At 45.7% G+C, this 922746-nt stretch carries 777 protein-coding genes, 11 tRNA genes, 3 rRNA genes, 1 other RNA gene, 6 pseudogenes, 2 riboswitches and 2 other annotated features (1 of these 802 only partly in view); of the genes and pseudogenes, 133 read left to right on the forward strand and 665 right to left on the reverse strand.

Annotated elements, in window-relative coordinates; genetic code table 11:
* Positions 1-538: 538 nt before the first annotated feature.
* The 6 genes from BN1938_RS07595 to dapF form a co-directional block, all read right to left on the reverse strand.
* Positions 539-1126, reverse strand: coding sequence for a DUF1349 domain-containing protein (locus tag BN1938_RS07595; RefSeq protein WP_050640040.1), 588 nt, complete (start codon positions 1124-1126; stop codon positions 539-541).
* Positions 1127-1194: 68 nt separating this feature from the next.
* Positions 1195-2547 carry a DNA repair protein RadA gene (gene radA, locus BN1938_RS07600; RefSeq protein WP_050640041.1) on the reverse strand — a complete coding sequence of 451 codons (1353 nt, stop codon included), beginning with the start codon at positions 2545-2547 and terminating at the stop codon, positions 1195-1197.
* 140 nt (positions 2548-2687) lie between these two features.
* Positions 2688-3101, reverse strand: a complete 414-nt coding sequence (locus BN1938_RS07605) for a hypothetical protein (protein ID WP_050640042.1) — start codon at positions 3099-3101, stop codon at positions 2688-2690.
* A 73-nt stretch (positions 3102-3174) separates the two neighbouring features.
* A complete protein-coding gene (locus BN1938_RS07610) occupies positions 3175-5619 on the reverse strand; it encodes an ATP-dependent Clp protease ATP-binding subunit (protein ID WP_050640043.1) in 2445 nt (814 codons plus the stop codon).
* An 84-nt stretch (positions 5620-5703) separates the two neighbouring features.
* Complete coding sequence (locus BN1938_RS07615) at positions 5704-6081, reverse strand: GntR family transcriptional regulator (protein WP_050640044.1); 378 nt, start codon at positions 6079-6081, stop codon at positions 5704-5706.
* A 342-nt stretch (positions 6082-6423) separates the two neighbouring features.
* Positions 6424-7281: a diaminopimelate epimerase gene (dapF, locus tag BN1938_RS07620; protein ID WP_050640045.1), complete on the reverse strand. Its 858-nt coding sequence runs from the start codon at positions 7279-7281 to the stop codon at positions 6424-6426.
* Between the two features lie 213 nt (positions 7282-7494).
* Here dapF and BN1938_RS07625 point away from each other — a divergent pair, with 213 nt between their 5' ends.
* Positions 7495-8334, forward strand: coding sequence for an AraC family transcriptional regulator (locus BN1938_RS07625; RefSeq protein ID WP_050640046.1), 840 nt, complete (start codon positions 7495-7497; stop codon positions 8332-8334).
* Here the strand turns inward: BN1938_RS07625 and BN1938_RS07630 are convergent.
* The 11 genes from BN1938_RS07630 to BN1938_RS07680 form a co-directional block, all read right to left on the reverse strand.
* Positions 8286-8762 carry a threonine/serine exporter family protein gene (locus tag BN1938_RS07630; RefSeq protein ID WP_050640047.1) on the reverse strand — a complete coding sequence of 159 codons (477 nt, stop codon included), beginning with the start codon at positions 8760-8762 and terminating at the stop codon, positions 8286-8288. The two genes, BN1938_RS07625 and BN1938_RS07630, sit on opposite strands and share 49 nt — an antisense overlap.
* Positions 8759-9691: a threonine/serine exporter family protein gene (locus BN1938_RS07635; protein WP_082202888.1), complete on the reverse strand. Its 933-nt coding sequence runs from the start codon at positions 9689-9691 to the stop codon at positions 8759-8761. The genes BN1938_RS07630 and BN1938_RS07635 overlap by 4 nt, the downstream gene beginning before the upstream one ends.
* 279 nt (positions 9692-9970) lie before the next feature.
* The gene (locus BN1938_RS07640) at positions 9971-11713 is read right to left on the reverse strand and encodes a carbon starvation CstA family protein (RefSeq protein WP_050640048.1); all 1743 of its coding nucleotides are present in this window, start codon (positions 11711-11713) and stop codon (positions 9971-9973) included.
* Between the two features lie 44 nt (positions 11714-11757).
* Positions 11758-12276: a DUF8052 family protein gene (locus tag BN1938_RS07645; RefSeq protein WP_050640049.1), complete on the reverse strand. Its 519-nt coding sequence runs from the start codon at positions 12274-12276 to the stop codon at positions 11758-11760.
* Positions 12277-12401: 125 nt separating this feature from the next.
* Positions 12402-13712 (reverse strand): sensor histidine kinase, encoded by a 1311-nt coding sequence (locus BN1938_RS07650; protein ID WP_050640050.1) that lies wholly within the window; start codon positions 13710-13712, stop codon positions 12402-12404.
* Positions 13702-14382 (reverse strand): winged helix-turn-helix domain-containing protein, encoded by a 681-nt coding sequence (locus tag BN1938_RS07655; protein WP_025656583.1) that lies wholly within the window; start codon positions 14380-14382, stop codon positions 13702-13704. Before BN1938_RS07655 ends, BN1938_RS07650 begins: the two co-directional genes overlap by 11 nt.
* Before the next feature lie 4 nt (positions 14383-14386).
* Positions 14387-15064 carry a phosphate signaling complex protein PhoU gene (gene phoU / locus BN1938_RS07660; RefSeq protein ID WP_050640051.1) on the reverse strand — a complete coding sequence of 226 codons (678 nt, stop codon included), beginning with the start codon at positions 15062-15064 and terminating at the stop codon, positions 14387-14389.
* Between the two features lie 3 nt (positions 15065-15067).
* Positions 15068-15817: a phosphate ABC transporter ATP-binding protein PstB gene (gene pstB, locus BN1938_RS07665; protein WP_050640052.1), complete on the reverse strand. Its 750-nt coding sequence runs from the start codon at positions 15815-15817 to the stop codon at positions 15068-15070.
* A gap of 15 nt (positions 15818-15832) precedes the next feature.
* A complete protein-coding gene (gene pstA, locus BN1938_RS07670) occupies positions 15833-16693 on the reverse strand; it encodes a phosphate ABC transporter permease PstA (protein ID WP_050640053.1) in 861 nt (286 codons plus the stop codon).
* A complete protein-coding gene (gene pstC / locus BN1938_RS07675; RefSeq protein ID WP_050640836.1) occupies positions 16686-17579 on the reverse strand; it encodes a phosphate ABC transporter permease subunit PstC in 894 nt (297 codons plus the stop codon). The genes pstA and pstC overlap by 8 nt, the downstream gene beginning before the upstream one ends.
* A 37-nt stretch (positions 17580-17616) precedes the next feature.
* Complete coding sequence (locus BN1938_RS07680) at positions 17617-18543, reverse strand: substrate-binding domain-containing protein (protein ID WP_369794763.1); 927 nt, start codon at positions 18541-18543, stop codon at positions 17617-17619.
* Positions 18544-18853: 310 nt separating this feature from the next.
* Between BN1938_RS07680 and BN1938_RS07685 the strand changes: the two genes are divergently transcribed.
* On the forward strand, positions 18854-19267 hold the full coding sequence (locus BN1938_RS07685) for a hypothetical protein (RefSeq protein ID WP_050640055.1): 414 nt from the start codon (positions 18854-18856) through the stop codon (positions 19265-19267).
* Positions 19268-19325: 58 nt separating this feature from the next.
* Here the strand turns inward: BN1938_RS07685 and BN1938_RS07690 are convergent, their stop codons facing one another.
* Positions 19326-20222: an AraC family transcriptional regulator gene (locus BN1938_RS07690; RefSeq protein ID WP_050640056.1), complete on the reverse strand. Its 897-nt coding sequence runs from the start codon at positions 20220-20222 to the stop codon at positions 19326-19328.
* Between the two features lie 198 nt (positions 20223-20420).
* Between BN1938_RS07690 and BN1938_RS07695 the strand changes: the two genes are divergently transcribed.
* Positions 20421-21458 (forward strand): uroporphyrinogen decarboxylase family protein, encoded by a 1038-nt coding sequence (locus BN1938_RS07695; protein ID WP_050640057.1) that lies wholly within the window; start codon positions 20421-20423, stop codon positions 21456-21458.
* A 139-nt stretch (positions 21459-21597) separates the two neighbouring features.
* Here the strand turns inward: BN1938_RS07695 and BN1938_RS07700 are convergent, their stop codons facing one another.
* From BN1938_RS07700 to BN1938_RS07710, 3 genes are all read right to left on the reverse strand, one after another.
* Positions 21598-23238 (reverse strand): Na/Pi cotransporter family protein, encoded by a 1641-nt coding sequence (locus tag BN1938_RS07700; protein WP_050640058.1) that lies wholly within the window; start codon positions 23236-23238, stop codon positions 21598-21600.
* 107 nt (positions 23239-23345) lie between these two features.
* Positions 23346-23702 (reverse strand): stage V sporulation protein AE, encoded by a 357-nt coding sequence (spoVAE, locus tag BN1938_RS07705; RefSeq protein ID WP_050640059.1) that lies wholly within the window; start codon positions 23700-23702, stop codon positions 23346-23348.
* Positions 23703-23756: 54 nt separating this feature from the next.
* Positions 23757-24767: a stage V sporulation protein AD gene (locus tag BN1938_RS07710; protein WP_025656573.1), complete on the reverse strand. Its 1011-nt coding sequence runs from the start codon at positions 24765-24767 to the stop codon at positions 23757-23759.
* Between the two features lie 613 nt (positions 24768-25380).
* On the opposite strand from BN1938_RS07710, the gene BN1938_RS07715 reads away from it, so the two are divergent.
* The 4 genes from BN1938_RS07715 (at position 25381) to spoVAC (ending at position 27929) form a co-directional block, all read left to right on the forward strand.
* Positions 25381-25755: a GntR family transcriptional regulator gene (locus BN1938_RS07715; protein ID WP_050640060.1), complete on the forward strand. Its 375-nt coding sequence runs from the start codon at positions 25381-25383 to the stop codon at positions 25753-25755.
* A 3-nt stretch (positions 25756-25758) separates the two neighbouring features.
* Complete coding sequence (locus BN1938_RS07720) at positions 25759-26640, forward strand: ABC transporter ATP-binding protein (protein ID WP_050640061.1); 882 nt, start codon at positions 25759-25761, stop codon at positions 26638-26640.
* Positions 26628-27290, forward strand: a complete 663-nt coding sequence (locus BN1938_RS07725) for an ABC-2 transporter permease (protein ID WP_050640062.1) — start codon at positions 26628-26630, stop codon at positions 27288-27290. Before BN1938_RS07720 ends, BN1938_RS07725 begins: the two co-directional genes overlap by 13 nt.
* A gap of 180 nt (positions 27291-27470) precedes the next feature.
* Positions 27471-27929: a stage V sporulation protein AC gene (spoVAC, locus tag BN1938_RS07730; RefSeq protein WP_025656569.1), complete on the forward strand. Its 459-nt coding sequence runs from the start codon at positions 27471-27473 to the stop codon at positions 27927-27929.
* A gap of 490 nt (positions 27930-28419) precedes the next feature.
* Here spoVAC and BN1938_RS07735 read toward each other — a convergent pair whose 3' ends face one another.
* The 18 genes from BN1938_RS07735 to BN1938_RS07815 all read right to left on the reverse strand — a co-directional run bounded on the left by BN1938_RS07735 (position 28420) and on the right by BN1938_RS07815 (position 49239).
* Complete coding sequence (locus BN1938_RS07735) at positions 28420-29412, reverse strand: ABC transporter permease (protein WP_050640063.1); 993 nt, start codon at positions 29410-29412, stop codon at positions 28420-28422.
* Positions 29405-30502 carry an ABC transporter permease gene (locus BN1938_RS07740; protein WP_025656561.1) on the reverse strand — a complete coding sequence of 366 codons (1098 nt, stop codon included), beginning with the start codon at positions 30500-30502 and terminating at the stop codon, positions 29405-29407. The genes BN1938_RS07735 and BN1938_RS07740 overlap by 8 nt, the downstream gene beginning before the upstream one ends.
* Positions 30499-32100 carry an ABC transporter ATP-binding protein gene (locus BN1938_RS07745; protein WP_050640837.1) on the reverse strand — a complete coding sequence of 534 codons (1602 nt, stop codon included), beginning with the start codon at positions 32098-32100 and terminating at the stop codon, positions 30499-30501. The genes BN1938_RS07740 and BN1938_RS07745 overlap by 4 nt, the downstream gene beginning before the upstream one ends.
* A 255-nt stretch (positions 32101-32355) precedes the next feature.
* The gene (locus tag BN1938_RS07750; protein ID WP_050640064.1) at positions 32356-33531 is read right to left on the reverse strand and encodes a BMP family ABC transporter substrate-binding protein; all 1176 of its coding nucleotides are present in this window, start codon (positions 33529-33531) and stop codon (positions 32356-32358) included.
* Positions 33532-33714: 183 nt separating this feature from the next.
* The gene (locus BN1938_RS07755) at positions 33715-34131 is read right to left on the reverse strand and encodes a stage V sporulation protein AB (RefSeq protein WP_025656558.1); all 417 of its coding nucleotides are present in this window, start codon (positions 34129-34131) and stop codon (positions 33715-33717) included.
* Positions 34091-34756, reverse strand: coding sequence for a stage V sporulation protein AA (locus BN1938_RS07760; protein WP_050640065.1), 666 nt, complete (start codon positions 34754-34756; stop codon positions 34091-34093). Before BN1938_RS07760 ends, BN1938_RS07755 begins: the two co-directional genes overlap by 41 nt.
* Positions 34746-34907 carry a hypothetical protein gene (locus BN1938_RS23670; protein WP_167702493.1) on the reverse strand — a complete coding sequence of 54 codons (162 nt, stop codon included), beginning with the start codon at positions 34905-34907 and terminating at the stop codon, positions 34746-34748. The genes BN1938_RS07760 and BN1938_RS23670 overlap by 11 nt, the downstream gene beginning before the upstream one ends.
* A 946-nt stretch (positions 34908-35853) precedes the next feature.
* Positions 35854-36570, reverse strand: a complete 717-nt coding sequence (gene sigF, locus BN1938_RS07770; RefSeq protein ID WP_050640067.1) for an RNA polymerase sporulation sigma factor SigF — start codon at positions 36568-36570, stop codon at positions 35854-35856.
* Positions 36549-37004 (reverse strand): anti-sigma F factor, encoded by a 456-nt coding sequence (gene spoIIAB, locus BN1938_RS07775; protein ID WP_025656555.1) that lies wholly within the window; start codon positions 37002-37004, stop codon positions 36549-36551. The genes sigF and spoIIAB overlap by 22 nt, the downstream gene beginning before the upstream one ends.
* Complete coding sequence (locus BN1938_RS07780) at positions 37001-37315, reverse strand: STAS domain-containing protein (RefSeq protein WP_025656554.1); 315 nt, start codon at positions 37313-37315, stop codon at positions 37001-37003. The genes spoIIAB and BN1938_RS07780 overlap by 4 nt, the downstream gene beginning before the upstream one ends.
* Positions 37316-37585: 270 nt before the next feature.
* The gene (locus tag BN1938_RS07785; RefSeq protein WP_050640068.1) at positions 37586-39022 is read right to left on the reverse strand and encodes a tetratricopeptide repeat protein; all 1437 of its coding nucleotides are present in this window, start codon (positions 39020-39022) and stop codon (positions 37586-37588) included.
* Between the two features lie 21 nt (positions 39023-39043).
* Positions 39044-39178 (reverse strand): hypothetical protein, encoded by a 135-nt coding sequence (locus BN1938_RS24070; protein ID WP_255350410.1) that lies wholly within the window; start codon positions 39176-39178, stop codon positions 39044-39046.
* A 17-nt stretch (positions 39179-39195) separates the two neighbouring features.
* Entirely contained in the window at positions 39196-40515 is a 1320-nt protein-coding gene (locus BN1938_RS07790; RefSeq protein ID WP_050640069.1) for a bifunctional folylpolyglutamate synthase/dihydrofolate synthase, read from the reverse strand.
* Complete coding sequence (locus tag BN1938_RS07795; protein WP_050640070.1) at positions 40512-42731, reverse strand: LTA synthase family protein; 2220 nt, start codon at positions 42729-42731, stop codon at positions 40512-40514. The genes BN1938_RS07790 and BN1938_RS07795 overlap by 4 nt, the downstream gene beginning before the upstream one ends.
* A 15-nt stretch (positions 42732-42746) precedes the next feature.
* Positions 42747-45395, reverse strand: a complete 2649-nt coding sequence (locus BN1938_RS07800; RefSeq protein ID WP_050640071.1) for a valine--tRNA ligase — start codon at positions 45393-45395, stop codon at positions 42747-42749.
* Between the two features lie 208 nt (positions 45396-45603).
* Positions 45604-45884 (reverse strand) — a binding site (T-box leader).
* A 164-nt stretch (positions 45885-46048) separates the two neighbouring features.
* Positions 46049-46708, reverse strand: coding sequence for an RloB family protein (locus tag BN1938_RS07805; RefSeq protein WP_050640072.1), 660 nt, complete (start codon positions 46706-46708; stop codon positions 46049-46051).
* A gap of 2 nt (positions 46709-46710) precedes the next feature.
* Entirely contained in the window at positions 46711-48051 is a 1341-nt protein-coding gene (locus tag BN1938_RS07810) for an AAA family ATPase (RefSeq protein ID WP_050640073.1), read from the reverse strand.
* Positions 48052-48204: 153 nt separating this feature from the next.
* Positions 48205-49239: a glycoside hydrolase family 28 protein gene (locus tag BN1938_RS07815; protein WP_082202893.1), complete on the reverse strand. Its 1035-nt coding sequence runs from the start codon at positions 49237-49239 to the stop codon at positions 48205-48207.
* A 20-nt stretch (positions 49240-49259) separates the two neighbouring features.
* Between BN1938_RS07815 and BN1938_RS07820 the strand changes: the two genes are divergently transcribed.
* From BN1938_RS07820 to BN1938_RS07840, 5 genes are all read left to right on the forward strand, one after another.
* On the forward strand, positions 49260-49829 hold the full coding sequence (locus tag BN1938_RS07820; RefSeq protein WP_255350413.1) for a LacI family DNA-binding transcriptional regulator: 570 nt from the start codon (positions 49260-49262) through the stop codon (positions 49827-49829).
* A gap of 129 nt (positions 49830-49958) precedes the next feature.
* A tRNA-Ala gene (locus BN1938_RS07825) sits at positions 49959-50031 on the forward strand.
* Positions 50032-50348: 317 nt separating this feature from the next.
* Positions 50349-50681, forward strand: coding sequence for a nucleotidyltransferase domain-containing protein (locus BN1938_RS07830; RefSeq protein WP_050640076.1), 333 nt, complete (start codon positions 50349-50351; stop codon positions 50679-50681).
* Positions 50674-51069: a HEPN domain-containing protein gene (locus BN1938_RS07835; RefSeq protein WP_050640077.1), complete on the forward strand. Its 396-nt coding sequence runs from the start codon at positions 50674-50676 to the stop codon at positions 51067-51069. The genes BN1938_RS07830 and BN1938_RS07835 overlap by 8 nt, the downstream gene beginning before the upstream one ends.
* A gap of 260 nt (positions 51070-51329) precedes the next feature.
* A complete protein-coding gene (locus BN1938_RS07840; protein WP_025656549.1) occupies positions 51330-51533 on the forward strand; it encodes a cold-shock protein in 204 nt (67 codons plus the stop codon).
* A gap of 259 nt (positions 51534-51792) precedes the next feature.
* Here BN1938_RS07840 and BN1938_RS07845 read toward each other — a convergent pair whose 3' ends face one another.
* From BN1938_RS07845 to BN1938_RS07875, 7 genes are all read right to left on the reverse strand, one after another.
* Entirely contained in the window at positions 51793-52653 is an 861-nt protein-coding gene (locus BN1938_RS07845; RefSeq protein WP_050640078.1) for a glucosaminidase domain-containing protein, read from the reverse strand.
* Positions 52654-52884: 231 nt separating this feature from the next.
* Positions 52885-54288 carry a glycoside hydrolase family 32 protein gene (locus BN1938_RS07850; RefSeq protein ID WP_050640079.1) on the reverse strand — a complete coding sequence of 468 codons (1404 nt, stop codon included), beginning with the start codon at positions 54286-54288 and terminating at the stop codon, positions 52885-52887.
* 19 nt (positions 54289-54307) lie between these two features.
* The gene (locus BN1938_RS07855; protein ID WP_050640838.1) at positions 54308-56179 is read right to left on the reverse strand and encodes a PTS sucrose transporter subunit IIABC; all 1872 of its coding nucleotides are present in this window, start codon (positions 56177-56179) and stop codon (positions 54308-54310) included.
* A 650-nt stretch (positions 56180-56829) separates the two neighbouring features.
* Positions 56830-57810 carry a LacI family DNA-binding transcriptional regulator gene (locus tag BN1938_RS07860; RefSeq protein WP_050640080.1) on the reverse strand — a complete coding sequence of 327 codons (981 nt, stop codon included), beginning with the start codon at positions 57808-57810 and terminating at the stop codon, positions 56830-56832.
* A 518-nt stretch (positions 57811-58328) separates the two neighbouring features.
* Positions 58329-58769 (reverse strand): RbsD/FucU family protein, encoded by a 441-nt coding sequence (locus tag BN1938_RS07865; protein ID WP_050640081.1) that lies wholly within the window; start codon positions 58767-58769, stop codon positions 58329-58331.
* Between the two features lie 280 nt (positions 58770-59049).
* The gene (locus BN1938_RS07870; RefSeq protein WP_050640082.1) at positions 59050-60855 is read right to left on the reverse strand and encodes an L-fucose isomerase; all 1806 of its coding nucleotides are present in this window, start codon (positions 60853-60855) and stop codon (positions 59050-59052) included.
* 69 nt (positions 60856-60924) lie between these two features.
* On the reverse strand, positions 60925-62412 hold the full coding sequence (locus BN1938_RS07875; protein WP_050640083.1) for a rhamnulokinase: 1488 nt from the start codon (positions 62410-62412) through the stop codon (positions 60925-60927).
* A gap of 151 nt (positions 62413-62563) precedes the next feature.
* On the opposite strand from BN1938_RS07875, the gene BN1938_RS07880 reads away from it, so the two are divergent.
* Positions 62564-63409: an AraC family transcriptional regulator gene (locus tag BN1938_RS07880; RefSeq protein WP_050640084.1), complete on the forward strand. Its 846-nt coding sequence runs from the start codon at positions 62564-62566 to the stop codon at positions 63407-63409.
* A 136-nt stretch (positions 63410-63545) separates the two neighbouring features.
* Here the strand turns inward: BN1938_RS07880 and BN1938_RS07885 are convergent, their stop codons facing one another.
* The 6 genes from BN1938_RS07885 to BN1938_RS07910 all read right to left on the reverse strand — a co-directional run bounded on the left by BN1938_RS07885 (position 63546) and on the right by BN1938_RS07910 (position 69905).
* Positions 63546-64724, reverse strand: a complete 1179-nt coding sequence (locus tag BN1938_RS07885; RefSeq protein ID WP_369794750.1) for a DUF977 family protein — start codon at positions 64722-64724, stop codon at positions 63546-63548.
* 232 nt (positions 64725-64956) lie between these two features.
* Positions 64957-65304, reverse strand: coding sequence for an L-rhamnose mutarotase (locus BN1938_RS07890; protein ID WP_050640086.1), 348 nt, complete (start codon positions 65302-65304; stop codon positions 64957-64959).
* A 13-nt stretch (positions 65305-65317) separates the two neighbouring features.
* Complete coding sequence (locus tag BN1938_RS07895; protein WP_082202901.1) at positions 65318-66421, reverse strand: uroporphyrinogen decarboxylase family protein; 1104 nt, start codon at positions 66419-66421, stop codon at positions 65318-65320.
* Positions 66422-66444: 23 nt separating this feature from the next.
* Positions 66445-67398 carry an ABC transporter permease gene (locus tag BN1938_RS07900; RefSeq protein ID WP_050640088.1) on the reverse strand — a complete coding sequence of 318 codons (954 nt, stop codon included), beginning with the start codon at positions 67396-67398 and terminating at the stop codon, positions 66445-66447.
* A 1-nt stretch (position 67399) separates the two neighbouring features.
* Positions 67400-68893, reverse strand: coding sequence for a sugar ABC transporter ATP-binding protein (locus tag BN1938_RS07905; protein WP_050640089.1), 1494 nt, complete (start codon positions 68891-68893; stop codon positions 67400-67402).
* A gap of 19 nt (positions 68894-68912) precedes the next feature.
* Positions 68913-69905: a sugar ABC transporter substrate-binding protein gene (locus BN1938_RS07910; RefSeq protein WP_050640090.1), complete on the reverse strand. Its 993-nt coding sequence runs from the start codon at positions 69903-69905 to the stop codon at positions 68913-68915.
* Between the two features lie 225 nt (positions 69906-70130).
* Here BN1938_RS07910 and BN1938_RS07915 point away from each other — a divergent pair, with 225 nt between their 5' ends.
* Positions 70131-71000, forward strand: coding sequence for an AraC family transcriptional regulator (locus BN1938_RS07915; protein WP_050640091.1), 870 nt, complete (start codon positions 70131-70133; stop codon positions 70998-71000).
* A 144-nt stretch (positions 71001-71144) separates the two neighbouring features.
* Here the strand turns inward: BN1938_RS07915 and BN1938_RS07920 are convergent, their stop codons facing one another.
* The 11 genes and pseudogenes from BN1938_RS07920 to BN1938_RS07970 all read right to left on the reverse strand — a co-directional run bounded on the left by BN1938_RS07920 (position 71145) and on the right by BN1938_RS07970 (position 80812).
* Entirely contained in the window at positions 71145-71849 is a 705-nt protein-coding gene (locus BN1938_RS07920) for a GH39 family glycosyl hydrolase (RefSeq protein WP_255350411.1), read from the reverse strand.
* Positions 71782-72075, reverse strand: a pseudogene (locus tag BN1938_RS24190) (hypothetical protein); the annotation flags it as partial. The pseudogene BN1938_RS24190 and the gene BN1938_RS07920, both read right to left, overlap by 68 nt.
* Positions 72076-72298: 223 nt before the next feature.
* The gene (locus BN1938_RS07925) at positions 72299-72637 is read right to left on the reverse strand and encodes a hypothetical protein (RefSeq protein ID WP_050640093.1); all 339 of its coding nucleotides are present in this window, start codon (positions 72635-72637) and stop codon (positions 72299-72301) included.
* 58 nt (positions 72638-72695) lie between these two features.
* Entirely contained in the window at positions 72696-73484 is a 789-nt protein-coding gene (locus BN1938_RS07930) for an alpha/beta hydrolase (protein WP_050640094.1), read from the reverse strand.
* A gap of 6 nt (positions 73485-73490) precedes the next feature.
* On the reverse strand, positions 73491-73832 hold the full coding sequence (locus BN1938_RS07935; RefSeq protein WP_082202903.1) for a carbohydrate ABC transporter permease: 342 nt from the start codon (positions 73830-73832) through the stop codon (positions 73491-73493).
* Positions 73833-74215: 383 nt separating this feature from the next.
* Complete coding sequence (locus BN1938_RS07940; protein WP_050640096.1) at positions 74216-75070, reverse strand: C39 family peptidase; 855 nt, start codon at positions 75068-75070, stop codon at positions 74216-74218.
* Between the two features lie 310 nt (positions 75071-75380).
* The gene (locus BN1938_RS07950; protein ID WP_050640098.1) at positions 75381-75821 is read right to left on the reverse strand and encodes a hypothetical protein; all 441 of its coding nucleotides are present in this window, start codon (positions 75819-75821) and stop codon (positions 75381-75383) included.
* A gap of 139 nt (positions 75822-75960) precedes the next feature.
* Positions 75961-77106 (reverse strand): substrate-binding domain-containing protein, encoded by a 1146-nt coding sequence (locus tag BN1938_RS07955; protein WP_050640099.1) that lies wholly within the window; start codon positions 77104-77106, stop codon positions 75961-75963.
* 163 nt (positions 77107-77269) lie between these two features.
* Complete coding sequence (locus BN1938_RS07960; protein ID WP_050640100.1) at positions 77270-78274, reverse strand: ABC transporter permease; 1005 nt, start codon at positions 78272-78274, stop codon at positions 77270-77272.
* 13 nt (positions 78275-78287) lie between these two features.
* Positions 78288-79784: a sugar ABC transporter ATP-binding protein gene (locus tag BN1938_RS07965; RefSeq protein WP_050640101.1), complete on the reverse strand. Its 1497-nt coding sequence runs from the start codon at positions 79782-79784 to the stop codon at positions 78288-78290.
* 53 nt (positions 79785-79837) lie between these two features.
* On the reverse strand, positions 79838-80812 hold the full coding sequence (locus tag BN1938_RS07970; RefSeq protein ID WP_050640102.1) for an ABC transporter permease: 975 nt from the start codon (positions 80810-80812) through the stop codon (positions 79838-79840).
* Positions 80813-81027: 215 nt separating this feature from the next.
* Here BN1938_RS07970 and BN1938_RS07975 point away from each other — a divergent pair, with 215 nt between their 5' ends.
* Entirely contained in the window at positions 81028-81549 is a 522-nt protein-coding gene (locus BN1938_RS07975; RefSeq protein WP_050640103.1) for a hypothetical protein, read from the forward strand.
* Between the two features lie 259 nt (positions 81550-81808).
* On the opposite strand, the gene BN1938_RS07980 is transcribed toward BN1938_RS07975, so the two are convergent.
* From BN1938_RS07980 to BN1938_RS08045, 14 genes are all read right to left on the reverse strand, one after another.
* Positions 81809-82810, reverse strand: a complete 1002-nt coding sequence (locus BN1938_RS07980; RefSeq protein ID WP_082202904.1) for a substrate-binding domain-containing protein — start codon at positions 82808-82810, stop codon at positions 81809-81811.
* The gene (locus BN1938_RS07985) at positions 82788-84593 is read right to left on the reverse strand and encodes a cache domain-containing sensor histidine kinase (RefSeq protein ID WP_050640105.1); all 1806 of its coding nucleotides are present in this window, start codon (positions 84591-84593) and stop codon (positions 82788-82790) included. Before BN1938_RS07985 ends, BN1938_RS07980 begins: the two co-directional genes overlap by 23 nt.
* 3 nt (positions 84594-84596) lie before the next feature.
* On the reverse strand, positions 84597-86201 hold the full coding sequence (locus BN1938_RS07990) for a response regulator (protein ID WP_050640839.1): 1605 nt from the start codon (positions 86199-86201) through the stop codon (positions 84597-84599).
* 464 nt (positions 86202-86665) lie between these two features.
* Positions 86666-87676 (reverse strand): aldo/keto reductase, encoded by a 1011-nt coding sequence (locus BN1938_RS07995; RefSeq protein WP_050640106.1) that lies wholly within the window; start codon positions 87674-87676, stop codon positions 86666-86668.
* A gap of 53 nt (positions 87677-87729) precedes the next feature.
* Entirely contained in the window at positions 87730-88662 is a 933-nt protein-coding gene (gene pfkB / locus BN1938_RS08000) for a 1-phosphofructokinase (protein ID WP_050640107.1), read from the reverse strand.
* A gap of 218 nt (positions 88663-88880) precedes the next feature.
* Entirely contained in the window at positions 88881-89924 is a 1044-nt protein-coding gene (locus tag BN1938_RS08005; protein ID WP_050640108.1) for a galactitol-1-phosphate 5-dehydrogenase, read from the reverse strand.
* Position 89925: 1 nt separating this feature from the next.
* On the reverse strand, positions 89926-91446 hold the full coding sequence (xylB, locus tag BN1938_RS08010) for a xylulokinase (RefSeq protein WP_050640109.1): 1521 nt from the start codon (positions 91444-91446) through the stop codon (positions 89926-89928).
* A 93-nt stretch (positions 91447-91539) separates the two neighbouring features.
* Complete coding sequence (locus BN1938_RS08015; RefSeq protein WP_050640110.1) at positions 91540-92538, reverse strand: LacI family DNA-binding transcriptional regulator; 999 nt, start codon at positions 92536-92538, stop codon at positions 91540-91542.
* A gap of 100 nt (positions 92539-92638) precedes the next feature.
* Positions 92639-93490, reverse strand: coding sequence for a class II fructose-bisphosphate aldolase (gene gatY, locus BN1938_RS08020; RefSeq protein ID WP_050640111.1), 852 nt, complete (start codon positions 93488-93490; stop codon positions 92639-92641).
* Positions 93491-93719: 229 nt separating this feature from the next.
* Positions 93720-94034, reverse strand: a complete 315-nt coding sequence (gene rhaM / locus BN1938_RS08025) for an L-rhamnose mutarotase (RefSeq protein WP_050640112.1) — start codon at positions 94032-94034, stop codon at positions 93720-93722.
* A gap of 218 nt (positions 94035-94252) precedes the next feature.
* Positions 94253-95338 carry a rhamnose ABC transporter substrate-binding protein gene (locus BN1938_RS08030; protein ID WP_050640113.1) on the reverse strand — a complete coding sequence of 362 codons (1086 nt, stop codon included), beginning with the start codon at positions 95336-95338 and terminating at the stop codon, positions 94253-94255.
* A 220-nt stretch (positions 95339-95558) separates the two neighbouring features.
* On the reverse strand, positions 95559-96569 hold the full coding sequence (locus BN1938_RS08035; RefSeq protein WP_050640114.1) for an ABC transporter permease: 1011 nt from the start codon (positions 96567-96569) through the stop codon (positions 95559-95561).
* Between the two features lie 2 nt (positions 96570-96571).
* On the reverse strand, positions 96572-97564 hold the full coding sequence (locus BN1938_RS08040; RefSeq protein WP_050640840.1) for an ABC transporter permease: 993 nt from the start codon (positions 97562-97564) through the stop codon (positions 96572-96574).
* 15 nt (positions 97565-97579) lie between these two features.
* Complete coding sequence (locus BN1938_RS08045) at positions 97580-99070, reverse strand: sugar ABC transporter ATP-binding protein (RefSeq protein WP_050640115.1); 1491 nt, start codon at positions 99068-99070, stop codon at positions 97580-97582.
* Between the two features lie 305 nt (positions 99071-99375).
* Here BN1938_RS08045 and BN1938_RS08050 point away from each other — a divergent pair, with 305 nt between their 5' ends.
* Together BN1938_RS08050 and BN1938_RS08055 are read left to right on the forward strand one after the other, a co-directional pair.
* A complete protein-coding gene (locus BN1938_RS08050) occupies positions 99376-100947 on the forward strand; it encodes a response regulator transcription factor (RefSeq protein ID WP_050640116.1) in 1572 nt (523 codons plus the stop codon).
* Positions 100944-102974 carry a histidine kinase gene (locus BN1938_RS08055; RefSeq protein WP_050640117.1) on the forward strand — a complete coding sequence of 677 codons (2031 nt, stop codon included), beginning with the start codon at positions 100944-100946 and terminating at the stop codon, positions 102972-102974. Before BN1938_RS08050 ends, BN1938_RS08055 begins: the two co-directional genes overlap by 4 nt.
* A 55-nt stretch (positions 102975-103029) precedes the next feature.
* Here BN1938_RS08055 and BN1938_RS08060 read toward each other — a convergent pair whose 3' ends face one another.
* The gene (locus BN1938_RS08060; protein WP_050640118.1) at positions 103030-104532 is read right to left on the reverse strand and encodes an L-fucose/L-arabinose isomerase family protein; all 1503 of its coding nucleotides are present in this window, start codon (positions 104530-104532) and stop codon (positions 103030-103032) included.
* Between the two features lie 140 nt (positions 104533-104672).
* On the opposite strand from BN1938_RS08060, the gene BN1938_RS08065 reads away from it, so the two are divergent.
* Positions 104673-105551 carry a helix-turn-helix domain-containing protein gene (locus BN1938_RS08065; protein WP_050640119.1) on the forward strand — a complete coding sequence of 293 codons (879 nt, stop codon included), beginning with the start codon at positions 104673-104675 and terminating at the stop codon, positions 105549-105551.
* A 34-nt stretch (positions 105552-105585) separates the two neighbouring features.
* On the opposite strand, the gene BN1938_RS08070 is transcribed toward BN1938_RS08065, so the two are convergent.
* The 19 genes from BN1938_RS08070 to BN1938_RS08165 form a co-directional block, all read right to left on the reverse strand.
* Positions 105586-107862, reverse strand: coding sequence for a bifunctional diguanylate cyclase/phosphodiesterase (locus tag BN1938_RS08070; RefSeq protein ID WP_050640120.1), 2277 nt, complete (start codon positions 107860-107862; stop codon positions 105586-105588).
* An 864-nt stretch (positions 107863-108726) separates the two neighbouring features.
* Positions 108727-109872, reverse strand: coding sequence for a 1-propanol dehydrogenase PduQ (locus BN1938_RS08080; RefSeq protein ID WP_050640122.1), 1146 nt, complete (start codon positions 109870-109872; stop codon positions 108727-108729).
* 11 nt (positions 109873-109883) lie between these two features.
* Entirely contained in the window at positions 109884-110648 is a 765-nt protein-coding gene (locus tag BN1938_RS08085) for a DeoR/GlpR family DNA-binding transcription regulator (RefSeq protein WP_050640123.1), read from the reverse strand.
* Positions 110649-110782: 134 nt separating this feature from the next.
* Entirely contained in the window at positions 110783-111331 is a 549-nt protein-coding gene (locus tag BN1938_RS08090; RefSeq protein ID WP_050640124.1) for a BMC domain-containing protein, read from the reverse strand.
* The gene (locus BN1938_RS08095; protein WP_330581551.1) at positions 111324-112727 is read right to left on the reverse strand and encodes a 4Fe-4S dicluster domain-containing protein; all 1404 of its coding nucleotides are present in this window, start codon (positions 112725-112727) and stop codon (positions 111324-111326) included. The genes BN1938_RS08090 and BN1938_RS08095 overlap by 8 nt, the downstream gene beginning before the upstream one ends.
* Positions 112681-112947, reverse strand: a complete 267-nt coding sequence (locus tag BN1938_RS08100; protein ID WP_025656506.1) for a EutN/CcmL family microcompartment protein — start codon at positions 112945-112947, stop codon at positions 112681-112683. The genes BN1938_RS08095 and BN1938_RS08100 overlap by 47 nt, the downstream gene beginning before the upstream one ends.
* A gap of 345 nt (positions 112948-113292) precedes the next feature.
* Positions 113293-113940 (reverse strand): phosphate propanoyltransferase, encoded by a 648-nt coding sequence (pduL, locus tag BN1938_RS08105; protein ID WP_025656505.1) that lies wholly within the window; start codon positions 113938-113940, stop codon positions 113293-113295.
* Positions 113941-114025: 85 nt separating this feature from the next.
* A complete protein-coding gene (locus BN1938_RS23340) occupies positions 114026-114304 on the reverse strand; it encodes a BMC domain-containing protein (protein WP_025656504.1) in 279 nt (92 codons plus the stop codon).
* Positions 114305-114576: 272 nt separating this feature from the next.
* Positions 114577-114861 (reverse strand): BMC domain-containing protein, encoded by a 285-nt coding sequence (locus BN1938_RS08115; protein ID WP_025656503.1) that lies wholly within the window; start codon positions 114859-114861, stop codon positions 114577-114579.
* A 75-nt stretch (positions 114862-114936) separates the two neighbouring features.
* A complete protein-coding gene (locus tag BN1938_RS08120; RefSeq protein ID WP_009003872.1) occupies positions 114937-115212 on the reverse strand; it encodes a BMC domain-containing protein in 276 nt (91 codons plus the stop codon).
* A gap of 12 nt (positions 115213-115224) precedes the next feature.
* Complete coding sequence (locus tag BN1938_RS08125; protein ID WP_025656502.1) at positions 115225-115569, reverse strand: BMC domain-containing protein; 345 nt, start codon at positions 115567-115569, stop codon at positions 115225-115227.
* Positions 115570-115595: 26 nt separating this feature from the next.
* Positions 115596-116807 carry a zinc-dependent alcohol dehydrogenase gene (locus tag BN1938_RS08130; RefSeq protein ID WP_050640125.1) on the reverse strand — a complete coding sequence of 404 codons (1212 nt, stop codon included), beginning with the start codon at positions 116805-116807 and terminating at the stop codon, positions 115596-115598.
* A 16-nt stretch (positions 116808-116823) separates the two neighbouring features.
* A complete protein-coding gene (locus BN1938_RS08135) occupies positions 116824-118212 on the reverse strand; it encodes an aldehyde dehydrogenase family protein (protein WP_050640126.1) in 1389 nt (462 codons plus the stop codon).
* On the reverse strand, positions 118203-118724 hold the full coding sequence (locus BN1938_RS08140) for a GlcG/HbpS family heme-binding protein (RefSeq protein ID WP_025656500.1): 522 nt from the start codon (positions 118722-118724) through the stop codon (positions 118203-118205). Before BN1938_RS08140 ends, BN1938_RS08135 begins: the two co-directional genes overlap by 10 nt.
* 72 nt (positions 118725-118796) lie before the next feature.
* Positions 118797-119606, reverse strand: coding sequence for a class II aldolase/adducin family protein (locus BN1938_RS08145; protein ID WP_025656499.1), 810 nt, complete (start codon positions 119604-119606; stop codon positions 118797-118799).
* Positions 119607-119704: 98 nt separating this feature from the next.
* Positions 119705-120202 carry a EutP/PduV family microcompartment system protein gene (locus BN1938_RS08150; RefSeq protein ID WP_050640127.1) on the reverse strand — a complete coding sequence of 166 codons (498 nt, stop codon included), beginning with the start codon at positions 120200-120202 and terminating at the stop codon, positions 119705-119707.
* A 5-nt stretch (positions 120203-120207) separates the two neighbouring features.
* A complete protein-coding gene (locus BN1938_RS08155) occupies positions 120208-120570 on the reverse strand; it encodes a BMC domain-containing protein (RefSeq protein ID WP_025656497.1) in 363 nt (120 codons plus the stop codon).
* A 5-nt stretch (positions 120571-120575) separates the two neighbouring features.
* Positions 120576-121370: a glycyl-radical enzyme activating protein gene (locus tag BN1938_RS08160; protein ID WP_050640842.1), complete on the reverse strand. Its 795-nt coding sequence runs from the start codon at positions 121368-121370 to the stop codon at positions 120576-120578.
* 20 nt (positions 121371-121390) lie between these two features.
* The gene (locus tag BN1938_RS08165) at positions 121391-123922 is read right to left on the reverse strand and encodes a glycyl radical protein (RefSeq protein WP_050640129.1); all 2532 of its coding nucleotides are present in this window, start codon (positions 123920-123922) and stop codon (positions 121391-121393) included.
* A 396-nt stretch (positions 123923-124318) separates the two neighbouring features.
* Between BN1938_RS08165 and BN1938_RS08170 the strand changes: the two genes are divergently transcribed.
* The gene (locus BN1938_RS08170; RefSeq protein ID WP_050640843.1) at positions 124319-125050 is read left to right on the forward strand and encodes a phosphatase; all 732 of its coding nucleotides are present in this window, start codon (positions 124319-124321) and stop codon (positions 125048-125050) included.
* 79 nt (positions 125051-125129) lie between these two features.
* Here the strand turns inward: BN1938_RS08170 and BN1938_RS08175 are convergent, their stop codons facing one another.
* A complete protein-coding gene (locus tag BN1938_RS08175; protein WP_050640130.1) occupies positions 125130-125507 on the reverse strand; it encodes a helix-turn-helix domain-containing protein in 378 nt (125 codons plus the stop codon).
* A gap of 157 nt (positions 125508-125664) precedes the next feature.
* On the opposite strand from BN1938_RS08175, the gene BN1938_RS08180 reads away from it, so the two are divergent.
* The gene (locus BN1938_RS08180) at positions 125665-126312 is read left to right on the forward strand and encodes a Uma2 family endonuclease (RefSeq protein ID WP_050640131.1); all 648 of its coding nucleotides are present in this window, start codon (positions 125665-125667) and stop codon (positions 126310-126312) included.
* 494 nt (positions 126313-126806) lie between these two features.
* Here BN1938_RS08180 and BN1938_RS08185 read toward each other — a convergent pair whose 3' ends face one another.
* The 11 genes from BN1938_RS08185 to BN1938_RS08235 form a co-directional block, all read right to left on the reverse strand.
* Positions 126807-128060 (reverse strand): L-rhamnose isomerase, encoded by a 1254-nt coding sequence (locus BN1938_RS08185; RefSeq protein WP_050640132.1) that lies wholly within the window; start codon positions 128058-128060, stop codon positions 126807-126809.
* 52 nt (positions 128061-128112) lie between these two features.
* On the reverse strand, positions 128113-129528 hold the full coding sequence (gene rhaB, locus BN1938_RS08190; RefSeq protein WP_050640133.1) for a rhamnulokinase: 1416 nt from the start codon (positions 129526-129528) through the stop codon (positions 128113-128115).
* Between the two features lie 208 nt (positions 129529-129736).
* A complete protein-coding gene (locus BN1938_RS08195) occupies positions 129737-130030 on the reverse strand; it encodes a DUF6506 family protein (protein WP_050640134.1) in 294 nt (97 codons plus the stop codon).
* Positions 130031-130204: 174 nt separating this feature from the next.
* Positions 130205-131713, reverse strand: a complete 1509-nt coding sequence (locus tag BN1938_RS08200; RefSeq protein WP_082202908.1) for a glycoside hydrolase family 43 protein — start codon at positions 131711-131713, stop codon at positions 130205-130207.
* 12 nt (positions 131714-131725) lie between these two features.
* Positions 131726-133669 carry a glycoside hydrolase family 127 protein gene (locus tag BN1938_RS08205; protein ID WP_050640135.1) on the reverse strand — a complete coding sequence of 648 codons (1944 nt, stop codon included), beginning with the start codon at positions 133667-133669 and terminating at the stop codon, positions 131726-131728.
* A gap of 151 nt (positions 133670-133820) precedes the next feature.
* Complete coding sequence (locus BN1938_RS08210) at positions 133821-136277, reverse strand: glycosyl hydrolase family 95 catalytic domain-containing protein (RefSeq protein WP_050640136.1); 2457 nt, start codon at positions 136275-136277, stop codon at positions 133821-133823.
* A gap of 214 nt (positions 136278-136491) precedes the next feature.
* A complete protein-coding gene (locus BN1938_RS08215) occupies positions 136492-138012 on the reverse strand; it encodes a response regulator transcription factor (RefSeq protein WP_050640137.1) in 1521 nt (506 codons plus the stop codon).
* A gap of 75 nt (positions 138013-138087) precedes the next feature.
* On the reverse strand, positions 138088-139893 hold the full coding sequence (locus BN1938_RS08220; RefSeq protein ID WP_050640138.1) for a cache domain-containing sensor histidine kinase: 1806 nt from the start codon (positions 139891-139893) through the stop codon (positions 138088-138090).
* Positions 139894-139939: 46 nt separating this feature from the next.
* On the reverse strand, positions 139940-140773 hold the full coding sequence (locus tag BN1938_RS08225) for a carbohydrate ABC transporter permease (RefSeq protein ID WP_050640139.1): 834 nt from the start codon (positions 140771-140773) through the stop codon (positions 139940-139942).
* Positions 140773-141645 carry a carbohydrate ABC transporter permease gene (locus BN1938_RS08230; RefSeq protein ID WP_050640140.1) on the reverse strand — a complete coding sequence of 291 codons (873 nt, stop codon included), beginning with the start codon at positions 141643-141645 and terminating at the stop codon, positions 140773-140775. Before BN1938_RS08230 ends, BN1938_RS08225 begins: the two co-directional genes overlap by 1 nt.
* A 133-nt stretch (positions 141646-141778) precedes the next feature.
* Complete coding sequence (locus tag BN1938_RS08235; protein ID WP_050640141.1) at positions 141779-143110, reverse strand: ABC transporter substrate-binding protein; 1332 nt, start codon at positions 143108-143110, stop codon at positions 141779-141781.
* 377 nt (positions 143111-143487) lie between these two features.
* On the opposite strand from BN1938_RS08235, the gene BN1938_RS08240 reads away from it, so the two are divergent.
* From BN1938_RS08240 to BN1938_RS08255, 4 genes are all read left to right on the forward strand, one after another.
* Positions 143488-144399 (forward strand): glycyl-radical enzyme activating protein, encoded by a 912-nt coding sequence (locus BN1938_RS08240; RefSeq protein WP_050640142.1) that lies wholly within the window; start codon positions 143488-143490, stop codon positions 144397-144399.
* Between the two features lie 100 nt (positions 144400-144499).
* Positions 144500-146932: a pyruvate formate lyase family protein gene (locus tag BN1938_RS08245; protein ID WP_050640143.1), complete on the forward strand. Its 2433-nt coding sequence runs from the start codon at positions 144500-144502 to the stop codon at positions 146930-146932.
* Between the two features lie 365 nt (positions 146933-147297).
* Positions 147298-147966, forward strand: a complete 669-nt coding sequence (locus tag BN1938_RS08250) for a Crp/Fnr family transcriptional regulator (protein ID WP_050640144.1) — start codon at positions 147298-147300, stop codon at positions 147964-147966.
* Positions 147963-148706 (forward strand): YczE/YyaS/YitT family protein, encoded by a 744-nt coding sequence (locus tag BN1938_RS08255; protein WP_050640145.1) that lies wholly within the window; start codon positions 147963-147965, stop codon positions 148704-148706. The genes BN1938_RS08250 and BN1938_RS08255 overlap by 4 nt, the downstream gene beginning before the upstream one ends.
* A 69-nt stretch (positions 148707-148775) precedes the next feature.
* Here BN1938_RS08255 and BN1938_RS24075 read toward each other — a convergent pair whose 3' ends face one another.
* The 7 genes from BN1938_RS24075 to BN1938_RS08290 form a co-directional block, all read right to left on the reverse strand.
* Entirely contained in the window at positions 148776-148955 is a 180-nt protein-coding gene (locus tag BN1938_RS24075) for a Txe/YoeB family addiction module toxin (protein WP_082202910.1), read from the reverse strand.
* Positions 148956-148987: 32 nt separating this feature from the next.
* Positions 148988-149941 (reverse strand): PHP domain-containing protein, encoded by a 954-nt coding sequence (locus BN1938_RS08265; RefSeq protein ID WP_050640845.1) that lies wholly within the window; start codon positions 149939-149941, stop codon positions 148988-148990.
* A gap of 89 nt (positions 149942-150030) precedes the next feature.
* Positions 150031-151062 (reverse strand): AraC family transcriptional regulator, encoded by a 1032-nt coding sequence (locus tag BN1938_RS08270; RefSeq protein ID WP_330581552.1) that lies wholly within the window; start codon positions 151060-151062, stop codon positions 150031-150033.
* On the reverse strand, positions 151046-151831 hold the full coding sequence (locus tag BN1938_RS08275; RefSeq protein ID WP_050640146.1) for a ParA family protein: 786 nt from the start codon (positions 151829-151831) through the stop codon (positions 151046-151048). The genes BN1938_RS08270 and BN1938_RS08275 overlap by 17 nt, the downstream gene beginning before the upstream one ends.
* A 15-nt stretch (positions 151832-151846) precedes the next feature.
* Entirely contained in the window at positions 151847-152878 is a 1032-nt protein-coding gene (locus tag BN1938_RS08280) for an asparaginase (protein ID WP_050640147.1), read from the reverse strand.
* A 19-nt stretch (positions 152879-152897) separates the two neighbouring features.
* On the reverse strand, positions 152898-153458 hold the full coding sequence (locus tag BN1938_RS08285; RefSeq protein ID WP_025656473.1) for an HD domain-containing protein: 561 nt from the start codon (positions 153456-153458) through the stop codon (positions 152898-152900).
* Positions 153455-157282: an efflux RND transporter permease subunit gene (locus BN1938_RS08290; protein WP_050640148.1), complete on the reverse strand. Its 3828-nt coding sequence runs from the start codon at positions 157280-157282 to the stop codon at positions 153455-153457. Before BN1938_RS08290 ends, BN1938_RS08285 begins: the two co-directional genes overlap by 4 nt.
* A 316-nt stretch (positions 157283-157598) precedes the next feature.
* On the opposite strand from BN1938_RS08290, the gene fabG reads away from it, so the two are divergent.
* Positions 157599-158327, forward strand: coding sequence for a 3-oxoacyl-ACP reductase FabG (gene fabG / locus BN1938_RS08295; protein WP_050640149.1), 729 nt, complete (start codon positions 157599-157601; stop codon positions 158325-158327).
* Between the two features lie 69 nt (positions 158328-158396).
* Positions 158397-159125 (forward strand): microcompartment protein PduB, encoded by a 729-nt coding sequence (pduB, locus tag BN1938_RS08300; RefSeq protein ID WP_050640150.1) that lies wholly within the window; start codon positions 158397-158399, stop codon positions 159123-159125.
* Positions 159126-159139: 14 nt separating this feature from the next.
* Here pduB and BN1938_RS08305 read toward each other — a convergent pair whose 3' ends face one another.
* From BN1938_RS08305 to BN1938_RS08385, 17 genes are all read right to left on the reverse strand, one after another.
* Positions 159140-160561, reverse strand: coding sequence for an MATE family efflux transporter (locus BN1938_RS08305; protein WP_050640151.1), 1422 nt, complete (start codon positions 160559-160561; stop codon positions 159140-159142).
* Positions 160548-161789 carry a GTPase HflX gene (hflX, locus tag BN1938_RS08310; protein ID WP_050640152.1) on the reverse strand — a complete coding sequence of 414 codons (1242 nt, stop codon included), beginning with the start codon at positions 161787-161789 and terminating at the stop codon, positions 160548-160550. Before hflX ends, BN1938_RS08305 begins: the two co-directional genes overlap by 14 nt.
* 55 nt (positions 161790-161844) lie before the next feature.
* Positions 161845-162276 (reverse strand): RrF2 family transcriptional regulator, encoded by a 432-nt coding sequence (locus tag BN1938_RS08315; RefSeq protein ID WP_330377640.1) that lies wholly within the window; start codon positions 162274-162276, stop codon positions 161845-161847.
* A gap of 77 nt (positions 162277-162353) precedes the next feature.
* Complete coding sequence (locus BN1938_RS08320) at positions 162354-162920, reverse strand: tRNA 5-(aminomethyl)-2-thiouridylate-methyltransferase MnmM (protein WP_050640154.1); 567 nt, start codon at positions 162918-162920, stop codon at positions 162354-162356.
* A gap of 25 nt (positions 162921-162945) precedes the next feature.
* On the reverse strand, positions 162946-163599 hold the full coding sequence (locus tag BN1938_RS08325) for a tetratricopeptide repeat protein (RefSeq protein ID WP_050640155.1): 654 nt from the start codon (positions 163597-163599) through the stop codon (positions 162946-162948).
* 11 nt (positions 163600-163610) lie between these two features.
* On the reverse strand, positions 163611-165470 hold the full coding sequence (locus BN1938_RS08330) for a heavy metal translocating P-type ATPase (RefSeq protein ID WP_050640156.1): 1860 nt from the start codon (positions 165468-165470) through the stop codon (positions 163611-163613).
* Between the two features lie 32 nt (positions 165471-165502).
* On the reverse strand, positions 165503-165862 hold the full coding sequence (locus tag BN1938_RS08335) for an ArsR/SmtB family transcription factor (protein WP_050640157.1): 360 nt from the start codon (positions 165860-165862) through the stop codon (positions 165503-165505).
* Positions 165863-166060: 198 nt separating this feature from the next.
* The gene (locus tag BN1938_RS08340) at positions 166061-168484 is read right to left on the reverse strand and encodes a heavy metal translocating P-type ATPase (RefSeq protein WP_082202911.1); all 2424 of its coding nucleotides are present in this window, start codon (positions 168482-168484) and stop codon (positions 166061-166063) included.
* Between the two features lie 272 nt (positions 168485-168756).
* The gene (locus tag BN1938_RS08345) at positions 168757-169488 is read right to left on the reverse strand and encodes a GTP pyrophosphokinase (RefSeq protein ID WP_050640158.1); all 732 of its coding nucleotides are present in this window, start codon (positions 169486-169488) and stop codon (positions 168757-168759) included.
* A 440-nt stretch (positions 169489-169928) separates the two neighbouring features.
* Positions 169929-170984, reverse strand: a complete 1056-nt coding sequence (locus BN1938_RS08350; RefSeq protein WP_050640159.1) for a PTS sugar transporter subunit IIC — start codon at positions 170982-170984, stop codon at positions 169929-169931.
* 401 nt (positions 170985-171385) lie between these two features.
* Positions 171386-171970 (reverse strand): helix-turn-helix domain-containing protein, encoded by a 585-nt coding sequence (locus BN1938_RS08355; protein ID WP_050640160.1) that lies wholly within the window; start codon positions 171968-171970, stop codon positions 171386-171388.
* Positions 171971-172256: 286 nt separating this feature from the next.
* Positions 172257-172985 carry an amino acid ABC transporter ATP-binding protein gene (locus BN1938_RS08360; protein WP_050640848.1) on the reverse strand — a complete coding sequence of 243 codons (729 nt, stop codon included), beginning with the start codon at positions 172983-172985 and terminating at the stop codon, positions 172257-172259.
* 45 nt (positions 172986-173030) lie between these two features.
* Entirely contained in the window at positions 173031-173696 is a 666-nt protein-coding gene (locus BN1938_RS08365) for an amino acid ABC transporter permease (protein ID WP_050640161.1), read from the reverse strand.
* 12 nt (positions 173697-173708) lie between these two features.
* Positions 173709-174368, reverse strand: coding sequence for an amino acid ABC transporter permease (locus tag BN1938_RS08370; protein WP_050640162.1), 660 nt, complete (start codon positions 174366-174368; stop codon positions 173709-173711).
* A gap of 83 nt (positions 174369-174451) precedes the next feature.
* On the reverse strand, positions 174452-175318 hold the full coding sequence (locus BN1938_RS08375; RefSeq protein ID WP_050640163.1) for an ABC transporter substrate-binding protein: 867 nt from the start codon (positions 175316-175318) through the stop codon (positions 174452-174454).
* A gap of 45 nt (positions 175319-175363) precedes the next feature.
* The gene (locus BN1938_RS08380) at positions 175364-176536 is read right to left on the reverse strand and encodes a M24 family metallopeptidase (RefSeq protein WP_050640164.1); all 1173 of its coding nucleotides are present in this window, start codon (positions 176534-176536) and stop codon (positions 175364-175366) included.
* A gap of 46 nt (positions 176537-176582) precedes the next feature.
* Positions 176583-177587 carry an asparaginase gene (locus tag BN1938_RS08385; RefSeq protein WP_050640165.1) on the reverse strand — a complete coding sequence of 335 codons (1005 nt, stop codon included), beginning with the start codon at positions 177585-177587 and terminating at the stop codon, positions 176583-176585.
* 245 nt (positions 177588-177832) lie between these two features.
* Here BN1938_RS08385 and BN1938_RS08390 point away from each other — a divergent pair, with 245 nt between their 5' ends.
* Positions 177833-178801, forward strand: a complete 969-nt coding sequence (locus BN1938_RS08390; RefSeq protein ID WP_050640166.1) for an AraC family transcriptional regulator — start codon at positions 177833-177835, stop codon at positions 178799-178801.
* Between the two features lie 192 nt (positions 178802-178993).
* On the opposite strand, the gene BN1938_RS08395 is transcribed toward BN1938_RS08390, so the two are convergent.
* The gene (locus tag BN1938_RS08395) at positions 178994-179953 is read right to left on the reverse strand and encodes an aminopeptidase (RefSeq protein WP_242843829.1); all 960 of its coding nucleotides are present in this window, start codon (positions 179951-179953) and stop codon (positions 178994-178996) included.
* 103 nt (positions 179954-180056) lie between these two features.
* Positions 180057-181001, reverse strand: a complete 945-nt coding sequence (locus tag BN1938_RS08400; RefSeq protein ID WP_050640167.1) for a DUF1177 domain-containing protein — start codon at positions 180999-181001, stop codon at positions 180057-180059.
* Between the two features lie 97 nt (positions 181002-181098).
* On the opposite strand from BN1938_RS08400, the gene BN1938_RS08405 reads away from it, so the two are divergent.
* Positions 181099-182250, forward strand: a complete 1152-nt coding sequence (locus BN1938_RS08405; RefSeq protein WP_050640168.1) for a PucR family transcriptional regulator — start codon at positions 181099-181101, stop codon at positions 182248-182250.
* Between the two features lie 10 nt (positions 182251-182260).
* Here the strand turns inward: BN1938_RS08405 and BN1938_RS08410 are convergent, their stop codons facing one another.
* On the reverse strand, positions 182261-183946 hold the full coding sequence (locus tag BN1938_RS08410; protein ID WP_050640169.1) for an OPT/YSL family transporter: 1686 nt from the start codon (positions 183944-183946) through the stop codon (positions 182261-182263).
* 263 nt (positions 183947-184209) lie between these two features.
* On the opposite strand from BN1938_RS08410, the gene BN1938_RS08415 reads away from it, so the two are divergent.
* Positions 184210-185265, forward strand: a complete 1056-nt coding sequence (locus BN1938_RS08415; protein WP_050640170.1) for an S-methyl thiohydantoin desulfurase domain-containing protein — start codon at positions 184210-184212, stop codon at positions 185263-185265.
* Between the two features lie 866 nt (positions 185266-186131).
* On the opposite strand, the gene rd is transcribed toward BN1938_RS08415, so the two are convergent.
* Positions 186132-186293 carry a rubredoxin gene (rd, locus tag BN1938_RS08420; RefSeq protein WP_025656450.1) on the reverse strand — a complete coding sequence of 54 codons (162 nt, stop codon included), beginning with the start codon at positions 186291-186293 and terminating at the stop codon, positions 186132-186134.
* A 240-nt stretch (positions 186294-186533) separates the two neighbouring features.
* Here rd and BN1938_RS08425 point away from each other — a divergent pair, with 240 nt between their 5' ends.
* Entirely contained in the window at positions 186534-186800 is a 267-nt protein-coding gene (locus BN1938_RS08425; protein ID WP_025656449.1) for a hypothetical protein, read from the forward strand.
* 429 nt (positions 186801-187229) lie between these two features.
* Here the strand turns inward: BN1938_RS08425 and BN1938_RS08430 are convergent, their stop codons facing one another.
* The 4 genes from BN1938_RS08430 to BN1938_RS08445 form a co-directional block, all read right to left on the reverse strand.
* Positions 187230-188651: an ABC transporter permease gene (locus BN1938_RS08430; protein ID WP_050640171.1), complete on the reverse strand. Its 1422-nt coding sequence runs from the start codon at positions 188649-188651 to the stop codon at positions 187230-187232.
* Positions 188620-190146 carry a COG1361 S-layer family protein gene (locus BN1938_RS08435; RefSeq protein ID WP_050640172.1) on the reverse strand — a complete coding sequence of 509 codons (1527 nt, stop codon included), beginning with the start codon at positions 190144-190146 and terminating at the stop codon, positions 188620-188622. Before BN1938_RS08435 ends, BN1938_RS08430 begins: the two co-directional genes overlap by 32 nt.
* Positions 190133-190855, reverse strand: a complete 723-nt coding sequence (locus BN1938_RS08440; RefSeq protein ID WP_050640173.1) for an ABC transporter ATP-binding protein — start codon at positions 190853-190855, stop codon at positions 190133-190135. The genes BN1938_RS08435 and BN1938_RS08440 overlap by 14 nt, the downstream gene beginning before the upstream one ends.
* A 250-nt stretch (positions 190856-191105) precedes the next feature.
* Positions 191106-191360, reverse strand: a complete 255-nt coding sequence (locus BN1938_RS08445; RefSeq protein WP_050640174.1) for a hypothetical protein — start codon at positions 191358-191360, stop codon at positions 191106-191108.
* A 107-nt stretch (positions 191361-191467) separates the two neighbouring features.
* On the opposite strand from BN1938_RS08445, the gene BN1938_RS08450 reads away from it, so the two are divergent.
* Positions 191468-191686, forward strand: coding sequence for a helix-turn-helix domain-containing protein (locus tag BN1938_RS08450; RefSeq protein ID WP_050640175.1), 219 nt, complete (start codon positions 191468-191470; stop codon positions 191684-191686).
* A gap of 250 nt (positions 191687-191936) precedes the next feature.
* Here BN1938_RS08450 and ung read toward each other — a convergent pair whose 3' ends face one another.
* The 10 genes from ung to BN1938_RS08500 form a co-directional block, all read right to left on the reverse strand.
* Positions 191937-192605 carry a uracil-DNA glycosylase gene (ung, locus tag BN1938_RS08455; RefSeq protein ID WP_050640176.1) on the reverse strand — a complete coding sequence of 223 codons (669 nt, stop codon included), beginning with the start codon at positions 192603-192605 and terminating at the stop codon, positions 191937-191939.
* Positions 192606-192731: 126 nt separating this feature from the next.
* Positions 192732-193493: an imidazole glycerol phosphate synthase subunit HisF gene (hisF, locus tag BN1938_RS08460; RefSeq protein WP_050640177.1), complete on the reverse strand. Its 762-nt coding sequence runs from the start codon at positions 193491-193493 to the stop codon at positions 192732-192734.
* Complete coding sequence (hisH, locus tag BN1938_RS08465) at positions 193493-194113, reverse strand: imidazole glycerol phosphate synthase subunit HisH (protein WP_050640178.1); 621 nt, start codon at positions 194111-194113, stop codon at positions 193493-193495. The genes hisF and hisH overlap by 1 nt, the downstream gene beginning before the upstream one ends.
* Before the next feature lie 15 nt (positions 194114-194128).
* Positions 194129-195541, reverse strand: a complete 1413-nt coding sequence (locus tag BN1938_RS08470; protein WP_050640179.1) for an alanine/glycine:cation symporter family protein — start codon at positions 195539-195541, stop codon at positions 194129-194131.
* A 275-nt stretch (positions 195542-195816) separates the two neighbouring features.
* Positions 195817-197361, reverse strand: a complete 1545-nt coding sequence (locus tag BN1938_RS08475; protein ID WP_050640180.1) for a sensor histidine kinase — start codon at positions 197359-197361, stop codon at positions 195817-195819.
* Complete coding sequence (locus tag BN1938_RS08480; protein WP_050640181.1) at positions 197358-198038, reverse strand: response regulator transcription factor; 681 nt, start codon at positions 198036-198038, stop codon at positions 197358-197360. The genes BN1938_RS08475 and BN1938_RS08480 overlap by 4 nt, the downstream gene beginning before the upstream one ends.
* Before the next feature lie 120 nt (positions 198039-198158).
* Complete coding sequence (locus BN1938_RS08485; protein WP_050640850.1) at positions 198159-201245, reverse strand: ABC transporter permease; 3087 nt, start codon at positions 201243-201245, stop codon at positions 198159-198161.
* A gap of 9 nt (positions 201246-201254) precedes the next feature.
* Complete coding sequence (locus BN1938_RS08490) at positions 201255-201959, reverse strand: ABC transporter ATP-binding protein (protein WP_050640182.1); 705 nt, start codon at positions 201957-201959, stop codon at positions 201255-201257.
* A 234-nt stretch (positions 201960-202193) separates the two neighbouring features.
* Positions 202194-203438: an MFS transporter gene (locus BN1938_RS08495; protein ID WP_050640183.1), complete on the reverse strand. Its 1245-nt coding sequence runs from the start codon at positions 203436-203438 to the stop codon at positions 202194-202196.
* Positions 203439-203515: 77 nt separating this feature from the next.
* The gene (locus BN1938_RS08500; RefSeq protein WP_050640184.1) at positions 203516-204337 is read right to left on the reverse strand and encodes a zinc dependent phospholipase C family protein; all 822 of its coding nucleotides are present in this window, start codon (positions 204335-204337) and stop codon (positions 203516-203518) included.
* A 978-nt stretch (positions 204338-205315) separates the two neighbouring features.
* Here BN1938_RS08500 and ssrA point away from each other — a divergent pair.
* Positions 205316-205660: a transfer-messenger RNA gene (gene ssrA / locus BN1938_RS23040) on the forward strand.
* 200 nt (positions 205661-205860) lie between these two features.
* Positions 205861-206058, forward strand: coding sequence for a Fic family protein (locus BN1938_RS24195; protein ID WP_082202913.1), 198 nt, complete (start codon positions 205861-205863; stop codon positions 206056-206058).
* Here BN1938_RS24195 and BN1938_RS08505 read toward each other — a convergent pair.
* The 13 genes from BN1938_RS08505 to BN1938_RS08565 all read right to left on the reverse strand — a co-directional run bounded on the left by BN1938_RS08505 (position 205989) and on the right by BN1938_RS08565 (position 221965).
* A complete protein-coding gene (locus BN1938_RS08505) occupies positions 205989-207158 on the reverse strand; it encodes an S-layer homology domain-containing protein (protein ID WP_050640185.1) in 1170 nt (389 codons plus the stop codon). The two genes, BN1938_RS24195 and BN1938_RS08505, sit on opposite strands and share 70 nt — an antisense overlap.
* Positions 207159-207274: 116 nt before the next feature.
* Positions 207275-208237, reverse strand: coding sequence for a Gfo/Idh/MocA family protein (locus BN1938_RS08510; RefSeq protein WP_050640186.1), 963 nt, complete (start codon positions 208235-208237; stop codon positions 207275-207277).
* Positions 208238-208269: 32 nt separating this feature from the next.
* Positions 208270-209142 (reverse strand): alpha/beta hydrolase, encoded by an 873-nt coding sequence (locus tag BN1938_RS08515; protein WP_050640187.1) that lies wholly within the window; start codon positions 209140-209142, stop codon positions 208270-208272.
* Positions 209143-209157: 15 nt separating this feature from the next.
* The gene (locus BN1938_RS08520; RefSeq protein WP_050640188.1) at positions 209158-210849 is read right to left on the reverse strand and encodes an alpha-amylase family protein; all 1692 of its coding nucleotides are present in this window, start codon (positions 210847-210849) and stop codon (positions 209158-209160) included.
* Positions 210846-211787, reverse strand: coding sequence for a nucleoside/nucleotide kinase family protein (locus BN1938_RS08525; RefSeq protein ID WP_330581553.1), 942 nt, complete (start codon positions 211785-211787; stop codon positions 210846-210848). Before BN1938_RS08525 ends, BN1938_RS08520 begins: the two co-directional genes overlap by 4 nt.
* 89 nt (positions 211788-211876) lie before the next feature.
* The gene (locus BN1938_RS08530) at positions 211877-212488 is read right to left on the reverse strand and encodes a DUF624 domain-containing protein (RefSeq protein ID WP_050640189.1); all 612 of its coding nucleotides are present in this window, start codon (positions 212486-212488) and stop codon (positions 211877-211879) included.
* Between the two features lie 108 nt (positions 212489-212596).
* Positions 212597-213478 (reverse strand): polysaccharide deacetylase family protein, encoded by an 882-nt coding sequence (locus tag BN1938_RS08535; protein ID WP_050640190.1) that lies wholly within the window; start codon positions 213476-213478, stop codon positions 212597-212599.
* 68 nt (positions 213479-213546) lie between these two features.
* Entirely contained in the window at positions 213547-215025 is a 1479-nt protein-coding gene (locus BN1938_RS08540; protein ID WP_050640191.1) for a PHB depolymerase family esterase, read from the reverse strand.
* Between the two features lie 159 nt (positions 215026-215184).
* Positions 215185-216045 carry an alpha/beta hydrolase gene (locus BN1938_RS08545; RefSeq protein ID WP_050640192.1) on the reverse strand — a complete coding sequence of 287 codons (861 nt, stop codon included), beginning with the start codon at positions 216043-216045 and terminating at the stop codon, positions 215185-215187.
* A gap of 121 nt (positions 216046-216166) precedes the next feature.
* The gene (locus BN1938_RS08550) at positions 216167-217522 is read right to left on the reverse strand and encodes an MATE family efflux transporter (RefSeq protein WP_050640193.1); all 1356 of its coding nucleotides are present in this window, start codon (positions 217520-217522) and stop codon (positions 216167-216169) included.
* Positions 217519-219039 (reverse strand): serine hydrolase domain-containing protein, encoded by a 1521-nt coding sequence (locus tag BN1938_RS08555; RefSeq protein ID WP_050640194.1) that lies wholly within the window; start codon positions 219037-219039, stop codon positions 217519-217521. The genes BN1938_RS08550 and BN1938_RS08555 overlap by 4 nt, the downstream gene beginning before the upstream one ends.
* Positions 219026-220228 carry an MFS transporter gene (locus tag BN1938_RS08560; RefSeq protein WP_050640195.1) on the reverse strand — a complete coding sequence of 401 codons (1203 nt, stop codon included), beginning with the start codon at positions 220226-220228 and terminating at the stop codon, positions 219026-219028. Before BN1938_RS08560 ends, BN1938_RS08555 begins: the two co-directional genes overlap by 14 nt.
* Positions 220229-220435: 207 nt before the next feature.
* Positions 220436-221965 (reverse strand): ABC transporter substrate-binding protein, encoded by a 1530-nt coding sequence (locus BN1938_RS08565; protein WP_050640196.1) that lies wholly within the window; start codon positions 221963-221965, stop codon positions 220436-220438.
* A gap of 421 nt (positions 221966-222386) precedes the next feature.
* Here BN1938_RS08565 and BN1938_RS08570 point away from each other — a divergent pair, with 421 nt between their 5' ends.
* The 4 genes from BN1938_RS08570 to BN1938_RS08585 are packed head-to-tail and all read left to right on the forward strand — an operon-like array spanning position 222387 to position 226578.
* On the forward strand, positions 222387-223334 hold the full coding sequence (locus tag BN1938_RS08570) for an ABC transporter permease (protein WP_050640197.1): 948 nt from the start codon (positions 222387-222389) through the stop codon (positions 223332-223334).
* An 18-nt stretch (positions 223335-223352) separates the two neighbouring features.
* On the forward strand, positions 223353-224234 hold the full coding sequence (locus BN1938_RS08575) for a carbohydrate ABC transporter permease (protein ID WP_050640198.1): 882 nt from the start codon (positions 223353-223355) through the stop codon (positions 224232-224234).
* 13 nt (positions 224235-224247) lie between these two features.
* Positions 224248-225708, forward strand: a complete 1461-nt coding sequence (gene gtfA / locus BN1938_RS08580) for a sucrose phosphorylase (RefSeq protein WP_050640199.1) — start codon at positions 224248-224250, stop codon at positions 225706-225708.
* A gap of 30 nt (positions 225709-225738) precedes the next feature.
* The gene (locus BN1938_RS08585) at positions 225739-226578 is read left to right on the forward strand and encodes an alpha/beta hydrolase (protein ID WP_050640200.1); all 840 of its coding nucleotides are present in this window, start codon (positions 225739-225741) and stop codon (positions 226576-226578) included.
* An 801-nt stretch (positions 226579-227379) separates the two neighbouring features.
* Here BN1938_RS08585 and BN1938_RS08590 read toward each other — a convergent pair.
* The 10 genes from BN1938_RS08590 to BN1938_RS08635 form a co-directional block, all read right to left on the reverse strand.
* Complete coding sequence (locus BN1938_RS08590) at positions 227380-228510, reverse strand: DUF362 domain-containing protein (protein ID WP_050640201.1); 1131 nt, start codon at positions 228508-228510, stop codon at positions 227380-227382.
* A 203-nt stretch (positions 228511-228713) separates the two neighbouring features.
* Positions 228714-229436 (reverse strand): hypothetical protein, encoded by a 723-nt coding sequence (locus tag BN1938_RS08595; protein WP_050640202.1) that lies wholly within the window; start codon positions 229434-229436, stop codon positions 228714-228716.
* Positions 229433-230617, reverse strand: a complete 1185-nt coding sequence (locus BN1938_RS08600; protein WP_050640203.1) for an AAA family ATPase — start codon at positions 230615-230617, stop codon at positions 229433-229435. Before BN1938_RS08600 ends, BN1938_RS08595 begins: the two co-directional genes overlap by 4 nt.
* Before the next feature lie 231 nt (positions 230618-230848).
* Positions 230849-233035 (reverse strand): serine hydrolase, encoded by a 2187-nt coding sequence (locus BN1938_RS08605; protein ID WP_050640204.1) that lies wholly within the window; start codon positions 233033-233035, stop codon positions 230849-230851.
* Positions 233036-233240: 205 nt separating this feature from the next.
* Positions 233241-234347 carry a carboxylesterase family protein gene (locus tag BN1938_RS08610; protein ID WP_187376293.1) on the reverse strand — a complete coding sequence of 369 codons (1107 nt, stop codon included), beginning with the start codon at positions 234345-234347 and terminating at the stop codon, positions 233241-233243.
* Between the two features lie 91 nt (positions 234348-234438).
* Positions 234439-235938: a CE1 family esterase gene (locus tag BN1938_RS08615; protein WP_050640206.1), complete on the reverse strand. Its 1500-nt coding sequence runs from the start codon at positions 235936-235938 to the stop codon at positions 234439-234441.
* Between the two features lie 66 nt (positions 235939-236004).
* Positions 236005-237498, reverse strand: coding sequence for a CE1 family esterase (locus BN1938_RS08620; RefSeq protein ID WP_050640207.1), 1494 nt, complete (start codon positions 237496-237498; stop codon positions 236005-236007).
* An 88-nt stretch (positions 237499-237586) separates the two neighbouring features.
* Positions 237587-239104 (reverse strand): stalk domain-containing protein, encoded by a 1518-nt coding sequence (locus tag BN1938_RS08625; RefSeq protein ID WP_050640208.1) that lies wholly within the window; start codon positions 239102-239104, stop codon positions 237587-237589.
* Between the two features lie 75 nt (positions 239105-239179).
* Complete coding sequence (locus BN1938_RS08630) at positions 239180-239989, reverse strand: alpha/beta hydrolase (RefSeq protein WP_050640209.1); 810 nt, start codon at positions 239987-239989, stop codon at positions 239180-239182.
* A 76-nt stretch (positions 239990-240065) separates the two neighbouring features.
* Positions 240066-240833: an alpha/beta hydrolase-fold protein gene (locus BN1938_RS08635; RefSeq protein WP_050640210.1), complete on the reverse strand. Its 768-nt coding sequence runs from the start codon at positions 240831-240833 to the stop codon at positions 240066-240068.
* 175 nt (positions 240834-241008) lie between these two features.
* On the opposite strand from BN1938_RS08635, the gene BN1938_RS08640 reads away from it, so the two are divergent.
* The 3 genes from BN1938_RS08640 (at position 241009) to BN1938_RS08650 (ending at position 245075) form a co-directional block, all read left to right on the forward strand.
* Positions 241009-242736, forward strand: a complete 1728-nt coding sequence (locus tag BN1938_RS08640) for a sensor histidine kinase (RefSeq protein WP_050640211.1) — start codon at positions 241009-241011, stop codon at positions 242734-242736.
* A gap of 96 nt (positions 242737-242832) precedes the next feature.
* Positions 242833-244398, forward strand: a complete 1566-nt coding sequence (locus BN1938_RS08645; protein WP_050640212.1) for a response regulator transcription factor — start codon at positions 242833-242835, stop codon at positions 244396-244398.
* Between the two features lie 83 nt (positions 244399-244481).
* On the forward strand, positions 244482-245075 hold the full coding sequence (locus tag BN1938_RS08650) for an HAD family hydrolase (protein ID WP_050640213.1): 594 nt from the start codon (positions 244482-244484) through the stop codon (positions 245073-245075).
* 37 nt (positions 245076-245112) lie between these two features.
* Here the strand turns inward: BN1938_RS08650 and aroD are convergent, their stop codons facing one another.
* The 27 genes from aroD to eno form a co-directional block, all read right to left on the reverse strand.
* Positions 245113-245874 carry a type I 3-dehydroquinate dehydratase gene (gene aroD / locus BN1938_RS08655; RefSeq protein WP_050640214.1) on the reverse strand — a complete coding sequence of 254 codons (762 nt, stop codon included), beginning with the start codon at positions 245872-245874 and terminating at the stop codon, positions 245113-245115.
* Positions 245875-246260: 386 nt separating this feature from the next.
* A complete protein-coding gene (locus BN1938_RS08660; RefSeq protein ID WP_050640215.1) occupies positions 246261-248249 on the reverse strand; it encodes a glycoside hydrolase family 31 protein in 1989 nt (662 codons plus the stop codon).
* A 70-nt stretch (positions 248250-248319) separates the two neighbouring features.
* Positions 248320-249120 carry a response regulator transcription factor gene (locus tag BN1938_RS08665; RefSeq protein WP_050640216.1) on the reverse strand — a complete coding sequence of 267 codons (801 nt, stop codon included), beginning with the start codon at positions 249118-249120 and terminating at the stop codon, positions 248320-248322.
* Between the two features lie 16 nt (positions 249121-249136).
* Entirely contained in the window at positions 249137-250804 is a 1668-nt protein-coding gene (locus BN1938_RS08670; protein WP_050640217.1) for a sensor histidine kinase, read from the reverse strand.
* 68 nt (positions 250805-250872) lie between these two features.
* The gene (locus tag BN1938_RS08675) at positions 250873-252162 is read right to left on the reverse strand and encodes a uroporphyrinogen decarboxylase/cobalamine-independent methonine synthase family protein (protein ID WP_050640218.1); all 1290 of its coding nucleotides are present in this window, start codon (positions 252160-252162) and stop codon (positions 250873-250875) included.
* Complete coding sequence (locus BN1938_RS08680) at positions 252163-252990, reverse strand: carbohydrate ABC transporter permease (RefSeq protein WP_050640219.1); 828 nt, start codon at positions 252988-252990, stop codon at positions 252163-252165.
* Positions 252990-253898, reverse strand: a complete 909-nt coding sequence (locus BN1938_RS08685; protein WP_050640220.1) for a carbohydrate ABC transporter permease — start codon at positions 253896-253898, stop codon at positions 252990-252992. The genes BN1938_RS08680 and BN1938_RS08685 overlap by 1 nt, the downstream gene beginning before the upstream one ends.
* Entirely contained in the window at positions 253895-255172 is a 1278-nt protein-coding gene (locus BN1938_RS08690) for a sugar ABC transporter substrate-binding protein (RefSeq protein WP_050640221.1), read from the reverse strand. The genes BN1938_RS08685 and BN1938_RS08690 overlap by 4 nt, the downstream gene beginning before the upstream one ends.
* 347 nt (positions 255173-255519) lie before the next feature.
* Positions 255520-257700, reverse strand: a complete 2181-nt coding sequence (locus BN1938_RS08695) for a YhgE/Pip domain-containing protein (RefSeq protein WP_050640222.1) — start codon at positions 257698-257700, stop codon at positions 255520-255522.
* A complete protein-coding gene (locus BN1938_RS08700; RefSeq protein WP_050640223.1) occupies positions 257700-260231 on the reverse strand; it encodes a YhgE/Pip family protein in 2532 nt (843 codons plus the stop codon). Before BN1938_RS08700 ends, BN1938_RS08695 begins: the two co-directional genes overlap by 1 nt.
* Positions 260232-260480: 249 nt before the next feature.
* Complete coding sequence (locus BN1938_RS23345) at positions 260481-260627, reverse strand: hypothetical protein (protein WP_156320697.1); 147 nt, start codon at positions 260625-260627, stop codon at positions 260481-260483.
* 25 nt (positions 260628-260652) lie between these two features.
* Entirely contained in the window at positions 260653-261117 is a 465-nt protein-coding gene (gene smpB / locus BN1938_RS08705; RefSeq protein WP_050640224.1) for an SsrA-binding protein SmpB, read from the reverse strand.
* Positions 261118-261133: 16 nt separating this feature from the next.
* Entirely contained in the window at positions 261134-263296 is a 2163-nt protein-coding gene (gene rnr / locus BN1938_RS08710) for a ribonuclease R (RefSeq protein ID WP_050640225.1), read from the reverse strand.
* Positions 263297-263426: 130 nt separating this feature from the next.
* Positions 263427-263669: a preprotein translocase subunit SecG gene (gene secG / locus BN1938_RS08715; RefSeq protein ID WP_025656397.1), complete on the reverse strand. Its 243-nt coding sequence runs from the start codon at positions 263667-263669 to the stop codon at positions 263427-263429.
* Between the two features lie 126 nt (positions 263670-263795).
* Positions 263796-264872, reverse strand: coding sequence for a PucR family transcriptional regulator (locus BN1938_RS08720; RefSeq protein WP_050640226.1), 1077 nt, complete (start codon positions 264870-264872; stop codon positions 263796-263798).
* Positions 264873-265040: 168 nt separating this feature from the next.
* Entirely contained in the window at positions 265041-266498 is a 1458-nt protein-coding gene (locus tag BN1938_RS08725) for a PTS transporter subunit IIC (protein ID WP_167702504.1), read from the reverse strand.
* Positions 266499-266538: 40 nt separating this feature from the next.
* The gene (locus tag BN1938_RS08730) at positions 266539-266841 is read right to left on the reverse strand and encodes a PTS sugar transporter subunit IIB (protein ID WP_070102466.1); all 303 of its coding nucleotides are present in this window, start codon (positions 266839-266841) and stop codon (positions 266539-266541) included.
* 18 nt (positions 266842-266859) lie between these two features.
* Positions 266860-267336 carry a PTS sugar transporter subunit IIA gene (locus BN1938_RS08735; protein ID WP_050640228.1) on the reverse strand — a complete coding sequence of 159 codons (477 nt, stop codon included), beginning with the start codon at positions 267334-267336 and terminating at the stop codon, positions 266860-266862.
* Between the two features lie 14 nt (positions 267337-267350).
* Complete coding sequence (locus BN1938_RS08740) at positions 267351-267629, reverse strand: HPr family phosphocarrier protein (protein WP_050640229.1); 279 nt, start codon at positions 267627-267629, stop codon at positions 267351-267353.
* A 22-nt stretch (positions 267630-267651) separates the two neighbouring features.
* Positions 267652-269364, reverse strand: coding sequence for a phosphoenolpyruvate--protein phosphotransferase (gene ptsP, locus BN1938_RS08745; RefSeq protein ID WP_082202917.1), 1713 nt, complete (start codon positions 269362-269364; stop codon positions 267652-267654).
* A 19-nt stretch (positions 269365-269383) separates the two neighbouring features.
* The gene (locus BN1938_RS08750; RefSeq protein ID WP_050640230.1) at positions 269384-270187 is read right to left on the reverse strand and encodes a Cof-type HAD-IIB family hydrolase; all 804 of its coding nucleotides are present in this window, start codon (positions 270185-270187) and stop codon (positions 269384-269386) included.
* A 69-nt stretch (positions 270188-270256) separates the two neighbouring features.
* Positions 270257-271573 (reverse strand): RuBisCO large subunit C-terminal-like domain-containing protein, encoded by a 1317-nt coding sequence (locus BN1938_RS08755; RefSeq protein WP_050640231.1) that lies wholly within the window; start codon positions 271571-271573, stop codon positions 270257-270259.
* Positions 271574-271593: 20 nt separating this feature from the next.
* Entirely contained in the window at positions 271594-272643 is a 1050-nt protein-coding gene (locus BN1938_RS08760) for a (Fe-S)-binding protein (RefSeq protein ID WP_050640232.1), read from the reverse strand.
* Positions 272643-273950 (reverse strand): FAD-binding protein, encoded by a 1308-nt coding sequence (locus tag BN1938_RS08765; protein WP_050640233.1) that lies wholly within the window; start codon positions 273948-273950, stop codon positions 272643-272645. Before BN1938_RS08765 ends, BN1938_RS08760 begins: the two co-directional genes overlap by 1 nt.
* Complete coding sequence (gene glpA, locus BN1938_RS08770; RefSeq protein ID WP_050640234.1) at positions 273943-275595, reverse strand: anaerobic glycerol-3-phosphate dehydrogenase subunit A; 1653 nt, start codon at positions 275593-275595, stop codon at positions 273943-273945. The genes BN1938_RS08765 and glpA overlap by 8 nt, the downstream gene beginning before the upstream one ends.
* Positions 275596-275972: 377 nt before the next feature.
* Positions 275973-276389 (reverse strand): secondary thiamine-phosphate synthase enzyme YjbQ, encoded by a 417-nt coding sequence (locus BN1938_RS08775; RefSeq protein WP_050640235.1) that lies wholly within the window; start codon positions 276387-276389, stop codon positions 275973-275975.
* A 299-nt stretch (positions 276390-276688) separates the two neighbouring features.
* A complete protein-coding gene (gene eno, locus BN1938_RS08780) occupies positions 276689-277960 on the reverse strand; it encodes a phosphopyruvate hydratase (RefSeq protein WP_050640236.1) in 1272 nt (423 codons plus the stop codon).
* A gap of 142 nt (positions 277961-278102) precedes the next feature.
* Between eno and BN1938_RS08785 the strand changes: the two genes are divergently transcribed.
* Both BN1938_RS08785 and BN1938_RS08790 read left to right on the forward strand, forming a co-directional pair.
* A complete protein-coding gene (locus tag BN1938_RS08785; RefSeq protein ID WP_050640237.1) occupies positions 278103-278945 on the forward strand; it encodes a YitT family protein in 843 nt (280 codons plus the stop codon).
* A gap of 21 nt (positions 278946-278966) precedes the next feature.
* Positions 278967-281162, forward strand: a complete 2196-nt coding sequence (locus tag BN1938_RS08790; RefSeq protein WP_050640238.1) for a DNA topoisomerase III — start codon at positions 278967-278969, stop codon at positions 281160-281162.
* Between the two features lie 236 nt (positions 281163-281398).
* Here BN1938_RS08790 and BN1938_RS08795 read toward each other — a convergent pair whose 3' ends face one another.
* The 4 genes from BN1938_RS08795 to BN1938_RS08820 all read right to left on the reverse strand — a co-directional run bounded on the left by BN1938_RS08795 (position 281399) and on the right by BN1938_RS08820 (position 285666).
* Positions 281399-282115, reverse strand: a complete 717-nt coding sequence (locus tag BN1938_RS08795) for a cell wall hydrolase (protein WP_050640239.1) — start codon at positions 282113-282115, stop codon at positions 281399-281401.
* 955 nt (positions 282116-283070) lie between these two features.
* On the reverse strand, positions 283071-283880 hold the full coding sequence (gene phnX / locus BN1938_RS08810) for a phosphonoacetaldehyde hydrolase (RefSeq protein WP_050640242.1): 810 nt from the start codon (positions 283878-283880) through the stop codon (positions 283071-283073).
* Positions 283873-284973, reverse strand: a complete 1101-nt coding sequence (locus tag BN1938_RS08815) for a 2-aminoethylphosphonate--pyruvate transaminase (protein ID WP_050640243.1) — start codon at positions 284971-284973, stop codon at positions 283873-283875. Before BN1938_RS08815 ends, phnX begins: the two co-directional genes overlap by 8 nt.
* Before the next feature lie 216 nt (positions 284974-285189).
* Complete coding sequence (locus tag BN1938_RS08820) at positions 285190-285666, reverse strand: pyridoxamine 5'-phosphate oxidase family protein (RefSeq protein WP_082202918.1); 477 nt, start codon at positions 285664-285666, stop codon at positions 285190-285192.
* 239 nt (positions 285667-285905) lie between these two features.
* Between BN1938_RS08820 and BN1938_RS08825 the strand changes: the two genes are divergently transcribed.
* Positions 285906-287234, forward strand: a complete 1329-nt coding sequence (locus tag BN1938_RS08825) for an MATE family efflux transporter (RefSeq protein ID WP_330581554.1) — start codon at positions 285906-285908, stop codon at positions 287232-287234.
* Positions 287235-287422: 188 nt separating this feature from the next.
* On the opposite strand, the gene BN1938_RS08830 is transcribed toward BN1938_RS08825, so the two are convergent.
* The 24 genes from BN1938_RS08830 to BN1938_RS08945 all read right to left on the reverse strand — a co-directional run bounded on the left by BN1938_RS08830 (position 287423) and on the right by BN1938_RS08945 (position 320310).
* Complete coding sequence (locus tag BN1938_RS08830) at positions 287423-288034, reverse strand: response regulator transcription factor (RefSeq protein WP_050640246.1); 612 nt, start codon at positions 288032-288034, stop codon at positions 287423-287425.
* Positions 288015-289574: a sensor histidine kinase gene (locus tag BN1938_RS08835; protein ID WP_050640247.1), complete on the reverse strand. Its 1560-nt coding sequence runs from the start codon at positions 289572-289574 to the stop codon at positions 288015-288017. Before BN1938_RS08835 ends, BN1938_RS08830 begins: the two co-directional genes overlap by 20 nt.
* A 259-nt stretch (positions 289575-289833) precedes the next feature.
* The gene (locus BN1938_RS08840; RefSeq protein WP_050640248.1) at positions 289834-291843 is read right to left on the reverse strand and encodes an FtsX-like permease family protein; all 2010 of its coding nucleotides are present in this window, start codon (positions 291841-291843) and stop codon (positions 289834-289836) included.
* Positions 291840-292601, reverse strand: a complete 762-nt coding sequence (locus BN1938_RS08845) for an ABC transporter ATP-binding protein (protein WP_050640249.1) — start codon at positions 292599-292601, stop codon at positions 291840-291842. The genes BN1938_RS08840 and BN1938_RS08845 overlap by 4 nt, the downstream gene beginning before the upstream one ends.
* Positions 292602-292807: 206 nt before the next feature.
* Positions 292808-294169: an ATP-binding protein gene (locus BN1938_RS08850; RefSeq protein ID WP_050640250.1), complete on the reverse strand. Its 1362-nt coding sequence runs from the start codon at positions 294167-294169 to the stop codon at positions 292808-292810.
* A 183-nt stretch (positions 294170-294352) separates the two neighbouring features.
* Positions 294353-294994 (reverse strand): DUF4318 domain-containing protein, encoded by a 642-nt coding sequence (locus BN1938_RS08855; RefSeq protein WP_050640251.1) that lies wholly within the window; start codon positions 294992-294994, stop codon positions 294353-294355.
* Positions 294991-295443: a LytTR family DNA-binding domain-containing protein gene (locus tag BN1938_RS08860; protein WP_050640252.1), complete on the reverse strand. Its 453-nt coding sequence runs from the start codon at positions 295441-295443 to the stop codon at positions 294991-294993. The genes BN1938_RS08855 and BN1938_RS08860 overlap by 4 nt, the downstream gene beginning before the upstream one ends.
* Before the next feature lie 207 nt (positions 295444-295650).
* Positions 295651-296277, reverse strand: a complete 627-nt coding sequence (locus BN1938_RS08865; RefSeq protein ID WP_050640253.1) for an ECF transporter S component — start codon at positions 296275-296277, stop codon at positions 295651-295653.
* A 132-nt stretch (positions 296278-296409) separates the two neighbouring features.
* Positions 296410-296536, reverse strand: a riboswitch (FMN riboswitch).
* Positions 296537-296731: 195 nt separating this feature from the next.
* Positions 296732-297967 (reverse strand): site-specific integrase, encoded by a 1236-nt coding sequence (locus tag BN1938_RS08870; RefSeq protein WP_050640254.1) that lies wholly within the window; start codon positions 297965-297967, stop codon positions 296732-296734.
* Positions 297968-298058: 91 nt separating this feature from the next.
* Positions 298059-298259, reverse strand: coding sequence for an excisionase (locus BN1938_RS08875; RefSeq protein WP_009003757.1), 201 nt, complete (start codon positions 298257-298259; stop codon positions 298059-298061).
* A 35-nt stretch (positions 298260-298294) separates the two neighbouring features.
* Positions 298295-298663: a type II toxin-antitoxin system PemK/MazF family toxin gene (locus BN1938_RS08880; RefSeq protein WP_050640255.1), complete on the reverse strand. Its 369-nt coding sequence runs from the start codon at positions 298661-298663 to the stop codon at positions 298295-298297.
* Positions 298664-299150: 487 nt separating this feature from the next.
* A complete protein-coding gene (locus BN1938_RS08885) occupies positions 299151-300002 on the reverse strand; it encodes an RNA polymerase sigma factor (RefSeq protein ID WP_187376294.1) in 852 nt (283 codons plus the stop codon).
* A gap of 426 nt (positions 300003-300428) precedes the next feature.
* Positions 300429-302789, reverse strand: coding sequence for an alpha-L-fucosidase (locus BN1938_RS08890; RefSeq protein ID WP_050640257.1), 2361 nt, complete (start codon positions 302787-302789; stop codon positions 300429-300431).
* Positions 302771-303427: a hypothetical protein gene (locus tag BN1938_RS08895; RefSeq protein WP_050640258.1), complete on the reverse strand. Its 657-nt coding sequence runs from the start codon at positions 303425-303427 to the stop codon at positions 302771-302773. The genes BN1938_RS08890 and BN1938_RS08895 overlap by 19 nt, the downstream gene beginning before the upstream one ends.
* Positions 303428-303670: 243 nt before the next feature.
* Positions 303671-303973: a hypothetical protein gene (locus tag BN1938_RS08900; protein ID WP_050640259.1), complete on the reverse strand. Its 303-nt coding sequence runs from the start codon at positions 303971-303973 to the stop codon at positions 303671-303673.
* A gap of 113 nt (positions 303974-304086) precedes the next feature.
* Complete coding sequence (locus BN1938_RS08905; RefSeq protein ID WP_050640260.1) at positions 304087-306756, reverse strand: glycosyl hydrolase; 2670 nt, start codon at positions 306754-306756, stop codon at positions 304087-304089.
* A 46-nt stretch (positions 306757-306802) separates the two neighbouring features.
* Positions 306803-307627 carry a rhodanese-like domain-containing protein gene (locus BN1938_RS08910; RefSeq protein ID WP_050640261.1) on the reverse strand — a complete coding sequence of 275 codons (825 nt, stop codon included), beginning with the start codon at positions 307625-307627 and terminating at the stop codon, positions 306803-306805.
* Entirely contained in the window at positions 307624-310269 is a 2646-nt protein-coding gene (locus tag BN1938_RS08915) for a glycoside hydrolase family 3 C-terminal domain-containing protein (RefSeq protein ID WP_050640262.1), read from the reverse strand. The genes BN1938_RS08910 and BN1938_RS08915 overlap by 4 nt, the downstream gene beginning before the upstream one ends.
* On the reverse strand, positions 310256-311641 hold the full coding sequence (locus BN1938_RS08920) for an MFS transporter (protein WP_050640263.1): 1386 nt from the start codon (positions 311639-311641) through the stop codon (positions 310256-310258). The genes BN1938_RS08915 and BN1938_RS08920 overlap by 14 nt, the downstream gene beginning before the upstream one ends.
* Before the next feature lie 46 nt (positions 311642-311687).
* Positions 311688-313184 carry a sulfatase gene (locus BN1938_RS08925; protein ID WP_050640264.1) on the reverse strand — a complete coding sequence of 499 codons (1497 nt, stop codon included), beginning with the start codon at positions 313182-313184 and terminating at the stop codon, positions 311688-311690.
* A gap of 62 nt (positions 313185-313246) precedes the next feature.
* Positions 313247-314365, reverse strand: a complete 1119-nt coding sequence (locus tag BN1938_RS08930) for an anaerobic sulfatase maturase (RefSeq protein WP_330581555.1) — start codon at positions 314363-314365, stop codon at positions 313247-313249.
* An 8-nt stretch (positions 314366-314373) separates the two neighbouring features.
* Positions 314374-315162 (reverse strand): sulfite exporter TauE/SafE family protein, encoded by a 789-nt coding sequence (locus BN1938_RS08935; RefSeq protein WP_050640266.1) that lies wholly within the window; start codon positions 315160-315162, stop codon positions 314374-314376.
* A 283-nt stretch (positions 315163-315445) separates the two neighbouring features.
* Positions 315446-317824 (reverse strand): beta-glucosidase, encoded by a 2379-nt coding sequence (locus tag BN1938_RS08940; protein ID WP_050640267.1) that lies wholly within the window; start codon positions 317822-317824, stop codon positions 315446-315448.
* Positions 317825-317862: 38 nt separating this feature from the next.
* Positions 317863-320310 carry a glycoside hydrolase family 2 protein gene (locus tag BN1938_RS08945; RefSeq protein WP_050640268.1) on the reverse strand — a complete coding sequence of 816 codons (2448 nt, stop codon included), beginning with the start codon at positions 320308-320310 and terminating at the stop codon, positions 317863-317865.
* Positions 320311-320497: 187 nt separating this feature from the next.
* Between BN1938_RS08945 and BN1938_RS08950 the strand changes: the two genes are divergently transcribed.
* Positions 320498-321703 (forward strand): helix-turn-helix transcriptional regulator, encoded by a 1206-nt coding sequence (locus BN1938_RS08950; RefSeq protein ID WP_050640269.1) that lies wholly within the window; start codon positions 320498-320500, stop codon positions 321701-321703.
* A gap of 205 nt (positions 321704-321908) precedes the next feature.
* The gene (locus BN1938_RS08955; RefSeq protein ID WP_050640270.1) at positions 321909-322508 is read left to right on the forward strand and encodes a TetR/AcrR family transcriptional regulator; all 600 of its coding nucleotides are present in this window, start codon (positions 321909-321911) and stop codon (positions 322506-322508) included.
* 22 nt (positions 322509-322530) lie between these two features.
* On the opposite strand, the gene BN1938_RS08960 is transcribed toward BN1938_RS08955, so the two are convergent.
* Genes BN1938_RS08960 through BN1938_RS08975 form a run of 4 tightly spaced genes read right to left on the reverse strand, consistent with a single transcriptional unit; the run spans position 322531 to position 328079 of the window.
* Positions 322531-323433, reverse strand: coding sequence for an AEC family transporter (locus BN1938_RS08960; protein ID WP_050640271.1), 903 nt, complete (start codon positions 323431-323433; stop codon positions 322531-322533).
* A gap of 34 nt (positions 323434-323467) precedes the next feature.
* Complete coding sequence (locus tag BN1938_RS08965) at positions 323468-324169, reverse strand: GDSL-type esterase/lipase family protein (protein ID WP_242843830.1); 702 nt, start codon at positions 324167-324169, stop codon at positions 323468-323470.
* 56 nt (positions 324170-324225) lie between these two features.
* Positions 324226-325692: an MFS transporter gene (locus BN1938_RS08970; protein ID WP_148487152.1), complete on the reverse strand. Its 1467-nt coding sequence runs from the start codon at positions 325690-325692 to the stop codon at positions 324226-324228.
* Between the two features lie 17 nt (positions 325693-325709).
* The gene (locus tag BN1938_RS08975) at positions 325710-328079 is read right to left on the reverse strand and encodes a glycoside hydrolase family 3 N-terminal domain-containing protein (protein ID WP_050640273.1); all 2370 of its coding nucleotides are present in this window, start codon (positions 328077-328079) and stop codon (positions 325710-325712) included.
* Between the two features lie 694 nt (positions 328080-328773).
* Here BN1938_RS08975 and BN1938_RS23890 point away from each other — a divergent pair.
* Complete coding sequence (locus tag BN1938_RS23890) at positions 328774-329295, forward strand: AAA family ATPase (protein ID WP_242843831.1); 522 nt, start codon at positions 328774-328776, stop codon at positions 329293-329295.
* Positions 329296-330000: 705 nt separating this feature from the next.
* On the opposite strand, the pseudogene BN1938_RS08990 reads toward BN1938_RS23890, so the two are convergent.
* From BN1938_RS08990 to BN1938_RS09020, 8 genes and pseudogenes are all read right to left on the reverse strand, one after another.
* A pseudogene (locus BN1938_RS08990) lies at positions 330001-331214 on the reverse strand (IS256 family transposase).
* A 416-nt stretch (positions 331215-331630) separates the two neighbouring features.
* Complete coding sequence (locus BN1938_RS08995; RefSeq protein ID WP_050640275.1) at positions 331631-331951, reverse strand: type II toxin-antitoxin system RelE/ParE family toxin; 321 nt, start codon at positions 331949-331951, stop codon at positions 331631-331633.
* The gene (locus BN1938_RS23350; RefSeq protein WP_156320698.1) at positions 331944-332102 is read right to left on the reverse strand and encodes a hypothetical protein; all 159 of its coding nucleotides are present in this window, start codon (positions 332100-332102) and stop codon (positions 331944-331946) included. The genes BN1938_RS08995 and BN1938_RS23350 overlap by 8 nt, the downstream gene beginning before the upstream one ends.
* 331 nt (positions 332103-332433) lie before the next feature.
* Positions 332434-332887, reverse strand: a pseudogene (locus BN1938_RS09000) (class II fructose-bisphosphate aldolase); the annotation flags it as partial.
* The gene (locus tag BN1938_RS24200) at positions 332874-334634 is read right to left on the reverse strand and encodes a lysozyme family protein (RefSeq protein WP_050640277.1); all 1761 of its coding nucleotides are present in this window, start codon (positions 334632-334634) and stop codon (positions 332874-332876) included. The pseudogene BN1938_RS09000 and the gene BN1938_RS24200, both read right to left, overlap by 14 nt.
* Positions 334635-334672: 38 nt before the next feature.
* Entirely contained in the window at positions 334673-335077 is a 405-nt protein-coding gene (locus BN1938_RS09010; RefSeq protein ID WP_050640278.1) for a DUF6075 family protein, read from the reverse strand.
* Positions 335078-335880: 803 nt separating this feature from the next.
* The gene (locus BN1938_RS09015) at positions 335881-338202 is read right to left on the reverse strand and encodes a VirB4-like conjugal transfer ATPase, CD1110 family (protein ID WP_050640279.1); all 2322 of its coding nucleotides are present in this window, start codon (positions 338200-338202) and stop codon (positions 335881-335883) included.
* Positions 338102-338560, reverse strand: coding sequence for a PrgI family protein (locus tag BN1938_RS09020; protein WP_050640280.1), 459 nt, complete (start codon positions 338558-338560; stop codon positions 338102-338104). The genes BN1938_RS09015 and BN1938_RS09020 overlap by 101 nt, the downstream gene beginning before the upstream one ends.
* A 142-nt stretch (positions 338561-338702) precedes the next feature.
* On the opposite strand from BN1938_RS09020, the gene BN1938_RS09025 reads away from it, so the two are divergent.
* Entirely contained in the window at positions 338703-339083 is a 381-nt protein-coding gene (locus BN1938_RS09025; protein ID WP_050640281.1) for a hypothetical protein, read from the forward strand.
* A 43-nt stretch (positions 339084-339126) separates the two neighbouring features.
* On the opposite strand, the gene BN1938_RS09030 is transcribed toward BN1938_RS09025, so the two are convergent.
* The 26 genes from BN1938_RS09030 to BN1938_RS09155 all read right to left on the reverse strand — a co-directional run bounded on the left by BN1938_RS09030 (position 339127) and on the right by BN1938_RS09155 (position 370752).
* A complete protein-coding gene (locus tag BN1938_RS09030; protein ID WP_050640282.1) occupies positions 339127-339966 on the reverse strand; it encodes a VirB6/TrbL-like conjugal transfer protein, CD1112 family in 840 nt (279 codons plus the stop codon).
* Positions 339967-340024: 58 nt separating this feature from the next.
* A complete protein-coding gene (locus tag BN1938_RS09035; protein ID WP_242843854.1) occupies positions 340025-340297 on the reverse strand; it encodes a glutamyl-tRNA amidotransferase in 273 nt (90 codons plus the stop codon).
* Between the two features lie 103 nt (positions 340298-340400).
* Positions 340401-342209 (reverse strand): VirD4-like conjugal transfer protein, CD1115 family, encoded by a 1809-nt coding sequence (locus BN1938_RS09040; RefSeq protein WP_050640283.1) that lies wholly within the window; start codon positions 342207-342209, stop codon positions 340401-340403.
* Between the two features lie 87 nt (positions 342210-342296).
* Complete coding sequence (locus BN1938_RS09045; RefSeq protein ID WP_050640284.1) at positions 342297-343055, reverse strand: PcfB family protein; 759 nt, start codon at positions 343053-343055, stop codon at positions 342297-342299.
* Positions 343039-344436, reverse strand: a complete 1398-nt coding sequence (locus tag BN1938_RS09050; RefSeq protein ID WP_050640285.1) for a relaxase/mobilization nuclease domain-containing protein — start codon at positions 344434-344436, stop codon at positions 343039-343041. The genes BN1938_RS09045 and BN1938_RS09050 overlap by 17 nt, the downstream gene beginning before the upstream one ends.
* A 6-nt stretch (positions 344437-344442) precedes the next feature.
* Positions 344443-344769 (reverse strand): plasmid mobilization protein, encoded by a 327-nt coding sequence (locus BN1938_RS09055; RefSeq protein ID WP_050640286.1) that lies wholly within the window; start codon positions 344767-344769, stop codon positions 344443-344445.
* Positions 344766-345737 (reverse strand): DUF5688 family protein, encoded by a 972-nt coding sequence (locus BN1938_RS09060; protein WP_050640287.1) that lies wholly within the window; start codon positions 345735-345737, stop codon positions 344766-344768. The genes BN1938_RS09055 and BN1938_RS09060 overlap by 4 nt, the downstream gene beginning before the upstream one ends.
* A 93-nt stretch (positions 345738-345830) precedes the next feature.
* On the reverse strand, positions 345831-345956 hold the full coding sequence (locus tag BN1938_RS24205; RefSeq protein WP_148487156.1) for a DUF3789 domain-containing protein: 126 nt from the start codon (positions 345954-345956) through the stop codon (positions 345831-345833).
* A gap of 155 nt (positions 345957-346111) precedes the next feature.
* Positions 346112-347086, reverse strand: coding sequence for a DUF3991 and TOPRIM domain-containing protein (locus BN1938_RS09065; protein WP_050640288.1), 975 nt, complete (start codon positions 347084-347086; stop codon positions 346112-346114).
* Positions 347087-347192: 106 nt separating this feature from the next.
* Positions 347193-347525, reverse strand: a complete 333-nt coding sequence (locus BN1938_RS09070) for a hypothetical protein (RefSeq protein WP_148487158.1) — start codon at positions 347523-347525, stop codon at positions 347193-347195.
* A gap of 168 nt (positions 347526-347693) precedes the next feature.
* Positions 347694-348209: a JAB domain-containing protein gene (locus BN1938_RS09075; protein WP_082202922.1), complete on the reverse strand. Its 516-nt coding sequence runs from the start codon at positions 348207-348209 to the stop codon at positions 347694-347696.
* Positions 348210-348286: 77 nt separating this feature from the next.
* Positions 348287-348634 carry a hypothetical protein gene (locus BN1938_RS23900; RefSeq protein ID WP_242843832.1) on the reverse strand — a complete coding sequence of 116 codons (348 nt, stop codon included), beginning with the start codon at positions 348632-348634 and terminating at the stop codon, positions 348287-348289.
* Positions 348597-352979 carry a SpaA isopeptide-forming pilin-related protein gene (locus BN1938_RS09085; RefSeq protein ID WP_050640290.1) on the reverse strand — a complete coding sequence of 1461 codons (4383 nt, stop codon included), beginning with the start codon at positions 352977-352979 and terminating at the stop codon, positions 348597-348599. The genes BN1938_RS23900 and BN1938_RS09085 overlap by 38 nt, the downstream gene beginning before the upstream one ends.
* Positions 352980-353255: 276 nt before the next feature.
* Positions 353256-354197 carry a ParB/RepB/Spo0J family partition protein gene (locus tag BN1938_RS09090; RefSeq protein ID WP_050640291.1) on the reverse strand — a complete coding sequence of 314 codons (942 nt, stop codon included), beginning with the start codon at positions 354195-354197 and terminating at the stop codon, positions 353256-353258.
* Positions 354151-354978, reverse strand: a complete 828-nt coding sequence (locus tag BN1938_RS09095; RefSeq protein ID WP_050640292.1) for a ParA family protein — start codon at positions 354976-354978, stop codon at positions 354151-354153. Before BN1938_RS09095 ends, BN1938_RS09090 begins: the two co-directional genes overlap by 47 nt.
* Positions 354979-355321: 343 nt before the next feature.
* Positions 355322-356734, reverse strand: a complete 1413-nt coding sequence (locus BN1938_RS09100) for a hypothetical protein (RefSeq protein WP_050640293.1) — start codon at positions 356732-356734, stop codon at positions 355322-355324.
* A 645-nt stretch (positions 356735-357379) separates the two neighbouring features.
* Positions 357380-359743, reverse strand: a complete 2364-nt coding sequence (gene yicI, locus BN1938_RS09105) for an alpha-xylosidase (protein WP_050640294.1) — start codon at positions 359741-359743, stop codon at positions 357380-357382.
* Positions 359740-362169, reverse strand: a complete 2430-nt coding sequence (locus tag BN1938_RS09110) for a beta-glucosidase family protein (protein WP_050640295.1) — start codon at positions 362167-362169, stop codon at positions 359740-359742. The genes yicI and BN1938_RS09110 overlap by 4 nt, the downstream gene beginning before the upstream one ends.
* 53 nt (positions 362170-362222) lie before the next feature.
* Positions 362223-363191 (reverse strand): sugar ABC transporter substrate-binding protein, encoded by a 969-nt coding sequence (locus tag BN1938_RS09115; RefSeq protein WP_050640296.1) that lies wholly within the window; start codon positions 363189-363191, stop codon positions 362223-362225.
* A gap of 24 nt (positions 363192-363215) precedes the next feature.
* Positions 363216-364172: an ABC transporter permease gene (locus BN1938_RS09120; RefSeq protein WP_050640297.1), complete on the reverse strand. Its 957-nt coding sequence runs from the start codon at positions 364170-364172 to the stop codon at positions 363216-363218.
* Positions 364162-365661: a sugar ABC transporter ATP-binding protein gene (locus tag BN1938_RS09125; RefSeq protein WP_050640856.1), complete on the reverse strand. Its 1500-nt coding sequence runs from the start codon at positions 365659-365661 to the stop codon at positions 364162-364164. The genes BN1938_RS09120 and BN1938_RS09125 overlap by 11 nt, the downstream gene beginning before the upstream one ends.
* Before the next feature lie 260 nt (positions 365662-365921).
* Positions 365922-366941: a LacI family DNA-binding transcriptional regulator gene (locus tag BN1938_RS09130; protein ID WP_050640298.1), complete on the reverse strand. Its 1020-nt coding sequence runs from the start codon at positions 366939-366941 to the stop codon at positions 365922-365924.
* A gap of 244 nt (positions 366942-367185) precedes the next feature.
* Entirely contained in the window at positions 367186-367836 is a 651-nt protein-coding gene (locus tag BN1938_RS09140) for an aspartate/glutamate racemase family protein (protein WP_050640300.1), read from the reverse strand.
* A gap of 49 nt (positions 367837-367885) precedes the next feature.
* On the reverse strand, positions 367886-368557 hold the full coding sequence (locus BN1938_RS09145; RefSeq protein WP_050640301.1) for an AroM family protein: 672 nt from the start codon (positions 368555-368557) through the stop codon (positions 367886-367888).
* Between the two features lie 72 nt (positions 368558-368629).
* The gene (locus BN1938_RS09150) at positions 368630-369418 is read right to left on the reverse strand and encodes a carbon-nitrogen hydrolase family protein (RefSeq protein WP_050640302.1); all 789 of its coding nucleotides are present in this window, start codon (positions 369416-369418) and stop codon (positions 368630-368632) included.
* Positions 369419-369462: 44 nt separating this feature from the next.
* A complete protein-coding gene (locus BN1938_RS09155; RefSeq protein ID WP_050640303.1) occupies positions 369463-370752 on the reverse strand; it encodes a cytosine permease in 1290 nt (429 codons plus the stop codon).
* A gap of 209 nt (positions 370753-370961) precedes the next feature.
* On the opposite strand from BN1938_RS09155, the gene BN1938_RS09160 reads away from it, so the two are divergent.
* Complete coding sequence (locus BN1938_RS09160) at positions 370962-372560, forward strand: PucR family transcriptional regulator (protein WP_050640304.1); 1599 nt, start codon at positions 370962-370964, stop codon at positions 372558-372560.
* A 91-nt stretch (positions 372561-372651) separates the two neighbouring features.
* On the opposite strand, the gene BN1938_RS09165 is transcribed toward BN1938_RS09160, so the two are convergent.
* The 3 genes from BN1938_RS09165 to BN1938_RS09175 all read right to left on the reverse strand — a co-directional run bounded on the left by BN1938_RS09165 (position 372652) and on the right by BN1938_RS09175 (position 375863).
* Positions 372652-373599 carry a class II fructose-bisphosphate aldolase gene (locus tag BN1938_RS09165; RefSeq protein WP_050640305.1) on the reverse strand — a complete coding sequence of 316 codons (948 nt, stop codon included), beginning with the start codon at positions 373597-373599 and terminating at the stop codon, positions 372652-372654.
* Positions 373600-373630: 31 nt separating this feature from the next.
* Entirely contained in the window at positions 373631-374755 is a 1125-nt protein-coding gene (locus BN1938_RS09170) for a carbohydrate kinase family protein (protein ID WP_050640306.1), read from the reverse strand.
* 73 nt (positions 374756-374828) lie between these two features.
* Positions 374829-375863 (reverse strand): TIM barrel protein, encoded by a 1035-nt coding sequence (locus tag BN1938_RS09175; RefSeq protein ID WP_050640307.1) that lies wholly within the window; start codon positions 375861-375863, stop codon positions 374829-374831.
* A gap of 295 nt (positions 375864-376158) precedes the next feature.
* Here BN1938_RS09175 and BN1938_RS09180 point away from each other — a divergent pair, with 295 nt between their 5' ends.
* Entirely contained in the window at positions 376159-377094 is a 936-nt protein-coding gene (locus BN1938_RS09180) for an AraC family transcriptional regulator (protein WP_050640308.1), read from the forward strand.
* A 47-nt stretch (positions 377095-377141) separates the two neighbouring features.
* Here the strand turns inward: BN1938_RS09180 and BN1938_RS09185 are convergent, their stop codons facing one another.
* From BN1938_RS09185 to BN1938_RS09195, 3 genes are all read right to left on the reverse strand, one after another.
* Positions 377142-379493, reverse strand: a complete 2352-nt coding sequence (locus BN1938_RS09185; protein ID WP_187376296.1) for a beta-glucosidase — start codon at positions 379491-379493, stop codon at positions 377142-377144.
* A 99-nt stretch (positions 379494-379592) separates the two neighbouring features.
* Entirely contained in the window at positions 379593-380948 is a 1356-nt protein-coding gene (locus BN1938_RS09190; protein ID WP_050640310.1) for an MFS transporter, read from the reverse strand.
* A 130-nt stretch (positions 380949-381078) separates the two neighbouring features.
* Entirely contained in the window at positions 381079-383523 is a 2445-nt protein-coding gene (locus BN1938_RS09195) for a glycoside hydrolase family 2 TIM barrel-domain containing protein (protein WP_050640311.1), read from the reverse strand.
* 294 nt (positions 383524-383817) lie between these two features.
* On the opposite strand from BN1938_RS09195, the gene BN1938_RS09200 reads away from it, so the two are divergent.
* Positions 383818-384900 carry an AraC family transcriptional regulator gene (locus BN1938_RS09200; RefSeq protein WP_050640312.1) on the forward strand — a complete coding sequence of 361 codons (1083 nt, stop codon included), beginning with the start codon at positions 383818-383820 and terminating at the stop codon, positions 384898-384900.
* 108 nt (positions 384901-385008) lie between these two features.
* Here the strand turns inward: BN1938_RS09200 and BN1938_RS09205 are convergent, their stop codons facing one another.
* Together BN1938_RS09205 and BN1938_RS23360 are read right to left on the reverse strand one after the other, a co-directional pair.
* Positions 385009-387060: a beta-galactosidase gene (locus tag BN1938_RS09205; protein ID WP_050640313.1), complete on the reverse strand. Its 2052-nt coding sequence runs from the start codon at positions 387058-387060 to the stop codon at positions 385009-385011.
* Positions 387061-387312: 252 nt separating this feature from the next.
* A complete protein-coding gene (locus BN1938_RS23360; RefSeq protein ID WP_050640314.1) occupies positions 387313-387591 on the reverse strand; it encodes a uroporphyrinogen decarboxylase/cobalamine-independent methonine synthase family protein in 279 nt (92 codons plus the stop codon).
* Here BN1938_RS23360 and BN1938_RS24210 point away from each other — a divergent pair.
* Positions 387567-387737 (forward strand): AraC family transcriptional regulator, encoded by a 171-nt coding sequence (locus tag BN1938_RS24210; RefSeq protein WP_082202926.1) that lies wholly within the window; start codon positions 387567-387569, stop codon positions 387735-387737. The two genes, BN1938_RS23360 and BN1938_RS24210, sit on opposite strands and share 25 nt — an antisense overlap.
* A gap of 89 nt (positions 387738-387826) precedes the next feature.
* Here BN1938_RS24210 and BN1938_RS09215 read toward each other — a convergent pair whose 3' ends face one another.
* The 3 genes from BN1938_RS09215 to BN1938_RS09225 all read right to left on the reverse strand — a co-directional run bounded on the left by BN1938_RS09215 (position 387827) and on the right by BN1938_RS09225 (position 389185).
* Positions 387827-388180: a nucleotide pyrophosphohydrolase gene (locus BN1938_RS09215; protein ID WP_050640315.1), complete on the reverse strand. Its 354-nt coding sequence runs from the start codon at positions 388178-388180 to the stop codon at positions 387827-387829.
* 88 nt (positions 388181-388268) lie between these two features.
* Positions 388269-388724 carry a hypothetical protein gene (locus BN1938_RS09220; RefSeq protein ID WP_050640316.1) on the reverse strand — a complete coding sequence of 152 codons (456 nt, stop codon included), beginning with the start codon at positions 388722-388724 and terminating at the stop codon, positions 388269-388271.
* A complete protein-coding gene (locus BN1938_RS09225; protein ID WP_050640317.1) occupies positions 388721-389185 on the reverse strand; it encodes a DUF3990 domain-containing protein in 465 nt (154 codons plus the stop codon). Before BN1938_RS09225 ends, BN1938_RS09220 begins: the two co-directional genes overlap by 4 nt.
* Before the next feature lie 208 nt (positions 389186-389393).
* Between BN1938_RS09225 and dnaK the strand changes: the two genes are divergently transcribed.
* Positions 389394-391160, forward strand: coding sequence for a molecular chaperone DnaK (dnaK, locus tag BN1938_RS09230; protein WP_050640318.1), 1767 nt, complete (start codon positions 389394-389396; stop codon positions 391158-391160).
* A gap of 501 nt (positions 391161-391661) precedes the next feature.
* Here dnaK and BN1938_RS09235 read toward each other — a convergent pair.
* Together BN1938_RS09235 and BN1938_RS09240 are read right to left on the reverse strand one after the other, a co-directional pair.
* Positions 391662-392873, reverse strand: coding sequence for a hypothetical protein (locus BN1938_RS09235; protein ID WP_050640319.1), 1212 nt, complete (start codon positions 392871-392873; stop codon positions 391662-391664).
* A 195-nt stretch (positions 392874-393068) separates the two neighbouring features.
* Positions 393069-394097: a LacI family DNA-binding transcriptional regulator gene (locus BN1938_RS09240; RefSeq protein ID WP_050640320.1), complete on the reverse strand. Its 1029-nt coding sequence runs from the start codon at positions 394095-394097 to the stop codon at positions 393069-393071.
* A gap of 221 nt (positions 394098-394318) precedes the next feature.
* On the opposite strand from BN1938_RS09240, the gene BN1938_RS09245 reads away from it, so the two are divergent.
* A complete protein-coding gene (locus BN1938_RS09245) occupies positions 394319-395242 on the forward strand; it encodes an AraC family transcriptional regulator (protein ID WP_050640321.1) in 924 nt (307 codons plus the stop codon).
* Between the two features lie 110 nt (positions 395243-395352).
* On the forward strand, positions 395353-395592 hold the full coding sequence (locus BN1938_RS09250; protein WP_050640322.1) for a hypothetical protein: 240 nt from the start codon (positions 395353-395355) through the stop codon (positions 395590-395592).
* Here BN1938_RS09250 and BN1938_RS09255 read toward each other — a convergent pair.
* The 24 genes from BN1938_RS09255 to BN1938_RS09370 form a co-directional block, all read right to left on the reverse strand.
* Positions 395569-396543: a glycyl-radical enzyme activating protein gene (locus tag BN1938_RS09255; protein WP_050640323.1), complete on the reverse strand. Its 975-nt coding sequence runs from the start codon at positions 396541-396543 to the stop codon at positions 395569-395571. The genes BN1938_RS09250 and BN1938_RS09255 overlap by 24 nt on opposite strands.
* 12 nt (positions 396544-396555) lie before the next feature.
* Positions 396556-398820 carry a pyruvate formate lyase family protein gene (locus tag BN1938_RS09260; RefSeq protein WP_050640324.1) on the reverse strand — a complete coding sequence of 755 codons (2265 nt, stop codon included), beginning with the start codon at positions 398818-398820 and terminating at the stop codon, positions 396556-396558.
* 127 nt (positions 398821-398947) lie between these two features.
* A complete protein-coding gene (locus BN1938_RS09265; RefSeq protein ID WP_050640325.1) occupies positions 398948-401488 on the reverse strand; it encodes an ABC transporter permease in 2541 nt (846 codons plus the stop codon).
* The gene (locus BN1938_RS09270; protein WP_050640326.1) at positions 401485-402174 is read right to left on the reverse strand and encodes an ABC transporter ATP-binding protein; all 690 of its coding nucleotides are present in this window, start codon (positions 402172-402174) and stop codon (positions 401485-401487) included. The genes BN1938_RS09265 and BN1938_RS09270 overlap by 4 nt, the downstream gene beginning before the upstream one ends.
* Positions 402175-402255: 81 nt before the next feature.
* Complete coding sequence (locus BN1938_RS09275) at positions 402256-403245, reverse strand: sensor histidine kinase (RefSeq protein WP_050640327.1); 990 nt, start codon at positions 403243-403245, stop codon at positions 402256-402258.
* A complete protein-coding gene (locus BN1938_RS09280; RefSeq protein ID WP_050640328.1) occupies positions 403232-403918 on the reverse strand; it encodes a response regulator transcription factor in 687 nt (228 codons plus the stop codon). Before BN1938_RS09280 ends, BN1938_RS09275 begins: the two co-directional genes overlap by 14 nt.
* A 157-nt stretch (positions 403919-404075) precedes the next feature.
* Complete coding sequence (locus tag BN1938_RS09285) at positions 404076-405815, reverse strand: PP2C family protein-serine/threonine phosphatase (RefSeq protein WP_050640329.1); 1740 nt, start codon at positions 405813-405815, stop codon at positions 404076-404078.
* Between the two features lie 22 nt (positions 405816-405837).
* Positions 405838-406380 carry a hypothetical protein gene (locus tag BN1938_RS09290; protein ID WP_050640330.1) on the reverse strand — a complete coding sequence of 181 codons (543 nt, stop codon included), beginning with the start codon at positions 406378-406380 and terminating at the stop codon, positions 405838-405840.
* Positions 406367-408505, reverse strand: coding sequence for an MFS transporter (locus BN1938_RS09295; RefSeq protein WP_050640331.1), 2139 nt, complete (start codon positions 408503-408505; stop codon positions 406367-406369). Before BN1938_RS09295 ends, BN1938_RS09290 begins: the two co-directional genes overlap by 14 nt.
* Positions 408502-409647, reverse strand: a complete 1146-nt coding sequence (locus BN1938_RS09300; RefSeq protein ID WP_050640332.1) for an ABC transporter substrate binding protein — start codon at positions 409645-409647, stop codon at positions 408502-408504. Before BN1938_RS09300 ends, BN1938_RS09295 begins: the two co-directional genes overlap by 4 nt.
* Positions 409648-409771: 124 nt before the next feature.
* The gene (locus BN1938_RS09305; protein ID WP_050640333.1) at positions 409772-410677 is read right to left on the reverse strand and encodes a GGDEF domain-containing protein; all 906 of its coding nucleotides are present in this window, start codon (positions 410675-410677) and stop codon (positions 409772-409774) included.
* A 28-nt stretch (positions 410678-410705) separates the two neighbouring features.
* Positions 410706-411002 carry an STAS domain-containing protein gene (locus BN1938_RS09310; protein ID WP_050640334.1) on the reverse strand — a complete coding sequence of 99 codons (297 nt, stop codon included), beginning with the start codon at positions 411000-411002 and terminating at the stop codon, positions 410706-410708.
* A 78-nt stretch (positions 411003-411080) separates the two neighbouring features.
* On the reverse strand, positions 411081-411488 hold the full coding sequence (locus BN1938_RS09315; RefSeq protein ID WP_050640335.1) for an ATP-binding protein: 408 nt from the start codon (positions 411486-411488) through the stop codon (positions 411081-411083).
* Positions 411489-411521: 33 nt separating this feature from the next.
* Complete coding sequence (locus tag BN1938_RS09320; protein WP_050640336.1) at positions 411522-412256, reverse strand: LytR/AlgR family response regulator transcription factor; 735 nt, start codon at positions 412254-412256, stop codon at positions 411522-411524.
* A 181-nt stretch (positions 412257-412437) separates the two neighbouring features.
* Positions 412438-413229, reverse strand: coding sequence for an ATP-binding protein (locus tag BN1938_RS09325; protein ID WP_050640337.1), 792 nt, complete (start codon positions 413227-413229; stop codon positions 412438-412440).
* Positions 413230-413243: 14 nt separating this feature from the next.
* Positions 413244-413969, reverse strand: coding sequence for a LytR/AlgR family response regulator transcription factor (locus tag BN1938_RS09330; protein ID WP_050640338.1), 726 nt, complete (start codon positions 413967-413969; stop codon positions 413244-413246).
* A gap of 140 nt (positions 413970-414109) precedes the next feature.
* The gene (locus BN1938_RS09335; protein ID WP_050640339.1) at positions 414110-414334 is read right to left on the reverse strand and encodes a hypothetical protein; all 225 of its coding nucleotides are present in this window, start codon (positions 414332-414334) and stop codon (positions 414110-414112) included.
* A 12-nt stretch (positions 414335-414346) separates the two neighbouring features.
* Complete coding sequence (locus BN1938_RS09340) at positions 414347-414886, reverse strand: RNA polymerase sigma factor (RefSeq protein WP_050640340.1); 540 nt, start codon at positions 414884-414886, stop codon at positions 414347-414349.
* Positions 414887-414977: 91 nt separating this feature from the next.
* Positions 414978-415193 (reverse strand): hypothetical protein, encoded by a 216-nt coding sequence (locus BN1938_RS09345; RefSeq protein ID WP_050640341.1) that lies wholly within the window; start codon positions 415191-415193, stop codon positions 414978-414980.
* 64 nt (positions 415194-415257) lie between these two features.
* Positions 415258-415503: a hypothetical protein gene (locus BN1938_RS09350; protein ID WP_050640342.1), complete on the reverse strand. Its 246-nt coding sequence runs from the start codon at positions 415501-415503 to the stop codon at positions 415258-415260.
* Positions 415504-415678: 175 nt separating this feature from the next.
* Positions 415679-417853 (reverse strand): NHLP bacteriocin export ABC transporter permease/ATPase subunit, encoded by a 2175-nt coding sequence (locus BN1938_RS09355; protein ID WP_050640343.1) that lies wholly within the window; start codon positions 417851-417853, stop codon positions 415679-415681.
* Positions 417854-417864: 11 nt separating this feature from the next.
* A complete protein-coding gene (locus tag BN1938_RS09360) occupies positions 417865-420009 on the reverse strand; it encodes an NHLP family bacteriocin export ABC transporter peptidase/permease/ATPase subunit (RefSeq protein ID WP_050640344.1) in 2145 nt (714 codons plus the stop codon).
* Between the two features lie 11 nt (positions 420010-420020).
* A complete protein-coding gene (locus BN1938_RS09365) occupies positions 420021-420620 on the reverse strand; it encodes a hypothetical protein (RefSeq protein WP_050640345.1) in 600 nt (199 codons plus the stop codon).
* Positions 420621-421188: 568 nt separating this feature from the next.
* The gene (locus tag BN1938_RS09370) at positions 421189-422136 is read right to left on the reverse strand and encodes an AraC family transcriptional regulator (RefSeq protein WP_050640346.1); all 948 of its coding nucleotides are present in this window, start codon (positions 422134-422136) and stop codon (positions 421189-421191) included.
* Positions 422137-422360: 224 nt separating this feature from the next.
* Here BN1938_RS09370 and gnpA point away from each other — a divergent pair, with 224 nt between their 5' ends.
* Positions 422361-424514 (forward strand): 1,3-beta-galactosyl-N-acetylhexosamine phosphorylase, encoded by a 2154-nt coding sequence (gene gnpA, locus BN1938_RS09375; RefSeq protein WP_050640347.1) that lies wholly within the window; start codon positions 422361-422363, stop codon positions 424512-424514.
* Between the two features lie 190 nt (positions 424515-424704).
* Here gnpA and BN1938_RS09380 read toward each other — a convergent pair whose 3' ends face one another.
* The 7 genes from BN1938_RS09380 to hypB form a co-directional block, all read right to left on the reverse strand.
* A complete protein-coding gene (locus BN1938_RS09380) occupies positions 424705-425829 on the reverse strand; it encodes an aldo/keto reductase (protein WP_050640348.1) in 1125 nt (374 codons plus the stop codon).
* A gap of 90 nt (positions 425830-425919) precedes the next feature.
* Positions 425920-426300, reverse strand: a complete 381-nt coding sequence (locus BN1938_RS09385) for a hypothetical protein (RefSeq protein WP_050640349.1) — start codon at positions 426298-426300, stop codon at positions 425920-425922.
* 347 nt (positions 426301-426647) lie between these two features.
* Positions 426648-427487 (reverse strand): tyrosine-type recombinase/integrase, encoded by an 840-nt coding sequence (locus BN1938_RS09390; protein ID WP_050640350.1) that lies wholly within the window; start codon positions 427485-427487, stop codon positions 426648-426650.
* A 111-nt stretch (positions 427488-427598) separates the two neighbouring features.
* Positions 427599-428651, reverse strand: a complete 1053-nt coding sequence (locus tag BN1938_RS09395; RefSeq protein WP_050640351.1) for a DUF5692 family protein — start codon at positions 428649-428651, stop codon at positions 427599-427601.
* Positions 428652-428678: 27 nt separating this feature from the next.
* Positions 428679-429023: a hydrogenase maturation nickel metallochaperone HypA gene (locus tag BN1938_RS09400; RefSeq protein ID WP_050640352.1), complete on the reverse strand. Its 345-nt coding sequence runs from the start codon at positions 429021-429023 to the stop codon at positions 428679-428681.
* A gap of 28 nt (positions 429024-429051) precedes the next feature.
* Positions 429052-431751: an FAD-dependent oxidoreductase gene (locus tag BN1938_RS09405; RefSeq protein ID WP_050640857.1), complete on the reverse strand. Its 2700-nt coding sequence runs from the start codon at positions 431749-431751 to the stop codon at positions 429052-429054.
* A gap of 2 nt (positions 431752-431753) precedes the next feature.
* Positions 431754-432434 (reverse strand): hydrogenase nickel incorporation protein HypB, encoded by a 681-nt coding sequence (gene hypB / locus BN1938_RS09410; protein ID WP_050640353.1) that lies wholly within the window; start codon positions 432432-432434, stop codon positions 431754-431756.
* A gap of 323 nt (positions 432435-432757) precedes the next feature.
* Between hypB and BN1938_RS09415 the strand changes: the two genes are divergently transcribed.
* The 3 genes from BN1938_RS09415 to BN1938_RS09425 are packed head-to-tail and all read left to right on the forward strand — an operon-like array spanning position 432758 to position 434724.
* Entirely contained in the window at positions 432758-433150 is a 393-nt protein-coding gene (locus BN1938_RS09415; protein WP_369794754.1) for a GntR family transcriptional regulator, read from the forward strand.
* Positions 433131-433991, forward strand: coding sequence for an ABC transporter ATP-binding protein (locus tag BN1938_RS09420; protein ID WP_050640355.1), 861 nt, complete (start codon positions 433131-433133; stop codon positions 433989-433991). Before BN1938_RS09415 ends, BN1938_RS09420 begins: the two co-directional genes overlap by 20 nt.
* Before the next feature lies 1 nt (position 433992).
* Positions 433993-434724 (forward strand): hypothetical protein, encoded by a 732-nt coding sequence (locus BN1938_RS09425; RefSeq protein ID WP_050640356.1) that lies wholly within the window; start codon positions 433993-433995, stop codon positions 434722-434724.
* Positions 434725-434835: 111 nt separating this feature from the next.
* Here BN1938_RS09425 and BN1938_RS09430 read toward each other — a convergent pair whose 3' ends face one another.
* From BN1938_RS09430 to BN1938_RS24115, 5 genes are all read right to left on the reverse strand, one after another.
* Positions 434836-435873 carry a uroporphyrinogen decarboxylase family protein gene (locus tag BN1938_RS09430; protein WP_050640357.1) on the reverse strand — a complete coding sequence of 346 codons (1038 nt, stop codon included), beginning with the start codon at positions 435871-435873 and terminating at the stop codon, positions 434836-434838.
* Between the two features lie 348 nt (positions 435874-436221).
* Positions 436222-436848, reverse strand: coding sequence for a flavin reductase (locus BN1938_RS09435; RefSeq protein WP_050640358.1), 627 nt, complete (start codon positions 436846-436848; stop codon positions 436222-436224).
* 380 nt (positions 436849-437228) lie between these two features.
* Positions 437229-438824: a hydroxylamine reductase gene (gene hcp, locus BN1938_RS09440; RefSeq protein WP_187376297.1), complete on the reverse strand. Its 1596-nt coding sequence runs from the start codon at positions 438822-438824 to the stop codon at positions 437229-437231.
* Positions 438825-438993: 169 nt separating this feature from the next.
* On the reverse strand, positions 438994-442467 hold the full coding sequence (locus tag BN1938_RS23905; protein WP_242843833.1) for an ABC transporter ATP-binding protein: 3474 nt from the start codon (positions 442465-442467) through the stop codon (positions 438994-438996).
* Positions 442468-442933: 466 nt separating this feature from the next.
* Positions 442934-444415: a thioester domain-containing protein gene (locus BN1938_RS24115; protein WP_050640359.1), complete on the reverse strand. Its 1482-nt coding sequence runs from the start codon at positions 444413-444415 to the stop codon at positions 442934-442936.
* Positions 444416-444585: 170 nt separating this feature from the next.
* On the opposite strand from BN1938_RS24115, the gene BN1938_RS23070 reads away from it, so the two are divergent.
* Positions 444586-445143, forward strand: a complete 558-nt coding sequence (locus BN1938_RS23070; RefSeq protein WP_082202928.1) for a biotin transporter BioY — start codon at positions 444586-444588, stop codon at positions 445141-445143.
* Between the two features lie 485 nt (positions 445144-445628).
* Here the strand turns inward: BN1938_RS23070 and BN1938_RS09460 are convergent, their stop codons facing one another.
* Positions 445629-447782: a Tex family protein gene (locus BN1938_RS09460; RefSeq protein WP_050640361.1), complete on the reverse strand. Its 2154-nt coding sequence runs from the start codon at positions 447780-447782 to the stop codon at positions 445629-445631.
* Between the two features lie 254 nt (positions 447783-448036).
* Here BN1938_RS09460 and BN1938_RS09465 point away from each other — a divergent pair, with 254 nt between their 5' ends.
* The gene (locus tag BN1938_RS09465; RefSeq protein ID WP_050640362.1) at positions 448037-449872 is read left to right on the forward strand and encodes a GBS Bsp-like repeat-containing protein; all 1836 of its coding nucleotides are present in this window, start codon (positions 448037-448039) and stop codon (positions 449870-449872) included.
* 101 nt (positions 449873-449973) lie between these two features.
* Here the strand turns inward: BN1938_RS09465 and BN1938_RS09470 are convergent, their stop codons facing one another.
* Positions 449974-450333: a YccF domain-containing protein gene (locus BN1938_RS09470; protein ID WP_050640363.1), complete on the reverse strand. Its 360-nt coding sequence runs from the start codon at positions 450331-450333 to the stop codon at positions 449974-449976.
* Entirely contained in the window at positions 450333-450791 is a 459-nt protein-coding gene (locus BN1938_RS09475) for a hypothetical protein (RefSeq protein WP_050640364.1), read from the reverse strand. Before BN1938_RS09475 ends, BN1938_RS09470 begins: the two co-directional genes overlap by 1 nt.
* Positions 450792-451930: 1139 nt before the next feature.
* On the opposite strand from BN1938_RS09475, the gene BN1938_RS09480 reads away from it, so the two are divergent.
* Positions 451931-452821 carry an RluA family pseudouridine synthase gene (locus BN1938_RS09480; RefSeq protein WP_050640365.1) on the forward strand — a complete coding sequence of 297 codons (891 nt, stop codon included), beginning with the start codon at positions 451931-451933 and terminating at the stop codon, positions 452819-452821.
* 29 nt (positions 452822-452850) lie between these two features.
* Here BN1938_RS09480 and BN1938_RS09485 read toward each other — a convergent pair whose 3' ends face one another.
* The 4 genes from BN1938_RS09485 to BN1938_RS09500 form a co-directional block, all read right to left on the reverse strand.
* On the reverse strand, positions 452851-455238 hold the full coding sequence (locus tag BN1938_RS09485) for an ABC transporter permease (RefSeq protein WP_050640366.1): 2388 nt from the start codon (positions 455236-455238) through the stop codon (positions 452851-452853).
* Position 455239: 1 nt separating this feature from the next.
* Entirely contained in the window at positions 455240-455941 is a 702-nt protein-coding gene (locus BN1938_RS09490) for an ABC transporter ATP-binding protein (RefSeq protein WP_050640367.1), read from the reverse strand.
* A 128-nt stretch (positions 455942-456069) separates the two neighbouring features.
* Positions 456070-456681, reverse strand: coding sequence for a TetR/AcrR family transcriptional regulator (locus BN1938_RS09495; protein ID WP_050640368.1), 612 nt, complete (start codon positions 456679-456681; stop codon positions 456070-456072).
* Positions 456682-456802: 121 nt separating this feature from the next.
* On the reverse strand, positions 456803-457693 hold the full coding sequence (locus tag BN1938_RS09500; protein WP_050640369.1) for an AraC family transcriptional regulator: 891 nt from the start codon (positions 457691-457693) through the stop codon (positions 456803-456805).
* Between the two features lie 147 nt (positions 457694-457840).
* Here BN1938_RS09500 and BN1938_RS09505 point away from each other — a divergent pair, with 147 nt between their 5' ends.
* Entirely contained in the window at positions 457841-458845 is a 1005-nt protein-coding gene (locus BN1938_RS09505) for a uroporphyrinogen decarboxylase family protein (protein ID WP_050640370.1), read from the forward strand.
* A 282-nt stretch (positions 458846-459127) separates the two neighbouring features.
* Here BN1938_RS09505 and BN1938_RS09510 read toward each other — a convergent pair whose 3' ends face one another.
* The 25 genes from BN1938_RS09510 to BN1938_RS09625 all read right to left on the reverse strand — a co-directional run bounded on the left by BN1938_RS09510 (position 459128) and on the right by BN1938_RS09625 (position 479542).
* The gene (locus tag BN1938_RS09510; protein ID WP_330581556.1) at positions 459128-460144 is read right to left on the reverse strand and encodes an ABC transporter permease; all 1017 of its coding nucleotides are present in this window, start codon (positions 460142-460144) and stop codon (positions 459128-459130) included.
* Complete coding sequence (locus tag BN1938_RS09515; RefSeq protein ID WP_330581557.1) at positions 460144-461136, reverse strand: ABC transporter permease; 993 nt, start codon at positions 461134-461136, stop codon at positions 460144-460146. The genes BN1938_RS09510 and BN1938_RS09515 overlap by 1 nt, the downstream gene beginning before the upstream one ends.
* The gene (locus tag BN1938_RS09520) at positions 461136-461984 is read right to left on the reverse strand and encodes an ABC transporter ATP-binding protein (protein WP_050640372.1); all 849 of its coding nucleotides are present in this window, start codon (positions 461982-461984) and stop codon (positions 461136-461138) included. The genes BN1938_RS09515 and BN1938_RS09520 overlap by 1 nt, the downstream gene beginning before the upstream one ends.
* On the reverse strand, positions 461981-462136 hold the full coding sequence (locus BN1938_RS23675) for a hypothetical protein (RefSeq protein WP_187376298.1): 156 nt from the start codon (positions 462134-462136) through the stop codon (positions 461981-461983). The genes BN1938_RS09520 and BN1938_RS23675 overlap by 4 nt, the downstream gene beginning before the upstream one ends.
* Positions 462137-462294: 158 nt before the next feature.
* The gene (locus tag BN1938_RS09525) at positions 462295-463371 is read right to left on the reverse strand and encodes a HAMP domain-containing sensor histidine kinase (protein ID WP_050640373.1); all 1077 of its coding nucleotides are present in this window, start codon (positions 463369-463371) and stop codon (positions 462295-462297) included.
* On the reverse strand, positions 463368-464036 hold the full coding sequence (locus tag BN1938_RS09530) for a response regulator transcription factor (RefSeq protein ID WP_050640374.1): 669 nt from the start codon (positions 464034-464036) through the stop codon (positions 463368-463370). Before BN1938_RS09530 ends, BN1938_RS09525 begins: the two co-directional genes overlap by 4 nt.
* Before the next feature lie 155 nt (positions 464037-464191).
* On the reverse strand, positions 464192-464992 hold the full coding sequence (locus tag BN1938_RS09535; protein WP_197278213.1) for a helix-turn-helix transcriptional regulator: 801 nt from the start codon (positions 464990-464992) through the stop codon (positions 464192-464194).
* A complete protein-coding gene (locus BN1938_RS09540) occupies positions 464943-467429 on the reverse strand; it encodes a hypothetical protein (RefSeq protein WP_187376299.1) in 2487 nt (828 codons plus the stop codon). The genes BN1938_RS09535 and BN1938_RS09540 overlap by 50 nt, the downstream gene beginning before the upstream one ends.
* Before the next feature lie 340 nt (positions 467430-467769).
* Positions 467770-467855 (reverse strand) — tRNA-Leu (locus tag BN1938_RS09545).
* 8 nt (positions 467856-467863) lie between these two features.
* A tRNA-Val gene (locus BN1938_RS09550) sits at positions 467864-467936 on the reverse strand.
* Between the two features lie 56 nt (positions 467937-467992).
* Positions 467993-468066, reverse strand: a tRNA-Asp gene (locus BN1938_RS09555).
* 21 nt (positions 468067-468087) lie between these two features.
* A tRNA-Ile gene (locus BN1938_RS09560) sits at positions 468088-468161 on the reverse strand.
* Between the two features lie 28 nt (positions 468162-468189).
* A tRNA-Thr gene (locus BN1938_RS09565) sits at positions 468190-468262 on the reverse strand.
* 6 nt (positions 468263-468268) lie between these two features.
* Positions 468269-468340: transfer RNA gene (locus BN1938_RS09570), tRNA-Glu, on the reverse strand.
* 56 nt (positions 468341-468396) lie between these two features.
* Positions 468397-468468, reverse strand: a tRNA-Asn gene (locus BN1938_RS09575).
* A gap of 73 nt (positions 468469-468541) precedes the next feature.
* Positions 468542-471438: ribosomal RNA gene (locus BN1938_RS09580) — 23S ribosomal RNA — on the reverse strand.
* Between the two features lie 530 nt (positions 471439-471968).
* Positions 471969-472086 (reverse strand): 5S ribosomal RNA (rrf, locus tag BN1938_RS09585).
* 88 nt (positions 472087-472174) lie between these two features.
* A 16S ribosomal RNA gene (locus BN1938_RS09590) occupies positions 472175-473707 on the reverse strand.
* Together the 16S, 23S and 5S rRNA genes with 8 tRNA genes alongside form the textbook arrangement of a ribosomal RNA operon.
* A 423-nt stretch (positions 473708-474130) precedes the next feature.
* Positions 474131-474220, reverse strand: a tRNA-Ser gene (locus BN1938_RS09595).
* A gap of 302 nt (positions 474221-474522) precedes the next feature.
* The gene (gene idi, locus BN1938_RS09600; protein ID WP_082202931.1) at positions 474523-475125 is read right to left on the reverse strand and encodes an isopentenyl-diphosphate Delta-isomerase; all 603 of its coding nucleotides are present in this window, start codon (positions 475123-475125) and stop codon (positions 474523-474525) included.
* Between the two features lie 96 nt (positions 475126-475221).
* On the reverse strand, positions 475222-475605 hold the full coding sequence (locus BN1938_RS09605) for a prenylated flavin chaperone LpdD (RefSeq protein WP_050640376.1): 384 nt from the start codon (positions 475603-475605) through the stop codon (positions 475222-475224).
* Positions 475598-476176 (reverse strand): UbiX family flavin prenyltransferase, encoded by a 579-nt coding sequence (locus tag BN1938_RS09610; RefSeq protein ID WP_050640377.1) that lies wholly within the window; start codon positions 476174-476176, stop codon positions 475598-475600. Before BN1938_RS09610 ends, BN1938_RS09605 begins: the two co-directional genes overlap by 8 nt.
* Before the next feature lie 153 nt (positions 476177-476329).
* Positions 476330-477712 (reverse strand): SLC13 family permease, encoded by a 1383-nt coding sequence (locus tag BN1938_RS09615; protein ID WP_050640378.1) that lies wholly within the window; start codon positions 477710-477712, stop codon positions 476330-476332.
* Between the two features lie 135 nt (positions 477713-477847).
* Complete coding sequence (locus BN1938_RS09620; RefSeq protein WP_275891926.1) at positions 477848-478081, reverse strand: non-oxidative hydroxyarylic acid decarboxylases subunit D; 234 nt, start codon at positions 478079-478081, stop codon at positions 477848-477850.
* Between the two features lie 33 nt (positions 478082-478114).
* Positions 478115-479542 (reverse strand): non-oxidative hydroxyarylic acid decarboxylases subunit C, encoded by a 1428-nt coding sequence (locus BN1938_RS09625; RefSeq protein ID WP_050640379.1) that lies wholly within the window; start codon positions 479540-479542, stop codon positions 478115-478117.
* Between the two features lie 320 nt (positions 479543-479862).
* Here BN1938_RS09625 and BN1938_RS23915 point away from each other — a divergent pair.
* Positions 479863-479970: pseudogene (locus BN1938_RS23915) on the forward strand (LysR family transcriptional regulator); the annotation flags it as partial.
* 66 nt (positions 479971-480036) lie between these two features.
* Entirely contained in the window at positions 480037-480759 is a 723-nt protein-coding gene (locus BN1938_RS09630) for a LysR family transcriptional regulator substrate-binding protein (RefSeq protein WP_242843855.1), read from the forward strand.
* Positions 480760-480931: 172 nt separating this feature from the next.
* Here the strand turns inward: BN1938_RS09630 and BN1938_RS09635 are convergent.
* From BN1938_RS09635 to BN1938_RS09705, 15 genes are all read right to left on the reverse strand, one after another.
* Positions 480932-481017 (reverse strand) — tRNA-Ser (locus BN1938_RS09635).
* Positions 481018-481118: 101 nt separating this feature from the next.
* On the reverse strand, positions 481119-481829 hold the full coding sequence (ispD, locus tag BN1938_RS09640; RefSeq protein WP_050640381.1) for a 2-C-methyl-D-erythritol 4-phosphate cytidylyltransferase: 711 nt from the start codon (positions 481827-481829) through the stop codon (positions 481119-481121).
* Positions 481830-481885: 56 nt separating this feature from the next.
* Positions 481886-482914 (reverse strand): tRNA (adenosine(37)-N6)-threonylcarbamoyltransferase complex transferase subunit TsaD, encoded by a 1029-nt coding sequence (gene tsaD, locus BN1938_RS09645; RefSeq protein WP_050640382.1) that lies wholly within the window; start codon positions 482912-482914, stop codon positions 481886-481888.
* A 22-nt stretch (positions 482915-482936) separates the two neighbouring features.
* Entirely contained in the window at positions 482937-483854 is a 918-nt protein-coding gene (locus tag BN1938_RS09650) for a ribonuclease Z (RefSeq protein ID WP_050640383.1), read from the reverse strand.
* A gap of 1 nt (position 483855) precedes the next feature.
* Positions 483856-484089 (reverse strand): hypothetical protein, encoded by a 234-nt coding sequence (locus BN1938_RS09655; RefSeq protein WP_025656175.1) that lies wholly within the window; start codon positions 484087-484089, stop codon positions 483856-483858.
* Between the two features lie 143 nt (positions 484090-484232).
* A complete protein-coding gene (locus BN1938_RS09660; protein WP_050640384.1) occupies positions 484233-485417 on the reverse strand; it encodes a bifunctional tRNA (adenosine(37)-N6)-threonylcarbamoyltransferase complex dimerization subunit type 1 TsaB/ribosomal protein alanine acetyltransferase RimI in 1185 nt (394 codons plus the stop codon).
* A 93-nt stretch (positions 485418-485510) separates the two neighbouring features.
* Positions 485511-485936 carry a tRNA (adenosine(37)-N6)-threonylcarbamoyltransferase complex ATPase subunit type 1 TsaE gene (gene tsaE, locus BN1938_RS09665; RefSeq protein WP_050640385.1) on the reverse strand — a complete coding sequence of 142 codons (426 nt, stop codon included), beginning with the start codon at positions 485934-485936 and terminating at the stop codon, positions 485511-485513.
* A 19-nt stretch (positions 485937-485955) separates the two neighbouring features.
* Positions 485956-486462 (reverse strand): YcxB family protein, encoded by a 507-nt coding sequence (locus BN1938_RS09670; protein ID WP_050640386.1) that lies wholly within the window; start codon positions 486460-486462, stop codon positions 485956-485958.
* A gap of 21 nt (positions 486463-486483) precedes the next feature.
* Positions 486484-487662 carry a phosphoribosylaminoimidazolecarboxamide formyltransferase gene (locus BN1938_RS09675; protein WP_050640387.1) on the reverse strand — a complete coding sequence of 393 codons (1179 nt, stop codon included), beginning with the start codon at positions 487660-487662 and terminating at the stop codon, positions 486484-486486.
* Positions 487663-487677: 15 nt separating this feature from the next.
* A complete protein-coding gene (locus tag BN1938_RS09680; RefSeq protein WP_050640388.1) occupies positions 487678-488391 on the reverse strand; it encodes an IMP cyclohydrolase in 714 nt (237 codons plus the stop codon).
* Between the two features lie 81 nt (positions 488392-488472).
* Positions 488473-489789 carry a hemolysin family protein gene (locus BN1938_RS09685; protein ID WP_050640389.1) on the reverse strand — a complete coding sequence of 439 codons (1317 nt, stop codon included), beginning with the start codon at positions 489787-489789 and terminating at the stop codon, positions 488473-488475.
* A 917-nt stretch (positions 489790-490706) separates the two neighbouring features.
* Positions 490707-492107 (reverse strand): hypothetical protein, encoded by a 1401-nt coding sequence (locus BN1938_RS09690; RefSeq protein ID WP_050640390.1) that lies wholly within the window; start codon positions 492105-492107, stop codon positions 490707-490709.
* 21 nt (positions 492108-492128) lie between these two features.
* On the reverse strand, positions 492129-492530 hold the full coding sequence (locus tag BN1938_RS09695; protein WP_050640391.1) for a GntR family transcriptional regulator: 402 nt from the start codon (positions 492528-492530) through the stop codon (positions 492129-492131).
* A 259-nt stretch (positions 492531-492789) separates the two neighbouring features.
* Complete coding sequence (locus tag BN1938_RS09700) at positions 492790-493287, reverse strand: CarD family transcriptional regulator (RefSeq protein WP_050640392.1); 498 nt, start codon at positions 493285-493287, stop codon at positions 492790-492792.
* Between the two features lie 257 nt (positions 493288-493544).
* Positions 493545-494534 (reverse strand): AraC family transcriptional regulator, encoded by a 990-nt coding sequence (locus tag BN1938_RS09705; protein ID WP_050640393.1) that lies wholly within the window; start codon positions 494532-494534, stop codon positions 493545-493547.
* 160 nt (positions 494535-494694) lie between these two features.
* Here BN1938_RS09705 and BN1938_RS09710 point away from each other — a divergent pair, with 160 nt between their 5' ends.
* Complete coding sequence (locus BN1938_RS09710) at positions 494695-494955, forward strand: hypothetical protein (RefSeq protein ID WP_050640394.1); 261 nt, start codon at positions 494695-494697, stop codon at positions 494953-494955.
* A 371-nt stretch (positions 494956-495326) separates the two neighbouring features.
* Here the strand turns inward: BN1938_RS09710 and rpsI are convergent, their stop codons facing one another.
* Together rpsI and rplM are read right to left on the reverse strand one after the other, a co-directional pair.
* Positions 495327-495719, reverse strand: coding sequence for a 30S ribosomal protein S9 (rpsI, locus tag BN1938_RS09715; protein ID WP_025656163.1), 393 nt, complete (start codon positions 495717-495719; stop codon positions 495327-495329).
* A 26-nt stretch (positions 495720-495745) separates the two neighbouring features.
* Complete coding sequence (gene rplM / locus BN1938_RS09720) at positions 495746-496174, reverse strand: 50S ribosomal protein L13 (protein WP_025656162.1); 429 nt, start codon at positions 496172-496174, stop codon at positions 495746-495748.
* Between the two features lie 262 nt (positions 496175-496436).
* On the opposite strand from rplM, the gene BN1938_RS09725 reads away from it, so the two are divergent.
* The gene (locus tag BN1938_RS09725) at positions 496437-497747 is read left to right on the forward strand and encodes an alpha-amylase family glycosyl hydrolase (protein WP_050640395.1); all 1311 of its coding nucleotides are present in this window, start codon (positions 496437-496439) and stop codon (positions 497745-497747) included.
* Positions 497748-497878: 131 nt separating this feature from the next.
* Here the strand turns inward: BN1938_RS09725 and BN1938_RS09730 are convergent, their stop codons facing one another.
* The 16 genes from BN1938_RS09730 to BN1938_RS09805 form a co-directional block, all read right to left on the reverse strand.
* Entirely contained in the window at positions 497879-498388 is a 510-nt protein-coding gene (locus BN1938_RS09730; protein ID WP_050640861.1) for a flavin reductase family protein, read from the reverse strand.
* A 50-nt stretch (positions 498389-498438) separates the two neighbouring features.
* Positions 498439-499662, reverse strand: a complete 1224-nt coding sequence (gene tyrS / locus BN1938_RS09735; RefSeq protein ID WP_050640396.1) for a tyrosine--tRNA ligase — start codon at positions 499660-499662, stop codon at positions 498439-498441.
* Positions 499663-499767: 105 nt separating this feature from the next.
* Positions 499768-500091: a binding site (T-box leader), on the reverse strand.
* A 219-nt stretch (positions 500092-500310) separates the two neighbouring features.
* Positions 500311-501459, reverse strand: a complete 1149-nt coding sequence (locus tag BN1938_RS09740; RefSeq protein ID WP_050640397.1) for a double-cubane-cluster-containing anaerobic reductase — start codon at positions 501457-501459, stop codon at positions 500311-500313.
* A gap of 18 nt (positions 501460-501477) precedes the next feature.
* The gene (locus BN1938_RS09745) at positions 501478-502245 is read right to left on the reverse strand and encodes an acyl-CoA dehydratase activase (RefSeq protein WP_050640398.1); all 768 of its coding nucleotides are present in this window, start codon (positions 502243-502245) and stop codon (positions 501478-501480) included.
* 951 nt (positions 502246-503196) lie between these two features.
* Positions 503197-504636 carry an N-acetylglucosamine-specific PTS transporter subunit IIBC gene (gene nagE, locus BN1938_RS09750; protein ID WP_050640399.1) on the reverse strand — a complete coding sequence of 480 codons (1440 nt, stop codon included), beginning with the start codon at positions 504634-504636 and terminating at the stop codon, positions 503197-503199.
* Between the two features lie 92 nt (positions 504637-504728).
* Complete coding sequence (locus tag BN1938_RS09755; RefSeq protein WP_050640400.1) at positions 504729-505214, reverse strand: PTS sugar transporter subunit IIA; 486 nt, start codon at positions 505212-505214, stop codon at positions 504729-504731.
* Positions 505215-505228: 14 nt separating this feature from the next.
* Positions 505229-506065 carry a BglG family transcription antiterminator LicT gene (licT, locus tag BN1938_RS09760; RefSeq protein WP_050640401.1) on the reverse strand — a complete coding sequence of 279 codons (837 nt, stop codon included), beginning with the start codon at positions 506063-506065 and terminating at the stop codon, positions 505229-505231.
* A gap of 371 nt (positions 506066-506436) precedes the next feature.
* The gene (locus BN1938_RS09765; RefSeq protein ID WP_050640402.1) at positions 506437-507477 is read right to left on the reverse strand and encodes a hypothetical protein; all 1041 of its coding nucleotides are present in this window, start codon (positions 507475-507477) and stop codon (positions 506437-506439) included.
* The gene (gene nagA / locus BN1938_RS09770; protein WP_050640403.1) at positions 507474-508592 is read right to left on the reverse strand and encodes an N-acetylglucosamine-6-phosphate deacetylase; all 1119 of its coding nucleotides are present in this window, start codon (positions 508590-508592) and stop codon (positions 507474-507476) included. Before nagA ends, BN1938_RS09765 begins: the two co-directional genes overlap by 4 nt.
* Before the next feature lie 91 nt (positions 508593-508683).
* Positions 508684-509415: a glucosamine-6-phosphate deaminase gene (gene nagB / locus BN1938_RS09775; RefSeq protein WP_050640404.1), complete on the reverse strand. Its 732-nt coding sequence runs from the start codon at positions 509413-509415 to the stop codon at positions 508684-508686.
* Positions 509416-509863: 448 nt separating this feature from the next.
* The gene (locus BN1938_RS09780; RefSeq protein ID WP_050640405.1) at positions 509864-510757 is read right to left on the reverse strand and encodes an ROK family protein; all 894 of its coding nucleotides are present in this window, start codon (positions 510755-510757) and stop codon (positions 509864-509866) included.
* 58 nt (positions 510758-510815) lie between these two features.
* Positions 510816-511511 carry an N-acetylmannosamine-6-phosphate 2-epimerase gene (locus BN1938_RS09785; RefSeq protein WP_330581559.1) on the reverse strand — a complete coding sequence of 232 codons (696 nt, stop codon included), beginning with the start codon at positions 511509-511511 and terminating at the stop codon, positions 510816-510818.
* Positions 511508-512137: an SGNH/GDSL hydrolase family protein gene (locus BN1938_RS09790; protein WP_050640407.1), complete on the reverse strand. Its 630-nt coding sequence runs from the start codon at positions 512135-512137 to the stop codon at positions 511508-511510. The genes BN1938_RS09785 and BN1938_RS09790 overlap by 4 nt, the downstream gene beginning before the upstream one ends.
* Positions 512138-512158: 21 nt before the next feature.
* Positions 512159-513034 carry a carbohydrate ABC transporter permease gene (locus BN1938_RS09795; protein ID WP_025656143.1) on the reverse strand — a complete coding sequence of 292 codons (876 nt, stop codon included), beginning with the start codon at positions 513032-513034 and terminating at the stop codon, positions 512159-512161.
* Complete coding sequence (locus BN1938_RS09800) at positions 513034-513948, reverse strand: carbohydrate ABC transporter permease (RefSeq protein WP_050640408.1); 915 nt, start codon at positions 513946-513948, stop codon at positions 513034-513036. The genes BN1938_RS09795 and BN1938_RS09800 overlap by 1 nt, the downstream gene beginning before the upstream one ends.
* Positions 513949-514040: 92 nt before the next feature.
* Positions 514041-515354 (reverse strand): ABC transporter substrate-binding protein, encoded by a 1314-nt coding sequence (locus BN1938_RS09805; RefSeq protein ID WP_050640409.1) that lies wholly within the window; start codon positions 515352-515354, stop codon positions 514041-514043.
* A 564-nt stretch (positions 515355-515918) separates the two neighbouring features.
* On the opposite strand from BN1938_RS09805, the gene BN1938_RS09810 reads away from it, so the two are divergent.
* A complete protein-coding gene (locus BN1938_RS09810) occupies positions 515919-516776 on the forward strand; it encodes a MurR/RpiR family transcriptional regulator (RefSeq protein ID WP_025656140.1) in 858 nt (285 codons plus the stop codon).
* A 35-nt stretch (positions 516777-516811) separates the two neighbouring features.
* Here BN1938_RS09810 and truA read toward each other — a convergent pair whose 3' ends face one another.
* The 4 genes from truA to BN1938_RS09830 form a co-directional block, all read right to left on the reverse strand.
* Positions 516812-517588 (reverse strand): tRNA pseudouridine(38-40) synthase TruA, encoded by a 777-nt coding sequence (gene truA, locus BN1938_RS09815; protein ID WP_050640410.1) that lies wholly within the window; start codon positions 517586-517588, stop codon positions 516812-516814.
* 136 nt (positions 517589-517724) lie between these two features.
* Entirely contained in the window at positions 517725-518549 is an 825-nt protein-coding gene (locus tag BN1938_RS09820) for an energy-coupling factor transporter transmembrane component T family protein (RefSeq protein WP_050640411.1), read from the reverse strand.
* Positions 518542-519390: an energy-coupling factor transporter ATPase gene (locus tag BN1938_RS09825; RefSeq protein ID WP_050640412.1), complete on the reverse strand. Its 849-nt coding sequence runs from the start codon at positions 519388-519390 to the stop codon at positions 518542-518544. Before BN1938_RS09825 ends, BN1938_RS09820 begins: the two co-directional genes overlap by 8 nt.
* Positions 519375-520226: an energy-coupling factor transporter ATPase gene (locus BN1938_RS09830; protein WP_050640413.1), complete on the reverse strand. Its 852-nt coding sequence runs from the start codon at positions 520224-520226 to the stop codon at positions 519375-519377. Before BN1938_RS09830 ends, BN1938_RS09825 begins: the two co-directional genes overlap by 16 nt.
* Positions 520227-520528: 302 nt before the next feature.
* On the opposite strand from BN1938_RS09830, the gene BN1938_RS09835 reads away from it, so the two are divergent.
* Positions 520529-521236, forward strand: coding sequence for a FadR/GntR family transcriptional regulator (locus BN1938_RS09835; RefSeq protein WP_050640414.1), 708 nt, complete (start codon positions 520529-520531; stop codon positions 521234-521236).
* Here BN1938_RS09835 and BN1938_RS09840 read toward each other — a convergent pair.
* The 4 genes from BN1938_RS09840 to BN1938_RS09855 form a co-directional block, all read right to left on the reverse strand.
* Positions 521193-522158 (reverse strand): DMT family transporter, encoded by a 966-nt coding sequence (locus tag BN1938_RS09840; protein WP_050640415.1) that lies wholly within the window; start codon positions 522156-522158, stop codon positions 521193-521195. The genes BN1938_RS09835 and BN1938_RS09840 overlap by 44 nt on opposite strands.
* Positions 522159-522164: 6 nt before the next feature.
* Positions 522165-522683, reverse strand: coding sequence for a peptidylprolyl isomerase (locus BN1938_RS09845; RefSeq protein WP_050640416.1), 519 nt, complete (start codon positions 522681-522683; stop codon positions 522165-522167).
* A gap of 83 nt (positions 522684-522766) precedes the next feature.
* A complete protein-coding gene (locus BN1938_RS09850; protein WP_050640417.1) occupies positions 522767-523366 on the reverse strand; it encodes a hypothetical protein in 600 nt (199 codons plus the stop codon).
* Positions 523367-523412: 46 nt separating this feature from the next.
* Positions 523413-524285, reverse strand: coding sequence for a DMT family transporter (locus tag BN1938_RS09855; protein ID WP_174518418.1), 873 nt, complete (start codon positions 524283-524285; stop codon positions 523413-523415).
* Positions 524286-524499: 214 nt separating this feature from the next.
* Between BN1938_RS09855 and BN1938_RS09860 the strand changes: the two genes are divergently transcribed.
* From BN1938_RS09860 to BN1938_RS09880, 5 genes are all read left to right on the forward strand, one after another.
* The gene (locus tag BN1938_RS09860) at positions 524500-525384 is read left to right on the forward strand and encodes a hypothetical protein (protein ID WP_050640418.1); all 885 of its coding nucleotides are present in this window, start codon (positions 524500-524502) and stop codon (positions 525382-525384) included.
* 36 nt (positions 525385-525420) lie between these two features.
* The gene (locus BN1938_RS09865) at positions 525421-525681 is read left to right on the forward strand and encodes a helix-turn-helix domain-containing protein (protein ID WP_050640419.1); all 261 of its coding nucleotides are present in this window, start codon (positions 525421-525423) and stop codon (positions 525679-525681) included.
* Positions 525682-525835: 154 nt separating this feature from the next.
* Positions 525836-526948 carry an ABC transporter ATP-binding protein gene (locus tag BN1938_RS09870; protein ID WP_050640420.1) on the forward strand — a complete coding sequence of 371 codons (1113 nt, stop codon included), beginning with the start codon at positions 525836-525838 and terminating at the stop codon, positions 526946-526948.
* 87 nt (positions 526949-527035) lie between these two features.
* Positions 527036-527944, forward strand: a complete 909-nt coding sequence (locus tag BN1938_RS09875) for a PucR family transcriptional regulator (protein ID WP_050640421.1) — start codon at positions 527036-527038, stop codon at positions 527942-527944.
* A 1-nt stretch (position 527945) separates the two neighbouring features.
* Positions 527946-528446, forward strand: coding sequence for a DUF6106 family protein (locus BN1938_RS09880; RefSeq protein WP_050640422.1), 501 nt, complete (start codon positions 527946-527948; stop codon positions 528444-528446).
* Between the two features lie 520 nt (positions 528447-528966).
* Here BN1938_RS09880 and trxB read toward each other — a convergent pair.
* The 9 genes from trxB to BN1938_RS09930 form a co-directional block, all read right to left on the reverse strand.
* A complete protein-coding gene (trxB, locus tag BN1938_RS09890) occupies positions 528967-529869 on the reverse strand; it encodes a thioredoxin-disulfide reductase (RefSeq protein ID WP_050640424.1) in 903 nt (300 codons plus the stop codon).
* A 304-nt stretch (positions 529870-530173) separates the two neighbouring features.
* Positions 530174-532540, reverse strand: a complete 2367-nt coding sequence (locus BN1938_RS09895; protein ID WP_050640425.1) for a ribonucleoside triphosphate reductase — start codon at positions 532538-532540, stop codon at positions 530174-530176.
* 253 nt (positions 532541-532793) lie between these two features.
* Positions 532794-533489 carry an anaerobic ribonucleoside-triphosphate reductase activating protein gene (locus BN1938_RS09900; RefSeq protein ID WP_050640426.1) on the reverse strand — a complete coding sequence of 232 codons (696 nt, stop codon included), beginning with the start codon at positions 533487-533489 and terminating at the stop codon, positions 532794-532796.
* Positions 533490-533500: 11 nt separating this feature from the next.
* Positions 533501-534088, reverse strand: a complete 588-nt coding sequence (locus tag BN1938_RS09905) for a TetR/AcrR family transcriptional regulator (protein WP_050640427.1) — start codon at positions 534086-534088, stop codon at positions 533501-533503.
* Positions 534089-534748: 660 nt separating this feature from the next.
* A complete protein-coding gene (gene proC / locus BN1938_RS09910) occupies positions 534749-535543 on the reverse strand; it encodes a pyrroline-5-carboxylate reductase (RefSeq protein ID WP_050640428.1) in 795 nt (264 codons plus the stop codon).
* A gap of 60 nt (positions 535544-535603) precedes the next feature.
* Positions 535604-535873, reverse strand: coding sequence for an acylphosphatase (locus BN1938_RS09915; RefSeq protein WP_050640429.1), 270 nt, complete (start codon positions 535871-535873; stop codon positions 535604-535606).
* 120 nt (positions 535874-535993) lie between these two features.
* Positions 535994-536476, reverse strand: coding sequence for an ureidoglycolate lyase (locus tag BN1938_RS09920; RefSeq protein WP_050640430.1), 483 nt, complete (start codon positions 536474-536476; stop codon positions 535994-535996).
* Between the two features lie 81 nt (positions 536477-536557).
* Positions 536558-538933: a trans-4-hydroxy-L-proline dehydratase gene (gene hypD, locus BN1938_RS09925; protein WP_050640431.1), complete on the reverse strand. Its 2376-nt coding sequence runs from the start codon at positions 538931-538933 to the stop codon at positions 536558-536560.
* A 2-nt stretch (positions 538934-538935) separates the two neighbouring features.
* Positions 538936-539844, reverse strand: coding sequence for a trans-4-hydroxy-L-proline dehydratase activase (locus BN1938_RS09930; protein ID WP_050640432.1), 909 nt, complete (start codon positions 539842-539844; stop codon positions 538936-538938).
* 384 nt (positions 539845-540228) lie between these two features.
* Here BN1938_RS09930 and BN1938_RS09935 point away from each other — a divergent pair, with 384 nt between their 5' ends.
* The 4 genes from BN1938_RS09935 to hydF all read left to right on the forward strand — a co-directional run bounded on the left by BN1938_RS09935 (position 540229) and on the right by hydF (position 544446).
* On the forward strand, positions 540229-540477 hold the full coding sequence (locus tag BN1938_RS09935; RefSeq protein WP_025656119.1) for a TM1266 family iron-only hydrogenase system putative regulator: 249 nt from the start codon (positions 540229-540231) through the stop codon (positions 540475-540477).
* 172 nt (positions 540478-540649) lie between these two features.
* Complete coding sequence (gene hydE, locus BN1938_RS09940; protein WP_050640433.1) at positions 540650-541732, forward strand: [FeFe] hydrogenase H-cluster radical SAM maturase HydE; 1083 nt, start codon at positions 540650-540652, stop codon at positions 541730-541732.
* A 57-nt stretch (positions 541733-541789) separates the two neighbouring features.
* Positions 541790-543211: a [FeFe] hydrogenase H-cluster radical SAM maturase HydG gene (hydG, locus tag BN1938_RS09945; RefSeq protein WP_050640434.1), complete on the forward strand. Its 1422-nt coding sequence runs from the start codon at positions 541790-541792 to the stop codon at positions 543209-543211.
* A 23-nt stretch (positions 543212-543234) separates the two neighbouring features.
* Positions 543235-544446: a [FeFe] hydrogenase H-cluster maturation GTPase HydF gene (hydF, locus tag BN1938_RS09950; RefSeq protein ID WP_050640435.1), complete on the forward strand. Its 1212-nt coding sequence runs from the start codon at positions 543235-543237 to the stop codon at positions 544444-544446.
* A gap of 75 nt (positions 544447-544521) precedes the next feature.
* Here the strand turns inward: hydF and BN1938_RS09955 are convergent, their stop codons facing one another.
* From BN1938_RS09955 to BN1938_RS10020, 15 genes are all read right to left on the reverse strand, one after another.
* Entirely contained in the window at positions 544522-545454 is a 933-nt protein-coding gene (locus tag BN1938_RS09955; RefSeq protein ID WP_050640436.1) for a type II CAAX endopeptidase family protein, read from the reverse strand.
* A 123-nt stretch (positions 545455-545577) separates the two neighbouring features.
* A complete protein-coding gene (locus tag BN1938_RS09960) occupies positions 545578-547782 on the reverse strand; it encodes a sensor histidine kinase (RefSeq protein ID WP_050640437.1) in 2205 nt (734 codons plus the stop codon).
* Positions 547754-548452 carry a response regulator transcription factor gene (locus tag BN1938_RS09965; protein ID WP_050640438.1) on the reverse strand — a complete coding sequence of 233 codons (699 nt, stop codon included), beginning with the start codon at positions 548450-548452 and terminating at the stop codon, positions 547754-547756. Before BN1938_RS09965 ends, BN1938_RS09960 begins: the two co-directional genes overlap by 29 nt.
* 60 nt (positions 548453-548512) lie before the next feature.
* Complete coding sequence (locus BN1938_RS09970) at positions 548513-549139, reverse strand: lysophospholipid acyltransferase family protein (protein ID WP_173020112.1); 627 nt, start codon at positions 549137-549139, stop codon at positions 548513-548515.
* Positions 549072-550382 (reverse strand): glycosyltransferase, encoded by a 1311-nt coding sequence (locus tag BN1938_RS09975; RefSeq protein ID WP_050640439.1) that lies wholly within the window; start codon positions 550380-550382, stop codon positions 549072-549074. Before BN1938_RS09975 ends, BN1938_RS09970 begins: the two co-directional genes overlap by 68 nt.
* A 62-nt stretch (positions 550383-550444) precedes the next feature.
* On the reverse strand, positions 550445-550954 hold the full coding sequence (locus tag BN1938_RS09980) for a DedA family protein (RefSeq protein WP_050640440.1): 510 nt from the start codon (positions 550952-550954) through the stop codon (positions 550445-550447).
* A 95-nt stretch (positions 550955-551049) separates the two neighbouring features.
* Positions 551050-551616 carry a CDP-alcohol phosphatidyltransferase family protein gene (locus BN1938_RS09985; RefSeq protein ID WP_050640441.1) on the reverse strand — a complete coding sequence of 189 codons (567 nt, stop codon included), beginning with the start codon at positions 551614-551616 and terminating at the stop codon, positions 551050-551052.
* A 67-nt stretch (positions 551617-551683) separates the two neighbouring features.
* Complete coding sequence (locus BN1938_RS09990; RefSeq protein ID WP_050640442.1) at positions 551684-553090, reverse strand: glutamate synthase-related protein; 1407 nt, start codon at positions 553088-553090, stop codon at positions 551684-551686.
* 187 nt (positions 553091-553277) lie between these two features.
* Positions 553278-553979, reverse strand: coding sequence for a 3'-5' exonuclease (locus BN1938_RS09995; RefSeq protein ID WP_050640443.1), 702 nt, complete (start codon positions 553977-553979; stop codon positions 553278-553280).
* Between the two features lie 16 nt (positions 553980-553995).
* Complete coding sequence (locus BN1938_RS10000; RefSeq protein ID WP_082202960.1) at positions 553996-554667, reverse strand: HAD family hydrolase; 672 nt, start codon at positions 554665-554667, stop codon at positions 553996-553998.
* On the reverse strand, positions 554660-554833 hold the full coding sequence (locus tag BN1938_RS23680; RefSeq protein ID WP_167702498.1) for a hypothetical protein: 174 nt from the start codon (positions 554831-554833) through the stop codon (positions 554660-554662). Before BN1938_RS23680 ends, BN1938_RS10000 begins: the two co-directional genes overlap by 8 nt.
* Before the next feature lie 76 nt (positions 554834-554909).
* Positions 554910-555491, reverse strand: a complete 582-nt coding sequence (locus tag BN1938_RS10005) for a xanthine phosphoribosyltransferase (RefSeq protein ID WP_050640445.1) — start codon at positions 555489-555491, stop codon at positions 554910-554912.
* 52 nt (positions 555492-555543) lie between these two features.
* Positions 555544-556167 (reverse strand): YesL family protein, encoded by a 624-nt coding sequence (locus BN1938_RS10010; RefSeq protein WP_050640446.1) that lies wholly within the window; start codon positions 556165-556167, stop codon positions 555544-555546.
* Positions 556168-556415: 248 nt separating this feature from the next.
* Positions 556416-556486: transfer RNA gene (locus BN1938_RS10015), tRNA-Gly, on the reverse strand.
* A gap of 144 nt (positions 556487-556630) precedes the next feature.
* Positions 556631-558787 (reverse strand): EAL domain-containing protein, encoded by a 2157-nt coding sequence (locus BN1938_RS10020; protein WP_050640447.1) that lies wholly within the window; start codon positions 558785-558787, stop codon positions 556631-556633.
* A gap of 353 nt (positions 558788-559140) precedes the next feature.
* Between BN1938_RS10020 and BN1938_RS10025 the strand changes: the two genes are divergently transcribed.
* Positions 559141-559704: an NAD(P)H-dependent oxidoreductase gene (locus BN1938_RS10025; protein ID WP_050640448.1), complete on the forward strand. Its 564-nt coding sequence runs from the start codon at positions 559141-559143 to the stop codon at positions 559702-559704.
* 85 nt (positions 559705-559789) lie between these two features.
* Complete coding sequence (locus tag BN1938_RS10030; RefSeq protein ID WP_050640449.1) at positions 559790-560053, forward strand: DUF6465 family protein; 264 nt, start codon at positions 559790-559792, stop codon at positions 560051-560053.
* A gap of 43 nt (positions 560054-560096) precedes the next feature.
* Here the strand turns inward: BN1938_RS10030 and BN1938_RS10035 are convergent, their stop codons facing one another.
* Positions 560097-561011 carry an AraC family transcriptional regulator gene (locus BN1938_RS10035; RefSeq protein ID WP_050640450.1) on the reverse strand — a complete coding sequence of 305 codons (915 nt, stop codon included), beginning with the start codon at positions 561009-561011 and terminating at the stop codon, positions 560097-560099.
* 200 nt (positions 561012-561211) lie between these two features.
* On the opposite strand from BN1938_RS10035, the gene BN1938_RS10040 reads away from it, so the two are divergent.
* Positions 561212-562351, forward strand: a complete 1140-nt coding sequence (locus BN1938_RS10040; protein ID WP_050640451.1) for a PTS sugar transporter subunit IIC — start codon at positions 561212-561214, stop codon at positions 562349-562351.
* 170 nt (positions 562352-562521) lie between these two features.
* Here BN1938_RS10040 and BN1938_RS10045 read toward each other — a convergent pair whose 3' ends face one another.
* From BN1938_RS10045 to BN1938_RS10055, 3 genes are all read right to left on the reverse strand, one after another.
* Positions 562522-563931, reverse strand: coding sequence for an amidophosphoribosyltransferase (locus BN1938_RS10045; protein WP_050640452.1), 1410 nt, complete (start codon positions 563929-563931; stop codon positions 562522-562524).
* 127 nt (positions 563932-564058) lie between these two features.
* Positions 564059-564850: a tyrosine-protein phosphatase gene (locus tag BN1938_RS10050; RefSeq protein WP_050640453.1), complete on the reverse strand. Its 792-nt coding sequence runs from the start codon at positions 564848-564850 to the stop codon at positions 564059-564061.
* A gap of 102 nt (positions 564851-564952) precedes the next feature.
* Complete coding sequence (locus tag BN1938_RS10055; protein WP_050640454.1) at positions 564953-565615, reverse strand: Crp/Fnr family transcriptional regulator; 663 nt, start codon at positions 565613-565615, stop codon at positions 564953-564955.
* Between the two features lie 132 nt (positions 565616-565747).
* Here BN1938_RS10055 and BN1938_RS10060 point away from each other — a divergent pair, with 132 nt between their 5' ends.
* Positions 565748-566449, forward strand: coding sequence for an ATP-binding protein (locus BN1938_RS10060; RefSeq protein ID WP_050640455.1), 702 nt, complete (start codon positions 565748-565750; stop codon positions 566447-566449).
* Positions 566450-566533: 84 nt separating this feature from the next.
* On the opposite strand, the gene BN1938_RS10065 is transcribed toward BN1938_RS10060, so the two are convergent.
* The 5 genes from BN1938_RS10065 to dctP all read right to left on the reverse strand — a co-directional run bounded on the left by BN1938_RS10065 (position 566534) and on the right by dctP (position 571910).
* A complete protein-coding gene (locus BN1938_RS10065; protein WP_050640456.1) occupies positions 566534-567556 on the reverse strand; it encodes a zinc-dependent alcohol dehydrogenase family protein in 1023 nt (340 codons plus the stop codon).
* A gap of 61 nt (positions 567557-567617) precedes the next feature.
* Positions 567618-568814, reverse strand: coding sequence for an FAD-dependent oxidoreductase (locus tag BN1938_RS10070; protein WP_050640457.1), 1197 nt, complete (start codon positions 568812-568814; stop codon positions 567618-567620).
* Between the two features lie 10 nt (positions 568815-568824).
* Entirely contained in the window at positions 568825-570111 is a 1287-nt protein-coding gene (locus BN1938_RS10075; RefSeq protein WP_050640458.1) for a TRAP transporter large permease, read from the reverse strand.
* A gap of 15 nt (positions 570112-570126) precedes the next feature.
* Entirely contained in the window at positions 570127-570660 is a 534-nt protein-coding gene (locus BN1938_RS10080; RefSeq protein ID WP_050640459.1) for a TRAP transporter small permease, read from the reverse strand.
* A 182-nt stretch (positions 570661-570842) separates the two neighbouring features.
* On the reverse strand, positions 570843-571910 hold the full coding sequence (gene dctP, locus BN1938_RS10085; protein ID WP_050640460.1) for a TRAP transporter substrate-binding protein DctP: 1068 nt from the start codon (positions 571908-571910) through the stop codon (positions 570843-570845).
* Between the two features lie 272 nt (positions 571911-572182).
* Between dctP and BN1938_RS10090 the strand changes: the two genes are divergently transcribed.
* A complete protein-coding gene (locus BN1938_RS10090; RefSeq protein ID WP_187376300.1) occupies positions 572183-573325 on the forward strand; it encodes an ROK family transcriptional regulator in 1143 nt (380 codons plus the stop codon).
* Between the two features lie 134 nt (positions 573326-573459).
* Here the strand turns inward: BN1938_RS10090 and BN1938_RS10095 are convergent, their stop codons facing one another.
* Together BN1938_RS10095 and BN1938_RS10100 are read right to left on the reverse strand one after the other, a co-directional pair.
* Complete coding sequence (locus BN1938_RS10095; RefSeq protein ID WP_050640462.1) at positions 573460-574224, reverse strand: MerR family transcriptional regulator; 765 nt, start codon at positions 574222-574224, stop codon at positions 573460-573462.
* A gap of 135 nt (positions 574225-574359) precedes the next feature.
* Positions 574360-574545, reverse strand: coding sequence for a hypothetical protein (locus BN1938_RS10100; protein ID WP_050640463.1), 186 nt, complete (start codon positions 574543-574545; stop codon positions 574360-574362).
* 180 nt (positions 574546-574725) lie between these two features.
* On the opposite strand from BN1938_RS10100, the gene carB reads away from it, so the two are divergent.
* Positions 574726-577944: a carbamoyl-phosphate synthase large subunit gene (carB, locus tag BN1938_RS10105; RefSeq protein WP_050640464.1), complete on the forward strand. Its 3219-nt coding sequence runs from the start codon at positions 574726-574728 to the stop codon at positions 577942-577944.
* A gap of 125 nt (positions 577945-578069) precedes the next feature.
* Here the strand turns inward: carB and BN1938_RS10110 are convergent, their stop codons facing one another.
* The 17 genes from BN1938_RS10110 to BN1938_RS10190 all read right to left on the reverse strand — a co-directional run bounded on the left by BN1938_RS10110 (position 578070) and on the right by BN1938_RS10190 (position 590647).
* Positions 578070-578990: an aldo/keto reductase gene (locus tag BN1938_RS10110; protein WP_050640465.1), complete on the reverse strand. Its 921-nt coding sequence runs from the start codon at positions 578988-578990 to the stop codon at positions 578070-578072.
* Positions 578956-579129 (reverse strand): hypothetical protein, encoded by a 174-nt coding sequence (locus tag BN1938_RS23685; protein ID WP_173020059.1) that lies wholly within the window; start codon positions 579127-579129, stop codon positions 578956-578958. The genes BN1938_RS10110 and BN1938_RS23685 overlap by 35 nt, the downstream gene beginning before the upstream one ends.
* 198 nt (positions 579130-579327) lie before the next feature.
* Complete coding sequence (locus BN1938_RS10115) at positions 579328-579759, reverse strand: hypothetical protein (RefSeq protein WP_050640466.1); 432 nt, start codon at positions 579757-579759, stop codon at positions 579328-579330.
* A 90-nt stretch (positions 579760-579849) separates the two neighbouring features.
* Positions 579850-580341 (reverse strand): hypothetical protein, encoded by a 492-nt coding sequence (locus tag BN1938_RS10120; RefSeq protein WP_050640467.1) that lies wholly within the window; start codon positions 580339-580341, stop codon positions 579850-579852.
* A 179-nt stretch (positions 580342-580520) separates the two neighbouring features.
* Entirely contained in the window at positions 580521-581027 is a 507-nt protein-coding gene (locus BN1938_RS10125; protein WP_050640468.1) for a GNAT family N-acetyltransferase, read from the reverse strand.
* A gap of 2 nt (positions 581028-581029) precedes the next feature.
* Complete coding sequence (locus BN1938_RS10130) at positions 581030-581602, reverse strand: TetR/AcrR family transcriptional regulator (RefSeq protein ID WP_050640469.1); 573 nt, start codon at positions 581600-581602, stop codon at positions 581030-581032.
* A gap of 292 nt (positions 581603-581894) precedes the next feature.
* Positions 581895-582500, reverse strand: coding sequence for a thiamine phosphate synthase (locus BN1938_RS10135; RefSeq protein ID WP_050640470.1), 606 nt, complete (start codon positions 582498-582500; stop codon positions 581895-581897).
* A 34-nt stretch (positions 582501-582534) separates the two neighbouring features.
* Entirely contained in the window at positions 582535-583671 is a 1137-nt protein-coding gene (gene thiH / locus BN1938_RS10140; RefSeq protein ID WP_347561920.1) for a 2-iminoacetate synthase ThiH, read from the reverse strand.
* Between the two features lie 90 nt (positions 583672-583761).
* Positions 583762-584541 carry a thiazole synthase gene (locus BN1938_RS10145; protein WP_050640472.1) on the reverse strand — a complete coding sequence of 260 codons (780 nt, stop codon included), beginning with the start codon at positions 584539-584541 and terminating at the stop codon, positions 583762-583764.
* A gap of 48 nt (positions 584542-584589) precedes the next feature.
* Positions 584590-585210 carry a thiamine biosynthesis protein ThiF gene (gene thiF, locus BN1938_RS10150; RefSeq protein ID WP_050640473.1) on the reverse strand — a complete coding sequence of 207 codons (621 nt, stop codon included), beginning with the start codon at positions 585208-585210 and terminating at the stop codon, positions 584590-584592.
* Between the two features lie 7 nt (positions 585211-585217).
* Entirely contained in the window at positions 585218-585415 is a 198-nt protein-coding gene (gene thiS / locus BN1938_RS10155) for a sulfur carrier protein ThiS (RefSeq protein WP_050640474.1), read from the reverse strand.
* Positions 585416-585664: 249 nt separating this feature from the next.
* Positions 585665-585768, reverse strand: a riboswitch (TPP riboswitch).
* A 113-nt stretch (positions 585769-585881) separates the two neighbouring features.
* Positions 585882-586190, reverse strand: coding sequence for a PadR family transcriptional regulator (locus BN1938_RS10160; protein WP_050640475.1), 309 nt, complete (start codon positions 586188-586190; stop codon positions 585882-585884).
* A gap of 24 nt (positions 586191-586214) precedes the next feature.
* Positions 586215-586595: a hypothetical protein gene (locus tag BN1938_RS10165; RefSeq protein WP_148487160.1), complete on the reverse strand. Its 381-nt coding sequence runs from the start codon at positions 586593-586595 to the stop codon at positions 586215-586217.
* A 43-nt stretch (positions 586596-586638) separates the two neighbouring features.
* On the reverse strand, positions 586639-587511 hold the full coding sequence (locus BN1938_RS10170) for a DUF2812 domain-containing protein (protein ID WP_082202932.1): 873 nt from the start codon (positions 587509-587511) through the stop codon (positions 586639-586641).
* 459 nt (positions 587512-587970) lie between these two features.
* Positions 587971-589050, reverse strand: coding sequence for a helix-turn-helix domain-containing protein (locus BN1938_RS10180; RefSeq protein ID WP_050640479.1), 1080 nt, complete (start codon positions 589048-589050; stop codon positions 587971-587973).
* A 305-nt stretch (positions 589051-589355) separates the two neighbouring features.
* The gene (locus BN1938_RS10185; RefSeq protein WP_050640480.1) at positions 589356-590231 is read right to left on the reverse strand and encodes a D-psicose 3-epimerase; all 876 of its coding nucleotides are present in this window, start codon (positions 590229-590231) and stop codon (positions 589356-589358) included.
* Between the two features lie 53 nt (positions 590232-590284).
* A complete protein-coding gene (locus BN1938_RS10190) occupies positions 590285-590647 on the reverse strand; it encodes a hypothetical protein (protein WP_148487162.1) in 363 nt (120 codons plus the stop codon).
* Between the two features lie 432 nt (positions 590648-591079).
* Between BN1938_RS10190 and BN1938_RS10195 the strand changes: the two genes are divergently transcribed.
* The 3 genes from BN1938_RS10195 to BN1938_RS10205 are packed head-to-tail and all read left to right on the forward strand — an operon-like array spanning position 591080 to position 593201.
* Positions 591080-591946 (forward strand): hypothetical protein, encoded by an 867-nt coding sequence (locus BN1938_RS10195; protein ID WP_055153690.1) that lies wholly within the window; start codon positions 591080-591082, stop codon positions 591944-591946.
* A complete protein-coding gene (locus BN1938_RS10200) occupies positions 591943-592578 on the forward strand; it encodes a hypothetical protein (RefSeq protein ID WP_050640483.1) in 636 nt (211 codons plus the stop codon). The genes BN1938_RS10195 and BN1938_RS10200 overlap by 4 nt, the downstream gene beginning before the upstream one ends.
* On the forward strand, positions 592566-593201 hold the full coding sequence (locus BN1938_RS10205) for a PrsW family glutamic-type intramembrane protease (protein WP_050640484.1): 636 nt from the start codon (positions 592566-592568) through the stop codon (positions 593199-593201). The genes BN1938_RS10200 and BN1938_RS10205 overlap by 13 nt, the downstream gene beginning before the upstream one ends.
* 171 nt (positions 593202-593372) lie before the next feature.
* On the opposite strand, the gene BN1938_RS10210 is transcribed toward BN1938_RS10205, so the two are convergent.
* Genes BN1938_RS10210 through BN1938_RS10220 form a run of 3 tightly spaced genes read right to left on the reverse strand, consistent with a single transcriptional unit; the run spans position 593373 to position 598907 of the window.
* On the reverse strand, positions 593373-594908 hold the full coding sequence (locus BN1938_RS10210) for an asparagine synthetase B family protein (protein ID WP_050640485.1): 1536 nt from the start codon (positions 594906-594908) through the stop codon (positions 593373-593375).
* A 35-nt stretch (positions 594909-594943) separates the two neighbouring features.
* Entirely contained in the window at positions 594944-597601 is a 2658-nt protein-coding gene (locus BN1938_RS10215; RefSeq protein ID WP_242843834.1) for a hybrid sensor histidine kinase/response regulator, read from the reverse strand.
* A gap of 55 nt (positions 597602-597656) precedes the next feature.
* The gene (locus BN1938_RS10220) at positions 597657-598907 is read right to left on the reverse strand and encodes an ABC transporter substrate-binding protein (protein ID WP_050640486.1); all 1251 of its coding nucleotides are present in this window, start codon (positions 598905-598907) and stop codon (positions 597657-597659) included.
* A 306-nt stretch (positions 598908-599213) separates the two neighbouring features.
* Between BN1938_RS10220 and BN1938_RS10225 the strand changes: the two genes are divergently transcribed.
* From BN1938_RS10225 to BN1938_RS10235, 3 genes are all read left to right on the forward strand, one after another.
* Positions 599214-600092, forward strand: coding sequence for a carbohydrate ABC transporter permease (locus tag BN1938_RS10225; RefSeq protein WP_050640487.1), 879 nt, complete (start codon positions 599214-599216; stop codon positions 600090-600092).
* Between the two features lie 89 nt (positions 600093-600181).
* Complete coding sequence (locus BN1938_RS10230) at positions 600182-601015, forward strand: carbohydrate ABC transporter permease (protein ID WP_050640488.1); 834 nt, start codon at positions 600182-600184, stop codon at positions 601013-601015.
* A gap of 13 nt (positions 601016-601028) precedes the next feature.
* Positions 601029-602321, forward strand: a complete 1293-nt coding sequence (locus BN1938_RS10235; RefSeq protein ID WP_050640489.1) for an ABC transporter substrate-binding protein — start codon at positions 601029-601031, stop codon at positions 602319-602321.
* A 46-nt stretch (positions 602322-602367) separates the two neighbouring features.
* Here BN1938_RS10235 and BN1938_RS10240 read toward each other — a convergent pair whose 3' ends face one another.
* On the reverse strand, positions 602368-603090 hold the full coding sequence (locus BN1938_RS10240; protein ID WP_050640490.1) for a GntR family transcriptional regulator: 723 nt from the start codon (positions 603088-603090) through the stop codon (positions 602368-602370).
* 234 nt (positions 603091-603324) lie between these two features.
* Between BN1938_RS10240 and BN1938_RS10245 the strand changes: the two genes are divergently transcribed.
* From BN1938_RS10245 to BN1938_RS10260, 4 genes are all read left to right on the forward strand, one after another.
* A complete protein-coding gene (locus tag BN1938_RS10245; RefSeq protein WP_050640491.1) occupies positions 603325-604929 on the forward strand; it encodes an amidohydrolase in 1605 nt (534 codons plus the stop codon).
* 22 nt (positions 604930-604951) lie between these two features.
* Complete coding sequence (locus BN1938_RS10250) at positions 604952-606205, forward strand: MFS transporter (protein ID WP_050640492.1); 1254 nt, start codon at positions 604952-604954, stop codon at positions 606203-606205.
* Positions 606206-606232: 27 nt separating this feature from the next.
* The gene (locus tag BN1938_RS10255; RefSeq protein ID WP_050640493.1) at positions 606233-607216 is read left to right on the forward strand and encodes a sugar isomerase; all 984 of its coding nucleotides are present in this window, start codon (positions 606233-606235) and stop codon (positions 607214-607216) included.
* Positions 607217-607315: 99 nt separating this feature from the next.
* Entirely contained in the window at positions 607316-608188 is an 873-nt protein-coding gene (locus tag BN1938_RS10260) for a PfkB family carbohydrate kinase (protein ID WP_050640494.1), read from the forward strand.
* Between the two features lie 127 nt (positions 608189-608315).
* Here the strand turns inward: BN1938_RS10260 and BN1938_RS10265 are convergent, their stop codons facing one another.
* The 15 genes from BN1938_RS10265 to BN1938_RS10335 form a co-directional block, all read right to left on the reverse strand.
* Entirely contained in the window at positions 608316-609125 is an 810-nt protein-coding gene (locus BN1938_RS10265; RefSeq protein WP_050640495.1) for an SDR family NAD(P)-dependent oxidoreductase, read from the reverse strand.
* Positions 609122-610045 carry a 2-hydroxy-3-oxopropionate reductase gene (gene garR / locus BN1938_RS10270; protein ID WP_148487165.1) on the reverse strand — a complete coding sequence of 308 codons (924 nt, stop codon included), beginning with the start codon at positions 610043-610045 and terminating at the stop codon, positions 609122-609124. The genes BN1938_RS10265 and garR overlap by 4 nt, the downstream gene beginning before the upstream one ends.
* Positions 610046-610073: 28 nt before the next feature.
* The gene (locus BN1938_RS10275) at positions 610074-611012 is read right to left on the reverse strand and encodes a transketolase family protein (protein WP_050640497.1); all 939 of its coding nucleotides are present in this window, start codon (positions 611010-611012) and stop codon (positions 610074-610076) included.
* Positions 611013-611024: 12 nt separating this feature from the next.
* Positions 611025-611849, reverse strand: coding sequence for a transketolase (locus tag BN1938_RS10280; protein WP_050640498.1), 825 nt, complete (start codon positions 611847-611849; stop codon positions 611025-611027).
* 87 nt (positions 611850-611936) lie between these two features.
* On the reverse strand, positions 611937-613187 hold the full coding sequence (locus tag BN1938_RS10285) for an alpha-L-fucosidase (protein ID WP_050640499.1): 1251 nt from the start codon (positions 613185-613187) through the stop codon (positions 611937-611939).
* Between the two features lie 15 nt (positions 613188-613202).
* Complete coding sequence (locus tag BN1938_RS10290; protein ID WP_050640865.1) at positions 613203-614033, reverse strand: carbohydrate ABC transporter permease; 831 nt, start codon at positions 614031-614033, stop codon at positions 613203-613205.
* A 14-nt stretch (positions 614034-614047) separates the two neighbouring features.
* Positions 614048-614923: a carbohydrate ABC transporter permease gene (locus tag BN1938_RS10295; protein WP_050640500.1), complete on the reverse strand. Its 876-nt coding sequence runs from the start codon at positions 614921-614923 to the stop codon at positions 614048-614050.
* A 128-nt stretch (positions 614924-615051) separates the two neighbouring features.
* Complete coding sequence (locus tag BN1938_RS10300) at positions 615052-616416, reverse strand: ABC transporter substrate-binding protein (protein ID WP_050640501.1); 1365 nt, start codon at positions 616414-616416, stop codon at positions 615052-615054.
* A gap of 345 nt (positions 616417-616761) precedes the next feature.
* Positions 616762-617448 carry a FadR/GntR family transcriptional regulator gene (locus tag BN1938_RS10305; protein ID WP_050640502.1) on the reverse strand — a complete coding sequence of 229 codons (687 nt, stop codon included), beginning with the start codon at positions 617446-617448 and terminating at the stop codon, positions 616762-616764.
* Between the two features lie 400 nt (positions 617449-617848).
* Complete coding sequence (locus tag BN1938_RS10310; protein WP_050640503.1) at positions 617849-623848, reverse strand: DUF4011 domain-containing protein; 6000 nt, start codon at positions 623846-623848, stop codon at positions 617849-617851.
* 994 nt (positions 623849-624842) lie between these two features.
* Positions 624843-627677, reverse strand: coding sequence for an ABC transporter permease (locus tag BN1938_RS10315; protein WP_050640504.1), 2835 nt, complete (start codon positions 627675-627677; stop codon positions 624843-624845).
* A gap of 3 nt (positions 627678-627680) precedes the next feature.
* Complete coding sequence (locus tag BN1938_RS10320; RefSeq protein ID WP_050640505.1) at positions 627681-628442, reverse strand: ABC transporter ATP-binding protein; 762 nt, start codon at positions 628440-628442, stop codon at positions 627681-627683.
* Between the two features lie 96 nt (positions 628443-628538).
* On the reverse strand, positions 628539-629525 hold the full coding sequence (locus BN1938_RS10325) for a sensor histidine kinase (protein WP_242843835.1): 987 nt from the start codon (positions 629523-629525) through the stop codon (positions 628539-628541).
* A 1-nt stretch (position 629526) separates the two neighbouring features.
* Positions 629527-630192: a response regulator transcription factor gene (locus tag BN1938_RS10330; protein WP_050640506.1), complete on the reverse strand. Its 666-nt coding sequence runs from the start codon at positions 630190-630192 to the stop codon at positions 629527-629529.
* Positions 630193-630314: 122 nt separating this feature from the next.
* Positions 630315-631472 (reverse strand): uroporphyrinogen decarboxylase family protein, encoded by a 1158-nt coding sequence (locus BN1938_RS10335; protein ID WP_050640507.1) that lies wholly within the window; start codon positions 631470-631472, stop codon positions 630315-630317.
* A gap of 384 nt (positions 631473-631856) precedes the next feature.
* Between BN1938_RS10335 and BN1938_RS10340 the strand changes: the two genes are divergently transcribed.
* Positions 631857-632720 carry an AraC family transcriptional regulator gene (locus tag BN1938_RS10340; protein WP_050640508.1) on the forward strand — a complete coding sequence of 288 codons (864 nt, stop codon included), beginning with the start codon at positions 631857-631859 and terminating at the stop codon, positions 632718-632720.
* A gap of 170 nt (positions 632721-632890) precedes the next feature.
* Here the strand turns inward: BN1938_RS10340 and BN1938_RS10345 are convergent, their stop codons facing one another.
* The 17 genes from BN1938_RS10345 to BN1938_RS10420 all read right to left on the reverse strand — a co-directional run bounded on the left by BN1938_RS10345 (position 632891) and on the right by BN1938_RS10420 (position 650177).
* Positions 632891-633352 carry a hypothetical protein gene (locus tag BN1938_RS10345; protein WP_050640509.1) on the reverse strand — a complete coding sequence of 154 codons (462 nt, stop codon included), beginning with the start codon at positions 633350-633352 and terminating at the stop codon, positions 632891-632893.
* Positions 633353-633386: 34 nt separating this feature from the next.
* Positions 633387-633839, reverse strand: coding sequence for a DUF3795 domain-containing protein (locus BN1938_RS10350; protein WP_050640510.1), 453 nt, complete (start codon positions 633837-633839; stop codon positions 633387-633389).
* Complete coding sequence (locus tag BN1938_RS23370; RefSeq protein WP_156320699.1) at positions 633836-633991, reverse strand: hypothetical protein; 156 nt, start codon at positions 633989-633991, stop codon at positions 633836-633838. Before BN1938_RS23370 ends, BN1938_RS10350 begins: the two co-directional genes overlap by 4 nt.
* 364 nt (positions 633992-634355) lie before the next feature.
* A complete protein-coding gene (locus BN1938_RS10355; protein WP_050640511.1) occupies positions 634356-635066 on the reverse strand; it encodes an aspartate/glutamate racemase family protein in 711 nt (236 codons plus the stop codon).
* An 89-nt stretch (positions 635067-635155) separates the two neighbouring features.
* Entirely contained in the window at positions 635156-636712 is a 1557-nt protein-coding gene (locus tag BN1938_RS10360) for a hydantoinase/oxoprolinase family protein (RefSeq protein ID WP_050640512.1), read from the reverse strand.
* Positions 636712-637806, reverse strand: coding sequence for a DUF917 domain-containing protein (locus tag BN1938_RS10365; protein WP_050640513.1), 1095 nt, complete (start codon positions 637804-637806; stop codon positions 636712-636714). The genes BN1938_RS10360 and BN1938_RS10365 overlap by 1 nt, the downstream gene beginning before the upstream one ends.
* A 30-nt stretch (positions 637807-637836) precedes the next feature.
* Positions 637837-639153, reverse strand: a complete 1317-nt coding sequence (locus BN1938_RS10370; RefSeq protein ID WP_050640514.1) for a cytosine permease — start codon at positions 639151-639153, stop codon at positions 637837-637839.
* Between the two features lie 218 nt (positions 639154-639371).
* Entirely contained in the window at positions 639372-640967 is a 1596-nt protein-coding gene (locus tag BN1938_RS10375) for a PucR family transcriptional regulator (RefSeq protein ID WP_050640515.1), read from the reverse strand.
* 88 nt (positions 640968-641055) lie between these two features.
* Complete coding sequence (locus tag BN1938_RS10380) at positions 641056-642705, reverse strand: RNA-binding domain-containing protein (RefSeq protein WP_050640516.1); 1650 nt, start codon at positions 642703-642705, stop codon at positions 641056-641058.
* A gap of 294 nt (positions 642706-642999) precedes the next feature.
* Positions 643000-644112 carry an aminotransferase class V-fold PLP-dependent enzyme gene (locus tag BN1938_RS10385; protein WP_050640517.1) on the reverse strand — a complete coding sequence of 371 codons (1113 nt, stop codon included), beginning with the start codon at positions 644110-644112 and terminating at the stop codon, positions 643000-643002.
* The gene (locus tag BN1938_RS10390; protein WP_050640518.1) at positions 644096-645394 is read right to left on the reverse strand and encodes a M20 family metallopeptidase; all 1299 of its coding nucleotides are present in this window, start codon (positions 645392-645394) and stop codon (positions 644096-644098) included. The genes BN1938_RS10385 and BN1938_RS10390 overlap by 17 nt, the downstream gene beginning before the upstream one ends.
* Before the next feature lie 11 nt (positions 645395-645405).
* Positions 645406-646134, reverse strand: coding sequence for an MBL fold metallo-hydrolase (locus BN1938_RS10395; protein WP_050640519.1), 729 nt, complete (start codon positions 646132-646134; stop codon positions 645406-645408).
* A gap of 8 nt (positions 646135-646142) precedes the next feature.
* Positions 646143-647147 carry a Gfo/Idh/MocA family protein gene (locus BN1938_RS10400; RefSeq protein WP_050640520.1) on the reverse strand — a complete coding sequence of 335 codons (1005 nt, stop codon included), beginning with the start codon at positions 647145-647147 and terminating at the stop codon, positions 646143-646145.
* 60 nt (positions 647148-647207) lie between these two features.
* On the reverse strand, positions 647208-648683 hold the full coding sequence (locus tag BN1938_RS10405) for an SLC5 family protein (RefSeq protein ID WP_050640521.1): 1476 nt from the start codon (positions 648681-648683) through the stop codon (positions 647208-647210).
* Positions 648684-648694: 11 nt separating this feature from the next.
* On the reverse strand, positions 648695-649006 hold the full coding sequence (locus BN1938_RS10410; RefSeq protein ID WP_050640522.1) for a hypothetical protein: 312 nt from the start codon (positions 649004-649006) through the stop codon (positions 648695-648697).
* Between the two features lie 25 nt (positions 649007-649031).
* Positions 649032-649490 carry a RidA family protein gene (locus BN1938_RS10415; protein ID WP_050640523.1) on the reverse strand — a complete coding sequence of 153 codons (459 nt, stop codon included), beginning with the start codon at positions 649488-649490 and terminating at the stop codon, positions 649032-649034.
* 15 nt (positions 649491-649505) lie between these two features.
* The gene (locus BN1938_RS10420) at positions 649506-650177 is read right to left on the reverse strand and encodes a helix-turn-helix transcriptional regulator (protein ID WP_050640524.1); all 672 of its coding nucleotides are present in this window, start codon (positions 650175-650177) and stop codon (positions 649506-649508) included.
* 210 nt (positions 650178-650387) lie between these two features.
* On the opposite strand from BN1938_RS10420, the gene BN1938_RS10425 reads away from it, so the two are divergent.
* Positions 650388-651335: a sugar kinase gene (locus tag BN1938_RS10425; protein WP_050640525.1), complete on the forward strand. Its 948-nt coding sequence runs from the start codon at positions 650388-650390 to the stop codon at positions 651333-651335.
* A 38-nt stretch (positions 651336-651373) separates the two neighbouring features.
* Positions 651374-652015, forward strand: coding sequence for a bifunctional 4-hydroxy-2-oxoglutarate aldolase/2-dehydro-3-deoxy-phosphogluconate aldolase (locus tag BN1938_RS10430; RefSeq protein ID WP_050640526.1), 642 nt, complete (start codon positions 651374-651376; stop codon positions 652013-652015).
* Between the two features lie 221 nt (positions 652016-652236).
* Here the strand turns inward: BN1938_RS10430 and BN1938_RS10435 are convergent, their stop codons facing one another.
* The 13 genes and pseudogenes from BN1938_RS10435 to guaA (BN1938_RS10490) form a co-directional block, all read right to left on the reverse strand.
* Positions 652237-654861 (reverse strand): FtsX-like permease family protein, encoded by a 2625-nt coding sequence (locus tag BN1938_RS10435; RefSeq protein WP_050640527.1) that lies wholly within the window; start codon positions 654859-654861, stop codon positions 652237-652239.
* The gene (locus BN1938_RS10440; RefSeq protein ID WP_050640528.1) at positions 654854-655540 is read right to left on the reverse strand and encodes an ABC transporter ATP-binding protein; all 687 of its coding nucleotides are present in this window, start codon (positions 655538-655540) and stop codon (positions 654854-654856) included. The genes BN1938_RS10435 and BN1938_RS10440 overlap by 8 nt, the downstream gene beginning before the upstream one ends.
* Before the next feature lie 222 nt (positions 655541-655762).
* Positions 655763-656611, reverse strand: coding sequence for a sensor histidine kinase (locus BN1938_RS10445; protein WP_050640867.1), 849 nt, complete (start codon positions 656609-656611; stop codon positions 655763-655765).
* 3 nt (positions 656612-656614) lie between these two features.
* Positions 656615-657295 (reverse strand): response regulator transcription factor, encoded by a 681-nt coding sequence (locus tag BN1938_RS10450; RefSeq protein WP_050640868.1) that lies wholly within the window; start codon positions 657293-657295, stop codon positions 656615-656617.
* Between the two features lie 165 nt (positions 657296-657460).
* Positions 657461-657568, reverse strand: a pseudogene (locus BN1938_RS23075) (type II toxin-antitoxin system antitoxin, RelB/DinJ family); the annotation flags it as partial.
* 211 nt (positions 657569-657779) lie between these two features.
* Complete coding sequence (locus BN1938_RS10455; protein ID WP_050640529.1) at positions 657780-658247, reverse strand: NanQ anomerase/TabA/YiaL family protein; 468 nt, start codon at positions 658245-658247, stop codon at positions 657780-657782.
* Between the two features lie 22 nt (positions 658248-658269).
* Positions 658270-659766 carry a tripartite tricarboxylate transporter permease gene (locus BN1938_RS10460; RefSeq protein ID WP_050640530.1) on the reverse strand — a complete coding sequence of 499 codons (1497 nt, stop codon included), beginning with the start codon at positions 659764-659766 and terminating at the stop codon, positions 658270-658272.
* Positions 659767-659778: 12 nt separating this feature from the next.
* Positions 659779-660249, reverse strand: coding sequence for a tripartite tricarboxylate transporter TctB family protein (locus tag BN1938_RS10465; protein WP_050640531.1), 471 nt, complete (start codon positions 660247-660249; stop codon positions 659779-659781).
* A gap of 57 nt (positions 660250-660306) precedes the next feature.
* Positions 660307-661296 (reverse strand): Bug family tripartite tricarboxylate transporter substrate binding protein, encoded by a 990-nt coding sequence (locus BN1938_RS10470; protein ID WP_050640532.1) that lies wholly within the window; start codon positions 661294-661296, stop codon positions 660307-660309.
* Positions 661297-661310: 14 nt separating this feature from the next.
* On the reverse strand, positions 661311-662231 hold the full coding sequence (locus tag BN1938_RS10475; protein ID WP_050640533.1) for a dihydrodipicolinate synthase family protein: 921 nt from the start codon (positions 662229-662231) through the stop codon (positions 661311-661313).
* Between the two features lie 24 nt (positions 662232-662255).
* Positions 662256-663254, reverse strand: a complete 999-nt coding sequence (locus tag BN1938_RS10480; protein ID WP_050640534.1) for a sialidase family protein — start codon at positions 663252-663254, stop codon at positions 662256-662258.
* A gap of 114 nt (positions 663255-663368) precedes the next feature.
* The gene (locus tag BN1938_RS10485; protein ID WP_050640535.1) at positions 663369-664124 is read right to left on the reverse strand and encodes an IclR family transcriptional regulator; all 756 of its coding nucleotides are present in this window, start codon (positions 664122-664124) and stop codon (positions 663369-663371) included.
* Between the two features lie 356 nt (positions 664125-664480).
* Complete coding sequence (gene guaA, locus BN1938_RS10490; protein WP_050640536.1) at positions 664481-665773, reverse strand: glutamine-hydrolyzing GMP synthase; 1293 nt, start codon at positions 665771-665773, stop codon at positions 664481-664483.
* Between the two features lie 437 nt (positions 665774-666210).
* Between guaA (BN1938_RS10490) and BN1938_RS10495 the strand changes: the two genes are divergently transcribed.
* From BN1938_RS10495 to asnB, 3 genes are all read left to right on the forward strand, one after another.
* Entirely contained in the window at positions 666211-667137 is a 927-nt protein-coding gene (locus BN1938_RS10495) for a dipicolinate synthase subunit DpsA (protein ID WP_050640537.1), read from the forward strand.
* A gap of 38 nt (positions 667138-667175) precedes the next feature.
* Positions 667176-667754, forward strand: a complete 579-nt coding sequence (locus tag BN1938_RS10500; RefSeq protein ID WP_050640538.1) for a dipicolinate synthase subunit B — start codon at positions 667176-667178, stop codon at positions 667752-667754.
* Positions 667755-667829: 75 nt separating this feature from the next.
* Positions 667830-669677: an asparagine synthase (glutamine-hydrolyzing) gene (gene asnB, locus BN1938_RS10505; RefSeq protein ID WP_050640539.1), complete on the forward strand. Its 1848-nt coding sequence runs from the start codon at positions 667830-667832 to the stop codon at positions 669675-669677.
* Between the two features lie 120 nt (positions 669678-669797).
* Here the strand turns inward: asnB and BN1938_RS10510 are convergent, their stop codons facing one another.
* The 6 genes from BN1938_RS10510 to BN1938_RS10535 all read right to left on the reverse strand — a co-directional run bounded on the left by BN1938_RS10510 (position 669798) and on the right by BN1938_RS10535 (position 679695).
* Entirely contained in the window at positions 669798-670466 is a 669-nt protein-coding gene (locus BN1938_RS10510) for a YoaK family protein (protein WP_050640540.1), read from the reverse strand.
* 1008 nt (positions 670467-671474) lie between these two features.
* Entirely contained in the window at positions 671475-674135 is a 2661-nt protein-coding gene (locus tag BN1938_RS10515; RefSeq protein ID WP_050640541.1) for an FtsX-like permease family protein, read from the reverse strand.
* The gene (locus tag BN1938_RS10520) at positions 674132-674839 is read right to left on the reverse strand and encodes an ABC transporter ATP-binding protein (RefSeq protein WP_050640542.1); all 708 of its coding nucleotides are present in this window, start codon (positions 674837-674839) and stop codon (positions 674132-674134) included. Before BN1938_RS10520 ends, BN1938_RS10515 begins: the two co-directional genes overlap by 4 nt.
* 95 nt (positions 674840-674934) lie before the next feature.
* Positions 674935-675858, reverse strand: a complete 924-nt coding sequence (locus tag BN1938_RS10525; protein ID WP_330581561.1) for a sensor histidine kinase — start codon at positions 675856-675858, stop codon at positions 674935-674937.
* Between the two features lie 65 nt (positions 675859-675923).
* The gene (locus BN1938_RS10530; RefSeq protein ID WP_050640543.1) at positions 675924-676595 is read right to left on the reverse strand and encodes a response regulator transcription factor; all 672 of its coding nucleotides are present in this window, start codon (positions 676593-676595) and stop codon (positions 675924-675926) included.
* Positions 676596-677163: 568 nt separating this feature from the next.
* The gene (locus BN1938_RS10535) at positions 677164-679695 is read right to left on the reverse strand and encodes an FAD-dependent oxidoreductase (RefSeq protein ID WP_050640544.1); all 2532 of its coding nucleotides are present in this window, start codon (positions 679693-679695) and stop codon (positions 677164-677166) included.
* Positions 679696-679848: 153 nt separating this feature from the next.
* Here BN1938_RS10535 and BN1938_RS10540 point away from each other — a divergent pair, with 153 nt between their 5' ends.
* Positions 679849-681258 (forward strand): MATE family efflux transporter, encoded by a 1410-nt coding sequence (locus BN1938_RS10540; protein WP_148487169.1) that lies wholly within the window; start codon positions 679849-679851, stop codon positions 681256-681258.
* 42 nt (positions 681259-681300) lie between these two features.
* On the opposite strand, the gene BN1938_RS10545 is transcribed toward BN1938_RS10540, so the two are convergent.
* The 7 genes from BN1938_RS10545 to BN1938_RS10575 form a co-directional block, all read right to left on the reverse strand.
* A complete protein-coding gene (locus BN1938_RS10545) occupies positions 681301-682608 on the reverse strand; it encodes a putative ABC transporter permease (RefSeq protein ID WP_050640546.1) in 1308 nt (435 codons plus the stop codon).
* A gap of 111 nt (positions 682609-682719) precedes the next feature.
* Complete coding sequence (locus tag BN1938_RS10550) at positions 682720-683967, reverse strand: MFS transporter (RefSeq protein ID WP_050640547.1); 1248 nt, start codon at positions 683965-683967, stop codon at positions 682720-682722.
* Between the two features lies 1 nt (position 683968).
* Positions 683969-684856, reverse strand: a complete 888-nt coding sequence (locus tag BN1938_RS10555) for an ABC transporter ATP-binding protein (protein ID WP_050640548.1) — start codon at positions 684854-684856, stop codon at positions 683969-683971.
* A gap of 82 nt (positions 684857-684938) precedes the next feature.
* Positions 684939-685736: a hypothetical protein gene (locus BN1938_RS10560; RefSeq protein ID WP_050640549.1), complete on the reverse strand. Its 798-nt coding sequence runs from the start codon at positions 685734-685736 to the stop codon at positions 684939-684941.
* The gene (locus BN1938_RS10565) at positions 685720-686301 is read right to left on the reverse strand and encodes an RNA polymerase sigma factor (protein WP_242843836.1); all 582 of its coding nucleotides are present in this window, start codon (positions 686299-686301) and stop codon (positions 685720-685722) included. The genes BN1938_RS10560 and BN1938_RS10565 overlap by 17 nt, the downstream gene beginning before the upstream one ends.
* A gap of 404 nt (positions 686302-686705) precedes the next feature.
* Positions 686706-688826, reverse strand: coding sequence for a DNA helicase RecQ (recQ, locus tag BN1938_RS10570; RefSeq protein ID WP_050640550.1), 2121 nt, complete (start codon positions 688824-688826; stop codon positions 686706-686708).
* 48 nt (positions 688827-688874) lie between these two features.
* Positions 688875-689240, reverse strand: coding sequence for an MGMT family protein (locus BN1938_RS10575; protein ID WP_050640551.1), 366 nt, complete (start codon positions 689238-689240; stop codon positions 688875-688877).
* Between the two features lie 790 nt (positions 689241-690030).
* Between BN1938_RS10575 and BN1938_RS10580 the strand changes: the two genes are divergently transcribed.
* Positions 690031-691404, forward strand: coding sequence for an MATE family efflux transporter (locus BN1938_RS10580; RefSeq protein ID WP_330581562.1), 1374 nt, complete (start codon positions 690031-690033; stop codon positions 691402-691404).
* 278 nt (positions 691405-691682) lie between these two features.
* Positions 691683-692978, forward strand: a complete 1296-nt coding sequence (locus BN1938_RS10585; RefSeq protein ID WP_050640552.1) for an MFS transporter — start codon at positions 691683-691685, stop codon at positions 692976-692978.
* Between the two features lie 134 nt (positions 692979-693112).
* Here the strand turns inward: BN1938_RS10585 and BN1938_RS10590 are convergent, their stop codons facing one another.
* From BN1938_RS10590 to BN1938_RS10610, 5 genes are all read right to left on the reverse strand, one after another.
* A complete protein-coding gene (locus BN1938_RS10590) occupies positions 693113-693304 on the reverse strand; it encodes a hypothetical protein (protein WP_025655996.1) in 192 nt (63 codons plus the stop codon).
* A 224-nt stretch (positions 693305-693528) separates the two neighbouring features.
* A complete protein-coding gene (locus tag BN1938_RS10595; RefSeq protein WP_050640553.1) occupies positions 693529-694215 on the reverse strand; it encodes a DUF2461 domain-containing protein in 687 nt (228 codons plus the stop codon).
* Between the two features lie 10 nt (positions 694216-694225).
* Positions 694226-695074 carry an RNA polymerase sigma factor gene (locus tag BN1938_RS10600; RefSeq protein ID WP_050640554.1) on the reverse strand — a complete coding sequence of 283 codons (849 nt, stop codon included), beginning with the start codon at positions 695072-695074 and terminating at the stop codon, positions 694226-694228.
* A 125-nt stretch (positions 695075-695199) separates the two neighbouring features.
* Positions 695200-695418, reverse strand: a complete 219-nt coding sequence (locus BN1938_RS10605; protein ID WP_050640555.1) for a hypothetical protein — start codon at positions 695416-695418, stop codon at positions 695200-695202.
* Between the two features lie 195 nt (positions 695419-695613).
* Entirely contained in the window at positions 695614-696027 is a 414-nt protein-coding gene (locus BN1938_RS10610) for a hypothetical protein (RefSeq protein ID WP_050640556.1), read from the reverse strand.
* Between the two features lie 536 nt (positions 696028-696563).
* On the opposite strand from BN1938_RS10610, the gene thrS reads away from it, so the two are divergent.
* Entirely contained in the window at positions 696564-698525 is a 1962-nt protein-coding gene (thrS, locus tag BN1938_RS10615) for a threonine--tRNA ligase (RefSeq protein ID WP_050640557.1), read from the forward strand.
* A gap of 221 nt (positions 698526-698746) precedes the next feature.
* Here thrS and BN1938_RS10620 read toward each other — a convergent pair whose 3' ends face one another.
* Entirely contained in the window at positions 698747-699238 is a 492-nt protein-coding gene (locus BN1938_RS10620; RefSeq protein WP_050640558.1) for a cysteine hydrolase family protein, read from the reverse strand.
* A 154-nt stretch (positions 699239-699392) separates the two neighbouring features.
* Here BN1938_RS10620 and BN1938_RS10625 point away from each other — a divergent pair, with 154 nt between their 5' ends.
* Positions 699393-700325 (forward strand): helix-turn-helix transcriptional regulator, encoded by a 933-nt coding sequence (locus BN1938_RS10625; protein ID WP_050640559.1) that lies wholly within the window; start codon positions 699393-699395, stop codon positions 700323-700325.
* Between the two features lie 99 nt (positions 700326-700424).
* Here BN1938_RS10625 and BN1938_RS10630 read toward each other — a convergent pair whose 3' ends face one another.
* The 11 genes from BN1938_RS10630 to BN1938_RS10680 all read right to left on the reverse strand — a co-directional run bounded on the left by BN1938_RS10630 (position 700425) and on the right by BN1938_RS10680 (position 712128).
* A complete protein-coding gene (locus tag BN1938_RS10630; protein ID WP_050640560.1) occupies positions 700425-700682 on the reverse strand; it encodes a TfoX/Sxy family protein in 258 nt (85 codons plus the stop codon).
* Positions 700683-700984: 302 nt separating this feature from the next.
* On the reverse strand, positions 700985-701677 hold the full coding sequence (locus BN1938_RS10635; protein WP_050640561.1) for an ABC transporter permease: 693 nt from the start codon (positions 701675-701677) through the stop codon (positions 700985-700987).
* 77 nt (positions 701678-701754) lie between these two features.
* Positions 701755-702606, reverse strand: a complete 852-nt coding sequence (locus tag BN1938_RS10640) for an ABC transporter ATP-binding protein (RefSeq protein ID WP_050640562.1) — start codon at positions 702604-702606, stop codon at positions 701755-701757.
* Positions 702590-703087 carry a hypothetical protein gene (locus BN1938_RS10645; RefSeq protein ID WP_050640563.1) on the reverse strand — a complete coding sequence of 166 codons (498 nt, stop codon included), beginning with the start codon at positions 703085-703087 and terminating at the stop codon, positions 702590-702592. Before BN1938_RS10645 ends, BN1938_RS10640 begins: the two co-directional genes overlap by 17 nt.
* Positions 703088-703528: a LytTR family DNA-binding domain-containing protein gene (locus BN1938_RS10650; protein ID WP_050640564.1), complete on the reverse strand. Its 441-nt coding sequence runs from the start codon at positions 703526-703528 to the stop codon at positions 703088-703090.
* A gap of 345 nt (positions 703529-703873) precedes the next feature.
* On the reverse strand, positions 703874-704869 hold the full coding sequence (locus tag BN1938_RS10655) for an N-acetylmuramoyl-L-alanine amidase family protein (protein WP_050640565.1): 996 nt from the start codon (positions 704867-704869) through the stop codon (positions 703874-703876).
* A 129-nt stretch (positions 704870-704998) separates the two neighbouring features.
* Positions 704999-708280: a UvrD-helicase domain-containing protein gene (locus tag BN1938_RS10660; RefSeq protein WP_050640566.1), complete on the reverse strand. Its 3282-nt coding sequence runs from the start codon at positions 708278-708280 to the stop codon at positions 704999-705001.
* A 25-nt stretch (positions 708281-708305) separates the two neighbouring features.
* Complete coding sequence (locus BN1938_RS10665) at positions 708306-709013, reverse strand: hypothetical protein (RefSeq protein WP_050640567.1); 708 nt, start codon at positions 709011-709013, stop codon at positions 708306-708308.
* Positions 709014-709077: 64 nt separating this feature from the next.
* The gene (locus tag BN1938_RS10670) at positions 709078-709542 is read right to left on the reverse strand and encodes a low molecular weight protein-tyrosine-phosphatase (protein WP_050640568.1); all 465 of its coding nucleotides are present in this window, start codon (positions 709540-709542) and stop codon (positions 709078-709080) included.
* Positions 709543-709722: 180 nt separating this feature from the next.
* A complete protein-coding gene (gene rhuM / locus BN1938_RS23080; RefSeq protein WP_242843837.1) occupies positions 709723-710547 on the reverse strand; it encodes a type II toxin-antitoxin system death-on-curing family toxin in 825 nt (274 codons plus the stop codon).
* A gap of 930 nt (positions 710548-711477) precedes the next feature.
* Positions 711478-712128, reverse strand: a complete 651-nt coding sequence (locus BN1938_RS10680; RefSeq protein ID WP_050640570.1) for a hypothetical protein — start codon at positions 712126-712128, stop codon at positions 711478-711480.
* Between the two features lie 71 nt (positions 712129-712199).
* On the opposite strand from BN1938_RS10680, the gene BN1938_RS10685 reads away from it, so the two are divergent.
* The 4 genes and pseudogenes from BN1938_RS10685 to BN1938_RS10700 all read left to right on the forward strand — a co-directional run bounded on the left by BN1938_RS10685 (position 712200) and on the right by BN1938_RS10700 (position 713777).
* Positions 712200-712631, forward strand: coding sequence for an ATP-binding protein (locus BN1938_RS10685; protein ID WP_255350415.1), 432 nt, complete (start codon positions 712200-712202; stop codon positions 712629-712631).
* Positions 712624-712821, forward strand: a complete 198-nt coding sequence (locus tag BN1938_RS10690; protein ID WP_050640572.1) for a mobility-associated LCxxNW protein — start codon at positions 712624-712626, stop codon at positions 712819-712821. The genes BN1938_RS10685 and BN1938_RS10690 overlap by 8 nt, the downstream gene beginning before the upstream one ends.
* 262 nt (positions 712822-713083) lie before the next feature.
* A pseudogene (locus tag BN1938_RS23920) lies at positions 713084-713179 on the forward strand (hypothetical protein); the annotation flags it as partial.
* A 121-nt stretch (positions 713180-713300) separates the two neighbouring features.
* The gene (locus BN1938_RS10700; RefSeq protein WP_255350416.1) at positions 713301-713777 is read left to right on the forward strand and encodes a WYL domain-containing protein; all 477 of its coding nucleotides are present in this window, start codon (positions 713301-713303) and stop codon (positions 713775-713777) included.
* Positions 713778-713956: 179 nt separating this feature from the next.
* Here the strand turns inward: BN1938_RS10700 and BN1938_RS10705 are convergent, their stop codons facing one another.
* The 15 genes from BN1938_RS10705 to BN1938_RS10770 form a co-directional block, all read right to left on the reverse strand.
* A complete protein-coding gene (locus BN1938_RS10705; RefSeq protein WP_050640575.1) occupies positions 713957-718198 on the reverse strand; it encodes a hypothetical protein in 4242 nt (1413 codons plus the stop codon).
* Between the two features lie 13 nt (positions 718199-718211).
* Positions 718212-719033: a hypothetical protein gene (locus BN1938_RS10710; protein ID WP_050640576.1), complete on the reverse strand. Its 822-nt coding sequence runs from the start codon at positions 719031-719033 to the stop codon at positions 718212-718214.
* A gap of 1 nt (position 719034) precedes the next feature.
* The gene (locus BN1938_RS10715; RefSeq protein WP_050640577.1) at positions 719035-724365 is read right to left on the reverse strand and encodes an ATP-binding protein; all 5331 of its coding nucleotides are present in this window, start codon (positions 724363-724365) and stop codon (positions 719035-719037) included.
* On the reverse strand, positions 724362-725867 hold the full coding sequence (locus BN1938_RS10720) for a hypothetical protein (RefSeq protein WP_050640578.1): 1506 nt from the start codon (positions 725865-725867) through the stop codon (positions 724362-724364). The genes BN1938_RS10715 and BN1938_RS10720 overlap by 4 nt, the downstream gene beginning before the upstream one ends.
* Positions 725868-725878: 11 nt before the next feature.
* On the reverse strand, positions 725879-727582 hold the full coding sequence (locus BN1938_RS10725) for a hypothetical protein (protein WP_050640579.1): 1704 nt from the start codon (positions 727580-727582) through the stop codon (positions 725879-725881).
* A 22-nt stretch (positions 727583-727604) separates the two neighbouring features.
* Complete coding sequence (locus tag BN1938_RS10730) at positions 727605-728738, reverse strand: aminotransferase class V-fold PLP-dependent enzyme (protein WP_050640580.1); 1134 nt, start codon at positions 728736-728738, stop codon at positions 727605-727607.
* A gap of 2 nt (positions 728739-728740) precedes the next feature.
* Entirely contained in the window at positions 728741-732325 is a 3585-nt protein-coding gene (locus BN1938_RS10735) for a hypothetical protein (protein ID WP_050640581.1), read from the reverse strand.
* Positions 732326-732339: 14 nt separating this feature from the next.
* Positions 732340-733200, reverse strand: coding sequence for a DUF4007 family protein (locus BN1938_RS10740; RefSeq protein ID WP_050640582.1), 861 nt, complete (start codon positions 733198-733200; stop codon positions 732340-732342).
* A 1-nt stretch (position 733201) separates the two neighbouring features.
* Complete coding sequence (locus tag BN1938_RS10745; RefSeq protein ID WP_242843838.1) at positions 733202-734953, reverse strand: phosphoadenosine phosphosulfate reductase domain-containing protein; 1752 nt, start codon at positions 734951-734953, stop codon at positions 733202-733204.
* Positions 734954-734970: 17 nt separating this feature from the next.
* Positions 734971-735186, reverse strand: coding sequence for a helix-turn-helix domain-containing protein (locus BN1938_RS10750; RefSeq protein WP_050640583.1), 216 nt, complete (start codon positions 735184-735186; stop codon positions 734971-734973).
* A 310-nt stretch (positions 735187-735496) separates the two neighbouring features.
* The gene (locus BN1938_RS10755; protein WP_050640584.1) at positions 735497-735889 is read right to left on the reverse strand and encodes a hypothetical protein; all 393 of its coding nucleotides are present in this window, start codon (positions 735887-735889) and stop codon (positions 735497-735499) included.
* Positions 735890-735915: 26 nt separating this feature from the next.
* Positions 735916-736089 carry a hypothetical protein gene (locus tag BN1938_RS23925; protein WP_242843839.1) on the reverse strand — a complete coding sequence of 58 codons (174 nt, stop codon included), beginning with the start codon at positions 736087-736089 and terminating at the stop codon, positions 735916-735918.
* A gap of 335 nt (positions 736090-736424) precedes the next feature.
* The gene (locus BN1938_RS10760) at positions 736425-737216 is read right to left on the reverse strand and encodes a ParB N-terminal domain-containing protein (protein WP_242843840.1); all 792 of its coding nucleotides are present in this window, start codon (positions 737214-737216) and stop codon (positions 736425-736427) included.
* 94 nt (positions 737217-737310) lie between these two features.
* Positions 737311-738096 (reverse strand): ParA family protein, encoded by a 786-nt coding sequence (locus BN1938_RS10765; protein WP_050640585.1) that lies wholly within the window; start codon positions 738094-738096, stop codon positions 737311-737313.
* Complete coding sequence (locus BN1938_RS10770; protein ID WP_242843841.1) at positions 738089-738379, reverse strand: SymE family type I addiction module toxin; 291 nt, start codon at positions 738377-738379, stop codon at positions 738089-738091. Before BN1938_RS10770 ends, BN1938_RS10765 begins: the two co-directional genes overlap by 8 nt.
* 217 nt (positions 738380-738596) lie before the next feature.
* Between BN1938_RS10770 and BN1938_RS10775 the strand changes: the two genes are divergently transcribed.
* The gene (locus BN1938_RS10775) at positions 738597-738821 is read left to right on the forward strand and encodes a hypothetical protein (RefSeq protein WP_050640873.1); all 225 of its coding nucleotides are present in this window, start codon (positions 738597-738599) and stop codon (positions 738819-738821) included.
* 510 nt (positions 738822-739331) lie between these two features.
* Here BN1938_RS10775 and BN1938_RS10780 read toward each other — a convergent pair.
* The 24 genes from BN1938_RS10780 to BN1938_RS10895 form a co-directional block, all read right to left on the reverse strand.
* Complete coding sequence (locus BN1938_RS10780; protein ID WP_050640587.1) at positions 739332-739544, reverse strand: DUF3791 domain-containing protein; 213 nt, start codon at positions 739542-739544, stop codon at positions 739332-739334.
* On the reverse strand, positions 739541-740011 hold the full coding sequence (locus BN1938_RS10785; RefSeq protein WP_050640588.1) for a DUF3990 domain-containing protein: 471 nt from the start codon (positions 740009-740011) through the stop codon (positions 739541-739543). The genes BN1938_RS10780 and BN1938_RS10785 overlap by 4 nt, the downstream gene beginning before the upstream one ends.
* Positions 740008-740244 (reverse strand): DUF3791 domain-containing protein, encoded by a 237-nt coding sequence (locus BN1938_RS10790; protein ID WP_050640589.1) that lies wholly within the window; start codon positions 740242-740244, stop codon positions 740008-740010. Before BN1938_RS10790 ends, BN1938_RS10785 begins: the two co-directional genes overlap by 4 nt.
* Before the next feature lie 296 nt (positions 740245-740540).
* Positions 740541-743531, reverse strand: a complete 2991-nt coding sequence (locus tag BN1938_RS10795) for a TOTE conflict system archaeo-eukaryotic primase domain-containing protein (RefSeq protein WP_050640590.1) — start codon at positions 743529-743531, stop codon at positions 740541-740543.
* Positions 743532-743738: 207 nt separating this feature from the next.
* Positions 743739-744116 (reverse strand): hypothetical protein, encoded by a 378-nt coding sequence (locus BN1938_RS23695; protein WP_050640591.1) that lies wholly within the window; start codon positions 744114-744116, stop codon positions 743739-743741.
* A 251-nt stretch (positions 744117-744367) separates the two neighbouring features.
* The gene (locus BN1938_RS10805) at positions 744368-744667 is read right to left on the reverse strand and encodes a hypothetical protein (RefSeq protein WP_148487175.1); all 300 of its coding nucleotides are present in this window, start codon (positions 744665-744667) and stop codon (positions 744368-744370) included.
* A gap of 109 nt (positions 744668-744776) precedes the next feature.
* Positions 744777-746030 carry an ATP-binding protein gene (locus BN1938_RS10810; RefSeq protein ID WP_050640592.1) on the reverse strand — a complete coding sequence of 418 codons (1254 nt, stop codon included), beginning with the start codon at positions 746028-746030 and terminating at the stop codon, positions 744777-744779.
* Positions 746031-746187: 157 nt separating this feature from the next.
* Positions 746188-747054 (reverse strand): DUF6615 family protein, encoded by an 867-nt coding sequence (locus tag BN1938_RS10815; protein WP_050640593.1) that lies wholly within the window; start codon positions 747052-747054, stop codon positions 746188-746190.
* Between the two features lie 230 nt (positions 747055-747284).
* A complete protein-coding gene (locus tag BN1938_RS10820; protein ID WP_050640594.1) occupies positions 747285-747533 on the reverse strand; it encodes a hypothetical protein in 249 nt (82 codons plus the stop codon).
* 49 nt (positions 747534-747582) lie between these two features.
* Positions 747583-748323 (reverse strand): hypothetical protein, encoded by a 741-nt coding sequence (locus BN1938_RS10825; RefSeq protein ID WP_050640595.1) that lies wholly within the window; start codon positions 748321-748323, stop codon positions 747583-747585.
* A 189-nt stretch (positions 748324-748512) separates the two neighbouring features.
* Positions 748513-749115, reverse strand: coding sequence for a class I SAM-dependent methyltransferase (locus tag BN1938_RS10830; RefSeq protein WP_050640596.1), 603 nt, complete (start codon positions 749113-749115; stop codon positions 748513-748515).
* 57 nt (positions 749116-749172) lie between these two features.
* Complete coding sequence (locus BN1938_RS10835) at positions 749173-750342, reverse strand: HNH endonuclease domain-containing protein (RefSeq protein WP_050640597.1); 1170 nt, start codon at positions 750340-750342, stop codon at positions 749173-749175.
* Positions 750343-750427: 85 nt separating this feature from the next.
* Positions 750428-751246, reverse strand: a complete 819-nt coding sequence (locus tag BN1938_RS10840; protein ID WP_330581563.1) for a DNA-3-methyladenine glycosylase family protein — start codon at positions 751244-751246, stop codon at positions 750428-750430.
* Between the two features lie 11 nt (positions 751247-751257).
* Positions 751258-751896, reverse strand: a complete 639-nt coding sequence (gene nth, locus BN1938_RS10845) for an endonuclease III domain-containing protein (protein ID WP_050640598.1) — start codon at positions 751894-751896, stop codon at positions 751258-751260.
* A gap of 385 nt (positions 751897-752281) precedes the next feature.
* Positions 752282-753397 (reverse strand): hypothetical protein, encoded by a 1116-nt coding sequence (locus tag BN1938_RS10850; protein WP_050640599.1) that lies wholly within the window; start codon positions 753395-753397, stop codon positions 752282-752284.
* Positions 753398-753469: 72 nt separating this feature from the next.
* Positions 753470-753982 (reverse strand): SWIM zinc finger family protein, encoded by a 513-nt coding sequence (locus tag BN1938_RS10855; protein WP_050640600.1) that lies wholly within the window; start codon positions 753980-753982, stop codon positions 753470-753472.
* A gap of 86 nt (positions 753983-754068) precedes the next feature.
* The gene (locus BN1938_RS10860; protein WP_050640601.1) at positions 754069-755334 is read right to left on the reverse strand and encodes an MFS transporter; all 1266 of its coding nucleotides are present in this window, start codon (positions 755332-755334) and stop codon (positions 754069-754071) included.
* Between the two features lie 97 nt (positions 755335-755431).
* Positions 755432-756091: a TetR/AcrR family transcriptional regulator gene (locus tag BN1938_RS10865; RefSeq protein WP_050640602.1), complete on the reverse strand. Its 660-nt coding sequence runs from the start codon at positions 756089-756091 to the stop codon at positions 755432-755434.
* Between the two features lie 126 nt (positions 756092-756217).
* Positions 756218-757132, reverse strand: a complete 915-nt coding sequence (locus BN1938_RS10870; protein ID WP_050640603.1) for a DUF4097 family beta strand repeat-containing protein — start codon at positions 757130-757132, stop codon at positions 756218-756220.
* 104 nt (positions 757133-757236) lie between these two features.
* Positions 757237-757902, reverse strand: a complete 666-nt coding sequence (locus BN1938_RS10875) for a TetR/AcrR family transcriptional regulator (RefSeq protein WP_050640604.1) — start codon at positions 757900-757902, stop codon at positions 757237-757239.
* 266 nt (positions 757903-758168) lie between these two features.
* On the reverse strand, positions 758169-758531 hold the full coding sequence (locus BN1938_RS10880) for a nucleotide pyrophosphohydrolase (protein WP_050640605.1): 363 nt from the start codon (positions 758529-758531) through the stop codon (positions 758169-758171).
* Between the two features lies 1 nt (position 758532).
* Positions 758533-760398 (reverse strand): DUF2075 domain-containing protein, encoded by a 1866-nt coding sequence (locus BN1938_RS10885; RefSeq protein ID WP_050640606.1) that lies wholly within the window; start codon positions 760396-760398, stop codon positions 758533-758535.
* Positions 760395-762293 carry a DUF2075 domain-containing protein gene (locus BN1938_RS10890; RefSeq protein WP_050640607.1) on the reverse strand — a complete coding sequence of 633 codons (1899 nt, stop codon included), beginning with the start codon at positions 762291-762293 and terminating at the stop codon, positions 760395-760397. The genes BN1938_RS10885 and BN1938_RS10890 overlap by 4 nt, the downstream gene beginning before the upstream one ends.
* Positions 762294-762430: 137 nt before the next feature.
* Positions 762431-762724, reverse strand: a complete 294-nt coding sequence (locus BN1938_RS10895; protein WP_050640608.1) for a hypothetical protein — start codon at positions 762722-762724, stop codon at positions 762431-762433.
* Positions 762725-762840: 116 nt separating this feature from the next.
* Between BN1938_RS10895 and BN1938_RS10900 the strand changes: the two genes are divergently transcribed.
* A complete protein-coding gene (locus BN1938_RS10900) occupies positions 762841-764040 on the forward strand; it encodes an AIPR family protein (RefSeq protein WP_050640609.1) in 1200 nt (399 codons plus the stop codon).
* A 63-nt stretch (positions 764041-764103) separates the two neighbouring features.
* On the opposite strand, the gene BN1938_RS10905 is transcribed toward BN1938_RS10900, so the two are convergent.
* From BN1938_RS10905 to BN1938_RS11035, 27 genes are all read right to left on the reverse strand, one after another.
* Positions 764104-764583, reverse strand: a complete 480-nt coding sequence (locus tag BN1938_RS10905; protein ID WP_050640610.1) for a hypothetical protein — start codon at positions 764581-764583, stop codon at positions 764104-764106.
* Positions 764584-764597: 14 nt separating this feature from the next.
* A complete protein-coding gene (locus BN1938_RS10910; protein WP_050640611.1) occupies positions 764598-765458 on the reverse strand; it encodes an AraC family transcriptional regulator in 861 nt (286 codons plus the stop codon).
* 199 nt (positions 765459-765657) lie between these two features.
* Complete coding sequence (locus tag BN1938_RS23935) at positions 765658-766167, reverse strand: TM2 domain-containing protein (RefSeq protein ID WP_242843842.1); 510 nt, start codon at positions 766165-766167, stop codon at positions 765658-765660.
* Between the two features lie 307 nt (positions 766168-766474).
* Entirely contained in the window at positions 766475-767113 is a 639-nt protein-coding gene (locus BN1938_RS10920; RefSeq protein WP_050640612.1) for a DUF1847 domain-containing protein, read from the reverse strand.
* 35 nt (positions 767114-767148) lie between these two features.
* Entirely contained in the window at positions 767149-767565 is a 417-nt protein-coding gene (locus tag BN1938_RS10925; protein WP_050640613.1) for a YjdF family protein, read from the reverse strand.
* 334 nt (positions 767566-767899) lie between these two features.
* Positions 767900-768310 carry a C-GCAxxG-C-C family protein gene (locus BN1938_RS10930; protein ID WP_050640614.1) on the reverse strand — a complete coding sequence of 137 codons (411 nt, stop codon included), beginning with the start codon at positions 768308-768310 and terminating at the stop codon, positions 767900-767902.
* Positions 768311-768314: 4 nt separating this feature from the next.
* Positions 768315-769199, reverse strand: coding sequence for a response regulator (locus tag BN1938_RS10935; protein ID WP_187376302.1), 885 nt, complete (start codon positions 769197-769199; stop codon positions 768315-768317).
* Between the two features lie 17 nt (positions 769200-769216).
* Positions 769217-771244, reverse strand: a complete 2028-nt coding sequence (locus BN1938_RS10940) for a sensor histidine kinase (protein ID WP_050640616.1) — start codon at positions 771242-771244, stop codon at positions 769217-769219.
* 3 nt (positions 771245-771247) lie between these two features.
* On the reverse strand, positions 771248-771964 hold the full coding sequence (locus tag BN1938_RS24120; RefSeq protein WP_050640617.1) for a LuxR family transcriptional regulator: 717 nt from the start codon (positions 771962-771964) through the stop codon (positions 771248-771250).
* A gap of 121 nt (positions 771965-772085) precedes the next feature.
* Positions 772086-773051, reverse strand: coding sequence for a 4-hydroxyphenylacetate decarboxylase activase (gene hpdA, locus BN1938_RS10950; protein WP_050640618.1), 966 nt, complete (start codon positions 773049-773051; stop codon positions 772086-772088).
* Positions 773052-773237: 186 nt separating this feature from the next.
* Positions 773238-774518 carry an MFS transporter gene (locus BN1938_RS10955; protein ID WP_050640619.1) on the reverse strand — a complete coding sequence of 427 codons (1281 nt, stop codon included), beginning with the start codon at positions 774516-774518 and terminating at the stop codon, positions 773238-773240.
* Positions 774519-774582: 64 nt separating this feature from the next.
* A complete protein-coding gene (hpdC, locus tag BN1938_RS10960; RefSeq protein ID WP_050640620.1) occupies positions 774583-774837 on the reverse strand; it encodes a 4-hydroxyphenylacetate decarboxylase small subunit in 255 nt (84 codons plus the stop codon).
* Position 774838: 1 nt separating this feature from the next.
* On the reverse strand, positions 774839-777571 hold the full coding sequence (gene hpdB / locus BN1938_RS10965) for a 4-hydroxyphenylacetate decarboxylase large subunit (protein WP_187376303.1): 2733 nt from the start codon (positions 777569-777571) through the stop codon (positions 774839-774841).
* 410 nt (positions 777572-777981) lie between these two features.
* Complete coding sequence (locus tag BN1938_RS10970) at positions 777982-778254, reverse strand: hypothetical protein (protein WP_148487177.1); 273 nt, start codon at positions 778252-778254, stop codon at positions 777982-777984.
* Between the two features lie 29 nt (positions 778255-778283).
* Positions 778284-778859: a hypothetical protein gene (locus BN1938_RS10975; protein WP_050640622.1), complete on the reverse strand. Its 576-nt coding sequence runs from the start codon at positions 778857-778859 to the stop codon at positions 778284-778286.
* A complete protein-coding gene (locus BN1938_RS10980) occupies positions 778860-779633 on the reverse strand; it encodes a hypothetical protein (RefSeq protein WP_050640623.1) in 774 nt (257 codons plus the stop codon).
* Positions 779634-779677: 44 nt separating this feature from the next.
* Positions 779678-780349: a hypothetical protein gene (locus tag BN1938_RS10985; RefSeq protein ID WP_050640624.1), complete on the reverse strand. Its 672-nt coding sequence runs from the start codon at positions 780347-780349 to the stop codon at positions 779678-779680.
* A gap of 242 nt (positions 780350-780591) precedes the next feature.
* The gene (locus tag BN1938_RS10990) at positions 780592-781131 is read right to left on the reverse strand and encodes a hypothetical protein (RefSeq protein WP_050640625.1); all 540 of its coding nucleotides are present in this window, start codon (positions 781129-781131) and stop codon (positions 780592-780594) included.
* The gene (locus BN1938_RS10995) at positions 781118-781429 is read right to left on the reverse strand and encodes a hypothetical protein (RefSeq protein ID WP_050640626.1); all 312 of its coding nucleotides are present in this window, start codon (positions 781427-781429) and stop codon (positions 781118-781120) included. Before BN1938_RS10995 ends, BN1938_RS10990 begins: the two co-directional genes overlap by 14 nt.
* 14 nt (positions 781430-781443) lie before the next feature.
* The gene (locus BN1938_RS11000) at positions 781444-785166 is read right to left on the reverse strand and encodes a hypothetical protein (RefSeq protein WP_050640627.1); all 3723 of its coding nucleotides are present in this window, start codon (positions 785164-785166) and stop codon (positions 781444-781446) included.
* 286 nt (positions 785167-785452) lie between these two features.
* Entirely contained in the window at positions 785453-786313 is an 861-nt protein-coding gene (locus BN1938_RS11005) for a tyrosine-type recombinase/integrase (RefSeq protein ID WP_050640877.1), read from the reverse strand.
* A 243-nt stretch (positions 786314-786556) separates the two neighbouring features.
* On the reverse strand, positions 786557-787744 hold the full coding sequence (locus tag BN1938_RS11010; protein ID WP_050640628.1) for a Gfo/Idh/MocA family protein: 1188 nt from the start codon (positions 787742-787744) through the stop codon (positions 786557-786559).
* A gap of 13 nt (positions 787745-787757) precedes the next feature.
* A complete protein-coding gene (locus BN1938_RS11015) occupies positions 787758-788948 on the reverse strand; it encodes a glycoside hydrolase family 172 protein (RefSeq protein ID WP_050640629.1) in 1191 nt (396 codons plus the stop codon).
* Positions 788949-788967: 19 nt separating this feature from the next.
* Positions 788968-789786, reverse strand: coding sequence for a carbohydrate ABC transporter permease (locus tag BN1938_RS11020; RefSeq protein ID WP_050640630.1), 819 nt, complete (start codon positions 789784-789786; stop codon positions 788968-788970).
* A gap of 8 nt (positions 789787-789794) precedes the next feature.
* Positions 789795-790679 carry a carbohydrate ABC transporter permease gene (locus BN1938_RS11025; RefSeq protein WP_050640631.1) on the reverse strand — a complete coding sequence of 295 codons (885 nt, stop codon included), beginning with the start codon at positions 790677-790679 and terminating at the stop codon, positions 789795-789797.
* Positions 790680-790718: 39 nt separating this feature from the next.
* Positions 790719-792038, reverse strand: coding sequence for an ABC transporter substrate-binding protein (locus tag BN1938_RS11030; RefSeq protein ID WP_050640632.1), 1320 nt, complete (start codon positions 792036-792038; stop codon positions 790719-790721).
* 105 nt (positions 792039-792143) lie between these two features.
* The gene (locus BN1938_RS11035; protein WP_148487179.1) at positions 792144-794063 is read right to left on the reverse strand and encodes a glycoside hydrolase family 127 protein; all 1920 of its coding nucleotides are present in this window, start codon (positions 794061-794063) and stop codon (positions 792144-792146) included.
* A gap of 174 nt (positions 794064-794237) precedes the next feature.
* Between BN1938_RS11035 and BN1938_RS11040 the strand changes: the two genes are divergently transcribed.
* Positions 794238-795986, forward strand: a complete 1749-nt coding sequence (locus BN1938_RS11040; protein WP_050640634.1) for a cache domain-containing sensor histidine kinase — start codon at positions 794238-794240, stop codon at positions 795984-795986.
* 9 nt (positions 795987-795995) lie between these two features.
* Entirely contained in the window at positions 795996-797525 is a 1530-nt protein-coding gene (locus BN1938_RS11045; protein ID WP_050640635.1) for a response regulator transcription factor, read from the forward strand.
* A 68-nt stretch (positions 797526-797593) separates the two neighbouring features.
* Here the strand turns inward: BN1938_RS11045 and guaA (BN1938_RS11050) are convergent, their stop codons facing one another.
* The 24 genes from guaA (BN1938_RS11050) to BN1938_RS11165 all read right to left on the reverse strand — a co-directional run bounded on the left by guaA (BN1938_RS11050) (position 797594) and on the right by BN1938_RS11165 (position 825695).
* On the reverse strand, positions 797594-799141 hold the full coding sequence (guaA, locus tag BN1938_RS11050) for a glutamine-hydrolyzing GMP synthase (protein WP_050640636.1): 1548 nt from the start codon (positions 799139-799141) through the stop codon (positions 797594-797596).
* A gap of 203 nt (positions 799142-799344) precedes the next feature.
* Positions 799345-800700: an MATE family efflux transporter gene (locus tag BN1938_RS11055; protein ID WP_050640637.1), complete on the reverse strand. Its 1356-nt coding sequence runs from the start codon at positions 800698-800700 to the stop codon at positions 799345-799347.
* A gap of 389 nt (positions 800701-801089) precedes the next feature.
* Complete coding sequence (locus BN1938_RS11060) at positions 801090-801320, reverse strand: HPr family phosphocarrier protein (protein WP_025655937.1); 231 nt, start codon at positions 801318-801320, stop codon at positions 801090-801092.
* A gap of 125 nt (positions 801321-801445) precedes the next feature.
* A complete protein-coding gene (locus BN1938_RS11065; RefSeq protein WP_050640638.1) occupies positions 801446-802975 on the reverse strand; it encodes a response regulator in 1530 nt (509 codons plus the stop codon).
* Positions 802972-804666 (reverse strand): sensor histidine kinase, encoded by a 1695-nt coding sequence (locus tag BN1938_RS11070; RefSeq protein ID WP_050640639.1) that lies wholly within the window; start codon positions 804664-804666, stop codon positions 802972-802974. The genes BN1938_RS11065 and BN1938_RS11070 overlap by 4 nt, the downstream gene beginning before the upstream one ends.
* Positions 804663-805898: an extracellular solute-binding protein gene (locus tag BN1938_RS11075; RefSeq protein ID WP_050640640.1), complete on the reverse strand. Its 1236-nt coding sequence runs from the start codon at positions 805896-805898 to the stop codon at positions 804663-804665. The genes BN1938_RS11070 and BN1938_RS11075 overlap by 4 nt, the downstream gene beginning before the upstream one ends.
* A gap of 562 nt (positions 805899-806460) precedes the next feature.
* On the reverse strand, positions 806461-806712 hold the full coding sequence (gene spoIIID / locus BN1938_RS11080; protein WP_025655933.1) for a sporulation transcriptional regulator SpoIIID: 252 nt from the start codon (positions 806710-806712) through the stop codon (positions 806461-806463).
* Between the two features lie 182 nt (positions 806713-806894).
* Positions 806895-807341, reverse strand: coding sequence for a hypothetical protein (locus BN1938_RS11085; RefSeq protein WP_050640641.1), 447 nt, complete (start codon positions 807339-807341; stop codon positions 806895-806897).
* 202 nt (positions 807342-807543) lie between these two features.
* On the reverse strand, positions 807544-807933 hold the full coding sequence (locus BN1938_RS11090) for an HI0074 family nucleotidyltransferase substrate-binding subunit (RefSeq protein ID WP_050640642.1): 390 nt from the start codon (positions 807931-807933) through the stop codon (positions 807544-807546).
* Complete coding sequence (locus tag BN1938_RS11095; RefSeq protein ID WP_050640643.1) at positions 807920-808213, reverse strand: nucleotidyltransferase family protein; 294 nt, start codon at positions 808211-808213, stop codon at positions 807920-807922. Before BN1938_RS11095 ends, BN1938_RS11090 begins: the two co-directional genes overlap by 14 nt.
* 178 nt (positions 808214-808391) lie before the next feature.
* Positions 808392-809357 (reverse strand): biotin synthase BioB, encoded by a 966-nt coding sequence (gene bioB, locus BN1938_RS11100; RefSeq protein WP_050640644.1) that lies wholly within the window; start codon positions 809355-809357, stop codon positions 808392-808394.
* A 1037-nt stretch (positions 809358-810394) separates the two neighbouring features.
* Complete coding sequence (gene dgt, locus BN1938_RS11105; protein ID WP_050640645.1) at positions 810395-811795, reverse strand: dGTP triphosphohydrolase; 1401 nt, start codon at positions 811793-811795, stop codon at positions 810395-810397.
* 126 nt (positions 811796-811921) lie between these two features.
* On the reverse strand, positions 811922-812302 hold the full coding sequence (locus BN1938_RS23950) for a metal-sensing transcriptional repressor (RefSeq protein ID WP_369794764.1): 381 nt from the start codon (positions 812300-812302) through the stop codon (positions 811922-811924).
* Positions 812303-812482: 180 nt separating this feature from the next.
* Positions 812483-813088, reverse strand: a complete 606-nt coding sequence (locus BN1938_RS11115) for an ABC transporter ATP-binding protein (RefSeq protein WP_050640879.1) — start codon at positions 813086-813088, stop codon at positions 812483-812485.
* 83 nt (positions 813089-813171) lie between these two features.
* The gene (locus BN1938_RS11120) at positions 813172-814125 is read right to left on the reverse strand and encodes an ABC transporter ATP-binding protein (RefSeq protein WP_050640646.1); all 954 of its coding nucleotides are present in this window, start codon (positions 814123-814125) and stop codon (positions 813172-813174) included.
* Positions 814126-814146: 21 nt separating this feature from the next.
* Positions 814147-814962: an ABC transporter permease gene (locus BN1938_RS11125; protein ID WP_050640647.1), complete on the reverse strand. Its 816-nt coding sequence runs from the start codon at positions 814960-814962 to the stop codon at positions 814147-814149.
* Entirely contained in the window at positions 814959-815954 is a 996-nt protein-coding gene (locus tag BN1938_RS11130) for an ABC transporter permease (protein WP_050640648.1), read from the reverse strand. The genes BN1938_RS11125 and BN1938_RS11130 overlap by 4 nt, the downstream gene beginning before the upstream one ends.
* A gap of 84 nt (positions 815955-816038) precedes the next feature.
* The gene (locus BN1938_RS11135) at positions 816039-817649 is read right to left on the reverse strand and encodes an ABC transporter substrate-binding protein (RefSeq protein WP_050640649.1); all 1611 of its coding nucleotides are present in this window, start codon (positions 817647-817649) and stop codon (positions 816039-816041) included.
* 136 nt (positions 817650-817785) lie between these two features.
* Entirely contained in the window at positions 817786-818655 is an 870-nt protein-coding gene (locus BN1938_RS11140) for an aldose 1-epimerase family protein (protein WP_050640650.1), read from the reverse strand.
* An 87-nt stretch (positions 818656-818742) separates the two neighbouring features.
* On the reverse strand, positions 818743-820017 hold the full coding sequence (locus BN1938_RS11145; RefSeq protein WP_050640651.1) for an L-cysteine desulfidase family protein: 1275 nt from the start codon (positions 820015-820017) through the stop codon (positions 818743-818745).
* A 271-nt stretch (positions 820018-820288) separates the two neighbouring features.
* Complete coding sequence (locus tag BN1938_RS11150; protein WP_050640652.1) at positions 820289-820531, reverse strand: HPr family phosphocarrier protein; 243 nt, start codon at positions 820529-820531, stop codon at positions 820289-820291.
* A 625-nt stretch (positions 820532-821156) separates the two neighbouring features.
* On the reverse strand, positions 821157-822239 hold the full coding sequence (gene tig, locus BN1938_RS11155; RefSeq protein ID WP_050640653.1) for a trigger factor: 1083 nt from the start codon (positions 822237-822239) through the stop codon (positions 821157-821159).
* 113 nt (positions 822240-822352) lie between these two features.
* The gene (cls, locus tag BN1938_RS11160; protein ID WP_050640654.1) at positions 822353-823831 is read right to left on the reverse strand and encodes a cardiolipin synthase; all 1479 of its coding nucleotides are present in this window, start codon (positions 823829-823831) and stop codon (positions 822353-822355) included.
* A 184-nt stretch (positions 823832-824015) separates the two neighbouring features.
* Positions 824016-825695: a S8 family peptidase gene (locus BN1938_RS11165; RefSeq protein WP_050640655.1), complete on the reverse strand. Its 1680-nt coding sequence runs from the start codon at positions 825693-825695 to the stop codon at positions 824016-824018.
* A 142-nt stretch (positions 825696-825837) separates the two neighbouring features.
* Here BN1938_RS11165 and BN1938_RS11170 point away from each other — a divergent pair, with 142 nt between their 5' ends.
* Positions 825838-826284, forward strand: a complete 447-nt coding sequence (locus BN1938_RS11170; RefSeq protein WP_025655919.1) for a hypothetical protein — start codon at positions 825838-825840, stop codon at positions 826282-826284.
* Between the two features lie 91 nt (positions 826285-826375).
* Here the strand turns inward: BN1938_RS11170 and BN1938_RS11175 are convergent, their stop codons facing one another.
* The 13 genes from BN1938_RS11175 to BN1938_RS11235 all read right to left on the reverse strand — a co-directional run bounded on the left by BN1938_RS11175 (position 826376) and on the right by BN1938_RS11235 (position 841194).
* Positions 826376-826834 (reverse strand): YwiB family protein, encoded by a 459-nt coding sequence (locus tag BN1938_RS11175; RefSeq protein ID WP_050640656.1) that lies wholly within the window; start codon positions 826832-826834, stop codon positions 826376-826378.
* A 9-nt stretch (positions 826835-826843) separates the two neighbouring features.
* On the reverse strand, positions 826844-827677 hold the full coding sequence (gene murI, locus BN1938_RS11180) for a glutamate racemase (protein ID WP_369794757.1): 834 nt from the start codon (positions 827675-827677) through the stop codon (positions 826844-826846).
* A 7-nt stretch (positions 827678-827684) separates the two neighbouring features.
* Positions 827685-828704 carry a 6-phosphofructokinase gene (gene pfkA / locus BN1938_RS11185; RefSeq protein WP_025655916.1) on the reverse strand — a complete coding sequence of 340 codons (1020 nt, stop codon included), beginning with the start codon at positions 828702-828704 and terminating at the stop codon, positions 827685-827687.
* A gap of 145 nt (positions 828705-828849) precedes the next feature.
* A complete protein-coding gene (locus BN1938_RS11190) occupies positions 828850-832323 on the reverse strand; it encodes a DNA polymerase III subunit alpha (RefSeq protein ID WP_050640658.1) in 3474 nt (1157 codons plus the stop codon).
* Between the two features lie 279 nt (positions 832324-832602).
* A complete protein-coding gene (locus tag BN1938_RS11195; RefSeq protein ID WP_025655915.1) occupies positions 832603-832842 on the reverse strand; it encodes a hypothetical protein in 240 nt (79 codons plus the stop codon).
* 76 nt (positions 832843-832918) lie between these two features.
* Positions 832919-833740, reverse strand: a complete 822-nt coding sequence (locus BN1938_RS11200) for a CvfB family protein (protein WP_050640659.1) — start codon at positions 833738-833740, stop codon at positions 832919-832921.
* Between the two features lie 1097 nt (positions 833741-834837).
* On the reverse strand, positions 834838-835569 hold the full coding sequence (locus BN1938_RS11205; RefSeq protein WP_050640660.1) for an acyl-[acyl-carrier-protein] thioesterase: 732 nt from the start codon (positions 835567-835569) through the stop codon (positions 834838-834840).
* Positions 835570-835615: 46 nt separating this feature from the next.
* A complete protein-coding gene (locus tag BN1938_RS11210) occupies positions 835616-836800 on the reverse strand; it encodes a cation diffusion facilitator family transporter (protein ID WP_050640661.1) in 1185 nt (394 codons plus the stop codon).
* A gap of 78 nt (positions 836801-836878) precedes the next feature.
* Positions 836879-837523, reverse strand: coding sequence for a stage II sporulation protein R (spoIIR, locus tag BN1938_RS11215; protein ID WP_050640662.1), 645 nt, complete (start codon positions 837521-837523; stop codon positions 836879-836881).
* 105 nt (positions 837524-837628) lie between these two features.
* A complete protein-coding gene (locus BN1938_RS11220; protein ID WP_050640663.1) occupies positions 837629-838300 on the reverse strand; it encodes a GntR family transcriptional regulator in 672 nt (223 codons plus the stop codon).
* Positions 838290-839177 carry a 4-(cytidine 5'-diphospho)-2-C-methyl-D-erythritol kinase gene (gene ispE, locus BN1938_RS11225; RefSeq protein WP_050640664.1) on the reverse strand — a complete coding sequence of 296 codons (888 nt, stop codon included), beginning with the start codon at positions 839175-839177 and terminating at the stop codon, positions 838290-838292. Before ispE ends, BN1938_RS11220 begins: the two co-directional genes overlap by 11 nt.
* Before the next feature lie 37 nt (positions 839178-839214).
* Positions 839215-840774, reverse strand: a complete 1560-nt coding sequence (locus BN1938_RS11230) for a DUF3794 and LysM peptidoglycan-binding domain-containing protein (protein ID WP_025655907.1) — start codon at positions 840772-840774, stop codon at positions 839215-839217.
* A 12-nt stretch (positions 840775-840786) separates the two neighbouring features.
* Positions 840787-841194 (reverse strand): protease complex subunit PrcB family protein, encoded by a 408-nt coding sequence (locus BN1938_RS11235; RefSeq protein WP_025655906.1) that lies wholly within the window; start codon positions 841192-841194, stop codon positions 840787-840789.
* Positions 841195-841685: 491 nt separating this feature from the next.
* Here BN1938_RS11235 and BN1938_RS11240 point away from each other — a divergent pair, with 491 nt between their 5' ends.
* On the forward strand, positions 841686-842423 hold the full coding sequence (locus BN1938_RS11240; RefSeq protein WP_050640665.1) for a lysophospholipid acyltransferase family protein: 738 nt from the start codon (positions 841686-841688) through the stop codon (positions 842421-842423).
* A gap of 89 nt (positions 842424-842512) precedes the next feature.
* Here the strand turns inward: BN1938_RS11240 and BN1938_RS11245 are convergent, their stop codons facing one another.
* From BN1938_RS11245 to BN1938_RS11275, 7 genes are all read right to left on the reverse strand, one after another.
* Positions 842513-843166 (reverse strand): aspartate/glutamate racemase family protein, encoded by a 654-nt coding sequence (locus BN1938_RS11245; RefSeq protein ID WP_050640666.1) that lies wholly within the window; start codon positions 843164-843166, stop codon positions 842513-842515.
* Between the two features lie 90 nt (positions 843167-843256).
* Positions 843257-844207: an aminopeptidase gene (locus tag BN1938_RS11250; protein ID WP_050640667.1), complete on the reverse strand. Its 951-nt coding sequence runs from the start codon at positions 844205-844207 to the stop codon at positions 843257-843259.
* A 27-nt stretch (positions 844208-844234) separates the two neighbouring features.
* Complete coding sequence (locus tag BN1938_RS11255; protein ID WP_050640668.1) at positions 844235-844915, reverse strand: AroM family protein; 681 nt, start codon at positions 844913-844915, stop codon at positions 844235-844237.
* Between the two features lie 88 nt (positions 844916-845003).
* The gene (locus tag BN1938_RS11260; RefSeq protein ID WP_050640669.1) at positions 845004-845942 is read right to left on the reverse strand and encodes a DUF1177 domain-containing protein; all 939 of its coding nucleotides are present in this window, start codon (positions 845940-845942) and stop codon (positions 845004-845006) included.
* Positions 845943-845989: 47 nt separating this feature from the next.
* Positions 845990-847069 (reverse strand): DUF917 domain-containing protein, encoded by a 1080-nt coding sequence (locus BN1938_RS11265; RefSeq protein WP_050640880.1) that lies wholly within the window; start codon positions 847067-847069, stop codon positions 845990-845992.
* Positions 847070-847209: 140 nt separating this feature from the next.
* A complete protein-coding gene (locus tag BN1938_RS11270) occupies positions 847210-848418 on the reverse strand; it encodes a PucR family transcriptional regulator (RefSeq protein ID WP_187376304.1) in 1209 nt (402 codons plus the stop codon).
* Between the two features lie 160 nt (positions 848419-848578).
* Positions 848579-849511, reverse strand: coding sequence for an AEC family transporter (locus BN1938_RS11275; RefSeq protein WP_050640671.1), 933 nt, complete (start codon positions 849509-849511; stop codon positions 848579-848581).
* A gap of 200 nt (positions 849512-849711) precedes the next feature.
* Here BN1938_RS11275 and BN1938_RS11280 point away from each other — a divergent pair, with 200 nt between their 5' ends.
* From BN1938_RS11280 to BN1938_RS11305, 6 genes are read left to right on the forward strand one after another with little or no spacing between them, the layout of a single operon-like run.
* Complete coding sequence (locus BN1938_RS11280; protein WP_050640672.1) at positions 849712-851160, forward strand: nicotinate phosphoribosyltransferase; 1449 nt, start codon at positions 849712-849714, stop codon at positions 851158-851160.
* 52 nt (positions 851161-851212) lie between these two features.
* Positions 851213-852268, forward strand: a complete 1056-nt coding sequence (locus BN1938_RS11285; RefSeq protein WP_050640673.1) for a D-alanine--D-alanine ligase — start codon at positions 851213-851215, stop codon at positions 852266-852268.
* A 15-nt stretch (positions 852269-852283) separates the two neighbouring features.
* Entirely contained in the window at positions 852284-853654 is a 1371-nt protein-coding gene (gene murF / locus BN1938_RS11290) for a UDP-N-acetylmuramoyl-tripeptide--D-alanyl-D-alanine ligase (RefSeq protein WP_050640674.1), read from the forward strand.
* Positions 853655-853656: 2 nt separating this feature from the next.
* Complete coding sequence (locus tag BN1938_RS11295) at positions 853657-854472, forward strand: Cof-type HAD-IIB family hydrolase (protein WP_050640675.1); 816 nt, start codon at positions 853657-853659, stop codon at positions 854470-854472.
* Between the two features lie 10 nt (positions 854473-854482).
* Positions 854483-854842, forward strand: coding sequence for an Hpt domain-containing protein (locus BN1938_RS11300; protein WP_050640676.1), 360 nt, complete (start codon positions 854483-854485; stop codon positions 854840-854842).
* Between the two features lie 20 nt (positions 854843-854862).
* A complete protein-coding gene (locus BN1938_RS11305; RefSeq protein ID WP_050640677.1) occupies positions 854863-856935 on the forward strand; it encodes a GGDEF/HDGYP domain-containing response regulator in 2073 nt (690 codons plus the stop codon).
* Here the strand turns inward: BN1938_RS11305 and BN1938_RS11310 are convergent.
* Positions 856874-857803 carry a DMT family transporter gene (locus BN1938_RS11310; protein WP_050640678.1) on the reverse strand — a complete coding sequence of 310 codons (930 nt, stop codon included), beginning with the start codon at positions 857801-857803 and terminating at the stop codon, positions 856874-856876. The genes BN1938_RS11305 and BN1938_RS11310 overlap by 62 nt on opposite strands.
* A 956-nt stretch (positions 857804-858759) precedes the next feature.
* Entirely contained in the window at positions 858760-859791 is a 1032-nt protein-coding gene (locus BN1938_RS11320) for an ArsR/SmtB family transcription factor (RefSeq protein ID WP_050640680.1), read from the reverse strand.
* A gap of 248 nt (positions 859792-860039) precedes the next feature.
* On the opposite strand from BN1938_RS11320, the gene BN1938_RS11325 reads away from it, so the two are divergent.
* Both BN1938_RS11325 and BN1938_RS11330 read left to right on the forward strand, forming a co-directional pair.
* Positions 860040-860474 (forward strand): PIN domain-containing protein, encoded by a 435-nt coding sequence (locus BN1938_RS11325; protein ID WP_197278214.1) that lies wholly within the window; start codon positions 860040-860042, stop codon positions 860472-860474.
* Positions 860475-860476: 2 nt separating this feature from the next.
* Positions 860477-860683 (forward strand): hypothetical protein, encoded by a 207-nt coding sequence (locus BN1938_RS11330; RefSeq protein WP_050640682.1) that lies wholly within the window; start codon positions 860477-860479, stop codon positions 860681-860683.
* A 102-nt stretch (positions 860684-860785) separates the two neighbouring features.
* Here the strand turns inward: BN1938_RS11330 and xylB (BN1938_RS11335) are convergent, their stop codons facing one another.
* The 3 genes from xylB (BN1938_RS11335) to BN1938_RS11345 all read right to left on the reverse strand — a co-directional run bounded on the left by xylB (BN1938_RS11335) (position 860786) and on the right by BN1938_RS11345 (position 863852).
* Positions 860786-862264, reverse strand: coding sequence for a xylulokinase (xylB, locus tag BN1938_RS11335; RefSeq protein WP_050640683.1), 1479 nt, complete (start codon positions 862262-862264; stop codon positions 860786-860788).
* A 21-nt stretch (positions 862265-862285) separates the two neighbouring features.
* Positions 862286-862957 carry a fructose-6-phosphate aldolase gene (locus tag BN1938_RS11340; RefSeq protein ID WP_050640684.1) on the reverse strand — a complete coding sequence of 224 codons (672 nt, stop codon included), beginning with the start codon at positions 862955-862957 and terminating at the stop codon, positions 862286-862288.
* A 133-nt stretch (positions 862958-863090) separates the two neighbouring features.
* Positions 863091-863852, reverse strand: a complete 762-nt coding sequence (locus BN1938_RS11345; protein ID WP_025655880.1) for a DeoR/GlpR family DNA-binding transcription regulator — start codon at positions 863850-863852, stop codon at positions 863091-863093.
* A 205-nt stretch (positions 863853-864057) separates the two neighbouring features.
* Here BN1938_RS11345 and BN1938_RS11350 point away from each other — a divergent pair, with 205 nt between their 5' ends.
* The gene (locus tag BN1938_RS11350; protein ID WP_050640685.1) at positions 864058-865743 is read left to right on the forward strand and encodes an ABC transporter ATP-binding protein; all 1686 of its coding nucleotides are present in this window, start codon (positions 864058-864060) and stop codon (positions 865741-865743) included.
* Positions 865744-865849: 106 nt separating this feature from the next.
* Here the strand turns inward: BN1938_RS11350 and BN1938_RS11355 are convergent, their stop codons facing one another.
* From BN1938_RS11355 to BN1938_RS11375, 5 genes are all read right to left on the reverse strand, one after another.
* On the reverse strand, positions 865850-871738 hold the full coding sequence (locus BN1938_RS11355) for a LamG-like jellyroll fold domain-containing protein (RefSeq protein ID WP_187376305.1): 5889 nt from the start codon (positions 871736-871738) through the stop codon (positions 865850-865852).
* A gap of 79 nt (positions 871739-871817) precedes the next feature.
* The gene (locus tag BN1938_RS11360; protein ID WP_050640687.1) at positions 871818-873944 is read right to left on the reverse strand and encodes a glycoside hydrolase family 36 protein; all 2127 of its coding nucleotides are present in this window, start codon (positions 873942-873944) and stop codon (positions 871818-871820) included.
* A gap of 34 nt (positions 873945-873978) precedes the next feature.
* Positions 873979-874809 carry a carbohydrate ABC transporter permease gene (locus BN1938_RS11365; RefSeq protein WP_025655876.1) on the reverse strand — a complete coding sequence of 277 codons (831 nt, stop codon included), beginning with the start codon at positions 874807-874809 and terminating at the stop codon, positions 873979-873981.
* The gene (locus tag BN1938_RS11370) at positions 874802-875677 is read right to left on the reverse strand and encodes a carbohydrate ABC transporter permease (protein WP_050640688.1); all 876 of its coding nucleotides are present in this window, start codon (positions 875675-875677) and stop codon (positions 874802-874804) included. Before BN1938_RS11370 ends, BN1938_RS11365 begins: the two co-directional genes overlap by 8 nt.
* A 294-nt stretch (positions 875678-875971) precedes the next feature.
* Entirely contained in the window at positions 875972-877276 is a 1305-nt protein-coding gene (locus BN1938_RS11375) for an ABC transporter substrate-binding protein (protein ID WP_050640689.1), read from the reverse strand.
* Positions 877277-877471: 195 nt separating this feature from the next.
* Between BN1938_RS11375 and BN1938_RS11380 the strand changes: the two genes are divergently transcribed.
* Together BN1938_RS11380 and BN1938_RS11385 are read left to right on the forward strand one after the other, a co-directional pair.
* Positions 877472-879298: a sensor histidine kinase gene (locus tag BN1938_RS11380; RefSeq protein ID WP_050640690.1), complete on the forward strand. Its 1827-nt coding sequence runs from the start codon at positions 877472-877474 to the stop codon at positions 879296-879298.
* Positions 879276-880832 carry a response regulator gene (locus tag BN1938_RS11385; protein WP_082202943.1) on the forward strand — a complete coding sequence of 519 codons (1557 nt, stop codon included), beginning with the start codon at positions 879276-879278 and terminating at the stop codon, positions 880830-880832. Before BN1938_RS11380 ends, BN1938_RS11385 begins: the two co-directional genes overlap by 23 nt.
* Before the next feature lie 120 nt (positions 880833-880952).
* Here BN1938_RS11385 and BN1938_RS11390 read toward each other — a convergent pair whose 3' ends face one another.
* The 6 genes from BN1938_RS11390 to BN1938_RS11415 form a co-directional block, all read right to left on the reverse strand.
* Positions 880953-881714 carry a creatininase family protein gene (locus BN1938_RS11390; RefSeq protein ID WP_050640692.1) on the reverse strand — a complete coding sequence of 254 codons (762 nt, stop codon included), beginning with the start codon at positions 881712-881714 and terminating at the stop codon, positions 880953-880955.
* 130 nt (positions 881715-881844) lie between these two features.
* Positions 881845-883263 (reverse strand): purine-cytosine permease family protein, encoded by a 1419-nt coding sequence (locus tag BN1938_RS11395; RefSeq protein WP_050640693.1) that lies wholly within the window; start codon positions 883261-883263, stop codon positions 881845-881847.
* Between the two features lie 33 nt (positions 883264-883296).
* The gene (locus BN1938_RS11400) at positions 883297-884307 is read right to left on the reverse strand and encodes an asparaginase (RefSeq protein ID WP_050640694.1); all 1011 of its coding nucleotides are present in this window, start codon (positions 884305-884307) and stop codon (positions 883297-883299) included.
* Between the two features lie 40 nt (positions 884308-884347).
* Positions 884348-885325, reverse strand: coding sequence for a threonine ammonia-lyase (locus BN1938_RS11405; RefSeq protein ID WP_050640695.1), 978 nt, complete (start codon positions 885323-885325; stop codon positions 884348-884350).
* 24 nt (positions 885326-885349) lie between these two features.
* A complete protein-coding gene (locus BN1938_RS11410; RefSeq protein ID WP_242843844.1) occupies positions 885350-886693 on the reverse strand; it encodes a polysaccharide deacetylase family protein in 1344 nt (447 codons plus the stop codon).
* Between the two features lie 24 nt (positions 886694-886717).
* Entirely contained in the window at positions 886718-887365 is a 648-nt protein-coding gene (locus BN1938_RS11415; protein WP_242843845.1) for a GntR family transcriptional regulator, read from the reverse strand.
* Positions 887366-887620: 255 nt separating this feature from the next.
* Here BN1938_RS11415 and BN1938_RS11420 point away from each other — a divergent pair, with 255 nt between their 5' ends.
* A complete protein-coding gene (locus BN1938_RS11420; protein WP_050640698.1) occupies positions 887621-889723 on the forward strand; it encodes a PTS sugar transporter subunit IIC/EAL domain-containing protein in 2103 nt (700 codons plus the stop codon).
* Between the two features lie 174 nt (positions 889724-889897).
* Here BN1938_RS11420 and BN1938_RS11425 read toward each other — a convergent pair whose 3' ends face one another.
* From BN1938_RS11425 to BN1938_RS11470, 10 genes are all read right to left on the reverse strand, one after another.
* Positions 889898-890647: a class I SAM-dependent methyltransferase gene (locus BN1938_RS11425; RefSeq protein ID WP_050640699.1), complete on the reverse strand. Its 750-nt coding sequence runs from the start codon at positions 890645-890647 to the stop codon at positions 889898-889900.
* 143 nt (positions 890648-890790) lie between these two features.
* Positions 890791-893184 carry an ATP-binding protein gene (locus tag BN1938_RS11430; protein ID WP_050640700.1) on the reverse strand — a complete coding sequence of 798 codons (2394 nt, stop codon included), beginning with the start codon at positions 893182-893184 and terminating at the stop codon, positions 890791-890793.
* A 51-nt stretch (positions 893185-893235) separates the two neighbouring features.
* Positions 893236-896025, reverse strand: coding sequence for a PAS domain-containing hybrid sensor histidine kinase/response regulator (locus tag BN1938_RS11435; protein ID WP_050640701.1), 2790 nt, complete (start codon positions 896023-896025; stop codon positions 893236-893238).
* Between the two features lie 149 nt (positions 896026-896174).
* Positions 896175-896762 carry a zf-HC2 domain-containing protein gene (locus BN1938_RS11440; RefSeq protein WP_050640702.1) on the reverse strand — a complete coding sequence of 196 codons (588 nt, stop codon included), beginning with the start codon at positions 896760-896762 and terminating at the stop codon, positions 896175-896177.
* Positions 896752-897240, reverse strand: a complete 489-nt coding sequence (locus tag BN1938_RS11445) for an RNA polymerase sigma factor (protein ID WP_050640703.1) — start codon at positions 897238-897240, stop codon at positions 896752-896754. The genes BN1938_RS11440 and BN1938_RS11445 overlap by 11 nt, the downstream gene beginning before the upstream one ends.
* 152 nt (positions 897241-897392) lie before the next feature.
* Positions 897393-897866, reverse strand: coding sequence for a helix-turn-helix domain-containing protein (locus BN1938_RS11450; protein WP_050640881.1), 474 nt, complete (start codon positions 897864-897866; stop codon positions 897393-897395).
* Positions 897867-897997: 131 nt separating this feature from the next.
* Entirely contained in the window at positions 897998-898363 is a 366-nt protein-coding gene (locus BN1938_RS11455; RefSeq protein ID WP_050640704.1) for an MmcQ/YjbR family DNA-binding protein, read from the reverse strand.
* Positions 898364-898372: 9 nt separating this feature from the next.
* On the reverse strand, positions 898373-899383 hold the full coding sequence (locus tag BN1938_RS11460) for an HNH endonuclease (protein ID WP_050640705.1): 1011 nt from the start codon (positions 899381-899383) through the stop codon (positions 898373-898375).
* Positions 899380-899805 carry a (deoxy)nucleoside triphosphate pyrophosphohydrolase gene (locus tag BN1938_RS11465; RefSeq protein WP_082202945.1) on the reverse strand — a complete coding sequence of 142 codons (426 nt, stop codon included), beginning with the start codon at positions 899803-899805 and terminating at the stop codon, positions 899380-899382. Before BN1938_RS11465 ends, BN1938_RS11460 begins: the two co-directional genes overlap by 4 nt.
* A gap of 32 nt (positions 899806-899837) precedes the next feature.
* Entirely contained in the window at positions 899838-900524 is a 687-nt protein-coding gene (locus BN1938_RS11470) for a flavodoxin family protein (RefSeq protein ID WP_050640706.1), read from the reverse strand.
* A gap of 423 nt (positions 900525-900947) precedes the next feature.
* Between BN1938_RS11470 and BN1938_RS11475 the strand changes: the two genes are divergently transcribed.
* Positions 900948-901529: a uracil-DNA glycosylase family protein gene (locus BN1938_RS11475; protein WP_050640707.1), complete on the forward strand. Its 582-nt coding sequence runs from the start codon at positions 900948-900950 to the stop codon at positions 901527-901529.
* Positions 901530-901677: 148 nt separating this feature from the next.
* On the opposite strand, the gene eis is transcribed toward BN1938_RS11475, so the two are convergent.
* From eis to BN1938_RS11500, 5 genes are all read right to left on the reverse strand, one after another.
* On the reverse strand, positions 901678-902886 hold the full coding sequence (gene eis, locus BN1938_RS11480; protein ID WP_050640708.1) for a GNAT family N-acetyltransferase: 1209 nt from the start codon (positions 902884-902886) through the stop codon (positions 901678-901680).
* A 289-nt stretch (positions 902887-903175) separates the two neighbouring features.
* Positions 903176-904192, reverse strand: coding sequence for a PDDEXK nuclease domain-containing protein (locus BN1938_RS11485; RefSeq protein WP_050640883.1), 1017 nt, complete (start codon positions 904190-904192; stop codon positions 903176-903178).
* Positions 904193-904662: 470 nt separating this feature from the next.
* Positions 904663-906183, reverse strand: a complete 1521-nt coding sequence (gene rlmD, locus BN1938_RS11490) for a 23S rRNA (uracil(1939)-C(5))-methyltransferase RlmD (RefSeq protein ID WP_242843846.1) — start codon at positions 906181-906183, stop codon at positions 904663-904665.
* Between the two features lie 238 nt (positions 906184-906421).
* A complete protein-coding gene (locus tag BN1938_RS11495; protein ID WP_050640709.1) occupies positions 906422-907363 on the reverse strand; it encodes a 3'-5' exoribonuclease YhaM family protein in 942 nt (313 codons plus the stop codon).
* Positions 907364-907427: 64 nt separating this feature from the next.
* Positions 907428-908717, reverse strand: coding sequence for a S1C family serine protease (locus BN1938_RS11500; RefSeq protein ID WP_050640710.1), 1290 nt, complete (start codon positions 908715-908717; stop codon positions 907428-907430).
* Between the two features lie 165 nt (positions 908718-908882).
* Between BN1938_RS11500 and BN1938_RS11505 the strand changes: the two genes are divergently transcribed.
* From BN1938_RS11505 to BN1938_RS11515, 3 genes are read left to right on the forward strand one after another with little or no spacing between them, the layout of a single operon-like run.
* Positions 908883-911258 (forward strand): endonuclease MutS2, encoded by a 2376-nt coding sequence (locus tag BN1938_RS11505; RefSeq protein WP_050640711.1) that lies wholly within the window; start codon positions 908883-908885, stop codon positions 911256-911258.
* 14 nt (positions 911259-911272) lie between these two features.
* Positions 911273-911974 (forward strand): response regulator transcription factor, encoded by a 702-nt coding sequence (locus BN1938_RS11510; protein ID WP_050640712.1) that lies wholly within the window; start codon positions 911273-911275, stop codon positions 911972-911974.
* Positions 911975-912014: 40 nt separating this feature from the next.
* Positions 912015-913430 (forward strand): sensor histidine kinase, encoded by a 1416-nt coding sequence (locus BN1938_RS11515; protein WP_050640713.1) that lies wholly within the window; start codon positions 912015-912017, stop codon positions 913428-913430.
* Positions 913431-913507: 77 nt separating this feature from the next.
* On the opposite strand, the gene BN1938_RS11520 is transcribed toward BN1938_RS11515, so the two are convergent.
* Positions 913508-914761 (reverse strand): substrate-binding domain-containing protein, encoded by a 1254-nt coding sequence (locus BN1938_RS11520; protein WP_050640714.1) that lies wholly within the window; start codon positions 914759-914761, stop codon positions 913508-913510.
* Between the two features lie 292 nt (positions 914762-915053).
* Between BN1938_RS11520 and BN1938_RS11525 the strand changes: the two genes are divergently transcribed.
* From BN1938_RS11525 to BN1938_RS11535, 3 genes are all read left to right on the forward strand, one after another.
* Entirely contained in the window at positions 915054-915224 is a 171-nt protein-coding gene (locus BN1938_RS11525) for a DUF362 domain-containing protein (protein WP_025655834.1), read from the forward strand.
* Positions 915225-915480: 256 nt separating this feature from the next.
* Positions 915481-916245 carry a helix-turn-helix domain-containing protein gene (locus BN1938_RS11530; protein ID WP_050640715.1) on the forward strand — a complete coding sequence of 255 codons (765 nt, stop codon included), beginning with the start codon at positions 915481-915483 and terminating at the stop codon, positions 916243-916245.
* 256 nt (positions 916246-916501) lie between these two features.
* The gene (locus BN1938_RS11535) at positions 916502-918532 is read left to right on the forward strand and encodes a methyl-accepting chemotaxis protein (RefSeq protein WP_050640716.1); all 2031 of its coding nucleotides are present in this window, start codon (positions 916502-916504) and stop codon (positions 918530-918532) included.
* Positions 918533-919223: 691 nt separating this feature from the next.
* Here the strand turns inward: BN1938_RS11535 and dnaB are convergent.
* The 3 genes in view from dnaB to BN1938_RS11555 are tightly spaced (at most 13 nt apart) and all read right to left on the reverse strand, a layout consistent with a single transcriptional unit that may run on beyond the window.
* Complete coding sequence (gene dnaB / locus BN1938_RS11545) at positions 919224-920567, reverse strand: replicative DNA helicase (protein ID WP_025655816.1); 1344 nt, start codon at positions 920565-920567, stop codon at positions 919224-919226.
* 13 nt (positions 920568-920580) lie between these two features.
* Positions 920581-921030 carry a 50S ribosomal protein L9 gene (gene rplI / locus BN1938_RS11550; RefSeq protein WP_050640718.1) on the reverse strand — a complete coding sequence of 150 codons (450 nt, stop codon included), beginning with the start codon at positions 921028-921030 and terminating at the stop codon, positions 920581-920583.
* Positions 921031-922746, reverse strand: partial view of a DHH family phosphoesterase gene (locus BN1938_RS11555; protein ID WP_050640719.1) — the 3' portion only. Its footprint extends 330 nt past the window's final position; the window shows 1716 of its 2046 coding nt (coding positions 331-2046); its start codon lies beyond the right edge, outside the window; the stop codon is at positions 921031-921033. It lies immediately after the preceding gene.

Below are 922746 nucleotides of genomic sequence, written 5' to 3' on the forward strand. Positions count from 1 at the left end.
TCCCTTTTACTGTTCTTACCACCGAGATTAATCTCAGTGATGGGTGCATCATTATGATGCTGTTCTTAAAAATTTTCTCTATAAGAAATTTTCAAGGGTTTGTTGTCTATTGTTTAATTATCAAGGTTCTTTGTTGTTTTTGCTGTCGTTCTTTGTCGTCAGCAGCAACTTTTATATAATACCATGTTCGTTGCCGTCTGTCAAGAACTTTTTTATTTTCCTCTTCTGTATTGAGTTTCCAATAATTTCCAGTCCCTCATGCGACAGCTTTAATAGCTTACCACATCACGTTGCTATTTGTCAAGCATTTTTCGACATTTTTCAACTTGATCTACCAGTTGATTGAACTCCTGCATAACTCCTGTCTGGCTCAGAAGCTTCCGCTCTGCCAGTCTCGCTTGCAACAGGTATGTCATCCGCGATGGAACTTAATATTATCATTCCAGTTCATAATTGTCAATAATTTTCTTATTTTTTATTTTATTCGTATAATTTAGACAACTTATTATTGGATTTGACAGCGCTGTTATGCATTTTTTTACTGATGCGGTTTCCAAAGACATTCTGAAAATACTGCTTCTGAGAACACAGCTTGGAAAGAAGATTTTTCTGGGCTGCATGCGTATACCCCAACATTAATATGTCCTTCCCCTTCGAAAAGATGTGCAATTCTCATCTGCTTAAAATGAATCCCATCGTAAGAATTCTCCACCAGATAATCACTCTTACGCCTGCTCAGTCTGTAAAACATACTCTTCTGATCTGCCGGAATATCCGTAGTCGCCCAGTCTGAATATCCAAAATTGGTGACTACGCTTCCCAGACGCTGAAAATACTCATTCTCGTATTCTATAGATGCTTTCAGCCAGTTATCGCTATCCTGATATACCATAATGCCGCACTGATCAAACCTGTGGGTACTTTCAAATTCAGTTTTAACTGTAAATGAAAAATAGGGCTCGTTAGTTTTTATCAGCAGCGCAGGTGCATTATCATTGCGGAAACCATAGTAGGTACGCTGCCAAAAATCCGTTTCCGGTTCTGTTATAATAGATAGCTTCCCCTCTTCAAAGTTATACAGGGCGGGTTCATGTATCCAAAATGTATTATTTTTTGTAAACTCCATTACCATTTCTCCTTTTTCTTGGACTGATATCATTACTCTTCTTACTTCTATACTTAATATAAAACGTTTTACAAAAGATTCATTGCGTCATTAATTGTCTTAACCCCCACTATTTTAATTCCTTTCATATCTTTTACCATATCTCTTGATACAGCTGGCAGTACACAGGTCTCAAACCCCAGTTTTTTTGCTTCCGACACTCTCTGCTCAGGCATATTAACTGCCCGGACCTCACCGCTCAGTCCCACTTCCCCAAATACGATCATTTTCTCATCTATCGGCCGGTTTTTATAGCTGGAGACCAAAGCCATTATAATTCCCAAGTCGATTGCGGGCTCATTCATCTTGATCCCTCCCGCTATATTTACATAGGCATCATAATTGGAAAGCGGCAGCCCGATTCTTTTTTCCAGGACAGCCATCAGCAGATTAACTCTGTTATAATCCGTGCCTGCTGCTGTCCTTCTTGGAAGCCCAAAATTACTCTGGCAGACAAGCGCCTGTATTTCAATCAGAATCGGCCTTGTGCCCTCCATCGAACATGCTACCACAGAACCGGATGCATTTTCCGGTTTACCGCTCAGCATATATTCAGAAGGATTTTCCACTTCTGTGAGCCCTGCCTGTCTCATCTCAAAGACGCCAATCTCATTGGTAGAGCCAAAACGGTTCTTTACCCCCCTCAAGATCCGGTAGGACGCATGCCTGTCACCCTCAAAATACAATACAGTATCCACCATATGCTCCAGAACTCTTGGCCCTGCAACCGTTCCTTCTTTTGTCACATGTCCCACGATGAATATGGAAATTCCCAGGCCTTTTGCAAGCTGCATAAAAACATTCGTTGATTCCCTTACCTGGGATACACTGCCCGGTGCAGAAGATACCTCTTCACTGTACATCGTTTGAATGGAATCGATGATCACCAGTTCCGGGCGCCGGCCCTCGATAATATTCTTAATTGTCTCCAGGTTTGTTTCGCACAATAGCTTGAGATTTTCCTTAAATTCCCCCATACGGTTCGCCCGAAGCTTGATTTGTGCCAGAGATTCTTCACCTGATATATATAGAATGTTCTTTTCTTGTGACAGCCGCTGACATACCTGGAGCAGAAGTGTTGATTTTCCGATTCCGGGATCGCCGCCCACCAGAACCAGGGACCCCGGTACTATACCTCCCCCCAGAACCCTGTCCAATTCCTGTATCCCCGTCAGAATCCTTGTGTGATCGTCCGCACTGACCTCCGAAAGCGATACAACCTCCGCTTCCCTTGCAGTCTTAACCACTGCTGTCTTAGCAGTACTTACCTTCTCCTCAACAAAAGTATTCCATTCCTTGCAGGCCGGGCACTGCCCCAGCCATTTTGATTCCTCATGCCCGCAGTTCTGGCAGAAAAATACGCTTTTTTTTGCCTTAGCCATAATGCTCCTTCCTCGCAGGTACCTCATAGGGGTCTGCTCTTTTGCAAAAGGGTCAGACCCCTATGAGACACCTATGAAAAAGAGACAGGTTTATGTTTCCCTGTCTCCTTTTTTATTGCTTTATGCAGATGATTCCAGTACTAACACTTTGATACACTGACAGTCACGCTGTCTCCTTCGCTTACTTCTGTGCTGACGCTTAACTTGCCGCTTAAGTTTGTCATCATCTTGCCAGCTGTTGTACCATTGATAAATACTTCATACTCACTGTCTGGTTCCAGCTCTAATGTGAACTGTACGTCTTCAGGTGCGGATACTGTGAATGTCACTTCTGCATCAGTAGCCTTGAAGTTCTCTACTGTGCTTCCCGGTACGGATTCGTATACGAACATTCCGTTCTTCTCCAGCTTCGTGATCTCTTTAAATGTCTTCACTTTATAGATATCGCCTTCAAATTCGAAATTGTCCATTTTTGTCTTGGATGCTAATGTATAGTCTCCAAAACTGAGTGTTCCGTCATCTTCTGCGCGTAGTAGTTCTTTTACTGTTGCCATTTTTATTATCCTCCTAGGTATTTCAGATTGATGGTTATCCTGTTTGTATTATATAATACTTCGTTTTTATTTTCTACTCATTTATGGACTTTGGGTAAAATTTAATTTCTTTTTTAGATACTCCTGCCTCCACACGGTCCCCTTCTTTTACTTCACCGTTTAAGATCGCCTCAGCCAGCTTATCCTCCAGTTCTGTCTGCATGGCTCTCCTGAGGGGACGGGCACCATATTTTGCGTCGGTCCCTTTCTCGACAATGAATTTCTTCGCAGATTCCCTGAGCGTAAGTGTTATATTCATCTGTTCTTTCACGCGTTTTGTGAATTCTCTGCACAGCAGAGTTACAATCTGCTTCATATGGGTATTGTTCAGCGCATGGAATACTATAATTTCATCAATCCGATTCAGAAACTCCGGACGGAAGATCGTTTTCACCTCATCCATCACGTTCTGCTTCATCCGCTTATAATCCCCTGCCGGGTCTTCTTTGGCGGCAAATCCCAGTTTCTTAGGCTCTACGATTGCTTTTGCACCCGCATTGGATGTCATAATGATTACCGTATTGCAGAAATCTACTTTCCGCCCCTGGGAATCTGTAATATGGCCGTCATCCAGCACCTGGAGAAGTATGTTAAATACATCCGGATGCGCTTTCTCCACTTCATCAAATAGTATAACCGAATAGGGATGCGTACGCACCTGATCACTGAGCTGTCCGCCTTCTTCATGCCCAACATACCCCGGAGGAGACCCTATCATCTTAGATACAGAGTGCTTCTCCATATACTCTGACATATCGACCCGGATCATAGAATCCTCATTTCCGAACATCGCCTCCGCAAGCGCTTTTGAGAGTTCCGTCTTACCTACACCCGTGGGGCCCAGGAACAGAAAAGAACCAATCGGACGTTTTGGGTCTTTTAATCCAACACGCCCCCTCTTAACGGCTCTGGCCACGGCACTGACTGCTTCCTCCTGGCCCACGACCCTTTTATGAAGAACCTGTTCCAGCTTTTTCAGTCTGTCCGTATCGCTCTCAGCAAGCTTCTGCACCGGCACTTTTGTCCACGCAGATACCACGTCTGCAATATCGTCTTCTTTCACTTCCGGATGGTGGGATGCCGTCTTTTTCTGAAAACGCTTTTTCAGGTTTTCCAGCTTATCCTCAACCGCTTTCTGTTCCGTGTGAACAAGAGATGCCTTCGTAAAGTCGCCGGATTTAATGAGCTCCTCTTTCTGCTTGAGCAGTTCTTTCAGGGAATCTTCCAGACTTTTAAGATTCTCCGGCACTTTATAACCCCGCATACTGACCCTGGAACACGCTTCGTCCAGGACATCAATTGCTTTATCCGGAAGATTTCTGTCTGTAATATATCTTTCCGACAGCTGTACCGCTGCTTCAAGGGCCTCCTCCCGTACAGATACCTTGTGGTGGGCTTCGTATTTGCCGCTCAGTCCATGCAGGATCTCAAGGCATTGTTCTTTGGTCGGCTCCTCTACCGTAATCGGCTGGAACCGGCGCTCCAGAGCCGCATCTTTTTCGATATATTTTCGATACTCCGCAATCGTCGTTGCGCCGATCAGCTGCATCTCTCCGCGGGCAAGGGATGGTTTTAGGATACTGGAAGCGTCAATCGCTCCTTCCGCTCCGCCTGCTCCGATCATTGTATGCAGCTCATCCAGGAAAAGAATAATATTGCCGCTGGCCTTTACATCGCCAATCAGCCCTTTCATACGCTCCTCAAACTCCCCGCGGTACTTGGAGCCCGCAATCAGCCCCGGCAGATCCAGGGTGTAAATCTTTTTGCCTTTCATATTATCCGGTACCACACCCATAGCAATCCTGGAAGCGAGCCCCTCTATAATGGCAGTTTTCCCAACACCGGGTTCCCCTACCAGACAGGGATTGTTCTTTGTCCTTCTGCTCAGTACCTGCATCAGTCGGTAGATCTCCTGCTCCCGGCCTACAACAGGATCCAGCCGGCCCTCTTCCGCCTCGGCAGTCAGATCTGTACAGAACTGCTCCACCACGGCGCTTTTTCCGTGGGTTTCATCCTGCAGTTCCTCCTGATACTCTTTCGGATCCACTCCTGCCGCATTCAATACATCCTGTAAAATCTTCTGCAGACTGATATTGAGCGTAGTCAATATTCTGGTTGCAACACAGTCCACATCGTGGACCATCGCCAAAAGCAGATGCTCCGTACCCACGCTTTTTGTATGAAGGCACCGCGCCTCCCTGTTGCTGTTCTCCAGCAGATACTGCAGCCGCGGGCTCTCCTCCGGATGCTCCACACTCAGCACATCCCCTGCCGGTGTAATCAGCTCATCCATCAGATGGAGGATGCGCTCTTCATCCACGCCGTTCGACGCCAGAATCTGTCCGGCCACCCCTGTAAACTCCTTGCGCAGCCCCAGCAGCAAATGCTCCGTACCAATATACGGATGCTTCAGCTTCTTTGCCATCGATGCCGCATATTTAATGGCGCATTCGGCCTGATTTGTATAATTTATCTGCATATTTTCCTCCTGTCACTATTCAATCAATTTTAAAATTATATCGCCTTTATCCCATCATAAATCGAGACTCCTTCCAGAAGTCTCTTAAAAGGCTCCATCATACACATCAAATATTTCATCCACCAGATTATGCACTTCTTCCCTGGAAATATTCTTACAACAGCCCTTTGCCAGTAAAATTGTAAGCTGCTCCCTCATCTCGTCCAGCGCTTTCATCTTATCCACATCCAGGGCAATAACCGCGCCCCGTCTTCTGTCCAGCTGAATAAACCCTTCCTGCTTCAGAACGCTGTATGCCTTATTTACCGTATGCATATTCACCCCGACCGTGTCAGCAAGCTGACGCACAGACGGAAGCGAATCCCCTTCATGAATCGTAGAAGTAGCAATCCCCATAATAATCTGATTGCGCAGCTGAATATAAATCGCCTCTTCACTGTTAAAATCTATCTCAATCAGCATATCATCACCTGCCTTTAATTGTTATACCTATGTTAGCACAAACACCCCAGTCCCCGCAAGTGAAAATTGTAGGTGTTATTCATATACCGGAGCTATGCTGTGCCGCCAAACGTATCAGTACGCTGCCCCCGTTAAGGAGCCTCCCCGGTTAACGGCCTTACCTACCGATTGGATGCACCCAGCGAAAGGAAGGGATGGCCGCAAGCCGTCCAAGTGCACCTATGCCGCCTCGAAATGCTAAAGCGGGCCTTAGAATTTCTTAGGTTCGCGTCCGCATTTCGAGGCGGCATAGGTGCACTTGGGCGGCTTGCGGCCATCCCTTCCTTTTGCGGCTCCCTGCCGTCAAACCGCCCGCAGTTTCTCCACAAACTCATTAGAAAGAGAGATTTTTGCCACATAGAATACTTCTCCGGTCATGTAAACCTCCCAGTTATCATCGATCTCTACCTGCAGTTCCCCGCCCGGCATGTGTACGATTACTTTATTTCCGGTCAGGCCCAGTTTGTGGGCCACTCCTGCTGCTGCACACGCTCCTGTGCCTGTTGCCATCGTGTAACCGGCTCCTCTTTCATATGTTTCTATGGCAATATTATTGTTGTCGATCACTTTCATAATCTCTGTATTTATTCTGTCCGGAAAATACCTTGCAACCTCGGAATAATTACCGATCTTGCATACAAGCGGCTGCGAGATCTCACGCATTGGGATAACGCAGTGAGGATTGCCCACGGATACACAGGTTACCGGATACAATGTCCTGCCGAATACCATGTCTTCATTGATGACCTCGCGGCGCTCTCCTGTCACCGGAATCTCATCGCTCCAGAAGGACAGACGCCCCATGGAAATACGCAGCCTGCTGCCGTCTTCGTTCAGATACGTGATTTCCACCAGTCCTCCGTCTGTCACAAGTTTGTAATTCTTCTTCTGCACATAGCCGGCATCCTTCAGGTATTTGGCAAAAATACGCACTCCGTTTCCGCTCTTTTCGGCAACGCTTCCGTCCGGATTCCATATGCGAAGGGACATGTGTTTTTCCCCGATAAACGGACCTTCCAGTATCCCGTCAGAGCCCAGCCCCATATTGCGGTTGCAGAGCATCTCCACATTTGCTTTATTTAATTCTAATTCATTCTTATTCGGATCAAAAACCAGATAATCATTTCCAAGACCATGATAACGTTCCAATGTAATTTTCATAATAACGCACCTCCTGTTTCTATCATTATATCAGGCATTTTTTTCATATAATACTTATTAAATGCTTTTCACATTGCAGATAATGCTCTATACTATATTTGACGGCATTTACGCGGGGCCGGCCGGAGCAGTCAGGCACTTGCAGGGAATGCCCGGAGGCACACGGATTCATGTGTCTTCATCCCTGACAATCATAACGAAAAGGAGACGCTTATGCAGCAATACAATAAAAGAGGTTATCTAAACAGCGATTTCCGTATATTCCATCTAAAGGACAGTATCTCCAAAGAGTTTGAATTTCACTACCACGACTTTCATAAAATTACTATATTTATAAAGGGTAAAGTACAATACATCATAGAAGGCAAATCCTATGAACTTGAACCTTACGACATTGTACTGGTGAACCGCAACGATATCCACCGCGTACAGGTGGACAATTCTCTGCCCTATGAGAGAATCATCGTCTATATTTCTCCCGGTTTTATGGAGGATTATCAGACGCCGGAATATGATCTGAATTACTGCTTTGAGAAAGCAAAAAAGGAACGCTCCAGTGTACTTCGAATCCATTCACTAGAGAAAAGTTCTCTTTTCCGGATTACAAACCGCCTGGAGCGTTCCTTTGAGGATCAGGAGTATGCCAGCTCTCTTTACCGCCAATTGCTGTTTTTGGAATTCATGATACACCTGAACCGCGCCGCCATCAAAAACCGCGTGGAGTTTCTGGATACAGAATTGTATAATTCTAAGATTGTTGATATCATGCATTATATTAACGGACATCTTACGGATCATCTGGACATCGATACTCTTGCAGGCATCTTCTACATCAGTAAATACTATATGATGCGGCTGTTCAAGGCAGAGACCGGTTATACCATCGGCAGCTATATCACCTACCGGCGCCTGCTCTTTGCCCGGGAGCTAATCCTGGACGGCATGCCCATTACAGAGGCCTGTTTTGCCAGCGGATTCCGGGATTATTCCACCTTTTCCAGAGCCTACAAATCGGAATTTTCTGAGGCGCCGCGCAGCCTCCTTCGCCAGTAGCTGAGGCTGAACCACTGCTTCGGTATGGTGACAATAAACACAATGCCAAGCACAATCGCAAAAGCAATCTTCAGCGCTTCAATGCCTCTGACTGCCGCCTCCCGCAGGCTGCCCTGCACAAGGTTATATACCGTATAGTAGACTCCCGCCCCGGGAATCAACGGGAATATACCCGGTACAAGGAATACGGTAATCGGACACTTCATCCACACAGCCAGCATCCTGGACATCAGCACCACCAGCACAGTTCCCAGAAATGTAGAAGTTGCTATAGAAGCGATATTCTCACTTGCCAGATAGCAGAGCCATCCCGCCATCCCCGTCAGCCCGCAGCAGAAGTAAAATCTCCGCGGCACATTGAATAAAACAGAGAATGCGATTGTCCCCAGAAAAGAGCAGAACATATTAACCAGCACAAATCCTGTCATGGTATCATACCTCCCGTGAGCTTATTGAAACATCCCAGCACGAACCCGACTCCGATGGCGATATAGACAAAGACGAGAAGGGCATCCACGATCCTTACGATCCCTGAGATAAAATCGCTGTTTGCAATATCCCGGATCGAATTGACAAATGCCAGCCCCGGAACCAACGGCAGTATGGAGCCTATGATCAGCTTGTCTATCCTCACCGGGAAGGGCCACGGAATCTGAAGAGCAAACAGCGCCATAATCGTAATAAGCCCTCCGCCCACAATATGAATGATAATCTTTGACAGCCTGTGGTTCTCCGCAAAGATCACAAATATATACAGTAGGCACCCAATCACGACTGCCAGCATGCTTTCCCATAGGTTGGCCTGCAGCAGATAGCAAAAACAGCCGCTTCCAATGCCTGCGGCAAATACCCGGAACCGTCCCCTCTTGGGCGGCATCGCCTCGATCCGCCGCAGCCGCTCCTTTGCCTCCTCCAGCCCCACCTTTCCAGCCGCAATCTCTCTTGACAGATCATTCACTTCGGTAACAATCCCTAAATGGAAGCCGGAAATCGGAATATGCTTCACCTTGGCATACACTTCCTCCGCCTCATCCCTGGCAGTCATAAAAATACCGTTGCTCATGACAAAAGATTCCACATCCTTAATGTGAAATCTCCTGCAGACATGTTCAATGGTCTCCTCCACCCTGAAAATCTCCGCCCCGTTCTTCAGCAGTACCCGCCCCATATTCATTGCCAGATCCAGCACATCCCGCATAGCTTCCTGTTCTCTGCCCGTAAAGCCTGCCGGACTGCAGACTGCCTCGCCTCCGCCCGTTCTTTCTCCATCGTCCCTGTCAGAAGCGGGATTCGCTGCGTTTATATTTTTTATCACGATCTGTTCTGCATCTTTTCTCATGCTAACCCTTTCATCCATGTAAAAACCCCCAAAACATCTATGGGATAGTATTTACAAATTGCCGAAACAATTGCAGATATCCCTATTAAATTACTTTTTGATCCTAAGTAATTTATTTTAGCATGCTTTGAGGGTAAAGTCATCTCACTTTATATAGTTATTCATTTAACAAAAGGACAAAAAGTAACAGTTCCGACAGGTCTGCGAGGACCCTACGAAAACTTGATGGTTACAGACATACAGACCTTCGACGCAGACGAATTTAAATGGCCTGAATTGTCAACCAAAATTCTTCTGTTATGCCTTTGCTTTTTTCTTTGACTGGCCTGTCAGAGTCTTGATTCCGTCCACGGCAAGCACTGCTGCCAGTACAATCAGAAGTACGCTGATCACAAGCCGGATATAGCACCAGCCAACTCCGTCCGCACCGGCAAGAATTCCGGCAAAGTTGGACTTAATTGTGAGGCACAGCGAAGTAATGGTTACAATCAGCATAAAAGCCATCGGAACCAGGAACATTTTATTGTTCTTGCCCACCTTGCCAAGCCATGTCGCAACCGCGAGGAGGCCCAGGGCAGCCAGCAGCTGGTTTGCAGCTCCGAACAGCGGCCATACATTTGCATATCCGGTCATACCAAGCGCAATGCCAAGAACAACAGTAATAATCGTTGCCACGTATGGATTAGTCAGAACCTTCTTATAACCGGTCACCGATTTGACCTCTTCGCCCGGTTCCAGCCAGAATTCCTGGAACATATAGCGGGCAAGCCGTGTAGCCGTATCCAGGGAAGTCAGGCAGAATGCGGAGACTGCAAGCACCAGCATAGAGAATATCACACTTTCAGCTCCCTTTAAGAACGGGATCGTGGACGTCATCTTGGAAATACCGGTTGCAAATACATTCGTAGGCACTACCAGTTCCCCTGCGGAGTAAAACTTCCATACATATCCGACAGCACAAAGAGAAATAATTGCCAGCGCGCACTCGATCAGCATACCGCCGTATGCGATCGGGCGGGCATCTTTCTCACTGTTCAGCTGCTTGGCAGTGGTACCGGAACCAACCAGTGAATGAAAACCTGAAATCGCGCCGCAGGCGATGGTGATAAACAATGCAGGGAACATATATCCCAAAGAGGTTCCTGTAGGCATCAGCGTATCCTTAAATCCGGTAAATGCAGGAATATCCAGACTTGCATTTCCTGTTATCCCCGCGCCGATCACACCGATCACCGCAACCGCCATCATAAAATAAAGCAAAAAAGAGCTCAGATAGTCACGCGGCTGTAACAGGATCCAAACCGGTGTTACGGATGCAATTAAAATATAAATTCCCACAATAACCATCCACGTCTTATTATTCAGGTACAGAGGATGCCAGTTCAGTCCGATTACCATACAGAGAATAATGGCAATCACGCCAATGACGGTAGACACGCCCAGTGATGCGTTTTTGCGGTAAACCAGGAATCCGAATATCACAGAAATCACGATAAACAAAATCGATATCATCGCCGTTGATGAATTCGCTGCAGATGCAGCGTAGTCCACCGCTCCGGACTCCGTATAGGTTGCCATAAATGTATTTGCAACAATAGATGCAAATGCGGCAACAACAAGGAGTAGTGTCAGGTAAGAGAAGATAATGAATATCTTCTTAGCCTTTGTCCCCATAGAGTCAGCGATTACTTCACCGATGGACTGCCCTTTGTGGCGGATCGATGCAAATAATGCGCCGAAATCATGGACTGCTCCGAAGAAGATACCTCCGATCAATACCCATAGCAATACCGGCACCCATCCGAATACGGCCGCCTGTATCGGGCCGTTAATCGGGCCTGCCCCTGCAATCGAAGAGAAATGATGTCCCATCAATACAGGCGCCTTGGCCGGACAATAATCCATCCCGTCTTCAAGCTCATGTGCCGGAGTCTTTCTCCCCGGATCCACACCCCACTGTCCTGCAAGCCATTTGCCGTATGTAACATACGCAATGACCAGAATCAGAATACCTGCAAGTAAAATTACTACTGCGTTCATTGTTCACACTCCTTTTTTCGTAATTATAGCTTTATATAAAAAGGTCAGAAGACCTTCTCATATCCTTTGACCAGCTCCCTCGCCGCCCGGTTGCCGGACACCCTGCGGTTCTCCATATCAAAAACGAGCACCCTGGCCTCTGCATATCCCCGCAGGCCAAGCCGGTAATTCTTAAAAAACTTAAAGTCTCTGACGGCCTTTTCCGCCTCCTTTGTCAAACCTCTCTCGCTGATAAACACCGCCGTGATATATGTATACATATGATTCTCGCAGGTACAGGCTTCTCCATTCCTCACCAGTTCAGGCTCAATGAATGAAACAATGTGCCCGCGGAAGCGCTGGATATTCTCTGCTTTCAGTCTGTCTATGCACGAAAAAAACGTATGCTCAAAACAATCTGCCCGCCACAATTCAGCCTTCTTCACAAGGACATACTTTGCGCTGGTCACATTAAAAGCCGCATACGCTTCGTATCTGTCCCCTTCGACATCATATGGACGGGTAATATCAAAAGCCGCCTGATAAGACTGCAGCAGTTTTTCTAAAAGTTCATGCCCTTTCATTGTCTGTTTCTCCTTTAGGCTTTCTTGCTTTGATGCTCTGAAGCGGCAAAAAACCGCATGGTCTAGTTTACACCAGCCCAAACGGTTTTTCAATGATATATTTTATACTTTTTTAATAAATTATATCAAAATTTAATATCTATGCGTGTCCCCTTTCCCGGCTCGCTGTCCACGGCCACCCTGGCTCCGTGCAGAAGCGCCCCATGTTTTACAATAGAAAGGCCCAGCCCGGTGCCGCCGCTCTCTTTGGAGTGGCTTTTGTCCACACGGTAAAAACGCTCAAATATCCGTTCGTGGTGCTCTTTCGGTATTCCGATCCCGGTATCTGCAACGCATACCTTTGGCCCCTGAAGCGTATTGCCGGCCCAGACGGACACCTGACCGTCCGCTGTGTTGTATTTGATCGCATTTTCACAGACATTATAGATCATTTCATCTAAAATCTGGCGGATACCGTGATACACGACAGGCTCTCCCTCCACCACGATGTGCACTTTTTTCGCGTTTGCCTGCGGGGAAAGACGGCTCACGATCTCCCGGCAGAGGGCATAGAGGTCCACATCCTCTTTCTCAAGCTCCACAGACTCCTCATCCAGCTTGGAGAGCCTGATAATATCTTCCACAAGCGTAATCAGACGCCGTGCCTCTTTGTATATCCTGTCAGAGAATTTGGGAACGTCCTCGGGCCTCACCATTCCATTTTTCATGATCTCCGCATACCCCGATATAGAAGTCAGCGGCGTCTTTAGTTCATGGGAGACATTGGCGGAAAATTCCTTGCGCATATTGGAAACGGCATCCTTCTCCTTATTCTGCCGGTCCATCGCCTCCAAAAGAGGGGTCATCTCCTCGTACACAGCATTGTCCAGCGGATGCTCCAGATCCAGTTCATTGATGGGCTTGATCAGCCGGGCGGTCTGCCATTTTGCCATCAGCCAGGCCATAACCAGCATAACAGCGGCCAGAATACATATCACCGGCAGCATTCTCAGAGCCGTACTCACCAGTCCGTCCATCAGCTTAGATACGCGCAGTACTGTCCCGTCATCCAGAAGAAGGGCGTAATAATACATCTCTTTTCCCAGCGTGCCGGATACCCGGATATCCTCACCACTGCCGCTCTCCAGGGCGCTTTCCACCTCCTGCCTGAATCTATGGTTGTCCAGCGTGGATTCGTCCCGCCTGGAATCATACGCCACGGTTCCGTCTGTATCAATCCGGGTCACCCGGGTCCTCACATCCACTTCATCCATCTGTTCCAGGTAGGCCGGGCCCGAAATATTAATCGCAGTCTTGATATATCTGGCCTCCTGCCGCACCTCTGTCTTCAATAAAGTCAGGTTCTGCCGGTATATCACAACGGTCAGAACCAAATAAGAGATCAGCAGCGTTATAGACAGCACAAACACCATGCTTCTCTGGATTCTAGCTCTCATTCGCTCCTCCTACGCGGTATCCAACGCCCCTCACAGTCTCGATAATCTCGCCCTTCTCTCCCAGTTTCTGCCGCAGCGTCCGTACATGTACATCTACCGTTCTGGTCTCACCGTCAAAATCATAGCCCCAGATATCCTCCAGCAGCTGATCCCTCGTGAGTACAATATTCTGATTCCTCATCAGTCTTTCCAGCAGTTCGAACTCCTTAAGTGTCAGTGTAACGGCTTTTCCGTCCACGGTCACCTCGTGCTTTTTTACATTCACACAGACGCCGCCCACGCTCATATCATCTTTGTCCGGCGCTCTGCCCGTACGCCGCATGACGGCTTTTACCCTGGACACGAGTTCCATCATTCCAAACGGCTTTGTCACATAGTCATCCGCCCCTGAATCCAGGCCGATTACCTTATCGTACTCCGCGCCCTTGGCCGTTACCATAATCACAGGAATGTCCTTCGTCTTGGAAGAACTCTTCAGCTTACGGAGCAGGGAAAGCCCGTCTTCTCCCGGCAGCATAATATCAAGCAAAATAAGCTCTGGCGTATCGAACGCCAAAGCCTCCATAAAAGAGCCGCCTTCCGCGAAGCCCTGTGCCTTGAGCCCTGTTGTCTCCAGTGTGTAAATCACCAGCTCCCGGATGTTGTCGTCATCTTCTACGCAATATATCATGTTGTCACTCCTTTATCAATTTTTCTCCCAGAGCCGTTCCATTTCTGTGGACCCCTGTGATAGAAAATTCGACCCATTCGGCGATATTGGTAGCATGGTCGCCAATACGCTCCAGATACTTTGTCACCATAATCAGGTCAAAGATTCTCTTTCCATTTTCGCCTCTTTCTTTCCGGATATAGTCCACAAGTTCGTCACGGATCGTGTCAAACAAATGGTCTACGGCATCGTCGGCCTCCACAACGTTCTTGGCCAGTTCCAGGTCCTTTGTTACATAGGCCGTTACGCTGTCCCGCACCATCCTGCTCGCTGCTGCCGCCATGATGCCGATTTCCTTGATATCAGCCGCGGTATTATGCCTGGAGGATATCACAATCTCCGCAATATCTGCCGTCTGGTCGCCGATGCGCTCCATATCCGTGATCATCTTCAGCGCCGCCGAGATCCTGCGCAGATCCTTTGCCACAGGCTGCTGCTGTAAAAGAAGCTTCAGGCACAGTCTTTCAATATCCTTCTCCATCTGGTCGATCTCTTCATCGGCCTCCATGATCGCTCTGGCCTGTTCCATATCGCATTCCTCCAGCGCTTTCGTCGCCTTTGCAATGGCCGTCTCGCACAGCTCTCCCATATGAGTGAGCTGCTCATCCAGTAACTGTAGCTGCATGTCAAATCTATTCCGCATTTTTTAACCAAACCTCCCTGTAATATAATCTTCTGTCCGCTTATCCGCGGGTATGGAGAACAATCTCTCCGTATCATTGTATTCTACCACCTCGCCAAGAAGGAAAAATGCCGTATTGTCCGACACGCGCACCGCCTGCTGCATGTTATGCGTTACCATGACTATAGTATAATCTTTTTTCAGTTCCATCGCAAGGTCTTCTATCTTCGATGTGGAAATCGGATCCAGCGCGGATGTGGGTTCATCCATCAGGAGAACCTCCGGCTCCACCGCCAGCGCCCTGGCTATACACAGACGCTGCTGCTGCCCGCCGGACATCCCCAGTGCACTTTTCCTTAGCCGGTCTTTGCATTCTTCCCAGATCGCCGCGCTGCGCAGGGACTTTTCCACAATATCATCCAGCCGGGATTTGGAATGAATTCCGTGGGTCCTCGGCCCAAATGCAATGTTGTCGTATATGCTCATCGGAAACGGATTCGGCTTCTGAAACACCATACCCACACGTTTACGCAGCAGGTTCACATCCATTCCCCGGAATATATTTTCACCGTCCAGCAGGATCTCCCCTTCAATACGGCAGCCCTCAACCAGATCGTTCATCCGGTTAATGGACTTTAACAACGTCGATTTACCGCAGCCGCTGGGCCCGATAAATGCTGTGATTTTATTCGCTTCTATCTCCAGGTTTACATCCTTCAGGGCTTTGAAATCTTCGTAATACAAATCCAGATTTTTGATACTTATTTTTCCCATATCTGATTCCTTTCTTTATGCTTTTGTTAAACGCCTGGCTATCACACTGGATAATGCATTGATACCCACGACCAGAAGCAGCAGAACCACTGCTGTGGCGTAAGCCTGATCCATATAAAGCCCCTCGCTTGCCAGGTTATACATATGCACGGCCAGGGTCCTTCCGGACCCCATCACGCTGGATGGTATATTTGCCACGGTTCCTGCCGTATACATCAGCGCCGCTGTCTCTCCGACAATTCTGCCGATTGCAAGGATCACACCTGCAAGGATGCCCGGTATGGCGGACGGAAGCACGATCCGGAACACGGTTCTGAGCTTTCCTGCCCCAAGGCCGAAGCTCCCCTCGCGGAAAGTATCCGGCACTGCTTTCAGGGCCTCTTCCGTCGTGCGCATGATCAGCGGGAGAATCATAATGGCCAGAGTAAATGCACCTGCCAGTAGGGAAAAGCCCCAGTCCAGCGTATTTACAAAGAACAGCATTCCAAACAGTCCGTATACGATTGACGGAATGCCGGATAATGTCTCTGTTGTGAGGCGGATGATTCCCATAAATTTGTTGCCTCTTTTCGCATACTCTACCAGGAAGATTGCAGCGAAAATCCCCAGGGGAACGGCTACAACCAGTGACAGCAGCGTCATGGTCACCGTATTCACCAGCGCCGGCATCAAAGATGCATTGTCCGAAGTGTAGGTAAAGGAAAATAAAGAAGGCTTAATATAGGGAACACCGTGCACCAATATATAAATGATCAGGAAGATAAGTACTGTAAAAGTAACGACGGCACCCAGCAAAACCAGAAGCATCATGATAAAGGAACCCGGATGATGCAGATAGGTTTTCATTTTTTGTCGAAATGTTGTTTGATTACTCACGGCCGGACCTCCTATTTAATAATGCTACACTGAAGTTGATAATCAGGATAAATACAAACAGAACCACACCCGTTGCAATCAGCGCTTCTCTGTGTAACTCTGCGGCATACCCCATCTCAATCACGATATTGGCTGTCAGAGTCCTGACACCCTTCAGGAGGCCTGCAGGCATTCTGGCCTGATTACCTGCCACCATGATCACGGCCATTGTCTCTCCGATCGCACGGCCGATTCCCAGGACAATTCCTGCAATTACCCCGGATTTTGCCGCCGGCATGATCACCCGGAATATGCTTCTTTCATGGGTGGCCCCCAGCGCCAGCGCGCCTTCATAATACTGCTGCGGCACGGAACGGATGGCAGACTCTGTCACACCGATAATCGTAGGCAGAATCATCATTCCCAGAAGGATAGAAGCTGTTAAAATACCGCTGCCGTTTCCGCTGCTTTTTGTCAGTCCCATATCACGCCATGTTCTTCCAAGTTCTCTTACCCAGGGAACCAGGACAACCAGCCCGAAAAATCCATATACAACAGAAGGGATACCAGCCAGAAGTTCTGTTGCCGCCTTCAGCGGCCGGTAAATCTTTTTCGGACAGTACATTGCCATAAATACGGAGGTCAGAATCCCTATGGGCACGCCCACAATGATTGCTCCTGCCGTCACATAAATACTGCCGACGATCATGGGAAGGATGCCGTATATATCATTGTTCGGCTTCCACATTTCCCCGGTGATAAATTTTACAAATCCGATCTCTTTCATCGCAGGGACTCCATTTGCAAATAAAAAGACACAAATGAGAGCTACCGCCAGCACCGAAGCACAGGCGGCAATGAAGAATACTCCCTGCATGAATTTCTCATTCCATGCTTTTGATTTCATCGATTCAATTCCCTCTTCCTGGTCAGGTTTCTGAGCTTTATTCAATCACGTCATCCCAGGTGACTGCCTCACCGGTATAGATTGCTTTTACCTGGTCACTGCTCAGCTCATCTACTGTGCTGTTTTTGTTCACAATCACTGCAATTCCGTCTGTTGCAATCACAGTCGCCTGAAGCCCCTCTGACAGTTCCGTATCTTTCAGCTCTCTCGATGCCATTCCGATATCGTAGCTTCCGTCAATCGCAGATGTCATTCCTGTCGTAGAATCCGTTGTCTGAAGTTCGATTTCGGCATTTGCATTGACAGCCTTGTATGCCTCGATCAGCTTTTCCATTACCGGAGAGATGGAAGATGAACCGCCGACTACCGCCTTTCCTGACGGACTTGTACCCTCAAAAGGTTTTACATCATCCACTGCAATATAGTGATTTTCTTCTACAACGGCCTGCCCTTCCTCGCTCATAATGAAGTTAACAAAATCTTTTGCCACTTCGTTGTCCAGGTTTTCCTTGGTTGCAATGTTAAACGGTCTGGATACTTTATATGTACCAGATTTTACATTTTCAGCGGTTGCCTCTGCACCGTCGATTTTTAAGGCCTTCACACTGTCGTCCAGTGATCCGAGTGAAATATATCCGATCGCGTACTCGTCGCCTGCTACTGTCGTCATCATAACGGAAGTGCTGTTTGTAATCTGCGCCTCCTCCGTTGTCATATCAACCTTTTCATCGCCATTTTTTTCTTCGATCCCGAATAGCTCGATAAACGCGCCTCTTGTACCAGAACCATCCTCACGGGATACAATTGTAATATCATAGGAGCTGTCCCAGGAAGCACTCTCCTGCTCCGTCTTTGTATCTGCATTTGCCTCGGCAGTATCTCCCGCCTTGCTGTCGCTGCCGCATCCTGTTGCCGCAACTGCCAGCATACTAACCATAGATAAAACTGCAATAAACTTTTTCATTCTCATTTCACAATTCTCCTTTACATCTTAAATTAATCTTCGGGCGAATACCCGACATTTACTTGAACCATTTTCTTCACAATGCAATCATATAAAATCAATGTAAAATTTGAAATCATCATAATGTTAAATCCTTGTTAAGTGCATGACAGTAAAAAAATTATTCAGTGAACGAATTGCGCTGACATATAGCGCGTTGTATTATATAATAAAGAAAATCAAAAAACAAAACATTTGAGAAATAACAATTGGAGATACTCAAATAACGGGCAGCGGTCTTTCTCAATTGAACTTTAAGGAGGAAAATATTATGGGATTATTCAGCAGCAGCAATAAAGATCCAGAGGCAGATTTTATTATGTTAGATGGAATACCGTCAGTCAGCAGGGGAACAACAGTGACACTGGGTATATCCGGACAAGTTCTGACAGTAAAAGACAGGGGCAGTGATACACTAACATATACGCTGCCAGCATGCAGAATTAAAAATATCTACATCGGTTCGGAAGCCCAGATTATAAATAAAAAAATAAATGTTCACGGTGAAATAGTGGTCAATGGGATAGTAATAGAAGCCCTCCGGGATCTGATTGGTGATGGTGATAAACACCGTTACTTTATGATAATCTTTTACGATTTCAAACAGACAATTCTTTTGGAGATTACAAACGAAGCCAAGACCTTACGGCTATATAACAAATTAAACCCCATGATATCCAATTAAACCATAGAATTGCAAAATCGGACGCCCACATGGGTAGAATCTGCTTCCGAAGCAGATTCTACCCAATCCGATAAGCCCCCCTGTACTGCGCCGGAGTCATTTTTTCTTTTTCTCTGAAGCGGCGTATGAAATGGCTTGTATTGCAAAAGCCCAGCATTTCCGAGATTTCGTCGACCGGCAGTCCAGTCTGCATCAGCATCTGTCTGCCTTTCCTCAGCCTTCTGTTCATAACGAATTCCTGGGGTGTCATCCGGTAAATGGCTTTGAACTGTTTGATAAAATAGGGAAGGCTGATCCCACAGACATCCGCCAGTTGGCTGTTTGTAATCCCATCCCTTAGATGGGCGTCTATGTAAGCCTCTACGCGGGAGAAGTTGGCTTTTACATCCTGGGAAATCTCGACCATTGCGTAGCGTCTCTCATTTTTTAATATTTCCAGCAGCAGGCTGTAGATCTCCAGGGAGACATTCTGCCGCTCATCAATCATTAGTTTCTGCTGTAATATTCCCAATGCTGCGGACGCATCTGAAAATATCATTCCTTCGATCACAGGGCCCTGTGTGTCTACGATATGGCGCGTCAGCCTTCTGCTGTCGCCCCCATAGAATTCTACCCATGACATTCCAAGCGGCTCCGCCTCATCACTTCCATAAGAATGTTCTTCCCCAGCAGGAAGTACAATCACTTGGTTTTTACCCAACTCGTAAGTATTGCCCCGGAAAGTCAGCTTTCCCTTTCCAGAAAAAATGCAGAACACCTCGCAGCAGCTCATGGTACTGTCCCGTTCTACAAAGAACAGACTGGGTACCCGGGATTCAATTCCCGTTCTGTTGACACAATAATAAATGCTGTCCTCGATCTCCTTAAATGGCGATATATAATAATAGTCATGAAAATCTATATCGCCGTTACATACAAATATATTTGCAAAAGGGGCATCTTTTATATATTCCACAGCCTCATCTCCTGTCTTTGGCTCATTTTAATTTTTGTACTATCTTATTATAAATAATAATGGAAATCACGTCAATTTCTTACCGAGAAATAATACTCTCATACTATTTCAATATTTTCCAGTGTCTTGTATACAGCCTGGATTTTTTTTAATATTAGTTTAAAGGAGTTCCGTACTCTAACGAAAGGAGATTTAAAAATGACAGGAAAAGAACGTTTTCTTGCTGCCGCAGCAAGGCAGCCTTTAGACAGACCCCCCATATGGATGAGTGCACCGATCGGAGAGGAAATGAATATCCTATGCCGGTATTTCGGCGTATCCAACTGGCACGAGCTGCAGGTCAAAGCAGGCGATGATGTGTATGCTTTTGATATTCCTTATGATTCAGGTTACGCTACCAGCATAGCAGCCGCTTTCGACTGGTACAGAAATGGCTCGAACGTAGATCCGGACCACCGGACCCTGACGGCCGACGGCTGCTTTAAAACTGCGCAGGAGATATCGGATCTGGATTTTTTCGACTGGCCGGACCCAAGAAAGTATATTGATGCGGAGGAAGTAAGACGCCGCTGTGCAATGGCTCCGGATGGCCGCGCCACCCTAGCACAGGTATGGAGCGCACATTTTCAGGATACATGCGCCGCATTCGGCATGGAGACTGCGCTGATGAATATGGTCAGCAATCCGGAGATTTACATGGCTGTGGACGATAAAATTGTGGATTTCTACTTGAAAGCTAATGAAGTGGTTTTTGAGTCCACAAAGGGAATGCTGGATGCCATTATTATTGCCAATGACTTTGGAAGCCAGCAGGGGCTTATGCTCTCCCGGGAAATGATTCATGATTTTGTTATGCCGGGAGCTAAAAAGATTATTGAGCAGGCCCACAGCTATGGAGTCAAAGTCATCTATCACTCCTGCGGAGCCATATTCGACGCTATGCCGGAACTCATTGAAGCGGGAGCCGATTTTATCCATCCGCTGCAGGCTACAGCCGTTGGAATGGATCCAAGCCGGATTAAAGATACCTATGGGGAAAGCGTCTCTTTCTGCGGTGGAATAGATATACAGGAACTGCTTCCTAACGGCACCCCCGAGGAAGTCAGGGCTAAGGTACGACAACTTCGTGAAATCTTTCCAACCGGACTGGTTCTCTCACCGAGCCAGGGAACGATTCTCGATGATGTTCCGCCGGAAAATATAGCGGCAATGCTGGACGAAGCACTGAAACCTTAAACGCAGATAACAGAAGACCCGGCGTAGTTTTGCCGGGCCTTTTTGATAGAAAGAGTAACAGGTCAGACATGCCTGAACTGTTACTCTAAAGGACTGCCGACTCACCGCATTCAGCGGTTCGTGCAGCCGTCCCTGTAGATTAATTTGCTACTGTAAGTACTTCTTCTGCAATGTTTCTGGAGTGGTCAGAGATACGTTCCAGACACACAAGTGCATCCAGATATACAATTCCCGCATCCGTATTGCACTGGTTCGTGGCCAGACGTTTCATATGCTCGCTGCGCAGGCGGATCTCCAGATCATCAGCCTGGCTCTCTTTCTCTATCACCTTCATAGCCTTCTCTTTGCTGTTTTCCTCAAATGCCTCGATTGCATACACGTAGCTGTCGATACAGACATTGATCATCTCTCTGAGCTCGGCAGTACCGATTTCGGAAAATTCTGCCTTTCTTTCCTGCAGTGTCTCAGCAAATTCCGAAATATTTTCGCAGTAATCACTGATTCTCTCAATATCTGACAGGGTCTGCAGGATACTCGCAATGTGCTGGTGCTCTTTCTCATTAATGGACAGTGCGCTGATCTTGATGACATAATCAGTGATGCCGCTGCACAGCCTGTCCACCACATTTTCTTCCTCTTTAATATCCAGAATCTCCTGATAGTCTTTTGTAAACATAACATTCCTGGACTTTTCCAATGTCCCCTTTACGATGGTTCCCATACGGACAACCTCGCTGACTGCTGACTGCAGTGCAATCCCAGGTGTCTCCAGGATTCTGTCGTCCAAAAGTACACGGCTCTGGTCCACCTCTCTGTCGTCTTCCTTTTCCATCTTCTTGGCCAGTTTAATGATCCAGTCAGAAACCGGGAAGAGAAGGACAGTTGTCCCAATATTAAAGATTGTATGCACCGTACTGATCTCTGTCTGTGTGATAATGCCGCCTCCCGCATTCGGGTAGATGACCTTGAAAAATACGATCGCAACAACACTAAAGAGCACGGTTCCTATAATATTAAATAAAAGGTGCATAACCGCTGCTGTCTTCGCCGTCTTTTTTGCACCGATACTGGACATGATAGCTGTTACACAGGTACCGATGTTCTGTCCCATAATAATGTAAACCGCAGCATTGAACGGAACCAGCCCCGCCGCCGCAAGGCTCTGCAGAATACCGACAGATGCAGAAGAACTTTGAATAATGGCCGTGACCACCGCTCCTGCAATAATCCCAAGAAACGGATTGTGTCCAAGTGTCACAAAGATATTGCGGAATCCTTCTGATTCCTGCAGCGGAGAGACTGCCGATGACATCGTCGTAATACCGACAAACAACAGACCAAATCCTATGATAATGCTGGAGACATCCTTTGTCGAACGCCTGGTCCCTGTCAGCATTACGATCACACCAAGCATAATGGCGATCGGAGCCAGATTGCCGGGGCTTAAAAACTTCGCCCACTCCACACTGGATACAAGCCAGCCGGTAACGGTTGTACCGATATTGGCCCCCATAATCACTCCCATTGCCTGGGTCAGGTTCATAATCCCCGCATTCACAAAACCGACAACCATAACCGTCGTCGCCGAAGAGCTCTGAATAACGGCCGTAATAAAAGCACCGAGCAGAACACCAAAAAACTTATTCTTTGTCAGTGCTTCCAATAATGTCTTCATCTTACTGCCGGCGGCATTTTCAAGCCCCTGGGCCATAATCTGCATTCCATATATGAACATGCCAAGGCCCCCGACAAAAGGGATAATAATGCTTACGTAATTCATACGTTTCCTCCTAAAAATATACTGCTATTTGAAATTTTCCCGCATTATTACGATAACATTATCATTTACAAAAAACAACATAATTTTACATATATTTTATATGGATTTTATTTTTTCATCCGCGGCTCGAAAATAAAGGATGCAATATACCCAAAAATCAAGGCTGCCGAGATTCCAACGGCGCTTGCCTTGAAACCGCCCATAAATATTCCCAGAAATCCATTTTTATCTACCGCTTCCTTCACGCCCTGCCAGAGAACATTGCCAAAACCAAGCAGCGGAACGCTTGCCCCTGCACCTGCAAATTTCTGGAATGGCTCGTATATATTAAGGAACCCCAGAACAGCACCGCTGCATACAAGAAGTACCATGATCCTTCCCGGCATAAGTTTTGTACGGTCCAACAGAATCTGCACCACTGCACAGATGATACCGCCTATTAAAAATGCTTTTAAATAATCCATAAGAACCTCCTTTGAGGGCGTAATTTTTAAATTTACAACCCTGCTTCTTTTAAACTAACAATGTTCCAGCACAATGGCATGTGCAATACCGGGCACGCTGGCTCCCTCGTTAAAACTGACGGTGGACATCAGTGCACCTGTAGGAACAAACAGAATCCGCTTCCACTCCCCTTTTTTCACCTTCGGCAGAATATAGGCCGCCAGAGTGACTGCCGCACACCCGCACCCGCTTCCCCCTGCATGGGTATCCTGGGCCTGCTGGTCATAGATTGTCATGCCGCAGTCCATATGTTTTGTCTTAATATCATAGCCTTTTCCCTGCATCAGGTCGAACAGAATATCCTGCCCCACGTACCCCAGGTCTCCGGTAATAATTCTGTCGTAATCTTCCACTTTTCTCCCAAAATCCTGCAGGTTCTGTGCAATGGTGTCCGCCGCGGCCGGCGCCATACATGCTCCCATATTCTGGGAATCTTTTAGCCCATAATCCACAATTTTACCTACGGTTACCCCGCTGATGCGGATATGGCTTTTTTCGGTACCCACCAGAAATGCACCGCTCCCTGTCACAGTCCAATGCGCAGATAATGGCCGTTGGTTCGCATACCCCAAAGGAAAACGGAATTCTTTTTCTGCGCTCCCGAAATGGCTGGATGTGACAGCCAGCATATAGTCCCCATACCCTGCTGCTACGCTCATCGCGCTGAGTGCCAGCGCTTCTCCTGAAGTGGAACATGCTCCGTACAGTCCGAACATAGGAATCTGCAGCGCCTCAACCCCCATAGAAGTTGCAATCCCCTGACGCAGAAGGTCGCCTCCAAACAGATACCGCACATTTTCCGGCGGTACATGTGCTTTACCCAATGCCAGTACGCACGCCTCTTTCTGCATATTGCTCTCTGCCTCTTCCCAGGTCTTTGCCCCGAAAAGATCATCCTGGTTTGTCATATCAAATAATTTTGCAAGCGGCCCTTCCGCTTCCTTACTTCCGACTACGGAGCCGCTGCTGATAAGATAAGGAGATTCTCCAAAGCCGATGCTCTGGCTGCCTTTTACCTGATTCATCTCTTTCCCTCGTTTCCATTTATAATTTGCTTGGATTTTTATGATTAGTATGCCAGGGTTTTTCCATATTATTCATTGGGACGCTTACCGTGAGCCGGGAGATGCTGCGGGAAGTGCCTGTCCTGTTGGAAATACAGCCCGCTGTGCTAAGCAGCAGTAAGAGGAAATCCGCAGAATCAGCCGGAACCAAACACATTCACCGCTTAATCTGATGATTAAGCGCCTCAGGTGTTCTAAAAAGCTGCTTCGGGAGCAGCTTTTTTCCGGCTGATTCTGCGGATTTCCTCTAACTGCTGCTAAGCTCGCTCATATGCATTTCCAACAGGACAGGCACTTCCCGCAGCATCTCCCGGCTCACGGTAAGCTGGTGCATCCGGTCGGAAGGGATGCACTCGGATTTTGGCGGTGCTGACCGGAACTGCGGATGGGATAGGGATGGGGGCTTTTTTAGCTGTGGGTAGTTTTTAAAATAAATTATTGACAAAATTATACTTTTTGTATATATTGTACTTATACAGTAAGTACAGTTGAGTACATGTTTGGCTGCGCAATGTTTCTAAAATAAATAGTTGTTAATGATTATACGATGTTCTACGGGAAGGAGGGATTACATTTGGATATTATTCTCAGCAGCAGCGGGGGGAAGCCTATCTATGAGCAGATTACATCCCAGATTAAAGGGATGATTATGAGCGGACAGCTCAAGGCCGGGGATGCCCTTCCTTCTATGCGTATGCTTGCTAAGAGCCTGCACATCAGCGTTATCACCGCTCAGCATGCTTACGAAGATCTTCAGAGGGATGGATTTATAGAAACAATTCCCGGGAAAGGAACCTTCGTCTCTGCCCGGAACAAAGATTTTATTAGAGAAGAACAGCTGCGGATTGCGGAAGAAAAGCTCAAAGAAGCTGCCGGGATAGCAAGGTGCAACGGTATCCCGCTGTCACAGCTCATTCATATTCTTGAATTATTTTACAAGGAGGACTGATTTATGGAATATTTTACGGATCATATATTAAGCGTAAGCCATCTAACGAAAACATATAAGGATTTCAAACTGGATGATGTGTCTTTTACGATTCCCAAGGGGATGATCGTCGGCCTGATCGGGGAGAACGGCGCCGGCAAATCAACTACAATTTCCGCCATCTTGAATATGATCTCCATTGAAAGCGGTGATATACGTGTATTGGATATGGATTTTAGAAAACAGGAGCGTGAGATTAAACAGAAGGTCGGAGCCGTCCTGGATGAGCTGCACCAGGTTCCGCACCTTTACTGCGGCGATATTGACGCCATTATGAAGCGTTCTTATACACACTGGGACAGCAGTCTTTTTAAAGAATACCTGGACAGATTCCACCTTCCCGCAGACAAAAAAATAAAGGAATTATCAAAGGGTATGAACGTAAAGCTGAACTTCGCAATTGCTTTATCCCACAATCCCGAGTTTTTGATTCTTGATGAGGCAACATCCGGGCTGGATCCGGTGATGAGAGACGAAATCCTGGATCTTCTTCAGGATTTTGTTCTGGATGAAAATCATTCTGTCCTGATCTCATCCCATATCACGAGTGACCTGGATAAAATCGCGGATTATATCATCTTCATGCATGAAGGCAGGATTCGGTTCATGAAGTCAAAAGAGGAAATTGATAACCAATACGGGGTGTTGAACTGCAGCAGCAGCTTTTTCGAAGCGCTTTCGCCGGATGATTATCAGGCTTATATAAAGGGCGATTACTCCGTACAGGTCCTGGTCCGCAGCAAACAGGAGCTGCTATCCCATTTTTCGGATCTGGTCATCGAACGCGCAACCATTGAAGACATTATGCTTTTCTATATTAAGGGGGTTATCACATGTCAGGATTAGTTTACAGAGATCTGCTTACGTTTTATAGAAAGAATACAAAAGTAACCTATATTATGGAAGCCGTATACTTTTTATTTTTCCTGCTCGTGCTGAGAAATATTTACGGCGCCATTACTTTCCTGGTGATTGCCTCGCCCATCAGCATGTCAGGGTTACCGGCAACGATGAAGGATCTGGATACCAATTACAAGGGAATGATGTCTGCAAGGCTCATGCCTTATACACAGAGGGATATCGTTACAGCGCGGTTTCAGGCCGCATTTTCCTGCCATCTCCTGTACCTGGCCGAAATGCTCCTGTTCTGTATCCTGCATCACGCTATCACAGACAGCATCTCCTGGAAGACTTACGCTCTTTTATTTTTAGGCGGCTGGCTGAGCGCCGTATTTATCACCAGTGTCAATCTATTATCCAGCTTCATCACTGGTCTGAACGCAGCCTCCATCATTTATCTGCTCACGGTGATTCTCCCGGTCGGACTTTTTCTGATCATCACACTGACCGATTTGTATGATATTATAATACCGTTTTTAACCGGTAAGCATCCATTTATCTTCTGGATTATTGCTGTTTTGCTTGATATCATAATGGTTGCAGTAAGTTATCTGGTTTCCGTAAAAAGATTTACAAAGCAAAGAGAAAAACTATAAAAAATAGTAAGGCGCGAAAAAACCTAGCCGACTATTTTTTATGCATCACACATAAGTGGCCAAAAAATCGGCCACTAAGTGCTCATAGTTATAAAAAATAAACAGAACCAATTTTGCTGGTATATTCTATCTTATTTTCCAAATACTAATCTCAATCTAGTGTTTAAAGGAGAAACAGATATGGATAAAGTAGAAAAAATGAAGCAGGAAAAGCAGTACCAGGATTATGTAAAACAAAAAACTCCTGTTCACAATGTTTATGTTAATATGGCAAAAGCTTTTGTTACGGGAGGAATCATCTGCACGGTCGGGCAGTTCATCTACAATTACTGTGAACTTCAGAGCTTATCCAAGGACGAATGCGGCAGCTGGACTTCCCTGCTCCTGGTTCTGCTCAGCGTTATACTTACCGGAATCAATATCTATCCTAAAATCGCAAAATGGGGCGGAGCCGGAGCCCTGGTTCCTATCACAGGATTCGCCAACTCTGTTGCATCACCTGCTATTGAATATAAAAAAGAAGGGCAAGTCTTCGGGATTGGGTGTAAGATCTTTACCATCGCGGGGCCGGTGATACTTTATGGGATATTCACGAGCTGGGCTTTGGGGATTATTTATTGGCTGTTTAAGGTTATTTAGAGTGTCGGGCGCCTGCGCGGAGAGGGAATGAAGAAGCGAATTTGGCTTATGATGGTTAAGATTCTTTATATACTTATCCTCCCCAATCTTATCGTAAGTTCAATTCCATCCACCTCCCCCATCAGAGCCTCGCTAAGTGCCGTTCATTTCCGCCCGGATGCACCCAGCTGTGAAAAACCGCGGAGAAGCGGATGCTGCCGGAAACGGGGACAGGGGGGCTGGAAGCGTCTTTACGGCGATTAGCTGGAGTTAAGTAAAAAGGAAGGAAAACTAGGGTGAGATATGTGATCACAAATCACATATCTCCCTGGCCCCAGCGCCTAAAGCCATCAAGGCTTTAGGTGATGTGGCCAGGTTTGCCCTGGTTTTCCTTCCTTTTTGCTTTACTCCAGCTTACCGCCGTATACCGTTTCCAGCCCCCCTGTTCCCGTTTCCGGCAGCAGCCGCTTCTCCGCGGTTTTTCACAGCGTCCCCACCGCGATCACCGTCACTACCGCTCCTCCCGGAAGTAATTTAGGCCGCAGCTCTTCGGCTGTGCATGCTCTTTGCTCTGGCGCATGCTTGTGACTACCAGAACCACGATTGTTGCCACATATGGCAGCATGTCATAGATCTGTGCCGGGAGTCCCGGGATATTTACGTACATACGCATGATTGTCAGGCCCCCGAATATCAGTGCAACTAATATTCCTTTTGCAGGTCTCCATGTCGCAAAAATTACAAGGGCAACAGCGAGCCAGCCGTAGCCGCTGACACATCCGTGTACCCAGACGCCGGATGTGGTAACCATGCTCATGTACATACCGCCGATTCCACAAATTCCACCGCCCACTACGGTTGCAATATACTTGTATTTTGTAATATTGATTCCCGCCGCATCGGCTGTGGCCGGATCTTCCCCAATTGCTCTGAGGTTCAGGCCCACACGGGATTTGTTAAAGAACCATGCCATAAATATGGCCAGGATCACTGCAAAATATACCAGCCAGTTATATTCGAATAACAGCTTGCCTATAATCGGGATATCAGACAGCACCGGTATATGCAGCCTTGAAAAAGCTGCTTTTGTGGTACCGCTTACTGCTACATATCCACCGGCCTTTTGTCCGATGTATTCCCCAAAAAAGTTGCCGAAACCTGTACCGAAGATGGTCAGCGTCAGACCGGTTACGTTCTGGTTCGCACGCAGAGAAATGGTGAGGAACGCGTAGATCAGCGCTCCAAAGGCTCCCGCTATAAATGACACCAAAAGCGCAATCAATGCAGATACCGTCCCGCTGACACTGCCGCCGGATTTTGCCACGGCCTGCTCGTAATAGTAAGAGCCTGCCAGACCGGTAATCGCCCCCATGAACATCATGCCTTCCACACCGAGGTTCATGTTTCCTGATTTTTCAGTCAGGATTTCCCCCAGCGCCCCCAGCAGCAGCGGTGTACCTGCCAGTACTGCCGCAATGAATAAACTGTTTAATGTACTAAGCATGCTGTTCCTCCTTTCCTCTGAATATCAGACGGTATGTAATAAAGAACTCGCATCCAAGCATGAAGAAAAGGATGATTCCGATCAACAGATCCGAAGCTGAAGCCGGTATCTTAAAATTCGTCTGAATGGTATTGGATCCCCTCTCAAGCATGGCGATAAATACGGAAACCACAAGCATTCCAAAGGGGTTCATCTTTGCCAGCCATGCCACCGTGATCGCAGTGAATCCGACACCGCCTGCGGTTCCTTCCGTTATCGTGTAATCTGCGCCCGCAAACTGGAGCATTCCTACGAGGCCGCACATTGCACCGGATAAAAACATAGTGCGGATAAAAACTTTGCTGACGTTGATTCCCGCATATCTCGCCGTGTTATTGCTCTGTCCCACAACAGCAATCTCATAGCCCTGCTTCGTCTTATTGAAATAGATGAATGCCAGGACAACCAGAACCAGTGCCAGAATCCAGCCCCAGTGGACGCCCAGTACCTTTTTCAGCCTTGCGCCCTGCACCAGCATGGCAATCTTCGGAAAACTGCTTCCCGGCGCTTTCCACGGGCCATTCATCAGATATTTAATAAATGCAAGTGCGATATAGTTCAGCATCAGGGTAAACAGTGTCTCATTGGTTCCCCATTTTGCCTTACAGACTGCCGGAAGCAGACCGTAAAGGCCGCCAGCTGCCATACCTGCCAGAAGCATCAGAATCACAAGCGGAATCTTTGGGAAGATATGCGCGGTGAACAATCCAAACGCACCCGCTGCAACTGCCCCCACAAGGATCTGCCCCTCTGCCCCGATATTCCAGAACTTCATTTTAAACGCAAAGGAAATACCGATTGCCGTGATCAGAAGCGGAACCGCAAGTTTTACGGTCTCATGGATTACAGTTCTGGAACCCCAGGATCCGATTACCATTGCCTTATATACAGCAAGCGGGTTATGTCCGAGAACCAGGATTAAAAGCCCCCCGGTCACAAGCGACAGAAGAAAAGCGGCCGCACGGATTCCCCAGGCCTTCTGCTGTGAAATAGAACCTCTTTTCACCATACGGATCAGTGGTTCTTTTACCTGTGTCTGCTTACTGCTCATACCCCTGCCTCCTCTTTTGTAGTCTCATCCTTATTTTCACCGGCTGGATGTCCGCCGGCACTTTCCTCGTCACTGCTCTTCGGGCCGTTTTTCTCTTCCCCCACATGGATCATCATCAGGCCGATATCTTCCTTCGTCACTGTGCGCGGATCTACAATACCGCTCACCTTTCCTCCGCAGAGAACCATAATGCGGTCGGAGAGTTCCATCAGCACGTCCAGATCTTCTCCGATAAATATAACAGCCACACCCTTTTTCTTCTGTTCGTTCAGCAGGTCATAGATCCGATAGGAAGAGTTGATGTCCAGCCCCCGCACCGGATATGCCACAATCAATACGGACGGGCTCAGGGCAATCTCTCTGCCCAGCAGTACCTTCTGGACGTTCCCCCCGGAAAGCCTTCCCACAGGCGTCTCTACTCCGGGCGTTACAATCTCCAGCTCCTCAATGAGCTGTTCAGCCACTGCCTTTGGTGTTTTCCGATCTACAAAAAGGCCTTTTTTATCTTTGTAGCTTCGAAGCATTACGTTGTCTGTCATATCCATTCCGGCAACCAGCCCCATACCAAGCCTGTCTTCAGGAACGAAGGCCATAGAGATGCCCTTTTTTACAATCTCGTCGGGCTTGAGCCCCAGAATGCGCTCTTTGATCGGCTCTCCGTTATGTTCTCCCGCGTAGAGCACCGAGCCGCCGATGGCAGGATACAGGCCGGCAATCGCCTCACAGAGTTCTTTTTGGCCGCTGCCAGCAATTCCGGCAACACCCAGTATCTCACCTCCATACGCCGAGAAAGAGACATTGTCCAGCGCCTTGACGCCCTCACCATTCAGGCAGGTCAGGTCAATGACCTGAAGACGCTCAATGCCCCGCTCCTGCTTCGGTCTGTCGATCTCCAGACTGACCGGACGCCCTACCATCATCTCCGTCAGCTCCGCCTGGTTTGTCTTTGCTGTCTCAACAGCACCTATGTATTCCCCCTTGCGAAGTATCGCCACACGGTCGGATATCGCCAGCACCTCATGCAGCTTATGCGTAATAATGATGATGGATTTGCCATCCTTTTTCATGTTACGCAGCACCGCGAAAAGCTTCTCCGTCTCCTGCGGCGTCAGTACTGCCGTAGGCTCATCCAGAATCAGGATATCTGCCCCTCTGTACAAAACCTTCAGAATTTCAACCGTCTGTTTCTCTGAGACGGCCATGTTATAAATCTTCTTGGCAGGATCGATCTCAAACCCATATCTGGATGCAATCTCCGCCACCTTTTTATTTACTTCTTTCCGGTTCAGCACCGCCTTCCCGTCAAGTCCCAGCACGATGTTTTCCGCGGCCGTCAGAACATCTACCAGTTTAAAATGCTGGTGGATCATTCCGATTCCCAGTCCAAACGCATCCCTCGGCGAACGGATTGTCACCTGTGTGCCGTGGATACTGATTTCCCCATGATCCGGGAAATAAATCCCTGAAAGCATATTCATCAGCGTCGTTTTACCGCTCCCATTTTCACCAAGGAGCGCCAGTATCTCTCCGTTCTTCAGCTCCAGGTCAACATCCTTGTTGGCAACGACCTTTCCAAATGTTTTGGTGACGTGATGCATTTTCACAGCATACTCTGTAGTCTCGCCCAAGTCTTCACCCTCCTTTTACTCTTCCTGTCTTTCTTCTCTTCCTTTTCTGTCCCCCGTTCGGGTACACCGCAATACACGTCCCTGCAATGACATGCATTACGGAATGCCCGAAAAGGCCTCTCTCCAAAAACAGAGCCGTCATACAACGGCTCTGTCAATGAACTTATCCCTGGATGAATCGATAATGCTGCTTTTCACACCAATCGGGTGCTCCCGGCAACTCGATTATTCAACCACATTGCATCCTTCGATGATGTAACACCAGGATGGTGCGGAAGCTTCTTCCTGCTCGTGATAGTAATCGCCTTCAGCAACTTCTATTGTTTCGCCATCCGGGCTTGTCCCTTTCAGAGGACCATCGAATACGTGGATCTCGCCTGCCTCAAGTGCCTTAGTCGCCTTGTCGATTGCTTCCTGAGTTCCCTCTGCTGCAATGTCAGTATTCAGTGGTGACAGATAAACTGCGCCATCTTTCAGACCTTTACACCAGTCAACCGGGATCTCCTTGCCGTCAATCATTGCCTGTACTGCATCCGTTACATAGATACCCCAGTCAATACGTGCGGAAATCAGGGAAGCCTTCGGTGCTGCTTCAATCATATCATTGTTATATCCAACCTGGAAAGCGCCGTACTCCTCAGCCGTCGTTGCCGGTGCCGTAGAGTCTGAATGCTGGGAAACCACATCGCAGCCTCTCTCGATCAGAGCTTTTGCAACCTGTGATTCAACCGTTGGGTCGTTCCATGAATTCGTATACATGATATCCATGGTCACATCCGGATTCACGCTCTTAGCCCCCAGGTAGAATGCTGTATATCCACTGATAACCTCAGCAAACGGGAACGCTGCTACATAACCCAGCTTATTAGACTCTGTCTTCATACCTGCTGCGATACCTGCCAGGTAACGGGCTTCAAAAATAGATGCAAAATAATTATGCATGTTGCTCAATCCGGAATCTTTTGCCTGGAATCCTGTAGCGTGGCAGAACTGGATATCCGGGTACTCCGCTGCTACTTCTTTTACGTAGTCTTCAAATCCAAAACTTGTTGCGAAAATAATGTTGCAGCCGGCGTCAACCAATTCTCTCAGCGCGGTATCACATTCAGCACCCTCAGGAACATTGAACTTATTGATAATCTGATCATCGCTTAATCCCAATGCTTCCTGCATCTCCTTGGTTCCCAGATCATGGTTGTATGTATACCCCATATCACTGGCATCAGAAACATGTACAAAGCCGACTTTCAGATCTTCCTTTGCAATGCCTGATGTGCTCTCTGTCTTCTTGTCGTCTGAATCTGAAGTGTCTGCCTCTGCAGCCGGTTTGGCACCGCAGCCTGCAACCAGGCCGATAACCAACGTTGCGCACAGCAGTGCGCTCAAGATTTTCTTTTTCATACCTTCTCCTCCTAAATAAAAACTGGCTACCCTAATTAAGAAACATATTCCTTGATTGGATAGCCTTATACTACTTCTAAATTTTACACCGGCATAAGAAATAAGTCAAGTTTTCTGACTCGTTCTTTGAAAACTTCTTAACAAACTTTAGGCTTACGGCTGACTCTTCATTTTACCTTCCTGCTACCACCGCTGCAAAAAGAACACAAAAGACCCGATCCCTTTTCCAAGCGCCATGCTGATGATAAACGCAGATATATACCGTACAATTTTCAGCCTGCGTACAAAAATCGGGAATACATTCAATATCTCAGCCAAAGCCATTGACCAGCAGCCCACAAAGATACCGGCCAGAATCCCAAATACCGGGATCAGCCAGTTTCCGTGAGAGATATGGATCTCAAATACGGAAAAAAGATTACCTGCAATACCTCCCAGGGCGACACAGTCTTCATAAAGCAGAATTCTGTCGCCGGTATGTGTCCGGTCTGCAAAATCTGCTACCACTCCCAGCTCTATAATAAAAGAAAACAGCCCGCCTGCGACGACAAGCCCGCCGCTAAGTCCGATGACTGCTAATATGATTTGATTTACCCACATCCAGCTCCTGCTCCCTTCTTGATGCATCCTCGACCAGAGTTGTCTGGATATCATTTTCGTAAAGGCGCATCTGCACCTCCATAGGCGTCGGATCTACTGTAAAGCGCTTCTTTCCGAAGTGATTGAAAAATACAAGGATACCTACCGTAATTCCTACAGAATAGGACACCTCAAGTATTGTGAATCCATCGGAAACGTCGCCTGTCACATACTCGTAAATCTGTGAAAATAATCTTGACGTAGAAACGTCATTATTAAAAGCCATAATCGAAAAAGCAGCGCCGCAGAAAGTAATCAGCACTACAATGACCGTTTTTATTACATGCCATACCATACCGGGCGTCTTCTGCTCTTCATAAGTGATAATTATATCCTGTTCTCCAAGATTTTGTACTTCAAGTCCGGGATATTTCTCATGGATACAGGCAATAATTTTTAAGATAGAGATTACCATACGCTGTTTTTTCTTATCCGGTATCTTCAGGATCTTCAGGGTTTTCAGTTTTGGAATCATCTCCTTATTGCTGCACTCCATAGCAACAATATCACCTAAGGTGACATCTTTTTTCTGTACCTCAACGTTCCGGTCACCCTTGAGATACACTGTATCATGATTAACAGCCATAGTATTCCACCTTCGGTCCCTGAATCAGAGTTCCCTCACTGGCAGAGGGCTGCCCGCTTCCATTAAAATAATAATAAAAAATACCCACAACCACCGCCGCAAGCACAATGCCGAAGAGGCAGATACGAATTTTCCTTCTTCCATTTTCCATAGAGGCCACCTAACCTTTCCAAAAATATAGTAGTGATAGTATTTGAAAAAAATGCGAAAGTATACGTTCGCGTCGTAAAAGGTGAGGCGGCTTCCGGCGGACTGTGTATGCCATTTCCGGAACCGGCCGTTTGCGGAGAATCCGTAAGAGAAAAAACAGGAAATATTGAGGGTGCTTGCCGCAGTTGGCCCGAATGCCGATGCATTCGCGCCGCCGGCGGCAACAGAATTTGTTTTTGTAAAACAAATTCTGCCCTCAATATTTCCTGTTTTTTCTCTAACGGATTCTAACCGCGCACTTTGAGGCTCCGGAAATGGCATACACAGTCCGCCGGAAGCCGCCTCACCTTTTACGACGCTGGGTGCATCTGGGCGGGAGGCCTTTTTTTCTGGCTGGAACTATGGCGGGGGCAGCGGATGGTGGATGGTGGATGCTGCACGTTTTTTTGTTTAAAATAGTATGTTTGTAATTGCCCCTTTTAAGGCATATCTTAACCAGCTAATCTATTTTCTAATAAACTGTTTAACAGAATCCCAATCGCCATTCTCTCTGTCCCACCAATCCACTCCCATCCGCCGCCCCCGCTCAGATTCCCCTATAGGAATCTGCTCTACCGGTTTGATGAAGCCCAGCCGGCCCGGAGCGGGACTTCTGCGGCGGGCCGGGAAACTTTCGTGCCCCTTTTATCCCGCATAGAGTGCGCTTTAGTGCCACTTGATAAAAACCACATCGGATTGGAAGGCTGAATGCTGCTTCCGAAGCAGCATTCAAGGCGGCCTGAGCCGTGCAATTCATCAGAATTGCGCGGTGAATGCCGCTGGTGCCTTCCAATCCGATGTGGTTTTTATCTAGTGGCACTTAGCAAACGGACAGCAGAATAAAAGGGGCACGAAAGTTTCCCGGACTGCCGCAGAAGTCCCGCTCCGGGCCGGCGTCCCCTCCCCATCTAACTCCCCAGCCGCCGCAGATTCTCAATAATCCGCTTCTCCATACGTGAGACCTGTACTTGGGAGATCCCAAGTTTTTTCCCCACCTGGGACTGTGTTTCATCCGCAAAGTACCGCAGATATATAAGCTGTCTTTCTTCTTTATCCAAAGTCTCCAGCAGTTGTGCCAGGAGCATATGGTCCAGAATTTTTTCCTCCTTTCTTTCTTTTTCTTCCAACTTGTCCACAAGACGGATCTCGTTTCCCTCCTTCTGGTGGATCGGTTTATACAGTGACTCTACTTCTCCGCCGGCTTCCATGGCCTGTACTATTTCTTCTTTGTCTACATCCATTGTAACGGACAGCTCCTCGAGTGTCGGCTCGCGGCCCAGGCTTGCGGTCAGTGCTTCCCTGGCCTGAAAGATCTTGTAAGACAGCTCTTTTAAGGAACGGCTTACCTTTATCATACCGTCATCCCGCAGGAAACGCTTGATTTCTCCGGATATCATTGGGACTGCATAGGTAGAGAATTTTACTTCATAGGACAGGTCGAACTTGTCGATGGCTTTTAATAGCCCGATGCTGCCAATCTGGAACAGATCCTCTGCATCCGTCCCCCGTCCATAGAAGCGCTTTACTACACACCATACCAGCCCCACATTTTCTTCTACTAATCGTTCTCTCGCTTCTTTATCTCCATCGTGTGATTTTTTGATTAAAGCGATTGTGTGGTCCATAGCTCCCTTCCTTTTCCGATGGTTTTCTTCATCCGAACCGTAGTTCCTTCACCTGGCTCGGATTCCACTTCTACATGATCCATAAAGGCTTCCATGAAAGCAAATCCCATCCCGGAACGTTCCAGCTCTGGTTTGCTGGTATACAGAGGAGTCATGGCCTGTTCTATATTTTCAATCCCGACTCCATGATCTCTTACTTCCACGGTCATCTGCTGCCCTTCAATCCTGCAGCGGATGGAAACTTTATGTATCTCGTTCTCATATCCATGGATAATGGCGTTGGTTACCGCCTCAGATATGGCTGTCTTCACATCCGAGACTTCTTCTACAGTCGGGTTCAGCTGCGTCAGAAATGATGCCACTGCCACTCTCGCAAATCCCTCGTTCGATGAATGGCTGTCAAAAATTATCTCCATTTCATTTGTGTTTTTCATGCCTCGTCCTCCTCATATATCTGCATTATTTTTGTCATTCCCGACATCGTCAGGATCTTTTTTATTCTCGCATTGGCGTGTACCGCCCAGACTTCGCCTCCCACCAGGCGGATGATCTTATACCTTCCCATTATAACTCCAATTCCCGAACTGTCCATAAAATCCGTCATCTCAAAGTCGAAAATAACAAACTTAATATGGTTCCTTTCAATCAATGCATCTGCATTTTTACGCATTTCCTCCGCATTGTGATGATCCACCTCGCTGGGCAGGTAAATTGTCAGGCAGTTCTCCTGCACCTGATACTTCATAGTACTCCTCCTCTATGCTATTCATATTCTTCCGGACTTTTTTATGCGCTCCCCGCAGTCCTGTTCTCTCTTTCATGTATCCTGCGCTTCTTTTCTTTCCCGCTGCCGTTTTTTCGTTACTGCGCACGCCCCAAAGGTCTTAGCAGCAACGTTTTTCCCATCAGAAAAAGGATATGCAGCTTTCTACATATCCTTATCTTTCGTGTATCAGAACCGCCTGAGCCGCGTATCACCGCGCTGCAGTCCTCTTATGTATCTCTTCTTCTGCCTCTATTGTCCGTCTGTATTCTGTCCTTCGTTGTCTGCACTGCCGGTCTGATCCGCATTGCCATCCTGCTGATCCGTACTCTGCTGATCGGCATTCTGCCCGCCGTCAGACTGTGTATCTCCCCCCTGGGAAATACTGTCCAGGCTGTTCTGAGCCTCCTGGGCGCGTTCCGTATCCGGGTACAGCTCGGTCACGCGTTTCAGATACTTCACCGCATTATCGTTGTCGCCGTTGCGCATATAGGCAACTCCCAGATTCAGAAGTGCTCCTCCGCTGTCATATCCCTCGTCCATACGCACTACCTTGCTGAGGGAATCAATCGCCGTATCATAGTTAGCCACTTCGAGGGATGCTGTCCCTCCGGAATACAAAGACTGGCAGGCAGACGGGAAAATGCTTTGGGCCAGTTCATCATACATCGCCTGACCGCCTTCTCCCAGTGCATCCTTATTTACATTCAGCAGTGTCTCCGCCATGGCATCGTCTGTATAACTGTTGGAGTAGAATTGGTTGGACACTGTCATCAGATTTTCATAACTCTCAGCCGTGCTGGCCGCATTCTGCGCAGCCTGCTCGGAATTCTCGTCGTTTTCCCGGTATTGGTTCAGCGTCCTTGTCTGGGCGCTGATCTGTGCTTCCATTGCATTGATACGCTCGCTGTACTCTATAATCTGCTTATTGACGCTGTCAGCTTTCGCCTCATTCACTGCCGGCACGATCAGAAACCAAACAATGGCTGCCCCGATCACCGCCCCTACGACAATATTCATCACCGTAAACTTACTGGCCAGCACCTTGAGTCCAGCGTGCCTTGGCTGGATGATCGTCTCATTCCCCAGGCTGTATTCTACCGTTTCCTCTTTGCCTTTTTTTCCATCTTTTACTTTTTTACCGCGCAAATTAGCCATCTCATGCATATAACGCAAAGTCATGTCATTCGTCGTATCCAGCTTTCTGGCAATGCGAAGAATCTGCCTCGCCTTGGCATACTGCTCGGTACGCAGGTATAAGAGCGCCAGAAGCTGATAGGCCTTCAAAAATGTCGGATGAGATGCAACCACTTTCTTCAGTTGGATGATTGCCAGATCCTCACCATTCTGGCTGCAATACACAAGACACTGATTGTAGCGCTTCACGGCCTGGTTGATTATTTCCAGCTCACTGGCCGATTGCTGTACTTCACTGATAAAATAATCAGCCACATTATCCCTGGGTTTCAGATTCTTACTGATAATCCACTCGACCAGGCCTTCCGCCACTTCTCCGCGGCCATAGTATACAAGGCCTAAAAGATTTCTGGCGGCAATATTTTCTCTATTATATTGTAAACTCCGCCGAAGTGAGGTAACCGCACCGGACATGTCACGTATCTGCGCTTTCCTCAGGCCATCATTATACCAGTAATTGGACTGGTATAAGATTTTCTTCGTATAGTCCATCTATGCTCACCATTATCTTTCTTATTTCGTCTGATCCATTACTTCTCTCAGAAGGTCCGTCATATCTGACAAATCTTCCTGATATACTGCATCTTCAATGTCTTCTACTTCCAGGCTAGGTTTAAACTTCTTCAGTTCTTCTTCAAAATCCAGCATTACACGGCCTCCTTTTCTCAGGTATTCTTGTCACCCTGCTTTCTCACAGCGTTCTCCCTTCTGGCCGGAATGAGCGCTTTTATCATTCCAGTCAGATAAAGAGACCCCAGACAGTATATCGTCCTGTCCTGCTGATGACCCATCACGTAACGGAGCGCTTCTTCTAAGGACTCCCGCGCGAAAACAGGTTTCTCCGTATATTTTTCAAAAATACGCTGCAGCTCTTCTATACGTGCAGCACGCCCGTCATCAATCAAGGTAATCATGTAGAAATCCGTATCCAGATTTCTGCACAGACAGGCAATCATCTCTTCATAATCTTTATCCCGTACCGCAGAGAACAGAATAATATTCCCTTTTTCCTTATCCTGAACGCTCTGTACAAAGCTCTCAACTGCACTGACATTATGTGCACCGTCTACATAGACATCCGGGAGTATCTCTTCCATGCGGCCTTCCCATCTTACACCGGCAAGGGCCTCCCGCCACCGGCATATCTTCCCTTCGTTTCCGAAGATCTGCCTCATAGCCTCCAGGGCCAGAATGGCATTGCCCGGCTGATAAAGCCCAATGTTATCAAGAGTCCATGTAGTATCTCCATAATACGCATTTACGCAGGAAAATGCAATATGTTTGTCCCGGATTCCCAGAATTTCGTACGCGTCTTTCCCTATTTTTTTACAGGGCGCCCCAAGTTCTGCGGCTCTCTTCTCGATTACGCGGCTGCTGGCCTCCTGGGTGTCTGCATAGAACACCGGCACGCCCTTTTTGATAATCCCCGCTTTTTCAAATGCAATTTGTTCCAGCGTATCCCCAAGAATCGCCGTATGGTCCAGTCCGATAGAAGTAATCACGGATACCAACGGTTTCCCGATGGCATTCGTGGCGTCCAAACGCCCCCCCAGACCGGTTTCAAGCACAACGTACTCCACGCCGGCTTTGGCGAAAGCTGTCATTGCCATCCCGAAAAGGAATTCAAAAAAGGTCGGATGGGGCAGATTTTCCGCCTCCATCTCCTCCACTTTTTCCATTACATACCCGAAAACATCCAGAAAATCTTCGTCTGCAATCTGGCAGCCGTTGATCACAATTCGCTCATTCATCTTTACCAGGTGGGGTGAGACAAACATTCCTGCCGTCTTTCCCTGGGCAAGCAGCATGGCGTTCAAATATGCACACACCGACCCTTTTCCGTTCGTACCTGCCACGTGGATCACCCTGCGGCCTTCCTGTGGATTTCCCAGAAACTGAAGAAACCGGATCGTATGCCCCGTCTTATTTTTTGCCGTAAACTTCGGAATATTTAAAATATACTCTGCGGCCTCTGTGTACGTCACTTCTCTTCACCTGTTTCCTGCTCTGCAAATGCTTCGCGGCCCGGTTCCACACCGCCGATGGTCAACGGCAGCTCCGTCAGCTTTCCGCCTTCATACTTATATTCCCTGGATGAGCGGAATATGGTATTGCTGGAACCTACCTGGCACACCTGCAGAATATCCCCGTCCTCAAGGGACGCTTCTTTTAAATCGATTCTGGTATTATTCAGGAACGTACTGCTCTGTTTTTCACCATTTATATAGACTTTACTCTGTTTCGTAAAGTTTTCTCCGTAGATACTATAAGTTCCGTCCAACTGGGAAACCAGTTCGGTTACCGCGGCGTCATTCACTCCCATCACCATATGGCCTTCTGTAATCGGCTGTCCGCTGTCTTTGTAGACATACTGCTTTCCATATAAAATGTCGTACTGCAGAAGTTCCAGGTCCGCCAGATAATTCTTGGTCTGCCGCCTCTGCTGATGGTAATTGAATATCGTGCCGGAATGGATATCCAGACGCTCAAATACATCCGCCATGATCTGGTACGCCGGGATATTTCTATCCTCTTTCTCAAGCCCGATATTATCCCAGATTACATAATTCGTATTATACAGGTATCTGCTCTTGAGATCCTTTGCTTCCAGTCCCATCGTAGGCAGGTGGTCTCCATAAAATACAATGACTGACGGCTCGTTCCGCTGTTCCACCGCCTTCACAAGATCACCGGCAAACTTATCCATTTCATACACTTCGTTCACATAATATTCCCAGGAATTGCGTTTTCCCTCGTCTTCCACCCCGCTCACCACAATCTCCGGGTTCTCAATCATCTTCTCCGTCGGATAATCCCCATGGCCCTGCACACTGATGGTAAACACAAAGTCCTGCTGTTCTGTTGTATCCATGGAATCCATGATATTCGGGATCAGGATATCATCCGTAGCCCATCCCTTGGGCGTAGTCTGGAGAATGTTCATAAACTCTTTGCTCGTATAATGGTCAAACCCCATGTGGTTGAACACCTGGGCGCGGCTGTAGAAGTTACCGCCGTTATTGTGAAGCGCCTCTGCACCATATCCAAACTTACCCAGTGCGGTGGCTGCACTTTCCAGTACTTTGGTCTTTGCGTATGTTTTATAGGGATATTCCCCCGGGCCGAAGAAACGCATACTCATCCCCGTCAGCACCTCAAACTCTGTATTCGCCGTTCCGGCGCCAACGGAAGGGACCTTAAAGTAACCCGTCGAATGCTCCTGATACATCTTTCTCAGATTCGGGATCGGATCTTCCGAAAATTGGAGCCACTCTACCTCTGTAGGGTCAAAGTAGGATTCCAGCTGCACAAAAATAATATTCGGAAGCGTTTCTTCAGTCCTCCCGGTTGTACTTTCTGTAATACTGCCGTTGTTGCTTATCTTAGCCATCGTCTCTTCACTGTAGCCTGCAGGCTCTGAGATACCGGTATTGAATATACTTGCAGTAAAGCAGTACGGGAAACCATAGTCCTCATAGGCAAATGCAATGTTTCCAAAATAGTTGGAGACAACCCGCTTGTCAATCGCCACATCCGTCAGAAAAACATAGGCCCCAAGCCAGAATACAACTCCTGCCAGCGCAAGAATGCGATGCATTTTCCCCGCGTACTGTCCGCCCCTTCGCCACATGGAGATCACCCAGAGAATCACTGCGGCGATACCCACGATCAGCAGGATCAGTTCAAATGTGTTAAAGTAATTGCCTGTCAGGGCCAGCGCGTCCGAAAGTACCTTCAGGTCCTGGGCATTAAAAGGCGTCACCCTTTTCAGAAGCAGATACCCATTGCAAGTTCCCAGAAACAGCCAGAATACACTGAGCAGTATTCTGGCAAACAGTCTCCGCCTGACAAGATAGACAACGGAAAATGTGGCAAATATCAGGAATGCATTGAACAAAAATACTTTTGGCGATCCCACCATGTAGTCCCATGCCTCAAACAGAGAATGACGGGAGATCACCTCAATCAGCAGGTTCAGCACACATGCCAGCAGGAAATGCAGAATCAGTGAGATCCTGTCCATAAACCTGTATACCGGCTGCATCTTCTTCGCAAACTTACTGTTGCGGCGCTGTTCCAGAATCTGCTGCCGCCGCTCCCTTCTCTCTTTCCAGTGCGCTTTGACATCTTCCTTTTTTAAGTTTTTTATTTTATGAAAAAAGCCTTTTATATCAGGTTTCCTGATTTGAATGTGTTTCATTTATGACCTCTCTTACTATTTCTTCAAGCCTTCCATTCTCTCCTGTACCTGTTTTAACATCTGCGTGTATTTCTCCAGCTTTTCACGCTCTTCCTGAACCTTTGCCTCCGGCGCTTTACTGATAAACTTTTCGTTTGACAGCATCCCTTTGGCTCTCGCGATTTCTTTTGTCAGTTTCTGCTCTTCCTTCTTCAGTCGCTCCATTTCCTGTTCAAAATCAACCAGATCTTCTAACGGAAGATAGACGGATGCGCCGGGTACTACAATGGATACTGCATCTTCGCCAACGCCCTGCTTTTCTGCGCTGATATAGAGCTCTGCGGCATTCATCAGAGGCTTAACCGAATCAGACAATGCGGTAAAGCCGTCGCACAGCGCTTTTTCCCCGCTTACAATAAATACCTTTGTTTTGCGGCTGTTCTCCACGTTCATCTCCGCACGGATATTGCGGATTCCCCGGATTACCTCTTTCATATGGTCCAGAACAATCTCGGATGCGTCAAAACTCCACTCTTCCTTATAAACAGGCCAGTCAGACATCATCAGAGATTCCTCTTCCGGCACGAGCGCCTTATAGATCTCCTCTGTTACGAACGGCATAAACGGATGAAGCATCTTAAGCGCCTGCCCGAGAACGGTCTTTAACGTCCACAGTGCACAATTGGCAGCCTGCGGATTCTCCTCCTTATGGTAAATACGGAATTTTGCCATTTCGATATACCAGTCACAGAATTCATCCCATATAAAATCATAAACTTTCTGTACGGCGATTCCAAGCTCGAATTTATCCATATTTTCTGTCACATCTTTTGCCAGGGTGTTGACTTTGGACAAGATCCATTTGTCCTCCTCTGCCAATTCCGCAGTCCCCGGCTGTGTCAGCGTTTCATTTTCAATGTTCATCAGAATAAAGCGGGAAGCGTTCCATACCTTATTGGCAAAGTTTCTGCTTGCCTCCACTCTTTCATTATAAAATCTCATGTCATTCCCAGGCGCATTACCGGTTACCAGCGTCAGGCGGAGTGCATCCGCACCGTACTGGTCGATGATCTCCAGCGGGTCAATCCCATTGCCCAGTGATTTGCTCATCTTGCGCCCCTGAGAATCTCTCACAAGACCATGGATCAGCACTGTATGGAAGGGGGACCTGCCTGTATGCTCGAATCCGGAAAATACCATACGTATTACCCAGAAGAAAATGATGTCGTATCCTGTTACCAGTACGTCTGTCGGATAAAAGTAGTCCAGATCTTCTGTCTTCTCCGGCCATCCCAGTGTGGAGAACGGCCACAGCGCTGAACTGAACCATGTATCCAGGGTATCTTCATCCTGTGTAAAATGGCTGCAGCCGCAGTGCGGACAGGTCTGCGGAACTTCTTTTGCGACAACGAACTCTCCGCATTGATCACAGTAATAAGCCGGAATTCTATGGCCCCACCAGATCTGTCTGGAGATACACCAGTCTTTGATGTTCTCAAGCCAATGCAGGTAGATCTTATCAAAACGTTCCGGCACAAACTTCAGCTCGCCTGTCTTCAAGGCATTGATCGCCGGTTTTGCCAGTTCTTCCATCTTGACGAACCACTGCTGTTTGATCAGCGGTTCCACCGTTGTGCTGCATCTGTCATGGGTTCCGACATTATGAGAATGAGGCTCAATCTTCACAAGATATCCCTGTGCTTCCAGATCCGCAACGATAGCCTTTCTCGCCTCATAGCGCTCCATCCCCGCGTACTTTCCGCCTTTTTCATTGATCGTGGCGTCATCATTCATGATATTGATTTCTTCCAGATTATGACGCTTTCCTACCTCAAAGTCATTCGGGTCATGAGCCGGTGTAATCTTTACCGCACCGGTACCAAATTCCTTGTCAACGTAGTAGTCGGCCACAATCGGTATCTCCCGGTTTACAAGCGGAAGCACTGCCGTCTTTCCCACAATATCGCTGTACCGCTCATCATCCGGATGTACCGCAATTGCAGTATCACCAAGCATAGTCTCGGGACGTGTCGTCGCAATCTCCAGGAATCTGTCCGTTCCTGCGATCGGATACTTGATATGCCAGAAGAAACCGTCCTGCTCCTCATGCTCTACTTCCGCATCGGACAGAGAAGTCTTGCATACCGGACACCAGTTGATGATTCTGGAGCCTTTATAAATATATCCCTTTTCATACAGTTTGATAAAGACGTCTTCAACAGCCTTGGAACAACCTTCATCCATGGTGAAACGTTCTCTGTCCCAGTCACAGGAAATCCCCAGCTTTTTCAGCTGGTTTTCAATCGTTCCGGCATATTCTTCCTTCCACTGCCAGGTTCTCTCAAGAAAGCCTTCTCTTCCCAGCTCTTTCTTGTCGATTCCCTCTTCTTTCAGCTGATTCGTTACCTTGACTTCCGTAGAGATCGCAGCATGGTCTGTTCCCGGAATCCACAAGGCATTGTAGCCCTCCATCCTTTTATAGCGGATCAGGATATCCTGCAGCGTATTATCCAGTGCGTGTCCCATGTGGAGTTTCCCCGTAATATTCGGAGGCGGCATCACCGTAGTAAACGGCTTTCTGCTCCTGTCAATTTCCGCATGAAAATACTTGTTTTCGCACCATTTCTCATAAGTCTTGTCTTCAATTTCTTTCGGATTATAAGTCTTTGCCAATTCTTTGCTCATAGTTTCCTCCTTGTTCTCCCTCATAAATATCGTACTCTTATCTCTGTACCAGCCAAAAGTCTTATGTACAGTTTTCTCTGATCAGGTGTCCGCCCCATCACTTTAGTGACTCGAATGCCATGCAGCATGGTGCACTGCCCGTGAATAGCAACCCGCTTTTTCACGGATTTTTCACAGTTTTTTGAATTTAAAAAGCCCTTTACTATAAGTAAAGGGCGTTATATACGCGGTACCACCTTAATTTTATGTCCTTTTTGTTCTTCGAACCTGCTGCTTCTGCCTGCAGTCTGTCACTGACAAAACAGTATACGGACATCTCTAAAGTCCTGTAACGCGGACAACTCCGGGATATCCTACTGAATGTGCTCTTGTTCAGATATCCGGTTCAGAAGCTACCTTCCACGATCCTCACCTGAAACCACCTTACAGCCAACGGATGGTTCTCTCTGCCAGAAGCGATCATGTACTCCTCTTCCTCAACACCTTTGTATATGATTACCGGACGTCTGTTACGGCCGATAAGATATTAATAAAATGTTAACTTTATATTAACTACAAACTATCATATCTTTCGGACGTTAATTTGTCAAGGTTGTTTAACGAATATTAAGAATTCTGTATTGCCAAACAAACGTATTATACAATATCTATTTTCACAATAATTTGCAGTCACTCAAAATCTTTTCTATTGCCTCCCACGCAGAAAGAGATGGATTTTCTTTATAATATTTGTATCCCCTATATTCAAGCAATCTATATCCATTCTCATTGTTTTTCTGCATGATTTTTCTTGCACGTTCAATAGCGTCAATTACATTAGAAAGATTCATTTTACTCAAACATCGTTTAAAATTATCCTCATGTTTATATTCATCCATGTTCTCAAATTTCTCACCAAAGGCTTTATTAATTGGTGTAATGTACTGCTTTCTATGAGTGAATGAAGCATTACAATTTGCCATGTGCAATATAATCCATAAATCGAAAGTAGAATTACTATATCCTGATTTATACTTTATCTGCTTGCCTATTTGCTCTGCTTTCTTCATATTGTCCATAGCATCTTGGAATCCTTGAACATGATTAGGCTCATCGCTTTCATAATCAAAGAAATGATATACCTTAATCTCTCTTGTGACTGTCAAAGATTTTGCGTGTTTTAGTGGATTCTTTTTCACCGGACAATCAATCGAAACTTTACAAACAGATTCTTCCGTATTGTTAATAAGGTCTTGCAACCATTTCAAATACCATTGCTCTGTTTCTCCCTCGACACTAAAATAGTATTTATTGGTCGGCTTTCTCTTTGCCATCGCTACACCTCACCTTCTCGATCCAAAATCTCCTCAAAGATTGGTGTAAAATCAATATCCTTAATCGCACCATACTGGCTTATAAAGTATTTGCCCATATAATCTTCATGTTTACGGACACCCTTGTCACCCGTTGTTCCAAAATCAGACAACGCATACAAGATACTCTGGTGGCTGTCATCATCACGTTCGACGAATTTAATCTCATCTCTCCTGAAGAGATTGGAGTTTAAAAAAATGGGATTATGTGTATTAAAAATCAACTGTGCATGGTGAATATTAATATCATCATTATGAAAAACATTGATAATACTCATCAATGCCATTGGGTGAATAGACGCATCAAATTCATCAACTACCAGCGTTCCTCCGGTCTGAATTGCTTTTATAACTAGCGGAAACATATTGATAAATCGGATTGTCCCATAAGATTCAAAAATCTCCGCTGCAATAGCCGCATTCTTTTTATTCTTCATATCCCGAAAAACAGAATACAGTTTTGCGTCCGGCTCATCCTCACTTATAACATACCCTACTGCATTTGAGTTAATTCCAAATAGTTTTGCCGCTTTATCAGTTGTCTTTTCCACATAAACTGCCTTTTTCTTAGGATCAGCAAATCTTTTAATTAACTGCATAGAATCGGCACGATAGATTACCATAAACTTATTTGTAAACCAATCTACAATCAATTTTGTAAATTTCTGTGAGAAAACAAGCTTAAATCCATTTGTTAAAAACAGTTCTTCCTTACTTATACTGTTCTTCGCAATCTCGCTTACGCTTTCTATATTTTGCGCTGTTACATCAGAAAGGTACTCTTTAATAACTTTCATATTTCCAATATACAAATCATTGGCACGCTGAAAAATTGGTTCTCCATTTACAAAAAGCTTTTCTGATACGATTTTTCTCGGATATTCCTCATCAAGGAACACTCCTAAATCAATCTCCAATTCATATAAAATTCTAAATTTATCTCCTGCATCTTCCTCATAAAACTCGACGGAAAAACAAACTGGCATTCCTTCTGTTTCATTATTGTTTGGTATCAGCTCTAATGCTGCCGCTGCCGGATTTGGCGAAGATTTCTCCTCGGAATTTCTAATATTTCCTCGTAATACAATCGCACGAAGGACATCCATTGCACCTATAATATTTGTTTTTCCGGCGGCATTCGGTCCATAAATTACGGAGGAACTCAAACCACGGATTTCTTTTCCTTTTACCTTCGTTTTCATCAAACTGTAATCTAAGCCTTTCTGCTTTGGTGCAGCTACCATAGAAAAACTAGATTCTTCCACAAATGATTTATAATTCTTTGTCTTGAATTCAAGAAGCATATAACCCCCCCATTCCGCTAAATACTTGCAAAATCTTATAACGATTATATGCTAATTATTATAATTATTCAATACTTTTATTCTGATTTTGCATTCTTCCCGCAAAATCGCATCTTTTTATTTCGATCAATCCCATAATTTTCCACATGTGCCCTACTCCCCGGCCATAACCACATCTTCAAATATGATAGGTTCTCTTAAGTCATCCTGTTCTAAATCATAAAAGAAACGGTTCATTTCCAATTTTGCTACGTGTCGTGCATACAATACGGAAGACGGACTCACATCCAGTTCATAATATTCCGGTCTCTTTCCCGTCAATTCGGGAATCTCTTTTTTGGTGTATCCGCCTCCACCCAAAACATGATATCTGATATCAGTCAAACTAACATCACGAATTTTCCTTTCCGGTGTTCCCACAACAAAAATCCCATCCATAGAACCCGGCTTTTCCTGTGATGTATTGTCTATAATAATATTCTTAAAATAAAGGCCGTCTATCCCCTTGCTGCTGTCTCGGGCACTCTCTTCCAAGACCCCCATTTTACAAAAATTGGAAGTAACAAATATGAGTCTGGTTACATTTCTCATAATAATATTGCTCATAAGCACATCATGGATCCTCCCGCTCTCCGCCGCCTGAATTTTAAATCCACTGCAAAGAGTATCATGAAAAATGCAATCGGAAATAACCACATCTTCAATATCCCCGCTGTTTAATAACCCGATTCGGACTGCCGCCCACCTGCTCTTCATAACACAGTTCCTGACTATGATATTGCGGCTTACCCTTCCCGCCACGGAATTTTGGATGCACAGACAGTCATCACTGGTATCCATATTACAATCTGAGACAAAAACATTCCTGCAGCTGTCAAAATCCAGACCGTCACCATTATAATGGCGGCTGCTAATATCTATTCCTCTGATATGTATATCTTCACATTCTATAAACGCTGTGCTCCAACCTGCAGGCATCGTTATATTTACATCTTCCATCCAAATATTTTTACATCTAAGGAACCGGAAAAGCATGGGATGGATTATGTCCGGTTTCCCATCCTCATAGAATTCTGCTCCATTTCCATTGATCGTGCCTCCATATATTTGTATATTTACGCAATCTTCTGCATAAATCAGACACTTGTCCAGGAAGTGTTCGTCAGCATATCTATTATTATGACGAATTTAAAAATGACCGAATTTCCATAAATTTTGAACGTGCATCCTATTTACTTGTGGACAGAATGATCCAGCTCGGACATAAAAATATTGCATTTCTCGGTGATACTGCGGGTTTTACTGAAGGGCGGATAAATTTATTCGATTATGAAGGGCGTTTTCGAGGATATGTCATGGCCCTCCTTGCCAACCAGATTAGCCTCTCCCCCGAGTTTATCATCAATATCAACTGGGAGATGGAAAAAGCATATACAGAAACCAAAAAACTGTTAGCATCGCAGGATAATATAACTGCCATTTTCGCAGCAAATGACAAAGTTGCTATTGGGGCAATGCGTGCCATCCAAGAGCACGGTTATTCTATCCCGGAAGATATTTCCGTAACAGGATGTGATAACATTGAGTTTTCCCAATATGTCACTCCTCCTCTTACAACAATTGCTTATCCGAGAAGCGAGTTGGGGCGGGAGGCTGTACGCATATTGCTGGAAAAAATCCATTCATCAGATCCTATTACTAAGTCCTGCACAAGAAATATACAGTTTGCAGCTCAAATAATAGAAAGGAAGTCTGTATCCGTTTGTCCAAGCAATTAGAGGAAATCATTGCATCATTTCCAGAGACGCAAAAGAACTCTCTGAATTCAGAGTTCTTTTTGAATAAATTTTATGTTTTCTGAATTTTCTGTATTGCCATTTCTGTAGAAAATGCTATAATTCTCGTATGGGGTATTAGCGCAGTTGGGAGCGCGCAACATTCGCATTGTTGAGGCCACGGGTTCGAATCCCGTATACTCCATAGCATGAGGCATAACTTATATAATCAGGAAGTTATGCCTATTTCTATGCCGCATAAGCTCTAGTACATCGTAAAATAAGTAACTGACTCATAAGCTGAGATAAATTTTCGAGAGTGCTGCTCCACAAACGTAGGCGTAGTGGGGCTACGCTGAGGCTTTTGCGTCTGTGCTATCGGAAAATTAGGCCAGCGAAACAGTAAGGGATTTAGATTGGCTTATACTAGGCCGCGTGTTATAATAAAGTATATAAAAACAATGTGAATTGAATGAATCGGGTAGCGTCATGGTTAAAATCATAAATAAAGGAGTGATTGTAATGAAAGACATACATGACATACTTATGGAATTTTCCCAGGAAATAAAGCAGGTTTTAGGGGACAAACTAACTAAAATTATTCTTTACGGTTCATATGCCCGTGGTGAACAAAAAGAAAATTCAGATATAGATATTATGGTATTGACGACATATACAGATGAAGAAATTGAAAAGATAGAAACAAAAATTTTTGATATTGCATTTGATTTCGAAATGAAATACTTTTTGGATATCAGTGTTATTATTAAGAATGAGAAGCACTTTAACTACTGGTTGGGATCATTACCTTTTTATGATAACGTAGAGAGGGAGGGCGTTGTACTAGATGGATGACAGACAAAAAGAATTAAGTAATTACAGATTGCAGGAAGCGAAAGACAGTTTAAGCGTGGCAAAACATTGCTTAGAGAATTCCTTATATAAGGATTCAATTAACAGGTCTTATTACTCTGCTTTCTACGCGATTAAAGCAGTCCTTGCAATGGGAACGGTAGATTTTAAACGGCACAAAGATGTAGTTGCATATTTTAATCAGCATTATGTTGCTAAAACAATTTTTTCAAAAGAATTGGGAAGAAAACTTGCAACTTTGAAACGTTTGAGAGAAAAAAGTGATTATGATGACTTTTATTTTGCATCCAGAGAACAGGCGCAAACTCAACTAGAGACTGCAGAGTTAATTGTAGAATCTATTATAGAGTATTTAAATGCACAAAAGTAAGTAGAGTATTCAGCGAGACGGATGCCGTGCAGCGAGGTGCACGGCACGGTCTGAACAGTAACTGAATAGTAACAGGAACACAGAAAATATAAAACTTTTCGCTTGACATTTGATATTTTTAATGTTATGATACAAAAAGTATTTTAAATAAAGTCTTGATTTCGCATATATTCGGTAGTCATTTTTTTATTAATGATTACGTATATATGCTTTTTTTAGTTTTATAGAAAATGCACAAAAAAAATTAGGAGGTACCTACTATGAATAACGGTACAGTAAAATGGTTTAACGCACAAAAAGGATTTGGATTTATCACAAACAACGAAAACGGAGAAGATGTATTCGTACATTTTTCAGGGCTGGCAATGGACGGCTTTAAGTCTTTAGAAGACGGACAGAACGTTACATTTGACATTGCTCAGGGCAATCGCGGCCTCCAGGCTGTCAATGTCTGTGTTGCATAATCCAGGTTTAACCGAACGGATGCATAACAGTTCAGGCCTGCCCGAACTGTTTTACACGGATTATAATTTCCGGCTAAAAATGCCAGGAGAGCTGAGTTGCTGACCGCACCTCGCTTTCCTGGCATTTTTTGTTGACTGATCCGATTCAGAAGCATTAACATACTCAAAGGACATCCCCTATACAGGCCCCCAAAGGGCAGCACTGTAATATAACTTCAGAGCAATCTATCCGCTTCCAAAAAGTCAATTGACGGGGAGTTTACTCTCCCAGCTGTTTCAGTTTAGAAATCATATCCACGATGGAATAGCCATAGTTATCTGCCGTAGCCCAGCCATACCCTTCCGGGTTCTCCTGCTGCCCCAGCCATTCCACATAGGGCGCTGACCCCTTGGTCACATATTCATAACGTTCATCCACGCACTCCTGGGTCAGGGCGTCTGCAGTGGCATAAGCTTTCAGGTGCTGGATCTGCGCACGGATTCCGGTCCGTACATCTGGATAAGAATTCCCTGCAACCCCGCCTCCGGTAGTACCCAGCCCTGCAAAATTAAACTGTTCAATGGAAGCATCCCCTCCATACTGCAGCCACCCGGTTTCCTTCATGGTCTGCACAAAAGGCACCTCCGGCCTGATTCCTTCAGCTACCGCCTCATCGTAATACATCTGGCAGAATGTCTCTATGCTGTCTGCACCGCCCTTGCTCAACTCCTCCGCCGGATACTTTTCCTGGCTGGATTTAAAATATTCCACCATCTGTTCCACAGTAACCGTACTCTTTCCCATAATTGGATACTGCCCCTCGGCAATAACCTCCTCCGTCTCCTTGCTTTCTTCCTTATTCTGCACTGGCTGATCCTGCGCTGTTTTATCCGTATCCTTTTTTCCGTCTGCCTCTGAGGCGCTGTCATTCTTCCCGGACTTAGCCGCCTCATTTTCTTTCACTGCCTTATTCAGCGTTTCTTCCTTCGCACTCTTTTCCTGGCCTGCCTTTGCCTCTTTCTTAGTAAATGCCCCATTGTGCCCGGCTACCCCAATCACAATAACAAGCAAAAGCGCCAATCCTGCTTCAAGCCAGATCTTTATCTTATTCTTATTCAAGCCTTTCCAATCCATCATCATCACCCTTGTCCAAAAACTGTGTTGCTTATACTTTACAATATATGCACAGTAAAATGCAATATGCAAAAACAATTATAAAGGTGGACGTCTTAGTAACGGTGACAGTTCAGACAAGTCTGAACTGTTACTGCAACGAGTCTTATCCGCTTTCATGATAAAACAACTGGCCAGAAGACGTCCATGCACCATAGCCGTCTTCTGGCCAGCGTCCCATCACTCGCCGTACCGCCTTTACAATTTAACCTTCATTGGTTCCATCACCCAATATTTTATCTCCATGTCTCCCTTTTCTGCCCGGAAACTGCTCATACCATCTTCCGTATAAAATCTTGTGGTAAATACTTCTTCTCCCCCATTTAAATATACCTCCAAACAGGTAGTATCCGCCAGGATCCGGACAGACCGGCACTCATCCAGATACACGGCCCTGCTTTTTCTTCCATACCCCAGGTTCTGTTCCTCAAGAAAAGTAACGGTAAACATTTTGTCACTTCTGCTATAGCACAAAGTAATTCCATCACTTATTACAAGGGTCATGTCCGTGTTTTCAAGCATTGTAATTTCTATATCATAACACTGCATCTTGTCTGAAGCCTTACCAGGCTCCAGCGTCTGCTCCTCTTTCCGAAGCGACAGCAGTTCCTCCGCCGGATACTGCATCACCTTTTCATCCTTCAGAAACACCTCCCTGGGAACAGTAAGTGCATTCTGCCAGCCGTCCTTTACCGTCGGGTTGCACTGTTCCTGGTCATCCGGCATACCGATCCATCCGATCAGGAGCCGCCTGCCCTGTTCATCCAAAAATGTCTGTGGGGCATAAAAATCAAAGCCTCTGTCCCATTCCCGGAAGTTCTTCAACCGATACGTTCCGTCAAAGCTTCCATCCAATTCAAAATATCCGGACTGATATACATTCTGATAGTCAATTCCTCTCGTTTCTACCCCCTGGGGAGAAACACTCAGTATCTTTTTCTCTCCCAGCATAAATGCATCAGGACACTCCCACATATATCCGAATCTTTTTTCTCCTGTCAGTATATTCGTATGCTCCCAGCTTTCCAGATCAGGGCTTTTATACACAAGAACCACTCCCCTGTCATCTTTGGTCCTTGCCCCCAGAAACATATAAAAGTTATCATCTTCTATTCCAATGCTTTTTCCCGTTACAACTTTCGGATCCCGTATATGGCAGGTCAGATGATCCGGATAGTCTTCATTTGTCATCAGGCATTTCTTTTCGCCAAAGTTGAGGCCGTCCTCACTGCCGGTAAGAACCGTATTGCTCTGCCGCCCATCTGTAATATAGTTATAGTCCCCCTCAAGCTTTACATTGCCTGTGTAAAATAGATACATTTCTCCTTCCGAAACAACGGCAGAACCCGAATAGACGCCATTACGGTCGAATTCGGCATCCGGTGACAGTGCAATCCCTGCATACTGCCACTCCAGAAGATCCGTGCTGGTATAATGCCCCCAGCACTTGCACCCTCCCTCCGGATTATCCGGAGAATACTGAAAAAACACATGATATACTCCCTGAAACTGACACAACCCGTTAGGATCATTGAGCCAGCCCGTGGGCGGCATCAGGTGCAGCCCCAGCCGCCATTTGTCGCTCCAATTCATTTCTAACATATATATTCCCCCTTGTCATTTATGATTGTCTGCCGGTGATTTTGATGCTCTTATACTTCCCTGGATTCGTAACGATAACCGGTGTTACCGTATCAAGTCCTGCCGCTTTGATCTTATCCATATCAAATTCCACAAGGAGCCCTCCGGCCTTTACCGTCTCTCCAGCCTCCACATATACCGTAAAGGGTTCCCCGTTCAGCTTAACAGTATCCATCCCAATATGGATCAGCAGTTCCACTCCATCCGACGTTTCCAATCCGATCGCGTGCTTCGTGTCAAATACCGCCGCCACAGTACAGTCAAAGGGCGCATATACTTTTCCTTCTGCCGGCTGTATACCGACACCATCCCCCAACACGCCGGACGCAAACGTCTCATCAGGCACCTCAGAAAGAGGGATAACCCGGCCTTTTAAAGGGCTGGCCAATATCAATTCTCCGTTATTTCCGTCTTCTGTTTCCTGCGCTTCTTCCATAACAGTTTCCACCTGACCGCTTGTTACAGACGCCGGTTCCTCTTTGAAGCCCAGAATTCCTGTCAATACAAATGCAACACCAAATGCAATTGCCATGGCTATGACATAATGCAGCGGACTGTGCAGATGCAGAAGGATTCCAAAGATTCCTGTCACGCCTGTACCTGTTGCCCCCAAATGGACAAGAGACGCATACAACGCCCCGCAGGCACCACCGATAGATGCCGCGATAAATGGCTTTCCGAGACGCAGGTTTACACCAAAAATCGCCGGTTCCGTGATTCCCATACAGGCACTCAGTGCGGAAGGCAGAGCCACAGATTTCATTTTCTTATTTTTGCTCTTTAATGCTACTGCAAATGCAGCACCACCCTGTGCCACATTTGCGGCTGATGCCAGAGGCAGCCAGAATGTAAGTCCGTATTGTGCCAGCTGGCCGATGTCAATCACCGTGTACATATGGTGTATTCCCGATACTACCGTGGTCGCGTATGCCCCGCCCATGATAAAGCTTCCGATTCCAAAGGGAAGGGTCAGAAGACTCTGGATCCCGTTCAGCAGCCCATTTTCTATGAATACAAAGACCGGTCCGATCGCTGCCAGTGTCAGATACCCCGTCACAAAAACGCTGACAAGTGGCGTTACAAACAAATCAAACATCGGTGGAACAATCTTATGAAGTCTCTTTTCTATAATGCTGAGAACAAAAACAGCAATAATAACCGGAATGACATGCCCCTGATAGCCCACCATATCTACCCGCCATAGTCCGAAGAACACTTCCTGTGTTTTCTGCACACCTTCCGTTGCAACCGTCCACGCATTCTGCAGATCGGGATGGATCATGATCATACCGATCACCGCACCCAGAAATGGATTGGCGCCAAACACCTTTGCCGCGCTAAATGCAATTAGAATAGGCAGGAATACATATGCAACGTTGCTAAACAGCACCGCAAACTGATAAATTGAGCCGTTCGTATTAATATTCACGTATCCGTTATTTACCATAAAGTTCAGGGCTTCCATGATTCCCATCAAAAATCCGCTTGCCACGATAGCCGGAATAATCGGTACAAAAATATCACCGATCGTCTTAATCAGCCGCTTAAATGGGTTCTGCCTCTTTGCAGCTTCTCTTTTCACATCGTCTTTACTGGCCTCGCTGATTCCCGCAATTTTAATAAATTCGTCATAGACTTTATTAACAGTTCCTGTCCCCAGAATAATCTGCATCTGCCCCGATGCGAAAAATACCCCCTTTACAGCATCCACATTCTCAACAGCCGCACTGTCACACTTCTCGTTATCCGCAATCACAAGCCGAAGCCTGGTTGCACAGTGTGCAGCAGATATCAGGTTTTCTTTTCCCCCGGTATACTTTAGAATCTGTTCCGCTATCGCATGATAATCCATAATGCCCTCCTCCATGATATCGTTATCACTTATTTTTTTTATCATCACATAAATTCTCGTATTTTACGCGAATTTTAATGTGATATCGTTTTCATATTTCTCTTATATTTTATCACCTTTTCACAATCTGTAAATAGGTAGATAGAACAAAAATGCATGCCATTTTTTGTCTATATTTCACAATTCGAGTACGCCTTGGCGTATTTGCGGCGAGGAGCAGATGCCCCGAGACCATCACTTCATTGCCTCTGATGCCGTGCAGCGAGGTGCACGGCACGGTCTGAACAGTAACTGATTTGTCTCCCATCAAGACGAACTTGTTACTTATTCACACTTATAGGACAGGTGCCTTATCTGCTTTCAAGATAAACATTATTCCCTGAAATTACCACAATTATGTAAAAACACATACTGAGAGCCCGTTCTTTAAAGATTGCGCATTTACGCAAAAAGACCGGAGTTTATGGATGACTTTTGATTCGTAATATCAAATGTCATAGAAGGCCGCGTTGCCGTCGGACAACACAGCGAATCCTTCTTGTACCATAAAATCCGGTTATTTATTATATAGCTTTACTTAGGAATGGACAGACATCACAGCCATAATACTTTCCACTCCGGCTCCTTACACCAGAGTCCTTCTCTCACTCTTATACACTCTCTGCCCTGACCACCTCATATCCAAGCTTTGTCTGCCTGTATATGTTCGCTTCATTCTCGATCATCTCAAGCAGCATATTTGCGGCTTCTATTCCGCTGGTTCTATAGAACAGATGAGCCGTTGTTATTCTGGGTGTCACCACCCTGGACAAGCGATTATGCCCGATCCCCGCCACTGCTGTTTCCCCAGGTATCTTTCTGCCCATATCTTTGAGACATGTTACAGCCCCCACCGCGAGTGTATCTGTGGCACAGAATACAGCATCCAATTCCGGGCATCTGTTCACTAGCCTTTTCATACTTTCATACCCTGCATCCATATTGAAACCTGCCGTTATAATCATCTTTTCCGGTACTTCCAGTCCATACTCTTTCATCGCGTCCTTATAACCTTCGGTCCGGCTTTTCCCTGCGGCCTCATCCTTCTGTGATACGGCAATATGTGCAACCTTCTTTTTCCCGCTCTCCAGAAGCAGTTCTGTCATGGCTCTGGCCGCGCCGTAATCGTCATGATAGACACAGGCGCAATCGTCAAACCTCTGACTGATAATAACAATTGGGATCCCCAGTTTTTTCAATGCTTCCTGATGCGCCCGGTCATAAACAGAAGCCGAAAACAGGATTCCGTCGACCGGGTTATTCTTCAACAGATTAAGATATTCAATTTCCTTTTTGGGATTATTCTCCGTACTGGCAAGCAGCATCTGATACCCTTTTTCCGATAGAACAGAACTGATACCGTCAGCCACCCTTGCAATAGATTCCGAACTGATCTTAGGCAGAATCACCCCAATCACCTTTGACCTTTTTGTCCTGAGAATCTGCGCCTGTTTGGACGGTCTGTATCCCGTCTTATCAATGACAGCCTTAATCTTCTGCCTCTTCTCCTCGCTGATATATCCGTCATTCAAATATCTCGAAACAGCAGATACCGAAACCCCTGCCATCTTCGCGATTTCTGTAATCGTCATTGTCGTTCCTCTCAATCCATGCTCCCTAAACGAAGCAATTTATACTCAAAAAATCATGCAATCCATGCTCCTCCAAAAAGGAGCAACTATAATCATAGAATAATTGTAGCATCCTGCTTAAAGCAATTCAAGCTGGATTTTGCAATTCAGTATATTGGCAAAATTTCCCACCCATTTCCCTAATTCCATCCGTCTCACTTTAGAGTACTTCCCAGAGTATAGCGTCTCCCGCCCTATAGCGCCAGCCGCAGGAACCGGACATAGAGGCCGCCGGAAGCGTCAGCACGGCTGTTAGCCGGAGTTAAGGAAAAAAGAAGGAAAGCAGGGGTAAAAATTGTAATTACCAAATTACAATTTTTCCTGCCCCCAGCGCGTGAAGTCATCCGGACTTCACGTGATGTGGGCAGGGTGCCCCTGCTTTCCTTCTTTTTTGCTTTACTCCGGCTTACAGCCGTATCCCGTTTCCGGCGGCCTCTATGTCCGGTTCCTGCGGCGTCCCCATACCAGGTCCAACTGCTTTACTCCACAACGACCCCTTTTTGAAGCATAATATTCGCATAAAGCGCCTTCTCACTTGTAGCGATGATTGCATAAGCTGTCTTTGCCTCATCATAAAATGCAAAACGCTCAATATTCCCCACTGCGTCCCCGCCTCTTTCATCATGCTTTGCAATGATTTCTTTATATGTATCCCAGATCGGCGTCTCTACATCGTCACCATCCATAACCTGCATCAGGTTCGCCGGCTTTTCTACATATGTATCCAGAGGGAATACCTGAAGGATAGCATCCAGGATCTCCGGAACCCCGTGACCGTCACAGCGGATCACGATTGCATCCTTTCCCATGGATTCTGCCGGAAAGTTGCCGTCAGAGATAACCAGTCTGTCGCTGTGTCCCATTTCGCATAATACTTTTAATAATTCTGGTGATAAAATCTGTGGAATTCCTTTTAACATTATTCATGTCCTCCTGTGTTTTAGTTGGGCTGACGATTCCTGGTACTCCCCCCTTAAGCTCTGCTGCAGATAGCATGTGTCACAAGCACTGAAACTTTGGTGATGAAGTATTCAGACATCAATGCCCATAAATGTCAATACAAAGAGCACCTGGTTGGCACAGGCACTCTTTGTTTGGTTAGTTAGGTATTGGTGTTTGGTGTTTTACAGCAGCGCAGACAAATCTGAGCTATTGTAGTATATAGGCAAAATATATGTGCCTGTAATTGATTTATGGCAATTATCTGATTGACTTGTACATTGGTCCATAAGCCTGGCATGCTCTGAAATCCTGGCCCTCTTTGTCCTGTCCGAACGCATTCCATGATGCAGGTCTGAAGATCTTCTCCTCAGGAACGTTATGCATTGCTACCGGAATTCTCAGGATTGAGCAGAGTGTGATCAGGTCAGCACCAATGTGTCCATAGCTGATTGCACCGTGGTTAGCTCCCCAGTTGTTCATTACATCATAAGCAGTTGCGAAGTTGCCTTCTCCTGTTACTCTTGGTGCAAACCATGTACATGGCCATGTATAGTCTGTTCTCTTCCACAGCACATCTGTTACTTCATCCGGAAGTTTTACGGTCCATCCCTCAGCGATCTGAAGCATTGGTCCTAAGTTCTTCACAAGGTTCAGACGGATCATGGTTACAGGCATCTCTGCTTCTGTTACGAATCTGGAGGAGAATCCGCCGCCTCTGAAGTATCCGAAGTCAGCATAGTTCCATGTCGTTGCATTAAGCATTGCTTCCTGGTCTTCTTCTGTTACATCATACCATGGCTTCATGCATCCGTTTCCATCAGCGTCTTTAGATTGTCCGTTCGCATCCAGGCATGCTGCGCCTGAGTTAATCAGATGGATAAATCCGCCTGCTTCTTTTGCGTGTCCTTCCAGTTCATATCCGCCTGTAGCTCTCTTAACAGCCTCAGGGCTCCAGTAGGTACGTACATCTGCAAAAATCTGTGCTGAGTTTGTAAGCAGTTTGCTGAACAGCATTCCAAGTCCGTTCAGTACATCATTCTCTGTTGCAAGGATGTATGGTTCTCTTGCTCCGTTCCAGTCGAAGGAGGAATTCAGCATAGCCTCCGGGAAGTCACAGTTCGGATAGAAGTCTGTCCACTGTCTCTGTCCCTGGAATCCAGCTGCCAGAGCGTTGTGTCCAACCCTCTCTTCTTCTCTTCCTTCCGGCAGGTTTTCGTTGCCGTTCATCAGGTCTTTGATGATGCACATCATTTTTACAACGAATTCCCAATCAGCTTCCTTTTCCTCGCTGTTTCTCTGGAGATCTTCACGGTTCTTATCAAAACCTTCTTTGCATTTTTCCTTTGTCCATGCAAGGGCTTTCTGGAATTCAGCTTCATCATAGATGCCCTCTGTCATACGGCGGATGATTTCCACCTCATCAACAGATTCAACACGCATGCCAAGGTATTCCTCGATAAATGCCGGATCAATGATTGATCCGCCGATTCCCATACAGATAGAACCGATCTGCAGGTAAGATTTGCCTCTCATGGTTGCTGCAGCAACGGAAGCGCGTCCGAATCTCAGTAATTTTTCTTTTACATCACATGGAATCTCAGTATCATCAGCTTCCTGAACGTCATGTCCATAGATGCCGAATGCCGGAAGGCCTTTCTGTGCATGTGTAGCCAATACAGATGCAAGATAAACAGCTCCTGGTCTCTCTGTTCCGTTGAATCCCCATACAGCCTTGATTGTCTGTGGATCCATATCCATTGTCTCTGCACCGTAGCACCAGCAAGGTGTTACCGTCAGTGTAATATCAACGCCTTCTTTTTTGAATTTATCTGCACATGCAGCAGCCTCTGCCACACGTCCGATTGTGGTGTCAGCAATTACAACCTTAACCGGCTCGCCGTTTGAATACTTCAGGTTCTCTGTAAACAGTTTTGCAGCTGATTTCGCCATATTCATTGTCTGTTCTTCCAAAGATTCACGTACCTTCAGAACCCCTCTTCTTCCGTCGATCGTAGGTCTGATTCCTATTACTGGGTAGTCTCCGATAAGTCTTGATTTTGCCATGATTTGTTTCCTCCTTAATCTTGTTTTTAGTGATTCATCTCTCCACCTGCAGGGGTGGGAAAATCCATACTAATCTTGTTGAATAAAAGTTTTAAATTTCTCATATGCCGCATTCCACTTTTCTTCATCCTGCGGAATGTACTCATATGTTTCTTCTGAATCTGCAATAATCTGTCTTGCCTCATTCACGTCTTTGATCTCGCCAAGAGACATGAGCTGTACGGCAATATTGCCAAGCGCCGTAGCCTCTACCGGTCCAGCAATCACCTTGCGTCCGTTCGCCCCGGCAGTCATCTGGCAGAGCAGTTTGCTCTGGATTCCGCCGCCGATCATATGGATGGTCGGATAGTGCTTTCCTGTACATGATTCAATCTGCTCCAGAGCATATCTGTATTTCAGCGCAAGGCTCTGGTTGATGCAGCACATGATCTCACCGATTGTCTCCGGTACCTTCTGTCCCGTCTTACGGCAGAACTCACGGATACGTTCCGGGATATTGCCGGCCGGTACAAATTCCGGCGCATCGGGATCAATAAAACTCTGGAACGGCTCTGCTTCCCTGGCCATCTGTTCCAGCTCCCCGAAGGAGTATTCCTGACCTTCGCGGATCCACTGTCTTCTGCTCTCCTGAGCAAGCCACAGTCCGATTATATTCTTAAGCAGTGTGGTGGTATCACCGTAACCGCCCTCATTACTCACATTGCATGCAAGAGATTTTTCTCCGATAACCGGAGCTTTCAGTTCAGTTCCAAACAGGCTCCATGTTCCACAGCTGATAAACATGAAGTCATCTTCCTGTGTCGGTACAGCTACCACGGCGCTCTGTGTATCATGGCTGGCAACCGCGATTACCTTTGCCGGCTGGATTCCAAGTTCATCGCAGATGTCATCACTCAGAGTCCCTACGACCGTCCCGCTTGGCACAATCTCCGGGAAAATATCCTTCGGAATACGGAGTGCATCCATAATCTTATCTGACCACGCCTTGTTCCTTGCATCCATGAGCTGTGTAGTTGTAGCCATCGTATACTCCGCTTTCGTCTCCCCTGTCAGGAAGTAGTTAAAAAGATCCGGAGTCAGTAACAGCTTGTCAGCCCTTTCCAGAATCCAGGGCCGCTTTTCCACTAAGGAATAGAGCTGGAATACAGTATTAAAGTTTTCAAACTGATTCCCTGTCATATCATAAAGTTCATCTTTTGGAATTGCCTTAAACACTTCCTCCTGCATGCCAAGCGTCCTGTCATCTCTGTAATGCACAGCACTCTCAAGCAGTACCCCATGCTCGTCCAGAAGGCCAAAATCAACCCCCCACGTATCAATTCCGATACTGTCAAAGCCGCCTTTTTGTTTTGCTTTGATAATACCCTGTTTTATCTCGAAAAATTGTCTCAATGTGTCCCAGTACATGGTCTTGCCTATGATAACGGGATCATTGGAAAAACGGTATACTTCTTCCATATGTATCTTCCCGTTCTCCAGGGTCCCAAGGATTGCACGTCCGCTGGACGCCCCGAAGTCAAATGCAAGAACCTGCTTCTTTTCACTGCTCACACACATTCCTCCTTTCAAAGATCATTAACCGTAACAGTTTCGACAAGTCTGGACTGTTACCATGAACCTGTCATTAGCTACATTTTAACATTGTCCATGACAAGATACTTGTGCTATAATGGTAAAAAATATAACAATATTCACATAAAGGAGTATCATGCAGTATATCAATTACCGTGAAAGCTGGCAGAGGGGTACTGTCGACTTTCCCGTAGAATACCACCATATTACCCCCGCGCATCCCCAATATGTCATGTCGCTCCACTGGCATGTGGAATTTGAAATTATGCGTATAATAAAAGGCACTTTCCTGTTGTCCATCGATGAAGAGGAATTCACAGTTGACGCGGGTTCTTCCATCATCGTTCCGGCAGGCGCCCTGCACGCTGGAACTCCCCAGGACTGCACCTATGAATGTATCGTTTTTGACATGAACATGCTGATGAATAAAAACGATTCCTGCCGCAAGTTCATCCGAAAGATCATTGATCACGAGGTGGAGCTTACCTTTGTATTTCCGGATTCCTGTAACGATATCCACCAGATCGTCTGGTCCATGTTCGATGCAATGGCTTCAAAAAAAGAAGGCTATCAGCTGATCGTGCTGGGAGCCCTTTATCAGCTGACAGGCTCTGTTTTCTCAGAAAAATATTATAACCCTACGCCCGCGCAGCCTCCCAGAAACCACCGGCGTATCGTTCAGCTCAAGACTGCACTGGAGTTTATGGAATCGGCCTACAATACCCCGCTCACTCTGGAGGAGATGTCTAGCAGTGTCAATATGTCGCCGAAATATTTCTGCCGCTTTTTCCAGGAGATGACACACCGCACGCCAGTCGATTATCTCAACTACTACCGCATAGAACGTGCCTGCTATCAGCTGCTTACCACCGATCAGTCCATCACCGAGGTTGCTTATAATTCGGGCTTCAATGATCTGAGCTACTTTATCAAAACCTTCAAAAAATATAAGGGGACTACACCGAAAAAGTATCTCTGCTAATGGAGGGGAGGACGCAGATGACGAGGGGGCAGCGGATGTGGGCTGGTTATGAATTGCGGTTTATTTGACAGCAGAAAATTTACTTTTACTAAGACGGCTGTTTTTAGATTGTTATGCTTATATATTTCACCTCCTGTCAGTGCGGCAGGATGTATTTTGTGTTTTTCCCTTTGCCTTCCCGCAGTAACAGGCCGTTTTGCAGCATTTGTTTTAGGTAGCGGCCCGTGGTGGTTTGGCTTACATTTAATAAAGTTTCTACATCCTGTCGTGTTACTGCTCCCTGTGCTTTAATAAGCTGAATAATTTGTTCTGTATTTTTATCTTTGCTTGTATTTTGAAGATTGGGGTTAGGTGCAGCATCGGCGTTGAGATTGGGCAGAACTATTTTAAACGCATTATCTGTTGTTTCAATCTGCGGTATTTTTCCGGTACCCTGGTAAGCTCCCATGATTTTCCTCATACCTGTGCCATAAGCCTCAATCAATTGAAGGCGGTAGAATACATTCGCCAGTTTAGCATTACGGCATACGGACAGGCCCAACATCACATCATCTAATGTAACACCGGTCATCAGGCCGCCAATGGAAACAAATTCAATGCGGTCGATATATACGCTAATCATCGTACTGGCACGGAAGGAATAATCCCGATGTACCAATGAATTCAGCAACGCCTCACGCACGGCCACCTCTGGATAATCCCGTGTGTCGATTCGCCGCAGCTTATCGAAAATGGCATGCGTCTGATTCCGCAAGTCAATATACTCATATACCGCGCCCATCTGCGCCAGCAGGGAACCGGAAAATTCACGGCGGTCTTTAAATACATTTTGATCGGACCCCTCGAAGGTAGCCGCCTTGATGGTGTAGGCGCATTGGTCGGACAGTAGCAGGCCTAAATTGGTGTAAATCCCATCGGTATTCAAAATCCCCAGCGTTTTCATCTGCATCGGGCCAAATTCCAGTTTCCGCCCGGCAAATTCTGCCCTGGCCGCTTTAAAGGTCAGCTCCTGTTCTAAAGTACGCATCTCTTCAAAACTATCGCCGTCCGTCTCTTTGATCATCCGGCGTATGTTTTTGTGTGTAGCAGGCACTGATGATGTACCCTTCCGCACATAGACGCCCTCTGGCCGCAGACCTTTGCGCGCCAGATAATAAGGCCGGCCAGTGCCTCGCTGAACACGAACGGCCACAAGCTGCTTCCCCTCGGTTTCCATGGTATCATAACTAATGAACAGCGTCACATCCGGCTTGATGGAATCGCGCACCATATTGGTGAGCTGCTGAATAGTTTCATCAGGGTTTTCAAGCCCCACAACGCTGCCGTCGTCCGGGTGGGATCCTGGACCAGGGCAGCGGATGTGGATTGGCTATGCGTGTCTTTTTATCTTCAAGATGTGTATTGAATTATTTTGATACTGGAACCGTATCCCTTTGCTTATGTACACCTACTGGGTTCAGGGCTGTTTCCCGCCTAGAATTTCTTAGGTCCGCGGCCGCGTTTTTGAAAGGACATGGATGTTCTCCGGGAGGTTTTCGGCTATCCCTTTATGGAGCGTCCCCATCCGCGCCGAGGCTAAAGCTCGTCGCTAAATCCCGATTTAATTCGAAGATCTTCCCAGGCATTACCCCCTCCCCCGCAAACCAAGCCCCTACCGTCAGATCCCACTTTTTACACACTTCCGTGGCCCTCAGTCTCTCATTTGCCGCCTCATAATCTCCGTCCTCACATTCAAAGTAGATAATCGACTGATCCTCAAAGTACCAGATCAGTTCATTAATGAATCCTGCATCCCTGATTGCTTTCAGCATTTCAGGCCATGGATTTTGGTGGATTGCAATATATGCATTTCGCATTTCAGGTTTCACCTTTATCACCATCAGAAGCCGTTCCATACTCCGTTCCTCCTTATTTATATCTGCCATATTGTTTTGCTTTTTCTATAAAGAACTTCACTCGCTCAGGCGTAACATCGACCTGTATAATATGGGCCGGCGAGATGACATATCCTCCGTTTCTTCCCAGCACCTCACACTTTTCTTTGATATCTGCCTCAACCTCTTCATCTGTACCATTAGGCAATAGATACTGCTGGTCGATTGCCCCCCAGAAGCAGAGCAGATCTTCAAATTCATCTTTCAGCTCTTTCGGGGAATGTCCCGGTACTCCGGGCTGTACCGGATTAAATACATCAAATCCAATATCCTTGATATCATGCAGAAGCAGTTTTACGGCACCGTCACAGTGAAGGATGCAGAGGATATCTTCTCTCTCTTTTTTCAGTTCTTTTATCATCTGCACATAATACGGTTTCAACATATTTCTGAACATATCAGGAGAAAACAGAAGGCTGGTCTGGGAACCAAAGTCATCTCCCACCCAGATGGCATCGACTCCACGGCGTATTAGTTCTTTTCCTATCTCGGTCTGGAACTCTGCGCATTTTTCAAACAGGTATTCCACATATTCCTCTTCCATGGCCATATCCACAAGAAGCTTCTCCATACCGACCAACTGCTGTGCCAGGGACAGAATTGTGACCTCAATATCCCCGATCACCAAATACTCGTCTTTATATTTCTTCACATAGTATTCGGCGTCAATATATCTGCTTGGGTCGTGTGGGTCAGGCCACTCAAATGCGTCGATGTCCTCTCTTGTCTCGGCTTCCGCAAGGGGGAATTCTACCGTTTCTACGTAAAGAGGGCCCTGCTTCAGCTTTTGATGGTATTCATTGTACCAGGTTCCGTCTGCTTCAATTACTTTTTGGAACTCTGCGGCCTCACTCGCTCCGACAATCACCAGGTCGCTTCCCATGGCCAGCCGTACTTCATTGCCGCTGATCCGATAGGTCACGTCTTCAAATATGTTATCCGTATACCTGGACTCCACTCCCAGCTCCTGTGCAAAGTGATCCTGAAGGCTCCTGCATAAATCAAATTGTATCGGAATCCTGTCCGGCATTCCTTCCTTCAGCTTCCATGCGCGCATTACTCTTTCTCTTGAATTCATATCGTTTTCCTCGCCTTCTTCTATTAGTCTTTCTTCCGTTCTTTCATCATGTCAAAAATCACTGCCATAATCAGTACAACACCTCTGATTACCTCCTGGTAGAAGGATGGCACGGAGAGCAGGTTCAGGCCATTTGATAATGTAGCCAGTATCAATACCCCCATCACGGTTCCGATCAGTTTGCCTTTTCCTCCCGACAAGCTGGTCCCGCCCAGTATGACGGCTGATATGGTCTCCATGTTGATCTCTGCCGCCGCGCTGGGAATTCCTGCGCCCGACTGTGCGGACAGCATAATTCCTGATATGCCTGCACAGAATCCCATGATAATATAGATCCACAGGTAGGTAGGAACTACTTTAATTCCGGACAGATATGCCGATTTTTCATTCCCACCTATGGAATAGACCTGACGGCCGAACTTTGTATATTTCAGAATAAACCAAAACAGGATAAATACCACGATCATAATCAATACGGGCAGCGGCAGAATTCCCAATATATACTTTCTGCCAATTGCATTGTATGTAGTATTCTGGATCAGGATTGTCTTTCCTCCCGAAAATATCTGTGCCAGACCGCGTATAATTGTCATCGTGCCCAATGTCGTTATAAACGCATTCACATGTCCTTTTGTAATAATCATCCCGTTCGCCAGCCCGCAGACACCTCCTGCAAGAATCCCGGCTGCCACTGCAAGGAACGTATTGCCTCCCGACTGCATGATGAGGCCCGCTATGATTCCGACCAGCGCCATCACCGATCCCACGGATACGTCGATCCCGCCTGAGAGCAGAACCAGCGTCATCCCTCCTGCCATAACTCCCATCTGGGCCGTATAAAGCCCCACCTTCATGAAGTTGGACAGAGAAAAGAAATAGGGAGACAATATACTGAACACAATAAGCATAATTACCAGGACAATTAAGAGGGCTACCTCTGTCGTCAATTTCTTTTTCACTTTCGTCTGTTTCAACACCCTATTTCCCTCCTACTACTAATTCCATTAATTTTTCCTGTGTTACTTCCTGCCTGGACAGTTCCCCGCAGATTCTTCCTTCCGACATGGCAGCCACCCGGTCTGACATGGACAGCAATTCCGACATATCCGAAGAGATCATGATGATTGCCGTTCCTGCCCTGCACAGCTCGTCAATGATTTTATAAATTTCGGATTTGGCTCCCACATCTACGCCCCTTGTGGGGTCATTCAGAATCAGAAGTCGGGGCTTCATTTCCATCCAACGCCCCATGACCACCTTCTGCTGGTTGCCTCCGCTTAAGTTTTCTATGACGGTCTCCCCTGTAGGTGTCTTGATCCCGAACTTTTCAATCCATTTCTTCGTAATCCGGCTTTCTTCTGACCGGCTGATGATTCCTTTTTTTGTAATCTTGTCCAGTGATGCCATTGTCGTATTCTCCCGAACCGTCTGTATCAGAATCAGAGAGTCGCTCTTTCTTTCCGCCGGCACATAGGCGATTCCACGTGCAATTGCCTCTCTGGGATGATCCACTTTAATTTGGTTTCCTTCCATAAACAGGCTCCCTGATGTAATATGGTGCAGACCGAAAAATGTTTCCGCCATCTCTTCTCTTCCCGCGCCCATCAGTCCATAGATTCCAAGGATTTCTCCTGATTTCACATGCAGGGTAATATCTGTGACTGCTTTTGTTGTAATTCCCTTCGCCTCAAAGACAATTTCTCCCGGTTTGGCCGCTTCCTTTACAAACATATCCTTCATTTCCCGGCCTACCATCATCCGGATCAGCTGCTCTCTTGAAACACTTTTCATATCCTCTGTGCCTATATACTGGCCGTCTCTCATAATGGTGATCCTGTCCGCCACCAGATACAGTTCTTCCAGCCTGTGGGATATAAAGATTACGCCGATCCCTTTTGCCGCAATCTCCCTGACCAGCTTCACAAGGCTGGTTACTTCCTTTTCATTCAGAGAAGAAGTAGGTTCGTCCATGATCAGAATTTTCATTTCCGTGCTGAGCGCCTTTGCCACCTCGATCAACTGCTTTTCCATAACCGACAGTTCCCCGATGGGACGGGTCACGTCAATATGCAGCCCCACTTTTTCCAGTAGTTTCCCGGCTTCTGCATTTGTTTTCTTCCAGTCCACGAAATGGAACTTATTATAGAAAAGATTACCCTGGAAAATGTTTTCTGCCACGGAAAGGTCCGGAATATAGTTTAATTCCTGATAAATAATCCGGATTCCCAGGTTGTACGCATCCGAAGGGTTGTCTATCGTGCACCTCTGCCCCTCAATGAAGATCTCTCCTTCGTCTTTTTGGTAGGCGCCGGACAATATCTTCAGGAGAGTGGACTTCCCTGCTCCGTTTTCACCGAGCAGGGCCAGTACCTCACCTTTTTTCACTTCCAGATCCACGTTATCCAATGCTTTCACGCCGGGGAATACCTTTATAATGCCTTTCATCTCTAATAAGGTCTGCTCCTTGTCCATATTCCCACCTCCCCGGGCCTTAGTAATACTCGTCAATGTTGGATTTATCAATAAATACATGGTCCGGAAAGCTCTCTTCCGGAATCTCTTTGCCATGAAGCAGATCATCCATCAGAGGTACAAGATATTCGCCGTAACGTTCCGGAAAATATGCAACACTTCCAATCCAGCAGTTCTCTTCTTTGTTTTTCAGGTTTTCAATCGCCGGAGCGTCACACCCATGGCTTCCTATGTATACGTCGGATTCCCGTCCCGCTGCTTCTACCGCATTATATGCACCAAGTGCACTCTGGTCATTCAGGCATCCGATCAGGATATGTTTCTTATCCGGGTTGGCTGTCAGCACATCCGCTATGACCTTCTGGGATGTCTCAATCTCACTCTTTCCATCCAGTTCAAGGACTTCAATATCCTCATCTTTTAATGTTTCCTTGATACCTATGGCAATTCCCTGCATCCTAAGATCTACCACCTCCCCGGAACCCGGGGCGCCGCAGAGGACGATCAGATCAGCCTTGCCTTCCCATGTATCCGCCGCTTTTTCTCCCAGTGCATTTCCGACGATCAGCCCTGCTTCCTTATTGTTTGCTCCGAAAAACGGGATACCGGGGTGCGGGCAGTCAACGGTAATCATCGGAAGTTCTGCCTCTGTCGCCATATCGGCAATTGTCTGTGCAACCCCTGCATCTACCTGGAAATTGACAAAGCCATCGCACTCCTGGGTCAGTACTGTATCCATATTTTGAATTGCCGTGGCTCCGTCATAATTGTTATTCAGAACAACCAGCTCCCAGCCCATGGCCTCGGCTTCCTTCACAAAGCTCTCTTTTGATGAAATTCCAAAATCATTATCCTCACACAGGCTGGCAAACGCCACCTTAAACTTCTCTTTTTCTCCGGCAGGCTCCTTACCCTTATCTTCTGTCCCTGCATCCTTTGCTCCACAGGCTGCCAGACCGGCGATCATCGCTGCACTGCATATAACCGACATCCACTTTTTCATGTTCTTCATTTGATTTCCTCCTGTTTTTTTGGAAAACTGTTTACAATCGATTGTCCGTTTTCTAGTTTATATCCAGATGTTATCACACATTTCACCTCAAATCATCGCTGTTTTTTGACTTCACGGCTTCATTTTTTGACTTATTGTATAGTTCTGCTTTCTTTTTGCTTGTTTTTCGTATCATTTTGCACATAATTGTGCTAGACTCAAAAAAAGAGAACAGGAGGATCTACTATGAATGTTAAAGAAGCAAACAGAGAATATAATCTGGATATTGGCGAAGATTCTTACAGCACAATCTTCTATTTTTCTGAGAAAACAGAGAGTATGCCTTTCTTCTCTTACTGCTCCGGACACTTTTTCTGCAACCGGAATTATTATACTGTGAACCGTGTTTTAGAAGGTTATCTTATTATCTACACAATCAGGGGTTGTGGAATTTTGGATATCAATAATAAAACTTATACCCTGGATACCAATTCTGTTGTCCTCATCGACTGTGATATCCCCCACTCTTACCGGACAAAAGAGGATACGTGGGAGCTTTATTATCTGCGTTTTGCAGGCAGGGCGGCAGAAACCTACTATACCATGATATCCGCACCGGAATTCCGCGTACTGCATTTTAAAAGCACAGACAATATCCGTACGTGTATCGAACACAACATTAATATTTCCTTTATCGCCGGTATCCGTTCCAGTTTTATTCAAAACAAGATTATTACGGATCTACTGACTGACATTTTGTTAAATTGCAATGCTTCGGAAAAAAGGATAGATGAATCCACGAAAGAAACCCTGAAAGCAGTAGACAATTATATTACTATAAATTACCAGAATGCGATCTCTCTTGATGATATCGCGGAACATGTGCATTTAAATGTGAACTACCTTTCCAGGCTTTATAAGACAAATACCGGAACAACAATCCATGAGACACTGCTGACGTTCCGGATTAACAAAGCAAAAGACCTGCTGATCAACACCGATATGAAAATTGCGGATATTGCAGAGCAGGTTGGCTTTCAGTCTGCCAATACCTTTATACGGTGCTTCAAAAAACAAGTGCAGATGAATCCGCTCGCTTACAGGCAGTGCATGTGAGCCGAGCCCTAAAACGCAGTATTGCTGCTTTTGCTGTACCCTCTTTACATATGGAAATACGCTCTGCAATTTCCTATATCATGAAAAAAATAGCGTTTTCGTTCCACTCCGAATAATAGACCGGACGTCCGTTAGCCTGTTCTCTCACAATTGCAACATTTTGACGGAACCCTGTATTAGGTATTTCCATAATTTCAGATTTGTCCGGCATAAGACAGCGAATTCCATCAAGCAGATTACCGCTTCAGGCCCGTCAAATAAGTTGGTAATCCCATTTAAGCCGATTGCAACAGCCTCCGCATTTTCTTCCGCTTCTAAGTCTGAGGAGGCGTTCACACCGCCGATCGGATCTCCTGCATATTGATGGCTGGAGATAAAGTCAACAGGCACTTGTTGCTCTTCACAGTATCTTATAAAACATCCTACCAACTTACTGCCTGATGCCGCCGGTCCCCCTACCTGGATTCTGCTGTCTACAGCCTTGACTGCCTTTGCCGTAATTTCATATAATCGGTAATACTGCTCTTTAGCCCCTGCCCAAAACACAAAAACATCCGGCTCGTTCCATATCTCGAAGGGCCAGCTTTCCACATCTTTTTCGCCATAGCGGTTCAGAAGGTACTTTACAAACAATAAAATAAAGTCTGTCCATTCTTTTTCATCTTTTGGCGGTGCAATACAGCCGCCATAATAAAACCCGCATTTCGCATCTGATGAAGCCAGATGCTTTGGCATAAATGACAATTCAACATATGGTTTCATGCCACAGGCAAGAATATTATCATACACCATACCTATCTTCCGAAAAAAGATTTGTTTCAGATTCTCGGCCCCCGGAATGACTGTCAAAAAAATTCAGTGCCAGCGGGCACTGGAAAAAAAGCCTTGGGTATGCTTTATAAATATAGCTTCTCCTCATATTCATATTAATAACAATGCTGTTAGTCTCTGCACTAACTGCATAGGCATCCCCCGGTGCATGAAAGAAAAAATCACCGGGCTTTAATTGAAACTTTTTATCTAACAGCCAAAATTCCGCACTCCCCTGAAATACATAAACACACTCAAAGCAAGAACCTTCATGAAGCGATTGACATGAAAATTAAACTGCTTCACTATATTTATATCCAAATCGGTCTCCGTACATATCATACTGATCTTCCTCAGATACTTCTGGATCGCACTCCTCACAGAATGTAACCGCCCGTATGCTGGCCTCACCAGTTTTCACCCCGGGAATATATGCAAAATGAACCGCACATCTGGGACATCTGCCTGTCTTTTCATCTGGCTGACAGCTATAATAACAGTGATCTATCTATATAAATACTTGGAAAACACTCGATGCATCCAGCGTGCACTGATATCTTCACATTTCCAGGCCCGCAGGTAATCATCTTGCCAAATGGATCTTTCTTTTCTCCTACCAAAATAAAACCAATCGCCTTTGAATATACGGTGAATGCCGTCTCTCTCTTAAGCGAATATGTACGTCGAAATACCACTCTGTTCCTAAATCCTTCGCTCTTCCAGAATGCCGGCCATCCTAGTCCTCTTTCCACACGGCTAAAATTCTGTTTCATTGCATGATAGAGCTCAAAATCAGCTGGATACCAGATCCAATATGTTGTTTTCATTTTTCCTCCTTGCACACTCTTTTCTGGCGTAAATATTATCAATCATTTAATACTTTTTTTAAAAAGCAATCATTTTATTTGCATTATCCCTAGAATATACAGTATCAATGCATTCAAATCCATGAGAAATTTCCGGATTGTTTCCAGAATAAATGTTCAACATTGCCATAACACCAACAGTATTTAATTTACTATAAAATCTTCTAGCCTGTTCCGAAAATGAATTTACACCGGCATCTGATATATAAGCTGGAGGGAAGAGTTCGGAAACATTGTCTGTAACAGCTGCCATTTTAATAGAAGTCATTTTTTTTGTTCCGATCCACAAATTGCCTGCCAGCACTTTCGTAATGAGAAAACTATCCTCATTAAGGTTATCGCCTTTTTCATACTCCTGTTCTTTATTTGTAAGACCAGTAAACGCTGCCAGATAAGCTCCGGCGGATTCTCCCATGATTACAATATGATCTGTATTAATATTATACATACCTGCATGGGCTCTTAAATACCGGATTGCACTTTTCACTTCAGTTTCGCGTTCAGGAAAACGAGTTTCGTCTTTTATACTGTAGCTGATGCATGCAACTGCAAAATCTCTCTTAGCAAAATATACTAATTCCGGCACCCACACATTATGGTCAACACCTGCAAATCCCCCGCCGCATATCCATACTAATAAAGGATATGTGGCGCTACAGTCATAATTAAAATAATTTCTTGGACGAATTAGCGATAATTTCAAAGGCCGCACTGTCGCATTACACCAGTCTAACTTTTGTTCATATACTATATCTGATGCCAAAGTTAGGATATCGTCCTTAATTTCTACTTCTAAGATTTTCTTCATATAATTTTATCCCTTAATTGCTCCGGCTGTCATACCTGCAACAATCTTCTTCTGAGCCAAAATAAAGAAGATAACAATAGGTAGCATTGATATGACAGCTGCTGCAAATGCCATATTATAATTTGATGCATGCTCACCAAAGAATACATACTGTTGCAGCGGAATTGTCTTAACTACATTTTTTTGTAAAATCAGGAGTGATATATTGAATTCATTCCATGTCCATAGTGCATCTAAAATCGCTACAGTTGCCAGTATTGGCTTAAGAAGGGGAACCACAATCTTCCCTAAAAGCTTAAATCTTCCACATCCTTCAAGCAGCACGGCCTCTTCAAGTTCAATTGGTATCGTGTTAGCACAATTATGAACCCGTTTCGCAACATAACATTTCTGTGGCCTGTCTACTTGACCGGCGACATATCATTTATACCCGATGCCTTGTGTTCCTGTTGTTTGACAATTTCTTCTCTGATCGGAACAAAGTGGGCAAGCCCACCTCAACTCCCTATCCCCTCATTCATGAGGGGCTTGCACACTTTGGCGCCGCCGCGATGCCGCCTTGCGGCTATATACCTTATGGCGGCGTGTGCATTCCCCGGAGGGTTTTTATGATATAGAAAATTCCAGAGGAATTTCCTATATCATAAAAAAGAAAGTGTAATCCTGCCTTGATTTACACTTTCATTAATTCTAATCTTATATTTCAACTGAAAACCTATATTCTGCCAAAATTAATTTACCGAATAGACCCACATTGCTTTAATCTGATCTGCAATCTCTCCAAACACCCATTCTTTTTCCGTTCTGGTTATACTGAAAGGATCATTTATACTGACATATCCGTCATGATAACCTGTCATGACTATAAAATGGCCATTCTGGGTGAAGTCCCCCGGCCCCATACTGCAGATAATCGGATGTCCTGCTTCAAGCTCCGCTTTCAGCTGCTCTTCATCCAGCATTCCGCCATAACAGTTCACGTTCCAATCATTACCCGCATTTTCCATAAATGTCCAATATGTATCATTCGCCTCGTCCACATAATTGTGTTCCATGGAATATTGAGCCAGCTTCACAGGTGTAACAGAGGAATCCTGCGTAAGCCCTGCCACAACCATCGCCATACAGGTCGGACCGCATCCGCTGACTGCGAGAATGCTTGTGCCGTAAGAAGCATATCCCCAGCGTTCATCCCATTGAAGCAGATGCGGAATCTCTCCTGGCGTCAAATCTTTTTCTATATTATCCGCATATGCCTGATTTTTTTTCGTCCCGTAGTTATCTACAAATGTTAGTGTTTCTTCATTTTTATCCAATAACCCAATTACATCAGCAGGATACCCCTTCTCTTCAGCATCTTTTTTCACCTGTTCAAGGGTCCGCTTTTTCGTAATAGTTTTCGTAGTATTCTTAACTTCTTTACTTTCTTTTGCCTGGACAGTATTATTAACAATTTCCTTAGTCTCTGGTTTAAGAGCTGCTGATACTATAAATACGATCATAAGCAGCAGTGCCGCTAATATTTGCTTTTGCCTGCGAACCTGCTTCTTACGCCTCGCCTTTCTCTCCTGCTTCCAGTTTTCCATGTTATCTTTTCTCCAATTGTATGTCACTCTTTTTGATTTCAATTCTATGTTATTGGTTCTATCTTAACATAAAAGCCATCATAATTTAACATTTTCTTAAATATTTAATAATTTGTTAAAATTTTCTCTCTGCTATTCACAACTTCATCAGTGAAAAGCAGCAAAATAAAAGGAACACCGAATGCATCGGCGTTCCTTATTCTATCTACATTCCTCTGATGTCCGCACAACCTCTTTGATACATACCACACCTTTATGCCGAAAACTGACAGAGGCAGGCCTCCCGTCTCTGTCTGACGCATCGGGCCGCTTAGAAAATACCAAAAATCTTTTCCCGGAAAGACTGATATAATGAGTCATAATCCGTATACTGAATATTACTCTCTTTAAAACTCTTTCCCCATACCTTGCAGATCCCCTCTGCAATCAGGTTTGAGTCATCCCCTTCCAGCCCCAGAACTGACGGAAAAACGTAGTAGATCATAAAGAAATTCAAATCTACCTGCGTACGGGAGTCAATCTTTCCCTTCTTATTAGAAAAGTGATCATTCACTGCCTTCACCAGGCATTCCCCAATTTCCCTGGCGGCAGCTTCTTTGTCCTCTGCCTGAGCGACATACTCTGCCATTTCCTGAAAATAATGTCCGTTCCTTTCAAGAAATTCAGCCGTGTTCTTTTCATAGGACTTCTTTTTCAGATGTCCCAGCATCTTTTCCTTATTATCAAAGACAGTTTCTATCCCCTGAAGCATATCTCTCCTCCTGCGCCTTTTCTTTCTGATCTCAATCTACTTTCATTTCCTTAAACGGGATGTCTTTTAGAAAGGAGGAACCGGGACACCCCCGGTTCCTCCTGAATCACTACAGTTTATTCGACTGTACCTCTATGAATTAGTCATAAAGGTTTGGAGCGATGTCTGCTTCTTCCATATTTGTGGAATCATACCAGTAACCATCTGTCTCGATATCTTCTACTGTTTCGCCTTCGCAGATCTTATACAGTGTTTCGATAGATAATTTACCCTGCATCAGAGGAGACTGTGTAACAGCGCCAAGTAATGTTCCGTCTTTAACTGCTGCTTTGATTGTAGAACCAGCATCGAATCCAGCTGCGATAATGTTTTTCTCAGGATCGCTTCCTAATACGCTCAGGTTCTGGTTTGCTGTCAGAACACCCTCTGCAGATACCTGGTTTGAACCGAACATAGCGATTGTGTCGTCTTTGTTCATGATGTTAGAAGCCTCTGTAGCACACAGTTCAACTGTTGTCTGAGCCGGTACTGCAACTTCGATGATGACATCTGCTGATTTCTCATCGCCATTGTTTTCTACTTTACCTACAAAGTAGTCATTTCCTACAACTGCAACTTTCTTTCCGTCTGCTTCAGCCAGTTCTTTGAATCTGTTGATAAATCCAAGACCACGCTCTGTGATGTTGGCAGATGTTGCATCCTGGTTAACTTCACCGACTCTGACTGGTTTTTTAGCATCTGCAATTTTGTCTTTTACTGCTTCATAAATCTTATCAGCTGCAATAGCGCCTGCTGCGCCGTTGTTTGTTACAACTGTAGCGTATACAGATCCTTCCGGAGCATCCGGCACACCTGAATCGAAGCAAACTACCGGGATCTTTTTATCAAGTGCTGTCTGCAGAGCGTCCAGAACTGAATTCTGGTCACAAGCTGCAAGAGCGATACCATCCGGGTTTTTATTGATTGCGCTGGTCAGCATGTTTACCTGGTCAGCGATATCAGACTCCGCGTTTGGTCCTGTTGTATTGGTCTTAACACCCAGTTCTTCTTCTGCCTGTTTGATTCCCTGTACGGCTGCCTGCCAGTATGATGACTGGAAGCTCTTAACGATAACTTCGAAGCTGTAATCTCCGCCGCCTTTGTCGGAACCTTCGCTTGTATCCTCAGTCTTTGTGTCGGTGCCGGCTGCTTTGTCGCCTGCTTCCTCTTTCTTTCCGCCGCAGCCTGCAAGCAGTCCTGCTACCATGCATCCACTAAGTAATACTGCTAAAACTTTCTTTTTCATATTTTTGTCCTCCTGACATAAAATGGTTTTTTATAGTAACAGCTCCCCTGCCGTCTCCAGTCCCCAACCGGAACCGGCACTGGCTGCTATCTATCATTGATAGGTTTACTGCTAAAACTTTGATTATTGAAACTTTGTATTGCTGAGACTTTCATTGCTGCGGTTATGCCTGGTCTTTTTTCCTCTTGAGCATATCTACAAGTACAGCCGCAATCAGAACGAGACCTGTAATAATCTGCTGCCAATTTGCCGTCAGCCCGATGAACGGAAGACCTGTCTTCAAGAGACAGATAACGAATACACCAGCCAGCGTTCCTGTGATGCTTCCTGCACCACCAGACATGGATACTCCGCCGATGATCGCTCCGCCGATAGCCTCCAGCTCAAATCCGGCGCCTGTTCCCGGCTGAACCGTTGCAAAAATAGCGGAATAGGAAATCGCTGCAAGTCCTGCGAAGAATCCGGAAATCACATAGGCAAGTATGTGATAGAATTTAACATTAACCCCAGATAATCTGGTTGCTTCTTTGTTGCTTCCGATTGCCAGTGTATAGCGTCCGATCTTTGTATGATTCAGGACAAAAGTCATGATGATTACGATGATGATGATCCACAGGAAACCAATCGGAATGTTCATATCGTTCACCTGTATCTTGAAGATGCTTCTGAACCATCCTCCCTCAGCAGCTGCTGCCGGCCAGGAGATTCCGACTCTTCCAACGATAATGGAACCAAGTCCTCTTGTGATCATACAGGTACAGAGCGTCGCCAGAAACGGCGGTAAATCCATCAATGCTACGAGGCATCCGTTCAGAACGCCGATTGCCATACCGAATACGATACTTGCAAGGATTCCTGCCCAAGTCGGCCAGCCCTGGAATGTAATCAGGTAGCCGCCTACCAGTGAGTAACAGATAAGTCCGGTACCAATGGAAAGGTCAACACCTGCCGTCATCAGCGGGAACGCAACCCCTATTGCCATCAAAGTGATATAATATGAATAATCCAGTATACTAAGAAAAGTGGTATACTTTCTAAAATTCGGGCTGAGTGCGCAGAAGAAGATGAATAAAGCAATTACAACCAGAAGAACGATGAATTTCTGCCCTCCCAATCTGTCAATTACCGACCTGTTTCTGCCAGCCGTTTTTGTTGTATTATTAGCCATTTTATTATCCTCCCTACTCTATCTCTCGTGTAGCCAGATTCATGATGTTTTCCTGAGTTGCCTCGGAAATATCCAGCTCACCTGTCTTCCTGCCTTCACACATTACGACGATTCTGTCACTCATTCGTAATATTTCCGTCATCTCAGAAGAAATCATTATAATGGCTTTTCCATCTGCTGCCAGCTTATTCATCAGCTTATAAATCTCATTCTTGGCACCAACGTCGATCCCTCTGGTAGGCTCATCAAATATCAGGATATCACAGTTTCTTGTCAGCCATTTTGCAATAACGACTTTCTGCTGATTACCGCCTGACAGGTTTACTACAAGCTGATCTACATCCGGTGTCTTGGTTGCCAGTGACTCTACGTATTTTTCCGCAACCTCTTTCTCTTTCTTCTTATCTATAAAGATACCACTCATGTAGTTTTCCAGTGTCGCCATTGTCGTATTCTCGGCAACAGTCTTCTGTACTACGATTCCGTATCTCTTTCTGTCCTCTGACAGATAACCGATACCATTTTTAACCGCATCCTGCGGAGTGTTGATTGTTACTTTCTTGCCGTTAATATAGATGTTACCGCTGTCAATCGGATCCGCACCGAACAGCGCACGCGCCGTCTCCGTACGTCCGGCTCCCATAAGCCCTGAGAATCCAAGGATCTCTCCCTTATGGAGTTCGAAGCTCACATCCTGTACCATCTTTCCGGCATTCAGATTTTCTACCTTCAGCACTACCGGCGCATCCTTCGGCACCATGCTCTGGGTCTTCGGATCTTCATAAATAACACGGCCCACCATCATGTTGATGATATCGTCTTTTGTACTGTCCTTTGTGATCAGAGTTCCTACATAGGCGCCATCTCTCATGACGGTAACTCTGTCGGTGATCACTTTGATCTCATCCATACGGTGAGAGATATACACAATACCCATGTTCTTTTCTCTCAGGTCACGGATGATCTTGAACAGTTCCTGAATCTCAGTCTCTGTCAGCGCCGCGGACGGCTCATCGAATACGATCACCTTTGCATCATGGGATATTGCCTTTGCAATCTCACACATCTGCTGCTTTCCTACGGTCAGCCTGCTCATCGTCTCTCTTGGATCAATATCAATATTCAGTCTTTGGAAAAGCTTTCTGGCCTCATCATTCATCCTCTTGTCATCGATGCGGATGCCCTTTTTGAACTCTCTTCCGATGAAGATGTTCTGTGCAACCGTCAGATGGCCCAGCATGTTCAGCTCCTGATGCACAATAACTATCCCTGCATCCTGTGCCTCTCTTGTACTTGAAAACTCTACTTCTTTTCCTTCATATGTAATTGTACCGGAATCTTTTTTGTAGATACCTGTCAACACCTTCATCAGTGTAGACTTACCGGCACCGTTCTCTCCCATCAGCGCAAGGACTTCACCTTTTCTGACTTCCAGGTCTACGTGGTCCAGCGCATGAACACCTGGGAAAGATTTATCAATATCTTTCATCGTTAATATAACTTCGCCCATTCTTTTACCCTTGCCTTTCTATTTCTTCATTCTCAGATTTCCATGTATCATTATTAGTTCTTTCTGCGTCTTGCGACAACATCACTGAATACTGCGACTATAACAATAATACCTGTAATAATAAGCTGATAATCTTTTGAAAAGCCAAGAGCCAGAATCCCTTCCTGCAGCAGAGCGATAATGAACACACCGATTACTGTTCCGCTGATAGAAGCAAGCCCGCCTGCCATGGAAGTTCCTCCCATTACGCATCCTGCAATTGCTTCGTTGTTGTACTGATCGCCATATCCCGGCTGAACTGTTGTATACGCAGATACATAGAAGAGTGCTCCGATTCCAACCAAAACTCCACAGATTATGTATGCTGTCATTTCCCATTTCTTAACGTTAACTCCGGAAAGCCTTACTGCTTCTTTATTGCTTCCCAGTGATAAGATATAACGTCCCATTTTGGTCTTATTCAGAATGATCGCACAGATAATTGCCACTATAAGGAAGATAATCAGGCCTGTCGGGATGTCCCCCATCTTGACCAGATATCTGTACCATCCGCCCTCTGCGGAAGACTGCGGCCAGCTTACAGACTGTGTCTTTGTAAATACAGATGCGAGGCCTTTTGCGATATTCATACTCGCCATGGATGTAATGAATGACGGTACGGACCAGTATGCTACCAGGTAGCCGTTGAAGATACCGAAGAGAAGGCCGACCAGAATACTGATCACCATGACTAACGGCATCGGAACTCCATATGTAATGAGGCTGAATCCGGAAACGAGCGCACAGCAGAACATAACCGGCCCGATGGAGAAATCAATCCCCCCTGTTGCAATTACAAAAGTAACCCCCAATGATAAAAATCCAAGAAAATATGCATAGTTAAGGGCACTCAGAATACGGCTGATTCCTGCAAAATCTCCCTGCGTCATCGCGCAGAAGAATCCGTACAGAAGAATCAAAACAAAGCATAACACAACCCTGTTAAACCCCACCTTTTTCACAAAAGGATTTTGTTTAATCTTTTCCACTTTTCTTCCTCCTACTTCTTTAATCTTGCTGCTTTCAGAGATGCTGCATCAATTCTCTCATCCTGTTTCAAATGCTGTCTCGTACGTATCTGCATGTCCCCGCTTCTCCCCGTCTTATATGTCATTTCGTGAAAACTGCACTTGCAATTCCGGAAAAACATGATTATAATACGTTTATCTTGCCGCTCAGGATGAGCAACAAAAAGGAGGTTCACATGAAACACTTACGTACATTTTTTTCTGTATCACTGATTTTCGTTCTTGCCGTAACCGCTCTTACAGGATGTAAGAAACAGCCGCAGGCTGTCAAATCTCCATTTACGGAGATGACCTGGGAGAACTCTGTTGAAGATGTGATCGCCGAGGAAGGCGATGACTATACAACCTATGAATCCATATATAACGGAACCACTTATGAGTTCGCCAAGAACTATCTTGATCAGGACGGAACCGTAAAATACATGTTCGACGACAACGACAAACTGATGTGTGTTGCCTGGGCCTTCGGTACAGACGATGAAGAAACACTGAAGGATACCTATAATAAAATCCATCAGGATGTGGAAGATACCTACGGCGAAAGCGGTTATGATTCGGAGAATCCTACCAACTACGGCGATGTCTGGTATCTTGAAAACGGTAATATCCTTTTAATGGTTGTTACTACCGACACCCAGCAGGCTCTTCAGTATTCTTATCTCAATCCGGAGGTATCCACCAAAGAAACAGAAAACTGAGTCAACAAACATTTACAATCAAGATTTATCCTTAGTATAGTATTTATGAACTTTTTATTAAATTGAAAATTTTACTGAAAAAGGTTAAAAAATTACAGCCTGTAAAAATACCGACCGTAATTTTTTAACCTTTTCTTCTTTATTTTATATCTTTATTTTTCGACTTCACTGAAAACCAACTTCAGGGCATGTGCTGCAAAAACGTCCCCGGGTATCCATTATTGATCCGCTGCATTATGCTTTATACAGGCTGCAGATCTCACTGCTGGCCGGTAAATGGATAGAGCAGGCGCTGGTTTTCTTCTTCATACATATTTTCTTTTGTAATCATCTTACAGCCTGAATCCAGATTTTTCTCGTACTTTTTACCATCCAGGATATGGATCACCTGCTCAACGCCCAAATACCCCATATTAAACGGCTTTTGTATAATAATCCCCTGGAATACCCCCTCCTCTAACAGCTGAATCTCCTTAATAGAGTTATCGAAGCCGACTACCTTGACTTTTCCCTTAAGCCCCAGATCCTTTACCGCCTCCGCTGCCCCTACTGCCGAGTATTCATTCGTGCCCATTATAACTTCCATCTGTGGATACTTCTCCAGCATTTCCACGGTCAGTTTATACGCTCTGTCGTAGGAAGAACCGCAGAACACGACATCCATGATCTGATTTTCATAATCTCCCAGGCCATCTCTCATACCGCTTTCTCGCTCTATAGCGGTCGATGAGCCCTTTACATGGGCCACAATCCCGATCTGCGATTGGCTGGTCAGCAGTCCCCGGGTGAACTCTCCCAGCTCCCTGCCCGCCAGATAATTATCCGTGGCTACAATTCCCTGTGCAATATCCCTGTCTATCACAGAATCAATCAGCACCAGTTTGATCCCATGATCCACAACCTTCTGAAGTGCCTCCGACATCTCGGAATAGCTGCAGGGGGAGACAAGTATTGCATCCGGCTGCTTTTCAATGCTCTCCTGGATACACTTGATCTGCCCCTCCACATCGGTTTCTGACTTTCCTCCTACGATCTCTAAATCCGCCTTAAACTCTTCCGCACCCAACTCCGCTCCGGCAATCAAAGATGTCCAGAACCCATTTGTCTCATCAATGGTTTTGGGGATTAATATCATCTTATACACTTTCTGATCCTGGCTCTGCATGCTCAGCAGGTTAAAAATAATCAGGAAAAGTGCAGTGAGAATACAACATAAAAACATTCCTGTTACAAGTCTTTTACCTGTGAGTTTCTTCATCATCTGCCTGCTCTTCCAGCGGCACCGTAACGGTTGCCACTGTTCCTACCCCCTTCCTGCTGATATAAGAAATCCCATATTCCTGCCCATAGTAGAGCTTCAGCCTCTTCTGAACATTTGGAACCCCCACGCCGTTTGATTTATGTTCTTTTTTTGTTTCGTCAAAAATATGTTCCAGGGCGGCTTCCTCCATCCCCACTCCGTCATCCGCAATCGTGATATAGGCCTTCTTTCCCCGCACATATCCCCGTATGCTCAGATTCCCCTTTGTTTCTTTATACTTCAGTCCATGGTAGATCGCGTTCTCTACAAGCGGCTGCAGGGCAAATTTAATAATCATGACATGATTGATCTCGGGAGAGACATCAATGGAATATTCCAGCTTATCTTTGTAGCGCATCTTCTGAATCGTCAGATAGCTGCGCACATACTCGATCTCCTCGGCGATCGTGACCTGCTCCTTGTCATTACTGATGCTCTGTCTGAACAGACGGGCCAGAGCTGAAGTCATCAGTACCACCTCGTCATTTCTTCCCGCCTCGGACATCCAGATGATAGAATCCAGCGTATTATAAAGAAAGTGCGGGTTGATCTGCGCCTGCAGCGCCTTCAGTTCGTTTTTCCTTTTCTGTTTCTGCTCGTACACATTCTGTTCCATCAGCGTATGGATGCGTTCTGTCATCACATTAAAGGATTTGCTCAGGCTTCCCACCTCATTTGATGCGGTGACCGGCACATTTGCCTTATCGAACCGCCCTTCTTCCACCATGCTCATGGAATCTCTGAGCTGGCGGATCGGCTTCGTAATCTCTCTGGATATAATACTGGATATCGCAATAACCCCCAGCAGGAGCACTCCCGCCACCAGAAGGTACATCATCTGCGCCTGCTTGTTATTTTTTAACAGCTCCGAAGTGTAGGCCGCCCCTACAACGGTCCATCCTGTCATATCAGATTTGGATATTGTATAAAGCTTATCGCCCTCTTCCGACTGAAAATGGTCTTTCGTACTGGACATGATCTCATCGATATTTTCCGTCTTCAGACCGCCGTACATCAACTGCTGCTGGGGATGGTAAATAATATTTCCATTCTCATCCAGGATAAAGATGTAGCCGCTGCCTCCGATATTATTGTTACTGCACAGTGAGCTGATGGCATTATAATTGAGGTCTATAAAAAACACCCCGTCGTTTTCACCTGTCTTGTAGTTTACGAGCGGCCTGCTCAGAGTAATCACCCATTTATAACTGCTCTTAATGGCATTCTGCACATGGGAAGAAGAGATTGCGATCAGATTCTTCGTCGACAATGCCGCCTGGTACCAGCTCTGCTCCCGTACGTCAATATATTCGGTAAACTGATCCTCTCCTTCATTTAAAATACTGCGCCCATTATCGGCTACCACCGCGATATTGTAAATATCATTCCGGCTGTTGCGAATGGTTTTAAACTGGCTTAGAATACGTTCCTTCTCTTCCTTCAATTCCTCTTCCGGCTGCTGCGTATTATACAGATAGTAGGAAACATCACTGTTTGCCGCAATGATCGATGATATATTCAGCATATAATCCATGTAAGAATCGATATCATAATTCACCTGTTTGATAATCTGGGAGGTATAATTGATCGAATTTTCATAGATCGTATTCTTTGTAAAGTTCAATGCAATGAAAAGGAAGATCAGCACTGCAATCACCATCAGCACAGAAAATGAAACCATAATCGTGCTCTGAATGCTCTTGAATCTGCCGAATATCGTCCTGGGTTCTTGTTCTTTCTTCATTTATTAACTCTCCCTGGCATACTCCTTCGGAGTTTTCCCTGTCATTTTCTTAAATGCGATGCTGAAATAATGGGGATCACTGAATCCCACTTTCTCCGCGATCTCATAATTTTTAAGGCTTGTCTGCCGGAGGAGCTGCTTTGCCCGCTCCATACGGACTCCGGTAAGCACTTCCGTGAAGGTCCTGCCTGTGGCCTCCTTGAAGATGCTGCTGAAACGGCTGGTACTGATGTTCAGATAGTCACAGATATGATTCAATCCCAGATCCTGATTGCTGTAATTTTCTCTGATATAGTCCATCGCCTGACCCGCCAGGCGTTCCGCGCTCGTCTGCCCGGCAGCGTTAACCGCATCCATCCCCCTGGCCGCATATTCCCGGATCAGCTTCATCGCCTTGTCCAGGTTCCTTGCATCTGTTATACCGGATATATCTGAATCCTTCAGCAAAAACTCCTCGTCTGTCTCCTGCACCGTCTGGCAGATAATCCTGAGTACCTGATGAAGATAAGCCACAGCCTTATTTCTGCTCACATAACCGGACCGCATCCAGTCCTCCACGTGATCCAGGATCTCATAAAGTACCGTCTCCTCTTTCCCTTTCACGGCAGCGGCAATGTCTTTAAAATCCTGTTCCAGCTCCATGGGATTCCCCGACGGCAATGCCTCCTCACAGTCAAATATAACACCTGTTCCCTTCGTATAACGGAACTTGAGAATCGCTGTGGCAGAATCGTAGGACTTGTAAAGCTCCTCCAGAGAGGTAACATAGCTGCCGATCCCCATAGAAACACTCAGCTTCATTGCGTCATAAACGGTAGACTTAATCTCCCTGCAGATAGCATTCACCTGCCCTGCATACTCTTTTGGCTTATTTGTCCGAAACAAAATACAGACCCTGTTGTCGGAATCCCGGTATGCCAGCCCTGCATTATGATTGTTCACAATCTCATTGCTGATGTTCTCCACAACGAAGGACATCAGTGCGCTTTCCTTCTTCAGGTCGTCGTCAGTCTCATACAAATCGGAATACACATCAATATCAACGGCCGCCACCCGGTAAGATCCCCCTTTGATCGTGATGCCGAACTCCTCCAGCTCACGCAGGCTTGTCTCCACGTCCTGCGTCCCCCTGACCAGACGCGACAGCGCCCTGGATATGATCAGTGCCTCATTCTTCGTATAGCTCTGATATACCTTCGTCAGCTCATCCAGCTTCTGCTCCTGCTGTCTCTCGCCGTCCAGCTTCTCCCTGATTCTGTTCAGCACCTCGGACAATTCCTTGGCAGTAACCGGCTTCAGAATATATTCGGCCACTTTATACTGGATCGCCTGCTTTGCATATTCAAAATCGCTGTATCCACTGAAAATAATGGTCGTAGTCTGAGGCAGGTTCTCATGGATATACTTACTCAGCCCCATGCCGTCTATGTATGGCATGCAGATATCCGTAAGCACAACGTCGACCGGCGTCTCCTTTAGAAATTCGATCGCATCCTTGCCGTTTTCGCAGTCGCCGACCAGCTCAAACCCCAGCTGTCCCCATTCGATCTTTGCGCCAATCGCCTCGCGCACCAGGATTTCATCATCTACCAGTAAAACTTTATACACTGTTTTATCCTCCCGTATGAGCATATTTTTCCTCCGCATACTTAGAATTAGTATACAACAAGTTTCTCTCCAGGGGAAGAGGGGCGGCACTGGAAAATTGCAGTATCTTAAAGTATATGAAAATAAAGTTTGTGCTCCCCTCCCGATCGGATGCAGCCCAGCCTGCCGTGAGACTGACGGGGGAGGGAGCGCAGGACACATCCGGGCATTTCGGATACGTAGAATGCGCGTTAGAACCACTTATAGCAAAATGGCGCCATCACATGGATTGAATCTGCTTCTGAAGCAGATTCAAAGCCGGCCTGAGCCGCGGAATTCATCAGAATTCCACGGTGAATACCGGTGGTTCCATGTGATGGCGCCATTTTGCTATTAGTGGTTCTTCGCAAATGGGCCGCATCCGAAATGCCCGGATGTGTCCTGCGATCCCTCCCCCGTCAGTCTCACGGCAGGCGGACCATCCCTTACAAAGTTACAATAACCCCATCTTCATCCCAGAGGTCATGCCAGTCTTTTGCGCCTTCCCACAAGAATACCTGCCCCTTTACAAGGCGGTTGTTTCTCTCAAGAGTTGCAATTTTTGCCATTTCCTCGTCAGTAAGCGGATCATCTAACATGCTCTTTAAGTTGCTTACATACTCAACCTCATGTACAGAGAACGGAATCGGTATCTGTCCTCTCTGATGCGCCCATTTCAGTGCGATCAGAGCCGGATGCACTCCGTGAGCTTTTGCGATCTCCTGCATTTCCGGTGTCTGCAGGTCAGCCACGTCCTCCGGACACATATCTCTCTCCGGTCTCTGGGGGGAGCCTAACGGCATGAAACCGATTGGCTGGATGTTGTGAGCCACAAGATAATCGAATAATTCCTGCTGCTGGAAGCATACATGAAGCTCGAGTTCGCATGCTGCCGGCATAATTTTCATAAGAGGCAGTACAGCTTCCAATTTCGGGATTGTCATATTGGAGATACCAATATGGCGGACCAGCCCTTTTTCTACCAATGCCTCGCACTGTCTGTAAGTGCTCATAAACTCTTCCACGCTGAATGGTTTGGAGTCCGGATTTCTGGAGTCCACATCGCATCCTGGTGCATGATAGTTCGGGAACGGCCAGTGGATAAAGAACATGTCGATATAATCACACTGCAGGTCTGCAATGCTCTTTCTGCAGGACTCCTCCACTCTTTCGTGCATATCGTTCCAAACTTTTGTCATGATATAAAGCTCTTTACGCTCTGCCACGCCTTCGTCAAATGCAGCTTTGAAGACCTCCCCGATCTGGTCCTCATTTCCATAGCATGCCGCACAGTCGAACATGCGGTATCCGCATCGGATTGCGCCTGCGACCGCGTCTGACACCTGCTGTGCTGTAAATCTGTCGGAACCAAACGTTCCCATTCCTACACATGGTACTTCTTCACCTGTATAAAGCTTCACTTTTGGCACATCTGCCGGATTAATAAATTCTCCCATCTTTTTATCTCCTTCTTTCTTTTCTTATTTTCACCGTATAAATACGGGAATTTTTATTTCATTTTTACGATCCGGATTTCCGGGAAAATACGCTCCATATCTTCTTTTACATAGAAACCGGTCTCTTCTCTCAGGGCTGCCGCCGCGGAAATCGCACTTGCTTTTCTCAATACCCCTTCCATGGAAAGCCCCTCGCTCATCCCCAAAGCGAATCCGGCTATCATGGAATCGCCGCATCCCACAGTATTCACTGCATCAATTTTCGGAACCTCTGCCCGGTATATCCCTTCACTGCACACAACGAATGATCCTTCTCCGCCTAGTGAAACGGCTACAATCTCCACGCCATCGTTGTGGATTCTTTTCGCAGCCTCTATCATATCGTTGATACTCTCGCATTCTTGCCCCGTCAGCATCCTGATCTCATCCAGATTTGGCTTAATCATCGTCGGTTTCGCTTCTATTCCCATCTCCAGCAGCCTTCCGCTTGTATCCAGAATCACTTTTTTCCCGGCATCCCTGCAGACCTTAACCAGCCTCTGGTATGCAGTTCCGTCCAGACCTTTGGGTACGCTTCCCGACATTGCCACGACATCGGCCTTAGCCGCCAGCCCCTGGAATTTTTCCAGAAATCCGTTGAAATCCTGCTCGGATACGGTAAAACCAGGTTCCAGAAATTCTGTCTGCACATGGTTCACCTCATCCCATATGTTAATACAGGATCGGCTCTCCGCCTCCATATGATAAAATGCACTTTCAATCCCGAATGGTTTCAGGGAATCTTCTATATAAGCGCCCGCATGCCCGCCGACAAATCCCGTGGCAACCACTTCAGCACCCGCAATTGCCGCAGGCTTGGAAACATTGAGCCCTTTTCCGCCCGGCGTATAAGCGCATTCTCTGACCCGGTTCACTTCTCCGGTTTGAAAGCCCTCCACTACATATCTCTTGTCGATCGCCGCATTTAACGTGACTGTAAGTATCATGAATTCAGCCCTCCCAAGCTTTAGTTAATCATATCTGTCCACGACCAGATGTACTAGTACAGCCGTGCATGAATCTTTCAGTAATAAGTGCCTGATATCTGCGTCAGAGGTGTGCCTGCTTTCGCGACGGCGTAGTGGTTCCTACGTCTAGCGAAAGCAGGTGCAGCTATGGCGTAGAGAGCAGGTGCTTATTGCTGAATTATTAGTGCGCTGCTGTACTAGTTCATCAACAGAACCTTTCCTTTTACAAGCCCCGGTGTCTTAAACATCTGGAATGCTTCCTGGGCCTGGCTCATGGGCATCTTTTTATATATGAATCCCGGATCAAATTTGAGCTGTCCGGTTGCAAAATAATGCGCCGTCAGTTCCCACTCTTTTCCGGGGAACGGAGAGCTGTAGGACATCCAGGAACCTGTCAGTTTGAACTCTTTGCGGTTCATGTTCTCCCACATGGCCGGCGTAAATGTAAGGTCTACATGGGGAGTCCCAATAAAACATACATGCGCTTTATTTGCCGCCAGCTCGAAGGCCATATACATCGTAGGCGCCTGTCCTGCAGTCTCGTATACGTATGCATACCCCTTGCCGTCCGTGACAGCCATAGCCTCCTCCATATAATCTTCTTTTGTTGTATTGATCACTACATCTGCTCCGAGACGTTTTGCAAGCTCCAGCCTTTCATCGCTGATATCAAAAACAACCACCTTTTTGGAACCGAAGATCTTCGCCCATTGCATCGTAAACATCCCAATGGTTCCGCCGCCCAGAATCGCAACATACTGTCCCCCCTGGTAGTCGTTCTGCAGAAGGCCGTGCAGTGCGACCGTGGAAGGTTCGAACATGGCTCCCTGCTCATAGGAAATACTCGGGTCAAAAACAACCGCATTCTGCTCCGGTACGACTACATACTCCGCATTGCTGCCCTGCTGTCTGGATCCGATAAAGCTGTAATGCTTACAGAGGGAGAAGTTGCCGTTCTGGCAGTCGTCGCATTTCATACAGGGAAGAAGCGGCGCCCCGGATACCCGGTCCCCCACTTTTACTTTCGTAACGCCTTCCCCCACTTCCACGACATCACCCGAGAACTCGTGTCCCAGTACGATGGGATAGAAATGCACGCCGTTATGAAGCACCCTGGGAATATCAGAGCCGCAGATTCCGGAAGCCTTCACTTTCACCTTGACTTCGCCCGGCCCTGCCTGGGGCTCCTCGTAATCCAGATATTGTACATCCTCATTTGCGCATACTACTGCTGCTTTCATTTTACCTGCCTCCTGTTTTTTTCATGGTTTCTTTTAAATTATGATATAGTTCCAGATAAATCTGATAGTTCTTTTCGTAAACGGCAGCATTGTCCGGATTCGGTTCATGGGACCGTCTGTTCTCCACCGTCAGGGCAACTGCCTCCTCAAAACTCTCATACATGCCCACACCCACGCCTGCAAGTATGACAGCGCCCAGTGTTGTAGCTGTATCAGAGGAAGGAACGAGGATCGGTTTTCCCGTAATATCGGACTTGATCTGTGTCCAGAGCAGTGAATTGGCTGAACCGCCCATGGCACGCAGTACGCTGACCTTTGCCCCCGCCTCTTCCGCCACATCGAGATTATGTTTCAGGGCATATGCCACGCCTTCCATGGCAGACCGGATAAAGTGCGCCTTTGTCTTGCTGAAATCCAGGCCGTAAAATACGCCCTTTGCATCCGGATCCCAGATAGGAGAACGCTCGCCGGACATGTAGGGCAGAAATACGGTTCCGCCGCTTCCCGGAGATACCTTTTCCGCCATCTCATTAAATAATTCCAGAGAGCTTTTTCCCTGTCTCTTCCCTTCTTCCCTCTCGTAGTCTCCAAACTGCTGTTCCAGCCACCTCATAACACCCCCGCCGCCGGTGGTGCCGCCCTGAAGCAGCCATTGGCCCGGAACCACATGGTATCCCAGAATTAATCTTGGGTCCGCCTGATATGTATCTGTGCAGATGCTCATGCCGCCCGCCTGGCCGCCCTGTTCCTGAGTCTCTCCCGGATGGATGACCCCCGCGCCTAAGGTTCCGCACGCCGCGTCCAGACCTCCTGCCACCACCGGTGTTCCAACGGCCAGACCGCTTTCTGCGGCAGCCTTCTCCGTAACCTTACCGATCACCTCATGGCAGGGATGGATTTCCGGCAGAAACTCCGCCGGGATCCCAAGCCTCTCACACATTTTTATATCCCACGTTCCTGTGTGCATGTCAAAGCAATGCAGCCCATATCCCTGGGAAAGATCCTGAGTCATCTCCCCCGTCAGCTTATAGGCAATATAGCTGTTGGACTGCAGAATCTTATAAGTTTGCGCATATATCTCCGGCAGATTTCTCTGGTACCAGATAATCTTGGCCGTTGTGTAAGAGGGCTGCAGAGAATTACCGGAAAGTTCGAATATCTCGTCCGCCCCGATCTTCTTATTGAGTTCATCGCAGATATCCGCAGCCCTTGTATCCATCCAAATCGGTGTATTCGTAAGCACACTGCCCTCCCGGTCAACCGCAATTGCCGACCAGCTCTGCCCGTCAATTCCGACGCCGGCAATCTGCTCCGGCCGGATACTGCCGTGGGACAGTACTTCTTTAACCGCAGAACATATGGCATCCCACCATTCTTCCGGATTCTGTTCTGCCCATCCCGGATGAGGATAATACACCGGATAACTGCCATTTGCCGTGGCTATTACCTTACCGCCCCGGTCAAATACAGCAATCTTACAGGCACTGGTTCCTATATCAATTCCCAGTAAATATTGTTCCATCTCTACCTCCCATACCATCCGCTGTTTATATAAACGGAAATATCAAATCGCTCTCTATCGAAACGTTTCGGTTCTCCTTAAAAGAAAATTCTGTCATCTGACAGATTTTCCTTCCACAAAGGTCGTCTTTAGCTTCACCGTCTCTTTCTCTTCCTGCGCTCCCGCATCGTCCAGCCTCCTAAGCATCAGTTCCGACACGCAGCTGCCAATCTCTTTTGTGGGCTGGGCCACAATACTCAGCCTGGGAATGCTTGCCTTGGCAAACTCCACATTATCAAACCCAATAAAGGAAAGCTGCCCGGGGATCTCAATCCCCAGCTCGTTAACCTCTATGATCGCACCCATGGTCATCTCGTAATTGGAAACGAATACTGCCGTCATATCCGGATTTTTCCTGAACAGTTCCTTCATGGCTGCCGCGCCGCCCTTAATCGTATAGTCGCCGCGGACCACCAGCCCTTCTCCAAAGGCAGCGCCTGCCTTCTCCATAGCCATACAATAGCCCCGGTACCGCTCTTCTGCGGTATAGATTTCTTCCGGTCCGGCAATCATGCCGATCTTCCTGTGTCCTGCCTTGAGCAGCCGTTCCACAGCATCCCTTGCCGCACCTTCATTGTCTACCAGAACACAGTCGCATTCTATGTCTTTGAGTTTCCGGTCAATCAACACCACCGGCTTTCCGGCCCGAAGGAACTTCTGCAGATATACGCCCCTTTTTCCTGAGGGCATAATGATCAATCCATCCACTCGCCTGTGAAGCAGAAACTCGACAGCCTCCTCTTCCCGTTTTTCGTCCGTACGGCAGTCGCAGATCATGGTTGCATATCCATGGCTTCTGAGCTGGTCCTCCACTTCCGTGATAATCTCAGCACAGAAAATATTGTTCAGCTCCGGTATGATAATTCCGATTGTTTTCGTCTTATTTGTCTTCAGGCCTCTTGCCACCTCGTTGACTTCAAAGTGAAGCTCCTCTATCGCTTCCTCTATCTTGATCCGGTTCTTCTCTCTTACATTGCCTCCATTTAAATAGGAAGAAATAGTTGCCAGGCCAAGTCCGGTTTTTTTCGCAATATCCTTGATCGTAGCTGCCATGGTTATCCCTGCCTTATCTGCCCCTGTGCCGTGCACAGAAAGACTATTTTACGTTACTGTTCAAACCGTGCCGTATACGCCCAAAGGGTGTGAACAGGAACTAATTCACTTTATGGTCGCATCCGCATACCTTCATGCGCTCCATCACCAGATTCTTCACTGCTTCCATACCCACAATGCCAAGTTTCTTAGGATCAAAGGTATCTGGTTTCTCCTTAAGAAGTTTTTTGCCTGCGTCTGTATAAGCAACCCGCAGCTCTGTGGCAAAGTTCACTTTGCACATCCCGCGCTCCACACACTCTTTGACATCATCATCGCTGAGGCCTGAAGCCCCGTGAAGAACAAGCGGTACAGAGACCACCTTTCTGATCTCGGACACTCTTTCTTTATCCAGCACCGGAGTGCCTGCATAGAATCCGTGAGCCGTCCCGATTGCAATTGCCAGGGAGGAAACCCCGGTTCTCTCCACAAATTCCTTTGCTTCTGCAGGATCTGTATTGGTATCCGCTTCTGCTTCCAGATCGTCTTCCTTACCGCCGACCTTACCCAGCTCTGCTTCCACCGGTATGCCACATGCTTTGGCTGCATCTACCACCTTTTTGCTGACAGCAATATTATCTTCAAAGCTCTCATGTGAGCCATCGATCATGACCGAGGTATACCCCGCCTTGATTGCCTGTACCGCCAGATCAAAGCTGCTGCCATGGTCCAGATGTAAGCATACAGGAACCGAAGCCTTTTTTGCTTCCGCAGCAACGATCCCAAAATAGGTGTCCAGTGAACCGTACTTCACTGTGGAAGGGGTCGTCTGCAGCATAACAGGCGCACGCAGCTCCTCCGCAGCCGCAATCACGGCCTTCACCATCTCCATATTCTCCACATTAAAGGCACCTACAGCATAACCGCCCTTCTGCGCATCCAATAACATTTGTTCTGATGTAACTAATGGCATATGTATTATCCTCCTTAGGGTTAACCGAAACGTTTCGGTTTGTTTATATTTATATAATAATCCGGTTTTGTCAGAATGTCAATCCCCAGTTTTCAAAACATTATAATAGAAACAACTTAAAATCTTAACCGGATAGAGGCTCATGTGTTTCTTAACATAGAGAAGGGGAGCCGTCTGTTTCCCGACAGTCCCCTTATTGCAGATCCAATACATATGCACGATGTTTATATCAATCCAAATGAAATACAGGATAAAGATCGGTAGATACAGGACTATTATCCGGATTGGTCTCCATGATATCCGCCATGAAGTCCCACCATTTACGGCAGATCTCTGTGTCCGCGCTCTTGTCCCATTTTTCTGCGTCTTCGAGTTCTATATAGCCGTACAGAATATCGGTCTCCTTATCGAGGAAGATCGAATAGTTGGATCCGCCGTATTCATGGATCATATCTCTCATCTCCGGCCACAATTGATTATGGCGCTTTTCATACTCTTTTTCCATTCCCGGGTATAATTTCATTTTAAAACTTTTTCTGATCATGTTGTCTCCTTTCATGTCTCGGCATTCTTATGTACATGCCCTTTGTGCTGTTTCCAGAATATCACTTACCACGGCTTCTGTCCAGTGAGATATCCTGCATTTATCCGGAATCTTTTCACCCGGATTTCTTGTGCAAGCAGCGTCTTTTTGGAATCATAAGTAATATAAGCGAGCCATTTTGGCCCGCTTATATTACTTATTTATGGGTTTGTAAAATTTTAGTAAACGTCTTTCCACTCGTCGATGTTAGAAGGATCGAATTTGAACGGTGCGCCGAGGATGACTTCTGTTCCGCCGTCTGATGCTTCTACTACTGTGTAGTCGCCCATGTCGCCGGCTGTGAATGTGTCGTCTACTGCTCCTGTGATTGTTCCGTCAACTAATGCGATTGATGTGTAAGCCCCAAGGCGTCCAACATCGATCGGATTCCACAGATACATATACGGGCAGGAATGAGCGTCGTCATCACCGATGTATTCAGCCATTTCTGAAGGCAGTCCAAGTCCTGTCAGTTTTACAGATGATTTCTCGTCCTGAAGTACCTTAGCTGCTGCATTGATACCAACAGTTGTAGGTGCGCAGATAACTTTCAGATCCGGGTATTTGGATAACAGAGCCTGTGTCTGGTCTGTTGATTTCTGCGGCTCGTCATCTCCGTATGCAACTTCTACAAGTTCCAGTTTGGAGTATTTGTCTTCTTTCATGATCTCTTTCATAGCGTCGATCCATGCATTCTGGTTTGTTGCCTGTGATGTAGCTGAAAGAATTGCCCACTGTCCTTCTCCGCCTGTGATGTCCAGAACTGCGTCCATCAGAGCCTGGCCGATCTCAGTTGTTCCAGCCTGATTTACGAATGTCTGACGGCTGTCAGGGTTCGCTTTAGAGTCAAGGCAGGATACTTTGATTCCTGCATCCATTGCTTCTTCCAGTGCTGCCTGAAGTGCATTCTCATCGTTTGCAGCGATACAGATAGAATCTACTCCCTGGGAAATCAGTGACTGGATAACAGATACCTGTGCATCCGCTGTAGCAGCCTCAGGATGTTTTACGATGCATTCTCCGCCTTCTGCCTCGATTACTTCCTGGAATCCTTCTGCCTCTTTTTCATTGTAAGGATTTCCTGCTGATTTTGTGACAATTGCATAAGTCTTCTTTCCAGAATCACTGCTGTCATCTTTTGCAGTGTCCTCTGTCTTTGCGTCAGAACCGCCGTCTGTAGTGCCCTCATCCTTTGAGCCGCATCCTACAGCCAGTGTTGCCGCCATTGCTACACATAACAGTACGCTTAAAACTTTTTTCTTCATGCTTTCTTTCCTCCCTATGGAATTTTATTATATACAAAGCGCCTTTCCCGGCGCCCGGTATCAGATTAATAAGAATAGAGTTTCGCTTGCGAAACTCGCGCCTGCGGCGGTCGCACCGCGACATCTACATCTTACGCCGCAGTGCGCAACCCGCCTGGAAGGCTTTTTTATCTTATAGGTGAACTTTCCTATAAGATAAAAACAAGTTATCAGAAACAGACTACTTAACTGCTGCCGTTTTTTTCTTTAACTTTAACTCGCCTCCGATATTTGGCAGTAATACCGCCAGAATCAGCAGAGCGCCTAATATAATCAGAATTAACTGCGGGTTCATGTTGATCTGTCCAAGACCGATTCTCAGGCAGATGATGATGAATGCGGATATGATTCCGCCCTGTAACTTACCCTTGCCCCCGGCGGTTGAGATTCCTCCGAATACCGCCATTGCAATGGCATCAAGCTCAAAACCGTTTCCTGTCGTGGTGTTGGCTCCATAAAGTACGGATGTAAGGAAGAGCGCTGCAAGCCCGGCCATGAATCCCATTGCCATATAGATGATCAGGCGGATCTTCTGTACATGAATTCCTGAATAGTAAGCTGCCAGCCTGTTGGAGCCTATGGCATATACACTCCTTCCGAATGTCGTCTTGCTGAGTACAACGGTAAAGATGACTGCAAATATAATCACTACGAAGAGAATATAAGGGATCATCCCCACTTTTCCTGCGATCATGCGGAACCCGTCAGCGTTGCTTAAGGATATGGATCCGCCGCTTCCAAGAGCGATCTCCGCAATTCCTCTGAATACGATCTGCGTTCCCAGCGTTACAATCATAGGAGGCAGTTCGGTAAACTTTGTAAGGATCAGCCCGTTCACCAGTCCGCAGACCGTGCCGACCACAAGCGCGGTCAGAACGACTAAGATAAACGGCATATCTTTGTTGCATACCATGCATGTCATCGTGGCTGACAGGCAGACCGTAGCGCCTACGGAAATATCAATTTCTCCAAGTATCAGGATGTATGCCATGGGAAGCATCAGAAACACTTCTGTCAGATATTTGGGCATCTCTCTGAGTACATTGGATACCTGATAGCTCTGGGAGATACTTGCACAAAAAACGTTGATTAAGATAAACAATACTACCAGCATGCCTTCCCAGCTGAGAACCGTCTTTTTCCATGACTTCTCTGGCACATTGGCTATGGTTCTTCCGGATTTTCCTGCCATGATTACATCTCCCTTCCCTTCAGATTATTTTTATCCATTACACGCTGTGTTACGACGTTCAGGATTACAACGACTAATATGATAACACCCTTTACTGTATTCTGTGCAATCGAGTCGATTCCTACGAGAGGAAGTGCCTTTGCGATAATCGCCAGGATCAGAGAGCCAAGGAATGCTCCTACAACGCTTCCGCGCCCGCCAGTCATGCTGACACCGCCGATTACACAGGCTGCGATAACATCCATCTCTTTTCCGTACAGCATATTGGGCTGTGCGGAAGAGTAAACCGCTACGGCCAGGGCTCCGCACAGTCCGGCGAGAATTCCCATTACCGTATAAACCATCAGTTCCACATTGGACGTATTGATACCGGATATTGCAGCCGCCTCACGGTTGCTTCCTACCGCATATACTTTTCTTCCCACCTTCGTCCATTTCATAACAATGAAGAATATAATATAACATGCAAACATGATTAATACAACATTATTAATTCCCAGTACCTTGCCCAGGGCAAAGTTTTTGAATTCACCCAGGTTCTCTGCACTTGCCCACTGGCTGTTTCCGATCATGTAGGCCATGCCCCGGTATATGTACATGAATCCCATCGTTGCAATGATCGGGAGTACCTTTCCCTTTGCGATGACAAGTCCGATTACCAGCCCGCACAGCGCTCCGATTCCGATTGCAATCACAAAGAGCAGAAACGCATTTTCTACGATGTTATATTTCAGCAGCATACCGACTGTCATTCCGGAAAATGCAAGCGTGGATGCGATTGAGATATCGATGCCGCCAAGCAGCAGCACTCCCAGCATTCCCAGCGTCATGATCATGATAACCGCGTTATTTTTCAGCATATCTGATATAGATTTTAGCGTCATGAACGAAGGGCTTCTGAATGAAATGACCACACAGAGGATAATCAAAACGATCAGAAGGCTTGCTTCACGGGAGCCGGTGATTTTTTTCCAGATAGATTTATTTTCTTTCATCTTTCCCATTTCCTCCTATTTTGATTTTTCCATTGCCAGCTCAAGAATTCCTTCCTGGGTCGCCTCATCACGGTTCAGTTCACCAGTTACTTTTCCGCCGCACATCACGACGATTCTGTCGCTCATGCCAAGGATCTCCGGCATTTCGGAGGAGATCAGGATAATCGCGTATCCCAGTTTTGCCAGGTCGCCCATGATCTGATAGATCTCTGCCTTGGCTCCCACGTCCACACCTTTTGTCGGCTCATCCATGATGACAACCTTCATCTCCTGGCCGAGCGCCTTTGCTACTACGACCTTCTGCTGATTACCTCCTGAGAGTGATGTCGCAGGATCGAAAATCGTAACTGCTTTTGTATCCACATCTTCGAGGAGCTTCTTCGCAATTTCGCGTTCTTTCTTCTCGTTATTAAAACCATGCTTTGCATATTTGCCCATGGTCGGAAGTGTGACGTTTCTGCCCAGGCCCCAGCTCATGATCAGTCCCTCTTTCTGACGGTCTTCGGGAAGAAGGATGATCCCCTGCTTCATCGCATCGGACGGCTGTTTGATATGCGTTTCCTTGCCTTCCAGAAATACCTTTCCGGCATCCGGCTTTGTGATGCCGCAGACACTTTCCACGACCTCGGTCCGCCCTGCTCCAACCAGTCCTGTCAGACCTACGATCTCACCTGCATGCACGCTGAAGGAAACATTCTTGAAATATCCAAGTCTGGAGAGTCCTTCCACACGCAGTACTTCGGGTCCGATCTGCACTTCCGGCTTTGGAAACAAATCCTTGATCTCACGTCCGACCATTGCTTTTATCAGATCCGCATTGGTGATTCCGTCCACATCATAAGTGCCGATATACTGTGAATCCCGGAACACGGTAACCGTGCTTGCCAGGCGGTACATATCCTCAAAACGGTGGGAAATAAAGATGACGGAAACACCGCTTTCTTTCAGCTTATCAACAATCCGGTACAGTTCCTCAGACTCATTCTTGGTCAGCGCTGCGGTAGGCTCATCCAGAATAATGATTCTGGCATTTGTTGAAAGCGCCTTCGCAATCTCCACCATCTGCTGCTGTGCCACGCTCAAAGCTCCCATCTCATCGGTAGGCTTAAAGTCGGCGTTCAGCTGCGCCAAGAGCTTGCCTGCCTCCTCATTCATCTTCTTCCACTGGATCATGCCTTTGCTGATGATCTCGTGGCCCATGAAGATATTTTCTGCTACTGTCAGATCCGGATAAGATGTCGGATGCTGGTAAACCGCTGCAATGCCGGCTGCCTGCGCATCCCTGGGGCCTTTGAAGTCAACCTTCCTGCCGTCCAGGAACATCTCGCCTTCTTCTGCTTTATGTACTCCGGTTATGACTTTGATGAATGTAGACTTACCGGCTCCGTTCTCGCCCATCAATGCATGGACCTCACCCTTTTTGAGCTGGAAATGCACATTGTCCAAAGCCTTAACGCCAGGAAATATTTTTGTGATACCTTTTAATTCCAAAACATATTCAGACACCGTGTTTCCCTCCTTTTCCTTTCTAAAATAAGTGTAACAGTTCTAATTTTTTTCTAAAACAGCAAAATTTTTCGATTAAGGGTAAATTTTTTTTGTGTTAACCTTCAGGCGGGTCTGCAGCAGAGCTGCAGAATAAAGTCTAGATTTCACAGATGGATTTTGTTAGAATGATAGCATATAGTATGAATATGATGAAACTTCTATTTTTGAGGGGGCCTGTTCAGAAGCCCCTGCCAGCATGCGGATTCTCCATGCCCAGCACATCAGGGCAAAGGACGATCTGATTACGAAGGAGAAACGATACGATGAAATTATTGATTGTGGATGATGAAGAGTTAACCCGTGAAGGACTGATTGCGTCTCTTGACTGGAGCGCACTGGGAATCGAGCAGATCTTTCAGGCCGATGACGGAGTGAACGCGCTGGATATTGCCCGCGCGCAGAAACCGGATATTATTCTGTGTGATATCCGCATGCCGCGCATGAACGGGATTCAGCTGGTCGAACGTCTGGAAGAGTTTCTTCCGGATACCAGCGTCATTTTTATGAGCGGTTATTCGGACAAAGAGTATCTGAAGGCGGCCATCAAACTGAAAGCGATCAATTATGTAGAAAAGCCTCTAAATCCGGAGGAAATCAAAGAGGCCGTGCTGGAAGCCATCGAACGCCGTGAAAAGAATCTGCGCACCAGACAGAACGAAAACCTGTATTCTATGGAGACTGCCTCCCAGCTTGCACTGCTTCTGACCAAACCCTATAAGGAGAATACCGGACAGATCAACAGCCTGGCCGGGGAGCTTTCCCTTCGCCTGATGCCGGGAAGCAGTTTTACAACCTATATCGTCAGGCTGAACCCCGCCGAACCTGACAGCACACTTCTGCGCAACATCCGGGATGACCTGACCGATTATCTTACGCATTATCACCTGCATGTATTTTACATACAGATCCACGCCGTATATCATGTGTTCCATATTATGGGAAACAGCGCGCCCTCCCCAATTGCACTGTCTGCTGTTGAGAACTTTCTGAAAGAGCAGTTTCTTCCCCTCGGTGATTTTTTTATCGGGCGGGGAGACACGGTGAGCGGAATCAGCCGGGTCTATCACTCTTATACGACCGCGGTGGTTATGCTCCAGAGCAGTTTCTTTTTCAGCCCGGGTACGCTTCTTGCTGCATCGGACATGGAAACCGCACCGGGAATGGAACCAGGTGCACAGGAACAGACGGAAAAGATTGCGGTAGATTTTAAGGATGCGCTTCTTGCCAAAGATCAGGCTGCCTGCATCGAACTTCTGAGCCGGCTCTATCGGTGTTATTCTGAAAACAGGGTGTTTCTGCCCAACCAGGTCAAGGATATCTACTACAAGCTTTTTATCAGTATCAATGACTGCCGCCAGACGCTGAAGCTGAGCCATGATCCTTCGGAGACCAGTACAGAGGAAAGTATCATTGACCATCTGGAACGCTGTTTTACTTACCAGGAGCTTCACCAGCTGCTGGTCACCAGGACGGAGCAGTTTTTTGCAGGCATCAGCGCCCATGTTCCGGAAGATTCCACGATTTTTCTGATCAAGGATTATATCAGCCGGAATTATGCCAGCGATGCGCTCTCCATCAAGGAGATCAGCGATCATGTATATCTGTCTGCCTCTTATGTCTGTACCTATTTTAAGAGCCAGACAGGACAGACCCTCAATCAGTATCTGACAGAATACCGCATGGAAAAGGCGATGCAGCTGCTAAGCGACGCCCGCTATCAGATTACAGATATATCCTCTAAGGTGGGCTACAGCAATGGCAATTATTTTAGCAAAAGCTTTAAAAAATTCACGGGGCTGACCCCGTCCAAATACAGGGAGAAGATGCTGGGATGAAATTACATACAAAGAAGAGCGGCAGTTTGTATAAGAACCTGAAGCTTCAGACCAAGTTTACGATTACGCATCTGGTGATCGCAACGATCCCCATGATTGTGCTTGCAGTCTTTTTCTATACGAAACTTTACGACATGATCATTGCAGACACCATCCGTACGGAACAGAATGCATCCACGCAGACGGCCCCGATGATTGAGGATGCGGTTTCCAGCATCCTCCGTTTACACGACCAGATTACGGGGGAAGAGTTCTACCACCAGATTGTCAGCTCCGCCCGGACAGAAACACTGAGCAGCCTTGCAGATACAGATTCTGCAGACAGCTTTATGGAAACAATCAAAGAAGCCACTGATGACTCTCTGATCACAGATGTTAAACTGTATATAGATATTCCACGGACAGATCGTATCTTTTCAAATTATCCGATGTGCAATACCATCCTTCCGATCAATAATGCCTGGGGAACCTACTGGTATGGGATATTTAACGGGGCTCCATCACTGCGCGCGCTCTTCTGTCCGTCCTTCTATCTTGGCTCCTATGAGATCAGGCATAACGGGGAGATGGCATACATAACAAAATCAAGTATTATTTATGAGGGCGAGCGGGTCCCCTGCTACCTGGCGATCTATTTTTCCCAGGATTATTTCGACAGCCTGTTAAAAGACAACCTCTCTTCCAGCAGCAACGTGGCTTACATCATTAATGACAGAGACAGTCTTGTGGCCACATCGGATCCGGCATTATCCGGCGCCTATCATTTCGGATATGATGAGGTGCAGGAACATTTTATGTCCTCCAATAACTTTATCTTAAAGCGGGTTCTGGGGGAGGACGTATACGCCGGCTTTTACAGCATAAAAAATACGGACTGGTACATGGTCGTCGCCATGCCGTCCCAGCCCATGATTACGAAAAGCATTACAATTATGGCGGGCTTTATTCTGGTTTATGTGGCGTGTATCCTGATCGCATTCCTCATTGCCACGCTGCTCTCCCATTCCATTACAAACAGGCTGTCCGCCGTCATCAATCAGATGGCAAAGTCGCGGATCGGGCCGCCCGTGGCACTGCCTGACGCAGACACTTACGATGAGATCGGGGATCTGATCTCCACCTATAATTATATGACCCGCGTGATTAACCAGCTTATGGATGAGCAGGCCAAGGCCGCCGAGGATCTGCGGGTAGCGGAATTTAATTCTCTGCAGGCCCAGATCAATCCACATTTTCTCTATAATACAATGGACATGATCAACTGGCTGTCCCAGCAGGGCCGCTCCCAGGATGTAACCTCGGCGGTCCAGAAGCTGTCCCGTTTTTATAAGCTGACGCTGAGCAGAAAGCAGAGCCTCAGCACCATAGCAGATGAACTGGAGCATGTTTCTATCTACGTCCAGCTGCAGAATATGCGTTTTCATGACACCATAGATTTTCTGATCGATATTCCGGATAATCTGCTCGAGTACTCGATCCCAAAACTGACCTTCCAGCCGGTCATTGAGAACTGTGTCCTGCACGGCATTCTGGAAAAGGACTCCAAACAGGGAACTATCGTCCTTACCGGATGGCTGGAGGAGGAGGATATTGTGATTCTGATTTCCGATGACGGAGTAGGCATCTCCGAAGAAAAGCTGGATGACATACTGACCGGACACGGCTCCTCCGGCGGAAAAGGTTCGAAGATTGCGGTCTATAACACACACCGCCGGCTGCAGCTGATGTACGGTCCAGGGTATGGGCTGACTTATTCCAGTACCCGCGGCAGCGGCACCGAGGTGGAGATACGTCTGCCTGCACGCTATCCCAAGGATGGAATCGCAGACGCCAAAGAAGAAAGCAGTCCGGAGGATCTGCTGAAAGAAAGCCATTTTATCCAGGCTATGACCCTGCTGTCCCGCCCGGAAATAAATATATACGAGATTGCAGCGGAATGCGGATACAGCGACACGCAGCAGTTCTTTGCCGAATTTAAAGAACGGTTCGGTTATACACCAGAAGAATACAGGCGCCAGGTGCTTTAACCCACAATCATGAGTTAATATGCCGGCCCCGCGCCTGTTGAACTTTCATATACTTTTATTTATCCAGTACCACTGCCGGTATCTCCAGCAGATCTGCCACTTTCTCATAAAGGGATGCATTGTGCCCGATGCTCATTGCAAAATGATGTGTCGGCGCCTCTGCAAACCATTCATCCATATAGGAATCCGGATCCTTTTTGAACTTAACAGGGGTCTGGGTGTTTCCTATGGTCATGATATCGCCGTCCGTCGACTCAGCCTCCGTTATGATAAACTTGAGCTTTCCGTCCACCGTCTGGGTACATCCCAGGTTAGTAATGTCACCGGTGCGCACTTTGGCTTCCACAGATACGCCGGTCCCCTGTTTTCCATGGTACAGCCCCATCCCTCTTAAGATTGGCTTACCTTTCGCGATCTCCAGGTGGAACGGGCCGTCATGCCCCAGTAGAATGGTGCCGTCCTCATAATCTGCCGTGACAATTTCACAGAAGCTCCCACCCTTGCCAAGAATGTCGCATATCTTCATCGCAAGGCAGGTTTTCAGGTCTCCCTCACCGGCGCACGGAATTCCCCTGGCCGTTAAAAGAGAATGCCCGACTATAAAGCCTCCCTGCACCTCTTCGTAATGTCCTCCGGGCGCCCCATGATAATAATAGGTTAATGCATCCAGACCGAACTCTTCCACCAGTTTCTCCTGTGCCACAGCCACTCTGGCCGACCAGTTCATCTGCTCATCCGTCGGTTTCTGGGCAAGAGGGTCTGCCGCCGCATCTTCACTTATCGTAAAAAACGCCTCGATCTCCTTTCTTTTTGCCGCTGTCTCTTCTTCTGTCACACTTTGCAGGTGCCTGTCCAGATCACACATTTCCAATACCTGCAGATGGGCGCCGGTCTGTGCCTGAAACATGGTGAAATCGCTGTACATATCCAGCATACCGCTGTAGGTATTGCCAAGGAACCCGAATCTAGCACCCCTGAGGCCGCATTTTACTTTGGCGGCCTGTACCCACTCTTCAATCTGCCTCCACGCCCGCTTCGCCTCCGGGCGCTGTGCGGTATCTTCATCGGCGAGAGATATCTCCGGAGTATAGTCCAGTCCCAACAGGCCGTTTACAACCCGGTATTTGATTCCTGCACGGTGGAAGGCATTGGAAAGCTCAGGCACCGGGCACGCACCGCAGTGTGCCAGCCATTCCCCGGTGGTCGTCTTCTCATAATTAATCTTTGCCGCAGGCTGCAGGTTCAGAATCACGACCGGTGCGCTGCAGATCTGATGCAGAGGGAGCACCGATGCACTCGTAACATAAGTCGCGGAATGAGCCAGTATCAGGTCCACATGGTTCTCATTGAAATACTCTCCCGCTTTTATCCCTTCCTGTTCACAGTCCACCAACCCATAGAAGCAGGTATCTGCCCCGAATTCCTGTACTTTACCTGCGATAAATTCCCCATATTCTATCAGACGTTCCCGCAGACCCGGAAACTGCCCCCAGTAATGCTTCAGTCCCATAGAATAAATTCCGATTCTTGGTTTTTTTACTTGTTTTCTTGTATTCATCGTCTTTCCTCCTGTTTTCATGATAAAAATAATATATTAGTATTGTTTCTATTCGTGTTTACAAACCCATTATATTCCTGTAAAATAGAGATTGCATCCAAGCAAATTGTTTAAAAATAACAGAAAATTGTGGTGACATTATGAGGCAGAACACAAAGGTTTTGGAGCGCGGCTCCCACACCTGGAGTGAAGACTCCATCCGGATGATACTCACGCCCAGCAGTACGGCACGATCCACCTATTTCTATACGCAGGAGGTAGGTTATTTTAAAACGTTCCACCCCTATTTTTCAGAACGGGAGAATCTGGACTCCTTCCTGATCGTTTACACGGTATCGGGCAAAGGATATCTGGAATATGAAGGGCAGACTTATCCAATTACAAAGGGGCAGTGTTTTTATATCAACTGCGAACAGCACCATCTCTACCGCACGGACCAGGAGGATGACTGGGAGATCCTGTGGATTCATTTTAACGGAAACAGTGCGTTGGGTTATTACAAGGAATTTACCAGAAACGGGTTTCAGATATTGAGCGTGCGCGATGAATTTTTCATGGAGCGCACACTCTGGCGCATTATTGCGCTCAATCAAAAAAAGGATCTGACCACCGAGCTGGTCACATCCAATTTAATCAACGGTATGCTGACAGAACTGCTGCTGCAAACAGCTACAAATAATGCAGATACCTTTCTGATCCCCGATTATATCAGGCAAATCGTGCGGGAAATAGATAAAAATTTTAAATCCGGCCTCCCGCTGTCATATTTTGAAGAATTTACCCACCGCAGCCGCTATCATATCTTAAAAGAATTCAAAAAATATATCGGCGTCACGATCCACGAATATATTATCACTGCCCGCATTTCCTATGCAAAAGAGCTGCTGAAGTATTCCGATCTTCCGGTCAGTGAGATTGCCTTTGAAGCCGGAATGAACAATGTGACGCATTTTATCAATCTTTTTAAGGCCAGGGAAGGCACCACCCCACTGGCATACAGAAAGGCATGGAGGGATTAAAGCTTCCATGCACATCGCAGGAATACGAACGTTTCTAAAATTCATACTTTTTTTGAGGTGATTTCAAAATACAAGCATACTGATCTGCCGACATTGGCCTGGCGCAATAATAACCCTGTATGTCATCTATCTTCATACTTTTTAATATCTCATACTGTGCTTTATTTTCTACGCCCTCCGCGGTTACGCTGATATGAAGCGACTGTGCGAGCCTGATAATACTGCTCAGGATCAGCCTTACTTTTTCATTGTCTTCCACGGAATCAACCATGCTCTTATCAATCTTCAGGATATCAATCGGCATAGACTTGAGCATCGTAACCGATGAATATCCGGAGCCAAAATCATCCATTAATATCCGGATTCCCCTGCTGCGGAGTTCTTCCAGGCTTTCGGAAAGAATGTCTTCATTGGAGAACAGCGCCGTCTCGGTCATTTCCAGCTGTATCAGCTCATGCGGGATCTGATGACGGTCAATGATTTCCAGATACCGTTCCACAAAATTCAGCCTGTATAAATGCAGCTGCGATACATTAACCGAGACAGGCAGAACCTCAATCCCTTCCTGAAGCCACCGGTGTATCTGGCTGCAAGCCATCTCAAGCACGAACTCATCCAGTTCCACGATGCTGCCGCTGTGTTCCAGAACAGGAATAAACTCCGCCGGGCTGATAGCCCCTGTTTTAGGATCTTCCCATCTGACCAGGGCTTCGGCGCCGCAGAACCGCTGTACTTCCACCTGGAATTTGGGCTGGTAACACAGGTAGAACTCCTGGTTTTTAAGCGCTTCCGAAAAGCGATCCTCTATCTCTCGATTCCGCAGCATACGGCGGCGGATGGTCTCGCTGTAAAAATTACACGAATTAATCTCCGGGTTATATTCCGACCGCGCCGCCATAGCCGCCCGGTCCAACATGGATTCCAGCATTTCCTCCCGCTGCTGCACCATATAGACCCCGGCCTGCACTTTCAGCACATAAGGGGTACCCCCCACGCGGTTATCGGCCTCACATTCGATTTTTTCCAGAATCATATCCAGCCGCTCCTGCAATTGATTCTGATCCTCGTAAACCAGTAATACGGCATAATGATCGGACTGCATTCTTGCCGCGCACTCATAGGTTCCGACCGCCTCCCTCAGCGCCTTCATCACGCGTTTCAGCGCCCGGTCTCCCTCTTCATAACCATACAGGTCATTGATGTACTGGAACCTCTTTATATTCAATACAGCAAGGGCATACTTTTTGTCCGTATATGTATGCAAAAGTTTCTGGGCGTCCAGCATGAATTTAGCGTACGAAGCATCTCCGGTAACTTCATCTACATACGCCGCCCGCTCCAGCATCTTCCTGCCCGCCTTCTGGATCAGGTACACCCTGCATGCCAGATACAGGATTCCAAGCAGACACACCAGCAGGATTGCATAGGCCGTAGCCATAGGACCATTGATATGAGTCTCAACTACCGCCTCCGGTATCACGCTCATCAGATACCAGTCATTGATCTCCAGAGGCTGATAATATACATAGCGGCTGCCTTTTTCCGTCTGAAAAGTCACGAATCCGTCCCGGAAGGCATCTATATCTTCCTGAAGCCGCCGTATGCCCTCTCTGTTCCCCTCCGATTCCTCTATAATATGATCATAATAATTCTCAAATGAGTTCCCATTTTTGTTTTTAGAGTCAATGACACAGTCCCCATTTTTTCGAATAATGTAACTGTACCCTTCCCCTCCGAATGTCGATACGGACAAAATCTCCTTATAATACTCGATCCCATATGTACCGAACAACACATACCTTGTACCATCCGGCCAATTAATCGGAGTGCTGTAAAGAGTAACGTCTTTCCCGTCATCCAAGTCCTTGAGACGGTCCGAAACCACCGTTTTCCCTTCCATAGCAGCCTGGAACCGCTCCTGAATACTCTCCCGATCCGGAACAAATCCCCTGCCATCGGTAGCCTTTCCAAAATAATCATCCCGGATAATCCCCATCCGCTTAAACCCGTTCATCTTATCCACATTCACAAGCCGCTCAATCAGCACATCAATATCCTTCGTATCCCCCTCACTAATATAAATAGCCAGATTCGTCAAAAGCGTCTTATTCTTTTCAACCTCCTCCTGAATCACATTCACGCTCTGACAAGATATCTCAGAAAGAGTATTCAAAACCTTCCTCTCCGAAGACTGCTGAAACTTCCACGTAAAAAAGACTGCCAGCAAAACAGTCACGGCAATAACGGCAATAATATCAATATACAATTTCCTTTGTCTTCTGCCTTCTCTTTTCATATCCCAATTATACACACTCCCCATCCCCCCGTCAAATGGGATTAGTGAGCAGATTTTGCGAGCGGAAGATGGGGGACGCCTGAGTGAAGCGGGAGGGGACGGAGGCGGATTGGGGTATGCTGATTTTGGAAACCGGCCGCTTACCTTAGAAGTGCTAACTGCGAAAAAGCCGCATCTTATGGCACCGAGCGTATTCACTTAGAAAGCCGATGCTTTCTAAGCTCAGACGCTCTGGAAAACTGATTCGGAAATCAGTTTTCCTCCATAAGATGCGGCTTTTTCGCAGTAAGCACTTCTACAGCACGCTAAAGGCTTCCAAAATCAGCATACCCCAATCCGCCTCCGTCCCCTCCCGCTCCACTCAGGCTACGTTCATCAAGTCGGCACAAAACCTACCCGGGAGAAGAATCCCTGCCAGGGCAGTGGATCAATCCGCCTACACATAATAAGCTCTCCCCAGCCCATCAAACCACGCCATCGTCGATTCCATCCGCCGCTCCCATACAAGGCCTTCCGGGAAGGAGGGGCTTTGCCACCCGGATGCGCATAGCTGAGTAAGAGCGGCGTCTGCCGCCTGCTGTGGGTTTCCATGCCGTTGCTGCGGACATATAGTGACGCTTAGAATATCTTACAGAAAAAATAAGGAAAAGTGAGGGCAGCATTTGATTCACAAAATCAAATGCTGTTGCCGCCGGCGGTGTGAATGCATCGGCATTCACACCAACTGCGGCATGTCCCTCACTTTTCCTTATTTTTTCTGTTAGATATTCTTAGCCTCACGGCCAGTCGGCAGCAACGGTATGGAAACCCACAGCAGGCGGCAGACGCCGCTCTTACTCAGCGCCCCCATACCAGCCAAATCCCCTCCGTCCCCACCCGTTACCAGAGGTTTTTGTATATTTGTACTACATCTGCCTTCCGTGGCACGCGCGGATTTGTATCCGTACACCCATCCGCCATTGCCCCATCTGCCATGTGGTCTATGGCATTGAAGTACTCTTCTTCGGAGATTGTCCCCATCTGTGATATGGAGAGCGGTATATCCATCTCTTTCAACATGAACTGTACCCAGTTCACGAGTGATCTTACCGTCATGATCTTGTTATAACTGCTCAGTCCCAGCAGCTGTGCCACTGTGGAGTATCTTTTCACAGCCGGCAGGTACTCCGTACGGCTCTTGCTGTGCTTGTTGATATCACTGTTGAACTCAATGATATGGGGAAGCAGCATTGCGTTTGCCCGTCCGTGGGGGATGTGGAATGTTGCGCCAAGCTGATGCGCCATTCCATGGTTCAGTCCCAATGACGCGGAATTGAATGCCAGCCCTGCCAGGCAGGATGCGGAATGCATCTTCTGGCGCGCATGGGTATCATTTCCGTCCAGGTATGCACGGAGCAGGAATACGCCGCAGATTTCGATTGCTTTCTCTGCAAGCGCCGTTGAAAAATCGTTTCTGTTTGTGCTTACACAAGCCTCAAGCGCATGCGTAAATACATCCATACCGGTGTCCGCTGTAATTGACGGCGGCACACTCTTAACAAGCTCGGCATCCAGAATTGCCTCATCCGGTGTCAGATCTCTGGAAACCAGAGGGTATTTCATCTGTTCTTTCGGATCGGATACAACCGCGAAGGATGTAACTTCTGAACCAGTTCCGCTTGTTGTCGGGATTGCGATCAGTCCGACTTCCCCGTAATTGTCCACACGAAGTGCAAACTCACGGATTGATTTGGAGGAATCAATGGCAGATCCCCCGCCGACTGCGACAATCGCATCCGGCTTATATTCCAGCATCTTTTTGACACCTTCACTGATTTTTTCGATCGGAGGATCCGGCACAACATCCTTGAAAATGTCAAACTCTATCTTTCCCTTTTTAAGAGGATCGGTAATCAGATTAATCATACTGCTCTGAGCCATAAACGGGTCAGTGATTACCAGTACCTTGCTGTATGGAATTTCTGCCAGACGATCCAGCGCCTGATCGCCAAAATATACTTTAGTCTTAATCTCAAAGCTTTTCATAGTGTTTTTCCTTATTCCGGGTAGATGCACTCTATCCCTAACTCTTCAAATGCCTGAAGCCATTTGGCCTCGGGTTTTTCATCAGTAACAACGGTCGTGATATCTTCCAGCATTCCGATCGCTGTAAACGCAATTTGATCAAATTTACTGCTGTCTATTGCCAGAATCTTCTGTTTTCCTGATTCCAGCATGGTTTTCTTGTTGTTCGCGTGAAGCTCATCCGAATCTGTAAGACCGGAAGCAAGGTCAACCCCTTTGCAGGAAATAATCGACTTATCCACGTGATAAGAACGAAGCATCTTATCCGTCTGCGGCCCCACGAGCGCAAACGAACCTTCCCTGGATACGCCGCCGGTCGACAGCACGCTCCAGTCAGGCACATCAAACAATTCAATGATAATCTCAATTGAATTTGTGATCAGCGTCAGGTTTTTTTTCTCTTTTAATGCCTTTGCGATATAAACTGCTGTTGAGCTGCCGTCCAGCATAATGCTGTCGCCATCGTGGACCATTTTGTTTACAAGATCCGCAATCCGCTGTTTTCCGACAACGTTGCGGTTCTTTCGGATATTAAATGGAAGATCGATGTTCACATTTTCATTGATAACAGCTCCGCCATAGCTTTTTATGGCATAGCCGTCATTCACCAATTTTTCCAGATCCCTCCGGATTGTCTCTTCAGACACATCATATATCTGGCTCAGCTCACTTACCACTACACGCCGTTCAGCCTGAAGCTTTTCTAATATTTCATTCCGTCTCTCTATTGCGAGCATCACATTGCCTCCCGGTCATATTGCCCTTCAGTGTCCTTCTCTACACACTGCAGCGGGCTATACAGCAAATCTTTGTTTCGAATCATGCAGCTGTGCAGTAAATGTACAATCCTGTGCTGAACAATTGCGAATGATTATAATATCGCTTCGCGGATCTGAGCATCCGGATGCGCGATCACAGAAGAGTCCAGGTACATTCCCTGGTCTGCCACTGCAGCCTTTGCCCTCTCGATAGCAGCTTCTACGGCTGCCACATCGCCTGTCAGCATCAGATAAGATTTCCCGCACATTCCTCTGGCAATTCTAAGTTCAATCAGATCAACAATCGCTGTCTTCGCAGCCTCATCTGCAGCCACAATGATAGAGGTTGCATCGTAAGTCTCCATAATACCGAGAGCTGATACATCATCGATCTTAGTAGCCCCATAGATTGCCGGGAAAATAGATTTATGCGGGTTGCCGAGTACAAAACTGTTGATCAGATGTTTCCCATGCAGTGCTTTGGAAGTCTCAACCGCAGCGTTTACCGCGCTCAAATCTCCTGAGATAATTACGATATACTTCCCCGGACATACTGTCTGGGCCTCAATGATACTAACTTCAGAAGTCTTTACCATAGCATCTGCTGCTACAACACCTGCTGAAACAGTCTTATATTCTACCATTCCAATTGCCTTACTCATTGCCTGCACGTCCTTCCTGCGTTTCTATGATTATATATTTCTCATTTACTTCACGAACCGTACCGTCTATGCTCGCATGTATTCCCACGCTCAAGCCTTTGCCCGGTTCGGCTATCATCTGTCCCTGCGTTACTTTATCACCACGTTTTACAATTGCAGATGCAGGTGCGCCTATGTGCTGGCTTAACAGAATCTTCACTTTTCTTACAGGAACTGCAGTCTCATCAAGAGGCGCCTCCCTGTCATATTTTGTAAGGTCCAGTCTTGCCATAAGGCGTTCCATCGGCACCTTCCGGTACTCTCTCTCTTCCCCCACCGGTTTGGGTATGACGCCCTGCGGAGGTTTGAGCCCGTTGGCACGCAGGCCCGCTTTATATTCTGCCATTAATGATCTCGGTGACAATCCCTGCATACAGGAATACATTTCGCACAGACCACAGGAAGAACAAAACATGGTATTTATAAATATGTTTGGTTCCTGTAAATCTTTACAGGTTGCCGCACGCATGAACAAATGCGGCTCTATCGGATGTCCAAGCCGGTTTCTCGGACACAAATCCGTACACATCGTACACTGGCAGCAGCAAGCCGCTGCACGTTTTAAATCGATGGATGATTTTCTTCTTTTCTTTTGGATAATCAGGTGTTCCTCCGGCAGTACCAGCACGGCATTTGTCGTCTTGGTAACCGGCTGTGAGCCGCTGCCGATAAATCCCATCATCGGGCCTCCGATAAAATATACCGGATCCCTTGCAGTGACATTGCCTGCCAGCCTGACGGTCTCTTCGATCGTCGTTCCGATCGGCACCCGCACCGTTACCGGGCGCTCTACCTCAGCCACGACAGATACCAGCTTATCTGTTACCGGAGCCTGCTGGTTAAGCGCTCTGTATACGTTGTATACAGTTTCCACATTGAATACGGCTACACCGCTCTCGATTGGGAGCCCTCCCGGCCTTACTACTTTACCAGTCACTTCATAGATCAAAACAACTTCGTCTCCGGCCGGATATACTTCATCCAGCAGCCCAAGCCTGACCTCGGGATACTCACCAATGACTTCCTCCAGAGCTTCAATTGTCTTTTTATAAGCCTTTTTAATTCCAATGACTACTTCTTTTGCACCTACAACCTGCCCCATCATATGGAAGGTCTCAACGATTTCCTGTGCATACTTCTCAAGCAGCTGCCTGTGCAGCCGAAGAAGCGGTTCACACTCTGCACAATTCAGGATGATTGTTTCAGCACGTTCATCTAGCTTTGCATATGTAGGAAAACCTGCACCACCTGCACCAACTATACCGTTTAACTGCAATATGCTGCTCAATTCTTTCATATCCATCATTTCATTACTCCAGTCCTGTTCCATCGTCAATAATTCCAACAATTGCTGCATCAATAGGTGCATCCGGCATTCCGGAACCAATTCTGGCTGCGCTGCCCTGTGCTACCAACACATACTCACCTATACCCGCACCAATCTTATCAATCGCAATCAGCTGATTCGCACCATTCTGCATATGCTCTAAGACATCCACAATCATAAACTTATTGCCGACCAGATTCTCACATTTGCGTGTTGAAACAACACTTCCTTTTACTTTTCCTATCAGCATAACTCCTCCTCATGCGTTACTGTTCACACCCTTCGGGAGTGCACAGTAACGGCATCTGCCCATTTAAAGTCGCCTTCGGCGAAGGGTGCTATGCGCCAGTGGCGCATGTTAAGCACGGACCGAAGCGAAGCGGAGACAGATGCCCGATGGCCATCACTTTATCGGCTCCGATGCCGTGCAGCAAGGTGCACGGCACGGTCTGAACAGTAACCCTCCTGCAACTATAATCTTCAGTGTTTGATACTAGTACAATTACCCCGCACAGACGGCGCGCCAGTGCCGGAACTGTCCGGCACCGTAAAAAAGCCTGTGGGATGAATCCCCCTTCGTCTGCTGCGGGGTATTTTACTTAATGATTCTTACGGTATCTCCTGTCGCAATTTTCGCTGCGTTCGCTTCATCTGTATCGATATGCATCTCAAGAGTAAAGCTGTCGTCAACACGGATCTGAACATGGTTGAATACGGTTCCTCTCTCGTTGTCTGCCTTCACAGATACAATGTCCCCATCATGAACACCGGCTGCCATTGCATCTTTCGGTGACATATGAATATGCCTTTTTGCAATAATGCATCCTTCATCCAGATAAATAGCCCCTTTTGGCCCAACGACTGCAATCGCTGCTGAGCCAGCAGTGTTGCCGGATTCGCGGATCGGCGCCTTTACTCCGAGACGGATGGAATCTGTTGCAGACACCTCCACCTGGGATTTGCTTCTTACAGGTCCTAAGATCCTTACATTCTCTATCGCTCTAAGCTTCAGGCCGACAATTGTCACCAGTTCGTTTGATGCAAACTGACCGCCCATCAGCTCTTTTTTCTTCGTCAACTGATATCCCGGACCAAACAGGGCTTCAACGTGCTCCTGTGTGAGGTGGATATGTCTTGCGGATACTCCGATTGGCACAAGATATCCCGTATCTCCGGAAGCTTTCTGCTTCTCAACTGCTTCCAGTACCATTTTGGTAATCAATGCTACATTGTTATTGTCCATATCAATTCTCCTCATTAAGTATTCACAGGCCTTACGCATCTGCCTGAGGAAGAGACGTAAGGCCGTAAATCTTTAGCTGAACTTATTATTTCACTGCCGGAAGAATTTTTTCTACATCGCTGTGTGGTCTTGGGATTACGTGTGTTGCCACTAATTCGCCAAGTCTTCCTGCTGCCTCTGCTCCTGATTCAACTGCAGATTTAACAGCTCCAACATCTCCACGAACCATTACTGTTACCAGTCCGGAACCGATCTTCTCTGTTCCTACTAATACTACATTAGCAGCTTTGAGCATGGTATCTGCTGCTTCGATTGATGCTACTAAACCTCTTGTTTCGACCATTCCTAATGCTTCCTGTGACATTCTTTTTTCCTCCTTTAATTGAATCTTTTCTTCTACCTGTTCTGCCTGCTGCGCCGACTGTTTCACCCGCTGGATGGTTTTGGCCGGTGCCTTCGCAGTCGTCGTTTTTCTGGTGGATGCAGCTTTCGCAGCGCCTGTTGTCTTTTTCGCCGTACTCTTTGCAGTACCGGCCGACCTGGCTGTGCTTTTTTTGGCTGCACCTTCCGGCTTGGAAGTGTCTGGTGCCTTCTCCTCGCCGCTTGGTTTATTATCTTCTGCCATTTAACTGCCTCCTAACTTACCCGGTTCGCGCTGTTATTGATCAGCTTCAGTATCTCCCCGTGAGGATTTGCAATCACCACATGCGCTACTGGTTCTTTAATTCCGTTTGCAGCAGCAGTTTCAATGGCTTGCGATACAGCTGATACGTCTCCGCGGATAATGATGGTTACAAGTCTTCCACCTAACTTTTTTTCCCAGGTGACAAGCTGCACTTCTGCTGTCTTGCACATGATATCAATGGCAACCACCGCTGCCGTCACACTTGGGATTTCAAAAAATCCATACGCCTGTCCCATGAGACTGCTCCTTTACTCATTCTTCTTGCTGCTCCCTGTTTCAGTGACAGGAAGAACTGCAGTCATCTCCGGTTCCTATACAGTAGGAAGAATTTTCTCTACGTCGTTGTGTGGTCTCGGGATTACGTGTGTTGCTACTAATTCGCCAAGTCTTCCTGCAGCGTCAGCGCCGGTTTCAACTGCAGCCTTAACAGCTCCTACGTCTCCGCGAACCATAACTGTTACCAGTCCGGAACCGATCTTCTCTGTTCCTACCAATGTAACCTCAGCAGCCTTTGTCATTGCATCTGCAGCCTCGATTGCTGCTGTAAGTCCTCTTGTTTCTACCATTCCTAATGCTAATTGTGCCATTTTCATTTCCTCCTAAACTTCTTTTACATAGATTTTATTTGGTTTGCCTTTATCTAAACCGCTCAGCTTCAGCATCTTTTCCGTATCCTCTGTCGGTCTTGCAATTTCGTATTCAGCTACAACTCCTGCAAGTTCTTCTGCTTTCATTTTCGCTGCGTCTAATGCTGCCTGAACATCGGATACGCTTCCGCGAAACTTGATCATAACAATCAGCGGTACGGGTAATTCATCTGCATTTGCCGGTTTATTCTTGTCAAAAGTCTCCAGACTCACATCGCCCGCTTTACATCCGGCATCCGCCGCTGCAAACGCTGTTGCCAGTCCGAATACTTCCAACATGCCTACTGCTTCTCCCATGTCAATTCTCCTTTTTGGGATTGCTGCTATTTATTTACAATAGCGATCTTCAGACCTTCCATCTTCAGGTTCGTCTGATGAGCCTCGTTGATCTGATCCAGCGGGAATTCATGTGTGATCAGGTCGTCCATCGGAAGTCCGATTCCTTTTGCTCTCTTCAGGAAATCGAATGTTGTCGCATAATCTCTTAATGTATATACCCAGGAACCAACTAATGTGATTTCCTTAGAGCACAGGTCAAAGTGCGGGTTGATTGTAGCGTCTCCGCCGTTGATGAAGAATCCCAGCTCGCAAAGTCCGCCGCCGTTGCGGATGAACTTATAAATGTTGGCATGTGCAACCGGTGATCCTGTACACTGGAATGCGAAGTCTGCCGGATGTCCGTCAAACGCTGCCTTAACGCCGTCTGCCAGAGCCTCAATTCCCTTGAAATCCTTGAAGTTTACAGAGCGCTCAGCTCCCATCTTCTTGGCAAAATCAAGTCTCTTCTGCTCTCCGTCTACAGCTACGATGTTCTCGATGCCCATTGTGCGGAGAACTGCGATACAGATCAGACCGATCGGTCCGCATCCCTGTACGACAACTCTGCTGTTGAATCTCAGGATTCCTGTTGTCTTAGCTCTCTCTACAGCATGAATCAGTACTGCACATGGTTCGATCAGAATTCTGGACTTCAGGTCCAGGTCGCTTACGTTGAATACAGTAGAACCCTCGCGAACCACAATGTAATCGGAGAACCATCCGTTCAGATGAATATCATCATCCGGGAGAAGTCCGTATACATCAGCGCCGCCTACGTTCTGCTTGTTCAGATCGTACATTGTGATGTCCGGATCATCCTTGAAGATCATACAGGTAACAACCTTATCACCGACCTTCAGTTCTTTTCCTGCGCTGTCGATCTTTACGTTTTTGCCCATCTTTACGATCTCTCCGGTTCCTTCATGTCCAAGGACAACCGGGATCAGGCCGAACGGGTCTCTCTTGAATTCATGGGCGTCAGTACCGCATACGCCGCATCCTTCAACCTTTACAAGAATGTCTCCGTCTCCCAGTTCAGGGATCGGGAATTCTTTAATGTCATAGTGTTCCAGTGCTGTCAGCATAGCCACACGAGCAGTTTTTGGAACTGCCTGGCTTCCTGCTGTTGTATTTGCTGCAGGAGCAGCCTTTTCGCCCAGCATACTTTCCAGTACCTGTTTCACGACTGCTTCTACATTTGCAGAATTCATTTCCATTTTATTTCCTCCTGTCTTAACGAATGCATAAACTGTCTGACATGACGCAGCGTCTTCTCTTTGTGAATGTGCTTGCGCTTGTAAGACCCTCCCCTGTCCTGCTGGCGATTGTGAATGTACAGAAGCCTTCGCCTCCGAATCCAAGTGCCGCATAGGACGGGCCGTTCTTTACAAGAATCGCAGTGTCAATGGCTTTTGCATACTTCGTGATGTTGTCTACGTTCTTGGAATGTATGTGTGCGGAATGTCTGTTGCCGTGTTCCAGCCATACAGCCTGTTCAACCGCATCATCAAAATCTTTTGCTCTGACTACGCCAAGGATCGGCATCATAAGTTCTTCTGCAATCAATGGATGCTCTTTCGGGCCTTCAAATGTGATACATCTGATATTGTCCGGAACGCTTACACCGATCATTCCCAAAAGGGTCTTTGCATCCCTTCCCACACACTTTCTGTTCAGTCTGCCGTCTTTCAGGACAACTGCTGTCAGGGCATCCTGCTCTTCCTTAGAAGCCAGGTAACATCCCTGCTCGCTGACCATGTAGTGCATCAATTCGTCAATGACAGAATCCACAGCTACGATTTCCTTCTCAGCGATACATGGCAGGTTATTGTCGAATGTACATCCGTTTACAATATCTTCTGCAGCTTTCCGGATATCCGCTGTCTCGTCTACAAGCGCCGGCGGGTTGCCTGCCCCTGCTCCGATCCCCCTCTTGCCTGAGGAAAGAACCGCTGTTACAACTCCCGGGCCGCCTGTTGCTGCGATCAGATGAATCTCTTTGTGCTTCATCATGATGCTGCTTGATTCCAGTGTCGGCTTCTCTACCGTGCATGCGATGTTGTCCGGGCCGCCTGCCTCAAGAGAAGCTTCATTGATCATGTTGATCGCATAGATCGATGTCTTGATTGCTCCCGGATGAGGGTTAAATACGACTGTATTGCCGCCGGCCAGCATGCCGATTGTATTACAGAGTACGGTCTCACTGGGGTTGGTACATGGAGTAATCGCACCGATCACACCAAACGGCCCCATTTCTATCAGTGTCAGGCCTCTGTCCCCTGACCATGCAGTTGTTGTGATGTCTTCCGTTCCCGGCGTCTTCTCAGCAACTAACTGATGTTTTAAAATCTTATGTCCGACATTTCCCATGCCTGTCTCTTGTACACCCATGCGTGCAAGTATCTCGGCATTCTCAACTGTCTTCTTTCTGATGTTGGATATGATTTTCTCTCTTTGATCCATGGACATTCTGCCCACGATCTTCTGCGCTTTTTTCGCAGCTTCAATCGCTTCATTCATATCAGCAAATACGCCGTGGTTTCCTGATACTTCGGAAGCAATCTGCATCTTTGCCATGACTTCTGAAACGATGTCCTGGATCATCTGTTCATTTACAGACACGCTAATACCTCCTCGAAAACTTCTCTGCCATAAGCGGCTATTGCGGTATCTTCTTCAGCGGTACCGCCGCTCACACCCAAGGCCCCGATTATTTTTCCATCTGCTTCCAGCGGCTCCCCGCCGCCAAATATAACGATCTTCCCTTCATTCGTAAATTGGATTCCGTACAAAGGCTGTCCCGGCTGGCTTAGATGGCTAAGCGCCTCCGTGGACATCTTGAGGCTCGCTGAAGTAAATGTTTTATTGATCGCAATATCAAAGCTTGCTATGTAGGCCCCATCCATACTCTGAACCGCAACAGGCCTGCCCGCCTGGTCTGACACGGCGGCCACCACATTGACACCCATGCTGGCAGCCTTTGCAGTCACTTTTTCGATCAGTGCATTGGCAGCCTTCAATGTCATCTTATGCTTGTGGCACCTGCATACATGTCCTTTTTCGTGATGAGAACCACTTTCCTTCATCTGGCCCAATACCGCTTTTACGGCATTGGTAATATCCTGTTCGTTCATAGCAGTCTCCTAAATATATTTTGATTCCGCCCGCGGGGCGTTCTTTTGGGAATCCCCTTTGGGTAAGCTTTCTTACAGTCCCAGCTGATCCATCACTTTCTTTGTGATAGATGCAACTAAATCAGCATCTGCAGTGGAAGCTTCCGGTGCAGCAGCACTGCATGATCCTCCGCAGCTGTGGCAGCTTGGCTTGCCGGCTTTTGCGTTCGGGCATACGTTTGCAGGATGTTTTCCTGGCAGTCCCATTTTTCTTCTGATTTCATACAGCTTGTCCATCTGCTCTTTGTTGAACTCCTGTGGCTCGCCGAGCATCTTTGACTGATACAGAAGCTGTGCGTAGAATTCCAGGGATTCCATCTTGTGGTATGCGCTCAGAAGGCTGTCTGAGTATGCAAGCGCTCCGTGGTTCTCAAGCAGAACTGCATCGAAGTACTGTAAGTGCTCAGAAACAGCGTCCGGAATCTCCATTGTAGAAGGTGTGCCGTATTTTGCGATCGGTACGCATCCCAGAGCGATAACAGCTTCCGGCATGATCGGCTGTGTCAGCGGAATACCGCAGATAGCAAATGTTGTAGCGTACAGCGGGTGAGCATGTACTACGGAGTTTACGTCCGGTCTTTCTTTATATACACGCATGTGCATCTTTATCTCTGAAGAAGGTCTGAACCCCTTGTTTGCCTGCAGTACATTACCTTCAGCGTCTACTTTGCAGATATATTCCGGTGTCATGAATCCTTTGCTGACACCTGTTGGCGTACATAAGAATTCATTGTCATTCAATTTAACAGAGAAGTTTCCATCATTTGCAGCAACCATCCCGCGGTTGTACACTCTTTTACCGATTTCACACATTTCTTTTTTGATTTCGTATTCGTTTTGCATCCTTTTTTTCCTCCTTGGATTCTTAAAACAAAACTAAACATTTGTTTTTTGTTGTTTCTAACTCGATATTACCACACAATCCCACAGTAGTCAACTTATTATTGTGTTGGATTTGTTGTTTTCTCCATCTTTTTTTCAGCCTCTTCCAGCTCCCACGGAAGCACATCTCCTTCTTCTTTTAAGTATTCCAGAATTTCCGGAATTCCCTCATAATTTTTCGAGTCAACGAAGAAGATTTTCTTGCAGCCTGTCAGCCTGAGCCACCTCTCGGCGCGCTCTACATTTGCATTCTTATCATGGATCTTGGTTACAATGCCGATGACTTCCCGGTTGCACATGGCTGTACAGCATGGCGGATAAAGGGAATACGGCTCTGTAGCCGATATCAGAAGCCCGACAACATCCGCCTCATAGGAGTATAACGCAAGGGCGTATCCCAGATGCTTGGTCTGGGCGTATTCCCCCGGGGTATCTATGATAACATCGAAGTTATTCACATACTGTGTTTTGTGATACTGGATTTTTTCACCTTTTAGTGCCTGGGTCAATGTGGTTTTCCCACATTCACTCCTGCCCATCAATACGATTTTCTTCATATTTATTAAGTCCTTGTTATCTCACATACAGAGAAGCCCATCTTATCCCTCACATAATCCAGTACTGCGCGGATCGCGGCCTCTGTTTCTGAAATCGTGCCGGTTACTATCAAAGTACCGCTGAAGCGGTCTACGAAGCCCAGTTCGATTCCCGCCGCTTTAATTGCAATATCTGCCGCAATAATAGCGGTTTCTGCGGGACTGATTGTCAGTACGCCGATTGCCGACTTACTGTATTCCACCCTTGGGTCCAGTCCCAGCTTTTCATACAGTGTGATATCCGGACTTGCAATCAAATGGGCGATTGTTATTTCCTTACCGGGAACCAGTTCCTGTACGATTCTTTCCGGCATTTGTTCATAACTCATGTTTCTTAGCCTCCTATCTGACATTCAATTCCGGATGCCAGTTCTGCAGTTTTGAGCAGCATTTCCATCGTTTCGTTTGACGGCGGCTCTGCATTCCCCATCAGGTATTCTCTTCCCAGTCCTTCGTACTTGTCCTGGCCAAGTCTGTGGTAGGGAAGCAGGTGAAGCCTTTTTACGCTGCCCAGCGCTTTTGTATACTCTGCGATATCCCGGATCTCTTCTTTTGTATCGTTAAACCCTGGAATAACAGGTACCCGGATGCTCAGTTCCGTCATGCCTGATTTTGCAATCTTCATCGCATTTTCCACCATCAGTTCATTGGAGCGCCCGGTGAATGCTTTATGTTTTGCCGGATTCATATGTTTGATATCCAGCAGGTACTGATCCAGATACGGGAGCAGGCCCTCGATTACTTTGTAATCGGCGCATCCCATGCTTTCCATCGCCGTGCTGATTCCGGCTTCAGATGCCGCCCTCAAAAGTGCAGCGGCAAATTCGGGCTGGCACAGGCTCTCGCCTCCCGACAGCGTCAGGCCGCCTCCGGTCCTGCGGTAATAGGTGCGGTCTTTCTCGACCGTCTCCATCACTTCTTTTACGGTGACGTCCTCTCCGATTACCTTTGGCTCCCCTTGTACCATCATGGTCTCGATCTCGTACTTCTGTGACTCCGGATTACAGCACCACCGGCATCTCAGAACACAGCCCTTCAAAAATACAATCGTCCGTATTCCGTTGCCGTCGTGGATCGAATATCTCTGTATATCGAAAATGCGGCCTTTTGTATTTAAATAATCTTCCATGCTGCGATTCCTCTCTTCCATCAGAAGCCCTGCTCCGTTCTCCGGATGATATCATCCTGAAGCGACTTGGAAAGCGTGGTGAACAAAGCGCTGTATCCGGCTACCCGGACAACCAGATGCTTGTACTGCTCCGGATTCTTTTGTGCATCCAGCAGTGTTTCGCGGCTGACTACATTAAACTGCATATGGCTTCCCTTCTGGTCAAAGTAGGAACGGATCAGGCCTACGAAGTTCTCAAGCCCTCTCCTGCCGCTCAATGCGGATGGGTGGAACTTCTGGTTAAACAGTGTCCCGTTGGATGCAATATAGTGATCCAGCCTGGAGACAGAATTTGCTGCCGCCGTCGGGCCGCTTATATCTTTCCCTGCGGACGGTGAAACGCCGTCGGCAACCGGTGTATGTGCAAGACGCCCATCCGGCGTGGCCCCTGTCTGTGCCCCCAGCGGAACATTGGCAGATACCGGGTATAAGCCCGCCTGGAATATGCCGCCCCTTGGATTCTTATAATTCTGCAGAGGCTTTGTATATGTATAGGCCACATCTCTTGCAAAAGCATCCACTTCCGGAATATCATTGCCGAACTTCGGAACTTCCTCGATCAATTTGAGGATACGTTCTCCGTTTGCTTTTACTTCCGGAGCCTCTGAAGCGGCTACTACCGTCTTCAGAATTGCTGCAACCTCCCGCTCAGTGACAGCCTGTCCGGACGCTTTCATGCCGCCTGCAATCTCTGCAGTCATGGACGCAACATCCTCACCGCTTAAGCCTTTGCCGTAGTTTGTAGCCAGGGCCTCTTTGAGTTCCTTCATGGTAACTTTCTTTTCATCGTAAACCAGCTTTTTCACTGCATACAGGGAATCCGCCATGTTCGCGACTCCGAATCCCTGAGGGCCGGTAAAGTTATAGACTGCTCCGCCTTCCTGCACCGTTCTCCCTTTCTTCATACAATCATCGACCATAGAAGAAAGGAACGGAAGGGGGCATCTCTCTGCATGGGCAACGTCAATGGCATTGTCCGCATTCACCAAAAGTTTGATCGCGTAATCCATCTGGATCTTATATGCATGGTAGAATTCTCCGAAGGTCTTCATATCTTCTACCCGCCCGGTTTGCGGTCCTACCTGCACCCCTTTATCCTTACCGTTGTTAAAAACCAGCTCCAGCGGACGGCACATATTAAAGAATGCCGCATCATGCCAGCCCTCTGTCTTACCTGCCTTCTGCGGCTCAACACAGCCAATAATATTGTAATCCCTTGCATCCTCCAGCGTCAGGCCTCTGCTCACCAGGGAGGGAATAATCACTTCGTCATTGTAATACGCCGGAAGGCCGATACCCGTACGGGTCAGCTCCGCCGCTTTAATAAGGAATTCATGAGGCGAACCGTTCCATACTCTCACGGACAGGGAAGGCTGCGGAAGGTAAACATGCATGGATGCCTCAATGCTCATAAATGATAGATCATTCGTCACATCAATCCCTTCCTCATTCTGACCGCCTGCGATCAGATTCTGGAAAAGGCTGTATCCTGCAAACCCTTCTGCTGAGACAGCATCACGGCACTTATTCAGGTCATTTAACTTCACCCAGATGCAGTCCATCAGTTCCTGTGCAAATTCTCTTGTTATCTTTCCACTGTCCAAATCCTTCTTATAATAAGGATACATATACTGGTCAAATCTTCCCGGAGAGATTGAATGTCCACTGGATTCTATCTGAAGCAGCTGCTGTACGAACCAGAATGACTGGCATGCCTCATAAAATCCCGATGCCCCTTTTTCCGGAACATTTGCGCAATTCTGGGCGATCTGAAGCAGCTCTTTTTTGCGTGTCATATCCGAACACTTTTCCGCCTCCTCCAGAGCCAGCTTCGCATAACGCCTGGCATATGTAACGGCAGCATCACAGCTGATCATAACTGCTTCCAGAAATCTCGACTTCTGCTGATAATCACCATCGGCCAGGCACAGCTTTGCCATCTCGGCTTCCGCTTTCGCCTTTATACCGGAAAATCCAATTTCCAGGACTTCGCCATACTTCACCGTAACATGGCCTACGCCGTTATAAAAATAATTGCCCGGTGTGAAAATGTTATGTTCCATAGCAAGCAGTGTCTCAGGCTCCATATAGGAGGTGGCCAGCTCACTTGTTGTCTTTCCCTTCCAATATGCATTGGCCTGCTTCAGCTCCGCCTTGGTCTGGTCTGATATATAGAACGGATCTGCGCTTCTGTTCTCAACGGTTTCAAATTCCTCTTCCAGCCACTCATACGAAAATTCCGGATATGTCTGACAGCCTCTTGGCGCAAGCGTTGTGCTGCCTGCAATCAGCTCCAGGTCACGGATGATAATCGGAATGTTTTCCAAAATATGCTGAAATGCCTTTGCACGGCGGATAATCACCGGCTCGCTCTCTGTCTGCTTATAGGATTCCGTCAAAAGAACGGCTCTGGCTGATTCTATCTCCGGCATCTTGGCATACAGGTTCTCCACAAGCTTTGGAATACGATCTGACTTTGGTATGTCCGTACTGTCATAGGTATATAGTCCCATTTGCTTTGTTACTCCTTTCCTTATGTATAAATACAGTCTGCATCTACACATAGAATATTAACCTTCCGAAGATAAATCAAAGTTCCGCCTGCGGCGGCCGCACTGCAGCATCTGCTTAAGCCGCAATATGCATCCCCCGCCGGGTTTTAATGAATCTCCACCCAGTCTTAATTATTATACTTGAACAATACTCAGAAGTCAACACGAAGCAACATGATTTTAACGATTTTTATATGTGAATCCAACCAATCCCAACACTAATTTTGTTGTTTTTATTGGTATTTTCATTTTTTATTTTAGTTTTTTATTGACAAACCAAAGAGCATCGCGCATACTATATATTAGGATTTTTTTGATGAAAGTGTTCATTAATTATAGATAGAAAGGCTAATGATTATGTCTTCTTTCCAATTTGATATACATACGCACACAATAGCAAGCGGACATGCCTCTACTGCAACCATCACAGACATGGCAAAAGCCGCTGCTTCCAGGAATCTGAAAATGCTCGGAATATCCGACCACGGCCCTGCCACCTGCGGCGGCGGAAAGCCATCTTATTTTCGCAGCCTGTTCTATGCCCAAAAGGAGCGTCTGGGAGTGGAGATGCTTTATGGTGCGGAAGCAAATATTTTAAATAATGAAGGAAAGCTGGATCTGGAGGATTCCATACTTGCAAAACTGGATTATGTAATCGCCAGCATTCACAAACCGGTTAAAAAACCCGGCACCATGGAGGAGAATACAGCCGCATACATTGCCGCCATGAAAAATCCCTATGTCCGTATTATCGGACACTGTGATGATGTAAAGTATCCGGTTGATTATCTGGAAATTGTAAAGGCGGCCATGAAATATGATGTTCTTCTGGAGATAAACAACAGTTCCTTAAGCCCTGACGGCTACCGGGGAGATACCCGGTTTAACGATCTGATGATCTTAAATCTATGCAGACATTATCATTACCCGGTTATATTCGCAAGTGACAGCCACGGCACAAAGCATGTCGGAGACTTTACCTTTTCGCTGGAACTGGCGCGGCTTGCCGGGATGCCTGATTCTCTGATCATGAATTATTCTTTGAAGGCTTTCAAATGTTTTCTGGAGAGATCCCGTCAGGATGTCTGATGAATTATGTGATCGGCTGAGTGTTCCATCTTGAACTCTTTATGGAACATTCAGCCGGTCACATCAGTTATCTTGCATACTAAAGCTTCAGGCGGTATGACAGGATTCTTATGCCGGCCTTCCCCACCCTTTTGCAAAACCCTCCGGGCAGCTGCTCATCCCAGTTTATGATGAGCTCATCGAGGGGCATGTGCAGCATCTGGCTTAACGTGTAGAAGTTATCCAGAGATGGCAATGTTCTCCCTCCAAACCAGCCATAGACCGACTGGGGGCATCCCAGGCCAAGGCATTCGCAGATCTTTTTCACGGGTATGTTCTGAATCTTGCAGACGAAACGCAGCCACTTTCCTGTTCTTGCCATCTGAATCCCGGGGTAACGGCTTATCTTGGATAGATCTTCTTTTTTTCGTTCCCCCTCCGCCGAACCGCCTCCCGCTTTATTCTGTTTTTCTTTCATCCGTCCTCACTTCCTTCCCTTTCCATCATAACACAGGCGGCACAAATTTAGCTACTGCTTAGTATGTCAAGCAGTTTGTAACTGCATGACTCTGCCTGCCTTTGCATGTAAAATGGATCTATATCAAGAGTACTCTCAACTGTAAAGGAGGCGCTCCATGAGTAATTTTAAAGATCTTTCCCAGGACAGCCAGACAAATGATAATGCTAGGAAGCCTGTGTTAAATGGCGCACAATCGGAAAGCTGTTTACCTGACTGGATTGCCCAAAAGCAGGGGCAGTGCTCCCGCCAGGATTATGAACTGCTGCCTTCTTCTCTTCATGCCCAGCTAATGAACGGATATATTCTAACCCGTCCTCCTGTTTCATTTATGCATCAGGCTGTCATCACGGAATTACTCTGCCAGATTGTATCATATGGCAAAGAATCTTTTTCTCCCTGCAAAGCTGTTACCTTTCCCATTCGTTTTTACCTTAATGGAGGAAATACTATACTGATTCCCGATATTGCCATAATTCTGCATCCCGGCAGAATCATTGGATATAAGATTACAGAAGTTCCTGTTTTCGCTGCGGAAGTCGTCTCACCTGACAGTAAAGAGCTGGATTGTTCTGAAAAGGTTCATTTGTACAGAAAGCTGGGAGTCCGCGAGTACTGGATTATTGACGGACAGAAACATACGGTAACAGTCTGCCTGTTTCGTTTGAATGAAACAGAGGCAATGGAGGAATACGGCTTTTCTGACAGAATACGTGTGCATACGGTAGAAGGACTTTATCTGGATTTGAAGCGGCTTAAGGAATAGATCAGCCGGGCAGTCCTGAATAACCCCATCAAAAATAGTATACTTACCCAGGCAGCCGGGAGGGCGGATCCATCCGTTTCGGAGTATAACGAAAGGGGTGGTGCTTATGTATGTTACATACGATAACTTATTTACATTTGTATTGATGATTATTGCTATCATTACGCTTGTGAAAAGTTTCTATGATAAGCAAAAAAAGTAATCGCCCCGTCTTGGTAGGATAGGCGATTACTCTTTGAAATAACATCTTACCCGGTACGGATAGACTTCATCTATCAATCCCGGCTGTCTTGTTAAGTATATTATAACAAATTTGCTTTAAATGTCAATTTTAGATTTCTTCTTATACCGAACCGCTGTCGTTACTGTTCACGGCACAGGGGCCGCGCATAGTAACGGTATCTGAGCCATTTCTTTGGTAAGGTATTTATTTTTGATTCTAAGTGGAGGAAAATCTCTACAAAAGCAACAGTTTTGCTAAAGATCATCTAAGGTTAGGCTCTTTTAGAAAGTACTTCCGCCTCATAGTTCTGAACTTCTTTAAACCAGTCTTCTCTCTCCGGAACATTGTTGATTTCGCAGAAATAATTCCATACATCGCCAAACGGATAGCATTTCAGTTCTTCCTGCATTGCCATCAGCTCTGTAAACTGCTGTGTATCCTGCAGTTCTTTCAGCCGTGCATTGGGGCTTAACATCGCACACATCAGAGCCTTCTGCATATTTCTCATTCCCACTACCCATGCGGAGATTCTGTTGATACTTGCATCAAAGAAGTCAAGGCCGATGATCACTCTGTTTAGAGCATCATTTCTTACAATCTCTTTTGCAATCTCTTTTGTCTCATCATCCAGCAGTACTACATGGTCACTGTCCCAGCGGATTGGTCTTGTTACATGAAGGGCAATCTTATCATTGAAGAGAAGCATAGATGAAATCTTATCAGAAACTACTTCTGTCGGATGATAATGTCCATTGTCCATCAGAGGCACAATCCCCTTGTTCATCACGTAATTCATCGTAAACTCTGCTGAACCTGCTGTGTAAGCTTCCAGGCCAATACCAAACACCTTAGACTCCAGGCATACCAGCACTTTTTCTTTATCATAGTCAATTCCCAGAATCTGATCCAGAGAATCTTTATATCTCGCTCTCGGTCCAAGCCTGTCAGCCGGAATATCCTTAAAACCATCCGGAATCCAGATGTTCATCAGACAAGGCGTCCCCAGTTCTTCAGCAAAATACTGAGAGATGCGGATGCAGGCTTTTCCATGCTCGATCCAGAACTTACGGATCTCTTCATCCGGGCTTGTCAGAGTATATTCATCGGCCTTCGGGTGTGAGAAGTAGGTCGGGTTGAAGTCCAGTCCAAGACCTCTTTCCTTAGCAAACTCCACCCATTTAGCAAAATGCTTTGGCTCCAGCTTATCTCGGTCTACCCATTCACCTTCTTCAAAAATAGCATAACTTGCATGAACATTGATTCTGTGTGTTCCCGGTATCAGGCTCAGAGCCTTGTCAATATCAGCCATCAGTTCTTCCGGTGTTCTTGCTTTACCAGGATAATTTCCTGTAGCCTGGATACCGCCTGTAAGTGCCCCCTCACTGTCAAACCCGCCAACATCATCCCCCTGCCAGCAGTGCATAGAAATCGGAACAGACTTTAATGTTTCCAGAACCTTATCAGTATCCACACCAATTTTCCCATAGATCTCTTTCGCTGATTCATATCTTTCCTTCGTTGTCATCGTAAATCCTCCTTCATTTTTCAAAGGGGTCTGACCCCTTTGCATCTCATTGTCAGAATTGTTTTCCATTTTCATCGTACTTCTTTATATCAAATGACCGATCGATACATATCCGCGCCTCTGGAAGGCTTGCAAACACGCCATCATGCATCATCTGAACGGTTACATTGCCGATTGCAGTTGCCTCGGTGGGGCCTGCTGAAACTTTCTTTCCGGTATATTTTGCAGTCAACTCATTCAAATATCCGGCATTGGCGCCACCGCCCACTACGTAGATCGTGTCGTATGTATTGCCTGTGATTGCTTCGATCTCCTTCACGGTATCGCCATAGCATTTTGCAAGGCTGTTGTATATGACTGCCGCAATCTCTCCAATGGTCAGCGGAACCTGCTGTCCTGTTCTGCTGCAGAAATCCTGCACTGCCTTTATCATGCTCTCAGGTGCCAGGAAACAGTCGTCATTACAGTCTACTATGGATGGAATCGTTTCTTTGGACGCCCTGTCGCAGATTTCTGCAAAGGACAGATCCTCCGCAAACTCTTTTTTTACTGACTGGATCATCCATAATCCCATAATGTTCTTTAGAAAGCGGAATCTGTGGTCATAGCCGCCTTCGTTTGTAAAGTTGGCTTGCATGCTTTCCATAGAGCAGTCTGCTTCTTTTCTTTCGATCCCCATCAGTGACCAGGTACCCGAGCTTATGTAGATTGCATTATCATCGTTGGTCGGAACGGCCAGTACTGCTGAGCCGGTGTCATGAGTGGCAGGAAGTACGACTTTACAGTCAAAGCCAACTTCTTCCTGGATTTCTTTTGTGAAATTGCCAACCACAGTGCCGGGCATAGATACCGGACGGAACATTTTTGTATGATATCCCAGCATATCGATCATCTCGTAATCCCAGTCGTTTGTCGTAGGATTAATCAGCTGCCCTGTTGTGGCATTGGTGTATTCATTCTTCTTAACACCGGTCAGCAGGAAATGGAAATAATCCGGAATCATAAGGATTGCCTCCGCCTGCTCCAGATGTTCCGGATGACTCTCCTTCACCGCCATCAGCTGGTAAATGGTATTGAAGACCTGCTTTTGGATTCCTGTTCTTGCATACAAATCCTCCGGAGTGATCTTCTCGTATACCTTCTTGTCTATCCCATTGGTACGGCTGTCACGGTATCCTACGGTATCTCCCAGAATCTTATCTTCTTTATCAAGCAGCACATAATCAACGCCCCAGGTATCAATCCCCATCGAAACCGGGATCTTTCCGAGCTCTTTACACTTTTTCAGCCCGTTTTTGATCTCATTGAATAAACGCTCTACGTCCCAGCACAAGGTACCGTCCTTATTATCCATGCCATTCGGAAAGCGGTACACTTCCTCGAGCCGCATCCTGCCTTCGGCCATATATGCAAGCATATGGCGTCCGCTGGATGCCCCGATATCAACGGCCAAATAACATTTCTCCATGTTGTGCCTCCTTATATTTTCTTCATACTTTTTCAATTGTAAGTCTATTATAGTTGGTAACGGGGTACAAAAAAAGGACGCTATTTATTTATCACAGCGTCCTTATTTGCACTCCTTAAATTATTCTAATATACTCATTCTAAATCTATTAAATACCTTCTTCTGCAGCATTGCCGAAGAGCATGAGTTATGGGCTGCACCTTGGTTATCATAACATTCCGCTGAACACCTTTTCAAAAATCTCATCCTGTTCCCGCAGATGAGTCACATATCCGACCGGAATCTTATTCTCTGTAACATCAATAATTGATTTAGCTCCCGCTTCTCCAAAAGCACCGCAGAGTTCAATGCAATCTATCCCTTCTTCATATAGCTTTTTTGATACTTCGCATGCTTCTTCCACACTTGATACGCCTATTGTCTGCACCGCTCCCTCGTGTATACTGGCACAATCTCTCTGTGAATCAAAATCCTCTCCCATAATGATAAATGCAAATCTCATAAGAATCCTCCTCTATACTACTGACTTTAATATTTTTTTCAACTAATTATACCATATTATGGAAAGAAAATATATGAATAGGGGCTAGTTGATTTTCATATCATGGGCGGGGTGGTTTATTTGTAACTTTGTACGGGCTATAGGCCGTGCATAGCAATGCTTTTCCCCCATCCTCTATATCGGACGGTATTGAAACCGCTCAAACCAAGCGTCTGTTTTTTCAGCAAACATTCCCAAATAGCATCCGGTGAAGGTCATGGGCATGCACTCTGTTGATAAAAGCTGTGTCCTCCCGCTGCCTGCCGCTTGCAGATGATTCTCATCTCTTCCCGCAAGAAAACGATACTCCAGTGCATCAGACTCAATCCTCAGAAGCACTTTTCCCGAACCGTCCAAAAATAAGGGCTGACTCTCAGTCTGCATATCGCCTACCCTTTTATACAGAATTACACACCGTTTTTCCTCCCTGCATGATACAGCAAGATCATAATGGTGCTCATTCGTATGATAAACCGTTAATCCCGCACGCGCCTGCGGGCTCTGCGGTTCGGCATCCAGCCATACCTCAGCCCGCATACAGAAATGCTGCTGCCTCCGCCCCACAAATGCCGGCGAACACAGTTCATCCAATGTCCCATCCCCACCAGCCAGCTTAAGGCTTCCCTTCCTGTCAGTAAGGCTGTACCGGCTCAGATCCGGGTTCCTCAAATAATTCCACACCTTAGGCAAGACAGAACCATAAAAGGAATCCGGAGCCTCCAATCTGATCTCATAATCTTCCTCCGGAAGCCGCATGACCTCCATGTTTTTTAGAATCTTTTCCCCCTGATTCACCACAGGCCATCCGTTTTCGTCCCATGTAACAGGGGCAAGCATGGTTTCCCGGCCCAGATGATGGAGCATATACTGGCTTGTCCGAATCCCATGGAATACCATCCAGAAGTCCCCTTCTTTTGTATCGGTTACGTCCCCGTGCCCGATTGCCTGAAAATGATGCAGCATCGTATCACGGTGGGTCAGTATCGGGTTATGCGGACAGCTTTCAAATGGTCCCCATGGGGAGGTTCCTCTTGAAATCGTAACCATATGACCGTACTCCGTTCCACCTTCCGCTGCCAGCAGGTAGTACCATCCCTCCCGCTTAAACATGTGGGGGCCCTCGGGATATTTGCCTCCGCTCCCTTCCCAGATGATCTTCGTATCGGAAAGCCTCTTCCCGGTATCGATGTCCATCCGGCACTGCCCAATCGCCTGGCTGTCCGGCAGGTCATAGGTGCTTGTTAAATATACGCATTCGTCAGAGTCAAAGAACAGGGAAGGATCGATCCCGCCCTGCTCCATCCACATTGGGTCAGACCACTCCCCATAAATATCGTCTGTCCAGACAAAGAAATTTCCGCCATGGCTGAAGTTCGTGGCTGACACATAGAATCTGCCTTTATGGTGACGTATTGAAGGCGCCCATATGCCTCCGGAAGCCGGACACTTTTCCAGCAATGCCTGCGTTTTTCTGGTCAGAACATGCCCAATCTGTTCCCAGTGAACCAGATCCCGGCTGTGGAACAGAGGGATTCCTGGAAAGTATTCAAAGGAACTGGTCACCAGAAAGTAGTCTTCTTTCACCCGGCAAATGCTCGGGTCAGGGTAAAATCCCGGGATGATTGGATTCCGATAATGTATCATTGGCTTCCTCCTTTACACGCGCACCCACACCAGCATTTCGCCCGGCTCTCTGTTCCCCCAGAGGAAATAGGGTACCGCTTTTACTGTCACTTCGTTCTCCTGCCGTATATATGGCCGGTAGAGCCCCGCCGCCCATCCGTCTTCTTCCGTACGATATCCCTTTGCCGTAATTGCTGGTATGCCGCCGGGCAGTACAGTTTCAGCAATCTGCAGTCCACAGTCCGTATCTAACCGAATCGCCGAAAGATTGCTTCCGTTGTCTTCCTCTTCCAGACAGTACACAACCGGCCCTCTTTGAATTGCAGCCTTTCCGGCATCTGCCCGAACCTTTGGATTTGCCTGGATCAGCTCTGCGGCCATAATGAACAGCAGATGTATCTCATCTCCCGCCCGGATGCCATTTTCAAGATATGCATACCCCTTTTCCACCCGGCATTCTGCCTTTTTTCCATTCTGCCGTATTTCAAACTCACGGCACCATCCCGGGATCCGCACCGCAATCCTGCTGTCCGCATCCGGCACTGAACACAACGTAAGCCGGATATCACCGTCCCACGGATAATTGCCGTTCTGCCGTACGAAGAATTCACCATGGCCTGTTTTTATCCTTGCTTCCCCGGCTATATAGAGATGGACGTACAGCGTATGTTTTCCATAGGAATACACGTATTTTCCCAGAGAAGAGAGCAGTCTTGCGATATTAGGCGGACAGCACGCACAGCCAAACCATTTCTGGCGTTTTGTTTGCACATGCCTCCGGTCCGGATTCTTTTCATTAGCCAGAGGCCAGACTTCCTGCGGATTCACATAGAAGAAATGTCTTCCGTCACGCGACATGGAGCTTAGAACTACATTATATAATGCCTTTTCCATAACATCCCCATATATCCCGTCTGCCTCTATCATCTGCATTCGATGCGCAAAAAAGATCAATCCGATGGAGGCGCACGTCTCCGCATATGCTGTCTCATTGGGCAGGTCATAATCCGCGGTGAAAGCCTCTCCTGTCCGCGTGGAGCCTATCGCCCCGGTAATATACATCTGCCGTTCCACCACATTTTCCCAGAGCCGTCTGCATGACTGGTACATTTCCCTGCTGCCTGCAGCCCTTGCCACATCCGCCATTGCCGCATACATATACATTGCCCTGACTGCATGGCCTGCTGCCGAAGTCTGGTCATGCACAGGCAAATGTGACTGGTTATAAACCAGATCAGGACTCTCCACCGGCAGGTTTGTCTTAAAGGAACATTTTTGGCGTAAATTCTCCCATTCCCATACGAAATAATTCGGTTCCCTGCCACGCTCCTCCAAAAAATAACAGCTTAGCTCCAGATACTCCCTGTTATCCGTCGCTTCATATAGTTTAACCAGCGCAAGTTCTATCTCCTGATGGCCCGGATACCCCTTCTGTCCCCCTTTTCTGAAATGTTCCGCAATATGATCCGCACATCTGCACATCACGTCCAACAGCTTTCTCTTTCCTGTCGCTCTGTAATAGGCAGCCGCCGCCTCCATCATATGTCCGGCGCAATACATCTCATGGCATTCATACAGATTGGTCCATTCCTTCTCCTGATTCCCTATCGAAAAATAGGTATCCAGATACCCATTCTCCTGCTGGGCCGCGGCTATAAGATCAATCACCTCATCCATGACGGCTTCCAGCTCAGGCTCCGGAGCGCTCTCCAGACAGTATGACGCAGCCTCCAGCCATTTTGCCAGGTCGCTGTCCTGGAACACCTCCCCATAAAAACAGCCTTTGTCCATGCCTGCTGCAATTTTAAAATTCCGAACCGCATGGCTTCGCTCAACATCCGGCACCCGGTCGTTCAGAATCTCCCACTGATAGGGAATCACCGTATCCCTTACTAATTCCATATACTGTGACCAGAAAGTATCCTGAATCTGTACCTCTTTTATTTCTGCCGGTCTGCATATTTCCAGCCGTTCCATATTCCGCCTCCTTTTTCATACATTAATTTGCAGCTTGCTGCAAACCCGCCCCACAGGGGCATGCATTACGGGGTGCCCTTTGGGTATACATTAATTTGCAGCTTGCTGCAAACCCGCCCCGCAGGGGCATGCATTACGGGGTGCCCTTTGCTCAGAATAAATATTCTAAATGAACCACTGCATTCTTTTTGAATTCTATATCGGCTCCATTTTCGTCTTTATCATACAGCTTCCCGTCAACCCGCATCTCCTTGTAGCCCACCGGGAAAGAAACATAAATCACCTGGTCTTCCATACTAAATATTTCAACCTCCGCTTTTCCGGCATCCATATCCCAGCTCATCTTCTCAATCTTAGCAAATGTATAAAGCCACATTCCTTCCAGATTTCCTTTGCTTAAATCCCCGGGAACTGCAGGCAGCAGCTTTATAAAACCTTCATCGGAATATACCAGCATTTCCAGGACAATTGCCGGCATAGCCCCCAGCAGGTCCGGACAGAATACCCGGTATGGATAGTGCACAGTGTTCAATGTACGTGTTACGTAGCCGTGCTCCATCAGGGTACGGAGGTTATGCATGGCATCCGGCAGATCGCCCAGCCTTACCGCCGTAAAATACCGATGGATAACGCCATGGGCAGAATCATCCTGATGCCCCCGTTTCCGGTTGGAAAGGATAAACGGCTTTACAAGCTCCGGCGTTTTCTCCGGTGAGACAGCCCTCCCCGGCCAGATATCATAATGGTGGGAGACGTGCCTGTGATCATAGTTTTCCCCTGAATACTTGAAGGACCACTCCTTAATCGCCCCGTCCTCATCCATCAGATAGTCCGGCAGCCTGCCCCTGAGCGCTTTCCATTTCGGAAGATCCGGTTCGTCCAGGCCAAGAACCTCACACGCCTCCATCAGATTATCCAATACCTCTCTGCATACCATTACATCCATCAGCGAATTCACATTCATTGCATAGACATCCTTCGGGAAGGGTACGTGATAATCATTCATAGAAGGATCTTCCGGCGAATAACTCGGATAGAACATTACCTTTCCATTTTCATCCACATCTGAGAGATAGTCTTCATAAAATAATGCGATTTCCTTCAGTCCCGGGACAATACGTTCACGCAGGAATTCTTTGTCACCTGTCACCAGATAGTGCCCCCAGAACTCGTTATATATCCATCCCAGACATGCGGTCCAGCAGTAATGTGGATATACAATTGAAAACTGATAGAACTTACCTGAATTATAATCACAGTGAATGTTTCCAAGTACGCCCCTCGCTCCATAAAAACGCTCTGCATTCAGGCGGAAGTCGTCGAATTTGTCCTCGTAGAATTTGAAATATGTATCCATGATTTCAGGCAGCCCTGTCATGTTCCCGGAACACACCTGCAGGTTGGTATTAATATTATGCTGGAACAGGGACGGCGGATCATCTCCGGTGTCCGTTATCATAAAGAAACGTCCCATATCGTACAGCTTTTCCAGCATCATAGCACTTAACTCACCGCCGCCGTGCTGTTCGTTGAGCAGTTCCTCTGCCGCCATAGCCCAATCCCCGTCAAGCCGTATCACGGAGCGTTCCATCAAAGGCTCCAGATATGCCCGGTTTGCCGCCAGCATATCTTCATAGGAATCCTGGATTTGGTTCACTTCCTCCAGCACCTGCTCTGCCAGAGAATGGCGGTATGCTTCTTCATATTTTACGGTCCGGGAAATAATGGTGATCTCCTTTGCTCCCTCCACCTGCAGATAACCGCCCTCTCTGCAGGACACCTTTCCATCCGTGCGGATCACAGAACAGCAGCAGTACCCACGTTCACCGAACTGCGGGTCATATGCCAATGATACCGTGCAGCTTTCGGGCGTTGTCTTGATTTCCACATCGCTGCCTTCTATCCGATACATATCGTTATAGGTAACAAGCACAAACTGGTCGAAATGGTCGGGAAGATCGTACCCCCCCGGTGCAACAAAGCGTATGTTCATATCAAACTGCTCTTTATTCAGGCGCTCTGTTTTTTGCACAACCGCCTCTTTATCAAAGGAGACGAAAGACCTGCGGAGAACGCCTCCTTTTTCGTCCTGTATGCGCACCACTGCTTCTCCCGACATCATATCAAGATACCGCAGATAATCGCAGCGCTCCTTTCCTTCTTCGATTTCGGTCAGCAGCTCAATCACCGAATGGAGACGCGGATGCAGGCGCGGAAATTCAACGCCAAACGGGCGGCTGTCTATCCACTGGTCATACCCCGCCGCTTTCGTTGCTTCGTCCATCACCCTTGCAGCCTCTTCAAACTTCCCCTGTTTCAGAAAACTTCTTGCTTCCGGGATCGCATAAGCCACATCCGGCGGTTCGGGCGTGTCCTTCCAGCGCATATCCATGATCCTTTCACGGCGGTAGATTACGCGTTCATGATAAGGGTCCCCCACAATATCAATTCTCTGCCTCCCGTTTGCAGTCACCAGAACATCTTCATCCGCCTTAGCCGGATACAGGCTGCTCACACTTTTATAAGGGAGAAGCTCTCGTCTTTTTTCAATTCCCATGGGTGGATATTTCAGGGCAAATTCCACTGCTTTCATACCATAACTGCTCATAAAATCCTCCTTGTCCTCTCTTCATATGATTCAGAATTTCCTCTCGTGCCTGCCGGCGTCCGATGCCGGATGGATCGCTAGGTTTTATGAACAGATTATACGTCCCGCAGGGCTGATGGTAAATGGAATATCATAGACTGAGGGAGGGAATATTTTGAACGTATCGGCCCACTGCGCTAAAGCCCACTTTTTCCGGCAGTCTCAAGCTTTATCTTCAGCCGTCCGTTTCGTCCGCAATATCCTTTTGCATCTGCGACTTATACACGATTGGACTGACTCCATACTGCTGTTTAAACACTTTACTGAAGTAATACTGATCACTGAACCCCAGCATCTCTGCAATATCCTTCACCCGTATGTTCTCGTATTCCTCCAGCATCTTTTTTGCTTCATTGATTTTAAGCCTGTTATAATAACTGATCGGGGTATCACTGTAATATACTTTAAACAGCCTGCAGATATAGGACGGCGAGATATCAAAATAATCCGCTATTTCCTGCAGAGATAAGTTCTTATACAGATTCGCCTGCATATATTCGGCCAATTTGTACGCAGCCTCCATCGATACTCCGCTTTTGTCCTCTTTTGAGGCCGACATAAATTCGCCGTACCCCTGCAGGCATTCTTCCAGTTCCCCGTACCTTCTGCAGTCATTCAGTATCTGATCCGCCAACGTACCCGGCTCATCCGCCAGTTCTCCATTCCCGCCTGCTGCCGCGAACATTTCATCCAGCAGCGCCAAAAGGAATTTCCGCAGTACCACCACGGTATAATGCTTTTCTTCCCAGGAAAGAATATTCTTATGGATTTCTTTGTGGTAATCATCTGCAGCCTTATTTTTCAAAATCCATTCAATTTTCCTGCGGAATACTTCGATCTCCTCTTTCTGCCGGATATAGCGCTCCCTCACCTCCGTATACTTCTCATCCTCAAAGACTTTGCTGCAGTCCAGCATCACCATTCTTCCCAGCCGGTTAGAGAGATGCGTATACTGCATATGAAGCTGGGTAATATTCGTAAGACAGCCCGAACAGATAATATTAACGCGTGTATACTTCTTCCGCAGTTCCGATAAAAGTAAATTATTTAACAGCATAATCCTCTTTGGGGAACTCCTTTCCAGATTAAACATCAAGATTTTTTCACTGTTCAGTCTGGTGTTTGCTGTCCGAACATCCGGCCCCGCCTTGTTCTCTGTCATGATTTCTTTGACCAGTTCCTTTGATAAGGGCGCCGCATACTGCTGAAAAAGCCCTACCCGTACCAAAGAGAGCATGTAACGTCCCGGGAATCCGCTCTCCTCTGCTCCAATGCCTTCCTGAATCATCTTTTGCAGGGCGGATTCTTCCTCCTCTACCTTTTTGCTGTCCGCCTTCATGGTCAGCTTCTTTAAAATCTCTGCAAACTCCCCTGCATCCACAGGCTTCATGATATAGTCGTCTACCTGCAGCATCAGAGCCTCGTGGGTAAAGGTAAAGTCTGCATATCCACTGATAATAACGCTTTTAACCCCCGGATAAAGCGCCTTGGCCTTCTGGATGAGTGTCAGCCCGTCTATGACCGGCATTTTGATGTCCGTAAAGATGATATCCGGCTCAAAGTCTTTTAAAAGCTCCAGAGCAGTTTCCCCGTCATATGCCGTTTTAATAACGGAATCATAGCCCGCTTCATTTATGAGATGGACAATGTCTCTTAAGATGACTTTGCTGTCCTCCGCAACAAGAAACTTATACATGTTTCATCCCTCCCCCTGTGCAAAGGGGTCAGACCCCTTTTGTTAGTATTTGCGTTTTCCATAACTTATTAGACACTACTCATCCTCAGATATGAATCTGCCGCCCAGACAGACTGCAGCGCCTTCTGCGGGAGAATTATTCTTGATACTGAATTCAAAATCTCCCGCAAAAAAGATTCTCAGCCGAAGGAGTGTGTTCAGAATCCCCAATCCTCCCATGCCTGGTTCCCCCTCAGGGCTGTCTTCCATATTGATGACCAGGCTTTCTTCTTTCATCCTGTTTTCTATCTCTTTTATTTTATCCCTTGAAAATCCTCTCCCATTGTCTCTGACCTCAACTCTCCATTTCCCGTCGCTGGCGATTGCCGTTACACAGATATGATAGGGCGGCTTTTGTCCCTCAAAAGCATGCTGTATGGCATTTTCTACAAATGGAAGGATACAAAGCCTGGGGATCAGAATGGAACGCGCCTCCTCCTGTACCTCAATCTGATATTGCAGAAAATCTTCATAGTACTGCTTCTGAAGTGCAAGATAATTTGTAATGTATTGTATCTCCTCTCCAAGTGTTACCGTATGTGCATTGGAATTCACCGTATAGCGCAGCATGTCCGAAAGCTGTTTGCACATGGCCTGTGCGTCCTCTGTGCGGCCTTCTCTTGCAGAGATGCTGATCGAATACAGAACATTATGGATAAAATGCGGGGAAATCTGCGCCTGCAGGGCAGAAAGCCTCGCCCCTGCCTCCGCCTTATTGGACTCGATTTCTCTGAAAGCCGCTAATTTCAGATCATCCAATATCTTCTGGAACGCATCTTTAAGCTCGATAATTTCATTATTAGAGACATCCTCCAGATTCAGCCCCATATTCTCATAGGTAACCTTCAATACGCTGTTGCGCAGTTCCTGGAGAGGCTTTACCAGCATCCGCGAAAATACAACTACCATCAGAATTGCAGCAGCCGTCACGCACACAAAAAAGATAATTGTAGTATGCTGCAGTAATTTCATTGAGGAATATATCGTATCTTTTGGATACTGTATATAAGTCGTGATCCCCGAATAATCTGATGAGGCATAAAAGTACATATGGTTTTCCATGCTAAATACACCGCTTTTATTCTTTTGTGCCATATTTCTTTTTAATAAACCGCTCTCCTCTGCAGAAACGGAACTGGACGGATATACGATATCGCCTTTATCATTCAAAAGAAATACATTGCCTATATGGTTAATGTTGCAGATTTCATCCAGCTTCTTATAATCTGACTGCACCTCAATATAACCATATCTGTTGGCGCTTACATCAAAGACCGCACGGATAAATGATATCGTTGCACCCTGTTCATCCGGGGCGCCGCTGTCATGATCCGCATAGATAACAAGCTCCTTCCTCCCCAGTTTTTCTCCATTATCCTCCATTGTAAGGGCGGATTCAAAATTGCTTTTGTGCTGGTTGTATATATAAGAAAAAGAACCATCCTGACTGTAAAGATATACATTGACATGAGGAAAAGAGGTCAGCGTAATCGCATTGGAAACAATGGCTGCGATTTCTCGGTTCCTCTTTAATTCCTCATAGTCCGACAGTGCTTTGGTATTGTTTTTCACCTCCCGCATGATCTGCAGAAGTCCCGGATTTGAGATCAGTTTTTTCGTAATATCATCCATTTTTTCGATATAGGTGTCTACATTTTCGGATATTTTTATGCATAGCTGCATATCATTATGGGCTGACTCTTCTTCCATCTGTTTAAAGATGTGCATTCGGATAAACAGGCTGAAAGATGCTGCTGCAAATAAGATAATAACAGAAAATACGACATATAGTTTTGTCCTGAACTTAAAATTCATACTGATCTCTCTCCTCCTGGTCTGCATGACTGTTCCTCCTTTATTATCCCAAATAACACTGAAAAGTCAAACATCAGCCTTTTACCGCTCCTTCTGTCAGACCGCTGATAAATTGCTTCTGCATAAACAAAAACAGCAGGATCACCGGCAGCGCTGCTAGTGTCAGGTCTGCAAACACCAGATTCCAGTTACTCCCCCCATACATTCCGAAAAACTGATACACAGAAAGGGGCAGCGTCCTCTTTGCCGGGTCGTTTAAGAAGTAAAGCGGAATATTGATTTCATTCCATATTCCTGTGAACAGAAGAATCAATACGGTGATATTACATGATTTCAGGAGCGGAAGTATGATATAGAAATACGTCTGCAGTGTGGATGCCCCCTCGATAAATGCGGATTCATCCAGCACCCCCGGAATCCCCCGTATAAATCCGGTGTACAGAAAACAGCTGAAGGGGATGTTGATCGCCGTATATAAAATGATAACATTCAGATAACCGCCATAGATATCCAGCACCGTAAATAAACGAATCGTAGGCATAATCTGCATCGGGATAATCGTGCCGATAAAGAAAAAATAATACAAGAATCTGGAAAACCTGGTCTTTCGCCGGGCAAGAATAAAGGATGCCAGTGAGCTTGTGAATATTGTGATCACGGTGGAAGCTATGGTGATCAGAATACTGTTCTTAAATGCCAGCAGCAATTTCCCCTGTTCAAAGACGGTTTTAAAATTTTCCACCAGCCATTGCTCCGGAAGTGTCAGATCAAACGCTGTTACTTCTGCCGAATTCTTAAAAGCCCCCAGCAGCATAATCAGAAGCGGAATCACAATAACCAAAGAAATCAGAATCAGCACGATCTGCAGAAGTACCTTCGTTATTTTCTCTTTATTTCTGCCATACATTATTCCTCCACCTCCCTTTTCCGCATATTATATAGCACCGGAATACAGATAATCGAGACGAAAACCGCCAGCGTAACATTCAATGCGGTGCCCAGCCCCCATTGGCCTCTTCCAAACTTAGAGAACACTTCCAGTGCAATTACCTGAGACGCATTTCCGGGTCCCCCGTTCGTAAGTGCATAAGGCTCGCTGAATACCTTAAGCCCCCCGATCAGGCTTAACAGCATATTAATATTAAATGCAGGGGCCAGCATCGGAAACGTAATATTCGTAAACCTCTGCAGGGCGCTGGCCCCGTCTATCTTCGCCGCGTCATAATAAGACGCCGGTATTGCCTGCAGGCCGGCGAGATAAACAACCATATGATACCCGCTCCACTGCCAGATTGACACCCCCGCTATGGAGACCATCACGATCCTGGTATCCACCAGCCATTCCTGCTGCAGGGCCTGAAGGCCCACATGCCCCAGAAATTCATTCAGAATTCCGTTAGGATGTAAAATGGGCACAAACACAAGCCCAATGATGATCGTAGAGATCACGCATGGCAGAAAGAAAATCACCCGGAAATACCCGCGCAGTTTTGTCTTTGTGTTTACCGCCAGCGCCAGCAGAAGCCCATTGACATTTTTCCCGATCACCACAATAATGGCGTATACGAAGGTATTATATATGGCATGTTTCAGTTCACCGCTTTGAAAAATCGTCTTATAATTCTCAAGCCCCACAAAACTGATGGTATCCTTCCCTATCGTCCAGTCTGTCAGGGAATAATATATTCCGTAGATGCTGGGTACCACAAAAAAGATTCCAAATATCAGCAGTGCCGGCAGGATTAGCAGATATGTATATAAGTGTCTGGTCCGTCGCATTGTGATGCACCTTGCCTTTCTATCATGATTATATCGAAGGAAATTAAGAAGAAAGGCACCGCCCAGTCTGACAGAAGCCCGCCTTTCATACGCTCCTTCCGGACTGTCCGGTGCCTTATATTCGTTTTTCGGTTTAGAAATTTTCTATGCCTTTTGACTTCATCAGTTCTTCAAAAGTAGCATCCCAGGAAGAAAGCACTTCTTCCGGTGTCTTCGCTCCCGCAAACATATCCTGGAAATATACCCAGAGATCGTTTAAGTCAACCTTCATATAGGCATTCATTTCCAATACTGTCTTCCCTGTCTTATTGTATTCTTCATATAAACGTCCTTCAAATTCGTCAAATTCTGGTTCCTTGGCACCTTTTACGTTCGGAACAAAAGAGGCTGCCTTCTGAGCCGTATCGCATTGCTGGGGCTGTGCCATGAAGTTCAGAAACTTCTTTGCCTCCTCGATATGCTTTGCATCTTTTGGAATAAAGAACTCTGCATCCAGCTGGCTGATGGTAAGATATTCGTCCTCCCCCTCATATACAGGATAGGGGAACATATCAAACTGAATATCCGGATAAGCATTCAGTAAATCCCTTACCGTGGTATTTGAGCCTACTGTCATGGCATAATCGCCGCTGCTCATTGCAGCCGGTATGCTGTTGTAATCGTCGGAAAGTACCGTGCTCTGCATATATCCGTCTTTATACAGATCATATGCTTTCTCCAGGCTCTCCCTGAATGCGGGTACCTCGTCCCAGCCAATCTCGTTAGCATTCAGGCGGTCCCACAGATCCGGCTCAGATTTGGCTGCATAATAACCCCAGGTTGAGGTCGTCCACATCTGGAATGTCCACACATCTTTAAATGGCCCGTAAAACGGCGTAATTCCCTGTTTTTTTAAATTTTCGCAGACTGCCAGAAATTCCTCATATGTCTTCGGAATCTCCAGCCCCTTCTCCTCAAACAGATCTCTATTATATACAACGCCCATGCCGCCGGTCTTTACTGCAAACGCAAAGCCATAAATCTTACCGTCCGGGGCTGTCAGGATTTCTTTGTCTGCAAGGTTCTCTACGAACGGCTCGTCTGATAAATCAACACAGTTTTTCGCAACTTCCAGCTCATTCTCTGCGGAAACCTTATTGTAACAAACTAAATCTGACGGCTGTCCTGAGGCCAGTTTTGTCTGAATGATCGACGTGTTCTGTGCATCCGGGTTCAGCACCAGTTCCACCTTGATCTCCGGATATTGTTCCTCAAAAGCCGCTATATTTTCTTCGCTGAAGGCATAAGGAATATTATTCACGATCTCCTGGCTTGCTTCCACGGTTAAGGTAACACTCTCTGCCTTCTTATTCCCACCGCTCTCTTTGCCCTCATCCGAAGAACTGCCGGCCGAAGAACCGCAGCCTGCGGTTATAAGGGACACTGCCAGAAGTATTCCGGCAACCTTCATTAACTTTTTCTTCATAACTCTTTCCTCCTTATAAAAAATCTGTTTTTTCGAAGTACATTCATATTCCGCGGAACTTTCATTTACATTATGTTTATTTTAGCTTTCGTTTGTAAATAAGTAAATGGAATTAAATGAACGGCAGGATTAATAATATTGAACAATTGACCGAAAAAAAATTTTTAAAAAATACAGAACGACGCAGTTTGCACTTCTTATTTTTGTTTAAATCTTATAGAATACACCTAATATCCTGAAACACATAAGGCACTTTGACCATAAAAAATTTTGATGCTGCCATACATACAAATCAATTGCAGCAGTTAATTAAACTTAAAAACAGCATAATTACGTAAATAAAATAGAAATAAATTTTAAGAGAAAGGAGGTGTGACATGAGTACGATATATAACGCAGAACTCGTCGGGCAGGTTTTTAATATTCAGAGGTATTCTACACATGACGGCCCGGGGGTACGTACAACAGTTTTCTTAAAGGGATGTCCCCTTCGCTGTTATTGGTGTCAGAATCCGGAATCGCAGAGCCTGAAACCAGTGCTAATGGTCAAAAAGGACCGGTGCACGGGATGCGGCCGATGTGTGCAGGCCTGTCCGCAGAAAGCAGTCTATTTTACAGATGGCGCTGTCGTAACAGACCGTTCACTCTGTACTGTATGCGGAAGTTGTGTCGATGCATGTTTCAACAAAGCCCGCTCAGTAGCAGGCGAACCAATGACCGTGAAACAGGTCATCGATAAGGTCAGGAGAGATTACAACTTATTTTGTAATTCCGGGGGCGGCATGACAATTTCAGGCGGAGCCTGTGAAATGCAGCCGGATTTTACAATCAATCTTTTAAAGGCCGCTCATGATGAAGGCATACGTACTGCTGTAGAAATGGAAGGGGCGTTCCCCTGGGAAACGGTAAGGGCGATTGCAGAACATTGTGATTTTATCATGTATGATTTGAAACATATGGACAAGGATCAACACATGATGGGGACGAGAGTTTCAAACGAAAGAATCTTAGAAAATGCAAAGCGTCTTGTAAAGATGGGAAAAAAGCTGAAATTCCGTACACCGCTGATCCCCGGCTTCAATGATTCTCCGGAATCAGTTGCAGCAATTGCCCATTTCATTAGGGATGAGCTTGGACTTAGCCCGGGAGAATGCCATGAACTCTTAGGATATAACAATCTTGGCGAAGACAAATATGACCGTCTTGATATGCCGGGAATCTGTCCGAAAAATAAACGTCAGTCAGAGGAATATCTGGCCGAATTAAATGCAATACTTGAATCTATTTAAACGCGTGATTCCATTCAGTTTCTATTTGCCAGATCGAAAGGGCCCTTGGTCAGGTAAGAATATAGATATTAATGTTCAATATGAGAAAGGTGGAAATGAAATGACAAAAGTTACCTATAAGCAATATCATGAAAAAACTCGTGGTGAAACTATTTGGGAAAGATTAAATCCTCTGCGCTATACACAGACAATGTCTATGGCACGCGCCCAGCTTCTTGCAGACGCCTATGAAGAATACGCCGGATATTCATTTTATCGTAAACGTGGATATTCCATTGCAAAAATACTGAAAGAAATCCCAATTTATATTGATGATGAGCAGTTATTAGTTGGTGATTTCAGTGCTAAGCCAATGGGGCCTGAGTGGTTCCCGGACCTGGCTGCCACATGGGTCAGTGATTATGTCGATAAATATGGGTGGAAGGGAAGCGGAAAATTCTTTGCATTCGAAAGCCCTGAACAGGCGCAGCAGGCAAAAGACATCGCCCATAAGTTCCAAAATGCGGGCGGTAAAGAAATGTGGTATAAGTATCTTGGTGAAGAGGAGGTCGCTTTTGCAGAGAGTGTCGGTGAGCAGGGTGCGTGGGTCTGCAACTTCCTATCAGAGGTGTATGCTGAAAAGGCATGGAATGTACCGGATATATCAAGAATCGTATCAAAGGGTGTTAAAGGACTAATTGCCGATATTGATGAGCAGCTTGAAAAACTTGTGATCTTAACAGATGAGGATTACCGTGCTCATGAGTTCTGGCTAGGACTTAAGTTAATGCTGGAAGGAAGTATTGAATATGCACATCGTTATGCAGCACTTGCTTCAGAAAAAGCGGCAGCGGAGAAAGATCCGATTCGTAAGGCAGAACTTGAGGAAATTGCAAGGGTGTGCATGCGGGTTCCGGAGTATCCGGCAGAAACATTCCAGGAGGCTCTTCAGTCATTCTATTTTGGAATCCTGATGATCTTCTATGATACCCGTACATATGGAATGGGCTTTGGCCGTGTTGACCAGTTCTTATATCCCTGCTTCCAATCAGATATTGAAACAGGCTACATCGATGAAGAATATGCCACACAGCTTCTCGAATGCTTCCGGTGCAAGGTCATGGGCAAGCGCCAGTTTTGGCCGGATCTCATGACACCAAACTTAAGTTCAGAGTCACATTTCCATAATTGTATCCTTGGTGGTGTTGATCCGATCACAGGACGCGACGCAACAAACCGTTTATCTTATCTGTGGCTTGATGCTGCTGAGCGCGTTCATACACCGCACCCAACCCTTTCCGTCCGCTACCATGCAAACATTGACAGAAAATTCATGGAACGTGCGCTGGAAATTGTAGCACTTGGCATGGGATTCCCGGCATTTATGGGTGATGATAACAGCATTCAGTATCTGCTCAGCCGTGGGTACACGGTACAGGAAGCCCGCGATTATGCCATCGGCGGATGTGTGCTTCATGGGGTTCCCGGTAAGACCAGCTCTGTATGGCCAATTGTAATCAACTGTGGCAAGATGCTTGAATATGCACTCCGTAACGGTTATGATGTCCGCATGAATAAGCAGCTCGGGCCTAAAACAGGTGATTTCTTTCAGATGAAGACATATGAAGAGTTTATTGAAGCATACAAGGCACAGTGGGCATACTGGGGGGATTATTCTGCAAGCAGTAACCGCCAATGCCGTATCCAGCATGTAGAATCCTTCCCGGATATTATGATGTCTGCATTTACAGATGACTGTATCAAACGTGGTAAAGTAACCAGCCTGGGCGGTGCGGTTCATAATGATAATACACAGTATATCGTTCCGGTAGGCGTTCAGGACTTCGGCAATGTGGCTTATGTTCTTAAAAATTATATCTTCTGTGAGGATCCTATCTGCAGCAAAGAAGAATTAATGGCAGCTATTGATGCAAACTGGGAAGGTTATGAAGAGCTTCATACAAAATTGTCTGCTCTTCCTAAATATGGCAATGATATCGCTGAAGTTGACGACCTTGTAGATGAAGGTTACAGAATCATTGAAGATGTATGGTATCAGATTCCTTCCGCATTTGGGCACCATTTTGAAGTCGCGCCTCATTCCCTTGGATTCCATGCAGGAACGGGAGCTAAGACTGGAGCTCTTCCGGATGGACGCTGCGCATGGGAAGCTATGTCAGATGGTGCTGTATCTCCCAAACAGGGAACGGATTGCGAAGGCCCGGCGGCTGTTATTGCATCAGCGGGCCGCGTAGACCATACCGAGTTATATGGTGTGCTGTTCAATATGAGGTTTACTCCTGAGTCTCTAAAGACTAAGGAAGGCCGTGAACAACTGCATGCTCTGATTCGAACTTACTTACATGACCTAGGCGGTAAGCACATTCAGTTCAATGTGATCAGCAATGAAATTATGAAGGACGCCAAACAGCATCCGGAAAATTATACAGATCTGATCGTTCGTGTAGCAGGTTACAGTGCGTACTGGACAGACCTTACCGATACAATTCACGATGAATTGATTCTTCGATCAGAACAGGAATTCTCCTTATAGGCTGCCATTTAAATAAACCGAAAAAATCAACAGCCAGTGCCTTTCGGCGTATATATGCCGGCAGGTACTGGGCTTCAAAAAGTCTGGCTGTTGGTGTAAAATATAAGTATACAGTTCCCTTACAAATATTATATACCCAATGTGCACCCCCGTATTGCATACCCCTGCAGGGCGGGTTCGCAGCAAGCTGCAAAATAATGGGCGCAGAAGTTTGTGAGGGGTATGGTTGTATAGGAAAATGAACTTCATTTTCCTAAAGTGAAACTATTTATTGTATTCGAGTTGAAAATGACCCGAAAAACAGATAGCTTTGCAGTACTTCATAAGGGTTCGTTTTTATACTTGTATGAGAGTGAGGTTTAAGTATGAGCACGGGGAATATATTAGAGGAAATTATACCCAGGCATATTTTAGAAATGCTGACAGTTGTTGAGTTAAAAAAGAAAGTTGTTTTTATTCCTTTAGAGGAGCAGAAAGATATTGAATTGTATTATATATTAGAGGGTAAAGTTTCGTGCTTTACTGTGGACTTTAACGGACGGGAATTCTTAGTCGATTCATTAGGGCCCGGAGAATTTATAGGAAAATTCTCCCAAATGCGCAATATGAATTTTAACTGCGGCGTCCGGACAGCCACCGACTGTAAGCTGCTGAGGCTTACCCCCTGCAAAAAGGAGCTGTTAAGTGACAAGAACTTTTCCCTGTATTTCTATTTGAAGACATCGGACCGTGTGTACGAAATGTACAAGCTGGCGATGCTCCGTATGCTGTTCCCTTCGAATGAGGTACTGGCCTACTGGATTTTAAAACTAGCGAAAGATGGAACTAATATTGAAGAAAAAGCTGAGAGTATCTGCCTGCAGACGAATATCAGCAAGCGGCAGTTCTTCTATTGTATTAAAAATTTTTGTGATGAAGGGCTGATTGAAAAATCCGGAAAACAAATTAATATTTTAGACAAAGAAGGCTTAAAGGAAATCGCGGGTAATGTGTATTTATTTATGAATGAAAATATAAAGGAGGATCCGGTATGATAAAATCCAAACCGGTTAATTTAGTAAAACAATTTGTTTGTTATATATTTGGCTTATTTCTAATCTCTATAGGCGTAAATTTTTCCAAGATGTCAAATCTGGGAATTACTCCGGTAAGTTCCATTCCCCGGGCATGTGAACAGATCTGGGGATTTACCCTTGGTGTTACAACAATGATTATTTATATATTGTTAGTTGTTCTGCAGCTCATTATCCTGCGGAAACGCTTTAAAGTAACAAACGCACTGGGTATTATTGTTACATTCATTTTTAGCTGGCTGATAGACTTTACAGGCACTGACCCAAATGCCTTCGGCCATCTGCTGCTCAACTTCCCACACCCTCAGAATTACCCCATGCAGCTTTTGTATCTGGCAATCAGCCTGGTCATCAGCGCCCTTGGTGTTTTTATATACCTGCGTCCCCAGTGGCCTCCTATGCCGGCGGAGGGCTTTGCCGGAGCCATAGCAACGGTTACAGGAAAACCTTTTGGAAACTGTAAGTCTATCGCAGACACTTCTATGGTTGTGATCGCTATCATCCTGCAGATCGCATTTTTAGGAGGCCTTAGCTCTTTTATCGGCGACGGAGTCGTTGTACGTGAAGGGACGGTCATTGCGGCCATTGCTATCGGACAGATTGTGAAACTTCTGACCAAGCCTTTTGGGAAACCGCTTACCGACTGGCTACATAAAGGCGACGATGAAATAGAAACAAAAGCTGTGGCTGCCAGCAAATAACTGAATACAGCCGTTGGCTTTTCCACTGTAAAAGGCCCGGCAGATTCATTTCCTGTTCCAACTAGCTGATTAGTTCTCACCATAATGATAGCGGCAGGCTAATATATATACATTTTCTTCATCTATCTTATATATTAGCCTGTTTTTGTCATTCATACGTCTGCTCCAAAATTCTGTCAAATTTCCTGTCAATGGCTCTGGTTTCCCGACGCCTTCTTTTTCATTACGAGATCTAGCTTCTATTATCAGTTAACTGCGGATCTTCCCGAAGGGCCAATGCTTTATATATTACGTTGTAATAGCGCAGCCAGCGTCCGGTTCCCATAAAAATATTCCTCCGTAACCCCGCATTCTCCAAGTTCCCTCGGATGCGCCGCTCCTTTTTTCTGATCCGCATGGTAATCCGATCCGCCTGACATAATGGCTACCCGATCCGCATAATTCTCCCGGATATAAGCCTCCGCCTCGCCCTTGGTCAGAACGCCTTCATAGCTGGTCTTGTCATAGGTATAACAGGCCTCAATTCCATCCAGTCCTGCCTCTACGAGCCGGTCGATATACGCTTTCCTTGTCATGATAGTTCCGTCTGTTTCGGGCTGTTCCGCAATGAGCAGTGGGTGTGCCAATATCGCAATCCCACCCGCACGATGCACCTCCCGGATCAATGCAGCAGGATCCGGCTTCTTCCTCTTTATCTGGTATCCCGGCGTATTTCTTACCATAAGCTTAGCCTGCTTCCAGTCCTTTGCATAGCCTTTCCTTGCCATCTGTTCAAATATCATCTTCTTCAGGACATGCGCCTCACTCACCGGGTGCCCTCCGTTATCGAGAACTTCCTCCCAGGTAATATGCATCCCGTCCTCCCGGAGACGTTTCAGCAGTTTCTGATATCCCTCGCTTCTGGATCTGGAAAGTTCCCGCTCTAGCTCTGCAAACCATGCATCCTCCCATCTGCAGCCAAGACAGACTATATGCACGTCCTCCACATCTGTCTCGCAGGAAATCTCGGTGCCCAACAGCAGCTTTACTCCTAACGTTTCGGCAAGTTCCAGGAGATCAGTTTGATGTCCATCCTCATCCATATATCTCTGCTCCGGAACGGCATCGTGGTCTGTCAGGGCCAGCACCCGGACTCCCAGGGCGGCAGCGCGTAAGATCACCTCCGGCGGGGTATCTGCTCCATCTGAACGTGTCGTATGCGTATGAAGATCGCAGGCATAATTACATTTTTCCATAGCGGCCTCTTTTCCTTTCTTACAATAAATATATTCTTTCATAAAAACAGCTTTTTACCATTAAGAAAAGCAGGGACCTTCATCCCCGCCTATAGTCTCTCGCGGTATTCCTTAGGGCTCATACCGTACTTTTCCTTAAATTTCCGGTAAAAATAACTGGTATTGTCATAGCCTACAGACTCTATAATATCAGCAACCGGCAGTGTCGTACTGGACAGCAGGTAGGCGGCCTGGCTCATGCGCCGCGCCTGCAGGAGTTCTTTATAGTTTCTGCCTGTGCGCCTCTTGATCTCCCGGCTCAGCCAATACACATCGTAACCAAGCATTTCCGCCAGCTCAGACAGTGTTCCGTTCCGGTAGTGCTCCTCCACATAGTTCAGCACAACTCCGGTCAGTTCCTTGTCAAACTGCCTGCTGCCCGTCTCCATCTTATCCATGTAATTCAGAAGCTGAAGAAATAACAGTCCCATGGTAATCTGGTTGCAGCTGCGTTTATTTGACAGGTCATAGAAAATGGTCCACACCATGTTCTCCACCAGATTCTGGATAGGAAGCACGTCCGCCACATGAAAATACAGATAAGAGGTTTTCTCATTTTTACCACAGAGCGTCCCCACCAGAAACTCCTTCAGCATATTGTCCTCTTCTTCCATCATGGAAAACGCCATATTAAAAAATTCAGGAAGAATGATAAAATTAACTGCAATATCTTCTTTTCCCGCCGGCAGTATCTCCTGCACTGCGTTCTGATTGAGGAACAGCAGGTCACCCTGCTCAAGAACCACCCGGTTTCCATCCACAATATGCGTGGTAGTCCCCTGGCACATATAGATCACTTCCACATAATTATGCCTGTGTTTTGGGAAATTTACAAAACGGGTGTGCGGTCTGACCTGGATCAGCTTCCCCTTTTTCAAAAGCTTCTCACAGTCCACGATCAGTTCCTTCTTCTCCGTATAAAGGTGCTGGTCGATTCCCTCTCTTCCGTCCAATATCATCTGTTCTTCTTCCGTGATCACAGACAATTCTCTGATCAATTCCGGATGCATACACTCACCTTTTCCATTTCTGTACGCTGACTTCTGTACTCTTTTTGCCGTACTCCTATTGCTGTTCTGCAATCTCTGCCGCCAGTTCCATGTATTCTGCGGCGCTCCGGCTGCTTTTCTTGTATGCCATGATCGGCGCATTGTTATCCTGTGACCACTCGATTGCGCTGTCCACACGGATATATGTATCAAAAACCTTTACCTGTTCCAGTTCCCTGAGTGTCTCCAGGGTTTGCTTAAAATAATTTTTCCTTGTATCAACCTTTGTAATCACAATGCCGCCCAGCTGCAGATCCGGGGCGATCTGCTTTACCTCTTCCAGAAACTCAAACATATTGCCAAGTCCGAAGAGCCCCCACGGTGTTGATTCCACCGGAATGATTACCTGGTCAGAAGCACAGAGTATATTCATCACCCAGCCGCCCAGTGTCGGCGGCGCATCGATCAGTATATAATCGTACACGTCAGTCTCCCTGACAGACGCCAAACATTTTCTCAGGATATACTCTCTCTGCCACTTTGTAAACAGTTCATACTCAATGGAACTCATCAGCGTAGAAGACGGAATAAGATCCAGTCCTTCATAGGGGGAATGCACGATATAGCTGCACAGATCATCCTGCCGCCTGATTCCCTCATACAAATTCTTTTCCCCCTGGGCAAATTCCAATACCTGCTCCTCATCAAACAGGGAGAGTGACAGGTTCAGCTGCATATCCCCATCGATCAGCAGCACCTTCTTTCCCAGCTGGGTGAGCCCGTATCCTACATTGGAACAGGTCGTGGATTTTCCGCTGCCCCCTTTATTATTTGCAAAACATATGACTTTTGTCTTTCCCATCTTTGCGCCTCCGTATCATTGGCCCGAAACCGAACCCTGCCTCTTTCTGTAGCCCAGTATATCATAGTTTACGGTTCTGTAAAACTCTGATTTCATATCCTCATAACTCATATCCTGCCTCGCCATGAGCCACATGGCCTTCGTGATGGTCGCCTCTAGGGTCATGTCATAGGTCTCCAGCAGGTCCAGATCCTGTTTCACTTTTTTCCCTACTTCATACACCATCATATCGCTGCCCTCTTTTACAACCTGTGTTGCAACAATGGCCAGCTTCCCCTGTGTCCCGCAGTCCCTCATAACTTTGTAAAATTTATCCACCAGGTACTCCGGTATGCCGCCAACGCCGAAACTTTCGATTACAATACACCGGTACCGGGCAAACAGACAGTCCAGAATCTCCGGATCTATACCGGGGATCAGCTTCAGCACATAGATGCTGTCCTCCATCTCATGAAAGAACTTTACCCCGCCATGATATTCCAGCGGCGGTATATAACGGATCACTTCCTGTTCCCGGATCACTGCGGGATAGGGAAAGTTAATGCTGGAAAAAGCATTGTAGCTCTTTGCCCGTTCCTTTTTGGCCCTGGTTCCTACGATCACTTTTCCGTCAAAAACGATATTAACATCTCTCGAGCCCTCATCTGCTGCATAGATAAAACTGTCCAGAAGATTGTTTCTGGCATCCGTGTTTTCCTCGTCAATCGGTTTCTGCGCCCCGGTAATTACAACCGGCTTTTCGGAATTCTGGATCATATACGACAGCGCAGCCGCAGTGTAAGCCAGCGTATCCGTTCCATGGCATATCACAAACCCGTCATAATCTTTATAATGCTCTTCTACCGCCCGGCTCATCATTTTCCAGTGTGCAGGGGTTACATTGGTGCTGTCCACATTGCATACCTGATGCGTATACACTTCGCATACATCCTTTACATCAGGAATAAACCCGACCAGTTCCTCAGGCGTTATCGCAGGCGTCAGTCCGCCCTCCGTATGTTTGCACGCAATGGTGCCGCCGGTCCCCAGCATTAAAATCCGTTTCAATACACAGCCCCCAGTTCTATTACCACTCCAGCGAAGCCGGCTCGCTGCCGAAATTCTTCTCCACCAGAGTGCAGTATTCTTCATAGGCTTCCGAGCCTTCGAACTCTGCCTTCAGGGCGTCCCTGATCCCCTTGTAATACCAGCCTATCGCAGCCTTACTCTGCATGCGGAACCTTTTCCAGAGTTCATCCCCCAACACCGGATAATCCCTGTCGATGTCCCTCATATTGGAAAGCTTATCCGCCAATCCGATCATCTTCACAGGCAGCGGAGCCATCCCAAGGTGCTGGATCGTGGCGCCCTTTCTCTCTTCCCAGCTCAGAGACTTATCCTCGCTCTCCTGCGCCACAATAGACGCTACGCGCTCCCCGAATCTTAGTTTGAGGATCTCTTCCGTCACCTCTTTGCAGTCCTCAATCGTGTCATGCAGGACTGCCGCGCATATAATTTCTTCATCCGCAGTCATCGTGGCCACAATCTCCGCCACCTCCACAGGATGTACAATATAAGGTCTTCTTGTCCCTTTCCGAAATTGCCCCTCATGCGCCTTTGAGGCAAATTCTATGGCTTCATCAATCATTCAAACGGCTCCTCCTCGATGCCTTCCCGCAATCTTGCCTTTTCCTTTTTGTGGAATAAAGCATAGATACACGGTACCACAAACAGTGTTAATGCAGTTCCATATATAAGACCGCCGATCGTCACCACCGCCATCGGCTGTACCATATCTGCACCGGAACCAAAACCAATTGCCATTGTGGACAGGCCCAGAATCGTCGTGAGCGCCGTCATGATAATCGGCCGCAGCCTTGTCCTTCCGGCTTCCACCAGCGCTTCCTTCTGATCCATCCCCTGGGAGATCAGCTGATTCGTATAATCAATGAACACAATACCATTATTGACAATAATTCCAGATAACATAACAAATCCGACCATAGCAATTACACTTACCGGACTTCCTGTGAGCCAGAGCCCCAGCAGACCGCCTGTAAATGCAAGCGGAATTGTAAACATGACGATAAACGGCGATCTTAATGACTGGAACTGTGCGACCATGATTAAATACATGAAAACCACTGCCAATGCCAGCATCTTGAGCAGTTCCACCATGGTCTCCCGGATCGTTTCATCCTCTCCCTGCATTTCTGCCGTATAACCGTCCGGCAGTTCATAAGTCTTCATCGCCTTTTCCACACGGCTGCTCACAAGTCCGATATTATCGTCCTCGGCAACCTCGGCCGTCACATTGATATATCTGCTCTGAGCGTTTCTGGAAATGGACTGAAGCCCATATCCGGTCTCAAAAGATGCGATATCCTTCAACGCAATCTGTTCTGTCGACCCGTCCTGTTTTTTTACATCCAATTTCATATCCCGGATTTCATCACGGGTCAACTCCTGATTCTTCTGATCCGCCACTACGATGCCGATCGAAGCCGTATCCATATCCAGCTTTGTCGTGGAAGCAGGCTCTTTCAGTTTCTTAGCCAGTTCCTGATAAACCTGGGCAACAGTCAGATTATAGGAAACTGCCTTGTCCTTATCTACGATCACCCGCAGTTCTTCGGTTGTCTCCTCCATTCCGTCGGACACGTTCTTCGTTCCTTTAACACCTTCCAGTATCCCTGCTATATCCTTTGCAATTTTCTGAAGTTTATCTAGTTCCCGCCCTTTTATCTGAACGGATATCCCCGATGCACCGAGGGAACTCATATCCATGTTGGACATGCTCAGGGAAAGCTCAACATTTTCTTCCCGGGCCAGCTTTTCTATGGCTTTCTGGATGGCATTGTCCGACATGGACCGTTTTTCTTTCAGCAGTGCATAGAATTCCACCTGATTCGTCACCGTGCCGCCGCTGCCCATCATGCCGCCGCTCATGGCCATACCACCCACATCACCGATATCTTTGATCTTCCTGAGCTTCTCCGTAAAACGGTCAGCAATCTCTGCCGTATCCTGCAGCGGCGTTCCGTCCGGCGTCTCGATGGACATGCTGATCTCCGTGCTCTGCATTGCAGGCATAAATGCGGTTCCTCTTGAAAGAGAAAGCACACCGCTCGCCACAAACAAAACAAGGGCGCCGATCAGTACGAGGGGTTTAAAGCGCAGCGCGCCCCGAAGTAACTTTTCATATATGTCTTTCAGATGTACGAAGAACCTGGATTCTTTTTGATCTGTCTTTCTCAGCAGCCCCGCGGACATCATTGGCACAAGTGTAAGCGCCACAATCAGGCTGGCGAGGAGCGAGTAAGCGATCGTCAGTCCCATGTCTACAAAAAGCTGTCTTGCCATTCCCTCCGTAAATACAATCGGCAGGAATACGCATACCGTTGTCAGCGTAGAGGCCATGATAGCCCCGGCAACCTGGCGGGCTCCCTGAATGGCCGCTTCCTTTGCCGATGCATGTTCTTCATTGCGCATACGGTAGATATTTTCAATCACGACAATCGAATTGTCTACCAGCATTCCGACACCGAGCGCCAGACCGGATAGCGAAATAACGTTCATTGTCACTCCGCTGAAATACATCAGGACAATGGCCGTCAGAATACTGATCGGGATGGAGCATGCGATTACAAAAGTCGGACGGATGTCCTTTAAGAACAACATCAGAATCAGTATAGCCAGGATTGCCCCAAACAGCAGATTCTGCAGCACGGAGCCGATTACCATGTCTATGTAGACTCCCTGGTTCATCAGAACAACTACCTGGATGTCTTTGTTCTCTTTTTTTATCTGTTCAAAACGTTCCAGAATACGATCCGTTACTTCCCCCGTGGAATATCCGGTCTGCTTCTGCACCTGAAGCAGGATCCCGTTTTCCCCATTCAGTTTGGCATAGGTTTCATCTGCATTATCTATCCGTTCTACTTCTGCGATATCGGACAGTTTAATCGGGTTGATCCCCTCCATATCCACCAGAACCAGATTTTTAAGTTCTTCTATAGACTCAAACTTATCCCCCACACGGATTAAGTAGTCGATCCCTTCTTCATTGACATAGCCGGCAGGCATATTAAAATTCTGGGCCGCCAGAACGGTCTGGATCGTCTCGGCGGTCAGCATGGATTTTACGTTTGCTGCTGCCTTTGCTTCTTCCTTGGCTGACTTGAGTTCCGCCTCTTTGCTCTTTAACTCTGCCTCACCAACTGCCAGCTGGGCAGACGCCTCGCTCATCTGCATGGCTGCCTCCAGCTGTGCCGCGGAGAGCTGGGCCCTCGCCTGCGCCAGCGTGATGGTTCCCTCGCTAAGCTGAGCCTGTACCTGTGTCAGCATGGACTTTCCTTCTGCAAGCTCAGCCCGCTTCTGGGTGATCGTCTCCCTGCTCTGTGCCGCCTGGGCAAGTCCCTGCTCAATCGCGGCCATGGATTCATCGAAACGCTCTAAAACAGCCAGCTGTGCGGTCAGTGTTCCCTTTGCTATCAGCAGCTCCGGGGTCTCACCACTCTCTTTAATTGCCTGTTCAACCTGTTGGTATTGGGATTCTATCTCCGCACGCTGCCCGTTCAGCTCCTCCAGTTCCTGTTTTTGCTGCAGCAGCGCCTGCTCACTGGCATCAATCTGCGCCACAGACTGCTCCAGCGCAGCCTCTGCCAGCTGGATCTCGCTGAGTTTCTCATTGACCTCCATCTGTCCCTGGGTCAGTTCCGCATCGCTCTGTGCAAGCTGCGCCTCTGCATCGGCCATCTGCCCCGATGCCTGGCTCTTGCCTGACTCCAGCTGTGCCTTGCCGTTCTCCACCTGTGCCTTTGCCTCGTTCAGCGCGTCCGAGGCTTCATTGAACTTATTGTCCAGCTGATTCTGCACGGAACCGTCCACACTGCTGACCTTGTCTTCCTTTACCGTGATCCGGATGGTCTCCTCGATATCTCCGAACGTATTTACCGAGGCCACGCCTTCCAGACTCTCAATCTCCGGGAGCACCTCTTCCTCTATGATCTTCGTGCTCTCTGCCGGCTCTTTGCCGTCTACGCTGATTGCGGGAATCATGACGGGCATCATGGTGGGATTCAGCTTCATGATGATCGGGTTGCCCACCGTATCCGGCCAGTATGAACTGATCTGATCCAGACTCTCCCGCATCTCAATGGTCGCAGAATCCATATTGGCGGTCTGCTCAAACTCCAGAATGACTGTGGATGCATTTTCTCTTGATGAAGAACTGACGGTTTTGATATTGCTGATGGTTGCCATTGCCTGCTCTACCGGCTTTGTCACGGTAGTTTCCACTTCCTCCGGGCTTGCTCCTGCGTACGTAGTCATAACGACCGCGTAGGGGAGATTCATATCCGGCAGCAGATCTACTGTCATTTTATCAAAGGATACAAACCCCAGAATTAATATCAGTACCACGGCTACTACAACGGTGTACGGTTTCTTCACACTGAACTTGGATAACATGTGTCTACCTCTTTCTCTTTTTCGCTTTATGCTTCACCCGGTTCGCCTGAGAATCGAAGTGGAGGAAGGATCTGTTAAATCCCATTTATATAGAAATCATATCATATGAGCAACCCAATCACAACCAGAAAATGCGGGAGTTTTACAGGGAGAGAACACGGCGCCGGGTCCCAAAACATCAGGGGGGCAGGGCAGCGGATTTTGCCGGGCCAGAGATTGTTTTTTGTTTGTGGAATGGATTCTGTGAATGGTTGTGGTGTACTTTTTGTGGTACATAGAGTATAATAGCAGAAGAATTATTGAAGTGAGGTTTTTTATGGGACGGAAGTGTGTTCTTATTACAGGGGCGTCCAGAGGGATTGGACGGGCCTGTGCCGCCGCTTTTGGGCGGCTGGGGTATTATGTTTTTGTGAATAGCAGGCATTCCGATGATCTGGCAGGTGTGTGTGACGAGATTCGTTCGGCAGGGGGAATCTGCCGGGCTGTACCCGGGGATGTGGGATCCGCATTGGATGTCCGGCGTATCTTTCAGGAGATAGAGGCGGAGGTTCCCGGGCTGGATGTATTGGTGAATAATGCGGGGACTGCATTTATCGGGCTTCTGACGGATATGACGGATTCGGACTGGGAAAGGATTCTGCAGACCAATCTTTCTTCGGTGTTTTATTGTTCCCGTGCGGCGGTTCCGTATATGGTGTCGCAAAAGGCGGGGAAGATTATTAATATTTCCTCTATGTGGGGCACTTCGGGGGCTTCCTGTGAGGCAGCTTACTCGGCTTCCAAGGCGGGGGTTAACGGACTGACCAGGGCGCTGGCCAAGGAGCTGGCTCCGAGTAATATTCAGGTCAATGCGATTGCCTGCGGTGTGATTGACACCGTGATGAATGCCCAACTTTCTGAGGAAGAGCGGCAGCTGCTGATGGAAGAAGTTCCGGCGGGACGGTTTGGGACCCCGGAGGAAGTGGCTGATCTGGTTCTGGATCTGGCACAGGGACATGCATATCTGACCGGCCAGGTAATCGGACTGGATGGCGGATTTCTGTAGAAGGCGCTTCAATTTTGAAGTATTTTATGCTAAATAGGTTATATTAAGATAGATAAAAGGAGTTGTTTTATGTTAAAGGTAAAAGGAATTGAGAATATACCAATGGACTGTTCTATGGCAGAGTTTGTGGGCACGACGGTCCTGGATACGATTGGGCTTGTGATTCCGGGCGTCACACCGGCTTTGCTGGAGCAGATGCAGCTGCCCAAACCTTACCGCAGCCTCGGGCTGCTCAGTTCACGGACAGGCGCGGCCGGACAGATTAATGCCGTGGATGAAGCAGTGAAGTCTACCAACACAGAAGTCGTGTCCATTGAGCTGCCCAGGGACACTAAGGGCTGGGGCGGCCATGGTAACTATATTATCCTTGGCGGAGACAATGTTTCCGATGTCCGCAGAGCCGTTGAAATTGCAGTGGAATATACGAAAAAATATGCAGGAGAGCTCTACATCAGCGATGCCGGACACCTGGAGTTTACCTATTCCGCAAATGCAGACCAGGCGCTGAATATGGCATTCGGCGCTCCCATTGGGAAACCTTTTGGTTTCTTCTGCGGGTCGCCCGCTGCGATTGGGCTTGTTATGGCCGATCTGGCAGTCAAGTCCTCCCCTGTTGAGATTATCAGATACATGACTCCTGACAGAGGAACCAGCCATTCGAATGAAGTTATCGTGGCTGTGACCGGCGATGCCAGCGCTGTTAAGAACTCGGTACTGACTGCCCGCGAGGCTGGGCTGCAGCTGCTGGTATCTATGGGAAGTTATCCGGAGACCCCCTCCGCACCCTACCTGTTTTAAAATGAATTATCCGCCTAATCGGCAGATTTATTCTCCGGCATTTCTGACAGAAGAGCCGGAGATTTCATTTTCTTCAATTGTCTGTAGGCAAATACAATTGCTATGACAGCCGCCGCGGCATCCGCTATCGGTCCCGCATACATTACGCCGTCTATCCCCAGAAACAGCGGGAATATCAGGATCAGCGGAAGCAGAAAGAGTACCTGTCTGGTCAGTGATATGACAATTCCTAATTTTGCCTTGCCGATAGACGTAAAGAATCCGGACGACATAGGCTGAATACCGTTTGCAAACGTCATGAACATGAAGATCTCCAGGTATCTGTCTGCAAAATGGAAGTACCGCTCACTGCCGCTCCCAAATATGCTGACTATTTGCCGCGGGAATATCTGAAAACTTAAAAAGAATAATGTGGCGATTGTGGTACATAAAATGGCTGCTTTTTTGTATGTACTTCTGACTCTCTCATAGTTCCCGGCCCCATAATTGAATCCCCAGATCGGCTGACAGCCCTGAGAGATTCCGATGCAGATTGCCAGAAACACACTGTTCACTTTCGAAATTACCCCTACACAGGCCAGCGGGATGTCGCTTCCATATGAGGAGGCCGCCCCATAATAGCGGAGAGTATTATTCATGGCAATCTGTACGACAGTCATCGCAAGCTGGTTGATACAGGATGCCATTCCCAGGGCTGCAACCGCCTTCAGATAGGCTGCCCTCGGGCGCAAAGCGGAGACTTTCAGATCCATTTTCTTATACTTCACAAAATAAAGTATAACAAGAAGGCCGGAAACCACCTGACCAATAACTGTAGCGGCAGCGGCACCCTTAATCCCCCAGTGGAATACAAAGATAAAGAGGGGATCCAGGATTGTATTCAGGATTGCTCCTGTCAACATACTCACCATTGAATAGGTCGGGCTTCTGTCCGCCCGGATCAAATGATTTCCTCCGGTTGTTAATATAAAAAAGGGAATTCCAAGTGCGGTTATCCCTGTATAGTCCACGGCGTAAGGCAGGACTTCGCTTGTCGCTCCGAAGGCATGCAGCAGCGGCTCTAAAAACAGGAGAACAATAGCGGCGATTACCACGCCGCTAATAACAAGTGTTGACAGGCCGGTGCCTGCAATTTCACTCGCTCTTTTCTCTTTTCCAGCCCCCATTTCCAGATTATAGTTCGAAGCGCTTCCTATTCCAAGCAGAAGCGCTGTGGCTGTCGCAATTGTTGTGACAGGAAATGCAATATTTGTTGCGGCATTTCCCAGCATACCGACTCCCTGGCCGATAAAGATCTGATCTACTATATTATATAGTGCACTTACCAGCATACTGATGACTGCCGGTACGGCAAACTTTCCAATCAGTCTGCCAATAGGTTCTGTACCCAGCGGATTTTGGTTTTTGTCCGCGGCGCTCTTCTCATATTTTTCCATAAATCTCCTTTGTAACGTAGGCCTTTACCGAAATTCCCTCCGCCGCATATTCTTCCTCCAGAAGCTGGCCGTGCCTGCGGATCAGCTGTATTTTCCCGGCTTCTTCAAAAGGATACATTTTTTCGATATAAATTTGGCCGCTGCGTATGATTTCTAAAAGTGCTGTTTTCAGTTCCTCAAGCCCCTGCCCGGTCTTTGCGGATGTCCTGATCGAATACTGTGCCTGGAAATCCCTGAAACTGCCGGCTTCCTCTAATTTGTCCTGCTTGTTAAACAGTGTGATCACCGGTTTGCCCTCCACGCCCAGCTGGCGGAGCGTCTCATATACCACGTACATCTGACTGTCCATCTGTGGGTTGGAGGCATCCACCACATGTATGATAATGTCTGCATATTTTGCTTCCTCAAGCGTGCTCTTAAACGCCTCTATCAAATGGTGGGGCAGCTTACGGATAAAACCAACCGTATCCGTCAGCAGAATCTCCTGCTTTCCCTCCAGCTCCAGAACCCGGGTTGTCGTATCCAGTGTCGAGAAAAGCATTGCATCCGCCAGGATTCCGGCCCCGGTCAGCGCATTTTCTATACTGCTCTTTCCGGCGGATGTATAGCCCACCAGAGCGGCGATCTTCTTCTGCGACGCCTTCCGCTGGGTGCGTATCAATTCTCTGTGCTGTTCCACTTCACGGAGCTCTTTCTTTAGCCGGCTGATCCGCTCCCGAATCAGACGCCTGTCCATCTCCAGCTTCTTTTCCCCGGGACCGCGTGTTCCAATCCCCCCGCCAAGCCGGGACAGGGAATCTCTGAGGCCAACCAGACGCGCAGCCCGATATTTCAGCTGTGCCAGCTCCACCTGGATCTTCCCCTCGCTGCTGACTGCCCTGGCTGCAAAGATATCCAAGATAAGAAGCGTCCGGTCAATCACCTTGCACTCCAGCTCCCGTTCCAAATTGTGGAGCTGCACGGATGTGAGTTCGTCATCACATACAATGCCGGTTGCTTCGGTCTCCCACAGAATTTCCTTCAATTCCAGAAGCTTTCCCTTCCCCACATATGTGACCGGATGCACTGCCTCGCGTTTTTGGATCACACGCCCGGCCACCTCCGCCCCCGCGGTCTTCGCCAGTTCTGCCAGTTCATCCAACGATTCCTCCGTCCGCTCATTCTCATAGAGCTGAATGCCTACAAGAATCATGGATTCCTTTTGTTCCTCAATTTCATATAACGCCATATTGTAATCCCATCAAAGGGGTCTGACCCCTTTGCCCTTCATTTTCAGAATATTCTCAAGTTTTAAAGATCTGTTTGTCCAGATCCGCTATTGTAATCTGCCGCAGACGCCTGCGGCACTGCTGGTCTAGGTCTTTATATACATCTTCCATGACACCCGCCATACCGGAAGCTATCAGACATTTCATCTCCGAGCTGCCGCTCTTCCATCCGGATGTCACAAAGGAAAACTCCAGCGCATCTGCAATTGTACAAAGGTCTGTTTCCTCACTGTTTTTCACAAAAAGGTATCCACCGTCTATTCCTTCTTTTGTCTCCACCAGTCCGGCTTTTTTTAGTTTTACCATAATCTTTCGTATCCTTGCGGCATTCGTACAAATATTTTCTGCCAGCCCTTCACTCGAATATACAGTTCCTTTATGGTTTAAAAAAACAAGTGCATGCACTGCAATTGAAAATTCACTGGTCATCTCTCTCTCCTGTTTCACTGATGATTTCTGCTGATTTTCATATTATAAATCTTTTCCCTGTATATTTCACCTATTTTTATAACAAAGATATGAATTTATTTCAGCCTGATGAGAAATACAGGGATCGGCGGGTCGTTCTCCCTGTTGTAAAACTGATGTACGATTACAAGCCACTTTCTTGGATCCACGCCTTTCAAGTAAGTGAGAACTGCTTCTTTCTCCTCATAACCCGAATCCTTCCCGCTGTATATGCAGAGGCTCATCACTCCCTCTACTTTCAGAAGCTTCATTCCCTCCTCGACTGCAAGTATGCTTGTCTCTGCTTTTGTGGAGATCCGGTGATCCCCGCCAGGAAGATATCCCAAATTAAAAACGATGGCAGATACGTCTTCTTTCACGTACTCTCCCATCTTTTCATGTCCGTCCCGGATCACGCAGGCCCTGGATCCCAATCCCAGCCTTTTCAGTCTCTCTGCTGTATGTGCCACTGCCTCCTGCTGGATATCAAACGCATACACCTTTCCTGTGTTTCCTGCCAGCCGGCACAGAAACTCTGTGTCGTTTCCATTCCCGGCCGTCGCATCGACACAAACATCTCCCGGTTCAATATACATCTCCAGAAACCGATGGCAGTACTCCGTAATCTGATAACTATATTTCATACGCTTCTCCTGTTATTCATACTCTCTATCTGGTGCTGAGAAAAGCCGCCTCTTTCTGTGCATCCTGGTCATCAGGATACTCGCTGACATACTCCTGTATTTTAGTCTTCGCATTCTCCCAGTCAAGTAACTTTTCATAACATACGACTTCATTAAACTTCATTTCCCGGATCACCTCTGCATCGTCCGTCTCTTCCGCCCCCGCAGTATCCCCGGCCAGCTTAATTCCCTCACCGAATGCGTCCAATGCCCCCTGCGGGTCATTCAAATGCATAGAGCAGACCCCTATAAAATTATAGAGAACCGCTGTTGCTTTTCCGTCATGATTCAACACCTGCTGAAATGCATCCCTGGCCTTCTCATAATCCTGAAGTTCATAACAGGCCATCCCAAGTCCACGGTAGGCTTCTGCCACATCTATTTTTTCCGCTTCCTCCTTCTTTGCAGAACCGCCGGTATCTCCAGAAGAACCGGACGCCTCCTCTGAAGAACCGCCTGTATTTCCTGAAGAAGCGGAAGCTTCCTCTGATATACGGATTGCCTCCTCAAAAGAACTGACAGCCTCCTCATACTGATGTTCCTGCAAATATGCGGTGCCCTCGGACACATAGTCCGTACCGCTGCTGCACCCTGTCAGCAAAAAAACAGCCAGCACAGCGTATATTATAACTTTTCTCATATATGCTCCTTTTATTCCGGATACTTTAATACCCAGAATGAATTCAATATATTAATCAACATCACAGCCATATCCGCAATAATGGCATTCTGCATTGTCACATAGCCAAGCGCCGCCAGGAATAAAAGAATAACCTTCATGCCTATGGCAAACACCAGGTTCTGTTTTACTGCCCGGATCGTGCCCTTCGAAATCTTAATCGCATTCACAATCCTGGAAGGCTCATCTTCCATAAGGATAATATCTGCAGCCTCCAATGCGGCATCCGCTCCCAAACCGCCCATAGCAATCCCGATATCTGCCAGTGCCAGCCCCGGCGCATCGTTAATGCCATCGCCGACAAATGCGAGTTTTTCCGATTCCATCTGGCTATCCATAAACTCTTTTACCTGCTCTACCTTATCTTCCGGCATCAGGTTCGCATACACATACTCAATCCCCAGTTGTTTTGCTGCATCGTCCGCCACTCTCTGGTTATCTCCGGTGAGCATGACTGACTCAATCTGGTGTTTCTGCAGCCAGCGGATCGTCCATTTTGCATCCGGACGGATCACATCTGCAATCAGAATATATCCTTCATATTCCCCGTCCACAGCCACATGCACTGCTGTGCCAATCTCCTGTACCGGCTGATAGAAGAAGCCCTGCTGGTTCATAAACTTGGAATTCCCAATATATACCTGCCTGCCGTCAATCTGTGCACAGACGCCAAAACCGGAGGACTCCTGGATAGACTCCACACGGCTGCTGTCGATTGACTTGCCGTATGCGGCTCTCAGAGACACCGCAATCGGATGATTGGAATAGGACTCCCCGTAGGCGGTAATTTCCAACAGTTCAGCGTCCTCCATATGCTTCGGACAGATAGCCTTCACATGAAAAATGCCTTCCGTCAGCGTACCAGTCTTATCAAAAACAAACGTCTCTGTTTTCGAAAGCGCCTCCAGATAGTTGCTCCCTTTGATCAGCACTCCCTGACGGGATGCGGCGCCGATTCCTCCGAGAAATGCAAGAGGTACCGAGACAAGCAGACCGCATGGGCAGGCCGCTACCAGGAAAATGAGCCCCCGGTAAAGCCAGGTCTCCTGATCTGCCCCCTGTAACATCATGGGCGGAAGAATCATAACAAGTACACCGATCAGCGTAACCACCGGCGTATAAAAACGAGAAAATTTGTCTGCAAAGTTTTCACTCTGTGCCTTATTATTGTTGGCATTCTCCACCAGTTCCAGAATCCTGGATGCGGTAGAATCTGCATATACCTTGGATACTCTGGCCTCCAGCACACCGCTGATATTAATGCTGCCGCTGTAAAGCCGGTCCCCAATCTTCACTTCTCTTGGTTCCGACTCCCCCGTAAGGGCCTTTGTATCTACCATACTCATCCCCTGCGTGATGACCGCATCCACCGGGATCCGTTCTCCCGGCTTAATTACAATAATTTGTCTGGGCTGCAGTTCCCGGGGATGTACCTTTTCCTCTCTGCCGCGCATCTTACGGTTCGCATATTCCGGACGGATATCCATAAACTTCGCAATAGACTTCTTCGTTGCGGACAGAGAAATGACTTCTATTGTCCTGCCAAACTGGAAGAATAGGATTGCTCCCACTGCTTCCGTGTATTTGCCGATTGCTAAAGCGCCGACAGTCGCAAGGATCATCAGCAGATTCTCATCAAAAATATGTAATCTTTTTACATTTTTCAGTATGTCCCAGAATATTCCCAGTGACATAACCAGATATGGGAGCAGGAACAAAAGCAATTCTGTCCTCCCCGTCATATCCCAGTGCCTGACCGAAAACAATGCATTGATGTATAATAGCAGGCCGATTCCAATTTCAATGCATTTCTTTCTAACTTCCCTTGCCATCTTGGCCCCCTTATTTACCTTTCACCGTGATTCTATTCTCTAATATGTTCCAGCCCCTGGTTCATAATAGTCTTGATATGACCGTCAGCAAGAGAATAAAACACCGTCTTCCCTTCCCTGCGGTTCGTAACCAGCTTCATCTGCTTCAATACCCTGAGCTGGTGAGAGATCGCTGACTGCGTCATACTCAGCGACTGTGCAAGATCGCACACACACATCTCCGACTGCCACAGCATACATAAAATTTTAATCCTGGTAGAGTCCCCAAACACTTTAAAAAAATCTGCCAGATCCTGAAGCTCCTCAGGTTCCGGCATGTTCTCCTGAACCTTCTTTACAATATCTTCGTGTACATGCATGAAATCACAATGTTCCACTTCCAGTTTTCCCATATACCGAATCTCCCTTCATATGAACAACCGTTCAGTTATTATTATACGAAAAATACGCTGCCGGGTCAAGCAATGCAGGCCCGTCTGTCCTTTATATCATTCCCATTTTTCTGGGTACTTATAAAAAAAGGAACGCATACTCAACGGTCTGCGTTCCTTTCTTAAGATTTTTTTAATTTATTTCCCGGAACGATCGTGTTACAGCTTCTTATAAAGCACTCTCATAGAATTCAAAATGCAAAGCACCGCCACTCCCGTGTCCGTAAAAACTGCCATCCACATGTTGGCAAGGCCTGCAAGGCCCAGTACCATTACCAGGATTTTGACAGCCAGGGCAAATACTACGTTCTGCCGCGCTATAGATCCTGTTGTCCTTGCAATCTGAAGTGACTGGGGAATTGCCTCCATAGATGACGTCATAAATACCACGTCCGCTGCCTCTATGGCCGCATCTGCCCCGCTACCCATTGCGGCGCCTACGTCAGCCCCCGCAAGAACCGGCGCATCGTTAATCCCGTCACCCACAAACATGACGCTGCCATGGGCCTCGCGAATACGTTTCAATTCCTCCACCTTATTCTCAGGAAGCAGTTTTGCATGAATTTCATCGATTCCGATTTCTTTACCCACCGTCTCAGCGCTCTTTCTGGCGTCTCCCGTCAGCATAGCGGTAAGAATACCCATCCGTTTCATAGCAGCCACCGCCGGTTTCGCGTCTGCTTTAATCGTATCTGCAATCACAAGCTGTCCGGCATACACTCCATTCAACGCCAGCAGTACTTCCGTACCGTATGAAGCATCTGAATACTGGCTTAACTCTACCTCATATGCTTCCAGCAATTTTCTGTTGCCGCACAGTACAATCCCTTCGTTTAACTGCGCTTTCACACCTTTCCCCGAAATCTCTTCCACGGATAAGGGACGCTGCAGGCCGATTGTTTTCTCCTCGGCCGCAGTAACGATACTCACGGCAATCGGATGTGTGGATGTCATCTCACAGCTGCCCGCAAGAGCCAGCAGCCTTTCTTCGTCAAATCCTGCCGCCGGCACCACATTCTGAAGGACAAAGTTTCCTTCCGTAATGGTTCCGGTTTTATCCATAACAATGGACTTTACACCCTGCAGAGCCTCGATGGCGACACCGCCTTTAAAAAGAATGCCTTTTCTGGAACCTGCACCGATTCCTGAAAAGAATGCCAGCGGTACACTAAGCACAAGGGCACAGGGACAGCTGATCATAAGAAATGTAAGCGCTGTATATACCCAGTAGTTCCAGTCCCCCGTTATCAGGGAAGGAATCACTGCTGTTGCAGTTGCAAGAGCCACTACAAAAGGAGTATACACTCTTGAGAATCTGGTAATAAACCGGTCAATCTTCGGTTTGCTTGCCGCCGCATTTTCCACAGAGTCCAAAATCCTGGTAACCATGGAGTCTTCCAATATCTTATCAGCACGTATTTTCAAAAGCCCCGATGTATTTACACAACCGGATGTAACAGCATCCCCGGCCTTGGCCGCCACAGGGACTGGCTCTCCTGTCACCGGTGACGTATCAATACGGCTTTCCCCTTCTACGATCGTACCATCCAGGGGAATCCTGTCGCCGGGCCGCACAAGAAGTATATCACCTATACGCGCTTCCTCCGCAGGAATCACCAGAGTCTCTTTCCCAACCACCTTGTTGACTACCTCCGGCCGCATGTCAATTGCATCCATAATCTGGCTCCGGCTTCTGGAGACTGCGATTTCCTCAAACAGTTCCCCGACGCGGTAGAAAAGCATAACTCCCACAGCCTCCAGGTATTCGCCAATCAGAAATGCCCCCAGGGTTGCAATGCTCATAAGGAAATTTTCATCAAACACATGACCTTTGCACAGGTTCTTTGCCGCAGTAAGCAGCCCGGCCCTTCCCAGTACGAGATACCCGATTAGAAACAGGATCAGCGAGAGATTTCCACTCACCCTTTCTGTCAGTATCCCTCCTGCCATAAACACAGCCCCAATGCCGATCTCCCAGAAATCCTTCTTGTTCTCACTGAATTTCCCTTTAGATGCGGTTTGCTGACGGGCCGGTTTTCTATCTCTCTTAGAGACAGTAACTTCACTCTCTATGGAAGAACAGATTTCCTCGAATACCGGAAGCAGTTCTTCCTCCGTATTGGTTACCACCTGCAGCTGCTTTGTCGCAAAAATAATGTTTGCAAAATCAACCTGGGGCAGCTCCTGTATTTTCCTTTCCATTTTGGCTGCACAATTTGCACATCCCAGGTTTTCCAGAATATAAACCTGCTTCTGTACATGGTCAAATGCATGATTCATCTCACGCTGCTCCACCGCCTCATGATTATGTCCGTCACTGCTATGACTGTGCCCGCCGCTTCCATGGTTGTGTCCACAGCTGCAGGTTTCGCCATGATGATCATCATCATGTCCATGGCTGCCGTGGTGATCATGATGACTGCCGCATGTCTCCCCATGTCCATGTTTATGCTCATGTGCTTCCTCATGCTTCTGTCCAGTGTGAACCTCATAATAATGTTCTTTTCCGGAATTGTGATCATGCCCGCATCCGCAAGCCGTACTCTCTGGATTTATCTTTTTATTCAAAGCCTGTTGTGCCATACTCGTACCTCCAATGCTTATACATATGAATAACTGTTCATATGTTCATATAAACACATCCAGCATAAATTGTCAATACCTATCTATAAAAATTCAAAAAATTTACCCATCGAATACCTTAAACGCTCCATTTATACGTTACAATGCTCATACCAGCGGGAAGCCTTATTAATTAATAAAAAAGCCAACATATTGAACAATGCCGGCAAACACAGCAGTGCAGCCTGCACTCCCGTATATGTCGGCATTGTTCAACATGTTGGCTTTCATTATTATCGTCCAATGATCTCATTACTTCGTTCACTTCTTCTGCCCCCAATGACATTAGCCGTAATGTCATCGAGCCGCTCTTTCTCATGCTCACTGCTTTCTTCTACAAGGCATGCCTGAATAGCCTCATTCAGAGAGAGCATCTTATCATCAAGTTCAGCAACCATCTGTGCACATTCCCGGAGATCCCGGCTAATATAGTCCGGCGCATTCCCTTCGAACTTATAATAAATCTTATGCTCCAGACTTGCCCAGAAATCCATGGCAATTGTCCGGATCTGTATCTCAACTTTGGTATCCACGACACTGTCGGATAAGAAAATGGGCACTGAAACCAGCATATGATAGCTCTTATAGCCGCTTTCCTTCGGGTTCTTTATATAATCTTTAATAGAAAGAACCTTCAGATCGCTTTGATTCCCGATCATCTCGGCCAGACGGTAAATATCAGATGTAAAAGAACAAATCAGACGGACACCCGCAATATCATTAATATACTTAACCATATTCTCAATTGATGTCTCATGCCCGTACCGTTTCAGCTTCTTTACGATACTTTCCGGAGTTTTAATACGTGTCTTAATATGTTCAATCGGATTATACTGATGTACATGCTGAAATTCATCGTTCAGAATCTCCAGCTTTGTCCCAACTTCTTTCAGCGCAGCATTATATAAAAAAATAACCGTTTTCCAGCTATCTACATCTTCATAATTTTTGATAGCATCGTGCATCTGCAGTTCTCCTCTCAATTTGGAAAATCCCCCTTTCCCAATCCTTTCTAGTATATCATAAAACAGACTTCATGTCAGCCAGTTCATTTTTTTTTAACAAATCGGGAGTTAGTGACGCGCTTTAGTCGCGGCACGGATGGGGACGCTCCATGAAGGGATAGCCGAAAACCTCCCGGAGAACATCCATGTCCTTTCAAAAACGCGGCCGCGGACCTAAGAAATTCTAGGCGGGAAACAGCCCTGAAAATGGAGCACCACTCAGATTTCCCGTGATGTGTTCAGCGTACCCGCCTATCCGGCAGCGGCTGTTCTAGAAACACTTAGCAGCACGGGTGCATATCGCAACGGCATATACAGCCCCAGCGCCTCCCCGGCCTCCCTGTCATGAAGCGTCCCCATCCGTCGACAAGTCTAAAGCTAGCCAACTAAATCCCGATTTCTTATAGTTCCAGCTTCATATCCCCAAATTTGATCCATTTTCGTTTCCGCATGAATTCGGATATGCCCAGCGTCACAAATGCCGGAAGCAGGATCTGTATTACAAGTATTTTAATCAATACCATCATGGGGGGTTCCGTCTGTGCCATCACCTGCCAAGTCATGATCTGTCCCACAAGCCCTGCTGTTCCCATTCCCGATCCGGTTGCGTTGTTCGTCATATGCAGTACCATAGTCCCCACCGGCCCGAGCACCGCGCTGGATAATATGGCCGGCAGCCAGATAATTGGCTTCCTGACGATATTAGGTACTTGCAGCATAGAGGTTCCAATGCCCTGTGCGAGGAGTCCGCCGATCTTATTCTCCCTGTAGCTTGCTACGGCAAAACCAACCATGTTGCAGCAGCAGCCTATCGTAGCTGCACCTGCTGCCAAGCCCGAAAGATTCAGTATAATTCCTAATGCTGCAGAGCTGATCGGCAGAGTCAGGATCATCCCCATAAGCACGGATACTACGATGCCCATAAGAAATGGCTGCTGCTCAGTCCCCCAGTTAATCAGTGATCCCAGCCAGTTCATAAACCTGGATATCGGGGGTCCCAGAAACAGTCCCACTGCCGAACCTGTCCCAATACAAACCAGCGGGGTCAGTATAATATCCAGTTTGGTCTTTCCGGAAACCAGAATCCCAAATTCAATCGCTATGTAAGCCGCAACAAAAGCTCCCAGAGGCTCGCCCGGTCCTGCAAAGACCATGGCGCCGTCCTGTATCACTTGCCCGGCCAGAAGTTTTCCTGCAAAAGCGCCCGCCATACCAGCTGTAGCAGCCGATACCGTCACCAGCTGGCCGGCTTCCAGTTTCCTGGCCACACCAACGCCAATCCCGGCTCCCGTCAAAGCAGCCGCCACCTTCCCTACCGCATAAACCAGGTCTCCCGCAGTCCCGCCCATAAAAGTGCCGATCTGCTGGATAATTGTTCCAATAATTAAAGTAGCAAACAGCCCCTGAGCCATCCCGCTGAGCCCGTCTATGAAAATCCTGTCAAGCAGCTTCTTCATCCTATAATCCCTCCTGCACATACACTTGTCTTGTCACTCCCCGCTATTCTACCACAGATCCCCCCTCTCGTCCAGAACCTCTGCCAATACAACTTAACACATCTTAGCCGTGTCATTCTCTGTTGTAACAGTTCAGACAGGCCTGAACTGTTACACATCCAGTCAATTGTAATTCACCTGCGGCGAAGGGATGCTGTACTCCAGCAGCGCAGATTTAGCACGGTTCGAAATAAAGACAGAATGAGGGGCATATCGTTTAATAGACGGTATGCCTGTTTTGTTAGCTTGTATTCTAATGTTCGACACAACTTGGGGGTTAATAATTATTTTGATAGTAAAACTGTTCTCCACGTTTCCATGTTGTTAAATCAAGCAGTGTAAATCTTATTTCTTTCCCAGCGTTATATCTCCATATAAAACAATCCGTGTTGATTGCAGTACCAAAGCAATCTCCCGTGTGCGAAAATAGGAATACGCACTTGTAGCCCCCATTCAGGGTATTGCTTTTTAATCATGATACTGTCTCCTGTCAGCAGAGCTACAAATGCAATATGGTGTTCCCGTTCCATTGCATGGCTGGAAGTGATATAAAAATCATTTTCAACCATTTCTACATTTAACTTATCATCATCATTTGCTTTTTGGGGCTGTAATGATTTCATTTTCTTCCCGCAGCAAGATATGTTGGTATCTGTCATTGCGGTAATCATGTTCCCGCAGGCAGGACAGATATAAAAGTGCATTTTTTTCATATTACCTCCCAGAATCTCGTTAGCATTTAGTTCACCGGATAGCAGTTTTTCTAAATCAACATTAAAGATTTTTGATAACGAGGGCAGTAAGGACAATTCTGGGCAGCCTAATCCTCTTTCCCATTTACTAACTGCTTTATCGCTTATATTCATCTGATCAGCTAATTGTAATTGAGTCATATGATTTTCTTTTCTTAGCTGATAAATCAATTTTCCGATTTTCACATTGTCCATTGTTATATCCTCCCCTGTATACAAGTATAAAACTTTCCAATCTATTTACAATAAACGCTCCGTTGAGTTTATCATATTTTCTCTTATATTGTACTACTTTGAGGCTTTCGGGCAAACTAAATAATATAGGAAGCGGGGGATTTTGCGCCCTAAGATAAGAAGGATTAGAAAAAGCAAAAGAAATCCTATGGTAAATCAGATGCTAAAAACACTGAATTCCATAGGATTTGCTTATTCTTTGATAAGGAGCTTAAAAATCGGTATTATCCGACACCCCCTCATGAACTCATTCTCCGATAAACTGAAGAAATTTGGCGATCCGTTCATTTTCTTTTCTCACTACGGAAAAGAAGTTTTCTGCAGTTTCATCTGCAGCCGCGATTCCTTTATCCATGAAGATGATTCTGCTTGCAACATGTCTGGCAAACTGCATTTCATGCGTGACACATAACATGCATACCCCTTCCCCCGCAAGCGTCTCGAGTATCTTGAGCACCTCGCTGGTCATCTCCGGATCCAGTGCGGACGTTACTTCATCCAGAAGAAGCGCCTTTGGATTCATCATCAGCGCCCTTGCTATAGCAATTCTTTGCTGTTCACCGCCGGAAAGTTCATTGTGCATGGCTTGTGCTTTAGATTCCAGGCCTACCTTTTTCAGGTAAAAATTGGCTTTCTCCTCTGCTTCCTTTTTGTTCATCTTCAAGAGTTTCACCGGACTCATGGTCAGGTTCTGCATGACATTTAAATGTGGAAACAGCACAGTTTTCTGGAAGACCATTCCGCAGTCCAGACGTATCTGCCGCAGATTCTTTTTTTCTTTTACCGACAGTCCGTTTACAATGATGTCCCCGCTGTCAATCGTCTCTAAAGCGTTAATGCACCTCAAAAGTGTGCTTTTGCCCGTGCCGCTGGGACCGAGCAGGACGGTTACGCCCTCCTGGTTAAAATCAACGCTAAAGTCTTTTAAGACGGTCAGGTCACCAAAACTTTTGGTAACATTCTTTACTTCAATCATAGACATCTTTTCTGTCACCTCTCTTATCCTGATAGCAATACTGTTCTAATAGTGGAACGATAATTTCTTCTCCAGACTCTTTGCCAGTCTGGACAGCGGACTGGATATCACGTAATAGATCAGAAATACAATTCCATAGATCAGGAACGGCTTTAACGTACGAAGAGCCAGATTCTGTCCCAGTTTTGTAAGATCCATGATTCCTATCAGTGCAACTAATGAAGAACACTGTAATTGTGATATATAAAGTGTTATAGCCTGAGGCACAAGAAGTCTCAGCGCCTGTCTGGATATCACGCTTATAAAAGTTGATGTTCTGCTGTGCCCCAGAGCCAGGCCTGCCTCCCACTGTCCCTCCGGAATTGCAGACACACTGTTGTGAACCAGAACGGCCATAAACGCGGCCGTATTCAAAGACAACGCCAGAATTGCGGCCGGAAACGGATCCAGCATGATCCCTCCGATCATCGGCAGACCATAAAAAATAAGAAACAGCTGTGTAACCAGAGGTGAATTCCGCAGAGGCTCAATCACAATCAACGGCAAGGCCTTTACTACTTTATTCTTGGAGCACCGGATCAATCCAAGAATCACTCCCACGATGGTTCCGATCAGCAGGGACATTAATGTGATATATAAGGTAACTCCCGCAGCCCGAAGGAACTGCATGGCATCATTGCCGGTCAGATTTGCATAATCATAAAATGACATTTCAGTCCCTCCTTATAATACAATACGGATTTTTTTGTCGATGAACTTCGCAATAAAGGAGATGATATATGTAAAAACACAATAACATAGCAATATCATCAGATAAATCTCGAAGGGTCTCGAGGTCCTGCCAACAATAATTTTGGCCGCTCCCATAGTCTCTACTACCGTAATGGAGAAGCAGACTGAAGAAGTCAGAACCAGATTAATAAAGTTATTCACAAGTGACTTAAAGGCGAGCCTGAAAGAAATTGGAAGCACAAAATACCAGAGTGTCTGCATTTTTGTATACCCAAGAGCCTCGGAACATTCGAAGTATTCTTTCTTAACAGCCAAAAGACCGGCCCTGATGATTTCGCAATTCTGGGCACTTGTGTTGATCCCCAGAGCAATGATAGCCGTGACCATCGCATCCGTCTGGATTCCAAGCGCCGGAAGTCCATAGAAAAAGAAGAAGAGCTGAACCAGAAACGGCGTATTCCGGAGAATATCTACATATACCGTTGCAAAGATACGCAAAATACGGCTCTTTGACTGTTTAAACAGTGCCATTACCGTTCCCAGCACGAGCCCGATCACAAGGCACCAGGCCACGATAATCACCGTCATCTTCATCCCGTCCAGCAGCATATCCCCATATACATTGAGAAAATTAAAGTTTAACTTATACATTTTAAGCACCCTCACCTCCTCATCCTATTGATGAAAGGATGCCCGCCCTGTCAAGACGGGCATTCGACATATATCTTATGTTATTACCACAGATAATTTAACTCTGCCGGTTTGGTTCCCCACCAATTCTCATAAGTATCAGCCTGCCATCCAGAACTGATCTGCCATGATACAAACATGTCCAGATAGCGGGCAAATTCTATATCACCTTTTCTGCATGCTGCGCAGATAGGATCTGATGTATACATTTTCTCCTGTGCCTCCAGCTTATCGTTCTGGGATGCCGCATATTCTACTACCGTATTATCTTCGAAAGCCGCATCCGCTTTTCCCTGTTCAACCTGAAGTACAGAATCTGTAAAATTATCTACATAAAGAATGTTCGCCTCGGGAGCATTCTCTGTCACCAGTGCCTCACCGGTAGAGCCTCTGTTTACTGATACCGTTACATCCGGGCTGTTCAGATCTTCCAGTGTGTGCAGATCTGATCCTGCCGCTGTCAGCATCTTTATTCCGGCACGGAGATATGGGATAGAGAAATCGACAGACTGTGCGCGTTCCAGATTGCCCGTTACATTCGCAAACAGGACGTCTACACGTCCGGATGTTAATGCCGGAAGCCTGGTTTCTGCATCTACATTTACAATCTCCACTTCGACCCCAAGCACCTCTCCAAGGCGGTTGGCCCAATCAACGTCATATCCCATTTCTTTTCCGCTGTCATCAGTGAAGCCGATTGGCGCTCCGTTTAAAGAACATCCTACAACGATTTTCCCTTTTTCTAAAATAGAATCCAGAGTTGCGCTTCCGCTGCCGCCTGCTTCCCCTGCTGCCGCCGGATCATTGGATTTTCCAGATTCTTTTTTAGATGAGCTGCATCCGGCAGCCAAACCAGCGATTAATCCAATTGTTAACATCACTGCTATAACCTTTTTTGTTCTCTTTTTCATGACTTCTCCTCCATTCTTTTGCGGTCTTTGGTTTCACTAAATCTTTTACTTTTGAATCCACTGAGGACTATCGGTCAGCTTTCTGGCTCCTGCCTCCGTGATCAGATACCCGTCTTCCATCCTCATTCCTGATACATCCGCCTCGAAAAGCGGGATGTCGATCGAAATCACCATATCCTTTTCGATGACAGTGCTGCTGGATGGACCGAAAATAGGTGGTTCAAACTCAATCACGCCAACACTGTGAAGCCCGGAGTACATAAAGTTTTTCTCATATCCCGCCTCCTTCATCACCTGTCTTCCCATCTCCTCAACACGGCTTCCAATGTTTCCCGGAACCAGATTCTCTGCGCACAGGTTCTGCGCCCTGATCATCGCCTTTACTGCTTTCTCAGCCTTTTCCCCCGGGTTCCCCACCAGCACAGTTCTTCCGCAGGCTCCGTGATATCCCTCATATCTGGGAGCGAGTGTAATCACCACAATATCATTTTCTTCGATCACCCTCGTTGTCGTCCGGGCGAGAACATGAGCCGCATTGGGGCCTGATGAGACAATCGGGTCGATTCCATAACCCTCACAGCCCATTTTCCGCATAACATACTCCGCTTCCGCTGCAATCTTCCTTTCTGTTATTCCCGGCCTCACCGCTGCAATCGCTGCCTGCATTCCAGCGTTGGCTATCTCATATGCCCTGCATATGACAGCGATTTCGCTTTGAGATTTTATGCCTCTTAAAGGTGCCAGAAGCTGGTCCGTGTCCACCAGTTCTGCATCAGGATAAGCCCGCAGTAAGGCTTCATATAATTCTGCCCCCATATATACCTTTGCTGCCAATCCAATCCTTTCAGGTTCTTTTCCTGCATACTGCCGGATAATCTCCTTCAGCGTTTCTACCTTTGAAAACGGATAATCCTCATCCTCCGCCGCCAATTCGGCCAGCACCTTGATCTCCCTGACAGCTGCTCTCTCTCCTGCATATCCGTCAGTCTCCGGCCCGGTTAAGATAAGGGGCTCTCTGTCTGGCACAAACATGACCAGTACCGGCTCAAAATGTGTCTGAAAATCTGTATAGTATCTTGCATATGCATTGCCATAGGTAGCTCTGTCATCACTGTATGCCAGAATAATATCCAATTTCCGTTCCCGCATAACAGCCTGTACTTTTTCCCATCTTTGCGGATATTCTGTCCTCGGAATCCTGATTAACTCATCCTGCATGTTGCATCTCCTTTTCGCTTTCTCTTTGTACTGTATTATTCTCTACTTATTCCTTAAACAGCTTAAAAACTGCTTTCCGATACCCCACCATTTCCTTATTATCATTGACGACCGCTGCCGGATACAGCTCCTTAAGCTGCTCCGCCACCTCCTGATTGTCATAGTCAAGCTCTTCAAACACCCTCAGAACCGCGGCTGCAAATTCATCATGGCTGCCATCCATGATCTTCACAACGACTCCTACGCCAAGCGAACGGATTCCCAGTGCGTATACTCCCATCGCGCCGCTTTTTCCCAGCAGGTCGCCGCTGGATGCCAGTACCGAACATACAATGTCTTTTCCCGCGATCATATGGGGATATTGATGAATCATATTTATGTTTTTGATCACTGCCGTCTGCAGTACCAGATCCTGAATCAGTTCCGGACATACAAGCCGCAGATAGGAGGTCGCTATTGAGTGGAAAGGCACGGCATATACCGGAACACCGCAGCCATCGACGCCTGTCCTTATGTCTTTTGCTGCCACATCCGTAATCATGGATATAATCCTCAGGATTTCCTGCTGAGTACGGCTGTCCCGTCTCCAGTAACCGGATACCTCCTCCCCCAGCTCTCTCGCCAGCAGCATCATGCCCAAATGCTTTCCGGAACAATTGTGGTATACTTTACGGGGCGGCATATGATTCTCAATCAGACGGTTTCTCTCTGAGAGCCGGTTTGGATATGTTGGCAGCATAATCATCTGCTCTTCCTTCAGTCCGGTCTTTTGCATGATTGATTCCAATACTCTTACATGCTCTTCATCGCCCCAGTGAGATCCTGAGAACAGTGCTGTCTCTTCCTCTGTAAGGCCATACTTCTGATCCAGTCCATGAATCAAAACCGGCAGTGACTGAATCGGTTTTGAAGCACTCCTGTAAAAACAGGTCCAGTCAGTATCCCCCACTGCTGCCGTAATTCCGTCTTTGTCTACCACACAGGCAGCTCCGTAATGGACACACTCTAAAATATCCTCCCTGTATTCTTCAAACAGTACTTTCGTATTCACTTTTCACTCCTTTCGATATTATCATTTTCTCTTTTTTTACATTTTTAAATTTAAAGTCAAATAAAAGTATGATACAATGGATAACACCAATAGGTCTGAGAAAAAACTGTTAATTGTGCACAATATTCATTCTTTTTTTTAATTTTTTTTATCCATTTCCTTTAATTATACTCATATTGCCCGGGATGTCATTATTTTATCTTGTACAAAAATATCACTATCTTGGCTTAGAGGAGGAATTTTGAATGATTAACAAGACAAATCAAAAAGCGCAGAATCTCGTTGACTTTCCGCAGTATCAGGCTACTTTGGCTGAAACACAGACCGGAGCTCCCTTTATTCAGTACAATCTTGATGTCACCCCCGATTCACAATGGTTCATAGCACACACAAACCCGAAAGCCAGGGCGCGACTGCCTTACGTGCAGGAGGTCGGGGAATTCGTAACGGGAAAAAATTACATGACAACCCGGCAGGGCTTACAATCTTATCTTCTAAAAATCACGCTGGATGGACAAGGCTATATCAACTTCGACGGGAAGCATTATACACTTTCCCCCGGACAATTTTTCTGGATCGACTGCCGAAAGCTGAACTATTATGCCATCGATCCGGACATCCCGCACTGGAATGTGATCTGGATGCATTTCTGGGGAAACTCGACGCATGACTATTACGATAGTTTCATGGAGCTGAATAACAACAGCCCTATCGGAACCATGAGAAACAGCGATGCCGTTCAGCTGCTTCGGAAATTAATCGGATACTACAGCACATACATCTACAGTGATTACCAGACCGACATTAAAGCCGCGTCCATCATCACCACGCTAATGACCTGCTGCATGGAATCTGCCATACACGACAAAACAATGTCGCTCAAGAAGCAGCCTCCCAAATTTGTTCCGCGGGCTCAGGAGTATATTACAGAACATTTTAACGAACGGATTACCCTGGACTCTCTTGCAGAAGAATTTTACGTCAACAAATTTTATCTGCAGAAACAGTTCCGGCTCTATGTCGGAAGCACCCCGGGTGAATTCCAGCGCAGTATCCGGATCGACAAGGCCAAAGAGCTGCTGCGTGTCACCACAATGTCCATCAATGACATATCGGAACACTTAGGCTTCGAAAGCGTCGGATATTTTATCCGCTGCTTTAAGAAAGAAGACGGGAAGACGCCGCTGCAATACCGGCGGGAGTGGGGAGTATAAAAAAGAATCCGGCAGGAGCACACTGCCTCATAAGCAGAAAACATGCCGCCACGTCTGTGGCCGGACGCCGAATTACCTTTTTTGTTTCCGGTATCGGTATTACCGCTCAAACGCAAAAGAGGCTGACGCACTAAATAGTGCTTCAGCCTCTTTTTCATCCACATATTGCGGCAATGCATTTTCAAACATATTCTAGCGCAGGAACACGCCTTTTTTCATGATTAGTTCATCGTCCAGGTACAAATCGGGTTCCAGGATGATTCCATCCATATGGCAGTCCGCCTTATTGGTTCCGCCAAATGAAGTATTGCTTCCGAAAGCAATATGAACAGTTCCATACACTTTCTCATCCTCCAAAATATTTCCGCAGAGGACGGCGGCATGATTTGTTCCTATCCCCAGTTCCGCTGTTATGCCGTTTTCAGGTTTTGCAAACAGGATCTGCAATGTCCCGCTGTCTCCTTCCAGACTTTTCAGCCGGCCCTTTTCGATGGTTACGGTCAATGGCTCCTCAAGTATTCCCATTGCTTCCATTGAGCCGTCGATGACCATGCTTCCGTTCACACCGTCTTCCAACGGGGCGATGTATGCCTCTCCTGAGGGAAGATTGCCCGCCTCGCCGGGATTGCGGTAAACCCCTGTACTGGGTACACCGTTTCTTCCCTTCAGATTTAGTGTCAGAACATGTCCGTCCTTTTCGATCCTGGCCATGGATGCCTCTGTCAGCATCTGGGCATACCGCTTCGTATCAGCCTCTACCTTCCGAAAATCCGCAGTCATCGCCCCTTTTGAAAACATTTCCTCTGTGATCCCCGGCATAGTGCCGATTCTCGCACCGGCTTTTGCCGCGCCGATCCTGGCATTGGTGTGTGTCATGGAATGCTCTGTAATGCAGATTACCACATCCGATGCACACATGGCCGCTGCTATGGCTGCAGGCGGCTCTTCTCCGGAAACGCTCCGATTCTTCATGCACATAAAAAGTGCTTCGCAGTTCATACCTAAAGCGGTCTCATACACCTGGTATCCCAGATCATACTTATCCAGATCCGCGACCACCAGCACCTGCTCGCCCTCTTTTACATCCATACAGGCCATAAGGAGATTCTCTGCGCTTTCCCTGATATCCATCTCCGTTTTTCCCGTCTTCATTTCAGTTTCCTTCTTTCTGCTGCATTTTTTAACAGTTATTCTGCTTGCTTCAATCCACGCTGGATAATTTCAAAGTGTACGGCTGCAGCTTACTTATTCATGTTTATTCCCGGCCGTCTCCCAAAGTCTGCAGTTTCTTCATAGATCCGTATAGTTTCTGAATACGCGCAAATTCCTCATCATCATAAAATCTGCACTGTTTTCTGCCATATGACTTCGCTGCCTCAATTACAAACCGGGTCGTCATTTCCACATCCGCACCATGGGTGGCTCCAGTACCGCATCCCGGTACCGCGGTCTCCGTCGTAATTGCAACACCAACCACAGGAACATCCGTGGCAACAGCCGGCTGAAGCACGCTGTTGAGGTGATAGAGGTCATTTCCGTAAGGTGTGATGTCCTGTGTGGTAATTGGAAATACATAAGGTGCTTTTCCCGTCGTTATCTCCACAATGTCCAGCAGATCCTCGCTGATTCTAAGGATATACCCCTCCTTAACGGTCGGAGATATTGCAAATCCCTTATGGTTAATCACTCGGTTTCCCTTGGTCGTGTCGACTGTCAGAATCGCATCCATATCCTCTGTAATCTCTTCGTCATTGCACTGCTGCATGCTGACCGGTGAATCCATGAAGTCCACCGGTTCATGCGGTTCCGTCGGTGCATCCGCACATACGTGTGTCACGAGAACCACATCTCCCTCCAGCGTATCCCCCTTTTTCTGCATATCCAGAAGCTTGGCTGCCGCGGTAAGTACGGTCAGTGCGCCGTCACCGTCAGACACGAAACCAATCCGTTCGGGACGCGCGCCAAGGCCGCCCAGCCTGCCGATAATTCCCAGAGTCGGCGCATCGCCGCCGCTTCTTTTTCCATTGCTTCCATGGACACATACCTTTACCACATCCGTTTTCCCCTTGTCTCCGTAAATTGGATATGCCTCCACATCCGCATCCTTCTGGATGCTTCTTAAGTATTCCTCTACTCTCCTGCCGTCGGCATTGATATCATCCAGAATATCATAGAGTTCCAGCATCTGCTTAAAAACCATTTTCTCATCCTCGCAATTTCTTATATTGTTTCTTCACATTGATTTGTGAAATCTTCTGTTATATAATTTGTTAAAACACACCCGGAGGTTTCTCATTATGAGCGTTATTACTGTGTCTGACGTTCTGCACCTGCCCTCTCTGTCCGGCGCCAGGATTAAAGCCGGTACGGACGGCCTGGACAGGCAGGTAGAATATGTCAGTGTTTTTGATAATTACATCAGCGAACTGGACTTTGCATCGCTTGACACCAAATCCAGGAATTCCTTTTTTATGACAGCTTTCTATCACGGCAAGGACGATCCCCAGTACATCCTCTATGCCCTGAAGTATTTTCATGCCATTCATACCGCAGCGCTCTGCATTATTGACGAAAATATGGACGAACTGCCCGAAGAAGCTTATGCCTATGCCAATCAGTGCGGACTGCCTATATTATTTATCGACAAGGATGTCCCTTATTCCATTATTATTTCCGAGATAACGGAACAGCTGCTCTTTTACAAAAACCTGAACAGCCAGGAGGAGATTCTTGCCCAGCTGGCTGACAGGGAGCTGTCTGACAATAGAAAAGCGATGCTTATCCAGCGTCTGAATCCTTACTTTGCCAAAAATGTATTATGTTTTTACTGCCGCGTGGAAGCAGGCATGCCCCTGCCCCGTCCGGCCCTGGCCGAAAAATTCAGCCGGGACGTTTTGTTTTTTGCCGCGGGATACCGGGGAGGCATTTTGATTATCCGCTCTTTTAAGGATAATTCGCCCCATGCGATTGATAAATATATCTCACAGACTGCGGCCGCCATCTTTGAAAGCTATCCCGAATGTATGGCTGGTATCAGCAGCTGCTGTCCTCTTTACAGCCTGGGGGATGCCATTTCACAGGCGTACCATGCCGCTTCCTCCTGCCCGTACCAGCCAGGCAAAGTCATATATTTCCGGGCTCTTGGAGTACTGCGCCTCTTTTTAAAGCTGGAAGGCCACCCTGCCATAGATGAATTTTATCTGGAGACAGCGCAGCCTATTTTAGAGTATGATGAAAGATACCATTCTCATCTGATGCATACCATTCACGATTTTATTGAGAACGATATGGACTATACCAAAACAAGCAAGGCGCTCTTTGTCCATGAAAACACCATACGCTATCGGATCAACAAAGTAAAAAATATGATTCCCTACGGGCAGAGCGATACCGATTTTCTCCAGACTCTTTACATACTGTATATCATACGTAAGTTAAAGGATTATTAACGCAGCTGCGCTATTTGGACTTGAATGCCCCCAGCATGGAGTTGGCAAAATCATGCAGCGCACATCCAACCAGGGAGCCCGCGCCAAGAATCATCAGGATATCATCGTTTTTCGGATTCTTCTTAATTACAATAATACGGATGATAGTGGCAATGATGACGGTCAATCCATATATGGTTCCGCCCACCAGGATACCGGTGGCAAACAGGATTCCAACCTGGTGGTTTCCTCCTGCGATCTGAATGACGGCCCCCGGAATTGCCCAGATCGCCAGCCATTTCAATACCTCAATTGATGAACCCGCTTCAATCGTGGAGGCATATGTAGCGTTAATCGGCGGGAACAGCCCCTGTGAGAAGTATGTTTTTGCAAAGATAGCAACAATGACAAATGCCACTGCAAAACCAAGCAGCTCTGAAAAATACTGCTGTTTTCTGCCTGCCTTCTCAAACTCCGGATTCTTTCCGCTTCCTCTCAGTATATAGCCCGCTTTCAGGTCATTACCCATATCAGAGAAACACGGTCCTGTTGCCGCGGTAAAACCTGCCAGTACGGCCAGAGGGAGCTTCGGAAAACCGATCAGCATACCCAGAATTAAAAAGATGAGGGCCGTGGCAAATCCGGGAAACCATCCGGAATACATGGCGGAAACCCCTACGATCAGCTCGGATACAAGCGCCGCTACCGCTGCAAATAGTATCCATAAGATAAACATGCCCGGCTTCATCTCATACCACAGCCCCGATACAATTGCCAGTCCCAGGGCAATTACCAGATATGCGATAAATCCTTTTCCAAGAGCACTCCGCATATCTTTGATCGAAGTTCCGAACTGGCCTGCCGCCGAAGTTTCTTTATCCACTTTCTTAAACAGCATTCTGCCGCACTGGACCAGGGATATGATACCTGCCCCAATCATGATTCCATGCCCCATATAATTCAAAGCAACATGATCTGCCGCAACAAACCCTTTTCCAAAAATATCCTGTGCAATGACAAAATCATGTCCGAACACGGTAAATGCAAACGCATTGCTTTCAATAATTCCCACGATCAGGGCGCCTACACCGAATGCTCCGATAGCCAGTACGCTTCCCACCCATGCAACGCCGAATAAATCCATGGGTATTCCGGCCATAGCCCCTGCCCATCCGGCAACAGCGCCGATCACAAGCAGCCCGGCACGTTTTCCCTTTCTGACAGTCGCAAGAATCGTCTCAGCCGTGGCGATTCCAGGAGGCCACGGTGCATCGGCAGGAAACATCGGCGATCCGAATGACTTGTATAAAATTGTAGCATCTACAATCGTTGCAAGTGTAACACCGATCAGCATCGGATACATGAATTCCGTGTATCCCATAATATAAGGAACACCGATCGTCAGCAGCATACAGTTTGCCGCCGAGAATGTTGCCCCTGATGTCGATGTCTGCACCAGATTCTGGCAATGGATATTCTTAAATTTTTTCAAAAACCGGATGGGTATCTGACTGATCAGAACTGCAAGCAGCGCTCCCACCACAGAAGTATCCGGGGCCACCCCCGTATGTGTCAATACCTGCATCCCTACGATAGCTCCCAGCACACTGGCTATGACGGCTATTATAAAAATGCCCGGTTCCATTAATTTTGGCATTTCTTTGGAGTACTGTTCCAGTATCTCTTCGGAGCTGCCATTTTCTCTGTTGTCACTCATTATTCTCTCCTTTCCCTTTTGCACGATTTACACCAGATAGCGTGTAAACATAGTAATAATTATACAATTTTTCTTATTTTTATGCTTTGTTGATTTCTACAATAATTTGATATTTATTTTTGTAGGATTCAGGAATTGACGATTTTTTCATACGGCTTATGATGTAAGTATACCCAAAGGGCACCCCGTAACACATGCCCTGCGGGCGGTTACGCAGCGTTTGGCTGTCCAAAATACAAATTAAAATAAAAGGAGCAACACCTATGATATTTGACAAAGAATCCATACAGGATCTGCTGATCGGCAGCCTTCTGCTCGGAGGCGGTGGCGGAGGCTGCCCCAAAGAGGGGGCGGAACGCGCACTATCTGCACTGAAACTTGGAAACGTAGAATTGATTACTATTGAAGAATTAAAAGAGCGAAGCAGTGACGGCTGTATCGTCACGATTTCCGGAGTTGGTTCTCCTGCTTCGGACACTGCATATTATTCAGACGATGTATATCCCAGGATTCTGGAGCTGCTGGGCACACAGTCCGAAACCCCGATTGCAGGATTTATTTCCTGTGAACTGGGGGCTTCCTCCTCGTTTGAACCATTTATCCCCGCCGCGCTCTCAGGGCTTCCCATCATCGACGCGCCCTGTGACGGCCGCGCACACCCGCTCGGAGTCATGGGCTCTCTTGGCCTGGAGAACTCCGGACAGACCGTCATCCAGGCTGCAGCAGGCGGAAGACCGGAAAATAAGACATATACCGAATTAACAGTAAAAGGTACTGTCGAGAATACAGCCTCACTGGTTAGAAATGCGGCTCATCTGGCAGGAGGAGCAGTCGCCGTAGCGCGCAACCCCGTTTCCATCCCCTACCTGGAAACCCACGCCGCAGCCGGCGCGTACGCCCAGGCTATAAAGCTGGGCCGCGCGTACCGCACCGCTGCTTCACCCGCCCTGGCCATAGAAGCCGCCCTTTGCCAGTTAAACGGCAGAATCCTCTGTACCGGAACCGTAGAAAACTGTTCCCTCGAAACCCGCAATGCCCTGGATTACGGAACCTTCCGTATCTCCACTGCTTCTATTCCTTGCCAGATTGGTTTCTGCAACGAATATATGTACGCAGCCATCGGTGGGGAACGGCTTGCCGTCTTCCCCGACCTCATCACAACAATTGAAACCAACACAGGCAGAATCATCGCCTCCGCAGACATACAAGAGGGAATGGAACTGACCGTAATCAGCGCACCCAGAAGTGAGCTGAAGCTTGGTGCGGGACTGTTAAACAAACAGAACTATCTTCCATTAGAGGGGGTTTTGGGGGAGTGAGTTTTGTTTAGAAGGGGGGGCGCTGTACGGAAGTGGAAGATGCCTCTCCTGGATGCGGTATTAGGGCATAAGCGCCGCTAATCAAAATCGGAACCGGCATGGTGAACACCGCGGACACTTGCGAGAATTCTGATGAATTCTCACTGCGGGTCTGCTTGCTTCCAGGCCTTGTGGGCCTGGAAGCAGTTCACATGCCGGTTCCGATTTTGATGAAGCGGCGCTAATGCCCTAAAAGACGCATCCAGGAGAGGCATCTTCCACTTCCGCACAGCTGGTCTCATCCAAACTGTAGTAAAACCACGCTCCACGGGGGAACATTGGCGGGAGCAGCGGATTGAATCGAACTGGTGATACGTTGATTGTGCCAGGAAATTTTTGTATATATGGAACAGTTATCATAATTTGAATGTAAACTGTGACAATATGAGTTTTGTATTGTAGCCGAGATCCACACAAGACTTTATTACTACACCTTAATATTATGATCCGCAATTTACATCTTACCTTTCCGATTTTATCCCCTCCCGTACAGCGTTCTCCTGCCGCCGGCCGCAGCGTAGCCTGAGGAAATCGGGATGTTTTGATGCTGTCCGGGGAGGCTTATGCTGATTTTGGAAGCCTCTAGCGGGTCGTAGAATTGCTTACTGCGAAAAAGCCGCATCTTATGGAGGATAATTGATCTCCAAATCAATTATCCAGAGCGTCTGAGCTTAGAAAGCATCGGCTTTCTAAGTGAATACGCTCGGTTCCATAAGATGCGGCTTTTTCGCAGTTAGCAATTCTAGACTAAGCGGCCGGTTTCCAAAATCAGCATAAGCCTCCCCGGACAGCATCAAAACATCCCGATTTTCTCAGGCGGACCCCCCTTAAGCCTCTACCACAAAGACATCTTTGCCAAGTCCGCACCAGGGGCACACCCAGTCGTCCGGCAGGTCTTCGAATGCTGTTCCTGGCTCGATCCCGCTATCCGGGTCTCCCTCCTCCGGATCATATACGTAGCCGCATGGTTCACACACATATCTTTTCATCTGAAATTCCTCCTCTATTTATTTAACATCATAGTATCATAATACTTCTATAAGTATTTTCTTCCAGCACCAGTTTTATACCCCGATTCATTACCCTTTCCAAAAACCCCCGTAAAATAAAGCAAAATGTTAATATTTACGGCCTATGAGCTGTGCATAGTAACAGTAAAATCTTAACATTTACATCCCATCTTCCAAATGCTATACTAATAGTTATCCAAAAAAGAAAGAGGTCAAACTATGTTCCGTCTATGGGGAAAAGAAATTAAAGACAATAAAATGCTCCGCGACACTGTCATCTGCGACGAGACAGATGACACCCGCACCCACAAAATTTTCAACGCGCTCGATGCTATCTGCTACGAATTCGATCTAAGCAAGCCCATCTGGCTGGACACCACAATAGCCGAATTCAAACGCCACGCCAAAGCCCGCTTCTACCAGGACAACTTCGTAGACTCCATAGATTTCGACTACCTCGAAATCCAAATCATCGAAGAAGATTAGTTCTGTTTAACAGCAAGTTAATTATTATTCGAGGTAACTAGATTCTCCCCTCTAGCCACTCCGCCTCAAAAGAATCCCCTCCGCCCTCCCGTCACCCGCCAGGATGCAGGATGCACCCAGCGGTATGTTCCCGCCAGGCGGCAGAAGCAGCGTGAAACGGATATAAGAGGTTCTGGCAACATTGGATCCGCTGTTAGCAGGAGTTAAGGAAAAAAGAAGGAAAAACGGGGTAAAACTTGTAATTCCGAATTACAAGTTTTCCTGGCCCCAGCGCGTGAAGCCATCAAGGCTTCACGTGATGTGGCCGGGTCGCCCCGGTTTTCCTTCTTTTTTCATTTACTCCTGTTTACAGCCGCTCCTGTTGCAAGAACCTCTTATATCCGTTTCACGCTGCTTCTGGCACCTGGCGGGGACATACCGCGCCCCCTTCTACTCATTGCGGATAGCCGCCAGGGGACTCAGCCTCATTGCTCTCAGCGCCGGGAAGTATCCTGCCGCCATCCCCACGAACACCGCGAACACCAGAGAAGCCATTACCAGCCACAGCGGGATATAAGAAATATTTCCGTCAAGTCCCATGGCGCTTCCATTACCCGTAAGGAAGTTTATAACAAAAGACATAATAAAGCTGAGTATATTACCTGCTACACCTCCGATAAAGCCGATAAATGCAGCCTCCAGCAAGAACATCTGCTTAATATTCCTGAGTCCGCATCCCAGAACTTTTATAACACCAATTTCTTTTGTCCTCTCATAAATGGACATCATCATTGTATTAGCAATTCCGATGGCAGCAACCAGAAGGGAAACTGCACCGATTCCTCCAAGCACTGCCTGAACCATAGCAAACTGTTTTTTCATGCTTTCCATATATTCTGCATTCGTTGTTACCTGGAATCCCATGTTTCTGATAACGGATGACAATGCATCCACATCGTCGATATCTTCCGCCTGCACTGCCGCAGAGGAATACACGAACTGTTTATACGGCTTGCCTGACTTGGTACTTGGCTGTCCGGGTATCACGCGTCCCCTGAATTCACGTTTGAGCAGATCTTCCAGCTTATTGATGTCGCAGTAGACATAGTAATAATTAGCATTGTAACTTTCCATATCTCCCGCCACAACACCGCTTGCCTTTACCACATGCTTTTTCGGAGGAAGCTTGGAAGTCTGGGAACCGCTTCCGCCATTTTCTCCCCCGCCGGATGCGCCCATACTGTTGTTCTGGCTCTGAAAATATCCGTCCTGATCCAGAATCAGGAACATCTGGTCATTTGCCAGGTCAACGTCCGGTACTTTTCCTGTTTCCCAGTACCCCTTCCCGGTTGACTTTTCATAGAATGAGGTCAGCACACCATTTCCAAATACCAGTTCCAGACTGGAACTGTTTGGGTCCGGAAGCCTTCCGCCCTCAGCAAGTTCGATATTCTGCTTTTCCAGAGCTTCAGGGGTCATTCCCTTCAGCTGCAGGTAACCCATATACTTTCCCTTCAGCGCAATTGCGCTGAGTTCCAGTACTGGATCTGCACTCTTTACATGTTCCAGCTGCCTCAGCTGCTGGATTACATCGTCAGTTATATACTTATTAGGTTCCTCCTGATCGCCAGAGCTTCCCCCCATGCTGACATACATCCCGCCTTCGCTCTGTTTTCCGGTTACAGTCAGGCTCGTCATGCCTCCCGACTGCTCCACCTCACGGTACATCGACTCCTGCATTCCGAGCCCAAGCGATATCATAACTACGATGGATGCTGTTCCGATCACGACTCCCAGGATGGTCAGAAAAGTACGCAGTTTTCTGCGTTTGAGGTTGCCACTACTCATCCTCAGTAAATCGATCCACCTCATCCACCAAGTCCTCCTCTTCTACAGACTCCTTCTTTTTCTTTCTTTTCTTCATGACTATGATAATAACTATGACCGCTGCAACGACCACTACAGCGATTATGGCAGGTACCAGCGGAAACCCTTTCTCTTCCGGCATCTCTGCCATTGTTGTTATATCCATCGGCGCCTGTTCCGGGGTGATCTGCAGTGAAAATTCCTTTTCGACTGTAGAGGCCTTTCCCGCATCATCTTCGTAGGAAACAATCATCTTGAACTTCTGGTTACCCGCTGTTTCCTGCATGGCGGTCACGATTCCGTCTATTGAGCCGGTTGCTCCGGAATCTACATTTCCTACGAATACTTCTTTTGCTTCAATTCCTTCCCCTTCAAACTTCACTTTTACATTGTACAGCTTAATTCGTCCTGTATTATAAAGGCTGCATGTAATATTGGCCTCTTCTCCAACTGCCACTGCCTCCGGTGCAATTTCCAGCTCACTGAATTCAAATCTTGCCGCCTGTTTCACTGGAATAGCCAGACTGGAAGAGCTTTCATACTGTGTTGCGCTGCTGTCCTCGTATTTCATGGACATGGATATACTGTACGGTTTTTGTACCAGATCTGCCCTGGCGTTCAGGTCAATAGAAATGTCCTGGGTTCCGCCTGCCGGAATACTGTCCAGATAAATCGTGCTGGATCCGGAGGATGGCAGAAATGCCGGCGCCTCCGCGGCCCCTTCCGTCCCTGAGGACGGCGCCTGCAGGTCAAACAGCATATTGGATACCGCTGTTCTTGTAGATGTATTTTTCAGATGTACAATCAGCTTGAAATCGCTTCCGGCATTTACAGCGCCTGGATCTGTATTAAAACCTGTTACAATAACACGCGGAACGGAATTATTTCCGGAAGGTGCTTCACCACCGCCTCCTCCGCTTGTAATCACAGGTTCATTATTAGAAATACCACCGTTGTCCTGAGGCTCCTCCGGGGTATTCGGCTCTTCCGGGGTATTCGGTTCCTCCGGAGTATTCGGATCCTCCGCCGGTTTCTTCTTTTCCAGTGTTTTTACGTAAACATACTTTGTTGTCTCATACTGCTGTTTTCCATCATTGCAGGTAATCTGAAACGTAAGTTTGTAATTCTTTTCGCCGGCATCTGCACGTACGGTCAGATTATCCAGTTTTGTTTCCACGGTCTCCCCCACTGGGATATCTACTGGAGGAAATTCATTATTCAAATTTTTTATCTCAAAAGGCCATGCAGAAGCATCATCAATAATGGGCGCTATTTTAACATTCTTCGCATCCGCTGTGCCCTCGTTCTTAAGTTGTATCAGCAGTTCCTGCTTTTTGTCCCCTTCCGTATAAACCGGGGTTTCCTGTGATTTACCAATTGACAATACTATATCCGGTATCGGTCCGGTCTCATCTGCCGCCCGTACCCCAACCGGCAGTATCATAGCAGCCATCAGCGCAAGACTCATTGCGATTCCTGCAGTTTTCTTAAACAGTTTCATGTTCCTTGTCCTCCCTCTTTTTACGGTTGTCTTCTATTTTTACGATCTTCCCATCGATTATATGGAAAATTCTGTCTGCATATGTAGCCAGATGGTTGTCATGCGTTACCATAACCAGCGTTTTCTTCTGCTCCCTGACTACCCTCTGCATTAAGGTCATAACCTCTTCCGACGTATGCGAATCCAGATTGCCGGTTGGCTCGTCGGCAAAGATTATCTTTGGATCCACAACCAGCGCGCGGGCGACGCCAACTCTCTGCTGCTGACCTCCTGACATCTGGTTCGGCAGATGCCTCTTATGCTTTTTCAGATTCACCAGGTCCAGCATCTTGTCAGCCTTCTTCAGGCGGCTCGCCCGTCCCTCTCCACGGAAGCTCAGCGGTAATGCAACATTCTCAAGTGCATTCATCGTTCCGATCAGATGGAATGACTGGAAAATGAATCCGACGTTTTCACGCCTGAACTTTACAAGGCCGTCCTCATTCAGCGTCTCCATGTGCTGTCCACCGATTATAACTTCACCTTTGGTTGGCTTTTCCAGTCCGGCAAGCATATTCAGAAGAGTGGATTTGCCTGAGCCGGAGGTCCCTACAATCGCGCAGAATTCACCTTCATATATCTCAAAGTCCACACCGTTGAGAGCACGTACCACAGAATCGCCTACACGGTACAGTTTGTATAAGTTTTTAATCTCGATGACCTTATCCACAGTGCCCCTCCTTTATCCCAATATTTTCAACTTACATCATACTTATGAAATCAAAATATTTCTATATAGAATTTGTTAATATTTTCTTAATATTATCCGCATTAAATTCTTTTCAATAAATGATGGATTTTAGCAGCATTTTATACAAAACCGCGTAAGTTTTAATGCTTTCATTTGTTTAATTAATGAAGGAGCTAATCTCCTCACCTTTTTAGCTCCTTTCCCACCACATACGTTAAGCCCGGATCCACTAGGTATCCGGGCTGTTTTTCTCAATAATGTTAATTTTTTCTTTTATCTTCTGATATATCTCATCTTCGTCTAAGTTTATTTTCCCCTCTGTATTGATATACTCAGAAAAAAAATCGGGTGTTATCCTGAAAAATTCGTTCTGTGATTCCGGTGGCAGATCGGATATGAACCTGTCGTAAAATTCGAAATCATCCATCATAATAAAATCCCAAAACCGTTTCTGCTGCTCTTCTGTCATAGTGTGTTTATCCATCTTGACCTCCCCCCATCCCTCTCTTGTGGTTTTATTATATTCGTAATTGCGAAGATATTCAAGTATAAGAATTTGAATTATGCTTATCCTAAAAAAGAGGTGGTGCCATGATTGATTACTCTCCATTCTGGGAAACTCTGGACAATTCTAAAGAAAATTGGTATACACTGACTACGAAATACCATTTATCCAGCAGCACTCTATACCGTTTAAAACACGGCCAGGACATAAGCATGAAAACAATAAACGACCTTTGCCGAATACTCAACTGCAATATTCAGGACATAGCGAGGTATCTTCCCTCAGAAACCGATCAGGAGCTCTAATAAAGTATCCGCCGAAAGCGTAGTGAAGCATCCACTTCCATTCCGGGGGTATTCGTGTGCGTATGAGTCCCACAAAACAAAAACCACATCGGATTGGATGGCTAAAGCTCTGCTTTGAAAAACAGAGCTCAGCCTTCCAATCCAATGTGGTTTTTATCTTGTGAGACTTCATAAACAGCCGGGCTCTGGCCGGGGACAAGGACGTTCCCCTACATACAGCAATAGTCCTGCCCTGATCCCGGGTTCCCCCTTACTCTATCTGCCAGTCGACAGGTTCCACTCCATGGCTGCGCAGAAATTCATTGGTCTGGCTAAAAGGCCGGCTTCCGAAGAATCCTCTGAACGCAGAAAGGGGACTTGGATGCGGCGCCTGCAGGATCAGATGCTGCGGATTATTCAGCATGCTCTTCTTACGCTGTGCCGGGCTTCCCCACAGGATGAATACGATCGGTCTGTCCTGGCCGTTCAGGGCCATGATTGCTGCATCCGTGAATTCTTCCCAGCCGATACCGCGATGGGAATTTGCCTGATGGGCTCGAACCGTAAGTACGGTATTCAGCATCAGAACTCCCTGCTGCGCCCACTTTGTCAGACAGCCATGGCTGGGTATGGTACATCCCAGGTCTTCATGCAGTTCCTGGTATATGTTGACCAGGGACGGCGGGACTTCCACACCCTTTTTTACGGAAAAGCAGAGGCCGTGGGCCTGTCCGTCATTGTGGTAGGGATCCTGCCCCAGAATTACCACTTTGACATCCTTCAGCGGAGTCAGGTGAAATGCATTAAAAATGTCATTTGCAGGCGGAAATATCTTCCGGGTCCTGTACTCCTGATTCACGGTCTCAAATAATTTTTTATAGTAAGGTTTTTTAAATTCCCCCGCTAAAGCTTCATACCAATCGCCATTCAATCCAGACATATTTATTCACTCCTAAGCTTACATTTTTATCCAGAGCGTGTTTGAAAATTCATTGCAGCAATATTCAAACACGCTCAATCGTACAGTTTTAATCCACCCGGTTCTTTCACAGAGTGCGGCTGCGTCTTAAAGCCGTACTGAAACGCCCTCTTTCCGCAGGTATTCTTTTACTTCTTTTATCTCCAGCTCTTTATAATGGAAGAGGGACGCCGCCAGCGCCGCATCGGCTTTTCCGTCCGTGAGAGCTTCCTTGAAATGTTCCAGCGTCCCCGCTCCGCCGGAGGCGATCACAGGAATGGATACCTGCTCCGCCACGGCACGCGTAAGTTCCAGATCATAACCGGCTTTTGTACCATCGCAGTCCATACTGGTCAGAAGAATCTCACCGGCACCCAGGCCGTCTGCTTTTTTTGCCCACTCCAGAGCATCCATTCCGGTGTCAATCCGGCCGCCGTTTTTATAGATGTTCCAGCCGCTGCCGTCTGCACGCCGTTTCGCGTCAATCGCCACGACCACACACTGGCTGCCGAACTTTACGGCCGCATCATGTATCAGCTGCGGATTATTGATAGCAGAAGAATTGATAGAGATCTTATCTGCTCCTTCTCTGAGCAGCGCCCGAAAATCCTCCACAGTACGGATTCCTCCGCCTACGGTGAACGGGATAAACACACACTGAGCCACCTTACGTACCATGTCCACCACGGTTTCCCTCGCGTCAGAAGAAGCCGTAATATCCAGAAATACGAGTTCATCCGCACCTGCTTTATCGTAGGCCTTTGCAATCTCCACCGGATCACCGGCATCGCGCAGATCCACAAAATTGACGCCCTTCACTACTCTGCCGGCGTTGACATCCAGACAGGGAATAATTCTTTTTGTAAACATTACACTTCCTCCCGGTTGAGTTCTACAAAGTTTTTCAGTATCTTCAGACCCACTTCACTGCTCTTTTCCGGATGAAACTGGCAGCCAAATATATTGTCTTTTTCAACCGAAGCATGGATATGGGTGCTGTATTCTGTGGACGCTTTCACAATCGACTCCTCTTTCGCCTTCAAATAGTATGAATGTACAAAATAGACATAAGACTGTTCCTCTATACCGCGAAACAGTCTTCCGCCGTGCTCAAGGTGCAGAGAATTCCATCCCATATGCGGTATCTTCAGGCCTTCCTGATCCGGGATCTTTAATATCTCGCCTTCCAGCAGGCCGAGACCCTCGGCTCCCGGCGCTTCATCACTTCTCTCGAACAAAAGCTGCAGCCCGAGGCAGATCCCCAGAAAAGGAGTCCTCTTTGCCGCAACCTGGCGGATCACCTCATCCAGCCCTGCACGCTTCAGATTCTCCATGGCATCGCCAAATGCCCCTACGCCGGGAAGAATCACCTTTTCTGCCTTTAGAATCCGCTCCGGATCACCGGTAACTTCGACTTCGTGTCCCAGTAACAATAGCGCCTTCTCTACGCTTTTGATGTTTCCCGCATCATAATCAATCATTGCTATCATAATATGTAAACTCCTCTACTCTTTCCCTGTCTTTTTGCTTTTCCCGGTCTTCACTACAGGCACCTGCGTTTTATCCACCGCATCCAGGTTGTTTATATACTTTTTTGTCTCTTTTACGATCACCGGTGACAGTAATAGGACTGCAATCAGGTTCGGTATGGCCATCAGCGCATTCAGTGTATCCGCAATCAGCCAGACCAAATTCAGAGATACAACCGGCGCGATTGCCGCTACGATTATATAGAGGAGCCGGTAAGGAATTAATCCCTTTTTACCCGCAAAATACTCTACGCAGCGCTCTCCATAATAAGCCCAGCCCAGGATCGTGGAATATGCAAATGAAATAATCCCGACTACCAGAATAATCGGCCCTACATAAGGAATCTGGGCAAACGCTTTGGATGTCAGTATCCCGCCATTGGCAATTTCATTTGCATTGATTGCCGGATTCTTCATAATCGTTGATACCAGTACCAGCCCAGTCATCAGACAGACTACTACCGTATCCCAGAATGTACCGGTGGAAGATACCAGTGCCTGGCGCACAGGGTTTCTCGTCTGAGCCGCTGCTGCTGCTATCGGTGCAGACCCCATACCGGATTCATTGGAAAACAACCCTCTGGCCACTCCATACTGCATGGCAAGGCGGATTCCGCCGCCCACCAGTCCGCCGGCAGCCGCCCCGGGTGTAAATGCAAGTTTGCAGATGGTTGTTACGGCCGGAATGATATAGTCATAATTAATCCCCAGAATAATCAGACAGCCAATCACATAAAACACCGCCATAAAAGGAACCAGCTTTTCGCATACTCTTGCAATACTTTTAATTCCGCCGAATATAACAATTGCAGTCATAAATGCGGTAATAAGCCCGATAATCCATGGCTGGATCCCCAGGTTTTCCTCACAGATCGCAGCGATGGCGTTGACCTGTGTCGCGCATCCGATCCCAAAGGATGCAAAGCCTGCCAGAAAAGCAAAAATTAATCCCAGCCAGCGCATGTTCAGCCCACGCTCCAGAGCATACATTGCGCCACCCTGCATTCTTCCATCTTCCGTTTTGACACGGTATTTCACCGCAATCAGGGATTCCCCATACTTTGTGGCTATACCGAACACTCCGGTCAGCCAGCACCAGAGAACTGCACCAGGGCCCCCAAGCGCCACGGCAGTTCCCACGCCAATGATATTTCCCGTACCGATTGTAGAAGCAAGCGCTGTCGTCAATGCCCCAAACTGACTGACCTCACCTTCTGCATTCGGGTCTTTTGTAACCGATAATTTAATCCCTTTCGAAATCGTCTTTCTTTGAATAAAGCCTGTACGGATCGTTAAAAATAAGTGGGTACCAAACAGCAGGGCGATCATCCCCCAGCCCCACACTTTGGAATTCACATATTGGACCGCTTCGTTTACTACATCAAACATGATTTTCTCCTCTCTCATCCTCTCAATGACATTCCGGAATGAAAAAAAGAAAACACACCCGGCCTTATGTCCCCGCCGGCGGGACCGCTGTAAACAGCGGTATATGTAACGAGTAAGGCATACATAATACCGACCGTTGCCAGTTGGCACAATGTATGCCTTAATAGTAGCTATTTTACAGCATTTTGCATCGCTTTTCAAGTTTTTCAGCTATGGAGCCGATTAAATCCCCTCTATACGCAGTAACAGCTCAGGCAAGCCTGAACTGTTACTGATCATGATTGATCATGTTTTTCAGGCGCGGCCAATAAAGACATCGTCTCCGAATCCGGCGAGTTTGTGCTCTCTGCGCACTCCATATCCAGCTCAAACCAGAATTCGACGCCGTTTTCAAAATTATTCACGCCGTAGTCCTGGTGGAAGGACTCCATTATCGCTTTTACGATAGACAGGCCAATTCCATTCCCGCCGTATTCCCGGGTATGAGCCTTGTCCACTTTATAAAACTTATCCCACAGCTTATGCAGATCTTCTTCCGGTATGGGGTTACCGCTGTTGAATACAGATACCCTTACCGTTCTTCCCCTGGATATTACCCGGATTTCGATACGCTTTTCGTTATCCACATGATGGATCGCATTGGTTAAATAATTTCTGACTACCTGTTCCGTCTTGAATTCATCCGCCCAGACGTATACCTTCTCATCCGCGATAAAGTCTACGGAAGCCCCTGCCTGCAGAATCAGTATCTCGCAGCTTGAGAGTACTCCCTGTATCAGCCCGACAATATCAAAGCGTTCGAATTCCAGTTCCTGAGAGCCGAATTCCAGTTGGTTCAGAATCAGAAGATTTTTCACCATCTGGTTCATCTTCGCGGCTTCATCCATGATGACATCACAGTAGAACTCCCGGCTTTCGGGATCTTCGTTGACCCCTTCTTTCAGCCCCTCCGCGTAACCCTGGATCAGAGCGATGGGAGTCTTCAGCTCATGGGAAACATTTCCCAGGAACTCGTTGCGCATGTCCTCCAGTCTGTCTTTCTGCTCTATATCTTTCTGCAGCTGGTTATTTGCGCTCTTCAGCTCCGATATCGTCTTCTCCAGACGTGAGGACATAATATTGAAGTTCCTGCCCAGCACCCCAATCTCATTATCACCGCCGCTTGTATATTTTGCCTCAAAATCCAGCCTCGCCATACGCTGGGACAGTACTGCCAGTTCTTTGATCGGCTCCGTAATCTTTCGGGAAAAAAAGCATACGAGAATCCCGCCCAGAATTACTGCAATTACCCCCATATAGACAAGAAACTTATTGGCCAGGCTGGCGCTCTCTCTGATACTTTCCAATGGACTCTGCATAATGAAAAGAGAACCATCCGAGAACTCACCCCAAATCTCAAGATATTCTGTCTGATTCGTAAAATCTTTCGTCTTGCAGATCTGATAGTAATCCGTATTTTTCAAAACCTTTTTCGAGTTCTGGCTTTTATCAAACAAATAGGACAGCAGCTTGACATAGAGAGGGCCATTTCCGTCCCACACGGTCGAAAATACAAGTGTCCCGTCGTTTTGTATAACGAGCGCCGCGATATTTGTCCGCTCCGTCTGTCGTACGAGTTTTTCATACACTGACTTTGAGCTAATCTCCCCGCTGCGGATCTCTTTGTCAATGGAATTGTACATACTCAACAGATCTGCCTGCTTGTGCACCGTGTAATACTGTGCCAGGAATCCTGAATTCACCGCAAAGAGCAGAATAAGTATAAATATAATCAACCCGACAAAGATAACCATCATCTGCCGTCTTATTGATTGTTTCATCCTTCTACCTCGAACTTATATCCCATGCCCCAGATCGTCTTAATATAGTCGCCCTTCTCTCCCAGCTTGCTCCTCAGCTTCTTCACATGGGTATCTATGGTACGCGCATCCCCAAAATAATCGTAATTCCACACATTGTTCAGTATCTTCTCTCTTGACAGGGCAATTCCCTGATTCTCCACAAAATAGGACAAAAGCTCAAACTCTTTGTAGCTTAAATCAATGGTTTTGTCCCCGATCTTTACAATATGTGCAGCCCTGTCAATCACAATCCCGCCGGCATCCATGACATCCCCGGAATCTGTGCTCTGTGTTCTGCGGAGGATAGCTTCTACTCTGGCCACCAGGATCTTTGGGCTGAATGGTTTGGATATATATTCGTCCACGCCCAGGTCAAACCCCTGGAGTTCGTCACGCTCATCCGAGCGGGCCGTCAGCATGATGATCGGAACCTTGGAATGTTCCCGGGTCTCCCGGCATACCTGCCAGCCATCCATCTTCGGCATCATGACATCCAGAATCACCAGCGAGATATCCTTATCTTCATAAAATAAATCCATAGCCTCCATGCCGTCGCCCGCCTCAAGTACCATATATCCTTCTCTCGTCAGGAAATCCTTTACGAGCTTGCGCATCCTGCTTTCATCATCCACAACTAAAACTTTGATTTTCTCCATTTTAATCGTCTCCTATCTGTTCTTTTTCCCGTTCTTATTCCTTTTTTGTATCATAACAGGTAAATTTGATGAAACTGTGAATTTGCGGGCTTTTCGGGCACTTTTCCCCGTCATCCGCTTTTATTCCACGCTCTTCAGAGATTCCACCATATCGATCCGTTTCAGCTTGAAATACATCACTCCGTTTACAAAGAGAGAGAATCCCATGGTAATCAGAAAACTGTACACATAACTGCTAAAGTCAATATTTCTTCCGAACATAGCAGAATCAATCTCCACAGTCACAATGACAAACTGATGCAGTATCCTACCAAGCAATATGCCCACTGCAGAACCGACTACCGTCAGGATTATATTTTCACGGTAAACATAGGCCGATACCTCATTGTCAAAAAACCCGAGAACTTTCAGTGTGGCCAGTTCCCGCTTTCGTTCTGTAATGTTGATATTATTCAGATTGTACAGAACTACAAATGCCAGCATTCCCGCCGATATAACAAGCACCACCAGCACAATATCCAGGCTGCCCAGCATGTCATCCAGCTGCTGCTGCATATTGTTCGTATAGCTGATGCTCAGAGCGCCTTTTGTCTCCAGAATGGACTCCCCAACTTTTTCAAGCTCATCCATCCTGCCCTCTTTCATCGTATAATAGATGGAGTTATACTCCGGCGCTTCTCCATACAGTTGTTTATAAAGGTCAGGTGTCAAATAAATATAATGTCCGATATAGTTTTCACATATCTGCGCAATCTTAACCTGAAGTTCACCCTTCACATCGTCTTTTATGCTGACCGTATCACCCACGCCTGCATCCAGCATCTTTGCCGTTTTTTCGGATATAATCGCTCCGGTATTGTCCAGCTTATAGTGTTCATCCGTTATACGGTTTTTAAAGATGACAAATTTGGAGAACTTATCCAAATCCTTCGGCACATTCAAATACACATCTTTCGTTGTCTTTCCATGTGTAACTTCAACCTGCTGGAGGAAGTTCTCTGCCGTGTCATCCACCCGTTTATCGGATGCCAGTTTATTATACGTTTCCTCTTTTTCATCCGCGGAAGCATCCTCTTCCAATATAACATTTCCATCATAAAGCTGGATCTCTCCATACTGGAGCACCGCGATGTCAAAGATTGAATCCTTCAGCCCAAATCCGACCAGAAGCAGAGCCATGCAGCCTCCGATTCCGAATACGGTCATGAAAAACCGTTTCTTATATCTGATCAGATTCCGCACAGTCGCCTTCCAGATAAAGCTTAGCCGCTTCCATAAAAACGGAATCCTCTCCAAAAACACCCGCTTGCCCTGCTTTGGTGTGGGCGGGCGCATCAGCTCCGCCGCCTGTTCCCTCAACTCATGAAAACAGGAGAAAATCGTAGCAAGCAGTGTGCATGCCAGGGCCGCAAGTGATGCCGCCATACCGTAATACATGTTGTATGGGGTCAGTACGGTATCCATGTGCTGATACATAATTCCATAGGCTGTAATGATAATATAGGGCAGTATCTTCTCTCCGACCAGGATTCCAAATGCGCTCCCGCTCACAGTTGCAAGACATGCATAACCGATATATTTGCCCGCAATAGAATGTCGTTCATAGCCAAGCGCCTTTAATGTTCCGATCTGGGTTCTCTGCTCTTCCACCATACGCGTCATGGTCGTCAGGCTGATCAGTGCCGCCACAAGGAAGAACAGTACCGGAAACACCTCCCCAATGGCCTTCATACGGTCTGCATTTTCCCCGTAGCTTGTGTATTCGGTCAGAGTGCTTCTGTCATAAATATACCACTTGGCATGCTCAATCTTGCTGATATCCTTCTCGGCATCCTTGATTTTTTTCTCGCCGTCTTTTATCTTCGTATCTGCTTCGGATTTAGCATCCTCGTACTCTGCCTGTGCATCGTTCAGTTCCTGCTCTTTTGATGCAAGTTCGCTCTCTCCTGCCGCCAGGTCAGACTGTGCCTGTTCTATCTGTGCCCAGCCGTCATTGATCTGCTGCTGTCCGGAATCCAACTGCCCCTTTGCCTCGTCGAGCTGGGCGCGGGCCGCCTCGATCTGGGCATCTCCTTCCGTAATCTTGGCGTACATCACCTGCAGTGTATATTGGGTCTGCTCATCGGTCAGCCCGCTTGATGCAAGTGCATCATACTGGGCCTTCACCTGGTTCAGTTCCTCTACCTTGCCATTCAGCACTTCGACCTGCGCGTTCAGGTCCTCGTACCCCTGGTTGATCTCATCTTGTTTCTGGATCAGCTGGCTGCGTGAATCCTCCAGCTGTGCATAGCCGTTGGATATCTCCGCCTTTGCATTCTCCAGCTGGTTTCTGCCGTCATCCAGCTTTGCTTTTGCATCGTTTAATTTTTGATCTGCCTCGGTTTTCGCATCTTCCAGCTCTTTTTTTGCATCGTTGAGCTTATTCTCAGCCTCATCTACAATCTCCTGATACCGGGCGTCCTCTCTTGTTTTGCGGATCTTCTCCACTTCATCTATAACAGTGTCTATATGGTCATCATATTCATCCGTGAACGCTGTCAGCTCTTTTGCCCCGTCCACAGCAGCATACATCTCCGTATACACATCCAGATCAAAGCTGTCCGGTAAAACGCTGACAAACCCGCTGACAGAACCGGTGCCGATCGTGCTGCTGCCGCGATGAAAAGAGATATAGCACGGGCTGCTGACCGTCCCCACAATGGTGTAGGTATCCGTCTTTAGTGTATCGGTGATCTTATCCTCTGTCCCTGATAAAAACGTAATCTTATCGCCGACCTCGTATCCGCTCCCCGTCAGAAAGTCTATGTCTACAACACACTCGTCCGCTGCTTTTGGCAGCCGCCCTTCCTCCACTACCAGTTGATTCATGGACGGCAGCAGCGAAGAAATATGTACCACCTTTTTGCTGTCATTCACCGAACAAAGAGCATCTGCCGAATAGCCGGCCTCCACGTGCTCAATACCGTCCACCTTCTCCAGGGCTTTCAGGTCGTCGTCTGTTAGGCCCAGAGTGCTGACCACCTTAATATCCATCAGGTTCTGCCTGTCAAAATATGCGTCCCCTGAAAGACGCATATCCGGTTCCGCAGAGCGGATGCCCGAGAAAAACGCAACCCCGATTGCCACTATGAAGAATATCGAAAGAAACCGGCCCAGGCTTCTGCGGATCTCCATGTAAAAATCTTTTCTAAGTGCTTTCCTGCTCATATGCATGCCCTACCATTCTATTTGGTCAATTGATACCGGATTGGGATTCTGTTCCATGCCGGATACTTTTCCGTTCTTAATGCGGATCAGCCGGTCTGCCATCGGCGCCAGCGCTGAATTATGTGTGATGACGATGACCGTCATGCCCCGCTCCCTGCACATGTCCTGGAGCAGTTTTAAGATTGATTTGCCCGTATTATAGTCCAGAGCTCCGGTTGGCTCATCGCACAGCAGAAGCTTTGGATTCTTAGCCAGCGCCCTGGCAATGGATACACGCTGCTGCTCTCCCCCGGACAGCTGTGCCGGGAAATTGTCCAACCGGTCTCCCAGCCCAACTTCCTCCAACACCTCCCTGGCGTCCAGGGGATTTTTGCAGATCTGAAGCGCAAGCTCTACATTCTCCAACGCCGTCAGATTGGGGACCAGATTATAGAACTGGAACACGAATCCAATATCATTGCGGCGGTAGCTGGTCAGCTGCCTTGCATTACAGCTCGTGATATCCGCTCCGTCCACCGTGATCTTTCCTCCTGTGGCAGTGTCCATACCACCCAGGATATTCAGCACCGTTGTCTTACCGGCGCCGCTGGGGCCCACAATAATGACAAATTCCCCCTTCTCAATCGCAAAATCTATTCCGTCCACCGCACGGATCTCAACTTCTCCCATCTTATAAATCTTTGTAATATCTTCCAATTTTACAAAATCCTTCATCTTAGCATCTCCTCGTCAGCTGCATATTCCTGATGCGGCAGTGCGGCCGCACTCACACCCCGGAGGCAGGTAATCCCGCATTCAGGCCTGCCCAGTCTGTTTAACATTATATCACGTTCATATGAGAAAATGATGGAATTCTTACTAATTTCACAATTAATTTATTGCTAAATTTTATGGTAAAAAAACGGGGCTGCCTGTCATAATCAGGCAGCCCGCTGCTTTTTCGGATATCTATTTTACAGCTTTTGCAGCTTTCACGGCCTTTCTGAAAAGGATGAAGCCCACAAGGAAAAAAACAGACAGCGCGCTGACTCCTATATTTACATTACCGGTAATCTGGCTCAGTACGGATACGAATGCCGTGCCGAAGATGGAGGCGCCCTTTCCACAGATATCATAAATCCCGAAATATTCACCGGACTTTTCTGCCGGGATAATCTTAGCAAAATAAGACCGGGAAAGCGCCTGGATCGTCCCCTGGAACATTCCCACCAGAACCGCCAGTATCCAGAAGTCAAGCTGAGTATCTAAACCGTATGCATACAGCGCTATACAAAAATAGGCGGCAATACATATCGTAATAATTGTTGTGGAAGCCAGTTTTTTTGACAGCCTGCTGAAGATAAGAACGCAGGGAAATGCGACGATCTGTGTCAGCAACAGCGCAAGCAGCAATCCCGTACTGTCCAGACCGAGTGCCTGCCCGTAGGCAGTGGCCATATCAATGACTGTATAAACCCCATCTATATAGAAGAAAAAGGCCAGCAAAAAGAACAGGACATGCTTTTCCCTGGCAATTTCTTTAAAAGTACTGCCAAGTCGTCTGAAACTGTTCCTGACCACATGCTGCGTTGTCTCCACAAAATACTTCTGCTTATAAGAACGCAGCAGCGGTACAGCCGACAGCAGCCACCAGACAGATGTAATCAGAAATGCGATTACCATGGATGTCTGCATGCCAATCCCCAGTTTTCCGCCGCCCAGCACTACTCCCAGGCTGGCAACAAAAGGAATGCAGCTTCCGATATAGCCCCAGGCAAATCCCTGGGAAGATACGACATCCATCCTTTCAGGTTCAGTAACATCCGTCAGCATGGCATCATAAAAGATCAGGCTGGAAGAATATCCCGTTTTTGTCAGCACAAATACTCCCAGAAACCAGATCCAGGAAGACAAAAAGCCCAGGACGATACAGCCGATCACGCCCACTCCAAGGAAGACTGAAAATATCACTTTCTTATAATTCTTCGTATCCGCAACCGCCCCCAGTGTCGGCCCAAGAACCGCTACAAACAGGGTGCAGATAGAGGTTGCATATCCCCAGTACGCCAGATAATTGACAGAAGATATTCCCGCAATATCTGCCAAATGGTTGAAGTAGATTGGAAATATGGTGGCTACCAGCATGGTAAATGCGGAGTTGCCCACATCATACAAAACCCATTTCTTCTCCAAGGCCGTCATTTTAAATTTCATAGATTTCCCCCTTTTATCACTTTCTCTCACTCATATTTATAACTGCTCATTCCTTGTATATCCGTTTGGCCCTGGTCCTACAACGGCAGTTCCTTCCAGTCTTCACCTGCGCCGAATGTCTCATGGAATCTTACCGGAAGTTCCGCATCCTGGAACAGGACTTTTTGGAACTTAATGATCAAGTCTGCAGCCAGCGGCACAGCTCCTGCATATAGTTTTTTCAGCAGCAGACAATATTTTTCACACTGCGGATTTGCCTCCTCACTCATAACCATTCCGTGCATAGAATCGTATTTTCCCATTACCTTCATAGCGCCAAAAACCAGTTTTCTCTTTTTCTGTCCGGGCGCAAGCAGGAGCTTATGGTAAGTAATCATGGAGCTCAGCGCCTTTTTTACGGTATCAGCAGACAGATCCTCAAAAAATGGCGCGATTACCTTTGCATTTTCCATCGTCGGGTGAATGTGTTTTGCAGAAAAATACGTCACCGGATTTATATGGTCTCCGGTCAGGAGATACCGGTCAAATTCCATCTCTATTTCGGAATGGCTGATCCCGCTGACCTGTATCATCTTTTCAATGTACTTATGGCACTCACTGTCCAGTGCAAAATGGCAGATAAACCCATACATATAAGCCCTGGCCGCCGCACTGTCATCGGTTCTTGAAATAATCTCAGCGGCATGGCTGAAAAACTGATCCGCCATCTTATCGTGCAGCGCGTATCCCTGCCCGCTCACCGGATTAGACTTCAAGGCTTTGTAATAAAACAAAATATCCGGTCCGTGAAGGCCGATATCAAATAATTCCCTGTTATTTTCCACCGCTTTTTCAAGCGGCCTGGGAAGGGCACTAATAACATCCTTTCCAAATCTATAGTGTGCATACGTTGTTGGCATAGCAAAAACCTCTTTTCCTATTAATTTTTATGTATTCCCCCTCCGGCAGAAACATTCCACATCCCGCGAGCGGCGAAGACCGGTGCACTTCAGGCTTTTACAATTCGTCTAATCTCCCGGTAAAAATAAAATAGTCCTGCTTTAAAACGTCCGCAGAATATCAATTATGGAATGCCCTTGGATATATATTATCACAGAAATCGGGGAAAGAAACCAGTATATCATAGAAAAATTTATGTAAAATTTCAATAGCAGCGTATTTCCTGTATGATTAGTAGGCATTTACATTCTTTTCCATATACTGAATACTACAGAAATAGCCTGCTGTATAAATAAGAGGTATATAAAATAAGACCAAAAACAAAACCGCATAGTGTATTGAATTATTTTGATACTGGAACCGTGTCCCATTGCTTTTGTACACCTACTGGGACATAAAAGTACCACCAATTCTATATCCATACGCTGCCCCCGTTTGAGGCCCCACCTTAGGAACGTGTCCTTTTCCCGCCGGTTGGATACGCCAGCTCCATGAAGGGATCGCCGAAAGCCTCCCGGAGAACATCCATGTCCTTTCAAAAACGCTCAAAGCGGACCTTAGAAATTCTTGGTGGGAAACAGCCCTGAAAATGGAGAGATTTTTGGATTCCGAATCCAAAAATCAGCTGACCCAGCGCGAGAAATCATCGGATTTCTCGTGATGTGTCAGTGGTGCTCCATTTTCAGGGCTGTTTCCCGCCTAGAATTTCTTAGGTCCGCGGCCGCGTTTTTGAAAGGACATGGATGTTCTCCGGGAGGCTTTCGGCGATCCCTTCATGGAGCGTCCCCATCCGTGCCGCCACTAAAGCGCGTCACTAACTCCCGATTTGAAAAAAATGTAAACTTTTCTGAATGCCTTGACTTTAAAGCTTCTTTTTTATAGAATAGATATGCGGCAGAATATACAAGAACTTTCTTTTCTGCCCACATCTAATACAAGGGCTTGTACTGGTTTCGACAGGGATCTTGAAGATGGAGAAGCTATCCGCAGGCTGATGCGTCAAATCGCAAACTTAAAATTAAACGCTAACGATAATTTCGAATTAGCTGCAGCCTAAATGCTGCATGTCAGCCCCGGGGCACCCGCACCCTGGGAATCTGGCACCGACTATGTGGGAAACGATATCAGCAAAGCTTTGAGCTGTTAGGCGTATCATGAAGCTACTGAAACCGTAAGGGTGTTAGTTCCCGTACGGCAGAGGGAATGAAAAAGAACTGACTATGATAGTAGAAGTACATGGGATAGGTTTTTGGACGCGGGTTCGATTCCCGCCAGGTCCACTATTATGGGGAACGGCGAATATTCGTCTGTTCCCCATTTATTCACCGTTCCGACCTCCCCGTTCATCTTATCTAATGTGGAATCTCTCTAAAAAATAGCAAGATAATAAGTATGATAATAAGTAAGATAGAGGAACTACATGGAAAATTATATTCCCCGTATCAGATCACAAACTGTATGCTGGGTTTTGTAGCATACATTAATTAAATCCGCTGTTTTTCACTATGAATTTGACTTTATTCATCCATTTGTTGATGGAAACGGTAGAGTGGCAAGGCTTTGGCAAACAGTAATGCTTTCTAAGTGTAAGCGTACCTTAAAGAATTGGTATTATTGCCCAAACTTTTGGAGAAATCTGGTTATAATCGTAGCGCATACAGCTCTGCTTGCGTTCGTTTGAGGATTTATTTTCCCCTGGTCACCCGAAATAAGCCCTGTTCCAACTGCCCATTTTACAGGCTCTTTTGCAAATTTGCTTATCTGATCTTTGTCCGGATAACTACTCAAATCACCGGAATTATCGGAGTTATAGCCTTTATACTTTGCATATCGATACATCATTGCTGCCATTTGTTCTCTGTTAATATCGTCTGAAGGACCAAAACATCCATCGTCGTAACCAGTTACTATACCAACACTATTTGCCCAGATAACCGCATTTGAGTAAAACAAACCATCCGGAACATCTGGGAAAACAGCCGCATAATCAACTTTTGGTTCTCCTTCCATACGGTATAAGATAGTTGCAAATTGCGCTCTCGAAAGGGTTTCCGATGCTCCGAAATATGTTTCATTTAATCCCGTCATAATATATCGTTGATACACATATAAAACGTAATCGTAATACCAATCACCCTTCCCACCTTCCGCATGTCTATGTGACACTACGTCATTAAATGGTTCATCAACAAGATTTCCTTGTGGCCAGTTAAGCCAAAACCAATTAGTAACAATATCTTCTCTTGAGAATTCAATCTGGAAATAATATCTTCCCCCATCAAAATCCTTTAGATAGAAAATAGATTTTCCGGATTCTCCGGAATTATAATTCGCAAATGGTGGCCAGCCGCAATTTTTCATTGCACTTTTCACCTCATTAAATGTAGTTCCCACTTTGATCCCATACATGCTGACCGACTCATCTTCGCATTCCATGCTGATCATAGTTCCTAGAGTTGTTTCGGGTACATCTTTAAATTCCATAGAAAAACCATTTTTGATATAGCGGTCACCATCATATGGCTCCCATTCTTCCCAGGTTGCCCCCAACCGATCAGCAAGTTCCTGGCATTGCTTATTTTCAGCATATTCAGTGGCATCAATGGTTGTAACAGCCTCTGTCTCAATGTCAAAAGATTCCTGTGCCTCATAATCCGTTGTTTCAAATTCATTTGTTTCCTGCGCCTGTTTTACTTCTGTTTCGTCCATGGCATAAACCGGCAAAACATTACCAATTGTCATGGATAATGTAACTAATAATACAAGAACTTTCTTTTTCATAATTCATCCCCGCCTTTTCTTATAAATTATAAGAATATTATAACACTTATCGCGCAGGATTCCATCAAAAGTTTATCTTGAATGCCAATAATCTGCAAATACAAACGTCCGGTTTCTTAATATCTCATCCTCCATCCCTTCCTCATATCATCCATCATCTTCAAAACATCCACTGTCTCTTCATGGGGCAATTCCGGACATTCTTTCCACCCGTTTTGGATTGCCCTGCAGCAGCTTTCCACTTCATATTCCAGTCCTGTAATCTGCACAGGCGGGAGCTTCTGCCCTATCAACCGGTCTCTCTGGTCATACACCTCTACATTCTCAGGATTATTGACATTTGTTATTTCCATATATCCCTTTTCTCCGAACAGCACCCCCTTCCGGTTAAACACGGAACCAATGCCGCTGTGAAGCACAGCCATTCTTCCGCCCTCAAATTCCAGAGTAATGCTGTCCGACATGTCAACTCCATTCTCATGTAAGACGCATGATGCCTGGACATTTTTGATTTCAGTGCCAAATATCATCCTTGCAAAATGAATCAGATAGATCCCCAGATCCAGGAGTGCGCCCCCGGCAAGCCGGGGATCTGTCAGCCTTTGGACTCCCAGCAGCGGATAGCCTAAATTGGCCGTAAGTGATTGGATTTCTCCAATGCTTCCCTCACCGATCATACTCTCAATCATTTTTCTGGAAGGCATGTATCTTGTCCACATTGCTTCTGTAACAAAACAGCCCTTTTTATCAGCCATTTCAAACATTTCCTCTGCCTGCCCCGCATTTACCGTAAATGGTTTTTCGCACAACACATGTTTTCTGTTTTCCAGGCATAATTTTATGTGCTCATAATGAAGTGTATGCGGCGTAGCAATATAGATCAGATCTATGTCCGGATCATTTACCATACTTTCATACCCGTCATAGGCTTTTTCAATCTTGTATTCCTGCGCAAATTTATGAGCGCGCCCTTCCTCTCTGGATGCAGCTCCATAAACGCACGCCGATTCCATCTCCGATATTGTTGCAGCCATCTTACGGGCAATGGAACCTGTCCCTAAAATACCAATCTTTAACATGTCTTCCCCTTTCCTTTATCTGACTAAACAATTTACCGTTCAAACAAATAGGGCAGAAAATGATACAGATAGTGATACACCGCCTCATATGCATGCACCTCATCCTCCGCGAGCAGATAGTGGAAATTCCCCTTATGCAGGTCTTCATCCTCCACAAAAGTATCCGGATACCTCCTCATGGCGTTTACCTGGTTATTCAGCGCCTCAAATGCGATATCTTTTGTGCCGGTTGCAGTATAAATAAAGTATTCATCGGTGCCATACCCGGACCGGTCGGCATGTTCATGCAGTAAGGCGGCTGTTTCCTCCGGCTTCGTCAAACCGCCCTGCCCCTCAACTTCCCAGCAGTCCCCGCTAAGAGGCACGTAGTAGGCAAAATAATCCATATTCCTGGTAAACGCATACCACGTTGTCGCAGCGCCCATCGAAAACCCACAGAATCCCCGGTGCATCCTGGAAGCCCGAAAGGCCTCTTTGGTGATGTCGTCGGCATAGGTGTTGCATGACCCTTCAACCGCCGGCAGCAAATCCTCTAGTAATTCCGTCTGGAAGAATTGGACGTGACCGCGTTCCACCTCCCGCACCGGCTCTCCTATCCGGCCTGTTTTTTCCTTATAAAATGATGGAAAAACAACGATAAGAGGATCGATTTTCTTTGAATCAATCACGTAATCCAGCATATTTTTTATCTTGCAGCAGTCCAGCCATGCATCGGGATTGCCTCCCCCGCCGTGCATCACATAGAGGATATTGTACTTTTTGCTCCAATCCATTTCATCATAGCCATAGGGCAGATACAGATTCGCATATTTCTCCCTTGATTCCCCCTCTTGATTCGTGGTCAGATACTCGATCCGTTTTATGGTCCCTCTCCGATTTACATCATGGTATGTATACTTCTCCATAACTCTCCCGCCTCTCTATTCTTCCAGGATTTCCCCATTGGGGGCCGTTCCTTTTATTTCATAGGACATGTCCCACAGATCCGCCTTTAACACCGCGGTATAACCCGCTTTCTTCCACTCAAATGTCATGCAGCTTCCCTGTACGTCAACAGAGATCTCGGAATCAAAGGAAAAAGCCGGAAAACGGGTTCTGAAGCGCAGCATATCAAGCTGTTTCCTGACGACTTCCTTGTGCAGCGCCTGCTCCATCTGTTCGGTTGATAAATTGGTTCTGTTAATTTCCTTATGGCCGGCTGCACCGGCTTTCTTCACTGCCTCATGGTCGTTCTTCCCTGCAAACAGATCCAGGTACCAGATCTGTGGCTTACCGGGCATAAACAGCTGCAGCGCGCGGGCCATGAGCATTTTCCTGTCGTTTTCCCCTAATGCGCTGTAATAGGTGGAATTTACCTGATAATAAATATTTTTCTGCCCATGAAGGTCTTTTACCATTCCGCCTCTTGCAACTACAACGTCAATTAGCTTTTGAATGCGCTCCTCCGGAATCAGCCCTTTTAGATCCAACAGCGGTATTCCGTCATGGCATCCAAGCATATTTACTGTTTTTATCTTCTTTTGAATGATCTCATCCGCCCATGTTTTCAAGACTGTGCCGTCCGCATTCTCTAAGGCATCGATGATCAGGCCCGGCAGAAAGAAATCATAGGTCAAATATCCCTTTGAGGAAATCACTTCATAATTCTTTTCCCCATAGCTTGCATGAATCTCAGGCAAAAGTGACAGGCCATGTTTATCTGCCAATTCCTGCACTTTTTTTAAAACGTCCCAAGTGCCGGGTTCGTTTAAGAAGTTTTTCTCCCCCGGTTCCTTGGGGGCATAGGCAAACGCATCAAGCCTTATAATTTTTGCACCGTATCCGGATAGCTGTTTTAAGACCGCATCGTAAAAATCCCATACCAGCGGTGACTTGATATTTAAATCCATCTGGCCCAGATATTTCCTGTTGGATTCCATGTACTCCACAACCGCCTCCTTATATGGGGCGTACTTTCCAAATTCAATTTCTCCGGGCTTCTTTCCCGTCTCAAGACCTTCCTGAACCAGATGCACGATTTCGTCTGCCGCGTAATACTGCATGCCGGCTGCCTTCATAATATCCTGCGCATCTAAAGCAGGATACCTGACCTCCTGATAAAACGTGTTCCAATAAGGAACATTTTTCCCATCCGGAAAACGAACCATCAGAATCGGAAGGCCCGGCTTTCTAAAGAACATATTCTTTATGTATTCTTCCTTTGGCTGGATATAACCTTCCGGCGTCATCTCCCCATAACCATCCCAAAACTGGTTCCAGTCAATGAAGAAATCCCTGTAGCCTGAATTCTCTCCGTTTTTAAGAATATCCTGAAATTGTTCTGAAAGTACGGAGGCATGGTTTAGAATAAAGTCCAGCTTCAGGTCTACGCCCATCTGGCCAAGCTCTTCGAGATCCTCAAGTTTTGCGAGCTGATCGTTCAGGTCGTAACTGATCACAGAAAATCCCCTGTCCAGGTCCGTATGAAACAGACTTGGAAGAATATAAAAGGAACGAAATGTATCTTCAAATTCCGGTTTTCTTAAAATACCGATGATATCTGCCAGTGTCCCGCCCATGCTGTCCGGATAAGCATTCAGCATTGGGGCGTTATTTGTACTTATATTCTTCATCTTTCTCCTCCCCTCAATTCTTCATAGGTTATCAGACTTCCGGGTTTAGAAATGATGATTTTCGCCTTATGCGCCTGTGCGTCCAGCATCTGCTGTTCAATTTCCAAAACCCGCATAGTAAACGGACTGTCGGTCTTACCGTCCCTGTTTCTGCTGCGTCTGTGGGCGAGCGTTTCTTCCGGCGTACTGTTTAATAAAACAGGAATATCAACGCCCTCATAATAGTCACTGTTTCCGTGGGTCCATTCGATTACTAAGACATGGATTGCTCTGAAATCAACTTTTTCATACCACAAGTCGCACTCTGTTCTCCCCATTCTTTTGAGCCAGATATTTTCTGCGCCCATTTTAAACTGCCTTACAATCTCCGATATCTCGTCAAAATCTATCTCATGCTTTGTTCCAAGATACCCTTTCAATCCCAAAACTGCTCCGTCCAGATATGTCTTGAACCAAGGGTACTGATTGAGATATTCCTGATTCGCATCATCGTCTTTTTCCTGAAGACTGCGAAGCGCAGAATATACCTCCTCATCCAGCATATCTGCACTGGCCAGTGCCTTTACGCCCGACTGTCTGAAGATACGGAGCCTTTCCGCATCGTTATATTTTGGAATGCGCCTCGGATAATTATCTCCCGAAAGCGTATAACTCCCAATCCCCAGCTGATTCAAATACCAGGAAAGCAGCGATGCAATCTCTGATTTACCAACCCCGGAACCGCCGCAGACTGAGATAACCGCCTTACCGCTTTTACTGCTTTCAATGACATCCGGAAGTATTTTCAGCAGTTCTGCAAAAATGACTTTTGACTTTCTGATATGGTCCGGCCCAATGCATACCTGATCTCCGGGCATATCGCCGTGTGGAATGTCCGTTCCTGCTTCCGGAATGTTTCCGTTTTCTGCTTTTTTTAAAACCTCTATCATATGATCCATAATATCCTCCGTTCAACTATTTTCTTACCCATCCCGTGATGGGCAGCAAATTCACTGTAACCGTTCAGAAAGACCTGGACTGTTACAAACTACTCTTCAAATTTACTGAAAACCATAACAAGCAGATGGCTTTTTATGCTCAGTACCAACGCCCCTGCTATAAGCCAAATGAAAACCGCATACAGATACCATATAAAACATGCACAGATCACCGCGATATTGCACAGCACAAGAAGCAGGCTGACGCCAAACTTCCCGGTCCCGATCATCAGGGCACACTTTAAAACATGAAGTGTGCCGGCATTAAACCGGGCCAGCAAAGCAAATGAATACTCACCTATGATGGCAGCCATAAGCGTAACAACCACAATAACCGACAACAGTACATAGGAGAGCAGTCCCAGATCCAGGTGCCAGACGATATACCAGTCTGCCGCTAAAACAGCCGCCGCAGTCAGCAATATGAGTTCCAGCAGAATTCCCTGTTTCAGGTTCTCCTTAAATGATTTCAGAAAAGACTGCATCACATTCGGCGATTCCTTTCTGGCTATCTTCATGGCGGTATAATGCTTAGCTGTCATCGCCGGTCCGATCGTAACAATCGGAATCGAAAAAACGAGCGTAAATAAAAGTAACTGAAGATAATCAAAAAATGTATCCAACAGCTGCATTGCCTTATTGTCCGTGCTAAAAAATCCCATATGTTTCTCCTTTACCCAAATCATTTTCATATGCAATCGTATCTTCTACGTCTTTGAATGGCCTGTACAGCATATCCATAGTTCTATCCTGAACAGCTGCGGGTAAGCTTACATTTCCACCGGCGGAATCAGTATGGCCGTCTGTCCCGCCGGAACTTCAACAAAATCCTTTGTAAATGTCCCGCCCAGGCAGACACAGACTGAGGAAGGATTATATACCGTCTTTCCATCCACTGAAAATACCAGCCTCCGGTATGACTGTACATATTCCCTGATCTCGCCGTTTGACGCATACCACACGTCTTCGTGCCCGGCTATATTTTCAATAAAGTTTTCAATATGCCCCCAGTTATCATTCTGGTCGAATTCATAGCTGTGTCCCCACACATAGAACAGCTTTGCGGGAGTCAGAAGGTTAAAGTACATTCTATCGGATAAAAACGCCTCTGCCAGATCCCATATTTTATCATCGTCGTGATGGCAGGTCGGATTCCAGGTAAGAAAATTTTCAGGAATATCAAATTTATGAGTAGAATCTATCGTCCGTGCATATGTAATTCCCGAAGCTTCAAGAGCCTTTATCACCACTTCATCATAAGCGCCGAATGCATAGGCATAACCGGTCACTGTTTTTTGGTACAGGATCTCAAGTGCTTTTCTGCTTTCCAGTATCTCTTCTACGCACCTTGCAGTATCCATGCCTGTCAGACACTCATGATACTGGCCATGGGCCGCTGTCTCATGCCCCTTATAGAGTACTGCCGCTTCCTGTGCGTCCACCTTCACATGGGGCACTTCCTTTTTTCCTGCGGCAACTGTGCCCTTTCTTCCAAACAGGCCTGGATTCAGGTTAAACGTTGCCTTTACATGATATTGGTTGAACAATTCAACCAACCTTCTGTCCTGTGTGATTCCGTCGTCGTAGCTCAGTGTGAACGCCTTTCTTTTTCCCTGCGGGAATAACATTCTGTCATTTACTTGTAAACTCATCTCCGCTCTCCTTTCCTCCTGCTGTCCGTTTTATTGTAACATTCCAGGCTTGTCTGAACTGTTCCGGTTTAGTCCTTCAGCAGATCTCTGATCAGCCTTGCCATATTTACCGATAGCAGCGCGTAATGGTCTGTCGCATACATCACCTGGCTGCATACCGAAACGTGCTGGTTGAGGATATCTTTCCAGAACCATTCCGCCGAAATATACAGCATGCCGTACCTCTCAATGGGCTCACACAGCATAGTGCGTACCCGGTTATCAACTGTACAGCCCATGCAGCCCCTGGCAATCTGAATGATCCGGCCGTCTTTTAATGCCATTTCCGCCCGGCCGTTTTTTTCTACATAAGAAGCCCCCATGATTTCTGCAATAAATGATGCCGGAATCATGCAGTATTCTCCCCTTACTTTTGCCTTTCCCTGCAACCCGTGGTATTTTAATTTTTGCCACATCACAGACTTTGCGGGCATTTTCATCTTTTTCCCATGAACCCAGGCGTATGCACAGTCCGGTGCGGCTGCAAAGCAATACTCGTCCCCCTCTCTCTTACAGATCGGTTCCATATATTCGATTGTTCCATCTGCTTTTCTTTTTGAGCCGGAAAAGAGGTAGTCCCATACAAGCTCAGCCTCGTCAAATGTCTGTCCGTGATCCCGGTTCTTCACGTCGCGGAAGACATAATCCGCCTTCTTCCCCCTGTAAAACGCAAAATTATTTTCCCCTTCTATCTTTAGCTCCGGCAGTCCCACGCATTCATTGATTCTCAGCCAGTATTCTCTGTTTTTAGCCACCACGTCTTCCACAGTGTCTGTGCTGCCCGGCGGCGACTGGTCAAATTCCATTCTGGCCTGCCAGACTGTGAGCGGACCGGCATCATTGACCGGGCTGCCGTGTTCATCAAATAAAAGGCCTATGGTGCTCGGCCCCGCAGAACCCGCCATTGCCGCAAAGTGATCCCCATAATGTCTTGCCATCATCGCCGTCATTGCATTTCCAAGGGACATGCCCTGCATATAGATCCGTTCTTCATCAATATTGTATTTCTTTTTCATGATCTCCAGCAGCTCAAAGACCATCCTGACATCATTATTTCGGCTGATGTCATCCGGAAAATCATGCATGTAGATCCCTTCCTCATTGGGCGCGGACAGCTCTTCAAATAATCTTCTTTCACACTCGATCTGCCAGAATCTGCGCCGGTGCGCATTTGGGTAAACCACAATAAATCCCTCTCTGTCCGCCACGAGCGACCATGAAGTATAGATGCACTGTGCCCACCCCGTCATAATCCCGCCGTGCATGGAAAAAACCAGGGGCGTCTTCCTGGAAGGATCATAACTGTCCGGTACATATTCATACCAGGTATCATCCTCATCGTCGATCAGGCAGGCCTTCATTTCCTTAAGATTTGCCGGATAAACCTGGGAGTTGTTCCCATTCTCATTGACAACAATCTCGCTCTCCTTCAAGCGTTCCGGCAGATATTCACGATTGTCGTCATCCGGGATTCCCGCCAGAAGCTTTATTTTTGTCGTTACACTCATATTTAACCTTTTTCCTTTCCTATACTTTATTCCGCAGTTTACTGCGGATCCGCCCGCAGGGCATGAATTACGGGGTGCCCTTTGGGTATACCTTATTCTGCAGCTGTGCTGCAGACCTGCCCGCAGGGCATGTGTTACGGGATGCCCTTTGGGTATACCTTATTCTGCATAGATCGGCGCTTTCCGAAGCGGCAGCCATTCGTCCAGGGCCTTTTTCAGATAAGGATCCCAGAAATTCCAGTCGTGGGTATAGCCCGGCGCCTCCTCATAATGGAAGCTGACGCCCAGTTTAGCCAGGGCATCTCTGTCGCGCCTCACAACATCCCGGATAAAGTCATTTTCCCCCACAGCGATAAATATTTCCGGCAGTTCTGTCCCTTCTGCAAGGTGTCTTTTTACATATCCGCCCAGATCATACTCACTGTCTCTTAACCGGTCCGGGTCTCCGAAGGCGGCCTGCATTCTCCGCATTTCCAGCGTCCGCACCTGTTCAACAAATGCATCCGTATCCACGCTGCATCCAATCCCGCCCGACAGATCCACGCAGGCCCGGTACAAATCCGGGCGTTTTAACCCAAGTGCCAGGGAACCGTTCCCGCCCATGGCCAGCCCCACTGCGAAGTTATCTTCCCGTTTTGGAGAAGATGGAAACATCGTCTGAATGACCTTGGGAAGTTCCTCTGTCATAAAAGTAAAATATTTGTAGCCATACTGTGTATCCATAAAAAAACTGTCATTTACCTGCGCCGTTACCGTCATCACACAGTTTTCTTCCGCATATCTTTCTATATTTGATTTCCGTACCACACAGGTATCATCGTCTCCGCCTCCGTGGAGCAGGTAAACGGTCTGCAGTTTCATGCCCTCCCGGTATTCCCACCGCCGCCTGGCAGCCACACCTTCTTCCCGTTTCGGTTCAGTGAGAGGGTAATAGGTCATATTTTCCGATGGAAATGTGACCGTAACATTCGTGTGCAGGCTTAAAATCTCTGATCGAAAGCTAAATCTCAATAATCCCATAATCTCTCCTTTACTGCGTCCTTAGTTGCAAACGGATCGTTACAGTTCACACATGGCCTATCACCACGCTGATAGGCCATGCTCAACAACGGATCCCTTTACGGAACCTTTGCCGGCTGATTTACCTGGCGCTAATATTTTTAATCCATTTTCCTCCGCGCAGCCTGTAAAAACATAATATGCATTTTAATATTTCATCGATCCTCAGCGCACAGTAGGTCCAGAATGCAGGCGCTTTGAATACAACTCCCACAACGTATCCCAGAGGCACGCTGGCCGCCCATAAGAAAATAATGTCTGCCACCATAAGGAACCTTGTGTCCCCGCCGCCTCTTAAGACTCCTTTTGTAAGAATGCTGTTAATGGATCTGAAGAAGACAATAAACGCAATCGCCCACATTAACTGACGGGCAATCATTTCTGTTGCCTTTGTAATGTTATAGCAGGAAATAATCGGCCCGGAGACAAGCAGTATCACGACTCCGGCCACCACTCCCACTACAATGCCAAGCCCGACAAATGCATCGGCCTCTTCCCTTGCCCTTTTTGCATCGCCACTGCCCAGAGTATGCCCTACTACGATGCTGCTGGACTGTGCCACTCCCTGTGTCAGGACGCTGCTCATCTGCTGGATCACCGCCGTGATGGAAAATGCCGCTACAAACTGGGATCCGATGCGCCCGGTGATCATCGCTATGACGTTATTGCCAAATCCCTGTAATGTATCACTGATCATGACAGGAAGCGCAACTTTCATGAATTCTTTATTTAAATGTTTACTTCTAAGCAGAATATCTTTCAATTTATATTGGATTGACTTGTCGGCCAGAAGAAGGTACCCGAAGGTAATCCCAAATTCCAGTATTCTGGCAAGCAGTGTTCCCAAAGCGGCTCCCACAACCCCCATTGCCGGAAATCCCAGTTTGCCGAAAATGAAGATATAATTAAAACCGACATTTGCAAAAAATGCCAGGATAGCCGTATACAGCGGGATCTTCACCTGTCCCACACTTCGCAGTATGTTTGAGCCGATCAGCGAAAGCCCGCAGAATAGGTAGCAGTATGCCGAATACCCAAAATATCTGATACCTTCCGATATTACCTCTGCATCCGCTATATATGTGCGCATAATCGCGCCCGGGAAAAACAAGGTTGCAAACGTAAAGAGCAATGAAATAACCAGGGCAAACTTCAGCGCAATGGATATTGTCGTTTTCAGCGCATTTTTATCCTGCATCCCCCAGAATCTTGCAACAAGGATAGACGCTCCCTGCCCGAGCCCCATGCATGCAAATGTGAAAATATTGATAAACTGGTTCGCGAGGGATACCGCCGACAGCGCATTTTCCCCCAGGGTGCCTACCATAATATTGTCCATCATATTCACACCGATCGTAATCAGGCACTGCAGGGTGATCGGCACCGCAAGCTTTACTGTTTTACTATAGAAGCTCTTATCCGATGTAAACAATTTCATGGCTTTACACCCCTGGCTTCCCCTTTGTATACCAGCCAATTGTCTTCCTGGTTTAACCGGTTTTTCATGGCGGTAATTTTTACCGTTTCGTTTTGTTTTTCAAACCTCATGATGGTCAGTGCCCAGCTGCTCATCCAATGTATGGTGATCTCCAGGGTATATCCGTTGATGTACCGCGCCGTGGCGCAGTATGCCGTAAGATCGGGAAATACATTGTCTGTGTTCCTCAGTACGAGCTTCCCGTCAAATCCCGCTTCGAACCTGGCATAACCGTTTACCTCCAATATACAGCGGTCTGCTTTCATTTCCAGCGTAAATTCTTCCATCTCACCTTTTCTGTCTTTTGCTCTGTATAATGCAAACATATCAGTGCCTCCCGGAGGCGCAAGCCCCAGCCAGGGTGTTGGATTTCCTTCTGTCACTTTATACTTGCCACTGAAATCAAGATCCGGGGTTATGTCATTCGGTCTGTCCGGCATAAACTCCATATTTTTTTCGATTTCCAATAACCGGTTATATTCCTCTTCATTTTCTTCTAAAGGCTCATCTGCGATCTTCAGAAGAAGTTCTTCGTAAATGACATCCAATGTGCGCTGCGGCCCGTATGGCGCTATGGCTCCCTCATGGACTACCACTGCGACCCGCTTCTTAGGCCACACGATTCCATACTGCCCCTGTGCTCCGTCAAACCTGTACACACCGGGTATGCTGCAGGCCCAGAGCTGATAGCCGTATCCACATTTTCCGTCCTTTTGTTCCGGTGCGTATTCATTCTCAATCTGAACGGAGAGGGCCTCTTTTATGTAATCGGGGTCGACCAGCTGCCTGCCGTTCCAGCTGCCTCCGTTCATATACAGAAGCGCCAGCCTTAAGTTGTCTTCCGTCGTGGAAAATGTAGCCGGTTCGGCATCCAGGCCGTTCGGCCACTTCAGCCACACGAACCGTTCCCCGTTGATTCCGATCTCATCAAACAGCCTTGGGGTAAGGTATTCCTTTAAATTCTGCCCCGTTTTCTTTTTGATCACTGCAGATAACATGCAGGCGCCGGACGTGTTATACATAAATCTTGTTCCCGGCTTATATTTCATAGGAGTCCGAAAATAGTCCCCGATCCAGTCTTCCCCGATTTCCGGATGGCGTGCATGCCCGTTGGTCATGGTAAGGACATCCCTGATTCTGATCTCTTTCATTAATTCTGAAACTTCAATATTTCTCTCTTTTATTTCTTCTGCAAAGATATCTGTCATTTTTTCTTCTAACGACAGCTTGTGTTCCATAAGCGCAATTCCGACCGCCGTTCCCGTATAGGTTTTCCCAAGAGAGTTATTGCCGTGGACCAGGTCTTTGCTATATGGCGCCCAAAAACATTCTGCAAATACTTTCCCATCCCTGGCAGCCATAAATCCATGCATACTTGCCCATTCATTCGTGAGCTTTTCCAGGCACCGCCTTACCTGACTGCTTTCAATCCCTGCATTTTCCGGCGATATTCTTTCCAATTCATCATGATTCGGCATAATTTTCTCCTTTCTTCGACCTTTGATTCATACGCGGCGACGTTTTCCTTACCGTGAACAGGAAAAATACAAGCGCTCCCAGCAGCAAGAAACCGCAGATATCAAATATAGCGGTAAATCCCGCTGTCCCCGCAAACATTTGTACTACACATCCGCCGATCATCGGACCAACGCCCTGACAGATATCTCCCCCCAGATAATATGTACTCGTGGCAACCCCGCTTTTTTCGGTTCCTACCGTATGAATGCAGCCTGCCTGGAGAGACGGCTGTGCCGCGCCCTGTCCCAGTGACCTGACGGCCCCGGTCACCAAAATCAGCAGCAGCGTCCTGCTTCTTCCCAGCATAAACATAGCCGATGCCGTAAGCAGCAGGCCCGGCAGAACTGTAATGGCAATCCCCTTTTTATCCATCAGTTTGCCTGAAAACGGCCGGATAATAAACAGGACAATTGCACACACCGTAAAATAGATGCTGATTCCCTTCACTCCGATCTCATCCGCATATAAGACTAAATACGATGCAACGATCCCGTTCGTAAACGAAAAGGTCCCCGCAACCAGCGTAAATGGAAGCGCCTTCACCGCAATAATATCGCTGAACCCGATCTTTTTCTTTTCCACTGCAGGCTTCTTCTCCTCATGGAAAAAGCATAAGATAACATACGCTATGACGGTCAATATTGCAGAAACCAAAAATGTGGCTTTCATTCCAACAATATCCGCTATCGTAATTCCGATACCCGGAGCCACTGCGGAGCCGACTACCATGCCCAACCCCAGATAACCGATCCCTTCCCCCATTTTGGTCTTGGGAATATAACGGGAGGCCAGAGAAATCTGGCAGGTTCCGGATAACGCGAAGCCGATTCCATTGATAATCCGAAATCCGACCAAAAGGGGAATCTGCGTTGTCAGCGTAAAACCGAGCAGTCCAATCCCCATGAGCACATTGCTCCATTTTAAAAGCGTCACATTACTCAACCGGTCCGCCATGATTCCGCTGAAGGGCCGGCAGCACAGTGAAGTCAGAGAAAACAGTCCTACGATAAACCCTGCGATGGCCACCGTAGTCCCTATATTCACAAGATATTTGGACAGAATTGTGGCTGTCATATAAAATGAGAAAGCGTTTAATGTGTTGACAAGAAGTACTGAGATATAATGTTTATTCCACAATCTTTCATTCATTATTTTATTTCCTTTATATTGTTAATAATTATGGAGTTTCGCAAGCGAAACTCGCACCTGCGACGGCCGCATCGCGGCATCTGCCTTTTACGCCGCAGTGCGCATCCCCCGGAGGGCTTACTGTTTAGCGCGCAAGTAAGGAACACTTGTCTGTTAAACAATAAGAGAGGGCAACGCCCTCTCTTGCTAGTATTTACAACGGCTGACTTATTGTTCCGCGAGCCATGCATCAAGCTGCGCCTGTTTCTCTGCGATGATCTCATCGATTCCGGCATTTTTAAGATCTGCCTGGAATTTCGGAAGTGTGGATTCGATATCCACCTCTCCGTACATCAGCGGCGTATAGTACTGCGCCACAACATTTGCACAGGCCGTCATCTGATCCGCAACCTTTGTGGAATCAAATGTAAACCCTAATGCCAGAGACTTATCACAGGTTTTATTCTTTTCCAGCATCTGATCGTAAATATCTTCCGGTTCGTAGTACCATGTCTTGCAGAGCATTACGTTCGGCCAGTATGCCATAGATGCCGCTGCCCAGCCAAGGTCTGACATGCCGCTCTTGCCCTCCGGATATACCATCTGTCCGTCTTCATTCAGTTCATAATCAAGTCCCTCGATACCATTTGCAGCCAGCTGTGCCGCTTCCGGATCGGTATATAACACTTTCAGTATCCTCATAGCCGCTTCCGGTTCTTTACAGAAGGAACTGATATGCCACATATAGGTTGTTGCATCACTTGTCGTAGAAAGTGCGTCTGTCACCTTTGTCCCCTCTAATTCGAGGTTATTCTGTGCAATCGTTGCTTCCATAGATACCTCTGCATCCCAACCGTACCCGGTCGTTCCGTTTGCCACGCCCATCAGAAGGTTCATCAGGGACGCATTGCTGTTGCTGAGCGGATCCGGGCTGAATACACCTGCTTCCTTCCACTCTTTAACATGTCCCAGCCAATTTTTAAAGTATTCGGATTCATAGAAATTCTCAACCTTTGTGCTTTCTGTCGGATTCGTCAGGACTCCCAGGTAATTTGTGTCGCCCAGGTAGTCAATGCTCTTTGGAACCCAGTAAGCCTCCGTTGACCCCGGGATGTAATAGCTGTCCGGATTCGCCGCTTTAATCTGCAGGATAGCGTCAGACATGCTGTCAATATCCGTTACCTTACTCCAGTCTACCTTTGCTTTCTGAGCATCTTCTGTTCTGGCATAGTAAAGATTTTCGGTGCAGTAGGAATACATACATGGAATGCCGTACTGTTTTCCGTTAACCTCGCCGCATTTTAAGTACTGTTCCATTCCATCCGCAAATAAATCTGTAATTTCACTTCCTTCGGATTCCAGCAGGCCGTCAAGCTCCATAACTTGTCCGTTGGCCACGAGATTGGAAACCGATGTGTACCAGAAGGAGTTAAATAAATCCAGTGAATCATCTCCGCCGCCTGTCAGCATCAGGTTCAGCTGTGTTGCCCAGTTACCGAATTCAATCCCCACCAGATCCACCTCTGCATGGGCCTTCTCTCTTAAAATCTTATTCAGTTCCTCTTCAATCGCTTCTTCATCCGGTGATGGGAATACAACGGAATATGCCATTTTGATTACAGGATAGTCTTCGTCTGCCGCCTGACCCTCTGTTGCTTTCTGCTTGTCGTCCGCCTTCTTTTCCGATGAGCTGCACCCCGTAAACAGAGCCGCCGCCATGCTGAGTGCAAGCAGGCTGGCAATTATTCTTTTCTTCATAAACTCTTCCTCCTTTTCGTGGATCTCTTCTTCATTTATAGCCTTTGCGCTTTGGCCTTTCGTTGTCTTGCATGGACATCATACCAAATCCGAATGTTGCTCTTCTATCATTTTTTTGTCCTAAAACATCAATTTTTTAATATCCCGCACTATTTTTTTTACATTTTCGTCACCTTTATATACTATTTATTTTTTAAAATCAGAATTTTGACAGTTTGAATCCGTTTTTTGATAGAATTTTGTGCACCTTTCCACTACATTTATAAGTAAGACGCCAGATGCTCCGCCGCAAACAGCTTCAGATTTGCAGCACACCACACGGCAGAGCGTTTGGCCCTTCGGCATCTGCCAGTTGGACATACATACCAGTCTGGCTCGCTGCCTACGGGAATAAAGGAATGTAAAAATCAAGGAGGTTCTTATGAAACAAGAAAAATTGAAAGTCAAGAAAAAGGGAATGTCAAGGCGCCGGATGAAAAGATATATCCCGCTTTATCTCATGATACTGCCAGGTCTGATTTACTTAATTATTAATAACTATATGCCAATGGCCGGACTTGCACTGGCATTTAAAAAGGTCAATTATTCCATCGGCCTTTTCCAGAGTCCATGGTGCGGACTGGATAACTTCAAGTTCTTATTCAGTACCAATGATGCATTTATCTTTTTCAGGAATACAATCCTCTATAATCTGGGATTCATCTTCTTAGGAAATGCGCTTGGTGTATTTGTAGCTATCTGCCTGGATTCCATTTATAACAAGTTTTTCAAAAAATTCAGCCAGGTGATCATACTGATCCCCTACCTGCTTTCGACAGTCATCATCAGTTATATCGTATTTGCATTTTTAAGCGGCAATAATGGTTTCATGAACCTTACGATTTTACCAATGCTGGGGATCGATCCGGTAAGTTGGTATAATGAGTCGCAATACTGGCCTTATATTCTGATGCTCGTTTACCTGTGGATGACGTTTGGATACAGTTCTATCCTTTACTATTCCACATTAATCGGAATTGATAAGTCCTATTACGAAGCTGCCGCAGTAGACGGTGCAGGTGTCTGGGCTCAGATCCGCCATATTACACTGCCGGCCCTGAAGCCAACGATTATTACACTGGTTCTTCTTGCCATTGGAAGGATCTGCTACTCAGACTTTGGCTTGTTCTATCAGATCCCGATGAACAGCGGCCTTCTTTACTCAACGACGCAGACCATTGATACATATGTATACCGTGCCCTGTTAGAACTGAACGATATCGGCCGTTCCACAGCCGGCGGTTTCCTGCAGTCCATACTTGGCTTTATCTGCGTATTTACCGCGAATGCAGTCGTAACTAAAGTAGACAAAGACAGCAGCTTATTCTAAATACAGGAGGGAAATTTAATGATTTACAAAAATAAGATTTTTCGTTTTATAATGGGATTCATCATGATTTTATTCGTGTTGGCTTGTATCCTCCCATTCGTATTATTAATATCAAGTTCCTTTACTTCTGAGGTTGCACTTGCCCAAAATGGATATTCCTTTATTCCTTCCGAATTCTCTTTATCCGCTTATAAATACATCTGGAGCGTAAAAGGAGATGTACTCAGGGCTTACGGTATCAGCTTTTTAGTTACAGGCGTGGGCACGGCAGTAAGCGTAGTTATGACGATGCTGTTTGCCTATCCGCTGTCCCGGAAAGACCTTCCCGGAAGAAGAGTCCTTTCCTTCATCATTTTCTTTACCATGCTGTTTAACGGCGGCTTTGTCCCGACCTACTTGATTTATTCACGGATCTTCCATATTACGGATACCATCTGGGCATTGATCGTTCCATATCTGTTAATGAATGCCTTCTTTGTCATTATGGTCCGTACCTACATTAACACAAATGTACCCAATGAGGTAATCGAGGCTGCTACGATTGACGGTTCCGGAGAATTGCATACACTGGTAAAAATTGTCGTTCCCATGTCCAAACCGATCATTGGCACCATTGCTCTGATGACTGCGATTGCATACTGGAACAACTGGACAAACGGCGTATACTTTATTCACACCAAAAGAGAACTTTTCGGCATCCAGAATTACTTGAATTCGGTTCTCAGCAACATCGCCTTCCTGCAGTCACATTCCGACCCAAGCGTAAAGATTACGGAACTCCCCAGTGTCAGCATCCGTATGGCGCTGGCCGTAATTGCACTTTTACCGATCCTTGCCGCTTATCCGTTTTTCCAGAAATCCTTTGCAAAGGGAATCACGGTAGGATCTGTGAAGGGTTAGAGGAGGCCGCCCCATGAAGAAAATAGAAAATAAAATTATGCTCATCACTTATGCCGACAGCATGAGCAAAGACCTAACAGAACTGGATGAAATACTGGACCGGCATTTCAGAGATACCATCGGAGGACTTCATGTACTTCCCTTCTATCCCTCATCCGGAGACCGGGGATTTGCCGTAATCAATTACGATCAGGTGGATCCCGCCTTCGGAACCTGGGACGACATCGACCGGCTGGCCGAACAATATTATATGATGGCGGATTTCATGCTGAATCATGTATCGATCCGTTCCGGAGAATTCCGGGATTATATGGAAAACGGCGATGCTTCTCCCTACAGAGACATGTTTATCCACTGGGAAGAATTCTGGCCCGAAGGGAATCCCACCGAGGGGCAGTACCAGGCTCTGTACCGCAGAAAAGCTGTATATCCATACATTGAATTTACAAGAAAGGACGGGAAAACCGTTCACTTGTGGAACACCTTTTTTGAGGAACAAATTGACATCAATCCCTATGCAAAAGCCACGAAGGATTACTATGCCAGAAATTTAGGCACAATCAGCAGCCATGTCCCCCTGGTCAGATTTGATGCCTTCGCTTATGCCTCCAAGCGTCCCGGGACAAGCTGCTTTTTTGTAGAGCCGGACATATGGAACATTTTGGATATCGGCATGGAGCCGTTAAGGAAAACGCAGACCGAAATGCTGCCTGAAATCCATGAAAATTATCAAATCCAGCTTAAGATGGCCGAGAAGGGCTATTGGGTCTATGACTTTGCTCTTCCAATGCTCTTACTCCACGGGCTGAAAAGCGGAAGAACCGACCGGCTGATCCACTGGCTTAACATTTGCCCGAGAAAGCAGTTTACCACCCTGGATACACACGATGGAATCGGTGTCGTTGATGTCGCTGGTTTACTCACAGAAGAAGAAATTGATTTTGTGAGGGACGATGTGGATGAAATCACGAAGGAAGCAAAGCAGTACATCAAGCTTCCCAGCATGATTACCGCAAAGGACGGCAAGTTTAAAAGCTACCAGCTGGGTTCCACCTACTACTCCGCACTCCGGTGCAGTGATCGTGCATACCTGATTGCAAGAGCCGTACAGTTTTATGCTCCCGGCATTCCCCAGATATATTACGTGGGCCTCCTGGCAGGGGAAAATGATATTGAGAGCATGAAGACGAACCCGGATCCCAGAACCATCAACCGCCACACCTTCTCCAGAGAAGAGCTGGAAGCTGCGGTCCAAAAGCCGGTATGTAAGCGCCTGTATGAACTCATGCGGTTCAGGAACAATTATGAAGCTTTTAACGGAGACATCACAATCGGTGAAGACCGCAGCGACGGTACACTTAAGATAACCTGGAAAAAAGAAAATTATTACACGGCCTTAACGGCTGATTTCAAAGAGCTTACTTATCAGATTGTGTATTATGACGAAGCTTCAAAGCAGGAATGTATCTTATAGTTTTGTAAAATATCAAAGGAGATTACAATTATGTCATTATTGACCTACAATTTTGAAAGCGAATATTTAAACAACAATCACCAGATCACCGTCATTCTGCCGGATAAAAAGCGTGGAATATCCCCCGCAGAGTTTTATGGCAGTGATAAAAAATATAAGGTTCTCTGGCTGCTCCACGGTACATACGGCGACGATACCGACTGGCTCAGAAAAACAAACATTGAGCTGTATGCCGCAGAAAAAGACCTTGTAGTTGTATGCCCTTCCGCCTTAAACTCCAATTATTCAAACTGGCCGAGTGCAATGCTGGGTTACAATATGTATGATTATTTCACAAAAGAACTGATGCCCCTGGTCTATGGCTGGCTACCGGTATCTGATAAAAGGGAAGACAACTTTATTGCAGGCCTTTCCATGGGCGGGCGCGGCACCATTAAGTTTGCAGTAAACTATCCGCAGTTATTTGCCGCTGCCGCTGTGCTCTCTGCAGTCCCCGTTCCATTTGATGAACTAAGGCCCGGGCACCCATGTCTGATTATGGACACTGCAAATCCCAGAATGGTACAGACAATCGAAAATGCAGGAGGTTTCGAGGCTTACGCGAATTCGGAAGAAAATGTATGGGCTCTGATTGATCAACTGGCTCCAACCGGAGATCTCCCCAGGCTGATGTTTGCCTGCGGACACGAAGATGCAATCCTTTACGACAGATATAAGATATTCCGGGAACATTGCAAAGAAATCGGGCTGGATGTCAAATGGTTTGATCTGCCAGGATATAAACATGAATGGCGTTTCTGGGATCTCGCAATACAGGAGGCACTGACGTTCTTTGGGCTGGAAGATACGGACTGCGGGAATCCATTCTAAATCGGGATTTAGTGACGCGCTTTAGTCGCGGTACGGATGGGGACGCTCCATGAAGGGATAGCCGAAAGCCTCCCGGAGAACATCCATGTCCTTTCAAAAACGCGGCCGCGGACCTAAGAAATTCTAGGCGGGAAACAGCCCTGAAAATGGAGCACCACTGCTATCCGGCATCGGGTGTTCTAGAATCACTTAGCAGCATGGGTGCATATCGCAACGGCATATACAGCCCCAGCACCTCCCCGGCCTCCCTGTCATAAAGCGTCCCCATCCGTCGACTAGGCTAAAGCTAGCCGACTAAATCCCGATTTAGATATTGGCTGGAGTGTGTATAGTTACACCGCGAAACAGGCTACTGGCAAAACTTAAAAAGGGTACTTGAAAAAATCAAGTACCCCATGTATAATTTACTTAGAAGTAATCAAAAGACATTTGCGGGTCTGATGATGGCACTTCGGATAATCATGTAATTTATAGTTACAAGCTATCCTCTATTGCGAGTAGAGGATAGCTATTTTTTATTCTGATGGTTATCTATGTAAGCAAGTGCTGCAAAAATCACCAGCACCAATGTCAACACTTCAAGTATATCCATGCTCCATTCCCTCCTTTGTATATTTCCGAAGGAAACCACCAGACTATCCTCTGACTTCTTTTCAATTATACGTAAACATTTTATCATGAAGAAAAGGTAAAAACAATGGTATTAAACTTATATTTTAACTGCCGTAAGACTACGTTTGTAACCGACTGCATTGCCTTTTGAGCTTAAAAAATCAGCTGGCCCGCAGCTCTTCTATCCGTCTATAGCTCAATCAAATCATACTTACGTGTCCCAACCCCGATCTTCTCTGCATGTTCCAGACAGACACGCCACTCGGATTCCGGCGTAGAATTCTTGAAATGGTCATGATGATCCACGAAATCCGGACTTTCCATATTATGCGCAAGCTGGCTCCCGGGAATTGGCGCTGCTTTCAGGCAGGCGTCTGCACACGCCTGGTCCAATGCAAGAGGGTCAAAAGATGTAAACATTCCAATATTCGGCAATATCGCCACATCGTTCTCGCCATGGCAGTCACAGTTCGGTGATACGTCCACCACCAGGGAGATATGGAAGTTCGGCCGCCCATCTACAACCGCTTTCGTATACTCAGCCATCCGGCAGTTCAGTTCACTCACCGCCGAATTATTTGTAAACTCGATTGCATCAAAATTACATGCTCCGATACATCTCCCGCATCCAACGCAATGATCCGTATCCACATGCATCTTCTTCGCAGCCTTATCGAACACCAGTCCATTGTTAGCGCACTGCGCCTGGCAGAAGCCGCATCCTCTGCAGGCTTCTGCATCTATATGAGGTTTTCCGTTATAATGCTGGTCCTTCTTCCCTGCACGAGAGCCGCAACCCATGCCAATATTCTTAATTGTCCCGCCAAACCCTGTCAATTCATGCCCTTTAAAATGCGTCAGGCTGATAAATATATCCGCATCCATGATGGCGCGCCCAATCTTAGCTTCTTTTATGTACTCGCCTCCCCTGACAGGCACATCAACATCATCCGTCCCCTTCAGCCCATCTCCTATCATAATCGGGCACCCGACGGTCATCGGGGTAAATCCGTTTTCCCAGGCACAGTAAAGATGCTCCAGGGCATTTTTGCGACTGCCCGGATACAGAGTATTGCAATCCGTCAGAAAGGGTTTGCCGCCGAATTCTTTTACAACATCCGCCACTGCTTTGGCATAGTTGGGGCGGAGATAACTGATATTGCCCATCTCGCCAAAATGCATCTTAATGGCGACGAATTTCCCCTCCATATCCAGATCTTGAATTCCTGCTTTCTTAATCAGCTTTTTCAACTTCGCAGGCAGACCGTCTCCGAATGCTACTGTGTGAAAATCGGTAAAATATACTTTTGCTTTTTCCATGTCTGTCTTCCTTCCTAAAAATAAAAGTCTCTGTAGTGGGGAATTTTTCCACCTCATAGGTTTATTATATCCTTAGCGTAGGAAAAGGTAAATCAAAAATCAGAATCATAAAGTATTTTATTTCCAAGTATTAGGCCTCCTTATCTGATGGTTGTCTTTTCGCATAATAACAGAGAAAAAGGAAGATCACGAATGTTCTTCCTCTAATTGTACTTCTTAATTCTATTTTCAAACTGTTCTGCACTAGTACATAATCTCTTTACATTTTCCCAATTTCCACACACCTGTTCAACAAATTGCCGATATATACGAAGCCCTTTTTTATGTCCGGGTATCCGAATTCCATGATACTCCTTGCCTTTTGATATCAGCACCGTCCATGGGTCTTCGATCATTTCCACATCCGGCAGCCCTTCATAAGCAGCAGCCACCCAGGCATCAGTGCTATCACATGGGATTACAACACATATCCCCTCCTCATTCCCCAGCCAGCCATATATCAGACCTGTCAGATGATCTATGTATCCCTGTACACTTTCCTCATGTGCCTTGCATGGCAGTTTTACCGGACAGTCATTTTTTTTAATCTGCTCACATTCCAGAGGATTAATTATACCTTGCCAATCGCATTCTACTGTATCACATAAACAATGCACTTCTTTTTCTCTTCGTGCCACATCCCCATCCATTTGAACAATAATCATATCCAACTGGGGAGTAATATCTTTCATAAAGCTTTCCAGAATTGCTGAATGGTCAATACACCATTTCCAAACACCCTTCCAGCCATTCCCATATTCCCCAGTTAGATTATCTTCGGGCTGTAACGCAAGATACTGATTGTTTTCTCCTGTAATGAGATCAACTATCCCTTGTAACAGCACATAATCAGTTGGACCCTCACAGACAATTCCTACATTTTTCATATCAGTTCCGGTACACCTCCAAGTCTGCCATTAATCCAAAGCCTTGACAAAGGCTGTCCTGCTTTTATTAATTCCTCGGACACTTGAATTCTCTTAATCTGTGCATAGCCATTTTTATCTCTGTCCACTGCAAATAAACGGATTTCATCATTTTTCAAATCAAGCCCATCCAAGACAAGTGGGTTATGTGTAGTAAGAAAAACGTGTTTTTTATTCTTAATAGCCTCTTCACAAAATACCTGTGTGATTTTTTTAGCAAGCCGTGGATTTAATGCATGATCAAAACTGTCTATAGCAAAAATGGACGGAGCCTTTGGATGCATGGCAAGGCAAAGCATAAAAAGCACATATAACGCACCCTCACTGGCATCATAGCCCGTAAATTTAGCGGTTTTGTTCATAAAGCGGTCCGTGAATTCTATGACTTGCCTGGTCGTTGGTATATTGGAATTAATGCTTGTCTTTTTGGGAATATCAATTGTAATATCGGATGCCCAGTCTATCATTTCCAACACATCGTCCATATATAAAGAGCCAAAACGTATATCTCCATCTTGTTCTTTCATAATATCCTGCAATGCTTCTGCCAGCCTGCCGCCATTTAAACCTACCGGCACCGTCTGATTCGGATCTGGAATTGTCCCACGCAGTGCCAATGTATTCGGTTGATAAATACCATAGTTTGAAAAATACTTTGCGATATCTCTGCCCTTAACCAATTCAGGATTTTCATCTATTAAAAAGAAGCCTATATAGTTATTTCCCTGGTTTTGAGATGCATTACTCCTTCCCCACTTTTTCTCGCCATTCTGTGAAAAAGATTCTGAATGATATTTCCAGTAATCTGTATCTGTAGGAGTCGTCAAATGAACATCATATTTAAAGATGTCTCCCTTTTCTTCCTCTTCCCATTCAAGTGACAAGGCAACCGTTAATTTTGTTCTTCCAATACTCTTAAAGCGAGACTTATAAAGCGAAGGCGTGCTCAGTCTCACGCCCTTTCTTTGCAAGCTGCTGGCATCTACCCGATCGGTCATAGCCGCGCTTAATAATCCGATGGCCTCCAGTATTGTAGACTTACCGGAACCATTTGCGCCAACAAATACATTCACCTTTCCCGGCTCAAAAGAAGTATTATATAATGATTTGAAGTTACCAAAACTAATCTCTTTTATGTTCATCTTATCGCCCCTTTCTGCGTAAAGTATATCATATACTATAAATTAAATATAGCCATTTCTCACTTATCTATACATATCTAATCCACTGAATTGTTACACATCCAGCTAAATGAAGGGATAGCCCCAAGCCTTCCAAGTGCAAATATGCCGCTTTAGCAGTTCGCAGCGGCATATTTGCACTTGGGAGGCTTGGTGCTGTCCCTTCATTTCGCGCCCCATCCGCCGCCAAAATTAAAGCTTGTCACCTAATATCCCCTCATATGCAAGATCTCTGATTTTTGGATGTATGTCATGATAAGCTTTTGGATACCCAACGACATGCTGTGAATAGAAGATACTGACCTTATTCACCGTATCAACCAGCACATATGCTCCTGCCGCCCCATCCCAGCCAAACTCACCGACCGGTGATTTTGACATTCTGCCATCCACAAGTACTCTTACTCCCAGGCCGTATTCGTATCCGGCCTTGCCGCACACGGCAAAATCCCGGCTCATCTGCCCGGTTGTATATGGCACCGTGAACATCTTTACGGATTCTTCCGAGAGAATTCTGGTCCCATTTGCGCCTTTCCCTCCATTGCACAGTGCGTCGATAAATATACTGTACGCATCCACCGTTCCGGCAAGGCCGGCCCCGCCGCTTTCATAGTTGGCCGTGATCTGAAATCCTTCTGACAAGGAACCGTTATCCGGCACGATCTCATCCGTTCCCAAAACCCCCATATGCAGTGCACAGACCCGGTCTGCCCGGCCCCGGTCCTGGCTCTTATGAAAATAGAGATCCTGTATGCCAAGGGGTTCAAAAATATTTTCTTTTAAGTAGTCTGAGTACCTCCGGCCTGTGATAACTTCGACTACCGCAGCCAAAACATCATGCCCCAGCCCGTATGAATATCTGGCGCCGGGTTCATATACAAGCGGCATCTTCGCGATCTCAGCGATGACTTCTCTTGTGGAAGCCTGATTGCCGCTCTTTTCCCGAACCGCTGTTATTTCTTCTGAATCAGTATCATAGGACAGCCCGGCTGTCATCGTCATAAGGTCTATAATCCGGATGGGATTGTGGGCGTAGTGGCACGGGTCTGCTGACTTCGGCCATCTTATGGGAAACTCAAACTGAAACTCATCTGCTACTTTCATAATCCCGTATTCCGGAAGATACTTTCTTACTTCGTCATACAGCCCCAGGTTCCCCCGTTCGATCTGCTGCATCACGGCTGTCATCGTAATCAGCTTTGTAGCCGAAAAAAATCTGAAAAATGTCTGTTCCGTTATCGGCTTACTCTTTTCATAATCCTCATGTCCCACCATATGGCGGTAAATGACTTCATGGCCTTTTGTAATCTTACAATCCGCTGCCGGAATGCCATATTCTATATTCAATGAATCCATATATTCTGTCAGCTTATCAAAATTCATTTTTTTAAGCTCCCTCTTATATTTTATCGTACTCTTTCTTTCGATCAAGCTTACCGGAAAGACAAAACGCCTGCTGCCTGCCTGTTCCTCAATTTCCTTCATAAGCTGAACCGCCGCAGCCGTTCCCATTTCTGCGATAGGCTGTGCAACAGAGCTTATCTGGAGCAGTCTGGATATTTCCAGACCATCGTAGGAAATGACCGGCATCTGATCCAGTATCCCTGTTTCCTGTACCTCAGGGCTGCAGATAATACTCGAGGCCAGCGCATCGCTGGTTACAAATAATCCATCCATATTCCGGTGCTTCTCAAAACCGCGTAAAAACTCCGCTGCTGCCGCGCCCTCATCATTTCGGTGTTCAGAAGCTAAAATATGCCCCGGTTCTTTCCCCAGTCTTCTGCACTCCTCAAAAAATCCGGTATTCCTGTCGTTCATAGGCATGTATTTTGGAATATGATCTCCAAAGAGGACCGGATGCGAACAGCCTGATTCGATTAATGCCCTGGCCGCCAGCGTTCCTCCCTGATAGTTATCTGACATCACTGTGGAAAAGCCCTCAATCTCCCTGTCTATACTGACGATAGGCATCGTGGTTTTTCCTGCATATATTCCGGTGTCTCCCAGCCTGCTGCAGAGGATAATCCCGTCTACCTTATTGCCCTCCAGCATGGATACCATCTCGATTTCCCGGTCTTCATTCTCATCGGAGCGGCAGAGCATTAACTTATAACCATTCGCATGGCATGTCTCTTCTACCGCTTCGGCCAGTCTGCCAAAGAACTCATACTGAATTGACGGCACAATCAGGCCGATCATATTGCTTTTCTTCTTTTGCAGCGCCCTGGCCATTTCATTTGGAAGGTAATTCAGCTCCTTCATGGACTCATAAACCTTTTTCCGCGTTTTCTCGCTGATCGGCCCTTTATTGTTGATTATTCTCGAAACCGTTGCTATAGAGACATCTGCATGTTTCGCTACATCTTTGATTGTTGGCATCTTGTCAATCCCCTTTTTACCTGATAACCGTTACATATTGTTCTCTGCCGTAACAGTTCAGGCAGGCCTGATCTGTTACTCTCTGCCTCTGATTTCTCGGAGGTTTTTCCACAGTGCTCCTGAACCCGGAGTTTGTTATCCCATTCGTCCTTCTTTTATCCACATTCCTGTTACTATTCACGGCCTATAGGCCGCGCATAGTAACTCATTCCTTTACATGCGAAATCATCCAGTCCAGAATCCCATTTTCATTGTGCAGGGTAAGGATCCAGCTGTTATGATTTTCTGCATCCAGTTCTTTATCGTTGATCCCTTCCGTACTGCCAATTCCGTACTTTTCCAGTTCTTCCGGAAGATACATGGTATACTTCACATCCGTCCTGCCCTCGCCCCAAAGCTTATTGCAGGCATTTAATATGTACGCGTGCCGGCCATGCTGATGATCCATATAAGCCGTTGAGATCCATACGGGCACCTTGGGCCAGTGCAGCAGCTGGGGATAACTCTCCCCATTCATGCTCGGACAGATCGGCAGCGCCGCCGCAAACAAATCCGGGGCAGTGGAAACCGCGTTGATCGTTCCGCCTCCGCCCATGCTCATGCCAATGACATAGACTCTTTTTGCGTCTACTTTTCTTTCCTCTATCATCCGGCGTATGATATCGGTGACCTTTCCCAGATAGTCCCGGTTCCAGCCCCGCTCTCCCTTGAGCGCAAACGGAGTCATTCCCATCTCCACGCGGAATGGGTTGCCTCTTTTTCTCATGACTTCAAAGTTCTCCTGCATGGTCAGGGAACCGGCAGGCGCCTGGGGAGCCATAATATACATATCCGGCCACTTTTCGGCCAGCCTCAGGGCGCCCAGCGTCCCCGTCATCTGGAGCACATTGTCTTCCCCGCATTCCCCCCCGCCATGGAGAAACAGCACCAGGGGTCTTGCCGAGGCCGCCTCCGGTTCATATATCCTGTAGATAACGCCGTTTTCCTTCCTGGCGGTAAATGTATCCAAATCCTTTACGACTACTTCGTCAATATTATCTTTTGTAACCTCTATGTCTTCCCCGCCGATCTTACCGGTGATTCTAAAATCATATCTGTATAAAAACGGGTCAAATGCAACCTCCACGCCGCCCTCGATTTGTTCCGCAGACAGTACTCCTTTGGAAAGTGCCTTTCCGCTCAAATCACAGAAGTGTCTTTCTAAATTAACAGACACGTCACTCATAATTATTTCATTATCGGTGATAAACTTTATGTTGTCAACAGCCTGACCATAATCTCCTATATGCACATATGCAACGATTTTTTTCATATTCATCTCCATTCCGCCGCCTTTAGCCGGCGGCACTTTTCTTGTCTCTTCATTTCACCCTTTTCGTATCAATACTCTAAGCCTATATCCTTTACAAAAGGGCAGAATAATGATCCGGAACCATTTCTCCTTTGAACAGATCCTTTATGATATCCGCCATAAACGCCGACAGATCTGCAAAATGGTCTGTGATGTATGTAACCCCATTACAGCTTGAGACCTGAAGGCTGTAGAAGTATTTTGCAAACCATTCGATGGATACCAGCAGCTCGTTATCCCGGTGCAGCGCCTCACAGTACATACATCTGACCGTATCGTCAATGACGCACCCGATGCTTCCCCTTGCAAACTGCAGCCTTCTGCCGTCTTTCAGGAGCAGGACAACCGATGCCGCATGATCCTCCGCCTCATAGTCTGCCTCAAATACCTCCGCAATAAACGACAGTGGAACGCAAAGATAGGATCCTCTGACAATCTGGCCTCCGTTCAGTCCATGGTACTTCAGTTTATCCCACTGGACCGCTTTGGTCTTCAACTCCATTACCTGGTTTTTAAACCAGGCTTTGTCATATCCACCTGCCACGGCGATCCCGAATTCATCGCCTGTTCTTGGAAGTTTACTTTCCTCATGGGTAATGGTTCCGTCTGGATTCCTCCTGGTTCCGGAGAAAAGATAATCCCAGTACAAAAATGCTTCATCCAGAGTCTGTCCATGGTCCCTGTTCTTAATATCCAGGTAAACCAGGTCTGCCTTGCTGCCCTTATAAAATGCAAAATTATTTTCTCCGATAATCCGGATCTGTGGGATTAGTCCGCAGTCGTTCAGCTTCATCCAGTAGATCCTGTTCATCTTATTGATTGTATATTCATCGTATTCTTTTCCGGGAGGGAGACCATTCTTTTCAGGCCTTGACTGCCAGACTGCAAGATGTCCCGCCCTGTTGATTATCTTCCCGTCCGGGTCGAAGATGTTCCTGAGCTCGCAGGGACCGCCTGACCCCGCCGCTCCTGCCAGAATATCGCCGTACTGCCTTGCAAACTGCCCCGTCATGATATTGCCCATGGACATGCCCTGCATAAAGATTCTGCCCTCATCAATACTGTACTTTTCCTTCATCCTGCCGATCAGCGCAAGAATCATATTCATATCATGATTTTTCTCAATATCCTCGGGAGGCTGCACGATCGGAAGATCCGGTGCTGCTGCAGGATCAAAGTTATCGAATACTCCGTAATTTGCCCACATTCTTTTTTCATGGGCATTAGGGAAAAGACAGATAAATCCTTCCCTGTCCGCCACCAATGTCCATGAGGTATAGACCGCATGGCCCCATCCCGTCATAAGTCCGCCGTGCAGACCGATGATAAGCGGGACCTTTTTGGATGGATCATAGCTCTCCGGAACATATTCATACCAGACATCTTCCACCCCGTCGATGACTGCCTCTTTGAATTCCTGAAGTCTTTTCGGATACACGATCGAATTGTTGCCGTTTTCATTGACAACAATGTCTGTATTTCTTATTTTTTCCGGCAGGTATTCCCGGTTATCATCATCCGGTGTTCCCTGCAGAATTCTGATATCTGCCATTTTGCTTTTCCTTTCACATGGGTTTTGGGGAAATTATAGCTTTTATTTTCCGCTGTCCCCTTTCCTCTAATCAATCACAATCTGCTCTTTCACACCGCGCAGGAGATTGCGGATAAGATCAGCCATATTTACTCCTAATTCTGCGTGATGATCTGTGACATAAAGGACATCACCACATTTTGATGCACACATATTCATGATAAAACGTGCAAACCACTCCAGTGAAATACACAATTCCCCGTCCCGGTGCAGGGCCTCGCAGTACATACATCTGATCTCATTGTCAATCACACATCCGATGCTGCCTCTTGCAAACTGCAGCACTCTTTTATCTTCCAGATACAGATAGGCAATTGCCCCGTCCGCTTCATATTTATATTCCGCCCCAAACGCCTGTGCGATCAAAGAAACCGGAACACAGAGATACTCTCCCCTGACCTTCTGGCCTCCGTTCAGGCCGTGATATTTTAACTTTTGCCATTTTACTGCCGGCGTTTTCATTTCGGCTCTCTGGTTGTTAACCCATGCTGTCCTGCATCCCTCTGCAACAGCTATGGCAAATGCATCGCCTGTCCGCGGAATCCTGGAGCCTTCATCCACAATCGTTCCGTCTGCTTTTCTTCTAAGCCCTGAAAAATAGTAATCCCACACAATCGCCGCCTCATCCAATGTCTGTCCATGGTCTCGGTTCTTAATTTCAAAAAATACCGTGTCTGCCTGATCCCCTTTATAAAAAGCGAAAGCATCCTCGCCAATAATACTGATTTCGGGATCCTGGCGGCAGCCATTTACTTCATTCCAATACACCCTTGTGTATTTATAAATCGTCTGGTCATCGAATTCACACCAGGGCGGACACCCATTTGTCTCCGGGATGGAGGTCCACATTCCCACCGGACCGGCCTCATTTTTTATCTTCCCATCTGCATACAGCAGGCGTGGGTTCGGCGTGCCCCCTCCTGCTCCGGATGCCGCTGTCAGAAGGTTTCCAAAATATCTGGCAAACTGGGAGGTAAACATATTTCCATTGGACATACCCTGCATGAAAATCCGTTCCTCATCAATGTTGTATTTCTCTTTAAGATATTCCAGTAAGGCAAATACCATTTTTATATCCGGATTATTCTCATTATCCGACAGATTTTGTTTGATATCATCGGGCATTTGTTCATCCACCCTACGCTCAACCTCCGTAGCCTCCATGGTCCATAATCTTCTTGTATGGGCATTTGGAAATACCACGATGATATTGTCTCTGTCCGCCACCATTGTCCACGATGTATAGACCGCCTGCCCCCAGCCTGTCATCAGGCCTCCGTGCATGGCCAATACCAGGGGCGTCTTCCTGGACGGATCGTAGCACTCCGGGACATATTCATACCATTCGTCTTCCGTATCATTGCCCATAATTCCATGGAACTCCTGAAGGTTCTTTGGATAGGGTTGTGAATTGTTGCCGTTTTCATTCACAACGATGTCCGTGCCTTTGATCGCTTCCGGCAGATATTCCCTGTTGTCATCATCCGGTATACCGGGCAGTATTTTTATTTTATTCTCCATTTTTCTCCCTCCTGTGGATAATCTGTTACTGCTCACATCCTGCGGGTGTGCACAGCAATAATGATTTAGTTATTTATGGAACGCTGTACTACAGCATTTCTTCGTAATGATCAGGTACAATCGTATCCATCAGTAAATCTTTTATCAGATCCGCCATGTTTGCCGACAGCTTATTGGAATGATCCGTCACATATACCACATCTTCGCAGGCTGACACATGCATATTGCAGATATATTCTGAAAACCACTCCACAGAGACATAAAGCTCCCCGCTTCTGTGCAGTGCCTCGCAGTACATCTGCACCAGGGAATTGTCCATGACACATCCGATGCTTCCCCTTGCAAACTGCAGTTTCTTTCCGTCTGACATCGTCATTCCTGCCGTCAGATTATCTTCTTTATATGCAAGTTCAGCGCCGAAAGCCTCTGCCAGAAATGATAGGGGAACCATGACATATTCCCCTCTGATTTTCTGTCCGCCTTCCAGTCCATGATATTTCATTTTCTTCCATTTCAGCGCCGGGCCGGGCATCTCCTGAATACGGTTTTGAAACCACACCTTCGAACTGCCGGGTGTAACAGAAAAAGCAAAAGCATCGCCGCGCCTCTCTCTGACAGGCTGCGTACAAACAATGGAACCGTCTTTTTCTCTTCTGATTCCGGAAAAGAAGTAATCCCATATCAGCGCCGCATCATCAAATGTCTGCCCATGATCCCGGTTTTTAATGTCATAATATACCACGTCTGCGCGCTTTCCTTTATAAAATGCCAGGTTATTTTCTCCCTGGATTGTAATCTCCGGAATCAGGCTGCTTTCATTAATCCGCATCCAGTACAGCCGGTTGTATTTATGTACTTTTTTCTCAATCTCCCTTCCGGGGGGAATTGCATTGAGTTCCGGCCTGGACTGCCAAACCGCAAGCGGACCGCCCTGGTTGAGAATCTTCCCGTCCTTATGATAAAGAAGGGACAAAAATGCCGCTGCTCCCGAACCGGCGGCCCCAGCCAGAAGATTCCCAAAATGTCTTGCAAACAGCCCCGTCATCATATTTCCCATGGACATTCCCTGCATAAAAATTCTGCCCTCATCGATGTGATAGGTCTTCTTCATCAGCTCTATGAGCCCTTTCGCAAGCTTAATGTCATGGTTTTCTGCTACATCTTCGGGACAGGACAGCACCCCCTGGGGTTCCCCTTCCATTGATCCCGGCGTGCGTTTTTCGGGGTCAATTTCCCATGTTCCCCACTGGACCTGCCAGAACCTGTTATAACTTGCATTCGGGAAAACGACGATAAATCCGTCCCTGTCGGCAGCCATTGTCCACGAGGTATAGACGGCCTGCCCCCAGCCGGTCATCATGCCGCCGTGCATGGACATGACCAAAGGTGTCTTTTCCAGTGGGTTGTAGCTGTCCGGCACATAGACATACCACTCGTCTTCGATCCCGTCCGCTATCACGCCATGAAATTCCCTGAGGTTTTTGGGATACGGCTGCGAGTTGTTTCCGTTCTCGTTCACCACAATATCCGTACCCTTCAGTTTCTCCGGAAGGTACTCTCTGTTGTTATCATCCGGCGTTCCCGGTCTTAAATACATCTCTCCCATATTCTCCTCCTTATGAACAGTTCTTTAATCAGATCATTAAATTGCACACAGGTACAAACTGTTCCTCTCCTTATCCTATTCCGCATCCCGCTGAAAAGTCTCCCTGATATCCAGCCAGTCCAGGAACTTTTTGACATGGCGGTTGCAGTATTCCCAATTATGCGCCCCATGGTCAATCGTCCTCTCGAATCTCAGCCCCATTGCCTCATATTTATCCATAAATGCTACGTTGTCTTCATAGTGCGTATCCTCTACCCCCGTAGCCATGTATCCCCTGGGGAGTTTTTTCCCTGCATCCAGCTGTTTCTTAAGCATATAGACTACATCGTCTTCTGTCCCCAGTGTATTGGCAGCATCCCCGAAGGCCGAGGCAAACATATAAAAATCGTCTTCCCTGTCCTCCTTTTCCGGAAGGATTTCCGGTACATTTTTAATTCCTGAAAACAGACCGAATGCAGCAAACTTTTCCGGATCCCGCAGCATCCATTTGAGAGAACCATAACCGCCCATGGAAAATCCTGCTATATAGTTTTCCTTCGGATCCTCGGACAGGGGAAATAAATGTCTTACCACTCTCGGTGTTTCAATGGAAAGCTGTGTAAAATACTTGAAATCCCCATGTTTTGTATCCATATAACCTGAACAGTATGTGCCGCTGCATACCACTGCGACTCCTGCCTCCGCCGCATATAATTCCAGAGCCGTGTATCTCTGCCAGTCCGTATAGTCAAAGCCGCCGCCTGACTGAAGCCACAGCACCGGATAACGGTATCCCTTCGGCCTGTCTGCCAGGGAATGCCCCCATGTATTTTCCGGGATAATTACGTTCACTCCCACCGTCATACGCAGCGCCTCCGAAAAATAATGCAATCTGAAATTCGCCATTTTCTTTTCCTCCTACTCCAATATGTTTATGGCTTCTATGTCCGAGCCGTTCAGGACACGATCCATTTTTTTCATTTTATCTGCCGCATAACCATGCTATGGCCTTTTTCAATACCATTGGTTCACTGAAATCCATGATTTCCCCTTCTGTTTCCACCAGAACCGCCTGTTCCTTTAAGGATTCTGCCAGGCGTTTTCTCTCTGCCGCATATTTAGAAGTTTTGGTTCCTGTTATGTAAAACGCCCCTGCCCGGCACTTCTTCGCAAGCGCATACACATCATTCCCGCTTTCAGATATTTTTGTAATATCGCCGAACACGGCCCTGAGTGATTCCTCATTGTGGAAGATACCTGTCGGTTCCCCGTTCATTGCCAGCCTGCAGATGTGATCCATATCAAAGATCCCGTCCATAGCAATGCATTTTGTAAATATATCCGGATGCTTAAGCGCAGCTTTTATCGCTCCGTAAGCGCCTGTCCCGGTTCCTCCGATCCAGTTTAACGCCGGATCTTCTGAAATAGGCAGATTATTTCTGCAGATCCCCGGCAGCTCTGATGCAAGAAATTCTTCGTATTTGGGGCCGTAATCCATGTTCGTACAAATGGAATGCTGTGCGTCTGGCGCAATGATAAAGATACCGTATTCTGCTGCGCAATTCTCGGCCATCGTCCTGTTCCAGTCCAGCGACGTCCCTCCCTCGCTATGAAGAAGCCATAATACCGGGTACTTTTTTTCGTGTTTTTCATCATCCAGGTCTAACATGTTCATTTCCGGCAGATAGATCTTCGCGCTGAATGATCCGCACAAAATCGTTGATAAAGCATTGAGTTCTAAATAAGCCATCAGTTCTTCTCCTCCTCTTGTTTTCTTCTTATATCTTCTCATTGCAGATTAAAAATGTCAAACGTTTACATTTTCGATTTTCCGGCTTGTTTTATCGATTTCTTGACTTGCACTTTCGGTTTTGTTACTATGAAATCAGTTCTATTTTTATAAACGTTTAACCTGGGGGGATTCCATGAAATTTTTAAAACAAAAGAGGCCTTATTCTATTAAGAAATTTTTATATAGATACTTTCTGTTATTGTTTCTGTGCACTTCCGCAGTGCTGATCTTTTACTGCGTCGTTTTTATGAAATCTTACTCAGACCAAATGTCCTCCAATGCAGCTGCCAGGATCGACTACTATTCCAGTTCCCTGGAAACTGAAATGAAAAAATGCACCTCCTTTGAACAGAAGTTATGTTACTCGGACAGTTCATTTCAATTATTAACCATAAAAAATTTAAAGGATACCGATAAGGTTATCCTCCACTATAATGTCACCGAGATGCTGAAACGGCAGGTCGCTCCCTATGAATGTATCTTCATTTTCGATCAGGACAGACGGGTATCCACCTATGCGGCAGGGGAATCCTTTTCCGCTGATGAGAAACAATATATTTATCAGCTGAAGGATCATTTAAGAGAATATTGGTTAGATGAAAACCAGACAAGTTATAATAAATGGATCGTTTTCCAGGATGCGCACAACTCTGTTTTGATGAAGGCCCTAAAAGTCAGAGATGTATATGTATGTACCACGATTGATCTGGAAAATTTTGACCTTCTGACGTATAATGAATCAGAGGACAATCCGGTTCAATTCGGTTTTTTTAATAATACCGAAATTCTTACAAACCAGATAAGTGTCACTGAGGCAGGAATGGATTTGACAAATCTGGCGTATCCTAAAAACCCGTTTTTTTCTAATTATTACATAATGACTACACCCATAGAGGAAACCGACATCAGCATGTTTTGTCTGGTCTATTCCGACTATATGGGGGATTTTGCCAAGGTATCCATTCTCGTATTCGTCCTGGCAGCGTTCGTGACCTGTATTATTATCGTTTATACATTTTATTCCTTTCATAAAATACTGCTGTACCCATTGGATCAGATCAATGCAGCAACAAAACATTTAGAACAGAACGATCCGGCCTCATTTTTATCCGACAGCCACAGCAATATCATCGAATACCAGAATATTAATAACGCGCTGTCGAACCTGATCGAACAAAAGATAACTTTAACCAATGAGAAACAGGCGGAAGCCTTTGAAAAAGACCATGCGCGCCTGCAGTATTACCAAATGCAGACCCGCTCGCATTTTTTTATCAACTGTCTGAAAAGCTTATACAATATGCTGGAAAGCAAAGAATACGAAAAAATGCAGCGGATGATCATCGCTTTCTCAAATCATCTCCGCTACATTTTCCATGACAACTTAAAACTTGTCACTTTACAGTCTGAACTGGCGGAGGTAAACGACTATTATAATATCATTTTGCTGGACCGGGTCAGTCCGTTTATCCTGAATACACAGGTTGACGAAACATTGCTTCCTTACCGGGTGCCGTCGCTGATCATTCAGACGTTTCTGGAGAACACCGCCAAATACAACAGGGAATCCGGCAGCCTGCTCATCTTCGACATAAAGATAGAACGCGCTGAGCTGAACGGGAAGCCGGTTATGCAGATTATGCTGAGCGACAACGGAACCGGATATGACCAGGAGACACTTGACCGGCTCAACAGCTCGGAAAATGATTTGTTTGCCAGAAAGCACGTGGGAATTTCGAATTTGAAGCGCAGAATTGCTCTCATTTATAAAACAGATTATCAGTTTGCTTTCTATAATAAACCTGCCGGGGGCGCTTGCGGATTACTTTATCTGCCGCTCATAGAGGCGCCGCAGCTTTAGGTATCAGTCGGCGGCGGACATCTGTAATTGCCAGGCATGCTCTGGCCCGGACACTCAAAGTTTCTGAGTGTCCTCACTCATACAAAGGGGGAAATCATGAATCTTTTAATTGTGGACGACCAGATCTCCGTACTGGATGGAATCCTTAAGGGGGTGGATTTTGTATCCCTTAAGATCGAAAACGTTTATACAGCAACCAATGTTTCAGACGCAAAAGATATCATCAAATCCAATGATATACAAATCCTCTTGTCGGATATTGAGATGCCGGGGGAAAACGGCCTTTCATTAAATCGATGGATCGCCGAGAATTATCCGGTTATTGTCAGAATCCTCCTGACTTCCCATGCATCTTTCGATTACGTAAAAGAAAGCATGAAACTCGGATGTTTTGACTATATTGTGCAGCCGGCCCCCTACCACGAGATTGAAGATGTTCTTATGAGAGCCGTCTCCAAAATTCTCACCCGGCAGCAGCTCTCTGATTACTATAATTTCGAGGTGCTCAGCAATATCGTCCTGAATTTATTTTCTTCCAATCCGTCAAACAAGGAGCAGTCGCTGGTTTCCTTGAACAAGATGGGGTATATGATAAAAGATGAATCGAATGTGCAGGCCATTATTATTGATATTTATTCCTACACCGATTCTGTGGAACAGTCGCTTTCCGACTCCTCAATCTCGGTCATTCTGATGGAGCATGCACTTAAAAACTTTGCCAGGCCTGACATTTACCCCCTAATCTGTCTGAACCGGTATAAGCAGTTTGTTCTACTTATGTACTGTAACGGAGATTCTCTCACCACTCTTGCACCCGATATGTACAGCTCCTATTATGAGGATATCTGCGGCAAGATCCGCTCCGAATTGGCCTGTTACGTTACACCCCGCAGCCAGGTGGCTGCGATTAGAGATATCATATTGCCCGGGCATCAGCGGGCAGTCAATAATGTCTCCCGAAAACCGGGCCTGTATTTTTCTGACGAAGCTATGCCCGCCCCTGAAAGTACGAGCCTTTCGGAAAATGTAGTACGGTGGGAACGCCTTTTGGAGAATAATCAGTTTATATTTCTGGAAGACAATATTGAGTCCTTTTTAGATTACAATACCTCCCTGAACAGATTCAACCTGGAGACGCTTTCGGAATTCCACCAGGAATTAACCAAGCTCTTCTTTATCTATTCCTATAAACGGAAAATTGATATCATGAGCCTGTTTTCCGAGGAATACAGCTACAACGATTATATGAGCTGTTTTAAAGATATCCGGTCGCTGAAGACGGGAATCAGTTTCCTTATCACCGCCATATCAAACGCATCCTGTGAGGATGACTCTAAAGATACCGTCCAGCGCGCCATTGATTACATCCTGGAAAATCTTTCTAAAGATATATCGGTGAAGGATGTGGCCGACTATGTTTGTTTCAGTCCGGAATATTTTTCAAAATTGTTTAAGAAAGAAACCGGCGAAAATGTAAAGAATTATATTCTGCGGATAAAAGTGGATGCCGCAAAAGACCTGCTGAGGAATCCCAATATTCCTGTCAGTATGGTTGCCGCAGAACTGGGATACAGCAATTTTTCCCATTTTACACAGATGTTTAAAAAGCATGAGAATATGACCCCAAGCGAATACAGAAAACAGTTTTTAAAACATAATTAGTATGGAGCAATGGAAACGAAGGACAAAAATGGTAGCAGTTCAGGCCCGCCCGCACTGTTACCCAGAATGCGAAAGGGATTTTAATGATGAAATACAAACATATTATCTTTGATTTTGGAAATGTAATTGTAACGTTTGGAGAAAAGCAGATTATCGGACCTTTCTGTCCGTCCCCGGAAGATTCCGCTATAATGAAACATGCAATTTTTCATGCCTGGGACGATCTGGATCGTGGCACCATCGACTATGAAGAGTATATGGAACACGCGGCATCTCTGGCCCCTGAACGCCTGCGTCCAAATATCCGACAGTTTGCCCGCGAATGGTGCCTTCATCTGACCCCGCTGGAAGAAACCTGGGAATTAATTCATGATCTGAAAAAGAAAGGATTTTCTCTATACATATTGTCAAACGCATCCACACATTTCGCCGCACACGCCGATTACTATGAGATTACGAAGGAATTCGACGGAATCGTATTCTCCGCCCCGGTTCAGATGATGAAGCCGGAACCGGATATATACCGGTATCTGTTCGAGACCTATCATCTGAATCCTGAGGAATGCTTCTTCCTGGATGATAAAGAAGAGAATGTCAGAAGCGGCAATGCTTTTGGTATGGACGGAATTGTGTTTACCGGAAATGTTGCCGAGGTCAGAAAGCTTCTGGAAGTATAGATACGCCGGATATGCCCTGCCCGGCATCCCCCCGGACTTACAGGTTATTGTGAAGCAGTTCGAGCACTGTGCGCAGATCCTCTGCCTTCATCTGCCCCGGTGCCGAAGCCTTCCCCGCAGATCCAAAAGTCAGGGCTGACCCGAATACTTCCCCGCACAGGCGGCTGATCACACCGGTGCCGGCCATAGACATTGTAATAATCGGCCGGTCTGCATGTACAGACACCATCTCTTCCGTAGCCGCCAGAAGTGTCAGCACGTCTTTTTTATTCCGGGGCATAACAGCGATCTTGGGGATATCCGCTCCCAGTTCCTGCATCCTGCATAGTCTGGATACAATTTCCTCTTTCTCCGGGGTCTTCTGGAAATCATGATTGGAAGCAATCACTTTCACGCCGCGCCCATGGGCCGTTTTTACCACCCGTTTCACTGCCTCATCCCCTGTAAAGATTTCTACATCTACCAGATCTGCATATCCGGTCTCTATGGTTTTTATATTCAGATCTACGTATATATCTGCTGCCGCCTGCTTTTCTCCACCCTCTTTGACGGTGCGGAAAGTGAAAAGAAGCGGGGTCTCTCCGAGAACTTTCCTAAGCTCTTTCAACGTCTCTTCTGCTTTTGTAAAGTCAAAAATATCCTCGTACCAGTCTGCCCGCCATTCCACGACATCGGCGCCGATCCGTATGATGTCGGCGGCAGAGCTTAAAATCTTCTCCCTGGTTACTTCTACTATTGGCACACAGATTTTCGGGATTCCGCTGCCTATCTCAACATTTCTGACTTTTACCGGATTCATGGGTATTCTCCTTTTTCATATATTGTTCTTTTCAGCAGTCTTCAGGCGCATATAACAGCCCGGAAGTCTAGCCTATTTACAACTTTTTCTACCAGTTTACCATAATGCAGGCCTATAAACAACGAGAATCGGGATTTAGTCGGCTAGCTTTAGCCTAGTCGACGGATGGGGACGCTTTATGACAGGGAGGCCGGGGAGGTGCTGGGGCTGTATATGCCGTTGCGATATGCACCCATGCTGCTAAGTGATTCTATTCAGGGCTGTTTCCCGCCTAGAATTTCTTAGGTCCGCGGCCGCGTTTTTGAAAGGACATGGATGTTCTCCGGGAGGTTTTCGGCTATCCCTTTATGGAGCGTCCCCATCCGCGCCGAGGCTAAAGCTCGTCGCTAAATCCCGATTCTGATGAAAACAGGAATTTCATTCAAAGGAGCATTGACTTTTATCATCTGCCCCCCCTGATATGTTTCCCCACTCCAGGCATGTTCCCATCTGCATCCTGCTGGCAGATACAGCTCTCTCTGCCGCGCCGCTTCATAAAGCACAGGTGCAACCAACAGCCGGCTGCCAAACATATAGGCATCTTCCACGCTCCACGCCTTTTTATCCTCCGGAAACTCATAGAACAGAGGACGCATAACCGGCGTTCCTTTATCGTGTGCTTCCTGCATGAGTTTTTTCAGATATGGCTTCATGTTTTCCCGGTACTGCAGATATTTTTTCAGAATCTCATACACCTCTTCCCCATAAGACCAGACTTCATTGTCAGCACCGGATACACAAGCACCGCCTCCAATTTCCGCCATCGGTTCTTTGTGCGGCTCTCTGTCGCCGTGCAGTCTCATTACCGGACAGAAGGTACCGTATTGAAACCACCTTACAAACAGCTCACGGAACCGTTCATCATCAGGATTTCCCCCATGGAATCCGCCAATGTCCGTGGTCCACCATGGAATGCCTGCAATTCCCATATTCAGGCCTGCCGTGAGCTGATTTCTCATGCTTTCATAACTGGAATGGATATCCCCGGACCATACAAGCGCACCATAGCGCTGTGATCCGGCCCAGGCACACCTCAGCAGGTTTACAATCTTTTCCTGGCCCGCGGCCTGCATGCCTTCAAAAAATGTTTTCGCGTACATCACCGGATAAATATTTCCGACCTGGATATTCGGCCCAAGACTGTAACGGTACTGTTCAAAGTCGTAAACTGTATATTCCGGTTCCGCTTCATCCAGCCAGAAGATACGTATTCCTTTGTCATAATAGTTCTGCTTGATTTTTTCCCAGACATACTTCCGCGCGCCCGGATTCGTGGTGTCAAAATGCAGGGTATTCCCCTGAAAGTCCATGGCAATCTGGATTCCGCGCTCTGTATGGATCAAAAAGCCATTTTCCTTCATCTCCTCAAAATTTTCACTCCGGTAATCCACCTGCGGCCATACAGATACCATCAGCTCAATGCCCATGGATTCCAGTTCCTGTATCATAGCGTCAGGATCCGGCCAATACTCCTCATCAAACCGGTAATCCCCCTGATACGGCCAGTGGAAATAGTCTGCCACAATCACGGATATGGGCAGATTCCGCCGTTTGTATTCCCGTGCCACCTCAAGCAGTTCTTCCTGGGTGCGGTAGCGCAGCTTGCTCTGCCAGAATCCCAAGCCATACTCCGGCATCTGCGGAACCGTGCCGGTCACGGATGCATAATTCTCTTCTATCTCTGCCGGTGTATCTCCTGCTGTGATCCAGTAATCTATCTTCTTTGAGGATTCTGCCTCCCATGTTGTCTTATTTCTGCCAAAAACAACCCGTCCCACTGCCGGATTATTCCACAAAAAGCCATACCCCAGAGAGGAGATCAGAAACGGGACGCTCGCCTGTGAATTGCGGTGCGCCAGCTCCAGGTCTGTTCCCTTCAGGTTCAGACAGGACTGCTGATACTGCCCCATTCCGTAGATTTTTTCCTCCGGGTCCAGGGACTCAAAACTTACAATCAGCTTATAATCACTGCCCTGCAACGGCTTATATGCCCTTCCTTCAATTTCGAGTGCACTGCATTTTGAATCATATATATCTTTACGGTTCCGCACATATTCTTCCATGAGAAGCCTGCCCTCACTGTTATAAAACCGCAGTTTCCCCGCATAATTAATTGAGGCTGTGATCTTACCATTCTTTATGACTCCCTCCGTGTCTGATATCTCTACTTCCCCGCAGGGCGTTTCTCTCTTCAAAAGCGCCCAGTCTTCTTGGGGCATCGCAAATAATCTGGTGGCGCGGACTCTCAGAGAATCTTTTCCCCAGGCTTCTACACGTACGGTCTCTGAATCATACCGAAATTCAAGAGCGCCGTCCACACACTTTAATCTTTCCATCCTGTTCCTCCTCAATACTTTTTAACGGTCCAATATTTGTAATAGTTCAGGCAAGCCTGAACTGCTGCTACTATTTCTCCTGACTTTCGCAGTGAAATACCGTCTCCACATGCTGTTCCCTGTACTTCTTCGGAGACACGCCCATCACTTCCCGAAAAATATTACAAAAATATTTATCATTATCATATCCGGTTGCCGCAGCAATCTCATAAACTTTTAAATCTGTTTTCTGCAGTAAAACACAGGCATGTTCAATTTTTACTTTTTTGACAAAGGACATAAATGTAATTTTCATCTCATCATGAAAAATCCGGCTTAAATACTCCGGCGATACACGCAGGTTTTCCGCCGCATCACTCAGCCGGCACCTTACGCTGATGTTCTGCCTTACATAGTTCACTGCATTGCGCACCATAGATTTTTTTGTATCAATATCCGTAAGTAATTCGTCTACAGCCGCAACTTTTACTGTCTGTTTTACTTCCTCAGGCACAGAATAACCGCCCAGGTTTGTATATGCCTTATTCAGCGCACGTTCAATATCCCCATAAGAAACCGGCTTTAATATATAACCTTTAATCCCCAGTTCGATTGCTTCCTGTGCATAATGAAATTCACCATACCCGCTGATAATCACATAGTTTACCTGCAGTTTTTTAGGCTGAAGGCTGCGGATCATATCCAACCCGGACAGCCCGGGCATCTTAATATCAACAAAGGCCAGATCGGGCAGCTGCTTCAGGATCAGCTCTCTGCCCTCATTTCCGTTATCCGCCTCACCCACCACCTGAACCCCCGGGTCCACCTGCCTCAGAAGGCGGACAATCAGCTGCCTGGCTTTGTCTTCATCTTCAATTACTAACACTCTCATATATTCCCCCCTGCCCTTATAATGCCGGAAGCTTTAACATGACGGTCGTACCTCTGCCGCCTGTACTCTCGATGTAAAAAGCAAAAGCCTCCCCATAATACAGTCTCATGCGGTAACAAGTATTCGCCATACCCAGCCCCAGATTTTCAGGATTGTTTTCCAGGGCAATACCTTCCCGTATTTTCCTAAGAAGATCTTCCTCTATTCCATTCCCGTTATCTGCAATTATAATCATCAGTCCCGAATCCTCTTCCTTTGAACAGATAACGGTAATAAGTCCTCCCTTGCTCCTGCTGTCAAAGCCATGAATAATGGCATTTTCCACAAAGGGCTGCAGCAGAAGCTTGCGTATCTTTTTATCTTCGATCTCCGGATTCACATCAATCTCAAAATCAAAACGCCCGTTAAAACGGCTTCTCTGCAGAAATAAATACTGTTCCAGCCAGGCAATCTCCTGGCTGACTGTCACAAGTTCATATCGATTTTCAGTCATGTAGCGTAGTACATTGGCAAACACCTTCAGCAGATCACTGGTCTCATAATCTTCGTGCTCTATCGCAGTGTAATTAATAGAATTCAGCGTATTGTAGATAAAATGTGAATTAATCTCCAGCTCCAGCGCCTTTATCTCCGCATCCTTCTGTTTCTTCAGCCCTTTCAGTTTTTCGTCATTTTGCTCCTGGATTTTCTTTTTCTGAAGGACAATCTGATCTACCATTTTGTTATAACCAGCAAACAGTGAATTCAGTTCTCCATTGTCGGCGGATGGCAGCGAGGTATATTCGCCCCTCTTACGTATCCTGGACATCGCTCCTTCCAGAAGGCTCAGCGTCTTCATCCTGCGGCGGATAAAGATATTTACCAGCACAATGGTCAGGAGAAATAATAACAATACAATTGAAAAAGCTGCAAATGTAGATACTCTGATATCTTTTTTTATTTTTTCCGTATCCACGGCATAAGCAAGATGCCAGTTCGTCCATTTCACTTCATCCTGATGCGTCTTATCTACTTTCAGATTGTCTATAAGCTCCAGGCTTTTGTTATCTGCAAACAGGCTGCCGCCTGCCGTCTGAAGTATGTAAGAGGTGTATCCGCCTTCTGAACTTTCCAGAATGGATTCTATTGTTTCCGGATACATCAGCATTACGAGGCTTCCGTAGCATTCTTTCGTCTTATAATTATATATTTTCTGGGACAGCCCAAGGCACACCTTATTGTGATATTCCAGCTTGGCCGTCACCAGTTCCTGGCTCTCCATCCCTTTATTTCCCAGCTGTATCAGATCCTCATAAAGCAGCTTATTATTCTGGGTAACAATGGTCTGCTGGCTAGCCGGAAGGCGGATGACCATGTATCCGGATCCGTCTTTTCTCATGAGAAACATTAACGCCACTTCATTATTGGTAGGGGTGGAATAGCCTTCTAAAAGAGAAAAGATCCGGTTGCTGTTGCTTTTTACCTCCATGGAGACATCCTTTATTTCCTCCCAAATCTGTCCGTCAATAACTGCTTTATAATACGGTTCCATGTAGCGCTGCATATAATTGGACAGGTGTTCCGATTTATCTATCATATTCTCAGATGCCGCCAGCGTCGTGTGCTGTATCATATCCTGTCCATGGTAGATATTAAGCGCCAGCAATATCATCATCACCGGTAAAAATGTAAATACCGCAAGCAATATCTGTATCTGAGTGCTTAATTGTGCTGCCCTGTACCTTTTTAATAGTCTTTGAGCTGTTGTGATAACTATGCATACCCTTTCTCTGCGATATATTTTGCGGTATGAATCCACCTTTCGATACGCTCCGGCTCGTGCTGCACCGTTACTGTATCCTTCAGAATCATCTCCACAACACAGCCGCCGGCTATTTCCATCGTCCTTTTAATATCGCGTCCTGCTTCTTCTTCGTCAAACCTCCGGGTTACCACTGTTGGAGCTGGTTTCCAGGAGTATACATATTGGTCCAAAAGTGCAATCGCCGCTGCTTCTCTGTCTGTCCACGGATTTACCGACACACGTCTTAAATTTTTAATACGCTTTTTTATTATATCAAATTTATCCGTCATTGGCTCGCAGCATCCGTAACAACTCCATCCAAATTTTTCCAGTAAGGGCTGATGATAAGCTGTAGCAAATTCTTCGTACATGTCCGGGGATACTCCGGCAAGTTCCTGGGCATCCGAAAATCCCCAGCTGTTCTGATATAAGGCTCTGTCTGAACCCGGTCCGTGAATATAGCCGATACCGCCTGATCCGATATAATCATTTCCTGTATTCGTCTTCATGAGACAAGGCTCCATCACTTGAAGAAGCTCCAGTGTGGAATCCCTCATAAATCCCAGAACTTCATGGAGCCATTCGGGCTGGTCGTACAAATCATAAAAAATCTGTTCTGTGCCCCGCATCTCAATAAACTGCCTCAAAAGGCTTGTATCCGGCGCCATATATCCATAGGAACGTACTTCTATTAAATCTCCGATTACTTCCCGGATCAGGCAGAGGTTCCTCTCCGATTCTTCTTTATAGAAAATAAACTCCTGTTTGGAAAGTTTCCGTATATCTTCTTCATTTTCCAGCAATATTTTGTTTTGATGTATCCCCTCCCCAGAGTCTTTCATATCCATATGAATAAAGGAAGCGCCGCCTTTTATGAAAGGTGTAATCTCATATACGAGCGGCACTTCGATCACCGGTTCTATTACAAAGTCGTCGTCAAAATGTTCAAATCTGTAGCAAAGACGGCGCATGGCCCATTCATAAGCCCGGTAGAATTCCTCCCTGCATACCATCTTATCCCATGGCAGTATCTCAAGCCAGGCCCCCTCCGGGAACACAAGCACCATGGGCCTGATTCTCTGCAGGCTGTTATGTGCATACCACAATTTCTTCTTCTCTTCCTGTTTATGATCCTGGGCATAATGTTGTACCTTGGCAGCAAGCTCCCGAAGTACATTTTTCTCGTTTTCATTCAATCCTGATTTCGGCGGATCTGTATAGATGATCCTGGGATCAATATATTCTATCACTTTTTTCACCTACTCCTTAACTGCTCCTGCTGTCAGCCCTGATACGATATACTTCTGCATAAAAATAAAGATAATCACGATCGGTATAATCAGGCAGACTCCGAATGCAAGAATACTGTTCCATTGTGTCCCGTATTTTGTCTGGAAATTATTAATCATAGTCGTCATCGGCCAGAGTGAGGAATCCGAAATAAAGGCCATAGAATATACCAGGTCATTCCATGCAAAAATAAAAGAAAAGATAGCGGCCGTAGCAAGACCTGGACGTGAAACAGGCACCATAATCCTCACAAATGCGCCTAACATCGTACATCCGTCCACTCTTGCCGCCTCCTCTACCGTTTTGGGCAGGGATGCAAAAAAAGGCCGCATCAGAATTACAATAAACGGGATCGATAAGGTAGCCGTGGATAGAATCGGGGCAATCCTGGTATTAATGATGTGCATTTTGGTATACAGTAAGAATAACGGAGTCAGCAGTAAGGCCGGCGGCAGCATCTGCGTTACAAGAAATCCAAGAATCATCGGCTTTCCCGCCTTTGATTTAAACCGGGCCAGCCCGTAAGCTGCCGGTATTGCCAATACAAGTGCTATCAGCATAGAAAATACTGCTATTACCAGACTGTTTCTCAATGCCGGAAACAAGCTGCTTTCAAACTGGTCTATGTATGCCTGGACTGTCGGGGCTTCCGGTAAAAAAGTCGGAGGGAACCTGAAAATTTCCACATCCTTTTTAAAAGAACACATCACCATCCATATGACAGGCGACAGGAATAGAAGTACAAGCAGAACTGCTCCTGCATTGATCCCTATATTTTTTATTTTGCCATTCTTCATTACTCAATCACCTCGTCATCGTTGACAAATCTCAGGTAAATGACTCCCATAATAAATAATAAAATAAACATAAAATTAGCTACTACCGATGCCTGGCTGAAATTATACTCTCTGAATCCAAGCTTATACGCATAGGTTGAAAGCATTTCTGTTGCATTAACAGGACCGCCGCCCGTCATAACCTGTACCAGATCAAATACCTTAAATGTATAAATCACGCCTAAAATAAGAATTGAATACATTGTTGGCTTCAGCATGGGGAGCGTAATATGTAAAAATCTCTGAACTCTTCCTGCCCCGTCGATTGCCGCACTTTCCAGCACATTGTCCGGTATGTTCGCCAGCCCGGTCGATAAAAGCACCATATCAAACGGAATCCCGACCCAGCAGTTAGCGGCTATAATGCACCATATCGCGGTTCTGCTGTTTGTCAGCCATTCAATCGGACTATCGATTACTCCGATCTGCTGCAGAATAAAATTTAATATCCCACTGTCTGTCTGAAAGATAAACTTAAATAAAATCCCTGTCACTGTCATTGGAATCAGCCAGCTGATCAGCATAAGGCTTTTGGAAAGCTTTGCCATGCAAAACTTTCTAGAAAGCAGCATGGCAAAAGCAAATCCGATCACAAATTGGATAACAGTACAAACGACAGTGAACAATACGGTATTATATGCAGCCGTCCAGACAACGCCCTTTCCCAGAAGCTCTTTGACAGTATCAAGCCCCACAAACTGGTGGTTCAGGAAGTTTCTGGTGGACATATTTCTGAACATCAGATAGAAGTTGTAAATTATCGGATAAACCGCTACAATCCCCATATAAATACAGGCTGGTCCTGCAAAGCAGAGCAGATACCTTGTATTTTTAGTTATAATTGTCCGTTTCCCTGTTCCTTTTTTCATTTTTTCACCAATCCGTCAATGGTTGTCTGTGCATCCTTGCAGGCATTTTCGGCCGTTTTCTGTCCTGTCATCGTCTCCTGTAAGGCAGTATAAATTGCGGTTGAAATCTCCGGCCAGCTTACATCCGGCCCCAGTACTGCCGCATAGTTCAACTGGTCAAAGAATACCTGTAAAACCGGATCTTCTGACCAATCTGTATATTTATCTACCGCATCTTTTCTCGGCGGCAGCTTACCGACTGCATGATCCCAGTCAGCCAGGGTATCCTTGTCCATCATGAATTCCATAACCGGCCAAATCTTCTCAAGATCAGCTCCCTTGACTACAGAAAATCCTTCTCCGCCCAGGGCTGAAGCCTGTTCCTTGTCAATAGGAATCGGCGCACATTTCCAATTTTTGTCCGGTACATTTCCTTCCAAAGTCGGCACCTGCCATGGCCCGTTAATCATCATGGCTGCATTTCCCTGCATAAACTGCTGGCAGACATCTGCCTGTGACCAGTTAATCACTTCTGAACTCATCGCCCCTGCATCGATCATATCCTTTAAGAACTGCATGGAAGATACTGCATCTGCACTTCCCATAGAGTACATATCTGCTCCGCTGGAATATAAAAACGGGAAGTACTGGAAGGTTCCTTCATCGTTATTTACAAGCGAGAGTGCAAAACCATACTGGCTTTCCTGGGTCAGCTTCTGCGCCGCTGCTGCCAGTTCATCCCAGGTTTTTGGGACTTCTACTCCTGCCTCCTTTAACTGATCCTCATCATAGTACAATGCCAGACAGTTTGAATTATAAGGCAGTCCGTAGAGCTTTCCGTCAATTGTCGTTGTGTTTAAGGATGTCTCGTAGAAGTTCTCCTTCTGCCCCCATGCATCCACCTGCTCCGTGATATCCTGCAGCATTCCCATTTCCACATAGCTCGCAGTATCGCAGTTATTAATCATCGTCAGATCAGGCAGTTCGCCGGAAACCATTCCCAGAGTATACTGTTTGTTCAAGTCAGCATATGGATATTGGACAATCTTAAAACGGTATCCATTTTCTTCGCCCCATTTGTTCATAATATCTGAGAAATATTCATGTTCCAGGTCTTCAAAATACTCCCAGATTTCCACTTCAACAATGTCACCGCTGCTTTTCGCTTCCGTCCTCTTGGTATCCTGGGCGCTCTCCCCCTCTTTGGAAGAACTGTCAGCCGAACCTTTCCCGCACCCGGCTATCAAAGACAACGTCATCATTGCTACAAGAATCATACTTACTACTTTTTTCATATCTTTCGCCTCCTTTTCTTGTATTATATTTCATAAACAATTCTTTTTTTATTATAACATTTTGATAAAAGTGCACTATTTTGTTATTTCTAAAATATATCCGTCTTGTAGAGAGAACAGCAATTCCTAAAGCGGAATGCAAGACCTATTGTAGAAAATAACATCTTAAAAGAAAGCACCTCTTTGTGACAGAATCCTTTTGCCAATGATTCATACACACAAAGAAAGGTGCTTCTTATGATTTAAAGTATACAACATTTTAAACACAAAAACTTATATGATCGGGAAGCAGCCGGCATCCGTGCATCCTGCTTCTCTCAGAAGCCCCTCCAGCCGAAATCCCCCGCCTACATAAGCTGCGTCTCCTCAAGTTTCTCTGAGAATGCAGTGTTCAGCTTTATAACAGGCTTTCTCAGCACCAGGCCCAGCATAAGTGATGCCGCCAGGAAGATCCCAAGTATCCCCAGTTCTCTCCAATATGTCATCCCATAAGCCCCGCCGATGCACTCACGCATGGCGGTCATACTGTGGGTAAACGGAAGCAGCGGATATACCTTCTGGAAAAATGCCGGCGCCACTTCAATTGGAAACGTCCCGCCTGATCCTGCCACCTGCATAACCAGAAGCACAACGCAGACTGCCTTCCCGATATCTCCGAAGGACACGGTCAGGGTATATATGATATTTACATACACAATGCTGGTAATCCAGCCGGCCAGCAGAAACAGGAACGGATGCTCACACTGAATCTGCAGATAGTAAAGATCTCCCAGGCAGATAAGCCCGCTCTGGAACAGTCCCGCCAGCAGGAATATGAGATACCTCCCCAAATAGACCTGGTAATTCTTTACACTCTTCAGTCCGTTCAGTGATTTTGGAGATACGGTAACCTTTAACATTGCGACCAGTACGATGCCGCCCACCCAGATCGCAAGGGTGGAGTAAAACGGCGCCATGGAAGACCCGTAATTCTCTATTGGATACAGTTTAGTTGTCTCCAGTTCCACCGGAGATGCAAGGAAGGCGCTGATGCTTTCTTTGTCCCCGCCTACGATCTCTTCCAGCGTCTGGAAATCGCCGCTGCTCTGTGCCTGATTCAGCTTCCATACCGTTTCCGTCAGCCGTGAGGCCGCCTTTTCCAGCAGCGAACCGGACGTATCCAGTGTTTCTTTTATCTGTGACAGGTCTGACGAAGCAGAACCGGATAAAGTGTAGATACCATCGGCACTCTCATCCAGCTGTTTCAGAAGCCCGGATATACTGCTCCGGGTATCTCCCAGAGAGGCATAAAGGCCGTCCAGATTCCGTTTCACCTGTTCCTCATACTCACTCTGAACCTTTGACAGGCTCTGTGCACTCTGCTCAAGGAGGGCGTCCAGTTCTTCCTCTGAGGTAAGAGCCTCCTCCGGTTTATTTCGAATCGTCTCCGCCGCTTTGCTCAGCTTATCATAAAGAGACTGCTGGACAGCTATGGATTCATTCAGTTTTCCCACGACACTGCCAACAGCCGGGGCAATTACCGCATGTTCCTCTCCAAGCGACTGCAGGGCATCCCGCAGGTTCGTATAGGATTGTATGATGTTACTGATCTTTTCTGAAAACAGATCCAGAGTGCCTGCGGTTGCAGCCGCATCCGATGACAGGGAATCCAGTCCACCATGAATCGTTTCCCCCATCTGTTGATAAAAACCTGCGCTGTCTGCCAGGGCCTGATTCATGCCTTCTGCTGCGCCAGATATGGCTCCCTGCATATCTGAAAATGAGCTTTCTTTCTCTTTCAGCGCACTCAAACTGCTGTCTGAATGCTCTCTGGACTGTTTTAAAAACCCGGATGTGGTATCCAGCATCTGCTGTGTAGACACCACCATGGAAGAAAATGCCTGGATGGTACCCGCGGCCGCGCTTAAATCGGCGGAAGTCCTTTCCAGGTTCGCTATCAGTGTAGCGGCAATTGATTCTGCGCCCTCCTGTTCTGCCGTATCTGCTACAGCCTGCATGGCCGTAATGGCCGTGTCAGATATGGTTTTAATAAACACTTCCTTTACCTGTGTCTGCACGGCACTGGCTCCCTTGTCCGTGACCTTGGGCGCTATCGCGTTTTCTTTGGCATTGGAATAATAAGTGATCTCAGGGTTCGTAACTGTGCCTGAGAAAAGGCTCATCATATTCCTGCTGAAATCTTCCGGGATCACAATTGCAGCGTAATATTTACCGGACTTCACACCGTCCACTGCTTTGGCGCTGCTTGTAAAGGTCCAGTCCAGCTGTGTATTTTCCCGCAGTGCAGAAAGGACATTCTCTCCCAGATTGAGTGAAACCGGGACCAGATCCCCCTCATACCCTTCATCCACACTTGCTACCGCAACTTTGAGGTTTCCCGTATTCTCATAGGGATCCCAGCTGGCGGCAATGTTAAACCATGCATACAGAGCCGGAACCACAACAATTCCCAGTACAACGATCAGAGCGATGACATTTTTATAGCACCGCTTCACATCCCTTCTGAAGATGCCCCATATATTCTTCATCACTCGTCCCTCCCTTTCATTGCGTCCAGAAGCTCTTCCTGGGTCAGTGATCCCAGCTCAATCTGCCGCTGCAGGCGGTCGTGGATGTATTCCTGACAGATCAGATAAACCGCGATTACAATTATTGATACAATCCATAGAACCAGAAAGACAATCTTTGACTCAATGCTGAACATCAGGACTAAAAAGACCGCCGGAAGAATCAGAATCGCTAAAAAGCCATTACGGATCCGTTTCTTATAGCCCGCTTCAAATGCAGCGGCCTTTGCAACCAGTTCTTCCCGCATGGTCTGATCCCGAAGCAGTGTCCTGACTGCCAGGGAGAAGGGCGTCTTCCCCCCCTTTCCGTCTGAAGTTTCGCAGAGCATCAAGTCTGTCTCTCCTAGCTTTCTGTCAAACAGATCATTCAGATTCACCAGCAGCCTTCGCAGCCCAAGCCCGATCAGCAGGGCTGCCGGCAGATACACCGCCAGATGGAGCAGGCTGCCCCAGAAGGCATTTCCATACATGCCTGCAATCGCCTCTCTCATTGCATTGATTCCATAAGTAAAGGGAAGCAGAGGGTGCAGCTTTTGGAAGAACGGCGGCGTCATCTCAATCGGATATGTGCCCGCAGATCCCGGGATCTGCAGAATTACCAGTACGATACAAAGCGCTTTCCCAATATGCTTCAGCGCGCTAGACAGGGCATAGATCAGGTTCACATACACAAAGGAGCAGAACATTCCCGTGAGTACAAAGGCAGCGGGATGGAGGCACTGCACCTTCAAAAGCCACAGGTCCCCCAGACATACGATCAGTCCCTGAATAAGACCGATCACAACAAAAAGAAGCCATCTGCCGAAGTATGCCTCGGATGTGGAAAAGTGCCTGACACCACCGCCTCTGTCAACTTCCATTTTCAGAATCGCAATTAATACAATTCCGCCTACCCAGAGCGCCAGGTTTGTGTAAAAAGGAGTCATGGAAGAACCGTAATTCTTTACGCTGTACAGAGTTTCACTTCGAATGTTCACCGGCGATGCCATAAACTCTGCAATGGAGTCCGCGTCCAGCCCCTCCAGTGAAATAAATTGCTGATAAGCCTCCGAACTCTGCAATGCCTGCAGATCCGTCACGATCCGGTCCATCTGCCCCTTCAAAGAGGTTACAGAATCCCCCGTCCTGCCCAGCGCCTTAGAACTATCCTCTAGGCTTGTGCCAAGCTGGGACAGGATTCCCTTCAACTGATCTGTGGAAGCCGATACGCCAGACAGCGCAGCGGACATTTCTCCGCCCAGGGCAGAAAAAGAATCCATTGACTCGTTCAGCTGGGGCAGAAGCGTCTGGTCAAAGTTATTACGGTAATCCCGCAGCGACTGCCTGCTCTGAGATACCAGCGTTTCCAGCTGCTCCTTGGTGCTTTGCGCGGTGTCCATTGCATTTCCCATACTGGCATTGCTCTGGCTCAATGAGTCCAGAAGAGTTTGAAACTCTTCATTCTGCGCCTGCAGCTCGGCAATCCGTCCGGAAACAGCCTCCTTAAGCGCATCCGGCAGATCCGCACTGATTTCCTCCAGCTTTTCCAGAATACTGCTGTTTGTATCCACCAGATTCTGTACCGAATCAATTCCATCTTTCACTGCCCCGTTCACCGTGTCCGCCTGATTCTTAAGGGAACTCAGGCTGTCGGATGCCGAGCCGTAAATATTGTTAAGCCAGTTCTCCCCGTCCGACAGGCTGCCGGAAAATGCAGAAGAAAATTCCCCAATACTGCCTCGTCCGCTGCTCAGTACAGAAGCAGTATCCGACAATGTGTCCGAACCCGCTGACGCAGCCGATTTCACACTGTCCAGCACTTCCTGCGTATTGCTGATCTGCCCGGTACTATCTCCGACCGTGTCCTGAAAATTCTTCAGCACAGTCTGATACTGCCCCAGATTCTGCTGAATCTCAGACAGCATGGTCATCACTTCCGTATTCATACTGCCCATATCCCCCGAAAGCCGGGTGACAGAGCTCTGGATCAGTTTTGAAATTGTCTCTGCCGCCACAGAGGAAAAAGTATCGTTAATCTCCTGCTGCACGGTGCCTGCCCCTGTGTCTGTGATCTTAGGAGCAATCGCATTCTTCTTTTCATTAATATAGTAATCCAGCCGGGGTTTTACCGGATACCCCGAGATAATGCTCAGAAGCGAACTGCTGAAATCCTCCGGTATCACGATGGCCGCATAGTACTTTCCTGACTTTACCCCTTCCACAGCCTGGGACTCCTCCACGAATGTCCACCCCAGCTGATCATTTTCCCTCAGATTCTCCTCAATACGATCCCCCGCATTCAGAGTAATCAGGTCATTCGCCGCTTCCGTATCATGATTGGCCACAGCCACCTTAATCCCCTGCGTATTGCTGTATGGATCCATATTCGCGGCAATATTAAACCACGCATACAAAGACGGCAGGACACAAACGCCTGCCATCACAATCACGGCGACCCGGTTATGTACAAGACGCCCAAGATCCCTTTTGAATATCCGAAATGCTTTTTTCATAATGAATGCCCTCCTGCATATATCGGGTTAAGTATAACAAAAACAAACCAAGAAAACAACACAAAAATGACGATTGGTCATATTTTTTCATGAGTTTCGACTGGGGGATGCCGGGAAGGCGCTGGGGCTGTATATGCCGCTTTGTGATGCTAGAGTACGCTTACTGCTTCTTAAAAAACCGATGCCGGATATGCGGGGGAAAACTTGATCTCCAAATCAAGTTTTCGGAGAACCCAGCGCGGGAAATCATCAGATTTCCCGTGATGTGTTCTCCGTACCCGCATATCCGGCATCGGTTTTTTTAGAAGCAGTTAGCAGCACGGGTGCATCACAAAGCGGCATATACAGCCCCAGCGTCTTCCCGGCATCCCTGACATAGAGCGTCCCCCCTGCCATCCCGCCCCCTATTCCAATTCATTCATCAAAGATTCCGCACCTTAAACTCCCGCTGCGCCTCTCGTTTCTGATCTTTCTTCGCAATATCTTCCCGCTTGTCATACATCTTTTTCCCCTTAGCCAGCCCGATCTCTACCTTTACCAGACTGTCGCTGAAGTAAACCTTAAGCGGTACAAGGGTGTTGCCTTGTTCTTTCATCTTTCCGAACAGCTTATTTATTTCGTTTTTATGGAGTAGAAGCTTTCTTACCCTGAGAGGGTCCTTATTGAAAATATTTCCTTTTTCGTACGGGCTGATATGCATGCCGTAAATAAAGATTTCCCCGTTTTCGATGCGGATGAATGCTTCCTTGATGCTGCACTGGCCCATACGCAGGGACTTTACCTCTGTCCCGTGCAGGACAATTCCGGCCTCGTACTTCTCCAGTATAAAATAGTCATGATATGCTTTTTTGTTGTTGGCAATCAGTCTGCCTTCCGTTTTTGCCATGGCACTACTCCCTCTATCAATCCTCTGTTTCACAGAATTCAAAATCAATGGTTCGCTGCAGGCGGTCTGCATCGAGTACCCTCACCCGCACCTTTTGTCCCAGTTTATATACCTTCCGGGTATGCTCACCCACCAGTTCATACTGCTCTTCCCGGTAATCATAGTGGTCATCCCGCATGTTTGTTACATGGACCAGTCCTTCTATTGTATTCTCCAGTTCTACATAAGCGCCCCATTTTGTAAGTCCTGATATGACGCCGTCGAACTCTTCTCCGATCCGGTGCCTCATATATTCCACCTTTTTCAGCTTCACGGTCTCACGCTCGGCTTCCTCTGCGCGGCGTTCGCATTCGCTGGACTGTCTGGCCACTTCCGGAAGAATGGTATTGTAATGCTCTTCCCGCTGTGCATCCATCCTGCCCCGGATATTCTCTTTGATAATCCGGTGAATCTGCAGGTCCGGATACCGCCGGATCGGGGAAGTAAAGTGGGTATAATATTTTGCTGCCAGGCCAAAGTGGCCGGTGTTCTCTGGCGTATACTTTGCCTGCTTCATCGAGCGCAGGGCCAGACGGCTGATCAGTGGCTCCTGCGGCGTTCCTTCTACTTTTCCCAGGAGCTTCTGAACCTCCTTGGGCCTGATCTCACTGTTTCCCACATGGATGTGATAACCGAAATTATTAATAAAAGTACTCAGTTTCCGGATCTTTTCTTCATCCGGCTGTTCGTGGGTACGGTACAGGAAAGGCAGCTCTCTCCAGAAATACTCTTCTGCAACCGTTTCATTTGCCATCAGCATAAAATCTTCGATGAGCTTTGTTGCCACATTCCGTTCATAGGGTTTGATGTCGACGGGTTTTCCATTTTCATCCAGTATCATCTTGGTCTCCGGGAAATCGAAGTCAATAGACCCCCGCTTTCTGCGTTTCTCACGCAGTATGCCTGAAAGTTCCGCCATCAGAAGGAACATGGGCACCAGCTCCTTGTATTTGCTGCTCTCCACGCCATTTAATACGGCCTCTTCCTGCTCCTTAAGTATCTTCGCCACACTTGTATAACTCATGCGCTCGTCTACCCGGATCACGGTCTCCGCAATCTCGTGGTCCACCACTTCTCCGTTTCCATTGATGGTCATTATGCAGCTGAGCGCCAGACGGTTTTCTCCTGCGTTCAGGGAGCAGATTCCGTTGGACAGCTTATGGGGCAGCATGGGGATGACCCTGTCTGCCAGATAAACGCTTGTCCCACGCTTCAGAGCCTCCCGGTCCAGGGCGCTTTTCTCCTGAACGTAATTCGAAACATCGGCGATGTGGACGCCAAGCCGGTAAAGATCCCCTTCTTTTGTAAGGGAAACCGCATCATCCAGATCCTTTGCATCTTCTCCGTCAATGGTCACCATCTGCCAGTCCCGCAGATCCATTCTGCCGGCCATATCGGCCTCGCTTACTTCTTTTCCCACACGCTCTGCCTGATTTAGCACTCGCTCCGGGAACTCTACGGGCAGGTCATATCCTTTCACAATGGACATAATATCTGTCCCCGGGTCATTGATGTGTCCTATAATTTCCACTACACGGCCCTCCGGCTTCATGTCCTGTCCGCCGTAGGAGGTCAGTTCTACCACCACCTTGTGGCCGTTCATGGCTCCTTTGTCTTTTCCCTCAGGAATATAAATATCATTCAGAACACGCTGACTGTCCGGGCGCACAAATCCAAAGCTTTTGCATTTTTCATACAGGCCGACTACCTTCGTCGTTCCATGCGAAAGAATACGCACAATCCTGCCTTCTTTTCGTTTTCCATCCGTTCCATGCCTGCTGTCCGCTTCCTTCGTGACCACGAACTCCACCTGATCGCCCTGGAACGCACCTCCGATGTTCTCCTCGGGAATAAAGATATCCTCTTCTTCCCCCTCCTGAATCACAAACCCAAATCCCCGGGCATTGGCCTGAAATACACCGGTCAGGCGCCTGGCCTCCCCCTTCGTATATTTTCCTTTTTTGGACACATGGATCTTTCCTTCTTCCTCCAGTGCGTCCAGCACTTCCTTCAGCTCACTCCGCTGCTCTTTGGGGATCTGAAGGACAATCGCTATCTCTTTGATCTTCATGGGTACATACATATCGTCACAGATAAAATCGTAAATGACTTTTTTTCTTTTTTCAAAATTCTGGTTCATATTCTCACCTTCTTTCTATTACTTTGGAACTTTCCTATTATAAAACAAAGTGGGCAAACCCACATGGGCTTCCACTTATATAATAAAAAACACTCTATATCTGTATAGAGTGTTCAATCATCTTATCTTCTTAGTTAAATACACCCAGGTTCAAAACCAGTGCCAAAACCATAAATAAAATAGCAAGGAACTTTGTGGACTTTACAAGAGCACCTTCCATTGAACGTCCCTTATTCTGTCCCCAGTAAGTATCAGCGGCCCCGCTGATCGTCCCAAGTCCTGCTGACTTTCCCTCCTGAAGAAGGATAATTGCTGAAAGAGCAATACAATCTATTACAAATATAATTGTTAATATTATTTTCAAAATATCCATTCTTTAACACCTCCTGCGGATAAACCACGATCATCTTACCACAATTGGGAAGATTTTGCAACAACTTTTCCAAAGTTAAAGCCCAGTTTAACCCCAGCTGCACTTAAGATGTTGTCACAAATCATCTTACCCTTTACACTTAATATGGATATGAATCAGCATTGCGATCTTAAATACAATTGCGTGGTCAAAGATACGCACATCCAGTCCCGTCAGCTTTTTAATCTTTTCCAGTCTGTACATCAGTGTATTCCTGTGAATAAAAAGCTTCCTTGCCGTCTCAGAAACATTGAGATTATTTTCAAAAAAACATTTTACAGTCTCCAGCGTTTCATTTTCCAGTGAGTCGAATCCGCCTTTTTTAAATACCTCATTCAGATACACCTCGCATAAGGGAAGCGGCAGCTGATAGATCAGGCGCTTGATTCCCAGATGATTATAGTCTATGACTGTCCTGCTTCCCTCAAACAGATACAGCAGCTCCAGAACATAAAGTGATTCCTTATATGAATCCGCCAGCTGCCGGATGTCGGTAACAATACTTCCGATTCCGATGACCGGAGAGGATTTGAAGACTTCCGCCGCCTTTTTCTGAAATGTAATGCCGATTGCCTCCAGCTCCGCATGAGAAGTATTCGTTTTTGTCTTCACAATAACAATTATGTCCGTTTCCGTCATAGAAAATACTTCGTATTTTTCGGATTCCTCTACGTTCTGGATCAGCATATTCAGATTCCACTCCGTATCCACATGGGGAAACCTCAATAAAAATACCGCCCGTGCCATAATCGGGGGAATCTTCAGCATCTTGGCCCTTACATTTATGTCAGCCGCCAGAATATTTTCCAGAAAAAGGGCTTTGTAAAACAAATCCCGGCTGTACTTCTCTTCAAAATAAGATTTCATGCCAGTAAAACAGACGGATAGTATGGTTGCATAATCCTCTGCCTCCTTATCGGTCCCTTCAACAAAAACTGCAAATCGAACAAAACTATTCTCATAGAAGATACGATATGTATTATTTTTAATAAAAAAGCATCTGCCTTCCTCGTTTTTCTGCTTCATCAGATTAAATGAATTCGTGATGCCTATCATTTCCTGATTGCTGCATGAAACGATCTCCTTATTGTCAATCACACCAAACGTTCTGTATATACTTTTCTGTAACTGATATATGTATCCCTGGAAGAACCTGTCTGCCATCTTTCCACACCGCCTTCAATTATTCAGACTAAAGCGTGTCTGAAAATTCATTATCGCAATATGCCACTCTGCTTCACAGTCTAGTGCAAATTATTATAACACATATTTTTACGCCGGCAAAGCCCACGGAGGCAGTTTTCACTGCCTTCCAATGGGCTTTTCTTTACATTACTCTATGTATCCTCTTTCCAGCAGATATTCTTCACTTGCGCCAGCCGCAACCCACCATACCTTTTTATTTTTCCGAAACGAAAGATAGATGGCCAGATATACCGCGACAACGATAATAATCCCAACTATCCGCATCATACCGTCTGCCGAAAATGCTTTGTATACCAGATATAACACCGGATTCGTGCCTACCGTCCATGAGGCAATTCCAAGCCCCTGGGCAAAGGCATTGGAAACAGAGTCCATCTGTGAAGCTACACCTGCGGATTCCGCAGCCTTTGTAAACGCGGCGCAGACATCCGAATTCAGCACATTTGCCACATTGAACCAAACCGCCCCGGAGACCACAGTCATCAGAATATCTCCCCGGAATACGCAGATCAGCCCCGCCGTCATAAATGCCATGGCAGGAATATCTGCAAGCATCAGAATCTTATTCCCCGGCAAAATAATGGATATAAAGAACACGATCGGAATCAGGATCAGTGCTGCCGCCATATTATCCCCGTTTCCGAAGAAAACTGCCGGATCCATGGCAATATGAAAATACTTTCTGTTCGAGCTGCCGGAACGCGCACGTGCCTGCATGGACTGGCTCAATGGAATTAGTCCTTTCACAAAAAGTCCGGAAACTGAGGGATAAATGACCATAACCGCCGCAATGGTAATTGATGCTGTCAGGATTCCCGCCCATGTATTCACATTGGCCAGGCCGGTGACTGAACCCAAAATCGTAATCAACAGCCCGACTACCAGGCCGATGGAAAGAGGTTCTCCCCAAAATCCTAATTTTTCCTGCAGCCGCTCCGCACTGATCGGTTTTGTCTTAATCTTTAATTTTAGCATGATCCATCTTACAATCATGGCAAATGGCGCTCCTCCGGAGGGAACACTGGTAAGTGTAAGGTTGTCATAACCGTTAAATTCCTGCAGAGACGGTGCGATAATATCTGCGATCAGAAGCACCACCAGGTTGCACATAACCGCCGCTGCAACGCCCAGTGCAAAGCTTCCTGTCGTAAACTGCACGATAACTGCCCAGAATACAAACTGATAGTAGTTCCATATATCCGTAGGCTGAAACGTATCGACCAATTTCAGCGCGAACAGAAGCAGATTCAGCCCAAGTCCGAGCACCAGATAAATATAACCCAGCGTATTGGAGTACACGACAACGGATGCGCCCTGCCAGCCGATATCAATGAATGGCAGCTGAATACCCACGTGATCCGCCATGGCAGTTACATATGGGGTGATAGCTGTCATCAGAACACCGAGCACGGCGTTGAACAAAGTCAGCCCGACCGCCATATAGATCGCGCCTTGAAAAGATTTCTTTACCCCAACACGCATAAACATACTAATGATGAATATAACTACTGGTACGATTATGGTGCTCCCAAAGATACCCATAATATTATTAACAGCATTTCCTATTTGTATCAAAGCCTGCATTTTTCTACCTCCCGATATTTAGTAGAATGTAGGATAAATACTATTCATCCATGATTTTTTTAACTGCTTCCAGCAGCTCTTCTGTAAACTGCTCCGCTCCCACTCCCGTAAACAGAGGCAGTCCCAGCATCACCGGAGCGCCTGCCTTGTTCTTTGCATTCGTCTTACCCGTCACTACGATCAGATCATACCCCTCCAGATTGGGGACTTCCGTAATTTTATGAGGGTTAATTGAAAATGGTATTTTTTCTTTTTTTAATATCTCTTTGATTTTATCTGTTACAACCGTTGTTGTAAAAATTCCGCCGCCACAGGCAACCGCTATATTAATTTTTGCTTTCATAATCATTCACTCCATTATTTAGATTATCAGATATTCCTCTAACAATTCCTTCATTTTCTGTATCATTGCTTCCGGTTTGTCAATCTCAAGCAGTTCGTTCATAATGCCGTCGTCCTGAAAAATATTGCTGAATTTTCTCAAAACTGCTGTCTGATAGCTTGGGTCCGTGATCCCGAACAGGAATACAAGTCTGGTTTCCACCGTTTCATCCGGATCCCCCATACATCCAAATGCAACCGGTGTGTCCAGAACGGCCATCGAGAAAAAGGATCTCAGGCAGCCGTCGTGAATGTGCGGGATGGCGATGGGAACGCCAGTGGGAAGCCCCGTCGGATACTCTTTTTCCCTTTCCAGCAGGGCTGTAACAAATACAGGCTCAATACAGTTCATCTGCATAGCCCTATCGCACAGCCTTCTCATTATGTCCTCGGCATTTCTGGCTTTTATCCCTGTCAGTATCATTTCCTTGTTTGTATAAAGGCCTATCGTTTCCATCCAATCTCTCCTTCTCAGTCTTCGCCAAACTTACTTTTAATCAATGCAGCCAGTGCCTCCACTGCTTCCTTCTCATCTTCGCCCTCGGCGCTGATTTCCGCTGTTACGCCCTTGCCAAGGCCCTGTGCTATCAGCATAACAATTGATTTTGCATTCGCCTTGCAGCTGTCTTCCTCATCCATATTCTGTATAAAAATTTTACTCCGGAATTTGTTCGCAAGTGCTATGAAATCTGAAGCCGGACGGGCATGCAGGCCAGTCTCGTTCTCAATCACTACCTGTTTTGCATACATAAGTTCTCCTCCTTTGCCTGCCTTAATCCGGCAGTTCACTTTTTATGTATTCTTCCACCTGGACTGCTGTAGAGAGTTCCAGTACTGTTCTGGCCATCCTCTCGGCTTTGCAGATATCCATCTGAGAGATCATTTTTTTCACGGAGGCCAGGGAGGAAGCATTCATACTGAACTTGCGCACTCCCAGTCCCGCAAGCAGCGCTACCGCCTGGGGATTACCTCCCATCTCACCGCATACACTCACCGGCTTCTTCTGTTTCCCGAACTCTTCCACAATCTGCCTGATCAGCCGGAACATAGCGGGATGAAAACTCTGATAATATTTCGCAACACTTGGATTGAGTCGGTCAACTGCCATGAGATACTGGCAGAGATCATTTGTCCCTATGCTTGCAAAATCGACCTCAGACGCTGCAATATCGGCCATAATCGCGATTGACGGTATCTCTATCATAATACCTACTTTTACATCTGTGCGACAGGAAATATTTTCCTCCCTCAGTTCTTCTTTTACTTCTTCCACAATCTGCTTCGCAAAGCGGATATCCCCGATGCTCCCAACCATAGGAAACATGATCCAGAGGTTTCCGTACACAGCAGCCCGCAGAAGTGCTCTGAGCTGCGTTTTAAATATAGGTTTCATCTCAAAACAAAGCCGCAGTGCACGCAGTCCCAGAAATGGATTGTCTTCCCGCGGAAGCTCCAGATAATCCAGCTTCTTATCGCCTCCGATATCCAGCGTGCGGATAATTACCGGCCGTTCTCCGTACATAGTCACGATCTTTTTGTAAACTCTGAACTGCTCCTCCTCTTCCGGAAGCGCCTTTTTGCTCATATACAAAAACTCTGTCCGAAACAGTCCAACCCCGTCTGTATATGATTCCAGCTCCAGCTCACTCTTGTCGGCAGAACCAATGTTCAGGCAGACCTCAATTCTTGTTTTATCCAGTGTCTCAGGAACAAGGGGGAGGTACTGACGCATATCGCTTATCTTTTTCAGATACTCCTCGCGCATAACCTGATACTGCTTTTCCTGGTCAACCGTCAGATGAGTAATTACCTTCCCATCCTTCGCGTCTACCGCTATCTTCTGGCCGTTTTCTGTATTTTTCATAATATCTGCTACACCCAGAACCGCCGGTATGCCATAGTTTCTGGCCAGGATCGCCATATGCGAAGTATAGCCTCCAACTTCCGTAACAATGGCCTTCACATATTCTGTCTTCATTGCCGCCGTATCCGAAGGGAGCAGATCCTGTGCAACCACAATTACATCTCCGGCCAACGAGGAAAGCGGGTTTTCATGTCCGCCGTCCCACAGGCGGATCAACCGCTGGCAGACGTCTTTTAGGTCCGCCGCTCTTTCCCTGATCAAAGCATTCTTTGCCTTGGATATAATCTGAATATATCTTTCATAGACTTCCTGGATTGCCCATTGGGGAGACAGCAGATTGTCCCGGATTTCGTCCTCGATTTCACGGCTCATCTCTTCATCCTGTACAATATCAATATGTGCCTGGAAAATTTTCTTTTCTTCCTCGTCCAGCTCAGAACCTTCGATCAGCTGTTTTAGTTCTTCTTCCGCCTGGATGAGTACGCATTTATACTTTTCCATACAGCTGTCTGCCTGGGCTTTTGCGATCGTCTCATGGCGGATTTCCGGCTGATAAGGCTGATATTGAAACACACGTCCTATGGCTGCCCCATCCGAAACCGCCGTTCCTTCATAAATCATTCTATACCCTCTTTTCCGCTTAGCTGATTTTGCATCGCACGTACTTCTCTATGGCGTATGCGACGCCGCTTTCATTGTTCGATAGTGTCACTTTTCCGGCTGCCTGCTTCACACCTTCCATGGCGCCCTGCATGGCAATCGAAAGGCCGGCATACTCCAGCATGCTTTTATCGTTTTCACCGTCGCCTATAGCTACCATCTCTCCGGGCTCTATATGATAATAAGAACCGATCCATGCCAGCGCACGGCCTTTATCGCTGCCGCCGAGCTCAAGAGAAAAATCATACGCACGATCCGCACTCACCACGCCGCCAAAGGCTGCGGACACCCATTCTCTGAACTGCGTGACTCTGCAGGGTTCATCCAATATTAAAATCTTTCCCAGGGGTGTGTTATTATAGCACATCCCGACATCCTCTGTATAGACAACCCTCTGCCCCATACATTTTTCAAATATCTCCAGATATGTTCCCTTAAGCCCGGAATAGACCTGGTCTTCCTGGTAAATAAGCGGCTGGTAGAGATGCGCCCTGCAGTAATCCAGTATTTTCGTGCAGTTTTCGGATGAAATCAACTCCGCATGCAGGATTTTATTCCCGGTATTGTCCAGCACCAGGCTCCCGTTCTGCGTCACGACTGCCTCTTCCAGCTTAAGTGTTTCAATAATTCCCTTAAGCGCCGGATATCCCCTTCCGGAAAAAGGAATGACTTTCACCCCCTCTTCCCGGATATCCTGGATAGCCCTTCGGTTATTTTCCGACAGTCTGTGCTCATCATCCAGCAGTGTTCCGTCCACGTCAACTGCCAATAATTTATATTTCACGTTACCTCCTGCGCTGCCCGCTGCTTCTAAGTCAGTTCTTTCCGGGCAGAAAACATTATGTGGAGCTTTCTATTTCTTTAAATCAAATAATTGCTGGTTCATGCCCTCTCCCCAGAGATCCAGGGCAACCTTTAAGGATTCACAGTCTTTTGCGGCTTCACGAAGTGAAATTCCTTCTGCCGTTGCATCTGCAGCTTTGATCAGACTCTCAACGCCTGCGGCTGCTCCCATCGGATGCGCGTGCATTGCCGCACCTGCTGAAATGGAAAAGTCCATTCCCAGATCGGAGGCAACATCCGGAATTAATCCCTGATATACACCTGCAGCCGGTCCCGGGAACGTGCGTTTCATTCCCCTGAAATCTGTCAGCAGAGCCTGCGCAATCCTGATATACCGCTCACGCTGAATGTCTACTTTGCCGTATGCACAAGGATAAATCACGATATCGGCTCCGCTCATTCTCATGAATTTGCCCAGAATCAGATGGCTTGATACGCCTGAGTAGTGTGATTCGTACATTGCCCCTGCAAATGCCGGATGTGCCAGGATCGGAAGCCCGACTTCGTCATTCTCTGCTACCATCTGCATAGAAGGCCAGCCAACAGTGAGTGCATTGATCATGATTCCGGGAATGCCCATCTCTTTGCACATTTTCGCTTTATCAAGCATCTTATCCGGTCTGTCTGTAATATTCGGTGAATAGATCACGCGTTTTCCGGTTCTCTCATAGACATCCTTCAAAATCTCCGCAGCGATCTTAGCTCTTGCCTTTACAGTACAATATTCTGTGTCACTGAAGAGTTCATCGTCTTTGATCCAGTCGATTCCTGCCATTGCCAGTTCCCGTATCAGTTTGCCCGCGTTCTCTGGCGTTGCCCCTGTACACGGTTTAATCATGCTGACAATAAACGGCCTTTTTTCAACACCTGTCAGCTCTCTGAGTCCCTCCACGCCATATCTCGGCCCTTTAAAGGCATCCGTAAATACTTTCGGGAAGTCTATATCAATCAGTTTGAGTTTTCCTGCCATAGAAATATTTCCTATTACAGAGGTCAGTACCTGGGGAAGATTCGGGCCCATATTCTCAAACGGGAATGCAATCTGGAATACCGCCATACGCTCTTTGCCTTCCATCTCCGGCATATTGAACTCATAGCACGGAATCTCGTGCACTGCGATTACTTTGCCGCCGTGTCTTCTCCTGACTTCCGGCGTCTCAAGGGGTACCGGCGCCCATGTGCCGGTAGTCTGCTCAATTGCTATAGATCCCACTTTGTTCAGCAGATCTGATGTATAACCTTCACAAAAGTAGGTGCAGATAATATGGGTGTCCTTGTCTACTGACTCTGGTAATTTAAAAATATTCGGATCATATTTTGCATTCATGATAAATTTCTCCTTTCACTCTATAACGCCCGTGCTACATATTCTGTAATATCGATGATCTCCATGTCTTTTTCTTTAATAGCCTCTTTTAACGCATATTTTTCAAACACGCATCCCGTCACTACTGTCCTGCATCCCAGATCCGCAAGCTCCTTTGCCCGCTTCTTGCTGACTGCTGCCGCCTGTTCCGGATAAAAAAGACCCAGACCGCCGCCGAGTCCGCTGGAAGAGGTTCGGTATCCAGTTCTCTCCGGCTGTACCGCTTTTTGTCCGCTCAGTTTTACAATCAATTCTTCGGGGGCTTTCACTTCGTTTTTTCTGGTAAGCATATGTGCTGCGTGATAGGCTGTCTGCTCTGTCCCCCCTGTGGCATTCAAGTTTTTCTTCTCCAAAAGATCCTCCAGGAATTCGCTTGTATGCAGATATGTATACTTCTCCGGATAATAATTCTGAAAGGCCTCGAACGAATAGCTGCACGGCGTAACGATCACTTTTGCCTGTACTCTCTCAAATGCTTTTACATTGGTATCCACAGCCTTCTGCAGCCCCTCTGTCTGTCCGCTTCTGTCCAGAAAGTATCCACTGTCTGCTGTGTCTGTCAGAAAAGTATAAGAAATTCCTGCCGCCTTGCAGATCTTATCAAAGGCATTCTGCATCTCCACATCCAATTCTCCTGCGTATCCAAGGAATACGGCAACATCTGCTTTGCCTTCCCGGATCTCCTGCGGTTTGCCAAGTATATTCTCCCCGGCCTCTGCCCTGTGCACAATATCGGTTACAGCTTCCGGCACGGTATTCTTCTCTCTGCATAAGCGGCGGATATATGCCATTGTATCTGCGATCGGAACGTTTACGGGACATGCTGATTCACATTCATAGCAGTCAATGCACTGAAATGCTTCCTCCGTCACCATTTCCAGATCAAAGCGGGATCCCAGCGCCGAGTATACAGCGGAATACATGGGAGCTTTATCCGTCCCGACCGCCCTGACAGCCGGACATCGGTCCAGACACAGGTTGCATCGTACACATTCCACGCTGTTATAATAAATATCATTAAAGTCTTTCATCAGTGCTCACTTCCTTTCGCCATATTTGCCGCATTCTTTCCTGCAAGGTATCCGGAAGCTGCCGCAACTCCTGCACCGCTTCTCTCATAGACCCAGTCATAGCCTTCCATTAAATCCCCACAGGCAAATATCTGTCCGGAAAAGCTGCCCTGTGCGATGGTCATATCATCGTACACCCGGATGCCGGTCTTGATAAAAGGCTGGCCGCCTCCGGGGAATGCTTTTTTATTTACCATATCAGCGTCAATCCTGCCCAGCGGCTCATGAATAACCGGGATAAACACATCTTCTCTATAGGAGGTGATACCGCCTCCGATGAATCCGCCGGCAGCAAGCACAATCTTTCTTGCATATGCTTCCCTGGTCTTTCCCTGCTGCTCGAACACGACACAAAATACCCCTTCTTCTGTTTTCTTAATTTCCACTGCCTTTGCCTGATTGGTTACCTTAATATTTAGATTCTCCAGGCCTTTTTCAAATGCGTCCGCAAGTCTCTGTGCACTGACCGAATGTCCTCCTGCAGAGATCTCTCCTACCGGGATCCCAAGTGTCTCATATAAGAGTTCCATGTTCTGTGCATAATTTTGATAGCCCAGAACCGGTGGAACCAGAATCCTCTGAATACCGCCCATAACGTTCTTCATATCATCGAGTACTGCTGCAAGCTCCTCAATGCCTTCGCTGGTATCAAAAAATGCGGCAAGTTCTGCATTGGTCAGCTTCTCCCTGTTTGTAAGAGAGGGGAGTTCCAAAGTGACTGCAATATAAGCAGCATCTGCTTTGGGAGCAAACTGTTTCTGATAGGCATTGTAGGACTTGCAGGCATATTCGGGATAAAATTCCGTATATCCCCTGAACCCTGCAACCAGTATTTTCCCCCGGGCTGTTGTCACGTCTGCGTATTTATTATAGGAAGGGATGTATGCCGTATTTTTATAGGTTCCCAGAATATTCGGGATGGCGGCGTTCCTGATCCCGTCGCCTGTAAACTCCATTCCGCCTGCGCGGCAGACTTCCCGCAATGCTTTGATTCCATTTTCCAGACTGTCTTTGAGAACCGCATAGGGGTGCTTTGGATTTTTCTCCAGCAGCAGGGTCATCCCCTCACTGATTTCTTCTACAACTATATTTTTCTCTTCTCCCGGCACTGCTCCCAGAATATCCAGAACGCCTGAGCCCATCATGGTTGCCCCTGCGCCTTTTGTGATAATTTCTACGCCGGCCAGCTCATCCGATGCCGCCTTTGCTGCAGTTACCCCAGCCATGCCGCTGCCGATTACAATTACATCTTTTATCTTATCATTCATGCGGAATCACCTCCGTTGGTTTGGTATCCAGAAGATCGTAGCTGCCCTGGGTTACATAAAATGCCTGCATAATTTCTGCCTGTGCCAGTTGATCTCCATATTGGAGTGTATAATAAATGCCCTTCCAGCGTTCCTGCATATACTCTGCCAGCTGGTCATGAGCCTCCTGTGCCGTCGCGTGAACCGCTTTCTGATACAGGGCAGCCACTTTGTATGTACAGAACGTTCCCTGGCAGGTTCCCATGCCGTTGCGGATTCTTCTTCTGAGATCCTTAATGTTAAATACTTCCTCATTCTGGAATGCATTAATGACTTCTGATCCGATTACCTGGGCGCATTCACATATGACTCCGGAGTACTCCGGCGCAGCATCTACAATTTCCTTTGCCCTGCTGCCATATCTTGCGGTCATCTTATGTGCGCTGTACAACGGTACTTTGTATTTCTCATGTATATATTTTGCATCTTTTTCTGCTTCTTCCTTTGTCTGGGCCCCATAGATCAACCGCTTATGTGTCGTACACTCTGCATCGCTTCCCAGCTTTCTGCATACAAGGTCCACTGTCTCTTCCGCCATCAGCCTTGCCGTTGCATATTTTCCGCCGGTGATTGTGACAATTCCTTCAATACCATGTTCTTCTGCGTGATCGATCAGAATCATTCTGCGGCTGACCGCCCTCCCGGTTTCTGATGTGGTTGAGTAAAGGGGTCTGACCCCTGTGCACATACGGAGCATTCTTGCATTTCTGATATCCGGAATGATCTGCTCTACACTGCTTTCCATCAGTTCAATCTCATCCAGCCCCGGAACCGCCGCATCGGGATCTTCTATATCTACGGAAGATGTGCCAAGCAGGGAAGTATTCTGATATCCCATGCTGACAAGGCCGTCGCCGTCTGAGGGTACTCTCAGAATACCAATCAGCGTTTTCGTGGGCCGCATGTTATATACCCCCATGGTTCCTTTATTTGGCTTTACAGGTATCTTAAAGCCGGCCATTTCTGTCACTCTTGAGCCCCAGGGGCCTGCAGCATTTACCACAATCTTTGCGCAAATCTCATAGATCGTTCCATTCTTTCTGTCCAGTACCTTTACCCCTTTTACGGTATCCGCCTCCATGATCAGATCGATCACTTCGCTGTGCGTCCGGATAACTGCGCCTTTTACCTTTGCATCATATGCCTGTGCAATACAGAGACGGAAGGGATCAAATCCCGTGTCAATTGTACGCAGGGCGAACTGGATATCGTCGGCCAGAAGAGGTTCATCCTGTACGGCTTCCTCCGGTGTGATCACTTCATAGGGCAGACCAATCTCATCTGCATTCTCCATCCACTTCTTTGCAAATTCAAGCTGCTCTTCTGTCTTTGCCACCCACATTGCATCTGTCGGGTCGACTACCTGTGGGACTATCTCACGGAATACTTTGTTCTCCTGCAGACATTCCACTGCAGTCTGCTTATCTGTCACAACATATCTGGAACCACCGTGCAGTGCTGAATGGCATCCTCCGGATGTACCCGCAGCCAGATCGTCTCTTTCCAAAAGAACAGAATTTGTGTATCCGCGGAGTACCAAATCTCGAATCGCAGCTGTTCCTGTGGTCCCGCCACCAATTACTACTACGTCAAAATTTTCTCGCATAAATTCGATCTCACTTCCTATTTTCTATTTTCAACCCGGTTTGAATTAGTCTTATAATATCACCGTTTATTTGCACAATCAAATCGGGTTTCTTTGCAATTTTTTCGTTTTTTTGTCCTTTATTTGTGCATCCTTTTCAATTTAAGTTCCATGTTTTAGGGCACCTTGTACATGTCACCATAGTTTCAACTTTGTATAGCACAAAATAATTTTGTCATTCTGCACCATTCTCACCGCTTCATTTTCTAACTGAATATAATAGAGTTTTTATGATATAGGAAATTTCAGAGTGATTTCCTATATCATAAAAGGAGCCTGTCCGGGGCTTCTTATTTAAGTCCCGGACAAGCCCCTTTGCAGGCATACATCCCTCTCCTTTATTCTCCCATAATTTTAATGCAGATCTTTTTCATGCGCTTACCGTTAAAATCAGCATAAAAGATCTGTTCCCAGTGTCCCAGATCCATATTCCCTTCCGTAACTGATATGAGCTCGCTTCTTCCGATAATATTCCTTTTCAGATGGGCGGGCGCATCCTTCTCACTCTTATTATGCCGATAATAGGGTTCCTTCTGTTCGGGAATAATCTGCTCTAAAAACTCCAGAGTATCTCTGATCAGTCCCTCCTCATCATCATTTATAAAAATTGACGAGGTAGTATGAAGAGAAGATACTATAATCGCACCTTCTCTGATGCCGCTTTCTTCCAAAACCATCCTGACATGGTTCGTGATATTTTTCATCGTTTCCTTTTCTTCAAATTCAAAGCTTAGATATGTACGGTATGATTTCAAAATAGCCCTTCCTCTTCTGCTGCCAGCATTTGTCTGACCGCCCTATAAAACAGCCTGCTCACTCAGGCCAATGCGCAGAACTGTTATACAGGCGCATTCTAAGTTCATGGTTCTGTTTCTATGTCTGTTTTATTATAATACCGTAGTATTCGCCAAGTCAAGGAGACGTATGGAGCTGTCCGACGCAGGCTGCAGACTCTGTTTTCATAAACTATTTTTAAACTTTATTTTCTGCAGATAAAAACAGCTGCGGCCTGCCATTTCCGGCAAAACCGCAGCTGTTTTTCTTATCTTTTTAACTATCTTCCCAGCTCTTCTTCTATCCTGAGCAGCTGGTTGTACTTAGCAACACGCTCTGACCTGCACGGAGCCCCGGTCTTAATCTGTCCCGTGTTAAATGCCACCGCAATATCTGCTATGGTCGTGTCTTCCGTCTCTCCTGATCTGTGGGATATGATCGCATTATAGCCCGCCTTCTGGGCCATCTCAATGGCATCAATCGCCTCTGTCAGTGTCCCAATCTGGTTTACCTTTACTAGTATGGCGTTAGCCGCATTCTGCTCAATTCCCTTTTTCAGCCGTTCTACATTTGTAACAAACAAGTCATCTCCCACCAGCTGAATCTCATTCCCCAGTCTTGTTGTCAAAAGTTCCCATCCGTCCCAGTCTTCCTCATCCAGCGGATCTTCAATAGATCGGATCGGAAATTCCAGTGATAAGTCTTCATAATATTCAATCAGTTCCTCGGCAGATCGCACGATCTTCTGTCCCTGCATCCTGCTTTCTCCCGGGAATTCATATTTTCTGAAATCCTTATTATACAGCTCGGACGCTGCAACATCCAGCGCAATCTGAATGTCTTTTCCCATCTTATATCCGGCCTTCTCCACCGCTTCTTTCAGAAATCTGAGCGCTTCCTTTGCGTCCGGCAGATCCGGGGCAAAACCGCCCTCATCTCCCACGGCTGTACTCAGTCCGTTTTCTTTCAATAACGCTTTCAGTGTATGATAGATTTCTGCACACATGCGGAGCCCTTCTTTAAAGCTGGGCGCGCCCACCGGCATGATCATAAACTCCTGGATATCCAGTGTATTGTCCGCATGCGCCCCGCCGTTCAGGATATTCATCATTGGAACCGGAAGTTCGTGAGCATTAACTCCGCCCAAGTATCGGAACAACGGTACTTTCAGAGCGTTTGCCGCCGCCTTGGCCGCTGCAAGCGACACTCCCAGAAGGGCATTTGCTCCCAGGTTCTTTTTATTCTTGCTGCCGTCAGCCTTGATCAGCACTTCATCAAGAGCGGCCTGATCAAATACATTCATGCCGATCACGGCTCTTGCAAGCTGGTCATTCACATGTTCTGCAGCGCGCTGGACTCCTTTTCCGCCGTAGCGGTCTTCACCGTCACGCAGCTCCACTGCTTCATATTTTCCTGTAGATGCACCGGAGGGTACCGCAGCGCGTCCTACCGTATCTTCCCCTACAAGCACCTCTACTTCAATCGTCGGATTGCCTCTGGAATCTATAATTTCTCTTGCGTATACGTCTCGAATTGGTAAATACTGATACATATATTCCTTCCTCCTTATGGGAACATAGTATTTCCAAATATCTTGTCTTAATGCGTTGACTTTTCATATTCCGGGCGTTACAATTCGGATAGAGTGAGAGGTTTTTAATTTCAAAATTATGTATATTACGGGGAGCATACGGATGAAGGGTAAACTGAAGCATTTTCTCTTATTAACATGCAGTACAATGATTATGGCTGTCGGTACTTATTTTTTTAAATTTACGAATAATTTTACATTCGGAGGTATCACGGGCCTGGCGGTTCTGGTAGCCAAAACCGGATTCATGTCTGCCAGTGATTTTACCTTTGTCATGAATATGATACTGTTGGTCATTGGTTTTATTGTGTTAGGACGTAAGTTTGCGGCTAAGACCGCCTACTGCAGTATCCTGCTTTCTGTGACGTTATCCGTTCTGGAGCGTGTTTATCCGATTACTCATCCGCTGACAGACCAGCCCATGCTGGAGCTCTGTTTTGCCATTGCTCTGCCCTCTCTGGGTTCTGCGGTATTGTTTAACATCGGGTCATCCAGCGGCGGTACGGATATCATTGCCATGATACTGCGGAAATATTCCAGCTTTGATATTGGACGCGCGCTGCTCATCACCGATATCCTTATTACCATCGCGGGCTGCTTTATGTTCGATATCGAGACAGGGCTTTACTCCTTCCTCGGCCTGGCAATCCGCTCATTCATGATTGATACGTTTATCGAAAGTTTTAACCTCTCCAAGTATTTCAATGTGGTATGCGACGAACCGGAACCCATCTGTGATTTCATTGTAAATACACTGCACCGCAGTGCCACCGTCTGCCATGCACAGGGCGCCTTTTCGGGAAGAGACAAGTATATCGTCTTTACGGCCCTCAACCGTCCCCAGGCAGTTAAGCTTCGTAACTTTATTAAGGAAAATCAGCCGGAAGCCTTTATTCTGATTTCGAATACAAGTGAAATCATCGGAAAAGGATTTCATAATATCTAAGATTAGTAAAAGGAGACTTCAATGAAACATCTTGTGATTGCCGAAAAACCTTCTGTGGCCAGGGATATCGCCAGAGTCCTGCGCTGCACAAAGAAGACAAACTCTTATATAGAAGGAACTGAATATATCGTTACCTGGGCGCTGGGACATCTTGTCACCCTGGCAGATCCCGAGCAATATGGCGAACAGTACAAAACCTGGAATATGGACACACTCCCCATGATCCCTAAGGAATGGAAGCTGGTGGTCATCAATCAGACCGGAAAACAATTCCATGCGGTCAAAGAGCTGATTTACCGCAAGGACGTATCCGATATCATCATTGCAACCGATGCCGGACGCGAAGGCGAGCTGGTTGCCCGCTGGATTCTGGACAAAGCGGGAAGCAAAAAGCCGCTGCAGCGTCTCTGGATCTCGTCCGTAACAGATAAAGCTATCCGGGAAGGTTTTGCGAACCTGAAACCCGGGAAAGCCTATTACAACCTCTACAGAGCCGCAATTGCCAGGGCGCAGTCCGACTGGGTGGTGGGCATCAATGCCACACGGGCGCTGACCTGTAAATATAACGCACAGCTCTCCTGTGGACGCGTACAGACGCCTACTCTAGCTATGATCGCTGCACGCGAAGAAGAAATCCGCAGTTTTAAGCCACAGCCTTTTTATGGGATGAAGGCATCTGCCGGAGGAATCACTTTCCTGTGGTGCGACAGCCAGTCCGGTTCTTCAAGGACATTTGACCAGGAACGGATTCAAAAGCTCTATAAGCAGTGCGGGGGTACGCTAGAGATTACAGAGGTCATAAAAAAGGAGAAGAAATCCTTCTCTCCTGCCCTCTACGATCTGACTACACTGCAGAGGGAAGCAAACCAGCGTTTTGGTTTTTCGGCAAAGGAGACCTTGAACATCATGCAGCGCCTGTATGAAAACCACAAGGTACTGACCTACCCCAGGACGGACTCCCGCTATCTCACTTCGGATATGACGGGGACACTAAAGGAACGCCTCAAGGCCTGTGCAGTCGGCCCTTACAGTAAGATTGCCGGCCGGCTGACCATGCAGCCCATTAAGGCCAATAAATCTTTTGTGGACAATGCTAAAGTCACAGACCACCATGCCATTATTCCTACAGAACAGTTCGTTCAGCTGGATCATATGACAAACGAGGAGCGAAAAATATACGATGTGGTTGTGCGGCGTTTCCTTGCCGTGTTATCCCCGGCATGCGAATATGAAGAGACCTCGCTAAGAGGCAGGATTTCCCAGGAAGTGTTTACGGCCAAAGGAAATGTGATCAGACAGGCCGGCTGGAAGGAAGTATACGAGGCAGGATACGAAGATGCAGATGAGGAAGAAGCGGAAGAAATTTACATCAAACAAACTCTGCCGGAAGTACACAAGGGGCAGAAACTGCAGGTAAGCAGCCTGAACATCACAGAAGGTAAAACAAAACCTCCCGCGTATTTCACAGAAGGCACACTGATTGCCGCTATGGAGAATCCGGTCAAATATATGCAGCATAAGGATAAGACGCTGATCAAAACACTGGGTGAGACCGGAGGTCTCGGAACCGTTGCAACACGCGCGGACATCATCGACAAACTGTTCAACAGTTTCTTGATGGAAAAACGTGGCAATGAAATCCATATCACAGCCAAGGGCAGGCAGCTCCTGGAGCTGGTACCCGGAGATTTAAAAAGCCCGGAACTGACCGCTGACTGGGAACTCCGGCTTCAGGCAATCGCCAAGGGCAAGGAAACAGACCGGCACTTTATGGATGAGATTGAGCATTACACACAGGCTTTGATTCAGGAGATTAAAACCGGGGACGGAAAATTCCGGCATGATAACCTGACCCGGACCAAGTGCCCGGAATGTGGAAAATATATGCTGGAGGTCAATGGCAAACACGGCAAGATGCTGGTCTGCCAGGACAGAGAATGCGGACATCGTGAGACCATTTCCCGCCGCACCAATGCCCGCTGCCCGGTCTGCCACAAGAAAATGGAGCTGGTTGGCAAAGGGGATGGGCAGCGGTTTGTCTGCTCCTGCGGGCATAAGGAAAAACTGAGTGCGTTCGAAGCCAGACGGGCAAAAGAAGGCAAGGGGGCAAGTAAGAAAGACGTGAATAACTATTTGAAAAAGCAGGCCCGGGAAGTGAAGGAACCGGTGAATAACGCTTTCGCGGATGCATTTTCAAAGCTGGATATTGATTTATAGTGACCATCTTTATAGACAACTGATCTGGCTGCACTAGAGCGTGTATAGATTTTCGATTTACGCCAAATTGTTTATCGACATTATAAATTATAAAATATGATTATAATGAAAGAATGCTGCGAGATAGATCGTAGTCATCGAAAATAAGTCACTTACTGTTATTTATTATTCGATGTACTACCATCTATCCCGCAGCATTTTAAATGTATTTAAATTATTACATAAGCGTTTCTTTCCTAATGGAAGAAATGATCCCCAATCTGGATCCCATAATCTCCATTCCCAAAGTAAAGGCAGTCCCCGATTGGGTTAGATCCGGCAATTGCGTCTGCTGCCGCCTGCATAGCAGTATCGGTGTACCCCCCGCTCGCCAGCACGCTGTCCAGCCAGCCCGTCATAGCCGGACCAAACTGTCCTGACTGGTAAATAACCTCTGGAACACTGTTCGGATATACCCCGCTGCGTACCCGGTTCATAATAACGGCTCCCACGGCAACCTGTCCTTCATAAGGCTGATTTCCCGCCTCACAGAAAATAATTGCTGCCAGCAGTTCCTGGTCTCCCGCTGCCACGGGCTGTGCCACAGCCGCTGACGCTGCCGCCGCCTCGGCTTCCTCCGCCGCACGTGCCTCTTCCTCCGCCGCACGCTGAGCCTCTTCAGCGGCGAGCCTTTCTTCTTCCTCTTTCCTTTTTTTCTCTTCCGCTATCTTTTTCTGTTCCTCCTCATAAGCAGCTTTTGCTTCCTTTGCCGCTTTCTTTATCTCTGCTGTTTGCTCTACCGGAATGCTTTTTACGGTCTCTAACAGTAATGTATCTCCTTCTTGTTTATCTGCTGTATCAATTGTAACTGCCACAGGCATCTGTGAAGCCGCCTGTGTAGTAAAGCCGGCTGTGAATGTCATACACACCGTCACTGCTGACAATACTGTTATAAATTTCTTACCCTGTAACATATACTTAACCTCCTGATTTGTTGCAATATCTTTAAGTATTTCTTAATAAGCTTGTAATAAAATATATGCTTTTGATTTCGAACTTATTACAGATATTACAAATTTGTTACAAAAGTCATTCTAATACAAAAAATGAAATCTGTCAACTTTTTTATTTCTTCCACAATCCGGTAAAATTGGGAGGAGAAATGATGGCAGGAGGGGCGCCTGTCTGAAATGTGGTGGGGGATGCCGCCGGGAAGCAGGGGAGAGGGGCTGAAAGCAGCCCGTTTGCGGAGAAGTGCTAACGCAAAAGAAACTGCCCATGAGGGCACGTACAACATGCAACGGGAAAGCCTGATGCTTTCCCGTCTTAGGATGTACTGGAAAGTGATTTGGTAAATCACTTTCCATCCCTCATGGGCAGCTCCTTTTGCGTAAGCACTTCTAAACCGCGCACTTTATGCTCCCAGCCCCTCTCCCCTGCTTCCCGGCGGCATCCCCCACCACATTTCAGACAGGCTGGGCTTCATCCGGTCAGGACTTATAATTCTCCTTAAGGGGAATTTCGGCGGGAGCAGCGTATGGGACTGGCTGGGCTTGATGAGAGGTGCTCCGTTAGTTTTGAATATTGCATATTTTTCTTCTGAGCACACTTAACCGCATAGCCATTTTAAATACGCCGCCCCCGCCAGCGCCTCCTCCGGAATATGGAATGTTTCTTCCGACTGGTTGAAGCCCAGCTGTGCGGAATCGTGACAGGACTCTTTTGGATGCGTCTTTTGTGGTGTTACAGCCGCTTCATCAAAATGAAAGCCAACATATGAATTAAAAGCAGGGCCGCCAGCCCTGCTTTTAAGCCGACTTATACGGGAATGCATCCTGCATTCCCGTGTTTGTCGGCAGTATTCATCATGTTGGCTTTCATTTTGATTAGCGGCTGTTACACCACAATTCCGCATCCAAAAGAGTCCTGTCACGATTCCGCACAGCGCCCCTTAGCCATCCCCCTAAACATTTCAATTTCCAGCAGCTCGTTCATATTCAGGATTACTGCATCTGCGCCTGCATCCATGAATCTGATGGTTACTGCCTCTGCTTTTTCCTTTTTTTCTGCCTCCGGCAGTGCGTTGTATTCGGATTCTGTCAGGCCCATTTCTGAGCTGCCTTCTACTACTCCTATGGTATAGACGCCTGCATTTTTCCCTTCTTTGATGTCTGATATGGTGTCTCCTACCTTGATGACATGATCAATGGATGTTACTTTGAGGGCTTCCATGTTTTTGAAGATCATATACGGGTAGGGGCGTCCTGCATTTCCGACGGAATTAGGGCTGAACCATGCGTCCGGCTCGTATCCTGCCTCTTTGGCTTTTGGCACGACAATCTTCATCATTTCGTCTGTATAGCCTGTGGTGGATCCTATTTTGATTCCCAGTTCACGCAGCCTGGCTGTAACTTCCAGTACGTATGGCTTGGGATCGGCAAATTCATCCAGTATTCCCAGTAATTTATCTTCAAAGGACGCATATAATTGGTCGATATCCGGCTCTGATGGGGATTTTCCATACTTCTTCTCCCATAATCCACGGATTCTTGGCATTTCCAGCATTGTTTTAATATGGTCTCTTTTCAGCATTCCCATCGGCTCTCTTACCTCATCCATTGTGGGCTCAATTCCTGCCTGTCTGAACACCTCCGCAAATGCTTTTACCGGTGCAAAACAGCCGTAATCTACCGTTGTTCCCGCCCAGTCAAATATAACCGCCTCTATATTTTTATTCATGGCTGCTCTCCCCCAGAAATTCCGTTATAATCTCCATCAGTTTCAAAATGTCGTCTCTGTATATCTCTCCGATATTACCGATACGGAATGTGTCTGCCTCCGTTACTTTTCCGGGATAAATTGCATATCCGCGTTCTTTGATGTATGTATACATTTCTGTAAAAGAAAACGTGTGGTTCTCAGGATAGTAGAAAGTTGTGATGATTGGCCCCTGATGTTCCGCGTCTATATACGGATGGATTCCAAGCTCTGCCATCTTTTGAATCAGGAGTTTGTTATTCTCGGTATAACGTCTGCTTCTTGCCGGTATGCCCCCTTCTTCTTCCATTTCCTTCAGTGCCTGTGAAAACGCCAGAACCACATGTGTTGGGGAGGTAAAGCGCCACTTTCCGTCTTTGTTCATGGTCTCCCACTGGTCGTATAGATCCAGGGAAAGGCTTCTCGCTTTCCCTTTGCTTGCAATCAGTTTTTCTCTGTCTGCAATGACAAATGAGAATCCCGGTACTCCCTGAATGCATTTATTAGCACTGCTGATAATAAAGTCGATTCCCCACTCGCCTACAGGAATATCCACTCCGCCAAAACTGCTCATTGCATCCACAATCATCGTACGGTTCCTTGCTTTCACAGCCTTAGCGACTGCCTCAATATCATTGAGAATCCCGGAAGTTGTCTCGCTGTGGACCATGGATACGTGGGTAATGGATGGATCGTTGTCGAGAATTTCTGCAACCTTATGCGCATCCGGTACTTTATAGTAAACTTCGTTGTACACAACGTGGCAAATGCCGGCATGCTCTGCGATATCTACCATTCGTTCGCCGTAAGCGCCATTGGCAACAATTAACAGCTTATCGTCATTTGCAATCACACTGGACAAAACCGCTTCCACTCCAAAGGTTCCGCTTCCCTGCATCAGAACAACCGTATACTCGTCCTCAGAAACATGTGCCAGCTCCAGAAGCTTTTTCCGAATATCCTGTGTAATTGATTTATAATCATCATCCCAGGTGCAGTGATCGAACAGCATTTCTTGCTTTACACTGTCTGTAGTCGTCAGCGGACCCGGTGTCAGCAATTTGTAATTTTTCATTTTATAAATCTCCTCTCAATCTTTGTATCTTCGATCGGTAAGAGTTCAGACAAGGCTGTACTCTTATTTCAATCAGACTACGGAAATTATAGCAGTCTGTTTTTTAATTAACAATCAAATAGAATTCAAGATTTTGTAAGAAATTTGTAAAATCGTAATTGTAAAACAATTCTGAAAACGGTAGGCAAAGGGGTCAGACCCCTTTGCCTACCGTTTCTATTCTCTCCGTTTACCAGTCAGTTCTTTTGCCGTTATTTTAATAACTGACACAATTGTCACAAGCCGCTCGGTAAATTCATAATCTTTTCCAGTCTGGCATTTCATTAATACACTCAATGCCTCCATCTTCTCCCGGGGCTCCTCCACAAACTCGGCCACGCCTTTTCCCACCAGGCTGGCGTAGCGGAATCCATACTGGCACGGGACTCTTCCCTCTATCAGTTCATGGTCACAATCCAGCTCAAATCCCACATTTGGATTTTTTCTTAACAGGTCCAGCTTTTTACCCTCCAGTGCTGCGTGGATATAAATTACCAGATTATTGTCTTCGTATGTATATCCAAAATTCATGGGCAGCATATAAATCCCATCTTCATCATACATGGCCAGATGTATAACCTTACATGTATCCAGTACATGAAGTATCTCTTCCCGGCTCTCAATTTCACGGTCTCTTCTTCTCATTCGTGGCATTATGTTTACCCTCTCTTTCATCAAATATATTTTATCATACCATAAACTATAGTAGTCTGCACTCAAAATTCATGCACAATGAATTCCTGCTGTCCACTGCGTCTGCATTGTAATAAAGAGCTCCAAAGCCCTATCGACAGCAGATGTATTTCATGATATAGTATCGTTGTTAAGTTGGAAAACACGACATATACATAAGAAAAATGAGTGAGGTTTTTATGAAGCGGGGCAGTCAAACTATGAATCAAATCACGGAAGGTGTCATCTGGAGACAGCTTCTTCTTTTCTTTTTTCCGATTGTATTCGGTACATTTTTCCAGCAGCTGTACAACACCATTGACACCGTAATCGTGGGCCATTTTGTGGGGACAGAAGCTCTGGCCAGCGTGGGTGGATCTTCCGCACAGATTATTGCCCTGATCGTGGGCTTTTTCACCGGGCTTTCCTCCGGTGCTTCTGTTGTAATCGCACAGTTTTTCGGCGCACAGGATGAACGTTCTGTGAGGCAAAGCCTGCATACGGCCTATGCTTTCTCAATCATGGGAAGTATTATCATCAGTATTCTCGGCATCGCGCTTGCTCCGTCCATGCTGTCCTGGATGCGCACTCCTGCCGAAATCATGGCTGATTCTATTCTGTATCTGCGCATCTACTTTGCGGGCATTCTCTTCGTCTTCATTTATAATATGGGCTCCAGCATCCTGCGGGCGGTTGGGGATTCCAGACACCCTTTGTATTACCTGATTATCTGCTGTTTCCTGAATATCGTACTGGATGTGGCCTTTGTAGTCATCTTCCGCATGGGTGTGCTGGGCGTGGCGCTGGCCACCCTCCTTTCTCAGGCTTTCAGCGCCGTACTTGTCACACATAAACTGATGAAAGCGGAAGGTATCCTCCGGCTTTTTCTCCGCCAGATCCGTTTCCACGGTTCTGTAATGAAGTCACAGCTCCGTATCGGAATCCCCACCGGCGTTGAGGCCGTTATGTACAGCATTACCAACGTCATCATTCAGGCTGCTTTAAACGGTTTCGGCACCGATACCGCGGCGGCCTGGTCTGTATTTGGAAAATTAGATGCTGTCTTCTGGATGGTCAGCAGCGCATTCGGCATCTCCATCACCACATTTGTGGGGCAGAATTACGGAGCGCGTAAGGCTGGCCGGATCCGGAAAATCACCCGCGTCAGCCTGGGCATAGATTTTTTGGTCTCCGCAGCCCTCGTCGTCTTTCTGATTGCGGCCCGGGTCCCCTTGTTCCGGCTGTTCACCACGGATACCGAAGTTATACGGATCGGGACTGAGATGCTTTTGCAGGTGACTCCGTGGTATATTACGTTTGTGTTCATTGAGATCCTCACTGGCTCTCTGCGCGGCATCGGGGATGTAATTATCCCTATGATCATCACCCTGTGCGGTGTCTGCCTTCTGAGGGTTCTCTGGATCATCGGCGCCCTCAAAATTCAGCCCACCATATCGGCTATTATATTCAGTTATCCGATTACGTGGATTATAACTTCTATACTATTTATCTGCTATTACTTTTATAGAATAAAGAAGATGAAAATATAAAACGCTCTAGTATAAGACAATCTAAATGCCTTGCTGGTTCGGTGAGAATGATTTTTCGAGAGTGCAGACGCAAAAACGTAGGCGTAGTGGGGCTACGCTGAGGCTTTTGCGTCTGTGCTCTCGGAAAATCAGGCCAGCGAAACAGTAAGGTATTTAGATTGTCTTATACTAGTACATCGAAAAATAAGTCAACAGATCGGCGGTATATAGCCCAGCTGAATTGCCTTAGTGACTGCTTCCACAACAGAGGAGACCTCAAGCTTTTCAAAAATATGCTGTAAATGATTCGAAAGAGTTCTCTCACTGATAAACAACTCATCTGCAGCACATTTTCGTTTCTTTCCGCTGCTCATAATCTGCAGAATTTTCCGCTCCATACCTGTTAAATCCTCGATGATCAGGTCGCCTCTTTCCTCCGGAAAACAGGAAGCCCCGTTAAAAACACGGATTAAGGACGCGATCAAATCATCCGGACTAATATTTTTATTCAGAAATCCGCTTATTCCGTTCTTTTTCGCCTCATGCCTGTACACAGGCAGGTCGTACCCCGTTAGTATCACTATTTTTACCCCGGGATTTGCTCTTCTCAGATCTACTGCAGTCTCCAGACCATCCGTATCGCTAAGGGCGCCGAGATTGATGTCCATCAGGACGATATCAATATTCCGATCCCGGACGATCCTATCCAGCCCCTTAATATCCTGGGTCGAATAAAAATGTTCGATCTCCTTATACTCATCTAATGCAACAGAAAGGCTTTTTGCAAATAATAAATGATCATCAACTAATAAAATATTGATAAGACCCCTCTCCTTTCATCGGAATTCTGATGTGTATGCAGACACCCTGGGGGGCGCTGTCTAAAATCTCCATCGTACCATCCATATTATTAACCTGCTCTGCGGCAGAGACGATCCCTTTATGTTTTTCTTTGTCTGCAGAAATTAATAAGTCTGCATGCGCGGTTCCATTATCGCTGATCCAAAGCTCAATCACACTATTTTCCTGTATAAGTGTTATCCAGGCCCGGTTCCCGTCCGAGTGCTTGTAGACATTGGTCAGCAGTTCTTTCAGCAGCCGATAGATCAGTAAATGATAAGGCTCCACCAGAAATAAGGCATCGGAGCACTCAAAGGATACCGCTATATTCCGCTGTGGAAAGGTCTGAGAAACGTCTTCTATCAGATTTTGATAATTCTCTTTCGCGGTCAGAGTTTTCAGTATAACGGGATGATAATCCTGCATTTGCTCACGTATATGGATATTCAGCTTATCGAGCGTTTCGATGATAAGATCCCGTACTTCGGGACGGTGAGCCTTTGTCGTCATATTTTTTACAGAAAGCAGATCCTGCAGCACATCGTCATGGAGAAAATTCGCAAACTCTGTTTTCAGCAGTTCTTCTTGCCGCAGCTGACGAAGAGCAGCATTGTATTTGCTCGCCTTGACCATCTTACTTTCATCTTGCTTCAAATTCCTTTCCAAAATGATATTACACATATATAGAATTACAAACAAAACATTCACTGCGATCATCAGCTCTTCATACTCCCAGCCTGCAGAGAGAGTGATCAGAACAAGCAAAGACAGTGACACACCAAGAATCTCCAAAGCCTGTATTCCGCTAAATATGGTAGAAATCGGATAACTGTTATGCTCCTTTCGTATAATCCCGTGGACACTTATAAAAAATAGAAGCATGGGCAGATATATTCCGAAGTTTGAGATATGGTTTTTTATTTCTAATGTCGTAAAGAAATAAATCAAAAAAGATACCCCAATAATTGCAACAGAAAACAGAATACATTTCCATTCGCTTTTTAACACAAAAACAGTCCGTTTCCAATGAACGATGATGATAAACAAGCAGCTGAACCAGCTTGCCAAAAACTGCAGCCCATACAAACCGGCATATATCCTGTCCGGCATGCAGATTCCGGCCAGCGAACCGATGCAGGTTGCAAGCAGTATCACATTGACCGGCTTTCGGAAGCGGTAACCGTTTCCCTGAAACAGAAACATCAGGAAAAATTTAACGGAAACGTAACATATAATAGGGCTTAAGGCGTTGAAAACAAAGCTCTCTGCCAGATCTTCTTCAAAGGAAAGAAGTACATACCAGCCGTCCAGGGCAAGCAGCCCGCAGAAGAGTGAGACGACTTTATTTTCTTTCATATTACAGGCACTGATATAAGTAATATCAATCATCAGCAGCGAGGCGAACAGTAGCGGTATCCTGCTCTCCAGCCCCGTCTGTCTCTCGTTCAAATGCCAGCTCATATAGAGGATAAGCAAAATATAGTTTACCAAAAATATCCGCTGCAATACCGTATTCTTCATCTTTACCCTCCTTCGTTTTTTTCATTATAGCATGGCCCCCGCCATTTATCCGAAATTATTTGTTACTGTTCAGACCGTGCCGTGCACCAGTTGCACGGCATCGGAGCCGATGACGTGATGGTCTCGGGGCATCTGGTCTCCGCTCCGCTTCGGTCCGTGCTTAACATGCGCCACTGGCGCATAGCACCCCTCGCCGTAGGCGACTTTAAATGGGCAGATGCCGTTACTGTGCACACCCGTAAGGTGTGCACAGTAACAATTATTTGAAACAGACTAACCTGAAGCAGGTACGGACAGTAACAAGGTAATAAATTAAATAAATAAGTGCTGTCACTGCCACGGCAATTACAACCGGAACAAATTGAATCAGGGTGTTCCCGAGCAGATTCTGCATTAAACCTGTCTTATACACAGCTGTGGCAAAGATACAGTCTAACAGGCCAAGGCCAAATGGAATGCTGAAAAAAGCCAGCACCTGTTTTCTGATGATCCTTTTTATGCGTTTGTCTGTATACCCCATTTTAATCAGGATATCATAGTCAGATTTTGTTTCGGCAACAGCAGAAATATTGTTGAAATATAAGATACTTCCGGCTGCGATAAAAAACAGAATCACAAGAAAACCAATCAGAAGAAACGTGGAGCTGTTCAAGGAAAACAGTTCGTTTATCCTATGCGAGTGACCCTGTAAATAGGGACTTTGGCCAAGTATACTGCTGATTTCTCCGTACAGCGCTTCGTTATCTTCTATCGCCTTCCCATTCAAACTTATCACTTTTTCCATTGGTGCATCAGACGATCTGATCCGGTCATATATTTCGTCGCTCACAATCAAAGTGCCAATACTATTTGCGAACGACAATGGATTATCAAGTGTTACCTTTTTTACTGTCAGAGGTACCTCATCCCCGCCTATTATTAACGGATAACGTTTCCCGGTTTCCGGTCTGTCCTCTCCGGAAGGCTGATACTTAACTAAAATACACTCCTCATCCGTCAGCCCGGGCAATGAATCGATCACATTCTCCCGGCCCTGTGCGCGCAGCAATGTTACATAATCTGTAAATGAGATACATTCAAAGCCTGGCTCCCGTACAATCTTTTCATTTTGCGCATCCCCTTGAGCAGATCCCACACCATATTCCACGGGAAGCACGGAAGCAGAAGAAGCCGCCTTATAGATCTCTGTCTGCGTAAATGTAACCGTTTCGTCCGGTGCATACCTGCTGACAATCCGCTTAACCGTGTCCAGCTGAGTCTCATCTTCCATCCGGAATTCAATTTCCGATGGAGCAATTCGGGATACTGCGGCGATCGGATAGTATACCGTCAGCGCCATAACGCTCGATACCGTTAAAACAGCCGCAGAAAGTAATGTCAGCAGAATCAAGGTTTTCGCGTTAGAACGGATACGGTAAATAAAGTTTGGTATCGTAATGATTCTGGTTTCTGTGTAAAACGCCAGTTTCTTCCCCTTACGTTTTTTCATTACATAAGGCAGAAAGGATGAAATAAAAAATATAGTCCCGATAACAACAAGCATTGCAGTCAGCATACCAACCGGATAAAAACCGATAGAAATCCAGACGGACTTTTGGCCTCTGATAATATCCAGCGCCAGCCCATAGCCTGCTATTATCATTACAATTCCAACCAAAGCAGGCAGACGTCGGCATCTCAGATTTTTTTCCGCTTTCTTTTCAAAACGTATCATATCCATAAGAGACGCCTTAAAAAGAAACCTGACATTGGATGCCGTCAAAACGCAAACAACCAGCACGACAAAGCAGGCCGTTTTCATAATAGCATTTACATTAAAAAACGGTATCTGTGAACTATCCACCGAAAGTTTCAAAAGTGCAGTAATTCCCTTTACGATCCCCTTATGCGCGGCTGCTCCTAATATAATTCCTGCCAAATAAGCGCCGCAGCTTATGAAAATATTTTCAAAAGTCAGCAGACATAATATCGAAGACTTCCGATACCCCAGCAGTGCGTAAATACCAAGCTCCTTTATACGGCGTTTGAGAAAAAAGCGATTCGAATAAGCCATATAAAACACCACAAATACCATTATAAATATAGAAATCGTATTGCACATGGACTCCACACGCCCGTCCGCAGATATTTTATCAAGCATGACCTGATTCATTGAAAACGAAGTAAATGCGAAGAATACTGTAATCACCAGGGACACGGAAAATAAATAGAGCGCATAATACGAAACATTTTTTGTCAGGTTTTTATATGCTGCAGCTAAAGTATTCATGCCTTTTCCCCCTGTCTTTTTGTATCGAGCTTAGCGGTTTCCGCGGAAATAGAATCGTAGAACTCCTGCCTGCTGCCGCGTTTGAACAGTTCTCTGATGATACAGCCGTCTTTAAATATCAATATACGGCTGGCGAAGCTTGCAGCGTAAGTATCATGGGTCACCATGAGTATTGTAGTATGCAGTTCCCGGTTCGCTTCCTGCAAAGCATGCAGCAATTCCGCAGCCGAATTAGAATCCAGTGCCCCCGTGGGCTCATCAGCAAATAAGATCTCCGGCTGTTTCACAATCGCCCTTGCCGCCGACGCCCGCTGCCGCTGTCCGCCGGACAGTTCACCCGGATATTTATTTAGTTGCGATGTTATTCCAAATCTCCCGGCCAGGTTCCGCACCATATTCTCGATTTGTTCCGGAGGCAGTTTCATGAGAGTAAGGGGAACAGATATATTTTCCCGAATGGTAAGACTGTCCAGCAGAAAATATTCCTGAAATATAAATCCCAGATTGTCCCTTCGAAAATCAGCAGCGCTTGTGTTTGTCAGTTTCTTTAAGTTAACGCCTTTGATCCAGATATCCCCGCTTGTGGGCGTATCTATGGTGGAAAGGACATTCAGCAGAGTGGTCTTCCCCGAACCAGAGGCGCCCATAATGCCGACAAACTCCCCTTTTTCTACGCGAAAGGATACTTTATTCAGGCTTGGGGACTGCGCCTTTTCATAGGTCTTCGTTACATCTTCAGCTACTAATAATGCAGTCATTGTGAAATCTCCTTTTTACTTTTAATGACTACATAGTACAGTCGCGGCAAAAAAAATGAATGAGTAAATCAGGCACATTTTGTGTGATCTGCTTATTTTATATGTAAAGAAAAAATAGAGTTCTTATTGGAATAATAGAAGGAACAGTGCCTGTTGAAGAAAAACAATTCTGAAATAAAAACAGGCCCTTTTCTAGAGCAAAGGGGTCAGACCCCTTTGCTCTCCAGATCCACTCGTTTCAGATAATCTTTTAAAAGAAATGCACAAAAGTATGGAAAAGTATAAATTCCATCGCTATATCCGATATTCCCCGCTGTAAACTTAATCCCACATACAATATCCGAATATCGTTCACTGCTAATCAGGGTCCGAAGGGATTTTGCGGTTCCACGCGTTGCCTTCACTTCAACCGGAAGCAGCGATTCTCTGGTTCTCACAAAAAAGTCCTCTTCCAGCGTGGAATCTTCCTTTTTGTAGTAGTAAAGAGAATATCCACATTTGGTAAGCGCTTCACCTACGATATTTTCGTACAAAGCGCCTTTGTAAACGCCAAGGTTTTTATTGGCCCGCAGGTCTTCCTGTGCTTCTTCATCCAGCATAGCCACGAACAATCCCGTATCAAAAAAATAAATCTTGTACTTCGTATTATCGCAATTTCCCCGAAGTGGAAGCTCTGGAAAATTCAGGCAATAACATATATTAATAATGCCTGCATCTCTCAGCCATTCAATGCAGCCTCGGTAATCCTTGAACCGGGCGCCTTTTGCAACCTTAGAAATCTGAAATTTTTTGTTATCCTTTGCCAGCTGAATTGGAATCTGTTCAAATACATTAAGAATCCTGGTCTGATCCATCCCATCGGCATATTTACGGATATCTTCCTTGTAGTCCTCCAGAAGCTGCCGTTGAATATCCAGCGTTCCTTCAAAAGTTCCATTCTGGATATACTCTCGCACAACCGCTGGCATCCCGCCCAGTATACAATAATCCAAAAACAAATCACCATATACCCTCATCAATGTTTCTGGGAAAGGCAGTTCTTCCTCCATGTGCCACAGTATTTCCTCAATTGCTGTCCTGTCATATCCCTTAGCCCACAAAAACTCCTCGAAATCCATAGAGTGCATATTGTAATCCGTTTTATATCCAACGCTGTTGCTTTCAATACGTTTATAGGAAATCCCCAACAGGGATCCACTGCAGATCACATCAAAACGACCGTCAATTTTGAAAAACTTTAGGGCAGTAGCTATCTCCGGATATTCCTGAAGCTCATCAAAAAATATAAGCGTCTCCCCTGGCACAAATCGCTTGGATGGATCCATGCGTGATATATTCCGGATAATCTCTTCGGGTTTATAACCATTCTCTGTAATGAACTTGTATTTGGGCTCTTCAACAAAGTTGATATAAATGACGCTCTGATAAATATCCATTGCAAAGTGCAGTATGGATTCTGTTTTCCCTACTTGTCTCGATCCTTTAACAATTAACGGTTTCCGATTCGGATCCTTTTTCCACGAAAGTAAATAGCTGTCTATCTTACGCTTCAAATATACCTCATCCATGAATATCACTCCTCTCTCTTTTTATATTGTACAAAAAATGAGGGAGTTATTCAAGTTTAACCGCAAAAAAATGAGGGAGTTTTGGTAATTCACCCACAAAACTCGTTTTCTCTTTCCTCCCGCCGATACGGCCCATTCAACCATAAAAACAGGCCCTTTTCTAAGGCCTGTCTTTTTCTGTGTTTATTCTTTCCTGAATTTCAGGGCATACATGGGGCCAAACTGTGAGTAAAAGAAATCCAGTGTGACCTCGTATTTTTCCCCATCCATCAGAATAATTGCCGGTTTTTCCCTCTGCAGAAATTCCAGCCTGATCTTATTTTTCCTGCAATACTCTTCTATTTCTCTGCAAAAAGCCTCCGTCCCTTTCGGGCATTCATCCAGATCAACGACCAGGTATCTACCTTTGACAGATCTCCCGTTCAGCTCTTTCGCAATTTTCAGTACAGAGCGGTAATCCAGTATCCAGCAGACCAGAACCACTGCCGCATTCACCAGAATAATGTGCCGCCAGGACTCCGACACTATAAAGGACAGCAATACAAAGCCGACAGCGATCAAATCAATCCAGTACACCGCTGCTGCCCCTTTAAACCAACTACTGACCCTTCCCCTCTCCGGCAGGTAATGCAGCCAAACCAGCAGATTGCCGATCACCAGATATCCTGCCAGGGCTGCCGGAATAAATGGCAGTATCCTGCCCACCTCGTTCATATCTCTTCTAAGGCTCAAAAACAGCGCGGTACTCGCAAAAAGAAGCAGCCCCAAAAAGCATCCCTGATAAATCTTCTCTCTTGTCTCTTCAGATATCCTGTTTTCTTTCATAACAATCCCTCCTTAATCTTGACTCTGAGCCCTTTTAAATATTTCCTCGAAATATAAGTAACGTCGCCATTTGCAAATTCTGCAATCATAATTCCGCCGGCTGACGGCTTATAAACCTCCACTTTCGCCATATTCAGAAGCACCGATTTGGACGCCCTGACAAATTCCGGCGGAAGCAGTCCCTCCAGCTCATAAAGACGCTTCCTCGTAGAATAAATATCCTCTCTGGTATGGATATACTGTACCTCCTGCATGGATTCAATGTAGTAAATATCTCTGCACTTAATCTGGTAAATCTTATCGTCCTTGCTGCAGGTTAATATCAGAAACTTATATCTTTCCTGTTCAATAAACTGAGCCAGCCTTTTCGTATTCTCATTTTCCTCATGCACGCGGATCCTGGCAGATTCTTCCGTCTCTATCCCTACCTTTTCGATCTCCACCTTCATATCCGTTTCCTCCTGCCTTAAATTGAATTGTTTTCTTTTCTGTATTTATCTTATCCAAAATAAAAAAGAAAGTCTACTGAAATCCGGTCAGTGGTTATTTTGGGCAGGTAAAAGGCTGCCATCCGGGGACTTGAATCCCCGAATGGCAGCCGCATCTTATTTTATCCTTTTGTTAATATAAAAATATTTTACTTGCCGAACTCCTTATTACCGCATCCGAAAGATCGGGCTGATCTTTTTATAAATCAATAGTACGATCAGGGATACCAGCACACCCTTTAAAAGGTTGAACGGCGCCACAGCAAACATGACGAATGTGGAAAGTCCTGTAATGCTTGCATTAATGGCAGATCCCATCTCTACCAATGCATCAATCGGCATCCCGAATGCAGTTGCATATGCCGGAAGAAGGATAAAGGCGTTCAGTACGCACCCGATAGCCGTCATGAAAATAGTTCCGACAGCCAATCCGATGAGGGCGCCTGATCTGGAGCGTTTTCTCTTATAAATGATTCCTGCCGGTACACATAGCGCACATCCGATCAAAAAGTTTGCCGCTTCTCCGACACCAGCTGTGATAGTTCCGTTAATCACCAGGTTCAGCAGGATCTTTACAAGCTCAATCACGGCTCCTGCCAGCGGCCCCATAACAAAACATCCTACCAGTACCGGAACCTCACTGAAATCAATCTGATAAAATGCGGGCGCAAATGGAAGCGGGATTTCAAACAGCATCAATACCGTTGCAATGGCGGATAACATTCCGATCTGTGCGATTGTGCGGATTCCAATTTTAGATTGTGACTTTTGTACTACATTACTTTCTGTGTTCATAGTCGTTTCTCTCCTTTAATTATACAAATGATTTGAATTGAAAAGAAAGAAAATCTTCTTGGAGATCGTGTCTCAGACATAATAAAAACCCCGGATGATAATTCCGGGGTTAAGATTACGCTTTTACGGCATCAATTTCTTCTCTCATCCAGACTTTACTGTCGGTACTGGAATTACACCAGTTCAACCGCTGTCAATATGGCAGTGGGTCGCGGACTATACCGCCGGTTGGGAATTGCACCCGACCCCGAAGAATTCATTCTATTCTATAGGTTATTATAACCCATTATATGTGGTTATGCAAGCAGTTTTTTTGGTCAATATTACCAGAAATTTCACGTAAATCTTTGTATCTCGTTATAAGTAATCTTCGAAATGTCGTAAATTTGTCGTAAACGTTGCTGTAAGCTCTGCCACAAAAGCTATTAAAAATTTGGATTTATATCTGCAGAAATCAGATTACAGCCCTCTGTTTTTCATCTTCCATTGGTTTTTTATTTAGTTTTTTCATCTGCTGGCGGATACGTTCCGGGTTCACTGAGTCGTAAACCTTTAAGATCATTTTTACATTTTTGTGGCCCATGATATATTTCATTGTGCTTGGATCAACCTCTGCTTCGGCCATCACAGTGCAGCCTGTATGCCGGAAAATATGATTTGAAATTGTGGGAAAATCTTTGCCGGTCTTTTCCTTGTACCTATCTACTATTTTATATAATGCTTTATTGATGTTTGTTGGATACATCGGCCCCCCTCTTTGGTTTACAAATACAAAGTTTGAATATCCATCCACTTCACGTTTTGAAGGATTTTTCAATGATTTTTCCCGCAGCTTTTGAAATGCCCGGTATACCTCATCTGTCATTGGTATGATTCTCTTTTTGTTTTTATCAGTTCCCTTCGTGATGTAAAACTGAGTCTTTCCATTCTTCTTACGATATAGCAGCCCATGATCAATGACCACCTCCCGCCTTTTCATATTCACATCGGACCAGGTTAATCCCACAAGTTCACTGACCCTGCATGAAAGCCCCTGCATCACAGTAAATATCAGATAATATTTTTCAGCATCCCGAAACATTTTAATGATTTCATTATAAAAGATATCTCGTTCTTCCGGGGTCATTGCTTCCCGCGGCTCTGAACTTGAATAATCTTTGCAGCAGCCATCTGCCGGATTTCTTCCAAGAATGTTGTCATCTACCAGCATTTCCAATGCAGGATGGATAATTTTATGGACAATCTGAATTGTCCCATCCTCATAGCCTTCCCTGCTTAACTTGTTGTAAAAGGCTTTTATATCTGATTTCACAAGATCAATTGCCTTCGTCCTTCCCAATGGGGAATCAGCAATATCCTTTTTAAAATAATATCTATAATTTTCGTAGGTTGATGGTGCAAACTTTCGAATCTCCAAATATTTTCGAACTGCATTCGCCAACGTTATCTGAGCTCCACTGATACTGGTATGCTCCCTCAAATACTTTTCGATCTCTTCTTCCTTTTCCCGAAGAGAAATATCAGGTGTTTTATAAGGCGGCATCCGATCTGTAGGAACTAATTTCCAACTATAGACAGAACGTCTTTCCCCTGATGAATCGTTATACTTATACTCATATTTTCCATCTTTTCTTTGGGTCTCACCTCCCCGTAAAATCCGCCCTTTATTATCTGTTCTTTTCCCAGACATTTTCAGCGCCCCTTTCCTTACTTAAGGAAGAGTCTTGCTATGACTCTTAAAACATAGCATAACAAGACCCCGATTTCAATTCTGTCCACGTTTAAATGGAATAGCAGCCGGCAAGATATTCATCCAGTAACTTCCTCTTAATAAGGCGCTTTGTACCAACCCACAATACAAACTTGCAATCCTCTGAGGCAGTCATATTTTTCAGAGTGTTTACTCCGATTCCAAAATATGCTGCCGCCTCTTCTAATGTAAGATTTGATTTTTCCCAAATTGGGATCTCCTTTTTATTCATTGTTGTTTCCTCAAACTTCTGTTATTTCGTTTTTGCTATCTGGAAGAATAAAGCTTGTCTAAAGCAATGCTTATAGCCAGGCATTTGTCTACATCTAACATATCGCGCTCATTTAAGTGACCGGCAAATTCATGCAGCCTACCCTTATCGACTGTACGGATCTGCTCCAGAAGAACCAGTGAATCATCTTCTAATCTGCCATTTGCTTTAATGAGATGATGTGTGGGCATCTTAGCTTTCGTGTCAATCCTGCCGGAAAGTGCTGCTACTATAACAGTCGGACTGTAAAAGTTTCCTATATTGTTCTGTATGATAAGAGCAGGGCGTAAACCGCCCTGCTCCGATCCTACCACTGGCTCTAAATCTACATAGTATAAATCACCTCTGTATATTCTCCCTGCCATGTTGATCCTCCTAATTTGAATTCATAGCATGCCTCTTTTGTCCCCGACACCCTGGCATATAGGAAATCATCAAACGGCTGGCTGCTGACCGGCTCCACGGGATGCCTTGCCTCCCCAACCAGGTTCTCTGGCTGCCGCCCTCATTGCCTGGGACGCTCTGAACGCACGGGCTGTGACTGGACGGGAGTATCATTATGCCTATTGCCTGTCATCGCCTTGCCGGGCGCAATCCGACAACTATCACGAAATGTTTCCCGCTTATGCAGCCAAGAAGCACAGGCTGTCATATAGGTTGATTCTGTTCTCTGTGTCCTGCATGTCATGGCGCATTCGTGAAAGTAGCTGCTGCTCATCACAGCGGCAATAGGAATGTATCTGATGAATGGGTATTCGGTTATCAAAGTGCAGCCCATTCAGCAGTGCAATCTGGAATGGGGAGAAAAAAGCCTTCTCATCCTATTCCTCACTTAAAGCTCAAAAGTAAAGTCTAACTTTCAAACTTTTTTATTTTTTCTATGATTTTCTTTCTTGCCGCGTCTATGGAGTATTTCACGGCCATCTTTGAGCATCCCTCCTTTTGTGCAATTTGATCGTATGTATAATCCATTTCGTAGTAGAGTATAAAACGGGACCGTTGTGTATCTGGTAAGTTGGCAATTACTTCAAATAATAATTCATTTCTGAGCTTGTCCATTACTTTATTTTCCAGATCCATTTCTTCATAAATCGCTCGCTTTTGAAGCTGTACCTCCGTTAAATCCAGATGCTCTATATGTCTGTCAAAAATGTTTTCCTGGCTTTTCTGTCGTAAGTCTGAATTCTTATACACTTGGTAAATTGCTTCAGAAATTTCTATTTTGGCTGATCGTCTTCCTTCTGTGAGATAAATAATGTAATAGTGTATTTCTTTCTCTGATTTTTCGATAATTAATTCATACGGCTTGTCTTTACTGCCATACATATTCACTCCTCCAATCTGAATTTTTTCGAAATTCAAATTGGAGGGAGGCGGACGTTTATGATGTAACTGTGCTAAAATCTGATTAAAAATAGGTATAAAAAAAGAGCATATTTTCCTCTTCAGAAATATCCCCTTGTTTCTTATCAGAAAAAAACCTCTATTTAATTGTCGTTTTTTGTCGACTTCAAAGAGCAGGAAAGTGCTGTATCTAATGCTTAAATTGTTTAACTTAACAGCTGTAAGTGGATGATTTTTTTCTTTTTTTAAGTAGAAAAGTGAAAATTCTTCTCTTTCCGCTGTTACAGCCATTTCTGCACTACCTGTGGCAACATGTATTTCATTGACCGTACTACATCCATGTCCCTTAAACTGATTCATTATGAACACATTCATTGTGTCTTAACCATCCCTGAACAACTACGATCCATCTTTTTCCACTGCCTTACTTGATGAACTCCATTCAAGGCTTGGTGATTCCTTTAAAAAACAAAATCTGATATATACCAGCATTGTCAAAAGGGCTTTTGTATCTATGCCGGGCCAAATCTATACGTCCCAAAAAACTATCCTCAAATCTATTGGATGATACTTTGACAGACCTGCCATTGCCACCTTCAGTATTTATGACTATGATAGATAATCAGCCACTTCCATTACAACCGGCATGAAGATGATAAACTGTTCCGTACAAATATTTTTTGTAAAGGGGACTTGACTGCCCACAGACAGGTCTATAGACAATAACAAGGGACCATCCCAGCCAATGCGATGCTCCCTTGTTATCTGCTTTGCAGCTATCCCTTATTAGATTTTCTTTCTTCTAAAAGTAAGAACAAATACGATCGCCGTCATGGAAAAAATCAGGAATACTACTGCCACTGAAATTGGAGCAGCATCACCTGTTTTCACAACTGTATTTTGTTCATTATTTGCACCTGTACCACCATTGCCCGATGAACCAGCATGATTCTGACTTGGCTTGTCTATGCCAGGCTTATCCGAGGTCTGGTTATCCGGAGTCGGATTGTCCGGGATCGGATTATCCGGTTCTTGACTGCCGTCTTTCAGAAACATTACATAATCCGAAGCATGTGTCAATGTAACCCTTATATTTCCCTGTTCATCCGCCTTTACTGTGCTGATATGTTCCAGAGCTTCTGTTTTTGGATTATAATAATATATCTCTACTTCTTTACCTGCCATTTCAGCGCCCAGCGGGATAATCACATCTGCTGAAAACCCAAATTCACCTTCATATACTAATGTAAACTGCATATGCACACTGCCTTTTTCAGCTTCATCCAAGACAGCTTTTGGTATGTTTTCCGTATTTAGTATCACCTCAAGATTCAGGTCTTTCGGCGTTTCGATTTTTGTTCCGTTAACCTCCCAAATAACGCCATTACTAAGCACTATCTGCAGCGTCACATTTTTACCCTGTGCAGCAGCGAATACTTCTTTGTCTATCCCCGGCTCCTGATCAGTAATTGGTATTTCTACAATATCGCCATCCTCTGCCCGATTTATCTGGTCAATAATCTTTTCCGTCTTAGACGGCTCCCGTTCCGGAAACTTGCGGATTGTCAGTCCATATACTGCCATCGTTTTTGCATCTGTGTTTTTAAGGCTAATGCTATGGCTGCCTTCCCCAAGCTCATCACTTGTATAGAGAAGAACATCTCTCTGCACCTTTTCGTCTCTGCAGTCAATCACTGACGCCTGTTTTCCGTCAATTATAATTTCCATTTTGCCATAATCGGAAGCCTTGTTTCCCCATACTTCTACGACATCTCCTTCAAAGCTGTAGGACATGACAGCTCCGGCTTCTCTTGTTTCACGGCTGTCATTGCGGCTGGACATGACATTCCTAATCTTATCCTGTTTTGCCCAGTTTCCCTCTACGGACCAGTCGTCACTGATTCCGGGTACGTATGTGATAGTAACCGGATTTGCAGGCTTAACGCGTTCTACTTTAATTATGGTATCCAGTTCATGCCATTCTTCCCCTTCCGGAAGTATTATTTCATAACCGCTTTCTGCTTTTTCGAATGTAATCTTTGTTTTTGTTCCGTCATATTTTAAAAGTTCGGCCTTACCACCCAGCACACTCCGGTCCTCTGTATCTGGTATCTTGAGACTTTTTGAGTCCGCCGGCGGTGCTGTAATATGGAGATATACATATTTTCCGTCTTCTGACTCGGTAGATACACCCCAGCCTTCCTTTGCCAGCCAGGAGTTATTCTTTGTCGTATATGCCTGTCCGGCTTTTGTATTTTTAATAGATTCAGCAACCGGGGCTATGTACTGTTTGTTCATGGCCGTAAACTCTTCCAGAGTATTTCCTTCCCATATATTTCCGTTGGTCTGCTCTTCTGCAGTTCCCGGAAATACCCCCATAGAAAGCGCCACACCGCCCGATTTTGACAGTGAGGAAGCGCCGACCACATAAAGGAACAGATTTTCTTTCGTAACACGCAGATTATAATTCTTATTGACTGCCCACCAGTTCTTTCCTTGTGTAACAACCTGGGCCGCCTGATGTTCATATAAGGTCCATGTTCTCGCATCATCTTCCGTTGCTTCCGGATTATAATATGTGTCGCCAAAATTATATAATTCCTGACACCGGTAATCTAATGATGTCCACTCCGGGTACGGAGTTTTCTGCCTGTTTGTCCCAATATTGCCGACAAGCGCCAGCCCAGGATCGTAGGCCAGCAGGGCCGCCCTGTACTCGTCCTGGTTAATGACTCCATGAGTCGGTCCGGTTGTTCCTGCCGGTCCATGTATGAAATAACCGTCGAACCAGAATCCTTTTATCTTTCCGGCATAGCGCTGCGCCATCTCATCCGCAATTTCCAGCTGGAACTGGTTATACCGTTCATGGTCGCCGTCCGCTTCCTGTCCGCAGTCGTCCCATCCTGTGTTTTCCCTGTCCTCGCCGCTCCAGTAGAGTCCGTCCAATTCACAAAGGTAAAGATGCAGGTCAATATCATATGGTTTTAATGCCTGATACAGCTCCTCTATTACATCTACATCATCCGTATATGTTTTAACGCCTTTAGCCGTTCTCCGGTCATCTCTCCAACGTTTCATCGTCTTGCTCCGATACAAATTGCGCTGCTGGGAATGCGCTACAGTAAAGATCACATATTCGAATCCCATATCATGAACATCCGATGCAAACTGCGCGGCATCAAACCCCTCTGCCAAAACGTCAATGTCATGAACCGTCGTCCCATTTGTGTCCCTAGTAATCCAGCCACATAATGTGCAAACAAGCCGTATTTTTCACCTTCAAAATGAGCTCTTGCCGCCTTTGCCTCTTCTTCTGACACGACCGGATCCGTATATTCAGAAGACAATGGCACGCTAAGAGTCCTTGTCCGTGTGTTCTCCGGCTTTTGTTTCTCTATCAGGCTGAATGTCACATCAATATCAATTTCTCCGTCTTCACTGGACGGACGTCTTACAATATTCCCATCATTCCCTATATACCCCTCCGGGCTGGTTGAGAGTATTTGAATTACATATTTGTCGGGGATGCTCGGAAATGTAATCTGTGATGCATCCCGAAGCGGTTTATAAATAATGGATGTACGCTTTACTATCTTTTCGAACTCAATATCTCCCATGTCTTTGAGTTTTCCCTTTACACTCACATTATCAAATTCCGCCTTTGTCCCCATGCTTATAAAACCGAAATATCCTCCGGTATAATCTGCAGCATCCCAGGTAAGCGCAGACTTGACGTTCAGATATACTTGGATCTGCCCCTTATCTGCAAAATAGGCGACCTTCACATGTACTTCTTTTCCGGTATCAACTCCCTCGGGTATTGGTACAGTTTTATAAACATTATCCTTACAGTACTGGATTACGCTTTTCCTGACGTTTATATAATAGCAGCTGCTGTCATAAGCGCCGGCAGTCAGCCTTCCTGCTGAATTGAACTGAATTCCCGCTGCTCCATTCGCAAAAGAGCGGATATCGAATTCATGCTCGGCATCGCCTTCTATAAAATACTTTTCATCCGCTGCCGCTATCTACATTGTCTTCCCGTCAGATACCCTCAGCCAGCCATCTATAATCTCCGGCTCATTCTGAAGCTGCTTCCACTGGGACAAATCCCCTGAGAAGTCATCTGAAAATATGGCTTCTGATTTGATATCATCCTTCTTCGTACCTGTTACGCAAAAATTTTTCACTTCTGATTTTGGGTTCTTTCCCATAGTGACCAGACCAAAATATCCATAAGTCTGCTTTGTATCCGTAACTGCTATTAACGCTTGTGCACGGTTATTGAAAGAAATCTCTATGCTCCCATTCTCCAGATAGTTCACTTCCACATGATTGAAGTCATTCGACTTAAAATCATTGATTTCGCCAGTTCCTATTGTGGTTTTCCTGGTACTGTCAGATACCAGGAAATCAAAAAGGAGTATTTTAACATCTCCTTTTTTTATTTCTTTTCCGCGTAAATCAATCGCAGTTCTCCATTAATACCCGATGGACATATTGGCTTCTTTTCTCCTAATCCCATATACATCCGAATCGGATCTGGTATTTTTGCCATCTGCCGTTCTAAGGTGGTTGCCACTTCAATCACAATTTGATTTTTTCCATTTATCAGCAAATCCGTCAGGTTATATTGAAATGGCGGCACAATCTGAATACCAGCAGTTTGATTATTAACAAATACTTCCACACCTTCATATGCATCGGTAATTTCCAAAATTGTTTGCTGTGCACTTTCTTTCCTATCGTAAATCTTTTGATATCGGACGAAGCCTGAAAAATCCGGCAGTTCCGCTGCCAGATTATCCGGCAAGGTTACTTTCTTTGGTTGTTCAAAAGCAGGATATTGGATGCTGGTGCAAACACTTCTCACCCAGTCATCATTCCATTCTTCTACGGTTCCAGAGAGTGTTTCCAAGGGTAATTTCCGCTCTTCTGCCTCATCAAAAACAACGAGCAAACTTTGATTGGGTTCTATTTTTACATTGATCTGGGTTTGCCCATTTACATCCTTACCAGCAAGTGTTTCCACCCGGTTCCCCCATGCATTATAACTGTAAAATGGTTCACTCTTTGGTATGATTATGTCACCTATATAAGCTTTGGTTCCTTCGTTGGTAAAGAAGTAAATATCATTTTCCTGCTTATAATGGTAATATCTCACTCGGTTGTTGGCTGGTGAAATTAAAATCTCCGGCACTTTAGCCGCGATTAGACGGCAAACCAGTTCATCTAATGACACCACTTCACATTCATTAATATCTGCTATATCTCCATCATAATTGCAAATGCTTTCCGGTAAAGAATCAATAAAATAAACAATGCATCCATTTTTTCTTAATGTTGCTAGTGCTTTTGCTGTTTCACTTGTAATGAACTGCCCTTTTGGTATAATCAGCGCCTGATATTCTTGCTTACCAACGGCAAGAACCTTTGAAAGCCTTGTCTGATACTTTGTTGTCTCTACAAAAACATCGGCCGGAATAATATCATAGTCAATCTGGTGATCATATAATTCCATTGCGGGTTTTTGTAAAAACATATTTTTTCCAGTCCAATCTGCTTCGGCATTATACAGGATTGCCACTGGTGCAATATGACGTCCATCATTTAAGAGGTAGCACATACGATTCATATACTGCATCAATGCACCAAAATGACGATATTGTGGATTATGACCCTGAGCATAGAAATGTGGTGGGCAGTCTGGATCAGGAAACTCTTTTGGGCTGAACGCATGAGGAACAAAATGATTGATTCCACGCACCAAAAAATGATCAGTCAGATACTTCTCCAAACGAACACCTTCTTCCCAGCCGTAATTTCCAAATATCTCACACATGCTTCTACCCTTTTTCAGGGGATCAATGGCTGCTGCAGATGCTCCTAGTTTACCGAGAACATAATGATAAAACTCCCCGTCCCGGACATCTCCCATCGCTGCCCTTCCAATTTGCTCGCCCTGCGGCAGCACTTGCCCACCAATATTATCAATCCCCGCCATATCCTGACCAGAAAGACCACGAAAAAAATGTCCCAGACTGCTGCCTGTGCGGGTATGCTGGTGATTATCCTCTATTATATGACCAATATATTGCACACCATGATCGCGACACCAATTGCCCAATTGCATGGAAAAGTCTCTTTCCACTGTCCTTGTTACGATATCCATATAATCGAAGCGAACCTTAGCTTTTAACATATCACAAAAATCTTCTTCCCATATTAGTGGCAGTAACTTTGTGAAATCTCCCCTCCACCGCTGTTTCAATTCCTCCTGAACTTCACGGCTCCACGCCTGATCCTCTAACTCACTAATTTTCTTTCCAGTTTCGTAAAGATGCCCATTTCCAAGTTCTGGTTCATCCGAAAAAAAACCAGCAATTGTCGTTCCAAAGTCTTTGGCATAACGCTCATAATGAGGTTCATACACCGTATCAATTAAAATCCGGCAGGATGCTTTATCCAGCATATTAATGTAATCTCTATGTGGTCCACGGTTTCTGGTCAGATAGCAAATATAGATCCGCCATTGTCCTTCCGGTACTCGAAAGGACAATGTTCCATCTGTCACCAGTGGCAATATATCTATCAAATCGTTTTTCCCGTCTCCATTAACCTTTACCGCTGTCAGACTTAACAATTCATCATCATTAAATTGACGAATGTTTTTTCCCTGCATCAGATGTTGTTCCATCATATTTGGCTGCCAAGGTGGCACTTCTTGATACGCTACCAGCGAAAGTATCATGATTTCTCCACTCTTTGGACACTCGACTGTCTGATATACCAGACTCTGTCGACATAGTACTGCCTCTTTCTTTTCCATCGCCCCATTGGCATATCCGGTCGGGAAATGGCTATCGTCCAAAATCCACACCTTCATTCCGCGCTTTCTGGCCTCATCCAGAATAATATCCATATCTCGCCACCAGCCCGCTCCAACAAAGTCCGGGTGTGGACGACTCTCCACACATACAGCACCAATATGGCAATTATCAATCACTTTCATGTACTCTCGTAATGTCTTTTCCTCTTCTCCATGCTGCCAAAAAAAGGGGAATATATAATTTTCACCTTTGTTTTCTAATAAATTTACTATTTTCTGGTTCATATCCGTTCCTTTCACTCACTTAATTCGAGTAATGCCTTACTTATGTTTAAAAAGCTATATCAATAGAAAAGGGGTCTTTGGCAGAAGTATCAAAAAATCTTACTCCCCCTAACGAATATGACTGATGGTAGCCCTTTCGCCTAGCATATTTTGCCGCTTGGTCTGCCTGCACACCATAGTTGCAGAGGAATGCTATGAAACTCTCTTTGTGCTGTGTGTCCAACACCTCATCTATATCATCTAAATCTGTTTCCCGTAGATCGACCAGAATACCACCTTCTTTTATCTTTTGCCTGGCATAATCTGGTGAAACCCGTATTTGGACAGCGCTTTCCCATTCAATTGCAAGCTCCTTTCCGGAAGAAGTAGTAATAAGAATATCACTATTGTCTTTTGAAAAACGCCCGCTTGTGATTTTTTCATCCGATACTCTATACAGCTTTGCGCATTTTGGGCAATCAGGTATTGTCAGCAATTCTCCGTTCTCACAAATCATAAAGAGCTGTTTTATCTTCTGATCATAAATTATGTCCACAATCATTCCGGAAGCTCTTTGATAGCCGATTAGCGAGTTTCCGCACAAGAGATTTACGCTTTCCCACACCCCTCCCAGCAATGAACGAAAAACATAAGGTAAACCGTCCTCTCCCGTACCCGCTGCCACAAAATCTTGCTCCGTCGCACCGATTGCTGTAAATTTACATACTGGATAAAAATTCTTGTATATTGTGTTAAAATCAATTGGTTTCCATTCTTTATTTAAAGGTTCGGAGTCTGTAGACATCCACAGACTCCCATGCTCATCAAGACCAATATAAGATAACTCTAGCCCTTTATCTATTATTTTTTTACATACTGACTTTACGATCATCTTAACCTCTTTAACATCTGTTCCTTACATTTCACTACAAATGGTACTGTTTTACTTATACTGTTTTCTTTGTAAAAAACATTTATTTGTACAGATGCACATCCTCCTGTTTTTGCAGTAACATTGCCGTCATCATCGACTTCAAGTACATTTATATTTGAGCTTTCGTACTTTATCCTATACTCTTCATAATTCAACTTGGTCGTATCAGCAAGCGTGGCAGTAACCGTAAGCTGTGCTGATTCACCCGCTTTCAGAATAGTACGATTGCTGATTGCATATACAGCAGTCAATGGTGCCTCCCATTCCCCACTGATATTCACAATTTTGCTGCAAACAATGTCCGCACTGCTTCGTCCAATTTCAATCCGATAATTTCCTGGCTCTACAATCATTTTCTTTTTTAAGTAACTCCAGAATGTAATTTCACAAACCGGAACCTTTAGTACAATTGTCTTTGTTTCCTGCGGCTCCAAAAAGACTTTTTCAAATCCTTTCAACTGTCGATATGGCTTATTATCTACCGTGCCCTCTGGAATCTCTTTCGCGACATAAAGCTGTATGATTTCCGCTCCTGCATAGTTTCCTACATTTTTAATATCAACCTGTACCTCTAATGTATCATTTGCGTCTAAATTTATCTGACCGATACGCATATTTTCATATGCAAATGAGGTATAAGAGAGACCATGCCCAAACGGAAACTGAGGTTTACCCTCAAAGTACATGTAAGTTCTTGATTTGGAATCCAACGTATCATTTTTTCGTATCCCATAATCGTTAATGTGAGGTAGCTCACTTTCATCCTTATACCATGTAGCCGTCAGTTTAGCATTTGGGTTTACATTGCCGAAAATTACATTTGCAATTGCAGTTCCCTGAGCTTCTCCAGCAAAATGAGCATTTAGTATTGTATGTGCTTTCTCAAGGAACGCCCCTTTCACCGACCCTAGGGCTGTGATGACAACTACAGTATTATTATTTACCTCCAGCAATTTCTGGATTTTCTCATCTTGTTCATAGGGTAGCTCCAGCGTTTCACGGTCACGCTCCTCGGAAGCCGTTGTTCCATCTGTTCCCGCAATAACGATTACATAATCAACTTTCTTTGCCATCTTCACTGCACGCTCAAACAACATGGCATTATCAGCTTGGTAATCTGTATCTTCCGGCTTATGACGTTCTGGCGACATAAAGGCAGTACCAATAGCCTCAAAATCAATATCTGGTCCCAATATATCACCGATTCCAGCCAACATAGCTTCTGAATTATCATCGTCACCCATCACATTAATTTCCGCACCTGGCAGGAGTTCCAATGCATCTCCTTTGAACTCTCTACCGCTACACCATCCCTTTTCATAAAGGACTTCTACATCTGTATCTTTTACCGCGGTTTTGATACCTTCCAAGGCCATAATATTAACTGTGGTTTCAACTACCTTACTAATGCTTCCCGCACTGTAACCCCCTAGTTCACGATAAATCGCATTCGGTCCCACCACAAGAATTTTTTTGATGCCTTCTTTCTTAAGTGGAAGCATATTCTTATCATTTTTCAAAAGGACTATAGTGTCATTCGCCATATCCACAGAAAGTTCCGCATTTTTTGTCGAACAGATTGCTTCCTTTCCAATAACGGAGTAAGGAACCTGCTCCTTCACATCAAATAAGCCCAAGCGAAATCGACTGCTGAAGATACGAATCAATGCTCGGTTCAGAACATCCTCTGTGATTAACCCCTCATGCACTGCCTGCAGTAGATTATACTTATGTTCCGTACCGCAGCTCATGTCGGTGCCAGCCTGAAGTGTCATCGCTGATGCCTCTTTTAGATTCTTGGCGAAACAATGTCCTGAAATATTTTGCCCACTCGCATTTGATGAATTTCCACCATACACATCAGCTACCGCGCCACAATCAGAAACCACAAATCCGTCAAATCCCCATTCTTCACGCAGCAGCGTGGTCAGCAGCATAGCATTGCAAGAGGCAGGGATTCCATTGATACGATTATAGGAAGTCATAATACTTTCTGCCTTCCCTTCCTTAATTGCATATTCAAATGCTTTGGTATAATATTCTCTTAAAGTTGCCTCATCCACATTAGATGAACCGCAATGTCGATTATTTTCAGAACTGTTCAATGCGTAATGCTTAGGAGTAGCAATTACCTTTACATATTTTTCATCATCTCCTTGCAGCCCTTGAATATAGCTAGCAGCTAATTTGCCTGCAAGGTAAGGATCCTCTCCAAAGTTTTCATCACTTCGGCCATTGCGCGGATCTCTGGCCATATTAATTGTCGGACACCACATATGTAATTCATCGCCATCTATATTATGATAAGCACGGCATTCGTCGGAAATTGCTTCTGTCACTCTTTTTATTTTTTCTCTATCCCATGACTGACTCATAGCCAGGCAAACCGGAAAGCTGGTCACATCCATAGGGCGGTACTTAAAAGGCCCAAAGAATCCATGTGATGCTTCACTCCAGTAATTGTAGAAGGGAATGCCCAACCGTGGAATTGCAGCCCCTAAATTTCCTACCTGACTAATTTTCTCCTCCAGAGTCATATGTGCCACTAAATCAGTCGCACGTTCTTCAAAGCTGTACAATGAATCTTTATATATTTCCATTTTCTTTCTCCTCATGATTTAAGTTTTTTTTTGCCACTTCCTTATCAAGCGGGTTAAAAGCAATGCAGCAAAAAATAACGATTACTGTCATTGCAGCCGGAATCAGACTGTAGCACAGGCGAATCATTAAAATCGCGCTGTCAGGCTGCACTGCTGCTGTGCCATCATAAGAGGCTGCACTAAGTAAGATTCCCATCATAAATAGAGCAAACGCATTTCCCAATTTTTCAAGAAAATTGAGAACAGAAGCCATCGTCGCTTCCATGCGCTTCATACCATGCATCGTATTATACTCCGCGATGGACATGATGATTGGAGATTTTAGGTAAGAACCCGGCAGCGTTGATATACCACATAGAACAGACCCCAAAATCAGTAATGCCATATTCTTCCCTGCAAAAAAATTCAGAACATATCCCACAATACCAATTACCGCTGCCATACCAATTACATACATACCAGAAAATCTTCGTATCAGCATCGGAAAAAATACCATGACCACCAAAATAACTACTGAAAATATCTGTAAAATAGAATATGCGCCCAAGTTACCTACTACTCTTTGAAAGTAATAAGTTCCGGCTGACATGGCGCCAAGCATCTTTGGAATCATCAGTGCAATCCCGCACAGCCATAAATATTTATTTTTTCTGAGCAGTATAAATATTTCTTTTACCGACACTTTATCCTCACCCGTAGACGATTGGATATCCTCCGTTTCTACTTCTTTATCTTCTTTGACTATGAAAAAGCGAATAAGCCCAAGCGCAAGAAGCGGTATTGTATAAATCATCATAAAACTCCTCCAGCCACTTGCTGAACCACCTTGACTGGCAACCATCATTGGGAAAGTTACAGATACTACCATACATCCCAAAGTTATAATAATTCCACCTATTGAACTGACCTTTGTTACAGCTTCTTTTGAACCAAATGCCCGAATGATATATGTGGTCTCTGAGGCATTCAACAGGGTCTGAAATACTGAAAAAGTCAAGGTATACATAATGAAAATCCAAATCGCTTTTCCGGTAACACCCCATTGCTCGGGAACTGCAAACAATGCATATGTACAAATCCATAATCCAATAATGCAGAATTCATAAGGGCGTCCTTTTCCCCATTTTGTTTTTGTGTTATCCACAAGATAACCTGCTATCAAGTCTGTAACTCCATCAAAAATCTTACTGGCCATAAGCAGACTGCCTACTAATGCTGGCGACATTCCCAGAGTATCTGTGCAATATAAAGACAGATATCCTATAATAATTACCACTGCTCCTGCTGAAATGTTTCGTGTTGGCCATGCAAACAATTTGCTTATCGGTACTTTATTTGGATTTATTTTTTTTGTTCCTGCTGTTTTTTTCATTGTTTTCCAACCTTTCTGTTTTTATTTTCATCATGGTATTTTTAAATTACAATCCTAGTCTAATATATAGTTCTTCCGGCGCATCATTAATTTGCATGCACTCTCTAATGTAATCTTTCATTCGTTTCTCTATCTTCTCATCAGTTATCACTTCATTTTGCAATGTATCCTTATTCAAATCAAAAAGCAAATTTCCAAATTTGGAAGTATCACAAATATTATCCACTTTTAATATCTTCATAACCGGACATCCTTTTGTAAAATCAAATGGAGTAACCATCTCTGTATTTTGAAGTTCACCTGGCTGGAACATTTTAGACATATGGGACGGCATTAATGTATACTCATAAACTGGCACATCAGGATTCTCCGCTGCCCTCATATATACGTATCTACCATCGGTTATGTTAATCTGACTACCATGATATCCAAATACCGCATACTCTCTAATCGGTGTATCATCATTAATCACCTCAGCCAACGGCTTCCCTTGCATATCTTTGGGCCTTTCTACTCCAAAATATTCTAATAAGGTCGGTGCAAGATCAATGGTCTGCACAAGTGCATTACGCTTGATTCCTACTTTATCTTTACTTCTTGGGTCATAAATATAAAGTGGAATATGAGCCACCTCGTTATACGTAGGCATTATGTTCTTTGCCCACCATCCATGTTCACCAAGCAGATACCCATGATCTGTATTTACTATCAACATAGTATCTTCCCACATATTATACCGATCCATCGCATCCAATACTTTTCCGAGATAGCGATCACATTTGCTTACAAGTGCAGCATAATCATATCTTACATGTTCAATTGTCTTTTCATCCTCTGCTACTGGAGAATAAGGAGGCCAGTCAGAATCTATATCCGCATCACCTATAAAATGGTATGGATATAACTCTCTGTCTTGTGGAAGCGTAAAAAATGGTTCATGGGGATCAAATGTCTCAATTTGTAGAAACCAGTTATCTTCCGAATAATTACGATCAATAAATTCCAGTCCATGCCTAAATGTAACAGCCTGAGAAGTTTTTTCTTCCGAATCCATATATCTTCGATTTACTACATCATGTTCAAATTTCGCTTTAAACTCTGGCGATTGCAGCATATACTTCTTGTACTCAAAAACACTCTCTTTATCATACTTATATGATAAGTCTCCCTTCCAATTATCACCTTCCTGACCTCTAGTTATTTCCCAGGAAGAATAACGATTGTGATATGTCGCCCCGCCATCTTCCCAATAATGTCCATGATCGCTTACCAGATGTGTGTATATACCAAACTTTCTTAATATTTCAGGCATTGAATCATCAAACGGTTCCAATGGCCCCCAACTTCTGTGGAACACATTCAGTCTCCCGGTATGCAACTCTCTTCTTGCAGGCATACACGGCAGGCTTCCCACATAGCATTGTTCAAATTGGACACTCTTTTGGGCAAGTCTCTTAAAATTCGGAGTTTTAGTCCAGTTACACCCATATGATTCCAGCATCTTCAGATTCAAGGAATCATACATTACCATTATTGCTTTCATTTTTTTCTCCTTTCAAATGAACTGCTTTAAAGATTTTATGAAATAAAGTTTATAATTTCTAATCATCGAGTCATCGATAATGCCATATCCATCATCTGATCTTTGCATGATTTGAAAAACATTCTATAACTCTCACAATAGTAATTCTTATATTCACCAGTGGCTTCTAATAAATCTCTATTTCTTTGACACCCTCCCCGACATAAGCTATAGTAAGCGCACTCGATACATTTTTTTTCTAAGCGAAGTGATCTCTCAATGAATTTCAGCTCAATTCTCTTTGCATTTATATCATCTAGCCTGTTAAAATTAAAGTTCCCAAGGCGGTACTCATCCAACATATAGAAGTCACACGGGTACACGCTGCCATCCGCCTCCACTACAGTCTGGATTCCACATGTGCCCCTTTGGTCACAGGCTTCCGGTTGATATCCCATAATAATACCTAAGTAATTATCAAATTGCCGTATATATGGCTGCGTCCCATTTTTCCAATCCCTATACCACAATTGAAATAGTTCTATGAGAAATTTTCCATATTGTTTAGGACTAATTGCATATTCCCTTTGCCCATGTTGCTCTTGCAGCGGTTCTAGGCATACTATATATTGCTGATATTGAAACTTTTTTCGTTTATAAAACTTATAGATTTCTCCAATCTGTGATGCAACTCTTCTATTTACTACAGTTAAAATGTTGTAGTCAACCTCATACTTTTCTAACAAATCAATGGAATGGCAAATACGCTCGAATGTCGGATTTCCTACTTGATCATGGCGATATGCATCATGCACTTCCTGTGTTCCATCTAACGAAATACCAACCAAGAAATGATTATCTTTAAGAAATTGACACCACTTTTCATCGATCAACATCCCATTTGTTTGCAATGCATTATGAACAATAATTCTATTTTTATTATACTTCTTTTCAAGTTCAATACATTTTTGAAAGAACTCAATCCCACAAAGTGTTGGTTCGCCTCCTTGAAATGCATAAGATATCACTTTATCCGCTTGAAGCATTGTTTTTCGTATAACATTTTTTAAAGTCCGTTCTGTCATAAATCCATAATTTGTTTGCATTCTATTCTGTGTTTCATCACAGTAAAAGCAATAATCACATCTCATATTACACATCCCAGAAGATGGCTTCATTAGTACACTAATTCCATGCATCATTATCCTCCTCATTGTAAGTAAGCGCACATATTATAAAAATTTATCATTATTAGCAAAATCAGCAATGTGATAAATAATTTATTTATAGTTTTGATTTCTATTTTATCATTCCAATATCTCCCTAAAATGCCACCAAGAATACCACCACTTACCATCAATATTAGGGTTCTGACATGAAAGTAGGGTATGCTTCCCATTACAACTGTTGATATTAAACCGGTTATCTGCGAAATAAATATGATGTAAAGAGAATTTTCAACAGCAACTTTTGTACTCATAGAGAAGAAATAATATAAGACAACAAGATTTATAGGGCCACCACCTATCCCCAAGAATGAAGACATCATACCAAGAGCTAATCCAATAATGATACACATACAAGCACTTTTTATCTGTTTTGCTCTTATGTAATTTTTTCTTATTGTGTATATCAGAGTTCCTATCGTAACAATTTGCAAACAAATTGACTGAATTGCACCAACTTGACTCAAATCCTGACTCGTCTCTTTTACAAAATTAAATATACACTTACCAATCATGCCACCCAAGGCTGCTCCGGCAGTCAAAGGAATGCCCGTTTTCTTCCGGCTCCTTGACTTTCCACTAATCTCGCTTCTTAACACAGAATAAGTCGACATTGACAGAACTGTACACCCTGATAAAAAGCTAATCGCAGTTACATTCATATCTCCAAATGCATCCATTAATGGTTTTATAATTACACCACCACCAACCCCACAAACTGCTCCAACAACAGATGCAGCAAAACATATAATAAAATAAATAAAATCTATCACTTATCTCCTCTTTTCAAATTGCGCTCTCCTATATCCTCATTCTAGCCTTTCTTCCCTTTCTTTAATTCTACTCTACTGCCAACAATTCAGTGATACTATATTTCGCTTTTTTATACTATTTTTCACTATTTGGTTTTTAGTAAAACCGTAAACTTTTCCTGACATTTCAACAAACTAAACAGAGCGATAAGGCAGCGAACGAAAAAAATATGTGCAGCAAGGCTTCTAATTCTATCACCCACCGCACATATCTCCTCATTTTATCAATCTATCTTTTCTTTATTTATATTAATTTTACATCAGCAAAGAAGTCCCGTTTTGTATAATCAATCAGCATTGTTTCATCTTGATGATATTCCACTTCGTATACTGGTAAATTGCAGCCCTTTCCAAAGAAGAATATGAAATCACCTTTTTCTACTATCCACTCACCTTCCAAATTGATAAAAGCCAGTTGATCAATCCTGAAAGAAAATGCGGCTCGTATTGTTTCACCTGCCTTCAGAACAACTCGTTTAAACCCAATGAGTTCTTTAGCCGGACGAATAATTGAAGCACGCTTATCTATTCCATAAAGCTGTACCACCTCTTCTCCATCCACCGCTCCGACATTTGTCACATCGATTGAGATACAAATAACCGGCATCCCGTCTTCCGCATTTGTCACATCCATAGTTCCGCTTTCATAAACAAATTCCGTATAGGATAGTCCATGACCAAATGGCAGTTGCGAGGCACATGTCATCGTTCCATAACCATTCGGATTAATACCACGTAATCCATTATCAGAGCGGCTTCCCGTATGCTGATAAAAGTAAACCGGTGTTTGTCCTACATGTCTGGGAATGTCCATCGGAAGCTTTCCAGCAGGATTATTTAATCCTACGATTGTTTCCGCAATCGCATTTCCACCATAAATCCCTGGAAGCCAGCCTTCTAAAATCGCCGGAATATTTTCATAAAAGAATGGATCTATGAGCGGTTTATTATCTGTATGTACAATCACAACATTTGGATTAACTGCATGTACTCTCCGAATCAATTCACTCTGTCTTCCCGGTAAGGTAATATCAACATTATCAACCCCTTCACCGGCAGTACATTCTGACATCATACCAATCTTCCCGCCAACGGTAAGAATGACGATGTCTGCCTCCTGTGCTGCTCTTTCCGCTGCTTCAAAATCGTGTTCATCCTTTATAAAATGACAGCCCTTTTCGTATACTGTGTTAGGGAATAGCTCTTTCATAGCTTCATAGATTGTCTTGGTTCCACCATGCTGCTCCCGTATTTTAGCATCCACATCGTCTGTGAAATCTGGCAATGCTGTGGTTTTCTCTTCTGATATGACAAAAGCATCTTCTTCAAATTTTATGCCTTCCATCCCTACCATGCCAGAATTCATAATCACCATAAACATCTCCTCATTGGCCGGATAACTATATGCGCCATTCAACATAAGCAGGTTATTTCCTGTCGGCCCAATAACTGCAATTTTTTTGCTCCGGTCTTTCAGTGGTAAAATACCATTATTCTTGGTAAGTGTCATTACCTTTCGTGACACTACTGCAGACTGGATATCATTTTCTGTGTTATCCATCTCCTGAAACTCCCCATAGGGTTTCTCAAACAATCCCAGCTCAAATTTTAATTTTAAAATCCTCTCTACAGAGCGATTCACATATGCTTCTTCTATCTTTCCTTTACGAACAGCCTCGGCAAGTGTTGGCCCATAACCATACTGATTTGGCAATTCCACATCAAGTCCTGCTTTTAAACAATGCACACCAGCATCCATTGCATTTTCTTCAATTGGGCATTTCTCAACAATGTTCTCAACAGATGTATAGTCACTTACAACTACCCCGTCAAATCCCAAATCATCCCTCAATAGATCTGTCAAGATACGCTTAGATCCGCAGATCAGTTCCCCATCATACTCCGAATATGAATTCATCACTGACTTAAGATCCGCTTTTCTAATCGCTGCCTCAAAAGGTTTTGCAAAGTTTTCACGGATATCTCTCCAGTCTGTCACAGTGCGTGTACCATTGAGACCGCCCTCAGTCTGTGAATAACCGATGAAATGTTTTGCTGTAGCAGCAACACCTTCCCGTAAATCCTCTCCCTGCAAACCGGATATATAAGCACAGGACATTGCCGCTACAAGCGTCGGATCACTGCCGTAATCTTCACCGGTTCTGCCCCACCTGAAGTCTCTAACCAGATCCAGTACCGGTGATAAGGCCTGACGCACTCCGATATTTACCATCTGTTTTCTAATACGATCTCCCATATCCTTAACTAATTCTGGTGCAAAGGTTGCCCCTAATCCGATCGATGTCGGGAAAACTGCACATTCCGAAAACATGGGGCCACTCAATGCTTCCTGATGTACAATTGCTGGAATTCCCCAGCCGCTCTGTTCCATCACCTGATCCTGAGTGCGACGTATCATAGTGGCAAGTTCTGCTGCTGGTGGAAGCCCAACGAACATATACACTTCGCCTACTCCATTTTTTATTGCCTCTTCCTGGGGCATGCCCATTACCATTGCGCAAGTGAGCTGCTGCGTCTTCTGTTCCAGTGTCATTCTTTTCATAAGATCTTTTGTACGTTCTGCTGCTGGAAGCTTTGGATTTTGAAACGGATATTTACTCATTAATAATATCTCCTTTTTATATAATTTTAAATTGGTCTCTATTCTACTTCTATTTGTAACTCAACCCTTTTGCCTGTATTATCTATAATCAGAATATTTCCATAGCCAGCTTCTTCCTTAGCCCGAATAACAGCCAGCATTCTTCCTTCAAAAATCTGATGTTCCTGGTCGATATACCTCTCTTCTGTCTTGGGGTTTCCTGAACCTGCACCCAACACTTCTATAGGTCCCTCTGTTCTAATCTCTACGGTACGGTCTATTGCCATATCCAAATTGTTCTTTTCATCTCTGTATTCTATCTCCAAAAATGACAGTTCATTTGAGCTTGCTCTTAATTTCTTTTTATCAATATTCACCAATAATTCTGCATTTTTCGCAGTTTGCAGGATTTGTCGACCTACTTCACATTCGTTAATATACGCAATCGCTTCAACCACCCCCGGTTCATAACACACTTCCCACTTGCAGTAAAACTTCTTTGTATCCTCTCCAACAGTTTTTTTGCCCATTGAATTTCCGTTTACAATCAGTTCCACTTCATCAGTATCGGAGTATACTTCAATATATGTCGTCTTCCCTTCCATCCCAGGCCAAGTCCAACTGTGAATGGAGTCTGTCCACGACCATTGCGATACATACATCTTTTTTCCGATGTTTTCCGGTCTATGAACTGAGATATACGGTATATGCTTTCTCCCTCCCCAGATGATTTCCCGCCAATAAGAAATTGGTCTGCGATATCCGGTTAAATCAAAGTCACCACAATATGCCAGTAACCAAGGGTATTGCCCATACACGTTCATTACTCCGTCATCTTCTGTTGTACGCCCGATTCCCGGTTCGCCTATGTAATCCCATGCTGTCCATGCAAAATCGCCAATCACATAGCTACTACTCTCAACTAATCCCCAATTCAAATCCAACTCTGCGGGATTTGTTTCACTACCACAGAAAATACGGTTTGGTCTGTCTTCATGGTCTTTTTTGTACATGTAGGAAGCATAATTATAACCAATTACGTCCAGCATTTCACAGGATTCCATGATTGCATTGCGGCTGATTGGATGCGTATTAATTGCCGGCATCATCCCCATCAACTTTGACATCATATTATTAATTTCTGTTACTTCTACATTTCCTGTTTCAAGACTCTGCGCAATTGGTATCATCTTGTCCAAATTGGCCATCATTACATTAATTCCATTCGTTATTAAGCGGTAAGAATCAATATCTTTTAATTTTTGACAAAATCTTCTTCCCCAATGTGCTGCGAGGTCTGAACCTACGTCAGAAATTTCATTTCCAATTGAATACATAATTACACTTGGATGGTTATAAGCAACACGAACCATAGATTCTATGTCCTCTTCCCAGCATTCCTCCATCCAAAGGGAATAATCATACGTCGGCTTTGCATGTGTCCATGCATCTGCATATTCTTCCATGACCAGCATTCCATATTTGTCACAGGCATCCAAAATAGCATTTCCTACCGGATTATGCGAAGTTCGAATTGCGTTATAACCAGCCTCTTTCAACATCCGAATACGGCGATCCTCTGCATCTGTCACACTGACTGCACCAATAACGCCATTATCACTATGGATACATCCTCCCTTCAACTTTACGGTTTTCCCATTTATACGTAGTCCATGTACCGTGTCCAGCCTGATTGTCCGTACCCCGAATGTGCCATTCGCACAGTCAATTTCACCATTTTCATCTTCAATGATGGTTTCATATGTATATAAATTCGGCTCATCTGCATTCCAAAGCTGCGGTTCAGGCAGATACATTCGTTGACGGATAACTATTTCTTCTCCTGAAAACACATTAAATATTGTATCAACTTCAACCGCATTTTCTCCATCCTGCGTTTTGAGCACAGTTCTTACGGTTGCTTTTTTGTGTCCTGCATTTTCATTCTTTACCGTTACCGCTACTTCAATTGTTGCAACTTCTAAATCTGCATCCAAAGTGGTAAGTCGCACACCATCTGGTTGGATATGCAGTGCTTCACCAACCATTAGCTTTACATCTCTATAAATACCAGTCCCTGTATAATATCTTCCATTTGGATGAATACCGTTTAATGCCGTTACCTTAATTTTATTCGGTTGCCCAAATGCCAGATAATCACTAATTTTTGCTACAAACCCACTATATCCAAAGTGGTGCCTTTTCACCACCTGATTATTTACTTCCAATATCGCATTTGCATACACCCCTTCAAACTCCAAATAGATAACTTTTCCCTCGTCATCTTTTTTGGGTGTATACATTTTCTCGAACTCCACATTTGTGGGCGTAAAGTAGCCAATTCCTGATTCTTCCACGTTTTCTGCCTTGCGTTCGGATAAAAGCATCGCATCAAAAGGAAGATTCACACTCGTCGTACCTTGTGCAGCTGCTACAAAAGCCGCCATCATTGGATTATCTAAACCATTGCGAAATCCCCATTTTTGATTAAAATTTTGCTTAATCATGGTATTCACCTCACTCTTCTTTTTTATTTGCTTTCTGTATTATTTTAATAAATTATCTCAAAACACAATAATACAATATTTCATTTCATTGAACGATTTTTCGGTATTTTATTGAGAAATATATTGCTTATTTGGGTGTTATGTATTTTAATATATAGTGAATGACTGATAACAGGAGGTACTACCCATGTCCGAAAAATCCAATAACTATTCTTATATTGCACAACATATCATGGAATGTTTTCATATTCAGACATATGTTTTTGATGCTTCCTTGAATATGATTTGTCCTGGCGAATCAGTCTCCGCCGAGAATCTGCATTTTATAGTAAAGATCATTACTACTTCTGTTTCCTCAACTTTTCCGCAGATTCTGGTTCTTGAGGACAATGCCTATTTCGTACTTTTCCCTTGCAGAGAAAATTACCATATGCTACTTGGCCCAGTAATGAGCAACTACTTGACTACTCATCAAATGAATGAATTCCAAAAAAATTACCCGTTTAATTCTGAAAAGAGACGCTTTCCAAAGCTTGCCGTGTCACAACTTATGAGCTTGATTTCTATGATCTGGCTGATGTTAACTGGAGATTCCATAGAAACCCATCAAATCATTATACATAAAAATAATTCTCTTCAGCTTAATGAATCCGATTCTGTGGAATACCATCTTTATATTCATAAAGAGGGGAAAGAACCAACTAATTACGCGGGCGAGCAGATTTGGTGTAGCTATATTGAATCCGGAGATATTCAGAAAATGAATGAAATGATTTCACACACACACAATATCTCCTCTTCTTTTAGCAATGTCGGTACACTGGCTAAAGACAATAATTATAAACAAGTTGAATATACCCTTGTAACCTCTATATCACTTGCGATGCATGCCGCCATCCGTGGCGGGGTTCCCCCACTTAACTGTTATCAAACTTCTGACTTGCTGCTTCAGAAAGCTGCCGTATGCAGTGATATTTTGAAATTGTATGATCTATTCATTGAATGCTTCCGAACATTTACTCTGCTGGTTTACCAGCATAATCAGGAACCTCAATATGGAGCAATCATTGAACAATGCAGGGATTATATCGCCAAACACCTATATCACCCATTTAAAATTGCAGATATGTCTGCTAAACTAAATATAAATAACAATTATCTTTCTCAGCTTTTTGCAAAGAGAACCGGCATGACCATACAGCATTATATCCGCGATGAACGTCTGAATGCAGCTGCTAATTTGTTAAAATATTCAGAGGAATCCATCGGGCAAATATCTGATTATATGCAGTTTTCTTCTCCCAGCCGTTTCAGCAGTTATTTTAAGGAAAAATTCCATATGACACCACTGGAATATCGAAACCGATTTAAACTTGCAGAATTTAAAGAGTAGCTTATGTGCACTGAAAGTTTAATACAGCCGGTTAGTTTATTAACACTTGTTGATTTTTTTGTGATTTTATTCTATAATGAGGAGAGCATAAAATCAACCGTCACAAAATAACGAATTGTATAGTTGTTAACACTTATCTCATTTTTGTCTATAACTTTATTTTTTTCATCAATGTAAATAAAATTCAAGGAGAATTTTTGTTAAAATGTCACAAGTGGAAAATATTATAAATAAAAAAGAGCGAAAAACAGATAGACGGACTCTCTATACCAGAAAAGTCATTATGGATTCTTACATTAAGCTATTAAAAGAGAAACCTAGGGATAGAATTAAGGTTACTGAACTCTGCCGCCTTGCAGAAATTAACCGCTGTACCTTTTATCTCCATTTTGAAGATATACGTGCTGTGGAGATAGCAATTGAAGAGGAATTATCCGTCAAATTCAAAAAATATGTGGACACGCAAAGACCCGGTTACAGAAACCGCCAATCTATTTCAGATACCTTTTTAGACACCATGCTTCATGATGACACCTTTACTACATTAATGTCTGTCAATACCTCCTCAAACCTCTTTTTAAGCTTTATGGAACCTTATTATCAAGAGGTACTAAAAGCATCTTTGCCGCATGGCCATAATCTATCCGTGCGAGAACAAGAACTATTGTATACATTTATCGTAGGTGGTGTTACTGCGATACAGCAAAACTGGATTCATAATCATAGTGATGTGAAATCTGAAAATCGTTTTTTGGATTTGATGGTGCGTCATCTCATGGCAATTAAAGAGAACTCTGATATCTGATCATTCCAACATGAGGGATATTCTACATTGCTATCCAAATAATAACCGGTATGGTAATTATTGAAAAAAGTGTCGAGACAACCACTATCTCCACTGCATATGGATAATCCTGTTCGTGCAGTTGGGCATAGATAGCAATATTAGACCCAACCGGGCATGCAGAAGCAATTAGGATAGCCAGTTTCATTTCCATAAACTGCGTCGGAACAGGAAGTAACACCAGGACCGAAAGCAGGGGAATCAAAACCAGTCGCACAAGGCATGCAAGATAAATTTGTTTCTTCTTGAACATACCCACTAGGTCTGTCTGTGCTATATAGATACCGACCAAAAACATAGCAAGCGGTGCATTCAGACCGGCGAGGTAAGACAACGTATTTGTAACCTGAACAGGCAGTGGACACTGGGTAAGAAACAGCAGAAGCCCAACGATAATCGAAATAAAGAAAGGTGCTTTTACTAAGGCACCAATCTTAATCTTACCCTGACGGCCAGTCATGAGCGAGATACCATAAGTCCACTGCATGAGATTCAAGAACCCAATAAATGCAGCAATATAAAAGACCGCACCTTCAGTAAGTGATGCAATTATTAACGGCACACCGAAAAATCCCGGATTGGAAAAGGCGGCGGCAAAGGCGGCAATCGGATCATTGCGGAAGAATAGTTTTGACATCAAAATACTTATCACTAAAATAATACATGCCAGTAGTGCTGACAAGAGCAGGGCTACCAGATGCTCCTTTGTCCGTTCTACCATGAACCCATTAATGATGACCCCAGGCAGAACCACATATATCAGAATATTACCAATCCCTTTGCTACCATCCGGGGATATTTTTTTTGCCTTAAATAGCAGAAAGCCAATGCCAGCTAAAAGAAACATTATAAAATTCTGAGAAACCAGTGTAAGTGCTATCTGCATGGCAAAATCTCCTCGTTTTCATCTTTACGTCTATTTATAGATAAGGTTTTAAATTACGAAAAACCTGAAAGTAAGCATCAGGAGTCATATGCACTCCGTCGGTAGTGTATTCAGCTTTCAAATCACCATCTACATCTGCAAGACCGGCATTTGCATTAATATAATGATAACCATATCTTACCGCCAGTTTTTCAACTTCACGATTCGCTTTGTTGATATTTTCCTGTGTTCGTAAGCCAAAGGTCTGTTTGCTAAAAGGACTCCCGGCAATGACCGCCTGATTTGTCGGATAATATGCCATCAAATACACATCACAATTCGGTTTCTGAGCTTTTAACTGCGTAAGAATGCAGTCATAATTTGTGATGAGATGATTAAGCCAATCACCATCGGGAGCGATACTCTCGCTGATATCGTTGGTTCCAATGTTTATAAATACCCTAGAAGGATCCAGTTCAAGAAGGACGGTGTGGATATTCCGTAGAAAGTCGTCAGTAGTAAACCCACCAACACCACGGTTATAGATAATCGATTGGATCCCTTCAGCAATACAGAATTCTTCTATAGGGAAATGTTCCATCAGGGAAGAACCGGTAAACAAAATCTGACCTTTTAGAGCGTACTTGTTCAGGCCTCCCAGACGGGTTATCTTACCCTGGCGTTCATTACGGAAAACCTCTTCTATTATCATGCCAATTATAGCACCCGTTTTCTCATCTAAGTCTTGAAAGTTCATTTGTATCTCCCCCCTTGTATTCTATTGTTCTTTCATTGTATCAGATTAATTATGTATTACTTTTCAGTGGATGTTGCTCCTCTTTTTTCTTCCAGTTCTTTCATAATATTCGGTCGAATCTTCTCCATATCCCAAATCAGCAGGAGAATAATCTGAATAACAGCCAGCGCCATTGGTACACCAATCATCAACGCAATTTCTGAGTTCAGTGCAGACTGTGCCTGCACCTCTGCCCCACCATTATATAATCCCAAAGCCAAAAACCAACCCACAAGTGCGGTACCAACACCGGAACCAACCTTGGAGCCGAAACTTGATAGGCTGGTTACAATTCCTTCTGCTCGTTCACCAGTCCTCCATTCGCTCCAGTCTGCCACATCCCCTGGTAATGTACCAATAGCCGCTCCATAAAACATCGTTCCAAATCCTTTCATAGCACACATACTAAAGAATAGAACTAAATTATAAGGATTTATGAACTGGATTGCTGTAGAAACAATAATAACACAAGACCCAAAAATCATTATTTTTTTCTTACCAAACTTATTATAAAGCACCGGTGCAAGAATAGCTCCCAGTATCATTGTCGGAAGGCTTACCAAACCAATCAGACCTATTAAGTTTGCATCCCCCAGAATATCTCTTGCATAATATACATTCACTCCACCGGTACTATTTCCCATATAATAAGCAACGCTCAGTAATGCAGCAATATAAAAATACTTACTCTTGGACAGATTTTTAAATACCTCTTTTAAAGGCATCCGATCTTTCTTGTCCTTTTCTAACTCCATTTCTTTGCCACTGGCTCTGGCCACATCCACAGCAGTAATCTGTTTTTCCGTGACTCCAAAAAAGGTAATCAGGATGCAGACCAAAGCAATCACTGAAAGAATAATCGTCATCTTATCCCAGGCTGCCTGACTTTTGATCCCACCCAAAGCATTCAGCAACGGCATACTGACCATACCAACCCCTAATGCTGTTAACATAGCAAATAAAGTACGGAATGTGGTTGCTACATTTCGGTCATTACTGTCTGGTGCAAATAAAGTAAACAGTGTAATATATGCCATATTTACAGCTGTATAAGTAATCGCAGACATTATTGTATAGGTGACTGCAATATAAATTGTCTTTCCCGCACCGGTCAATGCAGCCGGAACATGAAAAGTCAAAAAGAATGAAATCATCAATGGTACACACATCCACAGCAGCCACGGCTTGGCTTTCCCCCATTTTGAATGTGTCTTCTCAATGATAAATCCCATCAAAATATCACTAAGGCCATCCAATATTCTCGCAGCCATCATAATTGTACCCGCTGTTGCTGCTGATAAGAATATACTGTCAGTATAATAGAGTGTCAGGAAACTTCCTACAAATCCCCATATAATATTACATCCCACATCTCCCATAGCAAAACGGATTTTCTCGCCAAATGTACTGATTAACGGATTGCTTACGTTCTTGCTTTTCTTACCCATTTTCATTCCTCCAAACTGTATTTTTGATAGTTTCACTTGTCCTGATTACCTATTTATTTTATTTCATAATTTGCATAAAAGCCTCGCTTTGCAGGACGAATAACCGTTGTATCAGTAATACGGAAGGTCTTCTGCAATGGAAGATCTACTGAGGAGCCGCCTACTTTGACCATCATATCGCCAGCTTCCACAATCCAATTCCCATCTTTTCCAACAAAAGCAAACTGATCTGCTCGCATCGAAAAAAACACAGTTTTCTCTTCTCCTACTTTAAGCACGATTCTGGCACAACCAGCAAACTCCTGATAAGGGCGCAACTTAGAAGCCTGCAAATCTGATACATAAAGCTGTACTACCTCTTCTCCATCCATTGTTCCAGTATTCTTAACCTTGCAAGAAACAAAAACAGTTTCTTCTGCTGAGACTTCTTGATTCAATACCTGGAGATCACTATATGTAAAATTGGAATAGCTTAGACCCTGACCAAAATAAAATAGAGGTTCCATCTCCGAATCTACGTACCGACAGGAACAGGTGGAACATTCCTTACTGTAGTAGCTATTTCCCGTATACTGTCCATTATAGATTGGAATTTGACCGACATTTCTAGGAACTGTTACAGATAAGCGGCCTGCCGGGTTGTAATCTCCGAACAATACATCCGACAAAGCTTTTCCTCCTGTTGTTCCCGGGAACCAGTTTTCCAGGATTGCACTTGCTTTTTCTACTATGGCTGGGCTTGATAAAGGTCTCGCATCCATATGTACAACGATAACAGGAGTTCCGGTTTCAATTAGGTTCAATGCTAATTCTTCCTGCACGCCAGTAAGACCAATATCATCGCTGTCTATTCCTTCACCAATGGTACATGAGCCTCCCCATCCATATTTTCCACCTACTGTCATAATGACTATATCCGAAGTTTTTGCAAGCTGGCTGGCTGCTTCAAACTGAGATCTGTCCTTGCCAGCCACATCGCATCCACGAAGATATGTTACCTCTGCTTCCGGATTTTTCTCACAGATGCAGCTCAAAATAGTTTTGGTATATGGATAAGCGGCTGCCACTGCTTCAATCGCAGCCGCATTATCGCATTCCACGCTGCTCTGCGGATACATCGGTACATCCTTTTTCACTTTCATTGTCGCTTCCGCAAGATCGTTGACATTCGTATCCATCCCTGCCTGATCGGCCAGCGAACCACCAATCATCATATCCGTACCAGCAGCAAAAGTATAACCACCAAACACTAGCCGGATATTGTCCGCATGAGGCCCAATAACCGCTATCTTCTGTTTTATTTTCTGGAGCGGAAGGATTCCGTCATTTTTCAAAAGTACAATCGATTCCCGTGCTGCCTGAAGGCTCTTTGACCAACTTTCTTCAGTATTATAACAGCTGAAGCTTTTCCTGTTTCGCTTGCCTTTTTCTAACAACCCAAGCTTCCTCTTCTTCTCTAGAATACGCAAAACGGATCTGTCAATTAATTCCTCTGAGATTTCTCCATTTTTCACAGCACTTATCAAATGCTCAAAACTATAGCCAATTGGTATCGGGCATTCAATATCAAGTCCTGCTTGAAGAGCCTGTTGCCCTGCTTCCCTCATATCTGCCGCCAGACGATGATCCACTAGATGTTCAATGGATGCATAATCTGAGATGACCGTCCCCTCAAACTCCATTTCGTTTCTTAGAAGCTCAGTCAGTATCTTTTCTGATCCTATAACCATTTCCCCATCAATTGTTCCGTAGGAGTTCATAACTGATATCATACCAGCTTCTGTCATGGCTGCTTGGAACGGTTTTGCATATACTTCACGAATCTCACTCATTGAAGCCATGCACGTTGCCATATTCAGTCCGCCTGCGGACAAACCATATCCCAGGAAATGTTTTCCGGTTGCAGCAATCATCTCACCTTCTCCTCCCTGCAGACCTTTTACATATGAAGTACCAATCAATGCGCATAAAGTTGGGTCTTCTCCGTAAGTCTCGCCAATTCTTCCCCACCTCTGGTCACGGCAGACATCTAAAACCGGAGCCAGTGCCTGGTGAAATCCGGCTGCAACAGCCTGATCATGTATAACCGCTGCTACTTCCCCCACTAATTTAGGATTAAATGTTGCTCCTAATCCGATTGCTGATGGAAATACGGTGGCTTCTGCGATTGAAACACCAGTTAACGTTTCCACATGAAATGCTGGTGAGACTCCTTCTGCATTTTTTGCAATTGCCGCTCTTGAATCTTCAATCGTTTGAGCAAGCTCCTCTTTCGTCATCCCTACTGGCATAATTGCCCCCTCACCAAGACCATGTGGGCAGGCAGATGAATCAATACTTGATCCGAGACTCAGCATACACTGTAGTTGAGCTATCTTTTGTTCTAACGTCATTTTTTTGATAATTTCTTTTACTCTATTCATCGTTCTCCTCTTTCAATTAATATTTTGTTTTAGAAAAAATTGCTATGAAATATTCTTTCTCCTTTCGCTTATATTTTTATACATGTGGAATTTTTATTAACAACTGTTGCTTTTTATATTTTATTTTATAGTGGTAAATCCTTAAAATCAATCATCATAAATCAGCAAATCGTATAGGTATTAACACTTTTCTCATTTTCGTCTATAAGTTTAATTTTTTCATCAATGTGAATAATATTGAGGGGATTTTTTTGGTGAAAAGTCACAGCAAAAAGACCAGAAAGCAAATGAGGCTTCCTGGTCAAATTATTATGTTTTGTATTGCTTATGATAACGAACGGCACTCTGAACCAACTAAAGATACCACATCATTTCTGATGTATCCCAACGAGTGTAATACATCACTACATTATAGCTTTTAGGAAAAATGGTAAACACATCAAAAAATACTATATCGGATCCTATACTATGCATTTGTCTCCGAAAAGAAATCTTGTCCGCCTGAATACTGTAATTCAGTGTCGATACAAATCTTGCTCCTGCGCCCAGAATCAGGCTGATGAACATCTGAAGCCCAGTAAAGAAGATAAAGTCTGCTTTAGCGTAACACGGTTAAATATAGAACACGGCGTTGCATACCAGTCCGACATCACCCTTGTTAAAATCAGCTCAAGCGGAGGCGGCTTTAACTCCTATGAGTAGATCTAATTCTGTTGCTATTCCTGTAGATAGCGAATCAAGAATAAACATTGCTGATATAATTTATCTTTATAAAAATGAGATTGAGATTATTCTTTCAAAACAAAATGCTGAAAAATTAGAATCTTTTATTTTAAGTTATCAGAATGCTGACAAACTTAATTCTTTTGGTATAAATGTTTCTAATTCGCTATTACTATGCGGACCACCAGGATGTGGAAAAACAAAGTGCGCCTACTTAATTGCTAAACAATTAAATTTGCCGTTCGTTGTCGCTAGGCTAGATAGCCTGATTTCTTCATATCTAGGTACAACGGCCAAAAACATTCGCAGTTTATTTGAGTTTGCACAAAAAATGCCCTGTGTATTATTTTTAGATGAATTTGATGCTATTGCCAAGGCAAAAGATCATAATAATAAACTTGGAGAACTAAAAGGAGTTGTTAATAGTCTTCTACAGAATATTGATATAATGAGTAAAGATAGTCTGATGTTAGCTGCAACTAATCACCAGTAATTACTTGATCCTGCTATATGGCGAAGATTCGACTACAAATTAGAAATCGAATTGCCTGACTGGGATGCTATAACAGAATTAGTTACACTGTTTTCAAATGAACTATATACATTCAGCCAAAAAGAAATTTTAGGGATTTCAACCTTGTTTGATGGACTAAGCGGTGCAGATATAGAGGAGATTATAACCAAAGCGAGGAATTTTTTATTACACAAAATATTATTCCTCAAAACTGCAATGAATCACGAAAGTTATTGAGAATTAAGGCAAAATATCTGCGCGAGAAGGATTCTAAAGTTTTTAATTTACAAGCAATCGCAGATATCTTAGGTAGTTCAAAAACAACAATTCAGAAAATTGTAAAGGAGGTTCAGTCATGAGCGAAATTAATTTACGAAGAATTTTTTCTATTCTATAGGCTACTATAGCCCATTGTATGTGAGGGCGTAAAAATTTCTGTGTCTATGGAAAATGATTTTTCCTGATAAGAACTAGATATGTATAGGAACTTTGTCGAGTACTGTTTCTTTACGGTGTCGAATTTCTTTTCTAATTATAGATTAGCAATGTTTATGAAGAACGTGGGCTCTGCCCACACCCGACCTCTGGAATAAGAGTGGGGATTTCTGGCAATACTGCTAATGCCGAAGGAATAAGGCCGGAACGGGCTAGTTAGGAAATGCTGCCGTTCCGGTTCTCTTCATTTTAAAGATACTGGGTGATCCGTTCATCGTAGAGAACAATCAGCTGATTTAGTACCTGATCCCAGTTCCGGTATCTCTGTGTCCATTTCTTTATGACATTCCCACTAGCAAGATATCGCATTTTTTCTAATGAGCTGTTACTTGGAAATACACTCTTTGTCTTGGTGACTTTACGGTACTGACGGTTCAAACCTTCTATGATGTTGGTGGTATACATAATTCGCCTGATATCCCCGGAGAACTGAAAGAAAGAACTGACGTCCTCCCAGTTGTTCTCCCAATTGCTGATTGCATAGGGATATTTCTTCCCCCACTTCTCTTTTATATTCTCCAGTTCTGAAAGGGCAGCGGATTCATTTGGTGCATGATATACTTCCTTGAAGTCAGAAGAGAATTTCTTGAGGTCATTATAGTTCACATATTTGAAAGAGTTACGTAGCATATGGATGACGCACCGCTGGATTTCTGCCAGCGGATATACCGCTTGAATCGCATCCTTAAACCCTGGGAGACCATCTACACAGAAAAACAGCACATCCTTCACTCCTCGGTTCTTCAGATCATTGAGCATTCCAAGCCAAAACTTGCTACTTTCATTGGCTCCTACAGTGATACTCAGGATATCTTTGTACCCCCAACCGTCACACCCAGCACTACATATGCGGCACGACTGAGAATGCGGCCGTCTTCTCTTACTTTGTAATGGATGCAGTCCATGAAGACAAAAGGATATATGGGATTCAACGGGCGTGACTGCCATTCTTTGACCTCAGGGAGAATCTTATCTGTTATCTTGCTGACCATTTCTGCCGACATCTCAATGCCATAGAGATCCTGGAGCTGGTCATTAATATCCCTTGTGCTCATGCCCCGTGTATAAAGAGATATCACCTTCTCCTCAATGCCAGAGATGTCACACTGGTATTTTGGGATAAGTTTCGGCTCAAATTCCCCATTCTGGTCTCTGGGAATGTCCACCTGAAATTCTCCGTACTGGCTCTTGAGTGTTTTTGAAGAATGTCCATTCCTTTTGTTGTCGGTAAGCAAATCTCCTTTATGATTTTTTTCATACCCAAGGGAGGCATCCAATTCTGCTTCCATAAGTTCCTGGAGGATGTCCTTAAAACTATCCTTCAATAGTGCGTAGACATCGGCAACGCTGCTAATGTTGTTTTCTGAAATAATCTGTCGAATTTGTTCCTTTGCTACTGACATAAAAAATACTCCTTTTCGATAAGAATTGTCATATCTTAATTCTTACCAAAAAGGAGCCACTTTTTTCCAAGGACACAAACTAATTTACACTACCTCTCCTCAACTACGGCAACCCAGATCGAACTTCGCGGGTACAGCATCAAAAAACAATATTTTCAGTATAAAATACGCATATTCCGCAGCATCTGTTTCCCTACATTCAATAGAGTATACCGGAATAGTACAGCACTGCAGTTCTGACTCAGCTTTTCGTAGACTGCCACTCCCTCCGTTACCGGATATTTATGAGTATTCAGTTAACCTATCAGTGTATTAGTTCCCACAATCTGCTTACTGATCTTCAGAGGCAGTAAAAATATATTCTCTCAAAATATTAAGGGACTGCATAAACCGCACTCCCTTATATTGATCTGCTTTTATTTAATTAATATCTCTTTCCAATTCCGACGGTTATGACCAACTCTTAATATGATAACTGTCTTCATCATGTCCATTATTTCATAAAAAATATAATGATTTTTATATGGCATACAGTGAATCCCCTGACTGGCTAAAACAACGTCATCTACCAAGGGATAGCGTTCTGGTAATTCTTTCAGTCTCCCCATTGCGCTACGTAGACCGGTAATAAAGTTCCGTGCAGTTTCAGGCTCTAATAACGTATATGTAATATAGTCACCTATATCAATAATGTCATCTTTGGCCCGCCTAGTAAGTATAATGCTATAATCAGGCATCTCGGTACCTGCTTTCTATTTCATCAAATACTTCATCAAAATCATAGAGGTTACCATCCTGGACATCCTTCAAGCCTTCATTAATAAAATTACGAATTTCCATTCTTGCTAATTCCTCTGGAGAAAAAGTAACTTTTTCTGCTGTTACCATTGAATACACCTCCTACTGCAATTTACTTATAAACAGTATATCATAGTTTGCACAATTATTACCATAAATATTCGCATCTATATACTTCATGGAATTACAAGAATATGGTATCGCCTTTGAATCGTCTTTATTTGCACTGTCTCCGAGGGAATACCACAGACAGTGGTTTTAATGTCAGATACGCTTATATGCAGACCAGGTGTAATTGTTCAGAACCATGAACAGTTACACAAAGTGCGCACTTGTAATCTACATACTTCATTTTACACTCCCTATAATTTCATATAACCCGCCATAAGCATTTTAGCTTCAACTTGCATTTCCTCTATAACTAAGCCTTCTGTTCCCTCCCAAGTACGTCAATAATCTTATAACTTACAAGTGTCCTAATATTTGCACGTCCTTCTTTAGGATAGGCTCTTGGGTCAAATGCAGATGGATCTTTTGCCAATACTTTTCCTTCCCCGCCGTGATGCAAGCCGCAGGTCTGAATCTATATTGATTTTACACACTGCTGATTTCGCGGCCTCACGCAGCATATATTCCGGAATCCCAATTGCATCTGCCAGAGAATCAACACCTGTTCTTTTCACAAACTCCTCCACCTGATCCGGATTGGTATATGCCACATCCGCCGCGGACACATTGACATCATCTTCGATCCCTGCAAGCTGTCCCAATTCGCCTTCTACCACGACACCGTGTGCATGCGCATATTCTGCCACTCTTTTTGTCGCCTCAATATTTGTTTCGAAATCATGATGTGAACCGTCAATTAGTATATTCTATTTCAAATGGACTGTCATTAATTCCATATCCATTTATACCTATATAATCAATAGGGTAATTAGCTTTACTAAACTCATCCTCATAATTTCCCTCCACGGTATATAGCATCCCATCTTCTACTTTTTCTACAATTCCCACATGTTCTGATATCCCATCACCATCAGAATCAAAAAATATAATATCTCCAGATGCAGGGACATAATCCCGCCCTTTCCAGCGTCCATGCTCCTGAAACCATGCAACACCAGTTGGACAATATGCAAATTTCGGCACCACTCCGCTTTCTATATATCCACACTGCTCTGCACACCAGGAAACAAAACAGGCACACCACTCTTCTCTTCTACTGAATCCATACCATCTCCAATAAGGCTCTCCTCCCAAATTCCCAACCTGCGACAGCGCAACTTCCACTATCGCTTTGCTTCCCCCACCTCGTTCCACCTCTCTAAAAGCATAATAGCGCAGAACATGGAAAGCATATTCCTTGTCGCCATAACTGCTCCATCCCATCCTCTGCGCCATCATATCTGAATATTGGGCTGCATTTGCAGCCGTATACTTTCCATCCTTTTCTATCGCCCAGTCAATATACGCATTTCCAAAATTATAGCCCTGCAAAGCCAGTTTGATTCGTGTTATATCTATCGGATTCTTCACATCAGCCATCTGAATACTGTCCCGCAGCATCTGCACACCGCATTCAATAGAGTATGCGGGATCCGTTATTCCATTTGGTGTATGGGGATACCGATTATTATAGCCGCATTCTGAACTTTGCATGGGATCTTGCCCGCGCCCACCACTTTCCTGCATCATAACCGCTTTAATTAGTTCTGTATAATCTTCAATTCCATATTGCGAGGCATACCGCCAGATAATAGATTCATACTGACGAACCTCAACACTGATCAAATTATCTATAATCCCATTGTTTCCTCCACTCACAGACAAAACACTCCCGAAAAGAACAATCATCAGAATCAGTGCCACTGCTGCACTCCCAAATGTTGAAGCTATTAAAAATATGCTCCTGGTGGCATAGACCATATTCCTAGTAAACTTGTAAACGCCACGAACCAGGTTCTTAGTTACTGAAACCGCACTCCCAATTTTCTGGGAATTCTTTACAGTGTTTTCTATAGCTTTAGCTGCTCTTAACACGGCCTGACCACTTGTACTGATAGATGTCCCGGCAGTTTTCATCCCCTGCTGACTTGGTTTCTGAACCTGATAAACAGCTTGTTTTATTTCTTTCCCCGCAGCATAGTTACACTGCTTTGCTTCCTGCTGAGAACGCTCTAAAATCTTTATTTTTTTCTTTATTTTATCTTTTTGTTTAATCTTAAATTTCTTAATTGGCGACTGGACATCCCGATCTGCTGACATATTGTCCTGTCTACCTGGCGGCCCGGCTTTTGTTCCAAATGTCTGTTCATTAGTTGAATGACACCCCTCATTAGCCTGATTTGAGTATCTTTTACGTATTTTTGAGACCTGTAGAACTGTTTTACCGCTATGAACTAATCCCTGTTTTCCTGTAAAGCTGGCAGCTTTTTTTGTCCCTACACTAATCTTATCGTCTGCATAAGCTGATGGGGAGCCCTCGGCATCATCCTGAGCACCACTGATATCCATTTTGGTTTTCACTGCCGGATCCTTCAAATGTCCCAAAACAATCTCAGCCCTATTCAGTACTTTAATAACTCTTCTGTTTTCCTTCTCTTTAATATCTCTCCCCATCAGTTTTGCCTCCCTCTTCTACCGTACTGACAACAAATTTATCTAAACCAAACCTTCTCCTGCCCTCTTTTCGGCTCTGTTCTGAATTGTTCTGGATACCTCAGTTTTACACTTTCCATATAGTACGGAGCGAAACGGCTGTTGAACAATTCATATGGGCACAGCATCTCTTCCCGACTCTCCTGCATAAACCCATTCCACAAATTAAAAGCAAGACGTGTAATCTCCGTGCTCTCTCCCGTCTGCCATGCTGCATGGATTGCCTCCGGCTTAATACTGTCATCCTTAAAATCAAATAACTTACCAACGTTATCCCGGGTCATTTCCGTAATTCCAATGCAATAAAAAAAGGCACAGTGGTATTTGTCTCTCCTCCCACTCTGCCTCAACATGTGTTTATAAAATTCTTCATGTTCCTTTGATATAAAATACAATCCGTCCATTATATCTCTCCATTCACTTAAATCTACCCACGCTAAAGTTCGATACATAAAATTGGGGCACCGAGTGTTTATACCAAATGCCTTGTACTCCTGCTGTTTGACAACATTTTCTCTGGACGCAAAAAAGCGCATGAAACTGTTATGTCTCATACGCCTCAATGTTTCCAACTATTATAAACTTTCGCGTTCTAATATCCTCTCAATCTCTTCAGATAAAAGACTCCTGTCAAATACAGAAAATTATACCGATGTACCTCCACCACATAGCCTTATCCTTTATCTACACAGTTTTAGAAAAGGGAATGTCGATGCCGCAGCACCAAACATTCCCTTCTCATGTTTGATTTTTCCGTTGTCTGCCAACCGCCAGCACCTACGTATGGAAAATAACAGGTTTTTCCGTTGCCTGCCAACCTCCGACACCTGCGTTCGGAAAACGTATCAGATTTTAGGTGTCAACCCACCGCTGATTCACAGCTTGTCTAATTACATTTTACAATACTCTTTCCGCAAAATGCAATTACAACTTATTTTATTTCGACATAATAATGTTCATTCAGAAGATATCTCCTTTGTTATTTGACAATAATAAGTCATACTCTTTTCCGACTTTTTGACAATAACTAGTTATACAAAATTTAGTTTTCAGCAAAAAATGCCGCTACACAGACTAAACCATGCAACGACATTTTCTATGACTTTTTTACACTAACTTTACAACAACCAATCCTAACGGTTTTTCACATTAATATAACTTTTTATTGTAAAAGTATAATTATCTATTGTAAATTACCACTTTCTATTTAAAACTCCTCCGATGGCTTGGTGGTCATCAACCGATACAGTTCCGTATCCTTAGGAAATGGATTCAAAAACGGCACCAGGGAACTCCCCACTTTTGCCAGCCCATTCCCCGCCCTGGCGTTCGTAACATAATTCAGTTGTTCCTGCGAAATATGCAGCAGTTCCGCCAGCCGGTCCCTGTCAGAAGCCGCCTGGTTCAGCATCAAAATAAATTCAGAATTAGAAAGCATAGTGCGCGCCTTTGTAGAATCCAGAACATATTCCACATTCTGTGTCAGACTCGTCACCCATGCATTTCTCTTCCGGAACCGCCGATACGCACTATCAAAAAAGTTCTCGCTGTACCGGTGTTCCAAAAGTGTATGAAATTCATCCAAAAAGATATGTGTTCGAATTCCATTCTCCCAGTTTGTCGCCACCCGGTTAATCATATGATCAGTAATGACCAGCTGCCCCACAGCTTTTAAATCCTCTGTCATATCCCGTGTATTAAAGCAAATAATCCGATTACTAATGTCCACATTCGATGGATGTGCAAAGATATCCAATGTCCCATCCGTAAACAATTCCAGCATTAATGCCAATTCCTGTGCCTCCGGCTCCGTCTGCTCCAACAGTATCCGCCTCAGCTGAAAGAAACTTGGAACAATCCCACTCTTTTTTCCATCTTGATAAACCCTTGCAACGCACCGATCCAGAATACTCTTTTCCTTAGGCCCAATAGCTTGGTGATCACTGATCCGTTCAAATAGAGACAGGATAAACTGGGACTTATCAATAATCGGATCCTTCTCCCCATACCCCTTCACCATATCCATCGCATTGAGATGTACCTGCCCGCCCGCAGAAAAGGTCAGCACAATTCCATACAATGCCTCAACTAACAACTGATACTCGCCTTCTGGATCGTAGATCAGGATATGATCATCGGTAGACAAGGCAATCAAAACAATCAGCAACTTAGTGAGCATAGACTTCCCGCTTCCCGGAACTCCCAGGACAAATGCCGAAGGATTCAGTAGATTATCCCTGTTTACCAGTATCAGATTATGGGAAATTGCATTCACCCCAATATATATCCCCCCGGCATCCAGAACCTCCTGCGCCCGGAATGGCATCAATACAGCCAGACTTTCCGTTGTCAGTGTCCGAAGTGCATGAATCTTCCTGACTCCAATCGGCAGCGCAGTATTCAGTCCATCCATCTGCTGATACCGAAGCACTGCAAACTGACACATATGCTCCCTTCCGATCGCCAGCAGAGCCTCCGTATCAATGTCCAGCTGTTTCTTTGTATCCGCCGTGTGCACCAGCGTCAGTACCGCAATCATCATCCTCTGATCGCGTGTAATCAGATCATTCAAAAATTCCTTGCTTTCCTTCCGCTGCATCTCCATATCGTAGGGAATGGCCGCACTAAAATTCTGGTTTGCATTCTGCCGCCTCTGCCAATTTGTAATATTCGTCTCCACCCCAAGCAGCCGCCTTTCTACTTCCTGTACTGCTTCATCAGTAGGCACAGGTATAATGTCAATGCTCAGCATCATATTCCTGTTGATATCTGCCAGAGCGGAAATCATATTGTCCTTGATATAAGATGCATAATCTTTCAGGTATAAAACACGGCCATACCGCTCCCCCATCCGGAAACAGTCACTTTCAAACGCAAAACTGTCCGGACAGATGGAATCCTTAAAGTCATGTCCTTTTCTGGCAGAGTCCTTCATATCGAACTGGAAGCTGCCTTCTTCCTCTGCACAGTAAAAATCATGCAGAATACGCAGTTTTTCCTCCGTTTCCATTTCCACACAGGCACTTCCGAGATCTGCGAAATGATTTACAAGACTATTTCCCATTCGCAGAAAATAATTTCTCGCCTCCTCTAGGCCCTTTTTAAAGACCGAAACAGTCACATACAGCTCCTTCATAAGCCCATTTGCATCCTGCGTCTTGTTGAGCAGCATCTGATTCACTTCCTTCCTGAAGCGGTCCAGCTCATCCCCCTGGTATGTCATGAGTATTTTTTCCTTGAATTCCTCCTTATTCATCTTCCTTACTGCGACAGTCAGTTTCACAGTCGCGCCACTGTCCAGAGAATTTAAAATGTCACTGTAATTCCAGAACATTCCCTTTTTATCCTCATGGGAAGCCACCTCATAATTAATATCCGTAAACTTATAAGTCTTTGCATACTTATTCCTTCCCACTTTAAATATCCCGTCAGGATAGACTGTCTGAATCGGAATGGCATCCTGCACTCTTTTCGGCACCCTGAATAGCTCCTTGTCTTGTTTCAATACATTTCCCAATGTCTTTATCATGTCGTTTTATCCCCTCCTTCGCTTTTTGTTCCAGGCAGCTTTTCACTGCCTCATAGTATAAATTTTCCGGGCAGAACACCAGATGTTTCGGGATCATAATCTCTGATTTCAGCCACGCCCAAATAAATTGTTCTGCATTCATCCCGTGGTACCGGAAGAATCCCAGTACAGCAAATGGAGCCGCCCCCAGCACACATACCCATGAAACCGTCTCTGTCCCCAGATAAGGATGCAAAAGGAAATAGATCCCCACTGCCGCTCCACATGCCAGGGCAGAAAAAAGAAACTGCCGCAAGGACAGTCCGAAAAACATAGTCTCCGTATATTCCCGTATGTCACGGTTTATTTTTACTTCCATACATCACCAATAGCAACAAACTCTTGACTTCTAATGATAATCCTCATTTTGTTGCCTTTCCTTTCACAAAATATTTGCACATTTGCAATCATTGCCGTTCCTGTTATACTGTTCATAAGAAAACAATTCAGGGGGTGCGACTATGATATATGCAGCTATGCTTTCACTAGGAATAACTATTGTTTTATTCCTGCTTTCTATTATTTTTAAACTTGCCGGTAAATTACGCCTGACGCTTCCGGTCATCTATTTTCTTTTAATCAGCACTGTGCTGAACAAATGGGCTGCCGCACATGAGAAGCTGGCTTTTAACATTCTCTTCGGCCTGCTGGGCATCACACTCATCAGCTGGATTGTATCTCTTTACCACGCAATTCAGGAACGCCGATACATGAGTGCCCGGGCGGATGATATTAAATGGCAGCTGCAGCGCTCAAAAGAAATGGGAATCCCACGCGATGCCGTCTATATAGATGCCCGCGGTGATATGCGCTATGAGGATACCGATGAATCTGTTTTTTAACCTCAAATGCTAACGGACGTTTCCATACTGGGAGCGTCCGTTTTTATAATCCCATCATTTCCCTTACCACCCGGTCTGACATCTTGATTGTCCCTACCAATACCAGCATATTGAATGTTAACTCTGCAATATAGCTCCACACCATAGTCACCGCTGCCTCACTTGTATTGACTGCCGGCGGCGATGACGCGAACAGGGAAAATATAATACAAGCCAGTGCGATGACCGCCCCCTCCAGGCAAACCGCTGCATAACTTTTCAGAAAACTCTTCCCCACGTTCTGACTTGGTTCACCCGCAAATGTTGATAACGGAACCGGCGCTATTGCCGTATACAGGTAAACCTTAAAGAACCGTCCATATACAGACAGTATCATGATAAAAGATAAAACCGTCACCAGCAGCCCGCCTATCAGCGTAACCGCCCACAGCGGAATGCTTTCTAAAAATCCACAATCTTCAATTGCCGTAACCATCTCCTCCGGCAGCACGGCTTCCGTCGTATTTCCGAAGCCTGCCGTATTCATGATGGAAGAAATAATCCCCTGGACAATCGTAAAAAGAGCCATCATCAATTCCATCCCATAGCTAATGATACCTTTTGCCAATGCAAAGCGCACAAACAGCTTCACTGCATGTTCCGGGCGCTTCACCTCTGTGAAACTGCCGCATGTCTTCACTACCCCAACAACAAAAAAGAGTACAAGCAGTGCATATCCAATCGCCTGCAGTGCTCCATTAATATTGACCATAACTGCCCATATCCCCCCGCCTCTGAAGGTTTCCGGAGATTGGGTCAGCAGCTCCCATATCTCCGAAAGCTTCCCGTTCCATATCTCCAATGCCTTCATCAGGTTCTGGACCACCCAATTATCTGACTCCATTTATCCACCTCCTTTCCATGCCCAGACAGCAGATCCTTACCGCCTGTTTCCCTTCTCTTTATCCGGCAATCATATTTAGGATTTCCTTTGCAAATGTTATAATGATTCCTCCTGCCAGAGTCAGGAATCCATTTGCTCTTTGGGATGGATCATGGGATTTCAAGGACAGTCCTACCTGCACAATGCCAAACCCAAGCAGGATCATTCCAATCGCCCTGATCAATCCGAAGATAAAATCAGAAAGATTATTTACAACGGTTATAGGATCGCCTTCCGCATGAACTGTAATGCTTCCAACAGTAAGCAAAAGCACCGCCACAGCATAGATCATAAAAAGACAGCGGGCATTGAAGTCCCTACTTTTACGCCGCCTCTCATTTTTTCTTTCCTTGCACTCTTTCTTCCGGTCCATTTTGTTGCCCCTCCTTTTTGTCTTAGAAATACTCATCCAAATCAGCCTCAGAGAGCAGTTCATAAACAGCTTCTTCCTGTCCTGTTTCCAGCGCCGGTGTAACATCGAACGTACCGTCAGGTAATACACCTGTGACTATGCTGACACTCCCTATCGCCCCGTCTGCCTCTCCATGTCGGTATGGCTTTGCGCCCCCGTCCGTAGTCAGCCCTACATTCGGATGTTTCATGATGTCAAATTTATAATCCTTCACTGCTGGTTCCCCACGGATAAACAAAAGCGCATACCGGTTATCCAGCATACGCACTTCATCGGGTGTCATTAGTTCCCGTCCTGTTATCTGATAGTTCGTGGAATAATTTCCTGAATGCCCTGTCGATTTTCCATAAGTATTCGTATCAATAGTGGCTTTTCCTAACAGCTCACTAACATACTTGTGGGTACCCTGCTCATTTCCTCCCAGATAGAGGAAGCTGTCACAATTCCCTAAAATCGACTCCCACTGCTTTTCGAACAGTGCCTTCAGCTGCGACAGGTTCTGCAGAATAATAGAAACAGATATCCCCCTCGAACGCATTACCGAAAGAATCTTATCAAAGTCATCCGGAAGTGAAACATTGGCAAATTCGTCCATTACAAAGTGCACATGCACCGGCAGACTCCCGCCATATTTGCGGTCAGCCACATAAAAAAGATGCTGAAACAACTGCGTATATAAAATACTGACCAGAAAATTAAAACTTACATCATTGTCTGGTATCAGGGCAAATAACGCCATCTTCTCCTCACCCATCCTGGCCAGTTCCAGTTCATCTGTTGCCGTCAAAGAAGCCAGACTCTCCAAGTTGAATTTTTCCAGCCGTGCCGCCAATGTTATTTGAATGGATTTCAACGTTTTAGCCGAACCCGAATGATATGCACGGTAATACTTCAATGCGATATGCTCCGGCTCCCTCATTTCCAGACGTTCAAACAGTTCATCCAAAGGGCTCTGCTCAGAGCCATCCTCCTCACTCACATCGCCTGCACGCAGCATCTCCATAACCATTGGAAAGTTCTGCTCCTCTTTTGGAGCCTCATATTTTAGGTAAAAAACCAATGCAAGCAGTAGCATGGAGGCCGCCGTGTCCCAAAAGGGATCCTGTGATTGGGAACCTTTTGGCGTAGTGGATTTAAACAAATTTGTAACCAGCCGTTGGACATCGTTATCATTCTGTAAATAAACAAAAGGATTATAGCAGTGTGACCGTTCCATATTAATCAGATCCAGTACCCGCACCACATAGCCTTTGGTTTCCAGCAGATGCCCTGTATCACGTAATATCTCACCTTTGGGATCCAAAATTACCATTGAGCAGTTTGCGCTCATGACATTTGGTTTTCCGAAAAATCTTGTCTTTCCGGAGCCTGCCCCGCCTATTACTACAATGTTCAGGTTCCTTCTGTGTTTCCTGACCTGAAAGCTGATTCTTACATTCCGGGTCAGTATCTTATTACTGCAGAAATCATGATCAGCATATCTCTTCCCCAATACTTTCGGGCTCCCCCACTTTGCACTGCCATGCTCTTCCCCTTTCCGGTAATTACGTTTTGTAGCATAATAGATTCCAATGCCCATTGCATATGCAAGTAAAAACAAAAAAACTGTTTTCAAGCTGCCTTCACACCATACTACCTGCAGGGGATGTTTCATCGACTCTTTCAAACCTGCAGCAATATTCATGAAATTGTCTGGGAGTAATGGTGCTGTCAGCAACGCCGCCCATATAACAGGAACTGCCCCTGCCAGATAAAATGGCAGCGGCAGTTCCTGTTTATATTCTTCTGTCATGTTCCCTTATCCTTTCCAGCCTCCGCTCCAGCACCTCTGTCTTCCGGATCCCGCTGTGAAGATTTCCAAATATATCATTCACCCACTTTACCTCGCTTTCCCTTTCCCTGATTTCCGCCCTGGCTGTGCATGCGGCATTTCCTTTTTGTTCGGTACTTTCTCAACACTTTGTTTTCCTGCCTCCGCCTTCTTTCCCCTTGATTCTTTCATCTCTTTTAGCATCCCGCGAACCGATGGTTTGTGATCCAAATCAGAAGTACCCCTGGCGTCGTTCCCTGGCCTCCTGGAGGATGGCTTTGACAGAGGGCTTTTTTCTGTCTCCCCCATAGAAGGGTTTCCCTGCATTAAGCTCTCTTTTTCTTCCTGCGCTGTCCGATGACCCTGATCTTCCTTTGCTGCCGTTTTTTCTAACAATTCCTCTATAGGTTTCTCTTTTTCAGCCTCATGTTTTACTCCGGCAGTTTCTACAGCAGCAAATTTAAACCGGTCTACAATCCGTTCAATCTTGGCGGCATCTTCTGCTCTTACCATAATATCGCACATTCCATCCGGACTGCCTTTTGAGTCGCGCAGGGCACAGTATAGAACCCCATACCGCTTAGCCTCTTCCTTAAATGTCTTCAGATCGGAGTTCCTAACTCCATAGATCTTCAATTCCTTTCCTGAACGTAGCATGGACTTTAACCGTGTCCTGCCGCTGGTTTTGTTCTTATCTGCATCCCGGAGTGCAGCATACAAAAAGGCAGCAATATTCTTTGCTGCCGAACCTGTAATCTTCAATACAACCTCATATCCTTCCAAAGTCAGACGGACAATCTGTTCCGCCGCATCACCTGACGTATTCATTGTGGTTCCTCTCTTTCTCCTGGTTTTCCTTTTTCCCATACTGTATTGTTTTCATAACAGCTATTTTCTCTTTTATCATCCCCGATCTTTCCCTGATGCCATTACATAATCGTTCTTCTTTTCTGAGACCCGATATCTGACATGTCAGCTCTGCAATATCGTTCTTCACTTTTTCCAGTGTTTCTGTATCTTTTAACTTTCGGGATAAGCCTCGCATTCTTGTTCTCTCCTTGCCCAACTCTCTCATTTGTGCCTTAATCCCTGCCTGATATGCGTCCAACTGTTCTTCCGTATCAATATGATTCCTGCATAATAGCTTGGTCTCTTCAAAAATCCGCTCCATCTTCCGCACATCTTCTTTTAATACGAGAGGCATCTCACCTTGCTTTCGCCGTGAGTGCTTCTGAAATACACCTAATAAATAGCAATAATGGAGGCATAGCCCGCGAAACCCGCCAATCTTACGTGTTTCACTCTTCTTTCCCTTCACCGGAATCTTCCAATATTTATCCCCTCCGCCTCCCTTTGCTCTAATATTTCCGGCTAAGCGTTTCGAAGATTTATTATTTTCTTCCAATATCCTCTTTTGGATATTTTCAAGGGAGTACTCCGGATTCTTCCTGTCAATCCGTACAAAACGCTCCTTTCCCAGTGGGCGGAGTGTAAAATACTTACGGTTCATTTTTATCTCGTATCCCTGAACCTCCATATAATGAAAAAATTGAGAAATCGTGGCGGACCTAGCGATATTTTTCTCAATATCAGCTAATATATAATCTCTCCAGGTCGGTTTCCCCTCCTGTCTTGCTAGATATGCATCATAACTTGGCCGCCTTCCTGTCTTCGGATTCTCAATTACGGACAACTGGTATTCTCTGCAAAGCCGGTCGGATGTTTGCCTCATAAGGTCATAAGATGCATTGTTGTCATAATAGCGGCGCCCATCTGCAAATGAAACCGAATTCAGTACAAAATGGTTATGAATATGGGCCTTATCCAAATGGGTTGCCACGATCACCTCAAACCTGGACCCCCACAATTCCTCTGCCAGCTTCACCCCAATTTCATGGGCCTGCTGTGGGGTGACTTCTCCTGGCATAAAACTCTGATATCCGTGGTATGCAATAATGCCCCCTTCCTTCTGGTACTGTTTCTTCGTAACCATCATTTCCTGCCTTGCTGTTTGGGGATGGCAGTTCAGCCCCGTTACGTAATACTGCTGTTCAGTCTTATAATCCTGCAGCATATAATCCATGACATCCCGCAGCCCCTGCAGATCCTGCCGCGAAAACTTCACATTTTCTGTTTTCTCAGCATTATTTACATAATCAATTACATGATCCATCCTGCCCCTGACATCCCATATCTTTGTCGTAGCCAATTTTAATCACACCTTGTCCGGCAGCAAAAACTTCTGTTTAATTTCCAGTTGGAACCTTGTCCACCTGTCTGCTTCTTTTTTGTAATAGGGGGCATCGATGAGGCCCAGCACATTTGCCTTTGTGGAAATCTGATGGAGATGAGTTCCTATTATATTCATCTGGCGCATGACATCATAGAATTCTTTATCCGGTTTTTCATGCAGTATATAACCGTTCAGGCCAGCACGTATAAACGCCTCTCTGGAGAGCCCCGACTGTTTTACCTTCCGATCAAGCTCCATTGCCTCTGTCTCCGTCATCCGGAACATCAATGAAACATTTCGTTTTCTCATCTGTCCCTCTCCTTTTCCTTTGGTATTGAATCCCTCAGCTGAGACAGCTTCCTTGCCTCACGATTATATTCATAGGCACGATCAGAAAGTACCTCCTCCGGCTCCACCTGTGTTGCATTGATTTCCCGTACCATCTCCCCAAGTTCCCTGGCCTCCAGGCTACGACTTTTGGGGACAATTATAAGTTCGTGAATCGAAGATGGAAGGATATGAAAATCATCCTGTAGACATTCCCCTATATTTTTCAGCACGCCCGGATACAGTATGGAGCTTGCACCAAATGACTTGCTGCCATTAGTAAGGACATACATCTGATCTTCCGGCAGATTCCTAAATGCTTCTTCATCCACAAATAAATTAAGCCCCTGTTCTTCGGCTTCTTCTCCAATCATGTTAATAATGATATCTCCCATCCGCTTAAAGACCGGTGGTTTTATGCGCTGCATATTTTCCAGTGCAGTTCCATAGAGTTCGCCTTCACTAATATTCCACTGCTCCAGCATTTGGTTCGTTATCTTAGCATGCATCTCTCCACCGGGAATGTCATGCTCTACCTGGTAGATGATAGATAAATCTTCTATATTCTTATGAGGCACCTTCTTAAGCAGAGACGAATTTGCTTTTTTGTTAATAATGCTGCACGTGATAAAATCTTTGACATACTCATATCTGTCCATCTGAAACTTCTGTAACAATTCCTCAGCCGGCATAGAATCTCTGACGGTCTCTCCCAGCCGGGTTAATATCTGAACCATGTCCTCCCCTTGAAGATAGGATTTGTAGCATTCCTCAAGATAAACCGTGGGAGATACGTTAACTCCCTGCGGCTTGATAGAGACTCCGGTCCGGATCTGCCCGTTGTTCTTTTCTGTGTTCATCAGGCTCACCTCACTGCCATCCAACTCTTCTGGTAAGTGCTGTGGCAGATCCGCCTCCACTCGCTGTGCAAATTCCTGAAACGTCATCATGATCGTATCACTCCTTTCTTCACAGAACGCTTTTTCATCTGGTTCTGATAGGCTGACAGCCTGCTTATCCTTCTTCGCTTATCCACATTCCTGTTAATTTCTGTTTTCATCTGCCGTTCTCCCTTCATATTGATTTATCCTTCCAATCTGCACCAAGCAAATTGTAATAACACCGCAGAAACTACCCAATATAAATCCAATTCCTAACATCAGTATCATACTTTTCTATTTCTCCTTCCGGCATTAAACAGGGGATTGGGGAAGCTCCCCAGCCAGCGAATTCGGCTGCCGGAGGCAAGCCAAATTCAGTGCTGGTTAAGACGATGTATTTTCCCCACCTGGTCTATCTCATATCACGCTTTTTTTACGCTGACTCATCTCCCCCTCCCTCCCATCCGTTTCTTTTCTCTTGCTTTTGTTACTTCCAGCCCCCGGCTGATGCACAGGCAATCGTTGCAATCCTTCCCTTTTACCGGGGGCCTGTCTTTTGTCCTATACTGCTTCGGAAGTACTGCCCGTATTGCCTGAACTGCACGCCTGCCTGCAAAATCGTTATCTAAATGGAACACAACTGTATCAATTTCCGTGTGTTCCTGAAGGAACTTGCTAAGCGCTGCCGGCATCTTACTCATTTCAATGTCTCTTGCAGGCTTGTACACGCCTGCAAGTGATAACAGGTGTTCAGCTCTCCAGTCGTTCCCCTCCTGCTTCTGTATCGTCGCATAGGAAAGCAGGTCGATAGGCGACTCAAAAAGATGCACCGTTAATGCTTTTTCCTCTGCAGGAACTGCAAATGAATACCTCTTATCACTTCCATTTGCATCTCCAATAAAATCAGAATCAATCCCACGGAGGGCCGCATAGCGGGGTATTCCAGCAGAATCTTTCCCAATAAACCCGGCATTATGATACTGTCGGGTCTCACATATCCTACCTGTGTTGATGCAGAAATCTATAATCTCCCTGTCAATCCCCCTGTTCACCAGATACTGTATGACCTGCTCAGGGTACTGACTAAGCTCGGGGAGCAAGAGCTTTTTCTTTCGTTGTTCTTCTTTCTGCGGAACATAAACCGGCGGAGTAATCGCCGCCTGCCCTGCAATAATTTCTACCGCTTCCATAAAAGAATAACCCTCCACCTTAATTAGATAATCCAGGGCAGACCTGCCGCCAATCCCCCTGCTCCACCACATCCATTTACCATTTGAAATCTTCAGCGAATCATGGGATCTTGTGGTAAACGTGTTGCCAGAAAAACGGACAAGTTCATGCGGCTCATAGTTTTTCAAATAGGTCAGCAGATCCATTTTCTTCACCTCCTGCACGACTTCGGGTGCAATATATGGCATTGTTTCACCTCCTCTCCAATAAAAATAGCCGGTCGGCAATTTAGTTCACCAACCAGCTATGTAAAGAATTTCCTGATATGTAATTGTGTTTTTGTATCGTCCGTCATCATATTTTTAGGAAAGAAAGAAGTGCTATAGCATCTCGCACCCCAAGAAGATAAAGCTCCATCCGTTCCACATATTCCTGATTATCTTCCGCATATAGATAATCAGACAGTGCCTCCAATTCTTCCTTGGAAAAAGTACGTCCTTCCGTTATGCTGTCATGCCCATCCAATATGGCGATAAAAGGATAAGCATCCAGAAATTCCTCTACCTCTTTCACAAGCCTTGTATAATCAGAGCAATGTTTTCTTGCTGCTTCCCTGGCCCGCTCATCCACTTCATCAAAAAAAGCATTCTGCCAAAGCGACAGATTCAGATGGTTAAAGTCACGCATTACCTGACCTCCCCTTATTTTTCTGTAGTAATTAAAAAGAAACATATTCATGGCTCTTCGCCTCCCTTCTTTACAAAAGTTACTATAAATGATTAACACCTGCACCGCAATGATGCAAATGCCCGAGCATATGTACCCCCTGTACCAGACATCGGTACAGGGGCAATTTCAACGTTCCTCACGCTCTTTTCTTCTGTGGAATGGTATAAGCTCCGCTTCAGCCACTTCTGAGGATTCCATTTCCTGTAGGTATCCCCTTTCCTTAAAGCTGAACATTTCCCCACTGGTTCCGGCTATGATGATGTGGTCTGCTATATCAATTCCCAATAACCTTCCACACTCCCATAGCCGCCTCGTTATACGCTTATCTTCATTTGATGGATTCAGACTACCACTGGGATGGTTATGCATCAGTATAATGGAACGGGCATTTGATAAGATGCTGCTTTTAAACACCTCTCTCGGGCTCACAATTGCCTGATCAAGTGTGCCCATGCATACAATATTCATATTGATAATCTGCCCATTCGCCTTTAAGTTCAGGACACAGAACACTTCCCTATCATACTGGCTGATTTCCTTTCCTACTACTTCCACCGCATCTACGGGTTTGCGAACCGGCTTGTCGCAGTACAGGGAAGGTTCTCTCACAAGCCGGATATTCACTACCTCTAATTCATTCATCTTCTGCCTCCTGAATAGTAATGCATAGTATCTGGCTCTCTTCCATAGCTTCCACCATTTCTCTCAGCTCGCTGAAATCATGGATAATAATTTCCTTCATGCGTCCTCTTCTCCCCTCCGCAGCTGGAATCCAAGGTTTGCTTCGTATTCTGTTCCTTTTGCGACTCCACCTGTTCTGAATCTGCCTGTTGGTTTAAATCATTCTTCGGATTCGTTTCCCGTAGATGTCTCCCACCTAAGAAAGTAATCACCTTATTTGATTTCACATGTTTTTGTAACTCATTAATGACGGCAAGCTCAGTCACTGTTATCCCCGGCAGTCTGAGCATATCTTCCATACCAAGAGAAAGAATGGCTCTCTCCGTGTCATATCCGGCATCTAAAAGCCTACTCAGTGTCCTGAATGCCTTTGTGTTTTTTGCCATTTATATGCTGCCTCCTCTTCTTTTTATAAACTATTCCGGCTGCTACGAACGCTATTGCAATACATAATAATATCAGGCTTAGCACTGCTTCTGTCTTGTCTCCCGTTTTAGGCCCTTGGGGTATAACCGGTTTCTTTTCGATCGCCTTGTCCTTCATTTCTACCTTTTGTACCTCAGCCGTATCTTCCAATTTAAATGTAACGTCTTCTGCTATCTCATAATGATCCGGTGCTGCAATTTCCCGCAAAATTAAATCGACTCCTACCGGAAGCTGATCGACTCTGTGCGGAGAGCCGTCCGTAATCCATTCTTCAAGAATAGTTCCTTCCGTTGTCAGAATCTGAAGTTTTGCGCCTTTCAATTCTTTTCCTGTTGTAATGTCTGTCTTGATAATTTCTGTTTTTGAAATATCATCTTTCATTTCTACTTTTACCACGCTGCCATCTGCCTTCACCTGAAACTCTACATCATTTGCAGTAACATAGCCTTCCGCAAATGGCGCAAGTTCCTCATGCAGGATATAAGTTCCTTCCGGCAGACCATATATGACATGTGCTTCTTTCCCACTGACCCACTCTTCTACGACTTTGCCGTCCTGAGTTTTCACCTGTAATCTGGCTCCTTCTAATTCTTTTCCGGTAGTCAAATCAGTTTTTGTGATCTGGGTTTCTGTAGGCTGATTTTCAAACTCCTTTTCAACGGTAATAACCGCCTGGCTCTGGTCTTCGTAAGGCACCACAACCTCCCAGATTTCTTCGGATTGCAAGTACCCGGGTAAAGGTCTTAGCTCTTTCACATAATAGGAGCCATGAATCAGTTCGCTTGAGAATGTCAGTTTCCCCTTCTCATCTGTACTTTTCTGCTCAATCAGCGTATCTTTTTCCAGAAGCAGCGTGCCATCGGCTGACAGGATATCCTCTTTTGTATACAAACCAAAAACTGCCCCCTGGAGAGCCTTCCCATCCACCTTATCTTTCTTCTTTACGCTGATTTCTATCTTTTGCCTCTCATTCATACATTCGAGCTCTTCATAGACAACCGCTGCAGTATCGTCCTCACTGGTCAGTATGAATTCTTTTATCTCTGTGTTTAAAACAAAATGTGACCCAGCTTCTACCTCTTTCACATAATAGGAGCCCAAAGGCAGGTTATTAACAGTGGCCTTCCCCGTATCATCTGTCGTCAGCGTTGCTGCCACATCATCTTTGTGGTAGCGGATGACTAGATTTCCTTCCTTGTCTTTGGCCCCATCCGGACTGGCGATATCCTCTTTTGCCCTGACCTCAAAAACCGTTCCCGCGATACCTCCCTCTTCATATTTAAACTCATGGAATACAGCATCTGACCAATCTTCGCTAATGACTGCTTTTTTCACTTTGTTCCAAATGCCTTTTGCTTTATCCAACACAGACTCTCCCGTGATGGATTGAAGCTGCTCCCCAGTCTTTACAATGGTCAGACTGCCTACCTGCTCATTATTCCTTTGTTCTATTGTAACAATTGGTATCCCGCTCTCCGGATCGACCTCAGAAACATTGCCAGCCTCGACAGTAATAGTAATCGGTTTCTGCTCCTGTTTTTTATAGATGCCCTCCATTTTGATATCTAAAAGCGATACCTTCTCATCCCCTAAAAACAGTTTCATTTCACTTCCGGCCCGGACAAAATTCACCGGTGCCTTTACTTCTTCAATCCTGTAAGTTCCTGGCTGTAATTTCTCCGGTGTGACCAGATATCCTTCCTCTGTAGTGGTAAATACACTGATTTTTTGCTTGTTAGGATAGTTAACTGTCTGCTCCACATATTTCCTGGCTTTACAGTCATATATCTTGTACGAAGCCTCTTTACCGAGAACAACATTTCCGGTCTGGGCATCTCGTTTTATTATTTTAAGAAAGAATTGGTACGGCCTGTCATCAAATATACGCCATGTCATAGGTTCCCGGCTGTCTTCTGTTATACTTACTATAAACGGATTCACCTTGTTTAAATTTTCCGGAACCGTACTCTCTTCCACAACATACGTTCCATATGCAAGTTCAGGGCTTACCAGATACCCTTTATTGTCTGTAAATAATTCAGGCACTGGTACTGGCTTCTTGTTCTTATACGTATGGGCTGTAATTTCCTTGCTGAAATCATAATCCACAAAATCCTCTGCAGTGTAATAGGAGCCATTCTTTGGCTTCAATGTGCCGTCCTTTACCTTGGTAAGGCTGTTTACCAGATAGACTTTAAATCCGGCGCCCTCTACTAAGTCCGTTTCCGTCTGTTCCCCGTCTTCGCTTATTTTAATCAAAGAGAATGCCTGCTTTTTTACCTGTTCCTCCACGATCAGGCTTTTGGTCACAATCTCTACTTCCTGTCCGCCATAGCTAAGTGTTGCATCATACTCTTTCGGCTGCAGCAGATAAGATTCCGGAGATATAATTTCTTTTACATGCATCTGCCCCAAATATAAATCTTCAAAAGTAATGCTCCCTTCACTTCCCACCGTTTTTTTAGATATCAGAGTCCCCTTAGGATACAGGACTCCCGTCCTTCCATCCGGATGCACGATGTCTTCTTTTGCATAGAGCCCGAAAACAGCCCCCTCCAGGCTGGCATCTCCCTGTGCCTCAAAGCTGCCTGTCTCAGCATCCACTTTCTTTAGGATAATACGGCCTTTTACAGCCTTGTCTACTGCCTGTACGGTGACGGTTTTTCCCGCCTCAACATTTACGGTATGAGTGGATTCATCTTTTAGGTAATTAGGCGCTGCTGTAATCTCTTTCACATATACTGTTTTGATACCCGCATCAAAATATCCGCTTACGCATTTCCCATTACTGTCTGTGGCCTGCATCTCCATAAGCAGGTTCGTGCATGCTTTGTCCCTGTAAATACCATATACTGCACCTGCTAATGGGTTCTTTGTATCTGCATCCTTCTTCACTAAAGCAATCCGGGCCATACTGATCCAGTTAACTGTCAGGCTGACGGGAAGCGCCGACTCGGATTCAAATACCCCCACTGCCTGATCCACGTCACCCGTGGAGACAACCAGTGTCCTCCAGGTCTCTCCGATTGAGCCGTATAAATCCCCTGTTGAATATTTGCCTGAGTGGGAAACCGGAGCCTCGAGATAAAAGGTGTCCCCACCTTTGACCGTAAATTTTCCTGCTGTAACACTTTTGTTCTCTGTAGTATTTACACCTGTTATTCCGATTGGCAGATTCATTGTAATATAATTTCTGTAATCTCCATTCAGAACGATGTCCGGCGTTCTCTGCTTCTCCCCGCTTCTGATAGCCGTCACACTGTCGGCTGAAAAGGACAGTTCCCCTTTTGGAGGTTCCTCCATACCCAACAGTTTATCAATATAGCCGATGACGCCTGCCGCAACAAGATTCTCATATGGACAGCCCGCAAAACCTTCTGTTCCTGCATAAGCATAGCTTGCTGCAATGTGTGTAAAGACATATTTCTGTTCATCACTGAAATCCGGCATATAGGTTCCCGTGATATCACCGGCACCGCCATAGCCGTAATATAATACTTTTTGCAGATCTTTATTTGAATCCAGTACTTCTCCTACATAATCACCTGCCGGCGGAGTCGGTTTCTGTGATTCAATGCAGTATGCCAGTTTTCCGTTCACGTAAAACCAGTTCGTGGAATAGTATCCGATGTTTTCAGGATAATAGATTACATCCCCAACTTCCAGGTAGACGTCTCCTTGCAAATTGATGGAGTTCACAGTAGAAAATAATAAGGTCTCTCCTGTTTGAAGCTCTCTCTGTATTTCTTTCTGTTCTTCATCTGTAATAGATTCCCCTGCAGCCTTTATTTTTACTTCTGGTGTTTCTGTTGATGCAGGCTGCCCATCCACATCATCCGTCTCAGTATTGGATCTACTCTTATCTGGCCCATTCTCCTGCGTATGCGCCATTCCTTCGGTATCCGTCAATATCACATTTCTCTGAATTGTATAGCTGTCACTCTGATCCTTCGGAACCACCAGATACGTGGCAATATAGGTTCCTGGCATCTGTGCGTCCGTTGACTCACCATTAATGTCTTTTACAGACAGCAGTGATACCGTCTCTCTTTCCGGATTATAGGATATCCCCTCAACGGATGTTTGTATTGAGAATTCCTTATCTGAAATATCTTTCTTGATATCAACTGCAGTTACACTCTGCGGCTTCTCTGTTTCTTGTTGATCTTCTTGCGTCTGTGACACTATATCCTCTGTTTTCTCATCTGCATAGACAGTCGCAGAACTAAGTGACGGTGCAATACTCAATGTCAGTGCCACAGCCAATGCCAACAGTCTGCTCCATATTTTTCTTTTCTGTTTCATCTTTTTTCCTCCTCGTTATCCCGTCTGCCATAATAAATACAGACATAAAAAAAGCTCCGCCGTAGCAGAGACCTGATTGTGGGACGAATTCTTCAATTGTTTTGTGGCTAGCCACATTCCTATAATTTCTTTTTCGGCTGGTAACTGCTGGTAATCAGAAGGGGTGAGGTATGGAGAGGGGGAACAAGAATTTTTTTCCGATTAGTGGACTGTCCCACTTTCCCCTTGGTGTACCGCCGTACTTTTATGCTGCTTTGTCCTTACCAACTTGTAACTTTATCTTTCCATATCTTTGTTTCGCTGCCTTTTTTGGTACATCTCCAATGCAGATATTATCGTATCCTCCATTTTCTTTTTCGGCGTCCCTTTCGGAAAATATTTGCTGATACGATTCTGTGGAATCTTGAACTGCTCCACTTGATTTGGTTTTTCCTCCTGCAGGATGGATGCAATCACCGCCGCTTGTAATTTGCCCTCCTTTGAAAATGATTTCATTTTGATGGCCTGTGCCAGTGAGGGCGTGCAGTCCTCACTTCTCATGGAATCCAGAAGAGATTCCTGCTCCGGCTTAGTAAGATAGGAAATTTCTACTGCTGGACGGAAGGCTATTTTATTGTTATCGACCATTTCAAGAATCTCTGGTAGAAGTTCCGTTAGCCTGATGTATCGGCGAATTTGTTCCCTACTATCTTCACTCTGAGTCGCTAGTAGATCTCTTGATTTAACCCCCTTTGACTTGTGCTCCAATGGTGCACAAGTTAAATCGGCTCGTTTCCCTTGTCTTTTCATTGCATCTAACTTCATCTTATAAGCAAAAGCCTTTTCTGATGGTAAAATGTGTTCCCTTTGCAGGTTACTATCCACCATAATCAGAATGGCCTCATCATTTGTCAAGTTTCGGACAATACATGGAAGTTCTGTCTTTTCAGCCAAAATGCTCCCATGCTTTCGCCGATGTCCGGCAACCATTTCATAACGTCCATCCTCTTTGGGCCTGACTAAAGCTGGAACAAGCACACCATATTCCTTTATGCTGGTACTTAAATCAATCATCTCTGAATCATCCAGTACTTTAAATGGATGGTTTGGGAAATCATCAATTAAATCAACAGGAATGTTCATTACCTTTTCAAGGCTCTGTTCTTCCCGATTTTCCTGTGTTGTAAACAGTTCATCGACTGAGGGAAGGTTCATACTGATGCCTTTGCTTTTCGCCATCTTTTAGCACCTCCTTTGTAAACGCTTCATATGCCTTTGCCACAGAGCTATCTTTGTCATATGCGTAAATACTCTTTCCTTCTGCAGATGTCTCCGCAGCTGCAATTCCTTTCGGAATTTCTGTCTTGAACACTTTAACAGCGGAGCCATATTGTTCGCGCAATGTTGTCGAAACAGATTTTGCAAGGTTTGTCCTTCCTTCTACTAACGTAATTAAGATTCCCTCCATTTTTAACTGGGGATTCAGCTGTCTTTTCACTTTTCCAATAGTCTTGATCAACTGTGTCATCCCTTTCGCCGGAAGATAATGCGCCTGAACCGGAATTATAACAGAATCTGCTGCTGATAATGCATTTATGGTAATCATACCAAGGCTCGGCATACAATCCAAAAGGATATAGTCATAATTCTGCTTTACCTGCTGCAAGTAGTTTCTAAGAACATATTCCCTGCTCATCGCTGTTACCAGTGATATTTCCATTGCAGATAGTTCTATATTAGCAGGTATTAAATCTATTCCTTCTTCATGATGAAGGATCCCTTCCTGCGGTTTTATCGGAATGTCCTCTATGATCTTTCCCATGATTGTTGATAATGTTATGGGTAGGTCATCAATATCTTTAACTCCAAGCGATGTGGTTAAATCCCCTTGCGGGTCGGTATCTACCACCAACACTTTCTTTTCCTGATTGGCTAGCCCAATCCCTAAATTTACTGTTGTACATGTTTTTCCTGTACCTCCTTTTTGATTTGCTATCGCAATTATTTTACCTCCGGGCATGATACTTTTACCTCCCTGTATTCAATTGGCCTATGCTGAGACGTGTAAACGCCCCGGGAATAGCAGAAACTCTTTTTCGGCTGGTTAACCCTAAAAACGTAGAGTGTATCTAATCCATAACTTCTCCTCCCTTCATTATTTAAACCATCCAAAAGGACGGCTATGTACAGAACGTAAAAAAAACCACTTGTTCTTTTCTAGGAACAAACGGCTCAATTTTAATTAGTTTATTTTAATTTATACAAAAGGCCTCAAAATAATTTAATCTAAACTTTTCAGTAAGCCAAATCATCGAATGTTTTTCTTTATTATCAGTATTCAAATGTCACATACCAGCTCTATATCATATTTTTTCAAAATTATCTAAATTTTCAAATCCAAACTCGAATACAATATGCTTGTGAAGAATTTTAAATAATAGCTCATGAAATTTTTCAAATTGTTTTTCCATTATAACTTTATCTACATACTCTTTATACTCTGGAATAACTGCATCTATGCACGCTTGAATTTTTAAGTCTTTATTTTTATATAACAGGCTCGCATAATCATACAATATCTCTATATTATTTAAAATCAACTCGCTATTTACATAATTTCCCTCCATAAGTGCATTGTATGTCTTAAGAACACCATCACATAGATCTATCAATTCAATCACATACCTAGTATCATACGGTACTTCTAAAAAATATGAATATAAGTCTTTTTTAAATTGTTCAATATCTTCTAATATTTTTTGATATTTGCAAAAATCTTTATTTACATCCAAAAAACCTATATCAGAAATTGCGATTTTAGCTGTAAGTCTTTGATCCAAGCCATCTTCTCTAAATTTTTTTACGGGAAATGCTACATTTATTGCACCCATTCCTCGTACGAGTTTATTATCTAATGAAGACTTATACCGTATTCCATCTATATCTTTATCTTTTCGAATCCACTGCATAAGTAACTGTGGGAATATATACTCCTCTACAAAATTATTATTTCTATTCTTAACCTTAACCGAACAAGATGCTATTAAAGGATATGTTATAATATATCTCATAAAAACATCATATATATTCATCTCTTCCTGTTCGCTTTTCATTCTTGCATTCAATAACCAAACATTTATACTTGACAAAAAATCCACGGGTCTATTTGAAAAATCTATTAATTTTAATCCTTTTTCACCTTTTTCATCAATTATCATTTGACAATAGCTAAATTTCTTAGGCATACCACATTCAAACCAAGCTAACCTCATATCACTCGAAAGGTACAAGCAAGGATATCCTGCAACGCTAAATCTGTAAGCACAGATTTTATCCCGTGATTTCTTAGTGATGTGAAAAAGTTGTGTTTTTTTCTTTATACTTTCTGACTTATCTTTTATACGAAAATCGCCTTTCCTAATTCTATAAAATTGTCCATCGTTTTCTCTCCAAGATAATCTCATCAAAAAATAGGGTTTTACTTGTTCAAATAAATCCTCACTTCTTTGATAAGCTTCTTTAATTAAGCCTTGATCATATAGGTACAAAATTTCTGGTATTTCCTTACATAAAAAACCTAAAAAATCAATTTTTTCTTCTAATAAATCTATAAACTTTTTGCCTAGAAACGAATTATTTCCTTTTAGCGAAATTACAATATCATTATAATAAGTACTAAAATGCTCAGACAAATATTCAGTAATCCCTTTGTTTCCACGATACAGTTCAAAATCATATTTCAATATATTTTGGTATATGTCATCATTTTTATACATAATTTTTCCCCCTGATTTTTAATTATTAATCAAACTAATTGCTTTCCATACCCATGCTCTTGTCAATATATTTGTAAATATTATACAGTAAAATAATATCATCTACAAGCAAATAGAACCTAAGTTCCATATGTCAAACAGCGTATTTACGTAATATTTATATGTACTCTAGACCGATTTGGATATGTTTGCTTTAAGTACATCCTATCTGGTTATCATTTATGTTAGAAATATTGTAATTTTGTTTTTTTATTCTATGGATAATCTTTCACTTTTTATAGTTCACACAGAACTAGTTGTAGTTTATCAGTTTGTTTATGTGGGACTCCGGAGCTATTCAATTTCCCCTTTTCTTTTACTGAGATGTCCACAGTATTCCATTTAAGAATTTGGATTTAAATACCAAAAAAGCTACGGCACAACCGTAGCTTATCATAGCAAAACACTTCTAAATATAATTTGTCGTAAATTTGTCGTAAATCACCTTTCCAAATCGCGGAACCCCTTATGTTTACTGGCTTCCCAGACTTTGGATTTCCTTTCGACCCCGAAGAATTCATTCTATTCTATAGGTTATTATAACCCATTGTATGTGGTTATGCAAGTAGTTTTTTTGGTCAATATTCCCAGAAATTTCACGTATTTTTATTTCCCCAAAATCACCTGCTCCCCTTCCGCTGCAACAACAGCGCTTCTCCTCTCCTTATCGTACTGCAACGTTCCTCCGCTTATGCTCCGGATTTCAGGAACATTGTAAAGTACATATGTTATCCTTTCATTTTTTCCACAGCTAGACAGATATATCTTATCTTTATCCGCATATCCCCTCACATTCAGCACAATATTCCCTTCTTTGTCGGGGATCCGGCATTCTGCTTTCTGTCCCTCCCGCAATTCATAGATACCGATCTGCACATTTTCAGCAAAAGAATACCCGGCTGTTTCTTCATTGCTCCCCATCGGAAGAAGCGAATTCTCGGCCACGAATAAAGGCAGAGAATGATAATCGTATGTTTCCCGGTACCAGCGTCCTCCTTCTTTCCGTTCGCCGTTCAGAAGGTGCGTCCACACACCTTTGGGCAAATAATACTCTCCGATTCCCTCTTTATTAAAAATCGGCGCTGCCAGAAGACGGTCTCCGAGCATATACTGCATATCGAGATATTTCACTGCAGGGTCATTTTCAAATTCCAGGATCATTGGCCGCATCACAGGAATTCCCGTTTTGTGCGACTCCACCGCCATACTGTAGATGTATGGCATCAGCTTCAGTTTGAGTTTCGTAAATTCTCTGCACACTTCCACAGATTCTTCGTCGAACAACCATGGCACCCTGTAGCTCTTGGAGCCATGTAGTCTGCTATGAGTGGAAAGCAGCCCGAATTGCAGCCATCTTTTATATACATCGGCATCGGCTGCCCGTTCAAATCCCCCGATGTCATGGCTCCAGTAACTGAAGCCGGAGAGCATAAAGGAAAGGCCGCCTCTCAATGATTCTGCCATAGATTCATATGTGCCTGTACAGTCGCCTCCCCAGTGTACGGGGAATCTTTGGCCGCCCACCGTAGCACTTCTGGCAAATAAAACTGCCTCCTTTTCTCCTTTTTCTCTCTTTAGCAATTCATATACCGTCTGATTATACAATAATGTATAATAATTATGCATTCCCCATGCATCCGCTCCGTTTGCATAAGTCACATCAACAGGAATCCTTTCACCAAAATCTGATTTAAAACAATCGACTCCCATATCCAGCAGTTCTTTCAGTTTTTCCTGATACCAGATCACAGCCTCCGGGTTCGTAAAATCGATGACTGCCATTCCAGGCTGCCAGTTATCTACCTGCTTTACGCCCAAACCATCGGCGCGCATTAGAAAATATCCTTTTTTCATCCCCTCCCGGAAGAATACCGTTCCCTGTGCTACATAGGGATTAATCCATACGCATATTTTCAGCCCTTTGTCTTTATACCGTTTTAACATTCCCCTTACATCCGGAAATGTTTTCTCATTCCATTCAAAATCGCACCAGTGCAGGCCCCTCATCCAAAAGCAGTCGAAATGGAATACGTCAAACGGCAGATCCCGCGCTTTCATCCCCTCGATAAATGAGTTAACCGTTTTCTCATCATAATCCGTCGTGAAGGAGGAACTCAGCCAGAGTCCGAACGACCAGGCCGGAGGAAGTGCCGGTTTGCCAGTCAGGCTCGTATAGTGCTCAAGTACTTTTTTCATAGAGCTTCCGCCAATCACATAATAACGCATCTCCTCTCCTTTTACGGAGACGCCGACTGCTTCTACCTTTTCGCTCGCAACCTCAAAGGACACGTCTGTGCTGTGATCCACATAGATTCCGTAATTTTTATTCGTTATATAGAACGGAATATTTTTGTAACTAATCTGCGAGGAGGTTCCCCCGTCCTCGTTCCAGCAGTCTACAGTCTGACCGTTTTTTACAAATGCGGTAAACCTTTCACCAAGCCCATAGACACATTCTCCCGCTGCCAGTGAAAACTCTGAGACAATGTAAGGATTGTAGTCCTCAGCAAGATAATTCGTCTCCGGATACTTGGTTGAATTTTTTCTGTCATGTCTCATGTATCCGACATTTTTAAACCCGCATGATGTCATATCTTTTCCGTTTCTTTTATAGCTGATATAGAACTCTTTGAGTCCCACATGTACACTAACATTCCCTGCTGACATCACCGCTTCCTCCTCGCTGATGTCTACATTTACGCTACATTTTTCTCTATTCAGCATAAACCGGGGTTCTCTCTTTTCGTATCCTTCAAAATGAAAACATCTTACCGAAATAATATCCTCTCCCGCTGAGGTAAACTCAAACGTCAGCGTTCCGACATCCAATGCACCCGCGCGATTGCAGATGGTCCGGAACGGAGCAGTCACCCTCATGCCGTTTTCTATTTCTTCCACTTCGTACGCCTGTACCGCGTAACATGCGTGAGCAGCCTCGCTCTTCTCCCAGAATCCCTCTGTAAATTTCATGGCTTACTCCTCCTGCTAATGTTCTGTACTACTTCCGCCTTTGCATAAAATCCTCTCGTTCTACCGTCGATTACTGCACTGTCAGCTACCTGCAGCTGCTCCTGTAGACGGATATCCCTGCAGGACGCTCCAAGCGAAATGATGTAATTCCCCTTTTCCACGAACCATTGCATGTCACGGTTCAAGAAGGCAAACTGAGACACCTTCATCTCAAACCGCACTTTCTTTTCTTCTCCCTTTTTCAATTCCACTCTCGCGAATCCCGCCAGTTCCATTGTCGGACGCACCATCTGCGATACGGCATCTGTAAAATACATCTGGACAACTTCTGTTCCGTCACAGCCACCTGTATTTTTAATCCGTGCTTCCACCTTGATGACAGACGACGCACGAACGACCTTTTCCTCGATTTTCATATCAGAATACTCAAAAGAAGTGTAGCTCAACCCATGTCCGAAATAATAGAGAGGCTCTGCCGTATCATTGATATATCCGTTTTTATTCCGAATCATTCCGGTGTGCCCAGCTGCAACATAGCCGCTTCCTCTCGGAAGGCCATAGTAAATCGGAAGCTGTCCTGCATTTCTTGCCACAGTGACCGGAAGACGCCCGGACGGATTCACCTCACCGAAGAGCAATCTGCACAGAGCGCTGCTTCCCATTTCTCCCGGCTGCCATACTTCCACGATAGCATTGAAATGTGACGCGGTAAACTCGTTTGACAGGGGACGTCCGTCATAATGAAGTACGACTGTTTTCTTATGTAATCCGTAAATTTTTCTTGCAAATTCTTCCTGTGCTCCCGGCAGGTCAATGTCGGTAGCATCCACGCCCTCCCCAACCGTAGAAGTGCTTCCCCAGCCGTTTTTACCTCCGAGCGTCAGCAAGACTACATCGGCATCGGCCGCAGCACGCACTGCCTCTTCCATTCCGCCAAGTTCAGTTCCCGCACAGTTTATCCCCTTTGCAAACACCACCTCTGTGTCAGGAAGATATTCTTTTAATTTCTGATAAAGTGTTTTTGCTTTCGGAAAATCTTTCTGTATCTGCTTATTTACCCTGGGTGAGGTATCACGAACCTGTCCTATATATTCCTGATCAATATCATAGATAATAACTCCCGGTTCCTCAAAGTCCTGCCCGTCTTCCTCTCTCGACATCGTCATATCGATTACTGCTGGATAAGAAAATGTCCCGAACAAACTTCGGATGTTGTCCGCATGAGGACCAACTACCGCAAGTTTTTTTATCTGTTTTGACAGTGGAAGAACATTATTCTCATTTTTCAATAAAATAAAACTCTCCTCCGCTATCTTCTCATTCAGCCGCTCTGTTTCTTCTAAATGTAATGTCTTTTTTAGTTTTCTTAAGTCCGGATAAGGGTTTTCAAAAATACCCATTTCAAACTTCAGTCTCAGAACTCTCTCCACCGCCTGATCGATCACAGATATGCTCAGCCGGCCGTCATTTACCGCTTCTTTCATGCGGTAATGGAACCCTTTCGGTCTCGGGTACTCTACATCCAGCCCGGCCTCAATTGCCTGAATTCCGGCCTCTTCAAATGTGGCGGCTACTGAAAATGGGTCTACCAGACGGTCCAGGGAGAGATAGTCGGAGACAACAAACCCACGGAAACCAAGCGCATTTCTCAGTATTTCTGTGAGCATCTTTTTCGATCCCACAACCGGTTCCCCATTGATGGAACAATATGAATTCATAACACTCTTCAAATTGGCTTCCGTTATTGCACACTGGAAAGGTTTGCAGTGAATTTCCAGAAGATCTCTCTCCGAAACAAGATTGCGTCCCATATTGATTCCACCCTCTGTGACTCCATGTCCCGCAAAATGTTTCGCTGTTGCCAAAATACCTTTTTTCATATCCTCTGACTGAATCCCTCTGACAAAGGCGCTCGACATCGCCGATACAAGAGCTGCATCTTCTCCGTATGTCTCTGTCATTCTTCCCCATCTCGGATCCCTGTCCACGTCCATCACAGGAGAGAGTGCCTGCCGAAATCCCACATACAGCATCTGGCGGCGTATGATGTCCGCCATCTGCTCCACAATCGCCGGGTCAAACGTAGACGCCTGAGCGATTGCACTAGGAAATACATCGGCCTCCGTATACTGCGCCCCTGCACACGCTTCACAATGAATCAGCGCCGGAATTCCGAGCCTTGTCTCATTTACCAGATATCTCTGTAATTTGTCCGCGTACTTCACAATTTCTTCTACACTGTCTGCCACAGTGAATGCGCCAACATTCCCAATTCCGTTTGGTACATATTCCTTAAAATCAGGAATCTCCTCCGTGATTGTCACAAGACATGTAATCTGATCGATTTTCTCCTCAAATGTCATTCTCTGCATCAGGTCCTTAAGCCTTTCCTCCACCGGAAGGCTGCTGTCTTTGTAATTCGCCATCTCCTTTTACCTTCTTTCTTGTGCTGTCTTTCTGAATGGACTGCTTTATCGGATTATTTCAGATACTCGTCCACATTTTCTGCTGTGACGATTTTAAACGGAATGCTGACATCCTCGATATCTGCCGGGTCTTTCCCATTTTTCAGGTCCTCGAAAATCTGAGCGCCCGCTTCTGCCTGTGCCTTTGCATCCTGCAGAGAAGTCATCGTCATTTCTCCGTTTTTAATAGATTCCAGTGCGTCATCACTTCCGTCCACACCGAGCACCTGAATACTGTCCTGTTTTCCCGCCGATTTCAATGCCTCAACAACTCCCAGTGCCGCATCGTCATTCTGGCATACGATTGCGTCAAAACTGTCATATGACAACAGACAGTCATCCGCCGTACTCATTCCGAGATCTTTTGCATTTTCCACGTTATATTCACCTAAAATTGTAATATTACTGTCTTTCAGAGCATCTGCCAGCCCCTGTTTGCGGTCAATATACTGCTGGTCGTTCGGTGCTCCTGTGAAGTATAAGATAGATGCTCCTTCCGGAAATGCCTCACGAAGATATTCACCCTGTGCTTTTCCCGCATCATAGTTCGGAGAACCAACATAAATATATCCGTCATAATCATCCCCGCCCGATACCGTAGTCAAAAATGAAATGTAAGGAAGTCCTGCGCTTTTCGCCGCTTCAAGTGCCGGTATAGAACCGTCCAGATCGTTGCTGATAGCTGACACTACATTTACGTTCTGTACAATAAAATCATCAATCTGTCCGTTCTGTACATTTGTATCCCCACCTGCATCTGTGACCGTAATATCAATACCTTTCGCCTCTGTCATCTCTTTTAAATACGTTCTGAATTTTGCACAATAATTGTACGTATCACTGTTGTTTGCAAATCCTACTAAGTACTCTTCACTTTTCTTTCCTGTATTACCCGTATCACCTGTCTTGTCCGTACCGCATCCTGTCATTACCGTCATACATACCATCATTCCCGCCACCATCACTGCTAATTTTTTCTTCATTGTTTTTTCCTCCTTCATTTTTATTTATTTACTTTTTTTATTTTCTTTTGTCTTAATATCAATAATTACTGCCACCGCAATTAACAACCCCTTCACAATCAACTGGTACTGGGTAGATACATGCAGCAGATTCAGTATGTTGTTGATCAATCCTACGATGATCGAACCGATTAAGGCTCCTGTTACCGTTCCGATTCCTCCTAAGAAGCTAGTCCCGCCCACAATCACCGCAGTAATGGCGTCAAATTCATACCCTTTTCCCACAGAAGGCATTCCCGCCATCAAACGCGCCATCAGCACTACACCTGCCAGTCCTGTCAGCGCACCGCTCAGTGTAAATATCAGCCTCTTTATGCGCTTCGTATTAATGCCCGAGGCAATTGCCGCCTTCTCACTTCCTCCGATAGCATAGATATAAGTTCCGAATGTTGTCTTTTTCATCAATATCGCTATGGCTGCTACCATAACAAGCATAATGATAACCGGAACCGGTATTCCGAGGACTGCACCATATCCCAGCGGTCTCGCTTTCTGCACGCCGCCGATTGTCTGCCCGTTTGTATATATCTGAACAATTCCCTGAAGTACATAGGTCATTGCCAGAGTCGCAATAAATGGCTGCAGTTTATAGTGGGTAATTAAAAATCCGTTCACCCAGCCGCAAAGACATCCGATTGCGATCCCCGCCAATATCGCCAGCGGCAGATTTCCCGTTCCTGCAAGGATCCCCGCCGAAATACACGCTGAGGTTGTACACAAAAACCCCGCTGACAAGTCAATCATTCCGGATACGATCAGCATCGTCTCGCCGCAGGCAATAATGGTAACCACAGAAATCTGTTTTAATATGTTAATCAAATTCTGGGGTTTTAAAAAGTTATGATTAATGACTGCCGATGCAATAAATAAAAAAATCATGATAAGTACGATTCCGTATTTTCTGTATATCTCTCCCGATGATAATCTCGTTTTATTTTTCATCTTTCGCCTCCACAATTATTTTCATAATTTTATCCTGAACCAGATCCTCACGCTCTAATATTTTTAACAATTTCCCGTCACCGACCACTCCTACTCTATGGCTCATGGAAAGCACTTCCGGCATATCTGAGGAGATGAGTATAATTGCCATACCCTGTCTCGCAAACTCTGTAATGAGGGAATAGATTTCTTCCTTTGCGCCTACATCAATCCCTCTTGTCGGCTCATCTAAAATAAGAAGCTTAATATCCCGCACAAGCCATTTTGCCAATACTACCTTCTGCTGGTTTCCGCCGCTTAAATTCTCTGCCAGTGTACTCATACCCGGTGCTTTCACTGAAAGTTCGGAACAAATAGCATTTCCCTTTTTCTTTACCTGCTTCGCATTCCAGAAGCCTAATCTCGCAAATAAATCCCCATTCGGAAGTTTGATATTGTCTTCTATCGGTCTCACACCTACAAATCCGTAAGTCCTTCTGTCCTCCGTCACCATTGCAATCCCGTGCCGTATTGCATTTTTGACTGAGCGTATCTTTACCTCTTTTCCCTCCATCAGGATCGCTCCTTTTTCCAGATGGTCCAATCCGAATATCGTCTGAACAATCTCACTTCTCCCTGCGCCTACCATACCTGCAAGGCCGAAAATCTCTCCTTCATGAACACGAAACGAAATGTCTCGAAATACCCCTTCATTCGTCAAATTCTTTACTTCAAGCACAACTCGATCCTGATGTTCTGAAATTGGCGGATAGATATCTTCGATATCCCTCCCGACCATCATAGAAATAAGCTGCTCTTCCGTAGTGTCTTTTATTTCCCCCGATGCAATCCACTTTCCGTCGCGTAAAACCGTATATTCATCGCAGAGTGCGAACACTTCTTCCAGCCTGTGAGAGATAAAAACGAATGCAATCCCGGTCTCTTTCAGTTTGCATACTGTCTTAAAAAGAATGCCGGTCTCCGCACTTGTCAGAGATGATGTCGGCTCGTCCATAATAATAACTTTACTGTTTCTCGAAATAGCTTTTAGAATTTCAATCATTTGGCACTGAGCCACATTCAGATTTCCCATTTTTTCATCGGGCTCATAATCCAGATTCATTATTTTTAATAATTCCTTTGTTTGCTTCTTTCTCTCCTTTTTGTCCAAAAATAATTTCCCTTTTTTCTGCTCTCTCCCTAAAAACAAGTTCTCTGATATTGTCAGCTCAGGTACATAGTTCAATTCCTGTGCGACAATAGAAATTCCATGTGCATAGGCATCCTTCTCTGACTTCATATGAATCTCTGTTCCTTCACAAAAGATTGTTCCGCCATAACCGGTATAAGTTCCCGACAATATCTTCATCAGTGTTGACTTGCCGGCCCCGTTTTCACCGACCAGTGCATGGACTGTGGACGCACGTATCTTCATATTGACCTGATCCAATGCGACTACACCCGGAAACTCTTTGCGTATGTTTTTTAGTTCCACAATTGTACGCCTCACCAAAATGTTCCGCCCTCCTTGTCTAAACGTTTTAACACTTATTATTCTTTTTCCTTTTTTGTACGTTAGAATTATATCATATTTATCGTATTTATTCAATTAATTAGGATTATTTTTGTTTGTTTTGTATATTATCACTTGTCTAAACGTTTCAACAAATATGTCTAAACGTTTCAACACTGTTAAAAATATACAGACAGAAATGGTATTATTTTACAGAATAAAAGAGCCGGTTTCACCGACTCTTACCTAAAACCATTTTAAATTTTCTTTGTACTGCCCCGAAGCAAAAGTTGTGGTTTATACTCTCTCACATCCCTTCCTTTTTTTTCTGTGCACTCGATCAGCTCCATGGTGCGTTCCCCTATATACTTTCCCATTTCCTCTACCGGAATCCCTATTGTTGTCAGCGGCACCTGCATCACATCCGCGAACGGAACGTTGTCGAAACCGACCACAGAAACATCCTCCGGGATACCAACCCCGTACATTCTGGCCGCACGATAAATACCAAATGCCATCTCGTCATTCATAGAGAAAATAGCCGTCACCTTTTTTCCCATAATATAAGGAAATAACATGTATCCGCTATTCATTGTATAATCCCCATAGACAACCAGTTCTTCATCGTAAGAAATTCCAGCTTCCTCAAGCGCCATTTTATATCCTTCCAAACGCTCCTGTGTCACCTGATAGTTCTTTTTCCCCGCCACACAACCGATCCTTCTGTGTCCGTAATCTATGAGATGCTTCGTCGCAATATATCCGCCCTGACGGTAATCAAACACTACATCCGTCCCCTCACAGGCAAATCCGTAATTATCCATAGTCATTACCGGAACATCTAACTGCAGCATGGCATCATTCAGTTTCTTTTTTTCTTCATCCGTATATTTCTCAAGCGATTTCGCCCAGATCAAGGCACTGATATTTCCCGCACCCACGTTCCGAATCAGATCATACTCCACCGCTCCGTCATCTTCGATAATATGGCAGACAAGAGAGTAGCCTCTTTTTTCAAACACATTGTTAATCTCCATGAAAAGCGATGAAATATGGGTATTCCGCAAGTCATTAAAGACAATCCCTATCAGCTTACTCTTTTTATTCACAAGGCTTACCGCTGCATTATTCGGCTGATAATTATACTTTCTTGCAACTTCTATTACTTTTGCTTTTGTCTTCTCCGACACCCTCGTTTTCTTTGAAGACAGTGCCATAGACACCGTTGCCACCGAGACGCCGCACTCGCGTGCAATATCCTTAATTGTCACCTGCATCGCCGTTCCTCCGATATATCTTCCACTCTGTTTCTATCTGTGTTTTTTGTCTATTTTACCATTGTAAAACAAATCATAATATCTGACAAGGAATTCCCCAGCACTTTCTTGTCTGTATTTTAAATTTATTTGCTTCAGCGCCCTGAACTCCTCTACATTCCAACAAATTTGGGCCATGTTCTTTCTTAAAAGAACATGGCCCAAAGCAGGCAAGAGGTGTCCCAAACCCAGGCATCCCTATATTTTATCCCCTGCACCTTAAACTTTCATAAAAAATAAATAGTCCCTCTGCCAGCACCGGATTTATGACATGAATCCCTGTACGGCTTTCTATTTCGCGGTCTATTCCGTCCATTCCGAGTCCCGTGCAGGCCAATACTATTATATCCGCCCCCTTTTCCTTCAATTCCAAAGCCTTTCTGTAACAATTTTTGCGTCCTTCTTCTTTTCGTAGGTCCAATGTATTCTGTACGCCGTCCGGCATTGCCATCTCTATTATCTTGTCCCCCAGCATCTTTCCAAAAGCTTTCGGAATATAAGATGTTACGCCCAAAAGCGCGATCTTTTTTCCATACAAAGATGCCAATGCAGCCGTACATTCCCCTGCCCCAAGAACCGGTTTTTCCGGAAACATCCGGCGTATTTCATCTACTCCCGGGTCATCGGCACAGCTGACAACAATCAAATCTTTATTTGCAAACCCCTTAGCGAGTGCTAAAATCTGCGGCAGCGCTTTTTGGACCAGCTGTTTCGTAGGCAGACCTTTTTCAAATCCCTGAATACATTTACTTTCCACCTTTATTCCCGGGAAGAATGTTTCTATGACCCTCCCGTGGCTTTGTAATTTTTCGTCATTTTCTAAGGTTACCACCCTGATTAAACCGACCTCAAACATAAGATCCCATCCTTTTTTATTCCTTAAACACGAGAATGTTCCCCTTCGCCTATACGTCTAACCATTCACTGACAGCACGTGCCAGCATGGTTCTGCACAGAATCACAGGCTTTCCTGAAATCTTTCTTACAAGCTTCTTCGCCTCTTCCGTATATCCAATACAGTCCATCACGATTAAATCCGAATCAATTTCCTTTGCCTTTTGCGCTGCCTCAACCAATTCTTCCCTGCTTCCATAAGGGTTCGCAGCTATTGGAGCGACCTGATCCATAATGGGTCCCCATTGATCATATGCCTGCTGTATCTGTTGCGCATCAGGCGTAATTAATATCATATTAGACCGCTTACTAACTGCTTTTGCGATCCCATTCAGAATTTTGGACGGATAAATCAACGGCACATTCGACTTAAAAATATCCGGAAATGAACCGGCACATAAAAACATAATCACTTCTGCCCCATTATGCTCCAGCCGGGTAATACAGTCCTGCAGCCGGCTAAGAATGAAGCTTTCACCAAATTTTGCAAATTCACCGTTTTGAAGGCGGGAAACAAGCACATAATCGCCCTTCGCCGGTTCCATTTGTTTGATTTCTTCCATTGAAATCCCGTCCAGTGCCCCTGCTTCTAAAACTTCAACCTCTTCTCCCAGAATCGCCTTCATGTCCGCCATAACGTCAGTTCTTGGAGATTGTCCAATTGTTACTGCTCCTATTTTCATAATAACACCTACTCTCTCATAGTAAATCCAAACACAACCGGCACTCACACCGGGCAATTCTCATTCTGACATTTAAAATACTTTGCAGATATCGCCATACAGCCCGGGCATCCTATACTTAAGATAAGGTATTTCTTCCCGCCTTTGTTGTACAGTACTCCTGGTAAGTTCTATTTCCATTATCCCATCCTCGTCATTGCCAATGCAGCGCATGACCCGTCCCGATGGATCCACAATTGTTGAAAATCCGCAGCGTTCACTTTCATATTTTGCTCTATTCACTCCCGCTACATATAGTTGGTTTTCTGCCGCTCTTGACGCAAGCATAGTTGACCAGAATTCCTGATACGGATGCGGCCATGCACTTGGATAAATAATCAGCTGGGCGCCTTTCACAGCCAGTATCCTGCTCAGTTCCGGGAACCCCAGATCTCCGCACACGAGCAGGCCAATCTCCCAGCCCTTATACGTAAAGACCTCTATTGCGGAACCCGGTTCAAAAAATTCCCTTTCCTCCCCCCAAAGATGTATTTTGTCAAAGTAATGCAGCATTTTCCCATTTTCATCCCAAAAACACGCCGTGTCAAAATACTGTTCCTCTCGTTTGTCTGCAATCCCGGCAACAATTGCCAATTCATTTTCTATCGCCAGATCAGCAAAAAATGCTTTCTCGTCTATCGGCACAGTCCTTGTTTTTTCAAAATCATACCCTCTTACACAAAGTTCCGGAAAACAAATAATGTCAGTATCCTTTCCCTTTTGGGCCCGGATAATGGAACGGATTTTATTCATGTTATACTCCGCATTCCCCTCTGCCGCTCCCATCTGCACCATGGCTAATTTGATTTTCTTATCCTGCACAGCAAATCTCCTTCCTGCTTTTAAACCAGTTTATTATTTGGATGTTACGAATGACTCTTTTGATCATTGTGCTCCTGCTCTGTAACCCTCTCTTTTCCTTTTGCCCAGACACGGTATCCGTAATAAGTCGCCCCTGCCATAACAAGGCCGTTGACAGCAGAAACTCCTACCACAACGACAAATGAAGTGATATAGCATGTCACTGCCCCAATCACACAGCACACAATTCCTGCAACATTAAAATTGCTTTCAACTACATATTCCTTTTTATGTATAAGATAATATTCGACCCAGAGTATTCCCGCAATCGGACCATAAATCACGCTGATCAGATTAAGAAAACTCTGAAAATATTGGATCACATTTAACATAGCAAGAACCGTCCCTATCATACCCGCCACAAAGGTTAGCGTACTTCTTTTTTGTTTTGGGAAAATATTATTCAGCGCCAGTCCGCCAGAATATGCGCCGGTTAAGTTGGTTGACCAGGCGGCGCCTATCAAGATCACAAATGCAACCCAGTTAAATCCCAGATTAAACAGAACATCAACAATATTATATGACGGCGCAGTCATTGCAATAATAGCCGTTCCGGTCTCTTGAATTGCTGAAATTCCCCCGATTCCAATTATACTGATAATTGCAATATGGCTTTTCTTTTTCTTGCAAAATCTGGTATAGTCACTCGAAATAATTGCTCCGCACATGATAAGCCCGACAACCATATTTAAACCGCTCATAATCCCCATATGTTCTTTCGGAACATAACTCCAAATGTTGGCAAGGCCATATGTATTGGATGTCTTTATCAGCCCCCAGACAACAAGTATCAATATCGGAGGTATTAAAATATAATTGACCCACTTAATTGAATGGAATCCCTTTGCAGCAAAAATTGTCATTAATACGCCAACAATAATTACGATTAACTTGTAGTTACTAAACTGAGGAAAAATTTTTTGGATTGATAAAGCTGCCAGGCTTGTCTGAATGCCAAACCATCCGAACAGTGAAATACACATGGCCCCCGATACTAGAAATTTGTTTGCATACTTTCCAAATGCCATCTCCGTCAGTTTATAGGTAGTCAGCCCCTCTCTCATTCCGATAAGACCCTGAATGTAAAAAATAGTAACCAATATTAAGTTTCCTATAATAATGACGAATATTGATTCTTTTAGCGTTAGCTTCTCAATTAATCCCCCTCCCACCATAAGTGTAGAAACCGCTACATTCATACCCAGCATCGCAAAAAGAGGTCCTGATAACCCTTGCCGTTGTTCATCAGGGATTCGTTCTTGAGCGGCGCTTTCCTTTTGGATAACTTCTCCCATTTTCGCAACTCCTTTCTCTTTATTTTGTTTTTCTTTTTATTATGTGTTTATTATATCATGAACAAAACTATAACTAAGGTGTAAATGTGTACACAAATATAGTATATAAATATACAAATCATACATCATAACAGATTTAGATTTGAATTATTCGCTTATTCCTGATAAAATGTTCTAAATATCATAATATTCAAGGAGGTGCAGGAAGTATGAAAGTGCGTGATTTATTTGATTTAAATGCGGAAGTATTTAAAGAATTCCGGCTTCTGACCGGAGTTGGAGGGCTGGATAATGAGATAACGGATGTTGTTATTATGGAAGTACCAGACGGTATCTATTGGATTAATCCAGATAACTTCGTTATTACAACCGGCTATTCTCTTATGACAAACGAAGTTTCTATAGAAAATATGATTCAGCTCCTGATATCACGTAAAGCTGCTGCCCTGGGCATTAAAATCGGAAAATATATTGACAGTCTCCCTGAGAAAATAATCGCTTATGCAAATGAGCACAATTTCCCCATTATCAGCATTCCTCTCGCCTTTACCTACAACAGTATGGTGCTTCCCATTCTTAATAAATTAAAAGGCGAGGATAGTTATCAGTACTATATAGTCAGAAAACTTCACGAAGAACTAAGCTTATTAAAAAAGCATCATATTAACATCACTTCTTTCATCAGGCTGATTGAAGACTATACGAACCAGGAAATATTCTTATACTGGGAAAATAATTTAAGCCTTATCAATAATACTGACCGTGTAGACGACGCCTTACTGAAAAAAAGCATCCGTGAAAGCCTCTCACAGATATATGCAGCGGACCGCCCTTTTGAGATTTCATCAGATACGGCTTCCTATGCAATATTTAAAGTAGAAAGTCTGACAGAAGTGTTGGCTTTTCTCTGCATACGTATGGGATACGGACAGTCGTTAACTCCGATCAATGAAATCCTTATTAATGAAATTCTTCCAACTGCCTGTATATATTTATTGACTAACTTAAACAAATCTGCAAGATACTATAAATCCGCAGATGACTTTTTCTTAAATATTCTGGATGGAACATACACCGGAAATGAACTCAGATTAAAAGAAGATGCTTCCTATCTGAATATAGATTTTCAGGTCTCCCGCTTTGTCTGCGTCATTGACACAACAATTAAAACATCTGGAGAATTTCACATTTTTAAGGAAAAAATCATATCCTCTCTGCAAATATATACCTTCCATTACATTTGCCAAAAGCATGGATATCAAATCATTTTAATCTTTGAGCCGAAGAATTCTCAGAATATACAAAAAATATATGAACCTTGCTTCCAAAAGCTCGTAGGTGACCTCAAAAAAAGGTTCCCGGCAGAGCACTTTTCAGTTGGCGTCGGCAAAACTTGCCACACGCTGAAACATTTGAATTTTGCGTATGAGGAGGCCCTGTTCGCCTTAAAAATAGGTAAAAAACTCCATGCACAGCAGGACGGCATATACTTCTATGAAAACTTCATGATTTACCACCTGCTATATGAAATTTCAGGCCATCCAACCTTATCTAAAATTTATAAAAATACAATAGAACGCATCCAAAAATATGACCTTGAAAATAATACTGTGCTTCTTAAAACTCTTGAAATGCTGGTTGACTGCGATTTCAGCATTTCCCAAACCTCCGACAGGCTTTATATACACCGCAATACTCTTTATAAACGAATAAACAAGCTGAACTCGCTGTTAGATTTCGATATTGACAAATCCGAAAACCGGCTTATTCTGCAAATCGCCCTAAAGCTCCATAAAATCGGAGTTTAGTCGGCAGGCTTTAGTGCTGTCGATGGATGGGGCCGCAAAATGAATGGATAGCCGCAACCCCTTCATTTTGCGGCCGTGTCCGTCGACAGGACTAAAGCCTGCCGACTAAACTCCGTTTTACCTCCTCAACAACAGCCTGTACCAGGCGGTCCACGTCCATTTTCTCGTTATAATATGTGTTCACCGCTTTCCTTTCACTGCCAAACAGCTTCATCTTTTTCATTGATTCCTGCTTAACCGCCTCCACGGCTGCAGGAATCAAGTCAATAATCCCTTTATTCATATCACTGAATTTTTTAAATTCCGCCTCTACCGCAGCGATATTGATATCCGTAAAAATATTCACCTTGCTGATGCCCTCCGAAACAGCCTGTTTGAAATCAGAGTCCGTAAGGCCGGAGCCACCATGCAGTACAAGAGGGACATCCACGGTGTTTGCAATAGTCCTGATTCTCTCAAAATCTAATTTTGGCGGCAGCTTGTATGCTCCATGTGCATTTCCTACCGCGATCGCCAATGCATCTACTTTTGTCTTTTCCACATAATCCTTCGCCATCTTCGGTTCCGTATAAAACTGCTTCGGATCTGTCATATGAGAATTTCCTTCTGCAGATCCTTCATTATCTCCTACGTGTCCAAGCTCCCCTTCGATTGTAGCGCCGTAAGAATGGGCGATATCTGCCATTTCCCTTACTTTTTTTACATTCTCCTCATAGGGATCTGTAGAACAGTCATACATAATGGAAGAAAACCCTAATTCAAGTGCTTTCAGGCAAGTTTCCTTATGAAGGCCGTGATCCAAATGGATGACAACCGGCACATTTGCCTTCTTCGCCATAGGAATCAGGTAATATGACACCTCCTCCAGCGGTCCGTATGGAAACAGTACTTCCGCAGTGCCCATGATTACAGGCGAAGCCGTACTTTCCGCTGCACTTATAATTCCTCTTGCAAGTTCCAGATTTACCGCATTGAAAAGTCCTACTGCATAATGATTTTTTTTCGCAGGAATCAATACTTCATTTAAATTTACTAACATATTCCGCCTCCCTGATTTTTATGTGATCATTTTATGACCCGATTTTGTTCCATCCGTCATTTATTTTCTGTTCCAGTTCGTCAAAAGTCTGCAATCCGCTCAAAGCATCATAGGCCGCCACGCAGGAAGCACCGGTTGCCGCCGACAGCTGCAGTGTTTTCTCCAGAGGATATCCTTCCAGCATGGCAGTCAAAAATGCAGCGATGCTCGTGTCCCCGGCCCCGGTACCGGAAAGGATACGCTCCGGCACATAACTCTTTTCAAACCCTTCTTTGTCTGCCCAGCTGTTTAAATCCAGCCCCGCTCTGTTTCCTATATTCATGAGTGCCCTCCGGCCCGCGGTTTTATAATACATCCCGGGCGCACCGCATTTGATCAGAAGGACTTTGGCGCCGAATTCCATGCATTGTCTTCCCAGGGGCTTTATATCTTTTTCGATGTCCAGGACCTCTGTGATGTCCTTACCCGAAGCCCTTTCCTGCCATTGTTCGTAACGCTTCTTATCCAGCATAAAACAAAGTTCTTCCACGCTGGGCACAAAAAAGTCCACATAAGGCATGACACTTTCCAGAATCTTCTCCCAGTCAGCCCTGCCGGCTTCTGCATAAGGATCTACAGCCGCCATATCAAGGGAAGTTGCTGCACCAGCCGCTTTTGCACGTTTCATGATTTCGACCAATTCCGCCCCGTCATTTTCATACATAGATCTCATCAGCGGAGGATATCCGAAATGAAACAACGCTGCTTCCTCCAGCGCTTTCTGAGGAATGTCTGATGCCCGGAAGGAATGGTTTGCCCCTGGATTGTGCAGAAAGATGCGGTCAATCCCCGGAATTGCCAGGATCACCGTATAGGATGTGGATTCCTTTTCCGATAAAATCATTCCCGCCTCTGCATCATGCTTCTTTAAAATATTATAAACCATATCGCCAAATGCATCTTTTCCGATTTTCCCCATCAAAGTAACATCCGCACCGAGTATCTTCATTGCCAGTCCGGTGTTGGCTACGGCTCCGCCAGTGTGTACGTCCGCCTGCCCCATCTGTATCAGCCTGCCCGGAGAGAGCGTCTCGCTTAGCTGCTTTACCTTTTTATCAGGAAATACCGGCGTAATATCCAGACAAATATGTCCGGCTGCGATTACTTTTTTCTTCATAGCTGCCTCCTGTCTTTTTTTCTCATACGGAAAATGGGAGACCTTTTGATCTCCCTGTTTTCCGCGTCAAAACTTATTCGATTCCCATCAGAAGATTCATCACATACATTTCCAGCGCCTCAAAATCTCTGTTTTCAACACAATTTTTCTGGAAATCATAATCAAACTTATCCACCTTTTCTTCCAGAGCCTTAAATATCTTCAGGCTGTTTTCCAGATGTTTATAGCTGTCCTCATCCTTTGTCGTCCTCATGGCCTTGACGTCGAGGCCGACATACTCTCCGTTCACCCCATAGCCATTTTCCTTCAGGACCTTGACCTGATTGAATGCTGCGCGCAGATTCTCGACGCCAAATGATTTGTCCTGGTCATAACGGATTCCGTTCTGGTCATTCAGATGCACGGTCATCAGTTTTCCCATTGCCATCGCAAATCCAATCTCATTAGCCGGATCCAGCCCAGCCAGAATTGCGTGTGCACTCTCCAGGTTGCCGCCCACACGCGCCGGGTCTATCGTAGCCGCAGATACAGCCATGACATGTCCCATTGTTCCACAGATGCTTCTGTCAATCGGCTCATTTGGCTTCGGCTCGATGCAGACACGGATCTTCGGGTCATATTCCAGCATCTTATTAATTGCCTCAACCAGCATCTTTGTTGCCCAGACCGGAGATTTCGACTCTGCACACAGCGTTCCCTCTCTTGCAAGCCAGAGTACAATCATGTCACAGCCAAGTTCATTGGCGATATCTATCGAGCGGTAAGCCCTCCACATCGCATACTCTCTGTCTTTTTCAGATGTGCTCATGAATCCGCCGTCCTGTGTGTGATCATCCATCCAGAGGCGCGGCGCGACAAACTCTGCCTTTAGATCATATTTGTCCAGTGTTTTCTTCAGTTCGCGCGCCTTCTCTTTGATTTCCTCTTCCGTGTAATCATTGATGTTCGGCACTGCATCGTCATCGTGGAACTGCACCGCGGAAAATCCCAGTTCTGCAAACTTTTTGTACTTCTCCTCTGTCGGAATGTCCCTTCTTGTTGCCGGGCCATAAGAATCTGCTCCTGTATGTACATTCCAGGGACCGACTGAAAATTTGAATTTTGTCATAATAATTTTTCCTCGCTTTCATAAAAAATAGGCTTTAGCGCTATTATTAGCGCTTTTTACGGGAATACCGCACGCCCTTAACTGCTGTATCCTAGTTATATCAGAAACAGCAGGCAGAAAAATGACTATGTTGCGATTTTTTTTGTTGTTTATTGTTTTCACGTAGTGTATCATAAAGCCAGAACCCACGCAGTGAGCAGCGGGGTATCGGACCCTCACCGCAACCAGTTCAGACGTTTCTGCACTGTTACGCATAGCCTGCAGGAATAAAGTGTATTTCAGGGAGAATCAAGACATGGTAAAAAAGGAAGAATTTGAAATTGTACAGCATACAATGATGAACTATCTGGAAATCTTTCTGGTAGAAATGACTGCCCGCAGTCCTCACGGGCACGGAGACCTGGAAATCGGCATTCTTCTGGATGGGAGCCTTACACTTTTCACAGAGTTTAAACAGCATGAACTGCATGCCGGGGATATCTATCTTATCAACAGGTATCAGATCCATTCTTTTTATAATAATGGCAGCCAGAACCAAATACTGGCGTTTCAGATTCATCCCGACTTTTACCGCAGAATTGATTATCAGCTCGGTTTCCTTCGTTTTGATAGCAATATTATTCGAAGCGGTGAACTGCATGACGCTCTGTACCAGACTTTACTTTCCTGTGCCGCTTCCTACTTTTCTTCTTCCGCCCACAATGCCATCAAGTGCTCCAGCCTGCTTCTGGACGCCATTTACCGGCTGCTGACAAGCACGAATTATACAATTGCGAGTGAAAAAGAATCCGCCACCGCAAAAAACAACTCCAGACGCCTGAACCGGATTACAGACTACATCTCAGAACACTACATGGAACATATTGCTCTGCAGGATATCGCCGCCCTTGAGAATATCACCACCTATCATGCTTCGCATTTCATCACGCAGATGCTGGGGATTTCCTTTCAGGAATATCTGAATAATATCCGGTTCGAGCACGCCTTCCAGTTGATCTCCAAGTCCGATCTGCCAATACTGGACGTCTGCCTTGAGACAGGATTCTCCAGCAGCAGGTACCTCAATCAGATGTTCATGAAAAACCTTGGGTGCAGTGTAAAAGAGTATCGAAAAAAGCAGAAAAAGCCGCGCCTGATTGGCGCAGCTCTCCCTACTGACAATATTCAGAACCGGTATACATTTGAACAGGCGGCTTTTGTTCTGTCCCGCATATGGAATATGTGTAAATAGTAAAAGGCTTTATTTATAGTAACAGTTCAGACAGGCCTGAATTGTTACTATAAATCCTCAAATCTTTTCAGTATATATTCATATTTCTGCTCAATTTCCGCTTTTGCCACCCCCTTCTTCACCAGTTCGGGGATTACCAGTGTCTGCCATATGTCACTCCAGATTTTATCCGGTGCAAATACAATTGCCGCATTTGCCACCTTTAAAATGTCTGCCTGTATTGTATCGTTAATCACTGTAACCGCGCGGTCATTGGCTACAATTTCACCTATACCAGTGCTGCCGCCCAGTCCAAACGGATTCTCGCAGACCACTGCTATTCTTTTGGCAGTCATAATATTCCTTGAAGAATTGCCGGCCAGAATGTCGAACTCACCCGGTTCTGTCACCCACTGTGCTTTTTCAGGAGAATAGCCTGCAAAGGATTTTTTATTCAGAGAAATCTGTACTTCCTTTTCTTCGCCAGCCTTTAAAAACACTTTACAGAATCCTTTCAATTCCTTTTCCGGCTTATCTAATTTGGATACCACATCATGCACATAAACCTGCACCACTTCGCTTCCGTCCATAGCTCCGGTATTTTTTACCCTTATGCGAACCTGTACATCCTGCTCCTCCACATTCGTTTCTTCGGGAACAGACAGTTTCGTTATCTCAAATGTCGTGTAAGATAATCCATATCCAAACGGGTACAATGGCTCTGTCTGTTTTGTATCATAATACCGGTATCCCACATAAATCCCTTCTCCATACCACACTTCCTTGTTTTCTCCCGGAAAGTTTTTATAAGTCGGGCAATCCCTGTAATATTTAGGATATGTAAGCGGCAGCTTGCCGGATGGATTTACCTTGCCGAACAGGATATCTGCCAGTACTTTTCCTCCCTGCATTCCGGGATAGTATGCACAGATAATGGCCGATAGCTGCTCTTCCCATTCCATCAGACTGACCGGTCCCGCCGTATTCAGAATCAATATAACCTTTCCACCGGCTTCCTTAGCCTCTGCAAGTGCCTGATTGAGAGCCGCCTTATCCTCTTCATCCATATCCATGTGAGGGCGGTCTGCGCCTTCCTGTCCGTTGGCACCAACCGTAACCACCCAGATATTGGTATCCACCCCCGCCTTTCCATATGTAACTTTTTCCGCCCCGATCAGTTCTGCCGCACAATCATATGGGTTGGTCAGCAGGCTGGTATCGACGCCTGCACTTCCGGCCCCGCTTCCTGAAAAAGCCTGGCTGCGATTTCCATAAAATGCAACATTCACATTCTCTGCCAGCGGAAGCACACCATCGTTCTTCAGCAGGGTGATTCCTTCCCTGGCTGCATATTCTGTTGCCTTTACTGCATGTTCCATCTGAAAAGAAGGCCTTTTACCAGTCATGGCAGGAAGTGTCAGAATTACCTTAAGGAAATTCCGTATGCATAAATCCAGAGTTTCTTCCGCCAGTCTCCCCTCTTCCACAGCCCTGACAATACATTGAATTCCCCGCGGTCCGGGCATAGCCAGGTCATTGCCCGCAGCAATTGCTTCCACCTGGTCATAAGCCCCAGACCAGTCAGAGACTACCATTCCTTCGAATCCCCATTCCTCCCTTAGCAGTTCCATTAAAAGCCAATGGTTCATGGCGCATTCTTTTCCGTTAATTTTGTTATAGGCTGACATCACCGTGCGGCTCCCTGCTTCTACACAAGCTTGAAATCCCGGCAGATAAATTTCCCGCAGCGCCCTCTCCGGAATATGCTCTTCCACCCCCATACGGTCTGTTTCCTGATTATTCGCCGCAAAATGTTTGACACTGGCTGCCACCCCTTCCTGCTCGATCCCTTTTACAAAATACGGAGCTAAAGCAGATACAAGATACGGATCCTCGGAGTACCCTTCAAAGCACCGGCCCCCCAGCGGATCCCTGTGAATATTCACATTTGGTCCAAGAATCACATCCACGCCTTTTGCGCCCATTTCCTGTGCTAATGCCTTTCCACATGCATAAACTGCTTCCGGATTCCAAGTCGCACCCAGACACATCCCCGGTGGATAACAGCCAAATTCCCCGTAGGCGGGAGGCTCTCCGTTCTGTTCCTTTTCTGCGGCCATCATCTGCAATTTTCTAAGTCCCAGCAGCAGGCCTCCCATACCGCCAAAACTTTCCCGGGTTAGGCTTTCTCCTGATTTTTCCAGTTCCTTAGATACTGTTTTAAATGCAAGCTCTGCTCCATACTGCATGGAATTAAAACCTGTTGCCCCATCCAGCATAAGCACTGCCGGAATTCCGTATTCTTCCATCGGCTCTGTAGCAAACGGACTGCCGCCAGTGACAATCCTTGCTTTTTCTTCCAGTGACATCTCACAGATAATCTGTTCAACCGATGTTTTATCTGTTAATTTCGTTCCCATAATCTTCTTCCTTTCCATTGTGAGTATCTCTTACAACTCTTCCTTATATAATTCTGAATACTGATTGCGAAAAGCTTGCGGAGTCATATCATTGAACCGTTAAACTGAATGTTCTGCATCCCAATCTCTATTCGCCTTCTCAACCTTCAGCATTTTCACAATTCCCTTCATTAAAATTACAACAATAAACGGAACAACCGCATAGGATACCTTAATCATATTGACTGCGGCTGCTGTCTGCATTGCTGCCTGCCCGTCGAATCCGCCCGCTGCAAGAAGCCATCCGGCTGCCGCCGTACCAATTCCTCCTCCGACTTTGATTCCAAAAGAAGAGCAGCTAAACATCATCCCATCGAGCCGTTTATCCTGAGTGCGGTATGTATAATCGCTGGATTCAGATATCAGCGCATTTAAGCTTCCCACAAGCGGTCCTGTACAGAACCCGTTCAACAGGAGCGTAACCAGCATCAGCCCCTTGTTTGCCATAAATGCAAAAACCATGAACAGGCCGCGGAAAATGATTGCTCCATCGTAACCCAGATTAATAATCTTATACATTCCTTTCTTCTTCACAAGGGCCGGCGTCACTGCCAGTACGATAATCATGGGCAGAAGGGTTGCCAGAGTGAATGTGCCTAGCAGGGACGGCTGTTCGAATACATAGGTCATATAATATATGCCTACCGTCTGTGTAACTCCCATCATGCCATAGTAAAGGACATAGATAGCCAGAATCATAAGATAAAATTTATTTTTTACAAGAATCTTTATTCCTTCGACTAGTGAAACCTTTTCCTGCACCTCTGCCTTTTCCCCTAAAAGCTCTTCTTCCGGAAGTTCCCTGATACTAAGGACACTGATTGTATTAATAATTAGCGCAGCAACAGCGAAAATGACTGCAACCGTCTTCCAGCCTTTTGCTCCGCCTCCAAACTTCTCAACTAAGCCCACCGTAACACTTGCTACAACCAGATTGGTCAGCAATGAAAATATGAAACGGATGGATCCGAGCTGTACACGTTCGTTTGCGTTCTTCGTCGTCAGGGATGTCAGAGACGAATATGCTATATTACTGGCTGTATAGAATACTACATTCATCAGTGTATAAGTGATAAAGAAATACACATACTGCATATTTGCACCCATATCCGGTATCGCAAAAAGCATGACCATTGCAATCGAAACACCAAATTGCGATCCAAACATCCACGGGCGCGCTTTCCCCATTTTCGTTTTTGTCCGGTCAATAATCATACCGAAGATAATATCGGACACGCCGTCCAGTAATTTTGAAACCATAATCAGGGTTCCGACAATCCCGGCATTCAGCCCCACCGTGTTGGTCAGGTAGATCAGCACGAAGCTTGTCACCAGACCATAAGAGCAGTTTGCCGCCACATCGCCAATGCCATACCCCAGTTTATTATTCCACTTTAGATACCTTTTTTCTTCCATCTTACATCCTCCTCATTCGCTTGTCATAGTAGTGTCAGACATAACGTGTCTTAATTTACATTCGCTTATTCTACATTTGTCAAATGTAACACGCTATCAAATTTGCGACTCAAATATCAATTCTTTTACTTTACTTTGCCTCAACCAATGCAGAAGCTGTCCCCAGCCCCTCTGACATGGCTGTAATCCTGACAAACCCTTTCTCCCCATTGCTTTTTACCACTGCCAGCACGCGGCCATGCCACGTCGTATAGCTTCCGTCCGAGAACTTTTCCGTAGTCTCCGGATTGCCGCTTCCCACTGCCAGCAGCGTCCCTGCGCCTTCCACAGAAAAGCTTACTTTTTTATCCGTCATCATTTTCAGGGTTCCGTTCTTATCTGTGATATGGACTGCCACATATAACAGATCTTCACCGTCTGCCTTGATTTGTGTTTCTTCCGGCAGTATCGTCAGCACAGACTCCTCTTCAGCAGTTAGAAGCTCTGACCTGGCTATCTCATTTCCATCTTGATCATAGCTGACGGCTTCAAGCCTGCCTGCCTTATACACGGTCTTAAATTCACATCTGCATGATTTCAGCGGTACTCTTCCAAGAGATTCTCCGTCCTGAAAAAGCTCTGCGCTCTCACCTATGCTATAAACTTCTATCTCTGCTGCCTTTCCTTCCTGATTATCCCATGTCCAGCAATTCAGTGAATCTGTCAGCCTCCAGCGGCCAAGCGTGTAATCCTCTCCTGAATGAATTACCGGTCTTACCCCGATATACGGCCTTTTGTAAGCTCCCCACAGCACAGCCGTATAATAGGCCTGGCTCTCTGGGAATCCCGTCAGGTCCACTGAACCGCATGCCGCCGTCAGGCAGGGATACTGCTTGGAAAACGGAGCCTCTTTTGTCCCATATACCGGCTGCCCGACGCCTGCTTCCCCCAGATAATCCCATGCCGTCCACATGAAATCACCGATGACATACTCGTGGTCTGATACATAAGCCCAGTTAGAATCCATTCTGCTTGGGAAGGTTTCTGTACTAAGGATAACCCGGTCCGGTGCCAGTTCATGTGTTCCTTCATACAAATTCTGGCCATAGTTATATCCCACAATATCCACATAATTGATGCATTCCCCAATCAGTGCTTCCAAACTTTCCGGTGTAATAGATGCCATAATCTTCGGGAGCAGGGTGATAATATCATTTACTTCGGCGCTGCCCAGATTCTTCTCTTCTGTATCTTTATCCTCACTTTTTTCTCTATCCATTCCATAACTTTCTTCTTTATCCTTCCCGGCACTCTTTTCAGTTTCCAGCGCCGCCCTTTCTGCCTGCCTTGCTGCAAGCACAGATAACATACTGTTAATCGCTATGGTTGTTGGGCGTGTATCGTCCAGCTGATGGAACAATTCATTGAGATCTTTGGATATTGCTGCACCAACGGGTAGTCCGGTATCCGTTATCTCATTTCCCACACAGTACATGATTACGCCCGGATGGTTATAGTCCTTAGAAACCAGTGCAGCTACATCCTTTCTCCACTCCTGTTCAAAACACTGCGCATAATCATACGGTGACTGCGGAAGCTTCCACTGGTCAAATGTCTCATCCATCACATACATTCCCAGTTCGTCACAGACATCCAGAAAATTCTTCCCCGCAGGATTGTGAGAGTAGCGGATGGCATTATACCCCAGCTCTTTCAGTTTCTTAACACGCCGGTATTCCGCCTTATCATACGAACACGCTCCCAGTATTCCGTGATCATGATGGATGCAGCCTCCCTTAAGCTTTATCGTTATCCCGTTAATACGGAATCCTCCTTTTGCATCCCAGGCCAGCATGCGGATACCGAATCTGTCATCCGCCATATCTATTATTTCATCTTTATTCCTCAAGATAGCGCAAACAGTATACAGGTTTGGTTCTTCCGCACTCCACAGTTCTGCATCAGGAACAGTAATTACTGCTTTTTCCCCGTCTTTCGAAGAAATTGTTGCGGATGCAGCATTTCTTCCTTCCCGGTATATTTCCACTTCTATCTGCATCCCGCCTGCATGTTCTGTTTCTACGGCAACCTCAATGACTGCGGGAGCAATGGATACCGTTTTTACTTTTATCCCTTCCGGCCTTATGTGTGCCTTTGCGCCGGTCCAGAGATTAACGCTTCTGTAGATGCCGCTTCCGGAATACCATCTGGAATTCGGTGTCTGCGAATTGTCAGCCACTACCTTCACTTCATTATTTTCCCCAATCTTAACCTTGCCTGACAGATCTACATAGAAATTGGTGTACCCATAGTACCATCCCCCTACATGTTCTCCGTTCAGATAGATCGTGGAATTCATATATACCCCTTCGAATTCCAGCAGGACTTTCTGGCTGCGGAAGGATTCTTCCCCCCATAATGTTTTTGTATAAATATATCTGCCTCCCGGGTAAAATCCCGTCGCATTGCCATTTGCTATATCCGGGCTGCGTTCCTCAGTCAGCATGGCATCATGGGGAAGGTCAATCTTTTCTTTCTCTTCCTCATACCCATCCTTCCAAAAATACCAACCGTCATTGAACCTTTGTTTTTTCATTCCTGCTCCTTTCTTTCTACATTGCATGCTATTTTTTTAATCTATTTCTTTCGTCTGCCAATATTGTATATTTCCAAAAATGATCCTACAATGTCACCATCCGGACGAAACGAAATCATTCTGTAACATATCCCGTCTAAAGTTAAAATTTTTAAAGAATCATCGTGGTTAAAGCAGTTATATGTGTCATAAATCGTTGAGTATGCATCACTTTTGTATCATATTTCGTCTTATTCATATCTTTGTTCATTAAAATATGTTACTATGATCCAAACAAGAACAGGAGGTACCCTCATGCCTATTTCCATTACACCTGGGTTAAAAAGTGACGGTACGGATCTGGATCACATCATTTCCTTCCACGACACTCAGGATCCTTTCACTTTTTATCAGCAGATTAATACAACTTTTATGATTCTTCTTATGGCTATACATCCAGATGACCTGAATGGGAGTGTATATTCCGTATTTACACCTGAGGCCCAGTTTAACGGCTCCATTTCCCAATCCATCAAAGGTCGCAGTAAAAACAGCATGCACCAGCACAACTGTTTTGAATTCACCTATGTTCTGCAAGGTAATATGTACCAGATTGTGGAGGGGAAACGCTATCTCTATACTCCCGGAAGCTGCTGCCTTATGAACCGCAATACACTGCACACGGAAGATACTTCAACTGATTTTGTTTGTATTTTCTTCTCTGTTTCCTCTGATTTTGTTAAGAGACTAAAGAATTACGGTAATTCCATGCTTTTCCCACAGGAACAGAAGAGGTTTGACAACCTGATTTTTCATTTTATGGAAGAAAATATGGAAGAAAACCATAAGAATACCAAAGATTTTCTGGACTTCGTTCCACGCATCACCCAGACCCAGCAGGTGATTATGGTACATGATATTTTTGAGAAGATGCTGAAAACCCTGTTATCCCCTTATTATGGAGCAACATACCGGCTTCAGGATTTGTTTTTTAAGCTGATTGATATTTTATGCAATCCGACGTATTACAATGTTATGCACGTAACAACAAAAAGCAGCATGGATTCACTGCTGTTTGCCAGAATCGGCCAGCTTCTGGAGGAACATAAGGGTCGCATCAGCAATAAAGAGCTGGCCCGGATCTTGAATTATGACGGGACTTACCTTGGGAAGATTGTGAAAAAATATACAGGGCAGAGCCTGTTCGACTACAGCATGAACTTTACGATGCGTGCTGCCGCGGATATGCTTAGTAACACGAAAAAAAGTGTGTCCGGGATTACTGCAGAACTGCAGTTTACCAATCGTACACACTTTTATAAGATATTTCAGGAACGGTACCATATGACGCCGAAGGAGTATCGGGATTGCCGGCAGGCTCATCATAGAAACTGCTAAATCCAAAAAGGTACTAAGTACATGACTGCAAATTCATTGCCGCAATATGCTGCTCTACAAGAGCAGCATATTGCGCTGCGCTGAGGCTTGGAAATAATGCTGCCCCTTTTAAGCTACCTCATATACTGCCGTCCCAAAAGCCGGAATAACCTGCCGTCCCTCCTGCCATTCTCCTGTATACAATAGCTGCATCTTCTGCTTCAGTTCAACCACAGCTTCCCCAGCGCAGAAGTTCAAAACAAACAGGAATCTTCTTCCTTCCTTCCTGCGCATGATAATCTCCACATCCTCCCCTGCGTTTACCAGTTCCGCATACGGTTCAGCCGCTTTCGTATACTCCAGCAGCATTTTTACATTTTCCTGTGAAAATGTGCTTCCAAGATGCAATACTTTTCCGCTGCCCACATGGCGTTCAATGAAAGCCGCTTTTCCCGCATAATAGCTGTTTTTATAAACAGCCAGTACCTTACCGCCGGCAGGCTCCATAATATCATTAAATACCGGCATTTGCATCTCGCGCCCGTTCCAATCTGCATACACCGGCCGCTCCGCAGGACTTGTAAAGGTATATTCTTTTACATCAGAACCGGTCAATTCTGCCAGAAGCCCCGGCAACGGCTGCATCACACATTTTCCGTTCATATCCTTATATCCGGCCATGCAGCCAATAATCAGCGTGCCGCCCTGTTCCACATAAAGCTTCAGTAATTCCATGCGCTCCTTATTCACGATAACCGGATGCGGATAGAATAGAACCGGATACCTTTTCAACTCATCCAGTTCGCTGCCGCGCTGCAGATAAACCACATCATAAGGGGTATGGGACTTTTCCGCCGCAGCAAAAATCTCATTCTCACTATACTTACTAATTCTTTGATGCCATGCATCCACTTCTGCATCCAGTACATTATCGAAATCTTTTAAGACTGCAAAAACCGCCGCATAGTCCGCTCCGCACAGAGATTCCAGTGTCCGAAGTTTTTGATAAAAGTCCTCCACTTCCGCCAGCTTCCGATTATCTCTGTTATCATGATCTAAGATTCCGTGCCAATACATTTCGGTTCCAAACGTGCAGGTACGCCAACGAAAAAATGATATAAAATCTGCGCCATGTGCCACACTCTGCATTGCCCAGAGCGTCAGCTGCCCCGGACGCGGAGCCGGCCCTTCCATTCTGGTTGTCCAGCCGTTGGCCCCAGCCTGCTGCTCCATGATTCCAAAATGCGGGCAGATTGACCGCACTTCTGTCAGATGCTTCGACCACTTCCTGTCATTCAGATCCTGTGATTTCAGAGGTTCCCGGTCCAATCCATAGGCAAAACTGGGGTACGAATCATACATATATACATCCAGGCATTCTTCCATCATCCGATGGTTATCCACATGGTCGAACATTCCGTTCGTCATCACAAAATCTTCCGGTTTTTTATACTTACGGATGATCTCCGCCTGCATGCTGCAGTAGGAAAGTGTACTGTAGGAAATAAACCGGTAATAATCCAGATGCATATGTGGGTTCACGGCTCTGCTCAGTGTCGGCCGCGGCACATAAATCTGTTCCCATTGTGTATAGGTCTGATTCCAGAATACAGTTCCCCATGCTTCATTCAAAGCATCCAGCGTCTTATATTTCTCCTTCAGAAATACGCGGAATGCCTCAGAATCCGCATCGGAATAGAATTCGGAAACCTCACAGTTCAGCTCATTGTCAATCTGCCATCCCACAATCGCCGGATGCCCGCCATAATGTGCGGCAATTTCCGTTACCACTCTTGCTGACAGTTCCCTGTACACCGGCGCATTATAATTATAATGCCTTCTGCCGCCATGGCGGTACAAAACGCCCTCCATACTGCTGTTCAGCACTTCCGGATATTTTTCCGTCAGCCATGCCGGCGGCGTTGCTGTGGGGGTTCCGAATATGACTTTCATTCCCTTCTGCTGGCACAGCTCTAAAAAATCGTCAAAAAATGAAAATGTAAAGCTGCCTTCCTCCGGTTCAAATTTATTCCATGCAAACTCCGCAATACGAATCACTGTAATTCCGATATCCAGCATCCGTGTCAAATCCGCTTCCCACAGCGCTTTATCCCAGTGCTCGGGATAATAGCACACGCCCATTGTCATTTTGTTCCATTGAAAATTCTGCTTTTTCTTCATATCTCCGATTCTCCGTTTCCTGCATAAGCTGCCAGTTATTTTACGATGTACTGGTATAGTAGTTTTATTCCTAAGGCCATGAACTGCGGTATGCTCTCAGGATTTGAAAAACAAATATATCCTCTTCCTTTATTTTATAGAATAGAAAACGGAGCGAAAAGAGAGAAATCCGAACATTTATAAATAAATGGGCATGTCAGAAATCCATGACTTCTGACACGCCTGTTTATACTGCTTCGGTACACAACCTCTTCACCGTTTTACTTCATCCCATGTTCTGAACACCGTGTACACATTATCCGGTTTTGCTCCCGGACCGAATTCACACTGTGCGATACACCCGCCGTCTGACCATAGCCTTTCGTATACTGCTTTGACCGCATTTTCTATATCCTCTGTGCTGCCTTCGGGCAGAAGATGCTGTCTGTCAATCTCTCCCCAGAATGTAATCTTTCCCTTATATTTTTCCAGCTGTTCCAGACCGATACAGAATATCTGTGTATTAAATGCATCAAGCCCCAGTTCTATCATTCTGGGAGGGTCCGAAGAATACGGTGACAGATGTGGCCTACCAGTTGAACTTTTCCTCAAGCAATCATTTTTCTTCGGTGTTTAGAAAGTATACGGGATGCACGCCTACCTATTTCCGGCGCCATCGTTTCTCTAATATTTATTAAGCAGAATTTTGGTATTACAGGCAGGGGACTGATGCCTCCTGCCTCAGACTGTAGAAAACTAAGTTAAGGGAGAGCCTATTGCTCTTTGATTATGGATTAGCTGAAATTCTATTTTCCGCGGCCGGATATTTCTTTGCATTCTTTTCCGCCTTGTCTTCCACCGCCCGTGCCAGATCGATGTCAAAGTGTTTACATATACGGCAGAGATACCAGAAGACATCAGCAATCTCTTCCTGCAGATGTTCAAATTCCCTGGGATCTTCCTTTACACTGTCCGCTTCATCAGAATGAAGCCACATAAATATTTCCGCAAGTTCTGCTGCCTCAACGGTGAGAGCCATCACAAGATCCTTAGCGTTCTGATCTTTACGCCAGCCCCGGGCGTTTGAAAACTCCTGAATATACTCCTTAATCTCCGCCAGTGTTGTCACTTTGTCTTTCATTTGTATCATCCTCATTTCCTAATAGTCTTGTAATTCAGTACATACTCACTCAGCGAGTCTGCGGCATAACCGCAGAATAAGGAATCAGCTATTCGATCTTTCCGTCCAGAAACGCCTGAAGGATATTCTGGGGATTTTCATAGTAAAAACTACTGTTATAATCGTCAATTTTCCCGCTTACAAATGAATGGTACGCTAAAAATAATGCATCTATGACAGATACCTTCTTCTCCTTTGCAATCCCAAGTATCAGACGTTTATATACTTTACCTATATCCCAATGAGATGGAATAGAATATCCGCATTCTCCCACATTGTCAAATGTCCCCTTTAATATACCCGCTGCCGCAATAAACTGATCACTTACATCCTCAATATTATCACTATGGTAGATATCCGCCAGCTCATACATCTTTTCAATGCCCTTCCGCCCTAATGCATCAACTACATCCCTTCTCGTATTTAAGGTTTTTCTTGAAATATAGTCGATCAGACTACATACAAAAAATATATCATTTGCAGCCTTCTCTTCCCTTCCTGTCATTTTAATATCACCTCCGCTTTCCGAAATTCCAGACAACTTATTGCCTCTTCTGTACAAAAATTTATCTGATGGGTAGGGTACTTAAATTTTGCCATAATCCAGAATTGTTCTCTTGTAATAACACCATCCATATAATCTGCAATAAAGTTGTAAATCTGGTCATTTGCCATTGCACCTATGACAATGTCATGACTATGGGCTTTTCCTTGTCTGCAGCCTATAATAAAATCCAGCCACTCCTCTGACATATCTTCAAATTCAACAATGTCCAGCGCAGTATTTAACCTCATATCATAGATATTAACTATTGGCGTATCATACCTTTTCGCCCAGCGCACTGCCTGTTCTTTTATTAAAGTACAATAAAACCCCGGGCCAAAATCTTTTGCATATCTCCCTCTTATAATTTTAGGTTGAGGTATTTCTATATAACCTCCGTGATAAACTGTCATTTTTCCCATATAACCACCTCACTTAGATGATACACAATTCTTCATACACCACATCCAACTTCTAAATATAAGCATATCACCGGCCGCCCCATCTGGCAAGCCGTCTCTAGCTCACATTTCCCTTCACATTTTACTCTTTTTTTAGGAACCAATCACATTCCCGACATATTTTGCCGCTATACTCAAAAACAACCATAGAGAAAAGGAAGGATTTACTATGTCCAGAGCAATCGGTATTGATTTAGGAACTACGAACAGCTGTGTTGCAGCAATCGAAGGCGGCAAGCCCGTGGTGATCGCCAATGCGGAAGGTATGCGGACCACTCCGTCCATCGTCGCTTTTAAGAATGACGGCGAACGCCTTGTCGGAGAAAGCGCCAAAAGGCAGTACGCACTGAATCCCACAAGAACCATTTCTTCCATCAAACGCCACATGGGCACTGACTACCGCGCCCGCATTGACGGAAAAGATTATTCCCCTCAGGAGATCTCCTCCATCATATTAATGAAGCTAAAAAAAGACGCAGAGCAATATCTCGGCCAGCCCGTTACGGATGCGGTCATTACGGTGCCCGCCTATTTCAGTGATTCCCAGCGCCAGGCAACCAAGGATGCGGGAAGGATCGCGGGCCTGAACGTACTGCGGATTATCAATGAACCAACCTCTGCTGCCCTTGCCTATGGGCTTGATAACGGGGAGCCTCAGAAGATTATGATATATGATTTCGGCGGCGGAACGTTTGATGTGTCTATTATCGAAATCGGGAACCAGGTCATCGAGGTGCTTTCCACCAATGGGGATAATCACCTGGGCGGTGATGATTTTGACCAGCGCCTGACGGACTATATCGTTAAGACCTACAAAAAGCAGGAGCGGATTAATCTGGAAAAGGACTTTTCGGCGCTTCAACGAGTCCGCGAGGAATCCGCCAGGGCAAAGATCAGCCTTTCTTCTGCAGCACAGACTGATATCAATCTGCCATTTATCACAACAGATAAGAAGGGCGAGCCAAAACATCTGCAGATGACCATCACCCGCGCACAGTTTGAGGAACTGACCAGTGATCTCGTGGAGCGGACAGCAGGCCCGGTGAATACCGCACTGAAAGATGCCGGCATTCGTGCAGCCGACCTTAGTAAGGTCATTATGGTGGGAGGCTCCACACGGATTCCCGCAGTCCAGAATAAAGTAAAGCAGCTGACAGGCCTTGAGCCCTCGAAGTCCCTGAACCCGGACGAATGCGTTGCCCTGGGAGCGGCAGTCCAGGCAGAAAAGCTCAGCGGAGGGGCGGCACTGGTAGAAGGCTCTTCCGCTTCGGAAATCATTCTCATGGATGTCACACCGCTCTCTCTTTCCATTGAAACAGTAGGAGGCGTGGCAAATGTACTGATTCCTAAGAATTCCGCTATTCCCACTAGGAAAAGCAACATTTATACAACCGCCGCCAACTTTCAGACTTCTGTAGATGTTAAAATCTATCAGGGTGAGCGTAAATTTACACGTGACAATAAGCTGCTCGGTAATTTTAAACTATCCGGAATCAAGCGTGCCCCTGCCGGAGTTCCGCAGATCGAAGTCACCTTTGATATTGATGCAAATGGAATCGTCAATGTGTCTGCTAAAGACCTGGGTACCGGCAAACAACAGCAGATTACAATCACGTCCAGCTCTAATCTGTCCGAGGCTGAGATACAGAAGGCCATGGCCGACGCCAGATTTTATGAGAGCCAGGACAACAAACGGCAGGAAAACATTGATATCCGTAACGAAGCGGAAAAGCTTGCATTCCAGGTAAGCCAAAGCCTGAAAGATTCTAAAAAAGATATGGAGAAGAACGAGTACAAACAGATCAAAGCTGATCTGAATACGCTTCAGAAACTGCTTGGAAAGACAACCATTGAAAAAATTACCGACCAGCAGGCCGGAGAAATAATGGCAGCCAGGGAAACGCTGGAGAGAGCAGCGGCGGAGCTGCTTTCCTAAATCCCAAGCAGATTTTCTTTTTCGGAGAGGGGGGCGCGAAAGGAAGGGATCTACGCAAGCCGTCCAAGTGCACATATGCCGCTGCTAAATGCGGACACGGACCTAAGAAATTCTAGGAATCCGACAACCGCGAAAGTGGGGTACGGGATGACACATCACGTGAAATCTGATGATTTCTCGCGCTGGGTCATCCGATTTTGTGATTCGGAGATCACAAAATCCCCCCACTTTCGCGGCTGTCGGATTCCAAGAATTTCTAAGGCCCGCTTTAGCATTTTGCAGCGGCATATGTGCACTTGGACGGCTTGCATAGATCCCTTCCTTTCGCTGGGTGCATCCAATCGGTAGGAATGGTTGTCAGCTGGGGGGCTCCTTTATGGGGGCAGCGTATGGATTCGCTTGGTGGTACAGCATAATCCCGGTACATGGGATATTTTATTCCAAAGTTTACTGTGGGTCTGCCTGTAGGGCATGTATTGCAGGGTGCCTTTTGGGCAGGGCTTAACCCAGAATCAGATCAGGATTGTCTGAAAAGTGTTTCAGTATAACAATTGGGTCTGTTTCTGATGGGTTTACGATCTTTATGCCCTCTTTTGCTGCCTTTTCGGTCACAAAATACTCATCGTGGGTAAGCTGACCATAGCGGATCAACGCGGGGGACTCTATCTCCCATACGCCAAATGTTCCATGGCCTTCCAGGCAGATCAGACCGTATGGTGCGCTGTCTTTTATGACGGCTGTACGCCCGGGCAGTACTGTCAAGCGTTTTGCGCTGACACAGCCGCATTTATAGCAGATCCACTCCTCTATATATCCATCCTGCAGCATCTCTTCCATGGGACGTACCGGTTTGGGCCTCATATAATTATGCTTATGAAAATCAGGGTCGATATTCTTCTCCCAGTCAATGACATCCAGAAGATACTCATAATTCCCCTTTTCTTCTTCCGGACAGTTCTTCCAGAGCAGGTCTTCGCCTACCACCTGTCCGTTCAGCAGTACCGACTGGTACATGGCATAGACATCCGATGCAAACTGTGGTTCATATGTACAGAGTGAGCCCGGTGCATGCATAACTCCCGGGTCTACATGGAAACCGGTATCGTGTTCCAGCTTATATGCTCTGGAGAGGCCGAGAATGTTGTTATCACCCTTCTTAAAGTTTCTGAGGCTTTCCAAGACCTCCTCTTTCGTGGTTTCCGGATTAAAACCGAAAAATGTGAAGGGGAACTCTCCTCCATGGTTATTCAGCTGGGATGGGAAAAAGTACATTTCGGGTTTACCGTCTGCCCCCACTCTTTCTGCATGTGCCTGGCGGTGATGGATATGATGAGGCAAAGGCCCGGCATTATCAAAGAATTTAGAAAACATGGCCCACCGATGATACTTATTCCACAGCTTCTCTCCGATCAGTTCTGCGCCTGACAGTTCAACTGCGTCCCTCAGGAGAATCCGCTCTTTTCCCTCTTCGTCAGCTACAATATAGCTTAACCCTTCATCCTCCGGAGTCCCCGGCCCATTCTCCGCCCATGTCGTGGAAGAAAACCACCGTTCATCAATTCCGCCCCTCGTGCCCAATATATAGTAATCATCGGGGTGCAGTTTAATTCTCTTCCCAGGACGGCAGAATGCTCTGGGTACCCAGGCCGGCGCCAGGCGGAGCACTCCTTTTCCCTTTGACAAAGCTTTTTCGGTCAGACTTTTTTTGTCCATAATAGCCTCCTTACTCATTTCACGATCTACTAGTTGAATTTAGACTATCACGCCAGAAAACGTTCGTCAATTTAAAATAATAATTTCGGCTTAATACACATTTTATGGCACAATCCACCGTGTTTTAGCACAAAAAAAGAGCGAACACCAGAAAACATTTTCTGTTTTGTTCGCTCCGTTTATTGATACCGGCACTTACCATCCGAACAATTCCCACTCGCTCGCCGCCAGCTTATTCGTGGATCTTCGAACAATCAAATTGCAGGGCAGTTCTGCGCTTTTTTCTTTTATATCCGGATCTGCCAGCATTTTTACTGCCATACGTCCCATTTGATAAGTAGGAACATTAACAGTTGTCAAAGATGGCTCTATCATTGAAGATACGCTCAGGTTATCGATCCCGGTCACAGCAAATTCATCCGGAATCGTACGCCCCTCCGACCGGACCGCCTTAATTGCCCCTACCGCCATCTGGTCGTTCGCTGCAAATATTGCAGTCAGCCCCCGGTTCCGGATCATCAGCTCTTTTGCCATCATATAGCCGCTGTTTGGCGTAAAATCGCCTTCTGCAATCAGATCCACCGAATAGGGCACGCCGAATTCTGCCAACGCCCTCTTGTATCCCTGGAGCCTGCATATCGTAAGAGGATTGGACATCTTGCCTGAAATATGGGCGACACGCCGGTGCCCGTTTTCCAACAGTTCCCGGGTCGCCATATATGCATTCTTCTCATGATTTACATACACACTTCCAAACCCTGTTTCCTCCAGCTTTCTCTCCAGAGTTACAACCGGGATCTTCCGTTCCAGAAACGTCTGTTTTATAAAACTAAAATATTCCTTTTCCTCTGTAGCCGGGCAGACCGTATCAATAAGAATTCCGCACAGCGCCTGCTTCCGGATCGTTTTGATAAACCTTTTTTCCTTATTAAAATCAAAATCCGAGTTGCCGACTACCAGGACATATCCCTCTTCCGCCACCGTGTCTTCTATTCCGTTCAGGAGATTAGAAAAGAATGTGCTTGCAATATTCGGAAGAACAACCGCGATAATCTTATCTCTTTTTTTCTGCCTTTCCGGAAGCTGATACCCCAGTTCACCGGCTGTTTCTAGCACCCTGCTCCGGATCTCTTCGCTCACATATTTTCCGCTGTCACTTAAGACCGCTGAAACCGTAGATAATGATACGCCGGCAGCCTTTGCCACATCTCTCATACCAGGCATCTCCGCAACCTCCCTGATCTGTGTTTTATACTATGGTACTCTGACAGCGAACGTTTGTCAATTCATTTTCCTTTTATTTAGATTCCTTTCATTCCATTAGTTACCTATACACGTCCTCGTAATAATAACTCTATTATTCAGTACTATTTGCTTGATTTTCAGCTTAATTATTGAAATAATTCAAATGAAAGCTCATACTGTATAATAAGGAGGAACGTTCAATGAAAAATGTGCACTGTATGACATACCGCAGTGGAAGCAAGGAGGAAATGCTGCCCAACTTTTCACCGGATTTCCCCTATATTGCATCCCGCAATGAAATTGACCGGTATATGGGCGGATTCGTGCCCTGGCACTGGCATAAGGAAGTAGAATTGTTCTATATGGAAAGCGGCATTTTGGAGTATTATACACCGAAGGGTACCGTTGTGTTTCCGGCCGGCACCGGCGGGCTGGTGAATTCAAATATCCTGCATATGACAAGGCCCAAAGAAGGGGTCAAAGACACCACCCAGTTCCTGCATATCTTTGACACTTCATTCATCGGCGGAAGACAGGGCAGCCGGATCGAGCAAAAATACATTGCCCCCCTTCTCCTTGCACCGCAGGCAGAAATCATCGCGTTATTCCCGGATTTCCCGGAACAGGCGCGTCTGCTGAAGATTTTACGTGATTCTTTTGAATTATCAGATAAAGATTTTGCTTACGAAGTAAAGCTCCGGGCTGCCTTATCAGACATCTGGTGCGGCCTGTTCACTCTTGCTGCGCCGCTTCTGAAAGAAAAAACGGGCTATGACAAAGCCAATGATAAAATCAAGCTGATGATGGTATATATTCACGAACATTACACAGAAAAAATCTCTGTCTCTGATATAGCCTCAGCGGGATTTATCAGCGTGCGCGAATGCTTTCGTGTATTTCAAAACTGCCTCCATGTAACGCCTGCAGAATATCTGAAAACTTACCGTCTCCAGAATGCCTGCCAGCTGCTCGCAGGCACCCCGGAGCCAGTCACCTTTATCGGGCAGGCCTGCGGACTGGGCAGCAGCAGTTATTTTGGAAAAGTGTTCCGCGAATTCACCGGATATACCCCTCTGGAATACCGGCGCAAATGGCAGGATTGTGATATAAATTGGCAATCATAATATATTTTTAACTTAACCATTACAGTATAATGATATCAGCAGATAAGAGAAACCCACCCTGATAATCATATATCGCCCCTTGGCCGGTTACTGAGAATGGAGGTTATACAATGGTAAAATTAAACATCGTGAATATGAATCAATTTCTAAATATCGTGAATAACAGCGCAGGCACCGTTCGGCTTTTGTATCCGGACGGCAGGAAAGAGCCGCTGAATCATCAGTACACGCTCCAGCGCAGCCTGCGCCAGAGACACCTGGAGGCTAAACGCAGCCTCCGGCTCACGCTGGAAATCCCTAACCCAAAAGACTACATGAACATCGTATTATTTTCCATTGGGGACTGCTGATGCAGCCCCCTGCTTCTTGGTCAGCCCTGAGACTGCAAGATACCCATCTGCATATTTCCCTGCTGCCTCCGCCAGTTTCTGCACCTCTTTTTCTTCCATCAGTTCAGTTTTATCATAATCCCATTCCTTTCCAATCTTGGTATATTTTTCTTTACACACATGATTAAACGCACATAATTCCCAGCGTTCTATCACATCCGCCAATTCTTTCCGCACAAACCGGCCGATTTCCTCTATATTTTCTTTTGTTGCTGTCGCTCCCGGAATTAACGGCGTCCTGATCCACAGCCTTGTGTCTCTCCGGCTCCGGATTTTGCCGGCTATAAACTTCAGATTATCCAATATAACCTTATTGCTGACACCCGTATATTCTCTATGTAGTTTTTCATCCATGAATTTGATATCATAGAGAAATGTATCCACATAAGGGTATATCTTCTCGTAAATCTCTTTCTTACCGAAACCGGATGTATCCAGTGCGGTATCCACACCCTGTAGCTTTAGTGCCTCCAGAAATTCAGCCAAAAATCTGTGCTGGAGCACGGGTTCTCCGCCCGACACGGTCACCCCTCCTGAAAAATCATCAAAAAACATGTCGTCTTTACATGCCTCTTTCACAAGCCGGGCTGTCTCCCAGTATTCTCCCACCGTGCCCATCGCTTTTGCCGGGCACTGGTCAGCACAGGTGAAACATTGTCTGCAGGCTGTTCTGTCGATCCGTATACCGTCGGCCTGCGCGGCCAGCGCATTTACCGCACAGCGGGTGACACAGCTCATACACCCGATACATTTTTTCGCATCCCACTGCAGCTCCCTGACCGGGCTGATACTTTCCGGATTCTGGCACCACCTGCAGTGCAGGGGGCACCCCTTTAAAAATACAGTGGTACGCATACCAGGCCCATCATGGGTTGTTCCTCTGTGTATGTCAAAAACCAGTCCCTTTTCCATCTTTCTTCCCCGCTAAACACTTGTATAATTTACTCTGTTCACAAATTCTTTTCTGAACTCATGGTCCATAACCACAAAATGAGCGCTGTACCCGGTGACCTTTACGACAATATCCGCATATTCCGGGTTCTCAATATCGTCTACCGCCTTCTTAAGCTTTTCCAGATCGATTACGTTAAAGTTAATCTGAATGCCGCCCTTCTTCATGTATGCCTTGGAAAAGTTTTCGATATATCCGCCTTTGTTTTCCTTTCCGTCAAAGAATTTTGGCTGCAGTTCGATCTGCAGCGAACCGCCCTGATACTCTCTGAAAGGCACCTTCAGCAGGGACTTTGCGGTTGCAGTAATCCCCTCGTGGTTCCTGCCATGCATTGGGTTGCACCCATGGGCGATCGGTTCCTCCGCAAACCTGCCGTCAGGCGTCGCGCCCAGTATCGGACCGGCATAGGTATGCCCCATATACTGGAATAAAGAGGCCCGGAAGCTGAAGCCTTTAATATTGCGCTGTTCTTCCAGTGTATCGTGGATATTTTCCGCTACCCTTACGTACATCTCATCCACGCCGTCCTGGTCATTTCCGAATTTCTCCTGGTTCAGCATGATCTGGCGCATGATTTCGTGATCTTTCCAGTTGTTTTGAACAGCCTCGTTCAGCTGGGCCATCGTATATTTCTTTTCCTCGAATATCACTTTCTTCATGGCGTACAGAGAATCCACCACATTGGGCACTCCCAGAACATTGACGGAAGTAAATGCATTGTGAGGCCCGCCTATTGACGTAACATCCAGCCCTTTTTCAATGGTGTCTTTCATACAGAGGGTAGTAACCATTTCCGGCCATACCCGGTCCTGCCACTGATACACACGGTTCTTAAATTCGGTAAATGCTTCTGCCGTCCGCTTTACTTCCCGGGTATATAGATCCCAAAACTCCTCAAAAGTTTCTGTATTCTGTTCTTCTGCCAGCTTCATGGCTCTCTGCATGGGGGCCGGCAGGACAAAAGAGTTTAGGTCATGGTCGCTGTACTCTGCTCCCACCGCGCAGTACCATTGACAACCGCTGTACGACACATTCCAGGCATCTTCTTCGCTGTAACCACTGTACAGCTCGGAATCCCGCATTACATCATAGTTGACCAGAGTAGGAACCCCGCAGCCGTGTCTTGTCACCACGTCACATGCATAGCTGTAGTAGTCCGGCTCCATATCGTCATGCCACATCACGCCCAGATGATTATAACCGCCTATCATATCGTAGGCCTCCAGTCCGATCCAGCTGATTTCATTGGTGGCATCCCTGCCTTCCCTGTCTCTTCCGCCGAAGGAGAAATAATTCCCGCCGTATTTCAGGTACAGTTCTGCCAGGATATCTCTGGCTTCCTCCCTTGTGATTCTTCCTTCTTCCAGATCCTTTCTATAAAAACGGATCAGCATCTGGTCCAGCCTGCCATATCCGTTCCCATGGCCGTTGATCCTCTCCACGACCTGGAATAACTGGATCCACTGTACTGCCTGCACAAAACTCTCAGGCGCCCCCTCTGCCAGCTGTTTCATATTGGCAGCAATTTTCTGATACCTTTTCTTTTGTTCCGGATCGACCTCCGCCTCTGCAAGTTCCGCAGCCCGCAGGGAATGCCGCATAGTATAGCGTATGATTGCCTGTACCACTTGTTCCTGTGCCTCCAGATAAGCGCGCCGCTTTTTGTTACCATACCGTTCCCATTTTTCTTTGCTTTCCGACACATCTTTCAGCAGTCCGGCCCATCCCTTCTTTAAGCCGATGTTAAGATCCGGGCAGGTATGTGCCAGGCTTGTTCCTCCGGCGCCCATCTGGCGCAGGTCAAATCCCAGCTCTGTCACTTCATCCGGATACACAAACTTTCTGGCCTCATCCAGCTGCCAGTGGAATTCTCCCACAATCGTCTCATTTGGATAAATTTCCGCAGGACTATGATCCAGAAAGAAAACATAATCCTCCGCCCAGTTTGTAGCAGAGTATTCGAATCCCTTCACTCTGGAAGGCATCTCGTCCAGATACGGAAACGGAGTGCCCACATCCACCCGGCAGTTGTGGTCCCCAAGATTGATTCTTTGGTCATCAGAAAGCGCCAGTTCTCCGGTTGCAGGGGAAAATCCCGCACTGTGCCCGGACCAGTGGTACACAAGAAATTCTGCGTTATCCACATATACATTCCTTCTCCCGCTTTTGGATAAACCGGTGCTTCTCTCCCACAATCTTTGTATTCTTTCACTTTTCCTAAATTTAGATTTTTCCATTTTAGTTCCTCCATTCATGTTTCATTTTCTGTCTTTATTTTATCAGCCAATAAAAAAGCCACAACTTCCCGTTGTGACTTTAAGGTTGCATGATACGACTATTTCTGAATTAACCAGTCGTTTTGTATCAATCCGTCTCATCCCGCAGAGCGTCGATGATATTCTCCTTTCTGATTTTTCCTGCGGCATATACCATGGTAATGAAAACTACCAGGAACACACCGAGTATACTGGCTCCCATACTGCCCCATGGGAACACAAATTTCATCTCTCCGCCCCCGGCATTCATACCCACATAAATCAGAAAGGATAGAATCCCGGCAAGGGGCAGCCCCCAAAGCATTGTCCGCACTCCGTAAAGAGAACACTCAAAACGCATCATCTTATTAAAATCCCGGTCGGACATCCCCACCGAACGGAGCATGGCAAACTCCCGCCTGCGCAGCTTGATGTTCGTGGAGATCGTGTTGAAAACATTCGCAACCGCTATGAGCGATATCATGGTTATGAAAACAATCGCAAACAAATTGACAATGAACGTCATATTTCGGTTCTGTTCAAGAATTCCATACACATTATACAGGGTATAGTCGGCGGTTATGCCGGCTCCGTCAAGCATCGCATGCATCTCGGACGTGGACCGTCCCGGATTGTCTGACTTGAAAGTCATCCCCAGTTTTACAGGCTTTGAAGGCGCCCCCAGAGCGTCAAACTGAGGTTTTATCTGGTATGGAGCGATCACCATAAGCGTGTATCCGCGCCAGTCCCCCGGCTCTGCGGGCAGCAGATCCGGATAGTCATCTACAAAGGTCGCACGGATTGTTTTGGTTTGATCTCCTGAATCGGAGCGCAGCGTAAATTCCATGGGCTCTTCCTGCATATAATAATGTTCCGGCAATAGTCCTGTCACGATCATATTGTCTTCCTGCCCGCTATATTCCGTTTCGGAAAGCTCCAGGCCTTTGAGCAGGTCCTGATAGACTCCCTCCTCAACAAACTGGATATCCAGCGGCACTTCAACGGTTTCACCCGTCCCTTCATAACCGATAAGTTCCCCGAATTCATCCAGAAAATGTCTGGTCAGATCTTTCGTATTGAGTACGCAGGAATAGGTTGAAAGCGCCTGATAAGAACTTTCTGTTACTCCGCCGGCATTTTTCATATTATCATAAAGCCGGAGGAGCTCGCCGTCTTCCATGTCCCGTGTATAGAAACAAATGTCATAGTCTTCAACTGCCACAGCAGAATTATCTGCTATCTGGTTCAGATAGGTACCGAAAGAACTTGCCGTCACGGACAGCACCACGCTTAACGTAAGCGACAGGATTATGCTGCGGTAACGCCGCTTGTTTCTTTTGAAGTTCTTTAGCGCAAGCATTCCCTCCAGACCGTAAAGGCGTTCGGTGAGCTTTGAGGTTCTGAGCGCTTTGGCTTCCACCCTGACCTCGTTGGTCTGGCGGATACATTCCATCACGGGGGTACCTGCAGCCTTCTTTGCCGGGATATAGGCAGATATTAAAATGGTAATCAGGCTGACAACAACCCCGGCTAAAAGAGCAGGAACCGACACTTTCAAGGTCAGCGGCACATTATCATACATCATATTTGCAAAATTCTTTGCTACTAGGGATAGCACCAGCCGGATACTTGGAATGCCAATTAAAATCCCCAGCGGTATGCCCACAGCACCGATACATATTCCCTCAAACATGACCGAATTGCGCAGCTGCCTTTGTGTTGCGCCCACCGACATGAGGATTCCAAACTGGTGTGTGCGCTCATTCAATGAGATGTTGAACGAATTGTAGATCAAAAATACTGAGCCGAGCATTACCAGAGCAATTAAGATTCCTCCAACCGCGTATAAAAGGACGGTAAGCAATTTTTCCCCTGACAGGCCCATAAACCGCAGTACGTCATCGTTCAGAACATAGCTGTAATTATCCGGGATGCCGTCTGTATAAGAATGAACTTGATAGGGATTCTTTAGCGTAACAAATACGGAAAGACTGTCCGCTGCGGCAGTATCCTCTGTTGTAATTAAAGTGTATCCCGGCGCGGCAAACTCCTCGACAGCCGGCCGCTGGCAGATGCCCACAACCGTATAGGTCTTCTCGTTTGCCGGCACCAGTGTTTCTTCCCCGCCGCAGTATGGGTCGTGCTGGCTGAGCTTCTGGCCGTCTTTCATGCGGCTTCCCACCTGCAGGGTGATCGTGCCGCCCACCGGAATTTTCACCCCGCCGTTCGCTGCAATATGTGCCGGTATCAGAACCTCGCTGCTGTTCTTGGGCATTCTTCCGGAAAGAAGCTGCAGCGGCAGAGTTTCCAGGGCTTCTTCATTCCATCCGGAAAGAAAAAGATAGGGCTTGTCGGGATTCTGGCCCCCTTCCAGCGCGGCATAACCAATGTTCTGCAGGGCAGCCGTACCTGCCACCCGGCTGTCTGCGGCCTGAGACTGCAGATAGGCGGAATCTGCATCCGGGATTTCAACGTGCCAGCCGCCATACTTTTCAGCAGCCCCATGAATCATATAACTCTGCAGGGAAACGGCAAATGTAGCGACGCCCGTGATCAGGGCCGCAGACAGGGCCACGCCGACCACCCTTACAAACGTCCGCGTGCGGCTCTTTTTTAATCCCTGCAGGGCAACCTTATGGAAAATATTCATGACCGCGCCACCTGCCTCTCATCCCGCACCACTTTACCGTCTGCGATCGTAATAATGCGTTCTGCCTGCAGGGCAATATTTTCATCGTGGGTAACGAGGAGAAGCGTCTGCCCATATTTTCTGTTGCTTTCTTTCAGCAGTTTGATAATCTCGTGTCCGTTGCGGCTGTCCAAAGCACCTGTAGGTTCGTCCGCCAGCATGACTGCCGGTGCGTTCATCAGTGCACGTCCGATGGCGACACGCTGCTGCTGCCCGCCCGAAAGCTGGTTGGGAAGATGGGATTTTCGCTCCTGTAATCCCAGCAGGTCTAATAAATCGTTCAGCCGTTTTTTATTGACTCTGCGCTTATCCATCAGGATCGGCAGTGTGATATTTTCTACAACATTCAGAGTGGGAATGAGATTATTGAACTGGTATATCAATCCGACCTGCCTGCGGCGGAAGATGGCCAGCTTCTCATTGCTCCCTGCATAAACATCCTGCCCGTCCAGATAGATCTTACCGCTGGTAGGCGTATCCACGCCGGCTATCGCATGCAGAAGGGTGGATTTGCCAGAACCGGAAGAACCGATAATTGCAGTAAATTCCCCTTTCTCAATGGTAAGCGACACATGGTCCAGCGCGATCACCTGGTTTTCTCCCGCACCATAAACCTTGCATAAATTTTCAACTTTTAAAAATTCCATTATGTGAATCTCCTTCTCTTTTTCTACTCATATAATAGAACTTCCCGCTTACATTTCAGTGACTTTCCGGTGAGAGATCCGTCACTTTGGAAAACGGATAGAAAATACTGCACCGCCCTGGGGATGATTTTTAGCGGTAATGGTTCCGCCCTGTCGGGTGATAATGGTCTTGCAGAGTGCCAGCCCGATCCCATAACCAGCCGTACCAGTATTTTTCCCCCGATAGAACCTTTCAAACAAAACAGGCAGGTCTTCTTTATTAAATCCCGCACCGCTGTCATGAAGGGTAATCCCGGTAAACAGAGGCGTATCCTCACAGATAATGTGAATCTTTCCGTGATCCCCTGCACCCTCGATGCAGTTTTTAAGAATGTTCTGAATTGCTTCCGACAGCCAGCCTGCATCGCCCCGAATTACGATGCCCCTGGGCACGTCAATCTTGAGATCGATGCTGTGCAGTTCTATTGGAATAATAAGCGGGCGGAGCGCAGTGTTTATCAGGCTGTCTGCCTCGATCTGCCCGTTTTGGAACATCACAACGCCCGCATCCAGACGGGATAATTTCAACAGCGAACTGAGCAGCCAGTCCATCTGTGCAAACAATTCCTCCGTCTCCCTGAGCAATTGCTTCCGTTCGTTTTCATCCGGGCTGATCTCCAGCAATGACAGAATCAGATTTGCGGATGTAAGCGGGGTGCGGAGCTGATGGGCAATGTCGGCCAGCGAATCTGCCAGATGTCCTTTTTCTTTTTTCAGCGCATCGTTCTGTTCCCGGATCCGCTGTGTCATTTTGGTTATCTCACTCTGCAGAATGGAGAGTTCCCCTTCCTCAGCTTCGCTGATGAACAGATGATCCGTATTATGAAGCACAAGATCGATTTGCTCTGAAATCTGCGCAATCCTTTTATACCTGGCCCGCGTAAATACAAAAAATGCCGCGCCAAAGGCAGCGGCACAAACCAGGGCCAGTCCCCCGGCCGCCGGATTCATGTAATATCCCGCTGCCGCAGCGGCAGCGGTTATGATAGCAAACACAACGGCAAACTGCCGGATCTCCCTATTCCGAAACATATCCATCCCCCAATCGGTAGCCCGTTCCACGGATCGTCAAAATGATCTGCGGGTCTGCCGGATCGTCCTCTATCTTCTCCCGCAGCCGCTTAATATACACGGACAACGTATTGTCGTTGACAAACTCCCCCGCCGCATCCCATAATTCATCCAGCAGCCTGTCCCTCGTAAGAATATGATTAGGATTACTGATAAACACCAGCAAAAGGTGGTATTCAAGTGCAGAAAGAAAAACCCTGCTGCCATTTTTTTTCACAATACCGCTTGCCGTATCGACAGAAAGCCCGCAGATTTCCAAAGCCGACGGCGACTGCCCCGATCTGCGCAGAGCAGTCTTAATCCGCGCAATCAATTCCCGCGGGCGGAATGGCTTAGTGATATAATCATCCGCGCCCATGTTCAACCCCGTAACAACGCTCGCCTCATCACCCGAGGCCGTCAAAAAAATCACCGGAATATCCCGCGTCTGTTTGATCTCCGTGCACACCGCAAACCCATTCCCATCGGGCAGCGAAATATCCACCAGCGCCAGATCAAACCGATGTTCCGCGAACACGTCAATGGCTTCATTCTGCGTAGAAGCATGCGTAACCGCAAACCCCTCAGATCGCAGCAAAAGCATAAGATTTTTGGCGATTGCTCTATCATCTTCCACTAAAAATATCTGTTTCATACATTTTCATCGTCCTTTAATTTCTATTAAGTCATCGGACAGCCCTTACTATCCCCATACAGCTTCCATTATATTGCCCAACTCTATAAAATGCAACTTACAGAATTGTCATCTCCCCTTCAAAATTTTACCATGAATGAATACGCCTCCCCGTCCCCTACCGTATCTCAATAGAAAGCATCGTGATATCGTCAAACTGCGGCGCCTCTCCCACAAACCGTTCAATATCCTGTTTTACACGTTTCAGCGTCTCCTCCGGCGCACTGCCGGCATTCTGGTTGAGCGCTGCCAGCATCCGCTGTGCTCCGTACAACTCTTCGGAAGCGTCTGTCGCCTCCGGCACACCATCTGTATATACATAAAGCTGGTCTCCCTTTTCCAGCACGATCTCATATTCTCTGTATCTGGATCCTTCCATGCCTGCAAGCACAAATCCGTGTTTGTCCTTTATCAGTTCAAAGTCCCCGCCGTTCCTTCTTAAAACCGGATACTCATGGCCGGCATTTGCACACGTTAGCCTGCCGGACGAAATATCCAGAAGCCCAAGCCAGACGGTCACAAACATTTCCGCATCATTGTTCTCGCACAGCTGGTTATTCACCTTCTCCAGAACTTCATGGGGAGAAAGCCCTGTCTGTGTGCAGTTTTTAAGCAGTGTTTTTGCAATGACCATGAACAGCGCGGCAGGCACTCCCTTACCGGACACATCCGCGATTACCATGGCCAGATGGTTCTCATCCACCAGGAAGAAATCATAGAAATCACCGCCCACCTCCTTGGCCGGCTCCATGGTTGCATAAATATCGAACTCCTTCCGCTCCGGAAATGCAGGGAAAATGCAAGGCAGCATCGACGCCTGGATGCTCTTTGCCACATCCAGCTCTGCACTGATCCGCTGCTTTTCTGCTGTGACGGCATTCAGCTCTGTCATATACTTTTCAAGGGATAAAATCATATCCGAAAAGTTAACCGCCAGACTGCCGATCTCGTCCTGTGCGTATCTTGTCCGCGCGATCTTCGCAGCAATTTCAGGATTCTTGAACCTGCTGTACTGCATGACATCCTGATCCAGATTTACAATTTTTAATACGATGGTCTTTCTTAAGAAGATTAGGATAACCGCCAACAGCGCCGCAAAAAACAAGCAGGACCAGAGCGCCGTAGGAAGCGTGGATTCCCGGATCTCCGCATCGACCTGAGATACGTCGATATTGGCTCCCAGCAGTCCGGCAACCTTTCCGTCGATCACGACCGGACACCACAGGCGGTATGTATGTCCATATTCCGTGTTGCTTAATTCACACTTAATATCTGCTTTGTCCCCACTGTTCCAAAGCTTCCAGATCACCGGATTTGACTTGGAAAGCGGCTCGTCATAATGATCCGCATCCCCGGAGAATCTGTACATAATCCCGTCCCGTTCCCCATCCTGCGGTTTTCCGTCAGCAATGTATACTATATCATTCGGTGAGCTCACCCGGACAAAATACATGTATTTTAGGCCGTAATTATCCAGTACGTAATTATAGTATTGAATCCATTTTTCGGTTATGTTTTCCATTTGCTGCTTTTGTTCTGCGTCACTCAGTTCCTGAAAATTCTGTGAAAGGGAGCTTTCCGTCTGGTGCTCTGTATCAGCGGCGCTGTCCTCATCATAGTTGATGTCCAGCTCTTTTCCCTTTTGCTCACAGTATTCTGCCCACAACAGAGTATCCTCCCCTGCTTCTTCCATCGTATGGGCCGCCAGATCCAGGATGCTCTTGATATAATTCTGTTTCTCCTCCAGCACGTAATTTTTGCTGAGCAGCGTGGCACAAAAATAATTCATGACAACCGCCAGGATAATGATCGTGGTAAATAATGCGGCAAATTTGGCCAACATCCCTTTTTTCTTCATAACAAATCCCTTTCTGTAACGCCTAAATTATTTTATAGTAAACGATCCCATTGCAGCGGCAGCGCCCGCCGCATTCACTGCATATATAATTTTCATCGTCATACCAGGGCATGTCTAATTTTTCTCCCCGCAGGAAATGAAGGTCAACGAACATTCTCTCTGCCGGTACGCCCCCGTTATATTCCCACAATGTCGTAAATACAGCTCCATACCCCTGTTCTTCGACGTCTTTCATACACGCCTCCAGAATCTTTTTGGCAATCCCCTCTCCCTGATATCTGGCATAAGTACAGGCACATTTACAAATCAGCGCCGGTCTTCCCTGGCACATACTGAGGATTGTATCCCGGTCCATCTTAATGTGCTCTTCAATCTCAGCCGCCGTAGCAGGGATGAAAAGAATAGCACCCATAAGTTCGTCTCCGTCTGCCGCCATTTTAAACGGCGTTTTACCGTCTATGCAGCCCTCAATTTTTTCCCGTGACATATAGTTCTTTCCAAATGATGTTTCAAACAAATCCTTAAGCCGTCCGCTGTACTCTTTCGTTGCGTCAATGATGTCCATATTTTTTCTCTCTCACTTTCTTTACCAATGGTTCTGTTATTCCATAAATCCCCAGACCGGCAGCCGTCATCCCTGCAAGTATCCCGCATCCTCCAAACCAGGCGATACACCCCGGCGCAATCAGCTGTCCGGCGCGGCTCGTCATTGTAAATAAGATATTTGCCTCTGCGTCCTGATAGGTTCTGTTTCCTTTCGTCAGGACAAACCCCTCCGATAGCAGAACCAGCCCGAAACTGTCGCACAATCCCAGGGCCAGCGCCACAACCGCCAGAAGTACAGGACTTCCTGTTACCGCATATAAAAATATCATCCCTCCGTACAGCACGCAGTAGCAGATGGCGCCCTTCACAGGCGACATGATTTTCAATGCTATTCTGGTCATGGCCGGCGAAGCATAGCCTGCTAACAGGCAGTTAAACAGGATCAGCGCAGACACGACGGTATGCGTAAATCCATATCCGCTCCCCACCAGAGGGAGCACATAATCCAGAAATACGGCTCCCGCATATACCGGAAGCACCAGGCAGACCAGATAGCGCAGCGCCAGCGGATTCTTCAGCACCGCCGTCATTCCGGCAGCCGACGTATTCTGCGCCGCCCCCAGCCGGAAATCAATCCTTTTCAGGATCGGAAACAGCGTGAGCAATATGACCGCTGCGATCAAAAACACATACTGGTAATCTAAATGGTCACAGAGCATACCGCCCATAACCGATCCCAGGCAGATGCCGCCGAATCCGCCGCCGCTGACATAGGAAAGTGCTCTTGTCCGCTCCTCTGTCTTCTGAAAGCTGAAGGCATAATTTTTAATCCCGATCAAAAGCAGGCCCTCACAGAAACCAAGGATCGCCCTGGCCGCGGAAAACAAGTACAGGTTGCCTGATACGCCGCATGCAAGCAGACCTGCGGCTGCAGCTGCGGCCACGGCCAGCAGATACCTGCGCATATTTCCGGCCCGGACCGATATCCGCCGGGACAACAGGATTCCGATCAAGGATCCCGCCATTGCCGTTGTGGCAGGAATGCTGGTCAGCATATCGGCACTCTTCTGGGAAAGCGCCAGCGCCAGCTGGTTTGACACCGTGGCATTGACTGCCTTTCCGATGCTGATACAGGCATAGAGCAGAAAGACTGCCAGCCGCACCATCCCGTGGCTTTGTTCCGGCGCCGCCCGTCCGCGCCCTTCCTTTCCCGCCCCCAGAAGGAGCTGATATTCCGTCACGATCAGAATCGAAATGACAGACAGCAGGATTGTATTCAGCAGATACTGAATAAATATCGTTCTCATATAATTTGCAGAAATGGTATACTGCAGGCGTCCGTCTTCCAAATGCACCTCTTCGAACTCCGGTATATGATCTGAATAGAGGCTTAAATATCCCTCCACACCCACCAGTTCTTCATAGGGAATTCCTTCCGCCTCCAGCTTATGAATATCCGCCATAGCGGACTTCTCCACGCCTTCTGCCAGCATCTTATGGCTCATCCGGTATTCTTTCCAGCAGGTATTCCCCACATAGATACCCAGCAGGATGATCCACAGCACAACGACAATGGACAAGGCCCGCCCGCCGTTTTTCCCCCGCCTCCCCGCAGTAAACCATACCGCCGTTATAATTCCCGCCGCGGCCAGCATTCCCAAAACGGAGACGAACCCCAGCTTACCGGAAAATGCCGCCAGATTCCGGTTCATTGTATCCATGCCGGTCTCCGCAGTCAGCATGGAATCTCCCGTCAGAGAAAAAGCCGTATACAGTTTATTCTGGTACACCTTCTGCTCATCATTTTTCAGATACTCTAACTTTTCAGGCAGCATGCCTCCGTCCGTTGAATAAAGCAGCCCGGCCTTCTCTTCCGTCACATACAGGTTCTCTACATAATCGGCATTTTTAACGGTTTCCTCAAGCAGCTCCTCCAATCCATAATAATTATCCACGGTTTTCCCAAAGGAAACTCCGTAATGCACCTTCTGTATAGTGTCCGTCACGTTGGCCCGCATCAGATTGCCATAAGTATCCAGCAGATTCGTGCGGTACATCAATATACCGAAGGTTACCGATAAAACGGATACAAAAAACAGAAGCACCAGTGTAAAATAATATAACTTGTTCTTTTGGTCTCTCATCGTTTCGCCTCCTCCGGATATATGGCATCGGCTATCAGATACGTACTCATAGGGATTTCTACATTTAATAATTTCGCTGTATCATAATTAAATACGATCTTTGGCGTTATCTCGTATACCTGGTTCAGTTCATCTATGGGCGTTCCGGCGGCATATTCCATGATGGTTTTTCCGGCGAATACTCCCTCTTCCTCAGGATCGGACATCGTAATATGCACCAGGGCTCCGTATTTTACCTGGCTCTCCTGGGTCTCCGCCACGGTTATGATCCCTGCTTTATGTACGTCCTCCAGGAGCCACGGCAGCTTTTCGTCCTCGATCTTGCCCGTAGTAATGTAAAGCACATCGATATCTGGAATCAATTCTGCATAAGCCGCCTTCAGCTCACTGTAATACCTCTGATAGTCCTCAGCAGTCTCAGGCTCACTGACGTGAAGCGTCTGGATTTGGAATCCATACTTACTGCTTCTCTCCTCCAGCTGCCGTATGCCCGAATAACTGTAGGCCGCAGCACTGTCCTCGTAGACCACGCCGATATCCTGAAAGTGAAACAGCCTGTATGCCATATCAATCTGACGTCCGGTCCGTTTGGAGTCGATATGTACAAAGGCATGGCTGTTAAGCCGTTTTGTTTCTCCTTCCGCAATTCCGGCCGTGACAGGATCGGCGGATCCAAACACCATATAGTCATAAGTAATCTCATCACTGTTCTTTGTGATCCAAGCTCCCGCCGAAGTACCGAATACAAGCAGCAGATCCAGATCCTTCCGCCTCAGCAGCTCTTTCATTGAGGCTTCATCCATCCTGGTCATGTTGTAAACGGCATCTGCCACAAACTCCAGGCCCTCCCGGCTCTTTGAATCACAGATGTCCTCCCACACTGCCTCCGTATTCCCCCCTTCGCCGGAATAACCAGTCAGCCATCCCTCTTTAGCCATTGTATTTGCCGCAGAATCCAGCTGATCCGTGTAAAAATAATATTCCTCGCTCTCCAGACAGCCGATTCTCACCGCTTTCTCTATCGGTTCTGGTTCTGCTCTCTGTTCTGGCTCTTCCTTTTGTGAGGAACATCCTGCTGCCAGTATCGTCACTGCTGCCAGCAATGCCCACATAATGAACCGGTTTTTATTCTTTCCCGTCATGTTCTGTCCCCCGTTTTCTTCTTAGTACGCATGCCCCGGAGGTTTTTATGATATTTAGAAATTCCAGAGAAATTTCCTAATATCATAAGAAAAAAGGCATCCTCGATTCGGATGCCCTGCCCTCTTATTTGGCTGTACCGCCGGTGTCCTTCATCAGTCTTTTATTCTCATACATCCGTATGTCCGCTTCCGATACCAGTGATTCCAGATTCTCCGCTGAAGTACTCCATGCACTGCCAATCGCCACACTGCAGGGAATATCAGCACCGCATTCCTGTTGTTTGAGTTCTTTCTGAATCCGCCTACGCAGAAGCTCCAGATCTTCCTTGGTGCAGTCCGGCAGGATGATGATAAACTCATCCCCGCCCACGCGATAACACCTGCCCGCTTCCCCGGTTGCCGTATATATGGTGTCTGCCAGCCTGCAGAGCAGTTTATCGCCTTCTGAATGAAAATACTTGTCGTTCACCTCTTTCAGATTATTCAAATCCAGGAACAGTATACCCGCACACTGTACATCCAAAAACCGCTCTTTCAGGTCACAGACATACCGGTTCCTGTTGAAAAGACCGGTAAGCCGGTCGTGATAGGACTCATACTCCAGCAACTGCTGAAGTTCGCCGCTTTCTCTGGCCAGCTTCCTCATCTCTCCCAGTTCTTTCACGGCTTCACTTCCAAGCCCCATCATATCCCCGATCTTAATAACATTTCCAATCCGATACCAGGTGCTCTCCACTTCAATCAAACAATTTTTGACTTTGTACCAGTGCTTTGACCCGGCATCGTAATAATCCCAGATATAGATGCTTTTTTTTGCGCTGTTTGTTTTTCCCAGTTCCGGACAGTATCTGCAGGGCTCTGACCTCCCTGCAAATGCCTGGTAACACGTTTTTCCTTCCAGCCGCTCACTGCCTTCATCCAGATAGAAAAAACTGTTGGTGTAACAGATCTTTCTGCTCTCTTCTTCAATGATATAAAATCCTTCTGCGCATTCCAGCATTGCTTCCATAAACACTTCTGTCAACTGCATAAAGCACCTCTCTACTGTATTTGCGGAGTTACTCAATCGTCAATATATCTGTAAAGCCAGTAACCTCAAAAACCTCCATAATCGTATCATTTACGTATCTTACCACCATGTTTCCCTGTCGGTTCATCTGCTTCTGTGCACCCAGAATGACGCGCAGCCCGGCGGATGAAAGATATACCAGCCCCTCCATATCCAGAACCAGGGTCCCTACCCCGTCCAGGCTTTCCTTCAGAACAGCTTCCAATTCCGGCGCCGTCGTAGTGTCGAGCCGGCCCTCCAGTGCCAATACCAATGTTGATCCATCTTCCGTTTTATTAATTGTCATCTATTCATCCTCCTGATTTATTTTGCCTGTGTCCTAATAATTCCGTCTGCGAAAACTGCACCCATCCGCTGCCGGCGGTCAAAACTTCTTTTTAATAGTCAGTATGTTGCTTCCGTCCTTGTACTGATACGATATGTCATCCATACTTTTTTTCACCATAAAAATCCCCAATCCTCCGATCTCCCGTTCATCCGCCGATAAACCTATGTCGGGATCTTCCTTTTTCAGCGGATCATACGGAACCCCATTATCCGCAAAACTGATCGAAACCTGCAGCGGATTCTCCTCCACATCCACACAGATACTTGCCGGACCGGTGGACGGGTGGTAAGCATAATGGGCAATGTTTACAAAAATCTCCTCAATTGCGATATCAATCTGCATCTGTACCTTCATCGGACACTGATATGTCTCCAAATGCCGGTTCACAAAGTCCAGTACCTGATCCAGATTTTCAAGTGCGGCCAGTAAATTCAGTTCTGCCATATCCGTACCTCCATTTTTCTCCGGGTAAACTGATCAGATTCTTGTCAGATCCGCTTTTTCCAGTATGTATTCAAAATAAGTTTCACGGATTGACTTTGCATTCCGCTGCCTGATTGGAATCTGAGCTCCGGATTCCATCCTGAAATCCCGATCTGCCCTTTTCACATAATTCATGTTGACGATAAAGCTCTGATGGCACCGCAGAAAACCATATCCCTGCAGTTTCTCCTCCACCTGGTCCATCTTCATATACACATGGTACTGCTCTTTATCTGCAAGACTGATGAGCAGAAGATTCCTCCTGCTTTCTATAAATTCAATCTCCTCCAGGCCGATGCGGACTCCGCGTTTTCCGACTTTAAGAAAGAGTTGCTTTTTCTGATCCTCGCACATCTCCCTCAGGAAAGAGTCGATCAGCGTTAAGGTTTTTTCCGCCTGCAGCGGTTTCAGTAAATAACCGAACGCCCGTACCTCATAACTCTCCAACGCAAACCTGGGCGTTGCGGCCATGAATACGATCGCTGCTCTTTTATCCATCTGCCTTACTTTCCGGGCCGTCTCCATCCCCGGCATTCCCGGCAGGCACATTCCAAGAAAAATAAGGCTGAACCAACAGCGCTCTTCCTCATAGTCCTCCGTCAGCGTCTCCCCGCTGGAATATTCAGTGATACAGTACTCATATGGATATTGCTTAAAATAATGTTTTAATAACCCGGAAATCACATCCCGGTCCTCAGCTCTGGCGTCACATACCGCAATCTGAAGCACGTTATCCCCTCCAGCCCCACAATTTTCCATTATTTATGCAATGAAAAAATACTGTGTTATTCGTAATTTTCATTATAAATTACGGATATAAAACTACAATCCCGTGGGGTCTTTGTTGTGATTTGTTGTGATTTATCACAACCTTTTCTATGAATATATACGTGCCGGCCGCCCAATCGTCTCAGGGAACAGGCTGTAAAACATCGCCGGCCTCCGTCTGCAGCACAATCTGCAGGACAAACTCCCCTTTCTCTCCATAATAATTACAGTAACCTTCATATTTGTTTACGACTCTCTGTATGCTTTTCATGCCGAGTCCATGCCCGGCCTCCTGCTTATGCGACATCAGTCCGCCATCCTGGAAGCGCAGCGGATTCTGATAGCTGTTCCTGATACAGAGAAGTAATTTACTTTTTTCATATCTCATCTTTATTTCTATATATTTTCTGCCTTCCACGTCGGCACAGGCCTCCAGGGCATTCTCCAATGCATTGCCCAGAAGAACGCTGAGATCCATCGTATTCCCCGGAATCCCCTCCGGAAGATCCGCCTGGCAGGTGAATTCAATTTGATTGTCCCCGGCCTTTCCGGCATAATATCCCAGGATCAGATTTGCCGCATGATTTTCACAATATGTCTGCACTGTACCGGCCATTTTCTGGAAATCTAATTCATCCAGATAGGACAAAATTTTATCATACTGCCCGCATCTGCAGTATTCAGATATCATGCGGAAATGATGTGACAGGTCGTGCCTGATCAGACTTACCTGCTCCAGATTATCCCGCATGGTTCTGTAGTACTCTTCCCCCTGCCTGAGTCGCATCTGCGCAATTTTCAATTCATTATAATACTGCTGGGCCTCTGCCTTTTTCTCATATTCCTTCCTGGAATTACGGATGATATAGATAACCAGTACTGCACAAACAGACAGACTGATCAGCAGACCCCAGACAAGAGCTGCTGTTTCCATCTCTTCCTCCTCTTTTACAACCCCGTCTGTATTACATACTGATAGTATTTTTCCTTCAATTCTTTCAATTCCGATCTCCTGATGGGAATCTTAGTCCCGTCTGACATGTGGAAGACTTTATCCGCCTTCTGCACTTCGGACATATTGATGATAAAGCTCTGATGACAGCGGATAAAGCTTTTCCCCGCCACTTCCTTCTCTACATCTCCCAGTTTTGCATGAATCCGGTGAACGCTTTTATCTTTTAAATATATATACACATAGGGATTCATGCTCTCCATATATATGATCTCGCCATAGGCTATCCGCTCATGGACATTCCTGTTTTTGATCAGAAGGGTCTGCTTTCTGTCGCAGTGAAAATCCCTCACAAAATCATCCAGAAGGCCGTCCAGCTCCGCTTTTCGTACCGGCTTCACCAGATAGCCGTATGCATGGACCGCATATCCTGACATCGCAAACTCATCGGTTGCGGTTGTCAGTACAATACTTACTTTTTTATCGTAGGATCTTAATTCTTTTGCCACGTCAATTCCCTGGGACTTTTTCATAAAAATATCCAGAAATATCAAATCAAAATAGTGTACGGATTTGTCCGCATAATCGTCCAGGAGGATCACTCCGTCCTCGTATTCGGTCATTTTAATTTCTTCATTTCTTCTTTTAAAATAGCTTTCCAAAATGCACTTTATGGCATTTCTGTCTTCCCCGCTGTCGTCACAAATTGCAATCTGAATCATGAATATTCCCCTTTTAACTATTTTTCCCCTATGAGACCTTTCCTTTTACATTACCATCAAAGATCACCCCATGGGGAATTCGGGATATTTGACATTTTTTTCAGGATATTTATCAAACCGGCTTTCATGTTCTTTCTCTTCTATCTTCTTGTCTTCACTTGATTCAGTACATGACGGCAAATACTGTTTTCCAGCATAATTTCATTGGATTTTCGGAAGTCCGCATAACGGCAGTACCAGCATTCTTTTACATCGCAGGTACTGTCAGCATCCGCTTCAAAATATGGGCAAACATAGTCAGGTAATATAATCGGATGCCCGTCAGCTGTTATTCCAATCATTCCATCTACCTTTTTCACTGTCATCCCTAACCCCCTCTATATAACATCCTCATACCGTATCCCCCGCTGCTGCAGGTATGTAAGCATTTTTTTCAGCGCACGCTCATGTATGGTACGTATTGTGCTGCTGTTCTTATCCAGCTTCGCCGCAATCTCCTCAAAACTGCATCCTTCAAAATATCTCAGAAATATAACCGGCCTTTCTTTTTCATTCAGAATACCCATCAGCGCCTCTACATTGCCGTTTTCTTCTTCCGTATAAGCCCGGTAGGCATCTTCAAATGAAAGGGAGCATTGCACGGTATCTGCATAATCGTCAATATCGGATTCCACCTTCGATCTTCTGTAGTAATCAATTATCACACGTCTGGCAATAGTAAAAATCCAGGTTGAGAAGGATGCTTTCTGCTCATTAAACGACTCTATGTGCTCCACTACTTTCATGAAAATGCTGCTCACCAGGTCATCTGTGACAGCGCGATTATGAATCTGATAATATACGTAATTATAAATTTTCGGAAAAAACTCTTCGTAAACACGAGTCAATGTCTCTTCCGTATCGAATCCCCTGTCCATGCAGAATCTCCTTTCTCTTCCGTATATGCCTTCATCCTATCTTAGCAAAAAAAAAGAACAGAATTTCCGGTTTACGGTTTCTGCTCTTTTTTTACTGGAATTTGTATCCATTTGACTTCTTTTCTTTTTCCCACTTTTCCAAAGCTTCCTGTTCACCCTGGCTGATCCCCGCCGCGGCAATCTGATCCTCGTACTCCTCAGGGATCTCCCTGAGCAGTTCTCTATGGTAAGCCAGCATTTCTTTCAGCAGTGTGTCCCTGATTTTGCTGTCCTTTGAAAAATCTTTCCTCTTCCATTGTTCACTCATACTTTGCTCCTTAACGACAGATAGATGTGCCAATTTTTCATTGGCACATCCAGGTCTTAAGTAATTAATCGTTTCTGGCGTCACATAAATGCCATCCGTCTTCTGTAATCATGTGTCTGCATGCTCCGCATGTATTGCTGACAGCAAGAATTTTTCTGTTATAAAAATTTGACCCCGGATCATAGCATGGACATCCTTTTGCAGAAGTGATTCCTGTTGTAATTCTGTGTCCATTGTATGTACCTGCTCCACCGTCTACACTTTCCAGTTCCATTTCTGTTAACTCTACTGCTTTCTTTTCTTCTGACATTCTTATTTCCTCCTTTGATATCGAATAGCTTCATGCTATTTGTTTGTTGTAATTATATATACGGCCTTCGGTTCAGATTGTCTCACTTTTCGAGAATTTTTTTCTTCCTGCGGTCATCGGACCAGAAAAAGGCCTGTCCGGCCTTACCGAACGCCGCGAGGTCTTTGGCCGAAGCTTACAGCATCTGTCTTTTTACCAGCTGGGCAAAAAGCCCGTCCTTTTCCACCAGTTCATGAAAGGTTCCATCTTCCGCAATTCTTCCGTTCTCCAGATAGATAATTCTGTCGCACTGCTTAATGGTGGATAGTCTGTGCGCAATAACAATCCTCGTACTGCGCAGGCTGTTCAGAGATTCTGACACCTGCTTTTGGGTAATATTATCCAGCGCAGACGTTGCCTCATCAAACATAATAATCTTAGGTTTCGGCGCTATGGCCCTGGCAATCATCAGCCTTTGCTTCTGCCCGCCGGATATGCCCCCGCTTCCTTCCGAAATTATCGTATGCATATTCATGGGCATGCGCTCGATGTCCTCTGCAATCCCCGCCATTCTTGCAGCCTCCCAGGCTTCCTCCAGGGTGAGCCACGGAGCGGACACAACGATATTGGAATAAATATCCCCTGAAAACAAGGAACTGTTCTGCATGACTACCCCGATATTTCTGCGCACCGACTTGATATCCAGGGAGTTCAGATCCTTTCCGTCATAGTAGACCGCACCCGTCTGCGGCTTTTCAAACCCCAGCAGGATTCTCATCAATGTAGATTTGCCGCAGCCTGTCTTACCAACAATTGCCACATATTGGTTCGGGCGGATCTTCAGAGACAGGTTATCCAGTATCTTAGGCCCATCCGGAGAATACTGGAAGGAAATGTTGCTCAGTTCAATCGAGCCATTTATCTTCGTGACAACTTTCTTTTTTTCTTCGATCTCCGGCAGGGTCGTCAGAATCGGCTCTACCATTTCCATCACCGGCTTAATATCCGATATCACATTTGTAATGCCGGCAAGCCCCATAACCGCCGTGCTCACCATGCCATAAGACGCCGTGAATGCAATGTAGTCCGCTGCTGATACATGATTGACCGCAGCAACATAGTATAAAACCAGCAAATTCCCAAAGGTAAAGATAACATTGAACACAGGCGCTATTTTTAAAATGAGCGGCGGGTTATACTCCAGATCCGCGCTCTCCCTGTATTTTTTAGCCCAGCGCCCGAACATACGCTTTTCCGAACCGGACAGCTTAATCTTTTGTATACCTGAAAACAAGGCAAAAACCATACCGTTCAGCTTCGCCTCCGCCCCCAGTCTCCGCCGGGAGTATCCCAGCTGCAGAATACTGCTGATCAGAGTGTACAGCAGGTTCAACAATAAGATGACAACCGCTGTAACAGCCAGTGGTTTTGAATACCCGATAATCTGTAACACATAGACGATTGAGAACACGGCCGTAAGCCCCGTGTTCATAATCGTGTCCTGCAGAAGCTTTGAAAGCTTATCCATGCTTTCCAGACGCTTCGATAACTCCCCCGAGGAGTATTTTTTGAAGAATCCTGCGGGGAGCAGAAGAACCCTTGCCATAGTTGCACTCTTTACAGCCACGCTCAGCTTCTTTTCAATCTTTGTATCCAGAATAGAATTGCACATATTGAACAGATTTCCCGCCACCAGTGACGTGATCAGCAGGATCGTAATGGGAAGTACGTAAAAACTGACTCCCGTTGGAATAACACTGGAAAATATCATCTGCGTCGCATAAGGGGTAATCAGACCGGCCAGGCTGACCGCCATGGTCAGTACTGCCAAATATATGTAATCCCATATGCTTAAACTCCTGGCCATGAAAAGGATGAGATCCTTTACTGTAAGCCTTTTCAACGGAAGCGGTCTGTAAAAGCAGAAGGCATCGATATCAAATTCCTCTGCATTCTTTTTCGTCACCCGTACCTTTTTCTGTTTTGCCCTGTCGTAATAACTGTAGCCGCTTGTGTGGCTGGGCAGAAGTGCAACCACTGTTCCATCCTTCTTTGCCGCCAGAAGCGGATTGATGGAATCCCTGTACCAAGTATCCGAAAGCTCCACGCGGCGCCTCATAACCCCGGTGGGCCTCAGCATATATTCCAGCTGGTCATTCAGCCCTTTTACATCACCCGGCACTTCCACAATCTTTACACGCATATATTTCAGAACTTCTTCGATCGCATTCTGCGACGCCTCGATATCATCCTCCATCTTCTGCCTGCCCGCAGAAGGCATGACAACAGAGGAAAGGTTCTGGAAGGCATTCTCGAACAATTCCGTGTCTTTCTTTTTTCTTTCTTCCAGCTGTTCACCAAACCAACTCATATAACCCCTCCCTATTCTGTTGTAATCAGCTGTGTGTAAAGTCCCTCATTCTTCATCAGTTCTTCATGAGTTCCCCGCTCCACAACCTCACCGTAATTCATAACAACAATTTCATCGCAGTCCCGTATCGTAGACAGACGGTGGGCTACGATAATACAGGTAATTCCCCGTTCTTTGATCGCATTGATCACTTCATACTCTGTCTTTGCATCCAGCGCGCTGGTGGCTTCATCCAGAATCACAATGCTCGGATCCTGTGCAAGCACGCGTGCAATCTCCAGTCTCTGCCTCTGTCCGCCCGAAAAGTTCTTTCCGCCTTCCAAAAGTTTGCAGTCATAACCGTCCCGCAGCATAATCTCCTCATGCATGCTGGCATCCTTTGCCGCCATGATCATCTCAAAGTCTTCAATGGATTCGTCCCACATCTTAATATTGTTCCGGATGGAATCCTCAAACATAATGATATCCTGGTCCACAACCGCTACTGAGCTGGTAAATACCATATGGTTTGTCTCATCCATCGGTTTCCCGTCAAATTCGATCGTACCGGACCATGGCTTATACAGACCGGAAATAAGTTTGGTCATCGTAGATTTCCCGCACCCGGAGGCTCCGACAAATGCAATCTTGGAGCCGGGCTTAATATCAATGCTGAAATCGCGGATCAGTGGTTTGGACCTGGTGCTGTATCCAAACGTCACATTCTTAAGCTTAATATCCCCTGACAACTTCTTTGCCTCTGTCAGGTCTTCATCCTCTTCTGTACTGTAATCAATATCCGGCGGATAATCCATGACATCCTCCACACGCTCCATCGATGCCTTCATCTGCTGTATGGTGGTCCCTACATTCGTCAGTGCCAGCGCCGGGGAAATAAACTGCGCGATAAATCCCTGGAATGCCATCAGCATACCGACCGTAAAATCCCCCTGTATGATCAGCAGCGCACCGATCAGAAGAACGGATGCATTGGCCAGTGTGGATAGAAACTGGGGAACGGTATTCATATAAAGGGAGGTCTTCAGGATCCGGTTGTTCTCCACGGATTCCCTTGCAATGAACCCGGACCAGCGTTCAAAAAATCCGTTTTCCGCCCCCGCCGCCTTAATCGTCTCGATCATCTCAATCCCGGAGGTCGTTGTACTTTCCACTTTTCCGCGCTCACGCATGGCCACCCGGCTGATGTTCATAACCTTATTTGATATATATCCCGCCGAAAAAAGGTTGATTGCAACGGTTACCAGTCCCACAGCCGTGAGAATAACGCTGTACCGCAGCATAATCACAAGATACAGCACCAGTGTTATCAGATCCAGACCGGTGGGCGCAAGCTCTCCGACCAGTGTGTTTGTTATCGACTGGTTCAGTCCCTGCCGGTTCACCAGGTCGCCCGCATTTCTCTGGGAAAAGAAATTCATGGGAAGCCTGAGTACGTGCCACATAAACTCGGAATTGGCTACAATCGCAAATTTACCCTGAATCTTCCGCATATAGACCGCCTGCAGCAGATTCACCACAATGCTGAACAGAACAACGGCTGACATGATCCCAATAAACGGCATCAGCCAGTCCGACTGCCCCTTGCCCAGTATGCTGTCCATAAATATCTTTGAAAACAGCGGCTGTACGATTCCGACCACAGTGACAAATACCGTGGTAATAAATACAAAAACAATGGCTGACCGAGTCCCCTCCAGCCTTTTCTTTGCAAATCCGAGAATGCTGCGTTTCTCCCCGCCTACCTCAAATGCCTCATTTTTCTCAAAGGCAACCACAATGCCGGTAAACGCCCGGTCAAATTCTTTCATGGGAACGGTCAGACGCCCTCTGGCCGGATCGTTAATCACCGCCCCCTTTGCATTAAATCCACACAATACTACGAAATGATTGAAATTCCAGTGTATAATCGCAGGTACCGGAATCTCCTTCACCATATCGATCTCATAGCGGTACGCCCTGGCCGTGAGCCCGTACTCCGCAGCTGCAGCCTTCAGACTCTTGACGCTCGTCCCATCTCTGGATACGCCGCAGGCCAGCCGCATCTTATCCAGCGGCACCCATCTGCCGTGATAAGCCAGTATCATTGTAAGGGAAGCAGCACCGCATTCCAGAGCTTCCATCTGCATTACTACCGGAACTTTAACTGGTTTTGACATGCTTTTCCCTCCTAGTCTCCTAAAATCAGTTGGATCGGCTTCTGATTCTTGATAATTACCAGTGCCGAACAGGTGGCGCCGTCCTTCACCTCGATATCCCGTCCCTTCTCTCCGGACCACCGGATACCGCTTGCAGAACTGCTGTCTTCATCCATGACTATGGTCACCAGGATCCCCACATCTCCCGGCATAAGATAATCAGCCAGCTGCTTGTTGCTGACCAGTCCCAGAACCTCTTCTTTTGCAGCAGGGTATTGCCCTACAGATTCAATCCTGCCTTTCATATAGCCATATGTATCTCTGTCAACCGCATCGGGCGACACCTGCACCTCCATGCCGGTTTCCAGCTTCGCGGCCGTATCCACGGGCACCACTGCCGCCACCCTGCCGCACTGCCCGCTCCCATCCTGGGAATAAAAAGCCCCCGATAACTTCTCCGACTGGGGAATATTCCCCAGAAATCCCCAGACGCATCCGCCGATAAGCAACAGGCCCAAAGCCAGCAGCATCAGAACAACACTCGGATTTATCACCTTAATATAGTCATTCATTTTTTCCGGAGAAGAAATCCGTTCCAGATTTGACTTTCTAAAAATTTCATTTTTTTCCATACCTGCCTCCTGTTCCAACACATTCTCTTCCCTAATTATTTTAATAACTCTATTAGTTCATATACGCCAGCACAACTTAAATCGTCTCAAAATTTTGGCAATATGTTTTCTAGGGAGGACGCCTGTCGGTGGAGGGAGGAAGGACGCTGCAGGGAAACCTTCCGCAAACCTTTTTTTCTGCCGGTCCGTTTGCCAAGTTTCACAAAATAGATTCCACAGAGGATAGGAATACACATCCGCAGTCCCCATCCAGCAGTCTCCCGGCAGACGGAAGGTTTTTGATCTGATTGGATGAACCAGCTGTATGGGCGCGTGACAGGGCTCTCCTGGATGCGTCTTTAGGGGATTACTGCCACTTCATCAAAATGGAAGCCAGCATATGAACTTTCCGCAGGGGTTCCACCCCTGCGGAAAAGACGACTAAACGAGAATGCATCCGGCATTCTCGTGCTTGTCGTCGGCGTTCATCATGCTGGCTTCCATTTTGATTAGTGGCAGTTATCCCCTAAATCCGCATCCAGAAGAGCCCTGTCACGCGCCCATACAGCGTCCTACTTATCCCCCAACCTCACGCCTCCGGCTGCATCCACCCATTGCAGTTTAGGAGGGTGTCGGCTATTTGTGTGCGGTATTCTCTTGGGGACATTTTTACGGTCTGCTGGAAGTTGCGGTTGAAGCTGGATACGGAACCAAATCCTGTGTTTTCTGAGATGCTCAGGATGGAGTCTTCGGTGGTACACAGCATGTTGCATGCTTCTGCAATCCGTACCTGGTTGATGTATTCCAGGGGGGACATTCCCATGATCTGGGAGAATACTCTTCTGAAATGAGTGGGGCTCCAGTGGCATAGTTCGGCAAGAGTATCTGTCGTAAAGGATTCCATGTAATTTTGTTCTATATAATCGAGTGCGGGTGAGAGCACCATGGTATTGGACTTGCTTTCTTCTTCTGTTAGGGAAAGATTCCGGGAAGCTTTCAGGTTCTGGATCCGATACAGTTCGATATACAGGGACAGCAGCAGGCCGCGGGTGCTCAGCTGGTAGCCTGGCTTTTTCCCGGTCATCTCTGAAATCACCTGCATTGCAAGGCTGTAGATTCGTTCGGAGTCTTCTTTTTTTAATATGTATTGATACCCGTTTGTTCCTGCTGGTACAAGGTTTATATTTTCCCAGGAACCGGGCATCCAGCCGCCGAACATCCTGCCGGGATCAAAAAACAGATAGGACCATTTGCTTTTTCTGCCCTTGTCCGAATAGGTAGTGTGAGGGATATTTTTAGGAATGCACGTCACGTTTCCTGCTTCAAACTCTAATGCCCCGCCATAGAATTCTATTTTTCCGCTCTCGGAATGGCAGATCCCTACCTCCAGACAGTTATGAAAATGCAGACGCCCGCTGGGAATATCCGATATCTTCCAGTGCTCCCCTGTCAAAAGCAGCACGGGAAAATACTCCGGAAGATGATAGCTGCGGAATTCCGTTATTTTATATTCTCCTTTTGAAACATTTTTGCGCATATACTTCTCTCCCTGTTTTTGAATTTCTGAATAGAATCCGGTGAATCAGCCTCCCATCAGACTGGCTATGCCTGACTTTCGGATGTTTGCTTTATATTTTATCATAGATGGTCATTTTTGCACACTTTTTTTATCTGGGTGATTAGACGGTATCGGTCATTTGAAGGATAATAATTCTACAAACATGTAAAACACGTAATCCAAAGATAGAGAGGAGACCAGATATGAGCACAACAAAAGGGGGCTTTACCCTTCCCGGGGAAGCCGGATATGAAAAACTGACGCTTGAAATGGCGGAGAAATGGGGAGCCGATGTTATCCGTGACAGCGATGGAACGGTGCTTTCCGATGAGATTCTGGATGCAGGATACGGCATCTATTCTACCATCTGCATCATCCGTGACCATAATGACTGGGCAAAAAAGAACATGGACAAACTGCAGCAGACTTTTCTGATCACACAACCGGTAACCGCTGCAAGTGATACGCTGGATATTGATTTGATGAAAGATTTCTTTGAGGAGCAGTTTGCCGTCAATGACACTCCCGATGCCTTTAAATACTGGCAGATATATGACAGAACCACCGGGCAGGAGGTTGACAGGACGCACTGGGATTACTCTGCCGGAAACCGTCAGGTACGGCTGAAAGGGATTACTCCCTGGCATAAGTACACGGTCTCCTTTATGGCATACCGTATCTGGGAAGAGATCTCTATGTACAACCATACTACCAACCATTGGGAAAAGGAACATTTGATGCAGATTGACCCCCGTTACGAGGAAGCACAGGAGTATCTGCTTGCGTGGATGAAAAACTGGTGTGAAACACACCAATCCACGACAGTTGTCAGATTTACCTCCATGTTTTACAACTTTGTCTGGATCTGGGGCAGTGATGTAAGAAACCGTAATTTGTTTACCGACTGGGCATCTTACGATTTTACCGTCAGCCCCAGAGCGCTGGATCTATTTGCAGAGACATATGGATACAGTCTAACCGCGGAAGATTTTGTGAATCAGGGGAAATATCACGTCACGCATATGCCCGCCGGAAAGACCAAGAGAGACTGGATGGATTTTATCAATGATTTTGTAATCGAATTCGGGAAAAAACTGGTGTCCATGGTTCATGACTATGGCAAAAAAGCCTATGTCTTTTACGACGACAGCTGGGTGGGAATCGAGCCTTACAACGGACGTTTTGAAGAATTTGGATTCGACGGAATGATAAAATGTGTCTTCAGCGGCTATGAGGCGCGTCTCTGCAGCGGTGTTCCTGTGGAAACCCATGAACTTCGTCTGCACCCATATCTGTTTCCTACCGGGATAAACGGTTCGCCTACGTTTCTGGAAGGGGGCAATCCGAAAGGAGAAGCACAGAAATACTGGCAGGCCGTCAGACGCGCTGTTTTAAGATCGCCTATTGAACGGATCGGACTTGGAGGTTATCTGCATCTGGTTGAAAACAGCCCGGAATTCGTGGAGTATATTGCCGACACCGCAGATGAGTTCCGCATGCTCAAAGATCTTCACAGTCACGGAAAACCTGCTGTATTAAAACCCAGGGTGGCTGTACTTCATTATTGGGGTGCACTGCGTTCCTGGACGTTATCCGGACATTTCCATGAGACCTATATGCACGATTTGATCCATATCAACGAAAGCCTCTCGGGACTTCCTTTTGATGTCTCATTTATCAGTTTTGAAGATGTGAAAAACGGTGCGCTAGAGGAAATCGATGTCGTAATCAATGCAGGATATGCCGGAAGCGCATGGAGCGGAGGCGACTGCTGGAAAGATGAGCATACCGTAAGCATTCTGACCGAATGGGTTTATAACGGCGGAACCTTCATCGGAGTCAATGAGCCTTCCGCAGCGGACGGGTACGACACCTTTTTCCGCATGGCACATATCCTGGGCGTTGATGAAGACACGGGGGCCAGAGTGTGCCATGGCAAATGGTCATTTACAGAAGAAGAACCGGAAGGTCTCTTTCCGGACGGAAGTTATATACATGCCAGAAAGGGAATTTATCTGACTGACGGTAAGGCATCCGTTCTCAGAGAAGAAGCTGGCATGCCAGCCGTGACTTCCTGCGGATTCGGCTCCGGCAGGGGGATCTATCTGGCATCCTTCGAGCACTGCCCGGAAAATACACGGCTGCTAATGAATCTGATCCTGTACGGAACAGGCGGGCAGCTTATGCCGGAACTGGTAACAGATAACCTGCATACGGAGTGCGCTTATTATCCGGAGAGCAGTATGCTTGTCGTGATCAATAACTCCGGACAGGAACAGAACGCAGCTGTAGTCGTAAATGGGAAGAAAATCACATGCCGGATGGAGGGCTATGGGATTTATTGTGAGCGGGTTTAACATGCGGGGGGGTGTAGGACGCCTGACAACAGCGGGGAGCGTCCCCCGGCTGAGGGCCGGTCCCGCTCCCCGCTGCTGTCAGGCTGGGCTTCATCCAGGCGGATGAGAAACCGCTTACAGAGGGGAAATTTGGTGGGAAAGGGGGATGGGATTGGGCTGTGGGGTAACTTTTCTACCTCCGGATGGTTTTTTATGCCTCAAATATGGCAGAGGCTTTTTTTAATTCCTCTCTTATGTGGATGTGCTGAGGACAGACTTCTTCGCATTTTCCGCATTGGATGCATGCGGATGCTTTATTCCAGCCGTGGCCTTCTGTGCTCCATTGGTATGTACCTCCGGCGCTTTCTTTGTTGCCATAGGTGTTCAATAGGTTTACTGCCTGGAATATTCCGTATATGGCGATGTTCTCCGGGCAGCCTTTCATGCAGTATGCGCAGGCAGTACAGGGGACGGTTGGCAGCTTGCTAAGACCTTTTTGTACTTTCTGTACTGCTTCTCTTTCTTCATTTGACAGCGGCCTGAACTCTTTCATGTATGAGAGGTTATCCTGCATTTGGCTGATGTTGGACATACCGCTTAAGACTGTGATGATGCCTTCCAGGGATGCCGCGTAGCGGATTGCCCATGAGGATACTGATGCTTCGGGATCGACCGCCTTGAATATGTTCTCCAGATTATCAGGAAGCGCTGACAGATTACCGCCTTTTACCGGTTCCATGATGATGATTTCTTTGCCGTGTTTTCTGGCTGTTTCATAGCACAGTCTTGATTCGATGGTCGGATTGTCCCAGTCCGCATAATTAATCTGCAGCTGTACAAAGTCCATTTCAGGATGTGCGGTCAGGATCTCATCCAGCAGAGCTGCTTTGTCGTGGAAAGAAAATCCGAGATTGCGGATCAGCCCCTGCGCTTTCTTTTCTGCAAGGAAATCCCAGATTCCAAAGTCATCAAATGCCTGTGATCTATGTTCTCCCAGATTGTGGAGCAGGTAAAAGTCGAAATATCCTGCCCCGGTTCTCTTCAGAGAGGTGTCAAACATTGCCTTTGCCTCGTCTGCGTCCTTTGCATCCCAGGCCGGAAGTTTTGTCGCTAAAAGGAACTGATCTCTTGGATAGCGGTCAACAAGAGCCTCCTTGATTGCTGCTTCACTCTTGCCGTCCACATATCCATAGGCTGTATCAAAATATGTAAATCCCGCCTCTAAAAACATATCCACCATCTGCTTCGTCTGTTCCATATCCACGTCCTCACCAATCATCGGAAGGCGCATCAGCCCAAAACCCAGTTTAGGTATATTGCCGTATCGATTTTCCATTCCATATTCCTCCATTTTGTTGTTATTTTTTATACGAATACTATGGAAGAATTATATAATAATTCCGCGAAAAAAAACAGACCCTCAGGCTCACTTTTGAAAAAGAACTGCTTCTTCGAAAAACTCCAGCCGTATCTCCTCAATCCACGGTTCATAACCAAATAACCCCTGCCCGGCGTGTTCCGCCATCCTGATAAACAATTCCCCCGCAGTCTTGTTTGTCTTATATGTATGCAGCTCATAGTCCATCTCGGCGCCATATATTAAAATGTATCCGTCCATATCCGCCGTAACCTCAGTAATACAGGGCATGCAGATCCCTCCGGTACTCCCATTTTTTGCTGCCAGATAAACAATGATAAGTTCTGTATATTGTATTTCCGTTTTATGATCATCCTCAAAAAGGAGAAGCAGCGATTGATCCTGAAAAATAATGCTCAGAGGGGCTGCAATCAATGTTCTTTTATTCATACCGGGTCCTCCATCTCATCTTTCCCCTTTACCTCAGAATCTATATTCTGTGGTAATTCATCCGCAATTAGGAACAGATTTTCTACGATCTGTCAAATGCAATGTGCTTTTTTGAATTAATACAAGCATTTTAGACACACTGAAACAGACCTGTAGTAAATAAATAATCACAGGTCTTGTTGTCGTATATACTACTTTTATCCAAAGCTGTTTTTAATAAGTTTTTTCGAAATTATGTGCGTCTATAGATTATAATTGAATATTCCAGACTTTTCATATATAATAAAACCAACCAAACTTATGTAGACTTTTTTCTTTTTTACCACAGAATATAGATTCTGTGGTTTTTATATAATCAACTGCATGCTGTCTAATATCCGGTCAAAGTTTCTATAACTGGAAGCAATATAAATCCTTGTTGTCTCAATAGAAGAATGCCCCAGAATATCAGCGAGATGGGAAAGATTCTTTTCCACCGCATAAAAACTTCTGGCAAACAGATGCCTTAAATTGTGGGGATATACTTTTTTCGGCTTTACACCCGCATAGGCCGACAGGCGTTTCATCTCATGAAAAATATTAGAGCGGTCGACAGGTTTTCCATTTCTTGTTATAAACACACTTCCTGTACGTATATTCTTTTGATCCATATATTCTTTCAGCTTGTTTTTCAATTCATTCGGCAGCAGAATCACCCGGTGTTTCCCTTTCATATCAATCTCTGCCCGCCCCTGCCGGACAGCATCTGCGGTAATATACTTCAACTCACTGATTCTGATCCCGGTTGAACATAAGGTAAGCAGAATATGGTACAGCCGGATTTTGCCCCTTTCACGTGCGGACAACAGCAGTGTTTTATACTCTTCCTCTCTTAATTCTTTTTCCTCTTCTACAAAGGACTTTTTCTGTACTTTTATAAATCTCACACGGCATTCCGGTCTCCCTATGAAATCCAGAAAAGCATTCACCGCTGACAGCTTCACATTAATGGTCTGTGCCCTGTACTCCGGCTGCAATGCGGCCCGGTATTGCATCACCCTGGTTTTGGTAATATCACCGCCGTCCAGAAAATCAAGAAAATTTCGGATTTCCTTGATATATTTTTTAATCGTAGCCAAGGATTTTTCATTCATTATTAAGTTGTTTTCGAATTCCCCTACTTTTTTAATAGATATTTTTTCTGTCATATGTTTTCCTCCTTTTTATATATTAAAATACATTTTTGACAGAAAAATATACATATGAAAAGCACCTGGAATAAAACTTCATCCAGGTGCTCCCTTTCGCTGACCTATTTTTTACTCGGCCAGTGCCTTTACTTCTTTATATTTTGCTAAATCCGAATACAGCTCTCCTTTATAAGGATTTTTCTTTGTCTTCTTAATCCGGTACAGCATATATACGAACACTGCCACATTGGCAAGCAGAGCCAGCAGGCTCATGACAAATAAAAATGTGGTATTAGGCGCAGCGCTGGCTACCTGATAAATCCCCGCATCTTTTAATACCGTAAAACCGTCTGCGGCCAGAATCCCCTCCTGAATCGCCGCATCTGCAATCGCCTTGCTGGATGCGGAATGAACCAGCCATTTGCTCGCATCCTGGAACGCCGGAAATGTCTGGGCAAACATACACCACAGTGCCAGCGTATGTGCGCGGTGCTGCAGCCAGGCTCCTTTTCCCAGTGTAAAAGCACATACAGTGGGCGCCAGCAGCAGCGCAAATCCACAGTACCATGCATGGGTCGGCAGACAATTGTATGTATAGGCAAAATTCCATAAATCATAGGCCACGATCCAGAACCACATCATATCCGGCCAGAGCATGTCACGGCTGTTATCATTTGCCGTTTTCCTGCGGATACAGATTCCAAACCAGCCGGAAATTGTGATAATATTCAGTATACCCGCTATTCCGTTCATAATATTCCAGGAACCGCCAACATAATACTGCACCTGATTATTCATGTATTCAACCACCGGAGTTGCATACTGGCTGACCTGAAAATCTCTGGAACACGCCTCCAGAATATTGATCGCCAGAATCAACGGCGGAAAACAAAGCGCGATCTTATTGTGCTGCAGTTTCTTTATATGGCGTATGCACCAGAACCCAATACATCCTGCAGTGGACGAATATACCTTTGCCAGATGGAACCAATCCATATAGGAGGTGTCTTTGAGCGCCGTCAGCCAGAGTACGGTCAGCACCACCGGCAATATCACAAAGCATCCGAACCCTACCCATTTAAAGCGGCGGCTTAACTCATTTGCCGCAAACAGCGATATAAACACTCCAATCCATACGAGCCAAACCAATATTGTGGGCACACTTTCTGTAAAAACAAACATCATGAACTCTCCTTCCCTCTCATTGCCTTAACAGGCGGTAATCTCCTTTATATTAAATTCATTTCCGGCAGTCAGCCAGGTATCTTCTCCGCCGCAGTGCGGACACTGTTTTTTATATTCCAGTGTAGAAAAAGTTTTCTGGCAATCCCCGCAGATCGTTACCGCCGGAATGGTCTCTATTTTTAGTTCCGCTTCCTTCAGAAGTTCTGACCTTTTCCGAAAATATTTCCAACAGTCCTCCAGGTAATCCGGAATAACACCGCTCACTTCCCCGATCTCAAGCGTCACCGAAGCTACCTCCGTCAGTTTTTCTTCTTTGCCAATCTCCTCGATCGCGCGGACTACATGCGTGACAAGCCCCAGTTCGTGCATATCTCATCCCCTTCTTTCCATTAAGCAGCTATTTCCTGTTACGGATAATCTTAATCTGTCTTTTCGCCGCGTAGGGCAGAATCGCCTTCATCTTATCTTCGCTCTTCATCATCCGGCTTGCCTCGGGAATTTCTCTGCTCAAGTGGATCGCATCAAATTCACATTTTGTCGTGCAGACACCACAGCCAATGCACCGGTTCTCGTCTACGATCGTGGCGCCGCATCCCAGACACCTCGCAGTCTCTGCTTTTACCTGTTCCTCCGTAAACACAAGGCGCGTATCCCGGAAGGTAGATGCCGCTTTAACTCCGGCCTTATGCCCCGGCGCCTGGCGGCTGGCATGGTCATAGCTTTCCTCCGGAATATCCAGGTTTTTCTTATCCAGTTCTATAAATTCACGCCGATTCCGGCCGATTGTCAGACTCTGTCCGTCATGTACAAAACGGTGGATGGAGACCGCGCCTTCTTTTCCGGCCGCAATCGCATCGATCGCAAACTTTGGCCCGGTATACACATCTCCGCCAACAAAGATATCAGGCTCTGCTGTCTGATAGGTCAGGGGATCTGCCACAGCACCGCCTCCGCGTCCCAGTTCCACTTTGGTTCCATCCAGAAGGCCTCCCCAGATAATGCTCTGCCCGATACTCAGCAGCACATTGTCACATGCTACCGTCATGCAGTCGTCCTCATCATATTGTGGATGAAAACGTCCTTCTGCATCTGTCACAGCCACGCATTTTTTGAAGACTACTCCGGTAACTTTTCCGTTCTCACCAAGTATTTCTTTTGGTCCCCAGCCGCAATTTACCGTGATTCCTTCTTCCTGCGCCTCTGCCACTTCATCTTCAGCGGCAGGCATGGAATCCCTTGCTTCCAGACAAAACATCTGCGTGATAGATGCTCCTGCACGCACTGCACTCCGCGCCACATCAACGGCCACATTGCCGCCGCCGACCACAACGGTCCGCCCGGACAACTCTACCTTCTCATCCGTATTCACCCTATGAAGGAAATCCACACCTGTCAGTACGCCCTCTAATTCTTCTCCTGAGACACCGGCCCTGCGCCCGCCCTGACATCCGATTGCAAGGTAAAACGCCTGATAGCCCTGTGCCCGCAGCTCTTCCAGTGTAATATCTTTCCCTACTTCTATACCGCATCTAAACTCGATTCCCATCTCACGCAGCACCGAGATCTCCGCATCTACCACCTCTTTTTCCAGCCTGAAGCCCGGGATTCCATGAGTCAGCATTCCTCCCGGCTGTCTGTGCTTTTCAAAGATGGTCACCGGATACCCCTTCTGAGCCAGGAAAAAGGCACAGCTCATCCCGGCCGGTCCGGCGCCTACAACCGCAATCTTCTGCGGATATGGCTTCCCGATCTGATTGACCATCGGCGGAATATAACGGGACTCTGCATTCAGCTCCTGCATGGCAATAAACTTCTTGACCTCATCGATTGCCACCGCTTGGTCGATTTCCCCGCGGGTGCAGGCGTCTTCGCAGCGCCGGTTGCAGATACTTCCGCATACTGCCGGGAATGGGTTCTCCTTCTTAATCAGCTTAAGTGCATCCAAATACCTTCCCTGAGAAGCCATATTAATATATCCCTGCACGGCAATATGAGCCGGACAATTCGTTTTGCACGGTGCTGTTCCCGTGTCATAGCAGTTAATTTGGTTATCATCCCTGTAATTCTCATTCCATTTCTCCGGCCCCCACTTCACCGCATCCGGCAGTTCCTGCACCGGATAGGATACCGGCCCGCTCTTTGTACAGAGTTTCTGTCCCAGCTTTGCCGCACCGGACGGGCAGTATTCCACACACTGGCCGCATGCCACACAGTTATCGGTATTCACCCTGGCTATATAAGCGGAGCGGGACATATTCGGCGTGTTAAACAGCTGAGAGGTGCGCAGTGCATAACAGGAACAGACACAGCAGTTACAGATAGCAAAGATCTTATCTTCCCCATCGATATTTGTGATCTGATGCACCAGGCCATTGTCCTCCGCCCTCTGCAGGATCTCCATGACCTCCGCTTCGTCAATATAGCGGCCCTTCCCTGTCTCTACAATGTAATCGGCCATATCTCCGACGCCGATGCACATATCATCTTCCAGGTGTCCGCAGCCTTCTCCCTGAATTCTGCGGGAACGGCGGCAGGAACAGGCGCCCACCGCATATTTCCCTTTATACTTCTGTACCCAGTGGGAAATATGCTCGACACTGACGGACTTCTGTTCTGTTGGTATGGCCTTTTCAACCGGAATGACGTGCATCCCTATTCCAGCGCCCCCCGGAGGCACCATAGGAGTTACTTTTTCCAGCGGCAGCCGGCTCATCTGTTCAAAAAATCTGGCGACCTCATGATGTTTCTCTACCTGCTCCAGGTTCATGTTCATGAATTCCGCACAGCCAGGCACAAACATCGGCAGTATGTACTGTTTATGGCGGTCCGCATTTTCCCAGTTATACTCCAGCAGACCGATCACGCTCATCTCCTGCAGCAATTCTTCCGTCCGCTTTAGCGGTTTACCGCATTTCTTCGCAATCTTCTGTGCACTGGCCGGCTTTCTTACCTTCATCGCCAGGGCCACTTCCGCCATCTCATCCGTTACAACACAGGCAAGTCCCCAGTATTCCGGATCGTCCACTGTCACTTTGTGCCCAATTCGGTCAGTGATTTTCTGCCCCAGCTTTAGAATTAATGTTCTCTCTTCTGCCATACCTAACTCCTTTCCGCTTTCTGCCATGCCTTTACTTCTTCTCTGAGCCAATCTGTCCAAGTCTCTGTCCCCTCACCGGTGCGGGCACAGATTGCTATAATGATTGCATTCGGGTTTCTTTTTAAAATGTTCTTCCTGCATTGTTCCATATCAAAATCAAAATAGGGAAGCACATCTGTCTTGTTGATCAGAACGACATCACAGATCGAAAACATCAGCGGGTATTTCAACGGTTTGTCGTCTCCCTCAGGTACGCTTAGAATCATGGCATTCTTCACCGCTCCGGTATCAAATTCTGCCGGACAGACAAGATTCCCCACATTCTCAAGTACCACAAGATCCAGATCCCCGCATTCAAGGCCCTCCAGCCCCTGCCGGGTCATATCTGCATCCAGATGGCACATCCCCCCTGTATGGAGCTGGATTGCCTCAACCCCAAGCCGGGAAATTGTTTCTGCATCTACGTCAGAATCAATATCCGCCTCCATCACTCCGATCTTCAGCTCATTTTTCAGCTGTTCAATCGTCCTGGTAAGTGTAGTCGTCTTACCGGATCCCGGTGAAGACATCAGGTTTAACAAAAACACCTTTTTTTCCTTCAGTTCTTTCCTCAATTCGGATGCCCGTTTATCATTATCCGCAAAAACACTCTGCTTAATTTCCAGAACCCTAAAATCTCCCATCCGCTTCTCTCCTTCGATCATAATTGGTTGTACCACAATGTGTTATCTTTTTAACATTGTATCATTCCATATAATGCGTGTCAATTACTCCCTTTATTTTTGTGCAATCAGCAACATATTCCCCTTCTTTTTAGTGCATATTCACCTATGTTTACGACGTTGGAATCTGGTATGACCACATCCACTCTTCATCTCCTGTGCCACATTGCGCTCTGTACTTTTTGTATTTCAAGTTTTTTAAAAATCTATTGACAGAAATTGCGTATTAGTATATATTAAAGGTGCAAGTCAGTTTGTTACTCAAGTAACTAACTAATAAGGTGGTGATATCATTGAACATAAATCCAAATATAGATAAACCTATATTCGTTCAAATTGCAGAACAGTTAGAAGATTCCATATTTACAGGCGTCTTTCCAGAGGAAACAAAGATTCCTTCAACCAATGAGATCTCGGCACTTTTGAACATTAATCCACATACAGTCCTCAAAGGAATGAACATGCTGGTAGACGAAGAGATTATTTATAAAAGGAGGGGTCTTGGAATGTATGTAAAAGCAGGCGCAGTTAAAAAAATCCGCAGAAAAAGACAGGATCAATTTTACAATCAATATATTGAGGCATTAATTAACGAGGCCGTCAAACTGCAGATGTCAAAAGAGGAAATTATCACATTGATAGAAAAGGGGTATGAAAATGAATGCAATACAAATTAAGAATGTCGTAAAACGTTACAGCAATGTCAACGCACTGGATCGGGTTTCTATTTCGTTTGAATATGGTAAAATTTACGGATTTTTAGGAAGAAACGGAGCCGGCAAATCCACTTTAATTAACATCATTTCCAACCGCATCTTCGCTGATGAAGGGGAAATACTTATTGACGGTCTACGCGCAAAAGAAAACATGGAAGTGCACGAAAAGATATTTTGTATGAGTGAGATGGACTTATACGACACCAGCCTGAAAGTGATAGAACATTTTAAGTGGATAGACCGTTTTTATGATAATTTTGACCTGGATCAGGCACGTCAGATTGCAGAAAAGTTTGATCTTGATATTAACAAAAGATACAAAGCACTGTCGAAAGGTTATCAGTCTATCTTTAAACTTACGATTGCGCTTTCCCTCCATGTACCTTATGTGGTTTTTGATGAGCCTGTGCTGGGACTGGACGCGAATCACCGGGAGTTGTTTTATGAATTATTACTGCAGGATTATGAAAACTATCAGAGAACGATTATTATCGCTACCCATCTTATAGAAGAGGTGGCAAACATCATCGAAGAAGTGGTTCTAATCGACAAAGGCAGAGTGCTTCTGCAGGAAACCGTTGAAACGCTGATGAATAAAGGATACTGTATTTCCGGCCTCGCCGGTGAAGTCGATGACTACTGTAAAGACAAAAATGTGATAGGATACGATGAACTTGGTAATTTAAAACTCGCTTATATACTGGGAGAAAAAGAACAGCTTCCTAAAAACAGTCGCTTACAGATATCTAATATGAACCTGCAAAAACTATTCGTAAAGTTAACAGAGAAAGGGGGCCGCTGATATGAAAAAATTAGGCACTGTTATCCGTTATGAATGTATGACATCGTTTAAATATATTTGGATCTTCTACGCAATTGAATATGCAGTTGTCGCGGCCGTTTTTGTCCTTTCTTATATTACAAACGGAAGCAGCGGCAAAATTGGTACGAACGGCTTAGAGTTTAATTCTTTTATCTATGTAGGTATCTTAGGGATCCTGGGGTTTAAAGAAGATTTTAAAATGCTGATACAAAATGGATTTACCAGAAAATATATCTTTCTTTCCACATTTTCCCTGTTCGCTTTTATCTCGGGAATCATGTCACTGGTTGATACAATCCTGGGAAACGCGCTTCACCACTGGTTTCATGGCTATCACTCATTATTTGGCGGACTGTACGGATATGGGCATTCTTACTTTTTAGGCTGGGTTTGGCTGTTTTTAGTATATATGCTTATCTGCTGTCTGTTTTACCTGGTAATCCTTATTATAAACAAGATCGGTAAAAAGATATCGGTCTATGCCGGGATTACTCTCGGCCTCACGATCATTTTAATAATACCTGCTTTGATAAAATTTGTTCTTCCAAAAGATTTTACTGACAGGATTATCCTATTTGTCCTAAAGGCTTTTGGATACATGACCGACGGTACAATAAACTTTATGTATCCTGTACTTATCTTTGTACTTGCAGCGTGTATTTTAAGCCTATGTTCATACTGTGTCATACGCAGAACAGAGCTGAAAGCATAAGCATTCTCTCATGCAGCATGCAGTAATTGGGAAGGCCCATAACTGATTATACAGCCGCTATGGACGAATCCACAGCGGCTGTTTTGTATTCCCACTCTCCCAGACCTTATTCTAATATCTTCCATAGTCCTTTGCAATTTCTACCATTCTGTGTGCCCTTGCAAAATCGGCATTTGCAGGGTATTCGCATCCCGTTGCAAGTATGAAGCCGCCTCCGGCTGACATTGCGTCAATGGAATTTCTGCATTCCTGGTCCCAGTTTTCGTCAGTGCCGATTGCTGCGTTTGCCGGAGTAACACACCCGATCAGGGTTGTCAGATTCCCGTATTTCTCTTTACATTCTTTAAAATCTTTACAGTCATCCGGCGGATATAAGAAGGAAATCGCCGCGGGCTGCATACGCTCGATCTGAACATCAAAGTAGATTTTCTGCCCGCAATTGTGTATCATTACCAGCCCATTTTTATCTCTTACCACCTGGGCAAGCTCTTCCACCAGATCTCCCTCCAGCTCATTCCACATTTCCTTGCTCATGATAGAGCCAGAGGCAAAAAGGGTATCAAACATGATGCCATTCACCCCCGTATCCATCAGAGCTCTGCAGTAATCTTTCAAGGTCTCATTAATCTCGCGCGCCGCTTCATGTACCGCATCCGGATCATCATAAAAATCCATATACATTTCCTGCTGACTACGCAGCATGGACAGCGTACCCAGGGGCCCAAATACAAATGCTACAATGGGGAATTCTCCATTGGAGGCTTCTACCAATTTTCTGCATGTATCAATATGCATCATCATACGTCTGGAGCTGCGGTAATCCACTTTCTTAATCCTGGCATAATCCTCAATCTCTTTCACTACGCAATGCTCATAATCCGGGTGCGCAGCTTCATTTTCCGGATAAATCAGTTCCTGCCCCCATGCATCGCATTCAACGGAAAGATCAATCAACGTTACGATGCAATCCAGATCAAACTCCTCTCTCGCTTTTAAGAGAGCATCCGCGCACAGATGTGCATCGTTAGCCCATTCTCTGTAACTTACTCCTGTCAGTCTCCGGGAAGCCCCGCTGATGATAGGGTATACCGGTACCCTGTCTGCCTCCTCGTGATTCAATGCTTTTACTACCCGTTCCATTGCATTCATTATAATTCCCTCCTGAAAGAATACTGTTCAATATACTTCTGTGTCATTGGCGCCCTGTTAATTCATACCAAAATTATAATATACTTTCGGATTTGTTTTTGTATTTTTTTAATATTTTTTATACTATTTTTGTAGGAATTAAAAAAATCTAATCTTAATGTAAATGAAAAATAGTATGCTTACAGAATCTGGCTGCATAAACTTCAATTTTTTCATTCCCCCTTTTATAAGGCAAAAAATGGATGCTGCGGTTTCTCCCGCAGCATCCATTTTTTGTCTTATTCAGAATGTTTCTTTTAATTTCCCAATTAACGGATGTCCAGCCTTGGTTTTAAGCTTAACTTTCTCTCACAGCTTCTCTAATTCTTCTTTTCCTCTTCCACAGATCGGACATTTAAAATCTTCTGGTATGGTATCTGACTCCAGGATGTATCCGCAGATTTTACAGCGGTATCCCTTTACTTTTTCGGGCTCAGGGATATAACTGGATGCCTTAGGAGGTGTAACACCATTTTTCACGGTATGATAATATGCGTATGTCATAGGCTCTTCCGTACTCATCACTTCTGCATCTACTACTTCTCCCAGGAATACAATATGTGTTCCCACGTCCATCGTATTTTTCACTTTACAGCTGAACCTGGCTGCTGCCTGGCTGCAAACATACGGAATTCCATTGAGATCCGTCTTCGTCTCAAATCCCTCAAATTTATCTTTATCTTTGCTACTTTGGAACCCGAATGCCCCAATCAGCTCCATTGTGGCTGACTGTGCAAGCGCGATTCCAGTAAAATACCCTGACTCCTGTATTAGACCGGCAGTATAATTTTCTTTGTTAATTGTCACCGTAACCTGCAGCGGTTCTGAAGTCACCTGGATCATTGTATTCACAACACAACCTCCGGCTTTTTCCCCATTTTTTGCCGAGATAATATAAAGACCATAACTCATCTTCCAAAATGCTTTTGTATCCATAAACGTCCTCCTTTAATAATAGTAATTATTATCGATATTTACAATATAACATATCTGTTAATATTTTACAATCCTTAAATACAATTAATAACCTGAAAAAAACGGAGAAACGTGATTATCGGAAATTCAAACGGATCAATCAAGAAATAAAAAAGGAGAGGCCGGAATCGCTTCCGGCCAAGGAAAATTATGAAAAAGAAAATTTATAATAAAAAGGTTATTGTCCCTTTACAATTAATAATATACCGCCTAAATGTGATAGTTATGTGAGGGATAATTTAACAAATTATGTACTTTTTTCGAAAAAATTATTAACAAGTTCAAAGAGGGCGGTTCAAAGGGGTCAGACCCCTTTGAACCGCCCTCTTTGTTTCATTTTCTTATTCACCCAAAACATCCCTTAAGTCGTTCTCCGGCGTAGTGATTGGCGCAATATTGTAGTGTTCCACCAGATAATTCAGCACATTAGGAGATACAAAGGCCGGCAGCGTTGGTCCCAGCTTAATATTCTGAATCCCCAGATGCAGCAGGGTCAGCAGGATACAAACAGCCTTCTGTTCATACCAGGAAAGCACCATCGAGAGCGGCAGTTCATTCACCTGGCATCCAAAAGCCTCTGACAAGGCCACCGCAACCTTAATTGCACTATAAGCATCGTTGCACTGCCCCATATCCATCATTCTTGGCAGGCCCCCTATTGTTCCGAGGTCCAGGTCGTTAAACCGGTATTTGCCGCAGGCGAGTGTCAGAATTACCGTGTCCGCCGGAGTCTGCTTTACAAATTCAGTATAATAATTACGGCCCGGACGTGCGCCGTCACAGCCGCCCACAAGGAAGAAGTGGCGGATGGCTCCGGCTTTTACGGCGTCAATTACCTGTCCCGCTACACTGAGCACCGTACCGTGGCCAAATCCAGTCGTCACACTCTTACCGCCGTTTATTCCTGTAAACTCCATATCTTCCTCATATCCGCCGAGCGCCAGCGCTTTTTCGATCACAGGCGTAAAATCTTTATCGCTGTCAATATGAATCATTTCAGGATAAGACACGACTTCTGTTGTAAACACTCTGTCTGCATAACTCTCTTTTACCGGCATCAGACAGTTTGTGGTATACAGGATCGGAGCCGGGATATCTGCAAATTCCTTTTGCTGGTTCTGCCATGCTGTGCCAAAGTTTCCTTTTAAATGAGGATACTTTTTCAGTTCCGGATACGCATGAGCGGGAAGCATTTCTCCGTGGGTATAGATGTGAATGCCCTTACCTGCAGTCTGTTCCAACAGAAGCTTCAGATCCCAAAGGTCATGGCCGGTAATCACGATGAACGGTCCTTTCTCCACTTTCATTGTCACCTCAACCGGCTGGGGCGTCCCAAAGGTTTCCGTATTGGCGCGGTCTAGCAGCTCCATACAGGTCAGATTTACTTTGCCTGTCTCCATCACAACAGGGAGCAGTTCCTCCATCCCCCAGTCCTCCCCCAGGATAGAAAGCGCTTTGATCATAAATTCGTTCACTTCCGCGTTCTCATATCCCAGAACCATCGCATGATAAGCATAGGCCGCCATTCCCCGAATTCCGAACAGAATCAGCGATTTGAGGGAACGGATATCCTCCTCTGCGTTCCAGATACGGGACATGTCGTAGCGGTCCGTATTCCCGCACGGGGAACCGCAGGATGCGCATCCGGGCACAATCCGCCTTTTTTCTGCTTCTATACGGTCAATCATCTCTTGCAGAGTCTCGTCGTTAAAATTCACATTCGTTACCGTCGTAAAAAGCCCTTCCAGAATCAGACGGTCCGTCTGCTGTGTCCCGGGGGTATTGGAACAGGCACGCGCCAGAGAGATCAACGCCCCCGTCAGTTCGTCCTGCAGCTTTGCAGATGAAGCGGATTTGCCGCATACACCTGCCTTACCTGTACATCCTGTGCATCCCGCCGTCTGCTCACATTGAAAACAAAACATTTGATTATCCATTTTTTCTCCTTTCCGCTGCTTCATAGCAGCAATACCTGATAACTCTAATCAATCACGCCTCCAGCTGTTAAGCACAGTATAATGCAGGTAAGCATTCAAGTATGTTGTTAAAACAACAAAAAGAAGAATCTAATAAACAAAGTGGTACAGTTCAGGCCTGTGTGAACTGTTACCCTAAATGAACCATCCGTCCTCCGCGCTGTTCATAAAGTCTGTGGGATATGGAAATAACCGTTCTGTTTGTCGATGCTGCCCGGAGAGCCGCCAGTACTTTCTCTTCTGTAGCCGAATCCAGATTTGCAGTAATTTCATCCAACAGCAGAATTCTTGGATTGGCTGCTACCGCTCTGGCGATCGAGAGCAGCTGCATCTGTCCCTGTGAAAACAGACCGGCGGTGCACAGGGTATCATATCCGTTTTCCAGATCCATAACCGCCTCATGCATTCCCACCATATGAACCGACCGCTCTATGTCCTCACGGGTTATCCTGCTGTCTTTCAGGCTTATCTGCTCTGCCACGGTACCCGGGACCAGCCGGAATGACTGCTCCACATAGCCAAAAAGCCCTCTTTTTTGGGCATCCGGGATCTGGTCTGACGGTACCCCGTAGATGCATACCTTTCCGTTCCATGGAGGATATAACCCCAGCAGCAGCTTGAATACCGTACTCTTTCCAACACCGGTTCTTCCGGTCAATGTCACATTTTCTCCTGTATGAACCGCAAAACTATACTGGCGGAGAATTTCCCGCCCGTCCTCATACCCAAAGCTGACGGAATGAAACGCAGCTGCCGGGCTGCATTCATCCAGAGCCGCCGTCTCATTTTCCGGCAGCCTGCGCCCCGGCTCATTTAAAAATTCATGAATGCGGCATACCCCCGCCACGGCAGACTGAATGTTCTGAATCTCCATCCCGATGCTCTCCAACGGCTCAAATACTTTGCTGACATATGCAATCACCGCCACTGCTGTTCCGACAGACATTCCAAAAAGCCCCTGCATATTTCCGCCCATTGCAGCCAAAACCATCATAACCGCAATCAGAGCTGCCCTGATTGTAATGATAATCGGAGAATAAATGGAATCATAAAAATTGGATTTTTCTAATGCCTGGTATCCGGCCTGGATATATCTGTCATAACATTTTTCCATATATTTTTCTTTATGAAATGTATGGATCATCCTTATGTTCCTGATTGTTTCCGGCACATGGCTGTTTGCCCTGCCCACCGCGGTTCTGTTGGCAAGCTGAGCCTTCAGCATTCTTTTTTGAAATGCACGTGTAATCAAATATAAAATCGGTGCTGCAAGCGCCATAAGCATCCCAAGACCGCGGCTCTTTACGAATATGACCGCCAGAATACTGACTACCCGGCAAATGTCTACAACCATGCTGATAATACCGGATGTAAACAGGGATTCCACCGTATCTACATCATTTACAAATCTTGATGCCGTCACTCCCGGTTCTGTGTCTATAAGGTAGGATGCCGGCAGTTTTGACAGCTTTCTGCACATCACACTTCTCAGTCCGTGGGTAACCTTCTGGCCGAAAACCGTGATCAGGCTTTCCTTTGCCGAATCAAAGATACCTGCTGCCGCCAGCAGAAGAAAGTAAGCCGCCGCCAGCCCCGGCAGAACATCTGCGCCTCCTGCCAGCCGGTTTACAATCCGTTCCAGAAGCAGCGGGGGAAGGATGCCCGCAATGACAGTACCTGCCACTGCAATCACCAGCCCAATGGACAAAAGCACTTGTTCCTTTACAATCCTTTTTACCACCGAAAAGATGTAATTCTGCTTCCTGCCATTCTTTTTCCCGGTCTGCCCCTTCTGAACCGGAACCCCGGTCTTTTGCGCATCATTTAAGTTATCTGTACATTCTGCCTGTCTCTCTTCTGCTCCTATGAACGGCACGCTCTGCCCACTCTGCATTTGAAACAGATGTGCGTACTCCTCATTGGTCAGCATCAGATGCCAGTGGTCAGAGACCGTACTTCTGCCCTCCCCGAGCCAGATTACCTGGTCCATCTGTGGAAACAGAGTCAGCCTGTGGGATAAAATCAATACGATACTGTCCTTCGTGAGCGCCTTTAAATTCTGCATAATCTCACATTCCGTTTTTCTGTCAACCGCGGAAAACGGATCATCCAGTATAATGACCGGCTTTTTATGAAAAAGTGTCCGTGCAAGTGCAATCCGCGCCTGCTGCCCTCCGGAAAGCCTGACTCCGCCGCTGCCCACCATAGTGTGAATCCCATCCGGCATCTTCGATACTTCCTGGTCCATACACACCGCCTTCAGACAGCCACTGACATCCCCGGATTCTCCAAGCAGTATATTGTCTTCCACAGAAGCGCTCAAAAGTTCCGGCTCATGCCCCATATAAGCGGTCATCTTTCTTCCGGCCCGGGCAAGAGCCGACAGTTCCTTTCCTTCCAGTCTGATACTTCCCTCATATGGATATTCGCACAGAAACACTTTCCCCAGCGTAGACTTTCCACATGCCACAGCTCCGGTTACTCCTATTATCTCGCCCGGACACGCGGAAAAGCAAATATCCTCCAGCACATATTTCCCATCCGGGTATGCAAACTTCATCCCCGAAACGCAAAGCCGTACCGGCGATTCCGGCCCTGGTTCTTTCTCATCCGGGATATCCTGCATATACGGTTTAATCCGTATCCAAGATACCTGTGCCTTCTGAACCGCATTAAACAGCTTTGCCGCCCTCGAGGATTTAGATGCCAGCCTGGTAAAACAAGATAAAAATGTGGAAAATGCTGCAATGTCCCAGGATGTCCATCCACTGCCCAGCACATTCTTTGCGCCGAACCAGATAATGAAAATAATCCCTGCCATCGAAATGATTTTATAGAGGGGCTGCATCGCATTTTCCCATATATTTGCATACACCGCTTTCTTCTCGTAATCTCCCAGCTGCTCCTCATACTCTGTATCCCTGCTTTTTTCCTGTCCATAAACCCTGTAAAGCACTGCATTGGATATCCGGTCAAGGGTTGCCCCGTTCAGAACGCCCGCGCTTTCCTTATATGCCGCTGCCCTCCTTGATACCGTCCGTTTTAATGTTCCGGCCAGCCAGTATGCCGCCGGCGGAAACAAAACGGAGATTATGGTCAGTCTCCAGTCGTATGAAAAAAGCATTGTCAAATAGGCAATCATTACGACACCGGTATCAAAAACCTCTGTCGTAAACTTTCGCATCCCTTCCACACAGGTGTCCACATCTGCAATGGCTTTGGTCATAACAGCTCCCACATCCTCAGTGTCCAGTTCCGGCTTGCCCCTGTGCACGAGATTATGGTACAGCACCTGCTTCATATTCCGATTCACATGGTTAGCAAATCGTCTCACATAAAGCCGTTTGAGATAGCGCATTCCCTCCACCAGCAAAATCGCAGCAATATAGGACAGGGCCAGCATAACCATATCCTGAAACACCCGTTTCCCGCCAATAATATCACACAGATACTGCGCCAGCATTCCCTCGAACCAGGGGCCTGCAACCATCCCTGCATTGTAAATAATCCCGGATACGGCAACGGCAGCAAGAGTCCGCTTCTCCATTTTAAAATAGGATACAATACGCTCCGGCCTGTTGACCTTACGCGCCTTATCTTCCATGTCTGTCCCACCTCTTTTTCTCAATCACGTTCCCTGCCTGTCTAACATTCAATTTGGCTTAGATGATACTACACCTGCCGCGAAAAGGCAATATCAACCGGGTCCTCTATCTGCATTATATCCCGTTATAAGACTAATTTAAACACTTCTTGCAAAACAGGGCAAGTTAACCAGTTTCCAAGGGGCTGCCCTCACAGCAGTCGTCAAGGCCAGGCTTGCTTAACTTCGGCTCGCTGCCCCCAAAAACAAAAGATCCGCATGCTTATTTTCTGAAGAACGGCACTTAGCCGATAAGCATGCGGATCTCCATATTTTCTTTTCCTTTTACTAATACCGGTTTTTCTTAATTATTTTTTCTTTGTTGACTCCTGCAAATCAGCCATATAGCGGCTCAGTTTAGTCCCCCCGGAAAGTAATTATCCTACTGTTATAATAGCAGTTTCACGATTCTGCATTATGACCGTTCTTACATGAACACTCTGATTTCAGCGGGCAGCGGGGCGGACACAGAGGACATGACGGCTTCGGCGGGCATGGCGGCTCCGGCGGACATGGCGGCTCCGGCGGGCATGGCGGCTTTGGTGGGCATGGCGGCTCCGGCGGGCATGGCGGCTTTGGTGGGCATTTTCGGTGGGTATGGTGGATATGGCGGTTCCGGTGGATATGGCGGCCTGGATGGCCAGGATGGGTACCAGCCCGGCGGCGGGCACATAATTATATAGTTTGGCCATGGATACATGCCTCCATGCCATAATCCGCTGTTGCTGTTAGTATTACTATTATTATTGTTGTTATTATTGTTGTTATTAATACTGATGCCCGTCTGAGAGTGGGACTTCTTCTCTGTATTACGCGGTACAGAGGCACATACGCAGACAGATGCCTCTAAGTTTACCTGGACATCTTCAAACGTCGTACCTATAGGCTGGTAATTTTGCCCCGTACCCGTGGGATTCATCGTAACAACCCTTGTGACAGTTCCCGTAAATGAGGCACGAACGGTAAAACAAATATAATCTTTAATAGTCCGAACTGCAATATAAAATTCATCTCCAATAGAAGGCGCATCCATTTTATTCCCGCAAAAATCCATAAAAGAAGCAGAGAATCCTTCCTGACATACACAGATCGGTTCAACTGTTATCACCGGTTTTCCGGTAAATCCCGACTGCAGCATAAATGGGCCGATAAGGAGACGCCCGCACACGGTTCTGACTTCATCCGGACAGCCTTTAAAAACGAGATATGGTTTGTTAGAAACAGTGGGAATTGTTCCCGTATTACAGCAGTCGATAGGATTATCTGTGCAGCATCCAGCTGTATTTGCGCTGACAGGCGGAGCCGGATTTGCCGTATCGTCTGCAAACTCCCCGGCCAGTTCCAGAAGCCTGAGCACCGTGGCACGAAGCCTGACTGACTTCGGATGCTGTTCCGTGGATGAGCATTCCAGAAAATTCACTTCATCCGGAACAATCTGCCCCAAGAGCACCCATAACGCCACCTGAACCGCCGCATAGGCATCATTATCGTCAAGAACCGGACTTGCAGCATAATCTGTTCCGGTCAACTCAAAAGTCGCCTGTGCGCTCACTGCCGGATAGCAATTTGCCAGAATCCAGGCCAGCATCTGCTTTTGCCGTTCAGTAGCTGAGGCAAAAATAGTTTCAAAAGGTGCGCTCTCATAAGGTACATCATTATATGGTCCATCCGCAAATTTATCAAGGCAGTACGCCTTTTCCGTAACTCCATTAATAGTCCTTTGAAATTGAAAAATATTATTATGATCGGGTCTGTCCAACTGATATCTGGATGCGGAAGTATACGGCAGTGCACAATAATTGCGCACCTCAGCGTCCCCAGTCGCAGTCCCTGTTAAGTCCGTACCTGAATAAATTATAAATGGACGTGATACAAGACGATTCATTTCAGCATTATTACTTAAAGCCATGTTTCATTCTCCAGTAAAATCATTTTCACAATACAGTATGCTAAATCAGACAAAATGTTTCGCAAAATAAGACACCGTTTGGATTGTTAACTATTTTATATTTCAAGTTGACATTCCATCCAATTTCTTTTATACTAACAACATAAAATACAAAATGAGAGGAAAACATCATGGAAAATGCACCCATCCAAAAGACATTTATCACAACCAAACAGCTCACCCTCGTCGGAGTAATGACAGCCGTAACATGCATACTGGGCCCCTTCAGCATCCCTCTGCCCTTCAGTCCGGTTCCGATCTCCTTTACCAACCTGGCCGTCTATCTCACCGTCTACGTCCTCGGTATGAAATTTGGAACCATCAGCTTCATCACCTACCTCCTCCTGGGAGCAGTGGGCCTCCCCGTATTCTCCGCCTTCACCGGAGGAATCGGAAAGCTCGCCGGCCCCACCGGAGGCTACCTGATAGGCTTCATCTTCCTTGCCCTCATCGCCGGCTTCTTCATAGATCACTTTGCAGCCCGTCTCCCCTACGCCCTCCTCGGAATGGTACTAGGAACCCTGGTCTGCTACTTCTTCGGAACCACCTGGCTTGCCCACCAAATGAACCTAGACTTTCCCGCCGCACTAGCCGCCGGAGTCATCCCCTACCTCCCCGGAGACCTGGTCAAAATCATAATAGCAACCCTCCTGGGCCCCAAACTAAGAGCCGCCACACTGCGCCAATAAATTCAATAAATTAAACTGCTGGAACTCTCCCACTTATTATGAAGAAATCAACTCTCCATATATCACCCCCGCCTTTAATCGGAAGCCTTACCTATCTCCTGACTGGTCAGCCCAGGCGCCCGATTAAAGTCTCCCCTCCAACACCGTCCCCCATCTCACTCTCCGACAGCCTCCCGACTTGTTTCACCAGCGCAGTAAACGGATAACGGACTGGCTGGGGGAATGTATATGCTCTTTTGAAATGCTCTAGTCTGCCCCAGTGATTCTTAGAAAAAATACCGCCGGGAATGTGGGAGGAAACATGATTCCGAATCATGTTTCCGGATGACCCAGCACGAGAAATTATCAAATTTCTCGCGCTGGGTCATCCCGTGCCCACATTCCCGGCGGTATTTTTTCTTAGAATCACTCAGGCAGACGCCCGCATATCAAAAGAGCATATACATTCCCCCAGCCAGTCCGGCTATCCGTTTACGAAGCGTCCCTTAAGCCAGCCCCCGCATGGTAAGCTGTATCCTTTTTTTCTTTAGATCTACGCTCATCACCTTCACATCAACGATATCTCCCACGCTGACGGCTTCCAACGGATGTTTGATAAACCGGTCCGTGATCTGGGATATGTGCACCAATCCGTCCTGGTGTACTCCGATATCCACAAACACCCCAAAATCAATGACATTCCGAACAGTCCCTTTTAAAATCATTCCTTCTTTTAAGTCTTTCATATCCAGTACATCCGTGCGCAGAATCGGCTTTGGCATTTCTTCACGCGGATCGCGGGCCGGTTTTTCCAGCTCCTTCACAATATCCCGCAGTGTAATCTCTCCGATCCCCAGTTCATCAGCCAGTTGCTTATAGTCTTTGATTGTAAGAGAAAGCCCTGTCAGATTGCCCCCGGTAATATCCTCCGGTTTAAATCCCTGTCTGGATAACAGCTTTTCTGCGGCCGCATAGGATTCCGGATGAACCCCGGTCGCATCCAGGGGATTCCGTCCTTCCATAATACGCATAAATCCTGCGCACTGCTCATAAGCCTTGGGCCCCAGCTTCGCCACCTTGAGCAGCTCCTTCCGGTCCTTAAACCGGCCATTTTCTTCCCTGTAAACCACAATATTTTTCGCAATGGCTGCTGTAATACCAGATATATATGACAGCAGCGGAGCAGATGCTGTATTCAAATCCACTCCCACCTTATTTACACAATCTTCTACAACTCCATTCAGGGATTCCCCCAGCTTCTTCTGATTCATGTCATGCTGGTACTGCCCCACACCAATAGACTTCGGATCTATTTTTACCAATTCCGCAAGGGGATCCTGGAGCCGCCGCGCTATAGATGCTGCACTTCTCTGGCCCACATCGAATTTCGGAAACTCTTCGGAGGCCAGCTTGCTCGCAGAATATACCGAAGCGCCTGCTTCATTTACAATAACATACTGCACGCTCTGCGGGATTTCCTTTAACAGCTCTACAATAAACTGTTCGGATTCCCTGGATGCCGTTCCGTTCCCTACGGAGATCAGTGTTATATTATACTTTGCAATGATTTTCTTCAATAAATCTTTGGATGCTTTAATCTTCTGCGGCGTGGTGGGGGCCGTTGGATAAATGACGGTTGTCCCAAGCACTTTCCCCGTCTCATCCACGACAGCCAGCTTGCATCCTGTACGGAAAGCAGGATCCCATCCCAGTACAACATGGCCTGCAATCGGCGGCTGCATCAGAAGTTGATGAAGATTCTTTCCGAATACCTCTATCGCACCGTCCTCCGCCTTCTCTGTCAGCTCATTGCGGATCTCCCGTTCAATGGCCGGCGCAATCAGACGCTTATAACTGTCTTCCACCGCATCCTTCAGCACCGGTGAAGTGTACGGATTATTCTGACGGATTGTCTTCTTTTCCAGATAGCGGATAATGTCCTCCTCCGGAGCTTCTATTTTCACTGTCAGTATTTTTTCTTTCTCACCGCGGTTTAATGCGAGTATACGGTGTCCAACCAGTTTCGAAACCGGCTCCTCAAATTCATAATACATCTCATAGACCGACTCCGCCTCGGGATCCTTGGCCGAAGAAACCAGCTTTCCTTTCTGTGCCGTGATTTTTCGAATCCAGCTCCTGTAATCCGCTTCATCAGATATGGATTCCGCGATAATATCCTTTGCCCCTGCGATAGCTTCCTCTGCGGAGCTGACTCCTTTATCCTCAGAAACATATTTCTCCGCTTCCTTTTCCAGAGGTTCCTTAGCCTGCTGCAATGTAATCACTGCTGCCAGCGGCTCCAGCCCCTTCTCCTTTGCTATCGTGGCGCGTGTTCTCCTCTTTGGCCGATACGGGCGGTACAAATCTTCCACCACCACCAGAGTCTCTGCCGCCAGTATCTGCACTTTTAGTTCCGCCGTCAGTTTTCGCTGTTCCTCTATACTGGACAGCACCTGTTCCTTTTTCTCTTCTAGATTCCGAAGATAAATCAATCTTTCGTGCAGCTTTCGAAGCTGCTCATCATCCAGCGAACCCGTTGCCTCTTTTCTGTATCGTGAAATAAAAGGAATGGTGTTTCCCTCATCAATTAGCTTAACCGCCGCATCCACCTGCCAGCGTTTTACTCCTAATTCCTCTGTCAGTTTCTGATTAATATCCATATAGTCCGTACCTCTCTTTTTACTCCTGCAGTTTGGCCTCAAAGAACCACAACTCTTTCTATTATACAGGAAAGCACGCCTTTTTTACAACATTTTCTCCATCTTTTCATGCCTTATTATGGAAAATATCCGGCAAAAACCACCAAAATTGGGTATAATTTTTTAGCATTACTCCCCCATGAAATATCTTGCAACAAAATAGTTTACGCTTTATAATAATAGAAGTTAATTTAAAAAGACAGAGGATGTGTAAAATGAAAAAAATACTATCAATGATAAAAAACTTCTTCCGTGGATTCGGAACACTGCTGGCAGTGATATTAAGCACGACTGCTACACTGCTTTGCTTCAGTATTATATGGATGTTCCAGACCTGGAGCAACCTGTCAATGGATGAGCTCATGTTCCATTTGACAGCCCCTCTGGAGGGTACTAATGAGAGTATGATTCAGGAGTACTTAAACTCCTGCGCAGTCCCTGCAATTCTAATTCTATTTCTCGTCGTGATTCTTTTTACCGGATTCAGAAAAAAGAAAAAAGTATACAATTTCATCATGGCAATCTGTATTATTGTACCTCTGCTCGCAGCAGGAAAGTCTGTCAGCTATGCCTGGGACAATCTGGATGTTGGAACCTATGTAGCGGATCAGGGGGTTTACTCCACATTTATCGATGACAACTACATCGATCCCAGAGATACGGAAATCACTTTTCCAGAGCAAAAAAGGAATTTGATATACATATTTTTAGAATCTATGGAGACAACCTATGCAGACAAAGAAAATGGGGGGGCATTTGAACAAAATGTAATTCCTGAATTAACGTCACTGGCACAGGAAAACGAAGATTTTTCGGGAATTTCACCTGAGTTAAACGGCGGATATGCAATGCCTGGCGCTACATGGACTATTGCAGCGATGTTCTCACAGTCGTCAGGTATCCCGCTAAGTATATCTATTGAGTCTAATTCCATGGACACACAGAACTCATTTTTTGCTAATACAATAACTCTTGGGGATATTTTGGAACAGGAGGGCTATTCTCAGACTTTAATGATAGGCTCTGATGCCGTTTTTGGGGGCAGGCAGCTGTACTATACCGAACATGGCAATTTCGACATTCTGGATTACGAATATGCTAAAAAAGCCGGTTGGATTCCCGAAGATTACCGTGTTTGGTGGGGATTTGAAGATCATAAACTATTTCAGTTTGCAGAGGATAAACTGCTGGAACTTTCAGAGCAGGATACTCCGTTTAATTTAACACTGCTAACCGTTGACACCCATTTTGAAGATGGTTTTCCATGCGAAGTCTGCCCAGATACATTTGGTGACGATCAATATGCAAATGTAATGGCCTGCTCCAGCAAACAGGTAGCTGATTTTGTTTCCTGGATTCAGAATCAAAGTTTTTATGAGAATACAACAATCGTAATTGCCGGTGATCATCCTACAATGGACAGTGATTTCTGTCAGGATATTGATGACAGCTATACCCGTAAGGTCTATACAACCTATATTAACCCCGCGGTACAGAATACCACTTCAGATACACGCAACTACACTACATTTGATAATTTTCCAACGACTCTTGCCAGCATAGGTGCTACAATTAACGGAGACCGTTTAGGTCTTGGTACGAATCTTTTTTCTGAAAAGCCGACATTGACCGAACGTTTCGGGGTTGATACTATGAAAAAAGAGCTTTCCCGTAAGTCTCAGTTAATGGAAGAACTTGCCGACCTGGATGAAAGCAAACCTGAACTCCTGATCAGAGAAGGAAAGGCTCCAAAAGCCACAGTCAGTGTTGGCGGGTATGATTATAATTTAAATACCTTCCCCGTCAATGTAAACAATCTTGAGAATGTTCCAGATGGTGTCGAATCCATGCTGGCTGCCATATGGACAGAGGAAGACCAAAGTGATCTGCAGTGGATTCCAATGGATCAACAAGAGGACGGAAGCTATCATATCAATGTGGACATATCAACATACAACTATAAAACTGGTGACTACCAGGTACATATATATATGAGAGATGTTCATGGCGATCTGTACTGTATGGCTCAGACAACTGCATTTATTAACTAAGAAAATTGGGCAAGCGCCTCATTCATGAGGCAGCTTGCCCAATTTACGTACCACCGCAATGAAGATTAGCACCTATTATTAGGCTTGATCACGGTCTTTTCTTAATATACTTCCGATCCGAACGGCATCAGCGCCAGTTTTGCAAGTTTGAACTGCTGCATGCCAAACGGAATTCCTACGATTGTCACACAGAGCAGCGCTCCGATCACCGCAGACTCAATGGCCAGCGGAATCCCTGATACAATCATCCAGATAATATTTAGTAGCATAGATCCTGCACCGCCGCCATAGCGTACTTCTTTCCCAAATGGGAAAAAGCTCAGAGCCGCGAATTTAAAGCACTGCATTCCAACAGGCATTCCCACAATCGTAATGCACCACAGGCATCCTGCAAATGCCCAGCTCAGACCACTGATAAATCCTCCAAATATAAACCATAATACATTTCCTATACATCCCATTAACGTTCGGCCTCCTTTCCAAGCATCAGCTGTTTTTCCCATTTCTGCAGGTTTTCTACCATTCCTTCCACCTGCAGGATTGCGTTCTCTAATTCTTCCTTTGCATCGTTTATCCTCGACTGGACCAGCCAGTCGGCGACAATACCATCGAAGAAGAAGTCGGCAAATGTAAGGAAATCCGAGATTTCCAGGCTCAGATGATATGGCAGCTCCACATCTTTCAATTCACACTGGAATATCTGAAGCTGAAACTTTGCATCCTGCAGTTTTTCCTGGGCATCATCCATCTTGGAGTGTTTGATCATATCTACAAAAAGACCTCCGCCAAGCATATCCCATAACCCCCAGTTTCCGGCGCTGCTTAAAGTCTCTTTGGCCGCCTTCATACTGTTCAGGGCCTTCTTTCCTGCGATAATCGCCTCATTCATCTCCACTACATTTTCCTTTTCTCTCATCATTAGAATCTCCTTTCTGGTGCCATTTTTATGCAGCAGATAGTTCATCATTTATAACGGTCCACGGGAACAGCGGATTGTATCCTTGAAACCTTATGTCTTATAAAAGTAAAAAAGACCTTTATATACGACATATCTGCCGCAATAAAAGTCTTGCACATCTCATTTGATACGGATACCTCTCGATATCGGTTGACGATTTCAAACCCACCTCTCGGTGTTCGGCTACTCCCTTTTACTTGCTTGTTAAGAATATAACATGTTTCCCTTATATTGTCAACGAAGCGCCTAAAATCTTTTCTTAAGATTTCTTTAGAATCGGGATTTAGCGACGAGCTTTAGTTTCGGCGCGGATGGGGGACGCTCCATAAAGGGATAGCCGAAAACCTCCCGGAGAACATCCATGTCCTTTCAAAAACGCGGCCGCGGACCTAAGAAATTCTAGGCGGGAAACAGCCCTGAAAATGGAGCACCACTGACACATCACGAGAAATCCGATGATTTCTCGCGCTGGGTCAGCTGATTTTTGGATTCGGAATCCAAAAATCTCTCCATTTTCAGGGCTGTTTCCCACCAAGAATTTCTAAGGTTCGCTTTGAGCGTTTTTGAAAGGACATGGATGTTCTCCGGGAGGTTTTCGGCTATCCCTTCATGGAGCTGGCGCATCCAACCGGCAGGAAAAAGCTCGTTTCTAAGAAGGGGCCTCAAGCGGGGGCAGCGTATGGCATTGAATTGGCGGGACTTTTATGTCCCCAGTAGGTGTACATAAGCAAGGTGATACAGCTTACAGTTTATACACATCTTGAAGATGAAAAGATACGCATAGTCAATCTACATCCGCTGCCCTGGTCCGGGATCCCACCCGGTTGGCGAGTTTTCCTGCCGATTGGATGAGCCAGCTTTATGACAGGGAGGCCGGGGAGGCGCTGGGGCTGTATATGCCGTTGTGAAACACTTAGCAGCACTCCAGCATTTCACAACGGCATATACAGCCCCAGCGCCTTCCCGGCCTCCCTGTCATAAAGCGTCCCCATCCGTCGACTAGGCTAAAGCTAGCCGACTAAATCCCGATTTATAGTGCATTTTTTCTTCGGACTTGCTATACTATATCGGTAAACTTAAAGATAAACAGGAGTACATCTATGGACAGAATGTTAGACTATACCGTTCAAATAAATGAAGACGGCCTCCGCGTGGAACAGTTTCTCCGCAGACGTGGATATTCCAGGCAGAATCTGGTCGAATTAAAGAAAATGCCCCTGAGTATTCTTGTCAACGGCAGCCCGCGCCGCCTGAATGAGATACTTACTGATATGGATACACTTACCGTGCATATCCAGGAACACATCTCCTCCCTGCAGATACCTCCGGTTCGCCTTCCCTTGGATATTATTTACGAAGATGAGGACATCATTGTCATTAATAAACCGGCCGGTATGCCTGTACACCCATCAATCAATAACTATACCAATACCCTGGCAAACGGGCTGGCGTGGTATTATCGGGAACAAGGGAAGCCTTTTATCTTCCGCTGCACCAACCGGCTTGACAGAGATACTTCGGGACTGACCATTATAGCAAAGCATATGCTCAGCTCTAATATTTTATCCCGAATGACCGTCCGCCATGAAATCAGGCGGGAATACCTGGCTATTGTACGCGGGAGCGTGCAGCCGGCGGAAGGAACGATCTCCGCGCCTCTTTCCAGAAAGCCTGGTTCTGTTATTGAGAGAATCGTTGATTTTGATCATGGCGAAAGAGCAGTCACCCATTATCATGTGGTGGAAGAAAAGAATGGGCACAGCCTTGTCTCTCTTTTATTAGAGACAGGCCGCACCCATCAGATCCGCATTCATATGAAGTATCTTGGTTTTCCTCTTATAGGTGACTATTTGTATAATCCTGATATGGAGTACATGCAAAGGCAGGCCCTTCATTCCTGCTGTCTGGCTTTAAGCCATCCGATTACCGGGGAAAAACTGGAGTTTCATGCTCCGCTTCCTGGGGACATGCGAAGAGTGCTTGCTCCGTAAGTTTACTTTTTCCTGTTGATACAGATGCTTTATTCCCTGTTCTTTAATACTTCTGCCGGTGTCACCTTGTTCAGCTTTCTTACCAGAAGCCGGTTAATAACAAAATACAGTGCCATCACTGAGGCATAGATTCCCCAATATTGCTGCCGGCTGAATGACAGATTCATAGCACAGCTCACATTGGAAACCAACAGCGGGTATATCATGTCCATAAGTTTCTTCGACAGCGGAAGGCAGACAGCAGCTGACACCGCAATTATATAAAAGTTCCCGTTAAGATAAAGCCTGCGGATTTCACCTGTACGATAGCCAAACACTTTTATCAGAGAGATACTGAATGCCGAACGGTCTATCATTACTTTCATCATCAGATACATTACAACACAAAAGATAAGCCCAGATATACCTGTCAGCATATAAATCATGGGCATCATCATAGAAACAAATATATCCGCGCTGTTTGCGATGTCTTCCCTTGAAACGGCAGCATACAGCCGCCCCGGATCAATATCCAGTTCATGGCCGGAAAATACGACATTGTAGTAGTCTTCGCTTTCCCCAAAAAGTTCCCGCATGCTGTGTATATCCATAAACACATAGAAGCCGGCCGAATATTGTGTAATTTTCTCTACTGTAAATGCATAGTCACGATCGCCTTCTTCATCTGTGAGTATCAGCTGGTCTCCCGGCGAAAGACTGTATTTCTGAGCCATCGCGGAGGATATTGTGACATGATTAGCACTCTCTTTTTTCACCACAGCATCAAAATATGGATTCTCCTTTTCAATACCCAGAACGGTTACTTCCAGATCGTACCCGTAGATCTCTTTATTCAGTGATTTTGCAAAGCTCGCCTCCCCGCCTACCGGCACCTGCTGTTCAGGATATTTGTAAGTATACATATATTCATATTTCGTATCCTCTCTATTTTCTTCACTGATGTGAATACACATAACATAGCAGTTCAATCCCAGCATCATAATCAGCAATGCGATAAACATACCGAATAGCACGGTAAAGCTGGTTCTCATCTCTCTGAGCATCTGCCGGACACGGAACCTGCCTGTAAAACCCAAGTTCCCGAGATTAATATGGCTGATACGGCTGTTCTTCTGCTCATTTCTAATCAGCTTTAAAGCAGGCGCAGACAGCTTTTTGCGTATGACAATGCAATTCACAGCCGCGGCGGCTAACGGAGGCATCACAATGCCGTAAACAAGCAGGTACGCCGGATATGCAGTCTGCAGTACCGGCACCGAAAAATATTTGTAACAGTCCTTCATCTGCACAGCCATCCCCCAGCTGCTGTAACCAATTGCCGTTCCCGCCGCACCTGCCAGGAAAGTTACCATTACCGGGAGCATCAGGTAATGCACCATTAGCTCCCTCCGCCTGACTCCCAGTGCATACAAGGAACCGATCACACTGCTTTCTCTCTCAATACCATGGATCACAAATACGGAAATTACATAAGTAAACAGCACCATCACAATCACTCCGGCAATCAGGCCGGCAATCTTATTGATGATCTGATCTTCTGCAGATGCCTTAACCCTTGGATTCTTATCCACCGTCAAAAACTGGATAAGGTTGCTGATATCCTCATTAAAATAAGAGTCCAGCACTTCCTCCGTATTCCCCTGCAGTTCCTGTACGCCATTCGCCAGCTCTTCCTTTTTGCCGGCTATTTCTTCCCAGTATTGTTGAAAATAGGGGTCCTCTACACTTTTCGGTGAAAAAGAGAATCCTTTCAGTTCCTTTTTAAGCTCCTCATCCGTCATCTTCCCATTCAGCCGGTAAGCATACACATATTCCTCGGTTCTGATACTTTGCCCCGTTTCGCTGAGAGCATCATAGGCTTCCGGGTTCACGAATGCTAGGCCGAACTGTCTGCTGTCCACACTGCTGTCCGATAAATTTTTAAAGACTGCATCATAATCCGGTACTGTTCCAATCCCCACAACCTGAAGCGTTTGGCCTCCGATGTCAATCTCGTCCCCGGTGGAAATGTCCTGCTCCTCGCTGTACCTCTTCTCCAGAACTATTTCCCCCTCCTTTTCCGCCTGCCGGCCTTCATCCAAATCAATCAGGTCAATGTGCTCCCGGTTCCGAAACAAACGCAGGGTACTGGAGTCCTGCTGATTAAAATCGATGTAAAACATCTTCTCCAGCGTAATTCCTTTCTCCCTAAGCTGTTTCTCCTCCTGCGCTGTAAGCGGTACAAAAACACGGAACTGTCCATCCTCCAGTCTGTTTTCCTCCGCTTTCACATCCACCCCTGATATCACGGTCTCTGCGGCGCCGACCAGACTGACAATCAGGTACATCCCCAAAACAATCAGCAGACCAAGCGCCAGATAGCGGAAACTGTTTTCGCGCAGATCCCGCCATACCCGTTTTCTTAATATTTTCTGCATGCTACAGATCCTCCAGTTCCGAGGCGGGAATTCTGCACTCATTTTCATACTCCCTGCTGATCTGTCCGTCTTTAATGCGTATTACCTTATGAACCATGTCTTTAATCGTATTATTGTGGGTGACAATCAGCATTGTCATTCCATACCTCTGATTGATCTCTTCCAGCAGGATCAGAATATCCCTGGAGGTCTTCGAATCGAGGGCCCCGGTAGGCTCATCGCATAAAAGAAGCTTTGGATTCTTGATCAGTGCCCTGGCTATAGCGCAGCGCTGCTGCTGCCCGCCCGAAAGCTGGGATGGAAATTTATTCTGATGTTCTGCCAGCCCCAGGGTCTCAAGCAATTCCCCCAGATTAAAGGGATGATTCGATAAGTATTCACATACCTCTATATTCTCCTTTACCGTAAGATTGGGAATCAGATTATAAAATTGAAATACAAACCCCAGATTATCCCGTCTGTAATCAGAAAGCGCATCCGGCTTAAGACCCGCAATTTCCATTCCGTCAACTTTAACAGAGCCCGAGTCCATACTGTCCAGGCCGCCTATGCAGTTTAAAAAAGTGGATTTCCCCGATCCGCTGGCTCCCTGAATCACACACATCTGCCCCCGTTCCACTCCCGTCGTGATTCCTTTTAACACCTGCGTATAGCTTCCATTCTCACCATAACTTTTTTTCATATCTTTTACTTCCAGATACATGCCCTTTCCTCCCTATACTGATGCGATCCTTATTGATTTATTTTTCCCATCAACATAACACTGTTATGCTGATGTTATTTTTAAAGCTGCTGCCGGACAGACTGCAAAAATCTCTGTCAGACAGACAGCTAATTAAATAATCCAAACCAGCCCGAAGTCATATATGTCACAATCCGTTCCATATGCCGCTTTGCCGCCTCTTCTGATTCTTCATGCGTCAGCATATGGATGAATGCTTCTGTTGTTATATGTGCAATCCAGTGAATCATATAATCATCAAGTTGTTCTTTCCCGTTCTTCTCAGCAAAACGATCCGCCATCTCTTTGTAATGCTTCTCCGTTACATCCACAAACCGATCCGCATACTGTTCGAACCGGGAGCCCTGAGACTTCGTCAGAACCAGCTCAAACTCATCACGGTACAGATAAATATAGTGAATAATCTGTTTTGCGGTTTCCTGGTCATCCGTAAAGTCTTCCCATCTGGCCGCCTGCTTTTGAACCTGTACAATCTCCCTGGAATAATGCTGGGTCATCATATTCCGAAGCGCTTCTAATGGTGCCTCTACAAGTGAAGCAAACAGGTCTTCCTTGTCCTGAAAGAAAAAATACAATGCCCCTGTGGTCACCCCTGCGTTCTTACATATATTGCGAAGGGACGCCTGTAAATACCCTTTCTCCATAAACTCCTGCTTTGCGCTTGCCAGAAGCCTGCTCTTTGTCTCCTTATCATCCTTCATACCTTCCCCCCTATAACAGCAGCCCTATGTGCAGTTAGATCATAGTGCCTTCTTATGCACGGCTCTGGCATAACACTGTTATGTAATAATACCATTATGTTACTCCTTCTGCCAGACTCTGTCAATCAGTTTCCTCAATTCCGCTCCGGATTCTCTTCCTGTACACCAGTGGTGTGATCCCATAGCGTTTTGCAAACACACGTATAAAATATGAAACATCCTGATATCCGGTCCGCTCACTAATCTCAGAAATGCTCCAATCCTGTTCGGCCAGCATGCGGGCCGCGTATTCAGTCCGCTTCAGATTCAGATACTGTGTAACCGTATACCCTGTATGCATTTTAAAGAAATGCATAAAATAATACCTGTTGTATCCCGTAAACTGTGCCAGCCGCTCCACTGACAGCGGTTCACTGTAATGCTCTTCAATAAACCGGATCAGCCTTTTCATCTGCTCTATCTCTTTGATTGTGCTGCGGCCTGCCGATTCCCGGTAATGCTTTGCTTCAAATAATGCTGCCAGCATCTGTGTCAGATACCCCTTGATATATAATTCATATCCATCGTCCTGTTTATTCCACTTCTCCAGAACCTGATCAAATAAGATCGCCGTCTCCCTGTAAAGTGGAGTGCCTGATTCGATAATTGGTATGATCTTTATTGTCTGATTAAGCATGGGAGAAAGATAACGTTTGGCAATTTTATCTTTCAAATTCCCCATCAGCATTTCGACATCCGCCAGTATCACTTTACAAATCAAAGGATTCGTATCCGCTCCGGTACCACCGTGGAGGCTGCTGGGAGAAACTACAATTAAATTCCCTTTTACCACTTTATAGTCCTTCAGATCTATGGTCAGAACCCCCTCCCCCTCCAACACATAGATAAACTCTATATACTGATGCCAGTGCAGGAGCAGGCGGTGTTCCTGCATATCTACCGTATTATCAAGAACCGATACAGCCAGTTCGAAAGGATTATAATTTCGTTCCTCTTTAATTGCTTCTCTCATCGCTCCCCCCTCTCCGCACATTTATCTGATTTTTAGCCACTTTAATGCGAGAATTTTCTCTTGAACCCTATTATAATCAAATTATACCGATAATGCAATTTGATTCCCCTATTTTTCGTATTCTATTTCCTATATTGGAGGGCTGTTATGAATTCATATGAACGTGTATTTGCAAGATTAAATGGAGAACCTGTTGACCGTATTCCCAACCTCTGCCTTGTCATGACTTTCGCGGCTCGCGAGATTGAGGTTCCGTACAGACAGTTTATAACGGACTACCGGCTTCTCTCTGAAGGAATGCTCAGATGCTGTGAAAAATACCATTTGGACGTGTTGAGTGTCTGCTCCGATCCCATGCGCGAAGCAAGCGGATTCGGTGCAGAGGTTGTCTACCCGGAAAACGATGTGCCATACAGCCCGGTTCCTCTGCTCTCAGGCTGTCAGGATATCTCCCGTCTGAAAGTAAAAGATCCTGCTTCCAGCAGACGTATGAATGACCGGTTGGAGGCGGTGCGGCTTCTAAAACACCGCAGCGGCGGCGAGATCCCGATTGTAGGCTGGGTAGAGGGTGCGCTTGCAGAAAGCTGTGATTTGATGGATATCTCCAGCTGCCTGTGCGAAATGCTGGATGAACCGGAAGCCATGCATGAGCTTCTGGCAATCTGCCTGGAGCAGGGCATCCTGTTTGCCCGGGAGCAGTTGAATGCAGGAGCCGACATCATTGGCATCGGTGATGCCGCATCGTCTCTCATTGGCCCTGATCTCTATAGCGAATTTGCCCTTCCCTATCAACAGAAACTTATTTCTGAGATTCACAGGGCAGGGGGAAAGGCAAAGCTGCATATCTGCGGGGACATTACTCCTGTACTGCATCTGACTGCACAGACAGGGGCCGATATTATCGACCTCGATCATATGGTAGATCTAAAAAAAGCGTGTGGTATATTTCCGGAGACCAGCTGCCCAAACGGCAACTTTGACCCTGTGCAGATCCTGCTTCAGGGAGATATCAATTCAGTAGGCCATGCGGTAAGGGAATGTCTGGGGTGTGCCGGCATGCACCGCACAATGATTTCCGCCGGATGTGAGGTGCCTGCCTTTACACCGCCTGATAATTTGAGAGAAGTCCATCATGTACTTTCCACATACTAATAAGATCCCCCGTAAGAGTTTTATGATTGTTTTATACTAGTGTTCCATCCAGTGAATAATTATACTTTTGCTGTGCATGGTTCGTGCCATTGCTAGGCAAAATTCCGACGGCGATGGGGTGCCATCGTCTAGAAATTTTAACGATGCAATGGCACGGAGCAGGCACGGCAGAAGTATAATTACTTGCCGGATGGAGCACTAGTACATCGTATAATAATTAACTGCCACATAAGACAAGCTAAATACTTAACTGTTTCGCTGGCCTGATTTTCATGATAATTCTTATGCATGTTTTCTCTGATATACGGAAAGCCCCGCATATAGTAAAAACCATGCTGTACAATGGATTGTTAGGATTAGTATATCCTTCATCACCGTTGTTGTTTTCCCAATTGACAGATTTATAATCCCCTCAAAAGCAGCCTGCGAGGGCATGATATAGCAAACTGCGGATACAACCGGATCGCTGACCCCAAGAAGAAAGTACAGGATGGGCACGGCGATGAATAACAGCATCACAATTTTAATGTAAACTACCCCAACCATCAGTCCATCCGAAAATCTGCCGATAAACAGACCGATAAGCGCAGCCACAAATGCGGAGAGGACAATCAGCACCAGCATGAAAACCGCATTTTGCAGGGAAAGCCGAAAGCAAATACAGGCCGTAATGATTGATGATAAGCAGCCACAGATGAATCCAACAGTAACCTTCTGCATAATATAACGGCTCCGGGCCATGGGTAAGATTTCGTTGACGAGTGCCACTCCATTCTCTTTTTCAGAAATCATATTCATAGCATTGAAGGTACATCCCATGAACATTGCGACAATTAATATAGTGGTGATAAACATATCCTGATACCCTGCCATGATATCAGGGCGTTCTAATATCTGTATCTCTGCCTGGCCGGCTGATTCCCGCAATTTAAACAGTGCCGGAAGTGTTTCAGCGGTTTGCCGGAATAGATCCAGTTCATCACCGGAGAGAAATGTTTTGATGCCATTTCCTGCTGCTTCCACACCAATCAGGTTTGTTGACGGCTCATTGACCGCATGGAACAGCTCTTCCTCAGTCGGATAAGCCGTCACTGCGCCATATCGTTCCAGCCATACGACGTTCTGCGCAGCTAAATCTCCGCTCAAAATCCCAAAATGAAATTCTCCCAGTTTTGAAAAGTCGATGGAACCAACAAAGTTCAAAGCCGCAGCAACGACGATAGGCAAAAGAAATGTCATCAGGCAGAATTTATCTTTAAGTACGCTTTTTAGTTGGTAACGCAGCCCTTTCATGCTCATCACCCCTCCTTTCCCATTTCTCTGCGGAATAACCAATGAACTCCGGCAAATAATGCAGCAATTCCCCCCACAGAGCACAGATAGTAAACCGGACTGCCCGCAGGTGTCCCGAAGTAGGCATTTTTCAACCCCATGTAAACATAATAGAAGGGATGGAAACGAATCCAGTCCAGCTTCACCGCTGTATTTGCGGATAAGAAAACCGGCGTTGCCACAAAAATGGCAATCAACAGATACGCCAGAGTAAACTGACGGAAATCCCTCAGAAGCAATGCACACGCCAGCCCAATTAAGGCCATTATCATGGATAGCAGCGCGGTCTGGAGCAGGATTGCCGGAAGGACAGACGCTGTGTCCGACAGTCCCACATTAAGCGTGGAAAGCAATACGGCAAAAACCAGATCTGTCAGTAGGAAAATCGCCAGCTTAGACAGCAGAAACAAATTTTTCCGAAGGGGAAGAACCGCATGGACGCGAATAACGCCCATACTCTTTTCCTTAAATAAAACTGCTGCCATCCCCAAAAATCCAACTGCTGAAATCTCAAAAAAAAGCAGTTCACAGGTAATCTCTTTCCGTGCTTTTTGCTCCGGTGTATTAACGCCGACAATGCCGGCTGAGTTCGGCTCCAGCGGCTGTAGAAGAGAAAGAGCATAGTCGGCCCGATGGCGGTCGGCCTTTTCTGTTCCCTCATAAAGTATAATTTGCGGCTCCCCTGCAACGGCATCAATTCCGATGCCATTGGTGTCCTGAAGCAATGCACGGTCAAGCTCTTCCCGCGTGGAGACATGCTGAATCAGCGGGGAAGCCGTCTTTTGTGTTCCCGCAGGGTCGTACAGATACACATTGTATAGTTGGGAATCCATGAATCTGATATATCCAAAATTTACATATAGCGTATACAGAATCAAAAATCCCATCGACATAAGAAAAAACTTCCCGGAAACCATGAGCCGGAAATCCTTTCTTAGCAGTGAATATAAGCCTTTCATCAGGACAGCCTCCTCCCCGTATATTGGATAAATATTTCCTCCAGTGTGGGTTCCTGGGAATGGATACTGATGATCTCATCATGCGGAAAAGGAATGCCTGCTTCCAGTTCGGGCGCCTCAATTGTTTTTTCTTCACGCCTGCCCCGATAAGAATAGTCGATCACAACACGGTGATTACTGTTTCGTTCCTTCAGGTTTTTCGGCGTATCCAGAGCCACAATATTCCCATTAGATATAAATGCCACGCGGTCACACAGCAGATCGGCGTCCAGCATATTGTGGGTCGTTAAAAATACGGTAGTCCCTTTCCTGCGTTCTTCCTCTATAATTTTACGAAACAAGACGGCCCCGGTAGGATCCAGGCCACTTGTCGGCTCGTCCAGAAACAGCAGACCGGGATTGCTGATCAGCGCCCGTGCCATGCTCGCCCGCTGCCGCATTCCCTTCGAATAAGAGGAAACAGGTTTTCTCAGAAAATCTGGCTTAAACTCCAATTTTTCCAATAACTCCTCCATATCCCGCAGCTGATCCTTGGGATAAAAAGAGGAAAAGTATTTGAGATTATCCACAACGCTCAAATTAGCATACAGATAGGGAAATTCAAACAGTACCCCAATCTTTTGAAAAAATTCCTGCGTGTGCCCCCCGGCAATATCCTGTCCGAACAGCGTTGCGCTGCCGCCATGTCCTTTCAATATTCCGGTCAGTATTTTCTGGGTAGTCGACTTTCCTGAGCCATTGGGGCCCAAAAATCCGAATATCTCCCCGTCTTCTACAGTAAAATTCAGTCCATAAAGAGCCTTCTTGTCTTTTCCATAGGAGAATGTCAACTCTTTCACTTCAATCATTCCTCATCCCCCCATTTTCCCTGCCCTTCATTATTCTTTTCCCGCTGCCTTTTTCCCCACCATTTCATAAATTTAATCTTAAAAAGGATGAGGATCGCCAGTACAATCACTATTGCCAGCCACCAATACCACTCAAGATCCATAAATGTCATAAAGTCCACCTTCCTCTACAGAATCAATACATTTAGTTCTGATATTAATAATAGAAAAGAGAATTGAAGACGATGCAATCGCTCTGTGAAGATGGTGTAAAAATAACCAAAATAAAAGGCCCCCTTCCAGGGAACCTTTTTATATGGCTGTGCAGTTTTTAAGGGGCTGTTGGAATTGAAAAGTAGAACTGAACTCCGTCTGTGAGATTTTTCACCCCATAGGGTATTCCATGCATATCCAGAATTTGTGCGACAATCGTTAGTCCCAGCCCAGACCCGCTGTATTTTGTGTTTCCGTCCCGGTAAAACTTCGTCCAGATTTTCTGCAAGCTCTCCTCTGGGATCGGGGGGCAATCATTATAGACTGAAAAATGCAGCTTTCCTTCTTCTTTTGTCAGTGACAGTTTCAGAAAGCCTTCCGGGCTTACGTTCTTCCTTGCATTCATAATCAGGTTATCCAGAACCTGCTCCATACGCCTTTTATCCACATAAACAAACTCCTTTTGATCTGGCAGCTCATACAGAATTTCAAAATCAGTGTCCGGGATATCACTCAGAAGACGCCCCGCCACTATTTCCACGAGCTCAACAAAATCAAGACGTTCACAATTAAGCGCTGAAGCTCCCGTCTCCAGCGATGACAGATCCAGCAGTGTTGTAATCAGACCGCTCATTCGCTCCGTCTCAGATATAATAATCTTATAATATCTCTGCCGCTCTTCCTCATCGGTTTCTTCCTGCAGCCCTTCGGCAAATGCCCGGATAACACCAAGAGGTGTTTTCATTTCATGAGACAGGCTGTCCGCCAGTTCCCTGCGCTCTTCCAGCAGCCTTCGTTCTTTTTCTACCTCTTTTTCAAGCTGGATATTGGCAGATTCCAGTTTTGCAAGAGCTTCCTGCAGCCTTTCTGCCATCACATTTAAGTTTGCCGACAGTTCCCCGAATTCATCATTGGATGCAACAATACAGGGACAGGAAAAATCCAGCTTTGCCATCTTACGCCCGGTCTGGTTCAGTTTAGAAATCGGTTTTGAAATAAAGTGACCCATCAGAAGATCGACAGTGAGAACCAACAGTATCACAAAGGAAAACCATATGGCAAATGTAATATCTGACTCTGTCTGCAGTTTCGTGAAAATTACATACGACAGCAAAAGAATCATACCTGCCAGTTTTGAAACCAGTAAGATCTTTTTGCGGACGGTACGTAGTGTAAAGATGTCGTTTATATTCATAAATTCACCTCAAACTTATAGCCTGAGCGGATCAGTGTAACGATATGCCTTCCTTCATCCCCCAACTTTTGCCGCAGGTTCTTGATATGGGCATCCACGGTTCTTGTGGTTCCCTCAAACTCATAACCCCATATTTGGTTTAACAACTGTTCCCGGCTGAATATCTGCTCCGGATTCGTCATAAAGAAATAAAGCAATTCATATTCCTTATGGGTTAAGGGTATACTCTCCCCATCCTTAAGCACTTTATGAGACGCTGGATAAACCGTTATTTTCCCGGCATTTAAAGTATCCGGCGGAAGGGAACCAATTCGGTTCAGAAGAACATTTACCTTAGCCAGTAATACTTTCGGGCTAAAAGGTTTCGTCATGTAATCATCTGCGCCAAGCTCATAACCTCTTAGCTTATCATCATCGCTGCTCTTTGCCGTCAGCATGATAATCGGCAGACTGCTCATCTGTCTGGCTGTCCTGCAGACGGAAAATCCATCCAGATGGGGAATCATCACATCCAATATCATAAGATCCACTGCCTGATTCTTTAAGACTACCAGGGCATCCACGCCGTCATCAGCTGTAAAGCAGTTATGGCCGCCTTTTCTCATGAACTTGGCAATAATATCCTGCATATTTTTTTCGTCTTCTACAATTAGTATATTCGCCATAGCTGACCGCTCCTTTTAAGTCCCGCTCTTAAAGTTTGCTTTACCATTCTATCATACCCCGTCATTTACGTCTATCTTTCCCTGAATACCGTGAATAGTAAATCAAAGAAGACAACGGCAGGCCATTTTAACTCCTGTTTAGTGTAACTCATGTCTTATGTCTTTTCCTCATACTTCTTCCTATAATTCCTCGGAGACATTCCCATATGTTTCTTAAAGCAATTAGAAAAATATATCTCCGAACTGAAACCGACCAGTTTTGAAATCGTCCTGATATCATAATCTGTCCGGATCAGATACTGTCTGGCATATTCCATCCGTATCTCCAGTAAAACATCCAAAGGTGTTTTTCCGAATGTTTCTTTCATTGCCTTAGCAAGATAATTGCTGTGCAGATGAAACTGTTCCTCCAGGTGCTGGTTGGTGATTGGCTGCTCTATGTTATTTTCCAAATAGATCTGGATCTGTTCCGCCAACAGAGTCAGCCGGTCTTTATGTATCCCCGTGTTCTCAACAAATCTTAAAAACCGTAAAAACAGTTCTTCCGTTTTCCATATATCATTCCTATGTTCATGGATGGTACTGTCCAGAATGTTCTGAAACAGTTCAAACAGAAGACCGGGTTCTTTGATCGCTGCATATTTTGGCAGGTGTAATGTGTATGAGCATTGGTGGTAATGCTGATCGGGGATTGGCAGCCTTGAAACGAATCTGCTGGCCCTCTTTCCCTGCTTCCACTGCGCAGTGGTATAAAAATGCAGCCAGTAAAATCCGGTCTCCTCCTGGCATGGCCGCCATGAATAATGGTGCCTGTCCGGCAGCAAAATAAACATTTCATTTTCCCTGATTTCATACCGCTCATTCTCTTCTGCCAGAAACAGGCAGCCCTTTTCTACAACGATCAGGTCAAAATAGCCCAGGTTCCTTCTGTCTACATGGCTCTGCCCTTTCCTCATGGTGCGGTAGTTCCCCTCTATAAAATCCGGAAATGGAGGAATTGAAATGGAAATAATGTCGCCGGCCATATGCATAGCCCCTTTCTTTTTTCAAAATAATTCTTCTCAGGTCTTTTTTATCCTCTATCAGGATTATATCATTTCCTGAGATAAAATAAAATTCTTTACTGTATGGGGCAAAGCTTGTAATCTGATACTCGGTTTCAAACTCTTCATAACTCCCATTGATTACGTGGATAGAATCTCCTTTTTCCATAATGAAAGTCTTATCCCCAAAATTCTCCAGATATGCGGCCATCTCTTCGCCCATATCCCAGTCCGGGGACTGGCTGTCATTTTCAAAAAGCCTGGAAAAAATACCGCCGTCCTTATAAAATGTGGACTGGCCGAACCGTGCCCTGGAAAGATCCGGACGGTTGATATGGGGGCCTGCCACTGCATATGTGGAAGCCGCCATTCCTTTCTCTAATGGAGAAGTTGCCGTGGCGTGCGTGTCATAACAGTACAGGATGCCTGCCGTGGCCCTATAACTCGCTTCCAGATATCTTATATCTTTCAGATACAAAAAAACTTTATATGCTGCCGCTGCTGTAACCCCTCCCCAAAGGGAATGGATCATATACGTCAGCGCTTCCCACCAGCGATCCGGGTTCTGAGCCCTGAAATCATTGGAATAGCCAATATTGGCCAAAAGGAGTTCCCCATAGCGCCTGGTACTCTCCCCTCTGTTGCTTTCGCACAGAGCACCTGCTGTCGGGCCAAAGCCTGCGTTATCATAATAGTGCTCCGTGATTGCGGCTTTATAAGTTACCGCATCCTTATCCACCCGGTCCATGACCTGTTCCCATAAGGATTGTATCTTTGCGTATTTCTTCGTCATGCCTTTTACTTTCAGCTTATCCAGCAATTGATTGAAATACAGGAAATATACGCCTAACATCTGTGCTTCCTCTTTTCCGCGCTCCTCCTGGTGCAGATCCGGGTTCACCCTTAACTCAAAAACATCCGCCGCCCATTCCAGGTACGTACCTGCATCATGCAGTGCAAGGACCTCATCCCCAAACTCGGATAACAGATAAAACAGATGGCTAATATATTCAAAATCCATGCAGCGGTAAAAATCACCGTAAAGTTTACGCGGTTTTCTAAAATCTCCGTCTACAAACCATTTTTTTCGTACATAATTTACCGCGCAGTTTTCCACTTTCCTGACTTGTTCAACATCCGGAGTACCGAACAGATTTTTCTTCAGAACCAGATTTGCTTTTCCTAGAGATTCCCCTTGATTGGAAACCGGCTCGAAAGCATAAGGAGGTTCTCCATTTTCGTCATGGTAAAGGCTGCTGCAAATATATTCCACGCGTTCTTCAACCACCGTTTCTATCCTGTCCATCACATTCAGTACCACAAAGTCTTTCGTACCGTCAGAAAGCTTTATGACTACTTTGTGTTCCCCCATTGCCTCCGGCTTGAAAAAAAGGCTGTATTGCCTCTTTTTCTCCTTTTCCCGTATCGGGATTGCAAGTTTTTTCACGATTCCATCATCTTTGTAAAAAGCATCTGCTGCTATCGCATCCACTCCCGCTGGTACTCTTACGGATATCCTTGCGGTTTCTCCAATAATATTAAGGGGCGTGTACTCCATCTTGGGATGTTTCCATTTCAGCCCTTTTTTATAAAAATCCTCGGGACTTTGATTCGTATCAATCACGTACTCCCACACCTTATTTTGGCCTGCTTCAAGGACCAATCCGTCCTTTTCGTATATCCAGTCATGATTTTCAAACTTTTCCGGATAACCGCCTGCCAGATACAATTTATGGAACAACATGCCGTCTAAAGAAGGAGACACATTTTCGAAAAACAGATTCCGATAATCACAATAGGTACCGATTGATTTTGTCCTTCCCTTTACCTGATAAAATCCGAGATTCTCTCCCAATCCGTCCCTTCGCACTGCGCTTAGTTTCGTATAGTCCGTTGAAACAGACGGAAAGACTGCGGCAGAATTATGTATGTTCCTAAGCACATTTTTATCTCGAAACATCACATAGGCAAAGGATATCCATATACCGAACTCTTCTATCTTAATCTCCTTTTCCGTCAGATTTTTTAGCTGTATGGTCCAGAAAAGCGCCTCCTCATTCTTACCCAGGTCATAAGTCATCTTCACCTGTAATTCTTTGGCACTAAAGGTAACTGTTATCTTATCTTTTTCTTCCTTTATGTTGGCCATCAGCCCGTCACTGCTCGCCTTGTTACCATTCGCAAGAATGTCAAAAAGTCCAAACAGTTTGTCCGCATCCTGATAATCCGCCTGCTGTAAATAGGTGTCTTCCATCACCCAGTTCATCTGATGTGGATCATCTTTTATGACTAATTCAGATACATAACCTTCTTTTTTCACTGACATCATCAGTTTTCTATTCTCTATCATAAGTAATCCGCTCCTTTCTTACGTAAATTTAACACTTCAGTTCTTGCCTTTCTACATGAAATCCCAATCAAAACTTAACAAATTTCACACTCTTTGTTTCTGATGATTATCAATTCAAAATAATCTATGCACATCCAACAAAAAACATTTGATATATTTATTCATATTCTCCTTGGATGCTCATACTGCCGTATAAAGGATATTTGCTAAATATAAAAACCGCTGGTTACTCTCAATCACTTAGAGTAACCAGCGGTTTTTATATCCTACGAAGTTTGTCTCGAAAGCAAAAAGCACCTCAATCCTGCTATTTACAAAGGATTGAAGTACTTTACACGAATGCCGCAGACCGGAATCGAACCGGTACGGGTATCACTACCCACGGGATTTTAAGTCCCGGGCGTCTGCCAGTTCCGCCACTGCGGCACAATATATGGGACCTATAGGGCTCGAACCTATGACCCTCTGCTTGTAAGGCAGATGCTCTCCCAGCTGAGCTAAGATCCCATAATATTTACTTGTACATCAGAGACAATTATAACTCTTTTTTTCTCTAATGTCAACGACCCAGAAGAGACTCGAACTCTCGACCTCCGCCGTGACAGGGCGGCGCTCTAACCAACTGAGCCACTGGGCCTTATTAAGTTTTTTAAAATAGTGGACCTTCGGGGACTCGAACCCAGGACCGATCGGTTATGAGCCGATTGCTCTAACCAACTGAGCTAAAGGTCCACGTGTATTATGTCCCAAAAAGGAACAAAGCCGATGATCGGACTCGAACCGATAACCTGCTGATTACAAATCAGCTGCTCTGCCAATTGAGCCACATCGGCATAAAATGACTCCTACGGGAATCGAACCCGTGTTACCGCCGTGAAAGGGCGATGTCTTAACCGCTTGACCAAGGAGCCGCATAAAATCATATATAAAGTTTTGTAGACCGTAAGTAGTGCTCACGGTCTACAAGCTCCCCGAGTTGGGCTCGAACCAACGACCCTTCGGTTAACAGCCGAATGCTCTACCACTGAGCTATCGAGGAATATGATACTATATCTGTGTACCTTCAAAACTGCATACAAAGAATTAAATCCATCCATTTCCTATCACCTTGCTTGGTTATGCCCTCGACCTATTAGTAACAGTCAGCTCCATGTGTTGCCACACTTCCACCTCTGTCCTATCTACCTCGTCGTCTTCAAGGGGTCTTACTAACTTGACGTTATGGGATATCTCATCTTGAGGGGGGCTTCACGCTTAGATGCCTTCAGCGTTTATCCCTTCCCGGCTTGGCTACTCTGCTATGCTCTTGGCAGAACAACAGATACACCAGCGGCCAGTCCAACCCGGTCCTCTCGTACTAAGGTCAGCTCCTCTCAAATATCCTACGCCCACGCCGGATAGGGACCGAACTGTCTCACGACGTTCTGAACCCAGCTCGCGTACCGCTTTAATGGGCGAACAGCCCAACCCTTGGGACCTACTTCAGCCCCAGGATGCGATGAGCCGACATCGAGGTGCCAAACCACTCCGTCGATGTGAACTCTTGGGAGTGATAAGCCTGTTATCCCCAGGGTAGCTTTTATCCGTTGAGCGATGGCAATCCCACTTTATACCACCGGATCACTAAGTCCTACTTTCGTACCTGCTCCACCCGTCGGTGTCGCAGTCAAGCCTTCTTATGCCTTTGCACTCTGCGAATGGTTTCCAACCATTCTGAGAAGACCTTTGAGCGCCTCCGATACCCTTTCGGAGGCGACCGCCCCAGTCAAACTCCCCACCTGACATTGTCCCCCAGCCGGATCACGGCTGATGGTTAGAAACCCAATACTGCAAGGGTGGTATCCCAACAGCGGCTCCCTTACAACTGGCGTCATAAGTTCTTAGCCTCCCACCTATCCTGTACATGCAATACCGAATCCCAGTATCAAGCTGGAGTAAAGCTCCATGGGGTCTTTCCGTCCTGGCGCAGGTAACCAGCATCTTCACTGGTACTTCAATTTCACCGGGTGCATTGTTGAGACAGTGCCCAAATCATTACGCCTTTCGTGCGGGTCGGAACTTACCCGACAAGGAATTTCGCTACCTTAGGACCGTTATAGTTACGGCCGCCGTTTACTGGGGCTTAAGTTCAAAGCTTCGCTTGCGCTAACCTCTCCCCTTAACCTTCCAGCACCGGGCAGGCGTCAGCCCATATACCTCACCTTTCGGTTTTGCATAGACCTGTGTTTTTGCTAAACAGTTGCTTGGGCCAATTCTCTGCGGCCTCTCGCGAGGCACCCCTTCTCCCGAAGTTACGGGGTCATTTTGCCGAGTTCCTTAACAATGCTTCTCCCGTCGGCCTTAGGATTCTCTCCTCATCCACCTGTGTCGGTTTACGGTACGGGTTTTAACTGAACAATAGCGGCTTTTCTTGGCAGCTAGCTCACGCACTTCGCTACTTTAGTTCGCTCCGCATCACGTCTTCGGATTGTATACCGGATTTGCCTGATATACTCCTACCCCGCTTGCACCGGATTTTCCACTCCCGGCTTGCGCTTTCTCTCTGCGTCCCCACAGTTCTGTCAGTTAAAAGTACAGGAATTTCAACCTGTTGTCCATCGACTACGTCTTTCGACCTCGCCTTAGGCCCCGACTTACCCAGAGCAGATCAGCTTTACTCTGGAAACCTTAGATATTCGGCCGGAAGGATTCCCACCTTCCTCTCGCTACTCATTCCGGCATTCTCTCTTCTTAACACTCCACTGCTCCTTACGGTACAGCTTCGTCGCAGTTAAGAATGCTCCTCTACCAATTAACATTCGTTAATTCCTAAGCTTCGGTAGTGTGTTTCAGCCCCGGACATTTTCGGCGCAGGACCTCTCGACTAGTGAGCTATTACGCACTCTTTCAATGGATGGCTGCTTCTGAGCCAACATCCTAGTTGTCTTCGAAATCCCACATCCTTTTCCACTTAACACACATTTTGGGACCTTAGCTGTAGGTCTGGGCTCTTTCCCTTTTGACCATCCAACTTATCTCGGACAGTCTGACTCCCATACATCATCTACACGGCATTCGGAGTTTGATATTCTTTGGTAAGCTTTGACGCCCCCTAGGAAATTCAGTGCTCTACCTCCGCAAGACTTGAGTATGAGGCTAGCCCTAAAGCTATTTCGAGGAGAACCAGCTATCTCCGGGTTCGATTGGAATTTCTCCCCTATCCACACCTCATCCCCACCCTTTTCAACGGATGTGGGTTCGGTCCTCCATTGCCTTTTACGGCAACTTCAACCTGGACATGGATAGATCACCCGGTTTCGGGTCTACTCCGACTGACTATGATCGCCCTATTCAGACTTGGTTTCCCTTCGGCTCCGGGCCTTTGGCCCTTAACCTCGCCAGCCAGCGTAACTCGCCGGACCGTTCTACAAAAAGTACGCGGTTGCACCTATATAGTGCTCCCACAGTTTGTAAACATATGGTTTCAGGTTCTCTTTCACTCCCCTCCCGGGGTCCTTTTCACCTTTCCTTCACAGTACTATGCGCTATCGGTCACTAAGGAGTATTTAGCCTTACGGGGTGGTCCCCGCATATTCCCACAAGGTTTCTCGTGTCTCGTGGTACTCTGGATACCGCCATGTCATGTTGGATTTTGCTTACGGGGCTTTCACCCTCTCTGGCCAGCTTTCCCAAAACTGTTCTGCTATCTTCCATGAATCAATTATGCGGTCCGAACCCCAGGGTGCACGCACCCTGGTTTGGGCTCTTCCGGTTTCGCTCGCCGCTACTTCCGGAATCACATGTTGTTTTCTCTTCCTCCGGCTACTTAGATGTTTCAGTTCACCGGGTTCCCTTCCTTAACTTATGGATTGGGTTAAGGATACTGGAGGTCTGCTCCAGTGGGTTTCCCCATTCAGAAATCTCCGGATCGATGGGTATTTGCCCCTCCCCGAAGCTTATCGCAGCTTATCACGTCTTTCATCGGCTCTTAGTGCCAAGGCATCCACCATACGCTCTTATTAGCATAACCAACTTGCCTTCTCTCACGGGTTGGAGTTCAGGCGACACATATCTAGCGTGATATGCGTTGGTAATAGGTTCCTCTTATTGAACTGCTAATGTTCAATAAAATTCAATTTTTTCCGTTCGTTTTTTTCGAACCAGTTAATGTTGTTAACATTACCTCGGATGTCTTGATTAATATCTTATCAAATGACATTTAATAGGAATATCTTATTGAATGTCTTTCAATAAGCATAAGATATTTAATCTGTTATATTATCGCTTATCAGTAATAATATAACCTTTCTTTGTATGCAATTTTCAAGGTACATATCCGGATGCTCTGCTTTCGCTTCCCATCCGCTGACTGTTTTATCAGTCATTACATACACGAATTCTTTCGTATATCTAATCACTGGTAAAACCAGCTATCATAACAGCACTGCCCTGCTGATTGGGTTGGCGTTGATAAGTTGTTGCTTATCCTTGCCGGTATCTATATAATAAACATTTATATAATACTGACGGCGCTTCCGTCATTCTGTTATTCTTTTTTAGATTTGGCGGCCACCTACTCTCCCACATCGTCTCCAATGCAGTACCATCGGCCGTCTGGGTCTTAACCATCGTGTTCGGGATGGGAACGGGTGTTTCCCCCAGGCGCATCGCCACCAAAAAATTTTGTTATGAGATCATGTCCTCTTCAGACACTCTCTTGATAACTAAACAATAGACAACATACTCTTTACTTCTTTCTTCCTTAGAAAGGAGGTGATCCAGCCGCACCTTCCGATACGGCTACCTTGTTACGACTTCACCCCAGTTATCGGTCCCACCTTCGGCAGCTCCCTCCTTACGGTTGGGTCACTGACTTCGGGCGTTACCAACTCCCATGGTGTGACGGGCGGTGTGTACAAGACCCGGGAACGTATTCACCGCGACATTCTGATTCGCGATTACTAGCGATTCCAGCTTCATGTAGTCGAGTTGCAGACTACAATCCGAACTGAGACGTTATTTTTGGGATTTGCTCCACCTCGCGGCTTCGCCTCCCTTTGTTTACGCCATTGTAGCACGTGTGTAGCCCTGCTCATAAGGGGCATGATGATTTGACGTCATCCCCACCTTCCTCCAGGTTATCCCTGGCAGTCTCTCTAGAGTGCCCGGCCGAACCGCTGGCTACTAAAGATAAGGGTTGCGCTCGTTGCGGGACTTAACCCAACATCTCACGACACGAGCTGACGACAACCATGCACCACCTGTCTCCCCTGTCCCGAAGGAAAGGCACCATTACGCGCCGGTCAGGGGGATGTCAAGAGCAGGTAAGGTTCTTCGCGTTGCTTCGAATTAAACCACATGCTCCACCGCTTGTGCGGGTCCCCGTCAATTCCTTTGAGTTTCATTCTTGCGAACGTACTCCCCAGGTGGCATACTTATTGCGTTTGCTGCGGCACCGAATGGCTTTGCCACCCGACACCTAGTATGCATCGTTTACGGCGTGGACTACCAGGGTATCTAATCCTGTTTGCTCCCCACGCTTTCGAGCCTCAACGTCAGTCATCGTCCAGTAAGCCGCCTTCGCCACTGGTGTTCCTCCTAATATCTACGCATTTCACCGCTACACTAGGAATTCCACTTACCTCTCCGACACTCTAGTTACATAGTTTCCAATGCAGTCCCGGGGTTGAGCCCCGGGTTTTCACATCAGACTTACATAACCGTCTACGCTCCCTTTACACCCAGTAAATCCGGATAACGCTTGCCCCCTACGTATTACCGCGGCTGCTGGCACGTAGTTAGCCGGGGCTTCTTAGTCAGGTACCGTCATTTTCTTCCCTGCTGATAGAAGTTTACATACCGAAATACTTCATCCTTCACGCGGCGTCGCTGCATCAGGGTTTCCCCCATTGTGCAATATTCCCCACTGCTGCCTCCCGTAGGAGTTTGGGCCGTGTCTCAGTCCCAATGTGGCCGGTCACCCTCTCAGGTCGGCTACTGATCGTCGCCTTGGTAAGCCGTTACCTTACCAACTAGCTAATCAGACGCGGGTCCATCTCATACCACCGGAGTTTTTCCCACTGTACCATGCGGTACCGTGGTCTTATGCGGTATTAGCAGTCATTTCTAACTGTTATCCCCCTGTATGAGGCAGGTTACCCACGCGTTACTCACCCGTCCGCCGCTCAGTCGCAAAACTCTTCAATCCGAAGAAATCTAAGTAAAGCGCTTCGCTCGACTTGCATGTGTTAAGCACGCCGCCAGCGTTCATCCTGAGCCAGGATCAAACTCTCGTTAAAAGTGTTTGTATCCAGGTCAGAATTAACTACTAGCTAATTCTATCCCTTTTACTGTTCTTACCACCGAGATACTTCTCAGTGATGGGTGCATCATTATGATGCTGTTCTTAAAAATTTTCTCTATAAGAAATTTTCAAGGGTTTGTTGTCTATTGTTTAATTATCAAGGTTCTTTGCCGTTCTCAATAAGCGAACTTCCATATTTTACCATGTCCATTTTGCTTTGTCAAGAACTTTTTTATTTTTCTTTTTTTCTGTTTGCCTGTCCTCTCTCGAGTCAGCTTAAACATATTAGCATTTCCTGTACTAGTTTGTCAAGACATTTTTTAAAACTTTTTTACAAAATTTTCATTTTTTCTTAACACACTCAGATATGCCGTTCTGTAACTGTCGAAACTGTGTTTCGCCATGTAAACAGAACAAACGGAGAAGGAGGGATTTGAACCCTCGCGCCGCTATTAACGACCTACTCCCTTTCCAGGGGAGCCCCTTCGGCCAGCTTGGGTACTTCTCCAAAACGTCCGCTATTAAATATACACGAAACCAGCCTTCTTGTCTAGTCCTTTTTAATCTTTTTTTAATTTTCTTCTTTTTACATTTTACGCGGCAATTTTCAGACATTTTATGCCATATGCAGTCCGGCCCTCTTCGGCATTCTTTTTCAGCCGGAATTTAAACCAGCCATTTGATTAAATACGCAAACGAAAAGTAAGCCCCCTTTTTTTTTATCAGGACCCTTTTCGTAAGATCCTTCTAACAGCCTGACGCTCAATTATATACAGAATCTGAAGGAAACGGGGGCATAATCTTCTCCACTTATATGCTGTCTTTGCCTGCCTGTAATTTCTTATTCACGTATTCCATGACCTCTTTCAGCGCTATCATAAACCAGGGCGTATAATGCTCCGGGTTTTCTTGGATATCGGACATAAGATCTTTCATTTTCACCCATCTTACCGCTTCCACTTCCTCTGGGTTTTCTGTCCAGGCGCCCCTGTACTCTCCTGCCAGCACATGGTCAAATTCAAACTCAGTCAATCCGTTTTCAAATGTATAGCGATAGACAAAGGACTGGATTTCTTCCAGATCCGTGGTCTTTATTCCCAGTTCTTCCTGAAGACGCCTGCAGGCTGCCTGATATACGCTCTCCCCCATTCTCGGGTGTGAACAGCAGGTATTGGTCCATAATCCGCCGCAGTGATATTTTTCTTTTGCCCGCTGCTGTAGCAGTATTGCGTCATCCTTATACAGAAATACGGAAAACGCCCGGTGAAGGCGCCCCTCTTCATGGGCCCTCATTTTTTCCATACATCCAATTTTTTGGTCATTCATATCCACCAAGACGACCTGTTCCTGTAAGTTATCCTCCTTAACCCTCTCCATTCCTTCCTGTGGCTCCATTCGCTGTTTTCCTTCCATAAGTCTCTCCATTCCACCGTTCCTATATGACGGCATTATCATAGTAAAATATTTTTATTTATATATTATCACATTACTATGGCTAGTGCCAGCCACCTATTTCTCACAACTGGTCTTTACTAATAACTTTTCAAGGAGTACACCACAGTTTGTCTTTACCATGCCGATCTGATCCGGAGTGATGCCGTCTACATGAATTCCGCATCCGCAGATCACAATGCAGTTCTTTTTTTTCGCCAGGCTCTCTGCAAACCATCTGCCTATGTCTTCATCTTTGTGCCCGGTTCCGTTGATCACACTGGAGGTAACGCCAATGCCCTCACCGGTCAGACTCGGCCTTGCTATCGACATAACCACACTGCCTATGTGCGGTGTATCCCCGCCGTAAACTGCCAGCATGTAATCTTTTCCCATTTCGACCACCTCACATTGTACATAGTACCCGTTAAACAACTCCTGTCTTAGTACGCTGTCATTCATCCTGTATTTCCTCCTTCCCTTTCCATGGAACAAACTTATCATAAGAAATCCCAAACTGTGCCAAAATCTTACCTACGATATGGTTGATCTGATCGCCAATCGTCTTTGGCCCATTATAAAAAGTCAGCACCGGTGGAATAATTGTGCATCCTGCATCTGCCGCTTCTTTCATGTTCCTCAGGTGAATGCGGTTCAGAGGCATTTCCCTAGGAACCAATACAACTTTGCGTCCCTCTTTCAAACAGACATCTGCTGCACGGATAATCAGTGTATCCGCATAACCGGCTGCAATCCCCGCAAGAGACTTCATACTGCAGGGCATGACAATCATGCCTTCCGTCACAAAAGAACCGCTGGATATGGAGGCTGCCATATTTCTTTCATCGTGAACTACATCAGCAAGGGCAAGCAGCTTCTCCATGGGGATTTCACTTTCTAGTTCCCATGTTGCCTTTGCACCGCTGCTCAATACCAAATGTATTTTACACCCCTCTATACTTTTCAGAGCCTGCATCAAATAATAACTCATCTCTACACCTGTAGCGCCTGTTACACCAACAATAATTCTCATACCTCTACTTCCTCCCTTTTAATAAGCTTCTTTTATAGAAATAGGTCGGAAACTTTTCGACAAGCTCCGGCCTATATCATATTTATAAAATTTGTCCCTTAAGTTCCGGCTCTTTTACTGTTAACACACTGTTTTTCAACGCCAGGTCCTGTATTATACCAGACCTACTATATTCCACCAGAGTACTTCCACTAATACCAGAATAAATACCACAACTGTCAGCGGAACGCCAAGCCGGATTGTTTCCTTTTGTGTATACATTCCGTTTTCTTCACCCTGTCCCACCAGCATATTCAGATGATGGAATGGAAGAATATAGTGTGATGCGATTGCCATATATACGATAAGTGCTGTTACAATCGGTGGAATCCCCATAGATTCAGTCAGGATCAGAACAGAAGGAATAACAACTCCCATTACAGCGATTACAGAACCCATGAACATATGCACGATCATTGAAATCAGTGCAATCAGCAATGCTAATATGAAAAGATTTCCCGGCAGATTTTCAGGCAGAATTGTATTTGCAATCCACATATTCATACCGGTAGCCCCACCTACAGTACCAATCGCCATAGCAGATGTCAGAAATACCAATACATGCACCGGTACCTGCCCCCAGGATTTTACAGTAAGGACTCCTCCGATAAGCGGAAGGCTCATGCACATCGCTACGCCCATTGTGACCCATCCGATATCAATCCCATGAATCGAGTCTGTCATCCATAATATAATCGCAATAATAAGCCATATTGCAGTTCTCTTCTCCAAACTGCTCATCGGCCCCTGTGCTTTTTGTTTTTCTTCGATTTCCTGAAGATTGATGGTTACCGGCTGAGAAGGTTTGAAAAGAAACAGAATCAGAACCAGTGTAATTACAGATGCAACGATTGCCGGGATTCCCATATACTGGAACCACCCTATCCAGCCGATGCTTATACTGTCGCCTGCATAGGAGGCAGCCAGCGGATTGATGACACTGTCGCCGGTCAGGAAAATCAAAGATACCGGCACCGATGCCGCGAATACAGTGAAACCAATTTTAACTGCATCTACTTTCGGGATCTTAGCACTTTGAATCACGACTGCCATAACTGACATAATCAGGAATGCTCTCGGCCATGGATGTGGTATCAGTACACTCATGATAAACGTCAGCACAAAAATCGAAATAATGATTCCGTTGTAAGACCGCACAAATTTCTTGATAAATGCATATGCAATACGTTCGCCAAGACCGGAGTCTTTTACCGCCCCCGCAATCATATATGCTCCCATAACAAGCCACATGGTAGAGGAACCATACCATGATTTAAACACAAGGTCGGGTGTCGCAACCTTGCACACAATCAGCATAATCAGATAAAAACCACCTACAAAGCCCGACTGCGCCACATTTGTCGCCCACCATACTACGGTCATTAAACTTAATGCCAGACATCTCTGACCTTCTGGTTCCATTCCGGATAATGGTAAAAGCATAATAACAACCGCCACTGCAATACCCGCCAGAAAGCCTATGACTTTCTTGTTCATTAGTAGACCCCCTTTTACTCATTTATTTTTATTTAACTATTCTTGTAGTTTGATATCATTTTCAGCCATATTTACCAGAAGGCCTGTTCTGGTAATGGAACAGGCCCTCTCGTCATTTGATCTCAGAACACTTCATTAATCAAGCGGTGGTACCGGCGGAATAACCTGTAATTCCGGGATCTCTTCCGGATTTAATTTGAATTTTTCATGAATATCAGGATTTTCTGTTGATCTCCATGAATACACACAAGTTTCACACACGTATACTTCCCATGCATCTCCAACCGGAGATTTTACCATTACTCTTATTTTGTCACTACCACAACGTGGACAAGTCATATCTTCTACCTCCTTCAATATTGCAGACATCCGCTCCTGCAGATGATTTACATGCCTTTTGTCTTATTTGAATAATTCGCGAAGTTTTTCTTCCCACTCACCTGTTTTTGCCGGGGGCTCAAGGAGTTCTACTGCACGCGGATTCGGCTCTGGCGCTACTGGTGTTGTCGCATCAATAATCATCTTTGTATGCATACCTGCCGGATAAGAGGAAGGATCAAGAGGCATACCAGGGCAGTTCGGAATAATTGCAACATCTTTGTCCGGTTTTACTCTCGATGCCATTGCCCACATAACCTGCTCCAGGTTAAATGGATCCACATATTCATCTACAACAATTACGATCTTAGTATAAGGCATACCGTGCGGTGTGGATAACAGACGGAATGCAATGCCTTTTCCATATCCGCCATAACGGCATTTGGTAGAAATAATTGCGATATGCCCATGCATATACATTGCATTCAATGCTACCAGTTCCGGGAACCCTTCTTTAATCTGTTTGTACAGAGGTACAGAAGTATTCAGTGCCATCAGATAATCAATCTCTGTCCATGGGATACCAAGATATAGATTCTCAAAAATCGGATCTGTTCTGTGTGTAATATGCTCAATCTTTACAACACACTGATTACGTGCTCCTGAGTATGAGCCGGGGAACTCACCGAATGGTCCTTCCACTTCACGTACGCGGGGCTCGATGTAGCCTTCCAAAATAACCTCACTTCCTGCCGGAACATAGAGGTGATCACTCAAATCAGCTTTTACAATGTCAATCGGAACTCCATCCTGAAGCGCACCTACAAACTCATATTCATTTTGCGTATATCCAACCGGTGTGGAAGCCATGAAGGTTACCAGCGGGTTATTACCAAGCGCAATTGCGATCGGCACTTTCTCATTTTTACGTTCAGCTTTTTCCAGCTGCACAGCGATATCGTGCATAGCCAGGGCCTGAATACCAATTCTGTCTTTATCTTTCACCTGAATACGATATGTACCTACATTCATTTTATCGAAGTTGCCCGGATCTTCCGGATCAGCAGTTACCACCGATGCCTTGGAGATAAAGAAACCGCTGTCCTGATCATTGATTCTGTAAAGCGGGAGGACTTCAAAAAGATTGATGTCTTTATCCACTACATTTTCCTTGCATGGAGCCGCATCTCTTTCAACAATATTTGGCGGTACCGGGAATTTATCCCATCTGCGGTTCAGTTCAAAAAACTGTTCCTTAACCGGTGTGTCTTTTGGCATGCCCATCATTAACGCATGATTTGGCCATGAACCGTGAACGTTTGTTACTACCTTCCCTTGATAACCATTGATGTTTTCGAATAATACAGCCGGCCCGTTTTTGATATTTGCTGCCGCACGACCTGCAGATGCAATATCCGGCTCAGGCATCACTTCTTCTTTCACTCGTACCAGTTGACCTTCTTCCTCCAGGGTCGCCAGAAATTCCCTTAAGTCTTTGTATACTTTTGCCACGCCTTTTCCTCCTTACCTATTCGCTGATTAATTTAGAAACCTCTTGTTACATTTTGTTAATTTAGTTCAACAAAGCGCTTTTGTTTACGAGTTCATTATAGGTTTTTTCAGCCGTAAAACGCAATTCACATTTCTCCCGAGTATTATTCCATAATGGAATTGCAGGTTTATCAACGCATTTAGTATAATATTTAACAAATGAGATGTGCTCTGGATTACCCAGCCTATAATCCAGGAATATCCTGTCGAAATTCGAATAGAATATAAAATAAAATCCCGCATGAATCACGGAGGTGTGGCATATGACCCTTTCACAGATCATGTATTTTCTCGCAGTTGTAAAGCATAAAACCTTTACGCAGGCAAGCGACGAACTATACATATCCCAATCTTCTTTGTCCAAACAAATTAAAGCTCTGGAATTGGAACTTGGACACACCCTTTTTATTAGAGAGGCCAAAGAAAACTCTTTGACTCCCGCGGGTGAACGCTTTTTGGAATATGCAACTAAATTTTCCAAAGATTATTCCTCCATGATGTCTGACTTAAATCAGATAAATGGCAATTTGTCCAAGACGGCTTTAATTTTAGGGGTACTCCCCATCATCAACGAATATAGCCTGAACAATGATATTGTTTTTTTCCAGAAGCTCATCGGCTCCTCCAATATCTATATAAATCTGCTGGAACGGGAACAGGAGGAATTGCAGAATATGATGCAGTTTGGGCAGATTGATGCGGCAATTCTCCGCACAGATTCTTTTGACTTGTCCAAATATGAATATGTAACCTATTTAGAAGAAGAACTGGTTCTTATATATCCTGATAAGATGGAGCACTTGGATAAAGAGTATGTAACACTGGAGGAGATCGCCGACCATCCCCTCATTTCCTTTGATGAGTCCTCCTCACTCCACACAACCATTAAGCAGTTATTTCACGAAAGAAACCTGTATCCTAGATTTTCTTATCTTTATAAGCATCATGAACAGATCCTGTCCATGGTAAATGCGAATTTTGGTGTTGCCGTTATACCGGGCAATTTAGTAGCCGCCGCAGTGTTTCCAAACATCAGGGTGGCTCATTTTAAGAAACCTATCAAATCAAAGATCTGCCTTGTACGTCCAAAAAACGTGCCGGCATCGGAGCCTCTGAATCTGCTCTTCAAGTATTTTGAATCTACTTATCAAGAAATGGACAAGGAATCATTTTCTTAAATATCAGACATGCAATGCCGTCTTACATAAAAAAGACGCTGCATCAATAACCGTTCTGGCTCGAACCGTTCATTGATGCAGCGTCTTTTTTCGTATTTATCTTAACCGACAGTTCTTATAAAAAAATAGCAGAACCGATAACCTTACCGGATTCCACTACCTTTTGCTAAAACGGAGAGGGTGGGATTCGAACCCACGCGCCCTTGCGGACAAACGGTTTTCAAGACCGCCTCGTTATGACCACTTCGATACCTCTCCAGTCTCTTACCTGCACCTGGCAGAATAAGTTCAATTGTATTGTCAGCTTTCGCGACATTGGATATTGTAGCATATTTATGAAATATATGTCAATATCTTTTTTATAATTTTTCACTGCGTCTTTTCAGAAACACCTCTGCCATCTCCAGGTCTTCGGGAGTTGTGATCTTTATGTTCTCATAGGAACCATAAACCAGCCTGATGGGGTACCGCAGCATCTGCTCCACAACCATAGCATCATCCGTCACATTGATATAGCTTTCCCTCATCAGCATAGAATATGCACCTCTTACTAAATGATTTTCAAAAACCTGGGGAGTCTGCACCATCCACAGCCTGCTTCTGTCCGGCGTCGTTTCCACATTACCGTGTTCATCCGCCATCTTGATGGTATCTTTTACGGGCATGCCGACTACGCAGGCCTTGTGTTCCCGGACTTCCTCGTAAGCCCTCTCGATGATTCCACTGTCCACAAAGGGACGGGCTCCGTCGTGAATAAAGACATAACCATGTTCCTCCAGTTCCTGAAGGCCGTTCCAGACAGAATGATAGCGTTCCGCGCCTCCGTGCATGATCCTGCTTACTTTTGTAAAATGGTACGGTTTGACGATCTTCTCCCTGCAGTATTCTTCTTCCCCTGCTCCCGTTATCAGAAAAACCTCGTCAATAAGCGGTGAATCTTCGAAAGCTTTCAGAGAATAATAGAGTACCGGACGATCCGCAAGCAGCAGATACTGCTTGTGTACTTTTGTTCCCATTCTCTTTCCCTGCCCTGCCGCCAGTACAATGGCGGTACAATGTATTTTCCCCATATACACCTCTCTCGTTACCGCGTACCCCTTTCGGGTGTGCACAGGAATCCTCTCTCCTAACGTTCCCCCAGCTTCAAATTCGGCACCGCATTCAAATCCCAGCCATGCCTGGTTCCCGCCAAATATTCATAATAGGCGGCGGCCCCAATCATGGCTGCGTTATCCGTACAGTAAATCGGTGAAGGATAGAAAAATTCGATTCCTCTCTTTTCACAGGCTTCCTTCATTCCTTCCCTAAGGGCGCTGTTGGATGCCACACCGCCGGCAATGGCAAACTTGTTCATGCTGAATTCCTCCACCGCGTTCATGGAGTTTTCCACCAGCACATCCACGACAGCTTTCTGGAAAGAGGCGGCAATATCTGCCGGATTGTAGGTCTGTCCTTTCATCTGGCAGCCATTGATATAATTCAGAACCGCTGATTTCAGTCCGCTGAAGCTGAAATCATAAGGCGCGCCCTCTATATGAGCCCTTGGAAATTTAACTGCATCCGGATTCCCTTCTTTTGCCAGGCGGTCAATCTTCGGCCCTCCCGGATAGCCGAGACCGATGGCCCTCGCCACTTTATCATAGGCTTCTCCTGCCGCATCGTCCCGCGTGCGTCCTAAAATATCATATTTACCGTATTCTTTTACGCAGACAAGATGCGTATGCCCGCCCGACACAACCAGGCATAAAAACGGCGGTTCCAGGCTGGGATGTTCAATATAATTTGCAGAAATATGTCCTTCTATGTGATGTACGCCGATCAGGGGAAGCTTCTTTGCATAGGCAATTGCCTTAGCCTCCGCCACTCCCACCAGAAGCGCGCCCACAAGTCCCGGGCCGTATGTCACTCCAACCGCATCGATATCATCCAGCGTCATATTGGCGTCCTTAAGAGCCTGTTCTATTACCTGATTGATCTTTTCAATATGCTTTCTGGATGCAATCTCGGGCACCACGCCGCCATACAGCTTATGAAGCTCAATCTGGGATGAAATCACATTCGACAGCACTTCACGGCCATTGTTCACAACCGCGGCCGCAGTTTCATCGCAGGAACTCTCAATTGCAAGTATATTAATATTTCGAATTTCTTTCATAATGTGCCTCCTATTACCCGCTTCAAAGCTGATTCTCAGAAAATGCCAGTTCCACAGACATTCTGTCCTTGCCGGGCTTTGCCGCCGGAAAGATCTTTCTCACATCATCCATATACTCTTCCGGCCTGGTAAGGGATGGACTGTAGTGCGTCAGCCAAAGTTCCCCCACCTGCGCTTCCCTGGCCAGTTGTGCCGCCTCATAGAAGGTCATATGCTTATATTCTACCGCTTTTGCAGCTTTCTCATTTTCTCCGTACATCCCTTCACATATAAACAGATCCGAATCCTTTGCATTTTCCCGGATGGACTCCGTCGGTCTTGTATCGGTTGTATAGGTAACTTTAATTCCTTTACGCGGAGCGCCCAGAACCATATCCGGCGTCAAAATCCTTCCGTCCAGTTCCACGGTCTCACCCTTTTGCAGCGGATTCCAGCATTGCATAGGTATCCCCTGCGCCTTCGCTCTTTCTATATCAAACTTTCCGGCCCTGTCGATCTCCAGTGTATATCCGTAGCAGAGTACATTATGGTTCACACGGAATGCCTTCAGGCGGTAGCCGTTCATCTCAAATGTCTGCTGCGCCCCTTCTATTTCTAAAAAACGAATCGGAAACGGAAGCTCCGGCGCGATGACTCTCAGCGCATTCACAACCCTTTCCAGTCCTTTGGGGCCAATCAGAGTAAGGGGTTCCCTCCGGTCCGCATTTCCCATCGTGAGAAGCAGTCCCGGAAGCCCGCTGATATGGTCGCCGTGATAATGTGTAAAACAGATGACGTCAATTGGCTTAAAGCTCCAGCCTTTTTCTTTGATCGCAATCTGTGTCCCTTCTCCGCAGTCTATCAGCAGACTGCTGCCGTTAAATCTCGTCATCAGGGCAGTCAGCCACCGATAAGGAAGCGGCATCATGCCGCCGCTTCCGAGTAAACATACATCTAACATATTATCCCTCTATTTCTGCCGGTATCTGAAATGATGCAAGGAGCTCATCATAGCAGGATTCACATAAATCAAAGGAATGTCTCTCTCCATCCTTATTCGAAAAGTATCCCCATGTATGATCCACACTCAGGATGCCTTCCTCCGCATGCCCATTTACGACCGGTATTTCTTTTCCGCATTTATTGCAGATAATTTTATTTACTTCTTTTGTTTCTTTTACTTGATACTGGCGCATACAAATTCCTCCTGTGTTGTGTACATTTCACTTTTGTTACGCCTTCATTATATCGGCTTTTGAGCTGATTTCATACTGGGAAGTGCTTCCTCAATTACCGTAACTATTTGCATCCCCATGCATATAGCCCTGGCATCTGCCGATTATCTTCCCAGCCTTCTGCTCATCAGCACAGCATCTTCCTTCGGATCATCGTAAAAATTCTGCCTGATGCCATCCTCCGCAAACCCCTCTTCTTCATAGAAGGTGCGTGCCGCCGCGTTGCTCTCCCGCACATCCAGAAGTATTTTATTGATCTTTCTTTCTTCACATATATTTTCCAGTTTCAGCATCAGATGGCTGCCTGCCCCTTGCCGCCTGGATTCTTTCTCCACTGCAATGCGGACAATCTCTGCTTCTCCCGCAGCCTCGTAAGCCAGCATATATCCTATAAGCCTTCCCGCCTTTTCTGCTGCTATACAGATTGTCTGCGGTTGATTGATGGTGTCCAGCACACTTGTCTCGCTCCATGGATCCGAAAATATCTGCCGCTCCATCTCAGCTGCAGCAGCCGCATCCTCCGCCCTCAGATACCGGATGATCAGCTCGGCCTGTTTTTCCCGCTCTGCACGTTCCCGTTCGGCCTGCGACACCCGGAGATACTCCGGCTGATGCTCCCCGGCAGTCTCAATCTTTCCGGCCTTGTAATACTGTATCCCCAGGGCCCCTACTGCTGCTGCACGCTGGCGGCTCATATAGGGCGGTGCAAAGGAATACGGCACCTGAATATACTTATCGATCACATCTCTGTGCACAGGTACACCGTCCCCCAGGAACACCACCGGCCTTCCATACGCATTCAGGCGGCGCAGCAGTTCGTCTATGGATACCGCCATCTGCATCTTCAGCACCTGAAAGCAGGGTTCCACCCGATTGGTCCCCTCTTTCCTGCCCGCTTTTTTTGAAAATGTATAAATCCCGGTATATACCTGATTTCTGCGCGCGTCCATAATCGGACATATGATATCCTCACATCCGTAGACTTGATATGCCAGGCCGTCCACCGTGGGAATGTGCAGCAAGGGTTTCTCCAGTGCAAGCCCCAGCCCTTTCGCCGTTGCGGAGCCGATACGCAGACCCGTAAAAGAGCCCGGCCCCCCCGCCACTGCGATTGCATCTATGGAAGCAAGATCCAGTTCCACCATCTTTGCCACTTCATCAATCATAGGCAGAAGTGTCTGTGAATGGGTCTTTTTATAGTCAATCGTATATTCCGCTATGGTTCTGTCCTCCTCCACTACCGCCACCGTGGCGGTCAGCCCGGAGCTGTCAATTGCCAATACCCGCATGTCATACTTCCTCTCTATAAAGGGGTAACAGTTCAGGCAGGCCTGAACTGCTACATAAAGGGGCCAGCACCCGTCTGCCCCCGTTTGTTATCCCTACATCTCTTCGATCGTTATTCTGCGATATTCAAATCCCTGTTCCAGATCTTTTTCTATAATCACTTCCGTACGATTTTCCGGGAGGATCTCTTCAATCAGGCCGGCCCACTCGATCAGAGAAACGCCCTGGCCCATAATATAATCCTCGTAACCCACTTCATCCATCTCCTCCACATCACCGATGCGGTAGACGTCAAAATGGTAAAACGGCAGCCGCCCTTCCCCGTATTCCTGAACGATTGTAAACGTAGGGCTGCACACAGGCTCCTCAATCCCAAGCCCTTTCGCAAATCCCTGGGTAAATACGGTCTTGCCCACACCAAGATCGCCGGTCAGGGTATATACCTGTCCCGGCTTCGCCTTCTGCCCCAGCCTGACGCCGATTTGAAATGTCTGTTCGGCACTTCTTGATTCCAATACCATATTCTCCCCTCTTTCAAGCTTAATTTACCTGCCGGATCCGAACCTTGTCCGGCGGCATGTGGGTAGAGATCATCTCTGCCGCAGCCGCCCATTTCTCTCCGATCTGATTCCTTGGAAAGATAACGGCACGGCTTTTATCCATATACAGCACAAGCGCCTGCCCAGTGGAAACCGCCCGTTGAAAGTCCTGCCAGGGGTTCTCGTTTTCCCGGTCTTCCTGTATCACTTTGACACCGTTGTCGGAAAGTTCATAACACAAAGGCTTTTTAAATACGGGCGTATTCTCCACCCGGCGTTTTGCCCGTATCCGGAGCATAACCGGCGGATACGCAAATACAAGTGCTGTGATGAAAAATAAAAGCACCGCACCCGCAGTCTTTCCGGACTCCGCCTGCTTCAGCCCCATCGCCAAAATCACAGTGCCAAAAACTACCTCCAGTATCCCTGACAGCTGTGTATAATTATGATGCAGCATAAAACTATACATTACCTGCTGCGTCATTCGTATCTCAAATCTGACTGACATAGCCCATCCTTTCAAACGATTCTAATGATGGAACAGACGCAGTCCTGTAAATGCCATCGCCATCTGATGCCTGTTGCATGCCTCGATTACATTGTCGTCTCTCACTGAGCCCCCCGGCTGAGCTACGTACTTTACGCCGCTTTTGTAAGCGCGCTCGATATTATCGCCAAAGGGGAAGAATGCATCAGAACCAAGCGCCACACCGGTGAGCTTATCAAGCCATTCGCGCTTCTCTTCCCTGGTAAATACTTCTGGTTTTTCTTTAAATGTATTCTCCCAGACGCCGTCGGCAAGGACATCCATATATTCCTCTCCGATGTACAGATCAATGGCATTGTCTCTGTCTGCACGCCTGATATCATCTTTAAACGGCAGTTCCAGTACCTTGGGGCACTGACGCAGCCACCAGTTGTCTGCTTTTTGTCCTGCCAGTCTTGTACAGTGAATCCGGGACTGCTGCCCTGCCCCGATGCCGATTGCCTGCCCGTCTTTTACATAGCATACGGAGTTGGACTGAGTATACTTCAACGTAATCATTGAAATCGCCAGATCCATTTTGGCTGATTCCGGAATGTCTTTATTCTCTGTAACTACATTTGCAAAGAATTCCTCATCAATCTTCAGTTCATTCCTTCCCTGCTCAAATGTAATTCCAAATACCTCTTTGCGCTCCAACGGAGCCGGAACGTAGTTCGGGTCAATCTCTATGACATTATAGTTGCCATTTTTCTTCTGCTTTAAAATCTCAAGAGCTTCCGGCTCATAACCGGGTGCAATCACACCGTCTGACACCTCTCTCTTAATCAGCCTTGCGGTGTCCGCATCGCAGACATCAGACAGGGAAATAAAATCACCAAAAGAGGACATCCTGTCGGCTCCCCTCGCTCTCGCATATGCGCATGCCAGAGGAGACAGCTCACCCAGGTCTTCTACCCAGTAAATCTTAGCCAGTGTTTCATCCAAAGGAAGCCCTACGGCAGCCCCTGCCGGAGACACATGTTTAAATGAGGTCGCAGCCGGCAGGCCGGTGGCCTTCTTCAGTTCACTGACCAGCTGCCAGCCATTGAACGCATCCAGAAAGTTAATATAACCCGGGCGTCCGCAAAGCACCCTGATCGGCAGTTCGCTGCCATCCTCCATATAGATTCTGGACGGCTTCTGGTTCGGATTACAGCCATATTTCAATTCTAATTCATTCATTTTATCCATCGCTCCTTATTGATTCTTATTTACAATCTTTGTCTCGTATTTTCCGTTCTCGATATCTATATAACGCACAAAAAGAGAAACCTTGTTGTCCTCATTCAGACTGTTCCACAAAATCTCTGTGAAGCGTTCGATATCATCCGGAACAGATATCAGCTTTGGCTCTCCCTCAAAACTCGGCAGGGGGGTTCCATCACACATGTATGTATGGATAAAATGTCCCTCTCCCGCCAGAGGATTTTGATAAGCGAATGTATACCTGCTGCAGCTCTCCGGATTCCCATTGCTGCTCTTTAAGATAGACATTGCATAGTTATATCTGCCGTTTTCCAGGTGCATAATCCCGGAAATACGGGGTGTATAGTTAGGGCCATCCGGCTCAAATTCTCTTGAGCGCAGACTCTGCTCAAATGTCATCTGCCTGTCCATGCCTTCATATATGGTGTCTGTCTGATCCCCATTTGTCACGATCGTTTTATTGCCCAGTACGCGAACCGGTGCATAAATAATAAGGCTCGGGTCTGTCAGTTTGGAAGGGTCGAACGCCTGTGTCCTGATTCCTTCCCCATCTTCCACAAAGATGCGGTTGCGGCTGTTCTCGCTTCTTCCCATAATGAAATAAGCAGTCACGGCTTTTTTGCCGTCTTCACTCTTCCCAATGATAATACCTCTCCCGGGATACGAGTTATTCTTTAATTCCTGCTCGATTGATAACATTTTCATAAGATGGCTCTCCTTTGAATTTCATGATTATTTCGCTGTATACAGACTTATTATACCTGCGAACTCGCGTAAGTTCAATAACTAAGCTGAGTTTTTTCTCATGCGCACTTTGCTGATCCGATTCCCCTTCATCTCCTCAATAGAAAATTCCACCTGGTCTGCCGCAATTGTTTCCCTGCTCTCCTTGCCCGGAATATACCCCAGTTGTTCAATCAGATATCCTGACAGGGTGTCATAATTCTCCGTAACCAGCTTCAGTCCCATCTCTTCGTTCAGGTCATCTATGAGAATCCCGCCGTCCAGCATATATTCATTTTCATTCAGCAGAATAATCTCCTGGACAACTTCCTCATATTCCTCGCTGATTTCTCCCATAATCTCTTCAACCAGGTCTTCCACCGTAACAATTCCCGAAAAACCGCCGTATTCGTCTACCAATACAGCCATGTGCTTTCTGGACTTCTGAAGGTCCCGGAACAATTCATCCGCATCCTTTGTGTCAGGCACGAAATAGGGCTTACGAACCACTTTCCTGATATCCAGGCCGTCCCAGCCCTTCTTGCACACTTCAATCATCACGTCCTTGATATGAAGAATTCCGATGATATTATCAATATTCCCCTCATACACAGGGATTCTGGAATGTCTGGATTCCAGAATTTCATCTGCCAGAGTCGCAAAGGGCTCCTCCACATCCAGCACATACACGTCCCGTCTCGGCACCATAACTTCCCGGGCCGTCCTGTCGTCAAATGAAAATACGGAATTAATCATCTCCCGCTCTTCATCCTCAAAAGTACCATTTTCATTTCCCATCTTCAGCAGGGCTTTGATTTCTTCTTCTGTCACAGCCTCTTCCTGATCCTCTGTCTTCAGCCTGAGCAGCCGCAGGACAGCTTTCGTCGATACAGACAATAGCTTAATAAACGGGGAAAGTATCTTAGAAATATAGTGGACCGGCATAACCGTCACCATACAGAACGCCTCCGCCTTCTGCAGTGCAATCCTTTTGGGCACAAGCTCACCAAACACAAGGTTAAAGAACATCAAAAGCAGAGTCACGCCATTTCTGGCAATCGCCATACTGTACGGTACATTCATGTTCTCAAGCCATGCCGCAAGCGTAGGCGCAATCCCCGCCGCCGCAGATGCACTGGAATAAAATCCGGCAAATGTTATCGCTACCTGAATCGTTGAAAGAAACTTCGTAGAATCCTCAAAGAGGCTTTGGATCACGACTGCCTTTTTATTCCCCTCCTCCGCAAGGCTCCTGATCCTGTTCTTATTCACAGAGACCACAGCCATCTCGGCGCCGGCAAAAAAAGCATTCATGAGCGTGAAAAATAATAAGAGTAACAGTTGAAATAAAATCGTGTTCCCGTCAGGGTCTGAGTCCATAGTAAAAAATAATCCTCCTAATAATAATTTTTTACGCCTGTGGCGTTTACATTCCGGAAAGGGGCTCCCCTCTTTGCAGAATGTTTTTAGATGGAGTATAGCATGAAGCAGACTATTTGGCAATACTGAAATTTTTATAGAAACTTACTTTAGCTTGTAGGTGGGTGAGGGGGGACGCTTTATGACAGGGAGGCCGGGGAGGTACTGGGGCTGTATATGCCGTTGCGATATGCACCCGTGCGCCAACTGCTCCTAGGACAACCGCTGCCGGATAGGCGGGTACGCTGAACACATCACGGGAAATCTGATGATTTCCCGCGCTGGGTTCAGCAAAAACTTGATTTGGTGATCAAGTTTTTCCCCGCCTATCCGGCAGCGCTTGTCCAAGGAGCAGTATGCGCACTCTAGCATTTCGCAACGGCATATACAGCCCCAGTACCTCCCCGGCCTCCCTGTCATAAAGCTGGCTCATCCGATCGGCAGGAAAGCTTGTTTCCTTGGTGGGAATTCAAACGGGGTAGCGGATGTGTCTGGGCAGACGGACACATACGCTGCTCCGCCTGTGATCCCTATCAGGGAGCGAGTTTATTCCTCCCCATCGGATGAACCTAGCTTACCGTGAGCCGGGACGGTCTGTGAAAAACACCTGTCCTGTTGGAAATGCATCGAGCGAGCCTAGCAGCAGTTAGGGGAAATCCGCAGAAACCGCCTGATAAAAGCTGCTTCCGAAGCAGCTTTTAAGAACACCTGAGCCGCTTAATCATCAGATTAAGCGGTGAATGTGTTCGGTTCAGGCGGATTCTGCGAATTTCCCCTTACTGCTGCTTGGCGCAGCGGCCTGTATTTCCAACAGGACAGGTGTTTTTCACAGACCGTCCCGGCTTACGGTAAGCGCCCCCCTTCATCCTCTCCCGAGTCTAAAACTCATTCACCAACTCCCAATACCAACGTTCCGTTTCGCTTTTTTCCTGGCTATTTATTAGTACCGTATATTGGGGGAGTTCTATTTTTAAAATCGGAGAATAGCCGCGGTAAATATACAGCCGGAACTCTCCCTGCTTTTTCTCCCTGAATTTACCAACAAGCTGGCGTTCGTCTCCGAGGCCGTTCGTCCTTGTAAAATCCCCATCAGGCATTGAATCCAGCAGTTCTATCCCTTTTATCTCATCCCGTTTAAACGAAATAGGAGCCATAGGGGATGAGACACTGATATCCGCCCCGTTGACTACCAGATATCTGGGGGTGAAATCCATCTTCAGAAATACCATCAGTATTACGATGAAGGTAATCAGAACAAAGCTTATAGTCCCAAAAGTAAAGACCTTTCCTCCTGTCCGGCCCATATTCGTAGTGTAATTGGAAGTACAATACCGATCCGGCACCCATACTCTTGGGTCATTCGGATTATTATACCAGCCATTTTTCCAGTATATATCGTCATCCACATATAGTGGTTGCTGGTCTTGCTTTATGATATCTTTCTTTTTCCATCTGAGGTATAAAAATGCGGCCAGGATCAGGATTCCCATGATACACTGAACTATTATGTACCATAAGATATTTGCCTGCGTAAATGTCCGCAGCCGTACTCCCGAATAAATCACGGTTCCGATAGACAGCAGATTTAAATAATTACTGATAATCCAGATACCCGACCAGACTCTCTTGACAAGCCGGTTCACTTTCAAATTGATCTTTGTGTTGCTGCTGTAAACTTCATTTCTTCTGCGTACTGCCCACAAATGCATCCCGGTAAAGAACAGCGCTGACACAATGGCGGCTCCGGTAATCCCCCACATTTCCGGCGCTTTTGCAAGAGTTTCCCTGACATGCGGGATAAAAGCCAAAACCCCTGCAGCCGCGAAAACAGGAAGGGTCCACCAAATAGAGAAGGGAAGTCTGTCATTCTCTGCAGAAACATTCGTATCTACCACAACAATCTTACTGCCGGATGCACCCTGCCAACCCCGTTCCATCTTAAGATCATACAGCTGCCTGTGGGCTGCATTAAGCAGTCCCATGGCGCCCGCTGTAAGTTCAATCAGCCAAGCGCTCCAAGCAAGGATAAATATGGAGAGATACCAAAAATTCAGAAAACAAACCGCTGCCGACAATAGCAGGTTCACTGCATAAAACCACTTTGTCCTGCGCCTGTGTTTCTCCATCAGTGCTTCCACTTCCCGTTCATGCACGGCATAGGATGGTATATGGACTCCCAGCAGCATTCCTTCACTGTATGTTCTCCTGTGTCCATAAACCGCCATAAATATTACTGTTATAAATATATCCGTAAATAAAAATATTAGAAAAACAGCCATGCAGCCTCCTTCTCAGACCTTCTATCCCTCTGTTGCCGTTTCATATTCCTGCAAATGCAGCTCCGAAAACATCTTTTCGCAGAGGGATACAAACTCCTGCTGGTTCATCCCTTTCAACTTTGCCTCCGCCGTCAGCAGCTCCAATTCCTCTTCCAGCTTCTCATGGAATACGCCGTCCGCATCCTGTACCGGCCGTACCACAGCCCCATGACGTCTGTCAATCTCAATAAACCCTTCTGCTTTTAGAACCTGATACGCTTTATTCACCGTCATCGTATTTATTCCCGCGTCTCCTGCAAGCTGCCGCACAGTTGGAAGCTTCTCCCCAACCCTTAACGCCCCTCTTCCAATGCCCAGTACAATTTGATTGCGCAGCTGCACATATATAGGAATATCTCCGGACATATCCAGTTTTAGAATCACCACATCACCTCCCCGAAAATTATTTTTATGTTACACATCTTTATTTGTATTACTCATTATAATACAAATAATACATAAGTCAACCCTGTTTTTCTTCAATCGTATTCGTATTTGCTCCAAATAACTTTTACACCGCGCCTGCCAGAAATAATGGCGGGATGGCGCCAAAAAGCCGGGATAGGTTCTATACATTCCGAACCTATCCCGGCTTTCCCGGCGGCATCTCCTCTTTTTTCAGGCAGACGCCCCTTTAATACAATCACTCATCTTCCTGTGCATAACTCTTTGTCTCTTGTATATAGTGTTCCACTTTATTTTGCGGTATCCCAAGCGCATACCCCAGTTCGCTGTACAGGGCATGCTCAATCAGCTGCTGGTATTTCTTATCAATACTGGTTATGCTGCCTCTGCTGATCGTTCTTTTATGGAGTGTCTTCAGTACTTTTACCCAATCTTTTGGTCTATTGCCGGAGATACAGTCTTTGTATTCCCGCTCCCTCAGCTTTTCATTCTGGATCCAGAGCACATCAATCTCATCCAATTTTTGGATCAGCTCGATCGCCTCGTCTCTGCTCACTGGTTTCCTGATATTTTCCTTATCCTCTGTGGGCACATATGCCCGCTCTCTTGAATCCTCCAAAGACTGCAGGGTATAATACCTTTTTCTGCGGTCCACAAAGCTAAAATTCAAAGTTCCTACATCTTCTACCTTAAACATCCCTTTGCACTTATAAACTACTACTTCACCCGGATTCATTCTTTACGCTTCCTCTTTCTTTCCAAATCTACTGCAGGTACACTCTGACTATATTAATTAGGATTTAAGAAAGGCCGGTACATCATCTGTAACGGCCTGTTCTCAGCTTCTATATTTTGATTATATCATATTTTACCGCTTTTTGTAAGGCTTTTTGCTTCTATCCGATAAATTTCATGAATTTGTTTCAAAAATTCCCTACAGATCTTTGTGTATTCTGCACAGTCCGGGCCATGAATCGTCAGATATATAGCTCCTCACCGACCTTCTCCTGCCTGTATCTGTTTCCGGTATTCTTTCGGGGTCATCTGCACAGATTCTTTAAATATCCTGAAAAAATGACTGGGGCTTGAATAGCCGCAGGCCTCAGATACCTGATAGACGGTAAGCCCGGTATCGGCCAGAAGGTGCATGGCCTCATTCAGCCTGACCTCCTTCATAATATCACGGCAGTTTCTGCCGGTGTGCTTTTTTATATATCCGGTGAGATAATTGGCATTGTATCCCAGTCCCGCTGCCATTTCCTCCAGGGTCTGCTGCATACAGTGTTCCCGTACATACTGAACCACTTTCCTCGCCTTCCTGTCCATGCCATAGTAACTGTACCGGCCGCGCTTCACAAGACTGTCCAGAAGCAAAAGAAGCCATGCTTCCAATGCAAAAGTCTGATGAAATCCCGCCTGTGTGTACTCCTCGACCATATTGTTCATGAATATCGGAATATTTTTGCTGTATCCGGTAGAAAAAAACATATATTTTTCTTTGCCCGGATTATCATATCTCAAAAATTCCGAGATTGGATTTCTATCCATCACAAACTCCCGCAGTGTCCGTCCAAAAAGTTTATCCTTAATACAGACATTTACGATAAGCGTCTCCGGATTTACACAATGGATTGCCTGAAGCGCATATTTGTTCAACAGTACAATATCTCCCTGGGACATGTAAAGCTCTACGCCATCAATTTCATTCAGCAGCTCCCCCTGGCATACATAGCACAATTCAAAAAAATCATGATTATGCAGCGGAAAATCTTCTGTCACCTCATGTCCCAATATGTAAATATTCTCCCGTTCGGGAAATCCGGATGCAAGTTTTTGAATATCGTGAATAAAATAATGTTCCTCCAGCTCGTTATAGTTGTGCTTAAGCAGCTCCTGCGGAAGAATCACTTTATGCTCTCTCTGCGGTTCTCCCCGGCGGTTTTTTACAACAGCCAGGGACTCCGCCATTTTATTCTGCCGCATATGCACCTCCTCCGTGAACTTTATACTGCGCCTGTGTCATACTTTCGCCCCAATTAAAATGTGAGAAAATCACACATTGACGTGTAATTACTCCCTGTTCTGATGACTCATTTTACCATATAATATTGGTATAAGCAATGAAACCAAGGAGGTGGCGGGTATGAAAACATATGTGATTCATTTAGATACTGTGCAAAAGTTAAAAGACTATCTGTATATGCTGGGAAATTTTTCTTTTACAGGAATTGTTGCAACAGACTGTGTAAATGTCCAGCCAGACGACGTTCTCTCTCTGTTTGACCGCTGCAGCGACGGAACATTTGTACTGACGGTTCAGGGCTGTGAGGGGCAGGTGCTGGAAAGCATGGAAAAATATTTAGAAGATTGCGGCCTTGTCTGCCACGATAAAAAAATTGCATAATCATTTCAAAAACCCACAAACATAATGTTCGTGGGTTTTCCATGCGATAAAATATGCAATTTTTATTGTTTGCTGAACTGCGGCTGCCTATATTTACTGAGTTATTAGAACGTGGTATTACAAACATGTTACAATAGCAGGGCTTCTCATTACTCCTTACCACACCTCAAAATAAAATGAAAAGGAACCCAACGCATCAGGTTCCTTTAGGTGTAGTCCGAAGACGTCCACCGCAATTCTTATATATAATATACACCTTTTCTGCCAAATATATAAGTATATCTACGACTTAATCACTAAAAAACTCCCCAAGACCGAAGCCCTGAGGAGTTGTAAAATCTTTTTGAAATTGTACGTTCAGAAACGTATGCTTATCTCTTACTGAACTGTGGTGCTCTACGAGCTGCTTTGAGACCGTATTTCTTACGTTCTTTCATACGTGGATCACGTGTCAGGTAACCAGCTGACTTCAGAATCGGTCTGTAGTCCGGATCTGCTTCAAGAAGTGCTCTTGAAATACCATGACGGATTGCTCCTGCCTGTCCTGTATATCCGCCTCCATGTACGTTAACCAGTACATCGAATTTGTCGCTTGTTGATGTTGCTACAAGCGGCTGGCGAACAACGACCTTCAAAGTCTCCAGTCCTAAATAATCGTCAATGTCTCTTTTATTTATAGTGATCTTACCTGTTCCAGGTACAAGATATACTCTTGCGATAGATTTTTTTCTTCTTCCTGTTCCGTAATATTTTGCGTTAGCCACTGTAATGTCCTCCTTTCAACCTTTCCTTAAAATGTTAATACTTCTGGTTTCTGAGCCTGCTGTTTGTGCTCTGGGCCAGCGTATACATGAAGTTTGTTCATCATCGTTCTCCCTAAAGGTCCTTTTGGAAGCATTCCTTTTACAGCCAGTTCAATGACCTGCTCCGGCTTCTTGTCCATCATCTCTGCCAGTGTAGTCTCTCTCATGCCGCCTACATATTCAGAGTGGTTATAATATATCTTCTGCTGTAACTTCTTACCTGTTACCTTTACCTTCTCTGCATTTACAACTACTACGTAGTCGCCTGTATCAACATGTGGTGTGAATTCTGGTTTGTTCTTACCTCTTAAAACTTTTGCAATCTCAGATGCAAGGCGTCCTAAAGTACATCCTTCAGCGTCAACCACATACCATTTTCTTTCAATCTTGTCTGGGTTAGCCATATAAGTCTTCATGGGTGTTCCTCCTATCATAATCATATCATATAACTTAACTTGCTTAATCTTTTATATGAAATCAGCGCACTCCGGGGCTTTGGTGTATGCTGTTTCTCCTTTTTTCATGCTGTTCTATTATAGTATGTTAACACCACGTTGTCAACATTTTTTTTATTTTATGTACTATTAAAATGCATTATTTTTACCCGGATTTATGATATACTAAAATAGTATACTTATTATACAAACATAATAAAATTTTAGAAAGCAGGTGGAATTTATGTGGGCTTATAATGAAACTTTCTATCAGATATATCCGATTGGATTTTGTGACGCCCCCGTCCATAATGACGGTATCACAGTACCCCGTATACGTAAGATTGCAGAGTGGGGAGGATATCTCCAGGAGCTTGGGATCGGATCTATTATTCTGAATCCCATATTTGAATCTGATAATCACGGATATGATACCCGGGATTTTAAAAAAGTAGACTGCCGTCTCGGCACGAATGAAGATTTTAAATACGTATGTGAAACGCTTCACTCCCATGATGTCAAAATCATGCTGGATGGGGTATTCAACCATGTGGGCCGCGGTTTTTGGGCATTTCAGGATGTACAGGAAAAGAAATGGGAATCTCCGTACAAGGACTGGTTTCTCATTAATTTTGACGGCAACAGCGGTTATAACGATGGCTTTTGGTATGAGGGCTGGGAAGGCCATTTCGAGCTGGTAAAGCTGAATCTGCAAAACCCGGCAGTCACAGATTACCTGCTGGATTGTGTCCGATTCTGGATTGAAGAATTCGGCATTGACGGACTGCGCCTCGATGTTGCATACAGCTTGGACCACAACTTTATGAGACGTCTCCGCACATTCTGTGAAGAGCGCAAACCTGGATTTGCCCTGATTGGAGAAGTGCTCTTTGGCGACTATAACCTGATCGTCAATGACGAAATGCTGCACAGCTGTACCAATTATGAATGCTACAAGGGCATCTATTCCAGCTTTAACAGCATGAATCTCTTTGAAATCGCCCATTCGCTCAACCGCCAGTACGGCCCGGAACAGTGGTGCATATACAGGGGCAAGCATTTGATGAACTTCGTAGATAATCACGATGTCACCCGAATTGCCAGTATTTTAACGAATAAAGAGCATATTATCCCCGCCTATGGCATCCTGTTCGGCATGCCAGGCATCCCATGCCTATATTATGGAAGCGAATGGGGAGAGGAGGGGATAAAGGCCCCGGACAATGATTACGCTCTGCGCCCTTCATTCGAAGAGCCGAAGCCGAACAAACTAACCGATTTTATCCGCACCCTGATCGAACTCCGCAGAGAAAGCGATGCCCTCTGTAACGGCGGATACCATAACGTAGTCATCACAAACCATCAGCTGATCTTTGAGCGGAAATCAGAAAAAGAAAAAATCCTGGCAGCAATCAACGCCTCTGCTTCCGACTTCACCGCAGAAAACGGAGAACTGCAGGGAGATTATACCGATGTCATAACAGGAAAAGAAGGAACACTAAACGGAAGACTTGATATGAAACCTTATAGTGTGCAGTATTTAAGGATTGAGTAGAGGAGGGGCGCGGTGCATCTATCCCCGATCCACCGCCCCCGTCTTTGTGCTCCTCCCCCGGAGGAGCATAATATCCCGGGCAGATGCGCCAGCTTTACGAAATCAGGGAAGCGTCCCCATCCCCCCTCACATTATGCTTCCTTCACAAGCACTTTAAGGATTTCCGCCATGTACATGGTGTGATAGTCTTTCCCCGGGTAGCATCTTGAATCATTTTCTTTCTCATCAAAATGTTCTGATGACATATCCTGATGATATTGTTTTTTGCAGACGAGTATCATATTTGCTTCCTCGAATGCGGTTGTTCCGTCCGTATAGTAAGGCGTCAGCCCTGCCTCTGCTTCTTTGTCACAGTCTTTTCCGGACTTGCTGCCGCAGATGTTCAATGCTTTTCTGTATGATTCGTCGTAGAAGGACAGCGTAAACAGCTCATTGGCATCCACAAATTCTTTTGTGTAACGCTGCGGGCGGATGTAGACGCTCACTACGTTTTTTCCCCACATAATTCCCATACCGCCCCAGCTGGCAGTCATGGTGTTGTGTTTCTCTTCATCCCCGGCGGTTACGAGCATCCACTCTTTCCCAATCTTTGTAAATGGATTAAACTGCAATTCTTCTGCAGATACTTCTTTAAATCCCATCATCGATTACCTCCTGTATTTGTATTATATTATTTTTACTCGGGTTCTGCTTATTTTAATACCACTTTACGGAAGTTCTTTTTACCCTTTTTCAGTATTACACCTTCTCCGGACAATGCATCTGCTGTAAATGACGCATGGATGTCTGTGACTTTTTCTCCGTCCACAGCGACCCCGCCCTGTTCTACCGCGCGTCTCGCCTCTGATTTGGAGGAAACAAGGCCGCTCTTCAAAAGCAGGGTGAGAATATCGGCAGCATTCTCTGTCAGATCCTCTGCCGTCAGTTCTGCCGTCGGCATTTCCGCCGCATTTCCCTGGCTGAAGAGGGCTCTTGCACTTTCCTGCGCCTTGTCCGCCTCCTCTTTGCCGTGTATCATCTGCGTCAGTTCGTACGCCAGTATTTCTTTTGCTTTGTTTAGCTGACTGCCTTCCCACGAATCCATTGCGTCAATTTGTTCCAGAGGCAGAAACGTAAGCATACGGATGCACTTCAATACATCGGCGTCCGCAATGTTTCTCCAGTACTGGTAGAACTCGAACGGAGAGGTCTTGTTTGGATCGAGCCATACGGCGCCCGACTGGGTTTTCCCCATTTTCTTTCCCTCTGAGTTCAAAAGCAGGGTAATGGTCATGGCGCTTGCATCTTTTCCAAGTTTTCTGCGGATGAGTTCTGTTCCCGCAAGCATATTTCCCCACTGGTCATCCCCGCCAAACTGCAGATTGCAGCCGTATTTCTGGTATAAAGCGTAAAAATCATATGCCTGCATAATCATATAGTTGAATTCCAGGAAGGTCAGCCCCTTCTCCATTCTCTGCTTATAGCACTCCGCAGCAAGCATCCGGTTTACGCTGAAATGAGACCCGACTTCCCGCAGAACTTCGATATAATTCAAGTCCAGAAGCCAGTCAGCATTATTTACCATCATTGCTTTTCCTTCAGAAAAATCGATGAAATTACTCATCTGTTTTTTGAAGCAGTCACAATTGTGCTGAATTATTTCCGGCGTCATCATCTGGCGCATATCGGATCTTCCGGATGGGTCACCGATCATCCCCGTACCGCCCCCGATCAGAGCAATGGGCTTATTTCCCGCCATCTGCAGGCGTTTCATCAGGCAGAGCGCCATGAAATGTCCTACATGGAGGCTGTCTGCCGTGGGATCGAATCCGATATAAAATGTAGCCTTCCCATTATTAATTAATTCAGAAATCAGTTTTTCATCCGTTACCTGGGCAATCAGCCCTCTGGCCTGTAATTCTTCATACAGTGTCATTTTTACATTCATCCTTTCTTTCGCTGTTCTTATAATAAGCGTGCGGGCGAAGAATCAGATGCATTCTTGTGCGCTCCGCATTTCACGCAAAAAGAGCCCTCCATCCAAAAGGACGAGGGCTCATAAAACTCGTGGTACCACCTTTATTCGCAGACGATTCGCATCCCCTGCCTCAGTGAGTATATCCTGCACACCTAGAGTCCGCTTGATCCGACCTGCATATTGTGCATAATTACTCAGTGCAATAACGTGCACCACCCCGTCACAGCCTACTTGCATATCCGCCCGCTATGCAGCGGATAACTCCAATGCTTTTGGTGTGAAGCTCCGAGATGTATTCATAACCAATCGTGTCGCGCGCCTCTCATCAGCCGGCAGCTTTCTGTTTTCTCCGAATCAGTTATTACTTGTTCTCTTCATCGCTTTTTTCATATCTGTTGCAATCTTATCTTATTCTTCTGAATTTGTCAAGGCGAAAATTTGAGTTTGGAGGGCGTGAAATAAGATATCATTTTCTCTTTTTCGTACCGCCAAGCGAATCCATACGCCGTCCTCATCATGAAGCTCCCCTGGTTGACGACCTTATCTTCCGATTGGATGCACTCAGCAAAATGAAGGGATCGCTGCCAGCCTCCGAAGGGCACACACTTAAAGCATTTCAATAAATGCCGCCAGCCTTGTATTGAGCTGTCCAAGGTCAGCCATAGAATAATCTGTCTCCACACTGATATAAGGCTTTCCCTTTCCGTTTACAAATTTGCGTATCCCCATGGATTCCACGCTGTATGTATGACAGGCCTGCAGGATCACTTCAACCACGCCGTCTACTTTAAACTCTTCCATAAGCCGTCCCAAAAGTTCCAGACGGTTTGGATTCGGAGTCATAACGGAACATCCGATATCCAGATATCTTCTGGCAAGCGCCTCATAGATATCCTCGGCTTCTTCATCTACCAGCCGGTCAAATGACTTTGCTCCTGCACAGTTTTCAAAAGAAACCACCACGCCTCCATTTTCTTCGATGGAGCTGATCACCTTCTCTGTGGCGCCGCCGATCGGGCAGCCTGTAACAAGAAGTCTCGGCTTCCTTCCTACATTCCTGCCTTCCCCATATTCTCTTTTGATCTTTTCCGTCAGCGCATCCACTTCTCCCGGGATTGCTTTTTTATCAAACTTAAAGGTACTGCCATACATAACATGAAACAGATCCTGCCCGCTGATGGGCGCCGGATCATTTGCCATCACACTGTACAGCCCCTTTATGGATCTTCTGACCTCGTTCATCACCCGCGTTGCTTCCCTCAGCTTTTCATCCGTTATTTTAACTTCAAATTTTTCCTCCAGATATTCCTTCACGCGGATGATTTCATTCTTCCACAGCCTGAGCCCGTCTTCTGACTGGCGGTTTGGAAGTTCCATCAGATAGACCGGTTTAATTTCCGACATATACTCATACATCTTTTTCTTACCGTCACAGGTAGTCTCACCCACAACCACATCTGAAAAATAGAAAAACGGACATTTGTCGGTCTTTGCAAATCCATAACTGGACTTGATCAGCGGACACAGATTTTTCGGCAGATCTTTTTCCGCCTCGGAAATGGTCTCGTCAGATGTGGAACAAAGCCCTACAACCGCCGCCCCCATAGCCATGGCGATCTCCTGAGGAAAATAGGTACAGTAAACCCCAACCACAGGTATCCCCTTTTCCTTCAGCTCTTTAATGCCCAGAAAAGATTTCTGCCGCTGTTCCGCAAATTCCACAAATACGTCCGGTAAATTTTTGATTAATTCCATGCTATACTCCTCCTTAAACTACGCTCTCTCTGCCTTTTCTTCCGCCAGATACGATGCACCCAGCGCCCCCGCATACCGCCCCTGTTTCGTCGGCTCCACGGTTATTCCCAGTTTTTTAGTAAGCCGGGAAGCAAAATACTCACTGTGGCTCAGCCCACCCGTCAGAATCACTTTCCCCGAAAGGTTCTGCCGCTGCGCAAGCTGTGCAACTTTCCCGGCTACAGAATCAACAACGCCGGCCGCAATATCCTCCCGGGCTTTTCCCGCCCCAATATAGCTGATTACCTCCGACTCCGCAAACACCGTACAGAGAGAGCTGATAGGCAGAGCCGTCCCCTGGGCAGCTAATTCAAACAATTCATCCAGCGCTATCCCCAGCCGGTTAGCCATAATCTCCAGAAACTTGCCCGTTCCTGCCGAGCATTTATCATTCATAAGAAAATCTGTCACGGCTCCATTTTGAATCCGGATCACTTTTGTATCCTGTCCGCCCACATCAATCACCGTACATTCATCTCCGGCCAGCACGCGCCCGCCCCGGCCGTGGCAGGTAATCTCCGTGATCACATAATCCGCAAAATCCACAGAAATCCGCCCATACCCCGTTGCTGCGGTCACCGTATCGGCAGCGCCCACATCAATCCCCTCTTCTCTCAGGCGGGCCTGAATCACCCCCGCCGTCTCCCGTCCGCTCCATCCGGTGGGCATCACAAACTGCTGCTCCTTCTCCCCCCGCACCACCACCTTGGATGCGGTGGACCCAATATCAATTCCAACATAATTCATCCTAAAAACTCCTGTCTTCATACTCTCCTACTAATGCTATCATGTCCTTCCATAAAAGTCATATCGCTTTTTCGTATGTATGGGGGGATTTATTGATGAGGGCGATGAAGGGGGGACGCCTGACTGGGGAGGGGATTGTGCGGCGGCGGGGGAGCCTGCAGTGCGATTTCTGGCAGCTTTCCGTTTGTCAAGAAACACTAAATAAAAACCATGCCGGATTTGAGGATTCCCCGGCATTCACCCCGCAATCTTGATGATTGCGCGGCTCAGGCCGGGTAAAATGCTGCTTTGGAAAGCAGCATTTTATCCTCAAATCCGGCATGGTTTTTATTAAGTGTTTCTAAGACGCACTCTATGCTCTCAGAAATCGCACTGCAGGCTCCCCCGCCGCCGCACAATCCCCTCCCCAGTCAGGCTGACGCATCAAGGCGGTAGATATATTCCCCCTTACGGGGGAACTTAGGACGGGGGCAGTGGATCGAATTGAATTGATTACGCGAATAGCCCCCAGCACGCAGATTAAGCTTATATTATACCCACCACTACCAGCTCTGTTCCAAAGAACGTGCTTAAGTCATTCACTATAATCAATTCAATTCGATCCACTGCCCCCGTCCAGGTTCCCTTCCGGGAGACGATGGTCTTATTTCCGGCTGGATGAGCCAGCTGCGCGGAATTGAAATATACCTGTTCCGGATGCTCCTTTAGGGCATTAGTGCCGCTTCATCAAAATCGGAGCCGGCATGTGAACTGCCTCCAGGCCTACAAGGCCTGGCGGCAAGCCGACCCGAAGTGAGAATTCATCAGAATTCTCGCAAGTGTCGGCGGTGTTCAGCATGCCGGCTCCGATTTTGATTAGCGGCACTTATGCCCTAATTCCGCATCCGGAACAGGCATATTTCAATTCCGCGCAGCGTCCCCATACCATCCAATACCCACCGTCACCAAAACCTACTGACAGAGTTTCTTGAATTCGTCGGCTACGAATTGTACTTTTGTTCCTATGATGACCTGAACAGCATTTTTGCTTGGCCTGATTACGCCTGCCACACCTGCTGATTTGATCTTCTTTTCGTTTACTGCTGTGTAATCTTTGATTTCAAGACGAAGTCTTGTGATACAGTTGTCAACGGATGTAACGTTTTCCTTGCCGCCTACGCCTTCCAGAATGATTTTCGCAATTTCTGTGAAGTTATCATTGGAAAGCTGTACTTTTGCTTCATCTATATCGTCGTCCTCACGTCCCGGTGTTTTCAGGTTGAACTTCACAATGACGATTCTGAATACAATGTAGTAAACAACAGCTACAACGAGTCCGATCGGGATCAGGTACAGCGGGTTCTCTGCGAATGGAGCTTTAAAGCTCAGGAACCAGTCTACGAAGCCTGCGCTGAAGTTGAAGCCTGCACGTACCGGCAGCAGGGCTACAATTGCCATAGAAATACCTGTTAACAGGGCGTGGATTGCGTAAAGTGCCGGTGCAAGGAACATGAATGCGAATTCCAGAGGCTCGGTAACACCTGTGAAGAAGGAAGATAATGCCGCTGCCATTAACAGACCTGCCGCAACTTTCTTCTTGTTTTCTTTTGCTGTGTGGTACATAGCCAGTGCAGCTGCCGGAAGACCGAACATCATTACCGGGAAGAAACCTGACATATACATACCTGTCTGCCCTAAGACACCGCCTTCCATTGTGCCCCAGAACTTGCCGATGTCATTGATGCCTGCAACGTCAAACCAGAATACGGAGTTCAGCGCGTGGTGCAGGCCGAACGGAATCAGCAGTCTGTTGAAGAAGCCGTAAATACCTGCTCCGATTGCACCTGTGCTCATGATAGCCTCGCCAAATGCTACGAGTGCTCCATAAATTACCGGCCATACAAAGTACAGAATGATAGTTGCTACGAGAGAAGCGCCTGCCGTTACAATCGCAACACACCTCTTGCCGCTGAAGAATGACAGCGCATCCGGTAATTTGGTTGACTTAAATTTGTTGTAGCATGCCGCACCAATCAGACCGCAGAGAATACCGATAAACTGTGTCTGTGTCTTTCCAAATGCAGCAGGAACAACTGCCTCTTCCACACCTTTAAACATTGCAACAACGGATGTGGATAACAGCGTTGTAACCATCAGCCATGAAACAAGACCTGCAAGGCCGGCCGTACCGTCGTTGTCATCAGACATACCAACAGCAACACCGATTGCAAACAGAATCGCCATATTGTCGATCAAAGCTCCCCCAGCTTTCAGCAAGAATGCTGCGACAATGTTGTTGGCTCCCCAGCCTGACGGGTCAATCCAATAACCAATTCCCATCAGAATAGCCGCTACCGGAAGACATGCAACCGGAAGCATCAAGGATTTGCCTAGTCTTTGTAAATACTTCATGTTTTTCCTCCTTCTTGAATCCCTTTGATTGATATAATCCCTTTTATTTTAAACCGGCGCTCTGCCGGATAAAATACGCCCCGCTATGCGGCTTATTTTTCTTCCACAGAAAGAACGTCGTCGCCTGCTGCTACCTGTTTGCCAGCCATTGCCTCCACAGATGCATAGTCTCCGGTGTTGCAGATCAGCATCGGAGTTATGATATCGTATCCGGCTGCTTTTACTTTCTCCAGATCCACCGTCAGAAGAAGGTCGCCTTTTTTCACTTTGTCACCGGCTTTCACATGACCCTCAAAACCTTCTCCCTTCATCTTCACCGTATCGAGGCCTACATGGATCAGAACCTCTGCGCCATACTCTGTTGTCAGGCTGACAGCATGAAGTGTGTCGAATACCATTCCGATTTCACCATCGGCCGGTGCATAAATTTTACCCTCTGAGGGAATCACTGCAACACCTTTACCGAGAATCTCCTCGGCGAATGTAGGATCATTTACCTCTTTAATCGATACAGCCCTGCCCGCTGCAGGGGCTCCCAACATATGCTTAGAATCTTTTTTCTTTAAAAAATGAAACATCTTTCTTCCTCCTTTTATTCTTCTGCCATCGTGACTCTCCGGATATGGATGGCCAGATACATGATTTCTTCTCCGGATATCTTACTGTTTGTTGCATCTTCTATATAATCTGCAACTTTTCTGCTGCACGCATATTCTCTTGGATATTTGGTCATCATCATCTCCGCCAGCTCGCTTTCCTCATTGGGGAGCAATTCTTTTCGATATACCCTCTGTAGAAGGAACTTCACGTGAGTGACAAATCTTTCATAGTGGAGCGAGTCTTCATCAAATTCCATATCCAGTTCACTCTTGACAATATCGAGTATGTCTTTCATCAGATTAGGAAAGTTCAGGGCGTCCCTGATGTCCGTTCCGTACTCTGCATTTACAAAATGAAGCGCTATGAAACCGGCCTCGTCATCCGGCAGTGCAATATGAAGTCTCTCCCAGATCATATCCACCGCATATTTCCCCAGCTGGTACTCCTGCTGGTAAAATCTTTTAATCTCCCAGAGAAGCGCATTTTCAGGTTTGATCCCCTGCGTAAACCGTTCAATTGCAAAATTGATATGGTCTGTCAGTGTCACGTATATGCTCTGGTTCAGCTTTAATTTGAGGTGCTTCTTCGCATGAGAGATAATGTCGTTCGATATCTGCGCATGTTCCAGAGGCATATTTGCAAGCAGCTCCTTGAACTGATCCGCTAAACTCTGGCTCTTGATGCGGAAGATTTTTTCAATCTTCTGCTCCGCCACCTCCCGCCCGGGCTTTGTGCCAAAACCTATGCCGCGGCCCATAATGACAACTTCTTTTCCCGTATCATCATAGGCGGAAACTATGTTATTATTTATAACCTTTTCAATTACCATAATAGCCCTGCATTCCTTTTTAACAAATTTTCTGCTTACCTGTTTATTGTTGCCAGTTTTTTCAGATTACTATTAGGTTCTCATAAGACATTTCTGGAAGAAATCCCTTGGAAAACTAGTCTGCATTGTAAATGTTTGGAGCAGATACGGCGGACTTTACAAAACAAAAAAACCAAACCCTATAAACGTGATCTTTTGATCCGCTTATAAAATCTGGTTTTGCCTGCCAAACAGTAACAATCCATTACTATTCATTTGATGTGTAAACTATAACAAAATTATTCACAGTTGTCAACCGTTCGCAGTGAAGTAATTTATAATTTGGTTATAATGTTTATATTTTTTTAATATTTTCGTGCAAATCTACCAAATCAATCGTATGTGAAGTATTCCACAAATTTCATATGATTCATGGCTTCCTGCTGCGTCAGATACTTTTGGTCTCCCAGGTCGGAGCCTTTTGCCCCGCTGGCATCCACATAGATTGTCTGCCCGTTCATATCTACTGCACAGAATACATAACTCTGCTGGATACTCCGGCTTTTATTCCACATCCCAAGCACAACATGTGATTCCATTCCGGCCCTGCCGCATAATTCGGACAAGATCTTTGCGTAACCCAGCGAAGTCGCTTTATTCCTGGTAACTGCAGAGAGGCTGTTATAAATGTATACACCGTCAAACACTTCCTCCATCGAAGAGACAGAGGATGCTTCCTCCTCTATACCTGACGCAAAGGATATATTCTCATCCAGCCAGGACAAAAAATAATCCACCGTCTTTTTCTCCCCATAATCTGCCGGAACCCCTTTCATAATGCTGTCCAGAATCTCCTCTGTTTCATTCTGCGTCTGTACGATCTCCGAGACCTTTTCCTCCGAGTTCACCGACAGGCCTTCCTGAACCGCCGCCAGATTCTGCACCTTTCCGTCTTCCCCGTATTCGCCTGCCCGGTTAATCCCCTCTGCACAGGATAAGAACAGAATGGCTTTACGAATCACCTTGTCTTTCACTGTCGTCAGGTCGGATTCTTTATATTTCACATAGATGTCGTCTTCCGTCATAGGAATGTCATAGAAGCCGTAAAAATAATTGTATCCTTCATCTTCCAGCGCCGTCGTTACCCGCAAGTATTCCAGCCCGCTCATAGCCTCCGGAAATGTCACCACTCCGCCCTCCATACAGTCGAGCTTTTCTCTCATCAGATCATATACTGCCGCTTCTTTTGCCGTCAGCTGGTCATAGTAGAACGTGGATACCACTTCACCGCTATTACGCGGCTCATCCTTCAGCTTTGTCGCCGTGGCATTAGAAAGTGTAACCTGCCGCTGCCAGTAAGCCAGAATCACAAGAAATATAATCGCTAACCCGGCAATAAAGACCGCCTTCTGATGCTTTCGGATAAAATTCATGCCTGTTTTCTCCCATTTACATAAACAGCTCTTACATTCAGATCCTGATCTAAAAGAACTAAATCCGCCGCTTTTCCTGGTGTAATACTGCCGCATGTATCATAGATGCCGATTTCTTTTGCCGGATTCATGGTTGCACATGCAACCGCATCCTCCAACGGAATCTCCATCTGCTGCACTGCCACTTTCAGGCAGCCCATCAGATCCGTGGCCGAACCTGCTATTGTACCGTCTGCAAGGGTTGCTTTCGGTCCTTTTACATACACATCCTGGCCGCCCAGTGTGTACTCTCCATCCGTCAGCCCTGTTGCCCGCATACTGTCACTGATCAGAATGACCCGCTCCGCGCCGAACATGGCAAATGTGGCGCGCACTACAGAAGGATGGATATGAACTCCGTCACAGATCAGTTCCACATGGCAGTCCGCATCATCCCTGGCCGCGCCAATAACTCCCGGATCACGGTGGCTGAGTGGCGGCATCGCATTGTAGAGATGTGTAATATGGCTTGCACCCTTTTCCAAAGCCTCGGACGCAGTATCGTAATCCGCTGTGGTATGCGCAATCGATACTACCACTTCATCCTTTACTTTCTCTATAAACTCCATTGCCCCGTCATTCTCCGGCGCAATGTCTATCAGCTTAATCAGCCCGCCGGACTCTTTCTGAAGCTGATCAAACAATGCCTTATCGCAGTTACGGATATATTCTGCTGCCTGGGCCCCTTTTTTCTTCTCGCTAATAAACGGCCCTTCCATGTTAATGCCTACCAGCTTCGCACCGCTTCCGCCTTCGTAAGAGGCCGCTGTCTTCATGATCTTATGAAGCTCTTCCTCGGCCAGGGTCATTGTCGCAGGACAGATTGAAGTGACACCGATGGACGCCTCATATTCAGCCATATGCTTTATTGCATCCAGACTTGCATCGCAGAAGTCGTCTCCCACACAGCCGTGAAAATGAATATCCACGAGTCCCGGGATGGCAAAACAGCCCTCTCCGTCGATCACTTCACTTCCGCCTTCTCCAGGAGCAGCGAACTTATCACCGTTTATCACGACCTCGCCCGGAGTAAATGTCTGATCTTCTCCGAAAACATGAACATTTTTAATAATCATATTAACCTTCTTTCTTCCCCGCCCGCAATGCCCGGCCGCTGTACTTCCAGGTACTGTGTCTGCAGCGCCGGCCTGCTGCCGGCATTGTAAGCTATCTTGGGATCTTAGATAATGCTGCTGCGTCTGCAACAACCGTAACATCGGGATGCATCTGCAGAATGGATGCCGGAACTGCCGGTGTTACATCGCCGTAGAATGCCTTGGCAACAATCTCCGCCTTATCCTCTCCGCTTGCTACTACCAGAATCTTTCTTGCGCGCATTATGGTCCCGATACCCATAGTATACGCCTGTCTCGGCACATCATCCGCAGATGCGAAGAAACGTTTATTTGCTTCGATTGTGCTTTCTGTCAGATCCACACAGTGGGTCTCTTTGTCAAACACTTCCGCCGGTTCATTGAACCCGATATGCCCATTGTGTCCAAGGCCCAGAAGCTGTAAATCCACCCCGCCCAATGATGCAATCAGTTCTTCATATCTTCTGCATTCTTTGCCGGAGTCCGGTTCCATGCCGTTTGGTACATTGGTGCGCGCCGGATCAATATTGATACGGTCAAACAGATGTTTATGCATGAAATAGTAATAGCTCTGGTCATTTTCTCTGTCAAGTCCTTTATATTCATCCAGGTTCGCCGTGGATACTCCTGAAAAATCCAGGTCTCCTGCCTCGTACATCTCCACCAGACGGTCATATGCGCCGATCGGTGTAGATCCTGTTGCCAGCCCCAGTACGCATTCCGGCTTCAGAACAACCTGTGCGGCAATGATACCTGCTGCCTTTCTGCTCATATCCGCATAGTCTTTTGCTTCGATAATTCTCATAGTTTTTTCCTCCACTATCACTTATTTGATTCCGGTTCTATTATATACCGCTGCCTGCTTTCTGCACAAGCAGGAACTCAAAAATTAGAGTTTCGATTTCGAAACACACGCCCCCGGCGGCCGCATAGCGGTATCTGCCGCTTACGCCGCAGTGCGCATCCCGCCGGGAGGGCTTTTCATATCATAGAAAAGTGCTGGGCACTTTCCTGCATATATGAAAAAACCAGACTTTCAGAGTATAAAGGTAGCCCTTATCCTCGGAAAATCTGGTTTTGCCTTCTTTGAGTAACAACCCAGTCTTTTAGATTACCCTTATACTAACAAACTGCTGACCGGTTGTCAAGCAGATTATCGTGAACTTTTTGACAGTATAACGGTATCACTGTGATAAAACCTTTACCAAAATATTCTGCCGCCATAAGGCAAAATCTCGGCCGCCCTGACAGGTTTAACTGCATTCCAGCCTCCGCATTTGAAAGTGATAAAACGCGCCCAGCATCCCAGCGTCATTGCGCTGTTTTGCGAATTCCAGCCTGGTTTTTTCAAAGATAACCGGTTTCAAAAACCTCCGGAGCTGATCCGTAACCAATGGTTTCAGATATGCTTCCTGGGCCGCAATGCCGCCGCCCAGAACCACCACCTCGGGATTGATTACATAACAGATATTGGCTATCCCTTCCCCGAGAATCTCTGCCATCTGTTCAATTGCGGCTATACAGGCCGCATCCCCGCGCCCGGCCTCTTCAAAAATCCGGATTCCCGGCCAGGCTTTCGGATCCTCCTGTTTTTTCTCCGCTACATTTTTACTCAGTATACTGCTGGCTCCCAGCGTCTGGAAGTCGCTGCCGTACATATTCATATATCCAATCTCGCAGGCACTGCTGCTAAACCCATGGAAGACCTTCCCGTCAATCAGAATACAGCCGCCGATGCCTGTTCCCAGCGTCAGGCAGACTGCCACCCGGCTGCCGGAAGCCGCTCCGTTCTTGTACTCCGCAAGGCCCGCACAGTTCACATCGTTCTCAACCTCACAGGGGATGCCGTATGTTTCTTCGAGCACCTTTTTAAACTGTGTTCCCGTATAGTGGGGAATGAGTTCTCCCGAATAGAAGATCTCTCCTTTTTCACAGTCCACCATACCTGCCGTGGAAATGCAGATACCGGATATCTCCTGTTTCTCCCGGTACAGATCGATGATCTGCCCCGCCTTCTCCAATATTGCAGCCGCGCCCCGGTGAGCTTCCGTATCCATGCTGCTCTTTTCCAATATTCTGCCTTCTTCATCCAGCAGACCATATTTGATAGATGTACCGCCTATATCAATGCTTATGTAGTATCTCATGCTCTCACCCCGCAGTACCAGTACAGCGTTTCCAAAATAACAAAAACCCTATACCTGTCTATTTTTTTAATGCTTCCACGAACTGCTTTGTAATGATCTGCGGCCTGGTAATGGCGCTGCCTACTACCACACTGTAGACCCCCAGATCCATCACTCTGCGCACCTTTTCCGGCGTATTGATATTGCCTTCCGCTATAACCTCATGGGAAACACTGCGCATAATCTCTTTGATAATCGCAAAGTCATCAGACTCGATCTTCAGGCCCCGGCTCTGCTTTGTATATCCTACCAGGGTTGTACCGATAAAGTCAAATCCCATCCGGTCAGCATGGAGTGCTTCCTCCACCGTGGAACAGTCTGCCATCAGCAGCTGGCTTGGATAGGCACTGCGTACTTCCTGATAGAATTCCTCCAGAGTCTTCCCCTGCGGCCTCAGCGAACTTGTCGCGTCCAGTGCTATAATCTCGGGCCCCACTGCCATCAATTCTTCGATCTCACGCATCGTAGGCGTAATATACACTTCACTGTCCGCATAGTCTCTCTTCACGATTCCTATGATCGGCAGGTCAACATTCTTTTTTATCTCCGTGATATCTTCCTTCGTATTCGCCCGGATTCCTGCTGCGCCGCCTTCTTTCGCCGCCGCGGCCATCCGGCCCATAATATAGGAGGAGTGCAGCGGTTCTTCAGGAAGAGCCTGACACGAAACGATCAGCCTTCCCTTCATTTGTTCAATTCCCTTATTCAATGTCACACCTTCTCTCTGATAAATTCCGCCAGCATTTCAGCCAGTCTGTTATGGCTTTGGGCGTCCAGATGCATGTAATCAATCTGATTCATCGTGACGATATCCGCAGTATCTATAAAATCACATCCGCATGATTCTGCGCAGATTTTATATTCCGCCGCCAGCTTCTCCGACTTTTCACTGCATATTCCCATCTCCCCTGCCACGGGTGAAGTCTCACAAGCCTTTTCGATCGGCCCGGGAGCCAGCAGGAGGATCTGCGGATTATCACGCCACGCATCCGTCTGTTTTGCTTTCATAATGAGACGCTTCATCCCGTCTGCAATATTCTTTGGTGTCGCCGAAAAACGCTCTTTACAGTCATTTGTCCCCAGCATAATTATCAAATAATCTATGGGAGAATGGGACATCAGGCACGGATTCAGATAAGCCAGTCCATTCATTCCCTCATTGAGCGGATCATCAAACACCGCAGTCCTTCCGCAAAGTCCTTCTTCTATTACCGTATATTCCTCTCCCAACAGTTCCCGGAGCCGACCGGTCCATCGGATCTCATCCGGAAACCTTCCATCCGACACCGCATCATATCCCCAGGTGTTCGAATCTCCAAAACAAACAATTCTTTTCCTCATGGTTTTGCCCTTCCAATCTCGTTATCCTTTTACCGCTCCCATTGCAAGGCCCTGCACGAAATTCTTCTGTGCCGCCCATACGATCAGCAATACCGGAACCAGCGTGATGACAGCTGTAACCGCCATTGGCCCCCATTCCAGCCCGCGGTCCGTAATAAAACCGGCAATGACTACTGGCAGTGTCTTGGATTTATTGACACTCAGGATTACGGCAAACAAAAATTCATTCCACGCTCCAATAAATGCCAGGATCCCGGATGCAATGATTCCCGGTTTGGTAATCGGAAAAATGATATAGAAAAATCGTTTTGTGAATCCGCACCCGTCCAGCATGGCTGATTCCTCCAATTCATTGGGCAGCTGTTCAAAGAATCCCATCATCAGCCAGATAACAAGAGGAAGGTTAAAGCTTGTGTTCATAATAATCAGTGCAGTTTTCGTATCAATCAGATGCAGCGTCCTCATTACCAGATACACCGGTATGGCCGTCGCAATAGCGGGGTACATCTTCTGGATCATAAACCACAGGCCAAAATACTTTCTCGCCTTTTTACCGATTGACCCGCGCGCAACGGAGTATGCAGCCATACTGCCAAGAAGCACGGATATAACTGTGGATACTGCCGCAACAACAAATGTATTTAAAAAGTGCATTGCAAGCTGGTCTTTTCCAAAGACACTCTCATAGCTCTCCATCGTCAGCTGATTCGGGATCAGTACGGGAGGGCTGGCCAGATAGTCTGCCTTCACTTTAAATGAACTGGTCAGAAGCCAGTATAATGGAAAGAGGATCAGTATCATGCTGACGACAATTAAAACCACCCGAACCGGCTTTCCGGCAAAATTTCCAATAATATTGTCAATGGTTGGCAGCTTTCTGTGTTTTTTTCTGTTCATCACAAATTCTCCTCCATTCTGTCTCTTAACCTCAGGAATCCCATTGTTACCACTGTCATCACAACTACAAATATGATGGCAAGAGATGCGGAGTATCCTGCATCAAAGAATTTGAGCCCCTGCTTGTATATGTAGTTCGGCAGCATCTCTGTTGCACTGCCGGGGCCTCCGTTTGTCATAACATAAACCGTGTCAAATACTTTGAATGCATCTACGAATCTGAGCATTACGACAACAGTCAGTACCGGGCTCATCATCGGCAGGACAATCTTTCTGAAAATCTGGCCGTTGGTCGCACCGTCCACAGAAGCAGCCTCCAGACAGTCTGACGGCAGGGCTTTCAGTCCGGCTGCACAGATAATCGTTACCCAGGGAACCAGCTGCCAGACATTGACCAGTATTACAGAGAGCATCGCCGTGTTCGGACTGCTCAGCCAGGTAATACTGGGAACCCCAAGAAAGCTCAGGAAATAGTTAATAATACCGGTGGAGGAATCCAGCATCATACGCCACAGAGTACCGACAGCCACCGGAGCCATAATCATGGGGATCAGAAAAATAGAGGTACAGATCCTTGCCCACATCTTGTCGGAGCAGAGAGCCATGGCCAGAAACAGACCGATCACTACCTCCAGTGCCACCGATACAACTGCGAACAGCAGAGTATTTCCAGTGCTTGTAAGCAATGTAGGGTCACTGAACATCTTGATATAGTTGCCGAATCCGATGAATTCCGGCACCGCATTCGGCAGGTTCAGTTTCAACCTGAAAAAACTCAGATACAGGGAATACAGCAGGGGAAGCAGCGCAGTAATCCCCAGAAAAATCATGGTAGGAACCAGGAACATCCATGATGCAAACTTATCGCCTCTGCTCTTTCGGATCACAGGAGCGGCACTTTTCGTTCTTTTCATCTTAGCCATGCTTTATTTTCAGTCCTTTCTTGAAAGAAGATTACCTGCAGGTTATAAATCCGCAGGTAATCTATTCCGCAATTTTATAGTAATTACAGATTATAGTTCTTTGTACCTTCTTCAGGCGGTGCATTCTTCAATGCATCTTCTATACCTTTTTTCATTTTGCTGACAGCCGTTTCAAGATCTATCTGATCTGACATATATTCACTGACAACGGTGTTGAGCATAGTATCTACTTCTGTTGAAGCCGGAATTCTCCACCACAGGTTTGCTGTATCCAGAGCTTCTCTTACAGTATCCATATAGGTGCCTTTGATGCCGTCCTGCTCCCAGAATGCTTTTCTCGGTGACAGAATACCATAGTCTTCATAGAATTGATTCTGCTTTTCAGCACTCGTGTACATCTTGACCCACTCCCAGGCAAGTTCCTGATTCTTGGAGCTTGCAGGTATCGATAAATCCCATGCACTCAGCAGAGTAGTTCCGGTCTTGTCATAAGGAATGGTTCCCAGCGCCCATTTCCCAACTACCTTGGACTGTGACTCATCATCAGCTGCCTGTACAAGTCCCAGGGTAGGCCATGTCTCGCACACAGCTGCTTTGCCGTCCAGGAATGCCTTGATCGACTCTTCTGTTCCCCAGGATAAGATAGCGGGATCCGCATAGTCCTGAATCTCTTTCAGATGTTCCAGCGCCTCTCTTGTCTCTGGTGAGTCGATAGTTACGTTCCAGTCCTCATCCGCCCAGGATCCGCCCATGGACCAGAGCACATAGTCAAACACACCGCCAAGCTGTCCGGTCGTAGCTGATACGGAAATACCATATATGCCCTCATCCGGTTTGGTCTGTGCTTTTGCAGCTTCTCTGTACTTCTCCCATGTATCCGGGATGCCGTCCGGCATCAGATCTGTCCTGTAAGCAAAAAGCTGCGGAGTACTTGCGTTTGGAATTCCTGTAATTTTCCCCTGCCAGGTACCGGAGTTCTCCAGAACCTTTTCGATAAATTCATCCATATCGTAGTTGTCTTTTTCTATAAAATCAGTGAGTTCCGTCAGGTATGGTGCAAATTCTCCGTCCCACTGGCTGGCAACATCGATTACATCGTATGAGCCTGTTCCGCTGGTCAGATCCAGCAGCGCCTTTTCATGCAGTGTGGTATAAGGGAAGTCAACCACCTCTACCGTTGCGCCCGTCTGCTCTTCGAATTCATCCACCATGGACTTGGCTGCATCCGCATATACACTTGACATATACAGAACCGTCAGCTTTTCTCCTGCGTATGGCTTGCCGCTGTCATCCTTTGAAGCGGAAGTATCTTCCTTCGCTTTTCCTCCTCCGCAGCCTGCCAGCATCCCTGCAACCATTGCCGTACACAATAAGACACTTACAATCTTCTTTTTCATGTTTTTCCTCCTTCACCCTTTGATATCGCAGATATTTTTGAAAGAAATTTTTTTATTTTATTTTTTATGAACTATTTTTTTCAAATCTGCGATATTGTTTTTACTTGTTGAAATAATTTTATCATTCACCTTTCTTAATGTCAACAGTACATAATCAACAGTTTTTAAGGTGTTTTTTTGGTTCTTTTAACCAATAAATTATTTTTTAACTGTTTTATTACTTTAAAAATAAAATAAAAATTTTTTCTTTTTTATCTTTTTTAATATGGTTTTCAATTTTATTTTGACATCTTTTTAACCATTCTTGACGATTGACAGGAAATTTTTTTTACTGTAAAATATTACTATACCCAAAGGGCATCCCGTAACTCATGCCCTGCGGGCGGATCTGCAGCTAAGCTGCAGAATAAGGTATACCCAAAGGGCATCCCGTAACTCATGCCCTGCGGACGGATCTGCAGTCAAGCTGCAGAACAGGGTTTAAAAATACGCAAATTACTGCATACCTGCCCCGGGGACGTATATAAAGATGCCCTCGGGTATCACTATGAGGGAGGTTTCACAATGGCTACCACGAATCTTATGACCGAAATCACAAGCAGATATTCCAAAATGACTAAAGCAGAAAAGAAAGTCGCTGATTTTGTACTTTCTTCCCCCCAGACCGCTCTGAGCTCAACGATCACCGACCTGTCCAAGCTCTGCGATGTCGGGGAGACCAGTGTATTCCGTTTCTGCCGTACACTGTCATTGAAAGGGTATCAGGATTTCAAACTCTCATTGGCGCTCAGCACCTCCACCCCCGAATCCCTCTCTAAAAAGGAACTGATCGACGTGGCGGACACTGACAATTGCAAGGATACTGCCGCCAGAGTTCTCCAGGCATACAATGTTGCACTGGACCAGGCATTTGAGACTCTGAACTTCAACGCAATCCCAAAGGTCGTGGATCTCATGTTGTCTGCCAGGAGCATCAACCTGTTTGGATTCGGCGGTTCCGGGACAAGCGCCAGCGAGGCCCGCAACAAGTTTATGAAGATACTGCCCAATGTCATCTACAACTCAGACGCACATATGCAGCTGACACAGGCCGCCCTTCTTGGAGAAGGGGATCTTGCCGTCATTTTCTGTAATTCCGGTATCACCAAGGATTGTATTGAGATTGCAAGGATATGCCACAGCGCCAGGGCATCCGTCGTGTTTATTACCATGTTTCTTAAGACGCCCGCAGCCCAGTATTCCAATATCCTGCTGCTATGCGGAGCCAACGAAGGGCCAATGGAAGGTGGTTCGATTGCAGCAAAGACGGCCCAGCTCTTTTTAATCGATATCTTATATGCCGAAGTTTACAAAAAACTGGGCGATAAAGCGTTGGAAAATAAGAAAAAGACATCTCAGATCATTACAGAAAAGATGATGTAGACACAAAAACGGCGTTATTCCATAAAGCATCTCTATTATGGAATAACGCCATTTTTATTTTTACGGGATTCCCTTTGGGTATACTCTATCCCCACCAGGACCAGCCCGTGAGGCGGGGCAGTAACTCCAGCCGCCTGCCGGTCCCTCGCTTCCAGAATATCCTTCACCTGCTCCGGCGTGTAGAATCCACGCCCGACTCTCAGCAGCGTCCCCACTATAATCCGCACCATGTTATAGAGAAATCCATTTCCGCGGATCCTTATCGTAAGTTCTTCCCCATTTTCCAGAATATCCAGATCATATACGGTACGTACAGTATCCTCTGCGTTGGTCCTGACGTTGCAGAAACTTGCAAAGTCGTGTTCACCTAGCAGATATCCCGCCGCCCTGCGCATGTTTTCCAGATCCAGGCTGTAGGACACAAAATATGTCGTCCGTCTTCTGATGGGGTCCGGCACCCTTGTATTGAGAATATGGTACTCATAAGTTTTCACAGTATCGCAGTACCTCGGATGCCAGTCAGCTGGTACTTCCTCGGATTTTACAATCACGATGTCCTCCGGCATACGCCGGTTCAGTGCGTAAGCCAGCCTGTCGGGCGGGATCGTCGTATCCGTATCAAAAACGGCCACATTCCCCCGCGCATGCACTCCCGAATCCGTCCGGCTGGCACCGATGACCCGGATCTCCTCGCCTGTCAGCTTTGATAGTTTTTTATTCAATACTTCCTCTATCGTAATTCCGTTCGGCTGAATCTGCCAGCCGCAGTAATTTGTGCCGTCATAGGCAACTGTCAGTTTGATTCGTTTCATAATCCCTCACCGAATCCCCGGAAGAACTGCCCTGTATATTGATCCATATCCGCGAACCGTACAAGAGCCCTCTGCCTCTCGTGCCGCGGCGCGCATTGCACCAAACCACTTTCTATCCGGGAACCGCATTTATTTGTTAAAATATCCATATGTGGAACGGCACATAGCGCCCCACAATAAATACCAACACCATATACAAAAGTGTGATGATATATCCCGCCCGGTCTCTGCCTTTGTATACCAGGGGCTTCATCTTGGTTCTTCCTTCCCCGCCATGGTAGCATCTGGATTCCATGGCCATAGCCAGATCGTTTGCCCGCCTGAATGCGGACACAAACAAAGGAACCAGAATGGGAATCATGGCTTTTGCTTTCTGGATCATATTGCCGCTGTCCAAGTCCGCCCCCCTGGCGATCTGCGCCTTCATAATCTTATCCGTCTCCTCCAGAAGAATGGGAATGAAACGCAGGGCAATCGACATCATCATCGCCACCTCGTGAACCGGCACCCTGATCTTATTCAGCGGATGCAGCAGCTTTTCAATCCCGTCTGTCAGGGAATTTGGCGTTGTGGTAAACGTCATAATGGACGATCCCATGATCAGGTAAATCAGGCGGATCGCCGTATACACAGAGGTTTCAAGCCCCTTTTCCGTAATATGGAAAATCCAGAAATGCACAAGCTCCGCACCGCCCCTTGTCAGGAAAAGGTTAAACAGTACCGTAATCAAAAGCAGAATCATGATAGGTTTCAAGCCTTTCACAATAAATTTGAACGGTACCCTGCTCATGTAAATAACCGCGCCTAAAAATAAGGTTGCAACCACATACCCCAGAATACTCCTCTGTATAAAAAGGGATATCAGAAATAAAAGCGTACATACAATCTTCACCCTTGGATCCAGTCTGTGGATCACACTTTTAGCCGGATAATATTGTCCGATTGTAATATCTCTAACCATGAATACTCCTCATTATCTCTTCTGCTGCTTCTTCCACCGTTGTTGCATCCGTACGCACGTTCATACCTTTCGCCTTCAGGGCGTGCATAATATAGGTTACCTGGGGGGCCGCAAGCCCGACTTCTTCCAGTTCCCGGTAATGGGCAAACACCTCTTTCGGCTTCCCGTCAAACATTTTTGCGCCCTCATTCATCACAATAATCCGGCTCACGTATCTGGCGATATCCTCCATGCTGTGAGACACGAGAATTACGGTCATATTGGTATTCTTGTGCAGATAGTCGATCTGATCCAGAATGTCGTCCCGCCCTTTTGGATCCAGACCTGCCGTCGGCTCATCCAGCACCAGGACACTGGGCCGCATAGCCAGTACGCCTGCTATGGCCGCCCGGCGCTTCTGTCCCCCGGAGAGCTCGAAGGGAGACTGATGGTAGTATTCCTCCGGAAAGCCAACCAGCTCCAGGGCTTCTTTTGCGCGCTCCTCACAGACTTCTTTCGCCAGCCCCTGGTTCTTGGGGCCAAAGCATACATCGCTGAGAACATCCACCTCAAATAGCTGATGCTCCGGATACTGGAATACCAGCCCCACCTGATTCCGAAGCTCCTTCATGTTGTATCCTTCGTCATAGATATTCTTCCCGTCAAAATACAGTGCACCGCTGCTTGCTTTTATCAGACCGTTAAAATGCTGAATCAGTGTGGATTTGCCGGAACCGGTATGTCCGATGATCCCCACAAACTCTCCCTGACGAATCTCCAGGCTGATATCTTTGAGCGCCTGCTTTTCGTAAGCTGTTCCCGGGCTGTATACGTAATTGATATGTTCTAACTTAATTGACATAATGCTTCCACCAGCTCCTCTGTCCGTAAAATTCCGGAAGGAATCTTTAACCCCTTCCTTTTGAGCGCCTCTGCCAGCATCGTTACCTGCGGCACGTCCAGCCTGTACTTTTTCAGTTCGTCCACCCGGCTGAATATCTCCCGGGGCGTCCCATGCATTACAACATGTCCCCTGTCCATCACATATACCTGGTCTGCATCAATCACTTCCTCCATGTAATGGGTTATCAGAATAACGGTCACCTTTTTTCTTCTGCGCAGTTCCTGTACCGTCCGGATGACTTCTTTTCTTCCGTTGGGGTCCAGCATCGCGGTAGGCTCATCCAGAACAATGCATTTGGGTTCCATGGCGATCACGCCAGCGATTGCTACACGCTGTTTCTGCCCGCCGGACAGCTTATTCGGAGAATGATTCCGGTATTCCAGCATGCCGACCGCCTTCAGGCTGTCCTTTACCCTTTTCCAGATCTCATCGGTAGGTACACCCAGGTTCTCCGGACCAAATCCCACATCCTCTTCTACTACAGTGCCGATGATCTGGTTGTCCGGATTCTGGAACACCATTCCCGCCGATTGTCTGACGTTCCACAGCTCCATCGGATCCTTCGTGTCTCTTCCATCCACCCATATTGTCCCTCCCGAGGGAACCAGAATCGCATTCATGTGCTTCGCCAGCGTGGACTTTCCGGAACCGTTGTGTCCCAGAATGGCAACAAAGTCCCCCGGGGCAATGTCAATATCCACGCCGTCGACCGCGCGGTTCATGCCAATGACATTGCCTTCTTCATCCCGCTTTTCGTATTCATAAATCAGTTTTTCTGACCGGACCATCTTCATATATGGCTAACGCCTCCATTTTAACGTATTTACTGCTCACTATTGTACGGTATGAACTGGCTTTTTGCAAGGTGCAGTTTTGAGTACTGATAGCAGGCCACCGTCAATTTATAACCGCTCAGGCAAGTCTGAACGGTTACGGCGAGGGGCAGATGCCCCGAGACCATCACTTTATTGGCTCCGATGCCGTGCAGCGAGGTGCACGGCACGGTCTGAACAGTAACACGGTTACGCCAATTTTCTTGTTTTTGAATTCGTTCTATATTATAATATGCACAAAGATAATACCGGGAGGAAAATGTATGGAATTTCAGAAAATCAGTTCCCCGTCTCTCCGTGACCTTTTCGTGGAGCAGCTGGAACATCTTATTTTATCCGGGAAATTAAAAATCGGTGAAAAGCTGCCGCCGGAACGCCAGCTGGCCGAGATGATGCAGGTCAGCCGCGCCGTAGTGAACAGCGGGCTCGGCGAGCTGGAGAGAAAAGGCTTTTTGAATGTGAAGCCAAGAGTGGGCACTTTCGTGGCAGACTACCGCCGTAAAGGTACTTTGGACACGCTTCTTTCCATTATGAAATACAACGGCGGGAAAATACGCAACGAAGAAATCCGCTCGATCCTGGAGGTCCGTATCGCGTTGGATACCCTGGTTGCACAGCTGTGTATCGACCGGATTACCGAGGAGGAGATCCAGCTCCTCCGAGATAAGATAGAACAGATCAAAGATGCACAGTCTATAGGCGAAGCCTCACAGGCTGCGTTTGAATTTCAGCATGAGTTTGCCCTGCTCTCCCACAACACGCTCATCCCGCTGATTTTCCAGTCCTTCCGCGCCCCCGTGTTCACACTGTGGGAACGCTTTTGTACACTATATGGGATTCCCGTCCTGTATGAAAACAATTATAAGCTCTGGACCTTCATCCGGGACAGAGACACCCAGGGCGCCGTCGACTGGATCCAGGACTCCGTCAGGGAGAGTATCGATGGGAACCGGACGCTGTATTACGATTAATTTTACTGCTGTTGACAATAAGGATTCCAATACTGACCAGGAGCAGGGCGGAAAGGTTTTTAACCGTTACAATCCGCTCTCCAAGGAAGATACCGGACAAAGCCACCCCGAATACCGGGATGGAAAAACCGTATATGGCCACTTTGCCCACCGGGTTATATTTAAGCAGCAGAGTCCAAAGGCTGAATGCAGCCGTGGAAATAAGCGCCATATAGACCAGAAGCACTGTGGATTTCACAGTAAAGCCATTTACATGACCGCCAAGGGCGAACCCAATTATAATAAGAAGAACGCTCCCGAACAAGATCTGATAAGCAGTAATTGTCATTGGACTTTCTCTGTCCGATATTGTTTTCAATATAACCGTACTGATTCCATAAGCAACGGTACAGATAAATACCATGCCCTCGCCCATCAGAGAAAATCCATCCCCCCAGGCGCCGGGCGACAGGTTGATCACGATGACTCCTGCAAGTCCGAGAGCACAGCCTGCCCCTTTTTTCCACGTCATCTTTTCATCTTTTAGTATAAAATGTGCCGCTGCGATTGATACAAACGCATTGGACGCATTGATAATAGAACCTTTCGTGCCGGTCGTATGCGCAAGTCCCACATAAAAAAAGAAATACTGTACGGTTGTCTGCAGGATTCCCTGTCGCAAGATACACGGGATTGATGACTTTTTCATCGTCAGGAGCCGTTTCTCCATGATACATCCTATCACAAATGTGAGCACTCCAGAGAGGAAGAACCGGTAGCCAGCAAATAAGATCTGGCTCCCGGTTCCTTCTATTCCAAACCACTCATACCCTACCTTGATACAGGGAAAAGCGCTCCCCCATAGCGCGCAGCAAATTAACGCAAGGATGCAGATCACCGCCGGATTCTGCAGCTGATTCGCCTTCTGTGGTTTTGTTTGCATATTTCTCTACGCTCTTTCCGGTTCTTCGTACTCAACTCCAAAGGTCTCTACCGTTACTTTCTTCATAACCTGTGCTTCCAGAGGCTTATCACTGTAATCTGTAGCTGTCTCTGCGATCTTTTCCACAACATCCATTCCCTCCGTCAGTTCTCCGAATGCAGCGTATGCTCCGTCCAAAAATGGGGAACGCCTGTGCATGATAAAGAACTGGGATCCTGCTGAATCTGGATGCTGGGCACGTGCCATGGAGAGAACTCCCGGTGAATGCGGCAGGTCATTCAGAAAGCCGTTCTGTGTGAATTCTCCTTTGATTCTATATCCCGGGCCGCCCATGCCTGTCCCGTCCGGGCATCCTCCCTGAATCATAAATCCGCTGATGACACGGTGGAAAGTCAGGCCGTCATAAAACCCTTTTTTCACAAGAGATATAAAGTTATTCACCGTATTTGGGGCGATGTTTGGATATAATTTTGCCTTCATAATGTCCCCGTTTTCCATTTCAAATGTTACGATTGGATTTTCCATAATATAAACTCCTCTTTTCTATAAAAAATAATTATCTTTATTGTATCGGATTACAGTGCATTCGTCAATCAGCCATAGGTATACTATTCCATATATCTGATCAGGCCGCCCTTTTCCTCATATCCCGTATCCCACAGATCCTTCAGCGAAAATGTGCTGGCCTCCCCATATGTGGCCACCGTGATAAGCAGGTCCCCTTCTTTCTCTTCGTATCCAAAGCACAAAAACCAGTGCCATACAAAGTCTTTGTATCTTGGGTCTTTGTGCTTCAGCATCAGATACGGCACAGGGAATCCGGCGTCAATCTGCCCTTTTATAAAATCTGCTGCTTCCGTAAAGGTATGACCGCCGTCAAAGCCCGACATCTTAAGCCTTGTATCACCGCAGTCCCGCAGATATTTTTCAAACCCTTCTATAAACATGGATAACTTTTTAACGCCGCCCACCCGCGGCCTGATGTATGGTTTCATTTTCATGGAAAACTGAATGTACTCCTCTTTGGTCAGATTTTCCACGTCAAACGGATATAAGTGTTTTTTCCCCTGATACATTGCAAAATAAATGCAGCTGTCGCAGGCAGTTGCCGCCGCGCAGCCGCCAACATGCATCACCACATTGGTGAACCAGTCCTGGTCCCCTCCTACCTCGCCGTCTATCATAAAATAGTCTAATAATTTCTTCATCCTTACCTCCAAAGTGCTCTGCCGTCAAGCTCATGTTGTTCTGCCGTTACTTTGTCCGGCGCCCGGCTGATGCAAACGTAGAATAAAATACCACGCCAAGTATGATCACACCGCCGGCAAGCTCTTTTATCCCCGGCTTTTCTCCCAGAAACAAAAATGCCGCCAATATGCCGTAGACCGATTCCAGACCGGATATAATACCTGCCGTCTGCACTTTCACCGTTCCCAGTCCGTCAATATACATAGTATGTGCCACGGCCGTGAATACTACTCCCAGCAGAAGAAGCACCAGAATATCTTTCCCATTAACCGCGGGTTTCAGCAAAAAGACGGAAGGAAGCAATACGATGCCTGCCGTGGCCTGTTCATAGAATGCCGTAAGGCTGCTCGTATATTTCTCCATGAACTTCCGGTTCATTAACGATAATACCGCATAGGACAAACTGCCGGTCATCCCCCAGACTACGCCCTGCGTCATGGTATTTCCCAGCTGGAATTCCGGTACGATAAACAAAACCCCGCACAGCATAATAACTGCAGAAACCACACTGGAAAGCCGTATCTTTTCCCGAAAAAGAACCGGTTCCAAAAACGTTACGAATAACGGAAACGTAGAGAATGTCAGTGTCCCAATGGCTACCGTAGATGTCTGTATGGACTGCATAAAAGTGGTCCAGTGTACAGCCAATACAATCCCCGCCGTAATCATCAGCAGGTAATCCCTGCCCGATAAGAGACGCAGACGTTCCTTTTTTATCTTCAGCAAAAACCACAAAAACAAAGAGGAGAATATGACCCTCCCCAGTACGATAATCACTGCCGGCAGATCCACCCACTTCGCAAAAAGACCTGCCAGGCCGAATAAAAGCACTGCAATATGTATCGATGCAAGACCATTCCTCCGGCTTTCCATCCCCATTTCCGCCTTTCCTTATATCTTTCTCGATCTATTAGATCGCACCACCGACTATGTTATCAAACAAAATATAGTATAGCATAAACCGCACCGGCTTCAAAGGGGTCTGACCCCTTTGAACTTTTTCTTGCATTTTCACTGTTTTTGTTGTATATTTAAATCGTAAGTAGTAAGTAATAAGTAGTAACTTAATACACGATAAAAAAGGAGGGTTCTTATGTCAGAATTAACTTTACAAGAACGTTTTGCCCTTATTGCTCTTAACGCACAGGACAGTCTGCATATGACGACAGCTAAAAAAGCCGCCCTGCGCTCTATCGCAGCAGCGGAGATTTTAGAAAAGTATTTGGATGCTGTCTGGCCGGACCAGGATGCTCTGGAACAGGAATTAAAATCTGCTGCAGATGGTTCTTCCCGTACACTCAAACAGACCGAAAAAGAGATCAAGGCTATACTGGCTGAAAAGAATCTGCTGACCGAAATTCCTAATCTTCTGGCCTGTGATTTATTTTATGTAACTGCCGGAGTTAATATTTTTGAATACTGCAGCAATGTGGAGGAATACACACGACAAACGGAGGGCATGCGCGCGGAACTTATGGAAGACGGTAATGTTACCGACGATGTCATCTGCCTGTTTTGGCTGCTGCGCGAAAGCGGATGCTTTTATGATCTCTTTACCCGCGCGGAGCAGGGTTACCTTGCCACACGGATCAACCAGCTGTATCTGGAGTCGCCCTTGGCAAAGCAATTATTCCCCATCCAGACCCGTCACGCGTTTGAAGCCTTCAGCCAAAAGTTTCTGAAGAAAAAGGAGGATATTTTTACAACGCCCTTTGGAACCGGACTTCTGTTCGCCTGCCCGTTTTTCGAGCGCTCCCAGTCCATCTTCATTGAGGCAGACGCCTGGTTCTCGGGCAATGATAAGCGGCTGGAATGTGTCATCCGCCGGCTGGAAGAGAAGGGGCACGAGGTGCATGTCCTGCGCGCCGGCACCGTGCCGCTCCTGAAAGTGGATAATTTCCATTATGAGTGCATTCCCACACAGATCGTGGTTAAGGCCCCCATCCAGGGCGTCCGTCTGCGTCGTTATGTCATGTAGCAGCCCGTACATTAAGAAAAGTAAGGAGAGATTCTAATGTCAAGACAACGTTCTATGGAAACTATACTTGCATCTGAATACGTCTCCATCGGTGAACTCGTCCGTATCACCGGTGCGCGTTACAGCACCCTGAAGTATTATACCGAGGAAGGCATGCTGCCCTTCGAGCAGGCTGAGGAGAACCTGACCCGCCGCTTTCCCCGCGAAAATGCAGTTAGACAGATCGAACGCATCCGGGACTTGCGCCTGCAGGGGCTTTCCATCCCTGAAATAAAGGAACAGCTGGACCGGATTTAATGCCTATGGTCGAAATGTACACATTTTTTAAATTTTTTTGGTTACTCGTGATATTGTCCATTCGGGGTTTCTTTATTATACTGAATTCAGAAAGCAAGGCAATGCTGTTTTAATCTAAAATACAACGAAACAATATTTTAAGGAGGCTATACAAATGGCAAGTTTATCATTAAAGGGAATTCAGAAAGTATATCCAAATGGATTTCAGGCAGTAAAAGATTTCAACCTTGAGATTGATGATAGAGAATTTATCATCTTCGTAGGACCATCAGGATGCGGAAAGTCTACAACACTTCGTATGATCGCAGGTCTGGAAGATATTTCAGGAGGTACTCTGGAAATCGACGGAAAAGTTATGAATGACGTTGAGCCTAAAGACCGCGATATCGCGATGGTATTCCAGAACTACGCTCTGTATCCGCATATGACTGTATACGATAACATGGCGTTCGGTCTGAAGCTTCGTAAGATGCCGAAAGACGAGATTGACAAGAAAGTTCGTGAGGCTGCCAGAATCCTTGACCTGGAAAAATTACTCGACCGTAAGCCAAAGGCTCTGTCAGGCGGCCAGAGACAGCGTGTTGCCATGGGACGTGCTATCGTTCGTAATCCTAAGGTATTCCTGATGGATGAGCCGCTCTCCAACCTGGATGCTAAACTGAGAGTTCAGATGCGTATCGAGATTTCCAAGCTTCATGAAAATCTGAAAGCTACAATCATCTACGTAACACATGACCAGACAGAGGCCATGACACTGGGAACCAGAATCGTTGTTATGAAAGACGGCGTTGTTCAGCAGGTAGATACACCTCAGAATCTTTACAATACACCTTGCAACCTGTTTGTTGCCGGATTTATCGGTTCTCCGCAGATGAACTTTATGGATGCAGTTGTAAATGTTGCAGGCAGTGATGTTACACTGACCGTTGGCGAGCATGTGCTCAAGGTACCTGCTTCCAAGAAAAAAGCTCTGATCGATGGCGGTTATAATGGTAAGACAGTAGTTCTCGGCATCCGTCCGGAGGACGTACATGACTCAGAGGCATTTATCGCAAGCTCACCTGACAGCGTAATCAAATCCAAAATTAAAGTATACGAGCTGCTCGGCGCAGAAGTATATCTGTATTTTGACGTAGAAGGCACTCAGATGACAGCCCGCGTTAATCCGCGCACAACACTGAGAAACGGTGATGATGCTGTATTTGCACTGGATATGGAAAAGATTCACGTATTCGATAAAGATACAGAGTTGACGATTTCCAACTAATGCTTTAGAATAATATTATAATAATTAAGAGAGGGGCTGTACTATAAAAGTGCAGCCTCTTCAATTCTATCTATACGAGGGATGATTATGGAGAACACACCAGAGCTTGTAAAAGCTTTGTCCGAACTGAAAAGAATAACCGGCATGACGCTCGAAGTCCGCGCAGACACGCCGGAAGAGCTTGAAAATGCGCTGACGCAAGTCCGCTGTCTCACCCAGGCATACAGGGAAAAGTACAACAAGAACCATTTCCTGCAAAGCCTGATGACGGATAGCATTCCGGCGTATGACATCTACGAGCGGGCCGTCCGTCTCCACATCGATCCGGAATCTCAGAGGACTTTATTTCTGGTGGAAACCAAAAATACCCTGGATGACACTGTCATAGAGATTCTTAAGAATTTGTTTCCTTCACAGGCCAAAACTAACCTTGTTTCCATGGGTGAAAAGAACCTTGTGATACTACGCCCAAGGAAGTCCTCGGACACCGATGGCGACATCAGCCGGATTGCACACATGATCGTCGACACACTGAACATGGAGGCGCTGACACACGTGCAGGTTGCCTACAGTGGATGTATCAGCACGCTCATGGAACTGCCCGGCGCTTTTAAGGAAACCAGCCTGGCGCTGCGTGTCGGTAAGTTGTTTTATTCCGAGCAGACCGTATTTCCGCACGATCAGCTGGGTATTGGAAGACTGATCTACCAGCTGCCGGTAAGCTTGTGTGAAAATTTTCTGAAAGAGATTTTTGGAAGCGATATTCCGGACGCATTTGATGAGGAGACAACATCCACTATCAACAAGTTTTTCCAAAATAACCTGAACATAGCCGAGACATCCAGACAGCTGCATATGCACAGAAACACCCTCATCTACCGGCTGGAACAGATTGAAAAAAGGACAGGCCTGGACATCCGCAGATTCGAGGATGCCATGACCTTCAAAATTGCCACCATGGTCATTAACTATTTACAAACAGAAAGGAACTCCTGATATGAATGACGCTTTTTACGAACAACTTGTAGCCCGCAAATCCCGACCGCTGGATACCATAATCCGTATCCTCATCATCGCGGCCCTCGCCCTGATCCTCGTGTTTTCCATGATGTTCATCGGTTTTCTGGGGGTAATCATCACAGTCGTACTCGCTTTCCTGGCATACTATTTTGTCTTCCCTAAGCTAAGCGTGGAATACGAATACACACTGCTGAACCATGATATGGAAGTAGATGCCATCTACAGCAAATCCAAGAGAAAAAAACTGCTCACATTTGACATCCAGCAGGCCGAAATTATAGCGCCAAAGGGTTCACCGCGTTTGAACTCCCAGAACCCGGAAAAGACCCTTGATTTTTCCTCACAGGATGCCAACGCAAAAGCTTACTCCATCATGATCCAGCTGAACCAGAAAAACACATGCATCATCATAGAACCAGACGAAACCATGCTAAACCACATGAAATCCTGGATGGGGATGAAGCTTTATTTGGATTGAGACGGACGGAATTGGATAGAAGGGGGGCGCTGTATGGGGGCGCGGCAGGGCTCTTTGGGATGCTCTTTTGCGGTGTAACAGCCGCTAATCAAAAGGAAAGCCAGCATATATGAACACCGCCGACAAACACGGGAATGCCGGATGCATTCCCGCTTGAGTCGGCTTTTTTACAGGGCTTGTGGCCCTGTAAAAAGTTCATATGCTGGCTTTCCTTTTGATGAAGCGGCTGTAACACCGCAAAAGAGCATCCCAAAGAGCCCTGCCGCGCCCCCATACAGCTCGGTTCAACCAATCGGCAGATAAATATTCCAAATAAGAAGGAGCTTCCTGTAACGGTGTGCGGTGTATATTTAATTGCTGCACGGAACCTTTCTTGCCAACGGCTTCTACCGCCAGGATGCACCCAGCCTGTCTTGGATGTTGTATGCGGGGTGGGATGGGATGTCTTCCGGTATCCAAAAACACCGGAAGACATCCCATCCTGCGCCGCATACAACATCCAAGGCAGGCGGACAGACCATCAAACCAAATACTTACAAGCCGCTAAAGCCGCTACCGCCCCATCTGCCGCTGCTGTTGTGAGCTGGCGCACTTCTTTTGTACGGCAGTCTCCTGCTGCGAACACACCTGGACGGGAGGTCATGCAGTCCTCAGACGCCAGTATGAATCCATCTGCATCCAGTTTTACAAATTCGGCAAAAACCTGGTTCTGGGGGATCTGTCCGATTGCCACAAATACTCCGGCGACTTCTATGTTGAAATCTTCGCCGGTCTTTTTATTGTTCAGGGTCAGACCCTCTACCATGGTTTCGCCTATAATATCTTTTACTGTGGCACTAAGCACAAATTCTACGTTATCTCTTGCCTTCAGTGCGTCTACCAGGCTGCTGTCACCGCGGAATTCGTCTCTTCTGTGTACCAGATATACCTTTTTACAGTAGTTGGAAAGAAATTCCGCATCCTGAAGCGCCGTATTTCCGCCTCCAATGACCGCAACATCACGGCCTTTGAAAAATGCTCCGTCACAGGTAGCACAGTAAGATATGCCTGCGCCGGTGAGCTGGATCTCTTTTTCCAGCCCTAAGTGCCGGTGCGTAACTCCTGTGGCGATAATCACGGTTCTGCACGGGTATTCTTTTCCTGCAGTCTCTATGATCTTTAAGCCGTCCTCATCCCGGATACCCGTAACCTGTTCCATCACGGTCTCTGTTCCCAACTTCATCGCCTGATCCAGCAGATTCATAGAAAATTCGCTTCCGCTTACACTGGCAATCCCGGGGTAATTCTCTACATTGTGGGAAGAAGTAATCTGCCCTCCGAAATTCATACTTTCAATAATTAATGTACGTTTCCCGGCTCTCTGTCCATATATTGCCGCAGTCATGCCAGCCGTACCTCCGCCGATAATTCCGATATCATACATAATCAACCCTCCTTGTTGTTTCAATAACACGCCCGGTAATTTCACAGAGTACGACTACATCCTATAAAGATGTGTAGATTAAGCTCATTTCAGTGGGGGATACCGATTCCTCTCCGCCCGCCACTGCCGTTTATCTGTTATACTCTAGTATACCGTAAAATAAGTAACTGACTCATAAGCTGAGACAAACTTTCGAGAGTGCTGCTCCACAAACGCAGGCGTAGTGGGCTACGCTGAGGCTTGGGGAACATTGCTATCGGAAATTTAGGTCGGCTTATGTGGCAGTTAATTATTATATGATGTACTAGTGTGTCTCAGCATACGCTTTTATATTCGAAGCATTTGCCATTTTCTGCACGCCATCCTCACCGACTACAACCAATGTGGGAGCCTGCATTACACCGTATTTCTTCACAAGTTCTTCATTTTCTTCTGCATCTACTATCTCATAGGCTATATTTGCTTTTTCCAGAGAACTGGTTGCAATCTTACAGTTCGGACAGGTCTTGGTTGTAAAGAGGAGCGTTTTCATTTCTCCCGCCGGTACAGCCACTTCTTCTGCCGCCTTCTGTGCCTCATGTGTCCGTATGCTCATCTTGGAATTGCTGATATCATATACCTTGCGATCCTTGAATTCCTGTGTCTTACCATCGTTCCAGTTCTTTACAGGACGGTAGTACCCCGTAATACGGCTGTATACTTCCGTTTCCTCTCCGCAGTGCGGGCATTTGTATTGTTCTCCGGAAATATATCCATGGTTCTTACAGATGGAGTAGGTCGGTGACATTGTATAATATGGCATTTTGTAGTTCTCTGCGATCTTCTTAACCAATGATGCCGCTGCTTTCCAACCCGGAAGTTTTTCTCCGAGGAAGGTATGGAATACAGTCCCTGACGTATAAAGTGTCTGAAGCTCATCCTGAATATCAAGTGCTTCAAATACGTCTTCGGTATAGCCAACCGGCAAATGCGAACTGTTTGTATAATATGGTGTTCCATCTCCTTCAGCAGCAGTAATGATATCCGGAAACTGTTCTACATCATGTTTTGCCAGACGGTAGGTGGTTGACTCTGCCGGAGTTGCCTCCAGGTTAAACAGCTCTCCGTACATTTCCTGATAATCAGAAAGTCTTTCCCTCATATGGTTCAGTACATCTTTGGTAAACTGCTGGGTCTCTGCGCTTGTCATGTCTTTTCGGATCCATTTTGCATTCAGGCCGGCCTCATTCATGCCGATCAGCCCGATTGTGGAGAAATGATTCTCAAAAGAACCAAGATATCTCTTTGTGTAAGGATACAGTCCTTCCTCCATGAGCTTTGATATAACAACACGCTTTGTATGGAGGGAACTTGCTGCAATATCCATCATCTTATCCAGGTGTTTATAGAATCCGGCCTCATCCTCTGCCAGATATGCGATACGCGGCATGTTGATCGTAACTACGCCAATAGAACCCGTACTCTCTCCGCTTCCGAAGAAACCGCCGGATTTCTTGCGCAGTTCACGCAGATCCAGGCGCAGACGGCAGCACATACTTCTGACGTCGCTTGGTTCCATATCGCTGTTTATATAATTTGAAAAATAAGGAGTTCCGTACTTCGCTGTCATTTCAAAAAGGAGACGGTTATTCTCTGTATCAGACCAGTCAAAATCATTTGTAATGGAATACGTAGGGATCGGATACTGGAATCCTCTGCCCTCGGCATCCCCTTCGATCATCGTTTCGATAAATGCCTTATTGATCATATCCATCTCTGCTTTACAGTCCCCATAGGTGAAATCCTGCTGAACGCCTCCTACTATAGCCGGAAGGTTCGCCAAATCCCCCGGTACTGTCCAGTCCAGTGTAATATTGGAGAACGGAGCCTGGGTCCCCCAGCGTGACGGTATATTTACGCCGTATATAAAGGATTCGATACATTTCTTTACTTCCGGATATGTCAGATTGTCTTTCTTGACAAAGGGCGCCAGATAGGTGTCAAAGGATGAAAATGCCTGCGCGCCTGCCCATTCATTCTGCATGATTCCCAGGAAGTTGACCATCTGGTTGCAGAGTACGCTCAGATGCTTGGCCGGAGCCGACGTGATCCTGCCCGTTATGCCGCCCAGGCCATCCTGGATCAGCTGTTTCAGGGACCATCCTGCACAGTAACCGGTAAGCATGGACAAATCATGAATGTGAATATCCGCATTCTTGTGCGCTCTCCCCACTTCCTCGTCATAAATCTCAGACAGCCAGTAATTCGCTGTGATCGCGCCGGAGTTGCTGAGAATCAGACCGCCGACAGAATAGGTCACTGTAGAATTCTCTTTTACACGCCAGTCGGTAATCTTCACATAACTGTCCACAATTTCTTTGTAATCCAGCAGGGTTGAATTCAGATTCCGAATCTTCTCCCTCTGTTTTCTGTATAAAATGTAACCTTTTGCAACATCTGCATATCCTGCCTTTATCAGCACGGACTCCACACTGTCCTGAATATCCTCCACGGATACCAGGCCTTTTTTAATCTTTGGTTCAAAATCTGCCGTAACCTTCAGCGCCAGCAGATCGATTATGTCCTGATTGTATTGCTTTTCCTGGGCTTCGAATGCCTTCCTGATTGCCTCCCCTATCTTGGCAAGATTGAAGTCAGCTACCTTCCCATCTCTTTTTGTAACCTGATACATATTGTACGGTCGCCCCTTTCTCTAATCAAAGTCAGATAATTTTTGCCCAACCGGATACAGTTGGGCATCTGAAAATATTCTATCACCATATATTTCACTTGTCAACAAAGAACAACAATATCTAGTATGCAACTTTTTTGTTTCCAACTAGATATAGTTACAGTTTCCTATGTAAGGATCTGACCTTTAACGCTGTCACAGTCCGTCCCTCGCTGTTTCATCATCCCATGCAGTCTGCCTGAGGGAGTAAATATCACTCAACCCCTCTGAGTTCAGCATTGGGAATATTTCTTTTTACAATCTCCAGCGCCTGTTCCATAATCTCTTTTGTATAGGCGCGCAGCCCCGGCCTGATTAAATCCCCTGAATCCACAAATCCCTGCAGATAATATCTTTCAGCTCCCCGGAGCCAGCGTCCAATAGCCGCAAAGTCCTCTCTTTTATGAAATTCCCTTACTACCGTGGTACGAAATTCGCAGGGCACCGCACCCGACATCAGGAAATCCACGCTCTGCAGAATATCCTCCAAGTGATAGCCTTCGATCCCGATGGTCATACCATATTTATTCGGAGCATTTTTTATATCCATCGCCACATAATCGACCAGACGCTGATCCACAAGCCGCTTCAGACGGGCGGCACTGCTTCCGTTAGTATCCAGTTTTACCGCGTAGCCCAGATCCTTTACCTCTTTTATAAAGTCCTCTATATCCGGCTGTAACAATGGCTCCCCGCCCGTGATACATACGCCGTCCAGAACCCCCCGGCGTTTCTTAAGGAAAAAAAATACTTCTTCCTCTGGTATGTTAAGATTCACATCCACATGCGTTACCAGAGAAGCGTTATGGCAAAAAGGACACCGGAAGTTACACCCTGCGGTAAAAATCGTACACGCCACTTTCTCCGGATAATCCAAAAGTGTCAGTTTTTGCAAACCCTGAATATTCATCTGCTTACTCCTCAAATTTTAAAATATCCCATCATGACCGGCATATATTCCCGGCTGTATTCTCCCAGTGAATAGTCCCCCCTGCTCAGACACCAGTCTGAAATCAGCGCACGCTCACACAGAGAGTAATACTTGGTAATCTCATTGATAGACTTATCCTGGCGGATCTCCCCTTTTTTCTGGCCCTCCTCCACGATACCTGTGATCAACCGGTAATAAACTCTGTTCCTGTCCAGAAGGTGTCTCTGTCCCTTAGCGGTCAGCTGAGTGGAATACAAAGACGCCAGCAGATCTATATTGATCTTCTCCTCGATCATAGAATGTGCTCTGTAATTCAGGTACAAAAGCTTATCGTAATTATTCATATCCGGATCTATTTCCGCAGAAAGCTCTTCGTAAAAATCATCCAGCACTGTAGATAAAGTACTGAGCAATTCATCCTTTGTGTCAAAATAGTAATAAAACGAGCCTTTGGAAGTACCCGAAAGCTCAATGATATCGTCTACCGTTGTATGGTCATATCCCTTATCGTGGAACAGCTGCCATGCAGCGGATACAAGCCTTGCTTTCACACCCTTATTTTCTTTAGATTTCGCCATAATCTCCAGCCCTTCTTTGATAGAATTCTTAATAACTATTTTAACACAAAATTCAATGAGTGGAAAGAAAACCTCAAAGCTGGCTCATCCAATCGGCAGGAAAACCCGCCAACCGGGTGGGATCCCGGACCAGGGCAGCGGATGTGGATTGGCTATGCGTGTCTTTTCATCTTCAAGATGTGTATTGAATTATTTTGATACTGGAACCGTATCCCTTTGCTTATGTACACCTACTGGGGACATAAAAGTCCCGCCAATTCAATGCCATACGCTGCCCCCGTTTGAGGCCCCTCCTTAGAAACGAGCTTTTTCCTACCGGTTGGATGCGCCAGCTCCATGAAGGGATAGCCGAAAACCTCCCGGAGAACATCCATGTCCTTTCAAAAACGCTCTAAGTGGACCTTAGAAATTCTTGGTGGGAAACAGCCCTGAAAATGGAGAGATTTTTGGATTCCGAATCCAAAAATCAGCTGACCCAGCGCGAGAAATCATCGGGATTTCTCGTGATGTGTCAGTGGTGCTCCATTTTCAGGGCTGTTTCCCGCCTAGAATTTCTTAGGTCCGCGGCCGCGTTTTGAAAGGACATGGATGTTCTCCGGGAGGTTTTCGGCTATCCCTTTATGGAGCGTCCCCATCCGCTGCTGATTGTTAGTAAAAAAATCACATATTTTTAGATATCTCAGTGCAGGCTTTCATTGCCTCTATTACCGCGCTTCTGAATCCATTCCTTTCCAAGACTCTGACTGCTTCTATCGTAGTTCCTGCAGGAGAGCACACCATATCTTTAAGTTCTCCAGGATGTTTTCCCGTCTCCAGGACCATCTTGGCGCTGCCGTATACGGCCTGTGCAGCGAACTTATATGCCTGTGCCCTCGGCATGCCATCGGCAACTGCTGCATCTGCCATTGCTTCAATAAACATGAAGACATAGGCCGGTGAACTTCCGCTTGTTGAAACAACAACATCCATCAGTCTTTCCGGTACTACTTCCACTTTTCCAAACGCACTCAGGATACTGACTGTATGCTTCAGTTCCTCTTCTGTCACATACTTATTCGGACAGGCAGCCGTCATCCCCTCTCCTACCATTGCCGGTGTGTTCGGCATTGTACGAACTATTTTCACCTTTTTGCCAAACTGTTCCTCCAGCCAGGCCAGTGTTTTTCCAGGCGCAATCGTAATGATGATCTGGTCATCTCTGACAAAATCTTTGATTTCCTCAATTGCTGATGCATAGAACTGCGGTTTTACAGAAAGAACAACCACCTCTGACTTCTCAACAACTTCCTTGTTATCTGCTGTTACGTTAATTCCATATAAAGATCTGGCCTTTTCTCTCCCCGGTTCAAACACATCCGAACCGATGATCTCTTCTGCACTGAAAATCCCCTCTTTAATAATGCCACCCATAATAGCGCCTGCCATGTTGCCTGTTCCAATAAATCCTAATTTCATAATCGTCCTCCTTGTTTATTTTTTGTCAATCAGGGGCAAAGGGGTCAGACCCCTTCACTTTTACCGCACGGTGAAACTGCTTTCTTTCTCCAGGGGAATTTCTTTCGTATCCATCCATTCTATTGTTATAAAATGTCCCTGGTTCAACCCCACCAGCAATTTGTTTATCATTGGCTCCCGCCCCTGGATTTCCATGGTTACCGTGCCGTCCCATTCATTTTTCACCCATCCGGTCAGCTGCAGTGACTGTGCAAGATATTTGGCGGTGTAACGGAACCCTACGCCCTGGACACGGCCATAAAATACGATGCGCTTTCTAATTTCTGACATATTCCCACCTTTTTACTTTCCTCTTATCTGTTACAAAGGTCAGGCCCCTTTACAGCCGGAAAAGAGACTGCGCCGGAAAACCAGACAGTCTCTCTTTTATTCATGGCTGCCTGCTGTATTCTACAGTTCGATCTCAATCCAGTCTTCCTCCGGATAATCCACCACGAAGCAGTCATTCGCATAAACCCTTTCCGGCAGAACAATCAGTACATGTACCACATCTTCTTCCACCGGCATCGGCGCGAGGTGCCATACGCCCGTATTCAGCTTCACCACGGTTCCCTTCGGCACAACAAAGGCTTCTGTCAGCTGCGGTACCGGGTCTTTTGTCGGAGGCGCTGCATGAATCACAACATCTCCGTCCAGCGGAAGGATCCCTTCCCCTGTATAATTATGATACTCTGCAGAATTAATGATCATCTTGTCTGTTTTTTCCGTGACAAGAGATGAGAAGGTGACCGGAACCCTTCCGGAAACAGGAAGCGCTACTTTGTCATTATAGAATGCTCCAAGAGCGTTCCCCTCCGGCTCCACCAGGTTATAAAACTCCCCATACTTTGAAAATGCTTCCGCTGTCAGTTTCTGTGCTTTGATTGTTCTCATCTTCTACCTCCAAGGATCTTATATTTTTCTTATATCTTACCACTTAATCCTCAAAAGTGAAACCTGTCATCAGACGAATTATCAGTGAAAATTCTGTTCCGTCCTTTCAATAATCTCATCCTGCAGCGCTTTGCTCAGATTTCTGAAATGGTCGCTGTAGCCTGCCACACGCACAATCAGGTCCTTGTAATCATCGGGATGCTTCTGTGCCTGAATCAGGGTTTCTCTGTCAATTACATTGAACTGGATGTGGTGTCCATCCATGTTGAAATACGTGCGCACCAGATTTGCCATCTGCTCCAGACCCTCGTCTCCCGACACCACGCTTGGTGTGAACTTCTGGTTCAGCAGTGTCCCTCCTGTCTGCAGGTGGTCCATCTTCGCGCAGGACTTCACGACAGCTGTCGGTCCGTTGGTATCCGCCCCCTTCTCCGGAGAAATTCCTTCGGATACCGGTTTGTGCGCCAGACGCCCGTTTGCACTCGCCATCATCACATCACCGAAATACACATGGCAGGTCGTCGGCAGCATATTAATCCTGTACGTCCCCCCCAGCATATTCGGACGCCCCGTTACCTGGCTCCTGTAATATTCAAACACAGAGCGCATAATATCATCTGCATAGTCATCGTCATTCCCGTATTTCGGGGTCTTATTGCGCACCAGATTCGCAATTCGGTCATGCCCCTCGAAGTTATCATCCAACGCCTGCATCAATTCTTCCATGGTAAATGTTTTTTTGTCGTAAACATGATATTTCACAGCGGAAAGACAGTCTGTAATCGTACCGATACCTACGCCCTGCAGGTACTTCGTATTGTACCTTGCACCACCGCCGTTATAATCTCTTCCCTTGGAAATACAGTCGTTCGTAATAATTGAAAGAAACGGCACGGGCATATATTCGGCGTAAATCTTTTCGATCACATTACTTCCCTTGATCTTGATATCAATAAAATACTTCATCTGTTTCTTAAATGCATCAAATAACTCGTCATAAGAAGCAAAATCTGCCGCATTGCCCAGCTTTAATCCCAGCTGCTTACCGGTCATCTTGTCAAACCCATTATTCAATGTCAGCTCGAACACCTTCGGTATGTTAAAATATCCGGTCAGAATATAAGCTTCATTTCCAAAAGCCCCCGTTTCCACACAGCCGCTGGTTCCCCCGCGTCTTGCATCCTCCAGCGATTTTCCTGCGTTGAGAAGCTCCTGAACGATAGCTTCAGTATTATAAAATGCGGGCTGTCCCCAGCCTTTTCTGGAAATCTCGCAGGCACGCTTCAGAAACTTCTGAGGCGTTTTTCTGCTGATCTGTACATTGGAACTTGGCTGCAGCAGCTTCATCTCATCCATACAGTCCAGAATCAGATAGCTGACATTATTCACACCATTTTCTCCGTTCGGTGTAATGCCGCCCGTATTCAGATTTGCAAAATCCGTATAAGTGCTGCTCTCCTTCAGTGTAATACCAACTTTGGGAGGCGCTGGCTGGTTGTTGAATTTAACCCAGAGACACTCCAAAAGTTCCAGCGCTCTGTCATCATCCAGAATGCCGGACTCCACATCCTTTTCGTAGAACGGATTCAGATGCTGATCCAGGCGTCCCGGGCTGTAGGCATCCCAGGGATTCAGTTCACTCGTCACGCCAAGATGCACAAACCAGTACATTTGGATTGCCTGCCAGTAAGTCTCCGGCTTGTGAGCGGGAACTACATCACAGTTGGCAGCAATCTGAAGAAGCTCTTCTCTGCGGCCTGCATCTTCCTCCTTTGCCGCCAGTTCACGTGCATATGCAGCATATCTTTCCCCGAGTATCATGATGGCATCGCAGGCCAACTTCATGCCTTCCAGTTCATTCTTCTTATCAAATGCTTCGGTATCGTTCATAAAATCCAGCTTGCCGATCGCATTCTGAATATCTTCTTTGTAATCCACAAAACCTTTTTCATAAATTTTTACAGAGCCGACCGTATGTCCCGGCCCCCTCTGCTCCATAAATTCCGTAAAAATGCCGGCCTCATAGGCGTCTTTCCACTCCGGTGTCATCTGGCGGAGAATCCGGCTCCTCATAGAACGCTTTTCCCAGTATGGAATCATAACTTCTTCCTGTACTTTATAGTCTGTTTCCTTCACCTTAAAATTAATCAGGTCCCGGTCGTTCATGACATGCATATCTTCCACTGTATGACAGCACAGTTCCGGAAATGTCGGCGCCGCCTGCGGGGAATCCCCTTTCTCCCCCACAATCAGCTCACCCTCACCGATATACAGCGTCTTTGTTGAAAAATAATCCTTTAATACCTGTCCGCGCAGCTCGGGCACAGACAATTCGCCCTCATATTTCTTGTAGGTAGCGGTCTCACTGAGCGCCCGCTCCAGATCAATATGCGCAGGTGTATCCAGGCTCAGCTTTCTAAGCGCCTTTATGCGTGCATTCATTCCTCTTTCTTCCATACTTAACCTCCTATTTTTACATCCTGGAATCCGGCTTTCCGGAATAATTCCACAAAATGATTCATTTCTTCCCTGTCGGGTGCATGCATGTCTGCCCCTTCGTAGCAAATACCCGCTTTCATGTATTTACCGGAGCCCGTGTTATGATATGGCAGCAGGTTCACTCTTGCTGCATGAATGTTTTTCTCCTGAAGATAACGGATCATCGCCTTCATCTCTTCCTCATTGCCGTTCACTTCTTTGATGACCGGAATACGAATATAGATTCTGGCCCCGTCCCGGCTCAGCTTTTCCAAATTTTCCAGAATCAGCTCATTGCCGGACCCCATATACTTTTTATGCAGCTCCGTATCCAATGTCTTGATGTCATACAAAAAAGTGTCCGTATATGGCAGAATCCGTTTATAATTTTCATACGGCGCCTGCCCGCATGTATCGATTGTGACAGAGATACCGAAGTGATACAGCTTTTTCACAAGCGCTTCCACAAATTCTATGTCAGCCGCCATCACTTCTCCACCGGAAAGCGTAACCCCTCCGCCGGATTCCTCGTAAAACATCTCATCTTTCCTGAGCTCTTTCACAAGTTCATTGACCGTATATTCTTTTCCCGCTATCTCCCGAAGGTTCCGGTTGCAATAATCCGTACATTTCCCACAGGCCGTACATTTCGCCCTGTCGGTAATGGCTTTTTGTCCGGACATTTCAATTGCCCCATTCGGACAGGCAGCCGCGCAGCCTCCGCAGCCCACACATTTTTCACTGTCGTACAGCAGCTCCTTCTTAAAACTCTGTGTCTCCGGATTGTGGCACCAGACACACCTCAAATGACAGCCTTTGAAAAAAACCGTCGTACGTATCCCATCTCCGTCATGGATCGAATACTTCTGAATGTTCGTAATCAGACTCATGATTCCAACCCTCGCTCGCCTTATTCTGTGCTTACAAAAAGCGCAGTTTGGACTAATGTTTGTACTATAGTCTAAATTTATCACACGCCATTCGTTTTGTCAATAAAAACGCTAGTACAGCAGGTGTTTATTGATGAATTATTAGTGCAATACTGTACTAGAGAAAGAAAATATGTTGTTTATATTTATTTGTTGTGCTATAATTTATTAAAATTCGTTCTGATTATAAAGGGTTACACCTAAGTAAGAAGGCGCACAGAGATGATTGATACGGGATTTTTTCTCGTTTCTAAGAGGGGGAAGACTGCCCCTTTTTATCGCCTGCGCCTTTGGTGCAGGTATTTTTTTGCACTTGTCTATATTCTGAGGATATAAGGAGGTTTTATGGAGACGAGAATTGCTTTGATTGGAATCGTTCTGGATTGTACCGATTCGGTGGAGGAGCTGAACCATCTGCTCAGTGAATACGGGCAGTACATCGTGGGCAGAATGGGCATTCCATATCGGGAAAAGAATATTTCCATTATCAGTATTGCCATGGACGCGCCGAATGACGTTATCAGTGCTCTTTCCGGGAAGCTGGGTATGCTGCCCGGTGTCAGCACGAAAACGATTTATGCCAAGACGAAGTAGGGAACTGGCAGCCCCGTCTGTCAGGGTATGTGTTACGGGATGCCCTTTGGGTATACCTTATTCTACTGCTTTGCAGCAGACCCGCCCGTCAGGGCATGTATTACGGGATGCCCTTTGGGTATGAAAGAGTCCGGGTACCGTTTTGGAGTGCCCATGAAAAGGAGAATTTTCTATGAAGCATTTGATTGATAAACTGGAACAGACCGGTGCGCTTTCCAGGGAAGAATGGACGGCTCTTATCCGCGGTCGCACGCCGGAACTGGCAGAGTATTTATTTGAACGTGCGCGTACAGTCCGGCATAAATACTATGGACACGATGTGTATATCCGCGGCCTGATTGAGTTTACGAATTACTGTAAAAACGACTGCTACTACTGCGGCATCCGCAAGAGCAACCGCAGCGCCCGCCGTTACCGGCTGGATAAGGAGGCCGTGCTGGACTGCTGCCACAAGGGGTATGGCCTTGGCTTTCGTACTTTTGTACTGCAGGGTGGGGAGGATGGATACTATACCGATGAAATTATGGCGGATATCGTGCATAATATACGGCAGCATTTTCCGGATTGCGCCATTACGCTTTCCCTCGGTGAGAGGACACGGAAGAGTTATCAGCTTCTTTTTGATGCGGGTGCGGACCGCTATCTTCTCAGGCATGAGACTTTTGATGCCGCCCACTATCGGCGGCTGCATCCACAATCCCTGTCCGCAGCCCACCGCCAGCAGTGTCTCTGGGATCTGAAAGAAATCGGCTATCAGACAGGTACCGGTTTTATGGTTGGTTCTCCCTTCCAGACGCCGGAAAATCTGGCTGGCGATATGCTTTTTATTAAGGAGCTGGATCCGCAGATGGTAGGAATCGGTCCCTTTATTCCTCACCATGAGACACCCTTTGCCGAATACGCAGCAGGAACGCTGGAACTGACGCTGTTTATGCTGGGGCTGCTACGCCTGATGCTGCCGAAAGTACTGCTTCCCGCAACTACTGCCCTTGGAACCATTGCTCCGGACGGCAGGGAAAAAGGGATTTTGGCCGGCGCCAATGTGGTCATGCCCAACCTTTCGCCCGTTGAGGTGCGGGGAGATTACCTGCTCTACGACAATAAGATCTGCACCGGGGATGAAGCAGCGGAATGCCGGAAATGCCTGGAACGCCGTATGGAGTCGATCGGCTATCAAATTGCTGTTTCCCGGGGCGACTCACTCAACACGGCGGCTCTGTCGCGTAGTCTGAGCGCTGCTGTTGTTCCCGAGTGACGCCTGAACCTGTTACTATTAAATATATCTATACAATCATAAACGGAGGATACCTAAATGTATGATGTAAATTCCAAACACGCCGAAGATTTTATTAACCATGAAGAAATTCTGGAGACACTGGCTTATGCCAACGAGAACAAATGTAATGAAGCCCTGATCGATTCTCTTATTGAGAAGGCAAAGAAAAGAAAGGGACTTACCCACCGTGAGGCCTCTGTGCTGCTGGCCTGTCAGATCGAGGAGAAGAATGAGGAAATTTTTAAACTGGCGGAACAGATTAAAAAAGACTTTTACGGCAACCGCATTGTGATGTTTGCGCCTCTTTATCTGTCCAACTACTGTATCAACGGATGTACATACTGCCCTTATCACAGCAAGAATAAGCACATTGCCAGGAAGCAGCTTTCCCAGGAGGAGATCCGCAAAGAGGTGATCGCGCTGCAGGATATGGGGCATAAACGCCTGGCTCTCGAGGCGGGGGAGGATCCGGTCCGTAATACGATGGATTATTATCTGGAATCTATCAAAACGATTTACAGTATCAAGCATAAGAACGGCGCTATCCGCCGTGTAAACATCAATATAGCGGCTACTACTGTAGAGAACTACCGCCTTCTGAAAGAGGCCGGTATCGGCACTTACATTTTGTTCCAGGAGACGTACCACAAAGAAAGCTATCTGCAGCTTCACCCAACAGGACCGAAGCACGACTATGATTATCACACGGAGGCTATGGACCGCGCAATGGAGGGCGGCATCGACGATGTAGGCGTTGGTGTGCTGTTCGGACTGGACAAATACCGCTATGAGTTTGCCGGTCTTCTTATGCACGCGGAACATCTGGAAGCGGCTTTTGGTGTAGGACCTCATACGATCAGTGTCCCTCGCCTGCGCCATGCTGATGATATCGATGCAGATTCCTTTGACAACGGAATCGATGACGACACCTTTGCCAAGATTGTTGCCTGTATTCGAATTGCAGTCCCATACACAGGAATGATCATTTCCACAAGAGAGAGCCAGAAATGCCGTGAAAGAGTGCTCCATCTGGGTATTTCACAGATCAGCGGAGGGTCCCGCACAAGCGTGGGCGGTTACTGCGAACCAGAGCCGGACGATGCCAAATCCGAACAGTTTGATGTCAGCGATAAAAGAACGCTGGACGAGGTTGTCCGCTGGCTGATGCAGATGGATTATATTCCGAGTTTCTGTACCGCATGTTACCGGGAAGGGCGTACCGGCGACCGTTTCATGTCTCTTTGCAAGAGCGGCCAGATTCAGAACTGCTGCCATCCGAATGCTCTGATGACTCTGAAAGAATATCTGATGGATTATGCTTCCCCTGAGACAAAGGCTCTCGGAGATAAACTGATCGATAAAGAAGTGTTGAATGTGCCTAACGAAAAGGCGCGTGCAGTTGTAATTGATAATCTGCGTCTGATTGAGCAGGATAACAGAAGAGATTTCCGCTTCTAAACTAAATTACAGGGGGTATTTTTATGAGTTTAAATGCAGCACCTTCTTCAGACAGAGTGCATATCGGCATCTTCGGCAGGAGAAATGCCGGGAAGTCCAGTATCATCAACGCGATTACCGGTCAGAATCTTGCCATCGTATCAGACATCAAAGGCACGACCACCGACCCGGTTCTCAAGGCGATGGAACTGCTGCCGCTGGGCCCCGTGGTTATAATAGATACACCGGGGCTTGACGATACCGGGGAGCTGGGAGAGCTCAGAATTCAGAAGGCATACCAGATCCTGAATAAGACAGACATCGCAGTTCTCGTCATTGACAGCGTTTCCGGCATGACAGATGTGGATGCCGGGATACTCGATCGGATTTTGAAAAAAGAAATCCCTTATGTGGTTGTTTTGAACAAATCCGATCTGGCACCTGGCTCCAATACCGATTTTACCGGATGTATGCCTGCTGTTCCCTCAGACAAAGTCATTGCAGTAAGTACCGTTACCGGGGAGAATATCCACGAACTGAAGGAACTGATTGCCCGGCAGGCGCCGGTAGAGAATGAGCGCCGGATCGTATACGGCCTGATTAAGCCATCCGACTTTGTGGTTCTGGTCGTTCCGATCGATAAATCAGCCCCCAAAGGACGGCTGATCCTGCCGCAGCAGCAGACAATCCGTGACGTTCTGGAATCCGGCGCCGTTTCCATCGTCACAAGAGAAACCGAACTGGAAGAAACGATGGAGAAGCTCGGTCATCACCCCGCACTCGTAATCACTGACAGCCAGGCGTTCGAAAAAGTAGCTGCTATGGTGCCTTTGGATATACCACTGACTTCCTTTTCCATCCTTTTTGCCCGTTATAAAGGAAATCTTGAGACAGTTGTAAACGGGGCAAAGGCTCTTGATACATTGGAAGAAGGAGATACAATCCTGATATCAGAGGGCTGTACCCACCACCGCCAATGCGAAGATATCGGGACAGTAAAACTGCCCCGGTGGATTACCAGTCATACAGGTAAAAATATTAACTATGAATTTTCCAGCGGAACTGAATTTCCCATAGACCTGTCAAAATACAAACTGATCATCCACTGCGGAGGATGTACTCTCAACGAGAGGGAAATGAAGTACCGCCTGAAATGCGCCCAGGATCAGAATATTCCTATCACGAACTATGGAATCGCTATCGCTCATATAAAGGGAATCCTGGAGAGGAGTATCGAGATCTTCAAAGGGGTCTGACCCCTTTGAGTACCATATTCAGAATCGTTTTACAATATAAAAACCGGTTCCCGTGTTTTTTCACGGAACCGGTTTTTATATCGTCTGTAAAGAAATAAACCCATACACTGCAAGGCCCGCGCCACAGAAGAATAATACGGCAGAAATGACAATCAGCCCTATTACAATTCCTGGTTTTCCTTTCGGAAACAGTTTATCCCGATAACCCGGCGTTCGACTATGCAGCAGATAATTACCGATGTACATGCAGGCCGGAGCCGCCGCACACATCATCATATACAGCCCTGCGCTCATCATGGGGATCGATGTAGATTCGTACCCGATCTCGTTCCACACCCCTAGCTGCGCATAAACATCTTTCATTCCAAAGAGCAGGATAATAGGCAGAAGATTATTTATAAAATGAAAGAAACAATTATAGAACATATTTCCACTTTCCAATATAATCCAGGCCATGACAACTCCGCCGATGGCAGTCGGGATAAACCGGAAAATGTCTCCGTGAAATGCGCCAAATACAACTCCGCTAATCAAGATAGCTGCCCATTTATATTTGTGTGGCTTCAGGCTTTTGAAGAAAATACCGCGAAAAATTATCTCCTCACAGACTGCCGGTGTGACCGCTACTATAAGTACTGCCGCCAGAAAAGGTATATTCATCATCTGGGAACTCAGGCCCGCATTCACTCCTTGTATTTCTTCCATGAAGAAAATGCTCACAAGCAGAACAAGTGTCATTTCTATAAGAAACGCTCCCACCCACATCAAAAAGGTGCCAAAAACACCGGCGCCTGCCGGTCTTCTGAATGGAAACAGTTCTCTCGGATTCCCCCTGAACGCGAGAACCAGCCCCAATGCGGCGGCAAGCATCAGCCATTCCGCCAATAATGAGCCATAAATGCCAAAGGGTGACAGTACCGTAGGCGAAACTATAAATATTACAACTGCAGCTGATACCAAAACTACCAGTCCCTGCCAGACCTTGAGTTGTTTATAATTCTTACTCATTCATTAACTCCCCCTCTAAAAACCTGTTTGTTAATCTTAAAATGTAAAACAATTCTGAAAACGGAGTTCAAGGGGGTCAGACCCCTTTGCAGAGGGGTCTGACCCCCTTAAAGCAGTTGGAAACTAATTGTTTTCTTTATTTCCATCCTGCGCTGTTTCATTTTGTCCTGCTCCCTCTCCCTGGGGCTCCGATACTTCGGGCCGTTTTGGGAAGGTGATTTCCGCCTTATACAGATCCGCCTCTGTCGAGATCTTTAGGCTGCCATGCTGCAGCTCGGTAAATGTTTTCGCAATTGCCAGCCCCAGTCCGGAGCCTTCTGTATTTCTTGATGCATCACCCCTGACAAATCTGTCCGTTATTTCGTCTGTATTGAAGCTCAGCTCCGTGGCCGAAATATTCTTCATAGAGATATACACCTGGTGGTCCAGATCCTTCATCTCCACATATACACGGGTATGCGGCATCGCATATTTTGTAATATTCACAATTAGGTTCTCAAAAATCCTGTATGTTTTCTGGCTGTCCAGCCAAAGCACGATCTTGTGTTCCGGAAGGTTCCAGCGGAAATCCAGGTTTGTTTCTTTTATTTTATTATCATACTCCAATCCAACCTGTTTTAGCAAGTCAACGATGTCAACCCGCATAAAATTCATAGTTATATTCTTACTGGTTGCCTTGCTGATCTCAAATAAATCCTCGATCAGTACCTTCAGCCTAAGGGACTTGCGTTCCAGCACGTCAATGTACTCTTTCCTTTTATCATCGTCTGTTTCGTTCTTTACCAAATCCGTATACGTGATAATTGCAGTCAGAGGTGTTTTTAGATCATGGGAAACATTCGTGATCAGTTCTGTTTTCATCCGCTCACTCTTAACTTCCTCTTCCACGGCCTTTTTAAACCCGTTCTGAATCCTCTTAATCTCTTCCTGAATAGGGTTGAATATCCCCATATCTCCTTCAATTGGTGTGTCCAGATCCCCCTCTGCGAGCTGGTTTGTCGCACTGAGGAGCAGCTTATACTTTGATTGGATATCATTAAAATATTTTTTCAAAAAGATAAAAAGTGCAACAGAATAAATAATGAGTGCTACGATTCCATAATACCACAGGCTGCATACGACTACCAGAACAACAAAATTGATTGCGATAATCTTAAAAATCGTCCTGTTTGTTTTATCCTGGAAATCCAGGTGCATAAGCACGTCATACTGTCTTTTGCAGAACCGCTTAATACCGCCCCATATACCACCTGCTCCTTTCTTTACTTTTTCCCCATATTCATCACCGCCTTGTTTCATCCAGCGCAGAAACCTTACACATAAAGATCTCTGCTTCCAATATTCTTTTTTCATAGTTAACATCGCGCTCAGACTGACAAAACCCCAGAATGCAATGCCAAATATCAAAAACCACATAGCCACATTCATTATGGCTGACATTGCTGAATTCGGCGCTCCGCTGCTGCCTGTTATATACTCTGCAGCCCCGCCCCCCAGCGTAATCCAAACAACCTTGGCCGGATAATACATAGCACTTGCCAGTATGCACAGAACAATCACAACGATTTCAAACGGTGCACTGAATACTTTTTCTCCTCCGAACGCAAAACTCTTTTTCACAGAAAGTAATACCGCTGTCACTGCCAATACGGCTGCAAACAGGAACAAAAAACCACTGAACATAGAATTTGAGATCAGTGCAGCTACCGAAGTATCGATATGCAGCTCATTGCTATCGATATAAGAATTCAAGTTCTCCGCTGTCACACCATAAACGATCTGCACCTCTGTCGGCTCGGAAATCCCCCGCCATTCATAATTTATCACCTGCTGATCCAGAAGATACTGCTCAATCTCATATTCTGTCCTCTCGTCCAGCATATTCCCGTTCACCTGGATATCGGAGAGTTCTCCGTCATCCTGGAAAGTAAATGCCGCGCGAAAGGCATAAGCGGTATCCTCCTTTTTCACCAGATTTTCAAGTACTGACTTACTATTGCTCTCCAGAAGTGCGTTTCCATCCCAGTCGAACACTTCATAATCCATATATTTTCTCAAAAGGTCGAACCGGTCGCCGCCATACTTCTGTAATACATATGCTCTGTCAGTTTCCTCATATACCTCATTGTATAGTATATAATTCCCCTCAATAAGCCCGCCGGCTATCTGGATCACCTCGTCATTACTTACCTTGGTCTCATCCAGCCTATCCTGCATTTCCCTCGAAAATACAGGGTAAGCCAGCACCATCCCCACGGAACAGATAATCAATACCGCAATTGCCAGCAATACAGCCAGTCTATGACTGTTTCTCAATTTTGTATCCAACGCCCCACACCACCTTCAAATATTTTGGATTCTTTGGATCCACCTCAATTTTTTCCCGGATATTCCGTACGTGAACCATAATCGTATCCGTACTTATAGCCTTTTCCTGCCATACCCTTTCATAAATTTCTTCCGCAGAAAAAACACGCCCCGGATTCTTTGCCAGAAGCAGCAAAATCTTATACTCAATCGGTGTCATTTTAACCGGATTACCATCCACAAATACTTCCACCGTATCCTCATTGATCTCCAGGCCGCCGATTGCATGCACATTTTCCTTTGGTTCCAGCTTCTCCATGAACCTCCGGTAACGCCGCAGCTGTGAATTCACCCTCGCCATCAATTCCATTGGCGTAAACGGCTTTGTTACGTAATCATCTGCCCCGATATTCAGGCCCATGATCTTGTCTACTTCCTCGGACTTCGCTGAAAGCATAATCACCGGAAAATCATACTTCTCTCTCAGCTTCATTGTCATCCTGATTCCATCCATCCTTGGCATCATCACATCCACGATTGCAAGGTGAATCTCCTCTTTCTCCATAACTTCCAGGCCTTCCACTCCATCCGCAGCCTGAAACACCTTATATCCCTGGCTTTGCAGGTAAATCTGGACACCTTCCCTGATTTCTTTGTCATCCTCTACGATTAATATATGATTCGTTTCCATAACTTCCTCCTGATATTTTTTTTCAAAAGGGTCTGCCCCTTTTGCAGAGGGGTCTGACCCCTATACGTTTAACAGTATACCACATTTCGGAATATTTGCATTCGTTGGAAGCTCAGGAATGTTCTTTTTATTTACTTCACCGTAATTATGAGCTGCGACAGTCACTGTGGAGAACGGCAGCGGTATCACATATTTATCCCATCTCCAGGTCATTCTGAGTTTTGCAGAATAGGAAACGGAGATACCGACAAAGTCTTCTTCTGCCTGTTCAGACAGATAAAAGGCCAGTTTTTTAGGTTCATGCCTTGGCCCCAGGGGACCGTCAAGCGCTACGGCGATGGAACGGGTTCTTTCGTATGCGTTCTGCATGATTACTTTGAGCGCCCCGAAGCTGGCAAAACCGTCCGGCACTCTCAGGGCGTGGCCGCCGCTGCGCTCTATCATATTCTGAATATAGTCTCCTCTTTTATCAGCAGTCACAATTACATCGACAGGACTGGTCTGTTTCGAGATTTCTGAAAGTATCATGTTCATAAAAAAACTGTCCTCGTGCCAGAAACCGAATATCTGACTTCCGCCGCTTATCGAATTTTCGGCCCACTGTATTGTAACTGTTTTATTAAGAAGCTTTAAATAACCGATAAATAGATGCCCCAACACGTTCTGCCCGATTTCTCTCATTTTCATATGCGGATTCCTCTTTCTCTCTCTGATTTATACACTGTGCGTAAAGCATTTCTTCGTAAACGGCCAGTCTGGATGATCTGAATCCGGATGCAGTCAGCACGGCCTGCTCTTTCAATCTGCCATAGTTTTCTATTTCCATTGCCTCCATGATTCTCGCTGACCATTCTTCCGTGTCTTCCGCCGTCGCATATCCGTTTTTCCCGTTCACTACAATGTCCTCCACTCCGGTAGCATTGACCGCCACAACAGGAATACCTGCTGCAAAAGCCTCTGCCAGTACAATTCCCTGCGTTTCCGATTTGGAAGCAAACAAAAACAGTTCACAAGCCCCGAGAAAATGTTTCATTTCCTGATTCTCTACATTTCCTACAAATACAGTTTCCTCGGAAATCCCCAGTTCGGCAGCCATCTTTTCCAGTTCGGATCTCATGCTTCCTTCTCCGATAAACAATACCCGGAACGACTCATCCATCCGCTCTTTCAGCCTTGCGATCCCCTTCAGCATAAACCGCGGATTTTTCTCTTCCTCCAGGCGGGATACTGTACAGAACAAGTGCTTTCTCCCCTGCAGGTACTGCTGCCTGAGAGCCGTACATTTTTCTTCATCCTTTATATAAAAGGAATCTTCCAGCCCCGTGGGGAAAATCGCCGTTGGAGTCCTCGTTCCGCTCTTTCGCATCGCTTCCTGCATACTGAAGGTGGGCGCCAGTATCAAATCGCATTGGTTTGTAAACCACCTCATATATCCCGGCACTATCTTTTCTTTTCCCAGGCGGAATATCTCCTGCCGCACGGCACTCTTGTCCTCTACGGACTGAAACGGGCGTATATAGTGAAGATAATCCTCGTATTTTGTATGATACGTGTATATGACAGGCAGATCATACTTTTTCCCCAGGTATAAAGCAATCGGCCCCACAAACATCGGATGATGCACATGGATGCAGTCAAACTGTTCTTTTTCAAAGGCCTGAATGATCTCTCTGCTGATTATCCTTGGATATACCATACCGTTTTCCATTTTTCTGCTGCTGGTTTTGTAGCGGATGACACGCTCCCTGCGTGTTTGCTGCGGATCTTCGAACTGTTCTCCGGGCCGGATGTCTTCCGCCTGTTTATATTCCGGAGCAAATACCGTCACCTCATGTCCCAGCTTTGCAAGTTCTTTTGCCTGCCTTTCAACGGAAATGGGTACCCCTCCTACGAAAGGTTTATAATTATTTGTCAACATTGCAATCTTCATTCCTAACTCCTCCTCTGTCTGCACTTCTTCTGCCTTTTCACTGCGCCGCTTCGTCTCCCTGTCTATGCCAGCAGCTTAATTGCTGCATCGCCGAAAAAGTATCCGGCCCCGACAAATACCAGATTCCACAGGAAAATACCTACCGTTGAACTTACCGTATATTTCAGGAAATCCATCTTAACCATCCCTGCAGGTATGGAAATGATGGTCCGCACCATGGGCAGCAGCTTGCTGACAAACACACCGATGCAGCCCTTCTCACGCAGCATATCCATCTTCTCCTCTATCACAGCCTGATGTTTCGGAAATTTTTTGAAATAGAATCCCATCACCTTCGGGCCTCCCAGCCTTCCCAGAAAATACAGGAGCCAGCTTCCGGTCAGTCCCGCAAATACTGATAAAAGCATGACGATCGGAAAACTGATTTCCCCCTTTGCTGCCCAGATCCCTGCCAACGGCATGATCAGCCCTGCCGGGAAACCTGGAAGATTCATGTATTCCAATAAAACGATCAGGTAGATAAAAAAGGCACCATATTCAAGAAAATATTGAGTCAATGTTTGGATATTCATAGAAACAGCCTCCTTTAACTGTTTATAGAATAAAACAGATTTCTAAAGGAGGCTGGCATAAGAAGCAAAAGAAATTCTTAAGAAGTTATAAGATTTTATGAATCACGCCCCATCTTCCAAAACACCGGAATATAGGCCACAAAGGAATACAGCATGAATCCCCCGCAGAGAAGGATCATCCCATTCGCCGCACTTTCCGGCAGCTGCGGGAACAATATCAGCAGGAACATCACCACATACAGCACAGCGGTACACACTTTACCAAACCATTTTGCCCCATCCAGCATCTTCCCTTTCCGGAGCATTATGATCCCCATAATCCCCATAAATCCTTCTTTTACCACAAACAGTACCATCAGGGCAATCATATAAGGATACCGGAAACATAAAGACAGTACAATCGCTCCCTGGGTCAGCTTATCTGCGATCGGGTCCAGTGCCTTTCCCACCTTTGTAATCATATGGAATCTGCGCGCCACAAAACCGTCCAGGAAATCCGTGATCCCGGAGATCCCTATCATGACTGCCGCTATATAATAATCCGTCACAGTTTCCGCTGTCACATACCGCCATACGATTACCGGAATCAGCAGAATCCGGAAATATCCCATTAGGTTGGGTATTGATAACAGCTGTTTGCGTATTGGTATGTCTTCATTCATATTTTCCCGCTTCCTCTCTGCTCATTTTCTGCCATGCTTTTCTTCCCGATGCACTGCACCGAAGAGATCAGGCATGCGGTATATCCGTGTACTCTGAGATTTCCCTGCTGATCGTGCACAAATCATCCACGCTCAGATCATGAATATCTTCATGTCCGGTAATCCGCGCAAATGTCTTCAATTCTTCAAAACTGCAGTTCAGGAAATTCCCAACTCTCCTGGCCGCTGCATCTGACTTAAACCTTTCCCTCAATTCCGGATTCTGCGTTGCAACCCCTACCGGGCAGTTACCGCTTCCGCAGATGCGGAACTGCTGGCATGCGGCGGCAATCAGGCCCGCCGATGCAACAGCAACGGCATCCGCGCCCATCGCGATTGCCTTTGCAAAATCAGAGGACACCCGCAGGCCTCCGGTGATCACAAGGCTGATATCATCTGCCCCATTTTCCCTCAGATACTTTTTCGCACGGTAAAGTGCATAGATAGCAGGCACGCTGGTAGAATCCCTGACCAGCCTCGGGCTTGCGCCTGTCGCACCACCCCTTCCGTCGATGGTGATAAAATCCGGCTCCGCGTAAACGCAGAATTCCAGATCCTTCTCAATGCGCCCTGCGGCGATTTTAATCCCAATCGGACGCCCGCCGGAGGCCAGGCGGAGCTGAGCCACCAAATCTTTCAAATCCTCTTTATTGTTGATTTCTTCGAACTTTGATGGGCTGATCACATCTTTGCCCAGAGGCTTATTCCGAACCGCTGCAATCTCCGGCGTCACTTTTCCTCCCGGCAGGTGGCCTCCCATTCCGGGCTTGGTTCCCTGACCGATCTTCAGTTCAATGGCATCCGCGTTCCTTAGATTCTCCGGGGTTACGCTGTATTTATTCGGAACATATTCAAAAATATACTTATGCGCTGCCTCCATCTCTTCCGGGAGAATGCCTCCCTCTCCGCTGCACATGGCTGTCCCTGCCATTGCAGAGCCTTTGGCCAGCGCAATCTTTGTCTCCCTGGATAACGCGCCAAACGACATATGAGATATGTAAACAGGGCCTTCCAGCACCATGGGCTTTTCCGCATTTTTTCCGATCACCGTTTTGATACTTACAGGATCATGTTCATCCAACGGAGGCGGATTGAGCTGAGCACCCAAAAGCAGGATATCGTCCCAGCACGGCATCGGCATCTTCGTACCCATTGCCTCGATAATAGGTTTTCCACTCACTGCCATTTGATGGATCTCCTCCATATACCGACAGGAATCGTCCTTCCTGTAGAACTCCGGAGAATACGCCAGAGGATCAACATTCTTTTCCACAGAAGGAATCTCATGTTCCTTTTTTTCCTCTGCCTCCCCTTCCCTCTCAAATACACGAACCGGCTGTCTGCACACCGGACAGACCGTCAGTTCTGAAAAAGGCGCGTCTTCCTTCTCCTCATCATAAATAAATCCACACACTCCACATTTATACTTTGCCATATTGTATCCTCCTCTTTTCTGCATTTCTCTGCCGTTCTGATACCAGTAATTAGTTCTATTATAGCTGTTAAAATTTTCCGGGTCAACACAAAACAGGAATTATTATTATTTTCATACATTTTCTAAAAATAAAGCCCGCCGCAGAAAGACAGGATCTTTCCGGGCAGGCTCCTTATATAACCGGTTATCAGATTCGCTTATTTATGATATCGTCAATCATTTTTGACGCCTCATTTTTTGTAATTGTATCAGGATCCCACTCCAGCTGAATCCCATTGTTCAGGATCAGTTTCTTCAAAAAACCAATCTGTTTGGGAGTTGCAGGCATGGCTTTTTTCTGTTTATAACTTAGTGTTACCGGCTGAAAAAGTTTTGGCTCCTTCTCCTCAAAATAATGTGCCAGTGTCTGATAAAGCTTTGCCGTAGCCAGCGCATCATGATAGGCACGGTGGGCGGCACGATTCTCGATGTGGTAGTAATCACACAGACAGCCCAGGCTTTTCGATTCCATATCTTTATGTACTTTTCTCGCAATCCTGAGCGTATCAATTCCGGCGCGTTCAAAATCCAGTCCTTCTGCCATGGCGCCTACTTTCACAAAACTGTAGTCAAAAATAACATTGTGCCCGATGAGAATATCATCCCCGCAGAAATCCAAAAAGTCAGGAAGCACATTCCTGCTGCTTCTGGCGCCCGCGACCATCTCGTTGGTGATTCCGGTCAGCTCCGAAACAACCGGAGAAATGTTCTCTGTGGGGCGGACGAATTCCATAAAACGTTCCTGCACCTTACCATCGCGCACTTTCAGTGCGCCAATTTCGATGATTTCATTCTGTTCCGGGTTCAGCCCGGTCGTCTCCAGGTCAAATGCGATATATGATTTCAGCATACTGTTTCTCCTGTAATTATCCTTCCTGCAACAGCCTCAGGACATCGAAAAGGGTGTCAAATCGATGCCATGCCATTTCCAGAATCTTCTCGTCGGGTTCTACCAGATCCGGCACCATAATGGCGCGCATCCCCGCCGACACTGCGGACCGGATACCGGAAGGGGCATCCTCCAGCGCCACTGCATTGGCCGGGTCAACCCCGATCGCTACGCAGGCTTTCTGATAAATCTCCGGACTTGGTTTGCTGCATGTTACCATATCTCCAAATACCGCGCCGTCAAAATACTCCCACAGCCCCTGCTCCATCAGGAGCGTGCGTGCATGCTCTCTGCGTGAAGAAGTGGCGAGTGCTATTCTGTACTGCTTATCCGCCGCATATTTCAGGAGTTCCACCACTCCAGGTTTTATTTCCAGCCCCTCTTCAGCCACAATTTTATGGTATTCGCTGCGGGTCATCACTGAAAAATCCGCCATCGGGAAATCAGGATCCACATTTTTCCTAAAATATTCTTCGCGCCTCTTTACGTTAAACCCGATCGTATGATAGATATGATCCCCAAAATGTACATAGCCCAGCTCCGTCCCCACCCGTTCCCAGGACCGCTGTACGACTCTTTCCGAATTGAAAATGAGCCCGTCCATATCGAAGACAAGCCCATATACTGGTGGGTGAATTTGACTACTCAAAATAAATCCCTCTGCCGGTACAGTCATTGATATAGGTTACAACTTCCTCCAGTTTCTTCGCGGCCGACTGCATATCTTCCCAGTCATCACCGCGCAGTTCTTTGGAGACTATTGATTTTTTAACGTCCTTCAGTTTATGGATCAGTTCCTGATTCTTTTCCCCCATGAAATACAGCTCCCTTCTATACAGGCATTGCCTTGTTGGTGCCTATTGTAACATCTTTTTCGTACAAATCCAATTCCTACTGTTCACGGAATTTGATCGTCCCGCTCTCAGCATCCATACTTTCCACGATGGCCAGAGACTCCAGCTGGAAACCCAGATTCCGGATCATACGCCCGCCGGACTGGAAGCCCTTCTCAATCGCAATTCCAATCCCTTCAACCACGGCCCCCGCAGACTGCACAATCTGAATCAGTCCCTGCAACGCGCAGCCATTAGCCAGGAAATCGTCGATTATCAATATATGATCCTCCGGAGAAAGGAACTTCTGAGCAACGATCACATTATTCTTGCACTTATGCGTAAAAGACTCCACCTCAGCCACTAACATCTCCCCTTCCAGGTTAATGCTCTTGGACTTTTTAGCAAAAACAACCGGAACATCAAAATGCTTCGCCACAATGCATGCAATCCCAATCCCGGATGCCTCAATCGTCAGAATCTTATTAATCTGCTTATTCGCAAAGCGTTTTCTGAATTCCTTCCCCATCTCATCAAACAGGTCAATATCCATCTGATGGTTCAGAAAACTGTCCACCTTCAGAACATTCCCTTCCTTCACAATCCCGTCCTTTAAAATTCTCTCTTCTAAAAAGTTCATCCTTGTCCTCTCCTATTCAAAGGGGTCTGACCCCTTTGCTTTCCATTTTCTCCTAATTCTTGATTGTATGAAATATTTCAAAAACTTTACGCAATAAGAATGAGTTCAGCCAGGCTACCAGTGACACGCCGATGATCAGCCATACTGCAATGCCGATCAGAAGATTCCGTGTGTTCAAAAAGGTGATGATAACCGGCCCAGCCGTGATGATAAGCATTAATACTGTATATGGAAGCTTTGCTACGGATAACAGTACCGCATTTTTGAATGTATTCTTGATCGTGTTCTCATAGCGCGCCGTCAGAGGGAATACATAGATTACCATACACAGCCAGACTACGCCGAGCACTAAGAAGATGCTCTGGAATATGGTACGCATCGTTGACTCCATGACCGCGGAGAAACGGATATCGATTCCGATTATGATTCCAACGACCAGCAGAATCAGCCACATTATGGTGCTCTTTTTGAAGTTCTCCTTAAATGCCCCCAGAAATCCTTTTACAATATAACCTTCTTCGTTCTTTACCAGCTTCAGCATGACGGTATACATAGCGGTCGTGGATGCCCCGATTGTGATGATCGGAATGGAGCATATGATCCACATGATGTTCAGCAGCATAAAATCGCATACCCTGCTAAGCGCCCTCATTACAACGTTATCGGTCCAGTTCATTAAATCTTCCTCTTTTCTTTTTGTAGTATCCGAAAACCTCCCCCCTGAAGTATTTCGAAACATTTATATTTTGGTTTTACATAGAATAAAGTAATTATACTTTAAATGGAGTAACTTCTCAACTTCCTTTTTGAGAAAATCTGTGAAATTATCTGGTTATGTGATAGGAACGTGCTAATCTCTTTCCTATTATACAAAAAAGCCTTATATCAAAACCGGATCTCCGTTTGATATAAGGCTGTTCTTTAAGCGGGTGATGGGAATCGAACCCACGTATCCAGCTTGGAAGGCTGGTGTTCTACCATTGAACTACACCCGCGTCATCTCTGACACGAGTGATATAATATCATACCTTCCCACAAAAAGCAATACCTATAATCTAATTTTTTAATTTTTTAAATCATTTCTTTAAAATCCCGTAACTGTTCCGGCCTGCCTGAACAACTACAGGCTCTCCACACAATCAGCCTCCCTTGGGAATACCGCCGGTTTTCCCAAATTTCCTGAAAAACTCATCTCTGGGCAGAGGATGAGAAAAAAGAAATCCCTGCCCCATGTTGCAGTTAAAGCCTTTTAGAATGTCCAGCTGTTCATCATCTTCAATGCCTTCCGCGGTGGAAATAACCTGGTTCAGCTGTCTGCACATCTCGATCGAATTTTCCACCAGCACCCTTGCTTTCGGATTGTCCTTCAGGTTCTCTACCAAACTTTTGTCCAGTTTTAATTCCACAAAATCCATGTTTGACAAAATCGCAAGGTTTGAATACTGGTAGCCATAATCATCCAGCGACACAACAAAATGGTGTTTTTTAAGTTCGTCTATTAACCCTTGTAATGCTGAAGGTTCCATCTTGCTGATGCTCTCCGTGATCTCCAATACAAGCAGTCCTTCCGGAACCCCATATCTCGCCCTGATTTCAGCAAGACTCTGCACAATCCCCCGCTTCATCAGGCTGATACGGGAAAAGTTTACCGACACGGGAACGGGCTTCCCGCCTGCTGCCATCCATTCTTGCAGCATCCTGCATACTTCCTCGAACGCAAAGCAGTCCAGAAATGGGATCACGCCTTCCTTTTCATACAGCGTTATAAACTGTTCCGGCAGATAATACTCTCCGTCTTCCCCTTTCTGCCGAAGCAGGGCTTCCGCCCCCACCATCTCTCCTGTCTCCAGACAGATCTTTGGCTGCAGAAACACCTCAAACCTGCCTGTCTCTATCTCCCTGACAAGCTGCCTTGCCACAGCCTTATGATAGGCCGGCTTTCCTGAGATCATGCTGCCATAATAAGTCTGCTTCTCCAAATACATCATATTGTCGCTGCCGCCAATAAGCTCTTCCACATCAAAGGTTCCCTCTCCAAAGTTAACCCCCATAGAGAAATCACAGATGCATTCATTTTCTGCATACTTCTTCAGGGCTTCCAAACGGCTGTTAAATTCCGCCTTTGTACCATTCACATACAGCGCGATAAACTCGTCGCCGCCGATTCTGTATGCATTCTCCGGAAATGTCTGCTTTATCCCTTGTGCCACACTTCGGATCATTTTGTCGCCATAAGCATGACCATAGTGGTCGTTCGCATATTTCAGCCCGTTAATGTCACAGAAAACAACCCCCATCGATTTCAGTTTCTGTCCGCCCAGCTCCTTTAGTTTTTCCATATAAAAATTTCTGTTTCCGAGGCCGGTAAGCGCATCAATCCTGCCCATTTCCCCGAGTTTCATAATCATACGCCGCTTCTGTACGTCATTATATATAAAATGCGCAACCGACTGAAGAAGCTTGATATGTTCCACTCCGCGCGTCGGATCATCCACACCTATGAATCCATACAGCGTCTTCTCTCCGTCCTTCTGCAGTTCCGCCTCCCATATAGGCGCTGCCATCAGGCAGCCAATCCCCTGTTGATTGAGTATGTCCGCTTCCGGAGCCTTTTCCTCTACCCGGCTGCTAACAGACGGCAGATATACCGCCCCTTTATTGAGGAAAAGCTCCATCCAATGGCCGGTTACATCTCTCGGAACACGCTGCAGATTCTCCTTCTGGGGAATGACGCCCTCATTGCACCACTCATATGTATTGACCAGGATGTCGTCCTCATAATTGCATTCAAATATATAGGATCTGTCCGCCTGGAAAAATTCCCCAATAATGCGCAGCAGACCATTGATTGACATATCAATATCCTGATTCTCAGAAAGCATATGAATACACTGCACCAGGGTCTCTTCGATCGAAAGCTTTCTTTCCAGATTTTTATGGAGCTCCTCGCTCTCTGTGATATCCACGCAGATCTCCAGGCGGAACAAATGCCCGTCGATCTCAATCAGCTTATCCCGAAGGCTGAAATGCCTGCCCAGCTTTTCATTATAATGCTTCCATGTATAGAACTTATCTCTCATCAGATAACCATTCGTACAAAACTTACACGGTGCACTCTGCCCCTGCAGCAGTTCATAGCAGCGTCTCCCCTGGTAATCTTCGCCCGGTTTTAAATCCAGCGTATCCCTCATTGCCTGATTCAGATAAATGACCTCATATGTCTCAGGATCTGATATATATACAATATTTTCACTCTCATCTACAATAACGGGATAAATCTTATCCTTCTCAATCATTTATGTTCACCTGTCTTTTTCAATCATTCGCCATTGCCCAGCCCCTCCGGCGGCCGCCGTACCGGGCCTTTCATCTGCGTTAATCAAACCCATAAACCTTTTGCTTTATTATACAATACTTTATTGAGATTGGATACTAAAAAACAGATGTTGCGGTTATCTTTTTTCCCCGGACAGCACAGATAAAACACAAGAAATCGTCGCCCCCGGTTATTTTTCCGGCCGCAGAAATCTTTGAAATATGTATCCAGTCACAGGACCCCGTAAGAGACGGGCACCACTGTGCCCCATTTGGGATATAATACCTTAGAATCTCCTGAAAAGCAAAACAGAAACTATTACGGAGGAAATATATGAAACTATTATTCATCAACTCATGTGTAAGAGCAGAATCCAGAACATTGCAGCTGTGCAGGGCTTACATGGAAGGCTTACAAAAAGAATGGACCATTCAGGAAGTGGATCTGCAAAAAGAATCCCTTATGCCGTATACGGAACAAATGCTGGAAAAGCGGGCCGCAGATATCCAAAACCATGATTACTCGGCTCCCGGCTTCCAGTATGCCAGAGAGTTTGCACTGGCCGATGCGGTTTTGATAGGCGCACCCTATTGGGACCTCTCCTTTCCCTCTTCCCTGAAGGTATATTTTGAGCATATCTGCGTAAACGGAATTACATTCCGCTATTCCGAAGCCGGGCTGCCGGTTCCCATGTGCAGAGCCAGGGAACTTATGTATATCACCACCTGCGGCGGCTATATTGGGGAACGTAATTCGGCGGATCAATATATAAGAGATCTTTGCGGGATGTTTGGTATCGGTAAGGTTCGATTCTTTGCAGCGGAAGGGCTGGATATTGCGGAAAACAATGCAGCACTTATCATGGCCGGGGCCAAAAATGAATTAAGTAAATTGTAATTCCGGCTGCCAGCCATTGGTTTTTGACTTCTTGTCCCAAAAGTACTATAATTCATAAGACATTATAAAAAAGGGAGCTGAAAACATGAGCAAAAGAATTGAGAAGAAAAAACAGAAGAAGCAAGCAGTAACCGCGGCGTCCGCTGTACAGGTACCGGCTGGCAAAGCCAACTTATATATTCAATATCAGGATCAGGAATACCTGGCTGATGAAGTCATAGAAATGGTAAGAAAAAAGTGCATGAGTGAGGGGTTACCTGAATTGGAGGATCTCTCGATATATCTCAAGCCGGAAGAACGGAAGGCTTATTATACCTGCGGCGGAAACAGCGGGGCAGTGGAGATTTAAACGCAATCGACAGGACGGGGCAGCCGCAGACTGCTCCGCCCTGTTACGTTTCGTCATTGTCAATCACTCTTTTATTTTCCTTTCGGTATTCCTGTGGTGTGCATTTCATAATGCTGCGGAATACCTTTGTATAATAACTCTGGCTCTCAAATCCGGCCATCTGCGCCACCTGCATGATACTGCAGTTTTTATTTTCCAGAAAATCCAGGCTTCTTTTGACTCTGTACTTCTTCACATATTCCATCGGGCTCTGCCCCACCTGCCTTTTGAACATCCTGCAGCACTCCGTATTGCTGATGCTGCAAGCCCTGGCTATGTCGGTCAGATAGATTTTCTCCCCCATATGTTCCCGTATGTATTTGACTGCCTTATATATCAGCTCATTCTTAGGATTTTTACCGGGCCTGCCGGCTCCGGCGCATAGTACTTTTTCATACAGAATCCGCCAGCATTTGAGCAGCAGTATCTGTATATCCATTTCATACCCCGCTGCCCCGGCCGCAGAATATGATTCTGCCTCCAGCAGAATGGAGGCAATTTCTCTGTGCCAAAGTTCCCTCCCGGTAAGATGAATATCCGAAAATGCCTGGTCTCCGGAAAAATATGGGAAGATATAATTTTCAGAAATACGTCCCTCTGCATTGTATCCAATCAAGGACGGATGAAAGATTACGACCAGATATCTGCATTCATTCGTCCTGTTCCGCCGGTACGAATGGAGAACATTTCCATTTACCAAAACCCCTTCTCCTTCTGTCAGTGTATACTCTGAATCCTCCCCGATATAATCCAGGCGCCCCTCCAGAACAAGTATATATTCCAACTCCACATGCCAGTGCGACAGCACCTCACCATCCCTGTAATCCGAGATCTGCTTATAAGAAATAAAAAATGGGAAGTCCTCGTCTAAAAACATACCCGTCTCCATCTTCACTTCATTCCGTTCAATAAATTCCATAAATATCCTCCACAAATCGGCATCATCTGCCGGCGGTATTCTAATAGTCCGGTCTCACTTTACTTCTATTCCTACAGCGGCTTTTAAGCCCGCTTCAATTTGGTAAGATTTTTATAATATCCGTGCTGATAATTATATATTATCACCCTATACTTCATTATAATTATAATCAGAGAAAAAAGAAAGAGGTGAATAGGATTATGAAAAGATATGTGAACGAGAACCCCTTTTCCAGATTATTTGATACCATATCCGCTTGTATGAAACCTGTAATCCCGATACTGATGGCGGCAGGCATTTTAAAACTTTTGATCATCCTGATTGGATATACCGGTTTATTTACCCTCTCTCCCCAAACCGAAGATGTCCTTTCCGCGGTCAGCAATGCGGCCTTTTACTTTCTGCCGGTTTTTACGGCTTACTCATCGGCCTGCCATTTCAGAGTCAATCCCCTTATTGCCATGGTATCTGCGGCGGTTCTTCTGCTGCCCGATTTTATCGAGCTTTTAAACACGCAGGGAATGATCCGTTTTCTCTTTCTCCCTGTATACAAGGCTTCGTATGCATTTTCCGTATTGCCTGCTATCCTTTTGGTATACGTGATGTCAAAACTGACCGGGCTTCTGGAAAAAGTTTCTCACAAAACATTCCGGACATTTTTTATGCCGGTTATCACTATTACTTTGACATCTGTAATTGGAATTCTGTTCGTGGGGCCGCTCTGTACGGTCATGGGAAATAGGATTTCTTCGTTCATATTTGAATTGCAGGATATCAACCCGGTACTGTCCTGGGCCGTTTTTTCTGCACTTTCCCCATTTCTGACAATTACAGGGACGAGCTGGATCTTTACGGCTATTGTGCTGGAGAGCTTAGGGAATACCGGCATGGAGATCGGCTATATGGTGAGTTCCTTCATTTGTGTGACATCGATAGCCGGCGTGGCTCTGGGCACATTTTATACTGAACCCGGCTCACTGGAACGGCCCACTTACCTCTCCGTCGGACTCGTTGCGCTGTTTGCCGGCATCACAGAGCCGGCGCTTTACGGGATCTGTGTCCCCCAAAAATCTCTGCTTGCCGTGGCTTCTGCAGCCAGCTTTGCGGGTGGGATTTATCAGGGAATCTTTACACCGTGCAGTACGGTATACTCTTTCCCATCGGTGTCAACAGTACTCATGTTTTATCAGGAAGGCAATCCCTCCAATCTCTTCCATGCCATTGCCGCCGCTGCCATCGGATTTATAACAGCCTTTGCACTGACTATTACCGTCAAATATATCCGCGGATTAGCCCAAAGCAGGCAAGCACACCTCAGCTCCCCGCCTCCTCACTCATGAGGAGCTTGCACACTTTGGCGCCGCCGCGATGCCGCTTTGAGGCTATATAACTTATCGCGGCGTGTGCATCCCACGAAGGGTTTTATATAATAGGAAAGCCGCACACGTAAGTCATCATACTTCGTGTGCGGCCTTCACCTTTGCCAAGGCATTGCCTGCCCGGCAATTTTCTATTCTTTTCCGTCAAAGCAGTACGTACAAAGTTTGCACGGTGACAGCCCAATCGATGCAACCAGATCATCCAGCCTGTGGTAGCGCAGCGTTGTAAAATTCTGGCGTCTGCGCACTTCCTCTACCATATCATGATACCGGCTGCAGCAGGGATTGGCATACTCTTCCAACACTTCCCCCGTCACTTCCTCTTCCCTTTCCTGGATAATCCTTCGCGTGATTAGATCCAGCTCAGACTTGGAGCGGGAAAAGTTCAGAAATTTACAGCCAAACAGAAGCGGCGGGCATGCCGGACGGACATGCACTTCTTTTGCTCCGCTCTGATACAGGAATTCGGTTGTCTCATGAAGCTGGGTTCCTCGTACGATAGAGTCATCGATCAGCAGCAGCTTCTTATTCTCAATCAGTGCCTGCACCGGAATCAGTTTCATCTTGGCGATCAGATCACGCTGGTTCTGGTTCGTCGGCATAAAGGAACGCGGCCAGGTTGGCGTATACTTAATAAACGGCCTGGCGTAGGGGATTCCGGATTCATTGGCATAGCCGATGGCATGCGCGATGCCGGAATCCGGCACTCCTGCCACGATGTCCGGTGATACGCTGTTCCCGTCCCGCTTCGCAAGCATACTTCCGCACTTGTACCGCATCTCTTCGACATTGACCCCTTCGTAGGAAGAAGTCGGATAACCGTAATACACCCACAGGAAGGAACACATCTTCATCTCCTCCCCCGGCGGGCTTACTGTCTCTACGCTCTCCGGTGTGATAAATACAATCTCAGCAGGCCCCAGCTCCTTATAATCCGTATAACCCAGATTGATGTACGCAAAATTCTCAAAGGAGACACAGTAAGCGCCGTCTTTTCTGCCGACTACAAGCGGCGTGCGTCCATATCTGTCTCTCGCCGCATACAGCCCCTCTGTGGTCATTAACAGCAGCGTCATGGAACCATCCACAAGCTGCTGGACGTACCGGATTCCCTCCACGATGGAATCCTTTTTGCAAATGAGGGATGCGATCAGTTCCGTTGCGTTGATCTGTCCGCCGCTCATCTCCTGAAAATGTGTATGTCCATTTTCATATACTTTTGACAGAAGCTCCTGCATATTATTAATCTTTCCGACCGTCGTGATTGCAAAGCTGCCCAGATGGGACTGGATCAGCAGCGGCTGCGGTTCGTAGTCCGATATGCAGCCGATTCCGAAGCATCCCTTGAGCTCCTCTACATCTTTCTCAAACTTGGTGCGGAACGGTGAATTCTCTATGTTATGAATCGCACGCTGAAATCCGTCTTTCCCAAAAGTTGCCATCCCGCCTCTTCTTGTCCCAAGATGTGAATGATAATCCACACCATAAAACAACTCTAACGTACAGTCCGTTTTTGAAGCTACGCCAAAAAAGCCTCCCATGTTTTTGTCTCCTTCTAAAGTAAAATTTCTTTTGCATATAACAGGCAGCGTCAAAAAGCATGTCCTCACAGCCTGTTTCCGCATCCAGTTTAACACAAACTGATTCCCAGCGTAAAGACTGTGATGATCAGTTTTCCAAATATTTTTTTCTGAGCTTCTCCTTGTCCGCATCGCTGAGCAGGATCCGGCTGCGCAGGTATTCATCCATAGAGCCATACTCCCTGTCAATCACATCCAGAGCCTTAACCAGGTGCTTCACCTCTGCTCCCGCCGTGGAGCGCGCGGCCTGTACCGCTTCGTCCCCTAAACCTTTTGTTCTCAAAAACTGCTCCATGGCTTTTATATTTTCCTTATAATAGTGGTTAGTTATCTCATAATCTTCCAGAATGACGCTGCGCTCCACCCCCAGTGCGGCCAGCACCAGCACGGAACCGAATCCGGCTCTGTCTTTGCCCGCTGTACAGTGCCAAAGAACCGCCCCCTGCTCATTTTCCAAAAGAATCCGAAAGAACCGGGCATATCCTTTTTGGGAAAATGGTGTCGTGGCAATCTCCACATACATATCTGCCATCGCGCCGCTCAGTAAGTATTTGATGGCCTCTTCCGGCGTAAATACGCCGCTCGCTGCAACTGCGGCCATACTTCCGTTCTCCTCGTCCAGAATCGGTACGTGATAATTCTTCACCCCGTCTATCTCCGGATCCGGCGCCTTGTCCCGCTCCGGTGTCGTCCTGAAATCAACCACATCCGTCAGGCCGTATATGTCCCGCAGCCTTTTCAGATCTTCCGGCAGGGCTTCTGCCAGCTTCCCCGTCCTCAACAGCGTGTTCATTTTGATTTTCCTGTTATCGGCTCCGGTGTATCCGCCAAGCTGCCTCGCATTGCCAACACCGTTAAGCCCTATTGATTTTAAATCCATATGATTCCTTCTCTGCCTCCTGTTTCCGCCACATTTACCGCATCGTATTTTATTATAGACCTTTTCACGCTCCCGCACAAGATTCTTACACACCACTTTTCCTTACTCCCCCTGCAAAAGGATAAAATGATTCTTATGATAGTGAAGCAGACCGTCCCTCTGCATTTTGGAGAGTTCATTCGAAAGGGCGCTGCGGTCCACAGCCAGGTAATCCGCCATCTGCTGCCTGTTAAATGGAACTTCAATCTCTTTTTTCCCCTGCTTTACCGCTTCAGACGAAAGGTAGGATAACAGCCTTTCCCGAATGGATTTGGGCGTAATATGATTGATCTTCTGTGCCAGATTCAAATTCTTGGACGCCATAATCATAAGCAAGTTGCGGACAAGCCTGGCATGATGGCTGCAGGAGGACGCACAGCTTTTGACCACCTTTCCCACGTCCAGAAACAGCACCGTTGTCTTCGCCGTTGTCATGACGTCCGCCATCATAGGAGCCCTCTGGCTGCACGCGTAGGTCTCCGCAAACACTTCCCCAGGCAGTATATGCCCAATAATATTTTCATTTCCCCAGATATCCGGCCTCACAATATTAACGCCGCCCTCCAGCAGCAGCCCCATCCGTCCGATATGCTGCCCTGCATGGTAAATGACCTCCCCCCGTGCGTATGTCTTCTCCTGTGCCCCCAGGCACCCAAGCATGGCTTCGGCCTCCTCCACGGTAACCCCCTCAAACAGTTTCGTCCCCACGATAAATTGATAATCCATAAATTCTCTCCGTTTCGTTGTAATAACAACTTTTTTTATATTTAAATTATAGTATAATGCCACTATAGATACAAGAAAAGGATTCAAATCCCGGAACAGTTATATACCGGCAAGTCAAAAGGAGGAATTGAAATGATAAGGAGAATTATAGAAATAAATGAAGAAAAATGCAACGGATGCGGATTATGTGCAGAAGCCTGCCACGAAGGGGCAATCGGCATGGTGGACGGGAAAGCCCGTCTGCTGAGAGACGATTACTGTGACGGCCTGGGAGACTGCCTTCCTGCCTGTCCGGCAGACGCGATCCGCTTCGTGGAACGGGAAGCCGCCGCATACGATGCCGAGGCGGTCAAGGCTCATCAGAAACACAAAAATACAGCTCCCCTGCCCTGCGGCTGCCCGGGCACCCAGGCAAGGGAGCTGAAGCCGCACACTGCTGCCAAGGCCTCCGCACCTTCTCCGTCCCCCACAGAATCTCAGCTGCGCCAGTGGCCGGTACAGATCAAACTCGTCCCGGTCCAGGCGCCCTATTATAAAAATGCAGAGCTGCTCATCGCCGCCGACTGCACCGCGTATGCCTATGCCGGCTTCCATCAGGACTTCATGAAGGGCAAAATCACCCTCATGGGCTGCCCCAAACTAGACAGCGTAGACTATACGGAAAAACTAACCGAAATCATCCGTCAGAATACCATTAAAAACGTCACCGTCGTCCGCATGGAAGTCCCTTGCTGCGGCGGAATAGAACAGGCCGTAGTAAATGCAGTCCAAAACAGTGGGAAAAAAATCCCCTGCCGGATCATAACACTATCAACCCAGGGGGAGATTCTATAAGAAACGAGATGGGGGGCTGAAGAGGCGTAACGTGAACCGGACATTTCCAGTAACTTTACAGCCCCCTTCTCCAGGTAAGAATTTTTATGATTCAACAATCACTTTAATGGAATCATCTGACATCTGCCTCAGAATAGCTTTCTCAACACTGTCCACCGGATAGCTGTGCGTAATAATCGGATCAAAGCAGATTCTATTACTATTGATCAGTTCTACAGCCCTTTCGTGGGTATCCGGATTGATTTTGGATCCCTCTATCCGCAGCTCTTTCTGATAAATATCTTCCAGACTGAGCCGGTAGTATGTTCCTGCTTTCGGCACACCGAACAAAAGTACTGCGGCGCCAGGCTTCGCCACGTGAAATGCCTGCGTTATAGCCGCCTCATTTCCTACACATTCTATCACAACATCTGCACCTTGCGTTCCCAGCAATTCTGCCATCCGTTTTGCCGGTTCTTCATGAAAAGGATCTATGATTCCATCCGCACCGATTTGCATGCCGGTTTTTCTCCGATATTCTACCGGCTCGCTGAGAATAACCCGAGATGCACCGGCTAGTTTTGTGAGTTGAACCATCAAAAGACCAATTGCGCCTCCGCCGATTACACAAACAGTATCTCCAGCCCTGATACCTGCACGATCTATACCGTGCAGGCAGCAAGCCAGCGGTTCTGCCATCGCGCCATGGCGCAGAAGAACCTGCGGTTTCAACTTAAAACACTGGCTCTGCGGAACGTAACAATACTCTGCAAAACCACCATTCACCGTAACGCCGATTGCCTTTAGATTTTCACACAACTGCTTCTTTCCAACCCGGCAAAAATGACATTTCCCGCAGTAAATATTCGGATCAATGGTGACATGGTCACCAACAGTCAGCTGGTCAGCCTGAGAGCCCACTTCCACGACGACACCTGCAAATTCATGCCCTAAAATGATGGGGGGGTTCACCTCTGCCGAGCCTTTGCTACCATGATAGATATGCACATCTGTGCCACAGACCCCACAGGCCGCCACTTTTACTAACACCTCGTCAGCCCCCAGCTCACGCTTTGGAATCATCTGTGTTTTAAATATCTTATTGCCCAAAAAATAACTTCCCTTCATCGTCTTCCCTCTCAATTACTTCTTTTTTGTACGCTGCGGCCTGAACTGTTACGGCCTGATGTCAAATCTCATCAATATGTAATTTCACCTGATTGTTTCTAAGTTTATGCTGCAGCAAATCCATATCAATATGCCGGAAATCCGTGCTGATGCTCGCTGCCAGTCCGGCAGCCTCTCCTGTCACTGCACATGGCGGAATCACCCGCATAATGTCCCACATATCCCCTTTGGCAGAGACACATCTGCCTGCTGCCGCCAGATTCCTGCATTTGCTGCCATGCAGAGATGAAAATGGAATCTCATAGACCGGCCCTCGCCTACGCCAATCAGATATCAGGCCCACGCTGTCGGGAAAACGCCGAAACACATCCTCTTCTGACAGTTCGTACACACCTTTCAGGCCCCGTGTCATCCGAATCATAGGAATTGATGCCAGGGTTGACAGCGCATGTCTTCTCGACACAGAACCTTTTTTAAGATAATCCTCCAATATCTTGTTGTGTGACGCACATACCATTTCAGACAACTCTCTGCCATCCAGCCCAAGATACCTCTTTTTGCTAATGACAGGCGCTTCCTCTCCGGAACGTACAAGATCTGACACTCCAAATACCCGAAGCTTATATTCTCCATCTATAGTTTCATAATACCAAGCCGCCAGAGGATTGCCTTCCTCGTGCAGGCCGACCTTTTCGTCCACCAATGCGCACAAATCTGCATCACCAGATGCATCTACAAAAGAATCCCCACTTATATACAGGCGCCCAGACTTATTCTCAATGAATATGCCCCTGATCGTGCCATCCTCATAATCCGCGCCGCATACCGCAGTTCCATAAAGAATCTCTACTCCTTCTTTCCGCAGCAGCTGCTCCATCAAAATAGCAAATACCTGCCCATTATACTGCACTTCAAATCTCTGTTTCTTCCGTTCCTCTTCCCGCCCTTCTTCAAGCCATGCACAGGGATAACGATCCTCCCAGCCATGCTTAATGGAGAGATAAAGTAATTCTTCTGCTATTCCATGACAAACCTGTCTCCCCATGCCATCACAAATGGGGAGATAGACAACAATCAACCCCAGGGTCGCCAGTCCGCCAAGGCCAAACATCTTCTCTGCCAGAAGCACCTTGCTTCCATTTCTTGCGGCAGCAAGTGCAGCTGAAACACCGGCAATGCCCCCACCTACGACAACCACATCATATTTGCCGAGAACAGGAACTTTTTTTTCACTTTCTATCATACAATTTTTATCCATACAACACCTCTCATCCGTAGATTAGATTTGGAATCCAGGTAACTAACTGCGGTACATAAGTGATCAAAAGCAATGTGAAAACAGAGGCCAGCAAGAACGGCCACAATTCCCTGACAATTGCCTCTACTTTTTCCTTGATTGTGCCTGCTACCAGATAGAGATACATGCCGAACGGAGGTGTCACACCGCCTAAAGTAATATTTAGAACAATCACAATACCAAAATGGATCGGATCAATGCCCAGCAATGCTGCAATAGGCGCAAACAGCGGTCCCAGAATAATCATAGCCGCAGTGCCATCTAAAAACATGCCCAGAAACAAAAACAAAAGATTTACCATCAGCAGGAATACATATTTGTTGCCACCTGAAAGTGCTATGACAACACCACTCAAAGCCTGAGGAATCCTTTCCCATGAAAGGTAAAATGCAAACGCATTAGATGCGCACATTATCAACATAACCGTAGCCGTAGACAGAACTGCATCTATCAAAATTTTAGGAATATGCTCCCATTTGATCTCTTTATAAACAAATATGCCCACAAACAGCGCATAAACCGCAATAATGGCGCCGCCTTCCGTAGCGGTACAAACACCAAAACGTAATCCCAAAACCAACACAAATGGGATTACCAATGCCCATACGGCATCAACAGCTGCACGCAAGATTTCTTTTCTGGTTCCCATGCGTTCACGACTTGGCTTATATCCTGCTTTTTTAGAAACCAGATAAACTACCAGCATCATAACCGTACACAGTAAAATACCCGGAATATAGCCAGCACAGAGCATCTTGCCCGCCGATACCTGGCAGATAAAAGAATATACAATCAAGCCCACTCCCGGAGGAATAATAGGCGTAATCACACAGGAAGCTGCGGTAACAGCACCACTGAAGGCCCGGGAATAACCGTGACGCTCCATTTCCGGCACCAGGAGCTTACATTCCATGGATGCATCTGCTGCTCCTGAACCGGACAATCCGCCCATCAGTGTAGACAACAGCACATTGACATGTCCAAGGCCACCCGTCAGATGACCAACCAGCAGATTTGCCAAATTCATCAGCCGCTGCGTAACGCCTGAATAGTTCATAATAGAGCCTGCCATGATAAAGAACGGGATTGCCATGAGGGACGTGCTTTCCACATTGGCAACCATTTTCTGTACAATGCCAATCAGCCCCACGCCTGATTGCATTAAAAAGTAAGGTGCCACGGCCAGAATCAGGGAAAACGCAATCGGTACTCCCAGAACAAAGCATATTGCCAGTATAATAAGTGGAATAAGATTCATAGAGCGCCCCTCCTTTTAGTCTTGTAAAGGCAGCGAACCAATATCTTCAGGCTCCTCCTCGTCAGGATAAAAGTGCTCTCTGAATGCATCTTTTTTAAATATGCCCTGACAAAAATAGATAACTGAATAAATGGTCATAAAGGTAAAACCCACCGCTGCGGCTGCATAGATATATTTATACGGCAGACGCATGATAGCAGTGCGCTTACTTGTCTGCATCACAAATTTCCATGTTACAACCATCAATGTACCGCTCAGGAGCACCAGCACCAATGTAATCAACTGCTGCAGTCTGAGCTTGTTTTTTATGCTGAATTTGTTGCTGAAAAATTCCATGCCTAAATGCTGATTGCGTTTGTATGCGGCAGTCATCCCCAGAAATGTTGCCCAAACCGCAAAGAACAAGGACATCTCACTGCCCCAGGTAATGGGCTTAGAGAAAAAATAGCGGCCAAGCGTATCACAGAACGTAATAAGTACCATTACGATCAGACTGACACCGGCTAAAATTTCTTCAATATTTTTTATGATAAACAATACTTTCTTCAAAGTGTCCGTCTCCTTACTTGTATAGATACCATACCAAGGGCATAACAGCCATCAGATGACATACTGTCTTTTCATCCAATGGCTGTTATAATAACCCGTCAACCATTTCCACCTATTTTCCTGAGTATTTTACGATGTACTCGTGTATTGACATGTTGCTATTTTTATAGATGTAAGAAATATCAATCAGCCAGGAAGTCAACAATCTGTTCATACATTCCCTCGGTCAAGCCATAAGTATCAACGTAACTCTTCGCCTGCTCCAGCGCTATATTCTTCAGCGCTGCCATGTCCTCCTCTGACAGCTCATAAAAAGTGACACCAGCCGCTTCCAGCTTTTCGCGGGCAATATCCTGTCCCTCCAGTTGCTTCTCAGAGAACCAGACACCTGCGTTATAGGATTCTTCTTCCAAAATCGCCTGCTGCTCGTCCGTTAAATCTTCCCATATCTGCTGACTCATCAGGAAGCATCCCGGGGCAGTAGTATGAGCGGTCAGTGTCGTATAAGGGCAGACTTCCTGCATACTGTAGCTGTACAGAGATTCAAGATTGGTCTCCGTAGCATCCAGAATACCGGTAGACAGTGCGGAATAAGCGTCAGCCAGTCCGACAGAGGTTCCCACTGCACCGCAGGCATTCCAAAAATCAGTGTATACGAAACCAGGCACACGAACCTTCAGTCCCTTCAAATCTTCTACTGATTCTACCGGCTCTGTCGTCATCAACTGACGGGGCGCCTCAATCCACGCCAGATTAAGTACCTTAATACCACCTTCTGCAACCTTATCACACATACTGCGAAAAATATCAGAATCGCTAAATTCCAATGTTTTTTCAACAGAATCAAACGTATAGAAAATATTGCATAGCATCATATCCGGACATCCGTAATCACATGTAAAGTCTGCGGAAACCGTCTGCAAGATATTGGCTCCTGTGGAAATCATCTCGACGGTATCCGCTGCATCACCAAGCTCATTTCCAGGATAGAATTCACATTTAATCGCGCCTTTGGATCTTTCAATTACAGCATCCGCCATCATCTGAAACGCCTCTCCTCGGACATCATCATTTGTACCAGCCCAAGTGAACCTGAGAACCAGCGGATTCTCTGCCGTATATACAGCACCATTCTCTGTTTCAGAGCCTTCCGCAGCCGGAGCTTTTGATGTATCTTTCTTTGTGTTACCACAGGCACAAACAGAGAATACCAGGCACAGAGCCAATAAAACTGCAAGTACTTTTTTCATAATTTTTTCCTTCCTTTCTTTTTTCTTTTCTTCCTTTTTCTTTTCGATCGTTTGACCTGTCTTTATTATATTTTAGGCTTTAATAAATGTAAATAGTTTTAAAAAGTATTTGCATTAACTGTTGTGATTTTGTCTTTCTTATACAAATATATGTATTATTTTTTGTGCATTATGTCATTTTACAGGCGTTTTTTCCAATGTTATAATATTAACAAATAAAATCCAATTTTAAAAAGTATGAGGTTAAATCGAATATGAAATACACAGAGTCTATGAGAGAATCAGAAAAGCTTACGCCCAAAGAACTAAAGATTATTAACCGTCAGAAAGTATATACCTATTTATATCAGGTAAAAAAATCTTCAAAACAAGAGATTGCACAGGCTTTGGGCTTAAGTATTCCCACCGTCGCACAGAGTCTGAATATCTTTATGGAACAGGATTTCGCCAGGGTTTTGGGTGAATATGAATCTACCGGGGGCAGAAAGGCTCAGATTTTCGGTTTTAATCATTTGGCACGTATTGCTATCGGCGTAGAAGTGTTAAAAGAAGGTGTGCAAATCGTAGCTGTCGACCTGTACGGTACTATCTTGAAAGAAGCTTTTTGGCAAATTGAATTTAAAAACTGTGATGCATATTATCGCCGTCTGGGTGATATGATAAATCAGTTCACTCACAGCCTGAATTACCCTCAGGCACAAAACCTTGGCATCTGCATCACGGTTCAGGGACTTGTCTCTTCCGATGGGGAAACCATCACCTTTTCAGAAATTTTAAACTGTACCGGTGTAAGCCGCAGTACCTATCAGCAATATCTGGAACTGCCGTGCCGATTGATTCATGATACAGAAGCCGCCGCACTTTCAGAATCCTGGCAGCGCTCTGATCTTGAAAATGCTGTCTATCTTTCTTTGAACCGAAATTTCGGCGGCATCTTGATCATGAAGGAACATACTTTTACCGGCCGTGATCTGGGCAATGGCATTATTGAGCATTTGTGTCTTGATCCGAACGGACCGCTCTGCTATTGCGGCAAACAAGGCTGCGTTGAAACGTACTGTTCCGCAGACAGTCTGAAGAATGCCATGCAAATGGAGTTTCCTCTATTTTTTTCTCGAGTGCATGGGGGAGATCCCCGGTGCTGTAAAATCTGGCGCAATTATCTCCACAAGCTTGCACTGACCATAGACAATATCAGAATGATTGTTGACTGTGATTTCATTCTGGGCGGCTTTCTGCTTCAATACATGAATGCTAATGACATTGCCCTGCTGACCAGATACGTAAAAGAACAATGCGCTTTTGATTCACCACACTTCACTCTTAAACTCAGCCAATACGGAAGCAAGTCGGCTTCCCTGGGAGCGGCCATATCTTTAATTGAACGTTTTTTTGATCAATTAAACTGGCAGTAGCTACTCCAGACAAGAGGTTCTGCGCATATTCCAATGGCCTCCGCAAGACACTCTCCAAGATACACCTTGCAGACACTCTTAAGGATTCGCATGTCCGCAAGGCGTATCCGCCATCTCAGGCAGGTACCCCTCCTCTACCCCCGCCCAACCCAGCAAAGAACCGCCTTCTTGAGGAATTCTGCGCAGCCAGCTATATCTTTATCATAATATTCTGTAAACCGCGGGTCCGCCACATACATTTCGGTTATCCCGATATGCGCCTGCGGGGTATACTGCTTCCAGTTCATCCCCAGCCATTCCTTATGAAGGCGCACGATGTGCCGGGCTTTTTCGCCTTCCGGGCTTTCTCCGGCTTTCACAGCTGCATTTAACTCCTCGCGGATTTCCTTCTCCAGACTTGTCATACGGCTATACTCTTCTTCTGTCATATTCAGCATCCTCTTGTTAGATTCTTCCACCGCATTCTCCCCGTACTTACTGCGGATCTCTTCTCCGTATTTTTCCTCATTGCTCTTTATCATTTCCGTTTTGAATGATTCGAATTTTTCTGCGTTGCTCATTATAATTTCTCCTTTCATTGACGCAATTGTCTTTTTAACGGCAGTTATCATATTATCCAACCTGGCCTGCTGCAGTTCCAGCTCCTCTAGATGTTCATGGAGTGCGGCCATAACATCAAAGTCGTCACTTTGAATGATCGCCGCAATCTGCTCCAGCTTCAGCCCCCGCTCTTTGTAAAACAGAATCTGCTGCAACAGCTCCAGCTCCGTCTCACCATAATAGCGGTAGCCCGATTCCCTTACACAAGAAGGTTTGAGTAAGCCGATCTTGTCATAGTAGCGCAGAGTACGTGCACTGATACCCGCGATTTCCGATAATTCTCTAATACTATATTCCATATTCGTTTCCTCCTGCCGTAACTTGAATATAGCAGTTGACGCTGCGTCAAAGTCAATAGAAATTTAATTTTTTATTTTATTAATACTTCTGCCATATCCATTATAACAGCCCCTTAAACTTCTTCATACCCCGTTCTAACATCCCCTAAAACATCCACACTTTACACCCCCGTCCGTCATCTCCTCCAAAGATTCGTCAACAGGCTTCAGCCCTGTAGACGAATAAAACGCCGAAAAACCGCAAAGTCCCCGAAACCACAGCCCATATGCATCTACCGGGGCTACCGTACCACCAAACGATTCAATAAGCTCACCCTTCATTTCGCGCCCCCACCCGCCCGCAAAACGATAGTCCGCCAACAAATCTCCAATTTTTTTTGGATATCCCCCTCATCTTATTAATAAATTGCTTTACTTCTTCCCCCCTTCTCTACTATAATGTACTTTGACAGGTTAAGCCTATTAAATAAAATTATTTTAAAATACACAGGAGGGCAAGGTATGTCACAGAGAACAGACATTCACAAAGTACTGATTATTGGGTCCGGTCCAATCATCATCGGCCAGGCTTGCGAGTTTGATTATTCCGGTACTCAGGCTTGTAAGGCGTTGAGAAAGTTAGGATATGAAATTGTATTGGTCAACTCCAACCCGGCAACTATTATGACCGATCCTGAAACAGCGGACGTCACTTACATTGAACCACTGAACGTGGATAGACTTGAACAGATTATCGCAAAGGAACGTCCCGACGCGCTGCTTCCCAATCTTGGCGGCCAGTCTGGACTGAATTTATGTTCGGAGCTTGCTGCAAAAGGGATTCTGGATAAATACCATGTTGAGGTGATCGGTGTTCAGGTCGATGCAATCGAACGCGGTGAGGACCGGATCGAATTCAAGAAAGCAATGAATGAACTTGGCATTGAGATGGCGCGCAGCGAAGTTGCTTATTCTGTTGAACAGGCCCTCAGTATTGCAGATGAACTTGGTTACCCGGTTGTACTTCGCCCTGCTTACACGATGGGCGGAGCCGGCGGCGGTCTTGTATACAACAAAGATGAATTAAAGACCGTATGTGCCCGCGGCCTTCAGGCAAGCCTTGTGGGACAGGTTCTTGTAGAAGAATCCATCCTGGGCTGGGAGGAACTGGAGCTGGAAGTTGTCCGTGACAAAGAAAATAACATGATTACCGTCTGCTTTATCGAAAATATCGATCCTCTTGGCGTGCATACCGGAGATTCCTTCTGTTCCGCACCTATGCTCACGATCTCTGAGGAGTGCCAGAAGCGTCTCCAGGAACAGGCCTACAAGATTGTAGAGTCCGTACAGGTTATCGGCGGTACGAATGTACAGTTTGCGCACGATCCCGTCAGTGACAGAATCATTGTCATCGAGATCAACCCGAGGACATCCCGTTCCTCAGCGCTTGCATCAAAGGCAACCGGTTTCCCGATTGCGCTTGTATCCGCGATGCTGGCAACAGGGCTGACTTTGAAAGACATTCCCTGCGGCAAATATGGTACCCTGGACAAATACGTTCCGGACGGAGATTATGTTGTCATCAAATTCGCCCGCTGGGCATTTGAAAAGTTCAAAGGCGTGGAGGACAAGCTCGGAACGCAGATGCGCGCCGTTGGCGAAGTCATGAGCATCGGCAAAACTTATAAAGAAGCGTTCCAGAAAGCCATCCGAAGCCTTGAAACCGGCCGTTACGGACTGGGCCATGCGAAGGATCTTGACCAGAAGACAAAAGAAGAATTGCTGCAGCTTCTGATTACTCCGTCCAGCGAACGGCATTTTATCATGTATGAAGCTCTGCGCAAGGGTGCATCCATAGAAGAAATTCACGAAATAACCAAGGTAAAGACATATTTCATCGAACAGATGAAAGAACTGGTGGAGGAGGAAGAAGCGCTTCATCAGGAAAAAGGAAAACTTCCCTCCGATGAAAAGCTTACCGCAGCCAAGAAGGACGGTTTCTCTGATAAGTATCTGAGCCAGATCCTGGAGATCCCGGAGGCTGATATCCGGAACCGCCGGATTGAGATCGGCATAGAAGAGGCCTGGGAAGGCGTGCACGTAAGCGGCACCGAAGACAGCGCCTACTACTATTCCACCTACAACGCTGAGGATAAAAATCCCGTCAGCACCGAAAAGCCAAAGATTATGATCCTCGGCGGCGGCCCGAACAGAATCGGACAGGGAATTGAGTTCGACTACTGCTGCGTACACGCCTCACTGGCGCTGAAAAAACTGGGATTCGAGACCATTATCGTAAACTGTAATCCAGAGACTGTTTCCACTGATTATGACACTTCCGATAAGCTGTATTTTGAGCCGCTGACGCTGGAAGATGTCTTAAGCATTTACAAAAAGGAAAAACCGCTGGGCGTAATTGCTCAGTTTGGGGGGCAGACCCCTCTGAACCTGGCAGCAGACCTGGAAAAGAACGGCGTAAAAATCCTCGGAACCGCTCCGTCCGTGATCGATCTTGCAGAGGACCGCGACCTGTTCCGTGCAATGATGGAAAAACTGGAAATCCCGATGCCGGAATCCGGAATGGCCGTCAATGTAGAAGAAGCAATTTCCATTGCACAGAGTATCGGATATCCGGTTATGGTGCGTCCTTCTTACGTATTGGGCGGACGGGGCATGGAAGTCGTGTATGACGATGAAAGCATGGCAAATTATATGGCGGCGGCCGTTGGAGTTACTCCGGACCGACCGATCCTGATCGACCGTTTCCTGAACCATGCGCTGGAATGCGAAGCGGACGCAATCAGTGACGGCACTCACGCATTTGTACCTGCGGTTATGGAGCATATCGAACTTGCCGGCGTGCATTCCGGTGACTCAGCATGCATCATCCCGTCCGTACATATTTCAGATGAAAATGTAAAAACAATTAAAGAATATACAAGAAAGATTGCCGAAGAAATGCATGTCAAGGGTCTTATGAACATGCAGTATGCAATCGAAAACGGTAAAGTTTACGTCCTGGAAGCAAATCCGCGCGCATCCAGAACCGTACCGCTCGTATCTAAGGTATGCAATATCCGCATGGTACCTCTGGCTACTGACATCATTACTTCCGAGATTACAGGCAGGCCGTCGCCGGTAGCCGGACTCAGGGAGCAGAACATTCCGAATTACGGCGTCAAAGAAGCTGTATTCCCGTTCAACATGTTCCCGGAAGTGGACCCGGTACTCGGGCCGGAAATGCGTTCCACGGGCGAAGTTCTCGGACTTTCCTCATCCTACGGAGAGGCATTCTATAAAGCCCAGGAGGCAACCCAGACCAGGCTGCCGCTGGAGGGAACCGTGTTGATCTCCGTCAGCAGAAAAGACAAGCCTGAAGTCGTAGAAATCGCAAAAAGCTTCGCAGAGGACGGCTTCAAAATCATTGCTACGGGAACCACCTATGACCTCATCCGTGAAAACGGGATCGAGGCGGAGAAGGTAAAGAAAATGTACGAAGGCAGGCCAAACGTCCTGGATTTGATAACCAATGGAAAAATCGACTTGATTGTCAATACCCCGGTGGGAAAAGACAGCGTCCATGACGACAGCTACCTCAGAAAGGCCGCAATCAAAGCTAAGATTCCTTATATGACTACCATGGCGGCGGCACGCACAACAGCAAAGGGAATCAAATACATAAAAGAGCACGGCCGCGGAGATGTAAAATCACTGCAGGAACTCCATGGAGAGATCTCTTAAAGGTATCAGGCGGACGGAATTTTGTGCCGATGAATAATATCAAGCAAAAAGACAGAAAATGCGGCTGCATTTTCTGTCTTTTTCTTATATACCTTGTTTCATCTGACGATTCCAAGTACCTCCCATCAAGGCAGTATATGCCCCGCATTCAGATAAAGCTCATACCACTCTTCACGCGTCAGGATAATTTCGCTTCCCAGCGCAATCTCCACGAGGCGTGTCAGGTTCGTTGTACCCGCAATCATTTGGATATGGGCCGGATGCCTTAAGATCCAGGATGTTGCTATGGTTGTCGGAGTGACATCATAGCGCTCTGCCAGCTCTTCCAGCAGCTGGTTCAATTCGGGATACTTATCGTCACCTATGAACACACCCTCAAAGAATCCGTACTGAAACGGAGACCATGCCTGAATTGTCATGTCTTTTAGACGGCAGTAATCCAGGATACTTCCGTCACGGTCTATCGCTCCATCCGTCAGCATATTGACTTCCATTCCATTAGCGATCATATTTGAGAAGGGAACACTGAACTGTAACTGGTCTGTTACAATGTCCTGCTTCACATACTTTTTCAATAGTTCGATCTGCATCGGTTTATGGTTCGATACTCCAAAATTTCTTACTTTACCGGATGCATTGAGCAGGTCAAAGGCCTCTGCAACCTCTTCCGGCTCCATAAGGGCATCCGGGCGGTGAAGCAGCAGAATATCCAGATAATCCGTATTCAGCCTTTTCAAACTGTTTTCTACGGATTTTATAATATGCTCCTTGGAAAAATCATACATAACTCCGGGAATAATCCCGCATTTGGACTGCAGTATGATATCCTCACGCCTGAATTCCGTTCTCTCAAATGCCTCGGCAAAAAGAACCTCGCATTTACCGTTTCCGTAGATATCTGCGTGATCAAAAAAATTCATCCCCAGTTCCATGCATTTATTAATATACTCCTCAAGGCCTTCCTGATCCAGGCTGTTAATTCTCATGCACCCCGCAGCGATTACCGGAACTTCAAGGCTGCTGGTTCCCAATGTCATTCTTTTCATCTCTTGTATCCTCCCGCACATTTTGATAACCCCAGTGTGTTTTTTCCAGACACGCTCCAATAAACCGCACCTGGAGATAAACAAAAGACCCAACGAATTCCGCCTTTGGACGCGGCATGTCGGGTTCAGTTTCTATCATTATATGCTCTTAAAAAGAACTTCGTCAAGGACTTTGGGACAAATCCGATGAGCTTTTGTGTTGGCGCGGATGGGGACGCTTAACGACAAGTATGCCGTGGCAGCACTGGAGCTGTATATGCCGCTGCCTCTCCGGCTGATTCTTCCTGGAGCGCCTCCATCTGCGCCGAAAATTAAAGTTCACCGCCAAGTCCCTATTTTATAAGAATGGCTTGAGCTCCTTCATGAAGTCTTCCAGCTCTTTCACCAGTTTTTTGGCCGCGGATTTACTCTCCCCTGATGCCTCCGGGTTTTCGTTGACTGCTTCACTGATGGACTGGATTCCCATATTACAGCCATCCATCATTAGTTTTGCAATCTGCCGGCTGTCATCCTTTATCATCAATTTCATTTCCGTGGTAATCCATGAAAATACAGATGCCATTTTCCCCGGTTCCTGATCCGGCCTGCCCTCTTCCTTAAGAAGTCCGGCAATCTCTTTATCCAGCTCCTTGTATTTACCGTCGTATTTCTCGATTACATTCCACAAGTCTTCATCTGTGATGTAATCCTTGACCTGTTCAATACTGTCCGTTCCCATCTTGCAGCCCTTGCTGCATTCCTCTAATAGTTTGATTGTCTGCTCTTCCACACTTTCCGCCTTCTTTCATTTTTATTGTTTAGTGTGGTGGATTTTTTTAAATATATACCTCTATTCCGGTTAATTGGCCAGCTTTATCGCTTAATTCTTAATCGCTGCTTCTTTCAAACTATGCATTTTCAGCATAACTAACCTCGCTATAGGCTGTGCAATACAAAGCTCAACCGCGAATGATATTGTAAAATTACGCGGCCATTTATAAAAAAACATTCTAATCGGCTCCAATGTCAATGAACGGCTCCCGATCCAAGTTCCGATTACGGTCAGAAAAATGGACATTAAAAATACTGTGCACAATATATTGACAACAATATGTGAACTAAAGCTGTCGTCTTTGTCTACAATTTTTGCCGTCAGATACTCTGCCGGTTTATAAGTAAGCAGTACAAGGGCAATTACACTCAGCCATATGAAAGGCATTATTTGAAGTGCATCCGCCCATACATGCAGATGAAATCCGGCTTCAAAGCAGGTTATAATCGGTGCAATTATATTAACTGATATTATAGAAATAACAGCCATGAATAACGCAAATTCTTTTTTATTTCTTGGTAGTTTCATATAAAATTCCATTTTTACACTCCTATTCGTTTTTGATATTAGCTGTTTCATTTTTACCACACCGGTTTTCGGTAAAATAAATAAGCGTGAGATCTGGCCTGATCTCACGCTGAACCATTATACGCGTATTTCTAATCATTTAAGATTATATATGATTATTTTTAAATTTTCAAGTTTAAATTTTTATAAATTTATTTTTTCATCAAGGCATACATACAGTAATCAAGCACCTTTCCGTTTTTAAAGACGCCATTTTTCATAGTCCCTTCCAAAGTAAATCCGTTCCTCTCCAGAACCCGTCGTGAACCTGTATTATGGGCGAACGGTTCTGCATAAATTCTAACAATATCAAACCGCTCAAATGCTGCTTGGCAAAGCTGGCCCACGGCGGCACTCATGATCCCTTTTCCCCAGAACTCCTCCGCCAGCCAGTATCCAAGCTCCGCACTCTTTTCATAGACATCTGTCCCCAGGAAAATCCCTATACTGCCTACCGCATGCCCATCTACAACAATTGCCCTGCACAACTGCCGTTCTTCACTGTCCGCGGCACAGGAAAGCACATATCCCCGGGCATCCTCCCGCGTATATGGATTGGGAAATGCATTGCGCAGATTACAGGCAATCTTCTCATTGTTTGCATAAAATGCCACGTCATCAATATACTTCTTATCCCATTTGTCCAGTAAAAATTCCATCGTTATTCCCCCTTTATTATATCCTGTCTGATTTTATCCACAATAAGATCTACCGTATCCATTTTCATTGGGATAATACTGCTCCACAGGCGCACGCCCTGATACACATAAAGAATCGTCGCCGTCATCTGCCCAATATGCACCTGCCTGAACTCCCCAGTCTCCATTCCATATGATAGCAGTCTCTCCCAGCGTTTCACCGCCTTCCGGTTCAGTTCCTCCATATAAGAACTGCCGCAAACCAGGGAATACTCATATATCGCATAGCTCATTGAGCCACTGCTATCTTGCATCTCTCCCCTTATCTTATCCAGCTCATGATCCAGGATCCACTTCGCACTCTTCCTCGAATCCAACGCTGTCCCAACAAAGTCCTCCGCCCCCTCAGACATTTCACTTAAGATCTCCGCAAAAATCTCCCGCGTACTCCCGTAATGCCGATACACCCCGCCCCGGCTCATCCCGCAAGCCTCACAAATCATTCCCATCGTAACCGCACGAAATCCTTCCTCTGCAAAAATCCGATAAGCAGTCTCCCGTATCCTTTTCCGGGTCAATATTCCTTTCTCTGACATAATACCTCCTAGTACTGCGTTGCGTAATTAACAGTAAGATAATTATGCTTGGATGTACAAGTACATCGAAATACCCTACTGTTTCGCCGGTTTAAATTCCCAGAAGCCAAGATACAAAAAAGACACATGTGTCGTTTTTAATATTATGCGACACAGATGTCTTTTTGTCAAGCACTAAAGCTCAAATACATCTAACTTTTCTTTCGTCTATCGGTGCGACACCGGTTCTTCCCTGCTTTTGTTCATTTAATGTAACAGTTCAGGCCTGCCTGATCTGCTGCCATTCAAGGAATCAACGTATGTACTTTTCACTCCCCCACATCATGCATTCGGACATCACACAGATCCCTGCCGCACCGCAGGCAAGCATCTCCGCCACGCATTCGATGCTCCCTCTCATCCCGCCTATCGCATAGACCGGTATTTCCACCGCAGCACATACTTGGCGCAGAAAATCTTTCCCTCTGGGATCCAGACCAGGCTTACAGTCTGTAGAAAAGATGTGTCCCGCAATCAGATAAGCCGCCCCGGCTTTTTCTGCCTCCACCGCCTCCTGTACCGAATGGACAGAAGCCCCGGCGGTTTCAAACCAGGTAACCGCCTCCGGCCTGGATGTTAAGATGTGCAGCGGCAGATGAATACTGGCACTCCCCTGTCCGCGCGCTGCTTCTATAAAAGTATGCGGTATACACGGCACCTCATACCTGCGGCAGATTTCCTGTACGCTGCTAAAAAGCGACGCGTACTCTTCCTCCGTCAAATCCTTCTCCCTAAGCAGAACCGCACGGGGATGCCTCCGGCAGATGGATTCGATCTGCTCCTCAAAGGGGCGGCGGCACAGATACCTGTTGGTAACTGCTATGATATGTTTGTATATATCCGGCACATGTTGTTCCATGATTTTCCTCCTTTTCTTTTGTTGAGCACTTTTGTTAAACATAGAGATAATCACTCATAACAGGCTGCAGGCCCAGGTTCAGCAGATCCTTGTATACCTGCTCCACGGAGCGGCCGTCGGATATCTCAAACTGTTCGTCCCCCTTTTCCTCGATCTCCTCTACGTGTTCTCCGATCCCGGTGCTCACGCCTGCCGAGATCTTTGTAGCTGCAATTTTGACCAGATTATCTCTCACACGGGCACATTCCCTGGTGGATATGGTGATGCTGGCAAAGGGCATAAACAGCCTGTATGCAGTCACCACCTGCAGAAGCTGCGGCTCATGTACGTCCATTGGATTGATCCGGTCATTATTTACTATGGGCCGGAGCCGAGGACAGGAAAATGCAATCTCGGCATGAGGGTATTTTCTCTGGAGCAGCCAGGCATGCATGCCGGTGGCAAACGCATCTTTTCGGAAATCATCCAGGCCCAGAAGGGCGGCAAACCCGACGCCTCGCATCCCCCCTTTCAGCGCCCTTTCCTGGGAATTCAGGCGGTACGGGAATATCCGCTTATGACCGGCAAGATGCAGTGTCTCATATTTGTCCGCATGATAGGTCTCCTGAAAAACGGTCACGTAATCGGCGCCGCATTTATGCAGATATGCGTACTCATCGGAATTCATGGGGTATACCTCAAGCCCGATTACCTTAAAATATCTGCGCGCGATCCTGCAGGCTTTTCCTATATATTCCACATCTGATTTTGCCCGGCTCTCCCCCGTCAGAATCAGTACTTCCTGCAGACCGCTCTTTGCAACGGCCCTCATTTCCCGATCGATTTCCTCTTCGCTCAGCCTTGCCCGGTTGATCTTGTTATGGCAGTTGAATCCACAGTAGATACAGAAGTTCTCACAGTAATTTGCAATGTAAACCGGCGTAAACATGTAGATGCCGTTCCCAAAATGTTTCCTGGTCTCCCTCTGCGCACACTGCGCCATCTCTTCCAAAAACGGCAGCGCGGCGGGTGACAGCAGGGCCGCAAAGTCTTCCGGAGTACGCATATCCCGCACAAGGGCCCTGCGCACATCGTCTGCGGTATACCGTGTATAATCATAGGCATTCATGGAATCGATCACCTGTTTTTGAATCCCGGACTCCAGAACCTCCATCCCCGGCAGATAAGTCATATGGTCGATCCGGTTTTTCTTCTGCAGTTCCTTTATCTCTTCATTTAAAATACTTTCATTTACATGATTTGCTGTACTCATTCCCGCCTCCTAATCCTGCAAAAATCCGGTGAGCGGAGAAGAAGCGCTTGCACCTTTGTCGATAACCCGGCCCATACCGGACAGATACGCGGTACGCCCAGCTTCAATTGCCTTTTTAAATGCCTCCGCCATGGCAGGTATATCACCGGCCGTGGCGATTGCTGTATTAGCCATTACGGCCGCTGCACCCATTTCCATCGCCTCGCATGCCTGGGACGGTTTCCCGATCCCTGCATCAACAATAACCGGAAGGTCGATCTCATCAATCAGAATCTGGATAAACTCCCTGGTGCAGATCCCTTTGTTGGAACCGATCGGGGAACCCAGAGGCATTATACAGGCAGCGCCCGCATTTGCCATGTCTCTGGCCGCATTTAAATCGGGATACATATAAGGCATAACAACAAAGCCCTCTTTCGCCAGAATTTCCGTAGCCTTAATCGTCTCATAATTGTCAGGCAGCAGATATTTTGAGTCGTGGATGACCTCGATCTTCACGAAATCTCCGCACCCAAGTTCTCTGGACAGACGCGCTATACGAACAGCTTCCTCCGCATTTCTGGCACCGGATGTGTTCGGAAGCAGCGTCACATTTTCCGGAATATAATCCAGAATATTTGCCATGCCGCCTTCATTGGCACGGCGGAGTGCCAATGTGATAATCTGGGCGCCGGCCTTCTCTACCGCTGCCCGGATCAGATCCAGCGAATATTTTCCCGAGCCCAGGATAAAACGGGACTCAAATGTATGCCCTCCCAGGACAAATGCATCGTTTTTACAATATTCCATTTCTAAACTCCTCCTGTATTCTTGTTTTATTTCAGCAGCTTTTCCATGTTATCTCAGAATCAGCTCCGTAATGAGGTTTGCCTCGTGTGCGGCACAGACTGCCACTCTGGGGGCCATCAGCCCCCTGCCGTATGAGGGTTCTGTCTTTTCATCCCCGCACAGATAAAAATGCTCTGTTATCTTCCGTGTATGGATCGCATTGCTTTCCCCATATCCTGCCATACCGGAAGCAGCAATCAGAAATTTTTCCGGATACAGCTCCAGTATCCCGTTTGCCAGCATCGCCTTTGCCTCCGGGTCATCGAAGGCTTCACATATCATATCATCCGCTGCAAACAAAGCTGCTATATTATCTTCTGTCACTTTTATGCAGTCTGCGGTAATGTCCAGGTACGGATTGATTTCCGCCAGCTCCTCCTTCAGCGCCTCGGTCTTGTACATTCCGATATGGCGCATAAAGTATTGCTGCCTGTTCAAGTTCGTAATGTCTACCCGGTCAAAATCAAGCAGATGCAGGTGCCCTACTCCAATTCTGGCAAGGGAGAAAGCCACATTGGAGCCGAGTCCTCCCAGGCCTGCCACCGCCACTTTTGCCTTTGTAAGCCGATCCTGTATCTCTTTTGTATGGCGCGCTTCCAGCGCACTCCTTATCTCTTCCCTGGTCAGCATCTTCCCATCAACCTCCTCCTACAAAACTGACAACTTCCAGAACATCGTGGTCTTCAACCAGTGTCAGGGACAGCATTTTTCTGGGCACTATCTCACCATTGCGCTCTACCGCCACCCGATTAACAGGAAACCCCTGCTGTTCCAGCAGATCTGATATTGTGGTATCAGCCTTAAAATCGATTTCTTTGCCATTCACTTTCAGCATATCTCCGCCTCCTTTTTATGTAGTTACTATTCAACAAAGTGTGCATCCCGCCGGAAAGCAAAAAAGAGTTCATGAAAGAAATACACCCGCGGTGGTGCACCCCTTCATGAACTCCTGTTCACTCTCATCGGTATTGCTTATGTAATTATGCAGCTGCTATTCACGGGGCCGTGCATAGTAACGTTATGTAAACTCCGGAAAGTCGGTATAAGAAAACCCAAAAACGGGAAGCGCCATCGGCACTTCCCGTAAATATCTTACATCAGTCCCTACGTTGGCATTATCCAAATCAGGTATATGGGTCGAAGTTCTCAACTTCCTCTCAGCCTATCTATAAGCTCCCCTGTTCAGTTTACGTGTATAAATATACGCTGTTTCTTTTTATTTGTCAATACTTAAAAATATACGATATTGCGGTCTGAGCAGTAACTGTAACAGTTACCAGTAATTAGCCTGCCGCGCCGGATCAGCCCAGGTATGGCGCCCCATCCTCTGCCATTTGCTTTAAACGGTTGTATTCTTTCAGCAGCATTTGTTTTCCGGCTTCGGAAATGATGTAGGATTTTCTTCTGCCCTCCTCTGCAGTGAGTCGGATAATCGCATTTTCTTCGAATCTGGACAGCATGGCATATAACGTCCCCGGGCCTACTTTTACACGGCCTCCTGAAAGCTCACTCACACGCTCCATAATATCTACCCCGCAGCATTCTTCCAAAAGTGCAAGGAGGATATAGTACATCGGCTCTGTCAATGTCTGAAATTGTTCTCTTGCCATTCTCTCTTCCTCCCCGGCCCCTGGTTAAGGCAGGGCCAGTTTTTCGCGTACCGTCCGAATCTGCGTCTGATCCAGCGCATCCGGCGTTACCCACATAACCAGGATCTGACCGTGATAACGCACCGTATAGGTGGTTACCGGTGAAGTGCTCCTGAGCGCAATTTCTGCATCCCAACTGGCGGACACATCTTCTGCCCCCTCCGCTTTCCTGGTCTGCCTTCCCCATATTCTATCCAATACCCAGTCATAATTGCTTGTATACACCGTATAAGAAATAGTGTCTGTATCCCCAGCATTTGTCTCATATACCACCATGCTGTTATTTACCGATCCCATAACAGACTGCCCCTGCTCACGGCGGATATCAAATATTTTTCCCGTAATTTCTTTATAATCCGTCTGCACAAGCGGAACCTCGGGCCATCCGCCGCTTCCCGCCCCCCGGGCTTCATCCGGCGCAATCACGGCCAAACATAAAATAATTACCGAGATGGGAAAAAGAAAAGCGCTCCCGAGCTGAATCGCCCAGTGCTCCTCCCTTGACGGCCGCAGAACCGACACCAGGATGCTCGCCCCCCCCTATAATCAACAGTGCTGCAGCCAGAACCAGAATCACAACGAATCTCCCGTTCCTTACAGCCTGATACACCGCCGCCAAAGTAAGAACAATCAAAAATATAAATTGTCCTTCTGCAAAAACATCCCATCTATACTTTGCCTTCCTGCATTTTCCCTTACACCCATAAAAAGGATTCCCGCCGTTTTCCAGCTCACCCTTCATGCGCCTGAGCCAACCCAACAGCGCCAGGCCTTCTGCAAGAGTGCCAATAAAAGCAACCAGGTAAACAAACATCATAAACACCATAAAGTCGTCAAAAATCCAATTCAAAAAACTCGATGTCAAAAACTGCCCCCACAAAAGTGCTGTCAGAAAAAACTGCGAAAAAAATCGTGTCAGATACTCACGCACCTCCGCACTCTTCACATTCTGAAACCGCTCCGCCGGCGTCACAATCGGAACAGCATCCTCCTTAATGCGCCGAAAAACACAGAACTTCTTACGGCTGTCAATCAACTCCCAGCCCGCTTCCCGGCAGTACTCCGCATATTCCTGAGCCGCTTCAGAAGGACGCAGATCCATCTCACTCCCCTTCGGAAACACTTCCACATCATAACAGGCAGCAGCCGGAGCCTCCCGTTCAAAAACCATCCCCCACCGCCAACCAGAAAAGCCCCACCCTTTCCCGGCCATCTCCTCCAGAAAACAAGCCATAGCATCACAACTCCGATAACGAAACCGCCTAAAAACCCGTTTCTTCATAAAATCTCCCACTCCTTTCGCGCAGACACCCTCCGCCCAATATCGAGTATCGATATTTACACCCTCATTATATTATCGAGTCTCGATATTGTCAAGAAAATCTATCCTCAAATATGAACTTTAATCAGCGAACTTTAATCAGCCCAGCCAATTCAGATCCACCTCCCCCGTACTTTCCCCCAGGAAGATGGTCTTTTCCTGCCGCCTTGATGCGTCCAGCCCCGTGAACCGGGCATAGGGGTGTCTGGAAGCGTAGTTAGGGCTGTTAGCCGGAGTTGGGTAAAAAAGAAGGAAAACCAGAGCAAAAAGTGTAATCACAAATTACACTTTTTCCTGGCCCCAGCGTGTGAAGCCATCAAGGCTTCACGTGATGTGGCCAGGTTGCCCTGGTTTTCCTTCTTTTTTGCCCTACTCCGGCTTACGGCCCTAACCCCGCTACCAGACACCCCTATGCCCGGTTCACGGGGCGCCCCTTCGCAATCCATCCCGCAGCACATTAACTGCTTCCTGAAATCTCTCGTCCTCCCGAATTTCTGCAACTGCCTCATCGGTTAGCAGCCCTTCCAGAATCATCTGTCTCATTTCCTTTGACGCAGCCTCCCGCCCTTCCTTTACTTTGACAGCCGCCGAAAACAAAAGCGGATTCGGCAGCATCGCCTGCCCCGTAACAGCATCTACAAAACGCACAATACTGTCCAGCGCCTTTTCTTTCTCTCCCGCCCTCAGGAAGACCTCAGCAAATATCCCGTCGCTCATTCCTCCTGTACAGCCAAATATTTCTTCCATCTTCCGATAAACTTCACAGATTTCCAGCCCTTTTTCTGCATCCGGCTGTACCTTCTCGTCCGCCAGAAGCAGCAGGCAGTTCTGCATCTGCCCTACAAGGGTAAACAAACGCTTCTGTATCACTTCCAGCGCTTTATCCTTCTCATCCCGCTTCAGATATAACTGCGCCCACAGCATCGTCGTATCCGCAGTATATTCCGGTAATTCTTTCAGAAGCCGTTCTCCCGTTTCCAATTCCTCATCTGCCAGCGCCATAGATGCAAGCTGGAGGACCGCCTGGCCGCGGTATGCGGGATTCCCGTTTACCCGGATATATTCCATAAGCTCTTTTCTCTGCTGTTTCCATTGCATTTTCATTTCTTCTGACGCCGACGGAAACATCATCTCAAACATGGTCAGCACCGCCGAAGCATTGTATTTCAGCGGTACACTTGCCGGATACTGATGAAGCAGCTTCTGCAGCATCTCCTCCGCCGCCTCCTGCCCCTGTTCTCTGCCGGTTTCAATTATTTTATTCATATGTTCTGCAACCTGCTCATCAGGAAGTGACTCCTCAAACTGCAGTAATGTATCTAAATTGGTGCCCAGCGCTCTTGCCAGAGGGCACAGTAATGTGATATCCGGGCAGGAACTTTCTGTCTCCCACTTACTGACCGCAGGCGCCGAAATCCCCAGTGCCGAGGCCAGCTGCTCCTGCGTCATACCTTTTGCTTTGCGGAGGGCGGCTATATGCGCTCCCAGATTTTCTTTCATATACAAGATCTCCTTTTCTGATATTCGTCCGGCCTGACAACTTTAGTATAGCCTCTCCTGTACCGTCATACAAGAGAGGCTTCGTTAACGAAAGCTCTATGATTATTAACTATGATTCAAGTTGTTTTTTTCTTAATCTGCAGTCACCGTTTTCTCCGGGGGACTGCTGTAATGCGAACAGCTCCTCGATGAGCTGTTGTTCCGATAGCAAATACGGCAGTCAGTCAAATCGACTGCCTGCCGTGCTCCATTTATCTCTTGAATAGCAATGCATAAAATTTGTAATATCATCATGATTCCCAACTTTAATTTTCAAATACATGCCGTAAAAATTCAACCGCGCCCTTGGCGTCATTGTCTAACATTTCTTCTTTGGCGTCCGGCACCAAATCCCTCCATACTTTAATTTCCGATCCCACAGTTCCGCCGCTCATTACAAAGGGCTCCATTACCACCGCGCCCTGGTAATCAATCTCTCTCAGCGCCTGCCCGATCTCCGCCCAGGGAAGGCTTCCTTTTCCCGGAACCCGCCTGTTCTGCTCTCCCACATGGAGATGCCCAAGCTGACGTCCTGCTTTACGGATGGCCGCCCCTATATTGTCTTCCTCTATATTCATGTGGAAGGTATCCAGCATGATCTTTACATGGGAACTGTCTACCGCATTCACAAACTCAAGCGCCTGCTCACAGGTGTTCAGCATGTATCCCTCATACCGGTTCAGAACCTCCATTCCCAGAGTCACATCGCAGTCTTCCGCTATTTTTGAAAGTTCTTTCATATTTTTTATTGCGCGCTCTAAGTCGGCTTCTTTGTCCATCGGAGCCGCCGGATCCAATGGCCAGTAGGAGTATAGGCCTCCGCCCAGCACCTTTATGTCCATGAGCTGCAGACGGGGAAGCAGTCCCTTAAAGAAGTCCATCCCCCGCTTTACAACAGCCGGATCGCCGGAACAAAGGTTCTGCTCCTTTGTCGGCCCGTAGCCTGCTGTCATAATAATCCCTTGATCCTCTGCACATTTTTTTAAGTCCAGAAGCTGTTCGTCCCTCAAATATACGCTCCGCAGCGCCATACAGGAAATCTCTAATACATCAAATCCCAGCTTTTTAACTTTCTGTATGTAATATTTGTAATCTGCCTGCCATTCCTTTGTCCAATATGCAAAATAAATTCCATATTTCATGATTGCGCCTTTCTCCTCAAATTTAAGATTTAATTGGTTGCTTATATTCTGATCTATTCCGCAAAATAGATCCAAATATGTCCGATTATACAAAGAGCCATCACCAGGGTTAAAAGACGGTGCACAAGAAGATTAAGGTGTTTATTCTTCGTTATGGTATGGCACAGTACGATGAGCAGTACCATGGCAGCCGCAGTCAGCGCACCGGTTATGAACACACCAATATGGTGTACCCTTATCATTGGAAACACAAATATAAAGTGCAAAACAGCGATAATAAGTATTGCAGCACTTATATACTTATGCGCCTGCATAAAAAATACATCCGCCTTTTTCAGATGCAGTTTTCGCGTCACCGCTTTCACCAACAGCATTAAAAAGCATAAAAGACATAAATAACCCAAAATAATACTCATAAAATCCCCCCGGTACTTAAATCCCTCCTGCCTCATATGGCAGCTTCTTCTCCTGACAGCATCCTATTTTTCATTCCGGTCAAATCCTGCCTGTTTACTCATTATATACTTTTCTCCGCACGAACTCAATCTATCCTGCCACCATTTTCAATGTTTTTACTTTAAGAACCTCTAAAATACATTTCTGTACTTCTAAACCGGAATATGCGCTCCCTGCATAAGCCGGTCTCCCCAATTTAATCCACGTACGCTTCATAAATTTGTGCGCAGCTGGCCAAGAATCGTCTCACCAAGACAGAGAACAAAACGTTTCCGAGAGGACTCTATTTTTGAGACGATTCCGCACCTTTTACGTATATACATACAGCAAAGAATATGCTGTTTTGTAAAAACAGTATCCAATTTGATTCAATGAAAGGAAAAGTTATGGCTATGAAATGTAAAAAAATAATCCCTATTTTACTCTGCTTTATACTGACGCCCCTGTTTACCCTCCATGTCCGCGCTGCTGAAAATGACGAACTGCAGGCGCTTCAGGAAACGCTAAGCCAAAACATCGAGGAATCCCAGCAAATTCTGGATGCAATTGAACAGGATAGTTCTCCGGATGTTATTGGTGACATGATGAATAACCTGGAAGAACTCGATCCTTCTGTTCTGGAAGCCGATGGAGATGCCGACGCCCCTGTAACCGGCTCACTGGGTGATTTTACCAGTTCCGGTTCATCTTCTCTTGCGATGGAATTTCTGAAAGCACAGTTAGAACTCGCTAACTCTATTAAAAACAATGCACTACCCTATCTGGATGATGTCAACGCGAAACAAAATGAGCAAAACCAGATCTCTTCGTTTATCCAGCAGCTGAGCGATCTCAAATCTCAGGCTGAGACCGAACCTGTTGCTATCCCCGGCGACATTCTCTACTACATGGATGAAAAGGGACTGTCCTATCCTGTCCCGGAATCCGGGCTCTATAGCGCTTCGGATTGCGACAGCATCATCAGCATCCTGAATGAGCGTATCTCTGCGTTAGGAACCGATACCATGAATTCCATGACATCAATCCAGGATTTCATGTCTCAGTACAACTCTTACACATCGGACGCTTTTCATTACCTGCAAAACGTTTCCAACAGTTCTCCTTCTCTGAGTCAGAGCCTTTTCTCCTCTGAGGGCAGACCGGTTAATGTAACGCCGGTGGCAGTCAGTGTGCTGGCTGGCATACTGATAGGGATGCTTCTGATGTGGACAATTTTGAAAAACAAAATCAAAAATCCTGCAAGGGAGGAATCTGTATGACCATGATACAGCTGGCGGCGTCACTGCTCTCTGTCATTTACGGCGGGATCGCTTGTCTGAGGCACCGCCAGCCTCTGTTCTTTAAGATCCTGTTGTATGGGCTGATCAGCTATTTTTTCGGTGCGCTTTTCACAGCCTGCTATGCAGCGGTCCATGGAGTAATTCCTGCGGGATTTCATGTCGGTTATTTCGGTCATATCGGTGCCTATTTCTTTTTATTCTCTTCCTATTATGGGGCAATCGACCGTCTGGCCGACGGTGGGGAAGCAAAATACCGCATCATCCGGGTAGCTTCAGCTGTCCCCGCCATTGTCCCCGCGGCGCTGCTTGTCCGGGGCATCGCAAAGTATGGCCTGGGCACAATGCTTCCGCTTCTGATGCTGATACTGCCTGTGACATTTACACTCTACTATGCGGTCAAACATTTGGTTTTTCCTGATGTGGAAATGGGAATCATCCGGGTCATGCGCCCGTACAACGGCTGCGTGATTCTATTTTGCTCTGCCGAACTGGCGGGCCAGTTTCATTTTCTGCCCGGGACAGTGAGGACAGCTTCGGCGGTCCTTTCCTGTCTTTTTCTCGTCCTGCTGCTGCCGCTGGCTGAAGGGGGGGTGCGTAAATGGTTTATATAATCTTTCTTTGCCTGAGTATCCCTATGCTTTTAATGCTTCCTCTGCTGGAGTCCCGTTCCCGCTGGATTGTAGGTTTCTTCCTCCTGGGCGCAGTAACCGCCCTTGCAGCTTATGAGATTAACACCATAGTCTTCCCTTTCTCTGGCATGAGTGCCCGCAGCTTCACCGAACTGATCCCGCCAATTGTAGAAGAACTGTTAAAAGCCCTTCCTGTGCTCTGCTATGCCCTCCTCCTGGATGACAGCCGCAAACGGGTGCTTCCCATCGCTATGGCGGTTGGAGTTGGCTTTGCCGTGCTGGAAAACACAGCGCTTCTGGTCGAATATCTGGGCAGCGTTTCCATCGCATGGGCGGCAGGACGCGGCTTTTCCGCCAGCCTCATGCACGGCCTTTGCACAGTCACCATAGGGACCGGTATCTGCTATGTAAAAAAACAGAGAAAACTCTTCTATACCGGTACCTTTGGACTGCTTTCTATCGCCATAACAATGCATGCATTATTTAACCTGCTGATCAAGTCCTCCTTTGACATCATCGGCATGGTGATGCCGCTGGCCCTCTATGGCCTGCTTTATGTGCTGCGCAGCAGGAAGAAACTAAAGCTGCCGTTTTTATCCTATTAACGACATGGTTCCTGATTCGAACAGAACAGCCCCTTACGGGCAGATCTGCAGCAATGCTGCAGAATAAGGTACAAACTTAAGACCGCCGCTTCACAGATATCACATCTGTTTCGCGGCGGTCCTATTAAGTTTTCCCGAAAGCATATAACGGGGCAGAGTTTTTATAGTTTATCATTTCTCAAAATACAATTCATACCAAACCAAAAATGTATAAATGGTCCAGATCTTTCTCCAGTTATCCGAATTTCCGGCGATATAATCATCAAAAATCGCATGAATCTCATCAATCTGGAAAAACTTCTCCGCAGCCTTACTGCGGAACTTATCCCTGACATCCTGATTATATCTGTCGTCTGCCATCCAGATGCGAATCGGCACGATAAATCCCAGCTTTTTGCGGAAGGCGATCTCTTCCGGCAGCACTTTTGCCGCTGCAGTCCGAAACGCCACTTTATTCTGCTCCGCGTTTACCTTATATTCAGATGGCATCCGTGAGGCAATATCAAAGATCCTTGTATCGGTAAGGGGCATTCTGATCTCTAATCCCGCAGCTGTACTCATCTTATACACATTGAAATAAATGTCCCCCTCCAGCCAGATCTGGATATCTACATCCGACATCTTCGTAAGCGGATCCAGTCCTTCTGTTTCCTCATAAATTCCTTCCGCCAGCTCGATCGGAAGAACGTCAGGATCATACTTTTTCAGAATCTTCTGTTTCTCATCTTCCTTCATGATATTCGTATTGCCTACATAGAAGGTTTTCAAATTCTCACCATAACGTTCCGCATTGCGGTACATATTATACCCGCCAAAGAACTCGTCCGCCCCCTCTCCGGAGTAACATATCTTCGTATGTTCGGCCGCCGCCTTACAGCCGATTGCAAAAACAATGGCTGACGCATCGCCCAGAGGCTGTTCCATATTCTCCATCACATAAGGCACTGCCGCAAAATACTCTTCCGGCGTAATCAGGCGCCGGAACGTCTTTCGCCCAAGGATGTCTCCCGTCTTCTGCGCCAGTTTTGATTCATCAAACCGTTCTTCTTCGTACCCGCAGGCATCCGCCGTCTCTGCATCGGACATTGCCAGTACATAGGAAGAATCAACGCCTCCTGATAGAAAGGATTCTGCTGTCTCGTCCGGGGTTTTCACCTCAGTCATAATCCGGCCAAGCGTAGTATGTATCTCCTCTGCCCACTCTTCAAGGGATTTGCTGTAATCCGGATGAAATTCCGGTTTCCAATAGCGTTCTATCTTAAGCTGCCTTCTCTGCCAGGTCAGATAACGCCCGGGCATAAGTTTTTTCAGGCCACGGAAAAATGTAGTCTCTCCCGCCACGTATGTAAAGGTAAGATACAGCTGCAGCATCTCCTCATTCAGCTCTTTCACAAAGCCCGGCTGCTCCATAATCTTACGTATAGAGGTACCGTACAGGAGCCTGCCATCCGCCGTTTCATAATAATAGAAAGGCGTAGTTCCAAACTGGTCTCTCAGACAGAATAGTTTCTTCTCCTCCTCGTCCCACAGGGCAAATGCAAACATGCCATGCATATGGTTTCCCATATCATATCCCCAGGTTTCGTATGCCTTTACCAGAATTGTCTGCTCACGCTCCTCCCTGGACAGGGAAGCATCAATGCCCAGTTCCTCACAAAGAACTTTCCAGTTGCGGATATGACCACTGTATTCTCTTATTATTATCATATGTATGTCCTCTCGTATCAAAATTTTTATTAAGTTTAATTGTTTATTATGGCTGGCTTAATAATCTCATTATATACGCTCTGCCGGTTAGAAAATATTTGTTCGAGTACCTCGCCCAATGCGTCCATATCTATGGGCTTCGCCACATGCGCATTCATCCCTGCTCTAAGTGCCCTATTGCGGTCTTCCGAAAAGGCGTTTGCTGTCAATGCCACAATAGGAACTTGTTTTGCATCGGTTCGATCCATCTGTCGGATCCGGGCTGTAGCCTCATATCCATTTAGAATTGGCATCTGGATATCCATCAGAATAAAATCATACTCTCCATCCGCAGAATTTTGGAACATGGCCACAGCCTCCTGCCCATTTCTGGCACTCTCCGTCTCTGCGCCCACCAGCTTCAACAATTCCTTTAGGATCTCTTCATTGATTTCATTGTCTTCAACGATTAGAACCCTTCTGCCAGCAAATTCAAACTGGTGCTTCAAAGTTGTGTGCTGCCCTTCCTCATCTTTATGGCCTTGGACAGGCTCTGCCAGCTCTAATTCCACTTGAACTGTAAAAGTACTGCCTTTCCCGAGAGTACTTTCCACCTCTATGCTTCCGCCCATCAAATCCAGCAAGTTTTTGGTAATGGCCATACCAAGACCTGTCCCCTGCGTACGGCTGGTCTCGGTCTCCTCCATCCGGGAAAATGGTGTAGAAATCGTCTCTAAAAATTCTTTTGACATCCCTCTCCCGTTATCTTTCACCACGAACTGGTATCTGCCATTTCCTTCATTGCTTTGTTCAAGCTCTGTTACCGTTAATTTGATCTCCCCCTGCTCCGGTGTATATTTGATGGCATTTGACAAAATATTTACCAAGATACGGCTGAGACGAAGCTCGTCCCCTACAATGTAATTCTGTTCCACATTGCTTTCTTCCAAAGAAAAGAAGAGTTTCTTTTCTTTAAGCTGCGTCTGAAACATCGACACAATGCCATCCAGCATATCGGAGAGAGAAAATGGCTTATTCTCAAGCAGCATCTTTCCACTTTCGATCCTTGACATATCCAGCACTTCATCTATGAGCGACAGCAGATGCTTGGAGGAATAGGAAATCTTCTCCATATAGTTCAGGACTCTTTGGGGATCTGCTGCGTACTGCTTCGCTAAGGCGGTCATTCCTAGAATGGCATTCATAGGCGTCCGAATATCATGACTCATATTGGATAGAAAATTACTTTTGGCTATATTGGCACTGTTGGCTGCCAGCAATGCCTGTTCCAGATTCTCACGCTGTTCCTGTTCCTTGGTCATATCAGACAGGTTCGCGATCCAGACTTCTTCTGTGCTAAGCTCAACCTGATTGACCTGGAGGCGCATAAAGCGCACCACTCCTGTATCCGGGTTCTGATACTTGTGGATGGACCCGACAAATTCTCCCTGCCTGTTCCATTTGAAGAACTCCTCTTTCATCTCATGGATGTCGGTCTCTTCGATGTAATCTTCCTCAACAAACAGCTTCTCAGCATCCTGGCGGCTCCATCCCATCACTCTTCGCAGATTAGGGCTGACATATTCCAGCCTGTCTTCTGTAACATTGTACATCATATAAATTTCGTTCCCCCGGTCAATCAAGAGATTCAGCATTCTTTCACGGTTATATACGTCCTCGTCTCTCTTCCTGTTGGCAACCTGGTTCATCCGCACAAAGATTATTCCGCAAATAAAAATAAGGAGCACTACAATAAATGCGCAGGCGGAGAACACATTTCTGGAAAATCGGTTCATATTTTCCCCTATCGTGTCTCCACCCACAAAAAGGAGAATTGTCCAGCCTGTATCGTCCAGCGGATTATAACAGAGATACTCTTTTTTCCTATCTTTTGTGTATATGGTTACCCCAGTGGAACGGTTCTTCACCGCCTCCCGGATCTCATCAGCGCTTTCCTTTCCGCTGTCGGATACCTTCTCCAAATAATCAAGAATATTATAGTTCTCAAGGGCATTTTCCGTCTGCGTATTGAACAGTCTGGTTCCGCTTTGATCAATCACATAACAGATTCCCTTCTTGTCAAATGCCGATATGGTCAGGATGTCCAATATATTCTCAATGTGATATTCCAGTGCTAAGGCCGAAACCGTCACAGACCCGCATTGCTTGCTTTCTATCGGAATCGCAAAAAATAATGTGGAATTGCCATTCACATCCCTCCGTAAAAAAGAAACCTTTTTCCGTTCTTTTAACAGCATCAGTGCATTGTCTCTGGATATTAGTCTGCTCTGCTCCCCATATTCATCTATACAATTTCCCAGTTCATCTACGAGATACAAATGACCGAACTTCCACTCCCTGACGATCTGCTGTCCGTATTCCTGTATCTGCTGGTCGGTCATCTGGGGGAAAAAGCCCAAATTATAATCCATGTTGTACAGCAAGCTCCAATTCTGCTCCAGCTTAGAGTTTAATTTACCGGTAACCTGCTGCGCAATCTCAGACAGATGATATTCATTTTCTTTTCTGACATTTTCCTCCATGGATTCCAGAAAAACAAACATTAAGAACATAATGCCTGCAATTGTAAGTAGGACTCCAGCCACTATGGTTCTTCTGACTCGCTTATACTTGTCCGGAACCATATGGTTCAGTCTTTTTCCAAATCCCCTCTCGTATCCTTTCGGCCTTCTGTGGTTTTCTCTTGGTCTCATCTCATTCTCAACTGTTCTTTCTTTAGTATATCAGGGATAAGGCTTCCCCGTTATTTCACTTTTCTTGTAATTGGCGCAGGTTCTCGTTCATCAAGTCCAGCGCGATCGAAGCAGGCAGTTCCTCCTCCAGCATCTTGACAACTGTGTCCCTGGAAGCCGTAAAGAACTCGTCTGTTGCAAGGCGGACATAGGTGCTATTCGTCTCTAGGTAGTTCTGCACCATATTCATGCTTCCCGTATATTCAAAAGAAATATCCCGCTGGTATGGAACCAGTCCATCGGTATGCTTGTTCAGAAGCTTCTGGGTCTCTTCTGACGCCATTGCAGACAGAACCTTCCAAGCAGCCTCTTCTTTCTTCTCACTCTCCTCCACCTTTTTGCTTACTGCGACATTGAAGATCGGATAAGTAAGTAAAAAATTCTGCTTATCCCCAAAATATGGCAGAATTTCCAGATCCATCCCCGGAAGCAGGCGTGAGATACTCTCGCTGCTAATGTTGGTCATCGCCTGCCTTCCCTCTGCAAAATCATCGTAGGCAAAACTGTCTTCGTAATTGATCATCTCCGGCTTCAAAACCCCCTGCCTGATCAGCTTCTCCATCTTCTCGAAGGCAGGCATCCATACCGCACTATCTAACTGGTCTGTCCTGCCCTCCTCGTATTCTTTCCTCCATGCAATCCCATCCACTGAGCATAAGCTTTCGATCCCCATTCCCTGCAAAAAATGCATGGAATTGTAGTCTGCGGAAAAATCCAATGAATATGCACGGATACCGTATCTTTCAAATTCCTGACAAGCAAAAACAAATCCCTCAAAATCCAGTGGAATCGGGATTTGATATTCCTCGAACAGCGCCCTGTTTGCTATGATTCCATCTACGGTTCCCGCCATGGGAAGCCAGAACACCTCCCCCTCACTGGTCTTATAATTCTCAAGATAAATATCGTAATAGGAGGAGGTCAGCTCTGATCCCGTCAACTTCATAAGGTAGGGATTAAGCTCCAGCGCTCCCTTCATCGAAAACCTGCGGGCAGTTATGATGTCCGGCAGGTTCCCCTCCTCAGCAAGTTCTTGATAATAGCCAAGCGCGCTTTCGCCCTTAACCCAGTGTATTTTCACATCCGGTACTTGACGATCTACCGCTTCCATATAGTCGGCATAAAAGCCGTCATGCAGGTTTAAGTTCCAGAGTGCCACCTCGATCTCCGGCTTCTGGCTTCCCCCGCATCCCCCGATCCAGAGTGCCGCCATAAAAATGACTGCAGTACTGCAGCCAAGAATCTGCTTCCTAGTATTCTTCTTCATCTTCTTCCCCCAAAAATCCGCTCATTCACTTGCATGTCCTATATGCACTCAAACCGTAATTCCATACAACTGTTATTTCCATTATATAGCAAAATAACCGAAAGCACAATGTATCCCGGTTTGTTTCACGCAACTATTATTCCTTTTTTTGCCGGGAGTCTGGAAGCCCTTACACTAATTTTTATATTTGTTTTGAAAATATCCATAAAAAAAGTGATAGAAAATTGTACACAATCACGATAGATAAATATGATATATAACGTTATAATATTATGTAATAACGTTATATTTGAGAGGGGAGTAAGAATGCTTAAAAGAAATAAAATAAAATATGTTTTTGTTATGCCCGCAATTTTATTACTGATCGTATTCGTCTATTATCCGGTTGTAAAAAATGTGATTTACAGTTTTTATAACATGAGTGCATTTTCGGTTCATGAACGTTTTATCGGCTTAGACAATTATCGATCGCTGTTCGCGGATCCGGTTATCAGGACTGCTTTAAAAAATAACTTTATTTATGTATTCTGGTCTTTGTTGTTTCAGGTTGGCGGCGGCCTTTTGATTGCACTGTTTCTGGAAAGCAGCTTTATAAAAAGAGGAAACGTTTTCTTCCGAACTTTATTTTTTATCCCTTCTATTATTTCCATTACAGTAATAGGCGCGTTGTTTACTTTTATCTATCAGCCGGATATCGGCCTGCTGAACAGCCTTCTCAGATTTTTGGGCTTTGACTCACTTGCGACTGGCTGGCTGGGCAATTCACATACTGCCTTATACGCAATCATTGCCATGAGCCAATGGCAGTACACCGGTTATGCGGCTATGCTGATCATCGTGGGGATTCAGAGGGTATCTCCGGCAGTTTTAGAATCTTCAAAGTTAGATGGCTGCGGATTCTGGCAGCAGGCAAGATACATTATCATCCCGCAGATAAAGGATACGATCACGATTGTGATCATCATTACACTCAACTGGGCAATGCAGGTCTTCAATGAAATTCAGGTAATGACGGCAGGAGGCCCTGGCAATGCAACTCAAACTCTGGGAAACTACATGTATACGGCTGCCTGGTCCTACGACAAATTCGGGTATGCCTCCGCCATCGGAAACCTGATACTTATCATTACCGTCGTACTGGCATTTCTGCAGATGAATATCAGTGGGTTTGGAAACGAGAACTGATACGTATGTCGGGATCCGCCTGCAGGTCATTTCCTCAATCTATCTGATAAACAAAGGAAAACAGTTCAAGAGTGAATGGAGAGTACATTATGCTGAAAAAATCTGAGTTTCATTTGAAACAGTTTGTTTTATATTTTATTTTTATACTATTTTCATTATCAATTATATACCCATTATTTTGGATTCTGTCCAATTCTTTGAAAACAAATAAAGAGTTTTATAATAATACATTTTCACTGCCCGGACATCCTGAGATTGGAAACTATCTGCAGGCATGGAAAGAAGGCATATCCTTATACTATCTTAACAGTATCATCGTCACTGTAATTACGGTTATCTTAATTCTGGTGGTTTCTACACTGGCGGCTTATGCAGTTACCAGATTCCACTTTAAGTATAAAAAGATACTGCTGGGGATACTTCTGGGAGGAATGTTTGTTTCTCCGCAGACTGCGGTACTTCCCTTATATCATCTGCTCAGAGATCTAAGAATATACGACACCTATGGGGCTATGATTATTCCCATACTCGCATTCCGGATCTCGTTTTCAATCTTCCTGCTGTTCCCGGCTTTTCTTTCCTTTCCGAAAGAACTGGAGGAAGCGGCTGTTCTGGATGGCTGCAGCAGTTTTGGAATTTACAGGAAAATCATGCTGCCTGTATGCAGGCCTGCGGTTACCGTGTGTCTTTTATTAAATTTAATATATACCTGGAATGAGTTTACTTTCTCTTTAAACTTTATAAGTACGGAAAAGTATTATACGATCCCGATCGGCCTGATGTCATTTTCACAGGCTTTATACACGGACTGGGTGGTTCTGCTGTCGGGTATCGTACTGGCAATTGTGCCTGTGCTTGTGCTCTTTATTGCCTTTCAGAAATATTTTGTAGCCGGGCTTACAGTGGGCAGCGTGAAAGAATAGGGGGATCCAAGATATGAAACGAAGAATAAAATTAACTCTTATACTAGTATTTACCATGTTTCTGGCGGGTTGCGCCGGACCCGCTGAACAGGATGACAAAGTCACGTTAACATTCATGCACCGGTGGACGATGGAACCGATGAAGTCTGCCACAGAGGAGATGATTAGAGCGTTTGAAAAGGAAAATCCAGACATAAAGATCAATGTAATTACGGCTACAAATTCGTCTTATAAGCAGAAAATAAAGACCGTAATCAATTCGTCCGCCCCGCCGGATATATTCTTTACCTGGGGTGACGAATACCTGAATAAGTTTGTAAGAGAAGGCTTAGTGCTGGACCTGTCTTCTTATATGGAAAAGCACCAAACTTTAGAAGAACTTGTGCCAGGGCAGACGGCGGCCTTTCAATACCAGGGCGGGATCTACGGCATACCGCTGAAAATCGACGCCAAATTATGGTTTTATAATAAAGAAGTATACAAAAAGCTTGGACTGTCCCCGCCCGGCACATACGAGGAGTTTTTAAAGCAGCTGGAGGTAATACAAGCGGCCGGGATCACTCCGATTTATTTCGGAAACTCCGATCCTTATGCAGGCGCGCATTATTTAACAACATTAAACCAGAAATGTGTTCCTGAAAAGACCTTAAAAGCTGACTATTCATTAGAGGATGGTTCTTTTTCGGATCCGGGTTATCTGCAGGCGCTTACAATTTATGAAGATCTTCACCAATATATGAATGCAGACACGGCAGCTTATGACTGGAGCTTTTCTTATTCCGGGCTGATTAACGGAGACTGCGCACTGGTATACGACCAATATGTTACCATCGCGGATTCTATGGAGATGGATGCAGAATTTACAAAAAATAACTTGGGGATCTTCCCCTTTCCCACCATAGAGGGGGCAAGAGGAAATCAGTCCATTATCACTGGAACACCCGACGGCTATGCTGTCAGCAGTAAAACCAAACATCCCGAAGAGGCCTTTCGGTTCCTGCAGTATATACTCTCTAAAAAGAACACTTTACGTTATTTAGAGAGCAGCTATTGGGTAAATGCTACAACAGACCTGTTTGAAAATATCGGCCAATATACAGACATCGAACCATTAATAGAAGGCATAAAGTATATAAAAACCTCACCTTCTACAACCCCCTGGTTAGATACGGAACTCGATCCGAAAATCGCGCAGACTTATTTAAACGGCCTGCAGCAGATTGATACCGGGGAGGCCACGCCTAAGCAGCTGTTAAAGCAGATCCAGTTAGCCGCGAAAAGCGCAAAATATGATAAAGGTAATTAAATGTAAGAGTTCAGGCCTGCCTGAACTCTTATATTTAAACTTCCCGTTATGCATTTTCATAATTAAACCGGTACCTGGATGCAACAATATACTCCTGCCCGATATAGATTAGTTGATTCTGGGTATCGTATATCTCTGTATACAGAAGGAATAACGGATCGCCAGGAGCAATTTTTAAAAGCTGCGCCTGTTTCGAATCCGCCTTTAATGCATCAATATAGGAGTTCTGGGAACATCCCACTATAATACCATGGCTTTTTAACAAATCATACAGCGGCCCTTCCAAATCATCCGTGAGAAGAAATGCATATTGGGTAAAAGGAAAATAATTGTTTTCCAACATGACAGGTATCTCATCCGCATAGCGGACGCGCTGTATGTATAGTATGGCATCTTGGTCAAGTCTTGGATGCGGTACCCGTCCGGGTGAGTTCTTCGTGAGAACCGTTCTCTGGGTAACTACAGCCGACGGGGTCATGCCATTCACAATGCAGGAATTTGAAAAACTCATATTATGCTCTATTTTACGGAAAATCTTCCGCTCTTTTACAAAGGTGCCCTTCCCCTGATTCTTAACAAGAAGACCGTCTTTGCAAAGTTCTTCAATCGCACGGCGGATGGTGATCCTGCTCACATCGTATTGTTTAATTAGTTCGACCTCTGTGGGAATCTTCGATCCGGCAGGATACTCTCCGCTTTTTATCCTGACAGAGATATCGTCTTTAACCTTTTCAAAGAGTGGACGCGTTGTACTATTTTCAATATTCATCTTATTACCTCAACTATATCATTATATTTCATGCAACAATTCTATCATATTCATTATAACATTACAATACGAATATGGTATACATTATAACAAAAAATGTGAGTAAGTGACAAAAAATTATTTTTAAACAAGCAATTCCTTGTTCATGATGACAAATTTCATTTCATTACAGATCCTCTATTGATTATATCGTAATATAATGATATGATGAATTTGTGAAAGGAAGGTGAGTAAATGGATATGGCATGTGATAGAATTCTGGTTTCATCAAGCATATATGATTCTGTTTCAAAAGAACCATACCAGGGCTATATTGTATTAAAGGATGGCCGCATAAGTGAAGTAGGAAAAGGAAAGCTGCCCGACGCTTATACCGCCGGGGGGCTGAAGGTACAAGACTGTAAAGACGGCACGATCTGTGCCGGATTCGGGGACACGCATACATTCTTTACCGGATACGTCATCGACAGTCTTGGTGTAAATCTTTCCCACTGCAAAACACTGAAAGAGCTGAGAAACTGCCTGGAATATCATATGGAAACTGCAGCCGGGAAAGGGGCCCTGTTCGGCAACCATCTGGAGAGCTGTTTTCTTCACAACAGCAGTGTCGATACCATATTGGAGGAGATCGGACAGGACACCCCGATTGTTCTCTTTGCGCCAGGCCACGGAACTTGTGCAATGAACCAAAGGGCAAGACAGGCTTTCGGTTTTGACCCGGAACACTGCCATGCAGAGGCTCTTTACAGGATCATGGGGCTCTATCTGAATGACAGACAGTTTATCGACCGGCAGCTCGAAGATTATATGAAGCTGCTTAACAGCCGCGGAGTTACATCTGTAAAAGAAATGGGGTTTGACGATTTCTATGGTTTCACAGACGTTTTAAAGGAACTGGAGAAGAATGAGAGACTGACACTGAGAATCTCCTTCATGTCCCAGCCCGTCGGAAAGCCCGCTGATATTAAATTCGGCCTGAAAATGAAGGAAACATTCCAAGGGGATTATGTAAGGTTTTCGGGTTTTAACCAGATGACTGATGGATTGATATTAAAAATGGAAGGCCATCTTCGTCAGCCGTACGAAGGGACAGACAGCGTATGTAACAAGGACATTGACTATAAGCAGCTGGAAAAAGAGGTGCTTCTGGCCGATAAAAACGGCCTGCGCTTTACGCTCCATTCCGAAGGGGACGGTGCATTCCACGAGATCTTAAACATTTACGACCAGTGTGAGCATATCAACGGACGCCTCAAAAACCGGCACGGCATTACAGATCTGGAATTGACTGAACCGGAGGATGAAAAACGAATGGCCAAAATGGGGGCATTCGGTGAGATCTATGCGCAGGTATATGCGCTTGATACTTATGACGGCTATGTCAATGCCTATCGGGATGTGATAGGCGCCCGTCAGGAACGGTATTTAAACTACCGTTCTCTGGCAGACCATGGAGTACGGTTGTGCGGTGCAACGGATCTGCCATTACTGATTCCCAGCATACCGGAATCTATATTTTACGGATGTGCTAATTTCGGCAGTGATAAGCAAAAACAGATCAATCCCCAGAATGGCCTGACTATTTCAGAGATGCTCGACGCCTGGACTGTGAACAGTCAGTTTGCCATGGAAAGAGAGGATGAGCTTGGCACATTAGAGACCGGGAAAAAGGCAGACATCGTGATTTTTGATCGTGATCTGTTTACAGTTCCGATGGACGAGATGCTGAATGTCCAGGTAAAGGAAACCATAGTAAATGGAAAAACAGTATATACCCAAAGGGTACCCCATCATGCATGCCCTGCGGGCAGATCAGCAGAGCTGAAAAATAAGGAATGAGAACATAAAAGGGAGGTTCATTATGTCAGAATCAAAAAAAGGAAAGTTAGGTGCTCGAACACTATTAATGTTATTTATTTTTGGATTTGTTAACGCAATCATGTACTGTTTCCCCTATGTAAGATATGTATTTTATGATCAGCAGATTGCGGCAATGGGAATTACAAATGAACAGTCAGGAGTTCTGATGTCCGCATATTCCTTTGCAATGATGGCTGCAATGATTCCGGGGGGAATCCTGGCAGATAAAATTTCAGTGAAAAAAGCAATGCTGCTCTCAATATTAGGGTCTTTTGTGCTGATCATCATTTATGCGCTTACAATGGACTTTAAAATTGCTTGTGTCATTTGGTTCTTTGCCGGATTGACAACCAATTTTGTATTCTGGTGTGCAATCACAAAGGGGGTCGGTATGATTGGCACAGAAGAAAACCAGGGAACCTGCTATGGGATCTACTATGCGTCATCGGGTATCATTTCCGCAATTTTGAATGCGATTTGCCTTTGGGCGAGCGGATTCGGCAGTGATGAGACAAAAGCATTTGTTATTGCAATGTGGGTTATGGCAGTGGGAACCCTGATCGCATTCTTTTTACTATTGGTCTTCTTCAAGGAGAAAGAGGTAAAATCTGATAATCCGGATGACACATTCCAGATTAAGCATATTGGGGTGGTATTAAAGAATCCTATGACCTGGATGTTTTCGATCATGGTACTCTGTGCTTATGGTTTGTATACGAGCTTGTCTTATTTCTCCCCATACCTGACAGATGTCCTGGGAGTACCTTTAGTAAATTCATCCTTAATCAGCATTGTACGGAGTAATTTAATGAATCTGCTTTGTCCTCTCGGCGGATATGTCATTGACAAAATTTTTAAGTCTGCAAACAAATGGTATGTCACTGCATTTACAGCCATGATTATTATCTATGCAGGCGTTATGATCATGCCGGGTACAGTAAGTTCCGGCGCAGCAACTTTTGTCTCTCTGCTTCCCGCAGCAGTGGCGATGATGCTGTACGGCGTCATCTGGTCCGGTTTAAAAGAATGTAAGTTTAAAGCGGCATACACCGGCACCGTAATCGGCATTGGTTCCGTGCTTGGCTATGCTCCTGACTTCTTCTATTTTCCAATCTTCGGAAGATGGATGGATACATACGGAAATGGGGCTTACAAAATGATTTTCGGCTTTTTAATGGTTACCGCTGTAATCGGAATCATTATGGCTATGCTGATGAAATTAAGAATCAAAAAAATGAGTGTTACAGGAAAATAATGTTCATATAAAAGGAGATTTTGTATAATGTTTATAGAAGATTTTGATGCAGGTAAGATGGTTGATGAGATCCAGAATAAAAACGGCAGAATTACAGAGGTCTATTTTGTCGCATGCGGAGGCTCTCTTATTGATTTATACTCCAGTAATTATTTTGTAAATAAAGAATCCGTTACCATGGTTGGGGAGTGGATTCCAAGCAAAGAATTTGTTCTGACACCGCCTAAGCGTCTGGGCAGCCACTCGTTAGTCTTTATCTGCTCACACGGAGGAAATACGCCGGAAACTGTGGAAGCCGCCGATGCGGCCGCCGATGCAGGGGCATTTGTCATTACTTATACGCATGACGCCGATAGTAAATGCGCAGACAGCAAATACCATGCAATTGTATATAAATGGATCGACGAGACATTGCAGAAGGATAAACCTATGTGTATAACCTATGCGGTTTTAAATGAATTGATCCACCGCCAGGAACCGGACTATAAGCTGTATGAGGCTATGAAAGACGGTATTATTAAGTGTGACCGGATCATCAGGGATGCCACAAAGAAATATCAGAACAAAGCATGGAATTTTGCTGAACACTATTATCAGGCGCCGTTTCTATATATCATGTCCTCGGGAGCTGCATATGCACAGTCTTACGGTTTTGCTATCTGCTCGCTGCAGGAAATGCAGTGGATGGACTGCTGCTACCTGAATTCGGCGGAATATTTCCATGGCCCGTTTGAGGTTACAGATGAAGACCACTTATATATTTTGATGATGTCTGTCGGCAAAACCCGGGAAATTGATCTGAGAGCCAAGGCATTTCTGGATAAATATGCAAAGAAATATGAAATTATCGATGCGGCGGAGTGCGGACTTGAAGGGATTGACCCTGAATGCGTGGACTACTTCAATCCTCCTTTGTTCTATGAGATGAGTGTATTGTACAGAACAGCAATTCAAAATAAAACCGGACATCCTCTGGATATGAGAAGATATATGGGGGTAGTGGAATATTAAATAACACGGCTTGTCCCGGAGATCATCCAATGATTCCGGGATGCCCGTTTTAATGGCAAAGGGGTCTGACCCCTCTTCACAGAATTGGAGGTTAAAATCATGAAATACGATGTTAGCGTAGTAGGATTTGGAGATAATGTGGTAGATATCTATACGCACACGAACACACAATATCCCGGAGGAAACTGTGTGAATTTTGCAGTATACTCAAAAATGTTCGGCGCCCGCAGAAGCGCATACATGGGATATTTCGGCGATGATCTGAATGCGGATCATGTGATTTCCGCTTTGCGCACGGAAGAGATCGAACTGGTCAAATGCAAAAAGATTCACGGTGAAAACGGGTATTCCCGCTGCAAATTGGAAGATGGCGACCGGGTGTTTCTGGATTATAACGAAGGCGGCGTAAGAAGCAGGCACATCTACGAATTGGACGAGTTTGATTTGGAATATCTGGCACAGTTTGATTTGGTTCACTGTGGAAACTACTGTTACATGGAAAGCCAGCTATCTAAGATTAAGGAGGCCGGTATTCCGCTATCGTTTGATTTCTCGGATGATTCAACTGATGAGTATTATGAAAAAAACGCTCCCCTCGTAACCTATGCCTTCTGTTCATTTGACGGAACGGATGAAGAGGTTCGGCAGCATTTAAAAAAAGTAGCGGCACTTGGGCCGGAAATCGTATGCGCATCCCGGGGAGCGCAGGGCTGTATGCTTTATTCAGACGGGAAGTTCTATACGCAGAAAGCGGCGCCCCTTAAAAAGGTTGTGGATACAATGGGCGCAGGGGACTCCTTACTAACGACATTCATGGTTGGATATCTGGATGCAGTAAAGCACGGCGCAGATCGGGAAGAGGCCCTTACCGGCAGCATTGTAAAGGCTGCAGAATTTGCAGCAAATGTCTGCCAGATGGAAGGCGCATTTGGCTATGGAAAAGAAGTGCTGATCGACAGATTGAGAGCATAGCGAGTGTATAACTCTGCCGGATAAAAACATTTAAATAAGATAGAAATAGAGGAAGCGAAACCCGCTTCCTCTATATTTTATGTTCTCCGCTGCCCTGTCCGGATTGCGGGGAATTCCATGGCCACAACTAAAACTCCGTATCATAGTCCCAGGGCTGTCCTCCGGCGATACACCCTCCGTCAACCCGAATTTCTGTCCCTGTAATGTAAGAAGATGCATCCGATGCCAGCATGATACACACACCTGTAATATCTTCAGGATATCCCGGCCGGTCTAAGGCAATCCTTTCCAGCAAATACCTGGAGCGTTCCGGATGCTCCCAGGTAGGCACTGTCAACGCAGTCTGAATATGTCCGGGACTTACACAATTAGCCCGAATATTGTATTTGGCCCATTCTACAGCCATAGACCGCGTTAAGGACAGAACACCGCACTTTGTAGCGCCATATACAGAACAGCCGCCAAGGATACTTCCCGTATTATGGGAACCAATATTAATGATGCTGCCTTTTCTTTGATTTTTCATAAATGGAGCCACTGCCTGGGTCACCAAAAAAACACCCTTCAGGTTAATATCCATGATCCTGTCATACGTCTCTTCCCTGACATCCATAAACCCTTCCCGTTTATTGATCCCCGCGCAGTTTACCAGCACATCAATCTGACCATAAGCCTTGCCGATCTTATCGATGCATTCTGTTACACAGTCCTTATTTGTTACATCCAGCAAATAGCTTGATGCCTTACCGCCCGCTTCTGTTATTCTATTTTGAATATCTGAAAGCAGGTTTTCATTTATATCGCAAAGAGCAATCCGGGCGCCGGCACATGCCATGCCCAATGCAATGGCGCTGCCGATTCCGCCCGCTGCCCCGGTAAAAACTACTACTTTATCTTCTAATGAAAACATCTTCTCCAGATTTTTCCCTACGTTCATTCTTGAATGCCTCCCTTGGCCTTAACACATACATCCGCTGTCTTTTCATAATATTTTGCTATGGCGCTGTGATCCTCCTGTCCATGCCCATCGGCATGAAGCTTCTGAAGCATTTCCATCACACTGGCTGTTAAGGGAAGCGGAACTCCGATTTCATGGCCTGTATCCAAGGCATTGTTCAAGTCCTTAATATGTAAATCGATTTTAAAACCTGGTTTAAAATTCCGCTCCATAATCATTGGGATTTTCGCGTTCATGACCGTAGAACCAGCCAGGCCACCTTTGATTGCATCAAACACTTTTTCCGGATCAACACCCGCTTTTGTGCTAAGCATAAAGGCCTCGGAAACAGCCGCGATGTTTAATGCAACGATAATCTGATTTGCAAGCTTTGTTGTATTCCCCGCGCCAATCTCCCCGCAGTATACTGCACTATTTCCCATCGTCATCAGTATATCATATACTTGTTCAAATACTTCTTTCTTGCCTCCTGCCATGATTGACAATGTTCCATCTACCGCCTTTGGCTCACCTCCGGACACAGGGGCGTCCAACATTTCAACCCCCTTTTCTGCACATGCGGCATAAATCTCCTGGGAAGCTAAGGGTGCAATAGAACTCATATCCACTAAAATGCTTCCGGCCGAAGCGCCTTCGAGAATTCCGTCTTTCCCCATAACGACCGTTTTCACATGAGGCGAATTTGGCAAAACGGTAATCATCATCTTACACTCCCCGGCAATCGCCTTCGCAGACTCGCCTTTTATTGCCCCATACTTTACCATCTGTTCCATGTTTTCTTTTATTACATCGTAGACAACAACTGTATGTCCTGCTTTTAATAAGTTTGCGGCCATTGGTTTTCCCATGATACCCAGCCCGATAAATCCTATTTTCATGTTAGACTCCTTTCGCTCCATCCTCATTGAACCATATTTTTGTATGCATCTACCCTGCTGCCTGTATATCCATCTCCTCAACCACTGTCATAATATGCTCTTTTGTAAGCCCATGATATGCAAGTACGTCCTGGTAATTATGCGCGCTGCATCCAAAAGTGTCTTCTATTCCTACAAATTCTATTGGGATGCATTCTTTTTTTAGTACCTCGGCAATGGCACTCCCCAGTCCGCCGACGATGCTGTGTTCTTCTGCCGTAACTACGCCTTTGCAGCCTTTTGTAATCTGAATCACTGCATTGGCATCCATAGGCTTTATGGTACTGACATTGACCACCTTCACAGAGATACGATCCTCAAGTTCCCTTGCCGCCTGCATTGCAAGCCCAACCATATATCCGGTAGCAAAAACCACCACCTGGGTTCCCTCTTTTAAAACTGTGGGCTCGCCAACTTTAAACTCCACGCCCTCTTCCGTTACATTTTCGTAGTCATTTCGGTTCAGTCTGATATAACATGGGCCTTCCATTTCAGTAACTGCCTTTACGGCAGATTTTGTCTCATTGGCATCTGCCGGTGAGATGACGGTCATATTCGGAATCGCCCTCATAATTGCAAGATCCTCAACCGCCTGATGAGTCGCTCCGTCGCCAAAATCGGAGAGTCCCGAAGAGGAACCACAGATTTTAACATTCAGATTCCCAATGGCAATGGTCTGGCGGATCTGGTCAAATGCCCGCCCTGCAGCAAACACAGCGAAAGAATTGGTAAATGGTATCTTCCCTGTCTGTGCTAATCCTGCTGCAACCGATGTCATGTTAGCCTCCGCAATGCCCATCTCATAATGCCTGTCCGGAAATTCTTTTTCAAACATCTTTCCCATTGTGGACCCGCCCAAATCTGCATCCAGCACTACAATGTTCTTATTCTCTCTTCCAAGCTCCACTAACGCTTCTCCATAAGCAATCCTTTGATTTTTACAGCTCATAGCCATCCTCCTCTATGCCAGTTCTTCTAATGCCTGCCCGTAAGTCTCAGCTGTCAGCATTCCATTATGGTAACCAACAACATTTTCTGCAAAACTGATGCCTTTTCCCTTAACTGTATTGGCAATGATCACCGTAGGCCGTTCTCGTTCCAGATCGGCTTCATCCAGGGCAGTAAGAATTTCCACCATATTATGGCCATCAATCTCCAGTACATTCCAGCCGAAGCTTTTCCATTTATCCGGCAGAGGATTGGAGTCCATGCGTTCTCTTACGATGCCGTTTGCCTGCAGGTTGTTCTTATCTACAATCGCAATCAGATTATCCGCTTTATAAAAGCCTGCTGCCATTGCAGCTTCCCATATCTGCCCTTCTGCCAGTTCACCATCCCCAATCAGTACGTATACATTCCGGTCTATGCTGTCTGCTTTCAGCCCAAGGGCCATTCCAAGCCCAATCGACAGCCCCTGCCCGAGCGAGCCGGTTCCGGCCTCTATTCCGGGTGTCTTTCTGACATCCGGATGCCCCTGCAGATAAGAACCGATCTCTTTCGTATTCTTTAGATCTTCCACCGGGAAAAATCCCGCTTCAGCCAAAGCCGCATACTGCAGAATAGCCACATGTCCTTTGCTAAGCAAGAATCTGTCCCTATCCTTCATTTTCGGATTCCTGCTGTCATAATGCATCTTATAAAAATAAAGTGCCGCCACAATATCTGCTGATGAATTGGAGCCTCCGATATGCCCCGCAACCCCGATTCCCATACTGATAATTACATCACGCCTTAATACTTTTGCTTGTTCAGTAAGCCTGCTAATCAGCTCTTCACTGTATTTCATTTTCAAACCCCCTTTTAAAGATCATCAATACTTTCGTATCTTACATTTTTTGTACGGACTGTACAGCCCTTTATTGAAAAGTTACCGTTATTCTAATTTTTGTATTTCAATCTCCCCCTCATATTCCGCACAGAGAACCAGATCCTTATCCAGCTTCCCATTCTTGGGCAAAAGAACCCTGAATCTGTATTCGTCCCTCGCCGGCTCATAGCTTTGGAAAAACTGCAGCTCTTCACGATTGTCTAAGATCATTACTTTCTTTATCTTTGTTTTTAAGCCGGTAATAAGAATTTCATACGGAAATTCGGGGTATTTAAATACATGTAAAAACATCTTGCTGTCATTGCCGGTTACTCTCCCCCAGCTTATTTCATACTGAAAGTCCATATTTAAATTGCACTTATAGATACTTTCGCCATTGAGGTCAAGCCACCGGCCTGCTTCATCCAGTACTTTACAACTGCCTTCCGGAACCTTCCCCTTCTCGTCCGGCCCGATATTTAATAACAGGTTCCCGCCTTTTCCTACTACGTCTACCAATTTATACAGCACATCTGAAGCGCTCTTCCAGTTATGATCTACCCTGGAGTACCCCCATGTATCATTCAGGGTCATTGGAGTCTCCCAGTCACCCGGGAAAGAAAGAACCGGGATTTCATTATCCGACATCTGTCTGTAGTCGCCCAGTTTATACCCTATCCGCCCGTTAACCAGGCAGTCTGGTTGCAGGCTCTTTGTATACGCCCTCAGTTCCTCACATAGATGAACCGGCATCACATATGGAGTATCAAACCACATAATTCCTACCTCTCCATAATTCGTAAGCAGCTCTTTCACCTGTGGTTTTACTTTATTATAGAAATATTTTTCAAAATCCTTCTCTTTATCCGGCTTGAAATCCCATTCGTTCCCCCATCCATTTTCATCTTCCCAGTCCTGCATCTGAGAGTAGTAAATGCCTAGTATCATTCCCTGTTTTCGGCATTCTTCTGCCAGCTCTTTCAATGGATCCCGTCGAAACGGCGTGTTCATAATGTTATAATCAGAAACTTCTGAATGGTACATTGCAAATCCGTCGTGGTGCTTTGCTGTAAATACAATATACTTCATCCCCCACTTTTTTGCTTTTCGTACAATATCCTCTGCGTCAAAATCCACAGGGTTAAAAGTTTCTGCCAGCTTCCGATATTCCTGAAGAGGAATTTCCGCATTTTTCATAATCCATTCTGCCCCATACGGAATCTTTTCCCCGTTATAGACGCCTCCAAGCATGGAATAAATTCCCCAATGAATAAATAATCCGTATTTAGCGTCCTTAAACCAATGATCTCTTGCCATTTTCCTTTCCTCCTTCTACCCTTTAACTGCGCCGGACATGACGCCGCTCTGGATTTGATTATGGAATAATACATATATAATAATGACTGGAATAACCGATAAAATAATAAAAGCGTACTGCGGTCCCATCTGCGCCGAGAATTCTCCCCAAAAGGACAGCATCGCCCTTGGAACTGTATACTTGGCCGGATCAGAAATCAGCGTAAGTGAGAAAACAAGTTCGCCGTATGCATAGATAAAAGAGAAAATCGCTTCTGTAGCAATGATCGGCTTACATATTGGCAGTAAAACAGAGCGTAATAACCGAAAATCACTGCACCCATCTATGATAGCTGCCTCATCAATCTCTCTGCTGACAGAGTCCAGAAATCCGGTGAACAGAAAAATTCCCTGTGCAAGGTTAAAGCATACATAAACTAAAACAAGGTAAGCAAAATTATTTTTCAGCCCCCAGCTTGCCGCCATAGATGATATCGGAATCAATGTTGAATGGATCGGTACCATGACTCCTACCACAAATAGCATGTAAGCATGTCTCGCAAAGAAAATATGTCTTTTCCTTGAAATCGCATAGGCCGCCATCATTGCTACGATTACTTCTATTACTGTTGTTGACAATGCCACAAGCAGTGAATTCCCAATGGAACGGAAGGAATGTCCCAACTCATTCGCCACCACATAATTTTCTATTTTCCAGTGTATCGGCAGATTCAATGCGCTTCGGTACATCTCATCATTTGTCTTAAATGACGAAATAAATACATACAGTAATGGAATAATTGTCGCAAGAAGCCAGACTCCGGCTATTGCATATAATATCAGTTTTTTCCAACTTCTTCTTTTCACCCTTATACCCCCTTTCAATATTCTTCCTGCTTAAATATCTTGTTGCAGCAGATACTTAAAACGACTCCCAGTATCAAGAGTATCATTGCGATCGCTGCACTGCGCCCCATCAGCTTAAAGGAATAGGCATTTAAATACAGCAGGATTCCAGGGGTGGAACTGGCCGCATTCGGACCTCCGCCTGTCATAGCCCAAATCATATCAAATTGCTTGATACAGCCTGTAATACATAAGATTGAATAGACCTTAAAAGAATTTTTACATAAAGGAAGCGTTATATAGCGGATTCTCTGCCATGCCGAGCAGCCGTCTATAACTGCCGCCTCATTCAGTGCTTCCGGAATTGTCACCAGGCCGGAACAGAAAATCAGCATATTATAGGCAGCCGACTTCCAGCAGTTTACTAACGCGACAATCCATACATTTAGCCCCGGGGTGTTCAGCCAGTCAAAATCCATAGACTGCAGGCCCAGGTTACGAATAATCTCCATAATAGCCCCATAGTTTGGGTTAATAAGATTCTTCCACATAACAGCAACGATCGTAGTCCCCAGAATTACCGGAAGATAATAGACGGTTCTGAAAAGGTTTTTTCCCCTGATCTTGGATGTTACCAGAAGAGCCAGGCCATATGATAGCGGCATCTGTATAAAGAAGCCCACTATAAGAAATATCCCTGCGTTTCCCAGTGAACGCCAAAACGTTTTATCCGAAAATATGAATCTGTAGTTTTCTATACCAACATAAGACTTTTTAACACTAAATATCCCATTCCAGGACTGAAATGATAATATGGCATTACTGATAATAGGATATATTACAAATATAACAAGAAGCGAAATTGCCGGAAGTAAAAACACAGCAGCAATCCAGTAGTCCTTTCTTTTCATACTTTTCCTCCTCATATGAATACATTCAGCCAATGAAGCCGGAATGGATATCACAATTCAAATTCTTTATAAAGAGGACCTCCATTTCTGCCATGCAGCCACACTTTTCATGGAGGCCCTTTCTCTTCTTATTCGTAATTTGCCAGGTTATCCATAATCTCTTTGCTTACCTCTTCGGCTGATGAACCGCTTCCCAATAGCTGGAGGGCATTTCTTACAACTGTGAGTTCCGCCGTATTCGTACTCGCCTGCGCCAGTTCCGCAACATAGGCCTCTGTTTGGGACATCAGCTCATTACACTCCTCAAACATGTAATTATCAATAATGCCTTCTGATGGAATTACGGAATATGTATTCGCATACTCTTTTACCAAACCATCAACAAACTCCTGGCTTGTCAGCCATTTCACCACTTTTAAGGAAGCTTTAATCTGGTTTACTGATTTATTCATTGTACAGATAAAATAGTTCTGAGAAGCGCCTCCCATATTGGCCGTTTCATATTGAGCATCAAAGTATGGTATCTTAGTCGCATGGATTGTCTGCTTTTTAAAGCACTCGGAATCAGACAGCAATGCCCCGCCCCTGGATAAGTCGATCATGAATGCACAGTCACCTGCGCCAAAATAAGAACGTTCTGCATTTACGTCAACACTTAAAACATTTTCTCCAAAGTATCCTTTGTCCTGCATATTTTTAATCTCCTGAATCAGACTGACGATTTCAGGACTTTCATATGTAAACTTTCTTTCTGCCAGCTCATTTTCAAAATCTGGTCCATATGACTTTACCGCCATCGCACTCAAGAGATGCCCATACCGGTAATTATCAGATTCTCCTACCATAAAAGGCTGATAACCATTGTTCTTCAGCACTTCACAGCAGTTTACAAGTTCCTCCCAGCTCTTGGGGACTTCCAGATTACATTTCTCTAAATATTCCTCGTTATAGTATAAAAGAAGTTCAAATGCTGACCATGGCGCACCGTAAAGACCTTCATGCCCATATCTTCCATAATCGACCATATTCCAATTTGCTTTTACAATCCCATTGTACCAATCCGGATCAGCTTCAAAATATGGTTCAAGGTTTAATACAATGTCAGATTCTACATAGTCCAGGCAGTTGGTTCCACCATACTGCATAAAGATGTCTGGTGCGTCTCCTGATGCAAGATCTGTTGAAAGCCTGTCGAGGTAGTCATTTTCTTTCATAATAAAAATCGGTTCGATTGTAATGCCATTATCGGATTCATTCCACTCATTCACCTTATCAATAAAATACTCACTCTCCGCATCTCCGCCGTCAGCATTGATACGATGATATAATTTTACAGTTGTTTCTTCTACTTCCATTGCATCAATGTCATATCCTGCATCCGCAATATCTCCCTGCGCTTTTTCCTCTTTTTTTCCGCTTCCGCATGCGCACAGCCCGACTAATACGGAGACTGACAGAAGACAAGCTACAATACGTCTCATTCTTTTTTTCATTATATTCTCCTCCTTTTCCTTTAAAAAGTGCCCTAACTCGCAACAGTTCCGGCTATCCCGAACTGTTACCTTTACTCAGATCATCTGCATGTCTCTGTAAACATCTCTCCCTTCTCTAAAAGTATCTCCTCCCTTCCGTGAAACTCTCACCAATAAGTCTGCCAAACGTTTGAACCGATAGCTCCAGAACACCAATCTGTTATTTGATTGTTGTTAGCTGATACTTGTATTACAGGTATGAGTAAAATATAACATACACTATCATTTTTTTCAATATATTTATTTTATCAAATCTATTTTTTGGCATATTGCACAATCCATTTTTGTTAGTATTCGGTTTCTCTTTCAATTGAAATATTCATAATTCTTTTCAATGTGTGCATTCATCATTTTTACAGCCTCTTCCTCATTACGGTTTTCAAATGCTCTAATAATCTGCTGATGATAATAAATACCATTCTCAAATCCCATTTTATCAATTACAGTATCCATTGACTGCTCCAAAACATCCTGCAAAATACTATTTGTTTTTATGAAAAGAGCATTTCTGGTAATTTGGGCGATCTTAAAATGAAATTTTAAATCTGCCTTGCTAAAACCTTTGATATCAGAATTATCTTTGCAGCTCACCATTTCTGCTAAAATAATCTTTAGTTCTTCGATATCTTTTTTCGTTGCACGGTTCACAGCCAGCTTTGTGCAGCCTGTTTCAATGATCTGCCTGAATTCAAACACCTGCGCATCTGACTGGTCTCCTAAATACATAACAGGTATCAAAGCATTCATGCTATCTCCGATATCAAGATTCCTGACATATGAACCATCCCCAAGCCTTGTTTCGATCAATCCCAGTGCATTCAGCTTCTGCAAAGCTTGCCGTACAGTAATCCTGCTTACTTCAAACAGCTCCGCCAATTCATTTTCTGATGGAATTTTGCTTCCAGGCGCCCACTCTCCATCAATCAGCATCTTCTTTAGCTGTAATAATACTTGTTCACCTACATTAACCCTTTTTATCGGCTTAATCCCCATCCTGCTACCTCCCATGTTCCATAATTTTTTATTCGTCATGCATATAATAAATCCAGATTGGGTCGGGATTTTAATTGAATGCATTTGATTCTTGTATGCTGTAATACAGCTAACACTATTATTGATGATTTCACTTCAATTGTCAATCATTGAATTCAATTACTTAAAGAATACCACATCCCCGCTGTAGTCAAATGCCCCAGCAGCTTATGCAGAAGGTTCTCCTGGTAGGCCGCCATCACCGCGGCTGGGATTTCTCCGTGATACGACTCCTGCGTCCAGGCAAAGGCTTCGCACAAGGATCAGCCTTGTCGACGGACGGGGAGGCTTTCGGCTATCCCTTCATGGAGCGTCCCCATCCGTACCGCGACTAAAGCGCGTCACTAACTCCCGAATTCTTTTATTCCTCCGATAACACGAATTTCTTTTCCTCTGTCTGCACGATTTCGCCTGTCTTCCGGCCGAATTTAAGACCTCTGTCTACCGCCTCTATTAGTGCCGCCCCGCTTCGTGCATATCCCATCGTCCTGATTGTATCACGGATCAGGTCGTCTTTCGCCAGTGCCCCCTTCTCCTGTAATGTCTTACAAACAGCATTCTTCAATTCCTGTTGGCAGATGTCGGCCGGCGTGCGTTTATCATCCGCATTCACATCTATACGATAGAGATTATATGACTCCGGATTCTGTCCCTCTTTCCAATAGAATTTCATGCCGTTTTGTCTGTTTGCCTTTAAGGACATTTTTTTTATTACTTTATCGGTGGCTTCGATTGTCTGTGCACTCGCTCTGCCAATCTCAAATCCCCGAAGCGTCTTTTTGAGCAGACGCTCATAAGAAATTGGCGCCTCTTTGTCCAGAATATCGTTCATTTTCTCCTCAATAAGTTTCATAGAATCCTTCGCAGCATATGCCGCTGTGGTAATTGGTGTGATCGCTACATCCGCGGACTCATATTCTATGCATTCATATCTTTCTGAATGTATACTGTCGAAAGATTCCGTCTTTTCTTCTGCTTTTACTGCAATCATCTGTGAAGGTTCGTCGGCCATTAAATCATTTTGAACAAACTTTACTTCCGCTGAAAATACAGGAGGTTCGATCTCACTCTCTTTCACATTGTCACCAGGAACAGTGTTCACCTCAGACAGAACACTTCCTGCATGTTCTTTATCTTCCTGTTTGACAGTCTCTCCCTGCAGAACCTCCTCTGTTGACTCCGCTTTGGCGTCTGCCACGTTTGCATCATTTCCCCCTTCCAGAGCATTCAGCATTTCTGCCTGGACAGCCCTTTTCTTAATGGCTGCCTCAGATTCCTCCTGCTTTCTCTTCTCGAGAAAATTCAAAAGTCTTGAAATTTCTTTTTCTCGATTCTCCCACCAGTCCATCGTCCAGATACGATAAAGTTCCCAGCCCAGCCCCTTTAAAACATTTATCTGGGCCACTTCGCGATCCTTCGTGTTGGCTGATTGCCGATAGGAGTCCCCGTCTAGCATGATGCCGATTAAGTATTCCTCATTATTATAAGGATTTACAACTGCAATATCCACCTTAAAATCGGAACGGCCAACATCTGTCTGGCACTGGTATCCCGCCTCGTTAAGCTTCTGGCAAATACGCTCCCTGATCCCCTGTTTTTTCCGTGTCTGGCTGCCCGTATTCTTTATCTGCATCCTGCCCTTTTCCGCAAACTCCAAAAAATTCTTTAAGGCCTCTACCCCTTTTGATTTTGTACGCTTTAAGTCTATCATGTCAGAGGTCAGTGTAGTGAATACAACCATTTCACATCTTGCCCTCGATACAGCAACATTCAGGCGCTTCCAGCCGCCTTCTTTGTTCAGCGGTCCGAAATTCATCGTTAGCTTTCCTTCTGCATCCGGGCCAAAGGATACAGAAAACAAAATAATGTCCCTTTCATCCCCCTGAACATTTTCCAGGTTCTTAACAAAAAGCGGTTCATCCCCCTGGCTTGCCCATATGTCGAATTTATCATCTTTGCGAAATTCCTCCTGCAAAAGATCCTCGATCAGTGTCTGTTGATTTATATTAAAGGTAACAACCCCTATCGTCAATTCACGTAAAGCAGAGTTCTCATAACGGCGTTTGATTTCCTTTACGATTGCGCGGGCCTCTGCTTCATTTACACGGCTCTTTCCCCGATCAAAGAAGCCATCCACCTTCTTCATACTTACTCTTTGCTCCCGATCATTTACGGACGGGAAAGTCAGCATATGGTTTTCATAAAACTCCTGATTGCTAAATGTAATCAAGCTCTCATGTTTGCTGCGATAATGCCATTTCAGATAGGCCTGCGGCATTCCGAGGGCAAGGCAGTCATCCAGAATACTGTCAAGATCCTCGATATCCAAATTGTCTTCGTCCACCGTGCTTCCTGCAAAGAAGCTGGTTGGCGGCATTTGATTCGGATCCCCTACGACTACAACATTTTCTCCACGCGCCATAACGCCAACTGCTTTACAAGTGGGCAGCTGGGAAGCTTCATCAAATACAACAATATCAAACAACTTCCCGTCTGCTGCTAAATACTGGGCAACAGAAATCGGACTCATAAGCATACACGGACAAAGCCGGCTTAACGCTTGGGGTATTTGTTCAAATAATGCGCGTATGGAAAGCCCTCTGCCATTACTGCTGATTGCACGTCTGAGTATATTCAGCTCCCTGCTCATCTCCACTGACTCATAGCCATCCGGCAGCTGATGGATCAGCCTATAAAACATTTCTTCCTTTGTCAATTCCATGAATTCCTGATCCAGCTTTTTAAACTGTAGAATTCTTTCATTGAATCCGGTTCCTGTAAAACCGTTTAGAACCGGTTCCTTCTGGATTAGCAACAGGGCAATCGCCTTATAGATGGATCGTAAGTATACATCCAGCACTGCCTCATGAGCAAGGCCCTCCTCATAGGCGTCACAAATAGAAGACAGCCCGGCCTGTCTGCATTCTTCTGATGATTGAAGGTAAATAATCCAGTCTTTAATAGATGAGGCATTATCCAGCAGTTTATTACAAAGTTCGATTCTGCTGTCCGGCCAATCCTCTTCCGTTTCATCAAATGTCAGCAAGAGCAGTTCTCTTGCTGCTGTCTCTGTCCTGAAAAGTATATCGAAATTTGCAATTACCTCTCCGGCCTTTTTTAGACAGTTATTTAACTGGTCACAATCTTTAAGCTGCCGGATTTGTTCCATAAACGGTGATATTGCTGCAATCTGCGCTGTTATCTCTTCCTGATACTTCCTGAATTCTGCAGGTGTACCGAATTCTTGTGCAACCCCGCCCCAATCTGAAGGCAGATTTTTTTCTAACTCTGCCACTTCCTTTACTTCCTGTTGATAGAATGAGACATCCGTAAGCAGTGCCGGTATCTTATCAGTCTCTACCCGGAAGTCTGCATATGCCTGGAGCTCCGCTGTCAAAGCTGCAAGTGCTTTCCCTTTGCCAAAGAATTTTTTATTGGCCTCTTCAAATCGTCTGCGAAAACTTTCCATATCCATCCTCAGGAAGTTTTCATTCCATTTCCCCATGAAAACTGCTGTCTTTTGACTCAAAGCATATTTTCTCTGCAGAAATGCATCCGGCGCTTCAAATACTCGTTCAATTAAGTCAGCATTTAACAGAAATGACGGGATATTTTCCACATACCGGACGCTCTTTGCACAACTTCTTATTTGTTCCATCCCGGATCGGCTGACAGGGATTGCCTGTCCCATTACTCCCGCAAAGGCTGAAGCAGCATTTTTATAATTTATCAATGCCTCTTTATATGCCGACACAATTCTGGTTAGTTCTATTTTTAAACTCTGACTGTATTCGATTTGCTGCACTGCCATTAAAGGGTGTCCGTGAGGATGCCCGACAGCCCGCCCTGCGGCAACCAATCGTTCCAAAATATGTCTATGATTATCCAGGCTGCTCTGGGCTAATCCTGACACAAAAGCATCCTCAAAGTAAACTTCCTTTCCATGATCCGGAATGTATTCATAAATATCGATTAGTTCGCGCAAACTGTTTCCAAATCCCCTGCGCTTATGAAGCGCCTGCACATAAGCATCCAGATCCATTCTCATTCTGCGTATATCTTCAATTTTTTTATCATAATCAGTCCGCACGCCCTGCGCATGCAGTTCGAGTCCGCGCTTTAACTGACCCAGCACACTTTTTTTAGCCGCCTTCTGGGAATGTAATTCAAGGCAGAAATCCCCTATACCTAAGGCTGCCAGTCGTTTCTGCACCACTTCCAGTGCTGCCATTTTTTCTGCAACGAATAGAACGGTCTTTCCCTTTGTAAGCGCATTGGCTATCATGGCGGTAATCGTCTGGGATTTTCCCGTCCCCGGAGGCCCATGGAGTACAAAACTGACGCCGCCGGCAGCCATGTTGATCGCACGAAGCTGCGAAGAATCGGCTGTAACCGGCAGATAAGCTTCATCTGTATCTACGCTTTCCGGTATTGTGCAGTCCCAGTCGACAGCGCCGTTTATCAGGCTTCGCACTACTTTATTTCTTTCCAGGAACTCTGTTTTGTTATGAATATCATTCCACATTACAAACTGTGAAAAAGAAAAATTACCAATAAAACCGGACTCAATCACATCCCACATCGTTTCATCCATGATCCCATGCCGTACAGCTGCAAATATCTTATCAATGTCCAGGCCGTGTTCATCCACAGGGACGGGACTGAGGCCATTAATTACAAGGTCAAAGTTCTGCTTTAAAAATTCCAGCAGTGTAATATTTATCTGGGCATCTTCGTCTCTCATACGGAGTACATACCCTTTGCTTGCTGATTTTCTGGTGATTTCTATCGGAATTAAAATAATGGGTGCATATCGGGGAGTTGTACTCTTTTTTCCCTCAAACCAGCGCAAAAGACCTAGTGCCAGATACAGCGTACTAGCTCCATTTTCTTCCATTGACGTCTTTGCAGAACGGTACATCCTGGTTAGGCAGCCATTTAATTCCTTTTCCGAATAAATAGAATGCAGCCTTCGGTGCCGGCTTTCCAATGCGATTAAATCTGCATAAGGCCCTAATACATTGGTTGTCTCCGCGCTAAAGGTGTCCACATTGTTCAGGTCCCATTCCAATGGACGGGGAAGTACTTGAAACTCTTCGCCGTCAGCCAGGGCATCCTCCAGAACCCCCACCGATGCAGATAATAAGGGCACTACTGCTTTGGTAAGACGCATATTGATAAGCATGTTGCGCAGGCTCATGTCCAAAAGCTTCCGCTCCCACTGTTTTTGTTTTGTAACCCGCTCAATTGTCCTTGCATTGCTATATTCAAATGTATCCCCCAGGCTGCTTGGCGCACTGGTCACACCCGATTCTTCCCTGTCCGTATGTTCTACTACGTACCCCTTATCCGTTTTTATGCGGATAGGCAGTGGTCTGACTCCGCTCCTTCTGGCACGCATTATATCAATCGCAAAAACAAAATCCGGATAGCTGCCAACTGCATATACAGCCATCTGAATTGCCGTATCAAAATGATTGCTCTTCCCTGCGCACATGGCTGTACACTCAACAACAAGCAGCTCATGTATCCCATTTGCCATCCGCTTCTCCAATTGGGACGGATCATCTACAATTGGATCCGCAAAGGATTCCTCTACAAGCCAGACGCCGGCAAAGATATGCCCCTTCATCAGAACCATGATTGGGTGCAGGCCCATTGCCTCCAGACAAGAGACGTAAAGCAGTGTCATATCCAGGCAAGTGCCCAGATGCTGCTCCATAACGGCTTCACAGAGACGAACACGCTGACCTACTTCTTCAAAACTGGACGGCGGTACCGCATAAGTTATATTGTTCTCCTGAATAGCAGCATACGCTGCCGCCGCCATCATTTTCACACGGTTCGGATCATGACTTTGGTACCCTTCCAAAGATGGACGGCCCGCCCACTTATCAAGCCACTTAGATGCCGACTGCAAAAGTCCTGTCACAACGGGATGGTTCGGGGTAACGAATGTGGCCAGTAAATCCGGGAAATATCTGAGCCCCGGCCATTCATCATAAGCCAATGCAATGATATCCCGGTTCTCTGATACCAGTTCATCTTCGCCCTGAAAAATACCGATATAAAGGATCCCGGAAACGCGTTCAGTCAATGATGCCAGGTATTCTCCCTTGATCAGAATTTTCAGATTGCGAATCTCCAGTTCCTCCCCTGCCTGCAAAATCTCTACTGCCTGCTGATAGGGTTCTGTCAGGTCTATATCTGTGTGTATCCTGATAACCAGGTTACCTATCTCTGCGTCCGTTGTATTTTTAATACGGATACTCCTGATAAGTTCCAGCCCATTCTGCTGTAAGGCATATGTAAAAACATCATTGATCTGAGCGGATATCTTTAAACTTTTGTTCTCTTCCATAATATATTCTCCTCAAAAGTATAATTTTTTATCAGCCTTAAAACGACCTATCGGCGGGCAGAGGTAATTCCGCCAGCTATTAGGCGCCTGCTGTCGAATGGTTCACTTCTCCCCGGTTGGTTTTTTCCCTTCTATACTCTTTTGCATATACTGCAGAAGATGGGCAGACTTTTACAAAATAAAAAATCTGCCCATTAAAATTTAATTTAAACTTTTAATGTGAATATCACAATCCTTTGTATATCTGCCCGCGACTCCCAGCATCAATTACTGTGATAATCAGCTTTCTATTGTCAATGGTATAGATAATCCCCCATTCCTTTTTTACAATCGGCAAGTATATAATCTTTTCTTACTCGGACATATTCACACCTCTATTTCAAGTTGCTCCTATATATGCAAATAGGTTTACCTATATTATATCCGACTAATAGCTGGAATTCAACCAAAAGCCAAGACAGGTCTGAGCATTTATTGCACAGACCGAACGAAAGAGGCATCCTGTTCCCGCTCTGCTTCAGTCCGTTCTAAACTTGCGCTGCTAGCGCACATCACCATTCCCCGCAGGCAAATTTCAATGTGCTCGATGCGTATTAGTTCAGATCTGCCTGAACTGTTACACCCGTTTTCAGAATTTCTTTCAAAATTTAATGAGGGTACTTGAAAAATTCAAGTACCCTATGTATAATTTACTTAGAAGTAATCAAAAGACTTACGCTTGTCTAATGATTTCGCTTCGGATATCTGTAGTAATTTATAGTTACCAGCTATCCTCTATTGCAGTAGAGGATAGCTATTTTTTATCATGATGATTATCTATGTAAGCTAATGCTGCAAAAATTACCAGCACTAATGTCAACACTTCGAGTGTATTCATGCTACATGTCCTCCTTCGTTTATTTCCGAAGGAAACCACCAGACTATCCTCTGACCTCTTTTCAATTATACAAAGCTATTTTACCATGCAGCCATCACTAATTCAATTGTTCTGCAGTTAACTATCAAACACTTTTTTCCTTCGAAACATCATCTCCGGAATCACCAGACAGATCCCCGCCAATCCGGCAACCAGTACAATCCCCCATCCCACCGGATATCTGAACACATAATAGGAAAGCCTCTGCTCCATATAAATACAAATCAGCTTCAAGATCCCGCTTCCCACCGTCAACATCAGAACTGCCACAATCAGGCAATAATACAGCCCCTCCGCCGCCAGCATCCTTCGCTCCTGCCGCCGGGTCATGCCTACACTTTCCATAACCTCCAGTTCTCTTTTCCTGGACAATATTCCTGTGATCATAACATTAAAATAGTTCGTCAGCCCTGCAAATAATAACACTGCGCTGATGCTTCCAAGAATCAGCCGGTTCCCTCTGATATAATTGGCCGCCTCTGCCAGCAGGTCCGATTTGCTGATGCAGAAGATTCCTGCCTCCCCGTTCTCCTCGTCTGCTCCTGTTCCTGTCATCTTTTCCCGCCTCCGGTTCTCCCGGGATATCATATTTTGAATCGCTGTCTTTATTTTTGGCTCCTTTTTTTCATCCACATTCAATTCCATATAAAGCGTTTTTTTCTCCGTAGGCAGCTTCTCAAAGCCCTCCCTGCTGATCAGATAATAAACCATTCCCTCTGCCCCATGCCAGGTCTGCCGTATATCAGGAAATCCTTCTGCACGGTTATCCAGGTAGCCGCTTAAAGTAAACATATCCGACTGTTTTCCTCCAAGCGCCTCTTCCTCTATTACGCTGTCTCTCTCCTTTGGACTCAGCTGATTCCAAATCATCCAATCTTTCTTAGACCGCATTGTCGTAAAATACAGCTGTTCTCCCACGCTATCCTTTGCCAGCCTCTCCTGTTTCGGTGAAAGCTGATGATCATGGAGAATCATCACGCCGGTGCCATTTTCCAGGCTGTCCATATCCACCGGCAATTGATTGTCCTCCACATACTGCCGCAGAGCGGCAATCTCCCCGTCACTCAGAATCTGGACGACATCTTCAAGTCCGCCTTCAATCATGGCATAGTTTTCACCATATCCGACGCCTTCTATTACCTGAGCGTTTTCATTAAATGAATCTCTTTTATCCAGTAAGGGCATCACGCCTTTTCTGGAAATAGTGGAAGTCATATAAGCCCCTTCCATGATGTATGACTTCTCTTGATCCACCCCGTCAAGGCTTAATAAGGCTTCTCTGACTGCTGAGGAAATGGGGGAAAACTCATCATAGGAATTGCCATATAATAAGTATAGGATATCCCCTTCTGTCAGCATCGGATCTTCACCCACATCTCTCGATTTATACTCCCTGCCGTATCCCTGTTCCTTCCCCCACTCACTGAATTCACCGGCAATCAGAAAGTCCGGACGCTGCTCGATCACATGCACATAATCACTGCCCCTAGTAATAACAACAGCCCCCAGAAAGGTTTCTATCCCAAGAAACAGGGAAAACACCGTCAGTAAAAATCTTCCCCGATGTCTGGTCAGATTCTGCCATGCCATGTACCACAGTTCCCCGGCAGCGCTTCTTTTTCGCCTCTTATGTTTTATTCGTACCCGCTTCGTTTCTGTCTTTCTCCATTTTGCCTTCTTTTGCCGGTTTCTTATCAGACCGGTATAATTCATACTCTCCACACAGGATACATTTACGATGTGGTGAATGACTCCTGCCGCTGCGCTTATGGTGAGCATTACTGTAAATACGATGGAAGCCGCCAGAAGCCCCGGCCGGAAGATCTGCAGTTCTCTCGCGCCTCCATATCCGCTTAAGTACTGGTTCCCCAGTATCTCCGGTATCACTGCCAGCAAAACAAAGGCTGACAGAAGTGTCCCTGCCAGCACCCCTGGAATTAAGATTCTCAGAATCTGCCCCAAATAAATTCTTTGCATCTGTTTTTTCGTTGTCCCGATTGTATTTAAAAGCCCCATCTGGCGGATGTCTCCTGCCATAGAGATCTGCATCACATTTTGGACCAGGAAAAACATACCGCCCAGGATAAGCAGTCCGCCAAATGCGGCCATGCCATACCCTCCTGCCAGCCGGCTGACTGCATCGCGGGCATAAGTATTGGCAGCGGTAATCTTCGCTTCAGACGCCTTTTGGGAGACATCCTGATATAAACGCTCTTCCGTCTCCTGCCAGTCCATATGATCAGACTGGCAGATCAAAATATCTGCTTCTTCCCAGATATGATACCCCCAGTCCTCCACTTTCTGCTCTGCTATATATCCCACTGCCGAATTGGACGTCTCCCCCACATAGTCTGTATACCAGCCGCTGAGACGGAATTCTTCCTGTTCCGTGCGGATCAGTCCGATACTTACCGTAAGGCCGATCCGCATCCCCATCTCCGGATGATCAATACCCAGACTTTTCAGCGACCTGGCAGAAAGCATAATCTCCTGCTTTTCCTTTGGATAGTGTCCGTGAATATCCGTATAAGCCGGTTTCCTAATCTCCTCCCACGCCGCATCATCCAGCGCCTGGATCCTGCAGATATACTGATCGCCGTCAGCCGCCTCTCCCAGAGTTACACACCTTCCTGCCCGCTTCACATAACGGAGGGAACAAACCTTCCCATACTGAGACTGGTCTGCATTCTCGATGCAGACTGATGCTGCGGTTCCTGCCGCCCTTACTGCCTTCGTATATTCTGCCTGAACCTTCCCGAATGAGATTCCAAATACCATGGTCAGCGTAACAATACACAAAATAACCGTTCCCAGGAGAATCCGGTTTCTGCCCTTATTGCATTTGCCAATCTCTCTTGAAAGCATTTTGACCACCTGTTTGTTTTGATTCGGGGTAAATCCTTTTCCTGCCATAACTTACCCCTCCTGCCCACTGATTGTGCCGCTGTTTTGTATATATTCCTCCCACTCTGTCCGGCTGCAAGCTTTGCCGTCATCCTTCGCACACTCTGTCCTGCTGCAGATTCTGCCATCCTCCATCCGGATGACACGGTCTGCCATCTGCGCCACTTCTTCCTGATGGGTTACCACGATTACTGTCTGATGGTATTTTTCCGCACAGAATTTTAAAAGCCCCACCACCTCAGTACTTGTAACGGAATCCAAATTACCGGTAGGTTCATCGGCCAGCAGAATAGCCGGTTTGGTCAGAAGCGCCCGGGCGATTGCCACTCTCTGCTGCTGTCCGCCGGACAGGGTCTGGGGCAGCCGCTCTAATTTCTCATGGATTCCAAGAAGTTTTGTTACCTCTTCCAGCAATTCGTAATCAATCTCTGCTCCATCCAGCCGTAACGGGAGCACAATATTTTCATAAACACTGAGTACCGGAACCAGATTATACTGCTGAAAGACAAATCCAATATTCCTTCTGCGAAATACCGTACGTTCCTCAATCTCCATATCCTTCAGGCTGTTTCCGCGGATCCAGACTCCGCCCTCCGTGGGGATATCCAAGCCTCCAAGCATATTCAGGAGGGTTGTCTTTCCGCTTCCCGAGGTTCCGACAATTGCCACAAATTCACCGTCTCTTACCGAAAGAGTCACTCCGTCCAGTGCGTGGACCTCATAAGTATCTGTGATATAGTATTTTTTCAGACCGGCGGCCTTCACAATTTCCATAAATTCTTTTCTCCTGCTCTGTATTTGGCAGCGTACATATCATAGCCTCAGAAGCCTGAATCCGTTTTCTGCCATATACTAGTATATGGAGTAAATCTAACAAACTTCTAACAACGCGGTTGGAAAACAAAGTTCAAGCATCAGCCCCGGGTGCATTCTCTTAGCCACCAGGAATCCGCCATGTCTGTTCACGATCTCCCTCGACAGATACAGGCCGATCCCGAATCCTTCCTGGGTGGTGACATCTTTTCCACGGTAAAATCTTTGAAAAATCTGATTCTCCTCCCCTGCCCCGATACCGATTCCATAATCTCTTACCCGGATCTTCAGGTACATTTCATTTTGTGACATGGATACTTCCACCCTGCCTCCGGCTTCACTGTACTTCACGGCATTTTCCAGAATATTAAAGACTGCCTCTCCCAGCCAGTTAGGATCATGCAGGAAAGCTGCATTTTCCAAGAAAGAGATGTCAAACTGAACCCCCTTTGTTTCTGCCTGTGGTTGGATCTGTCCCAGAGAATTTCGGAGCGTTTTCAGTATATCCTTGTCTTCTTTCTTTATCTGGATGATATGCTGCTCCAGCCTGGACATTTTGATGAAACTTTCTACAAGAAAATGTAATTTTTGCTGGCTGTTCTCAATCGCAGCCGCATATTGCAGAGACTGCCTGATATTAGAAGAACGGTTGGCGGAATCAGGATTATTACCGGCTGCTCCTGTTGAATTCTCCTCAAGATTTTCCTGCAGGAACCCAAGATATGTCTCCATGTTCATCAAAGGAGTCCGCATCTGATGCGCAATTTCTGCGATCAGTTTCTGTATCTCATCGCGGCTCCTTTCCGCTGCATCTTTTCTCCCCTGCATCAGTTCCTGGACCCGCACCAGCTGATGTTCAATCCTTGCGTATAAAGTCTCTTCCCCCGAAGCAGAGGCTTTTATTTCCCGTTCATTCAGAATCTCATCGGTCAGCCCTATCATCTTCTTCAGTTCCTGTTTCCTATGTTTTCTCTGCAGGCAATACATACCGATGCCGCCAAGCAATCCCCCTGCCAGAACGGATATGGTCATGATAAAATACATACTATCTGCCTCCGATCCGATACCCCAGCCCAAATACATTATGAATATACTCTGGCTGTTTTGCCTCCGGTTCTATCTTTTTTCTGAGCCGGTTAATTGTGACACTGACCGTATTATCCACCACAAACTGGCCATCCAGACCCCAGATCTGCTCCAGGATATTTTCTTTCGTCAGCACCTGGCCCTGATTCCTCATCAGATACTCCAACAGCTGATACTCCTTCGCGGTCAGGGCGATCTCCTGTCCCTTTAAGAAGACTTGTTTTCTGTCGGGATACAGCGCTATATCCCGGCAGGAAAGCATCTGCTCTTCGCTGCTGCGTTTGAATACCGCGTTGATTCTTTTCAAAAGCACTTTCATAGAAAATGGTTTCACCACATAATCATCCGCACCCATGTCAAACGCAGCCAGCATGTCCTGCTCTTCATCCCTCGCCGTCAAAAAAATGGCGGGAATGTCCCGTTTTTTTCGGAGCTCCTGATACAGTGTGATTCCATCCCCGTCCGGGAGTCCGATATCCACTAAGAGCAGGCCCTCCGTCTTCCCCAGCAGAGAGAGGGCCTCCTTCTTTGTATGTACACATATGGTATGATAGCCTGCATTTTGCAGGGCAATATCTAAAGCTTGATTCAATAAAAGATCGTCTTCTATAATTCCGATTGTCATTGCGCTTCTCCTAATGGTTCCTTTTCTTAAAAGTTCAGGCGTGGCTGAACTGTTCCTCTTTTTCATTTATTCTACCACGAATGGCAATAAAATGCGGAGCAGTTTCCTGCTCCGTGCTTATTTTATTTATAGTACCCATATCGCCGTACCGCCTCATGCATCGCAGACAGATTGTCCGGCGGTGTCCCCGGCGACAGGTTGTTTGCCTCCTTGATGATAAACTTCCGTGTGAAGGGCTTGACAGCTTCCAAAATAGTTTTCGCCGCATTGGCGACTTCCTCCGCCGTGCCGGCACGCAGTGTCTCGACATGGACACCGCCTTTAACCGTGATGTCAGGTCCCAGCTCGCGAACTACCCTGCCATGGTCAATGGGGAAGCCCGTATCGAATATGCCGGCGTTCAGTTCCCGCACCAGTGTGGGGAAGAACCGGGAAGCATCCCCGCAGAGATGGATCCAGCCCGGCTCCTCCCCTGTACACAGTTCACGCATCATCTTTTTGTGGAATGGCAGTATCAGCTCTGTATAGGTTTCCAGGGACAGCAATGCAATGCTGTCGTCGGCAAAACCGAAGGATTTTGATTTTTCCGGCTGGCCATAGCAGCGGCGCAGGGCCTTATTCCTCGCAATAACCGTCTCCGTAATATAATCCAGCAGCTCCATCATATAATCCTGATCCACATAGAGATCCATGCAGGCCTGCGTAGCGCCGATGAGGCTGCACGCGATAGTAAAGGGGCCATCTGTTCCCAACCCCGCCATCCCCGGGCTGCCCAGGGGCTTTCCTTTGTACGTATATCCTTCCTGCCGCTTCTTTTTAAAGAACTCATAGTGGGACAAAAGTGTACTTACAATTCCGCCGAGAGGATCCGTCAGGGGGCGCGTATTTTTTAAAAGTTCATATTTCGTCGTTTCATCCGCGCATACTTTTGTGCCCGGTTCATTGCACCCATGGAATGCAATCTCACAGCCCAGGCAGGCTCCTTCCAGAACATTTTGAAAATCCGGGTACGGTGTTATCTCCTGCAGATTCTCAAAGCCCATGATGCGGTCGCTTATGAGTGATTCCGCACAGTATTCCTGGAACTGGCATTGAATTTCCAGCATGATCTGCGGATCCTTTAAGTATTCCTCAAACGTAATCCGGCGCGGGTTCAGCATTGGATCCGAGATGATCATCCGTGGATTCATCGCAAGCTCCATCATAACACGCTCACATTTGCCTTCTTCCGCCTGCTGCAAAAGCCTGCGGACTTCCTCATTATGCTTTTCATAATTCATGTTAACACGCTCCTTCTCTACTCTGTATACTAACAGTTTATACAGGAATCCACAGCGCGTCTTCCAAGATATGATCATCCTTTGATTCTGTACATTTTTTCGGCCGGAATCACATTTCAGGCGGGCCCCAGGCTGTTACAGGCCAGAGCCTTAGACAGTCTGTTACTGTTCACAGCCTGCGGGCGTGCACAGTAACGACGGTCTTCCATTTGGCGGCCAAATTGACATTTTTTTTATCCCATGATACAGTAAAACGGTATCCTAAAGGCATAGAAAACAGGATGGCCTTTGGGTAAAGCTGATCGGAATATCTGCTGCCGCAGGCTTTGCCGGGTAAATAAAGCATTTTATACGTTTTCCAGAATCTATCAGGAGGTGCCCCAGATGAACTCCCAGAATGTTCGAATAACCACAGATTTTTCCGGGTTGGATATCCCCAACCTTCACCTGATGTCCCGCGTCGAATACCGGGGATCTGACAATGCTCCTCTGAAGCCGCACCTGCATAAGGATTGTTTTGAACTGTGCTACCACTTCGAAGGCCGGCAGCACTATGAACTGGGGGGCCGCCTGTATGATGTGCACAGCGGCGATATCTTTATTGCCATGCCGAACGAACTGCACAGTACCGGCTTGTGGACAGAAGAAAAATCAAAATTTTACTATCTCATCTTTTCCTGTATGCCTGACACCAGAAATTTCCTTGGTCTGGACGACGCTGCATCCGATTGTATCCGCGACACGCTTTATTCAATCCAGACACGTTTATTCCGGGGAATTCCCATTTTGAAGAAGCTGATGGATGAACTCTTATCCATCAGTACAAATCCTTCCCCATTTTGCCGTGCACGGACGGTCAGTCTCCTGACTGAGCTTTTTTATCACCTGTCCAGGTTATTGCAGGCAGAGAATACCGGAACCGATACGATCCCGGAGGATATCCGGACTATTATCGACTATATGGGTGCACATCTTGACGAAAGCTGCCGTTCGGAATCCCTGGCCGGTCTGATTCACCTCTCTCCGCCCCAGTTTCAGCGGAAATTCCGGAGAAGTACCGGGTTTTCACCTTATGACTATTTACAGCGCCTGAGAATTGATAAAGCCCAGGAACTGCTTACCGGTTCTGAAATGTCAGTCACCGATATTTCGCACTCCCTCGGCTTTTCTTCCAGCCAGCACTTTGCCGGTGTATTCAAACAATATACCGGCCAGACTCCATCTGCGTTTCGTCGGAAATTAAGATAGCTGATCCCCCCTGATAATTCACTGTTTCCAGGCCGATATGTACTAGTACAGCAGTGCGTTCATCTTTCAGTAATAAGCGCCTGATATCTGCGTCAGAGTTGTGCCTGCTTTCACGACACCGCTTTGCGGCTGCATACCTTATCGCTGCGTATACAGCTCCCAAAGGGTTTTTATGATATGCGCTGTGCATATAAGTCATAATTAATCTGCCATTCACCGTCATCCTTCACTCTTATATCCTGCCAGTGAAAATTATGATCCTCGATTTTGACAAAGACCCATTTTCTCTTTTCATCCTCAATGTTCGTAAGGACTATCAAACCGTCTTCTTTTCTCGCCTCAAGCCGCATAATTTTTCCTGTATAACAATAGGCAATATCCCAGGCACACGTACCGGGATTATAGACGCGGAGCGTCGTTCCGTATTCATAATCGGGCAGGATAATAACATCCTGAATCGCCATACCATCAAGAACCCATGAAAAATGCCATTCCCCCTTAATTGAGCGGGAATTACTATTATCTATATAGTCGATTTTCCAACTGCCGATCAGCTTCCCGAAAAAATTAAATTCTTCAGGCAGCGCCGCATTTTTACATTCGCTTGTCAAAGTTTTGAGAAAGTTTTGCATTCGTTAATTCCTCCGTTAATCTTAATAATGTCTGCTACAAATTCCGCTTAAGTTCATCCACAACGGTATTCTCCACTTTCATGCTTTCCTGACACTCACTGCATTCGCTGTCATGGATAGAAATAATACCGCCGCATTTTGGACACGTATATTTCCGTTTCTGCATTTCCATAAACCTTTCCACCCCGTGTTGACGAACAACTTCACTATTCTCCATAAGGCTCGCCTGATACCTTTTGTTGTAGCTTTTTTCAAGGTTTTTGATCAGTTTGCAGGGATAATCGGAACATGCAAAGCAATAAGACAGCCCTTTCGCCTTGGCACAATCTTTTATCTTACATTTACGGCAGTGTTCAGGCTTCCCCATATCGCTGTTTAAACATCCGGCGCAAGGCTTTTTATGATAACAATGCTTATAACAAACCATACAGTTCATACCACAGGGAGCAAACATACCCGTATTCATGTTTTCTGTTGGCATTTTCATCGCACACCCCCGCTTATCTCTATTTTTTCTAGTTTCAATTCTATCACATTTCCGATGGTTTGGAAACCGTGCATATTAGTTTGCAGACCTTCGTTTTTCGGATGGATGGAGGCTGCACTGCCCTGCCAAACGAATCCATCCACTTCCCCCATTTAGAGCCTCTCCGAAGAACGCTTCTTTCCGACTGGATGAACCCATCACCGTGAAGGGACAGCAGGGAAACTCCGGAAGGGTATATGCCCAGCGGAAGTGCTAGAGTACATCTTAGAAATTCTTAGTAGAAAAAGGCAGAAAATTGGAGAGAAAACGTGCTACCGAAGCGCGTTTTCTGCTGACCCAGCGCGAGAAATCATCAGATTTCTTGCTCTGTGTCAGCTGTGCTCCAATTTTCTGCCTTTTTCTACTTAGAATTTCTTAATGTACGGGTTGCACTTCCGCTGGGCATATACCCTTCCGGAGTTTCCCTGCTGTCCCTTCACGGTGCGTCCCAATCCCCCGAAAGTCTTTCTTCGCCTACTATTTCTCCGGCACCGGCATATAAGTTATCCGGCTCTGCTTCAGCCCCATCCTCACATTCAGCTCCAGCATCATGACTGCAGACTGCGCAGCCTCCAGCACGCATATCTCATAGCCTGCAGCGTGCAGCCTGGCCTGTACGGTTTCCGTGACATCAACCATGGCTGTACAGCCAAGAACAATCACCTCTGCCCCATCCTCCCGGATCGCCATTAAACTTTCTGCATAAAGCGCATTGCAGAGCTTTTCATGACTAGAGAGATCAAGTACCGGTATATCTATACTGCGGACACACGCGATGCGCCCATCCAGATGCGCCTTTGCGATATTGCCTTTAATCAGAGGAAGTACATTTGGAAGCACCGTAACGATCCCGATCCGGTCGGCCAGCCCCATGGCAAGGTGCATTACCGGCTCGAAGCCGCCTACCACCGGAATATTTACGCGTTCCCTCGCAGCACGCACACCCGGATCTCCAAAACAGTTGATAAACACGCCTTCATACCCGGCCTTTTCTGCTTCGATACAGTGTTCGATGATATCCGGCGCACACAACGCCTCATCGTATTCGCATTCAATACTCGGCGTCCCTTTTGTAATCTGAACCACATCTATCTGTGTATCCGTGCTTAAATACTGGTTGATATAACGTTCCATTTCCGGTGTGATCACTCCCGCACCTGTAACCGGTATGATATCCAAAAGTTTCATCTGCTTTCTCCTCCTCTTTTCCTGGCTTTATCATGCCTGCTGATTTTAATTAGAATAAGATAATTGAGAATTTAGCCTGTCATTTTGGGCTAAGCCTGCAGTTCTCCTGCCGCCTTAATTTTCACCCGGTTTGTATTGCCCGGATAGTACGCAAGCGGCACGTCCTCCACCTCAATAATTTCGACGGTACTGCGGATTGCGCCTGCGCCGACAGCTATCTCTACCGCCTCGGCCTTTGCCTGCTCCAGCGCCTGTTCTCTCGGGATCTCATCATAGTTGATCAGCTTTTCAAAGGTGCCGCTGACTTTGGAAATCGCAGAACCAATTGCATTAGCACACCCGAAATGCTCCGGCTTTGTTACGCTTGCAGCGCCCTCTAAACGATCTGGCAGGATAATAGATCCGCCGCCCACAAGGATGACATCCATATCCGCATTGGAGATCTTCATTGAATCAATGGAGTCCTCCACAAGTCCGCGAATGACAGCCATTGCCTTTTCTGCCGTTTCCCGGCTGATACACTCCGTTTTCGTTATGTCTCCCAGTTCCACCATCCCTAAACGCACTGCAATATCCGTGGCCGTCATCACATCACCGCCGAATATAAGTGCCTTTTTCGTGATTTCAAACCCTACACTGTCCGGTCCCACTGTGATGGTTCCGTCCTGGTGTTCCCGCACGATCGAGCCTCCGCCCAGTCCGATTGAAATCACATCCGGCATACGGAAATTAGTCCGGACGCCGCCGATGGTAACCGCCACACTGGACTCCCGTGGGAATCCGTTCTGGATCACGCCGAGATCCGTTGTGGTACCGCCCACATCCACCACAATTGCATTTTGAATATGACTCAGGTAACCGGCTCCGCGAATGGAATTAGTTGGGCCGCAGGCAACCGTCAGAATCGGGTAGCGGCGGGCATATTCCATTGTCATCAGCGTTCCGTCATTCTGAGAAAGATAAACGTCGGCATGTTCAATTCCTTCTTCCGCAAGGCTGTTTGCAAAGCCTTCCGTAAACCGCTCGGCCACGCGGTAGAGGGCCGCATTGAGGATGGTTGCATTCTCACGCTCTATCAGCCCCATGGAACCAATTTCGCTGGAAATAGATACATGCACATCATCGCCCATCACCTCACGGCAAAGCTTTGCCGCCGCCAGTTCATGCTCATTGCGGACTGTGGAGAAGACGGATGAGATTGCAATAGACTTGATTCCCTGCTCCTTCATATCCACAAAAAACTGACGCGCTGCCTCCTCGTCAAACACAGCCAGTTCCTTTCCGTTGTACTCAAATCCCCCGCCTATAATCGCGCTTCCGACTGCAATCTTCTGAATGTCTTCCGCCCAGTCCACCATCGGGGGGATACCCAGCGTAGCTGGCGCACCGATACGCAGAATACCGATCGGCGCCAGTGATTTTCTCTCCACAATCGCATTCGTGCACTGCGTGGTGCCAAGCATTGCCTGTCCGATCTGGCTTCTGTCAATCCCGGATACCTCGAGGACCCTGCGCAGCGCTCCCATAATTCCTTCATAGATGTCTTCCGAAGTCGGATATTTAATTTCTGCAGCCACCTGCAGGTTTTCATCAATCAGTACGGCGTCCGTGTTGGTTCCGCCGACATCAATACCAAGCTTATACATTACTTTCTCCCTCCCCTGCATCGCTCCTCCAGCGGTATATAATCGGTATCACATCCAAAGTAACGTGGCCCTACCAGCTCCAGCCCCTCCGGTGTACGCCACATTTCAAAGCATTTCAGCCCAACTACCAAGACTCGTTTCCCGTATTTCAGGGCATCCGTCGTAACAGGGGCAAAGGTTTCCGTATCCACCAGGCAGATCAGATCCGGCGTGGTAGCAAGGATCTCCCCGTCAACCTCTGCCGTAAGATTCTCATTCTGGAACTCCACGCTGGCGCTTCTGCCGCGGTCTTCCCCGATTCCCTCCAACATCACCCTGCCGAAGTTAAAGGCGCCGCGTGTCTCACGCAGGACATCTGCGATCTTCCCCTTGAACAGCCGGAAGCCTCCGGAAAATTCCAGGAAATGCTCCTCCGGCGTTTTTCCGGTGCATTCCTTTACGGTACGGATCGCTTCCCCCAGCTGCTGGCTGCGGGTAACAATATTTCTCACCGCATATTGTTTCATCTGTGCGCCTGTCATCGGATACAGAGAGACGGATACGGAACCGCCGCAGCTCATTGTCACTGCCCGTGCAAGTTCCTCCGTCCATTTATTTGTAATGGTTTCAAAAATAACACTATTGCCTTTTTCGTCTGTCAGCGCCATCGGAGAAGCGCTGATGCCGCCAATTGTAAATGTCACCATCTGCAGCTCCGGAAAGGCTCTTCCCATGCCATCCGCATCCACCAGCGGAAGGCCGAGGCGGGCACACGCCGCGATCGGAAGCATACTGTTGACCCCTCCTGCCTCAATCGGCATGAATGCATAAATTTTCTTTCCAAAAAACCGGCTAACCATATCATGCAGCGTCTGATATTCCTTGCCGCCGATCCCCTTTTCCCCCAAAACAGTGGGTGCCCCCATCATGGCGATTGGAATTACCAGCGCATCATCCGGCACTTCCTCCGGCTCCAGCAGCGTAACAGGCCCGCACTCCTTAACGGCGCCGACAGCCACCAGCTTTCCCACATAGGGATCGCCGCCCCCGCCGGCTCCAAGCAGAGCCGCCCCAAGGGCAATGTCTTCAATTTCATTTATTCCTATCGTTCTCACAATCAACTTCTCCTTTCATTTTCCTTTGTTCTATACTGATGTGGCAGACTGTTCTGCCGCAGTACGTCCCGAGAGTTTCATAAACAGTACATACAGTACCATTGACACTACGATCCCATTAATAGGACCAATGAAAAACGGTATGTTCCAGGACGCAAGCGGCGGAAAATATGTAAAGGTTCCACCGGTAAGGCAGGCCGCAAATGCTCCTATGAGAAAGGCAAGCATGCCTTGTACACACACGCCGTCCCGGATCCGGAAGTTCTCTTTCTTTCCCTTTCCTACAATCCAGTAATCTGCGATCATAACCCCCACAAAAGCCGGTACCAGGGCGCACAAGAGTGTTAAAAATGCCTGAAACTTGTCCATGATTCCCACGGCTGCCAGAATCGTTCCTACGAATCCTGCAATTCCTGTGCAGATACGGCTGCGCTTTTCGTCAAGCCCAAGCAATATTGAGAGGGAAAGTCCGCCGGAATACGCATTTGTTACATTTGTCGTCCATGTCGCCAGAATCAGCGCCACGAGTCCAATCGCCGGAACGCCTGCTGCGGTCAGCACAACGCTGATATCATACTGCCCCGTTATAATTGAAAGTGCCGCGCCAATCAGTAGAATCAAAAGCCCTGCCGGCAGTACGCCGAGAACTGAGGATTTGATAACATCCTTCCTGTTTTTTGCGAAACGGCAGTAATCCCCGGCAATAGAGCCTCCCACTGCAAAGAAACCAACCGTAAGGCTGACGCCGCTTAAAATACTTATGGAAGCCGTGGGCTCATAGACTGCGATTGCATGAATCCCATCGTTTCTGACGATTGCAACAATGACTCCATACAGCAGAACCACAATCAAAAGCGGCACTGCAATATAGTTCAGCCATTTCAGGCCCTTAAATCCAAAACACGCCGTTGAAACCATAATAATTCCCCATACCACAGAACACAGCCAAACCGGAAGTTCAGCCCCCGTCATAGATCCGATCATGGAGGAAAAAGATGCGCCGCAGACCGCTGCCTGAATCCCGAACCAGCCGATGCAGGCAATCGCAAGAATCGCACTGATTACATACTTTCCGCCGGTCTCTCCCAATGCACCGCCGGCCATTACCGCAGTGGGAAGTCCTGTATCGCACCCCTGCATCCCCATAAAGCTCATATAAAGGCAGACAATGCCATAGCCGATTAAGATTGTAATAATACATGTTCCAATGGACATTCCTTCTCCCAGCATACCGCCGACCATCAGGCACGCCACACAAATCATTGCACCGATCCAGACAAGCGCAATAGACTTCCAGCTCTGCCGCTGGCTTTCTGCAATCTCAAACCCTGATTTTTTCTCACTCATAATCTCACTCCTCCTGATAGAAAATACAGCCAACAAGGGGGCAAACCTGCATTGGCTGTTTCATGCAGTATATCACTACAGTGCGATAAAGTTAATTGTCACAGGGGCAAAAAAATCCCCTGCGTCCTTTGTCCAAAAGGACAAGGGACTCAGGAGATAAGAAAAAAGCCTCTCTTTTGTAACAGTTCAGGCCTTTGTGAACTGCTGCTGATTTATAATCAGCGGTTTAAACGGTATACTGCCGCCGCCTGATAAAGCTTCATGCATTCCGGCATTTTGTTCGGGCGGTACCCCAGCAGATCTGCGATCCGCTGCAGCCTGTATTTGACCGTATTTTTATGAAGGTACAATATCTGTGCCGTTGTTGTTACACTGGAATTTCCGTCAAGCAGGTATACTGCCAGAGTTTTTCTCAAATCTGCTTCCTCTCCCCCTGCATACAGCGGTGCGAGAAGCTCCATACAACTCTCCACTGCCGCCTCTCCCTGCTCCATCAGGCTGCGGCAATCCCTGGCAAATTCCAGTTCTCCGTAGCAGAAAAGCTGCTTTTCCGGAAAGATTACCTTCACGTCCTGCAGGTATTCCTGATGGCAGAGAAAAGCCTCACGTACTGCACCGGTATTCTGCAGATTACTGCAGCGCGCCAGTGTAGCTCCCGGTTCTTCAGAGCATACCGTCTCCAGGATATCCCTAAGCTGCTGTTCCGCAGCCTGGCAGGAAACCGGTGTATTCAAAAACAACACCATTTCTTCCCCGTATATATCTGTCACCACCGGCCCCCGGCACTCCGCAAGAATCTTTTGCACCTCCGGCAGCTTGCTGGTAAGCAGCCTGGAGAATTCTTGGCTTTCACCGTGCAGAATCCACATCTCATGAATGGATGCCACATCAATGTGGAAGAGCTCGGCAAGACGCCTCATTTTAATCGGCTCATCCTGAAGGATCGCACGCACCAACTCATGAACCGCAACATCACCATGTCGGGAGCTCCAGATATTAATGCTGATTCTGACAATATCCATTACCTGCTCCAGCAGCTTCGGTGAAATCGGTACCCCCTCTTTAATCAGAAGCAGCTCCATCTTACGGCCCGCATCCGAATCAAGCCGGTAACGATACATCCTTGCTCCCGGAAGAAAACGGCACTCCGACTCCTCCTGCTCCCGCGGAAATTCCTCCAGGCTGCCCACTCCTGCCTTGATTACCTCTTCAATGCTTCGCGGCCATGCAATCAGATTCAAAATCTCGTGTCTGGAATTCGTCAGAATTACCGAAGCTGAAATCCGGTCGCTGAGCATTTTCAGGACCGTGTTGATGGAGCGGTGGTGCTCCGGAAGCTTGGAAACCCGCCCTAAAATCTCCGAAACAATCGACTCATTGTCCATGCGGTCACGGTAAATACTCTCCATAACATCATTCAGCACTTCACTGTAACGCAGCATTCGCTGCCCTTCCGGCATAGTGATCAGCACAAAATCCAGCTCGTCTGCCACGTCAATCAGCCTCTGATCCACCTTTTGAAGATAGACCCCAACGTAAAACAGGATCAGCCCTACCTCACCGCCAGCTGCCAGCCGGCGCATATTGGCACACTGACATTCCACATCATCCAGGGCATTTAAAAAACCCGTAATCACAATTTCACTTCCAAAAAACTCATCTTTCGGAAACAGACAGTCGATCAGCACAGACGGGTCTGTAGACTCCAGCACGGAGATCGAGGATACAATCTTTGAAAGCCCCCTCGCACCACCGAGAACCTGCGCGCCGCGCATGGACGGAAGTGTCAGTAAATCTGCTATTGTTACGCTCATAGTTATCCCACCTATAATGACTTATTATGTTATCATTTAAACACACGCTTAAACGCACGCGTGCGTTTAAGCGTGTGTTTTCGTGCGTTTAAGTTAATAACTTATATCGTGCACCTCTGCCTTTTCCTACTAAAACAAGCTTCTTTTTGTCCACCAGCCCTTTCAATACCCGATATGCCTGGCTGTTATTTATGTTTAATAGCTCACTTACATTATCCCTTGTAACATATCCTTGCTGCTTAGCCAGCTTTATCACAAGTTCATCATGCTTCAGTTTGTCTATCCCCGTTTGTCTGACATATCCCACTGCATTATTCTGCGCTCTGTAAACCTTTGCGCTTAAGATGTAAGTTCTGGCTTTCCCATTTCCACTCGCCTCTACCAGACCGCTCTCAAACAATTTCTCTATATTTGCTTTCGTTCTCGCCTCGCTTACATGGATGGTTTCCGACAATTCACTGATTGATACACGTCTTTGATTTTGCAGCGCTGATAAAATAAGCAGTGAATTAATTGGCAGCATTCTCCCCATTCTGTTCTCTTCATTTGAAATCATCCTAGCAAATGCCAGATCTGGCTCTGCTCTTTGGATAAATAACTTAACATATCGTTCCGTTGATTCTGAATAATCCGGCAGAGGACGTCCATAGATGATAGACCCTTCAAAAATACGATCAATCCCCCTTCCTGTCCGTTCAGCCAGCCCAACTCTTTTTAGTGCATCAGCCAGCGCCGGGTTCCGCCCATGCGGCTCCACTGTAAGTAGATTATTCAAGTTAACACCATCAATAAATCCTCCCGGACTACTAATGGACATTCCTTCATCCTCAATCGCTAAACGTACCATCTGCAAAATAGAATAATCCCTGTGACAAAAGGCATTTACCAATCCTTCTCGAAAGGCTGATTCCGAAAATTCCGGAACCGGTATTCGAAACAGTCCATATTCCATTTCCCGTTCCGGATTCCATGCCTTTAAATAGTTTTCAAAAATTTCAAATGTGGCCAGTAAAGGTTTTGTAAACTGTTCATTTATTCTTACCTGTGTTCCCTCAAGCACCTGAAAACTTGATTTTGCTGTCGGTATCACCTCCTGTAGCCTTTCTTCCTTACCAATGAGTAGCATACCTGTAACTGTGGGATAAAGAATTCCATTTTCTTCTTTCACTAAACGCAGAGCTTTATCCAATTCGGTATCTGTTAATTCCAAGAGGGACTTTTCGCCTTTTCGTATCTTTATAATACTCCGCAGGCGAGCTCTTTCATTTGGGTCTAAATCGTCAATTGTTGTTCCCGAAACTACTTGTGCAGAAAAATCGAGCATACTTAGTTCCGATAATCTGGTGTTAATTTCATATGGGTACATAGGAATATTTTGCGGTGTCCCATCTAATTTTAGCCGGCGCCTTAATATCTTACCATCCGAAGATGCTACAATTGTTTTACTCATCGGAATTTCTATTTTTAAAACATCATACCCCTCTTCATGCATGAGCTCTGTTCTAACGGGAACGGATGGAACTGTTCTGTTTGCGATCAAAGCCGCCGCTCCAATCTCGTCAGTATGATGCTTGTGAACGCCTGTGATATCACCATTATCTTCAACTCCAAGAAATAACACTCCGCCTTCCGTATTCGTCATTCCGATCACTGCCTCTATTAAATCTGTATCGCTCAGTTTTTTCAAATCACTTTTAAATTCTATTGTAAGAGTCTCTTTATTTGGTATTGTTCGCATAAAAACACCTCCTAAAACGCATTATATCACACTGTATGTGTTTAATCAATTACCCAAAACACACGCGTGCGTTTATTGGTATATTTCATAACAATTCGAGCTTGCCCATATATATCTTTATTACTACTCAATAACAATTTTCTTTAAAATAGAGACCGCATCGAGTAAAGAAATTGGATAATAAAAAACCTTATCGATGTTCATTTACAAGATCGATAAGGTCTTTCATCTTATTATACTCCTAACGCTACGATGGCGCTCTGTTCCAAAATACCAAGCATTCACTAAATTGACTCACTCATCCAGCACCTCCATCAGCCGGTCCACATCTTCTTTCGTATTATAAAAATGTACCGACACGCGGAGTCCTCCCCGGTAATTAACGCAGATATTCTTTGCTTTCAATTCTTCAAAAACTTTCTCCGCATTTTCACAACCAAGCAGCGTGATACCTGCAGCCCCGCCCTTACCCGGTGACAGCAGTGTAAGGTGCTTCCTGCTCCGGATCTGCTCCCTCAGATATCCGGTCAGCTCCTGTACTCTTTCCGTGATCTCCCGCTGATACTCCAGAACCACCTTGACTCCCTGACGCGCCCCATATATCCCTGAAAAGTTCATATTCCCCGTCTCATACTGTCTTGCTTCTCCCGCCAGGTCAAATTTATAGGTGCTGTAATCAAAGATATTCTTCATGCCGGCCCATCCCGTAAAGGGAACCCCCAACTCCGGCAGTGCCTCTTTATTGACGTAAACAAATGCGATTCCGTCCGGTCCCAGCAACCACTTAAAAAAACCGCTGATGACAAAATCCAGATGCACCTTCTGCACATCCAGCGGAAGAACTCCCATCCCCTGAATTGCATCCAGTACAAAATACATATGATTGTTTCTGCAGAATTCGCTGCACATTTCCAAATCCGCCACCATACCATTGGCAGACTGTACCCAGCTGATACTCAGCGCTTTGGTTTTCTCATCGCATATTTTAAAAAGTTTCGGCTCGTCCAGCACTCCGTCCGTAATATCTAACATACGCACTTCTACCCCACCGGCTTCCAGGTTCATCCAGGGATAGACATTCGAAGGAAATTCCAGATTGGTAATCACCACATTATCGCCCGGTTCAAGCTTCAACGCTTGTGCCGCCAAATTAATTCCCATGGAGGTGTTCTGGAGAAACATGATTTCTTCCGGGCTGCTTCCGATCAATGAGGCTATATCCTGCCGCAGCAGATCTGCTTCCTTCCAGTATTCTGCAAAGGCCGGACCGTATTTGCGCCGTTTCTCGTGAAATGCCTGAACCGCCTGCCAGACTTCCTCTGGCATAAGGGACATGGCCCCTGTATCTAAATAGCATTTTTCGCAATTCGAATGGATGCTCTCTGCAATTTTATCTAAGGATTTCATCTATTCCCTCCTCTGCTGCTCTTAATATCATATCTTTTAACACCGCTGCCGCTGTTTCAATCTGACTGATCTCGATGTATTCTTCCCGGGTATGCGCCTGATCGATGGAGCCTGGCCCGAATACGAAAACGGGGATGTCCCACTTTGCCAGCTTACTTGCATCACAGCCATATGGAAGTCCCGCAATCTCCGTCTCCAGCCCATGTTTTTGCATCACTTCCTGCATCCCTGATTCCAAATGTTCCGGCAGCTGCGCTCCATAGGCTGGATCAATCAGATACGGAGCGCCAAACACAACGCGTTCCTGATCCTCTTCGTTTAAATTCTCCAGAATAATACTCTGGATTTCCCGATATACTTCCTCCCAATGCTCACCCGGTATCATTCGCCGGTCCACATGGATTGCACAGTGATCCGGCACGGCATTCACAATCCTCCCGCCCTCAATCAGAGATACTGCAATGGACGCACTCCCACATCTAGCATCCTTTCTGCAGACGATCTGCGCCTCGATCTTCTCCTGAATAATCCGGATGATCTCCGCCATCAGATAGATTGCATTCACGCCCTTCTCCGGCGTGGATGTGTGCGCGGCCACCCCCGTTGTCTCTATGCGAAAGCGGATGCTGCCCTTGCATGCAGCGGCCAGCCGCAGCTCAGTCGGTTCCCCGACAATGACTGCCGCCACCTTGTCCCGATGTTCCCAGGCCAGGAACTCATCCACGCCTCTGTGCCGGAACTCCTCATCGCAGCACAGGGCAATGCATATGTCAAAGGGCAGACTGCCATGTTTCTCTCTTAACTGTTCCAGCGCCAGGATCATCGCACACAGCTGCCCCTTGGCATCGCAGCTTCCGCGCCCCCGGATTCTTCCCTGCTCTGCCCGGGCACAAAATGCCTGCTCCATCTCCTTTGCATCCACCACATCACTGTGTGTCTGCAGCAGAATGATGGGCTTGCTTCCAGGCATCTTACTGGTGCTGATAAGCAGGTTTGTTCTGCCGGGCAGAACCTCCTGTTCCGAGCAGTAATATCCCTTCTCCGCCATCAATTTCCGCACATGCCGGACATATTCTTTCTCTCCGAACACCGGGTCCTCATCGATGGCATGATCCCCGGGGTTCACACTCGGGATTTCCACAAATCCTGTTAAAAGCCTTATGATTTCAGCTCTTAGTACACCTTTGCGAATCGCTTCCCTGTTCTGTGCCGCCCCTTTCTCCTGTCTGCCTGATTTATTGCCACTGCTGTTTTCCCGCTTGATTTCTTTCTTTTCTTCCATTTCCCCCACACTCAAAATGACGGCGGCATAAATGCCCTGGACATATGATAGATTGCTTTATCCACATGATCCTGTGCATGGCTCAGAATCACCATGCGGTGTCCCGGGAATAAAATATCCAGGTCAAGTCCCGCCAGCTTCTTGATATCCTTTCTGTATAAAGACAGATCGCAGCCCGGGCAGTTTAATAACCCCACTACCCCATTTGCAAATACATAATCTCCGGAAAAGAGCACCTTTCTCTTTCCGTCATCCAGCAGGTACAGCAGCATTCCTGCACTGTGCCCCCTCACTTCAATTGCCTTCAGGCAGTACTTCCCGACTCTGACTTCATCTTTGCCCTGCAGAAATGTATCCGGCTCCGGAAAGAGATACTCCCGCCCCTCGGGATAGCACCCCGTATGCCGGGAGATCTCATATGCCTCTTTGACATCCTCCGGATTTTCCTGCATATCCTTCCATTCTCTCAAAGGGGCAGCGACTTCGATCCCCAGTTTCTGCAGGTCTCTTCCTCCGCCACAATGGTCGGCATGCAGATGGGTCAGATATACCCGTTTCAGTTTGCGGATGTCGATGACCTCTCTGATATTTTGCAGAATCCGTTCTGTGTCGTAGCCCACACCGCAGTCAATCAGCGCAGCCTCCTCCCCGCCGTCAATCAGATAAACATGACAGTCATACTCATTTGAGATCCCAAATTCTGCGCTCCCAACCAAATAAATGTCTTCTGTCAGCTTCATGGTTCCATTCAGCTCCTTTCCACGATCCTGCCGCTGTCACAGGACTGAATCAATAACTGGCAAAATTCAATTCCCATCACAGCCTGCTCCACAGTTACAATCTGCCGGTCTGTTCTGCCAAGCACAAGATCAATCATGTGCTGGTCTTCATTAACAAGGGCTCCTGTAAGCCTTCCGTTCACCTCCGGCCAAAGCGTCATATCATAGCTCTCCATCTTCCCGTCAAACATGGACGAAAGCGCATTCCCCGGACAGTTCAGCCTGATCTGCCCCTTAGACGTCATGATAACCATCTCCGTATCCAGATACTGGCCGTACTCGTCCGGCAGCCGCCATTGTGTCTCCAGATTGCAGAGCACGCCGTTTTCCATCTCTGCTATCCCAAATACAATATCCGGGCTTTCAAATTCTTCCTTTGTCCGCTTTTCCATTCCGCAGACCTTCTTTACTCTGGAACCGGTCAGCCATGTTATGATATCGATATCATGCGCCAAAGCCATAAAGACCGGATGCGTCCTGGAGTGCAGAGAGAATCTCTCAACCGGTACATTCCTCTTTACACGGATCGACTGGATTTCTCCATGCTTTTTTGCATCCTGCAAGATACGGTGCGCGTTATTATAAGAAGCATCGTATCGCAGAATGTGGCCCGGCAGAATGTGAAGCTCCGTACTTTGATCCAGGGCCAGAAGTTTCTCTCCATCCTCCACGCTCAGACAGATCGGCTTTTCCAGAAGCACATGCTTCCCCGCATGGATTGCCTTCTCAGTAAAACTATAATGGGTATCTTCTCCGGTTGCAACAATCACAACATCAATATCCGCATCATCCACAAGTTCATCCACATCCGTGTACCATTTGGGGATATCATACTCCTCACATAAAGCCTTCAGCCTGCTCTGGGTTCTGCAGCTGACAGCCACAAGTTCCGCCTCCGGGATCTGCTTCAATGTCTGAATGTGCATGACCCCAAAATCACCCACACCAACAATTCCAAACCTTACCTTCGCCATATGAAACCTCCTTATCAAAAAGGGTATCTTAATATGCTCGCATTAAGATACCCGGTATTATTATTTTTGTTCCGGCTGTGCTATTCTTTGAAAGAACTGAGCCATTCCCGTTTCTTCTTTCGTTTTTCTTTTAACCGCGTATGATACGATCACACATACGATCAATGATAAACAAGTACTTGTAGCGGTTGTTACTGCCAGCCCCTGAATACCGCCTGTTCCGGTAAATGATACGACTGCCCCGCCAATGGTTCCCGCAATCAGGCCTGACAGCGCCCCTGTTGCGTTGATCTTCTTTACAAATAATCCAAGTACAACCATGACGAAGATTGGCATGTCTGTAATTGCAATTACGTTCAGGATTGCATTCAGCGCCCCGCCGATCTTCGGTACAAGCAGCGCCCAGCAGGTTCCCAAAACCGCCATGATAATGGTAACCAGCCTGGATACTTTCAGATACTTCGCAGAGGATTCATTAGGTCTCCATTTTTTGTAAAAATCTTCTGTTATCAGAGAAGATGACGCGCACAAAGCGGAGTCTGCCGTTGAAAGGCCGGCCGCAATCAGCGCCGAGAAAAAGATACCGATTAACCCTGTAGGAAGCAGTTTCATAAATATGGTAGGACCTACCATGTCAGGGCTCATAGATGCAACTGTCGCGGGGTCCAGCATGACTTTTGCCGCGATACCAGGCATAATCTCCATAATTGCCATAGGAATTGCAATCACGCCTGCCAGCAGAATTCCCCATCTTGCCACATTGACCGTCTTTGCCCCAAGTCCTCTCTGCATCACAAACTGGCTTGTAATGAAATAAGGGAATCCCAGCAATGTCATTGCGATAATATACGGCCAGCCGTTTGGATGTTCCAGGGCTGGAACTACTTCCATCATTTCCGCAGGCACTGCGTTCACAAGACCGCCCCAGCCGCCGAATTCCTTGAAAATGAAGACCATACCGATAAATAATCCGATCCACATCAGCACAAACTGAATCACGTCCGTTACAACAACAGATGTAAGACCGCCAAGATAAGTGTAGATCAATACAATTACCGCCGTACCGATGATAACAATCCAAAGCGGAATGTCAAACAGCAGGCTGAGGATTACTGCCGCCGCATAAGTGGTAACGCCCATTCTGTTCATGGTATCCGCGATAATCCATATCACGCTGATCAGGCCGCGGACCCTGCCGTCATATCTGTCTTCAAAGATCTCTGACATCGTCGTATAACGGAGCTTTCGGTAAACAGGGACGAATACGACCGCTGCCAGCACACATGCACAGGCATTCAGCGCAATCCACACAACCGATATTCCTGAATTGTACACAACGCCCGGCTTCCCAACCATACTCCAGGTGGAGAAGTTTGTCGCCCCAAAGGTTGCCGCCAGTGCGAATGGCCCGAAGGATCTCCCGCCAAGGGCAAAGTCTTCAAATCCACTGACTTTTTTTGATACATAATAGCCGATAAACAACGTAAAGATCAGGTATAACACCATGATCGCTATATCAATAAATGAAATATTCAAGGATGCACCTCCTACTCTCCCAGCATCTTAATAACCTCATTCCGGATTACGGCGATAAAACCGCCAATGAACCAAACTGCATATCCGCCCAGCACGATCACGGTAATGATATGCCCGGACAGCCAGTTACGGAGGACGCAGCCACCGATGAACATTACCGCCCCAAGGGCCATCACCCACATGCCATACCGTTTCCTTGTAACCGGCGCGTGCTTACTTTCGAGAAAAAATATTTTCCCCCGGAACTCCATAAGCGGACCTATTATCATCAATAATGTGGAAGCAATGATAGAACCCATGATTAAAATAGTAACAAAATCCATTCAATTCCCTCCTTCCCGATCACAGCTACTTCAGTTCTGCGATCAGCTCAATTTCAACCGGTGTATGAAATGGCAGTTCGTTGGATGCAATTGCGCTTCTGCTGTGCCTGCCGTCTTCTCCGAAAACCTCGACTAACAGCCTGGATCCGCCATTGATGACTGCCGGCTGTAAGACAAATCCCTCTGCGGAATTCACAAACCCCAGTACCTTCACGATCTGTTTGATCTTACCGAGATCTCCGACGTACTGCTTTAAGACCGCGATCGCATTGATCATGCACTGTCTTGCCGCCTCCTGTCCCTGTTCCACAGTCAGCTCTCTGCCAACCTTGCCCTCATATAAGAGCTTTCCGTCTTTTTTGCAATCCTGTCCGGACACAAAAAGCAGTTTCCCTGCCTGTTTTACAGGCACATACTCTGCAATTGGCTTCACCGGCACAGGAAGTATAATGCCCAATTCTTCCAGTTTTTTCTCCGCGTCCATTTCTTTCGCCCTCCTTTATTCTGGTTTGTTTTCTCTTACCTGGTCCAAATAACTGTAAAATGTATATTTAGATATACTTAGAAAATCTGCTACCTTTTCTCCAGCTTTCGAAATTACAAATGCCCCTTTCTGATCCAGATACTCCAGTATCCTGCATTTATCCTCCTTTTCTAGTTTATTAAGCGGCTTGTCCACTTCCTGAAGTGCCTGCTGCAAAAGATAGTCTAACAGTTCGTTTACGTTATTTACGAAGATCTCTCCCTGCTCCCCGGCTGTCGTCTGATCCGTCTCGCTGTAGAGACTGTATCCGTTTCTCTCATGGAGCTGCTTCTCCATATCAATGGATACCGTAATGTCTTCGTTAATACAGATGGAGCCGATTGTGGTTCCCTCATCATCCTTGATGAAAACGGTAGAAGACTTGAGGATCCGGTCATTCTTTGTATGGGTAATATACTTATACATATCCCCGTCCTTCACCTTGCCGGATAATACCCGCAGTCCAAGATTGCTTCCGCAGTCTCCGATCTTACGGTTTGTAATGTGCCCATTACGGATATCCACGATCGTATGGTTGTAGTCTTTCGTCAGATCATGCAGTAGTATTTCCGTATTGGTGCCAAGCTGCTGCTCCAGCATATCCAGAAGTCTTTTAAAAAAATCCCATTCGTCATATATACTTTTCATATCATCGCCTCCCAAACTATTTATTTGCATACTAACAATTTGTTTGTTTTTTGTAAATAGACAATTTCACTATTTTTTTGTGTACTTTTTTGTTAATTATGTATGATTGACTTTTATATATAGCTAATTTACACTAAAAGAAACATAACTTTTTGTTTTGTTCATAACTTTTAGTTTGTTATAATATAACTTTTTGTCAGGAGGTCAAACATGAAGTATGATTTAGTCAGCGTGGGAGAAACCATGGTCTGCTTCCTTCCGGATTCCGTCAATCCATTGCGATATGTCAATGGATTTCGAAAAACGATCGCAGGGGCAGAAAGCAATGTGTGTATTGGATTATCGAAACTGAATAAGAAGACCTGCTGGATCAGCAGTCTTGGAAAGGACGAATTCGGTTCCTATATAAGAAACCAGATCCGAAGCGAAGGCGTAGATGTATCGGCTAATATTTCCCAAACTTCTTCCACCGGCATCATGTTCAAACAATTTACTTCCCACCGTGACAATGCCGTGTTTTACTACCGCAGGAATTCGGCTGCATCCGGCCTCACCATGGAGGACATGCCCCTTGACCGCATCAAAGACACAAGGCTTTTGCATCTGACAGGCATACTTCCCGCATTAAGTGAATCCTGTCGGGAGACAGCCATGGGGCTGATTGAATTTGCGAATGCCCGCCATATCCCGGTGTCCTTTGATCCGAATATCCGGCTGAAGCTCTGGGATATATCCGCAGCCAAAGCGGCGCTGCTCCCCATGATAAAAAAGGTGGATCTTCTCCTGCTGGGAGAAGAGGAGGCAGACGTTCTCTTCGGCGCACACGATCCGGATACCCTGCGGAAGGTACAAAAAGAAAACAACTATACCATGCTTGCCCTGAAGCGGGGTGCAAAGGGCTCTGCTGTCTTTACTCCGGATAGGGTTGAGGAGGTGGATTCCTTTCCTGTTAACAGCATGGATAACATCGGGGCTGGAGATGCCTTTAATGCCGGATTCCTGTATGGTTATCTGGAGGAATGTTCCCCCAGGCAATGCGGTGTTCTGGGTAATGCAATGGGCGCATTTGCCGTTATGGGCCCTGGCGACACCGAAACCTTGCCTGATGCAGCATCACTGCATAGCTTTATACAGCATCGTGATGAAATCTTACGGTGACGCGGACACTTGAAATGCTATGGAAAAGGAGATTATTTATGATAAGTGAAATTCTGAATCAGATCCGGAAAACGAAGATTATAGCGATTGTTAGAAATATTCCCTTCGAGTACCTGAGCGGCACCCTGCAGGCACTTTATCAGGGCGGTATCCGCAATGTAGAGATCACGTTCAATTCTCCGGATACCCTGGAAATGATCCGGTTTGCCAGGGAACACTATGGCACGGAAATGCTCATCGGAGCCGGAACCGTATTGGATGCCGAAACTGCCCGCAGTGCCATACTCGCAGGTGCGGACTTTGTTCTTGCGCCAACCCTTGATATTGACACCATCACCATGTGCAGCCGCTATTCCCGGCTTGCCGTTCCCGGAACACTGACCCCGACCGAAATACTGAGGGCCTGTGAGGCCGGAGCCCAGTTGATTAAAGTATTCCCGGTCGGGCCGATGGGGCCGCATTATATCAAAGATGTCCTCTCCCCGCTTCCTCAAGTAAATCTGTTGCCTGTCGGAGGTGTGAATCTGACTAATGCGGACGAACTCTTTGCCTGCGGGGCCTTTGCGCTTGGTGTCGGCAGTGATCTGGTGGATAGAAAGCTGATTATGAATGGGGAATATTCCAAGATTAGCTCTATTGCAGAGAAGTATATGGATATTGCGAATAAGTACGTAGAATAAACTTAGAAGACTAATAACATATCGTGAAAAAGACCTTACCGATTTCCACCGCACCATTTCCATTTGATCCTTGGCGCTGGTCTATATACATTTTTATACATTCAGCAAGAGCTTCCGGCAAATATTTTGGTGCGAGAATTGGAGCTAAAGCAGCCGGAATGCCAAATGCCGTAAAAAATTAAGGGGGACTTGAATGAACAAGTCCCCCTTACCTAAATGTCCTAATCCACCTTCTGTAATTCTTCCACCACGCTGCCAGAATTTCCAAACCGGAACGCCAGATACGGAACCAGTACTCCAAGTAATATCAGAACCGGGAATACGATCAGCATCGGGGTAATCAGGAATTCATACCTCATAAACCACATTCCCTGGGACAACGCCTTAACTATGGTCAATGAGATGAAACACCCCGCTGCCAGAGAGAATGCGATGGTCAGCAGAGCATAATAGAGCCCTTCCACAATGACCAGTCTTGTCAGCTGCCTCCTTGTCATACCAATCGCCTGCATCATGGCAAATTCCCTCTGTCTTGAAATAATTCCTGTCAGAATGGAATTGACAAAGTTCAGTATCCCAATAAATCCAATGACAAATGCAAGAGAACCGCCCACCATCAGAAACATTCCTGTTATAGATGAAAATTGCTCTACATACTGCAGTTTTGAAGAATAATTCATCAGCGGTTCACGGCTCCCGGTATAGCTGTCCAGCCATGCATCCACATCTCTGTCTTTTCCCTCCTTTACGTTGAAGGAATAACTCATAAGGAACTTTTCAGATATGATTTCTTTAAAGAAATCTGCACTTACATAGTAAGTAAATTCTGTATTCAGGCGGTTCGTAAGATTCCAGTAATCATCTTTTATTACAGAAAGGACAGTGACCTCCTTTTCCTTATACTCTCCGTTTTTATCCATATAATTGAGTATAATCTTATCCCCAGGCTGGTGAAGTACTTTATCTTCAAGCACCTCGCCTTTGTCATCAACCTCTGTAGAATAGATGATGTAATCCCCCGTGGCAAGCTTTTCCCGGATAGTATTCGCATCGCTTTCGCCCTTCCACACTTTCATCTCGCCCACAACAAAGTCTTCCACTCCATAAAACATAACGGAATAATCCCCGTTCTCCATCTGTGGAATTGGTATAAAATTTTTTCCGTAGTACTCTCCCGGATTTCCATTTTCATCGACGTCATATCCTTCCGGAACCGCTATATTATCTTTCTTAACCCCCACTTTTCTATTGGCGGCATAGATGCGCCCGCCCTCTTCAAACCCGTTAATTCCCTGGCATGCCTCTATAAAGGATTCCGTAAGATTTTCCTCGTCAATCTCTTCTTCGGAGATACCATGATAAAAATCCGTGTTAAAATACTTGGCATTGGCGATTAAAAAGTCGGAATTTGTAAAGCTTCTGAGAAACAGATCCATGTCAAAAGAATTTGTGATCGTGAACACGCTGTTTAAAAGTACAACTGCCAAAGACAACGATACAATAATAATGGATGTTTTTCCCTTACTTCTTCCCAAATTAGAAAGCGCCATCCTCCAGATTTTTCCGCCGCCTGAAGAACGTTTTCCTTTCTTCTTTGCCCTCTTACCTTCCGTAAAGCGTAACGCTTCAATTGGAGAAACTTTTGCCGCCAATCTTGCAGGATGCCCGGTAGATATAAATATCGTAACCAGTGAGAATGCCGCTGCCCCTATAAAAATTACCGGGTTGACCGGCACCTGAGTCTCCCCGCGAGTTACTGTCCCGGTAGTATTCAAAATAGCAGGGAGCAGCGCTTTTCCTACGAAAAACCCGGCCAAAAGTCCGATTGGGATCCCTATGACAGAAAGCTTCAAAGCCTGCCTGCGGATAATTTTTTTAATCTGCCGTCCCGTTGTCCCGATCGTTTTGAGCAGTCCGTAATAACGAATATCTTTCATGATGGAAATACGGAAAATATTATATATGATCAGATATCCGGTAATCAGAATCAGCACAAGAGCTCCCGCTACAGCGCCTACGGTGGTGAGATCTGTGTCTGCCCCGTCAGAAACATATGCCCAGTTGGCATTGCTGGCTATATAATTGTCATCTCCCGGTTCCGTTGAAAATCCGCTTTCCGTCAGCACCCGATCCAGCTTTTTCTGGATACCCAGACTATTGGAAAATATAACATCCATACGGATAGCACCCATAGTGGAGCCGGTGTCATCCTGCCCCTTATACTCAAGCTCCTGTGCATATTTTTCTACGTAGGCCTGGGATACCAGGGCAAATCCCACATCCAGAGCCGGATCTGATTTGATAACCCCGGACACAGTAAATGTGCGCTCTGTAATGGTTTCATCATAATTATGCAGCTGCAGGTCCAGAGTGACTTTCTGTCCGGGCTCTTTCGGAAGCCCCAAAAGCTCCATAGAAGTCTCATCCAGTAGGATTTCGTCTGCCGCTTTTGGTGCTTTTCCTTCTATGATGTCTATAAAACAGTGCGGGTAGGCTTCTTCCGGATAGTACCAGGCTTCGGCATGGCGTTTTAAAAATTCCGGATTCCGGACATAATCCGCCACAAGCCGGCATGGCATGCTCTCCTTAATCAGCGGGTGTACTTTAAGTTTCTCATACTCCTCCTGTGTAAGTTCTTTGAATACCCCGTGTGCATCGCCGCCGGACTGCCTTGCCGTCTGTCTTTGGAAGGTATATACGGTCCCAATGCCTACAGAAAACAGTGCCGAGAACAGCATTGATGTCAGGGCTATTGCAGCCACAGCTATCAGATTCCTTGTCTTATTTACTTTAAAGCTTTTATCCGACAGGCGGCGGATCACCTCTTTGTTCTTCACCTTACGCATGGCTTTCACCGCCTTTACCTCTCACCTTTCCGTCCTCAATCCGTATGATTCTGTCTGAAAGCTGGGCAATCCCCTCATTGTGTGTAATCATTACCATGGTCTGCCCGTACCGCTGGCTTGTAATCTTCATCAGGCTTAGTACGTCCTGGCTCGTGGCAGAATCCAGATTTCCCGTAGGCTCATCCGCCAGGATAATAGCTGGCTTTGATGCCAGTGCCCTTGCAATGGCAACCCTCTGCTGCTGTCCGCCGGAAAGCTGTGAAGGCAGGCTGTAGCATTTCTCATTCAGTCCCAGTGTTCTGATGACCTCTTTTACAAACGCCTTATCAACCTGGTTTCCGTCCAGTTCAATCGGAAGGACGATATTCTCATATACATTCAGTACAGGAACAAGGTTAAAACTTTGGAAAATAAATCCGATCTTTCGTCTGCGGAAAATAGTCAGTTCTTCATCCTTCAGGGCAAAAATGTCTTTTCCGTCCACGTATACCGTCCCCTCCGTTGGGCGGTCAAGTCCCCCCAGCATATGAAGAAGCGTGGATTTTCCGGAACCGCTGGTCCCTACAATCGATAAGAATTCCCCTTTCTCTACGCTAAGGTTTACCCCGTCCAGGGCTCTCACAAGGATTGCATCTTTCCCGTAATATTTTTTCAGATTCTTTGTCTTTAATACAGCCATTTGTTTTCCTCCTTCTGATGTTTCAACAATTCTGTTCCGATTCACGGCCTATGGCCCGTGCATAGTAACACAATTCTCTCATATGACTGAAAGGGCCATATCTCCTATTGATATGAAAAGATTGCACCGAAATGCAATCTCCTTTCGTATCTTCAATATTACAGGGCAATCCTAACTACATTCTGTCTGAATCCTAACAGTTGTGATAGAATTTCACAAGAATCAGACTCCCTTCCCCAGATAAATTTCAAAAACCGATCCCTTCTCTGTGCCGGGCCCTACTTTGATATATCCGTCATTTTTTCTAACGATTTCCCTGGCCAGGTAAAGGCCGATGCCGACGCCTTCCTCCTGCTGGTTGCCTGCCCCCCTATAGAAACGGCTGAATATCCTGCTTCTTTCCTCCTCCGGGATACCAGGACCTTCATCGGCTGTTCTGATGCACACATACATTGGGTATTCGATTACAGATACTGTTAATGTGCTGCCATTGGGCGAGTATTTTATCCCATTGTCCAGAATATTAAAAAGCGCTTCTTCCGTCCACTTCAAATCAAAGACCGCTTCAATGCTGTCAAAATCTGGTTCCAGGATTGTGACGGACTTTTCCTGTGCATGGGCTTTTGCATCCCTTATAGCATTCTCAACCAAAGGCCTGAGCGGTTGTTTCACCGGAACAACTTCCAGAATATCACTCTCTAGCCTGGACATCTTCACCAGTGCTTTAATCAGGAATTCCAGCTTTTCCGCCTGTACATGAAGCTGCTCTGCAATCACCTCCCCCTCCTCGGTTAGCGGCTGTTCTTTTAAAAGTTCGCTGTATAGAATGATATTAGCAAGTGGTGTTTTTGTCTGATGTGAAATATCTGAGAGAATGGACTTGATGTCCGCTCTCTCTTTGCGTGCCGCCTCAACTGACAGCTTCGAGGTGGAAAGATACTGTTTCCATCTGGATTCCAGCCTTGAAAGCTCTGTCTCGTCATAATTGACTTCCTGAAATGTACCTTCCATGGCCTCATCAAGCATCTGTTCCAAACGTTTCATCGTTTGATTCGTTTTCAATATGCCCATCATCTATTCTCCTTTTTCCCACACATACCCGATTCCATAGACAGTCCTGATCGGGCTTTCCTTCTCTTTGCGCTTCAGCTTTTTCCTCAGCCTGCCCACGGCAACCGACAGGGCGTTCTCATCAATATAATCAGATCCCTCCTGCCAGATTCCCTCATTCAATATTTCCCTTGTCAATGTCTGTCCCGGGTGCGATATAAACATGCGGAGAAGCTTCTGCTCCGTACGGCTCAGCTCGATCGGATTCCCCAAAACTTCAAACACCTGCCTGTCGAACGCGAAGGAATAACCGCCTTTTTCGTATCTGCTTCCCGTATCATTTTCCAGGCGCGCAAACAGGCGCTCCACTCTGGCCCTTAAAACCATCAGGCTGAACGGTTTCGTAATATAATCGTCGGCCCCCATCTCGATTCCCCTGACCTCATCGATCTCCATATCGTTGGCAGTGAGCATGATAACCGGAACGCTGGAAGTCGTACGCACATGCCCAAGAAAATCATATCCGCTGCCATCTGGCAGATTAATGTCCAAAAGCACCATGTCCACTTCTGCTGTCTCCCAGTATTCCATGCCTTCCTTCAAAGAAAAGGCTTGCAAAAACTTCCAGTCAGGTTTCCTTAAAGCCAGTGCCACGCCTTGGTTCAGGCCCTTGTCGTCTTCTATAATTAAGATTATTTTTCCCATAATCTGTCCTTTCATAATTCCTGTTGCGGATCAATTTTTATAACATACAAAATAGTTAACAGCAATTTCTATCTGAATCTTCCATAAAACAACATCATCAATTTTAAATCAAAAATACAACAGGTAATCTCCCAGACTACCTGTCAGTGCAATTTGATTCAATTACATATCTATCGCTGTTGACATTGGGATTCCTAAACGTGACAGCACATCTTCGGCACGTTGTTTTACACTTGGATTCACTCTTAAATTCAATGTTGCTGATTTTTCCATATGCTTTCATCTCCTTTGTTTGATTGTAACGCAATTGTTGTTACGCAACAAGCACGAACCCCATTTTTTAGTACAATAAGTTACTATTCACGGCCTATGGGCCGCGCATAGTTACGGCATCTGGCTTATTTAAAATCGCCAGTGGTGAGAAGCCAGATGCCCGCCCCCATTACTTTATTTGCTATGTACATTACAAAAATAGCAGGTAATCTTATAGACTACCTGCCATTGCTATTTTAAAAACAATCTTTTTTACTGGCCCTTTTTCTTCATTCTTTATGCACGGCATATGGGCATCCTGTGGTGCATAATACCCAAATTTCCCCTTATTAAGAATATGATAACCATAATTTTTTCTCTTTTTATAAAAAATAATATCTTCTTTAGGTGTTCTATCCTCTTCCGTTTCCAGTTCGTCCGCAAAATCCACATAGATTCGTTCTTCTCCATCAACGATATACTGCAGATCAGCGTATTTTCGATGTGCTTCCATTCTTCCGGCTCCCCGGTCTTTTGTTTCGTAACTCTGCACGATTGCAAATAGCTTGTCTCCATCTAACGCGTACCGTCCTTCCGCAATTCCTTTTTGTTGGACTTGTTCGATAAAGGATACTATCTGCTCTGCATACGGCTTTATATCTCCATAAGTCTTCAGATTTTCTAATTTATCAAAAATCATTTTTATCTATCTCCAGCTTCGTTTACTTCTTCTTTCCAAACATTTTCTTCACAGCAGGACCAAGTATCGGTGAAAAGAGGGAAATAACTGCCAAAGCTAAAAATACTGCACAGATTGGATGTGTAAAGAAAATGGAGAATTTTCCATCACTCATTGTAAGCGCTCCCCGGAAATTAGTTTCCGCAAGTGCACCTAATATGATACCGATAACAATCGCCGACATTGAGAACTCAGTCTTATTCATAAAATATCCAAGGATTCCAAATCCAACCATTACAAACACATCTATTATAGAATTGTTATAAGCATACGCCCCGACAAATGTAAGTGTAAAGATGACCGGAAGAAGAATTTCTTTGGGTATATTTACAACTTTTACAAATACACGAATCATGGAAAATCCCATAATTCCCATTACAACATTCGCAAGCAGCAGTCCTATGAAAATCGCATAAACTGAGCTTGCCTGTTCTTTGAATAATAACGGCCCGGGCTGCATTCCCTGAACCATCAGCGCTCCAAGCATAATTGCTGTTGCTCCGTCTCCTGGAATTCCAAGTGTCAGCATTGGAATCATCGCTCCACCTGATACAGCATTATTTCCTGCCTCAGGTGCAACGATACCTTCCGGCTCTCCATTTCCAAAGTTGTTCTTATATTTTGACCATCTCTTTGCCTGATCGTATGATACAAAAGAAGCAATATCTCCGCCTGTTCCCGGAATGCAACCAATAAATGTTCCAAATATAGAAGAACGAAGAAGCGTAACAAATACACGTCTGATATCCGCCCATGTTGGAAATACTCTTTTAATCTTTACATCCGTCTTTGTATGCTTTTCTTTGTAACAGTCTTCAACACTTTGAAGTACCTGAGAAAACGCAAATAATCCGATCAGTATCGGAACAAATGAAATTCCTCCAAGTAAATAAGTAGAACCAAATGTAAAACGCATAGAACCACTGAGATTATCGATCCCAATTGTTGCAATAAATAATCCGATAAATCCTCCAAGCAGCCCTTTTGCTATGGAACCTGATGATACACTTGTAATGATACTGAGTCCAAATATTGCAAGTGCAAAGTATTCAGGTTTAGAAAATTTCAAAGCAACCGATGCAAGTAATGGTGAAAAGATGATCAAACAGATTGCACTGAATACTCCGCCAAACGTTGAGCCAAAAGTTGACAAGCCCAAAGCTCTTCCTGGTTGTTTTAACTTTGTGGCCATGGGATATCCATCCAGTGTTGTAGCAACAGATGCCGGTGTCCCCGGTGTCTTTAAAAGAATCGCTGAAATAGATCCGCCATATATCGCACCACAATATATTCCAAGCAACATTAGAATACCGCCTACACCCTGGAATGCAAATGTAAGAGGAAACAACAGAGCAATTCCCATATTAACAGAGAGTCCCGGCATGGCCCCGATCAGAATACCTGCCCCTGTTCCAAAAACCAAACCCAGCAGATTTGTCACTGTAAATACATTACCAAGTGCTGTCATTATATCTGCCATTCTTTCCACCTCCTATCTCATAAATATCGGGTCCGGCAGAGAAATATTCAGCAACACACCAAATAGTACATATACCGCAGCCAGCGTAATCACAGTTGTCAATACAATTTTTTTAACACTTCTTACTTCCAGCAAATACATAACCGCCGGTATAAACAGTAATGCTCCGATATAAAACCCAAGGAAATACAGAATTACACAAAACAAAACGATAACCCCAAATAAAATATATACCCTCATATTTGCCGGAGTTGATATCGTAAATGTTTTTTCTTCCAGCATTTTTTTATTCTTCAATGTTGAGATTGCCAGTCCCACTGCGAAAATGATAATCAAAGCTCCAAGAAGCATTGGCCAGAATCCTGCTCCCGGATCGCCATCGCCAATTTGAATCTTTAATGATGATGACATCACCACAATTCCTAATCCCACTAAAAACATGATTGCAGAAATTATGTAATTTGCTTTCTTCATGTTTCCCATATTATTCTGCCTCCTATTATTTGGGAAAAGGAAATTTTTCCTTTTCCCATTGTTGTACTATTCCACTTCTATATCTTTTAACAGATCTTCATACATTGCAAAGTCATCTTCCATCATTTTCTGGCAGTCCTCACCGATAATGCACTGTGGATCAATTCCCTGCTTTTCGAAATATTCTACAAATTCATCACTTTCGCATGTCGTTTTTGCGGCATCTCTTAATTTTGTCAGAATATCTTCTGGTGTATCTTTTGGTGCAACAAGGCTTGCCCATGCACGGATAACCATATCATGTCCCATCTCTTTAAATGTCAAAACATCTGGATAAATGGTGGAGCGTTCTTCTGACATAATACCAAGAATCTTCATTTCTCCTGCGTCTACCTGAGATTTATAACTTGACGGATCAGCGATTGTTGCATCAATATGCCCGCCTGTCAGAGCTGCTGCAATATCAGCAGAACCGTTCGGATATGGTATATGTTTTAACTTAACATCAAATTCATTTTCAAAACTTACTGCTGCTACGTGCCAGATTGCTCCCATACCAGAGTTTCCCACCTCTACTGATCCAGGATTTTCTCTACAATAAGCTACAAAATCATCAACTGTATCATATGGAGAATCTGCCGGTACAATCAATGCCGCCGGCGCAGCAATCGGAGCACAGATTGCTGCGTAATCTTCCGGTGTAACCTGACATTTGTCCTGCCATGGGAACATAGAAAGTTCTACTGTAACCATTCCAAGCGTGTATCCGTCTGCCTTTGCTGCTGATGTCTCCACCATTCCTGTCACACCACCGCCATCCGGTTTGTTTGTTGCCACAAAATTAGAACCTTCCAGATTTTCTTTCATATACTGCATCAACCCTCTTGCCGCTGTGTCGGTTCCCCCGCCTGCAGCTTTCGGGATAATTACTGAAATATCTTTGCTTGGATAATCATCTGCAGAACCTTTTTCAGAACCTCCGCTGGAACATCCCACTAATGCCGATACAGCTAATACACCTGCCATGATTAATACCGCTAATTTTTTACACTTCATTTGTTTTTCCTCCTCTACTCTGATACTATTTCATTTATTCTTTTTTCTAACCGGTTAAGTGCTTGTACTTCTTCTTTGTACGTATTTGTCAGTCCTTCTTTTTCTTTTACTCTACTGTTGGTTGTGATATGAAGCCCCTCTATTTCCGAAAGATAATATTTCGCATTTACCGGATAATACTGCCTTTCAATCAGAGATGCTATTGTCAGAAAGTCGGAGACTTCTCCGGCTTTTTCCTCTGTATAATGTTCACACAGCCATGTATAAATCTGCGGATGGAAGTTAGCCATTACACCGCTGAATCCAGCAGCTCCTTCTTTCAATGATTCCAATAGGGTGGTTGTATTTGCATTATACAATTTTAGATTTGTTCCCTTTATAATCTTTAGTTTCTCTTTAATCTGATCGATATCACAGCAGGTATCTTTCAAAAAATAAAATCTCCCGGTAGACGCGCACCATGAAATTGTTTCTGGTGACATCAATCTTTTATACGGATACGGGCACTCATAAAAACCGAGTGGGATTTCGTATCCTAGGTTATCTAATATTTTTTTACAATTTTCAATCCATACTGCATCGTCTTCGCCTTCTTTTGCGAGTCGGTTTGTAATTAGTATTACCGCATCCACCCCTGTTTTTGCAATCTCATTCAGTTCTTTGATCTGATCTTCCAGATTATCTGAGACATGACCGGATGCGATAACCGGAACCCTTCCCGCTGCATACTCCACTGTTTTTGCTGCATATTTTACACGTTCTTCTAATGACAGACAGAACATTTCACTTGACTGGCATACGGCAAACATTCCTGATACTCCATTTTCAATGTACCAGTCTACCAGTTCCTTCAGGGCATCATAATCAATTTCATTTTTGTCAGTATAAGGTGTCAGCATAACTGGCCATGATCCCCCTGGAAATTCTTTTTCCATTTCGCTTCTTCCTCACTTTCCTTTTTATTTCTTTATTTTGCAAAAGGCTATATTTTCCCTTTTGTAAGTGTATGTAATATACAGAAATTCTTCATCCTGAATGATCGCCGGATAAGCGAATTCCCCATCCCCTGTACTTAGATCCTTAATCTTCTTCCAGGTTTCGCCATTGTCACTTGAGACAGCAAGTGATATAGGTGTTCTTTCTCCCCAGTTAACTCCCACTGGATTATACACAAGGAATTCTCTTCCGTCTTCTGTCTGAATCATATCAATCCCACTGTTATTATTAGGCAATTCTGTTGCATATGCTTCTGTCCATGTCTCTCCTCCGTCTTCTGAATCACTGCGGTATATTTTCCCTTCCGTGCTTCGCAGAAGCATATGAACCTGATTCGGTTTAGTTTCCCAAAGAGTGGGCTGAATCACTCCTCTTCCGTAAAATGACTGTTCACTTACCGGAATAGAACTTTTCTCTTTTGCAACAGTTCTCTCTCCTTCTTTGTATGCCAGCCGTTTTATTTCTACTTCTTGTGATTTTCTCCAGGTTTTTCCTTCATCGTCTGAATAATCAACAAATGCTTTCCATATTCCCTGTTCGGTAGATCCAGGAGCTAATATTCTCCCACTTTTCAATCGAATTGGTTTGTTTCTGACAGGTCCCCTTCCTCCGAGATCTCCTTTTACCAACTCTTCTTCTTCTCCAAAGGATTCGCCATTGTCTTCTGAAATACGATACATCGTTCTCCAGCTGCCGATTTCATTTCCGACCTTATAGAAAATTATGATTTTCTTTTCATCGATGCGAAATAAAACCGGATTCCAATGTGCTTCATTTGACTGTGCAAGAATTACAGGCTCTTCAAAATGCTTTTCATTGCCTCGAGCAATCCAAATCGCTACATCTTCCATGCCCTCTTTTGTACCGCCGAACCATGCTACAATAAATTTGTCCTGATCCAGTTTCAATATGGTTGATGCATGGCACATAGCTGTTGGACATTTTTTCATTATCAGTTTCATTGTTTCTCCTCCTTTCGTTCTGTAATGCAGAACACTGTTCTGATATATCCTTTTTTTTAATGTGAACGTTATAAAATACGTTCACACTATTTATTCAACCATGATATTTTTCTTTTACAACCTATTCTCAATCTTTGCGACATACTTTTTTATCAGTAGTGCCCATTCTATTATCTGGTCTTCTGTAAAATTAGCAGCCAGGCCACTGACGCTAATTGCCGCATACAATTTATGAGCTTTATCAAAGATCGGCATTGCAACACACTTTACGCCAAACTCATGTTCCATGTTGTCAATCGCATACCCCCGCTGTCTTGTTACCTCAAGTTCTCTTTTAAGCTTTGACACATCCGTAATTGTATGATCTGTATAAACTGTAAGATCTTTTTCCATATATCTATTAATCTCTTCCTCAGAAAGATTCGCTAACATTGCTTTTCCGATACCGGTACAATGCATTTCAGCCCTCTCTCCCAAAATAGATCTCATCAGATTGACTGATTCTGCCGGATATGTAGCTTCCAAATATACAACTTCTCTATCATGCGGTATTGCCAGATAAACTCTTTCATCTGTGATATTAGCCAGCTCTTGCATGTATGGCATAGCTATCTTAATAATGGAAAATGTATCCCCCATAGCTCTGCTCAATGCAAACACCTGCATTCCAAGCTTATATCTCTCTGTCTCCTCATCCTTTTCCAGATACCCCATTACCTTAAGTGTTGTAAGAATGTCATATACATTACTTTTATATAATCCTAGCCTTTCACTTATTTCTGTAACTCCCCAAGTTGGTTTTACCAGGAAACAGTTCAGAACATCCAATGCTTTTTTTAGAGACTTAACTTTTATTTCATTTTCAGCCATTTATAATCCCTTCTTGCTATCGTTCTGTATATCAGAACTTTGTTATAAATTTATCTTAATAAAAGGATAGCATACTTATTTTGTAATGACAATAGGATATAATCCATATATTTTTCAATGCTTTTTTGTTCATAATGTATAGAAACTTATAATAACCTGTCACTCAGCCAGCTCCTCTTATTTCAAAAAAACATCTCCCACTTTATCTCCGCTGTGCCCCAGCCTGATTCCGCTGCCGCTTCATCTCGCTGATGGGTTTTCGCCCTATAAGTCTAAAGTCAAAAACAGCCGCAGAAGAACATAAATGCTCTTCTGCGGCTGTTTCAGCCTTTATCCTTGCACGGCTCACTGCCTGCCTACTCGAACTCAATCGTAGCCGGCGGCTTAGGAGACATATCGTAGCAAACCCGATTCACATTCTCCACCTCGCCCAATATCCTCTCGGTTATCTTCTCCAGCACATCCCAGTCTACCTTCTCAATCGTAGCCGTCATAGCATCAATCGTATTAATAGCCCTCAGTATAACCATATACTCAAAGCATCTCTCATGGTTCTTCATCCCCACAGATTTAAAATCCGGTACAACCGTAAAATACTGCCAAACCTTCTTATCCAATCCGGCCTTCTCAAACTCTTCCCTCAGAATAGCATCCGACTCCCTGACAGCCTCCAGCCGGTCCCTCGTAATAGCGCCCAGACACCTCACGCCAAGTCCCGGCCCCGGGAATGGCTGGCGGTATACCATACTCTCCGGCAGTCCCAGTTCAATACCGCATGCGCGCACTTCATCTTTAAACAGCTGTTTCAGAGGCTCGACAAGCGCAAACTGCAGGTCCTCCGGCAGTCCGCCCACATTGTGATGAGATTTTACCATCTTAGCAGTCTTGGTACCGCTCTCAATAATATCCGGGTAGATTGTGCCCTGTCCCAGGAACTCAATCCCATCCAGTTTCCGTGCTTCTTCCTCAAATACGCGGATGAATTCCCCGCCAATAATCTTTCTCTTTGTCTCCGGATCTGCGACTCCTGCCAGCTTATCCAGGAACCGGTCCGTTGCATCCACATAGATCAGGTTCGCATGAAGCTGATTTTGGAAGACTTCCACAACACTCTCAGACTCATTTTTCCGCATCAGTCCATGGTTTACATGCACGCATACCAGCTGCTGCCCGATCGCTTTGATCAAAAGCGCCGCTACTACAGAAGAGTCAACACCGCCTGAAAGCGCAAGGAGAACTTTCTTATCCCCGACCTGGCGCTTCACAAGCTCCACCTGATCCTCAATAAAGTTCTTCATATTCCAGTTTGCCTCTGCTTTGCACTGGCCGAAGATAAATTCCTTCATGGTCTCGTCATCCGGAAGCTGCTCATACTGCTTCTCACATTTTGCGGTCGGATGGTCTACGGAAATCACCGGATATCCGCACTCGTATAATGCCGGGCTGACGTCAACTGCCTGTCCGTCGACAACGCGGTTCTCACCGCCGTTTAATATAATTCCTTTTACATTGTCCAGTGCATTCAGCTCGTCCGCGGTGATGTCGTGAGGGTGAATCTCACTGTATACGCCAAGGCTGCGGATTTGACGGGCAAGCACGGTATTGTTGGTACTTCCCAGATCCAGAATAACAATCATGTCCTGTTTCATTTGTTTTCCTCTCTTTCTTATACATTATTCCGCAGTTTAACTGCGGACCCGCCCGCAGGGCATGTGTTACGGGGTGCCCTTTGGGTATACTTTAATCTGCAGCTATGCTGCAGACCCGCCCGAAGGGCATGCATTACGGGATGCCCTTGGGTATACCATGAACCCAAAACTGATTCCCCATGTATTTAGGTTCATAATATATTCGTACATTTTTTCTTTCTGATTTTTCGATGAGCCATGCGCACAAACTATGATTCAGTGTCCGCTCTGTATGCGCATCCCGCTCATATCTTAGAAGGCCAAAGATTTATCCAACGGCCCCATACTTTTTTATTATAACTGAACCCGTCTTTAATTTCCATCTAAGAAATAGAAATAACACATATTTTTCTCTCTGCATATAATAATTAAAATTGTATTTTGTCAGGAGTTTCACAATGGAATATCCCCAATACGATTATGCGGTCATTGGAGGCGATATGCGGCAGGTATATCTGGCGGAAGAACTGGCCCACCATCAGAACCGTGTATGCTGCTATGCCCTCATGGCTGCGCCCGACGAGCGCAGGTGCTCCGATGCCTCCGTTGTAAACGCAGTTTCCGATCTTCGGGAGGCCTGTGCCGGTTCCCGCTGCGTCATTGGTCCCATTCCGCTCAGTAAAAACGGGCGTGATATCAGCCAGAATGCACCGGAAGGCTGCCTGCATCTGGATGCACTGCTCTCTTCTCTGAACTCCGGCTGCCATTTCTTTTCCGGCTGTATTCCGGAATCTTTTAAAAATGCGGCGCTGGAAAAGGGCGTTTCTGTTCATGATCTGATGGAACACAGTTCCCTTGCTTACTACAACACGATAGCCACAGCGGAGGGCGCTTTGTGCGAGGCGATTTCCAGAAGCCCGCAGAATCTCCGCCAGAGCAGTTGTGCAGTCCTTGGATATGGAAAATGCGGCCGTACACTTGTCCAATATTTAAAAGCCCTGTGCTGCCGCGTCTTTGTCTTTTCTATTGATGAACAGGAATGCGCACAGGCTGCTGTTGCCGCCGATACTTCGATGCCCCTGGATGCTCTTTTAAAACACATCGGGAACTTTGATTTTATTTTCAACACAGTTCCCGCTTTGATTGTAACGGCGGAAGTACTGGAAAATGTAAAAAGTTCCGCCACGATCATAGATATTGCGTCTGCCCCCGGCGGAGTCGACTTTGCAGAGGCGCAGAGGCTGGGAATCACGGCCGCTCTGTGCCTGGGACTGCCCGGGAAATATGCCCCTTCCTCCTCAGCGAAGGCGGTAAAGGAAACCATCGAATCCCTGCTCTCTCAGGAGAATACGTGTTACTATTCACGGCCTGGGGGCCGCGCTTAGTAATGAATACGTCTCAAATTCATAAGGAGTGATCAAATATGTCTTTAGAAGGAAAAACAATTGGAGTGGCCCTGACGGGCTCCTTCTGTACCTATGAAAAAGCATTTGAAGGAATCCAAAATCTTGTAGACGAAGGAGCTCTGGTCCAAACTATTTTCTCAGACGCTTCCGGCACCATTGACAGCCGCTTTGGCAGTGCGGAAACGTTTCTGAAAAAAGCCGAGGACATCACGGGTGTCCGCCCCATGATGACCATATCCGAAGCAGAGCCGATCGGTCCCGGCAGTCTGCTGGATATCCTCGTGCTCTTCCCCTGCACCGGCAACACGATTGCCAAGCTGGCGAACGGCATCACCGATACACCAGCCCTGATGGCGGCAAAGGCCCACCTCAGAAATAACAAACCGCTTCTCATCTCCATTTCTACCAACGATGCCCTTGGCATGAATATGAAAAATATCGGCCTGTTACTAAACGCCAAAAATATCTATTTCATCCCATTTGGCCAGGATAATCCACAGAAAAAGCCCAACTCCATGATTGCACACACCGAGCTTCTGATTCCTGCACTGGAAGCCGCTTTGGAAGGACGGCAGTATCAGCCTGTCATCCTTTAAGCCTAAGGCGCCTCGTCATAATTCTGAAAAGACTGGAAGAAGATATGACATTTATATGAAAAAGGAGAAGAAAAAATGTGTGGAATTGCCGGATTTTTTAACCCTTACATGGATTACAAAACGAATGAACCAAAGTGGCAGCATATTCTGGAGGATATGAACCGCGCGCAGAAACGCAGGGGGCCCGATGATGAGGGTACTTATCTGAGCTCTCTGTGCGGGCTGGCACATGTAAGGCTCGAGATCATCGACCTGGCAACGGGGCATCAGCCCATGATCCGCAGGTCACAGAACCGTGAATGTGCGATTGTATTTAACGGTGAAATTTACAATATGGCGGAGCTGAAAGCGGAACTGATCCTGGAGGGAGCTGATTTCTGCACGTCCAGCGACACAGAAGTCATCCTGACAGGGTATATGCTCCATGGAAGAGATTATATCAAAAAACTGAACGGTATCTTCGCTATTGCATTGTGGGATTCGGTTCCCGGTGAACTCTGTCTGTTCCGTGACAGGCTGGGCATCAAACCGCTATTTTACACCATGGCCGGGGAAACCCTTGTATTTTCCTCGGAAATCAAAGGGCTGTTTGCCTATCCCGGAGTGACCCCGGTATTGGATCGCGCCGGGCTCTGTGAAATCTTTGCCCTGGGGCCTGCCAAAACATACGGCAAGGGCGTTTTCAAAGACATCCTGGAAGTTCTGCCGGGCCAGTGCATCACATTTGACCGGACCTCTTGTACGGAGGATTTCTATTGGATGCTGGAGAGCCGTCCCCATGAAGATTCCATGGAAAAAACGATCGAGAAGACCGCGTGGCTTGTGGAGGATGCGGTCAAAAAACAGATGCTTTCCGACATCCCAATCAGCACCTTCCTGTCCGGCGGCGTAGACAGCAGCCTTGTGACCTCTATTTGTGCCAGGGAGCTGAAAAAACAGGGGAAAGTATTAAATACCTTTTCCTTTGACTTTGTGGATAATAACCGCTACTTTCGTTCCAATTCCTTCCAACCCAGCCAGGACCGGCCCTACGTTGATAAAATGGTGGAATATGCCGGTACGAACCACCGGTACCTGGAATGCTCCAATCAGGATCAGCTGGACTGCCTGTATAAAGCTGTAGATGCAAGGGATCTTCCCTGTATGGCGGATGTGGAATCCTCCATGCTGTACTTCTGTTCCCAGGTGAAGGACTACAACAAAGTCACCCTGACCGGTGAATGCGCGGACGAAATCTTCGGCGGCTATCCCTGGTTCCACAGCCGGGAAGCCTTTGAAACCGCTGCCTTCCCCTGGTCCCGGAGCATGGAGCCAAGACAGACACTTTTGGATGACTGCCTGATCCGGGATTTGCGCATGGAAGAATATGCCCGGGAAGCATACGAGAAAACAATACAAGAAACACCACGCCTCCCCGGGGACACCCCTGAAGAAAAAAGACGCCGCGAGATCGCCTGGCTCAATCTGCGGTGGTTCATGGTAACACTGCTCGACCGGATGGACCGCACCAGCATGTACAGCGGTCTGGAGGCAAGGGTTCCCCTGGCGGATCACAGGATCGTAGAGTATATTTTCAATGTACCCTGGCAGATGAAATGCCCCGACGGCATTGTAAAAGGTCTGCTCCGGCACGCAGGAGAAGGGCTTCTCCCCAGCGAAATCCTCTGGAGGAAAAAGAGCCCCTACCCGAAAACATACGACCCCGCATACGAAAAAATGCTTGGCGGCCAGCTGAAAGAAGTCCTGACCGATCCCAATGCGCCAATCCACAGCCTGCTGGATACCAAGAAAGTCCACGCATTTGTAAACAGCCCGTCCGACTATGGGAAGCCCTGGTACGGGCAGCTCATGGCCGGTCCGCAGATGCTGGCCTACATGCTCCAGGTCAACTATTGGCTCGCACATTATAAAATTCGATTCTAAAAAGATGTAGGCACACAGGGAAATAAAAGCGCATAATTAAGACAGGAGACGTTTGCCGTTGTCCCCTGTCTTTTATGCCGAAATTCACGTACGCCTCCCCGCCAAACAAGCGGTTCACTCTCATTCTTCCCTGACAAACATAAGTACAAATCCCCCCGCCAGCAGCGCCCCGGCTATCCATATAGACTGCAGCCCAATAGCCCTGCTCATAACCGCCCCGACCGCGGCCCCAACCGCAAAGATCAATATCACAAAATAATAATGCAGACTTTTCTTTTTCAGCGCCTTATCCTTTGTAATATGATATTTACAAAGCATTTCCGTGGCACTTCTCATATTGCCGATGCACATTGTAGTAGCACAGGGAATCCCCCTAAATTTACGAAAACTGTTCACCTGCATGGCACAGGCAAAAGACATCAGCACATTAGCCAATACATCAAAAGTATGAGGCAGAAGCCCCACCACGGCAAGCAAAACCACTTCCACAACAAGGACAATCTGCCGCCAGTGTATTCTCTGATAATCTTTATATAAATGATGCACCCATTCCGTCACATACACCCCGCCGACAAATGCAGCCAGAGGCATCAGATAATGCAGCGCCGTCCCCCAGTTCCCCTGAGCCAGGTTCTGCCCAAGCAATACAATATTCCCTGTCTGGGCATTGGCAAACACCCTGCCCCTGCAGTTATAGGAATACGCATCCTGAAATCCCCCCGCCAGCGTAAGTAACACCGCCAGAGACATCGATTCCGACATCTGCTGCTTTGCTTTTAACTTCATCATCTGTCTGACCTCCCAATGCAACAAAAATATTTCACCCATAATTATACGACTAATTTCCCCAAAGTAAAGGGATTTAGTGGACGCGCTTTAGTCGCGGCCACGGATGGGGGACGCTTAATGACAGGGATACCGGGGAGGGACCGGGGCTGTATATGCCGGTGCGATATGCACCCGTGCTGCTAACTGCTCCTAGGACAACCGCTGCCGGATAGACGGGTACACTGAACACATCACGGGAAATCTGATGATTTCCCGCGCTGGGTTCAGTAAAAATTTGATTTGGTGATCAAATTTTTCCCCGCCTATCCGGCAGCGGTTGCCCAAGGGGCAGTAAGCGCACTCTAGCATTTCGCACCGGCATATACAGCCCCGGTCCCTCCCCGGTATCCCTGTCATAAAGCTGGCTCATCCGACCGGTAGGAAAGGGCCCGTTCACCGGTTTGGATCCCTGACGGGGGCAGCGGATGTGAATTGACTACACGGAGCGTTCATCTGCATGAACGGATTCGTATGACTATTCAGGATGACATTCCCTAATAAAATTCCCCCCCTCATAATATAATACCTAAACAATTAAAAACATTTAAACAAGATGCACATTACACACATCCAATCCCATCCGCCTCCCCCGTTTAGACCCCCACTAGGGAACGAGTCTTTTCCAACCGGTCGGATGAGCCAGACAAGCGGACTGTAAGCGGCAAGCCCTCCGGCCTGTATGGTCGGTTTAAAACGCCTTATAGCGGACGATTAGAAGCTCTTAGAGAGCCAGAGGCATCCGGAAGGGATGAAAATTGATTCTCCGAAATCAATTTTCAATCCGGCCTGTGCTGAAAAAATATCAATTTTTTCAGCGCATGCCGGATGTGCCCTTCCGGGTGCCTCTGGCTCTCTTAGAGCTTCTTCGTTAAGCGCTCAGGATTTTAAACCGACCATACAGGCCGGAGGGCTTGCCGCTTACAGTCCGCTTGTCGTCCCCCATCCGTCACCGAGTCTAAAGCTCGTTGACTATGCAATTGATTTGATGATCTGTTCTTTTAGTACGGATTGTCCCGAGATGAGTACTGCTACGATACAGATCAGGATATTTACCGCTGCCATCAGCAGAACAGGCAGTGGGGACATGCCCGCCTTGGGATGCAGGTACAGATACACATGAACCATGAAGTAATACAGGATTTTCTGTAAGATCAGGTACATCACCACCATGACAAGGCTGGAATACAGACCGTATCTCACACCCTCTTTCACCAGCATTTTCCGGAATCCTGCATCGGTGATACCCATGGCCCGCAGGATGCCGAATTCGTGCTTTCTTGCAGCCACCAGATATTGCATGCTGTTCAGGATATGGAGAAAACTGATTGCCAGGAGAATCGCTCCCACACCATAGAAAAACAGCATTTTCCGGGCAAGGTACTGATTCTCTTGTTTGATCTGCTCCGTATAATCTTTTACAACACATTTCTTGACTCCTGACACTGTCTTGCGTATCTCATCGGATACTTTCGAGGCGTCTGCCCCTTCTTTCAGGCTGATGCTGATTGTCCGGTAACCGCTGACTCCAAAATTCTTCTTCATCTGCTCATTTGTCATGATGATATCAACCCGGTCCCTGCCGTCATCCCCTATAAATGTATCCACCTTCGCCAGAGGCCGGCTTGCTACTGCGGCTGCCTGGAAGTCTGAATGTCTGTACCGGATCTCCTCTGATTCAAAACGCAGCACCTCTCGGGCGGCTTCTGGGCTTGCAGGCGTTTTCAGAGTGATGTTATCGCCTGCCTTGATCTCGATCCCGTCATAATTTCCCTGCCCGTCCATGATGGTCTTGAAGATCATACTGTTCTCTGCGCGCATCCTGTCCGGATCAATTTCTCCCTCCAGAAGATACTCGTTCAGGCCTTGAAGCAGCTCATCGTCATACCCGTATATATTTGCTTTCAGCAGATAATCCTTCTCTCCGATCTGCACAGCTACGCCATTGTACTTCTCCATCAGTACCGGATCTGGTTTAATATCCCCACTGTTCGCAATTTCAGGATAATAGGAATTCCATTTAAATGTCCCGTCTAGGAATGATACTTCCCCCAGCATATATCTGACCGCGTTCATGCTTTTGATTCCCTGTATCTCTCTCAGCTCCTGAACCGTCCGCTCGGGGATGACCGTCTCCAGTGCATCCGAATCTACATAGATCTGGATATCTGAACCCAAGCCGTCATCAGCCTTGAAGGTCAGTTCATTATTAATTCTGGTATTTTCAGACACGTATGCCGCCCCCAGAAAAAGCAGGCCTCCTACGGACAGAGAGAGCAAAATTCCCAGAAACGCTCCTTTTCTTGCAAACATAAACTTTTTTGTCAGAACCCCCGTGAGATTTGAAAGCTTTATGCTGTATATTTTCCGGTTCTTTCTTTTCTTCCCGCCTTCTTTGGCAAGCAGCTCCCTGAGCGTCAATTTGTGCATTCTGCGCACCAGTATGAAGCTAATCAGAAAGATCAGAACAAGGAAGAATACCGCCCCTCCCACAATGACATCTTTAGATATATAAAATCTGCCGGGGGCAGGCAGGCTCACGGCTGTCTGCCTGGTATCCCCGCTCTGGTGTACAATAAAGTCTTCCGGATACACGAAAATCTGCCCCTGGGCTTTATAGATCAGTGAGGCGGCAGCATTTCCCAGGATACAGCCCAACGGGTACCCGGGCAGAAAAATCATAAATAATTCTGCCGCAAGAATGCCAAAGGTACTTTTCTCCCCCATTCCCACGGTCTGCAGAATGCTATACTGGGACATTCTCCGGATAACGGATACCTGGAACAGGCTGTACATGATGAAAATACTGAACAGCCCCAGTGCGGCCATAACTACCTTTTCGGTAAGATTCCAGTTTTCATTCAGCATGTACCAGATATAAGGCAGACCGGTGCCCTTCACCGTGATGCCCGTCTTAATCGTATTCAGCACAGACGTGCCGCCCTCTCCGCCCAGATATTTGAGCATTTGATTATTTCTTTTCAAACCGGATTTTTCAATCCCAAATGTATCTGCCAGTCTTGCCGCTTGCTTATACACCTTGCGGGACTCATCAAACTTCATATAAAGAAACGCACCGTTTGTCCCGTAATCCAGATCCTGGTCAACCAACACCTGCATACTGTCCGCATCCGGCATGCTGGAAATGATTCCGCACAGGGTGAATTCCTCATTGTCCAGCTTCACCCGGCTTCCGATCTCCGCCGGAATATCCAGATTTCTGAGCGTGTAGGTATCCATTGCCACTTCATTTTTCTGCTGTGGATAGTGTCCCTGCTCCAGCCTGCGGCCCATGATATCCAGATAACCTGAGTCTGCATATGCCATGGTAATCTCGTAGGGCTCTTCCATGACTTTCCGGATCGTCAGAACCCCAAACTTCTCTACTTTGTATCCCTTTCCCTCGGTATGCCCCTGAAAATCCGTGAACCAGGGGAAATCGCAGCGCACATAATAATGCCAGTCTCCTGCCTTTCCTCTGGCATTTTCAAGAGTAGCGTTTCTTCCGCTCCCCATCAGAGAGCCTATACCGGTAAGTATGGACGCAGAAAGAAGAATCCCCAGAAACAGGGACAGCGTCTGTTTTTTGTAATATTTTAAATAGGCAAAAGCCAGCCGGATGGTGTTTTTCAATGCTTCTCACCGCCTTTTGCGTAAAATTCTCTTTCGCCGTCATACAGCCGCCCGTCCTCGATGCGTATCAGCCTGTCACAGGTCTGAGCAAGCGCTTCGTTGTGTGTCACCATTAAAATTGTCTGGTTATACTTTTTGCTGCTGGACTTTAAAAGCCCCATCACTTCGATGGCCGTGCGGGAATCCAGATTACCGGTGGGTTCATCCGCCAGTATGATGGCTGGTTTATTCGCCAGCGCCCTGGCAAGGGCCGCCCGCTGCTGCTGACCGCCGGACAGTTCATTTGGGTAGCTCTTTCTCTTCTCCCAAAGTCCCAGCTCTTTCAGCAGATCCTCTATATAAGCGTGATCCATATATTTTCCTTTGTCGAAAGTGGCCGGAAGAGCCACATTATCGTATACGTTAAGCACTGGCATCAGGCTGTAATTCTGGAAAACGAAGCCGATATTGCGGCGCCGGAAAATCGTCAGCTCTTTCCGCTTCAGCTCTGCTATATCGTGGTCCCGTATGATCACGTTCCCCTTCGTAGGTATATCGAGCCCCCCGATCAGATTCAGCAGGGTGCTTTTCCCGCTCCCGCTTGCCCCCACAATTGCCGCAAACTCGCCCTGCTCCGCGGAGAAACTCACGTCGGACAGCGCCCGGACCGGGATATCCCGGGAGCCATATACCTTATCTACATGCTGTATGTCTAAAATCTTCATCCTAAACACTCCTTTCCTGTTCATTCTGATTTTATCAGGGCGTGCTTACATACATCCTACAAATAAAAAAGAAATTCTTACAAAACTGTCAGAAATCAATTTCCACAGTTCTGTAAGAAAACAGAAAAGCAGCTTCCCTTCCCAGGCTCAGAAGCCACGTTCATATATCCTTTCTCTTTTTCCAGAATCAACTTGGACAGATACAGGCCAATCCCGGATCCGTCCATATTTTCCGCATCCTTACTCCGATAAAAGCGCTGAAAAATCTTTGTCAGCTCCTCTTTCGCGATTCCCATCCCTGTATCCCGAAACCAGATCTCCGAATACATCTCATACCGCCTCATCCCTATCGTAATACACCCTGACTCCGGCGTATACTTTACGGCATTCTCCAGAATATTGGCAAATACCTCTGTAGTCCATTTGGGATTATGGTACAGGAAACAGTCCGGAAAATACTCGGTCTCTATCTCAATCCCCTTGCGTTGTGCCTTTTCGTAAACCAGATTCACCGCGTCAAGCAGCGTCCGGCGTATCAGAGCCCCCTCCGCCTCAAATACAATCACATTCTGTTCCAGCTTCACCATCTTAAACAGAGAATTCAGAATCCACTCCACCTTTACCGACTGCTTCTTCATCTTACCAAGAAACTTCTCCTGTTCCTCCCGTGGAAGCGATCCATCCTCCAGAATTTCTTCATACATCATAATGTTTGCAAGAGGAGTCTTCAGCTGATGAGACATATTGGAAATCAAGCTTTTTACCTGCTCCTTCTCCCTCTGGGCACCGCCCACTTCAGCCTCCAGTTTTTCCTGGATACGCCTCGCCTTCCCCGCAAGGGCAGACACCTCCCCCTCACTCAAATCCGTCTGTTCAATCTTTTTATTATCCAGAATCCGGTCCATCATCCGGTCAACTTCCCGGTAAAGCCTCTGTTTCTTCCGCCTGAACCACAGCGCTGCTCCGGCAAAAACAAGAGCCAGTCCGCCAAAAATCCCCATCCATAACCATTCCATCATTCTCTACCGCCCTGTTTCTATCCACCCTCACATGCGTAATCAGACACTCATTATTATTCGATATACTAGTTCTCTTTCCATATGTATCCCAGTCCATGCACCGTCTTAATACAGCTGGGGGAATCCGGGTTCTCCTCAATCTTAGAACGCAGTCTCCGAATATTCACAGAAACCGTATTCTCATCCACAAACCGCCCGGAACTGTCCCAGACATATTCCAAAATCTGTTCCTTAGACAAAACCTGATTCCGGTTTTCCAGAAAAAACAACAGCAGCTTATACTCCACCTTACTCAGCAGAACTTCCCCGCCATCCCGAAAAACCCTGCACTCCCGCAGATCAACCCGTATCCCATTAGACTGGACAGCCTGTCCTCCATCACGCCGCATAACCAGCCGTTTCACCCGCGCTTTCAGAACCGCAACCGAAAAAGGTTTCGTCATAAAATCATCAACCCCCAGCTCCAGAGCCATCACCTCATCCAGCTCCGTATCCCTGGCCGTCAGCATCAATACAGGCACATCACTCTCCGCCCGAATCGCCCTGCAAAAATCAAATCCGCTCCCATCCGGCAAATTACAATCCAAAATAACACAGTCATACCCGCCCCCGGCCAGCATCCGCCGCCCGTCCCGGATACTAACCGCCAAGTCCGTGACATACCCGTCCGCCGAAAAAGCAAACCCAATCCCTTCCCCCAAATCAACATCGTCCTCAACAATCAACAAACAAGCCATACTCAATCCCTCACTTCACAATCCCTGCAGTCACCAACATCCTCACAAAAAAATCCCCGTGCTGACCATATCTTATTTTAATATTCTATCATAGTAAAAAACTACTGTAAATCCAATCCAGCAATACCATCCCCACACTGGCTCCTCCAGCAAATATCCCCCTCTACTTACTACCAGTCCAACTCAATCTACTTCCAACCCAATCCGCCTCCCCCGTTCCATTCACTCCCGAGAAAAGCCACGCCCTTCCTACCGCCCGGATGCGCCCAGCGGTTTTGTCGGACAGACGGGAAGCAGCCTTCGGGTACACATGCCGGAAGAGAATGCTCAGAGTGCATTTACGAATTCTTGAAGCAGACAGGCGGGAAAAAGGGGAGACACCGTGATTCCGAATCACGGTGTCGGATGACCCAGTGCGAGAAATTATCAAAATTTCTCGCGCTGTGTCATCCGTGCCCCTTTTTCCCGCCTGACTGCTTCCTAGAATTCGTTAATAAACGGCCGCATTCCCTTCCGGCATGTGTACCCGAAGGCTGCTTCCCGTATGTCCGTCAAAACCGCGGACCTCCTACCCTTTCATAACCTCCCCATAAGCCATTCGTTTCTCCACTGCCGATCCCATCTTCCCCATCTCAGCCACATCCCCGATCAGGATAACTCCGCAAAGTCTATTATTAAGGAAGTAATATTTCTTATACTGTTTTCTACCCATATCTTTAAATTCCACCGTCTTATACACAAGGTTCGGGTTCTTCCCCGTATCTCCCACTGCATAAAGCGCGGTATTCATTCCGTTAAACGTAAGCGCCGCCGGTACCTGCTCATATTCAACTTCTTCTCCTGCCGCATTGGCGCCTGCCACTTTTCCCTGTTCCACGGCTTCCGGCCAGATTGCATAATTGACGTTCTGGTATTGTGCACAGTCACCGCATGCATATACATCTGCCATACTGGTTTCCATTCTGCCGTTCACCACCACGCCACGATCCGTCTCCAGCCCCATCTGCTCAGCCAGCCCGATATTGGCGCGGACTCCGCTGGAAATGATAACCATATCCGCAGGGATTTCCTCCCCGCCTTTCAGCCGAACTGCGGTTACCCGCTCTTCTCCCAGAATCTCCTCCACCTGTATGCCGGTCCTGATGTTAATTCCACACTCTCCGCCAATATCTTTTAACAACTCTCCCGCAGAAGCATCCAGCTGGCGCCCCATCAGAACAGGCGCAATCTCCAGCACCGTAACACTGCACTTTGCCTTCTTCATCTCCCAGGCAGCCTCCAGCCCCAGTACGCCGCCGCCAATGACAACGACATTTTTTACCTTAGGAAGAAGATCGGCAATCTTCCTCGTATCCTGCAGTCTCCGGATAGCCACGACTGCTTCCTTGTCACTGCCGGGAATCGGAGGGATAAAGCACTCCCCGCCCAGAGCATAAATCAACTTTGTATATTTCAGGCGTGTTCCATCCTCCAATGACACCTCTTTTTCTTTTGTATCCACGGAAGTCACTTTCTTACCCAGAACCTGTACGATTTTCTGTTCCTGATACCACCTTTCATCCTGAATGGCGATCTGATCCTCATCTAATTCCGCCATGATAGACTTTGTCAGCATGGGCCGGTTGTATGAGCGGTAAGGTTCATCAGAAATCATCACAACGGAAGCTGTCTTATCCCGTTCACGGATAGCCTTTGCCGCCTGATAACCTGCCGCGCCATTTCCCAGAATCAGATAGAAGTCTTCCGTATCTTTGCGGTAAGAACTCTCCTCCACTTCCACGGGAACGAAGTTTTCCTTCCCCACCCCGCAGACCGGGCAGATCTCCAGTGAGGCATCGAATATCTCTCCGCAGACAAGGCATTTTACAAGGCCGCTCTCTGCGGTTTTCTTCTTTGTATTTGGTCTGTCCAGAAGGATACACCCAAAATTATATCCAAAATCAAAGGCGTCCTGTCTGTCCGCCTGATCCGGTCTGAAACGAACCTGATACCCTTCCACCACCTGCATCCTCAGCTGTTTGAGGCGCTCTTCTATATGGGGAACGCCTTCGCCGCTCCATCCGTAACTGCCGAATACGCCTGCAAGCTTGCCGCCATGGGTAACCGGCGTCATAGCCAGCGTCAGATCCCAGATCGGTTTCAGCGCCTCCCCCACAATCGTAGGCGTCCCAAGCAAAATCCCGTCTGCGAATCCCAGTTCCTCCACGGCTTTGCCCGGATCTGCCTCTACCATATCATAAAGGCGGATATCAATATCCCCGCATTCCCGAATCCCTTCCGCAATGTTCTCTGCCAGCTCTTTTGTATATCCATAAGCACTGACATAGGCAATAATAACGGTTTTCTTCTGATTAGGATTGCGGACGTCACACCATTTCTCATACCATTGGTAGATCTGCTCCAGCTTTGTGTCCAGAACCGGCCCGTGACCGGTACATATCATCGTAATATCCAACTGGCGCACCCGCTCCAGCGCCTTGGCCATATAAGACTTAAAGGGGCCGATGATACAGTCAAAATAATACTTCGTGGCCTTTTCATAATCCTCCCAGTTCTCCACTCTGCTCAGCAGCACATCATGAAATCCATAATGAGAGCCAAAAGAATCACAGGTTACAAGGATCTGCTCCTCCTCAATGTAAGTGTACATCGTATCCGGCCAGTGCAGGTTCGGCACAGCCATAAAATACAGCGTCTTATTCCCAATCTGCATACTCTGCCCGTCTTTAACCACAATTCCCGTAAAATCCCGGTTCACGATCTCTTTCAAAAAACCGTTTGCAGTCCCGGTAGAAATAATCTTCAGATGCGGACACATATCCAGAAGCCGCTCTACGCTTCCCGCGTGATCCGGCTCCGTATGGCTTACGACCAGATAATCAATCTCACTGACTGTAGTCACTTCTTCCAGTTTTTCCAGGTAATCATCCCAGAATTTCTCTTTAGCTGTCTCGAACAAAATTGTCTTATCCCCGGCCTTTAATACATACGAATTGTATGTAGTTCCAAACTCCGTATACATAATGATGTCAAATACACGCAGGGAATCATCCACAATACCGGTCCAGTAAAATCCTTCTCTTAATTTCAGGCTTTTCATTGCGCATCTCCTTTCAGGAAACAAATGTCTTTTTCTTATAATACCACAGAAATCATTTTCTTAAACCTTATAACATGATTTCCAAATAAACGTTTAAAATATGTAAGAGTTCAGGCACGCTCGAACTGTTACTAAAATATACTTATAATCTTTATGAACTTAGCAATACTAATTTTACTGATTTTATTACTGAAAGGTGCCACACTCATGAATAAAGAATATTTAATAAACCAAAGACCTCTGAAGGCACTTCTTGTCTTTGCCTTTCCTATTATGATGGGAAACCTGTTCCAGCAGTTTTATACCATGGCCGATTCCGTCGTGGTCGGACGGTTTGTGGGCGAAGATGCCCTGGCTGCAGTTGGGGCGTCCTATTCGCTGACCAATGTATTCATTTCTATCGCCATCGGCGGCGGCATCGGTTCCTCCGTTGTTACGAGCCGCCTCTTCGGTTCCCGGGATTATACAAAGATGAAACGCTCCATATCCACCGCACTGCTCACATTTCTTGGTCTGAGCATCCTGCTGGGCGCTTTCGGCTTATGGCAGAGCAGCACGATCATGCTGTATTTAAACACGCCGTCCAATATCATGGGACAGGCTACAAAATACCTGAATATCTATTTTCTGGGGCTTCCCTTTTTATTTATGTACAATGTGCTGTCTTCCATGTTTAATGCGCTGGGGCGCTCCCGTATTCCGCTCTACCTGTTGATATTCTCCTCTGTATTTAATATCCTTCTGGATATCTACATGGTATATTCCCTGAATCTCGGGGTAGCCGGAGTCGCATGGGCCACGCTTATAGCCCAGGGCATCTCTGCAATCACCGCCTTTATTCTGTTCTTAAGGGAACTGAAGGCATACCCCGCCGGGCCTGCTGTACCGTATGGCAAAGAGGAACTGAAGGCTATGACCAGAATCGCACTTCCCTCTATCCTTCAGCAGTCCACGGTCTCCATCGGCATGATGCTGGTGCAGTCGGTTGTCAACAATTTTGGTTCCGAAATCCTTGCCGGATACTCCGCCGCCATGCGCGTGGAGGCCCTGTGCTTCGTCCCCATGGCCGCAATGGGCAATGCCATGTCCCCCTACACAGCCCAAAACATCGGGGCCCGCCGGTTCGACCGGGTACAGAAGGGCTATCACACTGCCTATGGGATCGTTGCCGCATTTGCCGTATTGCTCTGCCTCGCACTGCAGCTGTTTTACCGCCCGATCATCACCATGTTTCTCGGGGAAGGCGGTTCCGCCCTGGCTCTGGATACCGGCATCCGCTGCCTCAGATTCATGGGCTGGTTCTACGCCCTGATCGGCCTGAAAATGATCACAGACGGTTTACTGCGCGGAGCCGGAGATATGAAAATGTTTACCGTAGCAAACCTGGTAAATCTGGGAATCCGGGTCTGTTTTGCCGCCGCTATGGCTCCTCTTTTCGGCATTTCCATGGTCTGGCTGGCAGTCCCCATCGGCTGGACGGCAAATTATCTGATCTCATATATGGAGTACCGGACGGGGAAATGGAAAAAATTGCATCAGCAGGAATCGGTTTCCCGGACATAAAGATAAGCACATCGGAAGGCTTTTGGCAAATGCAGTTAACTCTTATTTTGTAATCTTCACATTGGGATAAATTCTCTCCATCCTGCTGTCTGGGAAGTGTTCATCAAGGAACTGGCCCGCCGCAGTCTGTTCAGCTTTCCCGGTATTTCTCTCTGTATATCTGCCAAGCGCCATGCCAGAGATCAGCATATTGGCAATCATAAATACAATCATCAAATTGCAGATAACCTTTCCAGCGCGCATCGGTATTTTTTCAATCCACCCAGAAATCCTTGGGTAAACCCCTTTCATCCAAATGACCGCTGCAATTCCCCAGAAGAAGCAGTAAAGCAGATTTATCCGACCGCCCAGATTAAACGCAAAATCACTGTAATCCCAGAATACAGTTCCAAATACTAATTCCGTAAATACGCTGCAGATATATTCATAGGCACCACCCAAGACGGTTCCGAAAAAAAAGATATAGCTGTCACTTTTATCCCTGTATTTATAAAGAATCAGCGTCAAAAACGCGCAGGCCAGCCCCCAGACAATACTGAACGGCCCATACACCACGCTGCTGCGGCTCATCAGCTCCCCGCTGGTAATAAGGCAGAAGATCGTTTCCACAATATCCCCCAGAAATGCTCCGATAAAAAATAGTGAGACCAGCTTATAAAAGCCGCACCCCTTAGCAAACACTTCCGGCTTCGCTTTTTCCATAGCCGTTCCCGCAACGGGCTGGATATCCGGGAACGCTTTCAGCATACGGCTCTGAATCCGGCGTGTAAGTGCATTTTCCAAAAATTTTGAGGTCTTATGCAGCTCTTCCGTGATATAACTGATCCGCTTGTTCTTCTTCATCCCAAGAATTGCAATGGCCGAGCCGACACTGTCCACTGCAAGCAAAATAACCGCAGCCCATACCAGGACTATCCCCACCAGTTCCGGCAGCAGAGATACGCCCCGCAGCAACAGCGGATTTATAAAGCGTATGGTCAAAACTGCACAGATTCCCCACAATACAGAACTCTCCAGACAGACATAACCTTCCATATGAAAGCGCCGGCTACTATAGTCCCACCACTTCTTATGAAAAATCTTTTCCATCAGCCGCCCGGTTATATATTCAATAAAGGAGGCCAATATCAGCCCACCCAGGAAGAGAAAGAATATATGATTTCTCAGTTCCGGAAGGAATATGGCAAACGCCACCGCTCCGGTCCCATATATGGGACAGAGAGGTCCATTCACAAACCCCCGGTTAATAAATTTATGATTTTTTACCGCTGCTGCCGCCACCTCTCCGCACCAGCCTGCAAAGGAATAAATAATGTACAGCCAGAGCAGTTCATATCCTGTGTACTCCATAATTGCTACCACCTTTTTCATTCTATATCTACAACCTATGGGACACATTGTAGCACAAAGTATTTTGAAATACAGCAGTAAAAATTAAATTTGTAATCAAATCCCCTCTTTTTAGATTGTACGTCTGCAGTAAGTTTCTGCCGTTAGTACACAGAACAATACTATATTTACAGCTGCAGCCACAACCATGACACAAGGTACCCAGAAGGCATGCTCCCTGATAAACAGAAACCGGGTATCCAGCAGGGCGTACAAGAAGCTGTTCCCCATTCCTGTTCCGCCCGACGGCAGCACCGCGCTGATCCAGTCGCCCAAACCGCTATTCCAAAAGCTGTTGAGAAAGAAGGGCAGAATGCAGAAGACGAGAGCTGTGATGGCGGTTGAAGACACGCTTTTTAGTCTGCTGGATAAAAACAGGGTAAAGAAAATTGTGGCGAGTAAGGTCAGATATCCCATTCCTATAATAAGCAGCTGCAGCTGCCCCACTGTCAGTTTTATAAAAGTGATTGCGGAAAACAAAAACTGCACATCTGTCTGCCTGGCCTCCCAGCCAAATGCTGTGTTAATTATGATTGTGAAAATCGTCATGCATATTGCATATATTACGGTCAGTATGGTAAAGCAGGCGAGCAGTTTTACGATCGCAAGCCGACGCTTTCCATGTTTTGTGCAGCGCAGGATCTGGTCAGACTCTGTCTGGTATTCAATGGAAAATATTGGTACTGTGATCACGACTCCTACCACTGCCATCAAAAGTACCATGATCCCGAAATATTCTATAGAATTGGAATCCGTACCCGGGTAATAGGAAAAGGGCTTATCCACTTTTTCGTACATGGCCGCAGCCTTCTCCCTGGCCTGGGGATGATTCGGCTGTTCCAGATTCATCACATCTGACAGGTGCTGGCTGCACTGCTCATAAAACCGCCCGGCATCCTCCGCCGTCAGGCTCATTTCATCTGCTGCAAATCCTGATTTATCGTCCGCATACACCTCTGCCAGTTTCCTGACAATAAAGGAAACCGGCGCTATTTTTTCGTTGTATTCATTGACAGGCATATTTTCATCGTAAATACCGTTTTTATACTGCCCCGCGCATTCCTGATATTGTGCCAATGCCTGTACGATCATCTCCGGCGTCACGATTCCCGCATAGTCCGCCTGGGCCTCCTTCTGTACCCGTATTGCCTCCAGCCCTTTGAACTCTGACTTATACCCGGAATCATCCTGTATGGTGTATCTCACAAAGCTAATCGGTGCATATGCCAATAATGCGGTCAGCAAAAGGGCTCCCAGTATCACGATCTGTACGGATCTGGTTTTCAGAATTCGTTTCAGTTCCATTAGAAAAAGTCTCATATCAGTGTTCCTCCTTTCCCGATTCTTCCTGCGGAAAGAGCCACAGATACAAATCCTCCAGTCTCGGCTGAGCCTGTACGGAATCGTGAAAAACCGGCTGGTCCGAGAGATAACGGACGGATACATAGTCACTGTTATCGTTGCGCAGATTTACGATCCTGGCCTTCTGCTCTGCCCGATGCACATCATAGGCGGGCATCTGCACATTCCAGACTTTGCCGTCCATAATTCCTACCAGCTCATCTGTCGTCCCCGATGCCAATATACGTCCGTCTTTCATGACAGCATTCTGGCTGGCTATATACTCTACATCCGGTACGATGTGTGTGGAGATCAGTACGATCCTGTTTTGTGCAAACTCAGAGAGCAGGTTGCGGAAACGGACCCTTTCTCCTGGATCCAGCCCGCTTGTGGGTTCATCCAGTATCAGGATCTCCGGTTCGTTTAACAGCGCCTGGGCGATTCCCACACGGCGTTTCATTCCGCCGGACAGCTTCGCAATCCTTTTATTTTTTACCTCCCCCAGCGTCAGTGTCTCCAGGAGTTCTCCGATCTTTCGTTTTGACTCCTGCCTGGTCAGCCCTTTTAACACCGCCATATATTCCAAGTAATCTTTTACGGTAAATTCCGGATAAAATCCAAACTCCTGGGGCAGATATCCAAAGATATCCCGGTAGGTCTCCCCAAGCGCAGCGATATTGATCCCGTCATACTTCACGCAGCCCGAGGTGGGTTTCATGATTCCCGCTATCATTCTCATCAAAGTCGTCTTCCCGGCTCCGTTTGCGCCGAGCAGCCCCCAGATCCCAGGGGTAACCGTCAGGCTAACATCATCCACCGCCGTCTTGTCTTTATATTTTTTTGTAAGATGTTCTATTTTCAGCTCCATATTTTCTCCTTTCAGCTCGTTTTACTTCGTACCTGCAGCAGTTCAGACGAAACTGAACTGCTGCCTCTGCTTAACATATATTTCAGCAAAACGCCGCTCCGTCCTTAAGGCTGTCTTTCTTCCAGATTCTCCGGATTTGATATGCACACAGCGCCAGGCAGAATACACATGCCGTCCATCCCACTGCTTGCGGCAGATCCGCCAGTTTTTTTGTGTCCAGCCGGTCCATGATAAAAGCGAGTACAAGAATGCATACCACCCCCGCGTTGCAGCTTTTCACATAAGACTGGATTCTGATGTGCCCAAGCAGGCCGGTACAGATACCGCTTACTGCCAGAAATGGCAGCAGACTTGTAAAAATAATCTCGCTGAAGCGGTATATATTTCCCGCAGCCGTAATACAAATCATTCCCGCCATCAATACAACCGCCCCGGCTTCTGTAATCAGCAGCCTTGCCGCCATCAGCCGGCCGGCCGAGAACAGAGATGCACTCTCAACTTCTGCCATATGGTATCGGAGGCTTCTTCCCATCATGGGGACTGCCATCCACGCCAGCATCACAGCCATCGCAAACAGAAGATAGGGCAGATGCCTGGAGGCCACCTCCATATTCGCTAAAATGGTATGAAGCGCACAAAACATTCCAACCAGCACCATCAACTGTAAACACCATATTTTCCAACCGATAAACCGGACCTGGCGCAGAACCAGTTCACCAAATCCGATTCTTCTGGCCCTGGACAGGCTGTTCTGCCTGCTTGTATAAAAAGTTTTCACCATACCGGCCGTTTTTTCCAAATGTTTTTCACAAATCTCCGGTTGTTTTTCCCGGAACTCTTTTCTAAGCTCCGTTATAAATGCATCATTTTTCATCTCCATCACCTCGCCATTCCTGCATGTTTTGCAATGTTCCCTCTTTGTCCTGCCCTGCAGCAGCCGTCTTTTTCAGCCTTTTCAGTGCATAACGAAGCTTTGACTGTACCGTTCTGACTGGCAGCCCGGTAATCTCCGCGATCTCCCGCAGTTTCATTTCCTGTCCATAACGCAGAAAGACCAGTTCCGACATTTCCTCCGGAAGCTGCCTGACAAGCCTCAAAAAGTCCGTATCGTCTTCCGTCTCCTGGAAGGAGGCATCCACCAAAGGCACTGCCTCCAACACCTCGTCCTCCACGGGCACCTCACATTTCCTCCGGCTCATATCAATGCATGTATTCGCAGCAATCCGATAGAGAAAGGCTCGGAATCTGCCCCGGTGGGCATACCTGTCCATATAGCGGACTGCCTTCAGAAATGTCTCCTGCACCGCATCTTCTGCATTTGCCTGGTTAGAGGTATGCCAACAGCAATACCGGTATATTTCCGGATAATACATACTGACCAGCTCATCCAGCCCCTCCATATTCCCTTGTTCTATTTGTTTAAAAATTTCATTTTCGCGCGTCAATTTTTCCTCCTCGGGGCGTCCCCTACTAATAATAACGGATGGGATTCCTGAAATGATTTAAATTTTCTGAATTAAATATATTTTCAAAGACAGCCAAATCGTGGATTTTGCCGCTTAAGCCAAGTATACATTCCGCTTTCCCGCCTCCTGTAATCTTTCATATCCTCCCATATCTCCTGCGGTCTGTCAACTTGGTGTATCTGGCAAAAAACAAAGTGGGCAGGCCCACCTAAACTTCTCATCGCCTCACTCATGAAGTGCTTGCACACTTTGGCTCCGCCTCGATGCCGCTTTGCGGCTATATACCTTATCACAAAAAAGGAGGCATATCCCTGGTTAAATATGATTAACCGGAAGATGCCTCTTTTTATCTGTTTCTTTCTTTATTTTTTAACTGCCTGCAGTTAAAGAATCATTCCCATCTTCTTCAGCCTGCTGCGTATTCCGCCCTCTGAACGGTGATGCACTTCGCTGATCTCCTTTATCTTCATACCGGATTGGTACTCTTCCTTCAGCCGCTCCTCCTCTTCTTCGGTCCATGCCGCGTAAGCCTGCACAACACCCTGTGAGACCAGGCTGTCCCGGTATGCCTCAAATCCGTCTTTGATGGTTACTTTCTTTTTACCCGTCTTTTCGTCCAGTTCCTCTTCCGGCTCTGCCTTTGGCTCTACTTCCTCCGGACGGATCCCTTTTTCTTCCATATATGCCTTGACCATGCCCATAAAATCTTCGCCGTACTTTTCATACTTATTTGTACCAACCCCGTTAATCTCAAGCATGGCCGCCTTATTAGAAGGAAGATAAGTACTCATCTCTTTCAGCGTCCTGTCCGAGAAAATGATATACGGCGGCACATGGTTCTCCTGTGCCATCTCATACCGTTTCTGACGAAGGCGTTCAAACAGATTCGGATATTTCACGTCAACCACTTTCTGCTTCTTTTCCGCCTTCTGCTTTGCAGGTGCTTTTTCCACTTCTTTCGGAAGTTTGAGGATCACCGGTTCCGGAGTTTCCTCCCAGACCAGATTCCTTCCCATTTCTGTCATTTTCAAAACCGGGTATTCATTCGTGGTCAGGAACAGATATCCCTTCACCAGCAGATCATTCATAATCTGCCGGATGCGGACCAGCGTAACTTTTTTCAGCGTACCGTAATAAGGATTTCTGTCCAGCCTGAACTGGCGTACTTTTGCATTTTCAGATCCATGAACCGCATCGATAATGGCGTTGATGCCATATCGTTCTCCGCTTGTCCTGACCAGGTTGATCAGACTGACCGCCTCCTGCGTCACATCAATATCCTGGAATTCCATCAGGCAATTCTCACAGTTTCCGCAATAATTACCGCCGTATTCGCCAAAATAGCGCAGAATATAATCGCGCAGGCACTCATTTGTAAAACAGTAAAAGGTCATTTTTCTAAGCCGCTCGTTATCCCTCTCCCGTATCAGTTCCCGCTCTTCATAATCCAGATCTTCGTTCTCTGTCTGCCTGCCGATCAGGAATTCATTGATCTTCACATCCTGCCCGGAATACAGAAGTATGCACTCCGACGGCTCCCCGTCACGCCCGGCACGTCCGGCCTCCTGATAGTAGCTTTCTATATCCTTGGGCATATTGTAATGGATGACAAACCGCACATTGGACTTGTCAATCCCCATCCCAAACGCATTTGTCGCCACCATGATGGGCTTTATATCATAGATAAAATCTTCCTGATTCTGTTTTCTCGCGGAATCCGACAGGCCCGCGTGGTACTTTGCCGTCATGTAGCCTTCCCGCAGCAGAGCCTCATGGACCTCCTCCACATTTTTTCTTGTGTTGCAGTAGATAATCCCGCTCTTATCCCCATTCTTCTGAAGATACGCCAGCAGCTCAGCCATCTTATTTTTTGGCTTTTTCACCGCAAAATAAAGGTTCTTTCTGTCATACCCCGTAACCATGACCGTCGGTTCCTGCAGACCCAGAATACAGACAATATCCTCCTTAACCACCTTGGTGGCAGTTGCCGTATAGGCCGCAATAACCGGTCTTTTTGGCAGCATATTGATGAAATCCACGATCTTGAGATAGCTGGGCCTGAAGTCCTGCCCCCATTGGGATATACAGTGCGCCTCGTCCACAGCTACCATGGAGATATTTACACAGCTGACAAGCGATAAAAAGGACTCCGTCAGCAATCGCTCCGGCGCCACATAGATGATCTTGTACCTGCCGTTTCTGGCATTCTCCATCGCTTTTCTGTATTGAACCTCCGTCAGTGAACTATTAATGAAGGCGGCGTGTATCCCCAGCTGGTTCAGGGCCGTCACCTGATCCTTCATAAGAGAGATCAGGGGAGATATGATGAGGGAAATCCCCTCAAACAATAACGCAGGGACCTGGTAACAGATCGATTTTCCAGCCCCGGTCGGCATAATCCCCAGAACGTCTCTTCCCTGCAGCGTGCTTTCAACAAGTTCCTCCTGTCCGTCACGAAATGAATCATATCCGAACACTTCTTTCAAAATTTTATATTTATCCATTCATTTCCTCTTCCTGTAAATTAATGCCATTGGCTATTACATAATCTGTCAGATGTTCCTTCTGTCAAATTCTTCCCGCAGCCATAAAGCATCGTCCATTGTATTCTTCCAACCGTCCCGTTTTAAATCTACCCGCCAGCCGTCTTCTGTCCAGAGTACCTCCACGCCCTCATTTTCCAGCATCTGCTTCTGCAAGTCCGGCGTGGCAAATGCCGCGGCTCCGCTTAATATCCCTTTCGCGTTCACCACACGGTGGGCCGGCGCATCCTCCCCCGCAAGCCCGCGGCTCAGGGCATACCCAACCTGCCTGGCATGCTTCGGTTTTCCGCACAGCAGCGCAATCTGCCCATAAGTAGAAACTTTTCCTTCCGGAATGATTGAACATACCAAGGCTGTCCTTTTGTAAAAATCCATAGTCACACCCGCTTTAAACCTCTGCATCTTAACACCATTATAATCCCTTAGGCTTTTAGTATATATCACACATTCCCAAACTGCAATATCGGGATTTAGCAACGGGATTTAGCAACGGGGCGGATGGGGGGGACGCCAAGCGAACTGTAAGCGGCAAGCTCTCCGGCCTGTATGGTCGGTTTAATATCCTGACCGCTTGACGAAGAAGCTCTAAGAGACCCGGAGGCACCCGGAAGGGCACATCCGGCATGCGCTGAAAAAATTGATATTTTTTCAGCACAGGCCGGATTGAAAATTGATTTTGGAGAATCAATTTTCATCCCTTCCGGATGCCTCCGGCTCTCTAAGAGCTTCTAATCGTCCGCTATAAGGCGTTTTAAACCGACCATACAGGCCGGAGGGCTTGCCGCTTACAGTTCGCTTGGCTGGTTCATCCGACCGGCAGTAAAGCCTCAGTCCCCAGGTTGTATCCGAGACGGGGTAGGCGGATGGAATGGGCTATTTGTATCGTGCATCATGTTAGAATAGGGGGGGGGAAACTTTTAGGTATGGGAGCTTTGGGGTGTTTACGGATGATACTATGAAATTCAAACCAAATCTATTTTCTATAAATTCTATAAATTTTTTATACAATCTGAAGAGCTTCGATAGATATTGGCACTTCTGTTTGATATAATGATATACTATGAAGCATAGATGAATGAAGTTGTGTATTCCTGGCGGTATAATTCCGCTATGCTGTGAAATAAGTTATACATAACAAACAAATTACAAAAAGGAAGCGATTGCATTGCACAGTAATACATCTCAGGACGAAAAATACCGCATGATGACGGAGGCGCCCATCCCCGGATTGATTGGCCGGCTGGCTGTTCCAACGATTATCAGTATGCTGATTACCTCATTTTATAATATGGCCGATACTTTTTTTGTCGGCAGGATCGGCACCAGTGCGACGGCGGCGGTAGGGGTAGCATTTCCACTCATGGCTGTGATTCAGGCGCTGGGCTTTTTTTGCGGACACGGTTCGGGGAATTCTATTTCCAGAAGGCTTGGTTCCAAAGATGCGGATGCGGCGGGGCAGCTGGCGGCCACGGGATTTTTCCTGGCTCTGTTCCTCGGTTTTGCAGTAATGGCACTGGGACTGATTTTTCTAAAACCGCTCTGCATTGTACTTGGTTCTACGAAAACGATTCTGCCTTACACGGAGCAGTACCTTGGGATCATACTGATTGGCGCCCCCTACATGACTGCACAACTTGTATTGAATAACCAGATCCGTTTTCAGGGAAATGCTTTTTATTCCATGGTCGGGATTACCATCGGGGCGGTCCTCAATATCGCGCTGGACCCGCTTTTTATCTTTGTCTTTCACATGGGGATCTCGGGAGCCGCCATTGCCACGATACTCAGCCAGTTCGTCAGTTTTATTCTGCTGCTGGCCGGCATCCGCATCTCTGGGTGCATCCCCATCCGGTTCCGTAACGTCCGGTTCCGAAAAGAACGGCTGCGGGAGATCCTGGGCGGCGGGCTGCCGTCGCTTTTCCGGCAGGGACTTGGCAGTGTCGCTACCATGACGCTGAATATTGCCGCGAATCCCTATGGGGATGCCGCGATTGCCGCCATGTCCATTGTGAGCAGGATTACCATGTTTGCCAGTTCGGCTCTGATCGGGTTCGGGCAGGGATTCCAACCGTTCTGCGGGTTTAACTACGGCGCTAAAAAATATGGCCGTGTCCGGGAGGCTTTCTGGTTCTGTGTGAAGGTCTCCACCGTGGTTCTGTTCGTTCTGGCGGTCACCGGTGCACTGCTGTCCGGCCATCTGGTCGGCATTTTCCGAAATGATTCGGAAGTCATCCGGATCGGAACAACGGCGCTTCGGTTCCAATGCCTGACTTTTATACTGAACGGATGGATTATTATGAATAATATGATGATGCAGACCATGGGGAAGACTGGATATGCTTCCGTGCTTGCCTCCGCCCGGCAGGGGCTTTTCTTCATCCCTGCACTGCTGATTCTGCCCCCGCTCTTCGGCCTGTTTGGCATTCAGATGGCACAGGCGGTGGCTGATGCCTGTACCTTTGCCATCACGACAGTCTTGTACCGCATTGTGATGAAGCAGATGCGCGGTGAGGAATTCGTAAGTAAAACTGACAGCTAATTATTATTCGAGGTACTCGCCAGATTCTATCTATTCTTGGAGATATTTTATATGCTTGTGAGAAAGGAGGAAATTCTTATGATACTCTGCATTGACAGAACTCCATGCAAGGTCTGATACGGACGAAACTGCATGGAGATAAGAAATGGGAAGCGTTTCATCTCTGCACTGTTTGACTGATGCACTGGTGCAGCAGCGCTTGACTATTTTTCGTCCAACCGGACTTTGCATTTTTAATATGACGATTTAAGTAAATGATTAAAAAGGAGCAAAGTCAAATGAAAAACTTTAAAAAATTATTTCAGGGATTACACTCATTCATCCTTCTGTGGGCAACCCAGTCATTTTCGGAACTGGGAAGTTCTATGACCAGTTACGCGCTTGTTATCTGGGCTTACCAGCAGACCGGATCCGCGCTTACATCCGCTCTGCTGACGGTGTGTTCTTATGCACCCTACGTACTGCTGAGTATCTTTGCAGGCGCTTTGAGCGACAGATGGGATAAAAAGCGCACCATGCTGGTATGTGACAGTCTCGCGGCAGCCAGCACCTTACTTGTATTCTTTCTGCTTGGGACGGGGCGCCTGGAAATCTGGCACCTGTATCTGATCAATGGCTTTAACGGATTGATGAACACCATCCAGCAGCCTTCCTCGGACGTAGCGGTCAGCCTGCTCACGCCAAAGGAACAATATCAGCGGGCCGGGGGAATGCGTTCATTCTCCAATTCTCTGATCACAATCCTGTCCCCGGTCATTGCCACCGCCATTTTTTCGCTTTTTGGAATGACGGCTGTCATTGCCTTTGATTTTCTGACGTTCGGGATTGCATTTATTACACTGGCATTTTTTATTCCTATTCCTGCCGTTAAGGTATCCGCCGGGAAAGCGCAGGAAACAGTTCTTCAGGCCGCAGGAAAGGGGCTGCAATTCCTTACCCGGAATAAAGGAATCTTTTACCTGATTCTTTTTCTTTCGGCCATCAACCTGACCGCCTCCATGTACAACGCGGCGCTCCCGGCAATGCTTTTGTCGCGCAATGGGGGAAGCGAGGCCGCCCTTGGGCTGGTCAATGCCTGTTCCGGAATTGCAAATGTAGCAGGAAGCCTGTTTGCTTCTTTTGCTTCGAAACCAAAGAGCCGGGTAAGGGTGATTACCAATTCTCTGCTTTTTTCTATGAGCACAGAGAATTTTCTGCTGGCACTGGGACACAGTACACCCGTATGGTGCCTGGGCGCACTGCTTGGATGGCTGTTCATCCCGATTATGAATACGAATATGGACGTACTGCTTCGCACCCACATCCCTGTGGAGCTCCAGGGGCGGGTATATGCCATCCGCAATACCTTTCAGTTCTTTACCATTCCGATTGGCTATTTTCTGGGGGGAATCTGCGTAGACAAGGTGTTTGAACCATACATGAGCCAGAAGGCGGCTGACAGCCTGCCGGGGCTTTTATTCGGCACCGGTAAGGGAAGCGGTGCAGCAATGCTGTTTTTAATACTGGGATTTATCGGTGTGATAACCTGTCTGATATATCGGAAAAACAAACACATCTGGGCGCTTGAAGAATAGCCAGACGTGTAGATTTTAAATTAGAAAATGCCTCTTCTGATTCAACATCAGGGAGAGGCATTTTCCACTTCGTCATCGTTCGTACGTCCGCCGGAAAACGTAAAAGGCTTTTCCAGGGATTACCTGTTTGTTAATCAGACAGACCTGCAGCCTTCTACCGTAATTTGCGGCATCTGGAAATACGTCGTAAAGCCAAGCTTCAGGATATCCCCAAACTCTATTTGTTCAGGCGGCAGATAGACATGTCCCAATTCACTGGGTACCTTTTTGTATCCATTTTCTTCAAGTTTCTCATCCTTGCCGGCAAACCTTGCCAGCACCTCCACATAGGAGCCGCCTCATGTGCTGCACGCGCCAAGGAACAGCACGAGGTCTTTCTGACCCTTTTCGTTCATGTATTCTTTCAGATTATTACTCATTATAACCTTCATAACATGACCTCCTTTTCTTTAATATTATTATTATACACTATCTGTCTGGAAAAATCTGTGATTAAGTCACATAAAAGGGGTCTGACCCCTTTGCCCACCGTTTTCAGAATATTCTGAAATTATCTCTGGGGCATTTTGAATTCCTTCAGCGCCTGATTTAAATATTCATTGAATGGAGCCATAAGCCGAAATCGTTCAGCCGCAAATTGGATGAAAGCATCCTTGTTCTCCAGTCTCTGATCATTAAAACCGTCTTCAATATACCAGCTCTTGTTTTTTAAGTACTGCGCCATAGGGTGTTCGGCGTTGTACCCTTTTGGGACATTTTTTAATGCGCTTCCTTTGATTACAAAACCCGCCTTGCTGTCTTTGAATTGAGAGGATTCCACGATCTCCTGCAGTTCTGCACCGTGGCCGTTTATATAGTCTCTTACCATGGCAGTGGCATCACGGAACATGTCAGCAAATAATCCGCCCCCTAGAAATGATCGGTCTCCCGGGCGGATACACAGGAAATATCCGACCGGCACGGGCAGCTTGCCGGCAGGTGATATATGACATCGAAAGGCCGGATTGTACGGAGACTTGTCATTACTGAACCTGGTGTCCCTCATCAGCTTAAATGTAAGTTCTTTGGGCTGGTAGTTCAGGATTCTGGCATCGTCTTTTCCAAGTTCTGCCATCAATCCGGCGATGATCTCTTCAAACTCCCCGAACGCCTCCTGGTACTCCGCCTTATGGGAGTGAAACCACTCGCGGTTATTATTCTGTTCCAATTCTCTAAGATAAGTAATTATTTTTGACATGTTGGGCCTCCTAATATTCCTGAATCTTTTTCATCTGGGAAGAATTCATTACCATTAGCATTCTTTCCTTTATCGTCTCCGGGGTCTGGTACATCGGAAGTTCATCAAATACAAGCGAAAGCTCGTCCAGCTTTTCCATCTCGTCTTTGTACTCTTCCAGCACCTGGTTTTCAAGGGGATGGAGCTTGAGGTACTCCAGGCGTTCCGGGCTGATTCTCTTCTGCCGGACCGCATATTCCACCCGCTTCCTGCAGGTGCACATTCCCACGCCGGACAGTCCGCAGTATTCTGCAAGAAATGCAGCCACCTTCCCGCGGATTCTGGAAAGCCTCTGCCGGAAATTCTCAGGAGACATCTGCAGGATCTCCCCCGCGGTACGGCTGTTGATCCGAAACATCGTGCCCAGAATAAATATACATCTGCTCTCTGCATCGAGACACTGCAGCATCACATTGGTACAGGACAATTTCAGTTCCTCCGCCAGCTGCTGCCTGCTCTCCTCCTCAATCAGCCCCTCCGTCTCATCCAGAGCCGCGTATTTGATATCATTTCCATAAAATTCAAAATCCAGCGGCTGATGCGCAAACATAGACTTTTTATAATTAAGCAGATAATTCACCGCAATCCGGTACACCCATGTTTGAAAATCGCTTTCTCTCCGAAATGTCCCCAGATTCGTCATAACACGTACCAGGATCTCCTGGGCCGCATCCTCCGCATCCGGGATTGTCCCCAGCATCCGCAGAGACAGATTAAATACCATATCCTGAATTCCGGCCAGAAGTTTCTCCAGCGCATCTGCATTTCCACCGACTGCAGATTCTATAAGCGCATGTTTGTTATCGTTTGCTTCCTTCATCTTATCCTTCTCCTAACTGTTTATTTTTTCTTCCTTTAAATTAGACACCATCTGCTCCATGGTGTGACAGATATTTTTAAAGTTTTAGCACAATTAATAATAATCAAGACATTAGCAATTTCCCCCTATCTATCATCAATTATCTTTATATGAATCTGGGAATCTCTTCTTTTTTTTAGTTCTTCGGACTCTTTTTCTTCTTCATCAAGTTCTTGAACCTGCGCATCACCTGTACCTGAAAGAGCTTCTAGCATCTTGGCTATCTCATTCATGGCTATGGGACCTGAACCCAGGGACAGGATCACCATTAGGGTAATAAAAAATTTATATATCTTTTTCTTCATTATATATTCCTCCAATTGAATCTCTGCTTCGCTCTAAAAATAGGTATGCGGTTGATACCCGCTATCTATTTGCATACAAAAAAGAAGCCATTGTTTGATTCTAAAAATGACTTATAACCACCAGCACACTTGCAATAAGGGATTCGTATGGTCATGTATATTTATGCTTTGGCCATGATTTGCGAAGGAATTGATTCAATTGTCCAGACGTATCTTTTGATTAATTAATGTCCATTTATCAGGCAATAATATAAATAAGGTTAAATAGAAAAAAAGAAAAACTATAATAAGAAAAAGAAGCAGGCCGGTTGCTTTTGGGATAGCTGCAATCGTGAGTATTGAGCATTTATTCTTCGTTATAGTTTCATTACTAGAATTATTTTTGTCCAAAAATGAAGTCTTAAAACAGGTAATATTATTACCGTCTTCATTGGTAACGATACTTCCTGAAATTTCGCACGTCTCAAAAACAGTTGTCTTATCTAATACTTCATATAGATTGTAGGCACTACAAAAAAGTGCATTCACAGTTATGCACACAGCAAAAAGCAACAGGATGAAAAAGACACTAATACAGGATAGTTTATTTTTCTTTATATTTTTTTCCATTACAGTTCCCTTCTTAGCTGCCGCTGCGGCTAGAGCTTGTCTGAAAATTTCAATTTACTTAATTATACCAGAGTAAATAGAAAAAATGAAGCGCTGTATATTTATACTATGAATAAACATTGCGTTCCGAGCTGTAACCTTGTTAGTATAAAAGACTTTGTCTACAGTATGAACAATTCCGGCAGCCCGGAACTGTTCAGCCGGCTATGACCTGATTTCCACACCACCGCTCCGCGCCCCCTTGACTTTTCATTAAGAAATGATATACTAAAAAACAGGTTTATCAATACCGTTAACGCGAAGACAGGACGAGTAAGGTGAGCAACCATACAGAGAGAAAGACATTTGCTGAGAGTCACTTCATGGGACATCATCCGAAAACCACCCTGGAGCGGCTTTAATACAGCCCGGCCGACACCGTTACCGTCTAATGAGTGGCACTTGCAAAAAGGGTGGAACCGCGGTATCAAAGTCTATCGTCCCTGAACAGTTTTCAGATTGTTCAGGGGCTTTATTTTTTAAGGAGGAGAAAACAAATGAAAGTTACACTGAAAGATGGATCTGTAAAAGAATACCAGGAAAGCAAATCCGTCATTGATATTGCTTTTGATATCAGTGAGGGGCTGGCAAGAGCGGCATGCGCAGGAGAAGTGGACGGAGAGGTCGTTGACCTCAGAACAGTCATTGAAAATGACTGCACTTTGAATATCCTGACCGCCCGTGATGAGGCAGGGCTCCGGGTTGTACGCCACACCTGCTCCCACGTACTGGCCGAGGCCGTAAAAAATCTATATCCGGATGCAAAGCTGGCAATCGGGCCCGCAATCGACACGGGATATTATTATGATTTTGACTCTGCGCCGTTCTCTCGGGAAGATCTGGATAAAATAGAAAAAGAAATGAAGAAGATCATTAAAAAGGGCGCCAAATTGGAGCGTTTTACACTTCCAAGAGAGGAAGCCATCTCTTTTATGGAAGAAAAAGGTGAGCCGTATAAGGCAGAGCTGATCCGTGATCTCCCGGAAGATTCCATCATCTCATTCTACAGACAGGGAGAATTTGTGGATCTGTGTGCAGGCCCGCACCTGATGAGCACAAAGGGAATCAAAGCATTTAAACTGACTTCCTCTTCCGGCGCATACTGGAGAGGCGACTCCAATAAAGCCATGCTGCAGAGGATCTATGGAAGTGCTTTTGCCACAAAGGACGAGCTGAACGAGTACCTTCAGTACCTGGAGGAAGTGAAAAAACGCGATCACAACAAGCTGGGCCGCGAGATGGAGCTGTTTACCACAGTGGATGTCATCGGCCAGGGACTCCCCCTGCTGATGCCAAAGGGCGCTAAAATTATCCAGACACTCCAGAGATGGATAGAGGATGAGGAGGATAATAACTGGGGCTATATCCGCACAAAGACTCCGTTGATGGCCAAAAGCGACCTGTACCAGATTTCCGGTCATTGGGACCACTATAAAGACGGCATGTTCGTGCTTGGAGACGAGGAGAAGGATAAGGAAGTCTTTGCTCTGAGACCCATGACCTGCCCGTTCCAGTACTATGTATACAAAGCCAGCCAGAAGTCCTACCGCGATCTTCCGCTCCGCTACAGTGAGACCTCGACCCTGTTCCGCAACGAGGAGTCCGGGGAGATGCACGGCCTGACCCGTGTCCGCCAGTTCACAATCTCCGAGGGACACCTGATCGTCCGCCCGGACCAGATGGTAGAAGAATTTAAAGGCTGCCTGGCTCTGGCTAAAAAATGCCTGACCACCCTGGGCCTTCAGGATGACGTCACTTACCACCTGTCCAAATGGGATCCGAATAACACGGAAAAATACATTGGGGATGCAGAAGTCTGGGAAGAAACCGAGGGCCACATCCGCAATATACTAACCGAGTTGGACGTACCATTCGTGGAGGATGAGGGCGAGGCCGCATTCTATGGCCCCAAAGTCGATATTAATGCAAAAAATGTATACGGCAAGGAAGACACCATGATCACAATCCAGTGGGATGCGCTGCTTGCCGAACAGTTTGATATGTACTACATTGACCAGAACGGCGATAAAGTACGCCCCTATATCATCCACAGAACCTCCATCGGCTGCTACGAAAGGACCCTCGCCTGGCTGATCGAAAAATATGCCGGCATGTTCCCCACCTGGCTGTGCCCAGAACAGGTACGTATCCTCCCTGTTTCCGATAAATACCTGGATTATGCAGGCAAAGTGGAGAAGGAACTGAAGGCTAATCATATCCTCGCCACGGTGGACGGCCGCTCCGAAAAGATCGGATACAAAATCCGCGAAGCAAGGCTTGCCAAGATCCCTTATATGCTGATTGTCGGGGAAAAAGAAGAAGCGGAAGGCACCGTATCCGTAAGAAGCCGTTTCCTTGGAGATGAAGGTGCGAAAGGCCTTCCGGAATTTATCGACGCAGTCTGCCGGGAAATAAGAACAAAAGAAATCCGTAAAATTGAAGTACAGGAACAGAAATAGCTGCTGTTTGAAATACGCCGGAAACTTGCATAAACGATACGTTTTTGCAGGCTGCCGGCGTTTCTTTTATGCCCGTAAGTTGGTAGAAAAAATATCTCTCACCGCATTCCGTATATTCCGAACAGAGGTATTAGACAGCAGGAGTAAAAGTTCCGGCTTACCTGAACTATTACGGGCAGGAAACAATGCTATAAACTACAGACTATTTATATAGTAGGAGCTCAAAGTAACAGATCATTCAAACACATAATTTTACTGCCTTTACTCTCATAATAGCGCAGCATTTCGTCGATTTTTCTTTTATCATAGCTGGTAATACAATCCGAAAGTACGGAAACGCCGTAATTTGCTTTGCATAAGTTGTAGCAGGTCGATTTCACGCAGGCAGCAGCATCTGCACCTGCTATGTAGAAATCACATATTTCATTTTTGCTGATAAAGTCTGCAAACTCTTCACTGGTCAATGCGTTTCCTTTATATTTTGTAAAAATATTATTTGATACTATTTTTAAGTCTGAAGCTAATTCCGCCCCGTGTGTATTGGGTTTGAAAGTCCTCGTGCCTGCTGATAGATTTTCATGCCTGATATAAACCACATGAATATTATGATTGTCTGCCCAATCGACAGCTTTATTGATATTGTCTATAATATCTTTGTAATTTTTTGTGATGTCATTTTGAATATCTATTACTACTAAGGCTTTGTTCTGCATTTTGTCTCCTCCTACAGGTAAATTGTTTTGTTTGCTTTTTTATAATAACATCTAATTGTTGACAACATTATGGCAACAATTTATATTTAAAATAAGTTTTTGAGTAACAGTTCCGGCCTGCCCGAACTGTTACGTTTTGAAAGGTGGTTCTCACATGAAAGTTGACAGGCTTATTAGTATTATTATGATACTCCTTGATAAAGAGCGGGTAGGCGCACAGGAGTTAGCAGATATGTTTGAAGTTTCCCGCCGCACAATCTACCGGGACATAGACGCGATCAACATGGCAGGTATTCCTGTCCGCGGCGCATCGGGAGTCGGCGGCGGATTTGAAATCATGCAGAATTACAAGGTGGATAAAAAGGTGTTTTCGACTGCCGACCTTTCCGCTATTTTAATGGGACTTTCCAGTCTTTCCAATATGATAAGCGGCAGTGAACTGGTAAATGCCCTTGCGAAAGTCAAGAGCTTTATCCCCGCCGACCAGGCAAAAAACATAGAATTAAAGGCAAATCAAATATATATAGACTTAAGTCCGTGGATGGGGAACATAAACATACAACCCTATTTAGAAATAATCAAAACAGCTTTACAGGAAAGCAAACTAATTTCATTTGATTATGCAGACCGCTACGGAAATAAAACTGCACGAACAGCCGAACCCTATCAGCTTGTATTGAAAAGCAGTCATTGGTATTTGCAGGGATATTGCCATAAAAGGAATGATTTTCGCTTATTCAGACTATCCCGTATGTCAAATCTGCAAATGAACGAGGAAACTTTTGCACCACGTGATTATCAAAAACCGCAGTTATATTTTGCTGATATTCTGGCATCTATGCAGACCAAAATCAAAATTCGTTTTCATAACTCTGTCATGGACAGGGTACTTGATTATTGTACTTATGAAGACTTCTCGCCGGACGGTAATGAGCATTGCATTGCTAGTTTTCCTTTCATAGAGAACGAATATTACTACAATATTCTTCTCAGTTTTGGAGACAAATGCGAGTGTTTAGAGCCGTTACATATCCGTACAGAAATGAAGCGCAGATTATATGATATCGCTGCCATATACGAGAATTAATACACAAAGAAAGACAAAAAAAGCCCGCCAAAACTATATCGCTCAGTCCGGCGGGCCTTTTTCATGCAGTCCAGTTCATCTTATATAAATCTTTGTTGATTACATTTTAAAATGATTATAAAAATCTTTCAGATCCTCTTTTACATCCGGAGGCAGCTGCGCCTTCTTGATCCCCCGTATTGCGCCCTCCAGCGAATACAGACGGTGGATACAGGCGGATGAATCGATCTCCTGTATTTTCAGCCAAGCCTGTTTACTTCCCATCGCCCGGAGCTGATCAAACGTAGTAATGCCGGCCTCCCGAAGCTGTTCTTCCACCACCGCTCCTATATTGGGCAGTTTCGATAATTCTCCCATTATACCTTACCTCCTGTCATCCGAATATTATATTTATTATACATCATATAGACAAGGTGCGCCAGCCATTTCTATAGGATAACCACTACTTCATTAGCTCCGAGACCTTGCAGCTAGTACATCGTAAAATAAGTAACTGCAATTTAAGCTGAGATATATTTTCGAGAGTGCTGCTCCACAAACGCAGGCGTAGCGGGCTACGCTGAGGCTTGTGGAGTAGTGCTATCGGAAATTTAGGTCGGCTTATGTGGCAGTTACTTATTTTACGAGGCACTAAGTACACGGCATGGTCTGAACTGCAGCTAAGACTCCTCAGCCAATTTCCGATAAACATAGATAAAAACTACCGTTAGAATACCGAGATTCACTAAAATAGTCCCCCAGGCCTTTGCTGTACCGCCATCGTCCATTCCGCTGATCATCAAGTAAATCTGCTGTGAATAAAAAACGGCAGCTATTTTCTTAATGGTATCGTTAAACGCAGACAGCATTGGTAAGAAAGAGAGCACCATCATAACGGGCACTGTCAGGGAGGTTGCGCTCATCTGGCTTTTACATGCAATTCCGATAATTGCACCGATCAGAACGGACAGGATGATCCCCGTCATCATGACGCCGCAGAACTTCAAAAATGCCATGCCCGAAAGTTCAGCCGTCAGACCGAAGCACACCGTGCCTGCCAGACACGCCAGCAGGACGCACCCGCCCACTGCCGCCAGATACTGGGGCATTCTGACATTTGCCATCAGCAGCGCCTTTAATGTATGTTTTTCCTTTTCTTCTGCCAGAACCTCCGTCGTAGCAATAAGCGGCGCCATTCCAATATACATGGATGCAAACATATAAACAAAATAATTTCTCGGCAAGCCCGGCATCTCCACTGCAAACGTCATGATAACCGCTAATACAGGAAACATGACAAACTGGATCAGTACATTTTTATTTTTTAGGGTATCCTTCCATTGTTTTTTCAGAATCGCGGTTACATTTCTCATATCTGCCTCCTAATATGTGGTACAGACCTCCCTGCAGCTCTTTTTCAATATCAGTTTTTGCAGGGTGACTGCCTGCTTCAGCCTTTCACCAGGCTTCTTCCTGTCAGTTTCATAAATACAGTTTCCAGATCCGGCTCTGTTGAATGGATGCTCTCTACCTCTCCCTGCCGGAATGAGGATGATATCGTGTCAGCAGCCTCCGGGGAATTGGGCAGAGTCAGCATCTCTCCGTTTTTAAATAGAATCTGAATCTGATTCAATTCATTATACTTGCGGCACAAAGCGTCCGGTTCGCCGTATTCCACAATCTTTCCCTGATGGATCAGCGCGATATGGTCGCACAGCTTTGCCGCCTCCTCCATATTATGAGTGGTCAGAAATATGGTGGCGCCTTTCTCTTTCTGCTCACGAATCAGCCCGTGTATTTCCGCCGTCATGGCCGGATCCAGGGCACCGGTCGGTTCATCCATGAATAACAGCTTTGGTTCCTGCAGAATCGCCCTGGCGAAGATCAGACGCTGGCGCATCCCCTTGGACAGGCTGGACGCAGCCGTACGCCCTTCCCCGTCCAGGCCTACCTGGCGCAGTACTTCCCGAATCCGGCTTTTAGGAATCCCATGGATATCAGTAAACAGCTTCAAATTGTCGTAACAGCTCAGCCTTTCATAAACACCTGAATCATCCAGCATAGCCCCCATCTGGCTGTAGATTTTGGCCCGCTCAGTGACCGGCCGTCCCAGTACCCGGATCTCCCCCCGGTCCGCCTTTAACTGACCGGTAATTAACTTAATCAGCGTTGTTTTCCCAGCTCCGGAAGGCCCCAGCAGGCCAAAGACTTCCCCCTTCTGGATCTCGATAGAAATCTCTTTAAGCACTTGCTTTTCGTGAAATGATTTGCTGACACCTCTTATACTAATCGCGTTCTCCATCCTGATCCTCCTTCCATCTTTCCTTCAGATACTCCAGGCTTTCCTCCAGTTTCTCATTTTCCATCCGGTTCTTAACAGACATGATCCAGACGCTGGCCCCAAAACATATTGCAAAGCATAATACAAACATCACCCAGGCCTGCCACATCTGGACAGGAAACCATTTAAACAGAATAATAAAGAGTACAATTACCAGAACAGAACAAAGCAGCATCAGGCAGATCCGGTACAATTCCGGCATATATTTTGCCGCCCTTTCCGAAAAGAAAAGGAACCTTATCCCGGTGATCAGTATGGCTAACCCCAGATACTGGCACATCGTAGCCAGCGCAATCCCGCTCCCGCCCAGCCTGAACATCGTGGAAAGAGTGCGGGTCTCTTCTCCGAAAGCAAACGTAAAGATCATCATCAGGATCATCATAAACCCAAATGTACAAAGTACATTTTCCGCAAAGTCAAAAAAATTCTTTTTTTCTTCCATTTATTTCACCCCCAGTTTCTTTCGCACATAGTCCGCATACTGCCTGGACACGGTCAGCTGCTCCCCGTTTGTCATCGTTACCCGCAGCTTCCTGTCCAGATCCGCACGGATCTTCTGGATCTGCCGCAGATTAATAATGCAGGACTTTCCTGCCCGAAAGAAATCGAACTCTTTCAGTTCCTCCTCAAGCTCATATAATTTTAAGCAAGATTCAAAAACATCGTCCTTGGTATACAAAAAAGTTTTCTTATCAGCCGTATCAATATAAAGGATCTTAGAAATATCCAAAATATGCGATTCCCCGTCCTTCTCTCCCAGCAGCTTAAAATCTAAAATGCGCAGGATCGAAATCACCCGCTCCAGCTGCGGAGTCAAATGCCGGCAGGTAATCTGTATCTCTGTCTCATCAATCTGACTGTCCGTTTGAATCGAGATTTTCAAAAAGCCCTCCCCCTTTCAATATCTGTATTAACTATACTTGCTCAAAATCAGAAAAACAATCCCCATAAACTAACCTGCCTAAATAAGGGGCTGAGTTTCCAATTTTTTTGGGGAAGGGGGGACGCATGACGTGGGACGGGACGCAGACGGAAGCATCTGTCTGTTGGGGATACTGGCCGCTGTGCTAAGCAGCAGTAAGAGGAAACACACAAAATCAGCCGGCAAAAATTGGATCATAATCAACTTTTGCCGACTGATTTTGTGGGTTACCTCTTACTATTCCTAAAATTTAAGAAATTTGCTGACCAGGAAAAGATCCCACTCCTCATAAGTTTCCTCGTAAGCTCATTCTCTAATATATGACGCAATACCGTTTGCTATCCCCTCAGCCATTTTTTGCTGAAATTCTGGATCTGCCATCTGCGTATCATCCTGTTGGTTGGTCATAAATCCCATCTCAAGGATTATAACCGGAACCTGGCTCCAATTAATTCCTGTCATGGTATCGTCCGTTTGAACGCCTCTGTTATAAATACCGGTGGCTGCGCAGTATGAATTCAGGACATTCTCTGCGAGCCGGAAGCTCTCCTCGTACAGGCCTCCTGCATAAGGATTATCCGGTGACATAACCAGACACAGAGCACCGGCACTCTCTGGACTCTCACTGCCGTTTGCATGAATCCTTACACAAAGTTCTGCTCCGGATTCATTTGCAATCTTTGCACGGTCCTGATTGCTGACCGATGTTTCATGGTTTTCGCGGGTCATCACCACCTGGAAACCACGTTCAGCCAAACACGCTTTTACCTGCTTGGCTATATCGAGGTTGAGCTGATATTCGGCAAGTCCGGTAAAACGGCCTGCAGTGCCTGATGTTGTCTTCGCCTTCATGATACCGGAACCCGGCCCGTCCTCTTCTTCTCCCATCATTCCCGCATCCGGTCCCTGATGGCCGGGATCCAGCGCTATGATGATCTGGTTCTCTGTTTTCTCAGGTTCTGCTGCAGTATCTGGTTCCTGAGTGTCCGGTTTTACAGGATCTGATTTCTTTGTATTCGATTCTTCAATATCTGATTTCTCAGTATTTGATTCCTCCGTGTTTGATTCCTTCGCGTTTAATTCCGCTAAGCCGGCTTTGGTAGTGTCCCTGTCATTATGTTTCTCAGCACCGGCTTTCGGAGTTTCTGTCTGTGATGAAGCCTGCCGGCTGACCTGACCGGCCATTACCTGTTTTCCTGCTGCCCGTTCCGGCTTTCTGGCCGAATAGATAAAGACTCCGGCCGCGGCTACCGCCAACACCACGGCTATTCCCGCTATTCCTCTGATTTTCTTCTTGTCCATAATTCTCCCTTTCAGCCGCATTCCGGGCCCTATTACAAATATGAGATATTATATGCCCAGCTTGTCCAAATTATGAACAAAAAGAAAGTTTAACCCACTCTTTTTGAGTGTTTTTTCCGATGTCCGTTTTTATAAAAAATCGAATAGACTCATCTGTTTCCCACTGTCCGCATTTTTACGTTTGTCTGCCCTCTCCCTGCAGATTTCCTCCTCAGGAAGTTCCGCGAGAAATTCGGATTCTTCCTGGGAAGTTGTCAGTATCAGTTCGTCTTTCGCCCTTGTCATACCGACATAGAAAAGCCTGCGCTCCTCTTCTGTATCTACAGTATCGTCTTTTTCAAAGGGGATAAGCCCTTTTCTGACACCATAAATGAATGTTACAGGAAATTCCAGTCCCTTCGCCCCGTGAAGCGTCATAAGTGTGACCGCCTCGCCTGTATAGCGCTTGTCACCGCAGCGTTTTAAATCGCTCTCCACGCCCATGCTCAGCGCCTCCATAAATTCATCCATATTCTTATAGAACACCGTCATCTCCGCAAGTTTTTTCATCGCAGTGCTATCCTGCATCTGCATTTCTTCTATCCATTTCTCCAGGAACTTCTGAGGCCTGCTTTTTGCATAGAGGGGTCTGAACTTTTCTGCCATTGCCTGAAATACGCCCTCTGCCACCACATTCATTTCCATATTCCATAACAGCCTCAGGGATATTTTCTTAGAAAATTCATCCGCCGGATTCGCCAGGCATTTGAAGAAGGAAATGCTCCCTCTTACTTCATCCTCTGCCAGAAATGCTTCTCTTCCCGCTCTAACATATGGGATTCCTTCTTTTCTGAGGCATTTCTCCAACAGGTCAGCCTGCCGGTGTGTCCGGTAGAGCACGGCAATGTCACCGAATCCCCGTTCTTTACCGCTTCCGGCGCCGATCTCCTGGGCCTCCAGCATGCCGATTCCGCCTGTAAGCCTGTTGATCTCCTTTGCTGTAAATATGGCCTCTGCCATCTCGCTTGCTGCATTTACTACGCGTACCGGCATTTCTTCCTGCCTGTGGGGCAAAAGCCGTCTCTCCGGTCCCGGATTGTGTGAAATAACAGACGCAGCCGCATGAAGTACGGAAGGTGTACAGCGGTAGTTCCATGCAAGCCGGATCTCCTGCATATCCGGATCATCCTCTTTCAGCTTTTCAAAACAACGCGCATCCGATCCGCGGAAACCATAGATGGACTGATCCGGATCCCCAATTACAAACAGCTCCCTTCCGCCTTTGCTCCAAGCCTGAATAAGCCGGTACTGTATGGGACTAATATCCTGAAATTCATCGACAAGCAGATAGGAAAACCCTTTTTCCCATCCATCCTGTGCGCCTCCCTGTTCCATCCGCTTTAATGTCTCCAGAAGCAGGTCGTCAAAATCCAACAGCTTCTGTTCCTGCAGAATCCTCTGGTATGCATCCACTCCTTCCTGCCAGTTCAGAGGCATATCCGTCTCCTCTTCATCCGCACCGTTTTGTACCAGCCTGGTCTGCATCTCTTCGGGGGACATTCCCGATTTGAGAAGGGAAACCACCCGGAGCAGTTCTTTTGGCTTCATCTTTAGCCCGGTTTCGTCCAATGCCCTTCCTGCCGCCTCCATTGAGGCCGCATCATCCGCCAGTGAAAATTCGATCCCCTGTTTTTTCAGGAAATTCAGGCAGATCGCGTGGAAAGTCCCTACCTGCATTTTGTTCAGATTTCTGGTTCTGCCAATCGCCTTTTTGATTCTTTCCATCAGCTCCCCTGCCGCCTTATTTGTAAATGTAACCGCAGTAATTTCAGAAGGCTTTACCTTTCGCACCTCCAGCATATGTAAAATCCTTGCTATCAGAGTCTTTGTTTTTCCGGTACCTGGCCCGGCAACCACGGCAATTGCGCTGCCCAGGGCACGAACTGCCTGTTCCTGTTCCGGGTTGAGCCCCGCCGATTGGTTCTGGCTGTCCGCTTCCCCTACAGTTTTCTCACCGTCTGCCTTGCTCTCTGGTACAACATTTTCCGCCCCTGTTTCCGCTGCAGTCTCCTTGCCGTCACCGGACATCTGTGGCTTATCAGCCTGATTCCCCTCTTCGTTGATGCGTTTCTCTACCGTCTCTGCTGCCTGGATACAAAGGGCATCAAAGAAACTCATTTGCCCATCCAAACGGTCGATCTCTTCCTGCGTAAATAATTGAATTGTCCCATACTCTCCGTCAAATCCCGGATTGCGCTCTACCTTTCCGTCTCTCAGCCTTCGGATTCCTTCCGCAATCAGATGACCCGATATTTTTTTCACTTCTTCCTCAGGGACCGTCCGCAGTATTTCGAACTCCGGTCCCAATGTACGCAGCATATTCCGGTACTCCTTCTGTACTTTTGTACTCGCCGCGGAGTGCCCCAGGGACGCACCAATCACTTCCGGCAGAGGCACCAGGCTCTCAAAACCTTTCGCCTCAGTCCGAACGTAGCCTTCTTCCCGGTCAGCCAGTTGTTCAACCCGATGCGACACTCCGATTGTCAGCTTTCGGCCGCATACGGGGCAGACGCCCCCATATTTTATCGTCTCCGCAGGCGTCAGGCAGATGCCGCATTTTCGGTGGCCGTCGTAATGGTATTTTCCTTCTTCGGGGAAAAACTCAATCGTTCCATGCAGGCCTTTTCCGGTCTGTATTGCCTCCCTGAGTTCTGTAAACGAAAGCCCGATATCCAGCAGATTGGCTTCACGGCCCAATTTAGCCGGGGAATGCGCATCTGAGTTGGAAATCAGCTGATACTGATCCAGCGCAGAAATCCGCCAGTTCATCGGCGGGTCAGAGGACAGGCCGGTCTCCATAGCATGGATATGTCCTGCTAAATCCCCAAAGCACTCCTCCACCGAATCGAATCCTGAGAAAGCACCGAAAAGGGAAAAATGAGGTGTCCAGATATGAGCGGGCACATAAATTGCACCGGGACACAACTCCAGCATAATTTCCAGCAGATCATGACAGTCCAGCCCCAGGATCGGCCGCCCGTCTGAATGGATATTTCCAATGATCTCCAGCTTTCTTGCCAGTATCTCCGCGTCCTCCAGGCCCGGCAGCAAAATCAGGCTGTGTACCTTCCGGACTCTGTCGTACTTCTTATAGATAGAACTGATTTCTCCTGTGATTACAAACCTTGGGATCATCACATCCGCTACAGAGCCGTCTGATATGCGGTATTCTTCTTTCAAAGTATAAAGCCCTTCTTCCGCCGGCTGGAGCTTTTCCAGCATTTCTTCCCGCCAGGCCGGATGGGTAAAATCACCGGTTCCGACAATGTGGATTCCCTTTCGTCTCGCCCATAAGTCCAGGTTTTCCAGATTACAGTCCCTGCTGGTTGCACGGGAATAATGGGAATGGATATGCAAATCTGCTATGTACATATAAACACCTTCTCTTCTGAATACTTTATGAAATTACTTGTCCGCTTTTGTATCTTTGCCGTTCATTATAACATGTGATATCGTCGGAAATCCAGTCTATCGCATCCTGCCATGTATAGAATATGGTCCTGCCCTTCCTCCTCATCAGCTGAGAAAAATACGTGCTTATTATGGCCGCCTGGCCCCGGCTTCCGGGAGGGGGCATTACTGGTACTATTGGAAATCTGCTGAGGATGTCAGTGTAGCGCTTTTTCTGGTAAATCGGATTTCTGCTGGAGAGAAGTGATATTTCCCGGTATTTTTCCTGTCCGTTTTGGCTCGGATAGTCATATATTTGAAAAAATAGTTCCAGGGCTTTCTGTACTAATTCCGGGGAACGGTATACACCGAATGAACAGGATAAGACTTCTCTTGTATCTCTGCTTAGAAGAACACAGAGATAGATGTTTCCATCCATCTCTGTGTGATATTGTCCTATGCCGACACACAGCTTGTGCGGGGACGGGACCTTTACGCACGGCTGATTGCACGGCTGATTCGGTATTGGGACGCCCTCTGTTGTATACGGACGCTTGTCTAGCTGCGGCCTCTCGGCTGCTTGAATCTTCTTGGCGATCCGGAGCCATCCGGCCCCTTGCTGCAGCTCTGAATCGTCCTTCCAGCGGAGAATGTCTTCAGGTATGTCTTCGTAATCTTCCAAGTGGAGTACGGGATTTAACTGCTCTAATCTCATACTTTATCTCCTAATTTCCGGTAATTTTATGTTACGGTGAAAACAGGCGGGATCTGTCTCGCAGCTATATTTTGTCATTTTCCAGGATATGTAACAGCAGGCCTTCGCATCCTTCTACTATATCGTCGTATGTTCTGTCGAAATTACCTGTGTACCAGGGGTCGGCAATATCACGGGGATTGACGGTAAAGTCTAGAAGGCGGTGTACCTTGTGGTCTGGGTCGGATCCTATGATGCGGTGGATGTTGCGGATATTGCGGTACTCCATGCCTATGATGTAGTCGTATGCAGCGTAATCCTTCTTTTGCATTTGGACTGCATATTTGCCGGCTGTACTGATGCCTTGGGTCTTTAACTTTTGGACCGTTCCGTGATGGACTGGGTTGCCTTCTTCCTCGCGGCTTGTTGCTGCTGAGGCTATGGAAAATGAATTGGGTAAGCCTCTCTTTTGGACCATGTCGCGGAAAACAAATTCTGCCATGGGGGAACGGCAGATGTTGCCGTGGCAGACGAATAGTATTTTTATCATATCTTTTATATCCTTTCATAAGCCTTCAAACCTTGATATTACGGGCTTTCCGGTGTTTTTCATTTTTCGTGTTTTGCCTAAAACTTACGCTTTCTTTATAAATCTACACAAATTCACGGGCAAATGGAGTAGTAATAGTAGTATTCATTTTACTAAATCAACACTGATCGTAATTCAATTTCACCCTTTTATACAATTCATGATCACACTCACCATCATTTCTTTCTCTTCCGGATTGGATTCTGCAATCATTATTGTAAGAGCAACAAGTGTGTGATCGTCTATCAATTTATCTCCATTTTTGAACAACACATTATTCTTGTCCCAAAAATAAAGAAACATTGTAGCTGCTATTCTTTTATTTCCATCAGAAAAACTATGATTCTTTGTCACAAAATATAGAAGATTTGCAGCTTTTTCTTCATGAGAGGTATACAAATCTTCACCTGCAAAACTCTGATAAATTGCCCCAATACTCCCCTTAAAGGAATCATCTTTTTCATTTCCGAAAAGAGAACTGCTGTCACCAAATTTCATACTGTTAATTACTTCTCTACATTCTTCATACGTCAAGACATAGGTTGCCTTGTTTCCAGTTGGACGGCTCATATTCTGATGGTCGTAAGCATCTAAAAGTTCCAGCGCCTGACTATATTTTTCAACCACCGTCAACACTTGTTTTGTATCAAGTCTGGTTTCTACCCTTTTCATAACACGTATTACCTCATTTAGCTGATTCATACGATTATGATTTACAGCGTAACCTTTGATTATGTACTCTTTTAAAATAGAATTCGCCCAACGCCGGAATTCAACACCTCTTTTGGACTTTACACGATAGCCAACCGAGATAATGACATCTAATGTATAAAATGGGACTGTTTGTTTGACTCCATCAACACGCAATTTTTGCGTGTTGTTCTCCTTGTCCAGCTCTTCATCTGTGAAAACATTATTTATATGTTTTCTTATTGTTTTTTCATCTCGCTCAAATAAACGTGACAATTGATTAGCGCTTAGCCATACTGTATCGTTTTCTATTGATACTGGTAATAAGATTTTTTATCTTTCGTTTCAAATAGCACAATATCTTTTCTATCAGCCATTGCTTTTCTCCTGTTACTTTATTTTATCATATCAGAATGCTTTCCAAAAGTTATAAATCGGTTATAAAATCGTTATTTTATTGTTCCTGTCATTCAAGACTCTTTCCCCAAAATGGTATAGTATTGGTGTAGTAAGCGCTCGATTGCTCCGTGTAACTATTGATTTTACAGGCTTTTCCGGGACTTTTCAATATTCTGCCGTGGCAGACGAATAGTATCTTAATCATAATTTTATATCCATAAGCCTTCAAATGCCTGTAATTACTGGCTTTCCGGCGTTTTCTTGATTTTCTGTTTTTGCCCCTCCCTACGCATATCTACATAAATCTGCGTAAATTACCGGGCAAATGGTATCGTAAATGATGTATTAATTACATTCTTTCTTACCATATCCAATGTTTTGGCTTCCTGAATATCTATGATTTTTGTCATCTACTCCGCTGTCCGGTCATAACTTGCATGAATATAAACGTTCAGTGAAATACTGCATCAGAATGTCCTATCAGATATTGCATCCTTTTCACATTCATACCTGCATTCACAATATTCGCACAGAGTGTATATCATAAAAAACGTGAGAGGGGGTTTCCGACAAGGGCTGATTTGTATGAAACTTCTTGTATTTCTTCATCGCCAGTACATTTCATTCTCAATATGCGGCACAACCTTTGGATGCATTTCCTGGAAAATCTATTAATAATCTCTGGGTCTTCGAATACTGGCAGGGATTTCCAACATGAAAATCAACAAATAATTTCTACCTAATTTATGATAACGGTAGCAGAGCATTATATGGTCAAAGCAAGATTGGCTAAGCTGGTGTTCTTAGCTATTCAACTATGGTGTCATGTTCGAGTATCTTGGTGAATTTATAAATCATTTTCTGAGCAAGAGGTTCATCATAACTTTTTTCGGATATATTTTTCCAGTATGATGCATATAGCTTTTGCAATTCCCTAAACAACGATTCTGGATTGCACAAATAATACTCACCATTGTGTTCCACAATACAATCCTGCTCAAATGTAATGGCAGTATTTTCCTTTGTTTGACCTTGATGAATTATTCCACAACGAATCCCTTTGTAGAACTTTTGAGCATCAGCAATAGAAATCTCAGAATCTAATTGTGGCAAAACTGTTTTATATGCATCTACGATATGATTTCCGCCATCGATTGACTCATCATACCCATTGATTAATTCAAAATATAATTCAACAAGAATGCAATTAATACCCATGACGATAAAGCCAAAATTCTCACGATTTTCAAACGTTTTAGTAGTTCTGATAAATGTATTGATCGGTTTTATATAGTTGCCCTCAACACGTAATCTCATATTTTTGCAAATCTGATTATAATACCTTACTGCATCGGCATGAATTTTCTTTTCCAAAGAACAATTATAATTAGAAAGCAGGGCTTTTGCCTCTTCTGTTTTCATTGTCATGTTAAAATAAGCATGGTCATTCTTAAACATACATTCCCTCCTACACAAAAGCCTCTAAAAGCTCACATAATTCAATCCCACGACCATGAATAATCCGGCTTCTGTGTCCCTGCCGTAAGTTCAAATCAGTCTGCTACATAAAAATGCCTGAAATTCTGGACGAACTGAATGTCGCCAAAGGAAGTAGGACACTGAAAAAGCTGCTAAAGCCCTATAAAAAAATGGATCTTCTCATTCTGGATGAATGGCTAATACGTCCATTGACACCACAGGAATCCTACTATCTGCTTGAAATAATTGAAGCACGTTGTACAGATGGATCGATCATCTTTTGCACACAGTATGAATCTGATGACCGGTATTCACGCCTGAATCCTAATTCTACGGATCCAGAGTATGACAGTGCGATTACTGATTCGATCATGGACCGCATCATACACAATTCTTATCAAGTCCTAATTGATGGGCGCATCTCCATAAGAGAACGTCACGGTCTTAAGGCTGCCAGCCAGAAAGGTGGTGCCCATGACTGATTATTGTGCTTTCAGTAAAGAACACAAATGCATCCGATGGACTGATTATGAAATCACTCGCCATGAATTAGAAGAAGCGAATGAATTATGCCATAATAACTGGATTGAAATCCAGCATCAACGAGAGTATATAGATTTACTCCAAGAAACTCTCAGAGAAAACGGAATTAATATTCCGCCAGAATACTAAATAAACAACTGCACTCATTCCGGAATGACATGCACTGCATTTCAGAATGAAGTGCACTGGATTAGCGATAATCAGGCAGTGGTACAGTCTCCGTGAAGGTGGTTCTGAAACTCCGTGCACATGGTGCAGTGCATCTGTCGGAATATACAGACATGATCAATGAGCTTAGAAAAATGATAAAAACATTTCAAACAACTGTCGATGCGGCCAATAAACGGAAAGCGAACCTTGTTCAGGAAAGGGACAACCTGAAGAAGAAGCAGACATTCTCCGCAAAAAGCTGTTTGGATCTTCCAGTGAAAAACGCACCTTTGATATTCCGTGGCAGCTGAATCTTTTCAATGAAGCGGAAATAGAACGTCGTGCAAACGATGCAAATCAATCATATGTGAATTGTCAAGGTGCTCCGGCTGCTGAAAAGTAGTCGGTTTTTTTTCTATCATGGCTGAAAATTAAGCGCTTACGATTTATATGAACGCCTGGAACGCGTCTATCGCAAGAATAAAAAACGCTACGAAGTGGATCCAATGGCACTCATTTTCAATAACAACAATTATTATCTCATGTGCTTCAGTTCCAAATACGTCGCCATCACCAACTACCGCCTGGATCGCATGAAAGGTGTTGATGTCATCGACGATCCGGTACACGAAAATGCACTCATCCACTCTTCTGATGTTCCCAGCTTTACCAGCCAGGCCTTCAGCATGTATGGCGGACCGGTTGAAAATGCCGTCCTACAAGTCTCTAATAAACTCATTGGAGTTATTTATGATCAGTTCGGCGAACAGACGCAAATGATCCGCCAGGATGACAATTCCTGTATTGCCACTGCCCAGATTCAGAAAAGCCCGACCTTTTGGGGCTGGCTCTTCACCTTTGGAAACGATATGAAAATACTGGCACCGGAAACACTGATAAAGGATTGGCAGGAGCAGGTAAAGAATTTGTTATAAGAAAACTTCCGGTCATCAGCGCCGCGCTGGCTACCGGATTTTTCCTATTCGTCATAATCTCTGTTTTCACTTCTGCCGCAGTACATATATATCACCTGATTCTTATCCATCAATTTTGCCTGCTCAACCGATACTAAATTAATTGTTCCTCCCCACAAAAGTGTTACGACGTCATCATGTTATCTATTTAATCTGCCTTGTAATCTCTGTATACACTCCTGCTTTTCTGCCTCATCCAATTTATCAAAATAGAAAATAACATCCTCTATCTTACCTTCTTTGATCAGCTCATCTGCCTCTTGATCAAGTTTTTTGACTTTTTCAATCGTTTCCTCTGATAAATAATCCGGTATAAATTGTGAATTTTCCTTCCAATGATGAACAGCCTTTCTGCTCTTATCACCCAGAGTCAGTTCTTCTGTTACCCACTTTTTCTCTTTTTCATCAAGTGCTCTTTTAATATCAGTTATAACTGCTTTCAATATTGGAAGAACCTCAAAATCAAATTCTGACTCCTCATATTTTTCAAGCATAGCCTTAGATATCTCTTTATACTGAATTCTTGATTGTGTTGCATTTTTAATAGCATTAATGTCATTTAGAAACTCCTGTAGATTTTCTTGCAATTCTTCAAAACCTTCTTGGTCTGTTGCCGGTATCCCTTTCTGCAAAACACTAGCAATATTGTCTAGTAAATCCTCTACATCTTCAGCGCATTTCACTTCATAAAGATCATCCCAGATATCTGACATATCTTTCTTTGTACGGTCGCGATTTTTTTCTAAATCACCTACTCTACGATTGATATTGTCATTAATTCTCTGAGAATCCTTACCTAATGCAGCACCAAACTTTTGTACTCTTGCCTGTAGTTCTTTTCCGGTCTTCAAATAAAGACAAATATTTACATAAGTAACATACTTAGTAATCTGACTTTTTTCTAAAAACCTCTCACAATCGACTCGAAGTTCTTGACGAGAACGAATCTCATCTATATTAGCAAGTTCCTCTTCCTTACGCCTTTTAATCTTCAAAGCATACTCGTCAAAACCAAGCTCTTCAAGCATTGTATGCATTTTCGTATTGTGGTTTCTGAATGTATTAACTCCTTCAACTGACTTACAATACATATTTGCAATATAAGGATCAATTAATTGATCTACAACATTTTTCAAACTGTCAGCAAGACTTTTGACTGAATACTTTGGCTCTTCATCTATCTCATATCCATTGTCTTTAAAAATCTTCGTATACGGGACTACATTAACCAATTGCAAGCCTTTAAGAGCTTCGTACAAATTATTTTCCTCTATAGCGGCCTCAAGTTTTTCATCAATTTCTCCTATGCAACTCCTCCACTCATGAATTGCCTTTTTACCCGAATCTAGATATTTTCGTGCAAGCAAATACTGAGTACTCAGTTCTTCCGGAATTTCATCTGCTGCAATCATATTAGCAAGAGTCTTTTCAAGTAATACTACTTCGGAAATACTCTTATTAGTTTGAACCCTATCAAAAAATCGCATATACTTCCCGGTAACTGCGCCGGCATCTACCATTACAAAAGCGGAATGCTTTACAACATCAATATCAATCTTCTTGTCCTTAATTACAACAAGTTCCTTCCAATTGTTGATATTTGTCATCGAGCCATCATACCTAAATCGTAGACAATAACTAAGATTTGCACAGATAACTGCAATCATAAGCGTAACAATATCTTCACTCATGCCATACGGTGGACGGCAATATGTGTCAAAGATGTCATTACATGCATATTCCTCACTATTAGTGATGCTTGCTACGATTTTGTCATATACTTGACGTGCCTTTTTTTCTTCTGGAGGAATCACTCTGAATTCCTTATCAATACACTTCCATGAAGTTGCATTTGTTGTCATCAATAATGCCTCGATTCTATTCCGCACATCGCTGGCAAAATTGTGGATTGTTGTTTCATTTACGGAATTAGAAAGCAACATCTTGATAATTGTACAGTAATAAGTACCTCCCTTACCTCCTAGATTATTTCCTTTTGTTACAAAGCCATCAAATGAGAACGGAACCACATTTGGATATAAATCCTCAAAAACACTAGTCAGGTACATTGGCATCCTTGTTTTCAATTCTTCTATTCCTTCTGAACCTATATGAATTCTCTTTTTCTTTAATTCAGAAAACTCATCCTTCAGATTACTCTCTGCTTGTCCATAATCCGCCTGATAATGTCGATCATACTTATTTCGATTTACGTCATCTAATTTGTCTAAAACATCGTACTCTAACAGTGTATCATAAAGCCTATTATCAACATCATTTAGCAGCATAACAACGATAGGTGTCCCAACAAACTCTTTTACAAGTAATTCGGCTCGCTCTACATATGAAGCTTCTGTATCCTTATTAACATACAGCCATACCAACCGCCCCTTAGCATTCGTAGAACTGGTTGCCTTCTCCCATTCCTTTAAATATGTCTTTACTCTTATATCATCAAATTGCTCTATTGCATACATTTCTTGTTCAAACAACCATTCATTTGTTGTAATCTTATGTTGCAATGCAAAATTAGTAGTCTGCTTTTCTAATACGCCTGCAATCTCTTGAATTTTTATATTCTGTAATAAAGACTTATTGATGGAGGCACCTGCCATAAGACGTTTTTTCAACACCTTGAAATCATGTGCTCCGTTTGACTCTTCCATAAAATCAAAACATCCCGCATGATCATCAAAGCCCAAAACAGCATATTCATTTTCAAGCCATCTGAGTTCTTCTTCTATTTCAGCAATAGAAAATCCACTACAAAGGGCCAATGCTTCCTTTGCATCTGTGTAATCTTTCGTTCTAAAACGGAGAATTCTAAGAATCAAGTTGGACCTAAGTACAGCTAGTGATTTCTCCGATAGTTTATCTCCGTACTTTCTTAAGATATTGTCGTAGCGAATACATTGCTGTGAAGGTTGTTTTCCTTCCTGCTCTGCCACAAGCATTTCTGTATACAAATCTCCAAGCATTAAAATTTCTGGCATAATAAGAACATCGCCTTTAGAAACATCTACTGACTTGGAATTTTCTATGTATTGACTAATCAGAGTCAGAGAAGACCTATTCTGTAAATAATCAGACAACTGTGTCAACATAAACGTAGAAAGTGGATGCATCGGATAAATCCCTTCTACTACTACCTTACGAAACAGGGCATAGTCCTTCCACATTCCTTTGGTCACAAGCCATATATTCAACTTTTCAAATATATTCTTCCACTGAGCTTCTTGAGATTTTTGCCATGAAACCACATTTTGTTCGAAAGCATCCTTATCCTTACGTTGAATTAGATTTGCAAAGACAGTTTCCAAATTGGAAGAAATATAATATTTATCACTGGCATCGTAACGCCCAATGTATCGGCTAATATTCTTTGTTTGATCCACACGCTGCAGATATGTCTTGATGTCAGACTGAATAAAATTGATTACTTGCAAGACACTATTTGCATTTTGTGCAGTTTCAAAAATCTGTTGTAATGCAGAATCTCCTGATTTGGCAGCATTAACCCCGGACGCATATTCTAAATATCTTCCAAACTCATCAAATAATAGAATAATGTGTTCAAATCTACCATTCATACCACAATATTCTGATATGAGCATTTCAAGAATATTAGAAGCAGAAAGTCCCTCATCCCATCTTATTTCTTGTCCATTAACCTCTGTATATACTGCATTTACTATATCAAAAGCGACCTCATCAGTAATAAGATTATCGCGAATTTTCTCTATCAAGTAATTACCGTTTTCATTCCATCCTAATCCTTTAGCTTTCTCTTCAAACAAAGAGATAGAATTATACGCATTACGATTAAAAAAAGTCTCCGCTGTTTCTAAGGCCCGATTCAGTTTTCTTAATCCATCATCCGACAATCCATATAATTTTAAGCTTTTCTGTGCTGCCTTTAAAATTTCGGAATGCAAATTGAAATCTCTCATTCCGTTTATTACCATAACGAAATTTCTTTCATCTGTTAATGCCTGAATTTGCCTTGCAGCGTTAGAATCAATACTAGCAATATTAGATATCACCTTATTATAAGTTTCCGGCATATAGTCTTTTCCAGAAAAAATTTGCCCCAGAGTTACAGTCAAATGAGATTTTCCTGTTCCATAATCCGCAATCGCCAATGTAAGAGCATTGGCATGATCGTCTGACATCTTTTCTGCTAATTCCTCAACTAAGCTGATTGTATCGATTCTTTTTTTATTTCCAATTCCCAGGTCCTCAACTCCAAAATATTGCTTGCCATGAAACACAAAGTTTTCTGCTACTTTTGCTGCTTTTTCTTGAACGTAAAACCAATCTGCCTGAACCGCACCCTCAAAATATAGATCTTTTCTAAACTCTAGTACCTTCCCTAACTCCACGCTGAATGTCCTCCTAACACAATTCACTATACAAGTTACTAATTAACTCTTCCTTATTTGTAAGTTTCAAAATCGTGTATGGCATTAACTGCCGGTTCATTCTCAGCAATCCTCTATCTGCTAAATGTTCCATCACTTCGTACTCTACCTGTGTATTCCAACCAAATGCTTTGCCAAATCCCACTTTTTCAAATTGAACCGATGATATTTCCTCCTGTTCAGGATAATATTCTTCCCAATATGCCCATAATGCCAAAGCATACATATATATGAATTCCTTATTATATGCAAAAGAATTACATTTCACCACATCATCCTCTACATTCAAAATTTTTATTTCTGCAAAAAGATCATCATATGAGCCAAAAAATGGAGAAATATTTTTTGTTGTAACCTTGTTATCGTAAATCTGATTCAATTCTAAAATAAGCATATCCTTCTTAATTCCATTACGATACTTTGGAAGAATATTTTTAAAAATTGAACTCCACATACTTGCGCCTTCCTCCTGGCGCAAAATCATGGCATGTAACAATAATTTGGTTAAAGACTCTTGTAATCCTGGATCCTCCATACTAACATTTTCGCCTAACGCAGTCCTTGTTAACTGAATTTGCTTATCTTTTTTTTCACTTTTTATCAATCCCATATATTCAGCATAACTAATATGTGGTTCTACTTTTCCACTTGATGCCCCTTGGGGAATTCCTGTCATTCCAGAAATATCCTTCACGCTAAGCCATGAAGTTCCATCAGCAATATCTAAGATACTGCTGATGTACTTACACTCTGGCTTAAAGGTCTGGTGAAAGTTCATATTAACTTGTTTTACCATACTAACCCCTATCCTTAAATGATGTAATACTGGTTACTGTAGGCTTTGTACCTCCAAAAGTTCCATCATCCTTTTTTCGATCACCCACTATGATACACTGTCCTTTTTTTAATGCCTTCAATGCACCAATCCAGAGCGATGAATTTGTCGGATCAAGCTGCTTAGACATTTTAGTAATTTCCTCATCCGTAGGCTTAAAGTAGAGTTTAAATGCAGCCTGCATTAATCTTACGACCTCATCGTCCGCAAGAACTTTTAATGATTGCGTAGCAAACCAAGCTGACCAGCCAAATTTTCTGCCTTCCGTAAGAATAGCTTTACTTGGCGAGTTCTCCTTGTGTGAAAGATTCTGCGCCTCATCTAATACCACTACAAACGGTTTCTCCTTGGAGCCATAATTTTTCGTAAAATACCAAGCATCCCACAACATTAGTTCGGTTACAATAACTTGCATTTCTCTATCAATCATCGTAAGCTGAAAAATGTTCATTTTTGATTCCGGAGCATATAATATACTGCCCCAATCGAATTCCGCATCCTTGTTGAATTCAATGCTATGAAAGAAAGGTGTCATCTTGGACACAACCGTTTTTGCAGAAGCATTTTGGGTCTGTATCCCAATCAATTCTTGTTGGAAATGATTCATATCCATATCATCTCCATATTTCTCCATACCAACTCTTGTCGCCTCGTAAATAGCCGCATACTGCTGTTCGCCAAAGCCATACACATGTGTCAAAATATTTGCAATTCTACCTGCAACATCTGTTGATGTGTCCTGTATAATCATTCCTGCAAAATCTTGTTCCTGCCTTTTAAACGGATTGATAGGTACGCCTTGTATTTTAACAATATGCTGATTTATCTTGTGGTTCATACTTTTTACAAACTCTGGTTCAAGCTGATCGAGCCGGAATCCCTCCGTATAATCAAAAATCACAGAAGAAATATTGCTCTTTGCTAATTCATATAGCATTGTTTGAATGCTATATGTTTTTCCTTGTCCAGAAGTTCCGGTTATTAATAGATGTCGATTCGCCATCTGCGGACTTCCAAATTCCCAACAAACATCTGACATAGTTTTATTCTTGCCAATTAACACACGAATATCGTCAAGATTAACGTTTTCCGCAGCCTTGATAATTTCTGAATCATTTGTAAATTGGGGATCCTTATCAGAAGATTCTTTTATCATCACTGATTCCTTACTAGTTTCATTATTTGTATTATTATCATCTGATGAAGCTTCAACGTTAACATTCTCGGTATTAATCTTCTCTGGCTCTTCAACATCTGGCTGTGTATTCTCTCCACCTGCATGTACATGCTCCGCCTCATTCATTAGCGATACAGAAGGTTTAGGAACTTCTGACATTTGAATTCTCTTAACTTTTCCTGTCTGTGATGTAGCTATCTCATCATCAAGAATTTTTTCTCGCTCCCTGATCTTCTCCTGCTGCTCCTCATCTTCAACAACAGCTTGGGGATCAATATTCACATACTTGACTCCATCTATGTTGTTCTTTAACAAAAGGGACTGAATTACCTTTTGTGGGATATCATAAATTAACGTTTCTTCTTCGCCTACAACTGTTTCAACTTCCTCATCACCTTGCATATCTAACCAGAATCCAAGAATCCGTCCATTCCACTCGATTTCGTAATTTCCCTCAAGAACATTTCTAAGCTTTGTGGACAACTCCGCAAATTCCGCTGTATTATTGCTAAAGGTAACTTGTGCAAACGCTAATGCACGGTATAGCTGAGCAAACCAATACCTTCTTTTAATAGACTTCGATTCAGGATTAAAAATCCTACTCAATCTACGAACGCCATTCTCCACTTGTTCAAGAGCATGCTCCTTATGCTGTCCAGCATTCGCATATATAGATGTCTTACATTCTGTTACTATTGCTTTTAGCTTAAGTTTATCATCATCAGTAAAGAATGCTTCTAATACCATAAAATCCGGACGAGAAGCAGAAATGTCCTCATCCTTATCTATGTCGCCTCCAAACCAATGTTTATAGGAATCCAAATTAACAACAATCTTAAGCACACTCTCACTTTCTGATTTTTCTTCTCGAAGAGATGTCAAAACATACGCCATAAACTCACGCACATTTTCATCCTTTGGATTCGTTGCAGATAAAAGACTGATACCATCCAAACCACTTGCTTCGTTAATACAAAGCTGTGCAGCCTTCTTTATCTGTTCCTTATCCCACTTAAACAAGCTATACAGTCGATTTTCCAGTTTCTTTCTTATGGTTTCAAGAATCGTTTTTCTAGTAGTAATCGTCAAATTATATTGTCCATATGCACCTTTACCGGTACTGAAACCTATAATGTTGTAATCTTGTTGATGAGAATTATCACTTCTTAACAATGCACCATCCATACCACTATCTACACACACTACCCAATATGCTTTCTCGTGAAGGAAATGAACAATATCCTGTCCATCTGTATCAATGCTTACTTCCTTTGAGGCAATATACATACCATCCGGAATTTTTTCCATATTATAACGGTAACGTACAATTTGAGTATGCTCATAGGCAGCTTTAAACTGTGGTTGAGAAAGTTCAATAGTTCTCTTCACAGAAGTGTTTGAAATTGGTGTTGGCTTATACACAATCGGAAATCTGCACTGACTCGGAGCCAGGCTCGTATCATTATAGGACGATACAAAGCCAAGATTATTTACCTTTAGAATATCCATTACAAAGGCAATATCATTATTTCCATTTAACAACTTTTCAAGTGCTGAGTTACTATTCCATTCATTCAAATAAGTATGAATATTAACATTTTCATCCTGTGAAAAAAACTCATCCATCCAATACGCAAGATAATTCCTTCCACCTTTATTCTCTCGTCTTACTAAAATTCGCAGTGAAATATCAATTTTAGCCTGATCTTCCTTTTTTCTTCTTATTTCAATATATTTATAGATTGCTGCTACAATTGGTTGCAACTCCGACGGATCTATAAATACAATGCTAAGATTGTCTGCTAAATTGGGGAAAGCTCTCGCATAGCCCGACATTACACTGTAAATCATCTTTGCATTATCGTTTAATCTAGATACTTCTTTTCGATCAAAATCATCATCAAAAATAGCATCTTTATGAATCATATCTCTCAAACGATTCTCGTTTTTAATATCATTTCTACCATATAGACTAAACGCTCCGTAGGACGCAATTGTTCCAAAATACACCTGTCCGTAAGAAGGGAAAATATCAAGTGTACTTTGCAGCATACTCATTTGAAGAAGATCTGTAAGAGTATCCGCAATCTCTTTCTCGGAAATTTTAACATTGTTCTGTACTTCATTCCACCATTCATCACACCCATCAAGGAAAAATATCTTTTGATCATTTAATTTTTCCAATGTAGCAGGATGCCATGCAGGTACTATGCAACTCGCAATTTCTTTCTCTGACTCAAATACGCTAACATCTCCTATAATATTAAAAGCATTAATGTATGCGTCTAAAATCCACTTTAAGTTTTCTGGAAATGTTCGTCCTCTTAAATATTTACCTAAACTTACATATGCATCACAAAGTCTTGACAATTCAGAATTATCCTTTTCTATACAAGTGTAAAATCCCTCATTTGAAACAGCATATGCGAATTGAGCAAACGCTTTTCCCACTTCATCAAATTTAGCAGATACAACCTTCTCATCCATTGGTATCTTTTTGTCTACATAATCCGTAAGATTAAAATCAAATTTAATGTCACTTTCATTAAAGCGTTCAAAGAATTCTTCCTCACTCTTAGAAAATATTAAAGAATTAATTTTTGAAATTTCTGATACCGGAATACAGTTTCCATCTTTGTTGTTGCAGAAATCCTGTAAACATAGTTCTCCAAAATTCTTATCCCAAGAATTTGCAGTATCAAATTTCCATTGGAAATCATGATGAAACCTTTTCCCGTTAACCTCATAACAAGTTGAAAAATCAATCTTACTAACAGACTTATTTGCTGCTGCAGGCTTTACATATACATCTTCTTCAATAAAATGATACGCCTGTGCTGGTATTAAGAAATTTTCAGGGGAGCAAGTCAAAGTGACATCATTCTCGTTTACCGTCCACATTCTCTTGTTCAGATATTCTATAACACCACCGCAATGAGTACAAATTGCCTTCCATGTCTCTAATAATTGCTGCTTTTCTTCTTCATCTTCAACTTCAGAATACATACACACGATTTCAGCCTGCGTAAAATCAAACTTTATATTATCTATACTAATATCTGCATTTTTAATATGTGCCAAAGTTGTAAAAAGTGCATTTGTAAAGATTTCCAATGGCTCTCCAACTAATGTTTTCACCTTATCCTTAGGCGGTTTCTTTTCTGTTGGAATTCCAATATCGAGTACATCTTCAACAACACAATAATCAACTTCTAGTAACTTCTTTGCATTTTCTTGAACATTCTCTCCTATAATGAACTCCTTCAACACTTTTGCGAATTCATCATAATCCTTTATCCCTTGCTCATTCCAACAATCATGATCTGAAGGATATTTTGCCAATTCAGCTTCTCCAGAATTGTAATAATCAATTTTTTTCATGTACTTATTATACTGTGCAATTGACATTTTGTTATTAAACGGCTGACGTACAATAAATCTATGACAATCTGCAAGTACATTTTTGCGTCCCATAATATCTCTCCGCTTTGGCAACTCAAGTCGTCTATAAGGCAATCCCCATGCAGGAAGCCCACTAAAGAACAGCTCCATAAAATCCTTACTGTTTGTAATCTTGCCTTCCCAAAAATCTGCTATGTCACTCAACTTACAAATGTCTATTGCCTCATATTCAAATAAATCCTTATATAGACGATCGATCAAATCATTATCCTGATCTGTAAGTGAATCTTCATTAAATACAAGGTGATACTTTCCATTTAATGTTTTGACAAGAATTTCAGGTGTGATGCTATGACAATTCGCAAGACCTCCCTTGTCTTCTTCATCCTCGGTACCCATCAGAATTACAACATTGCTTGTGTGAAGATTCCTATAATGGGTAATACTGTCCTCTCCTGCAATCCACTCATGCTGTCTCATAGACTGTAAAATTGTTGTATTATCCGGATTCTTCTTAAAAGAATTCCACTTGTTTTTTGCAAGCCTTACATCAACGGTCAGTCCTTTTTCCCCAAGTAATGATGTGATTCTTGATGCAACCTGTTCATAGATTGCTATATTATCAAATCCATCCACGCGAACCATGGTTTCCTTATTGGTAGAAGGCTCATTGCTCAATATTAGTTCTATAATTCTATTTACAACGTATTTCATGCCTCTACCTCCTCAATAGACTCGTACGGATTCACCACAATAGATGTCGCATCTGACAGTTCTTTTAAAAACCCTGTCGAACGTAAAAACCCCTGAAAAGCAACAACATTTTCAGCAAAGCTATTTGCCAAAGGCGAATCCATAGTTATATTTTCAAGACTCTGTCTATATTCTTCCGGGCCAATTACTATTCTATAATTACGATACAACTTTTCCAAAAACATTATTAATGTCATTTTATCTCCTGGTGCCACCAATGAAAGCACCAGAAAGCGAATCACATCTTCTGAAAGACTAAATCTCTCAAAAGGACCTGTCACTGGAATAATACACTGTAATTCTTTACCTTTGCTTTTAAAAATATCCAAAGAATTTATACGAGCCTCACGTACTTTTTTCATACGTTCTTCTTCTGCAATACCTACCTCGTTTGCCATTTTATTTATTGCCGTCATAAAATCTGACTCTATATTACGGAATGATTCGTGCGCAATTTTCTTAACCGTATCTGTTGTTTCACCCTTCATATCAACAATCCATGCTGGTCTTTCTTTAGCAAGGTAATCCGCAACCCTGCAAGACATCATTCTCATAATTTGAAACATTACACCCTTTGCCAGGATTTCAACTCTTGTAATCGGATGTAATTTACACGAAAGAAAACTATTAAGTTCATCCACACTAAAGCTTCCACATTCTTTATATCCAGTAGCTGGAATATAAGCCACCTCTAATCTTTTAGACAATACCTTTTTATCAAGAGCATATTGCTCTTCCCATGTATCCTGCACATATCCAGCCAATTTAGATATCTTTTTACATGATCCATTAAGCAAATCATTTAATAACTTCTCTAGTCTTTCCCTTCTGTCTTTGTCCCCTTCTACCCCTTGAAGTAAATGCAAGTAATACAGTTCTCCTCCACGCGACAAAAAGTTATGCTTCGTGAAATCGAATTTTGTATCTAGAGATTTCGGATACTCTACCTCATCCTTTCGCTTTTTCTCCGTTGGATCAACTCCGCATAAAACAAACTCTGGACATATAGGCAACAATGTTTGAGCTCCCCAAAATCTATTTCTTACCACAGCGGCATATCCATGGAATAGATCTTGAATATCTTCTACATATTCCTTCGCTAATTCCTTATCGTTTACATCCATTTTATCAACCAAATGTTTTACCATCTCACGATAAGCAATGGAATCTGCTGGAATAGCCCCTTTCTTCTTTGCCTTATCATAAAAAATAAACCTACGCAAAGCCATTCTGGGCTCTACCCAATAGCTAAGATTTTTTTCAATCGTCAAATCGTGGAATTGCATTTTTCCTTCCTGCAAGTCTTCGTTTTTTGCAGAAACAAATACCAAAAGAAATTCAGTTAGATACTCATATAACGTTTGATCGGCCTTAAATCTATGTCCAAAAATCAAGGTAGATAACGGACCTTTATTAGCAATCTTATTATAATCATCTTCCATCCAACTAGGAAATGTCCCCATATTCAATCCCCCTATACTTCTCTTATCTTTCCGTCATCTGTTAACTCTAGACGAATATTCTCATTCTCACTATTCTTCAGCACTACAATCTCAACAATATCCTCATCTTCATAATCTTTTAATATCTCTGATATCTGGGTTTTTAAACTTTCTACACCATGAGATAATTGTGGATCAATATTTGTAGCAATTACACCGTTCTTCAACTCTTCAAAATAATCCAGCATTGGAAGAGTCAAGACAGTATCTAAAACCGCTCTGTCTATTTTCAGTTTCAGCTCATATCTGTCTTTTCCTTTATTAAAGATACTATCTATTGTTTTAATTTGTTCTATGCGAAGTCTCCGTACTGGTATTGTTCCGGTAATCAACTGTACATTCTGTGTGATACCAGACTCTCTACTAAGAGTCAACGGAATTTCTGTACCATCACTCGGAGTTCCCACATAAATCATGGACAATGCATCCTCAATTAGATTCGCATCAAGCCTCGATGGTGTATCAGTTCCATTTCGAAGTGCAAGATATCTTTTAAACTGCTTAGAAAAAACATCCTCATAGTCTTGCAAAACAATTTTCTCATCAGTAACTATATTCATGAACAAATATGTTCTACGTAGGAATTCTGTCCAACCACTAACAAAGACATTCTTATGTTCCGCCTCAACAATAATTCCTTCAATTGCACTTCCAAATAATTTCTTATATTCCTTACCCACTAAGAGTTTTTCATCTGATCGCATTCTTTTATGGTCATACAGGCAACGATTTGCTACATCAACTGCTATAATATTTAGTGCACGCTCATTCTGCTTTGTTCCAATATATCCAAAAAACAAATTACTAAAAAGATACTTATATGATTCACTATAAGCAACTTCCTCGCAGGACATTCCTCCAGTTAGCATATATGCTAACTGTTCTGTCATACTACGAATAGTTAATCTTGTTCCATATTCCTTTAACCAGATAAAATGGTTATGAACAAACTCAAAAACTTTAGTCTTATTTTCTACAATGAGCTGACGATTCCTACATATGTAACAATAATCATATTTCTTACAATTTTTACAACCTTCCCATAATTTGTCCTGAGTTATTTTTTCTAAAAACTCTGTTGCAAAATAAGCATTATCAATAGTCGCAACGTTTATAACACACATTCGAACACCACTTATACTGACGACTTCACCAGTATTATTGTCCATCATATTAATCAATCGAATCCTGGCTTTTTCTTCCTCGGCATCAAATAATTCACCAAACGTATTGATAAGAGGACCGGTATTAGCAACCATAAATACATAATTTCCATTTTCCACCATATCTACAGATTTTCTCATTACATGGATTCGATCTGTCTGATTTTCTGTTTCTTCTTCTGGCAGTTCGCTAAAGTCCTTAACGCAAAGGCATTTCGCACCATTGGGAAGACTTATCTCACTCATCTTTTCCTTTGCATCACATTCTGCTCCCAAATCAGTTAAAACCTGATACATGATACTTGTTTTACCGTCGCCAGCATGTCCAGTTAAAATCACGATATGTGGCTCTTTCTCTGTAAGATTGTCTTTGATATAATCGCACAATCCCACTCTCACCATTACCTCTTCAAAATAAGGACTGTCTACATTTTTCTCTCCATATGCATTTTCATTTTGAGCATTGTAATTGTGCAATGAATTCAGATAATCAATATACATCTTATTGTTCATAATCCGGCCTCTTTCACCTTATTTATAATTCGCTTATTGCATCCACTAATTGGTCTATATCATCCTCTGTATTAAACTTACCCAAACCAATTCTTACTGTTCCTAAATATTTCTCATCTTCTAAATATTTATGTACATAAGGAGCACAATGATATCCAGTTCTTACGGCTATATCAAAATCCTCATCCAAAATAATACCTATATCCTCAGACTTATAGTTCTTCACATTGAAGGAAATGACTCCAATATGATTCTCGAATTTCTCTGGCGTATAAAGGATAACGTTCTTCAAAGTTTTTAATCGCTCTATTGCATATTCTGTAAGTTTTTTCTCAGTTTTAAAATTCAATTTCTGATTCAAAACGGATAAAGCTTCATGTAACCCAGCTATAGCTACCACATCTTTGCTTGCCGCCTCGTATTTACTCGGACTCTTCTGTGGCATATCTAATTTCAAAGATTCGCTTCCTGTTCCACCTACAATTAACGATGCCAGATTAATCGTTGAATTATCAATAAATCCTGCAACTCCTAATGGCCCATACAACGTTTTATGACCTGCAAATACAATAAAATCTGCTTTGCATGTTCTTACGTCTATATCCATCAATCCAAACGACTGCGCAGCATCCATCACCGTAATTGCCCCATATTCTTTTGCCATCAAGAAAATTCCCTCTATTGGTAAAATATATCCTGTAACGTTGCTCACATGTGTACAGCATACACACTTCGGTCTATCCTTCACAAATTGATATTTTGCTTTTTCCAAATCTATCTCCAGGTTTTCTTTCAGTGGTAGTTCCTCCACTCGAATCCCTTTTTCTTTGGAAATTCGATGTAATGTACGTGCAACAGCATTGTGTTCATATGGTGATACATATACTACATCCCCCTTTGAAAGCGGTAGGCCATTCAAAATCATGTTTAACGAAATTGTTGCCGACGGTGTTAGGATAGCAGCTTCTACACCAATTCCATGAACCACCTCAATCAATTTCTTACGTGTATCTTCTATTAAATTAGAGGCCTCCTGCGCAACCTTATATACGCCACGTCCTGCATTCACAGCAATGCTGCGATTCGCCCAGTCCATCTTTTGATAAACTGTTTCTGGCTTTGGATATGTAGTAGCTGCATTGTCCAAATAAATCATTTCTAGTCCTCTTTTCTCATCACTTTTTCAATCATTTCTAGAAGAATTGCGACACGCACATTCACATCTAGATCTGCAAAACTTTCCAACTGATCTTCTATAATATTTCTAAACATTGCTCCTTCATCCATATCAACTGGATCATAATATTTTTGTATTATTTCTCCATTCTTACCGGTGAATGTAAGAACACAATTTCCTTTTTTATCTTCACTTCCAATAGATTCAATCTCAGCCTTTAAATCATTAAGTTTTTCAATATACTCTGTATAAGAATCATCATTCCAGGAATCTGCATGAACCTCTGTGACAATTTTCATTATCTTCGAAACTACAGAATACTCATCATAAGTATCTATATCAGCAATACAAGACATAAATCCAGATACTGCTGCATTATATAATCCATGCTTTGCAACATCACTTTGATTCTCATACCAAGTCTTCAAAGTATGAATCAAGTCGTCTTTTTCGTCTTCCGAAAAAATCTTCCTTGTATCTTCTGCAACCTTTGCAAATAGCCAATCCATATAACCATTCAACTTTACTTTCATTACCTGGAGGAAACTACTGGTTTCTTCATAGTCTGTACCTCCACATATTTCAGGCAATGTTTCAAAAATAGCCTCATATGCATTCACATCCATGCGTTGCATAATATTTTTCAACTTAGGTAAAGCTTTCAAAACCTGCTTATCAGAAATGTACTCATTCTCCTTTCGAATGTTCTTTGTAATCTGGGGCAAAGCTCGATACCAGCGTTGCATACAGGTTAAGATATTTTCAATTCTATTACCGGAAAGATTATTATCTGCCTTATCTGCAAACAACTTAGACAAGTCCTGCAAATACTTATCTTTATCTGCACTATTCTTGGAAATAAACATTGAATACTTCTCCGGATAATCCACCATATTGATAATTGCATCCACAGTAAGTGTTGTTTCTCTATCCTCGTAATATACAATAATATCCTCTTTCTTCTGTGACAGAACATAAGCAAGTAAAATAGGAAGAACCCCTGCTCTCATTCCATAAGGCTTTGCGCTATACTTATTAATAAGAATACTCAAAGACTGTTTTTCTTCTACACATTCATCAAAGAATTCATCAAACATTTCCAACAAATTCTGAACTTTATCTGGCTTTTCCTTTGCTAATATTCCTGAATTAACCAAAACTGCTCGATAAATGGTAGATTCTGCACTTGTTCCCGTCAGATAATCCTCATCAGAGCACTTATTCATTATGTTTTCCATAATGATTTTTCTAGACTTCTTGATTGGTGCAGTTTTAATATACTGTTTGTTAATCAACTCATTATTAATAACCATTGTCTCTGAATAGAAATGGGTACAAACAGCATCAACAGCTGCACTTGTAGTTATGTTTTCGTCTAAAACCCATCCCTGCCCATCGTGGTATAAAGTGACATGAGAATCGGCATTCTCAAATTCATCCTCTAAGAAGTTCGACAACATCTTAACGATATCTTCCTCCATCACGTTCAATTCCTTGGATAGAATTTCGTTCTCTTTCATGAATTTTACATCTGTCCTTATATCCTGTAAAATTTCATATTCTGTAACCTTATTTATTAAGACAAATGGTGTTTTTGTATAAATCACAACGATATTTTCTGCTCCGAAGGTTTTTACCTTTTTTTGAATCTCTTTCGTTCTATCTGCATTCTCCAGAGAATAGAGGGCTATTACCTTTCCGTCCTGAAACTTACCATCTTCCAAAAATACATTTATACTATCTATTTGCAAGAAATCCTTTACATCCAAATATTCATATCTAAAATACCTAGTCATAGAGTATTGATTATTATATTTTTTAGGCAATACATACTGTATATCATTAATCTGAGCAAATGCCTTGGGCAGGTTGGGCACATCCTTTAAAGCCTTACGTTTCTTGATTTCCGACTTAAGAGTAGCACCCGCTCTTGTCTTAAAGACATAGCAATTATTAGTATCTTTTTTATACAGTAATTCCTTAGCAACTAATGCACTAAGTATTTCTGTAGCATTGGGAAGTCCTGAAGCAATTTTGAGAATTTCCTCTGTCGGAGGCATCTCATCAAACTTATTAATAATATTAAGAACCGCCAATGTCTTTAACATACGTATTTTACTTGCTTCTTTTGCCTTTGCTATCGCATACTCCGCATTTAGCCATTCTGTATGAACGCGTTCATTTCCTTTTTCCTTCTTAAACATATTTTGGAAATAATCATACACCCTATCCGGTGTAATAATCCAGCCAACACTAAAAGAATGATCAGACACAAGTTGCGCCATACTGTTAGGTTCCTCTTTTGAAATGAATGTAAATAAAGTTCTCTCGTTCTGCGCAACCTTTTCACTGATATTTAACAACGCATACGCTGAAATTGGGCTAAGTGGATAGCATCCCTTGACAATAATTTTTTCAAAGTCTTTATTGGTAAAAGCGGTTCTAAAGGCGGGTATTTTATAATACTCATCAATCTTTTCTCTTCCAAAAAATTTGTTTGAATCTGGAATTTCCGCAAGTCTATCTGTATCCGTTTCTATAGCATTCTGAATCAGTTCATAACAATTTTTCGAAGACGTATTAAAAATAACTTCTTCAATTCTACCTTCAATACCAGTAAACGCATTGATAATAGCTTCAGGCAGGTAAGTTCCATACTCTTTGATAGATTTATGTGCTACCATTGTCATATAAATCTGCATTTCCTTTGATTCATTAGCCAGTTCACACATATCTTGAAGGAATTTCATATTTCCGCCAATTGCATGTTTTTCCTGTCCCTCGATAAATTTACTGAACTCGTCAAAGACAATATAAATTCCACTATAACCACGCTCCTCATGTAACTTATTTGCTACACTTTGATACATAGGCAACACTTCGCTTCCCGCAAGCGGATTAAACTGTTCGCCACCCATTAGTGAAGGATAAATTTTCTTAAATAGTTCTAATATTTCAGGATTGCACACCTTGAAACCATTTTCAATTACCTTTGCTGATGTTCCTTTTACTTTTAAAGCTTTTTCATAATTCTCATATACTGCTGGATACTCTGCTTTCCAACGTGCTACAGTCTCTTTAGCAATGCTAAAGAAAGTGTCAGGCATAAGGTCTGTCAACTTCTCTCTTTTTAACGCATCATTTAATGCAATCATGAAAGAACGGCTAACGTCGTTCTGACTACCTGAAATAATTACCGGCAAAAGACGCCCCTTATTCTGCCATACATCTTTCACTATCTTGTATGCATCTGCATCTACTGGCTGAATTTTCTTTAAAAGCCCACTCACAATGCTATCATTTTCTTTAGACCGTTCCATACTCACGATTGCTAAAAGAATTAACAGCAAATGAGACTTTCCTTTACCATAAGAACCTATTAGTATTGTTGAATGATTCTTATTCTGTTTTACAGAATTCACATACCGTTTCAATATGTTCAAAGATGATTTTGTAGGAATATAGCTTTCTATTTTTTCTTTTTTATTTAAGTTCAAATAAAGATTGATGGAATTTTTAAAATTACCATTTAACTTTACGATTTGACTTAATTTATTAACTGCCATATATTCATCCACCTTTATTTGTTATAATAATCCTTTATAATTTCAATTGGCTTCTTGATATTTAACGGATAAACCATATCAAGACCTGCCGTTCTGTCGACCCGAATATATCCCAAAGACTCAAGATCATCTAAATATTTGTTTACCGTAACCATAGTCATATGATATATTGCCCCAAGACTCTTTTCTCCTGCTGAAATTCGCTCGATGCTAAGAGACTTCTCATTTTCAAATAGACAACTTATTTCATATAACACTAGTGTATTATCTACTTTTCTTAAATCCGGCTGCACTTTATAATATGTTTCATCTTCTTTTTTCAAAATTCCCAGCACGGATAATGGAGATACAATTTTATCCTCAGGGTCTTCGTTTTGAATCCTACCCTTAGAATACATATTTAACAATACATCAATATCATCTTTTAATGAACTTTCAGTCACTTGCTGTCCCACATAATTAAAAAGTTCCTGTTTCATCTTTCCTTGCAAATCTGCTTTTGAAAAAGAATCCGCTTCAAATCTATTAAAAAACATATACCAAACCGTTGCTTGTTGGATATTTTTTACAATATTTGAATGAAGCAGCCATAGCGAAAAAACATCCTCAAAATATGGATCGTTTTCAAAAATAATTTCTGCCATATCTGAGAGTTTTTCTTTATTTCCATCTTTTTCAAGCATTCCACAAGCTTGCATCCAATACCGGATAGACTTCACCATGTTTGTACCAACGCCTAATACATCCGGTCCTTGATTTTCCAAGAATATATGAGTTCCATTTTCTTTTGCTGCAAAAATGCCTTTATTCATCCATCCTTCACGCAACGGAAACTTTTCATGCCCTTTTAATTTATAATTAACCTTGTTCGCCATCTTATCCTTCTCTCTTGATTGTAAGCACCTTTCTCACATAACATCCGGCATTGTAATGGTTGACACACTCGGTACACCTTACACATTTTTCATCGTCAATCTTATATGAAGTACTTCCATCTTCTAATTCTTTGATTTTGACCGCATTATGTTTGCAAATACTCTCGCATGCCTTGCATCCTATGCACATCTGATATTTCGTCAACTGACATTGAATTTTTCCTTCTGCTACTTTTAAGCTTGTAGCTCCGGCAAGTCTCTCATTCTTTATCGTAACTTTTAGCTTAGTAGAACCAATTCTTCCTTGAAGTACAAGAACAACCTTTCCCTTTTTATCAAGGACATACACCTCTCCTAAGCGTTCGTTCCCTAGATGAGTATTAATATAACCAAAAGGCTTAAATAATTCGTAAAATTCAGGAGTTATCGGCCTTTGCAGCTCATAATTGAACGCATTATCTTCCGTTGCACAAGGTTCATATGAGATAATAGATCTTTCTGCAATATCAATTCCATTACCACCTTGTCTTGCTTTCCAACCTCCCTGATCGACATACTCTTCTGGATCGGGTTTATCTATCTTCTTCGCAAAATCAACGAGGATTTCTCTCCAATGTACATATTGATCATACATATGCACCTTTGATAAAAACTCTGACCATGCACCATTATTCGGACAACACCAACAGCCAACTCGCGAATATCCAAGACGATATGCATCATTAAAGTCAATTCCAGTAGTCAGGATATACAACCACACATCAAAATCTGTCCATTCGATAATTGGTGCCGCAACCGTCTGTTTTGTAATCTTAGGACTCTTACTTTCCCTGTCATACTTACTTCTACTTAAAGATTCGTTATGTCGAATTCCCTGAAAAGATAAGATATTCGTCTTATTTTTAAAAGCAGAGGCTATCGTTTGAGTAATCGCTCCCGTCTTAAATACTGTACAGCACCATCTCATAACACGACTTGGCGGACCAATCTGCTTACAAAGGTCTTCAAAATTCTTTTCATAGTTTTTTGCAGGCAGCACCCTATGTTCACGACTAAATCGTTTTTTATATTCATACGTCAACGGAAATTCCAGTGTGGTATCTCCAAAGATATGATAAACCTTATTTGAAGAAAACGCTCTTCTCACGATATCTGACATAACCGTAGAATCCTTACCACCACTAAAAGACACAAACATATCTTCTAACGAGTACCGATCTTTATAACCTTGAACAAAATTGATTGCTTCATCTGTTACTTCATTGTATCTATTTTGATTTACTTCTATAAACTTTTGAATATTTGCGTCAAACTTTGTGTAATCAATCTCTGACACACAGGTATCGTATTTTGACCTAATAGCTTTTATTTCTTCTAATGACTTACCATTAAACGCTTTAATAGAAACCTGCAATTTCTCGCCATTTATAAAGTAATAATTTGTATTATTCCAAACAGAAGCTTCCTCGAAACACAAGGGATCCTCTTTATTTAAAAGTAGTGCCAACAATACTTTTTCTTCTGGAAATACTGGTCTAATATCTGTTGCAATATATTCTCCTTTGCTTCCACATTCTGGGCAACGCTCCTCATACATTGGAACATTACATTTATTACACCAATACAGTGTCGTTGACATCACAGGTTTTTCTTGGCATTGAACTTTTTGACCTCTTATCTCATCAATATCCCATTCCATGCATTTTCCCAGAGGCGCCTTGCACATATGCTTAGGACATACAAGTTCTCTCATTATGATTCCTCCGGTTTCTACTTTAATTCATCCTTCTTAACCGCATCGCAGATATCTCCAATATTACAGTCAAAAAACTCACATATCCGAAGAAGCGTAGCTAAAGACACCTCTTCTCCTTTATTCAATTTAGTCATTGTCCCTGCCGATATTTCAAGTTTTTCTCTTAACGACTGCTTTGACATTTCTTTTTCTGCCAGCATAATCCATAACTTCTTATAGCTAATTTTCATTCAGTTATTACCTCACTCAGAAAATTGTCTCGAAATAGATATAATATACATTTTCTATTTTACCATGTAGGCAAATGGATTACAACGAATATCAACTCTTATATGCATTATAATCACATCTTCTTGCGATTATTTCATATCTAAATTATATTTTTTCAAATGTACATCTACTTATTTTTTAGTTTAAAGAGATTTAATTATGATTCGAAATGCAAGCAAAAAAATAGAGGATACTTTACTCAAGCACCCTCTGCATACTTTAATACTGCAGTCTCCTCACAGCTCTCCTTCTATGTTTTCATGTCTGATTTTATTCATACTCTATCATCCGATCATCATCTGGATATTTTGTTTCCGAAACAAGTTCTGGATTGTACCATGCCCATTTACAATACCTGTAATTTCCTTTTTCTCCATTGAAATTCTGCAGTCCATAATCTTCATCTGGATAAGCATCAGCCATAAGACCGCCCCAACTTCGCATAGTCACCTGAAATAGGTATCTATCATCCAGCACCGGTACTCCAACATCTGAATTTTGATGATCATGTCCTGAAAAATGATATCCATTAACTCGAATATCATCTATGACTGCTTTCCTTGCATCTTCGTATAACTGTTTTTCATCATTTAACCCCCAGTTACTAATGACCTTATATTTTACAGTTTTAAATTTCCATCCTGTATACCCTGTTACTTTCATTACTCTTCATCCCCTTTAATCAATTTTCAATTATCAATAACAGAGACTGGCCTGAGGAACTTTTCATAATAAATAGTAATGCGCTGATACATTGCATTCTCTGCCGGTCTGTACTCATACTTTCTATTGCCTTTCAAAAGAGCATCCACTGGCAGACGAAAGAGTTCACTTAAGTCATACAGATTGTCTACCGTCTGCATATTTCTTCCGTCAAACCAGTGATATATGCTCTGAGGCGTGCTAAGTCCCAAAAAATTCTGAATTTTCTTTACATTTAATCCTCTCGCTTGCATAATGTGCTTAATATTCTGACCGGTTCTGCCACATCGATTATAGGATATTTTCTTTTTATAACAAACACCCCCTCATAGTTATTAAATTCCACAACTCCGTATATTTTTATACATATTAGCTTTATATTCTACTCACAGTACAACCTTCTGTCAATGTAGCTGTAGTATAAAATCTTTCTTTACTTCCCCTCAAACCATGCCGCCAACGCTTTTTCCATAATATCTCCAATCGCCTTCTAATCCTACCCTGCGAAATATTTCTTCGATATAGTCTCAGGCACCTTGATATTCATCGGCTTGTCCTTCGGCTCGACCGTCTTAGTCAGATAACGCCATACCATTGCCTCGGTCAGCTCACCGGAATGCTCACGAAGTTTTATTGCCATATTCATTGTCAGCTTCACATGCAATTCTATCATCTGCTCATATACCAGCTGCTGTTCTGATTCTGGCAGGAATGATATCTGTATTCCAACCTTAAAAATCAAAGAACCATTATCCAGCTTATTGCGAAGTGGCTTTATCAGATCATTCACCTTCAAAAGCCTTCCCACAGAACTTCCCGACAAGCCATATTCCTTGCCTACTTCATCACGATTTTTAAAATGGTGGTCACCGTGACCACCTTTTAGCGGAATGCCTTCCAGCTTAGCCACTTCTGCCATGATGATGTCCCTTTGTCTCTGATACAAGACCTTGTCATATCGTTCTTTCAAGACTGCTGCCTTCTCCGAAATCTCCAAATCAGAAAAGGATCTCTGCATCAGATTCGTTTCAATCACATACACATAAGCATCTGTATCCGGCAAATCAGTTTTCACGATTGCCGGTATCTCCGTAAGACCGGCCAGTCTCGCTGCATTCCGTCTGTTATGACCGGAAAGCATTTCATATCCATCTTCTGTTGTACGGACGATTACTGGATTCAGCACACCATGATCTCGGATGCTCTGAATCATATCTTCCGGCCTGTCTCCCTCATACAAATGAAATGGATGATCATGAAATGTTTTTATGGAGTCGATACTAAGCATCGTAACCCCATCTTTCCTTTTACTTGCCGGGATCTATGCCGAAGTATCCTCAGTCATCAGATCCACTGCATCAAAGATTTTTCTTTTTGGAGCATTACTTTTCATCTGCCACTACCTCCTTCGCAAACATCATATATGCCTCACATGCTTTACATTCCGGTGCATATTCCAACAATGGTTCTGAATAATAGACAGCTTCCCCCACCTTGACCGTATTGGGAATCCTGCTGCCATAAATACGAATCTGTCCCTTAAAAGTATCATTCACCTGCTCGGTGATGGTCTTACACAGATTTATTCTGGTATCACACATCGTAAACAGTATTCCTGCCACTACTAACCTAGCGTTCACTTTGCTCTTGCTTTTCTTAATGGTTTTCAGAAAATCTTGCAATCCCATCATTGCCAGCAACTGCGGATTGACTGTAATAGTCACTTCATCTGCAGCGGCCAGGGCATTTATGATAAGAGCTCCAAATGATGGAGAAGTGTCAATCAGAAGATAATCATAAGAATCTCGAAGCGGATCCAGAATATTAGAAAGCATCTTCTCTGCTCCCATTTCAAGTCTTAACTTGGCATTCACCGCAGAAAGAACCATTGATGACGGGATAAAGTCCACACCATTCCTGTTCATGATGTACTCAGATTTATCCGGCATTTCTTCTTCCTCCATCTGAGCCATCATCAGATGCCCGATTGTTACCGGAACTGCTGCCGGATCTTCTACTCCAAAACAGGTAGTCAGATTGGCCTGGCTGTCAAAATCAACAGCCAGCACCTTCTTTCCAAGCTTTTCCAGAGAATATGCCAGATTATATACGCTTACACTCTTTCCGACACCGCCCTTTGTTGCCCCCACTAAAATAATTTTACTCATACACCGTACCCTGCCTTTCTTTCAGCCAAAATCTTGCATGCAGCTCACGCTTCTCTTGAAGGAATTTCTCATGCAGCTTCTTTGTTTCCTCTTCCATCCATGCTTTCTCAGCTTCCACCAATTCTGCTCTGGAAGTGTCCGGCGTGATAATAAGCTTTCCGTCTTCATATTTGACCAGTACAGGATCCCCGGCTTTGAATCCCAGCTCTTCAACCCACAATCCCTGGAGTCTGAGCATCGGAGCTGACTTGCAGCCATAGCCGCCGAAACTACTGACTTTCAACTCTCTGTAATCTTTCTTTTTTCTTGTAATAATTTTGCTCCTTTTGATTCACGTATCAATTTGATTTGAACTCATCATTGTACATGGCCGCATGTCCGTCGAGCAAGATTTGCATGATCGCATGTCCATTTCAAAAATACATGGTCAGATGTCCATTTTTGTGTTATACTCTATTTGGAAAATTGCGCCCGACCGGGCAGATTGTGAGATAAAATTGATGAGTGAAGAAAAGAAAACCGGAAGGAAATTAACCCAGGCTCGCAGAGAAGCCAATGCAAGATATAATAGCAAATTTGTTGAAGTGAAAGTGCGCATGACCCCTGAGCACAGAACCGTGGTTCAGGAGCATGCAACCTCTATTGATGAAAGCACCACCGCCTTCATCAATAGAGCCATTGAGGAAACAATGACCCGCGATCAGGAGAAGAAATTCAAGCAGTAAATCAAATAAATCCGGCAGTATCAGACTGTGTAAAACAGCCCTTCACTGCCGAATCTGATTCGCATACATTTATGTACTTTTCTGTTCGTAATTGTCAGAACAAGGCTCTCATTTTCTGTCATAGTAATCAGTCAAAAAAATCACTCCTTCAAACCGTGTAAAATCTGTGTAAAACTCGGTTTTTCCCTTTAAAATTCCTAGTAAAATCAAGCTTTCCCGAGACTTGCCAGTATCCTGCCGTGGCAGATAAATAATATCTTAATCATGACTTTATATACCTTCATAAGCCTTCAAATGCTATAACTACTAGAATTCCGGCATTTTCTTGATTTTTTATTTTCGCCCCGTTCTACGCATATCTACATAAATCTGCGTAAGCAACAGGGCAAATGATTAAGTAAATTTCATGATATTGCAACCCTGGCGAACGTATAATTATCAATCGTTTTTCCATCCACAAAAAGTGGTCATGGTGTTATCTTCGATCCCATATTGAAAATATCTATCAATTTACTTTTCCATCTTATATTCCAATTCTAATTCTTCCGCCAGATACGCATCACTCATGCAGTGCATATCTGAGATTCCATCTCGAATCAACGGATAAACCTCGGAATGATAGAAGAAGTCCAATGCTGCATCTAAAGAGATACCCTGCCGCTTTGCAAAGCACTCGATCACACGGGCATATTTTTTCTGGAGTAGAATCGGATTTGCTTTCATAGCATCTCACTCCCTTCAAAACACAGCAATTCCAACGCTTTTTCAGTTCGGAAACAGATTTGCAGGTTCGGCTTTTCATATCGCAAACGGCTGATGGCTTCTGTCTTGTCAATCAGACCATCAAAAAACAGCTCAACCGTGTTGAATACTTTATCGTTAGCAACACCTCCAACCACAAGGTCATAGTCAGTAGTATCGTTTCCACTGCGGCAGTTTAAAATAAAATCCAACCAATTCTCAGAATAAGAATCAAATTTCAGAGTTTTCAATCCAGATTTCCGGCTATCATCAAAAGAAAAACGAGATATAACTCCGTTTTTTCCTCTGCGTTTGAATTTTCCACACCATTTCTCTGCCTGCTCATATAGGGGAGTAACGTAGAATCCACGCCCAAAGTCCACATTCTGACGCGAATGGTTCAAATCAGGCACTATAATTTCTAAAGAAGAACCATGGTAAAGAATCATATGGTCACCCCCCTTTCTCTCATCACATCAAGGAGGTCATTTATGATATAATCCCGGCTCTGAGTATGCAGGACTTCATATTCTGGCACAATATAACCGTTCAGTATGTCACCTTCCGTAAGCGCTGAATAAACCTGTTCCGCATCCACGCCAAGTTTTACGGCGATGTTTTCGATACAGAATACGACAAATTCCAATACCATGGAGTTCTTAATTTTTTCTTCAGACTTCATAATTCATGCCACCCTTTCTTTGTTACAGGTAAATATTAAAATTAGGAAGAAACCGTTAGTCCAATATATGTCAATGCAAAATAATTTTTTAATATCTACAATAATGCAAGAACTTATTATGGCAGTTCGATAAGAGGTTCTCTTCTGACATTTTAACATGGTTTTGGCTGGCAGTACATCCATTTTCTTTCGGTGAATCGATGATTAATGGATACTCCAGATAAATTTCACTTCCTTAACACCATTCTCCCGCAATTTTGTTAAATACAGGAAAACGAAAGGACTCACTGCTCTCACTACCTCAGTTCCGTCACTCCCCTACTCCCTCCAAATGTCATCTCCATTAATTCCGCCGCAATGCTCATACTGCATATCCGCATCAGATTATCCTCTGCATCCTCCTTCGCCAAAAAGTTCATGCTCCCATACCACACAATTTCTTCATCTACAATTACATAATGCTCACAGAATTCCTCCGCAAGCTGAACATAAAATCCCGCTTTCCGCATGCGCTCGTGCAGTTCCATCCAATAGTCGCTCTTCCCATAACCATACGCATCCGGTGCCCAGGTTACAATGGTAACCTTTACACCTGCCTCCTGCCTGCTTCTCAACATTGAAATGATATGACTGACTTTCTGGCCGCTAATAACCGGACTTGAAATAATGATACTTTTATCAGCATTTATCAAATCCCGATTATAAACATCGGCATAGTTTTCATAATCAAAGATAGCATTTGCGTCCTGCTTTCCATTTTCTGCGTCCGTACAAATCTCATACCCAATCTGTTTATAAGCTCTCATCCGCTTCGCATACATATTGTCAAACATTGGAATATGGCTGTCAACATAGTCGTAAACGATGACATTTTCTTTTCCCTCATAATCACGGTTCAGGCGCCCGGCATACTGTTCTACAACGCCTTTCCATGCTACCGGCGCTGCCATGATCAGTGTGTCCAGCCTTGGAAAATCAAATCCTTCCCCGACTAATTTACCCGTGGCGACAAGTATCAATGATTCATGATCGGGAATCTTCTGCATTTGTTCCCGTATCGCTTTATGCTCTTTCTTAGAATTATTGCCTGTCATCAGAAATACGTGATCTGCATAGTCATTGAGGTGATGATACAGCCCCTCTGCATGATCTTTATATTTTGTCAAAACAACCGGAGTTCTCCCTTGTAAAACACATGATTTTACATCTTCTATTATCTGCCGGTCTCTCATCTCATTATTTCGGATGATTTCGTAGGCATCATTTGGATGTATTTTCTGTCCTGCACCACGTGGGACAACTGCTCTTGTAAAACGTGGATATACCAGATGGCCTATCTTCTGCTCTTTTGCCTTATCCTTGGCAGTAAATTGATACCTGATCGGCCCGATCAGCATATAATTGATTTTCTCAAGACCGTCTCCCCTCATCGGCGTGGCTGTCACTCCATAGACATACTTTGCCTTTACTTCATTCAGAATATTTACGATTCTGTCAGAAGCTGAATGATGGCATTCATCAACTATCACCATACCATATTCCGATAATCTGGGATGAAATTCGCCTTTTTTGCAAACAGAACCCACCATGGCAATGTCTATAATACCCGTAGTGGAATCATGCGGGCCCTGAAGCCTTCCGATCAAACTTTTTCGTTTTTTCTTCCTTCCTGTTTTTGTTTCATATTCAGGCATTTCTTCTTCAATAACAAGAAATTTTTCTAACGATTCTATCCATTGATCAATCAGTGTTGAGGATTCCAATAAAATGAGTGTACTTGTCTTCCGCTCTGCAATCAATGCGCTGCAGACTACCGTCTTACCAAATGCCGTAGCCGCATGCAGGATGCCGTTATCATAATGCAGTAGTTTTTCTACTGCCGGTTCCTGCTCTTTTCTAAGTTCGCCTGAAAAATTAATATTGATATGCCTCCCGGTAGCGCGTTCATCCACAACATCATATGGAGTTCCAGCTTCTTTACACTTTTCGATCAGTTCATCTAACAGCCCTCTCGGAATTTCAATATAGCCATTCTCATCCTTTCCAAAATATATCCATCTGGAATTTTCAAAGTTTGATAAGCCAATTGCCTGATTCTTGTAGAAAATTGGGTTGCTGAATGCAGCCAGTTTACGAATCTGATTCTGGATAGCCGGTTTCAGATTTATAGTATCGACATACAGCCCATTTGACAGAACAACATTTAACTTGCCATCTACATCCGCTGCATGGAATTTTCTATTTCTATTCCACGGCTTTGAACGGTTACCATCTTCATTCGTCCTTTCACAGCCATTCTCTGCCACTGTATACTCAGGCTCCCATTCCTTTATCTTTTCCTCAAGAAAATCTTTCGTGAGTCGGGGCGTACCCATTAATACCGACCATTGATCCGGATATGCATTCCATTTTTCATCAATAAATGCACTATTCCCCTCCAGTAATGCCTTGCCCTGTAACGGAAGTGCAATCAAATTGCCCAAACCGCCTTTCGGCAGGTGATCTTGTGCTGGCAGCATTCTATCATAGTATTTGAAAGATTTTAGATTTACTTCCTCCGCACCTTTTTCAAGTAAAGCGAAACCAAATTTTCTGACTAATGCAGCCGATACCGGCTTATCCAAGAAAATCCATAGATGTGCACCTCTGCCGGAGCGGGAGCGTTCAAGCAGGAAATAGATCCCGTTCAAATCACAGATTCTGCACATCGCATTTACCTCATTCCGCCACTCTTCATCAGTATTCGCAAAATCTTTCTTTTCTGCACTTTTCTCATGGTTATCGAAGTCAAATACTAAGAAACGGCAGGTGTTATCTGTAAGTAAAGGATAAACTCCTATTACATCAGATGCTTCATATGATTTTCCCAATAGATGTGCTTTAATCTGGCGGATCGTAAGCCTGCTCCAGTCCCTGTATTCACAATCCATGCATTTTATTTTCGTACCGCTTTTTCTATAACATCTCTCAGACCAAAAGTTATTGCACTGGGGATAATAATTCACTTCGCCCGTTGATTTCTTAATTGTTCGTTTGCTGTAAACATCCTGGCGTCCCCAGAACCTTGCGTAAAATCGATTTGCCATTTCATCTGTGATCTGAGCTGGGTGAATGATCCGCGAGCCCTGGTTTGGATCGTATTCTTCATCTTCTTCGTATGAGTCGAGTCTTGCGATTGCCTCTGTATATGAAATGCTTTCTTTCTCCAGCAGTGATTTTAATATTTTATTTTCTTTCCGCAGTCTATTCACCTGCTGTCGTAGTTGATCAAGTTCGTCATTACTCATACTCTTACCTCATACCGTTTCCCTCGGTAATGTCAAATTCACTACCTGTTTTTATTGTTAAACCTTGATTTTATGGGAGTTTGCAAAGAATGAGCAATGACCTCCCTTTTTTTGGTATAATGTCAATCGCCAAACCAACCTTATACAAAAGGAGACATTGCTCATGGACATTATAATTTATTTACTAGGCATTATTCAATACCTTTATTAAATGAATTGCTGGTTATTAAATTTTATCTGCAGATATATCCCACTCAAGCAGTGGCTTTTGATGATTCCCATTCTCCCAAATATCAAAAATTCAAAATTGATGAACTCCCACGTGTCACTGACTTCCGGCAGGACTGGACTTACAAGGAACTCATCCCTTACTTTGAAAAATGTTACGCTAAGAAAATACGCCCCGTCAGCCGCCGCTCTGAATGTGACATCCCGGTCAGCTGCATCTGCCCCCGCTGTTGCGCCCCCAAGCCTTTCCTCTACAAGAATAACGTTTCCAAAGGGCAGCTTCTCTGTAAGGTCTGTGATGCAAAGTTCTCTCAAGAGGAAAGCCGCTTCTCTTCTGTAAAACTGCGTTGCCCACACTATGGGAACACCCCGCCAAATTACAACATCTCTGATGGTATGTATGGTACTGTACCCTCTGCCATCACTCTGCAACTTAATCAGCCAGCCTTTTGCTTCCGATAGTTTTACCTTGTCAATCCGCTTGTTTCCAAAAGTTTCTTTCTTGATAATATTGATTACAAAGTTGTAATTCGCCTCGGTATTATGCCTTACACCAGTTTTCTGTGAGATATTTTTTCACCAGTTCTAAAACCGTCATATTTCCAGCATCAGAGAAACTCTATTTTCATCATATCAGAACGCTTACGCAACGTACGACCAACCTTATTTTCATAAGCATGTTTATAAATATATTTATGAAGCCAGTTGTTCAATTGCCTGTCATAATAAGTATTATACTGAATCTCTATCGGATAATGGTAATTGCTTAACTGGAAATAAACATGGACTCCTCTATACCCATCATCATTAGCCTTACCATCAGACAAATCCGCTACACGAATATTTTTACAATCGCCAAGATCCAGTATATCTTCATAATTATCACATAAAGCTCGAAATCCCAGCATATCATCAAAAACCTTCCTTGCTTGGTGGTCTGGATAATATTTTTTATATTTTAATCACAATCCTTATTCTCCTTCATATCTTAAAAATATTCTCTCCCCGAATTCTCAATTACTTTATTACGTACTTAGTACCTCTTCCCCTACCTTCAACTTTTATGACACCTTTTTGTCCCATATCTTTCAACAACTGTGTTGTCTTTGATTTGCCAAACGGGACATACGGTGCAATTTCGCTAATTGATTTTAATATTGTTTTACTTAAAACTTTATATATCTTTTTCTCATCTTCCGTTAAATTTAAATTCTCCTCAAAAACCGGAAGTACCATCTTAATTGTATTTTCTGATATTTCAAATTCTGGTTTTTTCAGTCCCTCTTCATAGAGTTGTTTTATTCTTGTAATGCCTGTTCCGAATATCTCAACAAACCCTAATCTATAAAATACGTTTGCAAGATTTCTATTTCTTAGAACTGAAATTTTACCTGATAAATATTCTTCTTCCGTTATTCCGGAGGGCAATCCTCCTGGTGAAATAACTTCTATCCTATCATCAAACATTAGAACTCTTATTTGTGATTCTACATCCCACATTCTATGAATCAAAGCATTTGCAATTGCTTCTCGAAATGCAGCTTCTGGTATTATTTCGATCTTCTTTCTATCGGCTCCCTGTATTTCTTCATATTGATAATAATCTCTAAATACATCTAACGTTTTGTCATATACATCCAATACTGATATCTTTTCAAATGTTGCTCTCTTTTGAATGATACTGATATTTTCACCAAATTTTACCATATCAATTCCCGGAAAATGATTTTTATCTGCCAAAATACCAGCAGCATTATTATATCCATTGAATCTGTCATATAGGTTCAATGTTTTTAATGTATCTTGATTAAATGTTTCGATCTGAATACTTTCTTTTAATTTTTGATGCAAGATTTCGAAAGCTAAATCCTGTTCTTTATATGGCAACTCTTCAAATCCGATGTTTTTTCCTTCCAAAATAAGTCTTGAAAATTCTAGCGTATCTACCTCTATTGTCGCTGTATCGTTTCGCTTATATGCTTTTGATTTGTATAAATACGGCTTTTGACCACCACTTTTTACGGTAAGCTTGATCGTTTTATCATTATTTTGTATTTCCAGAGTATAATTAGGTTGTGGAGAAATACTATCATTAATTTTATTTTCAATGTCCAAACATGCTTGTTTTATGTCCGGCACTCCTTTAATGTTACCAGCGTCATCGATTCCAAAAAAAATTTCTCCTCCATCATAATTTGAAAAGGCACTTACTGTTTTTAAAAACGTGTTTGTTATTGTTTCTTTGAATTCTATAACCCTTGTTTCACGCATACTGTGCATATCCTTTCCATTTTCTTGTTTATATTATATGCAAAAGTGCGCAAAAAATCAATCGTATTTTTTTGCGATTGATTTTGCGCACTTTTAATACTGTATACTTTTAATACGATAATCAGTTACTATATCATGCAGGGCAATTTGCCCCATTTCACTCGCGCAGATCAATAACAGCTAATCCGCCAATCTCTCCCATCTCAAACTTCATTTCTCTCTCAAGCCAGCTAAGATCTTGCCCCTGGCGTTCGACAAAAATCTTTAAGTAATTCGGTATTCCTCTTCCACTGTGCTTAATGCCATATACCCCGTCTTTGTATTGAGAGTCCATTCCGCCTAATTTTATCAATCTCTGATTGAGTTTATTAAATATATGATCGCTCTTGCTCAGATCCTGAAATAATTTATCTAAAAGAGATAATTTCAATGAATGATTTAGTACCTCTGTATCAAATATTTTATGTCTTGGCAAATTAAAAAGAATCTCACTAATACTTCCAGCATCTGATAAAAAACATCCGTTAATGCAGTCTTCACACCATCTGAGTGTTTCTTCCCCTATGAATTGAATATTTTTTATTTGTTCTGTTATGTCCGGCTGCGTGGTCGTGTAGAACATATATAAAGGATACGCATTTCTATATCTGGCTTCATTCAAAAGCAAATCTATCTGGAATCCATTTTTATTACCATAACTTAATAATGAATAATTATCCTGATTATTTGGCCATAACTTTTTAGCCTGTACCAAAAATCTATAGCCATTATACTTATCTTTATAATAAGGATCCGCCGTTAATATCCACCACTCCCAATCCGCTCCATTCGTTGATTCTTCATGGCGTGAAAATGCCTTATAATAAATATTGGGATTGCTGCTTGATATATCATATAGCAGCCAATCTGTCAGAGACTCTTCTTTTACATGCACCTGCTTCAGTAACCATTCATAAATAAAAGCAGAACACTGATGGAACATAAGCTCTTCTTCCTCTTCTCCAATAACTACTACTCTTTTCATTAGTGCTTTTCCTCCCGGGTTAGTGCAATCAAATTGCCCAAACCGCCTTCTGGCAGGTGATCTTGTGCTGGCAGCATTCTATCATAGTATTTAAAAGATTTTAGATTTACTTCCTCCGCACCTTTTTCAAGATTGTTATACTATGCAATAAGACCTGCCTGATATTGCTGTATTATTATCAACCTTTTGTTTCATAAAGCTTTTTACTACTTCCCCATATAAAAAATATCTTAATCCACCGAATCTTGACTCTTCCCAGCTTCTTTTCTTCTCTTCTTCAGCGCAGCCTTCCTCTGGCGAGTTTCATACATATCCCGAATCCACACCTTAACCGGCGCCTTCCACTGTTCCTTGGGACTTGGAATATTCTTGATCAGGCTTTTCGGATTCAGCCCCATTTCTTTTGCCATGCGGATGTCTTCCTCTGACAACCTGCATTTCTTCTTCGCTTCTGCCCATAACTCCTTCTTATATGCCATTTCGATTCCTTTCTGATTATCCGTTGTATCTTTCTTAAATTCTGCCGTATTACTTCAGGTGGCTCATATGAGCCCAGATTTGATAATCTATACTGCGTACATTTATATTTCTATGTTTCTTTTTCAGATATTCAGCGGCCTCGGCAATCATCTTCTGCGCTTCTACCGGTTTTACTTCACGGCTAAAAAATCCATTTAAAAATCGAATTATATGCCTGTCCGGTTTTAACAAACTTGAATCACCGCAGAGCATTTTGAGATAAGCAAGAGAGATTCCGCTTCCCTGTCCTTTTACCGCTTGATACTTCTTTGCAATACTTTCATTGAATTTTTCAGTAAAATCCTGCAGTGTTTCGATACCGTTTTTCTGCATTATTTTTGCACAATTAAGAACAGCCTCTGATTTTAAGATTCCATTTTTACTTGATGTTCTCTGTTCATTTTCTACTACATATCTTGCAAAGTCCAGTACCCCCGTCTCTTCAATATTTTCTATTAATTGACTGATTGTATGCTGTTTATCTGCCGGAGAAAAAGCATCGCTCTGCCTGTACTGCTGAATGTTATATTTTTTACAGTATTTTATTACTACATTGTATGTTAAAGTATAAGTAACACCAATTGAATAAATTGCGTCTAAAAGGCATAGTGGCAGGCATGAGTAAAAATACTCTTTCGGCAGTTCTATTTTATCTAAGTCAAACTGGCTTTCCAAATAATCTGCCAACGTAATATTATCTGACACAAGGTGATCATCTGAATAAGAAGGCATATAGTTCCCATCTTGCATTTGGATTTCCTCTTTTCTATAGTGATTATTTTACCATTTTATTACGTCTAATGTGTTTTCACAATATGCAATACTAAATGCAACTTCTCATATCAGTCTCTACCCATCATAAATATTTTCTATACACTCAGACCGTGTCTTCAAGTAGAATGTATATCTCTGTCTGACAGTTAATTCGAGCTATTCATTCTATTTTTCGATTACTTTTATAATAATAGCATTCAGCCATCTTTCAGATTTATGCTCTACCCGCACATCCTTTGTAATCCACCACTCATCTAATATATATCCACCTTGTTCCGAGAGTATTTGTGACAGTTCTTCCTGTGTAAGATCACAAAAATACCGGTCACCAGACCATCTTTCAGAAATCCCGTATTTCCATGAGGCATATAGGACGCCTCCCTCTCTTAAGGCAGTCATCATTTTCCCGATTATCTCCGGTAACTTATCTCTCTTTACATGCAGCAAAGAGGCGCAGGCCCATATACCGTCAAACGCCTCTTGATAATCCATATCCTCAAAACGGAACTGCACTACCTTCTGGCCGGTCAGTCGTTCAGCAGCTTTACACATCGACTCTGATGCATCGGCAGCCGTCACCTGATATCCCTGTTGTATAAACCAATAGCTATCGCGACCACTGCCGCAGCCCGCATCCAATATATGCGCACCTGGCTCCATGTATTTTAAAAAGCGGCCGTAAACTTCTGACATATCAGCCTTCCAGGTGTTTTCTATAAATTCCTCTGCATGCTCATTATAATAGGTGATTGTCTTACTATCTTCCATCCGTATTTCCCGCCTTCCATAAACTTTCTGGATTTCTTATTTATTTCAAGGAAGCAGCTACAGAATCAAATCCGCAGGACATTTCCATAATCCATATCCCTGCAGCAAGGCGGATTCATGCAGTGGTTTTAAATTATGTTCAAGTATATTCGTAAATCTTTCCTCCGTGTTTCCCTCGATAAATAAGGTTTCACTTGCCCATATTGCATTGAGATTATCTCTCCTGCAATTTTCGAATTTTTTACGGATACCGGGATTGCTGAAAACAATTTTATATAAGTAATACTGATTGCCAGCCAGCCCCGGAAAATAGCTGTCCCATTCGGGAAGTCTGTTATTCTTGCTGGAATTCAGCCGCTTCTCCATTGGCGTTAAGTTCCATAATTCGTCATTTGCGATGTATGACCGTGGAACAAAGTGATCCAAGTCATAACTTTTAAGATCCAATTCTTTTCCTGAGTAGATATCATATATCGGAGAGCCGCCTGTTTCGACCGCACTCTTCCATAGCTCTCTGGCGTGATGCAATTTCCGGACCTTGTTATTCTCGCGCTCTAATTTATATATGATGCCGGGAACCCCCGGGTTACGGTCCTGCAGAAAACGGATTTTCTTTAATTGGATCCAGCTGTATATTACGGGATAGTTATCCAGAATCAGCTGCCTCCAGTGCGGATTTATTCGGATCTTTTTCTGCAGTCCTTTTCCATCAATAATGGTGTAGAGAAGCGATGTTTTTTCATTCATCCGATTGATATACTCAATCAGCCTCCCCCGCTGGTTCCAAAGTTTGTTCCCGCCTCCGAGCTCATCCAGGAAAGATGACAAAAGCCTGTACGGAACGCAGTTCGTAAGGTTCGTTTTATCACTTCTCAGTTCCTTTTCATTCAGCTTGATGGCCGCTATAATGTCTTCCCTTTCTGCATCTTGTGGTAAATCCGTGTTCTTAGCCAGAGTGTTAATGGCATGTTCAAGAAAATTCTCTGTTTTGTTTTTTATAACCGGTCCCAGATGGAGGTGAAAACAGGTGACTGTATACCAGGCCCCGCAGATCATTTCATTAATAATAGCATCAAAACTTACCACTTCGTTATCCCTAATTAAATTCAGGATTGCTTCGAGCCAATAGAATTTATAACACTGGGAAGGGTCATCCAGCATTTTTGCAAATTTAATTGTATCTAGATTATTTTCATAAATAATTTCTGAATCCAATTTTAATTCCATACTCATGTTTCCACCAATCCCTTACCTGACAAATTTACCGCCGCTCAATCCGTCATCGATCTTCTTTTGTATATGAATCAAGCCGTTATTTTCCCAGAAGCTCATAATAGAATATATACTGCTGCATAACCCCTTCACAGCCCTTATACCGCCTTTTCGGAAACCCTTTCGGATAATGCTGTTTTAATGCCTGATTAATATGAGTGTCTACTGGAAAAGCCTGGAGGTGATGGAGCGCAAACAGACAGATACAGTCAGCCACCTTTTCGCCTACGCCGAATAGCTTCAACAGCTCTTCTTTTGCCTTTTTATACGGCATCTGCCGGATCTCATCCAGGGATATATCACCATTTACCACGCTTTTGGCTGTCCTGACCACATATTTGCTCCTGTATCCCAGATTGCAGGCCTTCAGCTCGTCCTCATCCAGGCAGGCCAAAGCCTCCGGTTTCGGAAACGTATTATAAATGTTGCCGTCAGCATCCTGTTTTCTATCCCCGTATTTTTCGCTGATATTTTGTATGCACCTTCTGATCCGGACAATATTATTCTGCTGGGATATCAGAAACGACACAATCATCTCCCATAAATCCTGATGCAGGATGCGGATGCCGCTGCCAAATTCTGAGGCAGACAACAGATACCGGTCACGCTGGCTGATACATTTTTGATAGTCTTCATAGTCAGTATCCAGGTCAAAATAGTGCTTCCAATAATTTTCGTATTCTGCCTCATCACAATAAAATGTGCATTGGTTCCCGCTCTGCCGGACTTCCAGATATCTCTCCCCGGCGATCACGGAATATGTATCTTCCCCCTTCTGGCTCATCCGAAAACACTGTCCGGAATCGCAGATCTGGGATATATCAAAATAATTCAGTGTTTTTTCAGTCATTGCTTTCATCCGTATCTCTTCTACTCCACTCCTGACTTTGCGCAGATATCCGCAAGACAGCATTTATCACAGTGCGGCTTTGTCCGTGCCGTACAGACATCCCGTCCGTGGTATACAAGCCTGTGGCAGAAGTCACTCCCTTCCGCCGGCGGTATAAGCTTCCACAAGGCCATCTCTACTTTTTTAGGATCTTTTATTTTGTCTACCAGTCCAATGCGGTTTACCAGGCGGATGCAATGTGTGTCTGTCACAATCGCCGGCTCACCGAATACGTCCCCCATGATTAGATTGGCGCTTTTTCTTCCTACCCCCGGAAGCTTCAGCAGCTCATCAAAGGTTTTCGGTATGCCGCCGCCATATTGTTCCTTTAATATTTTCATGCAGGCGCTGATGTCTCTGGCCTTGCTTTTGCCAAGCCCGCATGGCTTTACGATGCGCTCAATATCCTCCACATCGGCTTGGGCAAGCGCATTCACATCCGGGTACTTTGCATATAAATCCTCTACCACCACATTTACCCGGGCATCTGTACACTGTGCTGCCAGACGCACACTCACAAGCAGTTTCCATGCCTGGTCATAGTCCAGGGTACAGTCCGCATCCGGATATTCCTTTTTCAGACGTTCTATGATTTCCAATGCTAATTCTTCTTTTGTCATCTTGATCCTCCAATTAAGAATTTATCAAAATCTGTTTGCTTACCCTCCGCCTATAGAGGTGGGAGGATTATCCGCTTTCAAGATTAATCTTCTTCTATTATAACAACCTTGCACATTGCTTTCCAGTTATAATTCTCTGCGTTTCTATTATAGATCAAAGTGGGCAAGCCCACATGGTCTTCCCACCCCCTCACTCATGTGGGGCTTGCACACTTTGGCGCCGCTTTGCGGCTATATACCTTATCATGGCGTGTGCATCCCCCGGAGGGTTTTATATAATTAGCAAGTGCTAAGCACTTTCCTATTATATAAGAAACAGAGCCGCAGCTCCATAGAAGTTTCTTCCACTATGAAACAACAGCTCTTAACTTTTTTTCATGAAATGTTATAAGTCCTTTATCTCTTCCATCATAGCTCTTCGTTTCCGATACTTATATCTCCAGGATCCCACAATCCGTTCCACGATTTCCGCCCCGCCTCTGAACTCCTTCATATGGGACAAAATCTGTACTATCTCCTTGTACGTTGATCGGTTGCTGGCCCGATCCGCCATCCCTTCTATATTGTCTGCATATATCTGAACTATCTCTTCGGCATATTCTTTCTGTAATATTTTCTCATAACGGCGCAGTATGTTTAAACTTCCCGATTTTTTTATCGCCTCCAGCAAACGCCCATAAAGCCCTTCTTCCTGCAGCAATTCATATAAATGCTGCTCGCCATAAGGCGCCGTAAAAACTGCTTCCCGCTTCTGTTCCCATTCTTTACTTGTAAACAAAGCCTTATATTCCTCATAGTCTTCCTTCGAGGCCCATGATTCATTTAGGATGATGTCTTTTAATTCTGCACGGTACTTCTCCACATCCCCCATCTGTTTATAAATCTGCATCAGAGTGCGTCTGTATTCCATTACCAGGACAGGTTTGCCTTTTGACTGTTCCAAACTTTCCTTGATAAGACCGATTGTCTGTTCATAAGCGCCTGCCTTCTGGCCCTTGCTGATCCAATATCTCCGTACGTCATCCAGATTCCAGTACTGCCGCGAAAATTCCGTCAATTCAGTGTCCGAATACCCCAGCTCTTCCATAAAATATAGTATATCTGTCACACAGGTACTTATTGTGTAAGAATCCTCCCAGGTGACCTTCCGGCTATCACATTTCTTTAATGCCTCTTCAACAATGTTCAACATTTCTGTGATATATTCTCTTTCGTCAAAGAAGTCCTGCATAAACCCCCAGGCCCTTTCTGACCGGTAATGCACTCCACTTCTGCTTACGATATCTTTTAAACCTGAGAATATCATATCCCCGATACTCTGTTCACCGCAATCATCCAATAACTCTTCCCATATTTCAGTACAAAATTCAAGAATCTCATCTGTTACGCCGTCTGATTCGTCGACGGCCACATATTCAAGCTCTTTATATAAATACAGCGACAGTTCAAAAACCTCTTGATAGCAGCCACGCTTCATCAGTTTCCCCGTTATATCCCCCATGATCCTGTATATCTGTTTTTCCAGTTTTGAGGCATGGTAATAGTCCAGGTATCCGTACTCCTGGCACTGTTTTTAGAAAATCTTATCGATCTGACTTTTGAATATCTCCATCATTTCCCGGCTGTCGCTGAATTCATACTGGATTTTGAATTTCTCATATAAGTTCTTATCCTTGTACAGAAGTTGTTTGACATAATCTCTGAGATCAGCTTCACTCACACGGTCAACGGAAGCGGAGATTTCCTGTCTCCTGTGTTCTGTATCCGGGATGTCACCGGCTTTTCCGGAATCACTTGCAGATCTGCTGCTCCCGGCAGCCATACATTGATTTGTAAGCTCATACAGAACCGCCGCCATATGCTTACAGTATCTTCCCTCCTCTGCATAAGGGCAGTCACAATACATCTCCAGCACTTCATCATCATCTACTATAATTTCCACTTCATAATTGTATGAGCCGTTTATAATTGCCTCATAGCCATCTTCTGTAGACAAGACATCGGAAACCAATCCTTCGGCCCAGTAATCATAGCCTCTTTCTAATATCTTGGAAGAAAACAAATTTTCCCATCCCTCATATATCATATGTACTGCCTCCATATCACTTTTTTTAATTATATCACTCCGTGTGATGGAAATCAGCATGCTTCTGCAATATATTCAGTTTAAACTCAGAATATTGGCTGCATTTCACCCCCAAGCTCTCCTGACGCTTTCCTGCTGTACCACGCAATCAGAAGCCCAAGCGCAGCCGCCGCGTAAAAGATAATAAATACCCCATGATCCAGCTTCTCAAACAGAAAACCATAGACCATCTGCCCAACCGGCTGTGCACAGGTTGATACCGCAATGATCCAGGATATTACTTTTCCGATCATTTCCTGCGGCACTGTCATTTGGATATAGGACATAATCTGGATGGTGTATATAGATGATAATGCCATGATAACCATTCCTACTGCCGTCAGCGCCGCATACGTCAGATATGCCGGACCGTCTATCATCAAAATGACACCGATAGGCCCCAGGAGAATTCCACAGTATGCTATCAGTCTCCAACTATTCCCCACTTTCAGTCTTGCCCCCAGCACACCGGCTCCCACTCCGCCTGCCAGTCCGCCGACCGCCAGTGCCGCCTGCATGAATCCATACAGTCTGGATGCTTCGCTCTCTGAAAACCTCAGCAGCTGCATAACGATTACAGGAAGCCCTATAATCATCAGGGAGGACATCACCAGATTTACCCCCGCACAGCAAAGTGTCAGCTTTCCGATCTCAGACTTTTCACAGCTGATGTAAGATATGCTTTGTTTTAAATCTGCAGCTGCCTCACGCAGTACGGAGACATTCCGTGTCCTACGTGAAGAGGGGATATGAATAAAGAGTTCCATGACCGCCGATAAAAAGAAACATCCTGCAGCCATAGCCAAAACCGGGTAAATCCCCCATAAACTGTATGCAATTCCTCCAAGTGCAGGCCCCAGAAGACCTGAAAGCGAAGATACCATATTAATGACTGCATTTGCCTGCATCACTCTTTCACCGGACACCAACACCGGTATGCTGGCCTGCACGGAAGGCTGGTAAGCGCCGGATATGCCGTAAAGCATAAACAGCATCACCATAACAAGCCCCGTTATATTAACTTTTCCGTAAAATAGTAAAAAGAGGATTGTCAGGGCCGAAGTAAAAAAGTCCAAAAATACCATGATATTTCGCTTATTTACCCGATCCGCTATGATACCTCCGATGGGTGACATTACCGCCAGAGGAATAAATGCGCACCCGGAAACAACACCAAGTACCGCCGCTGAACCCGTTACGTTCAGCAGATGAATCGGCAATGCAAATCTCATAACCGCATTGCCGAACAACGAAATAATCTGACCGGCCACGACCAGCCAAAAATCTTTTGAGAATCCTTTTTTTTGCTTCATATATTCTGCCTCCATTTTTTGTTTTAGATACCGACCGTTGGTATGTATATATTCAAAAATTATCTGTCCTGTTCAGGCAGGACAGATTGTGATCATCCTAATTATTTTTGTTTTTCTGATATATAGCTGCATATTCTTCCAAAGCAGCCAGCACTTTATCGTCAATAACATTGATCCCAAATGATTGCAGTATTATGTGATAAAACTTTACCTTCTCAATCATCTCCTCCGGACCGCAATGATAAATCATCGGGTTGAGCCATACATTTCCCAGCAGCATAATGACTTCCGCCAGCTGCTTTGGATAATCCGTCTGAATGGAACCGTCTTCGATTCCCTCTTCAATCACCTTCCAGACCAATTCCGTTGCCTCTCTCTGGACAGAGTCACGCAAATATAGCACGAGAAGCTGCGGGTTCTTCAGCATATCCGGAGCCACTTCAAACATCTCCTTCTGTGCAGGATTGAACGCAGATACCCGGAAAAGTTCCTTCAGCTTTTCCATCCCGCTCAGATCTTTTCTATTGGAGACCTTCATCATCTCTGACTCAGAGCCAAGATACATCTTGTCGGCAACTGCCATCATGATATCCTCTTTTGACTTAAAATGATGGTATATGGCCCCCTTGCTTAGACCGCCCAGGTGATCGATTATGTCCTGAATGGATGTATGGTCATACCCCTTCTCACTGTACAGACGGGCAGCGGTATCAATGATTAAATTCCTGGTTTCTTCAGGATATTTGTTTCTTGCCATGTCTCACTCCTATTTCTCTGTAACATACTAACGGTATGTTTATTTTACATACTTACGGTATGTATGTCAAGAGATTTTTATGTTTTACTGGAAAGGATGTAAAACTAATACACTATATCCCGTATCTTATTGCTCAACCCGAATATCTCCATTCTTAGACTCCAACTCGATCTTCACTGTCGGCCTATCGCCCACATCCCCTTCTATGCGGCCCTTTTCAACAAGCATCCCGTCTGAAAGAGGGGCCTTGACGGTTCCGTTTTTCGTTACCGCTCTCAGTTCATACTCCAGCCCCCGTGGAAGGAGGAGCTCGATCTTATCATTTTTATTATAAAAGGATAAATCTCCATCCACCTTTTCATATGAAACATACAGCTTCCCAGAGTTCTCTGCCCGGTAAACGCCGCTGCCTGCTGCGGATTTGATTACTGCATTCCCGCTTGTGGTAGTGTAAGAGATTGTACCTTCCATTTTGCTGCATTTCAGTTCTCCTGAGGTTGTTTCCAGGCGGATCTGCCCGCCCCGGATCTTGCCCAGCTTCAATGTTCCCCTGGTCGTGGATAAATAAATGGATGGTGCACTGGCCCCGCTGATCGTAACCGTACCGGACGTACTGTCAATCCGCAGGCTTTCCAAATCCAGGACCGTCCGACTTAGATTAATATCCCCATCTGTAGTCGTAACCCCCAGGCTGCCCGAATAAGAATCTGGAAGATAGACCTCCACGTATCTGTGAAAACCACTTTTAAATAATGGCTTTTTCCCTTCGCTGATTTGCAGCGAATTTCCTTGTTGTTTCACACTCGCAAAATATCGCTTATCACAGTCTGTCATAAATTCTTTTACTGTAATTGTCTCGTCACTGCTTTTGTAAAATGTAATCTCCTCCTCATCATAAAATATATTCAATTCTGTTATGCTGTCAGATGGAAATTTAAGTACATTCGGTTCATCTGCCGGCTTTTTTGCACATGCTCCTCCAATTAATATTGTAACTGCAGCTATAATACCGCATCCCCATATTTTTCCTGCATACTTCATAATACAGCCTCCTAAGCTCCTGCTCTCTCGGTTTGAGTGAACCATTCATTCATATTGTGTTTAAAATATTGGGGGCATCCCTGCCCCATTGTTTCATTGCTGTTTCATTTTTTATAGGCATGGATCATATTATCCATACATACTTCCTTCGCCTCTTCCGGTGAAATATCCTGCTTCTCAAAAGTAACATAACGAACATCCATGGCCCACCATGACAGCGTCTCAATGATCAGACTGGTGGAAAGTTTCACGCTTTTTAACGAACGTATAATTCCTGTTTGGATAAATGACTCCATATAGGCTGACATCGTGTCGAAAAATTGTTTCCGGTAATCTGTGTAATATTGAATCAAACGTCCGCAGTCCATCGGGTTCTTTTCTATGAAGAGACATCCCACAGCATATCGGGACATCAGGTCAAATGCATCCGAAATCAAATCTTCAAAACCATACGATGTACCGGCATGCTCCAGATTCCTTCCGAACTCATCTGCAATAGATTCAAATGCATCCTTTATTTCCTGATCCAGATCCCAGAAAAGTTCTTCTGTTATGGGTCTTTCAAAATCTCTTTCAATAAAATCTGGATCCAAAGTGCACTTCAGCAGGAAATGCATGATTTCCTCTTTTCCTGTAAAATCATGGTATATGGTACCTACGGAAACGCCTATTTTCCTGGCAATGTGGCTGATCTGCGTTTTAGAATACCCTTGCTGAAGGAATAGCTGCACAGAAGCATCATAAATAGCGTGGATTCTTTCATTTTTCATGTAAACAGCCCTTTCTAGTGAGTGAATTATTCATTCATATTATATGCACACCCGCATGGAAAAGTCAACCTATTTTAACATTATCGTACAGCCATGCTAATAGATCGCCTGAGACCGTGTATTACAGGATACCTCCTAATTCGGCTCAACACTTTTAATTCCGTTGAGCCGTTTATGTGTTTTTGCCCTTTTACACACATGTTTGCGCGTATATACTATAACAATCACTTGAACGAAACCAAAATATAGCTTCTTTACTTATTCACTTATTTATATTCATTATACTTAAAATTTTTACCCCTTACTTCATCGGCAGGATACTTTTGGCCATTCTTCTGTATTTTCCTGGTCAGTATATCCTTAAGATCCATGTGATTCATCTGAGCAAAACGCAGTACAAAAAACAGTACATCTGCCAGTTCCTCTTCAACATGCCGGCGCTTTATTTCATCGTTCATGATTTTTTTCATTTCCTCTTCGTTTTTAAAGCGGAATATATCTAAAAGTTCATTCGCCTCTGTTGAAATCCCAATTGCCAGATCTTTTGGATTATGAAACTGATCCCAGTCGCGCTCACTGCAGAATGCTCTTACTTTCTCCGTTAATTCTTTCACTGTATAATCTTCCATCTTACTGTAGTCTTCCTTTCAGGTATTCTGCCAGATTTTTGTCAACACAGTAGACATAGCATCCCTTCATGCCACGTGTCATCAGTGTCCGATATGTGTTTTTAATTAATTCATCCGCAACTTTTACTGCATGTTCCGGGTCTTCTCTGCTCATTTTCTTAATTCCCTTAAGTGATTGATCCGTTAAAGCTCTTTTAGTAAAGTCAGTAACGATATGGCCATTTTCAAAGCGCATATCATTACCAATGATAACGCCCGCATATTCGAATTCAAGGCCCTGGCATGTATGAATACAGCCAGCCTCATTAACAGAGTTTTCGTCGATTGCAAAGGTGGTGGTATTCTCCAGATTCCAGCTGATTTCAAAATCATCAATTTTTATATCATGCACTTCAGAGTTATTTCTGCCTTTTTTTGGCCAGTCCCAACAATATCCGGCAAGTATTCTGGCATGGTTTGCACTTCTGTTTTTTTCAATAATTATTTCATGTACTTTCTTTGGGGAATCCAGAATTTTGATATCATAATTCATATCCTGCAGATCGTAATTAGCAGTCGGGCGAATTTCCAGCACGTCATCAAGCCAGGCAAGATACCCTTCGGACCCATTACATCTGAACTGTGAGGTCAGTTCCAATTCAAAGTATTCTGCTCCCTCTTTTTCTGCCCACCGTTGAATCTCTGCTTTACTCCCGATATCACTGATTGTTACCCTTTGACTTTCGTCAATAAAAAATACACTGCATTTTGCAGCATGTATGATCTCCATGATTTGGTTAACTCCCTGATTATGAAGCATACCTGACTTTTCATTCAGGCGGTGGGCCTCATCTACAAGCAGCGTGTCCATGCTGTCTTCCGGCATCATGGTATAGGCGCCTGACCCCTTAAACATATGATCAATACTGCTTCTCTTCATGGTTCCCTTCAATTTCTTTAGGTAAACATTTCTCGGCGCACTGTTTTTTGAAACATACTGACAAAACTGCTCTTCACATGTCAACTGTGCCAGCAGATTAACCGCTACAACCGTCTTTCCCGTGCCTGGACCTCCCTCTATAACAATTACACGTTTTTTCCGATCTCTTTGGGATTGTCTTGCTAATCCAAGAATCTCTTCATATACTACCTTCTGATCATCTATCATGACAAATTCCTGATTGCCCTTAAGCATATTAACAATAGCGTCCTGCAGGCTCTTAGACGGTTTTATTCTGCCACTGTCAATATGGAAGATTAGATTTTTGTTATCACCCGACACAATCTGCTTTTTAATAAATTCTCTAAACTGTTTCACCTGCCCTCGTGTAAATGCAGGTGCTTCCTTCAAGTACTCCATATACTGAACTGCATCTAATGGATCGTCTGATTTTCTTCTGTAATTGTGAAGATACGAACAGGGAAAGAGACGAATTCCTTCATTCTGTACAGATTGATTATAGTCCTGAATCAGCATTGCATATGACCATGCCTGATAGGAGGGATGCACCACACGGCGCACTGCATTGCCTGTGTAAGTTTCCACCAGACCGTCTCTTCCATTCACCGCTTCAAGATGGCCCCACTGTTTTAATTCTATAATAATCACATTTCCTTTGTTATGCGAATCATAACCGGAAATCAAAAAATCCACCCTTCTGGATGTATAAGGAATGTTATACTCAATTGCAATTCCGGCATTTTGAGGAATCTCTTCATCATTCAGTACTTTATACATATATTCCAACGAATTTTCCCAGGCTCGGAATTCATTGGATGCCGTATGCCTGTTCATCTTCTGATACATGCCCGCTTCTATTTCCAGCGCTATTGTATCTTCTTCCACACTTTTCAAAAATTCCGTTTTTGTCCCATTGTAAATTATCATCGTATCTCATCCTTATATTCCTGATTCACGCCACTGAACTTTGAAATTCTCTCTTTAATATGTTCTCCCAAAGCTTTGTCCATGCAGTATACTTTGCACCCTCTTGTCCCTCGTGTCAGTAATACTCTGTATGTATTTTTCACAATATCCACTTCTCGTTTCATTGTCGCTTCTTTTCCAAACTTACGTAAAAATTTTTCTCTTGCACGCTTGCTTACGGTAAAATCATCAGTTGCCCTCTTACTAATATCCGTAATTATTTTCCCTTTTTCATATCTCAGATCTTCACCGATAATGACTCCCACATAACAAAATTCTAATCCCTGACAGGTATGAATACACCCAATCTGATCAAATGTTTCGCCTATAGCCCAGCTGACAGGATCTATCTTGTCATCATTATTCCAGCGCAGATTTTCATTTTCAATATTAAAATCATATAGCTTCTTTGTACGGTCATTTCGTGTCCTCCACTCCCAGCAATATCCTGCAATAATTCTGGTATTTAGATTTCTTCGGTTCATCTTTTCCAGAGAACCTTCAAATTTTTTAAAATCATCTTCTACCTGGATATCATACTTGAGCCTGGCTGCCTCTCCTTCCTCGTTCTCCAAGAGTGCGTCAACCCATTGTATATAGTCTGTCATTCCCCTGCACCTGAATTGTGCCTGCAGCTCTCCTGCATCGATAATATCCGCATCCTGACGCTTTGCACATTCCATAATTACTTCTTTCGTTCCAATATCTTCAAAGGAAACAATCTGTCCCTCATCTATAAAGAAAACGGAAACTACCGCAGCTTTTATGATAGACACAATCTGTTTTTCCTCGCTTAGCCGATGAGCTTCATCAACGGTAATGACACTGGCTTTATTTCTTTCGAGTTTTTCTAAGAAAGGAGGGTATACAATACTGCTGCTAAACCGTTCCATTCCCGCTATTTGACTTAAATCAAACCTCAGAACTGCTCTGAGTGCTTTATTTTTCGCAGTATAATAACAGTTCATATCCGAATGCTCACACAAACATGCTGCCAGGATTTTCAAAGCCACTACTGATTTACCTGTTCCCGGACCACCCTGTACCAAAACTACTTTTTTACGTTTATCACGTTTGGCAGTATTCAGCATTTTCATGACAGTTCCCTGCATCCTTTGCTGTTCTGCATTTAATCGCAGAGAACTGTCATTTACACTCAATTTTTTTAACAATTCTAAAAGAGTCAGGGAAATACCACAACATTTTGTTTCAATATAAGTCAATACGCTTCCATTATCACCGCTTTTAATTTTCTCTGCCAGATAAGACTCTAGTTTCTCATCCTTCCCTTTAAAAAATACGGGAACATTTAACATATAATTTTTGTACCCATTTTGAAAAAGAGGATCTTTATTTTCCTGTAAGCTGTAATTATGTAATACTACCGCCGGGCATAAGTGCAGGGGGAAATCTTCTTCACTAATACCTCCTGCTATCACATTTTTATAATAATTAATCTGATAACATGGATGATCCCTCAATTCATTCCCGCCGCTCATTGGGATCTGCACTTTATAGCTTACTGCACTGTCACAGCATTCTATGGCTGACCACTGTTTCAGTTCTATTAATATTGCAGTCATTTCTCCATTATCATCAAATCCGGTTATTATCAGGTCTACCCGCTCGGACAGCCCGGGAACCTGATATTCAACAGCGATCCCGGCGTCTGCTGGAAGTCCCGCCTTCTTAATAACCGCGTACATATACTCCTGCACGGAATGCTGCCATGCACGGTATTCACCAGCCTGAACTTTCCCCACTAAAACCCTGTAATTTTTTTCTAATGCTGCCAGAAAGGTTCTATTTTCCACCTCATCTATGAACTCTCCAACTGTTTTTGCGTATATTTTCATAGTTTATCTCCACAAGCAGCCCCTGCCTGTTTGTATTCTGATATATCCTGACTGCTCTCACTCCAGTGTACCGGAAATACAGATCTTTTTCAACAGACCAGGCAATAATTCATGAAAGCTGCGTTATTTTACTTTATTCACGATTCTTTCCCCAAATAAGCATCCAAAATTTCTTCAAACAACTCCACCGGATTTTCTTCCAAAGCATTTGCCAATACAATAAGCTTCTCAATACTGATCCAGTTTTTCCCAAGCTCCACATTTGCCAGGTGCCGCGGGGAGATCCAGGGCTCTCCCCCAAACAGTTCCTCGCTTCTGAGATCTATGAAGTTTTCTCTGTTCCTATACTGTTCTCCAAGGCCTTTTCTCTTCCCCGACAACAGTTCGCCCACTCTGACCAGCGCCTGGCTGTATTCTTTTTTCTCTGCCATGATTTCACCAAATATGCACTATGGTGCATTTATTTTTTTTTGATTTTATATTACTATAATTCTATATTTAAGACAACCCTATTAAACAATTTCTACTTACTAAGGAGGAAAGCAATATGAACAAACCGCTGAAGTTTAAAGTCAACTCCCTTCGCACCCTTGTCTCTCCCTATAAAAAAGGAGCAAAAGATGAGAGTACATATGAAACCATTTACTATTTATTAGTGGATATGAAAGATCTGCCCGAAAATATTCCCCTGGATGTAAACCCAAGGGAACCGAAAATGACGACCAATGTGGCCAAGAGTCTGTTAGCCGCGGTCACAGAACCGGAAACGGACTTTTATATCAACAACCGCGGGATCGTAATCGCTGCTAAATCACTTACTTTTAACAGCACAGATTCAGAGGTTACAATCGACATCGGTGATCAAAACAATGAAAATGATCTGTTTACGTATGGAATTCTGGACGGCGGCCATACCTATACTGCAATCATAAAAAAACGCAATGCGATCCCCACCGGAATCACAAAATATGTCCGCATCGAAGTCATTACAAATGTACAGAATATCTCCCGGCTGTCTGATGCCCGGAATACCTCTGTCCAGGTATCGGACATTGCACTATTTAATCTGGATGACAATTTTGAGGAAATAAAAGACGCGATCAGCAGCCAGCCGTATGCCAGCCGTATTGCATACAAAGATAATGAAAATAAACCTATTAATATCTCGGAATTGCTCCGCCTGATGTATGCCTTTGATATCACCAAATATCCGGACGACTCTGCTGCCCCGGTGCAGAGCTATTCCGGAAAGGCTCAGGTTTTTAAACGCTATAAAGAAGCATATAACACGCCCTTTTATAAATCTCTGACTAAACAGATTCCCACGTTAGTTTCTTTATATGATGTCATCGAACGGGAACTGCCTATTAAATATCAGGAGTATAAAAAGGCTCTGGGCGTCAGCGTCCCACGATTCGGCAGCGTCCGCGGAATTGAATCACTGGAAAAGAAAACCAAGACGGAATTCCTGTGCACGGATACCAATTACGTTGTATCCAGCGGATATATTTACCCTATTTTCGGGGCTTTCCGCAGTCTGTTGAAATATGACGTAATCGATCAGGAGGTCTCCTGGCTGTTCGATCCTTTGGAAATATGGAACGAAGTTGGGGTAAATATCGTGCAGAATACGTTCGAAACCTATACGAATCCACAGTTGGCAGGTAAGGACAAACAATTGTGGCTGTCTAACTATAGAATTGTAGAAACGCAGAGCTTGAGAAAACTGCTAAGCAATGCGCGCTAAAGTCACAAAAGCCGCAGCTCCCGCTGGTTATGCAGGGGCTGCGGCTTTTGATAATCTGCTGCTTTACGCCAGTGCTCTGGCTTCCAGCTCTTTTTCTAAAAATTGCCTGATATATGCGTTGTTTTCCTCATTCAGCGTGGGCATAAATGCCATATACCTGCATTTTTGGAAGCTTTCCCCATCCAGGCTGAAGGAATATCCGGTCACACATTTTGGATTGCAGTCATCCGGATTTAACAGCCTCTTACATACAGAGGATTTCCGGATATCCTTTTTCATCTTCTCTGGCAGAACATTAAGAAAATCGGCATACTTTCCAAGATTCTCCGGATAGATACGCAGTTTTACTCCGGTTTTCCGGAAAACATACGTTGCCAGTGTTTTCTTCGTATCGCAGAAAACATAGGAAACAACAAATCCGCTCTTTGCGGATTTTATTTCACATTTACAATTGTTCTGTGTCAGATAATCATTCAATTCCTTTACAAATCCCTGGTTTTTACTGTCAACACTGGCAAGAAACAATTCAAACTTTTCGTCCATAATATACTCTCCTCTTATTTTTCCTTTATCGGTATCCATATCTGCGCCAGATAATCCTGATCATATGGGTTCCCGCTGCTGTACCACTCCAGCTCCGGGCAGTCTGCATGCGCAAAGGGATAGCTGACCAGCCATTCCTCTGTCAGGTACTTCCACCCATTTTGAATCCCCTGCGGCACCGGCCCTCTGCAATCGAAGACAGCCCATGCTGCCTGTGGAATTATTATCTCATGGAATCCCTGCGGAGCCTTTTTGTCCGTGACGGCCATGATCGAATAATCCACTTCATCCGATGAATCCCCCGGTTCCTCAACCAGGCCGAACAGGCCGCGGGGTTCTCCCTGATCCATTGCTGCCAAAGCAGCGAAGGTACCGTCTCTTTGACACTCACTCCAAAATCCGGGGATTTTAACCAGATGGGCATCATCCTCCCGTGATATGCGGGTGCGCCTTCCAACCAGACGGAATGCTTCCTTTTGTTCCAGTCTCCATGAGTATTGCTGTTTTACGGAAATCTGCATCTTAGGCAGTATCCGCAGTTCACTCTGATCCCGCCTGGCCTCCATGGGGGATATCCCATGAAACTGGTGAAATGCTTTTGTGAATGATGTGGGAGAATCATAGCCATACTTGTAGCTGATATCAACTACTTTCATCTCTGTACTTTTTAAATCATAGCCCGCAAGAGTCATTTTCCTCGAACGGACATACTCCGCAAAACTGATGCCATTCATATATGAAAACACCTTTTGAAAGAAGCCATATGAGCAGCCCGCTATTTTTGCTATCTCCTGAACGTCAACAGGCTCCTCTTTCCGCTGCAGATGATGCTCCACATAGTCGATAATGATCTGTAATTTTTCATTCCATTCCATATAGCTGCTCCTTTAACATGCGGTGATAATATTCTAACATTAAAGTAATAGGGTTTCATCTTATTTTTAGTACTCACTGGATAGTGTCTGGTTTTGTGGACAAATATATTCTTTTTAAAATAATCTTCTATAGCTTTTTTCCTATACAGAAAAAGACAGAGCCTAAAAAAGGCTCTGTCCCTTATCAATCATACTTATACTATCTCTTTAATGGCAAACCTGTACTATCTGTGAAGGATCCTATGGCAATCATAATAATGTCAACAACCCAGCCAAATCCGAAGCACCCTGCTGTCACAAACCACACGATGCCTGTCCCGTATTTCCCCACATAAAACCGGTGTATGCCCAGATACCCCACAAGGAAGCATAGAACCAACGCAAGCATTTTGCTCTTTGGACTGCAGGCTTCTGCATATTGCTGATTCGGATATACGGGCACACTATTTGTAAACACTTCTGTACCATACCCATAATTATTAGCCCCCTGTGGATTAGCATAACCATTATTATTCATCCCCTGTGGATTGGCATATCCATTATTATTCATCCCCTGTGGATTGGCATATCCATTATTATTCACATCCTGTGGATTCACATATCCATTTTCCATTCTACTGTTCTGTGTCTCCTGCGGTTCTACATAGCCGCAATAAGAACAAGTTGCCCCTTCCAGAGGCGCGCCGCAGCGCGGACATTCCCCACCCATAATATTTTCTCCTCCTAATTTTGTTTTTCCATATTCAAGTACGCCAGGGCGCACTTGCCGCGAGGCGCACGTCATGCTTTGCCTGGCATAATACCTCTGTTCGCCTCTGCCATCCGCCGGCGGTTTTGGATCTAATCATTATTCCGGTGCCTGCAGATGTAACACTGTACAATACAGACCTCTTCCGATTTCCATGACTGTTCATTCCCATACCGTTTGCAAATTTATTTTCTCATAATATGAGTATATCAAATTAATCTCCTATACTCAATCAAAATCTGTACAGGGCTTCTGTTTCTTCGTCTCCTTATTGATCTCCCATGATCTTCCCGTAGTATGAATCTGCGGTATAAAGCGCCGCAACCGGATTATGCCCCAGTATGCGGTCTTTCACCACCAAAGTAGTAACAGGGGCTTTCGAATACTTATAAAAAAGACTGTCATGACCCACACATAATCCAACTAAAATATTAAGATCCGTTTCTTCTTTATTCAACCTCATGGCCTGATGAATTGGATTGCACATAGAAGCTCCAACCCCCTTACATTTTTCAGGAATTCCAACTTCTGTTTTGTCAACCGCCCCCGCCTTACACGCAACCCCAAACACTTCAAAACCATGACTTCTTAAAATCCGTGCTAAAATTCTGGACTCATTAATCAGGCCTGCACATGTGGCAATTCCCAGTTTATGATAATTCATTCTCTTTGCAAATTCTATCGTCTCTTCTACTCTGGTCATTTTACAGTAGAATTCGTACTCAACTTCTGCGGCATTGAGCATAATCTGCTTATTCTCTTCTTTATCGTATTCTTTTATTGCAGCATCCAGCAGTTCTAGATCACTGTTCTCTGTTGTCAGACAGAATTTAGGATAGACTTTATTCTGAGAACCACAGTTGGCAGTTCCACAATCTATACAGCTTCTTGTAATTTCATCATTCATTTTCTGCGTATCCTCCGCTTTTTTAAGGGCAGGTATTACCTGCCCTTATGCTTCTCTTTTCTTTTCTGCTGTTTCAGTTCAAACTGCCGCTGTTTCTCTGCTTCCCGCTGTTCCCGGCTTACAGTCCTGCGCTCAGTTTTCCTCTGCTCCTGCTGCAATTTTAAAGCCTGCTGCGATTTGGTGCCTATACCGGTGTTCTGAACCTGTTTGTGCACCTCCCGCTGTACCCTCTTGGGATTGCGGCCGGCTTCTTTTACATCAGCTGCCACGGCCTGGCTAAATCTCAATTGATCGTAATTTTTCAGAATAAAAGCATACACTTCATAATCCTTTGGCTCAGCCCCAAATGTCATCTTACAAGCCGATAGCTTTCCCTCTGATATCCGTTCAAAAACACCGATCCAGAAAGGCTCCTCAAAAAATACTGTCAATTTTACCGATACTTTGTCCATGACAATTCCTCCTTCATGCCTTGCGGCTGTCGCAGTAATCGGCGAATGCTCCTGTAACCAAAGCATTTTCCTCTTTACCTGCAAAAATTGTGATGCACAAAGAACGGACGACCCAAGGAGGGAGGGTTACTTACACCAAAACGGTGCGGCCGGACTACCTACCGGCTCTGCGGAATGATAACCGCGTTGTGTTTTTATCTCTGTTTCTTGATTTTACCATATCCTTTCTCTATCGGTCAAACCGGAATCATGAAATCGTACACTTAAAGAAAAAACTCCGTACTGTTTACAGGATTGCCCGTGAGCAGTAACAATAAGACTATTCGCTGCAGAATTATGTATTATCTTTGATAAAATTGCCGGCAAAATCTATAGCCCTACAGGTAAGGGCTTCACACAAATGAGGCGGATCATTAGATGTAAATCCTTCCGGCCTCAGCTCATAACACCTTAATGATCCAAACTTCTGTTGAAATGAATCTGCAAATTCATAACATAATTGAATGATCTCCTCCTCTGATTTTCCTTGCAAATTATAGTAAATGCCTATGAACATTAAGCCGCCTTCAACCAGGCCGCATTGCGCGCGGAAACCGCCGGCGCCGTGTAAACCTGCCGCCGATATTAAGGTTTGCAGTTCAAGTTTAATTTTAAACAATTCACTCAAGCATATTAACGTTGTTCGTGCGCAATTTGTATTATCATTCCAGTATAGTTCATGTACCCGTTTTTCTATAAAATTCATATATTCAAAGACTCTCTTTCCCGGATTTTAAATTTTCCATAAATTTCTCTGCACTGATTTGGCGCTTCAGTCCATCCAGCAGCTCTTTATCCGCCCTGGGCACCATGACCGCCAGGGCGGACAACGCCTCCTCATTGTTTTTCCCTTCCCGCTTAAACTCACAGAACTTCTCAACAATCCGAAGCACTTTTACATTTTTCAGGTCCGGATCAATGAACGTTTCGCTCTGCTCATCCCTCAGATATGGTACAATCCGCCCTGAGAGCTTCAGTGGTGCAATCATGTCTTCAAGCTCATCCCTTGTTATTCCATGAGACATTACAAATTCCCCAAATACATGAAACGCAATTCCAAGTTCAATTTCAACTCTTTCATTTTCTGAAAAGTTTAAAATATGCAGCAGACGGTCGCAATATCTTTTCACTTCTTTGGCCTGGCTGTATAATTCCGAATCCATATACCGCACCAGGTTTAAAATGAACTGACACACACTCTCCGCCTTTTCCATGTCTGCAAGCCTCTTTTTCTTCCCCAGCAGATATCCGATCTGCTTTCGGAGTTCCTTGTAATTCACGGGCTTGCTCAGGAACAGATCGGCGCCCACATTGACCGCCTGCATCCTGTCGCCTACATCGCTTAATACCGTAAGTAAAATAACTGCAATATGTTCTTTCTCCGGGTCGGATTTTATTCGTCTGCATATCTCAAAACCGTTCATGCCGGGCAGCATAACATCCAGCAATACCAGATCCGGCTGAAACTCATCCACAAGCGGCAGCGCTTTCATTCCCTGATATGCTTTTTCGGCACAAAACCCCCACTCATTCAGTACATCATACAGCATATCGCAAATCACTTCATTATCATCTATCACAAGAATTTTTTCCATCTCATGCGCCCCCATATTTATATTTCCTGCTCTTCCGCTGCCGGAAGATAGAAGACGGCCTCTGTCCCTACATTCACTTTACTGTGCAATTCTATCTTCCCTCCCTGAACCTCCACCCATTTCTTTGATAACGGCAGTCCAAGGCCGGTTCCGCCATATTCTCTTGAATAAGAATTATCTGTCTGTTCAAATTCGAGGAATACCCGTTCCAAATCCTTTTCATCTATTCCTATACCCCTATCCGAAACACAGAATTTTACATACTTTCTGCCGTTATCCGGACAATTGACGTTCTTTGCTGAAATAGTGACCGTACCGTTCTCATGAGAAAACTTGATCGCATTGGACAGCAGATTATATAGAATCTGTTTCAGAAGCTTCTTATCCGCCCATACTTCCAGGTCATCCGGTGACACCGATGTAATCAGTTCGATGGATTTCTTATATGTGGTACTTTTTACTATGCCGATTGCTTCTTCCAAAACCTCATTGACAAAACATTCTACAGGATTCACATTCAGTTTCCCTGCATTTATCTTGGATAGATCCAGGATATCATTGATCAAAAGTAATAACTGGTTGCTGGAGAGCCATATATTTTTTACATATTTGGTCTGCCGTTCATTGAGCGTACCGAAAAGTTCATCCAACAGCAGTTCCGATGCATTAATACTTCCGGTCAGCGGCGTCTTCAGTTCATGGCTTATGTTTGCAAGGAACCGCGACTTCACCTGATTTGACTCTTTCAGCTCTTCAATCGTCTGCTGGAGTTCTATCGTTCTTGCGTCAACCTTTTGTTCCAGAGTAGAATTCATCTCCAGCAGCTGCTGGGAAAGGCTGTCTGCTTCCTGATGCTTTTTCACAAGCTCGTCTATGTACTGCTCAATGTCCATTTTGTTTCGATACAGAGTTTCAGCCATTTCTTCCATTGCAACCAGCAGTTCCTTCGTTTCACGGCTTTGATTATTCATATTCCCATAGCCGTGCACCACTTTAAAATCTCCCCGGCAGATATTCCGTGCAATATCTGCACTTGCCCGGATTGGTTTCGTGATACTCTTTCCGAACAGAATACTGGATACCAGGATAATAAAAAATGTGATACAGATTACCGTGATTACAATCTTCCGGTTCACAGAAAGCATCTCTACAAATATAGTTTCCGGAATCCCCACACTGAGATATCCCTGAAAGTCATCAAAATATCCCTTCAGAGGTTTATAAAGAAAGTAATAATTATCGCCGATCGGCGCATATTCTGAACCAAAATAGATTTCATTTCCCGTCTTTGTCCCCTGTGTAATATCCGGAATTGTTGTCCCTGTATAATCACTTTTATCTTCCGAAAAAATGTTGGTACATATCCTCAGATCATTGAGAGATATGGTAAGATAAGAATCCGGAATAATCCCCGTGTACTCTGTAGTATAGTAACTGTTCTTATTAATGATATCCCCCAGCAACAGATATCCCAGTACCTGCCCCTCCGAGTCTTTGACAGGGAAAATTACAATTGCCACAAGGCCGTCATAACTGAGCGCTCCTGTGGATTCCAGCGTAACGGCATAGTTTTCTGCCAGACCGCTTCCCTTCTCAAATATATCGCGCAGGTCTGCCACGCACTGTGTTTTGATCACACGTCCCGGGGCCTGCTCTATATATGGGAGCGATATCTTCCCCGCACGATCCGCGTTTTCTTCCATATGTGCCAATACATTGCCCGATGCATCCACGAATATGCCCAGATCAAGATACTCGTATTCTTGTTTTAAGTCGGATAAACTTGCGGCAAGCTGCACCTGATTCCCCGCCTGGTAAAACTCTTTGACATCATCTAAACGGATAATTAGAGACGCACCTTTTTCCATCTCATTCAAACGGGCATCCTGAATCTCCATTGCCGCGTACACTGATGTATTCAGATAATTCTTTACAGAATTATCCAGCATCTTATTCAGCGCGCGATTGGAAACCAGCAGGACAAGCAGCATGGACAGGATCATAATTACAGAATTAAAGATAATGAGCCTTTTATTAATAGACATGGGTCACCTCGTTATTTCCTCAGCATCCAGTTCCTGACAAGCCAGCATTACGTCAATCCGATTCTTTACATTCATCTTTCTTATAATGTTACTTACATGTGTCTTAACAGTCTTTTCACTTATAAAAAGACTTTCGGCAATCTCGAGATTGCTCTTTCTTTTCATCAAATAATCGATGATGCTTATTTCCCGCTCCGTTAATCCGTATTTTTTCATCAGCTGCGTGTATAGGTGACTGTTGTGAGCTGCGAAACCATCCGCCGCTTCCGGCATATGGATCATAGCAAGAATACTGGAGAGAAACGTTAGAATATTCTCCAGGTCAGATTTCTTCATATAATTAACAGAAAACTTTTCATAAATTTCATTTTTTTCTTCTGAAAGCGAAACCATGCCGCCGATGAAAAAAGCAATAATGTCATGATCGTAAAATATCGGATACAAAAAGTAAGCCAGGCCTGTGTAACAGTACTCTATAATCGGTTCCCTCTTTTTAAGCATAGCCGCAATAGACTCTTTTCTGTAGGAAATGCATTCTGTGGAATTATTTTTTTGAAGCTTATAACATAACAAAGACTCATTTGACCAGACAGTCAGCGGTTCTCCATCTATCGAAAGAAGACACAGGCTGATATTGTAACTTGCCGCAAAATTATCCTGAAAGGTCTGTACTTGTTCTTTTCCAATAGACTGAAGCCACCTTAAGGCAATTTTATCCATATGACACCTTTCTGTGTTTAGATACGGTTACAAAGTTATACAACAAATATAGCAGAAATCCAGATTGTTATCAATAATAGCAATCTGGATTTCCGCTCCTTTCTTTTAATTTCATGAAATTTTACTTCTGTATGGCAGATAAATTATATACGATATCCGTATCGAGATAACAGGCAATTCCTTTATCGAAATACACATCCTGAAGGTATTCCAAATCCTTTTTTGACAATGCTTCCTGATGCTTATACTTATATACCGTGCCAAGCTGCTCCCATTTCGATGTCCCCAGTCTGTGGAACGGAAGAAGATTGATTTCAAAAAAGCCGTTTTCATTCATAAAATCTGCTGTTTTTTCGGCATTTTCCACACTGTCATTAAATCCTGGAATAATTGGTGTTCTTAGTACTAGCCTTCCGTTCCAGCCGCTTTTTTTGAGCGCCCTGAGATTTCTTAATGTAACTTCGTTGCCCACACCTGTCTTTGCCTTATGTGCCTGTGAGTCCATGTTCTTGATATCTACAAAAGCAAAATCAATATACTCTAATACCTTTAAGAATATGTTTTCATCCGTATAAGCAGACGTCTCAATTGCCGTATGCATATTATTTTTCTTACATTCCTTTAATGCATCTAAAAGAAATTCCCACTGCACGAAAGGATCTCCTCCGCTAAAGGTAACTCCCCCGTCGGTTCCCCAGAAATCTTTATCCCGCTTTAACACATCCATCAGTTCCTGCAGTGTGTAATACGTGCCGGACACCCGGAGCGCTTCATAATTACACGCGTTCGTGCACGGATACTCTTTACAGTCGACACAGTGCGCCCGCTGGATCTTCGGTAACCCGCTTTCCGGATCCATAGTAACCGCGCCGCGCGGACACGCAGCCACGCAGCTTTTACATTGATTCTGCACTGCCTTGCACCTGCCGGAAGTAAATAACAGATTCTGTTTCAGCTTTTTCCCCTCAGGATTCGCACACCACTCACAGCGAAGCGGACAGCCGCTTAGGAATATAAGAGTTCTGTCTCCGGGACCGTCATGTACAGAAAATCCCTGTATGTCAAATATTAAACCCTTCTTCTCCATAACAATCCCTCCTGAACACTCGTACATTATATAATAATTAACTGCCATTTAAGCAGACCTAAATTTCCGATAGCACTGCTCCACAAGTCTCATCGTAACCCACTACCCCTGCGTTTGTGGAGCAGTACTCTCGAAAATTTATCTCAGCTTATGAGTCAGTTACTTATTTTACGATGTACTGGCAACTTATTTTTTTAACTTATCCGGCAATTTTGCATTTTTAGGTAGTGTGAATGCAAAGATCGCAGATAAAAGAAACATAATAGTAGCCACGATGAACGACACCTTATAGGATCCGAATACATCGTATAATTTGGCTCCCAGGTAACTGCCAACTGCAGGTCCGATACCCATAATGATGAGAGTGGCAAGTCCCCAGATTTTCGGGAAACTTCTTCCGAATATAGATCCCATATATCCTGTAACCTGCCCCGGCATTCCCTGCCAGTATGCTGCAAAGAAGATACATGCAACAATCGTAATAAAGATGGAGGTCTTACCCGCCAGCAGGCAGATCATACCGAGAACTCCGCTTGCAGCCGCAAAGAACATCAATATTCTCCTTGCTTTTGTCTCGTCACCGACTCTGCCTGCATACTTATCGGAGAAGGTTCCGAGAAGCGGTGCGAATACACAACCAAGAAGTCCGACAAAGGCATAAAGGTTCGTACTCGTCCCCATAGAAAGGCCGACGTCTGTCTGCCAGTAGCGGACCAGCTGTGACCAGATCAGAAATTCAGAGAAGCAGGAACAGAAGAAAGACAGAATTGACCCCCATACAAAATACGTTGAAAATGCTTCTTTTACTGACCATGCGTGACCAGCCGTTTCTGATGCGGATTTCTTACCGCCGATCATCTCACCTTTTGGTTCCATGCCATATGACTGCGGCGCCTGTTTCGTAATCAGCGTAGCTATCAATAACAGTACCAGCGCAACAGCACCGAGCAGCTTCATCGCCACACGCCAGTCCATTGTCAGGAGAACCGCTTTCAGCCCAAGTGTCAGTATTACCTGTGCGATACATGCGCCTGCCGCCGCAAACCCGAACGCTTTCCCATAGGCATTTCCGATAAACCAGCTTCTGATCGTTGACACTGCGGGAACAAAAAGCATACCTGTTGCGGTACCTGCAAAGATAGAATATGGAAGCAGATACATCATATAGGAATTGGCATAGCTTGTAACGAAATACCCCAGAAATCCGGCAACCGTCGCGATACCAAAGCAGAACTTCGGCCCGAATTTACTGAAAACAAGCCCGGAAAAGTAAGACACAACCGCATAGATCAGCATCATGATAGAATACCCTGCCGTTACACTTGCTGTATCCCACCCCATATCCGTTGTCATTGGGGTAAGTAAGACAGAGAACGCACTGCGATATCCAAAAAATACAAAATAAACAAGAAAAGCTGCCGCAATTACCATTAAACCATAGTTTTTAGAGTTTGACTTCTCATTCATATATAAGCCCCCTTTTCATGATGCAGGCGCCTAAGCGCCTGCATGGTCAGATAACCTCAATTATCTATTTTGTCTCATATCCTTCACATGTCTTAGCATCCATATCTTCGTATGCCCAGTATTCAGACTCCAGCCCTTTGCACATGCCGATCCCCTCTTCATTCACCTCACAAAAATAGCTGCAGTTCCTGCATTTTGCTTTTTCTGCAAAAGCCGGACAGATATCGGTATCGATCAACACAAAACCACCATTTTTTCTACAAAAGCCTTTAAATACATCAAACTGAACAAAGTTTTTACAATCACTATGTTTACTCATATCAGATACCTCCTTCAAATTCTGTACGGGCAATTACTTCGTCCTGAACCGGTTTGCCTGTCTCTACCCAGTACTGTGTAAATCCAGAAACTCTGACTAACAAATCACGGTTTGCCTCCGGATGTTTCTGCGCCTCTTTTAACATTTTAGAATCAACAATGTTAAACTGAACATGGAAGCCGCCCTTATTCATAAATGCTGAAATCATGGTCAATAACTTCTTGCTCCCGTCAAGCCCGCGTACTGCGTTCGGATGGAATTTCATATTAATCTGTGAATTCTGGGATTTACTCTGATCCCAGCAGCATCCGGAAGCCAGTAAAGCATATGGTCCCTTCCGGTCTGTACCAGGATATGCAGACATAGAACCATCTGCAAATGCTGTGTTGCACAGGCGTCCGTCCGGTGTTGCAAATGTTGCCATACCCACTGCTGCATGCAGCGCCACGGAAATCTGACATGCATACATCGGTTTAGCATACAGAGATTCATATGTATTGCAGAGATCGCAGAACCAGTCTTCATACTCTTTCAGAATCTCTTTTACGTAGTCCTCATCATTTCCATGTTTTGGCGCTTTCAGGCAGTCACCATGAATCTCATCATATTTTGTAACATCTGGTTTTTTAATCTGCTCGCCCAGTGAGAATGCTTTTGATTCCACTGCTGTATAGAAACCAAAATTTTCCTTGATGGCATCTCTGAAATCATCCAGCGTATACTTTTTATCTTCATAAACAAGTTTCTTCAATGCCGCGAGTGAGTTAACCATATTGATCGTACCGCAGGACTCGATATTATAGGTTGCATTATATCTGGTTCCCATATGTCCGATATGATGTCCGTTCTTCAGGCAGTCCGGTTTGAACAGAGAGTTTACAATAGACATATTTCTGTCACGCCAGATGTCATGCTGGATATTCCCCGCTTTTACAGTCGGTTCCAATGTCTTAGCATAATACTTTTTATACTGATCCCAAAAATCCTCATAGGTCTTAAGTTCTCTGTTGTGCGGCGGGAGTACCTGTATGCCGGTTCTTGGGTCCACACCGTTGAACAGTACCATATTGATCATCTTCGGATTCGATACAAAGTGTACGCCTACCGAAGTTGTCTGGCTTGCACCTGCCGGAATATAGTGTGTCTTTCCGTTAAAATGAAGAGGCATGAAACAGCCAGGTGCAGTCTCCAGACATCCGCCGATTGCCACTGCACGTGCTTCAGATACCGTCATTCCTTCTGCGCCGTACTGATTCATCATAAAGTCCATGGCAACCCGGTTATTCATCCATGCCGGGTATCCAACCCCTGTCTTGGTACATTCCACACACTTAATCAGGAAGTCCTTCGGAAGCCGCTCATCATATAATACCGATAAAGTCGGCTGTGGAGACTGATTTGTCATACCCGCATGAAGAATAAGCCACTCCAGTCTGTTTCCACAGGGTGCGCCGTCTTTATCAAGGCCTCCCACAGAAAGGTTATTAAATGTATTGCCTGATATACCGCCCGAGATTCCTGTGCTTGCAAACAGCTCAATGGTACTGAATTTGAATCGATGTACTTCCAGAAGCTCGATGACTTCTTCTTCTGTAATAGTTCCATCTGCAATATCTTTTTCAAAATACGGATAAAGCACCTGGCCTAGACGTCCCGGAGAGTATCCTGAGATTGCATCTTCGTTCAATACCGTAATATGGATCAGATAGGTAAGATGCAGTGCTTCCCTGAAGTTTCTCGGTGGATTGCGGGCGATCCATTCCATCTGATCTGCAAGTGCAAGATACTCTTCTTTCTGTGCTGCATCCGGCTCGATCTCAGCAACGGTTCTCAATTCTTTCACATAATTCATCCAGAACTGCTGAATACCGCCTAAAACAATGCGTGCCGCCTCGTAGAAATACAGGCGTTTCATACCAAGGATTCCATCGCCGTCCGCATAACCGGCAACTTCCAGTTTCTTTTCCTCACAGAATCTGATCATTCCGTCAATTCCATATTCCAGCGGGAAATAGTAGCTTGCAACTTCACGTCCCTGCGGAATTGTATAGCCGCTGTCACAGAACACAAGAACGCTCTTCATGATATTTGCCTTGTCTTCATAGTCAGACATCATCTTCTCATACGCAAGACCAAGGTCTTCTACCGATTTTCCGGCCCACTCTCTCGCCAGTTTCGTAAGTACCGGCACTTCTTCCGCCCTGATCCCGAATTTGCCTGCAAGAGAAACAACTTTTCCCTGATTCTTGGTTACGTTTCCCCCTCCGGTTCCAAGCGCTGCAATCTCATCAATTGCCGTCGTTCCACTTGCCGCCGCACTCTTCAATTCATCTTCTTTTGCAAGGTAGAATGAATTGGTAAGCCATGGCATTGGAAAACCGCCTCTTAAATAATCTGTTTTTCCGCCCGGAAGTAAATCTTTGGGATAAATACTCGGGGTAGAATGAGCATATGCGCATGCAAGCGCTTTTGCACGGCGGACTTCCAGCACATCTCCGTCACATTCTGCAAACTTTCTGCTGTACCAGTAAGGGAACTCAACACTTGCGCTTGAAAATGCCTGGTAATACAGATCCATTAAGTATTCTGCACGTTTTGTTTTTTCCAGCTTAATCTCTCTGTCGACAATCTCTTCAGATTGCTGTAAGTCATCACTGCCGTACGCTAAACCCATTGACATTCCTTTTTCTGCCAGAATCTCTTCCAGCCGTTTTCCTCTCTCAATAGCGTCCATACAATTCTCCTCCTTTTGAAAATAATCGTCGTCTGCAGCCTTATAGGGGCTGTTTGATATATTATTATCATAGTATAAAAGGCCGTGGTTTCCTATTGACCAGGGGGCTCTTTTCGGGAGTATTTTTAGGGGGACTCAGACTTTTTTAGTTCTTTTCTCGGGCGGAGGGCTTAAAAAGGATGTAGGTGGGAGGATTGGTGTGTCTCACGGCTTTGGCCTTGATAATGAATCTTACCGTAAAAAAATAACAGCCACTATAATATATATAAGTGACTGCTTTTTATTATATAGTTTCTGTTATTTCACTTCGGTCGCCGGGACGCCCGTCTCACAGGCGGTCCGCCTTATAAAAGCGGATATCTTGCCATTGGCGGCCATATCCAGCCGAAGGACAGGCTTAGGTCCCTGTTTTAAGTTGGCAAATCCTTCCTGCCGGCGCTGCCTCCTGCTGAATTCAAATTAGAACATATCTGCTTAATATAAAAGTCCTTTGCTTCCTTCTCATCATTAAACTCACATTTTAACCCAAATATGTAATTGATCAGTTTATTCCATTCGGTTATCTCGTACCCGCTGCACTCCAGTATATAGGCAAGGGTCTGCATCCGGATCTGCTCCTGTTTCAGATCACTGATATAGATTCCAAATGCTTCTGCTATACTTTCTATTAGATCTGTTTTCAATTTTTTATCCTTTCCGTATTCCGTTTGTATTATTCCTGCACCCTGCATGGGATAGGCAGCTGCGGGAGCGTCCAGATCAGCAGTTTGTCATATGGCCGGTCTTCCTTCGGTGCCTTAAAATCGTTTGTGTAGCTGATTTCCAGTTTGTCCGGGAGCAGGTCTTTATCTTTTACCAGAAGGATAAAATAAAATTCCAGTTCCTCATCCGCTTTGATTTCCTTGATAAATTCACTCTTTTCCGGGTCGGAAAAAAGAAGTCGCCCCTCGTAGCTTTTCTTACCGTGTGTCCCGTTTACAGCCAGATTTTCCGCATTCAGTGTATACGGCCCCTTGTTGGCGGCCTGCCCGGTGATGACATAATATTTCCAGCCCTTTTGTTCTTCATAATAATGGTAGTAGCCGCTTGGTTCTTCCGGTTTTACCTCACTGCGGGTTTCCATCTCCCCGATGGAGAAAGAAACGCCGTTTATCTCTGCCCCCCCGCCGGGACCTGCATAAGCGGTATCCTCTGCCTTTCCCTTCCCGCTGCATCCGCCTGCCAGAACAAGCACTGCCAGAAACAGTGCCAGAACCGGTACCGTAGCCAGTGCTTTCCTCGCCTTCATCTATTCCACCTCTAAGACCGCTTCCACCGCACCGCCGTTATAGTAGCTTTCCGGGTCTTCCAGGTCCGATGTTTCTACCGTGATGACAATCGGGTACTCGCCCGTTTCCAGCTTTTTGTTTATTTTGAATTTCGTTACCGCCGTTCCCGGCTTAATCAGGCCTGTGTGGTATAATTCTGTCCCGTCGCTTTTAAGTGTGATGGTGAATTTGAAGAAGCATTCATTCCCCTCCGGGTTCAGCAGGGCCGCTTCCACCTCCTGCGTGGCGTAATTCATTTCCAGGACGTCAAATCCCGGCAGGAGGATCGAATCCGGGTCCGTGTTCTTAACACCGTCCGGCAGCTGGTAGGCGATGGCACTGCCGTCGAGGGCCGGGCCGCGGTTCAGTAAGAAGGCGGCGGTCCCACCGGCTGCCAGGGCGAGCAGAAGGATAACCACGGCCAGTATTTTCCCTGCTGTCCTGACCCTGATCCTTGCATAGCCTGCTTTCCCGTTTGGGCTTGAAACAGGGATATAGCCTATTATTTTTTCAAAGAAAGATAACTTGTATTTGTACCGGAACAGCCGCATCGTCTTCCGCTCCCGCTCCTGCTGCATACTGATATACCGCCGGTTTGTATTGCCCGGCGCGCCGGTTACATCGCCAAAGACCATATCTTCTTTGTCATTCCCGGTGCCGTCAAATGTGTCCCCCGGGATATAGCTCCAGACCCCGCCGTCCCGGGATTTCATCTCTGCAGATAATCCCTCCGTGTCTCTGTATGGGTATTCCATGTGTTCCTCCTTTTAGGGACTCCCGGTTATTTTCGGGAATGCCCTTATTTTGTTACGTTCAGCTGTGCGTCAATAGTCCCCCCGTTGTAAATGATCTCCGGATCCTTCAGGTCGATCGTTTCCACGATGATGTCGACCGGGTATGACCCGGCCTGAAACTTTTTGTCAAGGTCAAATTCCGTGACGGCTTTCCCCGGTTCAATCAGTCCGGAGGTGTAGAGCGCCTCCCCTGTGTCTTTGAGCTTCACCGTATATTTGAAATAGCAGCCGTTGCCTTCCGGATTGAACAGGGTCGCCTCGACATGGGTCGCGTTCTCCTGTACATTGATGATGCTGATGCCGGGAAGCAGGATGGAATCTTCGTCCGTATTTTCTACGCCGTCGATGTGGTAAGACACTGCAGTTTTATCCAGCCCTGCCACCTCATCCTTCTGTGCGAACCATACCCCGCCAAGGAAGAGGGCGGCGCAGACGAGCACCGCTAATACCGGCAGTAACCGGCGGTACCATGCATTGCCAATGATCCGTATGAAGCCTTCCTCCCCTTCCTCGTCCGTAACCGGTATATATCCCGCGGCCCGCTTCGACCACGATAGTTTCTGCCGGTAGGGGTAAAGCCCTGTCTCCGACCGGTCTGTGTCAAGGTGGTTTTCCGCCGATGCGTTTCCCCACGTGTGCATGTCAGAAAAGACCCTGAAGCCCCCGTTGGGATACATCTTTTGTAATTCCTCTTCTGTTAGATAGTTCCAGATATCGCCGCCCTTATCTTTGAATGTCCTTTTCGCCTCTGACAGCGGCCGTACCTTATACTTGATAAGTCATTCCTCCTTTATCCTCGGAAGTACTCCCGTGACTTCTGCTCAAAGCTGCGGGCAGGGGTACGCCGGGAACCCTGTTATTCAAAAAGGGAGCCAGCCTTTGAAACGACTGACTCCATTTTGTATTATCAGAATGGTTTCTATAAATCATCCGTAAAGCTGAAGGTTACCGTTTTGGAATATGTCCCTTCTGCTTTATCTCCTGCCGCCGGAAGATTCAGGTAAGCATAGCCAGTGCTTATATTTTCAGTACCTCCGTTCACTTTTTTCATCGTTCCTATGGTATACGGATCAGACACTTCCGGTCCCCCCGCGGTGGCTGCAATTCCCATTCTTACGTCACCGCCGGTCCCTGCTTTATCCATTAGAATTCCGCCGGGAGCATAACCCTGAACGGCTACTGTGACTGTCCTATCCCCACTGTAAGGAACTGAAGTCAGCTTATCCTTTAGCTCAAACTTTAATGCTGCACCGTTAGCTGATGAATTATTATAGTCAGTCAAAACAATTTTCTTGGGAAAAGCCACCAGCCAGTCTGCCGCATCCGGAGCCGCGGAGTTTGCCGTATATGTTACTTCTGTCCCCGCCGTTGCATTGTTTGCCGCATAAACCGGTACTGCCGTTGTACTAACAACCACTGCTGTCAGTGCCAGCATACTCATAAATTTAGTTTTCTTCATAATCTGATTCTCCTTTTTCTTTTTCTTTATAGTATATAATCAACATCAGCAGTGCTGCCGATGCAATTACCAAGACTTTCAGGCCTTGCACTACGCCTGAATCACCTGTTTTGAGGGCTGTGGCGTGCACACCCTCCCCTCTCTCAATTTCAACCACCGGAGGCCTATTATCTGCAATATAGATGAATTTTGTTTGTCCGCTGTCCCCGCCTCCGGTATTCCCGTTTGCCGAGACGGTGCCTCCGCTGAATAGAAGAAGCATCAATAAAATGCCTGCACTTATTATTTTTCTTGTCATGATGCACCTCCCGTTTATTGTACAGCGGAGATATAAAACAAGGTCCCCTGCCCTGTATCCGTTGGATCGGTACTGATCTGGAAGGCTCCTTTGTATACCCCGTTGCCCTCCTGGGACTTCGTGTTGAACCAGATATCCTGAGACTGGTTTGCCGTGCCTAATACACCGGCTCTTGCATAGCCCTCACTGATGGCCGGTGCATCTAACAGCTGCCCCTGACTGTCATAAGAAGAAACCAATAGTTTTTTATTCTGGTCATTAGTCTGGGTAAGTTCAAAGTTTTTCAGGACGTCTACATTCACCTGTTTATCGCTTCCACTCACGCTCTTGTAAGCAACCGTTACCCTCGCCCCCGCATGATCCTTGTCCGGATTGAGGTTCGTTCCATTTTCAGTCAGCAGGATATTTTTCGGGATCGAGATGTAGGAATCAGGGCTGATGTCCTTCCACACTGCTCTCAGGCGTATGCTTTTATTATTCGCATTCTGACCGGATGCAAATGTATAAACAGCTGTATCGCCTTCCTTATATGTAAGTCCCGTTTTTTCTGTCCATGCTCCTGTATCCGACATTTCCTCAACCGTCCAGTGGTCGAACACCTTCCCGGCAGGATACTGTGATTTATCGGGGAAATTAATAGCAGCGCTGTTTTTTCCAGCATAAGTTCTATAGCTATTCTCATCAGTGAGGCTGGTAAGTGGACTTCCGTCTGCATCTATATAGCTGACATTAAGTCCCCTGTCATATTTCACAGAAGCGACTTCCTGATTATCCGCTGGTACTCTATCCAGAGAAGTTGTGTGCTCCATATTTAGATAATATGTATAAGCGTCCCCTTGACCGTCATACGTTTCCGCAAAATTTTTGAAGATAATATTCGAACCGCTTATCATCTTTACATACTTTGTATCGGAAGGTGCAGCATTGTAAGTAAGGTCTGTTTCAGAAATATTTTGTAAATACTTATTTATGTGTCCGGTTACATACTCACCAGGTAAAATTCCACCTTGTTGATAAACAGGCACTATTTCTACTTCGAATACGGAAGTATACATAATTAACGCAAGACGGTTTTTTTCATCGTCATTCAAGGGGCCACTATCCGATGCAGCCAGCAGTGCGGCTGTATCACGGCGGAAATAGTCGGAAATGTCAATCGAATCCCCCGGCCTGAAATATTCCTTACCTGCTGTATCCTTATACAATGTCCTTACATAGTCTGCCGGCAGCAAGGGGTTTTCCACTGCACGAATCTCAGCCTTAAAGCCAACGAATGTCCCATTCCCTCCACTTGGATCATCTGGGGCTTGAAAACTATCTGAGAATACAATCTTGTTCTGCTCCAGAAGGTCAAAATTGACCCCGTTTTTCACAATCAGATTATCAGGCTTTTCCGTTGTAACATACTGTTCATTATTCGTAACAGTCCCGCTGATTCGTTCCGCAGTAATATCAACCGCACGCTGGCTGTGCCGTCCCGTTTTATTAGCAACAGGCATAAACAGTACATATTGGAAAGGACTGATTTCCTCCCTGCTTTCGGCACCGGTATTAAACCATGAATAATTCCCAAGCTCAAGTAAACTTTTTTTCTCTCTCTCAACTGAATATTGCGTACTGATGGGATCTGTCCCCGTTTCATCAAAGCTTAATATTTTCGGATTAGTATACCCCCACTTTGGTGTGACGGCAAACTTAAAAAAATGATCCGTATCTGCCGCCCCCGGGTATCCTGTGCCCGCAGCATAATTCTTATTTGCGATCGACTGCTTATCCAGAAACATTTTCCCGGCAGAAATCCCTACTTTTGTCTGATTTCCTGTTGTAGGATTACCTGAGTTATCCTTTGTGTCCCGTATCATATAGGAATCCAGCGCATCGCCATTTGAACCCGTGGAAATATTGGTAAGTTTATCAAAATAATGCGGCCCCTGTGCACTGCCGCTTGATTGTGTCTGTAAATAAAAGCTGTTCTTTATATTGCTGACCGTTATGAGCGCCCTGAACTGATAGGAATCACGGCCTCCGTCGGGCGGCGGCGGGGTATATTGAGCCATCATAAGCCTGACTTTAATCTTTGCCCCGTTTTTCGCTGTATATTCTCTCATGATTTGCGACGCACCTGTGTTGCTTGTATCGATCCAGTCAGGTTCCCAAAGTGTAAAAGTTTCGCTGATCGGCATGTAAGTTGAGAAATCTTCCCCATTTGGGAAATAATTCAGTGTCAGTGTGGGCGAGGGCCAGTAAAAATAATATGGAGATGATACAGTGTTTGCTCCTCCTGTGCGGTACATATAGGACTCAAATATTAATTCACCGCCGCGGCTGAATGTCCCGGTTGAAATATCTACATCTTTTATCATCCCAGCGTCAGTAATCACTTTAACTTTTTTCAGACCCGTGCGGGCTATTGAAGCCTTTTCGTTACTATTCTTATCGTTTGTACCATAATACGGATCTGGATCCTGATACCTACCCGAGGCATCCGTCTTTCTCAGCCAGCTGTTCCCGCCTTCACCGACCTGCTGCTTATCACCTGTTCTCTCATACACCCCATAAATAAGTTGATCCCGTTCTTCGTCTCCCACTACCGTCATCGTGACGGGATAATTCGGATATGTAAAAGAATAGGTAACCGTCCTGTTGTCCTTATCCTCTTCTGCTCTAATATCCGGTACCGGCACATTGGTTTCAGAATGCTTAAACTCAATGCCGGCAGGCGTGATATTTGCTGACGGCGCTGTTGCATAATATCCCGGTGGATACGTTAGCTTAACTTTCACTTCTGTCTTGTATCTTGCGCTTACACTCCCATCACTGTTCTGAATAAAGCCTCTGAGATACTCCAGTTCAAAGCCTGCACTTTCTTTATCATTCACGACTGTGACTGAATGCTCGGCTGTATTTAGATCAAATATAAAGGAAATAACTGCCCCGCTAGGTACTTCATACGCGATATCGAAGTCACTGTTCTCCCCCTGGTCTAATGCATAGAAGTAAACTCCATCGATGAAATCGTAGTAATGTATAGGATATGCTTTTGTAACTCCGCCTTCAGACATTTGAATTTGTGCACGAACAAACTTATAAGGCTCTCCGTCAAATTCCTGGTCTTCTATTCCGGTGATCTCTCCTCCTGCAAAATTATAATCTCCCATCTCTTTTAAACCATTTTCTGTATACATTGGGACAGAGATTGTAGATGTATTACTTGCTATTTTCATAGCCTTTAATTCACCTACTGTCTTTGTATCCGCAGACTCCGGTGAACCTTTCGGTGCTTCCAATGTGTCTCCGGGTGTTTCAGGTGCTTCAGGTATTTCAGGTGATGCAGGTATTTCAGGTGATGCAGGTGCTTCAGCCGGTTCCGTGAGCGAATCTACCGCCACATCAATATTCTCTGAATGCTCTCCTGTTGGTGTCCTGAAAAACACTTGAAATGAGAACACTTCATTTTGGGTTACATGATAAGAACCATTCTCCAAATCCATGCTGCCCCCATCCGGGTCAAGGATATCTACTATCTCAACTCCCTCATGTATGTTTGTCCCATCTCCTATAATATCTGCTTCCGTACCCTCTTCATTCGGAATAATTTGGAAACGATATCCGCTCGGCGCCTCATAAGCCTTTACCTTCAGTTTTCCGGTATCAGATAAAACAGCCGATAAAACCATAAGTAAAGCAAGAAATAAAGCTGGCATTCTCCCCCAATAATTTTTAATTCTTTTTCCCATTACGAACTCCCCCTGTTTTACAACATAATATGTATTATGTCGTAAAACAGGCTCATCCCGTAATGTATATTAAAGCGTAAAGTCTTTTGGATTAGGGAAATTTAACCAATTATAGCTTTCAGAATTTTTTGTATTGGATTTTATTAGATTTTTCAGACATTTTTTAAGATTATATATTGTAAATTTTTTCCAATTGATATATACTAATACAAAACAAGTAGGAATTACTATTTTGTTTTAAAAAGTTTTATTCCATAAACAACATAATACATATTATGTTGTTTTTTTATGTATAGGAAGAAACAACCAGGTCCATCTTAGAAAGCCACCTTTTACACTCTTTTCCAGTTGTCGTCGTATAGGTCCTCGTCGTTTCTATACTTGCATGTCCAAGTATATCTGCCAGTCTGACAACATCCATTTGCATACGATAGTAAGTTAATGCGAACAGATGTCTTAGATTATGGGGAAACACCTTATTCTCACAGACTTTAGCTTCCTTACATAGTTTCTTCATGGCATTCCATATATTGCTCCGATCCATTGGTTTTCCATTCCTGGTAATAAAGACCGGCCCTCTGTTAATATTCTCTTTCATGCAGTAATCCTTCAGCATTTTTATCAGCTTCATTGGGATGAAAATAACTCTTACTTTCCCTTTATTGTGAACAATTGCTTTTCCGTTTTTCAAACTTTCAACAGTAATATACCTGTGTTCTGATACCCTGATCCCAGTCCCGCAAATCGTCTGCAAAAGCATATAGAGACGTATATTCCCACCTCTCAACGCTGTATCGAGCAGTCTCTTATATTCATGTTTGGTCAGTTCCTTATCTTCTTCATAGAATACCGAACTCTGGACTCTATAAAGCTTTAATTTTAGATTGCTTAACTTCATAAACTCAAGTAGCCCATTCAATGCAACAATCATACTATTGATACTGGAAATCTTATATTGATCAGAAAGGCTGTTTTTATATCTAACCAGAACTTCCTTTGTAATCTGTTTATTTCCTTCCGGCAAATATTTATAAAAATGCGTAATATCCCTCATATACTTCTCGATTGTTGCTTTACTGCGTTCTTCATCATACAAATATGCTTTGTATTCTTCCATAATTTTCAAGTCTAATATCATTCGCTTCATAAATATGCACTCCTTTATCGTAACAGTTTTGTCCTTATCATAACATGCCCAAGCATCAAGTTGATTGGTATTTTTTTCCATATTTAGTTTATCCGAGAAGCTATATTCTGATCCGGACCAAAAGACATAAAGCGGCCCCGGAAACGTCCATTTTATCTACATTTCCGGGGTTCTGTATAAGTTCCGTCATATTTTCCTGATTTTGATCCTCTTACTATTACATCTGCCGCATGTTTGTGACATTTATACAAGCTTTTCAAATTCAGGAATTTTGACTGTCACTCCGCCTTTCATAGCTGACTTGTGTGCGCATATACCAGTTCCTGTCCAATAAGCACCTGCTATATCGTCTGGTACAGCTTGTCTGTTTTCGATAATCGCCCGAACAAATTCATGAATCATATGCGGGTGCGATCCACCATGTCCTCCGCCCTGTTTAAAAGAGAGATGCGTATTTTCATCATTATACACTGTTTCTGTCGTAAATGAACCAATACTCTCCGGAAGTCGTGAGGCATAGTCCGGTACTTTTATTCTATCTTCTGTAATTTCAGAGCCTCTGCTATATCTCTGAGGATCGCCGTCAATATCGACCATTTCCTGTTGAATTCCCCCTGTCCGTTTATAAATAACCGGATCTTCCGAAGCAAGCTGCTGCCATTCAAAACTCATTTGGCTTCCATATATCCTGAAGCATTCTGAATAACTTCGGGCAACTCCATATAAAAAACGTTCCATTTCAATCGCAACATCGCTGTTTTTCATTGTGACCAAAGCGCTCTCAAACGCAAAAGGCGAATTGTACTGCCCAATCAATTCATCTCTGATCCGCCCGGATCCTTTCGCATATACTTCCTTTGGATAGTCATTTAAAAGCATAAAACAAGGTCCAATAGCATGCGTCGGATGCATAAGCGGCGGAAATCCTTCCCAATATGACGGCCATCCTTCCATATCCTGATAGTGAGCACATGTCATATATTGTATTTTTCCGAATTCACCTCTATTTATAAGATCTTTCACGTAAAAATACTCTCTTCCGAATACGGTTGTTTCCATAAACATATACTGTTTTTTGCTTTCTTTTCTTGCCCGAATAACATCCTCTAATTCCTTTAGATTCATTCCCATAGGTATCGTACAGCCACAATGCTTTCCCGCCATTAAGGCACGTATAGAAAAATCTGCATGTGTCGCCGGAGGCGTTGTAATATGTATCGCGTCTATTGTCTCATCTTTCAATAATTCTTCAAAATTATTATAACAATCCCGGTCTGCGATTCCAAATTTTTCATTTGCCAATTTTATCAAATCGTCATTCGTATCTGCTACTGCAACACTATATACATCAGGATGCCTTAAATAAATTGGAATAAATTCCATGCCAAAACTTATTCCTACAATCCCAACCTTAATTTTATGATCAGTCATACAGATCCTCCCTTTAATTAAAAAGCGGCATTTCCTGAGGATAAATCCCCATATTTCCAGGACGGGGTACAAGGTCTTCGCTTCGTTTAGATACATCCATCAGCTCAGGAAGATCATTTACCGGACTGTCAAGATAAAAATATGTACAGCAGGACCAATCATCTTCTCTCTCAAATAATAGCGGCCGGCCGTCTAACATAGGGATATCAGCAAAATCTACCTCTTCTCCATCTACAGAAATAATCCGGTTATCAGCCGCCTGATTCTTGTAAAGCAGCTGGGCATGATGGAAATAATCGTCTCTGTCAACGCCGCCGATCTGCTGAATCGTCGCTCTGAAATCTGTATTGAAATAAATCGGGTCAGGGATATGGAGGCGATAACAACACAGTTCCATATATTTTTTATCATACACCGGACAGCCACAGTATAAATCATAAAAATAATCCTGTCCCCACGCTGTCCCAATGTAATCTTCGACACCCGTTCCGCATATCGTCGGATACTTATCATCTCCGTCAATATACGCCTTAAATTCGCCTTCTCCCCACCATGTATCAGAATATAATTTTGTATTGCACCGAACTCCCATATTTGTCCCCAGGAACCTCCCCCGGCCCTTAACACACGGCAAAATTTCAAAATCCTTTTTCTGGCAGGTTAAATTCTGCCTATTAAAATATGAGTGGAAATAAAGTATATCCTCTCCCAGCGAATCCCCTAACGTGTAATCAATATCATAGTAAAAATGTCTGACAGTGGTCTTAGATTCATTTGTTATCACAATTTTCATTCCTGTTTTGAACGGCATCGGGATGTATGTACTGAAACTTCTGCCCTCAGGATTTGAAAAAAGTGCGTTTTTAAATACAGCTGTTTTTCCTAGTCCTACACAGAAAAAATCACCAAGCGGAACGCTTACCGCCGCCTTATCATTCATATCCCAAAACATTTCAAGCTTCAGGCCCCGAAGCGTCTCCGGCGTCTGATCGCTTATTGTAATCCAAATGCGCCGTATGATACCGCTTGTATTTTCCGCGTGTGCAAGGACTCTGCTTTCTCCGGTTCCAAGAGCAAACCATGGCGATCCCTTTCTTCCATTTCTTGCTTTTCCTCCGGCTCCTTTTTCTCCATCCGTGTTTTCAAAACTTGCCCACCTTGAAACAACACCCTTCGGGAATGTAAACATTTCTTCTCCAAACATAATAAATCCTCCGTTATTTTTAGTCTTTTATACCTGTCATCTTAATTCCTTCAAGGTAATATCTTTGAAGGAAGATAAAAATAATAACAGTTGGAATGACCGCCACAACCGATGCTGCCAAAATAAGATTCCATGAGATTCTCAACGACCCCATCAATGTTGCGATCTGTATCTGTATCGTATATTTACTTTGATCCTGTGCAACTATAGTCGGCCACAAATAGGAATTCCAATTTGTCACAAAAAAGGAAACTCCCAGAGTAATAAACATTGGTTTCGCAAGAGGAACATATATTTTTCTGAATATCTGAAAAATAGTACATCCATCAATTCTGGCTGAATCATACAATGCATCCGGCATCTCTATAAAATACTGCCGGAACAGGAACACACCATATGCGTGCGGCACCATGGGAAGTATCATCCCCCACAAAGAATTGACGAGCCCCATACCCTTGATTATAAAAAACAATGGAATGATTATAACCGGGAACGGAATCATCATTGTACTTAAGACCCACATAAACAAGGCTCTTTTTCCCGGAAATCTTAGTCTTGCAAAGGCAAATGCCGCCATTGAATGGATGATCAAAGCCAAAACGGTAACCATTACCGCAACAAAAAGTGAGTTTCCGATACCGGTAAGAACATCCAGTGATTCAAATACCTCTTTAAATGCATCAAGCGTAATATGCTGTGGAATAATCCTGTAATCAAATACTTCCGTCTCTTTTTTCAATGAACTACTGATAAACAGAATAATCGGAAATAATGCGAAAACCAAAAAAGTACAGGCAACTAAAGTTTTTAAAATTAATATTCTCGTCTTTTTTGCCACTGTATCACCTACTTAAATTTTAACAGTTTTAACTGTATTACTGTAATAATCATTATAATCAGCGCCAGAGATACTGCAATCGCAGATGCATAGCCAAACCTGTACTGTTCAAATGCAAGCTGATAAACATAATATACTGTGACCTCTGTTGACTTCGCCGGTCCGCCTGCTGTCATGACCCTAATCTGATCAAATACTTGAAATGATGAGATAACAGTTGTGATCAATATAAATATGCTTGTCCCTTTTATTAAGGGGAACGTGATTTTGAAAAATCTCTGTACAGCATTAGCGCCGTCTATTTTTGCCGCCTCATAATAATCTGCGGGAACGTCTTTTAAGGCCGAAAGAAAAATAATCATATTGTACCCAAAAACAATCCATATTCCTACTATAGCTACACAAACCAACGCCTGTGTTTTCGATCCAAGAAAAAGCTGCCTGCTTATTCCTAATTGTTCCAATATTTTATTAATGTAACCGTTTCTGGAATTGAATAAAAAAGTCCACAATGTTGCCGCTACAATTGTTGAAATCGTATTCGGAAGATAGATCCCGATCCTCACAGCCTGCTGCCTCTTATTTCCACGGATCGAATGAACAAACACGGCAGCTCCAAGAGACAGCAGATATACAGCAATTACATATATTCCGGCATATTTGCCTGTTATAAGTAGACTGTCCCAGAATGTTGAATCTCTTAATACATCGATATAATTGCTGATTCCTGTAAATATCTTTGTGCCGAACGCGTTCCAGTCAAAAAGGCTGATATATAATGCGTATAATATCGGCACAAAGATGAATAAAGCCATCAATATCACTTCCGGAGCAATCATAAGATATGCGGTCACCGTCTCGTGTTTTATACGCTTATGTTTTCTTTTCATCATGATCTTACTCCTTCGTCTAAATGCTCCTCTTCCTTCCCATTATCCGGTAAATGTAGATCCGCTTTTTTCCTGATATTGCAGCATGCTTTCCTGTGCGGCATTAGCTGCTTCCTCCGCACTCATGCTGTAAAGTGCATCCTGGATCATAGTAGACACAATTTCCTTTGCTTCTCCTGAAAGAGCGATTTCCGGCTGCCCGGTCGGAAGCACTTCATCCGAGAATACGGCAGCATTATCGTTTACATAATAAATATCTTTACCCGCTTCAATTACAGAATTTCTCATACAGTAAGTAAATTTAGCATCCGTATCAAATTCGGTCACACGGTCGACGTTTAACCACATCCATGAGATGAAATCCTTCGCACCGGCAATTTTTTCCTCACTGCTCTGATTGCTTACCAAAACATTCCATCCTCCAACTACACTGGCTGTTTCTCCGCCCTTTTCGACTGCCGGGAGAGGTACTACTCCATACTTTTCCGGATCTGCACGAAATACGGACCAACTGCCATTGATCTGCATTGCTGTTTCTCCATTTGTCAAAATCGAGATGTCTGATACGGATCTGCCCGGCGTCTCATTGCAGTTCCCTGAATTCAGAAGGTCTTTCCACAATTGGAGTGCATTTACTACCTCATCTGAATTCAGGTTTGCCATTCCATCTTCCGTAAATAAACTTCCCCCCTGCATCCATACAAAAGGATAGAAGGTAAAACACTGCCAGTCGCCCTTATCGACTTCGAAAGTAAAACCTGAATATTCGTCCGTATTCAATGCTGCAGCCGCTTCTTTTAATTCATCCCATGTAGTTGGCGGCTTTACCCCCTGCTCTTCTAATATTTCTTTGTTATAGTATAGTGCAACCAGATCTCCATCCAAGGGAATTCCGTAAATATGTCCATCCCTTGATACACGGTCAAAAGCAGCTTCTGTAAAATCATTTTTTATCTCATCGGTAAAGATATCATCCAGTGGTTCACAAACCCCGGCATCAAGATACTGATTAATAATTGCAGGACTACATTCAAAGATATCCGGCGCTTCATTTGTGGCAAATGCTGTTGCAAGCTTTGTCGTAGTGTATTCCTCAAACGGGATTGCAAGAAATGTTACATGATATTTGTCCTGAGAATTATTATATTCCTCGATATATTTTTCCAGGAATTCCATTTCCGCTTCCTGAGTCCACTGATTCCAATAAACAAGTTCAATAGGGCCATCACCTTGCGCCTCTTTCGTTGTCTCCGTACTTCCTGTGGTTTTTCCGCACCCTGACGCTATTCCGCTCATTCCCAGCACTAACGCTCCCACCAGAACGACAGATATTCTTCTCTTTAATTTGTAAAGTTTTCTCATTGTTCTCCTCCTTTATAAGTTTTTATGAGCTCATATCTTTTATAGCCTTATTCTATAAATTCTTTTTGGTAAATAAAATACTAATTTTTTTTAAAAGTGGAATTTTTATTTTTCCGGCATCCATACTCTCATATCCCCTTTTGCCCTATTTCCCCATGAGAAGTATGGGATTGCTGTCAGCAATACATTACTTGCCTGTGGCATCTGAGTCATATATAAGTCATCCGATTCTTCCAGACACATTCCTGAAACTTTAAGCAAGACCAAATCTTTCAAAATTCCTTCTTTACATATCACAGTCTCCGCCTGAACATCCTTCGGAATTCTGTATTTATGCAAGCTTTCTCCTTGATCCGCCTGTTCAAAACAATACACAATAGGCCCTCTTATAAATGCAACACATCCAGCATCGGCGCGCACCTGAGGATTGGCATAAACTTTTTTTATATTCAGTCCAAAGTGAATTTCAAGTATGTCCTCTCCCCAGTTTCTTTCGAGATAGATATAGCCTTTGCTAATCGTAGATTTATAATTTACTTCCTCTCCATTACAAATAACCTGGAATCCTTCCGCATATTCTGGAATTCTGACTGCAAGAGTCCACTTTTCCTCTGTTTTTGATGCTATTTTAAATGTCACATCTCCATCCCAAGGCAATTTACTGTCAACTTGTATTTTAGCTTTCTCCAGTTCTGCTGTCTGACTGATAAACAAATGTGAATAAATAATCTCTTTTTTCTCAGTCCAAATATATTTTCCGACTGACATAAAAAGCCTCACAAGATTAGGCGGGCAGCATGCACATGCATACCACTTCGGTCTTCGGGTCAGTACATGCTCAAATCCAAAATGTTCTCCGGATATTCCGCGGACTGTTTCCAGCGGGTTGACATAAAAAAAACCTTTCCCATCCAACTGCATTCCACCCATTACCCCGTTATATAGTTCCCTCTCCATAATATCTGCATAAGATGCATCCGGGTCAAGATCCAGCATCTGTTTCGCGAACATAACCATGGCAACTGATGCACATGTTTCTGCATAAGCTGTATCATTGGGAAGATCATAAGCTTGAGTGAAGGCTTCTCCACGGGCTGTTGAACCGATTCCGCCTGTGATATACATCTTTTTTCGGACAATATTGTTCCACAATTTTTTACAGGCCTCATAAAGCGTTACATCCTCCGTTTCCATAGCCAGTCCTGCCATGGCGGTATAAAGATAGACTGCCCTTACACAATGTCCTACCGCCTCGTCCTGTTCCCGCACAGGTTTATGACATTGTGCATTTTCTCGATCATAAGGATCCATATGAAATAAAGTCCATCCTCTGTTTTGTTTTTCTTTCATAAAAAAATCAGGATCTTGCCCTCGTTGTTCTACAAAATATGACGCTAATTTCTTGTATTTTTCATTCCCTGTAATAAAATACAATTTCATCAGCCCTATTTCCACCTCTGGATGCCCCGGAATCCCCGAAATTTTATCGTCCCCAAACCGTCGGTCAATGTGGTCTGCCAATCGGATTGCCACATCAAGCAGCTCTCTTTTCCCAGTCTCTTCATAATATGCCGCAGCTGCTTCAAACAAATGCCCTGCACAATATAATTCATGACCTTCCTGGAGATTCTGCCATTTATGCTCCGGCTCTTTGATAATAAAATATGTATTCAAATAGCCGTCTTCCTGCTGCGCCGCTTTTATATAACTGATTATTTTATCTGTTCTTTCTTCCAGTTCCGGATCAGATTTGACTGACAATGAATATGCAACGCCTTCAATCCATTTTGAAACGTCGCTATCCTGAAAAACAGTCCCATAAAATTCACCATTAGAAATACCTGCTGCAATCTTAAAATTTTCTATTGCATGGCTTTTTTCTGCACCTGCAACTTCATCTTTAAGTATCTTTTCCTGATAGGGTATCGCCTCTTTTATAATCATATTTTGTATATCGCCCCAAAAACCTTCTGTTATTTTTATATTTTTAACTTTAACTCTTTTGGCAGGTATAAATGCTTTCATACTCATTATTCTCCTTTTGCGGTTTTTATTTTATTTTATTTCTATACACTATTAGAAAAAAATACTAATTTTTTTTAATAGTGTATTTTTTTTCTTTCATTATATTATACTGTACATGATACAATCTTTTTAACAGCCAATACTCTTTTGAATTAGGATCGGAATTGTAATTTAATGAAAGCGAAAAAGATATCACTAAAAATCCAGTTATTAGAAATATTTATTTTTGCTGCTATCATTCCCATGATAATTACGGCATTGTTTCTTTATCGTTTCGAAGTAAACAGAACCCTGAACGCTGAAATTTTATCCCAGCGGCAGATATTAGAATTAACCGCATCGAATTTGCTGCAAAAAATCAGCCACTTCAACAACCTTACTTCATCGGTTTACTACAATGATGCTATATTAAAATGTTTGGAAAATGGAAAAGACAGGACGTTGTCTTCTTACGAGAAAATGCAGATACAGCCGGATATTAATTCCATGATGCGTACGGATAACCATGTTCTTTCTTTTTCGCTTACAACGATGTCTGGCGATACATTATACTGGAATGACGGATACAGCAATGTGGTAAACGCCACATCACTCAACCCAGATTTTCTGAAGAAAATTTATGACAGCAACGGCAGCGGCGTCCTGTCAGACCCCATAACACATATTAAAAAACGAAAATTTCCTTCTTCTGCTGCTTCCATCTACTATGGACGGTTAATCCGCAGTACCGAGCATAATTTCTGTCCCATCGGCATTTTACTGATTGAAATAGATATCTCATCTTTTGAAGATATTATCTCAACTTCAGGATTTAAATCTGAAGCCATACTGCTTATTACCTCCGAAAACAACACTTTAATATGGGGATACCTTGAAGATCTGGTAAAATGTCAAATCGGTGAAATTATACCAAAAGAAACGTTATCTGCTCCGTCAGGCGATTATTCTGTGAGAACTATCAACGGAAATAAATACTATTGCTTTTACTCCATGACGGACTCGCTAAACTACAATTGCTACTCGCTGCTCCCCGTTCCCATCATAAAAAATGCTGCACAGTATGTTCGGATTGTCCTTTTGCTGATATCAGTAGTAAATTTTATCTGTTTGTTACTTATTTTTTCACTATGTACCAAACAGATTATTACGCCAATACAACATTTGTCTATTATTATGCATAATCAGAATTATATGAATTACTTTCCCATACCAGACTATCCTATTCAAAATGAAATAGGTTACTTATATGAGTCTTTTCAGGAAATGAGTACGCGAACTCTGCATCTTGTTGAACAATTAAAAGAGTCATCCAAAAAAGAAGCCCGGCAGCAGCTCGCCCTTCTTCATGCACAGCTAAACCCTCATTTTCTATATAATACTCTGGACTCTATAAACTGGATGGCTCAGAATGAAAATGCAAAAAAAATTCCGGAAGTAATAAATGCCTTGTCACAAATCTTAAGATACAGCATTATTAAAGACAATGATTTTGTATCTGTGTCTGATGAACTACTTTGGTTAAAAAATTATATATATATACAGAATATGCGGTTTCAGGATTCGTTCTCTATTCAATATAATATTGCAGAAAATATTATGAATTATAAAATTCCCCGGTTCATTCTCCAGCCATTTATTGAGAATTCCCTGCTGCATGGTTTTTCTGAAATCCATCATGGCGGAATCATAAAACTGAATATCTACTCTAAACAAAATGATTTATTTTTGATTATAGAAGATAATGGAAAGGGTATGACCGAATCTGCCATATACACAGTTCTTTATGGTAACAGCAGCGGAATTGGCATTGGAAATACAAATGCCTATATTAAGAAGAAATTTGGAAGACCTTATGGAATACAGATCATTTCAAAATTAGCAGAAGGAACAAAAATCATAATCCGTCTGCCTGTACAAAAGTGAGGGATGTATATGAATCATGTAATCATTATTGACGATGAAATTCAAAGCCGTACCGGAATTGCCGCCATTTTTGAAAATCACTCTCCCAAATGGTTTATATCAGGTTTATTTGAAGACGGCGACCAGGTTCTTCAATACCTTGAAACACATACAGACATTCAGCTGATTGTCACAGATATCCGTATGCCAAAATTTAATGGCCTTGAACTAATCAGTAAAATCAGGAAAACCAATAGTACTATCCCCATTATTATTATCAGTGGATACTCCGAATTTTCTTATGCCGCTAAAGCTGTCGAGTTCCATGTATTTCGTTATGTGCTCAAGCCTGTTCTTCCATCTGAATTTGATAAAATCATTACAAGTGTAGAAAATTTTCTGCAGTTGGAAAAGGCACCCTATAAATATAATTTTAAAGATTCAGAATATGAACAGTTTTTGGATTTATTATTCTCAGAAGCTGCAACACAAAATAAAAAAGAGACCGTCACAATGCTTAAACGCCAATGCGGGTTTAGTTTTCAGAATATCTGGTTTTTATTTCTGGAAGGCAATTCACATTTTTCTAATATCTCTGCCAGCTTTCGTCCGCAGTTAAAGGAGTTTTCAACAGCCCTCTCCCAGGACAGTCATGTTTTTCTGTTCCGTCAGAAGCTTTATTGTATTTTAATCAAAAAACCTGATATAGATACAGATTTTCTTTATAAGCAGCTTTCGAAACTCCTTTGGTCTTTTCCGCGTGAAGCAGGTGTACATGCAAGCATTTATCAAAGCACCTTTACCGACACATTCAAGAATGCCTTTTTTAGCGGAATTTCTGCTTTAAAACAGTACTTTTATGAAAAAAAATCAATCTGCCTATATGCTGATCAAGGTATATGTACGTTTCCACACATGATTTATAACAATCTGCAGCTCCAGGTTGATCAAAACAATCTGTTGGATGTCCGGGATTCTATCTATGAATTTATGGATTATATAAGAGAAAAAAGACCCTCCTATTTTGAACTTCAATCATGGGTGAATAAGATTTCACTTGTGATCGTCAAATACTGCAACGACAAAAATATGTCCACAGCATGCTATATTGATTATGCGGAAAGCCTGGAATTCCTTTATAACTATTATAGTTTAGAAGAAATTGAAGAAACATTGCTGTCAATGATTGACAGTGTCTTCAATAAAGCTTTTGAACAAATAAACAGTACGCATGCTTATCTCATTGATCAGGTGCAGAACTATCTGACGAATCATTTAAATGAAAAAATCACCCTATCAGATTTGGCAGATATATTTTGTATCAATTATACAAGCCTCAGTAATATTTATAGTTCCGCGACCGGCCAGACTATCATTGAGTATTTAACATTTTTGAAAATCTCAAAAGCCAAAGAACTATTAATTAACACTGATAAAAAAATTTACACAATCAGTGAGGAATTAGGGTATAGTGACACAAAATATTTTATCAAAAGGTTTCGGAAAATTGTCGGTATTACTCCAAAAGAATTTAGAAAGATATATAGGATAAAAGGATAATTAGAGCCAAAGGACATAAAGCGACCCCGGAAACGCTGATTTTATCAGCATTTCCGGGGTTATGTCCGCTACTCAAACTCTATCGTCCCCGGCGGTTTCCCCGTCAAATCATAGAACACCCGATTCACATGCCCCACTTCATTCACAATTCTGCTGGTTACCCGGTGCAGCACCTCCCAAGGCACTTCCGCCGACTCCGCAGTCATGAAATCTATGGTATTCACCGCCCGCAGCGCCACTGCATAGTCATAGGTTCTCTCATCCCCCATAACCCCCACAGACCGCATATTGGTCAGAGCAGCAAAATACTGTCCCACAATCTTATTCATTCCGGCAGCATCCATTTCCTCACGGTAAATAGCGTCTGCATCCTGCACAATCTTCACCTTTTCAGCGGTAATCTCGCCAATAATCCGTATTCCCAGTCCCGGCCCAGGGAATGGCTGCCTGAACACCAGTCTCTCCGGTATCCCGAGTTCCAGTCCTGCCTTACGCACCTCGTCCTTAAACAAGTCTCTCAACGGCTCTATGATCTCTTTGAAATCCACATAATCCGGCAGCCCGCCAACATTGTGATGGGATTTGATCACTGCGGATTCCCCGCCCAGGCCGCTCTCTACTACATCCGGATATATCGTTCCCTGCACGAGAAAATCTACCGCCCCGATCTTCTGGGCCTCTTCCTCAAATACACGGATAAATTCTTCTCCTATAATCTTCCGCTTCTCTTCCGGTTCGACAGCTCCGGCAAGTTTACTATAAAATCTCTCCTGCGCATTGACCCTGATAAAGTTCAGGTCATAATGCCCTTCCGGTCCGAAGACAGCCTCTACTTCGTCCCCTTCATCTTTCCTTAAAAGACCATGATCCACAAATACACAGGTGAGCTGTGATCCGATCGCCTTGGAAAGCAGCACTGCCGCCACAGATGAATCCACGCCGCCCGAAAGCGCGCAGAGCACTTTGCCGCCGCCAACTTTTTCCCGGATTGCCTTGATCGTCTCTTCTACAAATGCGTCCATCTTCCAGTCTCCGGCACAGCCGCAGACATTCTTTAAAAAGTTATTAATCATCTTTGTGCCTTCAACCGTATGCAGCACCTCTGGATGGAATTGAATCGCATAAAGGCCGTCCCGGGCTCTCTCCGCTGCTGCTGTCGGGCAGTCTGCAGTATGCGCCGTGACTTCAAATCCGGGCGCCGCCTGGGAGATATAGTCAAAGTGGCTCATCCAGCAGATTGTCGGGGTGGATACATCTTCAAATACTTTGGAATCCGGCTTGTCGATCAGAACTTCTGTCTTTCCATACTCCCGCACATCCGCACGTTCTACCCGGCCTCCCAGCACATGCATCATCAGCTGTGCGCCATAGCATAAGCCGAGTACCGGTATGCCAAGCTTAAAAAGTTCTTTTGTATAAGTCGGGGAATCCGCCTCGTAGCAGCTGTTCGGCCCGCCTGTCAGAATGATTCCTTTCGGATTCATTGCCTTTATTTTTTCTATATCTGTCTTATAAGAATAGATCTCGCAATATACGCTGCACTCTCTGACACGCCTTGCGACCAGCTGATTATACTGCCCTCCGAAATCCAGGACAATGACTAATTCATTCTTCAAATTTATCCTCCTGTTGAACACGCAATGTCTAAACCTGTTTTAAATTTACTTTCCTATTATAAGGGAGGGTTTTGCGATTTACAAGACTCTCTTTTCAAAAAAATGGCTTATTTACATCTCTCCGCGCATCCACGTCTGGTTTTCAGGCCGCATTTCCAGTGAAATCCATCGCCCTAGATTGTATAATCTGCTATTTTCCCTGCTTATATACTCCGCATCAATTTCCATTTTCCGCCATGATACCTGACCATCATGAAGACGGCCCGGAAGCACCAGTCGATTACCATGGCCACCCAGACTCCAAAGACGCCGAGTCCCATGTATCTTCCCAGTATATAACTGAAGACAATTCTGAAGATCCACATAGAGGCAATGGATATTATCATGGTAACTTTTGCATCCCCGGCAGCGCGCAGAGTTGCGGGCAATGAGAAGGCAATCGGCCACACGATCATGCAGCTGATACTGTGGAAATATAATATCTGCTTCGTTGTCTCCGCCGTGAGGTCTGATAAGTGGTATGCCTTCAATATAAATGGCAGCAGAAGGAAAATGACTGCGTTCATAATCCAGATCAGTACGTACACAATCCCCACAAGTTTTTTTGTGTAATAATGTGCCTGTTCGTAATCCCCTGCCCCCACGCACATTGCAATCACAGAGGTGATCGCAAGATTCAGTGCAATTCCCGGCAGAATCTGGAACAGAGCCACAGCATTGCTGACTGCATTTGCAGCGATCGCATAGGTGCCGAATGTAGATACCAGGCTCAGCACCATGATTTTCCCCAGCTGGAACATGCTGTTTTCCAGGCCGTTGGGCACTCCGATCGACAGGATTCTTCGTATCATCCGCCAATCCGGACGGTAATGGAAGCTCCTGCTGATGTGCAGCTGCCGCTTCTGGTCCGTCAGCAGCACGGTAATTATGACGGCCGCTACAACCCTGGAGATCAGTGTTGGAATCGCCACCCCTTCCGTTCCCCGGTGGAATCCGTATATCAGGATCGCATTTCCTCCAATATTAATCAAATTCATAATGATCGAGACCTGCATGGACATCTTAGAGTTACCCATGGCACGGAATATCGCCGCTCCGGCATTGTATAATGCCATAAACGGAATGGAGGCTGATACAATCAGCAGGTATGTATTCGCATGTGCCATTACATCCGCGTCGATCGCACCGAATACCACATGCAGGATAAACCATCTTCCACAGTAAATAATGGCCATAATCCCCACGGCTACGATCGTGATAAACCATACAATCTGATTGGAAGCTTCACAGGCGTTTTTGTCACTCTTCTGCCCCAGATACTGCCCTGATATAACCGCGCCTCCGGCGGCCAGAGCTCCAAAAGCATTAATAAAGAGCACCATGATATTGTCAACCAGCGACACTCCGGATACCGCCGCCTCTCCGACACTCGCTATCATAATAGAATCCGCCATACCGACCAGTATTGCAAGCAGCTGCTCGATAATCAGCGGAATGATCAATGCTCTCAGCGCCTTGTTATCAAATAAATAGGCGCTTCTGTCTATTTGTTTTCTCATACTTTCATTCCTACTCTTTCATTCCCATATCAAAGCGGGCAGGCCCACCTCAAACCATCATTTCCGCACTCAAAAGGGACTCGCACTCTTTAGCACCGCATAAATAACAAAGTGGGGAGGCACACTTCAACTCTCCCCCCCTCTCACTCAAGAGGGGCATACTCACTTTGACGTCGCGGCGACACCGCTTTGCGGTTATATATCTTATCGCGGCGTGTGCATCTCCCAGAGGTTTTTATGAAGCGAAAGTGACAGGCACTTTTCCTTCATAGAAAAAACTTCTCAGCGCGTACATTATACGCCGAGAAGTTTTAAGATGCAAGTTATACGCTTTGTTTGATTAATATCGCCCAGATATAGCAGTTAAATTACAACACGCACTGCCGCTTTTATGCCGCAGCGTACTTTGAGATCTCCTGTTTCAGGTCTTCACAGTCCTCATCATAGATTTTCAGTTCAATGGGATGATTGAAGCCCAGATTCATAATCCCAAGTATCGACTTGGCGTCTACTACGAATCTGCCTCTCTTCATATCCATATCATAAGGATACTTAGCAACCTTATTTACAAAATCAAGCACTTCTTCAGGGTTTTGAAATTTTATGATCATTTGATTCATTCTTTTCTCTCCTTTTTTCAGATTATCTATGACGGCTTTCATTAGCTTCTGCTTTTTTGTTATCGACATCATAGCACAATTTTTTCCATTTACAAGGACGAAATTTCTGAAAAAGGTAGAAAAATTTAATGGACTGACTTACGAAACTCATTTGGAAGCATGCCCACTTCCTCTTTAAAGACCTTGCTCATATACTTGGGATCCGAGTATCCAGCCAGCTCTGCAATCTGATTTAGCTTCAGGTGCGTATCGGCTAAGAGCTGTTTCACCTTCTCAATCCGCAGCTTCCGGATTGTTTCTGAAAATGTGGCGCCGGTTTCTTTTTTGAACTGTGCGCTCAGATATTCTTCCGAAACAAACAGTTTGTTTGCCACTTCCTCCAGGGTGATGCCCTGGTCATAGTACTTACGGATCATCTGCTGGGCCTTCTGTACAAGAACACTCACCGGCAGCTCCTCTTTTTCCTGCATATTAAGATCCAGCAGTTCAAAGAACTTTTCCATGCTGCGTTTAATCTGGTCCCAGCTCGCCGCCCCGGACACTTCCCCCAGGATTCCCTGAATCTCGAGTTCCGCATCCAGTTCCTGGATGTTCCCCCGCGAATTTGCTACAGCCCAGTTAAAACGTATGAGTGATTTCTTGATTTCTTCCGGCAGATGGGGAGACTCCGGATAATATTGGAACAGCTTCCTGTAACATTCTTTGAGCGTCTCCCAGTCCCCCCTCTTGATCGCCTGGCATGCCTCGTCCTCCAGCTCAGCCGGATGCTTCAGGGGCACGATTTTTAACTTTTCAATCTCCTCTTTCCTAAGCAGGGTTCCCTTATTCAAAAGAAGGTTCCATTCCTTTTCCTTCTGTATCCCGCTGACAGCCTCCGACAAATCCAGAATCCGCTCTATGCTCTTCCAGATGCAGACCACAGGGCTTTTCAGATTGCTGCACAGCATAGGGACTACAGAATTCTGGAAGTATTCATATAAGGCACAGTCCCGGGGAACCCGGTAGAGTATCATAATCAGCAGCTGCCACGCATCGGCTTCTATCACACAGGAGGCAAATTTAACCGTGTGGGCGCCCACATCCTCCAGCAAATCCTTTGCCGTTTTTTTCTGTTCTTCATATCCGTCTCCCAGCCACAGAACGAAGACCTCGGCGGGATTCTCCACGGAGAATCCGTATTTTTCCATCGTCATATTATGGAACTGCCTGTCCGGAGCAAGCTGTCCGTTTAAGCATCCAATAAAGATTCCCTGGACGGTAAATACTTTATCCTGGCTTTTCTCTTTGTCCAGCTCCTCCTCGATCTGCCCCAGAGCCCGTTTCAGCTCCGGTATCTTGATTGGTTTCAGAAGATAATTCTCAATATCAAGCTCTATTGCCTGTTTTGCATAATTAAAGTCCGAATAAGCTGACAGGATGAGCACTCTGCAGTGGTTCTGCTCCTTTCGCAGCATTCTGAGCATCGACAGCCCATCCATCTTCGGCATCTGTATGTCCAGTATCACCAGATCGGGTTCCATTCTCCGGATCAGCTCATATCCGGCCTTTCCATCACCGGCCTTCCCCACCAGTTCATAATCCGGGTTTATTTTATGTAAAATCTTTGCAAGGCCTTCCCGGATCGGCGCCTCGTCTTCCACAATTACAATCCTCACTGCTGGTCCTCCTTTCCGGGCACAAACAGATGCACTTTTGTCCAACTTCCCAGCATACTTTCAAAATAAATGGTGGCATCATCCCCGTAGTACAGTTTCAGGCGTTTCCGGACATTTGCAATACCTACGTGTCCCTCCATATCCTGCTCTTCATCATTCAATCTCTTTAACGTCTCCGGCCCAATGCCAAATCCGTTATCTTCTATAATCATGTGGATCTGCTCTTCTGTCCGGCGCATCACGATGGTCAGGCGGCAGTCCCCGTCTTTTCCCCCAAACCCATGTTTGATGGAATTTTCCACAAAGGGCTGCAGCAAAAGCTTATGGATCTTATATCCCATCATATCCTCAGGCACTTGTTCTAATATCGTCAGCGGCTTTCCGAGTTTTGCACTCTGCAGCATACAGTAATGCCGAAGCCATCCCAGTTCCTTACTAACCGTAGTCGTACCGCCCGCATTTTTGACGGTATATCTAAGAATATCAGCCAGCGCCCCTACCATCCCGCTGATGTCATACTGCTCATTTTCAATAGCCTTCCAGTTAATCGTATCCAGCGTATTGTACAGAAAATGAGGGTCTATCTGTGCTTCCAGTGCGGAGAGTTCCGCATTTTTCTGCTCTACAACAGCCGACTTCACCTGACCGATCAGATCGTCAATATGGACAACCATCTCATTAAACCCTGTGCCAATCCTCCGTATTTCCGGCGGCATACTTTCTGGAATCTGGATGCTGACTCCAAAATCCCCTTCTTCCAGATCATTCATGGCATTCACGAGAGAATCCACTGCCGCCAGATACGGCTGCGTGGACATGTAAATCAAACAGACCATAATTGCACAGGATACTACTGCTATCACGAAGAAAAACAACACCTGTTCCCAGATTGCCCTGTTATAATCAGCCAGCGGCTGCTCATTGCAGATGGTAAAACCGCTTTTTTCATGCAGCATCGTCGTATACTTACGATCAGCTGTATCCTTCTGACTGTTGAATTCGCTTCCGATATCTGCAGAGTCCGGAGAACTGATCACCGTATTTCCCTGCAGCAGATATGTGGCATTGTCCGTCCCCGACACCAGCGTATCCCGTATCTGCTCTTGGTTGATGCTGATTACCACGATCCCCAGAGGATCATTGATATTCCTGTAATCGATCAGTTTTCTCCCGATCTGAAATAAATACGTTTTCCGTTCATTTGCAGTCACCGGATCTGTGAGCCCCTGATATACATATCCCTTCCCAATCTCCGGAACCGTGATTTTATCCGCCCAGACGCTGTTTGTGGAGGAAGAATTCAATCGGTCATAGAATATAATACGCCCGTTCCGAAGCGATATCGTGATCCCTTCCACTCCTGGGTTACTATTGCAGATATGGCTCAGTTCATGCCGCAGCGTACTGCTGTTAACGTCCAGATCATCCTGTTCCTTCATAATTTCCAGTACGGTATCTATGATCGTATCATCCGTACACATATCATACAGGATTGTCTCATACTTTTCCAATACCATGTCCAGGGATTTATTGGCATTGTACAGGTTACTGCTGATACGGCCGTCTATGTTGTCCTGGAGGCTGCTCCTTAGTCTCATCTGGGAAATAACAGCAAACAGGCAGACCGGCACCAGCGCCGCCATCAGAAATCTAAAGGACATCCTTGTTCTCAATGTTCTTTCCCGTTTCATAAGTCTCCTCTCCTGATCTCAGCCATCCTTTCTGCTGCCTCTCTCAGAATTTCATCCTCCGGTTTTTCTCCAATAATTGCTTCCCCCATTGCATCCGTAAGTACTCTGGATATGTACGGCCATTCCACCGAGAACTCTCTCGTCCTGGCTGATTTGGCAATCTCTATCATACTCCTGTTCAGCGGATCCTCCACATACTGATTTTCAAGCACATCCCGGCGGGGAGCCATATAAGCGGAACGTTCCATATAGGAAGACATCCGTTCTTTGTCGCTTACATACTGCAGAAATTTGACCGCAGCATCCTGATGTGCTCCCTTAGTAACCCCAAAAATCTCCCCGCCCAGCACGGTTGTCCGGGTACCATCATCGGCCGCAGGCAGAACCGTAACACCGTACTTCAAAAAAGGATTTAAATCCCGGATAGAGGCTATCATAGAAGAAGAGTTGATCATCATTGCAATATTGCCCTCAACAAACTGCCGCAGAAGATCGCCTTCTGTCAGGCTGATTGTCTGCCTGCTCATGGCCCCCGATTCCGTCAGCTGCCGCAGAAGGTGGAGTGCCTGCCTGCTTCCGGCCGAATCCAGTGCATCCACCTCTCCGCCCATCGACCACAAAACCGGCAGGAAACTATATACACTTTCTTCACTCTCCACTGCCGGAAGGCCGAAACCGTAATGTCCGTGATCAGAGAGCTTCACTGCCGTATCATAAAGCCCCTGCCATGTCTGCGGTACTTCGGCCCCGTGCACTTCCATGATGTTCTTATTATAATAGAGGACCGCACAGTTCATTCCATAAGGAAGCCCCATCATACGACCATTCACACTGCAGGCTTCCTTCACTTCCGGCAGATATTCATCAAAACCCCTGATCTCATCTGTCAGATCCGCAAAAGGCTCCATTGCATGAAAATAATGAAAATCCGATGAGTCCACCAACGCCAGCTCCGGCATATTACCATCCGCCATGCTTAGGGCCAGTTTTTTCTTGAAATCTTCATCCGGCACATACTGGGTCGTTACTTCAATCTCATCCTGGGTGCGGTTAAATCCATTTACCAGATTCGCCAGTTCTTTTTTTACATAGCTCTGGCTCCAGTAGTACCAAATCGTGATCTTTTCCTTTTCTTTCACCGTGTCCTGCTCTTTTTCTGCACATCCTGCGGCATTCCCCGCAGTCAGTAAAAAGGCAAGCAGAAGTGCACAGATTCTCTTATATCTCTTCACAGCCTTTTCTCCTTTGTCACTATAACTGAATCTGTTATCATTTACAGTAGACATTATACCATAATCATGGAATTCATGAAAACCCTGGCGTCAGGCAGGGCACTTGGCCGATGTTTATGACGTGCCTTAGACTCCACTGCTGTTACACGCAAAGCCTATATCTGTACACAATAAAATGCACCTAAGTACCGGGTTGTCTGATTCCCGGCGCCTGAGGTGCATTCTATCTGTAATTCTCTAGTACAGCAGTGCATTAATCTTTCAGTAATAAGCGCCTGATATCTGCGTCAGAGTTGTGCCTGCTTTCGCGACGGCGTAGTGGTTCCTACGTCTAGCGAAAGCAGGTACAGCTATGGCGTAGAGAGCAGGTGCTTATTGCTGAATTATTAGTGCAATGCTGTACTAGTACATCGTATAATAATTAACTGCCACATAAGCAGACCTAAATTTCCGATAGCACTGCTCCACAAGCCTCAGCGTAGCCCACTACGCCTGCGTTTGTGGAGCAGCACTCTCGAAAATTTATCTCAGCTTATGAGTCAGTTACTTATTTTACGATGTACTAGTGCTGATGCAGATATTTTTCTCTGGTAGCAAGTCCGCCGCGTATATGGCGCTCAGACTTATTCATGTCCAGCACCTTCCGTGCCTCTCCCGCCAATGCAGGATTAATCTGTAGGAGCCGCTCCGTCACATCCTTATGTACCGTACTCTTGCTGATTCCAAACTGCTTCGCCGTCTGCCGAACTGTGGCACTGTTATCTATGATATAATTGGCGATTTCCACGGCTCTTTCCTCAATATAATCTTTCAAAAAAATCCCCCTGCAATCATTGTTTTTACAATGTATGCGCGGGGGAAGGAGAGTATGACTTGCTTTTGGATTGATCGCTTTTATAAAATGTAATGTGTAAAAAAGATTACTGTTTTTTTCCAAAATCAAATGGTCTATATCTTCAAATGCATTTTGATCTTTCAAAACTTACTGATTCGAACTCAATAATAAAAATAATCAAATGGATTGTCTGCATCAATATCATTGTATTGTGCACAATCTGCCTGCCATTTTGGCATTCTTTCTTTTATCTCACCGTACAGGTAATTATAGCTTGCCCTTTGGATTTTTCCATGATCCAGCATACATTTATAAAACTTTTTTATACTTGCGGCTGTGCTTTTTATATTTCCCGGAGTAGACCACATACATTTACGAATGAAGAAATTTCCCAAAAAATCATCAATCTTTTCTATTCCCGCTTCGAAAGACAGCGCATCCTCATAAAGCAGATAATCATTGATATAAAAATCTACATTACTTACATGCTGCCTTACCGTCTTGGGCGACAAATCTCTTAAATCTTCTTCAAATAAATCTAACAACTGATAATTAACGGCACAAATCTTTTCGCATTGTTTCTCATATTCGTCATAGCTAAAATCCATTTTCTCTCCCTCTATTTGCATAAAGTATTTTGTTCCAGTGCTTCTTTATAAGTTTATCAATATCATAACATACATTTTTTAACATTCTATATATTAAATCTCGTACATATCATAAATAAAAACGATCAGAATCCGTGCATAGTCTACACTTATAGCTCTGCACAGGCAATCATTGTCTGCACGGGCAGTTCTACGCCTAAACCTATACCCAATTATCCTCAACTTCCTTTTTCAATTTGCAGAACATTTCATAAAAATAATCTTTTGTCTGCGTGATGATTTCAAGAGCAACCCTTTTATTATAAGAGTGCGATACATTATTCCTTTCGTGCAGCGCCCGAATCCATAGTTCCTCGTCTTTAATCATCCCGGCTTTATATGCTGTTTTCAAAATTATCTTAGGTGAGCCGGTAGCTCCCTCCTCATAGCCGTGGGATTCCAATATATCTTTCATCATCTTCCATGACTGCTCAAAACAAATTTCATATAATCCCACCAAGCCTGTCAATATAACATTATCGAACGGTTCCTCATAATTATAAATTTCCTCCAGTTTTAACAGTGCACTGCAGAAATTATCATATTTTCTCATAAAGTATTTTCCCCTCCTTTTTAATTGAGTCTCTCAGTTCCTCTTGTATATCCTGTCTTAAATCAACAATATCATATTCCAGCAGTGTCGATGTTTCTTCGTTTACATCCAATGCAAAGCGTTCAAAATCTCCCCCTTCCACTGCCAAATCAATATCGCTTATCCTTTTAAAATCACCGCGTGCTCGCGAGCCAAATAATATCACCTTGCTAATCTTATATTTTTCCGCCAGCGTCTTAATCTCTTCGATTACCTGGGGCCTAATTCCGGTTCTATCCATATTACTCCTCCTATACCCATTCTTTCGCTCGCTAGAGGAAATCAGATAAGCTGATTTCTAGCTCGCAATACATTTTAATTATACCATATTCCCCCCTATACATTTGTAAAAAAGAAACCGCCAGTTATTTCTGACCGTTTCTCTTTTTCGACATTTATTTTTTAATATTTCACTATAATTAGGGCTTCACCTCAAAACCCAGTTCTTTCAGCATCCGCATATCCTGCTCTATGGTTATCCCTGCTGTCGTCAGCATATCTCCTGTAATAGCCGCATTGGCGCCTGACTGAAAGCACCGTTTTCCTTTATCCGCCATCAATCCGCGGCCGCCCGCCAGCCGGATAAATGCATCCGGCACAAGAAACCGGAAAACTGCCGTTATCCTGCACATATCCTCAATCGTAAGCCGGGGATTTCTCTCATATGGCGTGCCTGGAATCGGGTTCAGCATATTAACCGGAATAGAACGCACCCCCAGATCTCTGACCGTTAAAGCCAGGTCAATCCGGTCTTCCATCGTCTCTCCAAGCCCCACAATCCCCCCGCTGCAGACACTAAGCCCGGCACGCTTAGCAGCCTTAACAGTCTCAATCTTTTCTTCATAAGAGTGTGTCGTACAGACCTCCCTAAAATAATTTCTGGAGGATTCCAAATTATTATGTACCCGGCAAGCACCTGCCTCTTTAATTTTCCGAAAAGCCATCTCATCCAGTAACCCAAAAGAAACACAAACCGAGATATCCACATTCTCCCGAATTGCGCGGATACTTTTACACACAGCCTCCACTTCACCGTCATCCAGCCTTTTCCCTGACGTCACAATCGAATATCTCATAACGCCCCGCTCTGCATTGTACTTGGCCTGTTCCAGCAGCTGATCCGTCTTTAGAAGCGGGTAGCTCTCAACCTCAGTGGAATAAAATGCTGACTGTGCACAATACTTACAATCCTCCGAACACTTTCCATTTTTCCCATTAATAATGGTACAAAGATCAAAGCGTTTTCCACAAAACACCTCCCGGATCTCATCCGCAGCCTCACATAAAGGTTCCAGCGGCAGCTCCGCCAATTGCATAGCATCTTCCTTCAAAAGCAGATCGCCGGCAAGCACTCTTCTCTTCATCCTATCCAGTAAATTTCCCATCAATTTGTCTCCCTTTGTTACCATTTTTACTACTATATTATAGAATCCAGTTCCAATTGTCAACCTCTCCACATCACTAGTTTACATTCAACATCATAAATTCTATTAAATCGGGATTTAGTCGGCTAGCTTTAGCCTAGTCGACGGATGGGGACGCTTCATGACAGGGAGACCGGGGAGGTGCCGGGGCTGTATATGCCGTTGCGATATGCACCCGTGCTGCTAAGTGTTTCTAGAACAGCCGCTGCCGGATAGGCGGGTACGCTGAACACATCACGGGAAATCTGATGATTTCCCGCGCTGGGTTCAGCAACAACTTGATTTGGAGATCAAGTTGTTCCCCGCCTATCCGGCAGCGGCTGTTCAAGAATCACTAAGCGCACTCCAGCATTTCGCAACGGCATATACAGCCCCAGCACCTCCCCGGCCTCCCTGTCATAAAGCTGGCTCATCCAATCGGCAGGAAAGCCCGCCAACCGGGTGGGATCCCGGACCAGGGCAGCGGATGTGGATTGGCTATGCGTGTCTTTTCATCTTCAAGATGTGTATTGAATTATTTTGATACTGGAACCGTATCCCTTTGCTTATGTACACCTACTGGGGACATAAAAGTCCCGCCAATTCTATATCCATACGCTGCCCCCGTTTGAGGCCCCACCTTAGGAACGAGTCCTTTTCCTGCCGGTTGGATGCGCCAGCTCCATGAAGGGATAGCCGAAAGCCTCCCGGAGAACATCCATGTCCTTTCAAAAACGCTCAAAGCGAACCTTAGAAATTCTTGGTGGGAAACAGCCCTGAAAATGGAGAGATTTTTGGATTCCGAATCCAAAAATCAGCTGACCCAGCGCGAGAAATCATCGGATTTCTCGTGATGTGTCAGTGGTGCTCCATTTTCAGGGCTGTTTCCCGCCTAGAATTTCTTAGGTTCGCGGCCGCGTTTTTGAAAGGACATGGATGTTCTCCGGGAGGTTTTCGGCTATCCCTTCATGGAGCGTCCCCATCCGTACCGCGACTAAAGCGCGTCACTAACTCCCGATTTACGCAAAAAGTTCCTGATAGAGTCTTTTCGCATAGTTATCCGTCATACCGCTGATATAATCAGTTATCATTAATATTCTTAAATAAAGTTTTTCCTCCTCGCTTTTCCCCGCCGACTCATGCCTGTACATTGATTTATAGAATTCTGACACCGTATCAATTATCCTGCGGTCAATAAAGTTGATTTTTTCTTTTGTATCATACCCGACCGCCGCCGGCATAAACTGACTGAGCAGGGAATCGATCACACGCCGTCCGAATAATTCTCTCCGCGTTTTCACGGAACTGGTATAAATCTTCTCCTCGCTCAGATCCGAGATTGCGGAAATAATATGCCTGGAAACAGTGTCGTTAAACAAATCCCCGGAAAAATGTCCCTGCATAATCAGCTCATATTCTTTTACAAAGGTTTCCCCCGCATCTCTTATCATAATCCCCTGCATGAACTGATTCCATCTTTGTACTGCCGTCAGTCCAGGTTTTCTTGTATTCTTTGCGACTTCCTCCCGATACATTTCCGCGAGTTTTTCCACACACTGGCAGACTTCCTGCTTGTTTTCTTGATTTTCCTCAAGATTCCTTCCGCATTGCTCAAATGTTTCCATGATCTGCTCGAAACTGATCACTTTCTTTACCATTGCATCTTCCAGGTCAGATGTCCGGTATGCTATATCATCCGCGGCTTCCAGCAGATATGACAGCGGGTGGCGGGAACCATTCATTCCCGTTCTGTTGTTTATCTCCTCAAATAATTTCCGTTCAGAATAGTAGTACCCTATTTTTTTATAATGGTCCGGATTACAGTTCCTCAATTTTTCCGACGAAATGGGATATTTCATGATGGCCCCCAGAACACTGTATGATAGATTAAACCCATTTTCCCGTCCCAGATAAGGAGTCTTTGATAATAAGCGCAGAGACTGTGCGTTGCCCTCAAAGGTGTACAAATCCAGAAGCTGCCAATTAGACAGGATCTCTGTGAGTTTCCGTTCTCCGAGAGCCAAATCTTTCAGATGTGTCTGGAACCATTCCCTGATCGCATATTCCCCAAAATGGCCGAAAGGGGGATTGCCGATATCATGGATCAGGCCGGCGCACAAGAGCACCTCCGAAAATTCCTTCTCAGAATGATTCTCAAACCACGGATCTTTTCTGCTTTCTCTTGTTTTCTTAAAGGCATATTCACCCAGCTTTTTTCCTATGGCGGACACCTCCAGCGAGTGTGTCAGACGTGTTCTTACATAATCGTCCTCGTCAAGAGGAAACACCTGTGCTTTATCCTGCAGCCTGCGCAGGAAAGTACTGCAGATAATTGTTTCATAATCGTTTCTGTCCGCTATACCGCCCTCATGTTCCATTTCAACAAAGTGCTCTTTTGAAAGTAATGTCTCCCATTCCATCTATGTCCTCTCCTTTGAAAATGACCTTAATCGTATCCTTTGAAAAAGAATAGACTAACATATTTCCCCGCTGTTTTCAACATATTTCGTGTTTGACTTTCCTTTCTAAAATATAGGAAAGCAGCGTTACTTAATGAATTTGTCTATGGCCTGATTAAGCTTTCGGATCGCTTCCTGATCATTTTCCTCCACAGCTTCCACAATGCAGTGATCAATATGATTCTTCAGAACAACCTTTCCCGTATTATTGATAGCGGAACGCACCGCAGCCAGCTGGATCAGAACCTCGCTGCAGTCTTCATCCCGCTCCACCATACGCTTGACCGCCTCCATATGTCCGATCGCCTTGGAAAGGCGGTTTATGACCGCCTTTTTCTCCGCCTCGCTATGGACATGGCGGTGCCCCTCCCCATGTGTATGTGTCTCTCCGTTTCCATGAGTATGGGCTTGTTCGCAGGGTGTTCCGTTATGGTGCCTGTGCTGATGTTTATGCGGTCCGCTTGTCACGTTCAATTCCTGTTCCTGCATTTCTGTTTTCTTTTCCATGGCTGTTATTCTCTCTTTTTTTGTTTTTAGTACTCGTTTATACATTTATTTATAATTATATTATGATATCCCGTACAATACTTATATCTTAACAAATTTTTCCGGACAATGCTATCAGATTTCATCCTGCCATGGCTTCGCTTACTTATCCATCTGTACCTGTCTGGTGCATACCCGGTCCAGCAATTCCCGGTTATGGCTCACTGCAATCAGTCCGATCCCTCTCCGCTCTGCTTCCCGGACAAGAAAATTCCAGATCTGGCTCTGGGTAATCAGATCCAGCATGGTGCTGATCTCATCCGCAAGAAGGAAACGGGTCCTCTTCCCCAGCGCCCTTGCCAGGCAGAAACGCTGGAGCTCCCCGCCAGAAAGCTCCGATGGAAAACGATTCAGCCAGTCCGACTCGATTCCCAGTTCCTGCAGAATCCGCTCCTCCACCTGATCCCCCTCCAGAATCACGTCCCGCATGCGCAGCCTTGGATTTACCGCAAGCTCCGGCTGCTGCCAGATCATCTGTACCGGGCAGTATCCCCTATAAGAATGCAGGGGCTTTCCGTCCAGGAGGATTTCTCCGCTGTCTGGCTGCAGATACCCAGAGAGCAGCATACACAGCGTGGTCTTACCATACCCGCTGGGTGCAGCGAGTCCGACCCTCTCCGTATGCTCCACAGACAGATTAAAGTTCTCCAGAATCATCCGATCTTCTTTTTTATATTGATAAGAAACATTTCTTATTTCCAGTCTCATAACGGCTCCATCTCCCCAGACCTGTTCTCCCCTTGCTATATTTTTCCGAATCAGCATTACGGTGTTAAGAAAACCCCCGGCGTTTATACGGCTGATAAACACCTCACCCGGCCGCCTCTCAGTTCCCTATAGGGAATCTTCTGGCTGCACGCCTGCGTGCAACTTGCGCACCGGGGTGCAAACGCACAGCCCTGCGGCATATCTTTTGCATAGGGCTGCGCGCCCTCTATACATTGGAATCCATTACGCGGCATGGCCCGCCAGAGTGCTTTTGTATAAGGGTGCCGCAGGGTCTCCTCATAACGGAAATCAGAAACTCCGGCCTCCTCTACAGACTCTCCCGCATAAAAGACGACAATACGGTCCGCGGTTTCCAGCGCCAGTTCCAGATCGTGTGTAATGACCAGGACCCCGGCCCCCATATCCGCTAATTCCCGAAAATGTCCCATGGCCCGTTTGGCCACTCTGAGTTCCAGCCCGGGGGTAGGTTCATCGGCAATCACAAGCTTCGGTTCTTCTATCAGAGCCGTTGAAATCAGAATTCTCCGGCTCATTCCTCCCGACAGTTCAAAGGGATACAGCTCCTCCACGCTTTCTTTCAGATCATATCCCGTAAAAATCCCTTTCAGCTTATCTCTTGTCCTTCTATCTTTTTTCCCTTTGCGTATCTGCGGCCCGACCTTCATCAGAGGGTCGAGGCATGCCAGGCTCTGGGGAACCATTACGATTTCACTGCCCCTGAGACGTTTTATCCGTTTAGCAGTCAGTTCCCTGCCGCAGTATGTGATCCTGCCGCCCGCCGCGGCATTATAGGGCAGCAGTCCCAGAACGGCATGTGCAAGCAGACTTTTTCCCGAACCGCTTGAGCCGACAACCGCCACCATCTCCCCGGGGAAAACATCCAAATCCATATCCCGGATTACTGTCATAGTCTCCCGGCGCAGCCCATGCTCATACTGAGTAAATGAGATATTCAAGTGCTCTATTTTTAAGATAGGAGCTGCTTCTTCTGTTTTTATGTCTTCGTTTAATCCCATCTTTTCATCCTTCCCGCCGATCTATTCGTGTATACTGCCTGGTTCCGTAAGCTTTCTCAGGTTTTCTCCCGCTTTGTAGAATAATACTACAACAAGCACCAGAAGGATGCCGGGGAACAGTGCAAGCCACCACTTTCCGGTAATTAGATATTTCATTGACTCTGACAGAATAATGCCGATCGCAGGCTGTTCCGAAGACAGTCCGAATCCTAAAAATGTAATGCTGGATTCATGGAGAACCGCATGCGGGAAGATCAAAACCAGGCCTACAAGAAACTGAGGAAGCAGATGGGGAAGCAGATGTTTTTTGGCGATATACCACCTGCTTTTCCCCATCTTCTCTGCAATCTGTATGTAGGGGCTTTCCCGAAGCTGTATCACTTCCGCCCGGATCAGCCTCGCCAGAGACGGCCAGTGTGTCAGCGCAATTCCGACCGCCACTCCTTTGAACCCTTTCCCCATTGCAACGGATATCAGTATCAGTAGCAGAATATGGGGAATTCCCATGACCAGATCAATGAAAAAGGTGATCACCGTATCCACTGCCTTTCCCAGCATGGCCGAAGCGGTTCCCAGAATCAGCGCAATGACCGCGCTGGCCGCTGCCGCCAGAATTCCAAGCAAAATGCTGATGGAAAGTCCGCGCAGGGTGCGCGCGAGCATATCCCGCCCCATCCAATCCGTTCCAAAAAGGCAGTATAGTGAAGGCGCCAGGTTCTTTTTGGAAAAATCCGTGGCGCGTGCTGCATCTGCACAAAGTGCGCCCACAATGCAGACAGCAGTCAGAACCACGGCAGATATGGTCAGACTTATAAGTACTTTCTGTCTCTGGTTCATTTCCCCCTGCCCCCTCTCCTGATTCTCGGATCCACGACGCCATAGAGGATATCCGCCAGCATATTACCGCCAAATACAATCATGGCGCTGGTCACCGTGATCGCCATCAAAAGCGGCAGATCGCTTCCCAGTCCGGCAGTCACTGCAGCCTGCCCCAGTCCCGGATAGGAAAAGACCTGTTCCACCAGTACGGAGCCTCCGAATATTTCACTGATGGATGCAAACTGAAGGGTGACTGCGGGCAGAAGGACGCTGCGGAAGCCATGCTGGCAAAACAGCCGGAATCCCTGCTGTCCTCTCGCCCTTGCGAACATCATATAATCACTGTTCATGATCTCGATCATTTTTTCCCTGGTATGCAGGGCTATATTGGCTACTCCCGTAATACTCAGCGCCGCCGCGGGCAGAATTGCATGATAGATACGATCCCAGACGGTAACCCCGGCAGCCTCCACACCTATAGGCACACTCAGGCCAATGGGCAGGACCTTCAGCCATACCCCGAATACCAGGAGCAGCACAAGCGCCAGCCAAAACGTAGGCGTGCCTGCTATCAAAAGGCAGTATCCCTTCACCGCTTTATCCGCCCATCTGCCCTGATTCATCCCGGAAACCGCACCCAGTGCGAATCCCAGTATTCCGGAAAGAATCCAGGCGGTAATCATCAGCACAAGGGAGTTCATCAGCTTAACCTTCAGCACATCCGACACCGGCTGACGGTATAGCAGGGAAGTTCCCATATCCCCCCTGATAAAATCCGACGCCCAGGATAAAAACTGCCGCACCGGAGAGCCATTTACTCCCCAGTATTCTCTCAGTTTCTCCACCTGCTCCCGGCTCATGCTGCCCAGTGCCGCCTGCCCTACATTAGCCTGCAGAGGATCCACCGGTGAAGCTTTCATCAGCAAAAACGTGAGGAGACTGGCTGCGGTGACCAGAAGCAGCATATATATCAACTTTTTCCCTATGTGTATACTCCACTGCCGTACCATATGAAACTTCCTCCACTTCTGTCTCTTTAACGGGAAAACGGGACGCTTACTTATAAGGCAGCGTCCCTGATCTCTATTCTCTCTTTATTCCCACGACCACTGATCGACATTGTTAATAATAGACCAGCCATGCCCGTGGGGATGTATTTTCTGTTCTGCAATCTGAAGCCCATCCCTTACAAAATAAAGATGATCCACATTGCACAGCCAGATCCACGGAATGTCACCGTCCTGCGTAATCCCTAACGTACCATCCCACTGCGCCTTCTGCCACAGTTCATAGGACTCCTCCAGGGTGCCTGTCTCCAGCGCTTCATCCATATACTTATCAACCGTCACATTTGCGTAAGGCGAGTACTCTGCCTGGCCAATGCCGGTACCCGAAAGTGTATGGTAAATATTATAGAGCTCCATCGGTGTATGTGCACCCCAGCCCCAGATCAGCGGTTCGGACTGTGCCCGGTCATAGGCTGTATCCCAGCCCACCCCCTCGGTGGTAACGTCAATGCCCAGCTCCTTTAACTGGTTCGCAGTATCCTCCGCCAAAGCCTGGCGTACAGAGTCTCCACTGCTGAACATCAGAGTAAACGCCGCTTTTACGCCGTCTTTCTCCCTGATGCCGTCCTTCCCTTCTCTCCAGCCTGCATCGTCCAGTAGTTTTCTTGCCTCGTCCGGATCGTATTCCACCTCGCAGGCGCTGTTGTACCATGGCATTTTATCGCATACACTAAACGCTTTTGTACCATACCCGTTCAGAACATTATCAATCATCTCATCCCGGTCAATTCCGATATTGACCGCCCTTCTTACATTTACATCGGCTGTAAATGCATTGCCATATGTAATGCCGTCCTTTTCTACGGGTTCGGATGCAGGCAGATTAAATCCACGGTTGTCCACGGTCTGCACTGCAAACAGCACGTACCCATCCACAGACTGTTCACTGTAGGATGCCGCCGTATGCGCCACGTCAGCCTCACCTGCCATCGCTGCCGCAAGCGCCGCATCCTCCTCCATGAACAGCACGGTTACCTTTTTCATCTTTGGCGCCTCCCCGTAGTAATCCGGATTTGCCTCAAAGATCACCTGCTGTCCCTTATCCCACTGCTTCATAATGTAGCGCCCTGATCCGATGGGGTTCTGTCCGTAATTTTCATCGTAGGCGTGTTCCGGCACAATGCCCACAATGGCCATGGTATAAGGCCAGATAGAAAAGGGCTTCGTCATCCGGAATTCTACCGTCGTGTCATCCAGCGCAGATGCCCTGTCCAGCATCGTAAAATCATTGACTGTACTTTTTTCTTTGCAGTTATTATACGTAAAAGCAACGTCCGCCGCCGTCAGCGGCTCACCGTCGGTAAACTTCACATCATCCCGGATCGTCACCGTCCAGGTCAGCCCGTCCGCACTTACCTGGTAATCTGCGGCAAGATCCTTCTCTATCTTCAAATCCTTTGTCGTCACCATAAGTGTACTCTGAATGAGAGGCTCATGGACATGCTCCCCCGCGCCCCAGCCATAGGCCGGATCGAACCCGGCTTCAGGCTCTGACGCGGCCGGCATGGTGACTACAACCGAGTCACGCTCTGCCTCTCCGTTGTTCTCTGCTATATTTTCTCTTCCTTGTCCGCAGCCCGTTAACAGGCCAGCTATGAGTACTGCTGTGCATACGATACTGATAACCCTTTTCCTCATATTCCCCTCCCGTTCTAAGCCGATTTTTGTCCAGTATAGCATCCTCTTTTTTCCGTCACAACCCCCTTGGGGGGATACTTTTCTAAAAGAAAAAACACAGACGGTAATTCCTTTCTGCCGCCTGTGTTCTCTATGATTATGCCACTACAATCTGATATTCCTTTCGAAAGGTTTCCTGGCCTTCCAATCGGTTTATCCCTGGTTTTTCGGATATGTCTCCTGCAAATCCATGATCGTCACAGCGCCCGGCCCAAGGCTCCAGGCATACAAAAGGGGCATCCTTAACGGACCAAATGCCAAAATTAGGGAAGCCCTTACAGCAGAGTCCTGCATAAGGGGTTCCATCCTTATGGCAGATCCACACTTCCTCTATCTGCTCATTGTCGAATATCAGCGCATCATTGGCAAACAGTTCCTCTGTCAGGGGGTAAGTTTCATTTTCCAGTTCCATTTTAAAAATTTCATCCGGATTGCCGGCGCCGGATTCCGGATGAACCAGAATATACTCCAGCACTTCTTTTCCTGGAAATTTGAGACAGTAATCTTCTTTTTTCTCATGTTTTCCGGCAAAACGAAATGCCGGATGGCCCCCTATCGTAAAATACATCGTTTCATCGGAAGGATTTTTAACTTTCCACTGTACATACAGCGTTTTTCTTTCCAATCTGTATGTGATGTACAATTCAAAATCAAATGGATAAACCTCTTTTGTCTCCTCGCTGGAGTGCAGTAGGAAGCTGGCCGTATCCGCTGTGGATTTGATACAGGTAAATGTGTTATCTCTGGCAAATCCATGCTGAGACGTAGGATACTGAAGCCCGTCTATACGAACCGTATTCTGGTAGGTCTTCCCCACATTCGGGAACAGTACCGGGGAATGGCGCTTCCAGTACAACGGATCCCCTTCCCACAGCACCTCCGTATCCTTTTGTTTATCAAAGATTCTGGTTGCTTCTGCACCTGTTTCTGCGATGTCCACGCATAGAAATTCATTTTCCAGTCTCATATTCTCTGCTCCTCCATTTCTGGTCTGCCGGTCTGTATATGTTCCGTTATCTGCTATTGCCTATCTGTTCAGACACATTGCCGGTTACTATTCCACCATGATTTTTATGATTTCCTCGTTGGTCTCCCGCATGCCTTCTTTTCCCAGACGTCCTACATTTGCTATGGTCTTTTCCACACCCTTTGTGATGATTCCGTCCCCGCCGTAGAACTGCTGTCCCTGCATGTACATATGATACCCCAGGATTCCCGCATCCACCGACGCTGCTATCTTAGCCGCACAGGATGCTTTTGCCCCGTCGCAGACCATTCCGGACACGATAGCCAGCGCATTTACCACCGTATGTGTAATCTCTTTATATCCGCCCCCGCAGAGATAGGCAATTCCTGCCCCCGCAGCCGCACCTGCACTGACTGCCCCGCAGTATGCGGACAGCCTGCCGATCCCGGTCTTCTGATGGATCGCAACCAGATTGGACAATGCAAGCGCACGGTACATCTTTTCTCTGTCCACGTTCAGTTCCTTTGCGTATTCCAGAACCGGAAGGGAGCAGGTCAGGCCCTGGTTTCCGCTGCCGGAATTGATAATCACCGGAAGCTCGCAGCCGTTCATACGGGCATCTGATCCGGCCGCCGCCATGGCCTTTGCCCGGTTCCTGACATCATTTCCATAGGACTCCAAAATCACGCTCCCGATATTCGCGCCATAATTGCCACGCAGGCCTTCCTCGGCGATCTCGGTATTATAATCAATCTGGCGCTTCAATATATCGCGAATATCCTCGATATCCACTGTCTGTACAAAATCCCATATATCCTCCACAGACAGCGCTCCGCGGTCCGTCAGGCCCTCTTCGTTCTCCCCCCGCACCGGAATGTCCAGCAGAATTTCTCCGTCTTTATCAATATGTACAATATTCGTGTGGTAATTGGCTATCCGCACCTGCGCATAGGATTCTCCGGCAGAAACGGTCACGATAATGTCAAATGTAATGCCGTTATCTATATGCTCTACCCGAATCTCTTTCTCCTCCAGAAATTCCTGCATTTGTTCAATCTCTTCCCTGGACACTTCTGCAATGACTTCCAGCTCTTTTTCCGGTCTTCCGGCAATGATTCCGGCCGCAGCAGCAGCAGGGATTCCTTTTAGATGGTCTGTATTGGGCACTATGACGCTTTTTACATTCTTAATGATACTGCCGCTTGCCCCGATATGGACACGCTCGGGTATACATCCCAGCACTTCTCTGGCCTTGGCCGCCGCATATGCAAGAGCTAACGGCTCGGTACATCCCACTGCCGGAACCAGCTCTTCCCTCAAAATCTGTATATACGCCTGATATTTTTGGTCTGTTTTGTTCATCTGTCCACGATCTCCTTCCAAAATCTACCGGCACTTCCTGTCCGGTCCGCATATTACAAATGTACACTATTCCGGAGAAAAGTGCAAGAACCATGAGTTACCAGACGGCCTGATTTATCATAACCGTTCTGGCGGGCTGAAACTGTTACGATCAATTCTCCGTTTTTGTGGCTGCCTTCCGCCTATCCCCATACTTCCTCTGGCAGAAATTATCTGTATTAAAAAATCCCCAGACGTCTATAAGACCCCGGGGACTTTTCATTCCATCTGCTTATGCGATTTTCCTGTCTTTGACATAATTCTGGAGACGATCCAGCAGTTCCTGGCATTCATCACAGTGAATGACAAGCTCTACGCCGTCAGCCTTACTGATTGCAATAACTCCTAACAATGATTTTGCGTCTACTATATTCTTTCCGCTTTTAAGATCCACGTCGTATTCAAACTGGTTGATAATATCCACAAACTCAGTAATATCTTCTGGCTGACGAAAACAAATTCCCAATTTATGCATGTCTTGTTTTCCTCCTTTACTTTGTGTATATGGTTATTTTATCCAGAATACTGGATTTTATTCCCAATGTCCAGGACTTTATTTGTAAATTTATATGTCGCTATTTGCAGAAATTTGTCGAACCCCTAAAAACAGACCTTAGCTCACAGGCTTTAGACTCGTGTGCTGATAAAGAACGCTTAACGATAATTATAACGCAAAGGCACTGGAGATTACAACAGTACCACCAATTCAATCCCCATTAACTGCCCCCGCTTAAGAGCCACCAAGTGAACAAATAATACCTTCCTGCCTGATGCGCCAGCTCAATGAAAGGACAGCCGCGAGCCTCCGTAAGAACATACCTGTCCTGAAAAACCGCTAAAGCGGATCTTAGTAATTCTTGGCGGGAAACAGCCGTGAAAATGGAGAGATTTTTTGATCCCGAATCAAAAAATCAGCTGACCCAGCGCGAGAAATCATCAGATTTCTTGAGCTGTGTCAGCTGTGCTCCATTTTCACGGCTGGTTCCCGCCTAGAATTACTTAGTTCCGTGTCCGCGGTTTTTCAGGACAGGTATGTTCTTACGGAGGCTCGCGGCTGTCCTTTCATTGAGCGTCCCCATCAGTCAAAGTCCCTCGTTCACTTACTTCTCTTCTTCACTGCTCTCAGACTGTTCTACCTGTACGCATTTATCCGCCAGATACTCTGCCACTTTCTGCTGCAGTATCGTTCTCTTGAGTACATCTTCTCCAACCTGTTCCTTGAACTCATCCGCATTCTCATAGCCTGAGCCCTTTGCGTATTCCGCAATCTGCTCTTCATATTCTTTGTCGGACGGCTCCAGCTTTTTCTCCTTAGCAATTAGTTCGCATGCCAGGCTTCTCTGTACTGCTGTCTGGGCAGCTTCTTTTGCCTGTTTATTGAAGTCGTCTTCTGAGAGCCCCATGTACTGCTCAGCAAAATCTTTGAACTCCATACCGTATGCTTCTGCCATACTGCTGTAATACTCATTGATGGACTGTATCTGATCTTCTACCTGGTCATCCGGATATTTCTTTACCTCAATCTGACCGAGCAGAGCTTCCATCACTTCATTCTGCAGCGTACTCTCTGCACTTTGTTTGCTGCTTTCTTCCAGCTGCTTCTGGATTTCCTTTTTGTATTCTTCTACGGTCTTGGACTCTTCGCTGTTCTCTTTTACCCAATCATCTGTCAGCTCCGGAACGGTAACTACGGAGATTCCGTTCAGTGTGATATTAAATACAGCTACTTTATCGGCCATTTCAGTATTTTTATAGTCAGAAGGGAACTTTACTTCAATGTCAAACTTCTCACCTATTTTATGTCCTACGATCTGCTCTTCGAAGCCCTTATAATCTCCGTTTGCTCCGATAAAGCTGTTGGAACCCAGTTCCAGGCTGGCGCCGGTGGCTGAACCGCCCTCGAACTCTACTCCGTCCACAGATCCCTTATAGTCAATATTGACCGTATCTCCTTCTTTGGCTGCTCTGTCCTTGATCTCCTCCGATGTGGATTTGGAGGAAAGCGTGGAATTAATCGTGGACTCAACGCTCTCATCTGTTACCTCGCTTTGTTCCACTTTGGGGACTTCCAGGCCCTCGTATTGCTTAACCGTGATATATTCGTTAGAAAGTTCCTTGCTGCATCCTGCCAGTGATGCCGCCATCAGAACACTTAATGTCAATGCCAATATCTTTTTTTTCATTCTTTCACCTCATATTTTCTTATCTCCGGGCAGACTCCTGCCAACATACTTTAACGTTATATCATATTTTTTCTTCGTTGAAAAGGTTTTTCATACTTATTTCACTTTTGTCTTTACAAAAGCGGCGAAAGCAGCCGCGAGAACTGCTCTTTGATCCGGATCAGCAGGCTTCGCTGGTCATATACTTTGCGGGTGACATGAGTACATTTTGTCATGTCATTTTCAAATGCACGCTCCAGGCGCTGCACGGTCCGCTCACTGTAAACGACTGCATTTACCTCAAAATTCAGGCCGAAACTGCGGATATCCATATTGGCTGTGCCCACACAGGCTACCATACCGTCCACACTCAGGGTTTTTGCGTGGAGAAATCCGTTGTTGTACACATAGCACTTTGCCCCTGCTGCCACCATGTCTCCAAGATAGGAATAAGTTGCCCAGTACACAAACGGATGATCCGGTTTGCACGGCACCATGATTCTAACATCGATCCCGGAACGGCTGGCGATCTTGAGTGCATCGAGTATGGAATCGTCCGGTATGAAATACGGAGTCTGCAGGTATACATGGTCCTTCGCGCTGTGGATGAGGCGCAGATAATTATCGTGGATCGTCTTTATCTGGGAGTCAGGGCCGCTGGAAATAATCTGGACAGGATCGTGTCCATTTCTCACATAATCCGGTATCTCGAAGAGATGATCCTCCAGGAAAAGATTTTCCTTGGCAGCATAATTCCAGTCCAGCACAAAACGGACTGCCAGGGATGTTACGGCAGCCCCCTCTATACAGAGATGTGTATCGCGCCAATAGCCAAACTTCTTACTGTCCAGGCCAAGGTACTCCCTGCCCACGTTGAATCCGCCCACAAAGCCCACGCGGCCGTCGATTACCACAATCTTTCTGTGGTTCCGGTAATTCACACGAAGCTGAAGCTGTCCCAGCAGAGCCGGGAAGAATTCCGCCACCTGCACACCAGCCTTCTCAAGGCGTTCCCAGTCCTTGTTATGCATAGTCCGGCATCCCATACTGTCAAACAGCACCCGGACTTCTATTCCTTCTCTTGCCTTCTGGGTCAGGACCGGTTCAATCTCCTGCCACAGTTCATCGTTACGGATAATGTAGTACTGCAAATGAATGTAGCGCTTCGCCTGTTTCATTTCTTCAATCAATGCCCGGAACTTTTCCCTGCCGTCCGTATAGATGCGGACATCGTTGTTGTCAGTCAGCACGGACTCGCCGGCCTCCAGATTGTAAAGAATCAGGTCCTTGAAGCGCGCCATCTCCGGATTGGCAAGCCTGAGCTGTTTTCTATAAATCGTTTCCTCCTGCCTTCGCACGGCATATTTCAGTTCGCCTTCAATCTCTTTCGCCTTAAACATCCTGCTTTTATGAAAATCCTGTCCGATAACCAGATAGAGGAAAAAACCAAGAATCGGGATAAAATAGAGCAGCAGCAGCCAGGTCCAAACTGTCTGCGGGGATCTGCGCTGAAAGAAAATTATGATCAGGGATAGGAGAATATTGATGATAACCAGATTGTCCATTACAAAGTTATAAGCCGTTATCAACCCATTCCATATCGTTTCTGCCATATAATATTAACTCCTTTTTTCGTCGGTATGTAACATATTTGATTATACTATTATATTTCCAAAAAAGTAACCCTAAAATGTGACAGATCCTAAATAAATAGGTAAAAGGGCGGCTATCCAGAGACCGGCATGTAAACAGTTACTCGGAGCCCGTCTGGTGCGGGCCCCTATTTGAACAGTTTCCTTATAAGTTCAATTTTCTAAGCAGGCTGTATATATCAAGGGTTCCATATCCCCAATTTTTATTGGGGTAGGTGTATCCGTGATTGCTTCTGTCCGCACCGCGTATGATCAGCCGATTGACATCGTATCCCGTAATGGTCGGATAATATCCCTTTACAACCGCCCATTCGAGCAGCATTGCAATCGTTCCTGTGGCATGGGCGGCCGCCGCTCCTGTTCCGGATATATAACCGTATCGGCCGTCCGGATAGGCACAGGCGATTTGATACCCGGGCGCTGCAATATCCGGAGTGATTCTGTTATTTCTGGTATAGCCCCAGCTGGATTCCGGCATCGTGCTGCTGCTCAGTGAATTATAGGCTGTTACAGTCAATGGGTATTCCGCGTTTCCAGGTTCCGTCACTGTGGCATCCGGGGAGGAGGCCAGAAAATACGTCTCCTCTGAGATCAGATCACCGGCGGGAAGCCATGCGTGAAAAGCGTAATCTTCCTCTTCCAGGTTTACAAGCCTAAAACGCCATATCCCTTCGCTGGGATTCTCAAATCTGATCATAATCAGCTGGTCTCCGGTCTCCTTTTCCAGGGTAATATTATTTACATAAATCCTGCTTGACTCAAATATAAAATCAAAGGCATAGCAGCTGCCTAACTGGGGCTGGATAAATCTTGTTGTCTCACCCGTGGGAGATGTGATTTTTACAGCAAGGCGCGCAGGAATCTCGGACCAGATTTCCATTGCAAACAAAGTGTCTTGTTTGGAGATTTCCAGTTCAAATATATGATTGTATGCCTCATCCGTGACCCGTGAGTAATAGTGCCTCCTGCTGCTCCCTTCATTCCCCCCTGCGATAACTGCATCAATGCCTGGATTCAGCACCATCCGGCTCAGATAGTCACTGAGCGTCCCCAAGCCAATATGACCGCCGTGGCTGCTGCCCATGGCCAGACAAATCACCATCGGCCTTTGAAGCTCCCGGGCTTTCTGTGTTAAATAGTTCAGGCCTAACAGGATATCCGTTTCCTGATAACATTCGGTATCTCCGTGGACAAAAGAGAGTTTACGAAGATTATTTTTGGGCGGTTTTAATTTTACTACGATTAGTTCCGCTTCCGTTACTATACCTCTGAAAGAAGCTGAGTCCATTACATTGCCCGCTATAATGCTGGCGATAGCAGTACCGTGTCCGTTTGTATCCTGGCATGGAACAATACTGAGAGGATACTCGCTCTGAAGTGCAAGATTAAGATCTTCATTCGTATACTCTGTACCATATCCGAATCCCTCGGGTGATATCCCATTTTGATCCTCCTGATCCCAAATGCTATAGATACGGGAATTCCCTTCTCTTGTGAGAAAGGCCGGGTGGCGGTAATCAATGCCTGTATCGACAAGCCCCACCAGGACACCGTGTCCATAAAGTGCCAGATGCGGGTTGTTTTGAAGGCTCCCTATACCCGAATCTTCGGTCGTTAGAACCGACATGGGCGTGAACAGGCCCGGCACACTGTGATATGGATATGTTTCTCCGAGTTCGCAGGGATAAGGGTCTGGATTCAAAACGTTTATAATCGAATACCTGTCATTGATCTTGATCGCCTGACCGTCTTCTGATTCAGCATTTCTCACCAGCATATTATCGATAATCAGGTCTAAATAATTTTCATCTATAATTTTATTCAATATTCTGCCCTACTATATTTTTAATATATTATATTAAAACTTCCTAATCATAGAATATCAAATTGCTTGCACTTCCCTCCAAAGAATGGTACAATACTACTTGCATAATCGCGGAAAAAGAGTATTTATAGGAGGGTTCATCGTGAGTTTAGGATTGAAAATAATGCTCATTGTTTTGGTAGTATTGATCATCGCATTAATCTTACTGTATATCTTCGGCAAAAGATCAGAAAAAAAGCAGGCAGCACAAAGAGAACAGATGGAAGCAGCAGCACAGCAGGTAACGATGCTGATTATCGATAAAGGTAAGATGAAGCTGAAAGACGCCGGTTTCCCTTCCGTTGTCGTCGACAATACACCCAAGTATCTGAGACGTACGAAAGTGCCGGTCGTAAAGGCAAAAGTCGGACCAAAGGTAATGACACTGATGTGCGATGCGCAGGTATTTCCTCTCATCCCTATTAAAAAGGAAGTCAAAGCAACCGTAAGCGGCATCTACATAACGGCCGTAAGAGGAGTCCGCGGATCACTGGAAACACCGCAGAAGAAGAAAGGGCTCTTCGCCAGATTTAAAAAGGATAAAAAATAAATTCCTAATAACAAAAAACAACCGCAGTAATCTGATAACAATCAGAAACTGTGGTTATTTTTTTACAATGGGGCGCAAAGGGGTCAGACCCCTATGAAAAGGGGTCTGACCCCTTTGAGTAAATGTCCATCTTTATTTTGCAATCAGCCAATGGTTCATGGTTCACATTCAGTTCGTAATCCACCCTGACACCAATGTTGTCGTCCGTAACATTCACTTCCATGTTCTTTGTATTCACTCCAATCAGCATCTGCCCATAAGGTGTCTGATAATACGTGAGATTCTTTTTATTCTTTTCAAATATCATATGGGCATTGGATATACCGGTTTTCATGATCTCCAGGCTGTCTGAACCGGTTATTTTTATTTTATTTTTTATTGTTCCGGGCATACCTTCCATTACTTCATCATAAAGCACGTAATGGTTCCCGTTCCTGCAGTAATAACTGCCGGGTGTTACGACCTCGATGGCCTCGTTTTCTTCATCCGTCATGCCGGCGATAAAGTCCGTGTGCAGTCCGGATATGCTGACCAATACATCCTTTGTCATATGGTTCACCTAATATTCTTCAATGTTAACTACGTTTGTGGTTGATATGTCAAACGGCATGACCGTGTTGGCAAAATGCCGGAATTTTTCCGCAGCATCACTGACAAAAAATTCATAACGGCTGTGGGGCTCCTGCTGACTGCCATTCTCCATACCCTGCTCTTTCAGCAGCTTTTTCAGATCCATGGCTGTCTCATAGGCCGGATTCACAATCTGGATCCCATCTCCCATGTAGGCGCGGATCTTAGATCGGAGCAGCGGGTAGTGGGTACATCCAAGTATCATGGCATCGATGTCTGTCTTCTTCATCGATTCCAAATAAAAATCAATGATCTCCCGTGTAACCTGATGTTCTTTAAACCCTTCCTCCACGAGAGGGACAAACAATGGACATGCCTTTTCTATCACCGTTATCTCAGGATTCATGCCATGGATAATCTTCGTATACATACCGCTCTGCACCGTAGCATCTGTTCCGACAACACCGACCTTCAGGTTCTGTGTCGCCTCCACTGCCGCCCTGGCCCCCGGGATGACCACCCCGAGGATTGGAACGTCAAATTCATCGCGAACCGCGTCCAGCGCAAGTGCACTCGCCGTATTGCAGGCAATCACAATGGCTTTCACCTTTTTGTTCTTCAAAAAGCGGATGATCTGCTCGGAAAAGCGGATAATTGTATTCTGGGACTTGCTTCCGTACGGAACACGCGCAGTATCCCCGAAATACACGATATTCTCATTCGGAAGCTGTCTTATCATCTCCCGTACGACCGTCAGGCCTCCGACGCCCGAATCAAACACACCGATCGGCGCCGTTTTTTTACATTCCGCACTCAATGTCACTCGTCTCCTAGATTGCTAATACTTTTGCAATTTCATACTGGTGGGCGGGAATCTCTTTCTTCATGGAGAGAGCTTCCTCGATATCATAGTCTACAAATCTTCCGTTCTTATACCCTACTACCCGATTCGTCTTGCCTGAGCAAAGCAGCTCTACTGCCATGGCTCCCATGGTGGATGCATATACTCTGTCCTTACATGTCGGGCTTCCGCCGCGCTGCATGTGTCCCAGGATCGTTGCCCTTGTCTCAATACCGGTGGCCTCTTCGATTCTCTTCGCCATATTGATGGAGTCGCCCACACCCTCGGCGTTGATAATAATATAATTCTTCTTGCCGCGTTTCTTATTCTCCATTATGTCGGAAATCAGGGCTTCCTCATTATAATCTTTTTCTTCCGGCATCAGGATTCTCTCCGCACCATTTGCAATACCGCACCACAGTGCCAGGTATCCTGCATCCCTTCCCATAACTTCAATAATGCTGCAGCGTTCATGGGATGTGGAAGTATCGCGCACTTTGTCAATCGCCTCCATGGCTGTGTTGACTGCAGTGTCAAATCCGATTGTATAATCTGTACAGGCGATATCCAGGTCAATTGTTCCCGGAAGGCCGATTGTATTCACTCCCAGATGAGAAAGCTTCTGGGCGCCGGCAAAGGAACCGTCTCCGCCGATTACCACAAGACCGTCAATGCCGTATTTTTTGCAGATAGCTGCCGCTTTCTGCTGCCCTTCCTCCGTGCGCATAGCCTGACAGCGTGCTGTCTGCAGAATGGTTCCGCCGCGCTGAATCGTATCGGATACGTCGCGTGCTGACAGGTCGATAATCTCCTCTTTCAAAAGGCCATGATATCCTCTTCTGATCCCGCGTACCTTCAGCCCTTTGGAAAGTGCTGTTCTTGTAACCGCACGGATCGCCGCATTCATTCCCGGAGCATCTCCGCCGCTTGTGAGAATCCCAATAGTGCGGATTCGGTCTTCAATCTCTTCCAGGTTTATTTTACTAACCGATGCTTTTGTTTCTGCCATATTTTTATCCACCTTTCTAAAAATACCTACCTAACCAAATGTCGTTTTTCTGCAATTTCCTGAACCCTTGCCATCGGGAGGGCGAAAAAGCCTGCCCTGCAGGGATTGCTTAAATTTTAACACTTTGGGTACTATTCTAACCTATTTATAAGTGGTTTTCAATAGGTTTTTCTACCACTTTTACCCGCTTATCCCCAAAATGATTCATCAACCTGCTTAACACCTGAGGGCCGATACTGATATTACGGTTTCTGGGCAGACGTTTCACCGCCCGTTCCGCCTGACAGTAGATCACGACCTCATCGTCGCCCTCCGAATCCGCAAGGTACCCGTATACGATCTGTTCTTCTTCCTGAAATGCGTTCTTATCCGGGAACTGGAGCCAAAGCTCTTTCTTTGTCTGCGTAAACGGAATGATCTTCTCACAGATCAGCTTACTCGCCTTTTCGTCCTCCTCAGACACTCTCCCGCGGATAAACACCTTATTATCCACTTCCAGCAGAGGGCGGTTCTTCTCATAATCCCGCGGGAACACCACAACTTCCACCGTTCCCAGCAGGTCTTCCAGTGTCAGGAACGCCATCATCTGATTATTCCTGGTGTTTTTCACCGTCTTGTCAGTAATCATTCCCCCGATAATCTCTTTGGCGCCGTCACGTACCTTGGTTGACCCGGTCTCCTCATCCGGCTGAAAATCAGCGGTTGTGGCAGAAATGGATCTACGCCACTTTTCCTCGTCTTCCTCCAGCGGATGCCCGCTGATATATATCCCCAGCACCTCTTTTTCAAAGGCCAGCAGATTTTCTTTCGTATACTCGCCTACATCCGGCAGTTTGATTTCAAACTCGCTCTTCTGCTCATCATCCACCAGATCAAACAATGTCATCTGCCCGGTCATGGCATATTTCTTTTCCTGGTTGACATGATCCACGATCTGTACGTAAATGCTCATGAACTGTTTTCTGGTTCCGCCCAGCCCATCCAGCGCCCCTGCCTTGATGAAGTTCTCAATCACCCTTTTATTGAGGGAATCCCTCACGGACATTCTGCTGATAAAGTCCTCCAGATTTTTAAACGGCCCGAATTCTTTCCGGTCCGCGGCAATCGCTTCAATAACAGGCTTTCCCACGCTCTTAATCGCAGCCAGTCCATAGCGTATATTGCCTTCGTCCACGGAAAAGTCAGCCACTCCGCGGTTGATATCCGGCGGAAGTATCCGGATGTCCATCTGCCGGCAGGTATAGATATATTCTGCCACCTTTGACGGATTTTCAATCACGGAAGTCATCAAAGCTGCCATAAATTCAACCGGATAATAGTATTTCAGATACGCCGTCTGGTATGAAACCACCGCATAGGCCGCGGCATGGGACTTATTGAACGCGTATTTCGCAAAATCGATCATTTCATCATAGATCTTATTGGCAGTTTTCTCATCGATCCCGTTGGCGACACAGCCCGGAACCCCGCTCTCTTCGTCCCCGTAGACAAAGGTCTGTCGCTCCTTCTGCATCACATCTCCCTTTTTCTTGGACATGGCGCGGCGCAGCAGGTCGCTTCTCCCCAGCGTATAGCCGGCCAGGTCGCGCACAATCTGCATAACCTGCTCCTGATATACGATACACCCATACGTCGGCGCAAGAATCGGTTCCAGCTGCGGGCAGTCGTAAGTGATTGATCCCGCATCATTCTTTCCCCGGATATACTGCGGGATAAAGTCCATCGGCCCCGGACGGTACAGCGAGATCCCGGCGATGATATCCTCCAGGCTGTGGGGTTTCAGTTCCTTCATAAAGCTCTTCATCCCCGCGCTTTCCAGCTGGAAAATACCGTCAGTCTTCCCTGTGCCTATATAATCCAATACGTTTTTATCATTATAGTCAATCCGATCCATATCCAGGTCCGGGTTCTTATGCTTTACCATCCCAACCGCATTCTGTATCACCGTCAATGTACGCAGCCCCAGGAAATCCATTTTTAAAAGGCCCAGTTCTTCCAGCGTGGTCATCGTAAACTGCGTGGTGATGGAACCATCCTGCGCACGGGAAAGCGGCACATACTCATCCACTGACTTCTGGCTGATCACGACACCGGCCGCATGCATGGAGCTGTGGCGCGGCAGACCCTCGAGACGTTTTGACATATCGATGAGATACTTCACCTGCTCATCCGTCTCATAGGTTTTCCGCAGTTCCGGGTTCATTTTCAGTGCTTTGTCAATTGTGATATTCAGTTCGGTAGGGATCATCTTTGCAATCGTATCTACAAAGGCATACGGCAGATCCATGACGCGGCCTACATCGCGGATGACTCCCCGGGCCGCCAAGGTTCCGAATGTGACGATCTGCACCACCCGGTCCTTGCCGTATTTGCGTACCACATAGTCTATGACTTCCTGCCGTCTTTCATAACAAAAATCCACGTCAATATCGGGCATAGATACACGTTCCGGGTTCAGGAAGCGCTCAAACAGAAGCTGGTAGCGGATGGGATCGATGTTGGTAATCTCCAGACAGTAGGAAACGATACTTCCGGCGGCTGAACCCCGCCCCGGACCTACCGCGATTCCATGATCCTTCGCATACTTTATAAAGTCCCACACAATCAGAAAATAATCCACATATCCCATATTTTTTATGGTATTCAGTTCATATTCCAACCGCTCTCTCAGTTCCTGGGGCGGATTATCATAATGCCTCTCCAGGCCCTCGAAACACAGCTTATTCAGATATTCCCAGGAAGTCATGCCGTCCGGCACATCGTATTTCGGCAGCTTGGTTACGCCGAATTCGATCTCCACCTCACATCTGTCGGCGATACGCTGTGTGTTCTCCAGCGCCTGCAGCGCATAGGGAAAGAGCTGCGCCATCTCCTCGGGGGACTTGACATAGTACTGTCCGCCCTCATAACGCATCCGGTTCTCATCATCCAGCTTTTTCGCAGTCTGGATGCAGAGCAGGATGTCATGGGGCTTCTCATCCTCCGCGAGAGTATAGTGCACGTCATTGGTGGCAGCAAGTTCTATCTCCAGTTCCTCCGACATCTGCAGAAGTCTCTGGTTCACCAGCGCCTGATCCGGAATGCCATGATCCTGGAGTTCCAGAAAATAATTTCCTTTCCCGAAAATATCCTGATATTCCAGGGCGGACTTCTTCGCCTCCTCATACAGTCCTTTTGTCAGATACCGCTGTACCTCTCCGGCCAGGCAGGCGCTCAGGGCAATAATTCCCTCGTGGTATTCCCTAAGAAGCGCCTTATCTACCCTTGGCTTATAATAATAGCCTTCCACAAATCCCTTTGACACAATCTTCATCAGATTGGCATAACCTGTATTATTCTCAGCCAGAAGGACGAGATGGTAATACCTGTCCTCCCCGCCGTTTAATTCTCTGTCAAACCGGGAATTCGGGGCTACATACACCTCACACCCGAGTATAGGCTTAATCCCCTGCTTCTTTGCCTCCCGGTAAAAATCTATCACACCGTACATCACACCGTGATCCGTTATGGCCGCACTGTTCATGCCCAGTTCTTTTACTCTTGCCACGTATTCTTTTATCTTATTCGAGCCATCCAGAAGACTATATTCTGTATGGACATGTAAATGTGCAAAATTCATTCTTCACCTCTTGATTCTATCTGCATCCGTGCAGACCTTCCCACTGCCGCCAGGGTCATCACTGCCAGCCGGCCGGCCTTCTTTTGCTGCGGAACGAACCTGCAGTTCCTCTCTGCCTCACAGAGTGAAAAAGGGCGGTCCCCTGTAAGAGAACTACCCTCATATGCTTCCTTTTTATGTTGATCCAGGACCGCCGGCGCCCTTGCCGGCTATCAGGGACTCACCCGTTACTGTTCGCGCCCCGGGGGTGTGAACAGTAACACTCACCCTGGGGTTCTTCTAAACTCCACCGTTGATCATAAAATTGATCAGTCTGTCTGTATCTTCTTTTTCGTATGCAATGATCTCCAGTTCAGGAATCTCGCCGTTTGAGAAGATGTTCGCCATGGATACATACTGGGATAACTTAGACTTCAGATTCAGTCTGTCCCCCTCACCTGTTACTAATTCTACTCTTCCCTGGCATGCATCTACTACCTTAAAAAACGCCTCTATGTCCGTAATGTTCTGTACTTTCATCTTTACAATCTCTCCTTTCAATCAACTACGTCTTACTGTTTCATTATAACTTATTTCAAAGGGATTGCAAGATTTTTTAACGAATTCTGATGCATTTTTCCAGAATCTCAATCTTACCTGCCTTTAAAAGACGTCCCACTGCACGCTTGAACGCCGCCTTGCTCATATTGAATTCCCGCTTAATCGTCTCCGGGTCTGCTTTGTCCGTAAACGGAAGTTCTCCGTCGTAACTTTGGATCACCTTAAAGATGTACTGAGCATCTTTATCCATCTGCTCCGGAATCTTATCTTTTACGCTCAGATCCAGTTTGCCGTCCGTCTTCACGGAGGTCACCCTGGCTTCCACCGTCTGGCCCACTGTCAGCCCGCCGAATACGTCTTTTCTTGGAATCAGCGCGGAATACTGCTGATCCACCGCTACAAAAATCCCGAACTCATCGCTGGTATCGTAGATAATGCCGCTTACCTTGTCATCCTTCTTATACGGTGAGTCCGTCCGCAGCATATGATAGACTTTCATAGTGGCGCAAAGTCTGCCGCTCTTATCGATGTAAAGAGATACGAGACATTGGTCACCCTTTTTTACCTTTGCTGTCTGCTCCTTAAAAGGCAGGAATAAGTCCTTTTCCAACCCCCAGTCGAGAAAAGCTCCCATCTTCCCAACATCTGCCACTTCCAGTACCGCCAGCTTTCCAAGGGTTACCTTAGGTTCATGGGTGGTCGCAATCATCCGGTCATCGGAATCGCGGTACAAAAACACTTCAACAGGGTCTCCTATTTCAATGTCTTGGGGCACCTGCTTCTTCGGGAGCAGCACCCGCTCCTCGTCGCTTCCCAGATATACCCCGAACTCTACTTTTTTTACAACCGTCAGAACCTGTTTTTCCCCTAACTTCATTTCCTGTTCTCCTTCTATCTATATCGGGACATGATTGATCAGCCTGTCCCTGTTACTATCACTGATACTATGTTAGTATACCTTGTCTTTCCTAAATAAGCAAACATTTTCCCTATGTTCTTGACTATTGGCAGCAGTTAAATTATATCTCCCCAGCCAGTATCAGTAAAGCGGGATTTAGTTGACAGGCTTTAGTCCTGTCGACGGATGGGGACGCTTCATGACAGGGAGGCCGGGGAGGTGCTGGGGCTGTATATGCCGTTGCGATATGCACCCATGCTGCTAAGTGATTCTAGAACACCCGATGCCGGATAGGCGGGTACGCTGAACACATCACGGGAAATCTGATGATTTCCCGCGCTGGGTTCAGCAACAACTTGATTTGGAGATCAAGTTGTTCCCCGCCTATCCGGCATCGGCTGTTCAAGAATCACTAAGCGCACTCCAGCATTTCGCAACGGCATATACAGCCCCAGCACCTCCCCGGCCTCCCTGTCATAAAGCTGGCTCATCCAATCGGCAGGAAAGCTCGCCAACCGGGTGGGATCCCGGACCAGGGCAGCGGATGTGGATTGGCTATGCGTGTCTTTTCATCTTCAAGATGTGTATTGAATTATTTTGATACTGGAACCGTATCCCTTTGCTTATGTACACCTACTGGGGACATAAAAGTCCCGCCAATTCTATATCCATACGCTGCCCCCGTTTGAGGCCCCACCTTAGGAACGAGTCCTTTTCCTGCCGGTTGGATGCGCCAGCTCCATGAAGGGATAGCCGAAAGCCTCCCGGAGAACATCCATGTCCTTTCAAAAACGCTCAAAGCGAACCTTAGAAATTCTTGGTGGGAAACAGCCCTGAAAATGGAGAGATTTTTGGATTCCGAATCCAAAAATCAGCTGACCCAGCGCGAGAAATCATCGGATTTCTCGTGATGTGTCAGTGGTGCTCCATTTTCAGGGCTGTTTCCCGCCTAGAATTTCTTAGGCTCGTGGCCGCATTTTTGAAAGGACATGGATGTTCTCCGGGAGGCTTTCGGCTATCCCTTTATGGAGCGTCCCCATCCGCGCCGAGGCTAAAGCTCGTCGCTAAATCCCGATTTAGATGTTGGCTGGGTTGTGTGATGTAACGCCCTTAAACTCGATCACCGCGTAGGGCTTCTCGTTCCTGTCACAAAGCTCTACCACGGTCCGCTCCGCTTCAAAAGATGCCTTTGGATAGATGATGTCCCCATAGACTGCGGATTTTTTATAGTCCACCCTCAGCTGTCCGATCTTCATGTCTTCCGGAAGGATTTCCAGCGCCATCTGCACATACTGACAGTTATTGACATGCTCGTTTGTGTCGATATGGTATTTGCGCACCGGAAAGGAGGGCAGACTTTTGCAGGATTCCGGCAGTTTTATCTTTCTGTCCTCATAATGCATCTCCAGCGGCGGCTCCATACCGTAAGGCGCGATATCTTCCTCCCCCGGCCTTGCCGGCCGGCCCTTCTCTATATCCATGAATACCCATACAGAGTTGGCGCAGGCAGTCATATTTCCCTGTTCATCCTTCATGACAAAGTTACGGTTCCCGTATAGTCCCTTGAACCCGGTGGCAAATGTGCCTACTGTAATCTGCTCTCCCATCTTCGGAAAGCGGTCGATCACCACCTGCCAATAGGAAAGGAGCCATGCCTTTTTTCTCTCTCTCAGTACCTCGAGACCCACGCCGATGTCTTCCGACTGAAAGGTGCTGCAGTCCTGAAAATAGTTGATAAGCGCCGGAAGTGTCATGGTTCCCTGGTGGTCGATTTCGCTGTATCTTACTCTGCTGTCAAATGCGTACATTTATAATACCTTCTTTCTTATCCTGTCATTTCACTGTTCTTGTTTCCTAATCATTTTTGCTGGATTTAAAGCTATGCTCTATTGTGATCACGCACCGGTAACGGTGATCCGTCTCCCTCAGCCTTGCCGCCAGTTTTGCCTGCAGCTCCCGCCGCGTTTTTTCATGGTAAGAGATTGGCACAACCATATCGAAGATCAGATTAATCTGCTCTTTTCCCTCCACCACGCGGAAGTCATGAATACTGCAGCTGCTGTCCAGTCCTTTCAACGCCCCGTCCACCTGCATGCGTATTTTCATGACTTCTTCATTCTGTGTTTCGATCGGATCCATATGGACAACCAGGAAAATACCCAATTCTTCTATGGCCTCTCTCTCGATTCGGTCAATGATTTCGTGGGACTCTTCGATGTTGACATTGTTGGGGACTTCTGCATGGATCGATGCCATGCTCCGGTTTGGCCCGTAATTATGTACGATGAGGTCATGCGTCCCCTCAATGCCCTCATAGTTTTCTACAAATTTTCTAATCTTATCATACAGCTCCGGGTCTACCCCCTCGCCGATCAACGGCTCCAGTGTGTCTTTGGCAATTCCTACGCCCGCCCACATGACTACAAGCGCTACACCCACTCCGACAAAGCCGTCTATATTAATGCCGGTCACTTTGAAAAATATCAGCGAAAGGATCGTTGCTCCGGTCGTGATAACGTCTCCCATGGAGTCCGTAAATACGGCCATCATTACTTTTGAGTCAATCTTTTGTCCCAGTTTCCGGTTAAAAATGCCCAGCCACAGCTTGACGCCGATAGACAGCAGCAGAATGATCATGGACAGGAGCTGAAAGTTAAGTTCCTCCGGCATTCTGATTTTAGCCAGAGAATCCTTCAGAAATGTGAATCCAACTTCCAATACCAGAAAGGCTACGACCAGGGCTGCTATGTACTCCACTCTGCCGTGGCCGAACGGGTGATCCTCATCAGCAGGTTTCCCGGCCATTTTTACTCCGACAAAGCTGATCACCGACGATCCTGCGTCGGAAAGGTTGTTGAACGCGTCCGCTGTTACGGAAACGCTGTGAAGAACGATTCCGACAACAAATTTTACAATGAACAGAAATACATTACAAAAGATGCCCACGATACTGGCTAATACGCCATAAGCTGTACGCACGGACACCTTTTCTACTTTTTCATAATCTTTTACAAAATGTTTTACTAAAAATTCAGTCATGTTCCCTCCGCCTGGATTTCCGGAGATTCCGCCTGCGCATTCGGGCTCTGTGCCGTCCCTGTGACACCGGCCGGTCTGTTATTTAAAACGCTCCAGGAAATACCATTTTATCTTAAAGTCTGATTGTGCCGTCACCTGGGAGTACTCGTCCTCTGTCAGCACGCTCTTCAGTTCCTCTTTTCCTTCTTCCGGCACAACCGCATTTGTGGCATCCGTAAAGCACAAATTCGGGTACAGTACGCACCACCAGTTATGTCCTTTTGCTGCTCCGATCTCAATTCTTAACGCCTCATAATTACCCGCCGGAAACGTCACATCCCCGTATGTCTTATCCGGGAAATAACAGGTCGTCACCGCGGCGCTCACGGGATAGTCCTTGTTTTGCGCCAAGATCGTCTGTCTGGCAGTCTCCTCCAGTTCATCCGTATGCCTGCGCATCCATTCCTTCGTTTCATCCACATTCAGCCCTTCTGGCATTGCGGCTTTCAGGTAGGCCAGAACCTGTTCCTTGACATCCATCTTCAGGGCCTGGTCTTCCTCACTGTCGCTGTTGGCAAGAATGTGAAACCGCAGAACCTCCTGCGCCAGATGTTCCTGCGTCTTGGCCTGGGCGGTCAGCTGCACACGCCAGACGGCGAACCCCGTGATCAGAGTCGCGATGATGACCGCGAGCATTAAAATAATTCTGTTTGTCTGTCTTTCTATGTGAAATGTTCTATCCATATGTAACTCCCTCCATGTTTCAGATGCGTCTGATCTGTTTGATAAAAGGAGTATTGACAGAATTTACAGAATTATACAACAACGGGGCTGCCGCTGTTTTTATACTTATTTATGACGCAGTATACCGATCACCGCCGCCACCTGGTTATCGATATGCTGGCTTGTAATTTTTGCAGCTTTACCTCTTTCCCCGTTCTCTATGGCCCGGATAATGTCCTGATGCTCCGCCAGAAGCTTAGGGTGGCATTCTTTCTGCTTCAGGTACTCCACACGGTACCGGTACATCTGTTCACGCAGGTTGTTCAGCAGCTGGATCAGCCTTGTGTTATCTGTCGCAATATAGATCACGTCATGAAACGCTACGTCTGCCTCGGCAATCTGGGTGATATCATCGCTGTCAAGGACGGCTTCGAATTCCTTCGCGGCCTTTTTCAGATTCCGAATTCCCTCTTTGTCTATCCGGTCACAGGCCAGCTGTACCGCCAGCTCTTCCAGGGCCCCTCTTACTTCAAGGACATCACGCAGGTTCTTTTCCGTGATTTCCGCAACTTCCGCACCCTTGCGCGGGATCATCAGTACAAGGCCCTCCAGCTCCAGCTTACGGATTGCCTCACGGATCGGTGTACGGCTTACGCCCAGCTTATTCGCAAGCTGAATCTCCATCAGACGCTCTCCCGGCTTTAGCTCGCCCCGCAGAATGGCTTGTCTCAGCGTGTTGAACACCACATCCCGCAAAGGCAGGTATTCGTTCATAGTCACTTCAAATTTAGGCTCCATATTCTATCCTCCTCGCACCGTGTATGTTCGTCACATACACCTGCTTTGCCAGTGCTTTTTCTCTGATCTTATCCTGCGCTTTTCTGGCCTGCGCCTTGTTCTCAAACAGGCCGAATACGGTTGGGCCGCTGCCGCTCATCATTGCGTTGAGCGCTCCGGCCGCTTTCATTTCATTCTTAATGTCTTCAATGACCGGATACAGAGGAATCGTCACATCTTCCAGCACATTTCCCATGGCAGCTGCGATGTCCGGAAGACTTCCTTGTTCTAAACCGGCTATCAGGGCGTCGATATCCGGATGTTTTAGGATCTCTTTTGCATCCAGCGCCTCGTACACGACCTTGGTGGATACACTGATCGCCGGCTTGGCCACAAGAACCGTGCATTTCGGCATGGCAGGCAGCACCGTGAGTTCTTCCCCGATCCCCTCTGCCAGTACGGTGCCGCGCATGATGCAGTAGGGCACATCCGCTCCCAGCTTCACGCCCCGTTCCATCAATTCTTTTTGGGACAGGCCCAGGCCGAACATCCGGTTCATTCCAAAAAGCACGGCGGCGGCGTTGGAACTGCCGCCCGCCATACCTGCTGCCACCGGTATATGTTTATCCAGCGTAATGATAACACCTTCCTGAATTGCAAACTCCCTGATCAGCATAGCCGCTGCTTTGTATGCAATATTATTCTCATCTGTGGGAAGAAAATACAGATTCGTCCTGACTTCGATCCCCTTCTTTTCCGTCCGCTCTATTTTCACATCGTCATACAGATATATTGACTGCATCACCATGCGTACATCGTGGTATCCGTTCGCCCTTCTCCCCAGTACGTCCAGTCCCAGATTGATTTTGGCAAGAGCCTTTAATGCGATCTGTTTCATCCTGTGTCCTCCAAATTGTATCTTGTATACATTATACCTACAGTATACTCATATTTTCCTTAAAAATCAACAATTTGTCACCCGGTTTTATGGTATCTGATTCCAATTCATTGATTTCCTTGATACCGTCTATGGTGGTCATATAATTCTTTGCAAGCGTCCAGAGCTCATCTCCGTCTTTCACAATGTAGCCTACGATTCCCGGCCGTTTTTCCATCTCTTCCATCGAAACCGGAGACAGTTCCACATCCGTAATTACCTGCATGGGAACGGGTTTGCGCATAAATGTGTCAAAGGCAAGCACAGCCTTCACCTCTACCGCCTCGCTCCCTGCCAGATTGACGGAAAGCTGCTCAACATGATAGGAAATGTTATAGCGCACATCTTCCGTCATTCCCGGGCATTCCAGCAGATAAGAGAAGGGGACCATTCCCTGCCAGCCGCCAAACGGCATTGCATCATCCGCTTTCAGATAAAGGAAGGAAATGTGCAGGATGCCTTCGATCTGGATTCCTTCCTCTACCAGTTCCATGTGTTCGATCTGCACGCTGCCGTCGCTGTGGCAGATCTGCAGCACGTCGTCTTTTAACTCCGGAAGGGACAGACGCTCCGCCACTTTACATTTCGAATAATTCTGTACAAGGAGTTCTTCATAGACCGCCTCTCTCGTTTCAAATCCGCAGTTCTGCTCCAGAGAATACATATCCTCCAGAAGTTCAATCTCTTCCTCCTGATAAATGTTCATCCTCAAATTCAGAGTGCCCTCTATCCCAAGAATACGCATTTCTCCATCCTCATCCATTCGGACATCCATCAGGGTATCCTCCAGGCTGTTGTGGACATAATAGTACATGCCTTCCTCCACGCCGCCGCATTCGATCCGGCCCTCATACGGGACGCTCTGCTCCAGCCAGTCTGCCTTCCCATCCTCCGACAAATACATGCAGAACACCAGGAGTTCGCCTTTCAGCTGCATCTCATCCTGTCCCAGGCGGATCTCCAGCTTCCTGCTGCTGACGTCCGTCAAAAGCAGCTGACCGACGCTTTCCTTTGTTCCGGGAAGCGTGATTTCCTCCTTGATCCGGTAGGTATCCTTTTTGGTGGTATGAAGCTCCAGGAGGTTTACATTTTTCATTTTTTTGTAAATCGGAACCGGGCTGTCGATATCCACTGTGGTTTCTTCGTCCTCCAGCTTTTCCCGGCCAATCTCCATCTCTACCATTGCACGGATACTCAGTTTTCTGGAATGTACCAGAGATACCGTGAATTCCACGCGGATATTCTGTATAAAATAGCTTTCCATTTCTCCGCCATCCGTATACACCATCTCTTCAAATGGTATCTTGCCTTCTAATACCGCGGGCTGCGGATCTCCGGTTGCAGTGACATATAGTATCTGAAAATACAATTTGCCCGAAATCCTTATGTAATTTTCAACCAGCTTGATATCCTCGATCTTAACCGTGCCGCTTCCCTGGATAATCTGCTGTACATCCTCCTTTGCATCGGGGACATTGTAATCCTCATCCAGATAAAACTGGTCAAAAGTTCGTTTTCCCTCCTGTGTGTAGTGTACTTGTTTCTTAATCAGTTCCATATACATCCTCCTCTAATCAAAAATCACATTTTTTTCAATATATTCCAGTTTAACTACCACATAGGGATAGGTAGTTACCTCTTCCGTTTTCTCTCCCTTTTCCGGCCCCAGCAGATTCGTATGTATATAAATGGCATTTTCTGTCTCATATAGTCCCGTCACTTCTACGCTGTACCCGCTTTTGGGCTGCGGCCCGTATCCTTCCGCAATATACAGATATCCCTGGTCTGCGTATGTCAGCTTAAATGGCAGGTCCCTGTTTTCCAGAATCGCCGTCTTCAGTTCATTTGGCACTTTCTCCTTATCCATAACGGTAAAGTCCAGGTCCCGCAGCTTTTCCGTCTTTTGTGGGCGCGATATGCATCCCGTGAGCATCAGCACAAGCAAAAATCCCGCCAGATACATCATTTTTCTCTTCATATCCAATCCCCGCGGTATATTCTCTCTATTATCATATTATTCAAGCGTCCTGAATATTCTCTTTCTGCTGGATTCTGTGCCAATTGCTTTTTTGGGGGAAGGCGGTCCCTTTATTTCGCTGGGCGCATCCGGGCGGTAGGGAAGGTTGGCTTATGGGGAGGAGATTTTACGGGGGGCAGTGTATTGATTCGTTTGGTGGGAGTTGTAATCTGTATTGATTTATTGATAAAATGTATGTTATTTGACCGGAGTATGAATAGTGATAAACTAGTTGCTATTCTCTGGATTGTGAATAGTGTCCAAACTGTAATGGTTCAGAACTGTCTGAACTGTTACACCAAACTAACTTTTTACAGAATTATATTCTGTACATTACTTGTTTTTTAGGGCAGGGTTTTGTATAATTGGAGGGCATGGTATTCTGGAGCCGGTACTTGTTAACACTGGTTTGAGAAATGCATAGACAAGAACAGAAAAGAGGGTATTTCCTGATGTTTAGATTTATCTGTATTGTGATCTTCCTGGTTACATTTTTGATTCTTTCCATTCCGATCTTCTTCGTGGAATGGGTGATCGGCAAATTCAACCGTGAAAAAAGAGACTATAGCTCTCTGCGGCTCGTGCAGTGGGCATTTAAAGTAATCTTAAAAATGACGAGCGTACGCACCACCGTCATCGGCGAGGAGAATGTTCCCGATGAACCTGTGCTTTTCATCGGAAACCACCGTAGTTTTTTTGACATTCTGCTGACCTACTCCCGCTGTAAAAGGCTGACCGGATACGTTGCCAAGAAAGAGATGGAGCACATCCCGCTGCTTTCTACATGGATGCGCTATCTGTATTGCCTCTTTCTGGACCGCGAAAATCCAAAAGAGGGGTTAAAGACCATTCTACAGGCGATCGACTACATAAAAAAGGGGATTTCGATCTGTATCTTCCCGGAGGGAACGCGCAATAATGGGGAAGAACTAAGTATGCTCCCGTTTAAAGACGGCGCTTTTAAGATCGCTACGAAAACAAACTGTGCTATTGTACCAGTTTCCATGAATAATACATGTGCCATCTTCGAAAAACAATTTCCCAGGATTCGCAAAGTCCATGTCGTGATCGAATACGGAAAGCCAATTTATCCCGATCAGTTGGAAAAGGAAGATAAAAAACATATTGGGAATTACGTACAGAATATTATACAGAAAACGATTATTAAAAATGCTGAGATCGTGTCATAATCGATTGTATGAAATTAGAGGTGCTGTCGTCAACAGCACCTCCTTATTTTCAGGGGACTTCAGAGGGGTCTGACCCTTTTGCAAAGGGGTCAGACCCCTCTGCGGATTTTTTCGAAATAGGCAAACATTCCTTCTGCTATGACCGGGTCTATCACCGGCAGTCCCGTTGCTTCTTCCAGCTCTTTTGCTACGCCTATTGTGCCAAGACCTGTGCACGCCAGCGCTATAACCTGAGCGCCCTGCTCTTTCAGTTCTATTCCTTTTTTGATGGTATTCTCCCGTCCTTCCGACGTCATCAGATCCAGCGTGCTGTCGACTCCGTCCGGCTTACCGAGTATCATCTTTCCGGCCAGCATCCTCTCATAAGCCTGCGGTGCATAGTCGGTGATGCCCAGCACGCCTACTTTATCTCCATATTTTAACGCCAGGGCCACCGTAGTCTCACCTCCGCCGGTAACCGGGATTCCCGGGAGCGCCTCTCTGATCTCTTCAACGCCCGGATCGTCTGCACAGCTGACGATAAACATATCCACGTCCGTAAATGTTTTCGCTGTCTCTACGATTTTGGGAATGGCCAGTTCACATAATTCGTCGCTATGTATTCCTTCATATTGATCGGGAATGCATTTTGTTTCCACTTCAATACCGGGGAAATTTTCCATGATTACTTTACCGTGTGCCTGCAGCACGTCCTGGTCTTCTGTCGTCAATACGCGTATTAATCCTACCTTAAACGTTCCCATGCTTCTTCCTCCTCAAAAAGCGGGCGTGCATCAGACCGGTTCTTTCCGCCTTCCGCGCGCCCGCCAGACTTATCTTTCCCGCAGCTTTTCTTAAAGCGTGTCTGTAAATACGCCCTCTTTTATCACCAGAACATCATCCAGATAAAGGGTGGGCTTTAATATAATCCCATCCATATGGCACTCTGCCTTATTTATTCCCCCGAATGAGGTGTTTGTTCCAAATGCGATATGAACCGTTCCGTATACCTTTTCGTCTTCCAGAATGATGCCATTCAATATGGCTGCCTCGTTGGTTCCGATCCCCAGTTCGCAGAGAGTTCCGTTGGTTTCATTTTTGAGCAGTACCTCCAGATTCTCACTTTTCTCCCCTGTAACAGACCGCAGTTTTCCGGCCGTGATTACCATATGAAGCGGGGCATCCAGCCTGCCAATGCCAACCATGGAACCGTCAATTATCATTTCTCCGTCAGAACCGTCCTCCAGCGGTGCAATATACGCCTCACCTGATGGTAGATTCCCGCATTTTCCAGGCGCTTTGTAGACGCCGGGGCTTGGTACTCCATTACGCCCTTTCAATGAAATTGTCAGTACCTTCCCGTCTTTTTCTATCCGGGCCGTGTCAGCACTGGTCAGCATTGCAGTGATCTTATCCGTCAGTTTTTCAACCTTCGCATAATCTGCAGTCATCGCGCCCTGGCTGAACATCTCCTTTGTGATACCAGGCATCGTGGCGATTCTCGTACCCGCTGCTGCCGCCTGAATCCGGGCGTTGGTGTGCGTCAGTGATTTCGCCGTCGGTGCAATTACGATATCGGCGCCTTTCATTGCTTCCGCTACTGCTTTGGGCGGCTCCTCCCCGCTTAGTTCCCTCTCCTTCATGACCAGCATCATGCCCTCGCATCCCAGATTCTTGGATGCCTCGTAAAGCGCTTCCCCGATTTCTCTCCGGCTGTCATCCGTCACGATTAAAACAGCCTCCCCGGCTTTTGCATCCAGACAAGATATCAGGACGCCCTCCGCTATTTTTACTAATTCACTCATCTTTTCCCCTTCTCCCTGTCATCTGATTTATTCTGCAGCATCGGTCAGTTCAGATACCACGCGTGCCAGGAGTGTCCTGGGCAGAACCACCATCTTTTTTGTCTTCCTGGCAAACATCTCTTTCATTTCCTGAGTATACCCGATACAGTCCAGAACTATGAGATCAGCATCCATATCTTTTACTTCATCGGCAGCCTTTTCCAAAGTCTCCCAATCGCCGTACGGCGAAGCCGCTACGGCTTTCACTTCTTTCACATAGTGTCTCCACTTTTCCTCCGTCTGCTCAATCTGGAGCGGAGACGGCGTCATACAGATGATACTGGATTTTTTGCTCATCAGAGGAACAAGCCTGTCCAGAACCTCGCACGGATAAATCACAGGTATACTCTTTGTTGTAAGAGTCTCCGGGAAACTGCCGGTGCAGAACATCATAATCAGGCGGCAGCCCTCTTCCTCCATCCTATTCATCGCCTCCTGAAGCCTCGGGAGAATATGGCGTTCTGCAAACGTCACGGAGCTCCCGTCTTTCAGCCGGGACACCAGTACATAGTCTCCCTCCCCGGGAGCAAACTCAGCAATATCTTCCTTTGTAAGGCCATCCAGTCCGCCAGCCTGTATCAGCTCAGTTTTTCCGCCAAATATATCCATGATATCGACAGTCACATCCACCCTGGGAGCCTGTCCTATCGTAACCGCACCTATCTTCATCCAGTGCACCTCCTGCGTTATATAATTACTTCGTATCTAAATTTTAAGAATATTCTGAAAACCGACTGCAAAGGGGTCAGACCCCTTTTTACTCTTCTCCCAGTGTCTGCAGATGTTTCATCGGACCATATAGCTTTTGGATCCGTGCATACTCTTCCTCGTCATAGAACTTACACTGTCCGCGGCCAAATGCCTTTGCCGCCTCCAGCATGAATCTCGCCGCTTCTTCTACGTCTGACGCATGGCTTGCCCCGGTTGCGCATCCCGGCACCATGGTCTCCGCGGTGATTGCCACTCCTACTACAGGAGCATTGGTTGCAGTACATGGCTGGAGTACGCTGTTCAGGTGGTGCAGGTCATTGCCGTAAGGCGTGATGTCCTGGGTTGCCAGCGGAAATACATATGGGAGCCTGCCGGTTGTGATCTGCATCAGATCCAGCAGATCCTCGGATGTGCGGAGGATATACCCTTCTTTTACGGTCGGTGAGATTGCAAATCCCCTAGTATTGATCACGCGGTTGCCTTTTGTTGTGTCTACTGACAGGATGGCATCCAGTTCATCGGATACTTCTTCTCTATTTACCTGGGACATCTCAACCGGTGAACCCATAAAGGGCACGGGATCGTGCGGCGCAGTCGGCGCGTTCGGACAGATATGTGTGGAAATAAATACATCCCCGTCCAGCACATCCCCTTTATTCTGCATATCCAGAAGTTTTGCCGCAAGGGCAACTGCTGCAAGGGCGCCGTCTCCATCCGATACAAAACCGATACGCTCCGGACGCGCTCCAATCCCGCCCAACCGGCCAAGAAGACCAATGGTCGGCGCACTGCCGCCCTTTATCTTGCCATTGCTTCCCGGGATTCTGACCTTCAGCATATCCGTAGTCCCCTTGGGTCCCTTCAGCTCATATACGGTGATGTCCGCATCAGGCTGTATTGTGCGCAGATACTCCTCAACCTTCTTCCCCGTCACATAAGCACTGTCCAGTACCTCGTACGCATCGATAATCTGTTTCATTAACATAAATTCGTCCTCCTTATAATATGAATTTTTACTTCTCTGCCGCTATGCTACTCCAGATATGATACCAGGTTTTTCCCAATCACTTTTTCCGTTTCCCGCAGAAGTTCCGGCTCAAACATCGTAGGCGCGAGCTTCAGATTCTCCCGGTTAGCCGCAATCACATAAACGTCCAGACCGGTTTCCATCATGGCCGTTGTCACCGGCTCGCCGCTTACGGCATTGATCGTCATAATAAGATCCGGGAAGGTCGCCAGACGTTCCCCGTCTTTCTCCGCCGTCGCGTATTCATTCCAGAAAGTCAGTTCACATCCATCCACCGAAGCATACCCCACGTCAAAGCCTCCCGTGGTTTCTATTGAAAATGCATCTACCTTTCCCTTTGCCAGAATCCTTCCGCCCAAAAATCCGCACACACTTTCCACAGCTGCCTCCACCGAATGCTCCAGGCCCTTCAAAAATGCTTTTCCTGTCTCAATCGCATGGCTGACGCCGCCCAGCGCACAGTTTTCCCTGGCATAGGACGCCTTCACCGGATTCCTCGCCACGGCCACCAGTCCGCCGGCCTCAATGGACGCCATACGCACCAGCCGGGACGTATGCTCAATCGTCCCTTCAAAATAACATTCCACGCGGCTGCCCGCCTCCGGATTGCCGCCCGCACATGCCTGTACGGTCCGATAGTCCGCCTGCTTGTGCAGATTCATACTTCCCATCACGCCAGTAGGATGGGCACGTCCATTGCAGGGGGCATCGATCACAGGGAGCCCCAGTACCGCGGCCTGAAGCCAGCCATTCACAGTCGCCTCTCCTCCCTGTTCATTTGTGATAATGCCGCCGATCGTAAAGTCACAATTCTTCTTTAAAATCTCCACCGTGCGGACCAGATCCTTTGCGGCCATATACTGCTCCGCAGCATTGGGCGCTCCCACAAGAGAAGCCGTCAGCAGTACAGCATCCTCATCCACAGCCTCAATGGGAAGCAGGCGCAGATCATCGTAATCCACCGCAATCTCTGCGAACTTCCTCCCCTTTTTCGCGTCTCCGCCGCCCCCGCCGCCTAAAATCGTCCCGCCGGCAAGCGCTGCGTCCAAAAGTTCTTTTGTCAAACGAATTCCTTTTTTATCCATTCCCGCTGCTCCTTCATAAGATATAAGCCAATGCATACATCTCCTACATTGGCTCTTTCTATCAGTATAGCACGTCAAACCGCTAAAGTCCTTATTCACCAGTACCGAATCTGCGCCGATCTTTTGTGCACAGCGCACAATCACATGTATTCTTTCACCCTGCAGGCAAACCCCAGTTCCTCCAGCTGCCCGGCATCACTCAGGTCACACCCCAGAACTTCTTCGATCTGGTTCAGACGGTAAGACATCGTATTCCGGTGAAGATACAGCCTTTCCGCAGCTGTTTTGCGGGAGCCGCGGCACGCAGAAAGCATCTCCAGCGTCTCCGCCAGATGACTCTCATGTTCCCGGTCATAGATCTCCAGGGCCGCCAGCTTTTCCTGCACGAATGCCCGCACTTCACGCTGTTGTGCCATATGCATCACAATCTGCTCATATCTCAGCTTTTCCACCCAGAGGACATTTCCGGACAGCCCCTTTTTTTCCCGGATACGGAAAACATCTTTTACATCCTTATAAACCGCCCCCAGTTCCAGATAATCGTAGAACTGCTGCGATATCCCGGCTGCCACACGGTACTTCAACATGCTGCAGATCTTTTCAACCATCGTCGAACAGAGGCTGTCCGCCTTTTCCTCCTCCACATCCTTCATAATACAGATGTACTGGTACTGGCGCACAATACCGGCCCCCCAGATCCCCGCCTGCTCCATAGCCCCTTTCATCATCTGGTAAATGCTCTCCATATCTTTTTCCTGAGCCGCCGCCATACGTGGATTCTGCTCTGCCTGAATCAAGATCATACGCAGCGGCGGGAACGGCCAGCTCAGAGAATTCACCCTCTGCTCCGCTTCCTCCGCCTGTGTGATCTTACCGGTCTGCAGATCCAGAAATAACTTCCCGTTCATCTCCATCTGGCTGTAAGTGCCAATCCGGTACCTGCTGGACATCTCGAGCTGATTTCTCGCCTCCACGATCGCCGTCATAACCGGATACACAACCTCAATAAACCCGACGTCATTATTCAGAAAAAAAAGCGGGATCTCACACTCATCAGCCAGAGCCAGCGCTTCTTTGGGAAATTCATCGAAAAACCGCGTCTTGATCGCCAGCGCCGACGCGTTCACCTCCCGCAGATCCCGGATCAGATTCAGCAGCGCCTTTTTGTCGTTGCGGATCGCATACCCCGTCGTAATCACCAGGAGATTCTCCCTGAGCCAGGGTTTAATATCCGGCTGTTCCATCATATCGTAAAACTCCACAATCCTGTCCAGCCCACCTCTGCCTGCGACAAGTGCAGCAAATCTGTCCTTCCATAATTCTTCTATATCACGCACTCTGATCTTCATCTTGACTCCTTTTATAAGCTCCCATACACCAGTCCGTTTCCCAGCCATAGGGCGTATTTAAAAATACGTTGCAGCAATACGCCGCCTCACTTCACATTCCAGTACATCGTATCATCATTAACTGCAGCATAAGCCGCCCTAAATTTCTGAGAGTACTTGTCTACAGTGCAGTGATTAAAAACAGCAGCGGCAGTGTTGCCATACAGAGCAGCGTGGTAACCACCACAGCCGCGGAAGCGTAATCTTCATTCAAATGATACTGCCTCGCAAGCATACTGGAAGACGTCATCGTCGGCGCGCCGGTGATCAGCATCAGCATAAGACTCTCCGTCTGCGGCAGAAAATGGGATGCAATGGCATACACGGCCGCCGGTACCGCCACAAGCTTGCATGCAGCCAGAAGCAGCACCGACTTATAGCGCAGGATACCGCCAAATTCCATAAACCCAATACTGCATCCCAGATATATCAGCCCCCAGCTGTAACTCGTCTCTCCCACAGCAGTCACGACATCCATAACCAGCGCCGGCACCGGGACAGCAAATGTGGTCAGCGCCATCCCTATCAATATAGAAATAAAAATAGGGGTGCTGACAACCCTCTTCCAGAGATTTTCCTGTTTCCCGCTGCGGCCAAGAAACAAAAGCAGGCCCAGTGTCCATACTACTGTCGTATCTACGACCGAACAGATCGGAATATACTTGTCCCCTCCCGTCTCCGCAAACAACGCCATAATCAGCGGAATCACCAAAAAACCAAAATTACCGCCCACCATACAGCCGCAGAAAACATTTCTGACGGATTCCGGCAGCTTAAAAATCCGGCTCACCAGAAATCCCGTTAAGGCCAGCAGTAAATATGCCCCCATCTGCCACAGCACGATCCGGCCATAGTGAAACAAAGTAAATACTGTAGTGTGATTCTCCCAGATCAATGAGATCACCAGCGCCGGCAGCACGATCTTAATTAAAAAACCCGAAATAGAAGTCAGCGCTTCCTTTTTCACAACCCCCAGCCTGGATGCCAGAAACCCGATCAGAACCAGGAGCAGAAAGCCGCCCATCTTGGGAAGGACTATCCAGAAATACTCCATAGCAGCACAACTCTCTTTCCTTTTAAATATGTAAAAACCCTCTTTAGAATTCACTTTACTACATTCCACAGCCCGCTTCAATGAAAAAAGCTTACTTTTCTTTTACTTTTTTTTCACATGTGGTATACTAAATGCTGGTAGCATGCCCCATAAGGCCTGCTAAATATTTATTTAAGGTATTTATTATTAAGGAGATTAATATGAGTGCTCAGAATCTTACATTGCTGACAGACCTGTACGAACTAACCATGATGCAGGGATATTTTGAAACTCAGGAGAATGAAACCGTTGTGTTCGATGTGTTCTTCCGGGACAATCCCAATAAAGGCGGATATTCCATTATGGCAGGACTCGAACAGGTTATAGACTATATCAAGAATCTGCATTTTTCTTACGAAGACGTGGATTACCTGAGAGGTCTCGGAATATTCACCGAGAACTTTCTGAATTATCTGAGCGGGTTCCATTTCAGCGGAAGTATTTACGCAATTCCGGAGGGTTCGGTTATTTTTCCAAAAGAACCACTGGTTAAAGTAATCGCGCCCATTATGGAGGCCCAGCTTGTTGAAACTGCCATATTAAATATAATCAACCATCAGAGCCTGATCGCAACAAAGACCTCCCGCGTCGTATTTGCAGCACAGGGCGACGGAATTATGGAATTTGGGCTGAGACGCGCCCAGGGCCCCGATGCGGGACTCTACGGTGCAAGAGCGGCCATGATCGGCGGCTGCGTGGGCACATCCAACGTACTGGCCGGCAAACTATTTGACGTGCCTATCATGGGTACCCACGCCCACAGCTGGATCATGAGCTTCAAAGACGAATACACAGCATTTAAAGAATACGCAAAGCTATACCCCAACGCATGCACGCTTCTGGTGGACACATACGATACGCTCAAATCCGGTGTTCCCAATGCCATCCGGGTATTCCGGGAGCTGCGCGAGGAGGGAATCCGCCCCAGATCCTACGGCATCCGCCTGGACAGCGGGGACCTTGCCTACTTATCCAAGGAGGCCCGCAAGATGCTGGATGCCGCCGGTTTCACCGATGCAGTAATCGCGGCATCCAATGACCTGGACGAGCTGCTGATCCACGACCTGAAGATGCAGGGTGCGGCCATCACCTCCTGGGGAGTGGGTACGAACCTGATCACCTCCAAGGACTGCCCTTCTTTCGGCGGAGTATATAAGCTTGCCGCAATTCAGAATGCAGAAGGCGAGTTCGTACCCAAGATCAAGATTTCAGAGAATACGGAGAAAATCACTAATCCAGGCAACAAAACAATCTTCCGTGTATATGATAAAGAGACGGGCAAAATCCGTGCCGATCTGATCTGTTTTGCCGATGAGACATACGACACATCGGAAGAACTTTTATTATTTGACCCCAATGCAACCTGGAAGAAAACAAGGCTTCCCGGAGGCAGCTACACCATGAGAGAGATCTTAAAGCCTGTATTCATCCACGGTGAGTGCGTATACAATTCACCATCGGTTATGGAGATCGCCCAGTACTGCCGTCAGGAAAAAGACACGCTCTGGGACGAGACAAAGCGGCTTTTCTATCCCCACCGCGTATATGTGGATTTATCCCAGAAGCTCTACGACACGAAATCACGCCTGCTGAACGACCTGAGCAGATAACGCAACGCTTTGCTCGCTAGTATAAACTCAATGAAGATAGGAGATTTAAGAAATGAAGATTATCGTATTAGCCGGAGGACTCAGCACAGAACGCGACGTATCCCTTTCCTCCAGTGCAGGCATCTGCAGAACCCTGCTTGAAAAGGGACACGATGCTTTTCTGCTGGATGTTTTCCTCGGTTTCCCCTACGATCCCGAACACCTGGAAGAGGTATTTACCCTTCCTGACCACGGCCTTGGGATCGTCAAAAACATCGATACCACCGAACCGGACATCGAGGCGGTCAAAGCCTCCCGCCCGGATCAGCCGGACTGTTTTCTCGGTCCCAACGTCATCGAACTGTGCCGCATGGCAGACATCACGTTCCTTGGGCTGCACGGCGGAGAGGGGGAGAACGGAAAGCTGCAGGCTACCTTTGACCTGCTTGGAATCAGATACACCGGTCCGGACTCTCTCGGCTGCGCTGTAGCAATGGACAAAGGATTTACCAAACAGGTCTTCCTGCAGACGGGCATTGACACGCCGGCCGGAGCCTGCATTCATAAAAAAGCGTCAGAAAAATCGCTCGATGCTCTTGGACTCACACTCCCCGTAGTTGTAAAACCGTGCTCCGGCGGATCCAGCATCGGGGTATACATCGTAAACACAGAGAGCGAGTACGAAGAGGCGCTCAGCAGTTCTTTCCGCTACGAAGACGAGGTGGTTGTCGAAAAATATATCAAAGGAAGGGAGTTTGCCTGCGGTATCATAGACGGCAAGGCTCTCCCGCCCATTGAAATCATTCCAAAGACCGGGTTCTTCGATTATGCCAACAAGTACCAGGATGGCGCCACAGAGGAAGTCTGCCCCGCCGATATTGACAAAGCTACTGCAAACCGGATGATGGAACTCACTGTTAAAGCCTACCGTGCCCTGAAGCTGAATGTATACAGCCGCGCAGACTTTCTTCTGGACAGCAGTGGAAATCTCTACTGCCTTGAGGTAAACACCCTGCCCGGCATGACAGCTGCCAGTCTTCTGCCAAAGGAGGCAGCAGCGGCAGGCATAGAGTACGGAGATTTGTGCGAACTGATTATCCAAAAATCCCTGGAAGCCAGATACCAGTAAAGGACGGTACGAACGATGAAAAATATGACATTGAAGGAAATTGCCGTTGCATGCGGCGGAATCTATTACGGAGACGAGGAAAGCTATTACAAACAGGTCACATCCGTTACCATTGACAGCCGCAGGATCCAAAAAGACTGTCTGTTCATTGCGCTTCGCGGCGCCCGTGTGGACGGCCATATGTTCATCCCCCAGTCCATTCAGGACGGAGCGCTGTGCGCCGTTTCAGAAAAAAGAATCGAGAGCGCATCCTACCCCTATATCATGGTAAATTCCTGCGCGCAGGCCCTGAAGGATATTGCAGAGCACTACCGCCGCTCCCTCCGCCTGAAAGTGGTGGGTATCTCCGGCAGTGTGGGCAAGACAAGTACAAAAGAGATGATTGCCTCCGTACTGGCACAAAAATACAGCGTCCTGAAAACCGAGGGCAATTTCAACAATGAGATCGGACTGCCTCTCACAATCTTTAACATCCGGGAAGAACATGAGACGGCCGTTCTGGAAATGGGCATCAGCGATTTTGGCGAGATGGAACGTCTTGCAAAAATCGCGCGCCCGGATGTCTGCGTCCTGACCAATATCGGCTGTGCCCACCTGGAGCAGCTGAAGTCCCGGGAAGGCATATTAAAAGCCAAAACGGAAATGTTTTTCTATATGAATCCGGAAGGGGATATTATACTCAATGGGGACGATGATATGCTGGCATCCGTTAAGCCTGCCAACCATATTGAGCCTGTTTTCTTTGGCCTGGACCCGGATTTGGCATACTATGCAGACGAGATAGAGAACCTGGGATTAAAGGGTACGGCTGCACGCTTCCACACGCCTGATTCCGAATTCCGCGCACATATTTCTATCCCCGGGGCGCATATGGTATATAATGCACTGGCCGGCATTGCCGTCGGACGGGTTATGGGCATGAATGATGAGGAAATCCGGCAGGGAATCGAATCCCTGGCGCCTTTGGCCGGGCGGAACCATCTGATTGAGACAGACAATCTAACAATCATCGATGACTGTTACAATGCCAACCCGGCCTCCATGAAGGCTTCCCTGGATGTCCTGAGTAAGGCTGGCGGACGCACCGTCGCGATCCTTGGCGATATGTTTGAGCTTGGCCCTAAAGAACATGAGATGCACCGTGAGACGGGAGCATTCGCCGCAGATGCCGGCATAGACGAGCTGATCTGCATTGGCTCCCTTGCAGAGGACATCGCCCGCGGAGCAATAGGAGTAAATCCGGAAATGCACGTGCATTATTATGAAACAAAGGCCGAATTTCTGGAAAATATAGATCCCCTGATAAACACAAACGATACAATTCTGGTAAAAGCCTCCCATGCAATGGAGTTTCCGGAGATTGTCGACGTATTAAAAAAGAGGTAAAGATGGAATATCAAATGCTCGTGCTGGATCTGGACGGCACATTGACTAATTCCAGAAAAGAAATTACGGACTCCACAAGAAACGCCCTGATCGAAATCCAAAGAGAGGGAAAAAAGGTGGTTCTGGCCAGTGGACGTCCCATATTCGGAGTCCTTCCGCTGGCAAAGAAACTGTATCTGGATCGGTTCGGCAGTTATATACTTTCCTTTAATGGGGCACGCATCACCCGATGCTCCGACGGAACTGATATTTACAACAAAACGCTCCCTCCGGAAATTATACCTGTTGTCTATGATATTGCGGCTTCATTTCCAGGTGTGGACCTTTTGTCGTATAACGACAGCCATATACTGTCCGGAATCGCAGTCAACAAGTACACAAAGCAGGAATCCTTTCTTAACAAAATGCCCGTGGCAGAGATCCCTGAATTTGTCGAACACCTGAATTTCCCGGTTAATAAGCTGTTGGCTGCCGGGGACCCTGACATCATGGAAAAGATGATGGAAGTTCTGAAAAAGCGTTTTCACACGTTCCTTAACATATACCGTTCCGAGCCCTTCTTTCTGGAGATTATGCCCAAGAAGATCGACAAGGCCTATTCCCTGCAGAAGCTGCTGAACAGCATCGGATTGACTGCAGACCAGATGATCTGCTGCGGGGACGGTTATAACGATGTATCCATGATTGAATATGCCGGTCTTGGCGTAGCCATGGAAAATGCCCAGAGTGTCGTAAAGGATACCGCCGACTTTATTACCCGCTCCAACGATGATGACGGGATCCTTCATGTAATAGAAAAATTTATGAAAGAAAAATGAGGCCGATCAAATGGAATTACAAACATTTTATGAAAATATTGGCGCCGATTATCAAGTCGTTTTACAGAGACTGCGCAGAGAATCTCTGATCGATAAATACCTGCATCTTCTTCTGAAAGATCCGGTTTTTGAAACTCTGCAGCATGCAGTGGAATCCAACGATCATGAAGAGATATTCCGAGCTGCTCATACCATCAAAGGAATGGCGCTTAACCTGGAACTGCCCCCTCTTACGGCCGCATCCTCTTCTTTGACAGAGTACCTGAGGACCTTGTCCCCCGGGGAGGCGGACAGCTCAGTGGTAAAAGAGAAATATGCGGATATCGTGAAGGAATATGAAACTGTCCGGGATCTGCTGGCCAGGTTCTGATAAGCCTAAGGAGCAAGTGAATGACAAGCACAGAACAAAAGAAAACCATTTTAATCGTAGATGATGCGGAACTGAACCGGGCCGTCCTGTCTGATATACTGCAGGAGGATTACAATATCATTGAGGCAGCAGATGGGACAGAGGCGATTGAGATTCTGAAAAAGAATGACGCTTCCATTTCCCTGATTCTGCTCGATATTTTAATGCCAAAAATGTCAGGATTTGATGTCCTGACCATCATGCAGAAGAACCACTGGCACGAGACGATCCCTGTAGTCATTATTTCATCGGAAAGTTCCAGGGAATATATTGAAAAGGGTTACGAATACGGTGTTGTGGATTATATCAGCCGCCCCTTTGACTCGAATATCGTCCTTCAGCGTGTAAAAAATACCATCATCCTTTACTCGAAACAAAAGGAGCTGGAAGGTCTCGTAAAGGAGCAGGTGATTGAGAAAGAGAGCAACAACGCCCTTATGATCAATATCCTCAGTACAATCGTCGAATTCCGTAACGGGGAATCCGGGCTCCACGTCATCCGCATACGCATTATAACCGAGATACTTCTGGAAGCGCTGCGGAAACGTTATCCAGAGTATGCGATGGATGAATCCCATATTGCGCTGATCTCCAACGCAGCCGCACTGCACGATATCGGTAAAATCGAGATTCCGGAAGAGATCCTGAATAAACCCGGCAAACTCACTGCTGAAGAGTTCGAAGTCATGAAAACCCACTCCGCACGCGGAGAGCAGATGCTCAATGAACTGCGTTTTGGCAGCAATGAGGAACTGGTAAAATATGCAAGGCAGATCTGCCGCTGGCATCACGAACGCTGGGACGGTAATGGATACCCTGACCACCTGAAAGGGGATGCGATTCCGATCGCTGCACAGATTGTTTCCCTCGCGGATGTCTATGATGCACTGGTGAGCGAACGTGTATACAAACCTCCCTATACTCATAAACAGGCCATGCAGATGATCCTGAACGGAGAATGCGGCATGTTTAACAGCAAGCTGATTGACTGCCTCAAAGCGGTCGATACCTATCTGGAGCATGCAGTCAGCCTTCGAAGCCAGGATCCCGTACACGTGTTCAATATCAACCAGCTCTCAAAGGAACTATTTCAGAAAAAGGGTGTCAAGCTGTCCGACCGCACGCTGTTTCTCCTGGAACAGGAGCGGACCAAATATCAGTTTATCGCATCCTTATCAGAAGATGTTTTATTCGAATATGATTTCAGTACGGACACGGTCTTGTTCTCAGAGAAGTGTCAGGAAGAATTTAATTTTCCCTCTATCATAACAGATTTTGTCAAAAAGAGCCGGTTATATGGGGTCCTTGCGGAAAATGATTTTCAGGAACTGATGGAACGTATAGAGTCTACCACCCCCTCCTCTCCTGTATTTCAGAAAAGAATGCTGCTGACCACCATTAGCGGGACGCAGGAATGGTATGAATTCATGGGCCGGACGCTTTGGGCTGATAATGAAGGGAATGAAGAGCTGTACAGCTGTGTCGGAAGGATAGCGCTGTCCCGGAACGGAAAAGAACGGCAGGTGCAGGAGCTCCCCCACCGGGACGCTCTGACAAATCTGTACACACAGACAACTGCGCAGAAAATTATAACACAGAACATAACCAATAATCCGCATACAACCGGCCTCATGATCATGTTTGACCTGGATAACTTCAAAAGACTGAACGAGAAAAACGGGCACTTATTCGGGGATCAGATCTTAAAGCATATCGCCCGTCTTTCCGAAAACAATATCCGTAAAATGGATATCTGCTCACGGATCGGCGGAGACAGGTTCCTGATGTATTTCAGCGAACTCTTTTCAGAAGAATTTGTCCAGCCATACTGCGCCTCTCTTACGAAGGCTCTGACGCAGAAGTATAAAGACTCCGAATACACGGTCAGCATGGGAGCCGCCATGTATCCTCAGGATGGGACTACATACGAAGAACTCTTCCGGCATACCAGGCAGGCCCTGGAGACATCAAAACGCAGAGGGAAAAATTGTTTTACCCGTTATCATGATTCTCTTTCCACACAGGGTTTTTCTCCGGAAGCTGTGCCAGAATAATTGCGGCAAACACCAGGGCACACCCAAACAGCTCTTTCGCAGAAAGTGTTTCCTGTATAATCAGCCAGCCGGTAAGCGCGGCAAATACGGATTCCAGGCTTAGTATAAGCGAAGCCACCGTGGGGTCCGTATTTTTTTGTGCAATGATCTGCAGCGTATAAGCAACACCGCAGGAGAGAACCCCCGCATAGAGAAGCGGCAGATATGCATCCAGAATACTCCCCAGGGCCGGCTTCTCGCTGGCAAACATCGGCACCGCGCAGAGAATCCCGCAGATAAAAAACTGTATGCAGGAGAGCTTCACGCCATCCACTTTCGGAGAAAAATAATCAATAATCAAAATATGTAACGAAAAAACAAAAGCGCAGATGATCATCAGAACATCTCCATAAGCTATGGAGAATCCCTCTTTCATACACAAGAAATACATCCCCACAACAGCCAGTCCAACCCCTGCCCAGGTCTTCCCCCCGGCCCGCCGGCCCAGAAAAAGCCCAAGAACAGGTACAATCAAAATATACAGGGCCGTAATAAACCCTGCCTTCCCGGCGCTCGTATACACAAGCCCAATCTGCTGCAGCGAACTCGCCACCGCAAGCGCAAGCCCACAGAACAGGCCCCCGATCCAGAGCGTCTTACCGCTCTTATTCACGGCGTTCCCCTGTCCCCCTGCCTGCTCCGTCTTTTTCTTCCTGCCCATAACCCAGATAACAGGAAGCAGCACAATCCCGCCCAAAAAACACCGCAGAGAGTTAAACGTAAACGGCCCAATATAATCCATCCCCACACTCTGAGCCACAAAAGCGCTCCCCCAGATCAGAGCAGTCAGCACAAGCATCACATTATTCTTAAACTTCTGATTCCTCATCATTCTCATCCTTTTCAACAAAATAATACATGGTAAAGTATAGCACCCCCCACCACATATTACCAGACGGAATTTTGGGGGGCGGCGGGGGAATTCGACTTGATGGGACGCCGCGGGGGATTCGGAGATGGGGGGCGGCGGGGCGGGCGAATAATGGGTAAGCGCCTAAATAAAATCTCCGGTGAAACAGGGGGGGACGCCGCGGGGGATTCGGAGATGGGGGGCGGCGGGGCGGGCGAATAATGGGTAAGCGCCTAAATAAAATCTCCGGTGAAACAGGGGACGCGCGAACACTCAGAAAAAGCCTTGATGGCTTTTTCCTGCGGGTTCGCTCGATTCCCGAACTTGTGGTTCGGGAATCGGTCCCTGTTTCACCGGAGATTTTATTGAAGGCGCTTATCCCATTCTTCTTGACGCCCCGCCGCCCCCCATCTCCGAATCCCCCGCGGCTGGGTGCATCAAGGCAGAACTGCACGCTGCCAGGGTGGGAATTCCGGACGGGGGCAGCGGATTGAGCTGAACTGGTGCATCACAATATCCCCAGCCAGTTTTAGTGGCTAATTTTTGTAGTTAGTTTTTATAATGGCTTCTGGGGCCAAGACAGCTACGCCTTGCCCCTCCCCGTTCTGACCTCGTCTCCCGCCGGGATGCACCAGCCTGTGTGGATCGGGAGTGAGGGCTTCTCAGGGGACACATCCGGTGATTTCAGGGGCTTAGAATGCGCGTTAGAAACCGTTGCATCAAATCGGAAGCCCCGCATGGGCGGAATTTGCTCTCCAAAGCAAATTCCGAGACGACCTGAGCCGTGAAATTCATCAGAATTTCACGGTGAATGTCGTCGGTTCCATGCGGGGCTTCCGATTTGATGTTACGGTTTCTTCGCAAATGGCGCCCCTGAAATCACCGGATGTGTCCCCTGAGAAGCCCTCACTCCCGATCCACGCAGGCGTCCCCCCCTATAGTAGCAGTTTTTTTAGGGACTGGATGTATTTTTCTATGTTTTCTTCCTGCAGGCAGTAGTATACTTTTCCATCTTTTTTCTGAACGGTTACGAGGCCGCTGCTCATTAGGATGCTCATATGGTGTGAGGTGGTGGACGGGGAAAGATCCAGTGCTTCGGCCAGTTCTAAATTGTATTTGCTGGATTCTTTCAGGGAACACAGGATGTCCAGCTTACTCTTGTCAGCGAGGGATTTTGACTGACGGATAACTTCCTCTTTTATGCTGATCGATGCCGACTCGTTTTTCTCTAATTCTTCATTCAGTATGCCCTCGTAGCAGTGAGAATACAGCACGATCTGAATCATTGGAAATACAAGGGTTGGGTAAACGATGGGATTGTCACCGCATGTGTTGACAAGCTTCAGGAATCCGTTATTCTCATATTTAGCAAGACGTTTTAGCTGCTTTTCCAGTGGCTTTGCAACGCTTGCACGGGCTTTCTCGAATGCGGGCATATTGAGGCGTATGGTCTCAAACAGCTGTGAAAACCAGTAGTCGGGTCTTCGCAGAAGATCCAGCACATACCATTTTTCTTCGCTCTTCAGATCCGCACTGTCCAAAAATTCCAGCATAGACTTTTCATCGGGCAGCTGGGGCATATCTTTTATCTCAGGCAGCTGGGCATGCTCTACCGTATCGGTGATGTAAAATGCGATAAAACTTCTGAGCTTCATGGGATCTAACTGCTCCTCTCCCTCCAGGTACTTCCGGTTCTCTACTGCCATGGTGAGAACCATCATAAATAATTCCTGCGATGCGTTCTGGAAGAAAAAATCCTCGGAAGGCGTCTCTACCTTATACTTTTGAAAAGTTTCTATATATTTTTCCACTGTCTTTAAATGTTTATTATAAAATGTTTCGCCGTCTATCCCATAATCATCCATCGCTTTTATGACATCTGTCTTCCAGTCTCCGCCATGTGCAATGGTAAGAAGCCCCAGTATTTCAAATACCGGATCTAGTTCGTTATAAATCTCGATACTCATAAAATTCCCCCGTTCTTAATTTCATGAATATAGAATAGCATACAAGGAACGCAAAGTGCAAGCTCAGAAGAATAACTGCCAAATACGTTATTAAAAGAAACTTGGCGTTTTAAATGCTTGAATATAGATGATTTTTACCTTATACTGTAGATACAATTAAAATCTATAAATGCATTACACAAATTAATAATTGATATAGATTAGTTCTTATGACATCAGGTAAATTATTTAGATGGAGTGTGATAATATTGGTTAAGATTTATTTAGATAATTGTTGCTTCAATCGCCCTTTTGATGACCAAACACAGATTAAAATACATTTAGAAACACAAGCAAAACTATATATTCAGGCAAAAATAAAGGATGGTTTATATGGTTTAGTATGGTCTTACATTTTAGACTACGAAAATGGACGTAATCCTTATGAAGAAAAACGACGAGCTATCAGCCCCTGGAGGAAGATAGCTTCAGAGTGTATCTCCGAGGAATCTGAAGAAATCCTGATTTTTGCAGAATCACTTAGTGAAAAGGGAATTAAAACATATGATGCTCTCCACCTTGCTTGTGCAGTTTCAGCAAATTGTGACTATTACCTGACTACTGATAAAAAATTGATAAATACCCCAATACCTGAAATAAAAATTCTGAACCCGGTTATATTTGTAAATGAAATGGAGGAATAATTATGCGTACAGATGCAATTGTAAAACAGGAAGGAATGGATGCTTTGATTTCTAATCTGGGATATGTTGATGCAGAACGGTTTATTGTATTAATGAATAAGGAGCCGTTTGATTATACGAAATGGAGAGAAGCGAACCTTAATGATGGTTTAGGAGTCAGGCAGTTAAGTAAAAAAGCGCAAGAATACTCAAAAATGCAGACGGAATAACTATAAAAGCTCTGGTTTATCCAGAGCTTTTATAGTTATCCGAAAGGCACGTAATCCATGCCCTGCGGGCGGATTTGCGCTCCCATGCCGCCAATTCCCCGCTCAGAACATTTTGTATACAGATTCCAGGGCATAATAGCTGGCATCAAATATTTTTTTCATCTTGTGGTAGACTGCTTCATTGTCCGTATTCGGGGTATATTCTTTCTGAATTTTAAGGAAGCGGGTGATCTCTTCAAAGCTGTGGTAAACACCTGCCCCCACGCCTGCCGTTACGGCTGCGGCTATGGAGGTTGCCTCCTCCACGTGGTCCGGGGTCCGAAGCTTTGCCTCAAATACATCCGAAAGTATCTGACACACGACATCCCCTTTGGCTCCTCCGCCCGTCAGGATCAGCGAGTCGACAGACAGGTATTTCCGGTAGGCAGCCAGGATCAGTTCCAGGTTATATGCCACACCCTCAATTACCGCACGGATATAGTCCTCTTTTGTATGGTGCATCTTGATGCCGAGAAACGCCCCGCTCGTCTCTTCATTCCAGCGGGGACAGCGCTCGCCCAGCATATACGGAAGGAAAAGCAGTTCTTTTGCCCCGGCAGGGGACTTTTCGATCATGGCGTTCAGCTCGCTATATGGTCTCCCCGGTTCTAAAAGCCCGCGTATGTAAGAATACGAACTTCCGGCCGCCTGCATGGCTCCGCAGGGCATATATTTTCCTGGGATGATATTCGCAAAGCAGAAGAAAATCTTCTCTTCATCCAGGAATTTTTCTTTTGTTGTTCCGCCGATCCAGGCCGATGTCCCAAATGTTGCAAAAAGTTCGTTGTCGTGAATACAGCCGGCGCCAACCGCGGCGCAGGGACCGTCCCCGCCGCCGCAGATAACGGGAGTACCCTCGCATAATCCCGATGCCTTGGCCGCCTCTTTGGTCACTTTTCCTATCACGTCCGTGGAATTGTGCAGTTCCGGGAGCAGACTGCGCCGGATACCGGAGGCTTCCAGAATCTCCTCCGACCAGCAGAGATTTTCCAGGTCCAGGGCATTGGTTCCTGAGGCATCCGAATAATCCGTGGCAAACTCGCCTGTCAGGCGGAATAGAATATAATCTTTCGCCTGAAGTGATCTGCTGGCTTTCTGATATACCTCGGGTTCGTGTTCCTTCAGCCACATGATCTTCTCCAGCGTATAACTGGGATTCAGGCGATGGCCTGTCAGTTCGTACATTCTGTCAAACCCGATCTCGCGGTTCAGATGTTCCGTTTCTTTTACTGCGCGCTGGTCAGCCCAGATAATAGACGGACGCAGGGGCTTTCCCTCTCCGTCTACCAACAGGCAGCCCTGCATCTGCGCGGAAAAAGAAATTGCGATTACATCCGTTTTTTCGATACCCTCTATTACATTTTGGGTCGCCCGGCAGACCGCGGCCCACCAGTCCTCAGGATCCTGCTCCGCACAGTTCTTCCCGAAAAAATGCACTTCATAGGGAATGGTACAGCTTTTTACGAAGCGGCCGTCGATATGGAATAAAGTCGCTTTATTCCCCGATGTTCCCAGGTCATGGGCAATGATATATTGAGCCATGTAGATGCCTCCTTTGTCTTCTTATAATTCGTAAATTCTTTTATCCCCATAGGTTGCTTCCCAGTCGGCTGCAAAGCCTGCAATTGCAGAATCAATCATCGGATTTTCCACCATCTGTGTGTAAAGCTCCGGAGATACCGTCACCGCCTGGGCTCCTGCCATAAGCGCATCCATAACCTGTTGTGTGTTTTTGAAGCTGGCGGCTACGATCTTCGTCTGAATCTGGTTGTGTTCAAACAGCCATGCCATATCACCGATTGCTTTTTTACTGTCCACATTCATATTGTTCATACGGTTAAAATATGGCGCCACATAGTCTGCACCTACGGATGCTGCCAGCATGGCCTGCTGCGGCATATAGATTGCAGTCGCTGTCACACGGTTTCCACGGGATTTCAGCACCTTCATCGTCTTGATTCCTTCCTCATTAGTGGGCACCTTAATGTAGGTATCTTTTCCAAGCCTGTCTGTCAATGCTTCGGCCTCTTTCAGCATCTCCTCACATGTACTTCCTGTCACCTGCACATGGAGCTGCTTCTCCCCGATGATGCTGCGGATTTCCAGAAGGAGCGGAAAAAATTCCGCTTTCTCCTTTGCCAGTATAGTAGGATTGGATGTAATTCCCGTGATGTCATAAATGTCGTTGTACCTGCGAATGTCTTCCAGATTTGCTGTGTCCAGTATGATTTCCATAATATTGATCTCCTTTTTAATAAATTCCGCAATTTACCGCGGCTCCACCCGTGGGGCATGTGCTATGGGATAGCACCGGTTCAGGCGAACCTGAACTGGTACCCAAGATGCCCTTAGGGTATATAAGGTTGGTTTATATAGTTGCCTTTATGATATGAATGCCATGATCGACAAGATCATCCAGTACATCATCCGGAAGCCCGGAATCTGTGATCAGATACTGCACCTCATCAAGAGAGCACAGAGATACGATACCCTGTCTGGCAAATTTGGCGGATTCCGTAATAATTACAATCTCTTCTGCATTATCAGCCATATTTTTTAATGTCTCCACACGCAGATGGTTATCCCCGGTAAAACCGCTTCCCGGCCGGTATCCGTCCGTGCCTGCAAAGAAACGCTTCACATGGAAAGCCTGAGCCGTCAGCTTAGTGACAGGCCCTACTACAGACTGGGAATCCGCCTGATAATCGCCTCCCAGCAGCACAAGATGCACGTTTGGGCGTTTTCCTATGTACTCTGCCATGAAGGTGGAGTTCGTAATGATGGTGACATTCTGCTTTGTCCGGCTGAGTTCATCTGCCAGAAGAATGCAGCAGGAACCAGATTCGATCATCACCGTATCTCCGTCTGCCACGAGCGATGCAGCTGCTTTTGCAAGCTGAAGCTTGGTAGAATGGTTTACCGCAAGCCGCCGTCTCATATCGCTGTCATCATTCAGAATGGCATGACCCTGTTCTCTTCGAAGCAGTCCACGCTCTTCCAGCTCTGTCAAGTCTTTTCGAACCGTCACAAGAGAAACCTGGCAATGTTCAGCTATTGCCGTAACCTCGCATCTTCCTTTTTCACTTAATATTTCGAGTATCTTTGCCTGTCTTTCCTCAACTTTCCCCATATGGATTCCTCTTTTCTTTCGAACGAAATATATTTATATTGCGTTTGTAAATATATTATATTACGCTTTTAATTATCAGTCAACCTTATTTTGTAAATTCGATTTATATAATATCTATTTGACATTCTTGAAATTCCAGTGTATTCTATATTCATGAAATATATTTCAGTATAGTCAAATTTACATATTATAAAGGAGTCTGTTTATGAGTTTATTTAAGAAAAAAGACCGCGTCCTTTTGGCAGGCGCTGTCTTAATCGGAGGAATCAATGCCGCACTCGCGGCTTTCATTTCCATATTGCTGCAGCAAATCATAGATGTGGCTACACAGAAAGATCTGAGCGGTTTTTCCGATTTGTTTATCATCATGCTGATTTATCTGGCAGCCCTTGGTATTATGGGATTTCTGGAAGCATTCCTTGGAAAACTGCTGCTTCGCAATGTGTCCCGTCATCTGCGGGATGACATTTTCCGCGGAGTTATCACAAAGGAGCCAGTCGCATATACCTCCCGCAACACGGCGGATTATCTTTCGGCACTGGTGAATGACGTAAAGCTGGTGGAGGAAAATTATCTGACTCCCCTCATGCTTTGTTCCCAGATGGTCGTCCTGTTCCTGACTACGCTTGGAATCTTGTTCTATCTAAGTCCGGTTATCACAGGAATCCTGCTGGTTTTCCTGGTCCTTATGTTTTTGATTCCTGCACTGCTCGGAAAGCAGATGCAGAAACGACAGGATGCCTACTCGGAAAAATTGGCTGAATTCACGGCGAAAGCCAAAGATTACCTGAACGGATATGAGGTCATCCGCGGATACAGCATGCATTCTTATATATTTAAAAAATATCGCACTGTCAATAAGGAAACCGCGAAAAAGAAGTTTGCTGCGGATACACTTCTGGCCGTCAACGAATGTATTTCCGACATCCTCTCTTCTCTAAGCGTGATTGTTATCGTATTCGCCGCTGCATATCTGCTGCTGAAAGGACAGATAACCATGGGTACTCTGCTGGCCCTCATCCAGCTGAGCAGCATGTTTGTAACCCCGGTCGTCATGCTGATGCAGAATATTCCCAAGGTCTCCAGTATGAAACCCGTTCTGGAGCACCTTGCCCAATATGCAGAGGCGGGCAGGCAGCTGCCGGACTCTGTCATCCCAAGCGCACCCGCCTCCAGACCGGAGCCCTCTCGAAACGCAGAGAAGACAGCAGTCCAAAGACCTGCTGTTTTCCGGGACTCCCTCGTCTGCCATGATGTTACTTTTCATTATCAGGACGGCCCGGACGTCTTAAAGAACTTAAATCTTTGCATCGAAGCCGGAAAGAAGTATGCCCTTCTGGGTGAGAGCGGCTGCGGCAAATCAACATTAATCAAGCTTTTGACAGGATATTCCGGAGGTTTCCAGGGAGAAATCTGCTATGACGGGCGGTCCGTGACGGATTTCACGCAGTCTGAGCTGAACCGTCTGGTCTCTGTAATTCATCAGAATGTGTTCCTGTTTGATGCGGATATCTACACCAATATCTGCCTGGGAGAGTGTTTTCTGAAGGAAGAACTGGAAGCTGCCCTGGAGAACAGCGGTGTCAGCCAGTTTCTGCCGGGACTCAGCCAGGGCATCTACTCTCCTGTTGGAGAAAACGGCAGCCTCCTGTCCGGCGGCCAGCGCCAGCGTGTGGCAGTGGCCCGGGCGCTCATCCGCCATACCCCGATCCTTATCATTGATGAGGGGACCTCCGCGGTGGACCAGCAGACCGCTTATGAGATTGAGAGCCGGCTGCTTGAACAGAAGGAACTTACGGTCATCACCATCACTCACCATATGAACCCGGATCTGGAAAACAGATACGATGATATTTTTCACCTTAAAGCTGCAGATATCAACTTTATTTAGGATACTTTTCTTTGTCTGCGACTTTACCGCTGCCGTACACACTGATAAAGGGCTGTACACTAATCAAGTGCACAGCCCTGTTTTTTACAATCTTCCTGCCTTCAAGTTACTGCCTTTTATATTTTTTTCTTACTACGATCACTATTCCGGCTCCTGCGCATGCAAGTAAAATTCCCCACAATGCGATCATATTCCCGCTCTCATCCCCAGTCTTTACTGTCTTCGCGGATGTTCCGCCGGAATTTCCGCTTCCGCCGGAAGGCTTATTCGAATTGGAACCGCCCTGGTTCGGCTTGTCTCCAGGCTCTTTTCCCGGATCTGTGCCTTCCTTCACTAATCCATCGACCGCTTTCTGCAGCTCAGCAACAGCCTGGTTCAGCTCATCGTCTGTCTTCACTTTTCCAAGTGCATCCTCTGCCGCTTTAATTGCATCCTGCAGTGCATTGTAACTTTCCTGCGTATAACCGTCACTCTTGATTGCCTTTGCTTTCTCAATCAGGTCTGATAATATGGATGTATCAAATCCCGGCTGATCAGGATTTGGTTTATCCGGATCTGGCTTATCTGGATCTGGCTGGTCCGGATCTGGTTTGTCCGGGTTTGGCTGGTCTGGATCCGGTTTGTCCGGATCCGGATCGTCTGGGTTTGGTTTGTCCGGGTCCGGATCGTCTGGGTTTGGTTTGTCCGGGTCCGGATCTACGGGCTGCGCGTGCAGATTATACTGCTCTTTTACCTGATCCCCATTTAATACTGTGTTATATACGGTGACTTCATCCAGTATTCCCTTCAGATTCTGAACAGGTTCTCCTCCTGCATTATTCCGCATTGCACCAAACCATGTGGTATAAGGTGTCAGGGCATTTGAAATGCCTTCCTGGGTCTGTTCGGCAACGGCTTCACCGTTTAAATAAAGTGTAACAGTATCGCCATTTTGTGACAGAGCAAACTGCTGCCATTTTCCGGCTTCTACTACACTCTGCCCGCTCTCCAGCAGCATCACGATCTCTCCGTCTGCTTCGTGTCCCGGGTAAGCGCCTTTTCCGTTATTCATGCTGAATTTCAACTGACCATCTTCAATATACAGTTTCCATTTCCAACTGTCATAGGAATCCCGCTCTCGGCCCACTATGACCTGTGAACCATCCGTATTTTCAACATTGATCCAGCCGTTAAGCGTATATTCTCCGTTCCCTTTCAGAATATCGCCCAAGTCCAGATAAGAAGTCGCTCCGTCCAGTAAAAGTCCCTGTCCCTCAATACCTTCTGTCCGTGCAACTGCCCCCTGGATCGTTCCTTCTATGCCGCCTTTACTGTTTTGGGCCGTATTGCCTTCTTCCTCTTCGAATTTATACTCTCCAAGGTATCCGAATACAACCTTCAGAACATTCTCTTCGGTCATTTCATTTCCAACCAGGTCTTTCACGTGGTTTACGGATATATTGATCTCTTTAAACGCTTCCAGCGTTCCTTCTATCGTCAGAACGACGGATTTGCCGTCTGTTCCCTGCTCCGCCTTAATAACGGATCCGTTTTCTACTGTGTAGTTCTGGATATTTTCTGTGGTTTCTTTTTCTGTAAATTCGTTAAATGTAACTTGAATCTGGTTCTTAGAAACTGCTTTTGCTGATACAGCCTGCGGTGCGGTCTCATCAGCCATTGTGCTTACCCTGACTGCCGCGCCCTTACCTGCCACAGAATTATGGACTGCCATGATACTATATTCATATTCCTGCTCTGCCGCGAGTGTGGTATCCACATACTCATTCGTAAAGGTCTTATCCAGATATTCCCCGTTTCGGTAGATATGATATTCCTTTACATTTCGTCCTTCCATCTGTACCGGATCCCAGGTTAGTGACGCATGATCCGATGCAGCTTCCTTTACCGATGCATGATCCGGTGCCGGAATTTCAACGGTCTTAGCCGCGTCTTCCGGGATATTTTCAGGATCATATACCGTGAGCCATGTATAAGTATTCGGCTCTAATGTCAGCTCGACTTCGATATTTCCGTTGCTGTCGATGGTATACTTCTTTCCATTCATATCCCCTATGCATACATAAGCCTCGTTCTCTGTAGGAACAGCATTCACTTCCGGAATCTCCGGTACTTCAGGCATCTTGACCAATTCCGCAAAAACACCGCTTGCACGGTAATGGGAACCTTCCACCGGCGCCGGAGGTGATGCAAGGCCTGTCAGTCCGGTATAATACAGCGGAATTTTTACGGTCTGGGTCACGGTCTCCGTTGTCTGGTTGAAGAAGGCCGCCAGCCCTTTCTGCACTCCGTCACTGTCCACATGGATGATGCCGTCTATTGCATCTGTAGTCAGGCTGGTATCGCTAGTAGCAAGCGGAGGTGCGATGTGAACAACGCTTTCCCCAAGGATGTCCTTATACTTATTATAGAATTCTCCCCAGGTCTCGATTACATTCTGTGAAACTTCTCCCTGATACAGTCCGTTCCCTCCACGGTAGGAACCTGTAATACCATACATCATATTCATGCCGATCATAAAATCATAGGCCATAATTTTCTCATCATACGGCCAGAAGGAAGAATCCGAACCGCCCTGATATGGTGACAGAGGCACCAGGGTCCAGCCCATCGCCGGAACTTTCTCAAATGTACCGTAATATGCCATTTCCCTGCCGTAAATCAGCTGCCTCCATGGCGTTACATTAAACCCTGGCTCCTGATAGCCCATAACCGCCATGCTGGCTCCGACCGTAAAGTTCCAGTCAGGAGAATTGATATATACATTTCTAGCCCTTAATTCTCTGTAAAAATCATGTACTGCGTATTCCCACTGCTTTGTCTGGGAATCTTCCACACCCTCATGTCCGCTGTGGTTTGTGGCCGTACAGATTGCCCCCGGATAGATTCCGTCAACCTCCAGGCAGTCCAGCCCTGTCTGGTCGATGAATTCCAGCGTGCTCTCCAGCGTTTCATGTGCATCCGTTCCGCACATGCAGCGCATGGTTCCCCAGCATCCGCTGAAGCTTTCACTGCCGCCGCGCGCCGCCTGCATCACATACGCACCAAGCAGCATTCCTTTCTCATGGGCATAATCGCAGAGCGCTTTATATTTTGCAATATTGGATGCAGAGGTATCTTCCACATTGACCCCTGAGCCAAAGGAAAGCAGTACCATATTGAATCCTGCATTGTGCGCCTGGTCAATTCCCTTCTTGACCGTTGCATCGTCGGAGCTGATAATATGGTAAATTAATGGGGCATCCGCCGTCTGTGGAAACAGCACCCGGTACATTTTCTTTACTTCCATCATCTGCCACTCATAATAACTGTTCGAGTAGAACGTCTGGTACACTTTATAGGAATCGAAAGTCTCATCTTTGGCAAGGCGGTAATTCGGCCCGATATTCCCGGTATCATATCCCATGCCTGCGGCGATCGTATTATCACCCGCGGGAGCCGCATAACGGCTGATGATTTTTCCATTCGTACCATCTACATCTTCCCATTGCTTGTAGCGCTCTTTCCCATTATTCCGGTCATGGTTTTCATTGCCGGAGTTCATGGTTCCCTCTAAATACAGAGCATCTTTCAGAGTGACAGGTACGGGAAGTATTTCCACTTCCATTTTATCAACGATTACGTCGTTCTTTCCTTCATTGGTTACATGTACGGACTTGGAGATGGAAGGAATACCGTCGTAGATCTCATATCTCACCTGGACTTTCACATCTGCAAAATCCTTGTCAATTCCTTTTGGAGCTTTGTAGTTTACAACCAGCGCTTTGCCTGCCGCCGGCCACTGTGTATCCTTCATGGATTCCGGAGAGATTCTTTCGTCCCATTCCCAGTGGAATGGCTCTTCTGTTTTCTCTTCAATCTCATAATCAACAAACTGGAAGGAAGAAACATCCTGATTCTCACCGCCAATGTAGAATAACTGATCGCCCTGCGTCGAATTATCCGCATATTCTTTATTTAATGTAATGCTCGCATCTGCCTGCAGATCCTCCGTATTCAGCAGTTCCAGTCCAGTGTACAGATTCTTATAGCTAATTGTCTGGAAATTTTTCCCGATGTCAAATACTCTTTCCACCAGCCCGTTAGAAAGAATCAATTTCCCTTCTTTTTTCTCTATGGAAGAAGGAACATCGACATCACCGGAAGCCCAGTAGTTTAAATCACTATTTTCCGAATCACCAGCCAGGTCAGTTGAGACAGAAAAGGTCCACTCTTTTTCCTGATTCACGGTTCCCTGCGCATTCACCGCTGCGCCTGCCGGTATATGATATGTATAATTCATACCGCTTTTCAGCTTTTCAGTCGGATAGACTACCAGCGTTTCTGTGCCTTCCACGGATTCATTGTGGTCTTCCGCCACTGCTTCTGCAGGAACCGGCTTTTGATCCTTGTCCAGAATCTGCGGCTTTTCACTGCCCAGTGCAATACTCATATTATATTCGATGCTGAGTTTTCCTTCTACGCTCAGCAGACTGCCTTCTGCCGGAGAGATACTGACTACTTCCGGCGGAATACTGTCTTTGATTCCTTCCGTACTCTTTTTAATCTGCTCTGCGGTCAGCGCTTTGTCATAAATGCGTACATCATCCATTCTTCCTTTAAAGGCATGTCCATTAAACAGACCTGTACCGTCTTTATTGTATCCGCAGCCAATCAGCATGGAAAGAGGATTGGTGTCCAGGTCCATTTCCGCAAAGGTTTCCTGTGCAATCAATTCTCCGTTATAATACAGGCTGTAAACTGTTCCGTCACAGGTCAGGGCAAGATGATTCCAGTTGTTAAACTCATAGGATCCCGCCCCTGCTTCCATCCAGCCGTTGTTTACATCATCCCTGATTTCTGCCTCAATATTTCCGTTATTCCTTACACAAAAATAAAATGCATCTCTCGGCACCGTTGTTTTATCCCTGCCGAATATTTTATTCAGGGAATTGGCGGATGAATTATCAATATTCGTCCAGGCCTCGAACGTATACTGCGTATGTATTGGCGGCCTTCCGATATCAACATAGGTGGTGGCTCCGTCAAACTCAATGGACTTATCGTAAATACCAAAATCGTCCACCCGGTAATTTCCGTAGATGGGATATTCTTTCTGATCCGCATGATTGACGATCACCTTCTGCCCTTCCAGCTCTCCGGTTCCGTCTTTGACTTCATCCATGGTAAATTCATAAAGCGCGTCCGGCAGTTCAATGTCCTCTCCGCCGCCTTCTCCGCCGCCACCGCCATTATCAATATCGGCCAGCGTTTGAATCTCCTCCTCCGACAAAGCACGGGAATAGAGTTTTACATCATCCATTCCCCCCTGGAACAAATGGTCAGAAAATACTGCCGATGCATCCGTATTCCAGCAGGAACCTAATAAGAGATCCAAATCCCATTCCTCTGTCGGCCCCGCACATGTTTCCTCTTTTACAACGGCTCCATTCAGATAGAGTCTCTGTGTTGTGCCGTCATTCGTGACTGCTACGTGCTGCCACTCATCCATAGTTACTGTTCCGGGATCTGATGCGGACCATTCCGGGCACTGTGCTTCCAAAGCCCCGTTCTGCCGCATATAAAGTGAAAGTTCCTTCTCTCCGGTAACCGCGGTTCTCCCTCTTCCGAAGATCCGCATCATACCGCTATGTGCAGAGTCCGGTTTTACCCAGGCGGCTATAGTAAGAGCATTCTCTGTAACCTGGTAATCCTTCCCCAGGTTTACATAATTTGTTCTGCCGTCCATCAGCAGCGCTTTGCCATGTCCGTCTTTTCCGTCTGTCAGTGCAGGATTATCTCCCAAAACCGCATAAGCCTTGCCATCTGCCTTATTCAGTATCGAATTTCCTTCCAGTGAATCCATATCAAAATCAATCAGTAATCCATCGTTTACCAGCGCCGCCGGTTCCACCGCTTCTTCTGTCCCCAGCGGGGCAGCCGCCGTATTAAACGACGAGAACAGCAGTGCAGCCGAAAGCAGCACGGGCAGCGTGCGTTTTATTTTCTTTGATTTCACCTTAATCTCCTTTTCCTTCCTCATAATTCTGGTAGATCGTCTCATAATTAGTGCAATTGTCTAACAGCAGCCATTTTCCTTAACCTCTTTCCAAATAGACCGCGCCGGCCTCCCAGGAGTCCTGCGGCCAGATCTTTAATTCCTCCTTTCCAAGTTCTAATCTGCATTTTCTGCCAAAAGCGTCTGTTATTTTCCACTTTCCTTCCGGCAGAATCCCCCCGATGCTGGTCGGAGGATTCGAAAAAGCATGATATATCACTAATACTTTTCCTTCCATTTCCCGAAATAAAATCTGTGCGCCTTCCAAATGGTGCTGATTGTTCCTGCCGGTCCGCACAAGCCTGCTTCTTCCCTTCTTGATGATTTCCCGAGCCTTCCCGTAGAAACGCATGGCGTCCTTCACTTCCTGCCATTGTTCCGCGTTTAAATCCTGCACGGGCCCCGACAGGCAGAAGCGCCCCAGCATTCCGGAAATCAGGCGGTACTGGATTTCCTGCAGCTCAAGTTCGGGAGAGATCACCGCCCAGACCTGGCACTGCCTGGGCAGCACCAGCTGATGAAGGTTTGCCGCTATATACGGAATCTCCCGGCACTCATGCGCATCGGAAAAGGAACTCATGGCGGTAAGTTTTACTAAGGAGGGTTCCAGCCGGTGTCCTCCCGACGCACAGTTTTCAATAACCAGCTCCGGATATTCCCTGCGGAGCATACCGAAGAATCGGTGAACCGCCTGCATCTGCTGCCGCAGCCCTTCACCCGGGCTTTCCGCACCGTCGCACCCGTATCCGATGGAGCCGTTGTAGTCCACCTTTAGATATTGGATCCCGTTCTCCCTCAGAAAATCCAGCACCCTTTCTTTCAGATACTGCGTAACTTCCGTCTGCCTGAAGTCCCAGAAGCGCCTGATTCCCCCTGTCTGTATCACCTCCCCATTCCGGTATAAATGCATAGAATCATATGTGCCGCTGTGCACATTTGCCCCCTTTGTCGTCACCTCGAACTCCATCCAGATCCCTGTTCGAAGTCCTGCGTCCTTAAGGCACCGTGAAAGATACTTAAGGCCATGCGGAAATTTATCCTGATCAGGTTCCCATTCCCCGTTTCCGCCCTGAGGGTCCCCGTCTTCGCGCTCTTTTTTGCTCCACCCGGCATCAATCACCAGATACTTTGCCGGCGTTTCTTTTAATTTTTCTGCCAAAGTGAGTATTTCCTCTCCGGTAGGTTTCCCCCAGGTTGTACACCATTCATTAAAAAGAATCGGAAGTTCCTTTTCACAATCCGGCTGCAGATCCGCATATTTATGAAACATGTCCGTGATATTCTGGCACACGTCCCACAGCCCGCAGGAGCTTACGCTTATATATGCCTTTGGGGCCAGAAAGCTTCCGCCTGGAGATATTTCTTTCCACCAGCCGCCGAACTCACAGTCCGCCACGCCTCCGGATAAGGAATAGCAGTCTCCGTCCCTTGAAAATTCCATCTGCCAGGAGGAGGCCGCTTCCATCTGAACCGCCCAGAATACCCCCGCATCCCGGTCTTCCACGCATCCGAACGGGAACCAGCGCTTTACCGTATGGGCCCCCAGGCAGCCATAGCGCTCACTCTCCGGAAATGCCCGGAACCAGGTGCCTTCCAGGTTCAGTTCTTCCACTGTATCCGCCTGGTGCTTTCCCTCCAGGCTCCAGCCGCCTCTGAATCGATGCAGCCTCAGCTGATACGGCGCATCATCTGGTTGAAAAGGACTCAGATTATCCAAAGAAAAGCTGGTCATCATATCTAACGTAAAGGGTCTTTCCGAATGGTTTTGAAACTCATTTTCCACTTCAATGCCGCTTTCCCCCTCGGTATATGTCACCGTATGCCTGACGCAGTACCCCTCTTCGGCCTCTAATAAGGTAATAATGCGGACCACATTTCCTTCTTTCGTTTTTTCCTGGCTCTTATACCGCAGCTTCTCTGTACTCTCTCCATATTTCAGTGTACAGCCCGCACCGTTTCCCTGGGCATGATGGCGCAGAGACAGATGGCAGAGCGCCCCTATATCCCATGCATTGCAGATGTTATTCCGCATTCTCATTTCGGTTCTTCTCTTTTCAAAGCAGGAATCCATCCCCTCTGGCAGCAGCACCATGGAAATATGGCCTGTCAAATCCTCCCGGATATAACGCAAGGTTATACCGCCTAATATATAATCCCACTGTTTCATAGTCTTCTCCCCGCATTTTTATTTTGGGGCTTGCTTACCCCTTAACCGCGCCGGCCGTTCCGCTGACAATGTACTTCTGTCCGCAGATATAGATGATTAAGATCGGCGCGATTGTCAGGATAATGTCCGCAAATACCATATTCCAGTCATTGAAATGCTCGCCAAAGAAATTATAGATTGAGTTTGTCATTCCCAGTTTTTTATTATCACTGAGGAGATACAGCGGTGTGACAAAGTCATTCCATGCACCCAGAAAATTCAGAACGATCCCCGTTATGGTTGCCGGCTTCAGCAGCGGAAAGATCACCTTGAAAAATAACTGAAACGGGGTACATCCATCTATGACAGCCGCTTCATCCAGTTCCCGGGGGATATTATCGAAAAATCCATAGTACAGGAACACCAGGAATGGAATTCCCAGGGTCGCAAATTCCAGGATAATCCCCAGATATGTATTCTGCAGATGCAGAAACTTTAAGGTGAACAGTGTGGTAACATAATTCACGGGTGCGATCAGCCCCATAAAGAAGTACAGATAAACCCTGTTATGCGCCTTTGAACGCCGTCGGCTCAAGGCATAGGCCGCCATAGAAGAGACCAGAACAGCGATCACCGTAGACACACCTGCCATCAGCATGCTGTTGCCAAAAGCCCGCACCAGGGATCCTGCTTTGATTACCTCGAGGTAGTTCCCCCACTGGAAAACTTCTGGCAGACTGAAACTCAGCATCCTGGACTCTTCCACTGTTTTCAGGGAATTCACCACAATAAAATAGATCGGCACAAGTATGATGCAGCTGCTGGCGGCAATAAACAGAAACTTCAGTAATTTTCTCAGGTTTTTATATGTTTTGTTTTTATTCATTTTTCCCCTTTCCGCTCAGCGCTCTCTGGAGCCCTACCGCTATGATGACTGTCATCAGGAATATGACGACATTCAGCGCATTCGCCATTCCATAACGGCCCATGCCGAATTCTTTGAATACCTGCGTGTTAATGACCTCCGTCAGGCCGCCCGGTCCTCCACCTGTCAATGAGTAGATGATGTCAAATACCCGCAGGCCGTGGATTGTATTTAATACGGTCACTGTCATCAATGACGGACGCAGAAACGGCAGCGTGATCTTTGTAAACTTTTTCCATGCCCCGGCGCCGTCTATGGATGCTGCCTCGTAATACTCTTCCGATATCATCTGCAGGCCCGCCAGGAGAATCATCATATTCCAGCCTGCCATCCGCCACACCTCTACCATCATCGTGGAGCCCATGGCAGTGGCGCTCTCCGTCAGCCAGGAATGCGTCAGCCCAGACATCCCCAAGGCTTCCAGAATGATATTCAGCGGTCCGTTGGGCTTGAGAACTGATACAAATGTAATACCTATAATCAGCGGAGCCAGCGCATAGGGCAGAAAGAATATCGTCCGAAACAGATTCCGGCTCTTCAGGCCCTTGTTCAGCAAAAGCGCCAGGCCTAAGCCCAAAAGTGTTTTTAAAATGACGGTAACTACCGTAAACTCAAACGTGTGTCCTATGCTTGCCAGATAATTCCCGCCCTTTGATGTAAAGATATCCACAAAATTCTGCAGACCAATAAACTGTATATCCGGACGTGTTACATTCCAGTCTGTCATTGAGATTACCATTCCTGCAATGGTTGGGATAATATACAAAACTGTATATAAAATAAATGCAGGCAGTATAAACCTCATCCCATATAATTTTTTCTTATACATATTTCGCCTCTAACTTTTTAAGTATTTTTTGTATAACAAAGTGGGCAAGCCCACCTCAACGCCCCACCCTCTCACTCATGAGGGGCTTGCACACTTTGGCGCCGCCGCGATGCCGCTTTGCGGCTATATACCTTATCGCGGCGTGTGCATCCTCCCGGAGGAATTTCCTATGTCATAAAAAAGGAGAATGGCCGACAAAAGCCATTCTCCCAGCCATACATTGTTCTGCAGCTTTGCTGCAGACCCGCCCGAAGGGCATGCGTTACGGGGTGCCCTTTGGGTATAACTTATTCCCTATTTGCCAAAACTCGGCTGTCTGAGGTCATCAATCCCTTTGAGTACATCCTCTGCACTGGAGTTGCCCAGGAACATGCCCTGCATTAAGTTTCCAACCTGTGCGTTGTCCCAGTATAAAACACCGTCTTCCGCCGTAAATCCTGTGCCTGATGCATTGTTTATAACGTCTTCGTATGCCGCCGGCACATTACCCGGGATATCGGTGAAGGAACATGGTCCAAGGTCTTTTCGTGCATCATAATATGCGGTCAGGTTCTCCGGCTGTGATAAGAATTCGAAATAGTCCATAACAGCGTCCGCTACTTTTGTATCCTTATTTACACAACGTCCAATTCCGCCTGCGGATACGCCGAATTCTTTGTTGTCATTCAACGGAATCGGGAACATGCCCCAGGTATCCTGTGTCATTTCCGGATTCACTGCCTCGACCTCTGCCGGGAATGTGGTGTATACAACGCCCATTGCATAGTCGCCGGATGCCATCTTGGCTACCATGTCTTCCCAGGTGTTTGCCATAAAGTCTTTGCCGAAGTATCCCGCTTTTTCCAGTTCAACCATCTGATCCAGTGATTTTGCCAGTCCTTCTTTTCCTGCAAAGACTTCACTGTTATCATTCAGGCCTGCATAAAATCCTTCGTTCTCTGCCTCTTCCTGGGTTGTCATTCCCCCCAGCCAGGTTCCCAGATGCCACTGTGCTGCGCCCGGCTCATAGATCGGAGTTTTGCCTGCTGCCAGGACTTTGTCGCATGCCGCTTTAAAGCTCTCATAGTCTTTTGGAACTTCTGTAATGCCGGCTTCTTTAAAAATGTCCTTGTTATACAGGATTCCCCAGCCGTCTACGCTCCATGTCTGGAACTGTACTATTTTTCCGTCGTTCGATACGCCTTCCTTCGCCCAGTCGGTATAGCGGGACACCCATTCCTGATCCGACATATCCAGCATGTATTTCTCCGGCTGGTATTTATTAATCGTTACTCCGGAACGTATGTAGAAGATATCCGCGCCTTCCCCTACCGATAATTTGGAGTTCAGTACATTCTCATACTGATCGTCCGGGCTGACCTGCCACTCAATCGTATTGCCGGATTCCTCCTCATACTTTGCCGCCAGTTCTTTATCAATGTCCTTTACCCATCCTGCGGACGCCGCGATTGTGATTGTTGATCCGCCTTTTGATGCCGTGGCGTCTTCTTTCTTGTCCGATGTATCAGAACCCGAATTCCCACATCCTGCCGCAAGCGTCATCATCATTGCCGCGGTGGCCGCCATAGCTGTCATTTTTACTAACTTTTTGTTTCTCATATCCTTCCTCCTTTTTCCTGTAAACCTTATAATGCTATTATATCGTCTTTCTCAAATAAAGCTTTAGAAAAAATCTACCTGATGTTGTGCACATTTTGTACCAGCTTTCCGGCTCTATTGATTTTTCTCATTAGTTCCTCTATAATTTTTATAAGTAATATTTGAGTACTCTAATTGTGAAACGAGGTGCAATAAATGAAATCTCTACACTCTAAACTTTTTTTTAGATACGCTGCATTGATTTTCCCAATTATTGTGATTTTTATGGTTATTCTTTATATTATTTTGGGCAACACACTCCAAAAGAATGCAACCAGCGAGCTCCAGGCCGACTGTGATAATATCTCCACACTCCTGGATACACAGATGGAGCAGATTGATGAGCTTTCCAAACGTATTGTCAGCTCTGATCCACTCCACTCCTATCTTGTCCGGGATCTATATTCCCATGATATCGATTCCTATAATAATAAGCTGGCATTTTCCACCACGCTTTTTGATATTATTAAGCTTTCTTTCAACCATATGAGCCTCAACATTGCAGACATCGAAGGACATTATATCTATGTAGGCAATAACAGTATTTTTTCCATCCGGGATCCGGAAAGTTTTCACGAGATCTCCTGGTTTAACCCAACCCTTTTAGCTTATGGCAAGAAAAAGATCCTACCGCCTCATATTCCCGAGCTTAACAGCTCCGAGACCCCGGTCGTATCTCTCTGCCGCGCTTTTTCCCCGGATGATACCATGAATCAGACTGCAGTTCTGGAATTGCAGCTGGAGTATTCTTATTTAGATAAAAAGATAAAGAACGCGCTTCACAACCAAAAGGAAATCAAACATATATACGTTTATGACAGCGGTGGGACACTGGTATATCCTTATGAGGCCAGACCCCCTCAGAACCTGAAAAAACGTATGCTGGAGCTCGCAAGGTCACCGGAGTCCGCCCCCCAGTCCACGATTTACCAAACCCGGGATAACGCTTCCACCCTGTTCGCGTGCCATGCTTCCGACTTTACGAACTGGACCGTGTTTGTCACTGCAGAAGAATCAAAGATTTTCGCTTCATTCTATCAATTCCGGACGCTTTTGATTACTGCATCCTTCCTATTATTAATCCTGCTCCTGTTTATCACCTGGCAGATTGCCAATAAGATGACCATCCCGCTGAAGAAGCTGGAGCAAACGGCGCATGCTCTTACCTTTGACAACTTAAGCTCATACGAACTGCCGGATTATAAAAGTACCTTCAAGGAACTGGATTCTCTGTACCGCTCCTTTGAACAGATGCAGCAGAATCTGCAGGACTCGCTGCAGGATGCCATTTCTGCCCATACCATGGCTGCCGACGCCAAGATGCTGGCACTGCAGTCACAGATGAATCCGCATTTTCTATATAATACTCTGGCTTCTATCAGTATTCTGGCCGAAGATGGGGAAAATGAGCAGGCGGTTAAAATGTGTGATTCACTGTCGGTTCTTCTGCGCTATATGTCATCCAACTCTTCAATGGACGTGGCGCTCTGGCAGGAGCTGGAACATCTTCGTTCCTATATATATTTGATCAAGGTAAAATATGGTGAAAGAATCCAGTTTCATATCAATATGGATGATTCCCTTTCACCAATCAAGGTTCCCCGGCTGCTCATTCAGCCGCTGGTTGAAAATTGTATCAAATACGCGCTGAATGTGGATCCTCCCTGGGTGATACATATAACCGGATATATTAAGGACTCCTGCTGGGTCATACAGGTTAAGGACAACGGTTCCGGTTTTCCGCCCGATTTTCTGGATTCTTTTCATAAGAAGGTTTTGGAAATCGACTGGAAGAAGCCTCTTCCCGAGCTTTCCATAAATGGCATGGGGATTTTGAACCTTTATATGAGGCTCTTTTTAAAATATAAGCAGGACCTCATTTTCAGTTTAGATAACCTTCCCGGAAACGGGGCGTGTGTTACTATCGGCGGTCCCCTGACACAAAACATAGGAGATAAGAATGATGAAAAATTATCCGATTAAGGTTTTAGTCGTAGAGGATGAAAACCTTCTTTTAAAAAACATCCAGAAGAAAATATCCGCAGTATCCCCCGATTTTCAGATTATTGGGGAGGCTTATAATGGAAAAGAAGCGCTGGAAATCATCCGGGACAATCCCCCCGATATTGTTTTTACAGACATCAGGATGCCCATTATGGACGGCCTGGAACTGGCCCGGATTCTGTATGAAGATTATCCCGATATTTCAACGGTTATCGTCAGTGGTTACGATGATTTTGAGTATGCCCGCACAGTGCTGACCTATCGCGTAAAGGATTATCTTTTAAAACCGCTGCAGCCGGAGCAGCTGAAAAATATTTTGTTTTCACTCAGGGATGCTATTATGGGAAAAAAGAAGGCGGATATATACCGCACCTTGCGGCACCAGCTGAACGCCGAAGAATTCCCGCCCGAATTGGTTAAGTTAAGCAGGACACTCGGTCAGACTTCTTTTTCCTTATTTTTAGTCTGCCTGGATAATCTCTATCTGCGCAGCCAGAAACACAAACACTTTTCTGAATCCGCCATCTGTTCCGGTATGCCGGATTCACTGCCCCGCTTTTCCTGGGATTCGCTGGTCAATGATGCGGAATTTTCATGCTCGGGATACTGGATATTTCCATTTGAAAACAAGAATATATTCTTACTGGTTACGGCGGAGTTATCCGGGCCTCCGGAATGCACTGCACCGCTGATTTTCCAATATATACAGCAATCCCTGCATACGTCCACCGTTAATCTTGTCTATGACAGGAATTACGTAACATTCCCGCAGCTGAATCAGTCTCTCCAGTCATTGAGAAACCGGATGCTCTCTTCCCTTGTAATTGGAAAGTCTTCCTTAATAGCTTTGCCGGCAGAGGATCCTATCCTTCCCCCCGCAATTCTTTCAAAGGTTTCTGTCAGCTACATGCATACCATGATTTCATCCAATAACACTGCCGGTTTCAAAACCGCACTGATGCAGTTGTTTGAAGAATGGAAGGAGCATCCCTATCCCCAGACCTGGGTGGAAAAGGTACTGATGCAGTTATTAAACATGCTGCAGCAGGACTTATATATCTCGGATCACGACTATGAAAAGATGTACCTGCATGTCTTTGATATATTGGAAACACAAAATGATCTGCTTGCTTCCGGTGAAATGATCGCTTCAGAACTTGCACACTGGATCGCCTTAACCTCAGCGATTCCTACTGATATAGAGGTTACGATAGAGGAACTTGATGCATATATCCGCCTCCATTACCGGGAAAATCTGAATCTAACTGATCTGGCTGATAAATATCATTTTAACCACTCCTATCTGACCAGAATATTTAAAAAGCAAAAGGGGCAGTCCCCTTTGAAATTAATCAATTCGCTGAGAATCGAGGATGCAAAAGAACTTTTGTTGAACCCCGAGCTCTCCATCCGGGAAATCAGTGAAATGCTCGGGTTCTCTGATCAGCATTATTTCAGCAGAAGCTTTAAAAATTCTACCGGTCTGTCCCCGAACGAATACCGGAACATGTAGCAGTGTAAACAGTCCCTGCTATCATTTTTCAATTCGTAAGTTTCAGAAAGCCTTAGGAGTATAAAATAAGCACCGGAATGACTTGCATTCCAGTGCTTATTTTCATGCTGCTTCTTCGATCTAGTAAGTCCACCCGTTTTTATTCATTTCTTCAATCGCATCGGCCACAAGTCCAACAAGGATATCCAGCATCTGATTCCCTTTTTCGATGCTTGCCTTGGTCGGATCTCCCGTAGCTCCGGTCTCTGTGATCTCTTTAATATCCCAGATGATGCCCGTTGTCTCGTTGATCTCGATCACCTTCTCCGGTACCTGGCTCTTGGCATGCTCCAGGTTCACCAGTTCAGGACGTACAGCCATCATGATGGATGTCTCGCCCTCTCCGCCGTGGCCCAGGCCGTTCCATACTTCGAAGCGGTCTCCCATGATCGGGCCTACCTTGGTCCACCAGTCAGGCAGATAGAGGAATTTGGCGTCTTTATGGCGGTTCTTTACGTTATGCGCCGCAATCTCAAGCGCCGGTATATTTCCGTCATGCCCGTTCAGGATATAGATATGTTTGATTCCGTTGTTGATCAAACTCTCAAATATGTCCTCTGCGATTGCTATTTCTGTATCATAACGAAGGGTGACTGACATTGGATACTGGTTGTAATGGATGGATGTTCCAAATGGAACGCATGGAACTACAATGACATTATCCAGCTTTTCCGCCACTCTTTTTGCCACCTCTGTGGGGACAAAATAATCTGGTCCCAGACAGCAGTGCCAGCCGTGGCTCTCGCAGGATCCGAAACAGGTGATCGCTGTTACCTGGTCTGCATTTTTCAGTAATTCCTGCACCTCCAGAGCGCTGAATTCATTTAAAAATACTTTTTTCATTGTAAAACCCCTTTCTTTTTTTGATCTGCTAATTCCATTATACCTTATTTTTTTTAGCTTGCTGAAAAAACCGCCCGCGGGGCATGCATTACGGGGCGCCCTTTGGGTATACCTTGCTTTTGAAGCGATACTACAAAGTCTCCATTAATTTCTCGTCTTCCTTCTTATCCGGTGTAAAACGATAGATGATATAGTATACAAACAGCGATACGATCATTGCAAACAGACCTGCCGGCAGGTTGTACGGCAATGTTGTAACGTACTGGAAGATATATCCCAGTGCAGCGCCCACGATAAAAGAAACGATTCCTGCCCAGCGCCATTTCGGCTGTTTATGGAGAAGTTTGTGGTCATACTTTTTATGCCCGATCAGATAGTAGTCAGCCAGGATCGGTGCACACAGCGGCGGAGCCATTGCTCCCAATGTATTAATGAAGTTCGCAAAGAATATCTGGTAAAATCCGATTGCCCCTAATATGGTTCCAAGGATACCGCAGATCGCAACCAGCACTTTTCTGTTTGCCTTAATGCCAACAGCATCCAGGATCGGCCCTGTATAAAGGGAGTTACAGTACAGCTCGCTGTTATCAGTTGTCCACAGAGACGTGGTCCATGCGAATACACCGATAAATGCAAATACCACATTCAGTCCCATCATCCATGCCACATAGTTATACTGTCCTACGCTTACACTTCCGATATAACCTACAATGTTAAGCAGCGGATTGGTGAAAATAAAGCAGGATGCAGCACACAGCCACACTGCCTTAACGCTCTTGTTAAAACGGAACATATCCACGCCCATAACCGCGCCGGCAATCCAACTTCCAACAACCGCCGTGATACCAGTTCCAAGCCCCAGGCCGCCGAGTTGGTTCGCTTTATCCATAAAACTTCCAAAGCCGCCGCCTTCTCTCATCATCCCCACGCCTACTACAATGGCAACTACCAGAATAATCGGACATGCAAATTTGGCAACTTTTTCGATTGCACTGATCCCTTTCACCGCACTGTATGTAAATACAACACCCCATACAACAACCGCAATCAGGACTTCCAGCGTAATATCCGGTACCGCTTGGTATCCCCATGCCGCCGGGCTAAATACAATAATGCCGGATGGATTGCCGATCAGGCCGCCCCAGATATCGGCTACCATACCTACGATACTGGAAAACCAGCCGAATGTCATAAGTGCCATCATTGCCATTGGTATGATGAATCCCTTGCTTCCATATGAGTATCTGGAAATTAACGCCAGATTGAGTCCCGTCCTCTGTGCCGCTACTCCCAGCAGGGAAGTCATTACGAATAATGCCCCCATCCCCAGGATTATCGCCAGAATTGCCTCCCCGGGGTTCAGTCCCGGAGCACCGCCGTAGCCTGCCAGCGTACCGCCGACAAACAGGCCTGTTGCCACATAGCCAAACCCTACCCATACCATGACCTGGCTGTAGGTAGAACGGCGTTTTTTCATAGGAACGGCTTCCAGCATGAATTCTTCGTCAACTGTTTCCTCCGGTGTTATGTTTTTTACTTTCTCCTGCATAAATACCTCCTTAATCTTACCCTCATTCCCGGGCTATTTACCGTATCCCAGCGTAACCTCGCCGGCATAATCCGTATTGAATATCTCCCTCACTTTGCTGCTGTCTTCTGTCTGGCCCAAGGCCCACATCAGTTTTGTAACTATTGCCTCCGTCGTCATATCTCTTCCCTGTATCACCCCGCAATCCAAAAGCTTTCTCCCAACTTCATAAAGAGAGAAATCACTCTTTTCGTATAAACACTGGCTCCTCGCAACTACAGAAATCCCGCTGTGGATAAGTTTCTCCAGTTTAGGGACCAGGTTTCTTCTTTCAAAATGTGTCCCGCCTGCACCGAATGCTTCTATAATGATTCCCCGGTATTTCATTTCCAGCAACCTGTCAAATATATCCGGGTTGGTTCCCGGAATCAGCTTCAGTAGAAAGACATCCGGGCAAAGATTTTCTTTCAGGCAGAAATCCTTCCCTTCTCTGCCGCTGACATCCAGTTTATCATACAGGTGTACGCCGTCCGCATACACCTCGCCCAGGTAGGGCGCCGAAATGCTCTCAAATGCATTAAATCCAAGGGTCCGAACCTTCACGCCCCTGCATCCATTGATGATCTTGTCGTCAAATGCAATCATAACCCTTGGGATCCCCGCGTCCACCGCGGCAAACGCCGTCTGCAGGTTCCGTTTTGCATCTGTGAACATCTGCTCAATCGGAATCTGCGCACCGGTGAATACTACCGGTTTATTCAGGTTCTGAAGCATATAGCTTAAAGCGGAAGCCGTATAAGCCATTGTATCGGTTCCATGTGTAATAATGACTCCGTCAAAATCCGGAAGCCTGTCCGCCACAATTCTTGCGATGTACTGCCATTCTTCCGGCTGAATATTGGAACTGTCCAAATTCAGTATATCCTTGCTTTCTATCAGAAAATGCTGTTTTAATTCGGGAAGCATATCCAGAATATCCCCGCATTTAATATCCGGGGTAAGTCCCTGCTTTCCCTGTCTGGCCGCGATCGTACCTCCCGTGGTCAATAACAATACCTTCTTCATAACCTAATTACACCTTTCCTGATATTCACGGGCACCTGTTCTAGGCAATTGCCAGTGCCTGCTGCAGCATCGAAGCATCTATATTGCCTCCGGTAATGACAAAACATATTTTTCTGCCCGGCCTGGTATCAATTCTGCCGGTCATTGCCGCCGCTATACCGACACATGCTGAAGGCTCCGCAGTAATCTTGCCCAAAAGAGCCACTTCTTTCATTGCACGTGAAATATGATCCTCATCTATGGTCAGAAGGTGGTCCACATGATCCCGGATCAGCCGGTAATTAATCTCTTCCGCCTTGCTTACCCGCAGACCGTCTGCAATGGTCGTTCCCATCTCTACCGTAACCGGATGTCCCGCACGGAGGCTTTCTGTAAATCTGGGAACCTGTTCCGGTTCCACCGCTGTCACACAGACCCCCGAATCTATCTGCTTTATTGCAAATGCTGCACCGGCCGTCAGGCTTCCTGCTCCGCACGGCACCACAATTTCGTCAAAACCGCCGCACTGTTCCCATGCCTCAACAGCCGCCGTCCCATGTCCGGCAATGACATAGGGATCTATATGGGAATGCACCAGGCAGTATCCGTAATCCCGGATCAGCTCCTCACACTTCCGGTCCCGGTCTTCTCCGGTAAATCCGCAGAGCACCACCTCAGCCCCATACCCTTTTGCCCCCGCAACCTTTGTCCTTGGGGCATTTTCAGGCATCACAATCACCGCTTTGGTTCCCAGCATTCTGGCCATATAACTTACAGCCTGCGCATGATTCCCGCTGGAAGCTGCTGTGACCCCTCGTTTTCTCTCGTCTTCCGTCATGCTGAGCATCTTGTTGGCAACCCCCCGCACTTTAAAAGATCCTGTATGCTGCAGGTTTTCCAGCTTTAGCCAGACTTCAGCACCTCCAAAAAGTTTCTCCAGTCCTTCCGCCCGGATCAGCGGCGTTACTCTTGCATAATCCTGTATCCGTCTTTTAGCCATCATGACATCTGCAATCTGCAGATTTCCTGCGGAATCCATATTAATACCTCCTCTCTTCTTCCTCTATACTACAGCCGGCTTTAAAGTCCAGCATTGCAGTTTCGTCTGCTCAACAATATGCGGAGCATCAAAGTCTTCCGCCCATACGATCCAGTTTCCGCCGAACTGATATGACTCATCCACATGGTCGGCTGCCGCCAAGCGTCCCGTCTGCACCTCCACGGTATCCGTGCCTTCCCGAAGCGCTTTCGCCAATGTGCAGAAGAGATCTGCCGGATTCAGGAAATCATCGCCCACCCGATACAACGGTTTTAACTGGGGATATCCCATCACGTAGTCCCGTTCCGTTAAGACTGCCTCCGCAAGTTCCTGCGCGCTGACGGTTGCTGCGTGAACAATAGACCGCTCTTCCTTCTCCGGTCCGTACAAAAGTTCCGGAACAAGCATTCTGCCTGTCACTGCCTTTGCAAGCAAAGTCAGCAGTTCAGACGGTGCAAGCATACCGCCCTTTAGGGAATGATACGTAATTCCGCCGTCAAATCCCTCTGCATATTCCTTCAGATCTGATACCTGCAAGGGAACCAGCCTCTGCTTTTCATAGCGCATGGCCTCTGTGGCCGTTATGTATTCTACATTCTCCTTCGCCCCCGTATATTTCAGAAATCCCCGGAGCGCCTCCAGGTTATCTTCATATGCCTTCTGGCTGCGAAGCGGTGACGGCCGGCAACTTACGGGGTTTACCCCTCCGGCAAAATTCACTTCATCCCAGAACTCTTCCGCCACTAACTCTGTCGGATGATCATAAATACTCAGGAATACAACGTCCTCCCCACGCATATCCATTTCATCAAAAGCCCGGATCATGTGCTCCAGCTGATTTGGCTCATGCCTGGAATGGATCAGATTCACAAGCCCAGTCATACAGTACAGGCCCGCATACCAGAATATCCCGCCATTCACGTCCATGATCGGATGTGCGTCCATATAAGTAGGTACTCCCATCCTTCTGGATGCTGCAAATGCCTGCGGCGCCCATGCCACGCCCGGATGGCCGTAGCTCATCAGATGCTGTCCGGTAAGCTCCGCCAGCTTCAAAAAGCCCGGATATTCCCTCCGGAAGAATTCTTCCGTCCCCTCCCGGAACCCGTAATGTTCCAGGTATTCCGTGGGCAGCGGGTGAATACTGTGCTCCGTTGTATGGAAGCAGAGCTCATGCCGCTTTAACTTCTCAAGAATATCAGTGCGCCCTTTTTTCTGTAAAAGTTCCACCTTTTTTGTGCAGAACTTCAGTGTCGCACGCACTCCATACTCATCCAGAATCCGGAGGATATCATAAAATGCATCGTCCGATTCCGCCGTCAGATAGTCTTCAACATCAAACCACAGCAATACTTTGATCTGTTTCATCTTCATCACCTCTTTTACCTGTTCTCAGTAACCTCTTGTATCCCGAAAGTAAATACGGTATTCCGCACCTTCCAGCTCTCTTGCCACATACTGCTTTGCCTGCTCCACATCCCGTTTGATCAGCACCTCCTCCAGCTCCATGTGTGCCTCCAGAAGCGCCTTGGCGCCGGAGCTCTTCCATTCCCGGACAAAGACCCTTCGAAGGTTGTTGAGCACATTCTCCAATGCAGACACCAAATACCTGTTGCGGGACAAATATGCAACGGACATATGAAAATCCATATTCATCTCGCTGTATTCCTGATAAGTACTGCCCTCCGCCTTCTTCACGTGCTCCTCAGTCAGTTCCTGTAAAAACTTGAGTTCATCGGCTGTTGCATACTGGATCGCCATTTCCGCACAGGCCTTTTCCAAGATGCCTCTGTACTGAAACAGACTCTGCAGTTCCATGACGGAAATGCCTTTGACCAGGTAGCCTTTGTTCGGAATCTTCTCCAGAAAGCCTTCCATACACAGGTAATTCAGCGCTTCCCTGGACGGGGTCTTGCTGACTCCAAATTTCTGGGAGATCTCGGCCTCGGTAATCATATCGTTCTCATTGTAGTTCCAGTTGATAATGTCATTCCGAAGCTCATTCAGCACCCTTTCTGTCATAGACTGTTTCTTTGCCATCTCCAGCCTCCTTTCTTCTGTCATATTCTAACGATGTATCAGTGATATATCACTGATGTATTTTAGTTAATATTAACAAGCCATTAATTCTTTGTCAATACTTATTGTGAACTTTGTATAGGGCAAAAGATGTTTTCCACAATATGGATATTAAAAGTTATCAATGACATCTCTTCTGTTAGCGTGTATAATAGATAAAAGTACGTATCTTCCATTTAGACTATTGGTACAGCTGATAGCGGATAAGGAGTAATCATGAATCCTCATACTCTCTCTACGCATTTTCATAATTCATTTCTGGCCAGGGCTGTCAGGAACGGGTTGACGCTTGCCATCCCGTTTCTGATTATGGGCTCCTTTTCGCTGCTGTTCAGAAATTTTCCAAATGACAGATATCAGTTTTTTCTGGAGACCTGGCAGAATGGGGGCGCAGCAACGCTTCTGGATACGGTTTACACCGTTACTCTGGGATCCCTTGCCATGGTGCTGTGCATCACGATCAGCCTGTCTTACGGACTTTTGGCGGAACCGGACCGCTTTATCCTTTATCCCATCATATCCATCTGCTCTTATCTGGCTTTCTGTGGAGGAATCCAAAGCCAGGACGATTACATATTCAGCGCGGAATGGGTATTTACGGCTATGTGTATTACCCTGTTATCCTGTGTGCTGTTCCGAAAGATCCTGGAACTGGGCAGCCGGCTGGAGCGTCTCCATACAACAGGCGCCGAATATCTGTTTAACCTGTCGATCCAGAGCCTTGTCCCTGCCATATTAATTGTTTTAGTCTTCACCGTAGTTGGTTATCTGCTTCGTTCTGCCTGGGGCAGCAGCAATATTACAAACTTTGGCTCCTATATATTCCTGCAGATCTTTCGGGGGATCAGCGGTAATATATTTGGTATCCTTCTATATGTTATTATTACTCATACACTTTGGTTTTTCGGTATCCACGGCACGAACACACTGGAAGCAGTGTCCCAGACTTTATTTGAAGATAAAATAGCAATCAATCAAACGCTGCTGACCGCGGGAATGGCTCCGACTGAGATCTTTTCCAAGACGTTTCTGGACACCTTTGTATTTCTGGGCGGCTGCGGTTGTGCCCTGAGCTTTGTTCTGGCGCTGTGCATTGCGTCACGCAAGAGCCATCACAGGAAGATTGCACATGTGGCGCTGCCCTCCGTTTTGTTCAACATCAGCGAAATCGCTGTATTTGGGTTTCCTATTATCTTTAACTTTACGATGGCAGTTCCTTTTCTCCTGACACCGGTAGTGCTGACGCTTACCAGCACCCTGGCTACCTGGTTTGGCCTGGTCCCCGTTGTAACACAGTCCGTGGAATGGACCATCCCGCTCTTCCTAAGTGGTTATGAGGCCACAGGTTCCATCGCGGGGAGTATACTGCAGCTTTTTAATGTAGCCCTCGGCGTCCTGATCTATATCCCCTTTATCAGGCGCAGCGAGAAAAGGGAGACCCAGGACTTCCAACAGGCGGTCCGCCGCATGAGTGAGGATATGGCAGCCGGCGAAAAGAGCGGCAGCATCCCCCTGTTCCTGAGCCACGACTATTCTGACAACTATTACGCCAAGACGCTTGCCATGGATTTGAGCAATGCTCTGCGCCGCAGCCAGATCGACCTGTTCTACCAGCCTCAGCTGACCGCACAGGAAAAGGTCCATGGAGTCGAAGCCCTGCTCCGCTGGAAACATCCGGTAGCAGGATACATCGCCCCGCCGGTCATCATCGGCCTGGCATACGAGAGCGGCATTCTAAATGAACTGAGTTATTATCTCCTGAACCGGGCATGCAAAGACGCCCTGGAGATCCAGAAATATACAGAAAAAGAGATTTTCCTATCCTACAATATTTCGTCAAAGCAGATGGAGGAAGAGAAATTTTTTGAAAAGGTAAACGAAATTATACAGAGCTATCATTTAAAAACTGTCCACCTGGTACTCGAGGTAACTGAACGTGCGGCGATGCGCGTATCCGAAACACTCAGCCAGGATGTAAAAATTCTCCAAAACTACGGAATCCAGTTCAGTCTGGACGATTTCGGCATGGGCCACAACTCCATCCTCTACCTGCAGGAAGGAATATTCAGCGAGGTAAAACTGGACGGCCAGCTCGTATCCCAGATCCAGACCAACGAGCGCTCCAAAGAAATCATCTCCAGCATCATCCATATGGCCGGAGGACTCGGACTCCGGATTGTAGCTGAATTCGTAGAAACCAAAGAACAAAGGGACCTCCTCCTAGCCTTGGGATGCGACCTCTACCAGGGCTACTACTACAGCAAACCATTAGAACTTTCAGGTCTGAAAGAATATATAGCGGAGGGAACACGCCATTAACGCAATCTGGTAAAACGAATATGGGGTGACTGGATGCATCGCGGGGCGGTTAGCTGGAATAAAGTAAAAAATAAGGAAAAACGGGGGGCCCGTTTTTCCTTATTTTTTACTTTATTCCAGCTAGCTGTCTTACACCGCATCCGGACACCTCTATACCCGTTTTACCATATTGCTTCAAGGGCATTTGGAGCACTCTCTCAGGAACGCTGACACAATCACCATCATAGGCCTGCGCATCTCATCTTTCATCCCCGGTATCCCCATCATCTCTTCCGGCGGCTGTGGTTCTATAATATTTCTCAACTCAAATCCATTTATTAGAAGTGTATTCAAATATGTAGTAAGCGTCCTGTGGTATTTTATCACCCGTTCCCCCAGGAATACTGCTTCTCTTTCCCCCTCATAATAATAGTTATCGACAGGGAAGTGCAGGATATTCCCCGCGGCATCGTAATACCAGTCCTGTGAACCAGAGGCTGTAAAAACCGGATGCTCCGCGGAGAACACAAAGTTCCCTCCCGGTACCGTCCATCGGCTGATCTTACGTACGATCCCCTCGAAATCTTTCACATAATGAAATGCCAGGGAGCTCAATACAACATCAAATGTATCGTCCGGAAATTCCAGGTCTTCCATGGCACACATGCGGTATTCTATACTCTTATGGCCGTTTTTATCCTGCGCTGCCGCCAGCATTCTTTCTGAGATGTCGATGCCCAGTACCGACTCCGCCCCTTTTTGGGCGGCATAGCTGCAGTGCCAGCCGTAGCCGCAGCCCAGATCCAGTACCCGCTTTCCACGGAAATCCGGCAGTACTTTTTGCAGCTCGGACCATTCGCCTGCGCCCTTCAGGCCGTCCTTTGAACGGCTCATTTCGCCGTATTTCTCAAAAAATATTATATCATTGTATTTATTTTCTTTCATTTTATATTCCTCCCATGCAAAATGTTATTGTTTTCCTGTTTCTGCATGGGTTGCTGCAATCTTCTGTGTAATGATTCCTCCCCACATATACTTTCTCCTCCTTTGATCATTCTTTTACGCTCCACTCTTATCTTTTTCTGTTCTCACACCCTGCTGTTTTTCTGCCGCCAGGCCAGACAGCTGGCGAGTGCATTCCTTAGATGTTCTATGGAAATAGGCTTAGCGATATGACCGCTCATTCCTGCCATCTGTGCCTGCTTTACATCTTCTGCATATGCATTAGCCGTCATTGCAATAATCGGCAGTTCGTCAATACATTCTTTTCCTGAACTCCGTATTCTGCGGGCCGCATCGTAACCATTCAATACCGGCATCTGAATATCCATAAAAACCAAATCATAGTAGAATGGGGGCTTTGTAAGCACGGCGTCTACAGCCTGCTTCCCATCCTCAGCCGTCTCTACCTGCACGCCCAGAACCGCCAGCATCTCTGCCGCAATCTGCATATTAAGCTCATTATCTTCCACCAGCAAAACCCGCAGGCCTGCAAATGATTCTTCGGATTGGGGCTGCTCTTCCTGTAAGGCGGCTGCGGGAACATCACATTTACTCAGGCATAGGGAAATGACAAAGCGGGAACCCTTCCCATACTCGCTCTCCACCTGGATATCACCATTCATCATATCGACCAGGCTCTTCACAATCGTCATACCAAGTCCGGTTCCGGGAACCTTACTGGTCCGGCTGTCATCGGCCCTGCTGAATGGTTCAAAAATATGCTGCAGATACTCAGGTTTCATCCCAACACCAGCATCTTCTATTGTAAAACGATAGGTACCTGCCTGCTGCTCTTGTTTTTTTAGCTCTTCCAGGGAAAATGTTATCTTCTTCCCCTTATTGGTATATTTAGACGCATTCTCAAGGATGTTGACCAGCACCTGCTTGATTCTTCTTGCATCACCGATCACCTGTGAATGCAGCTCCGGGTCGATCCAAAGTTCAAACTCCTGCTGCCTGCGCTCCAGTGAAAGGCGGATCATCTCCGCCGCCTCCTCCATCAGAGACCGCAGATCGAACGGATGCTCTTCCAGCTGGGCCGCACCGCTCTCAATCTTGCTTACGTCCAGAACCTCGTTAATCAGACTGAGCAGATGCTGCCCCGAGGTGTCTATCTTTTCCAGATAATCCTGCAGTTTTTCCTCCTCGCCTGGATGAAGCCGGGCCAGTTCGGTCATACCAAGAATCGCATTCATCGGTGTGCGTATATCATGGCTCATCCTGGAGAGGAAATCGCTCTTGGCCTGACTGGCCTTCTCAACCTTCTGAAGTGCATCTTCCAGCAGCTGTTTGGCCCTCCGCTCCTTTTCCAGCGTCTCTCTCTGCACCCGGCGTTCCTCATCAATATTTCTGGAGAGAGTGATTTCGATCAAATCATCGGTATATGGGCTCTCCACCCGCACGACCTGTGTAAAGTACCAGTGATACTCCCCGTCCTCCCCGAGATGGGGCACCTCCATCGTTACAATCCGTTTCCCATGTGAATAAACATCGATTAGAGACTGCCTTGAAAATTTCCCGAAAAACTCCTCCCGATAGTCCGGATGAACCGTGGAGAGCTCCCGCTCAATCAGATCGTTAAAACAGCCGGCCTCCCCCGGTTTTTGAACCGTATTTCTATTATACTGCAGCATGTGGTAAGTATTCTGCGTGAGGTTGACCGATATCAGCATCTGATAGGCGATCTGGGCAGCGGTCGCAAGCTGGCTGTTCTCCAGCCCTCGCTGCTGCTCCATCAGGAATTCGTCCTGCACATCGCGGAAGACCAGGACACACCAGCATTCTTCTTCTCTTGTTTTCTGGATCTTAGCGGCGGTAAACTCCACCATATGGTAGCTTCCGTTGCTGACCTTCCTGCGAAGCCGCTTCGATATCTGCTTTTTTCCCTGCCCGAAAAGCCTCAGCATGGCATCTCTGGAAAAATGCTCAGAGAAAAGCTGCATATCATCGGGATGAATCACCGCTCTGGCATATCTGTTGTTTTCCTTACCAAAATGCCCCTGCCTCGGGATGCGGCCCCACATCATATGCTTCTGGCAGTTGACATAATAATCTGCCGTCAGGTTGGCTATGATACATTCATCGAAGACTGTTACAAGGCTCTGAACATACATCTGCCCGATTTTCTCTAATCCCCGTTCGTCCTCAAGGTTCAGCCGGTGCGGCGCTGCCGTTACCACCACTGCATGAATGTGCCCGTCCCAAAGGATCCGGCTTGCGGTTGCGTCCACCGTTGTTTTAAGCAGGGGGTCATAACAGACAATATGGTTCGTTCCACTGTCTCCCAGACCATCGAGCGGGCAATTCGCACACACTTCCGGCCATACGTCGCAGCATCTTGCCCCTAATACAGCCCTGCCCCGCCCAATCTCCCGGCACCGCTGATTAAAATATAATAACTTATGTGTCTCTTCCTCTATAACATAGATACTTGTCTCAGTCAGTGAATCCAATAGATGAATGAGATTATCAGCAAGCATGGTTCCCCCTCCTTCTCTTTGCTTATTACAATCTCAGCCCCTGACAGCGAATCAATTCTGCTCCCGCCCTACATACTTTTCCAGTACCCCGAAAAGCCTGCTGAAATCAATCGGCTTCGGGATATGATCGTCCATCCCCGCTGCCTGTGCCTTTGCGATATCCTCTGCAAATGCATTGGCTGTCAGCGCTATGATCGGGATCCCAGCCGCCTGAGGATGGCGGCTCTTCCTGATCTCTCTGGCCGCCGTATATCCATCCATAACCGGCATCTGCAGATCCATAAGGATCGCCTGGTAGGTACCCGGTTCCGAACACACGAACATTTGGAGTGCCTTTTCCCCATTTTCTGCGCTGTCTACTGCCATACCGGATTCTTCCAGTATTGTTTTGGCAATCTCCATGTTCAGTTCATTATCTTCCACCAGCATGAGCCGTTGTCCCCGCAGCGTACCGGGCGGAACCTGATCCTCTGTTTTAGAGACCCAGGCGGCTTCCTCCCGGACAGCTTTCCGTGCGTCCTTTTCCGATTCCGCTGTCTTCAGCGTAAGTGTAACAACAAAGCGGCTTCCCTTTCCTTTTTGGCTCTCTACCTGGATATTTCCCCGCATCGCATTTATAATTTCCTGCGCAATCGGCATACCAAGCCCGGTCCCCTGTATGTTACGTGCCCTCACATCGTCTTCACGGTTAAAAGGAACAAAGATGCGTTCCACGAAATCCGGGGACATTCCAATCCCATTATCCTCCACCGTAAAGACAAAACTGCCTGCTCCCGGAGTCCCCGAGGATACCTCCCGCAGCGTGATATGTATTTTCCCGTGCTCCGGGGTATATTTCACTGAATTGCTGATCAGGTTCATCAGGACCTGGCGGAGCCTCCCCGCATCCCCGATCAGACTATCGTGTACCAGATCCGATATTTCAAGCCGCATCTCCTGGTTCTTTGCCTGCGCTTCCCCACGCATAATGGATACAAGCTCACTCAGCATACTGCTGAGAATAAAAGGCGCCTCCTCCAGCTCCAGACTCCCCTTCTCGATCTTAGCCATATCCAGGATCTGATTGATCAGCTCCAGCAGATGTCTGCTTGCGGAACCGATCTTATCCAGGCTGTCTTTCACCTTATCCGGATGCTCCAACTGTCCATACGCTATAGATGTCATTCCCATAATAGCATTCATTGGGGTTCTGATGTCATGTGACATCTGTGCCAGAAAGCTGCTCTTTGCCTCATTCGCATTCTTCGCCTTTTCATATGCCGCCATAAGCGCCTGCCGATTCAGCTCCTCTTCCCTGATCTCCTGAAGCTTCTGCTCATGAATGCCCATATTGGCAAATACGACCTTCGTTACTTCTCCGTCCCGGATCTCTGCAATACTAAAACGGGAGCGCACCCATTTTGTTCCATCCGGATAGATCCTGCGGAAATCAATGTCATAGACCGGATGCTTCTCCGACAGTGTCTCCTGAAGAAACGCCTTGTCTCCGGCCTTCTTCATCTTCTCCCGGTCTTCCGGACAGACATAGTTCTGTACAAATTTATCATAGTAGAAATCCATTCTGCCTTTTGGGAACTCTTTCTCCCGGATGATATCCTCCTGCCAGATTGCTTCCTCTGTATTCTGTTCCAGATCAAATAGATAGATGGAATAGTAGCAGCTGCAGAGATTCGCCAGCACGGCTTCCCTGCGCTGCTGCTCCTGTCTGTCATCCACATTTCTCACCGTCATCAGAATGCGCTCCTCAAAATCTCTGCGTATACAGGCAGAATAATAAGCATAATAATGCAGGACTCCATGGGAATCAAACATACGAAACGTCCCTTCCAGAGTTCCATATTTACGATAATTTTCTATACGGAAAATACGGTCCAGCTCCCGCCGGTCCTCGGATGGCATTCTCTGCGCGATCTGACCGTATAATTCTGTAAACTGCCCCTGCTTCGAAAGCTGCAGCATCTCTCCCGAATAGTGCACACAATTATACTCTGTCTTCTTTAAGTCCACACTGACAACCAGGCGGTACATCCGGGACACTGCCTCCTGGGATACCGCCTCATTCAGCCGTTTTTCCACCTCCCCGGCCTGATCCTCAAGAGTCACAAGTACCCAGGGATATTCCGCATTATATCCTTTGAGCGGCAGCACCCGAACCCTGCACCATTTCCCTTCTTTGTTCCGGTAAAATGCCTCGGGTCCGGCTCCGCCCTCTGACAATTTTCCGCGAATGGAATCGGCAGCAACGGCATGCATAAAGAGCTCCCGGCTCTGCTGCGCCACCTCCTCCTCTGCATAACGGCGGAAAAAGCTTTCATATTCCGGAAGGACTTCGGAATGAATATCCAGCTGGTTCATTTGAACAGATTTATAAGTTTTATCTATGATGTTACACAGATAGATTCCCCTGTAGTTTTCATTGAGCGTGCGGATCACAGTATCATACTCCTGCTTCAGCATCACCGTATTCGTAATGTTCTGATGGTATCCTATGAGACAGACGCCGTCCTTGTAGCTCCAGTCCCTGACCCCTCCGCAGCGCACATAGATCTGCCCCCACACGGGATGAAGCCACGGATATTGCACCTCGGCCCGCTCGTTGGCGCTGATCCGCTCTACGGCGTCGTAAACCATGGGGTAATATCCGGAGTCTATTCGCCCGAACCATACATCATAGCACTCCTCCGGCGACGGTTCTCGTTCAAACCCCAAAAGCTCCAGCATGGCTCTGTCGGCATACATCCTGGGCGGCTTGCCCTCATCCAGCTCAATTGCCCACAAACCGGTCTGGGCCCCTTGCAGAAGCTCCTGAACTTTTTCTATATTTTTAAAATGATCCGACATCGTTTAACTCCTCCCGCCTCTTTGCCAGGGGCCTTGTTTTCCTTTGTTTTCAGAATAAATACTGGGTTTTCTATCATTATAACACGGTTTTAAAGATTTCCAAATCCACATGTATAAAATTTGGCTGGTGAAACAGATTATTTTTTTGATTATTTATCCTTTTGCTCCACCAGTTCACCATTTTCGAAAACCACGATCTTGTCTTCAAATTCTATTGTCCATTTACAGGGATCTTCTTTCGTGCCAATTTCATCTTCCCATCCGCTTACATCTTTTTCTGTCCCGCCGATTTTTCGAATCGATAAGACTTTTAAATATGACTCATTTTCTTTCGTTGTCCCCGTAAAATATATTTCGTAACCTGGTTTCGTTTCCAGCTCTATATATGCGATATTCCCCCTGGTTCCATAGTTTAATTTAATCTCATCATATTTCACGTGGCTGTAAAATCTCGGCAGCAGCAGAGCTGTGAGCACAGCGAATACCAAAACCGCACCAGATATCACCCCCAGTATCCTTTTTTGTCTCTGCCTTTTTATTTTTTTTATCAGTTCCACATCCTGGATCTCTTCCTCGCTTACAGTCACTGCTTCACTGATTTCCCCTGTCATTTCCCGATAGTATTCTTTGCACTCTCTGCAGGTTTTCAGGTGTTTATCAATCTCCTTATTACTCTCTTCGCTTGTCAGACCGTCGATATATAACGGTAATAAATCCCGAATCATTTCACATTTCATAATAAAGCTCCTTTCTTATCCTCTGCTTGCCGCGGTAAAATGTAACTCTGGCCCAGTTTTCATCTCTGCCCAGGATCTCCCCGATCTCTTTAAAAGAAAAATTACCGTTTAACCGCAGATACATTACTTCCCTCAATGGCTCTTCCAAGGTATGCAGTCTTTTATACAGCTCCAAAACCTCTGCTTTTTGAATGACCGCAGTTTCCGGTCCGTGATCAAAAGACGCAGTTTCTTCCGTTATCTCTGCCGGCTTCTCCCGTTCTTTCTTTTTCAGCTCCTTATACCAGAGATGTTTGGCGATCTGGCACAGCCACACATACAGCTTACAGTCTCCCCGGAAATCATCGATGGTTTTCATGGCCTGATAAAAGGTTTCCTGTGTCAGTTCTTCGGTCAAATGGGCATCATGGCAAAGACTGAACAGAAATTTATATACCTGCGGCATATACTTCTTATAAATCTGCTCCATATCATTCATGTTCCACCTCCTTGCCTATAAGTGCCTGTGAAATGATTTTCGTTACGGCTTTTTTCATTATTTTTGTAAAAAGGCTGTTGCGGCATAAGAGCGGCAACAGCCTTGTGGATGTGTCTTGATTTTTATTAATAAACAGCCTTGGCATCTGCTTATCAGACTCTCTTTTTATGTCTGACACAGATCCAGCCGGAAATTGCCGTTGCAATCAGGAACGCAATTAACGGTAAAGTAATCCCCGGAAGAATATTCCATAAATCATCATTCACCTGGGATATATTATGAAGTAATATCACCGCCGCGATTGCTGCCAGATAGACACCGGCACAGCTAAATATACAGATCTGTGAATCCCTTCTCTTCTTACTTTCCAGCTCCAGCTCCTGCTGCTTCTTTTCCAGTATCTCAGTCTTTATAGATAGCTCATCCAATTCAGAGGGTTTCAGCAGATAGTCTGTTGCAACTTGAAAAACCTCACTGAGAGCTATCAGTTTTTCCAACTCCGGAATTGTCTGTCCTGATTCCCATTTAGAGACAGATTGCCTCGATACATTTAGTTTTTCTGCGAGTTCCTCCTGCGTCAGACTATTTGCTTTTCTTAAATGTAAAATTTTTTCTGATATTTCCATGTTTGTTTCCTTCCTTTCTTTTTTCTGCCTCAACAATACCCGATCCGTCAGTTGCATTCCAGCGGCTGCGCTGTATATCTGCGCAACCGGTACGGGCATCGGACTGGCAATTGAAAGAAAGCCTCTCATATTCAGGAAATCTTTCTTTTCCCTTTTTTTGCGCGTACTTTTGGCGCGGTCAAATCATAACTCTCGCAAATCATCCTCTGTATCTCTTCTTCCGGTACTGTTCCGTCCAATATGATTGAGTTCCAATGTTCTTTGTTCAGATGATAGGCCGGCTGAACCGAAACAAATGCCTGCCGCCAGAAGTCTCTCCACTCAGGACTGCATTTTACATTTATCCACACATGTCCGTTTCTGTTAAATATCCATGCAAATACCTTCTTATTGCTGCGATGCCTGATTACACACCAGTTCTGGTCTTGAAAAGGGTAGTCCTCAAAAACATTGGGCAGGATCAGGCAGAAGGCGATGGCTTCTTTTTTTTCTGTCATATATTTACCTCATTGAATAGAATGATCTTCATTCTTATCCATGACTTCTCTATTCTCCTTCGGATTACTAATAGAAGATCTTCTTGTCAAATCTTCTGCATATGCTAATAACCTCTGATAATGTTTTTCATTCTGGTCTGCTATTTTCTTTAGAACACTAGTATCTTGCAGATCATTGAGCACATGCACTTTTCTATGACAGTTGGGACAAAGAGCTACAACATTATCCATCGTATCGCTCCCACCATCCGCTAACCTCTTCACATGATGCTCTTCTAAATATGGCTTCTTATCCTTATCATAAAAAGGCGCGTTCTCACTACACATTTGACATTTTCCCGCCGCGATTTGTTTTACCATTTCTTTCAGATACGGATTCCTATAGTAAACGATTGTCTCTGCTTTTTGTGATTTTTTTGCTTCTTTCTTTTTAACCCTAACCGCCAATTCTTCTGCAGATAATTGTCTAGCTTTGGCCTCCTCAAGATCCATCTCTATCTCCAGCTCCGACATGTCTTCTTGTAATACATTCCTTGTATTCAACAGGCCTAAGACGAATTCTTTCTCTTGCTCGCTGGTCTGGATTGCAGCTGTCTGTCTTATAATAAATTCAAACATAGATTTATTCGCTTCAAATAAATACCCTGTATTACCACTACCTCTTTTGTTAAAAGGCGCATATTTCTGTGGCTGTAATTTTAATAAATTCTCTTTAAAATCTGATGTTAGAATTGTTTTTTTAAAGAGAATATAAGTCGAATCTACCCGCCATCCTTCTTGCTGCCACTCATTAAATGCTTCTGATGGCCTTTTTGCCGCATATACGTCTCTTTTTGCTATACTAATCGCCACAATCTGCTGTTTATAGCTATGTATGATAATGTCACCTCGTCTAACATCTTTCATTTTTATCCAATGCGACTCTATTCTTCCTGTCTTTCCATGCTGTGGTGCCCACAAATATCCACCATCATACTCTTCCTTGAATGTTTTGTTCTGGAATACGAAAAAATAATTCATATAATTTCCTCTAAGCATCCTTTCTGCACCAACATCCGATCCACTGGTGCAAGTTTATACCTTTGTAGCTGCTCTTTTTCTACCCAAATAATTTCACTGTGTACAGTGAGACTGAAGCTTTCATCTCTTGGAATGGCTCTATATAATGCCATCACATATTCATTATCTTTCACAAAAAACCGCTCTTCTCCCAAATATGCTTCAACCCTTATGCTTACCGCAAATTCTTCTGCAATTTCTCTTGTTAGGCATTCTTTATCTGTTTCATCATCTTCTACTTTTCCTCCTGGAAACTCCCAATATCCTGCCAAGGCTCCGTATTTACGCTTTGCTATTAAAACCTTATTTCCTTTTACGATGGCTGCTGCTATAATTCTACGCATATTCATCCCTTCATGCTTATTACAAACGAATAACTTCATTCTACTCTTCTTTAACACTTAGTCGTTTACTTTTACCACGGACGTTTATTCCCCGTCCAGCCTTTATCATGCCAATACCTTGAGTCTGGTTCATTCCACCCATTTTTTTGTACCAATCGCATGACACTAAAAAATGCCTTTGTTTTTATAGATGGTTTTAAACTACCATAATTTTTTCTTATTCTTCTTGCCAAAGATGTGGTTTTTTTCTCTATACTGTTTTTTATTTTATCATTCACTCTATTCCATGATACTTCCCTCACGCCCACCCCGTATTTATAAGTTTTTGCAACACCCCAATAAAAGGTACTATCTGCCATATCCTTATTCGTACTCTTCATACCTCCGCCTGCGGCCGTTGAAATGCAGACGGCCTGCTTACGGAACATGCTTGCTTCCGGACGATGCACCAGCCATCGATAACCGTAATGGTCTAAAAATACTTTCATTGCACCTGTTACATGATATACATATACCGGGCTTGCCAGAATGATTACATCTGCGTTATCCATGGCTTCCGTAATAGGTTTTAGTTTTTCGTAATGAGGGCATAATGTTTCTGATTTCGCAAAACAGTTTGTACAACCTGTACATAAGGAGCCGAAATCTCTCGGCAGGAAGAATTCTGTAATCTCTCCCTGCAACTTTTCTGCAAGCATTTTTGCAATATGATACGTCGAACCTCTATGACTCTGTCCGTGTATAATCGTTATTTTCACCTTTTAACCCTCCATTCTAGTATGGCAATGCCACAGCCGCATAAACTCGTTTTCCCTGGGAATTAGGATTCTAAAGGCCTGCAGATAAGAATCCGGCAGATCAGGAGTTCAAAACTTTAGTTACAGTTCAGATGCATATCTCGCGGAAAAACACTCTCTTGTAAGTTATTATAACTCTATCATGCCAAAAAGGAAAGAAATCCAATCATAGTATGATATGATTATGGCAATACTCAGTAACAGACCGTACGAAAAGTTGGTTGGGGCAGGCATCCTGTCACCGCTCCGCTTCGGTCCGTGCTAAACGTGCGCCGCTGGCGCACAGCACCCTTCGCAGCAGACGAATTTCGATGGGCTGAATGCGTATCAGTTCAGGGCTGTCTGAACTGTTACAATACTCATGAATAATAGGAGGTTCGATTCATGAATATGGAAGAATTGAGAGAAGGCGTATTGGGATGCAGGGATTGCCGTGAATTGTTTGGTTACGAACCGCGTCCAATTTTTAACGGCTGTGCGGATTCGAAGATTATGCAGATTAGCCAGGCTCCCTCGCTGCTTGTGCATGAAACCGGCAAGCCCTTTAATGATCTGAGTGGTAGGCGTTTGCGGGAGAAATGGTACCAAATAGAAGATGCCGTGTTTTATGATCCGAAAAATTTTTATATTACTTCAACAGCCCATTGCTATCCGGGTAAGAACCCGGGAGGTGGTGATCGAAGACCACCGCAGGACTGTGCCAGGAAGTGGCTGCAGCAAGAATTGACATTAGTTGATAATCAGATCTATATATTAATTGGAAAATACGCAGCAGATTATTTTTTCCCGAAGGGTAATTTTACGGAAAATATATTTCGGGATCATCGGATTAATGGAAAACCAGCATATATTCTGCCACATCCTTCACCGCTGAATGTGAAATGGTTTAAAGATCATCCGGAATTTGAACGGGAAAGAATGCCGGAGATTAGAACGGTTGTTCATCGTGTGCTGGAGATGGAATGAATTAAACAGGGAGGGCTTTATGGTAACTTACGGGTTTGTCTGTTTTTCCCTAAGTCCTCCCTTTGAATATAAATCTAAGACGTTTGCTCGAATCTTCTTGACCGTTTACTATCTAGGATGGGGATGCTATTTCTTTTTGTTGTATTCATCAAATATAGTCCGAAATATACGGTGTTTCATGCAATAAAACATCATCTAGTAAATGTATGGTCTGTTCATCTGCTTTCATTCTGCCCATTCGGTGCAGCTTTGCGGCCGTTTTATATCCTAACAGCATTGTAGTCAATGTGGCGATGGACAGTTTTACTTGATGGCGCGTCTGTGCCTTTGTCAGTGAGCATTCTCCCTTGTGGAAGCGAACGGAAAACGTTTTGTTATTCCATGACAGGAATTTATCCTCAACTTCAAAAGAAATACAAATATTATCCGCAGAGGAATCACAATGATACTTCTGGAAGAACTGTTCAACATCCACGATACGTCCCATGATGTAAGGACGAATGGTTTCCCGGATATCACCGTCCTCTAACTCAAACGCGATTGGATCATTGTAATAGGAACTCCCCCGCACTTCATCAATCATTGAATCGTGTGCCCGTATGTATTCCCATAATCCCTCGTGGGCTTCTCTGGTTAAATAAATCATCTCTTTGATGTGCATCATATCATCTTTGATAAGATACACCATGTAACCGCAGGATTTCCCGTTCACATCATAATAGACCGCAACAACAGTATCATCTTCATCCCAACGCCAGTATTCCTCCCACGCAAGTGCATTTCGGAATAGGCAGCCATGTGTTGCGGCTGCAAACTGCGCATGCAGATTGCGAAAATCCTCATTCTCCCAGTCAACTCGGCGTACATATCCCGGTGCAGACGCTTTTGTAGGAATTTGACGGTCTTTCACGGAGTATGTAATTTTGTTGGAAATAATCTCCCATCCCATTTTCCGGTACAGTGGAATCGAATACGGGAACAGAAGAGCCAGGGGCTGTTTCTTCTGACGCATATGCTCAAGACTCTGCAGCATCAGACGCTTCATAATGCCATTTCCGGTATATTCCGGATAGGTACATACACTGGTAACAAATCCAATCGGATAAACAGCGCTGTAAATATTCATTTTCAGCGGGTATACGGCAATCTGCGAAACCAGCGTATTGTGGTCAAAACACCCCAATACATCGGCGCGCTCCAAAATCGGAAACTTAGACTGCTTGATTTCATCGCCGCGCCATCCATAAATCGAAAGGTCTTGTTCCGTGATTTGAAAGGCATAGCGCAAAAGCGAGTTATACTGTTCCAGATCATTTGTTTTTAGATAACGTATATCATATTCTGTGTTAGGTAACATATTCTTCTCCATTTTCTTGATTTTTAAGCTTTGCCAGAACAGAAGCCGCTATATCTGCCATTACAACCACACTCCTATCAATTCCTTAACTTTTTTTGCACACGCAAAATTTCGCATATTCCATCAGATTCGGTATATTCTTTTTCGGGTCTTTTTATATAGCCCTGTACCGCCTTATTAAAAATCTCCTAAATATGGGCAATTTTTATACAGTCCTAATACTAATCGTGCATCCCTTTTCCCACAAAATATAAGTTCTATCAATTTTGCACCACCTTGATGCAAAATTTCAATTGATTCTTTTTTCAATATCTTCAATCGATGGTAACTTGTCCTGTAATTCTTCTGAAATATGATTAGAAAGTTTGTATTCACTTACTCCCATTGGTTTGTTTACATCTTTCAAGGCATATTCCGCTACCATTTTATCTTTACCCTTACACAATAACAATCCAATCGTAGGATTATCATTCGGAGATTTCAGTTCTCCATCAACTGCTGATAAATAGAAAGATAACTTTCCTGCAAACTCTGGCTCAAATTCCACTGTTTTTAATTCTACCACGAAATAACAATGCAATTTCACATTATAAAATAATAAGTCGATGAAAAACTCTCTTTTTCCGACTTGAATCGGATACTGCCGCCCCATAAAAGCAAAGCCTGACCCAAATTCCAATAGCAGCTTTGTTATTTGTTGGACGAGTGCATCTTCTAACTCAATCTCTCTAAGTTTTTTCGCATTCGGTATAAAGTCAAAAATATATGGATCTTTAATAATTTCTTCCGCCTGCTCACTGAATGGATTAGCTAATTGTTCCTTAAAATTTGTTGTTTTATCTGCTAATGCCTGTCTATAATACAGACCACTTTCTATCTGATGCGACAGCACTGTACTAGACCATCCGTTTTCCAGACATTGCTGTGTATACCACATATGTTCTTCTAAATTATCCGTCTTATCTATCAGTAATTTTATTGCACGCCAACTAATTTTTGCACCACCCTGATGCAAAATTTCTTCAGATGGTATTCTGCGTGCAAACTGTTTCATATAATTAAGATTTCTAACGGAATATCCTTCTCTACTAGGATAGGTCATTCTCAAATCTTTTGATAATGTTTCAACAAATTTATTTCCCCATTGGCTGTATTGAAGAATTACATTTCCTATGTTCCAAAACAAAACATTGCGTTCAACATTTGCATTTGTCATTACCTGATACTGCGCTTGCGTAATTCGCTCTTTTATCTTTTCCAAAACATCAATATATTCATCCATAACTATCTCTGCTTTCTTCGCCATTATATTCACCTCCATATTCTGCTTCACTTCTTATTATCTCCCTACTATACGCTTGCTCAATGGCACATAACAGTACTCTAACAAATTAGTAATTATATTTCTTAACACAAATCTATATTTACTCTAATCTTACAACCACCTTGACAAAGTACCTGTTGATCGCAATTAATACACTTTTATTTCTTCCAATTTCTAAATGTAGCAAATTTTTCGCCTAACCATATTTCCCGCAACGTTTTATCATTCAATGACTCAGATGCACTTTTATCCCATATGCCAAATGAACAAGGGTGGCAATTCATTTGACTATTTATATCCTTTATCGCTTCCACTTTTTCCGCTGTTGGATGCTTCCTCGGCTGTTTCAATTCCTCCACCGCATTAGGGGCATCGTACATCGGCAATCCTAAATCCCGTTTTACCTCTGCGATGTATGCGGTATGTACTTTAAAGCCGTATTTTACTTCTATCTACTCCTTAATCATCTTATAAGTAACACGCTCTTTTGGCTTGTATGCTGCGGCTCTCTTGGCGATATTATCAAGCGGTACTTTGCCTTCTCCCTCACCAAACTCGACTTTTACATTGATTACGCTGTCGAGTTTTTTGTAGGAAAGCATTACAACCGTCTCAACGTGCACCCCCATAGGGAACTGATCCACAGCCCTCCCTCTCACCAGCTCATACCCCGCCCCACTAAGATACTTCAAATCCCGGGCCAAAGTAGCCGAGTCACAGCTCACATAAACAATCCGATCCGGTTCCATTTCCACCATTGTCTCCAGCAGCGACTCCTCACAGCCCTTCCTGGGAGGATCAACCACTATCACATCGGCATGAGCCTTCTCCCCCGGATGTTCCTTGACATACCGTCTATAATACTCCGGCAGCACATCCTCCGCTCTTCCGATATAAAATTCCGCATTCCCAATACCATTAATCTTAGCATTATTCCTTGCATCTTCAATTGCCTGAGGTACAATCTCCACCCCATAGACCTGTTTTGCCTTCTGGGCCAGAAACAGTGAAATCGTTCCGATCCCGCAGTACAGGTCCCAAACGGTCTCGTTCCCCTTAAGCCCCGCATACTCCAAGGCCAGGCCATAAAGCTTCTCCGTCTGTACCGGATTGACCTGGTAAAAGGACAGCGGCGATATCTGATATTTTATGCTGCCAATATAATCCGTAATAAATCCCTGCCCCCACAGAACTTCGTAACTATCTCCCATAATAACGTTGGTATTCTTTCGATTCACGCTGACCGATACACTTGTCATTCCAGGAATCTTCCGCAGTTCTTTTATCAGTACCTCACTATGTGGAATCATTTTCCCGTTAATCACCAGACATACCATGATTTCCTTTGTTACAAATCCATATCGGATCAACGCATGGCGGATCAGCCCATGGCCCGTCTTTTCGTCGTAAGCCGCAATGCCATATTCTTTCATAAAGGCAAGTATCAGCTCAAGAATCTGCTGATTGACCGGCACACCAAGCGCACAGTCTGTATTGGCAATAATATCATGGGTCCGGCCTGCATAAAAGCCGGTTATGGGGTTCCCATCCTTATCCGTCCCAAAGGGAAACTGCGCCTTATTCCTATAATAAAAGGGTTCCTCCATTCCAAGTGCAGGTTCCATAATCCGCTCCAGCAGCTCCGTAGCAAACCCGCCAATCCGTTCCAGATTTCCTTTTACCTTCTTTTCCTTGAATTCCAGCTGTTTCTCATAAGCCAGCTCCTGTATCTGGCAGCCTCCGCATTTACGGGCAAACCGGCATTTCGGTATAACACGGTCGGCTGACGGCTCTATGATATCCATTAGCCTTGCATACCCGTAATTCTTTTTCGCTTTCATAAGCTTTGCCTTCACGACATCGCCAATCACCGCATCTTTAATAAATAAGGTATAGCCATTCACTTTGCCTATACCTTCTCCATTCACACCCATATCTTCAATTGTCACTGTGACAATATCATTTTTCTGCATAACTAAACTCCTCTAATACGTTTTTGAGTGCGTCTGACAATTCACAATCACTGCCTGATTCGCTTTAATCTGCATAATCAGGCTGAAGTGCAATTGGTCAAACACACTCTGGAATACATCTTTATGTAACAGTTCAGACAATTCAGAACTGTTACGCATCGAGCCATTATAATCGCTTTGCGATGGGCTGGATGCCTGCGGCCTCTACATTTTCGCAGGGTCCGCATAACGATTGCTTTTATATAGAAGTTTTTCTTAAATTAGACTCAAACAGGCGATTATATCCCAGCCAGTCTGTTCCCGTCTTGTCCTTGAATATTTCCGTCAGCGTCTGCATCTTCGCGTCTGCATTATCTGCCAGGTTCAGTGCCATGGCCTCCGCCAGAGCCGGCTTTTTCGGAGATCCATATTCGAGTTCTCCATGATGTGCGATGATACAGTGTTTCAGCTCGCTCGCCAGCTTTTCCGGAAAGCCTGGAATCGCGCGGACTGCCTCACTTACCATTTCCACACCGATGATAATATGTCCCAGCAGCTGCCCGTCATCGGTATAATCATTGTCCGGAAATGCGGACAGTTCTTTTGTTTTTCCTATATCATGGCAGATCGCAGATGCATAGAGCAGGTCTTTATTCAAGATCGCATAGGCTCCGGCAAAGTATTCACACATTTTTACCACGCTCAGCGTATGCTCCAGCAACCCTCCGGCAAAACCGTGATGGACTGTCTTCGCTGCAGAATGTCCTTTAAAGGCCGCTATGAATTCTTCATCCTCCACAAAGTAATATTCCACTGCCTGACGCAGGTAATCGTTGGATATCTGGCGTATATAGGAACGCAGCTCCTCAAACATACCGTCCACACTCTTATCGGATGTCGGCATATAATCAGCCGGGTCGTATTCCCCCTCTGCGGCTTTTCTTATCTGTTTAATATTGAGCTGCCGATTGTTATTGTAGCTGATGACCTCGCCGAATACTTCAATAAAATCTTTCTCATCATAATCGGCTATTCCCTGGGAATTGGGATCCCATACTTTTCCGTCCAGAGTTCCTGTTTTATCTTGAAGCAGCAGGTTATCATAGGGCTTTCCATTCCTTGTCTCCGCGGAACGCTTAACCTTGCAAAGATAAATGCAGCGTATCGTCTCTCCTTCGTGTAAATCATTAATATATCTCATCATATCCTCCCATAATTGAGGCTGCCATCTACCCGGCAGCCTTTCTAAGTTTCCTTTTTATCGTTTATTCCTGACTTCCAATTGTAACAGTAAAGTCTATATCCACATACCCATTCGCCCCGCGGCGCTTACCTTTTATCTTGACGTTTTCTCCTGCTTTGCAGCTTATAACCGCCTTCTCATAGGATAAGGTATTCGATATCTTTGTGCCCGCAACTTCCTGAATAATATCTCCATTCTGTATTCCTGCAGACATGGCCGGGGAATCCGGATTGATCTCCATCACGTAAACCCCTGCGGGCATGTCCTGCGCTTCTGACAGAGTATCGTTGATCGTTGTGCCGTAAATACCTACATACGGTACGCTCTCCCCGTTCACCAGCAGTTCAATTGTGGCCTTTAAATCAGAGATCGCCAGGGCCTTGGCGGTATTGTTCTGCGCGCCGCCCCAGATTCCTGGGTCGATCATGCCGATTACTTCGCCATTCATATTGAATAGTATCCCTGTACCTCCGGCTTCTGACGGAATATCGGTGGCCAGAATGCTTCTCTGACCGTCAGCCTGAGTTTCGTCGTAAGAGTTGGAACTTACAACTCCATATCCAACTCCGTCCGCATACCCGAATGTATTGCCAAGGGCGAGAACCACATCCCCCTTAGTCGTAATGTTGGAATTTCCGAGAACCGCTACTTTCACAGCGTTCCAGGTCGTATTTGTAATCTTAGCCCGTGGGATCGCAAACACTGCAAATCCGCTGTTCTTGTCCTGCTTCTTCAAGGAGGCTCCGTACTGGCTGTCATCAGCAAAGGTGATCTTCCACTTTTCAGCATCCTGACATACGGAACTATCACAGAGTATCAACAGCTCCTGCCCGTTATCGGCGGCAATAAGTCCTGCAACACCTGCACCAGGACCGGTATCCACAGAGAATGCCGTGTCTTCTCTGACCGGATTCACAGAAACCACACACTTGTCCGCCTCTTTTGCAGTCTCGTACACACTTTTCATGATTTCCTGAAAACTGTCGGCATCAAGTACAGGCGGCACCGTCTCTCCTTCGGTAGATTCAGCGGTCTGCTGCTCGTCCGTCTCCTCTTCGTCCTCCGGTATCGTTACGGTCTTGGGATTCCCCTGAAATTTGTTCTGCGCCCATGGTTTAAGCGCAAAAAAACTAAGGCAGGCGAACGCCCCGAAAATCAGTCCATATATCCCCACTCTCGCAAGCTGTGTGAGGATTTTCTTTCTGGTGACTGGTTTGGGTTTAATCGTCTCCTGCAGGAAAGAAAACTGTTCTTCCTTCTGCTCCTCATGGCCCTGGTCCGGCTTCTGTTTCGGATCTTCATCGTACGGCATAGACTCTAATCTCCTTTAGTTTATAGTATAACCGATTCATACGGATTGTTCAATATTTATCCTTTTCAATATGCGTTAAATAGGGTAGAATGTTACTGTACACCATTCGGGCGTGTACAGTAAACGAGAGAATTTACCTGTGAACTCAGACAAAAGGTGAAAAAGATGAATCAAAAGACTTTAAATAAACTAGAATACAATAAAATCATAGCTATATTGGAGGAGCAGGCCTCTTCTATGAGAGGCAGGCAGCTCTGCCGCAAACTGAAGCCCATGACCGATCTGGAACGCATCAACACGTGCCAGGAACAGACCTCAGCTGCATTTACCAGGATTATAAAAAAAGGTCGACTTTCTTTAAGCGACGCATTCCCTGTAGGTGAATCCCTTAAGCGGCTGGAGATCGGCGGTACCCTCGGCAGCGGTGAATTGCTCCGCATATGTAAGCTTCTGAAAACAGCCGCACGCGCCAAGTCATACGGGCGCCACGATACACAGGATGATCTGGCGGACTGCCTGGATGTGTATTTTGAACAGTTGGAACCTTTGACGCCTCTTACCACAGAGATTGAACGCTGTATCCAGGGGGAGGACGAGATCAGCGACGATGCCAGCAGTACTTTGAAGGGTATCCGCCGCAGCATTGGCTCCCTGAATGATAAGGTGCACTCTACGCTGACGAATCTTGTCAACGGATCGTTGCGCACCTATCTGCAGGATCCGATCATCACCATGCGCGGAGACCGTTACTGTGTCCCTGTCAAGGCCGAATACCGAAACCAGGTGAATGGAATGATCCATGACCAGTCTTCTACCGGATCCACCTTATTCATAGAACCGATGGCTGTGGTCCGGCTGAATAATGATTTGAAAGAACTGTATGCAAAGGAGCAGGAAGAGATCCAGGTAATTCTTGCACGGCTGAGCGAAGACACTGCATTATATATAGAAGAAATCCGTAACAACTACAAACTTCTGACCGATCTGGACTTTATCTTTGCAAAAGGCGCCCTGGCCCTTTCCATGAATGCAAGCCGGCCGGTCCTGAATCAAGAGGGGCGCATCCGCATCCGGGAAGGACGCCATCCACTGCTGGATCCACGTAAGGTAGTCCCCATCTCCGTGACGCTGGGAGAGGCTTTCACCCTGCTGATTATAACCGGCCCCAACACCGGCGGCAAGACAGTCTCGCTCAAGACAGTGGGCCTGTTCACACTTATGGGCCAGGCCGGCCTGCACATTCCTGCAGGAGACCGCTCAGAGCTTGCGATCTTCCGCCAGGTCTACGCAGATATCGGAGACGAACAGAGTATCGAGCAGAGCCTGAGTACCTTTTCGTCCCACATGACAAACATTGTCTCCTTTCTGCAGGAAGTGGATGAGCACTCTCTGGTGCTCTTTGATGAATTGGGCGCCGGCACCGATCCTACCGAAGGAGCCGCACTGGCGATTGCCATTTTATCACACCTGCATAAACGTAACATCCGCACCATGGCAACCACGCACTACAGTGAGTTAAAGGTCTATGCCCTCTCAACCCCCGGCGTTGAAAATGCCTGCTGTGAATTTGACGTAGAGAGCCTGAAGCCCACTTACCGCCTGCTGATCGGTATCCCGGGAAAGAGTAACGCATTTGCCATCTCCGGAAAGCTGGGGCTTCCGGATTATATCATAGAGGACGCAAAGCAGCATCTGACAGAACAGGATGCATCCTTTGAGGATCTGCTGACCGACCTGGAATCCAGCAAGCGCACCATTGAAAAAGAACGAGAGGCCATCGAGACCTATAAACGGGAAGTGGAAGCCTTGAAAAACCAGGCAAAACAAAAGCAGGCAAAGATCGAGGAGCAACGGGAGCGTATCCTCAAGGAGGCAAACGAAAAGGCCGGAACCATTTTACGGGAAGCAAAAGAACTGGCCGATGAAACAATCAGGAATTTCCAGAAGTTCGGCAAAGAAGGCATCTCAGCAGCCGAGATGGAGAAAGAGCGTGCGCGGCTCCGCCAGAAGCTGAAAGAGACATCCTCTTCCGGCACAATGACCGTCAAGAAGCCTAAAAAAGCATATAAACCGAGTGATTTTAAACTCGGGGAATCCGTAAAGGTACTGAGCATGAACCTGACCGGAACCGTCAGTTCCATGCCGGATTCCCGCGGCAATCTGACGGTGCAGATGGGGATTCTCCGGTCGCAGGTGAACATCTCCGATCTGGAGATCATAGAAGAGCCGGCGTCCTACACCGTTAAGAGTATGAAACGTACCTCGAAAGGAAAGCTGAAGATGAGCAAATCCTTGTCCGTCAGCCCGGAAATCAATCTCCTTGGGAAAACAGTGGATGAGGCAGTATCCGAGCTGGATAAGTACCTGGACGATGCCATACTCTCTCATTTAAGTACCGTCCGTGTTGTACATGGAAAAGGCACCGGCGCGCTCCGCAAGGGAATCCACGAATTCCTGCGCCGCCAAAAACACGTCAAATCCTATCGTCTCGGAGAGTTCGGCGAGGGAGATGCCGGAGTCACAATCGTAGAACTGAAATAGCAAGGAGGCTAATCATGGTTGCAAAACAAAAGATTTTAATTGTCGATGACGACGAAAATATCGCAGAACTTATTTCCCTTTATCTCGTAAAGGAATGCTTTGATACAAAGATTGTATATAATGGAGAGGATGCGCTCTCCGCCTATGAAACCTATCATCCCAACCTGATTCTCCTTGATCTGATGCTTCCGGGAATCGACGGGTACCAGGTGTGCCGTGAGATCCGCGCCAAATCCTCTACGCCGATCATCATGCTTTCCGCAAAAGGAGAAGTCTTTGATAAAGTACTCGGACTTGAGCTCGGCGCCGACGACTATATTATGAAGCCCTTTGATTCCAAGGAAATGGTCGCACGGGTCCGCGCAGTCCTGCGCAGGTATCAGCCCGTCAAACCCGAGGAGCCCGCGGAAGATAAGACAAAATGCGTTGAATACGACGGCCTCACGATCAATCTGACCAACTATTCCGTTGTCTGCGACGGGCATCCCGTAGATATGCCTCCCAAGGAACTGGAGCTGCTTTATTTCCTGGCTGCGTCCCCGAATCAGGTGTTCACACGGGAACAGCTCCTCGACCAGATCTGGGGATATGAATACATCGGAGACACTCGGACCGTCGACGTCCATATTAAGCGGCTGCGGGAAAAGATCAAGGATCATCCATCCTGGGGACTCAGCACCGTCTGGGGCATTGGTTACAAGTTTGAGGTCAAATAGCAGCGTGCCGCAGCGCACCTGATGCAAAAGGAAGTGCAGCATGAAAAGTACTTTGTACTTAAAGTTTATTGTCATTTATATCATATTTGGTTTCCTGAGCTTCTTCACCGTGGGAATTCTGTCCAGCCAGCTCGTGCTGGACAGGCTGGAAAAGAACGATTCCCAGAATCTTTACCGTCAGGCCAATCTGGTTGCCAGCGATTACCTGCCCTCCTACTTCACCGGGGATTCCACCTCATATGCGGTACATTCGCAGTTGAACGGTATGAATCTTTATCTGAATTCTTCGCTTTGGTTTGTGGAGTCGGACGGTACTATGATCACCTCCTCTAATCTGGACAATACAAAGGCGCCCGAGGCCATCGACGATTTTGACCCGGCGGAGATCGGGAGCAATCAGTATATCACCGGAGATTATCACGGTTACTTCAATGAGGATATGATCACTGTTATGGCGCCGGTAACGCAGGGTTTTTATATCAAAGGATATATCCTGATCCACAAGCCCGTTTCTGCGATCCAGGAGGTATGCAGCCAGATGATGTTCCCGATCTACATTACTGTCGCCGTGATTTTCCTGCTCTCCTTTCTACTTCTGCTGGGATTCCATTTCTTCATATACCGCCCCCTGCGCACCATCACGGAGGCGGCGACTCAGTATGCATCTGGCAACCTGACCTATGAGATTCCGGTCTTTACCCATGATGAGATCGGTTATCTGTCCGCGTCCCTGAACTATATGTCCTCACAGCTCAAGGACATGGAAGAATACCAGAAAAAAATCGTGGCAAACGTATCCCACGACTTCCGATCCCCGCTGACGTCGATCAAGGGCTATGTACAGGCCATGACGGACGGCACCATCCCGCCTGAGCTCCACGGAAAATATCTCAGCATTATCCTGTTCGAGACAGAGCGGCTGACTGACCTGACCAAGGACCTTCTTACCCTTAATGAATTCGATACAAAAGAACTACTTCTGCATAAAACAGAGTTTGATATCCAGGAAATGATCAAGAATACCGCTGCCTCATTTGAAGGCGCATGTACGAACAAGCGGATCTCTATCGAACTTCTCCTGCTTCCGGATGTACAGCTTGTATACGCGGACAGACGTAAAATCCAGCAGGTACTTTACAACTTGATGGACAACGCCATTAAATTCAGTGAGAATGAATCCACCGTAACAGTAGAAGTCACAGGCAGAAGCGAAAAGGTCTTCATATCCGTCAAAGACTCCGGCCTCGGAATTCCCCGCAAAGAATTGAATAAGATCTGGGAGCGCTTCTACAAATCCGATCTCTCCCGCGGCAAAGACAAGAAGGGGACCGGCCTTGGCCTTGCAATCGTTAAAGAAGCCATACAGGCTCACGATGAACACATCAACGTCATAAGCACAGAGGGTGTCGGAACCGAATTCATCTTCTCTCTCAGCCGGGCAGATTCCGGCAGATAAGCGAAAAAAACAGCTGCAAAATAGCATATTGCTATCTGCGGCTGCTTCTTTATACTCTATTTATCTTCTTAAGCAATCTATTCATACAGCATATTCTGTATGGATTCCTCTTCCATGTTCTCCTGCGTAACCCAGATATACCCGGTATTTACCTCGGCCTCATTGCCCACTTCCAGGACCGTACGTGCCGCTGCGATCACGGATGCATATCCAATGCCGAAGGGATTCTGTACAACCAGGCCTTTAATCTCTCCGTCCCGGAGGGCATCCAGCTGTTCTTTTCCTGCATCGAATCCCATTAGAACGATTTCTTCTGTTTTCTCTGCCTGGCTGAGTGCGGATACTGCCAGCTGAGTAGCTGTTACATTGGTTCCAAAGCAGCCTTTGATCTCAGGATGCTTTTCCAGATAATATTGGATCACATCCTCATCTGTGAGGCTGTCCGCAGTGACTTCCTTGGCTTGTTCCTTTTCTTCCTTAACCTCTTCTTTGTCGTCCTTAACTGGTTCTTTATCTTCCTTAACTTGTTCTTTGTCGTCCTTATCCTCTTTGTCTTCTTTATTGGCCTTATTCTGCTCCTCTGCGATGGCCTTCTTCATATCATCCATCTTATCCAGGTAAAGCGTTTCGGCAATTGTGACATCCGGATGGCCGCTTTCGATCTCATTCTTAAAACTGCTTTCGCGCTCCCTGCCTGTAGCTGACTTCGAATCATGCACCAGAAGCAGGATACTGCCTTTATCCTCTATCTCGTCACAGAGTTTATAGGCGCCGGTTCTTGCCGCCTCCTCGTTGTCAGTCTTAATGGTGCACTGTATCCCCTGATAGGAATTTCCCGAGTCCAGCGCGATAATCGGAATCCCGTTCTCCGTTGCCAGGTCAAACTGTACCGTACACGCCTCAGCATCAATGCTTGCAATCCCCAAAGCATCCGGATAGCGGGCCAGTTCCTCATCCAGAATATTTACCTGCTCGTCAATGTCTTCCACTCCGCCCGGAGCATTATAGGTCACCTTTACTTTGTCATCCCCGCTGTATCCCAGCGCCTTATTCAAATCCTCGGCAGCCTGTTCAACCCCTCTTTTAATCTCTTTCCAGTAGGCAGAGCTGTTATCCTTTCCTATAATAGAAATATAGGAGCCAGGTTCAAGCTTCAGGCCCTCTGCGTTATCATATGCTGACGGGGAAATCGCATTCAGGTTCCCCTGATATGGCGGTTCCTCTGTAGTATCTCCGGTAAAGGTAGGAGTGTCCTCCTTCTTGCTGCAAGCACAAACGGTCAAAATGATGCATAACATCGCAGTAGTGATGATTGTCCATTTTCTCTTCATAAAATAACTGCCTCCAGATTTTATATGCTGTCCCAGATTATTACCTATATACTATACACTAATCTTGTGAAAAAAAAAGGAATATTTTCTTAAATTTAATAAATTTTATGAAAATACCGGAAACTTGATGCCTGGAAGTCCTATCCGTATTCAAGATAAATGCTTATTGAAAATTGTACCTGATTTAAAGCATAAAACTGCTTGTATATTTATCCCGTTTGTATTAGAATGGGGATAGTGGCAGTACGAATGATGCGGCTGCCCATTTATATCATAAAGGAGGATACATACTATGGCACACGTAATTAATGATGAATGTGTAAGCTGTGGTTCTTGCGAAGGCGAATGCCCAGTAGGTGCTATCGCAGAAGGCGACGGCAAATACGTAATCGACGCTGATGCTTGCGTAGATTGTGGAGCATGTGAAGCAGCCTGTCCTACAGGTGCTATCGTAGCAGAATAATTTCAAAAATATACCGCAAAGTGATCACAAAGCAAAATACCGCCTCACCAGGCGGTATTTTTATGCTTTATTATGAACTCTACAAATGAGCCTTCAGAAGCTCATACTCAACTTCAGAATGGCCCGCAGCTCTTCTTAAATTTTCTGGCAGAATTTGACGAACGATTTCTGGCTTGTCCTTCACACTCCTATGGTATAATAACACAGAGCGAAGAATATATTAAGGCACCATTTTTTAAGGAGGTATAGGTATAATATGGGTGAAGTCAGGTTTATGATTTCTGAGGCCGCCAAACAGGTTAAAGTCGAATCCCACGTACTGCGCTATTGGGAAGAAGAGCTGAATCTGGAAATCGGGCGCACAGAAATGGGGCATCGATATTATACGAAAGATGATATACAACTTTTCCGCTGTATTAAAAAACTGAAAGATGAAGGGATGCTTCTGAAAGACTTAAAACCACTCATCCCAGAATTAAGAGAAACACGTTTAAAACTTCAAAAATCTACTGATCAGGAGCCGGTCAAGGCAAAATCCTCAGAAAAACCAGCAAAGCCTGAAGAAAAAGCAGCCTCCTCGGCAATTAAGAAAGCGGTTTTCTCAAATAGCAGTTCCCCGAAAAAGGAGCCGGACAAGCAGGCAGCCTCTCCGGGAAAGGCATCCCTGCCGCTTACGGCAGCTGCACCAGACAGTCCGTCCGGGCAAAAGGCAGAAAGCGCTGCCCTGACTGTAGCCCAGGCAGAAGTCATTCCTATTACGCAGCTTGAACAGGTACGTTCACTGATCGGTGATGTGCTGACGGAAGTGGTAACAACCAACAACGAGACCCTCAAAAAAGACATCACCAGTACGGTCACACAAGACGTCATCCGGGAGATGGATTTTATGTTTCAGGCCAAGGAACGTCAGGAAGAAGAACACTTCCGCAAATTGGACTGCCTCATCCGGCAGCAGCAGGCGAACCGCCGCGAAGCAGCGCGGGAAAATCCATTTGGTAAGCTCAAGAAACTGCTTACATAACAACTCAATCAGAATGTCCGTGACTGACACGGCATTTTTAAAGGGCGGAATAATAATTTCCGCCTTTTTTGCAATGTCCTTCCATCTGCATTTACTTGTTTTTTCCTCTTGCCATGTTATAATAAAAAGAGTACATTTCTAAATCTAAATCCCTGTTTACAGCCTGTGTCCTGAATGCCCTGACAGCCAGTTAAATCCTGCCTGGAGCTGAGAATACATAAGCAGACCCATATAAGCCGGAAATCGGAGGAACCCTATGATAAAGAAAATAAGAAACAGTGAGACCCAAAGAAGCAGATCTATTTCCGCTAAGCTCAATACAAGCCTTGTCATCATTCTGGTTCCTTTACTGGCCATTTTAATTGTCGTCTCATGTGGTGTAGCCGTACGCTCTATTGAATCCCTCAATGATAAAATCCTGAATGCTCAGTCCGATTACGCTGTATCCATCGTTGATGATTTCTTCAGCAGCAAGGAAGCCGCTGTCAGTATGTTCGAGACAAACGAAGAACTGCAGGAATATTTCCTGTCTGTAAGCACTCCTCAGGATATTGAGTCCTATCCCGGCAAGGAGGAATTGACCGTCCATCTGTCGGAGATATTAGGGAGGATGGCCGGTGAAAATGCACAGGAGGCATGGCTGGCTGACGACCGAACAGACCGGTTCCTGCTATCCACAGGGCGTGTTGTCCCTTTCTCACTGAAAGACCTGCCGTGGTATGAAACCGTTCTTTCCAGTAAAACGGCAGCTATCAGCGAACCTTATCAGGATCCAGCCACAGATCGTTCCATCATATCCATTGTGGCTCCCGTGTTTGATGCCCAGACTGATCATGTAATAGGATTTATAGGTCTCGATGTGTTTCTTGACAGCCTGGCAGAGTCTCTGTCCAATATACATGTTGGGGAGAACGGCTATCTGGAACTGATATCCAACAGTTCCGACTATATTTATAGTAATGATCCTGCTGCAACGGGTAAAAATGTAACGGAATTGGATATCAGTGAGCAATATAAGACGAATGTTCTAAACAAAAATACCGGCAGCATGAAGTTTAAGTATGACGGCATTGATTATGTCTCCATGTCCCGGGTATCCCGAACCACCGGCTGGCTGGCTATCGCAACGCTTCCGGTGTCCGAAGTGAATGCTCCCCGCAATCAGCTGATCACTGTACTTGCGGTTGTATCCATCCTGATAATTGCCCTGCTGATCTTTGTCATCCTGAGGACAGTCCGGAGGATGATTAGACCGCTCGCAGACATCAGTACCGATATGCACAGCTTTTCCGAGGGCAGCCTTTCCATTGATGTGGATATCCACAGTGATGATGAGATTGGCCAGCTTGCAGACAGTATCCGCTCGTCCACTCACACCCTCAGGGAGATTATCTTAGACATGGCCCATGTTCTAAAGGAAATCTCAGACGGCAATCTCAACGTCGAAGTAACCGGGCAATACACCGGTGATTTTACGGCGATCCGGGATGCGCTGGAACAGATTCTGCTTTCACTGAACAACGCCCTGGGGCAGATTAACACTGTCGCAGACCAGGTTTCTTCCGGGGCCGAGCAGGTGTCCACAAGCGCGCAGGAATTGTCCCTGGGCGCATCCGAACAGGCCGGTTCCGTGGAAGAGCTGGCAGCCACAATCAACGAAATTTCGAGACATGTATCACAAAATGCCCTTAACGCCCTCGAAGCCAGCAAAGATGCCGGAGCCGTCAAAAATGAAGCTGACGCAGGCAATCAGCAGATGCAGGAGCTTTTAGCTGCAATGGGCAATATCGTCCGCAGTTCCCGGGAAATACGGAAAATTCTCAAAACCATACAGGAGATCGCATTTCAGACCAATATCCTCTCTCTGAATGCATCCGTAGAGGCAGCACGCGCGGGAGCGGCCGGCAAAGGGTTTGCCGTAGTGGCTGAAGAGATCCGCAGCCTTGCCGCCAAAAGTGCACAAGCATCTACCAACACCAATACCCTGATAAACGATTCCTTAACCGCCGCAGAGGCAGGAGCCAAAATAGCCGCAGAAACAGCCCAGGCTATACAGAAGGTTATGGAAGGAGTGGACAAAGTCGCCACCTCCATCAGCAGCATATCCAGTGCATCCCAGGATCAGTCCGATTCCATCCGCCAGGTAACAAGTGGAATCAACCAGATCTCCGACATCATCCAGACCAACTCAGCCACCGCAGAAGAAAGCGCAGCGGCAAGCGAAGAACTCTCCGCACAGGCACAGCTCCTCAAAGAGTTGGCGGGGCGGTTCTCATTTAGGGGGTAGAAGTAGGCCGTTCTCCCCCTCACATCACACTACGTGCATCCTATAACTGTAATTGAGACCCGGTAGGGGCCGCAGACGGGGAGGTGGATCATATTGAATTTTCGCATGACTCATCCCCAAGCAATTCCCCACCCAAGAAGGTTCCGAAGAAAACTCCTTGCCGGCAGTCCATCCCCATCCTTCTTCCCCGCCACACAGTCCCACCAGACGTTCCTACCGACTGGGTGCGCCTAGCTGAGTGAAAGAGGAGTCTGGTACCGGCGGGACTTTACATGCCGTTTTAAACTCCTTATAGCCCGCTTAGAGCCCGGTTCAGTAAAAATGAGGAAAATTGAGGCTCCCCCGCCACACAGTCCCACCAGACGTTCCTACCGACTGGGTGCGCCTAGCTGAGTGAAAGAGGAGTCTGGTACCGGCGGGACTTTACATGCCGTTTTAAACTCCTTATAGCCTGCTTAGAGCCCGTTGCAGTAAAAATGAGGAAAATGGAGGGTTGGATTTGATTCACAAAATCAAATCCAATAGCCGCCTTTGGATCAAAATCATCAGATTTTGGGCCAAATGCGGCTAGTCCCTCCATTTTCCTCATTTTTACTGTTACGGGCTCTTGGCAGGCGGTGCGGAGTTTAAAACGGCATGTAAAGTCCCGCCGGTACCAGACTCCTCTTTCACTCAGCGGCCCCCTTTAATTCTACTCCTGCCTCAACTCATTCCCGAAACGCGTGTATTGCGGCATCCATGCAAGCCGTACTGTTCCCACCGGCCCGTTTCTTTGTTTTGCAATGATGATCTCCGCGATTCCTTTGTCTTCGGTATCCGGGATATAGTAATCCTCACGGTAAATGAACATGCATACGTCGGCGTCCTGCTCGATGGCTCCGGACTCACGAAGGTCGGAGAGCATGGGGCGCTTGTCGGTTCTCTGTTCTACGGCACGGCTTAGCTGCGACAGTGCGATAACCGGCACATTCAGTTCCCTTGCGAGGCCTTTGAGAGAACGGGAGATCTCGGAGATCTCCTGCTGGCGGCTCTCGTTGCTTTTGCCGCCGCTTCCGCTCATCAGCTGCAGGTAGTCGATGATGATCAGGTCCAGGCCGAGTTCCAGCTTATATTTTCTGCACTTGGAACGCATTTCCGTAATCGAGATACCTGACGTATCGTCTATGACAAGCCGGGATTTTCCGATTCTCCCGGCTCCTTCTATTAGTTTTTCCCAGTCTGTGTCCTTTAAGTTACCGGTACGCAGTAGCTGGGCGTCTACATGGGCTTCCAGGGAGAACAGACGGTTCACCAGCTGTTCTTTTGACATCTCCAGACTGAAGATTGCCACGCCCAGATTCTGTCTGAATGCCGCATGCTGGGCGATATTCAGTACGAAGGCAGTCTTCCCCATGGAAGGTCTTGCGGCGACCAGGACCAGGTCTGAGCGCTGAAGACCCGACAGTTTATAATCCAGGTCGATGAATCCTGTGGGAATACCTGTTACGCTTCCCGTTGTCTTGGATGCCTTTTCTATCACATCCAGGGCGTTGAGCACCACCTGCTTGATCGGGGTGTATTCCTGGACATTGCCCCTCTCTACCAGTTCAAATACTCCTTTTTCCGCCTTGTCAAGAATCTCTGCCAGCGGCCGGTTTTCCTGGTAGCATATGTTCGCTACTTCTTCGTTGACCTTAATCAGTCTGCGCAGGGTAGACTTCTCCTGTACGATTTCTGCATAGTATTTTACATTTGCAGAGGTCTGCACACTTACAAGCAGGTCCCTTGCAAACTCCATGCTGCTGATCTCAGGGGGCACGTCTTTTTCCTTCAGGTGCTCCTGCAGCGTAATCAAATCCACCGGTTTTCCTGCCTGAAACAGCTCTACCATAGAGTCAAACAAAATGCCGTAAGCGGTCTGATAAAAATCCTCTCCCGTGATAATCTCGGATGCGGCCATAATTGCATCTTTGTTCATCAGCATAGCTCCCACGACAGCCTGCTCTGCTTCTGCGCTGTGTGGGAGTATTCTCTTAATCGCTGCTTCCATTTCCATAAAGCAAGTCCCCTTATGCCTCTTCTACGACAGCAACTTTTAACTCGGCTGTCACTTCCGGATGTAGTTTAATCGGAACATTGTGTATCCCAAGCGTTTTAATCGTCTCTTTCAGCTGAATCTTCTTCTTATCTACGTCCAGCCCCATCTGTTCTTTTACAGCGGCGGCAATTTCCTTGCTGGATACGGAGCCGAACGTTCTACCGCCCTCTCCCACCTTGATGGCGAGCTCCACCTTGCCGTCCTTAAGACTGGCTGCCAGCTGTTTTGCCGCATCCAGATGGTCCTGTGCGATCTTCTCTTCCTTCTTCTTCTGCAGGCGCAGATCGTTCATGTTCTTATTATTTGCCTCGAGCCCAAGTTTTTTCGGCAGAATAAAGTTTCTTGCGTATCCGTCATTTACATTGACAATCTCGCCTTTTTTACCAAGTGATTTTACATCCTGCAATAATATTACTTTCATTTATATGTCTCCTTCCTCTATCATCTGGTCAATTGTTTCTTTCACCCTTCTGATTGCATCAAATATATTGGTATGGTCAAACTGTGCACCGGCCGAATTGATATGGCCGCCGCCGCCGAGCTTTTCGGCGATAATCTGTACATTAACCTCATCTATAGAACGGGCGCTCAGATATATTCTGCCCTCATAGACGGTCAGCACAAAAGAGGCCTTGATTCCGCTGATATCCAGCAGTTCGTTCGCAGCCTGCGCCGCCAGGACTGTCGGGCTGTCAATGTCACCCGGACACTGCGCAATCGCATATTCTTCCCTGTATACCTCTGCCATACGCACTGCTTCCGCCTTGGCACGGTAAGATTCCATGTCATCCCGGAACATCTTTCTGACGCGGGTAATGTCAGCTCCGCACCTTCTCAAAAATGCCGCCGCCTCAAAGGTGCGCACTCCGGTTCGGTTCATAAAGTTGCGGGTATCAATCATAATCCCTGCATACAGGCAGTCCGCCTCAACCGACGGAAACTTAATGTCATCTACAATATACTGCAGCACCTCAGCCACCATCTCACTGGTGGAGGAAGAATACGGCTCTACATAGGAAAGCACCGCATTCTCAATCACGTTGCTGCTCTGTCTGTGATGGTCAAGCACCGCTATGGTACGGGATTTCTTTAATAGTTCCGGGCATTCCGTCATCTGCGGCTTATTCGTGTCCACGACAATGACCATGGTACTGTCAGTAATATAATCCAGTGCCTGCTCTGAAGTCAGGAAAATGTCCTTGCCATAAGCCGGGCTCTCTGCAATCTCATCGTACAGAGGGCGCACAGAAGTCGTCACCTCGTTGATCACAACATGAGCTTTCTTTTCGAGTTCCACCGCTGCCCGGTAGATGCCCATACAGGCTCCAAGTGAATCCGCATCCGCAATCTTATGACCCATCACGATAACCTGGTCTTTTGCCACAATAAACTCACGCAGGGCTTCCGCCTTAACACGCGCCTTTACGCGGGTATTCTTCGCTGTCTGTTCCTTTTTGCCTCCGAAATATGTAATTCCTTTGCAATCTTTGATGACAGCCTGGTCACCGCCACGCGCCAGGGCCAGATCTATGGCCACGCGGGCAAAGTTATAGCTCTGGGCATAGGTTGAAGTATTCAGCCCCAGACCAATACTCAGAGTCGCAGAACGGGCATTCCCGATATTCACCTGTTTTACATCTTCCAGAAGGGAAAACTTATCAGCCTCAATCGACCGGTAACTCTCCTTCTTAATCGCAATAAAATACTTGTCCTTCTCCAGCTTCTTGACAATCCCGTCCACATCGCCGATATATTTGTTGATCTTCCTGTCTATCAGCGCAACCAGCAGTGATTGGCGGACTTCCTCCACACTTTCCATTACTTCATCATAATTGTCAATGTAAATCAGGCCGGCAATCAGCCTTTGATCCTCAATCTCTTTAATATAAGAATTCAGCTCCGTAACATCCTTCATATATACCGCAATGAAAAATTCCTTATCACTTGGAATCTGCAGCAGCTGTTCCGCTTCACTGAACCCTTCCAGAGAAACCCGGCGCAGCACAACCTGGTAATCCCGTTCTCTGTATGTGACTTCAAGCTCTACATGGTCATTGTCATCCTTGGGGAAGACCCCGTTGTTAAGCTCAGGAATCAGCTTGTTCAGATACTTCTCCCGTTTCTGGCTTTCCACCAT

Origin of the sequence: Eubacterium sp. SB2 (genome assembly GCF_001244405.1) — a bacterium.
GTDB lineage: Bacteria > Bacillota > Clostridia > Lachnospirales > Lachnospiraceae > Faecalicatena > Faecalicatena contortus_B.

Coding starts and splice junctions, on each gene's coding strand:
- BN1938_RS07595 (WP_050640040.1), bottom strand. CDS start 1,126: ATGGAGTTTACAAAAAATAATACATTTTGGATACATGAACCCGCCCTG.
- radA (WP_050640041.1), bottom strand. CDS start 2,547: ATGGCTAAGGCAAAAAAAAGCGTATTTTTCTGCCAGAACTGCGGGCAT.
- BN1938_RS07605 (WP_050640042.1), bottom strand. CDS start 3,101: ATGGCAACAGTAAAAGAACTACTACGCGCAGAAGATGACGGAACACTC.
- BN1938_RS07610 (WP_050640043.1), bottom strand. CDS start 5,619: ATGCAGATAAATTATACAAATCAGGCCGAATGCGCCATTAAATATGCG.
- BN1938_RS07615 (WP_050640044.1), bottom strand. CDS start 6,081: ATGCTGATTGAGATAGATTTTAACAGTGAAGAGGCGATTTATATTCAG.
- dapF (WP_050640045.1), bottom strand. CDS start 7,281: ATGAAAATTACATTGGAACGTTATCATGGTCTTGGAAATGATTATCTG.
- BN1938_RS07625 (WP_050640046.1), top strand. CDS start 7,495: ATGCAGCAATACAATAAAAGAGGTTATCTAAACAGCGATTTCCGTATA.
- BN1938_RS07630 (WP_050640047.1), bottom strand. CDS start 8,762: ATGACAGGATTTGTGCTGGTTAATATGTTCTGCTCTTTTCTGGGGACA.
- BN1938_RS07635 (WP_082202888.1), bottom strand. CDS start 9,691: ATGGATGAAAGGGTTAGCATGAGAAAAGATGCAGAACAGATCGTGATA.
- BN1938_RS07640 (WP_050640048.1), bottom strand. CDS start 11,713: ATGAACGCAGTAGTAATTTTACTTGCAGGTATTCTGATTCTGGTCATT.
- BN1938_RS07645 (WP_050640049.1), bottom strand. CDS start 12,276: ATGAAAGGGCATGAACTTTTAGAAAAACTGCTGCAGTCTTATCAGGCG.
- BN1938_RS07650 (WP_050640050.1), bottom strand. CDS start 13,712: ATGAGAGCTAGAATCCAGAGAAGCATGGTGTTTGTGCTGTCTATAACG.
- BN1938_RS07655 (WP_025656583.1), bottom strand. CDS start 14,382: ATGATATATTGCGTAGAAGATGACGACAACATCCGGGAGCTGGTGATT.
- phoU (WP_050640051.1), bottom strand. CDS start 15,064: ATGCGGAATAGATTTGACATGCAGCTACAGTTACTGGATGAGCAGCTC.
- pstB (WP_050640052.1), bottom strand. CDS start 15,817: ATGGGAAAAATAAGTATCAAAAATCTGGATTTGTATTACGAAGATTTC.
- pstC (WP_050640836.1), bottom strand. CDS start 17,579: ATGAAATCAAAAGCATGGAATGAGAAATTCATGCAGGGAGTATTCTTC.
- BN1938_RS07680 (WP_369794763.1), bottom strand. CDS start 18,543: ATGAAAAAGTTTATTGCAGTTTTATCTATGGTTAGTATGCTGGCAGTT.
- BN1938_RS07685 (WP_050640055.1), top strand. CDS start 18,854: ATGGGATTATTCAGCAGCAGCAATAAAGATCCAGAGGCAGATTTTATT.
- BN1938_RS07695 (WP_050640057.1), top strand. CDS start 20,421: ATGACAGGAAAAGAACGTTTTCTTGCTGCCGCAGCAAGGCAGCCTTTA.
- BN1938_RS07700 (WP_050640058.1), bottom strand. CDS start 23,238: ATGAATTACGTAAGCATTATTATCCCTTTTGTCGGGGGCCTTGGCATG.
- spoVAE (WP_050640059.1), bottom strand. CDS start 23,702: ATGGATTATTTAAAAGCATTTTTAATAGGCGGTATCATCTGTGCAGTG.
- BN1938_RS07710 (WP_025656573.1), bottom strand. CDS start 24,767: ATGAATCAGGTAAAAGGCAGCCAGAGCATCGGCTTTGGAGAATCTCCT.
- BN1938_RS07720 (WP_050640061.1), top strand. CDS start 25,759: ATGGAATATTTTACGGATCATATATTAAGCGTAAGCCATCTAACGAAA.
- BN1938_RS07725 (WP_050640062.1), top strand. CDS start 26,628: ATGTCAGGATTAGTTTACAGAGATCTGCTTACGTTTTATAGAAAGAAT.
- spoVAC (WP_025656569.1), top strand. CDS start 27,471: ATGGATAAAGTAGAAAAAATGAAGCAGGAAAAGCAGTACCAGGATTAT.
- BN1938_RS07735 (WP_050640063.1), bottom strand. CDS start 29,412: ATGCTTAGTACATTAAACAGTTTATTCATTGCGGCAGTACTGGCAGGT.
- BN1938_RS07740 (WP_025656561.1), bottom strand. CDS start 30,502: ATGAGCAGTAAGCAGACACAGGTAAAAGAACCACTGATCCGTATGGTG.
- BN1938_RS07745 (WP_050640837.1), bottom strand. CDS start 32,100: ATGCATCACGTCACCAAAACATTTGGAAAGGTCGTTGCCAACAAGGAT.
- BN1938_RS07750 (WP_050640064.1), bottom strand. CDS start 33,531: ATGAAAAAGAAAATCTTGAGCGCACTGCTGTGCGCAACGTTGGTTATC.
- BN1938_RS07755 (WP_025656558.1), bottom strand. CDS start 34,131: ATGTGGGTAAATCAAATCATATTAGCAGTCATCGGACTTAGCGGCGGG.
- BN1938_RS07760 (WP_050640065.1), bottom strand. CDS start 34,756: ATGGCTGTTAATCATGATACAGTGTATCTCAAGGGTGACCGGAACGTT.
- BN1938_RS23670 (WP_167702493.1), bottom strand. CDS start 34,907: ATGGAAAATGGAAGAAGGAAAATTCGTATCTGCCTCTTCGGCATTGTG.
- sigF (WP_050640067.1), bottom strand. CDS start 36,570: ATGGACCACACAATCGCTTTAATCAAAAAATCACACGATGGAGATAAA.
- spoIIAB (WP_025656555.1), bottom strand. CDS start 37,004: ATGAAAAACACAAATGAAATGGAGATAATTTTTGACAGCCATTCATCG.
- BN1938_RS07780 (WP_025656554.1), bottom strand. CDS start 37,315: ATGAAGTATCAGGTGCAGGAGAACTGCCTGACAATTTACCTGCCCAGC.
- BN1938_RS07785 (WP_050640068.1), bottom strand. CDS start 39,022: ATGGACTATACGAAGAAAATCTTATACCAGTCCAATTACTGGTATAAT.
- BN1938_RS24070 (WP_255350410.1), bottom strand. CDS start 39,178: ATGCTGGATTTTGAAGAAGAACTGAAGAAGTTTAAACCTAGCCTGGAA.
- BN1938_RS07795 (WP_050640070.1), bottom strand. CDS start 42,731: ATGAAACACATTCAAATCAGGAAACCTGATATAAAAGGCTTTTTTCAT.
- BN1938_RS07800 (WP_050640071.1), bottom strand. CDS start 45,395: ATGAGCAAAGAATTGGCAAAGACTTATAATCCGAAAGAAATTGAAGAC.
- BN1938_RS07805 (WP_050640072.1), bottom strand. CDS start 46,708: ATGGCAAAGAGAAAGCCGACCAATAAATACTATTTTAGTGTCGAGGGA.
- BN1938_RS07810 (WP_050640073.1), bottom strand. CDS start 48,051: ATGCTTCTTGAATTCAAGACAAAGAATTATAAATCATTTGTGGAAGAA.
- BN1938_RS07830 (WP_050640076.1), top strand. CDS start 50,349: ATGAAAGACATACATGACATACTTATGGAATTTTCCCAGGAAATAAAG.
- BN1938_RS07835 (WP_050640077.1), top strand. CDS start 50,674: ATGGATGACAGACAAAAAGAATTAAGTAATTACAGATTGCAGGAAGCG.
- BN1938_RS07840 (WP_025656549.1), top strand. CDS start 51,330: ATGAATAACGGTACAGTAAAATGGTTTAACGCACAAAAAGGATTTGGA.
- BN1938_RS07845 (WP_050640078.1), bottom strand. CDS start 52,653: ATGATGATGGATTGGAAAGGCTTGAATAAGAATAAGATAAAGATCTGG.
- BN1938_RS07850 (WP_050640079.1), bottom strand. CDS start 54,288: ATGTTAGAAATGAATTGGAGCGACAAATGGCGGCTGGGGCTGCACCTG.
- BN1938_RS07855 (WP_050640838.1), bottom strand. CDS start 56,179: ATGGATTATCATGCGATAGCGGAACAGATTCTAAAGTATACCGGGGGA.
- BN1938_RS07860 (WP_050640080.1), bottom strand. CDS start 57,810: ATGACGATTACAGAAATCGCGAAGATGGCAGGGGTTTCGGTATCTGCT.
- BN1938_RS07865 (WP_050640081.1), bottom strand. CDS start 58,769: ATGTTAAAAGGAATTCCACAGATTTTATCACCAGAATTATTAAAAGTA.
- BN1938_RS07870 (WP_050640082.1), bottom strand. CDS start 60,855: ATGGCAAAATCAAGACTTATCGGAGACTACCCAGTAATAGGAATCAGA.
- BN1938_RS07875 (WP_050640083.1), bottom strand. CDS start 62,412: ATGTGTGTGAGCAGTGAAAAGAAGCAGGTTCTTGCATTTGACTTCGGG.
- BN1938_RS07880 (WP_050640084.1), top strand. CDS start 62,564: ATGCAGTATATCAATTACCGTGAAAGCTGGCAGAGGGGTACTGTCGAC.
- BN1938_RS07890 (WP_050640086.1), bottom strand. CDS start 65,304: ATGGAACGGCTTCTGATGGTGATAAAGGTGAAACCTGAAATGCGAAAT.
- BN1938_RS07895 (WP_082202901.1), bottom strand. CDS start 66,421: ATGAATTCAAGAGAAAGAGTAATGCGCGCATGGAAGCTGAAGGAAGGA.
- BN1938_RS07905 (WP_050640089.1), bottom strand. CDS start 68,893: ATGGACAAGGAGCAGACCTTATTAGAGATGAAAGGCATTATAAAGGTA.
- BN1938_RS07910 (WP_050640090.1), bottom strand. CDS start 69,905: ATGAAGAACATGAAAAAGTGGATGTCGGTTATATGCAGTGCAGCGATG.
- BN1938_RS07915 (WP_050640091.1), top strand. CDS start 70,131: ATGAATGTTAAAGAAGCAAACAGAGAATATAATCTGGATATTGGCGAA.
- BN1938_RS07925 (WP_050640093.1), bottom strand. CDS start 72,637: ATGAAAACAACATATTGGATCTGGTATCCAGCTGATTTTGAGCTCTAT.
- BN1938_RS07930 (WP_050640094.1), bottom strand. CDS start 73,484: ATGAAGAAAATCTTAGAAGTAGAAATTAAGGACGATATCCTAACTTTG.
- BN1938_RS07940 (WP_050640096.1), bottom strand. CDS start 75,070: ATGGAAAACTGGAAGCAGGAGAGAAAGGCGAGGCGTAAGAAGCAGGTT.
- BN1938_RS07950 (WP_050640098.1), bottom strand. CDS start 75,821: ATGCTTCAGGGGATAGAAACTGTCTTTGATAATAAGGAAAAGATGCTG.
- BN1938_RS07955 (WP_050640099.1), bottom strand. CDS start 77,106: ATGAAAAAGAAAGTTTTAGCAGTATTACTTAGTGGATGCATGGTAGCA.
- BN1938_RS07960 (WP_050640100.1), bottom strand. CDS start 78,274: ATGGCTAATAATACAACAAAAACGGCTGGCAGAAACAGGTCGGTAATT.
- BN1938_RS07965 (WP_050640101.1), bottom strand. CDS start 79,784: ATGGGCGAAGTTATATTAACGATGAAAGATATTGATAAATCTTTCCCA.
- BN1938_RS07975 (WP_050640103.1), top strand. CDS start 81,028: ATGAAACACTTACGTACATTTTTTTCTGTATCACTGATTTTCGTTCTT.
- BN1938_RS07980 (WP_082202904.1), bottom strand. CDS start 82,810: ATGATGAAGAAACTCACAGGTAAAAGACTTGTAACAGGAATGTTTTTA.
- BN1938_RS07985 (WP_050640105.1), bottom strand. CDS start 84,593: ATGAAGAAAGAACAAGAACCCAGGACGATATTCGGCAGATTCAAGAGC.
- BN1938_RS07995 (WP_050640106.1), bottom strand. CDS start 87,676: ATGGGAGAATTTATTAATCCGGCAGATGTGCCAAAAGTGAAGCTTTAT.
- pfkB (WP_050640107.1), bottom strand. CDS start 88,662: ATGATACTTACAGTCACGTTAAATGCGGCGATCGACAAGAGATATGTA.
- BN1938_RS08005 (WP_050640108.1), bottom strand. CDS start 89,924: ATGAAAGCAGCAGTAGTATGCGCAAATGAGGATGTACAATATCTGGAT.
- xylB (WP_050640109.1), bottom strand. CDS start 91,446: ATGGAACAATATTTACTGGGAATTGATATAGGAACCAGTGCCTGTAAG.
- BN1938_RS08015 (WP_050640110.1), bottom strand. CDS start 92,538: ATGGCAGCTACGATCAAGGATATTGCGAAAAAAACCGGACTTGGCCTG.
- gatY (WP_050640111.1), bottom strand. CDS start 93,490: ATGCCATTAGTTACATCAGAACAAATGTTATTGGATGCGCAGAAGGGC.
- rhaM (WP_050640112.1), bottom strand. CDS start 94,034: ATGATCAGAAAAAGTTTTAAAATGAAATTATACCCGGGAATGGAAAAA.
- BN1938_RS08030 (WP_050640113.1), bottom strand. CDS start 95,338: ATGAAGAAAAAAGTTTTAAGCGTACTGTTATGTGTAGCAATGGCGGCA.
- BN1938_RS08035 (WP_050640114.1), bottom strand. CDS start 96,569: ATGGCAGGAAAATCCGGAAGAACCATAGCCAATGTGCCAGAGAAGTCA.
- BN1938_RS08040 (WP_050640840.1), bottom strand. CDS start 97,564: ATGAAAGAAAATAAATCTATCTGGAAAAAAATCACCGGCTCCCGTGAA.
- BN1938_RS08050 (WP_050640116.1), top strand. CDS start 99,376: ATGAAATTATTGATTGTGGATGATGAAGAGTTAACCCGTGAAGGACTG.
- BN1938_RS08055 (WP_050640117.1), top strand. CDS start 100,944: ATGAAATTACATACAAAGAAGAGCGGCAGTTTGTATAAGAACCTGAAG.
- BN1938_RS08060 (WP_050640118.1), bottom strand. CDS start 104,532: ATGAATACAAGAAAACAAGTAAAAAAACCAAGAATCGGAATTTATTCT.
- BN1938_RS08065 (WP_050640119.1), top strand. CDS start 104,673: ATGAGGCAGAACACAAAGGTTTTGGAGCGCGGCTCCCACACCTGGAGT.
- BN1938_RS08080 (WP_050640122.1), bottom strand. CDS start 109,872: ATGAAAAGCTTTGAGATTAAGACTAAAGTATATTTTGGCGATCAGGCG.
- BN1938_RS08085 (WP_050640123.1), bottom strand. CDS start 110,648: ATGCTCGCAATAGAGAGACGGAATGAAATATTAGAAAAGCTTCAGGCT.
- BN1938_RS08090 (WP_050640124.1), bottom strand. CDS start 111,331: ATGAGTAAGGCAATTGGAATGGTAGAATATAAGACTGTTTCAGCAGGT.
- BN1938_RS08095 (WP_330581551.1), bottom strand. CDS start 112,727: ATGCAGCAATTGTTGGAATTATTGACGATGGAACAGGACTGGAGTAAT.
- BN1938_RS08100 (WP_025656506.1), bottom strand. CDS start 112,947: ATGCTGATAGGAAAAGTAAAAGGAAGTGTTGTTTCAACACGCAAATGT.
- pduL (WP_025656505.1), bottom strand. CDS start 113,940: ATGGACAATAACAATGTAGCATTGATTACCAAAATGGTACTGGAAGCA.
- BN1938_RS23340 (WP_025656504.1), bottom strand. CDS start 114,304: ATGTCACAGGAAGCATTAGGAATGGTCGAAACAAGAGGTTTAGTAGCA.
- BN1938_RS08115 (WP_025656503.1), bottom strand. CDS start 114,861: ATGGGACAGGCGTATGGATTTTTTGAAATCCCAAGTGTGACGGCAGCG.
- BN1938_RS08120 (WP_009003872.1), bottom strand. CDS start 115,212: ATGGCACAATTAGCATTAGGAATGGTAGAAACAAGAGGACTTACAGCA.
- BN1938_RS08125 (WP_025656502.1), bottom strand. CDS start 115,569: ATGGGAGAAGCAGTAGGCATGTTGGAAGTATTCGGACTGGCAACAGCG.
- BN1938_RS08130 (WP_050640125.1), bottom strand. CDS start 116,807: ATGGAAATGAATTCTGCAAATGTAGAAGCAGTCGTGAAACAGGTACTG.
- BN1938_RS08140 (WP_025656500.1), bottom strand. CDS start 118,724: ATGAACGAACAGGATATTACCAATGCCGTAAAAGCGGTATTGGGCCAG.
- BN1938_RS08145 (WP_025656499.1), bottom strand. CDS start 119,606: ATGCAAAACGAATACGAAATCAAAAAAGAAATGTGTGAAATCGGTAAA.
- BN1938_RS08150 (WP_050640127.1), bottom strand. CDS start 120,202: ATGAAGAAAATCGTATTGATGGGCAGGAGTGAATGTGGGAAAACCACA.
- BN1938_RS08155 (WP_025656497.1), bottom strand. CDS start 120,570: ATGAGTTATGAACAAATGCCGGAAAGAATCGTACAGGAACTGGTTCCC.
- BN1938_RS08160 (WP_050640842.1), bottom strand. CDS start 121,370: ATGGAAGATTATTTAAATACAAAAGGCCGCATTTTCGATATACAGAGA.
- BN1938_RS08165 (WP_050640129.1), bottom strand. CDS start 123,922: ATGGGACTATATACCTATGACAGTACGGACATACCAAAGTCAGATCGT.
- BN1938_RS08170 (WP_050640843.1), top strand. CDS start 124,319: ATGTCTTCTTTCCAATTTGATATACATACGCACACAATAGCAAGCGGA.
- BN1938_RS08175 (WP_050640130.1), bottom strand. CDS start 125,507: ATGAAAGAAAAACAGAATAAAGCGGGAGGCGGTTCGGCGGAGGGGGAA.
- BN1938_RS08180 (WP_050640131.1), top strand. CDS start 125,665: ATGAGTAATTTTAAAGATCTTTCCCAGGACAGCCAGACAAATGATAAT.
- BN1938_RS08185 (WP_050640132.1), bottom strand. CDS start 128,060: ATGACAACGAAGGAAAGATATGAATCAGCGAAAGAGATCTATGGGAAA.
- rhaB (WP_050640133.1), bottom strand. CDS start 129,528: ATGGAGAAATGTTATTTGGCCGTTGATATCGGGGCATCCAGCGGACGC.
- BN1938_RS08195 (WP_050640134.1), bottom strand. CDS start 130,030: ATGAGATTTGCATTTATCATTATGGGAGAGGATTTTGATTCACAGAGA.
- BN1938_RS08200 (WP_082202908.1), bottom strand. CDS start 131,713: ATGATACATTATCGGAATCCAATCATCCCGGGATTTTACCCTGACCCG.
- BN1938_RS08205 (WP_050640135.1), bottom strand. CDS start 133,669: ATGGAACGGCTGGAAATATGCAGACCGGCAGAAATAAAAGAGGTACAG.
- BN1938_RS08210 (WP_050640136.1), bottom strand. CDS start 136,277: ATGAGCAGTTATGGTATGAAAGCAGTGGAATTTGCCCTGAAATATCCA.
- BN1938_RS08215 (WP_050640137.1), bottom strand. CDS start 138,012: ATGTATAAGTTTCTTGTTGCGGAGGACAGCAAAGTCATCTTAAGAGAC.
- BN1938_RS08220 (WP_050640138.1), bottom strand. CDS start 139,893: ATGCAGACCAGGAGGAGAGAGATCAGTATGAATTTTAAGTTCAGGACA.
- BN1938_RS08225 (WP_050640139.1), bottom strand. CDS start 140,773: ATGTATGGCAGAAATAAAGAGAAAATAACGAAGGTACTTCTGCAGATC.
- BN1938_RS08230 (WP_050640140.1), bottom strand. CDS start 141,645: ATGCGACGGACCAGACACTTATATACATATCTGCTAATCCTGCCGGCA.
- BN1938_RS08235 (WP_050640141.1), bottom strand. CDS start 143,110: ATGAAGAAAAAGTTAATGAAGGTTGCCGGAATACTTCTGGCAGTGTCC.
- BN1938_RS08240 (WP_050640142.1), top strand. CDS start 143,488: ATGAGTACGATATATAACGCAGAACTCGTCGGGCAGGTTTTTAATATT.
- BN1938_RS08245 (WP_050640143.1), top strand. CDS start 144,500: ATGACAAAAGTTACCTATAAGCAATATCATGAAAAAACTCGTGGTGAA.
- BN1938_RS08250 (WP_050640144.1), top strand. CDS start 147,298: ATGAGCACGGGGAATATATTAGAGGAAATTATACCCAGGCATATTTTA.
- BN1938_RS08255 (WP_050640145.1), top strand. CDS start 147,963: ATGATAAAATCCAAACCGGTTAATTTAGTAAAACAATTTGTTTGTTAT.
- BN1938_RS08265 (WP_050640845.1), bottom strand. CDS start 149,941: ATGGAAAAATGTAATTATGCCTGCGATCTTCATACGCATACGACACGT.
- BN1938_RS08275 (WP_050640146.1), bottom strand. CDS start 151,831: ATGGGAAAGACAAAAGTCATATGTTTTGCAAATAATAAAGGGGGCAGC.
- BN1938_RS08285 (WP_025656473.1), bottom strand. CDS start 153,458: ATGATTGATGAAGCCATAGAATTTGCCTCAAAGGCGCATGAGGGGCAA.
- BN1938_RS08290 (WP_050640148.1), bottom strand. CDS start 157,282: ATGTTATCCAAGTTCAGTGTGAAGAAACCGTACACCGTTGTAGTAGCC.
- fabG (WP_050640149.1), top strand. CDS start 157,599: ATGGGACGGAAGTGTGTTCTTATTACAGGGGCGTCCAGAGGGATTGGA.
- pduB (WP_050640150.1), top strand. CDS start 158,397: ATGTTAAAGGTAAAAGGAATTGAGAATATACCAATGGACTGTTCTATG.
- BN1938_RS08305 (WP_050640151.1), bottom strand. CDS start 160,561: ATGGAAAAATATGAGAAGAGCGCCGCGGACAAAAACCAAAATCCGCTG.
- hflX (WP_050640152.1), bottom strand. CDS start 161,789: ATGGCGTTATATGAAATTGAGGAACAAAAGGAATCCATGATTCTTGTA.
- BN1938_RS08320 (WP_050640154.1), bottom strand. CDS start 162,920: ATGAAATATAGTTATCAGATTACGGAGTACTGCCATCGGTTTCTGGAG.
- BN1938_RS08325 (WP_050640155.1), bottom strand. CDS start 163,599: ATGAGAAAAGTTATAATATACGCTGTGCTGGCTGTTTTTTTGCTGACA.
- BN1938_RS08330 (WP_050640156.1), bottom strand. CDS start 165,470: ATGGCAAGGGAAGTTAGAAAGAAATGCATTGAAATTGGAATCGGCCTG.
- BN1938_RS08335 (WP_050640157.1), bottom strand. CDS start 165,862: ATGGGAAAACTGGAAGTGGAACATTGTGATTTCATGCATGTACACGAA.
- BN1938_RS08340 (WP_082202911.1), bottom strand. CDS start 168,484: ATGGCACAACAGGCTTTGAATAAAAAGATAAATCCAGAGAGTACGGCT.
- BN1938_RS08345 (WP_050640158.1), bottom strand. CDS start 169,488: ATGCACGATGCTATCAAAAATTATGAAGATGTAGATAGCTGGAAAACG.
- BN1938_RS08350 (WP_050640159.1), bottom strand. CDS start 170,984: ATGAAGAAGCTGCTTGACAGGATTTTCATAGACGGGCTCAGCGGGATG.
- BN1938_RS08355 (WP_050640160.1), bottom strand. CDS start 171,970: ATGGACAATGTGAAAATCGGAAAATTGATTTATCAGCTAAGAAAAGAA.
- BN1938_RS08360 (WP_050640848.1), bottom strand. CDS start 172,985: ATGATTGAAGTAAAGAATGTTACCAAAAGTTTTGGTGACCTGACCGTC.
- BN1938_RS08365 (WP_050640161.1), bottom strand. CDS start 173,696: ATGTCATTTTATGATTATGCAAATCTGACCGGCAATGATGCCATGCAG.
- BN1938_RS08370 (WP_050640162.1), bottom strand. CDS start 174,368: ATGTATAAGTTAAACTTTAATTTTCTCAATGTATATGGGGATATGCTG.
- BN1938_RS08375 (WP_050640163.1), bottom strand. CDS start 175,318: ATGAAAAAGAGAACAAAAAAGGTTATAGCAGTGATGTTAACAATTGGA.
- BN1938_RS08380 (WP_050640164.1), bottom strand. CDS start 176,536: ATGCAGGATGAGTTAATCAGGATTCCGAGGACAGAATATCCGCAAAGA.
- BN1938_RS08390 (WP_050640166.1), top strand. CDS start 177,833: ATGATTAACAAGACAAATCAAAAAGCGCAGAATCTCGTTGACTTTCCG.
- BN1938_RS08395 (WP_242843829.1), bottom strand. CDS start 179,953: ATGAAGACGGGAAAAACGGAGATGGATATCAGGGAAAGCGCAGAGAAT.
- BN1938_RS08400 (WP_050640167.1), bottom strand. CDS start 181,001: ATGGTTTTTAAGCAGATGCTGGAACTCTATGATATTCTGGATGATATC.
- BN1938_RS08405 (WP_050640168.1), top strand. CDS start 181,099: ATGAGCGTTATTACTGTGTCTGACGTTCTGCACCTGCCCTCTCTGTCC.
- BN1938_RS08410 (WP_050640169.1), bottom strand. CDS start 183,946: ATGAGTGACAACAGAGAAAATGGCAGCTCCGAAGAGATACTGGAACAG.
- BN1938_RS08415 (WP_050640170.1), top strand. CDS start 184,210: ATGATATTTGACAAAGAATCCATACAGGATCTGCTGATCGGCAGCCTT.
- rd (WP_025656450.1), bottom strand. CDS start 186,293: ATGAAAAGATATGTGTGTGAACCATGCGGCTACGTATATGATCCGGAG.
- BN1938_RS08425 (WP_025656449.1), top strand. CDS start 186,534: ATGTTCCGTCTATGGGGAAAAGAAATTAAAGACAATAAAATGCTCCGC.
- BN1938_RS08430 (WP_050640171.1), bottom strand. CDS start 188,651: ATGAGGTGGATCGATTTACTGAGGATGAGTAGTGGCAACCTCAAACGC.
- BN1938_RS08435 (WP_050640172.1), bottom strand. CDS start 190,146: ATGAAACTGTTTAAGAAAACTGCAGGAATCGCAATGAGTCTTGCGCTG.
- BN1938_RS08445 (WP_050640174.1), bottom strand. CDS start 191,360: ATGGATAAACACACTATGACAGAAGAGCAGCAGAAACGGTTTTGGGAT.
- BN1938_RS08450 (WP_050640175.1), top strand. CDS start 191,468: ATGATTGATTACTCTCCATTCTGGGAAACTCTGGACAATTCTAAAGAA.
- ung (WP_050640176.1), bottom strand. CDS start 192,605: ATGTCTGGATTGAATGGCGATTGGTATGAAGCTTTAGCGGGGGAATTT.
- hisF (WP_050640177.1), bottom strand. CDS start 193,493: ATGTTTACAAAAAGAATTATTCCCTGTCTGGATGTCAACGCCGGCAGA.
- hisH (WP_050640178.1), bottom strand. CDS start 194,113: ATGATAGCAATGATTGATTATGATGCGGGAAACATCAAAAGCGTAGAG.
- BN1938_RS08470 (WP_050640179.1), bottom strand. CDS start 195,541: ATGTTTGATGTAGTAAACGAAGCGGTCCAATATGTGAATTCCAAAGTG.
- BN1938_RS08475 (WP_050640180.1), bottom strand. CDS start 197,361: ATGAAACAATCAATAAGACGGCAGATGATGGTTATCTTTGTCGGGTTG.
- BN1938_RS08480 (WP_050640181.1), bottom strand. CDS start 198,038: ATGGAGAAAATCAAAGTTTTAGTTGTGGATGATGAAAGCAGGATGCGC.
- BN1938_RS08485 (WP_050640850.1), bottom strand. CDS start 201,245: ATGAGCAGGAAAGCACTTAGAAAAGATTTTTACATGGAGATCCGCAGA.
- BN1938_RS08490 (WP_050640182.1), bottom strand. CDS start 201,959: ATGAAGGATTTTGTAAAATTGGAAGATATTACAAAGATTTATAAGATG.
- BN1938_RS08495 (WP_050640183.1), bottom strand. CDS start 203,438: ATGAAATTTAAAATGACGGCCTTGGAGAAGAAATGGGTTTTGTATGAT.
- BN1938_RS08500 (WP_050640184.1), bottom strand. CDS start 204,337: ATGCCAACAACGTATGCACACTATAGATTTGGAAAGGATGTTATTAGT.
- BN1938_RS08505 (WP_050640185.1), bottom strand. CDS start 207,158: ATGAAAAAGAAAGTTCTTGTATTATTAGTTACATTATCCATGACAATT.
- BN1938_RS08510 (WP_050640186.1), bottom strand. CDS start 208,237: ATGTTAAAGATTGGTATTTTAGGGACAGGTTCCATTGCCCGTAAGATG.
- BN1938_RS08515 (WP_050640187.1), bottom strand. CDS start 209,142: ATGGAGAAGTATACATACCATGATGTAAATCGGAGAGGGACCATAAAA.
- BN1938_RS08520 (WP_050640188.1), bottom strand. CDS start 210,849: ATGAAGAATATAAGTACAAATAACGCCCCAATGCTGAATGCTTATCCG.
- BN1938_RS08525 (WP_330581553.1), bottom strand. CDS start 211,787: ATGGATCATATGATAGAGGTTTTAAAAAAAGCAGAAAACGGAAACATT.
- BN1938_RS08530 (WP_050640189.1), bottom strand. CDS start 212,488: ATGGGATTTTTTAGCACGGACAATAAGGCAATGCAGCTGTTGGATACA.
- BN1938_RS08535 (WP_050640190.1), bottom strand. CDS start 213,478: ATGAGTTTACAAGTAAATGACAGAATGTTATTCCCGCAGGGAAAAAGA.
- BN1938_RS08540 (WP_050640191.1), bottom strand. CDS start 215,025: ATGAGTGTAACGACAAAAATAAAGCTTCTGGCGGGAATCCCGGATGAC.
- BN1938_RS08545 (WP_050640192.1), bottom strand. CDS start 216,045: ATGGGATTATTGAGATTTAGCTTTCGATCAGAGATTTTAAGCCTGCAC.
- BN1938_RS08550 (WP_050640193.1), bottom strand. CDS start 217,522: ATGAAATTGTTTACATCGGATAAGAGCTTCTATAGTAAAACAGTAAAG.
- BN1938_RS08555 (WP_050640194.1), bottom strand. CDS start 219,039: ATGCCGAATCATGATGAATTGGAAAGAATATCGCCGGAAAATGCAGGG.
- BN1938_RS08560 (WP_050640195.1), bottom strand. CDS start 220,228: ATGAATGAAAGATTGTGGAATAAACATTATATCTCAGTACTTCTTGTC.
- BN1938_RS08565 (WP_050640196.1), bottom strand. CDS start 221,965: ATGAAGAAAAGAATAATTGCCAGCCTGCTTGCACTCAGCATGGCGGCG.
- BN1938_RS08570 (WP_050640197.1), top strand. CDS start 222,387: ATGAAACAAGAAAAATTGAAAGTCAAGAAAAAGGGAATGTCAAGGCGC.
- BN1938_RS08575 (WP_050640198.1), top strand. CDS start 223,353: ATGATTTACAAAAATAAGATTTTTCGTTTTATAATGGGATTCATCATG.
- gtfA (WP_050640199.1), top strand. CDS start 224,248: ATGAAGAAAATAGAAAATAAAATTATGCTCATCACTTATGCCGACAGC.
- BN1938_RS08585 (WP_050640200.1), top strand. CDS start 225,739: ATGTCATTATTGACCTACAATTTTGAAAGCGAATATTTAAACAACAAT.
- BN1938_RS08590 (WP_050640201.1), bottom strand. CDS start 228,510: ATGGAAAAAGCAAAAGTATATTTTACCGATTTTCACACAGTAGCATTC.
- BN1938_RS08595 (WP_050640202.1), bottom strand. CDS start 229,436: ATGAAAAATGTAGGAATTGTCTGTGAGGGTCCAACTGATTATGTGCTG.
- BN1938_RS08600 (WP_050640203.1), bottom strand. CDS start 230,617: ATGAACATAAAAGAGATTAGTTTTGGTAACTTCAAATCATTATATAAT.
- BN1938_RS08605 (WP_050640204.1), bottom strand. CDS start 233,035: ATGCCAACAATCAAAGATGTAGCGAAACATGCAGATGTCTCTATAGCA.
- BN1938_RS08610 (WP_187376293.1), bottom strand. CDS start 234,347: ATGAAAAAAATCGTTGCATATGTGCATATAGGAGATTATGGTCAGGCT.
- BN1938_RS08615 (WP_050640206.1), bottom strand. CDS start 235,938: ATGGCAGATATCAGAATTCTGCAGGGAACACCGGATGATGATAACCGG.
- BN1938_RS08620 (WP_050640207.1), bottom strand. CDS start 237,498: ATGGAGAATAAAATAAAAATACTGCCCGGTATACCGGATGATGACAAC.
- BN1938_RS08625 (WP_050640208.1), bottom strand. CDS start 239,104: ATGGGAGAGATGTATTTAAGACCGGGAACGCCGGATGATAACAACAGA.
- BN1938_RS08630 (WP_050640209.1), bottom strand. CDS start 239,989: ATGGCGAATTTCAGATTGCATTATTTTTCGGAGGCGCTGCGTATGACG.
- BN1938_RS08635 (WP_050640210.1), bottom strand. CDS start 240,833: ATGGCTTATTTAGAACTCAATGCTTTATCAACGATTTTGTGCGGATCA.
- BN1938_RS08640 (WP_050640211.1), top strand. CDS start 241,009: ATGAAATTTTTAAAACAAAAGAGGCCTTATTCTATTAAGAAATTTTTA.
- BN1938_RS08645 (WP_050640212.1), top strand. CDS start 242,833: ATGAATCTTTTAATTGTGGACGACCAGATCTCCGTACTGGATGGAATC.
- BN1938_RS08650 (WP_050640213.1), top strand. CDS start 244,482: ATGATGAAATACAAACATATTATCTTTGATTTTGGAAATGTAATTGTA.
- aroD (WP_050640214.1), bottom strand. CDS start 245,874: ATGAATCCGGTAAAAGTCAGAAATGTTGAGATAGGCAGCGGAATCCCG.
- BN1938_RS08660 (WP_050640215.1), bottom strand. CDS start 248,249: ATGGAAAGATTAAAGTGTGTGGACGGCGCTCTTGAATTTCGGTATGAT.
- BN1938_RS08665 (WP_050640216.1), bottom strand. CDS start 249,120: ATGAGAGTGTTAGTAATTGAAGATGAAGACAAAGCCAGGCAGCTGATT.
- BN1938_RS08680 (WP_050640219.1), bottom strand. CDS start 252,990: ATGAAGAATGGCAAAATAAAAAATATAGGGATCAATGCAGGAGCAGTT.
- BN1938_RS08685 (WP_050640220.1), bottom strand. CDS start 253,898: ATGAAAAAAGGAACAGGGAAACGGACAATTATAACTAAAAATACAAGG.
- BN1938_RS08690 (WP_050640221.1), bottom strand. CDS start 255,172: ATGAAAAAAGTAGTAAGTATGATTCTTGTAGCAATGATGACGTTGTCT.
- BN1938_RS08695 (WP_050640222.1), bottom strand. CDS start 257,700: ATGAAGAATATATGGGGCATCTTCAGAAGGGATGTGAAGCGGTGCTAT.
- BN1938_RS08700 (WP_050640223.1), bottom strand. CDS start 260,231: ATGAAAAAAGCATTTCGGATATTCAAAAGGGATCTTGGGCGTCTTGTA.
- BN1938_RS23345 (WP_156320697.1), bottom strand. CDS start 260,627: ATGGCAGGGGGGACGCTCTATGTCAGGGATGCCGGGAAGACGCTGGGG.
- smpB (WP_050640224.1), bottom strand. CDS start 261,117: ATGGCAAAAACGGAAGGCAGACTGATTGCCAACAACAAAAAAGCATAT.
- rnr (WP_050640225.1), bottom strand. CDS start 263,296: ATGAACCAGAATTTTGAAAAAAGAAAAAAAGTCATTTACGATTTTATC.
- secG (WP_025656397.1), bottom strand. CDS start 263,669: ATGGATATTTTGAAAATAATATTAACAATTATATTTGTAATAGATTGT.
- BN1938_RS08720 (WP_050640226.1), bottom strand. CDS start 264,872: ATGGCAGACAGGTTCTTCCAGGGATACATATATCAGTTACAGAAAAGT.
- BN1938_RS08725 (WP_167702504.1), bottom strand. CDS start 266,498: ATGCAGGCTTTGATACAAATAGGAAATGCTGTTAATAATATTATGGGT.
- BN1938_RS08730 (WP_070102466.1), bottom strand. CDS start 266,841: ATGAAAGCAAAAATTAATATAGCGGTTGCCTGTGGCGGCGGAATTTTT.
- BN1938_RS08735 (WP_050640228.1), bottom strand. CDS start 267,336: ATGGAAACGATAGGCCTTTATACAAACAAGGAAATGATACTGACAGGG.
- BN1938_RS08740 (WP_050640229.1), bottom strand. CDS start 267,629: ATGTATGCAAAACAGGTAGTGATTGAGAACGAGACTGGCCTGCATGCC.
- ptsP (WP_082202917.1), bottom strand. CDS start 269,364: ATGATTTATGAAGGAACGGCGGTTTCGGATGGGGCAGCCATAGGACGT.
- BN1938_RS08755 (WP_050640231.1), bottom strand. CDS start 271,573: ATGAATGCAAAATATGATCCGAATATTTTTAAATTACCAGAGTCAGTA.
- BN1938_RS08760 (WP_050640232.1), bottom strand. CDS start 272,643: ATGAAAGACTTTAATGATATTTATTATAACAGCGTGGAATGTGTACGA.
- BN1938_RS08765 (WP_050640233.1), bottom strand. CDS start 273,950: ATGAATGATAAGATAAAAGATGTAATTGTAATCGGCAGCGGCATGGCT.
- glpA (WP_050640234.1), bottom strand. CDS start 275,595: ATGCGAGAAAATTTTGACGTAGTAGTAATTGGTGGCGGGACCACAGGA.
- eno (WP_050640236.1), bottom strand. CDS start 277,960: ATGTATCAGTATTTACCAATTCGAGACGTATACGCAAGAGAAATTATA.
- BN1938_RS08785 (WP_050640237.1), top strand. CDS start 278,103: ATGAAGGGTAAACTGAAGCATTTTCTCTTATTAACATGCAGTACAATG.
- BN1938_RS08790 (WP_050640238.1), top strand. CDS start 278,967: ATGAAACATCTTGTGATTGCCGAAAAACCTTCTGTGGCCAGGGATATC.
- BN1938_RS08795 (WP_050640239.1), bottom strand. CDS start 282,115: ATGTTACAGGGTAAGAAATTTATAACAGTATTGTCAGCAGTGACGGTG.
- phnX (WP_050640242.1), bottom strand. CDS start 283,880: ATGAATAAAAATATAGAGGCGGTTATATTTGACTGGGCGGGAACAACG.
- BN1938_RS08815 (WP_050640243.1), bottom strand. CDS start 284,973: ATGAAAAATTACAAATTGCTGACACCGGGTCCGCTGACGACTACAGAC.
- BN1938_RS08820 (WP_082202918.1), bottom strand. CDS start 285,666: ATGCCACGAATGAGAAGAAGAGACCGTGAAATTGAGAGCCGGGAAGAG.
- BN1938_RS08825 (WP_330581554.1), top strand. CDS start 285,906: ATGAATCAAATCACGGAAGGTGTCATCTGGAGACAGCTTCTTCTTTTC.
- BN1938_RS08835 (WP_050640247.1), bottom strand. CDS start 289,574: ATGAAGAATACGGTATTGCAGCGGATATTTTTGGTAAACTATATTTTG.
- BN1938_RS08840 (WP_050640248.1), bottom strand. CDS start 291,843: ATGAATACTTTAGCTGCAGCATATAAAAACCTGACAAAAAATGTTTCG.
- BN1938_RS08845 (WP_050640249.1), bottom strand. CDS start 292,601: ATGACTGCATTATTAGTAGCTGAAGATGTAACGAAGACCTATGAAAAG.
- BN1938_RS08850 (WP_050640250.1), bottom strand. CDS start 294,169: ATGGATGAGGTATATTTGAAGCGTAAGATAGACAGCTATTTACTTTCG.
- BN1938_RS08855 (WP_050640251.1), bottom strand. CDS start 294,994: ATGAAAGAAAACAGGATATCTGAAGAGACAAGAGAGAAGATTTATCAG.
- BN1938_RS08860 (WP_050640252.1), bottom strand. CDS start 295,443: ATGAAGGTGGAGATCGAAAAGGTAGGGATAGAGACGGAAGAATCTGCC.
- BN1938_RS08865 (WP_050640253.1), bottom strand. CDS start 296,277: ATGAACACAGAAAGTAATGTAGTACAAAAGTCACAATCTAAAATTGGA.
- BN1938_RS08870 (WP_050640254.1), bottom strand. CDS start 297,967: ATGTCTGGGAAAAGAACAGATAATAAAGGGCGGATTTTACGGGGAGGT.
- BN1938_RS08875 (WP_009003757.1), bottom strand. CDS start 298,259: ATGAATAAAAAGGAGATCCCAATTTGGGAAAAATCAAATCTTACATTA.
- BN1938_RS08880 (WP_050640255.1), bottom strand. CDS start 298,663: ATGGCAGGGAGAATATACAGAGGTGATTTATACTATGTAGATTTAGAG.
- BN1938_RS08885 (WP_187376294.1), bottom strand. CDS start 300,002: ATGAATCAGTTTAAGGGACATGGATGTAGTACGGTCAATGAAATACAT.
- BN1938_RS08890 (WP_050640257.1), bottom strand. CDS start 302,789: ATGGGATTCGAATATGTGATCTTTACTGTAGCGCATTCCCAGCAGCGC.
- BN1938_RS08905 (WP_050640260.1), bottom strand. CDS start 306,756: ATGAACCAGAAAATAGTAAATTTATTAGAAAACAAAGGTGAAAATTAT.
- BN1938_RS08910 (WP_050640261.1), bottom strand. CDS start 307,627: ATGATCGTAAAGTCAGTATGTAAAAAAATAATAGATAAAGGGCTAGAG.
- BN1938_RS08915 (WP_050640262.1), bottom strand. CDS start 310,269: ATGGAAATATATAAAGATTCATTGTACAGCTTTGAAGAACGTGCGACT.
- BN1938_RS08920 (WP_050640263.1), bottom strand. CDS start 311,641: ATGAAAAAAACAGCAGGAACAAAAAAAATAAATCCAAATAAAGTACCG.
- BN1938_RS08925 (WP_050640264.1), bottom strand. CDS start 313,184: ATGAAAGCAATAATGGTAATGTATGATTCCTTGAATCTGAAGATGCTG.
- BN1938_RS08930 (WP_330581555.1), bottom strand. CDS start 314,365: ATGATGCATGGAATTAGTGTACTAATGAAGCCATCTTCTGGGATGTGT.
- BN1938_RS08940 (WP_050640267.1), bottom strand. CDS start 317,824: ATGAGTAAATATCCGTTTCAAAATCCAAAGCTTCCAGCAGCAGAACGT.
- BN1938_RS08945 (WP_050640268.1), bottom strand. CDS start 320,310: ATGATTAAGCAAAATTTTAATCAAAAATGGGGATTTCGCAATGGTTTA.
- BN1938_RS08950 (WP_050640269.1), top strand. CDS start 320,498: ATGTCCGAAAAATCCAATAACTATTCTTATATTGCACAACATATCATG.
- BN1938_RS08955 (WP_050640270.1), top strand. CDS start 321,909: ATGTCACAAGTGGAAAATATTATAAATAAAAAAGAGCGAAAAACAGAT.
- BN1938_RS08960 (WP_050640271.1), bottom strand. CDS start 323,433: ATGCAGATAGCACTTACACTGGTTTCTCAGAATTTTATAATGTTTCTT.
- BN1938_RS08965 (WP_242843830.1), bottom strand. CDS start 324,169: ATGAACTTTCAAGACTTAGATGAGAAAACGGGTGCTATAATTGGCATG.
- BN1938_RS08975 (WP_050640273.1), bottom strand. CDS start 328,079: ATGAATAGAGTAAAAGAAATTATCAAAAAAATGACGTTAGAACAAAAG.
- BN1938_RS23890 (WP_242843831.1), top strand. CDS start 328,774: ATGAGTAGATCTAATTCTGTTGCTATTCCTGTAGATAGCGAATCAAGA.
- BN1938_RS08995 (WP_050640275.1), bottom strand. CDS start 331,951: ATGCCTGATTATAGCATTATACTTACTAGGCGGGCCAAAGATGACATT.
- BN1938_RS23350 (WP_156320698.1), bottom strand. CDS start 332,102: ATGGTAACAGCAGAAAAAGTTACTTTTTCTCCAGAGGAATTAGCAAGA.
- BN1938_RS24200 (WP_050640277.1), bottom strand. CDS start 334,634: ATGGGGAGAGATATTAAAGAGAAGGAAAACAGAAGAGTTATTAAAGTA.
- BN1938_RS09010 (WP_050640278.1), bottom strand. CDS start 335,077: ATGGACGGATTGTATTTTATATCAAAGGAACATGAAGAATTTTATAAA.
- BN1938_RS09015 (WP_050640279.1), bottom strand. CDS start 338,202: ATGATAAAGACATTGGGAAATGTATTGAAACAAGACAAGGAGCTATTC.
- BN1938_RS09020 (WP_050640280.1), bottom strand. CDS start 338,560: ATGGAAGTAAAAATAAACCGTGACATACGGGAATATACGGAGACTATG.
- BN1938_RS09025 (WP_050640281.1), top strand. CDS start 338,703: ATGATATATGCAGCTATGCTTTCACTAGGAATAACTATTGTTTTATTC.
- BN1938_RS09030 (WP_050640282.1), bottom strand. CDS start 339,966: ATGGAGTCAGATAATTGGGTGGTCCAGAACCTGATGAAGGCATTGGAG.
- BN1938_RS09035 (WP_242843854.1), bottom strand. CDS start 340,297: ATGATCTATGCTGTGGCGGTGCTTTTGCTTACTGTTGGAAGCATTACA.
- BN1938_RS09040 (WP_050640283.1), bottom strand. CDS start 342,209: ATGACAGAAGAATATAAACAGGAACTGCCGCTGCCATTTTATCTGGCA.
- BN1938_RS09045 (WP_050640284.1), bottom strand. CDS start 343,055: ATGAATACGTCAGGTGATGCGGCGGAACAGATTGTCCGTCTGACTTTG.
- BN1938_RS09055 (WP_050640286.1), bottom strand. CDS start 344,769: ATGAGAAAACGAAATGTTTCATTGATGTTCCGGATGACGGAGACAGAG.
- BN1938_RS09060 (WP_050640287.1), bottom strand. CDS start 345,737: ATGATGACGTTTCAGGAATTTGCACAGCGAGTGGAGGCGGATCTGCCA.
- BN1938_RS24205 (WP_148487156.1), bottom strand. CDS start 345,956: ATGATACTGATGTTAGGAATTGGATTTATATTGGGTAGTTTCTGCGGT.
- BN1938_RS09065 (WP_050640288.1), bottom strand. CDS start 347,086: ATGCCATATATTGCACCCGAAGTCGTGCAGGAGGTGAAGAAAATGGAT.
- BN1938_RS09070 (WP_148487158.1), bottom strand. CDS start 347,525: ATGCGTGACTTTAACCATCTGAATCTGTCGCTTTGGCAGAATGCTTTT.
- BN1938_RS09075 (WP_082202922.1), bottom strand. CDS start 348,209: ATGAATGAATTAGAGGTAGTGAATATCCGGCTTGTGAGAGAACCTTCC.
- BN1938_RS23900 (WP_242843832.1), bottom strand. CDS start 348,634: ATGGCAAAAAACACAAAGGCATTCAGGACACTGAGTAGGCTTTTAGAT.
- BN1938_RS09085 (WP_050640290.1), bottom strand. CDS start 352,979: ATGAAACAGAAAAGAAAAATATGGAGCAGACTGTTGGCATTGGCTGTG.
- BN1938_RS09090 (WP_050640291.1), bottom strand. CDS start 354,197: ATGGCGAAAAGCAAAGGCATCAGTATGAACCTTCCCTCAGTCGATGAA.
- BN1938_RS09095 (WP_050640292.1), bottom strand. CDS start 354,978: ATGCCCGGAGGTAAAATAATTGCGATAGCAAATCAAAAAGGAGGTACA.
- BN1938_RS09100 (WP_050640293.1), bottom strand. CDS start 356,734: ATGTATAAAAATGATGACATATACCAAAATATATTGAAATATGATTTT.
- yicI (WP_050640294.1), bottom strand. CDS start 359,743: ATGAAATTTACAGAGGGATTCTGGGAGAAGAGCGAGGCTGCTCACGCA.
- BN1938_RS09110 (WP_050640295.1), bottom strand. CDS start 362,169: ATGGCGAATTACAAAGACAGCAGCCTTCCGGTGGAGGAAAGGCTTAAG.
- BN1938_RS09115 (WP_050640296.1), bottom strand. CDS start 363,191: ATGAAGAAAAAATTAGCAGTGATGGTGGCGGGAATGATGGTATGTATG.
- BN1938_RS09120 (WP_050640297.1), bottom strand. CDS start 364,172: ATGAAAAATAAAACGAGATTATCATCGGGAGAGATATACAGAAAATAC.
- BN1938_RS09130 (WP_050640298.1), bottom strand. CDS start 366,941: ATGCAGGTGACAATTAAGGATATTGCACGCGAGTGCGGCGTCTCGGTG.
- BN1938_RS09140 (WP_050640300.1), bottom strand. CDS start 367,836: ATGTTTGAGGTCGGTTTAATCAGGGTGGTAACCTTAGAAAATGACGAA.
- BN1938_RS09145 (WP_050640301.1), bottom strand. CDS start 368,557: ATGAAAATAGGAGCAGTAACAATTGGACAATCTCCAAGAACTGACGTT.
- BN1938_RS09155 (WP_050640303.1), bottom strand. CDS start 370,752: ATGGGAGAAGTTATCCAAAAGGAAAGCGCCGCTCAAGAACGAATCCCT.
- BN1938_RS09160 (WP_050640304.1), top strand. CDS start 370,962: ATGAAAGTGCGTGATTTATTTGATTTAAATGCGGAAGTATTTAAAGAA.
- BN1938_RS09165 (WP_050640305.1), bottom strand. CDS start 373,599: ATGTTAGTAAATTTAAATGAAGTATTGATTCCTGCGAAAAAAAATCAT.
- BN1938_RS09170 (WP_050640306.1), bottom strand. CDS start 374,755: ATGAAGAAAAAAGTAATCGCAGCCGGACATATTTGTCTGGATATTACG.
- BN1938_RS09175 (WP_050640307.1), bottom strand. CDS start 375,863: ATGACAAAATTCAAATTTTCAGTCGGTCCCTGGAATGTACATACAGGA.
- BN1938_RS09180 (WP_050640308.1), top strand. CDS start 376,159: ATGGTAAAAAAGGAAGAATTTGAAATTGTACAGCATACAATGATGAAC.
- BN1938_RS09185 (WP_187376296.1), bottom strand. CDS start 379,493: ATGGGAACGAAATTAACAGATAAAACATCGGTTGAACAGATTATCTGT.
- BN1938_RS09190 (WP_050640310.1), bottom strand. CDS start 380,948: ATGGAAGAAAAAAGGTATCTAAAGTGGAATAATAAACTGGGGTATGGC.
- BN1938_RS09195 (WP_050640311.1), bottom strand. CDS start 383,523: ATGAAAAAACAAAGGTTCAATGACGGTTGGTATTTTTGGAAGGATGGG.
- BN1938_RS09200 (WP_050640312.1), top strand. CDS start 383,818: ATGCCTATTTCCATTACACCTGGGTTAAAAAGTGACGGTACGGATCTG.
- BN1938_RS09205 (WP_050640313.1), bottom strand. CDS start 387,060: ATGAAGAAAAAGCAGAATTTTCAATGGAACAAAATGACAATGGGCGTG.
- BN1938_RS24210 (WP_082202926.1), top strand. CDS start 387,567: ATGCATCAAGCCCCAGTTCTATCATTCTGGGAGGGTCCGAAGAATACG.
- BN1938_RS23360 (WP_050640314.1), bottom strand. CDS start 387,591: ATGATAGAACTGGGGCTTGATGCATTTAATACACAGATATTCTGTATC.
- BN1938_RS09215 (WP_050640315.1), bottom strand. CDS start 388,180: ATGAAAGACAAAGTGACAACACTGGCGGAGATTAAGGAGTATATTCAG.
- BN1938_RS09220 (WP_050640316.1), bottom strand. CDS start 388,724: ATGACAGGAAGGGAAGAGAAGGCTGCAAATGATATATTTTTTGTATGT.
- BN1938_RS09225 (WP_050640317.1), bottom strand. CDS start 389,185: ATGGGAAAAATGACAGTTTATCACGGAGGTTATATAGAAATACCTCAA.
- dnaK (WP_050640318.1), top strand. CDS start 389,394: ATGTCCAGAGCAATCGGTATTGATTTAGGAACTACGAACAGCTGTGTT.
- BN1938_RS09235 (WP_050640319.1), bottom strand. CDS start 392,873: ATGGACAAAAAAAGTCTGACCGAAAAAGCTTTGTCAAAGGGAAAAGGA.
- BN1938_RS09240 (WP_050640320.1), bottom strand. CDS start 394,097: ATGCCTGGTATGAGAGATGTGGCAAAGGCTGCCGGCGTATCATTATCT.
- BN1938_RS09245 (WP_050640321.1), top strand. CDS start 394,319: ATGAAAAATGTGCACTGTATGACATACCGCAGTGGAAGCAAGGAGGAA.
- BN1938_RS09250 (WP_050640322.1), top strand. CDS start 395,353: ATGGTAAAATTAAACATCGTGAATATGAATCAATTTCTAAATATCGTG.
- BN1938_RS09255 (WP_050640323.1), bottom strand. CDS start 396,543: ATGGAAAAGGGACTGGTTTTTGACATACACAGAGGAACAACCCATGAT.
- BN1938_RS09260 (WP_050640324.1), bottom strand. CDS start 398,820: ATGGAAAAATCTAAATTTAGGAAAAGTGAAAGAATACAAAGATTGTGG.
- BN1938_RS09265 (WP_050640325.1), bottom strand. CDS start 401,488: ATGAATATTTTCCATAAGGTTGCCCTGCAGGGATTAAAAAAGAGCCGC.
- BN1938_RS09270 (WP_050640326.1), bottom strand. CDS start 402,174: ATGGAATTTTTAAAAGTTGAAAATTTATGCAAGGTTTATGGTGCGGGA.
- BN1938_RS09275 (WP_050640327.1), bottom strand. CDS start 403,245: ATGTTTCGGAATAGGGAGATCCGGCAGTTTGCCGTTGTGTTTGCTATC.
- BN1938_RS09280 (WP_050640328.1), bottom strand. CDS start 403,918: ATGAAACAGATATTTTTAGTGGAAGATGATAGAGCAATCGCCAAAAAT.
- BN1938_RS09285 (WP_050640329.1), bottom strand. CDS start 405,815: ATGAAGAAAAAAGGGATGTTGGCCAAATTTGCCGCATTATTTACCACG.
- BN1938_RS09290 (WP_050640330.1), bottom strand. CDS start 406,380: ATGGACATCATTGACGCAACGAAAGAGTACAGCGGACGGCTTAAGGAT.
- BN1938_RS09295 (WP_050640331.1), bottom strand. CDS start 408,505: ATGAGAGACCAAAAGAACAAGTTATATTATTTTACACTGGTGCTTCTG.
- BN1938_RS09300 (WP_050640332.1), bottom strand. CDS start 409,647: ATGACGGGAAAGAATAAAAACCGGTTCATTATGTGGGCATTGCTGGCA.
- BN1938_RS09305 (WP_050640333.1), bottom strand. CDS start 410,677: ATGCAGTTGACAGAAGTGTTTATGGAAGCAATGCTGGAATGCGCAGAA.
- BN1938_RS09310 (WP_050640334.1), bottom strand. CDS start 411,002: ATGACAATTAATAAAACGGAAGATGGATCAACATTGGTATTGGCACTG.
- BN1938_RS09315 (WP_050640335.1), bottom strand. CDS start 411,488: ATGGCAGAACTGAATTTACTGGCCGCACTTGAAAATCTGGATCAGGTA.
- BN1938_RS09325 (WP_050640337.1), bottom strand. CDS start 413,229: ATGGAAACAGCAGCTCTTGTCTGGGGTCTGCTGATCAGTCTGTCTGTT.
- BN1938_RS09330 (WP_050640338.1), bottom strand. CDS start 413,969: ATGATTCAGATTGCAATTTGTGACGACAGCGGGGAAGACAGAAATGCC.
- BN1938_RS09335 (WP_050640339.1), bottom strand. CDS start 414,334: ATGACAGTGAAAAAGGTAGATGGAATGATTGGAATAACAGCTGACGGG.
- BN1938_RS09340 (WP_050640340.1), bottom strand. CDS start 414,886: ATGGACAGGGGATTCGATACGGAAGAGACATTGACTCGTGTTTACGAA.
- BN1938_RS09345 (WP_050640341.1), bottom strand. CDS start 415,193: ATGAGTGAACAATGGAAGAGGAAAGATTTTTCAAAGGACAGCAAAATC.
- BN1938_RS09350 (WP_050640342.1), bottom strand. CDS start 415,503: ATGTCAGAAGAAAAGAAAGCAGTAGAGTTAACAGAAATGGAACTGGAA.
- BN1938_RS09355 (WP_050640343.1), bottom strand. CDS start 417,853: ATGAGTTGGTTTGGTGAACAGCTGGAAGAAAGAAAAAAGAAAGACACG.
- BN1938_RS09360 (WP_050640344.1), bottom strand. CDS start 420,009: ATGTCAAAACCAGTTAAAGTTCCGGTAGTAATGCAGATGGAAGCTCTG.
- BN1938_RS09365 (WP_050640345.1), bottom strand. CDS start 420,620: ATGGAAAAAAATGAAATTTTTAGAAAGTCAAATCTGGAACGGATTTCT.
- BN1938_RS09370 (WP_050640346.1), bottom strand. CDS start 422,136: ATGCGCAAAAATGTTTCAAAAGGAGAATATAAAATAACGGAATTCCGC.
- gnpA (WP_050640347.1), top strand. CDS start 422,361: ATGAGCACAACAAAAGGGGGCTTTACCCTTCCCGGGGAAGCCGGATAT.
- BN1938_RS09380 (WP_050640348.1), bottom strand. CDS start 425,829: ATGGAAAATCGATACGGCAATATACCTAAACTGGGTTTTGGGCTGATG.
- BN1938_RS09385 (WP_050640349.1), bottom strand. CDS start 426,300: ATGAATAAAAGAACATTGATTGCAGCCCCTCTGAGCATTATTTTTCAG.
- BN1938_RS09390 (WP_050640350.1), bottom strand. CDS start 427,487: ATGACAGAAAAAATATCTATTAAAAAAGTAGGGGAATTCGAAAACAAC.
- BN1938_RS09395 (WP_050640351.1), bottom strand. CDS start 428,651: ATGTTTGTTTTTACAGAAAGTGTGCCCACAATATTGGTTTGGCTCGTA.
- BN1938_RS09400 (WP_050640352.1), bottom strand. CDS start 429,023: ATGCACGAACTGGGGCTTGTCACGCATGTAGTCCGCGCGATCGAGGAG.
- BN1938_RS09405 (WP_050640857.1), bottom strand. CDS start 431,751: ATGGCAGAAGAGAGAACATTAATTCTAAAGCTGGGGCAGAAAATCACT.
- hypB (WP_050640353.1), bottom strand. CDS start 432,434: ATGGGAGATTTTAGGGTTCTGGAAATTAAGCAGAGTGTTTTTGCGGAT.
- BN1938_RS09420 (WP_050640355.1), top strand. CDS start 433,131: ATGAATGCAATACAAATTAAGAATGTCGTAAAACGTTACAGCAATGTC.
- BN1938_RS09425 (WP_050640356.1), top strand. CDS start 433,993: ATGAAAAAATTAGGCACTGTTATCCGTTATGAATGTATGACATCGTTT.
- BN1938_RS09430 (WP_050640357.1), bottom strand. CDS start 435,873: ATGAATGCAATGGAACGGGTAGTAAAAGCATTGAATCACGAGGAGGCA.
- BN1938_RS09435 (WP_050640358.1), bottom strand. CDS start 436,848: ATGGATACAAAAGCATTTTGGAAGATGAGTTATGGTCTTTATATTATC.
- hcp (WP_187376297.1), bottom strand. CDS start 438,824: ATGGATAATCAAATGTTTTGTTTTCAATGTGAGCAGACGGCGGGATGC.
- BN1938_RS23905 (WP_242843833.1), bottom strand. CDS start 442,467: ATGGAAGATAAGGCGCGTAAGGTCAACAGGCCGGAGCGTATTGTATCC.
- BN1938_RS24115 (WP_050640359.1), bottom strand. CDS start 444,415: ATGGCTTTAAGTAATAATGCTGAAATGAATCGTCTTGTATCACGTCCA.
- BN1938_RS23070 (WP_082202928.1), top strand. CDS start 444,586: ATGGAAAATGCACCCATCCAAAAGACATTTATCACAACCAAACAGCTC.
- BN1938_RS09460 (WP_050640361.1), bottom strand. CDS start 447,782: ATGGATATTAATCAGAAACTGACAGAGGAATTAGGAGTAAAACGCTGG.
- BN1938_RS09465 (WP_050640362.1), top strand. CDS start 448,037: ATGAAAAAAATACTATCAATGATAAAAAACTTCTTCCGTGGATTCGGA.
- BN1938_RS09470 (WP_050640363.1), bottom strand. CDS start 450,333: ATGGGATGTATAGGAAATGTATTATGGTTTATATTTGGAGGATTTATC.
- BN1938_RS09475 (WP_050640364.1), bottom strand. CDS start 450,791: ATGATGAGAGAAAAGGAAAATGTAGTGGAGATGAATGAGGCGATTATC.
- BN1938_RS09480 (WP_050640365.1), top strand. CDS start 451,931: ATGGACAGAATGTTAGACTATACCGTTCAAATAAATGAAGACGGCCTC.
- BN1938_RS09485 (WP_050640366.1), bottom strand. CDS start 455,238: ATGCAGAAAATATTAAGAAAACGGGTATGGCGGGATCTGCGCGAAAAC.
- BN1938_RS09490 (WP_050640367.1), bottom strand. CDS start 455,941: ATGTATCTGGAAGTAAAAGATATGAAAAAAAGTTATGGTGAGAATGGA.
- BN1938_RS09495 (WP_050640368.1), bottom strand. CDS start 456,681: ATGAAGGATGATAAGGAGACAAAGAGCAGGCTTCTGGCAAGCGCAAAG.
- BN1938_RS09500 (WP_050640369.1), bottom strand. CDS start 457,693: ATGAGAGAAGCAATTAAAGAGGAACGAAATTATAATCCTTTCGAACTG.
- BN1938_RS09505 (WP_050640370.1), top strand. CDS start 457,841: ATGAATTCATATGAACGTGTATTTGCAAGATTAAATGGAGAACCTGTT.
- BN1938_RS09510 (WP_330581556.1), bottom strand. CDS start 460,144: ATGAGCATGAAAGGGCTGCGTTACCAACTAAAAAGCGTACTTAAAGAT.
- BN1938_RS09515 (WP_330581557.1), bottom strand. CDS start 461,136: ATGAAAGGCTTATATTCACTGCTAAGAAAGGATTTCCGGCTCATGGTT.
- BN1938_RS09520 (WP_050640372.1), bottom strand. CDS start 461,984: ATGATTGAAGTGAAAGAGTTGACATTCTCCTATGGAAAAGACAAGAAG.
- BN1938_RS23675 (WP_187376298.1), bottom strand. CDS start 462,136: ATGACATTTATGGATCTTGAGTGGTATTGGTGGCTGGCAATAGTGATT.
- BN1938_RS09525 (WP_050640373.1), bottom strand. CDS start 463,371: ATGAATATAAACGACATCTTTACACTACGTACCGTCCGCAAAAAGATC.
- BN1938_RS09530 (WP_050640374.1), bottom strand. CDS start 464,036: ATGGCGAATATACTAATTGTAGAAGACGAAAAAAATATGCAGGATATT.
- BN1938_RS09535 (WP_197278213.1), bottom strand. CDS start 464,992: ATGAGGAAAGGGCAGAGCCATGTAGACAGAAGGAACCTGGGCTATTTT.
- BN1938_RS09540 (WP_187376299.1), bottom strand. CDS start 467,429: ATGATAGAGAATAGAAAACTGATGATGTCAGTGAAAAAAGAAGGTTAT.
- idi (WP_082202931.1), bottom strand. CDS start 475,125: ATGGAAGGAAAACAGCGAATGGAGCCACAGGAAGGAATGGAGAGGGTT.
- BN1938_RS09605 (WP_050640376.1), bottom strand. CDS start 475,605: ATGAATGACAGCGTACTAAGACAGGAGTTGTTTAACGGGTACTATGTA.
- BN1938_RS09610 (WP_050640377.1), bottom strand. CDS start 476,176: ATGAGAATTATTGTTGGTGTAACAGGCGCTACAGGTGTAGAGATGAGT.
- BN1938_RS09615 (WP_050640378.1), bottom strand. CDS start 477,712: ATGAACAAGAAAGTCATAGGCTTTCTGGCGGGTATTGCAGTGGCGGTT.
- BN1938_RS09620 (WP_275891926.1), bottom strand. CDS start 478,081: ATGTCTGCAATATTGAAGGAGGTAGAAGATATGACTTGTCCACGTTGT.
- ispD (WP_050640381.1), bottom strand. CDS start 481,829: ATGGGGAAAATACATTGTACCGCCATTGTACTGGCGGCAGGGCAGGGA.
- tsaD (WP_050640382.1), bottom strand. CDS start 482,914: ATGAAAGAAATTCGAAATATTAATATACTTGCAATTGAGAGTTCCTGC.
- BN1938_RS09650 (WP_050640383.1), bottom strand. CDS start 483,854: ATGTTAGATGTATGTTTACTCGGAAGCGGCGGCATGATGCCGCTTCCT.
- BN1938_RS09655 (WP_025656175.1), bottom strand. CDS start 484,089: ATGCGCCAGTATCAAGTAAAAGAAACAAAAGAAGTAAATAAAATTATC.
- BN1938_RS09660 (WP_050640384.1), bottom strand. CDS start 485,417: ATGCGGGTATTGGCAATTGACAGCTCCGGGCTGACCGCCACGGTGGCG.
- tsaE (WP_050640385.1), bottom strand. CDS start 485,936: ATGGTATTGGAATCAAGAAGTGCCGAACAGACATTTCAAATCGGCGTC.
- BN1938_RS09670 (WP_050640386.1), bottom strand. CDS start 486,462: ATGTCAGTCAGATTTGAGATACGAATGACGCAGCAGGTAATGTATAGT.
- BN1938_RS09675 (WP_050640387.1), bottom strand. CDS start 487,662: ATGAATGAATTAGAATTGAAATATGGCTGTAATCCGAACCAGAAGCCG.
- BN1938_RS09680 (WP_050640388.1), bottom strand. CDS start 488,391: ATGAAAATGTTATCAATCGAGCAGGAATTAAAGAATAACTCGTATCCC.
- BN1938_RS09685 (WP_050640389.1), bottom strand. CDS start 489,789: ATGGACTCAGACCCTGACGGGAACACGATTTTATTTCAACTGTTACTC.
- BN1938_RS09690 (WP_050640390.1), bottom strand. CDS start 492,107: ATGGCTGTTTTTCTAATATTTTTATTTACGGATATATTTATAACAGTA.
- BN1938_RS09700 (WP_050640392.1), bottom strand. CDS start 493,287: ATGAATCCGGGTGAAGTAGTAGTTTATAAGTGCAAAGGGATGTTTAAG.
- BN1938_RS09705 (WP_050640393.1), bottom strand. CDS start 494,534: ATGCGGCAGAATAAAATGGCGGAGTCCCTGGCTGTTGTAAAAAACCGC.
- BN1938_RS09710 (WP_050640394.1), top strand. CDS start 494,695: ATGAAAACATATGTGATTCATTTAGATACTGTGCAAAAGTTAAAAGAC.
- rplM (WP_025656162.1), bottom strand. CDS start 496,174: ATGAAGACTTATATGGCTAACCCAGACAAGATTGAAAGAAAATGGTAT.
- BN1938_RS09725 (WP_050640395.1), top strand. CDS start 496,437: ATGTGGGCTTATAATGAAACTTTCTATCAGATATATCCGATTGGATTT.
- BN1938_RS09730 (WP_050640861.1), bottom strand. CDS start 498,388: ATGGGATTTAAAGAAGTATCTGCAGAAGAATTGCAGTTTAATCCATTT.
- tyrS (WP_050640396.1), bottom strand. CDS start 499,662: ATGACACTGTATGAAGAATTACAGGCCAGAGGGCTGATTGCCCAGGTA.
- BN1938_RS09740 (WP_050640397.1), bottom strand. CDS start 501,459: ATGGAATTAATCAAAAATTTACCGGACGTATTTGTGGAATTTGCGGAA.
- BN1938_RS09745 (WP_050640398.1), bottom strand. CDS start 502,245: ATGAATTATGTTGGAATTGATATTGGGTCCACCGCATCCAAGGTGGTG.
- nagE (WP_050640399.1), bottom strand. CDS start 504,636: ATGAAGTATTTACAAAGACTAGGCAAATCCTTGATGCTTCCGGTTGCA.
- BN1938_RS09755 (WP_050640400.1), bottom strand. CDS start 505,214: ATGTTTCATTTTTTAAAGAAAAAAGATTCTAAGCATATGTTGGGAGCC.
- licT (WP_050640401.1), bottom strand. CDS start 506,065: ATGGTAATTGAAAAGGTTATAAATAATAACATAGTTTCCGCCTATGAT.
- BN1938_RS09765 (WP_050640402.1), bottom strand. CDS start 507,477: ATGAATTTTATCCGAAAGCATCAGAAGGCGGTCTTTATTGCCGGGTTA.
- nagA (WP_050640403.1), bottom strand. CDS start 508,592: ATGATTATTAAAAATGTTCATGTTTTCGGAGAAGATCAGACATTTACT.
- nagB (WP_050640404.1), bottom strand. CDS start 509,415: ATGAGAATTATCGAAGCAAAAGACTATGCGGATATGAGCAGAAAGGCA.
- BN1938_RS09780 (WP_050640405.1), bottom strand. CDS start 510,757: ATGAGATACTACATAAGCATTGATATAGGCGGTACATCTATCAAATAT.
- BN1938_RS09790 (WP_050640407.1), bottom strand. CDS start 512,137: ATGAGGAAAAGAATTGTTTGTTTTGGAGATTCGAACACCTGGGGATAT.
- BN1938_RS09795 (WP_025656143.1), bottom strand. CDS start 513,034: ATGAACAGAAAAAAACACAGAAAGCTGCCAACCATTGACAATATTATT.
- BN1938_RS09800 (WP_050640408.1), bottom strand. CDS start 513,948: ATGAAAAGAACGAAAAGTGCCGCTCCTGTGATCCGAAAGAGCAGAGGC.
- BN1938_RS09805 (WP_050640409.1), bottom strand. CDS start 515,354: ATGAAAAAGAAGATTGTAAGTGTCTTATTGTGTACGGCAATGGTTGCA.
- BN1938_RS09810 (WP_025656140.1), top strand. CDS start 515,919: ATGGCTACCACGAATCTTATGACCGAAATCACAAGCAGATATTCCAAA.
- truA (WP_050640410.1), bottom strand. CDS start 517,588: ATGAAACGAATCAAACTGACAGTTGCCTATGACGGCACAAATTACTGC.
- BN1938_RS09820 (WP_050640411.1), bottom strand. CDS start 518,549: ATGGTTAGAGATATTACAATCGGACAATATTATCCGGCTAAAAGTGTG.
- BN1938_RS09825 (WP_050640412.1), bottom strand. CDS start 519,390: ATGTCAATTAAGTTAGAACATATCAATTACGTATACAGCCCGGGAACA.
- BN1938_RS09830 (WP_050640413.1), bottom strand. CDS start 520,226: ATGAAGATGGTCCGGTCAGAAAAACTGATTTATGAATACGAAAAGCGG.
- BN1938_RS09835 (WP_050640414.1), top strand. CDS start 520,529: ATGGAATTTCAGAAAATCAGTTCCCCGTCTCTCCGTGACCTTTTCGTG.
- BN1938_RS09840 (WP_050640415.1), bottom strand. CDS start 522,158: ATGCAAACAAAACCACAGAAGGCGAATCAGCTGCAGAATCCGGCGGTG.
- BN1938_RS09845 (WP_050640416.1), bottom strand. CDS start 522,683: ATGGAAAATCCAATCGTAACATTTGAAATGGAAAACGGGGACATTATG.
- BN1938_RS09850 (WP_050640417.1), bottom strand. CDS start 523,366: ATGAAGAAATTATTAGACTATTTTATGATAGACGGCGAGGTAGGAGGG.
- BN1938_RS09855 (WP_174518418.1), bottom strand. CDS start 524,285: ATGGGGATGGAAAGCCGGAGGAATGGTCTTGCATCGATACATATTGCA.
- BN1938_RS09860 (WP_050640418.1), top strand. CDS start 524,500: ATGTCAGAATTAACTTTACAAGAACGTTTTGCCCTTATTGCTCTTAAC.
- BN1938_RS09865 (WP_050640419.1), top strand. CDS start 525,421: ATGTCAAGACAACGTTCTATGGAAACTATACTTGCATCTGAATACGTC.
- BN1938_RS09870 (WP_050640420.1), top strand. CDS start 525,836: ATGGCAAGTTTATCATTAAAGGGAATTCAGAAAGTATATCCAAATGGA.
- BN1938_RS09875 (WP_050640421.1), top strand. CDS start 527,036: ATGGAGAACACACCAGAGCTTGTAAAAGCTTTGTCCGAACTGAAAAGA.
- BN1938_RS09880 (WP_050640422.1), top strand. CDS start 527,946: ATGAATGACGCTTTTTACGAACAACTTGTAGCCCGCAAATCCCGACCG.
- trxB (WP_050640424.1), bottom strand. CDS start 529,869: ATGTATGATATCGGAATTATCGGCGGAGGTACGGCTGGCATGACTGCG.
- BN1938_RS09895 (WP_050640425.1), bottom strand. CDS start 532,540: ATGTATCAGGTTACAAAAAGAGATGGGAAGGTAGCTGACTTCAATCTT.
- BN1938_RS09900 (WP_050640426.1), bottom strand. CDS start 533,489: ATGAATATTCAGGGTTTGCAAAAACTGACACTTTTGGATTATCCGGAG.
- BN1938_RS09905 (WP_050640427.1), bottom strand. CDS start 534,088: ATGGCGAAATCTAAAGAAAATAAGGGTGTGAAAGCAAGGCTTGTATCC.
- proC (WP_050640428.1), bottom strand. CDS start 535,543: ATGAAATTAGGATTTATTGGAACAGGCAACATGGCAGGCGCTATTATG.
- BN1938_RS09915 (WP_050640429.1), bottom strand. CDS start 535,873: ATGTCAGAAATTAGAAAGCGCATCGTATTTTATGGCCGTGTCCAGGGC.
- BN1938_RS09920 (WP_050640430.1), bottom strand. CDS start 536,476: ATGAGAACAATCAAAGCACAGAAACTGACAGCGGAAGCATTTTCAAAG.
- hypD (WP_050640431.1), bottom strand. CDS start 538,933: ATGGAAGAAAGAGGAATGAATGCACGCATAAAGGCGCTTAGAAAGCTG.
- BN1938_RS09930 (WP_050640432.1), bottom strand. CDS start 539,844: ATGAGTCTGATTACGAACATTCAGAAGTATTCGATCCATGACGGAGAT.
- BN1938_RS09935 (WP_025656119.1), top strand. CDS start 540,229: ATGGAGACGAGAATTGCTTTGATTGGAATCGTTCTGGATTGTACCGAT.
- hydE (WP_050640433.1), top strand. CDS start 540,650: ATGAAGCATTTGATTGATAAACTGGAACAGACCGGTGCGCTTTCCAGG.
- hydG (WP_050640434.1), top strand. CDS start 541,790: ATGTATGATGTAAATTCCAAACACGCCGAAGATTTTATTAACCATGAA.
- hydF (WP_050640435.1), top strand. CDS start 543,235: ATGAGTTTAAATGCAGCACCTTCTTCAGACAGAGTGCATATCGGCATC.
- BN1938_RS09955 (WP_050640436.1), bottom strand. CDS start 545,454: ATGAGTAAGAATTATAAACAACTCAAGGTCTGGCAGGGACTGGTAGTT.
- BN1938_RS09965 (WP_050640438.1), bottom strand. CDS start 548,452: ATGGAAACGAATCATATATTAATCGTAGAGGATGACAAAGAAATCAGG.
- BN1938_RS09970 (WP_173020112.1), bottom strand. CDS start 549,139: ATGAAAATGAGAGAAATCGGGCAGAACGTGTTGGGGCATCTATTTATC.
- BN1938_RS09975 (WP_050640439.1), bottom strand. CDS start 550,382: ATGAAGATTGCAATGTTGACAAATAATTATAAACCTTTCGTAGGAGGG.
- BN1938_RS09980 (WP_050640440.1), bottom strand. CDS start 550,954: ATGAATATCCAAACATTGACTCAATATTTTCTTGAATATGGTGCCTTT.
- BN1938_RS09985 (WP_050640441.1), bottom strand. CDS start 551,616: ATGAATGAAGACATACCAATACGCAAACAGCTGTTATCAATACCCAAC.
- BN1938_RS09990 (WP_050640442.1), bottom strand. CDS start 553,090: ATGGCAAAGTATAAATGTGGAGTGTGTGGATTTATTTATGATGAGGAG.
- BN1938_RS09995 (WP_050640443.1), bottom strand. CDS start 553,979: ATGCTGAAATCATATATCGCATTTGACCTGGAGACGACCGGGCTGAAC.
- BN1938_RS23680 (WP_167702498.1), bottom strand. CDS start 554,833: ATGGGGGAAAAGAATCAGGAACTGATCCATAAACTGAAGGACGTTAAA.
- BN1938_RS10005 (WP_050640445.1), bottom strand. CDS start 555,491: ATGAACTTTTTAGAAGAGAGAATTTTAAAGGACGGGATTGTGAAGGAA.
- BN1938_RS10010 (WP_050640446.1), bottom strand. CDS start 556,167: ATGAACTGGACCGATAACGTTGTAATGAGGGCGCTTAGCAGGGTATGC.
- BN1938_RS10020 (WP_050640447.1), bottom strand. CDS start 558,787: ATGATTGAGAAGGATAAGATTTATCCCGTTATTGTAGATGAGAGTGAA.
- BN1938_RS10025 (WP_050640448.1), top strand. CDS start 559,141: ATGAAACTATTATTCATCAACTCATGTGTAAGAGCAGAATCCAGAACA.
- BN1938_RS10030 (WP_050640449.1), top strand. CDS start 559,790: ATGAGCAAAAGAATTGAGAAGAAAAAACAGAAGAAGCAAGCAGTAACC.
- BN1938_RS10035 (WP_050640450.1), bottom strand. CDS start 561,011: ATGGAATTTATTGAACGGAATGAAGTGAAGATGGAGACGGGTATGTTT.
- BN1938_RS10040 (WP_050640451.1), top strand. CDS start 561,212: ATGAAAAGATATGTGAACGAGAACCCCTTTTCCAGATTATTTGATACC.
- BN1938_RS10045 (WP_050640452.1), bottom strand. CDS start 563,931: ATGGGAGGCTTTTTTGGCGTAGCTTCAAAAACGGACTGTACGTTAGAG.
- BN1938_RS10050 (WP_050640453.1), bottom strand. CDS start 564,850: ATGGATTTAAAATCAATAGGGCTTAACGGTGTTGGCAATGCGAGGCAG.
- BN1938_RS10055 (WP_050640454.1), bottom strand. CDS start 565,615: ATGGATTATCAATTTATCGTGGGGACGAAACTGTTTGAGGGGGTTACC.
- BN1938_RS10060 (WP_050640455.1), top strand. CDS start 565,748: ATGATAAGGAGAATTATAGAAATAAATGAAGAAAAATGCAACGGATGC.
- BN1938_RS10065 (WP_050640456.1), bottom strand. CDS start 567,556: ATGAAGGGAAGTTATTTTTTGGGCAATAAGATATTTAAAACACAGATG.
- BN1938_RS10070 (WP_050640457.1), bottom strand. CDS start 568,814: ATGGATAAAAATTGTATGATAGAAAGTGAAAAAAAAGTTCCTGTTCTC.
- BN1938_RS10075 (WP_050640458.1), bottom strand. CDS start 570,111: ATGAATCTTATTCCACTTATTATACTGGCAATATGCTTTGTTCTGGGA.
- dctP (WP_050640460.1), bottom strand. CDS start 571,910: ATGAAAAAAGTACTTGCAGTTTTATTGGCTCTGTGCCTGGTATTCTCT.
- BN1938_RS10090 (WP_187376300.1), top strand. CDS start 572,183: ATGAGAGAATCAGAAAAGCTTACGCCCAAAGAACTAAAGATTATTAAC.
- BN1938_RS10095 (WP_050640462.1), bottom strand. CDS start 574,224: ATGGAATATAGTATTAGAGAATTATCGGAAATCGCGGGTATCAGTGCA.
- BN1938_RS10100 (WP_050640463.1), bottom strand. CDS start 574,545: ATGAAGGGTGAGCTTATTGAATCGTTTGGTGGTACGGTAGCCCCGGTA.
- carB (WP_050640464.1), top strand. CDS start 574,726: ATGTCACAGAGAACAGACATTCACAAAGTACTGATTATTGGGTCCGGT.
- BN1938_RS10110 (WP_050640465.1), bottom strand. CDS start 578,990: ATGAAAAGAATGACATTGGGAACCAGCAGCCTTGAAGTTCCGGTAATC.
- BN1938_RS23685 (WP_173020059.1), bottom strand. CDS start 579,129: ATGATAGAAACTGAACCCGACATGCCGCGTCCAAAGGCGGAATTCGTT.
- BN1938_RS10120 (WP_050640467.1), bottom strand. CDS start 580,341: ATGGAATTTTATATGAAACTACCAAGAAATAAAAAAGAATTTGCGTTA.
- BN1938_RS10125 (WP_050640468.1), bottom strand. CDS start 581,027: ATGGAATTTTTACTGGACAAATGGGATAAGAAGTATATTGATGACGTG.
- BN1938_RS10130 (WP_050640469.1), bottom strand. CDS start 581,602: ATGTCAGAGAAAGGAATATTGACCCGGAAAAGGATACGGGAGACTGCT.
- BN1938_RS10135 (WP_050640470.1), bottom strand. CDS start 582,500: ATGGAACAACATGTGCCGGATATATACAAACATATCATAGCAGTTACC.
- thiH (WP_347561920.1), bottom strand. CDS start 583,671: ATGACTTATCTGCCGGGGATGGAGGTTCTGGAGTCCGGGATTCAAAAA.
- BN1938_RS10145 (WP_050640472.1), bottom strand. CDS start 584,541: ATGGAATATTGTAAAAACGATGCATTTGTCCTGGGAGGGCATACATTT.
- thiF (WP_050640473.1), bottom strand. CDS start 585,210: ATGCTGACCAGGGAAGAGATAAGGAGTGCGCTGGAAGCGCGCCATACA.
- thiS (WP_050640474.1), bottom strand. CDS start 585,415: ATGCTGAAAGTGAATGGCAAAGAAATCGATTTTAAGGCTGATACCACA.
- BN1938_RS10160 (WP_050640475.1), bottom strand. CDS start 586,190: ATGGCAAGAGAACAATTTCAGACATTGACAGAGCCGATGTACTATATC.
- BN1938_RS10170 (WP_082202932.1), bottom strand. CDS start 587,511: ATGAAGAAACGGGTTTTTAGGCGGTTTCGTTATCGGAGTTGTGATGCT.
- BN1938_RS10180 (WP_050640479.1), bottom strand. CDS start 589,050: ATGAAAGAAAATCTGGGAGCGCATATAGCCGCCCTCCGCAAAGCAAAA.
- BN1938_RS10185 (WP_050640480.1), bottom strand. CDS start 590,231: ATGAAATATGGAATTTATTTTGCATATTGGACAAAGGAATGGCAGGCA.
- BN1938_RS10190 (WP_148487162.1), bottom strand. CDS start 590,647: ATGAGTATTATTTTGGGTTATTTATGTCTTTTATGCTTTTTAATGCTG.
- BN1938_RS10195 (WP_055153690.1), top strand. CDS start 591,080: ATGAAATGTAAAAAAATAATCCCTATTTTACTCTGCTTTATACTGACG.
- BN1938_RS10200 (WP_050640483.1), top strand. CDS start 591,943: ATGACCATGATACAGCTGGCGGCGTCACTGCTCTCTGTCATTTACGGC.
- BN1938_RS10205 (WP_050640484.1), top strand. CDS start 592,566: ATGGTTTATATAATCTTTCTTTGCCTGAGTATCCCTATGCTTTTAATG.
- BN1938_RS10210 (WP_050640485.1), bottom strand. CDS start 594,908: ATGATAATAATAAGAGAATACAGTGGTCATATCCGCAACTGGAAAGTT.
- BN1938_RS10215 (WP_242843834.1), bottom strand. CDS start 597,601: ATGAGACCAAGAGAAAACCACAGAAGGCCGAAAGGATACGAGAGGGGA.
- BN1938_RS10220 (WP_050640486.1), bottom strand. CDS start 598,907: ATGAAGAAGAATACTAGGAAGCAGATTCTTGGCTGCAGTACTGCAGTC.
- BN1938_RS10225 (WP_050640487.1), top strand. CDS start 599,214: ATGCTTAAAAGAAATAAAATAAAATATGTTTTTGTTATGCCCGCAATT.
- BN1938_RS10230 (WP_050640488.1), top strand. CDS start 600,182: ATGCTGAAAAAATCTGAGTTTCATTTGAAACAGTTTGTTTTATATTTT.
- BN1938_RS10235 (WP_050640489.1), top strand. CDS start 601,029: ATGAAACGAAGAATAAAATTAACTCTTATACTAGTATTTACCATGTTT.
- BN1938_RS10240 (WP_050640490.1), bottom strand. CDS start 603,090: ATGAATATTGAAAATAGTACAACGCGTCCACTCTTTGAAAAGGTTAAA.
- BN1938_RS10245 (WP_050640491.1), top strand. CDS start 603,325: ATGGATATGGCATGTGATAGAATTCTGGTTTCATCAAGCATATATGAT.
- BN1938_RS10250 (WP_050640492.1), top strand. CDS start 604,952: ATGTCAGAATCAAAAAAAGGAAAGTTAGGTGCTCGAACACTATTAATG.
- BN1938_RS10255 (WP_050640493.1), top strand. CDS start 606,233: ATGTTTATAGAAGATTTTGATGCAGGTAAGATGGTTGATGAGATCCAG.
- BN1938_RS10260 (WP_050640494.1), top strand. CDS start 607,316: ATGAAATACGATGTTAGCGTAGTAGGATTTGGAGATAATGTGGTAGAT.
- BN1938_RS10265 (WP_050640495.1), bottom strand. CDS start 609,125: ATGAACGTAGGGAAAAATCTGGAGAAGATGTTTTCATTAGAAGATAAA.
- garR (WP_148487165.1), bottom strand. CDS start 610,045: ATGGAGCGAAAGGAGTCTAACATGAAAATAGGATTTATCGGGCTGGGT.
- BN1938_RS10275 (WP_050640497.1), bottom strand. CDS start 611,012: ATGAGCTGTAAAAATCAAAGGATTGCTTATGGAGAAGCGTTAGTGGAG.
- BN1938_RS10280 (WP_050640498.1), bottom strand. CDS start 611,849: ATGAAATACAGTGAAGAGCTGATTAGCAGGCTTACTGAACAAGCAAAA.
- BN1938_RS10285 (WP_050640499.1), bottom strand. CDS start 613,187: ATGGCAAGAGATCATTGGTTTAAGGACGCTAAATACGGATTATTTATT.
- BN1938_RS10295 (WP_050640500.1), bottom strand. CDS start 614,923: ATGAAAAGAAAGGACTACTGGATTGCTGCTGTGTTTTTACTTCCGGCA.
- BN1938_RS10300 (WP_050640501.1), bottom strand. CDS start 616,416: ATGAAAAAAAGAATGAGACGTATTGTAGCTTGTCTTCTGTCAGTCTCC.
- BN1938_RS10305 (WP_050640502.1), bottom strand. CDS start 617,448: ATGGGGATTAAGCCGATAAAAAGGGTTAATGTAGGTGAACAAGTATTA.
- BN1938_RS10310 (WP_050640503.1), bottom strand. CDS start 623,848: ATGGAAGAGAACAAAAGTTTAAAGATATCCGCTCAGATCAATGATGTT.
- BN1938_RS10315 (WP_050640504.1), bottom strand. CDS start 627,677: ATGGCAGGAAAAGGATTTACCCCGAATCAAAACAAACAGGTGGTCAAA.
- BN1938_RS10320 (WP_050640505.1), bottom strand. CDS start 628,442: ATGGAAATTGTGAAGGCCGCCGGTCTGAAAAAATACTATATCACAGAT.
- BN1938_RS10325 (WP_242843835.1), bottom strand. CDS start 629,525: ATGTATTTTATCATGACCATATCCGTTCTGGCAGGGGGATTGCTTGGC.
- BN1938_RS10330 (WP_050640506.1), bottom strand. CDS start 630,192: ATGACAATCGGAATTATAGAAGACGATCTTTTATTGAATCAAGCTTTA.
- BN1938_RS10335 (WP_050640507.1), bottom strand. CDS start 631,472: ATGAATTATGAAAAGCATAATGAGGAAGTCCGCAGGCTTTTGCAGCAG.
- BN1938_RS10340 (WP_050640508.1), top strand. CDS start 631,857: ATGAACTCCCAGAATGTTCGAATAACCACAGATTTTTCCGGGTTGGAT.
- BN1938_RS10345 (WP_050640509.1), bottom strand. CDS start 633,352: ATGCAAAACTTTCTCAAAACTTTGACAAGCGAATGTAAAAATGCGGCG.
- BN1938_RS10350 (WP_050640510.1), bottom strand. CDS start 633,839: ATGAAAATGCCAACAGAAAACATGAATACGGGTATGTTTGCTCCCTGT.
- BN1938_RS23370 (WP_156320699.1), bottom strand. CDS start 633,991: ATGGGGGAAGTGGATGGATTCGTTTGGCAGGGCAGTGCAGCCTCCATC.
- BN1938_RS10355 (WP_050640511.1), bottom strand. CDS start 635,066: ATGAAACTTTTGGATATCATACCGGTTACAGGTGCGGGAGTGATCACA.
- BN1938_RS10360 (WP_050640512.1), bottom strand. CDS start 636,712: ATGTATAAGCTTGGTATTGATGTCGGCGGAACCAACACGGACGCCGTA.
- BN1938_RS10370 (WP_050640514.1), bottom strand. CDS start 639,153: ATGAGTGAGAAAAAATCAGGGTTTGAGATTGCAGAAAGCCAGCGGCAG.
- BN1938_RS10375 (WP_050640515.1), bottom strand. CDS start 640,967: ATGAGCGTAACAATAGCAGATTTACTGACACTTCCGTCCATGCGCGGC.
- BN1938_RS10380 (WP_050640516.1), bottom strand. CDS start 642,705: ATGCGAACAATACCAAATAAAGAGACTCTTACAATAGAATTTAAAAGT.
- BN1938_RS10385 (WP_050640517.1), bottom strand. CDS start 644,112: ATGAAATCCTTAGATAAAATTGCAGAGAGCATCCATTCGAATTGCGAA.
- BN1938_RS10390 (WP_050640518.1), bottom strand. CDS start 645,394: ATGGAAGAAAAGAAAGAAATCAAGCGGGAAAACAGCAGTGGCAATAAA.
- BN1938_RS10395 (WP_050640519.1), bottom strand. CDS start 646,134: ATGAAGCTGACAGAAGACATTTATTTGGTTGGGAGCGCAGAATTTGGG.
- BN1938_RS10400 (WP_050640520.1), bottom strand. CDS start 647,147: ATGGCGAAGGTAAGGTTTGGAATTGTTGGTGTGGGTGATTTTGGGGTC.
- BN1938_RS10410 (WP_050640522.1), bottom strand. CDS start 649,006: ATGGATTTTGTTACTATTTTAATCATGGGTTCTATCATTGCTTCCACA.
- BN1938_RS10415 (WP_050640523.1), bottom strand. CDS start 649,490: ATGGACGCGGAGAAAAAACTGGAAGAATTGGGCATTATACTTCCTGTG.
- BN1938_RS10420 (WP_050640524.1), bottom strand. CDS start 650,177: ATGAAAAGTATATATGACGAATGGGATTTTTTTAAAAGACTTCTGGAT.
- BN1938_RS10425 (WP_050640525.1), top strand. CDS start 650,388: ATGAAGTATGATTTAGTCAGCGTGGGAGAAACCATGGTCTGCTTCCTT.
- BN1938_RS10430 (WP_050640526.1), top strand. CDS start 651,374: ATGATAAGTGAAATTCTGAATCAGATCCGGAAAACGAAGATTATAGCG.
- BN1938_RS10435 (WP_050640527.1), bottom strand. CDS start 654,861: ATGCGTAAGGTGAAGAACAAAGAGGTGATCCGCCGCCTGTCGGATAAA.
- BN1938_RS10440 (WP_050640528.1), bottom strand. CDS start 655,540: ATGGCTGTATTAAAGACAAAGAATCTGAAAAAATATTACGGGAAAGAT.
- BN1938_RS10445 (WP_050640867.1), bottom strand. CDS start 656,611: ATGGGCATATTGAAAACGAATCAAACGATGAAACGTTTGGAACAGATG.
- BN1938_RS10450 (WP_050640868.1), bottom strand. CDS start 657,295: ATGGGAAAAATAATCTTAATTATAGAAGACGACAAGGGCCTGAACCAA.
- BN1938_RS10455 (WP_050640529.1), bottom strand. CDS start 658,247: ATGATTTTTGATAAATTAGAAAATCTGAAGACTTATGGAGATATAAAG.
- BN1938_RS10460 (WP_050640530.1), bottom strand. CDS start 659,766: ATGGCAGATATAATGACAGCACTTGGTAATGTATTTACAGTGACAAAT.
- BN1938_RS10465 (WP_050640531.1), bottom strand. CDS start 660,249: ATGGGAAACATGAAGAAAGCAAATTACATAATTTCTGCAATCATGTTT.
- BN1938_RS10470 (WP_050640532.1), bottom strand. CDS start 661,296: ATGAAGTGTAAAAAATTAGCGGTATTAATCATGGCAGGTGTATTAGCT.
- BN1938_RS10475 (WP_050640533.1), bottom strand. CDS start 662,231: ATGGAAAAAGAATTTCCAGGGGGATCATGGCCAGTTATGCTGACACCT.
- BN1938_RS10480 (WP_050640534.1), bottom strand. CDS start 663,254: ATGAAACTGATAATGAAAAAATGTCCAACAGCTATGTGCCATGCATCA.
- BN1938_RS10485 (WP_050640535.1), bottom strand. CDS start 664,124: ATGGCTGAAAATGAAATAAAAGTTAAGTCTCTAAAAAAAGCATTGGAT.
- guaA (WP_050640536.1), bottom strand. CDS start 665,773: ATGAAACAGGACATGATTGTTATTCTGGATCTGGGAAGTACCAACAAT.
- BN1938_RS10495 (WP_050640537.1), top strand. CDS start 666,211: ATGGAATATCCCCAATACGATTATGCGGTCATTGGAGGCGATATGCGG.
- BN1938_RS10500 (WP_050640538.1), top strand. CDS start 667,176: ATGTCTTTAGAAGGAAAAACAATTGGAGTGGCCCTGACGGGCTCCTTC.
- asnB (WP_050640539.1), top strand. CDS start 667,830: ATGTGTGGAATTGCCGGATTTTTTAACCCTTACATGGATTACAAAACG.
- BN1938_RS10510 (WP_050640540.1), bottom strand. CDS start 670,466: ATGATGAAGTTAAAAGCAAAGCAGCAGATGTCGGAATCGATGTCTCTG.
- BN1938_RS10520 (WP_050640542.1), bottom strand. CDS start 674,839: ATGAAGATTTTAGACATACAGCATGTAGATAAGGTATATGGCTCCCGG.
- BN1938_RS10525 (WP_330581561.1), bottom strand. CDS start 675,858: ATGATGGAATGGTTATGGATGGGGATTTTTGGCGGACTGGCTCTTGTT.
- BN1938_RS10530 (WP_050640543.1), bottom strand. CDS start 676,595: ATGGCTTGTTTGTTGATTGTTGAGGACGATGTTGATTTGGGGGAAGGG.
- BN1938_RS10535 (WP_050640544.1), bottom strand. CDS start 679,695: ATGAAAAGCCTGAAATTAAGAGAAGGATTTTACTGGACCGGTATTGTG.
- BN1938_RS10540 (WP_148487169.1), top strand. CDS start 679,849: ATGAACTTAGCAATACTAATTTTACTGATTTTATTACTGAAAGGTGCC.
- BN1938_RS10545 (WP_050640546.1), bottom strand. CDS start 682,608: ATGGAGTACACAGGATATGAACTGCTCTGGCTGTACATTATTTATTCC.
- BN1938_RS10550 (WP_050640547.1), bottom strand. CDS start 683,967: ATGAGACTTTTTCTAATGGAACTGAAACGAATTCTGAAAACCAGATCC.
- BN1938_RS10555 (WP_050640548.1), bottom strand. CDS start 684,856: ATGGAGCTGAAAATAGAACATCTTACAAAAAAATATAAAGACAAGACG.
- BN1938_RS10560 (WP_050640549.1), bottom strand. CDS start 685,736: ATGGAGATGAAAAATGATGCATTTATAACGGAGCTTAGAAAAGAGTTC.
- recQ (WP_050640550.1), bottom strand. CDS start 688,826: ATGGATAAATATAAAATTTTGAAAGAAGTGTTCGGATATGATTCATTT.
- BN1938_RS10575 (WP_050640551.1), bottom strand. CDS start 689,240: ATGGATTTTTACAAAAGGACAGCCTTGGTATGTTCAATCATTCCGGAA.
- BN1938_RS10585 (WP_050640552.1), top strand. CDS start 691,683: ATGAAAAACTTTAAAAAATTATTTCAGGGATTACACTCATTCATCCTT.
- BN1938_RS10595 (WP_050640553.1), bottom strand. CDS start 694,215: ATGTCAAAAATAATTACTTATCTTAGAGAATTGGAACAGAATAATAAC.
- BN1938_RS10600 (WP_050640554.1), bottom strand. CDS start 695,074: ATGAAGGAAGCAAACGATAACAAACATGCGCTTATAGAATCTGCAGTC.
- BN1938_RS10605 (WP_050640555.1), bottom strand. CDS start 695,418: ATGAAGAAAAAGATATATAAATTTTTTATTACCCTAATGGTGATCCTG.
- BN1938_RS10610 (WP_050640556.1), bottom strand. CDS start 696,027: ATGGAAAAAAATATAAAGAAAAATAAACTATCCTGTATTAGTGTCTTT.
- thrS (WP_050640557.1), top strand. CDS start 696,564: ATGAAAGTTACACTGAAAGATGGATCTGTAAAAGAATACCAGGAAAGC.
- BN1938_RS10620 (WP_050640558.1), bottom strand. CDS start 699,238: ATGCAGAACAAAGCCTTAGTAGTAATAGATATTCAAAATGACATCACA.
- BN1938_RS10625 (WP_050640559.1), top strand. CDS start 699,393: ATGAAAGTTGACAGGCTTATTAGTATTATTATGATACTCCTTGATAAA.
- BN1938_RS10630 (WP_050640560.1), bottom strand. CDS start 700,682: ATGGGAGAATTATCGAAACTGCCCAATATAGGAGCGGTGGTGGAAGAA.
- BN1938_RS10635 (WP_050640561.1), bottom strand. CDS start 701,677: ATGAGAAATGTAACCGCGATTCTGAAAAAACAATGGAAGGATACCCTA.
- BN1938_RS10640 (WP_050640562.1), bottom strand. CDS start 702,606: ATGGAGAACGCGATTAGTATAAGAGGTGTCAGCAAATCATTTCACGAA.
- BN1938_RS10645 (WP_050640563.1), bottom strand. CDS start 703,087: ATGGAAGAAAAAAAGAATTTTTTTGACTTTGCGGAAAATGTACTTTGT.
- BN1938_RS10655 (WP_050640565.1), bottom strand. CDS start 704,869: ATGGACAAGAAGAAAATCAGAGGAATAGCGGGAATAGCCGTGGTGTTG.
- BN1938_RS10660 (WP_050640566.1), bottom strand. CDS start 708,280: ATGTACATAGCAGATTTGCATATCCATTCCCATTATTCCCGTGCAACC.
- BN1938_RS10665 (WP_050640567.1), bottom strand. CDS start 709,013: ATGAGATTAGAGCAGTTAAATCCCGTACTCCACTTGGAAGATTACGAA.
- BN1938_RS10670 (WP_050640568.1), bottom strand. CDS start 709,542: ATGATAAAAATACTATTCGTCTGCCACGGCAACATCTGCCGTTCCCCC.
- BN1938_RS10680 (WP_050640570.1), bottom strand. CDS start 712,128: ATGTTTAAGAATGACCATGCTTATTTTAACATGACAATGAAAACAGAA.
- BN1938_RS10690 (WP_050640572.1), top strand. CDS start 712,624: ATGACTGATTATTGTGCTTTCAGTAAAGAACACAAATGCATCCGATGG.
- BN1938_RS10710 (WP_050640576.1), bottom strand. CDS start 719,033: ATGGTAAAACAAGTTAATATGAACTTTCACCAGACCTTTAAGCCAGAG.
- BN1938_RS10715 (WP_050640577.1), bottom strand. CDS start 724,365: ATGAAATACGTTGTAAATAGAATTATAGAACTAATATTGAGCAATGAG.
- BN1938_RS10720 (WP_050640578.1), bottom strand. CDS start 725,867: ATGGGGACATTTCCTAGTTGGATGGAAGATGATTATAATAAGATTGCT.
- BN1938_RS10725 (WP_050640579.1), bottom strand. CDS start 727,582: ATGAACAATAAGATGTATATTGATTATCTGAATTCATTGCACAATTAC.
- BN1938_RS10730 (WP_050640580.1), bottom strand. CDS start 728,738: ATGATTTATTTGGACAATGCAGCTACTACATATCCAAAGCCAGAAACA.
- BN1938_RS10735 (WP_050640581.1), bottom strand. CDS start 732,325: ATGGCAGTTAATAAATTAAGTCAAATCGTAAAGTTAAATGGTAATTTT.
- BN1938_RS10740 (WP_050640582.1), bottom strand. CDS start 733,200: ATGGCGAACAAGGTTAATTATAAATTAAAAGGGCATGAAAAGTTTCCG.
- BN1938_RS10745 (WP_242843838.1), bottom strand. CDS start 734,953: ATGAGAGAACTTGTATGTCCTAAGCATATGTGCAAGGCGCCTCTGGGA.
- BN1938_RS10750 (WP_050640583.1), bottom strand. CDS start 735,186: ATGAAAATTAGCTATAAGAAGTTATGGATTATGCTGGCAGAAAAAGAA.
- BN1938_RS10755 (WP_050640584.1), bottom strand. CDS start 735,889: ATGAAAGTAACAGGGTATACAGGATGGAAATTTAAAACTGTAAAATAT.
- BN1938_RS23925 (WP_242843839.1), bottom strand. CDS start 736,089: ATGCAGACGGTAGACAATCTGTATGACTTAAGTGAACTCTTTCGTCTG.
- BN1938_RS10760 (WP_242843840.1), bottom strand. CDS start 737,216: ATGCTTAGTATCGACTCCATAAAAACATTTCATGATCATCCATTTCAT.
- BN1938_RS10765 (WP_050640585.1), bottom strand. CDS start 738,096: ATGAGTAAAATTATTTTAGTGGGGGCAACAAAGGGCGGTGTCGGAAAG.
- BN1938_RS10775 (WP_050640873.1), top strand. CDS start 738,597: ATGAGTGAAGAAAAGAAAACCGGAAGGAAATTAACCCAGGCTCGCAGA.
- BN1938_RS10780 (WP_050640587.1), bottom strand. CDS start 739,544: ATGAAAGCAAATCCGATTCTACTCCAGAAAAAATATGCCCGTGTGATC.
- BN1938_RS10785 (WP_050640588.1), bottom strand. CDS start 740,011: ATGATTCTTTACCATGGTTCTTCTTTAGAAATTATAGTGCCTGATTTG.
- BN1938_RS10790 (WP_050640589.1), bottom strand. CDS start 740,244: ATGAAGTCTGAAGAAAAAATTAAGAACTCCATGGTATTGGAATTTGTC.
- BN1938_RS10795 (WP_050640590.1), bottom strand. CDS start 743,531: ATGAGTAATGACGAACTTGATCAACTACGACAGCAGGTGAATAGACTG.
- BN1938_RS10805 (WP_148487175.1), bottom strand. CDS start 744,667: ATGCTGGGATTTCGAGCTTTATGTGATAATTATGAAGATATACTGGAT.
- BN1938_RS10810 (WP_050640592.1), bottom strand. CDS start 746,030: ATGCGTGAAACAAGGGTTATAGAATTCAAAGAAACAATAACAAACACG.
- BN1938_RS10815 (WP_050640593.1), bottom strand. CDS start 747,054: ATGAAAAGAGTAGTAGTTATTGGAGAAGAGGAAGAAGAGCTTATGTTC.
- BN1938_RS10820 (WP_050640594.1), bottom strand. CDS start 747,533: ATGGCATATAAGAAGGAGTTATGGGCAGAAGCGAAGAAGAAATGCAGG.
- BN1938_RS10825 (WP_050640595.1), bottom strand. CDS start 748,323: ATGCAAGATGGGAACTATATGCCTTCTTATTCAGATGATCACCTTGTG.
- BN1938_RS10830 (WP_050640596.1), bottom strand. CDS start 749,115: ATGGAAGATAGTAAGACAATCACCTATTATAATGAGCATGCAGAGGAA.
- BN1938_RS10835 (WP_050640597.1), bottom strand. CDS start 750,342: ATGGAATTAAAATTGGATTCAGAAATTATTTATGAAAATAATCTAGAT.
- BN1938_RS10840 (WP_330581563.1), bottom strand. CDS start 751,246: ATGAAAGCAATGACTGAAAAAACACTGAATTATTTTGATATATCCCAG.
- nth (WP_050640598.1), bottom strand. CDS start 751,896: ATGACAAAAGAAGAATTAGCATTGGAAATCATAGAACGTCTGAAAAAG.
- BN1938_RS10850 (WP_050640599.1), bottom strand. CDS start 753,397: ATGGGGGATATAACGGGGAAACTGATGAAGCGTGGCTGCTATCAAGAG.
- BN1938_RS10855 (WP_050640600.1), bottom strand. CDS start 753,982: ATGATATATGAGGGATGGGAAAATTTGTTTTCTTCCAAGATATTAGAA.
- BN1938_RS10860 (WP_050640601.1), bottom strand. CDS start 755,334: ATGAAGCAAAAAAAAGGATTCTCAAAAGATTTTTGGCTGGTCGTGGCC.
- BN1938_RS10865 (WP_050640602.1), bottom strand. CDS start 756,091: ATGGCAAGAAACAAATATCCTGAAGAAACCAGGAATTTAATCATTGAT.
- BN1938_RS10870 (WP_050640603.1), bottom strand. CDS start 757,132: ATGAAGTATGCAGGAAAAATATGGGGATGCGGTATTATAGCTGCAGTT.
- BN1938_RS10875 (WP_050640604.1), bottom strand. CDS start 757,902: ATGAAAAATGAAAGAATCCACGCTATTTATGATGCTTCTGTGCAGCTA.
- BN1938_RS10880 (WP_050640605.1), bottom strand. CDS start 758,531: ATGGAAGATTATACAGTGAAAGAATTAACGGAGAAAGTAAGAGCATTC.
- BN1938_RS10885 (WP_050640606.1), bottom strand. CDS start 760,398: ATGATAATTTACAATGGGACAAAAACGGAATTTTTGAAAAGTGTGGAA.
- BN1938_RS10890 (WP_050640607.1), bottom strand. CDS start 762,293: ATGAAAATATACGCAAAAACAGTTGGAGAGTTCATAGATGAGGTGGAA.
- BN1938_RS10895 (WP_050640608.1), bottom strand. CDS start 762,724: ATGGCAGAGAAAAAAGAATACAGCCAGGCGCTGGTCAGAGTGGGCGAA.
- BN1938_RS10900 (WP_050640609.1), top strand. CDS start 762,841: ATGAACAAACCGCTGAAGTTTAAAGTCAACTCCCTTCGCACCCTTGTC.
- BN1938_RS10905 (WP_050640610.1), bottom strand. CDS start 764,583: ATGGACGAAAAGTTTGAATTGTTTCTTGCCAGTGTTGACAGTAAAAAC.
- BN1938_RS10910 (WP_050640611.1), bottom strand. CDS start 765,458: ATGGAATGGAATGAAAAATTACAGATCATTATCGACTATGTGGAGCAT.
- BN1938_RS23935 (WP_242843842.1), bottom strand. CDS start 766,167: ATGGGTGGGGAATGTCCGCGCTGCGGCGCGCCTCTGGAAGGGGCAACT.
- BN1938_RS10920 (WP_050640612.1), bottom strand. CDS start 767,113: ATGAATGATGAAATTACAAGAAGCTGTATAGATTGTGGAACTGCCAAC.
- BN1938_RS10925 (WP_050640613.1), bottom strand. CDS start 767,565: ATGGACAAAGTATCGGTAAAATTGACAGTATTTTTTGAGGAGCCTTTC.
- BN1938_RS10930 (WP_050640614.1), bottom strand. CDS start 768,310: ATGAATTTTATAGAAAAACGGGTACATGAACTATACTGGAATGATAAT.
- BN1938_RS10935 (WP_187376302.1), bottom strand. CDS start 769,199: ATGGAAAAAATTCTTGTGATAGATGATAATGAAGTGATTTGCGATATG.
- BN1938_RS10940 (WP_050640616.1), bottom strand. CDS start 771,244: ATGTCTATTAATAAAAGGCTCATTATCTTTAATTCTGTAATTATGATC.
- BN1938_RS24120 (WP_050640617.1), bottom strand. CDS start 771,964: ATGGATAAAATTGCCTTAAGGTGGCTTCAGTCTATTGGAAAAGAACAA.
- hpdA (WP_050640618.1), bottom strand. CDS start 773,051: ATGGAGAAGAAGGGTTTAATATTTGACATACAGGGATTTTCTGTACAT.
- BN1938_RS10955 (WP_050640619.1), bottom strand. CDS start 774,518: ATGAATGAGAAGTCAAACTCTAAAAACTATGGTTTAATGGTAATTGCG.
- hpdC (WP_050640620.1), bottom strand. CDS start 774,837: ATGAGTAAACATAGTGATTGTAAAAACTTTGTTCAGTTTGATGTATTT.
- hpdB (WP_187376303.1), bottom strand. CDS start 777,571: ATGGACGCTATTGAGAGAGGAAAACGGCTGGAAGAGATTCTGGCAGAA.
- BN1938_RS10975 (WP_050640622.1), bottom strand. CDS start 778,859: ATGAAGGCGAGGAAAGCACTGGCTACGGTACCGGTTCTGGCACTGTTT.
- BN1938_RS10980 (WP_050640623.1), bottom strand. CDS start 779,633: ATGGAATACCCATACAGAGACACGGAGGGATTATCTGCAGAGATGAAA.
- BN1938_RS10985 (WP_050640624.1), bottom strand. CDS start 780,349: ATGTATCCCAACGGGGGCTTCAGGGTCTTTTCTGACATGCACACGTGG.
- BN1938_RS10990 (WP_050640625.1), bottom strand. CDS start 781,131: ATGAAGAAAACTAAATTTATGAGTATGCTGGCACTGACAGCAGTGGTT.
- BN1938_RS10995 (WP_050640626.1), bottom strand. CDS start 781,429: ATGACAAGAAAAATAATAAGTGCAGGCATTTTATTGATGCTTCTTCTA.
- BN1938_RS11000 (WP_050640627.1), bottom strand. CDS start 785,166: ATGGGAAAAAGAATTAAAAATTATTGGGGGAGAATGCCAGCTTTATTT.
- BN1938_RS11005 (WP_050640877.1), bottom strand. CDS start 786,313: ATGAAGCGAATGATATTAGACTTGAAAATTATGGAAGAATACAAAGCA.
- BN1938_RS11010 (WP_050640628.1), bottom strand. CDS start 787,744: ATGACTGATCATAAAATTAAGGTTGGGATTGTAGGAATAAGTTTTGGC.
- BN1938_RS11015 (WP_050640629.1), bottom strand. CDS start 788,948: ATGTTTGGAGAAGAAATGTTTACATTCCCGAAGGGTGTTGTTTCAAGG.
- BN1938_RS11025 (WP_050640631.1), bottom strand. CDS start 790,679: ATGATGAAAAGAAAACATAAGCGTATAAAACACGAGACGGTGACCGCA.
- BN1938_RS11030 (WP_050640632.1), bottom strand. CDS start 792,038: ATGAGAAAACTTTACAAATTAAAGAGAAGAATATCTGTCGTTCTGGTG.
- BN1938_RS11035 (WP_148487179.1), bottom strand. CDS start 794,063: ATGAAAGCATTTATACCTGCCAAAAGAGTTAAAGTTAAAAATATAAAA.
- BN1938_RS11040 (WP_050640634.1), top strand. CDS start 794,238: ATGAAAGCGAAAAAGATATCACTAAAAATCCAGTTATTAGAAATATTT.
- BN1938_RS11045 (WP_050640635.1), top strand. CDS start 795,996: ATGAATCATGTAATCATTATTGACGATGAAATTCAAAGCCGTACCGGA.
- BN1938_RS11055 (WP_050640637.1), bottom strand. CDS start 800,700: ATGAGAAAACAAATAGACAGAAGCGCCTATTTATTTGATAACAAGGCG.
- BN1938_RS11060 (WP_025655937.1), bottom strand. CDS start 801,320: ATGAATCAAATGATCATAAAATTTCAAAACCCTGAAGAAGTGCTTGAT.
- BN1938_RS11070 (WP_050640639.1), bottom strand. CDS start 804,666: ATGAAACGGGAAAGAACATTGAGAACAAGGATGTCCTTTAGATTTCTG.
- BN1938_RS11085 (WP_050640641.1), bottom strand. CDS start 807,341: ATGGATTTTAGCTATGACGAATATGAGAAACAATGCGAAAAGATTTGT.
- BN1938_RS11090 (WP_050640642.1), bottom strand. CDS start 807,933: ATGAGAAAATATGATAATTTCTGCAGTGCACTGTTAAAACTGGAGGAA.
- BN1938_RS11095 (WP_050640643.1), bottom strand. CDS start 808,213: ATGGATAGAACCGGAATTAGGCCCCAGGTAATCGAAGAGATTAAGACG.
- bioB (WP_050640644.1), bottom strand. CDS start 809,357: ATGGGAAATTTACTGGATAGGATGAAGAGAAGAGTGCTTGCCGGCGAT.
- dgt (WP_050640645.1), bottom strand. CDS start 811,795: ATGGAATGGGAGACATTACTTTCAAAAGAGCACTTTGTTGAAATGGAA.
- BN1938_RS11115 (WP_050640879.1), bottom strand. CDS start 813,088: ATGAGACTGGAAATAAGAAATGTTTCTTATCAATATAAAAAAGAAGAT.
- BN1938_RS11120 (WP_050640646.1), bottom strand. CDS start 814,125: ATGGGATTAAACGAAGACATAAAAACAGAAGAAGCAGCTCCTATCTTA.
- BN1938_RS11125 (WP_050640647.1), bottom strand. CDS start 814,962: ATGAACCAGAGACAGAAAGTACTTATAAGTCTGACCATATCTGCCGTG.
- BN1938_RS11130 (WP_050640648.1), bottom strand. CDS start 815,954: ATGGTACGGCAGTGGAGTATACACATAGGGAAAAAGTTGATATATATG.
- BN1938_RS11135 (WP_050640649.1), bottom strand. CDS start 817,649: ATGAGGAAAAGGGTTATCAGTATCGTATGCACAGCAGTACTCATAGCT.
- BN1938_RS11140 (WP_050640650.1), bottom strand. CDS start 818,655: ATGAGACTGGAAAATGAATTTCTATGCGTGGACATCGCAGAAACAGGT.
- BN1938_RS11145 (WP_050640651.1), bottom strand. CDS start 820,017: ATGAACAAAACAGACCAAAAATATCAGGCGTATATACAGATTTTGAGG.
- BN1938_RS11150 (WP_050640652.1), bottom strand. CDS start 820,531: ATGCATAAATTGGGAATTTGTTTTCGTCAGCCAGAAGATATTACTGAG.
- tig (WP_050640653.1), bottom strand. CDS start 822,239: ATGAAAAAAAAGATATTGGCATTGACATTAAGTGTTCTGATGGCGGCA.
- cls (WP_050640654.1), bottom strand. CDS start 823,831: ATGGCAGAAACGATATGGAATGGGTTGATAACGGCTTATAACTTTGTA.
- BN1938_RS11175 (WP_050640656.1), bottom strand. CDS start 826,834: ATGACAAAGGATGTATTGGTCAGCATATCCGGACTGCACACGGACTTT.
- pfkA (WP_025655916.1), bottom strand. CDS start 828,704: ATGGCAGAAACAAAAGCATCGGTTAGTAAAATAAACCTGGAAGAGATT.
- BN1938_RS11190 (WP_050640658.1), bottom strand. CDS start 832,323: ATGAATTTTGCACATTTACATGTCCATACAGAATATAGTCTTCTGGAT.
- BN1938_RS11195 (WP_025655915.1), bottom strand. CDS start 832,842: ATGAAAGTACAGAACATTACGGACATAGAGGCGTTTTTTAAGGTAGTA.
- BN1938_RS11200 (WP_050640659.1), bottom strand. CDS start 833,740: ATGAAGTTAGGGGAAAAACAGGTTCTGACGGTTGTAAAAAAAGTAGAG.
- BN1938_RS11205 (WP_050640660.1), bottom strand. CDS start 835,569: ATGTACGCATTTGACAGCAGAGTAAGATACAGCGAAATCGACCACCAG.
- BN1938_RS11210 (WP_050640661.1), bottom strand. CDS start 836,800: ATGACTGAATTTTTAGTAAAACATTTTGTAAAAGATTATGAAAAAGTA.
- spoIIR (WP_050640662.1), bottom strand. CDS start 837,523: ATGGATAGAACATTTCACATAGAAAGACAGACAAACAGAATTATTTTA.
- BN1938_RS11220 (WP_050640663.1), bottom strand. CDS start 838,300: ATGGAGCCTAAATTTGAAGTGACTATGAACGAATACCTGCCTTTGCGG.
- ispE (WP_050640664.1), bottom strand. CDS start 839,177: ATGAAACAGATCGCATTAAAGGCTCTTGCCAAAATCAATCTGGGACTG.
- BN1938_RS11230 (WP_025655907.1), bottom strand. CDS start 840,774: ATGGAACTGATTAAGAAACAAGTACACTACACACAGGAGGGAAAACGA.
- BN1938_RS11235 (WP_025655906.1), bottom strand. CDS start 841,194: ATGAAGAGAAAAATGATGTATCTGGCGGGATTTTTGCTTGTGCTGATG.
- BN1938_RS11240 (WP_050640665.1), top strand. CDS start 841,686: ATGTTTAGATTTATCTGTATTGTGATCTTCCTGGTTACATTTTTGATT.
- BN1938_RS11245 (WP_050640666.1), bottom strand. CDS start 843,166: ATGGGAACGTTTAAGGTAGGATTAATACGCGTATTGACGACAGAAGAC.
- BN1938_RS11250 (WP_050640667.1), bottom strand. CDS start 844,207: ATGAGTGAATTAGTAAAAATAGCGGAGGGCGTCCTGATATCTTGTCTG.
- BN1938_RS11255 (WP_050640668.1), bottom strand. CDS start 844,915: ATGAAGATAGGTGCGGTTACGATAGGACAGGCTCCCAGGGTGGATGTG.
- BN1938_RS11260 (WP_050640669.1), bottom strand. CDS start 845,942: ATGTTAATGAAACAGATTATCGATGCGTACGAGGTACTGGACAGTGCT.
- BN1938_RS11265 (WP_050640880.1), bottom strand. CDS start 847,069: ATGGATAAAAAAGGAATTCGTTTGACAAAAGAACTTTTGGACGCAGCG.
- BN1938_RS11270 (WP_187376304.1), bottom strand. CDS start 848,418: ATGAAGATCAGAGTGCGTGATATAGAAGAATTATGGAAGGACAGATTT.
- BN1938_RS11275 (WP_050640671.1), bottom strand. CDS start 849,511: ATGGAGTATTTCTGGATAGTCCTTCCCAAGATGGGCGGCTTTCTGCTC.
- BN1938_RS11280 (WP_050640672.1), top strand. CDS start 849,712: ATGAGTGCTCAGAATCTTACATTGCTGACAGACCTGTACGAACTAACC.
- BN1938_RS11285 (WP_050640673.1), top strand. CDS start 851,213: ATGAAGATTATCGTATTAGCCGGAGGACTCAGCACAGAACGCGACGTA.
- murF (WP_050640674.1), top strand. CDS start 852,284: ATGAAAAATATGACATTGAAGGAAATTGCCGTTGCATGCGGCGGAATC.
- BN1938_RS11295 (WP_050640675.1), top strand. CDS start 853,657: ATGGAATATCAAATGCTCGTGCTGGATCTGGACGGCACATTGACTAAT.
- BN1938_RS11300 (WP_050640676.1), top strand. CDS start 854,483: ATGGAATTACAAACATTTTATGAAAATATTGGCGCCGATTATCAAGTC.
- BN1938_RS11305 (WP_050640677.1), top strand. CDS start 854,863: ATGACAAGCACAGAACAAAAGAAAACCATTTTAATCGTAGATGATGCG.
- BN1938_RS11310 (WP_050640678.1), bottom strand. CDS start 857,803: ATGAGGAATCAGAAGTTTAAGAATAATGTGATGCTTGTGCTGACTGCT.
- BN1938_RS11320 (WP_050640680.1), bottom strand. CDS start 859,791: ATGAGTATCGAGATTTATAACGAACTAGATCCGGTATTTGAAATACTG.
- BN1938_RS11330 (WP_050640682.1), top strand. CDS start 860,477: ATGCGTACAGATGCAATTGTAAAACAGGAAGGAATGGATGCTTTGATT.
- xylB (WP_050640683.1), bottom strand. CDS start 862,264: ATGGCTCAATATATCATTGCCCATGACCTGGGAACATCGGGGAATAAA.
- BN1938_RS11340 (WP_050640684.1), bottom strand. CDS start 862,957: ATGGAAATCATACTGGACACAGCAAATCTGGAAGACATTCGCAGGTAC.
- BN1938_RS11345 (WP_025655880.1), bottom strand. CDS start 863,852: ATGGGGAAAGTTGAGGAAAGACAGGCAAAGATACTCGAAATATTAAGT.
- BN1938_RS11350 (WP_050640685.1), top strand. CDS start 864,058: ATGAGTTTATTTAAGAAAAAAGACCGCGTCCTTTTGGCAGGCGCTGTC.
- BN1938_RS11360 (WP_050640687.1), bottom strand. CDS start 873,944: ATGAAACAGTGGGATTATATATTAGGCGGTATAACCTTGCGTTATATC.
- BN1938_RS11365 (WP_025655876.1), bottom strand. CDS start 874,809: ATGAATAAAAACAAAACATATAAAAACCTGAGAAAATTACTGAAGTTT.
- BN1938_RS11370 (WP_050640688.1), bottom strand. CDS start 875,677: ATGTATAAGAAAAAATTATATGGGATGAGGTTTATACTGCCTGCATTT.
- BN1938_RS11375 (WP_050640689.1), bottom strand. CDS start 877,276: ATGAGAAACAAAAAGTTAGTAAAAATGACAGCTATGGCGGCCACCGCG.
- BN1938_RS11380 (WP_050640690.1), top strand. CDS start 877,472: ATGAAATCTCTACACTCTAAACTTTTTTTTAGATACGCTGCATTGATT.
- BN1938_RS11385 (WP_082202943.1), top strand. CDS start 879,276: ATGATGAAAAATTATCCGATTAAGGTTTTAGTCGTAGAGGATGAAAAC.
- BN1938_RS11390 (WP_050640692.1), bottom strand. CDS start 881,714: ATGAAAAAAGTATTTTTAAATGAATTCAGCGCTCTGGAGGTGCAGGAA.
- BN1938_RS11395 (WP_050640693.1), bottom strand. CDS start 883,263: ATGCAGGAGAAAGTAAAAAACATAACACCGGAGGAAACAGTTGACGAA.
- BN1938_RS11400 (WP_050640694.1), bottom strand. CDS start 884,307: ATGAAGAAGGTATTGTTATTGACCACGGGAGGTACGATCGCGGCCAGA.
- BN1938_RS11405 (WP_050640695.1), bottom strand. CDS start 885,325: ATGGATTCCGCAGGAAATCTGCAGATTGCAGATGTCATGATGGCTAAA.
- BN1938_RS11410 (WP_242843844.1), bottom strand. CDS start 886,693: ATGAAACAGATCAAAGTATTGCTGTGGTTTGATGTTGAAGACTATCTG.
- BN1938_RS11415 (WP_242843845.1), bottom strand. CDS start 887,365: ATGGCAAAGAAACAGTCTATGACAGAAAGGGTGCTGAATGAGCTTCGG.
- BN1938_RS11420 (WP_050640698.1), top strand. CDS start 887,621: ATGAATCCTCATACTCTCTCTACGCATTTTCATAATTCATTTCTGGCC.
- BN1938_RS11425 (WP_050640699.1), bottom strand. CDS start 890,647: ATGAAAGAAAATAAATACAATGATATAATATTTTTTGAGAAATACGGC.
- BN1938_RS11430 (WP_050640700.1), bottom strand. CDS start 893,184: ATGCTTGCTGATAATCTCATTCATCTATTGGATTCACTGACTGAGACA.
- BN1938_RS11435 (WP_050640701.1), bottom strand. CDS start 896,025: ATGTCGGATCATTTTAAAAATATAGAAAAAGTTCAGGAGCTTCTGCAA.
- BN1938_RS11440 (WP_050640702.1), bottom strand. CDS start 896,762: ATGAAATGTGAAATGATTCGGGATTTATTACCGTTATATATCGACGGT.
- BN1938_RS11445 (WP_050640703.1), bottom strand. CDS start 897,240: ATGAATGATATGGAGCAGATTTATAAGAAGTATATGCCGCAGGTATAT.
- BN1938_RS11450 (WP_050640881.1), bottom strand. CDS start 897,866: ATGGAAATATCAGAAAAAATTTTACATTTAAGAAAAGCAAATAGTCTG.
- BN1938_RS11455 (WP_050640704.1), bottom strand. CDS start 898,363: ATGACAGAAAAAAAAGAAGCCATCGCCTTCTGCCTGATCCTGCCCAAT.
- BN1938_RS11460 (WP_050640705.1), bottom strand. CDS start 899,383: ATGAATTATTTTTTCGTATTCCAGAACAAAACATTCAAGGAAGAGTAT.
- BN1938_RS11465 (WP_082202945.1), bottom strand. CDS start 899,805: ATGAAGTTATTCGTTTGTAATAAGCATGAAGGGATGAATATGCGTAGA.
- BN1938_RS11475 (WP_050640707.1), top strand. CDS start 900,948: ATGAATATGGAAGAATTGAGAGAAGGCGTATTGGGATGCAGGGATTGC.
- eis (WP_050640708.1), bottom strand. CDS start 902,886: ATGTTACCTAACACAGAATATGATATACGTTATCTAAAAACAAATGAT.
- BN1938_RS11485 (WP_050640883.1), bottom strand. CDS start 904,192: ATGGCGAAGAAAGCAGAGATAGTTATGGATGAATATATTGATGTTTTG.
- rlmD (WP_242843846.1), bottom strand. CDS start 906,183: ATGCAGAAAAATGATATTGTCACAGTGACAATTGAAGATATGGGTGTG.
- BN1938_RS11495 (WP_050640709.1), bottom strand. CDS start 907,363: ATGAGATATATTAATGATTTACACGAAGGAGAGACGATACGCTGCATT.
- BN1938_RS11500 (WP_050640710.1), bottom strand. CDS start 908,717: ATGCCGTACGATGAAGATCCGAAACAGAAGCCGGACCAGGGCCATGAG.
- BN1938_RS11505 (WP_050640711.1), top strand. CDS start 908,883: ATGAATCAAAAGACTTTAAATAAACTAGAATACAATAAAATCATAGCT.
- BN1938_RS11510 (WP_050640712.1), top strand. CDS start 911,273: ATGGTTGCAAAACAAAAGATTTTAATTGTCGATGACGACGAAAATATC.
- BN1938_RS11515 (WP_050640713.1), top strand. CDS start 912,015: ATGAAAAGTACTTTGTACTTAAAGTTTATTGTCATTTATATCATATTT.
- BN1938_RS11520 (WP_050640714.1), bottom strand. CDS start 914,761: ATGAAGAGAAAATGGACAATCATCACTACTGCGATGTTATGCATCATT.
- BN1938_RS11525 (WP_025655834.1), top strand. CDS start 915,054: ATGGCACACGTAATTAATGATGAATGTGTAAGCTGTGGTTCTTGCGAA.
- BN1938_RS11530 (WP_050640715.1), top strand. CDS start 915,481: ATGGGTGAAGTCAGGTTTATGATTTCTGAGGCCGCCAAACAGGTTAAA.
- BN1938_RS11535 (WP_050640716.1), top strand. CDS start 916,502: ATGATAAAGAAAATAAGAAACAGTGAGACCCAAAGAAGCAGATCTATT.
- dnaB (WP_025655816.1), bottom strand. CDS start 920,567: ATGGAAATGGAAGCAGCGATTAAGAGAATACTCCCACACAGCGCAGAA.
- rplI (WP_050640718.1), bottom strand. CDS start 921,030: ATGAAAGTAATATTATTGCAGGATGTAAAATCACTTGGTAAAAAAGGC.